This window comes from Micromonospora trifolii (assembly GCF_050516465.1).
Lineage (GTDB): Bacteria > Actinomycetota > Actinomycetes > Mycobacteriales > Micromonosporaceae > Micromonospora > Micromonospora trifolii.
The window spans coordinates 3,067,309-3,974,491 of the sequence record NZ_CP191526.1 but is presented as its reverse complement, the minus strand read 5'-3'; the positions used below and the strand labels follow the sequence as shown (position 1 = coordinate 3,974,491).

At 70.2% G+C, this 907,183-nt stretch carries 807 protein-coding genes, 35 tRNA genes, 1 other RNA gene, 14 pseudogenes and 1 riboswitch (1 of these 858 cut by a window edge); of the genes and pseudogenes, 483 read left to right on the top strand and 374 right to left on the bottom strand.

Translation table 11 applies throughout. From position 1 onward, the window contains the following. Positions 1 to 314 precede the first annotated feature (314 nt). Positions 315 to 977 (top strand): C39 family peptidase, encoded by a 663-nt coding sequence (locus tag ACQRWP_RS18355; RefSeq protein ID WP_430496371.1) that lies wholly within the window; start codon positions 315 to 317, stop codon positions 975 to 977. A gap of 68 nt (positions 978 to 1,045) precedes the next feature. Here the strand turns inward: ACQRWP_RS18355 and recQ are convergent, their stop codons facing one another. Both recQ and ACQRWP_RS18345 read right to left on the bottom strand, forming a co-directional pair. Further along, entirely contained in the window at positions 1,046 to 2,890 is a 1,845-nt protein-coding gene (recQ, locus tag ACQRWP_RS18350; protein ID WP_430496369.1) for a DNA helicase RecQ, read from the bottom strand. A gap of 76 nt (positions 2,891 to 2,966) precedes the next feature. After that, the gene (locus ACQRWP_RS18345; RefSeq protein ID WP_091403656.1) at positions 2,967 to 3,311 is read right to left on the bottom strand and encodes a hypothetical protein; all 345 of its coding nucleotides are present in this window, start codon (positions 3,309 to 3,311) and stop codon (positions 2,967 to 2,969) included. A gap of 251 nt (positions 3,312 to 3,562) precedes the next feature. Here ACQRWP_RS18345 and rapZ point away from each other — a divergent pair, with 251 nt between their 5' ends. The 8 genes from rapZ to ACQRWP_RS18305 all read left to right on the top strand — a co-directional run bounded on the left by rapZ (position 3,563) and on the right by ACQRWP_RS18305 (position 10,663). Then, on the top strand, positions 3,563 to 4,465 hold the full coding sequence (rapZ, locus tag ACQRWP_RS18340; protein WP_238681786.1) for an RNase adapter RapZ: 903 nt from the start codon (positions 3,563 to 3,565) through the stop codon (positions 4,463 to 4,465). Next, the gene (locus ACQRWP_RS18335) at positions 4,462 to 5,529 is read left to right on the top strand and encodes a gluconeogenesis factor YvcK family protein (RefSeq protein ID WP_430496367.1); all 1,068 of its coding nucleotides are present in this window, start codon (positions 4,462 to 4,464) and stop codon (positions 5,527 to 5,529) included. The genes rapZ and ACQRWP_RS18335 overlap by 4 nt, the downstream gene beginning before the upstream one ends. Positions 5,530 to 5,583: 54 nt before the next feature. Continuing rightward, on the top strand, positions 5,584 to 6,564 hold the full coding sequence (gene whiA, locus ACQRWP_RS18330; protein ID WP_210785006.1) for a DNA-binding protein WhiA: 981 nt from the start codon (positions 5,584 to 5,586) through the stop codon (positions 6,562 to 6,564). Between the two features lie 267 nt (positions 6,565 to 6,831). Continuing rightward, entirely contained in the window at positions 6,832 to 7,836 is a 1,005-nt protein-coding gene (gene gap, locus ACQRWP_RS18325) for a type I glyceraldehyde-3-phosphate dehydrogenase (protein ID WP_430496365.1), read from the top strand. Further along, positions 7,833 to 9,032 carry a phosphoglycerate kinase gene (locus ACQRWP_RS18320; RefSeq protein WP_091403664.1) on the top strand — a complete coding sequence of 400 codons (1,200 nt, stop codon included), beginning with the start codon at positions 7,833 to 7,835 and terminating at the stop codon, positions 9,030 to 9,032. The genes gap and ACQRWP_RS18320 overlap by 4 nt, the downstream gene beginning before the upstream one ends. Beyond that, entirely contained in the window at positions 9,033 to 9,824 is a 792-nt protein-coding gene (gene tpiA / locus ACQRWP_RS18315; RefSeq protein WP_238685518.1) for a triose-phosphate isomerase, read from the top strand. It begins immediately after the preceding gene. 96 nt (positions 9,825 to 9,920) lie between these two features. Continuing rightward, complete coding sequence (gene secG, locus ACQRWP_RS18310) at positions 9,921 to 10,181, top strand: preprotein translocase subunit SecG (protein ID WP_030337344.1); 261 nt, start codon at positions 9,921 to 9,923, stop codon at positions 10,179 to 10,181. Positions 10,182 to 10,321: 140 nt separating this feature from the next. Next, positions 10,322 to 10,663: an RNA polymerase-binding protein RbpA gene (locus tag ACQRWP_RS18305; RefSeq protein WP_091403668.1), complete on the top strand. Its 342-nt coding sequence runs from the start codon at positions 10,322 to 10,324 to the stop codon at positions 10,661 to 10,663. Between the two features lie 17 nt (positions 10,664 to 10,680). On the opposite strand, the gene pgl is transcribed toward ACQRWP_RS18305, so the two are convergent. The 6 genes from pgl to tkt form a co-directional block, all read right to left on the bottom strand. Continuing rightward, positions 10,681 to 11,451 carry a 6-phosphogluconolactonase gene (pgl, locus tag ACQRWP_RS18300; protein WP_430496361.1) on the bottom strand — a complete coding sequence of 257 codons (771 nt, stop codon included), beginning with the start codon at positions 11,449 to 11,451 and terminating at the stop codon, positions 10,681 to 10,683. Positions 11,452 to 11,594: 143 nt separating this feature from the next. Beyond that, on the bottom strand, positions 11,595 to 12,611 hold the full coding sequence (locus tag ACQRWP_RS18295; RefSeq protein ID WP_430496359.1) for a glucose-6-phosphate dehydrogenase assembly protein OpcA: 1,017 nt from the start codon (positions 12,609 to 12,611) through the stop codon (positions 11,595 to 11,597). Continuing rightward, positions 12,608 to 14,161, bottom strand: coding sequence for a glucose-6-phosphate dehydrogenase (zwf, locus tag ACQRWP_RS18290; RefSeq protein ID WP_430496357.1), 1,554 nt, complete (start codon positions 14,159 to 14,161; stop codon positions 12,608 to 12,610). The genes ACQRWP_RS18295 and zwf overlap by 4 nt, the downstream gene beginning before the upstream one ends. A 2-nt stretch (positions 14,162 to 14,163) precedes the next feature. Continuing rightward, positions 14,164 to 15,813, bottom strand: a complete 1,650-nt coding sequence (locus tag ACQRWP_RS18285; protein WP_430496355.1) for a glucose-6-phosphate isomerase — start codon at positions 15,811 to 15,813, stop codon at positions 14,164 to 14,166. A 67-nt stretch (positions 15,814 to 15,880) separates the two neighbouring features. Continuing rightward, positions 15,881 to 17,056 carry a transaldolase gene (gene tal / locus ACQRWP_RS18280; protein ID WP_430496353.1) on the bottom strand — a complete coding sequence of 392 codons (1,176 nt, stop codon included), beginning with the start codon at positions 17,054 to 17,056 and terminating at the stop codon, positions 15,881 to 15,883. A 15-nt stretch (positions 17,057 to 17,071) separates the two neighbouring features. Beyond that, positions 17,072 to 19,210, bottom strand: coding sequence for a transketolase (gene tkt, locus ACQRWP_RS18275; RefSeq protein ID WP_430496351.1), 2,139 nt, complete (start codon positions 19,208 to 19,210; stop codon positions 17,072 to 17,074). 266 nt (positions 19,211 to 19,476) lie between these two features. Between tkt and ACQRWP_RS18270 the strand changes: the two genes are divergently transcribed. The 3 genes from ACQRWP_RS18270 (at position 19,477) to ACQRWP_RS18260 (ending at position 22,139) form a co-directional block, all read left to right on the top strand. Beyond that, positions 19,477 to 20,430 (top strand): heme o synthase, encoded by a 954-nt coding sequence (locus ACQRWP_RS18270; RefSeq protein WP_410816021.1) that lies wholly within the window; start codon positions 19,477 to 19,479, stop codon positions 20,428 to 20,430. 439 nt (positions 20,431 to 20,869) lie between these two features. Next, positions 20,870 to 21,205 (top strand): hypothetical protein, encoded by a 336-nt coding sequence (locus ACQRWP_RS18265; RefSeq protein ID WP_430496349.1) that lies wholly within the window; start codon positions 20,870 to 20,872, stop codon positions 21,203 to 21,205. 13 nt (positions 21,206 to 21,218) lie between these two features. Then, a complete protein-coding gene (locus ACQRWP_RS18260; protein ID WP_430496347.1) occupies positions 21,219 to 22,139 on the top strand; it encodes an ATP-grasp domain-containing protein in 921 nt (306 codons plus the stop codon). 414 nt (positions 22,140 to 22,553) lie between these two features. Here the strand turns inward: ACQRWP_RS18260 and ACQRWP_RS18255 are convergent, their stop codons facing one another. Further along, the gene (locus ACQRWP_RS18255; protein WP_430496345.1) at positions 22,554 to 23,519 is read right to left on the bottom strand and encodes a COX15/CtaA family protein; all 966 of its coding nucleotides are present in this window, start codon (positions 23,517 to 23,519) and stop codon (positions 22,554 to 22,556) included. 98 nt (positions 23,520 to 23,617) lie between these two features. Here ACQRWP_RS18255 and ACQRWP_RS18250 point away from each other — a divergent pair, with 98 nt between their 5' ends. The 13 genes from ACQRWP_RS18250 to ACQRWP_RS18190 all read left to right on the top strand — a co-directional run bounded on the left by ACQRWP_RS18250 (position 23,618) and on the right by ACQRWP_RS18190 (position 33,842). Further along, a complete protein-coding gene (locus ACQRWP_RS18250; RefSeq protein WP_430496343.1) occupies positions 23,618 to 24,418 on the top strand; it encodes a helix-turn-helix transcriptional regulator in 801 nt (266 codons plus the stop codon). Beyond that, entirely contained in the window at positions 24,415 to 25,845 is a 1,431-nt protein-coding gene (gene sufB / locus ACQRWP_RS18245) for a Fe-S cluster assembly protein SufB (RefSeq protein ID WP_091403689.1), read from the top strand. The genes ACQRWP_RS18250 and sufB overlap by 4 nt, the downstream gene beginning before the upstream one ends. Positions 25,846 to 25,902: 57 nt before the next feature. Continuing rightward, positions 25,903 to 27,048, top strand: coding sequence for a Fe-S cluster assembly protein SufD (sufD, locus tag ACQRWP_RS18240; protein ID WP_430496340.1), 1,146 nt, complete (start codon positions 25,903 to 25,905; stop codon positions 27,046 to 27,048). Next, positions 27,048 to 27,374 carry a non-heme iron oxygenase ferredoxin subunit gene (locus ACQRWP_RS18235; protein WP_091403693.1) on the top strand — a complete coding sequence of 109 codons (327 nt, stop codon included), beginning with the start codon at positions 27,048 to 27,050 and terminating at the stop codon, positions 27,372 to 27,374. The genes sufD and ACQRWP_RS18235 overlap by 1 nt, the downstream gene beginning before the upstream one ends. Then, on the top strand, positions 27,374 to 28,147 hold the full coding sequence (gene sufC, locus ACQRWP_RS18230) for a Fe-S cluster assembly ATPase SufC (RefSeq protein ID WP_410816029.1): 774 nt from the start codon (positions 27,374 to 27,376) through the stop codon (positions 28,145 to 28,147). Before ACQRWP_RS18235 ends, sufC begins: the two co-directional genes overlap by 1 nt. A gap of 20 nt (positions 28,148 to 28,167) precedes the next feature. Next, the gene (locus ACQRWP_RS18225; RefSeq protein ID WP_430496338.1) at positions 28,168 to 29,472 is read left to right on the top strand and encodes a cysteine desulfurase; all 1,305 of its coding nucleotides are present in this window, start codon (positions 28,168 to 28,170) and stop codon (positions 29,470 to 29,472) included. Further along, entirely contained in the window at positions 29,472 to 29,945 is a 474-nt protein-coding gene (sufU, locus tag ACQRWP_RS18220) for a Fe-S cluster assembly sulfur transfer protein SufU (RefSeq protein ID WP_387171343.1), read from the top strand. The genes ACQRWP_RS18225 and sufU overlap by 1 nt, the downstream gene beginning before the upstream one ends. 67 nt (positions 29,946 to 30,012) lie before the next feature. Next, positions 30,013 to 30,459, top strand: a complete 447-nt coding sequence (locus ACQRWP_RS18215) for a metal-sulfur cluster assembly factor (protein WP_124821554.1) — start codon at positions 30,013 to 30,015, stop codon at positions 30,457 to 30,459. Positions 30,460 to 30,645: 186 nt separating this feature from the next. Then, positions 30,646 to 31,254 (top strand): TIGR03086 family metal-binding protein, encoded by a 609-nt coding sequence (locus ACQRWP_RS18210; RefSeq protein ID WP_430496336.1) that lies wholly within the window; start codon positions 30,646 to 30,648, stop codon positions 31,252 to 31,254. A gap of 344 nt (positions 31,255 to 31,598) precedes the next feature. Then, complete coding sequence (locus tag ACQRWP_RS18205; protein ID WP_430496334.1) at positions 31,599 to 32,231, top strand: LysE family transporter; 633 nt, start codon at positions 31,599 to 31,601, stop codon at positions 32,229 to 32,231. A gap of 143 nt (positions 32,232 to 32,374) precedes the next feature. Further along, positions 32,375 to 33,022, top strand: a complete 648-nt coding sequence (locus tag ACQRWP_RS18200; protein ID WP_430496332.1) for an acVLRF1 family peptidyl-tRNA hydrolase — start codon at positions 32,375 to 32,377, stop codon at positions 33,020 to 33,022. 95 nt (positions 33,023 to 33,117) lie between these two features. Then, positions 33,118 to 33,417 (top strand): muconolactone Delta-isomerase family protein, encoded by a 300-nt coding sequence (locus ACQRWP_RS18195; RefSeq protein ID WP_238682673.1) that lies wholly within the window; start codon positions 33,118 to 33,120, stop codon positions 33,415 to 33,417. Positions 33,418 to 33,482: 65 nt separating this feature from the next. Continuing rightward, positions 33,483 to 33,842, top strand: a complete 360-nt coding sequence (locus tag ACQRWP_RS18190) for a YybH family protein (RefSeq protein ID WP_430496330.1) — start codon at positions 33,483 to 33,485, stop codon at positions 33,840 to 33,842. 73 nt (positions 33,843 to 33,915) lie between these two features. Here the strand turns inward: ACQRWP_RS18190 and ypfJ are convergent, their stop codons facing one another. Then, positions 33,916 to 34,839, bottom strand: a complete 924-nt coding sequence (gene ypfJ / locus ACQRWP_RS18185; RefSeq protein WP_430496328.1) for a KPN_02809 family neutral zinc metallopeptidase — start codon at positions 34,837 to 34,839, stop codon at positions 33,916 to 33,918. A gap of 262 nt (positions 34,840 to 35,101) precedes the next feature. Here ypfJ and ACQRWP_RS18180 point away from each other — a divergent pair, with 262 nt between their 5' ends. Continuing rightward, positions 35,102 to 36,706, top strand: coding sequence for an ABC-F family ATP-binding cassette domain-containing protein (locus tag ACQRWP_RS18180; protein ID WP_430496327.1), 1,605 nt, complete (start codon positions 35,102 to 35,104; stop codon positions 36,704 to 36,706). A gap of 21 nt (positions 36,707 to 36,727) precedes the next feature. Here ACQRWP_RS18180 and ACQRWP_RS18175 read toward each other — a convergent pair whose 3' ends face one another. After that, positions 36,728 to 37,327: a cadmium resistance transporter gene (locus ACQRWP_RS18175; RefSeq protein WP_430496325.1), complete on the bottom strand. Its 600-nt coding sequence runs from the start codon at positions 37,325 to 37,327 to the stop codon at positions 36,728 to 36,730. Positions 37,328 to 37,543: 216 nt separating this feature from the next. On the opposite strand from ACQRWP_RS18175, the gene ACQRWP_RS18170 reads away from it, so the two are divergent. The 3 genes from ACQRWP_RS18170 to ACQRWP_RS18160 all read left to right on the top strand — a co-directional run bounded on the left by ACQRWP_RS18170 (position 37,544) and on the right by ACQRWP_RS18160 (position 40,676). Continuing rightward, a complete protein-coding gene (locus tag ACQRWP_RS18170; RefSeq protein ID WP_007462679.1) occupies positions 37,544 to 37,771 on the top strand; it encodes a helix-turn-helix domain-containing protein in 228 nt (75 codons plus the stop codon). A gap of 46 nt (positions 37,772 to 37,817) precedes the next feature. Then, positions 37,818 to 38,585 carry an enoyl-CoA hydratase/isomerase family protein gene (locus ACQRWP_RS18165; protein WP_430496321.1) on the top strand — a complete coding sequence of 256 codons (768 nt, stop codon included), beginning with the start codon at positions 37,818 to 37,820 and terminating at the stop codon, positions 38,583 to 38,585. Positions 38,586 to 38,699: 114 nt separating this feature from the next. Next, on the top strand, positions 38,700 to 40,676 hold the full coding sequence (locus ACQRWP_RS18160) for an ABC transporter ATP-binding protein (RefSeq protein WP_430503221.1): 1,977 nt from the start codon (positions 38,700 to 38,702) through the stop codon (positions 40,674 to 40,676). An 88-nt stretch (positions 40,677 to 40,764) separates the two neighbouring features. Here the strand turns inward: ACQRWP_RS18160 and mug are convergent, their stop codons facing one another. The 6 genes from mug to ACQRWP_RS18130 form a co-directional block, all read right to left on the bottom strand. Beyond that, positions 40,765 to 41,379 carry a G/U mismatch-specific DNA glycosylase gene (mug, locus tag ACQRWP_RS18155; protein WP_430503220.1) on the bottom strand — a complete coding sequence of 205 codons (615 nt, stop codon included), beginning with the start codon at positions 41,377 to 41,379 and terminating at the stop codon, positions 40,765 to 40,767. A 143-nt stretch (positions 41,380 to 41,522) separates the two neighbouring features. Next, entirely contained in the window at positions 41,523 to 42,284 is a 762-nt protein-coding gene (locus ACQRWP_RS18150) for an SDR family oxidoreductase (RefSeq protein ID WP_430496319.1), read from the bottom strand. Continuing rightward, a complete protein-coding gene (locus tag ACQRWP_RS18145; RefSeq protein WP_430496317.1) occupies positions 42,269 to 42,814 on the bottom strand; it encodes a hypothetical protein in 546 nt (181 codons plus the stop codon). Before ACQRWP_RS18145 ends, ACQRWP_RS18150 begins: the two co-directional genes overlap by 16 nt. Continuing rightward, positions 42,811 to 43,629 (bottom strand): DUF692 domain-containing protein, encoded by an 819-nt coding sequence (locus ACQRWP_RS18140; protein ID WP_430496315.1) that lies wholly within the window; start codon positions 43,627 to 43,629, stop codon positions 42,811 to 42,813. Before ACQRWP_RS18140 ends, ACQRWP_RS18145 begins: the two co-directional genes overlap by 4 nt. Then, positions 43,626 to 44,564 (bottom strand): TIGR04222 domain-containing membrane protein, encoded by a 939-nt coding sequence (locus ACQRWP_RS18135; protein ID WP_430496313.1) that lies wholly within the window; start codon positions 44,562 to 44,564, stop codon positions 43,626 to 43,628. Before ACQRWP_RS18135 ends, ACQRWP_RS18140 begins: the two co-directional genes overlap by 4 nt. An 81-nt stretch (positions 44,565 to 44,645) precedes the next feature. Continuing rightward, a complete protein-coding gene (locus ACQRWP_RS18130; RefSeq protein ID WP_091403732.1) occupies positions 44,646 to 45,218 on the bottom strand; it encodes a TetR/AcrR family transcriptional regulator in 573 nt (190 codons plus the stop codon). Positions 45,219 to 45,295: 77 nt separating this feature from the next. Here ACQRWP_RS18130 and ACQRWP_RS18125 point away from each other — a divergent pair, with 77 nt between their 5' ends. The 3 genes from ACQRWP_RS18125 to ACQRWP_RS18115 all read left to right on the top strand — a co-directional run bounded on the left by ACQRWP_RS18125 (position 45,296) and on the right by ACQRWP_RS18115 (position 48,009). Then, the gene (locus ACQRWP_RS18125; RefSeq protein WP_430496311.1) at positions 45,296 to 46,156 is read left to right on the top strand and encodes a carbon-nitrogen hydrolase family protein; all 861 of its coding nucleotides are present in this window, start codon (positions 45,296 to 45,298) and stop codon (positions 46,154 to 46,156) included. Between the two features lie 65 nt (positions 46,157 to 46,221). Continuing rightward, positions 46,222 to 46,866: an HAD family hydrolase gene (locus tag ACQRWP_RS18120; RefSeq protein ID WP_430496309.1), complete on the top strand. Its 645-nt coding sequence runs from the start codon at positions 46,222 to 46,224 to the stop codon at positions 46,864 to 46,866. A 210-nt stretch (positions 46,867 to 47,076) separates the two neighbouring features. After that, complete coding sequence (locus ACQRWP_RS18115) at positions 47,077 to 48,009, top strand: serine protein kinase RIO (protein ID WP_430496308.1); 933 nt, start codon at positions 47,077 to 47,079, stop codon at positions 48,007 to 48,009. A 42-nt stretch (positions 48,010 to 48,051) separates the two neighbouring features. Here the strand turns inward: ACQRWP_RS18115 and ACQRWP_RS18110 are convergent, their stop codons facing one another. After that, entirely contained in the window at positions 48,052 to 48,300 is a 249-nt protein-coding gene (locus ACQRWP_RS18110; protein WP_091403743.1) for a DUF2630 family protein, read from the bottom strand. A gap of 434 nt (positions 48,301 to 48,734) precedes the next feature. Here ACQRWP_RS18110 and ACQRWP_RS18105 point away from each other — a divergent pair, with 434 nt between their 5' ends. The 9 genes from ACQRWP_RS18105 to ACQRWP_RS18065 all read left to right on the top strand — a co-directional run bounded on the left by ACQRWP_RS18105 (position 48,735) and on the right by ACQRWP_RS18065 (position 58,464). Further along, positions 48,735 to 50,072 carry a cytochrome P450 gene (locus tag ACQRWP_RS18105; RefSeq protein ID WP_430503219.1) on the top strand — a complete coding sequence of 446 codons (1,338 nt, stop codon included), beginning with the start codon at positions 48,735 to 48,737 and terminating at the stop codon, positions 50,070 to 50,072. Beyond that, positions 50,069 to 50,986, top strand: coding sequence for a terpene synthase family protein (locus tag ACQRWP_RS18100; protein WP_430496307.1), 918 nt, complete (start codon positions 50,069 to 50,071; stop codon positions 50,984 to 50,986). Before ACQRWP_RS18105 ends, ACQRWP_RS18100 begins: the two co-directional genes overlap by 4 nt. Further along, the gene (locus tag ACQRWP_RS18095; protein ID WP_430496305.1) at positions 50,979 to 52,595 is read left to right on the top strand and encodes a prenyltransferase; all 1,617 of its coding nucleotides are present in this window, start codon (positions 50,979 to 50,981) and stop codon (positions 52,593 to 52,595) included. The genes ACQRWP_RS18100 and ACQRWP_RS18095 overlap by 8 nt, the downstream gene beginning before the upstream one ends. A 124-nt stretch (positions 52,596 to 52,719) precedes the next feature. Next, complete coding sequence (locus ACQRWP_RS18090) at positions 52,720 to 55,281, top strand: nitrate- and nitrite sensing domain-containing protein (protein ID WP_430496304.1); 2,562 nt, start codon at positions 52,720 to 52,722, stop codon at positions 55,279 to 55,281. Positions 55,282 to 55,371: 90 nt separating this feature from the next. Further along, positions 55,372 to 55,794, top strand: coding sequence for a roadblock/LC7 domain-containing protein (locus ACQRWP_RS18085; protein ID WP_030337269.1), 423 nt, complete (start codon positions 55,372 to 55,374; stop codon positions 55,792 to 55,794). A gap of 5 nt (positions 55,795 to 55,799) precedes the next feature. After that, complete coding sequence (locus ACQRWP_RS18080; protein ID WP_030337267.1) at positions 55,800 to 56,186, top strand: DUF742 domain-containing protein; 387 nt, start codon at positions 55,800 to 55,802, stop codon at positions 56,184 to 56,186. After that, positions 56,167 to 56,778, top strand: a complete 612-nt coding sequence (locus ACQRWP_RS18075) for a GTP-binding protein (RefSeq protein WP_196924375.1) — start codon at positions 56,167 to 56,169, stop codon at positions 56,776 to 56,778. Before ACQRWP_RS18080 ends, ACQRWP_RS18075 begins: the two co-directional genes overlap by 20 nt. 85 nt (positions 56,779 to 56,863) lie before the next feature. Further along, the gene (locus ACQRWP_RS18070; RefSeq protein WP_238681700.1) at positions 56,864 to 57,199 is read left to right on the top strand and encodes a YciI family protein; all 336 of its coding nucleotides are present in this window, start codon (positions 56,864 to 56,866) and stop codon (positions 57,197 to 57,199) included. Between the two features lie 5 nt (positions 57,200 to 57,204). Next, complete coding sequence (locus tag ACQRWP_RS18065) at positions 57,205 to 58,464, top strand: RNA polymerase sigma factor (RefSeq protein WP_430496301.1); 1,260 nt, start codon at positions 57,205 to 57,207, stop codon at positions 58,462 to 58,464. Positions 58,465 to 58,688: 224 nt separating this feature from the next. On the opposite strand, the gene ACQRWP_RS18060 is transcribed toward ACQRWP_RS18065, so the two are convergent. Both ACQRWP_RS18060 and ACQRWP_RS18055 read right to left on the bottom strand, forming a co-directional pair. Then, the gene (locus ACQRWP_RS18060) at positions 58,689 to 58,877 is read right to left on the bottom strand and encodes a DUF397 domain-containing protein (protein ID WP_430496300.1); all 189 of its coding nucleotides are present in this window, start codon (positions 58,875 to 58,877) and stop codon (positions 58,689 to 58,691) included. Further along, entirely contained in the window at positions 58,868 to 59,635 is a 768-nt protein-coding gene (locus ACQRWP_RS18055) for a Scr1 family TA system antitoxin-like transcriptional regulator (protein WP_430496298.1), read from the bottom strand. The genes ACQRWP_RS18060 and ACQRWP_RS18055 overlap by 10 nt, the downstream gene beginning before the upstream one ends. Positions 59,636 to 60,236: 601 nt before the next feature. Between ACQRWP_RS18055 and ACQRWP_RS18050 the strand changes: the two genes are divergently transcribed. Beyond that, entirely contained in the window at positions 60,237 to 60,710 is a 474-nt protein-coding gene (locus tag ACQRWP_RS18050; RefSeq protein ID WP_430496296.1) for a hypothetical protein, read from the top strand. Between the two features lie 77 nt (positions 60,711 to 60,787). On the opposite strand, the gene ACQRWP_RS18045 is transcribed toward ACQRWP_RS18050, so the two are convergent. Then, positions 60,788 to 63,640: an aconitate hydratase gene (locus tag ACQRWP_RS18045; RefSeq protein WP_430496294.1), complete on the bottom strand. Its 2,853-nt coding sequence runs from the start codon at positions 63,638 to 63,640 to the stop codon at positions 60,788 to 60,790. Positions 63,641 to 63,853: 213 nt separating this feature from the next. On the opposite strand from ACQRWP_RS18045, the gene ACQRWP_RS18040 reads away from it, so the two are divergent. Next, entirely contained in the window at positions 63,854 to 64,618 is a 765-nt protein-coding gene (locus tag ACQRWP_RS18040) for a DedA family protein (RefSeq protein ID WP_430496292.1), read from the top strand. 68 nt (positions 64,619 to 64,686) lie between these two features. Here ACQRWP_RS18040 and ACQRWP_RS18035 read toward each other — a convergent pair whose 3' ends face one another. After that, positions 64,687 to 65,349: a C39 family peptidase gene (locus ACQRWP_RS18035; protein ID WP_430496291.1), complete on the bottom strand. Its 663-nt coding sequence runs from the start codon at positions 65,347 to 65,349 to the stop codon at positions 64,687 to 64,689. 626 nt (positions 65,350 to 65,975) lie between these two features. Here ACQRWP_RS18035 and ACQRWP_RS18030 point away from each other — a divergent pair. From ACQRWP_RS18030 to ACQRWP_RS18020, 3 genes are read left to right on the top strand one after another with little or no spacing between them, the layout of a single operon-like run. Then, on the top strand, positions 65,976 to 67,196 hold the full coding sequence (locus ACQRWP_RS18030; protein ID WP_430496289.1) for a macrolide family glycosyltransferase: 1,221 nt from the start codon (positions 65,976 to 65,978) through the stop codon (positions 67,194 to 67,196). Between the two features lie 3 nt (positions 67,197 to 67,199). Continuing rightward, a complete protein-coding gene (locus ACQRWP_RS18025; RefSeq protein ID WP_410816067.1) occupies positions 67,200 to 67,685 on the top strand; it encodes a hypothetical protein in 486 nt (161 codons plus the stop codon). Then, positions 67,682 to 68,626 carry a hypothetical protein gene (locus tag ACQRWP_RS18020; RefSeq protein ID WP_430496286.1) on the top strand — a complete coding sequence of 315 codons (945 nt, stop codon included), beginning with the start codon at positions 67,682 to 67,684 and terminating at the stop codon, positions 68,624 to 68,626. Before ACQRWP_RS18025 ends, ACQRWP_RS18020 begins: the two co-directional genes overlap by 4 nt. 4 nt (positions 68,627 to 68,630) lie before the next feature. Here the strand turns inward: ACQRWP_RS18020 and ACQRWP_RS18015 are convergent, their stop codons facing one another. The 3 genes from ACQRWP_RS18015 to ACQRWP_RS18005 all read right to left on the bottom strand — a co-directional run bounded on the left by ACQRWP_RS18015 (position 68,631) and on the right by ACQRWP_RS18005 (position 70,866). After that, on the bottom strand, positions 68,631 to 69,746 hold the full coding sequence (locus tag ACQRWP_RS18015; protein WP_430496284.1) for an FUSC family protein: 1,116 nt from the start codon (positions 69,744 to 69,746) through the stop codon (positions 68,631 to 68,633). A gap of 143 nt (positions 69,747 to 69,889) precedes the next feature. Continuing rightward, positions 69,890 to 70,612 (bottom strand): alpha/beta hydrolase, encoded by a 723-nt coding sequence (locus ACQRWP_RS18010; protein WP_430496282.1) that lies wholly within the window; start codon positions 70,610 to 70,612, stop codon positions 69,890 to 69,892. Between the two features lie 65 nt (positions 70,613 to 70,677). Then, a complete protein-coding gene (locus ACQRWP_RS18005; RefSeq protein WP_430503403.1) occupies positions 70,678 to 70,866 on the bottom strand; it encodes a hypothetical protein in 189 nt (62 codons plus the stop codon). Between the two features lie 19 nt (positions 70,867 to 70,885). Here ACQRWP_RS18005 and ACQRWP_RS18000 point away from each other — a divergent pair, with 19 nt between their 5' ends. From ACQRWP_RS18000 to pulA, 5 genes are all read left to right on the top strand, one after another. Further along, a complete protein-coding gene (locus ACQRWP_RS18000; RefSeq protein ID WP_430496281.1) occupies positions 70,886 to 71,719 on the top strand; it encodes a hypothetical protein in 834 nt (277 codons plus the stop codon). Between the two features lie 38 nt (positions 71,720 to 71,757). Beyond that, the gene (locus tag ACQRWP_RS17995; RefSeq protein ID WP_430496280.1) at positions 71,758 to 72,147 is read left to right on the top strand and encodes a hypothetical protein; all 390 of its coding nucleotides are present in this window, start codon (positions 71,758 to 71,760) and stop codon (positions 72,145 to 72,147) included. A gap of 97 nt (positions 72,148 to 72,244) precedes the next feature. Beyond that, the gene (locus ACQRWP_RS17990) at positions 72,245 to 72,925 is read left to right on the top strand and encodes a hypothetical protein (protein ID WP_430496279.1); all 681 of its coding nucleotides are present in this window, start codon (positions 72,245 to 72,247) and stop codon (positions 72,923 to 72,925) included. 100 nt (positions 72,926 to 73,025) lie between these two features. Beyond that, positions 73,026 to 73,718, top strand: a complete 693-nt coding sequence (locus ACQRWP_RS17985; RefSeq protein ID WP_430496277.1) for a cellulose binding domain-containing protein — start codon at positions 73,026 to 73,028, stop codon at positions 73,716 to 73,718. A gap of 110 nt (positions 73,719 to 73,828) precedes the next feature. Continuing rightward, positions 73,829 to 79,324 (top strand): pullulanase-type alpha-1,6-glucosidase, encoded by a 5,496-nt coding sequence (gene pulA, locus ACQRWP_RS17980; RefSeq protein ID WP_430496275.1) that lies wholly within the window; start codon positions 73,829 to 73,831, stop codon positions 79,322 to 79,324. Positions 79,325 to 79,392: 68 nt separating this feature from the next. Here the strand turns inward: pulA and ACQRWP_RS17975 are convergent, their stop codons facing one another. From ACQRWP_RS17975 to ACQRWP_RS17965, 3 genes are all read right to left on the bottom strand, one after another. Continuing rightward, positions 79,393 to 81,030: a hypothetical protein gene (locus ACQRWP_RS17975; RefSeq protein WP_430496273.1), complete on the bottom strand. Its 1,638-nt coding sequence runs from the start codon at positions 81,028 to 81,030 to the stop codon at positions 79,393 to 79,395. A 293-nt stretch (positions 81,031 to 81,323) separates the two neighbouring features. Then, positions 81,324 to 83,177: a right-handed parallel beta-helix repeat-containing protein gene (locus tag ACQRWP_RS17970; RefSeq protein WP_430496271.1), complete on the bottom strand. Its 1,854-nt coding sequence runs from the start codon at positions 83,175 to 83,177 to the stop codon at positions 81,324 to 81,326. A gap of 820 nt (positions 83,178 to 83,997) precedes the next feature. Beyond that, on the bottom strand, positions 83,998 to 85,479 hold the full coding sequence (locus ACQRWP_RS17965; RefSeq protein ID WP_430496269.1) for an aminopeptidase P family protein: 1,482 nt from the start codon (positions 85,477 to 85,479) through the stop codon (positions 83,998 to 84,000). 132 nt (positions 85,480 to 85,611) lie between these two features. On the opposite strand from ACQRWP_RS17965, the gene asnB reads away from it, so the two are divergent. Then, positions 85,612 to 87,573, top strand: coding sequence for an asparagine synthase (glutamine-hydrolyzing) (gene asnB / locus ACQRWP_RS17960; RefSeq protein ID WP_091405235.1), 1,962 nt, complete (start codon positions 85,612 to 85,614; stop codon positions 87,571 to 87,573). Between the two features lie 85 nt (positions 87,574 to 87,658). On the opposite strand, the gene ACQRWP_RS17955 is transcribed toward asnB, so the two are convergent. Then, on the bottom strand, positions 87,659 to 88,750 hold the full coding sequence (locus ACQRWP_RS17955) for a lytic polysaccharide monooxygenase (RefSeq protein WP_430503218.1): 1,092 nt from the start codon (positions 88,748 to 88,750) through the stop codon (positions 87,659 to 87,661). Positions 88,751 to 89,118: 368 nt separating this feature from the next. On the opposite strand from ACQRWP_RS17955, the gene ACQRWP_RS17950 reads away from it, so the two are divergent. From ACQRWP_RS17950 to ACQRWP_RS17940, 3 genes are all read left to right on the top strand, one after another. Beyond that, positions 89,119 to 90,291, top strand: a complete 1,173-nt coding sequence (locus ACQRWP_RS17950; RefSeq protein ID WP_430496267.1) for an XdhC family protein — start codon at positions 89,119 to 89,121, stop codon at positions 90,289 to 90,291. 114 nt (positions 90,292 to 90,405) lie between these two features. Beyond that, positions 90,406 to 91,341 (top strand): carbohydrate kinase family protein, encoded by a 936-nt coding sequence (locus ACQRWP_RS17945; RefSeq protein WP_430496265.1) that lies wholly within the window; start codon positions 90,406 to 90,408, stop codon positions 91,339 to 91,341. Between the two features lie 206 nt (positions 91,342 to 91,547). After that, positions 91,548 to 93,374 carry an alpha-galactosidase gene (locus tag ACQRWP_RS17940; protein WP_430496263.1) on the top strand — a complete coding sequence of 609 codons (1,827 nt, stop codon included), beginning with the start codon at positions 91,548 to 91,550 and terminating at the stop codon, positions 93,372 to 93,374. Positions 93,375 to 93,387: 13 nt separating this feature from the next. Here ACQRWP_RS17940 and ACQRWP_RS17935 read toward each other — a convergent pair whose 3' ends face one another. Both ACQRWP_RS17935 and ACQRWP_RS17930 read right to left on the bottom strand, forming a co-directional pair. Continuing rightward, positions 93,388 to 94,218, bottom strand: coding sequence for an MBL fold metallo-hydrolase (locus ACQRWP_RS17935; RefSeq protein WP_430496261.1), 831 nt, complete (start codon positions 94,216 to 94,218; stop codon positions 93,388 to 93,390). Beyond that, positions 94,215 to 94,619 (bottom strand): thioesterase family protein, encoded by a 405-nt coding sequence (locus ACQRWP_RS17930; RefSeq protein ID WP_030488289.1) that lies wholly within the window; start codon positions 94,617 to 94,619, stop codon positions 94,215 to 94,217. Before ACQRWP_RS17930 ends, ACQRWP_RS17935 begins: the two co-directional genes overlap by 4 nt. A gap of 126 nt (positions 94,620 to 94,745) precedes the next feature. Between ACQRWP_RS17930 and ACQRWP_RS17925 the strand changes: the two genes are divergently transcribed. Beyond that, positions 94,746 to 95,834 (top strand): phosphatase PAP2 family protein, encoded by a 1,089-nt coding sequence (locus tag ACQRWP_RS17925; protein WP_430496259.1) that lies wholly within the window; start codon positions 94,746 to 94,748, stop codon positions 95,832 to 95,834. Positions 95,835 to 95,973: 139 nt separating this feature from the next. Here ACQRWP_RS17925 and ACQRWP_RS17920 read toward each other — a convergent pair whose 3' ends face one another. From ACQRWP_RS17920 to ACQRWP_RS17910, 3 genes are all read right to left on the bottom strand, one after another. Then, entirely contained in the window at positions 95,974 to 97,482 is a 1,509-nt protein-coding gene (locus tag ACQRWP_RS17920) for a PH domain-containing protein (RefSeq protein WP_430496257.1), read from the bottom strand. Between the two features lie 43 nt (positions 97,483 to 97,525). Next, complete coding sequence (locus tag ACQRWP_RS17915) at positions 97,526 to 98,068, bottom strand: PH domain-containing protein (protein WP_430503217.1); 543 nt, start codon at positions 98,066 to 98,068, stop codon at positions 97,526 to 97,528. A 242-nt stretch (positions 98,069 to 98,310) separates the two neighbouring features. Then, positions 98,311 to 98,541: a hypothetical protein gene (locus ACQRWP_RS17910; protein ID WP_238682140.1), complete on the bottom strand. Its 231-nt coding sequence runs from the start codon at positions 98,539 to 98,541 to the stop codon at positions 98,311 to 98,313. 241 nt (positions 98,542 to 98,782) lie between these two features. Between ACQRWP_RS17910 and ACQRWP_RS17905 the strand changes: the two genes are divergently transcribed. From ACQRWP_RS17905 to ACQRWP_RS17895, 3 genes are read left to right on the top strand one after another with little or no spacing between them, the layout of a single operon-like run. Continuing rightward, a complete protein-coding gene (locus tag ACQRWP_RS17905) occupies positions 98,783 to 99,880 on the top strand; it encodes an AAA family ATPase (RefSeq protein WP_430496254.1) in 1,098 nt (365 codons plus the stop codon). Next, positions 99,859 to 100,860, top strand: coding sequence for a DUF58 domain-containing protein (locus tag ACQRWP_RS17900; protein WP_112639301.1), 1,002 nt, complete (start codon positions 99,859 to 99,861; stop codon positions 100,858 to 100,860). The genes ACQRWP_RS17905 and ACQRWP_RS17900 overlap by 22 nt, the downstream gene beginning before the upstream one ends. Continuing rightward, a complete protein-coding gene (locus tag ACQRWP_RS17895; RefSeq protein WP_430496252.1) occupies positions 100,857 to 101,807 on the top strand; it encodes a VWA domain-containing protein in 951 nt (316 codons plus the stop codon). The genes ACQRWP_RS17900 and ACQRWP_RS17895 overlap by 4 nt, the downstream gene beginning before the upstream one ends. A gap of 90 nt (positions 101,808 to 101,897) precedes the next feature. On the opposite strand, the gene ACQRWP_RS17890 is transcribed toward ACQRWP_RS17895, so the two are convergent. From ACQRWP_RS17890 to ACQRWP_RS17870, 5 genes are all read right to left on the bottom strand, one after another. Further along, positions 101,898 to 102,113, bottom strand: coding sequence for a hypothetical protein (locus tag ACQRWP_RS17890; RefSeq protein ID WP_196925116.1), 216 nt, complete (start codon positions 102,111 to 102,113; stop codon positions 101,898 to 101,900). Positions 102,114 to 102,175: 62 nt separating this feature from the next. Next, complete coding sequence (locus tag ACQRWP_RS17885) at positions 102,176 to 103,441, bottom strand: acyltransferase family protein (protein WP_430496250.1); 1,266 nt, start codon at positions 103,439 to 103,441, stop codon at positions 102,176 to 102,178. Then, complete coding sequence (locus ACQRWP_RS17880; protein WP_430496248.1) at positions 103,438 to 104,343, bottom strand: alpha/beta hydrolase; 906 nt, start codon at positions 104,341 to 104,343, stop codon at positions 103,438 to 103,440. Before ACQRWP_RS17880 ends, ACQRWP_RS17885 begins: the two co-directional genes overlap by 4 nt. A gap of 99 nt (positions 104,344 to 104,442) precedes the next feature. Continuing rightward, positions 104,443 to 105,105, bottom strand: a complete 663-nt coding sequence (locus tag ACQRWP_RS17875) for a response regulator (RefSeq protein WP_238682145.1) — start codon at positions 105,103 to 105,105, stop codon at positions 104,443 to 104,445. Continuing rightward, positions 105,102 to 106,331, bottom strand: a complete 1,230-nt coding sequence (locus tag ACQRWP_RS17870; protein ID WP_430496247.1) for a sensor histidine kinase — start codon at positions 106,329 to 106,331, stop codon at positions 105,102 to 105,104. Before ACQRWP_RS17870 ends, ACQRWP_RS17875 begins: the two co-directional genes overlap by 4 nt. A gap of 155 nt (positions 106,332 to 106,486) precedes the next feature. Between ACQRWP_RS17870 and fabG the strand changes: the two genes are divergently transcribed. The 4 genes from fabG to ACQRWP_RS17850 all read left to right on the top strand — a co-directional run bounded on the left by fabG (position 106,487) and on the right by ACQRWP_RS17850 (position 109,910). Beyond that, positions 106,487 to 107,191 (top strand): 3-oxoacyl-ACP reductase FabG, encoded by a 705-nt coding sequence (gene fabG, locus ACQRWP_RS17865; protein WP_430496245.1) that lies wholly within the window; start codon positions 106,487 to 106,489, stop codon positions 107,189 to 107,191. Between the two features lie 27 nt (positions 107,192 to 107,218). After that, positions 107,219 to 107,986 (top strand): enoyl-ACP reductase FabI, encoded by a 768-nt coding sequence (fabI, locus tag ACQRWP_RS17860; RefSeq protein WP_091403861.1) that lies wholly within the window; start codon positions 107,219 to 107,221, stop codon positions 107,984 to 107,986. A 100-nt stretch (positions 107,987 to 108,086) separates the two neighbouring features. Further along, positions 108,087 to 109,115, top strand: coding sequence for a ferrochelatase (locus ACQRWP_RS17855; protein ID WP_430496242.1), 1,029 nt, complete (start codon positions 108,087 to 108,089; stop codon positions 109,113 to 109,115). A 15-nt stretch (positions 109,116 to 109,130) separates the two neighbouring features. Continuing rightward, positions 109,131 to 109,910 (top strand): HAD-IIA family hydrolase, encoded by a 780-nt coding sequence (locus ACQRWP_RS17850; RefSeq protein ID WP_091403868.1) that lies wholly within the window; start codon positions 109,131 to 109,133, stop codon positions 109,908 to 109,910. A gap of 75 nt (positions 109,911 to 109,985) precedes the next feature. Here ACQRWP_RS17850 and ACQRWP_RS17845 read toward each other — a convergent pair whose 3' ends face one another. After that, positions 109,986 to 110,780: a hypothetical protein gene (locus ACQRWP_RS17845; RefSeq protein WP_430496241.1), complete on the bottom strand. Its 795-nt coding sequence runs from the start codon at positions 110,778 to 110,780 to the stop codon at positions 109,986 to 109,988. Positions 110,781 to 110,964: 184 nt separating this feature from the next. Between ACQRWP_RS17845 and ACQRWP_RS17840 the strand changes: the two genes are divergently transcribed. Next, positions 110,965 to 111,777, top strand: coding sequence for a DUF3097 domain-containing protein (locus ACQRWP_RS17840; RefSeq protein ID WP_430496239.1), 813 nt, complete (start codon positions 110,965 to 110,967; stop codon positions 111,775 to 111,777). Between the two features lie 33 nt (positions 111,778 to 111,810). Here the strand turns inward: ACQRWP_RS17840 and ACQRWP_RS17835 are convergent, their stop codons facing one another. Beyond that, positions 111,811 to 113,112 carry a serine hydrolase domain-containing protein gene (locus tag ACQRWP_RS17835; protein WP_430496237.1) on the bottom strand — a complete coding sequence of 434 codons (1,302 nt, stop codon included), beginning with the start codon at positions 113,110 to 113,112 and terminating at the stop codon, positions 111,811 to 111,813. Positions 113,113 to 113,232: 120 nt separating this feature from the next. Between ACQRWP_RS17835 and ACQRWP_RS17830 the strand changes: the two genes are divergently transcribed. The 4 genes from ACQRWP_RS17830 (at position 113,233) to ACQRWP_RS17815 (ending at position 118,187) form a co-directional block, all read left to right on the top strand. After that, on the top strand, positions 113,233 to 113,706 hold the full coding sequence (locus tag ACQRWP_RS17830; RefSeq protein WP_091403880.1) for an NfeD family protein: 474 nt from the start codon (positions 113,233 to 113,235) through the stop codon (positions 113,704 to 113,706). A 5-nt stretch (positions 113,707 to 113,711) separates the two neighbouring features. Continuing rightward, complete coding sequence (locus ACQRWP_RS17825; RefSeq protein WP_196925555.1) at positions 113,712 to 114,818, top strand: SPFH domain-containing protein; 1,107 nt, start codon at positions 113,712 to 113,714, stop codon at positions 114,816 to 114,818. Positions 114,819 to 114,951: 133 nt separating this feature from the next. Further along, entirely contained in the window at positions 114,952 to 115,719 is a 768-nt protein-coding gene (locus ACQRWP_RS17820; RefSeq protein ID WP_196924337.1) for a hypothetical protein, read from the top strand. A 269-nt stretch (positions 115,720 to 115,988) separates the two neighbouring features. After that, entirely contained in the window at positions 115,989 to 118,187 is a 2,199-nt protein-coding gene (locus ACQRWP_RS17815) for a transglycosylase domain-containing protein (protein ID WP_430496234.1), read from the top strand. Between the two features lie 134 nt (positions 118,188 to 118,321). Here ACQRWP_RS17815 and ACQRWP_RS17810 read toward each other — a convergent pair whose 3' ends face one another. After that, a complete protein-coding gene (locus ACQRWP_RS17810; protein ID WP_430496232.1) occupies positions 118,322 to 120,211 on the bottom strand; it encodes a thiamine pyrophosphate-requiring protein in 1,890 nt (629 codons plus the stop codon). 47 nt (positions 120,212 to 120,258) lie between these two features. Here ACQRWP_RS17810 and ACQRWP_RS17805 point away from each other — a divergent pair, with 47 nt between their 5' ends. From ACQRWP_RS17805 to ACQRWP_RS17795, 3 genes are read left to right on the top strand one after another with little or no spacing between them, the layout of a single operon-like run. After that, positions 120,259 to 121,110, top strand: a complete 852-nt coding sequence (locus ACQRWP_RS17805) for a TrmH family RNA methyltransferase (protein WP_430496230.1) — start codon at positions 120,259 to 120,261, stop codon at positions 121,108 to 121,110. Between the two features lie 47 nt (positions 121,111 to 121,157). Beyond that, entirely contained in the window at positions 121,158 to 122,609 is a 1,452-nt protein-coding gene (gene argG / locus ACQRWP_RS17800; RefSeq protein WP_430496228.1) for an argininosuccinate synthase, read from the top strand. 47 nt (positions 122,610 to 122,656) lie between these two features. Continuing rightward, complete coding sequence (locus ACQRWP_RS17795; RefSeq protein ID WP_430496227.1) at positions 122,657 to 124,537, top strand: PucR family transcriptional regulator; 1,881 nt, start codon at positions 122,657 to 122,659, stop codon at positions 124,535 to 124,537. A 38-nt stretch (positions 124,538 to 124,575) separates the two neighbouring features. On the opposite strand, the gene ACQRWP_RS17790 is transcribed toward ACQRWP_RS17795, so the two are convergent. Then, on the bottom strand, positions 124,576 to 125,925 hold the full coding sequence (locus tag ACQRWP_RS17790) for a hypothetical protein (RefSeq protein ID WP_430496225.1): 1,350 nt from the start codon (positions 125,923 to 125,925) through the stop codon (positions 124,576 to 124,578). Between the two features lie 82 nt (positions 125,926 to 126,007). On the opposite strand from ACQRWP_RS17790, the gene murD reads away from it, so the two are divergent. Then, positions 126,008 to 127,354 carry a UDP-N-acetylmuramoyl-L-alanine--D-glutamate ligase gene (gene murD / locus ACQRWP_RS17785; RefSeq protein ID WP_430496223.1) on the top strand — a complete coding sequence of 449 codons (1,347 nt, stop codon included), beginning with the start codon at positions 126,008 to 126,010 and terminating at the stop codon, positions 127,352 to 127,354. A gap of 30 nt (positions 127,355 to 127,384) precedes the next feature. On the opposite strand, the gene ACQRWP_RS17780 is transcribed toward murD, so the two are convergent. Genes ACQRWP_RS17780 through ACQRWP_RS17770 form a run of 3 tightly spaced genes read right to left on the bottom strand, consistent with a single transcriptional unit; the run spans position 127,385 to position 129,325 of the window. Beyond that, positions 127,385 to 127,834 carry a hypothetical protein gene (locus ACQRWP_RS17780; protein WP_430496222.1) on the bottom strand — a complete coding sequence of 150 codons (450 nt, stop codon included), beginning with the start codon at positions 127,832 to 127,834 and terminating at the stop codon, positions 127,385 to 127,387. Further along, positions 127,831 to 128,316 carry a hypothetical protein gene (locus tag ACQRWP_RS17775; RefSeq protein WP_430496220.1) on the bottom strand — a complete coding sequence of 162 codons (486 nt, stop codon included), beginning with the start codon at positions 128,314 to 128,316 and terminating at the stop codon, positions 127,831 to 127,833. The genes ACQRWP_RS17780 and ACQRWP_RS17775 overlap by 4 nt, the downstream gene beginning before the upstream one ends. Before the next feature lie 37 nt (positions 128,317 to 128,353). Beyond that, positions 128,354 to 129,325 (bottom strand): hypothetical protein, encoded by a 972-nt coding sequence (locus ACQRWP_RS17770; RefSeq protein WP_430496219.1) that lies wholly within the window; start codon positions 129,323 to 129,325, stop codon positions 128,354 to 128,356. An 87-nt stretch (positions 129,326 to 129,412) separates the two neighbouring features. Between ACQRWP_RS17770 and ACQRWP_RS17765 the strand changes: the two genes are divergently transcribed. Together ACQRWP_RS17765 and ACQRWP_RS17760 are read left to right on the top strand one after the other, a co-directional pair. Further along, positions 129,413 to 130,285 (top strand): hypothetical protein, encoded by an 873-nt coding sequence (locus tag ACQRWP_RS17765; RefSeq protein ID WP_430496217.1) that lies wholly within the window; start codon positions 129,413 to 129,415, stop codon positions 130,283 to 130,285. A gap of 31 nt (positions 130,286 to 130,316) precedes the next feature. Next, positions 130,317 to 131,129, top strand: coding sequence for a hypothetical protein (locus ACQRWP_RS17760; protein ID WP_430496215.1), 813 nt, complete (start codon positions 130,317 to 130,319; stop codon positions 131,127 to 131,129). Here ACQRWP_RS17760 and ACQRWP_RS17755 read toward each other — a convergent pair. Beyond that, positions 131,113 to 132,009: a glutamate cyclase domain-containing protein gene (locus ACQRWP_RS17755; protein ID WP_430496213.1), complete on the bottom strand. Its 897-nt coding sequence runs from the start codon at positions 132,007 to 132,009 to the stop codon at positions 131,113 to 131,115. The two genes, ACQRWP_RS17760 and ACQRWP_RS17755, sit on opposite strands and share 17 nt — an antisense overlap. Positions 132,010 to 132,248: 239 nt before the next feature. On the opposite strand from ACQRWP_RS17755, the gene ACQRWP_RS17750 reads away from it, so the two are divergent. Beyond that, positions 132,249 to 133,547, top strand: a complete 1,299-nt coding sequence (locus ACQRWP_RS17750; protein ID WP_430496211.1) for an aspartate aminotransferase family protein — start codon at positions 132,249 to 132,251, stop codon at positions 133,545 to 133,547. After that, positions 133,544 to 135,031 (top strand): CoA-acylating methylmalonate-semialdehyde dehydrogenase, encoded by a 1,488-nt coding sequence (locus tag ACQRWP_RS17745; RefSeq protein WP_430496209.1) that lies wholly within the window; start codon positions 133,544 to 133,546, stop codon positions 135,029 to 135,031. Before ACQRWP_RS17750 ends, ACQRWP_RS17745 begins: the two co-directional genes overlap by 4 nt. On the opposite strand, the gene ACQRWP_RS17740 is transcribed toward ACQRWP_RS17745, so the two are convergent. Further along, positions 135,003 to 136,457 (bottom strand): acyltransferase family protein, encoded by a 1,455-nt coding sequence (locus ACQRWP_RS17740; protein WP_430496207.1) that lies wholly within the window; start codon positions 136,455 to 136,457, stop codon positions 135,003 to 135,005. The genes ACQRWP_RS17745 and ACQRWP_RS17740 overlap by 29 nt on opposite strands. Before the next feature lie 193 nt (positions 136,458 to 136,650). Between ACQRWP_RS17740 and ngcE (ACQRWP_RS17735) the strand changes: the two genes are divergently transcribed. The 4 genes from ngcE (ACQRWP_RS17735) to ACQRWP_RS17720 all read left to right on the top strand — a co-directional run bounded on the left by ngcE (ACQRWP_RS17735) (position 136,651) and on the right by ACQRWP_RS17720 (position 140,363). Continuing rightward, complete coding sequence (ngcE, locus tag ACQRWP_RS17735) at positions 136,651 to 138,066, top strand: N-acetylglucosamine/diacetylchitobiose ABC transporter substrate-binding protein (protein WP_430496205.1); 1,416 nt, start codon at positions 136,651 to 136,653, stop codon at positions 138,064 to 138,066. Positions 138,067 to 138,130: 64 nt separating this feature from the next. Then, positions 138,131 to 139,039, top strand: coding sequence for a carbohydrate ABC transporter permease (locus tag ACQRWP_RS17730; protein WP_355494732.1), 909 nt, complete (start codon positions 138,131 to 138,133; stop codon positions 139,037 to 139,039). After that, on the top strand, positions 139,036 to 139,935 hold the full coding sequence (locus ACQRWP_RS17725) for a carbohydrate ABC transporter permease (protein ID WP_430496202.1): 900 nt from the start codon (positions 139,036 to 139,038) through the stop codon (positions 139,933 to 139,935). Before ACQRWP_RS17730 ends, ACQRWP_RS17725 begins: the two co-directional genes overlap by 4 nt. A 50-nt stretch (positions 139,936 to 139,985) precedes the next feature. Beyond that, positions 139,986 to 140,363: a glyoxalase superfamily protein gene (locus tag ACQRWP_RS17720; RefSeq protein WP_430496201.1), complete on the top strand. Its 378-nt coding sequence runs from the start codon at positions 139,986 to 139,988 to the stop codon at positions 140,361 to 140,363. Positions 140,364 to 140,462: 99 nt separating this feature from the next. Here the strand turns inward: ACQRWP_RS17720 and ACQRWP_RS17715 are convergent, their stop codons facing one another. Together ACQRWP_RS17715 and ACQRWP_RS17710 are read right to left on the bottom strand one after the other, a co-directional pair. Further along, positions 140,463 to 141,215 carry an SDR family NAD(P)-dependent oxidoreductase gene (locus ACQRWP_RS17715; protein WP_430496199.1) on the bottom strand — a complete coding sequence of 251 codons (753 nt, stop codon included), beginning with the start codon at positions 141,213 to 141,215 and terminating at the stop codon, positions 140,463 to 140,465. Positions 141,216 to 141,576: 361 nt separating this feature from the next. Continuing rightward, positions 141,577 to 142,563 carry an N-acetylglucosamine kinase gene (locus ACQRWP_RS17710; protein WP_430496197.1) on the bottom strand — a complete coding sequence of 329 codons (987 nt, stop codon included), beginning with the start codon at positions 142,561 to 142,563 and terminating at the stop codon, positions 141,577 to 141,579. 206 nt (positions 142,564 to 142,769) lie between these two features. Here ACQRWP_RS17710 and ACQRWP_RS17705 point away from each other — a divergent pair, with 206 nt between their 5' ends. From ACQRWP_RS17705 to ACQRWP_RS17685, 5 genes are read left to right on the top strand one after another with little or no spacing between them, the layout of a single operon-like run. Continuing rightward, complete coding sequence (locus ACQRWP_RS17705) at positions 142,770 to 143,723, top strand: MurR/RpiR family transcriptional regulator (RefSeq protein WP_430496196.1); 954 nt, start codon at positions 142,770 to 142,772, stop codon at positions 143,721 to 143,723. Then, complete coding sequence (locus ACQRWP_RS17700; RefSeq protein WP_430496194.1) at positions 143,720 to 144,469, top strand: sugar isomerase domain-containing protein; 750 nt, start codon at positions 143,720 to 143,722, stop codon at positions 144,467 to 144,469. The genes ACQRWP_RS17705 and ACQRWP_RS17700 overlap by 4 nt, the downstream gene beginning before the upstream one ends. 26 nt (positions 144,470 to 144,495) lie before the next feature. Further along, positions 144,496 to 145,932: an N-acetylglucosamine/diacetylchitobiose ABC transporter substrate-binding protein gene (gene ngcE / locus ACQRWP_RS17695; protein WP_430496192.1), complete on the top strand. Its 1,437-nt coding sequence runs from the start codon at positions 144,496 to 144,498 to the stop codon at positions 145,930 to 145,932. A gap of 18 nt (positions 145,933 to 145,950) precedes the next feature. After that, positions 145,951 to 146,859, top strand: a complete 909-nt coding sequence (locus tag ACQRWP_RS17690; RefSeq protein WP_091403976.1) for a carbohydrate ABC transporter permease — start codon at positions 145,951 to 145,953, stop codon at positions 146,857 to 146,859. Then, the gene (locus ACQRWP_RS17685; RefSeq protein WP_430496189.1) at positions 146,859 to 147,788 is read left to right on the top strand and encodes a carbohydrate ABC transporter permease; all 930 of its coding nucleotides are present in this window, start codon (positions 146,859 to 146,861) and stop codon (positions 147,786 to 147,788) included. The genes ACQRWP_RS17690 and ACQRWP_RS17685 overlap by 1 nt, the downstream gene beginning before the upstream one ends. A 6-nt stretch (positions 147,789 to 147,794) precedes the next feature. On the opposite strand, the gene ACQRWP_RS17680 is transcribed toward ACQRWP_RS17685, so the two are convergent. Beyond that, positions 147,795 to 149,486, bottom strand: a complete 1,692-nt coding sequence (locus ACQRWP_RS17680) for an ABC transporter ATP-binding protein (protein WP_430503216.1) — start codon at positions 149,484 to 149,486, stop codon at positions 147,795 to 147,797. Positions 149,487 to 149,536: 50 nt separating this feature from the next. Continuing rightward, positions 149,537 to 151,243 (bottom strand): ABC transporter ATP-binding protein, encoded by a 1,707-nt coding sequence (locus ACQRWP_RS17675; RefSeq protein ID WP_430503215.1) that lies wholly within the window; start codon positions 151,241 to 151,243, stop codon positions 149,537 to 149,539. A 120-nt stretch (positions 151,244 to 151,363) separates the two neighbouring features. Between ACQRWP_RS17675 and ACQRWP_RS17670 the strand changes: the two genes are divergently transcribed. The 3 genes from ACQRWP_RS17670 (at position 151,364) to ACQRWP_RS17660 (ending at position 154,444) form a co-directional block, all read left to right on the top strand. After that, a complete protein-coding gene (locus tag ACQRWP_RS17670; RefSeq protein WP_430503214.1) occupies positions 151,364 to 153,073 on the top strand; it encodes a bifunctional 3'-5' exonuclease/DNA polymerase in 1,710 nt (569 codons plus the stop codon). A 94-nt stretch (positions 153,074 to 153,167) separates the two neighbouring features. Next, positions 153,168 to 153,659: a hypothetical protein gene (locus tag ACQRWP_RS17665; protein ID WP_430496187.1), complete on the top strand. Its 492-nt coding sequence runs from the start codon at positions 153,168 to 153,170 to the stop codon at positions 153,657 to 153,659. A gap of 191 nt (positions 153,660 to 153,850) precedes the next feature. Continuing rightward, a complete protein-coding gene (locus ACQRWP_RS17660; protein ID WP_410819247.1) occupies positions 153,851 to 154,444 on the top strand; it encodes a nucleotidyltransferase family protein in 594 nt (197 codons plus the stop codon). Here the strand turns inward: ACQRWP_RS17660 and ACQRWP_RS17655 are convergent. The 16 genes from ACQRWP_RS17655 to ACQRWP_RS17580 all read right to left on the bottom strand — a co-directional run bounded on the left by ACQRWP_RS17655 (position 154,441) and on the right by ACQRWP_RS17580 (position 174,935). Then, positions 154,441 to 155,286, bottom strand: coding sequence for a helix-turn-helix domain-containing protein (locus tag ACQRWP_RS17655; protein ID WP_430496185.1), 846 nt, complete (start codon positions 155,284 to 155,286; stop codon positions 154,441 to 154,443). The genes ACQRWP_RS17660 and ACQRWP_RS17655 overlap by 4 nt on opposite strands. A gap of 9 nt (positions 155,287 to 155,295) precedes the next feature. Further along, complete coding sequence (locus ACQRWP_RS17650) at positions 155,296 to 156,132, bottom strand: alpha/beta fold hydrolase (protein WP_430496184.1); 837 nt, start codon at positions 156,130 to 156,132, stop codon at positions 155,296 to 155,298. Between the two features lie 58 nt (positions 156,133 to 156,190). Further along, positions 156,191 to 156,859, bottom strand: coding sequence for a DJ-1/PfpI family protein (locus tag ACQRWP_RS17645; protein ID WP_430496182.1), 669 nt, complete (start codon positions 156,857 to 156,859; stop codon positions 156,191 to 156,193). Positions 156,860 to 156,901: 42 nt separating this feature from the next. After that, entirely contained in the window at positions 156,902 to 157,858 is a 957-nt protein-coding gene (locus tag ACQRWP_RS17640) for a GlxA family transcriptional regulator (RefSeq protein ID WP_430496180.1), read from the bottom strand. 75 nt (positions 157,859 to 157,933) lie between these two features. Then, a complete protein-coding gene (locus ACQRWP_RS17635) occupies positions 157,934 to 159,331 on the bottom strand; it encodes a GH1 family beta-glucosidase (protein ID WP_430496178.1) in 1,398 nt (465 codons plus the stop codon). Further along, positions 159,328 to 161,559, bottom strand: coding sequence for an alpha-xylosidase (gene yicI, locus ACQRWP_RS17630; protein WP_430496176.1), 2,232 nt, complete (start codon positions 161,557 to 161,559; stop codon positions 159,328 to 159,330). The genes ACQRWP_RS17635 and yicI overlap by 4 nt, the downstream gene beginning before the upstream one ends. Beyond that, positions 161,556 to 162,443, bottom strand: coding sequence for a carbohydrate ABC transporter permease (locus ACQRWP_RS17625; protein WP_091404006.1), 888 nt, complete (start codon positions 162,441 to 162,443; stop codon positions 161,556 to 161,558). The genes yicI and ACQRWP_RS17625 overlap by 4 nt, the downstream gene beginning before the upstream one ends. A gap of 1 nt (position 162,444) precedes the next feature. Next, entirely contained in the window at positions 162,445 to 163,413 is a 969-nt protein-coding gene (locus ACQRWP_RS17620) for a carbohydrate ABC transporter permease (protein WP_357191566.1), read from the bottom strand. A gap of 67 nt (positions 163,414 to 163,480) precedes the next feature. Further along, a complete protein-coding gene (locus tag ACQRWP_RS17615; RefSeq protein ID WP_430496174.1) occupies positions 163,481 to 164,782 on the bottom strand; it encodes an ABC transporter substrate-binding protein in 1,302 nt (433 codons plus the stop codon). Positions 164,783 to 164,858: 76 nt separating this feature from the next. Further along, positions 164,859 to 165,890 carry a LacI family DNA-binding transcriptional regulator gene (locus ACQRWP_RS17610; RefSeq protein WP_425696550.1) on the bottom strand — a complete coding sequence of 344 codons (1,032 nt, stop codon included), beginning with the start codon at positions 165,888 to 165,890 and terminating at the stop codon, positions 164,859 to 164,861. Positions 165,891 to 166,172: 282 nt separating this feature from the next. Then, the gene (locus ACQRWP_RS17605; RefSeq protein ID WP_430496172.1) at positions 166,173 to 167,081 is read right to left on the bottom strand and encodes an amidohydrolase family protein; all 909 of its coding nucleotides are present in this window, start codon (positions 167,079 to 167,081) and stop codon (positions 166,173 to 166,175) included. Then, positions 167,078 to 167,887, bottom strand: coding sequence for a metal-dependent hydrolase (locus tag ACQRWP_RS17600; RefSeq protein WP_430496170.1), 810 nt, complete (start codon positions 167,885 to 167,887; stop codon positions 167,078 to 167,080). The genes ACQRWP_RS17605 and ACQRWP_RS17600 overlap by 4 nt, the downstream gene beginning before the upstream one ends. Positions 167,888 to 167,990: 103 nt before the next feature. Beyond that, positions 167,991 to 169,616, bottom strand: coding sequence for a protein kinase domain-containing protein (locus tag ACQRWP_RS17595; protein ID WP_430496168.1), 1,626 nt, complete (start codon positions 169,614 to 169,616; stop codon positions 167,991 to 167,993). A gap of 120 nt (positions 169,617 to 169,736) precedes the next feature. Further along, a complete protein-coding gene (locus ACQRWP_RS17590; protein ID WP_430496166.1) occupies positions 169,737 to 171,437 on the bottom strand; it encodes a serine/threonine-protein kinase in 1,701 nt (566 codons plus the stop codon). An 83-nt stretch (positions 171,438 to 171,520) separates the two neighbouring features. Beyond that, the gene (locus tag ACQRWP_RS17585) at positions 171,521 to 172,855 is read right to left on the bottom strand and encodes a glycosyltransferase family 4 protein (protein ID WP_430496164.1); all 1,335 of its coding nucleotides are present in this window, start codon (positions 172,853 to 172,855) and stop codon (positions 171,521 to 171,523) included. Between the two features lie 136 nt (positions 172,856 to 172,991). Continuing rightward, positions 172,992 to 174,935 (bottom strand): amylo-alpha-1,6-glucosidase, encoded by a 1,944-nt coding sequence (locus ACQRWP_RS17580; protein WP_430496162.1) that lies wholly within the window; start codon positions 174,933 to 174,935, stop codon positions 172,992 to 172,994. 42 nt (positions 174,936 to 174,977) lie between these two features. On the opposite strand from ACQRWP_RS17580, the gene ACQRWP_RS17575 reads away from it, so the two are divergent. From ACQRWP_RS17575 to ACQRWP_RS17565, 3 genes are all read left to right on the top strand, one after another. Then, positions 174,978 to 177,686: an MGH1-like glycoside hydrolase domain-containing protein gene (locus tag ACQRWP_RS17575; RefSeq protein ID WP_430496160.1), complete on the top strand. Its 2,709-nt coding sequence runs from the start codon at positions 174,978 to 174,980 to the stop codon at positions 177,684 to 177,686. Positions 177,687 to 177,783: 97 nt separating this feature from the next. Continuing rightward, on the top strand, positions 177,784 to 178,374 hold the full coding sequence (locus ACQRWP_RS17570) for a hypothetical protein (RefSeq protein WP_430496158.1): 591 nt from the start codon (positions 177,784 to 177,786) through the stop codon (positions 178,372 to 178,374). 100 nt (positions 178,375 to 178,474) lie between these two features. After that, entirely contained in the window at positions 178,475 to 178,954 is a 480-nt protein-coding gene (locus ACQRWP_RS17565; RefSeq protein WP_430496156.1) for a hypothetical protein, read from the top strand. Between the two features lie 183 nt (positions 178,955 to 179,137). Here ACQRWP_RS17565 and ACQRWP_RS17560 read toward each other — a convergent pair whose 3' ends face one another. Next, positions 179,138 to 180,295: an FAD-dependent oxidoreductase gene (locus ACQRWP_RS17560; protein WP_430496155.1), complete on the bottom strand. Its 1,158-nt coding sequence runs from the start codon at positions 180,293 to 180,295 to the stop codon at positions 179,138 to 179,140. Positions 180,296 to 180,395: 100 nt separating this feature from the next. Between ACQRWP_RS17560 and ACQRWP_RS17555 the strand changes: the two genes are divergently transcribed. Then, positions 180,396 to 180,995, top strand: coding sequence for a TetR/AcrR family transcriptional regulator (locus ACQRWP_RS17555; RefSeq protein ID WP_430496153.1), 600 nt, complete (start codon positions 180,396 to 180,398; stop codon positions 180,993 to 180,995). Positions 180,996 to 181,048: 53 nt separating this feature from the next. Here the strand turns inward: ACQRWP_RS17555 and ACQRWP_RS17550 are convergent, their stop codons facing one another. Both ACQRWP_RS17550 and ACQRWP_RS17545 read right to left on the bottom strand, forming a co-directional pair. Further along, positions 181,049 to 181,438, bottom strand: a complete 390-nt coding sequence (locus ACQRWP_RS17550; RefSeq protein ID WP_430496152.1) for a hypothetical protein — start codon at positions 181,436 to 181,438, stop codon at positions 181,049 to 181,051. A 53-nt stretch (positions 181,439 to 181,491) separates the two neighbouring features. Further along, the gene (locus ACQRWP_RS17545; protein ID WP_430496150.1) at positions 181,492 to 181,875 is read right to left on the bottom strand and encodes a DoxX family protein; all 384 of its coding nucleotides are present in this window, start codon (positions 181,873 to 181,875) and stop codon (positions 181,492 to 181,494) included. Between the two features lie 179 nt (positions 181,876 to 182,054). On the opposite strand from ACQRWP_RS17545, the gene ACQRWP_RS17540 reads away from it, so the two are divergent. Further along, the gene (locus ACQRWP_RS17540) at positions 182,055 to 182,948 is read left to right on the top strand and encodes an RNA polymerase sigma-70 factor (protein WP_430496148.1); all 894 of its coding nucleotides are present in this window, start codon (positions 182,055 to 182,057) and stop codon (positions 182,946 to 182,948) included. Between the two features lie 107 nt (positions 182,949 to 183,055). Here ACQRWP_RS17540 and ACQRWP_RS17535 read toward each other — a convergent pair whose 3' ends face one another. Then, positions 183,056 to 184,255 (bottom strand): low temperature requirement protein A, encoded by a 1,200-nt coding sequence (locus ACQRWP_RS17535; protein WP_430496146.1) that lies wholly within the window; start codon positions 184,253 to 184,255, stop codon positions 183,056 to 183,058. 178 nt (positions 184,256 to 184,433) lie between these two features. Here ACQRWP_RS17535 and ACQRWP_RS17530 point away from each other — a divergent pair, with 178 nt between their 5' ends. Then, positions 184,434 to 185,012 carry a TetR/AcrR family transcriptional regulator gene (locus ACQRWP_RS17530; protein ID WP_430496145.1) on the top strand — a complete coding sequence of 193 codons (579 nt, stop codon included), beginning with the start codon at positions 184,434 to 184,436 and terminating at the stop codon, positions 185,010 to 185,012. 31 nt (positions 185,013 to 185,043) lie between these two features. Here ACQRWP_RS17530 and ACQRWP_RS17525 read toward each other — a convergent pair whose 3' ends face one another. Further along, positions 185,044 to 185,676, bottom strand: coding sequence for a hypothetical protein (locus ACQRWP_RS17525; RefSeq protein WP_430496143.1), 633 nt, complete (start codon positions 185,674 to 185,676; stop codon positions 185,044 to 185,046). Positions 185,677 to 185,847: 171 nt separating this feature from the next. Here ACQRWP_RS17525 and ACQRWP_RS17520 point away from each other — a divergent pair, with 171 nt between their 5' ends. Continuing rightward, complete coding sequence (locus tag ACQRWP_RS17520) at positions 185,848 to 186,558, top strand: HAD family hydrolase (protein WP_430496141.1); 711 nt, start codon at positions 185,848 to 185,850, stop codon at positions 186,556 to 186,558. 407 nt (positions 186,559 to 186,965) lie between these two features. Next, positions 186,966 to 187,751, top strand: a complete 786-nt coding sequence (locus ACQRWP_RS17515; RefSeq protein WP_430496139.1) for a L,D-transpeptidase family protein — start codon at positions 186,966 to 186,968, stop codon at positions 187,749 to 187,751. Between the two features lie 13 nt (positions 187,752 to 187,764). Here the strand turns inward: ACQRWP_RS17515 and ACQRWP_RS17510 are convergent, their stop codons facing one another. The 5 genes from ACQRWP_RS17510 to ACQRWP_RS17490 all read right to left on the bottom strand — a co-directional run bounded on the left by ACQRWP_RS17510 (position 187,765) and on the right by ACQRWP_RS17490 (position 190,644). Further along, entirely contained in the window at positions 187,765 to 188,037 is a 273-nt protein-coding gene (locus tag ACQRWP_RS17510) for a hypothetical protein (RefSeq protein ID WP_196924288.1), read from the bottom strand. 47 nt (positions 188,038 to 188,084) lie between these two features. After that, positions 188,085 to 188,516, bottom strand: a complete 432-nt coding sequence (locus ACQRWP_RS17505; protein WP_112583019.1) for a hypothetical protein — start codon at positions 188,514 to 188,516, stop codon at positions 188,085 to 188,087. A gap of 185 nt (positions 188,517 to 188,701) precedes the next feature. Beyond that, on the bottom strand, positions 188,702 to 189,403 hold the full coding sequence (locus ACQRWP_RS17500) for a VOC family protein (RefSeq protein ID WP_430496137.1): 702 nt from the start codon (positions 189,401 to 189,403) through the stop codon (positions 188,702 to 188,704). A 177-nt stretch (positions 189,404 to 189,580) separates the two neighbouring features. Next, a complete protein-coding gene (locus ACQRWP_RS17495; RefSeq protein WP_430496135.1) occupies positions 189,581 to 190,264 on the bottom strand; it encodes a hypothetical protein in 684 nt (227 codons plus the stop codon). Positions 190,265 to 190,266: 2 nt separating this feature from the next. Further along, complete coding sequence (locus tag ACQRWP_RS17490; protein WP_430496133.1) at positions 190,267 to 190,644, bottom strand: PadR family transcriptional regulator; 378 nt, start codon at positions 190,642 to 190,644, stop codon at positions 190,267 to 190,269. 254 nt (positions 190,645 to 190,898) lie between these two features. Here ACQRWP_RS17490 and ACQRWP_RS17485 point away from each other — a divergent pair, with 254 nt between their 5' ends. The 5 genes from ACQRWP_RS17485 to malQ all read left to right on the top strand — a co-directional run bounded on the left by ACQRWP_RS17485 (position 190,899) and on the right by malQ (position 197,405). Beyond that, positions 190,899 to 192,185 carry an ABC transporter substrate-binding protein gene (locus ACQRWP_RS17485; RefSeq protein WP_430496132.1) on the top strand — a complete coding sequence of 429 codons (1,287 nt, stop codon included), beginning with the start codon at positions 190,899 to 190,901 and terminating at the stop codon, positions 192,183 to 192,185. Beyond that, positions 192,182 to 193,177 carry a carbohydrate ABC transporter permease gene (locus tag ACQRWP_RS17480; RefSeq protein WP_430496131.1) on the top strand — a complete coding sequence of 332 codons (996 nt, stop codon included), beginning with the start codon at positions 192,182 to 192,184 and terminating at the stop codon, positions 193,175 to 193,177. The genes ACQRWP_RS17485 and ACQRWP_RS17480 overlap by 4 nt, the downstream gene beginning before the upstream one ends. Before the next feature lies 1 nt (position 193,178). Then, the gene (locus ACQRWP_RS17475) at positions 193,179 to 194,015 is read left to right on the top strand and encodes a carbohydrate ABC transporter permease (RefSeq protein WP_124816208.1); all 837 of its coding nucleotides are present in this window, start codon (positions 193,179 to 193,181) and stop codon (positions 194,013 to 194,015) included. Positions 194,016 to 194,025: 10 nt separating this feature from the next. After that, entirely contained in the window at positions 194,026 to 195,234 is a 1,209-nt protein-coding gene (locus tag ACQRWP_RS17470; protein WP_430496130.1) for an ABC transporter ATP-binding protein, read from the top strand. A gap of 170 nt (positions 195,235 to 195,404) precedes the next feature. Continuing rightward, complete coding sequence (malQ, locus tag ACQRWP_RS17465) at positions 195,405 to 197,405, top strand: 4-alpha-glucanotransferase (protein WP_430496128.1); 2,001 nt, start codon at positions 195,405 to 195,407, stop codon at positions 197,403 to 197,405. A gap of 12 nt (positions 197,406 to 197,417) precedes the next feature. On the opposite strand, the gene ACQRWP_RS17460 is transcribed toward malQ, so the two are convergent. Together ACQRWP_RS17460 and ACQRWP_RS17455 are read right to left on the bottom strand one after the other, a co-directional pair. Next, a complete protein-coding gene (locus tag ACQRWP_RS17460) occupies positions 197,418 to 198,527 on the bottom strand; it encodes a winged helix DNA-binding domain-containing protein (RefSeq protein WP_430496127.1) in 1,110 nt (369 codons plus the stop codon). 78 nt (positions 198,528 to 198,605) lie between these two features. Further along, a complete protein-coding gene (locus ACQRWP_RS17455; protein ID WP_430496125.1) occupies positions 198,606 to 199,529 on the bottom strand; it encodes an SDR family NAD(P)-dependent oxidoreductase in 924 nt (307 codons plus the stop codon). A 56-nt stretch (positions 199,530 to 199,585) separates the two neighbouring features. Here ACQRWP_RS17455 and ACQRWP_RS17450 point away from each other — a divergent pair, with 56 nt between their 5' ends. The 5 genes from ACQRWP_RS17450 (at position 199,586) to wrbA (ACQRWP_RS17430) (ending at position 202,597) form a co-directional block, all read left to right on the top strand. Then, entirely contained in the window at positions 199,586 to 200,029 is a 444-nt protein-coding gene (locus tag ACQRWP_RS17450; protein ID WP_430496123.1) for a MerR family transcriptional regulator, read from the top strand. Positions 200,030 to 200,093: 64 nt separating this feature from the next. Next, positions 200,094 to 200,486: a hypothetical protein gene (locus tag ACQRWP_RS17445; RefSeq protein ID WP_238686698.1), complete on the top strand. Its 393-nt coding sequence runs from the start codon at positions 200,094 to 200,096 to the stop codon at positions 200,484 to 200,486. A 64-nt stretch (positions 200,487 to 200,550) separates the two neighbouring features. Further along, on the top strand, positions 200,551 to 201,309 hold the full coding sequence (locus ACQRWP_RS17440; RefSeq protein ID WP_430496121.1) for a HipA family kinase: 759 nt from the start codon (positions 200,551 to 200,553) through the stop codon (positions 201,307 to 201,309). Then, positions 201,306 to 201,674, top strand: a complete 369-nt coding sequence (locus tag ACQRWP_RS17435; RefSeq protein WP_091404117.1) for a DUF3037 domain-containing protein — start codon at positions 201,306 to 201,308, stop codon at positions 201,672 to 201,674. The genes ACQRWP_RS17440 and ACQRWP_RS17435 overlap by 4 nt, the downstream gene beginning before the upstream one ends. Before the next feature lie 305 nt (positions 201,675 to 201,979). After that, a complete protein-coding gene (wrbA, locus tag ACQRWP_RS17430) occupies positions 201,980 to 202,597 on the top strand; it encodes an NAD(P)H:quinone oxidoreductase (protein ID WP_238686701.1) in 618 nt (205 codons plus the stop codon). Positions 202,598 to 202,692: 95 nt separating this feature from the next. On the opposite strand, the gene ACQRWP_RS17425 is transcribed toward wrbA (ACQRWP_RS17430), so the two are convergent. Then, positions 202,693 to 204,615, bottom strand: a complete 1,923-nt coding sequence (locus tag ACQRWP_RS17425) for an anthranilate synthase family protein (protein WP_430496118.1) — start codon at positions 204,613 to 204,615, stop codon at positions 202,693 to 202,695. A 204-nt stretch (positions 204,616 to 204,819) separates the two neighbouring features. On the opposite strand from ACQRWP_RS17425, the gene ACQRWP_RS17420 reads away from it, so the two are divergent. From ACQRWP_RS17420 to ACQRWP_RS17410, 3 genes are all read left to right on the top strand, one after another. Further along, positions 204,820 to 206,232 (top strand): FGGY family carbohydrate kinase, encoded by a 1,413-nt coding sequence (locus ACQRWP_RS17420; RefSeq protein WP_430496116.1) that lies wholly within the window; start codon positions 204,820 to 204,822, stop codon positions 206,230 to 206,232. Positions 206,233 to 206,331: 99 nt separating this feature from the next. Then, entirely contained in the window at positions 206,332 to 208,869 is a 2,538-nt protein-coding gene (locus ACQRWP_RS17415) for a nitrate- and nitrite sensing domain-containing protein (protein WP_430496114.1), read from the top strand. Next, a complete protein-coding gene (locus ACQRWP_RS17410; RefSeq protein ID WP_430496112.1) occupies positions 208,866 to 209,288 on the top strand; it encodes a roadblock/LC7 domain-containing protein in 423 nt (140 codons plus the stop codon). The genes ACQRWP_RS17415 and ACQRWP_RS17410 overlap by 4 nt, the downstream gene beginning before the upstream one ends. A gap of 82 nt (positions 209,289 to 209,370) precedes the next feature. Here the strand turns inward: ACQRWP_RS17410 and ACQRWP_RS17405 are convergent, their stop codons facing one another. Continuing rightward, a complete protein-coding gene (locus ACQRWP_RS17405; protein WP_430496110.1) occupies positions 209,371 to 210,714 on the bottom strand; it encodes a GH1 family beta-glucosidase in 1,344 nt (447 codons plus the stop codon). 848 nt (positions 210,715 to 211,562) lie between these two features. Between ACQRWP_RS17405 and ACQRWP_RS17400 the strand changes: the two genes are divergently transcribed. Then, a complete protein-coding gene (locus tag ACQRWP_RS17400; RefSeq protein ID WP_430496109.1) occupies positions 211,563 to 214,469 on the top strand; it encodes a glycoside hydrolase family 48 protein in 2,907 nt (968 codons plus the stop codon). A gap of 340 nt (positions 214,470 to 214,809) precedes the next feature. On the opposite strand, the gene ACQRWP_RS17395 is transcribed toward ACQRWP_RS17400, so the two are convergent. Continuing rightward, a complete protein-coding gene (locus ACQRWP_RS17395) occupies positions 214,810 to 215,442 on the bottom strand; it encodes a DUF3159 domain-containing protein (protein WP_430503213.1) in 633 nt (210 codons plus the stop codon). Positions 215,443 to 215,648: 206 nt separating this feature from the next. Here ACQRWP_RS17395 and ACQRWP_RS17390 point away from each other — a divergent pair, with 206 nt between their 5' ends. Both ACQRWP_RS17390 and ACQRWP_RS17385 read left to right on the top strand, forming a co-directional pair. Beyond that, entirely contained in the window at positions 215,649 to 216,536 is an 888-nt protein-coding gene (locus ACQRWP_RS17390) for a phosphatase PAP2 family protein (protein ID WP_430496107.1), read from the top strand. A gap of 23 nt (positions 216,537 to 216,559) precedes the next feature. Then, positions 216,560 to 217,258: a maleylpyruvate isomerase N-terminal domain-containing protein gene (locus tag ACQRWP_RS17385; RefSeq protein WP_430496105.1), complete on the top strand. Its 699-nt coding sequence runs from the start codon at positions 216,560 to 216,562 to the stop codon at positions 217,256 to 217,258. Between the two features lie 65 nt (positions 217,259 to 217,323). Here ACQRWP_RS17385 and ACQRWP_RS17380 read toward each other — a convergent pair whose 3' ends face one another. Next, positions 217,324 to 218,187 (bottom strand): DUF1028 domain-containing protein, encoded by an 864-nt coding sequence (locus tag ACQRWP_RS17380; protein WP_430496103.1) that lies wholly within the window; start codon positions 218,185 to 218,187, stop codon positions 217,324 to 217,326. 47 nt (positions 218,188 to 218,234) lie between these two features. Beyond that, positions 218,235 to 219,455, bottom strand: coding sequence for a low temperature requirement protein A (locus ACQRWP_RS17375; RefSeq protein WP_430496101.1), 1,221 nt, complete (start codon positions 219,453 to 219,455; stop codon positions 218,235 to 218,237). Positions 219,456 to 219,609: 154 nt separating this feature from the next. Between ACQRWP_RS17375 and ACQRWP_RS17370 the strand changes: the two genes are divergently transcribed. Both ACQRWP_RS17370 and ACQRWP_RS17365 read left to right on the top strand, forming a co-directional pair. Next, positions 219,610 to 220,593 (top strand): LLM class F420-dependent oxidoreductase, encoded by a 984-nt coding sequence (locus ACQRWP_RS17370; protein ID WP_430503212.1) that lies wholly within the window; start codon positions 219,610 to 219,612, stop codon positions 220,591 to 220,593. After that, on the top strand, positions 220,590 to 221,381 hold the full coding sequence (locus ACQRWP_RS17365; protein ID WP_430496099.1) for an SDR family oxidoreductase: 792 nt from the start codon (positions 220,590 to 220,592) through the stop codon (positions 221,379 to 221,381). The genes ACQRWP_RS17370 and ACQRWP_RS17365 overlap by 4 nt, the downstream gene beginning before the upstream one ends. 4 nt (positions 221,382 to 221,385) lie before the next feature. On the opposite strand, the gene ACQRWP_RS17360 is transcribed toward ACQRWP_RS17365, so the two are convergent. The 7 genes from ACQRWP_RS17360 to ACQRWP_RS17330 form a co-directional block, all read right to left on the bottom strand. Further along, a complete protein-coding gene (locus ACQRWP_RS17360; protein ID WP_430496097.1) occupies positions 221,386 to 222,189 on the bottom strand; it encodes a class I SAM-dependent methyltransferase in 804 nt (267 codons plus the stop codon). A gap of 62 nt (positions 222,190 to 222,251) precedes the next feature. Beyond that, the gene (locus ACQRWP_RS17355; protein ID WP_430496096.1) at positions 222,252 to 222,998 is read right to left on the bottom strand and encodes a methyltransferase domain-containing protein; all 747 of its coding nucleotides are present in this window, start codon (positions 222,996 to 222,998) and stop codon (positions 222,252 to 222,254) included. A 137-nt stretch (positions 222,999 to 223,135) separates the two neighbouring features. Beyond that, the gene (locus ACQRWP_RS17350; protein ID WP_430496094.1) at positions 223,136 to 225,484 is read right to left on the bottom strand and encodes a DUF3488 and transglutaminase-like domain-containing protein; all 2,349 of its coding nucleotides are present in this window, start codon (positions 225,482 to 225,484) and stop codon (positions 223,136 to 223,138) included. Next, positions 225,478 to 226,650, bottom strand: a complete 1,173-nt coding sequence (locus ACQRWP_RS17345; RefSeq protein ID WP_430496093.1) for a DUF58 domain-containing protein — start codon at positions 226,648 to 226,650, stop codon at positions 225,478 to 225,480. Before ACQRWP_RS17345 ends, ACQRWP_RS17350 begins: the two co-directional genes overlap by 7 nt. Before the next feature lie 14 nt (positions 226,651 to 226,664). Then, entirely contained in the window at positions 226,665 to 227,660 is a 996-nt protein-coding gene (locus ACQRWP_RS17340) for an AAA family ATPase (RefSeq protein ID WP_124815999.1), read from the bottom strand. Positions 227,661 to 227,687: 27 nt separating this feature from the next. Beyond that, positions 227,688 to 230,312, bottom strand: a complete 2,625-nt coding sequence (locus ACQRWP_RS17335; RefSeq protein ID WP_430496092.1) for a fibronectin type III domain-containing protein — start codon at positions 230,310 to 230,312, stop codon at positions 227,688 to 227,690. A gap of 193 nt (positions 230,313 to 230,505) precedes the next feature. After that, complete coding sequence (locus ACQRWP_RS17330; RefSeq protein WP_430496090.1) at positions 230,506 to 233,289, bottom strand: tetratricopeptide repeat protein; 2,784 nt, start codon at positions 233,287 to 233,289, stop codon at positions 230,506 to 230,508. A 232-nt stretch (positions 233,290 to 233,521) separates the two neighbouring features. Here ACQRWP_RS17330 and ACQRWP_RS17325 point away from each other — a divergent pair. Then, positions 233,522 to 233,605 (top strand) — tRNA-Leu (locus ACQRWP_RS17325). Positions 233,606 to 233,607: 2 nt separating this feature from the next. Here the strand turns inward: ACQRWP_RS17325 and ACQRWP_RS17320 are convergent. Continuing rightward, positions 233,608 to 234,408: a zinc ribbon domain-containing protein gene (locus ACQRWP_RS17320; RefSeq protein WP_430496088.1), complete on the bottom strand. Its 801-nt coding sequence runs from the start codon at positions 234,406 to 234,408 to the stop codon at positions 233,608 to 233,610. Positions 234,409 to 234,931: 523 nt separating this feature from the next. On the opposite strand from ACQRWP_RS17320, the gene ACQRWP_RS17315 reads away from it, so the two are divergent. Continuing rightward, positions 234,932 to 236,602 (top strand): glycoside hydrolase family 10 protein, encoded by a 1,671-nt coding sequence (locus tag ACQRWP_RS17315; RefSeq protein WP_430496086.1) that lies wholly within the window; start codon positions 234,932 to 234,934, stop codon positions 236,600 to 236,602. Between the two features lie 395 nt (positions 236,603 to 236,997). After that, positions 236,998 to 239,958: a family 16 glycoside hydrolase gene (locus tag ACQRWP_RS17310; RefSeq protein WP_430496084.1), complete on the top strand. Its 2,961-nt coding sequence runs from the start codon at positions 236,998 to 237,000 to the stop codon at positions 239,956 to 239,958. Positions 239,959 to 240,228: 270 nt separating this feature from the next. Here the strand turns inward: ACQRWP_RS17310 and ACQRWP_RS17305 are convergent, their stop codons facing one another. After that, the gene (locus ACQRWP_RS17305) at positions 240,229 to 241,287 is read right to left on the bottom strand and encodes a hypothetical protein (protein ID WP_430496083.1); all 1,059 of its coding nucleotides are present in this window, start codon (positions 241,285 to 241,287) and stop codon (positions 240,229 to 240,231) included. 922 nt (positions 241,288 to 242,209) lie between these two features. On the opposite strand from ACQRWP_RS17305, the gene ACQRWP_RS17300 reads away from it, so the two are divergent. After that, positions 242,210 to 242,695: an Lrp/AsnC family transcriptional regulator gene (locus ACQRWP_RS17300; RefSeq protein WP_430496081.1), complete on the top strand. Its 486-nt coding sequence runs from the start codon at positions 242,210 to 242,212 to the stop codon at positions 242,693 to 242,695. Positions 242,696 to 243,589: 894 nt separating this feature from the next. Here the strand turns inward: ACQRWP_RS17300 and ACQRWP_RS17295 are convergent. From ACQRWP_RS17295 to ACQRWP_RS17285, 3 genes are read right to left on the bottom strand one after another with little or no spacing between them, the layout of a single operon-like run. After that, the gene (locus ACQRWP_RS17295; RefSeq protein ID WP_430496080.1) at positions 243,590 to 244,777 is read right to left on the bottom strand and encodes an alpha/beta hydrolase family protein; all 1,188 of its coding nucleotides are present in this window, start codon (positions 244,775 to 244,777) and stop codon (positions 243,590 to 243,592) included. After that, on the bottom strand, positions 244,774 to 245,139 hold the full coding sequence (locus tag ACQRWP_RS17290) for a transcriptional regulator (RefSeq protein WP_430496078.1): 366 nt from the start codon (positions 245,137 to 245,139) through the stop codon (positions 244,774 to 244,776). Before ACQRWP_RS17290 ends, ACQRWP_RS17295 begins: the two co-directional genes overlap by 4 nt. Then, entirely contained in the window at positions 245,136 to 245,840 is a 705-nt protein-coding gene (locus ACQRWP_RS17285) for a hypothetical protein (RefSeq protein WP_430496076.1), read from the bottom strand. The genes ACQRWP_RS17290 and ACQRWP_RS17285 overlap by 4 nt, the downstream gene beginning before the upstream one ends. 857 nt (positions 245,841 to 246,697) lie before the next feature. On the opposite strand from ACQRWP_RS17285, the gene ACQRWP_RS17280 reads away from it, so the two are divergent. Continuing rightward, positions 246,698 to 247,735 carry a DUF808 domain-containing protein gene (locus ACQRWP_RS17280; RefSeq protein ID WP_430496074.1) on the top strand — a complete coding sequence of 346 codons (1,038 nt, stop codon included), beginning with the start codon at positions 246,698 to 246,700 and terminating at the stop codon, positions 247,733 to 247,735. Between the two features lie 614 nt (positions 247,736 to 248,349). On the opposite strand, the gene ACQRWP_RS17275 is transcribed toward ACQRWP_RS17280, so the two are convergent. Continuing rightward, positions 248,350 to 249,336 (bottom strand): serine hydrolase domain-containing protein, encoded by a 987-nt coding sequence (locus tag ACQRWP_RS17275; protein WP_430496073.1) that lies wholly within the window; start codon positions 249,334 to 249,336, stop codon positions 248,350 to 248,352. A gap of 141 nt (positions 249,337 to 249,477) precedes the next feature. Here ACQRWP_RS17275 and ACQRWP_RS17270 point away from each other — a divergent pair, with 141 nt between their 5' ends. Beyond that, on the top strand, positions 249,478 to 249,681 hold the full coding sequence (locus ACQRWP_RS17270) for a hypothetical protein (protein ID WP_430496071.1): 204 nt from the start codon (positions 249,478 to 249,480) through the stop codon (positions 249,679 to 249,681). 56 nt (positions 249,682 to 249,737) lie between these two features. Here ACQRWP_RS17270 and ACQRWP_RS17265 read toward each other — a convergent pair whose 3' ends face one another. The 5 genes from ACQRWP_RS17265 to ACQRWP_RS17245 form a co-directional block, all read right to left on the bottom strand. Further along, complete coding sequence (locus ACQRWP_RS17265) at positions 249,738 to 249,989, bottom strand: hypothetical protein (RefSeq protein ID WP_430496069.1); 252 nt, start codon at positions 249,987 to 249,989, stop codon at positions 249,738 to 249,740. Positions 249,990 to 250,416: 427 nt separating this feature from the next. Further along, positions 250,417 to 250,641, bottom strand: a complete 225-nt coding sequence (locus tag ACQRWP_RS17260; RefSeq protein WP_430496068.1) for a hypothetical protein — start codon at positions 250,639 to 250,641, stop codon at positions 250,417 to 250,419. Next, positions 250,598 to 251,935 (bottom strand): MFS transporter, encoded by a 1,338-nt coding sequence (locus ACQRWP_RS17255; protein WP_430496066.1) that lies wholly within the window; start codon positions 251,933 to 251,935, stop codon positions 250,598 to 250,600. Before ACQRWP_RS17255 ends, ACQRWP_RS17260 begins: the two co-directional genes overlap by 44 nt. Beyond that, positions 251,932 to 252,519 (bottom strand): ArsR/SmtB family transcription factor, encoded by a 588-nt coding sequence (locus ACQRWP_RS17250; RefSeq protein WP_430496064.1) that lies wholly within the window; start codon positions 252,517 to 252,519, stop codon positions 251,932 to 251,934. Before ACQRWP_RS17250 ends, ACQRWP_RS17255 begins: the two co-directional genes overlap by 4 nt. Further along, a complete protein-coding gene (locus ACQRWP_RS17245; RefSeq protein ID WP_430496062.1) occupies positions 252,420 to 253,016 on the bottom strand; it encodes a transposase domain-containing protein in 597 nt (198 codons plus the stop codon). Before ACQRWP_RS17245 ends, ACQRWP_RS17250 begins: the two co-directional genes overlap by 100 nt. Before the next feature lie 258 nt (positions 253,017 to 253,274). Here ACQRWP_RS17245 and ACQRWP_RS17240 point away from each other — a divergent pair, with 258 nt between their 5' ends. Beyond that, on the top strand, positions 253,275 to 253,415 hold the full coding sequence (locus ACQRWP_RS17240; protein WP_430496060.1) for a hypothetical protein: 141 nt from the start codon (positions 253,275 to 253,277) through the stop codon (positions 253,413 to 253,415). Between the two features lie 88 nt (positions 253,416 to 253,503). Further along, a complete protein-coding gene (locus ACQRWP_RS17235) occupies positions 253,504 to 254,034 on the top strand; it encodes a zf-HC2 domain-containing protein (protein ID WP_430496058.1) in 531 nt (176 codons plus the stop codon). A 1-nt stretch (position 254,035) separates the two neighbouring features. Here ACQRWP_RS17235 and ACQRWP_RS17230 read toward each other — a convergent pair whose 3' ends face one another. Then, a complete protein-coding gene (locus tag ACQRWP_RS17230; protein WP_430496056.1) occupies positions 254,036 to 254,824 on the bottom strand; it encodes a GDSL-type esterase/lipase family protein in 789 nt (262 codons plus the stop codon). 53 nt (positions 254,825 to 254,877) lie between these two features. Between ACQRWP_RS17230 and ACQRWP_RS17225 the strand changes: the two genes are divergently transcribed. From ACQRWP_RS17225 to ACQRWP_RS17215, 3 genes and pseudogenes are all read left to right on the top strand, one after another. Next, positions 254,878 to 255,519 (top strand): TetR/AcrR family transcriptional regulator, encoded by a 642-nt coding sequence (locus ACQRWP_RS17225; RefSeq protein ID WP_430496054.1) that lies wholly within the window; start codon positions 254,878 to 254,880, stop codon positions 255,517 to 255,519. Positions 255,520 to 255,522: 3 nt separating this feature from the next. After that, positions 255,523 to 255,717 (top strand): annotated as a pseudogene (locus tag ACQRWP_RS17220) (DNA polymerase beta superfamily protein); the annotation flags it as partial. Between the two features lie 33 nt (positions 255,718 to 255,750). After that, a pseudogene (locus ACQRWP_RS17215) lies at positions 255,751 to 256,208 on the top strand (nucleotidyltransferase domain-containing protein); the annotation flags it as partial. A 517-nt stretch (positions 256,209 to 256,725) separates the two neighbouring features. Here the strand turns inward: ACQRWP_RS17215 and ACQRWP_RS17210 are convergent. Continuing rightward, positions 256,726 to 257,526 (bottom strand): helix-turn-helix transcriptional regulator, encoded by an 801-nt coding sequence (locus ACQRWP_RS17210; RefSeq protein ID WP_430496052.1) that lies wholly within the window; start codon positions 257,524 to 257,526, stop codon positions 256,726 to 256,728. Between ACQRWP_RS17210 and ACQRWP_RS17205 the strand changes: the two genes are divergently transcribed. Together ACQRWP_RS17205 and ACQRWP_RS17200 are read left to right on the top strand one after the other, a co-directional pair. After that, entirely contained in the window at positions 257,525 to 258,088 is a 564-nt protein-coding gene (locus ACQRWP_RS17205) for a VOC family protein (protein WP_430496051.1), read from the top strand. The two genes, ACQRWP_RS17210 and ACQRWP_RS17205, sit on opposite strands and share 2 nt — an antisense overlap. 152 nt (positions 258,089 to 258,240) lie before the next feature. After that, positions 258,241 to 260,937, top strand: a complete 2,697-nt coding sequence (locus ACQRWP_RS17200; RefSeq protein WP_430496050.1) for an AAA family ATPase — start codon at positions 258,241 to 258,243, stop codon at positions 260,935 to 260,937. A 67-nt stretch (positions 260,938 to 261,004) separates the two neighbouring features. Here the strand turns inward: ACQRWP_RS17200 and ACQRWP_RS17195 are convergent, their stop codons facing one another. Together ACQRWP_RS17195 and ACQRWP_RS17190 are read right to left on the bottom strand one after the other, a co-directional pair. Then, positions 261,005 to 261,640 carry an SRPBCC family protein gene (locus tag ACQRWP_RS17195; protein WP_430496049.1) on the bottom strand — a complete coding sequence of 212 codons (636 nt, stop codon included), beginning with the start codon at positions 261,638 to 261,640 and terminating at the stop codon, positions 261,005 to 261,007. Further along, complete coding sequence (locus ACQRWP_RS17190) at positions 261,637 to 262,122, bottom strand: SRPBCC family protein (protein WP_430496047.1); 486 nt, start codon at positions 262,120 to 262,122, stop codon at positions 261,637 to 261,639. Before ACQRWP_RS17190 ends, ACQRWP_RS17195 begins: the two co-directional genes overlap by 4 nt. Before the next feature lie 703 nt (positions 262,123 to 262,825). Here ACQRWP_RS17190 and ACQRWP_RS17185 point away from each other — a divergent pair. From ACQRWP_RS17185 to ACQRWP_RS17175, 3 genes are all read left to right on the top strand, one after another. Then, a complete protein-coding gene (locus ACQRWP_RS17185; protein WP_430496045.1) occupies positions 262,826 to 263,014 on the top strand; it encodes a hypothetical protein in 189 nt (62 codons plus the stop codon). An 827-nt stretch (positions 263,015 to 263,841) separates the two neighbouring features. Further along, the gene (locus ACQRWP_RS17180; protein ID WP_430496043.1) at positions 263,842 to 264,087 is read left to right on the top strand and encodes an MMPL family transporter; all 246 of its coding nucleotides are present in this window, start codon (positions 263,842 to 263,844) and stop codon (positions 264,085 to 264,087) included. 320 nt (positions 264,088 to 264,407) lie between these two features. Continuing rightward, on the top strand, positions 264,408 to 265,655 hold the full coding sequence (locus ACQRWP_RS17175; protein WP_430496041.1) for a hypothetical protein: 1,248 nt from the start codon (positions 264,408 to 264,410) through the stop codon (positions 265,653 to 265,655). 134 nt (positions 265,656 to 265,789) lie between these two features. Here ACQRWP_RS17175 and ACQRWP_RS17170 read toward each other — a convergent pair. Together ACQRWP_RS17170 and ACQRWP_RS17165 are read right to left on the bottom strand one after the other, a co-directional pair. Further along, positions 265,790 to 265,942 (bottom strand): annotated as a pseudogene (locus ACQRWP_RS17170) (transposase); the annotation flags it as partial. A gap of 56 nt (positions 265,943 to 265,998) precedes the next feature. Continuing rightward, positions 265,999 to 266,139: pseudogene (locus ACQRWP_RS17165) on the bottom strand (TetR family transcriptional regulator); the annotation flags it as partial. A 421-nt stretch (positions 266,140 to 266,560) separates the two neighbouring features. Between ACQRWP_RS17165 and ACQRWP_RS17160 the strand changes: the two are divergent. Both ACQRWP_RS17160 and ACQRWP_RS17155 read left to right on the top strand, forming a co-directional pair. Next, on the top strand, positions 266,561 to 267,550 hold the full coding sequence (locus ACQRWP_RS17160; protein WP_430496039.1) for a hypothetical protein: 990 nt from the start codon (positions 266,561 to 266,563) through the stop codon (positions 267,548 to 267,550). A 411-nt stretch (positions 267,551 to 267,961) separates the two neighbouring features. After that, positions 267,962 to 268,669, top strand: a complete 708-nt coding sequence (locus ACQRWP_RS17155; RefSeq protein WP_430496037.1) for an SDR family oxidoreductase — start codon at positions 267,962 to 267,964, stop codon at positions 268,667 to 268,669. Between the two features lie 593 nt (positions 268,670 to 269,262). Here the strand turns inward: ACQRWP_RS17155 and ACQRWP_RS17150 are convergent. Next, a complete protein-coding gene (locus ACQRWP_RS17150) occupies positions 269,263 to 269,529 on the bottom strand; it encodes a DUF6896 domain-containing protein (protein ID WP_430496035.1) in 267 nt (88 codons plus the stop codon). Between the two features lie 542 nt (positions 269,530 to 270,071). Here ACQRWP_RS17150 and ACQRWP_RS17145 point away from each other — a divergent pair. Together ACQRWP_RS17145 and ACQRWP_RS17140 are read left to right on the top strand one after the other, a co-directional pair. Beyond that, positions 270,072 to 271,103: a hypothetical protein gene (locus tag ACQRWP_RS17145; RefSeq protein WP_430496033.1), complete on the top strand. Its 1,032-nt coding sequence runs from the start codon at positions 270,072 to 270,074 to the stop codon at positions 271,101 to 271,103. Between the two features lie 289 nt (positions 271,104 to 271,392). Then, positions 271,393 to 272,547, top strand: coding sequence for a hypothetical protein (locus tag ACQRWP_RS17140; protein WP_430496032.1), 1,155 nt, complete (start codon positions 271,393 to 271,395; stop codon positions 272,545 to 272,547). Positions 272,548 to 273,517: 970 nt separating this feature from the next. Here the strand turns inward: ACQRWP_RS17140 and ACQRWP_RS17135 are convergent. Then, positions 273,518 to 274,339 (bottom strand): helix-turn-helix domain-containing protein, encoded by an 822-nt coding sequence (locus tag ACQRWP_RS17135; RefSeq protein ID WP_430496030.1) that lies wholly within the window; start codon positions 274,337 to 274,339, stop codon positions 273,518 to 273,520. A 134-nt stretch (positions 274,340 to 274,473) separates the two neighbouring features. Here ACQRWP_RS17135 and ACQRWP_RS17130 point away from each other — a divergent pair, with 134 nt between their 5' ends. Continuing rightward, positions 274,474 to 274,908, top strand: a complete 435-nt coding sequence (locus ACQRWP_RS17130) for a hypothetical protein (protein ID WP_430496028.1) — start codon at positions 274,474 to 274,476, stop codon at positions 274,906 to 274,908. Between the two features lie 8 nt (positions 274,909 to 274,916). Next, the gene (locus ACQRWP_RS17125) at positions 274,917 to 275,546 is read left to right on the top strand and encodes an NAD(P)-dependent oxidoreductase (protein ID WP_430496026.1); all 630 of its coding nucleotides are present in this window, start codon (positions 274,917 to 274,919) and stop codon (positions 275,544 to 275,546) included. Between the two features lie 327 nt (positions 275,547 to 275,873). Here the strand turns inward: ACQRWP_RS17125 and ACQRWP_RS17120 are convergent, their stop codons facing one another. Next, complete coding sequence (locus ACQRWP_RS17120; protein WP_430496024.1) at positions 275,874 to 276,431, bottom strand: DUF4240 domain-containing protein; 558 nt, start codon at positions 276,429 to 276,431, stop codon at positions 275,874 to 275,876. Positions 276,432 to 277,044: 613 nt separating this feature from the next. Beyond that, positions 277,045 to 277,182 (bottom strand): annotated as a pseudogene (locus ACQRWP_RS17115) (IS481 family transposase); the annotation flags it as partial. A gap of 331 nt (positions 277,183 to 277,513) precedes the next feature. On the opposite strand from ACQRWP_RS17115, the gene ACQRWP_RS17110 reads away from it, so the two are divergent. From ACQRWP_RS17110 to ACQRWP_RS17100, 3 genes are all read left to right on the top strand, one after another. Continuing rightward, a complete protein-coding gene (locus ACQRWP_RS17110) occupies positions 277,514 to 278,086 on the top strand; it encodes an RNA polymerase sigma factor (RefSeq protein WP_145780037.1) in 573 nt (190 codons plus the stop codon). Continuing rightward, positions 278,083 to 279,228, top strand: coding sequence for a hypothetical protein (locus ACQRWP_RS17105; protein WP_430496022.1), 1,146 nt, complete (start codon positions 278,083 to 278,085; stop codon positions 279,226 to 279,228). The genes ACQRWP_RS17110 and ACQRWP_RS17105 overlap by 4 nt, the downstream gene beginning before the upstream one ends. 141 nt (positions 279,229 to 279,369) lie before the next feature. Beyond that, on the top strand, positions 279,370 to 279,786 hold the full coding sequence (locus ACQRWP_RS17100; protein WP_430496020.1) for a hypothetical protein: 417 nt from the start codon (positions 279,370 to 279,372) through the stop codon (positions 279,784 to 279,786). A gap of 789 nt (positions 279,787 to 280,575) precedes the next feature. Here the strand turns inward: ACQRWP_RS17100 and ACQRWP_RS17095 are convergent. Further along, positions 280,576 to 281,289, bottom strand: coding sequence for a hypothetical protein (locus ACQRWP_RS17095; RefSeq protein WP_430496019.1), 714 nt, complete (start codon positions 281,287 to 281,289; stop codon positions 280,576 to 280,578). A gap of 36 nt (positions 281,290 to 281,325) precedes the next feature. On the opposite strand from ACQRWP_RS17095, the gene ACQRWP_RS17090 reads away from it, so the two are divergent. Beyond that, entirely contained in the window at positions 281,326 to 281,646 is a 321-nt protein-coding gene (locus ACQRWP_RS17090; protein WP_430496017.1) for a hypothetical protein, read from the top strand. A gap of 1,210 nt (positions 281,647 to 282,856) precedes the next feature. Here the strand turns inward: ACQRWP_RS17090 and ACQRWP_RS17085 are convergent. Beyond that, complete coding sequence (locus ACQRWP_RS17085; RefSeq protein WP_430496015.1) at positions 282,857 to 283,396, bottom strand: RNA 2'-phosphotransferase; 540 nt, start codon at positions 283,394 to 283,396, stop codon at positions 282,857 to 282,859. Positions 283,397 to 283,885: 489 nt separating this feature from the next. Here ACQRWP_RS17085 and ACQRWP_RS17080 point away from each other — a divergent pair, with 489 nt between their 5' ends. From ACQRWP_RS17080 to ACQRWP_RS17055, 6 genes are all read left to right on the top strand, one after another. Next, positions 283,886 to 286,342, top strand: a complete 2,457-nt coding sequence (locus ACQRWP_RS17080) for an NB-ARC domain-containing protein (protein WP_430496013.1) — start codon at positions 283,886 to 283,888, stop codon at positions 286,340 to 286,342. A gap of 33 nt (positions 286,343 to 286,375) precedes the next feature. Next, the gene (locus ACQRWP_RS17075) at positions 286,376 to 289,762 is read left to right on the top strand and encodes an NB-ARC domain-containing protein (protein ID WP_430496012.1); all 3,387 of its coding nucleotides are present in this window, start codon (positions 286,376 to 286,378) and stop codon (positions 289,760 to 289,762) included. Then, complete coding sequence (locus ACQRWP_RS17070) at positions 289,734 to 291,017, top strand: CHAT domain-containing protein (protein WP_430496010.1); 1,284 nt, start codon at positions 289,734 to 289,736, stop codon at positions 291,015 to 291,017. Before ACQRWP_RS17075 ends, ACQRWP_RS17070 begins: the two co-directional genes overlap by 29 nt. After that, positions 291,014 to 291,796: a hypothetical protein gene (locus ACQRWP_RS17065; protein ID WP_430496008.1), complete on the top strand. Its 783-nt coding sequence runs from the start codon at positions 291,014 to 291,016 to the stop codon at positions 291,794 to 291,796. Before ACQRWP_RS17070 ends, ACQRWP_RS17065 begins: the two co-directional genes overlap by 4 nt. A gap of 248 nt (positions 291,797 to 292,044) precedes the next feature. After that, a complete protein-coding gene (locus ACQRWP_RS17060; RefSeq protein WP_430496006.1) occupies positions 292,045 to 292,728 on the top strand; it encodes a response regulator transcription factor in 684 nt (227 codons plus the stop codon). Beyond that, the gene (locus ACQRWP_RS17055; RefSeq protein ID WP_430496005.1) at positions 292,725 to 294,161 is read left to right on the top strand and encodes a HAMP domain-containing sensor histidine kinase; all 1,437 of its coding nucleotides are present in this window, start codon (positions 292,725 to 292,727) and stop codon (positions 294,159 to 294,161) included. Before ACQRWP_RS17060 ends, ACQRWP_RS17055 begins: the two co-directional genes overlap by 4 nt. Before the next feature lie 56 nt (positions 294,162 to 294,217). Here ACQRWP_RS17055 and ACQRWP_RS17050 read toward each other — a convergent pair whose 3' ends face one another. Continuing rightward, complete coding sequence (locus ACQRWP_RS17050; protein ID WP_430496003.1) at positions 294,218 to 296,365, bottom strand: MMPL family transporter; 2,148 nt, start codon at positions 296,363 to 296,365, stop codon at positions 294,218 to 294,220. Between the two features lie 234 nt (positions 296,366 to 296,599). On the opposite strand from ACQRWP_RS17050, the gene ACQRWP_RS17045 reads away from it, so the two are divergent. Both ACQRWP_RS17045 and ACQRWP_RS17040 read left to right on the top strand, forming a co-directional pair. Next, positions 296,600 to 296,725, top strand: a complete 126-nt coding sequence (locus tag ACQRWP_RS17045) for a hypothetical protein (protein ID WP_430496001.1) — start codon at positions 296,600 to 296,602, stop codon at positions 296,723 to 296,725. A 303-nt stretch (positions 296,726 to 297,028) separates the two neighbouring features. Next, positions 297,029 to 297,280, top strand: coding sequence for a hypothetical protein (locus ACQRWP_RS17040; protein WP_430495999.1), 252 nt, complete (start codon positions 297,029 to 297,031; stop codon positions 297,278 to 297,280). 30 nt (positions 297,281 to 297,310) lie between these two features. On the opposite strand, the gene ACQRWP_RS17035 is transcribed toward ACQRWP_RS17040, so the two are convergent. Further along, entirely contained in the window at positions 297,311 to 297,829 is a 519-nt protein-coding gene (locus ACQRWP_RS17035) for a hypothetical protein (protein ID WP_430495997.1), read from the bottom strand. 437 nt (positions 297,830 to 298,266) lie between these two features. Between ACQRWP_RS17035 and ACQRWP_RS17030 the strand changes: the two genes are divergently transcribed. Further along, positions 298,267 to 299,301 carry a hypothetical protein gene (locus tag ACQRWP_RS17030; protein WP_430495995.1) on the top strand — a complete coding sequence of 345 codons (1,035 nt, stop codon included), beginning with the start codon at positions 298,267 to 298,269 and terminating at the stop codon, positions 299,299 to 299,301. A gap of 454 nt (positions 299,302 to 299,755) precedes the next feature. Here the strand turns inward: ACQRWP_RS17030 and ACQRWP_RS17025 are convergent, their stop codons facing one another. Further along, a complete protein-coding gene (locus ACQRWP_RS17025) occupies positions 299,756 to 300,196 on the bottom strand; it encodes a hypothetical protein (protein ID WP_430495994.1) in 441 nt (146 codons plus the stop codon). 145 nt (positions 300,197 to 300,341) lie between these two features. On the opposite strand from ACQRWP_RS17025, the gene ACQRWP_RS17020 reads away from it, so the two are divergent. Together ACQRWP_RS17020 and ACQRWP_RS17015 are read left to right on the top strand one after the other, a co-directional pair. Next, positions 300,342 to 302,954, top strand: coding sequence for a PKD domain-containing protein (locus ACQRWP_RS17020; RefSeq protein WP_430495992.1), 2,613 nt, complete (start codon positions 300,342 to 300,344; stop codon positions 302,952 to 302,954). Positions 302,955 to 303,932: 978 nt separating this feature from the next. Continuing rightward, the gene (locus ACQRWP_RS17015) at positions 303,933 to 304,559 is read left to right on the top strand and encodes a maleylpyruvate isomerase N-terminal domain-containing protein (RefSeq protein ID WP_430495990.1); all 627 of its coding nucleotides are present in this window, start codon (positions 303,933 to 303,935) and stop codon (positions 304,557 to 304,559) included. Positions 304,560 to 304,637: 78 nt separating this feature from the next. Here the strand turns inward: ACQRWP_RS17015 and ACQRWP_RS17010 are convergent, their stop codons facing one another. Together ACQRWP_RS17010 and ACQRWP_RS17005 are read right to left on the bottom strand one after the other, a co-directional pair. Then, positions 304,638 to 305,090, bottom strand: a complete 453-nt coding sequence (locus ACQRWP_RS17010; protein WP_430495988.1) for a PH domain-containing protein — start codon at positions 305,088 to 305,090, stop codon at positions 304,638 to 304,640. 299 nt (positions 305,091 to 305,389) lie between these two features. After that, positions 305,390 to 306,433 (bottom strand): NAD(P)-dependent alcohol dehydrogenase, encoded by a 1,044-nt coding sequence (locus ACQRWP_RS17005; RefSeq protein WP_430503211.1) that lies wholly within the window; start codon positions 306,431 to 306,433, stop codon positions 305,390 to 305,392. Here ACQRWP_RS17005 and ACQRWP_RS17000 point away from each other — a divergent pair. Further along, positions 306,414 to 306,857 carry a hypothetical protein gene (locus ACQRWP_RS17000; RefSeq protein ID WP_430495987.1) on the top strand — a complete coding sequence of 148 codons (444 nt, stop codon included), beginning with the start codon at positions 306,414 to 306,416 and terminating at the stop codon, positions 306,855 to 306,857. The genes ACQRWP_RS17005 and ACQRWP_RS17000 overlap by 20 nt on opposite strands. A 154-nt stretch (positions 306,858 to 307,011) precedes the next feature. On the opposite strand, the gene ACQRWP_RS16995 is transcribed toward ACQRWP_RS17000, so the two are convergent. From ACQRWP_RS16995 to ACQRWP_RS16970, 6 genes are all read right to left on the bottom strand, one after another. Then, positions 307,012 to 307,590, bottom strand: a complete 579-nt coding sequence (locus ACQRWP_RS16995; RefSeq protein ID WP_430495985.1) for a hypothetical protein — start codon at positions 307,588 to 307,590, stop codon at positions 307,012 to 307,014. Between the two features lie 795 nt (positions 307,591 to 308,385). Beyond that, entirely contained in the window at positions 308,386 to 308,784 is a 399-nt protein-coding gene (locus ACQRWP_RS16990) for a hypothetical protein (protein WP_430495983.1), read from the bottom strand. Between the two features lie 722 nt (positions 308,785 to 309,506). Beyond that, on the bottom strand, positions 309,507 to 310,151 hold the full coding sequence (locus ACQRWP_RS16985; RefSeq protein ID WP_430495981.1) for a GNAT family N-acetyltransferase: 645 nt from the start codon (positions 310,149 to 310,151) through the stop codon (positions 309,507 to 309,509). Further along, entirely contained in the window at positions 310,148 to 310,771 is a 624-nt protein-coding gene (locus ACQRWP_RS16980; RefSeq protein ID WP_430495979.1) for a MerR family transcriptional regulator, read from the bottom strand. Before ACQRWP_RS16980 ends, ACQRWP_RS16985 begins: the two co-directional genes overlap by 4 nt. 584 nt (positions 310,772 to 311,355) lie before the next feature. After that, entirely contained in the window at positions 311,356 to 312,258 is a 903-nt protein-coding gene (locus ACQRWP_RS16975; RefSeq protein ID WP_430495978.1) for a serine hydrolase, read from the bottom strand. Then, positions 312,249 to 313,163 carry a LysR family transcriptional regulator gene (locus ACQRWP_RS16970; protein ID WP_430495977.1) on the bottom strand — a complete coding sequence of 305 codons (915 nt, stop codon included), beginning with the start codon at positions 313,161 to 313,163 and terminating at the stop codon, positions 312,249 to 312,251. The genes ACQRWP_RS16975 and ACQRWP_RS16970 overlap by 10 nt, the downstream gene beginning before the upstream one ends. Positions 313,164 to 313,300: 137 nt before the next feature. Between ACQRWP_RS16970 and bla the strand changes: the two genes are divergently transcribed. Together bla and ACQRWP_RS16960 are read left to right on the top strand one after the other, a co-directional pair. Next, positions 313,301 to 314,233, top strand: coding sequence for a class A beta-lactamase (bla, locus tag ACQRWP_RS16965; RefSeq protein WP_430503210.1), 933 nt, complete (start codon positions 313,301 to 313,303; stop codon positions 314,231 to 314,233). An 89-nt stretch (positions 314,234 to 314,322) separates the two neighbouring features. Further along, positions 314,323 to 315,225 carry an MBL fold metallo-hydrolase gene (locus tag ACQRWP_RS16960; RefSeq protein ID WP_430495976.1) on the top strand — a complete coding sequence of 301 codons (903 nt, stop codon included), beginning with the start codon at positions 314,323 to 314,325 and terminating at the stop codon, positions 315,223 to 315,225. 507 nt (positions 315,226 to 315,732) lie between these two features. Here ACQRWP_RS16960 and ACQRWP_RS16955 read toward each other — a convergent pair. Continuing rightward, positions 315,733 to 316,236, bottom strand: coding sequence for a MarR family winged helix-turn-helix transcriptional regulator (locus ACQRWP_RS16955; RefSeq protein ID WP_430495975.1), 504 nt, complete (start codon positions 316,234 to 316,236; stop codon positions 315,733 to 315,735). A gap of 31 nt (positions 316,237 to 316,267) precedes the next feature. Here ACQRWP_RS16955 and ACQRWP_RS16950 point away from each other — a divergent pair, with 31 nt between their 5' ends. Together ACQRWP_RS16950 and ACQRWP_RS16945 are read left to right on the top strand one after the other, a co-directional pair. Further along, positions 316,268 to 317,344 carry a GNAT family N-acetyltransferase gene (locus tag ACQRWP_RS16950; RefSeq protein WP_430495973.1) on the top strand — a complete coding sequence of 359 codons (1,077 nt, stop codon included), beginning with the start codon at positions 316,268 to 316,270 and terminating at the stop codon, positions 317,342 to 317,344. 770 nt (positions 317,345 to 318,114) lie between these two features. Beyond that, a pseudogene (locus ACQRWP_RS16945) lies at positions 318,115 to 318,362 on the top strand (transposase); the annotation flags it as partial. 290 nt (positions 318,363 to 318,652) lie between these two features. Here the strand turns inward: ACQRWP_RS16945 and ACQRWP_RS16940 are convergent. Next, positions 318,653 to 319,609: a transcriptional regulator gene (locus ACQRWP_RS16940; RefSeq protein WP_430495972.1), complete on the bottom strand. Its 957-nt coding sequence runs from the start codon at positions 319,607 to 319,609 to the stop codon at positions 318,653 to 318,655. Between the two features lie 56 nt (positions 319,610 to 319,665). Here ACQRWP_RS16940 and ACQRWP_RS16935 point away from each other — a divergent pair, with 56 nt between their 5' ends. Further along, entirely contained in the window at positions 319,666 to 320,913 is a 1,248-nt protein-coding gene (locus ACQRWP_RS16935; RefSeq protein ID WP_430495970.1) for an MFS transporter, read from the top strand. A 138-nt stretch (positions 320,914 to 321,051) separates the two neighbouring features. Continuing rightward, positions 321,052 to 321,330 carry a BON domain-containing protein gene (locus ACQRWP_RS16930; protein ID WP_430495969.1) on the top strand — a complete coding sequence of 93 codons (279 nt, stop codon included), beginning with the start codon at positions 321,052 to 321,054 and terminating at the stop codon, positions 321,328 to 321,330. 25 nt (positions 321,331 to 321,355) lie between these two features. Here the strand turns inward: ACQRWP_RS16930 and ACQRWP_RS16925 are convergent, their stop codons facing one another. The 3 genes from ACQRWP_RS16925 to ACQRWP_RS16915 form a co-directional block, all read right to left on the bottom strand. Next, positions 321,356 to 322,870, bottom strand: a complete 1,515-nt coding sequence (locus ACQRWP_RS16925) for a hypothetical protein (protein WP_430495967.1) — start codon at positions 322,868 to 322,870, stop codon at positions 321,356 to 321,358. An 83-nt stretch (positions 322,871 to 322,953) separates the two neighbouring features. Continuing rightward, positions 322,954 to 323,844 (bottom strand): ABC transporter ATP-binding protein, encoded by an 891-nt coding sequence (locus ACQRWP_RS16920; protein WP_430495965.1) that lies wholly within the window; start codon positions 323,842 to 323,844, stop codon positions 322,954 to 322,956. 372 nt (positions 323,845 to 324,216) lie between these two features. After that, complete coding sequence (locus ACQRWP_RS16915) at positions 324,217 to 324,609, bottom strand: PPOX class F420-dependent oxidoreductase (protein WP_430495963.1); 393 nt, start codon at positions 324,607 to 324,609, stop codon at positions 324,217 to 324,219. 205 nt (positions 324,610 to 324,814) lie between these two features. On the opposite strand from ACQRWP_RS16915, the gene ACQRWP_RS16910 reads away from it, so the two are divergent. Further along, positions 324,815 to 325,483 carry a VOC family protein gene (locus ACQRWP_RS16910; protein ID WP_430495962.1) on the top strand — a complete coding sequence of 223 codons (669 nt, stop codon included), beginning with the start codon at positions 324,815 to 324,817 and terminating at the stop codon, positions 325,481 to 325,483. 428 nt (positions 325,484 to 325,911) lie between these two features. Here the strand turns inward: ACQRWP_RS16910 and ACQRWP_RS16905 are convergent, their stop codons facing one another. From ACQRWP_RS16905 to ACQRWP_RS16895, 3 genes are all read right to left on the bottom strand, one after another. After that, complete coding sequence (locus ACQRWP_RS16905; RefSeq protein ID WP_430495960.1) at positions 325,912 to 326,073, bottom strand: hypothetical protein; 162 nt, start codon at positions 326,071 to 326,073, stop codon at positions 325,912 to 325,914. 98 nt (positions 326,074 to 326,171) lie between these two features. After that, positions 326,172 to 326,294, bottom strand: a complete 123-nt coding sequence (locus tag ACQRWP_RS16900; protein WP_430495958.1) for a hypothetical protein — start codon at positions 326,292 to 326,294, stop codon at positions 326,172 to 326,174. A 365-nt stretch (positions 326,295 to 326,659) separates the two neighbouring features. Then, positions 326,660 to 327,328, bottom strand: coding sequence for a class I SAM-dependent methyltransferase (locus tag ACQRWP_RS16895; RefSeq protein ID WP_430495956.1), 669 nt, complete (start codon positions 327,326 to 327,328; stop codon positions 326,660 to 326,662). A gap of 61 nt (positions 327,329 to 327,389) precedes the next feature. Here ACQRWP_RS16895 and ACQRWP_RS16890 point away from each other — a divergent pair, with 61 nt between their 5' ends. The 8 genes and pseudogenes from ACQRWP_RS16890 to ACQRWP_RS16855 all read left to right on the top strand — a co-directional run bounded on the left by ACQRWP_RS16890 (position 327,390) and on the right by ACQRWP_RS16855 (position 331,457). Next, on the top strand, positions 327,390 to 328,028 hold the full coding sequence (locus tag ACQRWP_RS16890; RefSeq protein WP_430495954.1) for a TetR/AcrR family transcriptional regulator: 639 nt from the start codon (positions 327,390 to 327,392) through the stop codon (positions 328,026 to 328,028). 285 nt (positions 328,029 to 328,313) lie between these two features. Further along, a pseudogene (locus ACQRWP_RS16885) lies at positions 328,314 to 328,965 on the top strand (response regulator). Between the two features lie 40 nt (positions 328,966 to 329,005). Then, positions 329,006 to 329,722, top strand: a complete 717-nt coding sequence (locus ACQRWP_RS16880) for a MarR family transcriptional regulator (RefSeq protein ID WP_430495953.1) — start codon at positions 329,006 to 329,008, stop codon at positions 329,720 to 329,722. A gap of 15 nt (positions 329,723 to 329,737) precedes the next feature. Beyond that, entirely contained in the window at positions 329,738 to 330,130 is a 393-nt protein-coding gene (locus ACQRWP_RS16875) for a VOC family protein (RefSeq protein ID WP_430495951.1), read from the top strand. Further along, on the top strand, positions 330,131 to 330,358 hold the full coding sequence (locus ACQRWP_RS16870) for a chromate transporter (protein ID WP_430495950.1): 228 nt from the start codon (positions 330,131 to 330,133) through the stop codon (positions 330,356 to 330,358). Then, complete coding sequence (locus ACQRWP_RS16865) at positions 330,355 to 330,498, top strand: hypothetical protein (RefSeq protein ID WP_430495948.1); 144 nt, start codon at positions 330,355 to 330,357, stop codon at positions 330,496 to 330,498. The genes ACQRWP_RS16870 and ACQRWP_RS16865 overlap by 4 nt, the downstream gene beginning before the upstream one ends. A gap of 12 nt (positions 330,499 to 330,510) precedes the next feature. Next, a complete protein-coding gene (locus ACQRWP_RS16860) occupies positions 330,511 to 331,203 on the top strand; it encodes an HAD family hydrolase (protein WP_430495946.1) in 693 nt (230 codons plus the stop codon). Between the two features lie 122 nt (positions 331,204 to 331,325). Continuing rightward, positions 331,326 to 331,457: a hypothetical protein gene (locus tag ACQRWP_RS16855; RefSeq protein WP_430495944.1), complete on the top strand. Its 132-nt coding sequence runs from the start codon at positions 331,326 to 331,328 to the stop codon at positions 331,455 to 331,457. 272 nt (positions 331,458 to 331,729) lie between these two features. On the opposite strand, the gene ACQRWP_RS16850 is transcribed toward ACQRWP_RS16855, so the two are convergent. The 3 genes from ACQRWP_RS16850 to ACQRWP_RS16840 form a co-directional block, all read right to left on the bottom strand. Then, positions 331,730 to 333,103: a serine hydrolase domain-containing protein gene (locus ACQRWP_RS16850; RefSeq protein WP_430495943.1), complete on the bottom strand. Its 1,374-nt coding sequence runs from the start codon at positions 333,101 to 333,103 to the stop codon at positions 331,730 to 331,732. A gap of 362 nt (positions 333,104 to 333,465) precedes the next feature. Further along, positions 333,466 to 333,918, bottom strand: coding sequence for a hypothetical protein (locus tag ACQRWP_RS16845; protein ID WP_430503209.1), 453 nt, complete (start codon positions 333,916 to 333,918; stop codon positions 333,466 to 333,468). Between the two features lie 173 nt (positions 333,919 to 334,091). Then, on the bottom strand, positions 334,092 to 334,706 hold the full coding sequence (locus ACQRWP_RS16840) for a recombinase family protein (protein WP_430495941.1): 615 nt from the start codon (positions 334,704 to 334,706) through the stop codon (positions 334,092 to 334,094). On the opposite strand from ACQRWP_RS16840, the gene ACQRWP_RS16835 reads away from it, so the two are divergent. From ACQRWP_RS16835 to ACQRWP_RS16815, 5 genes are all read left to right on the top strand, one after another. After that, positions 334,633 to 334,890, top strand: a complete 258-nt coding sequence (locus tag ACQRWP_RS16835) for a Scr1 family TA system antitoxin-like transcriptional regulator (RefSeq protein WP_430495939.1) — start codon at positions 334,633 to 334,635, stop codon at positions 334,888 to 334,890. The two genes, ACQRWP_RS16840 and ACQRWP_RS16835, sit on opposite strands and share 74 nt — an antisense overlap. Before the next feature lie 41 nt (positions 334,891 to 334,931). After that, positions 334,932 to 335,639, top strand: coding sequence for a Crp/Fnr family transcriptional regulator (locus tag ACQRWP_RS16830; protein ID WP_430495937.1), 708 nt, complete (start codon positions 334,932 to 334,934; stop codon positions 335,637 to 335,639). A 27-nt stretch (positions 335,640 to 335,666) separates the two neighbouring features. Beyond that, the gene (locus ACQRWP_RS16825) at positions 335,667 to 336,248 is read left to right on the top strand and encodes a Pycsar system effector family protein (protein WP_430495935.1); all 582 of its coding nucleotides are present in this window, start codon (positions 335,667 to 335,669) and stop codon (positions 336,246 to 336,248) included. A gap of 81 nt (positions 336,249 to 336,329) precedes the next feature. Then, on the top strand, positions 336,330 to 336,908 hold the full coding sequence (locus tag ACQRWP_RS16820) for an AAA family ATPase (RefSeq protein WP_430495933.1): 579 nt from the start codon (positions 336,330 to 336,332) through the stop codon (positions 336,906 to 336,908). 97 nt (positions 336,909 to 337,005) lie between these two features. Then, positions 337,006 to 337,734, top strand: coding sequence for a class I SAM-dependent methyltransferase (locus ACQRWP_RS16815; protein ID WP_430495931.1), 729 nt, complete (start codon positions 337,006 to 337,008; stop codon positions 337,732 to 337,734). A gap of 39 nt (positions 337,735 to 337,773) precedes the next feature. Here the strand turns inward: ACQRWP_RS16815 and ACQRWP_RS16810 are convergent, their stop codons facing one another. Both ACQRWP_RS16810 and ACQRWP_RS16805 read right to left on the bottom strand, forming a co-directional pair. Beyond that, the gene (locus ACQRWP_RS16810) at positions 337,774 to 339,372 is read right to left on the bottom strand and encodes a hypothetical protein (RefSeq protein WP_430495929.1); all 1,599 of its coding nucleotides are present in this window, start codon (positions 339,370 to 339,372) and stop codon (positions 337,774 to 337,776) included. A 33-nt stretch (positions 339,373 to 339,405) separates the two neighbouring features. Continuing rightward, positions 339,406 to 340,026, bottom strand: a complete 621-nt coding sequence (locus ACQRWP_RS16805; RefSeq protein ID WP_430495928.1) for an HD domain-containing protein — start codon at positions 340,024 to 340,026, stop codon at positions 339,406 to 339,408. Positions 340,027 to 340,178: 152 nt separating this feature from the next. On the opposite strand from ACQRWP_RS16805, the gene ACQRWP_RS16800 reads away from it, so the two are divergent. Further along, positions 340,179 to 340,598 (top strand): 3'-5' exonuclease, encoded by a 420-nt coding sequence (locus tag ACQRWP_RS16800; RefSeq protein ID WP_430495926.1) that lies wholly within the window; start codon positions 340,179 to 340,181, stop codon positions 340,596 to 340,598. Positions 340,599 to 340,800: 202 nt separating this feature from the next. Next, on the top strand, positions 340,801 to 341,391 hold the full coding sequence (locus tag ACQRWP_RS16795; protein ID WP_430503208.1) for a DUF1062 domain-containing protein: 591 nt from the start codon (positions 340,801 to 340,803) through the stop codon (positions 341,389 to 341,391). Between the two features lie 604 nt (positions 341,392 to 341,995). On the opposite strand, the gene ACQRWP_RS16790 is transcribed toward ACQRWP_RS16795, so the two are convergent. From ACQRWP_RS16790 to ACQRWP_RS16780, 3 genes are all read right to left on the bottom strand, one after another. After that, on the bottom strand, positions 341,996 to 342,493 hold the full coding sequence (locus ACQRWP_RS16790; protein WP_430495924.1) for a hypothetical protein: 498 nt from the start codon (positions 342,491 to 342,493) through the stop codon (positions 341,996 to 341,998). Positions 342,494 to 343,382: 889 nt separating this feature from the next. After that, entirely contained in the window at positions 343,383 to 343,871 is a 489-nt protein-coding gene (locus ACQRWP_RS16785; protein ID WP_430495922.1) for a hypothetical protein, read from the bottom strand. A 132-nt stretch (positions 343,872 to 344,003) separates the two neighbouring features. Further along, the gene (locus ACQRWP_RS16780) at positions 344,004 to 344,894 is read right to left on the bottom strand and encodes an alpha/beta fold hydrolase (RefSeq protein ID WP_430495921.1); all 891 of its coding nucleotides are present in this window, start codon (positions 344,892 to 344,894) and stop codon (positions 344,004 to 344,006) included. Between the two features lie 89 nt (positions 344,895 to 344,983). Between ACQRWP_RS16780 and ACQRWP_RS16775 the strand changes: the two genes are divergently transcribed. Beyond that, positions 344,984 to 345,634, top strand: coding sequence for a TetR/AcrR family transcriptional regulator (locus ACQRWP_RS16775; protein ID WP_430495919.1), 651 nt, complete (start codon positions 344,984 to 344,986; stop codon positions 345,632 to 345,634). Between the two features lie 266 nt (positions 345,635 to 345,900). Here the strand turns inward: ACQRWP_RS16775 and ACQRWP_RS16770 are convergent, their stop codons facing one another. Beyond that, positions 345,901 to 346,758, bottom strand: coding sequence for a hypothetical protein (locus ACQRWP_RS16770; RefSeq protein WP_430495917.1), 858 nt, complete (start codon positions 346,756 to 346,758; stop codon positions 345,901 to 345,903). 132 nt (positions 346,759 to 346,890) lie between these two features. On the opposite strand from ACQRWP_RS16770, the gene ACQRWP_RS16765 reads away from it, so the two are divergent. After that, positions 346,891 to 347,622: a class I SAM-dependent methyltransferase gene (locus tag ACQRWP_RS16765; protein ID WP_430495915.1), complete on the top strand. Its 732-nt coding sequence runs from the start codon at positions 346,891 to 346,893 to the stop codon at positions 347,620 to 347,622. A gap of 267 nt (positions 347,623 to 347,889) precedes the next feature. On the opposite strand, the gene ACQRWP_RS16760 is transcribed toward ACQRWP_RS16765, so the two are convergent. After that, positions 347,890 to 348,609, bottom strand: a complete 720-nt coding sequence (locus tag ACQRWP_RS16760) for a VOC family protein (RefSeq protein WP_430495913.1) — start codon at positions 348,607 to 348,609, stop codon at positions 347,890 to 347,892. A gap of 153 nt (positions 348,610 to 348,762) precedes the next feature. Here ACQRWP_RS16760 and ACQRWP_RS16755 point away from each other — a divergent pair, with 153 nt between their 5' ends. Further along, complete coding sequence (locus tag ACQRWP_RS16755; RefSeq protein ID WP_430495911.1) at positions 348,763 to 349,032, top strand: hypothetical protein; 270 nt, start codon at positions 348,763 to 348,765, stop codon at positions 349,030 to 349,032. A 208-nt stretch (positions 349,033 to 349,240) separates the two neighbouring features. On the opposite strand, the gene ACQRWP_RS16750 is transcribed toward ACQRWP_RS16755, so the two are convergent. The 4 genes from ACQRWP_RS16750 to ACQRWP_RS16735 form a co-directional block, all read right to left on the bottom strand. Then, positions 349,241 to 351,712, bottom strand: coding sequence for an ABC transporter permease (locus ACQRWP_RS16750; RefSeq protein ID WP_430495909.1), 2,472 nt, complete (start codon positions 351,710 to 351,712; stop codon positions 349,241 to 349,243). Then, positions 351,709 to 352,470, bottom strand: coding sequence for an ABC transporter ATP-binding protein (locus ACQRWP_RS16745; protein ID WP_430495907.1), 762 nt, complete (start codon positions 352,468 to 352,470; stop codon positions 351,709 to 351,711). The genes ACQRWP_RS16750 and ACQRWP_RS16745 overlap by 4 nt, the downstream gene beginning before the upstream one ends. Positions 352,471 to 352,581: 111 nt before the next feature. Next, a complete protein-coding gene (locus tag ACQRWP_RS16740; RefSeq protein ID WP_430495905.1) occupies positions 352,582 to 353,238 on the bottom strand; it encodes a response regulator in 657 nt (218 codons plus the stop codon). Then, complete coding sequence (locus tag ACQRWP_RS16735; RefSeq protein WP_430495904.1) at positions 353,226 to 354,452, bottom strand: sensor histidine kinase; 1,227 nt, start codon at positions 354,450 to 354,452, stop codon at positions 353,226 to 353,228. Before ACQRWP_RS16735 ends, ACQRWP_RS16740 begins: the two co-directional genes overlap by 13 nt. Before the next feature lie 168 nt (positions 354,453 to 354,620). On the opposite strand from ACQRWP_RS16735, the gene ACQRWP_RS16730 reads away from it, so the two are divergent. Continuing rightward, a complete protein-coding gene (locus ACQRWP_RS16730) occupies positions 354,621 to 354,851 on the top strand; it encodes a hypothetical protein (protein ID WP_430495902.1) in 231 nt (76 codons plus the stop codon). 235 nt (positions 354,852 to 355,086) lie between these two features. Here the strand turns inward: ACQRWP_RS16730 and ACQRWP_RS16725 are convergent, their stop codons facing one another. From ACQRWP_RS16725 to ACQRWP_RS16715, 3 genes are all read right to left on the bottom strand, one after another. Further along, positions 355,087 to 356,430: a M1 family metallopeptidase gene (locus ACQRWP_RS16725; RefSeq protein ID WP_430495900.1), complete on the bottom strand. Its 1,344-nt coding sequence runs from the start codon at positions 356,428 to 356,430 to the stop codon at positions 355,087 to 355,089. Continuing rightward, positions 356,427 to 360,341 (bottom strand): Pls/PosA family non-ribosomal peptide synthetase, encoded by a 3,915-nt coding sequence (locus ACQRWP_RS16720; protein WP_430495898.1) that lies wholly within the window; start codon positions 360,339 to 360,341, stop codon positions 356,427 to 356,429. Before ACQRWP_RS16720 ends, ACQRWP_RS16725 begins: the two co-directional genes overlap by 4 nt. 203 nt (positions 360,342 to 360,544) lie before the next feature. After that, the gene (locus ACQRWP_RS16715) at positions 360,545 to 360,799 is read right to left on the bottom strand and encodes a three-helix bundle dimerization domain-containing protein (protein ID WP_430495896.1); all 255 of its coding nucleotides are present in this window, start codon (positions 360,797 to 360,799) and stop codon (positions 360,545 to 360,547) included. A 160-nt stretch (positions 360,800 to 360,959) separates the two neighbouring features. Here ACQRWP_RS16715 and ACQRWP_RS16710 point away from each other — a divergent pair, with 160 nt between their 5' ends. Next, the gene (locus tag ACQRWP_RS16710) at positions 360,960 to 361,130 is read left to right on the top strand and encodes a hypothetical protein (protein ID WP_430495894.1); all 171 of its coding nucleotides are present in this window, start codon (positions 360,960 to 360,962) and stop codon (positions 361,128 to 361,130) included. Positions 361,131 to 361,238: 108 nt separating this feature from the next. Here ACQRWP_RS16710 and ACQRWP_RS16705 read toward each other — a convergent pair whose 3' ends face one another. Both ACQRWP_RS16705 and ACQRWP_RS16700 read right to left on the bottom strand, forming a co-directional pair. Beyond that, positions 361,239 to 361,892, bottom strand: coding sequence for a response regulator (locus ACQRWP_RS16705; protein WP_430495892.1), 654 nt, complete (start codon positions 361,890 to 361,892; stop codon positions 361,239 to 361,241). Next, positions 361,889 to 363,028, bottom strand: coding sequence for a sensor histidine kinase (locus tag ACQRWP_RS16700; RefSeq protein WP_430495891.1), 1,140 nt, complete (start codon positions 363,026 to 363,028; stop codon positions 361,889 to 361,891). The genes ACQRWP_RS16705 and ACQRWP_RS16700 overlap by 4 nt, the downstream gene beginning before the upstream one ends. Before the next feature lie 210 nt (positions 363,029 to 363,238). On the opposite strand from ACQRWP_RS16700, the gene ACQRWP_RS16695 reads away from it, so the two are divergent. Next, positions 363,239 to 364,114, top strand: a complete 876-nt coding sequence (locus ACQRWP_RS16695) for an ABC transporter ATP-binding protein (protein WP_430495889.1) — start codon at positions 363,239 to 363,241, stop codon at positions 364,112 to 364,114. Continuing rightward, the gene (locus ACQRWP_RS16690; protein ID WP_430495887.1) at positions 364,111 to 365,082 is read left to right on the top strand and encodes an ABC transporter permease subunit; all 972 of its coding nucleotides are present in this window, start codon (positions 364,111 to 364,113) and stop codon (positions 365,080 to 365,082) included. The genes ACQRWP_RS16695 and ACQRWP_RS16690 overlap by 4 nt, the downstream gene beginning before the upstream one ends. A gap of 151 nt (positions 365,083 to 365,233) precedes the next feature. On the opposite strand, the gene ACQRWP_RS16685 is transcribed toward ACQRWP_RS16690, so the two are convergent. Then, positions 365,234 to 366,439, bottom strand: a complete 1,206-nt coding sequence (locus ACQRWP_RS16685; protein WP_430495885.1) for an esterase-like activity of phytase family protein — start codon at positions 366,437 to 366,439, stop codon at positions 365,234 to 365,236. A 433-nt stretch (positions 366,440 to 366,872) separates the two neighbouring features. Here ACQRWP_RS16685 and ACQRWP_RS16680 point away from each other — a divergent pair, with 433 nt between their 5' ends. Further along, positions 366,873 to 367,046, top strand: coding sequence for a hypothetical protein (locus ACQRWP_RS16680; RefSeq protein WP_167457586.1), 174 nt, complete (start codon positions 366,873 to 366,875; stop codon positions 367,044 to 367,046). A gap of 60 nt (positions 367,047 to 367,106) precedes the next feature. Here ACQRWP_RS16680 and ACQRWP_RS16675 read toward each other — a convergent pair whose 3' ends face one another. Further along, positions 367,107 to 370,205 carry a hypothetical protein gene (locus ACQRWP_RS16675; protein WP_430503124.1) on the bottom strand — a complete coding sequence of 1,033 codons (3,099 nt, stop codon included), beginning with the start codon at positions 370,203 to 370,205 and terminating at the stop codon, positions 367,107 to 367,109. Positions 370,206 to 370,237: 32 nt separating this feature from the next. Between ACQRWP_RS16675 and ACQRWP_RS16670 the strand changes: the two genes are divergently transcribed. The 5 genes from ACQRWP_RS16670 to ACQRWP_RS16650 all read left to right on the top strand — a co-directional run bounded on the left by ACQRWP_RS16670 (position 370,238) and on the right by ACQRWP_RS16650 (position 374,165). Beyond that, entirely contained in the window at positions 370,238 to 371,374 is a 1,137-nt protein-coding gene (locus ACQRWP_RS16670; RefSeq protein WP_430503123.1) for a sensor histidine kinase, read from the top strand. Beyond that, positions 371,371 to 372,039 carry a response regulator gene (locus ACQRWP_RS16665; RefSeq protein WP_430503122.1) on the top strand — a complete coding sequence of 223 codons (669 nt, stop codon included), beginning with the start codon at positions 371,371 to 371,373 and terminating at the stop codon, positions 372,037 to 372,039. The genes ACQRWP_RS16670 and ACQRWP_RS16665 overlap by 4 nt, the downstream gene beginning before the upstream one ends. 58 nt (positions 372,040 to 372,097) lie before the next feature. Further along, complete coding sequence (locus ACQRWP_RS16660; protein WP_430503121.1) at positions 372,098 to 373,021, top strand: ABC transporter ATP-binding protein; 924 nt, start codon at positions 372,098 to 372,100, stop codon at positions 373,019 to 373,021. Further along, positions 373,018 to 373,749 carry an ABC transporter permease gene (locus tag ACQRWP_RS16655; protein ID WP_430503120.1) on the top strand — a complete coding sequence of 244 codons (732 nt, stop codon included), beginning with the start codon at positions 373,018 to 373,020 and terminating at the stop codon, positions 373,747 to 373,749. Before ACQRWP_RS16660 ends, ACQRWP_RS16655 begins: the two co-directional genes overlap by 4 nt. 191 nt (positions 373,750 to 373,940) lie before the next feature. After that, entirely contained in the window at positions 373,941 to 374,165 is a 225-nt protein-coding gene (locus ACQRWP_RS16650) for a hypothetical protein (protein WP_430503119.1), read from the top strand. Positions 374,166 to 374,953: 788 nt separating this feature from the next. Here ACQRWP_RS16650 and cspE read toward each other — a convergent pair. From cspE to ACQRWP_RS16635, 3 genes are all read right to left on the bottom strand, one after another. Next, positions 374,954 to 375,157, bottom strand: coding sequence for a transcription antiterminator/RNA stability regulator CspE (gene cspE, locus ACQRWP_RS16645; protein ID WP_043326981.1), 204 nt, complete (start codon positions 375,155 to 375,157; stop codon positions 374,954 to 374,956). Positions 375,158 to 375,662: 505 nt separating this feature from the next. Continuing rightward, the gene (locus ACQRWP_RS16640; protein WP_430503118.1) at positions 375,663 to 378,437 is read right to left on the bottom strand and encodes a TIM barrel protein; all 2,775 of its coding nucleotides are present in this window, start codon (positions 378,435 to 378,437) and stop codon (positions 375,663 to 375,665) included. Next, the gene (locus tag ACQRWP_RS16635; RefSeq protein ID WP_430503117.1) at positions 378,418 to 379,326 is read right to left on the bottom strand and encodes a shikimate dehydrogenase; all 909 of its coding nucleotides are present in this window, start codon (positions 379,324 to 379,326) and stop codon (positions 378,418 to 378,420) included. The genes ACQRWP_RS16640 and ACQRWP_RS16635 overlap by 20 nt, the downstream gene beginning before the upstream one ends. A gap of 128 nt (positions 379,327 to 379,454) precedes the next feature. Here ACQRWP_RS16635 and ACQRWP_RS16630 point away from each other — a divergent pair, with 128 nt between their 5' ends. Beyond that, on the top strand, positions 379,455 to 380,105 hold the full coding sequence (locus ACQRWP_RS16630; RefSeq protein ID WP_430503116.1) for a TetR/AcrR family transcriptional regulator: 651 nt from the start codon (positions 379,455 to 379,457) through the stop codon (positions 380,103 to 380,105). Positions 380,106 to 380,156: 51 nt separating this feature from the next. On the opposite strand, the gene ACQRWP_RS16625 is transcribed toward ACQRWP_RS16630, so the two are convergent. From ACQRWP_RS16625 to ACQRWP_RS16610, 4 genes are all read right to left on the bottom strand, one after another. Next, a complete protein-coding gene (locus tag ACQRWP_RS16625) occupies positions 380,157 to 381,137 on the bottom strand; it encodes a ThuA domain-containing protein (protein WP_430503115.1) in 981 nt (326 codons plus the stop codon). Positions 381,138 to 381,381: 244 nt separating this feature from the next. After that, positions 381,382 to 382,185 carry a citryl-CoA lyase gene (locus ACQRWP_RS16620; RefSeq protein WP_430503114.1) on the bottom strand — a complete coding sequence of 268 codons (804 nt, stop codon included), beginning with the start codon at positions 382,183 to 382,185 and terminating at the stop codon, positions 381,382 to 381,384. After that, complete coding sequence (locus ACQRWP_RS16615) at positions 382,182 to 383,378, bottom strand: CaiB/BaiF CoA transferase family protein (protein WP_430503113.1); 1,197 nt, start codon at positions 383,376 to 383,378, stop codon at positions 382,182 to 382,184. The genes ACQRWP_RS16620 and ACQRWP_RS16615 overlap by 4 nt, the downstream gene beginning before the upstream one ends. Positions 383,379 to 383,434: 56 nt before the next feature. Continuing rightward, a complete protein-coding gene (locus tag ACQRWP_RS16610; protein ID WP_430503112.1) occupies positions 383,435 to 384,229 on the bottom strand; it encodes an IclR family transcriptional regulator in 795 nt (264 codons plus the stop codon). Between the two features lie 154 nt (positions 384,230 to 384,383). On the opposite strand from ACQRWP_RS16610, the gene ACQRWP_RS16605 reads away from it, so the two are divergent. From ACQRWP_RS16605 to ACQRWP_RS16380, 46 genes are all read left to right on the top strand, one after another. Then, complete coding sequence (locus tag ACQRWP_RS16605; RefSeq protein WP_430503111.1) at positions 384,384 to 385,874, top strand: aldehyde dehydrogenase family protein; 1,491 nt, start codon at positions 384,384 to 384,386, stop codon at positions 385,872 to 385,874. Then, a complete protein-coding gene (locus ACQRWP_RS16600) occupies positions 385,871 to 387,649 on the top strand; it encodes a thiamine pyrophosphate-binding protein (RefSeq protein WP_430503110.1) in 1,779 nt (592 codons plus the stop codon). Before ACQRWP_RS16605 ends, ACQRWP_RS16600 begins: the two co-directional genes overlap by 4 nt. A gap of 106 nt (positions 387,650 to 387,755) precedes the next feature. Then, a complete protein-coding gene (locus ACQRWP_RS16595; RefSeq protein WP_430503109.1) occupies positions 387,756 to 388,910 on the top strand; it encodes an ABC transporter substrate-binding protein in 1,155 nt (384 codons plus the stop codon). A 66-nt stretch (positions 388,911 to 388,976) separates the two neighbouring features. Continuing rightward, complete coding sequence (locus tag ACQRWP_RS16590; RefSeq protein WP_410816401.1) at positions 388,977 to 389,846, top strand: branched-chain amino acid ABC transporter permease; 870 nt, start codon at positions 388,977 to 388,979, stop codon at positions 389,844 to 389,846. Then, the gene (locus ACQRWP_RS16585) at positions 389,843 to 391,657 is read left to right on the top strand and encodes an ABC transporter permease subunit (protein ID WP_430503108.1); all 1,815 of its coding nucleotides are present in this window, start codon (positions 389,843 to 389,845) and stop codon (positions 391,655 to 391,657) included. Before ACQRWP_RS16590 ends, ACQRWP_RS16585 begins: the two co-directional genes overlap by 4 nt. Beyond that, positions 391,654 to 392,409: an ABC transporter ATP-binding protein gene (locus tag ACQRWP_RS16580; protein WP_430503107.1), complete on the top strand. Its 756-nt coding sequence runs from the start codon at positions 391,654 to 391,656 to the stop codon at positions 392,407 to 392,409. Before ACQRWP_RS16585 ends, ACQRWP_RS16580 begins: the two co-directional genes overlap by 4 nt. A gap of 93 nt (positions 392,410 to 392,502) precedes the next feature. Beyond that, complete coding sequence (locus ACQRWP_RS16575) at positions 392,503 to 394,629, top strand: PQQ-binding-like beta-propeller repeat protein (RefSeq protein ID WP_430503106.1); 2,127 nt, start codon at positions 392,503 to 392,505, stop codon at positions 394,627 to 394,629. Between the two features lie 563 nt (positions 394,630 to 395,192). After that, on the top strand, positions 395,193 to 396,422 hold the full coding sequence (locus tag ACQRWP_RS16570) for a cytochrome P450 (RefSeq protein WP_430503105.1): 1,230 nt from the start codon (positions 395,193 to 395,195) through the stop codon (positions 396,420 to 396,422). Next, the gene (locus ACQRWP_RS16565) at positions 396,419 to 396,646 is read left to right on the top strand and encodes a ferredoxin (protein WP_430503104.1); all 228 of its coding nucleotides are present in this window, start codon (positions 396,419 to 396,421) and stop codon (positions 396,644 to 396,646) included. The genes ACQRWP_RS16570 and ACQRWP_RS16565 overlap by 4 nt, the downstream gene beginning before the upstream one ends. 331 nt (positions 396,647 to 396,977) lie before the next feature. After that, positions 396,978 to 397,050 (top strand) — tRNA-Trp (locus ACQRWP_RS16560). A 109-nt stretch (positions 397,051 to 397,159) separates the two neighbouring features. Beyond that, positions 397,160 to 397,235 (top strand) — tRNA-Pro (locus tag ACQRWP_RS16555). A 1-nt stretch (position 397,236) separates the two neighbouring features. Further along, positions 397,237 to 397,309 (top strand) — tRNA-Ala (locus ACQRWP_RS16550). A 133-nt stretch (positions 397,310 to 397,442) separates the two neighbouring features. Continuing rightward, a tRNA-Glu gene (locus ACQRWP_RS16545) sits at positions 397,443 to 397,517 on the top strand. A gap of 11 nt (positions 397,518 to 397,528) precedes the next feature. Further along, positions 397,529 to 397,600: transfer RNA gene (locus ACQRWP_RS16540), tRNA-Gly, on the top strand. 143 nt (positions 397,601 to 397,743) lie between these two features. After that, positions 397,744 to 397,815: transfer RNA gene (locus ACQRWP_RS16535), tRNA-Gln, on the top strand. A gap of 133 nt (positions 397,816 to 397,948) precedes the next feature. Continuing rightward, positions 397,949 to 398,025, top strand: a tRNA-Thr gene (locus ACQRWP_RS16530). A 1-nt stretch (position 398,026) separates the two neighbouring features. Then, positions 398,027 to 398,099: transfer RNA gene (locus tag ACQRWP_RS16525), tRNA-Gly, on the top strand. 61 nt (positions 398,100 to 398,160) lie between these two features. Next, positions 398,161 to 398,604 (top strand): HNH endonuclease, encoded by a 444-nt coding sequence (locus tag ACQRWP_RS16520; protein WP_430503103.1) that lies wholly within the window; start codon positions 398,161 to 398,163, stop codon positions 398,602 to 398,604. Positions 398,605 to 398,638: 34 nt separating this feature from the next. After that, positions 398,639 to 398,710, top strand: a tRNA-Gln gene (locus tag ACQRWP_RS16515). 6 nt (positions 398,711 to 398,716) lie between these two features. Continuing rightward, a tRNA-Leu gene (locus ACQRWP_RS16510) sits at positions 398,717 to 398,793 on the top strand. A gap of 1 nt (position 398,794) precedes the next feature. After that, positions 398,795 to 398,872 (top strand) — tRNA-Thr (locus ACQRWP_RS16505). Position 398,873: 1 nt separating this feature from the next. Then, positions 398,874 to 398,946 (top strand) — tRNA-Thr (locus ACQRWP_RS16500). A gap of 6 nt (positions 398,947 to 398,952) precedes the next feature. Continuing rightward, positions 398,953 to 399,026, top strand: a tRNA-Met gene (locus tag ACQRWP_RS16495). A 10-nt stretch (positions 399,027 to 399,036) separates the two neighbouring features. After that, positions 399,037 to 399,123 (top strand) — tRNA-Leu (locus tag ACQRWP_RS16490). 49 nt (positions 399,124 to 399,172) lie between these two features. Next, complete coding sequence (locus ACQRWP_RS16485; protein WP_430503102.1) at positions 399,173 to 399,565, top strand: group I intron-associated PD-(D/E)XK endonuclease; 393 nt, start codon at positions 399,173 to 399,175, stop codon at positions 399,563 to 399,565. Between the two features lie 262 nt (positions 399,566 to 399,827). After that, positions 399,828 to 399,900: transfer RNA gene (locus ACQRWP_RS16480), tRNA-Ala, on the top strand. 25 nt (positions 399,901 to 399,925) lie between these two features. Next, a tRNA-Asp gene (locus tag ACQRWP_RS16475) sits at positions 399,926 to 399,998 on the top strand. A gap of 5 nt (positions 399,999 to 400,003) precedes the next feature. Continuing rightward, a tRNA-Ser gene (locus ACQRWP_RS16470) sits at positions 400,004 to 400,093 on the top strand. A 1-nt stretch (position 400,094) separates the two neighbouring features. Further along, a tRNA-Ile gene (locus ACQRWP_RS16465) sits at positions 400,095 to 400,167 on the top strand. A 9-nt stretch (positions 400,168 to 400,176) separates the two neighbouring features. Next, positions 400,177 to 400,537: RNase P RNA component class A (gene rnpB / locus ACQRWP_RS16460), an RNA gene on the top strand. Between the two features lie 12 nt (positions 400,538 to 400,549). Then, positions 400,550 to 400,623, top strand: a tRNA-Arg gene (locus ACQRWP_RS16455). 4 nt (positions 400,624 to 400,627) lie between these two features. Continuing rightward, positions 400,628 to 400,701, top strand: a tRNA-Pro gene (locus ACQRWP_RS16450). A 5-nt stretch (positions 400,702 to 400,706) separates the two neighbouring features. Further along, a tRNA-Pro gene (locus ACQRWP_RS16445) sits at positions 400,707 to 400,781 on the top strand. A gap of 5 nt (positions 400,782 to 400,786) precedes the next feature. Then, positions 400,787 to 400,877, top strand: a tRNA-Ser gene (locus tag ACQRWP_RS16440). Position 400,878: 1 nt separating this feature from the next. Continuing rightward, positions 400,879 to 400,954: transfer RNA gene (locus tag ACQRWP_RS16435), tRNA-Lys, on the top strand. A 3-nt stretch (positions 400,955 to 400,957) separates the two neighbouring features. Further along, positions 400,958 to 401,031: transfer RNA gene (locus ACQRWP_RS16430), tRNA-Arg, on the top strand. Between the two features lie 10 nt (positions 401,032 to 401,041). After that, a tRNA-Lys gene (locus tag ACQRWP_RS16425) sits at positions 401,042 to 401,115 on the top strand. Position 401,116: 1 nt separating this feature from the next. Continuing rightward, positions 401,117 to 401,192 (top strand) — tRNA-Met (locus tag ACQRWP_RS16420). Between the two features lie 2 nt (positions 401,193 to 401,194). Then, positions 401,195 to 401,266: transfer RNA gene (locus ACQRWP_RS16415), tRNA-Val, on the top strand. 10 nt (positions 401,267 to 401,276) lie between these two features. After that, positions 401,277 to 401,354 (top strand) — tRNA-Glu (locus tag ACQRWP_RS16410). A gap of 1 nt (position 401,355) precedes the next feature. Beyond that, a tRNA-Asn gene (locus tag ACQRWP_RS16405) sits at positions 401,356 to 401,429 on the top strand. A 1-nt stretch (position 401,430) separates the two neighbouring features. After that, positions 401,431 to 401,502 (top strand) — tRNA-Val (locus tag ACQRWP_RS16400). Between the two features lie 20 nt (positions 401,503 to 401,522). Beyond that, a tRNA-His gene (locus ACQRWP_RS16395) sits at positions 401,523 to 401,597 on the top strand. A 1-nt stretch (position 401,598) separates the two neighbouring features. After that, positions 401,599 to 401,682 (top strand) — tRNA-Tyr (locus tag ACQRWP_RS16390). 5 nt (positions 401,683 to 401,687) lie between these two features. After that, positions 401,688 to 401,760, top strand: a tRNA-Arg gene (locus ACQRWP_RS16385). A gap of 9 nt (positions 401,761 to 401,769) precedes the next feature. Continuing rightward, a tRNA-Cys gene (locus tag ACQRWP_RS16380) sits at positions 401,770 to 401,840 on the top strand. Positions 401,841 to 401,875: 35 nt separating this feature from the next. Here ACQRWP_RS16380 and ACQRWP_RS16375 read toward each other — a convergent pair. The 3 genes from ACQRWP_RS16375 to ACQRWP_RS16365 form a co-directional block, all read right to left on the bottom strand. Further along, complete coding sequence (locus tag ACQRWP_RS16375) at positions 401,876 to 402,310, bottom strand: hypothetical protein (RefSeq protein ID WP_430503101.1); 435 nt, start codon at positions 402,308 to 402,310, stop codon at positions 401,876 to 401,878. A 429-nt stretch (positions 402,311 to 402,739) separates the two neighbouring features. Beyond that, positions 402,740 to 403,027: an alpha/beta fold hydrolase gene (locus tag ACQRWP_RS16370; protein ID WP_430503100.1), complete on the bottom strand. Its 288-nt coding sequence runs from the start codon at positions 403,025 to 403,027 to the stop codon at positions 402,740 to 402,742. Between the two features lie 186 nt (positions 403,028 to 403,213). Continuing rightward, positions 403,214 to 403,816: a helix-turn-helix domain-containing protein gene (locus tag ACQRWP_RS16365; protein WP_430503099.1), complete on the bottom strand. Its 603-nt coding sequence runs from the start codon at positions 403,814 to 403,816 to the stop codon at positions 403,214 to 403,216. A gap of 79 nt (positions 403,817 to 403,895) precedes the next feature. Between ACQRWP_RS16365 and ACQRWP_RS16360 the strand changes: the two genes are divergently transcribed. The 4 genes from ACQRWP_RS16360 (at position 403,896) to ACQRWP_RS16345 (ending at position 407,111) form a co-directional block, all read left to right on the top strand. After that, positions 403,896 to 404,873, top strand: a complete 978-nt coding sequence (locus ACQRWP_RS16360; protein WP_430503098.1) for an NAD(P)/FAD-dependent oxidoreductase — start codon at positions 403,896 to 403,898, stop codon at positions 404,871 to 404,873. Between the two features lie 132 nt (positions 404,874 to 405,005). Further along, on the top strand, positions 405,006 to 406,604 hold the full coding sequence (locus ACQRWP_RS16355) for an MFS transporter (protein WP_430503097.1): 1,599 nt from the start codon (positions 405,006 to 405,008) through the stop codon (positions 406,602 to 406,604). Between the two features lie 102 nt (positions 406,605 to 406,706). Beyond that, positions 406,707 to 406,880 carry a hypothetical protein gene (locus tag ACQRWP_RS16350; RefSeq protein WP_430503096.1) on the top strand — a complete coding sequence of 58 codons (174 nt, stop codon included), beginning with the start codon at positions 406,707 to 406,709 and terminating at the stop codon, positions 406,878 to 406,880. Between the two features lie 12 nt (positions 406,881 to 406,892). After that, complete coding sequence (locus tag ACQRWP_RS16345) at positions 406,893 to 407,111, top strand: hypothetical protein (RefSeq protein WP_430503095.1); 219 nt, start codon at positions 406,893 to 406,895, stop codon at positions 407,109 to 407,111. Between the two features lie 78 nt (positions 407,112 to 407,189). On the opposite strand, the gene ACQRWP_RS16340 is transcribed toward ACQRWP_RS16345, so the two are convergent. Continuing rightward, on the bottom strand, positions 407,190 to 409,469 hold the full coding sequence (locus tag ACQRWP_RS16340; RefSeq protein WP_430503094.1) for a glycoside hydrolase family 44 protein: 2,280 nt from the start codon (positions 409,467 to 409,469) through the stop codon (positions 407,190 to 407,192). A gap of 305 nt (positions 409,470 to 409,774) precedes the next feature. Here ACQRWP_RS16340 and ACQRWP_RS16335 point away from each other — a divergent pair, with 305 nt between their 5' ends. Beyond that, complete coding sequence (locus tag ACQRWP_RS16335) at positions 409,775 to 410,548, top strand: hypothetical protein (protein WP_430503093.1); 774 nt, start codon at positions 409,775 to 409,777, stop codon at positions 410,546 to 410,548. Positions 410,549 to 410,812: 264 nt separating this feature from the next. On the opposite strand, the gene ACQRWP_RS16330 is transcribed toward ACQRWP_RS16335, so the two are convergent. The 4 genes from ACQRWP_RS16330 to ACQRWP_RS16315 form a co-directional block, all read right to left on the bottom strand. Continuing rightward, complete coding sequence (locus ACQRWP_RS16330) at positions 410,813 to 411,586, bottom strand: AAA family ATPase (RefSeq protein ID WP_430503092.1); 774 nt, start codon at positions 411,584 to 411,586, stop codon at positions 410,813 to 410,815. A 100-nt stretch (positions 411,587 to 411,686) separates the two neighbouring features. Further along, positions 411,687 to 412,682, bottom strand: a complete 996-nt coding sequence (locus tag ACQRWP_RS16325) for a hypothetical protein (protein ID WP_430503091.1) — start codon at positions 412,680 to 412,682, stop codon at positions 411,687 to 411,689. Next, positions 412,679 to 413,041 carry a PadR family transcriptional regulator gene (locus tag ACQRWP_RS16320; protein WP_430503090.1) on the bottom strand — a complete coding sequence of 121 codons (363 nt, stop codon included), beginning with the start codon at positions 413,039 to 413,041 and terminating at the stop codon, positions 412,679 to 412,681. The genes ACQRWP_RS16325 and ACQRWP_RS16320 overlap by 4 nt, the downstream gene beginning before the upstream one ends. Before the next feature lie 140 nt (positions 413,042 to 413,181). Then, the gene (locus ACQRWP_RS16315) at positions 413,182 to 413,643 is read right to left on the bottom strand and encodes a nitroreductase/quinone reductase family protein (RefSeq protein WP_430503089.1); all 462 of its coding nucleotides are present in this window, start codon (positions 413,641 to 413,643) and stop codon (positions 413,182 to 413,184) included. Positions 413,644 to 413,928: 285 nt separating this feature from the next. On the opposite strand from ACQRWP_RS16315, the gene ACQRWP_RS16310 reads away from it, so the two are divergent. From ACQRWP_RS16310 to ACQRWP_RS16300, 3 genes are all read left to right on the top strand, one after another. Beyond that, on the top strand, positions 413,929 to 414,687 hold the full coding sequence (locus ACQRWP_RS16310) for an SDR family NAD(P)-dependent oxidoreductase (protein ID WP_430503088.1): 759 nt from the start codon (positions 413,929 to 413,931) through the stop codon (positions 414,685 to 414,687). A gap of 197 nt (positions 414,688 to 414,884) precedes the next feature. Continuing rightward, positions 414,885 to 415,784 carry an AraC family transcriptional regulator gene (locus tag ACQRWP_RS16305; protein WP_430503087.1) on the top strand — a complete coding sequence of 300 codons (900 nt, stop codon included), beginning with the start codon at positions 414,885 to 414,887 and terminating at the stop codon, positions 415,782 to 415,784. A 126-nt stretch (positions 415,785 to 415,910) separates the two neighbouring features. Continuing rightward, positions 415,911 to 417,173 (top strand): PP2C family protein-serine/threonine phosphatase, encoded by a 1,263-nt coding sequence (locus ACQRWP_RS16300; protein WP_430503086.1) that lies wholly within the window; start codon positions 415,911 to 415,913, stop codon positions 417,171 to 417,173. Here ACQRWP_RS16300 and ACQRWP_RS16295 read toward each other — a convergent pair whose 3' ends face one another. After that, a complete protein-coding gene (locus ACQRWP_RS16295; protein WP_430503085.1) occupies positions 417,174 to 417,539 on the bottom strand; it encodes an STAS domain-containing protein in 366 nt (121 codons plus the stop codon). 190 nt (positions 417,540 to 417,729) lie between these two features. Between ACQRWP_RS16295 and ACQRWP_RS16290 the strand changes: the two genes are divergently transcribed. Beyond that, positions 417,730 to 418,155 carry an ATP-binding protein gene (locus ACQRWP_RS16290; RefSeq protein ID WP_430503084.1) on the top strand — a complete coding sequence of 142 codons (426 nt, stop codon included), beginning with the start codon at positions 417,730 to 417,732 and terminating at the stop codon, positions 418,153 to 418,155. Positions 418,156 to 418,351: 196 nt separating this feature from the next. On the opposite strand, the gene ACQRWP_RS16285 is transcribed toward ACQRWP_RS16290, so the two are convergent. After that, positions 418,352 to 418,588, bottom strand: a complete 237-nt coding sequence (locus tag ACQRWP_RS16285) for a hypothetical protein (protein WP_430503083.1) — start codon at positions 418,586 to 418,588, stop codon at positions 418,352 to 418,354. A gap of 271 nt (positions 418,589 to 418,859) precedes the next feature. On the opposite strand from ACQRWP_RS16285, the gene ACQRWP_RS16280 reads away from it, so the two are divergent. Together ACQRWP_RS16280 and ACQRWP_RS16275 are read left to right on the top strand one after the other, a co-directional pair. Beyond that, complete coding sequence (locus ACQRWP_RS16280; RefSeq protein WP_430503082.1) at positions 418,860 to 419,906, top strand: fatty acid desaturase family protein; 1,047 nt, start codon at positions 418,860 to 418,862, stop codon at positions 419,904 to 419,906. Positions 419,907 to 419,940: 34 nt separating this feature from the next. After that, entirely contained in the window at positions 419,941 to 420,219 is a 279-nt protein-coding gene (locus ACQRWP_RS16275; RefSeq protein WP_430503081.1) for a hypothetical protein, read from the top strand. A 47-nt stretch (positions 420,220 to 420,266) separates the two neighbouring features. On the opposite strand, the gene ACQRWP_RS16270 is transcribed toward ACQRWP_RS16275, so the two are convergent. The 4 genes from ACQRWP_RS16270 to ACQRWP_RS16255 all read right to left on the bottom strand — a co-directional run bounded on the left by ACQRWP_RS16270 (position 420,267) and on the right by ACQRWP_RS16255 (position 425,099). Continuing rightward, positions 420,267 to 421,490, bottom strand: coding sequence for a PP2C family protein-serine/threonine phosphatase (locus ACQRWP_RS16270; RefSeq protein ID WP_430503080.1), 1,224 nt, complete (start codon positions 421,488 to 421,490; stop codon positions 420,267 to 420,269). Beyond that, positions 421,487 to 422,293, bottom strand: a complete 807-nt coding sequence (locus ACQRWP_RS16265; RefSeq protein ID WP_430503079.1) for an alpha/beta fold hydrolase — start codon at positions 422,291 to 422,293, stop codon at positions 421,487 to 421,489. Before ACQRWP_RS16265 ends, ACQRWP_RS16270 begins: the two co-directional genes overlap by 4 nt. Positions 422,294 to 422,581: 288 nt before the next feature. Then, positions 422,582 to 423,346: a maleylpyruvate isomerase N-terminal domain-containing protein gene (locus ACQRWP_RS16260; protein ID WP_430503078.1), complete on the bottom strand. Its 765-nt coding sequence runs from the start codon at positions 423,344 to 423,346 to the stop codon at positions 422,582 to 422,584. A 262-nt stretch (positions 423,347 to 423,608) separates the two neighbouring features. After that, the gene (locus ACQRWP_RS16255) at positions 423,609 to 425,099 is read right to left on the bottom strand and encodes a protein kinase domain-containing protein (protein WP_430503077.1); all 1,491 of its coding nucleotides are present in this window, start codon (positions 425,097 to 425,099) and stop codon (positions 423,609 to 423,611) included. Positions 425,100 to 425,289: 190 nt separating this feature from the next. Between ACQRWP_RS16255 and ACQRWP_RS16250 the strand changes: the two genes are divergently transcribed. Then, the gene (locus ACQRWP_RS16250; RefSeq protein WP_430503076.1) at positions 425,290 to 426,597 is read left to right on the top strand and encodes a hypothetical protein; all 1,308 of its coding nucleotides are present in this window, start codon (positions 425,290 to 425,292) and stop codon (positions 426,595 to 426,597) included. A 79-nt stretch (positions 426,598 to 426,676) separates the two neighbouring features. Here ACQRWP_RS16250 and ACQRWP_RS16245 read toward each other — a convergent pair whose 3' ends face one another. The 3 genes from ACQRWP_RS16245 to ACQRWP_RS16235 form a co-directional block, all read right to left on the bottom strand. Next, entirely contained in the window at positions 426,677 to 426,799 is a 123-nt protein-coding gene (locus ACQRWP_RS16245) for a hypothetical protein (protein WP_430503075.1), read from the bottom strand. A 134-nt stretch (positions 426,800 to 426,933) separates the two neighbouring features. Next, the gene (locus tag ACQRWP_RS16240) at positions 426,934 to 427,593 is read right to left on the bottom strand and encodes an MSMEG_1061 family FMN-dependent PPOX-type flavoprotein (protein ID WP_430503074.1); all 660 of its coding nucleotides are present in this window, start codon (positions 427,591 to 427,593) and stop codon (positions 426,934 to 426,936) included. Between the two features lie 244 nt (positions 427,594 to 427,837). Beyond that, on the bottom strand, positions 427,838 to 428,245 hold the full coding sequence (locus tag ACQRWP_RS16235; protein WP_430503073.1) for a RidA family protein: 408 nt from the start codon (positions 428,243 to 428,245) through the stop codon (positions 427,838 to 427,840). A gap of 72 nt (positions 428,246 to 428,317) precedes the next feature. On the opposite strand from ACQRWP_RS16235, the gene ACQRWP_RS16230 reads away from it, so the two are divergent. Then, positions 428,318 to 428,935, top strand: a complete 618-nt coding sequence (locus tag ACQRWP_RS16230) for a TetR/AcrR family transcriptional regulator (RefSeq protein ID WP_430503072.1) — start codon at positions 428,318 to 428,320, stop codon at positions 428,933 to 428,935. A gap of 162 nt (positions 428,936 to 429,097) precedes the next feature. Then, positions 429,098 to 430,015, top strand: a complete 918-nt coding sequence (locus ACQRWP_RS16225) for a class I SAM-dependent methyltransferase (protein WP_430503071.1) — start codon at positions 429,098 to 429,100, stop codon at positions 430,013 to 430,015. Between the two features lie 130 nt (positions 430,016 to 430,145). On the opposite strand, the gene ACQRWP_RS16220 is transcribed toward ACQRWP_RS16225, so the two are convergent. The 10 genes and pseudogenes from ACQRWP_RS16220 to ACQRWP_RS16175 all read right to left on the bottom strand — a co-directional run bounded on the left by ACQRWP_RS16220 (position 430,146) and on the right by ACQRWP_RS16175 (position 442,776). Then, positions 430,146 to 430,763: an OmpA family protein gene (locus ACQRWP_RS16220; protein ID WP_430503070.1), complete on the bottom strand. Its 618-nt coding sequence runs from the start codon at positions 430,761 to 430,763 to the stop codon at positions 430,146 to 430,148. Further along, positions 430,747 to 431,349, bottom strand: a complete 603-nt coding sequence (locus ACQRWP_RS16215) for a hypothetical protein (RefSeq protein ID WP_430503069.1) — start codon at positions 431,347 to 431,349, stop codon at positions 430,747 to 430,749. The genes ACQRWP_RS16220 and ACQRWP_RS16215 overlap by 17 nt, the downstream gene beginning before the upstream one ends. Positions 431,350 to 431,613: 264 nt before the next feature. Next, positions 431,614 to 434,445, bottom strand: a complete 2,832-nt coding sequence (locus tag ACQRWP_RS16210) for an AfsR/SARP family transcriptional regulator (RefSeq protein WP_430503068.1) — start codon at positions 434,443 to 434,445, stop codon at positions 431,614 to 431,616. Positions 434,446 to 434,688: 243 nt separating this feature from the next. Then, positions 434,689 to 434,781, bottom strand: a pseudogene (locus tag ACQRWP_RS16205) (IS5/IS1182 family transposase); the annotation flags it as partial. Positions 434,782 to 434,904: 123 nt separating this feature from the next. Next, complete coding sequence (locus tag ACQRWP_RS16200; RefSeq protein ID WP_430503067.1) at positions 434,905 to 435,756, bottom strand: universal stress protein; 852 nt, start codon at positions 435,754 to 435,756, stop codon at positions 434,905 to 434,907. Between the two features lie 46 nt (positions 435,757 to 435,802). Continuing rightward, positions 435,803 to 436,135 carry a cupin domain-containing protein gene (locus ACQRWP_RS16195; RefSeq protein ID WP_430503066.1) on the bottom strand — a complete coding sequence of 111 codons (333 nt, stop codon included), beginning with the start codon at positions 436,133 to 436,135 and terminating at the stop codon, positions 435,803 to 435,805. Positions 436,136 to 436,187: 52 nt separating this feature from the next. Next, a complete protein-coding gene (locus tag ACQRWP_RS16190) occupies positions 436,188 to 438,854 on the bottom strand; it encodes a cation-translocating P-type ATPase (protein WP_430503065.1) in 2,667 nt (888 codons plus the stop codon). Positions 438,855 to 438,933: 79 nt separating this feature from the next. Continuing rightward, positions 438,934 to 439,926: an Acg family FMN-binding oxidoreductase gene (locus tag ACQRWP_RS16185; protein WP_430503064.1), complete on the bottom strand. Its 993-nt coding sequence runs from the start codon at positions 439,924 to 439,926 to the stop codon at positions 438,934 to 438,936. Positions 439,927 to 439,972: 46 nt separating this feature from the next. Beyond that, on the bottom strand, positions 439,973 to 442,375 hold the full coding sequence (locus ACQRWP_RS16180; protein WP_430503063.1) for a phosphoketolase family protein: 2,403 nt from the start codon (positions 442,373 to 442,375) through the stop codon (positions 439,973 to 439,975). An 80-nt stretch (positions 442,376 to 442,455) separates the two neighbouring features. Beyond that, positions 442,456 to 442,776 carry an SPFH domain-containing protein gene (locus ACQRWP_RS16175; RefSeq protein WP_430503062.1) on the bottom strand — a complete coding sequence of 107 codons (321 nt, stop codon included), beginning with the start codon at positions 442,774 to 442,776 and terminating at the stop codon, positions 442,456 to 442,458. A 541-nt stretch (positions 442,777 to 443,317) separates the two neighbouring features. On the opposite strand from ACQRWP_RS16175, the pseudogene ACQRWP_RS16170 reads away from it, so the two are divergent. Further along, a pseudogene (locus ACQRWP_RS16170) lies at positions 443,318 to 443,707 on the top strand (nitroreductase/quinone reductase family protein); the annotation flags it as partial. 93 nt (positions 443,708 to 443,800) lie between these two features. On the opposite strand, the gene ACQRWP_RS16165 reads toward ACQRWP_RS16170, so the two are convergent. Together ACQRWP_RS16165 and ACQRWP_RS16160 are read right to left on the bottom strand one after the other, a co-directional pair. After that, positions 443,801 to 444,532 carry a GAF and ANTAR domain-containing protein gene (locus ACQRWP_RS16165; protein WP_430503061.1) on the bottom strand — a complete coding sequence of 244 codons (732 nt, stop codon included), beginning with the start codon at positions 444,530 to 444,532 and terminating at the stop codon, positions 443,801 to 443,803. A gap of 37 nt (positions 444,533 to 444,569) precedes the next feature. Beyond that, on the bottom strand, positions 444,570 to 445,241 hold the full coding sequence (locus ACQRWP_RS16160) for a GAF and ANTAR domain-containing protein (protein WP_430503060.1): 672 nt from the start codon (positions 445,239 to 445,241) through the stop codon (positions 444,570 to 444,572). 467 nt (positions 445,242 to 445,708) lie between these two features. Here ACQRWP_RS16160 and ACQRWP_RS16155 point away from each other — a divergent pair, with 467 nt between their 5' ends. Next, entirely contained in the window at positions 445,709 to 446,275 is a 567-nt protein-coding gene (locus ACQRWP_RS16155) for an LURP-one-related/scramblase family protein (protein ID WP_430503059.1), read from the top strand. A 234-nt stretch (positions 446,276 to 446,509) separates the two neighbouring features. Here ACQRWP_RS16155 and ACQRWP_RS16150 read toward each other — a convergent pair whose 3' ends face one another. Both ACQRWP_RS16150 and ACQRWP_RS16145 read right to left on the bottom strand, forming a co-directional pair. Further along, the gene (locus ACQRWP_RS16150) at positions 446,510 to 447,337 is read right to left on the bottom strand and encodes an endonuclease/exonuclease/phosphatase family protein (protein WP_430503058.1); all 828 of its coding nucleotides are present in this window, start codon (positions 447,335 to 447,337) and stop codon (positions 446,510 to 446,512) included. 366 nt (positions 447,338 to 447,703) lie between these two features. Beyond that, positions 447,704 to 449,053 carry an FAD-binding oxidoreductase gene (locus tag ACQRWP_RS16145; RefSeq protein ID WP_430503057.1) on the bottom strand — a complete coding sequence of 450 codons (1,350 nt, stop codon included), beginning with the start codon at positions 449,051 to 449,053 and terminating at the stop codon, positions 447,704 to 447,706. A 47-nt stretch (positions 449,054 to 449,100) separates the two neighbouring features. Here ACQRWP_RS16145 and ACQRWP_RS16140 point away from each other — a divergent pair, with 47 nt between their 5' ends. Further along, positions 449,101 to 450,540: a PLP-dependent aminotransferase family protein gene (locus tag ACQRWP_RS16140; protein WP_430503056.1), complete on the top strand. Its 1,440-nt coding sequence runs from the start codon at positions 449,101 to 449,103 to the stop codon at positions 450,538 to 450,540. A 131-nt stretch (positions 450,541 to 450,671) separates the two neighbouring features. Here ACQRWP_RS16140 and ACQRWP_RS16135 read toward each other — a convergent pair whose 3' ends face one another. The 6 genes from ACQRWP_RS16135 to ACQRWP_RS16110 are packed head-to-tail and all read right to left on the bottom strand — an operon-like array spanning position 450,672 to position 456,797. Then, on the bottom strand, positions 450,672 to 451,862 hold the full coding sequence (locus ACQRWP_RS16135; protein ID WP_430503055.1) for a glycosyl hydrolase: 1,191 nt from the start codon (positions 451,860 to 451,862) through the stop codon (positions 450,672 to 450,674). Between the two features lie 38 nt (positions 451,863 to 451,900). Continuing rightward, on the bottom strand, positions 451,901 to 452,788 hold the full coding sequence (locus tag ACQRWP_RS16130) for a carbohydrate ABC transporter permease (RefSeq protein ID WP_430503054.1): 888 nt from the start codon (positions 452,786 to 452,788) through the stop codon (positions 451,901 to 451,903). After that, the gene (locus tag ACQRWP_RS16125; RefSeq protein ID WP_430503053.1) at positions 452,785 to 453,693 is read right to left on the bottom strand and encodes a carbohydrate ABC transporter permease; all 909 of its coding nucleotides are present in this window, start codon (positions 453,691 to 453,693) and stop codon (positions 452,785 to 452,787) included. Before ACQRWP_RS16125 ends, ACQRWP_RS16130 begins: the two co-directional genes overlap by 4 nt. After that, entirely contained in the window at positions 453,693 to 455,117 is a 1,425-nt protein-coding gene (gene ngcE, locus ACQRWP_RS16120) for an N-acetylglucosamine/diacetylchitobiose ABC transporter substrate-binding protein (protein ID WP_430503052.1), read from the bottom strand. Before ngcE (ACQRWP_RS16120) ends, ACQRWP_RS16125 begins: the two co-directional genes overlap by 1 nt. A 16-nt stretch (positions 455,118 to 455,133) precedes the next feature. Then, entirely contained in the window at positions 455,134 to 455,883 is a 750-nt protein-coding gene (locus ACQRWP_RS16115; RefSeq protein ID WP_430503051.1) for a sugar isomerase domain-containing protein, read from the bottom strand. After that, complete coding sequence (locus ACQRWP_RS16110; protein ID WP_430503050.1) at positions 455,880 to 456,797, bottom strand: MurR/RpiR family transcriptional regulator; 918 nt, start codon at positions 456,795 to 456,797, stop codon at positions 455,880 to 455,882. Before ACQRWP_RS16110 ends, ACQRWP_RS16115 begins: the two co-directional genes overlap by 4 nt. 96 nt (positions 456,798 to 456,893) lie before the next feature. On the opposite strand from ACQRWP_RS16110, the gene ACQRWP_RS16105 reads away from it, so the two are divergent. Together ACQRWP_RS16105 and ACQRWP_RS16100 are read left to right on the top strand one after the other, a co-directional pair. Beyond that, positions 456,894 to 457,829: an N-acetylglucosamine kinase gene (locus ACQRWP_RS16105; protein ID WP_430503049.1), complete on the top strand. Its 936-nt coding sequence runs from the start codon at positions 456,894 to 456,896 to the stop codon at positions 457,827 to 457,829. Positions 457,830 to 457,835: 6 nt separating this feature from the next. Further along, the gene (locus ACQRWP_RS16100) at positions 457,836 to 458,519 is read left to right on the top strand and encodes a DUF1801 domain-containing protein (protein WP_430503048.1); all 684 of its coding nucleotides are present in this window, start codon (positions 457,836 to 457,838) and stop codon (positions 458,517 to 458,519) included. A 496-nt stretch (positions 458,520 to 459,015) separates the two neighbouring features. Here ACQRWP_RS16100 and ACQRWP_RS16095 read toward each other — a convergent pair whose 3' ends face one another. Then, positions 459,016 to 459,186 (bottom strand): hypothetical protein, encoded by a 171-nt coding sequence (locus ACQRWP_RS16095; protein WP_430503047.1) that lies wholly within the window; start codon positions 459,184 to 459,186, stop codon positions 459,016 to 459,018. Positions 459,187 to 459,343: 157 nt separating this feature from the next. Beyond that, the gene (locus ACQRWP_RS16090) at positions 459,344 to 462,136 is read right to left on the bottom strand and encodes a BTAD domain-containing putative transcriptional regulator (protein ID WP_430503046.1); all 2,793 of its coding nucleotides are present in this window, start codon (positions 462,134 to 462,136) and stop codon (positions 459,344 to 459,346) included. 492 nt (positions 462,137 to 462,628) lie between these two features. On the opposite strand from ACQRWP_RS16090, the gene ACQRWP_RS16085 reads away from it, so the two are divergent. From ACQRWP_RS16085 to ACQRWP_RS16065, 5 genes are all read left to right on the top strand, one after another. Next, positions 462,629 to 463,021 (top strand): nuclear transport factor 2 family protein, encoded by a 393-nt coding sequence (locus ACQRWP_RS16085; RefSeq protein WP_430503045.1) that lies wholly within the window; start codon positions 462,629 to 462,631, stop codon positions 463,019 to 463,021. Between the two features lie 92 nt (positions 463,022 to 463,113). Further along, the gene (locus tag ACQRWP_RS16080) at positions 463,114 to 464,361 is read left to right on the top strand and encodes an FAD-dependent oxidoreductase (RefSeq protein WP_430503044.1); all 1,248 of its coding nucleotides are present in this window, start codon (positions 463,114 to 463,116) and stop codon (positions 464,359 to 464,361) included. An 8-nt stretch (positions 464,362 to 464,369) separates the two neighbouring features. Next, entirely contained in the window at positions 464,370 to 464,858 is a 489-nt protein-coding gene (locus ACQRWP_RS16075; protein ID WP_430503043.1) for a MarR family winged helix-turn-helix transcriptional regulator, read from the top strand. A 385-nt stretch (positions 464,859 to 465,243) separates the two neighbouring features. After that, positions 465,244 to 465,609, top strand: coding sequence for a hypothetical protein (locus ACQRWP_RS16070; RefSeq protein WP_430503042.1), 366 nt, complete (start codon positions 465,244 to 465,246; stop codon positions 465,607 to 465,609). A gap of 284 nt (positions 465,610 to 465,893) precedes the next feature. Continuing rightward, the gene (locus ACQRWP_RS16065; protein WP_430503041.1) at positions 465,894 to 469,079 is read left to right on the top strand and encodes a penicillin acylase family protein; all 3,186 of its coding nucleotides are present in this window, start codon (positions 465,894 to 465,896) and stop codon (positions 469,077 to 469,079) included. A 161-nt stretch (positions 469,080 to 469,240) separates the two neighbouring features. On the opposite strand, the gene ACQRWP_RS16060 is transcribed toward ACQRWP_RS16065, so the two are convergent. Both ACQRWP_RS16060 and msrA read right to left on the bottom strand, forming a co-directional pair. Further along, positions 469,241 to 469,897 (bottom strand): TetR/AcrR family transcriptional regulator, encoded by a 657-nt coding sequence (locus ACQRWP_RS16060; protein ID WP_430503040.1) that lies wholly within the window; start codon positions 469,895 to 469,897, stop codon positions 469,241 to 469,243. A gap of 253 nt (positions 469,898 to 470,150) precedes the next feature. Beyond that, entirely contained in the window at positions 470,151 to 470,657 is a 507-nt protein-coding gene (msrA, locus tag ACQRWP_RS16055) for a peptide-methionine (S)-S-oxide reductase MsrA (protein WP_430503039.1), read from the bottom strand. Positions 470,658 to 471,126: 469 nt separating this feature from the next. Between msrA and ACQRWP_RS16050 the strand changes: the two genes are divergently transcribed. Beyond that, entirely contained in the window at positions 471,127 to 472,044 is a 918-nt protein-coding gene (locus tag ACQRWP_RS16050) for an NADP-dependent oxidoreductase (RefSeq protein ID WP_430503038.1), read from the top strand. 91 nt (positions 472,045 to 472,135) lie between these two features. Here ACQRWP_RS16050 and ACQRWP_RS16045 read toward each other — a convergent pair whose 3' ends face one another. After that, positions 472,136 to 472,573, bottom strand: coding sequence for a malectin domain-containing carbohydrate-binding protein (locus ACQRWP_RS16045; RefSeq protein ID WP_430503037.1), 438 nt, complete (start codon positions 472,571 to 472,573; stop codon positions 472,136 to 472,138). A gap of 158 nt (positions 472,574 to 472,731) precedes the next feature. Between ACQRWP_RS16045 and ACQRWP_RS16040 the strand changes: the two genes are divergently transcribed. Beyond that, positions 472,732 to 473,001 (top strand): hypothetical protein, encoded by a 270-nt coding sequence (locus ACQRWP_RS16040; protein ID WP_430503036.1) that lies wholly within the window; start codon positions 472,732 to 472,734, stop codon positions 472,999 to 473,001. A 29-nt stretch (positions 473,002 to 473,030) separates the two neighbouring features. Here ACQRWP_RS16040 and ACQRWP_RS16035 read toward each other — a convergent pair. Then, positions 473,031 to 473,378 (bottom strand): annotated as a pseudogene (locus ACQRWP_RS16035) (carboxypeptidase-like regulatory domain-containing protein); the annotation flags it as partial. Between the two features lie 697 nt (positions 473,379 to 474,075). Beyond that, on the bottom strand, positions 474,076 to 474,651 hold the full coding sequence (locus tag ACQRWP_RS16030) for a TetR/AcrR family transcriptional regulator (RefSeq protein WP_430503035.1): 576 nt from the start codon (positions 474,649 to 474,651) through the stop codon (positions 474,076 to 474,078). Positions 474,652 to 474,779: 128 nt separating this feature from the next. Between ACQRWP_RS16030 and ACQRWP_RS16025 the strand changes: the two genes are divergently transcribed. From ACQRWP_RS16025 to ACQRWP_RS16015, 3 genes are all read left to right on the top strand, one after another. Continuing rightward, positions 474,780 to 475,646, top strand: a complete 867-nt coding sequence (locus tag ACQRWP_RS16025; RefSeq protein ID WP_430503034.1) for an SDR family oxidoreductase — start codon at positions 474,780 to 474,782, stop codon at positions 475,644 to 475,646. A 40-nt stretch (positions 475,647 to 475,686) separates the two neighbouring features. Then, complete coding sequence (rox, locus tag ACQRWP_RS16020) at positions 475,687 to 477,147, top strand: rifampin monooxygenase (protein WP_430503033.1); 1,461 nt, start codon at positions 475,687 to 475,689, stop codon at positions 477,145 to 477,147. A gap of 109 nt (positions 477,148 to 477,256) precedes the next feature. Further along, the gene (locus tag ACQRWP_RS16015) at positions 477,257 to 477,652 is read left to right on the top strand and encodes a VOC family protein (RefSeq protein ID WP_430503032.1); all 396 of its coding nucleotides are present in this window, start codon (positions 477,257 to 477,259) and stop codon (positions 477,650 to 477,652) included. On the opposite strand, the pseudogene ACQRWP_RS16010 reads toward ACQRWP_RS16015, so the two are convergent. The 3 genes and pseudogenes from ACQRWP_RS16010 to ACQRWP_RS16000 form a co-directional block, all read right to left on the bottom strand. Then, positions 477,626 to 477,849: pseudogene (locus ACQRWP_RS16010) on the bottom strand (hypothetical protein). The gene ACQRWP_RS16015 and the pseudogene ACQRWP_RS16010 sit on opposite strands and share 27 nt — an antisense overlap. 75 nt (positions 477,850 to 477,924) lie before the next feature. Continuing rightward, on the bottom strand, positions 477,925 to 479,052 hold the full coding sequence (locus ACQRWP_RS16005) for a hypothetical protein (RefSeq protein WP_430503031.1): 1,128 nt from the start codon (positions 479,050 to 479,052) through the stop codon (positions 477,925 to 477,927). Between the two features lie 657 nt (positions 479,053 to 479,709). After that, the gene (locus ACQRWP_RS16000) at positions 479,710 to 480,051 is read right to left on the bottom strand and encodes a hypothetical protein (protein ID WP_430503030.1); all 342 of its coding nucleotides are present in this window, start codon (positions 480,049 to 480,051) and stop codon (positions 479,710 to 479,712) included. On the opposite strand from ACQRWP_RS16000, the gene ACQRWP_RS15995 reads away from it, so the two are divergent. Continuing rightward, a complete protein-coding gene (locus tag ACQRWP_RS15995; protein WP_430503410.1) occupies positions 479,999 to 480,535 on the top strand; it encodes a hypothetical protein in 537 nt (178 codons plus the stop codon). The two genes, ACQRWP_RS16000 and ACQRWP_RS15995, sit on opposite strands and share 53 nt — an antisense overlap. A 228-nt stretch (positions 480,536 to 480,763) precedes the next feature. Here the strand turns inward: ACQRWP_RS15995 and ACQRWP_RS15990 are convergent, their stop codons facing one another. Then, the gene (locus tag ACQRWP_RS15990) at positions 480,764 to 481,726 is read right to left on the bottom strand and encodes a zinc-dependent alcohol dehydrogenase family protein (RefSeq protein WP_430503029.1); all 963 of its coding nucleotides are present in this window, start codon (positions 481,724 to 481,726) and stop codon (positions 480,764 to 480,766) included. 81 nt (positions 481,727 to 481,807) lie between these two features. On the opposite strand from ACQRWP_RS15990, the gene ACQRWP_RS15985 reads away from it, so the two are divergent. Together ACQRWP_RS15985 and ACQRWP_RS15980 are read left to right on the top strand one after the other, a co-directional pair. Continuing rightward, positions 481,808 to 482,377, top strand: coding sequence for a TetR/AcrR family transcriptional regulator (locus ACQRWP_RS15985; protein ID WP_430503028.1), 570 nt, complete (start codon positions 481,808 to 481,810; stop codon positions 482,375 to 482,377). 36 nt (positions 482,378 to 482,413) lie between these two features. Beyond that, positions 482,414 to 482,683 carry a hypothetical protein gene (locus ACQRWP_RS15980; protein ID WP_430503027.1) on the top strand — a complete coding sequence of 90 codons (270 nt, stop codon included), beginning with the start codon at positions 482,414 to 482,416 and terminating at the stop codon, positions 482,681 to 482,683. Positions 482,684 to 482,730: 47 nt separating this feature from the next. Here the strand turns inward: ACQRWP_RS15980 and ACQRWP_RS15975 are convergent, their stop codons facing one another. The 3 genes from ACQRWP_RS15975 to ACQRWP_RS15965 form a co-directional block, all read right to left on the bottom strand. Then, positions 482,731 to 483,474, bottom strand: coding sequence for a hypothetical protein (locus tag ACQRWP_RS15975; protein WP_430503026.1), 744 nt, complete (start codon positions 483,472 to 483,474; stop codon positions 482,731 to 482,733). Positions 483,475 to 483,479: 5 nt separating this feature from the next. Further along, positions 483,480 to 483,674: a hypothetical protein gene (locus tag ACQRWP_RS15970; protein ID WP_430503025.1), complete on the bottom strand. Its 195-nt coding sequence runs from the start codon at positions 483,672 to 483,674 to the stop codon at positions 483,480 to 483,482. Between the two features lie 109 nt (positions 483,675 to 483,783). Beyond that, complete coding sequence (locus ACQRWP_RS15965) at positions 483,784 to 485,124, bottom strand: carbohydrate-binding protein (protein ID WP_430503024.1); 1,341 nt, start codon at positions 485,122 to 485,124, stop codon at positions 483,784 to 483,786. A gap of 445 nt (positions 485,125 to 485,569) precedes the next feature. Between ACQRWP_RS15965 and ACQRWP_RS15960 the strand changes: the two genes are divergently transcribed. After that, on the top strand, positions 485,570 to 486,436 hold the full coding sequence (locus ACQRWP_RS15960; protein WP_430503023.1) for an alpha/beta fold hydrolase: 867 nt from the start codon (positions 485,570 to 485,572) through the stop codon (positions 486,434 to 486,436). 80 nt (positions 486,437 to 486,516) lie between these two features. Here the strand turns inward: ACQRWP_RS15960 and ACQRWP_RS15955 are convergent, their stop codons facing one another. Both ACQRWP_RS15955 and ACQRWP_RS15950 read right to left on the bottom strand, forming a co-directional pair. Next, positions 486,517 to 487,329 carry an alpha/beta fold hydrolase gene (locus ACQRWP_RS15955; RefSeq protein ID WP_430503022.1) on the bottom strand — a complete coding sequence of 271 codons (813 nt, stop codon included), beginning with the start codon at positions 487,327 to 487,329 and terminating at the stop codon, positions 486,517 to 486,519. A gap of 50 nt (positions 487,330 to 487,379) precedes the next feature. Further along, positions 487,380 to 488,212 (bottom strand): annotated as a pseudogene (locus ACQRWP_RS15950) (alpha/beta fold hydrolase). A gap of 209 nt (positions 488,213 to 488,421) precedes the next feature. On the opposite strand from ACQRWP_RS15950, the gene ACQRWP_RS15945 reads away from it, so the two are divergent. The 4 genes from ACQRWP_RS15945 (at position 488,422) to ACQRWP_RS15930 (ending at position 494,485) form a co-directional block, all read left to right on the top strand. After that, positions 488,422 to 491,295: a BTAD domain-containing putative transcriptional regulator gene (locus tag ACQRWP_RS15945; RefSeq protein WP_430503021.1), complete on the top strand. Its 2,874-nt coding sequence runs from the start codon at positions 488,422 to 488,424 to the stop codon at positions 491,293 to 491,295. Between the two features lie 92 nt (positions 491,296 to 491,387). Further along, positions 491,388 to 491,852, top strand: coding sequence for a response regulator transcription factor (locus ACQRWP_RS15940; RefSeq protein WP_430503020.1), 465 nt, complete (start codon positions 491,388 to 491,390; stop codon positions 491,850 to 491,852). Positions 491,853 to 491,934: 82 nt separating this feature from the next. Further along, a complete protein-coding gene (locus ACQRWP_RS15935) occupies positions 491,935 to 493,206 on the top strand; it encodes a CehA/McbA family metallohydrolase (RefSeq protein WP_430503019.1) in 1,272 nt (423 codons plus the stop codon). A 193-nt stretch (positions 493,207 to 493,399) separates the two neighbouring features. Next, on the top strand, positions 493,400 to 494,485 hold the full coding sequence (locus ACQRWP_RS15930) for a branched-chain amino acid aminotransferase (protein ID WP_430503018.1): 1,086 nt from the start codon (positions 493,400 to 493,402) through the stop codon (positions 494,483 to 494,485). 71 nt (positions 494,486 to 494,556) lie between these two features. Here ACQRWP_RS15930 and ACQRWP_RS15925 read toward each other — a convergent pair whose 3' ends face one another. Next, positions 494,557 to 495,786, bottom strand: a complete 1,230-nt coding sequence (locus ACQRWP_RS15925) for a PucR family transcriptional regulator (protein ID WP_124853620.1) — start codon at positions 495,784 to 495,786, stop codon at positions 494,557 to 494,559. Between the two features lie 249 nt (positions 495,787 to 496,035). Between ACQRWP_RS15925 and ACQRWP_RS15920 the strand changes: the two genes are divergently transcribed. The 7 genes from ACQRWP_RS15920 to ACQRWP_RS15890 all read left to right on the top strand — a co-directional run bounded on the left by ACQRWP_RS15920 (position 496,036) and on the right by ACQRWP_RS15890 (position 505,206). Continuing rightward, positions 496,036 to 496,953 carry a dihydrodipicolinate synthase family protein gene (locus tag ACQRWP_RS15920; RefSeq protein WP_430503017.1) on the top strand — a complete coding sequence of 306 codons (918 nt, stop codon included), beginning with the start codon at positions 496,036 to 496,038 and terminating at the stop codon, positions 496,951 to 496,953. 178 nt (positions 496,954 to 497,131) lie between these two features. After that, a complete protein-coding gene (locus tag ACQRWP_RS15915) occupies positions 497,132 to 499,177 on the top strand; it encodes a M6 family metalloprotease domain-containing protein (protein WP_430503016.1) in 2,046 nt (681 codons plus the stop codon). 85 nt (positions 499,178 to 499,262) lie between these two features. Then, positions 499,263 to 499,697 carry a hypothetical protein gene (locus ACQRWP_RS15910; RefSeq protein WP_430503015.1) on the top strand — a complete coding sequence of 145 codons (435 nt, stop codon included), beginning with the start codon at positions 499,263 to 499,265 and terminating at the stop codon, positions 499,695 to 499,697. Then, a complete protein-coding gene (locus ACQRWP_RS15905) occupies positions 499,694 to 500,266 on the top strand; it encodes a TlpA family protein disulfide reductase (protein WP_430503014.1) in 573 nt (190 codons plus the stop codon). The genes ACQRWP_RS15910 and ACQRWP_RS15905 overlap by 4 nt, the downstream gene beginning before the upstream one ends. A 127-nt stretch (positions 500,267 to 500,393) precedes the next feature. After that, on the top strand, positions 500,394 to 502,289 hold the full coding sequence (locus ACQRWP_RS15900) for a CocE/NonD family hydrolase (RefSeq protein WP_430503013.1): 1,896 nt from the start codon (positions 500,394 to 500,396) through the stop codon (positions 502,287 to 502,289). A 331-nt stretch (positions 502,290 to 502,620) separates the two neighbouring features. After that, positions 502,621 to 504,168, top strand: coding sequence for a ricin-type beta-trefoil lectin domain protein (locus ACQRWP_RS15895; protein WP_430503012.1), 1,548 nt, complete (start codon positions 502,621 to 502,623; stop codon positions 504,166 to 504,168). A gap of 270 nt (positions 504,169 to 504,438) precedes the next feature. Next, positions 504,439 to 505,206 (top strand): SAM-dependent methyltransferase, encoded by a 768-nt coding sequence (locus ACQRWP_RS15890; protein ID WP_430503011.1) that lies wholly within the window; start codon positions 504,439 to 504,441, stop codon positions 505,204 to 505,206. Between the two features lie 147 nt (positions 505,207 to 505,353). Here the strand turns inward: ACQRWP_RS15890 and ACQRWP_RS15885 are convergent, their stop codons facing one another. Next, on the bottom strand, positions 505,354 to 506,547 hold the full coding sequence (locus tag ACQRWP_RS15885; RefSeq protein ID WP_430503010.1) for a DUF418 domain-containing protein: 1,194 nt from the start codon (positions 506,545 to 506,547) through the stop codon (positions 505,354 to 505,356). 181 nt (positions 506,548 to 506,728) lie between these two features. Between ACQRWP_RS15885 and ACQRWP_RS15880 the strand changes: the two genes are divergently transcribed. Continuing rightward, positions 506,729 to 507,616: a TetR/AcrR family transcriptional regulator C-terminal domain-containing protein gene (locus ACQRWP_RS15880; protein ID WP_430503009.1), complete on the top strand. Its 888-nt coding sequence runs from the start codon at positions 506,729 to 506,731 to the stop codon at positions 507,614 to 507,616. Between the two features lie 60 nt (positions 507,617 to 507,676). Here the strand turns inward: ACQRWP_RS15880 and ACQRWP_RS15875 are convergent, their stop codons facing one another. Together ACQRWP_RS15875 and ACQRWP_RS15870 are read right to left on the bottom strand one after the other, a co-directional pair. After that, positions 507,677 to 508,762 (bottom strand): hypothetical protein, encoded by a 1,086-nt coding sequence (locus ACQRWP_RS15875; RefSeq protein WP_430503008.1) that lies wholly within the window; start codon positions 508,760 to 508,762, stop codon positions 507,677 to 507,679. Between the two features lie 165 nt (positions 508,763 to 508,927). Continuing rightward, positions 508,928 to 509,488 carry a hypothetical protein gene (locus tag ACQRWP_RS15870; protein ID WP_430503007.1) on the bottom strand — a complete coding sequence of 187 codons (561 nt, stop codon included), beginning with the start codon at positions 509,486 to 509,488 and terminating at the stop codon, positions 508,928 to 508,930. 1,371 nt (positions 509,489 to 510,859) lie between these two features. Between ACQRWP_RS15870 and ACQRWP_RS15865 the strand changes: the two genes are divergently transcribed. Then, positions 510,860 to 512,068, top strand: a complete 1,209-nt coding sequence (locus tag ACQRWP_RS15865; RefSeq protein ID WP_430503006.1) for a low temperature requirement protein A — start codon at positions 510,860 to 510,862, stop codon at positions 512,066 to 512,068. Positions 512,069 to 512,163: 95 nt separating this feature from the next. Here ACQRWP_RS15865 and ACQRWP_RS15860 read toward each other — a convergent pair whose 3' ends face one another. The 4 genes from ACQRWP_RS15860 to ACQRWP_RS15845 all read right to left on the bottom strand — a co-directional run bounded on the left by ACQRWP_RS15860 (position 512,164) and on the right by ACQRWP_RS15845 (position 515,560). After that, positions 512,164 to 513,090: an NADP-dependent oxidoreductase gene (locus tag ACQRWP_RS15860; protein WP_430503005.1), complete on the bottom strand. Its 927-nt coding sequence runs from the start codon at positions 513,088 to 513,090 to the stop codon at positions 512,164 to 512,166. A gap of 165 nt (positions 513,091 to 513,255) precedes the next feature. Next, positions 513,256 to 513,936 carry a GOLPH3/VPS74 family protein gene (locus tag ACQRWP_RS15855; protein ID WP_430503004.1) on the bottom strand — a complete coding sequence of 227 codons (681 nt, stop codon included), beginning with the start codon at positions 513,934 to 513,936 and terminating at the stop codon, positions 513,256 to 513,258. Beyond that, positions 513,933 to 514,652, bottom strand: a complete 720-nt coding sequence (locus ACQRWP_RS15850) for an ABC transporter permease (RefSeq protein ID WP_430503003.1) — start codon at positions 514,650 to 514,652, stop codon at positions 513,933 to 513,935. Before ACQRWP_RS15850 ends, ACQRWP_RS15855 begins: the two co-directional genes overlap by 4 nt. A gap of 26 nt (positions 514,653 to 514,678) precedes the next feature. Further along, positions 514,679 to 515,560, bottom strand: a complete 882-nt coding sequence (locus ACQRWP_RS15845; RefSeq protein WP_430503002.1) for an ABC transporter ATP-binding protein — start codon at positions 515,558 to 515,560, stop codon at positions 514,679 to 514,681. Between the two features lie 104 nt (positions 515,561 to 515,664). On the opposite strand from ACQRWP_RS15845, the gene ACQRWP_RS15840 reads away from it, so the two are divergent. The 3 genes from ACQRWP_RS15840 to ACQRWP_RS15830 all read left to right on the top strand — a co-directional run bounded on the left by ACQRWP_RS15840 (position 515,665) and on the right by ACQRWP_RS15830 (position 517,764). Continuing rightward, positions 515,665 to 516,819: a sensor histidine kinase gene (locus tag ACQRWP_RS15840; RefSeq protein WP_430503001.1), complete on the top strand. Its 1,155-nt coding sequence runs from the start codon at positions 515,665 to 515,667 to the stop codon at positions 516,817 to 516,819. Beyond that, complete coding sequence (locus ACQRWP_RS15835) at positions 516,816 to 517,418, top strand: response regulator (RefSeq protein ID WP_430503000.1); 603 nt, start codon at positions 516,816 to 516,818, stop codon at positions 517,416 to 517,418. The genes ACQRWP_RS15840 and ACQRWP_RS15835 overlap by 4 nt, the downstream gene beginning before the upstream one ends. 118 nt (positions 517,419 to 517,536) lie before the next feature. Further along, positions 517,537 to 517,764 (top strand): hypothetical protein, encoded by a 228-nt coding sequence (locus ACQRWP_RS15830; RefSeq protein ID WP_430502999.1) that lies wholly within the window; start codon positions 517,537 to 517,539, stop codon positions 517,762 to 517,764. Here ACQRWP_RS15830 and ACQRWP_RS15825 read toward each other — a convergent pair. Continuing rightward, the gene (locus tag ACQRWP_RS15825; RefSeq protein WP_430502998.1) at positions 517,751 to 518,218 is read right to left on the bottom strand and encodes a hypothetical protein; all 468 of its coding nucleotides are present in this window, start codon (positions 518,216 to 518,218) and stop codon (positions 517,751 to 517,753) included. The genes ACQRWP_RS15830 and ACQRWP_RS15825 overlap by 14 nt on opposite strands. Before the next feature lie 49 nt (positions 518,219 to 518,267). Further along, on the bottom strand, positions 518,268 to 518,654 hold the full coding sequence (locus ACQRWP_RS15820; RefSeq protein WP_430502997.1) for a hypothetical protein: 387 nt from the start codon (positions 518,652 to 518,654) through the stop codon (positions 518,268 to 518,270). 329 nt (positions 518,655 to 518,983) lie between these two features. Between ACQRWP_RS15820 and ACQRWP_RS15815 the strand changes: the two genes are divergently transcribed. Both ACQRWP_RS15815 and ACQRWP_RS15810 read left to right on the top strand, forming a co-directional pair. Continuing rightward, complete coding sequence (locus tag ACQRWP_RS15815; RefSeq protein WP_430502996.1) at positions 518,984 to 519,307, top strand: hypothetical protein; 324 nt, start codon at positions 518,984 to 518,986, stop codon at positions 519,305 to 519,307. A gap of 198 nt (positions 519,308 to 519,505) precedes the next feature. Next, positions 519,506 to 519,934 (top strand): hypothetical protein, encoded by a 429-nt coding sequence (locus ACQRWP_RS15810; protein ID WP_430502995.1) that lies wholly within the window; start codon positions 519,506 to 519,508, stop codon positions 519,932 to 519,934. Between the two features lie 57 nt (positions 519,935 to 519,991). Here ACQRWP_RS15810 and ACQRWP_RS15805 read toward each other — a convergent pair whose 3' ends face one another. The 5 genes from ACQRWP_RS15805 to ACQRWP_RS15785 form a co-directional block, all read right to left on the bottom strand. Continuing rightward, positions 519,992 to 520,453 (bottom strand): barstar family protein, encoded by a 462-nt coding sequence (locus ACQRWP_RS15805; RefSeq protein WP_430502994.1) that lies wholly within the window; start codon positions 520,451 to 520,453, stop codon positions 519,992 to 519,994. Beyond that, positions 520,450 to 521,409 (bottom strand): GNAT family N-acetyltransferase, encoded by a 960-nt coding sequence (locus ACQRWP_RS15800; RefSeq protein ID WP_430502993.1) that lies wholly within the window; start codon positions 521,407 to 521,409, stop codon positions 520,450 to 520,452. Before ACQRWP_RS15800 ends, ACQRWP_RS15805 begins: the two co-directional genes overlap by 4 nt. A 391-nt stretch (positions 521,410 to 521,800) precedes the next feature. Then, positions 521,801 to 522,685 (bottom strand): RNA polymerase sigma factor SigJ, encoded by an 885-nt coding sequence (sigJ, locus tag ACQRWP_RS15795; RefSeq protein ID WP_430502992.1) that lies wholly within the window; start codon positions 522,683 to 522,685, stop codon positions 521,801 to 521,803. Positions 522,686 to 522,796: 111 nt separating this feature from the next. Further along, entirely contained in the window at positions 522,797 to 523,096 is a 300-nt protein-coding gene (locus tag ACQRWP_RS15790; RefSeq protein ID WP_430502991.1) for a hypothetical protein, read from the bottom strand. 29 nt (positions 523,097 to 523,125) lie between these two features. Continuing rightward, a complete protein-coding gene (locus ACQRWP_RS15785) occupies positions 523,126 to 523,560 on the bottom strand; it encodes a hypothetical protein (RefSeq protein WP_430502990.1) in 435 nt (144 codons plus the stop codon). 174 nt (positions 523,561 to 523,734) lie between these two features. Here ACQRWP_RS15785 and ACQRWP_RS15780 point away from each other — a divergent pair, with 174 nt between their 5' ends. The 4 genes from ACQRWP_RS15780 (at position 523,735) to ACQRWP_RS15765 (ending at position 526,469) form a co-directional block, all read left to right on the top strand. Then, on the top strand, positions 523,735 to 524,346 hold the full coding sequence (locus ACQRWP_RS15780) for a copper resistance CopC family protein (protein WP_430502989.1): 612 nt from the start codon (positions 523,735 to 523,737) through the stop codon (positions 524,344 to 524,346). Positions 524,347 to 524,498: 152 nt separating this feature from the next. Beyond that, on the top strand, positions 524,499 to 525,266 hold the full coding sequence (locus tag ACQRWP_RS15775) for an SDR family oxidoreductase (RefSeq protein ID WP_430502988.1): 768 nt from the start codon (positions 524,499 to 524,501) through the stop codon (positions 525,264 to 525,266). Then, complete coding sequence (locus ACQRWP_RS15770; RefSeq protein WP_430502987.1) at positions 525,263 to 525,760, top strand: hypothetical protein; 498 nt, start codon at positions 525,263 to 525,265, stop codon at positions 525,758 to 525,760. Before ACQRWP_RS15775 ends, ACQRWP_RS15770 begins: the two co-directional genes overlap by 4 nt. A 289-nt stretch (positions 525,761 to 526,049) precedes the next feature. Beyond that, positions 526,050 to 526,469, top strand: a complete 420-nt coding sequence (locus ACQRWP_RS15765; protein WP_430502986.1) for a helix-turn-helix domain-containing protein — start codon at positions 526,050 to 526,052, stop codon at positions 526,467 to 526,469. A 29-nt stretch (positions 526,470 to 526,498) separates the two neighbouring features. Here ACQRWP_RS15765 and ACQRWP_RS15760 read toward each other — a convergent pair whose 3' ends face one another. Next, positions 526,499 to 527,719 (bottom strand): PP2C family protein-serine/threonine phosphatase, encoded by a 1,221-nt coding sequence (locus ACQRWP_RS15760; protein ID WP_430502985.1) that lies wholly within the window; start codon positions 527,717 to 527,719, stop codon positions 526,499 to 526,501. A 194-nt stretch (positions 527,720 to 527,913) separates the two neighbouring features. Between ACQRWP_RS15760 and ACQRWP_RS15755 the strand changes: the two genes are divergently transcribed. Then, a complete protein-coding gene (locus ACQRWP_RS15755; protein ID WP_430502984.1) occupies positions 527,914 to 528,351 on the top strand; it encodes an ATP-binding protein in 438 nt (145 codons plus the stop codon). Positions 528,352 to 528,636: 285 nt separating this feature from the next. On the opposite strand, the gene ACQRWP_RS15750 is transcribed toward ACQRWP_RS15755, so the two are convergent. After that, positions 528,637 to 529,965, bottom strand: coding sequence for a ricin-type beta-trefoil lectin domain protein (locus ACQRWP_RS15750; RefSeq protein ID WP_430502983.1), 1,329 nt, complete (start codon positions 529,963 to 529,965; stop codon positions 528,637 to 528,639). Between the two features lie 141 nt (positions 529,966 to 530,106). Further along, a complete protein-coding gene (locus ACQRWP_RS15745; RefSeq protein ID WP_430502982.1) occupies positions 530,107 to 532,536 on the bottom strand; it encodes a non-reducing end alpha-L-arabinofuranosidase family hydrolase in 2,430 nt (809 codons plus the stop codon). Positions 532,537 to 533,022: 486 nt separating this feature from the next. Here ACQRWP_RS15745 and ACQRWP_RS15740 point away from each other — a divergent pair, with 486 nt between their 5' ends. The 7 genes from ACQRWP_RS15740 (at position 533,023) to ACQRWP_RS15710 (ending at position 538,598) form a co-directional block, all read left to right on the top strand. Beyond that, on the top strand, positions 533,023 to 533,928 hold the full coding sequence (locus ACQRWP_RS15740; protein WP_430502981.1) for a hypothetical protein: 906 nt from the start codon (positions 533,023 to 533,025) through the stop codon (positions 533,926 to 533,928). 429 nt (positions 533,929 to 534,357) lie between these two features. After that, the gene (locus tag ACQRWP_RS15735; protein WP_430502980.1) at positions 534,358 to 535,224 is read left to right on the top strand and encodes a hypothetical protein; all 867 of its coding nucleotides are present in this window, start codon (positions 534,358 to 534,360) and stop codon (positions 535,222 to 535,224) included. After that, a complete protein-coding gene (locus tag ACQRWP_RS15730) occupies positions 535,217 to 535,717 on the top strand; it encodes a SigE family RNA polymerase sigma factor (protein ID WP_112639157.1) in 501 nt (166 codons plus the stop codon). Before ACQRWP_RS15735 ends, ACQRWP_RS15730 begins: the two co-directional genes overlap by 8 nt. A 77-nt stretch (positions 535,718 to 535,794) precedes the next feature. After that, on the top strand, positions 535,795 to 536,562 hold the full coding sequence (locus tag ACQRWP_RS15725; protein ID WP_430502979.1) for a hypothetical protein: 768 nt from the start codon (positions 535,795 to 535,797) through the stop codon (positions 536,560 to 536,562). Continuing rightward, positions 536,555 to 537,469 carry a serine hydrolase gene (locus ACQRWP_RS15720; RefSeq protein ID WP_430502978.1) on the top strand — a complete coding sequence of 305 codons (915 nt, stop codon included), beginning with the start codon at positions 536,555 to 536,557 and terminating at the stop codon, positions 537,467 to 537,469. The genes ACQRWP_RS15725 and ACQRWP_RS15720 overlap by 8 nt, the downstream gene beginning before the upstream one ends. A gap of 140 nt (positions 537,470 to 537,609) precedes the next feature. After that, a complete protein-coding gene (locus tag ACQRWP_RS15715) occupies positions 537,610 to 538,149 on the top strand; it encodes a GNAT family N-acetyltransferase (protein ID WP_430502977.1) in 540 nt (179 codons plus the stop codon). After that, positions 538,146 to 538,598 (top strand): VOC family protein, encoded by a 453-nt coding sequence (locus ACQRWP_RS15710; RefSeq protein ID WP_430502976.1) that lies wholly within the window; start codon positions 538,146 to 538,148, stop codon positions 538,596 to 538,598. The genes ACQRWP_RS15715 and ACQRWP_RS15710 overlap by 4 nt, the downstream gene beginning before the upstream one ends. Positions 538,599 to 538,678: 80 nt before the next feature. Here ACQRWP_RS15710 and ACQRWP_RS15705 read toward each other — a convergent pair whose 3' ends face one another. The 3 genes from ACQRWP_RS15705 to ACQRWP_RS15695 all read right to left on the bottom strand — a co-directional run bounded on the left by ACQRWP_RS15705 (position 538,679) and on the right by ACQRWP_RS15695 (position 541,248). Beyond that, positions 538,679 to 539,284 carry a lytic polysaccharide monooxygenase auxiliary activity family 9 protein gene (locus tag ACQRWP_RS15705; protein ID WP_238680842.1) on the bottom strand — a complete coding sequence of 202 codons (606 nt, stop codon included), beginning with the start codon at positions 539,282 to 539,284 and terminating at the stop codon, positions 538,679 to 538,681. A 268-nt stretch (positions 539,285 to 539,552) separates the two neighbouring features. Further along, positions 539,553 to 540,131 carry a hypothetical protein gene (locus ACQRWP_RS15700; protein WP_430502975.1) on the bottom strand — a complete coding sequence of 193 codons (579 nt, stop codon included), beginning with the start codon at positions 540,129 to 540,131 and terminating at the stop codon, positions 539,553 to 539,555. A gap of 361 nt (positions 540,132 to 540,492) precedes the next feature. Beyond that, positions 540,493 to 541,248, bottom strand: a complete 756-nt coding sequence (locus ACQRWP_RS15695) for an alpha/beta fold hydrolase (RefSeq protein WP_430502974.1) — start codon at positions 541,246 to 541,248, stop codon at positions 540,493 to 540,495. A gap of 62 nt (positions 541,249 to 541,310) precedes the next feature. On the opposite strand from ACQRWP_RS15695, the gene ACQRWP_RS15690 reads away from it, so the two are divergent. From ACQRWP_RS15690 to ACQRWP_RS15665, 6 genes are all read left to right on the top strand, one after another. Further along, on the top strand, positions 541,311 to 541,838 hold the full coding sequence (locus tag ACQRWP_RS15690; protein ID WP_430502973.1) for a PadR family transcriptional regulator: 528 nt from the start codon (positions 541,311 to 541,313) through the stop codon (positions 541,836 to 541,838). Positions 541,839 to 541,947: 109 nt separating this feature from the next. After that, positions 541,948 to 542,616: a carboxymuconolactone decarboxylase family protein gene (locus ACQRWP_RS15685; protein ID WP_430502972.1), complete on the top strand. Its 669-nt coding sequence runs from the start codon at positions 541,948 to 541,950 to the stop codon at positions 542,614 to 542,616. A gap of 133 nt (positions 542,617 to 542,749) precedes the next feature. Further along, on the top strand, positions 542,750 to 545,347 hold the full coding sequence (lanKC, locus tag ACQRWP_RS15680; RefSeq protein WP_430502971.1) for a class III lanthionine synthetase LanKC: 2,598 nt from the start codon (positions 542,750 to 542,752) through the stop codon (positions 545,345 to 545,347). 5 nt (positions 545,348 to 545,352) lie between these two features. Continuing rightward, on the top strand, positions 545,353 to 545,472 hold the full coding sequence (locus tag ACQRWP_RS15675; RefSeq protein WP_013734295.1) for a SapB/AmfS family lanthipeptide: 120 nt from the start codon (positions 545,353 to 545,355) through the stop codon (positions 545,470 to 545,472). A 72-nt stretch (positions 545,473 to 545,544) separates the two neighbouring features. Continuing rightward, positions 545,545 to 547,272: an ABC transporter ATP-binding protein gene (locus ACQRWP_RS15670; RefSeq protein WP_430502970.1), complete on the top strand. Its 1,728-nt coding sequence runs from the start codon at positions 545,545 to 545,547 to the stop codon at positions 547,270 to 547,272. Then, positions 547,269 to 549,047: an ATP-binding cassette domain-containing protein gene (locus ACQRWP_RS15665; protein WP_430502969.1), complete on the top strand. Its 1,779-nt coding sequence runs from the start codon at positions 547,269 to 547,271 to the stop codon at positions 549,045 to 549,047. Before ACQRWP_RS15670 ends, ACQRWP_RS15665 begins: the two co-directional genes overlap by 4 nt. Before the next feature lie 20 nt (positions 549,048 to 549,067). On the opposite strand, the gene ACQRWP_RS15660 is transcribed toward ACQRWP_RS15665, so the two are convergent. From ACQRWP_RS15660 to ACQRWP_RS15650, 3 genes are all read right to left on the bottom strand, one after another. Continuing rightward, a complete protein-coding gene (locus tag ACQRWP_RS15660; RefSeq protein ID WP_430502968.1) occupies positions 549,068 to 549,652 on the bottom strand; it encodes a response regulator transcription factor in 585 nt (194 codons plus the stop codon). Between the two features lie 120 nt (positions 549,653 to 549,772). Further along, positions 549,773 to 550,378: a response regulator transcription factor gene (locus tag ACQRWP_RS15655; protein ID WP_430502967.1), complete on the bottom strand. Its 606-nt coding sequence runs from the start codon at positions 550,376 to 550,378 to the stop codon at positions 549,773 to 549,775. 1,629 nt (positions 550,379 to 552,007) lie between these two features. Further along, the gene (locus ACQRWP_RS15650) at positions 552,008 to 553,147 is read right to left on the bottom strand and encodes a substrate-binding domain-containing protein (protein ID WP_430502966.1); all 1,140 of its coding nucleotides are present in this window, start codon (positions 553,145 to 553,147) and stop codon (positions 552,008 to 552,010) included. Between the two features lie 471 nt (positions 553,148 to 553,618). Between ACQRWP_RS15650 and ACQRWP_RS15645 the strand changes: the two genes are divergently transcribed. The 10 genes from ACQRWP_RS15645 to ACQRWP_RS15600 all read left to right on the top strand — a co-directional run bounded on the left by ACQRWP_RS15645 (position 553,619) and on the right by ACQRWP_RS15600 (position 564,083). Further along, positions 553,619 to 555,622, top strand: coding sequence for a DUF2264 domain-containing protein (locus ACQRWP_RS15645; protein WP_430502965.1), 2,004 nt, complete (start codon positions 553,619 to 553,621; stop codon positions 555,620 to 555,622). Between the two features lie 42 nt (positions 555,623 to 555,664). Continuing rightward, positions 555,665 to 556,969, top strand: a complete 1,305-nt coding sequence (locus ACQRWP_RS15640; protein ID WP_430502964.1) for an ABC transporter substrate-binding protein — start codon at positions 555,665 to 555,667, stop codon at positions 556,967 to 556,969. Between the two features lie 116 nt (positions 556,970 to 557,085). Beyond that, a complete protein-coding gene (locus ACQRWP_RS15635) occupies positions 557,086 to 557,949 on the top strand; it encodes a carbohydrate ABC transporter permease (protein ID WP_430502963.1) in 864 nt (287 codons plus the stop codon). Continuing rightward, positions 557,949 to 558,845, top strand: a complete 897-nt coding sequence (locus ACQRWP_RS15630; protein WP_430502962.1) for a carbohydrate ABC transporter permease — start codon at positions 557,949 to 557,951, stop codon at positions 558,843 to 558,845. Before ACQRWP_RS15635 ends, ACQRWP_RS15630 begins: the two co-directional genes overlap by 1 nt. Before the next feature lie 5 nt (positions 558,846 to 558,850). Beyond that, positions 558,851 to 559,528, top strand: coding sequence for a hypothetical protein (locus ACQRWP_RS15625; RefSeq protein ID WP_430502961.1), 678 nt, complete (start codon positions 558,851 to 558,853; stop codon positions 559,526 to 559,528). An 84-nt stretch (positions 559,529 to 559,612) separates the two neighbouring features. Continuing rightward, positions 559,613 to 560,797: a glycoside hydrolase family 88 protein gene (locus ACQRWP_RS15620; RefSeq protein WP_430502960.1), complete on the top strand. Its 1,185-nt coding sequence runs from the start codon at positions 559,613 to 559,615 to the stop codon at positions 560,795 to 560,797. 45 nt (positions 560,798 to 560,842) lie between these two features. Then, a complete protein-coding gene (gene iolB, locus ACQRWP_RS15615) occupies positions 560,843 to 561,667 on the top strand; it encodes a 5-deoxy-glucuronate isomerase (protein ID WP_430503207.1) in 825 nt (274 codons plus the stop codon). A gap of 135 nt (positions 561,668 to 561,802) precedes the next feature. Further along, the gene (locus tag ACQRWP_RS15610) at positions 561,803 to 562,192 is read left to right on the top strand and encodes a GntR family transcriptional regulator (RefSeq protein WP_430502959.1); all 390 of its coding nucleotides are present in this window, start codon (positions 561,803 to 561,805) and stop codon (positions 562,190 to 562,192) included. After that, on the top strand, positions 562,189 to 563,070 hold the full coding sequence (locus ACQRWP_RS15605) for an ABC transporter ATP-binding protein (RefSeq protein WP_430502958.1): 882 nt from the start codon (positions 562,189 to 562,191) through the stop codon (positions 563,068 to 563,070). The genes ACQRWP_RS15610 and ACQRWP_RS15605 overlap by 4 nt, the downstream gene beginning before the upstream one ends. Continuing rightward, complete coding sequence (locus ACQRWP_RS15600) at positions 563,067 to 564,083, top strand: ABC transporter permease subunit (RefSeq protein ID WP_430502957.1); 1,017 nt, start codon at positions 563,067 to 563,069, stop codon at positions 564,081 to 564,083. The genes ACQRWP_RS15605 and ACQRWP_RS15600 overlap by 4 nt, the downstream gene beginning before the upstream one ends. A gap of 66 nt (positions 564,084 to 564,149) precedes the next feature. Here the strand turns inward: ACQRWP_RS15600 and ACQRWP_RS15595 are convergent, their stop codons facing one another. The 5 genes from ACQRWP_RS15595 to ACQRWP_RS15575 form a co-directional block, all read right to left on the bottom strand. Further along, positions 564,150 to 565,940, bottom strand: a complete 1,791-nt coding sequence (locus ACQRWP_RS15595) for a substrate-binding and vWA domain-containing protein (protein WP_430502956.1) — start codon at positions 565,938 to 565,940, stop codon at positions 564,150 to 564,152. 84 nt (positions 565,941 to 566,024) lie between these two features. After that, the gene (locus ACQRWP_RS15590; protein ID WP_430502955.1) at positions 566,025 to 567,038 is read right to left on the bottom strand and encodes a serine/threonine-protein kinase; all 1,014 of its coding nucleotides are present in this window, start codon (positions 567,036 to 567,038) and stop codon (positions 566,025 to 566,027) included. A 468-nt stretch (positions 567,039 to 567,506) separates the two neighbouring features. Next, positions 567,507 to 569,519 carry a peptidoglycan recognition protein family protein gene (locus tag ACQRWP_RS15585; protein WP_430502954.1) on the bottom strand — a complete coding sequence of 671 codons (2,013 nt, stop codon included), beginning with the start codon at positions 569,517 to 569,519 and terminating at the stop codon, positions 567,507 to 567,509. An 81-nt stretch (positions 569,520 to 569,600) separates the two neighbouring features. Then, positions 569,601 to 570,053, bottom strand: coding sequence for a hypothetical protein (locus ACQRWP_RS15580; RefSeq protein ID WP_430502953.1), 453 nt, complete (start codon positions 570,051 to 570,053; stop codon positions 569,601 to 569,603). A gap of 271 nt (positions 570,054 to 570,324) precedes the next feature. Further along, positions 570,325 to 572,940, bottom strand: a complete 2,616-nt coding sequence (locus ACQRWP_RS15575; RefSeq protein ID WP_430502952.1) for a tetratricopeptide repeat protein — start codon at positions 572,938 to 572,940, stop codon at positions 570,325 to 570,327. 180 nt (positions 572,941 to 573,120) lie between these two features. Here ACQRWP_RS15575 and ACQRWP_RS15570 point away from each other — a divergent pair, with 180 nt between their 5' ends. The 3 genes from ACQRWP_RS15570 to ACQRWP_RS15560 all read left to right on the top strand — a co-directional run bounded on the left by ACQRWP_RS15570 (position 573,121) and on the right by ACQRWP_RS15560 (position 576,040). Next, complete coding sequence (locus ACQRWP_RS15570; RefSeq protein ID WP_430502951.1) at positions 573,121 to 573,882, top strand: cyclase family protein; 762 nt, start codon at positions 573,121 to 573,123, stop codon at positions 573,880 to 573,882. Between the two features lie 12 nt (positions 573,883 to 573,894). Next, positions 573,895 to 575,553, top strand: a complete 1,659-nt coding sequence (locus tag ACQRWP_RS15565) for a thiamine pyrophosphate-binding protein (protein ID WP_430502950.1) — start codon at positions 573,895 to 573,897, stop codon at positions 575,551 to 575,553. Between the two features lie 103 nt (positions 575,554 to 575,656). Further along, entirely contained in the window at positions 575,657 to 576,040 is a 384-nt protein-coding gene (locus tag ACQRWP_RS15560) for a VOC family protein (protein WP_430502949.1), read from the top strand. 360 nt (positions 576,041 to 576,400) lie between these two features. Here ACQRWP_RS15560 and ACQRWP_RS15555 read toward each other — a convergent pair whose 3' ends face one another. From ACQRWP_RS15555 to ACQRWP_RS15510, 10 genes are all read right to left on the bottom strand, one after another. Then, positions 576,401 to 577,114, bottom strand: a complete 714-nt coding sequence (locus ACQRWP_RS15555; RefSeq protein ID WP_430502948.1) for a GAF and ANTAR domain-containing protein — start codon at positions 577,112 to 577,114, stop codon at positions 576,401 to 576,403. A 307-nt stretch (positions 577,115 to 577,421) separates the two neighbouring features. Beyond that, positions 577,422 to 578,708: a ricin-type beta-trefoil lectin domain protein gene (locus tag ACQRWP_RS15550; RefSeq protein WP_430503206.1), complete on the bottom strand. Its 1,287-nt coding sequence runs from the start codon at positions 578,706 to 578,708 to the stop codon at positions 577,422 to 577,424. A 119-nt stretch (positions 578,709 to 578,827) separates the two neighbouring features. Next, positions 578,828 to 580,180, bottom strand: coding sequence for a ricin-type beta-trefoil lectin domain protein (locus tag ACQRWP_RS15545; RefSeq protein WP_430502947.1), 1,353 nt, complete (start codon positions 580,178 to 580,180; stop codon positions 578,828 to 578,830). A gap of 373 nt (positions 580,181 to 580,553) precedes the next feature. Beyond that, the gene (locus tag ACQRWP_RS15540) at positions 580,554 to 581,123 is read right to left on the bottom strand and encodes a DM13 domain-containing protein (RefSeq protein WP_430502946.1); all 570 of its coding nucleotides are present in this window, start codon (positions 581,121 to 581,123) and stop codon (positions 580,554 to 580,556) included. A gap of 66 nt (positions 581,124 to 581,189) precedes the next feature. Then, the gene (locus tag ACQRWP_RS15535) at positions 581,190 to 582,029 is read right to left on the bottom strand and encodes an S-methyl-5'-thioadenosine phosphorylase (RefSeq protein ID WP_430502945.1); all 840 of its coding nucleotides are present in this window, start codon (positions 582,027 to 582,029) and stop codon (positions 581,190 to 581,192) included. A 44-nt stretch (positions 582,030 to 582,073) separates the two neighbouring features. After that, on the bottom strand, positions 582,074 to 582,499 hold the full coding sequence (locus ACQRWP_RS15530; RefSeq protein ID WP_430502944.1) for a hypothetical protein: 426 nt from the start codon (positions 582,497 to 582,499) through the stop codon (positions 582,074 to 582,076). Then, the gene (locus ACQRWP_RS15525; RefSeq protein WP_430502943.1) at positions 582,496 to 583,662 is read right to left on the bottom strand and encodes a molybdopterin-dependent oxidoreductase; all 1,167 of its coding nucleotides are present in this window, start codon (positions 583,660 to 583,662) and stop codon (positions 582,496 to 582,498) included. Before ACQRWP_RS15525 ends, ACQRWP_RS15530 begins: the two co-directional genes overlap by 4 nt. Next, positions 583,659 to 584,372 carry a class I SAM-dependent methyltransferase gene (locus tag ACQRWP_RS15520; RefSeq protein WP_430502942.1) on the bottom strand — a complete coding sequence of 238 codons (714 nt, stop codon included), beginning with the start codon at positions 584,370 to 584,372 and terminating at the stop codon, positions 583,659 to 583,661. Before ACQRWP_RS15520 ends, ACQRWP_RS15525 begins: the two co-directional genes overlap by 4 nt. Continuing rightward, a complete protein-coding gene (locus ACQRWP_RS15515; protein WP_430502941.1) occupies positions 584,369 to 585,049 on the bottom strand; it encodes a TIGR04282 family arsenosugar biosynthesis glycosyltransferase in 681 nt (226 codons plus the stop codon). The genes ACQRWP_RS15520 and ACQRWP_RS15515 overlap by 4 nt, the downstream gene beginning before the upstream one ends. Further along, a complete protein-coding gene (locus ACQRWP_RS15510) occupies positions 585,046 to 585,723 on the bottom strand; it encodes a glycosyltransferase family 2 protein (protein WP_430502940.1) in 678 nt (225 codons plus the stop codon). The genes ACQRWP_RS15515 and ACQRWP_RS15510 overlap by 4 nt, the downstream gene beginning before the upstream one ends. A 147-nt stretch (positions 585,724 to 585,870) precedes the next feature. On the opposite strand from ACQRWP_RS15510, the gene ACQRWP_RS15505 reads away from it, so the two are divergent. After that, positions 585,871 to 587,235, top strand: a complete 1,365-nt coding sequence (locus ACQRWP_RS15505) for a hypothetical protein (protein WP_430502939.1) — start codon at positions 585,871 to 585,873, stop codon at positions 587,233 to 587,235. Here ACQRWP_RS15505 and ACQRWP_RS15500 read toward each other — a convergent pair. Beyond that, positions 587,207 to 588,286 carry an NAD-dependent epimerase/dehydratase family protein gene (locus tag ACQRWP_RS15500; protein WP_430502938.1) on the bottom strand — a complete coding sequence of 360 codons (1,080 nt, stop codon included), beginning with the start codon at positions 588,284 to 588,286 and terminating at the stop codon, positions 587,207 to 587,209. The genes ACQRWP_RS15505 and ACQRWP_RS15500 overlap by 29 nt on opposite strands. Before the next feature lie 160 nt (positions 588,287 to 588,446). On the opposite strand from ACQRWP_RS15500, the gene ACQRWP_RS15495 reads away from it, so the two are divergent. After that, positions 588,447 to 589,142, top strand: a complete 696-nt coding sequence (locus ACQRWP_RS15495; protein WP_430502937.1) for a response regulator transcription factor — start codon at positions 588,447 to 588,449, stop codon at positions 589,140 to 589,142. Further along, entirely contained in the window at positions 589,135 to 590,151 is a 1,017-nt protein-coding gene (locus tag ACQRWP_RS15490) for a sensor histidine kinase (protein ID WP_430502936.1), read from the top strand. The genes ACQRWP_RS15495 and ACQRWP_RS15490 overlap by 8 nt, the downstream gene beginning before the upstream one ends. Positions 590,152 to 590,226: 75 nt before the next feature. On the opposite strand, the gene ACQRWP_RS15485 is transcribed toward ACQRWP_RS15490, so the two are convergent. After that, positions 590,227 to 590,694 (bottom strand): VOC family protein, encoded by a 468-nt coding sequence (locus ACQRWP_RS15485; protein ID WP_430502935.1) that lies wholly within the window; start codon positions 590,692 to 590,694, stop codon positions 590,227 to 590,229. A gap of 113 nt (positions 590,695 to 590,807) precedes the next feature. Here ACQRWP_RS15485 and ACQRWP_RS15480 point away from each other — a divergent pair, with 113 nt between their 5' ends. Further along, on the top strand, positions 590,808 to 591,791 hold the full coding sequence (locus tag ACQRWP_RS15480; protein ID WP_430502934.1) for a helix-turn-helix transcriptional regulator: 984 nt from the start codon (positions 590,808 to 590,810) through the stop codon (positions 591,789 to 591,791). Between the two features lie 70 nt (positions 591,792 to 591,861). On the opposite strand, the gene ACQRWP_RS15475 is transcribed toward ACQRWP_RS15480, so the two are convergent. Beyond that, positions 591,862 to 592,683, bottom strand: a complete 822-nt coding sequence (locus ACQRWP_RS15475) for a hypothetical protein (RefSeq protein ID WP_430502933.1) — start codon at positions 592,681 to 592,683, stop codon at positions 591,862 to 591,864. Positions 592,684 to 592,897: 214 nt separating this feature from the next. On the opposite strand from ACQRWP_RS15475, the gene ACQRWP_RS15470 reads away from it, so the two are divergent. The 7 genes from ACQRWP_RS15470 to ACQRWP_RS15440 are packed head-to-tail and all read left to right on the top strand — an operon-like array spanning position 592,898 to position 596,071. Further along, entirely contained in the window at positions 592,898 to 593,320 is a 423-nt protein-coding gene (locus ACQRWP_RS15470; RefSeq protein ID WP_430502932.1) for a YbaB/EbfC family nucleoid-associated protein, read from the top strand. Next, positions 593,317 to 593,640 carry a hypothetical protein gene (locus tag ACQRWP_RS15465; protein WP_430502931.1) on the top strand — a complete coding sequence of 108 codons (324 nt, stop codon included), beginning with the start codon at positions 593,317 to 593,319 and terminating at the stop codon, positions 593,638 to 593,640. The genes ACQRWP_RS15470 and ACQRWP_RS15465 overlap by 4 nt, the downstream gene beginning before the upstream one ends. A 4-nt stretch (positions 593,641 to 593,644) precedes the next feature. After that, positions 593,645 to 594,139 carry a hypothetical protein gene (locus tag ACQRWP_RS15460; RefSeq protein WP_430502930.1) on the top strand — a complete coding sequence of 165 codons (495 nt, stop codon included), beginning with the start codon at positions 593,645 to 593,647 and terminating at the stop codon, positions 594,137 to 594,139. After that, complete coding sequence (locus ACQRWP_RS15455; RefSeq protein ID WP_430502929.1) at positions 594,132 to 594,662, top strand: endonuclease; 531 nt, start codon at positions 594,132 to 594,134, stop codon at positions 594,660 to 594,662. The genes ACQRWP_RS15460 and ACQRWP_RS15455 overlap by 8 nt, the downstream gene beginning before the upstream one ends. Beyond that, positions 594,659 to 595,201 carry an SUKH-4 family immunity protein gene (locus ACQRWP_RS15450; protein ID WP_430502928.1) on the top strand — a complete coding sequence of 181 codons (543 nt, stop codon included), beginning with the start codon at positions 594,659 to 594,661 and terminating at the stop codon, positions 595,199 to 595,201. Before ACQRWP_RS15455 ends, ACQRWP_RS15450 begins: the two co-directional genes overlap by 4 nt. After that, positions 595,198 to 595,737 (top strand): SUKH-4 family immunity protein, encoded by a 540-nt coding sequence (locus ACQRWP_RS15445; protein WP_430502927.1) that lies wholly within the window; start codon positions 595,198 to 595,200, stop codon positions 595,735 to 595,737. The genes ACQRWP_RS15450 and ACQRWP_RS15445 overlap by 4 nt, the downstream gene beginning before the upstream one ends. A gap of 19 nt (positions 595,738 to 595,756) precedes the next feature. After that, the gene (locus tag ACQRWP_RS15440; RefSeq protein WP_430502926.1) at positions 595,757 to 596,071 is read left to right on the top strand and encodes a hypothetical protein; all 315 of its coding nucleotides are present in this window, start codon (positions 595,757 to 595,759) and stop codon (positions 596,069 to 596,071) included. A 9-nt stretch (positions 596,072 to 596,080) separates the two neighbouring features. Here the strand turns inward: ACQRWP_RS15440 and ACQRWP_RS15435 are convergent, their stop codons facing one another. From ACQRWP_RS15435 to ACQRWP_RS15425, 3 genes are all read right to left on the bottom strand, one after another. Continuing rightward, positions 596,081 to 596,587 carry a polyketide cyclase gene (locus ACQRWP_RS15435; protein WP_430502925.1) on the bottom strand — a complete coding sequence of 169 codons (507 nt, stop codon included), beginning with the start codon at positions 596,585 to 596,587 and terminating at the stop codon, positions 596,081 to 596,083. Positions 596,588 to 596,708: 121 nt separating this feature from the next. Beyond that, complete coding sequence (locus ACQRWP_RS15430; RefSeq protein ID WP_430502924.1) at positions 596,709 to 597,239, bottom strand: GNAT family N-acetyltransferase; 531 nt, start codon at positions 597,237 to 597,239, stop codon at positions 596,709 to 596,711. A 44-nt stretch (positions 597,240 to 597,283) separates the two neighbouring features. After that, complete coding sequence (locus tag ACQRWP_RS15425; protein WP_430502923.1) at positions 597,284 to 597,811, bottom strand: MarR family winged helix-turn-helix transcriptional regulator; 528 nt, start codon at positions 597,809 to 597,811, stop codon at positions 597,284 to 597,286. A gap of 39 nt (positions 597,812 to 597,850) precedes the next feature. Between ACQRWP_RS15425 and ACQRWP_RS15420 the strand changes: the two genes are divergently transcribed. Both ACQRWP_RS15420 and ACQRWP_RS15415 read left to right on the top strand, forming a co-directional pair. After that, positions 597,851 to 598,477 (top strand): disulfide bond formation protein DsbA, encoded by a 627-nt coding sequence (locus ACQRWP_RS15420; protein WP_430502922.1) that lies wholly within the window; start codon positions 597,851 to 597,853, stop codon positions 598,475 to 598,477. A gap of 151 nt (positions 598,478 to 598,628) precedes the next feature. Then, positions 598,629 to 599,504: an endonuclease/exonuclease/phosphatase family protein gene (locus ACQRWP_RS15415; RefSeq protein WP_430502921.1), complete on the top strand. Its 876-nt coding sequence runs from the start codon at positions 598,629 to 598,631 to the stop codon at positions 599,502 to 599,504. A gap of 19 nt (positions 599,505 to 599,523) precedes the next feature. Here ACQRWP_RS15415 and ACQRWP_RS15410 read toward each other — a convergent pair whose 3' ends face one another. Beyond that, complete coding sequence (locus ACQRWP_RS15410) at positions 599,524 to 600,123, bottom strand: GNAT family N-acetyltransferase (RefSeq protein WP_430502920.1); 600 nt, start codon at positions 600,121 to 600,123, stop codon at positions 599,524 to 599,526. 136 nt (positions 600,124 to 600,259) lie between these two features. Between ACQRWP_RS15410 and ACQRWP_RS15405 the strand changes: the two genes are divergently transcribed. The 5 genes from ACQRWP_RS15405 to ACQRWP_RS15385 all read left to right on the top strand — a co-directional run bounded on the left by ACQRWP_RS15405 (position 600,260) and on the right by ACQRWP_RS15385 (position 606,326). Continuing rightward, positions 600,260 to 600,844 (top strand): NADAR family protein, encoded by a 585-nt coding sequence (locus tag ACQRWP_RS15405; protein ID WP_430502919.1) that lies wholly within the window; start codon positions 600,260 to 600,262, stop codon positions 600,842 to 600,844. Positions 600,845 to 601,149: 305 nt separating this feature from the next. Beyond that, complete coding sequence (locus ACQRWP_RS15400; protein WP_430502918.1) at positions 601,150 to 602,526, top strand: family 43 glycosylhydrolase; 1,377 nt, start codon at positions 601,150 to 601,152, stop codon at positions 602,524 to 602,526. A 36-nt stretch (positions 602,527 to 602,562) separates the two neighbouring features. After that, positions 602,563 to 604,002, top strand: a complete 1,440-nt coding sequence (locus ACQRWP_RS15395; RefSeq protein WP_430502917.1) for a glycoside hydrolase family 43 protein — start codon at positions 602,563 to 602,565, stop codon at positions 604,000 to 604,002. A 29-nt stretch (positions 604,003 to 604,031) separates the two neighbouring features. Then, positions 604,032 to 605,507 (top strand): RICIN domain-containing protein, encoded by a 1,476-nt coding sequence (locus ACQRWP_RS15390; RefSeq protein WP_430502916.1) that lies wholly within the window; start codon positions 604,032 to 604,034, stop codon positions 605,505 to 605,507. Positions 605,508 to 605,654: 147 nt separating this feature from the next. Continuing rightward, on the top strand, positions 605,655 to 606,326 hold the full coding sequence (locus ACQRWP_RS15385) for a hypothetical protein (RefSeq protein ID WP_430502915.1): 672 nt from the start codon (positions 605,655 to 605,657) through the stop codon (positions 606,324 to 606,326). A gap of 116 nt (positions 606,327 to 606,442) precedes the next feature. Here the strand turns inward: ACQRWP_RS15385 and ACQRWP_RS15380 are convergent, their stop codons facing one another. Together ACQRWP_RS15380 and ACQRWP_RS15375 are read right to left on the bottom strand one after the other, a co-directional pair. Then, positions 606,443 to 606,910 (bottom strand): peptidoglycan-binding domain-containing protein, encoded by a 468-nt coding sequence (locus ACQRWP_RS15380; RefSeq protein WP_430502914.1) that lies wholly within the window; start codon positions 606,908 to 606,910, stop codon positions 606,443 to 606,445. A 184-nt stretch (positions 606,911 to 607,094) separates the two neighbouring features. Then, positions 607,095 to 607,295 carry a hypothetical protein gene (locus ACQRWP_RS15375; RefSeq protein WP_430502913.1) on the bottom strand — a complete coding sequence of 67 codons (201 nt, stop codon included), beginning with the start codon at positions 607,293 to 607,295 and terminating at the stop codon, positions 607,095 to 607,097. 557 nt (positions 607,296 to 607,852) lie between these two features. Between ACQRWP_RS15375 and ACQRWP_RS15370 the strand changes: the two genes are divergently transcribed. Next, positions 607,853 to 608,566, top strand: coding sequence for a ThuA domain-containing protein (locus tag ACQRWP_RS15370; RefSeq protein WP_430502912.1), 714 nt, complete (start codon positions 607,853 to 607,855; stop codon positions 608,564 to 608,566). Continuing rightward, entirely contained in the window at positions 608,536 to 609,654 is a 1,119-nt protein-coding gene (locus ACQRWP_RS15365; protein WP_430502911.1) for a Gfo/Idh/MocA family protein, read from the top strand. The genes ACQRWP_RS15370 and ACQRWP_RS15365 overlap by 31 nt, the downstream gene beginning before the upstream one ends. Before the next feature lie 128 nt (positions 609,655 to 609,782). On the opposite strand, the gene ACQRWP_RS15360 is transcribed toward ACQRWP_RS15365, so the two are convergent. Beyond that, the gene (locus ACQRWP_RS15360; protein ID WP_430502910.1) at positions 609,783 to 610,043 is read right to left on the bottom strand and encodes a hypothetical protein; all 261 of its coding nucleotides are present in this window, start codon (positions 610,041 to 610,043) and stop codon (positions 609,783 to 609,785) included. Beyond that, positions 610,040 to 610,996 carry a phosphotransferase gene (locus ACQRWP_RS15355; RefSeq protein ID WP_430502909.1) on the bottom strand — a complete coding sequence of 319 codons (957 nt, stop codon included), beginning with the start codon at positions 610,994 to 610,996 and terminating at the stop codon, positions 610,040 to 610,042. Before ACQRWP_RS15355 ends, ACQRWP_RS15360 begins: the two co-directional genes overlap by 4 nt. Before the next feature lie 137 nt (positions 610,997 to 611,133). On the opposite strand from ACQRWP_RS15355, the gene ACQRWP_RS15350 reads away from it, so the two are divergent. Both ACQRWP_RS15350 and ACQRWP_RS15345 read left to right on the top strand, forming a co-directional pair. Next, a complete protein-coding gene (locus ACQRWP_RS15350; RefSeq protein ID WP_430502908.1) occupies positions 611,134 to 611,550 on the top strand; it encodes a DNA polymerase ligase N-terminal domain-containing protein in 417 nt (138 codons plus the stop codon). Positions 611,551 to 611,733: 183 nt separating this feature from the next. After that, positions 611,734 to 612,195: a GNAT family N-acetyltransferase gene (locus tag ACQRWP_RS15345; RefSeq protein ID WP_430502907.1), complete on the top strand. Its 462-nt coding sequence runs from the start codon at positions 611,734 to 611,736 to the stop codon at positions 612,193 to 612,195. 120 nt (positions 612,196 to 612,315) lie between these two features. Here the strand turns inward: ACQRWP_RS15345 and ACQRWP_RS15340 are convergent, their stop codons facing one another. Next, entirely contained in the window at positions 612,316 to 613,050 is a 735-nt protein-coding gene (locus ACQRWP_RS15340; protein ID WP_430503205.1) for a class I SAM-dependent methyltransferase, read from the bottom strand. 99 nt (positions 613,051 to 613,149) lie between these two features. Here ACQRWP_RS15340 and ACQRWP_RS15335 point away from each other — a divergent pair, with 99 nt between their 5' ends. From ACQRWP_RS15335 to ACQRWP_RS15325, 3 genes are all read left to right on the top strand, one after another. Continuing rightward, entirely contained in the window at positions 613,150 to 613,689 is a 540-nt protein-coding gene (locus ACQRWP_RS15335) for a DUF6817 domain-containing protein (protein WP_430502906.1), read from the top strand. 259 nt (positions 613,690 to 613,948) lie between these two features. After that, positions 613,949 to 614,623 carry a hypothetical protein gene (locus ACQRWP_RS15330; protein ID WP_430502905.1) on the top strand — a complete coding sequence of 225 codons (675 nt, stop codon included), beginning with the start codon at positions 613,949 to 613,951 and terminating at the stop codon, positions 614,621 to 614,623. Positions 614,624 to 614,717: 94 nt separating this feature from the next. Continuing rightward, complete coding sequence (locus tag ACQRWP_RS15325) at positions 614,718 to 615,452, top strand: VOC family protein (protein ID WP_430502904.1); 735 nt, start codon at positions 614,718 to 614,720, stop codon at positions 615,450 to 615,452. A 143-nt stretch (positions 615,453 to 615,595) separates the two neighbouring features. Here ACQRWP_RS15325 and ACQRWP_RS15320 read toward each other — a convergent pair. The 3 genes and pseudogenes from ACQRWP_RS15320 to ACQRWP_RS15310 all read right to left on the bottom strand — a co-directional run. Beyond that, positions 615,596 to 615,985, bottom strand: a pseudogene (locus tag ACQRWP_RS15320) (IS1380 family transposase); the annotation flags it as partial. Between the two features lie 23 nt (positions 615,986 to 616,008). After that, positions 616,009 to 616,953, bottom strand: coding sequence for an alpha/beta fold hydrolase (locus tag ACQRWP_RS15315; protein ID WP_430502903.1), 945 nt, complete (start codon positions 616,951 to 616,953; stop codon positions 616,009 to 616,011). Positions 616,954 to 617,235: 282 nt separating this feature from the next. Beyond that, positions 617,236 to 617,406: pseudogene (locus ACQRWP_RS15310) on the bottom strand (IS1380 family transposase); the annotation flags it as partial. Positions 617,407 to 617,956: 550 nt separating this feature from the next. Here ACQRWP_RS15310 and ACQRWP_RS15305 point away from each other — a divergent pair. The 9 genes from ACQRWP_RS15305 (at position 617,957) to ACQRWP_RS15265 (ending at position 625,460) form a co-directional block, all read left to right on the top strand. Beyond that, positions 617,957 to 618,289, top strand: a complete 333-nt coding sequence (locus ACQRWP_RS15305) for a TraR/DksA family transcriptional regulator (protein ID WP_430502902.1) — start codon at positions 617,957 to 617,959, stop codon at positions 618,287 to 618,289. A 153-nt stretch (positions 618,290 to 618,442) separates the two neighbouring features. Then, on the top strand, positions 618,443 to 619,486 hold the full coding sequence (locus ACQRWP_RS15300; protein WP_430502901.1) for a Rieske 2Fe-2S domain-containing protein: 1,044 nt from the start codon (positions 618,443 to 618,445) through the stop codon (positions 619,484 to 619,486). Beyond that, positions 619,483 to 619,701, top strand: coding sequence for a hypothetical protein (locus ACQRWP_RS15295; protein WP_430502900.1), 219 nt, complete (start codon positions 619,483 to 619,485; stop codon positions 619,699 to 619,701). Before ACQRWP_RS15300 ends, ACQRWP_RS15295 begins: the two co-directional genes overlap by 4 nt. Then, entirely contained in the window at positions 619,698 to 620,651 is a 954-nt protein-coding gene (locus ACQRWP_RS15290) for a PDR/VanB family oxidoreductase (protein WP_430502899.1), read from the top strand. The genes ACQRWP_RS15295 and ACQRWP_RS15290 overlap by 4 nt, the downstream gene beginning before the upstream one ends. A 30-nt stretch (positions 620,652 to 620,681) precedes the next feature. After that, positions 620,682 to 621,431 (top strand): IclR family transcriptional regulator, encoded by a 750-nt coding sequence (locus ACQRWP_RS15285; RefSeq protein WP_430502898.1) that lies wholly within the window; start codon positions 620,682 to 620,684, stop codon positions 621,429 to 621,431. Between the two features lie 112 nt (positions 621,432 to 621,543). Further along, entirely contained in the window at positions 621,544 to 622,470 is a 927-nt protein-coding gene (locus ACQRWP_RS15280) for an SDR family oxidoreductase (protein WP_430502897.1), read from the top strand. A gap of 52 nt (positions 622,471 to 622,522) precedes the next feature. Continuing rightward, on the top strand, positions 622,523 to 623,404 hold the full coding sequence (locus ACQRWP_RS15275) for an amidohydrolase family protein (protein WP_430502896.1): 882 nt from the start codon (positions 622,523 to 622,525) through the stop codon (positions 623,402 to 623,404). 17 nt (positions 623,405 to 623,421) lie between these two features. After that, positions 623,422 to 623,874, top strand: a complete 453-nt coding sequence (locus ACQRWP_RS15270; protein ID WP_430502895.1) for a MaoC family dehydratase — start codon at positions 623,422 to 623,424, stop codon at positions 623,872 to 623,874. Positions 623,875 to 623,933: 59 nt separating this feature from the next. Further along, complete coding sequence (locus ACQRWP_RS15265; protein WP_430502894.1) at positions 623,934 to 625,460, top strand: acyl-CoA synthetase; 1,527 nt, start codon at positions 623,934 to 623,936, stop codon at positions 625,458 to 625,460. Here the strand turns inward: ACQRWP_RS15265 and ACQRWP_RS15260 are convergent. The 5 genes from ACQRWP_RS15260 to ACQRWP_RS15240 form a co-directional block, all read right to left on the bottom strand. Further along, positions 625,384 to 626,271: a PaaX family transcriptional regulator gene (locus ACQRWP_RS15260; protein WP_430502893.1), complete on the bottom strand. Its 888-nt coding sequence runs from the start codon at positions 626,269 to 626,271 to the stop codon at positions 625,384 to 625,386. The two genes, ACQRWP_RS15265 and ACQRWP_RS15260, sit on opposite strands and share 77 nt — an antisense overlap. A gap of 39 nt (positions 626,272 to 626,310) precedes the next feature. Beyond that, the gene (locus ACQRWP_RS15255) at positions 626,311 to 627,123 is read right to left on the bottom strand and encodes an ABC transporter ATP-binding protein (RefSeq protein WP_430502892.1); all 813 of its coding nucleotides are present in this window, start codon (positions 627,121 to 627,123) and stop codon (positions 626,311 to 626,313) included. After that, complete coding sequence (locus tag ACQRWP_RS15250; protein ID WP_430502891.1) at positions 627,116 to 627,940, bottom strand: ABC transporter permease; 825 nt, start codon at positions 627,938 to 627,940, stop codon at positions 627,116 to 627,118. Before ACQRWP_RS15250 ends, ACQRWP_RS15255 begins: the two co-directional genes overlap by 8 nt. Next, positions 627,937 to 628,737 carry an ABC transporter permease gene (locus ACQRWP_RS15245; protein ID WP_430502890.1) on the bottom strand — a complete coding sequence of 267 codons (801 nt, stop codon included), beginning with the start codon at positions 628,735 to 628,737 and terminating at the stop codon, positions 627,937 to 627,939. Before ACQRWP_RS15245 ends, ACQRWP_RS15250 begins: the two co-directional genes overlap by 4 nt. Positions 628,738 to 628,808: 71 nt before the next feature. Further along, positions 628,809 to 629,783, bottom strand: coding sequence for an ABC transporter substrate-binding protein (locus ACQRWP_RS15240; RefSeq protein WP_430502889.1), 975 nt, complete (start codon positions 629,781 to 629,783; stop codon positions 628,809 to 628,811). On the opposite strand from ACQRWP_RS15240, the gene ACQRWP_RS15235 reads away from it, so the two are divergent. Then, the gene (locus ACQRWP_RS15235; RefSeq protein ID WP_430502888.1) at positions 629,770 to 629,973 is read left to right on the top strand and encodes a hypothetical protein; all 204 of its coding nucleotides are present in this window, start codon (positions 629,770 to 629,772) and stop codon (positions 629,971 to 629,973) included. The genes ACQRWP_RS15240 and ACQRWP_RS15235 overlap by 14 nt on opposite strands. Positions 629,974 to 629,991: 18 nt before the next feature. Here ACQRWP_RS15235 and pobA read toward each other — a convergent pair whose 3' ends face one another. Together pobA and ACQRWP_RS15225 are read right to left on the bottom strand one after the other, a co-directional pair. Beyond that, the gene (gene pobA / locus ACQRWP_RS15230) at positions 629,992 to 631,173 is read right to left on the bottom strand and encodes a 4-hydroxybenzoate 3-monooxygenase (protein ID WP_430502887.1); all 1,182 of its coding nucleotides are present in this window, start codon (positions 631,171 to 631,173) and stop codon (positions 629,992 to 629,994) included. A gap of 17 nt (positions 631,174 to 631,190) precedes the next feature. Then, the gene (locus ACQRWP_RS15225) at positions 631,191 to 632,651 is read right to left on the bottom strand and encodes a benzaldehyde dehydrogenase (protein ID WP_430502886.1); all 1,461 of its coding nucleotides are present in this window, start codon (positions 632,649 to 632,651) and stop codon (positions 631,191 to 631,193) included. Between the two features lie 286 nt (positions 632,652 to 632,937). On the opposite strand from ACQRWP_RS15225, the gene ACQRWP_RS15220 reads away from it, so the two are divergent. From ACQRWP_RS15220 to ACQRWP_RS15180, 9 genes are all read left to right on the top strand, one after another. After that, positions 632,938 to 633,756, top strand: a complete 819-nt coding sequence (locus ACQRWP_RS15220) for a CoA transferase subunit A (RefSeq protein ID WP_430502885.1) — start codon at positions 632,938 to 632,940, stop codon at positions 633,754 to 633,756. Beyond that, on the top strand, positions 633,753 to 634,553 hold the full coding sequence (locus tag ACQRWP_RS15215; RefSeq protein WP_430502884.1) for a CoA-transferase subunit beta: 801 nt from the start codon (positions 633,753 to 633,755) through the stop codon (positions 634,551 to 634,553). The genes ACQRWP_RS15220 and ACQRWP_RS15215 overlap by 4 nt, the downstream gene beginning before the upstream one ends. Further along, positions 634,550 to 635,299 carry a protocatechuate 3,4-dioxygenase subunit beta gene (gene pcaH / locus ACQRWP_RS15210; protein ID WP_430502883.1) on the top strand — a complete coding sequence of 250 codons (750 nt, stop codon included), beginning with the start codon at positions 634,550 to 634,552 and terminating at the stop codon, positions 635,297 to 635,299. The genes ACQRWP_RS15215 and pcaH overlap by 4 nt, the downstream gene beginning before the upstream one ends. Then, complete coding sequence (gene pcaG, locus ACQRWP_RS15205; protein ID WP_430502882.1) at positions 635,292 to 635,864, top strand: protocatechuate 3,4-dioxygenase subunit alpha; 573 nt, start codon at positions 635,292 to 635,294, stop codon at positions 635,862 to 635,864. The genes pcaH and pcaG overlap by 8 nt, the downstream gene beginning before the upstream one ends. Beyond that, entirely contained in the window at positions 635,839 to 637,179 is a 1,341-nt protein-coding gene (gene pcaB, locus ACQRWP_RS15200) for a 3-carboxy-cis,cis-muconate cycloisomerase (RefSeq protein ID WP_430502881.1), read from the top strand. Before pcaG ends, pcaB begins: the two co-directional genes overlap by 26 nt. Beyond that, positions 637,176 to 637,955 (top strand): 3-oxoadipate enol-lactonase, encoded by a 780-nt coding sequence (gene pcaD / locus ACQRWP_RS15195; protein WP_430502880.1) that lies wholly within the window; start codon positions 637,176 to 637,178, stop codon positions 637,953 to 637,955. The genes pcaB and pcaD overlap by 4 nt, the downstream gene beginning before the upstream one ends. Then, complete coding sequence (gene pcaC, locus ACQRWP_RS15190) at positions 637,952 to 638,332, top strand: 4-carboxymuconolactone decarboxylase (protein WP_430502879.1); 381 nt, start codon at positions 637,952 to 637,954, stop codon at positions 638,330 to 638,332. The genes pcaD and pcaC overlap by 4 nt, the downstream gene beginning before the upstream one ends. Further along, on the top strand, positions 638,329 to 639,153 hold the full coding sequence (locus ACQRWP_RS15185) for an IclR family transcriptional regulator (RefSeq protein ID WP_430502878.1): 825 nt from the start codon (positions 638,329 to 638,331) through the stop codon (positions 639,151 to 639,153). Before pcaC ends, ACQRWP_RS15185 begins: the two co-directional genes overlap by 4 nt. A gap of 120 nt (positions 639,154 to 639,273) precedes the next feature. Then, positions 639,274 to 640,539, top strand: a complete 1,266-nt coding sequence (locus tag ACQRWP_RS15180; RefSeq protein WP_430502877.1) for a prolyl oligopeptidase family serine peptidase — start codon at positions 639,274 to 639,276, stop codon at positions 640,537 to 640,539. A 70-nt stretch (positions 640,540 to 640,609) separates the two neighbouring features. Here the strand turns inward: ACQRWP_RS15180 and ACQRWP_RS15175 are convergent, their stop codons facing one another. From ACQRWP_RS15175 to ACQRWP_RS15160, 4 genes are all read right to left on the bottom strand, one after another. Further along, the gene (locus ACQRWP_RS15175) at positions 640,610 to 642,349 is read right to left on the bottom strand and encodes an RICIN domain-containing protein (RefSeq protein ID WP_430502876.1); all 1,740 of its coding nucleotides are present in this window, start codon (positions 642,347 to 642,349) and stop codon (positions 640,610 to 640,612) included. Between the two features lie 188 nt (positions 642,350 to 642,537). Beyond that, positions 642,538 to 643,062: a hypothetical protein gene (locus ACQRWP_RS15170; RefSeq protein WP_430502875.1), complete on the bottom strand. Its 525-nt coding sequence runs from the start codon at positions 643,060 to 643,062 to the stop codon at positions 642,538 to 642,540. Between the two features lie 120 nt (positions 643,063 to 643,182). Then, positions 643,183 to 644,841, bottom strand: a complete 1,659-nt coding sequence (locus ACQRWP_RS15165) for an RICIN domain-containing protein (RefSeq protein WP_430502874.1) — start codon at positions 644,839 to 644,841, stop codon at positions 643,183 to 643,185. Positions 644,842 to 644,918: 77 nt separating this feature from the next. Then, positions 644,919 to 646,340, bottom strand: coding sequence for a family 43 glycosylhydrolase (locus ACQRWP_RS15160; protein WP_430502873.1), 1,422 nt, complete (start codon positions 646,338 to 646,340; stop codon positions 644,919 to 644,921). A 352-nt stretch (positions 646,341 to 646,692) separates the two neighbouring features. Here ACQRWP_RS15160 and ACQRWP_RS15155 point away from each other — a divergent pair, with 352 nt between their 5' ends. Next, the gene (locus tag ACQRWP_RS15155; RefSeq protein ID WP_430502872.1) at positions 646,693 to 647,127 is read left to right on the top strand and encodes a glutaredoxin domain-containing protein; all 435 of its coding nucleotides are present in this window, start codon (positions 646,693 to 646,695) and stop codon (positions 647,125 to 647,127) included. 14 nt (positions 647,128 to 647,141) lie between these two features. Here ACQRWP_RS15155 and ACQRWP_RS15150 read toward each other — a convergent pair whose 3' ends face one another. Continuing rightward, a complete protein-coding gene (locus ACQRWP_RS15150; RefSeq protein ID WP_430502871.1) occupies positions 647,142 to 648,329 on the bottom strand; it encodes an amidohydrolase family protein in 1,188 nt (395 codons plus the stop codon). 270 nt (positions 648,330 to 648,599) lie between these two features. On the opposite strand from ACQRWP_RS15150, the gene ACQRWP_RS15145 reads away from it, so the two are divergent. The 3 genes from ACQRWP_RS15145 to ACQRWP_RS15135 all read left to right on the top strand — a co-directional run bounded on the left by ACQRWP_RS15145 (position 648,600) and on the right by ACQRWP_RS15135 (position 651,065). Then, positions 648,600 to 649,019, top strand: coding sequence for a VOC family protein (locus ACQRWP_RS15145; protein ID WP_112583511.1), 420 nt, complete (start codon positions 648,600 to 648,602; stop codon positions 649,017 to 649,019). 90 nt (positions 649,020 to 649,109) lie between these two features. Beyond that, complete coding sequence (locus ACQRWP_RS15140; RefSeq protein ID WP_430502870.1) at positions 649,110 to 650,000, top strand: DUF1963 domain-containing protein; 891 nt, start codon at positions 649,110 to 649,112, stop codon at positions 649,998 to 650,000. A 111-nt stretch (positions 650,001 to 650,111) separates the two neighbouring features. Continuing rightward, positions 650,112 to 651,065, top strand: a complete 954-nt coding sequence (locus tag ACQRWP_RS15135) for a cyclase family protein (RefSeq protein WP_430502869.1) — start codon at positions 650,112 to 650,114, stop codon at positions 651,063 to 651,065. On the opposite strand, the gene ACQRWP_RS15130 is transcribed toward ACQRWP_RS15135, so the two are convergent. Continuing rightward, positions 651,043 to 651,894 carry a CPCC family cysteine-rich protein gene (locus ACQRWP_RS15130; RefSeq protein WP_430502868.1) on the bottom strand — a complete coding sequence of 284 codons (852 nt, stop codon included), beginning with the start codon at positions 651,892 to 651,894 and terminating at the stop codon, positions 651,043 to 651,045. The two genes, ACQRWP_RS15135 and ACQRWP_RS15130, sit on opposite strands and share 23 nt — an antisense overlap. 348 nt (positions 651,895 to 652,242) lie before the next feature. Between ACQRWP_RS15130 and ACQRWP_RS15125 the strand changes: the two genes are divergently transcribed. The 5 genes from ACQRWP_RS15125 to ACQRWP_RS15105 all read left to right on the top strand — a co-directional run bounded on the left by ACQRWP_RS15125 (position 652,243) and on the right by ACQRWP_RS15105 (position 657,363). Further along, positions 652,243 to 653,598, top strand: a complete 1,356-nt coding sequence (locus ACQRWP_RS15125; protein ID WP_430502867.1) for a glycoside hydrolase family 6 protein — start codon at positions 652,243 to 652,245, stop codon at positions 653,596 to 653,598. Positions 653,599 to 653,692: 94 nt separating this feature from the next. Next, positions 653,693 to 654,625, top strand: a complete 933-nt coding sequence (locus ACQRWP_RS15120; RefSeq protein ID WP_430502866.1) for an ABC transporter ATP-binding protein — start codon at positions 653,693 to 653,695, stop codon at positions 654,623 to 654,625. 21 nt (positions 654,626 to 654,646) lie between these two features. Further along, positions 654,647 to 655,393, top strand: a complete 747-nt coding sequence (locus tag ACQRWP_RS15115) for an ABC transporter permease (protein ID WP_430502865.1) — start codon at positions 654,647 to 654,649, stop codon at positions 655,391 to 655,393. Positions 655,394 to 655,399: 6 nt separating this feature from the next. After that, entirely contained in the window at positions 655,400 to 656,746 is a 1,347-nt protein-coding gene (locus tag ACQRWP_RS15110) for a sensor histidine kinase (protein WP_430502864.1), read from the top strand. Beyond that, complete coding sequence (locus tag ACQRWP_RS15105) at positions 656,743 to 657,363, top strand: response regulator (protein WP_430502863.1); 621 nt, start codon at positions 656,743 to 656,745, stop codon at positions 657,361 to 657,363. The genes ACQRWP_RS15110 and ACQRWP_RS15105 overlap by 4 nt, the downstream gene beginning before the upstream one ends. 41 nt (positions 657,364 to 657,404) lie before the next feature. Here the strand turns inward: ACQRWP_RS15105 and ACQRWP_RS15100 are convergent, their stop codons facing one another. The 4 genes from ACQRWP_RS15100 to ACQRWP_RS15085 all read right to left on the bottom strand — a co-directional run bounded on the left by ACQRWP_RS15100 (position 657,405) and on the right by ACQRWP_RS15085 (position 661,513). Next, the gene (locus tag ACQRWP_RS15100) at positions 657,405 to 657,953 is read right to left on the bottom strand and encodes a hypothetical protein (protein ID WP_430502862.1); all 549 of its coding nucleotides are present in this window, start codon (positions 657,951 to 657,953) and stop codon (positions 657,405 to 657,407) included. After that, a complete protein-coding gene (locus ACQRWP_RS15095) occupies positions 657,950 to 658,477 on the bottom strand; it encodes a hypothetical protein (protein WP_430502861.1) in 528 nt (175 codons plus the stop codon). The genes ACQRWP_RS15100 and ACQRWP_RS15095 overlap by 4 nt, the downstream gene beginning before the upstream one ends. Then, a complete protein-coding gene (locus ACQRWP_RS15090) occupies positions 658,464 to 659,492 on the bottom strand; it encodes a hypothetical protein (RefSeq protein ID WP_430502860.1) in 1,029 nt (342 codons plus the stop codon). The genes ACQRWP_RS15095 and ACQRWP_RS15090 overlap by 14 nt, the downstream gene beginning before the upstream one ends. 197 nt (positions 659,493 to 659,689) lie before the next feature. Next, entirely contained in the window at positions 659,690 to 661,513 is a 1,824-nt protein-coding gene (locus ACQRWP_RS15085; protein WP_430502859.1) for a bifunctional metallophosphatase/5'-nucleotidase, read from the bottom strand. 197 nt (positions 661,514 to 661,710) lie between these two features. On the opposite strand from ACQRWP_RS15085, the gene ACQRWP_RS15080 reads away from it, so the two are divergent. Next, complete coding sequence (locus ACQRWP_RS15080) at positions 661,711 to 664,191, top strand: M14 family zinc carboxypeptidase (protein WP_430502858.1); 2,481 nt, start codon at positions 661,711 to 661,713, stop codon at positions 664,189 to 664,191. Positions 664,192 to 664,271: 80 nt separating this feature from the next. Here the strand turns inward: ACQRWP_RS15080 and ACQRWP_RS15075 are convergent, their stop codons facing one another. Then, positions 664,272 to 664,739 carry a cupin domain-containing protein gene (locus tag ACQRWP_RS15075; RefSeq protein WP_430502857.1) on the bottom strand — a complete coding sequence of 156 codons (468 nt, stop codon included), beginning with the start codon at positions 664,737 to 664,739 and terminating at the stop codon, positions 664,272 to 664,274. A gap of 111 nt (positions 664,740 to 664,850) precedes the next feature. Here ACQRWP_RS15075 and ACQRWP_RS15070 point away from each other — a divergent pair, with 111 nt between their 5' ends. Further along, positions 664,851 to 665,327, top strand: a complete 477-nt coding sequence (locus ACQRWP_RS15070) for an RrF2 family transcriptional regulator (RefSeq protein WP_430502856.1) — start codon at positions 664,851 to 664,853, stop codon at positions 665,325 to 665,327. A 19-nt stretch (positions 665,328 to 665,346) separates the two neighbouring features. On the opposite strand, the gene ACQRWP_RS15065 is transcribed toward ACQRWP_RS15070, so the two are convergent. The 6 genes from ACQRWP_RS15065 to ACQRWP_RS15040 form a co-directional block, all read right to left on the bottom strand. After that, positions 665,347 to 667,476 carry a ThuA domain-containing protein gene (locus tag ACQRWP_RS15065; RefSeq protein WP_430502855.1) on the bottom strand — a complete coding sequence of 710 codons (2,130 nt, stop codon included), beginning with the start codon at positions 667,474 to 667,476 and terminating at the stop codon, positions 665,347 to 665,349. Between the two features lie 71 nt (positions 667,477 to 667,547). Continuing rightward, positions 667,548 to 670,688, bottom strand: a complete 3,141-nt coding sequence (locus tag ACQRWP_RS15060; RefSeq protein WP_430502854.1) for a glycosyl hydrolase family 95 catalytic domain-containing protein — start codon at positions 670,686 to 670,688, stop codon at positions 667,548 to 667,550. Positions 670,689 to 670,910: 222 nt separating this feature from the next. Continuing rightward, a complete protein-coding gene (locus ACQRWP_RS15055) occupies positions 670,911 to 671,264 on the bottom strand; it encodes a VOC family protein (protein WP_430502853.1) in 354 nt (117 codons plus the stop codon). A 47-nt stretch (positions 671,265 to 671,311) separates the two neighbouring features. Beyond that, a complete protein-coding gene (locus tag ACQRWP_RS15050) occupies positions 671,312 to 672,154 on the bottom strand; it encodes a hypothetical protein (RefSeq protein ID WP_430502852.1) in 843 nt (280 codons plus the stop codon). Positions 672,155 to 672,168: 14 nt separating this feature from the next. Then, complete coding sequence (locus ACQRWP_RS15045; protein ID WP_430502851.1) at positions 672,169 to 672,660, bottom strand: sigma-70 family RNA polymerase sigma factor; 492 nt, start codon at positions 672,658 to 672,660, stop codon at positions 672,169 to 672,171. A gap of 132 nt (positions 672,661 to 672,792) precedes the next feature. Beyond that, on the bottom strand, positions 672,793 to 673,782 hold the full coding sequence (locus tag ACQRWP_RS15040; RefSeq protein ID WP_430502850.1) for a BtrH N-terminal domain-containing protein: 990 nt from the start codon (positions 673,780 to 673,782) through the stop codon (positions 672,793 to 672,795). A gap of 98 nt (positions 673,783 to 673,880) precedes the next feature. On the opposite strand from ACQRWP_RS15040, the gene ACQRWP_RS15035 reads away from it, so the two are divergent. After that, entirely contained in the window at positions 673,881 to 674,543 is a 663-nt protein-coding gene (locus ACQRWP_RS15035) for a tetratricopeptide repeat protein (RefSeq protein ID WP_430502849.1), read from the top strand. Between the two features lie 58 nt (positions 674,544 to 674,601). Here ACQRWP_RS15035 and ACQRWP_RS15030 read toward each other — a convergent pair whose 3' ends face one another. Together ACQRWP_RS15030 and ACQRWP_RS15025 are read right to left on the bottom strand one after the other, a co-directional pair. Beyond that, on the bottom strand, positions 674,602 to 675,816 hold the full coding sequence (locus ACQRWP_RS15030; protein ID WP_430502848.1) for an RNA polymerase sigma factor: 1,215 nt from the start codon (positions 675,814 to 675,816) through the stop codon (positions 674,602 to 674,604). Beyond that, a complete protein-coding gene (locus ACQRWP_RS15025; RefSeq protein WP_430502847.1) occupies positions 675,816 to 676,202 on the bottom strand; it encodes a YciI family protein in 387 nt (128 codons plus the stop codon). Before ACQRWP_RS15025 ends, ACQRWP_RS15030 begins: the two co-directional genes overlap by 1 nt. A gap of 428 nt (positions 676,203 to 676,630) precedes the next feature. Between ACQRWP_RS15025 and ACQRWP_RS15020 the strand changes: the two genes are divergently transcribed. The 8 genes from ACQRWP_RS15020 to ACQRWP_RS14985 all read left to right on the top strand — a co-directional run bounded on the left by ACQRWP_RS15020 (position 676,631) and on the right by ACQRWP_RS14985 (position 685,040). Then, positions 676,631 to 677,845 carry a cellulose-binding domain-containing protein gene (locus tag ACQRWP_RS15020; RefSeq protein ID WP_430502846.1) on the top strand — a complete coding sequence of 405 codons (1,215 nt, stop codon included), beginning with the start codon at positions 676,631 to 676,633 and terminating at the stop codon, positions 677,843 to 677,845. 212 nt (positions 677,846 to 678,057) lie between these two features. Continuing rightward, on the top strand, positions 678,058 to 679,059 hold the full coding sequence (locus ACQRWP_RS15015; protein ID WP_430502845.1) for an ABC transporter substrate-binding protein: 1,002 nt from the start codon (positions 678,058 to 678,060) through the stop codon (positions 679,057 to 679,059). Then, entirely contained in the window at positions 679,056 to 679,844 is a 789-nt protein-coding gene (locus ACQRWP_RS15010) for a class I SAM-dependent methyltransferase (protein ID WP_430502844.1), read from the top strand. The genes ACQRWP_RS15015 and ACQRWP_RS15010 overlap by 4 nt, the downstream gene beginning before the upstream one ends. Beyond that, entirely contained in the window at positions 679,841 to 680,944 is a 1,104-nt protein-coding gene (locus tag ACQRWP_RS15005) for a FecCD family ABC transporter permease (RefSeq protein WP_430502843.1), read from the top strand. Before ACQRWP_RS15010 ends, ACQRWP_RS15005 begins: the two co-directional genes overlap by 4 nt. Further along, on the top strand, positions 680,941 to 681,795 hold the full coding sequence (locus ACQRWP_RS15000; protein WP_430502842.1) for an ABC transporter ATP-binding protein: 855 nt from the start codon (positions 680,941 to 680,943) through the stop codon (positions 681,793 to 681,795). Before ACQRWP_RS15005 ends, ACQRWP_RS15000 begins: the two co-directional genes overlap by 4 nt. A gap of 110 nt (positions 681,796 to 681,905) precedes the next feature. After that, entirely contained in the window at positions 681,906 to 682,547 is a 642-nt protein-coding gene (locus ACQRWP_RS14995; RefSeq protein ID WP_430502841.1) for a GNAT family N-acetyltransferase, read from the top strand. 131 nt (positions 682,548 to 682,678) lie between these two features. Further along, the gene (locus ACQRWP_RS14990; RefSeq protein ID WP_167337290.1) at positions 682,679 to 682,825 is read left to right on the top strand and encodes a hypothetical protein; all 147 of its coding nucleotides are present in this window, start codon (positions 682,679 to 682,681) and stop codon (positions 682,823 to 682,825) included. A 181-nt stretch (positions 682,826 to 683,006) separates the two neighbouring features. Next, a complete protein-coding gene (locus ACQRWP_RS14985; protein WP_430502840.1) occupies positions 683,007 to 685,040 on the top strand; it encodes a hypothetical protein in 2,034 nt (677 codons plus the stop codon). A gap of 72 nt (positions 685,041 to 685,112) precedes the next feature. On the opposite strand, the gene ACQRWP_RS14980 is transcribed toward ACQRWP_RS14985, so the two are convergent. Further along, positions 685,113 to 685,529, bottom strand: a complete 417-nt coding sequence (locus ACQRWP_RS14980; protein WP_430502839.1) for a hypothetical protein — start codon at positions 685,527 to 685,529, stop codon at positions 685,113 to 685,115. Positions 685,530 to 685,667: 138 nt separating this feature from the next. On the opposite strand from ACQRWP_RS14980, the gene ACQRWP_RS14975 reads away from it, so the two are divergent. Then, positions 685,668 to 686,696 carry an NBR1-Ig-like domain-containing protein gene (locus tag ACQRWP_RS14975; protein WP_430502838.1) on the top strand — a complete coding sequence of 343 codons (1,029 nt, stop codon included), beginning with the start codon at positions 685,668 to 685,670 and terminating at the stop codon, positions 686,694 to 686,696. 48 nt (positions 686,697 to 686,744) lie between these two features. On the opposite strand, the gene ACQRWP_RS14970 is transcribed toward ACQRWP_RS14975, so the two are convergent. Continuing rightward, entirely contained in the window at positions 686,745 to 687,038 is a 294-nt protein-coding gene (locus ACQRWP_RS14970; protein ID WP_430502837.1) for a hypothetical protein, read from the bottom strand. Here ACQRWP_RS14970 and ACQRWP_RS14965 point away from each other — a divergent pair. Genes ACQRWP_RS14965 through ACQRWP_RS14955 form a run of 3 tightly spaced genes read left to right on the top strand, consistent with a single transcriptional unit; the run spans position 687,037 to position 689,613 of the window. Then, positions 687,037 to 687,765, top strand: coding sequence for a peptidoglycan-binding domain-containing protein (locus ACQRWP_RS14965; RefSeq protein WP_430502836.1), 729 nt, complete (start codon positions 687,037 to 687,039; stop codon positions 687,763 to 687,765). The two genes, ACQRWP_RS14970 and ACQRWP_RS14965, sit on opposite strands and share 2 nt — an antisense overlap. A gap of 33 nt (positions 687,766 to 687,798) precedes the next feature. Beyond that, positions 687,799 to 688,683, top strand: coding sequence for a peptidase inhibitor family I36 protein (locus tag ACQRWP_RS14960; RefSeq protein ID WP_430502835.1), 885 nt, complete (start codon positions 687,799 to 687,801; stop codon positions 688,681 to 688,683). A 6-nt stretch (positions 688,684 to 688,689) separates the two neighbouring features. Beyond that, positions 688,690 to 689,613 (top strand): peptidase inhibitor family I36 protein, encoded by a 924-nt coding sequence (locus ACQRWP_RS14955; RefSeq protein ID WP_430502834.1) that lies wholly within the window; start codon positions 688,690 to 688,692, stop codon positions 689,611 to 689,613. A 70-nt stretch (positions 689,614 to 689,683) separates the two neighbouring features. Here ACQRWP_RS14955 and ACQRWP_RS14950 read toward each other — a convergent pair whose 3' ends face one another. From ACQRWP_RS14950 to ACQRWP_RS14940, 3 genes are read right to left on the bottom strand one after another with little or no spacing between them, the layout of a single operon-like run. Then, entirely contained in the window at positions 689,684 to 692,557 is a 2,874-nt protein-coding gene (locus ACQRWP_RS14950) for an FAD-binding and (Fe-S)-binding domain-containing protein (protein WP_430502833.1), read from the bottom strand. Positions 692,558 to 692,581: 24 nt separating this feature from the next. Further along, complete coding sequence (locus tag ACQRWP_RS14945; RefSeq protein WP_430502832.1) at positions 692,582 to 693,778, bottom strand: anhydro-N-acetylmuramic acid kinase; 1,197 nt, start codon at positions 693,776 to 693,778, stop codon at positions 692,582 to 692,584. An 11-nt stretch (positions 693,779 to 693,789) separates the two neighbouring features. Beyond that, positions 693,790 to 695,355, bottom strand: coding sequence for a sodium:solute symporter (locus tag ACQRWP_RS14940; RefSeq protein WP_430502831.1), 1,566 nt, complete (start codon positions 695,353 to 695,355; stop codon positions 693,790 to 693,792). A gap of 252 nt (positions 695,356 to 695,607) precedes the next feature. Here ACQRWP_RS14940 and murQ point away from each other — a divergent pair, with 252 nt between their 5' ends. Next, positions 695,608 to 696,501, top strand: coding sequence for an N-acetylmuramic acid 6-phosphate etherase (gene murQ, locus ACQRWP_RS14935; RefSeq protein ID WP_238667857.1), 894 nt, complete (start codon positions 695,608 to 695,610; stop codon positions 696,499 to 696,501). Positions 696,502 to 696,852: 351 nt separating this feature from the next. Here the strand turns inward: murQ and ACQRWP_RS14930 are convergent, their stop codons facing one another. From ACQRWP_RS14930 to ACQRWP_RS14915, 4 genes are all read right to left on the bottom strand, one after another. After that, entirely contained in the window at positions 696,853 to 697,002 is a 150-nt protein-coding gene (locus tag ACQRWP_RS14930) for a hypothetical protein (RefSeq protein ID WP_430502830.1), read from the bottom strand. 154 nt (positions 697,003 to 697,156) lie between these two features. Beyond that, on the bottom strand, positions 697,157 to 697,915 hold the full coding sequence (locus tag ACQRWP_RS14925) for a hypothetical protein (protein ID WP_430502829.1): 759 nt from the start codon (positions 697,913 to 697,915) through the stop codon (positions 697,157 to 697,159). 201 nt (positions 697,916 to 698,116) lie between these two features. Beyond that, the gene (locus ACQRWP_RS14920) at positions 698,117 to 699,355 is read right to left on the bottom strand and encodes an MFS transporter (protein WP_430502828.1); all 1,239 of its coding nucleotides are present in this window, start codon (positions 699,353 to 699,355) and stop codon (positions 698,117 to 698,119) included. Between the two features lie 75 nt (positions 699,356 to 699,430). Further along, a complete protein-coding gene (locus ACQRWP_RS14915; protein ID WP_430502827.1) occupies positions 699,431 to 700,096 on the bottom strand; it encodes a DNA alkylation repair protein in 666 nt (221 codons plus the stop codon). A 109-nt stretch (positions 700,097 to 700,205) separates the two neighbouring features. On the opposite strand from ACQRWP_RS14915, the gene ACQRWP_RS14910 reads away from it, so the two are divergent. Further along, positions 700,206 to 700,919, top strand: coding sequence for an alpha/beta fold hydrolase (locus tag ACQRWP_RS14910; protein WP_430502826.1), 714 nt, complete (start codon positions 700,206 to 700,208; stop codon positions 700,917 to 700,919). A 66-nt stretch (positions 700,920 to 700,985) separates the two neighbouring features. Here ACQRWP_RS14910 and ACQRWP_RS14905 read toward each other — a convergent pair whose 3' ends face one another. Further along, entirely contained in the window at positions 700,986 to 702,869 is a 1,884-nt protein-coding gene (locus tag ACQRWP_RS14905) for an alpha/beta hydrolase-fold protein (protein WP_430502825.1), read from the bottom strand. A 223-nt stretch (positions 702,870 to 703,092) separates the two neighbouring features. Between ACQRWP_RS14905 and ACQRWP_RS14900 the strand changes: the two genes are divergently transcribed. Continuing rightward, on the top strand, positions 703,093 to 703,485 hold the full coding sequence (locus tag ACQRWP_RS14900) for a YybH family protein (protein ID WP_430502824.1): 393 nt from the start codon (positions 703,093 to 703,095) through the stop codon (positions 703,483 to 703,485). 119 nt (positions 703,486 to 703,604) lie between these two features. Here ACQRWP_RS14900 and ACQRWP_RS14895 read toward each other — a convergent pair whose 3' ends face one another. Beyond that, complete coding sequence (locus tag ACQRWP_RS14895) at positions 703,605 to 705,170, bottom strand: alpha/beta hydrolase (RefSeq protein ID WP_430502823.1); 1,566 nt, start codon at positions 705,168 to 705,170, stop codon at positions 703,605 to 703,607. Positions 705,171 to 705,239: 69 nt separating this feature from the next. After that, entirely contained in the window at positions 705,240 to 708,068 is a 2,829-nt protein-coding gene (locus tag ACQRWP_RS14890) for an AfsR/SARP family transcriptional regulator (RefSeq protein WP_430502822.1), read from the bottom strand. Between the two features lie 184 nt (positions 708,069 to 708,252). Here ACQRWP_RS14890 and wrbA (ACQRWP_RS14885) point away from each other — a divergent pair, with 184 nt between their 5' ends. Continuing rightward, positions 708,253 to 708,861: an NAD(P)H:quinone oxidoreductase gene (wrbA, locus tag ACQRWP_RS14885; protein WP_430502821.1), complete on the top strand. Its 609-nt coding sequence runs from the start codon at positions 708,253 to 708,255 to the stop codon at positions 708,859 to 708,861. 92 nt (positions 708,862 to 708,953) lie between these two features. Here the strand turns inward: wrbA (ACQRWP_RS14885) and ACQRWP_RS14880 are convergent, their stop codons facing one another. Continuing rightward, positions 708,954 to 709,556: a class I SAM-dependent DNA methyltransferase gene (locus tag ACQRWP_RS14880; RefSeq protein ID WP_430502820.1), complete on the bottom strand. Its 603-nt coding sequence runs from the start codon at positions 709,554 to 709,556 to the stop codon at positions 708,954 to 708,956. 53 nt (positions 709,557 to 709,609) lie between these two features. Here ACQRWP_RS14880 and ACQRWP_RS14875 point away from each other — a divergent pair, with 53 nt between their 5' ends. From ACQRWP_RS14875 to ACQRWP_RS14865, 3 genes are all read left to right on the top strand, one after another. Then, positions 709,610 to 710,392, top strand: coding sequence for a hypothetical protein (locus tag ACQRWP_RS14875; RefSeq protein WP_430502819.1), 783 nt, complete (start codon positions 709,610 to 709,612; stop codon positions 710,390 to 710,392). Positions 710,393 to 710,468: 76 nt separating this feature from the next. After that, positions 710,469 to 711,305 (top strand): alpha/beta fold hydrolase, encoded by an 837-nt coding sequence (locus ACQRWP_RS14870; RefSeq protein ID WP_430502818.1) that lies wholly within the window; start codon positions 710,469 to 710,471, stop codon positions 711,303 to 711,305. Then, positions 711,298 to 711,888: a TetR/AcrR family transcriptional regulator gene (locus ACQRWP_RS14865; RefSeq protein ID WP_430502817.1), complete on the top strand. Its 591-nt coding sequence runs from the start codon at positions 711,298 to 711,300 to the stop codon at positions 711,886 to 711,888. Before ACQRWP_RS14870 ends, ACQRWP_RS14865 begins: the two co-directional genes overlap by 8 nt. Positions 711,889 to 711,940: 52 nt before the next feature. Here ACQRWP_RS14865 and ACQRWP_RS14860 read toward each other — a convergent pair whose 3' ends face one another. Both ACQRWP_RS14860 and ACQRWP_RS14855 read right to left on the bottom strand, forming a co-directional pair. After that, a complete protein-coding gene (locus ACQRWP_RS14860) occupies positions 711,941 to 712,342 on the bottom strand; it encodes a hypothetical protein (protein WP_430502816.1) in 402 nt (133 codons plus the stop codon). Beyond that, positions 712,339 to 712,767: a hypothetical protein gene (locus tag ACQRWP_RS14855; protein WP_430502815.1), complete on the bottom strand. Its 429-nt coding sequence runs from the start codon at positions 712,765 to 712,767 to the stop codon at positions 712,339 to 712,341. The genes ACQRWP_RS14860 and ACQRWP_RS14855 overlap by 4 nt, the downstream gene beginning before the upstream one ends. A gap of 78 nt (positions 712,768 to 712,845) precedes the next feature. Between ACQRWP_RS14855 and ACQRWP_RS14850 the strand changes: the two genes are divergently transcribed. Together ACQRWP_RS14850 and ACQRWP_RS14845 are read left to right on the top strand one after the other, a co-directional pair. Beyond that, complete coding sequence (locus tag ACQRWP_RS14850; RefSeq protein WP_430502814.1) at positions 712,846 to 713,463, top strand: TetR/AcrR family transcriptional regulator; 618 nt, start codon at positions 712,846 to 712,848, stop codon at positions 713,461 to 713,463. A 34-nt stretch (positions 713,464 to 713,497) separates the two neighbouring features. Continuing rightward, positions 713,498 to 713,812, top strand: coding sequence for a chorismate mutase (locus ACQRWP_RS14845; RefSeq protein ID WP_430502813.1), 315 nt, complete (start codon positions 713,498 to 713,500; stop codon positions 713,810 to 713,812). 19 nt (positions 713,813 to 713,831) lie between these two features. Here the strand turns inward: ACQRWP_RS14845 and ACQRWP_RS14840 are convergent, their stop codons facing one another. Continuing rightward, positions 713,832 to 714,674 (bottom strand): IclR family transcriptional regulator, encoded by an 843-nt coding sequence (locus ACQRWP_RS14840; RefSeq protein WP_430502812.1) that lies wholly within the window; start codon positions 714,672 to 714,674, stop codon positions 713,832 to 713,834. Positions 714,675 to 714,785: 111 nt separating this feature from the next. Here ACQRWP_RS14840 and ACQRWP_RS14835 point away from each other — a divergent pair, with 111 nt between their 5' ends. From ACQRWP_RS14835 to ACQRWP_RS14805, 7 genes are all read left to right on the top strand, one after another. After that, positions 714,786 to 716,033 carry an ABC transporter substrate-binding protein gene (locus ACQRWP_RS14835; RefSeq protein ID WP_430502811.1) on the top strand — a complete coding sequence of 416 codons (1,248 nt, stop codon included), beginning with the start codon at positions 714,786 to 714,788 and terminating at the stop codon, positions 716,031 to 716,033. Between the two features lie 76 nt (positions 716,034 to 716,109). Next, positions 716,110 to 717,063 carry a carbohydrate ABC transporter permease gene (locus ACQRWP_RS14830; protein WP_430502810.1) on the top strand — a complete coding sequence of 318 codons (954 nt, stop codon included), beginning with the start codon at positions 716,110 to 716,112 and terminating at the stop codon, positions 717,061 to 717,063. After that, on the top strand, positions 717,060 to 717,890 hold the full coding sequence (locus ACQRWP_RS14825; RefSeq protein WP_410816798.1) for a carbohydrate ABC transporter permease: 831 nt from the start codon (positions 717,060 to 717,062) through the stop codon (positions 717,888 to 717,890). Before ACQRWP_RS14830 ends, ACQRWP_RS14825 begins: the two co-directional genes overlap by 4 nt. An 8-nt stretch (positions 717,891 to 717,898) precedes the next feature. Next, positions 717,899 to 719,080: a mandelate racemase/muconate lactonizing enzyme family protein gene (locus ACQRWP_RS14820; RefSeq protein WP_430502809.1), complete on the top strand. Its 1,182-nt coding sequence runs from the start codon at positions 717,899 to 717,901 to the stop codon at positions 719,078 to 719,080. Then, a complete protein-coding gene (locus tag ACQRWP_RS14815) occupies positions 719,077 to 720,285 on the top strand; it encodes a fumarylacetoacetate hydrolase family protein (RefSeq protein WP_430502808.1) in 1,209 nt (402 codons plus the stop codon). The genes ACQRWP_RS14820 and ACQRWP_RS14815 overlap by 4 nt, the downstream gene beginning before the upstream one ends. Continuing rightward, positions 720,282 to 721,799: an aldehyde dehydrogenase family protein gene (locus ACQRWP_RS14810; RefSeq protein WP_430502807.1), complete on the top strand. Its 1,518-nt coding sequence runs from the start codon at positions 720,282 to 720,284 to the stop codon at positions 721,797 to 721,799. Before ACQRWP_RS14815 ends, ACQRWP_RS14810 begins: the two co-directional genes overlap by 4 nt. Positions 721,800 to 722,147: 348 nt before the next feature. Further along, positions 722,148 to 723,695, top strand: coding sequence for an alpha/beta hydrolase-fold protein (locus ACQRWP_RS14805; protein WP_430502806.1), 1,548 nt, complete (start codon positions 722,148 to 722,150; stop codon positions 723,693 to 723,695). A gap of 110 nt (positions 723,696 to 723,805) precedes the next feature. Here ACQRWP_RS14805 and ACQRWP_RS14800 read toward each other — a convergent pair whose 3' ends face one another. After that, entirely contained in the window at positions 723,806 to 725,329 is a 1,524-nt protein-coding gene (locus ACQRWP_RS14800; protein ID WP_430502805.1) for an alpha-N-arabinofuranosidase, read from the bottom strand. Positions 725,330 to 725,635: 306 nt separating this feature from the next. On the opposite strand from ACQRWP_RS14800, the gene ACQRWP_RS14795 reads away from it, so the two are divergent. From ACQRWP_RS14795 to ACQRWP_RS14755, 9 genes are all read left to right on the top strand, one after another. Then, positions 725,636 to 728,008 (top strand): glycoside hydrolase family 3 N-terminal domain-containing protein, encoded by a 2,373-nt coding sequence (locus ACQRWP_RS14795; protein ID WP_430502804.1) that lies wholly within the window; start codon positions 725,636 to 725,638, stop codon positions 728,006 to 728,008. Between the two features lie 289 nt (positions 728,009 to 728,297). Then, positions 728,298 to 729,320, top strand: a complete 1,023-nt coding sequence (locus ACQRWP_RS14790) for a LacI family DNA-binding transcriptional regulator (protein WP_430502803.1) — start codon at positions 728,298 to 728,300, stop codon at positions 729,318 to 729,320. Positions 729,321 to 729,492: 172 nt separating this feature from the next. Beyond that, the gene (locus ACQRWP_RS14785; RefSeq protein ID WP_430502802.1) at positions 729,493 to 731,676 is read left to right on the top strand and encodes an alpha/beta hydrolase; all 2,184 of its coding nucleotides are present in this window, start codon (positions 729,493 to 729,495) and stop codon (positions 731,674 to 731,676) included. A 104-nt stretch (positions 731,677 to 731,780) separates the two neighbouring features. Further along, entirely contained in the window at positions 731,781 to 733,121 is a 1,341-nt protein-coding gene (locus tag ACQRWP_RS14780; RefSeq protein ID WP_430502801.1) for an ABC transporter substrate-binding protein, read from the top strand. A 76-nt stretch (positions 733,122 to 733,197) separates the two neighbouring features. Next, positions 733,198 to 734,139 carry a carbohydrate ABC transporter permease gene (locus ACQRWP_RS14775; RefSeq protein WP_430502800.1) on the top strand — a complete coding sequence of 314 codons (942 nt, stop codon included), beginning with the start codon at positions 733,198 to 733,200 and terminating at the stop codon, positions 734,137 to 734,139. Next, positions 734,139 to 735,023: a carbohydrate ABC transporter permease gene (locus ACQRWP_RS14770; RefSeq protein WP_112697319.1), complete on the top strand. Its 885-nt coding sequence runs from the start codon at positions 734,139 to 734,141 to the stop codon at positions 735,021 to 735,023. The genes ACQRWP_RS14775 and ACQRWP_RS14770 overlap by 1 nt, the downstream gene beginning before the upstream one ends. Before the next feature lie 87 nt (positions 735,024 to 735,110). Beyond that, complete coding sequence (locus tag ACQRWP_RS14765; RefSeq protein ID WP_430502799.1) at positions 735,111 to 736,838, top strand: IlvD/Edd family dehydratase; 1,728 nt, start codon at positions 735,111 to 735,113, stop codon at positions 736,836 to 736,838. Positions 736,839 to 736,950: 112 nt separating this feature from the next. Then, on the top strand, positions 736,951 to 737,961 hold the full coding sequence (locus tag ACQRWP_RS14760; RefSeq protein WP_430502798.1) for a LacI family DNA-binding transcriptional regulator: 1,011 nt from the start codon (positions 736,951 to 736,953) through the stop codon (positions 737,959 to 737,961). 104 nt (positions 737,962 to 738,065) lie between these two features. After that, positions 738,066 to 739,358, top strand: coding sequence for a phosphodiester glycosidase family protein (locus tag ACQRWP_RS14755; protein ID WP_430502797.1), 1,293 nt, complete (start codon positions 738,066 to 738,068; stop codon positions 739,356 to 739,358). 117 nt (positions 739,359 to 739,475) lie between these two features. Here ACQRWP_RS14755 and ACQRWP_RS14750 read toward each other — a convergent pair whose 3' ends face one another. The 4 genes from ACQRWP_RS14750 to ACQRWP_RS14735 form a co-directional block, all read right to left on the bottom strand. Then, positions 739,476 to 740,546, bottom strand: coding sequence for an FUSC family protein (locus ACQRWP_RS14750; RefSeq protein ID WP_430502796.1), 1,071 nt, complete (start codon positions 740,544 to 740,546; stop codon positions 739,476 to 739,478). 219 nt (positions 740,547 to 740,765) lie between these two features. Next, positions 740,766 to 742,475, bottom strand: coding sequence for a cellulose binding domain-containing protein (locus ACQRWP_RS14745; protein WP_430502795.1), 1,710 nt, complete (start codon positions 742,473 to 742,475; stop codon positions 740,766 to 740,768). Between the two features lie 174 nt (positions 742,476 to 742,649). Continuing rightward, on the bottom strand, positions 742,650 to 743,585 hold the full coding sequence (locus ACQRWP_RS14740; protein WP_430502794.1) for a hypothetical protein: 936 nt from the start codon (positions 743,583 to 743,585) through the stop codon (positions 742,650 to 742,652). Positions 743,586 to 743,700: 115 nt separating this feature from the next. Beyond that, positions 743,701 to 744,144, bottom strand: coding sequence for a DivIVA domain-containing protein (locus ACQRWP_RS14735; protein ID WP_430502793.1), 444 nt, complete (start codon positions 744,142 to 744,144; stop codon positions 743,701 to 743,703). A gap of 208 nt (positions 744,145 to 744,352) precedes the next feature. Between ACQRWP_RS14735 and ACQRWP_RS14730 the strand changes: the two genes are divergently transcribed. Continuing rightward, the gene (locus ACQRWP_RS14730) at positions 744,353 to 745,180 is read left to right on the top strand and encodes an SAM-dependent methyltransferase (protein ID WP_430503204.1); all 828 of its coding nucleotides are present in this window, start codon (positions 744,353 to 744,355) and stop codon (positions 745,178 to 745,180) included. A 73-nt stretch (positions 745,181 to 745,253) separates the two neighbouring features. Here the strand turns inward: ACQRWP_RS14730 and ACQRWP_RS14725 are convergent, their stop codons facing one another. Then, complete coding sequence (locus ACQRWP_RS14725; RefSeq protein ID WP_430502792.1) at positions 745,254 to 745,778, bottom strand: MarR family winged helix-turn-helix transcriptional regulator; 525 nt, start codon at positions 745,776 to 745,778, stop codon at positions 745,254 to 745,256. Positions 745,779 to 745,921: 143 nt separating this feature from the next. On the opposite strand from ACQRWP_RS14725, the gene ACQRWP_RS14720 reads away from it, so the two are divergent. Next, on the top strand, positions 745,922 to 748,261 hold the full coding sequence (locus ACQRWP_RS14720; protein ID WP_430502791.1) for an LLM class flavin-dependent oxidoreductase: 2,340 nt from the start codon (positions 745,922 to 745,924) through the stop codon (positions 748,259 to 748,261). Here ACQRWP_RS14720 and ACQRWP_RS14715 read toward each other — a convergent pair. Next, on the bottom strand, positions 748,158 to 748,901 hold the full coding sequence (locus ACQRWP_RS14715) for a DNA alkylation repair protein (RefSeq protein ID WP_430502790.1): 744 nt from the start codon (positions 748,899 to 748,901) through the stop codon (positions 748,158 to 748,160). The genes ACQRWP_RS14720 and ACQRWP_RS14715 overlap by 104 nt on opposite strands. Before the next feature lie 21 nt (positions 748,902 to 748,922). Further along, complete coding sequence (locus tag ACQRWP_RS14710; protein ID WP_430503409.1) at positions 748,923 to 749,096, bottom strand: hypothetical protein; 174 nt, start codon at positions 749,094 to 749,096, stop codon at positions 748,923 to 748,925. A gap of 262 nt (positions 749,097 to 749,358) precedes the next feature. Between ACQRWP_RS14710 and ACQRWP_RS14705 the strand changes: the two genes are divergently transcribed. The 3 genes from ACQRWP_RS14705 to ACQRWP_RS14695 all read left to right on the top strand — a co-directional run bounded on the left by ACQRWP_RS14705 (position 749,359) and on the right by ACQRWP_RS14695 (position 751,667). After that, positions 749,359 to 750,072 carry a GAF and ANTAR domain-containing protein gene (locus ACQRWP_RS14705; protein WP_430502789.1) on the top strand — a complete coding sequence of 238 codons (714 nt, stop codon included), beginning with the start codon at positions 749,359 to 749,361 and terminating at the stop codon, positions 750,070 to 750,072. 113 nt (positions 750,073 to 750,185) lie between these two features. Beyond that, positions 750,186 to 750,719, top strand: coding sequence for a hypothetical protein (locus ACQRWP_RS14700; RefSeq protein WP_430502788.1), 534 nt, complete (start codon positions 750,186 to 750,188; stop codon positions 750,717 to 750,719). Between the two features lie 63 nt (positions 750,720 to 750,782). Continuing rightward, the gene (locus ACQRWP_RS14695) at positions 750,783 to 751,667 is read left to right on the top strand and encodes a pyridoxal-phosphate dependent enzyme (protein WP_430502787.1); all 885 of its coding nucleotides are present in this window, start codon (positions 750,783 to 750,785) and stop codon (positions 751,665 to 751,667) included. A gap of 75 nt (positions 751,668 to 751,742) precedes the next feature. On the opposite strand, the gene ACQRWP_RS14690 is transcribed toward ACQRWP_RS14695, so the two are convergent. Continuing rightward, positions 751,743 to 752,588: an NAD(P)H-binding protein gene (locus ACQRWP_RS14690; RefSeq protein ID WP_430502786.1), complete on the bottom strand. Its 846-nt coding sequence runs from the start codon at positions 752,586 to 752,588 to the stop codon at positions 751,743 to 751,745. Between the two features lie 97 nt (positions 752,589 to 752,685). On the opposite strand from ACQRWP_RS14690, the gene ACQRWP_RS14685 reads away from it, so the two are divergent. The 10 genes from ACQRWP_RS14685 to ACQRWP_RS14640 all read left to right on the top strand — a co-directional run bounded on the left by ACQRWP_RS14685 (position 752,686) and on the right by ACQRWP_RS14640 (position 766,413). Then, a complete protein-coding gene (locus ACQRWP_RS14685) occupies positions 752,686 to 753,153 on the top strand; it encodes a MarR family winged helix-turn-helix transcriptional regulator (protein WP_430502785.1) in 468 nt (155 codons plus the stop codon). A 99-nt stretch (positions 753,154 to 753,252) separates the two neighbouring features. Further along, positions 753,253 to 754,443 (top strand): MFS transporter, encoded by a 1,191-nt coding sequence (locus ACQRWP_RS14680; RefSeq protein WP_430502784.1) that lies wholly within the window; start codon positions 753,253 to 753,255, stop codon positions 754,441 to 754,443. 77 nt (positions 754,444 to 754,520) lie between these two features. Next, positions 754,521 to 755,138, top strand: coding sequence for a VOC family protein (locus ACQRWP_RS14675; RefSeq protein WP_430502783.1), 618 nt, complete (start codon positions 754,521 to 754,523; stop codon positions 755,136 to 755,138). A 312-nt stretch (positions 755,139 to 755,450) separates the two neighbouring features. Continuing rightward, the gene (locus tag ACQRWP_RS14670) at positions 755,451 to 756,275 is read left to right on the top strand and encodes an AfsR/SARP family transcriptional regulator (protein WP_430502782.1); all 825 of its coding nucleotides are present in this window, start codon (positions 755,451 to 755,453) and stop codon (positions 756,273 to 756,275) included. A gap of 33 nt (positions 756,276 to 756,308) precedes the next feature. After that, on the top strand, positions 756,309 to 759,626 hold the full coding sequence (locus ACQRWP_RS14665) for a type 2 lanthipeptide synthetase LanM family protein (RefSeq protein WP_430502781.1): 3,318 nt from the start codon (positions 756,309 to 756,311) through the stop codon (positions 759,624 to 759,626). Between the two features lie 73 nt (positions 759,627 to 759,699). Continuing rightward, the gene (locus ACQRWP_RS14660; protein ID WP_357177187.1) at positions 759,700 to 759,951 is read left to right on the top strand and encodes a mersacidin/lichenicidin family type 2 lantibiotic; all 252 of its coding nucleotides are present in this window, start codon (positions 759,700 to 759,702) and stop codon (positions 759,949 to 759,951) included. Between the two features lie 89 nt (positions 759,952 to 760,040). Next, on the top strand, positions 760,041 to 760,319 hold the full coding sequence (locus ACQRWP_RS14655) for a mersacidin/lichenicidin family type 2 lantibiotic (protein WP_091399738.1): 279 nt from the start codon (positions 760,041 to 760,043) through the stop codon (positions 760,317 to 760,319). Positions 760,320 to 760,413: 94 nt separating this feature from the next. After that, positions 760,414 to 763,752 carry a type 2 lanthipeptide synthetase LanM family protein gene (locus ACQRWP_RS14650; RefSeq protein ID WP_430502780.1) on the top strand — a complete coding sequence of 1,113 codons (3,339 nt, stop codon included), beginning with the start codon at positions 760,414 to 760,416 and terminating at the stop codon, positions 763,750 to 763,752. Beyond that, positions 763,745 to 764,242 carry a hypothetical protein gene (locus tag ACQRWP_RS14645; RefSeq protein WP_430502779.1) on the top strand — a complete coding sequence of 166 codons (498 nt, stop codon included), beginning with the start codon at positions 763,745 to 763,747 and terminating at the stop codon, positions 764,240 to 764,242. The genes ACQRWP_RS14650 and ACQRWP_RS14645 overlap by 8 nt, the downstream gene beginning before the upstream one ends. Beyond that, the gene (locus ACQRWP_RS14640; RefSeq protein WP_430502778.1) at positions 764,239 to 766,413 is read left to right on the top strand and encodes a peptidase domain-containing ABC transporter; all 2,175 of its coding nucleotides are present in this window, start codon (positions 764,239 to 764,241) and stop codon (positions 766,411 to 766,413) included. Before ACQRWP_RS14645 ends, ACQRWP_RS14640 begins: the two co-directional genes overlap by 4 nt. Positions 766,414 to 766,420: 7 nt before the next feature. On the opposite strand, the gene ACQRWP_RS14635 is transcribed toward ACQRWP_RS14640, so the two are convergent. Then, positions 766,421 to 769,258 carry an AfsR/SARP family transcriptional regulator gene (locus ACQRWP_RS14635; protein WP_430502777.1) on the bottom strand — a complete coding sequence of 946 codons (2,838 nt, stop codon included), beginning with the start codon at positions 769,256 to 769,258 and terminating at the stop codon, positions 766,421 to 766,423. An 81-nt stretch (positions 769,259 to 769,339) separates the two neighbouring features. On the opposite strand from ACQRWP_RS14635, the gene ACQRWP_RS14630 reads away from it, so the two are divergent. After that, positions 769,340 to 769,468, top strand: a complete 129-nt coding sequence (locus tag ACQRWP_RS14630) for a hypothetical protein (RefSeq protein WP_430502776.1) — start codon at positions 769,340 to 769,342, stop codon at positions 769,466 to 769,468. Positions 769,469 to 769,483: 15 nt separating this feature from the next. On the opposite strand, the gene ACQRWP_RS14625 is transcribed toward ACQRWP_RS14630, so the two are convergent. Then, positions 769,484 to 770,233 (bottom strand): SDR family NAD(P)-dependent oxidoreductase, encoded by a 750-nt coding sequence (locus tag ACQRWP_RS14625; protein WP_430502775.1) that lies wholly within the window; start codon positions 770,231 to 770,233, stop codon positions 769,484 to 769,486. Positions 770,234 to 770,376: 143 nt separating this feature from the next. On the opposite strand from ACQRWP_RS14625, the gene ACQRWP_RS14620 reads away from it, so the two are divergent. Continuing rightward, on the top strand, positions 770,377 to 771,291 hold the full coding sequence (locus ACQRWP_RS14620) for a LysR substrate-binding domain-containing protein (RefSeq protein ID WP_430502774.1): 915 nt from the start codon (positions 770,377 to 770,379) through the stop codon (positions 771,289 to 771,291). A gap of 13 nt (positions 771,292 to 771,304) precedes the next feature. Here the strand turns inward: ACQRWP_RS14620 and ACQRWP_RS14615 are convergent, their stop codons facing one another. Next, on the bottom strand, positions 771,305 to 771,913 hold the full coding sequence (locus ACQRWP_RS14615; RefSeq protein WP_430502773.1) for a TetR/AcrR family transcriptional regulator: 609 nt from the start codon (positions 771,911 to 771,913) through the stop codon (positions 771,305 to 771,307). Positions 771,914 to 772,028: 115 nt separating this feature from the next. Between ACQRWP_RS14615 and ACQRWP_RS14610 the strand changes: the two genes are divergently transcribed. Then, positions 772,029 to 773,039 (top strand): aldo/keto reductase, encoded by a 1,011-nt coding sequence (locus tag ACQRWP_RS14610; RefSeq protein ID WP_430502772.1) that lies wholly within the window; start codon positions 772,029 to 772,031, stop codon positions 773,037 to 773,039. A 15-nt stretch (positions 773,040 to 773,054) separates the two neighbouring features. On the opposite strand, the gene ACQRWP_RS14605 is transcribed toward ACQRWP_RS14610, so the two are convergent. Beyond that, on the bottom strand, positions 773,055 to 773,882 hold the full coding sequence (locus tag ACQRWP_RS14605; protein WP_430502771.1) for a GNAT family N-acetyltransferase: 828 nt from the start codon (positions 773,880 to 773,882) through the stop codon (positions 773,055 to 773,057). A gap of 7 nt (positions 773,883 to 773,889) precedes the next feature. Then, complete coding sequence (locus ACQRWP_RS14600; RefSeq protein WP_430502770.1) at positions 773,890 to 775,470, bottom strand: LuxR C-terminal-related transcriptional regulator; 1,581 nt, start codon at positions 775,468 to 775,470, stop codon at positions 773,890 to 773,892. A 198-nt stretch (positions 775,471 to 775,668) separates the two neighbouring features. Here ACQRWP_RS14600 and ACQRWP_RS14595 point away from each other — a divergent pair, with 198 nt between their 5' ends. Together ACQRWP_RS14595 and ACQRWP_RS14590 are read left to right on the top strand one after the other, a co-directional pair. Next, positions 775,669 to 775,929, top strand: a complete 261-nt coding sequence (locus ACQRWP_RS14595) for a hypothetical protein (RefSeq protein WP_430502769.1) — start codon at positions 775,669 to 775,671, stop codon at positions 775,927 to 775,929. 13 nt (positions 775,930 to 775,942) lie between these two features. After that, the gene (locus ACQRWP_RS14590; RefSeq protein WP_430502768.1) at positions 775,943 to 777,076 is read left to right on the top strand and encodes a cupin domain-containing protein; all 1,134 of its coding nucleotides are present in this window, start codon (positions 775,943 to 775,945) and stop codon (positions 777,074 to 777,076) included. Between the two features lie 48 nt (positions 777,077 to 777,124). Here the strand turns inward: ACQRWP_RS14590 and ACQRWP_RS14585 are convergent, their stop codons facing one another. The 6 genes from ACQRWP_RS14585 to ACQRWP_RS14560 form a co-directional block, all read right to left on the bottom strand. Then, on the bottom strand, positions 777,125 to 778,600 hold the full coding sequence (locus ACQRWP_RS14585; RefSeq protein WP_430502767.1) for a PepSY-associated TM helix domain-containing protein: 1,476 nt from the start codon (positions 778,598 to 778,600) through the stop codon (positions 777,125 to 777,127). Positions 778,601 to 778,750: 150 nt separating this feature from the next. Continuing rightward, positions 778,751 to 780,874: a cytochrome c oxidase assembly protein gene (locus ACQRWP_RS14580; RefSeq protein WP_430502766.1), complete on the bottom strand. Its 2,124-nt coding sequence runs from the start codon at positions 780,872 to 780,874 to the stop codon at positions 778,751 to 778,753. 58 nt (positions 780,875 to 780,932) lie between these two features. Beyond that, positions 780,933 to 781,517: a copper resistance CopC family protein gene (locus tag ACQRWP_RS14575; RefSeq protein WP_430502765.1), complete on the bottom strand. Its 585-nt coding sequence runs from the start codon at positions 781,515 to 781,517 to the stop codon at positions 780,933 to 780,935. Further along, entirely contained in the window at positions 781,514 to 782,728 is a 1,215-nt protein-coding gene (locus ACQRWP_RS14570) for a Dyp-type peroxidase (protein WP_430502764.1), read from the bottom strand. Before ACQRWP_RS14570 ends, ACQRWP_RS14575 begins: the two co-directional genes overlap by 4 nt. Before the next feature lie 23 nt (positions 782,729 to 782,751). Next, on the bottom strand, positions 782,752 to 783,354 hold the full coding sequence (locus ACQRWP_RS14565) for a copper chaperone PCu(A)C (RefSeq protein ID WP_430502763.1): 603 nt from the start codon (positions 783,352 to 783,354) through the stop codon (positions 782,752 to 782,754). 65 nt (positions 783,355 to 783,419) lie between these two features. Next, positions 783,420 to 785,468, bottom strand: a complete 2,049-nt coding sequence (locus ACQRWP_RS14560) for a copper resistance CopC family protein (RefSeq protein ID WP_430502762.1) — start codon at positions 785,466 to 785,468, stop codon at positions 783,420 to 783,422. Between the two features lie 131 nt (positions 785,469 to 785,599). Then, a riboswitch (cobalamin riboswitch) is annotated at positions 785,600 to 785,813 on the top strand. A 197-nt stretch (positions 785,814 to 786,010) separates the two neighbouring features. Between ACQRWP_RS14560 and ACQRWP_RS14555 the strand changes: the two genes are divergently transcribed. The 3 genes from ACQRWP_RS14555 to ACQRWP_RS14545 all read left to right on the top strand — a co-directional run bounded on the left by ACQRWP_RS14555 (position 786,011) and on the right by ACQRWP_RS14545 (position 787,933). Further along, positions 786,011 to 786,457, top strand: coding sequence for an acyl-CoA thioesterase (locus ACQRWP_RS14555; RefSeq protein ID WP_238684380.1), 447 nt, complete (start codon positions 786,011 to 786,013; stop codon positions 786,455 to 786,457). A gap of 114 nt (positions 786,458 to 786,571) precedes the next feature. After that, positions 786,572 to 787,564: a zinc-dependent alcohol dehydrogenase family protein gene (locus tag ACQRWP_RS14550; protein WP_430502761.1), complete on the top strand. Its 993-nt coding sequence runs from the start codon at positions 786,572 to 786,574 to the stop codon at positions 787,562 to 787,564. 48 nt (positions 787,565 to 787,612) lie between these two features. Next, positions 787,613 to 787,933, top strand: coding sequence for a hypothetical protein (locus ACQRWP_RS14545; protein WP_430502760.1), 321 nt, complete (start codon positions 787,613 to 787,615; stop codon positions 787,931 to 787,933). 2,276 nt (positions 787,934 to 790,209) lie between these two features. Here the strand turns inward: ACQRWP_RS14545 and ACQRWP_RS14540 are convergent. Together ACQRWP_RS14540 and ACQRWP_RS14535 are read right to left on the bottom strand one after the other, a co-directional pair. Continuing rightward, positions 790,210 to 790,788 (bottom strand): HD domain-containing protein, encoded by a 579-nt coding sequence (locus tag ACQRWP_RS14540; RefSeq protein ID WP_430502759.1) that lies wholly within the window; start codon positions 790,786 to 790,788, stop codon positions 790,210 to 790,212. After that, on the bottom strand, positions 790,785 to 791,912 hold the full coding sequence (locus tag ACQRWP_RS14535) for a helix-turn-helix domain-containing protein (RefSeq protein ID WP_430502758.1): 1,128 nt from the start codon (positions 791,910 to 791,912) through the stop codon (positions 790,785 to 790,787). The genes ACQRWP_RS14540 and ACQRWP_RS14535 overlap by 4 nt, the downstream gene beginning before the upstream one ends. A 202-nt stretch (positions 791,913 to 792,114) precedes the next feature. On the opposite strand from ACQRWP_RS14535, the gene ACQRWP_RS14530 reads away from it, so the two are divergent. From ACQRWP_RS14530 to ACQRWP_RS14515, 4 genes are all read left to right on the top strand, one after another. Continuing rightward, positions 792,115 to 792,321 (top strand): hypothetical protein, encoded by a 207-nt coding sequence (locus ACQRWP_RS14530; protein WP_430502757.1) that lies wholly within the window; start codon positions 792,115 to 792,117, stop codon positions 792,319 to 792,321. Continuing rightward, positions 792,318 to 792,485 (top strand): hypothetical protein, encoded by a 168-nt coding sequence (locus ACQRWP_RS14525; protein WP_430502756.1) that lies wholly within the window; start codon positions 792,318 to 792,320, stop codon positions 792,483 to 792,485. Before ACQRWP_RS14530 ends, ACQRWP_RS14525 begins: the two co-directional genes overlap by 4 nt. Further along, positions 792,482 to 792,718 (top strand): hypothetical protein, encoded by a 237-nt coding sequence (locus ACQRWP_RS14520; RefSeq protein WP_430502755.1) that lies wholly within the window; start codon positions 792,482 to 792,484, stop codon positions 792,716 to 792,718. Before ACQRWP_RS14525 ends, ACQRWP_RS14520 begins: the two co-directional genes overlap by 4 nt. A gap of 326 nt (positions 792,719 to 793,044) precedes the next feature. Continuing rightward, positions 793,045 to 793,944, top strand: coding sequence for an ABC transporter substrate-binding protein (locus ACQRWP_RS14515; protein ID WP_430502754.1), 900 nt, complete (start codon positions 793,045 to 793,047; stop codon positions 793,942 to 793,944). Between the two features lie 22 nt (positions 793,945 to 793,966). On the opposite strand, the gene ACQRWP_RS14510 is transcribed toward ACQRWP_RS14515, so the two are convergent. The 5 genes from ACQRWP_RS14510 to ACQRWP_RS14490 are packed head-to-tail and all read right to left on the bottom strand — an operon-like array spanning position 793,967 to position 799,100. After that, entirely contained in the window at positions 793,967 to 794,647 is a 681-nt protein-coding gene (locus ACQRWP_RS14510; RefSeq protein ID WP_430502753.1) for an ABC transporter ATP-binding protein, read from the bottom strand. Continuing rightward, positions 794,644 to 795,648 carry an ABC transporter ATP-binding protein gene (locus ACQRWP_RS14505; protein WP_430502752.1) on the bottom strand — a complete coding sequence of 335 codons (1,005 nt, stop codon included), beginning with the start codon at positions 795,646 to 795,648 and terminating at the stop codon, positions 794,644 to 794,646. Before ACQRWP_RS14505 ends, ACQRWP_RS14510 begins: the two co-directional genes overlap by 4 nt. After that, the gene (locus ACQRWP_RS14500; RefSeq protein WP_430502751.1) at positions 795,645 to 796,529 is read right to left on the bottom strand and encodes an ABC transporter permease; all 885 of its coding nucleotides are present in this window, start codon (positions 796,527 to 796,529) and stop codon (positions 795,645 to 795,647) included. Before ACQRWP_RS14500 ends, ACQRWP_RS14505 begins: the two co-directional genes overlap by 4 nt. Then, positions 796,522 to 797,541: an ABC transporter permease gene (locus ACQRWP_RS14495; protein WP_430502750.1), complete on the bottom strand. Its 1,020-nt coding sequence runs from the start codon at positions 797,539 to 797,541 to the stop codon at positions 796,522 to 796,524. Before ACQRWP_RS14495 ends, ACQRWP_RS14500 begins: the two co-directional genes overlap by 8 nt. After that, complete coding sequence (locus ACQRWP_RS14490) at positions 797,511 to 799,100, bottom strand: ABC transporter substrate-binding protein (protein WP_430503203.1); 1,590 nt, start codon at positions 799,098 to 799,100, stop codon at positions 797,511 to 797,513. Before ACQRWP_RS14490 ends, ACQRWP_RS14495 begins: the two co-directional genes overlap by 31 nt. Positions 799,101 to 799,286: 186 nt before the next feature. On the opposite strand from ACQRWP_RS14490, the gene ACQRWP_RS14485 reads away from it, so the two are divergent. Further along, positions 799,287 to 799,802: a signal peptidase II gene (locus tag ACQRWP_RS14485; RefSeq protein ID WP_430502749.1), complete on the top strand. Its 516-nt coding sequence runs from the start codon at positions 799,287 to 799,289 to the stop codon at positions 799,800 to 799,802. Here ACQRWP_RS14485 and ACQRWP_RS14480 read toward each other — a convergent pair. The 4 genes from ACQRWP_RS14480 to ACQRWP_RS14465 are packed head-to-tail and all read right to left on the bottom strand — an operon-like array spanning position 799,791 to position 803,302. After that, entirely contained in the window at positions 799,791 to 800,405 is a 615-nt protein-coding gene (locus ACQRWP_RS14480; RefSeq protein WP_430502748.1) for a LutC/YkgG family protein, read from the bottom strand. The two genes, ACQRWP_RS14485 and ACQRWP_RS14480, sit on opposite strands and share 12 nt — an antisense overlap. Next, positions 800,402 to 801,847 carry a LutB/LldF family L-lactate oxidation iron-sulfur protein gene (locus ACQRWP_RS14475; protein WP_430502747.1) on the bottom strand — a complete coding sequence of 482 codons (1,446 nt, stop codon included), beginning with the start codon at positions 801,845 to 801,847 and terminating at the stop codon, positions 800,402 to 800,404. The genes ACQRWP_RS14480 and ACQRWP_RS14475 overlap by 4 nt, the downstream gene beginning before the upstream one ends. Beyond that, positions 801,844 to 802,554, bottom strand: coding sequence for a (Fe-S)-binding protein (locus ACQRWP_RS14470; protein WP_430502746.1), 711 nt, complete (start codon positions 802,552 to 802,554; stop codon positions 801,844 to 801,846). Before ACQRWP_RS14470 ends, ACQRWP_RS14475 begins: the two co-directional genes overlap by 4 nt. A 28-nt stretch (positions 802,555 to 802,582) precedes the next feature. Then, a complete protein-coding gene (locus tag ACQRWP_RS14465; RefSeq protein ID WP_430502745.1) occupies positions 802,583 to 803,302 on the bottom strand; it encodes a GntR family transcriptional regulator in 720 nt (239 codons plus the stop codon). Between the two features lie 124 nt (positions 803,303 to 803,426). Between ACQRWP_RS14465 and ACQRWP_RS14460 the strand changes: the two genes are divergently transcribed. The 14 genes from ACQRWP_RS14460 to ACQRWP_RS14395 all read left to right on the top strand — a co-directional run bounded on the left by ACQRWP_RS14460 (position 803,427) and on the right by ACQRWP_RS14395 (position 818,285). Beyond that, positions 803,427 to 804,476, top strand: a complete 1,050-nt coding sequence (locus ACQRWP_RS14460) for a sugar ABC transporter substrate-binding protein (protein ID WP_430502744.1) — start codon at positions 803,427 to 803,429, stop codon at positions 804,474 to 804,476. Beyond that, positions 804,476 to 805,564 carry a mandelate racemase/muconate lactonizing enzyme family protein gene (locus ACQRWP_RS14455; RefSeq protein WP_430502743.1) on the top strand — a complete coding sequence of 363 codons (1,089 nt, stop codon included), beginning with the start codon at positions 804,476 to 804,478 and terminating at the stop codon, positions 805,562 to 805,564. The genes ACQRWP_RS14460 and ACQRWP_RS14455 overlap by 1 nt, the downstream gene beginning before the upstream one ends. After that, complete coding sequence (locus ACQRWP_RS14450; RefSeq protein WP_430502742.1) at positions 805,561 to 806,634, top strand: ABC transporter permease; 1,074 nt, start codon at positions 805,561 to 805,563, stop codon at positions 806,632 to 806,634. The genes ACQRWP_RS14455 and ACQRWP_RS14450 overlap by 4 nt, the downstream gene beginning before the upstream one ends. A 5-nt stretch (positions 806,635 to 806,639) precedes the next feature. Beyond that, positions 806,640 to 807,581 carry an ABC transporter permease gene (locus ACQRWP_RS14445; protein WP_425699205.1) on the top strand — a complete coding sequence of 314 codons (942 nt, stop codon included), beginning with the start codon at positions 806,640 to 806,642 and terminating at the stop codon, positions 807,579 to 807,581. Next, a complete protein-coding gene (locus ACQRWP_RS14440; protein WP_430502741.1) occupies positions 807,578 to 809,110 on the top strand; it encodes a sugar ABC transporter ATP-binding protein in 1,533 nt (510 codons plus the stop codon). The genes ACQRWP_RS14445 and ACQRWP_RS14440 overlap by 4 nt, the downstream gene beginning before the upstream one ends. Further along, positions 809,107 to 810,084: an aldo/keto reductase gene (locus tag ACQRWP_RS14435; RefSeq protein ID WP_430502740.1), complete on the top strand. Its 978-nt coding sequence runs from the start codon at positions 809,107 to 809,109 to the stop codon at positions 810,082 to 810,084. The genes ACQRWP_RS14440 and ACQRWP_RS14435 overlap by 4 nt, the downstream gene beginning before the upstream one ends. Continuing rightward, positions 810,081 to 810,923 (top strand): amidohydrolase family protein, encoded by an 843-nt coding sequence (locus tag ACQRWP_RS14430; RefSeq protein ID WP_430502739.1) that lies wholly within the window; start codon positions 810,081 to 810,083, stop codon positions 810,921 to 810,923. The genes ACQRWP_RS14435 and ACQRWP_RS14430 overlap by 4 nt, the downstream gene beginning before the upstream one ends. After that, a complete protein-coding gene (locus ACQRWP_RS14425) occupies positions 810,920 to 811,759 on the top strand; it encodes a fumarylacetoacetate hydrolase family protein (protein WP_430502738.1) in 840 nt (279 codons plus the stop codon). Before ACQRWP_RS14430 ends, ACQRWP_RS14425 begins: the two co-directional genes overlap by 4 nt. After that, the gene (locus ACQRWP_RS14420) at positions 811,759 to 813,063 is read left to right on the top strand and encodes an enolase C-terminal domain-like protein (RefSeq protein ID WP_430502737.1); all 1,305 of its coding nucleotides are present in this window, start codon (positions 811,759 to 811,761) and stop codon (positions 813,061 to 813,063) included. Before ACQRWP_RS14425 ends, ACQRWP_RS14420 begins: the two co-directional genes overlap by 1 nt. A 45-nt stretch (positions 813,064 to 813,108) precedes the next feature. Beyond that, positions 813,109 to 813,897, top strand: coding sequence for an SDR family NAD(P)-dependent oxidoreductase (locus ACQRWP_RS14415; protein WP_430502736.1), 789 nt, complete (start codon positions 813,109 to 813,111; stop codon positions 813,895 to 813,897). A gap of 12 nt (positions 813,898 to 813,909) precedes the next feature. Beyond that, complete coding sequence (locus ACQRWP_RS14410; protein ID WP_430502735.1) at positions 813,910 to 814,821, top strand: hypothetical protein; 912 nt, start codon at positions 813,910 to 813,912, stop codon at positions 814,819 to 814,821. Positions 814,822 to 814,969: 148 nt separating this feature from the next. After that, positions 814,970 to 816,331, top strand: a complete 1,362-nt coding sequence (locus ACQRWP_RS14405; protein WP_430502734.1) for a carbohydrate-binding domain-containing protein — start codon at positions 814,970 to 814,972, stop codon at positions 816,329 to 816,331. A gap of 206 nt (positions 816,332 to 816,537) precedes the next feature. Then, complete coding sequence (locus ACQRWP_RS14400; RefSeq protein ID WP_430503202.1) at positions 816,538 to 817,539, top strand: RNA polymerase subunit sigma-70; 1,002 nt, start codon at positions 816,538 to 816,540, stop codon at positions 817,537 to 817,539. A gap of 5 nt (positions 817,540 to 817,544) precedes the next feature. Continuing rightward, entirely contained in the window at positions 817,545 to 818,285 is a 741-nt protein-coding gene (locus ACQRWP_RS14395; protein WP_430502733.1) for a DUF6069 family protein, read from the top strand. 177 nt (positions 818,286 to 818,462) lie between these two features. Here the strand turns inward: ACQRWP_RS14395 and ACQRWP_RS14390 are convergent, their stop codons facing one another. Further along, positions 818,463 to 819,251, bottom strand: a complete 789-nt coding sequence (locus ACQRWP_RS14390; protein ID WP_430502732.1) for a FadR/GntR family transcriptional regulator — start codon at positions 819,249 to 819,251, stop codon at positions 818,463 to 818,465. 183 nt (positions 819,252 to 819,434) lie between these two features. Between ACQRWP_RS14390 and ACQRWP_RS14385 the strand changes: the two genes are divergently transcribed. The 12 genes from ACQRWP_RS14385 to ACQRWP_RS14330 all read left to right on the top strand — a co-directional run bounded on the left by ACQRWP_RS14385 (position 819,435) and on the right by ACQRWP_RS14330 (position 832,615). Beyond that, positions 819,435 to 820,673: an ABC transporter substrate-binding protein gene (locus tag ACQRWP_RS14385; RefSeq protein WP_430502731.1), complete on the top strand. Its 1,239-nt coding sequence runs from the start codon at positions 819,435 to 819,437 to the stop codon at positions 820,671 to 820,673. Between the two features lie 75 nt (positions 820,674 to 820,748). Next, positions 820,749 to 821,702 (top strand): carbohydrate ABC transporter permease, encoded by a 954-nt coding sequence (locus tag ACQRWP_RS14380; RefSeq protein WP_430502730.1) that lies wholly within the window; start codon positions 820,749 to 820,751, stop codon positions 821,700 to 821,702. Further along, positions 821,699 to 822,514: a carbohydrate ABC transporter permease gene (locus ACQRWP_RS14375; RefSeq protein WP_238683956.1), complete on the top strand. Its 816-nt coding sequence runs from the start codon at positions 821,699 to 821,701 to the stop codon at positions 822,512 to 822,514. The genes ACQRWP_RS14380 and ACQRWP_RS14375 overlap by 4 nt, the downstream gene beginning before the upstream one ends. 6 nt (positions 822,515 to 822,520) lie before the next feature. Further along, positions 822,521 to 823,669, top strand: a complete 1,149-nt coding sequence (gene dgoD, locus ACQRWP_RS14370; RefSeq protein ID WP_430502729.1) for a galactonate dehydratase — start codon at positions 822,521 to 822,523, stop codon at positions 823,667 to 823,669. Positions 823,670 to 823,700: 31 nt separating this feature from the next. Further along, on the top strand, positions 823,701 to 824,930 hold the full coding sequence (gene manD, locus ACQRWP_RS14365; protein ID WP_430502728.1) for a D-mannonate dehydratase ManD: 1,230 nt from the start codon (positions 823,701 to 823,703) through the stop codon (positions 824,928 to 824,930). Continuing rightward, entirely contained in the window at positions 824,920 to 825,510 is a 591-nt protein-coding gene (locus ACQRWP_RS14360; protein ID WP_430502727.1) for a gluconokinase, read from the top strand. Before manD ends, ACQRWP_RS14360 begins: the two co-directional genes overlap by 11 nt. Before the next feature lie 57 nt (positions 825,511 to 825,567). Further along, a complete protein-coding gene (locus ACQRWP_RS14355; protein ID WP_430502726.1) occupies positions 825,568 to 827,274 on the top strand; it encodes an ABC transporter transmembrane domain-containing protein in 1,707 nt (568 codons plus the stop codon). Continuing rightward, the gene (locus ACQRWP_RS14350; RefSeq protein ID WP_430502725.1) at positions 827,271 to 829,097 is read left to right on the top strand and encodes an ABC transporter ATP-binding protein; all 1,827 of its coding nucleotides are present in this window, start codon (positions 827,271 to 827,273) and stop codon (positions 829,095 to 829,097) included. The genes ACQRWP_RS14355 and ACQRWP_RS14350 overlap by 4 nt, the downstream gene beginning before the upstream one ends. Positions 829,098 to 829,268: 171 nt before the next feature. Continuing rightward, entirely contained in the window at positions 829,269 to 829,847 is a 579-nt protein-coding gene (locus tag ACQRWP_RS14345) for a sigma-70 family RNA polymerase sigma factor (RefSeq protein WP_430502724.1), read from the top strand. A gap of 107 nt (positions 829,848 to 829,954) precedes the next feature. After that, positions 829,955 to 830,842 (top strand): peptidoglycan DD-metalloendopeptidase family protein, encoded by an 888-nt coding sequence (locus ACQRWP_RS14340; RefSeq protein ID WP_430502723.1) that lies wholly within the window; start codon positions 829,955 to 829,957, stop codon positions 830,840 to 830,842. 176 nt (positions 830,843 to 831,018) lie between these two features. Beyond that, positions 831,019 to 832,077 carry a threonine aldolase family protein gene (locus ACQRWP_RS14335; protein WP_430502722.1) on the top strand — a complete coding sequence of 353 codons (1,059 nt, stop codon included), beginning with the start codon at positions 831,019 to 831,021 and terminating at the stop codon, positions 832,075 to 832,077. A 76-nt stretch (positions 832,078 to 832,153) separates the two neighbouring features. Then, positions 832,154 to 832,615 carry a hypothetical protein gene (locus tag ACQRWP_RS14330; RefSeq protein ID WP_430502721.1) on the top strand — a complete coding sequence of 154 codons (462 nt, stop codon included), beginning with the start codon at positions 832,154 to 832,156 and terminating at the stop codon, positions 832,613 to 832,615. An 85-nt stretch (positions 832,616 to 832,700) separates the two neighbouring features. Here the strand turns inward: ACQRWP_RS14330 and ACQRWP_RS14325 are convergent, their stop codons facing one another. Next, positions 832,701 to 838,163 carry a carboxyl transferase domain-containing protein gene (locus ACQRWP_RS14325; RefSeq protein WP_430502720.1) on the bottom strand — a complete coding sequence of 1,821 codons (5,463 nt, stop codon included), beginning with the start codon at positions 838,161 to 838,163 and terminating at the stop codon, positions 832,701 to 832,703. A 358-nt stretch (positions 838,164 to 838,521) separates the two neighbouring features. Between ACQRWP_RS14325 and ACQRWP_RS14320 the strand changes: the two genes are divergently transcribed. The 3 genes from ACQRWP_RS14320 to ACQRWP_RS14310 all read left to right on the top strand — a co-directional run bounded on the left by ACQRWP_RS14320 (position 838,522) and on the right by ACQRWP_RS14310 (position 842,469). Continuing rightward, positions 838,522 to 839,778, top strand: a complete 1,257-nt coding sequence (locus ACQRWP_RS14320; RefSeq protein ID WP_430502719.1) for a phosphodiester glycosidase family protein — start codon at positions 838,522 to 838,524, stop codon at positions 839,776 to 839,778. Positions 839,779 to 839,912: 134 nt separating this feature from the next. Next, a complete protein-coding gene (locus tag ACQRWP_RS14315) occupies positions 839,913 to 841,319 on the top strand; it encodes a right-handed parallel beta-helix repeat-containing protein (protein ID WP_430502718.1) in 1,407 nt (468 codons plus the stop codon). 52 nt (positions 841,320 to 841,371) lie between these two features. Beyond that, positions 841,372 to 842,469: a winged helix DNA-binding domain-containing protein gene (locus ACQRWP_RS14310; protein ID WP_430502717.1), complete on the top strand. Its 1,098-nt coding sequence runs from the start codon at positions 841,372 to 841,374 to the stop codon at positions 842,467 to 842,469. 37 nt (positions 842,470 to 842,506) lie between these two features. Here the strand turns inward: ACQRWP_RS14310 and ACQRWP_RS14305 are convergent, their stop codons facing one another. After that, entirely contained in the window at positions 842,507 to 843,580 is a 1,074-nt protein-coding gene (locus ACQRWP_RS14305; protein ID WP_430502716.1) for a hypothetical protein, read from the bottom strand. A gap of 217 nt (positions 843,581 to 843,797) precedes the next feature. On the opposite strand from ACQRWP_RS14305, the gene ACQRWP_RS14300 reads away from it, so the two are divergent. Beyond that, a complete protein-coding gene (locus tag ACQRWP_RS14300) occupies positions 843,798 to 844,634 on the top strand; it encodes a cellulose binding domain-containing protein (protein ID WP_430503201.1) in 837 nt (278 codons plus the stop codon). A 55-nt stretch (positions 844,635 to 844,689) separates the two neighbouring features. Here the strand turns inward: ACQRWP_RS14300 and ACQRWP_RS14295 are convergent, their stop codons facing one another. The 6 genes from ACQRWP_RS14295 to ACQRWP_RS14270 form a co-directional block, all read right to left on the bottom strand. Further along, entirely contained in the window at positions 844,690 to 845,487 is a 798-nt protein-coding gene (locus tag ACQRWP_RS14295) for an SAM-dependent methyltransferase (protein ID WP_430502715.1), read from the bottom strand. Between the two features lie 331 nt (positions 845,488 to 845,818). Beyond that, on the bottom strand, positions 845,819 to 846,433 hold the full coding sequence (locus tag ACQRWP_RS14290) for a hypothetical protein (protein ID WP_430502714.1): 615 nt from the start codon (positions 846,431 to 846,433) through the stop codon (positions 845,819 to 845,821). 436 nt (positions 846,434 to 846,869) lie between these two features. Next, positions 846,870 to 847,988: a sulfite oxidase gene (locus ACQRWP_RS14285; protein WP_430502713.1), complete on the bottom strand. Its 1,119-nt coding sequence runs from the start codon at positions 847,986 to 847,988 to the stop codon at positions 846,870 to 846,872. Positions 847,989 to 848,100: 112 nt separating this feature from the next. Further along, complete coding sequence (locus ACQRWP_RS14280) at positions 848,101 to 848,757, bottom strand: response regulator (RefSeq protein ID WP_091399607.1); 657 nt, start codon at positions 848,755 to 848,757, stop codon at positions 848,101 to 848,103. Beyond that, on the bottom strand, positions 848,754 to 850,049 hold the full coding sequence (locus tag ACQRWP_RS14275) for a sensor histidine kinase (RefSeq protein WP_430502712.1): 1,296 nt from the start codon (positions 850,047 to 850,049) through the stop codon (positions 848,754 to 848,756). The genes ACQRWP_RS14280 and ACQRWP_RS14275 overlap by 4 nt, the downstream gene beginning before the upstream one ends. A gap of 42 nt (positions 850,050 to 850,091) precedes the next feature. Beyond that, entirely contained in the window at positions 850,092 to 852,053 is a 1,962-nt protein-coding gene (locus ACQRWP_RS14270) for a serine hydrolase domain-containing protein (RefSeq protein ID WP_430502711.1), read from the bottom strand. 349 nt (positions 852,054 to 852,402) lie between these two features. Between ACQRWP_RS14270 and ACQRWP_RS14265 the strand changes: the two genes are divergently transcribed. Continuing rightward, positions 852,403 to 854,484 (top strand): PQQ-dependent sugar dehydrogenase, encoded by a 2,082-nt coding sequence (locus tag ACQRWP_RS14265; protein ID WP_430502710.1) that lies wholly within the window; start codon positions 852,403 to 852,405, stop codon positions 854,482 to 854,484. A gap of 50 nt (positions 854,485 to 854,534) precedes the next feature. On the opposite strand, the gene ACQRWP_RS14260 is transcribed toward ACQRWP_RS14265, so the two are convergent. After that, a complete protein-coding gene (locus ACQRWP_RS14260; RefSeq protein ID WP_430502709.1) occupies positions 854,535 to 856,832 on the bottom strand; it encodes a BTAD domain-containing putative transcriptional regulator in 2,298 nt (765 codons plus the stop codon). Between the two features lie 299 nt (positions 856,833 to 857,131). Here ACQRWP_RS14260 and ACQRWP_RS14255 point away from each other — a divergent pair, with 299 nt between their 5' ends. From ACQRWP_RS14255 to ACQRWP_RS14240, 4 genes are read left to right on the top strand one after another with little or no spacing between them, the layout of a single operon-like run. After that, positions 857,132 to 859,714 (top strand): non-ribosomal peptide synthetase, encoded by a 2,583-nt coding sequence (locus tag ACQRWP_RS14255; protein WP_430502708.1) that lies wholly within the window; start codon positions 857,132 to 857,134, stop codon positions 859,712 to 859,714. Beyond that, a complete protein-coding gene (locus ACQRWP_RS14250) occupies positions 859,711 to 863,007 on the top strand; it encodes an amino acid adenylation domain-containing protein (RefSeq protein ID WP_430502707.1) in 3,297 nt (1,098 codons plus the stop codon). Before ACQRWP_RS14255 ends, ACQRWP_RS14250 begins: the two co-directional genes overlap by 4 nt. Further along, complete coding sequence (locus ACQRWP_RS14245) at positions 863,004 to 866,099, top strand: type I polyketide synthase (protein WP_430502706.1); 3,096 nt, start codon at positions 863,004 to 863,006, stop codon at positions 866,097 to 866,099. Before ACQRWP_RS14250 ends, ACQRWP_RS14245 begins: the two co-directional genes overlap by 4 nt. Further along, on the top strand, positions 866,092 to 866,304 hold the full coding sequence (locus ACQRWP_RS14240) for an MbtH family protein (protein ID WP_430502705.1): 213 nt from the start codon (positions 866,092 to 866,094) through the stop codon (positions 866,302 to 866,304). Before ACQRWP_RS14245 ends, ACQRWP_RS14240 begins: the two co-directional genes overlap by 8 nt. 12 nt (positions 866,305 to 866,316) lie before the next feature. Here ACQRWP_RS14240 and helR read toward each other — a convergent pair whose 3' ends face one another. The 15 genes from helR to ACQRWP_RS14165 all read right to left on the bottom strand — a co-directional run bounded on the left by helR (position 866,317) and on the right by ACQRWP_RS14165 (position 887,153). Continuing rightward, positions 866,317 to 868,452, bottom strand: a complete 2,136-nt coding sequence (helR, locus tag ACQRWP_RS14235; RefSeq protein WP_430502704.1) for an RNA polymerase recycling motor ATPase HelR — start codon at positions 868,450 to 868,452, stop codon at positions 866,317 to 866,319. A 154-nt stretch (positions 868,453 to 868,606) separates the two neighbouring features. After that, entirely contained in the window at positions 868,607 to 869,815 is a 1,209-nt protein-coding gene (locus ACQRWP_RS14230; protein WP_430502703.1) for a 2-oxo acid dehydrogenase subunit E2, read from the bottom strand. Further along, positions 869,808 to 870,821 carry an alpha-ketoacid dehydrogenase subunit beta gene (locus ACQRWP_RS14225; protein ID WP_430502702.1) on the bottom strand — a complete coding sequence of 338 codons (1,014 nt, stop codon included), beginning with the start codon at positions 870,819 to 870,821 and terminating at the stop codon, positions 869,808 to 869,810. The genes ACQRWP_RS14230 and ACQRWP_RS14225 overlap by 8 nt, the downstream gene beginning before the upstream one ends. Further along, on the bottom strand, positions 870,814 to 871,752 hold the full coding sequence (locus tag ACQRWP_RS14220) for a thiamine pyrophosphate-dependent dehydrogenase E1 component subunit alpha (protein ID WP_430502701.1): 939 nt from the start codon (positions 871,750 to 871,752) through the stop codon (positions 870,814 to 870,816). Before ACQRWP_RS14220 ends, ACQRWP_RS14225 begins: the two co-directional genes overlap by 8 nt. Continuing rightward, positions 871,749 to 871,997, bottom strand: coding sequence for a phosphopantetheine-binding protein (locus ACQRWP_RS14215; RefSeq protein WP_430502700.1), 249 nt, complete (start codon positions 871,995 to 871,997; stop codon positions 871,749 to 871,751). The genes ACQRWP_RS14220 and ACQRWP_RS14215 overlap by 4 nt, the downstream gene beginning before the upstream one ends. Beyond that, positions 871,990 to 873,873, bottom strand: coding sequence for an HAD-IIIC family phosphatase (locus ACQRWP_RS14210; RefSeq protein WP_430502699.1), 1,884 nt, complete (start codon positions 873,871 to 873,873; stop codon positions 871,990 to 871,992). Before ACQRWP_RS14210 ends, ACQRWP_RS14215 begins: the two co-directional genes overlap by 8 nt. A gap of 80 nt (positions 873,874 to 873,953) precedes the next feature. Continuing rightward, the gene (locus ACQRWP_RS14205; RefSeq protein WP_430502698.1) at positions 873,954 to 874,985 is read right to left on the bottom strand and encodes a 3-oxoacyl-ACP synthase III family protein; all 1,032 of its coding nucleotides are present in this window, start codon (positions 874,983 to 874,985) and stop codon (positions 873,954 to 873,956) included. Beyond that, the gene (locus ACQRWP_RS14200; RefSeq protein ID WP_430502697.1) at positions 874,982 to 876,577 is read right to left on the bottom strand and encodes a hypothetical protein; all 1,596 of its coding nucleotides are present in this window, start codon (positions 876,575 to 876,577) and stop codon (positions 874,982 to 874,984) included. The genes ACQRWP_RS14205 and ACQRWP_RS14200 overlap by 4 nt, the downstream gene beginning before the upstream one ends. Next, the gene (locus ACQRWP_RS14195; protein ID WP_430502696.1) at positions 876,574 to 876,804 is read right to left on the bottom strand and encodes an acyl carrier protein; all 231 of its coding nucleotides are present in this window, start codon (positions 876,802 to 876,804) and stop codon (positions 876,574 to 876,576) included. The genes ACQRWP_RS14200 and ACQRWP_RS14195 overlap by 4 nt, the downstream gene beginning before the upstream one ends. Further along, positions 876,801 to 878,189 (bottom strand): MFS transporter, encoded by a 1,389-nt coding sequence (locus tag ACQRWP_RS14190; protein WP_430502695.1) that lies wholly within the window; start codon positions 878,187 to 878,189, stop codon positions 876,801 to 876,803. Before ACQRWP_RS14190 ends, ACQRWP_RS14195 begins: the two co-directional genes overlap by 4 nt. A gap of 11 nt (positions 878,190 to 878,200) precedes the next feature. Continuing rightward, positions 878,201 to 884,821, bottom strand: coding sequence for a condensation domain-containing protein (locus tag ACQRWP_RS14185; RefSeq protein WP_430502694.1), 6,621 nt, complete (start codon positions 884,819 to 884,821; stop codon positions 878,201 to 878,203). Then, complete coding sequence (locus ACQRWP_RS14180; protein WP_430502693.1) at positions 884,818 to 885,666, bottom strand: thioesterase II family protein; 849 nt, start codon at positions 885,664 to 885,666, stop codon at positions 884,818 to 884,820. Before ACQRWP_RS14180 ends, ACQRWP_RS14185 begins: the two co-directional genes overlap by 4 nt. A gap of 116 nt (positions 885,667 to 885,782) precedes the next feature. Beyond that, the gene (locus ACQRWP_RS14175; RefSeq protein WP_430502692.1) at positions 885,783 to 886,163 is read right to left on the bottom strand and encodes a YccF domain-containing protein; all 381 of its coding nucleotides are present in this window, start codon (positions 886,161 to 886,163) and stop codon (positions 885,783 to 885,785) included. Between the two features lie 49 nt (positions 886,164 to 886,212). Further along, complete coding sequence (locus ACQRWP_RS14170) at positions 886,213 to 886,827, bottom strand: STAS domain-containing protein (RefSeq protein WP_430502691.1); 615 nt, start codon at positions 886,825 to 886,827, stop codon at positions 886,213 to 886,215. Then, a complete protein-coding gene (locus ACQRWP_RS14165) occupies positions 886,824 to 887,153 on the bottom strand; it encodes an STAS domain-containing protein (protein ID WP_430502690.1) in 330 nt (109 codons plus the stop codon). Before ACQRWP_RS14165 ends, ACQRWP_RS14170 begins: the two co-directional genes overlap by 4 nt. 151 nt (positions 887,154 to 887,304) lie before the next feature. On the opposite strand from ACQRWP_RS14165, the gene ACQRWP_RS14160 reads away from it, so the two are divergent. The 6 genes from ACQRWP_RS14160 to ACQRWP_RS14135 all read left to right on the top strand — a co-directional run bounded on the left by ACQRWP_RS14160 (position 887,305) and on the right by ACQRWP_RS14135 (position 891,780). Next, positions 887,305 to 887,994 carry a response regulator transcription factor gene (locus ACQRWP_RS14160; RefSeq protein WP_355006168.1) on the top strand — a complete coding sequence of 230 codons (690 nt, stop codon included), beginning with the start codon at positions 887,305 to 887,307 and terminating at the stop codon, positions 887,992 to 887,994. Further along, complete coding sequence (locus ACQRWP_RS14155; RefSeq protein WP_430502689.1) at positions 887,991 to 889,346, top strand: sensor histidine kinase; 1,356 nt, start codon at positions 887,991 to 887,993, stop codon at positions 889,344 to 889,346. Before ACQRWP_RS14160 ends, ACQRWP_RS14155 begins: the two co-directional genes overlap by 4 nt. Then, on the top strand, positions 889,343 to 889,906 hold the full coding sequence (locus tag ACQRWP_RS14150) for a GerMN domain-containing protein (protein WP_430502688.1): 564 nt from the start codon (positions 889,343 to 889,345) through the stop codon (positions 889,904 to 889,906). The genes ACQRWP_RS14155 and ACQRWP_RS14150 overlap by 4 nt, the downstream gene beginning before the upstream one ends. A 59-nt stretch (positions 889,907 to 889,965) precedes the next feature. Continuing rightward, positions 889,966 to 890,823 carry a glycerophosphodiester phosphodiesterase family protein gene (locus tag ACQRWP_RS14145; RefSeq protein ID WP_430502687.1) on the top strand — a complete coding sequence of 286 codons (858 nt, stop codon included), beginning with the start codon at positions 889,966 to 889,968 and terminating at the stop codon, positions 890,821 to 890,823. A gap of 1 nt (position 890,824) precedes the next feature. Next, positions 890,825 to 891,373 carry an SLATT domain-containing protein gene (locus ACQRWP_RS14140; RefSeq protein ID WP_430502686.1) on the top strand — a complete coding sequence of 183 codons (549 nt, stop codon included), beginning with the start codon at positions 890,825 to 890,827 and terminating at the stop codon, positions 891,371 to 891,373. A 125-nt stretch (positions 891,374 to 891,498) separates the two neighbouring features. Next, complete coding sequence (locus ACQRWP_RS14135; protein ID WP_430502685.1) at positions 891,499 to 891,780, top strand: hypothetical protein; 282 nt, start codon at positions 891,499 to 891,501, stop codon at positions 891,778 to 891,780. A gap of 47 nt (positions 891,781 to 891,827) precedes the next feature. On the opposite strand, the gene ACQRWP_RS14130 is transcribed toward ACQRWP_RS14135, so the two are convergent. The 7 genes from ACQRWP_RS14130 to ACQRWP_RS14100 all read right to left on the bottom strand — a co-directional run bounded on the left by ACQRWP_RS14130 (position 891,828) and on the right by ACQRWP_RS14100 (position 901,236). Next, the gene (locus ACQRWP_RS14130; protein WP_430502684.1) at positions 891,828 to 893,744 is read right to left on the bottom strand and encodes a glycerophosphodiester phosphodiesterase family protein; all 1,917 of its coding nucleotides are present in this window, start codon (positions 893,742 to 893,744) and stop codon (positions 891,828 to 891,830) included. Positions 893,745 to 893,845: 101 nt separating this feature from the next. Continuing rightward, positions 893,846 to 894,583, bottom strand: a complete 738-nt coding sequence (locus ACQRWP_RS14125) for a cellulose binding domain-containing protein (protein ID WP_430502683.1) — start codon at positions 894,581 to 894,583, stop codon at positions 893,846 to 893,848. 73 nt (positions 894,584 to 894,656) lie between these two features. Further along, on the bottom strand, positions 894,657 to 895,037 hold the full coding sequence (locus ACQRWP_RS14120) for a DUF742 domain-containing protein (RefSeq protein ID WP_112620635.1): 381 nt from the start codon (positions 895,035 to 895,037) through the stop codon (positions 894,657 to 894,659). After that, positions 895,015 to 895,464, bottom strand: a complete 450-nt coding sequence (locus tag ACQRWP_RS14115; protein ID WP_366339007.1) for a roadblock/LC7 domain-containing protein — start codon at positions 895,462 to 895,464, stop codon at positions 895,015 to 895,017. Before ACQRWP_RS14115 ends, ACQRWP_RS14120 begins: the two co-directional genes overlap by 23 nt. Then, the gene (locus tag ACQRWP_RS14110; protein WP_430502682.1) at positions 895,461 to 897,413 is read right to left on the bottom strand and encodes a nitrate- and nitrite sensing domain-containing protein; all 1,953 of its coding nucleotides are present in this window, start codon (positions 897,411 to 897,413) and stop codon (positions 895,461 to 895,463) included. The genes ACQRWP_RS14115 and ACQRWP_RS14110 overlap by 4 nt, the downstream gene beginning before the upstream one ends. Beyond that, positions 897,410 to 899,971, bottom strand: a complete 2,562-nt coding sequence (locus tag ACQRWP_RS14105) for a LuxR C-terminal-related transcriptional regulator (RefSeq protein WP_430502681.1) — start codon at positions 899,969 to 899,971, stop codon at positions 897,410 to 897,412. The genes ACQRWP_RS14110 and ACQRWP_RS14105 overlap by 4 nt, the downstream gene beginning before the upstream one ends. A gap of 5 nt (positions 899,972 to 899,976) precedes the next feature. Further along, entirely contained in the window at positions 899,977 to 901,236 is a 1,260-nt protein-coding gene (locus ACQRWP_RS14100) for an Hsp70 family protein (RefSeq protein ID WP_430502680.1), read from the bottom strand. A 301-nt stretch (positions 901,237 to 901,537) separates the two neighbouring features. Here ACQRWP_RS14100 and ACQRWP_RS14095 point away from each other — a divergent pair, with 301 nt between their 5' ends. The 5 genes from ACQRWP_RS14095 to ACQRWP_RS14075 all read left to right on the top strand — a co-directional run. Continuing rightward, positions 901,538 to 902,425, top strand: a complete 888-nt coding sequence (locus tag ACQRWP_RS14095) for an IniB N-terminal domain-containing protein (RefSeq protein ID WP_238676810.1) — start codon at positions 901,538 to 901,540, stop codon at positions 902,423 to 902,425. 115 nt (positions 902,426 to 902,540) lie between these two features. Then, positions 902,541 to 904,397 (top strand): dynamin family protein, encoded by a 1,857-nt coding sequence (locus tag ACQRWP_RS14090; RefSeq protein ID WP_430503200.1) that lies wholly within the window; start codon positions 902,541 to 902,543, stop codon positions 904,395 to 904,397. Beyond that, a complete protein-coding gene (locus tag ACQRWP_RS14085) occupies positions 904,394 to 905,854 on the top strand; it encodes a hypothetical protein (protein WP_430502679.1) in 1,461 nt (486 codons plus the stop codon). The genes ACQRWP_RS14090 and ACQRWP_RS14085 overlap by 4 nt, the downstream gene beginning before the upstream one ends. Before the next feature lie 146 nt (positions 905,855 to 906,000). After that, positions 906,001 to 907,023: an ABC transporter substrate-binding protein gene (locus ACQRWP_RS14080; protein ID WP_430502678.1), complete on the top strand. Its 1,023-nt coding sequence runs from the start codon at positions 906,001 to 906,003 to the stop codon at positions 907,021 to 907,023. 31 nt (positions 907,024 to 907,054) lie between these two features. Further along, positions 907,055 to 907,183, top strand: partial view of a FecCD family ABC transporter permease gene (locus ACQRWP_RS14075; protein WP_430502677.1) — the beginning only. Its footprint extends 879 nt past the window's final position; 129 of the gene's 1,008 nt are visible here — the first part of the coding sequence; the start codon lies at positions 907,055 to 907,057; the stop codon falls past the right edge of the window.

Sequence of the window (907,183 nt, the reverse complement as noted above, 5' to 3'; positions counted from 1 at the left end):
CATGGTGCGCCGGCCCCGCCGGGAACCGCCGTCAGGCCTCCCGCCGGAAGCAGCCGCCGGGAACACCCGGCAGGCCACCCCGGTTACATCCCCCGCACGGCCGAGCACCACAACGGCCGACCCCCGGCACGGCCGAGCACCCCAGCCGGCCGACGGGCAGGCGGAATGATCCGCCACCGGCACCCGTTACACCCTGTCCCGACGCCGACCCCCTCGCGGGTCACCGGGCAGAACCCCCCGAACTTCCCCCCGCACAACCATCCACCCCCCCCAGGGGTTGTGTGGGCACCCCCGATGCAGAGGAGCACGCCATCATGCGTACCGATCTGATCCGTAAGACCGCCCTGACCGCCGCCGGCCTCGCGTTCACCGGCGGAGCCATCGCCGGCCCCGTCACCACCGCGTTCGCCGCACCGAGCACCGCCAAGGCGACCACGCAGACCCAGACCGACCGCAAGGGTCACGGTGAGCGGGAACTCGGCGTGCGCTACGAGGCCCAGCCGAACTTCTACTACTGCGGCCCCGCCGCCACCCGCAACGCCCTGTCCGTGCAGGGCAAGAACATCAACGTCGACGACATGGCCAAGGAAATGGGCACCACCGAGGCCGGCACCAACTCCATCAACGACATCACCCCCGTCCTGAACAAGGAAACCGGCAAGACCAACGCCTACCGGTCCGTGGAAATCAGCACCCCCGACGCCGACGCCAAGCAGACCGACACCCTGCGCGCCGACGTCGTCAAGACCGTCGACAACGGCCGGGCCGTGGTCGCCAACATCGCCGGCACCAGCACCGACACCGACGGCACCACCCACTCCTACGAAGGCGGGCACTACATCAGCGTCGTCGGCTACCGCGACAACGGCAACACCGTCACCATCGCCGACTCCGCCGACCCCAACCAGGCCGCCTACCAGATCAGCGTCGAGCACCTCGCCGACTGGATCGCCACCCGCGGCTACGCCACCAGCTGACCCCCACACACCAGCACACGAAGTGAAGGGCCGGACCCCACCACGGGGCCCGGCCCTTCGGCATGACCTCAGTCGGTGGCGAGGACGGCCAGGATCTGCTCGCCGTACTTGGCGAGTTTGTTCTCGCCGACCCCGTTGACCCGGGACAGGTCGGCCAGTGTGCTGGGCGCGTCGCTGGCGATCTGTCGCAGCGTGGCGTCGTGGAAGATGACGTACGCCGGGACGCCCTGCTCCTTGGCGGTGGTCGCGCGCCAGCCGCGCAGGCGTTCGAACAGCGACGCGGCGGCCGGGGTCAGCTCGGCCACGACGGTGGACGCGCCGCGCGGCTTCGATGAGCGGCTCGATGCCGGCTTCTCCGGCTCGCGGCGCATGGTGACCGTGCGGCGGCGACCGAGCACGTCGGCGCTCGCCTCGGTCAGCGCCAGCGTGCCGTAGTCGCCCTCCACGGCGAGGAGCCCTTCGGCGAGCAGTTGTCGGACCACGCCCCGCCACTCGGCCTCGCTGTGCTCGGAGCCGATGCCGAAGACGGTCAGCGAGTCGTGACCGTACTGGCTGATCTTGTCGGTCTGTTTGCCGAGCAGGATGTCGATGCAGTGCCCTGCGCCGAAGCGCTGGTTGCGTTCGCGGTCGAGGCGGAAGACGGCGGAGAGCAACTTCTGGGCGGCGACGGTGCCGTCCCAGGACTCCGGTGGGGTGAGGCAGGTGTCGCAGTTGCCGCAGGCGGCCGTCGACGTCTCGCCGAAGTATTCGAGCAGCTGGACCCGCCGGCAGCGCACCGTCTCGCAGAGGGCGAGCATCGCGTCCAGGTGCGCGGCCAGGTTGCGGCGGTGGGTGAGGTCGCCGTCGGACGTCTCGATCATCTTGCGTTGCTGGACCACGTCCTGAAGCCCGTACGCCAGCCAGGCGGTGGACGGCAGGCCGTCGCGGCCGGCGCGGCCGGTCTCCTGGTAGTAGCCCTCGACGGACTTGGGCAGGTCGAGGTGGGCGACGAACCGGACGTCGGGCTTGTCGATGCCCATGCCGAAGGCGATGGTGGCCACCATGACCAGGCCGTCTTCCCGTAGGAAGCGCTGCTGGTTGCGAGCGCGGGTGCCCGCGTCCAAACCCGCGTGGTACGGCAGCGCGGCGACCCCGTTGGCGGTGAGGAACTCCGCGGTCTTGTCGACCGAGGCCCGGGACAGGCAGTAGACGATGCCGGCGTCGCCGGGGTGTTCGTCGCGCAGCAGGGTCAGCAACTGCTTGCGCGGCTCCCGCTTGGGCACGATCCGGTACTGGATGTTGGGCCGGTCGAAGCTGGCCACGAAGTGCCGGGCGTCGTCGAGGTTGAGCCGGGTCGCGATCTCGGTGCGGGTGGCGCTGGTCGCGGTGGCGGTCAGGGCGATGCGGGGGACCTGCGGCCAGCGTTCGTGCAGCATCGACAGCGCGAGGTAGTCGGGGCGGAAGTCGTGCCCCCACTGGGACACGCAGTGCGCCTCGTCGATCGCGAACAGGGAGATGCGCCCCCGGTCGAGCAGGGCGAGGGTGGACCGGACGCCGAGCGCCTCCGGGGCCAGGTAGAGCAGGTCCAGCTCGCCGGCGACGAAGGCGGCCTCCACCCGCCGCCGGGCGTCCAGGGTCTGGGTCGAGTTGAGGAACCCGGCGCGTACGCCGACCGCGGTGAGGGCGTCCACCTGGTCCTGCATGAGCGCGATCAGCGGGGACACGACGACGGCGACCCCGTCGCGGACCAGGGCCGGAATCTGGTAGCACAGGGACTTGCCACCACCGGTGGGCATCAACACCAACGCGTCGCCGCCGGCGACCACATGGTCGATCACGTCCTGCTGGAAACCACGGAACGCGTCGTAGCCGAACACCCGGCCCAGCACGTCCAGGGCGTCGGAGGCGGTACGCAGTTCGGTGGGAGAAGCCATCCGGGGAGTCTACGAGTCGACCCCGACGGTGCCCGCCCGGCGCACCCGGGTCGGGTGGGCCGGACGGGCGACGCGGTCAGCCAGGCTGGCTGGACCGGTTGGCCAGGCCGCGCGGCGGGGCCTTCATCCCGACCACGATGTCGACGATCTCGATGTAACGGGCCTTGTTGCCCATGCGGAAGGCGGTGGCCGCCGCGTTGATCTCCTCGAGGGTGTCGGCCTCGACCATGGTGACCTGGTCGTATTTGCCGTTCACCCCGGTGCAGACGACGTGGGTGAGCTGCTTGGCGAAGCGGCCCAGGTCGCGGGCGTGCTCGGCGGAGATCTCGTGGATGCCCTCGCGACCGAGGGCGAAGTACTCGGGGCTGATTCGCATGAACAGGAAGCCGACGTACTTGTTCTTGTCCGCCAGGTCGTGCATCGCACCCTCCAGATATCGGTCTGACCTGCGACGATAACGTTGAGCGTATTGACAATTACTGATCGTCATCAAGCGTGCGCGCTGTCGGGAGGGCGACCCTCGAAACGGTCCGCGGCCGTCGCCCGGCCACGGGTGCCGGGCGACGACCCGGTGGCGGGATAGAGTCGCTGATTGACCAATCGCGGCCAGAGCGGCCGCGGCGCCACGGCTTGGGGGTACGGGTGAGCGAGGCGCGCACAGCCGGTGACCGGATCGACGGCCCGGATGCCGATGACGAGCAGGTGGCGGCCGAGTCGGAGACCACCCTCGTGGTGGTCACCGGCCTCTCCGGGGGTGGCCGCAGCACTGTGGCCCGGGCGTTGGAGAACGTCGGCTACTACGTCGTGGACAACCTGCCGCAGGCCTTGATGCTGGACATGGCCGAGCTGGCGTTCAAGGCGGGCGGTGCGGCCCGGCGTACCGCAATGGTGCTGGACGTGCGGTCGCGGGCCTTCTCCACCGACCTGGCCGGGGCGATCCGGGAGCTCAAGGAGCGCGGGTTCTCGCCCCGGGTGGTCTTCGTCGACGCCGACGACGAGGTGCTGATCCGGCGGTTCGAGAGCGTTCGGCGTTCGCACCCGTTGCAGGGGGACGGGCGGCTGGCCGACGGCATCGCCGTGGAGCGCGGCCTGCTGGAGGAGGCCCGTGACCAGGCCGACGTGATCATCGACACCAGCCACCTGAACGTCAACCAGCTCCGGCGCCGCATCGAGGAGCTGTTCGGCGGCGAGGACGCCCGCCGGCTGCGGGTCACCGTGCTGTCGTTCGGCTTCAAGTACGGCCTGCCACCGGACGCCGATTTCGTGTTGGACGCCCGCTTCCTGCCGAATCCGTACTGGGTGCCGGAGTTGCGGGAGCACACCGGGCGGGAGGAGGCGGTCAGCGCGTACGTGCTGGGCCAGGAGGGCGCGGACGCCTTCGTCGCCTCGTACGCGGACCTGGTCAACGCCACCACGACCGGCTTCGAGCGGGAGGGCAAGCGGTACCTCACGGTCGCCGTGGGCTGCACCGGCGGCAAGCACCGCAGCGTGGCCATCGCCGAGGAGTTGGCCAGCCGACTGCGTCACTCCGGGTTGGCGGCGAACGCCCAGCACCGCGACCTGGGGCGGGAATGACGGCCCGGCGGGTGGTGGCGTTCGGCGGCGGGCACGGGCTGTCCGCCTCGTTGCGTGCGCTGCGCCACTGCGCTCCCGAACTGGACCTCGACATCACCGCGGTGGTCACGGTGGGTGACGACGGCGGCTCCAGTGGTCGGCTGCGGGCCGAGCGGGGTGGCCTGCCGCCGGGAGATCTACGCCAGGCGCTGGTGGCGTTGGCCGGGGACCACCCGGCCACCCGGCGCAGCGCCGGGTTGTTCCAGCACCGCTTCGCCGCCGCACCGGTGGGCGTACCCGGATCTGGAGCGACCGGCCCGGGCCCGGCGGCGGGCGGCGACCCGGACCGGGGCGGCGCGGCCCGGCGCGGCACCGACGGGGCGTCGGCCGGGACCGACGGTCTGACCGGGCACGCGGTGGGCAACCTGGTGCTCTGCGGCCTCATGGAGCTGCTCGGCGACCCGGTGGCCGCGCTGGAGCACGCCGGCGCGATGCTCGGCGCAGTGGGCCGGGTGTTGCCGATGTCCCGCCAACCGGTCGGCATCGAGGCGCGGGTACGCGGTGCCGACCCGGCCGCCCCCGACGAGGTGCGCACGGTCAGTGGCCAGCACCAGGTGGCTGTCACCACCGGGCGGGTCGAGTCGCTGCGTCTCACCCCGAGCGCCCCGCCGGCCTGCGCCGAGGCCATCGAGGCGATCCGGGCAGCCGATTGGTTGATCTTCGGACCGGGCAGCTGGTACACGAGTGTGCTTCCGCACCTGCTGGTGCCGCAGTTGGCCGACGCGATCGTGTCCACCTCGGCCCGGCGGCTGGTCACGCTGAACCTCGCCGCGGAGAAGGAGACTCTCGGGCTCTCCGTCGCCGATCATCTCGCGGCGCTGCACTGGTACCTGCCCGAACTCAAGGTGGATCTTGTGCTTGCCGATGCCAAGGCGGTGGGTGACCCCGAACCGGTCGAACGTGCGGCAGAATCGCTGGGTGCCCGCCTGGTCCTCGCCCCCGTCGCCGTTGTCGACGGGACTCCCCGCCATGATCCGGCTGCCCTGGGCGCCGCGCTGGTGCCTGTCCTGGGCGCCGATCGTTAGACACGTACGTAATCTCCGGCGACACGCCGGAACAGGTCCGTGAGGGGACGCACAATGGCGATGACGGCCGCGGTCAAGGACGAGCTGAGTCGGGTCGACGTGCCCAAGCCCTGCTGCCGGCGGGCGGAGATGGCCGCGCTGCTGCGCTTCGCTGGCGGGCTGCACATCGTTTCCGGCCGCGTGGTGGTGGAGGCTGAACTGGACACCGGGGCGGTGGCCCGGCGACTGCGCCGGGAGGTCGCCGAGGTCTACGGCTACCCCAGCGAGATCCACGTGCTGGCCTCCGGTGGGCTGCGCAAGGGCAGCCACTTCATCGTGCGGGTGGTCAAGGACGGCGAGGCCCTGGCGCGGCAGACCGGCCTGCTCGACGTGCGGGGTCGCCCGGTGCGTGGGCTGCCCCCGCACGTGGTGGCGGCCAACGTCTGCTGCGCGGTCTCCGCGTGGCGGGGCGCGTTCATGGCCCACGGCTCGCTCACCGAGCCGGGCCGCTCCAGCGCTCTGGAGATCACCTGCCCGGGTCCGGAGTCGGCGCTGGCGCTGGTCGGCGCGGCCCGCCGCATCGGCATCACCGCGAAGAACCGCGAGGTACGCGGGGTGGACCGGGTGGTCGTCAAGGACGGTGACGCGATCGCCGCGCTGCTCACCCGGATCGGCGCGCACTCCAGCGTGCTGGCCTGGGAGGAGCGCCGGGTACGCCGCGAGGTGCGGGCCACCGCCAACCGGCTCGCCAACTTCGACGACGCCAACCTGCGCCGTTCGGCGCGGGCGGCGGTCGCCGCGGCCGCCCGGGTGACCCGTGCGCTGGAGATCCTCGCCGACGAGGCGCCCAACCACCTGACCGACGCCGGTCGACTGCGTCTGGAGCACCGTCAGGCGTCGCTGGAGGAGTTGGGAGCCCTGGCCGACCCCCCGCTGACCAAGGACGCCATCGCGGGGCGGATCCGCCGGCTCCTGGCGCTGGCCGACAAGCGGGCTCGCGACCTTGGCATCCCGGATACGGAAGCAGCCGTCACGCCCGACATGCTCGTGGTCTGATAGGACGGTGGGGCCGCACGGTGCGCCCGGGAGCACGACCCGGCGCAGCGTGGTCTCGCACGCTCGGATAGGGTCGCTGCGTACGGCAAGGGGGCCGACACCGGCACTCCTCGTCGTGCCCCACCGCCTCGGGCGGTCAGGTCCTCAGACCGCGCGGCGGGGTGGCCGAGATGAACCGTCGACGGCCGGCTCCAACGGTCGGCGCACACCATTCCCGCCGGCCCGTTGTCTGAAGCCGGCGGACCAGAACGCGAGGAGATGGGACCTGTGACCATCCGGGTTGGCATCAACGGCTTTGGCCGAATCGGCCGTAACTTCTTCCGGGCAGTGCTGGCGTCTGACGCCGACATCGAGGTCGTGGCGGTGAACGACCTGACCGACAACGCCACGCTCGCCCACCTGCTCAAGTACGACAGCATCCTCGGTCGCCTGCCGTACGAGGTCAAGGCCACCGCCGACGAGATCACCGTCGGTGGCAAGACCATCAAGGCGTACGCCGAGAAGGACCCGTCGAAGCTGCCGTGGGGCGAGGTCGGCGCCGACCTCGTCATCGAGTCGACCGGCTTCTTCACCGACGCCACCAAGGCCAAGGCGCACGTCGACGGCGGGGCCAAGAAGGTCATCATCTCCGCCCCGGCGAAGAACGAGGACGTCACCGTCGTCATGGGTGTCAACCACGACACCTACGACCCGGCGAAGCACACCATCATCTCCAACGCCTCGTGCACCACCAACTGCCTCGCCCCGATGGCGAAGGTCCTGCACGACACGTTCGGCATCCAGCACGGTCTGATGACGACGATCCACGCGTACACCCAGGACCAGAACCTCCAGGACGCGCCGCACTCGGACCTGCGTCGCGCCCGGGCCGCCGCGCTGAACATCGTGCCGACCTCGACCGGCGCCGCCAAGGCGATCGGCCTGGTCCTGCCGGACCTCAAGGGCAAGCTCGACGGGTACGCCCTGCGGGTGCCGATCCCGACCGGCTCGGTCACCGACCTCACCGTCAACGTGGGTCGCGAGACCACCGTGGAGGAGGTCAACGCCGCGCTGAAGGCCGCCGCGGACGGCCCGCTCAAGGGCATCCTGGTCTACAACGAGGACCCGATCGTCTCCAGCGACATCGTCACCGACCCGGCGTCGTGCATCTTCGACGCGCCGCTGACCAAGGTCGTCGGCAACCAGGTGAAGGTCGTCGGCTGGTACGACAACGAGTGGGGCTACTCCAACCGGCTGGTCGACCTCGTCAAGCTGGTCGGTTCGTCGCTGTGAGCATCCGGACCCTCGACGACCTGCTCGCCGAGGGGGTGTCGGGTCGGCGCGTGCTGGTGCGCGCCGACCTGAACGTCCCGCTCGACAAGCAGACCGGTGCCATCACGGACGACGGCCGGATCCGCGCGGTGCTGCCGACCCTCGGCGCGCTGGTCGAGGCCGGCGCGAAGGTGGTCGTCTGCTCGCACCTGGGCCGCCCGAAGGGCGCTCCGGACCCGCAGTTCAGCCTGGGCCCGGTCGCCGGGCGGCTCGGTGAGCTGCTCGGGGCGCCGGTGCACTTCGCCACCGACACCGTCGGTGATTCCGCCCGCTCCACCGTCGCCGACCTGGCCGACGGCCAGGTCGCCCTGCTGGAGAACCTGCGTTTCAACGCCGGTGAGACCAGCAAGGACGAGGCCGAGCGGGGCGCCTTCGCCGACCAGCTCGCCGCGTTCGGCGACGCGTACGTGGACGACGCGTTCGGTGCCGTGCACCGCAAGCACGCGAGCGTCTTCGACGTGCCGGCCCGGTTGCCGCACGTCGCGGGCCGGCTGGTGCTGCGTGAGGTCGAGGTGCTCTCCAAGCTCACCGGTGACCCGGAGCGCCCGTACGTGGTGGTGCTCGGTGGGTCGAAGGTGTCCGACAAGCTCGCCGTGATCGAGGCTCTGCTGCCCACCGTCGACCGGCTGCTCATCGGTGGCGGGATGTGCTTCACCTTCCTCAAGGCCCAGGGCCTGGAGGTGGGCACCTCGCTGCTGGAGAAGGACATGGTCGAGACCTGCCGCAACCTGCTGGAGCGGTCCGGCGGCAAGATCATGCTTCCGGTCGACGTGGTGGTCGCGGACGCGTTCGCCCCGGACGCGGCGCACGACACGGTGCGGGTCGACGGCATCCCGAGCCACCGGCTCGGCCTGGATGTCGGCCCGGAGACGGTGGCCGGCTTCAGCGCCGCGCTGTCCCAGGCGAAGACGATCTTCTGGAACGGCCCGATGGGCGTGTTCGAGATGCCGGCCTTCGCGGCGGGCACCCGGGGGATCGCCGAGGCGATCACCAAGGCCGACGCGTTCAGCGTCGTCGGCGGCGGTGACTCCGCAGCGGCCGTCCGTGCCCTGGGGCTGGACGAGTCGTCCTTCGGGCACATCTCCACCGGTGGTGGCGCCTCCCTGGAATACCTCGAGGGCAAGACCCTCCCCGGCATCGCGGCCCTGGAGAACTGAATGTCGAGCACCACCCGCCGGCCGCTGATGGCCGGCAACTGGAAGATGAACCTCAACCACCTCGAGGCCAACCTGCTGGTGCAGAAGCTGGCGGCGAGCCTCACCGAGAAGCAGCTCACCGACGTCGAGACGGTCGTGCTGCCGCCCTTCACCGACCTGCGCACCGTGCAGACCGCGGTGGACGGGGACAAGCTGCTGATCGGCTACGGCGGGCAGGACCTCTCCCCGCACGCGTCCGGCGCGTACACCGGGGACATCTCCGGGCCGCTGCTGGCCAAGCTCGGCTGCACGTACGTGGTGGTCGGGCACTCGGAGCGGCGGGCCTACCACCACGAGGACGACGCGCTGGTCAACGCCAAGGTCAAGGCGGCGCTGACGCACGGCCTGACGCCGATCCTGTGCGTGGGGGAGGGGCTGGACGTCCGCGAGCAGGGCACCCACGTGGCGCACTGCTCCGACCAGCTCGACGGTGGCCTCGCCGGGCTCACCCCAGAGCAGGTGCGGCAGGTCGTTATCGCGTACGAGCCGGTCTGGGCGATCGGCACGGGCAAGACCGCGACCCCGGACGACGCCCAGGAGGTCTGCGGGGCGGTGCGTCAGCGACTGGCGGAACGCTTCGACCAGGAGACCGCCGACCAGGTTCGGGTCCTCTACGGCGGCTCGGTCAAGGCGTCCAACATCGCCTCGATCATGGCCCAACCGGACGTGGACGGGGGCCTGGTGGGGGGCGCCAGCCTGGACGCCGAGGAATTCGCTCAGATCTGCCGGTTCCCGGAGCACCTCGCCCGCTGATCGCTCGGTATCCTTGACACCGCCCGTCCGCCGGTCGGTGCCGCCGTGCCCGATCAGACCGGGCGAGGATCGCTACGAGAGGAACTGACCCCAGCCATGCCGATCTGGTTCGCATACACGTTGATCGTGTTGCTGGTCATCACGAGCATTCTGCTCACCCTGCTGATCCTGCTGCACCGCGGCAAGGGTGGCGGTCTGTCGAGCATGTTCGGCGGTGGCGTCAGCTCCAGCCTCGCCGGCTCCTCGGTCGCGGAGAAGAACCTGGACCGCTACACCGTTCTGGTGAGCGTCGTCTGGTTCGCCGCCATCGTCGGCCTCGGGCTCTGGCTGCGCCTCCAAATGAACAGCGGCGCCTGAGCAGGCTCAGTAAGTCGTACAATCTGCGCGCGGTTCGTCACTCGACGGGCCGCGCGCAGGCTTTTCTCCGCTGCACCGCGTCGCCCGCCGCTCCACCCCCGAAGACGGCGGGTCCCCTCCGACGACAGGAGCGAGCAGCCGTGCCGAATGGCAACGTTATCCGGGGAGCCCGGGTCGGGTCCGCACCCATGCGCCCGGACGAGCGGCACCAACCCGCCCCCCGACAGGACGTCAGCTACTGGTGCCGTAACGACCACCGGGTCGACATCCGGATCGCCGCGGACGTCGAACCGCCACCCCTGTGGGACTGCCCCCGCTGTGGCCTACCCGCCGGCCGGGACGCCCAGAACCCGCCAGGTCGGGTCCGCGCCGAACCGTACAAGAGCCACCTGGCGTACGTGAAGGAGCGGCGCACCGCCGAGGAGGGGGAGGCCCTGCTCGCCGAGGCGCTCGCCGCACTACGCCGTCGACGCGGCGAGTAGCGGGCTCCTCCGCGCGCTCAGCGCAGGCTGCGCAGCCGGACGGGTACGTCGGCTGCGGCAGCCCGGTCCAGCAGCCAGCGGGTGCGGTTCACCCCGTGCACGCCGGCCGCCGGCAACTGCACCGGCCCGGCGCCGGCCAACGCCATACCCACCGCGCGAGCCTTGTCGGCGCCGGCGGCCACCAGCCAGACCTCCTCGGCGGTGTTGATCGCCGGCAGGGTGAGGGTGGTCCGCGTCGGCGGCGGCTTGGGGCTGCCCCGCACCGCGCTGACCGGCCGGGTCTCGTAGCCCACCGGGTGCTCGGGGAAGACCGAGGCCACGTGGCCGTCCTCGCCGACGCCCAGCATCAGCACGTCGAAGTGCGGCAGGGTGGCGTGCCCGGGCCGGGCGGCGCGGGCCAGCTCCTCCGCGTACGCGGCAGCCGCCGCCTCGGGGTCGTTGCCGGCCGGGCCGTCCGAGGCCGGCATCGCGTGCACCCGGGCCGGATCCAGCGGCACCACGTCCAGCAGGGCGGCGCGGGCCTGCGTCTCGTTGCGGTCCGGATCACCGGCGGGCAGGAACCGTTCGTCGCCCCACCACACATCGACCCGGGACCAGTCCACCGCGTCGCGGGCCGGCAGCGTCGCCACCGCCCGGTACACGGCCGCGGCGACCCGACCTCCGGTGAGCACCACCGAGGCTTCGCCCCGGTCGGCCTGGGCGTCGAGCAGCTTCACCAGCAACCGGGCCGCCACGGCCTGCGCCAGCAGGTCGGCGTCGGCGTGGACGGCGACACTCGCCTCACTCATGGTTGCGCCTTCGTTTCCCGACCGCGAGGCGGTCGCTGTCGTGCCCGGGGCGGTGTGCCCGAGGTGGTGGGGCAAGAACCCCGGAGATTGCGGGGCAGGGCCGGTTCGTACCGGCCCTGCCCGACGTTGTGCCCCGGCTGGGCTCAGCCCTCGCCGCTCGTGCCGACGTGCGCGGTGACCCCGGCCTCGGCGCGCCGCGCGGTGGCCGGATCCTTCCAGACGTGGACCCGCTGCGGGGGGCGCTGCTCCAGCCCCCGCAGCCCGACCGTCGCGCCCAGCGCCTCCGCGTACACCTGGTCGGCGTCCAGCCGGCGCAGCTCCTCGGCCAGCTCGTCGCCGAGCGGGCGGCGCACCAGTGGCAGGGCCCGGTCGTCCTGGCCCGTCCGCCGGAACACGGCCATGCTGTCCTCGCGGGTCAGCGTCAGCTGGTCGCCGTTGGCGCAGCTGAGCTGCACCTCGCGCATCCGGGGGAACTCGTTGCTGTCCACCCGGCGTGGGGTGATGCCGAGCCGGCTGGACAACCAGCCGGCCATCAGCGCCGCCGTCGGGTCGGTGGGCGGCGCGACGATGGTCGCCTCGGTGACCTGGGCGCTGGTGGTGTCGAACGCCCCGGCGACCAGGGTGCGCCACGGGGTGATCCGGGTCCACGCCAGGTCGGTGTCGCCCGGGGCGTAGTCCCGGGCACGCTGCCGCAGCGCCTCCACCGGGTCGGCGGCCTGCGCGGAGTCGGTGATCCTCCGGTCGGCCACCACCCCGAGGAAGTCGGTGGCGATCTCCGCCGGTGGCTCGCCGTGCCACCAGGTGACCACCGGTACGTCGGGAACGAGCAGCGGCATCACGACCGACTCGGCGTGCAGGGACAACCGGCCGTACATCCGGGTGACCACCGCCTCGCACGGGCCGAGCCGGCCACCGACCACGATCTCCGCGTCCAGTCGGTTGCGGTCCCGCTCGATCTCCGAGCGGACCACCACCACGAGGCGGCACGGGTGCGCGGCGGCGGCGATCGTCGCCGCGGCCTCCGCCTCCCGGACCCGCTTCTCGTCCACGACCACGATGAGGGTGAGCGCCATGCCGCTGGCCACCCCGCCGGCGCTGCGCCGCTCGGCGGCGAGCGCCTTGACCACCTCGTTGCCGGTGGTGTCCCACAGCCCGATCATGCTCGTCTCCAGGCGCGGCCCTCGCGGGCCAGCATCTCGTCGGAGGCCCGGGGGCCCCACTCGCCGGCCCGGTACGGCTCCGGGGTGGTGCCCTCCCAGGCGTGCTCCAGGGGGTCGATCACCTGCCAGCTCTGCTCGACCTCGGCCGCGTCCGGGAACAGGGTGCGGTCGCCGATCAGCACGTCCAGCACCAGACGCTCGTACGCCTCGGGGCTGGACTCGGTGAAGGCCTCGCCGTACTGGAAGTCCATCGCGATGTCGCGGACCTCCATGGTCGTGCCCGGCACCTTCGAGCCGAACTTGAGCACCACGCCCTCGTCCGGCTGCACCCGGATGACCAGCTGATTGTTGCCCAGCGACTCCATGTCGGCGTCGTTGAACGGCAGGTGCGGCGCCTTCTTGAACATGATGGCGACCTCGGTGACCCGCCGGGGCAGCCGCTTGCCGGCCCGGATGTAGAACGGCACCTCCGCCCAGCGGCGGTTCTGGATGCCCAACCGCACCGCCACGTACGTCTCAGTGGTGGAGTCGGCGGGAACGTCCCGCTCGTCCAGGTAACCGACCGCGCGTTCGCCGCCGACCCAGCCGGGCAGGTACTGACCACGGACGGTGTCCCGGGCGACGTCCTTGGGCAGGGTGATGGCCTTGAGCACCTTCAGCTTCTCGGCCCGGATCTCGTCGGCGTCGAAGCTGGTCGGCTCCTCCATCGCCACCAGGGCGAGAAGCTGGAGGAGGTGGTTCTGCAGCACGTCGCGGGCGGTGCCGACGGTGTCGTAGAAGCCGGCACGGGTGCCGATGCCGACGTCCTCCGCCATGGTGATCTGCACCGAGTCGACGTACTTGGAGTTCCACAGCGGCTCGAACAGGTTGTTGGCGAACCGCAGGGCGAGGATGTTCTGAACCGTCTCCTTGCCCAGGTAGTGGTCGATCCGGAAGACGTCCTGCCGGGTGAACACGTCGTCGACGAGGTCGTTGAGCGCCTTCGCCGAGGGCAGGTCGTTACCGAACGGCTTCTCCACCACGACCCGGCGCCAACCGCCGGACTTTTCGTTGTCGGCCATCCCGGTGCGGGCCAACTGCTTGAGCACGACCGGGAACGCGGCCGGCGGAATGGAGAAGTAGAACGCCGCGTTGCCGGCGATGCCGTGGGTCTGACGCAGATCGTCCAACGTCGAGGCGAGCTGGTCGAAGGCGGCGTCGTCGTCGAACGACCCGCCGACGAACTTGATGTTGCCGGCCAGCCGCGCCCACACCTCGTCCCGCCACGGGGTGCGGGCGTGCTTGCGGGCAGCCTCGCAGGCCAACGTCTCGAAGTCGCCGTCCCCCCAGTCGCGGCGCGCGAAACCGAGCACCACGAAGCCCGGCGGCAGCAGCCCCCGGTTGGCCAGGTCGTAGACCGCGGGGAGCAGCTTCTTGCGGGCCAGGTCGCCGGTCACCCCGAAGATCACCAGAGCACAGGGCTCCGGGATCCGGGGCAACCGGCGGTCCTGCGGGTCGCGCAGCGGGTTCACCGAACCGCCTCCTCGCTCCGCTTCAGTCACGTCGTCCATCCTCACGCCCGCAGATCACCGGCCGCGTCCAGTAGTTGGGCGACACCGGCGGCCCGGTCGGTCAGGTGCAACCGCAGCAGCGGCCGCTCCCGACCGGCGAGAGCCTGCCGGTCCCCGGCGGCCTGCGCCGCCTGCAACTCACCGAAGGTGTACGGCTTGCCGGGCACCGCCAGGTCCTCGGCGACCGCGCCGGTCACCTGGAGGTAGCTGCCCACCTGCGGACCGCCCTTGTGGTACTGGCCCGTCGAGTGCAGGAACCGCGGACCCCAACCGAAGGTGACCGGCCGGCCGCCCGCCTGAGCCAGCAGCGACCGAAGCCGGGCCGTGTCGGCGTCGGCGAACCGGTCGAGGTACGCCATCACCGCGAGGTAACCGTCGTCGCCCAGCCCGTCGAGCAGCCAGCGCAGCACACCGGCCAGGTCCCCGGGGGCGCCCTGCGGGGCGTACACCTCGATCGCGCCCTCGGTGAACGACGGCGTCTCCGCCGGCAGGCCCGAGGCCAGGATCTTGTTGGTGTTCTCCTTGGACTCGGTCACGTTCGGCTGGTTGAACGGGTCGATGCCGAGCACCACGCCGGCCACCGCGGTGGCGTACTCCCAGGCCAGGAACTGCGCGCCGAGCGGGCCGTTGACGGCCACGTCCGGGGTGGCGCCGCCGCCCGGCATGTCACCGGGGGCCAGCGCGCCGCCGTAGCTGACCGTCAGCACGTCCGCGCCGGTGGCGCCGGGGCTCTGCGGGGACTCCACGACCACCGGCAGGATGCCCACCCCGGCCTTGCCGGTCGACTCGGCGATCAGCTGCTCGGCCCAGTCGCCGAGCCCGTCGATGCCGGTGCCGTCGGAGACCAGGGCGACCTTGTCCCGGGCCAGCGTGGCCGCGGCACCCAGGGCGGCGCCCAGCGCGAGCGCCGGGTTGTTCTGGTCCGCGCCGAGCGACGTGGCCAGCGCGTCGGCCTGGTCGAGCAGTTCCGCGACCTCGACCCCGGCCAGCGCCGAGGGCACCAGACCGAACGCGGTCAGCGCCGAGTAGCGGCCGCCGACGTTCGGGTCGGCGAGCACTGTGAACGCGCCCATCTCGGCCGCGGTGGTCTCCAGGGGCGAACCCGGGTCGGTGACGATGACGAAGTGCCGGCCGGCCTCCGCCTCGGTCATCCCGGCGTCCAGGAACGCCTGCCAGTACGCGCGCCGGTGGCTGTCGGTCTCCACCGTCGACCCGGACTTGCTGGCCACCACCACGACGGTGCGCTCCAGCCGGTCACCGAGCGCCGCCCGGACCTGGCCCGGGTCGGTGGTGTCCAGCACTGTCAACGGGCGACCCAACGTCCGGGTGATCACCTCGGGCGCGAGCGACGAGCCGCCCATGCCGGCGAGCACCACATGATCCAGGTCGGCCAGCTCCGCGGTCAGCTCGGCCAACTGGACGAGCAGCTCGCGGCTGCGCCGGTGGGTGTCCACCCAGCCCAGCCGGATCTTCGCCTCGGCCTCGGCGTCCGGACCCCACAGGCTCGGGTCCTTGCCCGCCAGCTTGCCCGGTACGCCGGCCTTGACCAGCGCGTCCCGGGTCGAGGCGGGCGCGGCCTTGTCGACCGCGTCCGCGCCGTACACGGCGAGCCCGGCGGCTGCCTCCACCGGCCCAGCAAGTAGGTCGCTCATGCCGTCACTCCGCTTCGCTGCGTGCCGTCATGAGGCGCCTTCGCACTGAGCTTGCTGATTCGCTCGCTCATGCGCCACCGGCCTTCTCGGCGGCCTTGGCGTTGCCCTTGGCCGCCTTGTTCGGCGCTCCCTTGCCCTTTGCCGCGGCCTCCAGCGACTTGCGGACCCCGTCGAGCAGCTCCTGCCAGCTGGCCTCGAACTTCTCCACGCCCTCGCGCTCCAGGGTGACGATCACGTCGTCCATGTCCACCCCGACCGACTCCAGGTCGGCGAAGACCTTCCGGGCCGCGTCGTAGGCGCCGGTGATGGTGTCGCCGCGGGTCTCGCCGTGATCGGCGTACGCGTGGATGACCGACTCCGGCATGGTGTTGACCGTGCCGGGGGCGATCAGCTCCTCGACGTAGATGACGTCCCGGTAGTCCGGGTTCTTCGTCGAGGTGGACGCCCACAGCGGCCGCTGCGGGTGCGCGCCGGCGGCGGCGAGCGCCTTCCACCGGTCGGAGGAGAAGACCTCGCTGTAGCGCTCGTACGCCAACTGCGCGTTGGCGACGGCGGCCTTGCCCTTGAGGGCCTTCGCCTGGTCGGAGCCGACCTTCTCCAGCCTCTTGTCGACCTCGGAGTCGACCCGGGAGACGAAGAACGACGCGACCGAGCCGATTTTCGACAGGTCGTGGCCGTTGGCCTTGGCCTGCTCCAGACCGGTGAGGAACGCCTCCATGACCGCCGAGTAGCGGTCCAGACCGAAGATCAGCGTGACGTTGACGCTGATCCCCTCGGCCAGCGTGTCGGTGATCGCCGACAGGCCCTCCTCGGTGGCCGGGATCTTGATGAAGAGGTTGGGGCGGTCGACCAGCCACCACAGGGCCTTGGCCTCGGCCACCGTCCGGTCGCTGTCGTGCGCAACCCGGGGGTCCACCTCGATGGAGACCCGGCCGTCCACGCCCTCGCTGCCGTCGTACGACGGGCGCATCACGTCGCAGGCCCACCGCACGTCGTAGGTGGTGAGCATGCGCACCGACTCCTCGACCTCGATGCCACGGGTGGCGAGGTCGCGCAGCTGCCAGTTGTACTCGTCGGCGTCGCTCAGGGCCTTGGCGAAGATCGTCGGGTTGGTGGTGACACCGGCCACGTGCTTCTCCCGGCGCAGCTGGTCCAGCCCGCCGGAGCTCAGTCGTACCCGGGAAAGATCGTCGAGCCACACCGCCACGCCTGCGGCGGTGAGCTCACTCAGCTTGTCCGTCATGCCGTCCACGCTCCCTCAGTTGCCGGTCGTGAAACCGGTGATGTCGCCCACCCGGGCCAGCGAGGCGTGTGCCGCCGCCACGATCCGGTCACCGGTGAACCCGAACTGCTCGAAGAGCACGGTGTGCGGGGCACTCGCTCCGTAGTGCTCCAGGCTGACGCTTTCGCCGAGGTCACCGACGACGCCGCGCCAGGACATCGCGATGCCCGCCTCCACGCTCACCCGTGCCTTTACCCCGCGTGGCAGCACCGACTCCCGGTACGCCTCATCCTGCTCGTAGAACCACTCCTGGCAGGGCATCGAGACGACCCGGGTCGGGGTGCCGTCGGCCTCCAGCCGCTCCCGGGCGGTCAGGCAGAGCTGCACCTCGGAACCGGTGCCGACGATGATCACCTGCGGCTTGCCGTTGGACGCCTCGGCCAGCACGTAGCCGCCCTTGGCGACGCCCTCCGCGCTGCCCAGGACGCTCCGGTCCAGGGTCGGCAGCGGCTGGCGGCTCAGCGCCATGGCGGTGGGCCGGTCGGTGTGCTCCAGCGCCAGACGCCAGGCCCAGGCGGTCTCGTTGGCGTCTGCCGGGCGGACCACGTCCAGGCCCGGGATGGCGCGCAGCGCGGTGAGGTGCTCGACCGGCTGGTGGGTCGGGCCGTCCTCGCCGAGGCCGATCGAGTCGTGCGTCCAGACGTAGGTCACCGGCAGCTTCATCAGCGCGGCCAGCCGGACAGACGGGCGCATGTAGTCGCTGAAGACCAGGAACGTGCCGCCGTACGGGCGGGTGCCACCGTGCAGGGCGATGCCGTTGAGGATCGCGCCCATGGCGTGCTCACGGATGCCGAAGTGCAGCGTGCGGCCGTACTCGTGGCCGGGGAAGTCCTTGGTGGCGTGCGCGGCCGGGATGAACGACGGCTCGCCCTTCATTGTGGTGTTGTTGCTCTCGGCCAGGTCGGCCGAGCCGCCCCACAGCTCCGGGAGCACCGGCGCGAGCGCCTCCAGCACCTTGCCGGAGGCGGCCCGGGTGGCCACCCCCTTGGCGTCCGCGGGGAAGACCGGCAGCGCGTCGGTCCAGCCGTCGGGGAGTACGTTGCCAGCCAGCCGCTCGTAGAGCGCGGTGCGCTCCGGGTTGGCCTTCTTCCAGGCGTCGAACGCGGTGGTCCATTCCTGCTGGGCGTCGGAGCCGCGGCCCATCACCGTGCGGGCGTGGCTGAGCACCTCCTCGTCGACCTGGAAGGTCTGCTCCGGGTCGAAGTCGAGGATCCGCTTGGTGGCCTTCACCTCGTCGGCGCCGAGCGCCGAACCGTGGATCTTGCCGGTGTTCTGCTTATTGGGCGCGGGCCAGCCGATGATGGTGCGCAGCGCGATGAAGGAGGGGCGGCCGGTCTCCGCCTTGGCGGCCACCAGCGCCGCGTACAGCGCCTCGGCGTCCTCGTGGTAGTCGCCCTGGTCGGCGTCCCCGCTGCGCCAGTCGACGGTCTGCACGTGCCAGCCGTACGCCTCGTAGCGGGCGGCCACGTCCTCGCTCTTGGCGATGCGGGTGTCGTCCTCGATGGAGATCTCGTTGTCGTCGTAGATCACCGTGAGGTTGCCCAGCTGCTGGTGCCCGGCGAGGGAGCTGGCCTCGTGGCTGATGCCCTCCTCGATGTCACCGTCGGAGACGATGCACCAGATGTCGTGGTCGAAGACGGACGCGCCGAGCTCCGCCTCGGGGTCGAACAGGCCGCGCTCGCGGCGGGCCGCCATGGCCATGCCGACCGCGTTGCCCAGACCCTGCCCGAGCGGGCCGGTGGTGGTCTCCACGCCCGGCGTGTGCCCGTGCTCGGGGTGACCCGGCGTCTGCGAGCCCCACTGCCGCAGCGACTTGAGGTCTTCCAGGCTCAGCGGGTAACCGGAGAGGAACAGCTGGATGTAGAGCGTCAGGCTGGAATGCCCGGCGGAGAGGACGAACCGGTCGCGGCCCGGCCAGTTCGGGTCGGCCGGGTTGTGCCGCATGACGCGGTTGAAGAGGAGGTACGCCGCGGGCGCGAGGCTCATCGCGGTGCCCGGGTGACCGTTGCCGGATTTTTCTACGGCGTCCATGGCCAGCACGCGGACGGTGTCTACGGCCCGGCGATCGAGGTCGGACCAGTTCAGTGCGGAGTGCTCGGGTCGTTTAACAGCCACGATGGTTGTGCTCCTCGGCAGATGGGCGGAACCCTCACCGATGACCTTATCGAGCGTCCCTAAACGTGCGCCCAGGGATCTGTGCATGGTGTGCGCTACGTGACCATCCGGATGCTCGGTTCAACCCGGTGGTGTGACGGCCCGCACCGTTGTCGGGTCGGCCGGGCAGCCAAAACGACGACGCGTAGTGTGTGGGGCGGTATGCGGACCCGAGCGGTCCCGACCAATCCGATCTCCCCGTGCCCGATGCCGGAAGGTGGCAATCCGTGAGCATGATCACCGAGCGCCCCGCGAGCAACCCGGCCGGGCAACACCCGGCGCGGGCGGCCGAGGGCCCGGTGGCCCGGCGGGACGTACGCGCTGTCCTCTCGGCGTACGTGGCGCTCACCAAGCCGCGGATCGTCGAGTTGCTGCTGGTCACCACCGTCCCGGCGATGATGCTCGCCGAGGGCGGGCTGCCGTCGCTGTGGCTGATGGCCATCGTGCTGATCGGCGGCTCGCTCGCCGCCGGCGCGGCCAGCGTTCTCAACTGCTACATCGACCGCGACATCGACCAGTTGATGCGGCGTACCAAGCGTCGGCCGCTGCCGGCGCACACGGTGTCGCCGCGAAGCGCGTTGATCTTCGGTCTGGTGCTGGCGGCGGTGTCGGTGGCCCTGATGGCGGCGTTCACCAACCTGCTGGCCGCCGGGCTGACCCTCGCCGCGATCGCCTACTACGACCTCGTCTACACCCTGTGGCTCAAGCGCTCCACCCCGACGAACACCTTCTGGGGCGGTGCCTGCGGGGCGGCGCCGGTGCTGATCGGGTGGGCGGCCGTGACCGGCTCGCTGGCACCGGCCGCCTGGGGCCTCTTCGCGGTGGTCTTCTTCTGGCAGATGCCGCACTTCTACCCGCTCGCCATGAAGTACAAGGACGACTACGCCCGGGCCGGCATCCCGATGCTGCCGGTGGTGGCCTCGGTCCGCCGGGTGAACGCCGAGATCCTGATCTTCGCTTGGCTCACAGTGCTCACCTCCCTGGCCGTCTGGCCGCTGGGGCTCAGCGCGATCTACGGGGTGCCGACCCTGGTGGTGGGGGCCATCTTCGTGGTCGAGGCACACCGGCTCTGCCGGCGCGCGACGCGCGGCGAGGCGGTCAAGCCGATGCGGCTGTTCCACTGGTCGACGACGTACCTGACGATCGTCTTCGTGGCCGTCGCGCTCGACGCGCTGATCTGACCCGTTCCGTACGGCCCGGCCCTGCCCTTCGTGTCCCCTCTGCGATGGCCTCCGCCCGTCGGGCTGCCTTCGCCCGTCGGCTCCGCTGGCTGTCGGCTTCGTTGCGCGTCGCGGCTCGGACCGTCGACTCTCGCGCTGTCGGTCAGCCATCGCACCGTGGCTCGGCTCGACGGCGAATGCCGCCGATGATCTACTGACTAATCATGGACGTGGATGAGTTGTCCGGGTTTAACGTCACATCAGAGTAACTTTCGGCATGAGTCGGATCGGCTCAACTCGGGGCGGTTCGGGAGCGATTTGCCGACGTGCTTTGAGCGTAAAAGTCCGTAAATAAACGGACAGCAAACCTGTGGTCGTCCTTAAACCTGTAGGTAATTGGCATCACAAAAGGTTCATGGTTCTCGCACGACGGGGTGCAACTCTGCTTAGGCTTCGCGTCATGGCAGATGGTTCCGATACGACGCTGACGGCCGAGCAGACCGCCGGCGAGCAGACGCCCCAAAGCCTGGTCGCGGGCCTCAAGGCGTTCGCGGCCGGACACGGCGGTGCGAAGGCGGTCATCGAGTACGTCGGCAAGCGTGGCGCGCGGATCGTCCTGGTGGGTTCCGACGGCGAGTGGGGCGACCAGTTCGCCGACGACACCGTCACCGCCCGGGAGGCGTGCGCCAAGGCGGGAGTCACCGTCGAGAACGCCTGGGAGCGTGAACTGATGGACCAGATGCGTCCGAGCAACGACCTCTGGCGGTCGATGGCTCGCCGCACGATGGCCCGCTGAATAGACAGCTGAATTGACCACACATCACCAGTCGACCCGGGGGGAACCCCGGGTCGCTCTCGTCACCTGCTCCGACCTGGCCGACCTCGATCCGGACGACCGGCTGGTCCTCGCCCCGCTCGCCGCCCGTGGCGTCGCCGTCCAGACCGTCATCTGGGACGACCCCGACGTCGACTGGTCGTCCTACGACCTGGTCGTGCTCCGCTCACCCTGGGACTACGCGCTACGCCGCGACGAGTTCGTGTCCTGGACGGCCACCGTGCCGACGCTGGTCAACCCGGCCGACGTGGTCCGCTGGAACACCGACAAGCGCTACCTCGCCGAGCTGAGCGCCGCGGGGGTGCCGACCGTGCCGACGTCGTGGATTGGGCCGGGGGAGAGCTGGCAGCTGCCCGCCGAGACCGGCGAGTACGTGCTCAAGCCCGCGGTCAGTGCCGGCAGCCAGGACACCGGCCGGTACGACCTGGCCGACCCGGAACACCGGGACCTGGCCGCCGCACACGTTCGACGGCTCTCCGAGGCCGGCCGGGTCACCATGGTCCAGCCGTACCTGCGTGCCGTCGACACCGAGGGCGAGACGGCTCTGCTCTTCCTGGCCGGCCCGGAGGGGCTCGCGTTCAGCCACGCGATCCGCAAGGGTCCGATGCTGTCCGGGCCGGACCTCGGCCCGGACGGGCTCTACAAGGCCGAAGAGATCACCGCCCGCACCGCCCGCCCCGAACAGCTGGCGGTGGCCGAGCAGACCCTCGCGATGGTGCCCGGCGGCACCCGACAGCTGCTCTACGCCCGGGTCGACCTGATCCCCGGCCCGGACGGCGAGCCGGTCCTGGTCGAGCTGGAGCTGACCGAGCCGTCGCTCTTCATCGGGTACGCGGACGGAGCCCCCGACCGCCTCGCCACGGCGATCACCACCCACCTGGCCCGCAACGCCTGACCCCCACAACGAGCGCCCTCCCGCTGCCCGCCGGCGCGGACCGTGCTCGCGGTGCGTCCGTGCCACCGCGCGCCCGCCGCGCCGCGGTGCGCTCGCCGTGTCGCGGTGCATCCGTGCCGCCGCGCGTCCCCCGCCGCCGTCAAGATCGCGCGACATCCTGGTTGTAGTGGCTTCCTGGCGTTTCGTGGCCACTACATCCTGGTTTGAGCGCGATCTTGGCGGCCGTGGGCGCCCGAGCCTGGGTCCCGGTCTCTGCGGGGGCGGTGTTCGTCGTCAAGATCCGCGCAATATCAGGGATGCTGCTGTCTCTCGCGTGTCGGAGGCAGCAACATCGGGGGTGTTGCGCGCGGGGCGCGGGCTGCGGGGCGCGGGGCGCGGGGCGCAGGGCAGCCTGGCGGTCAGGCGGTCAGGCGGTCAGGCGGTGGCTGGTACCGGGGCGGCGGCGTCGGTCGGGGTGGCCTGGGGGGCCGGCGTGACCGGGCGGCGTTCCCGGGTGGACCACTGCACCGACAGGGCGGCCAGCAGCACCAGGCAGGAGCCGAGCATGTGCGCGCCGACCAGGAGCGCCGGTACGTGGGTGAAGTACTGCACGAAGCCGATCAGGCCCTGACCCAACTCCACGGCGACCAGGATGATCGCGGCGCGGGTGGCCCGCTGCGCGCCGACGGCGCGGAACGCGAAGATCAGCGCCACCGAGAGACCGATCAGCAGGAAGACCCCGTCGGCGTGCACCTGCGAGATCGTCTCCGGGTCGAGCCCGTTGCGGGCGGCGCCGTGGTCGCCGGCGTGGGGGCCGCTGCCGGTGACCCAGGTGCCGACGACCAGCACGGCGACGGTGACGCCGGTGGTGACCCGGGCCAGCGCGCGCAGCGGTGCGGGCACCGCGGCCACGGTCGGGCCGTCGGGGTCGCCGATGCGTCGCCAGAGGGCGTACGCGGCGGCGATCACCGCCATCGAGGCGAGGAAGTGCAGCCCGACCACCCACGGGTTGAGGTTGGTCAGCACGGTGACGCCACCGATCACCGCCTGGGCGGGGATGCCCAGGAAGACCGCCACGGCCAGTGCGAGGAGCCCGGGTCGGCGGGGCCGGTGCAGCAGTACGGCGAGCACGGTGGCCAGCGCGATGAGACCCACCGCGAAGGTCAGCATCCGGTTGCTGAACTCGATCACGCCGTACACGCCCATCTCGGGCGTGGTGACGTAGGAATCGTCGGTGCACCGGGGCCAGGTGGGGCAGCCGAGGCCCGAGGCGGTCAACCGGACGGCCCCGCCGGTGACGACGATGCCCACGTTCGCGATGATCGAGGCGAGCGCGAGGCGGCGCAGCAGGATGCCGGAGACCGGACGGACGATTCGGTTCACGGCGCAAATCCTACGCACCGTAGTGATCGAGGTTCGTCCGACTCCGTTGACTCGGTGGTTGGGATCACCGGGGCCCAGGTTTGCGACCCTCCGGGTAATTACGTAACGTTGGCGTTGTGAAAAACGCGGCGGCGCTCTCCGGGCACCAACCGACGGCCGTACCGGCCCTCGGTACGCCTGCCTCCGCGCCTGCCGTGACCACGTCGGCCGGCCTCGCCGGGCCGGCGGCCGCCGAGGTCTCCACCCGGGATCGGGTCACTCAGTTGCTGCTGGAGCAGGGTGCCACCACCGCCGCGCAGCTTGGCGCGGCGCTCGGGCTCAGCCCGGCGGCGATCCGCCGGCACCTCGACGCGATGCTCGCGGAAGGTGACGTCTACGCCCGCGAGCAGCCCGTGCAGGGCAGTCGCGGTCGGGGGCGCCCGGCCAAGGTGTTCCTGTTGACCGAGGCCGCCCGGGTCCGCTGTGGCACACACCACTACGACAACATGGCCACCGCCGCGCTGCGCTGGATCGCCCGCAGCGGCGGTTCGGACGCGGTCGAGGCGTTCGCCACCGAGCAGGTGTCCGCTCTCGAATCCCGTTGTCGGACGGCCATGGAGGACGCCGGCGACGACCCTCTCGCCCGAGCCGAGGCACTCGCCGCAGCGCTCACCGGCGAGGGTTACGCTGCCAATGCGACCACGATCGCCTCCGGCGGCCAGCTCTGTCAGCACCACTGCCCGGTGGCGCACGTGGCCGCCGAGTTTCCTCAGCTGTGCGAGGCCGAGACCGCGGTCATCTCCCGTCTGGTCGGCACCCACGTGCAGCGTCTGGCCACCATCGCGCACGGCGACGGGGTGTGCACCACGCACATCCCGACCCAGCCGGGCCGCGCTCAATCCGGTAATCCCGTAACCACTGTGAGGACAGATAGATGACCGAGCAGATCGTCCAGCCCCTGACCCAGGAAGAGCAGCTCGCCGCCCTGGGCCGGTACGAGTACGGCTGGTCCGACCCGGACGCCGCCGGGGCGGTCGCCCAGCGCGGCATCAACGAGGCGGTGGTGCGGGACATCTCGGCCAAGAAGAACGAGCCGGCGTGGATGCTCGACCTGCGGCTGAAGGGCCTGCGGCTGTTCGGCCGTAAGCCGATGCCGGCCTGGGGCGCGGACCTCACCGGGATCGACTTCGACAACATCAAATACTTCGTGCGGTCGACCGAGAAGCAGGCCACCAGCTGGGAGGACCTGCCCGAGGACATCAAGAACACCTACGACCGGCTGGGCATCCCGGAGGCGGAGAAGCAGCGGCTGGTCGCCGGTGTCGCGGCGCAGTACGAGTCGGAGGTCGTCTACCACAAGATCCGCGAGGACCTTGAGGAGCAGGGCGTCCTCTTCCTGGACACCGACACGGCGCTGCGCGAGCACGAGGACGTCTTCAAGGAGTACTTCGGCACGGTGATCCCGGTCGGCGACAACAAGTTCGCCGCCCTGAACACCTCGGTGTGGTCCGGTGGCTCGTTCATCTACGTGCCGAAGGGCGTGCAGGTCGAGATCCCGCTGCAGGCCTACTTCCGGATCAACACGGAGAACATGGGCCAGTTCGAGCGGACGCTGATCATCGTCGACGAGGGTGCGTACGTGCACTACGTCGAGGGCTGCACCGCGCCGCTCTACTCCTCCGACTCGCTGCACAGCGCGGTCGTGGAGATCATCGTGAAGAAGAACGCGCGTTGCCGCTACACGACCATCCAGAACTGGTCGAACAACGTCTACAACCTGGTCACCAAGCGCGCCGTCTGCCACGAGGGCGCGACCATGGAGTGGGTCGACGGCAACATCGGCTCCAAGGTGACCATGAAGTACCCGGCGGTCTACATGACCGGCGAGCACGCCAAGGGCGAGGTGCTCTCGGTGGCGATGGCCGGCGAGGGTCAGCACCAGGACGCCGGCGCCAAGATGGTGCACGCCGCGCCGCACACCTCCTCGACCATCGTGTCGAAGTCGATCGCCCGTGGCGGCGGCCGCACCTCGTACCGGGGTCTGGTGCAGGTGCTGGAGGGTTCGCACCACAGCCGGAGCACGGTCAAGTGCGACGCGCTGCTGGTCGACACCATCTCCCGCTCGGACACCTACCCGTACGTCGACATCCGCGAGGACGACGTGTCGATGGGGCACGAGGCGACCGTCTCCAAGATCAGCGACGACCAGCTCTTCTACCTGATGAGCCGGGGCCTGAGCGAGGACGAGGCGATGGCCATGATCGTGCGCGGCTTCATCGAGCCGATCGCCAAGGAGCTCCCGATGGAGTACGCCCTGGAGCTCAACCGCCTGATCGAGCTTCAGATGGAGGGCGCGGTCGGCTGACGCCGCCCGCCCCACCGAGCACCTGACACCGTCGTCGTAGAACAGACCAAGGAAGAAATGACTACCCAGGCTTCCGCGCCGCCGCCCAGCACCAAGTCGCAGGCGCTGCGCTCGTACGACGTCGCCGACTTCCCGGCCCTCACCGGCCTGGAGGAGGAGTGGCGTTTCACCCCGCTCAAGCGCCTCCGCGGCCTGACCAGTGAGGCGCCGGCCGCGGCCGGCGCGGTCCGACACGAGTACGGTGACCTGCCCGAGGGCGTCGCCATCACCCGGGTCGGCCGTGACGACGAGCGGGTCGGCAGCGTGCTGACCCCGGTCGACCGGGTCAGCGCGCTGGCCTACGGTGCGGCCGCGGACGCCCTGCTCCTGCGGGTGGCCCCCGACGTGGTACTCGGCGAGGCGGTGCGGCTGCGGGTGGTCGGCGAGGGCGTCGAGCAGCCGGCGTTCGGTCACACCTTCGTCGAGGTGGGCCGGTTCGCCGAGGCGACAGTGGTGCTGGAGCACGTCGGGTCGGCCACCCTGGCCGACAACGTCGAGGTGGCCGTGGCCGACGGCGCGAAGCTGACGCTGGTCACGGTCGCCGACTGGGCCGACGACGCGGTCCAGGCCCAGCACCTGAAGATCAAGCTGGGCCGGGACGCCAGGGTCATCCACATCCAGGTCTCCCTGGGTGGCGACCTGGTCCGGCAGTTCACCAGCGTGGAATACACCGGGCGCGGTGGCGAGGCCGAGCTGTACGGCGTGTACTTCGCCGACTCGGGCCAGCACCTGGAGCACCGGCAGCTGGTCGACCACAGCGTCCCGGACTGCCGCAGCTACGTCGGCTACCGGGGCGCCCTGCAGGGCGAGAGCGCGCACACCGTCTGGGTGGGCGACGTGCTCATCCGGGCCGAGGCGACCGGCACCGACACGTACGAGATCAACCGGAACCTGCTGCTCACCGACGGCGCACGGGCGGACTCCGTACCCAATCTGGAGATCGAGACCGGCGAGATCGCCGGCGCCGGCCACGCCAGCGCGACCGGCCGCTTCGATGACGAGCAGTTGTTCTACCTGATGGCCCGTGGCATTCCGGAGAGTGAGGCCCGCCGGCTGGTGGTGCGTGGTTTCTTCGCCGAGCTGATCAACAAGATCCCGGTGGAGTCGCTGCGCGAGAGCCTCGGCGACGCGATCGAGGCCCGGCTGACCAAGGCGGGCGCTTGATGATCCGCATCTGCTCCACCGAGGACGTGCCGAAGGGCACCGCGATCAGCGCGGACGTCGACGGCACGCCGATCGCCCTGGTGCACGGCGAGGACGGCGGCTTCTACGCCGCGTACGACGAGTGCTCGCACGCCTCGGTCGCGCTCTCCGAGGGTGAGGTCGATGGCTGCACGCTCGAGTGTTGGCTGCACGGCTCGCGCTTCGACCTGCGCACCGGGGAGCCGACCGGCCTGCCCGCCACCGAACCCGTCCCCGTCTACCCCGTCGAAGTCCGCGACGGCGACATCTACCTCAGCCTGACGCCGAGTAATGGAGTGACCCGATAATGAGCACCCTGGAGATCCGCGACCTGAAGGTGTCGGTCAAGCTGCCCGAGGGTGAGCTCAAGCCGATCCTGGCCGGCGTCGACCTGACCGTGAAGTCGGGCGAGACCCACGCGATCATGGGCCCGAACGGTTCCGGCAAGTCCACCCTGGCGTACTCGATCGCCGGTCACCCCAAGTACGAGATCACCGGTGGCACGGTGACCCTCGACGGCGAGGACGTGCTGGCCATGACGGTCGACGAGCGCGCCCGCGCCGGCCTCTTCCTGGCCATGCAGTACCCGGTCGAGGTGCCCGGCGTCTCGGTCGCGAACTTCCTGCGGACCGCGAAGACCGCCATCGACGGCGAGGCGCCGAAGCTCCGTACCTGGGGCGGCGAGCTGCGCGGCGCGATGGAGCGCCTCCAGATGGACCCGGCGTTCGCCCAGCGCAACGTCAACGAGGGCTTCTCCGGTGGTGAGAAGAAGCGGCACGAGATCGTCCAGCTGGAGCTGCTCAAGCCGAAGATCGCCATCCTCGACGAGACCGACTCCGGTCTCGACGTGGACGCGCTGCGCGTGGTCAGCGGGGGCGTCAACCGGGTCCGCGACAACGGTGACACCGGCGTGCTGCTGATCACCCACTACACGCGGATCCTGCGCTACATCAAGCCGGACTTCGTGCACGTGTTCATCGCCGGCCGGATCGTGGAGCAGGGCGGCCCGGAGCTGGCCGACAAGCTCGAGGCCGAGGGCTACGAGCGGTACGCCGCCGGGGCCGGCACGGCCAAGGCCTGAGCGGGAGAGGCGCTGCCGAGATGACCAGCATCGCGATCCCTTCGGGGATGCCGCAGTACGACGACGTGCCGCGTTTCGACGTGGCCCGGGTGCGCGCCGACTTCCCGATCCTCGATCGGGAGATCAACGGGCACCCGCTGGTCTACCTCGACAGCGCCAACACCTCGCACAAACCCCGCCAGGTGCTCGACGTGCTCGATGAGCACTACGCGCGGCACAACGCCAACGTGTCGCGCTCGGTGCACACCCTGGGCACCGAGGCCACCGAGGCGTACGAGGGGGCGCGGGCGAAGGTCGCCGCGTTCATCAACGCGCCGAGCACCGACGAGGTGGTGTTCACCAAGAACTCCACCGAGGCGATCAACATCGTGGCGTACGCCTTCTCGAACGCCTCGCTGCGTCCAGACGCCGACCCCCGTTTCCGGCTCGGCCCGGGCGACGAGGTGGTGATCTCCGAGATGGAGCACCACTCGAACATCGTCCCGTGGCAGTTGCTCTGTGAGCGGACCGGCGCGACCCTGCGCTGGTTCCCGGTCACCGACCAGGGGCGGCTGGACGAGTCGGGCCTGGAGGATCTGGTCACCGAACGGACGAAGATCGTCTCGCTGGTGCACATGTCCAACATCCTCGGCACGGTCAACGCCACCTCCCGGATCACCGCGCGGGTCCGCGAGGTGGGCGCGCTGCTGCTGCTGGACTGCTCGCAGTCGGTGCCGCACCTACCCATCGACGTGGTCGACCTGGACGCCGACTACATCGTCTTCACCGGCCACAAGATGTGCGGTCCGACCGGCATCGGTGTGCTCTGGGGTCGGGGTGAGCTGCTGGCGGCCATGCCGCCGGTCTTCGGCGGCGGCTCGATGATCGAGACGGTCACCATGGCCCGCTCGACGTTCGCCGCGCCACCGGCCCGCTTCGAGGCGGGCACCCCGCCGATCGCCGAGGCGGTCGCGCTCGGTGCGGCGGTCGACTACCTGACCGGCATCGGGATGCGGGCCATCCAGTGGCACGAGAAGGAGCTGACGGCGTACGCGCTGGACGCTCTCGGCTCGGTGCCGGACCTGCGGATCTTCGGTCCGACCGTGCCGGTGGGCCGGGGCGGCACCATCTCGTTCGCACTCGGTGACGTGCACCCGCACGACGTGGGTCAGGTGCTCGACTCGCTCGGCGTGCAGGTGCGGGTGGGCCACCACTGTGCCAAGCCGGTGTGCAGCCGGTTCGGCGTCCCGGCCATGACCCGGGCCTCGTTCTACCTCTACACCACCACCGAGGAGATCGACGCTCTGGTGGCCGGTCTGGAGCAGGTGCGGAAGGTGTTCGACTGATGCAGCTCGACCAGCTCTACCAGGAGATCATCCTGGATCACTACAAGCGCCCACACGGGCGCGGCCTGCGCGACGCCGACGACTCGGGTGACCGGGTCGCGGAGGCGCACCACGTCAACCCCACCTGCGGTGACGAGGTCACCGTGCGGGTGGCCACCGACGGCACGGTGCTGCACGACATCTCGTACGACGGGATGGGCTGTTCGATCAGCCAGGCCTCGGCGAGCGTGCTGCACGAGTTGCTGCGTGGTCGCGGCGCCGGGGAAGCATTCGAGGTGCACGAGGCGTTCGTGGAGTTGATGTCCGGACGTGGTCAGGTCACGCCGGACGAGGACGTTCTCGGCGACGGGGTTGCTTTCGCGGGTGTGGCCCGTTACCCCGCCCGGGTCAAGTGCGCGCTGCTGCCGTGGATGGCGTTCAAGGACGCCGCGGCACGCGCCGGTGTGGGCGTGAGCCCGGAGGTGAAGGCGTGAGCGAGCGTCAGCGAGCGAATGACACAGTGGTGCCTTGTGGCATCACGAAGCGATGCGGAGGGACGGCATGAGCGAGAACACCGCTACTGAGGCGACGCCGGAGGCCGGTGACACCACCGTTGTGCCGCAGACCGACGCCGCGACGACCGATGGCACCGGTGACGCCGCCGCTCCTGCGGGCGGCGTCAGCAAGGCCATGATCGCCGACATCGAGGAGGCGATGAAGGACGTCGTCGACCCGGAGCTCGGCATCAACGTGGTCGACTTGGGCCTCGTGTACGGCGTCCACGTCGACGACGAGAACGTCGCCACCCTGGACATGACGCTCACCTCGGCGGCCTGCCCGCTGACCGACGTCATCGAGGACCAGACCCGGCAGGCGCTGACCACCGGCCCCGGCGGCGGCCTGGTCAACGACATCCGGATCAACTGGGTGTGGCTCCCGCCGTGGGGCCCAGACAAGATCACTGACGAGGGTCGGGACCAGCTCCGCTCCCTCGGCTTCAACGTCTGACCCGATCCCACTTCGTCGAGCGCGGTACCCGGACGGGTGCCGCGCTCGACGCGTTTTCAGGCCCGCGCGAAAATAGTGGAACGGATCGTTCCGGTCTGATAAACTGGACTCATCAAGCGGAGCGGAATATTCCGATCCGATGGCGGGTGAGGTAGCTCGCTGGAACCCGGCGGAGAGGGCAGGACGATGAGCGAGATCGCAGCGGGGCAGTGGCGGACCGTGCTCGAAGAGGCGCACGAGGCGCTTCGAACGACCGTCGAGGGGGTTCCGGCCGACGCCTGGGAGCGACCCACCCCGTGCGAGCGGTGGAACGTCACCCAGGTGCTTCAGCACGCGGTCGGCGACCAGCTCGCCTTCGCGGCGGCAATCGACGGCGGGCCGGGGCCGGCGGAGGACCCGTTCGCGCCCTCCGGTCGGGTCGACGGTGACAAGCTCGCCGGCCTGCGCGCCGCCCTCGACGCGTCCGCCCGGGCTTGGACGGGTGTCGCCGATGGCGACCCGGAGGTGCCCACGCCGCTGCCCCAGGGCAAGCTGCCGGCCGACATCGGCGCCGTAGCGTGCGCCCTGGATGCCGCCGTGCACGCCTGGGACATCGCGGTGGCCACCGGCCAGCCCTCTCCGCTCGGCACCGACCTGGCCCGACCCCTGCTGGTGGTGGCCCGGCAGATCGTCGAGCCGCTGCGGGCCTATGGCGCGTACGCCCCGGCGATCGACCCCGCTGCGGAGGCCGACGAGGTCGCCGCCCTGCTCTCCTACCTCGGTCGCGACCCCCGGTGGCCCGAAGTTCAGCTCTGATCGGTCGGCACACCCCCGAACAACCCAAGATCGCGCTCGATCATTGATGTAGTGGCCTCGTGCGTCGCCGAGGCCACTACATCCTGGTTCGAGCACGATCTTGGCGCGGGGCGCGGGGCGCGGGGCGCGGGGCGCGGGCGCGGGCGCGGGGCGCGGGGCGCGGGGCGCGGGGCGCGGGGCGCGGGGCGCGGGGCGCGGGAAATTCGGTGGCGGGGGCGTGGGTTCGGCGCGGAAGATGCGCGTGTGATCGAGGCGTACCCGAAGCAGGTTCCTGTCCGTGCGGCCACTGCCGTGCGTCGACAGCGCACCGTGCCCCGGCCCGCCTCGATCCCGCGCCCGCCGTCGTGAGCGGCGCGTTCCTCGCCGGTCTCGTGGCCGGCTACGGCGTCGCCATTCCGGTCGGCGCGATCGCGATTCTCATTCTGGGGCTCAGCGCCCGTACCTCGTTCCGGGTGGGTGCGGCCGCAGCGCTCGCCGTGGCGACGGCCGACGGGCTCTACGCGGTGGTGGCCGTGCTCGGCGGCGCCGGCCTGGCCGGGATCATCGCGCCGGTCGCCGGGCCACTGCGGGTGGTCGCCGCCGTGGTCCTGCTGGGTCTCGCCGGGCACGGCCTGTGGCGGACGTGGTCCGCGCACCGCACGCAGCGGCCGCCGACGGCACGCGACGGTCGGGGCATGAGCACCCCGGGGCGGGCCTACGCGGCGCTGCTCGGGTTGACCCTGCTGAACCCGATGACGGTGCTCTACTTCACCGCCCTGGTGCTCGGCCGCCGGGACACGGCCGACTCGGGCGCCGTCCCGGTGGCGCTCTTCGTGGCCGGGGTGTTCCTGGCGTCGGCGAGCTGGCAACTGGTCATCGCCGGCGGCGGCACTGTGGTCGGCCAGGCGCTGACCGGGCCGCGGGGCCGGCTGGTCACCGGCCTGGTCTCCAGCGCGCTGATCGCCGCGCTGGCGGTGGGGGCGTTACTGCCAGGCTGAACGGTCGCGGCAACCATCCGACGGCTCAGCCACCCGGCCGAGGCCCGACCGCGCCGGGTCGGCGGTGTCGCCTGGTGTGTCCCTGCGGGGCCCAGGGGTCGCCCGGGGGCCCAAGTGGGTTCGCTGTGCCGTACGGTCGGGCGATGACCAGTCGACCCGCAGCCGGCGGAGGCCGGTGGGTCGAGGTCGACCCGGCCCGCGTCGGCCGCTGGGTCGAGGGCTTCGCCGACCGGCACGGCCCGCCCAGCACCAGCGCGCGGGAGTACGGCCTGCTGCTCGCTGCCCCGGACGGGGCGACCGCCGAGCTGTACGCCCCACCGGGAGCGCCGGCCGGCGTGGATGTGGCCGGGTTCGTGGCCTCCGCCGTCCTGCCCCGCCGGATCGGCCTGCTGCTGGCCCGCAAGGGCGCGGTGGCGCTCGGGGTGGCCGAGGGCGCCGACCTCGTCATCTCCAAGGTGGACACCCGGTACGTGCAGGGGCGCACCGCTGCGGGGGGATGGTCGCAGCACCGGTTCGCCCGCCGGCGTGACAACCAGGCGAAGGCTGCGCTGGGTGACGCGGCGGACCTGGCCGTACGGCTGCTGTTGCCGGAGGCGGCGGCGCTCGCCGCACTGGTCTGCGGCGGTGACCGGCGGGCGGTGGACGGGGTGCTGGCCGACCGGCGGTTGGCCCCGCTCGTGCCGTTGCGGGCGGAGCGGCTGCTCGACGTGCCGGAGCCCCGGCACGCGGTGCTGGTCGCGGCGGTGGGTGCGGCCCGGGCGGTACGGATCCTGGTGCGCGACCCCGACTGACCTCGGCCTGCGCCGGCGGCGTGAAAGGGGAGACGATCGCCACCCAAAACGGGGTTCACGGCGTGCTGCCCGGTCGGCCGCCGGAGGATGGGCGCGTGGAGTTTCTGGTTGACATGGTGACGACGGTGCCGCAGGGAACGTCGGAGGACGGCGTAGCCGACATGCGTGCGCGAGAGGCCGCGCGTTCGGCCGAGCTGACGGCCCAGGGCAGTCTCCTGCGGCTGTGGCGGCCGCCGCTGGCGCCGGGGGAGTGGCGTACGTGGGGGCTGTTCCAGGCCGACGACGCCGATGAGTTGGAAGCCGTGCTCGCGTCGATGCCGCTGCGCGCCTGGCGGCGCGAGACCGTGACGCCGTTGACGCCGCACCCGAACGACCCGGGTCAGCCGCCTCGCTGAGCCTGCGAGCGCACGCCGGCTCGACAGGCACGCCATGTAACACGTCCGTCAGCAGGGAGATCATCATGTCCGAGGCGCAGATTCTGCGTACCGTCCTCGACCGGTGGAAATCTGCGGTCGACGCCCACGAGCCCGATCGGGTCGCGGCGTGCTTCACCGACGACGCGATCTTTCAGGGGTTGCAGCCGTACACGGTCGGTCCTGCCGGCGTCGCCGCGTACTACGCCGGACAGCCGCTCGGCCTGACCGCCGCGTACGACATCCGGGAGATCCGCCGTCTCGCCGACGACGTGGTCCTCGGCTACCTGGAGGTGGAGTTCGGCTTCACCGACCGGCCGGCCCTGACCGTCAACCTCGGCGTGCTCCTGCGGCGGGTCGAGGACGACTGGCTCATCGGCCACTACCAGGTCTCACGGCTCACCTGACCCGGGAGCTCCGGGCAGGAATGACGATCGTGGCAGGCCCGCCGAGGGGGCCTGCCACGATCTCGGGGCGAGGTCAGAGCTGGTCGGTGCCGAAGGTGTCACAGGTCTTCGGGTCGCCGCGGTCGTAGCCCTGGGTGAACCAGCGCTTGCGCTGCTCGGACGTGCCGTGGGTGAACTGGTCGGGGTTGACCCGCCCGCCGGAGCGCTCCTGGATGCTGTCGTCGCCGATCGCCTCGGCGGCCTGCACGGCCTCGCTGATGTCGGTCTGGGTGATGGACGTGAACAGCGGCTCCTGGCCGGTCTTGTCCTTGCTCTCGGTGGCGTGCTTGGCCCAGGCGCCGGCGTAGCAGTCGGCCTGCAACTCCAGCCGTACGGAGGCGGAACGGGGGCCGCTCTGGTCGCCCTGGCCGGCCTTCGCGTTGGTGCCGAGCAGGTTCTGGATGTGGTGTCCGTACTCGTGGGCGAGCACGTAGGGCTGGGCGAACTCGCCCTTGGCGCCGAACCGGGACGCCAGCTCGTCGTAGAAGCTCAGGTCGATGTACACCTGCTTGTCGGCGGGGCAGTAGAACGGGCCGACGCCCGAGTCGGCCTGCCCGCAGCCGGTGCTCACGGCGGCCTGGAAGAAGTTGGTGTCGGTCGCCTCGTACTTTCCGTTGCCCAGCTCCGGGTACGCCTTCTGCCAGTAGGCCTGGATGCTGTTGACGTAGAGCGCGTTGCGACAGCGCGCGTCGTCGAGACGGTCGGGGTTGTCGCGGGAGCACAACTGCTCCAGGTCGGTGCCGCCGGCCTGACCGCCGCCCTCGTCGCCGTTGGTCATGGCGTTGAGGCCGAAGCCGCCGCCGAGCAGCGCGATGAGCACGGCCACCACGATGCCGATGATGCCGCCTCGACCGCCGCCTCCGGGGATCGGGATGCCGAAGCCGCCGCCGGATCCGCCACCGCGGCCCACGTCGTTGACCTGGGAGGTGTCGATTTCGGCCCGCTCGTTGAGTTCCATGGTGACCCCGATCGCCGTATGCCGGTGAGTGTCTTTGTGTGTCGTTTCGTCCATCGAGTGCCGGACGGGGTCCGGACAGGCGTTCCGGTACCCGATGATCTTGATCGGTAATCCGGGCAGGCCGTCCGGCGGCGCCCGGTACACTTGTCAGGTGCTGCGCTGCGAAGGCTGAACCGCCCCGCGCCGTCGGGCCCCTTGAGCCCGCCGGCCGTTTCGCGTGCCCCGAGTCAGCCTTCCAAACCCCGAGAGCGAGCCCGCAAACATGATCACTGCCACCGGCCTGGAACTGCGTGCCGGTTCCCGGATCCTGCTGTCCGACACCACCCTGCGCGTGCAGCCCGGTGATCGGATCGGCCTGGTCGGTCGCAACGGTGCCGGCAAGACCACGACGCTGAAGGTGCTCGCCGGCGAGGGGCAGCCGTACGGCGGCCAGATCGACCAGCGCAGCGCCATCGGCTACCTGCCGCAGGACCCGCGCACGGGCGACCTGGAGGTGACCGGCCGCGACCGGGTGCTCTCCGCGCGCGGCCTGGACGTCCTGATGTCCCAGATGCAGGAGGTCGAGGCCCGGCTCGCCGAGGACGCCAGCGACAAGCTGGTCCGTCGTTACGGCGCGCTGGAGGACCAGTTCGCCGCCCTCGGCGGGTACGCGGCCGAGGCCGAGGCCGCGCGGATCTGCGCCAACCTCGGCCTACCGGACCGGGCGCTCGCGCAGACCATCGGCACCCTCTCCGGTGGTCAGCGTCGCCGCATCGAGCTGGCCCGGATCCTGTTCCGTGACGCGGGCGAGAACGGCGGCGGCATCCTGCTGCTCGACGAGCCCACCAACCACCTTGACGCCGACTCGATCACCTGGTTGCGGGGCTTCCTCGCCAACCACAAGGGTGGCCTGATCGTGATCTCCCACGACGGCGCGCTGCTGGAGTCGGTGGTCAACAAGGTCTGGTTCCTCGACGCCACCCGGTCGGTCATCGACGTGTACAACCTGGGCTGGAAGGCGTACCTGGAGGCGCGCGAGACCGACGAGCGGCGCCGACGCCGGGAGCGGGCCAACGCGGAGAAGAAGGCCGGCGCGTTGATGGCGCAGGCCGACAAGATGCGGGCCAAGGCCACCAAGACCGTGGCCGCGCAGAACATGGCCCGCCGTGCCGAGAAGCTGATCTCCGGCCTGGAGGAGGTGCGGGTCTCCGACCGGGTGGCCAAGGTGCGCTTCCCCAACCCCGCACCGTGCGGCAAGACCCCGCTCACGGCGACCGGCCTCTCCAAGTCGTACGGCTCGCTGGAGATCTTCACTGACGTCAACGTGGCGGTGGACCGGGGCTCCCGGGTGGCCATCCTCGGGCTCAACGGCGCTGGCAAGACGACCCTGCTGCGGATGCTCGGCGGGCTGCTCAACCCGGACACCGGCGAGGTGCACGCGGGGCACGGCCTGCGGCTGGGCTACTACGCCCAGGAGCACGAGACGCTGGACGTGGAGCGGACGGTGCTGGAGAACATGCGCGCCGCCGCCGTCGAGCAATCCGACACCGACCTGCGCAAGATCCTTGGCGCGTTCCTCTTCTCCGGTGACGACGTGAACAAGCCGGCCGGGGTGCTCTCCGGTGGCGAGAAGACCCGACTGGCCCTGTCCACTCTGGTCTGTTCCGGCGCCAACGTGCTGCTGCTCGACGAGCCGACGAACAACCTCGACCCGGTCAGCCGGGAGCAGGTGCTCGACGCCATCGCCAACTACCCGGGCGCGATCGTCCTGGTCACCCACGACCCGGGTGCGGTGCTGGCGCTCAAGCCGGACCGGGCCATCCTGCTGCCCGACGGCGACGAGGACGCCTGGAGCGACGACCTGCTCGAACTGGTCGAGCTGGCCTGACCGAGGAGGCTCGGCCGGCTCTCAGCCGAGCAGGTCGGCCAGTCGGCCGAGCACGCCGGAGCTGACCAGGATCACCAGCCCGATGGCGATGAAGATCGTCGGCACCAGCCAGGCGCCGGCGCGCTCGACCAGCCGGACCACCCTCCGGTGCCCGCCCAGCCAGGCCCCGGCCACGCACCAGAGCGCGATCAGCAGCACGAAGACCAGCAGGAACACCGCGCTGTCGGCCACGCCGAGGGCGCGGAAGACGGGTACGTAGACCGCGACGTTGTCGGCGCCGTTCGCGATCGTCACCCCGGCCACGCCGAGCGCCCCGGTGACGACCGCCGGCGCCTCGTCGTCGCCCGAACTCCGCAGCGCGCGTACGCCGAGCGCGATCGGCAGCAGGCCGAGCAGCCCCGTCCACGGGTCGGGCACCACCAGGAGTCCACCCGCGATCACCGCGCTGGCCAACGCGAGCGCGCCGATGCCGAGGTATTGTCCGGCGACAATTTCCCAGGTGCGGGGTTGGCCGGTGGTGCGGGCCGCGACGAAGAACAGCGTCAGGATGACGATGTCGTCGATGTCGGTTGCGGCGAAGACCACGGCCGCCGCGCCGGCTGTGCTCAACAGGTCGATCACCACCGAAGGCTACGGGCCGCCGGCAGCCGCCAGCTCTCAGCGGTGGTACACCCGGACGCCGCGGCGGGTCGGATCGCCAGGATCACTCTATCGGGAAGCTGACATTGCATAGCGTGTCGGTTGGCGAAGAGTTGATATCTGGCGCATGATCGTTCGAGGCGGTCTAATAGGTGGGACCGTATCCGAACCGCACAGTCTGGGACGTGAGGACACAGCATGGCAGCCACTGGCACAGCCACCAGCACTGAGAAGGGTCGCCGGATCGTCGGAGCCGAGCGTCAGACGCTCGCCAAGGACCTGGTAAAGCGGTACACCTCGGGGGAGAGCATCCGCGCGTTGGCGGCCTCGACCGGCCGTTCCTACGGGTTCATCCACCGAGTGCTCACCGAGTCCGGGGTGCAGCTGCGTCAGCGCGGCGGTGCCCGGCGCCGCAAGAAGGCGTGACCCGCCCCTCAGCGTCGTCCACCAGCGCCGTGCCCCGGGACGTCCGGTGACCGCCGAGGCGACCGGGGTTCGGCTGACTTGCGACGGGCCGGTCGCCACGGTGACGTTGTGCCGGCCCGACGTGCTCAATGCCCAGACGCCCGCGATGTGGCAGGCGATGAGCGACTTCTCCCGCGACCTGCCCGGCGACGTGCGGGTGGTGGTGGTCCGCGGCGAGGGTCGCGCGTTCTCGGCCGGCCTCGATCTCGCGGTGGCGGGCGCCTCGGGCCCGGGGTCCTTCGCTGAGCTGGCCACGCTGCCCGAGCAGGAGTGCGCCGAGCGCATCGCGGAGTTCCAGGCCGGTTTCACCTGGCTGCACCGGCCGGATGTCGTCTCCGTCGCGGCCGTACAGGGCCACGCGATCGGTGCCGGCTTCCAGCTCGCGCTCGCCTGTGACCTGCGAGTGCTGTCCGCGGACGCGAAGCTGTCGATGGCCGAGGTGACCCTCGGCCTGGTGCCCGACCTGGCCGGCACGAAACGCCTCGTCGAGTTGGTCGGATATTCGCGGGCGTTGGAGATCTGTGCGACCGGCCGCCGGTTGGACGCCGCCGAGGCGGACCGGATCGGGCTGGCCACCCTTGTCGTACCCCCGGCCGAGCTGGGCGACGCGGTGCGGGACCTGACCGCCGGTCTGCTCTCCGGTGCCCGCGACGCGGTGGTGGAGATCAAGGCGTTGCTCGCCGGTGCCGGCGGGCGGTCGCACGCCGACCAGCAGCGCGCCGAGCGGGAGGCACAGACCCGTCGGCTGCGTGACCTCGCCGGCAGGGGAGAATAGGTAAGGACCGCACGGGAAGATCCGGGTTACGACCGAGGTTGTCACACTCGTCGGGAGAATTGACCTGACGGTGCGGTCCGCCCGGCAACCCGGAGGTGAGCGATGTCCAACCCGATGTCCGGCGGTGGCATGGCCGGGTGGAGCATGCTCCGGTCGATGCGCAACCGCGACGAGGTCTCCACCCACCGGCTCAAGCGCGGGGTGGCCCGCCGCATCGTCGCCTTCGCCCACCCCTACCGGCGCGACATCATCGTCTTCCTGGCCACCGTGGTGTTGGCCGCCATCATCGGCGTGGCCACTCCGGTGCTCGCCGGTGACGTGATCAACGCGATCAACCGGGGCGGCACCGAGGCCGGCCGGCTCGTGGTGCGGCTGGCCCTGTTCATCGCCGCACTGGCGGTCGCCGACGCGCTGCTGTCGCTGGCCCAACGGTGGTATTCCGCCCGCATCGGCGAGGGCATCATCTTCAACCTGCGCACCCGGGTCTACGACCACGTGCAGCGGATGCCGTTGCAGTTCTTCACCCGTACCCAGACCGGCGCCCTGGTCAGCAGGCTCAACAACGACGTGCTCGGCGCCCAGCGGGCGTTCACCTCCACCCTGTCCGGTGTGGTCAGCAACGTCATCCAGCTGGTGCTCACCGCGGCGGTGATGTTCACCCTCTCCTGGCAGATCACCGCGCTCTCACTGGTGCTGCTGCCGATCTTCATCATTCCGGCCCGCCGGGTCGGTCGACGGCTGGCGGACATCACCCGCGAGGCGTACAACCTCGACGCCAAGATGAACGCGACGATGACCGAGCGGTTCGGGGTGGCCGGCGCGCTGCTGGTGAAGCTCTTCGGTCAGCCCGAGATCGAGGCCCGCCGGTTCGGCGACCGGGCCGAGCGGGTCCGCGACATCGGCATCCAGTCCGCGATGTATTCCCGCACGTTCTTCGTGGCGATGCTGCTGGTCGCCTCGCTGGCGCAGGCGCTGACCTACGGTCTCGGCGGCTGGCTCGCGGTGACCGGTGGCGTCAGCGCCGGCACCGTGGTGACGCTCGCGCTGCTGCTCACCCGCCTGTACGGGCCGCTCACCGCGCTCTCCAACGTCCGGGTGGACGTGATGAGCGCGCTGGTCTCCTTCGACCGGGTCTTCGAGGTGCTCGACCTCAAGCCGGGCATCGTGGAGAAGCCCGACGCGGTGCCGGTGCCCCTGGGCACCGGCCGGGTCGACTTCCGCGACGTGCGTTTCCGCTACCCGAGCGCCGCCGAGATCTCCCTCGCCTCCCTGGAGGAGGTCGCCACGCTCGACCGGACCGTCAACGAACCGGTGCTCAAGGGGGTCTCGTTCAGCGTCGAGCCGGGGCAGATGGTCGCGCTGGTCGGCCCGTCCGGGGCGGGCAAGTCGACACTGTCGATGCTCATCTCCCGGATCTACGACGTCAGCGACGGGCAGGTGCTCGTCGGCGGGGTGGACGTGCGCGACGCGACGCTGGCCTCCCTGCGTGACGAGATCGGTGTGGTCACCCAGGATTCGCACCTGTTCCACGAGACGATCGCCGAGAATCTTCGCTACGCCAAGCCGGACGCCACCGACGACGAGATCTGGGCCGCACTGGCCGGGGCTCAGGTGGCCGACCTGGTCCGGGCGTTGCCCGACGGTCTGGACACCACGGTGGGGGAGCGCGGCTACCGGTTCTCCGGCGGCGAGAAGCAGCGCATCGCGATCGCGCGGCTGCTGCTCAAGGCCCCGTCGATCGTGATCCTCGACGAGGCGACCGCACACCTGGATTCAGAGAGCGAGGCGGCGGTGCAGCGGGCGCTGTCGGTGGCGCTGGCCGGGCGTACCGCGCTGGTGATCGCGCACCGGCTCTCCACAGTGCGCGACGCCGACCAGATCCTGGTCCTGGACGGTGGGCGGATCGTCGAGCGGGGGCGGCACGAGGAGTTGGTCGCGGTCGGCGGGCTCTACGCCGAGCTGTACCGGACTCAGTTCGCGGTCGCCGACTCGCCCACCCCGTTCGTCGACGCGACCGGTCCCGAGCCGGTGGTCATGCCGCTGGGCACCTACCGCGCCGACGAGGTGCTGCCGCCCGCCGCCGCCAACTGACGGCTGCGCCGCGTCGATCAGCCCGGGTTCCCGAAAGTCGGGGTGTCCTGGTCGCCTCGACCGCCCGACTTCCTTGAAGCCGAGTCGATCAACGGTCGGGTAGTCCGGCGGGCCGACGGTCCGGCAGGTCGGTGGCCGCCCGCAGCTCGGCGAAGGCCAGGCCCAGGGTGACCGGGGTGAAGTGCGCATTCAGGCCGCTCGGGTTGGGCAGCACCCACAGTCGAGCCCCGGCCAGCGCCTCCGGCTGCGGCCCGAAGGTGGCCTTCGGCCGCTGAAAACCGATCCGGTACGCGGTCACCCCCACCACCGCCACCCAGCGGGGCCGGTACCGGGCCACCTTGTCGGTCAGGATCGCCGCGCCGTCGAGGAGTTCCTCGGTGCTCAGCTCGTCCGCGCGGGCGCTGGCCCGCGCGGCCATGTTGGTGATGCCGAGCCCGAGCGCGGGCAGCTCGTCCTGTTCGCTGGGGTGCAGCAGCCGAGGGGTGAAACCGCCCCGGTGCAGCGCGGGCCAGAACCGGTTGCCCGGCCGGGCGAAGTGCCACCCGGTCGCGGCCGACCACAGGCCCGGGTTGATGCCGACGAAGAGCACCGCCAGCCCCGGCGCGAGCACGTCGGGAATGGTCCGGTCCGCAGCCGCCGCCAGGTCCGCCCGGGTCGGCCGGGCCGTCCCGGCCGTCAGGTCCGTCCGGGTCGGCGCGCTGATCGACTCGAGTTCCTGGAAGTCGGGGTGTCCTGGTCGCGTCGACCGCCTGGTTTCCTGGAAGCCGAGTCGATCAACGCGCGGGTAGTCGGACTGAGTCTTCTCGTGCGGCGTCACGGCACGGGCAGCTCGGGCCCCGTCGGGGATCACAGCCCGCGCAGCGCGCCGCCGTCGACCGGCAGGGTGATCCCGGTGAGGTAGCTCGCGGCGGGGGAGAGCACGAACGCGGCCACCCGGCCGAACTCGGCGGGGTCGCCGAGGCGGCGCAGCGGGATGTTGGCCTCCGCGTCGGCGCGGGCGCGATCCGGGTCGCCGGTCGCGGCGAAGAGCTCCCGGTTGCGGTCGGTCATGATCCGGCCGGGCAGCAGCCCGACCACTCGGACCCCACGCGGACCGTAGTCATCGGCGATGTCCTTGGCCGCACCGACGAGGCCGGGCCGTAGACCGTTGGAGATGCCGAGGCCGGGCACCGGGCCGCGAGCCGAGGTGGAGAGCACCAGCCCGATCGCGCCGCCCTCGGGCAGTGCGGCGGCGATTGTGCGGACCGCGCGGATGGTGCCCAGGAAGACGGTTTCGAAGGAGACCCGCCACTGCTCGTCGGTGATCGCCGCGGCGTTGCCCGCCGGTGGACCACCGACCGAGATCAGCGCGCCGTCGAGCCGGCCGAAGTGCTCCTGGGCGGCGGCGACAAGCTGCCCCGGGGTCTCCGGGTCGGTCAGGTCCGCGGTCAGCCCGACGGCGTGCTCCGGGCCACCCAGCTGCTGCGCGGCGGCGGCCACCGCGTCCGGGTCCCGAGCCGAGAGCACCACCCGCGCACCGTCGGCGACCAGGCTCTGCGCGGTCGCGTAACCCAGACCGCGGGAGGCGCCGGTGAGGACGTACACGCGGTCGGTCAGTCCGAGATCCATAGCTTAGATCCTGCCGCATCCGGTACGCCGTCGCCAGCAAGGGTGGACAGCCGTGGGGCGGGGCGCAGCAGGCGTACCCGGCCGGCGATCTGCACCGCGACGGCGCCGCCGGCGCGGCCCACCGCCGGCGCCCGGCGCGGACGCGGAGCCCGGAGCCCGTCGTAACGCAGGCGCGCCTCCCGGACGGCCAACTCCTCGGCGGCCGCCGGTGGGAGCGCGTGCTGGGCGCGCAGCGCCCGGGCCAGATCCCAACCGTCGCGAAGCGATCCGGCGGTGGGTCGCCGGGCGGCCCACTCGGCGAAGGTGGTCGACCACCTGGCGCCGAGGCCGGCGGCGAGCAGTGGCCAATGCCGGGCCACCTCGCCGGCCCGCTTACGCAGCAGAGCCGCGCGGGTGGCGGCCAGCGGTCCCGGCGCGAACCCCGGCGGGGGTGGCCCTCCGGCGACCAGCGCCGCGACCAGTTCGGCCTGCCGTTCGGCGAGCCCGGCGCGGGGCATGGGCGCGGAGTCGCCGTCGGGTGCCCCCGTCATGTCACGGCCGGGAAGCCCGCAGCGGCGGCCAGGGCGTCCAGTTCGGCGCGGAGTTCGGCGGCCGGCGGGTACTGGCCGTCGCGCTCCAGCAGCAGCGCCGGCGGTCGCCGACGGGCGCAGAGCGCGCCGACCAGCTCCAACACCGCTGTCGGCACCGGGTCGGTGTGGGTGTCGTGGTAAAAACCGCTGTGCTCCGCGCCGCCGGCCACGTGGGCGTACGCGACCCGCTCCAGCGGCAGGCGGTCCAGCAACGCCAGCGGGTCGGCGCCCCGGTTGCGGGCGTTGGCGTGCACGTTGGCCACGTCGAGCAGCAGCAGTGCCCCGGTCCGGTCGAGGATCTCGGTGAGGAAGTCCGCCTCGTCCAGCTCGTCGTCGGGCCAGTCGACCAACGCGGCGATCGGCTCCAGCGCGATCGGCACCGGAAGCTCGGCCTGTGCCCGCGCCACGTTGGCGCAGACCGCGTCGACGGCTTCCCGGCTGCGCGGCAGCGGCAACAGGTGGCCGGCCTCCAGGCCGCCGGCCCGGACGAACGCGATGTGCTCGCTGACCAGCGGGGCGTCCAGGCGTTGCGCCACCGCGGCCAGGTGCGCGACCCGGGCCGGGTCGACCGGCTCGGCGCCGCCGAGGGAGAGCCGCACCCCGTGCGGTACGACGGTCACCGCGCGTTCCCGCAGCTGGGTCAGGCCGGGCGGGAGCGGCCCGGAGGCGGGCACCCCCTCGGCCACCACCTCGACGAAGCGCAGGCCGGGCAACTCGGCCACGAAGCCGGCGATCTCCGGACGCCAGCCGATGCCGACGCCGGACGGGCCGGTCATCCGCCGCACCCCCCACCACCCCCGCACCCGCCGCCTCCACCGCCGCCGCCGCAGGAGCTGCCGCCGTCCCCACCGGAGCTGTCGCCTCCGCCACCGGACGATCCGTCGGAGCCGCCCGTCCAACCGCCGCTGCTGGAGATGGCCTGACGCTGGATCTCGGCCTGCTCGGCGAAGCCCGGGTCGAGGGCCCAGAGCGAGGCGGTGCCGTACAGGGCCACGCCCATCGCCGCGCCGGCCGCTCCGTAGGTGGCGTAGGCGGGCGCGGAGGCCGGCGCGAGGTGGGTGTGTTCGCCGCGGACGGAACGAAGGGCGGCGCGACCGGCCCGGGTGCGGACGGGTGCCCGGCGTAGCAGCAGGGCCGCGCACAGGAGGGCCGCCAGGGTGAGCAGCAGGTAACCCACCGGGCGACCGCTGAACAGGCCGGAGAACAGCCGGAGCACGCCGAGGCCCAGCAGGGCCCACAGGAACTGGCTCCAGAGGCGGGCGCGGGCGCGCTGCGTGTCGTTCGTCAGCAGCCCGCGCTGCTCCAGGCCGTTGCGGATCTGCTCCAGCGCGGTGCGTACGCGCTGGTCCTGCGGCAGGTCCCGGACCCGGGAGTGCTGGTGGGCGGCCCAGTGGATGGCCTGATCCAGTGGGGTGAGCCCGGTCGGCGCGGCGCCGACGGTGGTCAGCCGACGGTCCGGTCGTACGCCGACCGCGCCGCTGCCGCGCAGCCCGCCCAGCGCCGCGTGCACCGCGAGCTGGGGGCCACCGTTGAGGTACGCGACCTGCTGTGCTCCGAGTGGATCGAGGGTGGTGTGCGCCGGGACGGTCAGCAGGCGGATCCGGTGGTACGCCGCGATCGCCACCACCACGATGGCCGCCGCGATGTAGTACCGGAGGAAGGTCGGGCCGGAGATGCCCCAGGTGTCGCCGGACGCGGCGTGGACGATCATCGACTGCTCCTGTCACCGGAGGGATCGGCGGCCCCATTGTGGAGCAGCCTCGCCACGGTCGACCGACCGGTGTCCGCGCGGTCAGTGCCGGCGGACCGCCTCCTCGACCAGGTCGAGCACCGGGCCCAGGTCACCGGCCGGTCGGCCCATGGCCAGGTGCAGCACCAGGCCGTCGTAGGCCAGCTCCAGGAACTGGGCCAGCACGTCGATCGGTACGTCCTCGCGCAGCACCCCGGCGTCGCGCTGGCGGGCCAGCCGGTCCCGGGTCGCCTCCGCGATGGCGGCGGACCGCTCCGCCCAGCGCCGGGCGAACGCGGGGTCGGTGCGCAGCCGCCGGGAGACCTCCAGTTGGCTGCCCAGCCAGCCGGTGGTGTCGGGGGAGACGGCGCGGGCGAGTAGATCGCGCATCACCTGCACCAGGCCGTTGCGGGCCACCGTCTCGACCATCGCCGCGGCGTCGTCCTCGGCGACGGCCAGGAAGAGCGAGTCCTTGTCGCGGAAGTGGTGGAAGATCGCGCCACGGGACAGGCCGGTGGCCTCCTCAAGGCGGCGTACGGTCGCCCCCTCGTAGCCGAGCCGGGCGAAACACGCCCGGGCTGCGGCGAGGATCTCCTGCCGGCGAGCGTCGAGCTGGTCCTGGCTTACTCTGGGCACACGTCGATCGTTGCAGGTCACCCCGGGGCATGCAAACCGTACGTACGGCTTGGGATGTCGTCGACTACCATCGCCCGGTGACCCAGCCCCGCACCCTGCCCAGCTCCCCGCTGACCGTGGCCACCGTCCAGGCCACCCCCACGCCGGGCGACGTCGCCGGCAACGCGGTCATCGCCGCCGACCTGGTCCGCCGAGCCGGTGAGCGGGGCGCCCGGGTGGCCGTCCTGCCGGAGCTGTTCCTCTGCGCGTACCACCCACCGGTCCTCGCCGCCGACCCGGCCGGCACGGACGTCGCGGCCGATTCGGCCGGGATGGTCGCGGATCCCCGGCTCGACCCGCTGCGCGTCGCGGCGCGCGAGGCCGGCGTCACCGCGCTGGTCGGCGCCGCCGTCCGGCACCCCGACGGCCGGCGGACCATCGCGGCGCTGGTGGTCGACCGGACCGGCGAGGTGCGGGTCGGATACGACAAGCAGCAGTTGTGGGGCGATGAACGGGAGCTGTTCACCCCCGGCGAGCGGGGTGCCACGCTGCTCGTCGACGACTGGCGGCTCGGGCTGGGCATCTGCTACGACGGCTGTTTCCCCGAGCACGGCCGGGCCGCCGCCCTCGACGGCGCACACGCCTACCTGTGCCCCAGCGGATACCTGGCCGGCTCCGAGCACCGCCGGGACCTCTACTACGCGGCGCGTGCCCTGGACAACACGATGTTCGTGGTCTTCGCCAACGCGGTCGGCGGCGTCCACCCGTGGCGGTTCAACGGCGGCGCGGCCATCTACGACCCCGAGGGGCGGGTGCTGGCTCGCGGGGCGGACGACGGCACGGCGGTGCTGGTGGCGACGCTGGATCCCGCCGTGCTCGCGGCCACCCGGGCGGCTCACTCGATGCTCGTCGATCGGCTGTCGGACCAGGGCGGCCCGCGGCTGTCGATGCCTGGCTGAGCCCTTCGTCAGGTCGATAGCCGCCGCATCTGTTGGCGGACACGTCGGTCCCGTAGGGTGCCCGAGTGCCACTGCTCCTGCTGGACCTGGACAACACCCTGCTGGATCGGGCCGGGCCGTTCCGCCGCTGGGGTGAGCGCTTCCTGGACAGCATCGGCGCGCCCCACACCGACATCGACTGGTTGGTCTCGATCGACGCCGACGGTCTGACCGACCGCTGGGACCTCGCCGACGCCATCCGGGACCGCTACGAGCTGCGCATTCCCTCGATCGACCTGGTCGAGGAGCTGCACGATGGGGTGGTGGCGCAGACCCGGCTCGACCCGCTGACCGCCTGCGCGCTGCGGATCGCCGACGACGCCGGCTGGGTGCCGGTGGTGGTCTGCAACGGCACCGTACGCGTCGAGGACGCCAAGATTCGCCAGACCGGGCTGGACCAGTACGTCGCGGACTGGGTGATCTCCGAGGAGGCCGGCGTCAGCAAGCCCAACCCGAGAATCTTCGCGCTCGCCGCCCAGCGGGTCCGGATGCCGCTGCGCGGGGCGTGGGTGATCGGTGACAGCCCGGAGGCGGACATCGGCGGCGCCGCCGCCGTCGGGCTGCCCAGCGTCTGGCTGCACCGGGGGCGCACCTGGACGGACGTCCGGTTCGCGCCGAGCCGCACCGTGGACGGGCTGATCGCCGCGGTTGCCACCGTCCTGGCCCGCTGAGGGTTTCCCCGCTGGTGGCGTGCGTCGGAGCGGCCGTTCGGGTGGCGGCCCGGTAATTCGGTTGACCGGCGGACGTGGTGGTACGAGCATTGTCCGCGCATGGTGCATCCCGGGCGTGTGCCCGGTCGAGGAGAGGGGGTCGGTCATGGCCGTCTTCGCAGGTCGCTTCCAGCTGCCTATCTCAGCCTCGACCAAGGGAACCTCACCACAGTGCGCGATCATGACCTTCCGGCGCTCGAGCGCCGAAGCCGCGGCAAGAGCCGCTTCGACGACGACGAACCGCAGTTTCTGAAGCGCGGGCGGCCCACCGAGCCGCTCGCAGACCCCGACAGCGAGCCCGACCCGGACACCGGCGAGCGCTGGTCGTCCTGGGACGACGCCGTGCACGGACCACAGCCGTACCCCACCTGGCTGGTCACCGAGTTGGCAGCCAAGGACACCGAGCTGGGTGTGCTGAAGACCGGCAAGGAGGCGGACGTCCACCTGGTCCGTCGGGCGGTGCCGGACACCGACCGGTCCTGCCTGCTCGCTGTGAAACGCTACCGCGATCCCGAGCACCGGTTGTTCCACCGCGATGCCGGTTACCTGGAGGGCCGTCGGGTGCGCCGGTCCCGGGAGAACCGGGCAATGGCCGGCCGGACGGCGTTCGGCCGGCAGATGATCGCCGGTCAATGGGCGGCGGCCGAGTTCGCCGCGCTCAGCCGGCTCTGGGAGATCGGCGCCGGGCACGACCGGATCGCCGTGCCGTACCCCGTGCAGGTGCGGGGCACCGAGCTGATGCTGGAGTTCGTCGGTGACGCCGAGTCGGGGGAGGCGGCACCCCGACTGGCCCAGCTGCGGCCCGGCCCGACCGAGCTGCGTGACCTGTGGGCCCAACTGGTGGAGGCGCTGCGGGTGCTGGCTCGGGCCGGCTACGCGCATGGCGACCTGTCGCCGTACAACCTGCTCGTGCACCAGGGCCGGCTGGTCGTGATCGACCTGCCGCAGGTGGTCGACGTGGTGGCGAACCCACAGGGGCCTGAGTTCCTGGCCCGCGATGTGCGGGTGGTCGGCGCCTGGTTCGCGGCCCGGGGTCTCCCCGCCGAGCAGGTCGACCCCGGCCTGTTGACCCGGGAGTTGCTGCACGAGGCGGGCCTGCGCTGATCGGAGCGGGTCGGGCGGCCACCGCCCGACCCGCCACGTCGGCTATTGCAGGTAGCGCTCCACCTCGGGCTTGGGGCGTTCGCCCTGGGCGTCCGGGTCGCCGTGGGTCTCCCGGGCGGCCCGTCGGCGGCGCAGCAGGTCCCAGCACTGGTCGAGGGACTCCTCCAGGGCACGCAGTCGCTCGCTGGCCTCGCCCTCGGTGCCCGACTCGTGGGCCTGGGCGTCGGCACGCAGCTTGTGTTCCTCGTCGACCAGCTCGGAGATCCGGTTCAGGATGGTCTTGTCGTCCATGCCACAGAGCCTGGCACAGGGTGCCGGGCATCGCCCGGATTCGGGGGTACCGGTGCGTCCCGGGTCACCGACCCGCACCGGCCAGCCCGACACCGCCCGTCCGGTGCCGATGCCGCAGCCGGGTCGGTGGCCTGCGGCCGCGCTGGTTGGTCGGCCCACCCGGCGGGGTTGCTGCGCCTGAATATCCATTCAGGATTTGAGCAAGGCGAAAACATCGATGAGTGTGCACGCGCTTAGATGGAAATTGCGCCGTCCGCAAGTCTGGAGGTGCCCTTCGTTTGGTGAGATGCTTCCGTCGGCCCAGAAGGTGAAAGTTTCATCAACCCGCCCGACCGAAGTGGACCGCTGCGGTCGCCGGGACGACGAGGAGACGTGGTTCGATGTCGCAGGTGTCCGAGGCGCGCCCCGCCACCGTCAGTATCGAGCCCCGGACAATCCCGTTACGACGCGTTCTGCCGGCACTGGTACGCGATCCGCTGGGCGCGCTCGTCGACTTCGCGCAGGACGCCGACGGCGACGTCGTCCGGCTCAACCTCGGCTCGTTCCGCCCCTATCTGGTCAGCCATCCTGAGCACCTGCAACGCGTCCTGCGGGACAACGTTGCCAACTACACCCGGGACGGCGACGGGTTGCTCTGGCGACCCGTGCGTCGAATCGTCGGTGACGCCATCCTGGTCGCCGAGGGTGAGATCTGGGAGTCCAGCCGAGGCGCGCTGCAACCGTTGTTCACCGCCAAGCGGGCCGAGACGCTCGTCGACAAGATGGCCGAGGCGATCAACGAGGCGGTCGACGAGTGGCTCGAACCGGCCCTCGCCGGTCGCCCGATCGACGGCGGCGCCGAGCTGACCCGGATCGTCCTGCGCACCACCATGCGGGTGCTCTTCGCCGACCGGATCTCGGTCCCCGATGCCCTGCGGATCAGCGCCGCGCTGGACACCGTCACCACCGCGATGCTCCCCCGGCTGCTGATGCCCGCCGTGCCGTACGCGGTGCCGATGCCCGGCGACCGGCGCTTCCGCGACGCGGTGCGCACCATCGACGAGGTGGTGCTGCCGATCATCCGGGAGGCCCGGGCCCATCCCACCGACGGTGACGACATCATCTCCACGCTCTGCCGGCCGCGCGCCGACGGCAGCGAACCCGACGAGTACGCGATCCGCGGCGACGTGGTCGCGATGTTCTCCACCGCCACCGAGACCACCATCGCCCTGCTCTCCTGGCTCTGGCCGGTCCTGGCGTCCCGACCCGACGTGGCCGAGCGGATGACCGACGAGATCGAGCGGGTTGTCGGCGCCGAACGGGTCGGCCGCGAGCACCTGCCCCAGCTGCGCTACGGCCGGATGGTCCTCGACGAGATGCTGCGGCTCTACCCGGCCGGCTGGATGATCCCGCGCACAGCGGTCGGCGACGACGTACTGGGCGGGGTGCGGATCAAGGCCGGCGGCACCGTGCTGGTCAGTCCGTACGTCACCCAGCGGATGTCGACGTTCTGGACCGACCCGGCGCTCTTCGACCCGGAGCGGTTCGCGCCGGAGCTGCCCCGGCGACGCTACCGCTACTCCTACTTCCCGTTCGGCGGAGGCCCGCACCAGTGCCTCGGGCAGTACCTGTTCCTGCTGGAGGCCCAGCTCATCGTCAGCACCGTGCTGAGCCGCTACCGCTTCCGGCTGCGCGAACCGGTCGACCTCACCCCTCGGATGGGCGCCTCGCTGCAACCCAAGCAGCGGGCCGAGGTCATCCTCACCCCGGTCGAGCGCCCGGTCGCACCGTGACCGAGACCCCGCGACCGGCGCGGGCCGGTCAGGACGCGGTCGCCGAACAGGGCCGGGTGTGCGCGCTCGCCGTGCGGGGCGTACGCGACCTCCAGAACGTCACCGCCGCGCACCCGGAGCTGTTCGACGCCGCGCCGTTCGACCCGGCGCTGCTCAGCTCGGTGGCCACCGCCATCGCCTTCACCGCGCCGTGGCACACCGCCGCGGAACTGCGGATCACCACCCGTACCCTGCTCTGGGTCTTCGCCGCCGACTGGCAGGTCGACTACCTCGCGCGGTCCGTCGACGACGTCCGGGAGGTGGTGACCGACTGCCTCGCGGTGGCCGACGGCGCGGCGCCGCCACCGGGGCGACACCTGGCCCGACTCCTGGCCGACCTGCGCGACGAGCTGACCACCGTGCCGGCGTTCGTCCGGCTGCGGCCGATCTGGCGCGACGAGCTGGCCCGGATGCTCGCCGCCGTGGCGCGGGAGTGGGACTGGAAGCACCTGCCGACCGACCCGACCACCGGCCGGCGCCTGCCGGACCTGGACCGCTACCTGGACAACGCCGACAATCTCGCCTGTTCCTTCGTCAACGTCACCCACTGGATCGCCACCGGCGACGAGAAGACCCTCGCCCAGTTGACCGACCTGCTGGACGCCGGTCGTGGCGTGCAGCGCGTACTGCGGCTGGTCAACGACCTGGCCACCCACGGTCGGGACGCCGAATGGGGTGACCTGAACGCCCTTTCGCTGGTCGACGACCCGGCGCAGGTGCACGACCGGCTGGCCGAGCTGACCGCACGGTCCCGGGGGGACCTGGCCGCCCTCGCCGAGCGGTGCCCCCGCCAGGCGGACTACCTCAACCGGCAGATCTCCTTCACCGGCGGCTTCTACCAACTGTCGGACTTCTGGGGCGCCCGCGATGAGTGACGGCGCCACCCGGGTGTTCGCCGACGCGGCTACCGCCGCCGACCCGGTCGCCGCCACCGCCCGTGAGTTGATCGCCGGCCTTGGTCTGCGGCCGTGGGGGCAGGTCGCCGCGTCGGTGTACGAGACCGGGCGGCTGGTCGCCGTCGCTCCCTGGCTGACCGGGCACCACCAGCGGATCGCGTTCCTGCTGCGCAGTCAGCGCCCGGACGGGGCGTGGGGCCCACCCGAGGGGTACGCCCTGGTGCCGACGCTGAGCGCCACCGACGCGCTGCTCGCGGCCCTGGCCGACGGCAGGGCCGGGACGGAACTGCTCGCCCCGGTGGCCCGTGGGCTCGGCGCGCTCGTCGGCACGCTGCTCCCCACCGACGCCCGGACTCTGCCGGACACCCCCGCGCTGGACCTCATCGTTCCGGCGCTGGTCGACACCATCAACGACCGGCTCGCCCGGCTGGAGCGGGCCACCGCCGCCCGCCTGCCCCGCCCGCCGTTGCCGCTGCCCACCGGGCTCAACCGGGACCGGCTGCGCGCGGTGCGGTCCGCTGTGGCCGCCGGAGCGACGCTGCCACCGAAGCTGGCCCACTTCTACGAGATCCTGGACGCGACACCCACCGACGCCGGCCCAACGCTCACCGCGGTCGGCGCCTCACCCGCCGCGACCGCGGCCTGGCTGACCGCGGCCGGCCCGGCCGCCGGCCCCGCCGCGCACGCCTTCCTGCGGGCGTTGATCCGCGACGGCGGCGGTCCGGTGCCCTGCCCGGCGCCGATCACCGTCTTCGAGCGGGCCTGGGTGCTGAGCGGTCTGCGTCGCGCCGGGATCACGATCAACCCGCCGGCCGCCGTCCTGGAGAGCCTGACCGCTGCCACCGCCGGCCAGGGCATCGCCACCGGCGACGGCCTGCCGACCGACGCCGACACCACCTCGGTGTCCCTCGACGCGTTGGCCCGGCTCGGCCATCCGGCGGACCCGGCCAGCCTGTGGGCGTACGAGACGGCTGACGGTTTCTGCACCTGGCCGGGGGAGGACGGCTTCTCGGTCACCACCAACGCCCACGTGCTGGACGCCTTCGGCCAGCACCTGATCCGGTACCCGGACGCGGACGCGCGCTATCACCGGGCGGTCGACCGGCTGAGCACGGTGCTGACCGGGCACCAGCGCGCGGACGGCGCCTGGCAGGACCGGTGGCACGCCTCGCCGTACTACGCCACCGCCTGCTGCGTGCTGGCACTGGCCGAGTTCGGGCGGGGGGCGGCCGCCGCCGAGGCGGTGGATCGGGCGGCCGGTTGGGTGCTGAACAGCCAGCGCGCGGACGGTTCGTGGGGGCGGTGGGCCGGCACCGCCGAGGAGACCGCGTACGCCCTCCAGGTGCTGCTGACGGTGCCGACGACGGTGCCGCGGGTCGACGACGCCGTGGCGCGCGGGCACGCCTACCTGCACGAATCCGCCGCCCGGGAGCATCCTCCACTGTGGTACGGCAAGGAGCTGTACTGTCCGACCGTCATCGTTCGCGCCACGGTGCTCGCGGCCTGCCGGCTGGTAGGCAATCGTGCACCGAGCGTGGACCGATCGGTGGTGGATTGCGGTTACCAGTCAACAAAAACAGCAACTTGAGGGGTTGTGTGGACACTGCTAGCGTACGCAGAGCCTCAGCCCCGGATGCCCCGCTGTGGTGGGACGTCGCCCCCTCTGATCATTCGTTGATGAGCTGAGTCAACGCCCGGCCTGGGACGGTTCAATGCGTTCTCGCGGTACGAGTATCCGCACCAAGGTTGTCGCCCTGCTGCTCTCCCTGGTCGCGCTCTGGATGTTCGCGGCGTGGGTGACCCTGCGTGACGGCTTCAACCTGCTCGGTGTCCAGTTGCTCAACAGCAAGGTCTACACGCCGAGTGAGCCGTTGTTGCAGGAGCTCCAGGTGGAGCGGCGGTTGACCCAGGCGTACCTGAGCAACCCCGAGGCCGCGCAGCGGACGGCGCTCGAAGCCGAGCAGCGCAAGACCGCGCAGCTGGCCGCCGACTTCGCCGCCTCGGTGCGCAACTGGCAGGTCGACATCGCCGGCAGCTCCGCACTGGACACGCAGCTCGATATGACGATCGCTGAGGTCAACGGGTTGGAGCGGACCCGAGCCGAGGTGCTGGACCGCAAGATCGACCGGATCGCCGCCGCCGAGGCGTACACCGACGCGATCGAGTCGATCTTCCAGATCTACGACGTGACGGGCAGCCTTGACGACAAGCAGATCGCTGGCGAGGCCGCGGCCCTGATCCAGCTCAACCGGATGAAGGAGCTGATCTCCCAAGAGGACGCGCTGCTCAGCGGCCTCTTCGGCAACGGTCGGATGAGCGGCGCCGAGTACGCCCGCTACGTCGCGCTGGTCGGCTCGGAGCGGTTCGTCGGTGAGGAGACCCGGGTCCGGCTCGCCGACTCCGACCAGCGCCGTTACCAACAGCTCGTCGAGGGTGAGGCGTTCACCCGCCTGCGCGCCGTGCAGGACAGCATCATCCGCGAGGGCCGGCCGTCGACCCAGCTGCCGGTCGGCGCCGAGCAGTGGCGGGGCACTGTCGAGCCGGCGCTGGCCGAGGTGAACGACGTCGTGACCGCCGGCGGTGAGGGCATCGTGGACCGGGCCACCGGCGTCGCCGTGATGGTCGTCGTCCGACTGGTGCTCGCCACCGGCCTGGGTCTGCTCGCCGTCATCGCCTCCGTCGTCGTCTCGATCACCACGGCGCGGAATTTGCTGCGCCAGCTGGACCGGCTGCGGGAGGCCGCCTGGCAGCTCGCCGACGAGCGGCTGCCCCGGGTGGTGGAGCGGCTCGGGCGCGGCGAGGAGGTCGACGTCGCCACCGAGGCGCCGCCGCTGGAGTTCGGCACCGACGAGATCGGCCAGGTCGGCAAGGCGTTCAACGCGGTTCAGGAGACCGCCCTGCGCACCGCCGTCGAGCAGGCCGACCTGCGTCGCAACGTCCGCGAGGTCTTCCTGAGCCTGGCCCGACGCACGCAGGCGCTCGTCCACCGCCAGCTCACCCTGCTCGACGCGATGGAGCGTCGCGAGCACGACGCGGAGGAGCTGGAGGACCTGTTCCGGGTCGACCACCTGGCCACCCGGATGCGGCGCAACGCGGAAAACCTGATCGTGCTCTCCGGCTCCACCCCCGGTCGGGCGTGGCGGCGCAACGTCCCGATGGTCGACGTGGTGCGCGGCGCCGTGGCCGAGGTGGAGGACTACACCCGGGTCAACGTGCTGCCGCTCGGGCCGGTCTCGCTCGCCGGCCGGGCGGTCGGCGATGTCATCCACCTGCTCGCCGAGCTGATCGAGAACGGCCTGTCGTTCTCCCCGCCCCACACGACCGTGGAGGTCCGCGGTCAGCTGGTCTCCAACGGGTTCGCCATCGAGATCGAGGACCGGGGCCTCGGCATGAGCGAGGAGGACCTGGCCGCGGCGAACCACCGCATCGTCGACCGGTCCGAGCTGAACCTCGCCAACGCCGCCCGCCTGGGGCTCTACGTGGTGAGCCGGCTGACCGAGCGGCACGGCGTGCGGGTACGACTCAAGGAGTCCGCGTACGGCGGCACCACCGCGGTCGTGCTGATCCCGCTGGAGCTGGTCACCGAGACCGGCGCCTCCCCGGACGACTCGGGCTCGTTCCGGGCCGGCTCGGCCATCCCGATGCCGTCGGCGCCCGCCACGGACAGCGGCCGTCCGGCGTCCCTCGCACCGGTCGCGCTCGCCGCGCCGACGACCACCGCGCCGGAGGCGGCGGTGACCTCGGCGGTCCCGGTGCCGGCTGACACCACCGCACCGGCGACGGACGAGGAGGCCGAGGCGGACAGCGTGCTTCCCACCCGACAGCGGACCACCCCGGCAACCGGCACCCCCGACCTGCCCACCCGCACCCGGCGCGGCCCGGCTCAGCCAGCCCTGGAAGCCCCGACCGTGCCCACCGGCCTGCCCGCCGTCGACCGCACCCGCCCGGAGGCCCCCGACGGGGAGCCGGCCCCGGCCGGTGACGCTGGCCCGACGCCCGCCCGCGCCGAGGCGGAGCGGACCGACTCCGGCCTGCCCGTCCGGGTCCGACAGGCGAACATCGTGCCCGAGTTGCGAGACGACCCGGCGGTGTCCGAGACCGACGACGAGGATGTGGTGCGCCCACCGGAGCAGGTTCGCCGGATGATGAGCTCCTACCAGACCGGCACCCGGCGTGGGCGGACCGACGCGGCTCGGCTGCTCGGCGGCGGCGCCTCCGGCACCCCGGCTGCGACGCCGTCCGAGCCGACCGACGAGGATCCACAAGCGACCTGACCGAGCACCGACGACGCGGGTTTCCGCGCGGTGTGACGGTCAAGCCCCAGACGAACACGGCGCACAGCCGGGCGAGAAGAGGACGACGAAGTGACCCAGAAGACGGCTTCGAGTGCCGACCTGACGTGGTTGCTGGATGACCTGGTGGGCCGGGTGAAGCAGGCCGAACACGCGGTCGCGCTCTCCACCGACGGCCTCTTGATGGCCTCCTCCCAGGGGTTGAGCCGGGACGACGGCGAGCACCTCGCAGCGATGGCGGCCGGCATTCAGAGCCTCGCCCGGGGCGCCGGCAAGCGTTTCGGTGGTGGGCAGGTGCAGCAGACCATCATCGAGATGCAGTCGTCGTTCCTGTTCGTCACCGCGGCCGGCCGCAACGCCTGCCTGGCGGTACTGGCCACCGAGGACGCCGACGTCGGTCTGATCGCCTACGAGATGGCGATGCTGGTCACCCGCGTCGGCAAGTACGTCGCATCGCCGTCGCGCGGCACTGATCAGCAGGTCGGCGAGAGGTAGCGGCGATGACGGTCCAGGGAGAGTCCGCAGACCATCAGTGGGTGGACGACCATGCGGGTCCGGTGGTACGTCCGTACGCGGTAACGCGTGGTCGGGCCCGCCCGGTCACCGGCACTTTCGACCTGATCTCCCTGGTCACGGCGACCCGAGCCGAGGTCACGCCCGAGGTCGGTCTCGGTCCTGAGCATTTGGCGATCGTCGGGCTGTGCCAACGCATACAGTCCGTCGCCGAGATCGCCGCCCATCTCGACCTGCCGGTGGGCACCATCCGGGTGCTTCTCGGTGATCTGGCGGCCCGCAGCCTGGTGCAGGTCCGCGAGCCGCAGACCACGGCCGGTCTTCCCGACAACAGCATCTTCGAGGCGGTTATCAATGGACTACGGGCACTCTGACCGGCCGGCGGGAGCGACGCCACTGCCCACCGCGATCAAGATCCTGGTCGCGGGCGGCTTTGGCGTGGGCAAGACGACCATGGTTGGCGCGGTCAGCGAAACCCGGCCGTTGCGTACCGAGGAGGTGCTGACGGAGTCGGGGGTCGGCATCGACGACCTGTCCGGGGTGGAGGGCAAGACCACCACCACCGTGGCCATGGACTTCGGCCGGATCACCATCAGCGACGACCTGGTGCTGTACCTGTTCGGTACGCCGGGGCAGGACCGGTTCTGGTTCGTCTGGGACGAGTTGGCGTTGGGGGCGATCGGCGCTGTGGTGCTGGCCGACACCCGCCGGCTCGCCGACTGTTTCCCCTCGATCGACTACTTCGAGGGTCGGGGTACGCCCTTCGTGGTGGCGGTCAACTGCTTCCAGGACGCCCGGAAGTACCGGCTCGACGAGGTGCAGGCCGCGCTGAACCTGGACCCGGGTGTGCCGGTGCTGCTCTGCGACGCCCGGCAGCGTGAGTCCAGCAAGGAGGTGCTCGTCACGCTGATGGAGCACGCCATGAAGACCCGCGAGGCCCGCCGCCGCGCCGCCAGCGGAGACTGACCAGAGTTTTTCGGGGGAGGGTGTCCGGAACGCTGCCGGCCGATCGTCATGCTGGCGACACCCCGAGAAACCAGGGAGCGACCAGATGAAGTACATGATGTTCGTTTGCAGCGACACCGAGCCGGACACCGACCCCACCGAGCTGCCCGACATCCACAAGTGGGTGGCGGAGAACGACTCTCGTGGCCGCCGCCTGACCGGCAACGTGTTCGCGTCGACCAGCGCGGCCACCACCGTTCGCGTTCGTGACGGTGAGCTGCTCGTCTCCGAGGGGCCGTTCGCGGAGACCGCCGAGGTGATCGTGGGCTTCGACCTGCTCGACTGCGCCGACCTGGACGAGGCGATCGAGGTGGCCCGCACCCACCCGATGGCCCGCGAAGGGCGACTGGAACTGCGTCCGTTCGCGGACCTGTCCGACTGACCGAGTTGTCCACCTCGCAAAGCCGGCCGGTGCCCACCCAGGCACCGGCCGGCGCGGTGGCGGCGGAGGCCGTCGCGGCCGCCAGCGTCGAGGCGTACCCCCGGATCGTCGCGACCCTGATCCGGGTGACCGGTGACTGGGCGTTGGCCGAGGACTGCGCCCAGGAGTCGTTGACCGTCGCGCTGGAGCGTTGGCCCACCGACGGTGTGCCGGCCAACCCGGGCGGCTGGCTCATGACGGTGGCGCGCAACCGGGCGATCGACGTGCTGCGCCGGGCCACCGTGGAGCGGCGCAAGCTGCACGACCTGGCGTTGCTCACGCCGGATGACGCGCACCCCGAGCCCGAGGTGGGGCAGGACGTGGTGGATGACCGGCTGCGGCTCATCTTCACCTGCTGCCATCCCGCGCTCGCGCTCGAGGCCCGGGTGGCGTTGACGCTGCGAACCGTCTGCGGCGTGCCGACCGCTGACATCGCCCGCCTCCTGCTGGTCAGCGAGTCGACGATGACCCGCCGGTTGACCCGGGCGCGCACCCGCATCGCTCAGGCCGGCATCCCGTACCGGGTGCCGAGCGGGCCGGCGCTGACCGAGCGGCTGCCCGGCGTCCTCGCCGTGCTGTACCTGCTGTTCACCCGGGGCTACGTCGCCGGCGGCGAACCGGCCTTCGCTGACGAGGCGGTCCGGCTGGCCCGGCTGCTCAACCGGCTGATGCCCGACCAGTCCGAGGTCGCCGCGCTGCTGGCGCTGCTGTTGTTCCAACACTCCCGTCGGGACGCCCGCCGGGACACCGCCGGCAACCTGCTCACCCTGGAGCGGCAGGACCGCGACCGGTGGGACCGCGGCGCCGTCGCCGAGGGCCTGACCGCCCTCGATCGGGTACGCCACGACGGGCCGTACGCCTGGCAGGCGCGGATCGCCGCCTGCCACGCCACCGCCGCCTCGGCCGACGACACCGACTGGCCGACGATCGCGCGGGCCTACGACGCGCTCGCCGATCTCCGCCCCTCGCCGGTGATCGCGCTCAACCGTGCGGTAGCGCACGGCTACGCGTACGGGCCGGCCGCCGGGTTGGTCCTGCTCGACGCGGCGCGCGCCGGGGGCGGGCTGGACGGCTATCCGCTCGCCGTGGCGGTGCAGGCCGCTCTGGTGGCCCGGCAGGGTGACCGGACACGCGCGGCCACGCTGTTCCGGGAGGCGGCGGCAGCGGTCGACTCGACCGCCGAGCGCCGTGCGCTGCTCGACCGGGCCGACGAACTCACCCGGTAGGGCGGCGGATGCCGGCCGGTCCGGTCCGGCTTCGGTCTGGCCGGGCTTCGGTCCGGCCGGGCTCCGGGCAAGGGGGCTCAGTCGCGTCCTGTGCTCTGCTTCACTCGACGCAACACATATCGCGCATTGTCGTTGCGTGCGTTGAAGCAGAGCAAAGGACGCGAACCTGAACCGGCGGGCCCGGACGCCCACCGAGGCGGGCCCGGACACCCACCGGGGAGAGGTCAGCCGCGCTTGGCCAACACCAGGAACCGGGTCCAGGCCGTCGGGTCGAAGGCGAGCATCGGACCGGCCGGGTCCTTGGAGTCGCGTACGCCGATGACGCCCGCGAGGTTGTCGGCCACCTCGACGCAGTCGCCGCCGTTGTTGCCACTCTTGCTGCTCTTACGCCACCGAGCGCCGGTCAGGTCCATGATGCTGCCGCTTCCCTGATCAGATTGAGGGACTGCGCCCGCGACAGGGCGCCGTCGCGAATGCGTTCCCACCGTCGGTCGAATGTAGCAACGTCGGCAACCTTGTCGATGAGCTGCGCCTGCGCCTGGCTGTCGACGTGCGCGACCCGCGCCCCGTCCGGCATCTCTGCCACTGTGAACGGGCCACCGAGGCCCGGATACATGCCGACGTCGGCGGGCACGACGAACAGCGAGACGTTCGGCAACGTGGCCTGCTCGGCCAGCCGCTCGCACTGCTCGCGCATCATGGCCCGGTCACCGTCGAGGGTGCGTCGGAGGATTCCCTCGTCGAGGACCGCGACGAGCAGCGGCGGGCGTTCCCGGCGCAGGATGGCCTGCCGGCTCAGCCGCGCCTCGGCGAGGTCGTCGGCCTCGGCCGGTGTGAGCGCCTTGCCGACCAGCGTCGCCAGCGCGTACGCCTTGGTCTGAAGGAGGCCCGGTACCCACGCGAGCTGAAACGACCGTAGCGACAGCGCCTCACGCTCGATCTCCGCCCACTGTCGGAACCAGGCCGGCGTCCGGCGCTTCAGCGCGTCCGGCCACAGCTCGTCGACGTTCCGGCCGAGCAGTTCGGCGACCCGTGCGCGATGACGCGTCTGCGGAATTCGTCCCGTGCTCGCCCACTTGGCGGCCGTCTTCGGATCGACACCAATCTGAGCAGCGAGACTGTCCGCTGTGTGGCCCCGCTCAGCCATCGCCGCCTGTACTGCTCGATTCATCTCCAGCCCCTCCGGAACGTTTCAGACGTCGGAAGGAAAGACTTCTACGCGGTGTGATCGCTTGGCAACCCTCGGCAGTGTGCTGTGTAGACAGCATCGAGGAGGGAGCACAGGATGCCCGAGGACAGGCCCTGGAACCACCCGAAGCCGACGGGTGGTCCGCCACCGGTCAGGCCGAGCCTGCCCCGCCCGACCGGACCCCGGCACCCTCCGTACCGTGGCCCCGGTCGCGCGGCGAACGTCGTACCCGAATCACGCTGGCGGTCCCGGTGCGGCCCGCCGGTCGCGCACACCGCCGACGGCCCGCTCTGGACGTGCGACGCCTGCGGTCAGGACTGGCCCTGCCCGGCGCTGCGAGCGACCCCGACGGACGCGGCCCGTCGCGACCCTGATCCCCGAGTTCTCCCGGATCACCCGCCGAGCGATCCGAGACCTGCGCGGCCAGCCGGGCGGCCCCGACCCGGTTGCCATCGTCCGCCGTTTCCTCTGGTTCCTGCCGCTCACCGACGAGGAGGCCCGCGCGGTCGCACTACGTCTGCGCTGAGCGTTCACCCCTGTCGCCAACCCCGTTGGCGCGACTGGCGACCGATATGGTGGCCGCATGGCGTTGCCGTTCGTCGTTACCCTGCGCGGTTATGACATGCGTCAGGTCGAGAGTCTCTTCGCCGAGGTCGATGGGGCTCTGGCCGCTGACAGCGCTGTGTTGCGGGCCGGCGCGCGGGACGCGCTTCGGGCGGCCACCCTGCGGCGGCGGATACGGGGTTACGCTCCCCGGGACGTGGATGCGGCGATAGCCCAACGGCTGGCTGCGCTCGCGCTGCCGGGCACCCGGAGCGAACCGGCGCGACCAGTTGCCACCGCGCCGTTGCCGTTCGTGGTTACCCTGCGCGGTTATGACATGCGTCAGGTCGAGAGTCTCTTCGCCGAGGTCGATGGGGCTCTGGCCGCTGACAGCGCTGTGTTGCGGGCCGGCGCGCGGGACGCGCTTCGGGCGGCCACCCTGCGGCGGCGGTTACGGGGTTACGCGCGCCGCGCTGTGGATGACGCGGTAGCCGAGCGACTACGGGCGCTCTGACTGCGAGTCTTCCTCGGCTTGGACGGCGAAGGCCGCCCCCGCCGAAGCGGGAGCGGCCCTCGACCAGCTGTACGCGATCAGTTGGCGATCATCCGGCGCAGCACGTACTGCAGGATGCCGCCGTGCCGGTAGTAGTCCGCCTCACCGGGGGTGTCGATCCGCACCACGGCGTCGAACTCCACGCCGGTGTCGGTGCTGACCAGAACGGTGCGCGGGGTCTCACCGTCGTTCAGGGCGGTCACCCCGGTGATGGTGAACGTCTCGGTGCCGGTCAGGCCGAGCGACTCGGCGGTGACGTCCACCGGGAACTGGAGCGGCAGCACGCCCATCCCGATGAGGTTGGAGCGGTGGATCCGCTCGTACGACTCGGCGATGACCGCCCGGACGCCCAGCAGCATCGTGCCCTTGGCCGCCCAGTCCCGCGACGAGCCCGAGCCGTACTCCTTGCCGGCCAGCACGACCAGCGGGATGCCGGCCTCCTGGTAGGCCACGGAGGCGTCGTAGATCGAGGTCTGCTCGCCGGTGAGGTGGTTGACGGTGAAGCCGCCCTCCACCCCCGGCACCAGCTGGTTGCGCAGCCGGATGTTGGCGAAGGTGCCCCGGATCATCACCTCGTGGTTACCCCGGCGGGAACCGTACGAGTTGAACTCGTGGCGCGGCACGCCGTGCTCGGCCAGGTACGTGCCGGCCGGGGAGTCCGCCTTGATCGCGCCAGCCGGCGAGATGTGGTCGGTGGTCACCGAGTCACCCAGCTTGGCCAGCACCCGGGCCGCGGAGATGTCGACGACCGGGCTCGGCTCCTGCTGCATGCCCTCGAAGTACGGGGGCTTACGCACGTAGGTGGAGTCGCTCTCCCACGCGAAGGTGTCGCCGGTCGGGGTCGGCAGCGACTGCCACCGCTCGTCGCCGGCGAAGACATCGGCGTACGCGGCGCTGAAACCGGTGGCGCCGATCGCCTGGGCGATGACGTCCTGGATCTCGGCGCTGTTCGGCCAGATCTCGCGCAGGTAGACCGGGTTGCCCTCGGAGTCCTCACCGATCGGCTCGTTGGCCAGGTCGATGTCCATGGTGCCGGCCAGGGCGTAGGCGACCACCAGCGGCGGCGACGCCAGGTAGTTCATCTTGACGTCCGGGTTGATCCGGCCCTCGAAGTTCCGGTTGCCCGAGAGCACCGAGACCACCGACAGGTCGTGCTCGTTGACCGCGGCGGACACCTCCTCGGGCAGCGGACCCGAGTTGCCGATGCAGGTGGTGCAGCCGTAGCCGACCAGGTTGAAGCCGAGCTTGTTCAGGTACGGCGTGAGGCCGGCCCGCTCGTAGTAGTCCATGACGACCTTCGACCCGGGCGCCAGGGTGGTCTTCACCCACGGCTTGCGGGTCAGGCCCTTCTCCACCGCGTTGCGCGCCAGCAGCGCGGCACCGATCATCACCTGCGGGTTGGACGTGTTGGTGCAGGAGGTGATCGCGGCGATCACCACGGCGCCGTGGTCCAGCTCGTACTCGACGCCGTCGGCGCCGGTGACCCGGATCGGGTTGCTGGCCCGGCCGCCCGCGCCGACTGCCGCGGTCTCCAGGTCACGCGGCTCGTCGGCCGGGTCGCTGAACTCGTTGGCCGGCGGGTCGCTGGCCGGGAAGGACTCGGCGCTGGCCTCGTCGGCCGGGCCGTTGGCGCCGCGCGGCAGCTCCTCGCGGGGGACACCCGGCTTGAGGTCACGCTCACCGACGGAGTCGTCGGCCACGTAGTCGGTCAACGCGGAGCGGAACAGCGTCTTGGCGGCGCCCAGCGGCACCCGGTCCTGCGGACGCTTCGGGCCGGCGAGCGACGGCTCGATGGTGCCGAGGTCCAGCTCCAGGCGCTCGGAGTACTCCGGCTCGTGGTTCGGGTCGTGCCAGAGGCCCTGCTCCTTGGCGTACGCCTCGACGAGCGCGACCTGCGCGGCGTCGCGGCCGGTCAGCTCCAGGTACCGAATCGTCTCCGCGTCGATCGGGAAGATCGCCACGGTGGAGCCGTACTCCGGGGACATGTTGCCGATGGTGGCCCGGTTGGCCAGCGGCACGGCGCTCACGCCGGGGCCGTAGAACTCGACGAACTTGCCGACCACACCGTGCTTGCGCAGCATCTCGGTGATGGTCAGCACCAGGTCGGTGGCGGTGGTGCCGGCCGGCATCTCGCCGGAGAGCTTGAAGCCCACCACCCGGGGGATCAGCATGCTGACCGGCTGGCCGAGCATCGCGGCCTCAGCCTCGATGCCGCCGACGCCCCAGCCCAGCACGCCCAGGCCGTTGACCATGGTGGTGTGCGAGTCGGTGCCGACCACCGTGTCCGGGTACGCCTGGCCGTTGCGCTCCATGATGGTGCGGGCCAGGTACTCGATGTTGACCTGGTGCACGATGCCGGTGCCCGGCGGGACGACCTTGAACTCGTTGAACGCGGTCTGACCCCAGCGCAGGAACTGGTAGCGCTCCTTGTTGCGCTCGTACTCCAGCTCGACGTTGCGGGCGAACGCGTCCTCGCGGCCGAACAGGTCGGCGATGACCGAGTGGTCGATGACCAGCTCGGCCGGGGCGAGGGGGTTGACCTTGCTGGCGTCGCCGCCCAGGTCACGCACCGCCTCGCGCATGGTGGCCAGGTCGACCACGCAGGGCACGCCGGTGAAGTCCTGCATCAGGACCCGCGCCGGGGTGAACTGGATCTCCACGCTCGGGGCGGCGGTGGAGTCCCACCCGCCGAGCTGGCGGATGTGGTCGGCGGTGATGTTCGCGCCGTCCTCGGTCCGCAGCAGGTTCTCCAGCAGGATCTTCAGGCTGTACGGCAACCGGGCCTGGCCGTCCACCTTGTCGATCTTGAAAATCTCGTAGCTCGCGTCTCCGACGCGTAGCTGGGTCTTCGCACCGAAGGTGTCGAGGCTCGCCACGTCGTACTCCTTCACACCAGCGACCGTGAGTAGTCCTGAGCAGTCTGTCGCACCGGTCGGGGTGCCGCCGAGGTTAGGTGACACTTACCGCCCGATTCCGCTTCCAACAAAACCGTACGTCCGTCTTGCTATCTGCGCAACCTGGCGTCACGGGTTGGGTGGCCAACGACCGCGCCGCGTCGTCGGGTCGGCGGGGTAGGGTCGGGGCCGATTCGGAAGGGGTGCCGAGTGATCGACGTTCAGCACTGGCTCTCGGCGCTGCCTCCGGGCGTGGTCTACCTGATCGTCGCCGGAGTGATCGGCGTGGAGAGCATGGGCGTCCCGCTGCCCGGCGAGATCGTCCTGGTCAGCTCCGCCCTGCTCGCCGCCACCGGTGTGGTGGAGCCGGAGTGGGTGGCCAGCGCGGCGGCGTTCGGCGCCATCGTCGGCGACTCCGTCGGGTACGCCGTCGGCCGACGCGGCGGTCGTCCACTGCTCGCCCGGCTGGGCAGACGGTTCCCCAAGCACCTCGGCCCGGCGCAGCTCGCCCGTGCCGAACAGAGCTTCGCGCGGCACGGCGTCTGGGCGGTCTTCTTCGGTCGATTCGTGGCACTGCTGCGGATTTTGGCCGGGCCGCTCGCCGGGGCGCTGCACGTGCCGTACCGCCGCTTCCTGGTGGCCAACGCGGCCGGCGGGTTGGTCTGGGCCTTCGGCACGACGTACCTGCTCTACTCGGTGGGCCGGGCGGCCGAACACTGGCTGAAGGACATCTCCTGGGCCGGGTTGGTCCTCGCGGTGCTCGCCGGTCTCGGCAGTACCTGGTGGCTGCGCCGACGCGCCCACCGCGTCACATCGGCCGACGGCGCCGCTGGCATGGAGGCGGCCGAGGTGCCTCCCGGCGCGGAGACGGCCGAGGTGGCTTCCGGGGTCAAGACGGCCGAGGTGGCCCCCGGCGGTCGGTCGGCTGCGGTGGCGTCCGGCGTCGATTCGGTCCGGACGGGCAACGAGCACTGACTTAGGCAAGCCGAAGGGCCGGGCCCCGTGGTGGGGTCCGGCCCTTCGGTGTGTGCGTGGTGTGGGGGTCAGCTGGTGGCGTAGCCGCGGGTGGCGATCCAGTCGGCGAGGTGCTCGACGCTGATCTGGTAGGCGGCCTGGTTGGGGTCGGCGGAGTCGGCGATGGTGACGGTGTTGCCGTTGTCGCGGTAGCCGACGACGCTGATGTAGTGCCCGCCTTCGTAGGAGTGGGTGGTGCCGTCGGTGTCGGTGCTGGTGCCGGCGATGTTGGCGACCACGGCCCGGCCGTTGTCGACGGTCTTGACGACGTCGGCGCGCAGGGTGTCGGTCTGCTTGGCGTCGGCGTCCGGGGTGCTGATTTCCACGGACCGGTAGGCGTCGTTCTTGCCGGTCTCCTTGTTCAGGACCGGGGTGATGTCGTTGATGGAGTTGGTGCCGGCCTCGGTGGTGCCCATTTCCTTGGCCATGTCGTCGACGTTGATGTTCTTGCCCTGTACGGACAGGGCGTTGCGGGTGGCGGCGGGGCCGCAGTAGTAGAAGTTCGGCTGGGCCTCGTAGCGCACACCCAGTTCCCGCTCACCGTGACCCTTGCGGTCGGTCTGGGTCTGCGTCGTCGCCTTGGCGGTGCTCGGTGCGGCGAACGCGGTGGTGACGGGGCCGGCGATGGCTCCGCCGGTGAACGCGAGGCCGGCGGCGGTCAGAGCGGTCTTACGGATCAGATCGGTACGCATGATGGCGTGCTCCTCTGCATCGGGGGTGCCCACACAACCCCTGGGGGGTGGGTGGTTGTGCGGGGGGAAGTTCACGGCGACGCCGGCGATCCGGGGGGACCTGCTCGGGCGTTGCGGGGGATGTAACCGGGGCGGCCTGGCGGATGTTCCCGGCGGCTGCCGCGCCCCACGACCCTGGATAGTCGCGGTGGTCTGCCAGGTATAACGACCCGGCCCGGTCGCCGATTCCGCCGCCGGGGTGGCCCCGACCACCCGACACCCGAGGCCAAACCCGACAATCCACCCACCCCGCCCAGCTGGCGGACCCGACACGGCGGCCATGGCGGGGTGATCGACTCGGGTTCCCGGAAGTCGCGGGGTCTGGGTGCCGGGGATACCCCGACTTCATGAAAGCCGAGTGGATCATGCCGGTCTGCGCCGGGCCACCAACGACGAAACCGGATTCGGCGCCAACGGGATGTCGAGGCTGATCAGTCGCCGGACGATCCGAACCGGCCGCTGATGAGTCGAGTACCTGGTCCACGACGCGCTGCCGCCAGGCAACATCTAGGCTCTGACCGAGAAAGGTGGATCATGGACGCTGCAATTTGCCGGGCTCTGGCTCCTTCCCCACCCGGGGTCGGCCAATGAGCGCACTGGCATTCCTGAACATCGCCATGAACGGGCACATCAACCCGACATTGCCCGTTGTGGGTGAGCTTGTTCGTCGTGGTCACTCCGTCACCTATCACACGACGCCGGCCTACGCCGAGCAGATCGCGGCCACCGGGGCGCGGGTGTTCCTCTACCACGGGGACGACGTACCGCTCTCCGGCCCGCCGACGCCCGTCACGGTGATGGAGCAGCTTGCGCGTACCGCCGTACGCGTGCTGCCCGCCGTCCTCACCGACCTGCGCGGCACCCGGCCCGATCTGATCGTGCACGACTCCCTCTGCCCATGGGGGCCGGTGGTCGCCCGGGAACTCGGCGTGCCGCCGGCGTCGTCGTTCACCACGTTCGCCTTCAACCGGCACGTGCCCAGCCCGACCCGCGGCTCCTGGGAGCTGTTCAGCGCGGCGGCGGCCCTTCCCCGCTCCAGCGTCGGGTACCTGAGATCGCGCTGGGAGCTGCGCCGCCGGTACGACACACGCGCCTTGCCCCTGATCGACCTGGCCAACATCCGTCAGCCGCTCAACCTGGTCTACACCTCGCGGGCGTTCCACCCCGAGGCGGACAGTTTCGACCAGTCCTACCAGTTCGTCGGACCGAGCATCGGTGCCCGCCGAGCAGACTCGTCGTTCCCGGTCGATCGATTGCGGGACCCGGTGATGTACGCCTCGATGGGCACGGTGTTCGACGCCCCGCAGTTGCTGCGCACCTTCGCCGACGCGCTGGCCCCGCTGGGTGGCACCGTGATCATTTCCACCGGACACACCGATCCCGCCGCGCTTGGCCCGCTACCGGGCAACGTGCTCGCCTACCGTTCCGTACCGCAGTTGGAGGTGCTGGGCCGCGCGGCGCTGTTCATCACCCACGGCGGGGTGAACAGCGTCAACGAGGCCCTGTACGCCGGCACCCCGATGCTGGTGGTCCCGCAGGGCGCTGACCAACTGCTGGTGGCTTCCCGCATCGTCGAGCTCGATGCCGGCCTGTCGATCCGCACCGAGGACGTCACGGCGGAGGTTGTGCGGGCCCTCGCGCAGCGTCTGCTCGACGAGCCTCGATTCCGGGCCGCCGCGAGCACCCTGCAGGTCGCCCAGCGTCAGGCGGGCGGCTACGCGCGTGCCGCCGACGTACTCGAGCACTTCGTGCAGCAGACCGGCTCGGTCGCTCAGCCGGGCTCTGCCGATCTGCCGCCACCGGGCTGACCGATGTCTCCCATTGTCGCCATCCTGCTGCTGGTCGCCGGGCTGTCCGAGGCCGCCGGGCGTCTCCTGCCGGTGGTGGCACGCCTGTCCGGCGTGTCGCACGCGAGGGTGGTCGGGTTGTTGCTGGCGGGCGCGATCGTCGACGGCGCGGTGTTCGCGCTCTGGCCGCTGTCCGCGTGGGCCGTTGCCGGTCTGGTGTTGCCCACCGCACCGTCCGACGCCCTGGTCTGGACACCAGGCCTGGCCGTTCCGCTGGTGCTTGCCGGGGTCCTCGCGTTCCCGCTGCTCGGGCCACTGCTGCACCTGTTGCTCATGGTGGGAGTGGGGGCCGGCCTCGCCGGTGCTCTCGCCACGGTGGCCGGAGTTGGCTGGTGGGAGGCCGCCGGCTGCGTAGCGATCGCGGGAGTCGGGCTCGGTGTCTCCGTCGAGGCCGTCCGCCGCCTTGTCGTGAAGCTCAACACCAGGCGAGCACCGGAGCCGGTCGCGTGATCGGACTGGCGCTCCTGCTGCTGCTCGGCGGGCTCGGACTGGTGCTGATCGCCGAGGCCCTGCTCGCCCGCTACGAGGTGCTGGTCTACGCCGCAGGATGGCGCACACCCAACATCTCCCGCCCCGAGGGCATGTCCTACGCCCGAGGGGCGGATCCGGACCGCCCTCCGGCCGCCTACCTGGTCTATCTGGACGGCATCGGGAAGCGCCGTTTCCACGACACCCGCGATGGTGGCCGACTGGTCAAGGCCCTGATCAACCGAGCGCCGGAGCTCCGGGTACTGGGCCAGGTGCAGCCCTACTCCCCGCTCGCCGTGCCGCTCGCCGATCGGCCGGTCTGGACCTGGGTACGCCGCCGCATCGGGCTACTGCTTTTCCTGCACAACGTGATGCAGATCTTCGTCGCCGCCGACCGCCGCTACCGTCCCCTGTACAACCGTGCCGTCGGTGCGCAGATCGCCACCGAACTCCAGGTTGCCGGTTACCGGCCGGACAGCGGCATACCCGTGGTGTTGCTCAGCTACAGCGGTGGCGCCCAGGTCGCCAGCGGTGCGGTGAACGAACTGTGGTCCCAACTGCGTACCCCGCTCTGGCTGATCACTCTCGGTGGGTTCCACAACGGTGCCAACGACATCACCCATGCCCAGCACCTCGACCGGCTCACCAGTGCCGGCGACTGGATCGAACGAGTCGGCACCTGGATCTTCCCGCAGCGGTGGCGGCTGTTCCGCTGGAGCGGATGGAACCGGGCCGACCGCGAAGGCAAGATCACCGTGCACCGGCTCGACCCTGCCACGCACATCGGTCCCCGCAGCTACATCGCCCCGGAGGCCCGCCTGCCCGACGGGCGCAGCCACCTCGACCGGACCACCGACACCGTGCTCGCGCTGATCCGGGATCGCCTCAACCTGACGGCGGAGACCGACGGCCCGCTGCCCTGAACACTCACACGTCGGCGTTCAAACCGGCCTGCTGATTCGCCTCCTTCTGGGGAAGCCCGGAGATCTGGAGCAGTTGACTGACGACAACCCGCAGTTGCGAGACGACGACAGCCCCGGAGGACCCGACACCCTCGGCGCAAGCCTCGTTGATGTCACTGATCACCTGTAGCGCTCGCTCCCGCGCGCGGTCCGGCTCCCGTCCGGCCAGGAAGTCACGATGCAGGAGCCTGAAGGCCTGGCCGAAGTGCTCGAACGCCGTGGAGAGGCCGGCCGGCAGCGTCTCCCCGGCGTGTAGTGCCGACACCGCCCACTGCACCATCTCGCGGCTGCTGGTGTAGGCGAGTTCCAGGTGTTCGGCCGCCCGCGCGTACCGACGCATGATGCCCAGCCGTCTCCTCCGCCACGGTGAGAGAATCGCGACTTCGCATGCTGCGGCGACCACGTCGGCCGTGTTTCGTCGTGACGCCTCCGTCGCTCGCAGTCGCTGTAGGGCATCCTCGGCCTGCCGCACGTCGCGGTGAGCCAGCGCATTGGCGATGGCGGTCATCTCCTGGGCGATGGCATCGACTGTCGGACCAGCGGCGCGGTGCACGATCCGCACCGGATTGAGCGGCAGAATCAGCAAGGCCACCACGATGGCCACCACTACACCGACCAGCGCATTCGCCGTCCGGGGCACGGCCAGGTCCGGCCGGTCCGGAGACACTGTGCCGAGCAGGACGGCGGTGCTTCCCGCCTGCACCATGACGGCTCCGGTGCCACGAAAGACGGCTGCCGCCGAAATGGCCAGTGCCACGACCACACCGGTCTGTATTGGTCCCGCCCCGATGAACCGTATGATCCCGTTTCCGACCAGCACCCCCAGGAACACCCCGGCGAGAAGTTCGAGAGTTCGACGGGCCCGATTACCGATGGCCGCCGCGATGGTGCCGACCGCGGCGGCGGGTGCGAACAGCGGCTGCGGATTGTGCAGCACGTCGCTGGCAACAAACCAGGCCAACCCGGCGGCCACCCCCGCCTGCACCGCGAGAATGAGGTAGGTGCGAAGCCGTTCATAGGCCTCCCGGCCCTCGCGCAGCGCACTCTCCGCCGGTCGGGCACCCCGACGTCTGCCGCGCACCTCTCACCCCCCACCACCGACCGGCTCTCTGACGATCGTCGTACGGCGGCGAACGTCGGGTGCGAGAGATCCCCAATCTGATGCGGCACCGGCGGAAGCCTGCGCATCCGCGGGCGGAGGGGTGTTCGGGCCGGCGGAGTGGGTCAGCCGGCGTCGAGCAGCTCCAGGACCGCGTCGCGGGCGGCCAGAACGGCTGCCTCGGATTGCGGGCCGTGGTTGAGGATGTCGAAGGAGTGCTGGCCGTCCGGCACCTCGATCACCCGCATCGGCCAGCCCTGGGCGGTCGCCGCGGGGAGGAACGCGTCGATGCCGGCCAGGACCGGTGGGATGTCCTGGCCGGCGCGGGTCAGCACCAGTGGCACGCCCGTGCCGGAGCTGAGGGCTTCGACCGGCAGGAACCGAGCGTCGACCTCCCAGCCGGGGAACGGGACGAGCAGCGGGTACGTCAGTGCGATCCCGCGTAGCCATGGCGGCGGGACGCGGAGCCAGTCGGCCGCGAAGAGGCCGCCGCCGGAGAAGAACCACAGCACCACCCGCTCGGGGTCGACCCGCGGATCGGCGCGGACCTGCTCGACCATGGCGGCGATGTCGTCGGCCGCGGCGGGTAGCGCCGACAGGTCGGACACCTGGTAGCTGACCAGCGCGGTGACCACGCCGCTCGCGGCGAGCAGCGCGCCGTAGCCGCGGTAGAGCAGCCAGTCGCGGGGGTCGGGCGCGTCGGGTGGCAGCGGAGCGCCGTGCACCACCACGACGGCGGGCGCGGGGCCGCTGTCGGTGGGCAGGTGCAGGTCGACGTTGCCGTGTCGTTCGACCGGCGCGGCCGGGGTGGACAGGACGAAGGGCCGTTGTGCGACGGGCGTCGTCATGGCCTGATCGTATCGATCATCGACCTGGCCGGTTGCCCCAACGATGATCTACAGGGGACGGTGGGTCAGGCCGGGTCGCGGGGTTTCGCGGCGTCGCCGGCCTGGGCGTGCCGCTCCAGCAGCCGCTGCCGGATCTCCTCGGGGGTGTACGCGCGCCGACGCCGTTCGGCTCGCGCGATGACCACACCGGAGGCCGCGACGCCGGCGAGCCCGGCCAGCCCGAGAACCTTCCACCACCGCATTCGTTGCCGCATCGGCCTAGGCTAGACCCTCATGAGCATCAGCCTGGATGAGGCCGTCGAGTTGACCCGCACCGGTGACGTGTGGGTGTTCCGGGGTCGCAGCGTGCCGGACCGGGCGATCCAGTTCACCACCAACAGCCCGGTGAACCACGTCGGGATGGCGGTGGTGCTGGACGACATGCCGCCGCTGATGTGGCACGCGGAGTTGGGCAGGTCGTTGCCGGACCTGTGGTCGGGCACCCACCAGCGCGGCGTCCAGCTGCACGACCTGCGGGACGCGGTCTGCGTGTGGGCCAACCGGTACGGCCAACGGGCCTGGCTGCGGCAGCTCGACCCGCCGGCCGACGCGGAGATGGAGCGTGCGGTGCTGCGGACGATTGCGCGGTTGGACGGTACGCCGTTCCCGTCGACCGCCCAGTTGGCGTGGCGCTGGGTGCGGGGTCGGGTGCCGGCGCTGCCGCGCCCCGGCCGGCTTCCCGCGCTGCCGCACCTCGGCCGGCTGTCGGCGCTGTCACGCCTCGGCCAGCCGACACCTCGACCGACCCCGGCCGACCGCCCCAACCCGGCCGACCGCGCCAATCAAGCCGACCGCGCCGACCGCGCCACCCAGGGCGACCGCGCCGACCGCGCCAACCCCTCCGGCCCGGTCAGCTCGGCCCGGTCGGCGGGGGAGCGGGACCGGGCGCTGGAGACGGCGTACTGCGCCGAGGTGGTGGCGGTGACCTATGAGGCCATGGGGTTGCTGCCGGCGGGTCGGCGTCCGAACTGGTATGACCCGGGGCGGTTCTGGAGTGGGGACGACCTTGGTCTGGCCGCCGACGCCCGGTTGGGTTCCGAGATCGAGGTGCGGGTACCGCCGCGCTGAAGGTTTGACCTGGGCGGTGACCGGCAATTGCTGTGACCGTGAACGCCTCCACGGATCTTGACACGTTGGCCGACTTCTTCGACCGGTACGGCGTGGCGTTGACCTCCGGCGACCTGCCGGCCATCGCCGGCTGTTACGCCCTGCCGGGGCTGGTGGTGGCCGACACCTACAGCTTCTCGTTCACGTCCGCGGCGGCGGTGGCGCTCTCCTTCGTGGGCGCCGCACCCGACTACCAGGACCGGGAGCTGGTCGCGGCCCATGCCCGGATCGAGGACGTGCAGCAGGTGTCCGCGTTGTTGGCGATGGTGGCGGTGGAGTGGGAGTTCCTGGACAGTCGGGGGCAGGCGGTGCCGGGTGAGCGGTACCGCTACCTGCTTCGTATCTCGGATGACGGACCACTGATCTGCACGGTCGTCCGGACGGGCTGATCGACCGGGGCCGGTCGGTCCGATCCGTACCCGCCCGGTTTCCGGTCCGTGCGGCGCTGGCTACGCTGTCGCGTCGGTGGGGACGAGGGGAGACCAGATGGCGGTGCGGCCGGACGGTGCGGCAGATTCGCGGGCGGCGCGGGTGTTGGCGACAGTGCCGTGGATCGTGGTGCTGCTCGGTGTGTGCGCGCTGGTGGTGCTCCTGGTGATCGCGCTGCTGTCGTTCCGGACCAGGGAGCGGGACGCACCGCCGCAGGCCGCGCCTCCGGCGTTCCTGCCGACCGTGCCGGCCGCCGCGTCGGCCACCGGTGGGCCGACTCCGGCCGCTGTGGAGCGGCGCTCGGTGTCGCCGCGACCTTCGCGCAGTAGTCGGACGCCGTCGCCGCGGGCCACCGTGACCGGCTCACCGACTCCGGGGCGGACGAACGTCCTGGCGGCGCCGCCGGCATCGGCGGACGACACGGTCAGCGCCCGGTACCAGGTCGGTACGAACGGCTGGGACGGGGACTCGGCGGTGCTGTCGATCGCCAACGAGTCGAGTCGGTCGATGGACTGGCAGGTGGAGTTGGTGTTCGACGACGACACCTGGACTCTGCGGTTGAGTGATGACTCGGGCGTCTCGGTGCGGGGGCACGGGCACGGGGAGTTCGTGTTGCGCGGCACCCGTTCGCTGGATGAGGGTGACTCTCGGACGCTGCGGTTGCGCGTCGGCTGGGGTGACTCGGCGCAGCGACCGCTCAAGTGCACGATCAACGGGGTCGACTGCCGGATCGGCTGAGCCGGAGCCGGGTCGTGGTGCGGTGACGCTGCGCGGCCAAGGCTTTCCGGGCCGGGCCGCCGATCGCTACGCTGCGCGGACGGTCCGCTGAAGGAGGTACATGTCCGGCATGCGCCGTGTTCCGCGCCCGCCACACGGTCCGGTCGCGATCGCCACGTCGCCCTGGATCGTGGTGGGCGCCGGTGTCGTCGTGATGGTGGTCCTGCTCATCGTGGCCCTGGGCGCGTACCGGGGACGTAGCCCCGCGCCGGACGGCGCGCAGCCGCCGGCGCTGCCGGTGCCGTCCGCTGTGGTGGCACCGAGCGTGCCCACGTCGGTGCCGTCTCGGGCGCCGGTGCTGCCGGGGATATCCGGCCGAGCGAGCGGGCTGCCGCCGAGCGCCGCGGCCGGGTCCGGTTCACCGTCGGCCGACCCGACGGACGGTCCGACCGGGAAGCCGACGGCGACACGGTCGCCCAGCGGGGCCGCGCCGGGGCAGCCGGCGATGACCGGGCGGTACCGGGTGGTGCAGAGCTTCGACGGCGGCTTCATCGGCGAGGTGGCGATGGTCAACACGTCCGCCCAGAGGCGTGGTTGGACGGTGCGGTTGGAGTTCTCCGGTGGACGACTGGTGACCGCCTGGGTGGAGGGCGTCCCGCAGGGGACGATCCGCCAGTCCGACGACGGCTTCACGTACGTCAGCGGGGTCGAGGTGTCGCCCGGTGGTTCGGTGTCGTTGCGGTTCCACATGGAGCGGGCGTCCCACACACCACGGGAGTGCACTGTGGACGGGGCGCGCTGCAACGGGCTCTGACCGGCCCTTCCGCAAGGATGCTGCTTTGTTGCGACCATGTTTGCAAGGTATTGCAGAATGTTTCGGCAAGGGTTAGCGTGCGGCCAATCAGCGACCAGAGGAAGGCGTCGATGAAACCCCCGCCGATACCGCGCACTGCCCTGCTGGCCCTTGCCTCCCTGCTCACCGTCACGCTCGTCGGCGCTCCGGTCGCCGTGCGCCCCGCCGCCGCAGACCCCCGGCCGTCCGACGGGGCCTCACTCGCGATCGGCGGCGCGACCCAGTGGCGTGACGAACCCACCGCCGACGCGCTGCTGAAGGCCGGCGGCAACTCCGCCCGAGCCGAGCAGTTCTACTTCGTCCTGCCGGACCGGTTCGCCAACGGAGACCCCCGCAACGACCGGGGCGGCCTCACCGGCGACCGGCTGCGGACCGGCCTCGACCCGACCGACAAAGGCTTCTATCACGGCGGCGATCTCAAGGGCGTCATCGACAAGTTGGACTACATCCAGGGGATGGGCACCACGGCCATCTGGCTCGCCCCGATCTTCAAGAACCGGCCGGTGCAGGGTGCCGGCAACGACATCTCGGCCGGCTACCACGGCTACTGGATCACCGACTTCACCCAGGTAGACCCGCACTTTGGCACGATGGAAGAGATGAAGCGGCTGGTCAAGCTCGCCCACCAGCGCGGCCTCAAGATCTACCTCGATGTGATCGTCAACCACACCGCCGACGTGATCAGGTACGCCGAGGACAAGTACGCGTACGTGGACAAGGCGACCTCGCCGTACACCGACGCGCAGGGCCGGGCGTTCGAGGACCGCAACTACGCCGACGGCTCCCGGGCGTTCCCGCGGGTCAACAAGGAGTCCTTCCCATACACGCCGACGTTCGCCGAACCGAAGGACGCGAGCGTCAAGGTCCCGGCCTGGCTGAACGACGCCACCATGTACCACAACCGGGGTGACTCCACCTTCGCCGGCGAGAACAGCGAGTACGGCGACTTCTTCGGCCTCGACGACCTGTGGACCGAGCGTCCCGAGGTGGTCCGGGGCCTGACCAAGGCGTACGGGGACTGGATCGGCGCGACCGGCGTCGACGGCTTCCGACTGGACACCGTTAAGCACGTCAACATGGACTTCTGGCCGCAGTTCAGCCAGGGCATCGAGCGGGCCGCCGAGAAGGCCGGCAAGAAGGACTTCTTCATGTTCGGCGAGGTGTACAGCGCCGACCCGGAGATCAGCTCCAGCTACGTCCGCCAAGGTGGCCTACCGGCCACCCTCGACTTCGCCTTTCAGGAGGCCGCGCGGGGCTTCACCGCTGGTGCCGGCTCCGCGAAGGCGCTCGCCGACGTGTACGCCCGCGACGACCTCTACGCGGCCCGGGACACCGACGCGGGTCGGTTGACCACCTTCCTCGGCAACCACGACATGGGCCGGATCGGATCGTTCATCGCCGGTGGTGGCAGCGACCCGGCCAGCCACCTGCGTCGTGACCAGCTCGCGCACCAGTTGATGTTCCTGACTCGTGGCCAGCCGGTGGTCTACTCCGGCGACGAACAGGGCTTCACCGGCCCGGGCGGTGACAAGGACGCACGGCAGGACATGTTCGCGTCGAGGGTTCCCGACTACCTCGACGACGACCTGCTCGGCACCGACCGCACCCACGCCAGCGACCAGTTCGACACGACCCACCCGCTGTACCGGACCATCGCCGACCTGGGCCGGCTGCGCCAGGCCCACCCGGCGTTGCGCGACGGTGTGCAGGTTACCCGGTACGCGGACGACGGGCCGGGCGTCTTCGCCGCCTCCCGGATCGCCCCGGCCGACCGCACCGAATACGTGGTGGCCGTGAACAACGCCGACACCGCGCAGACTGTCACGGTGGACACCTGGTCGGCCGGCGCCACCTTCACCGGCATCTACGGGGGCTCGGGCGCAGTGCCAGCCAGCGGTGACGGCGAGTTGACCCTCACCGTGCCGCCGCTGTCGGCGGCGGTGTACCGGGCCGGCAACCCCATCGCACCGGCGGCCGACAAGCCGACGATCACCATCACCAGCCCGGCTCCGGACGCGCCGGTCGCCACCCGGGCGACGGTCACCGCCCGGGTGACCGGCGACCCGCTGGCCACTGTCACCGTCGCGGCCCGGGTGGCCGGCGGCCGGTGGACGCTGCTGGGCAGCGCCGACCACACCCCGTACACGGTGCAGCACGACCTGACCGGCCTGGCCGGCGGTACCCGGATCGAGTACAAGGCGGTGGTCCGCGACGGCCGAGGCCGTACCGCCACCGCCCGGTCCACCGCCGTCGTGGGGACCCCGGCGCAGGGCAGCTCCCGGGAGTGGGCGGTGGTGCACTACCAGCGCCCGGCCGGGGGGTACGACGACTGGGGGCTGTACGCCTGGGGGGACATCGACCCGGCGTACGTCACCGAGTGGCCGAAGGGGCAGCCGTTCGCCGGGGAGGACTCCTACGGTCGGTTCGCCTGGGTCAAACTCAAGCCGGGCGCGACGTCGGTGAACTTCCTGGTTGTCGATAAGGCTGGCACGAAGGACGTCGCCCAGGACCGCAGCATCGACGTCACCCAGACCGGCGAGATCTGGCTCAAGCAGGGCGACCCGGCGATCTACCCGAGCAGGCAGGCGGCCGCCGGTGAACCGGACCCGCCGGTCGAGGAGGGCACCGCCGTGCTGCACTACCGGCGGGCCGACGGCAACTACGACGGCTGGGGCCTGCACCTGTGGGACGGCGCGGCCAACCCGACCGAGTGGTCCGCCCCGCTGCGACCGACCTCCGTCGACGCGTTCGGGGCGGTGTTCCGGGTGCCGCTGGCGGCCGGCGCCACCGGCCTGAACTACATCATCCACCAGGGCGACACCAAGGACCTGCCCGACGACCAGCGGCTCGACTTCGCCAGCGCCGGCCGGGAGGTGTGGCTGCTCGCCGCCACGCCGGGCCGCCTGCTGCCGTCGACGGCCACCACCGCCAGCGGAGACACCGACATCAGCAAGCAGAAGGCGCACTGGATCGACCGCTCCACAGTGGCGTGGCAGACACCACCCACCGACGGTAGGACGTACGCGCTGGTCACCGCGCCCACCGGCGGGGTCAGCGTGGTCGACGGCGAGCTGACCGGCACGTACACCACGTTGCCGCTGCGGGCGCAGCGCAACGGGCTCACCGAGGCCCAACGCGACAGATTCCCGCACCTGTGGTCGTACCGTAGCTTCGCCCTGGACCGGGCGGACCTGGCCAAGGTCCCGGCGGCGCTGCGGGGGCAACTGCTGGTCACCGAACGCGACGCCGAGGGTGCGCTGCTCGCCGCGACCGGCGTGCAGATCCCCGGCGTGCTCGACGACGTGTACTCCCGGGCGGCCGACGCCACCCTCGGACCCACGTTCGCGGGCCGGACGCCGAGCCTCGCGCTGTGGGCGCCGACCGCCCACAGCGTGCGCCTGCACCTGTTCGACTCGCCCACCGCCGCGCCGAAGACGGTGCCGATGCGCCGCGACGACCGCACCGGCGTCTGGTCGGTGCGCGGCGACCACACCTGGACCGGCAAGTTCTACCGGTACGAGGTGCGGGCGTGGCAGCCGGCGGCGCAGCGGATGGTCACCGCGGCGGTCACCGACCCGTACTCGGTGGCCCTCGCCGCGGACTCCACGCACAGCCAGCTCGTCAACCTGAACGACCCGGCGCTGGCACCCCCCGGGTGGCGCACGCTGCGCAAACCGGCACCGGTGCCGGCCGCGAAGGCGCAGATCACCGAGCTGTCCGTGCGGGACTTCTCCATCGCCGACGACACCGTGCCGGCCGACCGGCGGGGGACCTTCCTCTCGTTCACCGACCCGAAGACCGCCGGCATGACCCACCTGCGGGCGCTCGGCGACGCCGGGGTCACCCACCTGCACCTGCTGCCGGCGTTCGACTTCGCGACGATCCCGGAGAAGCGGGCCGACCAGCGGCAGCCGGCCTGCGACCTGGCGGCGCTGCCGCCGGACTCGGCCGAGCAGCAGAAGTGCGTGGCGGCGGTCGCCGAAACCGACGGCTACAACTGGGGGTACGACCCGCTGCACTACACAGTGCCGGAGGGCGGCTACGCCGTCGACCCGGCCGGCGCGGCGCGGACCACCGAGTTCCGGCGGATGGTCGCCGGGGTGAACGACGCCGGGCTTCGGGTGGTCATGGACGTGGTCTACAACCACACGTCGGCGGCCGGCACCGACGCGAAGTCGGTGCTCGACCAGATCGTGCCCGGCTACTACCACCGGCTGCTGGAGGACGGCATGGTGGCCAACTCCACCTGCTGCGCCAACACCGCCCCCGAGCACGCCATGATGGGCAAGCTGGTGGTCGACTCGCTGGTCACCTGGGCCCGGCAGTACAAGGTGGACGGCTTCCGCTTCGACCTGATGGGTCACCACCCGAAGGCGAACATCCTGGCCGTCCGGGCAGCCCTGGACCGGTTGACCGTCGCCCGCGACGGCGTGGACGGCAAGGCGATCATGCTCTACGGCGAGGGCTGGAACTTCGGCGAGGTCGCCAACGACGCCCGTTTCGTCCAGGCCACCCAGGCCAACATGGCCGGCACCGGTATCGGCACCTTCAACGACCGGCTGCGCGACGCGGTGCGCGGCGGCGGACCGTTCGACACCAACCCCCGGGTGCAGGGTTTCGCCTCCGGGCTCTACACCGACCCGAACGGCGACGCGGTCAACGGGTCACCGGCCGAGCAGAAGGCCCGACTCCTGCACGCCCACGACCTGATCAAGGTGGGACTCACCGGCAACCTGCGCGGATACCGGTTCACCGACACCGCAGGGCGTGAGGTCACCGGGGCGCAGGTGGACTACAACGGCTCCCCGGCCGGCTACACCGCCGCGCCGGGGGAGGCCGTCACCTACGCCGACGCGCACGACAACGAGATCCTGTACGACGCGTTGGCGTACAAACTGCCGCAGGCCACGACGGCGGCGGACCGCTCACGGATGCAGGTGCTGGCGCTGGGCACTGTGGTGCTGGCACAGGGCACCGGGTTCGTCACCGCCGGCACCGAACGGTTGCGGTCGAAGTCGCTGGACCGCAACTCGTACAACTCCGGTGACTGGTTCAACCAGATCCGCTGGGGCTGTGAACGGGGCAACGGCTTCGGCGCCGGTCTGCCGCCCGCGCCCGACAACGAGGACAAGTGGTCGTACGCGAAGCCGCTGCTGGCCGACCCGGCGCTGGTTCCGGACTGCGCGGCGATCAACACCACCGACGCCCGGTACGCCGAGTTGCTGGGTATCCGGGCGTCGTCGCCGGTGTTCGGGCTGGCCACCGCCGAACAGGTACAGCGGCGGGTGGCGTTCCCGCTGTCCGGCGCGCAGGAGACGCCGGGTGTGCTGACCATGACCCTGGACGCCCGTGGGCTGGGCGGGCCGTGGAAGTCGCTGACCGTCGTCTTCAACAGCACCCCGTCGGCGGCCGACCAGACGGTGACCGGCCTGCGCGGAGCGGACGTGGCACTGCACCCGGTGCTTGTCGACTCGGCCGACCCGGTGCTGCGTACCGCCTCGTTCGACCGGGCGGCCGGCACGTTCGCCGTACCGGCGCGCAGCGTGGCGGTCTTCGTCCAGAAGTGACGTGAACCGGCCCCCTTCCGCGACTCGCGGAAGGGGGCCGGTCCGTTGTGCTGGCGCTACGTGATCGATCAGGCGAAGCAGTTGTCGATCGTGCCGCCCGGGATGGCCAGGCAGTTGGTCGGACGGTTCGCGGTGATGGCGGACTTGTCGTCCAGGTTCACGTCTCCGAAGAAGCTGAAGACACCGCCCGGCTCGAAGGTGGAGAAGTTGTGGGCGACCTTCGTCTTCGACAGGTTGACCTCGCCGAAGATGTTGAAGATGCCGCCGCCGACTCCGATCGGACCCACGGCCCGGTTGCCGACAACCTCGCTGTCGCGCAGCGTGGTGACGCTGCCGGCGTTGAAGAGCCCGCCGCCGAAGAAGCCGGCGGTGTTGTCCTTGATGCTGCTCTTCTCGAACGTGACCACGCTGTCGAAGGCGATGGCCACACCGCCACCGACACCGGCGGTGCTGTTCTTCTCGACCGTGACGTTGTGCAGGTTCAGCTGGCTGTCCGCCGCAGCGATACCGCCACCGGCGAGAACCGCGGTGTTCGAGACGAACTTGGTCTCGTACGCCGTGGTGTTGCCCTCGATGTCGAGGTAGCCACCACCGAAGCCGAGCGTCTCGTTGTCGGTGATCTCGGCCTTCTTGAGCTCGACCGTTCCGCCGTCGACGTCGTCGGTGAAGATCTCCGCGGCACCGTTGGAGATACCGCCACCACCGATGACGGCGGTGTTGTCCTTGATCTTCGACTCCTCGACCTTGAGCAGCCCGGCGTTGAAGACGCCGCCACCGAAGAAGAAGGCGGTGTTACGGGTGACGGTGCTGTGCCAGATCTTCGTGGTGCCGAAGTTGGCCACACCACCACCGTTGCCGCCCGACTGGTTCAGGACGACCTCGGACTCCAGGATCTCGGCGGTACCACCCGGCTGAACCAGGATTCCGGCACCGTCGTTCTCCTCCGGCTGCTCGACGAGCGGCGTGACGACGCCCGGCTTGGCCTTCGGGGTGACCTTCGGCGCGGCCTTCAGGCCCGCCTTCGGGTTGGCCTGCCGCGCGGTGAGCGCCTGGGCCAACGGGGTGCCCGCCTTTACCTGCGCGGCGAGCGCCTCGGAGTCCGAGTAGGCCGCCCAGACAGCGGCCGGCTCGACACCGTTCTCCAGTTCGAGGGTCTGGCCACCCTTGATGGTCAGGCCCTTGATGGTGAGGTGACCACCGGCGCCGACGTTGAGGATGCGGAAGTAGTCTGCCGTGGCTTCCCGAGAGATCGTGGTGTGCTCGCCCTTGAGCGTGATCCGCTCGGTGATGATCGGCAGGCCGTTGCCCTCGTAGTCGTTGCGGGTCAGGTTGTAGGTGCAGCCCTTGGCCAGCTCCAGCACACCGCCGTGCTTGTTGTTGGCGAACACGATCGCCTGAATCAGCTTGTCGGTGTCGCAGGGCACCTCCTTCCCGCGCTCGTGGTCCTTGTCCCGGTCCTTGTCGTCCCGGTTCTTGTCCTTGTCCTTGTCCCAGTCGCGTCCCTCGTCACCCCGCTGGTCGCCGTCCTTGCTGACCTGCGCGGTGTTCCAGTTCAAGCCGACCGCACCGGCGCTGCCCGCGACGCCCACCGCCGCGAGACTGATCACGCCCGTCAAACCGGCCACGCCACTGGCGAGCCAGAGCTTGCGGCGGCTCTTGGCCGTCGCCCGCCCGGAGGCTTCGTTGTTCGTTAGGTAGTTGGACATCGGAGCTCTCTGCCCTCTCCTCGTACCAGACAGGGTCGCCGCCGTCAGACGGGTGTCCCCTGCTACAAATCGGTTGTAGCTCCCAAAACCACCGTATGAGAAGGTTCCTCGCCTCGCGGGCTTATCCGAGAGAAGCCCACATTCGGTTCATGTTGCCCCCAGCGGGGCTCGGACCGACACACGGCCCCCCAAGCCGGCCTGCACGCGCCTGACCTGCCCAAATGGGTACGCCCCTCCGAGCCGGTCACGGCTCGAAGGGGCGCGCCTCTTCTATGTGGTTCAGCCCCACCCGGTCAGGCGAAGCAGTCCGTAACGTTGAAGCAGTTGGTCGGGCGGTTGGCAGTGACCGCGGACTCGTCGTCCAGCGTCACGGTGCCGCCGATGCTGTTGAAGATGCCCCCCGGCTCAAGGGTGGAGAAGTTGTGCGCCACCTTCGTCCGGTGGAGTCTGACCTCGCTCCCCTCGGCGTTGACGATGCCGCCGCCGCGGGCGAACGGACCGACGGCCCGGTTGCCCACCACTTCGCTGTCGCGCAGCGTGGTGACGCCGTCGTCGTTGTAGAGGCCGGCGCCGGACAAGCCCGTGGTGTTGTCCTTGATCCTGCTGCTCTCGATCGTCGCGACGCTGTCGGAGCTCACGAACAGGCCGCCACCCTCGCGAGCGGCGCTGTTCTTGGCCACCGTGGCGTCCTTGAGGGTGAGCTGGCTGTCCGCCACCGCGACGCCACCACCCTCGAGCACCGCGGTGTTGTCACCGACAGTCGTCTGGTGCAGCGTCGTGGTGCCCTCGACATCCAGCACGCCGCCGCCGAAGCCGAGCGTCTCGTTGTCGGTGACCTCGCTCTTGTGAACCCAGACCGAACCGCCCACAACGCCCTCGCTGCGAATCGCCGGCGCGCCGTTGGAGATGCCACCGCCACCGATGATCCCGGTGTTGTCCTTGATCTTCGACTCGTCGACCTGGAGTACGCCGGCGTTGAAGATGCCGCCGCCGACGAAGAAGGCGGTGTTGTGCGCGACTGTCGTCTTGCTGAGCCTGGTGCTGCCGAAGTTGGCCAGCCCTCCGCCGTTGCCGCCGGACTGGTTGTAGAGCAACTCGCTGTCCAGGATCTCCGCGCGACCACCGGGCTGCACCAGCACCCCGGCGCCGTCGGTGAACCCAGGCTGCTCGACCAGCGGTACGACCGCCGTACCGGCACCCGCCGGCTTCGCCGCCGCGGCTACCGGCTTGGCCGTGGCGGCCTTGGTCGCTGCCGCTGCTTTCGCGGCAGGCTTGGCGGTGGCCTTGGCGGGTGCCGCCTTTGCGGGCGCTGCCTTGGCGGCGGCCTTCGCTGCCGGCTTCGCTGCTGCTGCTGCTGCTGGCTTGGCGCCGGGTGCGGCCGCGGCCGCCGGCTTCGCGGCGGGCGCCGCCGCGGCCGGCGTGGCCACGGTCGAGCGGACCGGGGCCGAGTACGGCGCCCAGACCGTCGCCGGGTCGGCGGTCATCGGGGACTGAAGGGTCTGGCCACCCCTGATGCTCAGGCCCTTGAGAGTGAGGTGCCCGCCAGCGCCGACATTGAGGATGCGGAAGTAGTCGGCCGTGGCCTCGCGACCGATGGTGGTGTGCTCACCCTTGAGGGTGATGTGCTCGGTGATCACCGGAAGGCCGTTGCCGTCCTGGTTGCGCGTCAGGGTGTAGGTGCAGCCCCTGGCCAGCTCCAGCACGCCGCCGTCCTCGTCGTTGGCGAACGTGATCGCCTGGATCAGCTTGTCGGAGTCGCACGGGACCTGCTTGGTGCGGTCCTTCTCGTCGTGCTTGCCGTCCTTGCGCTCCTTGCCGTCCTTGCGCTCCTCGCCATCCTTGCCGGACTGGTCGTCGAAGCCGCTCCAGTCGTCGCCGCTCCACTCGTCGTCCTGACCGCCGCCGTCCTTGGCGCCGCCCTTGTCCGCGCCGCCGTCATCGCTGACGTTCTGCCGGTTGGTCGACGGTTGCGCGTCCGACACCTGGTCGGACTTCGGCTTGTCGTCCCGAGCGGCGACGCCGCCGAGGGCCGCCAGGCCTACCACGCCGGTCAGCCCGGCCACACCGGCGACCCAGAGCGCCCGCCTTCGCCGTGTCGGCGGAGCTGCCGAGGCCCCGCCGTCGGTACTCGTTACGTCGTTGGACATCAGAGCCTTCCGCCCTCTCCTGCTACCAGACGGGATCGCACCGCCCGAGGCGCCACGACCAGCTACAAATGGGTTGTAGCCTCTGATCCTCACCGTATGAGAACCATCTTCGCGATGCGGACTTATCCGAGATAACCACGCATTTGGCGCAGGTCAGGCGACGGCGGCCGAGTGGTCCTGACCGGTAGGAAGTGGCCTGGGCGGGACGAACACCGACGGACTACGTCGCTCGCCAAGCCGAGCCCGTGCAGGCCGTCGCCACCGTGCGTGCGTCGCCACCGGTGTGCGGGTCGATGATGCGCCGCGCCGCCGGTCTCTTCGCCGGTCTGGCGGGTCGGGTGTCGATGTGTCGCAGCCGGTGTCGCTGTCGGTGCGCGGGTACGGCCGCCGGGTGGGCGGTACCGAACGTTGCCCGCCCTCAAGGCGTGATCCACTCGGCTTTCTTGAAAGCGCCGTTTCCGGGCGGCGGGGAGAGCGCGATTTCATGGAAACCGAGTGGATCAAGGCCAGGGCCTTTGGTCGCCAGCCCCTCAGCGCGGGGTCGGGCACGCCCGGCGCGACGTGGACGTCGGGGACGGCAGACGTCGTCGCAGTCGCGGATCTGGCCGTGGGCGTGGGGTGTGCGGATACTGAACGTTGCCCGCCCTCAAGGCGTGATCCACTCGGCTTTCTTGAAAGCGCGGTTTCCGGGCGGCGGGGAGAGCGCGACTTCACGGAAATCGAGTGGATCACGGCCGGGGCCCCTGGCCGCCGGCCCTCGAAAGGGCCGGCGGGTCAGGGGCGGGGGAGTGGTCCGCCAGCCCCAGCGGGGCAGGCGGGCTTAGCTGGGCAGGCGAGGGCCGGCTTCGCGCTGCTCGGCCAGCCAGGTCTCCACCTCGTCGGAGGTGCGGGGCAGCCCGGCCGACAGGTTGACCGCGCCGGTCGAGGTGACCAGCACGTCGTCCTCGATCCGAATGCCCACACCGCGCAGCTCGGCGGGGACCAGCTCGTCCTCCGGCTGGAAGTACAGGCCGGGCTCGACGGTGAGCACGTAGCCCTCGCCCAGCGCGCCGTCGCGGTACGTCTCCTTGCGGGCGTTGGAGCAGTCGTGCACGTCGATGCCGAGCATGTGGCCGAAGCCGTGCAGCGTCCACCGCCGGTAGACGGTCGACTTCTCGTCCATCGCCTCGTCCACGCTCACCGGCAGCAGGCCCAGCTCGGCCAACCCTTCGGCGAGGACCCGCATGCAGGTCAGGTGGACGTCCTTGAACTTAACCCCGGGGCGGATGGCCTCGATGCCGGCCTGCTGCGAGGCGTACACGATGTCGTAGACCTGGCGTTGCAGCGCGGTGAACCGGCCGCTCACCGGCAGGACCCGGGTGACGTCGGCGGTGTAGAGGTTGTGGCCCTCGACACCCATGTCCATCAGCAGCAGGTCACCCGGTCGGGTGGCGCCGTGGTTGTGAACCCAGTGCAGGATCGTGGCGTGCTCGCCGGCACCGACGATCGAGCTGTACCCGACGTCGTTGCCGTCGTGGCGGGCCCGCAGCGCGAAGACGCCCTCCAGCAGCCGCTCGGAGACCGCCCGGTCGGCTGGCAGGATCCGGGCCACGTCCTCGAAGCCGCGTACGGTGGCGTCGATCGCGTCCTGGAGTTGGCCGATCTCCCACTCGTCCTTGACCAGCTTCATCTCCGAGATGGCGATGGCCAGCTCCCGGTCCCGGGCCGGCTGGCCATCGGCGCGGGGCCCGGCGTAGGGGCGGACGGCCGCGTCCACCTGGGCGTCGAAACCGCGCAACACCCGGGTACGCCCCGGAGACAGGTCGGCGAGCGTCGCCTCCAGGCCGGTCAGGTCGGCGGTGGGCAGGCCCAGCTCGGTCGACTTCTCGCCGAGGGTGTGCCGCCGGCCCACCCACAGCTCGCCGTTGCGGCTGCGGAAGAACTCGTCGGTCTCCCGGGAGGACCGGGGCCGCATGTACAGCGTCGCGTCGTGCCCCGAGCCGTTCGGACGCAGCACCAGCACGCTGTCGGCGTCGTGGTCGCCGGTCAGGTAGGCGAAGTCGCTGCCCGGCCGGAACGGGTAGTCGGTGTCGTTGGCCCGGACCTTCTCGGTGCCGGTGGGGATCACCAGCGTCTCGCCGGGGAAGGCCGCCGAGAGGGCCGCCCGTCGCTTGGCGTAGTTGGGCGTCTCCGGGCGGGGCGTCACGGGGAGCGCCGTGTCGCTCCAGCCCTGCCGCATGAAGGACAGGAACGCCTCCGGGAAGTCCGGATCGTGCGATTCCGTACCGTCCGTCGGCGTACCGTCGGTCTGTCCCTCGGTCATTGCGCCGCTCCCTCCGCTTCGTTGCTGGTCCCGACGGTACCGCGCGTCCGGTTGGCGGTAACGCCCCCTGGGAGTCGGGTGGATCGACGGACGGCTGCGAGGCCCGACAGCGCGCGTGGAAAGATGGCCACCATGTGCGGACTTCTGGCCTTCTTCAGCGCGAACGGCAACGCCGCAGCGCATCGCGACCACATCGCCGGAGCGTTGGAATGCCTGCACCACCGCGGCCCCGACGAGACCGGGGTCGAGGTGGTCGGGGACGCCTCCGGCCGGTACGCGGACGGCGTGTTCGCCCACAAGCGGCTGGCCATCATCGACGTCGCGTCGAGCCACGAGCCACTGCCCTACGCGAACGGCCGTTACCTGCTGACCTTCAACGGCGAGATCTACAACTACATCGAACTGCGCGAGGAGCTGATCAGAAACTTCGGCGCCCAGTTCGCGACCGCCGGTGACGGCGAGGTGATCGTCGCGGGCTACCACTTCTGGGGTGAGCAGGTTCTCACCCGGCTGCGGGGCATGTTCGCCTTCGTCATCTGGGACCGGCAGGAGCGCCGGGCCTTCGGTGCCCGCGACTACTTCGGCATCAAGCCGATGCACTACCTGGAGACCGCCGACGGCCTCTACCTGGCCTCGGAGAAGAAGGCGCTGCTGCCGTTCGCGCACAGCAACTACCAGGGCGACGCGGGCGTCGACACGGCCAACCTGAGCCACTACCTGACCTTGCAGTACGTTCCCGAGCCCGGCACCCTGCACAAGGGCATCAGCCGGATCGGCTCCGGGGAGTACCTGAACTGGACCCCGGGCGGCCGGATCGACGTACGTCGGTGGTACCGGCCGGTGTTCCGGCCGGCGCCGGTCGACGACGAGCAGAAGCTCTACCACGAGATCCGCGAGACGCTGCGGGAGAGCGTGCGCATGCACATGCGCTCCGACGTGCCGGTCGGCTCGTTCCTGTCCAGTGGCATCGACTCCACCGCGGTGGTGGCGCTGGCGCGGGAGTTCAACCCGAACATCCTGACCTTCACCGTCGGCTACGACGTGCCGGGTTACTCGGAGATCGACGTCGCCCAGGATTCGGCCCGGCACCTCGACGTCACCACGATCCCCACCAAGATCGGTCCGCAGGACATGATCGACGCGCTGCCGAAGATCGTCTGGCACCTGGACGACCCGGTCGCCGACCCGGCGCTGGTGCCGCTCTACTTCGTGGCCAAGAAGGCCGCCGAGCACGTCACTGTGGTGCTCTCCGGTGAGGGCGCGGACGAGTTCTTCGGCGGTTACACGATCTACCGGGAGCCGCTCTCACTGGGCACCGTCAACGGCCTGCCCGGCGGGGTGCAGAAGGGGCTGCGCGCGGTCTCCAAGGCGATCCCGCAGGGGGTCAAGGGCAAGAGCTTCCTGGAGCGCGGCACCACCCCGATCGAGGAGCGCTACTACGGCAACGCCCGGATGTTCACCGAGGAGGAGAAGCAGCACCTGATGCGCCGCTACGACCCCTCGGTGCGCTACACGGACGTCACCGCCCCGATCTACGCCGAGTGCACGGAGCTCGACGACGTCACCAAGATGCAGTACGTCGACCTCTACACCTGGCTGCGCGGCGACATCCTGGTCAAGGCCGACCGGATCTCGATGTCGCACTCGCTGGAGGTGCGGGTGCCGTTCCTCGACCGTGAGGTCTTCGACGTCGCGGCGAAGATCCCGGTCGACCTGAAGCTGCCGCCGCGCTCCGACGCCACCAAGTACGCGATGCGTCAGGCGTTGCAGGGTGTCGTGCCGCCGGCCATCGTCAACCGCAAGAAGCTGGGCTTCCCGACCCCCACCCGGGTCTGGCTGCGCGGCGAGATGTACGAGTGGGCCCGGCACGTGCTCAGCACCTCGGGCGCGGGCGACCTGCTCGACCTGTCGTACGCGCTGCGGCTGCTCGACGAGCACAAGCGGGAGGAGGCCGACCACTCCCGCAAGGTGTGGACGGTGCTGATCTTCTGCATCTGGCACGCGATCTTCGTGGCCAAGACCCTCGACCCGGGTATCCAGCGCAACCAGTCCGCCCTGCTCACGAAGCCGGTGGTCGGCTCCATGGTCCGCTGACCCCGCCCCGCCCTGTCGATCAAGAGGTTTGCGTCATCCGGAGCGTTTCCGGTGACGCAAACCTCTTGATCATTTCAGGTGGTGGTTAGCGGCGAGCGCAGGTGACTGTGGGGAGCCCGTTGGTTCCTGTGGAGCTGGCCAGGAAGCCGAACGTTGTGGTGCCTTCCGGTGCGACAGTGCCGTTGTAGGCGACGTTCGTCGCCGTCACCGTTGAGCCGGACGATGTCTGGGTGGCACCCCAGATCTGACTGATCGACTGCCCGTTGGGCCAGGTCCAGCTCGCGGTCCAACCGGAGAACGGCGTACTGCCGTGGTTCATGATCGTGACCTCGCCCTGGAAGCCGCCCTGCCAGGCGCTGCTCACCTTGTAGACGGCCATGCAGTCACCGCCGGCCGGCGGTGGGGTGGTCGTCGGCGGGTCAGTCGGGTCGGTCGGCGGGTCGGTCGGGTCGGTCGGCGGGTCGGTCGGGTCGGTCGGCGTACCGCCCGGACCCACGCCGGTGACCTGGCCGCTGCCGCCGTCGAAGGTCACGTCTGAGCAGCCGAAGAAGTTCTCCTGCGAGTCCGAGCGGACCCAGCGGGAGTAGATGATGTGCCGGCCACTCTTACCCGACGGCAGGTTGCCGCTGAAGTAGTAGTGCCCGTCGTTGCTGCCGACCGACCCGCGCTGCGGCGGGTTGGTCACCGTCAGGAACGGCTCCTCCAGGTCACTCCAGGCCAGGGCCCGGGTCGGGCTCCAGCTGTTCTTCGTCACGTAGAAGTAGAACGTGCCCGGGTGGTGCGCCCAGTTGCTGTACTTGAAGTCCAACCGCGCCCCGGCGGTCAGGTGGGTCAGCGGCCAGTCGGTGCGGGGCAGGTCGTAGCCGCGGAAACCGGTGTTGCCGCCGCTGCACAGTTGCCCGTCCGGGATGAAGCCGGTGGTCCGGCCGCCAGCGTCGGAGCGCAGCACGCTGAACCAGTTGTACAGCGAGTTCGCCCCGCTCTGCGCCACGGCGGCGGAGCACGCGGGGTTGTTCGGCCTGATCTCACCGGTCTGGCTGCGGCCGTCCTGCCAGCACAGGTAGGTGCGGCTGCCCGGCGTCATCGCCGCGCCGTGCGCGGCGGCCGGCTGAGGATTGGACGCCAGGGCGACAGCGCCCAGCGCGAGGGTCATGGTCGCGGTGAGCAATGCGGCCATACGGGAACGGTTCACGGGTTCTCCTGACTCGCGAGGGGCGCTGGCTGAGCCGCCCCGCCGCAATCGGGTGGGATGTGGCGTGATCGCCCCGCTGTCGTGAGCGGTGCGACGATCACGGCGACGTGCCCCGGCGGAAAACAGCCAGTGGACGTGCGCCGTCGACGGTCCTGTCCTGGACCGGTGCCCTCGCGTCTAACCAACCCGGCAACCGGCGGCGCCGCAGCCCTCGCACCGCCCGGTACGCGTCATCCCACCACGCCGCAGGGTCCGAACGCAATAGGCCTTCCTCGATGCATGAGAAGACCCGCCGGTCGCCGTTGAACGCCATATCCTGCGTACGGGGAGCGGGAACGGAGAGGCGGCCGCCGGTGCCGGACGTGTTCGACGAGGTGCACCGTCGGTGCCGCGACGGCGAGCCGGTCGCGCTGGCAACCGTGGTGGCCACCTGGCACTCCGCCCCGCAGCCGCCCGGTGCCGCCATGGTGGTCGCGACCGACGGCACCGTCATCGGCAGCGTCTCCGGCGGCTGCGTCGAGGCGGATCTCTACGATCGGGCCCGCCGTGTGCTCGACACCGGCCGACCCGAGCTGTGTCGCTACGGGATCAGCGACGACGACGCGTACACCGTGGGTCTGACCTGCGGCGGCATCCTCGACGTGTTCGTGGAGCGGGTCGACGCGGGCACCCTGCCGGCGCTGGAAGCGGTCGCCGCCGCCCGCCGCAGCGGCCACCCGGCGGCGATCGTCACCTGCGTGGCCGCCGACGCCAACGACCCGCCCGCCGACGCCGGCACTCCTCCGGGCACCGGGCCGATCGACCCGGCCCGGCGGCTCGGCCGGCGTCTGGTGCTGACCGGCCAGCGGTCCGTCGGCTCGCTCGGCGACGACCGGCTCGACGACGCCGCCCGCGCCGACGCCCTCGGGCTGCTCGCCGCCGGGCGCAGCGGAATGCTCCGGTACGGGTACCACGGGCAGCGTCGAGGCGGCGGCATCAGCCTCTTCGTGACCGTGTACGCCACCCCGCCCCGCATGATCGTCTTCGGGGCGATCGACTTCGCCGCCGCGGTGGCCCGGATCGGCGCGTTCCTCGGCTACCGGGTCACCGTCTGCGACGCCCGGCCGGTCTTCGCCACCGCGCGGCGCTTTCCCGAGGCGGACGAGGTGGTGGTGCAGTGGCCGCACCGCTACCTGCGTACCGAGTTGGCGGCCGATCGGCTCGACGAGCGGACGGTGGTGTGCGTGCTCACCCACGACCCGAAGTTCGACGTGCCGTTGCTGGAGCTGGCGCTACGCCACCCGCTGGCGTACGTCGGCGCGATGGGCTCACGACGCACCCACGACGAGCGACACAAGCTGTTGAGCGAGGCGGGGCTCAGCCCGCCTCAGCTGGCCCGGCTCGCCTCCCCGATCGGGTTGGACCTCGGTGGTCGTACCCCGGAGGAGACCGCGGTGAGTGTGGCCGCGCAGATCGTCGCGGCCCGGTGGGGCGGCACCGGCCGCCCCCTCGCGGTACTCGACGGGCCGATCCACCAGCCGGGGTAGCGCGCACGTTGGTGCGTGGCCTTCGGCGCCCATCGGGCCGCGCGCTGTGCCAGCCTGGTGCCACGGAGATCGGCTCGGCGAGCGGCGGCCGGTGGCGACGACGAGAGGATCGGCATGGGATACGCGGTGGTGCTCGGCGAAGCGCTCGTCGACCTGCTCGACAGTGATATCGACGGGGAGCGGGTCTATCGGCAGGCCATCGGTGGCGGGCCGCTCAACGTCGCAGTCGGGGTGGCCCGACTCGGCGGTGCGGCACAGTTCGTCGGCTCGCTCGGTGACGACGCGCTGGGCGGCCGGATCCGTGCCTTCCTCACCGCTGCCGACGTCGGGGTGGCCGGTGCGATCACGGTCCCGGCGCCGACCACGCTCGCGGTGGTCACCTACGCCGGGCCGGAGCCGGACTTCCGTTTCTACGGCGAGCCGGCCTCCTACGGGCTGCTCGGCCCCGACGACCTGGACCTGGCGCTGCTGGAGGGCGCCGACGTGCTCTACTGCGGCTCGATCGTGCTGCTGCGACCCGACACGCTGGCCGCCGCCCGTCGTGCCTGGTCGCTCGCCGCCGGCCTGCGGGTCTTCGACCCGAACGTACGCCCCCGGCTGCTGAACGGGCCGGCCGCGCTGGAAGGGTTGCGCGAGGTGGTGGCCGAGTTCGCCGCCGGCGCGCACCTGGTCAAGCTGAGCGCCGCCGACGCGGTGCTGCTCTATCCCGGTGAGCCGGTCGAGGGGGTGGCGGCGTACCTGCGTGAGTTGGGGGCGGCCACTGTGGTGGTGACGCTCGGCGCGGCCGGCGCGGTGCTGGCCGCCGCCGACGCCGACCCGGTCCGGGTGCCGGCCCCCAAGGTCAACGCGATCGACGCCACCGGTGCGGGTGACTCGGTGATGGCCGCGCTGATCGCCGACCTGCTGCGCGACGGCGAGCCGGCGGGCCCGTCGGGCTGGGCCGACCGCGTCGCCTTCGCGCTGCGGGTGGCCGGCCTGGTCTGCGAATCCCCGGGCGGCGCCACCGCCATGCCCACCCGCGCCGCAGTCCAAAACCGCTTCAACACCTAACCCCACCCGCGCCCCGCGCCCCGCCCCCGCCTGCGCCGATCTTGCGCTTTCGGTCGACGGTTGGTCCGCTTTGCTCACCTTTGCCCCCGCGCAAAGCGCAAGATCGCGGCAGGGGTGGGGCAGGGGAGTGTGCGTTGACCTCGAGATTTGTGAGCGTTAACATCGACGATGCACGATGGAAACGTGAGCGTCGTCGGGAGGCTCTGATGCGGGTGGTTCTGGTACCTCTGGCGTTCCGCCGCGTCGCGGCCCTGCTGGTCATGCTGCTCGTGGCCGCCGCGATGGTCGTCGCCGACCCGCCGGAGCGGGCAGCCGCGTGGGACAACGGGGTGGCCGACACCCCGCCGATGGGGTGGAACAGCTACGACTCGTTCAACTGGAGCGTCACCGAGGCCGACGTCCGGGCCAATGCCGACTACATGGGCACCAACCTGCGGCAGTTCGGCTGGGAGTACGTGGTGATCGACTGGGCCTGGTACTACCCCGGTCGGCACAACAACAGCCCCAACCAGGACGCGAACCTGCAACCCCGGCTCCGGATGGACGCCAACGGGCGGCTGCTGCCGGACACCACCCGGTTCCCCTCCGCCGCCGGTGAGAACGGGTTCAAGCCGCTCGCCGACTACGTCCACGCGAAGGGGCTGAAGTTCGGCGTCCACCTGATGCGCGGCATTCCCCGCCAGGCAGTCGCCGACAACGTCCCGATCCTCGGCACCACCTGCCGCGCCAACCAGATCAACAACACCACCACCGCGGCCTGGCTCAACCTGATGTGGGGCCTGAACATGTCCAACCCCTGTGCCCAGACCTACCTGGACTCGATGTTCCAGTTGCTGGCTTCCTGGGGGGTCGACTACGTGAAGGTGGACGACATCGCCGCCCCGACGTACCGGCAGTCGGAGGTCGAGGGGTACCGACTGGCCATCCAGCGCAGCGGCCGCCCGATGGTGCTGAGCCTGTCACCCGGCCCCACTTCGCTGGCCAGCGGCGCACACGTCCAGGCCAACGCGCACATGTGGCGGATCGTCAACGACCTGTGGGACAACTGGTCGTCGGTGGACGCGCTCTTCGACCAACTGCGCAACTGGACCCCGTACCGCGCCACCGGCGCCTGGCCCGACGCCGACATGATTCCGATCGGCCGGCTCTCCAAGTACGGGCCGGTCGGCTCGCCGCGATACTCCAACCTGACGCCTGACGAGCAGCGCACCCTGATGTCACTGTGGGCGATCAACCGGGCGCCGCTGATGTGGGGCGGCAACCTGATCGAGAACCGCGCCGCGGAGCTGGCGTTGATGACCAACGCCGCGGTCCTGGGAGTCAACCAGAACAGCGCGAACAACCGTCAGCTCTACGGCGGCAGCCGGCAGGTGTGGACCGCCGACGTGCCGGGCAGCAACGATCGGTACGTCGCCCTGTTCAACCGGGACAGCAGCGCGGCGCAGGTGTCGGTGAACCTCGCCGACCTCGGGATCGGGTCGGCCGCCGTGACCGACCTGTGGTCCGGCGCGGCCCTCGGCACGGTGACCGGCACTCTCACCCGGTCGCTCCCGGCCCACGGGGCCGGGCTGTACCGGCTGGCCCCGGACACCACAGTGCCGGTGCCGACCACGTACACCCTCACCGCGCGACACAGCGGCAAGCTGCTGGACGTCTACAACAACGCGACCACCGACGGTGCCGAGATGGTGCAGTGGGCTGCGAACGGTCAGCCCAACCAGCGGTGGCGCTTCCAGGACGCGGGTGGGGGTTACCAGACGGTGGTCAGCGTGCACAGCGGCAAGTGCCTCGACGTGTTCGGCGGTGCGACCGCGACCGCCGACGGGGTCCGCGTGATCCAGTGGAGCTGCAACGGCGGCACCAACCAGCAGTGGCGCGTACAGGATCTCGGCTCGGGTTACGTGCAGCTCGTCGCCCGGCACAGCGGCAAGTGCCTGGAGGTGCTCAACGCCGCCACCACCGACGGTGCCCGCCTGGCCCAGTGGACGTGTGGCACCGGCACCCACCAGCAGTGGCGGCGTACCCAGGTGTAGCTGCGCTGGTGGGTCAGGCCGTGCCGGTCAGTTCCAGGTAGCCGCGGTGGGCGGCGACCAGGGCCGGGCGGGCCCCGAACGGGGCCTCGGCGGCCACCCGCTCCGGCGGGGCGCTGCCGGTGTGCGCGGCACGGATCAGCCAGGCCAGCTTCGCCAGCTCCGCGTGCTGGGCCCGGACGAAGTCGACGTCCACCGGGTCGCCGTGGCCCGGGATGACCACCGTGCGCGCGGTGGTCAGCCGCAGCAGGTCCGCGACCGCATCCGGCCACTGCAAGGGGTACGAGTCCTCGAAGGCGGGCGGGCCGCTCTGCTCCACCAGGTCGCCGGCCACCAGCACGTCGGCGTCCGGCACGTGCACCGCCAGGTCGGCCTCGGTGTGCCCCCGCCCCGGGTGGCGCAGCAGCACCCGCCGGCCGCCCAGGTCGAGGACCGTCCCGACGTGCACGGTGTGCGTGGGGGCGAGCAGCGGGGTGTCGGCCAGCTCGGCGGCGAGCGCCGGGTGCTCGGTGCGCAACTCCTCGTACGCCTCCCGGCGCAGCCGCTCCGGCTCCTCGCGCAGGGCGGTGGCCGCCAGTTCGTGCGCGTACACCGGGCGGGGTGGGTCGCCGGCCAGGACGGCGTTGCCGAAGCAGTGGTCGTAGTGGTGGTGGGTGTTGACCAGCGTCAACGGGCGGTCGGTGACCGCCCGGACGGCTGCGGCCAGCTCGGTGGCCTGGGCGGCCGAGGAGAGCGTGTCCACCAGTAGCGCCTCGTCGTCGCCGACGACCAGTGTGACGTTGACCCGCAGCAGCGGTTCGGCCAGCACGTGCACCCGGTCGGCGACCTCGACGAAAGCGGCGTTCACGACGCTCGCCCGGCCCGCTCGACGAAGCGTCCCCGGTCGACCAGGATCCGGTCCACCCGGCCCCGGGCCACCGTCTGGTCGCCGTCGCTGACCGTGACCTCGAACGACAGTCGGCGACCGTCGACGGTCGCCAGCAGCGCCTGCGCGCGGACCGTCCGGCCGACCACCGTCGGCGCCAGGTGCTCCAACTCGACCCGGGTGCCCACTGTCGTCGAACCGGGCGGCATCCCGGTCGCCGTCGCCGCGACGGTGGCGGCCTCGGCCAGCGCCAGCACCCGGGGAGTGCCCAGCACCGGTACGTCCCCGGAACCGACCGCCTGGGCGGTGTCCGCGTCGGTGACGGTCAACTCGACCTGGGCGGTCAGGCCCGGCGCGAAGGCCGGCTCGGGCTGCTCCTGCATGGTCGTCAGCCTAGGTGCTCGCTGGACGCGTCGAGCACGCGCCCGACGATCCGGGCGCAGCCACCCCAACGACCAACGGGTGGTCCCCGTCGGTCGATGCCGTCGCCGTCGTTAACCTTGACCCCGATGGCCGTCGTGACTGACCCCCAGCCCCCCGCCCGGACCGACCCGCCCGCGTCCCCGGACGGGGGTCGTCGGCGCGTCGTCGCCATGACCGTCTGGGCGGTCGCCTTCGTCGCCGCGTGGCTGGCCATCGGGCTGCCCACCGACCCGGCGTACGCCTTCGTCTGGATCTGGCTGGCGACCATCGCCTGGAACAGCGAACGGCCGTGGCGTAGCCACCTGCGCTTCGCCCGGGACTGGGTCCCGGTGGTGCTGCTGTTCGTGATCTACAACCTCTCGCGCGGGTTCGCTGACAACGGGGCGACGCCGCACGCGATGGAGTTGATCGTCGCCGACCGGTTCATGTTCGGCTGGGCCACCGGCGGTGAGGTGCCCACCGTCTGGTTGCAGCAGCACTTCTACCACCCGCAGGTGCACTGGTGGGACGTCGCGGCGAGCTGGGTGTACTTCTCCCACTTCGTGGTGGCGCTGACCGCCGCCGCGGTGCTCTGGCTGCGCGACCGGCACCGCTGGGCCGCGTACATGCGGCGCTGGGGTTTCCTCTGCGCGGCCGGCCTGGTCACCTACTTCATCTACCCGGCCGCCCCGCCCTGGTGGGCGGCGCAGAACGGCCTGCTCACCGAGGTCGCCCGGATCTCCACCCGGGGTTGGAAGGCGTTCGGCATGCACGGTGCCGGCAACGTCCTCAACGCCGGCCAGATCGCGTCCAACCCGGTCGCCGCGATGCCGTCGCTGCACACCGCGTGGGCGTTGTTCGTGGTGCTGTTCTTCCTGACCGCCACCCGTCGTCGCTGGTGGCCGCTGCTGCTCGCGTACCCGCTGGCAATGACCTTCACCCTGGTCTACTCGGGTGAGCACTACGTGATCGACGTGCTGGTCGGCTGGGCGTACGTGGGGTTGACCTTCGTGGCGGTCGGTCTGGCGGAGCGCGGCTGGGCGGCCTGGCGGGCCCGCCACCCGAGCGCCAAGGCGGCACGGCCCACGGAGCAGCCCACCGATCCCACCGACCCCCCGCCCGGCCAACCCGAGCCCCCCACGCCACGCGGCCCAGACACCACGACCACCCACCCCGCAGTCCCCGCCGACCACTAACCCCACCCCGGCCCCTCGGGGTCCGGCCCTCGGGTCCCGGCCCGGTGATCATGAGGTTATCGCCCTCCCGCACGGCGTGTCGGGGCCACAACTTCATGATCAACGCAGGGAGGAGCGGGGAGGCAGGGAGGGGTGGGGGTCAGGGTTGGGGTTGGGTGCGGGCCTGGTGGGCTCTTGTGGTCAGGTCGGCTGCCAGGGCCCAGGCCTCCGCCAGGTCGCGGTCCTGGGCGGTGGCGCCGGAGCCACCCGCGGTGTCCGCGTGCACGGTGGCCAACCCGAGGCGGCGCTGAATGGGCCCCTGCACCACTCGCACGCTCTGGATCCGGGCGTACGGCACGATCACCAACTGCCGGGTGAGCCGCCCGGACCGGGTGGCGAACACCCGCTCGAACAGCCCCGCGCCGAACGCGGCACGGCCCAGCGGGTGCAGCCAACGTGTCCGGCGCGGTGGCGGGCTCAGGTTGAGCGCGTCGAGGCGTACCCCGGGAAGCACCTCGGCGACGATCATCGTCGCCGTCGGCAGGTCGCCGACCGGCAGCAGCCGGTCCGGCCGGTTGCGGTCGTCGGCCTCCGCGACGGAGTACCCGGCCACCTCCAGCCGCAGCCGCAGCCAGCCCTTCATCCGCCACAGCAGCGGCCAGGTGGCCCGCACTGTCTGCACCCGCTCCAGCGGCACGGTCTGCGCCCGCGTCTCCAGCAGGCCGTTGTGCACCCGCAGCGTGCCGCCGTCGCGGGCCAGCCGGAAGTTCCAGTCGTCGAGGACCCGGCGGATCGGTTGCAGCAGCACACCCGCCATCGCGGTCAGGGTGCTCGCCACCGTGACGAACGACCACGAACCGGCGGTGAGGAACTGCACCACGACGAAGGCCACACCGAACGGGAGCAGGAACGCCTGCGGGGTGAGCAGTTGGCTGATCAGCAGGTTCTGGTTGCGTACCGCGTGCAGTGGCCGGCCCGGCACGGCCGCCGGTGGCGCCGTCGCACCCGGGGCCACCGGGGCCGCCGCGTCGCCGGGCGCGGGCTGCTGCGCCACCCGCCCGGCCAGCGCCAGCAGACGCTCGCGCAGCAGGGCCGCGTCGGCCACCCCGAGGTACGCCAGTGGCGCCTCGGTCTTGCCTCCGCCGACCACTTCCAGCCGCAGCTCGGCCAGGCCGGTGAGCTGGGCGAGCAGCGGCCGGACCACCTCCACGGCCTGCAACCGTTCCAACGGGATGGCCCGGGTACGCCGCCAGAGCAGCCCCTCGTACACCCGTAGTTCCCGACCGACGACGTGGTAGCCGGTGTTGTACCAGCTGATCACCGACAGCACTGTCGCGCCGAGCGCCAGCACCGCCACCATGGCGGCGAACCAGCCGAAGCCCACCCGGGACAGCGTCGACCAGGACAGCCCGGCGATCACCACGACCAGGGACTTGGCGCCGTGCAGCACCGGGCTGAGCGGGTGCAGTCGTTGTCGGGGCTCGCCCTCGCCGCCGCCCGGTGCCGCCGGCCACGGCGCGGGCGCCCCCGGCGGCACCGGTGCCGCGCTGGTCGGCACCGGCCCGGACGGTGCCGCGCCAGTAGTTGGCGCACCGGCGGGCAGCATCGGCCCCGGTGGCGTCGGGCCGGTGGGTGGCACGGTGCTCGGCTCGGCGGGCCCGTCGCTCATCGGAGCGGCTCTCGGTGCGGTCGGCGGCTGCCCGCGCGGGTGCTCACAGCCCCTCCGCCCGGTCCTCGCCGAGCGCGGTGAGTCGATCGCGCAGCCGGGACGCCTCCGCCGGGCGCAGCCCGGGCACCCGGGCGTCGCTCGCCGCCGCCGCCGTGTGCAACTGCACGGTGGCCAGGTCGAAGGCGCGTTCCAACGGGCCGGCGCTCACGTCGACGAACTGCATCCGCGAGTACGGCACGATGGAGAGCCGGCGCACCAGCAACCCGTGCCGGACCAGCAGGTCGTTCTCCCGCTCGGCGTACCCCCAGGCCCGGACCGCGCGGACGATCGCGACGGCCCGCCACGCGCCGAGCACCACCACGACGGCCACAGCGAGCCCGAACAACCAGTGCCCGCTGAACGCCCAGCCGACCCCGGTCACCGCCAGCCCGATGGCGACCACGATCGCCAGGCGGATCAGCTCCACCCAGATCAGGTCGGTGGAGATCGGCTGCCAGTTGACAGTGTCCGGCCAGGGCTCCAGCGGACCCCGGCCACCCGGCGCGGCCGTCAGCAGCGCGCCGGGCGCGTCGGGCTCGGGCGGCAGGAGGCCCGGCGACGGCAGGTCGGGCGCGCGCTGGTCGGCGGCGGGTGCCGGCCGGTGACCGGGCGGCAGCGCGCCCGGTGGCAGCGGTGCGGGCGTGGAGACGTCCGGCGCGGTGGGCTCCGGGCCGAGCGTGCCGGGCGCCGGGAACGCGCCAGGCGGCGGATCGACGCCGGGTGGTGCGGTGGCCGGGGTGGGCGGCCAGGACGGGGAGGTGGGGCCGGGGGAAGCCGGAGGGTCGCCGCTCACAGGTCGAGCGTAGGCGATCCGGGCACCGGAGTGACGGCACGCAGGAAGCCTCGAGCGTCGAGGAAGTCGCCGAGGCTGCCCCGGTGCTGGGCGCAGGCCAACCAGGTCTTGCGCCGATCGGCGTCGTGCAGACGGGGATTGTTCCACTCCAGCGCCCAGACGGCGGCGGACCGGCAACCCCGGGCCGAACAGACCAGGGCCTCGTCGGCGGGGGAGGGGATGCTCATCCCGGCCAGTCTAGGGCGGCGGGACGGAGAGGTTGAGCGCCGGGCGACCACGGGGGGAGCCGCCCGGCGACGGGGTGAATCGTACACGCGGCGGGCCGGTCCGCGCATACCCGCGATGTGCGATTCGGCCGCTGGGGACGGCGCGGTCAAAATCGGCTTCTCCCCACCTCGACACTCAGCAAGGCGTGCGAGTCTTGATACCGCACGAGCCGCGACGACCGACAAACGCTGTGGAGGACCGGTGGCCCAGCCGACCATGCCCGACGCCCCGACGCCGAACGGAGCGGCACCTGCACCGGTGACCACGCCGGCGCAGGACGCCTCCCTGCTGGAGAAGGGCCTGTTCGAGATCAAACGTGTGATCGTCGGGCAGGACCGCATGGTGGAGCGGATGTTCGTGGCGCTGCTCGCGCGCGGTCACTGCCTGCTCGAAGGGGTGCCCGGGGTGGCCAAGACCCTGGCGGTGGAGACCCTCGCCAAGGTCGTCGGTGGGTCCTTCGCCCGGGTCCAGTTCACCCCGGATCTGGTGCCGGCCGACATCATGGGCACCCGGATCTACCGGCAGTCGAGCGAGAAGTTCGACGTCGAGCTGGGCCCGGTCTTCGTCAACTTCCTGCTCGCCGACGAGATCAACCGGGCGCCGGCGAAGGTGCAGTCCGCGCTGCTGGAGGTGATGAGCGAGCGGCAGGTGTCCATCGGTGGGGAGAGCCACCGGGTGCCGGACCCGTTCCTGGTGATGGCCACCCAGAACCCGATCGAGCAGGAGGGCGTCTACCCGCTGCCGGAGGCGCAGCGGGACCGGTTCCTCATGAAGATCGTGGTGGGCTATCCGACCGACGCGGAGGAACGGGAGATCGTCTACCGGATGGGCGTGACCGCTCCCGAGCCCACCGCGGTGTTCGACACCCCGGAGCTGATCGCCCTGCAACGCAAGGCGGACCAGGTCTTCGTCCACAACGCCCTGGTCGACTACGCGGTCCGGTTGGTGCTGGCCACCCGCGCCCCGGCCGAGCACGGCATGCCCGACGTCGCGCAACTGATCCAGTACGGGGCCAGCCCGCGCGCCTCGCTGGGTCTGGTCCGGGCCACCCGCGCCCTGGCGCTGCTGCGCGGGCGTGACTACGCGCTGCCGCAGGACGTGCAGGACATCGCGCCGGACATCCTGCGGCACCGGTTGGTGCTCAGCTACGACGCGCTCGCCGACGACGTGCCCGCCGACCACATCGTGCAGCGGGTGATGTCGACGATCCCGCTCCCGGCGGTCGCTCCCCGGCAGCAGGCCACCCCGCCGTCGATCGCGCCGCCGCCGGGCGCTGGCTGGCCCGGGCAGCGCCCGTGACCTCACCCACCCCTCGTCCGGCCCCCCTCGCCGACCGTAGCGAGGCCGTGCTGTCCCGGCTTCAGCTGCTCGTCACCCGCAAGCTCGACGGTCTGCTCCAGGGTGACTACGCCGGCCTGCTGCCCGGACCGGGCAGTGAGGCGGGTGAGTCCCGGGAGTACCGCCCCGGCGATGACGTGCGCCGGATGGACTGGCCGGTCACGGCCCGGACCACCACACCGCACGTGCGGCGTACGGTCGCCGACCGGGAGCTGGAGACCTGGCTCGCGCTGGACCTCTCCGCCAGCCTGGACTTCGGGACCGGGCAGTGGCTCAAACGGGAGGTCGTGGTGGCCGCCGCGGCCGCCATCACCCACCTGACCGTGCGCGGAGGTAACCGGATCGGCGCCGTGATCGGCACCGGTGGCGGGGCGTCCGCGCCGGCCCGACGCTGGCGGGGCGGACCACCGCCGTCCGGGCCCGGGGTGCTCACCCGACTGCCGGCCCGCTCCGGCCGCAAGGAGGCGCAGGGCCTGCTGCGTGCGGTCGCCGGCACCGCCATCCAACCCGGCCGTGGCGATCTGGGCGCCCTGATCGAGATGCTCAACCGTCCGCCCCGCCGTCGCGGGGTGGCAGTGGTGGTCTCGGACTTCCTCGCTCCGGCCGAGCAGTGGGCGCGGCCGATGCGCAAGCTGCGCGTCCGCCACGACGTGCTGGCGATCGAGGTGGTCGACCCGCGTGAGCTGGAGCTGCCCGACGTGGGCGTGTTGCCGGTGGTCGACCCGGAGAGCGGCGAGCTGCACGAGGTGCAGACCGCCGACCCGCGGCTGCGGCAGCGCTACGCCGAGGCCGCCGCCGCCCAACGGGCGACGATCGCCGCCGCCCTGCGCGGCGCCGGCGCGGCCCACCTGCGTCTGCGTACCGACCGAGACTGGCTGCTGGACATGGTGCGATTCGTGGCCGCGCAGCGGCACGCGCGTACCCGGGGGACGACACGATGATCCGTTTTCTGCAACCGTGGTGGCTGCTGGCTGTGCTGCCGGTCTTCGCCCTCGCCGCGTTCTACGTCTGGCGGCAGCTGCACCGCCGGGCGTACGCGATGCGGTTCACCAATGTGGACCTGCTGCGTACTGTCGCGCCGAAGGGGCTGGGCTGGCGTCGGCACGTCCCGGCGACCGCGTTCCTGCTCTGCCTGCTGGTGCTGGCCACCGCGCTGGCCCGTCCCGCGGTGGACACCAAGGAGCCGCTGGAGCGGGCCACCGTGATGCTCGCCATCGACGTGTCGTTGTCGATGCAGGCCGACGACGTGGCGCCGAACCGGCTGGAGGCGGCCCAGGAGGCGGCCAAGCAGTTCGTCGGTGAGCTGCCGGAGAGCTACAACCTGGGCCTTGTGTCGTTCGCCAAGGCGGCCAACGTGCTGGTGCCGCCGGGCAAGGACCGGGACGCGGTGACCAGCGCCATCGACGGGCTGGTGCTGGCCGAGGCGACCGCGACCGGTGAGGCGGTGTTCACCTGCCTGGAGGCGATCCGGTCGGTGCCGGCCGACGGTGCGGCGGGCATTCCGCCGGCACGGATCGTGCTGCTCTCCGACGGTTTCCGGACCTCGGGTAGGGCGGTGGAGGAGGCGGCGGCCGCCGCGCAGGCGGCCAACGTTCCGGTCTCCACCATCGCCTTCGGCACCGACACCGGCCAGGTCGACATCGGCGGGCAGTTACAGCGGGTGCCGGTGGACCGGTTGGCCCTCGCGGAGCTGGCCGAGACCACCGAGGGTTACTTCTACGAGGCGGCCTCGGTGAGCGAGCTGAAGCAGGTCTATCAGGACATGGGCAGCTCGATCGGGTTCCGCACCGAGCCGCGTGAGGTGACCCAGTGGTACGCCGGGGTGGCGTTGCTGCTGGCGCTCTGCGCGGGCGCGTTCAGTCTGCTCTGGTCGTCCCGGATGCTGTGAACGGTGCGCCGGCGGCGGTCGACGACCGCCGCCGGCACCAGCACGAGGCAGCGCCGGCCAGCGGTCAGCGACACCGCCGGTCCGGAGCGGTCAGTGACCGCCGCCGGCGAGCACGAAGACGATGGCCACCCAGACGGCGGCGAGGGTGAAGCCCAGCGGGGCGACGTAGCGGCTCATGACGGCTCCGGGTGGCGGCTGGACGGTCCGCGTGCGGGGGCGGACCGCAGGGGGTGGGGACGCGCACACGAAGTCGTGACCGGGCGGCTCCCGGCGACCGCCCGGGATCGGGCGGCGCGGCACACTCACCTCGGCGGCTGCCGACGTGGTGGGGAGCGGAGCGGGGTCAGCTCACCAGACTGAGTCGTGGCTCAGCGGGACTGACCATCGGCCCGGCCACGACTGGGAGGATCGCTATCTCGCACAGCGATCACCTCCTGCAAGTCGGGCGGGCCGGAACGTCGATGATCGTACACCCGCGGTACCGACGGAACGCACTCGGCCGACCGGCCGGCGACCCCTCCACCGCCCGGTCGGCGACGCCCTCCGCCACCAGCGTGTACGCCTCGCCGAAACGACCTCGGCTGACCCACCCGCACGACAGTGACCAGCACCACGGCGAGCAGCGGCAGCCAGCAGCAGCGCGCCAGCACCCACCCCGGGCCGTTCGGGGCGGTGTGCAGACCGGGCAGGGCCAGCCCGCCGCGTGCGGTGAGCGCGGTCACCGCCACCAGTACCGGCTGGTGCCACAGGTAGATCCGGACCGCGGACCGGTTCACCTCGGTCACCGCCCGGCCCGGCAGCGGCCGGGTCAGCAGCCGGTGCAGTGCCGGCCGGGCGAGCAGCCCCAACCCGACCTGGGTCACCGCCAGCGCCACGACCAGCAGCGACGGCGGATTCAGGTTGGACACCCCGGCCCCGGGCACGCCGACCGCGCTCACCGGGTAGCCCAATGCCAGCAGCGCCGCCAGCGCGATCGCCCCACCGGCCGCCAACGTGCCGCCCGCCCGCCGGCCGTCCAGACGCCCGTCGGCGTGCGCCACGCCCAGCAGGTACGGCACCGACCAGGCCGCCAGCACGGTGACCGGGGGCAGGTCGGTGCCGGCCGGCAGCAGCCGGACAGCCAGGTCGACCGCGGCCACCACGGCCACCGCCGGCGCCGCGCAGCGCGCCACCCCCCACCGGCGTACGGCGACGCGCAGCGGGCCGGTCACCGCGACCAGGATCACCAGCGGTAGCAGGAACCACAGCGGGCTGACCGCGAGGCGCAGCGCGACGGCGAGTGTGTCGTCCGAGGTGCCGACGACGGTGGCGGCGAGCAGCACGGCGGCCCCCACGCCGAGCAGCGCCACAGTGGGCAACAGCAGCCGCCGCAGCCGACCGGCCAGCCAACCGCCCGGGCTGCCCGGGTAACGGGCCAGCGACCGGGTCGAGCCGAACCCGGCGGTGAAGAAGAACAACCCGAGCGTCTGCAACACCCAGGTCATCGGGGCCAGGTCGGGCAGGGCGGTCAACGGACTCGCCTGGTGCAGCCCGCCGTCGCCGGTCAACACCAACCCGGTGACCAGCCAGTGCCCCAGCACCACCCCGCCCATGGCGTACGCCCGCAACGCGTCGACGGCGCGGTCCCGGCTCACCGGGCGTCCCCGATCCGGTCGACGTCGACGCCGCCCAGCACGACCGACGCCACCGCGACCAGCGCGGCGCTGCCCGACGCGAGATAACCGTCGTGCCCCGCCACCCCGCCCACCGGCAGGGGTCGGGCGCCGAACGCCGGATCGCCGGGTCGCCGGCCGAAGCCCAGGCCGGGTAGCCGCACCTGCGGTACCCGACGGATCCAGTCGGTCGACGCCTCGGCCGCCCAGAACCGCCGCCCGCCGGGCAGGTCGTCGGCGCGCTGCACCCCGGCGCCGACGCCGCCGAGGCTGACCACGTCGGTGACCTGGGTAGGGGCGTCCGCCGCCGCCAGCGACACCACCAGCGCCCCGTAGCTGTGCCCGACCAGCGTGATCGTCGCCGCCGGACGCCGCCCGGCCAGCTCCCGCAGCAGCGTGGCCAGCCCGGCCGCGCCGCGCCGGGCGCTGACGCCGCCTGCGGCGGTCAACACCCCGTCGGGCGGGTCGTAGCCGAGCCAGGCCAGCACCGCGACCCGCGCCGCCGGGTCGGTCGCCCGCAGCTCCCGGTAGAGCTGCCCGGCCTGCACCGCCGGCGCCCGCCGTGCCACCCCGCCCAACCCCCGGTCGAAGTCGGCGAGCGTGCTGCCGACCCCCGGCACCAGCACGACGATCCGGTCCGCGTCGGCGAGGTCGCCGAGCACCTCGACCGCGCGACCGTCACCGCGCTCGTCGAACAGCAGGAACCGGCGTCCGTCGGCCGCCCAGTCCGCGTACGGGGGGCCGGCCGCGCGCATCGCCGCCGCCATCACGGGGTACGCCTCGACGAACCCCGCCGCCGTGGCCGGCTCGGGTCGGCTCGGCAGAACCAGGTTCACGCCGAGCAGCGCGGCCATCGCCACCCGGCTGGCACCTCGTCGTCGCATCACGTTCTCCCTCCGGAATGTCGTCCGGAGGGAGAGTGCGCCCAGGGGCGGGGCCCGGTCGTCGTCCCGCAGAGCCGTTCCCGGGCTGGCTCCACGGGGCTACTCGCCGGCGGCCACCAGACCCGTCTCGTACGCCAGCACCACGGCCTGGGCCCGGTCGCGCAGGCCCAGCTTGGCCAGGATCCGCCCGACGTGCGTCTTCACGGTCTGCTCGGCCACCACCAGGTCACCCGCGATCTCCGCGTTGTTGCGGCCCCGGGCGATCAACCGCAGCACCTCGGTCTCACGCGGAGTGAGCCCCGCCAGGTCGGTGGGGCGCGGGCGGCGGCGGTCCGGACGGTTCGCGAACTCGGCGATCAACCGGCGGGTGACCCCCGGGGCGAGCAGCGCGTCCCCGGCCGCCACCACCCGCACCGCCTGCACCAGATCGGCCGCCGGGGCGTCCTTGAGCAGGAACCCGCTGGCCCCGGCGCGCAGCGCCTCGTACACGTAGTCGTCCAGGTCGAAGGTGGTGAGGATGAGCACCCGGGGTCGCTGCGTCGACCGGTCACCGAGCAGCTTGCGGGTGGCCTCCAGCCCGTCCATGACCGGCATCCGCACGTCCATCAGCACCACGTCCGGGTCGAGGTGGCGGGCGGCGGCCACTGCCTGCGCGCCGTCGGCGGCGTCCCCGACCACCAGCAGATCCGGTTGGGCGGCGAGCAGCGCGCCGAAACCCTGCCGGACCATCGCCTGGTCGTCGGCGATCAGCACCCGGATCATCGGTCCCCGCCCTCCGCGTCGTACGGCAACTCGGCCGCCACCGCGTAACCCCCGTCGGGCAGCGGCCCGGCGGTGAACGTACCGCCCAGCGAGGTGGCCCGCTCCCGCATGCCGGTCAGCCCGTGCCCGGAGCCGCCGTCGGCGGTCGGTCGGACGTCGGCCGGGGAGTTCTCGACGCGTACCCCCAGACCGGACCGGCCGGCGCGGACGGTGACCCGCACCGCGGCGCCGGCCGCGTGGCGGGCCGCGTTGGCCAGGCCCTCCTGGACGATGCGGTACGCGGCCAGCCCGACCGGCGCGGGCACCCGGTCGTCGTCCACCGGCTCGGCGTCCAGGGTCACCGGCAGCCCGGCCCGGCGTGCCGCGTCGACCATCGCGCCCAGGTCGGTCAGGTCCGGTTGCGGCGTGGTCTGCGGCCCGCTCGTCTCGCTGCGCAGCACCCCCAACAGCCGCCGCATGTCGGTGAGCGCGTCCCGGGCCGACGCGGCGATGGCGACGAACTCCGCGGCTGCCGGGGCCGGCACGTCCGTCAGCCGGTACGGGGCGGTCTCCGCCTGCACCGCGATCAGCGACATGTGGTGGGCCACCACGTCGTGCAGCTCCCGGGCGATCCGGGTGCGTTCCTCCAGCACCGCGCGGCGCTCCTGCTCGCGTTCGCTCAGCTCGGCCTGCGCCGCCAGCGCGTGCCGGGACAACCGGTTGCGGCGGATCAGGTCGCCGACGATCGCCAGCGCGCCGAGCATCAGCAGGACGGGGACCCGGTTCTCGGGATGGACCAGGGTGAGCACCGGCACCGTGCTGATCGTCACCACCCAGGCCAGCACCGGTCGGTCGACCCGTGCGACGACCACCGCCACCACCGCGATCGACCCGAGCGCCAGCGGCGGGGTCCACGGCCAGGCCTGGTCGGCTGGGGCGTTGAACGTGCAGATCAGCAGGGCCAGCACCGTCAGCCGCCAGGCCAGCAGCGGACGCCGGGGCAGCGCCAACAGCGGCGCCACCGTCATCGCCGCGAACAGGAGCGCGATCGGCGGTGGCAGGCCCCAGTCGCTCTCCACAGTCAACGTGATCAGGAAGAGACCGAGCGCGGCGAGCAGACCGACCGGCGCTGCGTAGCGGGCCGGTCCGGGCCAACGGGCCAGCAACGGCCGTTCGGTCCGGGCGTCCGGGCCGAGCACTGTCTGCCGCAGGGCCCCGAGGGCCACCGCGATCGGATGCCGGTTCACCACCCGGAGGCTACGGGCCGACCCCGCCACGAGGCGTGCCACCAGGGGTTGATCCCGGTGTCGTACCCCAGTGTGACGCGACTCCCGTTAGCGCTTACCTACCGGTAACGCCTAGGCTCCGACGCGTCCGTGCTGACCATTCGCAAGGGGGAACAGTGGCCCGTACCGTGCTGGTGACCGGGGGCAACCGGGGAATCGGCCTGGCCATCGCGCAGGCCTTCGCCAAGCAGGGCGACCGGGTGGCGGTCACCCACCGCAGCGGCGAGGCACCCGACGGGCTGTTCGGCGTCCGCGCCGACGTCACCGACGCCGCCTCGATCGACGCCGCGTTCGCCGCCGTCGAGGCCGAGCTGGGTCCGGTCGAGGTGCTGGTCGCCAACGCCGGCATGACCGCCGACACGCTGCTGCTGCGCATGACCGAGGAGCAGTTCACCGACGTGGTGAACACCAACCTCACCGGTGCGTTCCGCGTCGCTAAGCGGGCCTCCGGCAAGATGCTCCGCGCCAAGTGGGGCCGCATGATCTTCATCTCCTCGGTGGTCGGCCTCGCCGGCGGCGCCGGGCAGGTCAACTACGCCGCCAGCAAGGCCGGCCTCGTCGGCGTCGCCCGCTCCATCACCCGGGAGCTGGGCAGCCGCAACATCACCGCGAACGTGGTGGCGCCCGGCTTCATCGACACCGACATGACCGCCGGCCTCACCGACGACCGCAAGGCGGAGATCCTCAAGTCCATCCCGGCCGGCCGGATGGCCAGCCCGGACGAGGTCGCCGCCGTGGTCACCTGGCTGGCCTCCGACAGCGCCGGGTACGTCTCCGGCGCCGTCATCCCGGTCGACGGCGGCCTCGGCATGGGCCACTAACCCTTTTGACTACGGAGGAAATCTGCGATGTCCGGACTGCTCGCCGGTAAGCGGCTGCTCGTCACCGGTGTCATCACCGACGCCTCGATCGCCTTCTCGGTGGCGAAGCTCGCTCAGGAGAATGGCGCGCAGGTCGTGCTCACCGGCTACGGCCGGCTCTCCCTGGTCGAGCGGATCGCCAAGCGGCTGCCCGAGCCGGCGCCGGTCATCGAGGTGGACGTCACCAACACCGAGCACCTGGCCGGCCTCGCCGACCGGGTACGCGAGCACGTTGACGGCCTCGACGGTGTCGTGCACTCGATCGGCTTCGCCCCGCAGAGCTGCCTGGGCGGCGGCTTCCTCGACGCGCCCTGGGAGGACGTGGCGACCGCCCTGCACGTCTCCACCTTCTCGTACAAGTCGCTGGCCATGGCGGCGCTGCCGCTGATGTCGCCCGGCGGCGCGGTGGTCGGCCTGACCTTCGACGCGACGAAGGCGTGGCCGGTCTACGACTGGATGGGCGTGGCCAAGGCCGGCCTGGAGTCCGCGTCCCGCTACCTGGCGCTGCACCTGGGCAAGCAGGGCATCCGCAGCAACCTGGTCGCCGCCGGGCCGCTGCGCACCATCGCCGCGAAGTCGATCCCCGGCTTCGACCAGTTCGAGGACGCCTGGGCCGAGCGTGCCCCGCTGGGCTGGAGCCTCACCGACCAGGAACCCGCCGCGCGGGCCTGCCTGGCGCTGCTCTCCGACTGGTTCCCGGCCACCACCGGCGAGATCGTCCACGTCGACGGCGGCTACCACGCCATCGGTTCCTGACGCTGCGCCGTGACGCTCCCTGGTCACCGTCCGCGTGATCTACGCGTCCGGACCAGGGGGCGTCGCCGGGACGTCCCGGCCGAGGGGCAAGAATGACCCCATGTCGTACGACGCGGTGGTGCTGGTGTCCTTCGGCGGGCCCGAGCGGCCCGAGGACGTGATGCCGTTCCTGCAGAACGTGACCCGGGGCCGGGGTGTGCCTCCCGAGCGACTGGCCGAGGTCGCCGAGCACTACCAGCACTTCGGTGGGGTGTCCCCGATCAACCAGCAGTGCCGGGACCTGCTGGCCGCCGTCCGCGCCGACTTCGCCGCGCACGGTGTCGACCTGCCCCTCTACTGGGGCAACCGCAACTGGGACCCGATGCTCGCCGACACCGTGACCCAGATGCGCGACGACGGGGTCACCCGGGCGTTGGCCTTCGTCACCAGCGCGTACGGCGGCTACTCGTCCTGCCGGCAGTACCAGGAGGACATCGCCGCCGCCCGTGCCGCCGTCGGCCCCGAAGCCCCCGTGATCGAGAAGCTGCGTCAGTTCTGGGACCACCCCGGCTTCGTCGAGCCGCACGTCGACGCGGTCCGGGCGGCCCTGGGCCAGCTCGACCCGGCGAAACGGGACACCACCCGGCTGGTCTTCACCGCCCACTCCATCCCCAACTCGATGGCGGCCAACGCCGGCCCGCACGGCGGCCGGTACGAGGCGCAGCTGCACGAGACCGCCCGGCTCGTCGCCGCGGCCGCCGCACCCGACCTCGGGTACGACCTGGTCTGGCAGAGCCGCTCCGGCCCGCCGCAGATGCCGTGGCTGGAACCGGACATCAACGACCACCTGACCGCCCTCGCGCAGGGCGGCACCACAGCTGTGGTGGTCAGCCCGATCGGGTTCGTCTCCGATCACCTGGAGGTCGTGTGGGACCTGGACACCGAAGCGCTGGAGACGGCGAAGCAGCTCGGCCTGGACTTCGTCCGGGCCGGCACGCCGGGCACCGACCCGCGCTTCGTGACCATGGTGCGTGAGCTGGTCACCGAGCGGACCGACCCGGACGGCGCGCAGCTGCGCCGCCGCCTGGGCGAGCTGCCCATGTGGGACAGCTGCCCCACCGTCTGTTGCGTGCCGACCCGTCGCCCCTGACCTCTGAGGATCATCATGCATGACCGTAAGCCCGTGCAGAGTTGGCTGACCGACATGGACGGCGTGCTGGTGCACGAGGGCCAGCCGGTGCCCGGCGCGCCGGAGTTCATCAACCGGATGCGCGCCTCCGGCAAGCCGTTCCTGGTGCTGACCAACAACTCGATCTACACCCCGCGGGACCTGACGGCCCGGCTCAGCCGGATGGGGCTGGACGTGCCGGAGGAGTCGATCTGGTCCTCCGCCCTGGCCACCGGCCAGTTCCTCGCCGACCAGCGGCCGGGTGGCACCGCGTACGTCATCGGTGAGGCCGGGCTGACCACGGCGCTGCACGCCGTCGGCTACGTGCTGACCGACTTCGCCCCCGACTACGTGGTGCTCGGCGAGACCCGCACCTACAGCTTCGAGGCGATCACCAAGGCCGTCCGCCTGATCAACGACGGCGCCCGGTTCATCTGCACCAACCCCGACGTGACCGGCCCGTCCGTGGAGGGCGCGCTCCCCGCCGCCGGCTCGGTCGCCGCCATGATCTCCAAGGCGACCGGGGTCGAGCCGTACTTCGTCGGCAAGCCCAACCCGATGATGATGCGCTCGGCGCTCAACACCATCAACGCGCACTCGGAGAGCACCGCGATGATCGGTGACCGGATGGACACCGACATCCTGTGCGGCCTGGAGGCCGGGCTGGAGACCATCCTGGTGCTCACCGGGATCAGCAGCCGTACCGAGGCGGAGCGTTACCCGTACCGGCCGTCCCGGATCATCAACTCGGTCGCGGACCTGCTCGACGAGATCTGACCAGCCCCGGTCGCCTCCGTGCCGGCGGCGATCATGGATTGGTGCGGCGGTGCTGCGGCGTTCGTGGCGGTCTGGTCAGGGGCGCAGGGGAGCGTTGCAGGCGGCCACCAGCGCCTGCCGGCAGGCTGCGGTGAGTGGCCGCAGTGCCGCGTCCCGTTGCTGCGCCTCGTGGTTGTTGATCGCGCCGCCCGGGGCGGCGTGCCCGGCCAACGCCAGCACCCGGTCGAGCACCGCGGCCCGGGCGAAGAGCCGGCGGGCTCGCGGGTCGAAGCCCGGTGGCAGATCGGTGGTGCCGTCCGGGCGGCGCAGCGCGGCCAGCGCGCCGGCCAGCTCGGGCCGCCACTGGGCCACGTCGAGGCGGGTCAGCACGGCGGTCGTCTCGGCGAGCGCGGCGGCCAACTCGGCCTCCGCCTCGGCGGCACCGGGCAGTGCGAGTGAGGCGGCCGGCGCGTTGGCCGGCAGCGGGTAGACCCGCCAGAGCACCGTCTCGAAACAGTCTCCGGAGCCGGAGGTGTGCAGCCGCACCTGGGGAATCAACCCGAGCCCGCCGGCGACCACCGCCTCGCCCGTGACCAGCGCCGCACCGGCGAAGTCGCCGGGGCCGGGCAAACCCCTCGGGTCGCCCGGCGCGGGCAGCACCAGGCGGATCTCGTCCGGGGAGAGCTTGGCCAGGGTGGGCAGCGCGGCACCCAGCGGGACGTCGGTCCAGGTGCCCGGGGCGTCCGCGACGAGGTGTTCCTCGTCGCCGGCGATGGCGTCGGCGACCTCGTCGTACGGCACCAACCCGGCGCGCCACGCGCGCACCCAGGCAACGAACCGGCTGGACCGGCGCGGCGCGAGTGTGACCGCGCCCGTTGCGGGGGTGGACATGCCGAAAGGGTACGTGGTCACGACCGGCCCTGTCTCGGCTGCCGCTCCGGTCGCCCGGCCTGCCCCCAACTGCCCTGTTCGCCCCAATCCCCGCTCCCTGGCGCGGGTGTGTGGTCGGCGGTCGGAGCGCTGGGCGGTGTGTCGGGGAGTGAGGTCGGCGCGGGCTGGGGTTAGCGTGATCGACATGGCGGGGCGATACGGCGAGGACGTGTTGGCGGGCGACTGGCGACGGCGCAAGGTCACCCCCGAGGTGGACGCCGAACCGGATCTCGTGGTCGAGGACGCCGACTCCGGGTTCTGCGGCGCGGTGGTGGGCTTCGAGGCCGGCGCGGTGGTGTTGGAGGACCGGCACGGTAAACGGCGCAACTTCCCGCTGCTGCCGGCGGCGTTCCTGCTCGACGGCAGCCCGGTGACGCTGCGCCGCCCGACCCGCGCCGCGGTGCCGGCAGCCCGTCGGCGGACCGCGTCCGGTTCGGTCGCCGTGGAAAACGTCCGGGCCCAGGTGGCGAAGGCCAGCCGAATCTGGGTGGAGGGCATCCACGACGCCGCGCTGGTCGAGCGGATCTGGGGTGACGACCTACGGATCGAGGGCGTGGTGGTCGAGCCGTTGGACGGCATCGACGCTCTCGACGCCGAGGTACGCAACTTCGGCCCCGGCCCGACCCGACGACTTGGCGTGCTCGTCGACCATCTGGTGCCGGGCAGCAAGGAGAGCCGGATCGTCGCCCGGGTGAACTCGCCGCACGTGCTGGTGACCGGGCACCCCTACGTCGACGTGTGGCAGGCGGTCAAGCCGGCCGCGCTGGGCATCGCGGCCTGGCCGGTGGTGCCGCCGGGGCGGCCGTGGAAGGAGGGGGTCTGTGCGGCCCTCGGGGTGGCCGAGCCGGCCGACATGTGGCGGCACATCCTGTCCCGGGTGAACAGCTTCGCCGACGTGGAGACCCCTCTGATCAACGCCATGGAACGTCTCATCGACTTCGTCACCGAGCCGGCCTGACCGCCTGGTCCGCCGGATCGGCCCAGCGGCGGGTCAGGGAGCCTCGTCCGGGCTGCGCGTGAAGACGAACGTGGCGATGTCGACCGCCCGCGCCCGTCCGCTGTCGTCGCGCAGCACCGTCAGGATCTCGCCGTTCTCCGGGCCGGAACGTCCCCGCCAGCGGTCCGTCCCCTCGGCGGTGAACCGGCTGACCCGCTCACCGCGTACGTGCGCCACCAGGTCACCCGCGTCCCAGCTCAGGTCCAGCGAAGTGCCCATCCACCACCAGCGACCGGTCAACTCGGCCAACTCGGCCGCGGGCGCGGCGGTGGCCGGCCGCCACGGCTGCGGGAACGCCGGCTCGGCGTCCAGCACGGTGGTCAGCAGTTGGCGGCCGAGCCCGGTGATCGGGAAGCCGTACGAGTTGGCGTAGCCGACCACGGCGGTACGGGTGGGTCGGTGCACCAGGAGGGCAGCCACGTACCCGGGCATCGAGCCGCCGTGCCCGACGTACACGCGCTCGCCGTCCCGGTAGAGCTCCAGCCCCAGGCCGTGCCCGCCGGTCCAGGAGTCGAGGTCGCTGATCACCACGGGGGCGCACATCTCGGTCAGGGTCTCGGCGGCCAGCACGGACGGGTCGGGGTCGGCCAGGAACGCGGCCCAGCGACCCAGGTCCTCGATCGTCGACCAGAGTTGCCCGGCGGGGGCCATGGCGCCGGTGTCGGTACGGGGTTCCTCGCGCAGGGTGCCGTGCCAGGGGTGGACGACGTAGCCGCGGGCGTACGGCTCGGTGGCCGCGTAGGTGGTGCGGCGCAGACCCAGCGGGGTGAGGATCCGTTCGTCGAGCAGGTCGGCCCAGGGTGTCCCGGTGAGCCGTTCGAGCAACCCGCCGAGCAGCCCGTACGCCAGGTTGGAGTAGTGGTACGCGCGGTGCGGGGGGTAAGCGATCTTGTTGGCGTCGACCTCGGCGAGCAGAGTGGTGAGGTCGCCGCCCGCCGCCCGCTCCCACCAGTCGCCCTCGGGCTCGCGTTGGATGCCGCTGGCATGGCCGAGCAGTTGGCGCACTGTGAGCGCGCCCACGCCGGTGCCCGGCAGGTGCTGCTCCAGTCGGTCGTCCAGGGCCAGCCGGCCGGCGTCGCGCAACTGCATGATCAGGGTCGCGGTCATCGTCTTGCTGATCGAGCCCACCCGGTACTGGAGGTCGACATCCGGGCGGGGGTGGTCGCCGGCGACGGCCACATGCGCCAGCGTGCCGTCGCGGACCACGCCCAGCACCAGCGACGGGGTGTGACCGTCGGCCTGTGCCTGGGCGACCCGGGTGTCGATCTGTCGGGCGGTCTCGGGTAGCAGGGTCAACGGATCTCCTCGGGTCGGGCCGCCGATTCGTGGGGTTTCTGACGGGCCGGAAAGGGTCTCGCAGAGCCTACTGATCTTCGCGGGGAGGCCGCGCGTGCATTTGCGTGTCACGATTGGGTGGTGGACGCCGTGGTGTGGATCGTTTTGGGTGTGCTGCTGGCCGTCGCCGAGATTTTCACGACGACTCTATTTCTGATCATGTTCGGGGCCGGTGCGTTCGCCGCCGCCGGTGCGGCCGCTCTCGGCGCACCGGTCGCCGTGCAGGCGCTGGTCTTCGCGGTGGTGTCGGCCTTGAGCCTGGTGGTGGTCCGACCGGTCATCCGGCGGCACAGCCGCTCCGCGCTGGAGAGCGGCGAGCAGCCGTTCGGCGTGGAGGCGATCGAGGGCTCCACGGCGCTGGTGCTGGAACGGGTGGACGCCGAGCAGGGTCTCGTCAAGATCGACGGCGAGTTGTGGAGCGCCCGGTCGTACGACACGACGCAGGTCTACGACCCCGGTCAACGGGTTCGGGTGATAAAGGTCCGGGGCGCTACCGCCCTGGTGTGGCAGGACGACGTTTCTTCCGCCGGCGAGTTGCCGGAATCGAGAGGGTGAACGGGATGACCTTAATCGGGGTGGTGGTGATCGCGGTGGCGTTGATCGCCGTGATAACGCTGGCCAAGGCGGTGCGGATCGTGCCGCAGCAGCGCCAGGACGTGGTGGAACGGCTCGGCAAGTACAAGCGCACCCTCAGCCCCGGCCTCAACCTGCTGGTGCCGTTCGTCGACGCGGTCCGTACCAAGGTCGACATGCGGGAGCAGGTGGTCAGCTTCCCGCCGCAGCCGGTGATCACCTCGGACAACCTGGTGGTCTCGATCGACACGGTTCTCTACTTCAAGGTGGTCGACTCGGTCCGGGCGACCTACGAGATCTCCAGCTTCCTCCAGGCCATCGAGCAGTTGACCGTCACCACGTTGCGTAACGTGATCGGTTCGCTCGATCTGGAGCGGGCGCTCACCAGCCGGGACGAGATCAACCGGCACCTCTCGGGTGTGCTGGACGAGACCACCGGCCGCTGGGGCATCAAGGTGACCCGGGTCGAGATCAAGGCGATCGAGCCGCCGGCCAGCATCCGCGACTCGATGGAGAAGCAGATGCGCGCCGAGCGGGACCGCCGCGCGGCGATCCTGACCGCCGAGGGGCACAAGCAGTCGGTGATCCTGACCGCCGAGGGTGACAAGCAGTCGGCGGTGCTGCGGGCCGACGGTGACCGGCAGGCCCGGATCCTGCAGGCCGAGGGCCAGGCGAAGGCGATCCGGACGGTCTTCGACGCGATCCACCAGGCCAACCCGAGCCAGAAGGTGCTCGCCTACCAGTACCTCCAGGCTCTGCCGCAGATCGCCCAGGGTAGCGCCAACAAGGTCTGGATCATCCCGGCCGAGCTGACCAAGGCCCTGGAGGGGATGGGTGGCGCGCTCGGCGGGCTGAGCCAGATGGTCGGGGATCTGCCCGCACCGGAGGCCGCCGAACACGCGAGCCAGGTCGAGCGTGAGGCCGCCGAGGCGGCGCAGGCCGCGGCGGACGCCGCCCAGCAGATCCACGACGAGGTACGCGTCGCCGAGGCGCAGGCCACCGGCGGCAAGGGGCCGAAGGGGCTGCCCGCGCCGGAGCCGGTGTCGCCGACCAGCCTCGTCGAGGACCCGGCCGACCAGCGCGAGCGCGGCTGATCACGGCTTAATACGAGAAAGACTCATGGGGCGCTCCGACGCCTGCCACGATCGGTCCTAGGACGGGTGGTGACCAGGCAATCGGGGCGCCCCGGCGCGTCGGTGCACCGCTCGACGACGAGCGAGGTGACGCATGAAGGATCCGGCGAATCGGATGTGGTCCTCGGCCCCGGTGCCCGGCGCGCACGACCCGGTCGCCCCGCTGGGCTCCCGGCGCAGCGGTGGCGGGTTCGGCGTACTGCCCTTCGTCGGCGAGCCGACCCCGGGCGCCCCCGCCACGAACGCCAGTTGGGCCTGGTCGGTGCGTCGGTTCGCACGCGCGGCGGTCTGGCTGCTGCCCGCGTACGCCATCCTCTACGGCGCGGTGGCGATGGCCAGCGACGGAGGGGTGGGCAACGACCCCTATCCGGCCGACGGCCGGGCGGTGTACCTGATCGGTTGGGTGGCCGCGGTCTGGCTCGGACTGCTCGCGCTGCTGGCCCTTACCGGGCTGCTGGCCGCGACCCGCAGCCGCCGGGTGGCCGCCGCCGGGCTGCTGGTCAGCATCGCCGGCACCGTGCTGATGCTGCCGTTCGCCGGGCTCGAGGAGCAGACGCCGGTCTTCGGCGCCACCGCGCGGTCGCTGGTCCTGCTCGGCGCGACGTTCTACAGCGCGGGCTGGTTCCTCACCGGGTGGGCGGTGGCCCGCTCGGGCACCTTCAGTCTCGGCGACGGCGTCATGTTGATCATCGCCGCGCCGCTGCTCGGCCTCGGCGGCGCGCTGATCGGCTCGTTGCAGACCTTCGGCGCGATCTTCGTGCTGATCGCCGGCATCGGCATCGGCTACCGCTCCGGCCGTCTGATGCCCCGCGAAACCGCCAGAGACGCCGCCACCGCCAGCCTGAGCACCCCCAACCCCTAACCCACCCACCCACCCGGCCCCGGGCCCCGGCCCCGGCCCCGGCCCTCGACCAACTCCGGTGATCATGAGGTTGACGGGTGATTCCGTGATCAAACCTCCCGCTAACCCCATGATCACCGGGGTGGGGGCCGGGGTGGGGGCCGGGGTGGGGGCGCGGGGGGCGGGGCTGGGGGGCGGGGTGGGAGTTGGCTGGTGAGTGGGCGTGAAGTTGCTGACAATCGCGGGTCGGGGGTGGTCGGTTGGCGGCTTTCGTGGCAATCCTGGGGAGCATGGCCGCCCCCCGCTCGCCGCTGTCGCGGCTGTTCACCGTGCTGCTCGCCGGCGTGTTGGCCGGGCTCGTCCTGGCAGTCGCCGCGCTGCCCGGCAACCTGCTGCTCGGACTCACCGCCCGCTCCGCGCTCGGGTCGTACGCCGCGTTGCCGGCCTCGCTGAAGACCCCGGCCACGCCGCAGCGTTCGTACCTCTACGCCAACGACGGCAAGACGCTGATCACCACGTTCTACGACGAGAACCGCACCGACGTCCCCCTGTCGGAGATCGCCCCGGTCATGCGGCAGGCGATCGTGGCGGCCGAGGACCGGCGCTTCTACGACCACGGTGGCGCGGACCTGCGCGGCCTGGCCCGGGCGCTGGTGGCCAACGTCAAGGGTGGCGGCACCGAGCAGGGCGGCTCGACGTTGACCATGCAGTACGTCCGTAACGTGCTCAAGACCGACCCCACCCGCACCGCCGAGGAGCGCGCCGCCGCCACCGACCCCACCGTCGGGCGCAAGATCCAGGAGATCCGGTACGCGAGCGCGCTGGACAAGAGCCTCGGCAAGGACGAAATCCTCGACCGGTACCTGAACATCGCCTACTTCGGCTCCGGCGCGTACGGGATCGCGGCGGCCAGCCAGCGGTACTTCGGCAAGCCTCCGGCGCAGTTGACCCTCGGTGAGTCGGCCCTGCTGGCCGGTCTGGTGCAGTCCCCGGACGCGTACAGCCCGATCAGCGGCGACAAGGACGAGGCGGTGGCCCGCCGGTCGTACGTGCTGGACTCGATGGTCGCCACCAACGCGATCACCGCCGCGCAGGCCGCCCAGGCCAAGGCCGAGCCGCTGGCCCTGCACCCCACTGCCCAGCCCAACGGCTGCACCGCCGTCTCCCAGGGCCACGACGACTGGGGCTACTTTTGCGACTACCTGCGCCAGTGGTGGCTGACCCAGCCGGCCTTCGGGGCCACCGTCGCGGAGCGCGAGCAGGCGTTGCGTTCGGGCGGCTACACAGTGGTCACCTCGCTGGACCCGAAGATCCAGGCCACCGCGCAGCAGCAGGCCACCAAGGTCTACGGGTACGACAACAAGCGCGCCCTGCCGATCGCGGCGGTCCAGCCGGGCACCGGGCGGGTGTTGGCGATGGCGGTGAACCGGCACTACAGCCTCGCCGACAACCCGGCCGGGCAGGCGAACTACCCGAACACCGTCAACCCGTTGATCTCCGGCGGAGCCAGCGTCGACGGGTACCAGGCGGGTTCGACGTTCAAGCTGTTCACCATGCTCGCCGCGCTGGAGTCGGGCCGTACCCTCTCCACCGGTTTCGACGCGCCCGCCAAGCTGCCCACCCGGTACCCCGCCGAGGGGCCGGGCAGCTGTGATGGCCACTGGTGCCCGGCGAACGCCAACCCGGACTGGATGGACGGGTACCGGATGATGTGGGACGGCTTCGGCCGCTCGGTGAACACCTACTTCGTCTGGCTGGCCGAGCAGGTCGGCCAGGACAAGGTGGTCCAGATGGCGCAGCGGCTCGGTATCACGTTCCGCGCCGACTCGGACGCCGCCTTCGCCAAGAACAACGCCACGAACTGGGGTTCGTTCACCCTGGGTGTGGCGGCCACCACCCCGCTGGACCTGGCCAACGCGTACGCCACGGTGGCCGCCGAGGGCACCTACTGCACGCCGGTGCCGGTGGTCTCGGTGACCGACGCGGACGGCACGAAGGTGCCGGTGGGGCAACCCTCCTGCAAGCGGGTGCTCGACGTCGACGTCGCCCGTGCCGCGACAGACGCGGCGCGTTGCCCGGTGGGTCAGCAGTCGGCGTTCGGGCAGTGCAACGGGGGCACCGCCACCGGTGTGAACGACATCCTCGACGGCCGACCGGTGGCTGGTAAGACGGGTAGCTCGGAGCAGAACTCCACCGAGACGTTCGTCGGTTTCACCCCGCAGGTCGCGGTGGCCGGTATCGCCGCCAACCCGGACGACCCGGCCGACTCGGTGGGCTCGGCGGTGCAGACCAAGGTGATCGACGCGGTCGCCCGGGTCATCGCCACCGCAGTGAAGGGCCAGCCGGAGAAGGCGTTCGTCGCGCCGAGCCACGAGTTGGCCGGCGACCCGCACCGCCCGGTGGAGCGCCCAACGGTCCCGAACCGCCAGCAGGACCCCACCAACGACAACCGCTCAGCCCTCCAACGCTGGCTAGACCGCCGAGGCTGACCCCACCCTCCCGCCCGCACCCGCCCCACCCCCGCGATCTTGCACTTTCGGTCGCCGAATAGCACCCTTTCGCGGGCCTCTGTCCGTGCACAAAGTGCAAGATCGGCGCCGGGTGGGGTGGGTGGGTGGGTGGGTCAGGGTTGGCGGCGGCGGGGGCGGTAGCTGGCCATGGTGGCCGGGAGGCCGCGGCGGATGATTCCGGCCCAGTCGGTGTCGCCGCGTAGCACTGCGGCGGCGGTCTTGCGGGCCTGCTCGACGGTGAAGTGCGGTGGCAGCATCAGCTCCGCCGGGTCGACCAGGGCGTTGATCACCACCGGCCGGTCGGCGGTGAGCGCCCGGTCCCAGACGTCCCGCACCTGATCCGGTGAGTCGATCAGCTCGCCGTGCAGCCCGAGCACCTCCGCCCACTGGTGGTAGGCGATGTCCGGCAACTGCTGGCTGTCCGGGAACATCGGCGTCCCCTCGGTGGAGCGCTGTTCCCAGCTGACGAACGCCAGATCCCGGTTGTTGAGCACCAGCACCACGAAACGCGGGTCGGCCCAGCTGCGCCAGTACTTCGCCACGGTGATCAGCTCGTTGACGCCGTTCATCTGCATGGCGCCGTCGCCGATCAGCGCGACCAGCGGCCGGTCCGGGTGGGCGAACTTGGCGCTCAACGCGTACGGCATGGCGCCGCCCATGGACAGAAGCGTGCCGGAGAGGCTGGCCAGCATGCTGGGGCGTACCTGGATGTGTCGGGCGTACCAGGCGGTGGTGGTGCCGCAGTCGACAGCGAGCAGCACGTCGTCGGGCAGCCGCTCGTTCAGGGTGTGGAAGAGCAACTGTGGGTTGACCGGGTCGGCGGTCTGCTCGGCCAGGTCGTGTTGCACCCGGCGCCACGCCGAGGTGGCCTCGGTGATCTCCGTGCGCCAGGCGGTCGGCCCGGGGCCGGGGCCCAGTTCGTTCAGCAACGCCCGCAGCGTGGGGCGGGCGTCGCCGGTCAGGTTCACCTCGGTCGGGTACCGCAGCCCGAGCTGGGTGCCGTCCAGGTCGATCTGCACCGCGCGGGCCTGCCCGGGCGGTGGGTAGAACTCTGAGTACGGCATGTTGCTGCCCACGATCAGCAGCCGGTCGCAGCCGTTCATCAGCTGCCAGCTCGGTCGGGTGCCGAGCAGCCCGATCGCGCCGGTCACCCACGGTTCGCGGTGGTCGACGGCGGTGAAGCCGAGCAGCGCGGTGGCCACGCCGGCCCCGAGCCGATCAGCGATCTCGCGGACCTCGTCGCGCGCGCCGAGGGCGCCCTGGCCGACCAGCATGGCCACCCGCTGCCCGCCGCGCAGCACCTCGGCCGCCCGGCGTACGTCCGCCTCCGGCGGGACGGTCGGCGTGCTGCTCGGCGCGTTGCTGGTCTGGTAGTAGCCGTGCGCGTGCGGCGGGTTCGGGACGGCCGGCTCGTCCTGAAGGTCCAGGGGCAGGATCAGGGCGGTGACGGTGCGCCGGGCCAGCGCCGTCCGGCACGCCCGGTCGACCAGGTGGCGTACCTGCGCCGGGTGGTCGAGCTGGGCCAGGAACGCCGCGGCCACGTCCTTGTAGAGGGCGAGCAGGTCGACCTCCTGGTAGTAGCCGCCGCCCTCGGCGGTGGTCGCGGTGTGACCGACCAGGGCGATGACCGGTTGGTGGTCGAGCTTCGCGTCGTACAGGCCGTTGAGCAGGTGGATGGCGCCCGGCCCGCTGGTGACCAGCGCGCAGCCCAGCGGCCCACCGCCGTACTTGACGTGCGCGGAGGCGGCGAAGCCGGCGGTCTCTTCGTGGCGGACCTGGATGAACTGGGCCCGCCCGTTGGTGCGTTGCAGTGCGGAGGTGAGGCCGTTGATGCCGTCGCCCGGATAGCCGAAGTAGCGGTGTACGCCCCAGCTGAACAGCCGCGACACGATGTGGTCCGCGACGGTCGGACGCCGGGGCAGGGTGCCCGCTTCGCCCGGCGTGGTGTCGTCTGCGCTCACCTGGCTGGTCCTCTCCGTCGCGTCCGATTCCCCGCCGGTCATTCCCCTTCTTCTTCGGACAAAACACCCCGCCGGGCGGGCCTCGAAGCGTGCTGCTCGGCGTCCGGCAGAATCGTCGGGTGCCTGTCCACCAGATCACCGACCCCGACGACGACCGGATCGCCGACTACCGGGCGCTCACCGACGTCGAGCTGCGCACCCGCTGGGAACCGCCGCACGGCCTGTTCATCGCCGAGGGGGAGCTGGTGCTGCGCCGGGCGCTGCGCGCGGGCTACCCGGCCCGGTCGTACCTGGTCGACGCCAAGCGGGTCGACCAGCTCGCCGACCTGGACACCGGCGACGCGCCGGTCTACGCCGCGACACAGGACGTGCTGCAACGGGCCACCGGCTTCCACGTACACCGGGGGGTGCTGGCGTCGTTCCACCGCCGGCCGCTGCCGACGGCGGCCGAGGTGCTCGCCGCCGCGCGCCGGGTCGTGCTCCTGGAGGACGTGAACAACCACACGAACCTCGGGGCGGTCTTCCGGGGTGCCGCCGCGCTCGGCATCGACGCGGTGCTGCTGTCGCCGTCCTGCGCCGACCCGCTGTACCGGCGCAGTGTCCGGGTCAGCATGGGTGAGGTCTTCGCGATGCCGTACGCGAAGCTCGACCGCTGGCCCGAGGGCCTGGACCAGGTACGGGAGGCCGGCTTCACAGTGCTCGCCATGACGCCCGCGCCGGATGCCGTACCGATCCAGCGGTTGACCCCGGCGCAGCGCGAGCGGGCGGCGCTGCTGCTCGGCGCCGAGGGGCCCGGCCTCACCGCGGCGGCCCAGGCTGCCAGCGACGTCCGGGTGGTCCTTCCGATGCGGCGCGGCGTCGACTCGTTGAACGTGGCCGCCGCAGCGGCGGTGGCGTTCTGGGAGCTGGGGCGCGACGATCCGCCGTTCGGCGGCGAGTAGATCGCTTCGGCTTGCATGGCCATGCGTTCTATTGCATAATTTTCCCCGTGTCCAAGGTTCTCACCTCCCTGCCCACCGGCGAACGTGTCGGCATCGCCTTCTCCGGCGGCCTCGACACCTCGGTCGCGGTCGCGTGGATGCGCGACAAGGGCGCCATTCCCTGCGCCTACACCGCTGACATCGGCCAGTACGACGAGCCCGACATCGCCTCGGTGCCCGGCCGCGCCCTCAGCTACGGCGCCGAGGTCGCCCGCCTGGTCGACTGCCGCGCCGCCCTGGTCGAGGAGGGCCTTGCCGCGTTGACCTGCGGTGCCTTCCACATCCGCACCGGCGGGCGGGCGTACTTCAACACCACCCCGCTGGGCCGCGCCGTGACCGGCACCCTGCTGGTGCGCGCGATGGTCGCCGACGACGTCCAGATCTGGGGCGACGGCTCGACCTTCAAGGGCAACGACATCGAGCGGTTCTACCGGTACGGCCTGCTGGCCAACCCGATGCTGCGCATCTACAAGCCGTGGCTCGACACCGCCTTCGTCACCGAACTGGGTGGGCGTAAGGAGATGTCCGAGTGGCTGCTCGAACGCGGCCTGCCCTACCGGGACAGCACCGAGAAGGCGTACTCGACCGACGCCAACATTTGGGGCGCCACGCACGAGGCGAAGACCCTGGAGCACCTCGACACCGGCATCGAGACGGTCACCCCGATCATGGGCGTCCGGTTCTGGGACCCGTCGGTGGAGATCCCGACCGAGGACGTCACCGTCGGCTTCGACCAGGGCCGCCCGGTCACGATCAACGGCAAGGAGTTCGGCAGCGCCGTCGACCTGGTGCTGGAGGCCAACGCCATTGGTGGCCGGCACGGACTGGGCATGTCGGACCAGATCGAGAACCGGATCATCGAGGCCAAGAGCCGCGGCATCTACGAGGCGCCCGGAATGGCGCTGCTGCACTATGCGTACGAGCGGCTGGTCAACGCCATCCACAATGAGGACACCCTGGCGAACTACCACAACGAGGGTCGCCGCCTCGGTCGGCTGATGTACGAGGGCCGCTGGCTGGACCCGCAGGCGCTGATGCTGCGCGAGTCGTTGCAGCGGTGGGTCGGCACGGCGGTCACCGGCGAGGTGACGTTGCGGCTGCGCCGGGGCGAGGACTACTCGATCCTGGACACCACTGGCCCGTCGTTCAGCTACCACCCCGACAAGCTGTCGATGGAGCGTACCGAGGACTCGGCGTTCGGCCCGTCGGACCGGATCGGTCAGCTCACCATGCGCAACCTAGACATCGCCGACTCGCGGTCGAAGCTGGAGCAGTACGCCTCCCTTGGCCTGGTCGGCGGCGGGAACTCGCAGCGGATGATCGGGGCCGCGCAGGCCGCCTCGACCGGGTTGATCGGCGCGATGCCCGAGGGCGGCGCGGAGGCCATCGCGTCCCGGGGCGTCGCCTCGCCCGAGGACGAGGCGCTCGACCGCGCCGCGATGGAGTTCGGCGTCGACTGACCCCTCGCGCCGGTGGTAAGTCGAGTTCCGGCGTCACGGACGGTAGCGTGGCGGCCGTGTTCCCTACCGTCCGTGAGGTCCTCGCCCTGGACCCGGTCCGCCACGGCGCGCCACGCGTGGTCGCCGGCGACGAGGGGCTGGACCGACCCGTCCGGTGGGTGCACGTCGCCGAGGTGCCGGACATCGCCACCCTGCTCGGCGGTGGCGAACTGGTCCTCACCACCGGCATCGGTCTGCCCGGGGACGACGCCGGGTTGCGCGCGTTCATCGGCGATCTGGCCGACGTCGGAGTCTCCGGGCTCGTCGTCGAGCTGGGCCGCCGGTACGTCAGCGAGGTGCCCCGGGTGATGGCCGCCGCCGCCGAGCGGCGGGGGCTGCCCCTGGTGGAGCTGCGCCGGGCCACCCCGTTCGTCCGGATCACCGAGGCGGTGCACGCGCTGATCGTCGACGCGCAGCTCACCGAGCTGCGCGCCACCGAGGAGATCCACCAACGGTTCAACGACCTCTCCGTGGAGGGCGCCGACGCCGCCGAGGTGATCCGACAGGCCGCCGAGCTGTCCGGTTGCCCGGTGGTGCTGGAGAACCTGTCCCGGCAGGTGCTCGGGTACGACCCGGCGGGCGAGAGCGCCGAGCTGCTGCTGGACGGCTGGGAGCAGCACTCCCGGCGGATCCGCCCGGCCGGGCGGACCGCGTACGACGCGGACAGTGGCTGGCTCGTGACCACCGTCGGCGCCCGGGGCCAGGACTGGGGTCGGCTGCTGCTGCGCTGGCCGGCCAGCGGGGACGTGCCCAGCGCTCGGGCCGTCGAACCGACCGCGGGCTCGCCCACCCGGCTCACCATCCTGATCGAGCGGGCCGCGTCCACCCTCGCGTTGGGCCGGCTGATCCGCCGCGACGCCGAGGGCCTGGAACGGCAGATCCACCGCACCCTGCTCACCGCGCTGATCGACCACTCCCGCCCGGTGGACGAGGTGGGGCTGCGGGCCAAGGCGCTCGGCGTGGTGCTCGACCGGCGGCACCTGGTCGGCGTGATGGTCCGGCACCGCGCCGACGACCCCACCGGGGAGATCGGCCCCGAGGCCGGCCAGGCCCGGTTACGCGATCTCTCCGAGGCGGTCGGCCAGGCCCTGCGGGAGGCGAAGCTGACCGCGCTGACCAGCGCCGTCGACGACCACTCGGTGGGCGCGCTGCTGGCCCTACCGGACCCGGCCTCCGAGGACCGCGCGCTGTCCGCGTTCGCCAGCGCCCTTCGTCGGGTACGCCTCGACGCCGGCACCGGCCGGCCGGCACCCGGCGTCGAACCGGCTCGGGCCACCTCCGGCTCCGACGTGTCGCGTCCCGCATCCGACGCTTCCCGTGCGGGGGTCGGCGCCGATCCGGCCCGCACGGGCTTCGGCGCAGATCCGTCCCGCGCGGCGTTCGGTGTCGAGGCCGCTCGGTCGGGGGGCGGCGTCGATCCGTTCCGGGGTGCTGGCCCGGGTGGCGTGATCATTGCCGCCGGCTCCAGGGTGGGCACCCTGCGGGAGGCCCGACGGTCGCTGGTCGAGGCGCGGCAGATCGCCGAGGCGGCCCGGCGGGACCGGCGTGATCTGCCGATCTTCCGGCTGCCGCACGTCGGTCTGGCCGGGCTGTTGCATTTGCTGCGCGACGAGCCCCGCCTCCAGACGTTCGTGGAGCGTGAACTCGGCGCGCTGCTGGAGTACGACGCCCGGCACCCCCGGGAACGGCTGCTCGACACCCTGCGCGCCTACCTGGAGCAGGGACGCAACAAGTCCGCGGGTGCCGCCGCCGCCCACCTGTCCCGGCCGGCCTTCTACGAACGCCTGGCCCGCATCGCGCGCATCCTCGACGTGGACCTGGACTCGGTAGAGGCCAGCCTCTCCCTACACGTAGCCCTACTGGCCCTAGAAGCAGTCCGCACCCCCTAACCCGCCTACCTCCCAGCGCCCATCGGCGCGAGGGGGGGTTAGGTGAGGGAGTTGAGGGCTTTGGCGTAGGTGGGGGGGATGTGGTTGGGGCCGCCGGGGGTGAAGACGTCCGAGGTCGCCACCGCGGACCAGGCCGTCTCCGGGACGGCTTCGACCAGGGCCTGGATCACCGGGGCGTCGCGCCACTGGTCCTGCTCGGCGAGCAGGCCGAGCGCCACCACCGACTCCTCGACCTCGCCCACGCACTCGAACGGCTTGTGCCCGTCCACGCCCAGCAGCTCGCGGTAGCCGGGGATCTGCGACTCGTCGGCCAGCAGGTCGCCGCCGAAGATGTGGGTGACCCGCTCCCGGGGCATGAAGGGCGCCATGGCCAGGAAGACGAAGCGGCACTTCGGGCAGTCACGGCACCAACGCTCACTCGCGTCGCGCAGCTTGAACGCCTGGTTGCAGCTGGTCACCACGTCGTCGTACCGGGTGAACTCGGCGAACAGCCGGGCGATGTGCAGCTCGGACAGCGAACGCAGCAGCGAGAAGTACGGGTCGGTCAGGCCGGCGTGCTCGGCCAGCGACGCCCGCAGCAGCCCCTCCGCCTCGACGCCCTTGGACCACTGGTGGTTGATCTCGTGGCCGTTCCAGACCAGGTTCGGGTCGGACGCCGAACGCTCGTTGGACATCACCACCGGGCCCAGCCCGTGCAGGACGGCGGTGGCCACCGCGATCAGGGAGTTGATGGCGGTGACCGGGATGTGCCCGTTCAGCGCGCCGGCCGCGTTCAGGTCGAACAGCACCGGGTCGATGCGCCGTCGGGCAGCCAGCGGGACCAGGCCGGACGCCTCGTTGACGGCGACGATCACGTGGTTCGGGTTGACCGAGAACGGCACCGGGTCCAGCTCGGCGCGGCGCAGCGCCTCCAGGCTGACGATCGAGTCCTTACCGCCGCCGACCGCCGAGAGCGGGCGACGGTCCGAGTCGTCGTACACCCGGGGTGACTCCGGTGTGCCGGCCGGCACCTCCGGGCGCAGCTCGAGCACGTGCGGCAGCTGGTTGCGGTACGCGTACTCCGCGAGGCCCCTGGTGTAGACGGCCGTGACGTAGTCGACGGTGGCCGCGCCCAGCGGCGCCGGCAGCACGAGCCGGGGCGGCGCGGCGGCCTTGTAGTAACTGACCCCGGCGACGAGGTGCAGCACCTCCAGCACCCGGTTGAGGGTCGCCACCGTCTCGTCGGAGGGCGGCTCCGCCGGCAGCGGAAGCGTGATCACCTCGGTGAACCGCTGCTCACCGGCCGGGCCGGTCAGGGCGTAGTCGAACAACACCTCGCCGGTGGCGAAGTCGATCGAGTAGGACGGGAAGGTGAAGGCGTCCATCCGCCGGAGCTGCTCGTTGGGCACACGCCATACTAGGCCCTGGTTCGTCCGGCCGTGTCCGGACCGGGCCCGCCCTGCCGCCGCCGTGACCCACGAGGAGAGCCCCGTGCGCCTTTCTGACCTGCGCGGACGTACCGTCGCCGTCTGGGGCACCGGTCGGGAGGGCCGGGCCGCTGTGACCGCCATCGCCGCGCACGGCCCGGCCGAGCTGGTCGCCGTGGACGACAGCGCGAACTTCCTGTCGCTGCCGTGGGACGGCCCCCTGGCCGAGGCGGCGCCGCTGGTCACCGGCGAGGCGGGCTTCGAGCGGCTGGCCGCCGCGGACGTGGTGGTCCGCTCCCCGGGCGTGCCGCAGACCCACCCGTGGCTGATCGAGCTGCGCCGCCGCGGAATCCTGGTGACCCAGGGCACCGCGTTGTGGATGGCCGACCACGCCGCGCGCACCGTCGGGGTCACCGGCAGCAAGGGCAAGAGCACCACCTCCAGCCTGATCAGTCACCTGCTCACCGCGATGGGCCGGCCGAACGTCTTCGGCGGCAACATCGGGGTGCCGACCCTGGACCTGCCGGAGGCGGAGCTGTACGTGCTGGAGCTGTCCAGCTACCAGTGCAGCGACCTCACCGACTCGCCCCGGGTGGCGGTGGTCACCGCGCTCTTCCCCGAGCACCTGGACGCGCACGGTGGGGAACGGGAGTACTACCGGGACAAGCTCAACCTCCTCGCCCACGACCCGCAGACGATCGTGGTCAACGGTGGCGACCCCCGCCTCGCCGCGGAGTTGGGTGAGCTGCCGGCGGTCCGGGCCGGTCGCCCCGACACCACCCACGTCGGCACCGGCGCCGACGGCACACCCTGGTTCCACTTCGGTGACCAGCCGCTCTTCCCGCGTGCCGTGCTGCCGCTGGTCGGCCGGCACAACGAGGGGAACCTCTGCGTCGCGCTCGCCGTGCTCGACGCGCTCGGCGTGGACGTGGTGGCCGGCAAGGACCACCTCGCCGTCGTGGTCGCCGAGTTCCAGGGGCTGGCCCACCGGCTCACCGAGATCACCGACCCGTCCGGGCTGACGTTCGTCGACGACACCCTGGCCACCAGCCCGTACGCGGCCATGCACGCCATCGACGCGTACGACGGGCGGCCGTTGACGGTGATCGTCGGGGGCAACGACCGGGGTCTGGACTACACGCCGTTGGCCGAGCACCTGGCCGAGCGGGAGCTGACCGTGATCGGGATTCCGGACAGCGGCACCCGCATCGTCGAGGTGCTCGCCGGCCTGCCGAAGGTGCGTACCGAACTGGTCGACGACCTGGTGGACGCGGTCCGGCTGTCCCGCGAGGTGACCCCGGCCGGCGGGGTGGTGCTGTTGTCCCCGGCCGCGCCCAGCTACGGCCGGTTCCGCAACTTCGAGCACCGCTCCGAGGTCTTCGCCCAGGCCGTCGCCGACACCGCCCGCTGAGCCCAGCCGACACCGCCCGCTGAGCCCGGCTCAGCGGCGGGTCCAGGCCACCGACGCCAACGGGTCCTCGACGGCGACGAGCCGGTCGACGTACGTCGTGAGGGTGCGCACCGTCTCGGATACGTCGGCGCAGCGCTGTCGCTCCTCGTGCAGCAGGTGGCGGCCCTCCGGCCAGCCGCTGTTGGACTCCGCGCCGGCGAAGAGCACCAACTCCACCCAGACCTCGAACCCGGTCGGGTCCGGCCGCACCCCGGCCTCGACGCGCAACTCGGAGAGGTCGTGGTCGGGATCGAGCGTGGCGACTCCACTGCTGCTGAAGAGCACCGCGCCGGTCTGAAAATCGGTCAGGTAGGGGTGGCCGCCCGGCTCCGCGTCAGTCTCCTGAATGACGAGTTGGGCGACGGCGTACGCGACGAGCCGACGGTGGGCATGCAGGAACGCCGTGAGGAGCCGGGCCAGGTCGGCATCGACATCAGTCACCGTGTCACCACCAGGTGCACCCGCTTGAGGAAGGTGACCGGGGACTCCAGCTCCTCCACCATCGTGGCGAGAGCGTCGATGGCCGCCGCGCTGTCCGGGTGGACCTGCCGGGCGTCGTGCAGCGAATGCTCCCCGAGGGGGTACGGGGACAGCGCGGCATCGCGCATGATCGCCATGACCGTCACCGAGGCCGTGCACCCCGTGGGTTCGATGAGCACCGTCGCTGAGATGTTCAGCTCGGACACGTCGTCCCGCGTACTCAGATCCCACCCGTCCGGGGCGGGCGAGGCGCCGGCGACCCGGTAGACGTAGCGGCTGCCGACGCGAATGCCGGTCTCGGTCTCCTCAAGGTGGAAGAGCGGCTCCATCTCGGCGTGCTCGCCGGCTGTGCTGACCGCGTGCGTCTCGTCCATCGCCTTGTCGAGCCGGTCGTGGATCCGATGCAGCGCCGTCAGGAACTGATGGATCTCGGCGGTGGACACCCGAGCGACTGTATCGGTGTGGTGACCCCGTAGGGGGTCAGCCAGGCTGTCTCGCGGCGGTGTGCAGGGCGCGCATCGAGCGGATCGCCGAGCGGATCTCCTGGAGGTAGCGCCCCGGCGTGAGCGTCTGCTCGGGTAGCACCGCCAGGTCGGCCAGCGTCGGGTCCACACCGACCGTGTCGATGGCGCACCCGTACGGCACGGCCAGCGTGCGTAGCGCGTCGCAGTGCTGGAACGGCACGTAGATCGGCGCGGTGACCATCAGGACCTTGTCGCCCGGCGCGAGCCGGACGTGGCCGGCCCAGAACCGCTGGGTGTCGGCGGTGTGGGCCCGCCGCTGGTCCGGTTCGCTGGACGGCGCGGCCAGCACCCGGATCGGCGGCAGCCCGTCCGGTCGATAGGTCCGCGACGACCAGGAGTGGTGCGGGTGACCGGCGTCCACGCCGTCCTGCTCCGCCGGTGCGGCCACCTCGAACACCCGGCGGACAGCCGTGTCCAGCACGTCCACCTCGGTCTCGTCGGCCGGCAGGCCCGCGTCGGCGAGCGTGCGGCGTTCCCAGTCCGACAGCGGCCGGAAGCTGCCCAGGACGGCGACCTCGCCGCTCACCGGTAGGCCGGCGCGGAGCAGGTGCGCGGCGTAGGCGACGCGGCGTACGCAGGCGTGCGCCAGGCCGCCGAGCACCACCAGGTGGGCGTACGCCGACCGGGCCGGCGGCACCGGGTGGATCAGCCCGAGCGCGGCGGCCGCGTCGAGCACCAGTGTCGCGGTGGCCGGGTCGAGGTCGGGCTCCCGGGCGTCGGGCCGTTCCCGGCCACCCCGGAAGTCCCAGTTGCGGGCGGAGAAGTCGTCGAGGAAGCGGAGCACGTCGGTGAGGTCGCCGTCGGGCCAGGTGCCGCCGAAGTGGGTGACCAGGCCCTGGAGCGGGGTGGAGCAGACCCAGGCCTGGATCTCCGCCGTGATCCGCTCGTCGTCAGTACCGGTCGACGGCGCCGCGTCCGCTCTGTGCACCTGCCGGATGCTACCGGCCCGCTGTGGTGGGACCGGTGGTTGTGGTTGCTGTCTACGCTGGCGGGAGCGGTTGATTGGGGGATCTCGATGACCCGTGACATGGCCCGTCAGCGGTTACGGCAGAGCGGCGGTTCCACCGCCGGCTTCGTCCGGCTGGTGGCGCACACCGACCCGGTGGCGTTGGTCGGCATCACGCTGTCGGTCACCCTCAGCGTCGTGCTCGACCTCAGCAATGCCGCCTCCGGGGTGGAGTCGCTGTTGGCCGGCCTGATGGGCATCACGATCTCGCTGCTGGTCGACTCACTGGCCCGCGCGGAGCGCCGCTTCCACCTGCGCACCCTGCTGGACGGCCCGCCCTGGCTGGTCCGCACCACCACGGAGCTGGCCGGGGCCATCCGGGAGGCGGCCGAGCAGCACGCGGGCACCCGGGTCGCGGTGGAGGCGCAGCGGCGGTACGAGCAGTTCCGGTTGGAGGCCGAGCAGCTCGCGGACGGTCGGATCATCCGGCGCGGTGACGAGGACGAGGATCTGGTCGGCGCGACCCGCGCCTGCGTACGTCGGCTGGACGGGTTGACCAACGTGATGCCCCGGGTGAGCGGGGAGCTGAGCTGGTGGCGCAGCGAGATCGGCCGGCGCTACTGGGAGGCCAACGTGGAGGCCCTGCAACGGGGTGTCCAGATCACCCGGGTCTTCGTCTATGCCCGGCTGACCGACGATCTGTCCGCCCTGGTGGAGAAGCAGCGCGCGGCCGGGGCGCGGGTGGGTCTGCTGCCCCTCGGGGTGGTGAGTCCGCACCTGCACGTCAATTTGACACTCTGGGACGGGTCGAGCTGTTGGGAGGCCCACATGACCGCGCACGGCGAGATCGGCGAGAATCAGTTCTCGGTCAACCGGACGGATGTCGCTCGGCTCACCCGCGTGTTCGACCTCTGCGCGAACGCCGCGACCTTCCAGGACTGACGGCCCTCACCGGGGCGGGAACGGGTGAGCCATGACGTTGAGCGCGGTCCTGCTGGTGACGGCCGTGGTCTGGGTGGTCAGCGTGATCCGCTCCGTCCGGCTTCGCGCGCTGGTCTACAGCCTGCCGCTGCCGATGACGCTCGCCCTGCTCACCACCGACTATCGGGTGGACGGCGCGCAGGTGCTCGGTGTGCTCGGACTCAACCTCTTCTTCGTCACCGTGGCGGTCACCCACCAGCGGTGGCGTTGGCCGATCCTGCTCGCCGACGTCGCGGGGATCGCCGTCTACGTGGCGCTGAGCGCCGGCCTGTTGGCCGTCGACATCCCGTTCGAGGCGGCCCTCGCCGGCACGCTCGTGCTCTGGCTGGCGGCCATCCTGTGGCTGCGCCGTCGCGCCCGCCGACGCGGTGCTCCCGCCGAGGAGGCGGTCGCCGTCGCGGAGACCCGCCCGGACGGGCTGCCGGCGTTGCTCAAGCTGGTGGTGATCTTCGTTGGCGCGGTCCTCACCCAACTGCTCGGCGCCGTGCTGCGCGGCATGGTGGTGACATTCCCGTACTCGGGGGTGCTGGTCGCCGTCGAGGCCCGCCGGCAGTTGGCCGAGTTCAGTCGGCACTTCGCCCGCAACAGCCTCGCGCTGGTCGGCTTCCTCACCGCGTACCACTACCTTCAGGACGTCTCGTCGGCTGCGGCGCTGGGCGCCGGCTGGGCGGCCTTCGCGGTGGTCGCCGCCGCCCTGCACCTGCCGTTGCGCCCCCGCCAGGTCGCGCACGCGCGAGCGGCGAGCCGCCCGCCGAGGACATTGCGGCCGGCGACCGAGCCACCCACGCCTACCGGCCTGCCCTGACCAGCTCGGCGATCCGGGTGAGCGGTTCGGCGTACGCGGGCCAGTCGAGGCCGTCGACGCTGAGCGTGGGGCGCCGGCGCACGCCGTCCACCGCGCCCGCGCGCACGATCGCGGTCAACAGGTCGTACGACCAGGAAGGCTCCAGCAGCGTCCGAAGCTCGGGCACCTCGGGGCGGAGCAGCGACAGCGCGCCGACGAGGGCGGCGGCGGCCCAGTTGGACGTGCCACCCACGAGCAACGCGTCCGCGCCCACCACGCACCGGATCCGCTCGCCTGAGGCGACCACCCGGCCGATCAGGTCCGCCGGCAGAAGGCCCATGCCGAGTTCGTTGCCACCGTCGCCGATGCCGATCCGGTACGCCGACCCGGAGGTGTAGAGCCGGTCCAAGGGTGCCGTGTGCGCGCCGATGTCCTCGCCGCGCATGTTGCGGGGCCGACCGTCCACCCCGGGCCCGACCCGTTCGCAGGCGATGAGGTGGGTCAGCCGGCCGTACTCGGGGAGCAGGGCGGTAGCCCAGTCCTGGTAACCCCGCAGCGGCGCGACGGCGACCGGCAGGCCCGGCGCGGCGGCGGCGACGGCCGCCTCGACCACCGGGGCGCAGGGCTCGTCGGTGACGAGCCGGCACCGGCCACCGAGCAGGCGCAGCGCGGCGGCGATCTGGACCGCGCCGAGCGGGCCGTCGGTCTCCGCGGCGGGTGGCTCGGCGCCGGGGATGAAGAACCCGGTGAACACCGCGGCGTCGGGCGCTCCGGCGGCGGCGAGCGACCGGGCGGCGGCCAGCAGCCCACCCGCCGCGGGCGCGGCCAACGCCTCGCTACCCCGGCCCACCTCGCGCGCGGCGACGCGCTCCAGCTCGGCGATCGTCTCTTCGATGCGCACCGTGTGCCTCCCCGGCGACAGTGGACCAACCCAGGGTAGCGGTGTGCGACCAGGCTGCGGATCGCGTGGGTTTTTCCCATGAGTACTGCGGAAATCATGGGTCAAGGCCAACCCTTGCCGTGGAAACCGTTGACGTGCTGTCAGGTCGGGACGCCCATGCGCTACAGGCTGACAGTTGTTCGCATCGGCCGGCGGTGGGAGCGTGCGGTATCCACGAACGCCGCTGAAGGGTTGCCACGATGACCGACGACCTGCTGGCCCGGCACCGGGCCGTGCTCCCGTCCTGGATGCCGTTGTACTACGCCGAGCCGATCGAGCTGGTCTCCGGCTCGGGCCGCCGAGTCACCGACGCGCAGGGTCGCAGCTACCTGGACTTCTTCGGCGGCGTGCTGACCAACATGATCGGGTACGACATCCCGGAGATCCGGGAGGCCGTCGAGCGGCAGCTCGCCACCGGCATCGCGCACACCTCGACGCTCTACCTGATCCGTCAACAGGTGGAGCTGGCCGAGAAGATCGCCCAGCGCTCCGGTATTCCGGACGCCCGGGTGTTCTTCACCAACTCCGGCACCGAGGCGAACGAGGCGGCGCTGCTGGTCGCCACCAACCACCGCCGCTCGCACCAGATCCTGGCCGTGCGCAACAGCTACCACGGCCGGTCGTACGCGGCGATGGGCGTCACCGGCAACCGCAACTGGTCGGCCAGCGGCCTCAACCCGCTCCAGGTGGCCTGGCTGCACTCCGGTGACCGGGTACGCGGCCTGCTGGCCCGGCTCAGCGCCGACGAGCAGGTCGACGCGGCGGTGGAGGACCTGCGCGAGGTGTTGGCCACCCAGACCGCCGGTGACGTGGCCGCGCTGATCGCCGAGCCGATCCAGGGTGTGGGCGGTTTCGTGCACCCGCCGGACGGGCTCTTCGCCGGCTGGAAGAAGGTCCTCGACGAGCACGGCATCCTGTTCATCGCCGATGAGGTGCAGACCGGCTGGGGGCGTACCGGGGAGCATTTCTGGGGTTACCAGGCGCACGGCGTCACACCGGACCTGCTCACCTTCGCCAAGGGCATCGGCAACGGGTTCGCCCTGGCCGGGGTGGTCGGCCGGGCCGAGGTGCTGGAGTCGGTGCCGGCCATCAGCTTCTCCACCTTCGGCGGCAATCCGATTTCCACGGCGGCCGGCAACGCGGTGCTCGACTACCTGATCGCGCACGACCTCCAGGCGAACGCGGCCCGCGTCGGCGCGATCCTCGCCGACGGCCTGCGGGCCGCCGTGGGCGAGCTCGACTGCGTCGCCGAGGTACGCGGGAAGGGGCTGATGCTCGGCGTCGAGTTCGTCCGACCGGGCAGCAGTGAGCCGGACCCGGCGCTGACCAACCGGGTCTTCGAAGCCGCCCGGGACGGTGGCCTGCTGACCGGCAAGGGCGGGCTCCACGGCAACGTGCTGCGGATGGGTCCACCGTTGACGCTGACCGAGGAGGAGGCCCGGGAGGGCCTGGCGATCCTCGTCGACGCGATCCGTTCGGCGGCGGGGGTGGCGGCATGAGCATCGGTCACTTCATCGACGGCAAGCGGGTCGGCGGTACCTCCGAGCGGCGCGGCGACGTGTTCGACCCGGCGACCGGTCGGCGTACCGCCGAGGTCGAACTGGCCTCGACCGCGGACGTCGACGTCGCCGTGCAGGCCGCCGCCCGCGCGGCGCAGGCCTGGCGGGACGCGTCGCTGGCGCGGCGGTCCGCGGTGCTGTTCGCCTTCCGGGAGTTGGTGCACACCCGGCGGGACCGGCTCGCCGAGGTGATCACCGCCGAGCACGGCAAGGTGCTCGCCGACGCCGCCGGCGAGGTCCAGCGCGGCCTGGAGGTCATCGAGTACGCGTGCGGCCTGCCGTCGGCGCTGCGCGGTGCGTTCAGCGAGAACGTGTCCACCGAGGTCGACTCGTACACCATCCGGCAGCCGCTCGGAGTGGTCGCGGTGATCTCGCCGTTCAACTTCCCGGTGATGGTGCCGCTGTGGTTCGTGCCGGTGGCGGTGGCCTGCGGCAACGCGGTGGTGCTCAAGCCGAGCGAGAAGGACCCGAGCGCGGCGCTGCTGCTGGCCGAGTGGTTCGCCGAGGCGGGCCTGCCCGACGGGGTGCTCAACGTGGTCAACGGCGACAAGGAGGCGGTCGACGCGTTGCTGGAGCACCCGGAGGTGCGGGCGGTGTCGTTCGTCGGCTCCACCCCGATCGCCCGGTACGTCTACCAGCGCGGAACGGCCGCCGGCAAGCGGGTGCAGGCGCTCGGTGGGGCGAAGAACCACATGGTGGTGCTCCCGGACGCCGACCTGGACCTGGCCGCCGACGCGGCGGTCAACGCCGGGTTCGGCTCGGCGGGGGAGCGGTGCATGGCCATCTCCGTGTTGGTGGCGGTGGAGCCGGTGGCGGACGCGCTGGTCGAGCGGATCGCCCAGCGGGTGACCGGTCTGCGCACCGGCGACGGCCGACGGGGCTGCGACATGGGCCCGCTGGTGACCGCCGGGCACGCGGCGAAGGTGCGCTCCTACGTGGACGCCGGTGTCGCCGCGGGCGCGGTGCCGGTGGTGGACGGGCGGGACGTGACGCCGGACGGCGACCCGGACGGTTTCTGGCTCGGCCCGACGCTGTTCGACCGGGTGACCCCGGGCATGTCGATCTATACCGACGAGATCTTCGGGCCGGTGCTGAGCGTGGTTCGGGTCGGCTCGTACGACGAGGCGGTGGACCTGGTCAACGCCAGCCCGTACGGCAACGGCACGGCGATCTTCACCAACGACGGCGGGGCGGCCCGGCGCTACCAGCACGAGGTGGAGGTGGGCATGGTCGGGATCAACGTGCCGATCCCGGTGCCGATGGCGTACCACTCGTTCGGCGGTTGGAAGTCGTCCCTCTTCGGTGACCTGCACGCCCACGGCGAGGACGGGGTGCGCTTCTTCACGCGGGGCAAGGTCGTCACCAGCCGCTGGTTGGATCCGCGGCACGGCGGGGTCAACCTCGGGTTCCCCACCCAGACCTGAGCAGTCGCAGCACGCCCGCCCCGGCCAGGTACGCCACCAGCGCCGGGACGGGCGTGCCGAGCGGCTCCGGCGCCTGCTGCGATGTGGTGCTGTTGACCAGCAGCGCGGCCACCACGGCGGCGTAGCCGGCCACCGCCAACGCCGCCCGGGTCGGGATGCCCCGAGGGGTCCGCCGGCCGGTGCGGTGCCGGCCGCTGCGCGCCTCCACCGGCCCGAAGATGGCGACCAGCACCGCCAGGACGGCGCTGAGCAGCAGCAACCAGGGCACCCGCCAGGCCCACCAGGCGGCCGTGTCGACCGCCGGGGTGGGCAGCGTCCCGACCGCGTCGAGCAACCCGATCAGCAGGATCGCGGCGGTCAGGTGCCAGAGGAAGACGGTCAGCACCACCAGGTTGACCCCGATCACCAGCTGCCACGGCCCGCTGCGGCGCAGCAGCCGCTCGGCCGGGCCGCGCAGCAGCAGGATCAGCCCGAGCTGGCCGGTGGCGACGGCCAGCAACGCGAGGCTGGGTGGCGCGGCGTTGTCGAGCCGCTCGTCGGGCACCTTGAGCATGGCCACCGGCCAGGGGCCGAGCACGGTGAGCAGCAGCACCGCGCCCAGCCCACCCGCGAGGAAGACCAGACCGGCCCGGCGGGAGGTGGGCAGCCGCCGTCGGCGTACCCCCGGACGGTCGGGAGCCGATGGCCCGGCAGCGTCGGTCTCGGTAGGTGGTGGCGGGGTTCGGCCGGCCTTCGCGGGTGGTGGCGCGGTTGGACCGGCGGGTGGTGGTGCGGCGCGGGCGTCGTGCCAGGCGAAGCCGAGCTGGTGGACGGCGAGCCAACCGAAGAGGTAGTTGCCGTAGCTCAGCTCCTCCGGCCCGCTCAGCCGGCCGACGTCGCCGAGGCCGACCAGGGCGACGAGCGCCAGCGGTACGGCCAGGCCGAGGCGGCGGTGCAGCGCGTACATCGGTGGGGTGAGCGCGACCGCCGCCAGGTAGGCGACCAGGAACCAGAGTGGAATGGTGGCGAACCAGAACACCTCGCGGATCTGGCTCGGGTCGACGCCGCGCAGCCACGCGACCGCCGCCGCGGTGGTGAGCACCAGCAGCAGCGTGCTGGTGGGGCGAACCAGGCGGGCACTGCGGTCGATCAGCCAGCCGGCGGCATCGCCGCCGCGGGCCCGCAGCCGAGTCAGCGAGGCCGCGTTGGCGTACCCTCCGACCAGGAAGAAGACCGGCATCACCTGGGCCAGCCAGGTCAGCGGGTACGCCCAGCGCAGGTCGCCGAGCGCGGAGTGCCCGGTGGCCTGCCCGCCGGGGTCACGCCCGATCACCGTGACGCTCCAGTGTCCGAAAACGACCATGGTGATGGCGAGCGCGCGGAGCAGGTCGACGTACCGCTCCCGCCCAGCCGGGGTGCGCTCGGCCAGCTGGCGCAGACGGCGCATCGCCCCAGGCTAGGCGACCCGGCGGCGGCTGGTGGTGATAACGGTTCGACAGTCAGGACTTGAAGTCCGAGCCCGGCTGTCGTAGAAATTCTTCAGCAACAGAGCATGAACTGAAGAGAACTACCGCCCCTCGCGCGGCAGACGCCTCCCCCCACAGACCGGCGATCCGCCCGACCCGACCCGAGGAGAACCCATGAACAGGCGTGACATCCTGCGGCGCAGCGCCGCCGCCGGCCTCCTGGCCACCCCCGCCGCCGGCCTGCTGTCCGGCTGCGCCACCAGCGGTGGCGGTGACAAGAACGATGCCGAGACCTACCAGGGCACCAAGAGCGAGCAGAACCCGCTCGGCGTGAAGGAGGACGCCCCACTCGAGGTGGTGATCTTCGGCGGTGGCTTCGGTGAGGAGTACGCCAAGGCCCACGAGGCCATGTACACCGAGAAGTACCCGAAGGCGAAGATCAAGCACTCCTCCACCCAGGAGATCAGCAAGACCCTCCAGCCGCGCTTCGTCGACGGCACCCCGCCGGACGTGGTCAACAACTCCGGCTCCGGCCAGATCGACTTCAACGGTCTGGTCAGCCAGAACGCCCTCGCCGGCCTCGACGACCTGCTGGCCGCCCCGAGCCTCGACATTCCCGGCAAGACGGTCAAGGACACCCTGCTGCCCGGCGCCGTCGAGGTCGGTTCCTACGACGGCAAGTTCCTGGTGCTCAACTACACCTACACCGCCTACGGCATCTGGCACTCCGCCAAGCTCTTCGCCGACCGCGGCTGGTCGTACGCGAAGACCTGGGACGAGCACATCGCGCTGTGCAAGCAGATCAAGGCCGCCGGCATCGCCCCCTGGACGTACGCCGGCCTGCACCCGCGCTACATGAGCTGGCCCCTGATCTCCACCGCCATCAAGCTCGGCGGCCCGTCCGTGGCGACCGCCATCGACAACCTGGAGCCGAACGCCTGGAAGTCCGACTCGATGCGGACCGCCGCCGACGCCTGGCACCAGATCGTCAAGGACAAGTACATCCTGGACGGCTCGCCCGGCTTGGACCACAAGCAGTCGCAGACCGCCTGGTGTCAGGGCAAGGCCGCCTTCATCTCCTGCGGCTCCTGGCTGGAGAGCGAGCAGAAGGATGTCACCCCGGCCGGGTTCGACATGACCATCGCGCCGACGCCGAGCCTGGGCAGCGGCGACAAGCTGCCGTTCGAGGCGATCCGGGGCACCGCCGGGGAACCGTTCATGGTGCCCGCCAAGGCCCGCAACGTCGCCGGCGGCCTGGAGTACTTCCGAACCATGCTCTCCAAGAAGGGCGCCCAGGACTTCACGAAGAAGGTCGCCAGCCTCACCGTGGTCGCCGGCGCCACCGAGGGCGTCGAGCTGCCGTACGGGCTGAGCACCGTGGTCAAGGCCCTCGACGCGTCCGGCGCCAACGGCTTCAACTGGGTCTACAACAACTACTACCGCAAGTTGGAGCGCAACCTCATCGACGCCGCCTGCGGCGAGTTCTTCAGCGGCCGGATCAGCCCCGCCGAGTTCCTCGAACAGTGCCAGAAGGGCGCCGACTCGATCGCCCAGGACAGCTCGATCAAGAAGTACAAGCGAGCGGCCTGACCGCGAGGCCGGTGGGGGAGAGGTCCGCCCCCACCGGCCGTACCCCAACGGAGAGGTCCCCCTCGTGAAACATGGCAAGTGGCCGCTGATCGTCACGTTCCTGGTGCCACCGGTGCTGCTGTACGTGTTCTTCGTCGTCTCGCCGTACCTCCAGGCGTTCCAGATCTCCACCACCGACTGGCTCGGCTACTCGGCCGACGCCAACCCGGTCGGCCTGGCCAACTTCAAGACCCTCTGGCACGACGACTACGTATGGAACGCGCTGAAGAACAACGTGATCCTGCTGGGTCTGGTGCCGGTGCTGACCATCGTGCTCGGGCTCTTCTTCGCCACCATGCTCGCCATGGGCGGGCGCAAGGGCAGTGCCGGCGTCACCGGCGTACGCGGCGGCGCGCTCTACCGCACTGTCTACTTCTTCCCCCAGGTGCTCTCCGTGGTGATCATCGCGCTGCTGTGGAAGGAGGTGTACCACCCCAACAAGGGGCTGCTCACCACCGCTCTGCACGGCCTCGGCCTGCCCGCCCCGACCTGGCTTGGCGATCCGGCGACCGCCTTCTGGTGCGTGCTCGCGGTGATGGTCTGGAGCAACGTCGGCTTCTACGTGGTGCTGTTCGGCGCGGCGATGTCGGCCGTACCGAAGGAGATCTACGAGGCGGTGCTGCTCGACGGCGCGTCCCGGTTCACCACACTGCGCCGGGTCACCCTGCCGCTGCTCTGGGACACCGTCCAGGTCGCCTGGGTCTACCTGGCCATCTTCGCACTGGACGGGTTCATCCTCGTGCAGCTGATGACCAACGGCGGGCCCAACTTCTCCACCGACGTGATCGGCGTCCGCATGTATGACACCGCCTTCGGCAGCGAGACCAAGTTCGGCTACGCCTCGGCGATCGGCGTGGTGATGTTCTTCCTGACCCTCTCGGTGGCGGTGCTGTCGCTGCGGGTCGGCCGGCGCGAACGGATCGAGTACTCGTGACCACTCTGGATCAACCCACCGCGACCGCCCCGACCCTGGTCACCAGCGGGGACCGCCCGGTGCGCCGGGAACTCGGCGTGGCCAACGCCCTCTCGCACGGCTTCCTGCTGCTCTGGGGCCTGCTGACCGTACTGCCACTGCTGTGGATGTTCATCAGCTCGTTCAAGACCAACGGTGAGATCCTCGCCGACCCGTGGGGGCTCCCCGGAACGCTGCACCTGGACAACTGGGCGCGGGCCTGGACCGGCGCGCACATCGGCCGGTACTTCGTCAACAGCCTGGTGGTGGTGACCGGCTCGGTCAGCCTCACCATGCTGATGGGCGCCACCGCCGCGTACGTCTTCGCCCGGTACGAGTTCCGCGGCCGCCAGGTCGTCTACTACCTGTTCGTCGGCGGCCTGATGTTCCCGGTGTTCCTCGCCCTGGTGCCGCTCTTCTTCGTGGTCCGCAACGCCGGTCTCTTCAACACCTGGCTCGGGCTGATCCTCGTGTACGCGGCCTACTCGCTGCCGTTCACGGTGTTCTTCCTGACGGCGTTCTTCCGGACTCTGCCGACCTCGGTGGCGGAGGCCGCAATGGTCGACGGCTGCGGTCACTTCCGGCTCTTCTTCCGGGTGATGCTGCCGATGGCACGTCCGGGACTGATCAGCGTGGCGATCTTCAACTTCCTCAGCCACTGGAACCAGTTCCTGCTGCCTCAGGTTCTGTTGCAGGGCGACGAGTCCAAGTGGATGCTGGCGCAGGGGTTGTTCGCGCTCTCGGTCAGCCAGGGCTACGCCGGCGACTACGCCCGGCTCTTCGCCGGGCTGAGCATCGCGGTGCTCCCGGTGCTCGCCGTCTACGTGGCCTTCCAGCGGCAGGTGCAGGCCGGTCTCACCGCAGGACAACTCAAGTAGGGTCCGTTCCTACCGCCTCGCTATCGTGCCTCCTCGCTATCGTGGTCGGCGTGACCGTGACCCATGTGCAGCTACTCTCCGTACCCGTCGCCGACCAGAACCGGGCCCGCGACTTCTACGTCGACGTGCTCGGCTTCGAGTTGGTCCGGGACAACCCGATGGGCCCCGACGGCGGACGCTGGGTGCAGGTGGCGCCCCGGGGCGCCGCCACGGCTCTCACCCTGGTCACCTGGTTCCCCACCATGCCGCCCGGGTCGCTCAAGGGTCTGGTGCTGGAGACCGATGACCTCGACGGCGACGTGGCCCGGCTGGGCGAGCGGGGGGTCGACTTCGCCGACGGCGGCATCCAACTCGCCCCTTGGGGCCGGTACGTCACCTTCGACGACCCGGACGGCAACGGCATCGTCCTCCAGGCAACCCAGGTCTGACCGATCCTGATCGGTCAACGGAGCCGCCCAACGTGCGCCCTGCCCGACGTGCGCGGGCGCGGGGCCGGCTCGGCGCCGACGCGCCGGGCCGGCCTGTCGTCAGATCGCGAGGGCCCCGCCGTCCACGGGAAGGAGTACACCGTGGATGTGTGACGCCTCCTCACTGGCGAGGAAGATCACGGCCGCTGCGGTGTCCTGCACGTTGCCCGTACGCCTGTCTGGGTTGCTCTCGGCGAGCTTCTCCAGGAGGGGGCGGAGGTTTTCGTTACCCTCCGTAATGGTGGGTCCGGGGGCGACGGTGTTCACCCGCACACCGTCGGCGGCCAGCTCCGCGGCCCACGACCTCGTCAACGAGTGCAGGCCTGCCTTGCTGGCGCCGTAGAGCGAGGTGAACTTGATTCCGTCTACGCCGCCGATCGAGCCCATGTTGATCACGGATCCGCCGCCGTGCTCCACCATGCCGGGCACCAGGGCCGCCGTCAGCAGGTACGGCGCCTTGATGTTGACCTCCAGCACCTGGTCGATCTGTTCCTCGGTCGACTCTGTCATGGGGTGAGGCGGCACGAGAAAGGCCGCATTGTTGACCAGGATGTCGATCGGCCGACCCGCCAGGGCCGTCGCCTCCTGTGCAAGGCGGCGGATCTCGGAGCCACCCGCAGAGAGGTCCGCCTCGACGAAGTGGGCGATGCCGCCCTCCGCGACGATTCCGTCGACGATCTGAGCACCCTGCTCCGCGCCAAGTCCGGTCACGACGACGATGGCGCCCTCGCGGGCCATCGCCTCCGCCACGCCGCGCCCAATTCCGCTCGTCGAGCCTGTGACCAGGGCAGCGCGCCCTTCGAGGCGATTCATGTCAGTACCTCCGGTTCCTGCAGTGATGTCAATGACGCGGAACGGCTGAACCTCTCGTCGAACCCGGTCATAGTTGCTTGAACAAGCAAGTATGCCAAAGGATTCCCAGTGGGGAGCGGGCTCTGGTGCCATCGCTGGAGGGCGGGTGCCGCGCCCGCCGTGATCGTGCTCGTCTCGGGCGCCGCGCACCGGTGATCGCGCCAAATCCTGGAAAGAGTCCCCTCGTCGCGGCCGGAAAGCACTACATCCTGGATCTAGTGCGATCATGCGCGGCGCGGCGCGGGGCGGGGCGCGGCGCGCGCGGGGCGCGCGTGGCGCGCGTGGCGCGGCGCAAGGCGCGGTGCGCGCCCCGCCGAGGGCTTCAGGGGGTGGGGAAGAGGCGGGCGTGCAGGGCGGTTGGGTCGGTCACCTCGGGTAGGCCACGGGCGGCGAGCCAGGCTGCGGCGGCGGCTCCGTCTCCGGCGGTGCGCAGCGGAGCGTCCGGCCAGTGTCGCGTGATCTCGGCCCGGACGGCGGCGGCGAGCGGGGTGTCGGCGGTGAGTAGGCCGCCGCCGAGCACGATCGGTGTCACCGCCCCGGCGGGGCGGATGCGGCTCACGCTTTCGCTGAGGTGCGCGGCGGCGTTGGTGATCAGCTCGGTGGCGACCGGGTCGCCGTGGGTGGCGGCGTCGACGACCAGCGGCGCGAGCTGGGCCAGGTCGATGGGAGGTCGACGGGTCACCGTCTGGATGGTGGCGTCGACGGTGTCCCGGGGGCGGGCGGCGATATCGGCGCTGCCCAGAATTTCGGTGAGCACGGTCGTGGCCAGTGCGCCAAGCCCACGGCCGGCGTCCAGATCGGCGAGCAGTCGGCGAACGGCTTCCCGACCGAGCCAGAAGCCCGAGCCGGCGTCGCCGAGGAGCCAGCCGTGGCCGTCGGCGATGCGGTCGAGCCGCAACTCGTGGACCTGGGCGGTGATCGCCCCGGTGCCGGCGATGAGGATGGTTCCGTCCGGGGCGGCGGTGCCGGCGGCGTACGCGACCAGGGCGTCGCCGTGCACCTCGTACGGGCAGCGCAGGCCGGCGTCGTGCCAGGCCTGGTCGAAGGCGGCCCGTCCGGCCGGGTCGGCGAGCAGTCGGCCGGCTCCGGCGAGCCCGATGGTGCCGGCGGCCACCCGCGTCGGGTCGACGTCGGCGAGCGCCTCGCGGAGGGCGGTCAGCAGTTCGGCGGCGGCGCGTTCGGCGCCGTGACTGGTGGGGTTGCCACCGCCGGCGCGGCCGGTGCCGACGCGTTGCCCGGTGAGGGTGAGGACGGTCGCCCGGGTGGACGTACCGCCGATATCGAGACCCACCACGACGTTGTCGGACATCGGCACGAGTCTCCTTGCGCGGAACGGCGATCTGGCTTGTTCATGCTGGTCGGCGGGGTCGTGCGGGGCAAGTTGTGGCGGGCGGAGAGGCCTGTGCGCCAGGTAACAGTTTGAAAACTTCGCCCACAGTCTTGACACAGAGGGTCGGTTAGTAAGAACTTTTACCACTAACAGTTAACAGTCTTTTCGGAAAGCTGAGGCGTCTCATGGTTGATCACGAGGTGGACACCGCCGCGGGGACCGCGGTGGTCGACGCCAACGTGATCGAGCGACGGAGTTCCGCCTCCGACGGGGTGCTGGCCCGCGTCCGCAACGGGCTCGGCGAGTTGACCGGAGCCCTGCGCCGGGTTGCCGAGCACGTGCTCAGTGACCCCGAGGCCGCCGCCCGCGCGACAATCGTCGAGTTGGCCGAGCGGAGCGGCACCTCACCGGCGACCATCACCCGCTTCTGCCGGGCGATGGGCTTCGAGGGGTACGCCGACCTGCGACTGGGCATCGCCTCCGAGACCGGCCGGGCCCGCTCGGCCGGTTGGACAGTCGACATCGGACGGGAGATCCAGCCGAGCGACCCACTCGCGCGGGTGCTCGACCAGATCATGGCCGCCGACACCCGGGCCATGCACGACACCGCCACCCTGCTCGACCTCACCGAGGTGGAGCGGGCCGCAGTGGCGATCGCCGGCGCCAGCAGGGTGAACATCTCCGGTGCCAGCGGCAGCGCCCTGGTCGGTGAGGAGATGCAGTTCAGCCTGCACCGCATCGGTGTGGCGGCGTGGGCGTGGAACGACGTGCACGAGGGGCTGGCCAGCGCCGCCTTGCTGAAATCGGGGGACGTGGCGCTCGGCATCTCGCACACCGGGCAGACCCGGGAGACGATCGAGATGCTCGCCGAGGCGGGCAGCCGGGGCGCCACCACGCTCGCGCTCACCGGCTTCCCCCGCTCCCCGTTGGCCGAACTGGCCGACATCGTGCTGCTCACGGCCAGCCAGGCGACCACCTTCCGGCCGGACGCGCTCTCCGCCCGGCACCCCCAACTGGTGGTGCTCGACCTGCTCTACATCGCCGTCGCCCAACGCACGCACGACCGCGCGCACGCGGCCTTCCGGCGGACAGCGCAGGCCGTCGACGGGCACAAGGCAGCGAAGGGAGCCCACTCATGATCAGCGCCCAGGGGTACGTGGACGCCGTCCGCCCGGTGCTCGACCGGCTGCTCGACTCGGAGGCCGACGGGATCACCCGGGCCGCCGACCTGATCGCCGACAGCCTGCGTGAAGGCGGCGTGCTCCAGGCGTTCGGCGCCGGGCACTCGGAGGCGTTCGCCGCCGAACTGGTCGCCCGGGCCGGCGGGTTGGTGCCCACGAACCGGCTCTCGGTACGGGACCTGGTGATGCACGGTGACGCCCCGCGTGACGTGCTCGCCGACCCCAAGCTGGAACGTGATCCCTCCATCGCCCACCAGATCTACGCGCTCGCGGCGCCCCAGCCGCGCGACGTGTTCGTGGTGGCGTCCCAATCCGGCATCAACGGCTCGGTGGTCGAGCTGGCGGCGCTGGTCACCGAGCGCGGTCACCCGTTGATCGCGGTCACCTCGGTCGAGCACACCGCGCGGGTCGCCCCACGGCACCCGTCCGGTCGCCGGCTCGCCGACCTCGCCGACGTCGTGCTGGACAATGGCGCGCCGTACGGCGATGCACTGCTGCCGCTCGAGGGCGGCGGCGCGGTCTGTGCGGTCTCCTCGGTCACCACGGCGCTGCTGGCGCAGTTGCTGACCGCGGAGGTCGTACGACGGTTCCACCAGGCCGGGGAGGTACCCCCTATCTACCTCTCCGCCAACGTCCCCGGCGGGGACGAGCACAACCTCGCCCTCGAGTCGCGGTACGCCGGACGTCTCCGGCGTACCGCCTGACCCGAATTCCACAAGGAGACACGACGATGTCGATTACCCCCGAACACCCGGCCGCACTCGACCGTCGCACGGTGCTGCGTCGCGCCGCCGCCGTGGGCATGCTCGCCACTCCGGCCATCGGCCTGCTCGGCGCCTGCGCCACCAGCGGCAGCGACGGTGACAGCGAGCAGGTCGCCGGCGGCACCAAGAGCGAGAAGAACCCGCTGGGCGTCAAGGAGGACGCCGCGATCGAGGTGGTCATCTTCAACGGTGGCTACGGCGAGAAGTACGCCACCGACGTGCACGAGCCGCTGTACAAGAAGGCGTTCCCCAAGGCGGAGGTCAAGCACCAGGCCACCCAGGCCGTCTCCACCGTGCTCCAGCCGCGGTTCGCCTCCGGTAACCCGCCGGAGTTCGTGAACAACTCGGGCGAGAAGCTGATGGACTTCGGCGCGCTCGTGGCCGACGGTCAGCTCCAGGACCTCACCGAGCTGTGGGACGCGCCGTCGGTCGACGACCCGGCCAAGAAGGTCCGCGACACGGTGGTGCCGGGCACCATCGAGGCGGGCTCGTTCAACGGCAAACCGTTCGTCCTGTACTACGTCTCCACGGTCTTCGGCATCTGGTACTCGGGGAAGCTGTTCAAGGACAACGGCTGGGCGCCGGCGAAGAACTGGGACGAGTTCATCGCCCTGCTCACGGCCATCAAGGCCAAGGGCATCACCCCGTACGGCTACGCCGGTGCGAACGCGGCCTACTACCAGTGGAACGTGATCCTCACCCACGCCGCCAAGATCGGCGGCACGGACGTGCTGAAGAACATCGACAACCTGGAGGACGGCGCCTGGAAGCAGGACGCTGTGAAGCAGGCGGCCACCGCTTGGGCCGAGGTTGGGGCGAAGTTCAGCGACAAGAGCTTCGAGGGCCTCAAGCACACCGACGTGCAGCTGCGGCAGAACCAGTACAAGGTGGCCATGTACCCCAGCGGTGACTGGCTGGAGGGCGAGCAGAAGAAGGACACCCCGGCCGGCTTCGACTACCAGCTCATGCCGGTGCCGAGCATGTCCGCCTCGGACAAGCTGCCGGCCACCGCGCTGCGCGCCACCGCCGGTGAGGGCTACTTTGTCTCGGCGAAGAGCAAGAACCCCAAGGGCGGGCTGGAGTACATGCGTCAGATGCTCTCGACGGCGGGCGCGAAGGGCTTCACCGAGGTGGTCAAGGCCCCGACCGTGGTCACCGCCGGCTCGGAGGGCTTCGCCTTTCCGCCCGGTGTGGCCAGCTCGCAGGCCGCGCTCAAGGCGGCCGGTCAGGACGTGTTCAACCTGTACTTCGACGGCTGGTACAAGGAGCTCGACACGGAGGCGCGTACCGCCACCAATGAGCTGATGTTCGGCCGGATCAACGCGGACGCCTTCGTGGAGCGGATCCAGAAGCGCGCCGACGCCATCAAGAAGGACAGCTCCGTCACCAAGTTCAAGCGCTGATCGATCGGAGCTAGGGTCATGCGGCACGGCAAGTATCCATTCGTGATCGGGTTCCTGTTCGCCCCGGTCGCGCTGTACGTGACATTCGTGATCTGGCCGTACGCGCAGGCGTTCCAGATCTCGATGACCAACTGGCGAGGGCTGTCGGCCCCGCAGTGGGTGGGCTTCGACAACTACCGGAGGTTGCTCGATGACGGGGCCTTCTGGAAAGCGGTCCAGCACCACGGCGTACTGCTGCTTGCCCTGCCGCTGATCACTATTGCCATCGCCCTGTTCTTCGCCTTCCTGCTCAACGTGGGCGGCAAGAGCAGCGGTGGTCAACGCCAGGGGGTCTGGGGGGCGAAGTTCTACCGGGTGGTGTTCTTCTTCCCCCAGGTCCTCGCGGTGGCCATCATCGCGGTGTTGTTCCAGATGGTGTACCGGCCGAACGAGTCCGGCCTGATCAACGGCGTGTTGATGAAGTTCGGCATCGAGCCGATCCTCTTCCTGGTCAAGCCGAACCTGGCCCTCTGGTCGATCATCGCGGTGCTGGTCTGGCAGGCGGTCGGCTTCTACGTGGTGCTCTTCTCGGCCGGGATGGCCTCCATCCCCGGTGAGATCTACGAGGCCGCCGAGATGGACGGGGCGACGAAGGTGACCTTGTTCTTCCGGGTCACCCTGCCGCTGCTGTGGGACACCCTCCAGGTGGCCTGGGTGTACCTCGGGATCGCGGCGTTCGACGCGTTCGCCATCGTGGCGGTGCTCTCGGTGGACGGTGGCGGCCCGGACGGCGCCACCACCGTGCTCGCCATGGAGATCTACCGCAACGCGTTCGTCTACTCGAAGTACGGCTACGCCTCGGCGATGGGCGTGGCGCTGTTCTTCCTCACCCTCACGTTCGCGGCGCTGACGCTGCGGCTCACCAAGCGGGAAAGCGTGGAGTACTGATGAATCCGCAGTCGACGCTGCCGCCGACGCCGGCGGCGCTGCCGCCGAAGACCGGTGACCCGTCCGCCCCCGCCGGGCCGGGGCACAAGGGCCCCCGATCGGAGGCACGGTTCTTCGCCGGCCTGGGACACGTCGCGCTCGCCGTGTGGGCGGTGATCGTGATCGTGCCGATCCTCTGGACCTTCCTCGCCGCGTTCAAGAACACCAGTGAGATCTTCAGCAGCCCGTGGACGCTGCCGGCCGAGCTGCGCTGGGAGAACTTCGGGCGGGCCTGGACCAAGGCGCACGTCGGGCGATACTTCCTCAACAGCGTGATCGTGGTGTCGTGCAGCACGTTCCTCACCATGCTGCTCGGCTCGATGGCCGCGTACGTGCTGGCCCGCTACAAGTTCTGGGGCAACCGGGCGGTCTACTTCCTCTTCGTCTCGGGGTTGGCCTTCCCGGTCTTCCTGGCACTGGTGCCGCTCTTCTTCGTGGTGAAGAACCTGGGTCTGCTGGACACCCACACCGGCGTGGTGCTGGTCTACACCGCGTACTCGTTGCCGTTCACGGTGTTCTTCCTGGCCGCGTTCTTCAAGACGCTGCCGTCGTCGGTGGCCGAGGCGGGGATGATCGACGGCTGCGGGCACAGCCGGCTGTTCTTCCAGGTGATGATGCCGATGGCGAAGCCGGGTCTGATCAGCGTCGCGATCTTCAACATCATCGGTCAGTGGGCGCAGTACCAACTCCCGTTGGTGCTGCTCTCCAACGCCAAGGACAAATGGGTGCTCACCCAGGGCATCGCCGACATCTCGGTCAACGCCGGCTACGAGGCGGACTGGTCCGGGCTGTTCGCCGCGCTGACCATCGCCATCCTCCCGATGATCCTCGTGTACGCGGTGTTCCAGCGTCAGATCCAGGCCGGCCTCACCTCCGGCGCGGTGAAGTAGGACGCCTCAGCGCTCGTCGACGCGGGTGTGCCAGGAGCGCCACAGCGCGGCGTACGCCCCGCCGGCCGCGACCAGCTCGTCGTGGCTGCCGATCTCGGTGATCCGTCCGTCGGCGAGCACGGCGACCCGGTCGGCGTCGTGCGCGGTGTTGAGCCGGTGCGCGATCGCGATGACGGTCCGCCCGACCAGCACGGCGGCCAGCGCGCGTTCGGTCCGGCGGGCGGTGGACGGATCGAGCGCGGCGGTCGCCTCGTCCAGGATCAGCGTGTGCGGGTCGGCGAGCACCAACCGGGCCAGCGCGAGCTGTTGGGCCTCGGCCGCGCCGAGTTGACGGGCCCCGTCGCCGATCTGGGTGTCCAGGTCCTCGGGCAGCTCGGCGAACCACTCGGCGCCCACGGTGAGCAGCGCGGCGCGCATCTGTTCGTCGGAGGCGTCGGGCGCGGCGAAGGAGAGGTTGTCGCGTACCGAGCCGATGAAGACGTGGTGCTCCTGGGTGACCAGGGCGATCCGGCGGCGTCGCTCGGCCGGGTCGAGGTCGGTGACCGGGCAACCGCCGATGCTGACGACGCCGTGGCGCGGCGCGTCGATCCCGGCCAGCAGCCGGGCCAGGGTGGACTTGCCGGCGCCGGACGGGCCGACGACGGCCAGCCGCTCACCGGGCTGCACCTCCAGGTCGATGCCGTGCAGCACGTCCGGCCCGTCGGAGTAGGAGAACCGGGCTCCACGGACGACGAGCCGCTCACCGCGTGACAGGGCGGTCGTGCCGGGTGGTTCCGGCGGGACCATGCCGACGCCGAGCAGCCGCGCGTACGAGGCGAAACCGCGTTGCGCCTGCTCGGTCCACTGCAACAGCCGGTCCAACGGGTCGATCGCCTGTTGCAGGTAGAGCGCGGCGGCGACCACCGCGCCGAGCGACACCATGTCCCGGGAGAGCAGGTAGCCCCCGACGAGCAGGACCATGGCGACCGGTAGCGGATAGCTGGCCTCGACGACCGAGAAGAACACGGTGCGCAGCGCGAGAGTCGCCCGACGGGCCCGCCACACCATCGTGATGCGGGTGGTGCCGTGCTGGATCCGGTCGTCGGCCAGCCGCAGCGCCTCCACCGTGCGCGCGCCCTCGGCGGTGGTGGTCAGCGTCTCGGTCAGCTCGGCTGCCGCCGCGCCCTCGGTGAGGTACGCGGAGCTGGCCCGCCGTAGGTACCAGCGGGTCACCGCCACGATCGACGGGAGCCCGGCCAACGCGGCCAACCCGAGCAGCGGGTGCAGCAGGAAGACCGCCCCGAACAGCAACGTCAACTGCACCGTGGCGATGACGATGGTCGGCACCACGTCCCGGACGGTGGTGCCGACCGTCGACACGTCGACCGAGCTGCGGGTGGCCAGGTCCCCGGAGCCGGCACGCTCGACGACCGAGACGGGCAGCCCGAGGGTCCGGGAGACGAACTCCTCGCGCAGCTCGGCGACGGCCCGTTCGCCGAAGCGGTGGCCGGCGTACTGGGCGTACCGGGAGAGCAGGGCGCTGACCAGGACGCAGCCGGCGATGGCCAGTGCCAACCGGTCCACCGTGGCTACGCCCGCGCCCGCGGTGACCCGGTCGACGATGGTGCCCAGCAGCCACGGCGGGGCGAGCCCGGCGACCGCCGCGGCGCTGTGCAGCGCCAACACGACCCCGACGGCGCGTCGGTGCCGGCTGATCATGTCGCGCAGGGCCCGGCGTACGGTGCCACGGTCGGCGACCGGCAGCCGGCTCACCGGTACGCCTCCTCGCTGCCGCGGGCCACCAGGTGCCGGTAGGCCGGGTCGCCGTCGAGCAGGTCGGCGTGGCTGCCGGTGGCGGTGATCCGGCCGGCGCTCAGAAGCGCGACCAGGTCGGCCCGGCCGAGCAGCAGCGGCGACGTGGCGATCACCACGGTGGTGCGCCCGGCCCGCGCGGCCTGTAGCCGCTCGGCGATCCGTGCCTCGGTGTGGGCGTCCACCGCCGACGTCGGGTCGACGAGGATCAGCACCTCCGGCTCGCTGCTCAGCGCCCGGGCCAGGCGCAGCCGTTGGCGCTGACCGCCGGAGAGCGTCCGGGCTCGGGCGTCGATCGGCGTGTCCAGCCCGGTGGGCAGGGCGTCGACGACGTCCTGCGCCGAGGCGGTCCGCAGGGCCGCGCCGATCCGTTCGTCATCGTCGTCGGCCCCGGCGCGCAGGATGTCGCGCAGCGTGCCGGCGAAGAGGTAGGAGTCGTGGTCGGCGACGAGGATCCGCGCGCGGACCTCGTCCAGGGCTACCTCGCGCAGCGGCACGCCGCCCCAGGTGACGCCGCTGACGGCGTAGCGGCCGAGCCGGTCGGCCAACGCCACGGCCGCCGCCGGGTCGTCTGCCGCCACCCCGGTCAGTCGGCCGGCGCGCACGGTCAGGCCGGTCACCGGGTCGTGCAGGTCGGCGGGGCCGTCCGGCCCGGCCAGGTCGTCCGGCCGGCGTGCCTCGGGCACGGCGCCGGGCCACCGGCGACCCGGGCCGCCGATGTCGTCCGGTGTCACGGCGAGCAGGTCGGCGATCCGCCGGGCGGCGACCCGGCCGCGGATGAGCTGGTGGCTGCCCTCCAGCAGAAACCAGACCGGCACGATCAGGGTCGCCACGTAGCCGTAGACGGCGACCAACTCGCCGATCGTGACGTCTCCGGTCACCGCCATCCGGGCCGTCAGCCACACCACGGCCGCGAGGAACAACCCGGGGATGGCGACCGTCGCCGCGTCGATCCAGCTGTTGACCGCGCCGACCCGGTAGCCCTCGGCGCGTAGCTCCTGGGACCGGGCCGCGTACCGTCGGGCGAACAGGTCCCGGCCGCCCACCCCGGCGAGCACCCGCAGCCCGGCCACGATGTCACCGGATCGGGCGGTGAGCGCGCCCTGTTGCCGGCGGTAGACCGATTCGACCTGTTCCAGGCGGCGCAGCAGCGGCCCCACGACCAGGCCGACCACCGGCACCCCCACCAGCACGCAGAGAGCGAGCATCGGGGCGATCGACCAGAGCACCACGGCGATCACCCCGTACGCGACGACCGCGCCGACGCCCGGCCCGGTCAGCGTCAGCACCTGCGCCGTCCAGTCGATGTCGGAGCCGCCGATGGTGGACACCTCGCCCGCCCCGACCCGGCGGGGCAGCACCGCGCCGATGCGGGACAGGTGGCGCAGCAGAACCTCGGCCGAGCGGGCCTTGGCGTCCTCCCGGATGAAGGTCATCGTGCGGTGCCGCATGATGCCCAGGTAGGACAGGGCCACGCCCGCGACGACGATCGCCGCGACCCAGAGCGCCAGGGCCTGGCTGTCGCCGGCGCGCAGCCCGTCGTCGACGGCACGGTAGATCAGGTAGGGCCGGGCCGAGAGCCCGATCATCCAGGCCGTGCCGATCAGGCTGCCGCGCAGCACCCGCCAGGGTTGGCAGCGGACCAGCCACCAGAGGTAGCGCATCGGACCGCGGGTGTCGGGGGTGCCAGGATCGGGGTGCGGGATCTGCGGAGGCACCCGATCACGCTACCGACCGGCCCCGACAGCCCACCGGCCCGACAACGGTGAGGTGCGCCTCCGTTTCTGTCGCACGGGAGAGGCAGAATCACGTTCGTGCTGGTGGCGGTGGTGTCCGACGAGCGGGGTGGGGGAGTGCTGTGCCCGCTGGACGCCACCGGCCGGCCGACCGGCCCGCCCGAGGTCGTCACCGATCTGGTCGCCGCGGTCGCCGGCTGCGAGGCCGCCGAGCACCCGCGGTGGGTCTGGTCGACCGCCACGGCGGTCTACCCGACGCTGCTGCGTGCCGGCGTCCGGGTCGACCGGTGTCACGACGTGGAGTTGACCGAGGCGTTGCTGCTCGGGCATGTGGGCCGTTGGGGCGAGCCCCGCTCGCTGGCCGCCGCCTGGGCCCGGCTGACCGGCGCGGCGGTGCCGCCCGACCCGCCGCCGCGCGCCGCCGCGCCACCCGGGCACGGGCAGGGCGCGCTCTTCGACACCCTGCCCGGTCCGGCGGGCCCGGGCATCGAGGCACTGACCCAGGTGTACGCCGACCAGCTCACCCGCGTCGCCGCGACCGAGCACCCCGGCCGGTTCCGGTTGCTGGTGGCCGCCGAGTCGGCCGGCGCGCTGATCGCGGCGGAGATGGGCGTCGTCGGGCTGCCCTGGCGTGCCGACGTGCACAACGAGATCCTGCACGAGCTGCTCGGCGAGGCGTCCCCGGTCGGTGGTCCGCCACGCCGACTCGCCGAGCTGGCCGCCCGGATCGCCGACGCGCTCGGCGTACGCGGCCTGCACACCGACTCCCCGGCGGAGCTGCTGAAGGCGTTCGCCCGGGTCGGGGTGGAGCTGCCCAACACCCGGGCCTGGGTGCTGCGCGGGGTGGACCATCCGGCGGTGCCGCTGGTGCTGGAATACAAGGAGCTCTACCGGATCTGGACGGCGCACGGCTGGTCCTGGCTCGATCAGTGGGCGCGGGGCGGCCGGTTCCAACCGGAGTACGTGCCGGCTGGTGTCGTCTCCGGCCGGTGGGCCACCCGGGGTGGTGGCGCGTTGCAGATTCCCAAGGTGATCCGGCGGGCGGTGGTGGCCGATCCGGGCTGGCGGTTGGTGGTCGCCGACGCCGGCCAGTTGGAGCCTCGGGTGCTGGCCGCGGTCTCCGGCGACGCGCGGCTGGCGGCGGCGGGCGGTGCCGGCGACCTCTACGCGGCCCTGGCCCGGGACTCGTTCGGCGGCGATCGGGCCAAGGCCAAGGTGGCGCTGCTCGGTGCGATGTACGGCCAGACCGGCGGGGCCGCGGTGCCCGCGTTGGCGGTGCTGAAGCGCAGCTACCCGACGGCGTTCGGTTACGTCGAGGCGGCCGCACGGACCGGTGAGACGGGTGGGCTGGTGCGGTCGTGGCTGGGGCGTACGTGTCCGCCCGGCTCGGCCGGGTTCGGTGATCTCGACGACGAGCCCTCCGATCCGGAGGGGGCGGGCGATCCGCACAGTCCGCGGGCGCGTGCCGCCCGGTCCCGGGGGCGCTTCACCCGCAACTTCGTCATCCAGGCCACGGCGGCGGAGTGGGCCTCCACGTTGCTGGCCACCCTGCGGACGGAGTTGTCCGGCACTGACGCCGAGCTGGTCTTCTTCCAGCACGACGAGGTGGTCGTGCACGCGCCGGCCGATCAGGCGGACGCGGTCGCCGAGGCTGTCAACCGTTGCGGGGAGCGGGCCTCCGCGCTGCTCTTCGGTGCGACGCCGGTCCGGTTCCCACTGGACCTGTCCATCGTCGACTGTTACGCCGACGCGGCCTGACCTGCGGGCCGCACTCGGGCGGGGGCACATCACGGGGCGGCGCCCCGGTTAGTCTCATCCGGGTCGTGCCGCCGTCGCGATGGGAGGGTGCGCCATGGTTGTCGGAGTCGTCCGTCATCTGGTGGGGATGGCCGCCGCCTGCCTGGTCCTCGTCGCCGAGGCGGTCGTGGGCTACCTCGGTCTGCTGGCGTACGCGCTGGCCACCGGCTCCGGGATGGGTGGCCCGCTGGCCGGGCCGATGTTCGTGTTGATCGCCGCGGTGCTCGGCGTGGTCCTGATTCCCCTGCTCTTCCTGCCGGCTGTGGCGGTCGCGGAGGCCGTCGGTCGGCATCGGGGGACCGGCCGGGTGGTGGTGCTGTCCGTGCTCGTCGCGGTCGTCCTGGCCGCCGGGTACGCCGTGGCCGGGGCGCTTGCCAGCGGGGTGTCCGCCGGCTACGTGCCTCTGGTCGCGGGAATCGCCGTGCTGCTCATCGTTGCTCCGGTGGTCCTGTACGCGCTCACCGCGCGCGGGCTCGGTTGGGTGGCGCGATGGGTGCCCCGGCGTTGGGGCGGCACCGCGGTCGCGCTGTCGGCAGAGGCGGGTTGATCGCCGCACTCTTCTCGGTGATCATCCGGTGCTCGTGCCGGGAGATGCCGGTCGTGTAACGGTTGTGCTATTTCTCCTTTTCGCCCCGCCACCCTCGGCTGGCCGTCCTCGTTGCAGTGTCCGTAGGAGGGGACGGATCGGTCACGGTCCGTCCCGTGCTGGAGGGGGCGCAGCTGAACCGGATCGCAGGAATGATCATCGCCGCAGGCGGGGGACGACGGATCGGTGGTCCCGAGGCGCTGCTGCACCAGGGCGGCAAGCCCCTGGTGAATCAGATGATCGACACGATGACCGAGGCGGGCTGCGAGCAGATCGTGGTCGTCCTGGGTGCCGCCGCCGAGCAGGTCCAGGAGACCGCTGACCTGGGCAAGGCCACCGTTGTGATCAACAAGGCGTGGGGCACCGGAGTCGGCTCGTCCATCCGGGCCGGCCTGGCCGCCATGGACGACGAGGGGATCGAGGCGGTGGTGGTGGTCCCGGTCGACATGCCGGGCCTGACCGCCGAGGCGGTCAGCCGGGTGGCCGCGCTGCCGTACCCGGACGTGCTGGTCTGCGCCACCTATGACGGGTTGCGCGGCTACCCGATGCTGTTCGGCCGCCGGCACTGGCCCGGCATCGCCACTTTGGCCAGCGCCGACGTGGGCGCCCGGCCGTACCTGTTGGCGCACAAGGACCAGATCGTCGACATCGCCTGCGACTCGGTGGCCGACGGCAGCCGGATCGACACCCCGGAGCTGATGGAGCTCTACGGGCTCACCGTCCCGCCGCAGCGCGTCGGGGTCTAGGCGGTCGAGGGCGCGGGCCACGCCACGTGGTCGATCGCGAGCCACGGCGCGGCGGCCACCGCCGTGGGCGTCTGCCCGGCGAACTCCAACACGTCGCGGTGCAGGTGTGACTGGTCGACGTAGCCGCTCTCGGTGGCAGCAGTGGCGGCGGAGTGGCCTGCGGCGAGCAGGTGCGCGGCGTGGTCGAACCGCACCAGGCGGGCGGCGCGTTTGGGTGTGATGCCCAGCTGGGACCGAAAGCGGGACAGCAGGCGCTTGCGGCTCCAGCCGACCTCTTCGGCCAGGCTGTCGACCCGTACCCGGCCTCGGCTGGTGCGGGTCCGCCGCCAGGCGTGGGCGACCTCCGGATCGGGCGCTCGACGGGCGTCCAGCCGCCGGCCGAGCATCTCCGTGGCGATGGCGAACCGTTCGTCCCAGGACGCGGTGCCGCGCAGCCTGGCCTCGGCCCGTTCGGCGGCGCGGCCCCAGACGTCGTCGAGGGAAACCACCGCCCCGCAGATCTCCGTCGACGCGCCGAGCACGGCGGCCACGGCGACCGGCTCCAGCCGGATCTGGAGGCACTCGCCGAACCCTCGGCCGGTCGCCCGGAGGTCGCCGGGAAGCAGGCCGACGACGGCGCTGCCACTTCTGTGCTGGCCGTCCACGGCGTAGGTGAGGCCCGTTTCCTCGCTGAGGTCGACGATCAGGGTGATCGACGGGTGCGCGACCATGGCGATGTCCACCGGTGCGCAGGCGCGGTGCCGGAACCCGGCCATGCGAACCCCCGGCAACCGGGCCGACGGGCGCGGGACCACCACGTCCACCAACGACCAGTCGAGCGGGGTCGTCCCCATCGGCCGCATCTGCCGAGTCTAGGCAGTCGGGGTCGCCGGTGGGGTGCCCGCGGCCGTTGCCGTGAAGCCCGGCAGCAGCCTGCTGGTCGCCTCGGGTGCTTCCAGCATGGGTACGTGTCCGACGCCGGGCAGCAACTCGACCCGCGCCCTCGGCACCGCGTCGTACCGGTGCGCCGACGACGGCTCCCAGCGGGGGTCGCCGCCGCCGAAGACCACCAGCACCGGGACGTCGAGAGCGGCAAGGCGCTCGGGCACGCTCCGCTCCTCGATGTACGCGTCGTAGGCGCGTAGCACCGACCTCAGCGTGCGGTACGTGAGGTGTCGGACGTCGCTGACCAGGTCGTCCGGAACGTCGACCGGACGCGCGCAGGTGACGCTGATGCCCCTGCGGATCATGGCGTCCGATCGCCGCGCCCAGAGAAGCGGACCCAGCGGCGGAGCCAGCAGGGCCCGGAGCAGGGCCGGCTGTGGGAGCAGAGCGTCGGGACTCGGGCCGGTGCTGACCAGTGCGAGCGAGCGCACCAGGTCCGGGCGTCGTTCGGCGAGCGCGGTGACGATGTAGCCGCCGCTGGAATGTCCGATCGCGATGACGGACCGGACGCCGAGGTCGTCGAGCACCGCCGCCACCCGGTCGGCCTGGTCGGGCACCGCGTACGACGGCGAGGCCGGAGACCGGCCACAGCCCGGGAGGTCCACCCGGATGACGTGGTGGTGGTCGGCGAGTGCCGGCACCACCGGATTCCAGGAGGCGCCGGACATCCCCGATCCGTGGATCAGCAACAGCGGCGGCGCCTCCGGCGGGCCGTCGTGCACCACGTGCATTTTCTGCGACCGCGCACCGTCGTACTCGCTCATGGCAACGACGATGCCCGGGCCGCCGGTCGTGTGTCTTGGACAAATGTCACCGCGAAGTTCACCGGGGTGCAGGCGGCCCCGCGTGCGCCACCCTGGCCGCGCTGTCGTACGCCGCCGCTCGGGCGAGCACCTCGGGGGTCGCGCGGGACGGGTGGCCGCTGTCGAATGGCGGTTGTGGGTCGTATTCCATCCACAGCTGGACGGCCTCTGCGGTCGTCCGGTCGGTGAGGAGTTCGACGAGTCTAAGTCCCATGTCGATGCCGCTCGACACACCGGCCGCCGTGATGATGCGCGCGTCCGGTTCTTCGACGACCCGCTGGTCCGTCGGCTCGGCGCCGAAGCGGACCAACGCCTGGGCTGCGAGGTAGTGGCTGGTGCCCCGCCGGCCCGTGAGTAGCCCGGCGGCCCCCAGCAGGATCGAGCCGGAGCACACGGAGGTCGTGAACGTCGTCGTTTCGTGGATGCGTCGGATCCAGCCCGGCAGTGGCCCGGTGAGAGCCGGAACGGTCCCTGGTCCTCCCGGGACGACGAGAACGTCGGTCGCTTCCACGTCTTCGAGCGCGATCTCGGCCACCAGGGAGACCATCCCGCAGTCGTCCCGGACGGGACCGGGGCGTTCGGCGACCAGGACCACGTCGATGCCCGGGGTGAGGGCCAGTGGCTGATAGACGCCGATGACGTCCAGCGCGGTGAATCGCTCGTACAGAGGGATGACGACGTGGGTCACCAGAGGTCCTTTCGGTGTAGAGCGATGGGCTGTCTGATGCGGTCAGAGCATCGAGAAGCGTTCGCGGAACGCGCCAGGGGTCGTGCCGAGTCGTTCGCCGAAGACACGTCGAAGAGACTCGGCGGACCCGAATCCCGACCTGGCCGCCACCGCATCGAGGGCGAGGTCGGACTGCACCAGAAGGCGTTTGGCGCTCTCCAGGCGAAGCTCGGTGAGGTATCGCCCGACGGTGAGTCCCGTCTCACGTGCGAAGAGGCGCTGGAAGTGTCGAGGTGACATGGCGAACTGCGCGGCAAGGTCATCGACGCGGTGTGTCGCCGTCGGGTCGGCCTCGATGGCACGCTGAACGGCGGCTACCCGCTTCTCCGTGGCGCGTTCCAACCACACCGGGCCGGAGAACTGGGTCTGCTGTCCGGGCCGATGCAGGAACATCACCAGCCAGCGCGCGATCTCCTGGGCGACTCGTGCTCCGTGGTCGGCCGCCACGACAGCCAGTGCCAGGTCGATTCCTGCCGTGACACCACCCGATGTCCATACCGGGCCGTCGTGCACGTAGAGAGCGTCGTGGTCGACGGTGAGATCGGGAAACCGCCGTCCGAGGTCCCTGGACACGGACCAGTGGGTGGCAACCCGGCGACCGCTGAGCAACCCAGCGCGTGCGCAGAGAAACGCTCCGGAACAGATCGACAACAACCTGGTGGGACGGCACTCCCGCAACCAGGCGACGAGGTCGGCGTGCTCGTTCCCGGCGGCCGCCGTACGGCCGCCGGGAACGACGAGGGTGCCGGCGCGGACAGGCTCTCCGAGCGCCTCGGCCACCATGACGAGGCCGCTCTCGGACGCCACCTTGACCTCCGTGCCCGTCAGCCTCAGGTCATACGCGGGTTGCTCACCACGTGCTGCCCGATGCCGGTTCGCCCCGGTCAGGACCTCCCACGGCCCGGCGATGTCGAGGGACTGCACGCCCGGAAAGGCGACAACGGTGACGCGCTCAACCATGCCCTGAGTCTGTGGGCCGAGCGATCATGGCGCAATGACGCCGTACCCACGGATAGTGACACCCCGCTGGAGGCGTCAGTCGAGACGACCGGTGGCGGCGAGGCGCTGGTACCAGTGGGCGCTGTCCTTCCAGGTGCGTACCTGGGTGTCGTAGTCGACCCGGATGATGCCGAAGCGACGGTCGTAGCCGTAGCCCCACTCGAAGTTGTCCAGCAGTGACCAGAGGAAGTAGCCGCGCACATCCGCGCCCTGCGCGCGGGCGTCGGCCATCGCGCCGATGTGCCGACGCAGGTAGTCGATCCGCCGCTCGTCGTGGATCCGGCCGTCGGCCGACACCACATCGTCGAACGCCGCGCCGTTCTCGGTGATCATCATGGGCTGGCTGGGGTATTCGCGCTGGAGGCGCAGCAGCAGCTCGGTCAGCGCCGGCGGGTCGATGTTCCAACCCATCGCCGTGTACGGGCCGGGCTGCGGCAGGAAGTCGACGTTCTCCGCGGCGACCCACGGCGTCGACGTCGACGCGCCGTGCCCGTCGGCGTCGGAGCGGGCCGAGACCCCGTCCCAGGCCCGGACCAGGGTGCTGGAGTAGTAGTTGACCCCGAGCACGTCCAGCGGCACCGCGATCAGCTTCTCGTCGCCCTCGCGGACGAACGACCAGTCGGTGACGGAGGCGGTGTCGGCCAGCAGGTCGGCCGGGTACTCCCCGTCCAGCATCGGGCCGAGGAACGCCCGGTTCGCCAACGCGTCGATCCGCCGGACCGCGTCCTGGTCGGCGGCCGAGTCGGACGCGCCCCGGATGACGTGCAGGTTCAGCGTCACCGACAGCTCGGCGGACGGGGCCAGCTCCCGGACCACCCGGCCGGCCAGGCCGTGCGCGAGGTTGAGGTGGTGCACCGCGGCCAGCGCCGCCGCCGGCTCGGTCCGCCCCGGCGCGTGCACGCCGGAGGCGTAGCCCAGGTACGCGGAGCACCACGGCTCGTTCAGCGTCGTCCAGGTGTGCACCCGGTCGCCCAGCGCGCCGACGATGCCCGCCGCGTACTCCTGGAAGCGCAACGCGGTCTCCCGCGCCGCCCACCCGCCGGCGTCCTCCAACTCCTGCGGCAGGTCCCAGTGGTACATGGTGGCCACCGGGCGGACGCCCCGCTCGAGCAGCCCGTCCACCAGCCGCGAGTAGAAGTCGATGCCGGCCTGGTTGAACCGGCCCGAGCCGCCCGGCTGCACCCGGGGCCAGGAGATGGAGAACCGGTACGCGTCGAGCCCGAGGTCGGCGATGTGCCCGAGGTCGTCGGCCCACCGGTGGTAATGGTCGGCGGCCACGTCACCGGTGTCACCGTTGAGGGTCCGGCCGGGTGTGTGGCTGTAGGTGTCCCAGATGGACGGTCCGCGCCCGTCCTCGGTCGCCGCGCCCTCGATCTGGTACGCGGCCGTCGCCGAGCCCCAGATGAAGCTCTCCGGGAAGTGGTGTTGCGTCATCGTTCCGTCCCCTGGATCTCGCAGATGTAGCCCGTCGAGGTGCCGGCCACCAGTTCGGCGCTGGCCGTCCCACCCTCGTAGCGCACGTCGAACTCGGCGCCCGGCCCGTTGCCGGGTGACGGTACCCGTACCCGGGTCCGCTGCCCCTCGGTCGGTGCGTACACCCGCAGCCGCACATCGTCGGCCCACTCGTAGTCCGGTCGGTCGGTGCGCGAGCCGAACGGGATGACCGCGCCCGGACGGGCCAGCACCGGCAGGCTGTCGAAGTCGTGCTTCTCGGTCAGCCAGGCCGGGCCGGTGACCTGCGCGCCGGTGACCAGGTGCGTCCAGGTGCCGGCGGGTACGTAGTACGTGACGTCGCCGTCGGCGCTGAGTACCGGGGCGACCAGCACGTCCGGGCCGAGCATGTACTGCCGGTCCAGGTGCGCCGTCGCCGGGTCGTCCGGGAACTCCAGGAACATCGGCCGCATCACCGGCGTCCCGTCGCGGTGTGCCTCCTGGGCGGCGGCCGCCAGGTACGGCATCAGGCCGAGCTTGAGGTGGGTGAAGTGCCGCAGCACGTCCACGGCCTCCTCGTCGTACGCCCACGGCACCCGGTACGAGCCGGACCCGTGCAGCCGGGAGTGTGAGGAGAGCAGCCCGAAGGCGACCCACCGCTTGAACACCGCCGGGTCGGGGGTGCCCTCGAAGCCGCCGATGTCGTGGCTCCAGTAGCCGAAGCCGGACGCCGCCAGCGACAACCCGCCGCGCAGCGACTCGGCCATCGCGACGAACGTCGACTCGCAGTCGCCGCCCCAGTGCACCGGGAACTGCTGCCCGCCGGCGGTGGCCGAGCGGGCGAACAGCACCGCCTCGCCCTCGCCGCGCTCGGTCTCCAGCAGCTCGAAGACCGCCTTGTTGTAGAGGTACGAGTAGTAGTTGTGCATCCGCTGCGGGTCCGAGCCGTCGTGCCACACCACGTCGGTCGGGATGCGCTCGCCGAAGTCCGTCTTGAAACAGTCGACGCCCATGTCCAGCAGCGCCTTGAGCTTGCCGGTGAACCAGCGGACCGCTTCTGGGTTGGTGAAGTCGACAAGCGCCATGCCGGCCTGCCACTTGTCCCACTGCCAGACCGAACCGTCCGGGTTGCGCACCAGGTAACCGGCCTCGCGGCCTTCCTCGAAGAGGTACGAGCGCTGCGCGATGTACGGGTTGATCCAGACGCACACCTTCAGGTCGCGCTCGTGCAGCCGGCGCAGCATGCCCTCCGGGTCGGGGAAGGTCGCCGGGTCCCAGACGAAGTCGACCCAGTGGAACTGACGCATCCAGAAGCAGTCGAAGTGGAACACCGACAGCGGCAGCCCCCGCTCGGCCATCCCGTCGACGAACTCGGTCACCGTCTTCTCGTCGTACGAGGTGGTGAACGAGGTGGACAGCCAGAGGCCGTACGACCAGGCGGGGATCCGGGCCGGGCGGCCGGTGAGCGCGGTGTACCGGCGCAGCACGTCCTTCGGCTGGGGCCCGTCGATGACGTAGTAGGTGAGCGACTGGCCCTCGACGCTGAACTGGGTCTGCGTGACGACCTCGGAGCCGACCTCGAACGACACGTGCTCCGGGTGGTCCACGAAGACCCCGTAGCCGGCGCTGCTCAGGTAGAACGGCACGTTCTTGTACGCCTGCTCGCTGGCGGTGCCCCCGTCGGCGTTCCAGATGTCGACGGTCTGCCCGTTCTTGACGAACGGGCCGAAGCGCTCGCCCAACCCGTACACCGTCTCACCGACACCGAGGGCGAGCCGTTCGTGTACGTGCCGGCGGCCCTCGGCGTCGGTGACGACGCCGATGCTGCGCGCGGTGGACGCGGTGACCAGCCGGTCGCCGTGCAGGAAGTCGACCCGCCACCCGTCGATGAGCGCGACCCGCGCGGTCAGCTCGCCGGTGGTCAGCGTCGCGCTGAGCCCGGTGACGTCGACGGTGACCGGGTGGGTCTCGTCGGTGCTCAGCCCGAAGTGCGGCTCGCGGGGCAGCCCTCCGGTGTGGTGGGCGATGGTCACCCCGATGACGCCGGGGGCGGGGGAGAAGAACCGGACGGTGACCAGCGGGCGGTTGAGGGTGTCGCCGCGTCCGGTGATCTGGCCGGTCGGTGCGAAGACGGTGAAGCCGCGCTCGTCCGGCTCGATCGACTCCACGGTGCCGGGGCGCAGGACGCTGACGCCGGGGCGCAGCTGCCAGTACCCGTCGGTGAACTTCACTTCTCGGCTCCTGCCGTGATGCCGCGCGCCAGAGTGCGCTGGAAGATGAGGAAGAAGAGGATGGCCGGCACCAGGCTGATCAGCGCGCCGGCGTTGGTGGTCGGAGCGTCCATCAGCCGGTCGCCCTGCAACGACGCGAGCGCGACCGGAATGGTCTGCGTCTGGTTGTCGATCAGCATGACCAGCGGGATGAGGAACTCGTTCCACGTCCAGATGAAGAAGAAGATGAGCAGCACCGCGAGGGTGGGCCGCAGGTTGGGGAAGACCACCCGCCACAGCACCGTCCACTTGCCGGCGCCGTCCAGCGCGGCGGCCTCCAGCAGCGAGCGCGGGAACGTGCCCATCACCGAGGCGAGCAGGTAGGTGCCGAACGCGCTCTGGATCACGGTGAAGATGATGATCACCGAGAGCTGGGTGTTGTAGAGACCGACCTGCTTCGCCACGTAGTACAGCGGGTAGATCAGCGCCTCCTGCGGCAGCATGTTGGCCAGCAGGAAGAGCCCGACGATCCACAGCCGGCCCCGGACCCGGCCGATGCCCAGCGCGTACGCGTTGAGCAGCGACACGGCGACGCCGAGCACGGCCACCGAGCCGGCGATGACCGCCGAGTTCCAGAACTTGAGCGGGAAGTTCACCTCGGTCCAGTACGTGCGCAGACCCTTGGTGTAGAACTCCGTCGGCCAGCTCAGCGGGCCGCCCGACGAGTAGTCACCGGGCGACTTGAACGCGTTGAGCAGCATGAACGCGAACGGCACCAGCATGACGAGCGCGCCGAGGGTGACCAGGGCGAGCACCACCCAGCGGCTGACGCCGCGGTGGTGTCGATCGCGTACGGGCCGGGCCGGCGTCACCGGCGCGGTGCTCGGTGTGAGCGTGACGGCCATGTCAGAACCCCCGGTCCCGGCGCTCGCTGCGGGCCTGCATCCAGATGAAGACCCCGGCCACCACCACGATGATCAGTGTCAGCACCATGGAGATCGCGGAGCCGTAACCGACCTGCAGCTTCTTGAAGAACGTGTAGTAGGCGAAGTACGACGGCACGTTCGTGGCGTTGTCCGGGCCGCCCCGGGTCAGGGCGAAGATCGGCCCGAACACCTTCAACGCGGCGATGGTGCAGGTCAGGGCCACCACGAAGGTCTCCGGCCGGATCTGCGGAAGGGTGATCGCCCGGAACCGGTGCAGCCAGTTCGCGCCGTCGACCTCGGCCGCCTCGTACAGCTCGGGGTCGACCCGCTGCAACGCCGCCATGAAGACGACCACCGGGTAGCCGATCTGCACCCAGATCATCACGGCCATTACGGCCGGCAGGGCGGTGCCCGGGTCGCCGAGCCAGTCGTGGCGTAACGCGCCGAGACCGACCGCGTCGAGGAGGCTGTTGAACGCGCCGTCGGGGCGGAGGATCCAGCCCCAGACGATGCCGGCCACCACGACGGGCAGCACCTGCGGAAGGTAGAACGCGGCCCGCAGCGCGGCGGCGGTGCGGGGCTTGAACCGGCGGCCGATGACGTCGAAGAGCACCGCGGCGAGCAGCAGCCCGAGCACTGTGGGCACCACCACCATCGCGACGAGCATCCAGACGGTGTTGCGGAACGACGCCCAGAACACGTCGTCCTGCAGCAACTGCTGGTAGTTGTCCAGGCCGACCCACCTGGGGTCGCCGATGCCGGACCACTTGGTCAGCGACAGGTAGAGGGTGCCGACCAGCGGCGCGCCGATGACCAGGAGAAAGAGCACCGCTCCGGGGAGCAGGTAGAGCCAGTACGCCGCGTTGCGGCCGCGGCGTCTGCGGCTGGGCGCGGGCGGGGTGGGGGTCGCGGCCGGCGGTGTGGCGGCGACCGTCTCGGAGACTGCCATGGAAGATCCTTCCCGGCGGGGCGGGCGGGCGCGCCGGTCGTGCCGGTCGCGCCCGCCGCTCGCCGTGTCACTTGCCGGTGATCTCCTTGACGCCATCGGCGTACGGCTTGGCGATCGTGTCGAGGACCTGGTCGGGCGACTTCGAGCCGTTGATCAGACCCTGGAAGCCGGAGACCAGCACGTCGTAGTAGCCGGGGACCGGCCAGTCCGGGTAGAAGGCGAGCCCGTCCTGCTTGCTGACCGTGTTGAAGTCCTCGATCAGCTTGCGGTCCTTCGGGTCGCTGATCTTCGACGCGTCAGCGGCGACCGGAACACCACCGTTGTTGCCGATCAGGTCCTGGATCTCCGGACGCAGGGTGATGTCGATGAAGTCGTACGCCAGGCTCTTGGCCTTGCTGTTCTCCGGAACCACCCAGAGGTTGCCGGAGGAGCCGGCCTGAAGGGTGTTGCCGGGGAAGAGGAAGGTGTCCCAGTTGGCCTTCATCTCGGTCTTGAACCGGCCGTACCACCAGCTACCCGAGACGATCATCGGAACCTTGCCGCCGATGAAAGCGGTGCCCATGTCCTCGGCCTTGAGGCTGGCCGAGTTCTTCGCGACGTAGCCCTTCTGCACCCACTGGGCGAAGGTGTCCGCGCCGTACTTGAGCGGGTCGGCCTTGAAGTCGACCGGGTTCTTGTAGAGCTGGTAGTTGTCGACGAACTGCCGGTCGCCCTTGGAGAGGGCAAGCTGGTAGAAGAGCTGCCCGGCCGGGTACTCGGCGCCGGCCATGCCCAGCGGGGTGATGCCCTTGCCGACGAAGGTGTCCATCGCGGCGGTCATCTCGGCCATCGTGGTCGGGACCTTGACGCCGTTCTGCTGGAACAGGTCCTTGTTGTAGTAGACCGTGACGTACTCGCCGTAGTTCGGCACACCGAACCACTTGCCGGAGCCCATCACGCCCTTGTCGCTGTACCGGGCGGTGGTCTGCAGGCTGGGGCTGAGCTTGCCGGCCCAGCCGCGCTTGTCGGCCTCGCTGCTCAGGTCGGCCAGCAGGCCCTGGGAGGAGAGCAGCCCGGCGGTCGCGTTGCCCTTGTTGTACTCCATGATGTCCGGGCCCTCGGACGAGTTGATGATCATGCCAGCGTTCTGCTGGATCTGCTCGAACGCCTTGCGCTCGAAGCGCACCTCGACGCCCGGGTGCTCGGACTTGAAGATCTCGATCGCCCGGTTCCAGCCGATCCCCATGGCGCTGTTCTCGCTCTCGTAGTGCCAGAGCTTGAGAACCTTGGCGTCGCTGTCCCCGTTGTCACCACCGCCACAGGCGGCCACGGTGGTCGTCGCGGTCGCCGCCAGGGCGATCGCGGCGACGAGCCGACGGAATCGCTGCATTAGCATCCTCCTCGTTGAGTATCTAGCCGGTACTTCACGGGGCCCGTCGTCGCGTTGCAGCGCGGCGGCGGGCCATTTACTGATCGGCCCCCATTGGTTGGCGGCTTCGGGGCGCGGCGGTCGAACCCCGGATCTCCAACGCGCACGGCAGCAGTTGCTGGTGACGAAGGTCGGCGGGGCCATCCAGGTGGCGCGTCAGCGCCTCGATCGCGATCCGGCCGAGCGCCGAACCGGGTGACGTCATCGCGGTCAGCGCCGGGGTCGCCAGTTCGGCGACCTGCGGTGAGGTGACCATCGAGACGACGGAGACGTCGTCGGGCACCGACAACCCGCGGCCGGTCAGCTCGCCGAGGATGCCGAAGATCGCCGTCTCGTTCATGGCCAACACAGCGGTCAGCTCCGGGGCCTGCGCGAACGCGGCGGCCAGGGCGGCCCGCCCGCCGGCGGCGCTGTCCTCGGCCGCGATCATCACCGGCTCCAGGCCGTGCCCGGTCATCGCCGCGGTGAAGGCGTCACGGGTACGCAACGCGGGCCCGTAACCGCTGGCCAGCGTGGCGGCCGAGTGGTTGACGTAGACGATCCGCCGGTGCCCCAGGCCGACCAGGTGCGCGACGGCCTCCCGGACGGTCTGGTCGAAGTCGATGTCGACGTAGGAGAGCGTGCTGGTGTCGCCGGTGCGGCCGATCAGCACCAGCGGCACCCCTGCCTCCTGGAGCACTGTGACCCGCTCGTCGGCCAGCTGGACCTCCATCAGCACGACCCCGTCGAGCATCCGCTGACTGGCCAGCCGACGCAGGTCGTCGAGGTCGCCCCCGCCGACCGGCGAGAGCACCAGGTGGTAGCCGGCGACGCTGGCCGCGGCGGCGGCGCCAGTGACGAAGGCGGTCTCGGTGGCGCCGAGGCCGCGTTCGTCCATCGGCATCAGCAGGCCCAGGATCCGGCTGCGGCGACTGGCCAGCCCACGGGCCATCGCGTTGGGCTGGTAGTCGAGCTGCGCCATCGCGGCGAGCACCTTGTTGCGGGTGGCCTGCGAGATCGGCCGGGTGCCGGTGAGCACGTACGAGACGGTGCTGACCGAGACCTGTGCGAGGCGGGCGACGTCATGCATGGTGGCCACCGCGCACCTCCTCCGGCCTGGGGTGGGACCGCTCCCGAACTTTCGTCGAAGCGTTTCGACGAAGCGGTTCGACAGGACGCTAGGCCACCTGTTACGGCGACGTCAATAGCCGATGTCGAAAAGAATTCAGCGGGGTGCGCGGCGCCCCCGCGTAGCGTGCGGGCCGCGCCGATCTTGCAGTTCCCGTTGCCGATATGGACGGACATGCCCTTTGTGTCGGGGCAGAAAGTGCAAGATCGCGGGGCGGAGCGGCGGGGTGCCGGGGCCGGGGGGTCAGGGCAGGTTGAAGAGGGTGGCGGCGCTGTTCCAGCAGACCGCACGTAGCCAGTCGTCGCCCAGGTCCAGTTGGGCCAGCCCGGTCACCTGGTCGGCGTACGGGTACGGGATGTTCGGGAAGTCGCTGCCCAGCAGCACCTTGCCGGCCAGCCCCAACTCGCGCAACCGGGGCAACTCCTCGGCGGGGAAGGGGACGAACTGGTCGAAGAAGGGCGTGAAGGCCATTGTGGTGTCCAGCCGGACCTGCTCGTACGTCTCGGCGAGGTCCAGGAAGGCCCGGTAGTCCGGGGCGCCCATGTGCGCCACCACGGCGGTCAGCCGAGGGTGGCGGGCGAGCAGGGCAGCGAACGGGTCCGGGCCGGTGTTGGCGGTTCCCACCGGGGCGTGCCCGGCGTGGACCACCACCGGCACACCCGCGTCGGACAGCATCCCCCATACCGGGTCCAGCGCCGGATCGGTCGGCGCGAAACCGCCGACCTGTAGGTGCAGCTTGAACACTCGGGCACCTTCGGCGAGGGCCGCCTCGACGTACCCGGGGGCGTCCGGCTCGGGGTAGAACGTGGCCGAGGCCAGGCACCCGGGGGTGTCGCGGGCGAAATCCAGCGTCCAGCGGTTGAGTTCCGCCGCCATGCCCGGTCGGTGCGCGTACGCCAGGGCGCTGAACGCCCGCACCCCGAGCCGGCGCAGGTGCGCGACCCGGTCGGCGTCGCTCCACCGGTAGAGGATCGGCCACTCGGTGCCGACCAGCGGCCCGGCGGCGTCGAAGTAGGCCCACACCCGACGCAGCAGGCGTGGCGGCAGGAAGTGCACGTGCACGTCGGCGAGGCCGGGTAACCCCAGGGCGCGGCAGAACTCCGGCACGCGTTCGTCCGCGGCCGGCGGGACCACCGGCGCCGCATCGGTCATATGTCGATGTCGAATCGGCTCAGCACCGAGGGCGCGATCAGGCCGACGGTGGCGAGCGCCGAGACGACGGTCAGTGCGATGCGCATCCCGACCACCTCGGCCTTGCTGCCGACGCGCAGGGCGATGCTGTTCGGCAGGCCGATCATCATCCACATCCGCCGCTTGATCGGGATCGGCCAGAGGATCGGCACGCCGGCTCTGGTGATCATGTCGCCGAGGATGTGCACGAAGCAGCCCACGCCCAGCGCGGTGCCGATCAGCGGATAGCCGCGTCCGCCCGGCAGGTTGGCGAAGGTGAACCAGGCCGCCCCGGCCGACGCGAGAGTGATGATCACCCAACCGGCCCGCTCGGCCCACTCGTCGAACAGCCCGCGCAGCGCCAGGCCGAACATGAAGAACAGGATGGTGATGACCGCCCACTTGCCGTACGCGGCGCAGAGCGCGGTGGTGCCCCAGCCAACCAGCAGGGTGAACGGCAGCGTGTGGGTCAGCGTCCGGTGCCCGTTGTTGCGGCGGGGGTCCCTGCTGAGCTTGGTGGCGTAGTAGACCCCGAGGGAGACCTTCTCCATCACCTCGGCGGCGAAGAGCGAGAAGACTCCGAAGGTACGGGCCACGGTGGCCCCACCCTGGTTCCTGGTCACCTTGCCCGACATGTCGAGGTCGGGAAAGAGCGCGCCACCGGCGCACACCGCGGTGCCCACCGCCAACGCGAGCGGCGACTGGTGGTAGTCGGCGAACTGCTCCAGCGCCCAGGAGCCAGCCAGCCACACCGCCGCGCCGGACAGCGCGTGTTGCGGTCCCATCATCTCGGCTCACCCTCCCCAGGGATCTTGAGCGCCCAAAACTACGCCACTGTAGTCAGCGTCGGCGCCGCAGGGGCATCACCCGGAAGGTCCACATCGGACCTTGTTACAGGGTGGGGGTGAAGCTCTGCCGGATCATCGGCAAGTATGCCGCGTTGACCTGCCAGTCGAACTCTTCTGTCAACCACGAGACGGTGTAGGAGCGGTCGGCCGAGGTGTTGGCCAACAGCCGGAAGCTGTGCACCGGAACGCCGAGGGCGTTCTGCCAGCCGCACTCCCACACCGCGCCGCCCTCGAAGATGTCCATCGCGGAGATGTCCACCTTGCGATAGTCCGGCAGCGCCGCGCTCGCGGTCAGCCGAGCCTCCTCGGCCTTCCAGTGCGCCACCGGATCCGGGCGGGCCGGCCCCACCTCGACGCTGAGCACCCGGGTCCCGCCGGATTTCCGGAAGCAGGTCACCGAGCCCTCGGTCCAGCGCGCCCACCCCACCGGAACGGCGATCCGGAACCCGGTCGGGTCGTCGTACCAGGTCCAACCCTCGCGCAGTCCGTATTTCACGCCGGGTGGCGGTGACACTGCCACCACCGGGGTCGCCGACGGTGACGGGGACGACGCGCAGGCGAACGCCGCCGGCCTGGGGGTCGGCGCGCCACCACCCGAGCCGGATGGTGGCGTCCGATCATCGTGCCGGTTGACCAGCGCCAGCGTGACGCCTCCCGCGACGAGCAGAGCGGTGGCCGCACCACCCAGGGCGATCAGGCGCCGCCGCCGGCCGGGTCGGCGCCGCGGGCGCGGGGTCGGCCTGGCCGGCTCGCCCGACGGGGCCGCCGGTTCGACCGGTTGGGGCGTCATGGCCCGGCCGGCGCTGAGGACCGCCGCGACCGCCGAGGACCGGACCGGCACGGCGGGCTCGTCGTGGCTCGCGGCGGCGCTGCGCAGCAGCGGCTCCGCCTCGACGGCGGTCAACCGCCGCCAGGGGTCGCGCTGCAACAGTCCGAGGAGGGCGGGACGCAACGGGCCGGCCCGACGCATCGGATCCGGCGGTTCGGTGGCCAGCGCGCTGAGCGTCGCCATCGCGCTCGACCGTGCGTACGGTGACTGCCCCTCGACCGTCGCGTAGAGCGTCGCGCCCAGCGACCACATGTCGGTGCGGGCGTCGGACACCCCTTCGCGGGCCCGTTCGGGGGCGACGAACTGCGGCGAGCCGAGCACCGTGCCGGGCCCGGTCATCGCACCCTCACCGCCGTCGAAGGTGGCCAGCCCGAAGTCGGTGAGCACCACCCGCCCGTCATCGGCCACCAGCACGTTGTGCGGCTTCACGTCGCGGTGCAGCACCCCGGCGGCGTGCGCGGCCCGCAACGCGGCGAGCACCGCCAGCCCGATCCGGGCGGTGCGCTGCGGGCTCAGTGGCCCCTCGGCGCTGATGATCTGCTGCACCGATCGCGACGGCACGTACTCCATCACGATCCAGGGGCTCTCCCGGTCGTGCACCACGTCGTAGATGCGGACCACGTTGGGATGGTTGAGCCGGGCGGCGGTGCGCGCCTCGCGCAGGGTTCGGCGCCGCAACTCCGCGCGCTCGGTCTCGGCCAGCCAGGACGGCGGCACGATTTCCTTCACCGCCACGTCGCGGTGCAGCATCTCGTCGCGAGCAAGCCACACCCGGCCCATTCCGCCGGTGCCGACCAGGTCGAGTAGCCGGTACCGACCCGCGATCAGCAACTGATGCACGGTCGCTCCCCCTCGGTCACCCCCGGGATCCACGATAGCCACCAACGCGGGCTGTCTCATCCACTGAGTGGCCTCGATCCACGCCGGACGGTGGTCCGGATCATGGCCATACGGTGCAGGTCAGCGGGGTGGTCGGAAACTCTCTCGCACCCGTTCCCAGTCCGCTGAGGCCCCGGCCCAGTCCTCGTCCCGGCTGATCCATCCCAGCGTCCAGCGGTTGGCGCCGAGAATCTGCTGCCGGGCGTGCAGCCACGGCCCGTGCGGTGTCTGCCAGCGGAGCTCCCACTCGGCTCCACCCTCGCCCGCGGCGAGCCGGATCTCGTCGTACCCCGGCAGGGAGCCCGTGCCGGCTGCCGCGTCGCGGGCTGTCCGCAGTCGCTCCAGGGGATCGACGGCGCCGCCCTCGGCGACGCTGAAGGCCCGGCCGGTCACCGGGTCCTGGAAGCACGCCACCGTGCGGTCGCGGGAGGTCAGCCACCTCGCCGGTACGGAGACCCGGAAGCCGGCGGTGTCGGCGTGCCAGACCCAGCCGGGCGGCGGCCGGAAATCTTCGCCCGGGTTCGGCGTGCCGGCCTGCACGGGCGTACCGGCGATGTGCGGGCGGACACAGGCGAACGGGGGCGGGGGGACGTCTCGTCCGTTCGGCGGGGGGCCGGGCGGCGGGCCGGGGCCGAACGGCCCGTCGTTGGGCGGACGGTTCGGCGGCGGGGAGGACCAGCCGGTGGTCTCGCTGGGTTTGTCACCGGTGACGGTCAGCGCGGTGCCGACGCCGGCCACGACGGCGACCAGCAGCGCCACGGCGACCACCGCCACCCGACGCGCGGTACGCCCGGCGGCCGCCGGATCCGGGGCCGGCGTGGGGGAGGCGCCACCGGCTGCGGCCGGGGCGGCCGGGTCGGGCAGCGGAACGGTGGGGTCCTGGTCGTCGGGGTCGTCCGCCGTGGCGGGGTGGCCAACCAGCCCTGGTGCCGGCCCGTCGGCCGAGGGTCGGTCGGTCGCCGACGGCAAGTCCGCGCGGCCGTTCGCGGCCGTCCTGAGCAACCGACGGGCCGTGTCGTGGTCGAGGCGCTCGCGCGGGTCGCGGCGCAGCAACCCGTCAAGCACCGGCGCGAGCGCCCCGGCGTGCGGGGCAGGGTCCGGCGGGCCGGCGGCCAGCGCGCTCAGGGTGGCCATCGCGGTGCTGCGGGCGTACGGGGACTGCCCCTCCACGGCGGCGTGCAGGGTCGCCCCGAGCGACCACAGGTCGGCGGCCACCGTGGACACCCCCTCGGCGGCCCGCTCGGGGGCCACGTACTGCGGGGAGCCGAAGACCATGCCGGGGCGGGTCATCGCGCCGTCGCCACCGTCGAAGGTGGCCAGCCCGAAGTCGGTGAGCATCACCCGCCCGTCGTGCGCCACCAGCACGTTCTGCGGTTTGATGTCGCGGTGCAGCACCCCGGCGGTGTGCGCGGCCTGCAGCGCGTCGAGCACGGCCAGCCCGATCCGGGCGGCGCGGGCCGGCTCCAGCGGCCCCTCGGCGTCCACGACGTCCTGCAGGGTGCGGGACGGGACGTACTCCATGACGATCCATGGGCTGCCGTCGACCGCGACGACGTCGTAGAGCCGGACCACGGCGGGGTGGTTGAGCCGGGCCGCGGCGCGCGCCTCCCGCATGGTGCGTGAGCGCACCTCGGCCCGTTCACCTTCGGCCAACCAACTCGGTGGAACGATCTCCTTGACCGCTACCTCGCGGTGCAGCATCTCGTCGCGGGCGCGCCACACCCGACCCATGCCCCCGCGACCCACCAGGTCGAGCAGCCGGTACCGACCGGCGATCAGCACCTGTGCACGCTCCTCCTCAGCCGCTGTCCGGGCTACACCCTAACCAGCGGATCGGAAGTCACCTATCGGTCGTCCGACTCGGCTCAGCAGGCGGCGTGGTCGGCGGCGGCGAGCAGGTTCCCCTCCGGGATGGCGATCCGGGCCCGCCCGCCGCTCAGTCGGGCGGCGGCGCGGCGGGCCTGTAGGGGGCCGTGTTCGCGACGAGCGGTGGCGTAGCTGGCGGCGGTGCGGGCGGCGATGGTGGCCCAGCCGTACCGCTCGCCGACCATCGTGCGGGCCCGGCGGGCCAGCCGCCGGGCGAAGACCTCGTCGCCGAGCAGTTGGCCGACCGCGCCGGCGAGGGCGTCCGGGTCGCTGTGCGGGAACGTCACCCCGGTGACGCCGGGTTCGACGATCTCGGCGAGGCCGCCGGTACGGGCCACCGCCAGCGGCGCTCCGGCGGCCGCCGCCTCCAGCGCCACCATGCCGAACGGCTCGTAGAGGCTGGGGACCACTGTCGCGTCGGTGGCGCCTAGCATCGCCGGTAGTTGGGTGGAGTCGAGGAACCCGGTGAAGCGGACGGTCGAGGTGAGCGCCAGTCGCCGGGCCTCCGCCTCCAGTTCGGTGCGGTACGGGCCGTCGCCGGCGATCACCACGCGCAGCCCCGGGTGTCGTTCGCGCAGCCGGGGTACGGCGTGCACCAGGTGCTGGACGCCCTTCTCGTAGACCAGCCGCCCGGCGTACCCGACCAACGGGCCGTCTCCGGCGAACCGTGCCCGGGCCGACGCGACCGCTCGGGGGCGGGCCCGCCAGGCCCGGTCGTCGACCCCGTTGGGCACCACGTCGACCTGACTGGCCGGTACGTCGAACAGCGCGGTCACCTGGTCGCGCATGTAGCCGGAGCAGGTGATCACCCGGATGGAGGAGCTGCTGAGCCAGTGCTCGACGCCGTGGATGGTGCGGTTCATCTCCTCCGGCAGCCAGCCCTGGTGCCGGCCGGCCTCGGTGGCGTGCATGGTGGTGACCAGGGGGAGGTCCAGGTGATCGGCGAGGGTGACGGCAGTGTGGGCGACGAGCCAGTCGTGGGCGTGGATGACGTCGTAGGAGCCGGCCTGGGTGGCGCGCAGGGCGGTGCGGGTGAGGGTGTGGTTGAAGGCCATCGTCCAGGCCAGCAGCGAGTTGGTGGCGAGGGGGAAGGTGACGGGGTCCTCGGGGGCGCGCAGGATGCGCACGCCGTCGGCGTACTCCTCCATGGGCGCGCCGTCGCTGTGGCGGGTGACGACGGTGACCTCGTGGCCGGCGGCGGCGAGGGCGACGGAGAGGGCGTGCACGTGTCGACCGAGACCGCCGACGAGCACCGGCGGGTACTCCCAGGAGAGCATCAGCACCCGCAGCTGTCGGGCGGGGTTGATGTCGATCACGTGGGCATCGAGTGACATGCGGCCCCCTTTGAGTTGTCCCCGGGCGCGCGCCGACCGACACCGAATCGATGTCGCCGTCGCGTCTGGATCGAGGCCAATCCTGCCGGGATCGCGATAACCAGCGGCGACACCACCGTTGCGGTCGTGTAAAGCGCTACTGGCTCTTTCGCCGCACCCGCAGCAGTTCGGCCACCGACCATGCCTGGAACGGGCAGCCGGTAGCGGTGTGCGGCGCGAGGCCATCGGCCGTCTCGCTCACCGAGCCTATCCCATATTCCATCAAATGGGCCTCAATGCCAACGAATACGTCATCGACGGACATCTTCCCCCGGCGCGCGGCGTCCACGTACGGGCCGAGCAACCACGGCCAGACCGTGCCCTGGTGGTAGCCCCCGTCCCGGTCGGCCGGGCCGCCCCGGTGCCGGCCCACGAACTCCGTGGAGTCCGGGGCCAGACTGCGCGGGCCGAGCGGGGTGAGCAGCCCGCCCGCGACCCGCCGCAGCGTCGCCTCGTCCGGCTCCATCGGCGCGTACGGCAGCGACCAGGCCAGCAGCTGGTTGGGGCGCAACGCGTCGTCGTCGTGCAGGGCAGCGCCGCCCAACGGGTACGCCGGCGCCGGCGCGTCCAGCACGTCGTGCAGCCAGCCGGTCGGGGCCGGGAACCGCTCCCGGAACGAGGCGGTGGCCTGCCGGTGGCGTCGCCACAGCTCGTCGGCGTCCCGCCCAGCCAGCTCGGTCAGCTCCGCGAGCCCGGCCAGTCCGTTGATCCACAACGCGTTGACCTCGACCGGCTTGCCGGTACGCGGGGTGACCGGCACCCCGTACACCCGGGCGTCCATCCAGGTCAGCGCGGTGCCGGCGGCGCCCTGGGTGAGCAGCCCGTCGGCCGGGTCGACCCGGATCCCGTACCGGGTGCCGGCCGCGTGGGCGTCGATCACCGCGCGCAGCGCGGGCAGCAGCTCGTCGCCGAGGTCGGTGTCACCGGTGACGGTGACGTGCCGGCTCACCGCGTGCAGGAACCACAGCGTGCCGTCGACGGTGTTGTACTCCACCCGACCGGTGTCGGCCGTGTTGGCGAGCATCCCCTCGGACAGCGTCGCCGCGTACGCCCGCAGCAGCTCCCGACCCTCGTCGGTGCGACCCGTGCAGAGGAACAACCCCTCGTACGAGATCATCGTGTCCCGCGACCACGCCCCGAACCACGGGTACCCGGCGACCACGTCCACCGTTGCCTGGTCGGTGCGCACCACGAACGCGTCGGCGGCCAGCGCCAGGGTGGCGTCCACGTCGTCGGCTGGCTTCGCCGTCGCTACCACCTGCCGGTTGCGCCGTCGCGCCGTCGCCACGATCTCCTCCGCCGGCGGCGGCTCCTCGTCGAGTCGACCGGCCCAGGCCCGCACCGATACCGTGTCGCCGGGGCGTTCCAGCTCACCGGAGAAGCGGCCCGCGTACCAGAGGTCCTCGTCGGCGTTGAGACCACGGTTGGCCTCCTCGCGATGGTGCACGCCCAGCCACCACTGCCCCTCGGGCGACCAACCCGGGCCGGCGAGCCGGTACGCGCCCTCGACCACCGCGCCGTCGGCCACCGCCTCGACCTGCGGGATCGGGCCGTCGGCCCGCCGTTCACCGTGTGCGTCCCGCCAGGTGCAGGCGGCCGACAGCTCCAGCCGGACCGGACCACCGGCGACCAGCCGGTGCACCACCGCGACGCAGGAGCGGCCGGGCAGCATGGCCAGCTCCCGTTCGATCACCACCGCGCCGATCCGCCACCGCCACCGGGGTAGCCCGTCGACCAGGTCGAAGCGCTCCAACAGCTCGAAGCCGCGTGGGTCCACGTCGCCGGAGGCCCACTCGTGCGCGCCGAGGCGCACCCGCGCGCCGGACGGCAGGGTGACCGCCGGATCGAGGCTGACCAGTCCCACCTGCCGGGACGCCGGCGTTTCGCCGGGGACCACCAACAGACCGTGGTAGCGACGTGTCCGCAGCCCGCCGACCGTGCCCATCGCATAGCCGCCGAGGCCGTCAGGGACCAGCCACTCCCGGCTGGCCGCGCTGGTCAGATCGCCGCAGATCTGCGGGCCGAAGTGAATGTCGATCAACTTTCCTCCACCGGCGGCGGGGTGTAACACGCCACGACGAGAATGGCCGCTGTGGTCAAGTACCGCGGCGACGTCAAAGATGTGCACGTGATCACTGACCGATCGTCCTCCGACGCCTCGCCACCCGACGCTGAGCGGCTCCGGCTCGCCCAGGCCGACTCGGGGGAGCAGGACTGGCGTGCATGGGGTCCCTATCTGTCCGAACGGGCGTGGGGGACGGTACGGGAGGACTACAGCGAGCACGGTACGGCCTGGGACTACTTCCCGCATGACCACGCGCGGTCCAGAGCCTACCGGTGGAATGAAGACGGGATGGCCGGCGTCTGCGACGAACGACAGACCTTCGCGTTCGCCCTGGCCCTCTGGAACGGCAAGGACCCGATCCTCAAGGAGCGGATGTTCGGCCTCGGCGGCGACGGCGGCAACCACGGCGAGGACGTCAAGGAGTACTGGTGGTACGAGGACTCCACGCCCACCCACTCCTGGATGCGCTGGCGCTACCACTACCCGCAGGCCGCCTTCCCGTACGACGAACTCGTCGCGGTGAACGCGTTGCGCGGCCGCGACGACACCGAGTACGAGCTGGTGGACACCGGGATCTTCGACGACGACCGGTACTGGGCGGTGACCGTCGACTACGCCAAGGCGTCCCCGACCGACCTCTGCATGGTGGTGACCGTCGCCAACCGGGGCGACCAGGCGGCGACCCTGCACGTCCTGCCCACCCTGTGGTTCCGTAACACCTGGTCCTGGGGCCTGCCCGGCGGCGACCGGATCCCCCGGCTGACCGGCCAGGGCACCCGCCTCGTCGGCGAACACCGGGTGCTCGGCCAACTGCTGCTGGAGGGCGACGGCGGCCCGGTGCCGCTGCTCTGCGACAACGACACCAACGCCGAACGGCTCTGGGGCCTGCCCGGCCGCTCCCCGTACCCGAAGGACGGCATCAACGACCACGTCGTCAACGGCGCGGCCACTGTCAACCCGGCCCGGGAGGGCACCAAGGGCGCGCTGCACTACGTGCTCGACGTGCCGGCCGGCGGGCAGCGCCAGATCCGGCTGCGGCTGACCCGTACCGCGTCGCCGCCGGCCGCCGCGCCGCCGCCCCCGGCCGACCTCAGCGACGGTTTCGAGGCCGTGGTGTGGGCGCGGCGGGCCGAGGCGAACCGGTTCTTCGCCGGAGTGATCCCGCCGGCAGCCACAGCCGACGAGGCGCTGGTCGCCCGGCAGGCCATCGCCGGGCTGATGTGGGGCAAGCAGTTCTACCACTTCGACGTCAAACGCTGGCTCGAAGGCGACCCGGGCTCGACACCGCCGCCGGCCGGGCGTCGACACGGGCGCAACAGCGCCTGGTGGCACATGACCAGCTTCGACGTCATCTCCATGCCTGACCCGTGGGAATACCCCTGGTACGCGGCCTGGGACCTGGCCTTCCACTGCGTGAGCATCGCCCGCGTCGACCCGGGCTTCGCCAAGGAGCAGATCCTGCTCCTGCTCCGCGAGTGGTACCTGCACCCCAACGGGCAGATCCCGGCGTACGAGTGGGCGTTCGGTGACGTCAACCCGCCGGTGCACGCGTGGGCGGCGCTGAAGGTGTTCGAGATCGACGGCGGCCGGGACTACGAGTTCCTGGCCCGGGTGATGCACAAGCTGCTGCTCAACTTCACCTGGTGGGTCAACCGCAAGGACACCGGCGGCAACAACGTCTTCGAGGGCGGCTTCCTCGGGCTGGACAACGTCGGGCCGTTCGACCGCTCGGCGGCGCTGCCGGTCGCCGGGGTGCTGGAGCAGTCAGACGGCACCGGCTGGATGGGCATGTACGCGCTCAACCTGCTGGACATGGCGATCGTGCTCGCCGAACACGACCGGACCTGGGTGGACACCGCCACCAAGTTCTTCGAGCACTTCGCCTACATCGCCGCCGCCGCGTACGAGCAGGGGTTGTGGGACGACGAGGACGCCTTCTTCTACGACGTGCTGCGCCTCGCCGACGGCACGAAGGTGCCGCTGAAGGTCCGCTCCGTCGTCGGGCTGCTGCCGTTGGCCGCCACCACCCGGCTCACCGCCCGGACCCTGCACCACCTACCAGAGCTGGGAGCCCGGCTGCGCTGGTTCCTCACCAACCGCCCGGAGTACGCCCAGGTGATCGGCACCCGCCGACTGGGCCCCGACGGCCGGCAGCAGCGGCTGCTGTCCATGGTCGGTCCGGAGCAGGTGGTCCGCCTGCTCGCCCGGATGCTCGACCCCGACGAGTTCCTCTCCGACTTCGGCCTCCGTACGCTGTCCCGCGCGCACCTGGACAAGCCGTTCTCGGTCACCCTCGGCGGGCAGGAGTTCTCCGTCGGCTACGAGCCGGCCGAGTCGACCAGCGGACTGTTCGGGGGCAACTCGAACTGGCGCGGCCCGATCTGGATGCCGACGAACTTCCTGCTGATCAGCGCGCTGCGCGACTACGCGGCGTTCTTCGGTGACGACCTCCAGGTGGAGTACCCGACCCGCTCCGGGGTGAAGCACACCCTGGACGAGATCGCCGACGACCTCTCCGCCCGGCTGATCGCGCTCTTCACCCAGGACGACTGGGGTCGACGGCCGATCTACGGCGCCTGCCAGCTCTTCCAGACCCACCCGGACTGGCGCGACCTGATCGCCTTCCCCGAGTACTTCCACGGCGACAACGGGGCCGGCCTGGGCGCCTGGCACCAGACCGGCTGGACTGCCCTGGTAGCCGACCTGATCCTCACCCTGCGCCGCTGACGTCCTCGTGGAGGTCTGCCAGGGCGGCCGCTTGGAAGTCGTCTGTCGGCAGCCCTGACATCCCTGATCGCTGAACTGCTGAGGCGAAGGAACGACGATGAACTGGATCGACCGGATAGTCGAGGCGACCGGATGGCGTCAGGAGCCGATGGGGGCCGATCGGGGCGACGTCGAATCCGATTTCGGGGTGGCGTTGCCGTCCGATTACCAGGAGTTGTGTCACCGCTTCGGGCCGGGATCGTTTTCGGCGTACCTACACGTTCTGCCACCGACGGCGGAGCACAATCCGTCGTCACTGCTCGGGACGTGGCGGAGGTACCGGCAGGACAACCGCGAGGGCGACATGATCGAGCAGTTCCTCGCGCCCCACGGGTTGTATGAGCCGGACAGGGGACAGGGTCTGGTCCGCTGGGCTTCGGATCAGACCGAGGGCGAGTACTTCTGGCTGGCTGACCGTTCGGTGGACGCCGATCGCTGGCCGGTGATCGCCCGGAAGGACCCGCTGGAGTCATGGCACCGGTTTGACGTATCCACCACGGAGTTCGTCTATCGGCTACTTGCGGATCCGGAGTTCACGCCGTTCACGGTGGCCGATCCGACGCGCCGGGCGTTCTATCTGCCCGCCGGTCGAACGCTCTCCAGCGCCGAGGAATGGGATGCCCTCACCAGGCCGAACCGGGGGAGCTGAACCAGCCGACCCGACCCGCGCCGGAAGGGACGCGCGGCGATGGTGTAGCCAATCGCGCCCGGCCTGACGCGGAGCACGGATGTGCGACACATTCACTATCGTGACGTTCGTGGGGGAGTCGGCGAAACCAGTGGGCGAGGTGCTCGTGCTGGGGGAGTCTCGGGCCTGGCCCGCCATCGCGATACCGGGCGTGACCATGATCGTGATGATCGTTGTCGGGGTGCTCTTCGACCTGCTCAACTTGACCATCCTGGCGTTTGGTGCCGCCTCGATCATCATCGCCGTCACACGCTTGCGAAACGCGGTGTTCGCCGATGACCTGGGGATCCTGGTCCGTGATCGCCGAGGCTTGCGGCGTTCGTATGCCTGGAATGAGATCGAGCGCATGGGCTGGGTTGATGCGGGGATGATGTGGGGGAGTTCCCTGGCGGTCTACCCCCGGGGCGGTCCCTACGACGTCCCGGGACCCAATGCGTCCATCAATGTTGGGCGCATCTGGCGTCCGGGCCGTCGACGCTCCGCGGACCCCATGCCCGAGCTGCTCAAGGCCCATGGCGTCAAGGGATTGTTCGATCAGTGAGCCGTTGACGAGGCGCACTGTTCGCTGGCGGCCGATATATGGCGCGCGCCAGCTCTTCCAGAGCCCGCGTCCGCCCGTCGGCCGCGACATGATCGCGCTCGATCCATGTTGTAGTGGTGTCCCTGGCGTCGGGAGGGCACTCGATCCTGGATCGAGCGCGATCATGCGGACGGCGGGCACCACTCAGCGGTTTGCCCGTTCGATACCTCGTCGGACGAGGCCGCTGATGCCGGGCAGGGTGATCGCCCGGATGGTCAGGTCGCTCATCCAGACGTGGAATCGGCTGGGTGGCGCGTACTGGGCCATTCCCCGGCGGGCGAGTGCCTGCCTTTTGCTGACCTCCGGGCGCAGTCCGGTCTCCCACTCGGCGAGTGCGGCCGGGAGGTCGTCGGCGTGTCGCCGTAGGGCGGTGCCGAGGTGGTCGGCGCCGGCCAGGGCGAGGGCCGCGCCGTGTCCGGCGAAGAGCGTCACGCACCACGCCGCGTCTCCGAGCAGTACGACGCGGCCGGTGCTCCAGCGCGGCATGACCACCTGGCTGACGGCGTCGATGTAGGCGCTGGCCGGGTCCTTCGCAAGATGGTCGATCGCGTCGGGCACGCCACCCGACAGATCTCCGAACGCCGCCCGCAGCGCGTCGACCGGCCCGCGTCGCAGGTCGGCGGTGGGCTCCGCGGTGCGGTAGGTGAAGAACGCCGACGACCGCTTCGGACCCAGGTTGACGATCGCCGCGGTGCGCCCGGGGCCGATGTACGTGGTGGCGGACGACTCGGGCACGCCCGGCACCGGGTGGGGCAGCGGGAAGGCGGCCACGAGGTACGGGAGGTCCACCCGGAAGTCGGGGCCGAACACGGCGGCACGGGTGGCCGAATGTACCCCGTCGGCACCGACCAACAGGTCGGCCTGCTCGACGGTGCCGTCGCTCAACTCCACGCGTACGTGATCGGTGTCCTGTTCGACGGACGCGACGGTGGTGGCGAAGCGGATGTCGACACGGTCCCGCACCGCTTCGAAGAGGCTGGCTTCCAGGTCGCCGCGGAACACCGAGAGGGCCCGCTTGCCGAGTGCGGCCTCGGCGATGGCGGACGGCACGGCGAACTTGGGTCGTCCGTCGGCGTGGACCAGCACGGTGGTGAAGAGCCCCAGGTCGGCGGCGGACAGCGCGGGGAGCAGGCCGAGGCGTTCGGCGGCGTCGTAGCCGGGCCCGATCAGGTTCACCATGTAGCCGCTGCTGCGCCGGGCCGGGGCCCGTTCGGCCACGGTGACCTGCCACCCGTCCTGGTGGAGTCGCAGGGCTGTGGCCAGCCCGGCTATCCCCGCGCCCACGATCACCGCACGTTTCATCCAGCACCTCGTCACCGAAAATGAGCATCTGCTCAAACCAGTATGAGCGACTGTTCATACCGACGCAAACGGCGGCGGCGGAACCGCCTAGACTTCGGGCATGCCGCGCGGAGTCGCCATCCCAGCGCTCAGACAGCAGCTCTTTGCTGCCGTCGAGCGGTTGATCGTGGAAGAGGGGCCGAGCCGGCTCACCGGTCGGGCCGTGACGCGCGAGGCCGGCGTCGCGACCGGGCTGCTCTACGCGCACTTCGCGAACTTCGACGATTTCCTGACCGGGTTCGCGGTCGACCGCGTCTTCCACATCTCCGGCGAGGTGGCCGGCCTGCCGGAGCGCGCCGGGTCCGGCACCGTCGCCGACAATCTGCACCAGGCCGTCCTGGCCACGCCGTTGGGCACGCTGACGGCGTTGACCCGGCTGACCGCATGCCGGCCGGAGTTGACGGCGAACGTCGAAGCGGTCCTGGGCAGCGGGATGTCGGGGCTACGGGGGGTCGAACGTGCGGTGGCTGACTATCTGGCCGCCGAGCAGACCCGCGGGCGCGTGCCGGCCGGCGTCGACACCGAGGCACTGGCCCTGGCGGTGGTCAGCGTGCTGCACCACGTCGCGCTGACCGGCCACGCCGACCCGTCAGCGGATCACCGGATCCAGCGGGTGATCGGCGCGCTCACCGACGGGTTCCCCGCCGCCGCACCCTCCTGAGCGCCCGAGCCGTGGTGGCTCCACCCGGCGGCTGTGCCGAGGCCCGGAAGGGCTCACTGATAGCCGACGTGGACGATCAGCTTGCCCTCTCTGGGGTTGGCCCCCACGTAGACAGATGCCGGGTCGAACACTGTCGGCGGCAGGCTCAGGTCCTCGGAGAGACCCATCTCGCGGGCCAGGTCCTCCGGTGACTGCCCCGCCGCGGGCACCAGGGTGATCGTTCGCCAGCATCCACCGGAGGCGCACTCCATGCTCTCGTCGGCGACCGTCGCCCCGGACGGCACCTCCGGCATCCGCGACTTCGGCGGCAACGATCCCTCGGTCTTGAACACCTGCAACCACAGGAACGACAGGACCCACAGGCACGACAGCAGACCCAGTGTGACGGACACGGCCACGAGGGTGCGCTTGGTGCGTCTCCTCAGCGCGGTCCGCGACGTCATTGCGCGAGGATAGCGGGGCACGGTCGATCAGCCGGGGCAGGAGTGGGCTCAGGTCAGCCGGTGAAGGGCTCGGGTCCCAGGCGGCCCCAGGCCACGAACGCGGCCAGCGCGAGGTAGACCAGATTCAGTCCGATGAACCTCGCTTCGCCGTGGCGCAGGTGGGTGATCATCGCGCCGATCATGAGCAGGACCCAGCAGATGGCGGTCACCGGCACCAGCACCGGTGCGATGTCCAGCACGGCGGGCAGGATCAGGCCGACCGCGGCCAGGAGTTCGAGGACGCCGAGGGTCTTGACGAAGCCCACGCTGGCGTCGTCGGTCCACCCGCCGCCGTTGGCCGCGGCCAACTTCTGCTTGGGTACGAATGTCTTGGTGATGCCGCCGGCCAGGGCGACTGCGGCCAGCAGGCCGGCCGCGATCCACAGTGCCAGGTTCATGAGTTTCCCTTCGTCTCGGGTCACACAGGAGACACCGCCGGTCGGTGCGCTGTGACGGCTCGTCGAGTGACGAGGAGCACGGGCGCCCGGCGTCACACAAGGCCGGAGGCCGGTGTCTGGTGGGCGAGGCGGTCGAGTTCGGCGAGACTGGAGGACGCATGGATGCTGGAGGCGGAATCATGAGTGCGGACGGCCAGGGGGACCGCGCCGTCGACGCGTTCGTCAGCCACCGGAACCTGCTCTTCACCGTCGCCTACGAGATGCTGGGCTCGGCCGCCGACGCGGAGGACGTACTCCAGGAGACCTGGCTGCGGTGGGCGGACGCGGATCTCGCGGCGGTGCGGGACCAACGCGCCTACCTGGTCCGGATCACCACCCGACTGTCGCTCAACCGGCTCCGGGCGGTCGGACGGCGCAGGGAGTCCTACGTCGGCTCGTGGTTGCCCGAGCCGCTGTTGACCGCACCCGACGTCGCCGACGACGTCGAACTCGCCGAGAGCGTCTCGATGGCGATGCTGCTGGTGCTGGAGACGCTGGCGCCGACCGAGCGGGCGGTGTTCGTACTCCGTGAGGTCTTCGACCTTGGATACGACGAGATCGCCGAGGCTGTCGACAAGAGTTCGGCAGCGGTCCGTCAGATCGCCCACCGTGCGCGGGCGCATGTCGCCGCGCGGCGGCCCCGCGGGATGGTCTCGCCGGCCGAAACCCGACGTGCGCTCACGGCGTTCCGGCTCGCGGTCGAGACCGGCGACGTGCAGGGCCTGCTCGACGTCCTCGCGCCGGATGTCGTGCTTCTCGGCGACGGCGGCGGGATCAAACAGGCGCTGCTGCGACCGGTCACCGGCGCCGACAAGGTGGCTCGACTGCTGTGCAGCACACACGCCAGGACGGCGACCATGTCGCTGCACCCCGCCCAGGTCAACGGCCACCCGGCGCTGGTTCTGCGGATCGACGGCGCGGTCGACACGGTCCTCGCGCTGCGTATCGACGACAGTCTCATCAGCGGGGTCTACGCCGTGCGTAACCCCGAGAAGCTGTCGCACATGCGGAGCGAAACGGTCCTGCGTCGCTGAACGACCGCCTGGGCGCGCTGCGCCTCCTCGCCCGCTTCAGTCAGCAACGACCGGCCGCGTACGTCGTCGACAGACGCGACCCTCGGCCAGGGGCTTCGACACAGACCCTAGTACGGGGGCGTGGGCGTCTCCGGCGACCGGTGGCGGGAGCGTCGCGTGTCCGCGCTGGCGACGCCGAGCAGCACCACGGCGGCGACCGCGCCGGCGGTGAGCGGCCGCAGGTGCAGTGCTGCCGGGATCAGCAGGCCGAGGACCAGCAAGCCGGCCAGCCGGGACCGGGAGACCCGACCGAAGACCTGGTATTCGAGCGCCGATCGTCCGGCGAGGAAGAGCGCCGGGCCGCCGAGGATGGCGATGAGCCAGGCCGCCGGTAGGTGCCCGAGTGGCTCGGCGATGAACAACTCGAAGCCGACGCCGGTCAGCACGATCCCCGCGATCATGACCATGTGGGCGAACGCCATGTCGGTCGCGAGCCGGGCCGGGTTGCGGGAACGGGCGATGGCCGCGTCCAGCATTCCTCCCGCCACGTGGAAGTAGATCCGCCAGAGCAGGACGGTGCTCGCCAGCGCCAGGACGAACCCACCCGTCTGGTCGGTGTGGAACTCGCTGCCGCTGAAAGCGAGGCCGATGACGAAGATCGCCTCGCCGAGAGCGATGAGGAGGAACTGTTGGTACCGCTCGGCCAGGTGTTCGGCCGCGATCATCTGGACGCCGAGCCGTTGCGCGCCGAGTCGTGGGGTCGGCCAGCCGAAGAACAGCCCGGTGTAGTCGATCAGCACGGCGAGAGTCCAGAGTGCCCCGCGAACCGTGCCGTCGTTGACCAGCCCGCCGACGACCCAGAGCGGTGCGCTCAAGCCGAACCAGAACATGATCCGGATCGACTGTTGGGGGTCTGGTCGGCCGTGCCCGGCGACGTGGAAGAACACCACTCGGCCGATCTGGAGGGTTACCAGGGTGATGGCGAAGAGTGAGGCCCGTGCGCCGAAGCCGTGCGGCACGGCGACGGCCATCGTCATGGCACCGACCAACGTCATGATGATGACGGTCTGGACGATCGGGGCGTCCGGGTCCAGCCAACTTGTCGACCAGACCGTCACCGACCAGACCGCCCACAGCGCCAGGAACAGCAGCAGAGCCTGGCCGAGGCCCGCGTACACGCCGCGGTGGCCGTCGGTGAAGTCGGCGATCAGCCGCGCGGAGATCCGGGTGAGGGCGAAGACGAAGACCAGGTCGAGGAAGAGTTCCAGGAAGGTGGCCCGCTGGCGGGTGGCTTCGCTGCGCAACAGTCCGTCGGGGGTGTGCGTCATCGGCTCGCCACGCGCCGGTGTCGCCGAACGACCACGTGCCCTCCCGTCGCGGTGATCTGCTCGCCTAACGAGCCAGGGGGCGGCGGTGGCACGCGGAGAGAGGGGCCGGGCCACCCACAACAGTCACCAATCCGTCACCCGACCGCTACGGCAGGTGTACGCCTCTACGCTCGTGGGCGTGCCCGGACCTGCCGAGAAGGCCACTGAACAGGACCGGCGTGACCTCATCGTCACGGTCGCGCGAGAGTTGGCCGAGACGGAGGGCTGGGCGGGGGTGACCACCCGACGGCTCGCCGAACGAACCGAGATCGACATGGGCGACATCTATCGGCACTTCGCCGATCTGGAGGCGCTGATCGCCGCCGTCGCGGTGTGCGCCTTCGCCGATCTGGCCGCCGATCTCGCCGAGGCGCACGCGGAGACCTCCGGCAGCCCCGAGGGGGTCTGGCCGGCGGTCGCGACCGCGTACCTCGACTTCGCGTACACGAACCCCGAGGTCTATGACGCGATGCTCGCGCTGACCCCCGACCTGGCCCTCGGCGTGGATGGCGTGCCGGCCGCGCCGCGGGCGGTCTTCGCCGAGCTGCGGGCGGCCCTCACCCCGCTCGCCGAGGGCCGGGACCCGGACACCCTCGCCGAGGTGGGTTGGAGCCTGCTGCACGGCGTGGTGATGCTCACCCGGGGTGGCCGGCTGCGACCGGAGGGGCAGGAGGACCGCGAAGCGTTGATCGCGCAACGGCTGCTGCGGTGGCCCTGACCAGGCCGCCGCCGACGCCCCTCGATCGTGGTCAGTTGATGGGCTTGCGGTCGGCCGGACCCTCGTCGGTGAACCGGAATGTGGTGTTCAGCTTGGCGTTGCCCAACTCCTTGAGGATCAGGCCGTTGCCGGGGAGGTGCTGGAGGAACCGGTTCTCGCTGCCGATCGCGTACGTGCCGTCGCCCTTGGCGATGATGGTGAACCGCTGGATCGGGTCGTCCGGGTCGCAGACGACGGCCCCGATGGTCAGTTCAGGCTCGATATCCAGGCCGTTCACCTGCCAGCAGGACGGGTCGTCGTTGGCGGGGTGGCCGTCCTTCACGCCGAATGCCCTGATCACGTACCGGTCGCCGCCGATCGGCGTCGGCACGAACAGGGTGCGACCGCCAGTGTCGCCGCCCTCCTCGAGCCGCCCGCTGATCTCCAGCGCCTCCCCGGAACCCTGCACCCGGGTGATCGTGACCTCGCGCTTGCCGGACAGCAGTGGGCCGGCCGCCGCTGCCGATGACGTGGCCGGTGCCGCTTCCGTCGGCGTCGGCGTGCCTGTCACAGCACCCGACGGCGTCGTCGTGCCCGCCGCCTTGTCCGCACCGCTCTGGCACGCCACCAGCGCGCTGGTGCAGGCCAGCATCGCCGCGCCGGTGACCCACTTCATGGTGACCATGCCGTACTCCTCGAGAGCCGTCCCGAACCTGGGCGGGAATCATCATGGATGTCGCCTCCGCAGGACGACGGCCGCGCCGGAACGGTTCACGAAAATCCGGAAGATCTCAAATCGATCTCCCGCCTATCCTGTCTCTCGGCCTTGGGGGCGGTGGCACGGGGAGGGTTTGGCATGACGGTCGGCGTGGCGGCGCGACGACAGGCACAGGTATTGATCTTCGACGCGGACGACACTTTGTGGGAGAACAACGTCGTCTTCGAGCGGGTGATCGACGACTTCCTGGGCTGGCTGGACCACCCCACCCTGGACCGGGCCGAGCTGCGGGTCGTCCTCGACGACATCGAGCGGGCCAACGCGGTGGCGCACGGGTACGGCAGCGAGGTCTTCATGCGCAGCCTGGCGGAGTGCCTGGAGCGGCTGCGCGAGCGGCCGGCCACCGACTCCGAACGTCAGGAGATCGACCGGCTGGCGGTGGCCCTCGTCGAGCACCAGGTGGAGCTGATGCCCGGGGTGGCCGACGCGCTCGACGAGCTGGCCGGCCGGCACGAGTTGCTGCTGCTCACCAAGGGCGACCAGGAGGAGCAGCAGCGCAAGCTGGACGCCTGCGGCCTGCTGCACCACTTCGGGGCCGCGCACATCGTCGCCGAGAAGAACGTCGACACGTACCGGTGGCTCACTCGGGAGCACGGCTTCCCGCCGGACGGCGCGTGGATGATCGGCAACTCCCCGAAGTCCGACATCCTGCCGGCGCGGGCCGCCGGGTTGAACGCGGTGTTCATTCCGAACGCGAACACCTGGGTGCTGGAGGACGACGAGCTGGACCCGACCGACGGCGGGGTGCTGCGGCTCGCCGCGTTCCGTGACCTGCTGCGCCACTTCTGACCGTCGGAGCCAAACAGCGTCGGCGATCATGGTCGCGTTACGCCGACCTGCCCGATTTTCATCTTGGGGTCAGTCCTGCCGCCGGTCGTCCGGAGCGGCTTGTCCGGCCGGTCGGAGCCCGCCTAGCCTGGTCCGGCGCTCACGGCCCTTCGGGGTGTGTCGGGGCGCGTCGGCGTTCGGCGGGTGAGCACCGTGGAGCTGAGTGCGAAGTGGCCGGCTCACCCCGTTGCGGCGCGTGGCGTCGTGCCACGCCCGCGCCGCGGGGTGCCGGAGCTGTCCGCTTCCCTGCCGGATGGCCGAGGGTCAGGGCCGGGTAGTTGCGGACCCGGTCCTGACCCGGCCCGCGAATCGTTCGACAGTGCGGAGCGGGGCAGACCGCGCGCCGGTTCGACTGTCAGGATGGCGGCATGAAGCGCAGATCTCTCCTACTCGGCGCGGCGGCGGGTCTGGCCGCCCCGGCCGTGCTCACTCCGGCCGCGCCCGCACTCGCGGCGGACCGGCCGCTGCGGCCGGGCTGGGGCACGCCCCCGGCGCAGCGACCCTGGACGGTGCCGCAGCTATCGAACCGGGCCAGCGCGCTGACCACGCTGCCGGCGGAGACGAAGCAGGTGATCATCGTCGGCGCCAGCAGCTACACCACCACCTACGCCACGCTGGAGGCGTACGTGCGGGTCCGGAACGGCTGGCAGCCGGCCTCGGCGTCGTTGCCCGCCCGGATCGGCTCGAAGGGCTTCAGCGACAACCACGTGGAGGGTGTGCCGACCACGCCGACCGGCGTCTACTCGATCGGCCCGACCATGTACGGCATCGCCGCCAACCCGGGCGTGCTATACCCCTACCACCGGCTGGTCAGCGGTGACTGGTGGAACGAGAATCCGTCGTCCGCGCGCTACAACACGTTCCAGCAGAGTGCGAGCAACCCGGGCGGGGCCAGCGAGGCACTGTGGAAGGAGGTCCCCGCGTACACGCACTTCGCGGTGATCACCTACAACATGCCGCCGAACGTGCCGAAGCCGGTGCCGAACGCGGGCAGCGGGATCTTCCTGCACCAGTTCAGCACCAGCGCCGGCAACGCCACCGCTGGTTGCGTCTCCCTCGCCCACGGTCACCTGGTCGACGTGCTCAACTGGCTGGACCCGGCGCTGTCACCACGCATCGTGCTCAGCCCGTACGCCCAGCTGAGCCGATACTGAGAAGCGTCGCGGCTCAGCCCTCGCGTCGGACGATCGACACCGCCACCCGGCAGAACTCGTCCATGTCCGGGTTGAACCCGGCAGCGATGTCGGGATGCAACCCGGAGCGGGTCTCCTCCAACAGTCGCTGGCAGACCTGCTCGACCGGTTCGCCGGCGTAGCCGGCGCGGACCCGGTCGGTGGCGGCCTGAAGCGCCGAGGTCAGCTGCTCTTCCAGCGGGCCGCGCAGCTTCTGCTGCACAGGATCGAGCCCGCGGGGGTCGAGCGTGACATGTGGCTCCGACATCGGTGCTCCCTTCGTCGGCGTCCGCGATACCCCACCGCGGACGTCGGTCAAACCCCGGTCGGTACGGCGGCGACCCGCACCTGGTACGAGAATTCCTCCGCCGGTTCCTCGTGGTACGACAGCCGGCGGATCTGCCGGTCGTCGTCGTAGAGGGCGACGTCCACCAGCACGCCGAGGTGGGCGAGGCCGATGCTCGACACCCGCTTCTTGTCTTGCAACACCGCGCAGACGCCGCCGAGCAGGGTGCTGGCGTCGGAAGTGCGGTGCCCGGGCGGGCAGCGCAACACCAGGTCCACCTCGATCGGCCCGGGCAACGGCGTCCAGCCGGTGCGCTGGGCCGCGGCGAGGGCGGCCTGGAGCAGGGTGCGGACCCTCGTCGCCTGCCGGTGCCCGGCGGCGAAGATGGACAACGCTTCGGTCTTGACCGGTGGCAGGCCGCTCACCTCGAACGTCAGGGCGAGAGCGCGGGTGTCCTGCACGACGGCACCTCCTCGTTGGGACGATCCTGCCGAACCGGGGGAGCGGCGGTGGGATGTTCCCGCGATTACCAACCGATCGGGCAGGCATGGGTCGGCCGGAGGCGTGTCGACGGCGGCGGCGAACGCGCCGGCTACGGCGCTAGGAAAACGCTAGCCGACGGCGCCCGCGCTCGGTAGTCGGTCGTTCACCCGGTGGGGCGTGGTGCGAAGGCGCAGAACTCGTTGCCCTCGGGGTCGGCCAGCACCCACCATCGGCTTTGGGCGCTCGGCTCGTGCAGCAGGGTCGCGCCCGCGTCGAGCAGCGCGGTCGGCTCCGGGTCGACCAGGTCGACGTCCCAGTGCAGGCGGTTCTTGACCGTCTTGGGCTCGGGCACCCCGACGAACACCCAGTACTCCCACGGAAACCCGGCCGCGCCGACCACCGACGAGGTGCTCGACTCGTGCTCGATGGTGCCGCCGACCACCCCGGCCCACCAGGTCGCCTGCGCCGCCGGGTCGGTCGAGTCCACGACCAGCTCGAACGGGCCCGGTCGGGTGCCCTCCCGGGCGGGGAACGCGCAGAACTCGTTGCCCTCCGGGTCGTCGAGCACCCACCAGGTCTCCTCTCCGGCCGGTTCGCGAACCAGCCGGGCGCCGTCCGCGAGCAGCGCCGCCGGGTCCGCGCTGGCCAACCGCAGATCCAGGTGTACGCGGGTCTTGCCGACCCGAGGCTCGGGCACCTTGTTCACCCAGATGGACTCGGCGTTCGAGCGCGCCGAGCGGGGGTCCACCCGGGTGTCGTCGTCACCGGCATCGGCCACGTCGCCGTCGAGCATCCGGGCCCAGAAGGCGCCGAGTGCGAGCGGGTCGTTGGCGTCCAGACAGAGGTCCTTGAAGCGCGCGATCATGGTTCCAGCATGCCTGGTCCGGGCGGACCGGTGGGCCCAGTGCCGCTTCGAACGCCTTCCAGCCGGGCCCACTGTGGGGTCAGCATGCGCATGACTTCGTAGATCTTGGACAGTTTCCGTTCGGGCGGAACGGAAACTGTCCAAGATCTCCAGTTCGGGATTGCTCGTCTTCGACCGTCAGGCGGGTTTGACTGTGTGAGGGGCGTCGGAGACGACCCGATGCTCGCGGAGCGACAGGCGACGCGCCAGCACCGTGGCACCGGCGAGCGCGGCCAGGACCATGGCGATCTCCGCGACCACCACCGGCGGCGCCGTGCTGTAGCCGGTGGACCAGGCGAAGCCGACGGTGATCGGCGTAATGATGATGCCGGCCGCCGGCACGAGGACGGTCATCATCCGAGCCGTCCGCCGGATCCTGGGCAGCTCGCGAAGCCGGGTCCGCACCGCGATGACCGCTCCCACGGTGACCACGGCGCCCGGTACGCCGTAGTAGACGGCGACGGCGAGCTGGATCGGTACCTCGATCGAGCGGGGGATGTCGACAAGGTTGACGAATACCGGGTAGATCGCCATCAGGAGGCCGTAGCCGAGCACCGCACCGAGCATCGCGCCGATCAGTGCGGTGCCGAGAATGCGGCTGTAGTCGCTGCGCACTCGTCGGACGCCAGCCTCGTCGGCGAGCCGCCGCGCGAAGCCGGCCACGTCACCGCCGAGCAGCTGCACAGGATCGCCCCCGTCGGCAGCCGCGGCCCGCAGGTCGAGGCGCAGGTCCGCAGCGAGTGCCGCCCGATCGGCCGAGCCGACCCCGTACCCGCGCCACGCCTGGTCGGCTTCGCCCAGAAGGCCGTCGATGGTGTCCATGGTCAACTCCTCTTGGGGCTGTGGTCGAGCGGGTCGAGAACGGCGCCAACGGTGTCGGCGAACCGGTGCCACTGCTTCTGCCAGGCGTCCAGGTGGATCCGGCCGGACCTGGTCAGCGCGTAGACCTTTCGGGGCGGGCCGGTCGGGCTGACCTGCTGTTCGTGAGCGACCAGGCCGAGTCGGCGCATCCGGGTCAGCAGTGGATAGATCGTGCCGTAGCTGATTGCGCCAAAGCCGGCTGTCTCCATCCGCCGAACCAGCTCGTAGCCGTGCGCGGGCTCGCGTGCCAGCAGCGCCAGCAGGCACATGTCCAGGGCGCCCCGCAAGAGTTGGGTCTGCCGCTCGTTGTCATAGGTCGGCTGACCCTCTGCCACTACCATGCCGCACATAATAGCTCACTACTTGGCGTCACGATATACCGGAGTTCGAAAGCCGTCGACCCGATCCAGGCGGCCGGTCGCTGCGCGCACGCTCGCCGTGACAGTCAGGTTTCGCGGCTTCACGGGTGGGGCAGAGTAGCCGCTACAGAGCATCTGGGCCGGTGTTTCCGCAGCTTGCCGACTCGGAATCGGCTCGCCGTGCGCCGGGGCACGGACGCCCTCCCCGGTCTTTCGCCGAGGAGAGGGGGAGGGCGATGACGGACCCCGAAACGGCTCGACACCGACGCCGGCCGGTTGTTCGGCTGGGCGCGGCGGCTGCCGCGCTGGCACTCGTCGCGCCGCTGGCCGCGTGCGGCGCGGACGACGCTGGCGGCCCACCGACGATCAACCTGTACTACCCGCCCGAGCAGAACCTGCAGAAGGTCGTCGACGACTGCAACGCGCAGGCCCAGGGACGGTACGAGATCGCCTACCGGGTGCTGCCCCGGCAGGCCGACGACCAGCGGGTGCAGATGGTGCGCCGGCTGGCCGCCGAGGACAGCGGGATGGACCTGCTCGGGTTGGACGTCACCTGGACCCAGGAGTTCGCCAGCGCCGACTGGATCCGCGAGTGGACCGGCCAGGACAAGGCCGAGGTCGAGCAGGGCACCCTCGCCGGGCCGTTGGACACCGCCCGGTACGAGGACAAGTTGTACGCGGCGCCGAAGAACACCAACGTCCAGTTGCTCTGGTACCGCAAGGACCTGGTGCCGCAGCCGCCGACCACCTGGGACCAGATGATCAGCGCGGCCCAGCAGCTCAAGGACCAGGGCAAGCCGTACCAGGTGCTCACCATGGGCGCGCAGTACGAGGGTCTGGTCGTCCTCTACAACACTCTGGCCGAGAGCGCCGGCGGGAAGATCCTCAACGACGACGGTACGCAGGCCGTGATGGACGAGGGCACGGTCCGGGCGTTGGAGCAGCTGAAGAAGTTCGCCACGTCGGGCGTGACCTCGCCGTCGTTCACCAACGCCACCGAGGACCCGGTTCGGCTGGAGTTCCAGTCCGGCTCCGGCGCGTTCCAGGTGAACTGGCCGTTCGTCTACCCGGCCCTTCAGGAGGCGAACCCGGAGCTGGCCAAGCAGGTCGGCTGGGCTCGGATTCCGGGCATCGACGAGGGCACCCCCAGCAAGGTCACCATCGGTGGGGTCAACCTGGCGGTCAGCTCCTACTCCAAGCACCCGGAGCAGTCCTTCGAGGCGGCCCGGTGCATCCGTAGCGCCGAGCACCAGAAGTTCTCCGCCATCAACGACGGTGTGCCGCCGACCATCGAGGCAGTCTTCGACGACCCGGAGATGACCGAGGCGTACCCGATGAAGGACACCATCCTGGAGGAGCTGAAGGAGCCGGCGACGCGGCCGCTGACCCCCGCCTACCAGAGCATCTCCACAGTGATGTCGGCGATCCTGTCGCCGCCGTCCGGGATCCGTCCGCAGCAGACCGCCGACGAGCTGCGCGGCGCCATCGCCGACGCCCTCCAGTCCAAGGGGGTCCTGCCGTGAGTATCAACGCCACGCCGACCGGCGCCGATGTCGCCGCCGACGAGACCAGCGAATCCACCAGCCAGCGCGCCACAGTGCCCACCCAGCGTGGTGGCCGTCGCAAGGCCCCGTTGAGTGAGAACAAGAAGGCCGAACGCCGGCTCGGTCTGCTGCTCTGCGCGCCGGCCGCGCTGGTCATGATCCTGGTGACCGCGTACCCGATCATCTACTCGGTCTGGCTGTCTTTGCAGCGCTTCGACCTGCGCTTCCCCGACCAGCGTGAGTTCATCGGGCTGGAGAACTACGTCACCGTGCTCACCAACGAGTTCTGGTGGACCGCGTTCGGGGTGACCATGCTGATCACGGTGGTCACCGTCGCCGTCGAGCTGGTGCTCGGCATGGGCCTGGCGATCATCATGCACCGCACCCTGGTCGGCCGCGGCCTGGTCCGGACCTCGGCGCTGATCCCGTACGGGATCGTCACAGTCGTCGCCGCGTTCTCCTGGCGGTACGCCTGGACGCCCGGCACCGGCTACCTGGCCGACCTGTTCAGCGACGGCGCGCCGCTCACCGAACGGGCCAGCTCCCTGGCGATCATCATGCTGGCGGAGATCTGGAAGACCACCCCGTTCATGGCGCTGCTGCTGATGGCCGGGCTGGCCCTGGTCCCGGAGGACCTGCTCAAGGCGGCCTCCACCGACGGCGCGACCGCCTGGCAGAAGTTCACCAAGGTGATGCTGCCGGTGATGAAGCCGGCGATCCTGGTCGCGTTGCTGTTCCGCACCCTGGACGCGTTCCGGGTCTTCGACAACATTTTCGTGTTGACCGCCGGAGGCAACGAGACGTCGTCGGTGTCGATGCTCGCCTACAACAACCTGATCCGGGGTCTCAATCTCGGTATCGGTTCGACGATGTCGGTGCTGATCTTCATCACCGTGGCGATCATCGCCTTCGTCTTCGTGAAGCTGTTCGGCACCGCTGCTCCGGGCAGCGACGACGGAGAGAGGCGCTGACATGGCTGTCGAAACCACTACCAGGGCAAAGCTGCGCTGGGGTCTGCTCGACGTCCTCGTGGTCGTCTTCGCGCTGGTCCCGGTGCTGTGGATCGCGTCGCTGTCGTTCAAGACACCGGCCACCCTCACCGACGGGAACTTCATCCCCCGGGAGTGGACGCTGGACAACTACCGGACCATCTTCGACACCGACCAGTTCGTTCGGGCGCTGGTCAACTCGATCGGCGTCGCGCTGATCGCCACGCTGGTCGCGGTGGTGCTCGGTGCGATGGCCGCGTACGCGATCAGCCGGCTGGACTTCCCCGGTAAGAAGCTGCTGGTCGGCGTCTCCCTGCTGATCGCGATGTTCCCGCAGGTGTCACTGGTGTCGCCGCTGTTCGAGATCGAGCGTCAGCTCAAGATCTTCGACACCTGGCTCGGGCTGATCCTGCCGTACATCACCTTCGCGTTGCCGCTGGCGATCTACACGCTGTCGGCGTTCTTCAAGCAGATCCCGTGGGACCTGGAGAAGGCCGCGAAGATGGACGGCGCCACCCAGGGCCAGGCGTTCCGGCGGGTGATCGCGCCACTGGCCGCGCCCGGGCTGTTCACCACGGCGATCCTGGTCTTCATCTTCTGCTGGAACGACTTCCTGTTCGCGATCTCGCTGACCTCGACCGAGCGGTCCCGCACGGTGCCGGCCGCGTTGTCGTTCTTCACCGGCGCGTCGCAGTTCGAGGACCCCACCGGGGCGATCTGCGCCGCCGCGGTGGTGATCACCGTTCCGATCATCCTGTTCGTTCTCTTCTTCCAGCGTCGCATCGTGTCCGGTCTGACCTCCGGCGCGGTAAAGGGATAGGTGGGTAGTCATGGCTGACATCGTGCTGGACAAGGTGAGCAAGAGCTTCCCGGACGGGACCGTCGCCGTGCAGGACGTCGACCTGGAGATCGCCGACGGCGAGTTCGTGATCCTGGTCGGGCCCTCGGGCTGCGGTAAGTCCACCACCCTCAACATGATCGCCGGGCTGGAGGACATCAGCTCCGGTGAACTGCGCATCGCCGGGCAGCGGGTCAACGACAAGGCCCCCCGGGACCGGGACATCGCCATGGTGTTCCAGTCGTACGCGCTGTACCCGAACATGACCGTGCGGGAGAACATGGCGTTTCCGTTGCGGCTGGCGAAGCTCGACAAGGGGACCATCGACCGCAAGGTCGACGAGGCGGCGAAGGTGCTGGAGCTGACCTCGCTGCTGGACCGCAAGCCGGCCAACCTCTCCGGCGGCCAGCGCCAGCGGGTGGCGATGGGCCGGGCGATCGTCCGCCAGCCGAAGGCGTTCCTGATGGACGAGCCGTTGTCCAACCTCGATGCCAAGCTGCGGGTGCAGATGCGCACTGTGGTGTCCCGCCTGCAGAAGCAGCTCGGCACCACCACCGTCTACGTCACCCACGACCAGACCGAGGCGATGACCCTCGGCGACCGTGTGGTGATCATGCGCGGGGGCGCGGTGCAGCAGGTCGGGCCGCCCCAGGAGCTGTACGACCACCCGAAGAACCTCTTCGTGGCCGGCTTCATCGGCTCGCCGTCGATGAACTTCCTGCACGCCGCCGTGCAGGACGGCGAACTGCACACCGCCCTGGGCAAGGTGCCGCTCGGTGACCGGGTCCGCCGGGAGCTGGAGGCGGCTGACGCGCCCCGTGAGCTGATCCTCGGCATCCGGCCGGAGCACTTCGAGGACGCCGAACTGGTGGACGACGACACCCGTCGGCGGGGCATCGAGTTCGAGGCGCCGGTGGACATCGTCGAGTCGATGGGCTCGGACAAGTACGTGTACTTCACCGTCGAGGGTGAGAAGGCCAGCGCCGCCGAGTTGGAGGAGCTGGCCGCCGACGCGGGCGCCGCCGACTTCGCCGGCGCCGGCGGCAACCTGGTGACCCGGTTGTCCGCCGAGTCCCCGGTCGCCGAGGGACAAACGCGGCGGGTCTGGTTCAACCTGGAGAAGATTCACCTGTTCGACCCGGCCAACGGCCGCAACCTGACCCTGCACGAGGGGCGGGCCGCCGGCGCGCTCGCCGACTGACTGCCAGCCAGATCGCGCCGATCTTGCAGTTTCGGTTGTCGACATAGGCGGAATGCCCCTCGTGTCGGAACAGGAACTGCAAGATCGGCGCGGGTGGGGCGGCGGGGCGCTGCGGTGTTCGGGCGGGCGTGGCAAGGTGGTCGCAGGTCGCGTCGTGAAGCGGGGGACGGATGAACCGACGATTGGCCGCGCTGGCCAACGCACACGGTGTTTCCACCTGGTACGAGGATTGGCGGCACCGCCGCGTCGAGGTCGCACCGGAAACCGTGGTGGGTGTGCTGGGGCTGCTCGGCGTGGACGCCACCAGCCCGTCGGCGATCGCCGACGCGCTCACCGCCGCCCGTGCGATCGACCGGAGCGCCCTGCCGGAGACGGTCGTGCTCACCCACGGTCGCGGCCGGGCGCTGCCCGGCCCGGGGGTGGTGACCCTGGAGGACGGTGGCCGCCGCGCGGTCGACGGCGAACTGCCGGCGGACCTGCCGCTGGGGTGGCACCGGCTGGCCTGCGCCGACCGTGAGGTGACAGTGGTGGTGGTGCCGCGCCGGCTGCCGGTGCCGCCGTCGAGCTGGGGGTGGATGCTCCAGCTCTACGCGCTCGCCTCGGAGCGTTCCTGGGGCATGGGCGACCTCGGTGACCTCGCCGAGTTCACCGGGTGGGCCGGTGCCAACGGGGCGGGGCTGGTGCTGCTCAACCCGCTGCACGCGGTCGGGCCGGCGCACCCGGTGGCCACCTCACCGTATTCGCCCGCCAGTCGACGCTTCGTCAATCCGCTCTACCTGCGGGTCAGCGACACCGCCGCGTACCGGACGGCGGACCCGGCGACCCGTGCGGTGGTCGACGCGTTGCGTCCCGATCGGGGGCCGCTGATCGACTACGACGAGGTGTGGGCCGCCAAGCGGCGCGCCCTGGAGTTGCTGCATCCGTACGCCCAGCCGGTGGATCTTGCCGCGGACCCGGCGCTGACCAGCTTCGCCACCTGGTGCGCGCTCGCCGAGCGGCACGGCAACGACTGGCGTGCCTGGCCGGCGGAGCTGCACCACCCGGACGGCCCGGCGGTCGCGGAGCAGCGTCGGCGTCTCGCCGACCGGGTCGCCTTCCACGCCTGGCTGCAACACCTCTGCGACGAGCAGCTCGACGCCGTCACGGCGGCGGCCCGCTCGGCGGGGATGCCGGTCGGTGTCGTGCACGACCTGGCCGTGGGCATCGACCCGGGCGGTGCGGACGGGTGGCAGCTCGCCGACGTGCTGGCCCAGGGCGTGCGGGTCGGCGCGCCACCGGACGACTTCAACCAGCTCGGCCAGGACTGGGGGCTCGCCGCGTGGCGCCCGGACCGGCTCGCCGCCACCGGGTACGCCGCGTACCGGGACATGCTGCGCCGCGTCCTGCGGCACGCGGGTGGCCTGCGGGTCGACCACGTCGCCGGCCTGTGGCGACTGTGGTGGGTGCCGCCGGGCGGCGGCGCGGCCGAAGGCACCTACGTGCGCTACGACGCCGAGGCGATGCTGGGCATCCTCGCGTTGGAGGCGCACCGGGCCGGCGCGGTGGTGGTCGGTGAGGATCTCGGCACGGTCCAACCGGCGGTGACCCGAGGGTTGCGGGGGCGCAACATGCTCGGCTCGACAGTGCTGTGGTTCGCACGCGACGAGGCCGGTGACTTCGTCCCGCCGGCCCGGTGGCCGCGCAACGCTCTCGCCACGATCTCCACCCACGACCTGCCGACCGCGCCGGGCTTCCTGACCGGTGAGCACGTGCGGGTGCGCGACGAGTTGAAGCTGCTCGGCACCGACGTGGCGGTGGAGCGGGCCCGCGCCGCCGCCGACCGGGACCGGCTTCTCACGATGCTGGCTGCCGAGAACCTGCTGCCCGCGCCGGTGCCGGGGTCTGAGTCGGCTGAACCGGCCAAGACGCCCGACGACGGCGAGGTGGTGGTGGCGATGCACGCCGCCCTCGCGGCGAGCCCGACCCGGCTGCTCGGCGTCTCCCTCTACGACGTGCTGGGCGAGGTTCGCCAACCCAACATGCCGGGCACTGTGGACGAGTATCCGAACTGGCGGCTGCCGTTGCCGGCCAGCGTGGCGCAGATCCGGGCGGACCCCCGGGTGGCCCGAATCGTCGACCTGCTCAGCGCCGCACGCCCACGACCGGCCGACCCGGCGCCGCCGAAGCAGTGACGCCGCCGGGTCTCAGGTCAGCCAGTCGAAGCGGGCCGGCAGCCCGAGGAAGTCGGCGTAGCGCACGAGCGCCTGCTCCACCCGGGCCCGCGCGGCGATGTCGAGCGTCGTGAGCGGCTGGATCGTCACGGTGACCGCGGTGCGGCCGACCTTGCGCTTCCACACGCCCACCACCCGACCGGCGCGGACCACGGTGGCCTGGAAGATGCCGTTGTTGCCCGGCACGACGGCCGCCTGGTGGGCGGGGTCGAGCATCAACGTGCGGTCCCGGAAGCCGAGCAGGTACTCGTCGAAGCCGGGCAGCGCCAACACGTCGTCCGGGGCGGTGCGTGGCGCGTCGGCCAGGGCCGCGTCGACGTACATCGGTGTGCCGTCGACGCGTACCGTGCTCAGCGCCTCGTCGGCGGCGGCCAGGCCGCGCCGGGCGTCGGTCAGGGTCAGGCCGCTCCACCCGGCGAACTCGCGGTCGGTGACCGGGCCGTGCCCGCGAACGTAGCGGTGGGCGAGCAGGGCCAGCGCCTCGTCCCGCTCCAGCGGGTGGGACGTGGGTGCCCACTCGTCGAGCAGGGCGAAGGTCTGTTCGGTGCCGACGTTCGGCGCCACGCAGGTCACGCCGCGAACGCTGGCATACCACAGCAGGTGGTAGCCACGTTGCCCGTCGGTGCCCAGGCCGGCCTCTCGCAGGGTGGCCAGGCACTGAGCGCGGGTGAGTCGACCGCCGCCGGCCAACGCGGCGCCGAGCACCTCCGCCGCCCGGTCGGCGTCGGCCTCGGTGAGCCCGAGCTGCGCCCGCCGGGTCGCCACGCCGGCCAGGGATCGTACGCCGGTCAGCTCCAGCATCCAGCGGGCGTCGGCGGGCGGAACGAGGTGCACGGTGCCCCGCATCGGCCAGGTGCGCAGCGCCTCGCGCCGCTCCAACGCCGCCTGCACGTCGGTCATGCGGTGACCGGGTAGCCGGGCGCCCAGCGACCACAGCCCGCTGGCCAGGTCCTGTGCCTGCATCGCGCCGAACCACTCGACCACCTCGGCGACGGTGCCGGGCCGGGTGCTCGGATGTGGGCGCAGCAGCAGGCTGGTCATCCGCAGCGCCAACGCGTCGGCCGCGCTGAGGTCGACAGGCATCGGCAGCCCTTCCCGAGGAGAAGACCCAGTTTAGGAGCCGACCGCATCGCCAGGGCACCCCGGCCGTTACGCGAGGGCTCAGTTGATGAGGTCGAGGCCGGTCAGGTCCGCCGACAGAGCCCAGAGGCGGGCTGCCGCGCTGCCGTCCGTGGGGCTGCCGTCGGTGTGGCGGCAGTCCACGCAGTAGTCGCCGCCGTTCGCGTCGAGTTGAGGTGACGTGGCGGCCCAGACCTGGGTGGCCGCGCCCTGCTCGACGGTCTTGAACAGACCCGGAGCGGAGTTCCCGTCCGCGTCGATCCAGCCCGCGCTGACCATCTCCTCGATGGCGAGGTGTCGTTGCAGAGGGGTGCGGATCCAGCCAGGGTTGACGGAGAAGGCCTGGACGCCGTGCGGTCTGCCGAGCAGGTCAAGGTGTCGGGCGAACAGGACGTTCGCGAGTTTGGACTGGGTGTAGGCCTCCCACTTGTCGTAGCCGCGCTCGAACTGCACGTCGTCCCACCGGATTCGCCACGCCGGGTCGCGCCCGGAGGCGACCGCGACGACACGAGCCGTGCCGGCAGCGATGAGCGCGGGCCACAGCAGGTTCGCCAGCGCGTAGTGGCCGAGGTGGTTGATCGCGAACTGCGCTTCCCAGCCGGGTCCCACCCGTGTCTCCGGGCAGGCCATGACGCCGGCACTCGCGATCAGGATGTCGAGGGCGGGATGGCTGCTGAGGAATCGTTCGGTGAACGCGCGGACGGAGGCGAGGTCGGCGAGATCGAACTGGTCGACCTCGATCTCGACTCCGGCCGCGTCGGCGAGCGCCCGCTGCGCCACGTCCGGTCGGAGAGCTGGGACGACGACCCGAGCCCCGGCCTGGGTGAGCGCGAGGGTCGTGGCGAGACCGAGGCCGGAGTAGCCGCCCGTGACGACTGCGGTCTTGCCGGTGAGGTCGATTCCGGTGAGGACGTCTCCGGTCGTGCTGTGGGCACCGAACGTGGTGTGGGTCGTGTCGCTGGTCATGCCGCGGACGCTAGATGCTAGACCGAGGTCTAGGTCAACGGGTTACCGTCGACGCCATGGCGGACAGGGGCCTGAGCATCGGGCAGGTGGCGCAGCGCACCGGATTGAGTGTGCACACCCTGCGGCTCTACGAGCGTGAGGGTCTGCTGGCCAGCGAGGTGCGGCGTGACGGGTCGGGCAGGCGCGTCTACAGCGCCTGGGACGTCGAGTGGCTGGCGAACTGCGTCAAGTTCCGGGCCTCCGGAATGCCGCTCACGACGATCAGCCGCCTGGCCCAGCTCGTTCGCGCGGGCAGCGGCAACGAGGCCGAACGGCTCGAACTGCTCCGCGCACACCAGCGCTACATCACCGAGCAGTTCGCGCAGCTGCGCGACTGCCTCGACCTCATCAACGTCAAGGTGGCCAGCTACGAACGACACCTCACCGCCGGCGCCTCCGGAGATCCCTGGCACCAGCAACGCCTGCCCGCACCGGAAGAGCACCGGATCGACGGGGCATAACGGGCCGCGCACGGGGGATGCGGCGGCCGGAAGTGCGCGCGTCGCGCGTGCGGAAGGGAGCGTCATGACTGCCGCAAGCGAGCCGGCGCGAGGCGCCGGCGTAACGGCCGGGTCCCGCGGACATCGGGGGGACGCCCGCGCGAAGACGAGCGCCGCGGCGACCTTCGCCCTGGTGTTCGGAGTGGCCGGGCTGTTCAGCGTGTTGACGGCGATCCTCGCCTGGCTGGGGTTGGTGCTCGGCATCATCGGGATCATCCTCGGCATCGTCGGCCTCAAGATGGCGCGCCGACCCGGGGTCACCGGTCGTGGCGTGTCGATCGGCGGCCTGGTGCTCAGCATCCTGGCCGTGCTGATCGGGCTCGGTCTGGCCGCGGGCATCACCACGTTCGTCAACAACGAGAACGCGGTGGACCGCCTGCAGACCCAGGTCGACAAGCTGCGCGACAAGATCGACTAAGCCGCGCGTGCCGGTCTGGGCGGGCCCGCCACCCGTCCCGGCCGGCCACAGTAGGGTGGGCGGCGTGCTCCGCCAGGTCACCGCGATCCGTTACGTCACCCCGCTGCGCGAGGGTGGGTCGCTGCCGGGCGTGGTGGAGGCCGACGACCTGGGCACCTACGTGGCGAAGTTCCGAGGCGCCGGGCAGGGGCCCAAGGCGCTGATCGCCGAGGTGATCTGCGGTGAGCTGGCGCGTCGGCTGGGGTTGCGGGTGCCGCCGTTGGTGGTCCTCGACATCGACCCGGTGATCGGGCGGGCCGAGCCCGACCAGGAGGTGCAGGAGCTGCTGCGCAACAGCGGCGGCGCCAACCTCGGGATGGACTTCCTGCCCGGGGCGCTGGGCTTCGACCCGGTGGCGCACCCCGTCGACCCGGCGCTGGCCTCCCGGGTGCTCTGGTTCGACGCGTACGTGGAGAACGTCGACCGGAGTTGGCGTAACCCGAACCTGCTCGTCTGGCACCGGGAGCTGTGGCTGATCGACCACGGCGCCTCGCTGTACTTCCACCACAACTGGCCGCGCGCCGGGGCCGCTGTGCACCGGGCCTACCGCGCGGAGGATCACGTGCTGGCGCCGTACGCGTCGCGGCTGGCCGAGGCCGACGCCGAGCTGGCTCCCCAGGTCACCCCGGAGTTGCTCACCGAGGTGCTGGCCCTGGTGCCGGGGGAGTGGTTGACCGCCGCCGACTTCGAGACAGCCGACGCGGCGCGCGGCGCGTACCTGGATCACCTGTCCCGCCGGGTCGCCCGCACGGCCGACTGGCTGCCATCGGGGAGCGGGGCATGAGGCAACCCTTCGAGTACGCGCTGATCCGGCTCGTGCCCCGCATCGAGCGCGGCGAGCAGATCAACGTCGGGGTGTTGCTCTACTGCCAGCAGCGCGACTTCCTGGCCGCGCGAACGCACCTGGACGCCGACCGGGTTCGCGCGCTGGCGCCCGACGTCGACCTGCCGGCGGTGGCCGCGGTGCTCGACTCCTGGGACCGGACCTGCTCCGGTGACGGGCCGGCGACCCGGATGCGGCTCGGTGAGCGGTTCCACTGGCTGGCCGCGCCGCGCAGCACGATGATCCAGACGGGGCCGGTGCACACCGGTCTCACCGTCGACCCGGCGGCCGAGCTGGACCGGCTGATGGCGACCCTGGTCCGCTGAGCCGAGGCGCGGGCGAGGCAGGGGCGCGGGCGCTGTGATCGTCCCCTGATCGCGCTACGCCAGCGCCGTTGCCGGCGGAGCGCGATCCCCCGTTCAGGTGCCCGGTGCGGGGCGGCGGCTCGATCCCGCCGGCACCGATGGCATCAGGATCGCGGTCCGCGTGCGGCGTCGGGCCGGAACGACCGGGAAGTTGCGGAAAACTTGAGCCGGCGGACCGGTAGCCGGCACCGCCTCGGGCTGTCGTTAGAGCACGTCCGCAGCGGGTAGTCGCGGGAGCTGATCCGAGACGAGAAGGGGACACTCTGATGGCTGCCCAGACCAAGGTAGCGGTGATCTACTACAGCGCCACCGGCACCACCTACCAGATGGCGCAGGCCGTGTGCGAGGCCGCCGGGGACGCCGGCGCCGACGTGCGCCTGCGCAAGGTGCGCGAGTTGGCGCCGGACGAGGCGATCCGCTCCAACTCCGGCTGGCAGGCGCACCACCTGGAGACCCAGGACGTGCCCGAGGCGATGCTCGACGACCTCACCTGGGCCGACGTGGCGATCTTCGGTGCGCCGACCCGGTACGGCATGATCGCCGCCCAGCTGAAGCAGTTCATCGACACCACCGGCCCGCTCTGGAGCCAGGGTGGGCTGGTCAACAAGGTCTACTCCGCCTTCACCTCGACCGGCACCTCGCACGGCGGGCAGGAAACCACGCTGACCTCGCTCTTCAACGTCTTCTACCACTGGGGCGGTGTCGTGGTCACCCCTGGTTACACCGACACCAGCCAGTTCATCGCCGGCAACCCGTACGGCGCCTCGCACACCAGCAACAACGGGGAGATCGCCCCGGACGCCGTGGCGCTCGGGGCCTGCGCGCTCACCGCCCGGCGCGCCGTGCAGCTGGGCGCCGCGCTGAAGGCGGGCCTGGCCGGCTGAGCGGCTGACAGACGAGGGCGACCGGTGGCGCGGGCGGGGGCTCTCGGCCCGTCCGCGCCACCGGTCCACCCAGCCCTACCCCCGGGCCAGGGCGACTATGCGCCTCCGCGCGTCGCGGACAGCTCGTCCGGACGCGACGCGGGCAGCAGCCCGGTCAACAGCTCACTCAGCACGGCGAGCCCGTCCGGGCTGAGCACCGACTCCGCGTGGAACTGCACCCCGGCGAAGCCGCGCCCCCGCAGGGCGTGCACGGCGCCGTCACCCGGGTCCCGGGCCAGCTCCACCGGCCCGTAGGCGGTGGCCAGCCGGTCGACCTCGGCCCGGGCGGTGAACGTCGAGTAGAACCCGACCCGGCGGGTCCGGCCGAACAGCGGCACCTCCCGCTGCAACCCCTGGTAGGGCGCGTCCCGGCGGTGCAGCGTCAGCCCCAGCAGCCCGGCCAGCACCTGATGGCCGAGGCAGACCGCGAGGGTGGGACGGCCGGTGGCCAGCAGCCCGGTCAGCAGCTTCCGCAGCGCCAGCATCTTCGGCTCGTCCGCGCTGCCCGGGTCGCCCGGCCCGGGACCGGCAACCACCAGGTCGTAGTCGTCGACCGGGCCGCTCGCGTGCCACGGGCGGGTGGTCACCGCGAGACCCAACGCGCTCAGTTGGTGGGCCAGCATTCCGGTGAAGGTGTCCTCGGCGTCCACGATCAACACCCGACGGCCGACCAGCCCGGGCAGTCCGGGCGCGTCCGGTGACCGCTGGTCCAGCCAGAACCGCGCCAGCGGTGCGTTGCGCGCGGCCAGCGCGTCGCGTACCGCCGGGTCGTCGGCCAGCCGCGCGACCGGCCCGCGGTCGCCGACGGCCGCCGCCGGCCCGAGGCCGAGCGCGGCCAGCACCCCGGCGGCCTTGGCGTGCGTCTCGGCTACCTCGCCGGCCGCCGTCGAGTGCCGGACCAGGGTCGCGCCGACCGGCACCCGCAGTCGGCCGGTGGGGGAGATCTCGGCGGTCCGGATCAGGATCGGGGCATCGAGGGTCTGCCGGTCGGCGTCGTCGTGGCCGAGCAGCGCCAGCACGCCCCCGTAGTAGCCCCGGCCCCGGCGCTCGTGCCGGGCGATCACCCGGCAGGCGTTCTCGATCGGGCTGCCCGTGACGGTGGGGGCGAACATCGTCTCGCGCAGCACCTCCCGCACGTCGCGGGTGCCCCGCCCGGCGAGCAGGTACTCGGTGTGCGCCAGGTGCGACATCTCCTTCAGGTACGGCCCGATCACCTGTCCGCCGTGCTCGGCGACGGTGGCCATCATCTTCAGCTCCTCGTCGAGCACCATGTACAGCTCCTCGGTCTCCTTCTCATCGGCGAGGAAACGCAGCAGGGCCGCCCGGTCGGCGACGCCACCGGGGCAGCGGAAGGTGCCGCTGATCGGGTTCATCATCACCAGCCCGTCGTCGACGCTGACGTGCCGCTCCGGGCTGGCGCCGACCAGTGTCCGGGTGCCGGTGTGCACCACGAACGTCCAGTACGCGCCGCGTTCGGCTATCAGCAGCCGGCGCAGCGCGGCCAGCGCGGCCGCCAGCGGCGGGCCCTGCACGGTGGCGTGCAGGGCGCGGTGGATGACGAAGTTCGCGCCCTCGCCGCGGCCGATCTCCTCGGACAGCACCCGCTGCACGGTCCGCGCGTACTCCGCGTCGCTGACGTCGAAGCCGGCGTCGGTGGTGCGCACCGGTTCGTCGGGCAGCGCGGCGAGGGCGTCGGTCAGCGTGATCCGTTGGTGCTCGCGGACCTGGAGGAACTCCAGCGGGGCGCCGTCGTCGACGCAGGCGAAGCCGCGCTCGGTGATCTGCCGGTACGGCACCAGGGCCAGCGTCCGCGCCCCGGGCGGGCCCGCCGGCAGCGGGAGGTCGGTGAGCTCATCGACGGTGTCGACCGGGCCGGTGAACAGGTCCAGGTCGTCCGCCCCCTCGCGGCGCAGCAGCGCGAAGGGGCCGGGGTCGACGCCGTGCGCGACGGCGGCGAGCAGGTCGGTCAGGTGGGTCATCGGAGTCTCCGTCGGGCTGGGTGCCGCCGTCGGGCGGCCCTCCGGCCGGGAGATCCGGCGACCGCCTCGATGGCGGCCGCGTGGATGGAGCTACGCGCGGGAGATGGCCGCCGGGTCGGCGGGCCACCAACTGGTCAACTGCGCGAGCATGTGATCCACCCTACGCGCCCGTCGGCCGGCTGGCACGGGGTAACTTGACCGGCGATGAACATTCTCGCGCTCGACCTGGGCACCTCCTCGGTACGCGGGCTGGTGCTGGACGCGGACACCCAGCCGCTGCCCGGCGCTCTGGCCCGCCGCAAGGTCGCCCTTGCCATGGGCGAGGACGGCACCGGCACGCTGTCCGGTCGGGACTATCTGGCGAGCCTCGTCGAGTGCCTGGACGAGCTGGCCGAGTCGGGGCACCTGCACGACGTCGGCCTGGTGGCGGTCTCCGCCCAGTGGCACTCCGTGCTCCCGCTGGACCGCGACGGCGCACCTTTGGGCCCGGTGGTCACCTGGCTGGACACCCGACCCGCCCCCGTCGGCCGCACGTCCGGGCCGGCCGACCCGGACGGCTTCCACCAGCGCACCGGCTGCTGGTGGCACCGTTCGTACTGGTCGATGCGGTTGCCCTGGTTGCGCGAGCAGTCAGGCACCCCGATCGCCCGGTTCGTGGGTCTGCCCGAGTACGTGCTGGGCGAGCTGCTCGACTCGGCGCCCATGTCGATCTCCCAGGCCTCCGGGACCGGTCTGCTGGACCTGCGGACCCTGCGCTGGGACGAGGAGGCGCTGACGCTGGCCGAGGCGCGACCGGAGGAGCTGCCGCCGCTGGGCGAGCTGGACTGGCACGGCCGGCTCCGGGTCGACCTGGCCCGTCGGTGGCCGCAGTTGGCGCAGGCCCGGTGGTCACCGCCGGTGGGCGACGGAGGGGCGTCGAACGTCGGCTCGGGCTGCGTCGACCCGAGCCGGGCCGCGGTAACCGTGGGCACCTCCGCGGCCGTACGGCTGATGCAGCGGATCCCGGCCGGCGAACCGATGCCGCGCCTGCCCGAACGGTTGTGGCGGTACCGCGTCGACCACGACCACGTGGTGACCGGGGCCGCGTACGCCAACGGCGGCAACCTCTTCGCCTGGGCGGACCGGGAGCTGCGGTTGCCTCGGGGCGCTGAGCTGGACGCGGCGCTGGCGCTGGTGCCCCCGGGTGGTGGCCGGCCGGCGGATCCCCGCTTCGGTGGCGATCGGGCGCCCGGGCTGGCGCCGGCGGGCAGCGGTGAGCTGCGCGGTCTCAGCTTCAGCACCACCTCGGTCGACATCCTGGCCGGGCTGATGCAGGGGTTGTGTGAGCTGGTCGCCGAGGATCTCGGGGTGCTGGAGTCCACCATCGACAAACCGGTCGGCGTGGTGCTGGGCGGTGGCGCGGTGGCCGCCTCGGTGTGGTGGCGGCAGGCCTTCGCGACCGCGCTCGCACCGCGGCCGGTGTCGCATCAACGCAACCCGGAGATCGGTGCCACCGGTGCCGCGTTGGTGGCGCTGGGGCGCTTCGGTGACGCGATCGAGCTCGCCGACATCGGCCGGACGGACGAGCTGGTTTTACCGACCACGGCAGGACGTTCCCACCCGCAGTATCCTTCCTGAACCTCGGCCTCGCCCGGGCCGTTGACAGCGGTACCGAGCCTGGTTGGATGGACTGCGCTCCCCCGACCGCGGTGGACGCGGTAGGACGGAGGAGGCAGGGTGGCGGCAGGTCCCGACCCGGCGAACGGTGCGGTGTCGAACCATCGCCGACGCCGCTTCGACGTCCGAGTCGTTCCGCATCGACGGCGGTCGCCGTTCCGGCTGCGCGACTGGCGGATGAGCACGAAGCTCGCCACCGTGCTGCTGGTGCCGTCGATGGCGTTCCTCCTGCTCGCCGGGGTGCAGACCAGCACCCTGGTGGGGCGGACGACGGCGTTGAACGACTTCTCCAGTCAGGTCGGCATCGGCCGGCAGATCACCGCGGCGGTGCACCAGCTCCAGCAGGAGCGTGACCGCTCGGCGGGGGAGCTGGGTGAGCTGCGTAAGGGTGGTGACCGGCAGTCCGCCGCGAACGACCTGAAGCCGTTGCAGGCGGCCACCGACAAGGCCATCGTGGACCTCAGCCGGGCCGCCGAGCCGCTGGCGGACGCGGACGCGTCCTGGCGGGTGGCCTTCTCCGAGGCGCTGGAGGCGTACGACCAGGTGGTCGACATCCGCTCGGCGATTCCGCCGGCGGTGCTCAGTACCGAGACCATCCTGAGCAACTACCACCGGGCCGTCGGGGCGTTGCTCGACCTGCTCGCCGAACCGACGCCGGGGCAGAACCAGCCGGCGTTGAACGACGCGGTGCTGCGCTACGTCCAGTTGGCCCGGGTCAAGGAGCTCTCCTCCCGGGTGCGGGCCCAGCTCTACGCGGCCGCCCGCGTCGGTGCGTACGGCACCGAGGACCGGGTGATCCTCGCCGACCTGCGCGGTCAGCAACTCACCGCGCTCGGCGCGTTCCGGGTGGCCGCGACCAGTGAGCAGATCCGCCGCTACGACGAGACCTCGGTGTCGCCGAATTTCCTGGTCGCCACCGGGTTGGAGGAGCGCAGCCTGTCCTCCGGCGGCGCGTCGCCGCAGGTGCTGCCGTCGGAGCAGTGGTGGTCGGCCAGCCAGCAGCGCCAGGAGCTGCTGCGTCAGCTTGAGGCGGGTGTGCTCGACGACGCCGTGCGGCAGGCCGAGGAGGCCAGCGACGATCAGCTGCGCACGACCCTGCTGGTCGTCGGCGGGGTGGTCACGGTCCTGCTGGCCGCCCTGCTGATCTCGTTGCTCATCGGGCGGTCGGTCGCCCGGTCGATGCGGATGCTGCGCAGCCAGGCGCTGCGGATCGCCCAGGTCGAGTTGCCGGACGCCCTGGACCGGCTGAAGACCGTCACCGGTGGGGTGCCGCGCATCGACGTCGCGCCGGCGGTGGTCCGCTCACTCGACGAGATCGGCGAGCTGGCCGAGGCGTTCGTGGCGGTGCACCGCAGCGCGGTCACGGTCGCCGTCGAGCAGGCGCTGATGCGGCGCAACGTCAACGCGATGTTCGTCAACCTGGCCCGCCGTAGCCAGGTGCTGGTGGAGCGTCAGCTGGAGCTGTTGGACGACCTGGAGCGCGAGGAGAGCGACCCGGACCAGCTGGAGAACCTGTTCAAGCTCGATCACCTGGCCGCCCGGATGCGCCGTAACGACGAGAGCCTGCTGGTGCTCGCCGGCACCGACTCGACCCGCCGGTGGAACCGGCCGGTCGGGCTGGGTGCGGTGCTGCTGGCCGCCGCCGCGGAGATCGAGCAGTACCAGCGGGTCCGGATCGAGTCGGTGGCCGATGTGCACGTGGTCGGGCACGCGGTCGGCGAGTTGGTGCACCTGCTGGCCGAGCTGCTGGAGAACGCCACTGCCTTCTCCCGCCCGGATACCGTCGTGGTGGTGACCGCCCGGGTCGAGGCGGGGGCTGCGCTGATCGAGATCGTCGACCGGGGTCTGGGTATGAGCCCGGCCGCGTTGGTGCAGGCGAACGAGGTGCTGGCCAGCCCTCCGGCCGCAGACGTCGCGGCGGTGGAGCGGATGGGGCTCTTCGTGGTCAGTCACCTGGCGGCCCGTTTGCGTGTCCGCGTGCGGTTGGAGGGCGGCGAGGACGGCCTGGTCGCCCGGCTCGCCCTGCCCGAGGTGTTGCTGGCTCCGGCGGGCAGTGTGGAGCTGGATTCGCCCCCGTCGGCGCGGATGCTGGCGGCGAGCGCGGCGCGAGGGCTGGTTCCGCAGTCCGGGGCCGCCCGGCAGGCCGCTGCCCCGATGCTGAACGGCGCGGTGCGGGACCTGCCGGTGGCCGGCCGCCCGCCGGGTGTCGGCGTGCCGCGTCAGGGCCGCCCGGTGCCGGTACGCGCCGAGGACGTGTTGACCCCTGCCGCTGCGCGCGGTGCCGGCGGGGGCTGGTATTCGCGGCAGGGCCCATCCGCGCCGGTGGTGCCCGCTGCGGCGGCGCCGCCGACGATCCCGGTGACCGCCGGCACCAATGAGCGGGGATTGCCGGTGCGGGTGCCCATGGCGCAGTTGAGCGCGGTCACCCGTTCGGCACAACCGATGACGGCACCGACCCGCACCGACCCGGACCCGGAGGCGGTCGGCGGCATGCTCTCGCGGCTCTACAGCGGAGTACGGCGCGCCGAGGCTGAGGACACCACCGAGATACCCGTGCCACCGTCCGGGGGGCACGACGAAGGGGGACGACGACAGTGACGACGTTGAGCCAGGAGGCGCGTGACCTGAGCTGGCTGGTGAGCGCGTTCGCGGATCGGGTGCCCGGTGTGGCGCACGCGGTGGTGGTCTCCTCCGACGGGCTGCTGGTGGCGATCTCCGATCACCTGCCGCGTGACAACGCGGACAAGCTCGCCGCGGTGACCTCCGGGCTGATGAGTATCACCGCGGGCGCGGCCTCGATGTTCGACGGCGATGTCGTCAAGCAGACGGTGGTCGAGATGGGCCGTGGCTACTTCCTGGTGATGCAGATCCGCGACGGTTCGATTCTGGCCACGCTGGCCGCCGGTGACGCGGACATCGGTGTGGTGGGCTACGAGATGGCCCGGCTGGCCAAGCAGGCGGGGGAGATGCTCACCCCGGCCCTGCGGGCGGAGTTGCAGCAGGCGCTGCCCCGCTGAGTGTGAGCCGGCCGAGGCCCGGACGGTCACCGGCTCACCCGAGCCGAGCCGTCCGGGCCCGGCCGTCCGGGTGGCGGCGCGGTCAGAAGCCGCCGTCGGCGATGACGGAGCGGTACCAGGTGGCGGAGTTCTTGAGCACCCGTCGCTGGGTGGTGTAGTCGACGTAGACCAGGCCCCAGCGCTGGTCGTAGCCCTGGTCCCACTCGAAGTTGTCCAGCAGTGACCAGACGTGGAAGCTCTCCAGCGGCACCCCGTCGGCGATGGCCCGGTGCGCGGCGGTGAGGTGGTCGCGCAGGAAGCTGATCCGCCCGCTGTCCTGGACGGTGTCGTCCGCGCCCAGGGTGTCCGGTGTGGGCAGCCCGTTCTCGGTGATGGTGAGCGGGATCGGGCCGTATTCGCGGGTGATCCGGGTCAGCAGGTCGTACATCCCCTCGGGGTAGATCTGCTGCCATTCGGCCTCGGAGGTCGCCCAGCGGTGTGCGGTGCCGCCGTCGCCGGTGACGTAGATGGGGGTGTAGTACTGCACGGCCAGCAGGTCGATCGGCGCGGAGATGATCTTCAGGTCGCCGTCGCGGATGCCCTGGACCATCCGGCTCTGCGGGCCCAGGTCGGCCAGCAGGTCCTCGGGGTAGCTGCCCTTGAGCAGGGAGTCGAGGTAGAGGCGGTTCTCGTAGGCGTCGTAGAGGTGGGCGGCCGCGGCAGCCCGCGGGGAGTCGTCGGCGGGGTAGCAGGGGTGCAGGTTGAGCGCGGGGCCGATGCGGCTGTCGCTGCCGGTGGCGCGCAGCGCGGCGACGGCGAAGCCGTGGGCGAGTTGCAGGTGGTGGGCGACCAGGTAGGCGGCGTCCGGGTCCTGTCGGCCGGGGGCGTGGTGGCCGGTGAGATAGCCGTTCTGCACCACGGTCTTGGGTTCGTTGATGGTGAGCCAGGCCGGCACCCGGTCGCCGAGGGCGCGGAAGACCACGTCGGCGTAGTCCGCGAAGCGGTGGGCGGTGTCGCGTGACTCCCAGCCGCCGGCGTCCTGGAGCGCCTGCGGGAGGTCCCAGTGGAACAGGGTGGCCATCGGGGTGATTCCGCGCTCGTGCAGGCCGTCGAGGATTCGGCGGTAGAAGTCGAGGCCGCGTTGGTTGGGCGTGCCGGTGCCGTCGGGCTGGATCCGGGGCCAGGAGATGGAGAAGCGGTAGCTGCGCAACCCGAGGTCGCGCATGAGGTCGAGGTCCTCGGCGTAGCGGTGGTAGTGGTCGATGGCCACGTCGCCGGTGTCGCCGTTGCGGGTGCGCCCTGGGACGCGGCTGAAGGTGTCCCAGACCGACTCGCCGCGCCCGTCCTCCTTGGTGGCGCCCTCGATCTGGTACGCGGAGGTGGCCGCGCCCCAGCCGAAGTTGTCCGGGAAACGCAGCGGGCCGGCGGGCCCAATAGGTATCGACATGGATTCTCCTCATGGATACGGGGCCACCGCCGAAAGATTCGGGAGCGCTCCCATGATAGGGCAGACGCTGCCGGCCGGTCAGCCGGCCGTCAGGACGGCCGGCGCTGGCGGATGGGAGGCGGGTGTGTGGCCCCGAGCAGCGAACGAGGCCGTCCGGGCGGCGCGGCGCGCCTGTCCCGTCGGCCTCTTTTCCTATCGTGTACGGGGGTTTAGTGTGGGGACGGGGGAGGGCAACCCCCGTCCCCACCGTAACTGCACACACACGGGCGGAATTTGGGTCCTGCCGTGCGTGTCGCGCGGGAGCCGGGCCACGCGAGTGGCTCTGGTTCCACCTCCCTCCCTGTGGCGGGACGATGGCCGACGACGGCGTCCGGGCTGGCCCGTCGTCGGCCCTCGGTTCTGGTTCCCTGGGCTCGTCAGAGACGACCCCAGCGATCTTCTTGTTGGAACCTTGTCGATGGAAGCGCTCCCATCGACCGATGTTGCGACTGTAACCCCCGTCACGCCTTTGTGAAAGACCCAAAACGAGATCGAAACAAGGAGCTGATCCGGCGCTCCGCGCGCTTGTTGTGGGAGCGCTTCCATGGCACACTGTCGATTCGACGCGACAGGAGCCACATCGCGTGAGTGCGGGTCCACCGAGGGCAACCGGCAGCACCAGCTCCGGTCACGGTCACCCGAGCGCAGCCGGCGGGACCCCCTCCCGTGCGGGCCGCACCGCCCTACCCCGGCCGGGCCCGGGGAAGACCACCTTCCCGGCGCCTCGACATCCCCGCGGACCACCACCCTCGCGGGCAGGCGCCTCGCCGGGGAACCATCCCGGCCTGGTCCGAGGAGACACCGCGCACATGAGACAACTGGCAATACGCCGCCGCGTGGCGCTCGCCGCCGCCGCGCTGCTCGCCATCGGCGGGGTGACCCTGCCTGCCGGCGCCGCACAGGCCGCACCCGCCTGCGACGTGGTCTACGCGACCAACGACTGGAACACCGGCTTCACCGCGAACGTCACCATCAAGAACCTGGGCGACCCGGTGAGCAACTGGACGCTCAAGTGGACCTTCCCGACCAGCGGTCAGCGGGTCACCCAGGGCTGGTCGGCCAAATTCAGCCAGTCCGGCAGCGAGGTCACCGCGACCAACGAGTCGTACAACGGCAACCTTGCCACCGGGGCCTCCACCACCATCGGCTTCAACGGCACCCACTCGGGCAGCAACCCGAAGCCCACCTCGTTCACGGTCAACGGCACCCCCTGCAACGGCACCCCGGCCAACCAGCCGCCGACGGTCTCCCTCGGCCTGCCGGCCGGGCCGTTCACCGCGCCGGCCGACGTGCCGCTGACCGCCACCGCCAGCGACCCGGACGGGACCATCAGCAAGGTCGAGTTCTACCGCAACGGCCTGCTGATCAACACCGACACCTCCGCTCCGTACGCGTACACCCAGGAGGACCTGCCGGCCGGCAGCTACACCGTCCAGGCCAAGGCGTACGACAACGCCAACGGCATCGGGGTCGACGAGAAGTCGTTCACCGTCACCGCCGCCACCGGCCCGACGCTGGTCGCCACGCCGTCCGCGGTGAGCGTCACCGAGGGTGGCACCGCCACCTTCAACCTGAAGCTCAGCGCCGCCCCGACGGCCAACGTGCCGGTCACCCTCACCCGCACCGGTGACACCGATGTCACGGTCTCGCCGGCCACCGCCACGCTGACCCCGAGCAACTGGAACACCGGGGTCACCGTCACGGTCGCCGCGGCGGAGGACGCCGACACCGCCGGCGGCGCCGCCACCATCACCGCCTCCGCCACCGGTCTCGCCTCGCTGGCGGTCACCGCCACCGAGATCGACAACGACACCCCCGGCGGCGACAACGCCTACACCGCTAAGTTCCTCGAGCAGTACGGCAAGATCAAGAACTCGGGCTACTTCAGCCCCGAGGGCGTGCCGTACCACTCGGTGGAGACGCTGATCGTCGAGGCGCCCGACCACGGCCACGAGACCACCTCGGAGGCGTTCAGCTTCTGGCTGTGGCTGGAGGCCTACTACGGCAAGGTCACCCAGAACTGGGCGCCGTTCAACAACGCCTGGACGGTGATGGAGAAGTACATCATCCCCACGCACGCCGACCAGCCGACCGCCGGCTCCGCCGGCACCCCGCAGTACGCCGCGGAGTACAACCTGCCCAGCCAGTACCCCTCGGCGCTGAACGCGAACGTCCCGGTCGGTCAGGACCCGCTGCGCTCGGAGCTGCAGTCCACCTACGGCACCGGCGACATCTACGGCATGCACTGGCTGATGGACGTCGACAACACCTACGGCTTCGGCCGCTGCGGTGACGGCACCACCAAGCCGGCCTACATCAACACCTTCCAGCGGGGCACCCAGGAGTCGGTGTGGGAGACCGTTCCGCAACCCTCCTGCGACACCTTCGCCCACGGCGGTCAGTACGGCTACCTCGACCTGTTCGTCAAGGACACCGGCGCCCCCGCCAAGCAGTGGAAGTACACAAACGCCCCGGACGCCGACGCCCGCGCCGTGCAGGCCGCGTACTGGGCGCTGACCTGGTCCAAGGCGCAGAACAAGCAGGCCGATGTCGCGGCCACCATCGCCAAGGCCGCGAAGATGGGCGACTACCTGCGGTACGCGATGTTCGACAAGTACTTCAAGAAGATCGGCAACTGCGTCGGGGCGAGCACCTGCCCTGCCGGCAGCGGCAAGGACTCGGCGCACTACCTGCTGTCCTGGTACTACGCCTGGGGCGGCGCGTACGACGCCAGCCAGAACTGGTCCTGGCGGATCGGGTCCAGCCACAACCACTTCGGCTACCAGAACCCGTTCGCGGCCTGGGCGCTGACCAACACCCCGGAGCTCAAGCCGCAGTCGTCGACCGCTGTCGCCGACTGGACCAAGAGCTTCGAGCGGCAGCTGGAGTTCTACACCTGGTTGCAGTCCGCCGAGGGCGGCATCGCCGGTGGCGCCACCAACAGCTGGGACGGTAGCTACGCCCAGCCGCCGGCCGGCACCAGCACCTTCTACGGCATGTTCTACGACGTCGACCCGGTCTACAACGACCCGCCGTCGAACCAGTGGTTCGGTATGCAGGCCTGGTCGATGCAGCGCATCGCCGAGCTGTACCAGCAGACCGGCAACGCGAAGGCCAAGGCGCTGCTGGACAAGTGGGTGCCCTGGGCGATCGCCAACACCACCCTCGGCACCAACTGGTCGATCCCGTCGGACATGGCGTGGACCGGCCAGCCGACCACCTGGAACCCGTCCAACCCGCAGCCCAACACCGGCCTGCACGTCGAGGTCATCAGCAAGGGCCAGGACGTCGGTGTCACCGCCGCCTACGCCCGGATCCTGATCGCGTACGCGGCCAAGTCGGGCAACGTGGCGGCGAAGGACACCGCCAAGGGCCTGCTCGACGCGCTGTCGGCCGCCAGCGACGCCAAGGGTGTCTCCACCACCGAGAAGCGTGGCGACTACCGGCGCTTCGACGACGTGTACAACGCGTCCACCGGGCAGGGCCTCTACGTTCCGTCGGGCTGGACCGGGGAGATGCCGAACGGCGACACCATCGCCGCCGGCAAGAGCTTCCTCGACATCCGGTCCTTCTACAAGAACGACCCGGACTGGCCCAAGGTGCAGGCGTACCTGGACGGCGGTGCGGAGCCCAGCTTCAACTACCACCGGTTCTGGGCACAGGCTGACGTCGCGATGGCGTACGCCGACTACGGCAGCCTGTTCCCGAACGGCTGAGACGACCTGGGGTGGGTGGCGTGGACCGCCCACCCCGGGGTCCGGCCCGGGTCCGGGGAACGACGGACCGGGGCTGGCGGACGGCCTGACACCCACGGTCAGGCCGGGGTGGGCCGGCCATCTGGCCGACGCAGCGGATCGGCTGGCCCACCCCACCGCCCGGACTGGAGCCAGCCGCGAAAAAGCCCAGAAATTCGGGCCGTCGCGGGATCACACCGAGGTCCGTGACGGAGTAACGTACGTCACCGGAGAGGCCGCTCCCCCCGTGGCGGCCTCTCCACTTTTTTGCCTCGAGTCCGTCCGCTTCTCGGCCCCGAGCCCGGCCGCGCCCGGGCCGGTTTCAGCGAGGCGGCGCGACCGGGTGGCGCAGCCCCGGGTGCCCGGCCGGCAGCGAGCGCCGCAGCACCACCCAGCTCAGCGCCAGCGCCGCGGCGACCAGCGGCCAGGTCAGCGCCACCCGGGCCACCACCAGCGCGAGCACCTGGCCGCTCAGGTAGAGCGGCACGAACACGGCGAGCCGCAGCAGGTACGTCGCCGTCCACACCCAACTGGCCCGGCCGTACCCGCGCAGCAGCGCCGGGTCGCGCCGCCACCCGGCCCGCTGGCCCAGCACCGCGCCAACCAGCACACCCAGCAGTGGCCACCGCACCACGATGCTGACCGTCCACGCCAGAGCGCTCGCGGCGTTGGACAGCACCTGGATCAGAAAGAAGTTCTCGGCCCGGCCGGTGCGCACCGCGATCAACGCCGCGACGCAGACGGCCAGCAGTCCGATCAGCACCGAGCGCGGCCGGTCACCCCGACGCAGCCGTACGCCGGCCACCACCGCGCCCACGGCCAGCGCCGCACCGACCCCGCCCCACAGCGACTCGCCGCCCAGCAGCCAGCCCGCCGCGAACGCCAGCGGCGGCAGGGTGGCGTCGATGGCGCCGCGTCGCCCGCCCAGCAGATCCGTCAGCGACTCGGCCCGCACCGGCCCAGCCGGACCGGTGTCGCCGCCCGCCGACACCGGCCCTGCCGACCCCCGGTCGTCGCCGTCACGCTGCTCCGAACCGGGCTCGGACCGGCCACTGTCGCGCTCCGGTGTTCCGCTCACCACCGCCTCCTCGCCTCCGGCACAACCTAACCGGCCATTGGCGGCGGGCCACCGGTCGGACCGCCGACACCTGCCGCTACGGTGTGCGGATGCGCGCGACGGCACGGGGTTGGACCGCGGTCTGGTTGGTCGTACTGGCCCTCGTCCAGGCGGCCGCCTTCCTCGCCGTGTGGCGGGTGGCCGTGCACCTCGAGATCGGTCAGTGGGTGGACACTGTCGCCCTCACCGGCAACCGGATCGGGCAGGACACCATCGACGGTCCGGTCGATAAGATCCTCAACGCGATGTCGGTGGTCTCGCTGCTGGCCGCCACCGCGATGATCGGGTTCATCGCGCTGATCCGGGGGCGCATCGCCCTGGCGATCACCGCGACCCTGCTGATCGCCGGAGCGAACGTCACCACCCAGCTGCTCAAGTACGGGCTGAACCGGCCCGACTACGGTCTCGACCCGGAACGCGCCGCGGTGGGCAACAGCCTGCCCAGCGGGCACACCACGGTGGCCGCCTCGGTGGCTGTCGCGCTGATGCTCGTACTGCCGCGCAAGGTGCGGGCCGCCGGTGCCTTCATCGGTGCCGCCTATGCCGCCGTCGCCGGGGTCGCCACGCTCTCCGCCGGCTGGCACCGGCCCAGCGACGCGGTCGCCGCGTACCTGGTGGTGGGTGTGTGGGCGGCGTTGGCCGGGCTGCTGCTGTTGGTCACCCAGCGGGAGCAGGCCGAGATCGCCCCCGGCGACGCGCACCGGGTCGCGGCGCTGGTGCTCGGGGTCGGCGGTGTGCTCGCCCTGGTGGCCTGCGGGCTGTCCCTGCTCTGGCTGGTCGACCTGCGCGGCACCGGGCCGCAAGAGCTGACCCGCCGCCCCCTGTTCGTCGGGTACGCGGGCAGCGCCGCCGGGATCGCCGGCACGATGGCGGTGGTGATGGCGTTGGTGCTCACCGTCGTGCACCGGCTGGTGCCCAGGGTCAAGGGCTGAGCGGGCATTCGTAGACTCGTCGGATGATCGAGAGACTGGGTGCCCGCAGCCTGACGGACCCCATCCGCGTGGCGTTCTCCGCCGAGTGCGCGCAGCTCACCGAGATCCTGGCTGAGTTGGTCGACGCCGACCTCGACCGGCCCACCGACTGCCCGCCGTGGACCGTCCGGGAGCTGATCGCGCACGTACGCACCGGAGTCGGCCGGCTGGCCGACATGCTCGCCGCGCCCGCCCCGCCCCGCGCCGAGGTCGACGCCGCCGGCTACTTCGGCGCGGCGAAGTTCACCGCCGAGGTCGACGCCGACCGGATCGCCGGCGGCCGGCAAGACGCGCTACAGGTGGACCGGGCGGCGCTGGCGACCGAGTTCGACCGGGCCTGGCGGGCCACCGAGGCGGCGGTCGCCGCCGCGCCGCCCGACCGGGTGGTGCGAACCCGGCACGGCGACGCGATGCGCCTCGGCGAGTTCCTGCGGACCCGGGTCGTCGAGGTGGGTGTGCACGGGTTGGATCTGGCCGCCGCGCTGGGTCGGCCCCCGTGGCTCACCCCACCGGCGGCCGTGGTCATCGCCGAGCTGCTCACCGGCGGACGACCGACACCGGCCGCGTTGAGCTGGGACCGGCTGACCCTGATCCGCAAGGCCACCGGCCGGGCGGGGCTGACCGCCCCGGAACGGGCCGCCATCGACGCCGCCGACTTCCGTTGGCTCGCCTTCGGCCGCTGACCCCGGGTCAACCGGAATCGCGGCCGTTCGGGCGCTGCTGGCCCCTTGCTGCTGGCGCTGACCAGTCAGCTCGCGGCGCGGGGGGCGGGGACGTGCGGGGCGACACCGCGCAGGTGCGTCAGCACCACCGGGTCGATCCGCCCCGGCACCAGCCGCTCCTCCAGGTTCTCCAACCCGGCCCAGGAGATCAACGCCGCTTCCGTGCCGTCCTCGTGCACCGGATGGCCCAGCGCGCCGAGCAACGCCGCCACCTCGGCGGCGACCGCGCCGCTCAGGTCGAGCAGGGTGGCCGGGTCGGGTCGGCCGAACAGCATGGTGTGCACCGTGAGCAGGCGACCCAGCTCGGCGACCGGGTCCAGGTGGTCGTCCACGCGCAGGTCCACCACCACGTCGCTGGTGCCGCCGTACCCGCCGCCGCGCTCGACCACCAGCAGGCCGGCGCTCTGCCGGCCACGCCGGTCGCCGCCGGCCTCGTCGCCGGCCCGCAGCGCGGCGACCAGCCGCTCGGCGAACGGCAGCGCCGGTCCCGCCAGCCAGGCTTCGCCGAGGGCGTCGACGACCTCCGGGCCGGTGAGCACGTTGCCCTGTGCGGCCCAGCCGTCGCCGGTCCGCCCGCCGGCCCACGGATGGCAGGCCGGCCCCGTCCAGCTGGCGCCCGAACCGGTGGCGCCCACGACGCCGAGCTGGCGGTGCTCCCGCTCGGGGTCGGCGGCGATCAGCCCGGCCACCACGTCGGCGGCGGCCACCCCGGTGCGCAGCAGGGTGAGGCCCTGCGGGCGGTAGGCGAGGTTGACGTGCGCCTGGGTGGCCAGCGCGCCCACCTCGGCGGCGGCGGCCGGCACCAACGCCCCGGCGGCGAGGAACTTGCTGGCGACGGCCACGCCGTGCAGGCGGCCGTCGGCGGAGCGGGCGACGAGCGAGAAGGTCACCGGCCGAGAGTAACCGTCCCCGCCGACGCGACATCGACGCGCGAGGCTCAGAACGGCGGGGTGGCGGCCTCCGGTGGAGCGCCGTGGGCGCGACGGGCGTCGACCACCGCGACCCCCGCCAGCACCAGGGCCCCGAACGCGGTCGCGATCACGCCGGGCAGGTACCGCAGCGGCACCGACGACGCCACCAGCACCGTGACGGCGATCCACCGGGACGGGGAGATCCGCCCGAACACCTCGTACTCCAGGCGGGCCCGGCCGGCCAGGAACAGGGCCGGCCCACCGAGCACCATGGCCAGCCACGGCCCCGAGATCCGCTCCAGAGGATGGTCGATGATCAGCTCGTACCCGATCGCGGTGGCAGCGAGACCGATCACCATCAGCAGGTGGGTATCGGCCGCCGACCGGCCGATGGTGGCGGGGTGGCGGGCCTTCATCACCGCCTCGCCCAGGATCCGCCCGGCGCGCTGCACGTAGATGCGCCACAGCATGATCGAGGTGGCCAGCGCCAGCGCGAACGCCCAGGCGTGCCCCATCTCGTACGGCACCTTGCTGTACGCGAAACCTGCCACCAGGATCGTCTCGCCCAGCGCGACGAGGAAGAACTGCTGGTACCGCTCGGCCAGGTGTTCCCCGGCGATCTCCCACTTGGAGATCGTCGAACGACCCAGGCCGGGCACCGGCCAGCCGCAGCGGGCGGCCAGGTACTCGATGACCAGCGCCGCCGCCCAGAGCAGCACCTGCGCGTTGGTGCTCAGCATCGCTCCGCCGATCCAGAGCACCCCGGTGACGGCGAAGATCACCGCCATGCGCACCTTCAACCGGCGGTACGGGTGCGGCCCGAGCGCGATCGACAGGATCACCGGCCGGGTCACCTGTGCGATGACGTATGCCACCGCGAACATCAGCGCGGTCTCGCTGAACGCCCGGGGGATCGCGACCCCCATCAGCATGCTGCACACCAACGCGGTGATCACCACGGTCTGCAGCGGCACCCGGTACGGGTCGTACCGGCTGGTCGTCCACGCGGTGCCCTGCCAGACCGCCCAGAGCGCGAGCAGCAACAGCAGTGTCTTGCCGCCGCCGGTGACCGTCCCCCAGCCGTGCTCCCGGCCCGGTTCCTGGGTCAGATCCTCGAACGCGCGCGCCGAGATCCGGGTGAGCGCGAAAACGAACACCAGATCGAAGAAGAGTTCCAGGAACGTCGCCCGGCCGGGCGTGGCCGCCGCCGGGACCGGCTCCAGGTGTCCCGCTGCCCTGGAACCCATGGTCAGCGGCCTGCGCCGTCGGTCCGGTCCACCTCGAAGTGGTAGCACTTTCCACCGGGGCGCACGGCCGGAAACCGGCGATTCTGCCCAACCCGGGGATCTTGCTCGGGCCGGCGTCAACGGGCACGATCGACCGGTGACGAATCGATGGGGCATGACGGTGCCGCTGGGCGGGATCGCGCTGGCGCACCACGACGCGGCCTACGCGGCCCTCGACCGGGCCGGGTTCACCGACGTCTGGTCGTCCGAGGTCGCGGGGACCGACGCGTTCACCCCGCTGGCGCTCGCCGCGGCCTGGCAGCCCGGGTTGCGGCTCGGCACCGCGATCACGCCGGTCTTCACCCGGGGCCCCGGCCTGTTGGCGATGAGCGCGGCGGCGCTGGCCGAGGCCGCGCCGGGCCGGTTCTCGCTGGGCATCGGCGCGTCCTCACCCGTGCTGGTACGGGACTGGAACGCGGTGCCGTTCGACGAACCGTTCCGCCGCACCCGCGACGTGCTGCGCTTCCTGCGCGCCGCGCTGGCCGGCGAGACCGTCGACGAGACCTACGACACGTTCACCATCCGCCGGTTCACGCTGGAACGACCGCCGGCGGTGCCGCCACCGATCCTGCTCGCCGCGCTGCGCCCGGGGATGCTCCGGCTCGCCGGTGCGGAAGCCGACGGGGTCATCCTCAACTGGCTCAGCGCCGACGACGTGCCGCGCGCCCTCGCCGAGCTGGGAGAGCGCCGCGCCGGCTTCGAGATCGCCGCCCGGATCTTCGTCTGCCCCACCGAGGACGCCGCGTACGCCCGGGCGCTGGGCCGCCGGCTCATCACCAGCTACCTCACCGTCCCGGCGTACGCCGAGTTCCACCGCTGGCTCGGCCGCGACGAGACGCTCGCGCCCATGTGGGCGGCCTGGGCCGCCGGTGACCGGCGCGGCGCCAGCGCGGCGGTGCCCGACGAGGTGGTCGACGCGCTGGTGCTGCACGGCTCACCGGAGCGGTGCCGCGCCGAGGTGCGCCGCTACGCCGACAACGGCGTGGACGTGCCGATCGTCGCGCTGCTGCCCACCCCCGAGGTCACCGCCGGCGGCGCGACCGCGCTGCTCAGCCTCATCGCCCGGTTGGGCACCAACTCCGTGGAGGCGTCCGCGTGAACCTCACCGACCGGATCGTGGTGGTCACCGGCGGGGCCGGCGGCATCGGCGCGGCGCTGTCGCGCCGGTTCGCCGCCGAGGGGGCCGCCGCCGTGGTGGTCACCGACCTGGACGCCGACGCGGCCCGCGCGGTGGCCGAGGGCATCGGCCCGGTCGCGCACGCCCGCGCCCTCGACGTCACCGACGAGGAGCAGGTCCGCTCGCTGGTCGCCGACACCGAGCAGCGGTACGGCCGGATCGACCTGTTCTGCGCCAACGCGGGGGTGACCACCGGCGGGGGAGTGGAGGTCGACGACGCCGGTTGGGACCGCTCCTGGCGGGTCAACGTGCTTGCCCACGTCTACTCGGCCCGCGCGGTGCTGCCCGGAATGCTGGCCCGGGGAGGCGGGCACCTGCTGCACACCTGCTCCGCGGCCGGTGTGCTGACCGCGGTGGGCGACGCCGCGTACACAGCGACGAAGCACGCCTCGGTGGGGTTCGCGGAGTGGCTGGCCATCACCTACCGGGACCGGGGCATCCGGGTCAGCGCGCTCTGCCCGCAGGGGGTGGACACCCCGATGCTCGCCGACGGGCTCGCCGACGGTCACCTGGGCGCCCGGGTGGTCGCCGCGTCCGGTGCGGTGCTCACCCCGGACCAGGTCGCCGACGCGGCCGTCGCCGGGCTGGCCGAGGAACGGTTCCTGATCCTGCCGCACCCCGAGGTCGCCGACTACGCGCGCCGCCGCGCCGTGGACCCGGACGGCTGGCAGGCCGGCATGCGCAAACTCATCCGCCGGCTGACCACCTGACCCGCTACCGCGTTGGGACGCGTCCGACGGCCAGGAGATGGGCGCTGGCACTGATCAGCGCCGGCTCGCTGCTGTAGAGCCGGGCCAGGTCCAGCGCCGCGGCGAAGACGGCGTCGTGCGCCGGCCCGTTAGCGGCCGCCTCCGCCGCCGTCCAGGCCGGGCCCTCCACCCCGTGTACGACGACATCGGTCAGCCCCGCGGCCGCGCACTCGTCGGTGATCTCCTCGACCCGGTGGAAGTAGGCGTGGGTGAAACCGATCCGCGGGTCGTTGACGCCGTCGCTCAGCAGCGCCCTGGCTTCGTCGAGCAGCCTCTCGTCGAGTCGTCCGGTGGCCGCGAAGTCCAACGGGCCGGCGAAGCGGGAGATGACGGCGGCCACGACGAGACCGCCGGGGCGGGTGACCCGGACCGCCTCGCGGAGGGCCTGGAGCCGGTCGGCGCGGCGTACCAGATGGTAGAGCGGGCCCAGCAGCAGCGCGGCGTCGTACCCGTCGTCGGCGTCGGGAAGCGCACGCGCGTCGCCCACCTGTGCCTCGACCGGAGGGTGCCCGTCGCGGGCCTGCGCGACGTGGTTCGGCACCAGGTCGACGAGGCGGACCTGGTAGCCGGCGGCGACGAGGGCCCGCGCGTACTCGCCGGTGCCCCCACCGATGTCCAGCACCCGGGCGCCGGGACCGGGCAGGAGATCCCGCAGGAGCTGCGTCGTGCGGATCCACTCCAGTCGCGCCTGCGGGCGGGCGGTGAGCCGCTGGTCCTCGCGGTAGCGCTGCGTGTAGTAGTCGACGATGTCGCTCGTTTGCTGATCCACGCCTCGATGGTCGTCGGTGTGTGGTGCGTGGGCCAACGGATTTCACTCGTCGGGCTGGCCGGTCATGGCTGCTGGCGTGTGGCGGTCACCAGGGTCATCCGGCGGGGTGCGGGCGCCTGGCGCACGTCGCGGAAGCCCGCTTCGGTGAGTTGGTCGGCTACCCATTGCGGCTCGATGCGCAGCTTGCGGTAGGAACTGGCGGACAGTGTCCAGTCCCGTTGACCGGTCCGTTGATGGAGCAGGTCGTGGACGGTGACGACGTCGGGCTCGTATTCAAGGAAGCAGGTCAGGATCGAGTCGGCGTCGGCGTGCACCGGGATGAACCGGCTCGTCCCGGTGAGGCTCGTGGTGAGGTCGCGGAAGCTGAGGACGAGGCGACCGTCCGGTGCCAAGGCGGCGTACAGGTCGACGAAGAGCTGGGTGACGGCCCGACGGTCTGGCAGGTGGGTGAGCGTGTCTCCCATGCAGACCGCCAGCTCGGCTGTGCCGGCGGGAAGGGCTGCCGCGACCTGGCTCAGGTCGTCGTGGACGGCGCGGATCGCCGGATGGTCACTGGTGTGCAGCTTCAGTTCGGCGAGGAGCTTGGCGCTGCTGTCGACCGCTAGGACGCTCGGATAACCCATTTTGGCCAGTGCGACCGACTGGAAGCCGGAGCCGCAGCCGAGGTCGACCGCGAGGCCGGTGCCGTTCGGTTCCGCGACGCCGGCTTGACGCAGAGCATCGAGCTGTTCCTCGACGAGAGCTGGGTAGGGCGCACCGAACATCCACGTGTAGTGGTCGGCGAGAAAGCCGTCATAGTGCGGGTTCATCAGCGCTCCACAGTGGTCGACAGTTGGCCTTTGAGTAGTTCACAGGACGGGGAGCCGGGCCATCCCCCAACGCCGGGAGCGCATCCCCTGCGCAGGGGAGGAGGCGCCTGTCGCCGGTGTTGCTTCGGTGCTCCCGCTCATCGGCGGGCGCGGCGCAGGGGAGACGGGTGCACGGACCAGAGCAGGCGGCGCCACCAGGGGCGCGCGGAGCGCAGGGTGGCCACGTAGGCGGTGGCCACCTCGGCTGCGCGAGCCGCCTGGTCGGGCGTCGCGGCACCGGGGGCGAAGCCCACCTGATTGAGCAGGGCCGCCAACTCGTCGACAGCCGGGCTGGACGCGTCCGTCGCCGCCGTGCCGCTGGCGGGCGCGACGGCGTCCGGGTCGGCGGTCGGGTCGTCGCCGGCCGTGCCCGCTCGGGCGTCGGCGAGGGTCTGGCGGGCGTGCCCGGCCACCTCGGTGGCGGCCAGGTCGTCCCCGACCGGTCTGCCGGCCAGCCGGAGCGCGTCGGTGACCTCCCGCCAGGCGCCGGCGATGCGCTGGCCGGGGTCGCCCCCTACGAGCCGGCTGCGGGTGAGGGAACGGCGCATCGCCAACAGGGTGAGCAGGAGTGCCCCCACCACCAGCAGTAGACCGCCGCTGCCGCCGGCGACCAGTACCGGTGTGGAGATCCCGTCCGGGCCGGTCGGGGCGTCGGGCGCGGCTGCCGGCTCCGGTGAGGCGCTCGGCTCCGCGGTCGGTGCCGGTGCCTCCGAGGGGGGCGGGTCCTCCGGCGTCGGGCGGAAGTCCTCCTCCACCGGTCGCGGTTCGTCGTTGGGGCGGGGCAGCGGGTCGAACGCCACCCAACCCAGCCCGTCGAAGAGCACCTCCGGCCAGGCGTACGCGTCACCGGCCAGCACTGGGCCCTGCCCGCTGGTCCGGAAGCCCACCACCACCCGTGTCGGTAGCCCGGAGAGCCGGCCGAGGACCGCGAAGGCCGCCGCGAACTGCTCCGAGGTGCCCTCCTGCCCGCCGCCGTTGCGGGGCCCGAACAGGAAGAAGCCCAGATTCGGGTACGCGTGCCCGCTCGGGGCGTCCGCCACCACCCGGTAGTGCTCGGCCAGGAACTGCTCGATCGCCGACGCCCGCGCGAACGGCGCGCCGTTCTCCTCCGCGAGCTGGGTGGCCAACCGGCGCATCGGGTCGGGCACCCCGTCCGCGACCCGCAGCACCCGGGCCACCTCATCGCCGGCGGGCACGTTCGCGCTGGCCAACAGGTTCGAGTCCGGGCGTTCCTCGGCGGAGGTCACCGTGTACCGCAGCCCCGGCGTCAGCCCTTCCGGCCGGATCAGCGTTCCACTCGCCGGGTCGTACGCCACCCGCGCCCCACTGACCTCCCGGGGCGTCGCCACGGCGGGCAGCAGCCGGCCGCTCAACTCGGCCACGCTGATCTGCTGCCGGACCGTCTGCACAGTGCTGTCCCGGGCCGCGGTCGCGGCCGGCAGGATCCGACCGGCGTTGCGGTACGTCGCGCCGACGCGCCAGGTCACCCCGTCGTAGTCGCTGAGCACCGCCAACCGGATCCGCACACTGCGCGCGGTGTCCGCCGCCGGGTCGGCCTCTGGCGGTGAGTCGGCGGGCGGCGTGTCGGGGCGCTGCGTGCTCACGTCGAGGAGCTTCTGCTCCGGGTGCAGCGCCCAGCCGGAGATTCGGATCAACGGGTTCTCGTCGAGCGTCTGCACCTGCGGCGGCTCCACGTAGCGGCGGGGGTCCACCGGGCGGCCGTCGACCTGCTCCGCGACGACCGGGCCGAGCAACGCGACCAGCCCGACCACCAGGGCCACTCCGAGCGCCGCGCTGGCGGCCAACCGCAGTCGCACCGCCGCGCGTACCCGGGGGGCCAGCTCGGCGGTCGGATCGCCGCCGCCCGGCGCGGTCCGGGTGGGGGTGGCCAGGCCGAGGGCCGCGACCGCGACGAACACCACTGTCGATCCCACTGCCGGTTCGGCGTTTGGGCCGACCACGTAGAGGGCGGCGGCATAGAGCCCCGCCGCCGGCAGGTAACCCAGCAGCACCCGGCCGGTGCGCAGCGCCACCTCCGCGCCGGTCAGCCCGGCCAGCCAGGCGGCGACGACCGGCACCAGCACCGTGTCCGGGGTGGGTTCCACCGGGATCATCGCGGTGAGCAGCCGGGGGATGCCGTTGCGGGCGGCGTCCGCGGTGACCTCCAGCAGGCCGCCCGGCAACTCCGCGCGGGTCGCGGCCAGCCGTAGCGACCACAGTGTCCAGCCGGCCATCGCGGCCACCGACACCGGCGCCACCAGCCAGGAGGGCAGCCGCCGGGCGGCCACGCTGACCAGCACCGAACCCGCCGCCGCGCCGACGACCAGCCAGGTCAGCAGGTTACCGGCGTACACCCGGCCGAGCACCACCCCGGCGAGCGCCGTCAGCCCGATCAGCGCCAGCGGCAGGATCGCCGCCCGCAGCACCCGCAGGGCGCCCGTCACCACCGGCGTACCCCGTCCCACTCGGCGGCGAACTGCGCGCCGTCCGCCGCGTCGACGACCACCAGGCCGGCGGTGCCCGGCGGCGTCGGTTCGGCCGCGCCGAACACCCCGACCACCACCGACGGGTACGCGCCGCGCAGCGCCCCGACGTGCCCCAGCTCGTCCCGGCCGCCCGGCCCGGTCAGGAAGATCAGCGTGTCGCCGAGCCGGTCCTGCCGCAGCCGGGTGGTGGCCGCCCGCACCGCGTCGCCGTCGGCGGACAGGTCGGCGGCGGCGAGCCGGTCCAGCGGCCCGAGAGGGCCGTCGGCCTCGCCGTCGGGCGTCGTGACCTGCGCCGGCTTCGCGGCGACCAACAGCAACAGCACCGGCAGGTCGGCGCGGTGCGCGGCGGTGACGATCGACGCCGCCGCCTCACAGGCCGACTCGAACGACTCCGCCACCCCGCCGACCCGCTGCGGGTGCGCGGCGGTGCGGTTGTCCAGCAGGACGACCAGGTGCGGCAGGCTGGTGTCCACGTTCTCCCGCACCATCAGCTCACCCACCCGGGCGCTGGTCCGCCAGTGCACCCGGCGCAGCTCGTCGCCGACCACGTACTCGCGCAGCGAGTCGAACGTGATCGACCCGTGCGGGACCCCGTCCACCCGGCCGTCGAGGCTGCGCCCCGCGCCTCGGGGCACCGCCGTCAGCGGGTGGATGCGGGGGTGCACCCAGACCGGCACCGCCGCACCGTACGGGCGGGCCAGCGCCACCAACCCCAGCGGGTCGCGCCGGGTCACCCGCAGCGGACCGACCGGCACCACCCCACGCCGGTCGGTCGGCACGTCGTAGCGGACCTCGGTGTCCCGACCGGGTCGCAGGCGCAGCACCGGCACCGGCACTGTCCGCTCCCCGCACCGGTCCTCGGCCAGCAGGTTCGCCGAGCGCAGCCGCCCGGTGTTGCGCACTGTCAACGTCATGCTCGCCGGCTCGCCGCGCGCCACCCGGTCCGGGTCCGCGCGGCGGGTCACCGTCAGCCGGGGCCGCCAGGCCGCGACCAGCGCGGCGTAGCCGACGGCCGCGCCGGCCGCCGCGCCGAGCAACGTCAACTCGGGGTACGCGAACCGGAAACCCACCCCCAGCAGCACCACGGCGGCGACGAGCAGCCCGACCCCACGGGCGGTGATCCCCATCGCGCTGCTGCCGGTCAGCCCTGCACCGGAGCGGGTTGCCCCGACGGCAGCGGCACCGGCACCGAGGCGACGGCCTGGCGCAGCACCTCCGCGGGGGTCATCCCGCGCACCTGGGCGTCCGGGGTGAGCAGCAGCCGGTGCGCGAACACCGCCTCGACGAGCGCCTTCAGATCCTCCGGCATGATCCAGCCCCGCCCATCGATCAGCGCGTACGAGCACGCCGCGCGGGTCAACGCGATCACGCCCCGGGGGCTGACCCCGACGCGTACCTGCGGGTGGGTGCGGGTGGCCGCTGCCAACCGGACCGCGTACGCGTAGAGCGGCTCGGCGATGTGCACCCGGCGGGCCATCCGAACCATCTCGCCGACGGTGGCGGTGTCGGTGACCGGGGCGAGCGCCTCGGGGGACCGCACTGTCGCGCCGCGCAGCACCTCGACCTCGACGGCCTCGTCCGGGTACCCGACGGACAGCTTCACCAGGAAACGGTCCAACTGCGCCTCGGGCAGCCGGTAGGTGCCGTCCATCTCCACCGGGTTCTGCGTGGCGACCACCAGGAACGGCGACGGCACCGGGTGCCGGACCCCGTCCACGGTGACCGTCCGCTCCTCCATCACCTCCAGCAGCGCCGACTGGGTCTTCGGCGACGCCCGGTTGATCTCGTCGGCGATGACGATGTTGGCGAAGACCGGCCCCGGATGGAACTCGAAGTCCCGGGTCGCCTGATTGAAGATCGTCACACCGGACACGTCCGAGGGGAGCAGGTCGGGCGTGAACTGGATGCGCCGCCACTCACCCTTCACCGTGGCGGCGATGGCCCGCGCCAGGGTCGTCTTACCGACCCCGGGCACGTCCTCCAGCAGCACGTGACCCTGCGCGAAGAGCGCGGTCAGCGCCAGCCGCACCACCTGCGGCTTGCCGAGCACCACCGCGTTGACGTTCTCGGCCAGCCGGGCGGCCAGGGCGGCGAAGCCCTGCACCTCCGGCTGGGTGAGCGGCTCGTGGGTGTTCACGGTCGGTGGTGCTCCTCGCCTGGTGTTTCAGCAGGTGGGCAGGACGTGGATGGTGTCGCCGCCCTCCAGGTTGAGCCAGGCCCACGGGATGTAGTTCTTCCCGCTGAACTCGACCTGCACCCACCAGTTGCTCTGCTTCTGGTTGTTGTAGATCCACGAGTCGACGTTCTCGCCCGACTTCTTGCAGTACGCCTTCAGCCGGGTGCCGGGCTTCGCCCAGCCGGCCTGCTGGTCGTTGTCCTGCCGGGTGACCTTGAAGACCTCGTTGCCGTTGCGGCCGTCGACTTCCTTGTTGCAGTAGGTCCGCTGGTCGCCGTCGGGCCCGTTGTTGCAGGTCGCGACCCCGAACAGCGGCTGGGTTACCTGCGCCTTCTTCGCGGTGCCCTTACCGGCGGCGTTGCTCGCCGTCACCGTGAACGTGTAGTTGGTGCCCGGCGTCAGGCCCGTCATCGTGATGCTGGAACACGCCCCGGCCTTCGCCGGCTCGCCCGTCGTGGTCAGCGTGCAGGTGGCCTGACCGCCACCGGCATCCACAGTGAACGTCACCGTCGCCCCGGTGGCCGTCGACGACGAGCCGGTCACCGTGACCCGTGGCTCGGCCACAGTGCGGGCGGTGGCGGTGGCCTCCGGGCCCGGCCCCGCCTCGTTGACCGCCTTCACCTTCACCGTGACGTTCTGGCCGTTGCCCAGCCCGGTGACGGTCGTACGGGTGTCGGTCACCTCGCTGACCCGCCCACCGACGTCCACCAGGTACTTCGTCACCGGCCGACCGTTGGCCTCGGCCGGCGCCCACTGCACCGTCACCGCGCCCGGCTGGTTGGCGACCGTCCCGGCGCGCAGGTCGAGCGGCCGACCGGGCGCCGCGAACGGCACCACAGTGTTGCTGACCGGGGACGCCGCCGACCCGGCACCCTTGCTGTTGACCGCCACCACTGTGAACGCGTACTGGGTGCCGAACTCCAACTCACCGGCGGGCACCACCAGCTCCGTCTTTGTCGACTCGCCGGCCGGCGCGTTCGTCCCCGCTGAACTGGCCGTCACCGCGTACCTCGCGATGGTGTTGCCCTGCCCGTTCGCCGCCGGCCACTTCACGAGGACAGTGCCGTCCGGCCGCTCCTGTGCGGTGACGCTCGCCGGCGGGTCGGGCACTGCCGCGGTCGGCGTCACCGGGTTGCTGTTGCGCGGCGGGCCGTCGCCCATGGCGTTGACGGCGTGCACCGCGAACCGGTACGTCTCCCCGTTGGTCAGACCCTTGACCTCCACCGCACGCTGGTTCGCGCCCACCTCCAGGCGCTGCCCGGCGCCCGCCACCACGTACTTGATGATCTCGGCGCCGTTGGCGGCGGCCGGGCGCCAACTAACCCGCGCCTGGGCGTTGCCGGCGGCGGCGGTGACGCTGCGCGGCGCGCTCGGCTTGCCCACCCGCGGCTTCTTCGGCGGTGGCGGCGGTGGGGGTACCGGCGGCGGGTCGCCGCCGAGCACGTCGTTGGCGTACTTGTTGACCTCGCGCACCTGGTGCTTGTCGTCCACCACCCGGGCGGTCGCCGAGTCGGGGGAGTTGATGAACAGGTGGTTCTCCCGGACCTCCAGCTCCAGCGGTCCGTTGGCTCGCCCGCGGATGGTCTCGACCAGCTGACCCGCCGCGTCGAAGGAGTAGATGGTGCCGGTGGCCTCGTCGGCGCAGTAGAACCGGTTCGCCCAGGCCACCGCCGGGCTGAGCCGATCCCCCTCACCCGGCACTGTGAACCCGCTCTCCTGCCCACCGTCACCCACCAGCAGCACCCGCCGGTCGGCGGTCACCGTGATTGGCACCCGGGGGCCGCTGGTGCGGGCGGGCAGCGCCGCCGGGCCGGACAGCGTCAGCGGCGTCGGGTGCACCTCACCGTGCTGCACCCGCACCAGCTTCCCGGCCGTCCGGTCGAGCACCGCCACCCCGTCGTCCAGGGTGGAGACGACCAGCTCGTGGCTGGCGTCGGCGACGTCGTACGACTCGACCCGCTGCGGGCTGAGCCCGGCGCCTGCGGGCGCGGCCGACGCCGGCGCGGACGGCAGCTTTGCTGCGGTGATCGCCGAGACGGTGCCCTCGCTGGGCACGGCGATCCAGAGTCGACCCTTGCCGTCGAATGTGCCGCCGGTGATGCCCGGCGGATAGCGCACCGGCTCGCCCACCGGGGTGAGCGACCGCGGGTCGAGCTGCCGGACGATGCCCTGCACGGCGTCGACGACGAACGCCGCGTCCTCGTGCAAAGCGACACTCACGCCCAGGCCAGGGGTGGTCCGAGTGGTCGCGCTGAGCTGAAGGGTCGCCAGGTCCAGGGAGCTGACCTGCCCGGTCTGCAGGTCACGCAGGATCAGCAGCCGGTCGGTCTGGGTGATCTGCATCGGATGCTGCCGGGCGCCGGGGATCTCGGTGCGGGTGTCCACCCGGGCGGTGACCCCGTTGACCCGGGCCAGCTCGCTGCGCGCCGCGCTCCACAGCCAGGAACTCGCGTCGTAGTTGGCCACCGCGTTGTCCGCCGCGCCCAACCCGAGGGCGGTCAGCCCCATGGCGGCCAGCAGCGCGGCCACCGTGCCGACGGTTACCAGCCCGCCGCGCAGCCGGGACCGGGAGCGGGGGGCCTCGGTCTGTACGGCGTCGTCGATGCTGGCCACAGCCGGCTGCCTCCCCTGAGTCGTGGCAGGTGGCGCGCCTCGCGGCGACCCCTCCCCTGAGCCGGGTGCCATCATATGGCGCTGGTGGTGGCGGGGGAACCCGCACCGTCACCCCTGTGGATACCGAGCGTGTGCGTTGTGGACGTCCAGCTCCGCCCGGATTCCGCTCCACTCAGCGCGGTTTCGGCTCGACTCAGCGCGGCGACGGTCGGCCCGACGGCTCCCCACTCGACGTGGCTTTGCGCTCCCGCGCGGTGCAGACCTGCCCCGAAGTCGCAAAGCTGTCAGTGGAGTAGACCGCCAACACGGTGAAACAGTGATCCACTCGGGAGTTCAACCCGTTGACCGTGTAGCTGGTCCGGCCCGGGTCCACGGTGGCGATCACGCCCAGGGCCTGCCCGGCCCTGCCCGCGGCGACCATGAACGGCACCGCGCCGCCGCTCGGGTCCGTCCAGGTCAACGTGATCGTGGCCGAATCGTCGCGCAGCTTCAGGTCGCCCGGCGCCGGCCCGACCGCCGTCGGCGGAGCTGCGGCCGTCGGCGCGGTCCCGGTCGGCGGCGGGTCGTCGCGGGTCAGCACCACCGCACCCAGGCCCGCCACCGCCGCGACGGCCACCCCGGCCGCCACGACCGCGCCGATCAGCACCGCCCGGTTGCGGCCCGTCGAGCCACCCTCATCGGCGTACGCCGACCGGTACGCCTCCGGCGCCGGGTGGTACTGCTGGCCCGGGTACGGCGCCTGGTGCTGGTCCTGAGTCGGGTACGGCTGATGGTGGTACTGCTGAGCCGGCGGCGGTGCGGCCGGCGGCGCCAGCGCCGGGTCGGCGCTGACGGCCGGTGACCAGGCAGGCTGCGCGACGGGGCTCGGCTGCGCGGCGATGGGGCTTGCCTGAGCGATGCTCGGGTGTGCCGGGGCGGCCGTGGGGTGCGTCTGCGCGGCGGTGGAGTTCGTCTGGGCGGCCGTCGGGGTGGGCTGGGCGGTGGCGGGCCAGCCCAGACTGGCCTCGACCCCAACCGGGCCGCCTTGCGCCGGAACGGACGGCAACACCACGGTCTCGTCGGACAGCGCGCTACGGGCCCGCTGAGTCGGCACCACCGGGGCGTCGAGGATGCCCAGCCCGGAGTCACCGTCCGCACCGGTGCGACCCGCGTCCATCCTGGTCTGCCCAGCGGCCGTGCTCTGCCCAGCGGCCGTGCTCTGCCCGGCGTTGACAGCCTGCGCAGCCGCCGTGGTCTGCGTAGGCGTCGTGGTCTGGGCGGCGGAGTCTGCACCTGGAGTCGGTAGGGGCTGCGGTGGGGCGCTGCTGCTCCAGGGCGGTGCGGTCAACCCCCACGGTGGCACGGGTGGTGCGCTTACCGGAGGCGCGGAGACGGGTGGTCCATAGGGCGGCCCGGAGACAGGCGGCCCGAAACCGGGCGGCGCGGACACCGGGTAGGTGTGCCCAGGTGGTGCGGACACCGGTTGGCCGTAGCCGGGCGGCCCGGACACGGGTTGGCCATAGCCGGGCGGCGAGGACACCGGGTAGCTGTGCCCAGGTGGTGCGGACACCGGTTGGGCGTAGCCGGGTGGCCCGGACACGGGTCGCCCGTACTCGGGTGGTGCGGAGACGGGTGGGCCGTAGCCGGGTGGTGCGGAGACCGGGTACGGCTGCGCCGGTGGTCCCGAGACCGGGTACGGCTGGCTGGGGGGCGCGGAGACCGGATGGGGGTTCACCGGCGGTGCGCTGATGGGCTGGGCCGGTGGTCCGCTCACCGGGTACGCCGGCCCCGGGTGGTCAACGGCAGGGAAGGGCCTGCCCGATGACGTCGCCTCGGCGCCGGACACATTGTGCGATTCGCTTGGCGCGGTTGACCGGGCGGCGGCCCGGGCCGCTTCCTCGGCGAGCAGTGGCTCGATCTGCCGTACCCGGATCGTGGGGTCGTCCCAGCGAGGTGCCGGCGTCGCCGGTGTCGCCGGCGGGACGGTCGACGTCGGGGCGGTCGGGGTCGACGGCGGGGGTGGCACGTCGACCACTGGCGGTGTCGCCTGGTCACCCACCCGCTGACGTGGTGCCACGGCCGGCCCGGATGGCGGTCGGTGCGGTGACCGCTGCCCGGCCGGCGTCGTCGGCGGGTCTTCAGCCCTCGGCCGGGGCATCGGGCCGCCCGTTGGCCGGGACGGTCCGGACGGTTGCTCGTCGGCACGTTGACGCGGTGGCATCGCAGGTCTGGGTGCGGCCGTCGGCGGGCCGGGCTGCGCCGGCGCGACCGAGGAAGCTGTCGGCTGAACGGGCGCCGCTCGAGGGGCGGTAAACGGTGCCGCAGTGGCGTTGCTGGGCGACGCGGGTGCGCGTACCGCTGAAGGGGTTGGTGGGGGCGCGGCCGGCGGTTGCGGTGGCGCCCAGGGTGAGACGGCCGGCGGCGTGCCACCGGCGGAGGGCCGCATCGCGGCGAGAGTCGCCAGCGACAGGGTCGGGCCGGACAGCGCCGACCGGGCACCCGACTCGGTCATCGGGGCGCCCGGGGCCGGACCGGACGTCGCCGCGGGGTGCTGCTCGCTCGGCGCCGACGGGGGTGGGCCCAGGTAGTCGCGGGCTGCGCGTACCGCTGGGTGGTTCTCCCCGAGCGCGGCGGGCCCTGCGGTGGCGACGCGGGTGTAGTTGCGGCGGGCCTCGTGCCGGTTGCCGAGCTCCTCCGCTACCTCGGCGAGTTCGAAGGCGAGGGCGAGCATCAGCGGGTCGGAGTGCTCCCAGCGCCGCTCGCCCGCCGCGAAGGCCTCCTCCAGCAACCGGCGGGCGGCGAGCGGGTCGTCCCCCTCCCGGTGCAGCCGTGCCAGCACATGCGCGGTGTGCAGCACCTCGGGATGGTCGTCACCGTAGGGCGGGGGAGCGGATTCGACGGCCTCCGCGAGCAGTTGCCGGGCGGCGCTGAGGTCGCCCGCGGCGCGCAGGGCGAGGGCTCGGTGCTGGGCGGCTGCCAGGGGGGAGGGACGGGACACGTGGCAATGCTGCCGTCATAGGGCCGCCGGACGCTACCCGGACACGCTCCGACTGTGTGTCGGTGTGGCCGTTTTGAGGCGGCCTGAGCAGCGGTGGAAGCGCCGGGGGAGAGGCGCCGGAAGGCGATGTGCATGATCCACGAGTGGCGTGTACAGTAACTCCCCGTGCGGCCCGCTGTGCCGACGACTGGTGGAAAGATCATCTGGTCGGCGAGGTAGGCTGAACGTGTAGGTCCGGGTGGCGGAATGGCAGACGCGCTAGCTTGAGGTGCTAGTACCCGTATAGGGTGTGGGGGTTCAAGTCCCCCCTCGGACACATTATTTCCCCACGAAGCGTGGTTCTTCTTCGCGTTTCGAGCGATCCCCGTCCCGTTGGGCGGGGATTTTTGCTGTCGTGGCGAGGAAGCTCCCCGCCGGCTTGAGCGGGTAGATCGCGGTCTCGGCTTCGATGGTCCACGCGTGGTGGTCACACACCATGATCATGTGGTTGGTGCGTAAGTAGGCGACCAGCTTTTCCGGGCCGGAGCTGCGCAGTGCGGGATGGCGACGGTGTAGCCCGCGGTCGTGTCGGATGCGGTCGAGCAGGTGGTCTTCCCGGATGTAGAGGATCTTCGGTTGGGCGGAGGTCCTGGTGCGGGTGCTCGTGTGTCCGTGGCGGCAGCGGTAGCCGGGTCGGCCGTGGACCCAGGGGGAGTCCATGATCCGGCCGCAGATGCCGCAGCACACGAGGCCGGCTAGGAGGTAATGGCGAGGAGTGCCGGACGGCTCCAACACGGCCGTGCTGGCCGGCCCCGCCCGCTGCGAGGCCATGCACGGGTGGACACCGGGAAGCAGCGGCAGAATCACCGTCAGCGCGATCCCGACGTGCAGCAGTCCGAGCAGCGCCCCGATCCACCAGGTGGCGCGGTTCAGCAAGGCGAACGCGGCCGCGTAACCGAGGGCGAAACCCTGACCGACGCAGAGGTGGATGAAGAACCCGACGACCCGGGCCCGATCGGGATTGTCGGTGACGAGGGCCCCGAGCACCAACGGAATGTCGAGCCGGGTGAGGCCGGCCAGTTGCGCGGTGATCATCGCCGCGGTGAGCGCACGGTGGCCACCAACCCGAACAAAGCCCATCCGGCCCAGTCCCTCTCAGCGGTGGTTGACGTCGCGGGCGTTCTCAGTCGGTACGGCCGCTTCGGCGGCGCAAGCGCCGGCGACGCCCGGTCTCCCGACGCAGGCGTCGGGCGGACGCGCAAATGACCGGGTGTGAGCTGCCGAACCGCGGATCCGAGCTGTCGTCACCGGCACGCCGAGGTCTTCTCAGTCATCGCTCCACCCTCCGGCTGGACAAGGTGAAGATCCTGCGGAGCCGGACCGGACACCCGTTCCACACCAGCAGGCGACGACAGTGGCCGCCCGGCTTATCGCCATAAGCGACCGGACCGATCACGCTGGCCTGCTCACCGAGATACGTGGAACGCCGTCACCATCACCCTCGGCGACCGCTTTCCACCAGCCGCTGAAACCTGGTGCCCGCGTGACACTGCCCGGACGGGGCGAAACGGGGGAGCGAGCTGGCGTCGCGCGGGCCTTAGCTGACCGTTAAGTAACGGGCCGCCTGGTTCACCCGGTGAGCCACACTCGGCAGACTGTGACAATGCCCGCCGCCGAGCCGTCCGCTCCCACCACCCACCGTCGTCGTACCCAGGCTCTCGTCGCGGTGGTCGTCGTGCTCGCTGTGGCGCTTGGGGTGGGCGGATGGTCGCTGCGGCACCGGGTTGTCGGCGACGGCGGCGCACCGAAGACCGGGGACGTCGCCGCGTTCGGCGCGGCCACCGACGCCGGCCCGGCGGGCGGTCCGCCCAGCTGCGCCGGCCGGCCAGCCCGGGCGCCCCGCGAGCTGCGGGGCATGTGGATCACGACGGTGAACAACATCGACTGGCCGAGCCGGCGCGGGCTGCCGGCCGAGACGGTGCGGGCGGAGTTCCGGGGCTGGCTGGACCTGGCCGTGCGGCACAACCACAACGCGGTCTTCGTGCACGTACGGCCCAGCGGGGACGCGCTCTGGCCGTCCAGCTACGCACCGTGGTCGGAGTGGCTGACCGGGCACCGCGACGGCCGCGACCCGGGTTGGGACCCGATGGAGTTCATGGTCGCCGAGGCGCACGCCCGCAACCTGGAGTTCCACGCCTGGTTCAACCCCTACCGGGGCGGCCAACCGGCCACGGTGGGCGGCCCCGGACCGAGGCTGGACCAGCTCGCGCCGGCCCACCCGTTACGGCACCACCGCGACTGGGTGGTGACCTACCCCAGCGCCGACCGGCCCGGCAGCCGCCTCTACTTCAATCCGGGCATCCCGGAGGCGCGCACGTTCGTCGAGGACTCGATGCTGGAGGCGGTCCAGGGGTACGACGTCGACGGGGTGCACTTCGACGATTTCTTCTACCCCTACCCGGAGGCCGGGCAGGACTTCCCGGACGACGCGACGTTCGCCCGGTACGGCCGGCGCTTCGCGGACAAGCACGCCTGGCGCCGGGACAACGTGAACACGCTGGTCCGGGAGATGAGCGACCGGATCAAGGCGATCAAACCGTGGGTGAGGTTCGGCATCAGCCCGTTCGGCATCTGGCGCAACGAGCGCACGGATCCCGCCGGCTCCGCGACCGCCGGCCTGCAGAGCTACGACGACATCTACGCCGACACGCGGCTGTGGGTGCGGAAACAGTGGCTGGACTACGTCGTGCCACAGCTCTACTGGCACGTCGGGTTCGCCAAGGCCGACTACGCCAAGCTGTTGCCGTGGTGGGTCGACACCGTGCGGGGCACCAGGGTGCAGCTCTACATCGGTCAGGCCGACTACCGGGTGGGTGAGCGCGGCGCCTGGCGCGACCCGGCCGAACTGGACCGGCAGTTGGCCCTCAACCGCCGAAACGGCGTGCACGGAAGCGTGCACTTCAGTGCCAAGCAGGTCCGCGCCGACAAGCTCGGGGCGGTCAGTCGCTACAGCCGCGTGCACTACGCCAGCCCGGCGCTGGTGCCCACGATGGCGCAGCTCCCGGCGGCGCCGCCCGCCGCACCCACGCTCACCGACGCCCGGCGTGCGGACGCCGGCGGGGTGGCGCTGGCCTGGCGCGGCGACGGCGCCACCAGCTACGCGGTCTACCGGGTGGACGGCGACGAGGCCCGGCTCGTCGGCACCGCCCGAGGAACCGGCTGGATCGATCGCACCGCCCCGACCGACCGTCCCCTCTCCTATTGCGTGTCCGGGCTGGATCGCAGCGGGAACGAGGGCCGACTCGGCACTCCGATCTCCGTCGCCGGGCCCTGAGGGATACCTACGACAAGGTGCCGACCGCCAGCCGGTGAGGCGTCCTTCGTCGGCGCCCCGCGCCGGTCGGTAGTCACCGCGCCACCGTGGTAGCGGCGTTTCGTCGGTCTCGCGCTGCCTTTGCCTCCGCTCCGCGACGCCGCCACATGCCCCGCTCGCGCTGCCCCAGATGCCACCAAGGTCATGGGCCAACAGGGGCGACTTTTATCCAAAAATCTAAAAGTTCAGCTTGATCGATCCAAAGTGATAGCGTCTGCGATCTATCTTTTGTGTTCCGAGACCGTACTGGCCCGTCCAGGGAGGAGAAAGCGCCTCCTACCTCGGCCAGGACCCACCCACCGGGAGGAACCATGCCCGCACCGAACCGATGGCGCCGTCGCCGTCGCGTCAGTCTCGTGGCCGCAGGTGCCTCTGTCGCGGCCCTGCTCGCTGCGGTCCCCATCACCCCAGCCGGGGCCGCACCCATCACCGCCGATGTCCCGCCGCAGGAACCCGGCGTCACCCTGCGCTCGTACGACATGGGAGCTCCGCTGTCGGCGCTGTGCGACCTCAAGCCGGCACAGACACCGAACGTCGACAAGCTCATGCCGCAGGTCAGCTGGACCACCACCGACGAGTTCGGCCTCTCCGACCGGTTCATCAGCCACGTCATCGCCAACCTCGCCGCGCCCGTCGACGGCGAGTACACCTTCCGGCTCACCAGCGACGACGGGTCACGGCTGACGATCGGCGATCAGCGTGTCGTCGACCACGACGGGCTGCACGGCGAAACCTCCAAGGAAGGGTCGACCACCCTCAGCGCCGGCCTGCACCCATTACGCATCGAGTTCTTCGACAACGGCGGCGGCCAGGTCCTGCGGCTCGAATGGCGCCGCCCGGGTGCGACCAGCTTCGAGCTGGTACCGAACTCCGCGTTGAGCACCGACGCCGACGTCGTACGCGTCACCGCCCCGGGATGGAAGTACTGCGAGGGGGCCACCGACTCGGCCGGCGACGGCCTGCCGCTCGACCGGGTGCACCCGGGCTACACCCTCACCGACCTGCGCCCCGAAGGGCTTCAGCCGCAGGTCACCGGTATGGCGTTCCGGCCCGACGGCGACCTGATGATGTCCACCTGGGGCGGCACCGACAACGCGACTGGCGAGATCTACGTTGTCGAGGGCGTCACCGGACAGACCAGCCCCGAGCAGGTGGCCTACCGTAAGTTCGCGGAGGGGCTGCGCGAGCCCCAAGGCGTCGCGGTCGTCGACGGCACCGTCTACGTCAGCCAGAAGCACGAGCTGACGGCCCTGCGCGACACCGACGGCGACGGCCTCGCAGACGACCGCCGCACGGTCGCCACCTGGCCATGGGGCGGCAACTTCCATGAGTTCGCGTTCGGCCTGCTCTACCGGGACGGGTACTTCTACCTCAACCTCTCGGTCGCCATCGATCTGGGCGGCGCCACCACCGTGCCCCAGCCGGCGCCGAACCGCGGAACCTCGATCAAGGTGGACGCCAAGACCGGCGAGATCACCTATGTCGCAGGAGGGCTGCGCACTCCCAACGGGATCGGGTGGGGCCCCCGCGGGGAGGTCCTCGTCACCGACAACCAGGGCGGCTGGCTGCCCGCGTCCAAGCTGGTCCAGATCCAGCAGGGGGCGTTCTACAACCACTACACGACGCCCGCGGGTCCGTTCGACGACAAGGCCGTGACGCGTCCCATCGTCTGGATCCCGCAGAACGAGATCGGCAACTCGCCGTCGACTCCGGTGCTGCTGAAGCAGGGGCCGTACGCGGGGCAACTGGTCGTCGGCGACGTGACCTACGGCGGCCTGCAGCGCGTGTTCCTCGAGAAGATCGAGGGGCAGTACCAGGGCGCGGTGTTCCGGCACACGCAGGGCCTGGAGGCCGGCGTCAACGAGGTCACCCTCGGCCCCGACGGCGCGCTCTACACCGGTGGCCTGGGCGCCGGCGGCAACTGGGGCCAGGAGGGCAAGCTCTCCTACGGCCTGCAGAAGCTCACGCCCAACGGCACCTCGGTCTTCGAGGTCAAACAGATGCGCGCGTCGCGTGTCGGGTTCGAGCTGGAGTACACCGAGCCGCTGTCGGCCGAGACCGCGCAGGAACTCGCCGACGCGTACCAGGTGACGCAGTGGCGCTACGGCGCGACGAGCCAGTACGGCGGTCCGAAGCTCGAGCTGGAGACGCTCAAGGTGGCCAAGGCCGAGCTGTCGACCGACGGCCGCACCGTCAAGCTCAAGATCCCGGGCCTGAAGGAGAACCGCGTGGTGCACGTGCGCTCCCCGCGTCCGTTCTCGTCCGCCGACGGCGAGGAGCTGTGGAACACTGAGGCCTGGTACACGCTCAACGAGATTCCGGGCCGGGTGGCGCAGCCGCAGACCTTCTTCGAGGCCGAGGAGGGCCGTACGGCCGGCGTCGGCATGGCGACCGACCACGCCGCCTACTCCGGTGCCGGCTTCGCCGCCGGGTTCGCCCAGGACGGCTCGTCGACCAGGATCTCTGCCGATGTCCGCGAGGCCGGGACATACGACCTGGCGATGCGCTACAGCAACGGTCCGAATCCGTACTCCGGCGAGAAGCAGCTGAGCCTCTACGTCAACGGTGAACGGGTCGAGCAGACGGTCTTCCCCTCCACCGTGACCTGGGAGGAGTGGGGCACCGTCACCACCACCGCGCGCTTGAACAAGGGTCGCAACGTGGTCGAGTACCGCAAGGAGGCAGCGGACTCCGGGCACCTGAACCTGGACGTGCTCGCCGTCCGGCCACACGGCAAACGCATCACGCTGTTCAACGGCGGCGAGCTCACCGAGTGGCAGCACACCGACGGGCGCGAACCCTCGTGGTCCGTCGCCGACGGCGCCATGACGGTGCGTAACGGGGACCTGCGCACGGTGGAGGCATTCGGTGACTTCCGGCTGCACGTGGAGTTCAACCTGCCGCTGTATCCGCCGGACGTGACCGGCCAGGCGCGCGCCAACAGTGGGGTGTACCTGCAGGACCGCTACGAGATCCAGGTGCTGGACTCCTTTGGCATCGACTTGCCGCAGAAGAACGACGCCGCGGCCATCTACACCCAGAGGGCCCCCGACGTGAACGCGGCGCTGCCGCCGCAGACCTGGCAGACGTACGACATCGTCTATCGGCAGGCCCGCTACGACGCATCCGGGCAGAAGGTCGCCAACCCTCGCGTCACCGTGGTGTGGAACGGCGTCAAGGTGCACGACGACGTCGAGATCCTCGGCCCGACTGGCGGCAGCCGGCCCGAGGGCCCGGCGACGGGTGCGATCCGACTGCAGGACCACGGCAATCCGGTCCAGTACCGCAACATCTGGATCGAGCCGCTGGACCGGTAGTTTCGCCAGTGGTCAGAACGCGGATGGCCGGGTACCGGTACGCCGGCCCGGCCATCCGCGGCACAGCCTCTGCCCTACTCAGCAGGGCACGCAGGTGCGGACTTGAGTGCCGTCCTCGTCAGCGAGGGCTACTGCCGAGGTGGTCCAGGCGCCCACCGCATGCCCACTCCACGAAGACATCCGCGCCCATCGACAAAACCGAGCTCGATCCCGTCAACAGATGCCCTCTGAGCCGCCGGAACTCCGAATTCATCAGGTACGGCTGGAGTATTAGCCGAGGGCCTCGCCATCGACAAGTGGCGACAGTCGAGTCGCCAAGGCTGCCTCGGTGGGATAGGTTACCGGCTCGCTATGATCGGGTCGGTCGTCGAGGTCGTAGTGGTAGGGCGAGCAGGCCAGGACTGGGCGGACATCGCTGCTCCCGGCAATCTCGAACGACGTCACATTACGACCAGTGCTCACCTCGTGGACATCGACCCGGTAGTGGCCCTGGTATTCCATCTCGGTGGACCCGTCCTCCCAGGCGCAGGAGCGGAGCGGCTCCGACGAGCGGCCGATCTGGTTCGGGCAGGCGATGAGCTGCACGACGTCCGGTGCCAGCCGGTCGGCCTGGACCTGAAGGTCGTGCGAGGTCCAAAGGCGCACGGCCACTGGGTGCGGGCCTGGTCCCCGATAGGACGGTGCGCCGCTGAAGGCCCGGCCGCCATCGCAAATCCGGAACAGGTCGTGGAAGTCACCAGGTCGCTCGCCGCGGATGATGTCGAGCGCTAGCGGCACGGCCGCGAACTGGGCGACGAGCACCGTCACCAACCCGGCGGACGCCATACTGGCGAGTCGACTTGCAGACCACGATGGACCAAGGGTCCGGTTGTCGATCGAACGGAGCAACGCTTTCCGTCGAGACACGGCCGGCACGACCAGTTCGTGCACTTGCCCGTCTTCATGCCAGGCAAGTGCGCCGCTCTGAGCGCGGAGTGCCCCCCATCGAATGGTCCACACCACCGCGTTCGACTCCGCCGACCAGATGAGCAGACCACGCTCGGCGACCACGAACCAGCGCCGCCCGTCGGGACCCGCAATCGGACCCCAGTGCCGCCAGGCGGCAGCCCCCCAGCAGAGGGCGGCGTAGCCAACCACCACCGGCCGCCAGTGCGGCGAGCCGACGAGAAGGAGCGCGCCTACCGCGATCACCGCCGGAAACGACGCGAGGATCAGCCAGCCGACGATCGAATCCCCGTTCCGGTGTTGCCGGTGCAGCCGGACGACCCGTCCGATCCCAGCCCGCTCCGCGTGCTCGGCGACCCCGCGTCGAAGCCGTCTGCCGCCCATGCCCACCTCCGTCTGCCGCCGAGGCGCCCGCATGACGTACCGCATCGAAGAGATGCACTGTCCGATCACGGCCGAGCATATAGCGATGCTGCCCCGAGCTTCCGGGCGTCGGGCTGTTGCTGAGCCTGGCGTGGTACGCGACCAGCACGCCGACTGCGCCGGCAGATTCCGGATTGTCTTTCCGCGCGCGGCCACGGTGGGTCGTTGGGCGACAGGCGTCGCAGTCGCCGTGCCGTTGTTGTTCGCAGCTACCCGGGACGCCTGGATGGCCGGTGTTCCCCTCGGTATCAGTGACGTGGCGATGCGGTATCTGTTGGAGACCGGCGGTCGGTGGCGTGGCGGTGCACTGGCCACCTTCGCCGTGGTCGGGGCGGGGCTGACGCTGGGACTTGTCGAGCATTGGGGAGAGGTATTCCCGGTGGTTCTTCCGGCTCGGCCTGAGGCAGGTGCCGGTGCGCCTGGCGGTGGTCCCTGCCAGCATCCACTGGTAGCCGCGCCGTGCCGTACGACCCGTCGCCCGGCACCTGAGCTAGAGCCTGGTCGGTGGCCTTCCGAGTCGGTTCCGTCCGCGAAGGCGAACGGGGCCAGGACGAGGTCGCCCGGCCTGACACGAGCGACATCCGCGCCGACCTCCTCGACGACCCAACCCACTCGTGTCCCATGCGATCGCCGGGCGTGAACGACTCCTGGCCCCGGTAGGGCCAAAGATCGGAACCGCACACGGCGGCCAGGGACACCCTCACCACGGCGTCGCCACGCTGCTCGATGATCGGGTCGGGGACGTCGATTGCGTCCACCCGGCCAGCCTCGTACAGCACCGTCGCCTTCATGGTCGATAACAGTAGGCAGCAGCAGACCCTTCGCCTATGCCATTTCGATCGGGATCGGGGGGTGCTGACCGTCGATAAGGAGTTGACTCTTCGTGACGACCGACGAATCGTCATCTTGGGATGCTGCGGATGTCGCGATCATCCGCGAGCTCAGCCGCGACGGCCGGATCAGCGTCGCCGAGCTTGGCCGCCGTGTGTCGCTGAGCCGCCCGGCGGTCGCGGAGCGGATGCGGCGGCTCGAGGACTCCGGCGTCATCAAGGGCTACGGGGTCCACCTCGACCTTGCCCGGCTCGGGCTGGGCCTACGCGCCCATGTGTCCCTGCGTCCCCGGCACCGTTCCGTCCGCAACGCCCAAGGTGCGCGTGAGCAGCTGCTCGCCGTGGGGCACGTGCTCTCCTGCGTGCATGTCACCGGGCACAACTGCTATGAGCTGGCCATCTCCGTGCGGGACGCGGAGCACCTGGAGCAGGTCATCGAGCGCCTCATGGAACTGGGCGACACCACCACCAGCGTCGTCTTCTCCGAACCCGTACATCCACGTGACGTCGACGTCGCCGCATGGATCCGAGGCAGCTGAGCCACGCTGCCGTTGTCGAGTAGGTCGAGCGCGGGCTCGGCCGGCTGAGCGTCCAGCCGATCCGGCCGGCGACGATCTTGAGGTCGCCAGCTGACCCGCCCGGTGTGATCTGCGTGTGGTCGTCAGTCGGGGCGGTACGTCGGGTCAACGCGGGTCACTCCCTGCTACCGCAGGTCAGCCCGCAGGTCCTTCACTGACCATTCGCGCCTGAGATCCGGCCGCCGGCTGCTGCTCCCGTTGCGGTTTGTGCCCGCCCGCCCGTGCGGGCCGGGAGGCCCAACTGCGTTGGTCGGGCGTTTCTGGAACGCTGCTCCCAGGCACCTGATCGGGCCCTTTTGCACGGTGACCTCCGCGGCGGCGCCGGGGATCACCAATGCAGCTAAACTTGCGTGAGTCTCAGCGTCGCGCTGAGCGTCATCGACGGTGGGGCAATGGGTCGTGTCGCCCCACGGAATTGAACTACCACGCCTCCAGTACCGCAGGTGCCCGAGGGACTGTCCGCGTCACCGGCGGCGAAGCTGCAACATAGTGACCCTTATGGACGGAGTGGTGGCGGCGACCAGCGGCAACGCCCGAGTTTCAGTTCCGCGTGGAACGTTGAGCGCCAGCTGCTCTTCACCGATTAGCGTCAAGGCCCCGGTAGGCGCGACCGATGTTCCTCAATGGATGCGTCAAGGACACGCTCGCAAGATCATGCCGATCTGAGGCAGCGCCGGAGATTCAACGCGGTCCTGAAGCGAGGTGGCCCAGGGTCGCTGCACGGATCGCCCGGGGTGATGTCTACTGGCAACGCCGGATATCGGAATCGCCGGAATAGCGTTGCCCGCCGTCAACGCCGGTTCACCGTCACTCCCCAAGCGCCCGCTCTCCACCCGGGTACCAGATTGGCGTGGGTCAGGCGATAAACCGCACCTCCGGGAAGGCAGGGTTCGGGCCGCTGAGCAGGCGCTGCGGCTGGTGGCGTAGGTGCAGGTCGAAGAACGCGAGTGGGTACGCCTGCTGGATCCGCACCGCCCGGGTCGGGTCGAGGGTGCCGATCCAGCCGGCGAGGGCCTCGTCGGGCATTCCGGTGATCGTCGCCAGTTGCGGGATCAGCCACTGGAGGTCGCAGTAGGACCCGTGGGCCGCGCCCTCGGCGTGCACATTGAGCCGCCATCCGCGCAGGTGTGACCAGAACTCGGCGACACTCGACTCGGGGGCCCGGGTGTACTCCGCGGTCATCAGCATGAACGGTCGGTCCAGGTCGGTGGCCGGTGGGGCCGATTCCATCGGGCCGTCGAAACTCAGCCCGGCCCGCACGCGCCGATCGGTGGTCATGACGAGCGCGGTCGCGGTGGCGCCTTTCGACCAGCCGAACATGCCGATGCGACGCAGGTCGAGTGCCGCGCCCAGGCCGGCCGGCAGCGCACGGCAGTCGGCGTCTGGGTTGCGGCCGGCGGCGAGGTCCTCGACGCGGTCGAGGACGAACCGGACGTCGTGGGCGGAGTCCCATGGTGCGAACGGCATATCGGCGGGGACGGTGAGCCGGCCGTCGGGAAACTCGCCGTACGCGTCGTACGTGTGATCCACCGTTACCACGGCGTAGCCGTGGCTGGCGAGTTCCTGGACCACGATGGTGGTCTCGGATCGGTGACCGTTGTTGCCGTGGGAGAACACGATCACGGGCAGCTGGCCAGGTGTCCGCAATGCCGGAGCTCCCTCGTGGCCGGCCGTGAGGGGCGCCGCCGCGATGTCGGCGTCGAAGTCGCTGGCCGCGAGCAGCGCGCGCGTCGGCGCGGCGGGCATCCACGGCGTCCGCGGATGGTGCCGAGCGTCCCGCGTGGCGGGGTACCAGACGCTGGCCATCAGTTCGCGGTAGCGCCCCGGGCCGGCGACGGGATCCGGGCGTGATCTGTCCACAAGGTGCAGCGCCACGGTGCCCACGGGGTGCGGCCCGGTGGGCGGGGGCAGTGTGAGCCGGGGCGGGCCGGACGCGGCCTTCACCGGGGCAGCCCACCCGCGGCCGGCGCCACCGAGCGGCACGGCGACCCCGGTGACGAGCGCGGCTGCGAGCAGGTGTCGGCGGTTCAGTGCGGTGGTCATCGATCCTCCGGGATGTCGGTGTTCTCGACTCGTGCGATGAGCACCTTCAGACGCGTGACCTCCGCGGCGAGCGCGGCGCTGCCGGCGGGGGTCAGCGTGATCCAGGTGCGGCCGCGCCGACCCTCGTAGCCCTTCTCGACCCCGATCAGGCCGGCCGTCTCCAGCACGCTCAGGTGCTTGGAGAGGTTGCCGGCGGTCAGTTCGAGCTGGGTGCGCAGGAAGCCGAACTCGACCCGGTGGGCCTCGTGCGCGATGGTGAGGATGCCGAGCCGGACCCGCTGGTGCACCACGTCGTCAAGGTCTGTGACCGGATGCGCGGGTGCGGTCTCGTCCGGCGCGGGGCTGTCGTCGGGGTCGGTCATCGGGCTCGCCGCAGCCGCTGGGCGAGCGCGAAGCCGGCGCTGCCCAGCAACAGCAGGCCGCCGGTGATGACCAGCATGGGCGCGAACTGCCAACGGCCGCCCCAGTGGACTGCCCAGCCGAAGGTGATCGGCACGAGCACCACCGTCAGGTACCCGAGGGTGAAAAGCAGCAGCGCGGGGTGCCGTTCCAGCCAGGCCAGCACCAGCAGGGCGAGCCCGATCCCGCCGGTCGGAGTGAGCAGCCGGAACAGGACCTGGACGGAGGTGGACGGGTCGAGGAGCTGCGGGTCGGGGACGATCCACGCCCCGGTGCCGGCTGCAAGGGCGGCGAACAGCACGACCGTGAGCGCGACACCGGTGAGCACGTACGGTCGCACCCGGGCGTCCACTCCGCGGGCCCGGGCGACGCGCAGGTACCCGCGGGCGATCACCACGTACGCCAGGAGCAGCGCCGCCAGCCAGTAGAGCTGCGGGGCTGGTTCCCAGACTTTGCACACCTGACCTCCGTCCACCGCACGGCAGTCGCTGGTGAACGTGGGGCCCCAGCCGGAAACGGGAATCGCGCCGAAGGTCACGACGGCCAGCACCAGCAGCGGCAGCCACGTCACGCGCTGGGTCAGACGTACTCGGCGCGCTAGGCCGCGCGCCTCAGCCAGGAGCCGGCGGGGATCGCCGTCGGCAGGAACCGCGTTGGAAGTCATGCCAACAGGTTTCCACAACAAACCTATTGGCGCTAGTATCGACCGCGTGCGGATATTCCGTCCCGCACAGCGTGGTGACCAGCTCGTCGACCCCGCCGCTGGACCAGGCCAGCCGGGCCCTCCGGCACCGTCCACGGTTCCATGCGGTTCTGCGATGTAGTCGACAACGCTCTATGTCGCCTGGCAGGGGAGTGTGCGCAGGTCAAGGCGGTAAGGAGCCATTGGTTGGCCTGGCTTGCAACTGGGAGCAGATTGGGTGCAGGTTGGCGAAGAGGTCCCCGCGCCCGAAGTGCTCACCGATGCCGGACAGAGACGATGGGCTTTGACCTGCGGTGATGGAAATCGAGCGGTGCGGCGTGACCTCCCAGTGGACACCGAAGTGGTCAGGGCTCGCTGCTCCCGGCATTGCTCGTGCTCCCCGGTCACGGGTCACTGATCGTCATGGTGACTGGTCTGCTGTACATCGATGTCCGGTCGCGCACTTCGGCCGTGCCGGACCAGTAGCTGGTCCCGATGGCCGAGACGCCGGTCCCACTCGCGGTGCCGTGACCAGCGCATCCTCTGTGGGACCTCTTCGGCGGCACCGAAGAGGTCCCACGTCCGTTCAGCAGAGTTACGAAGGTCTAGCTTCCATCTACGCCGACCCTGGCTAACGGTGACTGCGGCGGACGGGTTCGGCCTGAGCTGGCGCCAGGTGATGACCCGGCCGCGGTGGTGGCGGGTCATCGGCCGAGCGCGATAGTCGCTCACCTCGAGCTCTCGCCCGATATGCGACCCGGGCGGTGGCGTGCCGCGCGCAGAGACCTGAGCGAGAATGGGCCAGTTCGAATTCTGCGCAACCCTGGAAGGACCCTCCCTTGGCCGGTGGACTCGTAGCCCTGCTGGATGACGTGGCGGTGCTGGCCCGGGCCGCTGCAGCGTCGATCGATGACATCGGGGCGGCCGCCGCGAAGGCCGGCGCCAAGGCTGCGGGCGTCGTCGTCGACGATGCTGCCGTCACGCCGCAGTACGTGCGGAGCCTGGCGGCCGAGCGCGAGTTGCCGATTATCAAGCGCATTGCCGTGGGGTCGCTGCGCAACAAGTTCTTCATCATCCTGCCGGCGGTGCTGCTGCTCAGTCAGTTCGTGCCCTGGCTGCTCACTCCGATCCTCATGCTCGGCGGCGCCTACCTCTGTTATGAAGGCGCGGAGAAGGTGTGGGCCAAGATCGCCCATCACGATGCCCACGGCGCGAGCGAGCAAAAGGTGCAGGACGAGACGACACTGGTGTCCGGGGCGGTACGAACCGACCTGATCCTCTCGGCGGAGATCATGGTCATCACCCTTAACGAGGTGATCGATGAGGCGTTCTGGTCTCGCCTGGCGATCCTGGCTGTCGTCGCCGTCGTCATAACCGTCCTGGTGTACGGCGTGGTGGCCCTGATCGTAAAGATGGACGACGCCGGGCTGCGCCTGTCGCAACGTTCCGGCGCCGTCGCCACGTTCGGCCGCGGTCTGGTGAGGGCGATGCCGGTGGTCCTCACCGTGCTGACGGTAGTCGGCACCGCGGCGATGCTGTGGGTGGGCGGGCACATCCTGCTGCTAGGCACGAACGAGCTGAACCTGCACTTCCTGTACGAGGCCGTGCACCACGTGGAGGTCGCCGCCCACGACGCCACGGGTGTTCTCGGCGGGCTCGTCGGCTGGCTCGTCAACACGGTGGCCAGCGCGATCCTCGGGCTGATCGTCGGAGCGCTGGTCGTGCTGGTCATGACTCTCACGCTCCACCGCCGCAAATCCAAGGCTGCGGCTGCGACTGCGGCGGCCACGACTCGTGCTGACGGCACCATCCCCGCGCCGCCGAGCCGTGCAGCTCGGCGTCGCGACGCTCCTGCGGACCGAGCGCCGCGCGGTTGACCGCAATATCATCGCAACTCGACCACGCGGTCAGGCGTCCTGGTGCCGAGCCGCGCTCAACCCGGCTGAGCTGCGCGGGTCGTCCCGGGCCGACCTGCGGCCCTTCGTGCTCTTCCTGGCCGCGGCGTGCTCACCGATGCCGGAGAGACGAGGGGCCTTGACCTGCGGTGATGGAGGTCGAGCGGTGCGGCGTGACCTCCCAGTAGAGGTCGAAGTGGTCAGGCGTTGCTGCGCCCAGGATGGCTGGCGCCGGCCGACGTCCCGGTTCGCCTAAGGCCACGTCTACAGGCATGCGTCAGATCGATGTGGAGCGTTGCGGGTGAGCTTGCTGGAGTCCGTTGCAGTTCCGTCATTCGAGACTCCGATCCCACGGGCAACGCCCTGACCAGGCGCTTCGGGGTGAAGACCTCTTCGGCGGACCCGAAGAGGTCGGCCCGTTTGCTCCCGGTCGTCAGTTGAGCGGCGTCCGCTCATGCCGATGACCGGATGTCGATCGGGTGCCGTGACGCGGGTGCCTTTCCGGCAAACGCAGAAGCTGTCCCAACCGCACGCGTGAGCTGACGTCCGGCCCAGATGTGCGCCCTGCCGATGGGCTGACCGGCGGGCGCGGTGCCTCAAGCCATCGCGGGAAGGATGACCCGTTCCAGCACCGTGAGCGGGGTCCGCCACTGGTCGGGGTCGTCGTAGTTGCCGGCGGTGACCGCCACGGTGAGGTCCAGGTCGGGCAGGACGAACAGGCGCTGGCCGCCGTTGCCCATGCCGGCCAGCAGCCGATGGCCCTCGATGGATTCGATGTACCACTGGTAGCCGTACTGCGCGCCCCAGCTGGTCTGCAGGCGTGGCTGGAGCATCGTGCGGATCCAGTCGGCGGGGACGATCCGCTGACCGTCCCAGGCGCCCTCGGCCAGCACCAGCTCACCGATCCTGGCCAGGTCGCGGGGCGCGATTCGCAGCCCGGACGCGGCGGAGGCCACTCCGTCCGCGCCGGTCATCCACTCGAAGCTGTCGATGCCCAGCGGTGCGAACAGGACGGCCTTCCCGTACTGCGGCAGCGACTGCCCGGTGCCCTCGGCGATCAGTCGGCCGAGCAGAGCCGTGGCACCGCCGCAGTAGGTCCATCGGGCGCCGGGCGGCTCGAGGATCGGCCGCTCCAGGATGTACCGGTATCGATCCGGCGCCAGCTCCATCGCGATCTCGGCGTTGGCCGGGCTGTTGTACGGGAGATCTTCACGCCATTCCACCCCCAACGACATCGTCAGGGCGTGCTCGACGGTGAGCCGGGCACGGTGCGGGTCGGCCGCCAGGTCGGGGTACTGCGGGAACCGCTGCAGGAGCGGCTCAGCTGGCGGCGGGACCAGCCCTGCGCCGAGCGCGATGCCGTACAACAGGACGGTCACGCTCTTGGTGACGGACCGGATGTCGTGCAGGACCCCGGGCCCGAACTCGACGACGCCCAGCGAGTCGCCCCAGGCGAAATCTTCGCCGGCCCTGTAGTACTCCAGCACGGTTTGACCACCGCGAACCGCCGCGACGGCGTGCAGACCGCCGACCTGGCCAGCTTGGAGTATTTGGTCGAGACGGTCACGCAACTGCGTCGTCATGGGCACTCCGAGGGGGCGATGTCGGCCAGCGGAACAGCATGCTCGTTATAGCGGAATTTTCGCTTCTGGAGCGACCCGGTTGGGAGGAGGCCCAGCCCAGCCCGGCCCGCCGCAGCTGCCCGCTGCAGCCATGATTCAGTCGTGAGAGACGGCCACACGCTGGCGCAGAGCCTCGACGTCGACGTCCAGGACGTGCTGGCCCATTTGATGAGATCGCTGTCGACGGTGCGCGGGGTCGTGCCGAGCACGAGCAGCGCAACGCGCCACACCCAGCGGGAGCTGTGGCCGCGCATCCGCGTCTGCCGCGAGGCGCGCGCTACGCAGTGTCCCGCCGAGCTGGCCTGAGTGCCGTCCGGACGTGCCGAAGAGCGGATGCGGAGGTCGGGTCTGGACGGGGTCAGTCACAGCAGGCCGCGCTCGCCTAGCCGGGCGAGCCGGTCCGGCGGCAGGCAGTCGGCCAGGTTCCGCTCCAGGTCGACCAGCTCAAGGTCGACCGGGTACACCATGAAGTCGTCGGCGACTGGCAGCGTGTCCGACCAGTCGAGGATGTTGAGCCGAGCCGCCACCGGGCACAACAGCCGCCGGCAGGTTGGGAGCAGCGGGGTGCCCTGAACGGCCTTGAACCACGTCCAACAGCATCGAACGGCGCTCAACTGCACCCACCCCTACCTGCGGCTCCACGTCTCCGCAGGTCAGAGTCGGTGCGGCGTCCTGTTGAAGGGCGAAGTGGTCAGGTGGCGCTGTTCGTAGGGTGGCTGGCGCCGGCCGATGTCTCGGATTGCCTAACGCCGCACCTGCAGGTGCTCTGAGGCACCGATCTCACGGGCAACGTCGTGAGCAGGCCCTTCAGGCTGGAGACCTCTGCGGCGAATGGCTTCAGCGTTGGCCGTCGCCTGTCGAGGCGGTAAGGCCGCGTCCGCCCATGCCGTTGAGCGGTCATTGCTTGGTCAGCCGTGCACCATGCTCCGGCGCGAGCGTATGAAACGATCTTCTTGTGATCCAAGACCGAAAGGCTCCGGTAGTCGCTGCGCTGATCAAGCTTGCCGCCAGCGACCGCGGGGTGGCAGTTTGACGGCCCGGTCAACCGTCGGTGCCGCAGTCGGTGACGGGCTTCATGGACTGGGTGGTGGCGACAATCGTCAGATCCTTCTCTGCAAGCGTCGCAGACAGTTGTCGTAGGTCAGAACGTTGTCTTTCCCACAGCGCATTGCCGTCGTTGGCGGCGACCGCCGACCACGCTACGTCGATGAGCGCGACGGCCTCAGCGAAGAACCGACTGGCCAGATTGTCGGTCCGGTCCTTCACCAGTCGGCGCCCCGCCATGTTTCTCCGGGTCGAGTTGGCCCTTGAGGTGTCGTTGACCGGCTCGATCAACTGGCGGTGGTCCTTGACTCTGGGAGATCCACTGTGGAAGGCCGGGACCTGTACCACGGCTACGGAACAGTAGTGCCGCGAGCGCGGGAAGGGTGGCGGCGACGGCGATCGTCGCCCACGGCCCAGCGCCGGTGACCAGCACTCCGCCCGCGGCGTAGGCCAAGGATCCGGCCAGCCCGTTCGCGGACGCCAGCCAAGCGAACGCGGTCAGCCGATGCCCGCCCGTCAGGTTCTCGCTCAGATCGGTCAGCAGGGCCGCTGCCGCCGGGGTGATGAACACGCCGGCGAGGAACGCCAGCGGGTACAGGGCCGGAGCGGACCGGGCGGCGAGCAGCAGGGCGAACCCGACAGCGCTGCCGAGCAGCAGCAGCCGTACCTGCCGGCGCACCGGCACGCGCCACGACCGCGACCCGTACCACAATCCACCCACGACACTACCCGCCGCCCACGTCGCGAGCACTGCCCCGCTGGCGGCCGAGGAGCTGAACGTGACCGCGACCGCGATCAGCGCGACCTCCACAAGACCGATCGCGGCCATCTGGACCGCCGCCACGCCCAGCCACGGGGCAAGCCGGATCAGCATCCGGCGGTCCGTAGCCTGCTCCGGCGCGTCCGGCGACGACTCCGGCGACGGGACGCGACGCTGCTGGATCAGCAGGGTGGTGGCACCGGCAACCGGGAGCAGCGCGGTTCCGGCCAGGGCAGCCGTCGGGCTGCTCAAGGCCACGACCAGCCCGACGAGGGCAGGCCCCAGTACGAACAGCACTTCAGTGCCCACGGTGTCCAGGCCGTACGCGGCGATGCGTTCCTGCGGGTCCTCGATGGTAGTCGCGATCGTGGCTCGCAGCGTTGCGCTCAGCGGCGGGATCGCCGCACCGGCCAGCACGACACCGGCCCAGAAGTTCCACGACTGCCACGGCAGGACGATGACTAACAGGCCGGTGCTGCTCAGGATCCCGGCGATCAGTAGGACGAGGTTGCCGTAGCGCTCGGCCAGCCGGGCGATCAGCGGTCCGCTCAGGCTCGCGCAGAGTCCGTAGGTGGCGGCGGCCGCGCCCGCAATGGCGAACCCGCCGTACCGCTGGTTGGCCAGCAGCAGGATGAGCAGCGGTGACATCGTCTGGGCTAGCCGCGCGACGAGTGCGCCGATCAGGGCCGCCAGAATCTGCCGGTTCGCGACCACTCCGGCGTAGCGGCGCAGGCCCGTCGTCTCGTTACCGGTCATTCGGCAGTCTCCGTCCCTGGTGCGGTCTGAGCGAAGCCGCGCACGGCCAGCCGGACCGGGCCGCGTCCGTCGCGGCGGGTCCGGCCCGCCTTCTCCACGTGGCCGCGGGTGATTTCCTCGACCGCCTCGCCCCAGGCTTTGAGTTCGGCGGGTGTCATGAGGACGGTCCGGGTGTGCACGGTGGTACTCGATGCCCAGTCGTCGCTGCCTGCCTGCGGTGACGCCAGGAAGCTTAGGAAGAGCCTGAGGTCGTGCCGGGCCGCGGCGCCGATCGCGTCCGTGCGGGCGCTGTCGGAGTCCGCGCCACCGGTCTTTCCTGGCAGGGGCATCCGTACCTCGTCGAAGCGGCGTTGCCAGGGTCGCTGCCGGGTGTCTTCGGCAAGTGGGGAGCCCTGCTCCACTAGGCCCTGTTTGGCGAGCACGTGCAAGTGGTACGAGCAGGACTTGGGAGAGAGTTTGAGCTGCGCCGCGCATTCCGAGGCGGTCAGCCGGTCGTGGACGCGGAGCAGATCCAGGATCCGGAGCCGCGCGGGATGAGCCAGCGCGCGCAGCCCTTCGACATCTGTGACAGATGTGGAAGACATGTTCCGAATCTACCCGCAGCGCCGGATCCCCGCCACCGTTCGGTTGCGGCGGCAGGGCCAGCGATCAGGGTGAACAGGGCAGCCAACGGCTTGACGCCGATCCGGCGGCGGGCCTGGGCCAGAGCCGATGACGTCCGAGCGGCCACGGCGGGACCGCCGAGGCCGGAGACGAGTCTGGCCCAGACCTGGCGGTAGCCGGACTCGGCGAACAGGCCGGCGGCCAGCAGCAGGTAGACCACGACTCGTGACGGCAGGTCCCGGATCCGGGTCTGTGTCGTGCCGGTCGTGGCGAGGACGTCATCGAAGAGGTTAACCTTCGCTGCTCCCCGCCTGGCGGGTGCGGCTCTCGTTCTCGAAGCCCGCAGGCACCTTCGATGAGGGTCTGCCGCATCGACGCACCCCGCTGGGTCGTTCGCGCTGCTGTCGGGATAGTTCCCGGGAGCTGAGACTCGAATCCACCAGCAACCTTCTGGCCAGGGCTTCTTGCTGGGTGACATCTTCGGCGGAGCCGAAGATGTCACCACCACAGCTAGATTTGCGTGAGCTTCAGAGTTGCGCTGAGCGTCATCGGCGGTGGGGCAATGGATCGTGTCCCCCTCGGACACGAACCATAGCCCCACGGTGCACGCTGAGATCCACTGCAGCGCGCACCGTTTGCGTTTCGGTCTGGTAGCTGAGTCGGAGTCCGAGTTGCCGGTAGACCTCGGCTTTGTCGTCTGGGTCGGCGTCGCGCAGCACGGCGACGATGTCGCCGAGTGCTGTTGACGCCGAGCGTCGAGGTCGCCGATCAGGACGAGGACGACCCGGACGCCGCCGCGTACATGCACAGACTGAGGTGGCTCAACGCCGACCCGCGCCGGCGCCTGTCGAACTATCCCGGCTTCCACGGCCACTGACCCCGACTCCGGCCGGCGGCCGGCCGGCCTTGGCGGGCAGCTCGTCGACGCGACGGCGGCGACGCTGCCGGGCACGGCGTCGTCGCCGATGCGCGCCGGCACCGGGACGCCATCGGTGTGCCCGACGCGACCCGGGGTGTCATTCGGCCCACCGGCAGTGTCCATTAGAACGTGCAGGAATCGCGGAACCGGCTGGGGGCCGGGAGGCGACCACCCCATCATGGGGTGTGAGCGGTGGCGCGAGATCCTGTCGGCGCAGCTGGACGGCGAGGAGACCCGCGAGCAGGGGGCCGCTGTTCGCCAGCACCTCGTCGCGTGCCCGAACTGCCGGCACTGGCACGACCGCGCGGCCGAGATCACCCGACGGGCCCGAACCCGACTGGGCGCGTCCCCTTTCGAGCTGACCGAGGTGGTCCTGGGGTCTGCGCCGGGGCGCCGGCCACCGGATCCGCATACGCCGCAGGCGACCGGGCGTCCGGGTTGGGGGAGCAGGTTGGGAGCAACGGGGTGCCTGAACGGCCTTGAACCGCGTCCAACGGCATCGAACGGCGCTCAACTGCACCCACCCCATCCTGCGGCTCCACGTTGCCGCAGGTCAGAGTCGGCGCGGTGTCCTTGAACTACACCCAACGGCTGGCTTTCTCCGCGGTCGCGTCGTGCGTGTGGCCGTCCTGCTGGTGGGCAACATCCGATGCCGCGGCCATCGGCAGGACCGCCTCGAGGATCGTGGCAGTCTGTGCAGCCAGCGTTCGGCCCCACACGCGGTATCCAGCTGGACCGGGATGGAAGCGATCCGAGGCGTAGAAGTCGTCTCGTTCGACGGGCAGGTGCCCGACCGGCAAGTGGAACACGCTCTTGTCCCGTCGAGCCACGCCGGTGAGTTGCCGGTCCAGCCGGCGCGCGTGCATCCCAAGCAGCAGCCGCACTGGCGCGGGCAGGGCGGGAAAGCGGTGCACGGGGGGCAGCCCCGCCAACAGCACAGGGATCGGGGCACCGACCCGACGCCTAATCACCGCCACCAGAAGCTCGACATCGCTCCGAAACCGGCGGGGCCGCCGCAGCCGGACCACATCGTTGACCCCCACCACCACAAGGACCATCTGCGGGCTCCATCGCGTGTGTGGATCTGTAATGCCGTCCATCAGGTCTGTTCGGATCGTTCTGGCCGTCGCTCCCGATCGTGCCACGACCCGCCAGGACAGGTGCCGCCCAGTCAATGCGGCGAGCGCAGCCGCAGTCTGACCGGCCAAGGCCGTCTGGTGGTCGGCAGCACCGACCCCGGCCGCCGCGGAGTCGCCGAGCACAGCCAGCCGAAGGGGCTCTCCGCCGCCGGCCACCGTTCCCCAGTCGTCTCCCTGCGCTTCGGCAAGTCGCGGGATCCGTGCCCGGATCCGAGCCGCACCCAACATGCCACCATCCCCTCATAACGCTGTTATGCCAATAACACCGTTATGATGAACTCGTGTCAAGAGCGAGTACTGATCAGCGGCAGGAACTCGTCGAAGTCGCTGCTCGGCTGCTGACCGAGCAGGGACCCCGGTCGCTGTCCGCGCGAGCACTGGCACGCGAGACAGGCACGTCCACGATGGCCATCTACACGTACTTTGGCGGCATGCCCGGCCTGGTGAGGGCCGTCATCCGGGAAGGCTTTTCCCGGCTGGCCGACCGGTTGGCGACGGTGAAAGCCAGCGACGATCCCGTCGCTGACAGCTTCCAGTTGGCAATCGCGTACCGGCGATCCGCGCACTTGGCGCCTCACCTGTACGCCGTGATGTTCGGCGGTTCAAGCATCGCAGGGTTCCAGTTGTCAGAAGAAGACCGACACCTCGGTCTCTACACGCTGCGCGTAGCCCGGGATGCCATCACCCGATGCATCCAGACGGGCCGGTTCCGTCCCGCCGACCCCTGGTCCATCACCCAACACACGTGGTGTCAGCTCCACGGGCTAGTCAGCCTCGAACTTGCCGGCTTCCTCACGTCAGCCCGCCCATTTAACGACGAGTTCTGCGGGTACCTACGGGACCTTGCGGTTGGTGCCGGCGACACACTCGAGCAAGCCCAGGCATCGATGGCGCTAGCCCTAGACAAGGTGAACAACACCTGACGGCAGCTTGTCGAGCGGCATACGGTTCTCGCCGTTGTGGTCGGGTCGCGGGCGTACGGGCTCCATGACCTGGCCTCCGACTACGACCGGCGTGGTGTGTATGTGGCGCCCACGCGGGCGTTCTCTCATCTCGACAAGCCGCCCACTCACCTCGACGGCCCAGCGGTGGAGCAGTTCTCCTGGGGGTTCGAGCGCTTCTGGCCGCCGTGGGCCGCCGAGGTAGTCTGCGCCCTGCCCGTCCGCTGCTGTTCGCCGCCGTCAGCGGTGCGCATCTGTACGGATTCGCCTCCATCGACTCCGACCTGGATCTGCGGGCCGTGCACCTGGTCCCGGCTGAGGAGGTTGTCGGGTTGCGCACCGGTCCGCAGACGTTGCAGCACATGGGCGTGCGCGACGGTGTCGAGTTGGACGTGGTCAGCCACGATCTGCTGAAGTTCGTCAAGCTGCTGAACGGCCGCAACGGGTACGTTCTGGAGCAGGCGCTGTCACCGCTGGTGGTTGTGACCACTGAGGTGCACGCCGAACTTATTTCCGTGGCCCCGCGGCTGGTCACCCGTCACCATGCGCACCACTACCTCGGATTTGGGCAGCTCAAGCCTGCGCTGTACACGCTGCGGGTCCTGCTCACCGGGATCCACCTGATGCGGACCGGCCGCGTAGGGACGAGCCTTGGCGCAGGCCCTTCAGGCTGCCGTGAGAGTACGAGCCGAGCGCCGAGACGCCGCGCCCGAAGTGCTCACCGACGCAGGACTGAGACGAGGGATCTGACCTGCGGTGATGCGGCTGAGCGGTGCGGCGTGACCACTCAGTGCTTTCTGTAGTAGCCGATGACAGCGCGTACGTGGCGGATGGGGTGCCGATAGTGTCTTCGGCGTGGACGCGAACGAGATCGCGCCGCATCTGTTTCCCAATCGCTTTGCGGATGCGGTGGGACCCAATGCAGGTGATCCGGCGCCCGCGATCACTGCCGCTGCGTCGGCCACTCGGTCGCGACCCGGCCGAACAACATCGTCTTCCACGCGGACCGTCAGGACACCGAGGCGGCGGGTTGGCGGCACCGGCTGGCGCTGATCGGCGAGCCGCAGCGGATGGGCGGACGGTGTTCAAGTCGTTCGTGGAGCTGACTGCGCCTGAACGGCGGCAGATCGTCATGCTACCGGCGACGATCGCGAAGCTGAGCGGCCTCGAGGTCCGGATCCGGTCCCGTCAACCCAGTCGATCCAGCTTCTCGCGAGCGGTGGTGTCGGGCCGAGGCGTGAGGACCACGAGGCGCAGGTCGGTGTTTTGGGTGGTCAGGACGTTGGCGTCCAGCGGGATGGCGCCCACGTCCGGGTGTACGGCGGTCTTGTGCGCGCTCTCGTGATGGGCCACCGCGCGGAGGGCCCAGAGGTGGCAGAACCTGTCGTTCCCGGCCATGCGCGAGATCAGTGCCGCCACGTCGGGGTCGTTTGGATAGCGGGCGCTGGTCGCGCGCAGGTCGGCCACCAACGACTGCTCGAAGTAGACGCGCTCGGTGTCGGTCTGGCGGACTCGGGGGTTTCGGGATTCGAACTGGACGATCAAGGCGTTGCGCTCATCGGCGGTGGCGCCGGCGGGGTCGCCGAAGACGGCTGCGAACAGCCGGTTCCAGTGCAGCAGCCGCCACACGGCGTCATAGACGGCTACCGGGGTGTCGTCGAGGTGGTCAATGACGCGGTGCAGGCCGGTGGGGATCAGGTGGGGTATCCGGTCCGGGGCCGCGGCGAAGCCGGCAAGGCGCATCAGGTGCGCCTCCTCGTCGTCGGAGAGTCGTAGCGCGCGGGCCAGGGAGGTGCACACCTGCGCCGATGGTGTGGCGGCCCGGCCCTGCTCGAGGCGTGCCACGTATTCGGGGGAGATGCCGGCCAGTGCTGCCAGCTCACCGCGCCGTAGCCCGGCGACGCGGCGAGGTGATGCGTTCGTGAGACCGACCGCGGCCGGATCCATGCGATCCCGCCAGGCCCGCAGCGCGGCTCCGAGGTCATTCATGAACCCCATGATCCGCCATCGCTGGGTGGTACCACTGGTACGCGGAAGATCTGTGTCTTCCACAGTGGTGGCTCGGACCGTCAGGATGGGGATCATGAGCAGAGTGACCAGGATGAATCACATCGGAGTGCCGGTCAGCGATTTGGCGCGGTCGGTGAGGTGGTACGAGGACGTCCTCGGCATCGCGCCGAACGGCGTGACGATCGCGGCGACGAACCCGGCGATCGGTGCGGTCGTCGAGGTCGAGAAAGCGTCGATGCGGGCATCGTTCGCGCTGGCCGGTGACAACGTCCTTTTGGAACTCATCCAGTACGACAGCCCGCAGCCGAGGCCCTTCACCGGGCGCAACTGTGACGTTGGGGTGATGCACCTGTGTTTTGAGGTCGACGACCTCGACGCGGCGCACCGCGACCTGGTGGAGCGGGGCGTGCACGTCAACGCCGATCCGGTCGTGCTCCAGGACGGCGATGGCGTCGAAGCGGGGGCGCTGGCCGGGACGAAGATCCTCTACCTACGTGACCCCGACGGCATCCAGCTGGAACTGTTCGAGTTGCCCTCGTAGGAGAGCCGACTCCGAACCCGGCGGCCGCACCCGGTGGGCTGTCGACCCGATCGGTGCACTGCTGTGGATACCATCGTTCGGGCCGCTACCGACACCGCCGTGGGCACCGCACCGACCCCCACCACCATTCGTCCGGTGACATGCAGAAGTTGATGACAGACAACACTTCCGGATCTTTCGTCGCTCGAGAGGCGGAGCTGGGCGAGATTGCCTCGGTGACGGCAGCCGCGGCGCGGGGCCGTGGCGGGGCGATGGTCGTTCTCGGTGACGCGGGGATCGGCAAGTCGACGCTCATCGGTGAGACCGCTTCGCGGCTCGACGGATGGCAGGTGCTGCGGGCCGGTGGTGTCGAGTTCGAGAGCGAACTGCCCTACTCGGCCCTGCACCAGTTGTGCGCGCCCGTGCTCGACCACCGCGCTGGGCTCCCCGTACCGCAGCGGAGCGCGCTCGACGCGGTGTTCGGGCTGCACGCCGGGGTCAGGCCGACCCCGATGCTTGTCGGGCTGGCCGTCCTGGGCCTGCTGAGTGCCGTAGGCCGGCGCAGGCCGGTGTTCTGCGCGGTCGACGACGTGCAGTGGATCGACGCCGGCTCGCGGCTGGTACTGGCCTTCGTCGCGGCACGCGTGGCGGTGGAGCGGGTCGCCATGGTGTTCGCTGCCCGCGACGCCGACTCGGTGTCGGAGCTCGGTCGCCTACCCGCCCTCACTCTCACCGGGCTCTCCGATTCGGAAGCCCTCACCCTGCTGCGGTATCGGGCACCCTTCGGCCACGAGGCAGCGATCGTGCAACGGATCCTCGCCGAAGCAGCCGGCAACCCTCTTGCCCTGGTGGAGTTCGCCCGCGACGCCGGACCGTTCGGGCTACCCGGGGACGCCGGGCACCGCGCCGTGGAGCACCGGTTCGTGAGTCGGTTCCTGCGGCTGCCGGCACTCACGCGCTCGGTTCTGGCGCTGGCCGCGGCGGAGCCGACGGGTGACCTCGTTCTGCTGCGGCGTGCGATGGCGATCCAGGGGTTGGACGCCGTGGACCTGACCGCGGCCGAGGACAGCGGCCTGTTGGTGACCGGGCCCCGGGTGCACTTCCGGCATCCGTTGGCGCGTGCCGCGGTGTACCGGTCGACTGGCGCCGGGGTGCGACGGCAGGCACACGCGGCGCTCGCCGCCGGTACCGACGTCGACGTCGATCCCGACCGTCGCGCCTGGCACCAGGCGAACGCGATCACCGGCCCGGATGAGGAGACCGCGGCCGAGCTGGAGCGTTCGGCCGGGCGGGCACAGCGCCGCGGTGGATTCGCGGCCGTGGCCGCGTTCCTCGAGCGCGCGGCTCGACTGACACCCGGCCGGTCGCGGCAGGCCCGCCGATTGTTGGCCGCGGCCCGGGCGCGGTTGGGTTCGGGGGCGGCTTCTGCCGCCCGGGAGTTGGTGGACGAGGCCGAGCGTCTCCAGCCGGACCTCGTCGACCGCCGCGCCGCGCGACTGCTGCGCGCGACGATCGACTATCACGTGGCGCGCAGTATCCCGGCGACGATCGCGCTCATCGAGGCGGCCGACGGCGTGGGGCCCGACGAGGTCCGCGAGACCTATCTGGAGGCGTTCGCATCGCTCATGTTCAGCGTCGACGAGCCGGGGAGGTTGCGGCGGCTCGCCCTGCACATCCGGGAACGGGTGCCCCAGCGTCAGCCGCCACGCCCGGTCGACCTGCTGCTGCAGGCGTTGGTCGAGCAGAACCTCCGCCCGGTGGACGAGGCGATGCCCCTGATGCGCCGCACGGTCGACGCCTTCCGGGACCACGCCCGCACGTCCGACGCGGATCCGTGGTGGATGGAACGCGCCTGCGTGCTGAGCGTCGACCTCGGTGACAGCGACGCCATGGAGGAGATCGCCGACCGTCAGGTGGATCTCGCCCGGACACAGGGCGCCTACGCGATCCTTCCCCATGCGTTGCGCTTCCAGGCGGCAGCCCGGACGATCGTGGGCCGCTTCGCCGACGCGCATGTCTGCATCATCGAGGCGCGTGCGGTCGACGAGGCCGCCGGGACGTCCAACCTCGTCGGGTCCGACCTGATGCTTGCCGCATGGAGCGGGGACGTCGACCGGTTCCGCGAGATCCGGGAGAAGCTGCGCGGCTGGGTGGGGGTGAATTTCACCGCGCTGCACTACGCGGAGAGCGTGCTGTGCAATGGCAGCGGCGATCATCAGGCCGCGCTCGACGCGTTGCTGCTCGTGCGGGACCAGCACCGGCGCGGCGCGTACGCCGTCACCACCTTCCACAACGAGCTGGTCGAGGCAGCCGCGTACCTCGGACGTCCCGAAGAAGCCAAGGAATCGGCCGACTGGATCGGGGATGTCGCACGGGTCAACCCGAACGCGTGGACGACGGGCGCGCATCTGCTGGCGTGTGCGCTGCTCGACCCGGGGCTCGGCGCGCAGGACCACTACCGTGCCGCGATCAGCCGGTTCGCCGGGAGCAGGATGCGGGTCCACTACGCGCGTGCCCGACTGCTCTACGGACAGTGGCTGCGACGGGTCGGCCGTCGCGCCGAGGCGCGGGTGGAACTGCGCGCCGCGCACGAACTGCTCTCCACCATCGGCGCGCGCGGGTTCGCCGGCCGCGCCGCCCGCGAACTGGAGGCCATCGGCGAGCCGACCCTGGCCGACGACGCCGATCCGCTCGCGGGGCTGACCGCCCGCGAACTACTCGTCGCCCGCAAGGTCGCCTCCGGCGCGGGCACCAAGGAGGTCGCCGCACTGCTGTTCGTCAGCCCGCGAACGATCGACGCCCATCTGCGCAACCTCTACCGCAAACTGGGCATCACCTCACGCCGGCAGCTACGAGAACTACTCCGCTGACGGAGCCGGGCCGACCGAGCGACGAAAGGGCCCGCCGGTACGAGACCGGCGGGGCCCTTGGGTCACGTCAGCGCCGGGCCCGATCACACTCCCGTTCGGCACGCATCTTCAGCTCCGTCAGCCACGTCTCCAGGCCCGCCCTGAGAGCCATGGTGGAGAAACCGACGTCCTGCTCCACCTGGTCACCGCGCCACGTCTCCTCGGTACGCACGAGAACCCGGCCGTCGATCTCGGTGAACGTCCACACGTGCACCCCCTCGTCGATGCGCAGCCCCGCTCCGATCGCCGGGCCGTCCCACCGAAGACACCTCTGGTGTTGAAACTGCCGGACGGTGGACGTGACGACGAGGGTCGTGGCGGGATTCAGCGCGGTCTCGGGGACCGGTGTCGTCCACCGGAACGACGAACCAGGACGCAGTGGGCCACGATCGAGCCGCTTGCTGGATAAAACGGGCTTCTGCCACGACGGCCAGCGTTCCACGTCGGTCTGCAACTTCCAGACGGTCCGTAGCGGAGCGTCGATCGTCGTCTCCGTCCGATAGCGAATCTTCGCCGCGGTGTCGACAGTCCTTCCCGCGCATCGCACCGTCGCGTGGTCGGAGCCGACATCGCGCCTGAACTCGGCCCGAGCCGGCGCACCTGCGGTGCCCACGAGGCCGGCCACGACCACTGCCGTCGCGACGGCAAATACTCGATTCTTCACGAGGCGGTCACCGCCTCGGCGGTGCCCTTGAGTCGTTCCAGCCACATGGCGAGGGTCGTGTCGAGGCCCTCCTGGAACGGCCCAGGGTCGGCATCGACAGGCGGGCCGGCGAAGGACTCCTCGGTCGACACCTCCACACCGTCGCCGGCCGGAGTGAGCGCCCATACATGGATGCCGAGGACGCCGTCCGGTCCGCCACCGTATCCCCGCCACACGAGGCGTTCCCGCGGCCGTATGTGAACGATCGTCGATTCGATCTCCATGCCCGCGGCCGACCAGCGGAACACGGAGCCCGGCGCGAGCGGACCGGGTGTTTCCACGCGTGCGTACGCGATGTCTGGCAGCCAGGTCGTCCATGCGTCGATGTCGGTGAGGATCCGCCACACGGCGTCCGCCGAGGCGGTCACCGTGACGCTGTGGCGGCTGACCACCGGGGCCGACACGTCAATGCCGGCCCCGTCGGTGTCCGTAATGTTCTCCATCGTGAAGCCCTTCTGCGGTCACTGACCATCGGATCGCCGGGCATGAGCGAGCCGCTAGATCCACACCCGGTAGACGCGATCGTGCCAAGACGGCAACCGCTGCACATCGGCAAGAATTACCTAGTTCGCGGTACGTGCGCCGGCCACGGTGAAGATCCTTACCTCCGTGCCTGCTACCGGCCCTAGCCCGACAGGTTCTCGTCGAGTCGCAGCGGTGCTGCTAGGGACCATCTCGGGACTCCTTGCCGGTGCTCGGCTTCGGTACGAATGGCACCTGGGTTGTCTTCGCGGTGCCTCTCGCGCACTCCGCCGTCGCGACGCCGTTCCGTCCACCCTCGTGAGGGGGACGGCAGCATGGCCGAGCAGTGGACGCGCAGGCGCAGGCGGAGGCATATCTGTGATCAGGTGGCTTGTGCAGTGCCTGACGACATCCGCCTCAGGGCCAACGGCCGCCGCACCGGTTGTCGACATCAGAAGGTTTCTGATCTTGTACGCATCCTTCTGCGAGTCCGCCTCGAATCCCTCATGACGGGACTCGACGGCTGCACCACCACGTTCGCATATCTGACCGCTGCGCTGACATCGCCGACACGGAGGTCCACCCGATACCTGCTCCATCGGATCACTCCGCTCGGCCCGTCCTGTCTGGCGACGCGGCGGCGGGCCGCCGACCGCGACCATTCGAGGTTTTTCGTCCCGGGCAATGCCAACGCCCACGGGCATCGAAGCGCTCTTCGTCAACAAGCCCGACCCGGGCAGCGCCGGCCTCGGCGCCAGGGGATTCGGCGAGACACCGATGACCGGCATGGCCGTGGCCATCGGCAACGCTATCTTCGACGCCATCGGGCGGCGCCTGCGCGACCTGGCCTTCGCTCAGGCCAATTTGCTGTGAACGACGGGAATCGAGACGGGCCGGTGCGGGTCACCGGTTGTCGTCCGGTCCCAGCGCGCCTGCCAGCGGGCGAAGGCTGTGGTGGCGCCGCGATTGGTGGTGACGGTAAAGGAACTGTCCTTCGCGGGGTTGGTCGGATAGGCCGTGGGGAGGCATCCCGCGGTGGCGCGCCTCGGCGCATCGGCGAAAATCACCCAGCCCCGACTACAAGCTCTACTACACGAAGTACACCGCTGCCGGCTGGGAGAACTGGGTGAAGGTCGACGCCAACCTCAACAGCGAACCGAGCGTCGCCGCGCACGCCAGCGGGGACCGGATCGACGTGTTCTACCGGGGTGGCGACAATGCGGTATGGCAGGTGTACCACCTCGAGAACGGCGGTTGGCAGCAGCGGGTCTCCTTGGCGGAAACATCGCCTCTCCGCCGACCGCTACCTGGGTGCCGAACGGCAGCCGGCTCGACGTCTTCGCCCGCGGTACCGACGGTTTCCTGTACCAGAAGTTCTGGACGGGGGCGGCGGCTGGAGTGGCTGGTTCAACCTGGCGGTCAAAATGGCGTGGGGTAAGGCGCCCGCCGCGTCCTGGCGCAGGGACGCGAACCGGTTGGACATACTCGTCATCACCCCGGACGACCGGTTGGCCGCGAGTTATTGGACCTGCTGCTGAGTCCGGATCGAGCCGAGGCCAGGTGCGGGCGCTCACAGTCCTGGCCGTCGCCGCACTGCTCGGCCCGTCGGCCACACCGCCGACCTGGACGACCTACGCCGGGAGGCGCGCCGGCTGGTCGAGTCCTCGCCGCTGTGGGATCGCGGCCAGTGGGTGCTGCGGATGGTCGACTCCACCCCGCAGACGGTGGTCATCCAGGTGCAGTTCCTGACCGAGATGGGCTTCGCGGTCTCGGTGGGAATCGTGCTATCCGCGTTCATCATGTCGCTGCTCCTCGACCCCGGCATCACCGCGCTCCTCGGCCACACCGCCTGGTGGCCGGGGCACGGCGACGCCACCCGCTCCGATCCGTCGGCAACGCCGGCCGGGGCCAGCCCTTCGGAATCGGCGATCACGTCAGCGCACTGAACAATCGCGACACGCGGTAGACGGGGCGAAACGTCCCCGTCCACCGCGTTTCCCGACAACGTCGCTCACGCCGTATGCGAGGTCGATGCCTCGGCCGCGTCGGCCACCTTCGGCAGCGCCCCAAGCAACCAGTTCTTTCGACGTCCCTGGGTTGGGAAAGCGGGGGCCAGCTGACGGCGTCCCGGGTGGCATGGGCATCGACTGCGGGGCGATCTGATCTCGGAGGGTGTGTAACTACACACCCATGTGCTTCAATGCCGCTACCGGATAGTTGATCGTGACCTCAACACCTGAGGCTCGCAGGACAACGAGGAGAGTGCATGAGGCGACGGATACCCGCACTGCTGGCGGCAATCGTCCTCGGCCTGGGACTGACCCCGGGGCCCGTCCACGCGGCGCCCCCCGCGAGCGTCAGCGCAGGCGGGGGCATCGTCGCCCCGCCGCGGTTCGACTTCGCGACCGCCCGTGCCGCCGCGGACCCGGAGACCCAGGCACGCATCGCCGCCATCGCCGCGCTGCTACCGGAAAACTGGCAGGCCATGCTTGCCGACAAGCGGGAGCGGATGGGCCTGAAACCGTCCCTCGCGCAACAGTTGGTCGCGGACGCGATCGACCCGTCGCTCTACCAGTGCCAGGACACCCAGTTCACCACGTACACACTGGGCCTGCTCGAAGGCGTCGACCTGGACACCCTGCTGGTCCTGCTCATCTTTGGCGTCCTGGATTACGCGGCCTACGACGCGCTCATCTACGGCCAGCCCAACAACGAGGCGGACTACGGCCTGCCCGCCAGCCACAAGAGCACGTTGAAGCGGACCTTCAAGGACGCACAGCAGTTCTGGGACGTCAACCTGTTCGACGTCAAGCTCATGGCCATGCAGAACGACATGCTGCAGGATCCCACGCGAGTAGCTCGGATGGTCGCCTTCATCTGGGGACTGGACGAGGATCAGGCGGCAGCAGCCGCCGCCGAGATCATGGCCATCATCGGCTCCGTCCCCGCGCTCGACGGAGGACGCAACCCGATCTTCACCCTGAATGCCTTCGCCTTCACCGCCGAGGGTGAGGTCGACCCGTTGCTGCGTGACGTCCCGGACAAGGTCGTCTTCGGCGAGGGCATGCTCACCGCGATCGGCGCACTCGGCCTGGGAACAGCCGGCGCGCGCGCGATCCTCGCCCACGAGATGGCCCACCACGTTCAATTCGAACAGGGCCTGTTCGACAGCCCGCTGACCGGCGCCGAGGCGACCCGCCGCACCGAACTGATGGCCGACGGCTTCGGCACCTACTTCGTCACCCACCCGCGCGGGCTCAACTTCAACGGCGTCCAAATCCACCAGGCGCAACAGACGTTCTACGAGGTCGGCGACTGCTTCTTCGACGACCCCAGCCACCACGGCACCCCGAACCAGCGCCTGCGGGCCTCGGTCTGGGGCGCCCAGATCGCCCAGCAGGCCACGGGCATCCGGCCCATCCTGCCGTCGATGAACCTCTTCAACCGATTCGAGCGCAAGCTCCCGGCGCTGATCAAGCCGGACGCGCACCCGGAACCGGCCGGCCGCCTCTGACCCGTCGTACCCCCGGTGGGCCGTCGGAATCCGGACGGCCCACCGGGGCGCTTACGCAAGGTCATCGCCTCATCGCCAGGCTAAAGCCGGTTGGGAAGAAGGCCACCCCAGACGAGGGCGGCAGGTTGCGGTTCATTGACCCCGACCGCGACGAGCGCATGGACGTTGACCCTCCGCTCGTGCTCGCGGACCTTTATCGTCAACCCGTCCATTCGCACGAACGGGTAGTGGGCGGCATCGAGAGGCCGGTCGCGGAACGCCTCGACCTGGACGTCCAGGTGCGCGGCCCGCGTTCGACCCGGTCGTCTACCAGCCGCGTCCCCAACCTCTCTGGGTTGAACACCTAGCGGACGCGAAGCTCGGCCACGAGAAGGTCGACCAGGCGGCGTGCGTCGTGACAGGGATCGTTGCCCGCGCCGATGCAGAGATTGCCGACGCCGCGCAGTAGCCCGTAGGAGTCCATGTCGGGGCGGATCTCATCGGCGGCCGGCGGCCCACGACGCGGCCTTCCTCACCGGCGGCGTCATGGTCCCAGCGACGATGGTCGGCACGTGAGGTCGATGCCATCGAACATCTGCTCGGGGGTCCGTTGGTCGGGCGTAAAAGGCAGGCCAATGCTGCGGGCATCCTGGGTGGGTGTTCGGTCCCCGCCGGCCACCCGCTGCGACGGTGACCTCTTCGGTGCCGCCGAAGAGGGTCACCAGCCTGAAAGACTCAGGACGCTGCCCGCGGGATCGGCGTCTCAGATGGCGGACCCGCAGCACACTTCCGTCCCCTCACCCCACAACGCTCTACATCGATGTACAGCACTTCTGCAGGCGTGGCGTTAGGCGACCCGAGACGCCGGCCGGCGCCAGCCATCCCGGAACCCAGGACCTGTACGCGGGGCAATAAGATCCACTTCTATGGCCCGCACCACACCTCCACGCCCTCTGGATATCGCCGCACTCTTCCCTGAACTGCGGGAACATTCCCTCACCGCTACCCGCCTGCATCCCCGACCCGGCGCTCCGACCATTATGGGCAGTTCGGTCGGCGGACCGCTGCTATGGCCGGCCGACGAGGTATGGCCGGTCTGCGACGACGCCGGGGCGCACGAGCCATGGAACCTGACGACCCCGGCCGCCCTGCACCGCAGGCGGGAGATCCTCGCGACTGCGGAAGCCCGCAAGCCGCTGCCAGGCGGGGACTTCTTGACTGCGAAGGAGCGGGCCGAGCTCGATGCGTCCGACGCTCTGGACCTGGACGACCTGATCGAGGATCCCATCCCGTTGGTCCCGGTCGCGCAGCTGTACCGACGAGATATCCCGGACTACGCCGGTCCTGACGGCACCGACCTGCTCCAGGTGCTGTGGTGCCCGGTGGACCACTCGGACCGGCACTACAGCCCTCGCGTCTTCCTCTACTGGCGTGACAGTTCCGCCGTCGGCCCGCTACTCGAAGCGCCTCCCGAACCGCCGGTGATCAGCGACACGTACCTGCCCATTCCGTGCGTGGTGCACCCCGAGCAGGTCCGCGAGTACCAATACGCCGACCTGCTCCCCGATGACCTACGCGAACGGCTCGACGAGTGGGATGACGACGAAGACGAGAGCCGTCCCCACTATCAGAGCGACTTGTCGCTCGCGCCGGGATGGAAGGTCGGCGGGTACGCGAACTGGTCACTGACCGATCCGTACGCGATGGACTGTGCTGTCTGCGGCACCACGATGACCTTGATTCTCACGGTCGGCTCAAGCGACTGGAACGGCATGTATTGCAGCTGGCGCCCGTCCGAGGAAGACCCGACCGCGTCCCCAGACACCGTCGGCGTGCAGATCGGGCGCGGCTACTCGCTGTACACCTTCCGGTGCCCCGAATCAATCGGTCATCCCCCGGCCACCGCTATGCAGTGACGCGGCCTCCCTCCATGGCTTGCCGACAAGCTGGCCGCCCGCTACGAAGCCCCATCCAACTCGCCGCCATCGACGAATCGCTGTGACGGACTTCAACACATGCACTAGACCGGGCACCGTTCTAGTGCAGGTCACCGTCGGGCCACCGGTCGAACGGCTCGCTCACCGGCAGCGCGATCCCTTCGTGCCTCGGGAGCTCGGTCGCGCTTCCCCGCTGTACCCGCCGGCCGGTCGAGGATCTTAATCATCAGCTCTTGATCAGTTCGCGCGGTCGGTGACGCCGATCCGCCCGACCGGGCGTTACCGGCCGCACCCGGGTCGCCCTGAGCCGAGCGCCGCCGACACGGGCGAGCGTGATTCACCTCGCACAAGTTTGCCCCTCACATCAACGTGAGGTTCTAGCGTGGCGATATGCAAATCAACGGCTCAACAGCTCTCGTGACCGGAGCTAACCGCGGCCTCGGCAAGGCCTTCGCCGAGGCCCTCCTCGCCCGGGGCGCCACCGTCTATGCGACTGCCCGTCGCCTGGAAAGCATCGACATCCCCGGTGCCATCACGCTCCAGCTGGACATCACGGATCCCGCGTCCATCGAGGCCGCCGCAGGCAAGGTGGGCGACCTCGACATCCTCATCAACAACGCCGGCACGTCCACTGAAGCCCCGCTGCTCGGCCCCTCCACGGAGAACATCCGCCGCGACCTCGACACCAACTTCTGGGGCACTCTCAACGTCACCCGTGCCTTCGCGCCCAGGCTGGCCGGTGGCGCCATCCTCAACGTCATCTCGGCGCTGAGCTGGTACACCTTCAGCCCCGGCAGCAACGGCTACGCCGCCTCCAAGGCCGCGGAGTGGTCCCTGACGAATGGCATCCGACTCGAGTTGGCCGACCAGAAGACTCTGGTCACCGCCCTGGCGCTGGCGATCGCCGACACGGACATGATGGCTGGCGTCGACATCCCCAAGCTCGCGCCCCACGAGGTGGTCGCCCAGGCCCTCGACGGACTGGAAGCAGGCAAGATCGAAGTCATCGCTGACAAGCCCACCGCCAACGTCAAGGCCTCCCTCTCCCGCGATCCCGCCGACTTCTACGCCGACATCACCGGCAACCTCTTCGCCTGACTTCACCGGTAATCCGCCTGCCGGAGTAAGCGGCTCGGTCAACGGACGTACGCCCGGCGGGCGGCCCGGATTCTCATGAAGCCGGGCCTCCGCCTGACCGCCGCAGGGGTGCGGACCGCGAGCGAAGCCCTGAAGACCGTGATCGACTTCGTGGTCTTGAAGCTGGCGCCCCAAGGTGCGACCGAGGGCTCCGCGAGGTCACTGGTCCGGTGCGGTGTGTCCGGGCGTCGGGATCACGTCGAGCGCGGCCATGGTCTCGCCGGTCCAGGGTAATCGCGCTCGCGGACAGGTTCTCGTCTAGGTGCCGAATGTCGGCCGTGTCCGGATCAGCAGAGTCGACGCGGAATCACGAGAAGGTCGCCGAGCACCGCAAGCCATTGATCCACGGCATGGACTTCACGCCGCGGCGCTCGTTGGTAGATCCTCGCCAGTTGAAGCCCTCGACGTCGGCAGCTAGCCCGCTTCCGCTGGCAGAACCGCGACGAATGATGGTCGGCACCCGACCGCCCAGGCGTCGGCCCCGCAGCAGATCCGGCTCTCTGCGAGGTGCGAGTTTCAAGACGTACGGCGGTTGGTTGCTTTGTGTGGGTGTCTCAGGCTGAGCCACCTGGAGCATCAGGCAACGCAAACCAACGGCCCTCGACCACCTCGCGTAGGTAACCCTCGCGGGCAAGGCGGATACACGCCTCGACGATGTCCTCATGGTTGTAATCGTCATCGGCGGCTTCGTCGAGGAACCAGCGAATGCGCCAAGCGTCGAATGCTTCGACCTCGCGCCCGAGGACGGGATCGGTGACCAGGTCGACGTCGACTTCCCTGCCGTCGGAGCTGGGTGGGTGATCTCCTTCGAGACCACCCACTTGTCACGCGTGTTCCAGCTTGCTAGCGACAGGCGTGGGTCGCGTCTGCCGTTCATCCGCGCCTCGGCTCCTCACGTCAATCAACGAGTGGCCATCGGCCTGATCTCCAGAAGGCAGGCCCACCGACGGTCGCTGTCAGCCTGCTGGGTGCTGGGTGCTGGCCACTTTCAACTCCACACAAGGTCTCGGCCCGGCCTGCGCCATCGGTATACTCCCCGGGCTGCTCTCTATGGTCACCCTGATGTCCGCGTGGACCGACACCATGGACAAATAGATAGATGACGAGCTTCTCGCGCGATACCCCGGAAGAGCTCAGTGGAGCTTCAGGCCCTCTTGACGACTCCCTCTCAGGCTCGGCGGCGCACCTGCCGGACGGGGCGCGCTTCAGAGGGGTCGGGACGCTCACTACGTCACGGCTGCGCTATCGCCCCCTCTCCCTAGTCGAGGTCGATTTGCGAGCCGAGGCGGACGAGTGCATGGCTTTTGCAAGCGCGTCACGTGACAGTGGCCGGACTCGCCCATCAACTGGCAGGAGCCGATACGTGCGGAAGATCCTCAGCCTGGTCTTGACTGTTCTGTCAGTCGTGATGTCCGCGGCGACCGTCGTTCATGCCGACGACGGGCCCGTGACCCGGGTGACGCTGACCAGCGCGAACAGTTTCCACTCGCGGGTCGAGGAGCGTCTGTTGAGCAGGACGGTCACCCTTGCGGCCGGGGAATCCCGGCATGTGCGCGGACGCCTCCAGGCGACCAGCAGCGTCCCGCAGATCGTGTCGATGAACAACACCCTGAAGTGTGTGAACCCAGCCGGCGCAGTCATCGGCACCACATCAACTTCCTCGCGGAACCACGAGGGCTCGGACACCACCTATTACGCGAGGCCTGGGCACCTGCCGATCTACGCCGACCTGCTCTTCACCGCGCCATCGGCGGGCACCTACACGTGCGGCATGTACGGGTACACGGCCTCCACCTCGCTCGACGGCTACCACCTGACCGCCGTCGCGACAGACACGTGGCTGGAGGTGAGCGACACCAACCAGGTGGGTGCGCGGTGGTGGCAGAATCCGGCCTGCAGCAGCACCGGCACGTCGAGCACGTGCACCTACGTTGGCGCCGGCACGTCCACGGCCTGGGTGTTCTACGACGACGGCACGCCCGTGCACAAATGGAACGCTGCCGCCAACGCGACCTCGGTTCAGGCGCTGGCGACGCTGGAACTGACCACCTGCTACACGGGCACCGCGTCGTGCAAGAGCGCCATCGACGCGTATGAGAAGCCGCGCGGAACGAACGCGGTGGTCGACGTGCGTTTCGAGTTCATCCAACTCGATCCGACCTCCCACACGTGCCGGACCACGAGCACCGCGACCTCGCGCAAGACGATCCGTGACGACGCCCACCACTACGTCGCGAACTTCTCCCTGACGGGCGTGCCGATCGATCCGACCTGCGGAACCCGGACCTTCATCATGCGGATCTTCGTGAAGCACGTCTCCGGCAACCCGATCAAGATCGACGGGGTCCAGAGCACGACCTCATTGACGAACGGCATCGCCATGAACATCTTCTGACCGTCGCCGGTCCCGGTCGCCCGACCGGCCGTCAAAGAAGGACATGGAAAGGATGCGGGCCCTCCACGGGGGGCCCGCATTCGTGCGTTCCGCAGGCCGAGGTGGGGGCCACCGCGATCCGGCGGTAGGCGGACTGCAGGCGGATTGCAAGCGGACTGCAGGCATCCCGCGCGAAGGTAGCGGCATCGAGCCCATCGCCCCAACAGGAGGTTCCGTGCGTAGACGCATGGTGTTTGTGAGCTGTGTACTCGTAGCGGTCGCGGGTACGACGTCCGCAGCCCAGGCAGAGGTGTCCTCGGACCGAGCGGCCGCACAACCGTCGCTCGCCGGTTTCGCCCCGGCCGTCGACGTCGACGCGATGAACCGGCAGTTCCACCACCTGGAAGCCATGGCCGCCGGAAGTCCGGAGGGCTCGGGCGGCACGTACTTCGACGAGAAGACCGGGCAACTGGTCGTCCGGCAGGTGGCGAACGCCGACGGCGCGCGACTGCGGTCCGAAGTGGCGGCACGTTCGCGACAGGCGGGCGAGGTGCCGGTCCGGTTCGAGACCACGACGGTGTCAATGCAGCGGCTGGAGACCGCCACGAAGGCGTTGAAGAGTTCCCGGGCCTGGGCCGGCGGCAGCGCCGGGAGTGTGCACCAGGTATGGCTGGATCGCCTGACACCGCAGATCGTCATCGACGCCTCCGGCGACGCCGAGGCCCTCGTCGCGGCGGCGGTCAAGGCCACCTCCCTGACGCCGAGGGTGTCCCTATCGAAGACCGGAACCGTCGAGGCGAGCCGCCGGGTCGACAGCGCCCCCTACTACGGTGGGCTGGCACTGTTCAACAGCGTTCCCGGAAACGCCCGTACCGCGGACGCGTGGTGCACGACCGGATTCCGGATGACCCGCGGCGGGACCAACAGCAACTGGGTGACCACCGCCGGACACTGCGGCCCGAACCAGCGCAACTTCTGGCACGGCGGCTGGAACCTGCGGGTCAGCTCGAACTACTACAGCCTGGGCACGGACGTCGCCATGCTGGCGGGGGAGAACGGCGCCCTGTTCAGCAGGCACTCCTGGTTCGGTGGGCGGGACACCAGCACGTGGCACCCGGTGACGGCGAAGTTGACCGGATGGCCCGCCATCGGGTCGGCGGTCTACCTGTCCGGTGCCAACGGTGGTCTGGTGTACGGCCTGGTCCGGGACACCAACAACACCGACTGCAACGGCACGCCGACGGTTGTCGTCGACACGGTCACCGGGCACCCGAGCGACGGTCCGGTGCTCGGCGGTGACTCGGGCGGGCCGGTCACGCGGTGGAACACCGCCACCTCGGCGACGGACGACCTCACCGCCGAGGGCATCATCACCTGTAGCGACAGGTCGAGCCGGGCGGACTTCACGCCCATCCACCGCGTCGAGGCGGCGACGGACGCCGTCGTGGTGATCGGCGGCAATTGACCGGTCCGGTACGCGGGTGGCGAGCGTGCCGCCCGCGTACCGGTGCCTTGGGCCGGGGTCAGTTCGTGTACGACGACGTTGTCGGCTCGGGAGGCGAAGGCGCGGCGAGTCCAGGTGCCGTTGCTGTCGGTCCAGGTGGAGGTGACCTCTCCGGTCCGGAAGTCGGTGATGTCGGTGAGCCACTGCGGCCGGGTGTAGAACGCCGAGCCGGTCATGCCGCAGCGCTTGAAGACGTTCTCCTGGATGTAGTCCCAGTACGTCGTGCCGGCCACGGCCTCCACGATCAGCGCGGAAATGGTGACCTCCGCCTCGGCGTGGGTGGTGGTGGGAATGCCCGGGACGCCCACCAGTTTCGCTTGCCGGGCCCGCTGCTCGTAGTATTCGTGCACCTCGTCCCGGCTCTGGAAGACGCATTGCACGTCCTCATCAGGGGAGTCCAGTGCAGCCTCGCGGCCTGGCGACACGGTTCCCTGAACGTGATACGCGCGCTAGCTCGCGTCTTGGCCTCTGCTCTTGAGAAGGTGCTCGGCGGAGCCCACCACCTACCGAACATGCACGATCAACTGCACGCCTCTGCCGCCGCTGACAAGGCGCGGCGGTCGGGGGCGTGCTCCCCGATCGACCGATGCGGCTGCGGGGTAATGGGGCTCACCGGGTCGATCCTTGGCGAGTAGCCGATCGAGTAGGTCGAAGCGATCGCTGTGGCCGCCTGCGGCATCGCCTAGGCGGGTGGGGTAGTTCGCTGGTGCGGGATGGGGCGGTATCGGTGGAAGCCGACGGTGACGACAGTGTCCATCAACTTGGGCAACTCGGTGACGGTCGACCTCGACCATCCCGACCTCGCCTGAGCCTCAGGCGCATCGGCAAGGTGCCGGGTGCCTGGCGCTTGCACCTTGCACCTGCTCGGCTTGGGCAGGGTTGGCACCGGGCGATGCCGATAGTTCGAGGCACCGTGACCTTCATAAATCGCTCACGGGCCGCCGGCAGGTTCGGCGAACGACCGAAGGACGTTCCTTGTGAAGTCATCGAGGGGATAGAACAACTCGATCGCCAGCTCCGATAGCGTCACATCGGCCGGAGCGCCGAAGGTGGCCATGGTGCTGAACATCGACAGCTCGCCGTGTGGAGTACGAATCCTCAATGGCACCTGGATCGGGCTCGGCGGGTGTCCTACGTTGGCGCCCCCCTCCGTGATTTCGCCTACGGGTACCGGATACCGACGTACCTCCTCGTGCAGCGAGTGCAGATCGGCATCGCCGGTGGCATTGACCTGGCGGAGCAGGCGTTCGAGGAAGAGTGCTCGGACTTGGCAGAGGTTGGCCAACCGTCCGGCCAACCCGTCGGGGTGCAGGGCCAGGCGAAACACGTTGGGCTGTGGCTCGAGCAGGTTCGGTGGTATGCCGTTCATCAGGATGGCCATGGCCCGATTGCCGGCCAGTACGTTCCAGCAGCGGTCAACGACGACGGCCGGAAACGGCTCGTGCGCCGCCAGCATGGTGTCGAGGGCTGCGCGGATCGACGTCATGGTGTCGTCGTCGAGGCTGCTCTCTCGGTACTCCGGTGCGTAGTCGGCGGCCAGCAGCATGGTGTTGCGTTCCCGCAGGGGGACATCGAGGGCGGCAGACAGGCGCAGCACCATCGTCCGGCTCGGGCGGGCGCGCCCGGTCTCCAGGCAGGAGAGGTGACGCGCGGAGGTGTCCGCCAGAAGGGCGAGGTCGAGCTGACTGAGCCTGCGGCGCTGCCGCCATTGGCGTAGCAGGACACCCGCCCGGGCCGGCCGCTGCGCATCCATGTGCCGGAGGTTACCCGGCCGCAGGTCGCGGGTGCCATGACCTGTGAGGTCATTGAGTCCATGCCCCTCGCGTGCCACCGTTCCCCAGGACCGGGGCCGACCAGGCCCTAGCCGACGGACGAGGAGAGACCGGGATGGGAACCCTGACCATGACAGCCGAGCGCGGAGCGGGCTTACGGGGCGGCCCCCCGGATCTGCTCCGCCGCAGTTTGCGGATCGACGGCTGGGGCACCGCCGCCTTCGGCGTCGTCATGCTCCTCGGCGGCAGGTGGCTCGGCGGCCCACTCGGCCTGCCGACCGGCTGGTTCGTCCCGGTCGGGATCGCGATGCTTGGCGGGGCCGCCGCACTCGGCCTCATCGCCAGGCAGCCAAGGATCTCGTCGCGGCTGGCCTGGTCGGCCATCGCGGGCAATGCGTTGTCCGGTGCGGTGATCCTGCCGCTTGCTGTCACCGACGTGGTGCCGCTCACCGGACTGGGGATCGCCTTCATGGTCGCCGGAGCGCTGTGGGTCATGACCTTTGCTGGACTCGCACTTGTCGGCCTTCGGCGCTCGCGGAGGCTCCCGTGAGACTGACCGTGTTCGGCGCCACCGGCGGCACTGGCCGACTGCTGGTGCGACAGGCACTGGCGGCCGGACACGAGGTCACGGCCGTCGTGCGAAAGCCAACCGTGCCCGCGATCGACCACCCGTCCCTGGAGATCGTCGTTGCGGACGTTTTCGACCCTGCGTCCCTCACGGCAGCCCTGACCGACAGCGTCGCCGCCCTGTCGGCGCTGGGTCCGCATGGGCGGAACGACACCACCCCGGTGTGTTCGGCCGCGACCGCAAGCATCCTGAAAGCGATGGACCGCACCGGTGTGTGTCGGGTGGTCGCCATCAGTGCCCAACCGGTGCTGCGAGGCGGCGCGGGCGAACCGCTGTGGTTCCGTGCGACGGTCAGACCCCTCATCCGAGCGGTATACCGCAACGTCTACGCCGACCTGGAGCGGATGGAACGGGTACTGGCCGCGAGCGCGGCGGACTGGACGGTGTTGCGGCCTCCGTACCTGACCGACCGGCCGGCGAGCGGCCGATATCGCAGCGCTACCGAGGCCAGCGTGCCCAACGGCAGCATGGCGCGAGGAGACCTGGCCCAGGCGATGCTCGACGTCGTGAACGACCCGGCGACCGTCCGGCACGCCATCGGGGTCGGCCCCGCCAAATAACGCACCACGACCAGGACTTCACCCGCGCTATCCGATTCCTGATCGAGCGCGATCGAGAGAGTTCGCTGCGCCGACGTACCGCTCCGGGCCGTCAGTAGCGCCGTCGGCATGGATCCCGGGAGCTGAGACTCAAATCCCACCAGCAACCTTCTGGCCAGGGCTTCCTGTTGGGAGACCTCTTCGGTGGATCCGAAGATGTAGTCATGGTGCTCCCAGTCATCAGCCGGGCGACGTCCGCTCATGTCGATGAGCGCGTGTGAGACCCGAGGTAGTCGACCGTCTGCCTTCAGGTGTTCAAAAGTGGCCCGTCTGCTGCGTGTCCGAGGCTCAGCGCATGGATGGGAATAGCGCACTGAGCCGCGGGAGGCGCCGGCTCATCTCGGTCTCGTCGTCGAAGGCCCACCGGTCCCCGGTGGGCGCCGGGTCTTCCGGATAGTCGTGGTGGAGTGCCCGCAACGCGTCGATGATGCCCTCGCTCTCACCGGTCGCTGTGTCATACGCCTGACGGCTGACATAGTTGAGGGCCTCCCACTCCGGCCAGTCATCGTCGGTCCACCGGTCCGCCCTCGTAGTGGCCAGCCGGCGCACCTGCGGGACCTCGGCGAGCGCGTCGGGGTCGGCGGTGAGGCGGTCGAAGCTGTCCCGGCCGAGACCGACAAGCCACGGTAGGAAGTACCAGAAGCCGTCGCCGGAGCACAGTCCGGACGTGATCCGATATGCGGCGGCCCACATCGTCCACGTCTCGGCCCGGCGACGCGCCGCGGTGAAGGCGACGTCGAACTCCACGATCTCGGCCGGCGTCCGGGCCGCGAGCCGACACTCGATCCACCCTGCCCGGTCCGCGTGCCCCGCAGAATCCTCGATCAACGACCAGAAGTCACTCACGCCGGGACGATAGCTGCAGCACCCTGGCGGGCTCAGCGAGCCTTGGAACCATCCCCAACCGGCGCTACTGCACCGCGTCGATCCATATCTCGGATCAACCGACATCGACCTCGTGCCAGTACGTCAATGGCTCGACCACCGAGACGACGCCGATCGACCGGCAGCGCACGGATCTGCCGCTGATAGGGCGCCGCGTCCGTGACGGTGCTTCCAAGCGACCAATGTGGGCGCGGAAGCCATCGCTGGTAACAGCAAGGTCTAGGGGGTGCCAGCTCACGATCAGTCGGTGGTCACCGGTCTGGCTCGAGCCGGTTTTGGGGGAGCCGACTGAGAGCAGCCGGATGCCCTGAACGGACTTGAACTGCACCCAACGGCGTCAAACGTCGCTCAACCGCACCCGCCCCTACCGGCGGCTCCACGCTTTGCACAGGTCAGAGAGGGTGCGGGTCCTGTTTCACAACGGAGTGCTTCGGAGCCACGGGCAGCAGTTGACAGCGCTCCATGTTTCCTGGCAGGGAGTGCGCGCAGGTCACGGCGGTAAGGAGCTGCCGGGTGGCTTGGCCTTGCAGCTGGGAGCAGATTGGGTGCAGGTTGGCGAAGTGGTCAGCACGCCCTAGGTGTTCTGCCCAGAGAGGTTGGGGACGCGGCTGGCGGGTGGGCCGCCGAGTGCGGTGTGATGGCGGTGGTGATTGTAGGCGTGGAGCCAGGCGGGTAGGGCTGCTCGTCGGACGGTCTCGGATCGGTAGGCCCGGTCGTCGCGCCCAAGTCGGGCGAGCCGCCATTACTCGGCGCCTCTGGCAGCCCCATCGAGAACCAGATCCAGCCCTGAAACGGCGGAGAGACTGAAGATGTGAGGTGGCAGCCTCGCTGCCGCGACGCTGCCTCTACCTCCCGACTTCGGCCCTCGGCCCTCGGCCCTGGCCTGGCGCCACGCTTGGGCCCAACGCTGACCGCGCCGCAGCCGCTCATGCCGCCGAGGGGACGCTATTGGGCGACCGCTTGCCGTCGGACCTCGGGGCCTGAACACTTCCCCGCCTGATCGGCAATGTCAGGGTGAAGCGCGGACTTTGCCGAGGAGGGCCATGGCTTCGGATGCGGATTTGATAGGCCGGTCGCTGGATGGCGATGTCGACGCCTTCGTAGAGGTGGTCGAGCGTCATGAGGCCGCCGTCGGTTCGTACCTCGTTCGCCGGGCTGGGCGGGATGCGGCTGAGGACCTCCTGGGCGAGGTTTGGGTTGCGGCGTTCGAGTCGCGGCGATCGTACGACCGGTCGTACAACGATGCGCGGCCGTGGCTGTACGGGGTGGCATTGAATCGCTTGCGGCGCTACTGGCGGTCCCGGCCGGCCGAGGACCTGGTCGCGGACGTGCCGGACGTGGCTACTGGATGGGATCCGTGGTCGGCGGTGGACCTCGGCGTGGACGCCCGGGCGGTGCTCCGGTCGGCCCTGACGCGGCTCAAACCCGAAGAGCGGGAGGTCCTGAGGCTCGTCGCCTGGGAGGACCTGACCGCAGCCGACGCCGCGCGGGCACTCGGCATTCCGGCCGGCACCGCGCGGCGGCTGCTGAGCCAGGCCAGGACGGCATTGCGCGACGCCCCGGGGGTGTCCGCGCTTCTGAAGGACCGCAACAGCGCGAAGGAGAGACACCGATGACCGACGAGCTCGATCTGGTCGGTGCGTTGGGCAGCGCAGAACCACTACGCCCGGAGGCGTATCAGCGGGCGCGGGCGGTGCTGCGGGCGGCTATGGCCGACCCCGGAACCGTGCGGCTGCTGGGCGCGATATCAGCGGCGGACACGACTATGGAGGCGACTTCAACCATGGAAACGACGACAACCACGCGGGACCACGAATCCAGCCCGGCGCTTCAGCGCCGCCGCGGGATCGGTATCGCGGGCCGATTGGGCATCGGCGCCGGGGTGGGGGTTGCCGCCGCGGCGGCAGTCGTCGCTGTGGTGCTCAACTCGTCGGCGACCGGGGGCATGGAGGGCAGCAAGGATTCGTCAGCCGCCACCTCGGGCTCGACCACCGTCGACGGGTCGGCTGAGCGCGCGCCGCTGATGACCCTGGCCGGGTCCATCAAGACGGTCACCCCGGCGGCGGGCGACGCGTGGCTGGTGAAGGCGACGCAGGTCCACGGCACCAAGACCATGCAGGTCGTCTACACGCTGTACACCGACGGTCACGCGATCTTTACGGGCAACAGCGTGAAGGACATCAAGCGTGCGATCGTCCGTCACCAGGACCAGATGACGGACGGCGGCTACGCTCCGCTCCTCAAGGCAGCCGTCGCCGCGGCGGACAGCAGCCCGGCCGACGGCCGGACCCAGATGCTCAAGGCAGCCAAGGATCCGCTGGTGGGCCTCGACCCCGCAGCGCAGAAGGCGGTGTGGGACAAGCAGCAGGCGGACGCCCAGGTGATTATCAAGCAGAAGGGCGGCAACGCCGAGCCGAAGCCGTACAGCCCCCAGGCCGTTCAGCGGCACTTCGACAACGCCCTGTGGACGTTCAGCACCCAAGCGCTGTCCGCTGGCGACGGCAACACGCAGGTCCGGGCCGGTGTGCTGCGTCTGCTGTCCACCATCTCCGCGGTCAGCGTCACGAACTCGACCACCCACGGCAAGGCCACGCTGACGATCACCGCCGGCCCCGAGGTGTTCGGCGGCGAGGGCAGCGAGGTGCTGACCATCGACGCCACGACCGGCATGCTGGTCAAGGACGTCTCCACCGTGCCGGGCCTCCCTCGGGCCTCCACGACGTACGAATCCTCCCGCGTGACGAAGGCCGACCTGTAGGCCAGGAACTCCCACCCACCAGCATTCCGGCAGACGGGCGTAACGCGCCCGGCGTTTGATGACGGTGCGGGCCGCCCAGAGGCGGCCCGCACCGTCGTTCTGTTGTTCGCACGGCCCGTGCCTGACTGCGATGATCGACGCGTGATGTACATCCCGGACCTGGCGCCCTATGACTACTACCCGGGCGCCCCGGCCGCCATTGCCATTGGTTGGCTGGATTCGAGCATGCCCTTTACTGTAGGAGCCTGCCCGCGAGATGTGCGAGATCGCTTGGTGAGGCTCGGCGCTAAACCAGTACGGCTCATGCGTGGGTACCACTACTGCCAGTTCTGTGAGGCAGCGGTCGAGCCTCAGCGCCTGATTCGGGCCGACATTCGGCTTTATGAAGCTCCCGATGTTGCGCGCGGGAACGGCGAGATTTGGCTCACCGGAGTGGATGGGACGAACTTCGCTGCACCGGTGCTGATCGGCCACTACGTTGAAGAGCATCGCTACCTGCCACCTGATGGCTTCGTCGAGGCGGTTCGGACCGGTGTCCCCACCCTTGGCGTCGTATAGTGGCGATCCGGCTTCTGCCGCACTCGGCTGGCAAGTGAAGGTCAGCCGGACCGGCACCGCAAAATGTCCGTTGACCTCTCCACCTAGCCTCGCTGGTGCCAACCACCGGGCCGGCAACTCGCGATCTGTCGGCGGCCCGGTGCGAGCCCGGTTTGGGGAGCAGGTTGGGAGCAGCGGGGTGCCCTGAACGGCCTCGAACGGCGTCCAACGGCATCGAACGGCGCTCAACTGCACCCATGCCTACCTCGGCTTCATGTTGTCGCAGGTCAGAGTCGGTGTGGCGTCCTGTTTCCCGCGGAGTGCTCCGCGGTTCTGCCCAGCGGTCGACAATTCTCTATGTCACCTGATAGTGGTGCGTCCGCAGGTCAAGGCGGTAAGGAGCCGTTGGTTGGCCTGACCTTGCAACTGGAAGCAGATGAGGCCACGTCTGCGGGCGTGTTGCAGATCGATGTGGAGCGTTGCGGGTGAGCTTGCTGGAGTCCGCTGTAGTTCCGTCATTCGAGACACCGCTCCCACGTGCAGTGCCCTGGCCAGGCACTTCTGGTTGGTGACCTCTTCGGCGAACCCGAAGGCCTCAACAGCGGTAGCTTGCGCTTCCCGGGCGGCCGGCACCCGCTTGTAGCCGATGTCAGTGCGTCTGACCTTCGCGTGCAAGACGCGGCCAAGATCAACGCCAGGACCAGCGGCCCGTCATCCGGAGCGGACTACCACGAGAGCAACAAGATGACGACCGGCGGCAGGCCGGCGGGGAACCGTGAACGTCCTCCCCGCCGGCCTTTCCTTCGGACGCTACTCGTCGTTCACGGTGAACGCTCGAAGGCCGAGGCTTGGTGCCAGCGCTTCGGCAAGCCAGGTAACACGGTGATCACCAGTGGCCAGCCCAGCGCGAGCGACAGTGCACCAGTCGTCGCGATCAAGCAGGGAAAGGTAGCCGCTCAGAACGCGCTCTCGTCCGCCTTCGGGCCAAGCTATTCGTTCCGCCGCTGAATGTCGCAAGTGCTCAGCCAGTTGCGCGGCGATGACGAAACGCTCTACCGACGGCTCTAGGCGGCCGGCGTGTTCGCAGTGGGCCTCTAGAACGGCGGAGGCGGGCGGGTAGTGCTCGAGCGTGAGGCCCGTGCCGCCGCTGTCAGCCATGATGGTCAGCAGCAGGCCGGTGTGATCGACCAACTCGCTGTCAGGATTCGCCGCGGTGATCGCCTCTTGCAGGTGCGCCGCAGTGGCGACCTCTCCGGCGAAGTAGCGGTTGAGGTAGTCGCCATCACAGGCGCGTCGCAGCATCCACGGCCGCGCTGCGGTGCTGCCGATCGTGCACAGGGACTCCACGACATAGACCCGTCCCCAGCCCGTGACCCGCTCGGCCAGCCACAGCAACGCGTCCGAGCCGCCGGACCACGACCGCCGTTCGAGCGCGCGGGCGGCCAGTGGGCCGAAGTGGCCCGACAGCAACCCGATCGTTTTGATCAACTCGATGTCGTCCTCATCCCACACGGTGGTCAGCAACGCCAGACCAACAATTGCAGCGCAGCGATCGGTCGCGTGCTGGACAAGCCACCGACCGGTCGCTCGAACACGTTCGGCGTCCACCCTGCAGGCCGCAGCCGTGATGTGTTCATTGGGATGGATCGGAACATAGATGTCATGGAACGCCCCGGCAAGATCGCCTGGAACGGCGGACCGATCGGCGAAATGCGTGTCCAAAACAGCGGCGACATCAGCACCGCTGCGGCGCCGATCCTTCGGCTCTCGAGGACGGGACTTTCGACCTCGGTGCTGTCCATCATCCGGATACGGCTCACCGTCACGGAGAAGGGGCGCGTCGGGATCCTCGCGATGCAACCGCGACGCATGATCGTATAACGACAGGTGGGGTCCGAGCAGTCCAGGCTCGGGTGTCACGCTCACCGGCGGACGGAGGACTCGATTCTTTCGATCATGCCCGGATCATGCCAGGCGCTTCAGCCGACGAGCAACCCCGCGCCGGATTGGTTGACCTCCGGGCCACGTGGCCATCGGGGCGAGTGGGCTCTGGCCGACGCCGATGGGCGTTGCCGCAGGTCAGAGCGGGTGCGGCGTCCTGTTTCACACCGGAGTGCTCCGCGGCTCTGCGTGGCATTCGACAGTGCTCTATAGAGCCTGGCAGGGAGTGTGCGCAGGTCAAGGCGGTAAGGAGTCGATGGTTGGCCTGGCCTTGCGCCTGGGAGCAGATTGGGTGCAGGTTGGCGAAGAGGTCTCCGCGCCCGAAGTGCTCATCGATACCGGGCAGAGACGAGGCGCTTTGACCTGCGGTGATGGAGATCGAGCGGTGCGCATCCTTCGTGGTGACCTCTTCGGCGGGCCCGAAGGCGTCGGTACTGGGGGCCCAGGTTGTCAGTCGGGTGATGAGCGACTGGCCGAGGTGCGGCTGACCGGGGGCGGAGTGAAACGGTGGTGCGGTCCTCTCAGGGCCTGTGGATGATGGTTGGCGTGACTGAGAAGGGCGGCGCGTCCGCGGAGCAGCGCCTTTACGACGCTGTGGCGCATTGGAACACCGACACCGGGTACGGCGTGGCGGACCTGATCCATGCCGCTTGTCAGGCGCTGATCGACGGGCTGGACTCGCCGACGTTGCCTGAGCTCGCTGGTGCTTCGGCGCACGACTCGTCCTGGGATATCGGCGATCTCGTGGGCAAGTCGCTTGAGGAATTACGGGTCCCTATCCGGGCACTGTCCCTCCAGGCTTCGCCCTTGCTGCAGGTGGAGGAGTCGCCCGCCGGCCAGGAACCGATTCTCTCCGTCTACAGGTATCGCCGGTGCCCAGCGACGCAGGCGGCGGATTCCAAGTCGCACGGGTGGCCGTGGATCATTCGTGGGAGACGCCCGTGCGGGTGCTCGTGTGTCCACGGCGGCAGCGTTAGCCGGGTCGGCCGTGGACCCAAGTGGGAGTCCATGATCCGGCCGCAGGCACCCCAGCGCGGTCCTGACGGGCGCCGTCCCCTGTCCTGGCCCGGGGTCGCCGCGCCAGATGTCTCGTGCCGCATCCCGTTCGAGGCTGCACGCCCCCGCCGGCAACAGCGGCCCGGGCCAGGCCTCAGTCGAGCAGATAGCCGGCCGGGACCGCGTCGGTGAGCCAGACGCCGTTGGCGCTGCGGTGAAACACGTGCCCGGCGGCGGCCATCGCCGCCGCGTCGATGGTGAGGATCACGACCCGACCGGCCCGTCGGGCGCCGACCCGGTGGGCGGTCTCGGTGTCGGCGGAGAGATGGACGTGGTGCCGGCCGCCGCGGTGCAGGCCGGTGGCCCGGATCGACTCCAGCGCACCGGCGCTGGTGCCGTGATAGAGCCGGTCCGGTGGGGTCACCGGGGGCAGCCCGAGGTCCACCGGGACCGAATGGCCCTGGTTGGCCCGGATCCGCAGCACCCCGTCGGTGCCGCGCTCGACAGCGAACCGCTGCTTGTCGTTGCCGGCGACGACCGCGTCAAGCTCGGCCCGCTCGATCCGTAGGGCGGCGAGCAGAGCGTCGACGGGGGTCCAACCGGCCGGGTCGAGCACCAGGCCTGCCCGGTCGGGATCGTGCCGGAGTGCCTTCGACATCCGTTTGCTCAACTTCACCAGGCGCTCGCGTTCCACGGTGGCATTGTGGTCGATCACCGTCGCTCAAATCGAGAGGTTTCCGGCGACACCGGACCCGGGTTTTACTGCGGTGGGCTTGTCGGGTACGGCCAGCCGGCTCCAACCCGTCCACTGTAAACGCGGGCCATCCCGAGGATCGTCGCGTCCCGAGGACCGGGGTAAACCTGCGGCTCGCCGGCTCGCGGACCTTCGACGACCTGGCCGTACTGCCCCGCTACGAACTCGCCGAACAGGGACGGCAGCGCAATTGGCGACACTTCAACCGGCGGCCGATCGGCTGACCAGGGGTCGGCGGGACCCCGGAATCAGCCCAGAGCGCGGCGATTTTCCTCCGCAATGGAATTGGCCGTAAGGGCCATCGGGGCTCCTCAATTAGACCGTATGTGCCTCGTCCCCGACGACCACTATCGATCCCGAAGGGACCAACGACCTGGCTTTGGTTTGCCTCGGAGCGGCATGATGTAGTGACTCAACCGAGGAGTGGCGATGCGATCGGTTAACGCGGCACGCTCCATCCTGATCGCGCTACCACTCGGCTTCCCCAGCGCCAGCACTTTGACGTACGACTTTCTCTACCCGGTCGCCGCGATCGTCGTCGGTGCGTTCGTTGCGCGGATGATCCACACGCTGATCCGTCGCCGCCGTGCGGCGGCGCCCGCGATGGCGGTCGTGCCCGGCGGTCTGGACCTGGCCTCCGGCAGCTCGCGACGGCAGCGGATCGTGCCCGCCGAACTGCCCCCGCCGCCCGGCCTGCTGGCCGGCCGGGACCGCGAGTTGGATGAGATGTGTGACCACCTGGCCCGGCCCGACCGGGACGGCGACGCTCTGATCGTCATCCACGGTGAACCCGGGGTCGGGAAGACCGCGTTGGCGATCAGGATGGCCCACCTGGTGTCGGACCAGTATCCCGACGGGCAGTTGATGCTCCGGTTCGACAGCTCCGACGACCAGTTGACCGAGGACCGGTTGGAGACGTTCGTGCGGGCCCTACGTGGGCCACGGGAGGTCATGCCGGAGCGCGCGGATCTCGGCCGCTGGTACCGGGACTGGACGCGGCGCCGGCGGGTGCTGGTCATCCTCGACAACGTCGGCGACCCGGACCATATCCGACCCCTGTTGCCGGCCGGCCCCGGGTGCCTCACCATGGTCACCGCCCGCGGCGCGGTCCCCGGGTTCCCTGGACAGTTCCCGGTGGCGCTGGAGCCGCTGCGGGACGAGGCCGCCACCGCACTGCTCGACCGGCTGGTCGGGGGCGACCGGATCGGTGCCGAACCGGAAGAGGCGAAGCACGTCGTGGCCGCCGCGGCCGGCTTTCCGGTGGCGATCCAGATGGCCGGGGCGGTGCTCGCGGTACGCAAGAACTGGACCCTGGAGATCGCCGTCCGGCGCATGCGGGACATGGCCACCGATCCGCAACGAAAGAAGGTCGTCGCCTTCTCCGGCATCCTCGACCTGGCCTTCGCCCTGCTCACCATCGAGGAGCGGGAGGCGCTGGTCCTGCTCGGCCTGACCGACCGGCGCCGGGTCGAGCGGTGGATGCTGGCGATGCTGTTCAACGGCGCCTTCGCCGACCGCACCATGCCCGAAAACGTCGCCGGCCGGTTCCTCGACCACCTCGCCTCAGCCCGGTTCGTGGAACGTCGGGTGGACGACCACTCCGGGCTGCTGACCTTCCGGGTACCGGTCTACGTCCACGCCTACGCCGCCACCCATCTCGGCAACCACCTGACGCGCCCGCAGCAGCAGCGCGCCCGTCGGGGACTCTCCGAGGGACGGCGCCGGCGCAACGAACGCAACGCCGACGATTTCCTGCGCCGGACGGTCTTCGCGTTCCTGGACCGGGGCGAACTCGACGCCGCCCTGAACTCCGCCCGGGAGTCACTCGCGTTCTGCCGGGAACGCGCCGCCGCGCTGTCCAGCAGCGACTCCGGGGCGCTGGCGCTCGCCAGCGAGGAAGGTCTCACCCTCGCCGCGCTGGCCGAGGTCAACGCCGAACTCGGCTGGATCGACGAGGCCATGACCTACGCCGAAGACGCCGGGAAACGCGGCAGTCAGTCGCCGCGCACGCTGTCCCGGGCACTGCGGGTGAGCGGCAGCCTGCGCCGGCGGCTACGCCAACTGCCGCAGGCCGAGGCGGACCTGCTCGCCGCCGAGCGCAGCGCCCGGAACGCCGACGACCGCGACGAGCACATCCGGGTGCTCTCCGAGTTGACCGCTCTCCAGGCGCCGCTCAAGGACCTGGAGGCGGCCACCCAGTACCTCGACCAGGCTCGACGGCTGTGTGCGGGCGCGGGACCGTCCGGCGTGCGGCAACTACCCGCCGTGCTGCTGGCGTACGCGCAGGTGTTGCGGGAGTGCGGGGAGCCGGCGGCGGCGGCCACCACCCTCGCCGAGGCCGAGCTGCTCACTGGTGACCCCGACGGCTTGCAGCGGCTCCGCCGGCCGTGGATCCGGCTGCACCGCGCCCTGACCCTCCTCGACCTCGGCAAGTACGACCAGAGCCGCGAATTCAGCTCCGCGGCGTTGGAAGGGTTCACCACGTTGCGGCACCGCTACGGCAGCGGCTGGGCGCGGCTCGCCCTCGGCCGGGCGCACCTCGCCGACGGGAACCTCAGCGGGGCCGCCCCGGAGCTGGAGGAGTGTCACGGGACGTTCCGCCGCTGCGGGGACCGCTGGATCGAGGCGGAGTCGGCGACCTGGCTGGCGGTGGCGTACCACCGGGCCGGGCGCGGCCAGGAAGCGGTCGACCTGCTCTCCGCTGCCGAACAGGCGTTCTCGAAGCTCGGTGACGAGCAGGGCGTACGGCGGGCCGGCCGGCTGCTGTTTGAGGTGGAGTCCTCACTCCCCGCCCAACCGCTGAGACCGTTGCCGGGTGTCCGGGAGTGGCTGGCCGCGGTCGGCCGGCAGCCGACCGATCCGGCCGGCACCCGAGCGGGAATCTGATGCTCTCCAACCGGTCCAGATGGGATGGCTTCCTTGTCGTTACGCTGGTTGATCCGGCGGGCACGCCGACGCCTCAGGCGGTTCCGGCTTCTGATCGCCGCTGCGGTGACCGTGCTGGCCAGCGTGCTCGGCACCGTCTACGACAAGATTCCCGCCGACCTGCAACTGGCGGCGCTGCTGGTGATAGGCGCGTTCGGCGCGGCCGCGGTGATCCTGGTCGAGTCGCCGGAGGCCAGTTACGAACAGTCGCTTGTGGACCCGCCCACCGCCCGCAAGAGCAAGCGCGCCAAGCCGGCCCGACCGCGCCGGGACCGGACGGAGCCGCGCTTCCGGTTGGCCCAATGGCTGGGCTGGTGGCGCAACCAGGTGGTGCCCACCCTGCCGCCCCGCGACGAGCTTTTCCGGGGCCGCGAGCGTGAACTGGCCGACCTGCAGGGACTGCACGACCTGCAACGGGCGGCTCGCACCGGCGGCGTACGGTCGATCTTCCGGCGCGGCGGACGGCGGACGGCGGACCGACGCGGAGCCGCCGGACCGGTGATCCTGCTCCTGCACGGCATGCCGGGGGTCGGCAAGACCGCCTTGGCCGACGAGTTGGCCCGGCGGCTGGCCCGGCGCTACCCGCACGGGCAACTGTTCGTGAACCTCGGCACCGGTGGCGCCGCCCGCACACCGATGGAGATCCTCAAGGAGCTCCTGCTGGCGCTGGGCTGGAGCGAGATGCCCGACACAGCGGTCGGCCGGGCGATGGTCTTCCGGTCGCTGACGGCGAAGAAGAAGATCCTGTTCATCCTGGATGCCGCCCGCAATGCCGACCAGGTCCGGCACGTACTGCCGAGCGACTCCGCCGCCGCCGTAATCATCACCTGTCGGCGCGGCATGACCTGGTCCGATCCGCTGGCCGAACCGTCGTACGCGTTGGGCCTGCCAGACGACGACGAGGCGTTGGCCATCTTCCGGGCCGTCTCCCGGACCGCCGAGAGCGTCCGGCCGGAATGTGCCGCCGAGATCGTGTCGTTGTGCGGACGGCTCCCGCTCGCCGTCCGGGCCGCTGCCGAGCGGGTCTCCAACGACGGCGCCGACATCTGTCAGATCGCCGGGCTGCTGCGCGAGCCGCGGTCCCGGCTCGGCTGGTTGGACCGCCCCGGTCGGTCCCTGCGGGCCCACCTCCAGACTGAGTACGGCCGTCTGCTGCCGAAGGAACAGCAGGCGCTGGCCATGCTCGCGCTGATTCCGTCGCCCACCTTCGTGCCGTGGGTGCTGGGTCCGCTGATGAACCTGCCGCCGGCCGAGGTGGAGGCCCTGGTCGACCGGTTGTCCGCGGCCCAACTGCTCGAAGACCTCGGCATGGACGAGGTGTCGGAGGTGGCCCGGTACCGGCTCCACCCGCTGGTCCGGCTGTTCGCCAGCGCACAGGCCGCCCGGATTCCGGCGCACGAGCGCGAGTGGGCGTTGGACCAGCTCACCGCCGCCTACGTCCAGGTGGTCAGCGCGGTGCTCGCCGTCCTGCACGACGACTTCGCGTACGCCGGGCCGATGGACTGGCTCGCGCCGGATTCGAAGTACCCGCAGCGGATCGCCGACCATCCCGAGGCCTGGGTCCGGGCCGAGTACCCCAACCTGCTGCGGGTGATGGACGACACCGCGGCCCTGCCGGACACCGGTTTCGGCACGCAGTTGCGCTGGCGGGTCGGCGCCTGGCTGGACGGCTGTGTCGCCGAGGGAGTGAGCTCGGCCGCGACTCTGGCGGCGTACGCCCAGGCGGCCCGCGCCGCCGAGCGCGACGGCAACGTCCTCGCCCAGGTGGACGTGCTGCTCGCCAAGGGCACCTTCCTGGTGGCCGTCGAACGGTACCGGGACGCCGAGCAAGACCTGGACCGGGCGATCGCGTTGTCGCACCGGCTGCTCGGGGACCGGTCGGCGGCGCGCGAGGAGGCCGAGCGCCGGATCGCGATCGCCCTGCGGAAGATGGGTGAGGGATTCCTGCAGGCCGCCGCGTACCAGCGCGCGGTCGAGAAGCTGGAGGACGCGCTCGCCCGGGCGGAGACCATAGGGGACGGACCGGCGCAGCGACTGATCCGGATCCTGTTCGCCGAGGCGCACCACGTCGACACGGCGGAGGCCGTCTACGACGAACTGCTCGACCCCGGGCTTTCCGACGCCACCCGCTACCGGATCTATCTCTCCCTGGCCGAGGCGGGTCGCCGACGGGGGGACTGGCAGTCCGCCAGTGACTACCTCGGTCAGGCCGCCCGGCTGGTCGACGGGGACCTGCGCCGGGTCGCGAACGTGCGGTACCGGACCGCACGTCTCGCGCTCGACCAGTACGAGGACGGGACCGGCGGCGGCGACGGTCGCGACCCGGAACTCGCCGCGACCGCGGTCCGGCGAGCCGCCCACGCGTTGCTGACCTTCCGCCAGATGGGCAACCCGCTCGGGACGGTGCGGACCCAGTGCCTGCTGGCCCGGGCGATCCTGGCAATGGGCCGGCCGGTGGAGGCGGACCACGTCGCGCATGCCGCCGAGGGCGAGCTGGCCGCGGTGCAGGGATCGGGCGAGAAGCCGGAGGTACTGGCTCCGCTCACCGCGCGGCTGACCCGGGTCAAGGGCGAGATCCGGCTGCGCGCCGGGGATCGGACCGGCGGACGGCAGCTGTTGATGGACGCCGCCATGGCGTTCGGCGAACTGAAGGACTGGGCAGGGCTGCGCGCGGTGCTCGGCCTGCTGGAGGAGGTCGCCCCGGCCGGGGCCGAGGCGCCCGGCGTCGGAATGCCGGTGGTCGTCCCGGTCGACGGATGGCCGGGGCGCGGTCCGATGCCGATGGGCGGCGGTCCGGTCAACTTGTCGCCGGCTGTCACCGATCGCCTGGCGGCCCGCCTGAGCAGCCAGGTGGTCGACCGGGTGCAGGATGAGCTCCGGCAGACGCTCACCCCGGCCGAACCGGTCGCGTTCCGCGGTGCGCTCGGCGCCGGGCTGACCGGCGCTGAATCGGCCCACGACGAGGAGTTGCCGCCGACTTGGCGCATCCCGGTCGGCGAGCTGTGCCACCTCACGGTGCTCGTAGCGACCGGGCAACAGGCCTTCGCGGACGAGCCGGGGCGGCGGCCCGCCCTAGCCGGCCCGCGGGTCTGGCGCCCGCTCGCCGTCAGCACCGGCGTCCGGGCCGACGACGTCGACCTCACTCTGTTGGTCGACGCGCCGTTCGTCGACGTGTCCGACCCGGAACTGCGTACCACCTGCCGGGTCGAAGGCGGACTGGCCCGCTTGGACAGCACCCTGCGGATCGACGAGCCCGGTGCGAACGAACTGCGAATCACCCTGCTGTCGTCGGGTCGGCTTGTGCAGTCACTGCCGATCCGGCTGCTGGCGGTAACCGGGGAGGAGAGCGTGGGTGGACCTGCCACTGTTCCGCTCGCCTGAGGTGACGGCCCGGACCACGGTCAACGACAAGGGCATCTGCCTGCGGCTCACCGCCGCCCGCGGGCCGGCGCCGACTGACATCCAACTGGTCGACGCGGATATCGTGCGCGAACATTGCGCCAAGCTCGGGAAGCGAGTCGGTCGGGTAGCCGCGAGTTGCCGGCAGTGCTGGCCGGTGGCGACCGACGCCGCGGGCGAGGCGCTCGGCAACCTCGCGGCTGCCGGGCGGATATTTCTCTTCGACGTGCTACACGACCCGCAACGGGACTTCCCCCGGTTGTCGCTGTTCCTGCAGGCGGCCTGCCCGACCTGGCAGAGCAGGCAGAGCCGTACCCCGTTAATCCACGCCATCGCCGAGACGGACCAGTACTTCCCCTGGGAGTTGTTGCCGTTGTTCGCGCCGACGTCGACGGTGCTGGCCGGCAACCAGGCAGAGTTGGAACGGGCCGCGCTGGCCTTCCCTGGCTTCGCGGCTGTCGTCGAACGCCGCGACCCGGACCACGTGCCCGATTCCACCTCCCTGAACGGCTGGGACGGACTCCCGATCCGGATGGTGTACGACGCCAGTTTCCCGGGTGTACAGCAGGAGGTGGGCTTCTTCCGGGGCAAGGATGCCCTGTTCCTGCTGAAGGGGCCGTACCCGAAAGACAGCGACGACCCGGCGGCACCGACGCTGGCGCAGCAACTCTGCGACCCGGCGCTGGGGCTTGACCACAACCGGGACGGCCCGCTCGACCAGGTGGTGCACTTCTCCTGTCACTGCCAGGCAGCCGACGGCGACACCACCCGGTATGGCTACCACCTCTCCGACGAGCAGGGTCGAAAGCTGGTGGTACCGCTGGAGGAACTCGCCGAGGAGATGATGCGGATCTGGGCCGCCGAGGTGATAGCCGCCCGACCGGGGTCACGACCGGACATGCCGTTGGTGTTCCTGAACGGCTGCGGCACCGTGGCGATGGACCCGACGAGCGCGGCATCGTTGCACAAGCCGTTCCGGCACAACCGCAACCGGGGCATCATCGGCACCATCGCGAATGTGCCGGACCGGATCGCCGCGGAGATCTCGAAGTGGTTCTACCTGAACCTACTTGTCGAGCGGCACGACGTAGGGCAGGCACTGCACGAGGCGAAGTGGCGGCTGCTGCAGGACCGCGGCAACCCGCTCGGACTGCTGTATTCCATCCACGCGTACGCGGGCCTGCGGATCGAGCCGGTTCCCACGCACGCCGGTCCCGCCGACGGAGGCGCCCGATGACCAGCCTGTTGACCAGTCTCTGGCACGAGACCCGGGGTCGGTTCGACCGGCTGCCGGTCTGGCTGCCCGGGGCCCGAATGGAACTCGGCGACGTCGGTGTCTTCGACGACGGGGGTTGGGTGAAGCACACCACCCTGGACGCACTCGGCATCCCCTTCACGCCGGACCTTCCCGGCGTTCCGACCGGATACGACTACGCCTCGCACGACGGCGCCCAGGTGAGTACCTGGCTGGCGGCCGACGGCGATCCCACGGTCAGCGGCATCGCCCAGGGCAACGCCGGGCTGCGGATCCGGTTCTCCCGGGCCGGGGCGTTCGTCCTGAAGGCCGACGAGGTGACCGTCCAGAGCCTGGCCAACCTCGCCGAGGTCGACCGGCGGATCCTCGCCCGGCACCGGGCCGGGAGGTGGGAGCGGGGCTGGGTGCTGGTGAGCGAGGTGGCCCGCGGCGGACCGGCGATCACTGTGGTCTCGGGCAGCTCCGACGGCGAGGCCTTCGTCGACCTCGGCGTGACGGCGGCCGCCGCCGGCCAGCCGCTGGCGGCCGCCGGCGCGGGGATCGCCCTCGGTACCCGGCGGGGCCTGGCCGGCTACTTCGTCAGCCCCACCGAGACGACCCTGCTGTGGCGGGGCCGCTGCGTACGGGATCCCTGGTGGTCGTCGAAGGTCTCGATGAGCGACCGAGGCGACCAGATCCATGAGGAGCTGCCGGTCGACGGCATGGGCCTACATGTCATCGAGATCGAGCACCTCGAGGACGTACCGACCGACGACCGGTAGTCCGCCCGACGCCGATGCCGCCGGTCTTCGATCAGGCGCCCCGCCATAGCCAAACGCCTCGGACAAGAGGGTGCCCGGGTCGCCGTCCCAACGTGGGCAAGCCGCCACTGATCGATTTGATGGATGAGCTTCGCTGCCTCGCTCGATCTTGCCGATCCGCCTCTACCTTTTAATCCTGGCCTCAGGTTGATCGGGGACCATGAGCGGCAAAAGCATCGACTGGAAGGGGGCGCGTCGGCGTGCGGATCATGATCGCGGATGATGACGCGGCCATCCGTGAGTCGCTGGAGCGGGTTCTCCAGGTCGAGGGTTACGACACCAGCACCGTCGCCAACGGTCTCGCCGTGCTCGACGGGGTCGGTGGGGCCGGCGGCGACGCACTGGATCTGCTGATCCTCGACGTGATGATGCCCCGCCTCGGCGGGTTGGAGACCTGCCGGCGGTTGCGGGCGGCGGGTCGGGAACTGCCGGTGCTGATGCTGACCGCCCGTGACCAGGTCTCGGACCGGGTCGCAGGGCTGGACGCGGGCGCCGACGACTACCTGCCCAAGCCGTTCGCCACCGAGGAGTTGCTGGCCCGGGTGCGGGCCCTGCTGCGCCGGCGCACGCCGGGCGACGGCGAGTCGCAGGTCCTGTCGTTCGCCGATGTCCGGCTCGATCCCGACAGGTTCGAGGCGTGGCGGGGCGGGCGGCCGCTGCGCCTGACCCGGACCGAGTTCTCCCTCCTGGAGGTCCTCGTGCGTAACGCGACCCGGGTGTTGACCCGCGACGCGCTGTTCGAGGCGATCTGGGGCTTCGACATGAGCGCCACCGCCAACAACCTCCAGGTGTATGTGAGCTACCTGCGCCGCAAGATGGAGGCCGAGGGTGAGCCGCGATTGATCTACACGCTGCGCGGCCTGGGATACACGTTGCGGGAGAGTCCTCTGTGAACAGGCCCGCCGGCCGGGAACCGCGCCGGCTGACCCGATGGTGGCGCCGGCGGTCACTGCGGACCAGGCTGACGGTGATCGCGGCGACGGCCATCGCGGTCAGCGTGTTCATGGCCTTCCAGGTGGCCAGCGAGCTGCTGGACTGGGAGCTGCGGGACACCGCCGAGGATCAGCTGCGCGCCGACTCCCGCGTCCTGGCGACGGACGCGGAGCGCGCCGGTCTGGCGCAGGTCCCGCTACCGCCGTATCCCGGATCCGGTCGACTGGTGCGGGTCATCCTGCCCGACGGCTCGACCCGGACGCTGGCCGGCCAACCCGCGCTGCCCCCGGTCAGCGAGCACGCCGGGCGCGTGGCGCAGGGCGGCTTGGCCGACCTGATGGAGTCGAACGACATCGACGAGGACGGCTACCTCATCTATACGCTGCGGGCGGGCGACGGCGCGGTTCAGGTGGCCCGCGTCGCCGACGACGGCCCGATCAACCGGTTCGGGTTCGGCATGCTGCTGATCGGGCTGCTCTGCGTGGTCGGCGGCGCCCTTGTCGGGCGGACCGTGGCGCGGGCCGGGCTGGCACCGATCGATCGGCTGACCGCCGCCGCGGTACGTGTCGCGCACACCCGGGATCTCGACGCCGACATCCCGGATGAAGGCGGTGGGGAGATCCGGCGGCTGATCCAGTCGATCAACGACATGCTCGCCGCGCTCCGGGACTCCCGGCGGGCCCAGCGGCTGCTCGCCGAGGACGCCGCCCACGAGCTCAAGACCCCGCTTACGAGCCTGCGCCTCAACGTCGAGCTGCTGATCCGGCTCGATCGGCGCGGCACGCTGGACAGCGCGCTGCCGACGGAGAGCCGGACCCGGCTGCTCAACGACCTCGGCGCCCAGGTAGCCGAGTTGAGCACCCTCGCCGCCGAACTGACCGACCTGGCGCGCGGTGACGTCACCGACGAGAGCACCGACCTGCTCGACCTCGCCGACGTGGTGGTGGCCGCCGCGACCCGGGCGCGTTCCCGCGTGCCCGACATCGAGGTCGCGCTCGACGTCACCCCCGTGTGGGTGAACGGGCGTCCCGCTGCACTCGAACGGGCGGTGCTCAACCTCATCGACAACGCCGGCAAGTGGTCCCCCGCGGACCAGCCGATCCAGGTCCGGCTCCGTGCCGAGGGCGCGTCGGCGGTGCTCGAGGTCGACGACGCCGGGCCGGGCATCGACGCCGCCGACGTACCGCGGGTGTTCGACCGGTTCTACCGTGCCGATAGCGCCCGGGCGTTGCCAGGATCCGGTCTGGGGCTGTCGATCGTTCAGCGCGTCGTCGACGCCCACGGCGGCCGGGCCACCGTCGCCCGCTCCGCACGCGGTGGCGCGCTGCTTCGGGTTGACCTTCCGGCCGCGGCCCCGCCCGGTCGAATCACGCGGCCCACCGCCGGGTCATGAAAAAGATCCGGGACGGGCCTGAGGCTCCGTCCCGGATCTCGCCCGTGCCGCCGCGCTCACCGTTGCGGCGCGGGCTCCTCGTCGTCGGCGAGCGACTGTCGCCCGTCCGGCGGCTCCACCGGTCGGGACAGCCGGCTCGGCCACCACATCCGCCGGCCGATCAGCAGGGTGAGGGCGGGCACCAGGACCGATCGCACCAGCAGGGCGTCGAGCAGCACGCCGAAGGCGACCAGGAACCCGACCTCGATCAGCATCACCAGCGGAAGTGAGACGAGGACCGCGAACGTGGCCGCCAGGACCAGGCCTGCCGAGGTGATGACGCCACCGGTGGCGGAGAGGGCTTTGAGCATGCCGTCTCTGGTGCCGAGACGCACGGCCTCCTCCCGGGCACGGCTGGCCAGGAAGATGTTGTAGTCGACGCCGAGCGCCACCAGGAACAGGAATGCCAGCAGCGGCACCGAATAGTCAATGCCCTTGAACCCGAGGATCGTGTCGAAGACGAACACGCTGCCGCCGAAGGCTGCGGCGAATGAGACGACCACGGTGGCCATCAGGACCAACGGGGCCACGACCGCGCGCAGCAGCAGCCCGAGCACGATCAGGACGACGGCGAGCACCAGCGGGATCACCAGCTTCTCGTCGCGGCTGGTGGTCACCTCGGTGTCGAGGTTCTCCGCACTCGGCCCGCCGACGATCGCCTCCGCCCCGCTCACCGCGTGCACGGCGGTGCGCACCCGCTTGATCGTGTCGTACTCTGCGACGGTGTCCGGCGCGTCCGTCGGGAACACGGAGATGTCGGCCCAGCCACCCTTGGTCTGACCCGGGATGGCCATGGCCACACCGCGGGTGCCCTTGACGATGTCGAGCACCCGCTCCTGGTGCGCCGGCCGCGTGAAGATCGTCATCGGCTGGCCGCCGAGCTCCGGGAAGTGCTGGCGGAGAACGGTGAAGCCGGTGACCGACTCCGGCGCGGACAGGAACTGGTCCTGCTCCCGCAGGGCGCCGGTATTGCCCGCCAGCCCGAGGGCGAGCACGCCGAGGACTCCGAGCGAGCCGAGCGTGGCCACCCACCGGCGGCGGCTGATGGCGGTCCCAAGCCGTCCCCACAGCCCCGGCTTCTGCTCCACGGTCGTGCTGAACCGCGGGATGGCCGGCCAGAAGATCCGCCTGCCGAGCACCACGAGCACGGCCGGGAACAGCGTCAGCATGGCCACCAGCGCGCACAGAATGCCGGCCGCACCGATCGGGCCCAACCCGCTGGTGCTGTTCAGGTCCGCGACGAGCAGGCAGAGCAGGCCTGCGACCACGGTGGCCGCGGACGCGACGATCGCCGGCGCCGCGCCGCGCAACGCGTGGACCATCGCAACCCGGACGTTCTCGTGGTGGTGCAGTGCCTCCCGATATCGAGCGATGAGCAACAGCGCGTAGTCCGTGCCGACGCCGAATACCAGGATCGTTAGCAGCGCCGAGTTCTGGTCGTTGACCACGATGCCGAACCCTTTGACGAGCAGGTAGACGGTCGCCATCGCGGTCAGTGCGGCCGCGCTTACGACCACCAGCGGGATGAACCACAACACCGGGCTGCGGTAGGTGAGGATGAGTAGGAGCGTGACGACGACGACGGTGGTGAGGAAGACCTGCAGGTCGATGCCGTCGAAGACGGCGTCCATGTCGCCGTCGACCGCGGCCGGGCCGGTCACGTCGATTTCCAGGCCGGCGGGGCGGTCCTTCGCGGCGTCACGCAACGGCCCGACGATGGCCTCCGGTGCGCCGTAGGTCGTGCTCACGTCGAGGGTGAACATCATCGCCTTGCCGTTGGTGGAGAGTCTCGTCGGTGGGCCCTCGTCGTCCTCGCCGGCCGGGGCCGCCACCTTCGGCGGGTACCGCTTGGCAAGGGTGTTGTAGTGGCGCTCGGCCGTCGCGCGGTCGGCGTCGGTCATGCCGCCGGCGCGGTGGTACACGAACACGAACGTGTTGTCCTCACCGCCGGGGAGACTGTCCTCCAGCACCGCCACCTTGGTGGACTCGGCACCGGCCGGCAGGGTGTCCACGGCTCTGTCGGTAGTGACCGAGCTCAGCTTTCCGCTCAACGGCACCATCGCCGCCGCCAGCGCCACCCATAGGCCAATCACCAACCACGGCACCCACCGGCCTGCCAACCGACCGGCCGGCGCTTCCCCGGACGGCGCTGCGTTGACTGCCATCACTAGCCTCCTACAGACGGGTCACATCGCTTATCGGATGCCGACTTCATACCGAGCGAATCTGAGACGACTGTTAAAACGGCGCTCAGGCCGGTTGGCCGAACCAGCTGCCCAGCGCACGCACCACCGTGGTGGCGTCGAGGTCCTGCCCGGTAGGCAAGGCCCAGGCGACACAGCCGTCGGGCCCGGATGAGCAACGCGTCGACGTCCACCGGGCCCGTGCGGGCAGCGACGGTGTTGACCCGTCCGGTCCACGCGGCTGCGGCGGTGTCGATCCAGCGGGTCCGGGACGACATCGTGGTGATCGTGACGTCGGTGCCGCTCACCCGCCGGATGCTGTCCTGCGGTCCTCGACGGTGAGCGGCTCCACCTGCCGTGGAGGGCCATCAAACTTTACTGTGGACAGTCGACTCACCCCCAGCCCGGACCTGTCCAGCATTCGGCTTCCTGACGGGCGACCCGCTGGGCAGCGCCTCGCCGTCCGACTACGCGCCGCCGGTTCTCCTACGACTCCCGTCGCCGACCGGATCAGCTGCACCGGCCGCCGCGACGTCCGCCTCCCGTATGGCTACCTCGGCGCTGCGGACGAGCGATTCCTGTTGAGCCGTGGGCTGGGGGAGTGGGGGCGGACCCGCGAGTCCAACGGAGGATTTCGCCCGGGCCATGGGATTCGACAGCAAGGAGGACTTGTGGCGGGGCGAGGGGCGCAGCCTGCGAGAGGCGCTGGATTCCGGGAGGTCGCTGACGAGGTCGCAGTGGCGAAAGGCGTTGCTGGCCCTTGAGATCGTCTTCGCGAGCGACGTGATCGGTTCTGGCTGCGACTGGTCAATCACTACTGGCATCTCTGATGAGGAGACGATCAAGCTCCTGCGCGTGGTGCAGCGGAAGTTGGGCCGCGTCATTTGGGTGGCTTAGCCACGAGGCGGTCACCGTGCCATGGTGTGCTCATCCCAGGCGATGTCGGCGGTACTCCGGCGGGAGGTCGCCGAACCCGAGCCCGTTCTCGTCCAAAGCGTTGTAAACGGTCAGCCAGCCGTCCGCGAATCTCAGGCCGACGGTCACGGTACCGGCCGCCAGGTCGTCGCCGGCCCACTCGAGAAGCTCTACCGCCTCAAGCCGCTGCCCGCACTGGGCCGCCAACACGGCGGGGACATCATCGCGCCACCGCAGCTGGAAGCCGTCCGATGTCGGCCACTGCGGCCTCCGGGTCACGTCGATCGAGTTCCACGTGATCGACAGATCGTCGAACTTCTGGTGGTTGACTTCCAGGCGTTCTCCTGCGAAGTCGAGCACTACCGGGCAGTCAGCGAACCACTCGTCGTGGCCGTCATCCCACACCAGCCAAGTAGAGGTCAGCCGGCGACCGACAAGGCTCTGCAGTCGGTGACCGTGACGGTCGGCGATCTCGTCGACTCGGTTGAGCCAACCCGGCTGGTAACCAGCGATACCAAAGTCGAACTCCACCGGGGGATTGTGCCCGACGCCTGCGCCTTCGCGTGACTCTGGCAACCCGGGCCGTGGGCCGCATTGATGTGCTGCGAATTATGTGCGGCGTCCGACGGCGCGGCTCCACCGAGCGTGCGACGAGTCGCTCAGGAACATCCGAGAGGCAGGCTCAGCCCGTAGCCCCGAGGGCCCGGATGACGAAACGGAGACCAGCGGCATGCACCGGCTCGATCATCGCCCGCTTCCCGCGCGTGGCCGTGGGATAGGGCGGGGCGCCCCTGCCGATCCCCTCACTGCGGACTCACCACCTCAACAGCCCGATGCAACGGCGGTTTCCGCAACATCGCGGCTGTGCGGTGTCGGAAATCAGCGCGCCTAGCCGTGGCAGCACTTCCGATGGTGACATCCACGTGCTTCGGTAAGCACACCACCACGGCACGTCATTGGGAGTAGAGATGACCCGGACTGTTCGGAACGGCTTCTTGGTCAGTCTGACCGCTGTCGCCCTCACCGCAACGCTGGGCCTGCCCGGCGTTGCCACGGCCGAGCCGAAGCACCGGCCCGTCCCGGTCTGCGCGCTACGACCACTGCCCTTACCAGCGGACATGAATGGTCGAGCTCTGGCGGTCGACCCGACTGGTCGGTTCATCGCCGGTATCGGCTACCGAACCGATGACGACGATTCGCAGCCGCTACTGCTGCTCTGGGCCGGAACACCGCGCCGACCCGGGCCTGGGGTGTGGGACGTACCCCGCCTCACCGTCGTTACCATAGGAGCGCCGGGGCAAGTCGAGGACATCAATCGGTACGGCGTTGCCGTCGGCAATGCCTTCGTCGGCAACGTCTACCGCCCCTGGCACTACCGCAACGGACGCCTGGAGTGGTTACCCGTCCTGCCGACGGTCTCCAACACCTTTGCGCTGGGGATCAACTCACGCGGCGACATCGTTGGCCTGGGCGCCGTTGAGCAGACCGAGTCGACCCTGCCGCTGCTCTGGCCCGCCGACCGGCCGGGCACCGTCGAGGTGATCGACGCCCCGTTTTACGCTAGCGCGAGGGAGATCCTCGACGACGGCACTATCATCGGCACCGCCGGCAGCTTCGGCTGGGTACGCCATCCCGACGCAAGGACCGACCGGCTCACCGCCCCCGGGGCCCGGTGGTCGGGGATCTCCGCGGCCCGGGGGACCTGGGCAGTTGGTAGCATCGGCACCGGCAGTGAGGGCGGGGACAGCACCCTGGTGCGCTGGGACCTGCGGACTGGCGTGGCGTCCGCCGTGAACCCGGCGCTGGTATCAGCGCAGGACGTCAACAGTCGAGGCACAGTGCTCGGCGACCGAGCCGTCGACCACGGCGACCGGCTCGTCGCCCTAGGCGGCGCCATCCCCGGTGTCCGAGACCCCTTCGGCTGGGGGATCGCCGACAACGGCCTCGTCGTAGGCTCCGTGAACGGCTCCCGACTGCGCCCAGCGCGCTGGATCAACTGTTGAAAACAGTCGGCGCCACGGCTTGTGTCTTGTGTCTTCCTCGCGTCGGAGGCGATGGATGCGCCGAGGGGTCCTTAAGCACCGGCAGTCTCGGAGGCGTCTCCAGTAACCGCAGGCTCCACAGTCGTGCATAGCGCCCTGACAGAGAGCGTGCTCGGTGCATTTACGGTGACGATTATCGGCCAACGGTCCGGCGCGAGCCCGTTTGGGGGAGCAGGCGGGAGGCGCCGCCCGCCAGAACCCCGTGCCAACGGCCAGCATTCTGGCCTTGGCCGGGGCGTCGTCGCGGCGCTGATCGTGCGCCGCCGGATCGCCGTGACCACGGTCGCCCGGGCCCGCAACCGGTGGGTGCCTGCCCGCCCTGAGCGCTGAGTAGCGCCGAGAGTCAGCGTCCCCGTGGGTGTTGCCGCACTCACGGGGACAGACACGCCCGACCGCGAAGTGTCGGCCCGGCGGCTCAGGCCGGGCTGAACTGGATGAGGACCGACGCGGTCGGCAGCTCGTCCGGAGCGGGTGGCGCCTCGGTGCGCCAGGCCAGCCGTACGCTCCATCGGCGGCCCGGCGGAAGGCGGTAGGCGTCGGCGATGCCGCCGGCCGTGCCGCTGGAGAACCCGAGGATGCCCGACTCGAAGACCACCTCGAGGACGTCGCTGCGGTCCCAGCCGGCCGGATCGAAGTCGGCCGGCCCGTCCCAGGTCTCCAGCCGGGTGTCGCTACCCAGCACCACGGCGTCGTCGATGTTCTCGACCACCACGTAGCCCGGCGTCGAGCTGACCCATTGATCGAGCTCGTGCGGCGGGGGCGGCACATTGCGCCGGTCGTTGCTGTCGTCGATCATCGCGAACAGTCGATAGTCGACATCGACGTACAGCTCGGTGTGCTCGACCAGCGCCGCCATGCTGACCCCTCCCCGCTCGGTCGACTACGAGGGTAGCGATCTGCCGCCGACCGTGAGTGTCCGCTTACTTACCCACCCTTGCATCGACAGATGTCGTTGGCTGAACTACTCCTGCCACCATCTATCCAACGGGGGAGTTGCGCTGATGCGACGATGGTTCCTGCCTGTCACAATCCTGATGTCGATGCTCGTGGGCCTGATCCCGGGTTCTCCGGCCCACGCCGAGCCGAGCCCGGACCAGACGACCCGCAAGCTCGTTCCGTACGTCATCTCCGACCCGGATCTCATCGACCATCCCGAGCGGGTGAGCGAGGAGTTCCGCAAGAACCTGAACCTCGATAACCTCGGCGTCAAGCCGGCGACCGCCGACGGGCCCTCGGAGTCGACCAGGGCGCGGCCGCGAGCCGCGGCGGCCGGTCCCGAGAGCTACGTGGTGGACTCCGGGCGTTTCCCGCGCGGGTCGCTGCCTGACGACGTGTACGACTACGCGACGCGCGAGCAGTGCGAGGAGCACAGCGACGAGGCCAAGCGCGAGCAGGGCTGGATCAAGAACCGGTATTCCTACTGCCAGAGCCACATGGTGTACATCGGGGCGATCGAATGCGGGCTGTTCCCGCCGTCGTGCCGGTTAAGCGGTGAGTACCTCTCGCAGAACATGCTGCGCGGCGAGGGCAAGCAGGGCGGCCACATCAACGACCCGAGCAAACTGCGGTGGGCAAGCTTCACTCTCGACGTCGAGGTGCTGTGGGCCCGGGGGGTGTTCTCGGCGCCGACGGCGAAAATGAAAGCCACCATGGAGTGCGACGGCGGCTATCGCGACCCCGTCTTCGACGTCGACGACGACAACGCGTGTTTCCCGGGGCCGGACGACGACACCGAGAAGACGATCCCGGGCTGGCGGACCAACAACTACGCCTTCTTCGAGCTGATGTCCGATGCCCGTGAGCCGGCCGCGGCGAACGGCGAGCAGATCGCGACGGGCGTGTTCCACATCGAGTACGACTTCGACCTGCCGGGCTGGTACTTCCAGTTCGTCGACACGGAGAGCGAAGAAGGCGGGATGCGCTTCGACAGCGCGTGGTATCTGAGCAGCGCCCGTGCCCGGCAGCTCGGATCGGTCTTCGACCGCGCCGTCCCGGGCATCTTCCTCAGCACGACCGACCCGGCCGTCAAGGGCGCCGCCGTGCACATCGAGGAGGCCCGCGCGAACCCACCGGCCAGTTGGCCGCCCAACCCGAACAAGGTCCTGCGTGGGGCGACCGCGAGCGACCCGCTGCACCGGATTCCGCGCGCCAAGAGCGCCGAGCACCGGTTCCGCGCGGACCGCAACCGGACCGTCTCCACCAACACCTGCGCCCGCACTTCGATGCCGCCACCGCCGGACGACCCGACCGTTCCCAACTGGGACTGCGACGAGTACCCGATCGCGGCCACGTACGAGGGCTCGGCCGGACCGGAGTTTCACGACGAGGACCTCGAGCGCGGTCGGCCGGTGCAACTGCCGGACAACTACTCCGTCCGGTTCGTCGCCCGCGCCGAGAACCAGGAGGCCGGTGGCCGCATCGGCATTTGGATGGAGAACGACCGGCTCCTGGACTACGACAACTTGTTCATCCCGGTCGGCGATGGCAACGTCAGCAACCCCCCGCCCGACAACCCCGACATTGACGACTCTCCGGTGGTCAGCGCCGGTCCCGACCGCCGCGGCAACGAGGGCAGCCCGGTCGGCTTGAACGGCTCCGCCCGCGACGACGGCGGCGCCCCGAGCACCCGGTGGTCATACACCGCCGGTTCCGACGTGGACGCGGGCGCTACCTGCGCCTTCGAGGACGCCGGCACGCCGGTCACGACGATCAGCTGCACCGACGACGGCACCTTCACCGTCACGCTTACCGCCGACGACGGCGTCAACGGAGCGGTCAGCGACAGCGCGACGGTCACGCTGAGCAACGTCGCTCCGTCGCTGCGGGAGATCCCCGCGCCGAGCCCGCTGCGCGCGGCCGCCGCAGCCGTCGCGCCCACCCAGTGGCCAGTGCATCGGGCCCGTACGGCGTTCGAGCTGAAGGTCCCGTTCAACGATCCCGGCACCAACGACACCCACACCTGCACCGTCGTCTGGGACGACGGCCGTACAGAATCACTGACTGCCACCAACAACGTCTGCCAGGCCACGCACACCTTCACCGACGCCGGCATGTACACCATCGACGTCACCATCCGCGACGACGACGCCGCCACCGACAAGTCCGGCAGCATGATCGTGGTCTACGACCCCGACGCCGGCACCGCGAACATCGACGGCTCCACCGCCACCCCGGCCGGCGCCCTGGTCAGCGTGCCGAACGCGGTCGGCCAGACATGGCTGCACAACACCGCGCAGTACGAGACCAGCAGTGCCACCACCCCGGTCGGCCAGGGCAAGGCGTGGACGGACGGGACGAGCTTCCGGCTCGAACCCAGCTCCCTGGAGTGGCTCGTGCTCACCAAGGACGGCAAGGTCGCCTCCCGTGGTGAGGGAACCCTCAACGGCCGGTCCGGCTACACCTGGGTGATCTACGGCTGGGACGCCTGTTCGTCGGGCCGCACCGACTGCGTCGGCATCCCCACCGATCGGGCCCGCCTGGTCGTCTTCGAAACCGCCACCGGGACGGTCGTCTACGACCATAGCCCCGGCAGCACCGAGTTCGACGTCGACCGGATCGCCCCGCGCGATTTGACCTCCGGCGCCGTCCAGCTGCACCGCACCGGAACGCGCTGAACCGGTAGCCGGCGCCGGCCGATCACGGCCGGCGCCGGGCCCGGATCTACAGCCCGGCCATCATCTGTGCCGCCGCGTCGCTCGTGGAGATCCTGTCGAGCAGCGCACGCCGTCATGGTGCCCACCAATGCACTGGACTGCAGCCTGATTCCTCGACTCGACGGGCGAGGTTCGCCCACGGCAGGGGTCGATATGAGTGCGCCTCGCCGGCTCTCCACCGAGCCACGCCATGCACGCATCTGCCGCTGATGAGGCACCGCGTCCGTGACGCTGCTTCCAAGCGACCAATGTGGCCGCGGAAGCCACCGCCGGTGACAGCAAGGTGCAGGGGTGCCAGCTCACGATCAGTCGGCGGTCACCCGTCCGGTACGAGCCCGTTGGAGGAGCAGATTGGGAGCAGCCCGGGCCCTGAACGGCCTTGAACTGCACCCAACGGCGTCGAACGTCGCTCAACTGCACCCGCCCCTACCAGCGGCTCCACGTTTGCACAGGTCAGAGAGGGGGCGGCGTCCTGTTTCCCGCGGAGTGCTCTGCGGTTCTGGCGCGGCAGTCGACAACGCTCTATGCCACCTGGTGGGGGAGTGTGCGCAGGTCAAGGCGGTAAGGAGCTTGTGGTTGGCCCGGCCTTGCAACTGGGAGCAGGTTGGCGAAGAGGTCTCCGCGCCCGTTAGTGCTTACCGACGCCGGACAGGGGCGAGGGCTTTGACCTGCGGTGATGCGGTCGAGCGGTGTGGCGTGACCTCCCAGTAGAGGTCGAAGTGGTCAGGCGTTGCTGCTCCCACGGGCATTGCCCTGACCAGCCCTTTCAGGCTGGTGATCTCTTCGGTGACCCCGAAGGCGTCAGCGCTGGCGCTCCCCGCGGAGGGGGTAGGGCGGCGTCCGCTCATGCCGATGTGCGGGCACTCCAGCCCACGAACTGCCCCTCGCAGGTAGGAGCACCCATGACAACAGGCGCCCGCGGGGCATAGCGTGCACTCGATGATCCGACCTGCCTTCCTCGACGCCGCCGAGACCGCCGCAGCTCTGTTGCGCGAACCGATACTGGCCGAGCGGTGGTCCAGGCCCAGCGCGTTGGCCGACTTCTCGACGGGCGGCCTGGCTCGTCATCTTGCCTACCAGGTAACTCACACGCTGACCTTCCTTGGCGCCGCGCCAGGACAGTCGGCGATCTCGGTGCTGGAGCATTTCACTGGCAACACCTGGGTGACTTCAGGCGTTGACAGCGCTGACAACATCGGCATCCGGCGCCGCAGCGAGCAGGGAGCCGCGTCGACGACCGCCTGGGACCTGGCGGACACCTTCGATGCCGCGTTGACCGAGCTGCGGGCCGTAGTGCCAGCACAACCGCCCGGCCGCATCGTGGACCTCGGCGACTGGGGTCTGAGGATCGACGACTTCCTATTGACTCGAGTCATGGAGCTGGTCGTGCACGTCGACGACCTAGCTGTCAGCCTCAGCTTGCCGACGCCATCGATGCCGGCGGCAGCGGCCGAAGCGACGATCCAGCTGCTGAGTAGCCTCGCCGCCTGGCGACACGGTTCCCTGGACGTGATACGCGCACTGGCTCGGGAAGAACGAGCTCCCACCTCAATCGCCGCCCTCTGAATGCCGGAGGCTATCTCGCATCGCCGAGACAGCGCGCCCTCATCTGCCACTGGTCGGGCGTCCGCCTCTGCGTCCCGGTCAGGAACGCGCGGCGCTGGCCTTGAGGCTCCGCAGCTGTTCGACCTTGCGCTCGGCGTCCTGGCGTGAGTACGAGCCGAGCGCCGAGAGAGGCATAGCCCCGGCGTCGTCACCGAGACGGAGGACGGGAGCGTAGAGCGGCAAGCCTCCCCGTACGTCGATCTGTACGCAGTCGACCGACTGGATCGCGCTCCACGGTGTGACCTGGTCACGGCTGTCGAAGCCGCGCACACGGACACCCTCTCCGCCGATTACCACGCCGAGTCGAAGAGCCCGCCAGATCCCGGCCATGCCGCTCGTGACGAGCAGGCATCCCAGCACGATGCCGAATGAGTCGCGCTCGGCCAGTACGTCCCCGGAGGTGAAGTACGTGACGCCCAGCAGGGTGCATACAGCGAATATCACGACTAGGACCGGAATCTGGATGCGTGGCCTGATGACGATGCGGTGCATGGCGGAACATGCTACGGAGGCCTGTCCGGCCAAATGGCGTAGTCCAGTCCGACTGCGGCGTTGGCGGACCAACGGACCGCCGTCACGATCGGTTCCGCCCGATGATCTGAGCGCGTAAGACCCGCGGGGTGTAGGTGACGACTCCCGGCCTCATGGCACCGATCGACACAGGGCGCACCTGGTGGCCCTTTCACCCGGGGCAATGGTTCGTGTCGCCGATCGCCGCCGGCCACCGGTCGCCCCGGCCCGGCTGCGCGCCAAGGCCCGCCGCTCGGCGGACCCTGGCGCCCCGGAGAAGATCAGCGCAGGGTGTCGATGTCGATGACGAACCGGTACCGCACGTCCGAGGCGAGCACCCGCTCGTACGCGTCGTTGACTGCCTCGGCGCCGATGACCTCGACCTCGGGAGCGATGCCGCGCTCGGCGCAGAAGTCCAGCATCTCCTGCGTCTCGGCGATGCTGCCGATGCTGGAGCCGGCGAACGAACGTCGATTGCCGAACAACGCGAAGACGGGCACCGGCAGCGGCTCCGCCGGGGCACCCACGCTGACAAGCGTGCCGTCCAGACGCAGCAGACCGAGGTAGCTGGCCATGTCGATCGGTGCGCTGACCGTGTTGATGATCAGGTCGAAGCTGTTCTTGAGCACCTCGAACGTCGCCGGGTCCTTGGTGGCGTAGTAGTGCTCGGCTCCGAAGCGCAGGCCGTCGTCCTTCTTGCCCAGCGTCTGTGACAGCACGGTCACCTCGGCGCCCATCGCCGCGGCGATCTTGACAGCCATGTGGCCCAGACCACCCAGTCCCACCACGGCGACCTTCTTGCCGGGAGCGGCGTTCCAGTGCGCCAACGGAGAGTACGTGGTGATGCCCGCGCACAGCATCGGCGCGGCCGCCTCGTACGGGATGCTTTCCGGCACCCGCAGCACGAAGTCCTCGTCTACGACGACGTGGGTCGAGTACCCGCCCTGGGTTACGGTGCCGTCCCGGTCGACGCTCGCGTACGTCTGGGTGTTGCCCTTGAGACAGTACTGCTCGTTTCCGGTGCGGCAGTTCTCGCACTCGCGACACGAGTTGACCATGCAGCCAACACCAGCACGGTCGCCGACCGCGTGGCGGGTGACGTCGGCGCCGACCTCGGTGATCCGGCCGACGATTTCGTGGCCAACGGTGAGCGGGTAGGGAACGCTGCCCCAGTCGCCGCGCACGGTGTGGATGTCAGAGTGGCAGATGCCGGCGTAGCGGATCTCGATGAGAACATCGTGCCGGCCCAGGTCCCGCCGTTCGATCGTGGTACGCACGAGCGGTTCGTTGGCAGAAGGCGCGGCGATGGCGTTGACGGTGAAGATGATGTCCTCCGGTGACGTGATGCTGACCTACCTGCACCTCACCACAGCCGTGGCGGCGCTGCGAGTCTCTGTCAAGGCGCGTACTGCTAGTACCCCTCAGGAGCGCCGAATGTCGCTCCGGCCGATCAGGCTACTTCTTTGCTGCGCCCACTTTCCTGGCAACACCAGCTCGCAGGCAGTGAGACCGGTGATAAGTGCCCTGGAACTGCAGTCGCCCCGGCCATCGGTCAAGACACCGGCCGCGGCGTTCGCCGGTGACGTCTACCTGACGCCCATCTGCAACGGCACCGGGCCGTCACGGATGACCGCCGCCCTGGTGCGCCTCACCCCCGGCGCCCCCACCAACTGGCATTCGCATGCCGTCGGGCAGACCCTGCACATCGGTGAAGGGAGCGGGCTGGTCGGGTCCGGGTCTACGTCATGAGGCGCTGTGTCGACAAGGCGCCGCCAGTTCTCGGCCATGGCTGCTGCGCCATGCCTGCGACGGCGACTACCTCAACGGCTACTTCGCCGGCGAGGTTGCGACCACAGCGTCCGTGGCGCGCGCTGTCAGCCGGTGATGTCCTCACTTGCCGATGTCAGGTCGCATTCGACGCCTCGATGATGATGGCCGTTCCTACCGCGGGCCGGCCCTCGTGCATGGTGATCGTCATGCCCGGCTGCAGGTGACTCCAGAGGGCTGGGGACAGTGGACCCAGGCGGACCGACCCGGTTGCGCCTGGTGGCAACGCCGTCGCGGACTCCACCCAGACGCGTGCCACGAGCAGATCGGGATTTCCCGCAGCCGTACGCCCGCCGAGGTCCCACATCGGTCGCAGGATGCCCTTGCCCGGGATCGGTGTTCGCCGGCCACCTTCGGTAGACGGCAAGAGTCGCAACTTGGCGCGGACGATCCCGTGGATGCTCTCCCACCGGCCCCAGTGGCACCACGCGGCGGCGTCAGAGAGCCACATCAGCTCGGCGCTGTCGATCAGCAGATCCCACCAAGCGGTCGGCGGTCGCCAACCCGTGTCGAGGTCTGCAAGGAGATCGAGTGCCACTTCCCACTCGTCGTGGTCGAGGTACTCGCGTACGTCCACCACCGTCACGCCGGCCTCGTTGACGACATCAGCCGGGACCATGGCCGCAGCTCGACCGAGCAGATCGGCAACATCCACCCGCGGATTATTCAATGTCGCCGCAGCATCAGCGCAACAGCTCCCCCTGACGCACGGATCTGCCGCCGAGCGCGCGGGCGTGCTGTACGTCGTTCTGGGCCGTCTTTGACCCACCGTCGATCGGCAGGTAGCCGTGCCCGACTGTGCCGCTGACGAGGTGATACGCGACGATCAACCGATGCAGCGTTTCGACAGCGTCGGTTGTGACCTGGTGGCGGGCACCGCTGTCCGGGCGACGAGCATCAGCCACGAGCCTTGGGGGGCATGGCCGAGGTCCGCGGACATGGGACGGTGGGTGCGTCGGCCGACGCCGGCGCCATCGACAGCCCTTCGGGCGCACCTCGGCACTGCCTGAGGAATACCCGCCAGTCGGAGTGCAGGTCGAGGCGGTCGTCCAAGAGATCCGCCGGTACCACCCGCCCGCTTGGATACGCCTCACGATGCGCGCCGCGGACCTGCGTGAGTTCAGCTGGCCGTGCGGATGCTGCGGCCAGCTCACGATCCTCAGTCCTGGTGGCGACGGCGTCACCGTCGACGTGCGCAGCAGCGACGGACCGGGCTGTGCTTCATTTGCCGCGCACCGGCCGTGTCTGGCCGACCGCCTCGACCCGGACTTCAACGGCGACCGCGCACCGGCCTACGCCCCCAGTTCGGCTTGCCGCCGGGCAGGCCGGAAGCGCGGTCGCGTCTCAAGAAACCGATGCGTGGCCGATCCTGAGAACCCGGAGCGGCCGCAGCAAGGTAGCACCGGGGCGCCGGCAGACCCGTGCAGCGCGCTCAACCGTCTTGACCTCCCTACAGCTGGTCCCCCCTGCTGGGTGGTTCCGGAGGATGCACCCCGCCACCGTCCTTGATGTCCGCTTCGCAGGTGCGTCTGTCGTAGGACTGGTCATTGGGGATCAACAGCACTCCGTCAACCTGCTCAGGGTGCTCGACGGCGAGCCAGTCGTCGCCCGTCAGGGGATCGTCGGCCGGCCCGAACGCCTGGTAGGAGTGCACCGTCTGACACCCCAACGCCACACGTTCCTTGTCGACCGCGCAGGCGTCCACTGCGGGCCCGGAATATTCATCGGCGCCGTCGAAGCGGAAACGGAAGTGGACCCGGTCACCTTCGGAGGGCACCTGCGGGTGGGGCTCAAGGCGCCAGTCAACGACCGTGGCGGTGACGCCGAGAGGCTGCCCATTCGTGTTCACGACCTGCACCCTGACACCGGCCCTACCGCGTTCCGCTGTCGTGTCGGTGCAGACCCAGGAAGAGCAGCCGGAAAGGGCGAGAATCACCAGAGCCAGCGGGGCAACGGCGAGTACCCGTGCAGGTAACACTGAGATGACCTCCGGTCGGGGTGGGGCGGGGCAGATTATCCCGTGGGCTGCGCAGCTGCGGGTGATGGCGACGAGCGCCTGCGGCGGCGGAACCGAAGCGCAGAGGAGCCCTGGGTCGTTGTTTCGTCGCTCCCGTGGAGGTCGCAAATGTTGTCGGTTGTCGGACTGCTCCGGCCGAGGCCAGGACCATCATCACCCGCCGGTAGCGCACCGTGCTGGTGCTGCCCCGACACACGATCTGTTGAAGCTTCTGCCCTTCTTGGTCGGTCAGGCTGCGGACCTTGACCGGCTCTGCCACCGCACCTCCACGCATCAGATTGGATGTCGTCACAGCCAACCGCCCGCAAGGCCCGCGCCGCGAACGGCAACCCGGTGAACCTTCCCGGTCAGAGCACTACTGACCGACAAAGCCATGGTGCAACTTCCCGGCCCGCGGGCCGGGCGAGGGGCTGGGCTGCACCCCCTCCGTGGCCCGCGCGTCCCGGAGGACGTCGGCGTCGACGCGTAGGCGTGGTTCTATGTGTCGCACCTACCGGGAGTGTGCGCCGCTTGCCAGGTAGAGAAGAAGCGTTGGCAGGTGTCAACGGACGGGGTCAGGCAGTTGCGCGCAGTATGTGCAGATGACCATCGAGAGGGTAGGAGGGAGGGACCGACGGCAGGATCCTGTCGAACTGGTAGCCGTTCTTCTCGGCGACGCGGCAGGAGGCCAGGTTGTCGACCTGATGGAGGAGATCGAGGCACTCCAGACCATCTGCTCGGAAAGCATCGAAGGACCAGGTGGTAAGAGTCTTCAGCGCTCGTGAGGCCACGCCTCGCCCGCGAGCCCGTGCTGCGGTCCAGTAACCGACCTCGGCGGAAGGCTTGCCGGATGCGACTTCCTTGATTACCACGTTGCCCACCAACCGCGGCGGCGCCGCGTCAAGGGCTGTTTCAAAAACTGCGAAGGCGAACCGGTCGCCTGCCTCCCAACCCTGCTCCTGAGCCCGCACCCATCCCAGTCCGTCATCCTCACTCTCCACACGCGCGTTCGTCCAACGCCGCAGCTCGGGGTCCCGGTACACCTCAACCAGCGCAGCAACGTCTTCCGCGTGCCAGGGGCGAAGGACAAGAGCGGGAGCGGTCGGCGACGCGGGGGATGTGAGTATGACGGGAGTGTTCACTGCCGGATCAGATGCAGCATGCCCCTGATCCGACCTCGGCGATAACTGGTTCATGCCCTGCCGCGGCTGCCCGATCATCCCTGTATCCGAGGCTGCAGAGCATGGACGGCCCAGTCGAGCACCGGCGGCAGGCTCTGCGGCCCCGGCCAGCCAATGACCACCGCAAGCAGTGAGAGGTACCGCTCTCTGCGAGGGTCGTTGTCGTCCGGCAGTTCCGGGGTCATCGAGCGCGTGATCCCCGCAAATATGGAGCCGGTATCCACACCACCGAAGGAGGCGTCGAGGAAGTCACCGACCAGCTGTTGGCGTTTGGCTTCAGAGAGCTTGGCCAGTTTGTGCATCAGATGTGTCTCCCAGGGGTAGCTCCACGCTCCGCCACGGCGGTCAGCAGTGCATGCCGCAGCCGCAGGATTCGGATCTGCACGTCCAACGCGTCGGCATGTGCCGCGTCCACCTCCGATAGCGCGAGTTCCCGGGATCATGACTGCCCGGATGGCCGTAAGGTCCAGTCCCAGGTCGCGCAGCGTTCGCACAAAATCCAGGCGTGCGACGGCACCGTTTTCGTAAAGGCGATAGCCGGCCGGGCTGCGGTCAGCGGGCGGTATGAGTCCGCAGTCGGAGTAGAACCGGATGGTCTTCACCGAGGTACCAGTCTGCCGGGCCAGCTGGCCGATCGAGTGGAGCGTGTGGCCGTTCATGTCCCCACCTTCGGGTCTCCCCCTGCTGGAGACTCAAGTACCGCGTTGAGCCTGTCAACCAGCGTTTTCAGAATCTTCTGCGCCTCAGCGACGCGGTCGGAGCTGGGCGGAGGGAGCCTGTCGATCGCCCGCACAGCGCTGGCATACGCTTTACAGGCGATCGCTCCGCCACGGGCATGGTCGTCGACCCAGTCGCGGAAGGGGTTGCTCAGACTCGCGGCGAGCCAAGTGTCGGGCTTCGCGCCGAGGACGACCAAACGGACCGCTGTGCCGCGATAACGTGCCTTCAACGCCGGGACAACAGACCGACGTACGCCTCTGATGCGCGTTCAGTTCGGCGAGCCCGACGGCGTTGACCAGTTCACCTGGCGGTTTGCGCCACCACAGCTGAAGAGTGTGAAGGTTCTTGAGGGTGCTCAGAAACGCCGCCGAAAGGACGACGTCTCCTTCGAGCGCTGCTTCTCGCACATGGCGAAGCCCGGTGGGAATCACAGTCTGCGATGCTGGAGCGGCGGCGACAACCGCTGCCCGGGCGGCTGACCCTCAACCCTTCGCTCGAGCGGATGCGCGTGAGCCAGCACGGCTCAGTGCCACCGCAGCTGGTCTCGCAGCGTTCGTGCCACCTGGGCCATGAGCGCTTCGGCGGCGGGCTGGACAGCGGCCGGCACTCGGGATTCGGTCAGGGCGGCGACAGCGAACGTCTGCCCGTCGGCGTGCTCTACCACCCCGATCTCGTGTCGGAGGTTGAGCAGGGTTCCGGTCTTCGAGGACCAGCGGGACGCGTCGGAGGCGAAGTCCGGCGCCAGCCGGTGTCGCTGCACGCTGTCGGCCATCAGCTCGCGGACTCGGGCCGCGACGGCCGGTTGGATCATCGTCGGCCGCCACAACCCTTGCAGCAGGTCGACGAGCGCGCGAGCGGATCCGGTGTTCGCTCGGCTGATGTCCAGCGAGGCCACCGGCTGCCCCTGTCCCGGTGTCGCCGCCGCGATGGCGAGGGAGTGGGCCAGATGCGTCTCCGACGGCGCGAATCGCTCCGCTGGCGTTTCGGTGAGGTCCCGGGTGAGGTGGCGGATCGTGATGCCGCCATAACCGAGCCGCCGCAGCTGCGCGGTGACCGCGGCGGGCGGGGTCAGGGCGAGCAGGGCGTCGGCCGCGGTCCCATCGCTGATGGCGGTGCTGAGGTAGAGCAGGTCGTCGAGGGCCACCGTGGCTGGGTGTCGAAACTTGGACAGGCCGGTCGGTCCGGGCGTGGCGATCCGCCCGGGTTGCACGACGATCTGGGTAGCTGGATCGAGCTCGTCCCGGGCGATCCGTTCGAGCGTCGCGACCGCAAGCGGGATCTTGATGAGCGAGGCGACCGGGAACTCCAGGTCGGCGTCGATCCCGATCTCGTCACCGGTATCAAGGTCTCGCACCAGGAATGATCCGCGCAGACCGCCGTCATCCAGCGCCTCGCGGGCGGCGCGCAACACCGTGGTCATTCCCATTGACGGCTCCCGGCGGCACTCGAAACTTCGTCGCTTGACAGCCCGATGCATCGCCCGATCGCGCCGGGCAGCAGAGTTCGGATCCGCTGCGCGTCCTCGCGCGACCCCGCCGTGACGTCATAGGCCCGGACCAGCTCCAGTTCGCCAATCGGCCGCCAGTGCAGGCCGAGGTCGGCGGCCTGGAAGCGAGAACTGAGCAGCAGGTCGGTCGAGCTAAGCACCTCGGCGGTGGCGGCGACCAGCGACTGCGCCACCTTCACCTGCGCCGGCTGAAGGCCGACGGCGTCGCGCAGCCGGATGATCCGATCGCGGATGTGTGGCACGTCGTCCTCCGGCTGGATCCAAATCCGTCGACGGTGCGCCTGGCGCTCGGCCCGGCCAGCTCGCAATGTCTCCACGTGGATCGCCGGGACACCTGGATCAGCGGCGGCGCCCAGTCCCAATGGCACCCGCCAGGTCGCCTCGTCCGGTGGAACCGCGACCAGGGCAGCCCGGACAGCGAGGGTGCGGGCGAGTTCCGCGCGCTCGCCCGGCTTGGCGGGGTGCAGGTCGAGGTTCAGGTCGTGACGTCTGGCATCGGTGATGAGGCGGGCGAGCAGCCGCGGGGGGCAGATCGTGGGCACTGCCATCCGGAAGGGACGCAGCTTGGCGCGTTCGGCGTTGTGCTCCATCGCCTCCGCGAGTTCGACCAGCCGCCGGGCCGAGGGCAGCATGTCCTGGCCGAACGGTGTCAGGACGACGTTGCGCGATGACCGCTCGAACAGCCGGGATCCGAAGTGCGCTTCCAGCGCGGCGACCCGTCTGCTGGCCACGGACTGCGGAATCCGTGCCGCAGCGGCTCCGTCGGTGAAACTGCCGTTTCCACTGACGGCTACAAATGCCTTACAGGCCGCGACTACGTCCATGGCGACAGAGCCTATGCCAAATCAGCATCGATTCCGACACTTCTGTCTTAGACGGCATCAGCTGCCAGATGCGAGGCTCCTGTTCGCCAGCGGCCGCCCGACCGGCGCGGCCGCCCGATCGACGAACGGAAGCCATGATGAAGTTCAGCCCCACACGCCGCGGCGCCCGGTGCCTCGCCGCGGCTCTGGCCGTCGGGCTCGCGTGCGGACTGGTCAGCGCCTGCCAAGCAGGCGAGCCTGCTGCCGCCCCCTCGGCCGAGGTCACCGCCTCGGCTGGACCACCGACAGCTGTCGCCGCCGAGTTCACCCGGCTTGAGACGCAGTTCGGCGCCCGGCTCGGGATCTACGCCATCGACACCGGCACCGGGCGTTCGATCGAGCACCGGGCCGACGAGCGGTTCGCCTACGCGTCGACGGTCAAGGCGCTGGCCGCCGGCGCGCTGCTGGCAAGAACCACCCCCGAGCAGCTCGACCGCAGGATCTCCTACACCAGCTCCGATCTCGTGCCGTACTCGCCGATCACGGAGAAGCACGTGCAAGATGGCATGACGCTCCGCGACCTGCTCGACGCGATCGTCCGGTACGGCGACAACACCGCCGCTAATTTGATCTTCGATGCGCTCGGCGGCCCTCAACAGCTGGAGCAGGACCTGCGGGCGATCGGCGATCAGGTCACCGAGGTCGAGCGTGAGGAGCCGATGCTCAACGAGGCAGTCCCCGGCGACATTCGCGACACCAGCACCCCGCGCGCCTTCGCCACCGACCTGCAGAAGTACGTGCTCGGCGACGCGCTCGCCGACGATGACCAGGCCCTGCTGACCCGATGGCTGCGCGGCAACACCACGGGCGCCGAACTCATCCGCGCCGGCGTCCCGGCCGGCTGGATGGTCGGCGACAAGACCGGGGCCGCTTCGTACGGCACTCGCAACGACATCGCCGTGATCTGGCCGACCAACGGCGCGCCCATCGCGCTCGCGATCATGTCCAGCCGGGACGGAAAGGACGCCAAGTACGACAACGCGCTGATCGTCGAGGCCAGCAAAGCCGCCCTTGCCGAACTGACCCGCTAGTCAGCAGAAGGAAGAAAACTTACATGAGCGCATCGAACCTCGACCGCCGCCGCTTCCTGGGCGCCACCGCCACCGCTGCCCTGGCCACCGTGGCCGCCACCCCCGTCATCGCGCCCCCCGCCGTGTCCGCAGCGCCGGCGCGTAAACGCGGAACGGAATCTGCCGCGACGTTCCGCTGGCTGGGCACCTCCGGCTGGCGAATCGACATCGGCGAAACCACACTGTTGATCGACCCGTACCTGAGCAGGTTCAAGACCGGGCTGTTCGAGCCGCCGTTCAACCCGGCCACCGCACTGACCATCGACACCACACGCATCGCCGAGCATCCCGGAACCCCGCGAACGATCCTCGTGACGCACACACACTGGGACCACTTCAGCGACGTACCACATATCGCAGCCCAGTCCGGCGCCAGAGTCTTCGGCACACTCACCGCCTACCACCTTGGCTCTGCATACGGGCTGCCCGCATCGCAGCTCAGCCCGGTCAAAGGCGGCGAGTTCCTCGACTTCGGCGACCACACCGTGAAAGTGATCGCGTCGCTGCACAGCCGCAACGTCTCATACTCGATGGCCTACCCCGGCGTCCGAGTGGCCGTGCCGGCCAAGCCAGAAACGATCCAGGATCTGCCAGAAGGCGACACCCTCGCCTACCAGGTGACGCCACGGGGCGGACCATCGGTGTTCTTCATGGGCGCAAGCGACTTCGTCCAGCACAACCTGCGAGGCCTGGCCCCCGACGTGGCCATGATCGCAGTGCCAGCCAGCGACGCCGTCCACGAGTACGTCCCACGCCTACTCGCCGCCCTGGACCACCCGGCCACCATCGTGCCCGTGCACTGGGACAACTTCGAGGTCGAGCTACACAACCCGCCGACGACCACACTCAAAGACAAGGAACGCCTCGACCTGTTCCTCGCCGCTGTGCGCCGGGCCGCGCCACGCTCCGAGATTCTGCTCCCCGAGTACCTGACGCCGTACACATTCGCATAGCACCCGGCGGGCCCGTTGGGTGAGCATGGGCGGCCGGCGGCTGGTCGAGACCGTCGGCCGCCCATGCAGCCGAGAAGACAGGCCTCAGTCCGCTGACCGACCAGACCCGCAGGCTGCTTCGGCAGCGCAAACGGAGCATTGGACTCAACCATCCAGTGAGCACTACCCAAGATCACCGCTCTCAACTTGCGGGCCCGCCACCCCCGGAGAGCACGAAGTGGTCAAGCTTCAGGCTCTATGGATTCGACGGCCTCGCCGATTCGTGCCGGCCATCCGAACGGATCACCGCTGGAAAGAGCTGATCGATGTTGTCTCTGTGCGTCGCTGTCAGGCGGGCGGCATCCGTCCTAACACCTGGAACATCAATCCCGCCGGCAATGCGTTGGGCAGGGCTCTCTGCTCGGTGACCTCTTCGGCGGACCCGAAGGCGTCAGCGTTGGCGCCCCCCGAGGAGGCAGTAGTGCGGCGTCCCCACATGCCGAGATGAGTGTGTTTACGCATCGGCGGTCATGCCGACGGGTGCCGTTTGGGTGGTCGATCGTCGCCGGCTTGGGGCTCTTGCAGCCTCCGGGCGATCTGTTCGATGGCGATGAGGTCTTCTGGGGCGAGCCGGTCGATGAAGCGGCGTCGTACCGACTCGACGTGGGCCGGTGCGGCGTTTTCCAGTGCGTCCAGACCTTGCGCGGTGAGGACGAGGAAGCAGCCTCTGCCGTCGGTCGGGTCGGGTGTGCGCCTCAAGAGACCGCGCGTCTCCATCCGGGTGGCGTGCCGGGACAGCCGGCTGCGTGACCAGCCCATCTTGTCGGCCTGTTCCCCCAGGGTGCTGGTGTGAGCGGGCCGCTCCGACAGCGTACTCAGTACCTCGTAGTCGGGTTCGGAGAGCCCGATCGCGGCCAGATCGCGCGCCGTGCCGGTCTGGACGGCGACCACTACGCGCAGGAACGCCCGCCACGCCCGCTCCTCGTCAGGGTTCAACCAGCGTACGGTCCTGGCCGGCGGCTTCGTTGACATGTAATCAATCTAGCACCTATACTTCGTTTCCATGTCAACGAAACCGGTCCGTGTCCTTGTACTGGTGTGCAGCACCCGCCCAGGCGCCCTCGGCCCCCTGGTGGGACAGTGGCTGATCGAAACGATCACCTCTCGTGCCGTGGAACTCGGCGTCGAGCTTGTACCGGTGGCCCTCGGCGATCTGAACCTGCCGTTCCTCGACGAAGAGGAACATCCGTCGTCGGGTGTCTACCAGCATGAGCACACACGTCGCTGGAGTGCGATCGTCGACGCGGCGGACGGGTTCATCGCGGTCACGCCGGAGTACAACTACGGAATGCCAGCGACCCTGAAGAACGCGCTGGACTACCTCAGCCGCGAATGGGCATGGAAGCCGATCGGTTTCGTCAGCTACGGCCACACGTCGGCGGGCACCCGGTCGGTTCAGCACGCCAAACAGGTGGTGACCACGCTGCGCCTGGTTCCGCTGGGCGCCACGATCGCGATCCGTATCGGTGACGCAACGGAGAATGGGCGACTGCGGCCCGACGCGGCCCGCGACACGACGGGTATCGGCCTGCTGGACGAACTGGTCCGGGTCGCCCACGCCCTACGGCCACTGCGCGAACGCGCACAAGCCGGGGCCCTGCCCGGCCCGCTGCCAGGGTCCTACGCGAGACGGCTGACCCCCGACGACGCGCCCCAGGTCACCGTGCTGCAGCGGTGCTGCTGGGTGGACGAGGCCGTCGTCAACGAAACCATGGCCATACCGGCCCTGCACGAGTCGCCGGAGGAGGTGCGCGAGTGGCTGGCGACCTGGCACACCACGGGCATCTGGCTTGACGGCCGACTGCTGGGCATGGTGCGGACCCGTCGCATCGACGCCGACTGGCACCTGGGTCGGCTCGCCGTCGTGCCTGACCTGCGAGGCCAGGGGCTGGGCCGGTGGCTGCTGCACACCGCCGAAGCCGCCGCCGAACCCGACTGCCGTCGCATCCTGCTGGTCACCGGCAGCAAAAGTCTGCGGAACATCGACCTTTACCACAGCGAGGGATACCAGTCGGTGCCACTTGCCAGCCCTGACGGAACCAACTCCCTTACCAAAGACATATCCGTTAGGCAGCGCTGACGCTGCCGGTCCATTGAACCCGCGTAGTCCGGTGTGCGCTCATGCCGCCGACCGTGCGCGCCGCGCTTCGGCGCCCCGGTCGTGTTGACCTAACGTCGGCCTCGCACTGCTCGGTGAAGACGTGCCGAAGCGGAGCCCCAAGGCGCCTGGGCGACGCCAGGGCGACGGGCCCGGGATCGGGGGAGCAGGGTGGGAGCAGCCAGGTGTCCTGAACGGCGTTGAACTGCATCCAATAGCGCACGACGGCGCTCAACTGCGCTTGCCCCCACCTGCCGCTTCTCGTTTCTGCAGGTCAGAGTGGGTGCAGCGTCCTGTTTCACAGCGGAGTGCTCCGCGACTTTGCGCAGCAGTCGAGAGCACTCGATTTCCCCTGGCAGGGGGTATGCGTAGGTCAAGGCGGTAAGGAGCCGCCAGGTGGCCCGGCCTTGCAACTGGGAGCAGATCGGGTGCAGGTGGCGAAGTGGTCAGCGCGCCCGAAGTGCTCACCGATCCTGGACAGGACCGCAGGCGTTGACCTGTGGTGATGCGGAGGAGCGGTCCGGCGTGAACTCCCAGAGAAGATCGAAGAGGTCAACCTTCGCTGCTCCCCACCTGGCCGGTGCCGGCTGTCGGCGTGGAGCCCTCAGTCGCCCAGTGAAGAGGGTCGGCCCCATCGACGTACCGCTCTGGGCCGTCCGTGCTGCTGTTGATATGGATCCCGGGAGCTGAGACTCAAATCCCACTAGCGATCTTCCAGCGACCCATATGTCGATCATCGCACCTGACTCGAGTTGCCGTTACCACGGGCGGCGGACGGCCGCCTGGTCCTCGCGGTGGACGTCTCGCCGTGGCTGCGTCCGGACGGGAAACTGCAGTCCGCAGCGCTCGTTCTGCCACACCTATGGTCGCGGTAGGGACGCGGATGATCCCGGGCTGGCCGTACTCGATCGTCGCCGCCCTGGAGACCGGCCGCAGCTCGTGGACCGCCCTGCTCGACGCGGTCCGGCTGCCGCCAGCCGCGGACGTCACCGCGATCACCTGCGCGGTCGACCCGTCGCCTGACATCACGGCGACATCCAGCTTCGCGAAGGCGTTGACCACGTCCGTCGACGCCTTGTAGATCTTGTCGGGGGTGGCGTGCTTGTTCCCGGCCGTGTAGATCTCGTGGGCGCTGTGGTATTCGAACCGCCTCGACCAGATGTGGCGTGAGCTGGGAGAATGCATTGCCCACGATTTGTAGCCACGGCCGCGCCTGACTGCCAAACAGCATGAGAGTGGCGTAGCCAAAGGCCCACCCTGCTAGAGCTGCTTCCGAGAGAGTGCCTGGCCTTACCCCACTCCGGCCAACAGGTCGCCGAGATCGGAGCGGCGATAGAGCATGGCTCGGCCGTGTCTGGCGCTGACGAGTAGTCCGCCTGTGCGCATCGCCCGGAGGTGCTGGTTGACGGCTGTGGTGGTGACGCCGAGGCGGGCTGCCAGTTCGGTCGAGGAGCTGGGCGTGCCCAACTGGATGAGCAGACCGGCCCGGGTTGCGCCGAGGAGACCGCTGAGGGCGCCGGGGGCCTGTAGGGACTGCGGCTCCCAGAGGGTGGCCACTCCGCGCGCACTGTAGAGGATCATCGGCGCTTCAGCGGCTGAGATGGGTGTTGAGGCGTTGGTTGTCCACAGTGTCGGTACGAGCGTGAGTCCGCCTGTGGTCGTTCTCGTATAGTCGAGATCCGATCGCAGTTGGACTTCAACTGCGCTGCCGACGAGCCTGACAGTGTTCGACAGATCGGAAAACATCCTCGCGAGCCCATGTTGGGCGATTTGCCGACCGCGGAAGGTGACATCGCCTTCCAGTAGTGCGCGCATCCGTGGCCAATGCGGTTCAAAACAGCGCCGCCAGTACTCGCTAAGTGCGTCGATGATCCGGGCGAGTACCTGTAGGGCGGGGCCACGCAGCGGGGCGGGCAGTGGCGCGCCGTGGACCGCTTGTAGGTCTCGCTGGACGACAGCCGGGTCAGTGTCGACCAGATCTGCCAACTCCTCGTCGATGCGGGTCAAAGGCGAGTAGGGGCGCGGGTTGAGGAAGTCAGGTGTCCAAAGCCGGGCGTTGGTTAGCGCAAGCAGCACGGAGCCATCGAGGCTGTCGCGCACGTCCTCCAGTGCATGCAGCCAACGCAGGTGTAGCGGAAATCGTCCTGGATCGCGCCAGGCACGCAAGGACAGGACCATCTCGTTCAACGGGGATACTGCGAACCGGACATCAGCCAGGTCCAACCCGACTAACTCATACCTGACCATGAAGCAAAACACTACATCAATGGTGCGCGTCCTCGCCCGCTGCGACAACTGTCGGCATGTACCTTGTCGCAAAACGCCCCGTGGCCGGCGGGATCCGGCGCTACCTGTGTCCGGTCGACTCCGTCGCCCGGGCGCTGACCTGGGCGACGGTGGCCGCCTCCCTGTCCAAGGGAGTCTTCTTCAGCGTCAGCGTGTTGTTCTTCACCCAGGTCGCCGGCTTCACCGCGACCAATGTCGGGTACGGCTTGACGATCGCCGGCGTTGCCGGCGTCGGCGCCGCGCTGGGCGCAGGTTACCTAGCCCGTACGTTCGGCGCACGCAGGGTGTTGTTGGCCGTGACCGCTGGCCAGGGCTTGGCGCTGGCTTCCTATCTCGTGGTGCGCACACCATCCGCCTTCGTGATCGTCGCGTGCGCCGCAGTTGGTCAACAGGCCATGCAGCGCACAGCGCTGGCGACCATGATCGCGGAGTCGTTCACGGGGCGAGACCGCATTGAGGTACGCGCCCGGCTGCGCGTGGTCACCAACGTCTCCATCGCCGCGGGAACCGCGCTAGCGGCCGTCGCCCTCGCGATCGGCACGAGACCGGCGTACATGCTGGCGATGCTCACCACATCAGCGCTGCTGCTCGTTTCCGCGCTCCCGCTGAGCCGAGTACGCGGCATAGCCGAGCCTGTCGACCGCCCCCAGAGGCAGGCTTGGGGTCGGTCGCCGTTCTTGGACCGTACTTATCTGACGGCGACCTGCCTCTATGCCGTCATGACCATGCAGTTTGGCATGCTGACGGTGGGGGTACCGCTCTGGGTCGCCGGTTGGACTAAGGCGCCGACGGTGACCGTGCCAGCGCTCCTGGCGTTGAACACAGTCATCGTTTCTTTGCTGCAAGTCTGGGCGGCTCGCGGTGCGCACACCCTCTACTCGGCCGGACGGGCGGTCGCCCAAGCCGGCACGTTGCTCGCAATGGCCTGCGGGCTGTACGCCGCGGCCGCTCACGGCGCTGTCGCAGTCATGATTGTGGCGCTGATGCTCGCGACCATCGCGCACAGCTTTGCCGAGATCCTCTCCGAGGCCGGCGGTTGGACGCTCGCCTTCGAGCTCGCCGACCCGGCCAGCGCCGGCGCCTACCAAGGTGTTAGCCAGGCCGGTATGGCTGTGGGCACCATGCTCGCACCACTAGTAGTAACCACGACCGCGATCGAACATGGAACGGCCGGATGGGCTGCGCTCGCCGCGCTCTTTCTGATCGCGGGACTATCGACACTAAGGCTCGTCCGGTGGCATCGCGGACATGCCTCGAGTGCCTAGTACGGCAGCCGCCGTTCGAGATGGCCGCTTCGTACCCGGGTGCCCCCGACCCAACGCTGAGTTCCGGCTACCCCCGACCGGTGGTTCGGCGGCCGGACACGAGCCACCGGAACACCGAAGCACCCGTGAGGAGGCACGATGACCTACGTCCCCTGGTTCTTTCCCGACGGCTCTCCATCGCTGTTCCAGACCGGGCCGGCCTCTGATGATGCCCGGCTGGCCTGCCAACTGCTTGAACGTATGCAGCGGGCTCCCCGGTTGCGTCACGAACGCATCTGCATCGAAGTGCAGAACCGCGTGGTCATCCTGGAGGGCATGGTCACGTGCGCTGACGTGAGCGCGGCGGCCCAAGCTCGCGCCTGGAGCACTCCGGGAGTGCACGACGTCAACAACCGGCTGCGCCCATTGGACCAGTGAACGGCGGTTGCGACGGCGACCCCACTCACGCTCGCAGGTCACGGCGACGGTAGCCGAACTTGCCGGCGACCGCTCCTGCCGCGGCGATGCCGGCCAACACCGACGCTGCGAGCCAGGCCGGTGCGGTGGCCGGCACCGCGGCCAGGTGCGCGAACGGGGACAACGCGTGGATCCAGGAGGGCGCGTCGATGCTGTCGGCAATGACCTGCCACAGGAACCCGGCGGCGGCCGGCAGAGCGCCGATCGCCGCGACGGCGCGCGGCGCCCATCCGAGCGCCAGGACGGCAGCTCCCAGACAGAGCAGTACGACCGGCACGACGTTCCAGGCCCCGGCGAGGGCATCGCCGACCGTGAGGCCGGCATGGACGGTGGCCGTGCCGGCCCACATGGCGAGGCCCGCGGCCGTGATCAGGACCAGCGCGGCGCAGCCAGCGACGGCCGCTTCAGCGGCCAACAGCCGCAGCCGGGTTACCGGTGCGGCCAGCAGCAGGGTGAGCCGCCGGGCATTTTCGTCCGCGGCGACGGCGGCGAGCCGCACGGCGCCGAACACCCCGACCGGAACGGCCAGCAGCGCGTACAGGGTGGCCGCGTAGCCCTCGACCGTGCCGAGCGCCGGGAAGCCAGCTTGGGCCGCCATCGCCGCGAACTCGGGGTTGCCGGTCAGGAATTCGGTCATGGACCGGGCGATCAGGCCCAGGAGCAGGAAGTACGCGCCGATCCCGGCCGACCATGCGGCCAACGGTCGCATCGTGCGCCGTATTGCGAAGGCCGGCACCGAACCGAGCAACGCGGTACGCGCCGGACGGCTGCCGGCCGTAGCAAGAATTGCCGCGCCGACGTCACGCCGCGCTGCGAGCCGACCGGCGAGGGCCAGTAGCAGCACCGCGGCGAACGCCAGCACCGACACCGGCAGCCCTCGATTGACGTCGAACGGGCGGGTCAGCGCCAAGAGCCCGAACGGGGACAGCCACCGAAGCCAGGCCAGAGCGGGCACACCGTCGCCGACCATCCGCATAAGTAGCCCGACGACCAGGACCGCGGCTGCGGCACCGTTGGCCGCCGACCGGCTGGTGAACATCTGCGCGGTGACGCCCCCGACGGCGACGAAGAAGAGCCCGACGACAGCGAGGCCGCTGCCGTGCAACACCGAACCCGTGACGTCTACGCCCGCAGCGATCATCGCCGCTGCGGTCGCCGCTCCAACGAGGACCGTGACAACGGCCAGGACACCGAGGTGCTGGCGGACAGCCCCGGGAAGGGTGATGCGGCCGGACAGCAACAGACTCCACCGGCCAGCGTCCTCCTCCCCGCGGGTGATTCGGGTGGCGGCCAGCATCGCCCACACACCGAGAAGGACGGCCAGGACGGTGCCCGTACGCCAGACCGTGAACCCGCCCGCTTGGTCGAGCGCGACCGGTTCGCCGAACAGGGTGCGGATCGCGGGGTTTCGGGCCAGCGCCGCCAGGGCGGCCGGATCCAGTGCCTCACTGTGGTAGCCGACCAGGACCAGGGCGGACAAGCCCGCGCACACAGCGGTCACGATCAGGGCACCACGGCACACCTGGCGCACCACGAGCCCTCTCAGCACACGCTCCGGGCGAGGTGCTGCCGCCGCAGTCGAGATCATCGGGCGTTCTGCCCGTAGTAGGCGAGGAAAATCTCTTCCAGGCTCTGCTCCCGGACGACGATCGTCGCCACATCAGCGTCGGCCAGGGCGCGCAGCGCCGCGGCGGGGGAGCCGCTCAGGGTGAACCGCACGGTCGCGGCGCCGTCTGCGTGCAGGCCATGGACGCCGTGGACGCCGGTGAGGTCCGGTGGCGCGCCGGTGAACGTCGCGACCACCTCGGTGTGGTGCAGTCGGCGCAGCTGCGCGACGGACGCCACCTCTACTAGTTCGCCGGCGCGCAGGATGCCGACGCGGTCGCAGACGGCCTCGACCTCGGCGAGTTGGTGGGAGCTGAGGAACACCGTCTGCCCGTTGTCGCGGGCGACACCGACGGCCTGCCGGAACTGCAGTTCCATGAGCGGGTCCAGGCCGCTGGTTGGCTCGTCTAGCACCAGCAGGGGCGCCCGGGTGGCGAACGCCGCGATCAGAGCGACCTTCTGCCGGTTGCCCGTCGAGTAGGTGCCGGCCGGTTTGGACACATCCAGCGCGAACCGTTGGATGAGCTCGTCGCGGTAGGCGGTGTCCGTGCCGGGGCCTATGCGGGCGAGCAGGTCCAGCACCTCGGCACCGGTCATCCGTGGCCACAGCGCCACATCCGCCGGCACGTAGGCGAGCCTCCGGTGGGCGGCGGCGACGTCCGCGGCGTCGGTGTCGAAGATCCACGCCCGTCCGGAGGTGGGTCGGGCAAGGCCGAGCAGCAGCCGGATCGTGGTTGATTTCCCGGCGCCGTTGGGGCCGAGGAACCCGAACACCTCGCCCGCCGCGACGTCGAGGGTGAGGTCATCGAGGGCGAGTAGCCGCCCGTACCGCTTGGACAGATTCTCGGTGCGTAGGGCAGAAACGCCCATCGGTGCCTCCAGAGCCGCAGCACGACATGACCTGCCGACCAGACTTCCCGGCGCACCTGATGTGAGAGTACTCCGGCGGTCGCGGCGCGGAGGCCGCGGTGCTGCAGAGCGATGTGGAGCGTCGCGAATGAGTTTGATGGAGTGCGCCGCGGTTTCGTCATCTGAGACGCCGATCGCACGGGCATTGCCCTGACCAGCCCCTTCAGGCGGGCGACCTCTTCGGCGGATCCGAAGGAGTCAGCGTTGACGTTCTCCGCAGAGGCGGGGGCGGTGTCCGCTCATGTCGAAAAGAAGTACGTCGTAGTGAGTGCCGCATAGACTTGCTTGCCACGGAAATTCTCTGGCTCGTCCAACCTCTACATTGGCCCGGTGCTACACCGAGTCGAGGCTGATCTCGAGTCCGACAGCCCGCCCGCCGTGCTTGCGGAGGCGACCGACCAGCGTCACGACCGTGAACCAACGGAATTTGTTTCCGTACTTTGCGGTCATCGCGCGCTTGGCAATGCGCAACTCCGACGCGGAGAGTACCCGCGCGTGGCCCGGTCGCCACCGGTCGTTAGGTTCACCGGCAAAGTTGGACGGCGCCACCTCGACCTTCGAGTTCCGCCGGATCCGCCTCACTTTCCAGGAGCGGCCGGGTGTATACGCGTAGAGGTTCCCTCCGGCTGACGCCAGCCAGACCGGCGTCGACACCGATGACCCATCCTGACGGAACGTCCGCAATGCAAAATACTCATGCCCATCAGCATTGACTTGACTTGTCATGAGTCCAGTGTTCCCGAGATCGGCCAGGGGCAGCAAGCAATCATGCGCGGCGCATCCACGCCACGGACTCTCATGCCGCAGACAGTGCGCGCAGGCACACGACGAGTCGTCATGCTCGGTGTTCGGAGTTCCGTGGCACCCGGCATCCTGAACTGCCGATGAGCGGATCCCGTATCGGGCCGTCTCCCGAGGTCGCCAAGCCACAGTGGGTATACGTTCGGCCGTCGGTGTTAGGTTCGCACCCACGACGGGGCAGATCACTGCCGGGCGTTTCCATGCGGCCGACGGTGTCGAGGACTGGCGTTGTCTCTACCACCTGGTCTCGGCCCACTTCCGGACCGGCTCCCTATCGGCGGGGATCGCGTTCGTCGACGAGATCGGTCGGATCGCCGGCCGCGACGAACAGGAGTACCTCAACGTGGACCTGCGTCATGCGGGTGTCACCGTGTCGCTGTCCCGGCGCGACGTCTCACTGGCCCGACGGATATCGGCAGCTGCCCTCGAGCTTGGCATCACCGCCGATCCCACTGCCGTGCAGCTCATCAACATCACCCTGGACGCTCTGGTGAGCGCCGACGTGCTGCCGTTCTGGCGGGCGCTGCTCGGTTATCGACAGATCGGTGACGATTACCTTGCTGATCCGGCGCGGCGGGGTCCGGGCTTCGGGCTGCAATGCATGGCGGCGCCGCGATCGCAGCGCAACCGTATGCACATCGACATCGCCGTCCCGCATGATCAAGCTGAGGACCGCATCGCCGCTGCCCTGGCCGCCGGGGGCCGCGTGATTTCCGCAGCGCATGCGCCGATGTGGTGGGTGCTGGCCGACGCCGAGGGCAACGAGGCATGTATCGCCACTTGGGTCGGCCGCGAATAGCGGGCCCGCTCGAACAACGTGTGGCAAGGCCATACAAGCAGGTCCTGCGGGCGCACATGCGGACTGCAGGCTTCCGGATCTGCCGCCGACCGGGCGTCACCAGACGGTTTGAACGCCGAATAGCTCGTTCATCGCAGCGAGCGGGTACTCGTCGCGAAAGGTCCGCTCCGGAGCCATCGTCATCCGGCTGGACCGACAGGTCGTCTTCACCGTCAGCGGCCAGGGCCATCTGCACCTGCCGGCGGCCGTCCGGCACTGGTGTGGGCTGGCCGCCGGCGATCGGGTGCTCCTGGCCGCCAGCTCCGCCGACGGCCTGCTCGTGGTGCATCCCCCGCCGCCTTGGACCGTGCGAACACGGCATCAACTGTGTCCGGAGGTCATGAGCCGTCTCCCAAAGCAATGAAGTAATGCGGCGGTGCGCGCGGGGTTTACGCGCTGAGGCTTCGGCGGCGTACCTGCACGGTGAAGCGGTCGCCGCTGCCGCTCCACCCGGAGGAGGTGGCCACGTCCCAGCCCCGCTGGGCGCGCATCTGATCGGCGAACGCGCGCAGGTCGCGGATGGCGCAGCCACACTCGAAATGCACGACCACGTAGATGTAGGCGGCGCGGCCGTTCGAGTCCAGGTCGGCGGGCTGCCAGCGGATCTGATGCTCGTGCTCGGCGAGGCCGGTGCGCTCCTGGTCGTGAACTATCCCGACTGCACGGCGTACGCGTCGAGGTCGTCGATCGCGAACAGGTCGCTGGAGTAATTGCCAGGCCAGACCGCGAATAGTCGCGACGTGCCTGCCACCGCCCGCTCGTAGGCCTGCACGTCCACACCCTGCGACACGCTGCCGTCGCCGCTGACTCTTCGCGATTCGAGCTGTACGGAATGCCGACAGGTGCCTACCTTCCGGCTTATCGATGATGGCTTCGTCCGCGACCTCAACGAACAGCTGATTCGCCGTTCAGGTGAATCGGGCTTCAGCCGCTGGAGCCCCGGCCGCAACTGCCGCACCGCGGACCGACTGGCGAGTCGGCGGCACGCGCGACCGATGCAGCCCCAGACGTCACCTGGACTACGAGCGGCGCTCAGGGCCATCACCCGGCACGTTGACCACTGCGCCGCCCAAGCTCGACTTGCTCGGGCGGCGTGAGACTTGGCATAAACCCAGAGAAACCCGCGACCGGAGACTGCTAGGCGTCGCGGCGCAGCGTGAACCAGAAGGTCGGCACCGAGTTGGTGCCTGGTGTGACGTCGATTAGTTCCCAGCCGGGGAACCTGGCGCGGAGCTCGTCGGCTGTGACGCCTGCCGCCCACGACGTGACTTCGGGGATCGGATTGCCGAGCGGCTCGGGGCCGTACCCGAACATCAGCAACCGTGCTCCGGGAGCGGCGCGGTGGGTGAGCCCGGCGGCGTAGGCGTCGCGGCGGTGTAGCGGGATTCCGCAGTAGCAGCTCAGATCGAAGAACAGGTCGAAGGGGCCCGGCACGTTCAGCTCGTCGAGGCGGGTGGCGTCTCCGTGGAGGACCCGTACTGCCACTCCCGCCGCCGCAGCCTTCTCCGTGGCCTGGTCGACGGCGCGGTCGATCAGGTCGACGGCGGCCACCTCCCAGCCGTGGCGTGCGAGGTAGGTGGCGTTGGTCCCCGTGCCGCAGCCGAGTTCGAGGGCGCGGCCGGGCGGCAGCGCGCCGTGCCCCTCTACCAGGTCGACCAGTTCGGGTGGCGTCACGCCGGTGTCCCACGGTGGCTTGCCGGTGCGGTAGTAGCCCTCCAGTGCGCGGTGGACGGACTCCTCCTCCGGGTCTCGCTGCGTCGAGGCCAGGTCCGGATGCGGCTTCTGGGTGGCGTGGGGCTGGTCCATTGTCTCCTCCAAGAAGTTAGAGTCGAACTCTAGTGACATGCTCTAAAGTTAGACTCGCGATATGGACGAGGTCAAGCGGCCGGACAAGCGAGCCGAGCGTTCACGCCGCACCCGTGAAAAGGTCGTCGAGGCGGCTCGCGAGCTGTTCGTCGCGCAGGGTTACGGGGCGACGAGCCTGCAGGAGGTCGCGGACCGGGCGGGCGTGGCCGTCCAGACGGTCTACTTCGTCTTCCGCAACAAGCGCACGCTGTTCAAGGACGTCGTCGACACGTCCATCGCCGGGGACACGGAGCCGGTCGCCACCATGGATCGTGAGTGGTTTCGCGCCGCGTGCGCCGAGCCCACCGCGGCCGGGCAACTACGCGCGCACGTCCACGGCACCCGCGAGATCCTGGGCCGGGTCGCCCCGATCATGCCGCTGATCGCAGCTGCCGCAGCCACCGACCCTGAGATCGCCGCACAGTGGCCGGACGGCCCCGACCCGCGCTACACAGTGCAGTACGCAGCAGCGGAAGCCTTGGTCAGTAAGCCCGACATCCGTCCCGGCCTCTCCATCGAGAAGGCGGCGGACCTGCTGTTCGGCCTGCTCAGCCCGCAGCTCTACCTGATCTTCGTCCGTGACCGCGATTGGTCACCGGACACGTGGGAAGAGTGGGCCCGCACCGCCTTGATATCCCAGCTCTGCGCCGACTCCGGCTAAGCGGACGGACGTCACGATCGTCGTTCAACCCGGCGCGGGTGATCTGCCTGATCGGCGTCGCCGTGATCATGTGCCGCGCGGCGGGCGCCTGCTGTGGCGCCTGCGGCGAAGTGTCTGATCACCTGGGCGTGGGCACGTCCCAGTCATCGGATCGAGACTCCGCTCCACCGCCAGCAGCGGCGCGATGCGTGAACGGGTGGCAGGGCTCGGCGGTGAGCGCCGTGCCGAGCCGCGCGGCGAGGGCGGATTCAGTGTCCACGCCGACATTCCGGTGGGCCGTATCCGATGATCCGTGTGTTGCTGGTCGGCGACCAGCCGCTGATCCGTAGCGGGTTCCGAGCCCTGCTCGACTTCGAAGACGACATCGAGGTGGTGGGCGAGGCCGCCGACGGTCTGCGGGGCGTGGCGCTGACCGCGGATCTGCGCCCCGACGTCGCACTCATGGACATCCAGATGCCGATCGTCGACGGCATCGAGCGACCCGGCGCTTCGCCACGGATCCCGCACTGTCTGTGGTGCACGTGGTGGTCCTGACCAACTACGGCCTGGACGAGTACGTCTTCAACGCGTTGCGCGCGGGCGCCGCCGGTTTCCTCGTCAAGGACATCGAGCCGGAGGACTTCCTGCACGCCGTCCGCGTCGCCGCGCGTGGCTCGCACCGTCGATCACCCGCAAGCTGATCGACCGGTACGTGACCCAGCCGCAGCACCTGGACGCCGGCAGGGTGCTGAGCGAGCTGACCAGCCGGGAACGTGAGGCCGTCGCCCTGGTCGCCCAGGGCCTGTCCAACGACCAGATCGCCGCCCGGATGTCGATCAGCCCGACGACCGCGAAGACCCACATCAACCGCGCCATGACGAAGCTGCACGCCCGCGACCGCGCCCAGCTCGTCATCCTCGCCTACGAGGCCGGCCTGGTAGCCCCCGGCCACCAGTAACAGCTATTGCATCAAACAGATTTGATGTAATCTGCCGGGCATGAAGGCGCCGCCGTTCCTGACCGCAGCAGGGCACCCGCTGCGCTGGCGGCTCTTGGGCGAGCTGGCCCGCAGCGACCTGGCTGTTCATGAGCTGACGACCGTGCTCGGCCAACCGCAGAACCTGGTGTCGTACCACCTGGGCAAACTGCGTGAGGCCGCTTTGGTGACCGCGCGGCGCAGCAGCGCCGACGGGCGCGACACCTACTACTCGCTCGATCTGGCCCGCTGCTCTGACCTGCTGGCCGGCACCGGAGCCGCATTGCATCCCGCGTTGCGGCTGACCCCGCCGGTGCCCGCCGATGCCGTCGCCGGGAACGTGCTGTTCCTTTGCACCGGCAACAGCTCCCGGTCACAGATGGCCGAGGCGATCCTGCGCGACCGCACCGCCGGCTCGGTCGAGGCCGTCAGTGCCGGCAGCCACCCCAAGCCGATCCACCCGCATGCAGTGGCCGTCATGGCTGACCGGGGCATCGACCTCACCGGCGCGCGGCCCAAACACCTCGACGAGTTCACCGGCCGCCGCTTCGACCGAGTGATCACCCTCTGCGATCGGGTCAAAGAAGTCTGCCCCACGTTCCCCGACCAGCCGCGGCGGGCGCATTGGAGCATCCCCAACCCGGCCGGTGACCCGGCCGGGTTGCCCGCCTTCACAAGGGCCGCGGACGAGATCGCCGGGCGAATCGCCTTCCTGCTGCACACCATCGCCCGCCCTTAAGGACCAGGAGGCGTCATGAACGGACCCGCCGACGGCACGGTGCACGTCCGCTATCTGGTGGACGACGTCCACGCCGCGATCGACTTCTACACCACCCACCTCGGCTTCACGCCGAACACTGCGTTCCTGCCCGCCTTCGCCGAAGTGCGGCGAGGAAGCCTGCGACTGCTGTTGTCCGGCCCGGCGAGTTCGGCAGGCCGTCCTCTGCCGAACGGGCGCCGGCCGCAGCCCGGTGGCTGGAACCGCATCCACCTGCTCGTCGGCGACATCGACACCGAGGTGGCCCGGTTGCGCGCCGCCGGCGTCGTGTTCCGCAGCGAGGTCGTCACCGGGCCGGGCGGCCGACAGATCGTGCTGGACGACCCTGCCGGCAACCCGGTCGAGCTGTTCCAGCCGGCGGGCACTTGAGTGCCGCCCGAGCGGCCACCGGTCGGTCTGGGGACCGTCCTGCGCGAGTGGGGCCGGATCGGCTGTGTGGGTTTCGGCGGGCCACCCGCGCACATCGCATTGCTGCGCAAGCTGTGCGTCGAGGACCGTGGGTGGTTGCAGGCGCAGGAGTTCGAGGCCGCCATCGCCGCCTGCAACCTGCTGCCCGGCCCGGCCTCTACACAGCTCGCGTCCACAATCCATGCTTGAGTCTGTTCGGCGATCATGACGAGGCAGGCGGCGTCTTGGACGGTGAGTGCGAGATCGCCGTCGCCGTCGCCTGGCAACGCGCGAGCGGCGGCGACTGGACCTGCTACGCCGCCGATGTCAACCGCCGGAACAACACCTGATTCGGAGAGTTGATGCCATACCAACACACTGGCCCTGATCAACGGGATCATGCCGACGCGCCGGCCGGTATTCGGCTGGTCGCCTTCGACCTTGATGGCACCCTCACCCGGGGGCAAACGTGCATGGAGGCCATTGCCGATGCGTTCGGATTTGCCGCTCAGATGTCGGTCTGGGAACAGTCGCGCACTGAACAGGAGCTCATCGCGGCGCGCCTCGGAATTTGGGAGTACCTCCAGCACCTCAGCATCGACGACATGGACGCGGTGCTCGCCGACATCCCGCTGGCGCCCGGCGCGATCGAGGGCATCACCGCACTGCACACGGCCGGCATCGTTACGATCATCGCGTCCCTCACCCACGCCCCCAACGTCGCCTACTTCGCCGGCCGCCTCGGCGTCAACGCACACTTCGGCACCGAACCCGACGGAAACGGCGGGTACCGCCACGTCTTCCCGGCAACCAAACCCACCCTGCTCGCCGAATACGCCGACGCCCTCGACGTTCTCCCCGAGCAAATCGCGGCCGTGGGTGACACTCCAAATGACGTGCCGATGCTTCGCGCAGCCCGAATCTCGATCTACGTCGGCACCACACTGCCCGACGACTTCACACCAACCTGGCATCTCCCCGCAGCGCCCATCGACGAGATCGCCCGCATCATCCTCGAACCCGACGAGGGAGAGACGCCGTCGTCGACTCGATAGACAGGGGTATTCGGACAGTTGGAATAACCGACGTCGCCAGAGCATCTGCTGCAGAGCCACGTGGAAGACGCCTGGATCGCCGGGCAGCAGAGCGGCGCCGCCCGGCTCGAAGGACTCTTGTCATGAGGTGGAACCTGCGGTTGACCGCCGCGAACGCTGGCATCTGCGTGGCCGGCGCGATGCAGCGGCTAGTCGCCGAGCGTGGCCTGGTGATCAGCGGATGGTGCGCTCCGGAGCGGTTGACCTCCCAGTAGAGGTCGAAGTGGTCAGGCGTCACTGTTCCCGGGATGGCCAGCGCCGGCCGGCATCTCGGGCCGCCTAACGCCACGCTTGCAAGTTCTGTATATCGGTCTGAAGCGTTGCCGTGAGCTTACTGGGAAGCTGAGACTCAAATCCCACCAGCAACCTTCTGACCAGGGCTTCTTGCTGGGAGACCTCCTCGGCGGCTCCGAAGATGTCGGCCATGGTGCTTCCGGTCATTAATCGGGTGACGTCCGCTCATGCCGAGATCGCTGCGTTCGTGAGGTCAGCCGGCCTGCCAACCGGCCGGGTCGATGCCGCCGGGCAGTGGTGCCGCAGGGTCGTAGGGCTGCCGGGTGAAGATGAAGGTGCCAAGATCGAGGTGGCTGACGGCGTCAGCCGCGTCGCGTTGCACCTGCAGCCGTTCGCCGGCGAAGTAGCCGTTGATCCCCTCCCAGCCACCGTCGCCGGTGGGGCGCAGCCGGGTGGCGCTCCCGCCGGACAGCGGGGTCAGCTCCAGGAAGCCATCGGCCTGCGGGCGTAGCACATAAGGGGCCGGCCCCCAGTACCACGGGCCGGCGAGATCCAGTAGCTGTGGGTCAACTGAGGGCAGCGGTCGCCACGGCGCAGGGATGCGCGGCTCCCGCTCGGCGACCGTCTGCAGCAGATCAGCGGCGAGAGTACCGGCGGACAGGCCAGCGGTCACGTTACCCATGACGACCGCGCCCAGAGCGTCATCGGGGCTGACCCACACGGTCGCGACGAAGCCCGGCATCGAGCCGGTGTGCCCGGCCAACAGCCGGCCGTCGCGGCGCAGCAGCTGCATGCCGAGCCCGTAGCCGCTGTCTGAGTCCGTCGCCTCCGGTGGGCTCGCCGGGTTGCGCATCTGCGCGACGGTGTCCGGATGCAACACCCGGTCGTCGCCGTCGATGAGGAACGCGGCGAACCTGGCCAGGTCCGTCACGGTCGACCACAGCTGCCCGGCAGGCGCCATCAGACCGGTGTCCACGGCGGGCTCCTCAAGGAGCACATCGGCCCAGGGATGCACTGCCCAGCCCGTGGCGTGCGGTGCGATCGGCAGCAGGGTGGTGCGGGTCATCGCGAGCGGGTTCAGCACCTCGCGTCGTAGCACCTCGTCCCACGCCTGGCCCCGAACCCGTTGCACCAGCGCGCCGAGCAGCGCATAGCCGGGGTTGGAGTAGTGGTGGCGCTGTCCGGGCGGATGCACCTGCGGATCGCCGCCCAGCACGTCGGCCAGGTCGGGTCGCAGCGTGCCCCGGGTCCGTTCCCACCACGGGCCGGGCGCCTCAGCGATCAGCCCGGCGGTGTGCGCCAGAAGCGCACCGACCGTGGCCTGGCCCGCCGCCGTGCCGGGCAGGTGCTCGGCCAGCGGGTCGGTAAGCGCGAGTCGCCCCTCGTCGCGCAGGCGCAGCACCAGCACCGCAAGGAAAGTCTTGGTGATCGAGCCGATCCGGTATTGGAGGTTGCCATCCGGCACCCTGCCGTCCACCGTTCCCCACCCGTCCACCCACACAGGACGGCCATCACGCACCACGGCAGCGACGACCGAAGGCGCCCGACCCGCTACCTGACCGGTGGCCAGCCGGTGGACCAGCGCACGTCGGGTTTCGGGTAGCAGCGGCGTCGGGATCGGTGACATGCGGGCAAACCTACCGGGCGGCCTGCACCGCCCCGGTAACGTTCCGACGCGTCTGGATCTGCCGCTGATGAGGCGTGGCGTCCGTGAGGGCGTCCGGTGATGGCCGGGGCCGTGGGAGCAGGTCGGGCACGCCGGGCGTCGGCGTAAGCCCAGGCTGCTGGGACCAGCAGCCACGATCCCTTGCCCAACGACGTGCAGCACCGTCCATCTCAACCCGGCGGCAGCAGCCCGGTCGCGAGCACGGGGTCGGGGGAGCAGATGGGGAGCAACAGGGTGCACTGAACGGCCTCTAAGTGCATCGAACGGCACCCAACGGCGGGTAGCTGCACCCACCCCTGCCTGCGGCTCCACGTTGCCGCAGGTCAGAGCCGGTGCGGCGTCCTGTTTCCCGCGGAGTGCCCCGCGGTTCTGCGCAGCAGTCGACGACGTTCTATGGGGCCTGGCCCAACAGTGTGCGCATTGGGCGGGGATCTTGCTGTGCGGGTCAGGACGCTCGTCGGGGCGGTGAGCGGGAAGACCGCCGTGTCAGCTTCGATGGTCCGGTGGTCGTGGTCGCACACGGTGATCATGTTGTTGAGCCGTAGGTAGCCAGCGACGCTGTCTGGATCCTGGTCGCGCATCGCCGGGTGGCGCCGACGCAGGCAGCTGTCGTGTCGAATCCTGTCCAGGAGATGGTCTTCCCGGACGTAGAGGGTCTTCTGTCGTCTCGATGAGGTGGGCCGGGCGCTGGTGTTGCCGTGTCGGCATCGGTAGCCGGCGCGGTCGTGGACCCAGTGGGAGTTCATGATTCGGCCGCACACGCCGCAGCAGATCACTCCGGCCAACAAATAGCAGCGGGGAATGCCGCCGGCTGGGGTCGGTGCGGTATGGATTGCCTGGACGGCGACGAAGTGTTCTTCGCTGACCAGCGGAGTATGCGCGATCTCGCGGGAGATGACCCAGTCAGTTAGGCGCTCCACCGTTGGATCTCATGGTGTCGATCGAAGGCTCAATTGTCAGGGAGGGCATCACGGTCGGTGTGTTGCCGGTTCCAGACCTGCCGCCCGGTGTAACGGGGGTTGGACAGGATCGCCGCGACAGTGGTGAGCATCCACTGGCAGCCGCCGCGGTGGGGGTTACGCGCTGGGTCGGCGCCGGACGGGCACGGGACGCCGTTGTCGTTGAGGGCGCGGGCGATGCTGGCCACGCTCCGGCCGGCAAGCCGCTGCTCGAAGATCCACCGGACGTGGGGTGCGGTGGCAGGGTCGGGCTCCAAGCGGTGCAGGCGCCGTCCCCAGGCGGCGTGGGCGCGGTTCGGATGAGGGCCGGCGTCGGCGAGCCGGTAGCCGTAGGGTGGCCGGACGCCGAGATGTCGGCCCTGCAACTCTGCCTGAGCGCGCAGGGCCGCGGTCGTGCGATGCCGGGCTCGGGAAACCTCCCGCTGGGAGTGCACGCTGAGCAGGTCCAGCAACGCCAGCTGCCGCGGGTTGTCGAAGTCCACCGGCCCATAGGTTTTCGGCAGCCACAGCTGCAAGTCATGCCTGAGCAAGGTGGGAGTCAACTGTTCAAGCTGCTGGCCGTGGAAGGCGCGCTCGTACTCGCCGACGACGATCGCGTCGAGCAACCGCGTCGAACCCGAACCGTCGGTCGTCTACCACGAGTCGTTGACCGGCGCGCTCTACCTCGACCGTCCCGCCGAGCTGGCCGCGTACGAGGAGATCTGGGCCAGCCTGGACGCCCTCGCCCTGGACCCCGACCAGTACCGACGATTCATCGAGAAAATCCTTGTGGAGGTTCATCACGGCTGAGCCGACCCACCGCGCACCGCCATCGGCGATACATTCAGCGCATGGGTGAACGCGTAGCGTCTGGGCTCGTCGCTCATCTCCCGCAGGATGAGTGGTATCGGGTGCGGCACACCGGCATCCCCGTCCGCTTCGAAGCCCGCGACGTGCTGATCCGCCAGGGTGACACCACTCAGCACGTGCACGTCGTCCTGGCCGGCTGCGTCAAGGTCGTCCGCTCGGAGAGCGACGGCAGCCGGGCGATCCTGACGCTGCGGGCCGCCGGTGACGTCGTCGGTGACCTGGCTGCCGTCGACCTCCAGCCCCGATCGGCGACCGTCACCGCTCTCACCACCACGGTCACTCGGCTGTTGACGGGGCCGCAGTTCCGGCGGCTCCTGGCCCGGCCTGAGTTCGCCATGGGCTTCGCCACCTACACGGTGAGCCGGCTGCGCAGCTCGGACATACAACGGACAGCGCTGGCCGTTTTGCCGGTCCGGGAGCGGCTGGCCCGCGCGTTGATCCAGCTTGACGAGGCGACCCGGAGCGCGGATGGCCGGAACGCGATCCGACTGTCCCAGGCGGAACTCGCCGAACTGGTCGGTGCCTCGCGCAACGCGGTCGTCGGCGAGCTGACAGCCCTGCGTGGGGCGGGCATCGTCGTCACCGGGCGGCGCGAGGTCATCGTCGTGGACCCGGTGGCCCTGCTCGGCCGCACACGTGCGCCCTGCCCAGAACTGGGCAGAGAACCGCGCGGACCCACCCCATGCTGAGGGAGCCCCGCCTTCGAAAGGAGTGCCGTGGAACGTACCCCGTTCGCACAATCGACCGATGCGACGTCATACCGGGCGTCCCCGACCTTGGCTCCCGAGAGCTTCGCCGCCGCACCGGCCAGCACCACTGAAGCACAAGAGGCCGGAAACCTAGTGAGAGACATGAAACATGCCTCCCTCCAACAGGCGAACGAGATGATCCGCTTCGCCGATGTGAAGGCGGCCGCGGTGCTGGCCGCCGCCGGCGTCCTGGCTGGACGCCTGCCGTCCGCCCATGGCCCCTGGGCCACAGGCGTCCTGCTCGTCGCGGGCGCCTGCGTTGCGCTCAGCGCGTTGTTGGCGCTCTATGCGTTGGCCCCGCGGCGGCAGGTGACGACCGGATCACTGCACTACTACGAGCACGTCGCTCGCCGGTACGGCAACGACCAGGAAGCATTCATCGACGCCTGGTTGGAGGCGGCGGCCGACATCAATGCATTCGAGCGGGCCGTCCTGGCGCAGATCTGGGCGGTGAACATGGTGGCGTCTCGCAAGTTCACCCGAGTGGCGTGGTCCATCCGTGCCTTGGTGATAGGCCTCGTGGCTCTCGCTGCCGTCGCCCTCGCCTGAGACGGATGGCAGGCGCCACTGCCGGGTGTACATGTTGTGAGCCTCCCGCTACATTCGACGCAATCAACGTGAGGACAGTTGATGTTGCGGATGGCCGTGATGGGTGCCCACGGGACGGGAAAGTCCACCCTCGTTTCCGCGTTGGCCCGGGCCCTGGAAAGCCCGGTCGTCACAGTGCAAGGCATTCCCAGAAATTTGATGCGGAGCGGATACCGATTCGGGGAGAACCTCCGGCTCGACTCCGTCGCGGCCTACTTCGTGGAGCAACGGCGCCACGAGATCGAGGGGCGGCGCCGGGGCGCCGCCACCCTGCTCACCGAACGAACGCTGCTCGACGCCGTCGCTTACGAGCGAGCGAACAGGAGCATGCACGGTCGCGGCTGCTTCAGTGCTGATATGTCGGCCTTCATGGAGCGGGTCGCCTTCGATCATGTCAATACGTTCGACCGTCTCGTCTATTGTCCCATCCTCTTCCCGCTGGAGGATGACGGCGTCCGCGGCGGCAGCGAAGAGTATCAGCAAAGCGTCGACCACGAGTTGAGAGCGCTCGTCATGAGCGATGCCGTCGACTCTCCCGTCATGGTGGTCGGCGGCACTGTGGAGCAGCGCGTCGCACAGGTCTTGGAGGCACTTGGACCATCCGCTCCCGGCGAACCTTGAGGCATCGGCGCTTCTCCTCCAGGAGGTATCTGCGTGTGCATGCAGGCCCGGCCCTGCCAGGGTCAAGTCGACCATCGCCCCGCGATCGGCGACACCGATGAACGCTGACTACGTCGCAAACCTCAAAGCGCTCCGACAGGCTTTCGGACCGTCAAGTGAAACGCCGCTGTTGGTGGACATCCTCTCGAAGCACTTCCGCCGGCGAGACGAGATCACGATGCTCGACGTGGGGATAGGAAACGGAGCGTCGGCCGGCAAGGTCACGGACGGGTTGACGCGCAGAGGCATCCACGTCGCGCTGACCGGGATAGATCCGTATATCCCGGCCTCGGCCCGCCGGCTCGGATGGGCAAGTAGGGCGCGTCTCGTCCCCACCGGGCTGGCGGATTTTCATCCTGGTGAAGCCTACGACGTGGTCAACGCCAAGCAGTCGCTTTACTACCTCGGAGATGAAGGAGAAGCGCTCAAGAAGCTGGCATCATTGGTCTCCCCCGGGGGCATCCTGACGATCACCGTGTGGGATTCGGGTTGCACGCTGAAGACGATCCACGACACCTACCTGGCTCCGGGTCACTATTCCCCATCCGGCGTCGGCGTGGGCCGTTGCATAAGTGAGATATCCCCGTCGAGCCGACCGGTCGAAATCCATCATTTCGATGGACAGATCATGTTGAGCAGGGCGGATGCCACTGTCATCGAGCCGATCCTGAAGATCGCCAGCCGGGGGGCAGAGGCAACCGACATGGCTTGGCGCATGGCACGAGACTATCTAGCCTCGCTCGGCCCGGTCGCGCCTCGTCGTAACGCCGTTGTGGTCGCCACGTGACGACTTCCTGTAGTCATGCAGTTGCCGTAGTTACCGGGATCAGCCTTCGGCCTGCCACGTGAGCAGCGGCTCGCCATGTTTCGTGGTATTGCCGGAAACGCTGACGAAGCTCACCGCCGGCAGTTCATCCGTGGCCGGACGGACACACTGCTGATAGTAGGAGTCGCTAACTAGGATCTGGTTGGCGCCGGCGGCCGACATGACGCGTGCCGTCCAGTTCACCGCGTGAGAGATGAGCTGCGGCCCACCAGACTCGAAATATATCCATGTGGCTGGTCCGCTGTTGACACCAAAACGCAGATCGTATGCACGCAACTCCTGGTACATTCGCCTCAGGCGTAAAGCTAACCGAATCGGCGACAGCCTGCTCGTGACTTGGCGAAACCCGACGAAAACGCCGTCGCCGGTCAGTAGGACGGCCACGTCGTCCGGATCCTCGGCCACCAGGATGTCCTCGTGCCTCAGCGAGTCCAGCAAATCCCGAAAAATTGTGTACTGCTGCCTGTCGGAACGTTTGCTGAAATCAACCGTATCTATCCCGAGTAGATAGACGTTCTCTTGGCGCTGGCCGGTTATCGCTGGTAGTGGGCTCGGCACTGTCGGCTCCTTCCTCGTCCTTCGCTGGGTGGGCAGGAAGATTTTCGACGGGCGCAGGGGGCGTTCGACCGAGAATAGCTGGCCGACGAATGAGCTGTTGATCGTCCGTTCGGCTTTCAGGATCTGCTGGAATTGCCGGTGTCTCCGACGCTTCGCGAACATGACCCGCGCGATAGCGAGCTGGACGACCGGGTCGTCCTCCCGGGCGTACCAATCGGCCAGCTCGCTGGCGAGCTCGGCACCGAACCCGACGTCCACCAACCCGAGCGCCAGGCCCTCCCGCACCACTGACGCATCGTCGGACATCCCCGCCCGGACAAGGTCGACGTACGGCAGGAGGTTCGTCCCGTTCTTCAGCAGAACTCGGAGATACCACCGGCGCACATTGGGCGGGAAGCGGCCAAAATCCTGAGGATGGAGCGGGATGTCGGAGATTCGTCCACGTGGGTCGTTGTGGACCGCCCACACGGCATATTCAGCGACGCTGGCTGTGGAGCTTGTGACAAGATCGCCGAGCACCTCTTTGGGCAATACCGACGGATCTCGTCCATATCGGAGGCTGATCCATCGGTGCACCAGCGGATCGTCGTCCGCCATGGCTTTCCGCAACACGACCGGCTCGACGGGCACGCTCCCGCGGAAATACCCGGCGGCGAGCTTGACGGCTGCGGCGTCCGGGTCGAGGCCGATCTTGACGAGGCTCGTTCTGGTATGTGCCGTGCCGGCTACGACGTGCAACGCGCCGGCCGCCCAGCTCATGTTCTCGAGATCGGTGTCCACGCCGTTCAATTGTCCTGCGAGCCATGGCGCGAGCTGCTCGATCCGCAGGAGCCCGATGAGTTTGTAGAGCCATCTGCGCACGTGAAGATCGGTCGAACCCTTCAGGTTCGCGGTTGCGGCGTACAACCGAGGATCCTTTGTCAGATCGACTCGCCGGCCAGCTTCGATGGCATAGCACAGCCGCTGCAGCGCGCGCTTGGCCAGCGCGTCGTCACCACTGGCCAGCAGGGCCAGCAACTCTTCACCGCTCGGGAGCGCCATGGCAGATTCCCTCCGGCCGAGTGCGGGCTCGGGTCAGTGCTGCTGCTCCGGCGGCCCGGCATCTGCGGTCAGACCCTGCCAGTCACCCGCCGTGGCGCGATTCTTGCCCTGCAGGTGCCACGAGTGAGGGTTGGTGAGCAGCAACGACTCGTAGAGTTCCACCGCGGTCTTCGTCCGCAGCTTCGAATTCACACCGTCGCGGATGGGCTTGAAAATCTGCGGCAGGTGACTGCCGGTGGCGGCCAGTTCCCTGAGCTCGAAGTCGACATCGAGGGTGTCCGCGTCCTTGACGATGCGCGCCTCCAGACTCTCCTGCTGCTCATACTCGTGCCAGAGCTGCTGAACCCACTCCAACGAGGTCTCGGCGGTCATGTCGTCGAGAGCCTTGGCCTCGTGCCGGTCCGTGTAGAGCCGCGACATGTAGTGGACGTCGCCGGTTCGCGTCTCTGCGGCGTCGTGGATCAGGGCCAGCTGGACGACCTTTCCGCAGTCGGCTCCTTCTCGACTGGCGATGACGAGCGATATCCACGCCACGCGCATCGTGTGCTCCGCGACATTGGCGAAGGTGACGCCGCCGAACTGATTCCACGTTCGAGCTAGGTGCCGCATCGTTCCTATCTCGAAGATTAGTTGAGTGTCGCGATCAAGGTCCATGGCCGCATACCAATCGCTAGACTTGTCGGCTCAACAGGTGGTTTTCATGATTCACCTACCGCGGGCGATCACGCCACCGTCCCCGTTGGCGCGGGTGACGCAGAGGACTCTAGGACAGCTGGGGCGCCGATGAAAGTGACGCCCAGCAAACGGTGCGTCACCTGCGCGTACGCGGGGACGAGGGGCTCAGCGTACTGCGCGATGTGTCCGAAACCCGACGGGCAGTCGAGCCGTACGAAGTCAAATTCGATGACCTGACGGCCGCAACCGTGCCAACGGTCCGGGTCAGAGACAACCCTGAGCCCGAGGTAGACGGCGTCCGCCTTGCCACGATGCACGCCATGAAGGGACTGGAGTTCCGCTGCGTCGCCGTGGTCGGCGTCAACGCCAGCGCGGTGCCATTCGCCAAGGAGGTCACCCCACGTGAGGTGGACCAGGTGCAGCACGACAGCGACATGATGAGGGAGCGGTGCCTGCTCTTCGTCGCGACCACCCGCGCCCGCGAAGCCCTGAACGTCTCGCGGACCGGGACACCGAGCGCTCGGAGTTGGCCGGAGAGCAGGGCCGCGTAGGCGTCGGCGGCGCCAGCCGCATCGCCAGCCCGGCCCAACCAGCGGGCCGTCTCTCGACGCGTCGTCAGGGTGTCTGGGTGATCGCCGCCGAGGTGATCGCTGGCGAGCCGGGGCAGGCTGCGGAAGTAATCCGCGGCTGCAGCGACGAGCCCGTACCTCCAAGGCTGACGCCTGACCCTCAGTGCTCGGCACCAACACAAAAATGGGTGGCCTCGCCAGCCCGTCCCGCCCTACCTTGCAACTGGATCTTCCTTCTCCGACCCTCTCACGAGAGGACTTCACCCCGCGTGACGCCGCCTGCTCTTTAGACCTGACACCTTCCCCGTGCATCGGTCGCCGACGTCGCCGTCGGCTCTTTTCCCATGCCTTCCGTCAGGTCTTCAGAGGGATCATGTCTACGCATCCTCATATCGTTCCGTCCTGGGCCCCTCGGCGCACGCACCTTCGCCTGCTCGCGTTCCGCTGTGTCCACTGCCATTCCGGCCTCGCCAGCACCGGCGACGGCAAGTTCCGCGTCAATGCCAACGGCAAACTCCTCGACATCCTGCTCCTTGTCACCTGCGTTTCCTGCGACCCCACCAGCAAAATCACGGTTCACGATCGCGTCCCGGTCTGGTACCTGAATCCGCTTCTGGGGGGCTGCTCCGGCAACTCCTCCCGCGGTGGGCCTGAGCCGGGGCGAGAGGCAAGGTGGCCTTGCCCCGGACTGCATCATGCGGCGGTCCGCGCGCGGTCGCTCATGACCGCGCGCGAACGAAGATCAGGGCCGGCCCGATACCGGCGACGAAGGTAAACGGCCGGGTTCATTACATCCGGTGCGGCTGCTGCTCCGCTCAGCCGATCCGGCGGACCTGCGGCCGGCTGTCTGTCAGCCGCGGGCCGGCTGGGCGAGACGCTCGAGCGGCTGCGAGCGGTGCCCAGGGGTCGGAGCAGCAGCGCACCGGCGGCGAATGGTCGGCGGTAGAGACCCAGAGCCATCTGGTGTTCGGGGCATACGTAGGTGGGGAACGTCGCGGAGATTGAGCTGGGCGACGGGCAGCAAGGCCACTGGTTCCTCCGGCCGGGGGCGGCCACGATCGATCCGGTCCACGATCTCCTGCTCCTGCGGGTTGAACAGCAGGTCGCTTGCCGGACGGTTGTTCGCAGCCGTCATGAGCTGTCGCAGCAGTCTCACGTCCTCCACCGTTGTCGCAGGTCGGCCATCCGGCTGGTGCGGACCGCCGCAGTGCGGCTCCGACAGCACGGCCCGGCGCCTGCCAGCCCGGCGCCTGTGCCCCGACGGTCGAAGGCCAGGATCGATGGAGCGGGGTCGGCGGCCGCTGAGCCAGCTTCGATCATCCTCGATGCTCACCGGGCCCTTGCTGCCAGACGGTGCGACGATTGCGGAGGCGGTTCGGTCACCGGGGTGGATCGACGTTAACCAACTCGGCGTCCAGTAGATCGGCTGCTTGCTCGACGGTGGCCACGAACTCTTCCGGTGGGATCCTGGCGACGAAGACCTTGCCCAGGTCATCCGGAAAGGGTTGGTCTGGCCGCCAGAACGCGAAGACGATCACCAGGTCGTCGTCCAGGTAGGCGTACTTGAAGACGTTGTCGACGGTCTCGCCCCACTGCAGGAACCAGGACTGCTCCCGAAACTCCGTGTCGTCTGCGTGGAGCAGCCGGAAGATCTCCTCTGGTGTGCGGCCCGGGACGGGACAGGGCTCGACGTCGCGTCGGCGCACCTGCGCCGCGCTCGATCGCATAACGCGGATGAAGAACGGGAGGAACGCGTGGCTGTCCTTGATGGTCAGCCTCTTGCCAGCCGCCCACAGGTCGACGGCGCGGAGTTGGTGCGGCTCGACCTCGCCGATCTCCACGGCGAACGTGGCCGGGTCACCGAAGCGTCGTGTCATCAGCCCACGGGCGCAGTCATAAGGAAGGCCGTGCCTGACGGGGTAGCTTGCCATCCCTCGGCCAATGCCTTGCGGACAATCGCAGCGACCGCCGATGGGAGAACGGGCACAGCCGGCCCGCCAATCCAGTTACTTGGATGGTCCTGGGGCATGCTGACCAGCAACACCCTGCCCTTGCAATCGACCTGTTCTACAGCGACAGCGAGCGGTCGCTCACACAGCCCTTGGACATAGGTTGGTTTGCCGCGCACTCGCCACCTGTAGGTGACCCCGTCAACCGTTATGAGCCGAGAGCCCTTCTTGACCAACGCCATGACGACCCTCCTCGACGTCAGATGGCCGCGCCCGTAGCGTGCCCGATGCAGCGGTCAGTATGGGGCAGCGCGAGACGCCCGATCAGCGAGGCAGAGACACGACGCGTGCCGCCTGCCCCCAGAATGTCGCTACGCCCCGTGTAGATCAACGCGATTCCCAAGCTGAGCGTGGGCCGCTGCCCTAGTCACCTTGCTTGGGCTGGAAGTAGCGCGATTGATCCGTGCAGCGCAGCCGGGCTTCCCAGCCAGAATCTGATGCCCCTACCACTCGACGGTCGGCTCATCACTCCAACCTACGCAGAGGCGCAGTCGGCCGACGGCGTAGAGGTTGCCACGTTTCCGGAAGAGGTCGCCGCCGTACGGGATCGGTTCCGTCAGCAGTAGCCGCGTATCTGGAGGGATGTGCGGCTTGCCGGGAACAGCGCGCCGCTCTCCGCAGTAGCTCGCTGGGCGTCGCGCAGGCTGACAGTGGGTTGCTCAGAGGCCGCTGACCCAGGTGCCGCAGGCCGCACGGACATGCGAATCGGCGGTGACCGTCCGGGTGACGGTCACCGCCGATTGCGTGGTCGATCCGGTCAGGCGGCCGAGCAGACGGTGTCCAGCTCCTTGATGGCGGCTTCCAGGGCTTTCTTGCTGGGCTTGGCGTCGGCGGACTTGTTGTACGCGTCGCTCAGGCCCATCATCTCGTTCTGGATCTTTTCGGAGGCGGCCGTGACTGCCTCGTTGGCACCTATCGAGTGCGCCAGGACCGCGACCGAGCCGGCGGCCCACTGGGCACTGACCGCGAAGTGCCCGGCTGGCGGGCCGATCTTCTCGGCCTTGGTGACCTTGGCCGCGTTGTCCTTGATGTCCTTCTTGATGTCGGCGCAGGCCTTCACTGTGGCCGCGTCGTTGGCCGCGGTGCTGGGCGTGGTGGTGGCCGCACCGCCGGTCGGGGCGGCGCTCGAGGCCGCCGGGGACGGCGAGGTTGCGGTGCCCTCAGATTTGGGCTGCGGATCGCAGCCGGACATCGCGATCGCCGCCGCAACGGCCAAGCCAGTCAGGACGAGCCGAGCTCGGTTCATCGATGTTTCCCCCGTGATCTTCATGTTCGGCGCACGCTACCAGCCCCGGTCGAACGGGTAGAACCAGTTAATGGGCCGACGAGCACCGAGCCCTAGGTCTGGAGCTGGATGCGAGGCGCGTCGTGAGTGGCCTCAGCAGACTCGGGCGCGGATCTCGCGGACCACGGTGGGCCAGATTTCCTGGGGCAGGTCGTGACCGGTGCCGGGCAGTTCGACATAGCGGGCGTCTGGCACCGACGCGGCGATGCGGCGGCCGGCGGCGGGGCGGATCAGCGGGTCCTGCTTGCCGTGTAACACCAGTGTGGGCACGCGGAGCTCGCGTAGGCGCGGGCCGTGCCAGGTGGCGCTGGTCTGCCGGGCCTGGGCACGGCTGTCGCGGACACCGCTGGCCAGCCCGGCGTCGAGTTCGCGCTCCACGCGGAGGCGGGCGTCATGCTCGTCGAACGGGTAGCCGGGAGAGGAGACCGCCCGCAACAGGGCCAGGCCGGCCGCCACGTCGCCGTCGCGGCCGGCGGGCTGGCGCATGCGCGTCAGGCGCGCCAGGAACGGCAGGCGCACATAGCGCAGGACGGCGGCACCACGAATGTCGCTGGGCACGGCGGCGAAGGAGGTCACGGTGCGCACCCGCTCCGGGTGGCGTAGCGCGGTGCGCTGAGCGACCAGGCCGCCCTGGGAGATGCCGAAGAGGTGGGCGCGCCGCCATAGGAGCGCGTCTAGCACGGCGACGGTGTCGTCGGCCATGTCCTCGGCGGTGTAGGCGGGCGGCCGCCGGTGGAACAGCGCGGTCACCGGGTTGCCAGCCGGGGTGTCGTCGAAGTGGGTGGAGCCGCCGGCGTCGCGGCCGTCGAACGAGGCCACGTGAAAGCCGGCATTGATCAGCGCGGCGACCAGCCCGTCGGGCCAGTAGAAACGGGATACGCCGAGCCCCATGAGCAGCAGCAGCGGCTCGCCGCCGGCGCCGCCGAGGTCGTCGGCCGCGAGGTGCACGTCGCCGTTGCGTGCGGTGTACGGGGTTCTGGTCATCTCCGCCTCACTTATTCGGGAACGGCGTTCGCGAACACCGTATGCCAAAAGTTAGGATGGACGCAATCGAGAGGGGTGGCATGGAGGCGATGCCGATATGGCTTCGGGAACGGCGCACGGGAGTGGGCCGGCCGGCCGAGCGGTCCCGGACGGAGGTGACCGCCGCGGCGATCGCGCTGGCCGACCGACAGGGGCTAGCCGCGGTCTCGATGCGCCGCATCGCCGCCGAGTTGGGCACCGGGGCGGCGTCGCTCTACCGCTATGTCGACAGCCGGGACGACCTGCTCGACCTGATGACCGACGAGGTGGCGGCCGCCTATCAGCTGCCGGCGCCGGGTGGTCCCTGGCTGCCGGGTCTGCTGGAGGTGTGCCGACAGGGCCGCGAGCTGATGCGGCGGCACCGCTGGCTGCCGGAGCTGTTGCTCACGCGCTCGGCGCTCGGCCCGCACGGTACCGATCTGCTGGAGCACGTGCTGGCGGTCCTCGCCGGGCACCCGGCGGATGTGGGCCGCAAGCTGGAGGCGTTCGCCGTGATGAACACGCTCACCGCCGCGTTCGTCCTAAACGAACTCGACGGGAGCTCTAGCGCCCGGCAGAGGCAGGGCGCATACCTGGCCCACGTGATCGCGGCGGGCCGGCACGCCCACCTGACGGCGGCGCTGACCGACGGTCCGCTGGTGCCTGCGCCGCGCTTCGAGGACATGGTGTCGCGGGTTCTCGTCGGCTTACTGGGGGAGTGATCAGCCGGCGGCACGCAGACTGCCCGTCATCACGGCCAACGGCACCGACAAGGCGGACCCGGAGGCGATTCCTCCGCGACGGAAGCATTCGCGTCGCGGGCACATTACTCGACGCGCGCTCACCCCGCCGCCACGCTATGAAGGTCGGGGCCGTTGCCGAAGCTTCCGCATCTGCCGCTGAGCGGGCGGAACGCTGGGTCGCGCGTACCTGATGACGGGCAGGCGGCCTGCGTCCGCGAGCAGTTCGCCGACCTGACGGTTGACGGCTAGCGCGTGGTCTTCGGCGCTGGTGCCGGTGGGAACAGTTGACGCAGCGTCGGACCGATGGCCGTGGCCAGCGTGCCGTCGTCGCCGGAGTGCATGACCAGGTTGACCACCCCCGTCGCAACGTCGCCGGTGCGAGTTTCGGCAGCTGCGGCCGCGATGTCGGGTAGCGCGAGATCGGCGAGTAACTGTCGCACCAGGACACCTTCGCCCCAGAATGCCTCTGCCGGAATGGATAGCCGGCCAAGCCAGGACAGCAGGACCGCCGCCCTGCCGGTGGCTGAGGGCGTGGCGGCGGTGAGCTGTCGACGGACATCGTCGACCTGCGTATCGGACAGCTCGCCGCATTGCTGACCGGTGGCGGCGACCAACACGGGATGCAGCACGCTAGGAACACCACGCTCAATCAGGTACCTCTTGCCCTTTCGCCCGGTGGGCCGGAACTGCGGGCGGCCCTCCTGCAGGTTCAGCAGGTCGGCCAAGGGCGCCAGAAATGACGTCAGCTGATCCGGTACACCGTGCCCCGCCAGAAACAGGTGAAGCGCCCCAGGATCTGCCACGACGAGGTCGTCACGGAACCGCGAACGCTCCCAACTGACCGACCCGTGGCCATGCAAACCAGCGCTGGCGAGCACCTCGCCCGCCACATCGCGGAGCACGATCGTCGGCCCACCTAGACAACGACAGATGTCACCGATGAAGCGACCCGTCGTGGTCAGCGCGCGCGCCGCGTCAACCGACCCGGCATCCGGGAGCTCGGCCAGAATTTCACGACCGGCAAGAGGGCCGCTGTCCTCACCACCTTCGACAATCTGCACGGCGTGTGCCCGAGACCAGACATCGTCGAGCCACTCGAGCATGGGGACATCCTGCGCCACCCAACGATCATCGCAGGCGTGCTCACACCGACCACCCACAGTCAGGACACAACGCACTCTCCTGCCGCTGGTCGAGGGTTCGGCCTGAAGAGCTGTTCCTGGGATGATGTTGGCGTGGTCGACCAACGCGCCAGTTCCGAGTTGCTTGGCAGCGACGCCCTGGAACAGTCCGCGGTGGTGGCGAACTGCGCCATGAACCGCGAACGGCAGCTGTCCGGGGTCAACAGCTACACCAGGGAGTTGGGGTTCAACCCTCTTGACGTTCTCGCCGCCGGCCCTGTTGGCGTCAGTCTGGCTGAGCCTTTGGCAGCCGCTGGCTGGTTGGATCTGTGCTGCGGCACTGGTCGAGCGCTGATCCAAGCTGCCGAGGAGCTGCGGCTGGCAGGGTTGACCGAGCGGACAGCCCTCGTCGGCGTGGACCTGGTTGACGCCTTCGATCCCGTACCGGCACCACCGCTGAACCTGGAGCTGATCTGCGCCTCCGTGGCCAACTGGGCACCAACGCGGACGTTCAACTTGATCACCTGTCTGCACGGGCTGCACTACGTCGGAGACAAGCTCGCCGTCCTGACCCGTGCGGCCGGCTGGCTGACTCCCACCGGCCGGCTCGTGGCCGACCTGGACCTGTCCAGCATTCGGCTTCCCGACGGGCGACCCGCTGGGCAGCGCCTCACCGCCCGACTCCGCGCCGCCGGGTTCTCCTACGACTCCCGTCGCCGCCGGATCAGCTGCACCGGCCGCCGCGACGCCCGCCTCCCGTACAACTACCTCGGTGCCGACGATCGCGCTGGTGCCAACTACACCGGACAACCCGCCGTGCATTCCTACTACGCCGAAGACCACTGACCGCACCGACAGCGTCCGCGCCTGCCGCAAAGTGACCGGCGCGGCTGAAGCGCTACGCGTCCGGGAACCACCCGGTCGCTCGGCCGTCCGTGCTGCTGTCGGTGAGCATCCCGGGAGCTGAGACTCAGATCCCACCTGCAACCTTCTGGCCAGGTCCTCTTGCTGGCTGACCTCTTCGGCGGATCCGAAGGCGTCAGCTTGGCAACCCCGGAGGCAGTGAGGCGGCGTCCGCTCATGCCGAGATGAGGGACGCGTTCGTATGGTGAGTCACCGCAGTGCTGTTGCGAGTTCGGTGGCGTTGTCGAAGGCGGGTGCCGCCCTGTCGGATTCGTCTTCCGTGAGCGTGACGGCCTGGGCGCGGGCCAGCATCTCGGCCGCGGTCTTTGGATCGTGCAGCACCATCGCGAGTTCGGCGCGGTAGACCAGGACCTCTACCTGCTCGACCGGGTCGTCGTCGGCTTGCGGGCGGGCCAACGCGCTGTCGAGGATCCGAACGGCCTGTCCGACGCTTCCCCTGGAATCGGCCTGCACGACAGCATTCGCCAGGGCCTTGGCCAGCCGCCCGGCAGGCGTGGCGGCCGGCATGGGAGCGGTGGCGGCGTCCCGGAAGACGCGGATCCAGTTGCCGCCCGGGTCGATGACGCTGAATCCGCCCAACCCGTCGGCGTTCTTCCGCGCCCTGGGCCGGGTCATCCGCGGCGTTCCGGACGCCAGTACCTTGCCGTACGCGGCGCGCATGCCGGCTGCGAATGCCCGATGTAGTCCCTCGATGTCCGCGGTGATTACGAGACAGGAGCCATAGGACTGCTCCGGGTCGAATCCGGCGATCTCGAAGAACTGCAGATGCAGGTCTTCCCGCTGCACCCCCACACACGCGTTGGGCTTGCGTTGCTTGTACGTGGTGCGGAAACCGAGAACTCCGTAGAAGGTTTCGATGTCGTCAATGGATGCGCACGGCAGCAGGGGAACGGTCCGCTCGTTGGTCATGCCTCCTTCCTAGGCGTCGCAGGGTGTCCATCGCACATGGAAATAGCCGATCATCGCGCTCGGCGATCCGATCGGCTGATGACCCAGGAGGCAACGCTGCTCGACCGGGCATGATGGATAGGCATCCGGTGCGGTGAAGCGAGGGAGTGCGCCGTGGAGCTGCGTCTGCGCATGTCCGACAAGGCTCGAGATTTCGTCGAGCAGGTCCTGCACGAGATGCTGGTGCGATTCCCGATCACTCGGGACGAGGCGGTCGGCCGGGTGAATCAGGCTTGGGGACACCTCGACCACATCGGCGACAAGGACCTGATCTTCCACGAATCGCCGGACGACTGGGCTCGTACCATCTACTACGGCAAGGACTCGCGCTGGTGGCAAGGCGAGGACGGGCTCAAGCCGTTGCCGTACGAGTCGGACGCGTGATCGGGCATTTGTTCGCTGAACCAAAGAGGGGTGGCTGCGGCTGCTCACCCGACGCACTGATCTGCCGCTGATAGGGCGCAGCGTCCGTGAGGGCGGCTGGTGATTGCCGCGGCCCTGGGTCTACCCGAAGCTGGGGCACCAGGGCGACAGTGCCGCCTCAGCGATGTACGCGGAGGCGGCACGGTCGCCGATATTCGAGCCGCGACGCCTACTCCTTCACACCGATGTTGTCGATCGGAGGAGCGCTGAGCAGCCGTCGGACGGGCCACACAGTGGTTGCCAACGCCAGCAGTGTCGTGCCGCCGAGCACCGCCACCCAACCGAGCGGCGGGACGTACGGAATCGGGCTGCCGGTCAGTCCGTTGACGATCGCGCTCAGGGTCAGCGCCGCGATCGTCGCGCCGATCAGCACCGCGGTGCCGAGCAGCCCGGCCTGTTCGGCCTGGACCATCCCCCGAATCTGACGGCGGGTGACCCCGACCAGTTGTAGCAACGCCAACTCGCGGCGGCGGGCCAGCGCGGCCATCACCATCGTGGTGGCCGCCGCCAGCGCCGCGTACCCCACCATCACGCCGATCAGCAGCCGGTTCAGCCAGGCGCCGAGCGCCAAATCGGTGCTGATCAGGCGCGTACGGGTGGCGGCGTCGAGAACCTGGGTGCCCGGTTGCCCAGCCGACCATGTGACCAGCGCGGTGTCGGCTTCCGCGCCGGCGCTGACCAGGACCTCGTCGTCGGTATCCCCAGCCGTGTGCCCGGCGACCGTCTCGGCGGCCAGCGTGACGTCGCCGAAGCCGAGGCCACGGCCGTAGATCGCGATGACGTCCAACGTGACCGGGGTGCCGTCGCCCAGCCAGAGCTCCGCCTGGTCGCCGACGTCCCAGCCAGAAGAGGACGCCTGCATCGCAGACAGGGCGACGGTGTCCGCGCGCAGGTCCGCCAGGTTGCCCTCGCGCACCGCGAGGTCCATCGTCGAAGTGATGCCCGCCGGGTCGACCGCCTGCGCGCTGACCGGCTCGATTCCGCCGAGCGCCCGCACCAGCACCTGCGTACGGTGCACACCAGTGGCCGCCCGCACCCCGGCCAACTCGCGGATCTCCCGCGCCGCGTCCGCCGGCAGCCCAGCCGGAGCGACGAGCACCCGCTCGGCGAGGGTTCCCGCGCTGCTCTGCGTGGTGGTCTGCCGTTCCAGGTTGTTCTGCAGGAACCAGACCGAGCCGCCGAACCCCACGGACAGCACGAGGGCGGTCAGGACGGTCGCCATGCCCTGCGCGTTGGCCCGCAGGTTGGCCGCAGCCAGGTAGCCGCTGAGCCGCCACATCCGCGGCAACAACGGTGTGAGCAGGCGTGCCGCGTACGCGTTGATCCTCGGTGCGAGCAGCGCCACCGCGATGACGAACAGGTACAGCATGCCGACCGCGCTGGCCAGTGCCCCGGTCGACCCGGCGGCACCGAGCGTGAACGCCCCGGCGGTGCCGGCCGCCGCCAGCGTCAGCACGCCGGCAATCAGCCGCACCCGACCGCTGCGCCGAGGCTCGACAGCGATTTCGCCGAGCGCCTCGATCGGCTTGATCCCGGTGATCCGGCGTCCGGCGACCAACGCGGCGAGCACCGCCACGAGGACCGCCGTACCGACCGCGGCCGGCACCGCGAACAGGCCGCCGGCCATCGGGAAGCTGGCCGGCACGAACCCCCGCTCGACCAGCTCGCCGTGCACCCAGCGGGCCGCCAGCAGCCCGGCCGGGCCGCCGATCGCCGAGCCGATCAGGGCGAGCAGCGCGGCCTCGGCGATCAGCATGCGGCGCACCTGCCCCGGCGTGGCCGCGACCGCGCGTAGTAACGCGAGGTCGCGTCGACGGTGCCGGACGGACAGCCCGATGGTGCCGGCCACCACGAAGACGATCAGCAGGATGACGTACCCCCCGAAAGCCGATCCGACCTCGACCAGCAACGTCTGGGCGGCCTGGTTCTCCGACTGCTCGACGATCCCACGGTCTTTCCCGCCGTACGTCGTGGCGCCGGCCGCCGACGCGATCTCGCGTACCGCGCCGAGGTCGGCGCCGGGCACCATCCGCACGCCGATCGCATCCACCCGGCCCGGATGGGCGGACAACCGAGCGGCCTGCGCGTTGGTGAAGAACACCGCCGCCGAACCGGTCTCGGCGGTTCCGCTCACCCGATACGACCGCCGGACCCCGCCGACGACCAGGTCGATGCGGTCGCCGGGTGCCACGCCGAGACGGGTGTCGACAAGAACCTCGTCATCGGGCCCTGGCGCGGCACCCCCGGTGATGGGACGACCGGTGAAGGCGTACGTGTCCCAGCCGTGTCCCACGGCAGCGGGTGAGCCGATCAGCACCCTCTCGTCGCCGGTGACGGCCGCGACACCCGGCACCTGGCGGATCCGGTCCACCAGGGCCGCGTCCACCGTGCCGCCCTCGGGCAGCGTGACGGTGCTCGTGGTGGTGTCGCCGTCGAACTCCGTGAACGTGTGGCTGACCGTGCGGTTGGCGACGACCACGTCGGCCGCGGCCCAGAGCCGTGGCTCCGTGCGGAAACGTAGCCCGGACTCGACGAGGGTGCCCATCGCCACCAGGATCAGTACGCCGGCGATCAGGGCGAGCAGGGTCGCGGCGGCGGGGCCGGCGCGGTGCCGCAGCAGGCGGAGGGCGAGCCCGATCATCGGAGGACCCGCCGATCCAGCGATGCCAGGTGCTCGGCGATACCGGCGGCGCCGAGCTGCGGAAGGTCGGCGACGATCGCACCGTCGGCCAACACGAGCACGCGGTCCGCGTACGACGCGGCGATCGGATCGTGGGTCACCATCACCACGGTCAGCCCGTGTTCGTCCACGACCGCGCGAAGCAGCGTCAGCACCTCCGCCGCGGTCCGGGAGTCGAGGGCGCCGGTGGGCTCGTCCGAGAAGATCACCTCGGGGCGGGTGGCCAGCGCCCGGGCGATCGCCACCCGCTGCTGCTGGCCGCCCGAGAGCGCGGCCGGCCGGTCGTGGAGTCGGTCGGTGAGGCCGACCCGCTCGACCACCTGGGTCAGCCAGGCCCGGTCCGGCCGAACGCCGGCCAGGCGCAGGGGCAGCACGATGTTCTCCTCGACGGTGAGCGCGCCGATCAGGTTGAACGCCTGGAAGACAAACCCGATCCGTGTACGACGCAGCTCGGTCAGGCGGGTCTCGGACAGCCCGGACAGGTCGGTGCCTCCGATGACCACCCGACCGGAGGTGGGCCGGTCGAGCCCGGCCGCGGTCTGCAGCAGCGTGCTCTTGCCGGAGCCCGAGGGCCCCATCACCGCGGTGAAGGTGCCCCGGTCGAAGCCGACATCGACGCCCGCAAGCGCAGTCACCTGGTTACGGCCGGCGTCGTACACGCGGGTGAGTTGTTCGACGCGTACCGCCGGTTCGGCGGTCTGTCCCGGATGATCCGGCATTCTGGTGGCCTCTTTCCGTGTCATCGGCAAGAACTGCGCGCACCAGAAACGCTATTGACGTGCGAGAACGGCGACCATCCCGCGGGCTGCCAGGTCCGGGTACAGCAGGCGCTACCGCCGATCACCGTCCAGGTAGCGCAGCACCGCGGTGACCCGGCGGTCGGCATGGTCGTCCGGTGGAAGCTGAAGCTTCGAGAAGATGCTGCGGATGTGCTTGTGCACCGCGCCGTCGGTCACGAACAGCCGCTCGGCGATCGCGCTGTTGCCAAGCCCTTCGGCCATCAACCCCAGCACCTCACGCTCACGCGGCGACAGCTCGCTCAGCGCCGTGTCCGTCCGGCGGTTGCGGGCGAGCAACTGCGCCACCACCTCCGGGTCGATCACGCTGCCGCCGCCCGCGACGCGGTGCAGCGCGGCGAGGAACTCCTCGACCCGGCCCACCCGCTCCTTCAACAGATAACCGAGCCCGACGGCGCCGACCGAGAACAGGTCGGTGGCGAACGCCTGCTCCACGTACGCCGACAGGACCAGCACCGCGAGGCCGGGGCGGCGCCGCCGGGCCTCCACCGCGGCCACGATGCCCTCGTCGGTGTGGGTCGGCGGCATCCGTACGTCCACGATCGCGACGTCCGGCGCATGTTCGTCGACGGCGACCAGGAACTCGCCCGGAGTACCGGCCGTGGCGACCACGTCCAGATCCTCCGCCCGCAGCAGCAGAGCCAACCCCTCACGCAAGAGCGGGTCGTCCTCGGCGATCACGATCCGCATGGCAGCTCCACGTCCATTCTCGTCGGCCCTCCCGGCGGGCTCGTCAGTGTCATCCGACCGTCGTACGCCTCGACCCGCCGGCGGATACCGGTCAGCCCTGAACCACGTGTCTCGTCCGCGTCGCCGTGCCCGTCGTCCTCAATGCACACCAGCAGCCGGCCGCGCTCTCGGCGCACGGCCACGTCCACCTGGCTCGCACCGCTGTGCCGGACGACGTTGGTCAGCGCCTCGGCCACCACGAAGTACGCGGTGGCCTCGACCGAGGCCGCGCACCGCACAGCCACGTCCACCTCAAGTCGGCAGGGCACCACGCAACTGCCGGCCAGGCCCGCCAGCGCGCCGGCGAGACCCCGGTCGTCCAGCACGGGCGGCAGGATCCCGCGCACCACCGTACGCAACTCACCGAGTGCCTGTTCCGCAGCGTCCTGCGCCTGCCCGAGGATCTCGTCGGCACGGTCCGGATTGCGGCGCACGGCCCGCCGCGCGGCACCCAGCAACACGTTGACCGCGACCAACCGGTTCTGGGTGCCGTCGTGCAGCGACCGCTCGATCCGGCGCAGTTCGACCGCGTGGGCGTCGAGCGCCGCAGCGCGGGTGGCGGTCAGCTCGGCCACCCGCAGCGACAGGTCGACACCCGGCGGCGGAGGCAGCAGCAACCGGCCCGGCCACGCCTGGAGACGGGCCAGGACCGGGCTGAACCAGATCGCGGCGGCCAGCCAGCCCACCCCGAGCAACCCGACCGCGAGCGCCTCGGACAATCCGTCGATGCGCCACCAGACGATCCCCGGCGCGCCGGCGTCGGCAGGGATCAGCCGGTACCACAGCGGGAATGTGACGTCCTGCACGGCATAGAGCGGCAGCGCTACGCCGACCAGCCCGGTCACCAGGCCGATGAGCGAGTACAGCCCGACCCAGCCGAGCTCCCGGCGCACGAAGGGATCGCGCGTCGCCGTCCGCAACCCGGCCGGCACCGGCCCCGGTGTAGGGATCGGCTCGCCCCAGCGGGACAGCCGGGCCCGCTCGCGGTCGGCCACCGAGCGCACCGCCCGCAACGCACCGGGCACCGCCAGCAGCCCCACCCCGCCCAGGCAGGTCACCGCCACGATCGCCGCCCAGAGCAGCGCGCCCAGCGCCAGCGTGGCGGTGCCCAGCCCTCCGACGAGGTGCTCCAAGGCGGCGACCGAGGCGCGAACCCGGCCCCGTACGTACGCCATCGACCCACCTCCCTCGCCAACATAGGCCACCCCGGGCCCCGCCCGGCAACGCCCGGCGCGGAAGGTACAGCCTGCTGTACCACGGTCGTCGAGCTGGCGGGATCGTCCCCGCCGCGCCGCCCGCCTAGCGTTGACGGCGTCGAGGAACGTTCGCCGAAGGAGGTAGTCATGACCGATCCGTACCGCATCACCGATGCCCCGGTCGCCGCACCGAAGAAGCCGGGCGGCCTGCTACGCCCACTGCTGTGGTTGGTGCTCTTCGTCAGCGCGGCGGCCAACGTGGTGCTGTCGACCGCGGCGGACAACCAGTGGATCAGCTCGGCGTTCGGCCTGGTGGCGGTGCTCTGCGCGGTCGCGCTGATCGTCCACCACCGCCGTAACCGCGTGCGAGAGTCGTAGGGACACAAACCTCAGCCCCCCGTCGCGCTCGATCGCCCTTGCCAGCGAACCGTACGAGGGCGGGTAGTGAGCACGCGCTTGCCGGCCGATCTCCACCGTCGTCCTGTTATCCGGTAGCGCGATTGCTCAGCTGGGCCCACCGGGCCCCAGATGCCATGCGCCGCTAGCCGCAGGGGGCTGCGTCGGTCGTCCGGGACCGGCACTCGGTTCGCGAAATGGTGGCGCCCCGGCGAGGTCAGCGAGGTGGTGGAGGCAGCGTCGGGCTGTCGAGCCAGGCGGCGAACAGGCCGTCCAAGGGCTCGCGGGCGAAGCGCTGGGCGTGCAGACGGAACTGCTCGGTCGTCACCGTCGCGTGTTGGTGCTCGGCGACCCAGGCTCGCAGGAGCGTGAAGAACGACTCGTCGCCGACCCTCTTCCGCAGGGCGTGCACCGTCAGCGCGCCACGCTTGTAGACCAGCGGGTCGAACATCCGGTCGACGCCGGGATGTGCGACGACGACGTGGCGTGGGCGAGCCGCGACCCACGCGTACCACTGCGCGGCCAAGGCGTCCGTTGGCAGGTCGCCGCAGACGCCGGACCACAGCCACTCGGCGTAGGTGGCGAAGCCCTCGTTGAGCCAGATGTGCCGCCAGTCCGCCACCGTGAGGCTGTTGCCGAACCACTGGTGGGCCAGTTCGTGCACGATCAGCCGCTCGTGCGTGCGCCGCCCGTCGACGTGGTTTCGCCCGAAGACCGCCATGCCCTGCGCTTCGACCGGATCGTCGAGGTCGTCGTCGGCGACCACGACGACGTACTCCCGGAAGGGGTACGGCCCGAAGAGTCGCTGCAGTGCCGACATGATCTGGCCATGCCGGCCGAAGTCGTGAGCGGCGTTCCGGCGCAGCGAGGGCGGGATCGCTGCGCGCTGCGCCACCTCACCGACAGCCAGGTCGACCATCTCGTAGCGTCCGATCTGCACGCTCATCAGGTACGGCGAGGTGGGCTCGCGGCGCTCGTACACCCAGGTCGTGCCGCCCGCGCCCCGCTGCTGAAGTACGGGATCACCGGTCACCAGGACGGTGTACGGGGAGGGGGTCGTGACTGCCACCCGGAAGGTGGCCTTGGCGCCGGGTTGGTCATCGCACGGAAACCACGACGGCGATCCGTTCGGCTGGCTGGCCACGAGCACCCCGTCGGTGAGTTCCTCCCACCCGAGCTCGCCCCACCGGCCGGAGATGGGCACCGGCTTTCCCGCGTACCGGATCTCCACCCGGAAGGTGTCCCCGGCGCCGATCGGCCGCTCCGGTTTGATCTGCAGCTTGTCCGGCCGGTGCAGGTACTTCGCCGGGCGCCCGTTCACTCGGACGTCCTGAACGCGCAGCCGACCGAGATCGAGGGTGAACCGAGAGAGCGACTGCAAAGCCGCCGCGGTGATGTCCGCCCGGCCAGCGAGCCGGTTCGACACGACCCGGTAGTCGAGGTCGAGGTCGTAGTGCCGCACCCGGTAGCCGCCGTTGCCGTGCTCGGGCAGGTAGGAGTCGCCGGAGCGACCGGCGCCGGGCGTTGCGCCGCTCGACGCCGACGCCGCCTTTGGATTCATGCCGACCGTGCCGCTGGCGCCGACCAGGTGGTGATCGGATTGCCCAACCACCGGCTGTCGCACGGCACGGCGTCGCCGCGGGTCACCAGGGAACCGGGCCCGACGGTGGTCCGCGCGCCGATGCTCGCGCCCGGCAGGACGATGCCGTGCGGGCCCAGCGCGGCTCCCGCGCCCAGTGTCACCTCGTCCATGCTCATCACACGATCATGGAACAGGTGGGTCTGCACCACACAACCGCGGTTCACCGTCGCGCCATCGCCGAGGCGCACCAGGTCGTACTCGGGCAGCCAGTAGGTCTCCAGCCAGACGCCTCGGCCGATCTTCGCACCGAGCGTGCGCAGCCACGCCGTCAGCAGTGGCGTGCCGGTCGCGAAACGGACCAGCCACGGCGCGGCGAGGACCTCGACGAACGTGTCGGCGAGCTCGTTGCGCCATACGAAGGAGGTCCACAGCGCGCGCTCGGCGACTCGGAAGCGCCCGACCAGGAGCCACTTCGCGGCCGTCGCGATGGCGGCGGCGACGATCGCCGCACCCAGCAGCACCGGTCCGGCGGCGAGAGCGGCCGCCCACCACCCGGCAGCCCGCCAGACGAGCGTGAGTGCGGCCAGGACGCCGATCGCCAGGGCACCGGCGCACATCACCGGTACGATTCGGCACAGCTCGATCGCTGCGCGGGCGAGCTTCAGCCGGACCGGCGGGTCGAAGGTGCGGCTGGTGTCGGCTGCTTCCACGGTCCGGCGCAGCGGCATCGGCGGTGCGCCGAGCCAGGACGAACCCTTCTTCGCCTTGAACGGCGCTGACGACAACACCCCGACCAGGCCCCGCTTCGGCACCGAACGTCCGGGCGCCGCCATTCCCGAGTTGCCGAGGAACGCCTGCTTACCGATGCGGGCCGGAGCGACGCGCAGCCACCCGTGGCTCAGCTCGTAGGTCGCGACCATGGTGTCGTCGGCCAGGAAGGCCCCGTCGGCGACCGTGGTCATCGCCGGCAGGGCGAGCACGGTGGATGCCTCCACCCCGCGTCCCACCTTGGCGCCCAGCAGCCGCAACCAGACTGGTGTGAAGAGGCTGGCGTAGAGCGGGAACAGCCCCACCCGGGCCATCCCCATCAGCCGCTCGGTCGTCCAGACCTGCCACGCCACCCGCCCCTGCACCGGGTGGTACCCGGCGCGCAGGCCGATGCTGAGCGCCCGGACGGCCCCGAGCACCAGCAGCGCGTAGCCCACGACGTAGGCGACGGTCGCCACCGCGACGGCGGCCAGCACCGCGCCGACCGTTGGTCGGATGACGAGCGTCCAACCGAGCAGGGCGAGCGCTGGCAGGGCGGCCACGACCGGGACCAGTCCCAGCAACTGGGCGGTCAGCCCGTACGCGAGCGGCCAGAGGCGTGCACCCGTCCGCGAACGAGGGGGACGCTGCCCGGGCCACCCGTCCGAATCCTTGCCACCGGCTGCGGCCGGCGAGCCGGCCCAGTGCTGGTTGGCCGGTACGGCGCCGGCCACCGTCGAGCCCGCGGCGACGCGGGCGCCCTTGCCGATCCGAGCGCCGGGCATCAGGGTGCTGCGGGAACCGACCCGGGCGTCGGCGCCGACGCGGACCCTGCCGATGCGGACGACGTCGCCGTCGACCCAGTGGCCGGACAGATCGACCTCCGGCTCGATCGCCGCGCCGCGGCCGAGCTTCAGCAGGCCGGTCACCGGCGGCGCGGAGTGCAGGTCGACGTCGGCCCCGATCTGCGCGCCGAGGGCCCGGGCGTAGGTGATCATCCAGGATGCTCCGGCGACGCTGGTGGCGCCGGTCAGCTCGGCGAGGCGTTCGGCGGCCCACAGCCGTAGGTGCACGCCGCCACCGCGCGGGTAGCTGCCGGGGCGCACCCCGCGCATCAGCAGTCGCGCTCCTCCGGCGGCCAGGGCGATCCGGCCGAGCGGGCTGAACAGCAGCAACCAGCCCAGTGCCATCCACCACCAGGACACCACCGGTGCCCAGGGTGCCGGAGCGAGCAGGGCGAAAACGTTGCCGAGGGCAGCCAGGACGGTCAGCCAGCGCAGCCCGACCAGCGCCAGCATCGGCACCATCATCGCCGCCTGGATCAGCCCGGCGCGCCTCGGCGTCGGCCGGACCTCCAGGCGCGTCGCCGCCGTGGTGTCGAGCGCGTCGAGCACGGCCGCGAGCTGCGACAGTTTCGGGTGGAGGTAGATGTCGGCCACCGCGACGCGCGGGTGCCGGCGCCGGATCCATGCCACCAGTTGCGCGGCGTTCAGGCTGCCGCCGCCGTGGGTGAAGAAGTCCGCGTCCGCCTCGGTGGGGCGTACGCCCAGGATCTCCGCCCAACCGCCAGCAAGCCAGTCCTCCGTCGCGGTCAGCTCACCCGCGGTGTTCTGCGGGGTCGCCAGCGGCCAGGGCAGCGCGGCCCGATCCACCTTGCCGGACGTCCGGGTCGGCAGCGCCTCCACCACGGCCAGCAGTGGCACGAGCGCGGCCGGCAGCTGCTCGCGGATCCGCAGCGCCGCCGTCGCCGCATCGAAGGTGACGCCGTCGTGCGGAACCACGTACCCCACCAGCAGCTGATTGCCCGCAGCGGTGCGCTGCACCGCCGCGGCGGCACCGGCGACGTTGGGTAGCGCCTGTAGCGCGGCGTCAATCTCACCCAGCTCGATCCGGCGTCCGCCGAGTTTCACCTGTTCGTCACCGCGGCCGACGAACAGGAGCCCTTCGGGCTCCGCCCGGACGATGTCACCGCTGCGGTACGCCCGCTGCCAGCCGAGCGCGGGCAGCGCCGCGAACTTCTCGGCGTCCTTGCCCGAATCCAGGTAGCGGGCGAGTCCCACCCCGCCGATGACCAGCTCGCCGGTCTCACCCATCGCTACCGGAGCGCCGGAGGCGTCGACCACGGCGAGCTCCCAGCCGGCCAGCGGCAACCCGATGCGGACCGGTCCCTCGCCGGTCATTCGTGCGGCGCAGGCGACCACTGTCGCCTCGGTCGGTCCGTACGTGTTCCAGACCTCGCGGCCCTCGACGGCCAAGCGCTGCGCAAGCTCCGGCGGGCAGGCCTCCCCACCGAAGATCAGCAGCCGCACCTCCTCCAATGCCTCGACCGGCCACAGCGCAGCCAGCGTCGGGACCGTCGACACCACCGAGATGCGCTGCTCGGCCAGCCACGGACCGAGGTCGACGCCGCTGCGGACGAGCGACCGCGCGGCCGGCACCAGACAGGCGCCGTGCCGCCACGCCAACCACATCTCCTCACAGGACGCGTCGAACGCCACCGACAGCCCGGCCAGGACCCGGTCCTGCGGGCCGATCGCCTCGCTGGCCTCGTCGGCGAGGAACAACCGCGCCTCGGCGTCCACGAAAGCCGCCGCCGCGCCGTGGCTGACCGCCACACCCTTCGGGGTGCCCGTCGAGCCGGAGGTGAAGATGATCCAGGCGTCGTCGTCCGGGCCGGGCGGGCCGGTCCGGCCCACGGGGGTACGACGCAGCGACACCGCCAGCCCGTCACCGAGCACTGCGGCGACCCCCGCCTCGGCGAAGACGAGCTCGGCGCGTTCCTCGGGATCGTCCGCGTCGACCGGCACGTAGGCCGCGCCCGCCGCGAGAACGCCGAGGATCGCCAGGTACAGCTCTGCCGTACCGGAGGAGATCCGGACACCCACCCGGTCGCCGACACCTATGCCAAGCCCGGAGAGCGACCTTTGGACGGCCTCGACCTCATCGGCCAGGTCGCGGTACGTCAATGTGGTGGCACCGCTGTCGAGCGCACCTGCGTCGGCGTGCGCGCGCACGGAGTCGTCGAGAATGTCGACCAGCGTGCGGCGGGCCGGGGCCGAGGCGGATCGGAACACCGCAGGGATCGTCGGTGCGGCAGCTGACGGAGGTAGTGCGACCAGCTGGGGTTCACTCGTCACGGGCACCCGGCGTTCACCATTTTCGTCTTGCGGATCGGCATCGACCAGGCGTGCCGTATTCGGACCGGACCTGGGCAGCCCTCAACGCTACGTCGCATCCGGCCGGAAGGACGGCTAAGTAACGGCTTCGTGTCGACCACCACAGGGATCCGTTGCGGAAACGTTGATCGGCGCGGCATGTCGCCGGCCGATCACACTCCTGTCTCTGCTCAGGCCGTGCTGTCGCTACGGATCTGAACTGTCCCACCGCCGCTGCGCAGTTCGTCCGTCACCTGCTTCTCGGTCAGGGCGACCAGGTGCGAGTCGACGCTCGCCTCGTCCTTGAGCCGCTGGTGCGTCTCGTGAACGAGGGCGGAGAGCTCGCCGTCGTCAGCATCCGGGAAACGTTGTTTCAGCGTCTCGACCTGGCGTTGCAAGGCGATCTCCGGGTCAACGAGACCGCCACTGGCTGCGGGTTCGGTCATCACACACCTCGCACGTCGTCTTCAGTGTCTCCACAGCTGGTGCCCCGAACATCCACTCGACATGCACCCGTTTGCGCAAAGTTCACCTGCGGGGGTAGGCATTACCGCTCCGTCGATGGGACGTTCAAGAAGGCCAGTTCCCTTAACGTTTGGTCATCCCATGATCATTATCGTGGTTCTCACGCTGACGCTGTTCGGCGCGACGACATGGACGGCGCTGCAGCAACCGCTCGCCCGTAGCCCGGCCTTCCATCACCGCCTTACCGGAGCGCTACTAGCCCTGAGCCTGGCGGTGGCAGCCGCGCTGATCACGACCGCGCTAGTGGCCTAATCTGGGGGTGGTTGACAGCCTCAACCAGACGCTGGCCGAGCCCTTCGGGCAGCCGAATGTCGCCGCCCGGTAGACCGTTCAGGTCGTGAGCGCCGATTTGGCCGCGGTTCAAGCGGTCTCGACGATCCGGTTCTCCCAGGCCCAGACGGCGATCTCTGTGCGGTTGCGGAGGCGGAGCTTTGTCTGGATGGTCGAGACGTGACTCTTGACCGTACTCAGGGAGATGAACAATTCGGCCCCGATCTCCAGGTTGGTGCGGCCGCGCGCGATCTCCCGCACCACCTGGATCTCGCGTTCGGACAACGTCGGTAGCGACTTGTCGGGTTCTCGTACCGGCGCGGTCAGGTGTCGCAGTAGCCGTACGGTGACTGACGGGGAGACCAGCGCATCACCGTTGTAAGCCGCGCGCACCGCCTCGACGAGCAGGGCCGGGCCAGCGTCCTTGAGGATGAAGCCGGCCGCGCCTCCGCGCAGCGCGCCGTACACGTACTCGTCGAGGTCGAACGTGGTAACGACGATGACCCGCATCGGGTTGGGTACGCCGGGCCCAGCCAGTGCCCGGGTCACCTCGATACCGTCAAGCCGGGGCATTCGGATGTCCACCAGGCAGACGTCGGGTCGCAGTTGGCGAGCCCGCGCTATCGCGTCGGGACCGTCCGACGCCTCGGCGATGACCCTGATGTCTGGCTGGTCTTCGAGGATGAGCTTCAGGCCGCCACGGATCATCGCCTGGTCGTCGGCGAGCAGTACGCGGATCGTCATCGTGACCGTCGATCGTCGATGGGTAGCGTGGCGAGGACCGACCAACCGATGTCGGCGCGTGGGCCGGTGCGCAGCGTACCGCCGAGGGTCTCGACGCGTTCGCGCATGCCGATGAGGCCGTACCCGCTCCGGTGGGCGGCGCGAGGGGGTCCGGGTGGGGCGTCGTCTGTCACCTCGACCGTGACACCGGAAGGATTCTGATCAATGGTGACGGTGACGCCGCGGGCGTGCGGCGCGTGGCAGGCGACATTCGTCAGCGACTCCCGGACGATCCGGTACACGGTGCTGGTCACCTCCGGCGGCCACGGGGCGCCCTGCTCGGGCATCCGCAGGAGCACCGGCGGGCCCTGCCGGTTGAAGCGCTCGACGAGCAGGCTCATCTGTTCCGGCCCGGCCGAGGCGGGCGGCGCGTCATCGGTGTCGCGCAGCAGCCCGACGACGCGGCGCATCGCGCGCAGCGCCTCCGTGCCGGCTGCCTCGATCCCGGTCAACGACTCGGCCACCTGCCCCGGGTTCTTGCGCGCGACGAGCTGAGCGGCCTGCGCCTGGATCAACATGCCGGTGACGTGGTGGGCCACCACGTCGTGCAGTTCCCGGGCCAGCTCCAGCCGCTCGTTCCGGCGTACCTTCTCGACAGTGGTCGCCGCACGACCATCCAGCAACCGCAGCGCCAGCCCGACCGATACCGCGCCGAGCCAGGCCGCAGCGTTCATGGCTACGACCCCTGAGGCGCCTGAGGATTGCGGCCGGGCGGCGACGTAGGCGCCGCAGACCACTGCAAGCCCTCCGGCGGCATGCACACCAGCTGGCACGGCAGGCAGCGCTCGCACCGCCGACCCGACGAGGACGGCGAGAGCCAGCGCCATCGCCGGTCCCGGCTCCGTCGGTAGGTGGAACACCCGGGCCACCGCGATGGCCAACCCAGCGATCCCGAGACCGGTTACCGCCGCCCACGCCCGCTGCTGCCGTACCAGCGCCAGCACACAGACCACGACGGCGGCCGAACCGCCGGCGAGCCAGTACCTGACGCCCCACGTCTGGGCGATCGCCACAGCCTCGACGCCGAGCGCGGCGAACAAGACCACGGCGAGTCCTGTCGTGGTCGCGACCCTCAACGGTCGGTTCCAGATGCTCACCGCGTTCACGTTACGAGGCCCGTCCGGTCGCCGCGCGCAGCGCAATCCCAACCGCCACGGCGTTCACCGCCGATCGGTGTGTCGTGTCCATACCTGAGGACGCTAGAAGATCGCCACCCAACGCGAACCGGTCAAAAGTAGGGTCGTCGGCGTATCTGCCCCTGCTTTGGGCCGATGCCTGGCGCCGCCGGTCGTCCGCATGCTGAGCCCATGCAAACCCCACTCGTCCTGCACGCCGAGCGGCTGAACAAACGCTATGGCCGCCGCGTCGCATTGACCGACTGCAACCTGCGGATCCCACGCGGGCATGTCGTCGGGCTGGTCGGCCCGAACGGCGCCGGCAAGTCCACACTCCTGCAACTGGCCTGCGGCCTGATCGGAGCGACCTCTGGGACGTTGTCCGTCCTCGGGTCCAGTCCGGCCGCCAGCGCGGCGCACCTGGCCCGGGTGGGCTTCGTTGCCCAGGACACCCCGGTGTACGCCTCGTTCAGCGTTGCCGACCACCTGAAGATGGGTGCGTGGCTGAACCCGTCCTGGGACGCGGCGCTGGCCAAGCGACGGATCGCGGAGGTCGGCCTGGACCCGGCGCAGAAGGCGGGCCGGCTCTCCGGCGGCCAGCGCGCGCAGCTTGCGTTGGCCATCGCCGCCGCGAAGCGACCCGAGCTGCTCATCTTCGACGAGCCCGCCGCCGCACTGGATCCCCTGGCACGCAGGGGCTTCATGCGCAGCCTCGCAGAATTCGTGAACGAGCTCGGCGCCAGCGCCGTGCTCTCCTCACACCTGTTGAGCGACGTCGAGCAGGTCTGTGACTACCTCGTCGTACTCTGCGACTCACGCGTCCAGGTCGCCGGTCCGGTACGGAGCTTGCTCGCCGCGCATCACAGAATCGCGAGCAACCCCGCCGCAACGCCCGCCGGGGCCGAGGTCATCTGGACCGAGCACGGCCACACTCTGGTCCGGTGCGACGCAGCGGTACGGCCGAAGAACGCCGAGCCGGTAGCGCTGGAGGAGATGGTTCTTGCCTACATGTCGCGGGCAGCCGAAACGAGTGCCGTCCCAAGCGGGAGTGCGGCGGTGTCGCGATGATCAGGATGAGCCTGCGGCAGTTCCGCATCCAGGCGCTGGTTGGAGCGGTCCTGCTGGTCCTGTCCGCCATATACCTGATTCACCTCGGCAACGACATCCGTGCCGCGCGCGACACATCCCAGCTTCCGGGCCAGTACGGGCAGACGATGCTGTTCCTCGCCAGCGGTTTTGGCCTGGTACCCGCGCTCATCGGGGCGTTCTGGGGCGCGCCGCTCATCGCTCGGGAACTGGAGTCCGGCACACATCGACTGGCGTGGAACCAGAGCGTGCCCCGCCGCCGCTGGCTCGCGGTCAAGCTGACGGTTCTCGGCCTTACCAGCATGGCCGTCGCCGGTACGCTCAGCGCGCTGCTGACCTGGGCGGCGACCCCAGTCGACCAGGCAGCCGGCGACCGGTTCAGTGCGGTCCTGTTCGGTGCGCGCGGTATCGCGCCCATCGGGTACGCAGCCTTCGGCTTCATATCCGGCGCCGTCACCGGGCTCCTGGTACGGCGTACCCTGCCGGCGATGGCGTTGGTGCTCCTAGCCGTGATCGCCGTGCAGTTCGCCGTACCGAACCTCCTGCGACCGCATTTCATGCCGGCCGAGCAGGTCACCGTGCCGATGAGTGCCGATGCGATCAACCAGGCCCGGAGCTTGGGAAGCATCACTGGCAGTCCGGTCGTCGGAGGGCTGGAGATACCGGACGCCTGGGTCACGAATACCAGCGAGCTCCTGACCTCTGATGGCCGGCAATTGTCCGACGCAGCCTTCAACGAGTGTTTCAACAAGGCCCCGAAGACCGGCGCCACCGGCACGTTTGGGGACACCGCGGTATGCCTCGGCAAACTCGACCTCCACGTCGACATGGCCTACCAGCCCAATCGTCGCTTCTGGCCCTTCCAACTGATCGAACTAGCCCTGTATCTCGGTCTCAGCGCGATCCTCGCCGCGGTCGGCCTCTGGCGCATCCAGCGCCGGGTCAGCTAGTACCGCGACGGCAGTTGGTCAGGGGTAGCCGTGTCGTCGGCAGTGGCAGGTTCGGGCTTGGTGTTGGCGTCGTCGGCACCAGTTGGACCAGGCCCAGACGTGCCGGTACGGGGTGGGCGGCGGATCAGGCCACCCACCCCTGGTGTCCGGGTCAGTAGCGACGCAGGATGCGCTTGTCGGCATCCAGGCGGTGGTCCAGCTTGATCACGATGAACTCGTTGTTGTCCGCCTGGCCGGCCGTGCGGCCCGAGGAGGACGGGAAGTTGTTGTCGTTGAGGACGGCGATCGTCTGGTCGTCGAGGATCACCACATCCTCGATGGTCTGGAACGGGAACGTGAAGGTGCCGCCGAACCCGCCGACGTGTCGCGGGTTGGCGATGTTCATCAGGTCGGCGACCAGCGTTTTGTCGAGGCGCCCGTCCCGGTTCCGGTCGCGCTTGTCGGCCAGGTAGACCCTCTTCACCTTCGCCGTCTCACCCTGGCCGTTGTCCCGTTCGATGATCAGGAAGCGGTCGCGGTCGACCATGATCGCGTCGCCGATCGCGTGATCGGCAGCGTCGAGCGCGTAGGTCCAGCGCCGACCGGTGTAGGCGTTGGTCCTGACGTCGAACTCGTTGAGCCGGAGTGTGCCCGTCGGGTCGCCCGCGACCGTGCCCTCGAGCAGCGGATAGAGGGTGGCGCCGTCCGGTGACTGGGCCATGCCCTCGAAGCCCTTGCTGCTGGCGAGGTTGGCCGGGGTCGTCCCGCGGGTCGGGTTCTCGGGAGCGAACACCCCCGGCAGTGGCACCGGTGCCTGCAGGAGGCGGCCCGCCCGGTCGAAGTGCAGCAGGTACGGACCGAATTCGTCACCGATCCAGTACGTGCCGTCGGCCGTGCGAGTGATCGACTCGACGTCGAAGTCGGCACCGGTGAGCACGCGGTCGGCGCGGGTGAGAGCGAACGGAACCTTGCCGTACGGGTCGGTCAGGTTGATGCCGCCGACGACGTCGACGGCGCCGCCGGCAAAGCCGGGCGCGACCCGCTGGACACGCAGCAGGAAGTCGGCACTGTTGGCCTTGTTGCCGAAGCCGTTGTCGGACAACACGTCGAAGGTGCCGTCGGTGTTGCGGAGGACGCCGCTGAACCCCTGGACCGGTTGGTCCACGAACGGCGGAATGATGCCGTTGATCGGGGCAGTGCCGAGCGACGAGCCGGACGGTTCGCTGCCGGGAACGAAGGTCGCTGCCGGCAGCATGGCGAATTTGATCAACTCGGCCCGGTTCCACGTGCTCCGCTCGGTTGCGGACGCGGCGCCCGGCAGCGTCAGGATCAGCGCGGCCACCGCAGCACCCAGGCCCACCCGCTTGCTTACTGCCATCAGTCCTCATTTCGTCAGGAACGAAGGACCAGCTACTTCTCGGTAGTGATCCGATGGCAAGGTAGAGAGACACGATGAATTCGGACTGACCAAAGGGAATCCGCGCCCGATCCGTGCGGTGACCCTTCAAGGCGACCTCGGCTTGCCGGACGATTGCGCGATCTGTGCCGTCCGGGCAGCCCCTGCGGGTCACGGCGGGCCGAGCACGGGGGCCAACCGGACCACCGTGGCGACCGCGTGTCCGTGGTCAGCGGGGCAACATGACCCTCCGCTTGTCTCCAGACCACTCGGCGACGCGGCCAGCCCTGCCTCGTCACCGGTCAGGCTCAGGCAGCGAACGGACCAGTGCCGCCAGGCGCCTTGACGAGGGGAAGGCCGCCAAAGCTCGCGGGCTCGACGAGCGGCAGTCCGGAAGACGACGGATACTCGCCTGATGACTGGACCCGATCTCGACCCCGAACAGTATCCGCCCATCGACCCGCGCGAACCGGTGCCCGACGACGCGGGCGTCCTTCTGCCCGGCGCGCCGGACGAACTGCCAGAAGCCCCGGCCGAACCGATGCCGGACGACGGTGGCAACGCCGGTGGCGTGCGCGAGCCGGCATAGATCAGTCCGCGAACAGGGGCCTGCGCCGACGGAGATCAAGGGCGTCGGGGGGTTGGGCGGTCAGGCGGATTGCCGGTGGCGGCCGAGTGACAGGAGCAGGCCGGCGGCGGCCAAGGCGATTCCGGTGGCGGCGGTGTATGCAGGTAGTTGGCTGGGGATACCGAGGTGGACGGTGATGCCGAGGATGCGGGACAGGCCCCAGGGCAGCAGCGCGAGCTGGTCATTCCACACCGTCAGCGCGCGTTCCAGGCCCACTACCGAGACCAGGGCGGACAGCACCCCGAGGGGCGCACCCGCGGCGGTGAGGGTCAGCCCGACGGCGCTTCGGCGGCGCAGGCCGTAGCGGTCCCGCAGGACCACGGCGACGGCCACGAACAGCCAGCAGAACGCCGCGAACGCGACGGTGACGTACGCCGCGCGCAGACTCGGCGCAGTCCAGAAGGCGAACCAGTAACCGCCCGGTCCGCGCCCGGCGAGCGCCGCCAGCAGCAGCACGCTGCGCAGCAGCGCGACGCCGCCGACCACGGCCCACAGGTGGAACGGATCCCGCCGGCCGACGACGAGGCGTACGACGAGGGTGAACAGCGCCCACCCACCGAGGGTGACCAGCAGGTGCGCCGGCGCGGCGAACCAGGTCAACACGAGCCGGCTCGCCACCAGTACCACGGCCGGGACCAGCCACACCAACACCCGGTCCGCCCGCGTCATGGGCGTCGGCAGCGAAGCGACCCGCCACGGCCGGAGCGCGCCGAGCAGCAACGCGCGCGCGGCGGCCGCGCCGAACCCGCGCCCGTACAGGCCGAGCAGCACCAGCAGCAGGATCGACCCGAGCATCGCCCGGGCCGCCCAGGCCATCGCCGGGTCCCGGTCGGCGCGCCGCGCCCCGAGGTCGGCGGCGGTGAAGTTGTACGCGGGCAGGTCCAGGTCGGCGCCGTAGCGCTGCCGGTGCGCGTCGCGGGCGTCGTGGTATGCCGCTGCGGCCAGCCGCCAGTCGTGGCGGGCGGCCGGGTCACCCGTGTCCAGCCACTGCGCGTGCCGCAGCACCATGGCCCGGTACGCGCTGAGCGTCTCGAACAGGTCGACCTGGTAGTCGAGAGTCGCGGTGAAGCGCCGGCGCAGTTCGGCGTCCCGCCAGGTCGCCGGCTCGGTCGCGGCGACCAGGTCGCGCATGCGCCGGGCCAGCACGACGGCCTGCGCGCCCTCCTCGATCGCCTCGTCGACGCGGCCACCGGTCACCGCGTAGATGCTGTCCAGCGCCGCAGAGTCGCCGGTAGGGATGTCCCACTCGAAGATCCACATCATGGGCGGTGGTTCCAGCCCGAGCGCCCGCACCGACCGCTCGGCGTACGGACCGATGTAGAGGCCTTTGGTGACCGCCTGCCGGGACAACGCCATGGCCTGCCCGATCGCGGCGACGGTGCCCGGGTCGCCGGAGAACGTGCGGTACGCCCAGTCCGCCGTGACCTGCGCCGGGTCGGCGTGCGGGTCCCAGGCCAGGCGGCCGACGGCGTACGTGTTGAGGTCGTAGAGCTGCCAGAACCCTGCCCGCAGGTACAGCGACATGGGCCCGGCGCGCAACGGGCCGCCGTCTTGGGTCCAGTTCCAGACACCCTCGACGTTCGGGTTGGCGGCAAGGAATGCGCGCAGCGCCTGGCGGTGCAGCGGGCCGAGATCGTTGGGCAGCGAGCCGAACGCCTCGAACTCGCGCCGGGCCTGGAACTCCACGATGCGGCGGTGCCCGCCGCCCAGCAGGGTGGTGTTCAGCGGTAGGTGGCTGTAGAAGTCGCCCAGGGTGTACTTGGTGGACACGATCAGATGCGGATCGTCGAGCCCGCCGAGGACCTGCGCGTACGACACCGGGTTGGTGTGCAGGTCGCCGACGGCACCGACGCCCACCGTCCACGTGCGGAAGATGATCTCCTTCCCGGCTGGGCCCGCGATGTCCAGCAGCGCCCGCAGCATCGCGCGCACGGCCCTTTCCGTGGTGACCGCGAGCCTTGACGAGTAGTCCCAGCCGGTTCCGGCGTACACCTCGCCGCCCTCGCCGACGCGGACCATCAGGCCGTCGACGAACGGCATGCTCTCGAACAGCTCGGCCAGACCGGCCTGGTAAACCGCCCACAGCCGAGGGTCGGCCGCGTCGAGGCCGCCGACGGTCCGCGTCAGGTATGCCTCCAGCGGGGGCGACACCGCGAGCATGTCGGTCAGCAGGAAGACCCGCACGCCCATGTCCTCGGCGTACCGGAAGACGGGGCCGAACGCCGCGACCATCGCCCGTGCGCGCTCGACGTGCGGGTCGCCGGGCGGGTAGACCGCGCGCCCGTCGCCGACCTTCACGAACGTGACGTACTCCAGGAAGCCGGGCACGACGATTCCGTTGAATCCCTGCGTCACCGAGTGGTCGACGAACTGTCGAAACTGCGCGTCGATGCGGGCCACCGCGCCAGCGTCCACCCACGGCGCGTGAGGCAGCACCGCCGACCCGACCACGTCGGTGTTCAGGCCATAGTCGTCGCCGGCGGCGAAGACGGCCGGGTCGGGCTCGCGCCCCACCGAACCCGCGTCGGTCAGCCGCAGGCCGAGCCGGGGGATGACCACCCGACCCGCGTCCGCCGCAGGAAGCACCTCGGCACCGGAGCGGATCCGGTCGGCCAGCCGGTACATCCCGGCTGCCACGCCCGCGACGTCGCCGCCCTGGACGGCCAGCTCGGCGCCGCGCACGTCGAGCCGGTACGACTCGGGCGTACCGCTGAGGGTGGACAGCACACCCGCCCGCAGCGTGCTCACCGCCGACAGGTCCGGGGCCGCGACGCGCACCGTGCCGGTGCCCGGCGCGGTCGTCGCGGACCTGGCCGGGCTTGACGCTGCCGGGACGAGCACCGGCCGGGGCAGGCCGCGGGAGACGACCGCGTCGGCGACGGCGGCCGCGGCCTTCCTGATGCGCAGTTCGTCGGGCACGACGAGGGACGCCAACGGCGGGACCGGTGCGGGCGTCCGCGCCGGCGCGGCGACAGCGTCCTCGCGCGGCACGGCGGCGGGGGCGTGGCTGAGCCCCAGCGTGTCGCCGACGCCCCAGGCCGTGGCCGCGCCGAGCGCCAACAGGACCGCCGCGGCGACGAGCAGCGGGTACGGCCGGCGAACCTGGGCAACATGAGCCACGCTCGCATGGTAATAGCCCGTAGGCTGATTCAATGCGGTCCGGACGTGCCCTCGTCGGGCTCACCACGCTCCTGACCATCGTGTTCGCCGTTCCCGAGTGGCGGATCGTCGAGGAGTACCCGCTCCGCGCCATACCTCTGCTACTCGCCAACACCCTGCCGGTGCTGGCGATCCGGTGGAACCCCGTCGCCATCGCGCTCGTCTTCGGTGTCACGTACCCGCTCTGGCTCGAAACGCCCTTCGACGGAGCGCACGAGGGCCACTTCCTCCAGTCGCTGCCGCTGATGGTCGCCCTCTACGCCGCCGGCGCCTGGCGCCGGCCGCTCTGGCTGCGGGCCATCGCCCTCATCACCCCCCTGTGGATGATGACCGCGGTCGTCGCCGGTCAGTGGCCGGTGAGCGTGACCGATCTGCTCTACGTCGCTGTGGTCTGCGGCGTGGTCTGGGTCCTCGGGGTCGCCATCGACGACCGGCAGCGCTACGCCGAGGACCTGGAGGTCAAGGCCGAGCAGTTGCGGGCGGCGCAGCGGGCGCTCGCCGAGAGTGCCATCGCCGACGAGCGGTCGCGGCTTGCCCGCGAGCTGCATGACGTCATCGCTCACGCGATGAGTGTCATTACCGTGCAGGCCGGCGTCGGCGCTCACCTGGTTGCCGCCCGTCCGGCGCAGGCCGCCGAGGCGCTCACCATCATCGAGCGGACGGGTCGGGAGGCGCTGTCGGAGTTGCGCCGCATGCTGACCGTGCTGCGCGACCCGGCCCGGAGCGACCAGGTCGGCCCGGCGCCGGCGCCGCAGCCGGGCCTCGCCGACGTGCCGTCGCTGGTGGCCGCCGCAGGCGACGCCGGGGTCGCCGTCACCGTCGCGGCCTCCGGACCGCCGGTGCCGCTCCCACCCGGCCTCGACCTGGCCGCCTACCGGGTGATCCAGGAGTCGCTCACCAACGTCATCAAGCACGCTCCGGGCGTACGGGCGCAGCTCACGATCAGCTACCAACCAGATCGGCTATCCGTGGAGGTCCACGACCGGGGCGCTGCCGATCCGGCGTACCTCCCTGGCCAGGGCCTGCGGGGGATGGCCGAGCGGGTCGCCCTCTACGACGGTGAGCTGTCGACCGCTGGCGGACCCGACGGGTTCCGGGTAACCGCGACCTTTCCACTGGAGGCGCCGTGATCCGAGTGCTGATCGCCGACGACCAGGCGCTGCTGCGGGCCGGCTTCCGGGCGCTGCTCGACTCCGATCCGCAGATCGAGGTGGTGGCCGAGGCCGAGGACGGGGAGAGCGCGGTAGCCGCCGTCGCCGTACACCGACCCGACGTGGTGCTCATGGACATTCGGATGCCGAAGCTCGACGGGATAGCGGCGACCCGCAAGGTGCTGGCCGCCGCCGACCCGCCGCACGTGTTGATCCTGACGACCTATGACACCGATGAGAACGTCTTCGACGCCCTGGAGGCGGGGGCGGTGGGCTTCCTGGTGAAGGACACCCCGCCGGCACAGTTGCTGGAGGCGGTCAGATCGGCGGTGCGCGGCGGCGCGGTCATCTCGCCATCGACGACCCGCCGCCTGGTCGACCATCTGGTCGCCGCTCGGCTGCGGCGGGACCGGCCAGCGCCGCCCGCGCTGGCGGCCCTCACCGAGCGGGAGCGAGAGGTGTTGGGACTCATCGCCCGCGGCTGCTCCAACCGGGAGATAGCCGGCCGGCTGCACATCGCCGAGCTGACCGCGAAGACCCATGTCTCCCGGGTCCTGACCAAGCTCGCGGTGGAGAGCCGGGTCCAAGCGGCTGTGGTCGCCTACGAGACCGGGCTGGTCCAGGCCGTACCTCCTTCGGAGTAGCCGCGAACACCGCCTTCGGCGGACGTGCCCGGGCCCGGGGCTCTCGTAGCGTCACCTCATGGATGTCGTGAGGGTCGAGAATCTCCGCAAGAGCTACGGGCGCGTGGTCGCCGTCGAGGACGTGTCGTTCACCGTGCGGCGGGGCGAGATCTTCGGACTGCTCGGCCCGAACGGCGCCGGTAAGACCACCACCGTGGAGTGCCTTCAGGGTCTGCGGGGACGGGACGGGGGGCGGGTCGAGGTCCTGGGCCTGGACCCGACCCGCGAGCCGGAACAGCTGCGCCGGCGGATCGGGTCGCAACTGCAGTCCTCCGCCCTGCCCGACCGGCTGCGGGTGGCCGAGGCGATCCGGCTCTTCGCCCCGTCGGGGTCCGGCGGAGACGTCGAGGCGACGCTGGCGGCCTGGGACCTGGCCGCGCTGCGGCGCCGGCCGTTCGCCGCACTCTCCGGCGGCCAACGGCAGCGGCTCTTCCTCGCCCTGGCGATGCTCGGCCAGCCGGAGGTCGTCTTCCTGGACGAGCTGACCACCGGGCTGGACCCGCAGGCGCGCCGCGTGACCTGGGACCTGGTCCGAGGGGTACGCGACCGGGGGGCCAGCGTCGTTCTCGTCACCCACCTCATGGAAGAGGCACAGGCACTCTGCGACCGGGTAGCCATCGTGGATGGCGGGCGGGTTGTCGCGCTGGATCGCCCGGACACCCTCACCGCCCAGCAGGGCGGCCCGATCACCATCACCTTCACCGTCGACGGTCAGGACGTCGGCTTCATCGCCGGAATACCGGGCATCAGCAATGTCAGCACCACCGGCGGTGTAGTCACCATCGCCGGGCAGGCCTGGGCCACGGTGCCGGTGGCGGCCGCCCTCGCCGAACGGCGGCTGTTTCCCGCCGACTTTCGGACTCACCATCCCACGCTCGAGGACGTCTTCCTCGCCATCGCCGGTCGCCGGCTTCGCGACGAACCACAGAGGGGACCGCAATGACCGCCCGCATCGTCTGGACCGAGATCAAACTGCTCGGCCGGGAACCGATCACGCTCCTGATGAGCCTGGCGTTTCCCGGCCTCCTGCTGGTCCTGCTGGCCGGCTCGTTCGGCAACGAGCCCGATCCGGAGATGGGCGGCATCGGCGGCGTCGACTTCTACGTGCCCGTGTACGCCGCCGCGGCGATCGCCGTGATGGGGTTTCTCGGCGTCCCGACCCACCTGGCCGCGTACCGCGAACGGGGAGTGATGCGTCGGTTCCGCGCGGCCGGTGTCTCCGCCTGGCCGCTTGCGGGTGCACAGATCATCGTCACCGCGCTGATGGCGGCGGTCGCCGCCGCTCTCATGATCGCGATCGGATTCGGAGGCTACGACCTCAACGCACCGTCCTCGACCATCGGGGTGCTGGCCGGGTTTCTCGTCGGCACGCTGGCCTTCGCGGCGCTCGGAGTCCTACTCGGGACGCTACTACCGACCGCGCGGGCCGCTCAGGGGGTGGGACTGCTGCTCTTCTTCGGGCTCTTCTTCATCGCCGGTGGCGGGCCCCCGCCGTACCTGCTGCCCGACGCCCTCAACACCGCCGTCGACTTCACCCCGATGGGGCCCCTGATGGACGTGGTCAGCGACCCGTGGCACGGCGCCGGGTTCAACTTGACCGCCGCAGCGGCCCTGCTCGGCATAGCCGTGACGGCCACGCTCCTCGCCGTCCGCCGGCTCGCCCGAACCTGAACCACGGGCCCATCGAGCCTGCACGCTGCCTCTCCGACCACCGCAGTCGCGGGTGCGGGTTGTTCGTCCTGGCACAGCGACTGGAAGGACAGCGGACGGCTCCAGTGGGAAGGCTGACCACGTACCACCGCGCGACGGTCACAACGACATCCATCGTTTGTAGAACACCTGCGCCGGGCACAAGATATGCCATGGTGAATGAACGAGGCAGGTTGGTCGGCGGCTACCTCATGCGACTCATCGGTGGCGTGGCGGTCATCTTCGGGCTATTGATGCTGTTCACCGCGCTGTCCCGGGGCGACATCATCGGGCTGGTGCTCGGCGGCGTCTTCGTTGTCGGTGGCGCGTTCCTCCTCAAGCGTTCGAGCAAGATCGGCCGGGGGAGAGAGGTGGCCGCTACCCGCCGCACGAGCTGAGGGTCCAAAGCCCTGCGACGGTAGGCCAACGGCCCCTGCCTTCCGGCGCCGAGCTTTTGGTGACGTCCCGGGGCTGCTCCACGGACGTGAACAAGCCCGTCTACTACGGCCCGGACAGCGCCACCGCCTTCGATGCCGTGCTCAGCCTGTTGGAACCCAATAACCTGCTTGCCTATCTCGACGCCGCGGGCGCCGAGCAGACACGCACGCGGCTACGCGCCAACCTCGACACCCACAACACCGACGGCGGCGTGTACTTCGAATCGCGTGCCTGGATCGTCGAGGCTCGCCGCAGTCACAGAAGCTGTCGGGGGAGCGGCCGACGAAGTAGAGGTCCGCGTCGGCGCTGCGGGCAAGGACCTTGCCGGCGCATTCGAGCAGCTCGGGTAGGAACCAGAGATCGGGCTCGGGGACAGCGTCGAGGAGAGCGCCGAGCTGGGCTGGAGAGACAAGGTCCCAGCGGAACGGACCTGTCGGTGCCGGTACTGCCGCCACGGCCGAAATCCTATCCGGCTGGTCGCGTTCGAACTCCACGGCGGAATGTCGCCAGAGGGCGGAGGAGGGTTAGCCATGCGCCCTGGGAGGAGCCGTGGGACAGGGACTGGTCTTGAAGCCCGCACTTGTGCGGTGTCCGGATCCCTTGCGTCCCTTGTGCGAGTGCCCGGTACACCGGTCGTTGCGGGACAGCATCGAGAAGCCGCCGTCGCGTGAGAGATGCCGCGGTGAGCGCCTGAAACGCCGAACGGCGGCCCGCTGAATCAGTCGGGCCGCCGTTCGCAGAGCGTGGATCAGAGCGGGCGGATGTTCTCCGCCTGCGGGCCCTTCTGGCCCTGGGTGACGTCGAACTCCACCTTCTGGTTCTCGTCGAGGCTACGGAAGCCGCTCGCCGAGATCGCGGAGAAGTGGGCGAAGACGTCGGCGCCGCCGTCGTCCGGGCTGATGAAGCCGAAGCCCTTGTCGGCGTTGAACCACTTCACGGTACCTGTAGTCATGTCTGCTCCTCGCAGGCTGTTAGAGACCGCACTGTGCGGACCCTTACGCCGCCGCGTTGATCACCCGCGTCGAAACGACACGAAAAACGAAAAGCGCCTGGAGGGGTTTCAGATGCCCCCATCAGGCGCTAAAAAACGTCTACGGAAATCAAAACTGCAACGGGGCAACCGTAGCACATGATCTGTCGTCGATCCCGGGGAGGTGAGTGGACCTGGTCCCTTGTCTGCCTCATCGATGCCGCCCTGGCCACAACCGTGAAGCGAAGGCCGACCGGCCGTCGCTGCCGCGACCACCCTGCGGCCGGCTCGTGCCCGCGGTTTCCCTCGGAGTCGCCAGCGCGATCGCCGCGCTCCGACGTTGGCGCATCCGGGAACACAGCATGGCATCGCCACCAAGGCTGTCATCCGATGCGGCGGCGACGGGGGATGGCCGTACCGGGGCCAGGCAGCGGGCGTTTCGGAGGACGGGGTCGGGGTGGGGGCTCTGCCTGGGACGCCGCGGCCTTCACGCCGCCCTGGTGGGCCGGTGTACGTCTGAGGCGTGGTCAAGGTGGCGGCGTGCCGCCGAGATCGACATGCGGGCGTGTTCCTTGGCACCCACCTGAGCTACCAGGGTCGCCCGAGGGATCTCCAGGGCGTATGGAATTCCGGGCGGCAGGGCGGCGAGGATGCCGCGCACGTCGATGCCGCCCTCGCCCGGAAAGAGACGCTCGAAGCGTGCCGTGTGGATGAGTTCGTCAACAGTGGCAGGCACGGTGGCCGCGGCGTCGCAGACGTGCGCGAAGTGGAGCCAGTCGGCGGGCAGTTCACGAAGGTCGGCCAGACTGGATCCGGATCGGGCGAAATGCAGCAGGTCGATCAGTATCCCGGCGTTGGGCTGGCCGGCGGCTCGCAGTACCCGGGTGGCCTCGCTCAGGTCGGGCGTCTCGGTCCATGACGGAAACTCGAGGTCAATTGTCAGACCCAGTGGTCGAGCCAGCTCACACAGTTGGGCGAACCGGTCGATCTTGCGGGTCCGGTCGGGGTCGGGCAGCTGGGTGATGACGTGTCGGGCGCCGAGCTCGGCGCCGGCTTCGAGGAAGCGTTCGAAGTCGCGAGGGTCCTCGTGCGGGCCGATCCGTGCCAGTTCGATGTCCAGGACGTCGATTCCGGTAGCGGCGAGGCGTACCTTCGTCGTCCTCATGAGTGCTGGATCGGTCGCAAGGGGATAGTGCGGCTCCTGCGGCGTGACCCGGGTCAGGCGCAGACCGACGTAGCGGTATCCGGCCTCCGAGGCAGCTTCGACCAGCTCCGGCGGAGACAGGCTCAACGCGGTCAGGTGCGCCAGCGAGTAGTCATGCGTCGCGACATTCGGTGGCTGGGGCGTCTCTCGCAGGACGATCAGGCGGCGTTGTCGATGCGCTGCCATACGTACCGGCGCGGCGTCGGTGGCGCCGTATCCGGCATATCCGCCGATCCGCTGCACGACCTCGAAGAAAACTCGGGAGCCGAGCATCTCGGTGTGGAAGTGCAGGTACTCGCCGTGTGCGTCCCGGTCGTAGAGGATCGAGTGCTCGCGCATGGCCGCGAGTAGCTCCGGTCTCAGAGCGAGTCGGCCGTCAAGGTCGTCGTAGTAGTTCTGCGGAATCGTCAGTACGGGGGCGCCGAGTTCGCGCATCGCCTTCGCGCTGGCGATCACGTCGTCGCTGCTGAAGGCGAGATGTTGTGGGCTCGGAACGGCGGGTGCCCAACTGCCGCGTCGCAGCGGGGCTGTGTTGAGTGTGATCCGGAAGCGTTGGTCCGGGCTAGCGGCAGCCCGGCTGCGAATCAGCCCGAACGGCGCGGCGACCTCCGTCGTGGCGTCGAAGCGCAGCCCGAGCACCGAACGGTAGAAGAGAGCTACGTGGTCGAAGTCGTCGACCGACGCGGTGAGCGACACGTGATCGGTGGCGGTGACCAGGCCGTCCTCCCGGGCGGTGGTGCCGGTGGAGATGAAGTCGTCGAGCCAGCTGTCGTCCGCGCTGGTGCGGCAGAAGAAGACGGCGGTGCCGTCGGGTGCGGCCACGGAGCTGAGGTCGGCCTCCTGGGGCTGGCGAATGCGAGGCAGTACGGGTGCCAGCATCTGCTCCGCGCGTTCGGCCGACGCGGCGGGGTCGCTGCTCTCCACGGCCACCGCACAGATCGCGGCCGTGCCAGCGGTGACGGTTCGCTGTGGTGCGAAGTTCAGCAGAACCCGCGCGTTGCCCTGTTGCCACAGCTGCACCGGCTTCGACCGGTGTTGCCCGCAGTGGGCGAAGCCGAGTGCGGTCAGGGCCCGCGCAACGAGAGGGCCGGAGATCGGATCGACGGCCAGTTCGGTGAACACGTGCGCACCCAGGCGTGGGGTGGGTCGCAGGCCGAGTGCCCGCAGTCGTTGCCGGACGGGCGTGGGACCCTTGACCGTCACGGACTCCTGGAGGGCGAGCATCGCGCGCATGCCGTCGATGGCGGCCTGGCGTGGGTCCGCCTGCCGGTAGACATCGTTGAACGCCTCAAGGGACATCGGTCCCGCGTAGCCGGTCGCCAGGGCGTAGCCGACGAAGCCGGTCAGGTCGAACGAGCCCAGGCCTGGCAGCAGCCGGTGCCGGCTCCACTCGACCACCTCCCTCTTTCGCCGAGGCGCGTCGGCGAGTTGCAGGTGGAACACCTTCTCGCCGGGGATGACCCGGATGGCGGACGGGTCGTCATCACGGGAGAGGACGTGGAAGCTGTCGAGGCAGAGACCGAGGGCCGGATGGTTGGCGTGCCTGACGATTCGCCAGGCGTGCGCGTAGGTGTTCACGAACCTGCCCCAGGCCTGGGCCTCGTACGCGATTCGTAAACCTCGCCGATCGGCCCGGTCAGCCAGCTCGCGCAGCTGCTCGGCGGCCAGGTCGTCGTCGTCGACCGCGTCTGCCGACTCGGACGAGCAGACCAGCAGGGTATCGACGCCGAGTTGCTCGAGCACGTCGAACTTGCGCTCCGCGCGACGCAGGTTGGCGCGGAACAGGTCGGGTGGCACCGCCTCGAAGTCGGGGAATGGTTGGTAGGCGGCGATGCGGAGGCCGCGCCGGGCGCACTCCTGCCGGATCCGCGACGGCGACCACGCCGAGGCGATGAGGTCGCTCTCAAAGATCTCGACCCCGTGGAAGCTCGCCGCGGCGGCGGCGGCCAGCTTGTCCTCAAGAGTCCCGGAGAGGCAGATGGTCGCGATGGTCAGCTCGGGGGCTGTGCCTGCCCCGTCGGTCAGGCAGGTCGAGGAGTCACCGTTGGTGACGAACATGTGTGCTCCGCCTTCCAGGTGGGGGGTGGACGAGTTCGTAGAACTGACGCAGCATCCGTTCGGCATCGGGCTCGACGGCGCTGAACAGGCGGAAGGATTCGGCAGCCTGGAAGGCCGTCATCCGACCCCCGTCGAGCACCTGGCAACCGCGGGCGCGTGCGGCCACGATCAGCTCGGTGTCGAGCGGTCGGTAGACGACGTCGGCGACCCAGAGCCCGGGTCGCAACAGCTCGACGGGGAGCGGCAGGCCGGGGTGGCCCTCCATCCCGGTCGGGGTGGCGTGGGTGAGCCCGTCGGCGTCCCGGATCGCGTTCGCCAGGTTGCTGATCGGTCCCGTCTCGGCCCGACGCTCGCCGAACCGTCTGGTCAGGCGCCGCGCAAGCGCGTCGCTACGCCGCGCGTCGATGTCGAACACGCTCACGGTCCCCGCTCCGAGCGACAGCAGGCCGTGGGCGACGGCGGCGCCCGCGCCGCCGGCGCCGAGCACGACCACCCGATCGAGTGCCACATCTGGCATGCCCGTGGTGAGGGCCTGAACGAAGCCGGGCAGGTCCGTGTTGTGGCCGACCGTACCGCCGTCGGCGAAGAGCACCGTGTTGACCGCACCGACGGCAGCGGCGTCGGGGGAGACGACGTCGAGATGCTCGATGATGAGCTGCTTGACCGGATGGGTGACATTGACGCCGTCGAAGCCCGCGAGCCGGACCGCCGCCAGCACTTCACCGACGGCCGTTGCCGGCACCCCCATGACGTCGAGGTCCAGGATGCGGTAGCTGTATCTCAACCCGAGCGCATCGGCCTGCCGCTCGTGCAGGGCGGGGCTCAGCGACGTGCCGATCCCGGCGCCGATGAGGCCGACCAGGAAGCCGCGGCCGTTGTGGGGTGTCACCTGATGCTCCCCCGAGTCGATAATGTACGAACCGGTTAGTTACTTATACGCGGGGACCGGTGTGTGCGGAAGGGGCGGCGGCGATCTCGGTGGCTACAGTGAATTCACCCCGATGGGAGGAGTCACTGATGCCACGGACACCGGCGGTCGTGGCGGTGCCTGCTGCCCGGGACGCGGACCGGACACGGTCGGAGATCCTCGCGGTCGCCACGTCCGAATTCGCCGACAAGGGGTTCGCGGGCGCACGTGTGGACGAGATCGCCGCGAGGACTCGCACGACGAAACGGATGATCTACTACTACTTCGGTGGCAAGGAACAGCTCTACATCACAGTTCTCGAGCGGGCGTACGTGGGCATTCGGGCGTTGGAGCAACAGCTCGACGTGGAACATCTCGATCCGAGCGACGCGATCCGGAAACTCGCGGCATTGACGTTTGACCACCACGAGGCCAACCCCGACTTCATCCGGCTGGTCAGCATCGAGAACATTCATCGGGGCCGGCACATCGCCCGCTCGAAGATCCTGTCCGGGCTGGCCAACCCCGCGCTGGACGTGCTGGCCCGCATCCTGGAACAGGGCCGCGTCGCCGGCCGGTTCCGCGCCGACGTCGACCCCGTCGACGTCCACATGGTGATCAGTTCGTTCTGCGTGTTCCGGATCGCCAACCGGCATACCTTCGATGCGATCTTCAAGCGGGACATGCTCGACCCCGTTCGCCGCGAGCACTACCGGACGATGCTCGGTGACGTCGTGCTGGCGTACCTGACCGCGCGGTGACGGACCGCCGTGTGGCGCCGGGACGCACCACCGTGTCCCGGCGCCGGCCGACTATCGGCAGAACGGTCCGCGCCCCATGGCGGACTCGATGCCGCCGAGGACGTGGTCGAGAAAGTACCGGTCGCCCGTCATCTGGGCTTCCGTCCAGGCCTCCACAGCGTGGCCCAATGTGGTGACCCAGGACCGGCCCCCGTCGTAGTACTGGCACCAGGAGACAGGGTGGTTGGCACCGTGGCCGGGATGTCCGCTGCCGCCCTGCGGCCCCTCGGGCAGGGTCGACTCGTCGACCTTGGCGAGCACGCGGACCTGACTGGGGAAGGGGACCAGGTTGTACCATTCGTCGGCGAAGTCCCAGCGCGTCGGCAGGCCCGTGGTGGAGACGTCACGCCGGTTCGTCGTCACCACGGTGCCAGGCTGGTTGCGGCCATGGTCGTAGTAGTTGGCGCCGCCGAGCAGCCCCTCGTACCACTCCCAGTTGTACTCGGTGCCGAAGGCGTTGTGGACTCCCACGAAGCCGCCGCCACCGCGGACGTACTGCCGCAGCGCGGTCTGGGCGGCGTCGTCGAGCGTGTCGCGGGTGGTGCTCATGAAGATGACCGCGTTGTACCGGAAGAGGCGCGACGGCGAGGAGAGTTGGGTGACGTCCTCGGTCCAGTCGACGGCGAAGTCGTGCTCGGCACCGAGCCTGACGAGGGCGCTCTGCGCGGCGTGCTGCGGAGTCAGTGGTGGGTTGAGCCCGGGGGCCAGGGCAGGGCCGAGGTGGGCGTGGCGGGGGCCGGCGGTGCGGCTGTAGACGAGGACGCGGTAGCCGTCGGTCGTGGGGTCGAAGTTGCCCCAGTCGTGGTAGCAGTCGGGGTCGGTGCCACGGCAGACGCCGTAGTCGGGCTGACCGAGGTTCTCCGCGCCCCCGTCCTTCTGCGGGGGCCTCGCCCGCTCGGCGACGCTGGGCACAGAGGTGCCGAGGAGCATGACGGCGGCGGTGAGGGCAGCGCCGAGAGCCGCGCTGAGGACGGTGGTACGCCGTAAGGGCATGAGTGCTCCTTGTGCAGGGACGGCGTGTGGTGGTGGTGGGCGTCGCGTTCGACGCCGGGTACGAGGTCCGTCAGGTGGTCCATTCGTACCGTGTAGAGGTACGCCGAATATATCGGCGGCGCACCCACCCAGCAAGACGAAACCCGTTGCGGCACAAGTGTTTTCGCAGCATCGAGAGGTGCTGACGGGCAGGCGTGTGCACCCTGCGCGAGGCGCGGGGTGGCTGGCGGCGGGTACGCGGTCGTCAGGCGTTTCCCAGGTATGTCGGCGTGATGGTCGGCGGCATCGGGCCCTTGTTGCGCCGACCCTGTCCGGTCTCCTCCCAGGCGTGCGCGAGGATCCCGACGCTGCGGCTCAGCACGAACAGCCCACGGGCCAGCGGGGGAGCGAAGCCCAACTCGCCGTAGACGACGGCCGTGCAACCATCCACGTTGATCGGAACGGGCTGCGAGCGTCCGCGCGCCAGGATCGCCTCGACCGCGATCGCCGCGCTGAGGTAGGCCCCCTCGGCCACGCCGTCGGCGACCGCTTCCTCGACCCGACGCAGCAGAGGCTCGCGGCGCGGATCCACGTGGTGGAACCGGTGCCCGAATCCGGGCAGGTACCTCGACTGGGCGCGCCACTCGTCGACGACCGATTGGGCGGCGTGCTCCAGCGAAGCGCCGACCGCGTGGCGAGCGGCCACCTCGCCGAGCATGGTCAGACACTGTTCCCCGGCGCCGCCATGCACGTCGCCGAGAAGGTTCACCCCGCTGGCGACGGCGTTGTTCAGGCCGATGCCGCAGGTGGCGGCCATCCGGGCGACCGCGATCGACGGCGCGTGCGGGCCATGGTCGACGGAGGCCACGAGGGCGGCCTCCAACAGCCGCTCCTGACCTCGCGTTGGCGGCTGTCCCCGCAGCAGCAGCCAGATCACCCCGACGAAGCTCGTGTCGCCGATGACCTCCTGGATCGGGCGGCCGCGCAGCTCGATGACGTCGGGCTCGACGCGGGATACGGCGGTGGCCCACCAGTCCGCGACGTCCCGTACTGTCGGCGACTCGCTCACGACGCCGCCACCCCGTCGGTGGCGCCCAGGCTGGCGTTCTCGGCCAGACCGAGTTCCCCGTTGTGCTCGCCGAGCAGCGGCGGAGCCGACTCCGGCCGCAGTGGCGCTCCGTTGACGAGCACGCCGTTGCCGCTCACCCGCAGGGTCCGTTGTGACTGCCCGGGGAAGGGCAGATCGGTGAAGAAGCCACGCGAGTGGAGCTGTTCGAGCTGGACCGCCTGAGGGACGGTCAGGATCCGCGCGGCAGGTACGCCCGCACCGGAGAGCATTTCTTCCCACTCCACAGCTGGGCGCCGCCGGAGCGCACTGTTGATTTCGCGGTTGAGCGCCGTCCGATTGGCCTTGCGCGCCTCCCGGTCGGCGAACCGCTCGTCGGTGACGAGGTCCTCGCGGTGAACGAGCCGGCACAGAGCCTCGAACTGCTCCTGCCGGTTCGCCGCGATGTTGAGTGGACCGTCCGCGGCGTCGAACGTGCCCGACGGCGCGGCGGTGGCGTTCTGGTCACCCATCGGCTCGGGTGGTACGCCGCTGACGAGGTAGTTGGACGCCGCCCAACCCATTGCCGACAGTGATGCCTCCAACATGGAGACGTCGAGGAAGACCCCCTCGCCGGTTCGGGATCGACCGGTCAGCGCTGCGCAGATCGCCATGGCGGCCACGAGACCGCCGACCGAGTCGGAGACGGGGAAGCCGACCCGCAGTGGTGCCGTCTCCGGTGTGCCGGTGATGCTCATCATCCCCGAGAGGCCCTGGATGATCTGGTCGTACGCCGGCGCCTGACTCATCGGGCCGCTCTGCCCGAAGCCCGAGATGGCGCAGTAGACCAGGCGCGGGTTGATCCGGTGCAACACGTCCCAGCCGTAGCCGATCCGGGTGAGCACGCCGGCCCGGAAGTTCTCGAGGAGCACGTCGGCATCCAGGACCATCCTTTCGAAGGCCGCCCTGTCGGCCGGGTCCTTCAGGTCGAGCTCGATCGACTTCTTACCCGCGTTCTGCGCCAGGAACGAGGCGCCCATCGCGGTGCGGTTCAGCGCGGCTTCCGGCCCGAGTCGGCGGGCCAGGTCGCCCTGCCCGGGTTTCTCGATCTTGACGACCTCGGCGCCGAGCAGCATCAAGTGGTAGCTGCAGTAGGGCCCGGCCAGGACATTCGTCAGGTCCAGGACTCGGATGCCGTGAAGCGGTCGTTCGTCCATGTTGTGTGCCCCTCGGTCGGTGTCGGCGGCCGAAGCCGGGTGTCGCCAGCCGGCGACTAGCCTGCGAGTGGGTGGTCGAAGCCTTTCTCCGCCAGGCGGGCCGCCGCGTCACGCAGGGCCTCGACGAAGGTCTCGATCCGCTCGGGTGTGAAGCGCAGGGTCGGTCCACTGAGGCACAGGGCCGCCACCACGGGGACTGATCGCCCGCCGATCGGCACCGCCACCGCCGACAGGCCCGGCTCCCGTTCGCCGGCGCTGGTCGCGTAGCCCTTCAGCGCGGCGTCGTCGATCCATTCGCGCAGGGTCGCCACGTGTGACGCGCTGCCGGGTGCGGTCGCCGCGATGCGACCCAGCAGGGCCTCGGGCGCGTCGCGGAGCAGGATCTTGGACGACGCGCCGGCCCACATCGGCAGTTCGTCGCCGACGCGTACGACGTGCCGCAGTGCCTGGGGACTCTCCTCCTGGGCGACGCAGACCCGGTAGATGTCGCGCGTCATGTACAGGTTGACGGTCTCGCGGTGCGTGGCCGCGAGTTCCCGCATGAGCTGGCGGGTGTCGGCCGGCACCTCCCAACTGCGGTGGGCCAGATGCGCCCAGCGCCACAGCCCGGGCCCTGCCGTGTAACCGTGACTGGTCGCCCAGAGCAGACCGTTCTGCTCCAACGTCTGGACCAGCCGGATCGCTGTCGTCTTCGCCAGCCCGGTCTGCTCCACGATCTCCCGGATCGTGACCGACGGGCGATGCTCGGTCAGCAGGGACATGATCTCCATCGCGCGCTGGACGCTGCGGACGCCGCCGGCATCCGCAGCGTCGGGAGTGGAGCGTCGCAGGGGCGGGCCTTGGTTGGCCACGGATGCCATGGTCTCGGGTCCTCCGTCTGGGTTCACACCCCTGTAACAGATTTGGCATCACCTATTGCCAGGGGCCCTCGCCGCCCGTACGTTACACCTAGTCCACACAGCGGTCCAGCAGTACCACCAGGCGGTCCACCTTTCAGGAGGGGCGATGCTCGACGACCGGATCAAGACTGTGGCGCCTCCCGATGTGACCGAGGTCGGTTGCCTGATCGCCGGCGAGTGGATCACGGACGGGGCGCGTGCCGCCCGGGTCGGTCCGTGGGTCAGGAGCACCGTCAGCGCCGCCCGGCAGGCGACCGACGATGACGCCCACACCGCGCTCGCCTACGCACGCAGCGGCGCCAAGGTCGTCGCCCGGATGTCTCCGTCAGCTCGCGCCCAGGTGCTGGAGCGGGCGGCGGTCGCCGCCTCCGCGCAGCGCGACCGTCTCGCTCGGCTGCTCGCGCTGGAACTGGGCAAGCCGATCAGGGACGGGCGTAACGAGATCGACCGGGTGGCCGACACCTTCGCGGTGTCCGCCGCCGAGGCACGGCGGATCGGTGGTGAGGTGCTGCCGGTCGCCGGTTGGGCCCGGGGTGTCGGCACGACAGCCCTGACCCATCGCGCACCCGTCGGCGTCGCGTTGGCGATCACGCCGTTCAACGCGCCGGCCAACCTGCTGGCCCACAAACTGGCCCCCGCCTTCGCGGCAGGCAACACCACCATCGTGAAGCCACCACCTCAAGCACCGGCGGCGTCCGCCGCCGTGGTGGCGCTCCTACTGGAGTCCGGCATGCCGGAGGAGGCCGTCCAGGTGCTGCACGGCGACGGCCACCTCGGCGGCGTGCTCTGCGCCGCGCCGCACGTCGGGGTCATCAGCTTCACCGGGAGCGTCACCACGGGCGCGGCGGTCGCCCGAGCGGCCGGCGCCAAGCGGCTGGTCCTGGAACTCGGCGGCAACGCCGCCACGATCGTGTGCGAGGACGCCGATGTCGCCGCCGCCGCCCGCATCTGCGCTGCCACCGGCTACAGCAACTCGGGTCAGAGCTGCATCTCCGTGCAACGCGTCTACGTCCACCGCGCACGCTTCGACGAGTTCCTGGAAACCTTCACCCGCGAGGTGCGACGGCTCGTCGTCGGCGATCCGCTCGATCCGGCCACCGACGTCGGCTCGATGGTCGATGACGACGCTGCCGAGCGGGTGGTCGCCTGGGCCGCCGAAGCGGCCGACGCCGGGGCGACCATCACCACCGGTGGACGGCGCGACGGCGCGACCGTGGCCCCGACCGTCGTCGCGTCCCCGCCGGCCGACGTGCGGCTGATCCGCGACGAGGTGTTCGGGGCGGCCGTCAGCGTGCTGCCCTACGACGACTTCGCCGACGTGGTGGCCGCGTGCAACGACAGCCGGTACGGCCTTCAGGCCGGCCTGTTCACCAACGATGTCCGCCGGATCGTGACCGCCTGGCGCGAACTCGAGGTCGGTGGCCTTGTCGTCAACGGCTCGTCCAACTTCCGGCTCGACCATGTGCCGTTCGGCGGGGTCAAGGACTCCGGGTTCGGGCGTGAGTCGCCGCGCTGGATGGTCGACGACTACACGGTGGTCAAGACACTCCTGCTGCGCGGCATGTCCCTTTTCGGCGACCAGGAGGGCACGCGATGAGCCTCGATCAACGTGTGGACACCAGCATGACCGACGACCGCCGGGTGTCCGCAGCGGAAGCCATGGTGGCGCAGCTCGAAGCCTACGGCGTGGAATACGTCTTCGGGACCTGCGGGCACACCAACATCGCCCTGCTGGACGCCATCGGGCGCAGCAGCATCCGATTCGTCATCGGCCGGCACGAGCAGGCCGCCGCGCACGCCGCCGACGGGTACGCCCGGGCCACCGGCAAACCCGGCGTGCTGCTCCTGCACGTCGGCCCCGGGATGACCAACGCGGTCACCGGCGTGCTCACCGCCGCCATGGATTCCGTTCCGTTGGTGGCCATCACCGGCGACATCCCGTCGTATTACCACGGTCGGCACCCGCACCAAGAGGTCAACCTGCACGCCGACGCCGACCAGACCGCGATCTACCGGCCGTTCGTCAAACGGGCCTGGCAGGTGCACCGGGCGGCCGATTTGCCGCGATTCACCGAACGCGCCTTCTGGACCGCGACCTCCGGGCGCCCCGGCGCTGTGCTCCTGAGTGTGCCCATGGACCACTTCTCCCGCCCGGTCGAGCCGGAGACCGCCACCGCCCACCCACTCGCGGCCCAGGAGCGCCCCGGGCTGCCGGCGGATGTCGCCGGGCGTATCGCCGACCTGTTGGTCTCCGCCGAACGACCGCTGGTCTACCTCGGCGGCGGCCTCCGTCGCGGGCCTGGACTCGCCGCCCTGCGCTCACTCGTCGAGCACCTCGACATCCCAGTCGCGCACTCGCTGATGGCCAAGGGCACACTGCCCGACAGTCATCCGCTGCTGCTTGGCATGCCCGGCTTCTGGGGCCTGGAGATCACCAACCGCCACACCCGGGAAGCCGACGTCGTGTTGGCGCTGGCGACGCGCTTCGCCGAGACCGACGCCAGCTCCTGGGACCGCAGGCACACCTGGCAGTTTCCACCCGGCAAGCTCATCCAGATCGACATCGACCCGGCCGAGATCGGCCGGAACTTCCCGGTGACCCTCGGTGCCGTCGCCGACGTCACCCACGCGGTCACGGCCATCGAGGCGGCTGTTCGCAACCGGCAGCCAGTCGCGCGGCAACGAACCGGGTTGCGGGAGACCATCACCGCGACCCGCCGGACCCTCTTCACCGAGAGCCGGGAACGTGGCGCCAGCGCGCAGTTCCCGCTGCGGCCCGAACGGATCCTGGCCGACCTGCGAGCGATCCTCCCATCCGACGCGGTCCTCGTCACCGACGTGGGTTGGAACAAGAACGGCGTGGCCCAGTGCTACGAGCTGCCCGACGAGGGACGGTTCATCACACCGGGCGGCGCCTCGACGATGGGGTTCGGCCCCGCGGCCGCGGTGGGTGTGCAGATCGCCGAGCCCGAGCGCACCGTGGTCGCCCTGATCGGCGACGGCGGAATGAGCGCACAACTACCCGCGGTGCCGATGGCCGTCGAGCAGGGCGCCCCGGTGATCTTCGTCGTCATGAACAACCGCTCGCACGGAACGATCTCGGATCTGCAGGCGACGAACTTCGGGCAGAGCTACGGCTGCGACTTCCTCGGGCCGGACGGCCTGCCCTACAGCCCGGACTTCGCGGCCTACGGCCGGGCGTGCGGCGCGGACGGCCACACCGTCGCCAGCGCCGAGGAGTTCGGCGCCGTGCTGCGCGCCGCCCTGGCCAATCGCCGGCCGGCGGTGCTCGACGTACCCATGATCAACGAACCCGTGCCGACGCCCGGCCACTGGAACATCAAGGACATCTACCAGGGCGTCTTCGACTGACGGCGCAACCCACCACGTCCTCGCCGGCCGCCGACCCCTTCGGCCCGGCCCCGTCTCCGCACCGCACCCGAGTTGCCCGCCCCGTGACAACGACCCGAGGTGACCCATGATCCGCAGCGCACGGCGGCACGTCGCCGCCCCCCTTCTCGCACTCTCCCTCGCCTTCGCTGCCGGCTGCTCCGCCCCCGGAGAGGAGCGATCGGGCGACAACGGCGACACCGGTCCCATCAAGATCGCAATCGCCAACGCACAGAGTGGCCAGCTCAGCTCCCTCGGCGCCTGGGAACTCAAGGGCGCCAAACTGGCCATCGACGAATGGAACAAAAACGGTGGCGTCAACGGGCGCCAGATTGAGGTCGGCGTCTTCGACAGCCAGGGCGACCCGACCGTCGGCACCAACCTCGCTCGCAAGATCGCCAGCGAAGGGTACGTCGCGATGCTCGGCACCGCCGAAAGCGCCGTCACGATCGCCATGGCCCCGATCCTGCGCCAAGCGGAGATCCCGAACATCACCTCGGGCCAATCGCCGGGTCTGGTCGGGGTGAAGAGTCCGTTCCTGTTCCTCAACGGACCGACGAGCGTGACCTACGACGAGTCCCTCGCGAAGCACATCGTGGACAGCAAGGGAATCAAGAGCTTCGCGCTCATCACCAACAACGGCTCGTACGGCAAGGGAGAGCACGACTCGTTCACCAAGGCGCTCGGCAGTCGGGGCGTCAAGCCGGTGGCCGACCAGGTCGTCACGACCGACCAGAAGGACTTCAGCGCCGCGCTCACCAACATCCGGCAACGGAACCCACAGGTGATCTTCCTCGGTGCCGAAGAGGTGCAGTCCGGCCTCATCGTGAAGCAGGCCCGCGACCTCGGTATCCGAGCGACGTTCGCGGGCGCCGCGCCCCAGGGCACCCCGGTCTTCATCGACACCGCCGGCGCCACCAACGCCGAGGGCACGATCGTCAGCACGCCGTACCTGAGCAACGAGGTCAACGACGCCTCGCGTACCTTCGCCGCGGCCTACCTCGCCGCCCACGGCGAGGCGGCCGAGATGCACGGTGCGAAGGCCTACGACGGGGCGCAGATCCTGTTGACCGCGCTCAAGAACAGCAACAACGCCACCGGTAAGGACCTGTCGGACGCGATCCGCGCCGTCAAGCACAAGGGCCTGCTCGGTGACTTCGCCTTCGACGAGACCGGCGTCGGCATCTTCGCCACCTCGATCGGCACCATCACCGGCGGCAAGTTGGTCCCGGCCCAAGGCTGAGCCAGGCGGGGCGGTTTCCCGCGAGCCGCCCCGCGCCATCCCGTCGAACCGGGTCAGGGGAGAAGCATGCAAGTCTTTCTACAGACATTCATCGGCGGGATGAGCCTCGGCGCGATCTACGCGCTCGTCGCGATGGGCTTCTCGCTCGTCTACCGCACCATGGGACTGGTCAACTTCGCCCACGGCAGCGTCGTCATGATCGGCGCCTACCTGGCATCCACCTTCTACCTGTCGCTGACCCTGCCATTCGCCCTCGCGATGGTGGTCGCCATCGGCGTGACCGGCCTCATCGGGGTCATCATCGAACGCGTCCTGCGGCCCTTGGAGAACAAGGACTTCGACCTCATGCTGATCGGCACGATCGGCTTCGGCATCGTGCTGGAGGCCCTCGCCATCATCATCTGGGGCGCGACCGGTCGGGCCGTCCCGTCACCCGTGCCGGCCGCGCCGCTGGAGATCTTCGGCATCCGCGTCCGCACGTACGACCTCGTGGTGCTCGCCATCGCGGGTATCGCCACCGTGCTGCTCGCGTACTTCCTCCAGCGCACGAAACGCGGCGTCGCCATGCAGGCCGTGGCGATGGACCACCAGGCCGCGACGGCGGTCGGCATTCACGTCGGACGCAGCAACTCGATGGCGTTCATGATCGGCGCCGGTCTCGCCGCACTGGCCGGCGGACTCGTCGGTCCACTGCTGTACGTCAACCCGGCCATGGGCGGCCTGCTCGGGATCAAGGGATTCGCCGGCGCGATCCTCGGCGGCTTCGGCAGCATCCCCGGCGCGATCCTCGGCGGAATCAGCATCGGCGTGATCGACTCGTTCGCGGCGGGGCATTTCCAGGGCTACTCCGAACTGGTCACCTTCCTGATCTTCACCGTCATCATCATGATCCGGCCGACCGGCATCTTCGGCGAGAGGACGGTGAACCGGGCATGAGATACCGCCTCGCCACCATCGCCGTGCTGGGGATCGCCGCCTGGCTGCTCCCGTACCAGCTCAACTCCTACGCCATGCACGTGGTCAACGTGATGCTGCTGTACGCGATCCTCGCGGTCGGCCTCGGGCTGGCAATGGGTGTCGCCGGTCAGATCAACCTGGCCCAGGTCGCGTTCTTCGGCGTCGGCGCCTACGCGACCGCCGTACTGACCGTCAAGGCCGGCATGGGGTTCTGGACAGCCGCCGTGATCGCGGTGATCGCCACAGCGGCCGTCGGACTGGTCGTCGGCACACCCGCGCTGCGGGTGCAGTCGCACTATCTCGGCATCGTCACCCTCGGGTTGGCGCTGGCCTTCACCAACTGGGTCACCAACTCCCACCTGGCTGGGGGTGCCGAGGGAATCCCGGGCATCCCGGGCCCGACCCTGCCGGGGGTCGACCTGTCCGACGGGTACCTCTACTACTACCTCGAGCTTGTGCTGTTCGCGGTGACCCTGGCCTTCGGGCTGTTCGTCGTGCACACCTCGCTCGGCAGGCGCATGCGCGCCATGCGCGACGACTCCCTGGCGGCCGGCGCCGTCGGGGTCGAGGTGCCGACGCTGCGGATGACCGCGTTTCTGCTCGCCAGCGTCTACGGCGGCGTCGCCGGTGTGCTCTATTCCGGACTGATCGGCTACGTGGCACCGGAGACGTTCAGCATCGCCAACATGTTCCTGCTGCTCGCGATGGTCATCATCGGCGGCCGGCAGAGCCTGGTCGGCTGTGTCGTCGGCGCGATCGGGCTCGCCCTCATCCGCGAACTGCTGATCGACTACCCGACGTACGCCCAGGTGGCCTACGGCACCGTGGTCGTCCTGACCGTCGTCTTCGCCCCCACCGGGCTGGCTGGTCTGCCGCGCCGCCTCGGCTCGGTGGCGGCACGCCTGGGCTGGCGCGGTCGAGGCGGCGAGACGGCCGGCGCACTGGGTGCATTCCGTCCGTACGACGTGACACCACCCGCGGCCGGCGACGCTACGGTCATGCTGGAGGTGCGCAACCTCAGCATGCACTTTCGAGGAGTCAAGGCACTCACCGACGTCAGCGTCACCGTGCCGGCACGACAGGTCCGGGGGATCGTCGGCCCCAACGGCTCGGGCAAGACCACGTTGTTCAACGTGATCAGCGGCTTCTACCGGCCGACCGACGGCCGGGTGATCCTCGACGGCCGCGACGTCACCGCTGCCCGCCCGTACGCCCTGGCCCACGCCGGGATCGCGCGGACGTTCCAGAACCTTCGGCTCTTCTCGGCGCTGACGGTCCGGGACAACGTGCTGGTCGCCCTCGACCCGACCCGCGACCGCAGCACCTGGCGCTACCTTCTGCTGCCGCTCGGCGTCTGGCGGCGCGACCACGCGTTGCGGCGCGAGGCCGACTCGCTGCTCGACCGGTTTGGACTGGTGGCCTTCGCCGACAACCAGCCGTCGGCCCTGCCCTACGGCATTCAGCGCCGCGTCGAGATCGCCCGCGCGATGGCGGCCCGGCCCCGGCTGCTCCTGCTCGACGAACCGGCGGCCGGCCTCAACGGCGACGAGGTCCGGCAGCTGTGCGACATCGTCCGCTCGATCCGCGACTCCGGGGTGACGGTGGTCGTTATCGAACACAACATGGGGATGGTCATGTCGTTGTGCGACCACGTCACCGTCTTCGCCCACGGCGCGATCATCGCCGATGGGCCGCCCGCGCACGTCGCGGCCGCACCCGAAGTCATCGAGGCGTACCTCGGCGAGTCGATGGCCATGCCCGCCCCGACCGTGTCGGAGGTCCAGCGATGACCGTCATCCGCGACCAGGCCGACGCTGCCGCCGTCCGTGGCGGACGCGCCCTCTCCGTCGACGGCCTCTCCGTTCGCTACGGAGGGGTGACAGCGGCCCAGGACGTCTCGTTCACCATTCAACCCGGGCAGTCCCTCGGCATCATCGGCGCCAACGGCGCCGGCAAGACGTCGACCCTCAAGGCCTTGATGGGCCTTGTGCCCCGGACCGTCCGCTCGATTCAGTTCGGGGACCGGGACCTCACCCGGGTACCCGGACGGAACATGGTCCGCCACGGCATCGGGTACGTGCCCGAAGGTCGGCACGTGTTTCCCGGACTGCCGGTGGAGAAGAACCTGCTCCTGGGCGCGTACACCCGGCGCTGGAACGGCCCGACCCTGGAGACGCTCGACGAGGTCTACGAGCTGTTCCCGATCCTCCGCGAGATGCGCGGTCGGCTGGCCGGCGCGCTGTCGGGCGGGCAACAGCAGATGCTGGCGATCGGCCGGGCCCTCATGTCAACGCCGCAGCTGATGCTGCTCGACGAACCGTCGATGGGTCTGTCGCCCAAGCTGGTCAGCGAAATCGTCGTGGTGCTCAAGAGACTCAAGGAACGTGGCCTGAGCATCCTGCTCGTCGAGCAGAACGCGCAGCTGACGTTCGAGGTGACCACCGAGTGCCTCGTGATGGAGAACGGCGCCGTCGCCATGACGGGCACCTCCGCGGCACTCCGTCAGGACCCGCAGGTCCGCAAGATCTATCTCGGGCTCTGAGGATGCCCGCCACCCGCGACCGCACCATCGCTTAGTTGGCATGCCGAGCTCCCCGAACGGCCGCCGAGACGGCCGAGGAAGAGGTGACCGCAGATGACGCACATCGACCGGAGGAACGTGCTCAAGGGTGCCGCGGCCACCGCCGTGGCCACGGCGGTGGGCCCGGCCGTCGCTGCGCCACCCGCGGTCGCTGGCGGCAACCACCCGCCGTCCTCCGCCGACCTTGCCCGATTCGATACACCCGGAGACCAGGACTTTCCCAAGGTCGGGGGCAACCTGGGCAACCAGAACTACACATCGCTGCGCCACATTGACAGTGGCAACGTCCGCCGGCTGCGCGGTGCCTGGGTCAACCGGATCGAGGGTGGCCTCGCCACCGGCAACAGCCAGAGCACGACGGTGGCCGTCGACGGCGTGCTCTACATCGAATCCGCGCTCGGCAACGTCATCGCCGTCGACGGTGCGACCGGGCAGACCAAATGGCGCTACGACCAGACCCGTGGCGCGCTGACGCGGCGCGGCGTCGCGGTCGGCGGCGGCTACGTCTACACCAAGTCCAACGAGAACTACGTCATCGCCCTCGACCAGGAGACCGGCCAGGTCGCCTGGGAGCACCAGGTCAACGGCTACGGCAACATCGAGAAGGTAGCCGTCGTCTACCACGACGGATTGCTGTTCTGTGGCACCAACGACGGGCCCCGGGGAGCTGCCCTGGCCATCGATGCCCGCACCGGCGACGTGCTCTGGCACTTCTGGGGCACACCCGGGCCGGGAGAGTTCGGCAACGACACCTGGGAGGGCGACTCCTGGACGGAGGGCGGCGCGACACCGTGGATCCACCCGGCCGTCGACCCCGAACTCGGCCTCACCTACTGGACGTTCGGCAACGCCCGGGGCAACAACTCCTCCCAGGACGGGTCCGCGCGCGGCGGCCAGAACCTCTTCGCCAATTCGCTCGTGGCGCTCGACCTGCGTACCGGCGCGTACCGCTGGCACTTCCAATCGATTCACCATGACATCTGGGACATGGACAACGTCATGTCACCTGTCCTCGCGGACGTCCGGATCCGCGGACGGAAACGCAAGGTCGTCGTCTACGGCAGCAAGTCCGGCATGTTCTTCATCCTCGACCGCGTCGACGGCACCGCCCCGCTGGGCATCGTGGAGCGGCGCGTGCCGCAGGAACCCCGCCAGAAGACGTGGCCGACCCAGCCCTTCCCGGTGCAGGGTCCGTGGACCGAACAGCGGGTCGTCGACCAGCCGCTGGGCACCTCGGTGCCGGGCGACCCCAACCGGGCGGTGCCCAACTACGTGCAGGGCGCGTTGTACGACCCGCACTGGGAAACCCCGATCCTGTCGATCCCGGGGCACGGCGGTGGGGCGGACTGGTCGCATCTGTCGTTCAGCCACCGCACCGGCCTGGTGTACACCGGATTCGGCTATGTCGCCGCGGCGCACTCGCTCACCGAGAGCAGCAACGGTCTGCGACCCCCGGGTGAATACCAGACCGGCGGCATCGTCGCCGTCGACGTCAGCACCAACCAGGTCAGGTGGAAGCGCCGGATGCCGTACTCGCTGGCACACGGCAACGGCATCCTCACCACCGCCAGCGACCTGCTGTTCATCGGCCAGCCCGACGGCAACCTACTCGCCCTGAACGCCCGCAGCGGCCACGAGCTGTGGCGCTTCCAGACCGGCGCGGCGATCAGCTCCAGCCCGATCATGTACCGCGTCGGCAACAAGGAGTACCTCGCCGTGTACGCCGGCGGTACCAGCATCCCGTACGGCAATTCCGCACCGCGTGGCGACTTCCTCTGGGCCTTCGAGATCAACGGGAACGTCGCGCCCGCGCCCACCCCGCCGCCTCCGGTGATCCGCCGTCCGGTTTCCGGGAGCCCGGTCGAGGGCGCCGTCGTCGGGAACACGGTTGTCGTCGGACGGACCTACAACGCCTCGACCGGTGAGATCGGCGTCGCCGAGTCGTTCGCGGTGGCGGGTATGGCACCCACCCACCTGCGCGTGCCGCTCGGCACGACCGTCACCTTCATCAACCATCCGGGTAACACCGGTGTCCGTGGTGTGACGCAGTTCTTCGAAGGGCTCTTCGACGTGCGGCTCGCCCCCGGCGAGTCGTTCCGGTACACGTTCGGGCTTCGCGGCGAGTACTTCTTCAACGACCCGGGAAGCCCACGCTCCACCGGCAAGATCGAAGTCTACTGACCGACCCCGTCCCGCTGGCGTGGCCTTCTGCACTTCCTGACCGCCTGCCTGGGAAATCCCCCGGCTGAGGACGGCCGTCAGTCGGGTGTCCATCGAGAGCCCTGTCGCCATGCCGGGCGCGCCTCGCACTGATCACTCCCACTCGTGCACTCCGGGGTTTCGTGGCTGGCGACCTGCTGTCCGACATCTTCATTCCGATGCTCGACGACTTTCAACAGCCCCAATGACCGGGTCGAGGACCACCTCACGGGGCTGAGTCTGCTGGAGGGCGTGGCGGACAAAGTCGATGTCCTCGTCTCCGGGCCAACGGTCAGTCGCCCGGGCTGACCAAGCGCACGCACGGATCGAACAGGACCGCGCCTACATGCACGCCTTACGGGACGCCCGTGCTCCGGACGACCCGCCTCCATGGCGATCATCGACGTCTCCCGCTACGATCCGATGTCGTAAGATTACTGAGCGTCAATGTGTGCTGATCGCAAGCCTTGGACGCTGGCAATCAGGCGCCGCTACGAACGTGGTGCCGGCCTGAGGATCACGCCCTCTCGACGAAGGGAATCCGGATGACGGAGAGCGCGCAGACCACCGAGAGTCGATTCGTCCCGCCCGCGCGGCCGTACCCGTTCAGCGTGCCCGACCGCCTCGTCGTCGATCCAACCTATGGCGAGCTGCGCGAGAACGAGCCGATGACCCGGGTCAAGCTCCCCTACGGCGAGGAGGCGTGGCTCGCCACCCGGTACGAAGACGTCCGTACCGTCCTCGGCGACGTGCGGTTCGGCCGCGCCCCCGCCGTCCAGCGCGACGAGCCCAGACTCACCCCGCGCCAGCAGTACAGCGGCATGCTGACCCTGGACCCGCCCGATCACACTCGGCTGCGCCGGCTGGTGGCGAAGGCGTTCACCGCACGTCGGGTAGAGGCGCTGCGACCCCGGACCCAGGAGATCGCCGACGCACTTGTCGACAACATGGTCGGGCTCGGTCCTCCGGCGGACCTGGTGGAGCACTTCGCCACGCCGCTGCCCATCCAGGTGATCTGCGAACTGCTCGGGGTCCCGTACGCCGACCGCGACCGCTTCCACATCTGGTCCGAGGCGATCGTCTCGACCACCTCCCTGCCCATGGAAACGATCCAGGAGTACCTGAACAATCTCTGGGGCTACATCGGTGATCTGGTCGCCGAGCGCCGCCGCGAGCCGGGGATCGACGACCTGCTCGGCGCATTGGTGCGGGCCCGCGACGAGAATCAGGATCGACTCAGCGAGACCGAGCTCGTGGAGCTGGCCGGAGGGCTGCTCGCGGCCGGCCACGAAACCACGGTGACCCAGATCCCCAACTTCGTCTACGTCCTGCTGCACAATCCGGACCAGCTCGCTCGGCTGCGAGCCGACCTGTCGCTGGTGCCGGCCGCGGTCGAGGAACTGCTGCGGTACGTGCCGCTCGGCGTCGGCTCCTCCTTCGCCCGGTACGCCAAGGAGGACGTCGAGGTCGGCGGGGTGCTGGTCCGGGCAGGTGAGCCGGTTCTCGGCTCACTGTCATCGGCGAATCGGGACGGTACCGTCTTCGCCGACCCGGACCGGCTGGATCTCGACCGCGAGCAGAACCCGCACCTGGGCTTCGGGCACGGCGTCCACCACTGCGTCGGCGCGCAGCTGGCCCGCATGGAGCTGCAGGTCGCGGTGGCCACCCTCGTGACTCGCCTGCCTCGATTGCGGCTCGCCGTACCGGAAACCGAGCTCAAGTGGAAGCGGGGCATGCTGGTGCGGGGCCTGCTCGGCATGCCGGTGGCCTGGTGAGCAGCGCGTGGCGGATCGACGTGGACGCGCGCCGCTGCATCGGCACGAGCATCTGCGCCGGTACCGCGCCCGAGCACTTCCGCCTGGTCGGCGGCCTGTCCGCGCCGCTGGCCGACGTCGTTGCCCCGGCCGAGGTCATCCTCGACGCCGCCGACTCGTGCCCGGTGGAGGCAATCACGGTCCACGACACCACCGACGACCGGCTGATCGCGCCCCAGGAGTGACCCGAACACCCGCTACAGCTGGCTGCGAGTCATATGAAGGTGGCTCGGAATATCCGTTGCCATCGGATCGGCACAGCGCCTACCTTTAATGAGCAAGGCCGTTCCGACCAACCCAAGGAGTTCCCCGTGTTGCAGTACGCCTACACCGAAACCACGCGGTCCATGCCGCGCGGCGGTGTCGTGCTGCTCCCGATTGGACGAGCCCACGATCTGTGCGCGAGTGAGCAGAACTGGAAGCCGGGGTGGCGGCGCGAATAGCGCCAGCGCAAGCTGCGAAGCCGCCCACCCCGACAGGGATAGGGCGGCTTTCTCGTTACTGGAACAACTTCATAGGGGCGTAGCTCAACTGGTAGAGCACCGGTCTCCAACACCGAAGGTCGCAGGTTCGAGTCCTGCCGCCCCTGCTTTTCGTCCCGGCTGCGGCCGGAGGCGTCGCAAATTCTCAACTTCACAGTGGATGGCATGAGCAAGACCCCGGCCGGCGCCTGTATGGGCCGGCCGGGGGCGCTACCTCCGGGACGAGGGAGACGGCTGACCCGCTCGCTTTGGGAGCGAGAGACACGGGGTTCGACACCCCGGTCCCGGACCATGGGGTCGTAGCTCAGATGGGAGAGCGCCGGTTCGGCAGACCGGAGGTCGAGGGTTCGAATCCCTTCTTCTCCACGCATTCAAGCCCTCCTGCCGTAACCGGTAGCGCACGGGAGTGAAGTCCCCAGGACTCCGTTCGAGTCAGGAAAGGGGGCACGTCGGCAGGGGACCCGCCGGGGTGAGGCTCACGGCGCGCTGCCGACTTAATGGGCCATTGGAGCTGTCGGCAAAGCTCACCTGGTTCTCAGCCAGGAGATCGTCGGTTCGAGCCCGACATGGCCTACGCACGATCTCGCGGTACTAGCTCATCTGGTAGAGCCGCTGGCTTCCACCCAGCAGGGCGGGGTTCGAGTCCCCGGTACCGCTCGACGGGGCAGGGAAACAGGGGCGGCGGACGCCGTGAAACCAGAGGCCAGGTTGCGCAGCCTGGTCGACGGCCGGCGCGGGGTAGCTCCCCGAGTCAGCGCGGAGGGTCACCGCCCCCGAGTACCTGCCCCGGCACAACCCTTTGGGGGCTCGGCTAACCGGCAGGCCACCTGATTTTGGTTCAGGCCGTGGGGGTTCGAATCCTCCGCCCCCAGCTCGTCATGCGCTCGTGATGGAACGCGGCAGACATGCCCACGGGAATCGTACGGCCGGCCGACCCGGCACCAGCGGGACCAAATCGCCCTCGGGGCGAGAGGTACGTTCCCGCCCAGTGGGAGAGGCACCCATGCCGCCGTAGCTCAGATTGGGAGAGCGTCCCCCTGGTACGGGGAAGGCCGCGCGTTCAATTCGCGCCGGTGGCTCCATGCGGTTGTAGCGCAGTTGGTAGCGCGCCACCTTGCCAAGGTGGAGGTCGCCGGTTCGAATCCGGTCAGCCGCTCTTGATTGACGGATCATCTGTCAATTCGTCCAACCACCCACGACCCGAGAGGAGGGACCTGGTGGACGCTGTGCTCGTCATCAACGCCGACCTCGGCCCGCTCCACCGGGTCACGGTCGCCCACGCGATCCGGATGCTGTGCCGGCGGGTCGCCGAGATCCACGAGGCCGAGCCCGACCGGCGCCTCGGCGTGTTCCCCATGCCGAAGGTCGTCCGGCTCGTCCGGTACGTCGTCACCCGGTGGCGATACACGAAGGGCCCCGCCTGGTCCAAGGGCGGTGTCCTCGCCCGCGACGACCGGCGGTGCGGCTACTGCTCCGGTCCGGCCGCGACGGTGGACCACATCCTGCCCCGCTCGCGGGGCGGGCAGAACACCTGGCGGAACACCGTCAGCGCGTGCGCGCCGTGCAACCAGCACAAGGGCGACCGGACGCCGGCCGAGGCCGGCATGGTGCTCCGCACCGCGCCGCTCGTGCCCGCGTGGGGGTCGCTGGCGCAGCGCTGACCCGGCCGGCGGGCCATCACCCCGCCGGCCGCGATGGGAGCTGATGTAACCGGCAGCATCGCTGGCTCTGACCCAGCGCGTAGAGGTTCGAATCCTCTGCTCCCAGCTCGATGCCCTCGTAGCCCAACGGCAGGAGGCACCAGGTCGAGGGCCTGGACAGTGCGCGTTCGAATCGCGCCGAGGGCACCAAGCCGGCGTAGCTCAGAGGCCAGAGCACCGCCCTTGTGTAAGGCGACGCGCGCCGGTTCGATCCCGGTCGCCGGCTCCACGCCAGCGAAGCTCACCAGGCCGAGCGCCGGTTTCGTAATCCGGAGGCAGCGGGTTCGACTCCCGTCGCTGGCTCTCCATGCCGACGTAGCTCAGGTGGTCAGAGCGTCCCGCTCATAACGGGAAGGCCCCCGGTTCGACACCGGGCGTCGGCACGCACATCACGCGCTCGTGGTGGAACTTGGTAGACACGCACGGCTCAGGTCCGTGTATTCCGTGAGGAATGTGGGGGTTCGACTCCCTCCGGGCGCACTCCACAGCACGCGCGTCTACCAGCAGACGGGGTCAAGCGGAAGTTGCGGTGATCGATGCGCAAATCCGACCGCTCTACGAGAGCGGCCAGGGTTGTCGTGTGATCGCCACGGCCCTCAGCGAACATCCGGCCTTCGTCTACAAGCGGGTCGTGGCCATGGGGATTGCCCGCAGCCGCGACCAGACATACGCCGCTCGTCAGGCTGTCCCCGATGTAGCCGTACCATTCGCTTCAGCCGAACTGCCCGACCGGCTTCGGGCCGCCGCTATCGGGGAAGCCATCGCCTGGTTCCTGCGAAGGGGATACCTGCCGTCGATCCCTGTAGAGCCGACCCGTTACGACCTGGTCGTGGAGTCCGATGACGGTCTGAAGCGGGTGCAGGTCAAGAGCACGACTCACCAGGACCCTCGGGGTCGCTACGTGGTGGGGATCGCCCGTTAGCAGTACGGGCTGGCCGAGGCGCTAAACGCTAACGGCCGCCGGGGTAACGCGGTCTACAGCCCCGACGAGGTCGACCTGTTCTTCATCATCACCGGGGCAGGCGAAAGTTACCTCGTCCCGCTCGCCGCTACGGGCGGCGCTGGGTCGCTGACCCTCGATCGAAAGTACGTCACATACAAGGTGGCGTAGCAGTGCTCGGGCAGGCCCGTGTGCCGAAAGGCATGGGAGTTCGACTCTCCCCGAGCGCACGCAGCAACATCTTGGGGTCGTAGCTCAGTTGGTAGAGCGCTGCTTTCGCAATGCAGAGGTCGGCGGTTCGATTCCGCCCGTCTCCACTCCCCGGCCGCCGGCCGGGACCATGCTGGCGTGGCCAAGCGGCTAAGGCACCTCGTTGTCAGCGAGGGGATCGCGGGTTCAAGTCCCGTCGTCAGCGCGCATGAAGGGTTGGCCGAGTCTGGTCGATGGCGCCGCGTTGCTAGCGCGGAGCGGGTCACACCGCCGGGAGTTCGAATCTCTCACCCTTCGCCAAGCCGTCGTAGCTCAGCGGTTAGAGCACCGAGCTGATAACTCGGGGGCCGGAGGTTCGATTCCTCCCGTCGGCACGCAGCGAGAATGCCAGCCAGGCGACCGCGCCGGACCACCAGGTCCGTCGAGGAACGTCCGGGCTCCGCAGGGCAGGGTGGTTCCTAACGGGAACCCGGCGAAAGCCGCGGAACATGCCACAGAGAACAGACCGCCGGCAGCACCACCGCCGGTAAGGGTGAAACGGTGGGGGCCCACCGCGCTCCCGGTGACGGGGGTGGCATGGTAAACCCCACCCGGAGCAAGGCCGAACAGCACGCGGGCGGCCCGCCTGCTGCGTGCGGGTTGGCCGCTAGAGCCTGCCGGCGACGGTAGGCCGAGATGGATGGTCGCCCCCACCACCGGGTCGCCGGGGTGGGACAGAACCCGGCGTACCGGCCGGCTTCCCTCGCCGCAGCACATGCCCCCGTAGCTCAGTTGGAAAGAGCGCGACGCTACGAACGTCGAGGTCGCTGGTTCGATTCCAGTCGGGGGCTCTTTCGGGATATAGCTCAGGTTGGTAGAGCGCTTGGCTGGGGGCCAAGAAGTCGTCGGTTCGAATCCGGCTATCCCGACTCAACGGGTACTAGCTCAGCTTGGGAGAGCGCCGCGTTCGGGACGCGGAGGCCGGGAGTTCAATTTCCCTCGTACCCGACTCACGGAGGGGCCAGCCGACAGATGGCGACGGCCACCGTCTCGAAAACGGTTGGGGTGCAAGCCCGTAGGAGTTCGACCCTCCTTCCCTCCGCCATGCGCCGTTAGCTCAGTTGGTAGAGCTTCCGACTCTTAATCGGAATGTCGCAGGTTCGATGCCTGCACGGCGTACCAATTCCCCCGGTAGCTCAACGGATAGAGCGCTGGTTTCCTAAACCGGGTCGTCGCAGGTTCGAGTCCTGCCCGGGGGACGTCTAATTCGGGCCGCTAGCTCAATGGCGTAGAGCTGCGTACTTTTAATACGTAGGTTCGGGGTTCGAGTCCCCGGCGGCCCACTGCGGGGTAGAGGAGTTCGGTCGTCCTCGCCGGCCTCATAAGCCGGAGAACCCGGGTTCGAATCCCGGTCCCGCTCCCGTCGCGGTAGCTCAGCGGGAGAGCAACGTCTCGACAAGGCGTAGGTCGCTGGTTCGATCCCAGCTCGCGGCACGCACCACCTGGCGCGGTGGACGAATGGAAGAGTCGCCCGGCTTTCACCCGGGACACGTTGCGGGTTCGAGTCCCGTCCGCGCTGCCATTCCCCTGTAGCTCAAAGGTAGAGCGGCCGACTGTTAATCGGCTGATCTTGGTTCGAGTCCAGGCAGGGGAGCCAAGCCCGTGTAGCTCAGTGGCAGAGCACCGCTCCCACACAGCGGGTTGCCCTGGTTCGAGTCCAGGTGCGGGCACTGGCCTTCGGGCCGTAGTTGTGGCTGTAGCTCAGCGGTAGAGCGCCGGTTTGTGGCACCGGAGGACGAGGGGTCAGCACCCTCCAGTCACCCCAAGGGAGTGCGCCACCGATGGTGAGGTGGGCCGGGCTGTAACCCCGGTGCGTTCGCGCTCAGGGAGTTCGAATCTCTCCACTCCCACGCATGCCCGCGTAGCTCAGGGGATAGAGCACCAGCTTCCGGAGCTGGGTGTCGGGGGTTCGATTCCCTCCGCGGGCGCTTCTGCCTGGTCGTGTGCCCGAGTGGTCAGGGAGCGGTCTGCAAAACCGCGCACGCCGGTTCAATTCCGGTCACGGCCTCGAATGCCATCCACTGTGGAGACGGACCGGTTCGGTCAGCCGCCCGGGCAGCGGGTGTCACCGCCGCTGTGTTCCACGCAGTGCCCCGGCGGACCGGGCGTCGTCGCTGCCGGCGCCGGATCCAGGTCCCGGCCGGCGAGGACAGCGATCGGTACGGCGGGCACGGCGATCACGGCGGTCAGCACCAGGAAGACGACTGCGGTGCGTGCCCGTCGCAGTTGGTACGCGACGAGCGCGATGAGGAGCGGCCCGGCGGTCGCCACCATCGCGGCGACCAGTAGGGCCACGCTCGCCTGACGTTTGAGGTCCTCGAACTCGGCGGGACGGTCGCCGTAGCTGACGCTCCACTGCTCCAGGCCGATGCCCACCCACCACATGGCTGCCGCGATCAGTCCGCAGACCCAGACCAGGGCCAGGAGACCAACGATCGGGACACCCCGTCGACCTGTGCCGACTGCTTCAGACGTCATGCGGTCCAGCCTGGATGGCTCAACTCGGCCGGGCATGAGTCGGCGTACTCACGTTTGCTCGGCGAGAACGCGCGGCAAATGCGCCCAGTCGCACGCACTGGGCCGGCTGTCGACGATCGGTCGGCGGCCCGCTGCGAGCCCGGTTTGGGGGAGCAGCTTGGGAGCAGCGGCGTGCCCTGAACGGCCTTTGACCTGTGTCAAACGGCATCGAACGGCGCTCGGACTTCCCGCTGCCGCGTTCCACGCTCGGTTCTGAGCCGTCCTGTCGCGGGATTGGCCCGGACCGCCGCTCGAGAGTGAGGGGGCCGGGGTGCCGCTGCGCCCCGGGCCCCTCCGGCCTGCTCCGTAGGGGGTAGGAGTCTCTCAGAGTCTGCGTCGTCAGTTGACCGTCAACAGCTGCGTCTTCGGTGGTAGCCCACGCGGGCCTGGTCAGGTCCGGCCGACCGAACGGTAGAGCCGGAAGAATTCGCGCAGCTCCTGCGCGTACAGGTGGGGCTCCTCGAAGGGCGCGAAGTGGCCACCCCTGTCGAGCTCGGTGATGCGCACGACGTTGGCCGTGCGCTCGAGCCAGGCGCGCGGCGGGTGGAGCGTGTCGCCGGGGAAGAGCGCGAAGCCGGACGGTACTTCGACGCCCGTCCGGCCAGCGCGTCGCGCGTAGGCGCGCGCGAAGGTCCTCCAGCTCCTCAGGGCTGGCGTGCACCCGGAACGGCTCGACACTCGTCGGGTCCTACGACGGGGAATCATGAGCCGCACCGCCTCGCCGAGCTACGGACGGCGACGGCACCGCCGTCCGTGCCAAGAGTTGTGTCACGGACGGATCATGACAACCTCCGCCTACGTCGACAAGCAACGCGGCGTCTGGCGGGTGGCGGCACGTCGTGGCCGAAAGCTGGCCTTCATCCGTTAGCCGGCGCTGTCCTCGTGTCGTAGCGTCTTTGGCCTGGCGCGGAAGTGGACCTGCTCACCTTGCTGGCCGAAAAGGCTGAGGAACTCGGCCCCTTCACCGTCGAGTGTCCCGAACCAGTGGGGTGTACGGGTGTCGAACTCGGCGGCCTCGCCGGGCCGGAGGACGAGGTCGTGACCGCCAAGCATGAGGCGTAAGCGCCCGTTGAGGACGTAGAGCCACTCGTAACCCTCATGCGTGCGGAGGTCCGGCGTGTCCGATCCGCCTGCCTCAATCACAATCTTGAAGGCCTGGATGCCGCCTGGTCGGCGCGTGAGCGGCAGCAGGGTCGCCCCGTCGCGCCTGACCGGACGGAGGTTGATCCGCGGGTCGCCGCTCGCGGGGGCGTTGACGAGGTCGTCCAGCGTGACCTGGTAGATCTTCGCGAGCGGGAGCAGCAGTTCGAGGCTGGCACGTCGTTGGCCCGATTCCAGCCGCGACAGGGTGCTCTTCGAGATGCCGGTTCTTTCCGCCACGTCGGTGAGGGTGAGGCGGTGGCTGCGCCGCAGCTGTTGCAGTCGAGGGCCGGCAGCGGCGATGGCCTCTTCCATGTCATCGGGCATCCCCCGATGTTGCCATAACTGGGAAGGAAGTTGTCGTTCTGCCGGTTGCGGCGCACTGTCGTGCCCGGAGGTGATCGACGTGAAGAACTACGGAGAACGGACCGCGCGAGCGGTTGATGTTGTGATCATCGGTGGTGGTGCCGCCGGGCTGAGCGGAGCGTTGATTCTCGCCCGATCCCTGCGCTCGGTTGTCGTCATCGACGCAGGTCAGCCGCGCAACGCACCCGCTGACGGGGTTCACGGCCTGCTCGCCAGGGAGGGCACTCCGCCTGCCGAGTTGCTGGCGGCGGGCCGCGACGAGGTCCGCAGCTACGGCGGGGAGATTCTCCCTGGAGAGGTCAGTGGTGCCCGTCGTGACGACGACAGGTTCGTCGTCACGCTCGCCGACGGAACGCAGTTGCGGGCGCGTCGTTTGCTGATCGCGACCGGCCTGGTCGACGTGCTTCCCGACGTGGCCGGGCTGGCACAGCAATGGGGGCACGACGTCGTGCACTGCCCCTACTGCCACGGCTACGAGGTACGCGGACGGCCCATCGGCATCCTGGCCACCGGCGTGCCGTCGGTGCACCACGCCCTGTTGTTCCGCCAGCTCAGCGACGACCTGGTCTACTTCACCCACCGCAGCGAGCTCACCGAGGAGCAGCAGGAGCAGTTCGCCGCCCTCGGCATCGCCGTGGTGACCGGGGAGGTGGCCGCCGCCGAGGCCGCCGATGGGGATCTGACCGGGCTGCGGATGGCCGACGGCCGTGTGGTGCCACGCGAGGTCATCGCGGTCGCGACGCGGATGGAAGCGCGCGCCGGCTTCCTCAGCGAACTCGGGCTGCACGCCGTGGAACACCCCAGCGGTATGGGGCATCACCTGCCCGCCGACCAGTTCGGCCGTAGCCAGGTGCCCGGAGTGTGGCTGGCCGGAAACGTCACCGACCTGACCGCTCAGGTCGGGGCGGCCGCGGCCGCCGGAGCGACTGCCGGACAGCACCTCAACGCCGACCTCGTCGCGGAGGACGCCCGCGCGGCGGTCGAGCGCCATCGCCGTGCGAGCGCAGGTACCTCGTGACCAGCACGACCAGCAACTGACCGAGGCCGGCACGGCAGCCCGGCCCGAAGCCGGGGCTTGCCCAGCGCGCAGGCGGCGGCTCTGGCCGCCACGCGCCGGGCACTGTCCGACAGACACCATAAGGAAGGAACCATGGCCAACACGAACCCCACTGAGGTCGCCGAGGCGCCGCAGGTGCCGGCGACACGGCACCTTGGCTGGGCGCTCGCGCTCATCTCGGTCACCCAGCTGCTGATCGTGCTGGACGGCTCGATCGTCACCATCGCGCTGCCCTTCATCGGCGCGGACCTCGACATGTCCGGCGCCAGTCTCACCTGGCTCACCATCGGCTACGCGCTGTTCTTCGGTGGGCTGCTCCTGCTCGGTGGCCGGCTCGGTGACATGTTCGGCTATCGGCGGATGCTCGTGACCGGCATGGTGGGCTTCGCCGTCGCATCGGTGCTCGGCGGTCTCGCCGCGAACGGGCCACTCCTGCTCGCCGTGCGCATCCTGCAGGGAAGCAGCGCCGCGCTCATCGCTCCCGCCGCCCTGGCCCTGGTCACTACGACCTTCCCGCTGGGCGCGGCGCGCAACCGCGCCTTTGGCGTCTACGCCGCGATGTCCGGCGCCGGCGCCGGGATCGGCTTGATCATCGGCGGCTGGCTGACCAGCATGGACAGCTTCGTCGGCATCGAGCTGGACGGCTGGCGCCTGACGTTCCTGCTGAACGTCCCGATCGCGCTGGCGGTCGCCGCGCTGGCCCCGAAGCTGCTGCGTGAGTCGCCTCGCCGGCCCGGGTTCGTCGACGTTGCGGGTACCTTCACCGGCTCGCTGGGCATCGTCGGTCTGGTCTACGGGCTCACCAGGCCCGGTGAGGGGCATGGCTGGAACGACTCGGCGACGATCGCGACCCTGGCCGTCAGCGCGGCCATGCTCGTCATCTTCGTGCTGATCGAGCGGCGCGCAGCCCACCCGCTGTTGCCGCTGCGGATCTTCCGCAACCGGGTCCGGGCCGGTGGCTACCTGGCTCTGACGCTGGCCATGGCTTCGATGTTCGCCATGTTCTACTTCCTGACCCTGTTCGTTCAGCAGATCCTCGGCTACTCGCCGCTGCGAACCGGCGTCGCCTTCCTGCCGTTCGCGCTTGGGATCGTGGTGGCGGCGACCATGGCAGGCAAGGCGATGGCGCGCGTCCAGCCACGGATCATCGCCGGCATCGGCAGCCTGCTAGCCGCCTTCTCGATGGTGATGTTCTCGCAGCTCTCGGTGGACGACAGCCCCGCCGCCGCCGTGCTGGCCGCCACCGGCGGCCCCACGGTCGGCGAGGACGTCAGCTACTGGGGCCAGGTGTTCCCGTACCTGATCACCATGGCCGTCGGTATGGGCATGGTGCTGGCCGGCCTCACCCCGGCCTCGCTGCACCGGGTGGCACCGGAGGACACCGGCGTCGGCTCCGGCCTGTTCAACGCCGCACAACAACTCGGCGGATCAGTCGGCCTCGCCGTGCTCAGCACGGTGTCTCTGCACTTCGCCGGGCAGCGCAACGAGCAGGTGATCGAGCCGATCACCACAGCGCTTCCTGGCGACCCCGGGGGCGTACAGCGGGCGCTGTTGCAGGCCACCTTCACCGAAGGAGTCACCCACGCCTTCCTGGTCGGCTCGTTCCTCCTGCTGATCGCGTCGCTGATCGTCTGGACGAACACCCGCATGGAACCGCATGAGACAGGCACCGACGAAACTCACCTGGGCTGAATCTGCACCGACGCTACGGAGGACTCCGGGGGCGTCGCCCAGATCGGCGGCGCCGCCGCCGGCGCAACGATCCAAGCCACTACCTGACTATTGGAGATCAACATGATCCACGACGAACAGCCGATTGAACCCGTCGAGCCGGCAAAAACTGTCGTTCCCGACGATCTGCGTCATGAGAATCCGTTCTCCGCCAGAATCGAGGCCGAGATCTGCGAAGGCGTCATCGGCAACCGCCGGCTTGCTCTGGAGGGCCTCCTTCCTGATCGCGCCAACTGAGCGTGCTCCGCTTTGTTGCAGCGCGTGGTCGCTCGGGGCGCGCACGCCGGTGGGCGCGGTGGCGAGGATGTGCAGGATCTGCTGGTAGGGGGCGCTGGCGATGGTCGGGTCGTCGGCGGTGAACTCGGCGGCGGCGAGGGTGCGCAGGGTGGTGCGGGTGGTTGCCAGGTCGGCCAGTTCGCCGTCGACGCGGGCGAGTTCACAGGTCAGCTCGGTGATCTGCGCGCGTAGCCGGTCGGCATCCTGGCGTGCGGTGGTTTCCCGATCGGTGATAGATCAGATCAAGTAACTGCGGACCGCCCTCTCAGGTCACCCGCAGCGTTGACCGTTGAGGTTGAAGGCGGTTGGCACCGGATTGGTGCCGCTCCACGTGCCGTTGAAGCCGGTGCTGGTGGATGCGCCGGGGGCGAGTTTGCCGTTCCAACTCATGCTGTCTGCGGTGACGTTCGTTCCGTTCTGTTTCCAGGTGGCCGACCAGCCCTGGCCGACCTTCTGGCCGGTGGTGGGGAAGTCGAAGGCGAGTTGCCAGCCGTCGATCGGGGTGGTGCCGGTGTTCTTGATCGTCACGGTCGCGGTGAAGCCGCCCGGCCAACTGTTCGCCGTGTAGCCGACCGTGCAGCCGGCGGTCGGGGCGGTGGGCGCGGTCCGCACGGTCAGGCCGGGCGAGGCCGCCGAGACGTTGCCCGCCGCGTCGCGGGCGGTTACCACGAAGGTGTACGGGGTGTCCGGCGTCAGCCCGGTCACGGTGTACGTGGTGCCGGTGGCGTTGCCCACCTTCACGGTGCCGGTGGTGTCGACCCGGTGCACGTCGTAGCCGGTGACGGCGGTGTCGTCGGTGGACGGCGTCCAGGCCAGCGCGATGCTGTCGCCGGTGATCGTGCCGGCGGTCGGCTTGCCCGGGGCGGTCGGTGCCTGGGTGTCGCCGGGCGTGGTGTCGCGCGGTAGCACCAGGTGGGTGATCGAGTTGGCCGGGAAGGTGGCCGTGAGGCCGGTGGCGGTGACCGGCTGGTCGGCCTCTCGGACGACGCCGGCGAGGTCCGCCTCGCTGTAGCGGTAGACCTGAGCGGTGCTGGTGGAGGCGCCGGTGAGGACGACCGGGCTGGTCAGGTCGTCGCCGGTCTTGTTGACTACGACCAGGGTGAGTGCCTTGTCGGCGTTCCGTTCGGCGGCGTACACGGCCAACTTGCCCTGGTCGGCGCTGGTTGCCTGGACGGAGGTTTCGCCGAACGCGCCGCCCTTGCCGTCGTAGTTGCGGTAGACGCGGAAGGCGTTGGCCACTGGCTGGTCGGCCTCGGGTGCGGTCCAGAGGGTGGCCAGGTCGAGTCCTTCGCGGCCGAAGATGCCGAGTACGTCAGCCTGGGCGAGCGCGCCGTTGAGCGACCCGTGGCCGCCCCAGTTGTACTCGGTCATCGCGATCTTCGTGCCCGGGTAGTGCTGGTCGACCAGCTCGCGCAGGCGCGGGATGAATCGGACCGGACTGTTGATCCAGCTCTCGTCCACGTAGGTCGGGTCCCAGAGTTGGCGGGTCGAGCGCAGTCGCAGCGCCTGGGTGTCGGCGTCGCCGGCCGCGTCGCCGAACACGCCGGACTGCTGCGGGTAGAGGTGCACGTCGAAGTAGTCGAGGATGCGTGTGCCGTGCTGCTGCTCGTACTCGCGCATCCTGTCCAGGTACCACGGGCCGAGGTCCTGGCCGCCGTGCGCGGCCTTGTCCGGCGGGTTCGACCAGCAGCCGGTGCGCGAGCAGGTGTCCTGGTCGAGGCCCGAATAGAAGATCGAGTTCAGGCCCCAGCCAACGGGACCGAGGGTCTTCGCGCCGGGGTCGGCGGCCTTGATCGCGGCGGCGTACTCGTAGGTGCGGTCGCGTAGCTCGTCGTAGCCCAGCCCGGTCGGGCGGACGTCGCGGTGGGTGGAGTGCCACAGGTCCGGCTCGTTGTCCAGGTTGTAGAACTGGACCCCGCCGTCGTCGGCGGCGCCGAACTGCCCCTTCAGGTGGTTGACGAAGTCGGTGGCGTACTCCGGACCGACGGCGACGCTGGTGTCCTCCGGATCGTTGCCGGTGACCGGTGATCCGTCCGGCTTAGTGCCGTTGCCGCAGTCCGGTGCCCAGGGGTCGGTGGACTGCTGGGGGCCGTACTTGGCGACGCTGAAGCCACACGCCCGCGACCGGTCCTTGGCGATCCAGCCGAGCATCGGCATTGTCATGACCGTGGCGGCGCCGGTGGCCTTGTTCTGCTGCACGAACCGGTCGGTCTCCGAGCCCTCCGGGAGGTCGTTCGGACTCGGGTTGTCGTTGGGGATGTTCTCGAAATACCAGTCCGACGCGCGGTTGGTGGTGTCGGCACGGAAGTTGTAGCGGGTGGTGGCGTTGCCGCCGTAGCGGTGCACCGGCAGCCGCAGGTCGCGGGCGAGGGCCTGGTCGGCGAAGTTCATGCCGTAGATGTACGGGCTGATCTGGTGCCGGGCCGCGGTGGTGTCCACGGCCAGCGCAGGGCCGGCCGCGGCCAGGGCGGGCTCCGGCAGGGCCAGACCGCCGAGGGCCGTGGCGAGCACGACCGGGAGTAGGAGAGCTGTGGTGGGTCGCACGAGCATTCCTTTCGAATAGGAGCTCGACGATGGGAGCGCTTCCACAGCGTTGCGCCTTCCTGGCTCTGAGTCAACGCCGGATGACTCGACGGTCGAACGGCTGCCGGCCGACCGAAGCCAACCACTTCGCATATAATGACGCTCATCAATGTGAGCGGGTTGATGCGGTAGTGCCGGAACAGCTCGGATCCGCAGCGCGGAGGCAACCGCGCCGCAGCGGTGCGAGCGGGAGCACCTCAGCGTCGCATGTCCGGAGCGTTTCTGCTGGCTCGGCCCCTTTGGTGGGGAACCAGCCGTTTTGGAGGATGACAATGCGCAGTTTTCTCGCGGTGTTCAGCGCCGCCCTGATCCTCGGCGCCGCAGCCGGCAGCGCTCCGGCCGGCGCGTCGGGGGCCTCCCCGCCCTCGTGCCCCCGTGGCCTGCTCTTCTGTGAGGACTTCGAGCGACTGCCTCCCGGGGGGCCCAACACGTTGAACTGGGGCGTCGACACCCGTCACGGCACGCTCACCGTCGAACGTGCCCGCCGTGGCAACCAGGTGCTGCACATCCACACTGTTGACAATGGGCGCGCCTTCCTACGCGTCGACGACTTCGCCGCGCCGGGCAACCGCTTCTACGGTCGGATGCGTCTGCGCGTCGATGCCTTCCCCACGGCCCCGGACTGGGCGCACTTCACGTTGGTGGAAGCGACCGGCACCGGCAGTGCGGAGGTCGTCCGTCCGGTCGGTGGTCAGTACGCGCCCACGGTCCCCGGAACCTTCTGGGGGGTCGGTGCCGATGGCGGTCCGACCGGCGACTGGACCAACTGGCGGGAGTCCGCCCCGGTCGCTGAGGACACCTGGCAGTGCTTCGAGTGGAAGCTCGACGCGGCGGACAACCGCGTCGAGGTGTGGATCGATGGCGTGGCGAACCCGGAGCTGACCGCCTCCACGAGCGACCACGGTGGCAACGATGTTCCCTTCGTCCTACCGACGGTCGACACGGTGAAGATCGGCTGGCAGCTTTACCAGGGCGGCACGGTACCGGGCGAGTTTGACCTCTGGATCGACGACATCGCCCTTTCGAGTAAGCGGCTCGGTTGCTGATCTGGAGCCCCGGGTGGCTCGGAGGCTCTCGACAAATGTGGTCGTGAGGTCGGTCCCGATGGGTGTCCTGCCGGGGTGCGGCTTTGCTACCGCACCCCGGCGGCGGCGTCACCGGTCTGGTCAGGCCACGAAGCGAAGCATTGGCTTCCCGGCGGTGTGGCCGGTCTCGAGCGAAGCCCGGTCCCGTCGCCGTCGCTGCCGGTCCCGATGACCGTCGGGCCCCCGCGTCTAGGCAAGCTGCGAGCCTGGATGCTCCGGCCGGTGTCAGTTGTCGCCGTGAAAGAGGTGGTGCAGGTAACGCCGCGGGTTGGCCAGGAAGGATCGGGTCAGCAGTACCGGCTGTGCGTCGTCGTAGTCGACGTGGCTGATGGTGCCGTCGGTTTCGATTTGCAGGATCCGGGCGTGTGGGGCGGCCAGCAGGATGGGGGAGTGGGTGGCGATGACGAACTGCGCACCGGCCTGGGTGAGGTCGTGGATGTGGGCGAGCAGCGCCAGGCAGCCGTGCACGGACAGGGCGGCTTCGGGTTCGTCGAGCAGGTACAGGCCGTGGGGCTTGAAGCGGTGGGTGGCCAGGTCGAGGAACGACTCGCCGTGGGATCGTTCGTGCAGGCTGGTGCCGCCGTAGCCGTCGGCGACACCAAGGCGGTCGATCTCGGTGGCCACGTTGTAGAACGACTCGGCCCGTAGGAAGAACCCGGTGCGCGGCTTCCTGGTGCCGCGTACCAGTCGTAGGTGCTCACCAAGAGACGATTCGGTGGCCCGCGTGCTGAATCGGAAGTTGGTGGATCCGCCCTCGGGGTTGAACCCGGCCGCTACCGCGATCGCCTCGATCAGCGTCGACTTGCCGGTGCCGTTGTCACCGGCCAGGAACGTCACCGCCGGGTCCAGCTCCAACCGGCCGGCTGCCCGCAGGCCGGCGACGACGGGCAGCGTGAACGGATAGCCGGACTCGTCCGTGTCGTCATCGGTCAACTCGACCCAGCGCAGGAACCCGCCGCTGCCTAGACGCGAGTCCGACGCCTCGTCCCCGGTTGCCATCAGGTGACCCTTTCGCGCCGCCGCCCTGTCTGCCATCCCGACCGTGTGCCCAGGCCGGACGATGTCCGACGGTACGCGCCTGCCTAGGCGGCTGCTGCTGTCACCGTCCGCAGGTGGGACAGGCTCCCGCTGCCGGGGCGGTGACAGTGGCTGACCTGGCTGGTCGTGCTTCGCGGCGGGCGGCGACCGCCGCCGTCAGCGTCACCGCGCTGAGGATGACGACTATGCCAGCGGTTGCGGTGGCGACCTGGAAGTCGGGGTAGCTGGCGCCGACGAGGTCGGCGGTGATCTCGCTCAACGGATACAGGCCGAGCAGCCCGATCGGGGTGAGCAGTGTCAGCAGGGCCCAGAGTCCTCGGGTGTCGTGGCGCAGGGCGAGGATCGCGGCGGTGAGCATGGCGGTCAGCAGCAGCGCGACGCCGGCCTTGGGCAGGAAGTTGCCCCACTCGCCGGACCGGTAGGGAGTATTTCGCTCGACCATCCCGTGAGCTGCGGCCAATGTCGCCAGCGGGGCGACGACCAGCGGCACGAGCCGCTGCCACCGTGGCTGGTCGGCGGCCATGGCCAGTGCCAGAAGGCCGAGCGTGGCGTGGGGTACCAGCACGAACAGTGGCGGTCGCGGTAGGCCGGTCAGGGCGCCGACCGGCAGCGCGGCGGCGCCCAGCAGCAGGGCCACGCCGATGGTCATCCGGGTCCACCGGAGCGGGGCGAGGGAATGCACGACGGCCGCCAGCAGCCAGACTGCCCAGACGATGATCCCGGTGGTGGCGAACGGTCCGAAGGTCGGCACAACCCAGGGCACCTGACCAGCGGTCTTCTCGGCTGCCGTCCAGATGCCGGCGAGGGCGGTCGCGGTGGTGAACGCGAGGGTGGCGGCGAGGCGTACCCCGGGGATGAGGTCGGCCGCGCCGGCGGCCCGCAGCCGCTCGCGGACGCCGCCGGCCACCACGTCCGCGGCGTCGGCCGGTGACGGCCAGCGGCGGCCTGGTTCGGCCAGATCGAGGTACGTCCCGACGATCTCTGCGCCGCGGGCCCGCCGGTAGCCCAGGGGGTACGCGTGGAGTAGCCGTCGATAGCGGCGCTCGAGTTCCCTCATGCCATCCCTCCGACGGTCCGGGGAACAGCCCGAGAGGAGCGGGAGCGATCGCGGAGTCGGGCCGTGGCGGCCTCGACGTTGCGGCGCAGTCGATCGGTTTCCTCGCTGAGCGTGGTGTCGCCGGCGGGGGAGAGGCGGTAGTAGCGGCGCAGCCGGCCGTCCACGATGTCCTCCCGGTGGACCTCGACCAGGCCGGCGTCGAGGAGGCGGTCCAGCGCGCCGTAGAGGGTGCCGGGGCGCAGTGACAGCCGGCTTTGGGAGAGGGTGGCGACCTCGCCGATGATGGCGTAGCCGTGCAGCGGTTCACCGGCCAGCGCGGTCAGGATCAGGAAGGTGGGCTCCCTCAGTGGCGTGTCCACGCCGGCAATGTATCGGTCGCGAAGCTATCCGCGGGGCGGAATCACCGATTCACCCTGCTTGATCTGCCGTGGGTCTGCCGGCGGTGGAGGAGCGTCACCCCCGACGGGCGCGCCGGCTCCACCAGAGCCGGCCCAGGTGGTCAGCTCAGCGGCGGGCGTAGCCGTTCGTCGTCGAAAACGATCTCGATCAGCGGGCTGTGCTTGAGCCAGTCCTCCAGGCGCTGGCGTTGGGTGACGCGCATGCGCAAACCGGGCTCGTCCTGCAGGGCGACGACCGCAGACAGTACGCGATGGCGCACCGCGGGATCCTCGACCGGCACTGCGGTGGCCGGCAGGTCCGCCCGGACGCCGTTTTTGAGGTGGAGGGTGAAGTGCGGGTGTGCCGACAGGTTGGCGTGCCAGCTTCGGGGCACCGGCATCCCGCTGAGGTACCAGCGGCCGTCGACACGGTGGAACCAGATCTCGATTCGCCTCGGGCGGCCGGTGCGCCGGCCCAGGGTGGTGATGTCGATGGTGCGTGCCTCGCGCGGCGAGCCCGGGCCGATGGCCAGAGCGCGCCTGACCGCGCCCACGTCGTAGCTTCTGTCCGCGGTGTCGGTCATGGTCGGCTACCTCACTCGTCCCTGACGGGAATGGCTGTTGGGGCAAGTCAACCGTCACGCCGGGAGGGCTGCTAGGGGCATCCTGGCGGATCCTTGCACGATCCTGCTCACGCGCAGGCAGAGCACGGCGACGAGCTTGGCAGTCACGGCCTATGCCCCGTGAGTCCAAGAGGATTGGGCAAGAGGCGAAGAGGATCGTTCTTTTCGCGGGCCCGACAAAGCGGTCTCCTGGAAGAGACACATCCCCACGGATTCCGACGAATCCTCAGGCCCAGGAGGCACACCATGAAGGTAGCCGTCGTCACCGGTGCGAGCTCCGGCATCGGCCAGAGCGCCGCCCTGCAGATCGCCCGGCGCGGTACCGGCGTCATCCTGACCTACAGCTCCAATGAACAGGGCGCCAAGGACACCGTCGCGCGGATCGAGCAGCAGGGCGGCACTGCCGTGGCGCTGCACCTGGATCTCGGCGATACGGCGGGGTTCACCATCTTCCGGGAGACCGTTGCCGAGGTGCTGCGCGAGACCTTCCAGCGGCACTCCTTCGACCACCTGGTCAACAACGCCGGATTCGCCGGCATGGCGATGATCGAGGACACCCAGGAGGAGGATTTCGACCGGCTCACGGACGGCCTGTTCAAGGGGCCCTTCTTCCTCACCCAGGCCCTGCTGCCGCTCCTCGCCGACAACGGTGCCATCGTCAACCTGACCAGCAACTCCACGCTGCCCCAGGTGACCGCGCCGGGATACTCCGTCTACGCGGCTCTCAAGGGCGCCGTGGCAGTGCTCACCCGCTACATGGCCAAGGAGTTCGGTCACCGCGGGATCCGCGTGAACTCGGTGGCACCGGGAGCCACCGTCACCCGCTTCGCCGACGACGCGTTCAGCAAGAACCCGCAGATCATCCCGGAACTGGCGAAGACCTTCACTCTCGGCCGCGTGGGTGAGCCCGACGACATCGGCATGGTCATCGCCATGTTGGTTTCCGAGGAAGGCCGGTGGATCACCGCCCAGGACATCGAAGTCTCCGGGGGCCAGAACCTCTGAACTACTCCTGCTCCGAGCGGTGAGCTGTGAACCACGGCAAGCCCCTTCCATCCACGCACGCCGCCCACGGCTCACTCCGCGACCGGGTCAAGACAGCCGCCCATAGGCGCCCTGACTGGTGGGGACAGCTGCGGAATCATGTGCTCAATCCTGCCCGATTAGCGACCCCGTGTGGAGGTTCGTGCAAGGATGGATTCATGTCTGCCCTGGACGAGATGCGTGAGCTTCTTAACCGGCATGCGCGGCCCGACATGAGCACGGCGATCGACGGCATCCGGGTATGCAAGTTCACTCATCCGAATGCTTCGGCGGCCGGGATGTCCGGGACCGTGCTCGCAGTCATCGCCCAGGGCGGCAAACGCCTCGCCCTGGGCGAGCGCCTCTACGAGTATGGGCCCGGCGAGTACCTGATCGCCTCTGCCGACCTCCCCGTCACCGGCCATGTCCTGGACACCGGGCAGCCCACCCTCGGCTTCGGCATGACTCTCGCTCCCTCAGCCCTTGCCGAACTCCTCCTGGAAGCCGACCCTCGAGACCTACCGGCCACCCCACGCACGGCACCACCTGGCATTGCCGTCTCCACGGCCTCGCCTTCACTGCTGGACGCCATCGTGCGCCTGCTGCGGCTGCTGGAGCAGCCCGCAGATCGCAAGATCCTCGCTCCCATGGTCAAGCGGGAGATCCTCTGGCATCTCCTGCGCGGTGATCAGGGAGCCGCCATCCGCCAGCTCGGTCTCGCCGACAGCGGACTGGCTCACATCAACCGCGCCGTGCGTCAGATCCGGGAGAACTACGCCACGGCCTTCCGGGTGGAGGACCTGGCGGATCTCGCCGGCATGAGTGTTTCCGCGTTCCACCGCAACTTTCAAACCGTCACAGGGATGAGCCCCATCCAGTTCCAAAAACGCATCCGCCTGCAAGAAGCACGGCTCCTGCTCGCCAGCCGCCCTACAGACATCACCGGGGTGGGCCTGAGCGTCGGCTACGACAGCCCCTCCCAGTTCAGCCGTGAATACCGCCGCATGTTCGGCATACCGCCCAGCAAGGACACCCAACTCCGCACTCTGCCAGCAGAACTCGTCACTGCGCTGCCCTGAGCTCGACCCTGTTGGGGATCTTGGTTTTACCCGGTGCGGCAGCATGATCCGGCTGGGTGCCGGTCCGCCGCGGCGGTGACGGTCCTCGTGCTCGGCGCTGGCCGGCGGGTCTCGTAGGCTCTGTCAGTGCAGAGCAGTCGAGGGCGGATCATGGCGCAGATGTTGGATGCGGCGGAGAACGCCTCGCCGGTCGAGGCGGTCGAGGCGGTCACCCGCGAACTCGGTGCGGCGCTGGGGGCGCGTAGCGTCGCGTTCTTGATCGCGGACCTCAGCGGTCGGGCGCTGGTCCGGTTGGCCCATGTGCCGCTCGAGGGTGCCGGTGCCGGTGACGGCCGCCGGGACGGTGACGAGGTTGCCACGGTGATGCCGTTCGATGGCGGCCCCGCCGAGCAGGCGCTACGCAGCCAGACGGCGCAGGTCCTCGCGCAGCCTGACGGATGGACGGTGTTGGCGCCGGTGACCGACCGTGGTGAGGCTATCGGTCTGCTTGAGATGACGCTGCCTGACGAACCCGCCCCGCCGACGTTGCAGGAGATCGCCCGCACGGCGCACGCGTTGGCGTTCGTGGTGATCGCCAACCGGCGATACACCGACCTGTTCGAGTGGGGGCAACGCACGACCCCGTTCACCCTGTCCGGCGAGATCCAGCGCCGCCTGCTGCCCGCCTCGTTCACCTGTGAGAGTAGTGCGTTCACCCTGTCCGGCTGGCTTGAGCCCGCCGCCAGCGTCGGCGGGGACACCTTCGATTACAGCCTTGCCCGCGACGTGCTGCATTTCAGCGTCACCGACGCGATGGGCCACGGGGTGGCCAGCGCGCTGACTGCCACCCTGGGCGTGGGCAGCCTGCGCAACAGCCGCCGCCGCGCGGTTGGTCTGGTAGCACAGGCCGACGCTGCGGATGCCGACGTGGCCGCAAACGCCGCGGTGCCCGGCAGTTACATCACCGCGATCCTCGGCCGTCTCGACCTGCGTACCGGAGTGTGCGCGCTGCTCAACGCCGGGCACGTGCCGCCGCTGCTGGTGCGCGACGGGGACATCCGGGCGTTGCCGTTACCGGCCAACTTTCCCCTGGGTATGTTCGCCGGAACCGGTTACCGCGCCGGCGAGATCGCGCTGCGACCCGGCGACCGTCTGGTGGTGCTCACCGATGGCATGCGGGAGCGCAACGCCGCCAACCTGGATCTACCAAACATGCTGCGGGCGATTGCTCATTTGCACCCGCGCGAGGCTGTCCGGGCCTTGGCCGACGCCGCGCTCGAGGTCAGCGGACCGACTCTGGCCGACGATGCCACGCTGTTCATCCTGGACTGGCACGGCGGGCACAGCGAGGACCGGCGGAGCAGCGCCGGCGCCGACCAGGCGCGTGCCAGCACCGCGCTGCCTGACTGACTACCGGCCTGTCGCGTCATCCGTGGACGGCACACTTGCTTCAGCGGCCTGCACGCTGTCATACACGTCGATAGCGCGATCCACTGATGTGACCGTCAGCACGCTGCGCACGGCGGGCTGCACCGCGGCGAGGCACAACCGGCCGTCGACGGCACGCATCGCCTTGAACATCACCACCAGCGCACCCAGTGCGCTGGAATCCATGAAACCCACCCCGGCCAGGTCCACCACTACCTGATGTTCACCGGCGTCAACCAACCGTTGCAGATCCTCGCGCAACTGCGGAGACGTCGCCATGTCCAGCTCGCCGCGCACCTCGAGCACGGTGCAACCCCGGCCCGGTCGGGCCGACAACAGCAAGTCCACGACACACTCCCCACGCCGTTGATCCCCGCATACCCTATTCTGCCGGGCGGGCGGACCGCCGCCGGCCGGGGTACGTCGAGCCGACACCCTGACCGTTTCAGCTCAGCAGCCCCGGGTAAGGCTGACCACAACCGGTGCGTTCCGCTTCAGTCCGGCGCGGTGGCGTACGGGCCGAGGAGGAAACTGCGCGATGCGCGTGACCATGACGCTGTCGCTCCCGCGGCAGCCGACCTCGGTGACCCGAGCCCGCCATACACTCGCCACCCTGCTGAGCCTCACCGACGCCACCGAGGACTCTCGTGGCCACCTCGCCGTGCTGATCACCGAGGCATGCGCCAACGCGGTGATGCACGCGGATCTCGACAGCACCGTCGACATCACCATCATCATCGATGATCAAGTGTGCCTGCTCGAGGTCAGCAACCGCGGCATCAGTCCCAACGGCGCTGGGCGGCTCGACGTCGACCTCCCCGCCCCGCTCACCGTCGGCGGCCGTGGACTGCCCTTGATCGCCGCACTTGCCGACACGGCGGCCTTCGTCGCCGGGCCACCGGATCAAGTGCTGCTCCGCATCACCAAACACCTCGCCGACCCGCGGCCGCAGCCGACCCGATGACCGGAAACGCCCGCCCGGCTCCCACCCATCTAGAGGACAGCCAACGAGCCGGCCCGCTCCAAGGTCCCGGACTCCAACAGAGCAACCTTCAACCGTCCGGCCATGACGGGCCCCAACACCTGACGCGAGTCAGGGTGGTGTGGTCGTCGGCCGCGTACCGCCTCCAGGTGCCGCCGGCGTTGGTGACCTGCCGGGGTCAGCTGCGCGGCACCGCGGACAGGTTGACCGGCGACCCTTGCGGCGAGGCGCCGATTCGCCCGCCGAGTGGGGGAGCAGTGCCGTCATCGAGCTGGCCGGCGACGTCGCCCGCCGCAAAGTCAACCTCCTGGCGGTGACGTCGGAGAGTGAGCGTGCCCGCCGCTCCGGTCAGCGCCCCTGCCGCGAAGGCAAGGATGAGTGCTCGCCGCGTGGTGGACTTCCTTTTTCGTGCCATGACCGCTCCCTGAATTCGACGTGCCTGCCGTGTCCTGATTGTTGGACTCGACTGACGGAGTCGCGCGTCTAATCGGCAGACATGCATGAAGCGAATCTCACTCGCGTGCGGGGCGTCGTGGGCTGGTTTCGGCGTGCGAGAGGCGGCGTTGAGGAAGACTGAAGCCATCAGCGGCGGTTCGCTTGTCGATTTCTGCAGGACCACGCATGACTGCGTGCCCCGATCACGGCTGACGGCGGGGTCGGTGAGCTGATGGCGTGGCTGACGAGGAGTGGCGACGGTGAGTGAAACAGATCTTGGCGCCCGCAGTGATCGTGGCAGTGATTACGCCGACCTGTCCCGCCTGGTCCGAGGCGCGGGTCTCCTCGACCGTCACCCCCGCCGCTACGCGGTGCGGGTGACGGTGGTGTTGGTTGGTCTCGCGCTGATGGGCGTCGTGTTCGTCCGCCTCGGGTCGTCGTGGTGGCAGACGGCTACCGCCGCCGGCGTCGCAATCCTGTTCGCGCAGCTGGCGTTTCTCGGTCACGACGCCGGGCATCGGCAGATCCTCCGATCCCGCCGGGCGAACGACGTGATCGGCTTTGTCTGTGCAAACCTGGTGAACGGGATCAGTTACGGCTGGTGGGTTGACAAGCACAATCGCCACCACGCACATCCCAACACCGAGGGCCGCGACCCCGACCTCGTGGTGGCTCCGCTGTCCTTCACCCCGGGTCAGGCCGCGACGCAACGCGGCCTGCGCGCGCTGTTCGTTCGGCATCAAGCGGCGCTGTTCTTCCCCCTGCTGATGGTGGAGGGTCTGCATCTGCATGCCGCCAGCGTCCGGGCGGTCGTCTTCCGCAGCGGGCTCAGGCGCCGACGAGCGGAGGCCGGACTGCTCTTCCTGCACTCCGCCGGCTACCTCGCGGTCGTGTTCCTGGTCCTGAGCGTTCCGCAGGCGATCGTGTTCATCCTGGTCAATCAGGCGCTCTTCGGCCTCTACCTGGGCAGCTCCTTCGCCCCGAACCACAAGGGGATGCCGATCCTGACCGGGGCCGATGACATTGACTACCTACGCCGTCAGGTCCTCACCTCGCGCAATGTGCGCGGGGGCCGGCTCCTCGACGCACTACTCGGTGGGCTCAACTACCAGATCGAACATCACCTCTTTCCCAGCATGCCCCGGCCGAACCTGCGCCACGCCCAGCCACTGGTCCGCCAGTTCTGCGCCGAACATGGCATCGCGTACCACGAAACCACCCTGATCCAGTCCTGGGCCCAGGGGCTGGCACACCTGCGGACAGTCGGGGCCGGATCGACCCGAACCGGCAACGACTGAAACCGCGTCCGCGCAGGTTCTGGATCATGGCGGCATGCCATCGAGGCGGGATCCGGTCACGCGGTCCGGGCGGCTCTGCACCGAGCGCACCGCCGAGATCGTCTTACGCGGGCTGACCTGGTGGCGTTGGACCAAGGCGGCCATCGGAGGCGAGGTCGAACACCTCAAGTTCCTCGAGGAGCATGACCTGCCGTTGACGCGCCGCGGTGCCTCTCCCAGCGTGACGCCCCTGGCCCAACTCGACGGCGACCCTCGCCGCGCCGCCGATCACCTGGTCGGCCCGGAGTTGGTGCGGGACATGGTCACCTCTTGACCAGCACACTGTCGGCGCCGCCGCCACCGCGCTCGGATGGCGGGTGTTCAGGGTCGGCTGAGTGGGGCGCTGATGGCCATGACAGCGGTGTCGTCGGTGAGCCCGGCTCCGAACGTATCGAGTAGATCGGTGACGGCGATGACGGCGTCGGCGGCGTTGGTGGGTGCGAGATGGGCGCCGAAGCGGGCGAGGGCTGCTGTTCCGTAACGGCCATCGGCGCTCTCGCTGTTGGCGGGGCGGGCCTCGGTCAGCCCGTCGCTGTAGAGGAGCAACGTGTCGCCGGGGCTCAGTGTGACGGCTGTGTTGGTGTATTGGGAGGTCGGGAATGCCCCCACGATGCGGCCCTTCGTGCGGTGGTAGTAGACGGAGCCGTCAGCTCGCAGCAGCAGTGGTTCGGGGTGCCCGCCGCTGGCGATGACCGCGGTGAATCCGCCGACGGCCGGTGTGGGTGTGAGAATGCCGAACACGACGGTGCAGTAGCGCGCGTCCTCGCGATATTCCTGCCAGAGCACGGTGTTGAGGTTGTGCAGCGCGGAGGCAGGGTCGGGGTTGTAGACAGTCGCGGCACGCAGCGTGTAGCGGGCCAGGGCGGTCACGGCGGCCGCTTCGACGCCTTTGCCGCTGACATCGCCGAGAAAGAACCCCCAGCGGCCATCGTCGAGGGGGAACAGGTCGTAGAAGTCGCCGCCGACCTCGTCGGTGGAGGCCGCCCGGTAGTACGCGGCACTTTCCAGGCCAGGCGGGGTCTGCAGCACGGCTGGGAGGAGACTGCGTTGCAGTTTGCTGACGAGTTGCCGTAGCCGCTCGTCCTCACGCTCGGCGACTTTGCGGGCGCTGAGGAGTTCTCGTTCGTAGGCGCGGCGCACTCTGGCGTCGAAGACGGCTGTCCGGATGCTGTGAGGTCGACCGTCGCGGCCGGCCTTGACGATAGACGTGACGAGGACCGGCATACGAGAGCCGTCCTTGGAGCGAAGTTCGAGGGAGACGCCGGCGATCTCGCCCTCCATCGCCAGCATCGGTGCGAAGTGAGTTTCGTGGTAGATGCGGCCCCCGCCCGTGAGGAGGTCGCTGAAGCGGCGTCGGCCAACGAGCTCGTCGCGGCTGTAGCCGAGCCATGTCAGCAGCGTGGTATTGATCTTCGCAATGGTGCCGTCCAGGAGGGTGGACAGGTTTCCGCAGGGTGCATCCTCGTACAGGTCTTCGAGGTTGTCCTCAAGTAACGCAGGGAGCCCCAGCTCGCTCGGCCGGGCAATTCTGTCACCGCCGGTCATCGGTAGGCGGTCCTGATGAACGAGGTGATCGCCGCGGCCGTGGCCTCCGGCGCGCTCAACTGCGGGCAGTGTCCGGTGGCATCCAATGTGACGAGGCGACTTCCGGCGATCTGCGCGTGCACGAAGGCACCGACTTCGGGCGGTGCGATGGCGTCCTGGGCGCATTGCAGAATCAGGGTGGGAACGCTCACCGCGGCGAGGTCGGCACGGTTGTCAGACAGGAACGTGGCGCGGGCAAACACCTGGGCCATCGCGGGATCGGTCCGGCAGAAGCTGGCCGTCAGCTCTTCACCCAGTTCCGGCCGCTCCGGGTTGCCCATGATCAGCGGTGCCATGCTCGACGACCAACCGAGGTAGTTGCTGTCGAGCGACTCGAGTAGATCGTCGATGTCATCGCGCGTGAAACCGCCTCGGTAGTCCCCGTCATCGATGTAGCACGGCGACGGGGTAACCAGGACAAGCGCGGCGAAGCGATCCGGTTCGCGGTTTGCCGCGAGCACTCCGATGCTCGAACTGACCGAGTGCCCGACGAAAATCGGCTGCTGAAGGTCGAACTCCTGACAAATGCTCAGCACGTCATCGGCGTAGCTATCCAGGGAGGCATACCGGTCGGCGTTCCAGGCCGTCGGATCAGCCTTGCCTGATCCGACGTGGTCGAACAACACCACCTGAGCCCATTGTCCGATTTCGGCCGCCACGGGCTGCCACATGTGCTGATCGCAGCCGAAACCGTGGGCGAACACAACGGTAGGCCCATCCTCACGACCGGCCAACACCACGTTGTTGCGGCTCCGCACACGCATTCAGCTATCTTCCACCCACCTGCACTTCGGGACCAAGTGGCCCGTTCACCTGGGCGAACGTTGTCGCACGTACATCCAGGCGGATCTGGTGGCGCATCGTTGCCCGCCCGGTGAGGTCTTCGGCGTACCCGAAGGCGTCAGTGATCGTGTGTGCCCTCCGATCCGGCGAGTTTGGGGGCATGGTGGCGGAGCCGGTCAAGATCAGGAGGCTGACCGACCAGGAGAGCCGGCAGATACAACGGATCGTGCGCCGGGGTAGCACCGACAGATGCGTCACAAGAGCGCGTCTTACGCGGTCGGGTCCCAGTCTGCGAGCTGCTCCATCGGCTCGGTGTCGCCGTTGGTCTCCAGGCCGTCGAGCGTGACGCGCTCGTAGAAGTAGAGGACCAGGTCTCTCGCTGCGCCTCGCATCGCCATGTCCCCCGGCTCCGCGTCGGCGGCTAAGTCGTCGCAACGGACGCCGTCGGCGTTGAGGGTCAGGCGCCAGGAGCGGCCCTCGGTCGTGTGCAGGTCGATGGTCGCCGGCTTGAACGGCCAGGGGACGGTCGTCGCCGAGACGGTCGTCAGGAACTCATCGACGCCCTCGACCGCGACGTCCGTCGGCAGCGGCTGTGCGGCCCCCTGGGTGAGCTGGGCGTCATAGGTGTGGACGGCCATCTCCTGGATCTGGTGCCGGGCCACGGCTCCGCTGGTTCCCGGGGCCTGCGAGCGGCCCCACCAGGTCCAGCAGCCGCGGTCCGGGCCGGCCTCGCGCATCGCGTCGAGCATGAGCTCGGTCGACTCGGCGAGCCAGGCGTCGAGGGCTTCGCGGTCGCGGGGTGCGGTCGGGGCGCCCTTCGGGTCGGTCCTCGCCGGGGGCTCAGCGCCCGGGCCCGCCGCGATGATGGCGGCCTGGCGGCGGCGGCCGTCGCCGAGGTGCTGCGCCAGTTCGAGCAGCGTCCAGTCCGGGCAGGTCGGGACCTGGACGTCAAGGTCGGGGGCGGACGCGATCGCGGCGCGGAACGCGGCCGAGCGGCCTTCGATCAACCGTAGGACCTCGGGGAATTCCAACATGTTTTGCACCTCGGTGGTGTATCACTGCGCCCCGTTCGCCGGGTAGCGAATTTGTCGGACGAACGCGTCGACAGCCGGGCGGAGTGCCGACGCCGAAGCCGTCCTGAAACTCCGCGCGCTGCTCGCCGACGGTGACTTCGACCGCTACTGGACCTACCACCTGGGCCAAGCACCAGCGCAACCACCAGGCCCAGCCGACCAATGTCGGCGTCGCCCCGACCGGGTCGGTGAAATATGACCACTCAGAGCGCGCGTCATCCGCTCACTGACGGCTCTCCTTTATCTTCGGCAATAGTGTGCCGTCGTCGCATCGCGCCTTGATCTCGCTCTTGTTGCCTGCGGACAGCAGCACCACCTGGATCTCCTTGACAGGCCCCGGGTTGTAATCCCTGATGCTGTAGCCGGGGGCAGGAGCGACGTTGACAACGCGAGCCTGATCGCCGGTGCAGAGCACAGTCACCACGCCACCGAGTGCCCGAAGGGGTGTACCTGGCTTCGGGGAGGTCGGCGCCGGCGCGGCACTGGACGGCCTCGTCAGCTGCTCGGCACTGGGTGACGTTGTAGCGCCAGGGCTGGCCGAGGACCCGGCTCTGGCGGTCGGTTGAGCCGGCCCAGCCGGAGCGGCCAGCGTGCGGCTCGGTCGTGAGACTGGTGCGGGCTCCGCAGAAGTCTGCCGGGGAGCAGGTGGCTCAGTGGCAGACGGATCGAAGGTGGCGTCGGGCGGGATGGCGCCGTGACGTGTGGCGACCCCGCCCGATCCGCCATCGATGGGTGTGAACTGGGCGAGCAAGAGCGAAATGGTCCCTGCCGTCGCCATCAGAACGGGGATCAACACGGCGCGTGGGATGCGGCGACGTCGACTGGCAGGGTTACCGGCGGTAGTCGGTGCCGACTCGGTTACCCGCTGCGCCGCCTGTTCCACCCGCCGCTCGGCGTCATCGGTCAAACCGTGCAGGGCCGCCGCCACCTCTGCGGCGTCCGGCCGATCCGCGGGATCCCTAGCGAGGCAACGGTCGAGGAGACGGTGAACCTCGGGTGACACTCCCTCGATGTCAGGCAGCGGTGCTGGATCGACGTATACGTGAGCAGTCAACATCTGCGTGGGGGTCTCCGCCGACCACGGCAGCTCATTGGTCAGCGTTCGGTAGAGCAACAGTCCGAGCGCGTAGACGTCGGAGGCAGGCAGGACAGTGCCACCGGCGAGCCGTTCGGGCGCGAGGTAGGCCGCGGTGCCCAACAGTTGTCCGTCCGCCTCCAGCTCCGGCCGACCGACAGTGGTGGCGATACCGAAATCGACCACCTTCACACCGGCCGGTGTCAGCATCACGTTGGACGGCTTGATGTCCCGGTGCACCAGTTGACGTTCGTGCGCGGCGGCGAGAGCCTCGGCGACCTGCGCGCACGTCCGCATCGCGGCGGCCGGCGGCAGCGGACCGGCGGCAAGTCGCTGGGACAGGGTCTGGCCGGGCAGCAGTTCCATCACCACGTACGAGACCTGGCGGCCGGCGGCATCGGTGTGCTCGCCATAGTCGTACACACTCGTCACGTGCGGGTGCCAGAGGCCCGCTGCGGCCCTGGCCTCTGCCTGGATGCGTTGCCGTGCGCCTCGGGCGGCGGCCTGCGCGCCGGCCAGGACCTTGACGGCCACCGCACGTTCGAGGACGCGGTCCCAGGCCCGCCAGACGACCGACATGCCGCCTGAGCCGAGACGACTCTCGACCTGATACCTGTCGTCCAACAGATCACCGACCATCACTGGGACAGCTTGCCAGAGTGGACTCGTAGCGGCATGGCGACCGATCTCGACGCTGGTCAGGAGCCTTCACGATCAAGGCTGTCGTCGCTTTCTCTCCGAGGCCGTCCAGACGATGTCCGACTGCGGTGCAGCCGAGTCGATGGCATCATGCCCTGGATCACGGATGTTCATCGATCGAGGAGCGACGGTGCGCGGAGCAGACAGATCGGCGACCCGACGGCGGCTGCGACAGGTCACCGCCGGCATGGTCGGCGCGTTGGCCGTACTGGCCGCCGTTCCGGCACCCGCGCGGGCAACCACGTGGTCCCCGATCCAGGTCGTGTCGGAGGCCGGTTGGAGCGGGCAGGACCAGCCCTTCGTCGCGGTCGACCGGCAGGGCGACTCGCTGCTCGCCTGGGCTGGCTGCGACAGCGACGCGAGCGGTTGCTACGACCAGGTGAAGGCGCAGACTGCGTCGGTCGACGGCGTGCTCGGGCCGGTCCAGACGCTCTCGCCGCTCGGCGCGTCCGCGTCCTGGCCCAAGGTCGCGTCCGACGACGACGGCGATTCCGCGGTGGTGTGGATACAGGACGGTCTCGTGGCGGGCCGCCGGGTGTCGTCCAACGGCGAGCTGGGCCCGCTGCGCACGATCGCGACGTGGAGCGCGATCAGTCCGGCGGTCGCGGTGGACCCCTCCGGTCTGGCGCTGGTGACCTGGACGGAGACTCGCGACGGCGCGTACACGACGAAGGCCCGTTACTTCGGCGCGGACAGCTCGCTCGGCCCGGAGTTGACCCTGGGTGTCGGTCCGGACCAGCCGGTCGTGGCCGTCGAACGCACCGGAACCGCCCTCGTCGCCTGGACGGAGAACTACGAGCGGGTCGTCGCGCGCCGGGTCCGCCCGGAGGGAATTTCCACTCTGCGCGTTATCGCCGGGGCGGCCACCGACGTCAGGTACGCCAGCGTCTCGGTCGCCCTGGATCGGGACGGGGACGCGGTGATCAGCTACCGGTGGTCGAAGGCGGGTGAGGCGCCTCGCCTGCGCGTGCGGCACTACAGCCACACAGACACGTTGGGAAGCGTCATCAGTGTGTCGCCGGCCGCCCACGAGTTGGCCCTCTTCGACGAACTCGCCGGCGACCTCGACGGTGACGCGGTGTTGACCTGGGGCCGTTGGACCTCCGACGGCACGCAGGTCTTTGCCCGCTCGATCTCCAACACCGGCGCCCTCGGCGCGGTCACCAGGCTCGGTGCCGGCGATTGGCCGAAGGTCAGCCTGGACGACGACGGCGACGGCCTCATCACCTGGCAGGCGCCCAGCCCGGACTTCTCGACCAGCCGGGTGCACGCCAGGACGATCGGGCAGGACGGCGCGTTCGGGGCGGCCGAGATCCTCGCCCCCGACGGGCGCTACGCGCAGCCGGCGTCCAGCCCGACGGGCCGATTCTCGGTGATCTGGCAGAAGGGGTCCTACCCGAGCGGCATCCGGGCGCGCTTCGGTGGGCAAGCGGGCTGACCCGGCACTCGGTGGCTCGGCCTCCTGGCTTCGCACCGGGTGGCGCGCGGCGATTCGCGGAGAACACGATCTCGTCGAGTCAGCCGGCCAGTTGCTGACGGCGTGCCGCCAGGTCCGCCAGCACGTGACCGCGCCAGTCGTGCCAGGCCAGGGAATCGGCGATCCCGGTGGACAGGTCGCGCTGCGCCCTCCAGCCCAGCACCTCCCGGGCCCGCCGGCTACGGGTGAAGCCGCCGGCGGTGTCGGCGATGACCGGGCGGCGGCATCAGTGGACTGATCGGCTGTTGCCAGCCCAGCGGGGCGGCGTATGCACCGCAACCATCGCTGTGCGGCCTGTTACTCGTACCGATACTTCAGCGAGTCTGCCTCGGCCTTCTCGATGTCAGCGATCGTCAGCTCGGGCATTCGCAGCTGGGCCAGCGTCACCTCGGCCGAGGTCGGCTGGGCGTCCGCCGGCAGCCATTGCTCGGGCTTCCAGGCCCCGCTGCGCAGCAACGCCTTGGGGCAGTGCGGGTAGACCTCATCGATCCCCAACACCAGTGCGCTGGCCGGTGGCTTGCCCACGGCGGTCAGCTGCGACAGCAGTTCGGGGCGAGTGGAGATGCAGGCCCGGCCGTTCACCCTGAGCGTCGTGGTGCGCCCGGGGATGATGAACAGCAGCCCGGCCCGCCCGGTGGCGACGACGTTCTGCAGGGTGTCCAGACGCTTGTTGCCGGTGGCGTCCGGTATTGCCACCGTCCGTGCGTCCAGGACGGCGACGAAGCCGGCGGGGCCGCCGCGCGGGGAGACGTCGCAGTTGCCCTCGGCGTCCACGGTGGAGACCAGGACCAGCGACGAGCAGCCGATCAACCGTCGGGTCTGCTCGGTGAGCTCGGTCATCTGCTTCCGCACGGCCGCGTCACTGGGGAGTTCATAGGCCCGGCGCAGCGCCTCCTGGTCGGGCACGGCGTCGAGGCGCAGCGAGTCGAAGGCACTGGCGGCAAGGGCTGGCGTCATGCCATCGACCCTAATCGACATACCTGACCGTTCCTGTCGTCGTCACGGCTAACGGCGCCCACACGGCTGCTCTAATCCCACAGGTGACGCCTTCCGAGCAGGGTCGGGGGACGGGCCGGCGGCCAGGCGCGGCGCTGCCCCCCCATTGCCCCTACCCGACCGGCTCCACATCCCGGGCAGGCTCATCGGTCTGCGGCCTGGCCGCTATCGATGTCAGTGTCACCACCCGAACGAACAGGTGCGTTCAGTCCATCATCGCGGTGGCTTCGACTTCGACCAGAAGATCAGGCTCGCCCAGCGCGGCAACACCCAGGAGCGTGATCGGCTTGACCGGGTCGACTCCCAGCTTCGCGGCCGCCCGAGCGACCCCTTCCCCCAGCAGGGGCATCTTCTCGGCGGTCCAGTCGACGACGTAGATGGTCAGTTTCGCCACGTCGTCGAAGGAGCCACCGATCTCGGCCAGGGCGGTGCCGATGTTGAGATAGCACTGCTCGACTTGAGCGGCGAGATCGCCTTCGCCAACTTTGCGCCCATCGGCATCGCGGGCGACCTGACCGGCGAGGAACACGAGCTTCGACCCGGTAGCGATCGACAGTTGTCGGTAGACCTCGGGCTTCGGCAATCCGTTGGGGTTCACCAGGGCAATCGCCATGCTTCCTCCTTGTCGGTGGAGCCGGTAGGCTCCCGTTCCGCAAACCATAGCAGTGATATGTATCGTGATGGCATGGCGAGGACGAAGGATCCGGCCGTCCGTACCCTGCTCATCGAGCGGGCCGGGCAGATGCTCCGAACTCGCGAGCCCATCACCCTCCGCTCGCTGGTGGCCGGAACCGGCGTATCGACAATGGCTGTCTACACGTACTTCGCAGGAATGGACGGCGTGTGGACGGCCCTGCGGCAGGAAGGCTTTACCCGCCTGGCGGCCAGGCTCGCGACGATGGCGGCATCGGCGGACCCGGTGCGGGATTTGGCCGCCCTGGGTGCCGCCTACCTGAGCAACGCCCTGGACAACCCCGACCTGTACCGAGTCATGTTCGACGCGACCTTCGACCTCGAAGACTCCGAAGCCGCAGACGAAACGCTGCGCTGCCTGGTTCACGCCGTTGAACGAGCCAAGAACGCCGGCCGCTTCGGCGCCCATGTCGACCCGGTGGACCTGGCCACAGAGAGCTGGATCATCGGACATGGACTCGCCTCCCTCGTCGCCACAGGTCCCCTCCCGCGACGAACGCTCACCCACGGAATCTCCCTGCTCACCGCCCTGTTCGTCGGTGCCGGGGACGACCCTGACAGATGCCGCCGGTCCGTCGAGCGCGGCTGGAACCAGCTGGGGTCGGTGTAGTGGTGCTGGCCCAGCTCGCGGGCGGGTCTGGCGGTTCGCGGCTGCCTGCCACCTGGCCCGCACGGGCTCGGCCAACCGCGGGGTCTGCCGTCGCACCAGGGCGGCGTACCGGCCGTCGATCCACCGACGAACCACAGTGACATACCGCCCACGGACGCTTGGATGGAAAGCACGGGTAACCGCACCCGCGCGCGGGGGAGTGTGTGGTGGCTGGCGGAGTTCGAGCCGGACACGGTGTCGCGGGACCGGGTGCGAGGCGTACCCTCGACGCCCGGTCAGAATAGGTATCGAGAGGTTCCGGTGACGGTGATGTCCGACCTGTTTGACTACGACGCTGAACTGCGCCTGCACAACGAGTTCTTCCGCGCCGCTGCCCGCGTCGGCTCTCACGACCGTGTTCTCGACATCGGCTGTGGTACCGGCCAGTCCACACGCGATGCTGCCCGCGCCGCCGTCAATGGAAGCGCCACCGGCGTAGATCTGTCCGCGCCGATGCTCGAACGGGCCCGTCAGCTCAGCGACGACCAGGGTCTGTCCAACATCACCTACCAGCAGGCGGATGCCCAGGTTCACCGCTTCCCGCCGACGCATTTCGACCTCTGCATCAGCAGGTTCGGAACGATGTTCTTCGCCGATGCAGTCGCCGCGTTCACCAATATCGGCCGTGCCCTGCGCCCCGCGGCGCGGCTGGTGCTGTTGGTCTGGCAAGACCGCGACCGCAACGAATGGGCCACCGCGATCCGCCAGACCTTCACCGCCGCCTCAGCTGCACCCCGCGGTCCGAACCCGTTCTCACTCGCCGACCAGACCGTCACGGAAGGCATCCTGGCGGCTGCCGGCTTCGCGGACGTCAGCTTCACTGACGTCCACGTACCCGTCTACTACGGCCCGGACAGTGCCACCGCGTTCGATGCTGTCTTCCGCCTATGGGAATTCAAAGACCTGCTTGCCAACCTCGACGACGCCGCCGCCGAGCAAGCACGCACGCGGCTACGCACCACCCTTGACGCCCACAACACCGACGGCGGCGTGTACTTCGACTCGCGTGCCTGGATCGTCACCGCTCGCCGCCGTCACTGAACACCGCCCTGCCTGGCTTCTCGGCGCCGCCACCATCGTCACGTTCACGGTGCTCAGCGGAGGAGGTCGTCGGTGGTGCTCCGGAGCAATTCACGTTGAGGAGTGGCGACGAGGCGGCGAATGCTCTGGCTCATTTGTCGAACCGGATTTCGACGCGTCGATTGCTGGTTCTGCCCTTCGGGTTGTCCTTGCCGTCCACGGTGTTCGGCGCGACGGGTCTGGTCTCCCCGAAGCCGTTGATCTCGTAGGTGATACCGCTGTCAGCGAGTGTTGCGGTCAGCGCGTCGCGCACTGCCTGGGCCCGTCGGCGGGACAACGTCAGGTTCTGCGCGTCGTCACCGACCGAGTCGGTGTGACCGTCGATCTGAACCTTGCCCTTGGCGTGGGTACGCAGCCGTTCGGCTATCTCATCCAGCCGGGCCCGGGCAGCCGGGGACAGATCGGCCCTACCGAAGGCGAAGAGCACATCCGCCGCGAGTGTCAGCTCGATCCGCCTGCTGGACTCGGCCTGCAGGCTGGCGCCGTCGGGGTCCCCGGTAAGCAGGAAGATGTCCTGCACCGGCCCCTGAATGTCCACGATCGGCGCGCTTACCTGCTCGCCGGACGTGACCTGTGGCCCGGGCACGATGCCGATCGGCGGGGCTGGGGTCGGTGTCGGCGCGGACCAGGCGATCGCCGGTTCGCTGACCAGTAGGCAGATGGTCAGCGTGGCGGCCAGCGCTGTCCGCCGGCTAACCGAGCGGTACATTTTCGAAGACCGGCACGCGGGGGATGACGACGTCAACGGCGCTGACGTCATCCGGTGGGGCTCCGAACATGGCGTATAGCTCGACCGACTGGCCGGCCTGGACGAACACCGAGGAGAGGCCCGACGAAGCGAGATACTTCACCTGGCCGGGCTTCGCGTCCTGGTCCCCGCTCCGGGCGACCAGGTGCCGCTTTCGGTTCTTCCGGTCGACCAACGTCACGCCCGAGAAGGCCAGGGCGATCGTGTCACCTTCGAACGCGCTTGCGATCTGCCAACGGTCCGGGTTGTCGCCGGCATCCGTGCGAGTCAGGCGGACGTTGACGGTGACGAAGCCCTGGTCGCGTCGGAGTGGGTACAGCTCGACCTTGACCAGGAAGAGCTTGCCGCTGTCGCTGATCTGAATGTCGTGGCTTCCGATCGGTGCTCCGAGTTTCTCGGGGGTGCCGGCCGTGGCAGCAACGGTCTCCTTCAACTCCTTCCTGCCACCTCCGGGGTCGTGCGATTTGCCGAGGCTGCCGCACGCCGTGAGGGCCATCGTCACCGCGATCGCGAGCGAACCGGCGGTGATCGTGATGCGTGAACCCACGATTTTCTCCGTTACTGGTCGCGGCCTGCCGAAGCCTTCGCACCGCCTGGCGGCCACATCAACGTTCGGCAAACCGGTGAACAGTTTTGGGCCAGAGCGGCTGGCCGTCCGCCCAGCGGGAATCGACTGACCGATTGTCGGCGGAACGGCTTGCAACTCGCCTGCAGGATGCTTGCAGTGGACACATCGGCGCGCGAGCCAGTGGAAGGCATGGTGGGCCGGGCGTGCGTCCGGAGCAGGCGCTGGTGGCGTCGGGAGATCAGGTCAACTGTCGGTCGTCGCCGGCTCGCCCAGCAGCGCCCGGATTTCGTCCGCCTCCGGGTCTCCGAGATCGTTGAAGACGGCGAGCGCTTGCCGCCAGCAGGATCGGGCGTCGTCGGCGTCGCCGCGCTCGCTCAGGGACCGCCCCAGGGCCAGTAGTGTCCGGGCCCTGCCGTGCTCGTTGCCGGTGGACAGGTGCAGCCGTACTGCCTCGCGGAAGCGCCGGATCGCCCGTTCGTGATCGCCCAGTTCGGCGTGCGCCTCGCCGAGATTGGCGATGCAGATGGCCTCTGCGTACCGGTCACCCGCGTCGCGCATCGCGGTCAGTGCCTCCTCGTGGCGGTCGATCGCCTCGCCGGGTTGGCCCAGCAGAACATGACACTGGGCCATGTTCTGCAGTGCCACACCCTCACCGCGTCGGTGACCCCGCAGCCGGTGTTCCTCGCGGGCGAGGGCGAACGTCGCCAGCGCCTCGTCGGGGCGGCCCGCCTCCGCGTGCGCGACGCCCAGGCTGTTCAAGCTGGTGGCTCGCCAGTCCCAGTCGCCGCTGGCCTCGTGCAATCGCAGCGACTTCTGGTACAGGTCGATGGCCTCGGTATAACGTCGGCTCTCGCAGAGCGCGGTCGCGAGGCTGGCCAGCAGCGCTCCCTCGGCCCGCCGGTCACCCACGGCACGGGTGGCGGCGACCCCGATGCGGGTCGCCGTCCGCCAGTCCTCCCTGCGTTTGGTGATGTACCAGTAGGCCGACGCGGCCAGGGCGATCTGCCATGCGTACGTGGGCGCACCGCCGGACGCCGCTGCGCGAACCATCGGGAGCAGGTTCGTCCGTTCGCTTTCGCACCAGCCCAGCGCGGCCTGGTAGGTCTCGACGCGCATAGCCTCGACCGGGGCTGGCGTGGCTGGGCTGACGTGCGGCCGGTGCGGTTGCAGCACTCGTCCTGCGGCGCTGACCGTGTGTAGGTAGCAGTTCAGCAGGCGGTCGAACACCAGTTGTGATTGCGCCGCGTTCTCCGGCGCCTCGGTCAGCTCCCTGGCGTAGGCGCCCACCAGGTCATGGAACTGGTAGCGGTCCGGCCCTGGAAGCTGCAGGAGGTTGGCCCGGTGCAGCTCGGCGGTCAGCTCCCGGGCCCGCAGCACGCTGACGCCCGCGAGGGCCGCCGCTGCGTGGACGCCGACACTCTCGCCCGGGTGCAGTGCCAGCCGCCAGAACAGCTCGGCGGCGGGGGGCGACAGGCCGCGGTACGACCAGGAGAAGACAGCACGGAGGTTGGTGTCGGGGCCGTCGGGCCCGACGAAGGCGTCAAGCCGGCGTCCCTGGCGTAGTTCGTCGAGCAGGTCGCCGAGCGGCCGGTCCGGTAGGTCCAGCGCGCGGGCGGCAACGATACGGATCGCCAGTGGCACATGACCGCAATACTCGGCGAGTGCCTTGCGCTCGTCAGGTCGGGACCGGCGCAGGCACCCGGCGACCAGGTCCACCGACTCGACCGGGCGCAGCGGAGCGAGGCTCAGCGGCAGCGCCTGCTCGCGGACGACGAGTCCCGGAAGCCGGCGGCGGCTGGTCACGACGACGAGGCCGGTCAGATTCCCCGGCAGCAGCGGTCGGACCTGTGCGGCGTTGTAGGCGTTGTCCAACACGATCAGCAGCCGCCGGCCATCGGTCAGGCTGCGCATCCGCCCGCTCTGGGAGTCGACCGTGGGTGGGATGTCCGATGGTGGCACGCCAAGCGAGAGCAGCAATCGGGGCAGCGCCTCCACTGGCGGCATCGGGGTGTCGCCCGGGCTGAACCCCCGTAGGTCAAGGTAGACCTGGCCGTCCGGGAAGTCGTTCCGCCGCAGATGACCCCAGTGCAGGGCGAGTGCCGTCTTACCGATCCCGCCCATCCCGTCGATAACGACGATGCCGGGCCCGCCGCCGCGACGGACGGCGTCGAGTTGGGCGTCGAGCGCGGTCAGTTCGGCCTGCCGGCCGACGAAACCACCGGGTGCGTGGGGGAGCTCCGCAGGCCGCGCGGGTGGATTACCAGGGTCTCGCCGCACCAGGTCCCCGGGTGGCGGCGGCGGATCTGGTGGAACGTCGAGCGCGGGGTCGGCCCGCAGGATCGCGGCTTCCATCTGCCGCAGCTCCGGGGTGGGATCGAGGCCGAACTCGGTAACCAGCCGGGCTCGCAGGTCGCGGTAGGTCGCGAGGGCCTCGTCGGTGCGTCCCCCCCGGTGCAGGACCAGCATGAGCTGACCGACCAGCCGCTGCCGGACGGGATGCTCGGCGAGTAGCTTGGTCAACTCGTCCAGCGCGGCGCGTGACCGGCCCAGCCGGACCAGTGCCTCCAGGCGGTCCTCAACCGCGGTCCACATCATCTCCCGCAGGCCGGCGCAGAGCCGATCTCGTACAACAGTCGGCGCGACGTCGGCCAGCGGATCGCCGCGCCAGAGCGTGAGTGCCAAGTCGAACAGCTTGACTGCCCGTTCGTCGTCGGCCTGCCGGGCGCGGGAGATCAGGCCGGTGAAGCGATGTACGTCGACCGAGCCCGGATCCACCCGCAGGAGGTAGCCCGCGCCCGTGTGCAGGATCTCGATGACCTCGGGCGGATCGGCGTTCATCGGGTTGTGGGCGCGGCGCAGGCAGGCGCGCAGTCGGGATATGAGCGCCTGGAGTGTGCTTCGGGCGGAGGCGGGCGGGTCGGACCCCCAGACGAGTTCGACGAGTCGGTCCACCGCCAGCGCACGACCGGGTTCCAGCAGGAGCAGCCCGAGCACCAGGCGCTGCTGGCGGGAACCGAGATCGACGGGCGCGCCGCCGGTGTACGCCTCGACCGCGCCGAGGACCCGGATATCCACCTGGCCACCTCCCCAATGTCCATTATGGTTCCGCGCCGGCAAGCGGTCTGCCGTGTCTTCGCATCTGGGCAGCGTGGTCCATCGCGCGAGCTGATCTCACGAACGCCGTTTCGTCAGTGGGAAGGGCTTACATTAATGCTGGGGAAGGGCCGTCGCTGAATCCATCTTCGCCACCGTCAAGGCCGAACTACGTGACCGGCGGGCCTGGCCCACCGAGCCCGCTAGGACTTCGTCCAGTGTCCCGTCGTACGCCTGCGCCGCCGCGAGGAGCCGACCCCAGAGTCCATCCGCCGTCCAGTGGCGCAGGCGCTCGTGGCAGGTCTTCCACAGCCCGACGACTCGGGGGCGGGCTGGCCACCTTCCCGCTGCTTTCCGCTACGCCATCGGCGCGGCTTGGCGCGCACTGCCGGAACCGCAGACGGATCCGGCCGTGGGTGATGATCGCCGATAGCGGAGGGATCAGCGGACCACTGCGACGGGGCAGGCGGCGTGGTGTAGGACGGCGTGACTGACCGACCCAAGGCGCCTGCCCGGTAGGTGTGCGCGGCCGCGGGCGCCAAGGACCACGAGTTGGGCTTTCGCGCTGGCCCCCACGATGGCGTCGGCGGAACGGTCGGTGGTCAGGTCCCGGTGCATCGTCACCGTCGGATACTTATGGGACCAGGTCAGCGCGGCATCCATGAGTATCCGGGCGTGTGCGGCGTCTTCCGTTTCGGGGTCGTAACGGAACAGCAACTCAGGAGTGCTGAGATGGGTCCGCTGCCACGCATGCACTGCTCGCAGGTCGGCTCCGCGCAGCGATGCCTCGTGGAAGGCGAAACCGAGCGGGGCGTCGTCGGCGGCGGATCCGTCCACGCCGACCAGAATGTCGCCGGTGACCGGAGCGACGCCTCGGGTGATTATCACGGGGCAGGTGGCGTGCGCGGCGACCTTGATCGCGACGGAGCCCAGCAGCAGCCCGGAAAAGCCTTCCCGGCCGCGGTGACCGAGTACGAGCAGGTCGCTGTGGGCGGATTCGCGGATGAGGACGGTGGCAGGGTCACCGGCCAGAACTTCTGCCGTCACTGTGACTTGAGCGGCTGCCGCGCGGTTGATGGCGGCTTGGATGGCCTGTTGCGGCTCGGACAGCAGGCCGGCGGTGAGTTCGCTGGCTGGGTCGTTGTTCACCCAGGCGGGGTGGTTGGCCCAGGGGTCGCAGTGAACGATGCGTACCGGACGTCCGCGTAGCGTGGCCTCGTGGACTGCGAGGTCGACTGCGATGAGGCTACAGTCGGACCCGTCGACGCCGACGAGGATATGTCTGCCGGTCATTGGCCTGCCCTCCGGTGGATGTTCGAGGATGTTTTCAGCGGGCCGGTCATGATTTCTTGGCCACGGTGAGCAGCACAGCGGCGTCTTCGAGCGCCTCCAGGGTGTGCCGGCAGTCCGGCACGATCAGCAGGTCGCCGGGTGCGCCCTCCCAGGACGTCTCGCCGGCGCCGAGCAGGACCCGGCCGTGCAGGACGTGGACGGTGGCCTCGCCAGGGTTCTCGTGTTCGTTGAGCACCCGGCCGGCGGTCAGCGCGATCATCGTTTGGCGGAGTTGGTGCTCGTGACCGCCGTAGACTGTTGAGCTGCTGCGGCCGCTGGAGGCGGCGTGCGCGAGCTCGAGCTGTTGGCGGGCCAGCGCGGTCAGAGAGGATTTCTGCATTCGGTGTCCTGTCGGTGTGGTCGTACGGGTTATTGCGGGCCGCCCGGCCGGCTCAGGGTGACTCCGGGCATGCCAGGACGGGCTGGCCCGTCTTGCCTGTTGTGGGGGTGGCCGGGTGGATGCGTCGGTCGAGGCGGATGGCGGCGTAGCCCAGCGTCGAGACGGCCATCACGATCAGCAGGTCGGTGGCGGTGACCGGTTCGGTGTCGAGCAGTTGGCGCAGCGGCGGGGTGTAGATGGCGGCGAGCTGCAGGGCGAGTGCGGTGCCGACGGCGGCGAGCAGCATCGGGTTGGCTCGGGTTCCGGGCCGGGCTCGGGAGCCCAGCGCGACGGCGAGCTGGGTGACGCCGAGGGCGAGGAACGTCAGGGTCTGCCATGGGCGGTCGGTGGCGTGCGCCCAGATGCCAACGCTGATGGTGATTGCGGCGATGACCGCGCCGACACGCAGGATGCGCTGCCACAGCCCGGCGCCGAGGATCGTCTCGGACGGCGGCCGCGGCGGCCGGGCCATGACGTCGGGGTCGACGGGTTCACTGCCCAACGCGAGACCGGGCAGTCCGTGGGTGATCAGGTTGATCCAGAGGATCTGTGCGGGCAGCAGCGGCAGGGCAAGGCCGACGAACGGTCCGACCAGCATCACGGTGATCTCCGCGGCGCCACCGGACAAGGCGTACAGCAGAAAACGCCGAATGTTGGCGTACACGCGGCGGCCTTCCTCGGCCGCGGCGACAACGGTCCCGAGTTCGTCGTCCGCCAGGACCAGGTCGGCGGCTTGGCGGGCGACCTCCGTGCCCCGTTTGCCCATCGCGACGCCGATGTCGGCTCGGTGCAGGGCTGGGCCGTCGTTGACACCGTCGCCGGTCATCGCGACGACCTGCCCGGCGTGGCGGAGGGCGTCGATGATGGCGACCTTCTGCTGCGGGGTCGCCCGGGCGAAGACCCGGGCGCCCTGTCCGGCGCGTGCGTCAGGTTCGGAGGTACGGCAATCGACCACGTCGTCGCCGCCATCGATGATGCCGAGCTCGACGGCGATCGCACCGGCGGTTGCTGGGTGATCACCGGTGATGAGCACTGGGATGATGCCCGCGCGTTGACAGGCTGCGATGGTCGCGGCAGCCGATGCCCGGGGCGGGTCGAGGATCGCGACGAGACCGAGCAGGCTCAGACCCTGCTCCGGGGCACCATGATCGGTGGAAGCTGCACGGTCGGACTGGGCCACCGCGAGCACCCGGTAACCGTCGCCGGCGAATGCGTCTGCGCGGGCCGCTGCCAGGTCGATCAAGTCAGCACTGTCGGCGAGGACTGCCGGCTGCAGGACCGCTTCGGGTGCGCCCTTGCAGACAATCCGTATGGCGCCGTCGGGGAGCTGGTGGGTGGTCGACATGCGTTTGCGGACGCTGTCGAAGGGTTCCTCGCTGATGCGGGGCAGTTGGGCCTGTAGAGCCTCGCGGTCGATGCCGAGCTTCGCGCCGGCGGTGAGCAGGGCCACTTCGGTGGGATCACCGACTGGCAGCCAGCCAGGGTCACCGCCGTCCGGCGCGTGCAGGGAAGCGTCGTTGCACAACACCGCGGCCCGCAGCAGCTCTGACAGGTCGGGAGCGTCACCGTCGGCCACTACCATGCCGTCGCGGTGGATGTCGCCGTGCGGTGCGTAGCCGGACCCGTCGACGAGGGCGTCACCAGTGGGGGTCCAGAGCCGTCGCAGGACCATCTGACCTTCGGTGAGGGTGCCGGTCTTGTCGGTGGCCAGGACGGTGACCGAGCCGAGGGTCTCGACCGCGGGCAGCCGCCGGATGACGGCGTGCTTCGCGGTCATCCGGCGGGCGCCGAGCGCCAGGCTGAGGGTGACGACAGCCGGGAGGGACTCGGGGACGGCCGCGACCACCAGGGTGATCGCCGTGACGATCATCAGTTGCAGCGGCTGCCCGCGGAACAGGCCGAGGGCCAGGACAACGGCGCACAGCACCACGGCGCCGGTGGCGAGCAGCCGGCCCACTCCGACCAGGCGGCGCTGCAAGGGGGTCAGGGCGGGGGTGGTCACCATCATCGCGGCGATGCGGCCCATGGCGCTGGCCGTGCCGGTCGCGGTGATGATGGCGTACCCGCGCCCGCGAACGACCACAGTTCCCGCGGACACGTCCGCCATCGACCCGCCCAGGTCGGCGGATTTGTCGACCGGCGCGGACTCACCCGTCAGCGCTGCTTCGTCGATCAGCAGGGCGCTGGCCTCGACGACGTGGGCGTCGGCGGGCACGATGTCACCTTCGGCAAGAACGAGCAGGTCACCGACGACCAGGTCGGCAGCGGGCACCTCACGTTGCCCGCCGTCACGCACCACCCGGGCGTCTGGTGCGGTCAGCGCAGACAGCGCGGATATCGCCCGTTCCGCTTTGACTTCCTGGACCACACCGACCGTGGTGTTGACGACGATCACGAACAGGATGACCGACGCGTCGGTCAGGTCGCCGGTGGCCAGTGTGAAGCCGGCAGCGGCGAGCAGGACCAGGACGAGCGGGTCACGCAGTTGCGACACGACCCGGCGCCACACCGGCGGCGGGCGCCGTGCGGGCAGCACGTTACGGCCATCGTGTACCAGCCGATCAGCCGCCTCTACCGAGGAGAGACCGCTGCGCGGGCTCGTCGACCGTGGAGGTTCGGCGACGCTGGTGTTCCCGCCCGGCGCGTCGATGCCCACGGGGTCGTTGATCGGCGGAGTCATCCTGCTTGTCTCCTCCCGCGGACGGGTGCGATCGGTGCCTCGCCGTAGCGGCTGGCGGACAGTGATGGTCCTCGCCGTCTCACCGGTGATCGACGGTCTGGTCAGCCGGCAGGCGGGGCGTGTGCGACGGCCCGGCGGTGTCGTGGTCGAGGACCCCGAACCGTAGGACGAGGTACGGATGGCCGAGGTCGGACAGTAGGTGCCTGATGGTTTCGCGGGTAACGGTGACCTCGATGGCGGCGCTCAGCGGTACGACCGAGACGCCGAGTTCGGTGGCCTTGAGCCATGCCGCGGACAGTGCCTCACCGGCCCGCAACCAGTCGGGGTCGCCGTCACCGGGTCCGTGGAGGATCGCGAAGACCGCCGTCCGGTCATGGGTGTCGGCGATGGCCATGTCGCCGGGGTGGCCGAAGTCGCGCCCTGGCACCGTTGTGGGCGACGCCTCGCGGGGGATGACCGCATCGGGGATGCCGGTGCCGAGGGTGCGCGCACCACCGGTCCAGTGGAGCAGCTCCGCCTGCCAGGCCTCGTCATCGGACTCGATGCGGTGGGCGTGATCCGAGGCGGACGCCAGGTCGAGGACCTGGCGTGGGCGCAGCACATGCAGCAGCGTCTGCTGCGACTCGACGGCGGCGGCGATCGACCGCAGTGTGTCCGCGTCGACCGGGGTGCCGCTGACAGCCCGGCGGTCGGTGTGCCGCAGTGCGACGCTCTGCAGGTGCCGGATCGCCGCGGGCTCGACCGGTATCCGGGCGTCGACACGTATTGTCGCGAGGTGCCGGGGCCTGGCGTTGTCGGTGTGGCGGGTCACGGTGGCCTGCCGGCCGTCGGCGGCCAGGCTGATCAGGGCGTGGTGCAGCGCGGCGCCGCAGCTCAGGATCGCCAGGCGGCGGTCCGGGTCGGTGACGGCCAGGGTGCGGCTCTCCTCGATGAACAGATCGAGGTGATCGCCGTAGGTACGCCACCGCCACGGTTGAGTGTTGTGGATCGACGGGGCGTGGCTCGCCGCGATGGTGGCGTTGGTCAGCGCCCGGGTCACGGTCTGAGCGTCAGCAGTCGGAGTGGAAGTCATCGTTGTCTCCTCGTGCGGTCCTGAGCGAAGAACTGGACGTGCCGGGTTATGCCGTGGGCCAGGTCCAGTCGCGTACCTCCGGTAGGTCTTCGCCGGTGCGGCGGATGTATGCGTGGTGCTCGGCGCGCTTGTCGACCATCTGCTGGCGCAGCACCGCGGCGCGCCGGGCGAGGCCGGGGACCCGGTCGATGACGTCGATGACGAGGTGGAAGCGATCCAGGTCGTTGAGCACCACCATGTCGAACGGTGTGGTCGTGGTGCCCTCCTCCTTGAACCCGCGCACGTGCAGGTTGTGGTGACCGTGACGACGGTAGGTCAGCCGGTGGATCAGCCATGGGTAACCGTGGTACGCCAGCAGGATCGGCCGGTCGGTGGTGAAGATCGCGTCGAACTCCGCGTCGGGCAGCCCGTGCGGGTGTTCCGACTCCGACTGCAGCCGCATCAGATCCACCACGTTCACCACGCGGACCTTGAGCTCGGGTAGATGCCGACGCAGCAGATCTGTCGCGGCCATGACCTCCAACGTCGGGACGTCACCGGCGGCAGCCAGCACCACGTCCGGGTCGCCGCCGTCGTTTCCTGCCCAGTCCCAGATACCCAGACCCCGTGCGCAGTGCAGGGCAGCGGCGTCCATGTCGAGCCAGGTCGGGGCGGGTTGCTTGCCGGCGACGATGACGTTGATGTAGTCCCGGCTGCGCAGGCAGTGGTCGGCGACCGACAGCAGAGTGTTCGCATCCGGCGGGAGGTAGACGCGGACGACCTCGGGCTTCTTGTTCATCACGTGATCGATGAACCCGGGGTCCTGGTGCGAGGCGCCGTTGTGGTCCTGGCGCCAGACGTGCGAGGTGAGCAGATAGTTCAGCGACGGTATGGGCTTGCGCCAGCTGAGATGCCTGGTCACGTTCAACCATTTGGCGTGTTGGTTGACCATCGAGTCGACGATGTGGATGAACGCCTCGTAGCAGGAGAACAGACCGTGTCGGCCGGTGAGCAGATACCCTTCGAGCCAGCCCTGGCACGTGGTCTCCGACAGGATCTCCATGACCCGGCCCTGCCGACCAAGATGCAGGTCGGTCCGCTCGACGTCGGCCTGCCATGCCTTGTCGGTCACTTCGAGGACGGCGCCGAGGCGGTTCGACTCGGTCTCGTCCGGACCGATCAGCCGGAAATCACGGTACGCCTCGTTCGCCGCCATCACGTCGCGCAGCCAGCCGCCCAGCACCCGAGTCGCCTCGGCGTCCTCGCCGGCTTTGACGCCGTACGCCCGAAAGTCCGGCAGCTCCAGGTCACGGGGGAACCGTCCCCCGTTGGCGTGCGGGTTCGCCGACATGCGCAGATCGCCGCGCGGGAGCCACTCCACGATCGCCGGCACGGGTACCCCGTCCGCGTCGAAAAGCTCCTCCGGCCGATAGGAGCGCATCCACTGTTCCAGCAGCGCGAGGTGTGCGAGGTCGTCGCGGGCGGCGGACAGCGGTACCTGGTGGGCGCGCCAGGTGCCCTCGACCGGCACGCCGTCGACCTCTTTCGGGCCGGTCCATCCCTTCGGTGTCCGCAGCACAATCATCGGCCAGCGCGGCTGGTCGACACTCTCGCCGGTCCGGGCGGCGCGCTGGATCTCGGCGATCTCGTCGAAGACGAGGTCCAGGGTCGCGGCGAGCTGCTGGTGTACGAGTGCTGGTTCGGTGCCCTCGACAAGATACGGCTGGTACCCGTAGCCGGTGAGCAGAGCAGCGAGTTCGTCGTCGCCGATCCGGGCGAGCAATGTCGGGTTGGCGATCTTGTAGCCGTTCAGGTGCAGGATCGGCAGCACCGCGCCGTCACCGACCGGGTCGAGAAACTTGTTCGAATGCCAGGACGCGGCCAGCGGGCCGGTCTCGGCCTCACCGTCGCCGATCACGCAGGCGACCACCAGATCCGGGTTGTCCAGGGCGGCCCCGTATGCGTGCGACAGTGAATAGCCCAGCTCACCGCCCTCATGTATTGAGCCAGGAGTCTGCGGTGCTACGTGCGACGGTATGCCACCGGGGAAGGAGAACTGGGTGAACAACCGTCCCATCCCGGTCTCGTCCTGGGAGATCCGCGGGTAGACCTCGGAATAGGTGCCCTCCAGCCAGGTGTTCGCGACCAGCCCGGGGCCGCCGTGGCCCGGGCCGGTCACGTAGATGACCTCCCGGCCGCGGGATGCGACGATTCGCGACAGGTGGGCGTAGAGCAGGTTCAGGCCGGGGGTGGTGCCCCAGTGCCCGAGCAGCCGCGGTTTGACCTGCGCCGGTTGCAGCGGCTCGCGCAGCAGCGGGTCTCCCATCAGATAGATCTGCCCGACGGACAAATAGTTGGCGGCCCGCCAGTAGGCGTCGATGCGGTGCAGCTCATCGAGGCCCAGCGGCTCCTCCGTTGTTACCTGGAGACTGCCGGTGTAGTCCGAGGGCGCGGTGCGGGTTGCGGTCATCAGGACCGCCGCCTTTCCTGTCATGCCGGAATGGGTGTCCGGCAGCCTGCCGGGGGCGCGATCTGCTCAGTGCGCGACTTTCAGGAGGCCCTCGGCGCCAGCGGTCTACCGTTGATCGGCATCGTGGGCGGTGGGGCAGCTGCCGCGCTGTTCTCGCGGGCCAGGAACGTTTCCCGCTCGGCTTCGGCCTGCCGGGCCATGGCGCGATTCATGCTCTCGGGCAGCTGGATGTCCTTGAGCTCGACCAGGGTGACGACCACGCCTCGTTCGGCGGTGGCGACGTCGAGGATCTCCCGAATGTTCACGTTGATCCGGTCGGTCTCGGCCAGGGTCACCTTCACGGCGAGCGACGCCAAGGCGAAAAGCAACAGGATGACGAGGGCGGTCCACAGGTACCACATGGTCGAGATCCTGACTTCGGCCGCAGCCGGGTATCCGTGCCCGAGAACAGTCTGCGCAAGAAACGCACCTGATCGCTGCGGAGGCGAAGAAGCGCCCCGACACGCACAGCGGCCAACTACCAGGCCACCGGGGTCCAGGGCGACATATCCACCCTACGCCTGTTCACGGCATTCGGCAGCGGGCGCCGGCTGGGTCCACACGGCACGCTCGGCGAAATGCGCGTACGGTCGACCTGTCGCCCGGGACCCCGGTGGCCGTTGAGCCCGCCGTCGCCGTCGGCATCTCCAACCATTCGTGGATCATGCTGTGGTTGAGGCGTCTCCGACCGGTTGCGAGATCCGTACCGGAGCACGGCTGCCGCTCCCGTGATCACCACCGAACGACGAGGACGGGGCACAAGGGACTATTCCAGCAACACGCTTCGGCCGGACAGCGCGCTCATGACGACCGGATAACCGGGATGGCGATGCGGTACCTGCTGGCCGGCATCAGACTCGCGCTGGGCTGGTCACATGCCGCACGGACAAGAGAGATCTCCTGATGGCGATCCGCGATCAATTCGCTCAGTGGATGTACCAGCATGGCCGCCCCAACCGACTGGCCCGCGTCCTGAACCGCATATCCGCCCTCCAGTTCAGTAGTGGGATTTTCGCGCCGCGCAACTGGGTGACGTTGGAGGTGCTTGGACGGCGGAGCGGTAAGCCCGTGACGTTCCCCCTCGTCCTCGCAGAGCACCAGGGGGAGCGTTACCTCGTATCGATGCTGGGAGCCACCTCGAACTGGGTGGCCAACGTGCGAGCCGCAGACGGTCACGCCGTCATTCATCACGGGAAACGCGAGAAGGTCCTGCTAGGTGAGGTCGACGCCGATGCGCGCGCGCCCATTTTGCGCCGCTATCTCGCTGTTGCTCCCGGAGCCCGACCGCACATGGCTATCGACCGGCGGGCACCGCCCTGCGACTTCGAACGTGTGGCCGCGCAATACCCGGTCTTCCACGCTCCGTCCACCGTTCGGCGGGCCGGGTCAGTGCTCGGTCAGGGCGGCCAGGTTGTCCGGGTCGGCGAGCATGTCCTGGGCGGCATCGGTGAGCTTGCGGTTGGTGCGGCGGGCGTATCCGCGCAGCGCGGTGAATGCCGCGTCGACGGAGAGGCCGTGCGCCTGCGCGATAGCACCCTTGGCCTGCTCGATGACGATCCGGCTGTTGAGGGCACCCTGTAACTGCTCGGTGAGTACCTCTCCGCGCCGGATGGCCCGTTCCTGCAGCAGCCCGATCGCGGCCACATCGGTGAGCGCCTGCACGATCTGCACGTCCGCTTCGCCGAAGTTGCCACCGACCGCGCTGCCGAAGACGTTCAACGCGCCGATGACCTCGCGGCGCACCCGCATCGGGAACGCGTGCACGGAGCGGAAGCCGGCGGTGAGTGCGTGCCGGGTGAAGTCGGGCCAGCGCTCGCCCGCACTCTCGAGATCCGCGTTGAGCACCGGCTTTCCGGTGCGGAAGGCGTCAAAGCAGGGACCTTCGCTGCCCTGTACCTGGAAGATCTCCAGGATCCGGGCTCGCTCGTCCGAGGCAGCCATGAACTGCAACCGGCCGCGCTGGTCGGCCAGCAGCAGACCGACCGCGGACGCGCCGACCAGACCTGCCGTGCGAACCGTGAGCATGTGCAGGAAGTCCAGCAGGTCGAAATCGTCAACCAACGTGTCGGCGACCTCGACGAAGATCTTCGAGAGCCGCTCGGCGGATACCGTACTCATTGGTGCCTCCCAGGCATCCGACATCTTGTCACGCTATTCACTCGGTCCGACCGAACCGCAGGTGACGCCCGATGATGTCGCGAGCGACATCGATCAGACGGCGGTCCTCCGCGTACGCGTGCGCACGGATGCGGGCCATCGCTTCGGCAAGCGTCCCGCCGATTTGAATCATCACCATGCCCTGCGCCTGGAACAGTTCGACCGGACCGGCCATCGTGTCACCGCTCGGCCGCTCGCCGCCGCTCCGCTCCTGGCCGTCGAGCAGGATCGTGACCGCCTCGTCAGCGAGGTCGAGCGCACGGTGTAACTCGGGGCCGGACAGCGCACCCGGCTCCGCTCGAAACAAGTCCAGCACGCCGAGCTGCGCGGCACCGACCTGCAGCGGGAAGGCGAAGATGGCGCGGATTCCGGCGTCGCGAATCGCGTCGGCGTACACCGGCCAGCGGGCGGGCCCAACATCTGCGACGTCGTCGATCAGCACCGGCCGGCGGGCGGCTGCGGCGTCGATGCACGGGCCTTCACCGAGGACGAGCTGCAGCTCCTCCAGGCGCTCGCTGGCCTCGTCCGCAGCAGCGAGCAGGCTGAACTGGTTGTCCCGGGCGACCACGGACAGGCCGGCACCCGCGGCGGGCAGGGAGATAACCGCGCGCGCACAGAGCCGGCGCAGCCGGGTGACGACCGGATCAGCCGGCTCCGGAACTGTCGGCACTGGGCTCACCGCCGGACCACAGACCGGCAGCCGGGATACATCTGAGCTCACCTGTGGCGCCGCGCATGGCCGCACCCTTCACGAGAAGGAGGCTGCCGGGGGCCGGGGCAGCGGAACGTCAACGTGTCGCTGACTCGGAAACCGTATCGCAGAAGCTGACGGCCGGCCGCTGCGGGCGAGGGGCCGCCGCTTGGCGCCAAGTGCGGACCGAGGCGGCTGCGCAGTTGCTGGCATCAATGGCCTACTGCTGACGGCGGTGGCACGACGGTCGGCGCGTACGCCGGCGGCCGCCGGGGCTGCACCCTCACCCGGTGGGACCAGAACACGCATACCGTCTCCGACGCGCTGTTCGCCGTCGGCGGCACCATCACCCACCACGACGCCGTCGGCCGCGACGTTGACGTGGTGTCAGGCCTGGTGGTTCGGCGTGCGTCGCTGAAGCGGTGTCATTTCTGCGGAGCGGACCGATGAGGGCGGCGGTAAGGGCCGGACGTGCCCGGCCGGCACTTCGGTGTGCGGTGGGGGAGAATCGACTCATGTTTGTCATCAAGGAGCGGTTCTTCTCGATCGGCGACGACTTCGACGTGCTCGACGAGCACGGCACCAAGGTCTTCCACGTCGACGGCAAGGTGCTCAGCGTCCGCAACAAGGTCGTCATCGAGGACGCCGCCGGCCATGAGGTCGCCACGCTGCACCGGCACCTGGTGGCGCTGCGTCCGACGTACGAGATCCGGATCGGCGGCGAGAAGGCCGCAGAGGTCCGCAAGAAACTGCTCACGCCGTTCCGCGACAAGTTCACCATCGACGTGCCGGGGCCGGACGACCTGGAGATGAAGGGCGACCTGCTCGACCACGAGTACGTGATCGAACGCGACGGTACCGAGGTGGCCTCGGTCTCCAAGCGGTGGCTGACGATCCGGGACACCTACGCCGTGCAGGTCAGTGCCGGCGTCGACCCGCTGCTCATCATCGGCAGCGTCCTCGCGCTCGACCTGGCCATGAACCGCGACAAGAAGAAGGGCGACGACGACTGACCCGCTGGGCGGCATTGGTACTGCTCGGGGTCGGGCTCGTGGCCGGGACGGTCCCACGCGTTCACCGGCGGCGGATTGCTGATCCTCACACGGGCATCACCGGCGCCCCTCCTTCAGGGACAAGAGCCGGAGTGGCCAGCGGTGGCCAGTGTTGCCGACCAGCCGTTGGTCGCCACCGGCTTCAGATCGCCCCGGAGGGCACGTCCGGGCCAGCCGTGCCCTCCGGGACACCGATTACGGCGTGAGTACGCCGGCGATCAGCGCGCGGTGGTCGGAGGCGTCGTTGCACATCGGGAAGAGGTCGAAGCTCTTGCGGACGGAGCCCCGGACCATGATGTAGTCAAATTTGATGGTCGGCTTCCTGTTGCAGTTCTCTGGGTCGTTGCTGACTGTCAGGTACGAGTTCGGGTGCATGTCGCGAAAGCCGGCAGCGGTGAACTGCTGCATCGGCGTGTCTGTCGGGCGCAGGTTGAAGTCACCCACCACGATCGAGTTCGGCCACTGGCTGGCCAGCTGGATCAGTACGGGAACCTGACACCACGCGCGCCCCTCGGTGGCCATGTGGGTGTTGAACACCCGCACGTCGGTGCCGCCCAGGGTCACCGTCACCGACTGGGCCGCCCGCTCCTCCGGGTCCTGCCCGCATCCCGCCTCCTCGTGCGGATATGGGTGGTTGAGCCAGTTCCGGGGCTGCGCCGAGGACTTGATCATGAAGGCCTGGCCGTACGGGCCGACGCAGGAGGCGGCAAAGTTCTGGGCCACGCCGAATCGGGACTCCCAGGAGACGCCGGTGACCTCCTCCAGGTTCATCTCGATGTCGTACACCTGGTGTTTGCACACCTCCTGCAGACCGACCACATCGGCGAGCAGCATGTTGATGTGTTCTGCCCACCTGTCGGCGCCGGCGTCTATCGCGCCACCGGCGATGTTCCAGGTCATCACAGTGGTCTCGGCCGCCGCGACGGCGGACTGGGTGCGGGGCGATGTCGCCTGCCCGGCCTGGACGGAGGGCGTCGGGCCGAGCGCCGTGAGCCCGGCGACGAGTGCGACAAGGGCCGCCACCCAACGGACTGAACGCGATCGTTTCATGGAAATCCTTCCTCGAACCGCTCGTGCCGTCGCACGAGCCGCGAGCAGAGCCGCTGCCTCCTCGGCGCCGGTTCCGACGGGAACGACATGACAGCGGTGTCAGCAGGATGGGACTGCCGAGGTGCGCGTCGAAGCTATCGAGCGCGCGGCGCAGTGACCCGTATCGATCCTGTGCGGAACAGGTCCGAACAAACCCAGCCGTAGGTTGCAGCGAAAACGACCGATCGGCGGTGAGGGTTCGTCAGCCACGGCCGCGGGCGGATTGCCGAAGCAGAGCCGTCAGGGCCGTGCGCCCCCGGAACAGCCTCTAACCAGGCTGGGCAGGAGTAGCCGGCTGCGCTACTGGCTGTGGGGCCGGATGTTGTGGTTGAGGTGAAACACGTTGTGCGGGTCCCAGATCGTCTTGAGTGCGGTGAGCCTGGCGAGCTTGGCGGTCGGGTATGCGCGGCGTACCCCGCGTTGCCCCTCGTCGGCGGCGAGCGAGTTGACGTAGACGCCGTCGGCGTACGGGTCGAGCGCGGCTCCCGCACTGCGAGCCGCTGCCATCCGGATGTCGTCTTCGGATGGCTCGGTCCAGCGGGAACCGGCGCCGAACTCGAACATGGTGCCGCGGTAGCTGAACGCCGCGTCGGCGTCCGCGATGTCGGCGATGGCGCCGCCGTGCGCCTGCAGGCCGACGTTGGCCAGGTGGGCGCCGGTGTGCAGGTCCGACGCGCCGCGCAACAGGAACGCCTCGATCGCGGCGGTGGGGAACCGCCGCAGGTAGTGCGCGCTGGAGTACCGGCGGTAAGCGTGGCCGCCGACGGTGTCGTCGCGTTGCTGCAGTTCCCGGTACGACGGGGTGGTGACCCGCTCAGCGATCGGACGCCCGAGCGCGCGCATCGCCGGCAGCAACCGGTGACCCTGTGCCGGGTCGCCGACCCATACGAAGCCGACGGTGGCGACAGGGCCCCTGGCCGTGCTGTGGACATCGGCGGTGAAGGTTGCCTGCCGCGGCGCGACGGCGTTGAGGTCCCGCCAGCCTTCGAGCACCGGTACGGCATCCTCAGCGCGGAAGTCGAACTCGGCGACCAGGGTCTGCGTTCCGATGTGGTGCAGGTAAAAATCGAAGTCGGTGACGATGCCGAAGTTGCCGCCCCCGCCGCGCAGGCCCCAGTAGAGGTCGGGGTTCTCGGTCCGGCTCGCGGTCACCACCTCCCCGTCCGCGGTGACCATCGTGTAGGAGACGACGTTGTCGCAGGCCAATCCGTGTTGGCGGGCGAGCCAGCCCATGCCGCCGCCGAGGGTCAGGCCGCCGACCCCGGTGTGCGAGACGTTACCCGCGGTCGTGGCGAGGCCGTATGGCTGCGACGCCTGGTCGAGTGCGCCGAGCAGCGCGCCGCCCTGGACCCGGGCGCGCCGCCGGATCGGGTCGACCCGAACGCCGTTCAACGGGGTCAGGTCGATCATCAGGCCGTTCGCGGGGACGGCGAGGCCGGCCACGTTGTGCCCGCCGCAGCGCACCCCGATCTCCAGGTCGAGTTCGCGGGCCAGGCGCACCGCGGCCATCACGTCGCTGACGCTCGCGGCCTGCACGATCACCCGCGGGCGCCGGTCAATCATGGCGTTCCAGACGGTGCGGGCCGCGTCGTAACCCGGATTACCGGGGGTGAGGAGGCGGCCGTCGAAGCGGGGACTGGTCGTTGTCATACATCTGAGCCTGACGGAAATCGGTACACCCGGTAAGGTCCGATTTCATGGGCCGAATCAGGACCAATTCGAGCACTGCGGAGGACCTGCTCATCCATCTCGACCGGTCCGCGGCCGAACCGCTGCACCGGCAGATTGCCGCCTCGATCCGGGACAGCATCCGGGCCGGCCGGTGGCGTCTCGGGACGTCCCTGCCGCCCACCCGCACCATCGCAGCCGATCTGGGAGTCTCACGCGGCGTCGTGGTCGAGGCCTACCAGCAACTCGTCGCCGAGGGCTACCTCACCAGTCGGGCGGGCGGCTACACCCAGGTCGCGGTCGAGCCGGTTCCGCCGTCGGCGGGTCGGCGCGGCGGGGATCGGCCGGCGGCCCGGATCGACTTCGGGTACGGCCGCACCGACGTGTCGTCCTTCCCCCGGGCCGCCTGGCTGCGTTCGGTGCGAACGGTCCTCACCACCACGCCGAACGAACGCTTCGCCTACCTCGACGGGCGTGGCGTACCCGAACTGCACGCAGCCCTGATCGACTACCTCAGCCGGGTCCGCGGCACATCGGCCCGCCCGGAGAACGTCGTGATCTGCAGCGGCTACGGCCAAGGCGTCGCGCTGATACTCCAGGTGCTCGCGGCGCGCGGCGCCCGCAGGGTGGCCGTCGAGGACCCATCAGCGGACGACGACGCCCGCCTCGTCGCGGCCGCCGTCGGCCTGGAGGTGATCGGCGTCCCGGTCGGGCCAGACGGCATTCTCGTCGAGGAGCTCGAACAGACCGACGCGGACGCCGTCGTGCTGACGCCCTCGCACCAGTGGCCCACCGGCGGCGTCCTGTCGGCCAGCGCGCGGGCCCGGGTCATCGGCTGGGCGCAGCGTCGCGGCGCCGTGGTGATCGAGGACGACTACGACGCGGAGTACCGCTACGACCGCTCGCCCGTCGGCGCCATGCAGGGGCTGGCGCCCGACACCGTCGTCTACTGCGGCACAGCGAGCAAGACCCTGGCGCCAGGGCTGCGCCTCGGGTGGCTGCTTGCGCCGTCACACCTGGTCGACGACATCACGGCGGCGAAGGTACGGGCGGACCGCGGCTCTCCCGTCATCGACCAACTAACCTTCGCCGACTTCCTGACCCGCGGCGAATTCGACCGGCACCTACGGCGCATGCGCCCGGTCTACCGCCGCCGCCGCGACGCACTCCTGGCCGCGCTGCACGCACGGCTTCCCGAACTGGAACCGGTCGGTGTCGCGGCGGGCCAACACGTCGTTGCCTGGCTCCCGCAGGGCCTCGACGAGGCCTCGGTCGTGGCTGCTGCCGCCCGGCGCGGACTGGTCGTGCAAGGCGTCTCCCGGTACCGACTGAGCCCTGTCGGACCCGGCGGGCTGATCTTCGGCTACGCCATCCTCACCGAACGCTCCATCACCGACGGAGTGGCAGCCCTTGCCGACGCGGTCGCAGAGGCCGTCGGCGATAGCAGCGAGACACCTGGCCACTACTAGCGAACATGGGACACCCGTCCGGCCAGTTGAGCACCGGACGGGTGTCGCCGCTCGTGGACAAGATCCTAGGTGGCCGGTGACCTGCGGCCGGCCGCGCACATCCGGTCAACTGCTGCGCGGTCGGATGCCGCTCAGCAGCGGCCGAGGTCCTCCCACTGCTGGGTCCAGCCTGGCTCGGATCCCTGCGTCCAGTGCCGCGCCCGCCACAGGTGCTTGCCGTCACCCGACGACGGACCGCTCGGGTCGCCGTACTTGCTCTTCTCGTGCTTCACGGTCTGGCCGCCGGTGTAGACGGTGCCGAAGGCCCACTCCGGTGCGGTGGAGCAATTGCCGGCCGGCGGCGGCGTGGTGGGCGGCGTGGTGGGCGGGGTCGTGGGCGGCGTGGTCGGTGGGTTCGTCGGGTTTGAGCAGGTGCCCGTGGAAGCGACAGTGTCCGCGAACGTGCTGCCCGCCGACCGGTACGCCGTCGTCTTCGACGTCACCTGCGCCGGGGTCAGGACCTGGTTCTTCGCGAACAACACCCAGTCGACCTGCTGGATGTAGGTGCTCAGCCCGCCGGTGTGGGCCGCGGTGTCGATGAACCAGAGGTTCCAGTTGATCGTCATGGTCTGCCGCGGGTAGAACTTGCCCGAGTGGTCGCCCACCTGGACGCCGTCGATGTAGTAGATGACGTGTCCGTTCGCGACCGTCGCCACCAGGTCGTGCCAGCCGTTGAGGCTGCTGCGCTGCTCCGAGTGCACGTTGTCCGCGTACCAGGGGTCGTTGCGGTAGGTGAACCAGGTGGTCTGGTAGTTGATCGGGCCGGTCTCGCCCCACCCGCCGTTGGGCAGGTACTCGGAGATGTCCAGCTCGCTGTAGGTCGGGTCGAGGTCACCGTTCAACGGACTGATCGTGAAGAACGTCTGGTTGATGTGGTCGCCGTCGTTCCCACTGGTGGGGGTGTCGGTGAAGCGCACCCGGCTGGCGTACGTGCCCTCGAGGTAGCGCTTCTGGGTGCTGTAGAGCTCCGCCTGGTTGGTGCCGGCGCCGGTGCCGTCGGTCGAGGCGGTGAGCTGCATGACCTTCTGGCCGCTGACGGTGGGGAAGGTGATGCTGCTCGGCGACCAGGTCGCTCCGGGCACGCCCGGACCGCCGGAGTAGCTGCGCGGGGTCCAGCCGTGCGCGGTCAGGGAGCTGTCGCTCGACGATGTGTAGGAGAAGTCGTCGAACAGGTAACCGCATTCGGCGGCGGAGGCACTCGGTGCGCTGCTGAAGACTGCCAGCGTGCCGAGCAGGGCCGCTACTCCCGCGAACCCTATTGATCTACGTTTGTCGATGTGCATGAGCCGGGTCCTCCGATGGGTGGGGGTGGAAAGGGGACCTACTTGACCGCGCCAGCGGTCATACCGGCGCGGATGTGCCGTTGGAACGCGACGTAGGCGACGAGCACCGGCAGCATGGCGATGGTCAAACCGGCGAACAGGCCGCTCCAGTCGCTGCGATACCCCTGGCTGACCGACAGGGCGGCCAGACCCTGCGCCAGGACGTACCGGTCCGGGTCGGGATTGAGAACCAGTGGCAGCAGGTACTGGTTCCAGAGCCCGAGGAAATTGAAGATGCCGACCGCCACCAGGCCCGGCCGGGCCATCGGCAGCATCACGCGGAAGAACACCCCGCCGTGCGAGCATCCGTCGATGAATGCCGCCTCCGCCACCTCCCCGGGCAGCGTGCGGAAGAACGCGTGCAGGAAGAAGACCGTGAAGGGTACGGCGTACGCCGCGTAGACCAGGATCAGACCGTGGTACGTGCCCAGCAGGCCCAGCTGCTGGACGACGAAGAACAGTGGCACCAATGCCAGGAACACCGGGAAGAACATCGCCGCGACGAAGGTGTAATAGATGAACCGGTTGCCGCGGAATTCGTAGCGTGCCAGGGCATAGGCGACCAGCGAGCCCAACAGCATGGTCAGCGCGAGCGCGCCACCCACGACGATGACGCTGTTGAGGAAGTAGCGACCGATGCTGGCCTGGGTCCACGCCCGGGACCAGTTGTCGAACTGTGGTGCGGCGGGCAATGACCACGGTTCGTTGAGGATCTCGTCGTCGGTCTTGAAGGAGCTGACCACCGCCCAGAGCAGCGGGAGCGCGGTGACGACGGCCCAGGCCAGCATGGCGAGGTGTACCGGGAAGGCGGTTCCGGAGCGCCGGCCGCGACGTACCGGGGTGGGCCGGGCAGCGACCGCCGCCGCTCGCTCACGTGTCACGGTCATGCCAGTTCCAGCCTCTCCTTGCGGCCCGACCGCAGTGCCAGCACGGCCAGGGTCAGCGTGGCGAAGAACAGGGCGACTCCCATGGCTGAGGCATAGCCGAACTTCCCGTACTGGAAGGCGTTGCGGTAGAGCGACAGCCCGATCACCTCGGTCGCGCCGTCCGGTCCGCCGGGCCCGACGGTCATCACCTGGACGACGGCGAAGGCGTCCAATGCGGCTATGCCCAGGTACACGAACGCGACGTGCACGCTCTCTCGCATCAGCGGAAACGTCACAGTGCGGAAGGTTGCCCAGCCGCCGGCTCCGTCGAGCAACGCCGCTTCGAACAGTTCCCGCGGAATGCTGTCGATCGCCGCGCTGAACAGCACCACGTAGAAGCCCACCGACGACCAGACCAGGACCGCCATGACCGCGATCAGCGCCAGGGACGGCGACGCGAGCCAACTCCGGGTCAACCCGTCCAGGCCGACCGACCGCAGTGCCCCGTTCAGCAGCCCGTTGTTGGGGTTGTAGACGAACCCCCACAGCACCGCGATGACCACCAGGGACAGCAACTGCGGAAAGAAATAGACGATCTGGTACGCGCTGGAGCCCGCGATCCCCCGTCGTCCGCCGCGGCCACCGAGGTGCATCATGCTCGCCAGGAACAGCCCGATGCCGATGGTCACCAGTGGCACCACGACCAGCATCACCGCGTTGTTTCGGACCGCGTGCAGGAAGAGGGAGTCGCCGCCGAGGCGGGCGTAGTTGCCCGCCCCGACGAAGCGCGCCTCGCCGGCGACGCCGGTCCAGTCGGTCAGCGACAGGTAGAAGGCCTGCGCGTACGGCGACAGCACGAACACGGCGTGCAGCACCAGCGCGGGCACCAGCGCGCCGGCCAGAAACCGCCACCGACCGTGTCTCATCAGCGGGTGTACTTCTTCACGGTGGAGTCCTTGGCCAGCCCGTCGGCCGCCTTCTGGATCCGGTCCGACCACTGCCTGGCGGTGATCCGCCTGTTCACCAGCTCGCCGGTGGCGTCGTCGACGGCCTTGGCCAGCGGGGCGTACCAGGTGCGGAAGCGGTAGGTGAAGGTCTCGGTGCCGGCCGCCCGGACCACGTCGCGCACCGAACCGAGGCCGCTGCTCAGTGTGAGGCCGTCCGTGGCCCCGGCCACGGCGGGCAGGGTCCCGGCGCTCTCGGCGAACGCCTTCGCTGACTGCTTGGAGAACAGGATCCGCAGATACTCCATACCGCCGGCGGGATTCTTGGCCTTCGCCGGCACCAGGAACGATTCGCTGCTCGCCGCCTGCACCGCCGTGTGCTTCAGGGCGTCCGCCGTCGTCCGTGCGGGCACCGGGGCCATGACCATGTCGAAATTCGCGGGCGTGACGCCCTTTTGCTCACTCTCCAGCCAGGACCCGCAAGGGATGATCGCTGCCTTGCCCTGCGACCAGGCCGCCTGCGCCTCGGTGTGCGACAGCGCCTCGGAGCCGGACATGAGGTAGCCCTTGCCGGCCAGCTCGGCGAACGCCTCGGCCGCGCCGAGCAGACCCGGCGCCTTCCACGCGTTCGGCTCGAGGTTGTCGACGGCCTTCACCAGCGATGGCCCGCCGGTCTTGGCGGCCATGCTGAGCAGCGGGTCGTTGATGTACTCCGGGTACTTGCCCTGGTAGATCCAGGGCGCGATGCCGGCCGCCTTGATGGTCGCGCAGAGCGTGAGCATGTCGTCCCAGGTCGTCGGGAAGGTCCAGCCCTTCGCCGCGAAGAGCGGCTTGGAATACCAGAGACCCCAGACGGTGTAGGTGAAGTTGAGCGTCAGCGGCACCGTGTCGAACGTGCCGTCGTCGATCACGCCGGGCAGCAACGTGTCGCGCACCGTCCTGCCCGGGTCGTCGAAGGCGGGGGCGTCGAGCAGCTCGCTGAGATCACTGACCTGCTTGGCGGAGACCAGCGTCGCGATGTCGAGGCGGCTGGCACCGGTGTTGTCCACGACGTCCGGCGGGGTGTTCGCGACGAATCGAGGCTGCAGCGCCTCACCGATCTTCTGGATGCCCTGATGGTCGATCTTCGCGCCCGCGTACTTCTGGGTGTAGAGCGTCCCGGCGCGCTTGGCGTACTCGTCGCCGTACCCGCCCTTGAAGATCACGACCTCGAGCGGCGCGTCCGCCTTGACGCCCAACGGGTTGTCGGCGCTCTTGGCGCCGGTGTTTCCGGCGGCTCGATCCTGGTCCTCGTTGCCACTGGTCACGCAGGCGCTCAGCAGGGGCAGCGTGACACCGGCGGTCACCGCCGCGCGCAGCACGGTTCGTCTTGTGGGGTACGGTCCGGACAGGGGTGAACGGTTCATCAGCTGGGCCTTTTCCCTATGCGGTACGCCGGATGCGCCCGGCGTACCGCGCTTCGATGAGTTTGTTGTGCTCCCGCCCGCCCGGCACGTTGTCGGACAGATAGACCGGCGGGGTGACGTTGAGCGCCAACAGCCGTGCCACCACCTCGGTGACGATCTGCTGGGCCAGCAGTGCTGCGGTGATCGACGAGACGGCCCCGACCGCGCCGTCGCCGTAGTCGAGGGACGCGTCGCCGTACGGTGCGCCGTTGTCGAGCACGACGTCGGCGAGGTCGGCGAGCTTGAGGCCGCTGTCGTGCCGCGACTCGACCCGGGCGGAGTGCTCGACCGAGGTGATCGCGATCAGCGCGTGTCCGCGCTGCTTCACCAGGTGTGCCATCTCCACGACCGCGCCGTTGACGCCGGAATTCGAGGCGATGACGAACGCGTCGTCGGGCTTGATCGGGGCGAGTGCGTAGAGGCGGTGGGCGATGTCGGGCGTGCGTTCGAGTTGCGGGTCGGTGAGCACGTTCGTCGGCTCGCCGCCGTACAGGACGATGTCGCGTAGGGCGATCTTGTTGGTGGGTACGAGGCCGCCGGCCCGACCGGCGATCTCCATGGCGAGCGCCTCGGAGTGTCCGCAGCCGAACGCCTGGATCACCCCGCCGGCCTGCAGCGTCGCGGTCAGCAGATCGGCGGCCTGCGCCACCCGGTCGTCCTGGGTGGTGCCGACACGTTCGATGGTCTTGGTGATGACCTCGACATAGTCCGCGCTTGTGATCGTCACAGCGGCTTTTCCTTCCGTACTCGCTTGCGGTTCGCATTGGTGTCCGGCATCCGGTGTGCGTCGACGGCCCGCACGGTGAGTTCGAGAGCTTCGGCGGTGCGCTCGTAGGTGCGCTGTGCGACGGCGACGTAGATGAGGTCGAGGATCAGCAACTGCGAGTGCAGCGCGGAGAGGGCCGCGAGCCGGAACGTGGTCTCGTGCACCGAGGTGGTGAAGACGACGTCGGCGACCTCGGCCAGTGGTGAGCGGGCGTACGAGGTGACCGCCACGGTCAGCGCGCCATGATCGGCGGCCTCGGCCAGCATCTCGATCGCCTCTCGGGTCCGACCGGAGTGCGACAGGCTGATCGCCACGTCGCCGGGCCCGAGCAGTGCGGCGTTGGTGAGGGCGGTGTGCGTGTCGGCGCGGTACCGCACCGGGATGCGGATGCGTTCGAGTCGGAACGCCATCTCGCTGCCGGCGGTGCCGCTGCTGCCGAGCCCGAAGATCTCCACTCGGCCGGCGGTGGCGATCGCGGCCGCGACCCGTTCGACAGCGGCCGTGTCCAGGCCGGACGCGGTCGCCTGGATGGCCCGGGTGTCCGCTGCGGTGATCACGTCGAGGACGCCGCCGATCGGGTCCTCCGGCGCGATGTCCCCGGAGATGTCGGTCTCCCAGCGTGCCTGCTCGGCGCGCCCGGTCTCGGTCGCGACGGCCACGCGCAGGTTGGCGTACCCCTTGAAGCCGAGTGCCCGGCTGAAGCGGGTGACCGTCGCGGTGGAGGTCCCGGATCGTTCGGCCAGGTCGACGATGCTGGCGTGCGCCGCCGTCTCCGGGTCGTCGAGGATGGCCTCGGCGATCTTCGCCAGGGCCTCCGGCATGGTGGGTCCCTCCATGCGGAGCCGCACCAACAGCCCGCCACTCTCACCCGTCACTGGTGATCACCTTTTTCATCGATTAACTATGAGCATGAAAATTACGACCACATCGACGCCTAGTCAATATAAAATTTCTATGCTTCGATTTTGTGCATGGTTCTGGTGCTGGGTGTTGACGCCGGAGGCACGGCGTCCCGGGCGGTCGTGGCGACCCGGGACGGCACCGTGGTGGGGCGCGGCACGGCGGGTCCGGGCAACCCGACGGCTGCGGGGACGGCGGCTGCTCGCTCGATCGGCGCGGCGGTGCGCGAGGCCTTGGGGGAGCACGACCCGGCATCCGTACGCAGCGGCGTCGCAGGCATCGCCGGCGCGGGCATCATGGCGGATCCAGGGATCACGGCGGCCTTCACCGCCGAGTGGGCCCAATGCGGGCTCACCTGCCCGATCGCCGTGGTCGGCGACGCGGTGACGGCCTTCGCGGCAGGCACGTCGGCGCCCTCGGGAGCGGTGCTCATCGCCGGCACCGGCGCGGTCGCCGCCCGAATCGACGACCGGCGCGTCAGCCGCACCGTCGACGGCCTCGGTTGGCTGCTGGGGGACGAAGGCTCGGGCATGTGGCTGGGCCTGCAGGCGGTCCGTTCGATCGCCCGGGCCTGGTCGGGTCCCACGACGGACGGCGGGCTGGCAGCCACGATCGTCGCGCAGGCGGGCGTGACCAGCTGCGACGAACTCGTGCAGTGGGCCGGCCGCCAGCAACCCGCGTCATTCGCCGCGCTGGCACCCCTGGTCTGCGCCGGTGCGACGGCCGGCGACGCCCTCGCCGAGCGGCTGACCGCCGAGGCCGCCACCCGACTGGTCGCCACGCTCGGCGAGTTGGGCCCACCGGCCGGCCCCGTCGTGCTCGCCGGCAGCCTCCTGACCAACACCACGCCCGTGCGAACGGCAGTCCTGGCCACCCTTGCCGGCCCGGCCGCGACCGCCGGGGACCCGGCGATCGGGGCCGCCTGGCTCGCACTACGTCAGATCACCGACCAGGAGGAGGCGGCGCGCCTGCACCACCGCATGCTTCGCCCCGACATGTACTCCTGACGGCTAGTGCGGCAGTCGCTGTTCGGATCGTGGCTGGAGTTCCACCTCGGTGTGATCGAGACGCCGAACCTGCGGCCCGCGAGGTACGCCCGCGCGGCGGTGTCGCAAATCGTCCGGACGCACCCTGCGATCTCCAGCGCGGCTCTTCCACCACTTCGGACGAGCCAGCGGTCCTCCGAAGTGGTCGTGCTGATCTACGCTCCGGTCGGGGAGAAAATCGCCGGGTGGGATCAGGAGCCCGGGGTCCCAGGCGGTAAGGGTGAGAGCGCAGCGGCACTCCACCCCTCGTCCACCACACGCACGGTAGGCACCTGCATTTTGGCGAACACCATGAAGGGGAAGACCGTGAACGACGACGTCACCCAGTACATCAACAAGACGCAGCCGTGGCAGATCGACGTATGCGAAAAGCTACGCGCGATGATCGACGAGACTATTCCAGGGGTCGAGGAGCGGCTTCAGTACGGCAAGCCGCACTACTTCAAGAACGGCCAACACGCCGCCGTCATCGCGGTAGCCAAGTCCAAGGTCTCATTCATGGTCTTCAACGCAACGGACATCCCCGAGGTCAAGGGATTCCTGCGGTCGATGGGAAACGGTGAACGCAAGACCGTCGACATCACTGAAGGACAAGACGTCGACTACGGCACACTCGCCAGTTTCCTGGGCAAGACCACCGCGGCCCTGTAGGCGCGGCGTGTCTGCCGCGGCAGGGTCGGATCACCGTCGTTTTTGCGGAATCGCCGGTCGCAGACCAGGAGGCGGACGTACCGCTCAGGTTCATCCGCGGGCGTGATCGGCTTGCGGATTGGGCCCGGCGTCCACCACCGAAGGCTGCGGCTGACGATCCGTCCACTTCCGCGGCGCGCTGAGCCGGCCTGGCTGATGCGGCTGGTGTCCAGGTCGGTTCGGCGGCCACCGCGGTGGGGCCTTTCGAGCCCACCCCACCGCGGTCCCAGCCTGAGCGCCCTCCGTGGTCATCGGCCGGTCAGCAACGCGCCGCGGCCACTTGGATGGTTTCCGTGGTGGGAATGTAGTGCTGGCCAGGGTCCAGGCTGTCGTCGGTCAGGAGCCAGCTGCCGCCGGTGAGAGACCATTCGTATCCGCAGTAGCCGGGGCCGATGTAGTAGCCGGCGGCGCTCGCCCAGAACTCGCTCGTACGGCGGCCTGCGGCGAGGACCGTGTCCTAGTTTCCGCGCGTGTAGTTGCCGTCCCGAACGTGGATGACCCCCACGCCGATTTTGCTGCCGTTGAGAATGTAGTTGGACGCCGCGTTGGCCGGGGCTGCCACGGCAAGTGTGGCTGCGGTCATGCCCAGAGCGGCGCCCACAGCGACGGCCTTCTTCTGCAGAGACAAGGCTCGGTCCTCCCTCTTCGCGGCACCGTCTCGACGCCGACAACTGGTGCCAGCCCGGGCGGGCGGCATCTGTTAGGGACGATCGTGCTGAACCAATGTTGGGTTCTGGTTGGGCTGTTTCGATCAAACGGCGGACAGGTCCCACACCTACGCAGTTCTACTGATCAGGCGTTGTCTGTCCCACAGTGCCGTCCGAGAGCAACTCAGCCAGCCGGGCACGCATCTCGTCGAGGCGACGATCGCCCAGTGTTTCGAGGATGGTGACGGCTTCCTGCATGGCCGCGACGGCGGCGGGAACGTCTCGTCGCGCTGCTGCGACGTCGGAGCAGCCGTGCAGGGCCCAGGCTTCCCGCATCCGGTCGCCGGTGCTCCTTGCGAGTCGGACGGCGGTGTCGTAGTGGGTCTCGGCCAGGTCGACGTTGTCGCGCAAGAAGTGCAGCCGGCCGAGATTGGTGTGGACGCTCGCGGACAACCAGTCCCGGTTGCCGGATCGGTCGGCCGCGGCCAGCGCCGACGTGTAGGAGTCCAGCGCCTCCTGCTGGCGGCCAGCCCGGCGATGCAGGAGGCCGAGGTTGTGTTCTACCTTGAAGATGAGGTCGGGGTCGTCCAGCAGGTTCGCGGAGTGCCGGGCCCGCAGCAGTGGTGGGAGTGCTTCGTCAAGCTCCCCGCTTTCGACCAGCATCCCGCCGAGGCTCGCCTCGACGTTGGCCAGGCCGGCGTGGTCGCCGTTACGTTGACACAGTCCGCTGGCGCGCTGGTAGGCGGCGCGGGCCTCAACGCGGTGCAGCAGGAGGCTGTGTGCCACGCCCAGGCTCTCTTGCAGCGTGGCCTCGCCGGTACTGCTGCCGGCCATGGCCGCGGCCCGGATCCCCCGCTCGGTGACGGCGATCCAGGTGTCGCGGTTGGCCCGGCGTTGTAACCAGCCGCGAATGTGGGCGGCGAGGGGCCAGACGAGATCAGGGTGCCTCTGAGCGTGCTCGCTGATCATCTTGATGATCGTGTCCGACTCGGCGTCGACCCAGCGGACGGCTGCGGCCGTATCGGGCAGTTCAGGGAGGAGAAGGTGAAGCGGGTCAGGGGCGCCCTCACCGTCGGATCCGCCTGCGGTCGGCCGGATGCGTTGCTGTGCTTCGCCAGTTGCCTGCCCGTACCAGGACAGCAGTCGCCGTTCCGCGTCGGCGCGATCGGCCGACGTGTCCTCACGGTGGCCCTGCTCGCGAGCGAAGATGCGAGTCAGCTGATGGAGGCTGACTCGTCCCCCTTCGAGGGCGACGAGGTTGACCGCGGTGAGCCTGCCGATCAGCCCGGGCAGCACGGTGCCGGACGTGACACCGGCCAGTGCGGCGACGGCACCCAGCGGGGTCGCACCGGCACCTGACAGTCCGAGGCGGCGCAGGAGCCGACGGTCCGGGGTCGCCAGCCGCCGGTACGACACCGAGATGACGGCGTGCACACTGACGTCGCCGTCGGTGGTGGTGAGCCGGGCGATGCGTGTTCGCTCATCCTCCAGGTCCGCCACGAGGATGTCTGGCTGGGCTCCCAGCCGCAGGTGAGCTCCCACGATCCGCAGGGCCAGCGGCATCCCATGGCACAGCCCCACCAACGTACGGACGTCGCCACTCGCGGGCTCGGACATCCCGGCGGTCTCCAGAAGCAGACGGGTAGCCGGCTCGACGGGCAGTGGGGTGAGTACCAGTAGATGAAGGCCTTCGCGGGCGACGAGCCCGTCCAGCCGATTCCGACTGACGATCACCAGGAGGCTGTCACCGCTACCGGGCAGGAACGGCCGGGCCTGCTCCGCGGTGCTCACGTTGTCCAAGACCATCAGAACCGTTCGGCTGGACAGCAGTGAGCGCAGGTTCGCCGCCCGCGCCTCTGCCTGCTTCGGCACATCGTCCGGGGCGACGCCGAGATCGATGAGGGTCCTGGCCAGTGCCGCCGCCGCCGGAGCGTCGTCGTCGAGGTCGAGGTAGACCTGCCCGCCGGGGAAGCCTCGCTGGTGTTGATGGGCCCAGTGGGTGACCAGAGCTGTCTTGCCCATACCGCCGGCGCCGGTGACGATCATCGACCCGTGGAGCCGTTGGCCGGGACCGACCCTCTTGTGCAAGCTGTCCAGGACCGAAAGCTCATCCTCGCGTGCGACGAAGTTGCTGGGTGGGGCGGGTAGCTGCATCGGCCGAACGGCATCGGAGACGGCGGACGGTGTACCTGCTGGCGTAGGACCGCGCAGGATCGCGGTGTGCAGCTGTTGCAGGCGAGCGCCCGGGTCCGCACCAAGCTCGTCGGCGAGCAGGCGCCGGGTCCGCTCGTAGGTGGTCAATGCCTCCGCCCGGCGGTCACTGCGGACAAGCGCGAGCATCAGCTGTGCCTGGAGACGCTCGCGCAGCAGGTTCTCCGTTGCCAGAGCCGAGAGCTCGGCGCACAACTCGCGGTGCAGTCCAAAGCTGAGTTCGATGTCCACGCAGCTTTCAAAGGCGATCATGCGCTGCTCGCCCAGGTGGTCGGCGGCTGCCCGTACAAGCTCGTTGTCGGCAGTGCCCTGGTACGCCTCCGGCGCGCGCCACAGCCGGAGCGCCTTCCGGTAGCTCCGGCGCGCCTCGGCGAGCCGGCCCCGCGCCTCGTCGTGTGCGGCGCTGTCGACAAGCGCCACGAACTCGCTCGCGTCAAGCTGGTGGCCGTCCAGCACCATCCGGTAGCCCCCGGTCGCACGAACGATCGATTCGGTGCCCAGGTTGCGACGCAGGTGATGGACGAGTACCCGTAGTGCCACGCGCTTACTGTCGCTCGGGCCATGACCCCACAGGATCTCCATCAACGCGCCATCGGTAACCGTTCGACCATCGGCGGCAAGGAGGCACGACAGCACCACCTGATGTTGACGCTTGCCGGCCGGCACCCCCGACCCAGATGCGTCGACGGCTCGCAGGGGTCCCAGGACTTCGAACCGCATGGATTCCCTCCTCGGGACGTAGCCGGCAGGGATTCCGGTCGTGGCACGACGGCCCTAGCTCAGCGAGCCAAGCGGCCCCAGGTCAAGAATTCGGGATCACAACTGGCGCCGACCTTCGGCCAACATCGAGCCAACATGCTCTTGAAAGACTTCCTGCCAACGGGGGTCGGCACGTTCATCGAGATGACAGAGCCAGCCATGAAGCCCATGGCCAGCCTGAACGGTCGAGTGCGCCACAGTGGAGTCGTCGGTGGAGGTGGCGGAGTACCGACCTGAACACCACCTCCACCTGCGACCGGCTCTCGCTCGACATAGCCGGCCCGAAGCCAGTGCAACGACCACGATGGATCCACTGTAAGAAAGTAGCGCTCAAACGCCCCAGCGGGCCTGGCGACTTTCCGATCCTCGCGCAGCCGATCCACGGGCCTTCCGGCCCGTGAAATCAGCAGTGGACGCCTCCGGCGGCGGGAAAGAACCCCGTACGCTGGTGTGGTGATCGACTTTCGCGCGGCGGTTGAAGCACGCGATCCTGATGCCGTCGCGGCGGCCCTGGCCGAGAACGTGGTGTTTCGCAGCCCGGTGGCGTTCAAGCCCTATCCGGGCAAGGCAATCACGGCGGCGATCCTGCGCGGCGTGCTGCGGGTGTTCGAGGATTTCCGGTACGTCCGTGAGCTGAGCGGCGACAACGGTCGCGATCACGCGCTGGTGTTCGAGGCGCGGATGGGCGACGTCGCCATCGAGGGCTGCGACTTCCTGCACCTGGACGAGAGTGGCCTGATCGACGAGTTCACGGTCATGGTTCGTCCGCTGTCCGCCGCGCAGGCCCTGGCCGCCGCGATGGCCGCTCAATTCGAGCAGATCCAGCGTGAGGCCGCCGCCGGTTAGTGCGTCCCATCCTCCCGGTAGACCGGGCGGCCTGGCGGACCGTGGCGTGCTGGCGGCCTTGCCCAAATCATCTTAGTCATTAAGATAATCGCATGGTCACATCGACAGACTTCTCGGTGGCGATCGCCGGTGCCGGCCTCTCCGGCCTCTGCCTCGCCCAGTACCTGATGCGTGCCGGCATCGACGTGCACGTCTACGAACGGGACCCGGGCCCCTTCGTCCGGCGGCAGGGCTACCGGATCATTCTCGACAGGTACGGGCTGTCGGCGTTGCGCGAGAGCCTGCCCCGCTCGCTGTACAGCCTGGCGCTGACCACCGGCGACGAGCCCGGCGGGCACCTACGCTTCACCGACAGCCGGCTGCGGGACGCGTTCACCATCACCTTCAAGGACGAACCGCACGCGACCCGTCAGGTCGACCGGCTGACCCTGCGGTCGATCCTGCAGTCCGGGCTGGACGGGCGCATCCACTACGGCAAGAACGCCGTCGCTGTGGACAGCGGTGACCCGGCGCGGCTGCGGCTGCGGTTCTCCGACGGGGGGTCCGCCACGGCAACCGTCGTCGTGGGCGCGGACGGCGTCGGCTCGGCGCTGCGCGCGCAGATCATGCCGGACGCGCACCCGGCGAACACCCCGATGGCGGGCATCTACGGCAGGTCGCCCCTGCGGCGCAACGGCGAGAGCGTCATCCCGGACGCGCTGCGTACCAGCGGGGTCCTGGCCATCGCCGACCAGCCGGGGCGCGCCTTCTTCTTCACCTCCATGCGGTTCGGCGAGAGCCCGCCGGAGGCGTTCGCGCGCCTGGCCCCGGGCAGCTATGCGCCCACCGGCTACGACTACGTCATGTGGGGGCTGTTGCTCCGGCAGGAGGAGGTGCCCATCGGCGTCCGCGGAGACCTGCTGGCACTGTGGCGACTGGCCTCCCGGATGAGTGCGGACTTCCACCCGGTCATCCGGCGGCTGGTCGGCACGGCCGAGTTGGACGCCACGGTGCTCAACCTCTTCGCCACCGGCCGACGCCCGCGCCGGTGGCCGGTTCCCCGGGCGACGATGATGGGCGACGCCGTGCACGTCATGCCACCGTTCGGCGCCCACGGTGGCAACACGGCGCTCCGCGACGCCGCCCTGCTCGGCCACAAGCTGGTTGAGGCCCGGGCCAGCGGCGCGCCGGTGGAGGAGGCGATCGCCCGCTACCAGGACGAGATGGTGCCCTACGCCTTCCGTGCCGTCGACACCGCCGCCGGGCTGATGCGCCGACTGACCGGGGGAGCGGCCGCACCGCACTGGGTGCTGACCCGCGTGTTACCTCGGCTGCACCGGGTCACCGTACCGGAGGCATGATTGCGGGCATGTCCCACCAGCCGGCCCGTGCGTCCGCGATCGCCGACCTCATGCGCGCCGGGCGGGAGACGTCGCGGCTGTCCATGGTGTTCCGGTACGCCATCGCGGAGCGGCTGGGCCTCACCGTGAGCGACCTGGAGTGCCTGGACTACCTGGCGGACGTCGGTTCCGCCACCGCGGGGCAGGTCGCCGAGCGGACCAACCTCACCACCGGGGCGGTGACCAGCATGCTCCGCCGGCTCCAGCAGGCGGGCTACGTGACGGCCGAGCGCGATCCGGCGGACCGGCGGCGGGTGATCGTCGCCCTGCGGCCGGAGCGGATCGCCGAGTTGGAGCGACCGTACGAGCGGTTCGCCGAGCGGGCGGAGCGGCTCATCGAGGGCTACAGCGGAGAGGATCTCGCGCTGCTGGTCCGGCATTACGACCGCATGCAGGCGATGTACCTCGCCGAGTTGGACAGCCTCGGCGGCGGCGACACCGCGCAGCGGTCCGCCTGAGGGGCGTCGCGTGACTGACCACCCTCCCGGTCCGCTGTCTGACTCCAGCTTCTGACCAACATTTAGCCAACATCCTCTTGCAAGACTGCGGGCAGCGGGCCAACCACTTCAACGAAGCCGGAGCGACCTGAGCGTCCGGTCAGCCCCATGATTCGGCGCCATACCTCAGTTCTCTGTCGGTTCGTTTGATGCCGCGATACGGGAGGCGAGGAGGTCTTTAGTTTCAATTCGGGCTTGAGCAAGTTGGATCTCTATTCAGAACGGGGAAACTGCTGTGCGATCTATCAGGCGACGAGGGCTGTTCACCGTGGTTGTGGCAGTGATTCTGTCCATGGTGCTCCCGGTAAGTCTGGCCTCCGCATCACCCGCCGGGTCCGAACCTTCCGTGACCTCGAGCAAGCAGGCTGCGGAGGCGGCGATGCTCCGCTTCGCGGCGCTGCATCCTCCCGCGTCCCTCGCGGCGGGCAACTACATCGGCAATGCCTGGGGCGGTGGTCTCGGCGTCATCCATGTTCGGGATGGCAAGTACACGCACGGCACTCACGATGCCGTCCTTCCGTCCAACAAGTGGACTGACGAGTGGTTCGGCTGGGCCAACGCCGCTGGCTGGTACACCGGGGCCAACCACTGCACCAGCCAGATGCGCTCCGACGGTGGTGGCCCCTGGTACCGACAGCTGCCGGACCTCGGGCCAGGTCAGCACTTCATCGGTCTATCGACGAGCTACGTCGTCACCGTGTACGACTGTTAACGAAGTGACGCGGCAGGGGGAGATCCACCACGAGGGTGGATCTCCCCCTGAGTAGTGCGTTCCGGCAGTGCAGCCGACGACGCGTCGCAGGCGGCGAAACGTCGGCATTGGCGCGTGGTGAACGACGGGTATCCCGGACGGCGGTCCTACGTCGATCATTGCCCGAGGATAGATATGAGTCACTCTCACCTCCTGGCGGAACGCCCGGGCGCGGAGGGCGAGACGTCGGCACCGGAAGCCGGGCGTGACCGAACGGCCCGACTCCGCGTCCCCGGAGGATCGCCATGCCCCGTCCCGCTCTCCGTAACCGACTCGCGGCGTTCACCGCCGCCGTCCTGACCGCGAGCGTCCTGACGGTGACCCCACCGTCACCGGCGCTGGCCGCCACAACGTTCGCCCCCAACGACTACTGCCTCGGCCAGTGCGCCGACATCCTGCCCGCTGGGCAGAACGGCAACGCCACGCTGGTCGCCATCCTGGCGCACCAGGCGCTCGGCACCCGCCCGGCGCACTCCAGTGACCAGCTCGACGAGTACGCGAACCTGGTCTACAACTACGCCGGGCTGACCGACGAGCAGATCGCCCACTTCTACAACGACGCCTCGTTCGGCGTCCCGGCCGCGCAGGTGGAGAGCACCGTCTCGCCGCGATCGGACGTCACCATCGTGCGGGACAAGGCCACCGGCGTCCCGCACATCACCGGCACCACCCGCGCCGGCACCATGTTCGGCGCCGGCTACGCCGGGGCCCAGGACCGGCTCTGGGTGATGGACCTGCTGCGGCACGTCGGCCGCGGCAACGTCACCTCGTTCGCCGGCGGCGCCCCCGGCAACCGTGAGCTGGAGCAGAGCGTCTGGGCCAACTCGCCGTACACGGAGGCGGACCTCCAGGCCCAGGTGGACGCGCTGCGCACCAAGGGCGTCCGGGGCCAGCAGCTCTACACCGACGTGGTCGACTACATCGCCGGCATCAACGCCTACATCGACAGGTCGATCGCCGAGGACAACTACCCGGGTGAGTACGTGCTCGCCGGAGCCGGCAAGCCGAAGCACTTCACCATGACCGACCTGATCGCCACCGCCGGCGTGATCGGCGGGCTCTTCGGCGGGGGCGGCGGCAGCGAGATCCAGTCCGCCCTGGTCCGGGTGGCCGCCCGCGCCAAGTACGGCGCCACCGAGGGCGACCGGGTGTGGGCGGCGTTCCGCTCCCAGAACGACCCGGAGACCGTGCTCACCCTGCACGACGGGCAGAGCTTCCCGTACGGGGCGACGCCGCCCGGCGCGACCAGCGCGGTGCTCCCCGACGCCGGCACCGTGGTCGCCGAACCCCTCGCCTACGACGCCACCGGCGGGGCCGCCGCCCGTACCGGCACCAGCACCGCCACCAAGGAACTGCTCGGCGGCCTGAGCAACCTGCGCGCGCACGGCATGTCCAACGCGGTAGTGGTCTCCGGACGGCACACCACCACCGGCAACCCGGTGGCCGTGTTCGGGCCGCAGACCGGCTACTTCGCGCCGCAGCTGTTGATGCTCCAGGAGCTGCAGGGGCCCGGCATCAGCGCTCGCGGCGCCGCGTTCGCCGGGCTCAACCTCTACGTGCTGCTCGGCCGGGGCCAGGACTACGCGTGGAGCGCGACCTCCGCCTCCCAGGACCTCACCGACACGTACGCGGTGCCGCTGTGCACCACCGACGGCACCGCCCCGACGCTGCGCACCAACCGCTACCTCTACCACGGGCAGTGCCTCGCCATGGAGGCGCTGGAGCAGCGCAACTCCTGGTCACCGACGCTGGCCGACTCCACCCCGGCCGGCTCATACACACTGCGCGCGCTGCGCACCAAGTACGGGCTGGTGGCCCACCGGGGTCTGGTGAACGGGCAGCCGACCGCGTTCACCAAACTGCGCTCGACCTACCGGCACGAGGCTGACTCGGCGATCGGCTTCCAGGCCTTCAACGACCCGTCCGCGATGGGCAGCGCGTCGGCCTTCCAGGCGTCCGCGGCCGACGTCGGGTACGCGTTCAACTGGTTCTACGTCAACTCGACCGAGGGGGCGTACTACAACTCCGGCTCGAACCCGGTCCGTCCGGCCACCGCCGACCCGAACCTGCCCACCAAGGCCGAACCGGCGTACGAGTGGGCCGGTTGGAACCCGGACACCAACGACGCCACCTACACCCCGGCTTCGGCGCATCCGCAGTCGGTCAACCAGGACTACTACGTCAGCTGGAACAACAAGCAGGCACGGGACTTCGGGGCCGCCGACGGCAACTTCAGCTTCGGCTCCGTACACCGGGCTCAACTGCTCGACGGCCCGGTGCGCGCCGCGATCGCCCAGCGCAAGCTCGGCCGCGCCGACGTCGTCAAGATCATGGCGGATGCGGCGGTGACCGACCTGCGCGGCCAGCAGGTTCTCGGCGACCTGCTGCGGGTGCTGGACAGCACTCCGGTCACGGATCCGGCGCTGGCCGACGCGGTGGGCAAGCTGCGCGCCTGGCAGCAGGCCGGGGCCCGCCGGGTGGAGACGTCCCCCGGCTCCAAGGTCTACCAGCACGCCGACGCCATCCGGATCTTCGACGCCTGGTGGCCGCTGCTGGCCTCGGCGCAGTTCCGCCCCGGCCTCGGGCCGGACCTCTACGCCGCGCTGGTCGACGCCATCGAGGTTAACGAGGCGCCGTCCGGCGGCCAGAACGGCGGGCGCGACGGCGCCGCGAGTTGGGCGTTGCAGGGGCAGGCGCACAAGGGCTCGTCGTTCCAGCACGGCTGGTGGGGCTACGTCGACAAGGACCTGCGGACCGTACTCGGCGACCCGGTGGCCGGTGGGCTCGGCCGCGCGTACTGCGGCAACGGCAACCTCGGCGCGTGCCGGCAGGCCCTGCTCGACGCGCTCGGCCAGGCCGCCGCCGTGCCGGCCACCACGGTCTACCCGGGCGACAAGTCCTGCGGGGCCGGCGACCAGTGGTGTGCCGACTCGATCGCCCAGTCCGGGCTCGGCGGCATCACCCACCCGGTGATCGCCTGGCAGAACCGCCCCACCTACCAGCAGGTCGTCTCGTTCCCGGCGCGCCGGGGCGACGACGTCACCAACCTGGCACAGGGCCGCCCGACCACGGCGTCGAGCACCCAGTTCCTGACCAGCCACACCCCGGACAAGGCGGTCGACGGCAGCCTCGGCAGCCGGTGGGCCAGTAGTTACAACGACAACCAGTGGCTGCGGGTCGACCTCGGGGCGGCCCGCAGCGTCAGCCGGGCGGTGCTGCGCTGGGAAGCCGCGCACGGCACCTCGTACCGGATCGAGGTCTCCGGCGACGGCACCTCCTGGACGCCGGTGTTCGCCACCACCACCGGCAACGGCGGCGTCGACAACGCCACCTTCGCCCCAGTCACCGCCCGCTACGTGCGGGTGTACGGGGTCAAGCGCGCCACCTCGTACGGGTTCTCGCTCTACGAATTCGAGCTGTACGGAAAGTGACAGTGCCCGGAGGGGTCGGCGAGAATCACTCGCCAGCCCCTCCGGTGCGCCGTGCCACGCCGGCAGGCGGGGTTCGAAGGATTCTGGCCGCTTTGCCGCCGGACCCTGTGGCTGATCCGTCGCGGTCTCAGAGCCGGTTCCTGTTCCGCGGCGGGGGACAACTAGTGGGTTGGCTCCCCGGACGGCTGCACGAGGAACGATTTGATGTGCTCCAGCGCCATGTCCAATGCGACTTCCATGGGTGCGACGTTGTGTGCGGCGTTCGCCAGAAGGTAGCCGCCTTGCAAGGCGGCCATCAATCCCGTGGCCAACTTCTCCGGGTCGGCATCCTGGCGCAGTAGGCCGCTGTCACGCATCCGGTGCAGGCCATCACTGATCATCCTTTCCCATGCCGCGAACGTCTCCGACAGGGACGATCGAGCCTGCTCATCCTGATCAGACAGTTCGAGAGTCATCGACCCGAGGCCGCACCCGTATTTGCCGTTGTTCAGCGAGTTGGCCTGGACCAGAGCGTTACGCCACCGGACCAGTCCTGAGAACGATCTCAGTCGTTCGAGCCCTGCACGTTCGCGCTGAAGCACAAGCGCGCCTCGATATTTGACCAAGGCGCGCACGAGTTCCTGCTTGTCGGCGAAGTGGTGGTAGAGCTGAGACTTGCTCGTCTGGCTTGCCTCGCGGATGTCGTCAAGGGTCGTCGCGTTCACTCCGCGCACGAGCATCAGCCGGTTCGCTGCCTCGAGGATCCGGTCTCGCGTCGCGATGCCCCGTTGACTGATCCTCCGCCTATTCGTCGGCGCAGCCACCTGCTCGTCGCTCATCTGTCAAGTGTATCCAGCGCGCCAGATGATCTAGGGGGAATGGGACCTTGGAGTCCATCCGGCGTCGCGGCGCATTCACCTGGGGGTGAAGGGTGGACGTACTTTCCGTCGGCCCGGTGAACGGTTTACTGCTATCGCTGGACCATCGTGGTGCGAGATCGTCTGGACCATCTGGTCCCAAACGCAAAGAATTCTCGGGCGGACCACCTCGGCCCGGACCGGCGCGCGGACCGGGGTCCGCGCGCCGAAGGTGTCAGGCCGTCGCCCGCTTCGGAAGCTTCCACCCGGGGCGGGGGAAGTGGCAGGTGTATCCGTTGGGGTAGGTCTGCAGGTAGTTCTGGTGCTCAGGCTCGGCTTCCCAGAAGTCGCCTGCCGCGGTGACCTCGGTGACGACCTTGCCGGGCCACAGGCCCGAGGCGTCGACGTCGGCGATGGTGTCCTCGGCGACCCGCTTCTGCTCGTCGCTGGTGTAGAAGATCGCCGAGCGGTAGCTGATGCCGATGTCGTTACCTTGGCGGTTCTTCGTCGAAGGGTCGTGGATCTGGTAGAAGAACTCGAGCAGCGCGCGGAAGTCGGTCTTGTCGGTGTCGTAGACGACCTCGATGGACTCCGCGTGGGTGCCGTGGTTGCGGTAGGTGGCGTTCGGGACGTCGCCCCCGCTGTAGCCGACGCGCGTGGACACGACGCCGGGTTGGCGGCGGAACAGCTCCTCCATGCCCCAGAAGCAGCCGCCGGCGAGGATTGCCTTTTCGGTCTTCACTTCGTCTCCTTGCCTGTCGTCGTGCCAGCCGACCTGGACACGCAAGTACAGACACTCTCCAGGTCGGCTGTATTCCCGCAGCCTACCGCCCTTATATGGACTTAAGAGTCCAGGTAGAGCGTGTCTAGCCGATGTCGGATGGCTGCGTCGCTGATGAGGTTGAACTGGCACTTCACGGCCTGCCACAGCAGCATCCACGTGTCCCAATAGTGGACTTGACAGACCAGTTTTACCGCAGCTAGGTTCGAGATGTCCGGCGGGGTGCCCCCGGTAGCGACGAGGTGCCGGACTCGCCCGTCGGCGTCGAGTTCGACAGACGTCCCCGCCGCTCTCGGCGACATCCTCGCCCCAACCGCTACCGATCGCGTGGTGTGGCCACGGCGCCGAGGCTTGGCGTCGCCAATGCCGGGAAACCGAAATGTGCTCCTCGTGCCAGTGCAGCCGAGGGCTGGATACAAGGAGGTATCTGATGAAGGCGATTGTGGTGACGGACGAGGCTGCGGGAACGGCCGGGATGACGCTGGTGGAGCGGCCTGAGCCGGAACCGGCCCTCAACGACGTCGTCGTTCAGGTTCATGCGTCGGGATTCGTCCCGACCGAATTGGCGTGGCCCTCGACCTGGACCGATCGCCTCGGCCGTGACCGGACGCCGTCGATCCCCGGGCACGAGTTGGCCGGAGTGGTCAGCGCTCTCGGGTATGGCACGACGGGACTGTCGGTGGGACAGCGGGTGTTCGGCCTCACGGACTGGACCCGCGACGGCACCCTGGCGGAGTACGTGGCCGTCGAGGCGCGCAACCTTGCGCCGCTGCCCGGCGACGTCGACTTCGCGGTGGGCGCGAGCCTGCCGGTCTCTGGCCTGACCGCCTGGCAGGGACTATTCGAGCACGGCCGCCTTCGGACGGGGCAGAGCGTCCTCGTGCACGGCGCGGCCGGCGCAGTCGGTTCGATGGTGACGCAGCTCGCACGTGAGTTCGGCGCCTACGTTATCGGCACCGGACGCGCTGCCGATCGTCAGACCGCGCTCGACTTCGGCGTACACGAGTTCGTCGACCTCGGCAACGACGCCCTGGAAGACGTCGGCGGAGTCGATCTGGTTTTCGACGTCATCGGCGGTGACATCGGAAAGCGGTCGGCAGGCCTGATTCGAGCCGGAGGAACACTGGTTTCCGTTGTCGGGCCGTCCGAGGCGCGGCCCGCGGACGGCCTGGCGATAGATTTCGTCGTGATGCCTGATCGTGCCCAACTGGATGAAATCGTCCAGAGGGTACGAGGCGGGCGACTGCGGACGAACATCGGCAACGTCGCAGACCTCGACGACGCCGTCGCCGCTCTCAACCCAACCAAGCGGATCACCGGAAAGACGATCATCCGCGCCCGCTCCTAGGGTTCGGGGACAGCGACAGTGGTGGTCAGAGCCTCCACGGCAATGCTTTCCGTGGAGGCTCTGGCCACTGTTGGCGGATTGGTCGACTAGCTCAGAGGCGCGGGTCCTGCTGAACCTTCAGGGCGTTGAGGATCGGGTCGCTCTCGCCCTTCTCGCGGCGGAGCTCGATCTTCAGATCGCCACCGGCGTGCTCGACGGTGACGGTGTTCATGTCCGCGCTCAGCGCGCCCACCTTCGCCTGCACGTCGTGGTCGTAGAGCACGACCTTGCCGTCGGCCAGCACATCGAAGGCACGCTTGCCGGCCTTGACCTTCTCGATCTCGGCGAAGTCGAGGCCGATCCGGTACTTTCCGGCGGGGGCGTTCGTGAACACGTAGCTGAACGTCTGGCCGGTCCGCTGGGTGCGGAACAGCGCGTCGTCCTCGGTGCCGGCGATGTCGGCCCTGGTGGCACGCGCCTTGCCGCCGACGTACCCCCCACGGCCGCGAGCCGAGCCCCTGGTCGGGTGACCAGAAGAAGCCCTCGGCACCGACGTACCCGGATCCGCCGACGTCGACGCCCTTCCAGTAGGCCGAGGTCGCCAGACGGACCGGCTTGAGCTGGGTTTCGCCCTTGCCGGCGTTCGTTGCCACGAGCAGGTCCCCGACGAGTACGCCGAGCTCGACGCCGGTGTTGTCGGCCGTCGCCGTGACCGTGGTGGACGTGCCGGCCGCGAGCGTGACCGTGCCGGTTGCTGCCGCGCCGGTGAGATTCAGCCACGGAAGGCCGGCGGCCTCGTGCCCGCCGTCGCTGGTGCGCTTCTGCTCGCTGATCCGTACCTCGAGCGGGGCGGAGCCGCTGTTGGTCACGGTCACGTCGGCCGTCGCCTTCTGGTCCTTGTCGAGGAGCCAGTCGAAGTCACCTGCGGTGACGGTGGCGACGCCCGTGGTCAACGCCGTGTCGACCGTCTCGGCCTGATCCTTCTTGGCGATGGTCACCGGGCGGCTGGCGGTGACGTAGTTCGGCGACTCGACCTGCACGGTGTTCTCGCCGATGAGCGCCTGGGCCTTCCACCGGCCCTTCGCGTCGGTCGTGATGACCCGCTCAACGGCCGGCCCCTTGAGCGTGACGATCGCGCCCTCGATCGGCTTGCGGTCGTTCGCGTCGGTGACCGTGCCCTCGATGGTGCCCGCGGCCGGGAGGGTGTACTCCAACCCCAGGTCTGCCTTCGCCGCCCGAGCCGCGGATTCAACTGGACCCACATCGGGCAGGTCGCCCGGCACCCCGCAGCGGTGCCTGGCAGCCACAGCGGGGGCATCGATCAAGGGAGCTCGTCGTACTAGTCTTCGCCGCATGGCTTTGCGACCGGACGAGTTCTACGACCATGCAGTCGCCGTCGCGGACGGCGAGCGCCGGCTCCCGTTGGCGGACATGACGGGATGGGACATCAGTCCGTTCGACCCGGACGGGCTGCGCGTCGCACCGTTACACGAGCCGGTGCTCCCGGAGCCCGCGCGGCACGGCGAGGATCCGTCGGACTGCAGCGCTTGCCGCGACCGCGACGAAGGCATCTGGTTCAACGATCACTGGCGACTGACCCGGATCACGGGAGTGGGCGTCCCGCTGGCGCTCATGCTGCACCCACGCGATCACTACGACATGGCTGATCTGCCGGACGACCTGGCCTCCGAACTGGGTCTGTTGAGCACTCGCATCGTTCGCCACGTGCAGGCGCTTCCGCACATCTCGCGGGCACACGTCTACCGCGTCGGGGACGGTGCCGCCCATCTGCACGTCTGGTTCTTCGCTCGGCCCGAAGGGCAGGCCCAGCTGTACGGGTCGTGGCTGGTCGTCTGGGACGACCTGCTACCGGAGTACCCGGCGGCCGTCGCACAAGCTGACGCCGAGATCGTGGCAGATGCGTTGGTCGCGAGCCACGGAGGTCACCGGTCGCCCACCAGCGAACCGGCCGCCTGACCGGCCTGGCCGAGCCCGCTCTCGTACGTGTCAATCAGCTCGTTCTCCGCGCCGCGGCTGTTGCCGCGAATCCGCTTAACCCAGAGCGCGGAGTACGTGTGCCACGAGCGTGTGGAGCTGCTTGGGGCTGGGCATGCCCAGGTGGAAGACGAGCCGGTGATAGAGGGGCCCATAGACCAGGTCGACGGCCACGTCCAGATCGGCGTCGGCAGCGAGCTGCCCATCTGACTGGGCTTGCTGCATGCGCTTGTTGAACGCGTCGATGCGTGGCCGGACCAACCGCTCCCGCAGGTCGTGTCCCAGCCGGTCGTCGTGCAGCGCTTCGGCGATGAGGCCGGCGACGGCAGACGTGCTCGCAGGTGTGAGTAGGGCGATGACCGCCGCGAGCTGGGTTCGGAGATCAGCGGCGAGGTCGCCGGTGTACGGGTGGTCGGCGACCGTGGACGCCAGGTCGTCGACGGCGTCGAGGACGACGGCTCCCTTGGAGGGCCACCACCGGTAGATCGTCTTCTTGCTGACGCCTGCGCGGGCGGCGATGGCCTCGACCGTGAGTCGTCCGTAGCCGAACTCGGCGCACAGTTGCAGCGCCGCGTCGAGGATTGCCCGGCGACTGGCTTCGTTACGGCGCAGCGGATTGGGCGATGTGGGCACGGCCTGAACCCTATCAGGAAACGGCACGTGTCGTGTTGACACTCTGACTACACGACACGTAGCGTGTCGCAATCGACGGACCCGCCCGCCAAAGAGAGCGGGTCAAGCCGGCCGCCAAAGGGGAATCCATGGAATCGTCAGGCACCGAAGGTTCGCGGGCCTGGTTCATCACCGGGGCAAGTCGTGGTCTGGGCCGCGCCTTCACCGAGGCCGCGCTCGCCGCTGGGGACCGCGTGGTGGGCGCGGCGCGGGACGTGTCCCCGCTCGACGGTCTCGCTGCCGAGCACCCGGATCGACTGTTGGCGCTGCGGCTCGACGTTACGGACCGTACGGCGGTCTTCGACGTCGTTGACCAGGCGGTCGCACACTTCGGCCGGCTCGACATCATCGTCAACAACGCAGGAGCGTTGTATGCCGGGATGATCGAGGAGTTCACCGAGGCCGAGGCCCGCGCGCAGATCGATCTCAACGTCTTCGGCGCGCTGTGGGTCAGTCAGGCCGTCCTGCCGCACCTGCGCCGCCAGGGCAGCGGGCACATTGCGCAGATCTCCAGCATCGGCGCGCTCGGCGGCTTCCCCAGCACGGGGCTGTACAGCGCTAGCAAGTTCGCGCTGGAGGGCCTGAGTGAGGCGCTGGCCGCCGAGGCCGCCGGGTTCGGTGTCAAGGTCACCATCGTCCAGCCGGGCGGTTACTGGACCGACCTCTACACCAGCAGCCATGCAACCACACCGAATCCGGTGTACGACTCGCTGCGCGAAGAGTTGGCCAAGCAGTGGGCAGGCGGATCCATCGACAGCGAACCCCGGCTGGCCGCCGACGCGCTGATGACGCTGGTCGACAGCGACGACCCGCCGCTGCGGCTGCTCCTGGGCAGCATGGTCTACGACCTGGCCTTCGACATCTCGAGGCGACGCATGGACACCTGGGCCGGCTGGGAAGCGGTGAGCCGCGCCGCCGAGAAGGCCGTCCCAGCCCCGGGCGCCGAGCCGGCCTGACCGCCGTGTCGTACGACAACACATAACGATTGGGTGATTGATGTTTGATGTGATCGTTGCCGGCGCCGGTCCGACCGGGTTGATGCTGGCCAGTGAGTTGCGGCTCCATGGCGTACGCGTGGTCGTGGTGGAGAAGGAGGCCGAGCCGACGCAGCAGGTCCGTGCGCTCGGTCTGCACGTGCGCAGCATCGAGATGATGGATCAGCGGGGACTGCTGGAGCGGTTCCTCGCGCACGGCCAGCAGTACCCCGTCGGCGGCCTGTTCGCCGGCATTCCCAAGCCATCGCCCGACCTGCCGGACACGGCACACGCGTACATCCTCGGCATTCCACAGACGACGATCGACCGTCTGCTCGCTGAACGCGCCACCGAACTCGGCGCCGAGATCCGGCGCGGCAGGGCGGTGGTCGGGCTCAGCCAGGACGAGTACGGGGTGACCGCCGAACTGGCCGACGGCATGCGGCTTCGGGCGCGCTACCTGGTGGGTTGTGACGGTGGCCGCAGCACGGTCCGCAAGCTGGTCGGCATCGGCTTCCCCGGTGAACCGACCAGGGTGCAGACGATTCTGGGCCACATGGAGGTGGCCGCGCCGGCAGAGACGGTGGCCGCCGTGGTGGCCGAAGTTCGCAAGACCCACACGCGGTTCGGTGTCACGCCGTTCGGAGATGGCGTGTACCGCGTCGTCGTGCCCGCCGAGGGAGTAGTCGAGGATCGCACAGTTGCGCCGACCCTGGAGGAGGTCAGGCAGCGGCTGCGGTTGCTGGCCGGCACCGACTTCGGCGTGCACTCACCTCGCTTCCTATCCCGGTTCGGTGACGCCACCCGGCTGGCCGAGCGCTACCGGGTAGGCCGCGTGCTGCTGGCCGGCGACGCGGCACACATCCACCCGCCGACCGGCGGCCAGGGGCTCAACCTCGGCATCCAGGACGCGTTCAACCTCGGCTGGAAACTAGCCGGCGAAATCTCTGGCTGGGCGCCGGAAGGGCTGCTGGACAGCTACCACACCGAACGGCACCCGGTGGCCGCGGCCGTGCTCGACAACACTCGCGCGCAGATCCAACTGATGTCCACCGATCCAGGACCCCAGGCGGTACGCAGGCTGATGTCGGAGCTGATGGACTTCGAAGAGGTCAACCGCCACCTGTTGGAGAAGGTCACCGGGATCAGCGTCCGCTACGACTTCGGCGACGGCCATGACCTGCTCGGCCGACGGCTGCAGGACGTACGGCTCAAGCGCGGACGCCTCTACGAACTGATGCACGCCGGCCGCGGACTTCTGCTCGACCAGACCCGGCAGCTGTCAACGGAGGGGTGGGCGGACCGGGTCGACTACGTCGTCGACATCAGCGAGGAACTGGACACCCCAGCCGTGCTGCTCCGCCCGGACGGCCACGTGGCCTGGGTCGGCGACGATCAGCAAGACCTGCTCACACACCTGCCACGGTGGTTCGGCCCCACCGCCGACCGAGATTCGGAACCGAATCCGCCAGTGCGGAAATGAAGTGGGCGTCGCGTGGTCGGCGGTCCGATGTCCCTGACCGGGAAATCTCGGACCTGACGGGCGATCGGCATAGTCAGAGCCCGCTACGGGCTCATTTAGGAGTAGAGACATGACGAGTAGGTTCACCGAGCTGGTCATCGACTGCCACGATCCGGAGAGACTCGCGGCCTTCTGGTGCGAGGTCCTGGATTTCACGGTGATCGACCGCAGCGAGGGCAGGGTCGAGATCGGCTCCTGGACGCCGACCGTCGAGGAGGTCCGGGCCCGGCAGATGTCGCCCACTTTGCAGTTCATTCAGGTGCCGGAGGGAAAGGTCGTGAAGAACCGACTTCACCTCGATGTCAGTCCGATCGACGGCAGCACCGAGGACGAGGTGACCAGATTGCTCGGTCTCGGCGCCACGAAGACGGATGTGGGCCAGGGAGCAGACCGAAGCTGGGTGGTCATGGCAGACCCGGAGGGCAACGAGTTCGACGTCCTACGCACCCTGGCTCCTGAGAACTAGCTGCGGCTGGCCAGCCGCACCCCTCCGTGCAGGCCGATGGGAAACATCACGGAACTCGCGAACGCGGCCACGCAAACCCAACCCTCCGGGTGGCGGTTTGGTGCGCTGGTTGCGCCAGCGGATGTGGTCTCCGATGGCGGTGTCCTGCTCGACCGGGGGGTGCGGTGGTCAGTGCCGTCGAGCGCGAAGTAACGCACGGCGGCGAACTCGGCCTTGATCCAGTTCAGCCAGAACACCTAGTTCCATCCACGGTGCTTGCCGGGGGCGCCCGCTTACCTCCCGCTGTGGGACTGCCCGCTCTTCTCGTCCCGCCAGCCATCGGGTTGGGGATGGTAGCCGTAAGCGGCAGCCCGAACCGTTTCCTCGTTTTCCAGCCCGGATCCAATCGCGCCGCCGACGGTGGCCAGGGAGCTGGTGATCCAAGCGAGCGTCAGATAGTCGGTGAAGTTGACTGGCCGCTGCAGGGTCTGTTCCAGCACGGATGTGTCGATCAGCAGCACCCCGACGAGCACCGTTCCCACGAACAACACCACGTAGGACAGCACCGTGGCCAGAGTGAGAGTGAGGATCGTACCCAGGTTGAACAGCCGGGCCAGCTCAGTCGGCGTCTCGCGGCTTGGCTTCTCCCACAGGTCGTGCGCAACGATCAACCAGGCCACCAACGCTGTTAACCCGAGCAGCATGATCACGGCGAGCCGGAGTCCGCCGAGCGCATCGCCCATCTGCCAGATGGTGTCCGTGGTGAGTGCAAACACGGCCGTGCCGAATGCGCCGACCAGCAGCTTGGACAGGCCCAGCAAGGCACGCCCCGGACGGTTGGCTCGAACCATGCCGATCAACAGCCGTAGCCGGCCGATGAGCCGCGAGGCTACGTAGCGCCGCTCACCGGCGTCGGCCTCGCCGACCACCCGGTGGACGGCGGAAACCCGGCTCGCCATCTCGGCCGGTGCCCAGCCGGCCGGCGGCACCCGCCGGTCGGAAGCCTCGGTCAGCAGCCGGCTCACCAGATCCGGAACGGCCACGCGGGCCGCCCGCAGTTGGTGCAGTCCCAGCGCGGGCAGGGACACCACCGCGACTCGACGCCGAGCGGAGGTTTGCGCGACCAGCGGCACCCGTTCGGCATGCAGCGGCAGGTCGGTCAGGCAGATGGCGACGTCCCACTGGTCGTCGGCACGCCGTCGCGCAAGATCATCGAGTAGTGCTTCAACGCCGCGGTCGCGGCGCGGCGCCACTTCGCCCCAGCCTTCCCGGACGGTCCACCGCACGTCAGCGTTCACCCGCTCGGCGAGCCCGCTGGCCAGTTCGATGGTGAGCCGCGCGGCTACCCGAGCCGGGTGGTCCGGCGGGGTTGCCACCAGTCCGACGACGATCTCCAGGCGATCCTGTTCACTCTGCGTCATCGGTGCTCCTCACCGGTAGCCGGGCTCGGCCGCTGACGGCGAACAAACCGGGGCCTCAGGCGCCGGCGCGGCAGCTCCCCGTGCCGACTGAGGTAGCGGTACAGCCAGGCCGCCGAGAGGAGCACCCCGACCAGCCCGTACAGAGCCACCGCGATGCACTCGTCGAACCGGGTGCCCCGCCCACGCAGCCTAAGAGACCACCCCGATCAGTGCAGCGGATTCAGTGGTAGACGCGCGCCGCCGCGGCAACATGCTGGTGACACCGCTCTCCGACGAGGACAGGCCGACCGGCTGAAGCGTTTCCACACCGCCAGCACCCTGTCGATCCGCTCCATCAGCTCGTCCTGCGGCATTGCCCCCACCGGTACGAGTGAATGCCCGAGGACCGGCCGGTCGGCCTGCACCGGGCCGGCGATCGAGGCGCTCGTGACAACGGCCCGCGCCGACCCGGTTGAGGCGGGGCGGGTCGACGCGGGTGGAGGCCGTCGCGGCTCGCCGAAGCGGTCGCCCGCACCGTCATCGCGACCATCGTCAACAACGTCATCGTCGAGGCGGCGGCGCTCTCCCAGCAGTGATCGACGGTCCTCTGCTGGCACTCCAGCCGAGGACCCGAGTCAGGAGTACCAGCTCGACGCGGCCACCTCGAGTGTGGCCGTGTCAGGCGAGTCGTGCGCCGGCGGTCTCGGCGAAGAAGCCAGCTTTCGCCTCACCGAGGGAGTCCCAGTATCCGGAGTCGGTGACGCCGGGTGAAATGGCGTTGACGCGGATGGGTCCGAGTTCGACGGCAAGAGCCTCGGCGAGGAACGACACGGCCCCGTTCGTGGTCGCGGTGACCGACAGCCCTGGCGCGGGTCGCCGCACACGGGCTGCGAAAGCTCCCCGCTGCCTGAAGTGTCCGACTAGGTTCTGGTGGGGCACCGCTTCAGGTTGGTGGACCGTAAGGAGCTTGATCGAGATGCGGGAAGTGAACGAGGAGTTCCTGGTTGGCCTCGCAGACATCGCAGCAACGCTCTTCGGGACATTTCTCGTGGGCGTGTTCTTCTATCTGGACTCAGGGCAGCGCCGTGCTCGCCAGTCCGGGGCTGACCGGTACGTGCGTTCGGGTGTGCGGGGTGTGTTCCTGCTGACCGGGCTGCCGCTCGTCGTATCACTCGCACTCGCCAATCTTGATCCGGTCTGGGGGACGTTGGTGTTCGTTGTGCTCAGCGCCCTGCTGGTCGCTGCGTCGGCGGATTCGATATTTCGGATTCTGCGGAATCGCAGCTCACGCATGTCGGTCGCGCTCGCCGTAAATGAGGTCGTGTCGGGCATAGCTGTGCTCTTTATCATCGCGACACCCTGGGTCCTCGGCGGATGGATTCCGCCGCGATCCGCGTTCGTCCCTTCGCTGGTGTTAGCGCTCGGCTGCGGATTCCTCAGCACAGTTGCGCTCGTCATGACTCTTTTTGATCCACCACCAGGCGAATTCGTTTCCAATCGGTGACCGGCTCACCTTCGGACATCGGACCTGCATTGCGGCCAGGCCGCTGGCCACACCGCCCGGCTGGGGCCGACTTCTCCCTCACCACTGCCGACCGTAAGGACGGCAACGTCTGCGTCGCGTTCCGACAAACACTGGTAGCTACGGCCACGGTGAGGCGCGTCGTCGCTCGGGCAGCTCGCAGTGCACGAGGCAGGACGGCCGACAGGCTGCCCTGAACGATCCCGTTGACTACGGGGTCAGGACGATCCTTCCGAAGACCTCGCCACCGTCCATCTTCTGGTGCGCCACCACCGCCTGCTCCAGCGGCAGGACCTCGTGCACCACGGCTTGGAGTTCCCCACGATCGGCGGCGGCGAACTGCTCCGTTCGCACGGCCTGTCGAGCCGCCTCCGTCACCGTCGCCGCGCTGAAGGTGGCGAATGACATCGACTTCTGGAATGCGGCCATCAATCTCGTCCCGAAGTCCGCGGGCGGTTGGCCGCCGACCGCGCCGACGGCCACGAGCCGGCCGTTGGGGTTGAGTCGGTCGAGAAACGCGGGCATGTCCGGACCCGCGACGACGTCGATGATGACGTCGTAGCCGGTGGGATCGTCGGAACCTCCTGCCCCGGCGCGGTCCAGCACGTGGGTCGCGCCAAGGCCGCGAAGTCGACGGCCGCGCTCGGGCGACGAGGTCGTGACCGCGACGGCACCGGCACCACCGCTGACCGCGAGCTGCACCGCCATGATCCCGATACTGCCGGCCGCGCCACGGACCAGGACCCTCTCGCCTGGCGAGAAGTGCGCGTGAGCGAGGCCGAAATGAGCCACGACCCCGGAGCTGCCGAGCGTCACGGCGTCGACCGCGGAGAGGCCCGCCGGCAGGGCCAGAACCTCCCCGATCGGGGCGACCGCCTGCTCGGCGTAGCCGCCGCCCGTACCGGTGAAGGCCCAGACGCGTTGCCCGACCCACGCGGGGTCGACGCCGTCGCCCACGGCCGTGACCGTTCCGGCAACCTCGCCGCCCGGGATGTGACCCTCGCGGAAGCCGTACGCGGCGAGAGCGCCGCTTCGGATCAGGACGTCGGCGCCAGCCACGCCGACCGCCTCGGTGGTGATCAACGTTTGCCCCGGAGCGGGCACCGGGACAGGAAGGTCGACGACCGCCAGCCCGCGGGGATCGCCGAACTCCCTGATCATTACTGCCTTCACCGCTCGTCACCCTTCCCAAGCCAGCCCTGCGGACGCCCGAACGGTAGTGGACGCATGCGTCCGTTTAGCTAGAGTGAGAGAGTGGGCGGTCATTTGACTCAGAATCTGCGGTCGGACGCGTTGAACAACCGTGAGCGGATCCTCGACACCGCCCGGGCGGTTTTCGCCGCCGACGGCATGGACGTACCGATGCGAGAGATAGCCCGGCGCGCCGGAGTGGGCCCCGCCACCCTCTACCGCCGATTCCCCACCAAGCAGGCGTTGGCCACGGAGGCCTTCGCGGATCAGATGAACGCGTGCGTCGCCGTCGTCGACGAAGGGCTCACCGACCCGGATCCCTGGCACGGCCTGTGCCTCGTGATCGAGCAACTCTGTGAGCTGCAAGCCCGAAGCCGAGGCTTCACCGCGGCGTTCACCTCGGCATTTCCCCACGCCGTGGATCTCGCCGCGAAGCGCGAAGCCGCCCTCGCCTCGCTCGCCGAACTGATGCGCCGGGCCAAGGGCACCGGCCACCTGCGGCCTGACGTGGTCCTGGACGACCTCGTCCTCATGCTGATGGCCAACGGTGGCCTGTACGCCACCTCGACGAACGCCCGGGTTGCCGCCTCTCGACGCTTCGCCGCACTCATGATCGAGGCGTTTCGCGCCTGATCGGCGCCCAGCCGGCGGTACGCGGACAATGGCGGGATGAAGCGAGACGTAAGCCTGATGCGGTTGACCGGGACGCGGGCCAACGGCGCGGTGGCGACGGGCGCGGCGGCAACCGGGGCGCGGGCTGCGGGGGCGGCCTCGATCGGTGCCCTCGCCGTGGGGGCGCTGGCCGTGGGGGCCGTTGCCGTCGGGGCGCTGGTCATCGGACGGCTGGCGATCCGCCGGGCGGTCGTGCGGGAGCTGCGCGTCGGCCGGTTGGAGATCGACGAGTTGGTGGTGCACAGTCGAACCACTGCCGAGGGATGACCCACGCGACACTGCTCGGTCCGCGCTCGGCGAGGAACCACGCGCGCTCACCGAGCGCGGACCTTGCATGCATGGGGGAGCGTCGATGCTCCGCGCCGGGGGTGCCGGCGGACGGTGAGCACCCCGGCGGTCGCCAGCAGCGTGCCTGCCAAGAGGTACGTCCAGCGGTCGTGGGCCGCGCCCCAGCCCTCGCCCACACCGACGAGTAGCGCCACCGGGGCCGGCAGCAGCGCCACCACCGTCATCCCGAGCAGCAGCATCGGGGCGGCGAGTGGACTGCCGATCCCGCGTGGTGAACGCCGCCAGCCGATTGGCGACGCGAGGAACGCGACCGCCGCGACGGTCGCGGCCTCACGGGTCAGGTCCGCGTACGGCAGCGACGCGGTCTCCTGCCCGGACCGTGTCACCATCAGCGCTGCCGCCCAGCACGCACCGCCGACGACCGCGGCGGGGACCGCTCGTACCAGCGCGGCGAGCCAGGCCGGAACCGGCAGGGTCTCCGTGGTCGGCTTCGCCGGGTCGTCGAGCGTGAACGTGACGCCGAGGCCGACGCAGGCCATCACCAACCGCAGCAACGTGATGTGGTTGTCGGGGTGCAGGACCGACCCGGTCACGGCCGGTGGGGTCACGATCGCCACACCGACGATCCCGGCGGTCAGCAGCGGCGAGATCCGCGTCGCCCGCAGCGTCGGCCAGATCAGCACCGCTGCCGTCCGCAGTCGCCCGCCCCGCCTCAGCGCGGACCTGCCGATGGCTTGACCCGACGCGTCGATGGCGTCCGCTGGGGGCATTTTGCTCAGGCGGTGCACTGCACGCCCTGATCCGGGGACGGCGGCTGGACCGGCACTCCGAAGATGGCACCGAAGCGCTCCAGCGGTGTGTCCGGCGCGGTCAGCTCGGCCCAGTGTCGCTCGACCAGCGGCGCCACCTCGGCGGACGGCCGCTCCAGCAGCTCCAACGCCGGTGCCGCCGCCCGGTCGGGTGCCGTCATGCCTACCTGTCGCAGCGGGACCGAACTTTGGTTCGCAATACTGGCACGGCTTCTCGTCCCTGCTCGGCGCGCCGCCGGAGCAGACGACCGAGTGCGGCGCCGGCACCCGTCAGCGGCCCTGCAGGCGCTTCACGTTGTCGCCGAAGGTCCAGCCCTTCGACCCGTCCCAGTTCGCCGACCAGGTCATCAGGCCCTTGAGGCCGGGCACGGAGTTCCAGGCCTGCGTGACCAACGACGTCGACATGTAGCCGCCGCCCGCCCCGTTCTGCGCCGGCAGGCCCGGGACCTGCTTGTCGTACGGCACCCGGATGGTGGTGCCCTGGATGGTGAGCCCGTTGTTCAGGCACTGCGTCTGCACCGTGAAGCCCTGCACGGTGCCCGCCGGGTACGAGTCGCCGGCGCAGCCGTACATGCTGCCGTTGTAGTACTGCATGTTCAGCCACCAGAGCCGGCCGTTGTCCACGTACTTCTTGATGATCGGCAGGTACGAGCCCCAGATCGAGCCGTAGACCACGCTGCCGCCGGTGACGTACGCCGTCTCCGGTGCCATGGTCAGGCCGAAGTTCGACGGCATCCGGGCCAGCACGCCGTCGATGATCCGGATCAGGTTGGCCTGTGACGTGGACAGGGTGTTGATGTTGCCGCTGCCGGTCAGGCCGGTCTCGATGTCGATGTCGATGCCGTCGAAGTGGTAGGCCGTCAGGATCGGCACGATCGTCGCGATGAACCGGTCGGCGACCGCGGTGGAGCTCAGGTCGATGCCCGCGGCGGCTCCGCCGATCGACATCAGGATGGTGGCGCCGGCCGCTTTGGCCTGGCACATCTCGGCCGGGGTGGCCACCTTCACGCCGGCGTCCATGCCGTTCTCCCAGAGGACGGTGCCGTCCGAGCGGATCACCGGGAACGCCACGTTGATCACGTTGTAGCCGTGCTGGTTGAGCCGGCTGTCGGTGATCGGGATCCAGCCGAGGCCGGGGTGTACGCCGTTGGAGGCCCCGTCCCAGTTTTCCCAGTAGCCCTGCAACACCTTGCCGGTGGGCCGCGACTTCACCGCGCAGGTCCCACCGGTTGGCGGCGGCGTGGTGGGGGGAGGTGTGGTCGGTGGTGGCGTGGTGGGCGGCGGGGTCGTCGGTGGTGGCGTGGTGGGCGGCGGCGTGGTTCCCGAGCACGCGCCGAGGTCACGCCAGAGCGACGGGGTCGAGGCGGGGTTCCAGCCGGCGCCGGGGTGCGCGGTGTGGGTGACCAGCGCCTGGTAGAGCCGGCCGCCGTAGGTGACCTGGGCGCCCGCCTGATAGGTGGGGCCCTCGGCCCAGGCCGGGGCGGTGCAGGCGACCATCGGGACGGCGTTGGCCGAGGGCACGGCCGCCATGCTGCTGGGGACGAAGGCGACGGCGGCCGTGACGGTCATCGCCGCCCCGGCTACCACTGCGAAAATCCGACGGCTTCTCATGGCTCACTCCCCAGGCTTCGACGACCCGCGACCTCCACATATTGACGTTCGTAACGTTCAATATCAAGGGTTGTTTACAGATACCGGGAAGTCGGGGGAGTGGCCGGCCGAGGGCCGGCGCTCGTGGCATGAAGCTGCCTGCGGTGACTCCTCGTCGTGGGCTGCTCGTCGCGTCCGCCGGTCCGTTGAGTGAGCCCGTTTGGTGGCGTGTCCCACCGCAAGATGAAATCTGAGTCATTTTCCTCTTCTGTCCGAGATTCGCGCTCGGTGTGAATACGGTGAGGTCGGGCGATCAGGCACGCCATCGCGGCAGCGGAGCCGGCCGCCATCGGTACACGCGCTGCTCGGCGGTGCTGCCGAAGGTTGCGGCTTGGGCCGGGTCGCGTTGGCGGCCGTGCACATCTGCCCGCGTTCGGAAACCACTGACCAACGAGGGAGTAGAGACATGCTCGGTATCTCGCTACGTCGGCCGAAGACCATCGCCGCAACGCTCGCCGCCGCAACGCTGGTGACGGTGCTCGGCTCAGCCGCCCCAGGCGTGTCCGCGGACGGCGGTGGGCGACCAACCCCGGACGAGGGGCATCGCAGCAAACCAACCATCGTCCTGGTGCACGGCGCCTGGGCCGACGGCTCGAGCTGGAGTGGGGAGGTCCGCAGACTCCAGGCCCGCGGTTTCGATGTCCAGGTCGCGCCGCAACCCAACCGGGGGCCGTCGATCGACAGCGGCTACCTGAAGGACTTCCTGTCCACCATCGAAGGTCCCATCGTGGTCGCGGCCCACTCGTACGGCGGTTTTGTGGCGAGCGACGCCGCGACCGGCAACAGCAACGTCAAGGCACTCGTGTTCGTCGACGCCTTCGCCCCGGACAAGGGGGAGACCGTGGAGGAACTCACCGCCGGCTCCGGCTCGGTGCTTGAGCCGGCCTTGACCGACCCCACGAGCGTCTTCAAGCTCGTGCCGTTCCCCGGTGCCCCGGAAGGTGCGGTCGACGCGTACGTCCTGCCGAAGGTGTTCATCACCGGCTTCGCCAACGGTCTGCCTCGACGGCAGGCGGAGGTGCTCGCCGTATCCCAGAGCGCCCTGGCCACGAACGCCCTGGGGGAGCCGGCCACGGAGCCGGCGTGGAAGACGATCCCCGTCTGGGCGGTGATCGGCACCGAGGACCGGGTCATCCCGCCGGCCCGCCAGGAGGAGATGATGAAGCGGGCGGGGGCGGACATCACCCGGATCGACGCCGGCCACCTGGGCCTGATCTCGCATCCCGGTGAGGTCACCGAGGTCATCCTGGAGGCGGCCCGGACGACCGCCTGAGGGTTTCCTGACAGCGGCAGCAACCGGAACGGGCGCCGGCCGTGGCATCGCGGTGAGCGATGCCACGGCCGGTTGCCGTGTCAGTCGGTCGCCTTGGCGGCGGCCTCGATCTGGTTGGTGACCGCGCCCGCGTCCGTGATCATGGACAGGTGGGGGGCGTTGATCTCGGTGGTGTGTGCCTTGGCCCGCTTGGACATGGCGACCTGCTGAGCGGCAGGGATGACGGCGTCCTGCTTGCCGATCACCGACCACGAGGGAATGGTGCGCCAGGCCGGCTCGCCGGACTCCTCGACCAGGGCGTTGAAGGCCAGCGGACGCTGCCGGGCCGCCAGCACCGCCACGTCCTTGGCGGGAATGCTCTTGTCGGCGAACGCCTTGCCGAAGATCGACGGCTTCACGTAGAGGTTGACGTTGTCCGGGTCGTCACCGGGGATCGCGACCTGGTCGAAGACGGTGGACGCTTCGGCCGCGAAGACCGAGCCCGGCACGGCCGAGGTCAGCGACAGCACGGTGTCGTGCTGCTCCGGGATGTACGCGTCGACGTACACCAGGGCCTTGACCTGCTTGTCGCCCAGAGCGGCGTTCGTGATGACCATGCCGCCGTACGAGTGCCCGACGAGGACGATCGGTCCGGTGATGGTGTCCAGGTACGCGCGCAGGTTCGCGGCGTCGTTCTCCACGCCGGACAGCAGGTTCGGCGGCGTGACCACCCGGTAGCCGTCGTGCTGGAGCTTGGCCGCCACCTTGTCCCAGCTCGACCCGTCCGCCCACGCCCCGTGCACGAGCACGACTGTCGGCTTGGCCGATGCGGGGCGCGAATGCAGGGCCTGGCTCGTCGAGGCCTGCGCGGTGCCGATACCGGCACCAACCAGGGTGAGGGCACCGATGGCCACGCCTACAGGAATGAGGCGCCGCCGGAAGGACAATTTCACGGTGTTTCCTTTCACTGCTGCAAGAAGTCGAGCAGGGCGGCATTGACCTGATCGCTGTGGGTCCAGGCAATGGCATGCGGCCCGCCCTCGATGACGAGCAACCGCGAATCCCCGACGAAGGCGGACACCCGCTGGCCGGTCACACCGATGGGTAGGACCCGATCCTGGTCGCCCTGGATCACGAGTACCGGAACGTCAATCTTGGAAAGGTCGTCACGGAAATCGGTGAGCCAGGTCGGGATGCAGGCCACCGCGGCGAGCGGAGATCCGGCGACAGCCACGCTCAGGCTGGCCTGGAACGCCTCGTCGCTGACGAGTGAGCCACCGTAGACGTCGAGGTTGTAGAAATTCTCCAGGAACTGCTTGAGCCACGCGTTCCGGTCCGCCCGCGCGGCCTGGATGAACCCATCGAACAACGACTGCGGTGCGCCTTCAGGGTTGTCGTCGGTCCGCAGGAGGAACGGCGGGATCGGCGACATCAGAACGGCCTTCGCGATCCGCTCGGTGCCGTAACGACCCAAGTACCGGGCAACGTCGCCGGTTCCCATCGAGTGACCCACGAGGATGGCGTCGCGTACGTCCAGTTCCGTGAGCAGCACGTTCACATCACTCGCGAACGTGTCGTAGTCGTATCCACTGGCGGGCTGGCTGGAATTGCCCCAACCCCGCCGGTCATACGTGATGACCCGGTACCCGGCTGCGAGCAGGGCGGAGACCTGCTTCTCCCAGGCCTGCCCGCTCAGCGGGTAGCCGTGACTGAGTACCACCGGCGTACCGGCGCCGTGATCTCGTAATAGATTTCGATCGGGTTGGCCCCCTCTGAGCCAACTGTGACATGGGGCATGCGCACTCCTTGGGCTTGCGTTCCGCGCTGGGAACCTTGCCAAAGGTATGGATACAGCGCGTTTCCCGAATCACCCGAATCACGTAGTCCCCGTGTTTGTCGACGGACTCGACGGACAACGCGAAGTGGGCGATGCGGGGGACCCGGGGCAAACCCCAGGCTGGGCCGAAAGGCGAAGCCGCTGCCCCTCCATCTCTAGGATGTCAATCGTGACGACGCCCGACCGCAGGCTGCCGGACGGGCCGCCGTCCCACTGCGAGTTCAAGGTCTTCGGCGGTCTTGGCTGCCGACGGGACGGCTCGGACGTCGATCTCGGTCCGGTCCGCCAGCGGATCATCCTGGCCAAGCTCCTCGCCGCCGGGGGTGACGCGGTCAGCCTCGACAACATCGTCGACAGCCTGTGGGACGAACAGCCGCCGGCCAGCGCCGCCAACCAGATCCACCGCCACGTCGGGAACCTCCGGCGGATCCTCGAACCGGACCTGGACGTCCGCGAAACCGGTCGGTACCTCCTACCGGCCGGTACGGGCTACCGGCTGACCCTCGCGACCGAGGCCTCCGATCTGGCCATGTATCGCGAGTTGGTCCGGCGGGCCCGCGAGGCGCTCGCTAGCGAGGACGTCGTGGCCGGCGTACGGGAGTACCTGACCGCTCTGGAGCTTGGCCGCAGCCCTGCGTTCACCGACCTTCCGACCAGTGCGTTGGGTTCGCCGGAGTTCGTCGCCATCGAACGGGAGCGCGTCGCGGTGGCGCTCGCGGCCAGCGAAGCCGCGATCGCCCACGGCATGGCCGGTACCGCACTGACCCCGCTCCTGAGCGTTGCCGCCGCAGCGCCGCTGGATGAGGCGCTACAGGCGTGCCTGATGCGCGCGTACGTGGCCACCGGTCACCGGGCGGAAGCGGTCCGGGTCTTCGAGCGGACCCGTCAACGTCTCGCCGAGGAACTGGGGGTGGATCCGGGGCCGGAACTGCGGGAGGCGTATCGGGAACTGCTCGCCGGCGGCTGGACCCTGCAGGAGGAACTGCGCCCGCCGGAGGCTCCCCGGCCCGCACAGCTGCCGCCGCAGGTCGCGGGCTTCGTCCGCCGAAACGACGTGGCCGCCGTGCTCGACGACCAGTTGTCTGACGCATTGACCGATGCGACCATCGTTATCACCGTGCTCGGCGGCATGGGTGGCATCGGCAAGACCGCGCTCGCCGTGCACTGGGCCCACCAGATCGCCAGCGAGTTCCCCGATGGCCAGTTGTTCCTGAACCTGAGGGGTCTCGATCCGGACGGGCGCGTCATGCCAGCGGAGGAGGCGCTCGCCACGTTGCTCGCGTCCCTGGGCGAGCAGGCGGTCTCGTCACCGAAGGAGAACGTCGACGCGCAGGCGGCTCGTTACCGCAGTCGCCTGTTCGGTCGTCGCCTGCTGATTCTCCTGGACAACGCGCGCGACTCCGATCAGGTCCGCCCGTTACTGCCAGCCTCCCGGGGCTGTCTGGTCATCGTGACGAGCCGCAACCGGATGACGAGCCTGGTCACCCGGGAGGGCGCACGTTACCTGCAAGTCGATCGGCTGACCGGGGCCGAGTCCCGCCAGCTTCTGATCAACCGCCTCGGCGCCCTTCGCGCCACCGCGAACCCGGACGCGTTGGACAGGGTCATCGCGCTCTGTGCCGGACTGCCGCTCGCACTGGCGATAGTCGCGGCCCGGGTGGCCCTCAATCCGGCCCTGCCATTGAGCGCTGTCGCCAGCGACGTCTCGGCGCCATCCGCCAGGCTCGACGCGCTGTCCAGCGCGGACTCGTCCGACGATGTCCGATCGGTGTTTTCGTGGTCTTACCGGGCCCTCAATCCGTCAACGGCGCGAGTGTTTCGTGCCCTCGCCGTCCATCCGGGTCCAGGGGTCTCGCTGGAGTCGGTGGCCAGTGTCGCCGGCGTCGGTCGCGCACAGGCGCGCGCACAGCTCATGGAACTGGTGACCGCGAATCTGCTCGACCTGTCCCAGGCCGGGCGCTACGTTCTGCACGACCTGTTGCGGGCCTACGCGCTTGAGCTTCTCGACGAAGATCACGAGCGGCCGGAGTATGAGCGGCGTCTCGTCATGCATTACCTGCACTCTGCGCGCGCCGCTTATGCGCGGCACCACCGGCAGCCGGCCGGCACCGTCAGCGAACCACCGTCGGATGTGACGCCTGAATCGTTCGACAGCGTGCCACAGGCTGCCGCCTGGTATGCGCGGGAACGGGCCGCGTTGTGGGCGACGATCGATCTGGCCCTCGCACGCGGCCTGGGGCACGATGCGGCGGCCATGGTCCTCGCCGCCTCAGCACCGGGCAGCAACTCCATACCCGCAGGCCGGACACAGACCGCACTCGCGATCCTCGACGTGGTCGGCGTGCTCGGTGAGCCGCTGATGGAGGCCGAGCTTCTCCGTACCATCGGTGAGGTCTTCGCACCGCTGCCACAGGCCGACGAATATCTCCGTCGAGCCTTGTTCATCTTCGAAGGCGCCGGCGAACTCGCCGGACAGGCCGACGTCCTGCGAAACCTCGCCGTGCTGTCGATGTCGCGTGGCGACCACGACGCCGCCGACGCGCACGGTGAACGCTCGGTGATTCTTGCCCGCCAGACGGGGCACCAGGAGCTGCTCGCCGTCTCGCTGCTGACACTCACGAGAGCGCTCCTGGGGTCCGATCGGATCGAGGCTGGCACACGGGTCGCGGACGAAGGGCTGGCCATTGCGGTGGCGCAGCACCTCGATCATTTGAAGATCTACTACGCACAGCTCATCGCCGAGTCCTCCTGGAAACTCGGCCGGCTCGAACGAGCGGCGAAGGTGTCGGAGTGGGGATTGACGGAAGGTGTCTGTGAGTCGAACGGTCCCCGATGTGCCGTCGCGGCGATCCTCGCGCGGGCCGCATTCGATCTAGGCGACCTGGTGCGCGCGGAACGGGGGTGCCAGCAGTTCGAGAGCCTGATCGCCGACAACGGCTTCCGGGAACTCATCGAGTTCTCCGGCATTGAGGAAGCCGAGGTGTACCGGACCATCGTCGCGTATGTCCGGGCCCGGCTGAGCTTGATGAGGGGCGCCTCGTAGGCGGGTAGGGCGAGCACTCAGTCTGCACTCGTCGTGCACGACGGTGCGATCGGATGGTCGTCGAGACCCCGAACCCTCGCCCGAGGAGCACCATGCACTGCGCCGTAGCCGAGCCTGCCCGAGTCCTTCCCCGGGCGGTACTGACCCCACGACAGGAACAGATCGCTCTGCTGGTGGCGGCAGGTTCCACAAACGTCGAGGTCGCGACGAATCTGGTCATCAGCACCCATACCGTCAAACATCACCTACGCGGAGTGTTTCACCGGCTGGGCGTCGCATCCCGCCGCGAACTGCGCAGCAGGCTGGCCGGCCACGACACGACCAACCACTTCGCCCAGAACTGCTGCCTGACCAGCCAGGAGCGGGACATCGCGCGGCGGGTCTCGAACGGCGCCTCCAACCGCGAGGTGGCGGCACAACTGTTCATCAGCCCGAGCACTGTGGACTATCACCTGCGCAAGATCTTCCGCAAGCTCGGCATCACCTCGCGCAGAGAGCTGGCGAGACGAGACGCGCTTGCCGCGCCCGACCTGGTCCGGCGACCAACCCTCACCTAGCAACACCACGCGTACCGCAGTGTTCGCCTGACCGACGACTCGGCTTGACGTCGCAGTCAGATCTATCTACATCCATATAGCTATGACTGCAGATCACCCACACCACTGCCATCATGACCACGGATCCGACGACAACGTGCCGTACGGCCAGGTTGAAATCCCCGCGGGCTTCGGCCGACGGGCGCTGCTGGCCGGTGCCGGCGGGACGCTGATGCTGGCCGCGCTACCGACCGCCGCCAGGGCGGCCAACACGACGATGGCCGGCGCCCCGACCGCGGCGGTCGGCGCCGGCCGGTCGTCCCTGATCACCCAGGGCACGATGTTGGTCCACACCGACATGCACAACCACACGGTCATGTCGGACGGCGACGGCAGCGCCGAGGCCGCGTTCGCCTCGATGCGCGAGGCCGGCCTGGACGTCGCCGCGCTGACCGATCACGCCACCCTCTTCGCCATCGATGGGCTCAGCTCGTCCGAGTGGCGGACCACCGGTGATCTGGCCAACGCGGCCAACGACCCGGGCCAGTTCACCGCGATCCGCGGGTTCGAGTGGTCGCATCCGTTGCAGGGGCACATCAACGTCTGGAACACCTCCGACTTCGCCGACCTGCTGCGGGCCGGCAGCCCCGGCAGCCTGTACAACTGGCTCGCCGGCCGGCCCGGGGGCCTGGCGAGCTTCAATCACCCCGGTCGGGAGGCGGGCCGGTTCAACAACTTCTCCTTCAACGCCTCGGCCCGCGATCAGCTCGTGGGGCTGGAGATGTTCAACCGGACCGACGACTTCCTCTTCGAGGGCTGGTCGTCGGGTACGGCGTCACCGCTGGTGGCCTGCCTGAACGCCGGCTGGCGGCCGGCTCTGACCGGCGTCACCGACGAGCACGGCACCAGCTGGGGATTCCACGAGGGTAAGGGCCGCAGCGGCCTGTGGGTCGCCGAGAACACCCGCGCCGCGGTGTTCGAGGCGATGGCCGCCCGCCGTTCCTTCGCCACGCGCGTCTCGGGCCTACGAGTGGACGCCACCGCCAACGGCGTACGCATGGGTGGCGTGCTGAACGTGACCTCCGGCGACGTCCGGTTCCTGCTGGATCTGGACCGCGGCTCGGCCTGGGACGGCAAGCCCCTGCGGATCCAGGTCCTCCGTCCCGGCACCTCGGCGCCGACCGTCGTCGACGTCATCGACACCGTCAACGGTCAGGTCACCGACTTCACCGTGCCGCTCAACGTCACCGACGGCGACTGGGTGGTGCTCCGGATCTCCGACCCGTCCCTGCCCAATGGCACCCCCGGCCCAGCCGGCCACCCGTGTAACGACTTCGCGGTGGCCTACACCAGCCCCTGGTGGCTCCGGCCCTGACCTTCGAGGCGTCGGTCCCGGCACTGCCGGCCAGCCGCAGGCGGCTGGCCGGCAGTGCCGGGTCGCCGCAGTCTGTCCACGACCGGCGACAATACGGTCGGTATTCTGCACCGGTCATCCGACAACCTTTCCCTGCGTGTTCGTTCTCGGTGACCTGAGCGCCCAGGGATGCGGCCATTGAGAGGACCCGGCGATGAGCCTGTCGTTCCCGTTGCACCAGAATCCGAGCCCGGCGAGCGCGCAGCGGCGAGCCGAGATCATGGCGAATCCGGGTTTCGGCACGTACTTCACCGATCACATGGCACGGGCGGTGTGGAGGCCGGACGGCGGCTGGCAGGACTCCGAGATCATCCCCTTCGGTCCGATCCTCATGCACCCGGCGGCGGCCGTCCTGCACTACGCCCAGGAGATCTTCGAGGGGATGAAGGCGTACCGGCACCGCGACGGCTCGATCTGGTCGTTCCGGCCGCAGGCAAACGGCGAGCGCTTCGCCCGGTCCGCCCGGCGGCTGGCACTGCCCGAACTGCCGGTTCCGGACTTCATGGCCTCGGTCGAGGGGCTGGTCCGTGCCGATCAGGTGTGGGTGCCGGACGAGGACGAATACAGCGTCTACCTGCGGCCGTTCATGTTCGCGTCCGAGCCGTTCCTGGGGGTCCGCCCGGCGAAGGAGATCACCTACATGGTGATCGCCTGCCCAGTCGGCGCGTACTTCTCCGGCGGCGTCAGGCCGGTCTCCATCTGGCTCTCCACCGAGTACACCCGGGCGGCGCGGGGCGGCACGGGCGAGGCGAAGTGCGGCGGCAACTATGCCTCCAGCCTGGCGCCGATGGTCGAGGCCGCCGAGCACGGCTGTGAGCAGGTCTGTTTCCTGGACGCCGCCGAGGGCCGGTACGTGGAGGAACTCGGCGGAATGAACCTCTACTTCATCACGGCCGACGGCCGGATCATCACCCCGGAACTCGGCACGATCCTCGAGGGCGTCACCCGAGGGTCGATCCTCATCCTTGCCAAGGATCTCGGCCTGGAGGTCGAGGAGCGCCCGGTGGAGATCCGGGAATGGCAGGAGGGCGTGGCCTCCGGCGCGATCACCGAGGTCTTCGCGTGTGGCACCGGCGCGGTGGTCACCCCGGTCGGGCGCCTGGTCTGGGAGGGCGGCGAGGTGACGGCCCCGAAGGCCGGCGCCGAGGACTCGGTGACCATGCGGCTGCGCCGCCATCTGCTCGACATCCAGTACGGCCGGGCCGCCGACCCGTACGGCTGGATGACCCGCCTCGTGTGACGAGGACCGTCTCCTCGGCCGCCCACATCAGCCGCTGCTGTCCGCAATGGCACCACGGCCGGGCGGCGGCGTCACGGCGTGCGGTAATGGCCGGAGAGCCGGCCGAGCTTCATGGCCAGGTGCAGGCACAGGCGTTCGTTGCCGTCCTTGAGGTCGGTCCCGGCGAGCTGTTCCACCCGTTGCAGCCGGTAGTAGAGGGTCGTCCGGTGCAGTCGGAGCTTCTCGGCGGTCGCGTGCGCGTTGCCCGCCAGGTCGAGGTAGGCCTCCAGGGTCTCCAGCAGCACCTGGTGGGCATCGTCGCGCAGCAGCCGCTCCAGCCCGGGATGGACGCCCGCGACGTCGAGGTGCTGGCTGTCCAGTTGTGACAGCACCCGGTAGATGCCCAGGCCGGCCCAGGAGACCACTCCGCCCAGCGCGGGCAGTTGCGTACCGACCCGGGCGGCCTGCGCGGCCTCCTGGTAGGACTCCACCGCGCTGGACAGCCCGGCGCGAGGCTGACCGATCCCGGTCACCGTCCGGTCCACCGAGGCCAGGCCGCGGGTCGCGGTGCCCAGCGCGTCGTTGAGGTGCCCGGCGGAGGCTTCCGGCGAGGGTCGGCCGGCGACCCGGTCGCCGCAGACCAGCAGTACCCCGTGGTCGTGCCAGACCAGGTGCAGCGTCTCCCGCACGCCGATCCACCGGCGGGTGGTGACCAGGGCCTGTTCCAGGGCGATCCGGGCCACCTCGTCGGGCTGCCGCCCGGCGGCCGGCACGAGCTGGGCGACGAGCGCGACGGTCGACCCGTCGGCGACCACCACGCCCTCCTCCAGCAGCGCCCGCGCCGCGTGCTCGCGGGCCTGCCGGCTCTCGACCAGCAGGGTGCGGGTGGCCTCGGTCTCCCGCTGTGAGGCGAGCTCACCGAGCAAATTCTCCCGGTACAGGGCCAACGACAGGTCGGTGAAGGGGCCGGTCGCGGTGGCGATGTCGGCGTCGGTCATCGAACCGTCCGCGTCGATGAACCAGACGAACCCGAGCAGCAGGTCGTCGTGCCGGATCGGCACGCAGACCCTGGCCAGCAGGTCCAGCTCGGCGCACGCGGGGGTGCGGATGGGCGCGTGCGCCGTGAGCACCCCCATGCCCCGGAACCAGGCGATCACCTCCGGCGTCGTCTGCCGGCGCAGGATCGACGTCCGGCGGACGTCGTCCATCGGGCCGTCGTGCTCGCTGTAGGCGACCACCCGCTGTCGCCGGTCCTCGATGAGGGCGGGTCGTCCCACCCGGGCGGCGACGGCGTCGACGATTCGCTGGAGCTCACCGTGCATATAACTCCCATGGATGCGCTGCGTGACAGGGATCGCGCGACCGCCAGTCCTTACCCTCCGGTGCCGGTGGGTCATCGCGCAAGGTCCACTGTCGAAGTCACGACAAAAAGACGGGCGGCGTCGCGACGGTTCCGGCATCTGTCCGAAGACCGGGGGCGACAGACGTTCCTAGGGTTCCGGTACGGACCGCACCAGCGCCGCCGCGCACGGTGGGATGACGGGCGGCGCCGGTGGGGAGGGGATTGCCGAGTGGGAACTGGTAGGCCCTGGCGGGGCGTGCTGGTCGCCATCACCACGCCGTTTCGCGCCGACCTGTCGGTCGACTTCGACAAGCTCCAGGAACACGTCCGTTGGCTCGCCACCGAGGGGTGCCACGGGGTAGCGCCGTGCGCGTCGATGGGGGAGTACCGGGCCCTCTCCGATGACGAGCGGGCCGCCGTGGTGAGGGCCACGGTGCAGGCCGCGCCGTCCGGCTGCGCGGTGGTGCCCGGCGTCGGCGGCCACGGCAGCAGGCAGGCCCGCCGCTGGGCGGAGCAGGCCGCCGAGGCCGGCGCCCACGGCGTGCTGGCGCGGCCACCCGACGGGCCTGCCGCCCGCGCCGCCGACGTGGTCGCCCACTACCGGGAGGTGGCGGCGGTCGGCCTGCCGGTGGTCGCCCACAACGACCCGTACGACACCCGGTTGGACCTCACGCCGGACCTGCTGGCGACCGTCGCCGAGATCGACGGGATCGTCGCGGTCAAGGAGGTCACCGGCGACGTACGCAGGTTGCATCGCCTGCGGGACCTCTGCCCGCACATCGACGTGCTGGTCGGCGCCGACGACGTGGTACTCGAACTGGTGCTGTGCGGCGCCACCGGATGGGTCGCCACCCTGCCCAACGCGCTGCCCCACCAGGCCATGCGCCTGTACGAGCTGTGCGTCGCCCGCGACCTGGGCCGGGCGCTGCCGCTCTACGCCGAGCTGCACCCGATCCTCGGCTGGGCCTCCCGGCCGGAAGCCGTGCAGGCCGTCAAGCTCGCCATGGAGTGCGCCGGCCGGTTCGGTGGGCGGTGCCGCCCACCGCGTGGACCCCTGTCCGGGGCTGCCGCCGACCGGGTGCGCCGCGACGTGCTGCGGGCCCTCGCGGCAACGGCCGATCCGGCTTTCGGGGCCGGCCCTGGCTGATCCGCCGGCGGGCACCGGTCATTCAGGTGTCGGAAGTCGCCGGCCCACCTGCCGACATCTGCACAGTGACCGGCACCGGCCCGTACTCCTAGATTCGCTGCGCGGCTTGCTGACAGGTGTTCCGCGACACCCCCACCGGGACGCCAGCGCCGTGTTCCCTCCGACGAGAGGTGGTTCCGTGCACCGTGCTACCCCCCACCGAACCCGGCTGAGGCGGGCCGTGCTGGCCGCAGCCGTGGTGACCACGCTCGTGGCGACCGGGGCGGCGCAGGCCGCCGCCGCCCCGGCCAACCCGGCCGGCGGCACCGCGCCGTTCCAGGTCCTCGACCCGCAGGCCTGGCAGAACCCGGACACGATGACCTGGAACGACTACAAGGCCGTGCCCGGCAAGAACTGGGCCGACCCGAGCGTGTCCGGCTCGGTCCGCAACTTCAAGATCGCCCTGGTGGCGCTCGACTATCCTGACGAGACGTTCGCGGTCTCCCAGCGGGCCCGCTCGACGGTCTTCGGCAACCCCCAGTCCGTCGCGACCAACATTCCCCGGGCGGACGTGCCGAAGTTCTACCAGGACTTCCTGAACACTCCGAACACCCTCAACAAGGGCCACACCCTGCACGAGTACTGGATGCAGGATTCCAACGGTCGCTACGGCGTCGACCTCACCGGGTTCGGGCCGTACCAGATGCCGGCCAAGTCCTACCAGTACGGGCTGGACAACGGGTTCAACCCGGGTGCCTGCCCGAGTGGGGACGTGTGCGGCAAGAACATCCGCACCGACGGCCTGGGGGCCTGGCGGGCGGCCGTCGGCGAGGAGGTCGCCAACCAGTACGAGCTGGTGTTCATCCTCAGCGCCGGCCAGGACGAGTCGTCGACCTGGCAGGAGTTCGGGCAGATGATCTTCCAGAACAAGGAGGACGTGCCGGACGCCTGGGGCCCGCCGGACCCCAACCTGCCGAACTGGGCGATGACCCGCTATGTGGACTGGACCTCGTGGAAGGCGGCGGCGACACTGTGGCCGAACGCCGGCGGCGGTTCCTCGACGCAGGGGGAGAGCTCCGGCATGGGCGTCTACGCCCACGAGTTGACCCATCTGCTGGGCATCGGCGACAACTACAACAACCCGTACGGCGAGCCGCTGCGCAGGGCGTACACCGGGATCTGGAGCATGATGTCGCGCGGGTCGTTCAACGGCCCGGGCGGTCCGCACACGCGCTGGCAGATCCCGCCGACCAACGGCGGCTCGATGGGCTCGCTGCACACCGTGCGGGACAAGCTCAAGATCGGCCTGCTCGGTGAGGAGCACGTGCTGCGGCTGTCGCGGGAGTCGCTGGCCTCATCGGGCCTGGTGGTCGCGCAGGTCACGGCCCGGGCGGTCGACGCCGGCCAGAAGGGCCTGAGCGGGGTGAACATCGCGCTGAACAAGGACCTGTCGCCGACGTGTGGTGTCACCACCGACCCGTTGTGCGACGGTGGCAGTTTCAACAACTACACCGTCGAGGTCGTCGACCGGATGGGCGCGGACTCCTTCACCCCGGACAGCGGCGTGCTGCTCAGCAAGACGAAGAACGCCGACAGCGCGCCGTTCCAGTGGGTGGTGGACGCCAACCCGCAGGACATCGACATGATCGACTTCTACCGGCCGGACGGCACCCCGCAGAAGATCACCATGGGTGACTACCGGCAGCTCTCCGACGCGCTGTTCCACGCCGGCGCGGACACCGGCAGCCAGTACGAGTACGTCGACGAGGCCAACCGGCTGCACTTCTACATCATCGACCTCAAGCGGGACTCGGCCGGCTCGCTCTCCTACACCGTGGCGGTGCGTTCGCTCGACGGCACCGGCGGGCCGAGCAGTCACGGTGTGCTGCTGGGCAAGGGCGAGGTGAGCGGCGGCGGCAAGCCGACCAACCGCGGGGTGACCTGCTCGTTCGAGCTGACCAACACCGGTTCGTACTCGGCCGGCGGGCAGCAGCACCCGGAGAACGTCAGCGCGTACCTGAAGTCGGACGTCTACCGCCTGTCGGCGGAGGTGGCCGGCAAGGGCTGGCGGACCTGGCTGCCCAACCAGCTCGCCACCGCTCAGTTCGGCAAGGCCACCACGGTCAAGGTGTCGGTGGGTGCCACCGCCGCCGCCGCGGACACCGGTTTCGTGAAGCTCACCGCGACCTCGGAGAGCGACCCGACGAAGACGGTGACCAAGCAATGCCGGGTCGAGAGGTCCTGACCGGCGTCCGAGGTTGACCCCGTTCCTGCCGGGTCCGCGGTGGCAGGCCGCCACGGACCCGGCGGGCGGACGGAAGGAGGATGACGTGCGGCGAAGCATCACGACTCTGCTGCCCCTGCTGCTGGCCGGCGCGACCGGCTGCGGCGCCGTCGGAGCCGCCCAGGAGGCGGTCGATCCGACGACCGTCCGGGTCCTGGTTCGCGACATCAACATCCGGGCCGCCGGCGTTGACTGCGCCGGCACCGGTCCGTACCAGCACTTCCACAACCGGGCGCCGTTCCGCGTGCTCGACCCGGACGGGGCGGCGCTGGCCAGCGGGCAGCTGCCGGCGGGGACCGCGGTGGCTGCCTTCGCCGAGGATCTGGGGGTCGAGCGCCTGCCCACCTACTGCGAGTTCGCCGTCGGAGTGCGCGTGCCGCAGCGGACCTCCTATCGGCTGGAGGTGGACGGCCGCCCGGCGCTCGACCTGACGCCGGACAGCAGCGAGGGCCCGGCGCTGGTGGCGGTGGTCCCGTCATGAGGCGGGCGCTCCTGCCGCTGTTGCTGGCGGCGGCGCTGCTGGGCGGATGCAGCACGCCCGAGCCCGCGCCCGCGCCCGCCGGAGGGGCGGCGGCGCTGCCCGGGCCGGTCCCCGCCGACCTGGCGTTGCGCCCGGCACCCGGCACCGCCCCGGCCGCCCCGGCGTTCACCGGCGCGCTGACCGACGGCACACCGTTCGCCGCCGCCGAGCTGTGGGCGCAGCGTCCCGTCGTGCTCACCTTCTTCAGCTCCTGGTGCACCACCTGCGCCAGCAGCCAGGCGGCCCTCAGCGAGCTGGCCCGTAGCTATCGGGACCGGGTGGTCTTCGTCGGCGTGGCCGGCGCGGACCAGGCCGACGAGGTCCAGGACTACCTCCGCGCTCACCGGGTGGAGTACCCGGTCGTCCTGGACGACCAGCAAACGATCTGGCGGTCGTACGCGGTGCGGGAGCCGCCGGCCGTCGTGCTGGTGGCCAAGGGTGGCGCCCTGCTCCGCGGCTGGCCGGGTGGGCTGGACGCCCCGACACTCGACCGGCGGCTGCGGGAGCTGGTGCTGGCCGACCAGCGGTAGTCCCGTCGCGCAGGCCCTCGGTGCGGCCCGCGTCGAACCACACCCGACGAAGTTCCTACACGTGCAGGTGGTGGCGCAGGCCACCGGCTCGTAGCGTACGCAGCCTCGGACACATCAAGGAGACTGCATGCCTACAGTGGGAACGCGCTGGCGCACAGGCGTGGCCGTACTGTCCGCGACTGTGCTCGCCGCCCTCGGCGCGGCGCCGCAGGCGCTGGCGGCGGACAGCCCGCCGTCGATCGTCGTCCAGGACGGCGTCACCCAGCCGGTGTTCGGCTACGCCGACGCCATCCGGGAACGCCTGTTCATCGACTCCACCTTCGACAGCGACAACGACGGTCTGCGCGACATCATCGCGTTCGACCTGATGCGGCCGGCGGCCACCGCGCAGGGGCTCAAGGCCCCCGTGGTGATGGACGCCAGCCCCTACTACTCGACGGTCTGCCGAGGCAACGAGTCCGAATGCAAGGCGGACCTCGACGGCGACGGGCTGCTCGACAAGTGGCCGCTGTTCTACGACAACTACTTCGTGCCGCGCGGCTACGCGGTCATCCTGCTGGACATGGTCGGCACCAACAACTCCACCGGCTGCCCGACCACCAACGCCAACCAGGACAACCTGAGCGCCAAGCAGGCCATCAACTGGCTCAACGGCCGGGCCACCGCCCGCAACGCTGCCGGCGAGGTCGTCAAGGCGGACTGGCACAACGGCAAGACGGGGATGATCGGCAAGTCGTACGACGGCTCGCTGGCCATGGCCACTGCGGTGACCGGTGTGAAGGGCCTGACCACTGTCGTGCCCATCAGCGGACCGACCGAGTACTACGACTACGTGCGCAGCAACGGCGTGGTCACCCGTGGCAACAGCTACGTGGCGTCGCTGGCCAACACGGTCACCAACCCCGAGCGCCGGGAGTACTGCAAGCCGGTGCGCGACGCGATAGGCGCCGCCGACGGCGACGAGCACGGCGACTACACGGCCTTCTGGAACGAGCGCAGCTACGTCAAGAAGGTCCCCAACGTCACCGCAAGCGTGCTGCTCTACCACGGCCTCAACGACGACAACGTCCGACCGGACCACTTCAGCAAGTTCTGGTACGCCCTGGCGGAGAACAACGTGCCGCGCAAGCTGTGGCTGTCGCAGGAGGGCCACGTCGACCCGTTCGACTCGCGCCGCGCGGTGTGGGTGTCGACGCTGCACCGGTGGTTCGACTTCTGGCTGCAGAACGTCGCCAACGGCATCATGGATGAGCCGCGGGTGGACCTGGAGCGATCCGCCGACGTGTGGGAGACCCACGCCGACTGGCCGATCCCCGGCAAGGCCGACACGGAGGTGTTCCTCCAGCCCGGCACCACCGGCGCGGGCGGTCTCGGGCTGGTGCCGACCGCGAAGCCGGCGACCGGCGCGTTCCAGGACAGCCGCACGCAGAGCCAGAACAGCATGATCCTCAACCCGGACGTGGTGCAGCCCAACCGGCTGGCCTTCCTCTCCGCGCCACTCACCGCGCCGCTGCACATCTCCGGCACACCCACCGTGCAACTGCGGGCCTCCGCCGACCAGACCGACACCAACCTCGGGGCGATCCTGGTCGACTACGGCACCGACGAGCGGGTCGCGCACCGGGCCTCCGGCGAGGGGATCATCACCCTGACCACGGAGGACTGCTGGGGCCAGAGCAGCCCGACCGACGACGGCTGCTACAAGCAGACGGCGAAGCGGGTGGCCACGGCCGACTACGAGCTGGTCACCAAGGGCATCATGGACGCCCAGAACCGGCAGTCGATCCGCGTCGCCGTGCCGCTGGTGCAGGGGGAGTCGTACAACTTCAGCTTCCCGCTGCTGCCCGAGGACTATGTCTTCAAGCCCGGCCACCGGATCGGCGTGATCATCGTGGCCAGCTACCCGCAGTACTCCAGCCAGGCGGACACCACCGCCGCGAACCTGCAGGTCGCGCTGAAGAGCAGCAACATCGTCCTACCTGTGGTCGGCGGCACCGCCGCCGCGCACGCCGCCGGCCTCTGACCGGCTGATCGGCGGGCCGCCCCGGCGCGGCTCGTCACCGGGGCGGCCCGGCGATCAACCCTCCGCGGAGGGCCGACGATCGCCGGGCCGTTCGGTCGTCATTGAATCTCGGCCGCCAATGGGAGGACCCGCGCCGGCGCGAACGCCCAGCAGAGGCCCTCTGCGGTCCGGCCCAATGCGGCGATGGTTGGCGACACGGTCATTGCATTGACATAGATTTATGCCTCGGTCACACTCTTCACGTGAGAGAGCGCTCTCTGCGCCGTCCGATACCTCCTCCGCCACCGCCGGTCCGCAGTCGACCCGCGGCCGGGAGCTGGAAGGAATCGCTATGAACCGTCTACCGAGGATGTTCGGCATCGCCGCTGTGGTGCTCGCCACGCTCGGACTCACGCCGACCGTGGGCTTCGCCGACCGGGGTCCGGCTCCGGACGCGCCGACCGCTTCGCCCACCCTGGACATGGATCCCGCGATGGTCGCCGCCATGCGGCGGGATCTGCACCTCACCGACGCCCAGATCGTCAAGCGGGTACGGGTCGAGGCCGTCGCGCCGGCTGTCGAGCGGCGGCTGCGCGAGAGGCTCGGTTCGTCGTTCGCCGGCGCCTGGATCCCGGAGGGCGGCGATCGCCTGACCGTCGCGGTCACCGACACCTCCGCCATCACCGTGGTACGCGCGCAGGGCGCGGACGTCAGCGTCGTCTCCCGCAGCGAGAAGCAGCTCAACGCTACGCTGACGGCGCTCGACAGACACGGCGCCAAGGCCGGCAGGAGCGTCCACGGCTGGTACATCGACGTCCAGGCCAACCGCGTCGTCGTGCGGGTGCAGCCCGGCGGCGAGCCGGCCGCCAGAGCGTTCGCCCGGGAGAGCGACGTCGCCGTCGACGCCATCGCCGTCGTCGAGACCCCCGAAGCACCCCGGCCCCTGTACGACGTCCGCGGTGGCGACCAGTACGTCATCAACGGCAACACACTCTGCTCGGTCGGCTTCGCGGTCGTCGGCGGCTTCGTCAGCGCCGGACACTGTGGCGGCGTCGGTAGCCCCACCCTCGGCTACAACAACGTCGCACAGGGCAGCTTCGCCGGCTCCTCCTTCCCCGGCAACGACTACTCGTGGATCCGTACCAACAGTTCCTGGACACCTCAGCCGTGGGTCAACAACTACTCCGGCGGCAATGTGACAGTGGCGGGTTCGCAGGACGCCGCGGTCGGCAGCTCGGTGTGCCGGTCCGGCCGTACGACCGGCTGGCGCTGCGGCACGATTCTGGGCCGCAACGAGACGATCAACTATGCCCAGGGCGCCGTCTCCGGCCTGAGTCGCAGCAACGCCTGCGCCGAGCCCGGGGACTCCGGCGGCTCGTGGATCTCGGGGAACCAGGCGCAGGGTGTGACCTCGGGCGGGTCCGGTAACTGCAGTTCCGGTGCCACGATGTGGTTCCAGCCGGTCAACGAGATCCTCAGCACCTATGGACTCAGTCTGATCACCACCGGCGGTGGCGGGAACACCCGCTTGATCAGTAACTGGAACAACAAGTGTATTGACGTGCCGTCGTCCAACTTCTCCGAAGGAGTACCGCTGCAGACCTGGGTATGCAATGGCACTGCCGCCCAGGCCTGGACGTTCAGTGGCGGGGCGTTGCGGTCCCAGAACAACAAGTGCATGGACGTCTCCGGCGGGTCCACCGCCAACGGGGCGGTCGTTCAGCTCTGGTCCTGCAACGGCACCGGCGCTCAGCAGTTCGTCCTGTCGGCGGCCGGCGACCTGGTGAATCCGCAGGCCAACAAGTGCGTCGACATCGACGGCTGGAACGGCAACGACGGCGCGCGTCTGATCATCTGGGACTGCGCTGGCACCGCCAACCAGAAGTGGCGCCAAGGCTGACCGTTTCACGAGACAGTGGCTAGCGGCTGCTCGGCGGCGACCGCCAGTACCAGCGGCACGGTGTAAACCGCCGGCACCACGATCAAGTTGGGCCCGCTTCTCAGGTGCTGGAGTTCGAGTGGTGCCGGCCGGTGCGGTCTTCCCGCCGGGAACGCCGTTGCTGATCGCGGTCAGGCCGTCCGGAGGTTGTTCTCGTCGTACCGAAGCTGGCGCAGTTTCTCGGACCGTCAAATCGATCGACGTCTCGGGCCGGGGGTGCCACCCTGCCCTATGACCGTCGATCTGAGGCAGCGGCTGAACCGGCCACGGTTCCCGAGGAGTGCCGGCTACGACCCCCATTGGATGATCGAGAACTGGATGGGCCCGAGCGCACTCTGGCTGCTCGAATGGCTGTGCTCCGAGCTTCGCCTTGAGCCTGGCGCCCGTGTGCTCGACCTTGGATGCGGCAGGGCCATCACCTCGATCTTCCTGGCGAAGGAGTTCGACGTCCAGGTCGTTGCCGCCGATCTCTGGATCAAGCCCACCGAGAACTGGCGCAGGATCGACGCCGCGGGTCAAGCAGGGCTCGTCACGCCGCTGCTGGCCGAGGCACATGACCTGCCGTTCGCCGACGGCTACTTCGACGCCATCGTCAGCGTCGACGCCTACCACTACTTCGGCACGGACGAGCGATACCTGCCCTACCTGAGCCGTTTCCTGGCTCCCGGCGGTCACATCGGCATCGTTGTGCCTGGGCTGACCGCGGAGCTTGACGACGGGCTACCGGAGCACCTCAAGCCGCACTGGGAACCGGATTTCTGGACCTTCCACACACCGGTCTGGTGGAAACAGTTGTGGAGCCGCAGCGGCGTCGTCGATCACGTGCGCGCCGACTTCCTGGAGGACGGGTGGCGCGACTGGCTGGTCTGGAGCGAAGCCGTCCTGGAGACGACCGACGACGAGACCGCCCGCAAGCTCGTTCCCCGGGAAGTGCGAATGCTGCGAGCCGACACCGGCCGTCACCTCGGCTTTACCCGCGTCATCGCCCAGCGCTCCTGACTAGCTGCGTCACCCTGGATATAGGCCGACATCCTGCCTGCGGCCGTAGAGCCGACGTGACGGTCGCACGCCTGGACGCCGCAGCGCAGCCGGCCGGTCGATGATGGTCGCCGTCCCGCTGCGCGCAGCTGGTTGTGAGTTTCGGGCCTACCGTCGCATGGCGGGTCGCCTGCCGTGGGTCCAGGCGCGCAACGCCCATTCGAACGGGCCGTACCGGAACCGCCGCATCCACCAGTAACTGGCAGCCACCTGGACCACAAAGATCGTCAGTGCGATGAGCAGCGTCTGCGCCGGTGAGGTGTGGCCGGCCAGCCCCAGCCCGATGCCGGTGAAGACGAGCACGCAGACGAGCGACTGGCCCAGATAGTTCGTCAGCGCCATGCGTCCCGCAGGCGCCAACGCGTCCGCGACGCGCGGACGCCGTGTGAACAGACGCAGCAGAGTCGCGGCGTAGGCCGCCGCGAGGAACGGCGCGGTGACGATGCTGACCATCAGTCCGGTCATGTTCGCCGTGCCGCCGCCGATCGCGAACACGGTGGCGCCGGCCAGACCAACCGGATAGCCGACCCGCTCGCATCGGCGCAGCAAGTCCTCGTGGGCGTGCGCGGTGGCGAGCATCCGGTGCTTGCCAGCGGCTAGACCGACGAGGAACGCGGCGAAGGCCAACGGTCCTTGCACGGCAAGTGCGCCGAGCATCGCCGGCAACGAGCGCAGGTGCTCCAGGACGACATCACCGAACCCGCCGCGTAGGGCCTCCGTCGAACGCGCACCGGCGGTGACCGCGGCGGCCTGGTCCGGGACCACCGCGGCACCAAGAACCGCGGCCAGACCGACCACGAACGCGGTAACGCCCACGATGATCGCCGCTGCAGCCAGGGCGCGGCGCGGCTCGATCCGCCGAACGGCGAGCAGCACGAGACCGAGCAACGCGTACGTGGTGAGGATGTCGCCGTGGTACAGCAGCACCGCGTGTAGCGCCCCGAGCACGAACAACCCGGACAGCCGGCGCAGGAACGGCCGGCCGAAGGCCGCCCCACGCCGGGCCGCCGAGTCGAGTTGCAGTGTGAAGCTGTAGCCGAACAGGAATGAGAACAGCAGGTACGCCTTCATCGCGAACAGCAGTTCAACCGCACCTGCGACCAGCCGGTCGAGCGCGCCGTACGCCGGATCGCTGACCAGTTGGAACGCAAATCCGGAGCTGAAGTACCACACATTGGCCAGCAGGATGAGCAGCAGCGCAATCCCGCGCAACGCGTCCACGACGTTGATCCGGGCGCCGTCGATGTTCTGCGCGGCCACATCCGGGGCAGGGCCCGGCTGGCCAGGTCGGAGCAGACTCATGACATCGCTCCTCGAGAGGCGACGAGCACTGGGCCGTCGTAGGTCCTGAGTAGCGACTTCAGAGGAACGAAATCAGTCATGCCGTACAGCGTATGAGTGCACTAGCGCCCGGTAATAGTGAGGCTGTCCCCCGTATTCGTCCACGGGGTACCGTGACTGCACTAGTGCACGGGAGGCTGCTGTGGAGGAACCGCCGTACCGCCGGATCGCCGCCGATCTCGCGGACCGGATCGCGTCGGGCGAGCTCGCGCCCGGGGCGAGGATCCCGTCGACCCGGCAGCTCATGGCCGAGTACGGGATCGCGATGGCGACCGCGACGAAGGTCCTGGCAACCCTGCGCGAACGGGGTCTCGTTGAGCCCATGCGGGGCGTCGGCACCGTGGTCGCCACGGCCGGTGCGGGTAGAGCACCCGACCCCGACCGCGAGCAGGTGGTCGCCGCCGCCGTGGCCATCGCCGACGCCGAGGGGCTGCACGGTCTGTCGATGCGCCGGCTCGCCGGCCAGCTCGGCATTCCGACGATGGCGATCTACCGGTACGTGGCCGACCGGGAAGAGCTAATGCTGTTCATGATCGACAAGGTCATGGCCGACAACCCGCCCCCGACCCTCACCCCGGACCGCGACGGCTGGCGGGTCTGCCTGGAGGCCGTCGCCCAGTTGCAGTGGGCGATGTACCGTCGGCACACCTGGCTGGCCCAGGCACTCTCCTTCACCCGGCCACTGCCGGCCCCGCACGCCATGGCCCACACCGAGTGGGCGATGCGGGCCCTCGACGGACGCGGGCTCGACCTGAACGCACAGTTCACGGCGGCGGTGACGGTGGCCAACTACGTGCGCGGCACGGCGGTGAACCTGGCCGAGGAGGCGCAGGCCGAGCAGGACAGCGGCCTGACCGACACCCAGTGGAATGCGGCCCACGGAGAACGGATCGGCGCGGTCCTGGCCGACGGGCGGCTCCCGCTGATGGCCCGCTTCATCACCGCCGACGACATGGTCTGGAGCCTGGACACGCTCTTCGAGTTCGGCCTCCAGCGCCTCCTCGATGGCCTCGCCCCGCTCCTGCGATGACGTCAGGGGCCTTTACCGGGCCGGCGGCAATGGAGACCGCCGGCGCGGCGCGGTGCGGCGTCAGAGTCGGGAGGTGAAGGTGGCCAGGAAGCGGTGCGGGGTGACTGCGCCGGTGTTGTCGAAGCAGATGACGTCAACGTCGGCGTTGGTGGTGTACGTCCAGGGTTGGGTGAGGTGGCAGTAGTTGCTGCCAGTGCCCTGCGCCACCACCTGCGCGTGTGTCTCCTTGATGCCGACCTGCGGGAAGGTCGCCAGGTAGCGGCCGGCGGGTGCCAGCGGCACCACGGTGTTCGCACCCACACCGAGCACCGAGTTGTCGTTGGTCGGCCCGCCGACGGCGGTGCCCAGGTAGCCGAAGTGCGACGGCGGTCCGAGCGAGCCGATCACCGGCCGCCGACGGTGGTACGAGAGGACGAAATCGGTGTTGATGAAGGCGCCGGCCTGGTCGTAGCAGAAGACGTACACCTGCACGCCGCTGCCGACCGCGCTCCAGGTGTAGACCTTGCAGCGACGCGGACCGGCGTTCGGCTGCACGGCGGTGACCTGCACGTTGCCGGCGAGCAACCCGGCCAGTCCCACCCCGGGCAGCCGCACCAGGTACTGCCCGACGCCCAGCGGCCCGACCGTGTTCGCCACACCCGTGGAGTTGTACGACTGCGCCACCAGGCCGCTACTCCACTGCACGTACGCGTGGGAGGTGCCGGCCGGTAGCACGCCCGAGCTGGTCGTCCAGAGCACGGTGAACGGGGTGTCATCGCGCGTGCCGCCCGGCTTGTGGCACTGCACGTCGACGATCTCGTCGGCGCCGGACTGGAACCAGCGGACCACCTCGCAGTAATGACCGGTCCGGTTCACCGGGGTCACGTGCGGCACACCCCGTGAGCTGGCACCTATCTGCGGGAAGCGGACCTGGAACCGGCCGGGTGCGAGCTTGATGCCGTCGGCCCAGGCGGCGGGGAACGCGGTCTTCCAGCTACCCCACTGCCGGCTGGTGTCCAGCACGGTCCAGACCGACACGGTGGGATCCTTGACGTACGCGAAGCCCCAGCGGTCGGCGGTGGCCGCCGCGGCCGGCGTCGGCGGCGCGAGTGCGCCGGCGGCCAGGACGGCAGCCAGTGTTGCGGTGACGAACGATCGGAGACGCATCTGTCCTCCAGTCGACGGGAACATGTCGGAGAGGAGTGTGCGCGTAGTGATCTCATGGTCACAGTCGGCTACCGCGCGCTGCGGTGTCGGCTGTCCGCTACTCGTGGCCGAATTCTTGAGCAGTGCAAGAACATTGGGGGCGCCTCGAGTCTGTAAACCGCATGCTCAGCGGAGGTGGTCGGCGAGATTACGCACCGCCTCATCGAACGCCTCATCGGATTCGCAGGGCCGATGCCCTTTGATCGGTGGCGGAAAGATGTCGCCGGCCGGAGCTGTGACGTCGGATGGGTCTCGGAGCCGTCGGTCCACCGTCGCCTCTCGGTCGGATGCCGCGGGTGCCTCGTCGGGTTGTTGCGGCGGAAAAACGCGCCCGCCGATGGGATCGGTGTCTCGCCACAGATTCACCCACCGCCAGTCCACCCGGTTGGCGATCTCGTGAATCACCTCGTCGCTGACGTACGCGGGAAAGAGCCGGGCGTACAACCGTCGGAGGGGCGAACCGTGGGTCAGCAGTGCGACCCGGTCGGTGACCCGTGGCGGCAGTTGGAGCACGGTCGCGGCGAGCAGGACGGAGCCGTGGCTGTGTCCGGTGAGCACCACCGCGTTGCCGGAGTCGACGAGGTGAGTGATCCGGCAGGTCAGTTCGGGAACGGCCCGTTCGGCGTAGCACGGTGGCGCGAACGGGTGCGCGGCTCTGGGCCAGAAGGTGCCCAGGTCCCACAGCACGCCGACGTACCGGCGAAATCCGGGGGTGCGGTAGGCGAAGACGCCCGTGCCAGAACAGCACCACCCCCAGGGCAGCCAGCAGCACCGCCTGACCGATGAACAGCCCGACGACGGTCAGGTTGTAGCCGGGCAGCCCGTTCCGCTCCGGCCAGGGGGCCGAACTGGTCAGGACGTGGATCCAGACCAGCACGGTCAGACCGAGGGTGATCGTGCGCAGCACGCTGACCAACCGGTCGAGCCGCCACTCCGTGGGCGCGGTCAGAGGTGGGGTGCAGAGCAGAACCGCACACATGATCAGCAAGAGTCCGGCAGTTGCCGCCAGCGCGACGGTGCCGATCGACAAACCCTGCGCGGCCCGGGCACCGAGCAGGCTGAGGTCCAGCGTGGCAAACGCCGCCGTGACGTGAATCGAGCGCAGTCGACCGACCAGCGGCTCATTGTCCCACCGGCCGACGGCGGTGAGCCGGTTCGCCGCAAAGGGCTGGTCGGCCGCGCGGATGACGTGAGACGGGAGTGCCGGGCGAGCGCTGAGCCCCCACACCAGGCTGATGGCCGCAGCCGGCGCCAGCGCGAGCACCGCCAGACGCAGTCCGGCCGGACGCCCCCCGAGCCAGGAGAGCCAACTGCGTCCGGCCAGGCACTCCGGTGAGGACATACACTTCCACGCAATCACATCCAGCGCGATCCCCACCATGCTCAGCACGTACATCCCGGTCAGGCTGAGCGCCAACAACCGGCACAGGGCCTTGATCACCGGGTCGGAGCCGGCTCCGGCCGGACGCATCCAGATGGCGAGGTTGATCAGCATGAAGGGCAACAGGATCACCATCGACAGCGTTCGCACCGCGTTGCCAGCGGGCAGATTGTTCCAGCGGTAGGCCTCCAGCGTCACTCCGTCCGCCTTGCCGCCCTCGTGGTTTCCCGGCCGGGGCCGGTAGAAGCCGCCTCTGCGGTCACCCGCCACCTGCTGCACATGCGGTCGATCCAGGAGGTCATCCGGGCCGGTGGCGGATACCCCGTGCACCCGCAGTTCAACGAAGCCGTCAGCCCCAGCGCGCCCGCCCGCGTCTCGCTGATCCATCCGGTACCGGCCCCCCGGCGTTTACGCGGCTCACACCGACCCGCTCGGCTGATCCGACGGCGCCCGCGTGGCGCAACGGGCGTACCCCACGAAGGGGGATACAACCCCGTGCTCGTAGCGCGCCGATTCGTGCCGATTACCGGCGGCGGACCAACCCATCGGAGGAATGGGGATCGCGACGCCTACCAAAAGGTGTGCGGTCCACCGGCATTCTTCGGGTATCGACTCGACGACCCGCCCGGCGTGGTACCAATACCCGGATAGGCGAAGCCGGCAGGAATGGGCGGCCCATGTCGACAAGGGCAGCAGCGCTGCTTCGAAAACCCGGGCAACCCCAGCGACCGAGCCTTCTCGAACTTTTCTTCGACCTGGTCTTCATCTTTGCCCTCAACCGGGTCTCACAGCGGCTGGTCGAGGAGCTTACCGAGCAGCGTGTCGTCCTCATCGACGTCGGCGAGACGCTCCTGTTGCTGCTGGCCTTCATCGTGCTGTGGTTCGTCACGGCGTGGGTCACCGACCTCTACGATCCGCAGCGGCCGCAGCTTCAGGTGCTGGTCTACACGGCCATGCTCGGCGCGCTGGTGATGGCAGTCGCGGTGCCGCACGCGTTCGGGGACAGAAGTCTGGCCTTCGCTGGCGCGTACGTCGCCGTCCACATCATTCGTGGGCTGGTCATCGTGCCTCTGCTGCGCGGCCACGAAGCTCAGCGCCGCGCGGCTGGGGTGTTCTTCTGGTTCACGTTGTCGGCAGTGCCCTGGATCGCCGGCGCGATCGTGACGGATCTGGCCCGCAGCCTGTTGTGGACGCTCGCGATCGCCATCGACGGCGCGGCACTGTTGCTGTTCTATCCCGCGCCGTGGTCCCGCCCCACCCAACGGCAGTGGCCCGTCCTGGCCGAATACCTGTCTGAGCGCTACCGGCAATTCTTCATCATCGCTCTGGGTGAACTGATTTTGACGACCGGCTCGGCCTACAGCGACACATCGTTTCGACACGGCGGAGCCGCGGCGGCCTTCGCGGTCTCATTCATCACCACTGTGCTGCTGTTTCGCGTCTACGTCTTCAGGGCGGGCCAGCTGTTGCCCGAAGCCATCAGAGCCGCCGCTAGACCCTCGCACCTCATCCGGGAGGCTTTCCTCGCGCACGTACTCATGGTGGCCGGGATCGTCGCCGTTGCGGTCGGATACGAGATCGTGATCGAACATCCGTTCGGGCACACCAACGCGGCGTGGATCCTCGTTGTCCTCGGCGGACCGATGCTTTTCCTGATCGGGCGAGCCTTGGTGGAACATGCCGTATTCGCCCGGGTGTCCCGCTCTCGGATCGTCGGCGCTGTGGCGCTTGCCGGCGCCTCGCCGTTCATGATCCTTCTGCCGCCGCTGGCCGTGGCCGTCATCGCCGTCATCGTCCTCGCCGGCATCGCCGCTTCCGACGCCGTCAACGCCAAGGGGAAACCTCCCGAACGGCCGCACCCGTCCAACTCCCGAGAGGGAGCGTAGAAGCTTCCACCGACCCGCACACATCCGTCGGTCGTATGGAGGCTGCTGCCAGGGCACGGCGTGCTCCCGCATCTTGCCACGGCGTCGCCCGGTCGTCAGACGGCGACAGTGAGCACCAGCTTGCCGGCGCTGTGACCGGTCTCCACGGCCGCCAGCGCCTCCGCGCTCTGGTCGAAGCCGAACGTGCGCGTGATTTGCGGATCGCCGGTGCCGTCCACCATCAGCGCGGCAACCGTCTCGAGTGACGCCCGGTCGAGGCGGCGGGGCAGGTACTCGCCGCCCAGTTCACTCACTGTGGCGTCGGCGGCCGACAGCAGCTGCCGGGCATCCGTCACCAGCGCGGCCAACGACCGCAGCGAGTCGCCACCGACGAGGTCGATCAGGCCGTCGACACCGGAGGGGGCGAGCTGACGTACCTGTCCGGAAACATCAGCGGCGGTGTAGCTGGCGAAGGCGACGCCGAGCGACTCCGCTGCGGCGCGCTTGCTGTCGCTGCCTGTTCCGATGACCCTCAGGCCCCGCGCTCGGGCCAGCTGCGCGGTGACCTGGCCGGTGCTGCCCCCGACGCCGTTGATCAGCAGCGTCGAGCCCGCAGGCAGGTCGAGCCGGTCGAGCCCGTCGAGGGCGGTGGTGCCGGAGACCGGAATCGTCGCCGCCCACTCGTAGGGCAGGGACTCCGGCTTACGCGCCGAGTTCGCCGCGGGCAGGACCGTCGTCTCGGCGTACGTGCCGGCGCCGCTGAGCGCGAACCCGAACACCGCGTCGCCGACCGCGATGCCGGTGACGCCGGCACCGACCGCGAGCACGTCACCGGCGGCCTCCATCCCCATCACCTGCGGGAAGGGCAGATGGCCGTTGAGCGCCCGGACGAGTCCGGACCGGAGCATGTGGTCGAGGCGGGCCACCCCGGCGGCCCGAACCTGGATGAAAATCTCCCCGTCGCCGGGCCGCGGATCGGGTCGGTCGAAGTAGAACTGGACCTCCGGGCCACCGAAGGTGCGATATCCAAACGCACGGCTCATCGTCGTACTCCCTCGCTCGTTGTCGAGCGGCGACGCTAATTGCTGACACCGATGTCAGAGGCAAGGGTGTGTAGCCCGGGTCACACCAACGCGTTGCTGCCGTTCAGCATTGGCTCGGTCATGTTGCTCGCCTTCGCAATGACTGGACCGGCCTGATCTCGCGCCCTAGCTTCGAGGAAGCACGGTGATGGCCGCGATGGCGCTGTTGACGACGGTGGCCGTCACGGTGCGGGTCACGGCTGCCGCCGCAGCGTCGGCACCCCAGTTGCCCCGCTCGAGTTCCTTGGCCCGGCTGATCACCGATGACGTCCACGGGATCTCGCGGTGGAACTGCGGGAGCGTCCCGCTCGCCGAGAGCAGCGCCGCGAGCGCGGCGACACGAGCTTGCGGCTCCGCGCCGTCCACGAGGACCTGCCGAACGTCGGCGAGCAGGCGGGCCCGTCGTTCGGTTCTGCCGTCCCGCAGGGCCGTCGTCCGGAACAGGCCCAGCACCTTCCGGGGCTCCTGGTCGATGTCGCCTCGTTCGATGAGCCGCTCCAGCACCGGCTGGCGTAGGGCGGGACCGATCGCGGCCAGGGCCGTCTGCACCCCCCTCGGTTTCTCGGCGAGGTAGTCCCAGGCCGGGCGCAGGAGGCCATCCGACGGCGGGTGACCCGCCATGCTCCTGAGCCGCCCCCGGTCCGCTGTGGTCAGGTGGTCGCCGAGGGCGAGGTCCGCGAGAACGGCTCCGCCGAGGACGTAGAAGAGGGTGTTCTCTCCCGCGATGGTCCCGGACCTGGGTTGGAACAGGAGCAGCAGGAGATCTTCCACCAGGGTCGGCGCGTCCGACCGGGCTTCGATGGTCATCGGCGGGGCTCCCAGCGGAAGAGTCGGGTGGCCAGAGCGACGGCGATGACGACCCAACCGAGCGTGGGCGCCAGCAGGAGCAGGGAGTCGGTCACGGCGACGCCGCCGTTCCAGGCATTCATGGTCAGTTCGGTGGCCGCGCCGCCAGGCAGCAGCCGCTTGAGCCAGGCGAGGTCCTCGGTGCCGGAGATGCCCACCCAGCTGGCCATGGCGATCACCCCGAGGGTAACGGGCAGGGTGGTGACCTGGGCGTGCTCGGGGGAGTTCGTCAGCCCGGCCGTGGCCAGCGCCAAGCCGATCATCATGGCCACTGTCGCGAGGACCGCCACCACCAGCAGGGCGACGTTCGCCGGTCCGCCGGCGACCACGGCCAGGGCGGTCAGGATCGCGGTCACCTGCACCACGGCGAGAAGGACCACGGGCAGCAGCAGGCCGGCAAGGATGCCGGCGTCGCCTTCGGCGGTGGAGCGCAGCCGCTTGAGGAAGAGATTCTGCCGCCGGGAGGCCAGGGTGGTGACGGCCGTGGCATAGAGCCCGAACGCGGCCACCGTGAACATGACGATCGCGGCGATGTAGCCGAGGCTCCCGATGGCGGCGTAGGTCTCGTGCTGACGGACGAAGAACACACAGACCGCGACCGGGATGATGAGGCTGGTGATCAGCACCAGCCGGTTGCGGAAGATCTGGATCAGTTCGCTGGACGCGATGGACAACACGGTGAGGCTCCTCGCGGAAGATCGGATCAACTGTTGATGGCGCGGAAGACGTCGTCGAGCCGGGTCGGCCCTGCCGCCAGGTCCCGCAGTTCCACGGCGTGGTCCTGCGCCCAGCCGAGCAGGAGGTGCAGGTCCTTCTGCAGCTCGAAGGTCTCGACCACGACCTTGCCGTCCGCGTCGACGGCGGCCCGCACCGGCAGCGTCGGCGCCGGTGCCGGGAGGGAGAAGCGGATGACCGCGGGCAGGGTGCGGGTCAGCTCGGAGACGGTGCCTTCCCGGTGGAAGGCGCCCTCGTGCATCAGCCCGATCCGGTCCGCGCGCTGTTGCGCCTCCTCCAGGTAGTGCGTGGTGAGCACGATGGTCGCGCCGTTCTCCCGGAGCCGGTCCACCGTCGCCCAGACCGCATCGCGGGACTGGATGTCGAGGCCGGTGGTCGGCTCGTCCAGGAAGATCAGCTCCGGGGTGCCGTAGACCGCGGTGGCGAAGTCCAGCCGCCGCTTCTCCCCGCCGGACAGCTGCGACACCTTGCGGCCGGCTCGGCCGGTGAGGTCGACCAGGTCGAGCACCCGGTCGACGTCGTCGGTGCGTCGGGTGAGCCGACCGACCAGACCGACGGACTCACGGACGGTGAGGTCCGGGGAGAATCCGCTCTCCTGGAGCATGACGCCCATTCGGGGACGTACCGCTCGCCGGTCGTCGGGGCTGCGCCCGAAGACGCGTACGGTGCCCGACGTTGGCCTCCGGTGTCCCTCGACAACCTCCAGGGTCGAGGTTTTTCCGGCTCCGTTGGTGCCCAGCAGTGCGTAGAGCTCTCCAGGTCGTACCTCGAAGGAGAGGTCCTTCACGGCGTGGAAGTCGCCGTAGGTGAGGTTCAGCCGTTCGACTTCGATGACGGGTGTGGTGGACATGGACCAATGACAGCGCGGGCGCGGCCGACCTGTCAGTGGCACCACGTCACCACCGCATGTGACGTGGTGTCACTGGTCGGGGCCCCTGGCTGCCGGATACTGACATGGTGACCGCGAGATCGCCACGCTTCACCGAGTCGACGCAGGGAAGGCTGCGCCGGCTCAACCTCGCCACGTCACTGCCGCCGGTGGTGTTCGCCGCGGTGGTCCTGCTCTGGACCGACGCGCGCGCCTGGTGGCACATTGTCGTCCTGGCGCCCGGGGCCGTGGCGGCCGTGGTGGCCTTCGAACGGTGGACGGCCAACGACCTCGCCCGGGTCGCGCTGCCCTGCCTGGTCGTAGCGGCAGCGGTCTGGCCGCTCGGGGTCCTGGTGACCGGCAGCCCCAACGCCTACTGGGGCGTCTGCGCCGTAGGTTCGCTTGCCCTACGCGAGGTGCGACGGCGCCGGGCTCTGACGATGGCCGGGCTGTTCACCTACGTCGCCGCCGTCGGCGCGGCGCGGCTGCTGGTGCAGCGGGACGACATCGGTGGAGTGCTGGTCACCTACGTTCTCATCCCGACCGCTCTCACCGTCGTCGTGACGGTCTTCACGGTGGTGGGCGAGCGGTTCTACGACCTGATCCGGGAGCTCGAACAGACTCGGGAACGCGAGGCGGAGCTGGCCGTGGTCCGGGAGCGCGTGCGGTTCGCCAGCGACCTGCACGACATCCAGGGCCACACCCTGCACGTGGTCAAGCTGAAGATCGCCCTGGCCCAGCGACTGCTGCTGCGCGACACCGCTCGGGCGGAGAAGGAGCTGCGGGAGACGTACACGCTGGTCAGCGACACCATCGCGCAGACGAAGGAACTCGCCTACGCGCAACGGCGGCTCAACCTCACCGCGGAGATCGAGAACGCGAAGAACCTGTTCGAGGCCGCCGGCATCCGGGTCCGGGTGACCCGGGAGGCCGAGGTCGATGCCCGCACCAGCGAACTGCTCGGGCAGGTGCTGCGGGAGACGACCACGAACATCCTGCGGCACGCGCAGGCCACCCAGGTGCAGATCACGCTCGCCGCGTCGGGCATCACCATCGTCAACGACGGCGTGACCGCCAGCACGCCCCCCGAGCTCCGGGGACTGGCGGCACTGAGGCAACGGGTGGCCGGCGACGGGGGTGAGCTGACAGTGGAACAGAAGGACGGGCGGTTCCTGACCGCAGCGGTCTTCCCACCCGCTCGGGCCGACGCGGCCCCGACCGTTACGGGGGACGGCCGATGACCACCATCGTGCTCGCCGACGACGAGGCGCTGTTGCGCACGGCCCTGGCCGCGCTGTTGCCGATGGAGGGCGACATCACCGTTCTCGCCGAGGCGCAGGATGGCCGGACGGCGATCGCCGCCACCCTGCGGCACCGGCCCGACGTGCTGGTCATCGACCTGGAGATGCCGGGCGTGGACGGCCTGGGCGCGGTCGCCGAGATCCGCCGGGAGCGACCGGAGCAGGTGATCCTCATGCTGACCCGGCACGCCCGCCCCGGCGTGCTGCGCAAGGCGCTGAAGCTCGGCGTCCAGGGCTTCGTCAGCAAGTCCGCCGAGCCAGGCCACATCACCTCCGTCATCGCCACCCTGCACGCGGGGAAACGCTGGATCGACCCGGACGTGTCAGTGCTCGCCGTCACCGACGACTCCCCCCTCACCGACCGTGAAGCTGACGTCCTGCGGGTCACCGGTGAGGGCTACTCGGTCGCCGACATCGCCGCCCGGCTCCACCTCGCTCCGGGCACCGTCCGCAACTACCTCTCCAACGCGATGCGCAAGACGCAGACCCGGACCCGCCACGAAGCGGCCCGCTACGCCCGCGAACACGACTGGCTGTAACGCCCTGATCGCCCTGTCGGCCGAGGCCGCGATCCCCACGGTGTGACGGTGGTCGGGATGAACGCAGAAAGCTCACGCCTCCTGACGCCGGACCGTGATCGGCATCAGCACTGGCCTGATGGCCATCATCAGCCGCGGCATCGAGGCGCCGGTCGCCTTCCACGTCGCCAACAACGTCCTGTTCACGACCGTCAACACGGTGATGGCCGACGGCGAGGCCTTCGCGATCGACCGATCCACCGACTCCGGTGACGCGTCCCTGCTGATCCTCGGCGCTGTCAACATCGCCATGGTGGCGCTGGTCTGGCTGCGCGAGCGGCGAGCCCGGGCCGTCAGTAGTCGGTGAAGGCGTTCACCCAGGCGGGCAGCTGTTCGGAAGGGAGGAACACCTGGAGGTCGCCGACTGTCTGGGTCGCCGTGCCCCACACCTCGTACCGGCTCCCGGGGCTGATCGGGGTGCGGTCGTGCAGCAGTCCGTGGAGCAGCGCCAGGGTGATGTCATCCACCCGGCCGTGGAGCCGGGCGGTGTGCATCAACGCGAGCAGGCTCTGCCGGCGGGTCTCCGGATTGGGCGAGCGTAACCCGCGGGCGACCCTGGGCAGGACCGCGTCGGTATCGGGGTTGTTGTAGACCAGAGCGATCAGTGCGGCCCCGACGTGCTGTTCCCCGCGGTCGAAGGCCGCGTCGATGTCCGCGGGTTCCTGGCAGTGGTTGAGATTGCTGGCCCGCTCCCAGTCAAGGTCGACGGGCTCGGCGTCGTCGCCCTCCGGTGCACAGTCGCCCGCTGCCGCATAGATCACCGGCCGAGTATCCGCCGATCGGCACGTCAGCACCAACCAGTATGTGAGGTCAGGCGTTGAGGTCGGCCCACTGCGCCTGCGTCAGCAGGCTTCCATACTCCAACCGACGGGCGACCTCGGTCTTCGTGGCCGCGTCCAACGTCTCAGGCAGGTCCTCGAACGAGGCGGGCAGGACATCCAGCAGGGACATGACCTGCTGGCCGTCGCGCATGGCCAACAACAGCATGCACCGCCAGTGCGGCGAGAACTCAGGCCGGTGCCGGGCCTGGTGCACCAGCACCGGCCACAGATAGTGCACCGCTTCGGGGTCAGCGAACGCCGCCAGCCAGCCGGCACCGTGATTACGGTTCAGTCGGCACTCGATCGCCTGCGCGTCGAGCCGGATCAACTCCGACGTGTCGACCGCCTTGACGGTACGGGGAACACCTGAGCTCACCACGCGAGTCTCCCACCCCAGACGGACCCAACAAGCCCGCCCTCGGATGCCGCGACGCCGTGGCCCTGGTCAGGAGGCCAGGCGGCCATCCTGGTTGTCCACCGGGGGCGTCGCGTATACCGATAACGGTCTACCGTGGACATACAACCGAGCCGTGAATGCCGGACGGAGCGCTGCGGACGAACTTGCCCACGGCGGAAGAGCCGTTTCCCGAAGCGGTCATGACATGACAGCGGCATGCGGCACCAGAGCCTGATGTCACATTGGTCTCGCCGATCACGGAGCAGTTCACCTTCCAAGGCCGCCAGCAAGTACGCACCTTGCTCGAAGTGGCCCTGGCCGCGATCGACGACATCACCTACACCGACCAGGTCGCCGAGGGCCGTACCGTGGCGCTCTTCTACGAGGCACAGATCGGTGCGGTGCCTCTCTACGAAGCCCAGCGACTGCGCCTGGGCGCCGACGGCCTGATCAGCGACATCACCCTCTACGTCCGGCCCTTGCCGGCGCTCACCCTCCTGACGGCTCGCCTCGGGCCCGACTTGGCCCGACGCAACGGAAAGTCGGGCCTGGCCCGGCTGATCCCGCTCGCCAGCGGCTCGATGGCCGCCACCGGTGAACGGAGAATCATGCCGAGAGTGGCACCCCGGTAGCAGCCCTTGCTGTCGGCAATCAGCCGGGTTTGGTGCGTTGACACCTCCCGCACCTCGCTCTGCTGGGGGAGTTGAATCGACCCAGGGAGGGAGGCGTCACGGTGTCGGCTTGGCGAGGGTGCTGGTATGCCCACTTTCAGAGGTCGTCGCTGGGCGTACGGCGCCTTCGCTTGGTTGATCTTCTTTGTGGTGTCCCACGTGATCCTGGTGTTCTTCCCCGGGGACGATCCAACCGGTGATGGACCGTGGGGCATGAGGGCCTACGTGATCTTCAACGTGGTGCTCATCTCCATGTCGGCCATCGGAGCAGCCGTCGTTCTCGCCACAGTCCGCCCGCCGGCTCGACATCTTCCCCGGTGGCTACTTCTGACGCCACTGTTGTCTGGCAGCACGCTGCTCGTCATCCGGGGTGTTCCAGGGATGGTCGAGAATCTTCTGATGGTCACGGGTATCCGTCGCGGTGGTTTCGTGGGGGTGGCGGACATCTCCACTGGCGAGTTCTGGACCGGCATCGGAATCAACACCTACTTCTTCGCAGGAGCAGTGTTGTTGGTTGGGACAACCGTTTCCTACGGCTGGCGATCTGCGGAGAGTGCTCCGGAAAGATCAACGGAGCTGTCTCGATGAGGCGTACCGAGGTCCGGGGAGCGGATGTCGGGCGGCGTCGCGAGTATCGACGAGGATTCACCGCGTCTTGTGGACCGCGGCGGCGAACTCCTGCCGCAACAGCGCCGCCTCGTCCTCGCGGTCACAGAGCAGCAACACCCTGAACTCTGGCTGGCCGAATGGGCTCGCCCAGTGATGAACGGCCCGCGACAGGATCCGGAACAGGGTGTGCCGATCCTCGGCACTGCTCGACAGAACCCGGGGAGCGTTGTCGACAACGATGAGATACCCGTCCGCGGGCAACCAGGTCAGATCACGGAGACAATCGGACAACGCGTCCCAGTTCCAGCCGAAGTAGCCGGGAAAGAACAGCGCGTCGGAGAACTCGTAGAAGGTGTGGTCCGCGTCCGTCATCCTCGTTCCGTCGAGCCGGGCGACGACGAACCTGCCCGCTGCCGGTAACACCGCCGCCAGCTCGACCCGGGCACTGCGCGAGCAGACCACGACCTCGTCGGTGGAGCCGTTCCACCAGCTGCTCATCCTTGTGCCCCACCACGGTTGACGTGGTTCCGCGAGCTCAGCGCCTCGCGGACGATGACCAGGTTGGCCATGTCGACGACCGGCCGGTAGCCGAGGGCGGCGTAGATCTTGTTCGATGTCGGGTTGGCTTGGTCGGTGAACAGGCAGACCCGCGTGCCCTCGGTCTGGATTCGCCGGGAAACCTCGGCGACCGCGTTGCTGGCCCACCCGCGTCCGCGCTGGGCCGGCGGTGTGTACACCGGGCCCACGCGGGCCACCCCGAACGACGGTGGGTTGGCGCCGGTGAGGTGCACCGGCGTCCCAGTTTCGTCGACCCAGAACCACAGCCGTCCGCCGCGGAGCCGACGCATCATCTCCGCGTGGTCGGGCACTTCGTGCGCGCTGGCACCGCGCGGGCGGCCCGCCTGTTCGTCGGCGTCGCCCATGAACGCGGCGGACCACTCCGTGACCAGTCCCACGTCGCCCTCGGTCGCGGCCACCAAGCCGCCCGGCACCGGTGGCGGCCACGTCAGCTCGCCGAGCTCGTGCAGCCGTGTGTGCTGGTTGACCTGGACTCGGCCGCCGCCGAGGCGGGTCAGCTCGGCGGCGCACAGGTCAACAGTGGGCAGGGCCCCGTTGACCGCGAGGACCTCCTCCCCGCGCTCGTGCAATGCGCGGGCCAGCGCAACGGCCGCCTCCTCGGGCATGGGCAGCAGGAATGGCGGATAGGGGGCGTACGGCGCCGCGCGCATCCCGGCACCGACCACGGCGCCGGAGTCGTCGCTGACCACCAGCCACCAGTTACGGTCGGGCTGCGAGACCCCCTCGGCCCGCTGCGACAACAGCCGGTTCGCGACGGTGGTCACGACCGTGCTGACGACCGGATCGGCGCTCAGGTAGTCACCCGCAGCGGCCAGGAACTCGCCCGGATCGGCGCAGAATCGCAGCCGCAGTCCGGCCCTCGAGACGGTGCTCATCCGCGTACGCTAACCGCCGCTTACCACATCGACCCAGGGATTTTGGGCGGCCCGAGGAGAGGCAGGCCCACGTGAGCGGGGTGACTGTCAGACCCGCGGCCCGCAGCACCATGCGGTGATGGGCCAGACCGGGGTTCTCGGTGGCGATGGCGCGTACGCCGCGCCGGTGCAGCGTCCGCGCCAGCAGGGAGAGGCCCTGGTGAAGCCGCCGTGATGACCACCGCGTCCGGGCTCGCAGATGCAGGTCAAGCGACTTCGTCACTCGGCAACGATCCCATTCGTGCGAGCAGCTCCGGCAGGTTCGGCGACGACTCACGCGCCAAACCAGACCATCGACCTCGACGTACGTGCCGTCGACGAACTACGCGTCGCCAGGCGCCGGTGCCGACGGTCACCGCTGGAACTGGGCTAGTTTCTGCGGGTTTAGGATGATCAACACTCGTTCGATCCCGGCGGGTGAGGCGTCGATGGTGACCAGAGCGACAGTTGTCCCGGGCCGCGAGACGAGGATCGCGGCTTGGCCGTTGGACTCGACGATCTCCGGTGAGAGGTCGCGGCCGAACTTCCGGATCAGTCCCAGGATGTAACGCGCGACGTTGTCACGTCCGACGACGGGTAGCTGGGCGGCCCGGACGGTGCCACCGCCGTCGGCGAAGGAGATGGCTGTTTCGGCGAGCAGGTCCTCGAGCTGGGTCAGCTCACCGGAGCGGGCTGCGGCGAGAAAGGCATGCAGCAGGCGGTCGCGGTCGGCGTGGCCGACCGGTTCGCGCCGCTGCCGGGCCAGGTGCGTGCGGGCGCGGTGGCCGAGCTGTCGTGCGTATGCCTCGCTGACGTCGAGTACCTCGCCGATCCGCCGGAATGGGTAGTCGAATGCCTCCCGCAGGACGTACACCGCCCGCTCGGCCGGGGTGAGCCGTTCCAACAGGAGTAGCACGGCGAGTTCGAGTGACTCGTTGCGTTCGGCCTGGAGTGTCGGATCGGCGGAGGTGTCGACGGGCTCGGGTAGCCACGGCCCGGGATACAGCTCGCGGCGGGCGCGAGCCGACGTCGCGGCGTTCAGAGCGAGCCGAGAAGTCGTCGTGACCAGGAAGCCGATCGGGTCCCGGACCTGGCTGCGTTCGGTCTGCTGCCACCGGAGCCAGGCTTCCTGCACGATGTCCTCCGCCTCCGCGACACTGCCGAGCATCCGGTAGGCGATGCCGAAGAGCCGCGGACGGACCGCGTCGAACACCGCTAACGCGTCGACCAGTGCCCCGTCTTTTCCTCGCCCTACCATGGCCGCCGCCTCGTCGCTTCTATCCCTGAATGTGCAGGTGAATTCGAACTGCCGCCGATATCGCTGCTGTCTGTTGGGCACCAGCCACACAGGTACCCCTGCGGGGCCGTACTACAGCACTTGAGCGGCGTTATGGCCCGCGGCTTGGGTCGGCGACGATTCGAGCAGACCGATACAGATCTGCACGAGCGTGCCGGCGAGCCAGGTAAAGGGACTGTCGATGCCATCCTGTTTGTCGTCCGGCATCGTGTACCAGACGGTGTACGTCACTTGTACCGCGTGTTCGGCGGCGTCGACTGAACCGAGCAGGTGGTACGCGAGGTTCTTGAGGAGGCGTCGTTCGGCGACGACGACGCAGAACGCGCTGGGTAGCGCGTTTGACCGAAGTGGCCGGAGGGGTTCGGGAACCATCGGCTCTCCCAATGGTTGACGCAGCAGGCTCAGTGGGCGGCCCGAGCCGAGGCGAGGCCGCGCCGAGCCGCCGAGCGGTCGCGTAGCGCCGTCAGCAAGATGATCACCAGGCCGATGAGCGCCACGGCCGCGTTCGCGGTGGTGAGGAGGATCGCCTCACCTACGGTCGCCCCCTGCATGTTCGTGAGGTGATAGAAGAAATGGGGCAGCGCGAAGACCGAATAGGCAGCCGCGGCAGGGATGACGAAGTGGGCCTTGGGTTTAACCGCAGCGATGCCCAGCAGCAGGGCGATCGCTAGTGATGCCGTACCGAAGTCCCGCGCGTAGTGCTCGCTGAACGGCGGCGTGAGATCCACGGTCGGGAAGTTCGCGTAGAAGTTGGCCGGCCAGATCGCGTTCCAGGCTCCGACCACGAAATTGTCGAGAAACAAGATCGCCAGTGCGATGCGGATGATGGCGGTCATGATCGTCGCTCCTTGCGCTGTACCAGTGGTGGGCGAGTGTCACCAGGTACGGACCGAGCAGGTCTCCGATTCGTGACACACGGCCCCGGCCGCGACCTCTGCTGTCACGAATCGGGGGGCCGCTCGGTCCTGTTCGCAGACGTCGCGGTCGTTCGCGGCGGAGGGGAGCACGCCATGAAGAGGAGCGTTGCGGCGCGCGTGACCGACAAGTCAGACACCGGTCGGGCGCCTCGCATTCGTCGTAGCGTCAGATTGATCGTCACGGTCGCGCTTGCTGCCGGTTTCCCGCTGGTGGTCACGCCCGCGCCCGCGTACGCGCACGGCGCGACGCATTCGGTCACGCCGAGCGCCGGTGCCGCGCTCGCGAAGGCCCCGCAACGGGTCGAGGTGGTGTTCGCCGCCGAGATCACGTCCGACAGCAGTGTCACAGTGACGGACCACACGGGGACCGATTGGGCAGGCGGTCGGCCGGTTATCCACGGAGCGACGCTGCGCCATCAGATGAGAGCGGATATGCCTGACGGCTGGTACGAGATCAGTTGGCGAGCAACCTTCACCGATGGACACCCGGTAGCCGGCACGGCGGAGTTCACTGTGGGAGCGGAAGCTGCGGCGGCCGCCGCGGCGAATCCGTTTCGGGCCCGTCTCACACACGGCGGAGTCGTCGCGTTGTACGCCGCTTCCGGTGTAGCCGTACTGGCTCTCCTACTCGCGATCATGACGCTCTCACGCGGTGTATACGGCGCCAGCAAGCGCACCGATACAGGTGAGGGTTCCACCCTTTAGGGCTATTTGTGCATCTATTCCTGGACGAGAAGTCTCGGAGAGGTAGAACCAACAGTGACATCACAGCGGCTTATCCCCCTTTCACCCCGGCCCCCGGTCCGGACTACGCGCCACCGCGGCGTTACGGCGAACGCAGATCGGGAGGTAGCTCAGTGCGTATCGCGGTAGCTGGTGGGACCGGCTGGGTTGGACGTCTCGTCGTCAACGCCGTGCGGGCCGCCGGCCACGAGCCGGTCATACTCGCCCGCTCCACAGGGGCAGACCTGATCCGCGGTTCCGGGCTGGACGAGGCGCTGACCGGCGTACCGGTCGTGATCGACGTCAGCAACACGTCGACGATCAACCGGAAGAAGTCGGAAGACTTCTTTGGTACGGCGACAACCAACCTGCTCAGTGCAGGCCAGCGCGTCGGGGTTCGGCACCACGTCGCGCTGTCGGTCGTCGGCGCCGATCGGGTGAATTGGGGTTACTACGCGGGCAAACGACGCCAGGAGAAGCTCGTCCTGGACGGTGCGGTACCCGCGACGGTGCTCCGCTCGACGCAGTTCTACGAGTTGGCCGCGCAGATGCTCGCCACCATTCCCGGACCGATCGCAGTGGTGCCCCAGATGCTCATGCAGCCGATCGCGGCCCACGAGGTCGCCAACTGTCTCGTCGACCTCGCCCTGGCAGACCCGGCTGGCCGGGCGCCCGAGATCGCCGGTCCGCAACAGTTGCGCATGCCGGATATGGCCCGCCACCTGCTACGCACCCGCGGCAGTCACCGCGTTGTCCTGCCCGTCCGCCTTCCGGGAGCGACCGGTCGAGCCATGGCCGGAGGTGGCCTGCTGCCCACCGCCCTCGGTCCGCGTGGCACACAGACCTTCGACCAGTGGCTGGCCAGCCCGGCAGCGCAGAACGCCACCGGGCGGACCCGATGAACGAAGGCCGGTCACCCACCCCCGCCGCACCGCAGGCAGCGTCATCAGACGGGCGGGACACCGCGCTGACCGCGCTGATCCGGATCGCTCTGGCCGTCCTCTTCCTCGACGAACTCGTTGTCGGGTTCTGGAACCAGGTCTTCCCCGAAAGCTTCTACAACAACTTCCCGACCGTCGCCCTCACCCCGCCGTTCAGCGACCACTACGCGCGAGACTTCGGCGGAGCCACCCTCGGCCTGGCCGTCGTCCTCGGCATAGCGCTCGTCGCACCTCGAGCCGCATTCACCATCCCCGCCGCGGCGGGATTCTCCACCTTCGCCATACCCCACTTCTTCTTCCACCTGACCCACCTTCACCACGCCACCGTTGGCGAGAAGGTGTTCCTCACGACCGCCAATGCCGTCGTCGCCCTGCTCGGCCTTCTCGTCATCGCCCTGACGCTCATCCGAGACGCCAGGCATCGCCGCCGCCAGGGCGGCACCGCCAGCCGATAACCGGCTGGCGGCAGAGTCGGCTGGGTGGCCTGGCGGTGGCTGCACCAGGCCGCCCGGCGTCTCGTCCGACGTGGCGGGTAGCCAGCCCGTGGATGAGGCGGGAGGGCCGTAGCCCGGCGAGGCCGAGGCCAGAAGTGTCGGTTGTTGGTCGCGGCATGTGGATGTCCAGCCGTCGTAAAGGAAGAAAGCATTAACAATTTTCGATTATTGTGGCGGTGGTGCGACAAGTCGGTAGAGGCAGAGGACGCACAGGTTCCGGGTACCGACCGGGGGAGGCGCTAGCCAGGACATGGTTGACACTCAACGGGCAGCGCAGGGGGCGTTCGCTCAGTTCGTGCGCCACGCAGTCGACGCCGCTCACGAGGAGCAGGGCTGGTCGATCAGGCAGGTCGCGGCTCGTAGCGGCGTCGGTCGCTCCACTGTCTTCCGGTGGCTGTCCGGCGACTGGGAGCATCACCCGGAACTGCCCAAGGTGCGGGCGTTCTGCGCGGCCTTGGACCTGCCGCTCGGCGCGGCCCTGCGCGCCCTCACCCCGCTGGCGCACACCACATCGCCGCCGGATGCGCCGGTCACGGACCCGGCGACGGAGGCGCTCCTCGTGGCCGTCCGTGACCGACTTGTCGATCCCCGCACCACCGCCGCCGAAAGAGAGCACATTCGGGCTGCCTTATGCCGTCTCGCGCGCCCAAGGTCCTCGCGCGCTGGCTGACGCCGCCCGGTGAACGCAGCCCGAGCGGCCTATTCCGATGCTGGTCGACGGCGGATGACCAGCAGGGCGATGTCGTCGTTAGGGTGCTCCTCCGCGGTGGTGGCCATGATGTGGTCGCACAACGCCTCGGCTGGCCCGGACTGTACGGCGTCGGCGAGGCGCTCGATCCCGGTGTCGATCAGTTCGCTGCGGCGTTCGACCAGTCCGTCGGTGTAGAAGACGAGCGCCGCACCCGGCGGTAGGTCCAGGACGGTGGTGCGGCGATTGGCCAATGGTCGGCCCACACCGAGTGGCCGGTCCACCGTCAGGTTGACGAGCTGGGTGGGTTGGCCGGGGGCAGCGAGCAGCGGTGGCAGATGGCCTGCGGAGGAGAGGTGCACCGTCGTGCGGTCGGGTGCGATCAGGGCATAGACGGCGGTGGTGAGGGTGCCCGCTTCGAAATGGTGGATCTTGCGGTCGAGGGAGGTCAGCGCCTGGGCGGGATCGTCGGAATCGAGGGCGTAGGCGCGGAGCGCGCTGCGGATGCGTCCCATGACGACGGCGGATGGCAGCCCATGGCCGGAGACGTCGCCGATGACGGCGCCCAGCCAGCCCGAGGGCAATGTGAACACGTCGTACCAGTCGCCGCCGATGCCCAGGTCGTGGCCGGGTACGTACCGGGCCGCCAGGTCCAGGCCGGGGACGTCGGGTAGCCGGCCTGGTAGCAGGCTGTGTTGCAGGGCCAGCGCTGCCTGCCGGTCGAGGACCTGCGCTCGGGCCTGACCTGCGAGGCTGGCTCGATCGGCAACGAGTTGCAACAGCCGCACGTCGTCGGGACCGAACCGCCGCAGGGCCAGGGAGCCGACGTGCAGGACGCCGACGAGGTTGCCGTTGACGAGCATGGGCACGCCCAACAGGGCACGTATGCCAGTGGCGAGCAGGATGGGATTGACTACGTCGTCGGGCGTAACGTTGTCGATGGTGACTGGTGCGCGTGTCGCCGCCACCCGCCCGGCGAATCCGCGTCCGACCCGGATGCGGAAACCTCGGCGTACCTCCTCTTCCAGGCCCTTGGCCGCTGTCGCGACGAGCTCGCCGGTGTGGTCGTCCAGCAGCAGGATGGTGGCGGTATCGACCTTGAGTAGGTCCCGGACCCGTTCAAGTAGCTCGTCGAGCAACTCGGCGATGTTCAGCCCCGACAGGGCGGCATCGGTGATCGCCTCGATGCGACGCAGCCGCTCGTCATTCGTCACCAGCTCGGCATCGGCCACCCAGGAAGCCTAGACGCCGGCACGCCGCCGATAGCATGCCAGCAGCGAGATCAACAGTGTCGCGCCGCCGACGTGGGGTACGTTCCCATGTCACATCGATGCCTTGGTCGACCGGTGAACCCGTTCCGGAGAGCTATCCTCCCTCGTGCCACCGGCGAGGTCACCGGCTCCACGTCCGACAGGGAGGGGAAGCAGTGGCGAACCCACCGCTCGACCAGCATGCCCCCACTGCCGGAAAGCCCCTGTTCTCCTCGTCCTTCACCCTCGCAGACTTGACCCGCGTCCGACAGGAGGTTCAAGCCGTCAGCCGCCGGTGCGGCCTCGACCACGACGAGACTGAGAACTGGGTCATCGCGGTCAACGAATTGATGATCAACGTGATTCGGCACGGGGGTGGCAGAGGTGGCCTACGCCTGCTCCTGGACGGTCAGCTCACCTGTGAAGTCACCGACCAGGGGAGGGGCTTCAACACCGCTCGCTACGTTCTCCGCGCCGAGCGACCGCCCCTGTCCGACACCGGAGGAATGGGCCTGTGGGTGGTCGGGCAGATGGCCGACTACGTCCTCGTCGACAGCGGACCCGCAGGCACGACCATCCGCATCGCGGCACGCACCCGCGACACGCATGAGTAGCCGTCACCGGCTTTTCAAGAAGATCACCTCGAGGACGACGGACGGGCAACCGTTGTGTCACCGCTGCATGCGCCGACCCGGTCAACCACGAACCGTGCAGCGGTCGACGGAGCCGATCGCGAGGGTGAGGGCGGCCTGCGTGATGATCGCCGGGTGTTCGCGCGCCGTCGGGTAGGTCTCTCAGGTGGCCAGACCGACCCGGTGATGTCTGAATGACGCGGGCGGGCCCGGCGTGACGCCGAGCCCGCCCGTTTCAGTTCGGCCTGTGCGCGGAGCCGGCCGTGATCAACGTGCGACGGAGGCGAGCCTGAACTGCTGGTTGGTTTGTCCGTGGCAGTCGTAGAGCTGGATCTGGGCTCCGTTGGCAGTGCTCCAGGCGTCCAGGCATCGTCCGGACTGGGCGTTGCTGATGGTGCCGTTGGAGTTGACGTTCCACTGTTGGTTGGTCTGGCTGTGGCAGCTGTAGATCTGCACTGCCGCGCCGTTGGCGGTGCCTGCCGCGTCGAGGCACATGGTGCCGTACACCTGGAGTTGTTTGTTCGAGGTGTAGGTCCATGCCTGGTTGGTTTGTTTGTTGCAGTCGTAGAGCTGGACCCGGGTGCCGTTGTTACGTGAGGCGTTGGGTACGTCGACGCACCGGCCGGACTGCGTGCCGACGATCTCGCTGGCGGAGCCGGGTGGGACGGTCGGCGGATCGGTGGGGGTCGGTGTCGGGGTGGTCGGCGTCGAGGGCAGCAACGGGCAGGTGCTGCGGTACGTGACCACACCGCTGGAGTCCAGCAGTGGGCAGAGGAACGGGCTGTACCGGGTGTCGCTGTCGATGAACATCTTGACGAACGGCAGCATGGTCCGGACCATCACCGGGTTCGACCGTCCGACCATGAAGCCATGGTCCGCGCCGGCGACCTCCACGTAGACGCTCTCCGTCGTGGCCGGGAGGCTGTTGTACAGGCCGGTGGCGTAGGACGGGGTTACCACCGTGTCCGCCTGCCCAGCGAAGATCATGGTCGGCACCCGGTCGTTGGCCAGGTTCGACGACGGCGAGTACGGCGCGATGCCGACCACTGCCTTCAACGACGGGCGCCGGGTGGCTGCGCTCAGCGCGCCACCGCCGCCCATCGAGTGACCGGCGACCGCCAACCGGTTGGGGTCGACCCGGTCGCGGACGGGGCTCTGCTGTGTGAGGTAGTCCAGTGCGGCGAGCAGTTGGGTGCCTCGGGCCGTGTCGAAGTCATTGCGGCTGTTGGTCTCGATGCCGATCACGACGAAGCCGTGGGAGGCCAGCCACGGTCCCATCCAGGCCAACTCGGCGGAGAACAACGCGGTGTAACCCGGCGAGATCGCGATGGCCCCGAAGGTGCCCTGGCTGGTGTCGGTCGGGTAGTAGATCCTGCCGCCGTTGAAGCCGTACCCGGTCGGGACGCTGACCGACGTGTTGGCGAAGGGGCCGTTGACGGCGGTGACGCTGGTCTGGGTGGGGTCCGGGCCCCGCTGGTACGGGTTGTCGGCGGCCGATGCCGAGCCGGTCGCCACGGTGATGGTGAACAACCCGACTGCGGCGGCGATCCCGGCCGCGGCGAGCTTGAAGAGCCGTCCCCGAAATCGGGCCGACACACGCTCTGTGCGGGTGTCCCCTGAGGGCGGGGGGTGATGTCCGTGTCCTCGCACTGTCGGTACCTCCTGGTGGTGGGGTGGGTGCGGGACGGGCGGGCTCGGTGTGGTGCCGAGCCTGCCCGCCCCGGGGTTGTCCCGTCGTCAGCGTTGCAGCGTCAGCAGACCCGGCCGGTAGGGCAGGAGGCCGTAGTCGCCGCCGGAGCTGGGGGAACGCCCCTGGTAGAGCAGTTGCAGGTTGCAGGCGTCAACGGTCATGGTCTGGTCGGCGTTGCTGCGGATCAGTTCGCCGTGACTGATGTCGTTGGTCCAGGTGGCGCCGCTGTTGGCCTTGCCGGCGAAGGGGTTGCTCTCGGACGTGGCTTGCGGCGTCCACGTACCACCCAGGTTGGTGGCCGTGAACGATCGGAAGTAGCGCCCGTTCGCGCCGATCGCCTCGACGAGCATGAGGTACCGGTTCTGACCCTGGAGTTTGTAGACCTGAACCCCTTCGAACAGGTTGTTCGTCGAGTCGGTCATGATCGTCGTGTAGTTCGACCCGAAGCTGCCCGGGAAGTTCCCGATGGGCATGCTGGCCCGGTAGATCCTGCCGTTGTCACCGGCGAAGAACAGGTACATGTTCTGGTCGTCACCGATGAGCGCCTGGTCGATCGGGCCGGTGCTGGAGTTGGAGATGCTTCCGGTGAACAGCGTCTGCGCCGCGGACCAACTGTTCACGTTGGTCGGGTCGGTCGACGTCCGGTAGGAGAAGGCCGGCCCACCCCACTGATAGGCCAACACCCAGACGTTGCGCGGCGCGAAGTAGAACAACGACGGCGCCACCGCCGCGAACGGCATCTGATTCTGCGACGCCGACCCCATCTGGTTCCAGTTCGAGAAGAGACCGAAGTTCATCGAACCCCACGTCGTTCCCGTGTCGTGCGTTGTCCCGTAGACCAACTGCTGGCCGTTGTACGGCGCGTGAGTGAAGTCCTTCAGCGACACCCACCCCGACCTCGGCTGCGCCAGCGCGCCCGTCGACGACCAGCGGTACGACGACGGAAGATCACAGCTACCGCCGGTCGGCGGCGTCGTCGGTGTCGGCGTCGGCGTTTGGGTGGGCCCGCCGGAGGTGGCGAGCCTGAACTGCTGGTTGGTTTGTCCGTGGCAGTCGTAGAGCTGGATCTGGGCTCCGTTGGTGGTGCTCCAGGCGTCCAGGCATCGTCCGGACTGGGCGTTGCTGATGGTGCCGTTGGAGTTGACGTTCCACTGTTGGTTGGTCTGGCTGTGGCAGCTGTAGATCTGCACTGCCGCGCCGTTGGCGGTGCCTGCCGCGTCGAGGCACATGGTGCCGTACACCTGGAGTTGTTTGTTCGAGGTGTAGGTCCATGCCTGGTTGGTTTGTTTGTTGCAGTCGTAGAGCTGGACCCGGGTGCCGTTGGTGGTTGCGGCGTTGGGTACGTCGACGCACCGGCCGGACTGCGTGCCGACGATCTCGCTGGCGGAGCCGGGTGGCACGGTGGGGGTGGGCCCCGGGGTGGTGGGCGTGGGAGTGGGGCCGGCGCTGTTCAGCGCCTCAAGGGTGGCCGTGTAGGCGGCCTTCTTGTTGCCGTTGCAGTCGAAGAGCAGGGGAGTGCCGCTGGAGCGCCACGAGTCGCAGTCTCGCACCCCCCACACCGTGAGCCCGTTGCAGCGAGCCACGGCAAGGCAGTCGTTGACCACACTGCGGAAGGTGTTGGCCTGCGTCGTGCCGGATCCCTCGATGTCCAACTCGGTGATCTGCACGTCCACCCCAAGAGCGGCGAAGCTGGACAGCGTGGTGCGGTAGTTGCTGTTGTACGGCGAGTTGGCGTTGAAGTGCGACTGGAACCCGACGCAGTCGATCGGCACCCCACGCTGCTTGAAGTCGCGCACCATGTTGTAAACGGCCTGCGTCTTGGCCCAGGTCCAGTTGTCGGTGTTGTAGTCGTTGTAGCAGAGCTTCGCGTTCGGGTCCGCCGCGTCGGCGGCGCGGAACGCCGCCTCGATCCAGTCGTTGCCGGTGCGCTGGAGGTTCGAGTTGCGACGGGCGCCGCTGTTGCCGTCCTCGAACGCCTCGTTCACCACATCCCACGAGTCGATCTTGCCCCGGTAGTAGGTGGCCACCCGGGTGACGTGGTTCAGCATCGCGTTGCGCAGCGCGGTGCCTTCCATGCTCTGCATCCAGCCCGGCTGCTGCGAGTACCAGGCCAAGGTGTGGCCCCGGACCTTCCAACCCCGGGAGATGGCGTGGTTCACGATCCGGTCCGCGTTGCTGAAGGTGAAGTTGTTCTGCTGCGGCTCGGTCGCGTCGATCTTCATTTCGTTCTCGGGAGTGACGCTGTTGAACTCGCGGTTCAGGATCGTCGTGTAGGCGCTGTCGTTGAGTTTGTTGGCGGCGACGGCGGCACCGAAGTACCGGCCGGACTGGGCCGCGGCGGCGCCGAGGGTCGTCTCGGCGGCCTGGGCCAGATTGGGCAGCAGCGAAACGACCAGGGCCAGAATTATCGCTGCTGTTCCGGAAAATGTGAGCGTTCGCAGTCGGGTGCTTCTGATGGGACGGGTCCGGGAGACCATGCTGATCCTCCAGTGGTGGGGTAGGAAATTCCTGTCGCTGTTCCGTTGGGAGGCCCCGCTCGGGTCGCGGCGGCCACGATGGTGAGTTCGCCCGAGCGGGCCGGGACTCACGTCAGGCGTCCGCCTGGATGCGAGTCGGCTGGGGCTGCCTGGCCAGCGGGTAAAGGGTGCTGAAATGTAGGTCCGGTCGCCCGTCGGGGGGGTGGTTGCGGGCGCTGGGCTCTTCCGGTGATGGGCGTGGTCACCTGGCAGGTAGGTGGGCCTGACGGTCGCGTGGAGCGCCTCCAGTGCTAAAGGGATCTTGTTAACGTTCACACTTGTCGATGGCTCTCAGGCTGGCAGAAAATTCCAGAGTTTTCAACCGGTAGTTTCGGACCTGTTACGGGTCAGAGCGGTAGGACACGAGTCCCCGCTCACCGTGGCTGGTCGACCCGCGTTACGCGGTGGTGCCGGGCAGAGTCGGCACGCCGCCCAGATACTGAAGGCGTGGCGCTCGACTCCGGCAAGGGCTACCGGTTCTGGACCCTCGTCGTGACCAACCTCGCGGGCATTGCCATGGGCATCTCCGTCAACGGTCTGCACGACGACTACGGCTGGACTGCCGCCGGTGCATGTGCGGCTGCGGCCGGTGCGACTGCATTGCTGGTCCGACTGCGCCGGCTGCCACCGCGAGCTCCCCTGGTCCGGCTGATGCACCGCGTCTTCCTGGCACTCGCGTTCGCTACGTTGGTGGTCGGAGCCTTCGGATCGGGCAGCACCGCGCGGTACGCCCTCCCGGCGGCGGCCGGTGCCGTCATCGTTGTGCTGGTCACCACACCCGGCGTGCGGTTGTTGGAGACGCTCTTCCGGGTGGCGATGATCGGCGTGGCCGTGGGCTATCTGAGCACGTTACTGCCCGAATGGAACCGGTCGGACGCCACGAAGGCCCTCATCGTCGGCGGTCTCGTGGTGCTGGCAAACGTCTACCTCGTCGGCCGGGATCACGGCTTCGCGTTCGTGGCGGAGTTCTTTGCCGCACCCCGCCCGCATCTGGCCATTCAGCCGCTGGGCGGCGGCACTGCAATGATCATCCTCGGAGTCGCCGGCTTCTTCGAGGCCGGGCCGATGGCCCCGGCGATCTTCGGTTCGCTCGGTCTGGCGGGGGTCGCGGTCGGGCTATGCCTGCTCAAGGGCGGTCCCCACGCGGGTGCGATCGCGGTCACCGTCACGGGGGTCGCCACGATCGTCATCGGTGCGGCGTTCTCCACCATGCGCGGGGGTGCACTGGTCGGCGTCGCGTTGATCATCCTCGGTGTGTCGTTGGCGGGCAGGGGCCTTACCCGGACGAACGTCCTTGCGAGCCTGCAAGCCTTCGGGCGGCGGATGGTGCAGGACCCGGACACCACTTCGTGAGCGAGCCTGGCCAAGTGCACCAGCCAGGAGGCAGGGACATTCGACGACCTAACCTCCTAGGACGCTGTACGGGTTGTGCCTTGACCGACTGTGTCGCCCGTGTGGCCGGAGCCGTGCCCAGCAGCAGCTTTGGCTACTCGAACCACCAAGGAGCGACTGCGGTCGGTGGTTGACAGGGGGATTGGGCCTTGCCCATCCCGGGATGGGGCGATTCGCCGGCGCCATCCTGTTCGTCCTATCGCGGTAAAGCTCCGGACAAGGAAAACGTGACGCTACGGAGATGGCCGCACACGTGCTGAAACCCCGCGTCCAGCTGACGGGGGCGGCAGAAAATTCGCGCCGAGAAGCGGTAACCAAATTGGCTGGCCAACCCGTCGTGTGAGTGATGGATCGCCACTGCGGGCGGCCGGCCGAGGAGGAATAAGGGACATGGGTGACGTCCGTGGGCGTTTCAGGGACGACCTGGCCCGACACCCCGCCCCGCCGTTGGGTGACCTGGTCCAGCAGTCGGTGATGCAGGGCCGCCGAATGCGCCGTCAGCGCCGCCTGGCGCAGTTCGGCGCCGGCGGATCGGCGTTGGCGATGCTGCTCGTGATCGGCCTGGCCGCCGGGCCGCTCGGCGTCGGCACGGGTGACGCCGGCCAGCCCGCCGGGCCGAACGTGGTTTTACCGGGAGGGTCGGTCGACACCGCCACGCCGTCCCCGGCCGACTCCCCAGATGGGTTCGAAGAGGGCACCGACAGAGACCCCTTTCGGCCAGTGCCGCCGACTCCCTCGACCACGGTGATCGACACCGTGGGGATCGGGGCGGGGCCGGACGGTGAGCTGCGGACCACCACGCCGCAGGGCGCGCTGGAACTGCTGACCCGGCTTCTGCCCAAGGGGAAGACCAGCGGTTACGCGAGTCTGGAGAGCAGCGGGGCGGGCCCCGGCATGCCGTACGTCCAGCTCTACCTGGACCGAGGCGATGGACCGGGCATGCTGCGGCTCTCCATCTACCGGGACCGCCTCGGCGGCGACCCCGCCCCGGGAACGGTGGAGCTGACCGAAGTACCCGACAACTGCGTGCAGACCCAGATGGTCACCGTGCACCACCGCGCTGGCCTCCAGATCGATCTCATGATCGCTACCTGTCTGGCCTGGGACGCCAAGGGAACCTCGCCGGCACCGCCCGTCCTCTCCGTGAAGGAGGCGACCGAGATCGCCGCGAACCCGATCTGGGGGACGACACTGCCGGCCGAGTTCGTCATCAACGGTGCCAAGAAATTCCCGAAGCTGGCCCGGTCGAATGGCTGACGAAGACTTCGTGGAGTTCGCGCAGGCGACCGTTGGCCGGCTGCGCGACGCGGCGTTCCTGATGTGCCGCGACTGGCATCTCGCCCAGGACCTCACCCAGACGACGCTGGCCAAGGTGTACGCCAACTGGAGGCGGGTCCGCCGGGCCGACGACCCCCACGCGTACGCCCGCAAAATACTGCTGCGCTGCATGATCGACCAGCAGCGACGCCGTTCCAGCCGCGAGTTGGCGATGTCGGCACCGCCGGAGCGGGGCGAGGAGCATCCGGCCGAGCTGCGCATGACGTTGCTGGACGCGGTCGCCACCTTGCCGTTGCGGGATCGGGCGATCATCGTCCTGCGTTACTGGGACGACCTGAGCGTGGAGACGACCGCCGAGGTTGTGGGCGTCTCCACCGCCGTCGTCAAGAGCCAGAGCATGCGCTCCCTCAACCGCCTGCGTGAGTTGCTCGGCGAGACCCGTTCCGAGCTGTTCGCCGAGGAACGCCATTGACGGGTCCCGTCTGCCGCCGGGGTGTGGCGGATCCCGATGGTGTCGGACCGTCGGCTGGCAACCGCAGCGTCGGTGCTGTGGCGGCGACGAACGTGTCGCCACGCGTCGTCGGCCGAAGCGCCACCTGCGGTGGCAAGTATCTGCGTTTGGGGAGGTTTTCGGTGTCCGTGGCGAGCAGCAGGACGAGCCGAGGCCGGATTCGCGGCAGAGGCCGAGGTTCGGTCGCGGCCGTGCCGGCGGTCCTGTCGGCGTTGATGGTGATGGCCGCGGGGTGCCATCGGGGGGAGCCCGGTGTCGGCCCCGACGAGCTGCGCACCGCAAACGCGGAACGGGGCGATCCGAGCCCGCTGCTGGGGGCGGGCGACCTGGGAGCGGACTGGCGTGAGGACGACGCGCGAACCGGTCTGGCGTCCTGGCCGTGGGAGCAGGACAGCTGCCCCAACTACCGGGGCAGCGACTACCCGGCCAAGTCGCATCGGCGCGCTGCCGTGGAGCGCTACTACCGGCTGTCTGATGGCTCGTCGCCGGCTCACCACGTCGTGGAGACGTACGAACCTGGATGGGCCGAGCGGAACGTCGAGGACGTCCGTCGGGTCCTCCTGCGGTGCGCGAGCTACCCGGTCCTCGGATCGCAGGTCTCGTTCGATGTCGTCGACCCGCATTATCTGGAGGGCGCCGGCATGCTCATTCGAGGTCGCATCGCGCGTGCGGACGTCCCGAACACCGTCACGTACTTCGTGATGGTGAAGCGAGGCGAGACGGTCTCGACGGTCCGCCTGCCCGATCCGGGCAGCCAGGTCGTTGTGGACGAGATCGCGGCGAGGGCGGTGGCCCGCCTTGGCTGAGCGGAAAGGTCGGCAACTGCCGCGACGCTGGGTCATCTCCGCGGCCACCATGTCGCTGGCCGGCGTCGCGACGGCCGCCTTCGGTGCCACGCGCGGTCGCGACGACGGACCATCGCACGGTCCATCCCCTGCCAATCCGATCCCCACGACGCCGGCCATCGACCGGATCGGCCAGGCGAGAACGCGCATCAAGGCTTACGTGGAGCGGTACGACGGCCATCTGGCGGTCGCGGCACTGGATCGACAGGGAACGGCTGCGGTGACGGTCGGCACCAAACGGTTCGAGACCGCCAGCATCGTCAAGGTCAACATCCTCGCGGCCCTTCTGCTGCGCCAGAACCCGCCGGGCAAGGCCCTGGGCTCTGACACCCGGCGGTTGGCCGAGGCCATGATCGTGTCCAGTGACAACGATGCGGCGGTCGCCCTGTGGCAGCGGATCGAGGGCTCGCGTGGCCTCAACGCCGCGAACCGCGTGCTCGGTCTGCGCGAGACGAAGCCCAACTCGCACTGGGGACTCACCACGACCACGGTCGCCGACCAGCTCCGTCTGCTGACCGCGCTGACGTCGCCGACGGGACCGTTGACCCCGCAGGACCGCACCTTCGTCATGGGCCTCATGAAGAAGGTGATCCCCGAGCAGCGGTGGGGAGTCACCGCCGCGCGGGAGCCGGGCAGTCGTTCCGAGTACGTCAAGAACGGCTGGGACACCGCTGATGTCGACGGGGGTCGCTGGCTGGTCAACAGCATCGGACGCATCGTCGAGGCCCGTCATGACTGGCTGATCGCCGTGCTCTCCGACCATCACGTGAGCCAGAAGGAGGGCATCCGCGTCGCCGAGAAGGCCGCCACGTACGTGCTCAAGGAGCTGCGCGCCGCCACTGCGGGCGACGGCCCGTCGCAGGGGTAGCCCACGGCACTGGGCAGGCCGACAGTGGGTGCGGTCGACCTGCCCGGAGGCGGGCGCTCGTCCAATGCTGGGACCGCATGGCGGTGTCCCGCGGAAGAAAGAGATTGCCCCGGGGCCAGAGCTCACGTTGGCTGGTCAGCATGGCTGAACTACGTACGGATCGCCTCGTCTTGCGCCGATGGCGTGACTCCGACCTTGAACCGTGGGCGGCCATGAATGCCGATCCCGAGGTCCGGGAGCACTTGGGCGACCTGCTTACCCGCGAACAGAGCGATGCCTCCGTGTCGCGGTTCCAGGCCGAGTTCGACCAGCGAGGCTACGGATGGTGGGCGGTTGAGGTGGAGGCCACGGGCGAGTTCATCGGCTTCGCGGGCTTGGATGACGTGGACGACGACATGCCGTTCACAGGAGTGGAGATCGGTTGGCGGCTCGCCCGCTCGGCCTGGGGCCAGGGCTACGCTACCGAGGGCGCGCTGACGGTCCTGGCCCACGGCTTTGACGCTCTTGAGCTTCCTGAGATCCTCGCTGTCACAACGGCCACCAACCTTCGTTCCCAGGCGGTGATGCGCCGGATCGGCATGACCCGGAACCCGGCTGACGACTTCGACGATCCCACCGAGCCCGAAGGGGCGCTGCGTCCGAACGTGCTGTATCGCATCGCTCGTAGTGCGGGGGTTTGACGGTCTCCGATTCGGCGCCCCGATTCGTCGAGCACCTGCCAGAGTGGTTCATGCCCTTGAGTACGTACCACCTCAGAGCCTCGGTCGCCGTGTCCGACATTCAGAAGGCCGTGGCCTTCTACGAAGGCGCGCTGGGCCTGCGGGCGCTGCGGTCCGGCCCCAGCGCCACCATCGCCGACGGCAGCCGCGTCTATGGCTCCGGTGGCGGTCCGGCGCTGAACGTGTACCAGTCGGTCACCGCCGGGAAGACCTCGGCGACGTTGGCGACGTGGTACGTCGACGACATCGACCAGATCGTCGATGAACTCACCTCGTCGGGCGTCGAGTTCGTTCGCTACGAGCAGTTCGAGCACGATGAGAAGGGGATTACCGCGCGGGCCGGAGGTGGACGTATCGCCTGGTTTCAGGACCCGGACGGCAACACCTTCGCTCTCGAAGCCGACGCGTGACCTCCACCTGAGCCAACCAATCCGGCTCAGGGCGTTGACGCCCTGAGCCGGATCAGCGTGCTAGTTGTCGGTCTTGCCGATCAGGTGACGTTGATGTCGCTGCACCACATGTAGGTCTGGTCCAGGTGCGACGCCCTCCAGAGCACGAACAGGATGTGGTTCCCACTGCGCGACGGGAGCGAGACGTTGAACGAGATGTTCTGCGCCGGCGCGTAGCGCCCGGTCGTCGTGATCAGGTCGAGGTTGCCCCACCCGAGCTTCTGGGTGGATGGGTTGAACCCCTGCTTGGTGACGTAGACCTGGAAGTAGTCAGCGCCGTGGCTGGCCTGGTCGTACAGCTGGACCGTGAGGTTGCGGCTGACGGTGGTCGTCTTCCACGCCCCGGGCTGGTTCACGCTGTCGTTCCTGGACAGGGCGTTGCTGCACAGCTGCCCGTCCGGGGTGCGAGCCTGGTACTGGCCCCCGAGGCCGTCGCGCAGCTGGCTCATCCAGTTCCACATGGTGTCGGGGTTGGCCTGGAACGCCCGCCAACACATGGGGTCTTGCTGCTGCATGGCGGGGTTCATGTGCTGGTTGCCCCACGCCTTCCAGCATTGGTAGGCGCGACTCATCGGGTTGATGATGGTGCCGTGGGCCTGGGCTGCCCCGGTGAAGGGCAGCATGCCGGCCACGATGGCGAACACCATGACGAACGCTCGCAGGGACCGACGGACTGGTGACCGGGATCGTCCGCCGGATCGATCGGACTTGAGTGAACGCACTGTTCATCCTCCGCTCTTCGGGACTACAAATCAGAATGGGAACGCTCCCAAACCAACTGTTGCATCTATCGAGTTAAATATCAATGCTTATCTATCTATGGTCGGATGTGGATCGAGCTGACCGGGGTGTCCGCAGCCGCCCGGTTCGGATCCGGGTGCGGGTAACGACCGCGCCATCGGTCGCCCGGCATGGTCACAGGTCGGCTGCGGCGTCGTATCGGCGGCGCTGGTCGGCCATCTCCGACTCGGTCAGCGCCTCCTTGAGCGCCAGATCCGCGTACTTGGGCGGGAGCATCTGCCGCACCCGGTCGGTGAACATGACCTCGGCGGTCGCCTCGACCACCTGGATGCCCGGAGGCTCGGTGGACATGTCCATGATCACGGGGCCGGCCAGTTTGACCGCCACGTCCCACGGGCGCTTCTGTTCGGCGACCCCGCAGAGGTGGAAGCCGTAGACCGTCCGCACGTCGGCGAGCGCGGTGGCCTCGGTCGGCTCGTAGCCGTAGACGCGGACCCCGCAGATCACTGCCGGCTTCTCCGTGGTGGCCGCCTGCTGGGCACCGTGTCCGGCGTGGTTGTGCTGCCCCGGGTCCGCCTGTTCGAGCGTGGTGCGCATCCGGGCCGTGATCTGCGTTTGCAGGTCCGCCGGTTTCGCCTCCGGGTCGGCCCGGTTGACCAGTACGACCGCGCCGGCCGACACCACCAGCAGGATCACCGCCACCCACACGAAGCGGTTCCGGTACCAACCCGCGAAGTTCTCTCGGGAAATCATGATTGCTTCTCACCTCGTCGCCGGTTCTGGTGCTGGCAGGCCGAATCGGACGTCCCCGGCGGGTCAGGCGTCGAGCGCGTCGGCCGTCGGGGACACGTGTCGGGATGTACCTACGGCGGGCGGGGATGATTGCCCGGCAAGATGCCCGTCGTCGTAGAGATGGCCCGGCGATCCGGCAGGCGAGCGTCCGCCAAGGGCGGCGCGCTGCCGGCGCTGCGATGCTCCCGTGCTGGCCGTTCCCAGCGCGGTTGCCCCCGCGCTGCGGCGATATCAGCCATTCCAACACGTCTGGATCGGCTTTGGCAACATCGACGAGCATCAGCGTGAATCCGGCCCGGTCTCCCGCTCCAGCGGTTGAGGATCACCGCCCCCGCAATGCCGCCTCTGTGGCCGCAGCGAAGCCATCGGGGTTGTCCAGCATGATGTTGTGGCCAGCCTCTGGTACGGCGACCACCCGCACGCCGGCATCGATCAGAGCGCGCGCACCTCTCGGCTCGTTGTCGGCCGGATGGAGGTATGTGCGCGGCACGGGCAGTTCGACCAGCAGCTCACGCATGGTGGGGGTGGTGCCGCGGCCGAGGTGTGCCGCAGTGCGATAAAGCGCCTCCGGGCCGGTAAGCCGCATCGTGGCCGCCCAGGCCGTGCCGACCCGGGTGAGCGTCTCGGACCGGCCGCCGCCATGGACGAACTGCTCCTCTGTGTAGCGGGCGCCGATGCCTTCGCCCGGAGGCTGCGGGTCGAGGGTGGCGTCCACCAGGACCAGTGCGGAGACAAGGTGCGGATGGCGGGACGCCAGGATGATGGCGACGGCGCCCCCCATGCTGTGTGCGATCACCTGCGCGGCGCCGACCCCGGCTGCCGACAGGGCGATAGCGAGGAGGTCGGCGTGCTCCTCCAGTGTGTACGAGGCATCGGTCGGCCGGTCGCTGATGCCGTGTCCGAGCAGGTCCATCAGCAGGCTGCGCTGTCCGCTGAGGGTGGGGTTGGTGGCCACCGCCGAGTAGTACGCCGGCGAGGAGGCGCCGAGCCCGTGCAGGTAGATCCGAGTGGGTTCGGTGCCGGGGAGTTCCACCCAGCGGATCGTCGTGCCATCTGGTCGAACCTGGGCGCCGCGCATCACATACCTCCTGACCCGTACCTCGTGTTCGAGGTATCTCTCGGCCGAGGTAAGCTAACACGGTGTTGGAGTTCGCGATAATGGGCTTCCTGGCCGACGCCCCGCTGCACGGCTACGAGCTGCGCAGGCGCGTGGCCGCACTCACCGGCCACGTCCGGCCGATCGCGGATGGGACGCTGTATCCGACGATCAAGCGCATGGAACGTGCGGGCTTGCTGCGCCGCGACGTACAGGCTGGCCAGATGGCAGCACCACGGCACGTGCTGACCCTGAGCCCGGCAGGGCAGGCGGAGTTGCTGCGTCAGCTCCGCGCACCCGACGAGCTGTTCATCACCGACGAGAACCGCTGGTTCACGCTGCTGGCCTTCCTGCACCACCTCGACGACCCGGCGGCCCAGGGGGCCGTGCTGCGCCGGCGGCTGATTTTCCTCACCCAGCCGGCGAGCTTCTTCTGGGACGGCGACCGGCCACTGCGCGCCGACGACTTCCCCGACGACCCCTTTCGCCGGGGACTGTTCCGCATCGCCACCGCCACCAGCCGCACGGAGATTGCCTGGCTGCGGGAAATGCTGACATCGCTCACGCGATGACCACCGGACCGGCTTCGGTAGGCCGACTGTCCGCAGCCCGTATCGACGCGCACATCTGCTGCTGGTCGTGCGCGCCGGCCTGCGGGGAACCCAAGCTGCCGTCCGGTGAGTGGGCTGCTTCGCGAACGTCATCGTGGTCTTACCAGCGGTATCCGAACAGATCGGCGGCGGGCGCAGCGGGGATCGGGATATGGTCCGTGACACCCGATTTGCCGTTTGTAAAAGGAAAGATATGAGTCGCTTGCCGTACGTGAACCCCGCCGACGCCCCGGCGCCGGTCCGCGAGGCGCTGCAGGCCGCGCTTCCCCTGAACTTCTTCCGCGTCATGGCCAACGCCGAGACGGCGTTTCCGGACTGGATGCGCTGGGGCGGCAGGCTGCTCACGGACCTGGCCCTCGACCCCCTGCTGCGCGAAATCGCGATCCTGCGAGTCGCCCAGCTGAGCGACGTCACATATGAGTGGGTCCAGCACGAGCCGATCGCCCGCTCCGTCGGCGCCACGGACGAGATGATCCACGCTCTCGGGCGCGACGAGATCGGGGCCGACTGTTTCTCACCAGACCAGCGGATCGTCCTGCGTTTCACGACCGAAGTTGTCCGTGACGTTCTTCCGCCCGACGACACCAACACCGCACTGACCGCGCTGCTCTCCCCGCGCGAGGTGGTCGAACTCCTGATGGTGATCGGGCAGTACATGATGATCGCCCGGGTCGCCGCAGTAACGGACCTGGACGTCGACAAGCCCATGGGCGCCGCCGTCTACGGTGTGCGGGCCTGACTAATGTCATGAGTATCCGTGCACCCCGCATCCAACGTCGTGACTAAGCGCACTGGAGCCCACCACGTCCCGTCGATGAGACTCGATCCAACGCCGGAACAACAGCCGGCCGAGTTCGAGGGGCGGCGAGACGGTGGACGAACGCTACGACAGCTACTGCGCCGCGGATCGGCTGTTCTACGACTCGCTCGGCAGCGCCGTCGCCCAGCCCGTCTTCCCGGCCGCCGAACGGCCGACGCCGACCGGCTGGCGGCGTGAGCCGCTCGACGACTGGCTGATCTACGCACCCGACGGCGGCTCGCTGCCGCAGCAGGGCTGGAAGATTCATGTGTCGGCGGGTCTGGCAAACGCCGAGCGGGTGCTGGACACGGTCTGGAACTACTGCGTCCCCCGTGGCCTGTCCTTCAAGTTCCTGCGCGGGCCGCGCACGCTGCTGCTGCGCAATTCCAAGTACGCCGCCCGGGCCGCGAGCGGCAAGTTCATCACTGTCTATCCGCGCGACGACGCTGAGCTGGAGCTGGCCTGCAAGGAGCTCGACGAACTGCTCACCGGCGAGCCTGGGCCGTACATCCTCAGTGATCTCCGCTACGGCGACGGCCCGGTCTACGTGCGCTACGGCGGCTTCGCCGCCCGCTACTGCCACTCGCCCGACGGCCAGGTGGTACCGGCGATCGAGGACGACGCCGGCACGCTGGTGCCGGACCGCCGGGAGCCCGTCTTTCACGTACCGTCCTGGGTCACCCTGCCCGACTTCCTCGGCCCGCACCTGGCCGCCCGGAGCGACACCAGCACCGACCAGGTGCCGTACCGGATCGAGCGGGTGATTCACTTCTCGAACGGCGGCGGGCTGTACGTGGGCAGGGACCTGCGTACCGACACCGAGGTGGTGCTGAAGGAGGCCCGACCGCACGCCGGCCTGGACGCCGACGGCACCGACGCCGTCGCCCGGCTGGCCCGCGAGGCGCAGGCCCTGCGGCAACTCGCCGACCTGCCGCAGGTGCCTCGGGTGCACGACGAGTTCGTCCTCGGCGAGCACCGGTTCCTCGCGCTCGAGTTCATCGAAGGCCGACCGCTGAACAAGGTGCTGGTCGACCGGTACCCGCTGATCGACGCCGACGCGACCGACGGCGACCGGGCGGCGTACGCCCGATGGGCCCGCCAGACCTACGAGCAGGTCGAATCCGTCGTGGCGGCAATCCACGAGCGCGGCCTGGTCTACGGGGACCTGCACCTGTTCAACATCATGATCCGGCCGGACGACCGGGTCGCCCTGGTCGACTTCGAGGTGGCCGCCCCGATCGCCGGGCACCGCCGACCCGGGCTGCGCAACCAGGGCTTCGCGGCACCGAGGGACCGCAGCGGGCCGGCGGTCGACCGGTACGCCCTGGCGTGCCTGCGATTGGCGCTGTTCCTGCCACTGACCCAGCTGGTCCGGCTCGCCCCGGCGAAGGTGGCTCACCTGGCCGACATCATCGCGGCGAACTTCCCGGTGCCGAGGTCCTTCCTCGATCCGGCGGTCGAGGAGATCACCGGTGAGCCGCGGGTCACCGCGGACCCGCGAGCGACTCTCGGCGCGGATGACTGGCACACCATGCGGGGCCGGCTGACGACGGCGATCGTGGCCAGCGCCACCCCGGAGCGCGACGACCGGCTCTTTCCCGGTGACATCGAGCAGTTCCGCAGCGGCGGCCTGAACCTCGCCCACGGGGCGGCGGGCGTGCTGTACGCGCTGGACAAGAGCGGTGCCGGGCGGTGGCCCGAGCACGAAGACTGGCTGGTGCGGCGGGCGACAGCGCCCCCGTCCGGCACCCGCTGCGGCTTCTACGACGGGCTGCACGGCGTCGCGTACGCACTCGTTCACCTCGGACGCCGGGAGGACGCGCTGGACGTTCTCGACATCTGCCTGCGGGAACCCCTGGACGGGCTCGACCACAGCCTGGCCAGCGGGCTGTCCGGGATCGCGCTCAACCTGGCCGAGCTGGCCGCGCATACCGGGGAGGTGTCGCTGCGCGACGCCGCCTGGCGCGCCGCCGAACGGGTGATCGGGCAGCTGGCCGACGACCCGGGCCCGGACGTCAGCGGCGGACGCAACCCGTACGCCGGGCTGTTGCGGGGCCGGACCGGACCGGCGCTGATGCTGTTGCGGCTCTACGAGCTCAGCGGCGACGACGAACTGTTGGAGCACGCCGCCACGGCGCTGCGTCAGGATCTGCGCCGGTGTGTGCTGCGCCCGGACGGTGCCCTCGAGGTCAATGAGGGCTGGCGCACCATGCCCTACCTGGCCCACGGCAGTGTCGGTATCGGGCTGGTCCTCGACCAGTACCTGCGCCACCGTGCCGACGACCGGTTCGCCGAGGCGAGCGCGGGGGTCCGCCGTGCGGCGCGCTCACCGTTCTACGCCCAGTCCGGGCTCTTCGCCGGCCGGGCCGGCATCATCGCCTACCTCGCCGCCTCGACCGACGACGCCGACCGCCGCGAACTCCGCGCGCAGCTGGATCGGCTGGCCTGGCACGCGCTGCCCTATCGGGAGGGGACCGCGTTCCCCGGTGAGCAGTTGCTGCGGCTCTCCATGGACTTCGGCACCGGTACCGCCGGCGTGCTGTACGCGCTGGCCAGCGCGCAACACGACCAGCCGCTGGCGCTGCCCTTCCTCGCGCCCCTTCCGGGCGCGAACAGACTCCCCCGCGACAGCGGGGGCGACCTGATCGGCGAACGGATGGAAGGGAGGTGAACGACATGGCACTTCTGGACCTCCAGGGCCTGGAGATGGCTCCGGCCGACCGCACCGGTGGCGGTAGCCGGGCGAGCCTGCTGCTCTGCGGCGACAGCTCGCTCTCCGTCACGACCTGCAACTGATCCACGCACACGTGGGGCCCTGGGTGGGTAGACGTGCCCACCCAGGGCAACCGCGTACCAACGGGAGGACCGATGCCGACGTTCGCCGTGGGGGACAGGCTGCTGCGGCAGACGGTCCTGGCGGGCGGCGGCTGGACCGCCGGACTCGCGGCGGTCGCGCTGCTCGGCGCGGCCGCCGAACTGTTGCTACCAGCGGCCCTCGGCCGCGCCGTCGACGCCGCCCTCACCGGCGGCTCCGGCTGGTGGGCGGTGTCCGCCTGCGCCCTGGTCGTCGTCCTCATCTGCGTCGACACCCTGACGGACCTGGCCAGCGGGTTCGGTGCGGCGCGCGCCACCGCCGGGCTGCGCCGGCGGCTACTGCGTCACCTGTTCGCCTTGGACGTCCGCGCCACCCGCCGGCACCCGGTAGGGGATCTCGTCGGCCGACTGGTCGGCCAGGCCGCCGACGCGGGACAGGCCGGCAACGCTGTGGTCCTGGCCATCGTGGCGGTGCTCCCGCCGCTCGGCAGCGTCGTCGCGCTCACCATCATGGAACCGGTCCTCGGGGTCACCCTGCTCGCCGGTCTCGGCCTGCTCGCCGTCCTCATGCGCGCCTTCGTGGCCGACGCCTCGACCGCGACCGCCGGGTACCAGCGGGTGCTCGGCAGCATCGCCGGCCGACTACTGGAGTCGCTGACGGGCGCCCGCACCATCGCCGCCGCCGGCACCACTCGCCGCGAGGAGGACCGGGTGCTGGCGGCCCTACCGGAACTGGACCGGCACGGCCGGCGCACCTGGGGACTGCTGGCCCGGGCGAGTGCCCGCACCTCGGCCGTGGCACCGCTGCTGAACCTGAGCGTCATCGCGGTCGGCGGGTACGCCCTGACCGCAGGCTGGCTCACGCCGGGTGAACTGGTCGCCGCGGTCCGGTACGCGGCCATGGGCGCCGGGCTCGGGGGAGTGCTCGCCACCCTGAACCACCTGGTCCGCAGCCGCGCGGGAGCACACCGGGTCGCCGAGCTGCTGACGCAGCCCGCCACGCCGGCAGGTGATCGGCGGCTTCCACCCGGCGGCGGCGCCCTGCGACTGCGGGGGGTGTGCGTGTACGCCGACGACGGCCGGCCCATTCTGGACGGCGTCGATTTGGACGTGCCGGCCGGCGCGACCGTGGCCGTCGTGGGAGCATCCGGTGCCGGCAAGTCGACCCTGGCGGCCGTTGCGGGACGGCTGTACGACCCCGACGGCGGTGAGGTGCGACTGGACGGGGTGCCGCTGCGGGACCTCGACGCGGCGGCGCTGCGACGGGCCGTCGGCTACGCCTTCGACCGGCCGGTGCTGATCGGCGCGACCGTCCACGACGCGATCGGCTTGGCACTGCCGGTCGACTCGGCGGCGCCGCCGGCCGATCAGAGCCCGGCCACGCCGACGGTTCTGCGGGCGGCCCGGATGGCGGCGGTCGCCGACGTGATCGACCGTCTGCCCAGCGGCTACCGCACCCCGCTGGTGGACACCCCGCTCTCCGGGGGCGAGACCCAACGCCTCGGCCTGGCCCGCGCGTTCGCCGCAGAGCGGCTGCTCATCCTGGATGACGCGACGTCGAGCCTCGACACCGCGACCGAGCATCGGATCACCGAGGCGGTTCTCGGTCGCGCCGGAGGGCGTACCCGACTGGTGGTCACTCACCGAGCCGCGGCGGCCGCGGCGGCCGACCTCGTCGCCTGGCTCGACGGCGGTCGGCTGCGCGGCGTGGCGCCGCACTGGCAACTGTGGACCGAACCGGACTACCGTGCCGTCTTCCAGCCGGCCGGCGGTGGATCGTGAGCCGTCCTGGCGTACGCCGGGTGACCTGGCGGGCGCTGCGGGCCCGCCGGCGGGAGCTCGCCGGGCTCGGCGGCTGGTCGCTTGTCGAGTCGCTGCCCGCGCTGCTCGCCGGCTACCTGGTCGCCCGCGCCGTCGACGAGGGTTTCCTGGCCGGACGTCTGCTCAACGGCCTGGCCTGGTTGGGGGTCCTCGCCGTGGCCGTGCTGGTCGGCGCCGCGGCCACCGGTCGGACGTACCGGAGCCTCGGCGCCGTGGTTGAGCCGTTCCGCGACGAGATGGCCGCCCAGGTGATCCGGGGCGCGCTCCGCGACGCCACCCGGGCGGGTGGCCGTGCGGACAGCGCCGCGGTGACCCGGCTGACCCACCAGATGGAGATCGTCCGCGACACCTTCGCCGGTCTGCTGATGGTGACCCGCGGTTTCCTCTTCTCCGCCGGCGCGGCCCTGCTCGGCCTGCTCGCCCTGGCGCCGGTGGTGGCGGCGCTGGCGGTCGCGCCGCTGGTCGCCGGTCTGGTCGTGTTTCTCGCCGCGCTGCCGGCGATGGTCACGCACCAGCGCGCCTACGTCCGGGCCGGTGAGCAGCTCGGCCAGTCGGCGGCGACCGCCCTGGCCGGTCACCGTGACGTACTGGCCTGCGGCGCCCAGACACGCGTGACGGCGGAGGTGGCCCGCTGGGTGTCGGCGCAGGCCGCCGCCGAACGCATGCTCGCCCGGATGGCGGCGATCCGCAGTCTCAGCCTCGGCATCGGCGGCTGGCTGCCACTGCTGGTGCTGATGGTGACCGCCCCGTGGCTGGTTGAGCGTGGTCTCACGGCCGGCGCGGTGCTGGGCGCGCTGATCTACGTCTCCACCGGGCTGCAACCCGCCCTGCACACCCTGGTGCAGGGCCTCGGCGGCGGCGGGCTCCGCTACGCGGTCACCCTGGAGAACATCCTGCGCACCTATCCGGTCTCCGACGACCAGCGCCCGTCAGCCCCCGCCGCCCGGATGCCCCGCTGCCGACCGCCCACCGGTCCCGCCGGCAGCCCGCCAGCCGTCGAGGTCCGGGGACTGACCTTCGGGTACGGCCCGCGCGCCCGGCCCGTCCTGCGGAACTTCTCGCTGACACTGGCCGACCGGGACCATCTCGCCGTGGTGGGCCCGAGCGGTGCGGGCAAGTCCACACTGGCCGCCCTGATGGCCGGTCTGGTGCCGCCGCAGGCAGGCACGGTCCACCTGGCCGGCGCGACGGTCGCCGAGGTTGAGCCGGCCGTCCTCGCCCGGATGCGAGTGCTGGTGCCCCAGGAGGCGTACGTCTTCACCGGCAGTCTCGCCGACAACCTCCGCTACCTCCGGCCGGACGCCGACGATCACACACTGGAGGTCGCCCTCGACGCGCTCGGCGCGCGTCCCCTGGCGACCCGCCTGGGCGGCCTGGGCGCGCCGGTCGCGCCGGCCCTGCTCTCCGCCGGCGAGCGGCAACTCATCGCGGCGGTCCGGGCCTGGCTGGCAGCCGCCCCGCTGGTGGTCCTCGACGAGGCGACCTGTCACCTGGACCCGGCGCTGGAGGCGACGGTCGAGGCCGCCTTCGCCCGGCGACCCGGCAGCCTCGTGGTGATCGCGCACCGGATCAGTTCCGCGCTGCGGGCCGGTCGGGTGCTGGTCCTCGACGGCGACGAGCCCCTGGTGGGAACGCACGAACAGTTGATGGCCCGCTCGGCCACCTACCGGGCGCTCGTCGGCTGCTGGGACGACTCGGCGGTGCCATCCCAGGTTGCGCCGTCGCGGCAGAGCTGAACCCCGCGCATCCGCGCCGGTCAGATCCAGCCGGCCTCGCCTGCCATCCGCACGGCCTCCACCCGGGTGCGCGCGCCCACCTTGCGGGCGATCCGACCGAGATGGTTTCGGACGGTGCCCCGGGTGAGCCCGAGCGACACCGCCACCTCCGCGACCGGCGCACCCGCGGCCGTCAGCCGCAACACCTCCGTCTCACGGCTGGTCAGGGGGCCGTCCGAGCGCAACGCCGCGACGACGAGATCCGCGTCGAGGACGGGCTCCCGGCGGGCGAGCCGACGGATGCCGTCGATGACCCGCTGAGGGGCCGCGTCACTGCGCAGAATGCCGATCGCCCTGGTCGGGCAGAGCATGCCTCGCAGCCGCCGGGCCCGATGCGGGTGAGCCAGCACCAGGACGGGGCACCGGCCGAGGCGGTCGGGATCGACTCCCTCGACGAGATCGAGATCGGCCACCACCACGTCGGGTCGTTGGGCGTGAACGGCTGCGGAGACCGCGTCGCTGCGATCCACCTCCGCCACGACACGGATGTCGTCCTCGGCAGCGAGGACGAACGACAGCGCGCCCAGAACCAGGGCACCGTCCAAGGCGAGCAGGGTACGGATCACGATGAACCTTCCCGCACTGCGATGGCTGGTCACACAACGTCAACATTCAAACACGCATCCGGCGGGGCTGCACGGCGACGGGGGCGGGTCCGGTCATCTTCACCGGACCCGCCCCGACGGCTAAAGCCAGCCGTTACGCCTCGCGCGCGACACCGCCTCCAACCGGTTGCGAGCCCCGGTCTTGCGCAGAATCACCGACAGGTGATTGCGCACCGTCCCGTGGGCCAGGTAGAGGCGGACGGCGATCTCCTTGAGGGGTAGACCCTCGGCCGCCATCCGCAGCACGTCCATCTCTCGGGGCGTCAACGGCATCTCCGGGGGACTCAGCACCGCGACCGCGGCGGCCGGGTCGATTGCGCGCTCCCCGGCCGCGAGCGCGCGGATCGCCCGCACCAACTCGGCCAGCGAGCTGTCCTTCCCGACCAGGCCGCGCGCGCCAGCTGCCAGCGCCGCCTCCACCAGCGCCGGACTCCACCGAGGGCTCATCGCCAGCACGGCGGCGTGCGGCGCCTCGACGTCGATCCGGGCGACCACCTCCACCGGGTCGGGCAGTTCCGGTGTCAGTGCCAGCACCACCACCTGTGGTCGGCACCGCCGGACCACCGTCAACAACTCGCCGACACCCTCGACGTCGGCGACCACCTTCATGTCCTCCTCGCGTGACAGCGCGGCGCAGAGCGCCCCGCGGAGCAAACCCATGTCCTCGGCGATGACAACGTGGATCACCACGTTTCTCCGATCTCAGGTACGCGTCACGACGGCCACCGATCCCGGAAGGTCCACGGGTTGGTCAGGTCGGTCGTGCGCTACAGACGGGTAGGCATCGGCCCGCCGCACCGTCACGGCGGACGGGCGGGGGCACTGGTCGACCGACCAGCGGTGGGACAGGCCGCTCGGGCCAGCCGCCGGGGTCGGTCGATCCGGCTCAGCCCGGGCGGGCGATCGCAGACGGAGTTCGGCTCTCGGCCAGGAGCGGCACGGGATCGCAGGGCTGCCCGGCAGCGAGGTGCGACTGCCGGTCGAGCGGCCGGACCAGCCCCGGCCCAGGAGTGGATCCATCGTCGACGCCGGCGGCATCCTGGTCGGCGGGCGCGACGGGCTGGTCAGAAGGCTCACCTCCCGCGTCCACCAGTGCCGGGTGTGCGGCGAGGTGCCCCGTCGGGGCCGTGGCACGCGCGGGGCCGACGACGGACAACCGCGGTGGCGCGGCCGGGGCCGGCGGCGCTTCGGCGCGTACGGGGGTCAGCGCCGGACCCGTCGGTGGTGGCGGAACTGTCGGTACGGGAGCCGGGTGGGTCACCGGCACGGCGGACGGCCCGAGCACTGGGGGAGCGGGCAGTGGAGGTGTCGCCCCCGGAACGGTCACGGGGCAGGGAGCGGGTGGTAGGACGGCATCGGCGACCCGGAGGAGCGCCATGACGACGGGCCGGATCGGCACGGTGCTCACGACATCGACGACGTACGGCAGGGGGGCGGTGATCGGGCCCACCACTGGTAGCTCGCCTGGTCCGTGCCGCGCGGGCGGCTTGGGTGCGGCGGTGGCTGGCTTTCGTGCTGGATCGGCGGCCGGCCGCGACAGCCCGACACGGTGAGCTGGACGATGAGCCGCGCGAGCTACGGAGGCCGGCAGGAGCTTTTCGCGCTCCGCCACCGCGCCGGGTGGGACGGGTGCGCCGAGCCTCGGCGCACCCGTCAACCGTCGAGGCTCCGTCGAGGGTGGCTTGTCGCGGGGGACGACGGCGCCACCGGTGGGCCCTGCCGGCGGGGTACGGAGCCCTTGGCGGCGACTGTCGTCGGCGCCGGCGGCTCGGTGGCGGTCCTGGTTGGGGCGCTCGGCGACCGTGAGCCGCGCGACCGACTCGACCAGACCGTCGATCGTCCGATGAGGCTCGTCACCGGACCCGCTGCGCAACCCGTCGGCGGCGGCCGGCCCCTGAAACAGGGCGGCCACCACGAAACCGGCCCCGACGGCGGCCGCGATCAGCACCAGCCGCCGGACGAGCCTGCGCAGCCGGCCGGCCACAAGCGGCGCGGATCGGCCCGGCGTAGACGTCGGCGCGGTTCCGTTGACGGGACTTCGCACGCGGGCACGGCTCCTTCCCTCTGGATTGCTGACCCATAGTAGCGATGCGCTCACGTAGTTGCATCCAGTGATGTGCGCGTCCGTTGACGGAATGCGGACGCACCACGTCCGCCGCTCCGTCCGGCACCGGCCCGTCGGCGGCCGCCGGAGGCGCGGGTGCACCGGTGGCCAGGACGGCAGGGTCACGGCCCACCCGCCCGTGTCAGGTGAACGGTCCGGATCACCCTGGCCTGGCCTGGCCTGCTCGAACGTTCCGGACCGGGGAACACCGCTTACGCGGGTGGCGGCGCGGTCGACCCTCGGATCCGCAGCGATGGGCTGATGACGATCCGGTGGGTGGGGCGGTCGGGGTCGGCGAGCCGGTCGGCGACGAGACGCACGGCGGCTCGCCCGATCGAGCGTCGCGGCGGTCGGACCGCGGTCAGCGGCGGGCTGAAGAGGCCGGCGACCTCGTCGTCGTACGCCACGATGGAGAGGTCGCCGGGAACGGACAGGTGCCGCTCCTCGCAGTGCTGCACCAGCGCGATCGCCTCGGCGTCGGCGTGCACCAGCAGCGCCGTCGTCCCGGTCGCCTGGCACTGGTCGAGGATGCTGTTGAGGACGGTGTCCCGCTCCGGTGACCGTGCGTCGGGTACCACAGCCACCACCGTCGCGTCCGGGTCGAGGCCGCACTCGGTCGTGGCGTCGAGCCAGCCGCGCCGTACGTGCTGGCTGGTGGGGCTGTTGGCGTCGAGCACCAGGCCGACCTTGCGGTGTCCGAGCGAGGTGAGGTGGCGCACCGCCATGGCCGCGCCGAGCGCGTGGTCGGTGACCACCGACTCCATGACCGCGTGGTGGCTGCCTACCGTGGCGGTGCGTTCCAGCAGGACGACCGGGACGCCGACCTGGTCGAGCCACTCGATGGTGCGCTCGGCGCTCGGTGCGTCCATGCTCGGCGCGATGATCAGCGCGTCGACGCCCATCCGCTCCACGAGGCGGGCCAGCTGCGGCTGGTCGTCCTCACTGTCGTAGGAGGAGCCGCGCAAGACCACACGCATGTCCAGCTCGCGGGCGGCTCCCTCGACACCGCGAGCCACGTCCGGCCAGTAGTAGTCCAACGAGGGTACGAGCATGCCGAGGGCGCGCCCGGCCAGCGGGTCCAGGCCTGCGGCGAGTGGCTCGTCGGCTGCCGGGGCGTCGTCCGGCAGGATCAGGGCGACGCCACCGTGGACGCGGCGCACCAACCCTTCGGCGGCCAGCTCCGCGATGTCGCGCCGGATGGTGACCGGCGCGGCGCCCAGCACGTGGGACAGGTCAGAGATGCGCATCGAGCCGTCCCGTTGCAGGGCTGCCAACAGTTGCTGGCGGCGGGCGACCTGAAGCGGCCCTCGGGACCCCTCCGCCGCGGCGACGACAGGACTGTCCTTGGTCATGGGGGACCTCCGAGGAACGCTTCGTGCGGCGAGAGCTCTTGCAGGGTGCGGGCGAGCTCGCCGGCCGGGTCGAACGCGGTGACGTCGACCGCGAGCCGGATCGGCTGATCTCCCCATCCGTCGAAGAGCATAGGAGTCGTGCTCCGCCGGGTTGTCGCGGCGCACGGCGCCGTCCGGTGACCGCGCCACGCCGCACCGACCGGGTCTGCGAAGCGGTCTGCGACCGTCATGACTCCTCGGACGGTGGAGCGGCTATGAACGATTGTGATCGTATCAGAGCACTTGGCGCGTCAAGGCGGCGTTGTGCGCTCCCTTGATCGGTTGTGTTCGCATCGGTTTGAGAACGGCATTGACTTGCTCCTTTGTGAGCGTTTTACTTCGGAAACCCGGCGGATGCCTGCACGTCACATTCATGGGCAACACCCCGCTCGCCACATTCCACGGAGACGGCTCGATGCGACAGGACCTCGGATGACGTTCGGGACGGCCGACCGGCTGGCACCGGGGACGAACCCGGATGCCCCCGCCGCCGCGACCTGGCACCGGGATGACTGGTTGGCCCTCGCCGACCGGATGCTCGCCGCCACCCGGCCGTTCGCGTCGCCCGGCCACGCCCTCGTCACCTTTCCCGGCCCGGAGGGCGGTTACGGGCGAGCCATCGACGGCCTGGAGGGGTTCGCTCGCACCTTCCTGCTGGCCGGCTTCCGCATCGCCGGTGCCCGGGGCATCGGCGTGGACGAGCTCGTGGACCGGTACGCGGCTGGTATCGCCGCCGGCACCGATCCGACGTCTCCGGACCGTTGGGTGCGCTTGGACGAGCACCCCCAGGCCAAGGTGGAGGCTGCCTCCATCGCGCTGGTCCTGGACCTGACCCGCCCGTGGATCTGGGACCGGATGCCGTCCACTGTGCGGGAGCGGGTAGTGGACTATCTGCGCCCGGCGGTCGGCGACGACACGTACCCACGGATCAACTGGGTCTGGTTCCGGCTGGTCGTACAGACGTTCCTGCGTTCGGTTGGCGGGCCGCACTCGCTCGACGAGATGAACGAGGACCTGCGTACGCACGACGGCTTCGCCCGCGGGGACGGCTGGATGTCCGACGGGCCGCACCGCGCCTACGACCACTACGTGGGCTGGGCCCTGCACCTCTACCCGACGTTGTGGGCCCGGATGGCCGGCGCAGCGGACCTGGCCGAGCAGCGCCGCGAACGGGACCTGGCCGGCCTCGACCGCTTCCTGAGCGACGCGGTCACGCTCGTGGGCGCCGACGGATCACCGTTGATCCAGGGGCGAAGCCTGACCTACCGTTTCGCCGCGGCGGCGCCGTTCTGGGTCGGCGCCATCGCCGGCGTGCCCTCGGTCAGCCTCGGCCGGTTGCGCGGCGCGGCCACCCGCATCGTGCGTCACTTCGTCGCCAACGGCGCCCTGGACGAACGCGGCTTACTCACCCTCGGCTGGCACGCGCCGTGGCCGCACCTTGCGCAGTCGTACTCCGGGCCGGGCTCGCCGTACTGGGCCAGCAAGGGACTGCTCGGCATCGCGCTACCCGCCGACCATCCGGTGTGGACTACTGCGGAGGAGCCGCTGCCGGTGGAGGAGCGGGATGCGGTGCGGGCGATCCACGCGCCAGGCTGGCTGGTCTCTGGCACCCGTGCCGACGGCATCGTCCGCGTCGTCAACCACGGCACCGACCACGCCGTCGAGGGTGCCACCGTCTCAGACTCCCCGCTCTACGCCCGACTGGGCTACTCCACCGCCACCACCCCGGTCCTCGACGACAGCGGTTGGGCCAGTCCGCTCGACCAGTCCGTCACTCTCGTCGACGGCGCGGGCCGGGTCACCCACCGCGCCGGCATGCGCCTGCTGACCGTCTACGTCGACACCGACGGCGTGGGCGTGGCCGGGTCACGTGCCCTCGCCCACTGGGTCGACCCGGATCCGGGTCAGCGCGACCACGGCGGCGGTCGCGTGGGTCGGTCCCAACCGGCCGGGCACCTCACGGTGTATTCGCTGGTCCGCGGCCCCTGGGAGCTACGTCTGACCCGCGTTGACGGCCTCGTCGACGGCGTCGAGGCGGCTGCGCTGCGGCTACGGGTCGGCGGCTGGGCGATTGCCGGGAATGCGACGGCCACCGCCGGCGGCGGTGTGGCGGTCGTGACGGGGGCCGACCTGACCAGCTGGCTCGAGAGCGTTCGCGGTGGCGGAACAGCCGGCGTCACTGCCGTTCCGCACGGCGGGCCCCTGGCCGGCGGGCTGGTCGTGCCATGGCTGGACCACCCCGTCCGGCCGGGCGCATGGGTCGCCACCTTCAGCGAGCTGTCGAGGGTGCCGGTGGCCACGGCCGGGCAGGCATGCCAGGCCGTGGTCGACGAGGACGGCCACGGCCTCCACCTGGCGGTCGACTGGCCCGACGGGATCAGCACGTCGACCCGTCTGGACACGGAGCATGCCAGGCCCACCCAGGCGTCCTGGTAGCAGTGCGGGCCCGTCCGGGCCCCTTGACCTAAGGAGAAAGGGATGAAGCGTGCGATACCGGCCGTCATCAGCGCTGCGACGGCCCTGACGCTCGTTCTCGCCGGCTGCGGGGGCGGAGACGAGCCAGTCGACCCCAATGCCCCGGTGACGATCACCCTGGCTGGCTGGAGCCTGTCGTCCACGCCCGAGTTCAAGACGCTCGCCGACGGCTTCAAGGCGACCCACCCGAACGTGACGGTGGAGCTCAAGGAGTACGCCCCAGGCAACGACTACGACACCCAGATGATCACGGACCTGGCCGCCGGCACCGCCCCGGACGTCTACGTCATGAAAAACCTCAAGAACTTCTACACGTACCAGAGCGGTGGTCAGCTGCTCGACGTCTCCGACGCCACCTCCGGTCTCGGCTCGAGCCCGGCGCTCGCGTCGTACCAGGTGGATGGCAAGGCGTACGCGGTGCCGTACCGGCAGGACTCGTGGGTGTTGTTCTACAACAAGGACCTGTTCGCGAAGGCGAAGGTGGCGCCGCCGGACGGTAGCTGGACCTGGGACGACTACACCGACGCGACGAAGCGACTGCACACCGGGCTGAAGGGGGCCGGTTCGAACGCGACCGGCGCGTACCAGCACACCTTCCAGTCGACAGTGCAGGGATTCGCGCTCGCCCAGACCCCCAACGCGGACCTGCTCTCCGGAGACTTCGGCTACCTGAAGCCGTACTACGAGCGGTCACTGGACCTGCAGGCGGCCGGCGCGCAGCCGACCTTCGGCACCGCGAAGACCAACAAACTCACCTACCAGGCGCAGTTCGGCAAGCAGCAGTCGGCGATGCTGCTGATGGGCACCTGGTACGTGGCCACGCTGCTCAACCAGCGACAGAGCGGTGACGCCGACAAGTTCCAGTGGGGGATCGCCCCGGCGCCGCAGTTCGACAAGTCCACCACCGGCACCTCCGCCACACCGGTCACCTTCGGTGACCCGACCGGCCTGGGGATCAACCCGAAGATCAGCAAGTCCAAGGCCGCCGCGGCCAAGGCCTTCCTCCAGTACGCGGCCGGGCCGGATGCCGGCAAGGCGCTGGCCGGGATCGGCATCACCCCGGCCCAGGTCACCGACGCGGTTACCGCGAGCCTGTTCGGGCTGGACGGCGTACCGCAGGACGACCTGTCGAAGTTCGCCTACACCAAGCACACCATCAAGCCGGAGAACCCGGTGTCGAAGCACACCGCCGGCCTGCAGAACCTCCTCAACGAGACGCACTCGGCGATCCTCTCCGACAGCAAGGGCGTCGACGCGGAGCTGAGCAAGGCGCAGACCCGCGCCAAGAACGAGGTCCTCAACCAGTGAGCTGGTGGCGGGTCCGGCGCGCCTGAGCCGCACGCCGGTCCCGCCACCATGCCGAACGCTCCCGGAGACTCCCTATGGCAACATTGCCGCGCACGAGACCCAGGAACCGGCGGCTGGTGTCGCGCAACACGGTCGCCGGCTGGTCGTTCATCCTGCCCAACTTCGTCGGCTTCGCCGTGCTCACCCTGCTACCCGTCGTCGTGCTGTTCTACGTGGCCTTCACCAACTGGAACGTCTTCGGGGTCGCCGAGTGGACCGGCACCGCCAACTTCCGGCGAATGTGGGGCGACGCGAGCTTCTGGACCGCACTGCGCAACACCGTCTACTACACCGTCTTCCACATCCCGCTGACCCTCGCGGCGTCACTCGGGCTGGCGCTGCTGCTGAACCGCAAACTGCGCGGCGTGCGGTTCTTCCGCACCGTCGCCTTCTTCCCGTACATCACCTCGATCGTGGCGATCGCGATCGTCTGGAACCAGCTGTTCAGCCCCGAGTACGGCCCGATCAACGCTCTCCTCGGTGCCGTCGGGGTGGACAATGCGCCGGGCTGGACCACGTCGTCGACCTGGTCGATGCCTGCGGTCATCATCGTCGGCACCTGGCGGTACATGGGCTACTACATGCTGCTGTTCCTGGCCGGCCTGCAGACCATCCCGGCCCAGCTCTACGAGGCGGCCGAGACCGACGGCGCCACACCGTGGCAGCGGTTCGTGCACGTGACCCTCCCCGGGCTACGACACACCACCTTCTTCGTCACAGTGCTGCTCACCATCGAAAGTTTCAAGGTCTTCGACCTCATCCTCGTGATGACCGGCGGCGGACCTGGCCAGTCGACCCTGGTGCTCTCGCAGTACATCTACCAGAAGGGCTTCGAGGAGAACCAGTTCGGCTACGCCTCGGCGGTCTCCGTCGTCCTGTTCGCCATCTGCTTCAGCATCACGGTCCTCCAGTTCATGGTCAACAAGCGGAGGAACAGCTGATGACCGCGACCGACCTCTCCCTGCCCACCCCGGCCGTCGCCGCGCCCGACAACCACAGCGCGCCCGGCCGACCGGTCCGGTCCCGGGGCTGGCGGCTCGTCGGGTACACCGCCCTCGTGCTTGCGGCGGCCGGGCTGCTGCTGCCGTTCTACTGGATGGTGGTGGCGTCGTTGAAGACCAACAGCGACGTCTTCACCATTCCGATCAACTGGCTCCCCGATCCCGTGGTGTGGCGAAACTACCTCGACATCTGGCAGCGCTCGGACATGACGACGTGGTTGGGAAACACGCTGCTGCTGTCGGTGGTCGTCACCCTCCTGCAGGTGGTGACCGGCAGTTTCGCCGCCTACGGCTTCGCCCGGGTCCGCTTTCCCGGCCGCAATGCGCTCTTCCTGGCGTACGTCGGGACCATCGCGGTGCCCTGGCAGTCGTACATGATCCCGCAGTTCATCCTCATGTCGAAGTTGCAGTTGTCGAACACGCTGTGGTCGATCGTCGCGATACAGGCGTTCGGCGCGTTCGGCGTGTTCCTGATGAAGCAGTTCTACGAGACGATCCCCGAGGAGCTGAGCGAGTCCGCGCGGGTGGACGGGCTCAGCGAGTTCGGCATCTACCGACGGATCATGCTGCCGCTGTCCCGACCTGCGCTGGCCAGCCTGGCCCTGCTGACGTTCGTGACCACCTGGAACGACTACCTCGGCCCACTGATCTACCTGCGTAGTCCGGAGCTGCGCACCATCCAGCTCGGGCTGAACACCTTCATCTCCCAGTACAACGCCGAGTACGCGCTGATCATGACGGGCTCCGTGCTGTCCGTGCTGCCCGTCGCGATCATCTTCCTGCTCGGCCAGCGCTACTTCATCGAAGGCATCGCCACGACCGGGCTGAAGGGTTGAGGACCATGCGTTCGCGCCACAACACCATCACCGCCATCTTCGACGGGGTCTACGTCGCACTCGTCAGCAACCTGCTGCTGGTGCTCGGTTGCCTGCCACTGGTGACGCTCGCGTTCACCACCGATGCGGCGCGCTCCTGGCCGCTGTACGCGCTGACCGCCCCGCTCTGCGCGCCAGGGCTCTGCGCGGTCTTCGCTGTCATGTCCGCCTACTCCGTCGGCGACTCCGGCGGCGTGCTGCGCACCTACGGCCGCGCCTGGCGAGCCACCGCCCGGCCGGCGATGCTCTGGACGGCGGCGGCCATGGCTGCCCTGGTCGTGCTCGCCGTCGACGCCCGCGCCGCGTGGGGCCACCGGGTCGGTGCACTCGCCCTGCCGGTGTTGGCGACCCTGATCGTCCTCACCGTCGCTACCACGCTGCTGGGACTGGTGACTATCGCCGACCGACCCACCGCGCCACTGCGCGAGGTGGCTCGTGCCTGCGTGTATCTGGCGGTACGCCGGTGGTACCTCACCGCCGCGTCCCTGCTCGTGCTCGTGCTGCTCGCCCAGATCCTGGCGGCCCGCCCCGCGATCGCGCTCGGCCTCGCCGCCGCGCCGCTGCTCTACGTCGTGTGGGCCAACAGCCGCTTCACCATGCGCGCCGCCCTCGACCCGCCGGCGACCGCACCCCAGAGCACCTGAACACCACGTCCCGGCCACCGAGCCGGGACGCCGATGACACACCTGCCCGGCACCGGACCGGACACACGAGGGAGAACAGCATCCATGACGGCGACCGACGTCCGTCCCAACTCCGACGCAGAAGCCACGGCGGCCGCGGTGGCCGCCGCGATACGTACCGTCGACGCGAACATCGCCACCTTCGGCGACCGGTACCCCGCGGACACCACCGACGCCAACCGCTACCCGCTCCGGCCACCCAGTGCTGGCCAGCCCGAGGGCGCCAACGTCGGCTGGACCACCAGCTTCTGGCCGGGCATGCTCTGGCTGGCGCACGACCTGACCGGCGACGAGCGCCACCTGCGGGCCGCGATGTCGCACGTTGACAGCTTCGCGGCACGGATGACCGACGGCATCGACCTGGACACCCACGATCTCGGGTTCCTCTACACCCTCGCCTGCGTCACCCCGGCCCGCCGTACCGGCGACCCACGGGCCCGAGACGCGGCTCTCGCCGCTGCCGACCACCTGATGACGCGCGTCCTCGAACCCGCCGGGATCATCCAGGCCTGGGGCGACCTGAACGACCCCCGCCAACGCGGGCGCACGATCATCGACAGCCTCATGAACACGCCGCTGCTCTTCTGGGCCAGCCAGACCACCGGGGATGACCGCTACGCCGCCGCGGCCCGCCGGCACACCGCTCAGCTACGCCAGCACATCCTGCGGCCGGACGGCACCACCTTCCACACCTTCTACTGGGACACGGACAGCGGTGCGCCGCTACGCGGCGAAACCGAACAGGGCCACTCCGACCACTCCTGCTGGGCGCGCGGGCAGGCCTGGGGCATCTACGGGTTCAGCCTCAACCACCGGCACATCGGCGACCCGGCGCTGCTCGCCGCCGCGAGGACCTGCGCCGACCGCTTCCTCGCCCACCTGCCCGACGACCACGTGGCGTACTGGGATCTGGAGTTCGGCGACGGCAGCGGCCAGGAGCGGGACAGCTCGGCCGCGGCCATCGCTGCCTGCGGCCTGGTCGAACTGGCAGACGGCCTCACCGACACGGCCAGTGCCGACCGGTACCGGACAGCCGCCGCCGAGATCCTGCGCTCGCTCATCGGCCGCTACTCCACTGACGGCCATCCGGTCTCGAACGCGCTGATCCTGCACGGCGTCTACGACAAACCCAAGAGCGTCGGTGTCGACGAGGGAACCCTGTGGGGCGACTACTTCTACCTGGAAGCCCTCACTCGCGCCACCATCCCCGGCTGGACCAGCCCCTGGTGACCACCGCGCACCGACCTGCCCCGCCCCGCATTCCGAAAGGTGACCATGGACTACCGCTACCACTGCTCCATTCCCGCCGTCGACGGCCGGAACACGCTGCCCTTCAATCCCTGCCGGCTGCTGGACTTCACCCTGCTGCGGCTGTCGGCCGGCGAGTCCTGGACCGGCGAGTCGGGTGACCGGGAGATCCTGGCCGTCATCCTCGGTGGCGCGGCCAGCTTCACCGTCGCCGGCCGCCACTTCCCGCAGGTCGGCCAGCGTCCGGACGTCTTCTCCGGCAAGCCGCACTCCGTCTACATCCCGGCCGGCTCCTCGGTGACCGTCGAGGCGCTCACCGCCGTGGAGATAGCCCTACCCAGCGCACCCAGCGAACTGGCCGCGGACCCCTATGTCATCGCACCGGAGCAGGTCGTGAGCGGCCGCTGGGGAGCGGCCAACTTTGGCCGTACCTACCACCAGATCCTCACCGAAATCTCCCAGCCGGACCTGCCCGCCCGCCGGCTCATCGTCGGCGAGACCTACACGCCCTCGGGCAACTGGAGCACCTACCCGCCACACCGGCACAAGGTCGACGACCTGCCCGCCGAGGCCGCACACGAGGAGATGTACTACTACCGCGTCAACCCGGCGAACGGGTTCGGCATCAGCCGGGTCTACACCGACGACGGGTACGAGGAGAACGTCACCATCCGTGACCATGTGATGCAGATGATGCCCGAGGGGTACCACACAGTGGTCAGCGCACCCGGCTACACCACCTATTTCCTGTGGTTCCTGGCCGGCGCACAGCGCACCCAGGGTGCTCGCGAGGACGCCGACCTCGCCTGGGTGGGCCAGACCGTACCGACCCTGCGGGGTCTGGGCCTGTAGTGACGTCGGTGGGACCCATCGCAACGTCGACGGGTAGTCGTCCGAGATCCCGTGGTGGGAGGTGACGTGATTCGGTAGCGAACAGACCACCCATGGCCCTATTGTGCTAGGCAACTAGTGGAATGGGGTGGCGAGGTGATCGAGTTTCACCTGGACGCACGGTCCGGGGTCGCGCCGTACATGCAGCTCATCCGACAGGTACGGCACGCGCTCCGGCTCGGAGTCCTGAACGAGGGCGACAAGCTGCCCACCGTCAAGGAGGTGGTGGCCCGGGTCGCGATCAACCCGAACACGGTGTCCAAGGCGTACCGCGAGCTGGAGTACGAGGGCCTGGTCACCGCCCGACCCGGGCTGGGCACGTTTGTCACCCGCACGCTGGTCGGCGACTCGCTGAGCAAGCACGAGCCGCTGCGGCAGGGCCTGGCCCGCTGGCTGACCGAGGCACAGGAGGCGGGCCTGGACGACGAGAGCATCGAGGCGCTCTTCCTCAGCAGCTTTCGAGCGTTTTCGGAGGCCCGAGGATGACTAGCGCCCTGATCACGGACGGTCTGACCAAGCGGTACGGGCGGCGCTCCGCACTGAAGGACTGCACTCTGGACATTCCGGCCGGCCACGTCGTGGGCCTGGTCGGGCCGAACGGCGCCGGTAAGTCCACGCTGCTGCAACTGGCCTGTGGGCTGCTCGATCCGACCGCGGGGCGGATCGAGGTGCTCGGCGCGCGGCCGGTCAGCGGGTCGCCGCGGGTCGGGTTCGTCGCACAGGACACCCCGGTCTATGCCGGCCTGACCGTCGCCGACCACCTGCGGATGGGGGCGCACCTCAACCCGTCCTGGGACAGTGCGCTCGCCGAGCGGCGCATCGCGCAGGTCGGCTTGGACCCGGCGCAGAAGGCGGGCAAGCTCTCCGGCGGCCAGCGCGCCCAACTGGCACTGACCGTCGCCGCGGCGAAGCGTCCAAATCTGCTACTGCTCGACGAGCCGGTGGCGGCACTCGACCCGCTCGCCCGGCGCAACTTCCTGCAGGGGCTGATGGAACTGGCCGCAGAGCAGGGCATGAGCATCGTGATGTCCTCGCACCTGGTCGCCGACCTGGAACGGGTCTGCGACCACCTGATCGTGCTGGTCGCCTCCCGGGTGCGGGTGGCCGGCGACGTGGACGACCTGCTCGCCACCCACCACCGCCTGGTCGGGCGGCGGCGCGACACCGCCGACCTGGGCGCCGGCCGAGCCCTGGTCGAGCAGAGTCACACCGAGGTGCAGTCGACCCTGGTGGTGCGCAGCACCGCGCCGATCGTCGACCCGTCCTGGCAGGTCGACCGGCTGGACCTGGAGGACATCGTGCTGGCGTACATGAGCGGTGCTACCGGCGACAGTACGGGTCGGGTTCTGGAGGGACAGCGATGATCTGGATGACCTGGCGGCAGTTCCGCACCCCGGCCCTGGCCACCGGCACCCTGTTGCTGGCGCTCCTGGGCGGTCTGGCGCTGACCTGGTCGGAGGTCACCGAGCTTGCCACGCAGACCGGATACACCGGCTGCCAGGGCGACGCCTGTCGTGCCGCCGGCGAGGCGTTCCTCCAGGCGCTGCAACCGGGATGGGCGAGTGAGTTCCACATCGCCGCCATCGGGGCCCTCTACCTGCTGCCTGCCCTGGTGGGCATCTTCTGGGGCGCGCCGCTGGTGGCCCGGGAGTTGGAGTCCGGCACGTACCGCATGGTCTTCAGCCAGTCCGTCAGCCGCGGCCGCTGGCTGCTGGTCAAACTGGCGATCGGCGGCGCTGCCGCCGCGCTCGGCGCCGGCCTGCTCAGCCTGGTGTTGACCGAGTGGGCGCAGCCGATCGACGGGGCCTCGGCGGACCGGATGAACCCGCTGGTGTTCGCAGCACGGGGGGTCGTCCCGGTTGGCTACGCGACGCTGGCCTTCGTTGTGGGTGTCGCCACCGGGCTGCTGCTGCGGCGGACCCTGGGCGCTATGGCGGTGACCCTGCTGGTGGTGGTCAGTCTCCAGATCGCCGCGCCGTTCGTGGTGCGTCCCTGGCTGGCCCAGCCGGTCACCACGGTCAGCCCTCTGCGCTTCGACGGTGATTTCGGGATCTCGATGAGCCCCGACACCGGGCGGATGACGGTTCATGTCGAGCCCGACCGCAGGGGTGACTGGGTCGTGTCGAGCACCACGATCACCTCAACCGGAGCGGAGTTCACCGGTCCGGCCGACATGACCAAGTGCGGACCGATGGCGTCCGGTGGGCGCGAGGCGTGCCAGAGGTGGCTGGGCCAGCAGAACCTCAGCCTGAAGGTGACCTACGTGCCCGGCTCGAAGTTCTGGGGCCTGCAATGGCGGGAGTTCGGCGTGCTGATCGCGTTGACCGTCGTGCTGTCCCTGTTCTCCCTCTGGTGGGTCCGCCGCCGACTGGTCTGACGGCACAGCCGGTGGGGGCAGGCGGAGCGCCCGCCCCCACCGGCCTGGTTATCCCAGCGGGGAGTGTCAGAAGCTGCTGACAAGCTTCACGAACGCCTCGTCGATCTTGGCGGGATCGGTGGCGTCGAAAGCCTTGCCCGACGACGCCTTGGCGATCCGGTCCAGGGTGGCGAAGTCCGACTCCCGGTCGAAGGCGATGCAGAACACCTTCACCGGACGCTGCGGGTCCAGGGTGACCTCGGCGAGCAACCGGGCCAGGTCGTTGTCCTTGCTGTACTCGTTCTTACCGTCGGTCAGCACCACGATCGCGTTGATCCGCTGCGGGTCGTACCGGTCGAGTAGCTCTCGATGTACGGCCCGGACCGTCGCGTAGAGCGCGGTGTCGCCCTCGACCTGCAGGCCGGCGATCTTGCTGTTGATCCGCTTCTGGTCGAACCCGCCGAGAGGGACCTCCTCCCGGTAGGGGCTCTTCGGCCGCTGCTGCGTCTCGGAGGAGAACGACCAGAGACCCACCCGGTCTTCGGTGTTGAGCAGGGCGAGTCCCTTGCCCGCCGCCGCCGAGGCCACCTGGAAACGGGTACGGGTGCCGACCTTCGCCAGCATCGACCCCGAGGTGTCCAGGGCGATCAGGATGTTGGCCTTCTTGCGGAGCGTGCGCCAGCCGTCCAGCATCGCGCCGACGACCTGCGGGTCCGGTGGCTGGAAGTAGTTCAGCCCGCCGGTCGGCTCGGCGCCGACGCTGGCGAGCAGCTCCGTCGAGGCGCGGCGCTCGTGGTCCCGGAAACCGAGGCGGGCGAAGCTCTCCTGCTGGTCGTCCTCGGTCAGGAACTTCTGGAAGTCCGCCGCTGCCGCGCGCTGCCGCTCATCGGCGGAGGGCAGCACCACGAACGGGTGGTCCAGGTTGAACGTGCCCTCCTTGGGGTGGACGGCGACCAGCGGGACGTTCGGCCGGCGGCCCCGCTCCTGTCCTTCCTGCCGAGGGCTGAGCGCACCCGTGTTGTAGAGGTCCACCAGCTCCTCCTGCAGGACGATGGCGCTCATGTCGTCCGTGCTGCCCGCCCCGCCGGCCAGGTCCGCCTCGGCGAGGCTGCGCAGCAGATCCACCGAGTCGTCGCTGTAGTGCGACACGTTGGCCTCGATCCGGCGGACGAACTGGGTGACCTCCGGGTCGGCCAGGTCGGACTGGGTCAGGTCGCTGGCCCGTTGCGCCGCCGCGTAGTAGGTGGCGATGGTCGCCGCCAGCCCGGAGGTGGACAGGTTCGGGTTGTCCTTGCCGAAGGTGAAGCGGCCCCACTCCGGCTTGCCGAAGTGCGCCCACCCGTCCCGTCCGGACAGGCCCAGGATCTCTCCCCAGCCCAGCGGTCCTTGCTTGCGTACCAGCTCGGCCTTGGGCTGCGGCATCGCGATCACCAGGGGGCTGTTGGCGATCGACGGGTAGCGGTCCGGAGTCTGCAACTCCCGCCCGGCGGCTTCGTCGAGCAGCCGGAGCTGGCCGGTCCACAGGCTCGACGTCGGCAGCCAGACCTGTGGCTGCGGCAGACCGGTGTGGGTCCAGCCGGTAGCCAGCGCCTCGGTGGCCTTGCCCGAGTTCAACGCGCTGACGTGTACCTGGGCACAGCCGCCGGCCTCGATCGACCGGTCGCTGCGGTTGTAACGCTCGGCCAGGTCGACCAGCAGCGCCGCCTTCTCGGTCGAGGAGTTGACCTGGAGGATGGTGGCACAGTCGGTGCGCGGCCCCTCGCTGCCCACTTCGCGCTGCCGGACGAACACGAACGCCCCGGCGATGACCACCAGCCCGGCGGTGACGGCGGCGGTGTACGGCAACCACTGCCGCGTACGCGTAGCGGGTGAGGCCATCGGGACGTCCTCCTCGGCGGGCTGCTGGTGGCAGTCAACCTATCGATGCGGCGCCAGTCGGCGACTCCGACCCCGGCGCACCTGTCACCCGCGATCGGACCGTCCCCCGATCGCCGCCGCGACCAGCAGCCGAACCAGGTAGACCACGACGAAGGCGACCGCCCCGACCGCGGCGGCCGGGCCGACCGCGCTCGACGCGACGTAGCCGGCGGCGGCGCCAACCGAACCGAGGAAGAGCGCGGTCGAGATGCCCCAGGCGTCAAGGGCCTCACGACGCAGCCGCCGCAACGCGCCGTCACCGCCAGCACCGACGCCAGGCTCCGCTACCGGCAGGTGTGCCGGCTGGATCGGTTGGGCCTGGGTTGGCACCGTCGGCCGGGCCGGCGGCTGCGGCTGCGGCTGCGTCAGGGATGGCTGCGGTGTCATCGGCGTGACCTGGGGCAGCGGGTGGTTCGGCGTCGGCGCGCCCGCGGTCTCGTTGCCGACCTCCAGCAGGCTCTCCCGACGTAGCGGCTCGGTGACCCTGCCGTCCTGCCGGAGCAGGCGAACCAGCACGCGCTCGGCAGCCGGCCGGTCCGCCGGATCCTTGGCCAGGCACTCCCGGATCAACTCGTCCAGTACGGGAGGCATCGCCGGCAGGTCGGGGGCATCGTTCAGCACCCGGTGCATCACGGCGAAGAGCGAATCGTTGCCGAAGGGCGGCCGACCACCGGCGGCGAAGGCGATCGTGGCCGCCCAGGCGAAGACGTCGCAGGGCGGGCCGATCGGATCGTTGCGGAACCGCTCCGGCGCCATGTACGCGGTGGTTCCCATGACCCGGCTGGACGCGGTCTCGGTGTTGCCCAACGCCCGGGCGATGCCGAAGTCGATCACCCGGGGACCGTCCTCGCCCAGCACCACGTTGTCCGGCTTCAGATCGCAGTGCACCACCCCGGCACTGTGGATCGCGGCGAGCGCCGTGACGGTGCCGACCGCGAGCCGGTGCAGGGCGTTGCCGGTCACCGGACCGCGCTCGCGGACATGCCGGTGCAGGGTCAGACCCTCGATGAACTCGCTGACCACGTAGGGCCGCTCGCCGTCCACCTCGGCGAAGAGCACCTGCGCGGTGCAGAACGGGCGACCCGGCGGGCGGCGGCGATCTCCTTCACAAACTGCGACCGCGCCCGTGGATCACTCAGATCGACGTTGACCATCTTGACCGCGACCCGGTCACCGGCGTCGTCCTCACCGAGATAGACGACCCCCTGCCCACCCGCACCCAGCCGTCCGACCAGCCGATACGGGCCGGCGGTGACCGGGTCGTGCGTCCACAGTTTCGCCAACCCTGGCACCGGCGGGCCGGCCAGCTCTGACATCCCGACTCCATCAGCGTCGTGCCCGGCCACCGGCGGCGCAGGACACGGCCATCGTGCCATGTCGGCTGCCAGCGACCGAGGACGTTCGACGACCCGCGGGATCCTTGCCGAAATCGAGTCGGCGGGTGTCGGTTGAGTTTTCCGCTCAATCGGCACCCGCCTGCTGCTCGACGTATCGTCGATCTTGATGATCGAACCAGGATGTGCGTCGTCAGAACCGTGCGCGGTTCAAGGCTTTCTGGAGTGCGGCGATGGTCGCGTAACCCCAGAACCCATCGACTGCCAGTCCCGCAGCGATCATGGTGTTGAGGTGTCGCTGCAGGGCCTTGATCGTGCCCGGTCCCATCCCACCGTCCACGGCGAGTCCGGCATTGCTCCAGTTGTTCAGATGGCTTTGCAGGGCGCGGATCGAGGCAGGCCCCCACTGTCCGTCGACAGTGGTGCCGAGGGCGCGCTGGGTGGCCCGAATGGTTCCCGGTCCGAAATCCCCGTCGACGGCCAGGAGTGCACCCTCGTCGTAGTAGGCCTGGTAGGCGGCCTCGGTGCCGGGACCCCAGAGGCCGTCAGCGGTGACACCGAGTCGGCCCTGTAGCCAGCGGACACCGGTGTCCGTGCTCGGACCCCAGAAGCCATCGACCACCAGGGCCGGCGAATAGCCCATGTTGTTGACAGCTCGCTGTTGGGAGGCCGTGGACCGCACGGACGACATACCGCCGCCGGGAGCGCTGCCGTTGATCTGGGCCTGGTAAGCGACCTCCGTATTCGGGCCCCACAGTCCGTCGGCCGTGACGCCGAGCCGACCCTGTAGCCAGCGGACACCAGCGGCTGTCTTGGGCCCCCAGAACCCGTCCACGACCAGGGCCGGCGAGTAGCCCGCGTCGTTGACCGCCTTCTGCTGGGCAGCAACCGTGCGTACGGACGTCATGCCGCCGCCCATGCCACCGCTGCTCGGCGGGGGGTCGGTCATCCCGGGAACGTTGTCCGAAACCATGCCGCCCTGAACCCAGGTCCGGAGTTGGGAGCCGGGGCATGCGGTCGAGTTGCCCGAGAGTCCACCATGCCAGGTTTTGGCGAGGGTCTTGCCGCTCAGCGCGTTGGCGCGATCGTAGATAGATCGGATCGAGCGGAGCACGGCCGGTGTGACGTCACCGTCGGAGCCGATGAAGCACACTCCGAGGTGCGTGACGTTGTGCCCACTCGCGTGAGCGCCCTCGACCTCCCAACCGCGGCCCTCGTAGACCCGGCCGGCCACATCGACCAGAAAGTTGTACCCGATGTCCGACCAGCCGTTGCTGTCCATGTGGTAGTTCTGAATCTGCCGCGGCGTCGTCCCGCTCGTTCCCGCCGAATAGTGAACCGTGAATCCCGTACGTGTCGTGATGGGGACCCGCGTGACCGCGGCGGGAGGCCGCGCCCCCCATTGAGAGCGCAGGATGGTGTTCAGCGGCGCCGGTGGGCTCGGAGGGATCGGCGGCGGCTCCAGCGAGCCGTTCGTCACGTACGGGTAGAGCGCTGCTCCGGGGCATTCGGTCGTGGCCAGATCCCGGTGTCCCCTGATTCGTGGTCCCGCCTTGCCGACCAGCCGCAGGTGGCCGATGAGATTTCGGATGGAGGCCAGCATCGCGGCGCTCGGCTGGTCGTCGGAGCCCCAGGGCAACGCCGTCGAGCCGATGAGGGCCATGATGGCGTAGTAGTCCTGGTTCGCCCCCTCGGTTTCTGTGTCGTTGGCCCCCGAGCGGATCCCCGTACCGCGACCTTCGAAAATCACGCCATGTTGGCAGACGACGAAGTTGTACCGGATATCGGTCCCCTCGCCCTCCATGCCCGTGTCCTGTACCTCGCGCATCTGCCCGAAGCAGTCGTTGTGATTGGCGGCTGGGTCCCACCGGTCGGTGTTGCCCTTGTAATGGATGGCGACACCTCCCCGCCAAGGCATCCAGGTGAACGTCTGATCCGGCTCCGGTGGCTTCGCTCCCCACTGGGCGCGAGAGACTATCTGGATGTCGGCGGCCGCCGTTGTGGCGGCTCCACGTGTCGGTGGGGTCGACCGTGCGCTCGCCGGTGACATTGGCAAAAGGGGAGAGACCGCGGCGGCGGTGCCGCCGATGAGTGCGGTACGGCGACTTATCGGCACGATCGACGTCGGAGAGGCCGTCGACGATTCGTGATCGGTGGGAGCGGGTAGCGCCATCTCGTCGCGCTCCCCGGAACGACCATCAGCCATAATTGGGCCCCTTAGAGTGGAACCTGAGCGGAAAGCGTGGTGGCCCATGTCATTGCAACACGGGCCACCTTCAGGTGCAGATCAGGTGCCTACGCTGACCCATTCGGAGCAGCTCGCAGAAGAGATGCTGTTGCTCGGGTAGTTACCCGAGCAGGCGCGGAACAACACGGTCTTGAGGGTGACGCCCGGCTGGCTCTCCGGGAACGATTTGTTCATGTAGCGGTGGCCGCCGTAGTAGCCGGCGGTGTGCCAGATTCTTCCCTCGCGTACGATCGCCCCGTAAGGGCTCACCTCGTCGTCGAAGAACCGCCAGTCGATGACGACGGGATAACCGTCCTCCCAGGTGTCCTCGATACGGAACCACTCCCCGTGCGGGGCGAAGCACGCATAGGCGTTGGCGCTGCTGTTCGTGCAGGCCCAGTCGACGAGCGGGCCGGGGCCGATCTCGTCGGTGGCGAGCTGCTTCCCATCGGCGGCGGCGGCCGGAGTTGCGGTGGCGACAACGGCGACGGCTGTGGTGAGCAACGTGGCCACAACACTTCGTAGCTTTCGGCCCATTGTTGTTCCTCCCGTAATGTGTCGGCACCCGATCGATCCATTCGAACGTCGTCCTGAGTGCCGTTAGGTCGACGGGAATGATTCGAGCACGACGGGAGGCATCGTCAGCGGTCGCTGGGTGTACGGACCTGTACGAACTTGTACGGGCGACAGGCGTCCGCCGTTCGTACACGTTCGTACGCGCTGGCCGTGCCGCAGCTACCTGCGCGGCCGGCGTCGCGGCTACCTGGTCCGCTGGCGGGAAAGTTCACCAACTCGCGATGGTGGGTGGACCTGGGACGGGGCCGGTGCCGTCGGGGATCGCCCGCGTAGCCGTTGCCTCGTCCCGAATTCGGTTGGCAAGCACGATGTCTCCCGCCATGCGGTGTGCTTCGGCCAGGGTGTCGAGGCCGGTAGCCAGCCAGGTCGGGGAGCCGACCTGCCGCCACAGCTTGACGGCGGACTCGGCTCGGCGTCGGGCCAGGGTAGGCCGGCCGGCCGCGAGTTGTGCGCCCGCGAGCGCGTTCAGCACAGCGGCCTCACCCCACAGGTTGCCGAACTCACGGTAGGTCCAGAGGCTTCGCGCGAGTAAGCGGCGTCCTTCCGCGTGCTCACCCTGTCGTACCAGAAGGTCTCCGAGCCAACAGGTCGCGTGTGTGGCGGTGAGCCTGTCCCCGAGGTCTTCGCTGATCGATACGGCCTGCCGGAAACAGGTGGCGGCGACCGGATAGTCACGGAGCGATCGGTGAGCCTGGCCCAGGGCCCGCAAGGCTTGCGCTTCGCCGGGGCGGTAGTTGGCGGATCGGCTCAACCGTAGGCATTCCTCGAACCGCTCTCTGGCGGCCTCGACCCGGCCCTGCTCGAGGTCGATGACGCCGATGCCGTTCGTCGCGTAGACGAGGCAGTTGATGTTGCCTGTCGCGCGGGCGAGGGCGGCGGCTTGCTCGAAGTGCCGCACCGCCGTCGCGTACTGGCCGAGCAGCCGGTGGACGTACGCCAGCCCGGCCGTCGCGCTGGCCCGGTAGGCGGGGCCCAGGCCGTCGGCGAGCAGGAGGGCCTGCTCGAAGTGGTACAGAGCCTCCGGGTAGCGGTCGAGGATGGTGGTGAGTTCGCCCAGGCAGCGGTGAAGCTTGGCGGCGCTGCGACGATCACCCGAGTGCAGGGCGGCTTTGAGTGCCCGGCCCTGGAGTCGTTCCCAATCGCCGAAATGGGTGCCGACCTGGAAGAACGTCGTCAACGAAGTGGCCAGCCCGGCGGCGGGCGCGACCTCGGTGGCGTCCAGCGCCTGCTGAACCACAGCGATGAGGAACCTGCGTTCGTCGTTGAACCAGACCACTGGGTCGACGAGAAGCTGATCGGCGTCCGAGGCTGGCAGCCGCCAGGACATCAGTTCTGTCTGCGTGATGCCGTGGAAGTCGGCGCTGAGGATGTTCGCGGCAAGGTCGGCGAGGTACACGCTGACACCGACAAGCCGGCCGAGCGCCGCCGCCCGGATCTCCCGGGAGATCTCCCGTTCCGCCCTCTCCCGACCGAGCAGCCGCACCAGGTCGTGCAGCCGGTAGCGGATACCGGTGGCGCCGATGGGACCGACCTCGGCCAGATGTACCTCGACCAGGTCATCGAGAATGGCCTCCGCGTGGGGCAGGCTGGTGTCCAGCAGCGCGGCCAGCGCCCATCCGGCGAAGTCCGGTCCGGGCAGCAGACTGAGCAGTTGCAGGGACTGCTGTGCCGGTGCGGACATTCCTCGGTAGGTCAGTTCGAGGCTGGCCCGTACGGCAACGTCGCCGACGGCCAACTCGTCGAGTCTGCGCTGCTCGTCGGCGAGCGCTCGGGCGACCTTGGCCAGCGGCCAGTGCGGTCGGGAGGCGAGGCGGGCTCCGGCCACCCACACCGCGAGGGGCAGGCCGCCGCAGGTCTCCACGATGAACCGGGCCGCCTCGGACTCGGCGGTGGTACGGCCCGGCCCCAACATTTCCCGTAGCAACGCGAGCCCCGCCGTGGAGTCCAGGATGTTCAGCGGTAGGCGCCGGCTGCTCAGATCCGCCAGCGTGCTCCGGCTGGTGACAATGGCGGCGCACCGTCTGCCGCTCGGCAGCAGATTGCTGACCTGCCGTGTCGTCAACGCGTTGTCCAGGATGATGAGCATCTCGCGCTGCGCCAGCAGAGTGCGGTAGAGGTGGATCCTGCTGGTCAGGTCAGGGGGCATCGCGCTGCTGCGTACGCCGAGCGCACGTAGGAAAGCTTCCAGGACCGTGAAGGGATCGGCCGGATCGTCACCGAAGCCCTGTAGATCGATGTAGAGCTGGCCATCCGGAAACCGGGGGGCGAGCAGGTGCCCGAGACGTACCGCGAGTGCCGTCTTGCCGACCCCAGCCGGTCCGGTGACCAGCAGGGTCACCGGGGCCGTGGCATCCGGGTCGAGCAGCCGGCGGGCCTCGGCCACCTCGTCGTCCCGCCCTACGAACGGCGACACCACCGGTGGTAGCAGGAATGGGGCGCTCTGCCGTCCGGCTGACCCGTCCAGGCGGTGCCTGACGTGTTCCTCGGAACCCGGCGCTGTGGCGCCAGAGGGCGGCGGTGCACCCGACGGGTCCGGAGCCGGTCCGGGTACGACCCCTACCGCCGCCGGTTGATCGCACAGGACCAGCGCACGGCGTGCGTCGATCCATTCCTGCACTACCGCCGGGTCGCTACCGCACGCCCGCACCAGGGCGGCCACGATTTCCTCGGACGGCAGCGAGAGTCGGTTGAGCGCGCTCGCGACGGTGCTGGCCGGCAACTGATCGCCGGCACGCCGGGCCTTCCGCTCCAGCGTCCGGTACGAGAGCCCGGACGCCGACTTCAGTGCGCGCAGCCGGGCGACGAACTCAGCTGCGGTCCGCACCGCACCAGGAGGTTGCGGTGTCGACACAGACCGAACCTTACCAACGCGTGTCGCTACGGTTCGATGTTCGGCCCGCCCGAACCCGTCTGGCCGGCCGCGAACCGCGGGGTGTGCAACGCCGCTGACACACGCAGTTCGTGAGTCCATCATGGAGCGGATACGGGGGTGTACCGTCGCCGCATGACGGTGCTGCAGGAGTTTGTCGCCGCTCTTTCCAGCGGCCGGATCCAGGTTGTCGACCTCACCGCTCCGCTCTCGGACCAGACCCCGATCCTGGGTCTGCCCGAGCAGTTCGGCCAGACCTGGCCGTTTCAGCTCAGCGAGATCAGCCGGTACGACGACCGTGGTCCGGCCTGGTACTGGAACAACTTCTCCACCGGCGAGCACACCGGCACCCACTTCGACGCCCCGGTGCACTGGGTCACTGGTCAACAGGGCGCCGACGTGTCGCAGGTCCCGGTGAGCCAGTTGATCGCCCCGGCGGTGGTGATCGACCACGCCGCCGACGCCGCCGCCAACCCTGACTTCCTGCTGGAGGTCGAGCACGTCAAGGCGTGGGAGGCGGAACACGGCGCCCTGCCCACCGGCGGCTGGCTGCTCTACCGCACCGGCTGGGACGCGTACGGCGACGACCCGGAACGGTACGCCAACGCCGGACGTACCCCGGGCATCTCCGTGGAGTGCGCCCGCTGGCTGGCCGAGGAGTCGCCGATCCAGGGCGTCGGGGTGGAGACGGTCGGGACCGACGCGGGCGCCGCGCACTCGTTCGATCCGCCGTTCCCGTGCCACTCGTTCCTCCTCGGCCAGGACAAGTACGGCCTGACTCAGCTCCGTAACCTGGCGCAGTTGCCGGCCACCGGCGCGGTGGTGATCGCCGGACCGCTGCCGATCGTCTCCGGGTCCGGCAGCCCGTGTCGGGTCCTCGCGCTTGTCGAACGGTAGGCCGGGCCACCGATGCGGGTAGCCGAGGTGGTCGGGCGGTCCCTCTACGGACACGGCGCACGGCACGTCTTCGGGGTGGTCGGCAGTGGCAACTTCCATGTCACGAACGCGCTCGTCGCGGCCGGTGCCCGGTTCGTGGCGGCGGCCCACGAGGGCGGCGCGGCGAGCATGGCCGACGGGTACGCCCGCACCGCCGGGACCGTGGGACTGCTCTCGGTGCACCAGGGTCCGGGCGTCACCAACGCGCTTACCGGCCTCACCGAGGCCGCGAAGAGCCGTACCCCGATGGTGGTCCTGGCCCCGGAGGCGACCGCGCCGCGGTCGAACTTCTTCATCGACCTGCCGGCGCTCGCCGCCGCGGTCGGGGCCGACTTCCACCGGGTACGCGCGACGCACGCGGCCGAGGACGCGGGCGCGGCGTACCGGGCCGCCGCCCGGGGTGCGACGGTGGTGCTGGGCCTCCCCTTGACGGTGCAGGAAGCCGTGACCGAACCGTGGTCCGGCCCGGTCCCGGCGGCCGCGCCGACCCCGGCCGGCGTCCCGAACGTCGAGCTGTTGCTGGCCGCGCTCCAGGCCGCACGTCGACCGGTCTTCATCGCCGGTCGGGGTGCCCGGGCGGCCCGGGAACCGCTGACCCGGCTCGCCGACGCGTGCGGCGCGCTGCTCGCCGTCTCGGCCGCGGCGAAGGGGCTGTTCGCCGGGAACCCGTGGAACCTCGACGTGGCCGGCGGCTTCGCCACCCCGCTCGCCGCCGAGCTGATCGGCGCGGCGGACCTGGTCGTCGCCTGGGGCAGCACGCTGAACATGTGGACCACCCGGCACGGCGAACTGATCCCGCCCTCCGCCGTCGTCGTCCAGGTCGACCACGACCCGGCCGCGTTCGGAGTGAACCGCCCAGTCGACCTGACCGTGACCGGCGAGGTGACGGCGGTCGCCGAGGCGCTGCTCGCTCGGCTGGGCGTCGGCTCCACCGGGCCCGGGGACGCCGGGACCGGCGGGTGGCGCACGCCGGAGCTGGCACAACGGATCCGCGACCACGGCCGGTGGCGGACAGTCCCGTACCGGGACGAGAGTGCGGCGGCGCGGGCCGGCGCCCCCGCGACGATCGACCCGAGGACGCTCTCGGCCGCCCTGGACGACCTGCTGCCGCCCGACCGGACGGTGGTGGTCGACTCGGGCAACTTCATGGGCTACCCGGCGATGTGGCTCGACGTGCCGGACGTGGCCGGATTCTGTTTCACCCAGGCGTTCCAGTCGGTCGGGCTCGGTCTGGCCAGTGCGCTCGGCGCGGCGGTCGCCCGGCCGGACCGGCTCACCGTCGCCGCGGTCGGCGACGGTGGCTTCGTCATGTCCGCGAGCGAACTGGTCACCGCCGTCCGGCTGGCGCTACCGCTGCTCGTGGTGATCTACGACGACGCGGCGTACGGAGCGGAGGTGCACCACTTCGGCCCGGACGGGCACCCGTTGGAGACGGTCACCTTCCCCGAGACCGACCTGGCCGCGATCGCCCGTGGTTACGGTTGCGACGGGTTGACCGTCCGGACCGTCGACGATCTCGGACCGGTACGCCACTGGCTCGCTGGTCCGCGTACCCGGCCGCTGGTGATCGACGCCAAGGTCAGCGCCGCGCGCGGCTCCTGGTGGCTGGAGGAGGCGTTCCGTGGCCACTAGGCCACCGCGGGCAGGTCAGTCTCCCCGCGCTCCCGGGGTGTCAGCCGGGCAACGCCCCGATCAGGTCGGTGACAGGGCGTCATAGCTGACGTACGTTGGCGCGGTGGCGACTCTTTGGACCCTGGGATGTGATGCCGACGATCCCCAGCGGATCGCTGCTTTCTGGGCGTTGGCCCTCGGCTATGTCAAGGAACCCGGCTTCGACGAGCCCGACAACGCGTCCATCGTCGACCCGGACGGCCAGGGCCCTGCCATCAGCTTCCTCAAGGTCCCCGAGGGCAAGTCCGCCAAGAACCGTATGCACATCGATATCCGGGTGGCCGGGCCGGCCTCCGGGGACATGACCGAGCGCGCCCGGTTGATCCGGCAGAAAGTGCCCGATCTGGTTGCCGCCGGCGCGACAGTGGTCCGCGAGGAGTGGTACGGCGATGTCCTCGGGCACGTCGTCATGCTCGACCCCGAGGGCAACGAGTTCTGCGTCGCGTGATGCCATCGCCACTGCTGCGGCCGGCCGACCGGGCAGCACCGGCGAGACCGTTTGCTGGTGGAGCCGCAGGGTAGTGGGAATCTTATGACTACGCCTGAGCAGAGTCAGCAGGAGAGAGCCCTCGAGACCGGCGCGGTGTATCAGGACGCCGAGGGGCGCCGAACGACGGATCCCGGCTCCGGGGCCGCGAACGCCGACAGCGAGGCCGACCGCAACGCGGAGCACCTGAGGCGGGGCGAGGTTGGGCCGCGCGTCCCGGAGGAGTAGCGGGCAGGGGTGTGTGGAAGCACCTCGGGGGAGCGGTAGGGGGCGAGGCAAAACCCCCAAGGGGGACGAGATGACGCGCTCGCCCGGCTCTGGTCAGCGCTGAGGTTTTCCGGCTGCCCGGTCCGCCAGGGTCTGAGCCACGTCGCGGAGCTTGCGGTTGGAGTCCTGCGACACCTTGGCCAGGATGTTGAACGCTTCGTTCGAGGTGCACCGGCGCTCAGCCATGATGATGCCCTTCGCCTGCTCGATGACCGCGCGGCTGGCCATCGCATCCTGCATCTGGCGGGCGAGGTTCGCGGTGCTCTCGTAGAGTTGGGCGTTGGCCAGGGCGACAGCGGCGTACGCGGCGAAGGTTTCCAGCACGGCGACCGTGTCGTCGTCGAACGCGTGCGGGGTGCGGGCATAGACGTTGAGCGCGCCGACGACCGCCTCCTGGATCGGCATGCCGACCGAGACGGAACTGCCGAGTCCCGCCTTGCGGCCGCGTTCGGCCCAGTCGGGCCAGCGATCCTCCGCCGCGAGGTCGGGCACCGGAAGGATGTCGCCGGCGGTGGCGGCGGCCAGACACGGACCGCTTCCCTGGGCGTACTGTCGCTCGTCCATGTCGAGCGCCAGCTCGTCAGTGAACGCCGCGGTGTGGCCGGTCCCGCCGCGAACCAGCGTGACCGACACCTCGACCGGCACGGGCAGCACTCGTTTGGCCAGTTCCGCGACGCGCAGCAGAACGTCGTCGAGGCTGTTCTCACCGAGCTTGATCCGGCCGAGCTCGGCGAAGGCGTCGGCGGGGTCCGTCGGCGAGTGGGTCATGGCACCAGGTCCTCACGGCCGGCGCGCCCGTCGGGACATGGAAGATCGAGATGGTGTGGGCGCGCGGGTGGCAGCCCGCGTGACGCGGACCGCTGCACGGACCCCCAACCGGGCGGAGCCGGGACCAACGTCGGTTGCTCGACGCCGATTCGTCACATCCGGTACGCGGATGTGAACTACAGGCCCGCCAGAATACCCGGGTTGTCAGGCGGCGACGACGAGCGCCTGGGGCCTGACGGCCACGCGCCGCCCGGGACAGGACCCGAGCGGCGCGCCGCCGACATGGCGGGTGTTGCCTGGTGCGGTACTAGTTGCGCCTGCTCCACTGCTGGTTGGCGCCGCCGTGGCACGCCCAGAGGTGAAGTTGCGTCCCATTGGCCGTGCCGGATGCGACGGCGTCGAGGCACAGCCCCGATTGGGCGCTGGTGATGGTGCCGTTGGAGTTGAGGTTCCACTGTTGGTTGGCTTGACCGTTGCAGTCCCAGGTGAGGACCGCGGTGCCGTTGCTGGTGCCCGCGCCGCTGGCGTCCAGGCACTTGTTGCCGTAGACGGTCAGGGTGCGGTTGGCGGTGTAGGTCCAGCGCTGGTTGGTGCCACCGTGACAGTCCCACAGCTGCGGGCGGGCGCCGTTGGCGGTGCTGGAGTTGGGAATGTCGATGCACCGGCCGGACTGGCTACCCGCGATCAGCACGTTCTGCTGGCCGGGCGGTGGAGTCGTCGGCGGGGGAGTGGTGGGCGGCACGTCCGACCCGAACTGGGTGAAGAACCGCCACACCTCCTGCTTGACCCAGCTGCGCGCGCCGCTCTCACAGCCGGCGCACCCGTCCACCGGGCCCTGCTGGTGGCCGCCGTCGAACGCGGCCCAGAGCACCGGGTATCCGGGCTGGCAGGAGTACGCGGTGGTGATGTGGGTCAGGCTGCCAGCCCTCGGCTCGGGCGGGCTCTGTGCGGCGCATCCGTTGTTGCGGACGAACCTGTCACGCAGTGACCGTCCACTCGGGATGTTGTCGTTGATGCCGTGAATCCCCAGGTACGCCACGGGCTGGGTGCCGCCACTGCATCCGCTGATCGCCCCCGGCGCCGCGATTGCCGCGACCGCCCGGAACACCGTCGGCCGGGAACACGCCAACGAGTAGCTCATCGCGCCGCCGTAGCTGAACCCGACCGAGAAACGTTGGGTGGTGTCGACGCAGAGAGCATTGTCGATCATGCGGATCATGTCGTCGGTGAAGGTGACGTCTTCACCGTTGGAGTTGCCCCAACCGTTGTTGAGGCCCTGCGGGGCGACGAAGATCGTAGTGTTGTTCGACTGCGAGAGCATGCCGTAGTAGGCCCACGCGGCTCCGTCGGAGCCGCCGCCCGCGACCTGGCTGGCGGTGCCGCCCAACCAGTGGAACCCGAAGGCCAGCCGGTGGGCGTAGGTGTTGTTGTAGTTGTCCGGCAGCCGAAGGATGAAGCTGCGGCTCTTTCCGCTGCTCTGGATGGTGTGGGTGCCGCTGTTCAGTCCGGGCGCCTTGCCGCAGCCGGCAGTGGTGGCCGCCGCCGCTGGTGCGACGGTCGTGAGGACGTACATTCCGACGGCGATCAGAACCATGAACGCCATGGCTGCCCCCAGCCAGGGGGCGGAGAGTTTGCGAAGTGGCACGGTTGAGCCTCCTTGTGGGTGGTGGAACATCCGTTGGGCCGGTACCCGTCCCGGGAACCTCGGCGGGCTCAGCTGCGGCTCCATCGTTGGTTGGCCGCGCCGGTGCAGTCCGAGATCTGGACGCGCGTGCCGTTGGCCGTGCCGTTGCCGACCATGTCCAGGCACCGGCCCGAACCAACTCCGGTGATCGAGCCGTCGGTGTTGAGCCGCCACTTCTGGTTGGACTGGCCGTTGCAGTCCCAAATGATCACCGAGCTGCCGTTCGCGGTGGCGGCGCCGTTGACGTCGAGGCACTTGCCGCCGAAGACGCGCAGCTCCTGGGCGGCGGTCGAGGTCCAGCTCTGGTTGCTCTGGCCGTGGCAGTCCCAGATGATCGCGGCCGCGCCGTTGGTCTGCGAGGCGCCGTTGACGTCGAGGCACCGTCCGGAGGACGTGCTGCGCAGGGCCGACGTGCCGCTCGGTGGCGGGGTGGTCGGTGGCGGCGTCGTCGGGTCGGTGCTGCCACCGAACTGGGTGAAGAACCTCCACACCTCGCCCTTGGTCCAGGTCCTGGCTCCGCTGTCCCCGCCGCCGTCCACCGGGCCGGGGGTGTGCCCGCCGTCGAAGGCGGCCCAGACCACCGGATAGCCGGACCGGCAGCCGGAGTAGGTGGTGGTGATGTGGGTCAGGCTGCCCGCCCTCGGCTCGGGTGGGCTCTGTGCGGTGCACCCGTTGTTCCGCACGAACGTGTCGCGCAGGGACCGTCCGGCGGAGACGTTGAGCACCGAGTCCCCGATGCCATGGATCCCCATGTACGCGACCGGCTGGGTGGCGCCGCCGCACCCGCTGAGTTGCCCGCCGGAGTAGACCGCGACAGCGCGGAAGACGCTTGGTCGGGAACAGGCCAGCGAGTAGCTCATGCCGCCGCCGTAGCTGAAGCCGAGCGCGAAACGTTGCGTGGTCTCGACGCAGAGGTCTGCCTCGATCACCCTGATCATGTCGTCGACGAAGGTGACGTCCTGGCCGCCGGGGTTGGCCCAGCCGTTGCCGTTGCCCTGGGGGGCGACGAAGATGGTGCTGTTGTTCGCCTGCTGCCGCAGCCCGTAGTAGGACCAGGCCGCCCCGTCGGACCCACCGCCGTCGACGTCGTTCGCGGTGCCGCCGTTCCAGTGGAATCCGAAGATCAAGCGGTAGGCGTGGTTCCTGTCGTAGTTGTCCGGAATTCTCAGGATGTAACTACGGTTCTGGCCGCTGCTCTGGATGGACCGTTGGCCGCTGGTCAACGTGGGCGCCTTGCCGCACCCGGCGGTCGCTGCGGCCGCTCCGATGTTCGCTGCTGACGCGGTGGTGCTCAAGCCACCCGCCAGTGCCGCCGCGCTCACGGTCACGACGACCGCCGCCGCCGTCGCAAGCAATCCAAGGATGGGTCTACGTCTTGTCATGAAGGGGCTCCCGCCACTCGGCACGGACTTGTTGAAAAGGGGTCCACGGCAACCCGCACGCCGCCACGACGCGCCACCGCCGGTCACCCCCATCGACCACGTTCGCCGCGGACGAACCCCAGAAGACGCGATGTGCCGACGGCGCCCGGCCGGCTCATCGACACAGGTTTCCGCCACTGGTCTCGCCGCCCACGCAGGACCAGTCGGTCGTCGAATCGATGGTGGCCACACCGTGCACCCGAACACCACGTGACCGTTCGCCCAACGGTGCCGGAACACCTGGCTCGGCGTCGAATCGATTCGTTTCGACGCTAGATCGCGCAGTGAAGGATGTCAATGCCGCGTCCGGCAGGTTGCAACCTGGGTGGGCCGGTCAGGCGCTCGTGAGATCTGCCGCGCCGAAGGAGACCGCGAACCGCTTGCACCAGATGGAGACGCTGCGGAAGTCGCCTGGCTCCACCGACGCCGGTAGCTCGTACACCTGGTTGCCCTTGTTGCCCTTGAGCTTCGCCAGCTCGACCCATTCGCCGTCGTCGAACACCCGCCAGCCGGCCGTGCCCCGGATGACCGGTTGGTCGGTCAGCCACACCCGCAGGTCCGGACCGTTCGACGTGTTCAGGTCTCGGATGACGAGCTGGTGGCGCCCGTCGGCGAGCCGGTGGATCTCGGCGCTGCCGGTCGTCCGGTGCTCATGGGTGACGAACTCGCCGGCGGTCAGGATCTCGTTCGCCGCGGGCGTGACCGCCGAGGCCGCGGGGGCCGGGCTCGCGGACGCCGAGACCGGGGCGGCCGAGGTCGTCGCTACGCGGGGAACCGCTTCGTCGACGTAGGTGTCGGTGAACAGTTTCCACGGCTGGAACCAGTAGAGGGCCAGCATCGCCACGACGACAGCACAGGCGAGACCGGCTCGGACCACCGACGACCGGAACATCCGTTTTCCCACCCCCGCAGCGTACGGCCGCGGTCGCCGTCGAACTGTTCGCGAACCCTTTCGGAACTCTTACGACGGTCACCGCTCCGTATCTGCCAGCGCCTGTCCGCACGGGCAGGCTCCCTGGTCCTCCGGCAACGTCTTCACCGCGTCGCCGAGCAGGAGGCGTAGGCGATCGATGTTCTTGGCGAAGACCGTGAACACCTCCTGCTGGGTCACGCCCTGACCAACCTCGACGCCCGAGTCGAGGTCGGTCACCAGGGACAGCGCGGTGTAACACAGTGCCAGTTCGCGGGCCAACACCGCCTCCGGGTGGCCGGTCATGCCGACGATCGACCAGCCCTCCCGGCCGTACCACCGCGATTCGGCACGGGTGGAGAATCGGGGCCCTTCGATGACGACCATGGTTCCGCCGTCGACCGGCTGCCAACCGGCGGATCGGGCGGCGTCGAGGACCGTGGCTCGTCCGACCGGACAGTAGGGGTCGGCGAAGGGCACGTGAACGACCTGGGAGGGTTTCCCGTCCGCGCGTGGCTGTCCGTCGTAGTAGGTCTGCTCCCGGCCGCTGGTCCGGTCCACCAGTTGGTCCGGTACGACGAGGGTCCCCGGGCCCAGCTCCGGTCGCAGGCCACCCACGGCGCCCGGTGCGAGCACCTGGCGGACGCCGAGTGCTCGCAGCGCCCAGAGGTTGGCCCGGTAGTTGATGCGGTGTGGGGGGAGGGTGTGCCGGCGTCCGTGGCGGGGCAGGAACACCACCGGCCGCCCGGCGAGACTCCCGACGGACAGCGCGTCGCTCGGCGGTCCGTACGGTGTGTCGACGGTGGCCTCGGCGACGTCGTCGAGGAACTCGTAGAAGCCCGATCCGCCGATCACGCCGATCGGCGGGCGATCGGTCGTGCTGATGCCTCCTGCTGACATGGGTACCTCTCCTGGGCGTCGAGTGGAGAACGGGTGGGGCCGACTCAGGGACGGTCGGTTCGGCGGTTCGCGACGCGCCGGTCGACAGTGGTGGCGACGACCAGGACGATCACGATCGCGGCCCAGAGGACAGTCAGCCCGACAGTGAGCCCCAGCGGGTAGTTGCGGTCCGGTAGGCCCGGGTTGGCAGGTGCCGAGGGCGGTCGCCACAGCAGGGGCACCGCGATCAGCAGCAACGTGACGCTGGCCAGCAGACCCGCGGTGATCCAGGCCAGGCGCAACCGGTTCGTCACCAGCCGACCCAGCACCAGCCCGACCAGTCCGACCAGCGGTGCCACCAGGACGTCGTGCAGCACCGGGCCGCCGATCAGCCACGGGAGGGCGGTGCCGAGCTGGGGGAGGAGCAACCAACCGCCGTACGCGGTGGCCGAAGCACCGACCACGAACAGGAGCAGCCGGACGGCTCTCACCGCAGCACCTCCAGCCGGGCCACCCACTTCGTCTGGAGGACGCCCGGCCGGCTCGGCGCGATGAGCCGGCAGGGGTATCCGTGGTCGGGCGACAGCTGCTCGCCGTTGATCCGCAGGGCGAGCAGGGTCAGCGGGTCGCGGGCATGGGCCGCAGGCAGAGTGCTCGCCGCGTACAGGCCGTCGGTCTCCAGAGAGGTGATCCGAACCGGTCGGCCGGTCGGTGCGCCAGCCCAGCGAAGCAGCTCGACGACGGGCACGCCGGTCCAGTCGGCCGAGACGCTCCAGCCCTCGACGCAGGCGATCGGCAGCTCTGCCGTGCGGTGTGGCAGGGCCGCGAGTTCGGCCAGGGACAGCGTCTTTCGCCCGCCCGGCCAGACAATCTCCAGTCGCCAGTCCGGGGGAACGGCGATGCGCGCGGCAGCCGCCGTACGGTTGATCGGTACGCCCTGCGGCCCGGACGCGGACCGCCACGCCAGCGGCGACACCCGACGCAGCCACGGCACGGTGACCCCGGCGGTGGCCAGCACGGCGATGCCGGCGACGCCCGCCGAGGTACGCAGGAACGCGCGTCGCTCGGACGAGTCTCGATCGTCAGGCCCCGGTGCCCCAGCCGGCACTGCCCTGCGGCGCCGCAGTGGCGTGCTCAGCGCCGTGCGGGCGACCGGGAGCTTCACCGCGACGTGCAGCAGCATCGCGCCCGCCACCAGCCAGGCGACCGCATAGTGCGCCGTCGGGAAGAAGAATCCCCACGGGTACGACTGGGCGACGTTGAACAGGCCCGTGACCAGTTCGAAGAACGCGGCGCAGACCAGTACCAGGACGGAGATCCGCTCGAGGGCGTGGGCGGACAGCCGGATCGGGTGGCGCACTGGCGGACGGACAAACAGCCGGGGGTAGACGCTCCACAGCTTGGCCAGCAGCAACGGGATCGCCGCGACACCGGAGAGCACGTGAACGCCCTGGGTGACCCGGTACAGGTTCACCGGTCGGGTCGGCCAGGTGAACCAGCCCGGCGGGTGCTGGATGTAGTGGCTGAGCAGTCCGGTGGCGAAACACAGCCCGAACGCCACCCCGAGCCAGAGGCCGAGCCGGGCGGTGACCAGCGGTGAGTGCGAGGGCGCGGTGAAGTCCTCGGGGGCGGGGATGCGTGGCCGGCGGATCATGAGCGCGCCAACTCGGCGAACCAGCGCGTACCGAACCGGAAACGGTCGGAGACCCGCAGGCCGGCAGTGGCGGCGGCACGGGCCACCGCCTCCGCCCCGACCCGCGCCCATCGGAACGCCGGCCCCCGCAGTTCCCGATCGCCGGACGATCCGGACAGGACGTACGCCTGTCCCTGCCACAGCCCGGCCCCCGGGGGTTCCACCTCGACCACCAGCGTCCCGTCGGCCGCGATCAGGGCGCCGCACCGGCGCAGCAGTCGGACCGGGTCGCCGCCGATGCCGATGTTGCCGTCGATGAGCAGCGCGTGCGCCCATCTCCCCTCGCCGGGGAGTGGTTCGAAGACGTCCCGTCGCAGGGCGACCACCCCCCGGCCCTGGGTCAGACGTACCGCCTCGGCGGAGATGTCCACCCCCAGTGCGACGAGGCCGCGCTGGGCGAGCGCCCTGGTCAGCCGGCCGGGGCCGCAGCCGAGATCGATCGTGGGCCCGGCGCAGCGTGCGGCGACGGACTCGATCGCCGGTTCGGGCGGGCCGTGCCAGCGCCGTACCGGCAAGAGGTCACGTCGCCCGTCGGTGTGCACCAACCAATGGTCGGGTTCGGCCGCAGGCCTCGGGCCGACCGGCGTGCCGCAGGCGTCATGGTCGGCGGACCACCCGCCGAGTCTGCCCAGCACCACATCGAAACCGTCGAGACTGATCGTCGAATTCACCGGGGGCGTCCGCTCAGCAGATGGCCGCCCACCGATGCGACGGCGTCCGCGAACCGGGTGCCGGGTAGGTCGGCCGCGACCGCCAGCGCCGTCGACCAGTCGTCGACATCCCGCTGCACGGGCAGGATCGCCGGGCGTACGCCGTGCTCGCGGAGAGCGGCGAGGGTGCGGCGACCGGTGTCGTCGGTCGACATGGGCACATCGCGCAACGCGCTCGCGTACCTCGGATCGCGGAACCCGAGTGCCCACCAACCGCCGTCGAGCGCCGGTCCGAACACCGCCTCGTGTTCGGCGAGCCGCTCCAGCGCGGTGGTGAGCAGGGCCGGCCGGATCTGCGGGGTGTCCATGCCGATCTGGAGCACCGGCCGGCCGGGAAACGCCTCAGCGGTGTCGGCGTGGGCGTTCGCGAGGCGGTCGGCGAACGTGTCCCCGCGCTGCGGAAGCAGGTGCCAACCGGCCAACGCGGCGGTCAATTCCGCGCCGTACTCGGCATCGGCGAACAGACCGGTATGGGCCAACACGGGAATGGTCGAGGCGGTGGCGCGCACCGCCGCGAGGGTGTCCAACAGCGACGCCGCCGCGATCCGGGCCGCCTGGGTGGGATCAGCGGGCGGGCAGAGGCGGGTCTTGGCCAGCCCGGGGACCGGTGCCTTCGCGACCAGGAGCAGGACGTTCACCGGCCACCACCGGCGTCGGCGCGCAGCACGCCGGCGAAGTCCCGGGTCGCCCGCAGCGTGCCCCGGACCGACCCGGAGACCTTCGAGCTGGTGCCGGCGGCCCGGGGCGCGTACGCGACGTCCAGTTCGAGAATCCGCCAGCCCGCTCCGGCCGCGCGGAGCAGCAGCTCCAGGGGGTAGCCGAACGCGCGGTCGTTGACACCGAGGCCCAGCAGCGCCGCCCGGCGGGCCACCCGGATCGGGCTGATGTCGTACACCGGCGCACCCCGACGCCGCAGCAGGGCGGCGACCAGGGCGTTCCCGGTGCGGGCATGCCACGGCCAGGCATCCGCCGAGACCGGCCGACGTCGGCCGACGGCGAGATCAGCCCGACCGTCGAGCACCGCCGCGACGAGCCTGGGCAACTCGGCCGGGTTGAACGAGCCGTCCGCGTCGAGCACGCAGACCAGGTCGGCGTCCGCTGCCAGCAGGCCGGCGTGCACGGCCGCGCCGTACCCGCGTCGCGGCTCGTGGACGACCCGGGCCCCGTACTCGGCCGCGACGACCGGTGAACCATCGGTGGAGCCGTTGTCGACCACGATGGCGCGGTAGCCGGGCGGCAGCCCGCTCAGTACGGCAGGCAGTGCGGCCGCCTCGTCCAGACACGGCAGCACCACGTCGATCGTTGTGTGCATACCGGCGACGCTAGGCCCGCCACTGGCCGTCAGGACTGCTGTTCGTCCTTACGAATCGCTTACACGGCAACGGATCTTACGACTCGCTGACGTCTCACCGTCTGGCCGTCGAATCCCTGGTCGGAGGTCGTAGCGTCGGCCGTCACCATGACCAAGATGACCCGGCCGGGACGACCCCGGTCCGCCGACCTGATCGTCCTCGGAGCCGAGGTGGCCCTGCTCGGCGTTGCCGTCGCCGTCGGCGCCCTGCTCAACCGTCAGGGCGTCCGGCTGCACGCCGACGCGGCGCCGCTCTACGCGAGTTGGCGGCCGCATCTGGGGCCCGGCACCCCCGCCGCGCTGCTCGTCGCGGCGCTGTTCGTCTGGCGGGGCGCACGCTGGGCAACCGACACGTCGTGGCCGCGGCTGCTGGCGGTCGGCTATCTCGCCTCGCTGCTCTGGACGCTGTCGCTGGCCCTGGTCGACGGTTGGTCCGCGGGGTTGACCGAGCGGCTCACCGTGCAGGCCGAGTACCTGCACGAGGTGCCCCGGGTGACGGACGTCGGCATCATGCTGTCCGGCTACGCCGACCGGATTCTCGACTTCCAGCCCGATTCGTGGTCCACCCACGCCGCCGCTCACCCGCCGGGAGCGTTGCTCTTCTTCGTCTGGCTGGAGCGGATCGGACTGGGCGGCGGGACCGCCGCCGGGCTCGCCTGCGTGTTGATCGGCGCCACGGTGTCGGTGTCGGTTCCGGCGACGTTGCGAGCACTCGGCGCCGAGGACGCGGCCCGGGCGGTGTGGCCGTTCCTGGTGCTCTTCCCGGGGGCGGTCTGGGTGGGCGCGTCCGCGGACGGGATCTTCGCCGCGGTGGTCGCGGCCGGGCTGGCGCTGCTGGCGGTGGGTGGCAGACCAGGGGCAGCGCTGGGCGGGTTGCTCCTCGGCTTCGCGCTCTACCTGTCGTACGGGTTCGTCCTGGTCGGGTTGCTCGCGTTGACAGTGGTGTTGCTCCGGGCGCGGAACCGCCTCGGCGTGCTCCTGGTCGCGGCGACGGCGGTCGCGGCGGTCGTCGCCGTGTTCACCCTCGCCGGCTTCTGGTGGCTGGACGGCTACCACCTGGTGGCACGTCGTTACTACCAGGGCTGGGCGGCGGATCGTCCGTACGGTTTCTGGGTCTGGGCGAATCTCGCCGCCCTGCTGCTCTCGGCCGGCCCGGTGGTCGGGCCGGCGCTGCGACGGGCGGTGGCCGCCGCGTCGATCCGGGCACCGCAACCACCGCTCGCGGCAACCGTCCGGCAGCGGATCGCCAGCGCCGGGCCCACTGTGTGGTTGCCCGTCGCGGCGACGGCGGCCGTGCTCGCGGCGGACCTGTCCGGGCTCAGCAAGGCCGAGGTCGAGCGGATCTGGCTACCGTTCGCCGTCTGGCTGCTGGCCGCCACCGCGCACCTGCCACACGGTCACCGACGGTGGTGGTTGGCCGCCCAGGCCGCCACGGCCCTCGCCGTCAATCACCTACTGTGGACGGTGTCGTGACCGATGCCGGATCCCGCATCACCGCGGTGGTGAAGTCGGCGATGCCAGCGGCGAAGCCGACTCGGGCGGTGAAACCAAGCACCCGGGCGGCGCGCGCCGGATCGGCCACGACGTGCCGTACGTCCGCCGCCCGACCGCCCCCGACCGTGATCGGCGACGGCCCGCCCATCGCCGACGCCAGCTCGTGGGCCAACTCACCGACGGTGTGCGGCTCGCCCGAGCAGACGTTGACCGGGGTCAGGGGATCCGGTGCCGGTGTCGTGAGGGCCAGCAGGTTGGCCGCGGCCACGTCGGTCACGTGCACGAAGTCGCGCCGTTGCCGGCCGTCCTCCAGCACCCTGGGCGGTCGTCCGGCGGCCAGGGCCGACCGGAAGATCGACGCGACTCCAGAATACGGGGTGTCACGAGGCATTCGCGGACCGTAGACGTTGTGATACCGCAGAGCCCACACCGATCCGCCGGTCTGCCGCGCCCAGGCGCCGGCGAGGTGTTCCTGCGCCAACTTCGTGGCGGCGTACGTGCTGTGCGGCTCCAGCGGCGCGTCCTCGGGCACGAGACCGGGGGAGAGCGTCTGGTCGCAGCGAGGGCAGGTCGGCTCGTACTGGCCCTCGGTCAGGTCGACGGCCCGGCGGCCGGCAGGCCGGACGATCCCGTGGGTGGGGCAGTGGTAGCGGCCCTCGCCGTAGACCACCATCGAGCTGGCCAGCACCAATCGGCGCACCCCGGTGGCGTGCATCGCCGCGAGGACGGTGGCCGTGCCGAGGTCGTTGTGCGCGGCGTACCGGGGGGCGTCGGCCGGGTCGATGCCATGGCCGACCATTGCTGCCTGATGGCAGACCGCGTCGACCCCGGCCAGTAGCCGGGTCAGCAGCTCGCTGTCCCGGACGTCACCGACCACCAGGTCGTGCCGCTCGGTCCAGGGCGGCGCTGTCGCACCGTGCGCCTCCGGCAGGAGCGCGTCCACGGCCACCACCTCGTGCCCGTCGTCGGCGAGCAGGTCGGCGACGTGTGAGCCGATGAACCCGGCCGCACCGGTGACAAGGATCCGCATTCCGGTCACCGTATGACCTCCCGTACGCCCGCGCGGGTTCGCACACGCAGCCGTAAGAACCTCGCAAGGTTTTGCCGGGGCTGGCGGACCCCGGTGCGTGGCTACGCTGGGCCGATGGACATCTGGGGGAGACGTTGACGGGGCGGAACGGGGAAGGTCCGTGACACAGCGCGTGCTGGTGGTCGACGACGATCAGACCGTGAGCGACGTCATCCGTCGTTACCTCGAGAACGACGGCTTCCAGGTGAGCCTCGCGGCGGACGGTGCGGCGGCGCTGGCGGCGGTGGAGCGGCAGGCGCCACACCTGGTCGTGCTCGACCTGATGCTGCCCCTGATCAGCGGCCTGGAGGTGTGCCGGGCGCTGCGGGTACGCCCGGACGGCGTACCGATCGTCATGCTCACCGCGCGCGGCGACGAGTCCGACCGGATCCTCGGGCTGCAACTCGGCGCGGACGACTACCTGACCAAGCCCTTCTCGCCCCGGGAGCTGGTGCTGCGGGTCCGGTCGGTGCTCCGTCGCGCCGGCGGTGGGACGCCACCCGAGCGACCGGAGGCGCTCACCGACGGCAATCTGGTGGTGCACACGGCCTCCCGAACCGCCCGCCTCGCCGGTGCGGATCTGGCGCTGACGCTGCGCGAATTCGACCTGCTCGTCCACCTCATGCGGCACCCGTCCCGGGTCTTCGGCCGGGCCGAGCTTCTTGAGCAGGTCTGGGGCTGGAACTTCGGGGACCACTCCACCGTGACAGTGCACGTACGCCGGCTGCGGGAGAAGATCGAGGCCAGCCCGGCCGATCCGCAGCGGATCGTGACCGTCTGGGGCGTCGGCTACCGCTACGAGCCGGCCCATGCGTGACGTACTCCTGATCTTCGCGATCGCCCTCGGCGCGGCACTCGGCATCGGGCTCGCCGGCGCGGTGCTGCTCCGCGCGCTTCGACGCAGCTCGATCACCGTGCACCTCAGCGTGCTGCTCACCACCACTGTGGTCGCCGTCGCCGTCGGGGTGATGGCGGTCGCGGAAGCGATGTTCCTCTCCGCTCACGACCTTGAGGTGGTCCTGATCACCGTCGCGGCGGCAGCGGTGGTCAGCCTCGCCGTCGGCGGGCACTTCGGCCGGCGACTGGCCCGCGCCGCGGTCTGGCGCGACCAGGCCCGGGAGCGGGAACGGCAACTGGAGAAGGGCCGGCGCGACCTGGTCGCCTGGGTCTCCCACGACCTGCGGACCCCGCTCGCCGGGCTGAGGGCCATGGCGGAGGCGCTGGAGGACCGGGTGGTTCGCGATCCGGACACGGTCGACGAGTACCACCGACGGATCCGGCTGGAGACCGACCGGATGACCCGACTCGTCGACGACCTGTTCGAACTGTCCCGGATCAACGCGGGAGCGTTGCGGTTGTCGTTGACTGCGGTGCCGCTCGGAGAGGTGGTCTCGGACGCGCTGGCCAGCACCACCCCGCTGGCCAACGCTCGCCGGATCAAGCTGATCGCCAGCGAGTCGGGGTGGCCCACGGTCGCCGCGAGTGAACCGGAGCTGGCTCGGGTCGTGGCCAACCTGCTGCTCAACGCGGTCCGCTACACCCCGGAGGACGGCACCGTACGCATCGAAGCCGGCCGGGAGGACGACCACGCCTGGCTGTCGGTCGCCGACACCTGTGGCGGCATCCCCCCGGCCGACCTTCCCCGGCTGTTCGACATCGCGTTTCGTGGTGAACCGGCCCGCACGCCCGGCCCCGGCGACGGTGGGGCGTCCGGAGGGCTCGGCCTGGCCATCGTCCACGGCCTGGTGGAGGCACACGGCGGTCGGGTCGAGGTGCGCAACACCCCCGACGGCTGCCAGTTCATGGTCCGCCTGGCGACCGCCTGAGGCAACGTTCGCCCAGGGTGGCGGGATGAGGCCGTCGGGCTGCGGCGGCCCCATCCCGTTGTCGGCGGGCGAGGATCAGGCGTCGGCGTGCTGGGTGGCCACGTCGAGGATCCAGGTGATGCCGAAGCGGTCGGTCAGCATCCCGAACGCCGGTGCCCACTGCGCCGGGCCGTACGCCTCGACGACGGTGGCGCCATCGGCCAGCTTCTCCCACAGCGCGCCGACCTCTTCGACGCTCTCGCCGCGGACGGACAGGAAGAACGGCTCGCTGGTCAGCGTCATGCCGTTCTCGCGCCGCGTGAAGGGTGGCGGGGCGATGCCGGCGGCGGCCTGGCTGGGCACGTCGTAGGCCATGACGCGGAATCCGTCGTCGGTGGCGACCTGGCCCCAGACGGCCTTGCCGGCGTCGGGCAGTTCCGCCGGCATCCCGAAGTCGCCGTACGTGATCACCATGATCTCGCCGCCGAACACCGAGTGGTAGAACTCCAGCGCCTCGCGGGTGTCGCCCCGGAAGTTGAGGTGGGCGGTGGTGGTGATGCTCATCAAGACTCCTGGTGAAAAGTTGTTTCCGGTCACGGTGTCCGACCGGCGTCAGCACCAAGGGTCGACGACGTAGGTGACAGGTTGTGTCACCTACTGCGGATAGGTTCATCATCGTGCCGAAAACCTCTGGTCGACTGTTGGCCCTGTTGTCGCTGCTCCAGACGCGCCGCGACTGGCCGGGCACCCTCCTGGCCGAGCGGCTCGACATCAGCCTGCGGACGGTGCGCCGCGACATCGACCGGCTGCGCGAGCTCGGCTACCCCATCTCGGCCGTCAAGGGTCCCGACGGTGGCTACCGGCTCGGCGCCGGCACCGAGCTACCGCCTCTGCTCTTCGACGACGAGCAGGCCGTCGCCCTCACCCTCGCTTTGCAGATCGCCGCCACCACCCTGGGCGACAGCACCGGCGAAGCGGCAGCACGCGCCTTGACCACGATCCGGCAGGTCATGCCGTCCCGGCTCCGGCACCGCATCAACGCCCTCCAGGTCACCGCCGTCGAACGGCCCGTCACCCGACCGGCCGCCCCGATCGACGACGACGTGCTCCTGGCGATCAGCTCGGCCGTGCAGGCCCACGAGACCCTCCGCTTCGGCTACGGCGCCGGGACCGTCGACAAGCCCCCGCGCCGCGTCGAGCCGCACCGCCTCATCACCTGGGACGGACGCTGGTACCTCGTCGCGTGGGACCTCGACCGGTCAGCCTGGCGTACCTTCCGCGCCGACCGGATCACCCTGCGCATCCCGAACGGACCCCGCTTCACGCCCAGGGAACTGCCCGGCGGCGACGTGACCACCTTCATCACCGGCAGGTTCCGCGGCGCCGACGACGGCGTCATCGCCTGGCCCTGCCAGGGCACCGCGATCCTCGACCTGCCGGCCGCCACCGTGGCCCTCTACACCCGCGACGGGACCGTCGAGGACCTCGGTTCGGACCGCTGCCGGCTCACCCTCGGCTCCTGGTCCTGGCCCAGCCTGGCCGCCGCCATGGCCCGGTTCGACACCGAAATCGAAGTTGTCAGCCCCGCCGAGCTTGTCGACGCCTTCGCCCACCTGGCCCGCCGCTTCGCCAGTACCGCCGCCGGCGCAACGCCGGCCTGACTTCTGGAGCGCCCGTTGTCGAGACGGCGACGACGGTGTCTCTTGGCTGCACCAGGAACTACGTAGGCTCTCAATGGCTCAACTCGTGCCAGCCGGGCCATCGCCAACTGTGGACAGCGGGCCAGGTTGTCGCGAGACCGTTGGAGAGCGCGCCGCCGAAGGCCACTGTCCCCTCGTGGGACGCGTAGGCGATCCAGTCGTGATGCTCGTCGCTCCAGAGCCCTTCGGGTCCGGTGTACCTCGGGGCAAAGATCTCGACATCCAGCAGGTGGTCGGCGCCGTCCTCACTCAACTCGACCACCCGACGTCGGCCCAGCTCTCGCAGCACCCGGCGGACCTGGTCAACGCCGTCGTCCTCCCACATCGAATCCCCGGTCAGCACCAGCACGTCGTGCGGAACCTCGCCGCTCAACAGGGGGTGCCAGCAGCCGTCCTGCACACCCCATCGTTGCCGCAGCGACGTGCGCCAGGCTGACGACTCCTCAGACGTCAGCACACGACGGTACGGGAGCGGGTCGACGCTGAGGTTGGGCTGCGCCAACCACCGCTGCACGTTCGCAGCGAACAGTCGACGCTCGTCAGCGATGGCGTCTGCCTTCACCTCGTCCTGCGTTGACGTGGTGAACGGAGAGTTCGCACTATCGGCAGCGGCGAGGAGGTCGTGAGTCACCACGTCGATGCCGGGGAGGTGGTCCGGGTCGAGGCGCTCAACCTCCGTGAGAATGGCTGCCACCACGTTGTAGCGGGGAAAGATTCGCTTTGCCTCCGTGGTGTAGTGGTACCCATCGGCGTGGCGGCCATCGTTGGGCAGTTGGCGGTACCCACTCCGCAGCTCGTCGTACCGCTGCGTCAGGTAGCGCCTCGACGCCCAGTGCAAGGTGTTGGATTCCACCAGGGCATCCTCTCCGATGTGGCGTAGGTGTCCGTGTCGCTGGAGATGCCCGCGGCGTGGTTCGAGGGCGCTGGGCGTACCCGTCGTCTCCCAGGTCGGCGGACGGCTCGCAGCCTTCGACGATCCTCGATGGAACGTCTGCCTGGCGGGACCACACTATTTGCCGGATCTGACTACGCTTTCCACTGTCTCGGAAGCGATCGATGGAGGGCGCATGTCGGTGAATGAGCCGGCGAGCGGGGAGTTCGCTCGCATGCTGGACGCGACGGTTGGCGCGTTGCGCGCCGCCGGCACTGCGCCGGAGGACGAGGAGGCCGCGCGCCTGCGTCGGGTCGGTGAGTCCGCCGAGGGGCAGGTCCGTGCCGAGTTTGGCGCTGACGGCCGGCTGGCGTCGCTGACGCTGGACCCACGGATGATGCGGCTCGGCTCGGCCGAGGTCTGCGACCACGTGATCGCGGCCGTGAACGCGGCGATCGACTCGATGCGCGGCGGCGGCCCATCGGTGGCCTCCGGCGATCTCTCGCAGCTCACCGAGCAGCTGGAACAGGTTCGTGACACGGCCGTGCCGCGGCTCGGTGCGTTCCTCCAGGCGCTCACGGACGCGCAGGAGCGAATGGCCCGAGGAGGTCCCCGATGAACGGCTTCGAGGTCGAGCCCGCGCTGCTGCGTTCCGGCGGCGACGAGGTCATCGGCGCCGCCGAACGCTTCATCGGGCAGTTGGAGAGCTTCGAGGCGAAGATGCAGGGGTACGGCGAGCCGTGGGGCGCCGACGACATCGGCTCGCTGATCGGCATCGCGTACACGGAGACCGCCACCTGGGTCCTGGACTGCATCGGCGTGGCCGCCGAGGAGATCGGCTCGGCCGGCAGCGACCTGACGCAGATGGCCGACAACTTCGATTTGGTCGAGGAAGCCTCCGCAGGCGCGCTGCGGGACATCCAGGGAATGCTGGGGTGACGACATGGGACTCCAACTGCCGGGTGAGCTGATCACGGCCCTCGGCTGGATCGGCTACACCTGGCCCGAGGCCGACGAGGAGAAGCTGTTCGAGATGGGCCAGGCCTGGCTGGACTTCTCCGGCACGGTCGCCGGCGCCTCCGGGGAGGCCGGCTCGGCTGCGGCGGCGATCTTGTCGCAGCACCAGGGCGAGTCGATCCAGGCGTTCCAGAAGTGGTGGTCCAACCCGGAGAGCGGTCCCGCAACGCTGCCGGACTACTCCCAGGCCGCGATGCTGATCGGCACCGGGCTGATCATCACTGCCGCGATCGTGCTCGCGCTGAAGATCCAAGTGATCGTGCAGTTGGCGATCCTCGCGTTCGCGGTGGCTCAGGCGATCGCCACCGCCGTCGTCACGTTCGGCGCGTCGCTGGCCGAGATCCCGATCTTCCAGATGATCACGCGGGAGATCGTCGGCCTGCTGATCGACCAGGTGATCCAGGAGCTTCTCGATGCCTAGCAGGGCGCCGAAGAGCTCGAAACGACGCGGCGACGAGGGCAAGCCGAAGGGTGGCAAGATTGTCCGCGCGGCGGTGCAGAAGGCCGCCGCCAAGCCGGTTGTGCGCAACAACGACCTGCCCGAGGTCACGATCAAGGTGCAGCGCAAGTCGACCTACGCGCGCGCCCAGTTCGACCGGAAGATGAACGCGCTGAAAAAGCTCAGCGACGAGGGCAAGCTGTTCAAGCAGGCGAACCCGGTCGCCCGGGACCGCACCATCACGGATGGTTACAAGGATCGCATCCGGCAGAAGATCTTCGACAAGTACTGGCCCCACGACAAGAAGATGACGGCGAGCCTCGTCAAGCGGCTCAGCAAACAGCAGCCCGACCATGTGTGGGAGCTGCAACTCGGCGGTCCCGACGACGTTAGTAATCTGAAGCTCCTACACGGCACAACAAACGAGGATGTCGGCCGGCAAATCTGGCAACAGATCAGGAAGCTGCCCGATGGCACCCCGATCCGGATAGAGGTAGTGGATTGAACCCCGAGCTGCGGGAGCTCATCGCGGAGCTACGCACCGACCTGGAGGCAGACCAGCCGGCGACGCTGGTGTGGGCCCAGATCGACGAGGGCGCTCCGGTCGACCAGATTCCCGCCGGTCTGCCGCAGTCGGTCCGGGAGCTGTTGGAGACCGCCAACGGCCTGCGGGCTGGCGCGTTCGACCTTCGCGGAACTGACCTACTCGACGACCTCCAGTATTACATCGAGCTGATGCCCGAGTTCACCGGCGTCGCCGACGAACCCGCCGAGTGGCTGGTCTTCGGCACGCTGAGCGAAGAGCCGCTGCTGATCCGACGCGACACCGGCGCGGTCTGGTACTTCCCAGAGGAGACCACCGACGAGTGGTTCATGCGTGAGGCGTTCTTCGAAGTCGCGCCCGACCTCGACTCGTTTCTCGCCTACTACGTCTTCGGCGCCGGGTACGGCGAGGTCGGCTACGACGACGACAAATGGTGGGGCTTCCTCGACGAGCAGGGCCTGACCACGCCTGGCGACGAGGACGAGGAGACGGACGATTGACCGCAACACACGAGGAACTCACGGCGCTCTGGGGCGCCGAGGGGATGATCTACTTTCCGCTCGACCGGTTCGACGACGTCCTCGGCCCGGTGACGCCAGAGGTATTCCCACCGTTCGGTGCCATCCCTGTCGACGTGCCGATCCTGTTCACTGTCGACGTCAACGTCACCGGCATGGAGTTGTTCTCCAAGCTGAAGATCGAGATCGGTGAGGCCAGCCCGCGCGTCCACATCGTCCTCGGCAGCTCGCCCGAGGACCCGCAGCTGCTCTTCTGCCTCGACGCGCTGACCGGAGCCGTCGTATTGCTGGACCTGGAGACCCCCAACTTCGAGACCGTCAACGCGACCTTCGCCGCGTTCGTCGAGTTTCTCTACCGGCTCGGAGGGCTCATCGCGACCGACCCGGGCGGTCGGGCTCGCGCCACCCGCGCCGCCGCTGTCCGCGAGGAGCTGATGGGCGTCGACTCGTCCGCGTTCGCCGACCCGAAGTCCTGGTGGAGCATGGCCTTCGATCAGCTGGAATCCACCAGCGGGTAGCCACACAGGGCCCGTGGGGATGGACATCCACGACCAGTACGAGCGGGACGCCGAGGAACACCTGGCGGCCTACGGCCTGCGCGTCAGCGCTGACCAGATCCCGATCGTTCGGAACCTTCTCGTGCGTGAAACCCGGCACGAGGCGGACACCTACGCCGGATTGGGCACTGTCCCCAGCAATACCCAGCTGATGCCAACCGCCCCAAACAAAGGGGCGACATCCGCGCACGCCGCAGTGCTTGAGTTTCCCACTCAGGTGGTCGGACTCCATGCCGCCCAAGTCGTTGAACAATTGGCCTGCTGTCCTTGGACGCGTCGACCAGGAGGTACCTGATGGCCCGGTTCAACGACTTGGCCCATTGCGCTCGGCGAGCTTCTTCAGGTTGAGCAACTGTCGTCGAGCCATGATCAGGTCGCCGACGGACAGCCCGGGTGCGGCCCAGCGGGTCGTCTGCATGACGACCTTGAGTAGCAAGCGCGTCGTGTGGTGCTCCTGAGGCACGAGGACGTAGGACATAAAGGCACCCATGATGGTGCTCGTCAGCTGCCTGCCGGGGTCGACCGAGACGATCCTGCCCAACTTTCGTCCGCCAGCGGTTGTGAAAGCCTCTCCGACCTGGGGCGCGGGTAGGCCTTCCAGCTGTCGAGGCGAGCGGTGGCCGAGGTTGTCGATCCAGTCGTACGAGTACGGAGCGAGTCTCAGTTGGGCTACCCACGGCCACACCGCTGCGGCGGGCACGTCGACCCGTACTCCGCGCCACGCCTGAAGAGTGGGTGAGACGACGAAGTCGTCGCAGGGATAGGTGCGCAACGTCTCGCTGGTAGTCACGCCCCACCGGTCACCGATCACGCATCCATCTTGCGCCATGCGTGCACTCCAGCGGCTTCCTGATGAGGACCCGGCGAGCATCGTCGGGCGTCCTGGAGCCGGTCGTGCGAGATGACTGAGGGGACTGACCTGATTGTGCGGCTCAATCGACCCGCTGGGCCAGCACCTGCCCCGGCCAGGACCCGGCCAGGAAGGTTTCGGTGGGAGTGAACCCGTGGCGCTCGTAGTACGCCACCAGCTCGCCACCGCCGCCCGCCCAGCAGTCGACCCGTAGCAACCGCACGCCGGCCCGCCGGGTTTCCTCGACGGCGTGTGTCAACAGGACCGAACCGAGCTTCTGGCCGGCGAATCGTCGATCGGAGACCAGGAGGCGAACGTACCGCTCGGGCTCTTCCGCGGGCGCGATCGGTGCCCGCGGATCGGGCCCGGAGTCCAACACCAGGGCTGCGGCCGGCGCCCCGTCCACTTCGGCGATGTACGGGAGGTTCTCGGTCATGTACCGATCGATCTGTTCGGCCCTTTCGGGCTTCTCCGAGAACAGCGTCGTGCCCCACTGCTCGGTGTTGCCGCGGTCATTCATCCAGACCACCGCGGAGTCGAGCATGTCCAGTACGGCGGGTGCGTCGGCCAGGCCACCGCGTCTGATACGTACGCCGCGGGTGGTGTCGTCCATGGCCGAATGGTAGTCCGAGGGCAGGCCGATCACGACCGAGGGCATCACCGGTCCTGGCCCCCGCCCTCGGGTTCAAAATCTCCGGAGCCCAGGGTCCGATTCATCGCCGCCAGTAGGCGCTCAAGGGTTCTGCGGTCGCTGTCGGTCAGGCCGCGAAGGATGGCCGCCTCGTTGGCCAGATGTTCCTCGATGAGCCGGTCGGTCAACGCCACGCCGGCCGGACTCAACCCGACCACCCTGCCGCGCGCGTCGGCTGCGGAGACCGAGCGCGACACGAGGCCGCGGGCGATCAGCCGGTCCACCCGCTTGGTCACGGCTCCGGTGGTCACGAGCATCCGTTGGCTCAGCTGGCCCGCCGTGAGCGTGTAGGGCTCACCCTCGCGGCGCAGCGCCGCGAGAACGTCGAAGTCGCCGTTGCCGAGGTCGGCTGCGGCGAACGGCGGCCGCAGGGCCGCATCGAGTACGGCGGCCAACTGTTGGATGCGACCGATGATCAGCAACGGGGTGGGATCGAGGTCTGGTCGCTCGCGACCCCACTGAGCAACGATGTCGGCGATCCGGTCGTCATCCACTGTTGCATCTTACCTTCCGGGGAAGATAACTTGCCTTCCGTGGAAGACAACTCGACTCGAACGTCGGCTCCGGTGGTCACGGCGTACGTGGATCCGTCCTGCCCGTTCGCCTGGATCACCTCCCGCTGGCTCATGGAGGTCGCGAAGATGCGGCCGCTCACTCTGCGGTTCGAGGTGATGAGCCTCGCGGTGATCAACGAGCACCGTGACCTGGAGCCCTGGTACCGCGAATTCAACGACCGGGCGTGGGGGCCGGCCAGGGTGTGCGTCGCGGCAGCCGAACAACACGGCTCCGCCGCCCTCGCACGGCTGTACCCGGCGCTCGGTCGCCGGATCCACGACGCCGGCGACAAGGACTTCGACACCGTCGTCCCGCTGGCCCTGGCCGAGGCCGACCTCCCCGCCGACCTGGCCGACGCCGCCCACCGCGGCGACGTCGACCCGCAGATGCGGGCGAGCACCGCCCACGCACAGCAACTGGTGGGCGAGGATCTCGGCACCCCGACGGTCGTCGTCGACGACGTGGCCTTCTTCGGCCCCGTGCTGACCTCGATCCCTCGTGGCGAAGAGGCCGTCCGCGTCTTCGACGGCGCTCGCCTGCTCGCCGGCTGCCGGGCTTTCTCCGAACTCAAACGCGCCCGGTCCGACGGCCTCACCTTCGCGTAGCTCCACCACTGCCACTGGGAGACTGGTTGCCCCCGCACCGGTCGACCCAGGTCTGTCGATGCTTCGTCACCGGATGTTCGGCTTCGCGTCGGCTCGAATCGATAGTGTGCGTTGGCCGCCACCGACGGCGGCTCGTGTAGAGGGGACATCGATGCGCAGGACAACGGACTGGTCGGCCCGCGCCCTGGGCGCTCTCGCGGGCGCGGTCGCGCTGGTGGCGGCCCTGCTCCCGGCGGCCCCGGCCACTGCCGCGAGCGTGGGCTTCAAGGCGGCCACGCTGAACATCTACTACGGGCTGAGCCAGGCCGACTTCGCGCACGACCTGAACCTGATCGCGTCCAGGGCCGACCTCGTCGGTCTCAACGAGGTCGGTGCCCGCAAGGCGTTCCTGACGAGCTGGGCCGCTGACAACGGCTGGTGGTTGTACGCGCCGGGCGGAACCAACCAGGCCGGCGAGGCGTTGATCGCCAAGAAGAGCATGTTCGACGTACTCGACAAGGGTTCGATTTTCGTCTGTGACACCAACGGTCCGGGCGAGGTGCCGCCCGCGCGGTACAACAACTGGGTCAAGTACCGGCACAAGGCAAGTGGCCGCAACGTGACCCACATCAACGCCCACGCGGTGGCCAGCATCGAAACCGCCGGGCGGCCGGAGGACCTGCCGCGCACCAGGTGCGCCGAGGCGCAGTTCCAGGGTCTCAAGGAACTGGCGGTCGACAAGCAGGACGAGGGCCAGGTCATCGTGAGCGGAGACCTCAACGTCGACTTCAGCGCCGACCGGAACTACGGGTACGCGAAGTTCCCGTGGCAGGTCTTTGAGGCCAACGAACTGCCGAATCTGCGCTCCAACTACAACCTCTACGGCGAGAAGGGCACCGGGACGCACGGCAACCGGCACATCGACTACGTCTACTTCTGGAAGCGGCTGCCCGAGTACCAGCTGATGTGGATGACCGATTACGACATCGTCGGTGCCACCAGATCCGACCACAGCGGTGTCGTCGCCACGTTCTCCATCCAGAGCTGACGCCTTCGGCCTTCGTCGGCTACGACTTCCGGCGCTCGGGATGTCCCCGGTGCGCCGCCCACTCGGGCGCCAGGATCGACATCACCGTGGCGTCAACCCAGTCCTCGCCGTCGCGCAGTACCTGGCGCAGCACACCCTCGGCGACGAAGCCGACCTTCTCGTACACACGGCGGGCCCGAGGGTTGAAGGCGAACACCTCCAGCGAGATGCGGTGCAGGCCGAGCCGCTCGAAGCCGTGGCCGACGACCAGGCGTACCGCCTCGGTGCCCAGGCCACGGTCGCGGCCGGCGGCGGTGAGCAGCGTGCGGAAGTTGCAGTTCCGGTTGACGGGGTCCCAGTCGTTGAGGACCACCTCGCCGACGCAGGCCCCGGTGGCGCGGTCCACGACCGCCAGGTCGAGTCGGTCGGTCTGCGCGTTGCGGCTGCCGTACCAGGAACGCATCCGCTCCTCGTCGGGAGCATCGTCGGCCGGGCTGCCGGTCAGCCGGGCCACCTCGGGGTCGGCCACCGCCGCCCGGAAGGTGTCCAGGTCGTCGTCGACGAAGGGACGCAGGATCACCCGCTCACCGGTGAGACTCGGCTTGATCGAGAAGTCGGGGGCCGCCCGGTCACTGGACATCGACTGATCTTCGGCGCGACACCGGCGACAGGCAACCAGATTCTGGTTGCTGGTCTGGCGACGCGGCGGCCGCGAGCACCTCGTTGGCGGTCAAAATGCGGGGTACGCGGAGCGCCGGTGCCGCAGACTCGCCATCATGCTGGCATCGGTTCGTAGCGTCGCGGATCTGGCCGCCGCGCAGGCGCAGGGTCATCGGGTCAAGTTCCTGTTCTTCTGGGGGCACCAGCCCGAGCGCGACGGGGGTGTCGGCCCAGGCTGCCTGAGCCAGTGGTGGCCGGCGCCGTTCACCGTCGATGGCATGCGGTTCGCCACTGCGGAGCACTACATGATGTGGCGCAAGGCCACCCTGTTCGGCGACCGCGCGATGGCGGAACAGATCCTTGCCGCGCCGCATCCCCACGCCGCCAAGGCGCTGGGAGGGCGCGTCGCGGGTTTCGATCAGCAGACCTGGAGCGAACACCGCTTCGCGATCGTGGTGGCCGGCAACCTTGCGAAGTTCGACCAGCATCCCGCGCTCCGGGCTTTTCTGCTGGCTACCGGGCCGCGAGTCCTGGTGGAGGCCAGCCCGCTCGACCGGATCTGGGGTATCGGCCTGGACCGCGACGATCCGGCTGCCGGCGAACCCGGCTGTTGGCGAGGGCTCAACCTGCTCGGATTCGCGCTCATGCAGGTGCGTGAGGTGTTCAGCGATCAAGGTCCGCACGATGCGGGTCGAGCGTGACGGGGGTCGCGGGGGAGCGGCCATGGTCGATCCCTTGACACTGGTCGATGCGATCGCTAACACTTGTCCGCAACGCGAACTTAACGAACCGAACACATTGTGCCTGTAGCCGCTTGACGCGCCAATGGTGTCCGTGCGGGCATGTCCCCCACTGCCGAACCGCTAAATCCTGAGCTAGGACACGACCCGCACCTGTTAACGCTAACATAGATGATCTTGCCGAGAGGGGTCGGGGCGTGGTTCCACGGCGTATGACAGCGGCATCGCTGTCGGAAGCATCGACCGTCCGTCTACGTGCCCTCCTCGTGCTCTCCGCCGTGGCCGCCGCGGCTGTCGTGGTGGTGGCCGACGGGCCGGCGCATGCCGCCACGCTGCCGACCGGCGCCGTCTCGCTGGAGGCGGTCAACCAGGCCGGACGGTACGTGCGGCACATCGACTATCTCGGTCAACTCGACCCGGTGACCTCCAGCAGCGCCAACCAGACCAAGCTCGATGCCACCTTCACCGTGGTCAACGGCCTGGCGTCGCCGACCTGCTACTCGTTCCAGACCAGGACAGGCATGTTCCTGCGGCACCGCGACTACCGGCTCCGGGTCGACCCGAACACCGGCGACGCGGCGTTCCGGGCCGACGCCACCTTCTGCGCCGTGGAGGGCTCGGTCAGCGGATCGGTAGCGCTCGTCTCGTACAACTACCCGAGCCGGCGGATCCGGCACCGCGACTTCGCGCTCTGGCTCGACGCCTACCAGGACACGGCCGCGTTCCGTGCCGACAGCGCCTTCCGCCTCGTCGCGCCCTGGGTCCCCAGGACCACCAAGGGACCGGTGATCCCGGGTCTCTTCGCCGACCCGCACATCACCGCGTTCAACGGCCGCTACTACCTCTACCCGACCACCGACGGCTACGCGAGCTGGGCCGGCACCTACTACAAGGCGTTCTCCTCCACCGATCTGGTCAATTGGACCGACCACGGCGTCATCCTCGACCACGGTCCGGACGTGTCCTGGGCGGACAACTCGGCCTGGGCGCCGGCGGTGGCCAGCGCCAACGGCCGCTACTACCTGTACTTCAGCGGTGGCCCGGCCAGCGGCAACACGGCCAAACAGCTAGGCGTGGCGGTGGCCGACAGCCCCACCGGGCCCTTCCGTGACGCGCTCGGACGACCGCTCATCCGCAGCGACCAGTTCTCCGGCGGGCAGACGATCGACCCCATGGTGTTCACCGACGACGACGGGCAGTCCTATCTGTACTGGGGGCAGGGCGTCGCGCGGGCGGTGCGGTTGAACGCCGACATGGTCTCCTTCGACGCGGCGCAGACGCGGGTCGTCACTCCGTCGGGCTACAACGAGGCGCCGTTCGTGTTCAAGCGCAACGGTCTGTACTACTTCATGTGGTCGGAGAACGACACGCGCAGCGAGGACTACCGGGTCGCCTACGCCACCGGCTCCTCACCCCTCGGGCCGTGGACCAGGCGCGGCGTGGTGCTGCAGAAGCGCCTCGACGTCGGCATAAAGGGCACCGGTCACCACTCCGTGGTCCGGGCGCCCGGCAGCGACACCTGGTACATCGCCTACCACCGCTTCGCCGTGCCGGCCGGCAACGGCACCAACCGCGAGACCGCCATCGACCGGATGGAGTTCAGCACCGACGGCACCATCCGGCCCGTCGTACCGACGCTGTAGCTGACTGGTAAGTCCCTGCGCGAAGGAGAGAGACACATGTCGAGAGTCCTCGCCCGGCTCTGCGCGGTTGCGGTGGCCGCGAGCCTGTTGTTCACCACCTGGTCGGCGGCTACACCGAAGGAGGCGGCCGCGCTCGACCCGACAGTCGGCTACCTGATGGCGCACTTCACCGGTGAGTCGTCCACCGACCAGCAGATCTACCTCGCCCACAGCACCGACGGCCTACGCTGGACCGACCTCAACAACGGTGGGCTCGTGCTGCGGTCCACCGTCGGCACCCGCGGCGTCCGCGACCCCGCCCTGGTCCGCTCGCCGGCCGGCGACCGGTACTGGATCATCGCCACCGACCTGTGCATCGGCTGCGGTCAGGACTGGTCGACCGCGATCAACAACGGCAGCCGCAACCTCGTCGTGTGGGAGTCCACCGACCTGGTCAACTGGTCGGCACCGTGGCTGCTGAACGTCGCCGGCGCGATCCCAGACGGACGCAACGCCTGGGCTCCGGAGGCGATCTGGAACCCGGCCACCGGCGACTACGTCCTCTACTGGGCGACGAACGTCCCGCTCAACGGCGCGACCAAGCACCGCATCTACTACGCGCGCACGGCGAACTTCCGCAGCGTCACCACCCCGCAGGTCTTCGTGAACCGGCCGGGAAACCAGGAGATCATCGACACTCAGATCGTCGAGGTGCCGGCCGGAGTCGGCGCCTACCGCTACGTCCGGGCCTCCCGGGACGGCCAGATTGCCATCGAAGGCAGTAACTCCATTCTCGGCACCTGGACCAGCCTCGGAAACCTCTCCGGCATCGGGCTGACCGGGGCGCAGGTCGAGGGCCCGATGTGGATGAAGATGAACACCCGCAACGAGTGGGTCCTCTACCTTGACCAGTACTCCAGCGGACGTGGGTACCTGCCGGTCCTGACCACCGACCCGTCGAGCCCGGGCAGCTACCGGCTCCCGGCGTCCGGCTCGTACGCCATGGGCGGCACCAAGAAACGGCACGGTTCGATTCTCAACCTGACCGCTGCCGAACAGAACCGGGTGCTCGCCCGCTGGCCCGCCACCGCGGTCAACCGGATCCAGTCGTACAACTTCCAGGACCGGTACGTGCGGCACTACGACTACGACGTCCGCATCGACCCGAACGTCAGCCCCGCCCAGGACGGCCAGTGGCGGGTGGTGCCCGGGCTGGTCGGCTCCGGCACAGTCTCCATCCAGTCGGTCAACTACCCGGGCTACTACCTGCGCCACTACGGGTTCGACTTCCGGTTGGAAGCCAACGACGGCACCGCCACCTTCGCGGGCGACGCCACCTTCCGGCAGGTCGCCGGCCTCGCCAACTCCTCGTGGACGTCGTTCCAGTCCTACAGCCACCCGGACCGCTACCTCCGGCACTACAGCTATCTGCTCCGGCTCGACCCGGTGTCCGACGCGCAGAGCCGTGCCGACGCCACCTTCCGTGTGACCAGCTGAACCTGGTCCTTCTTCAAGGAGTTCCGACTGTGGCACTACATCGACGGGTGCTCTCCGCCCTGGTGGCCGCGCTGACGGCGATGGCTGGCATCGTCGTCGTCGCGTCGTCGCCGGCCACCGCCGCCACCAACCAGTTCCGAGGCATGAACTGGGCCATGTTGGGTGACAACTTCAAGACCAGCCCACTCGTCGTGCAGGGCCTCAGCTCGTCCGACAGCAACGCGACGGTGCGGGCCAAGGCCAATGCCCTCTACGACGACATGGCGTCCACCATGGGGGTCAACACCGTCCGGCTGCCCATCAACACCCACACGGTGGGGACGGCCTGGTGGGAGGCGTACCGAGGCGCCATCGACGCGGCCACCGCTCGCGGCTTCAAGGTCATCCTCGCCTACTGGGAGGACGGCGCCGCCTCCGGCGGCAGGATCACGAACCTCGCCGCGTGGAACGCGATGTGGTCCACCGTGACCAACACGTACGGCACGAACACCAACGTCTACTTCGAGCCGATGAACGAGCCGCACGGCTACAGCTCGGCCGAGTGGCGCAACGTCGCGGCGAACTGGCTCACCTACCACTACTCGGCGGTGCCCGGCCGGGTGCTGATCGGCGGCACCGGCTTCAGCCAGGACCTGCGCGACATCTGCAACGACAGCCGCTTCAACTCGACGCTGCTGTCCTTCCACTACTACGCCTTCTTCTACGGCGCGATGACCTACGACGCCTTCCGCAGCCACATCCAGGCCCGCCTCGGCAACTGCGCCTCCCGCGCGGTCGCCACCGAGTTCGGCGCACCCATGAACGACGGCCGTAACTACGCCGACGCGGGCAGCACCGACAACTTCGTGCGCTACATCCGCGCCATGGCCCAGGTCATGCGCGACAACCAGATGGGCGGCACCTACTGGCCCGCCCTCGGTGGCAAGACCGGCACCATCGGCTACGACTGGTACTCGATGTTCGCCCTCACCGGCAGCGGCACCGACCTCAACCTGACCGTCCGCAACACCTCCGGCGCGGACCGGATCCGGTACGCGTGGGGCGACACCGTCGACGGTGGCCCGACCACGCCGCCGCCGTCGACGGGAACGTACTACCGGATCGATGTGCGGCACAGCGGCAAGACCATGGACGTCCAGCAGCCGAACACCGACAACGGTGCGCGCGTCGGCCAGTACACGTACGGCGGTAGCGCGTGGCAGCAGTGGCAGTTCCAGGACGCCGGCAGCGGCTACTGGCGCATCATCAGCCGGCACAGCGGAAAGTGCCTCGACGTCGTGAGCGCATCGACCGCCGACGGCGCCGAACTCGTCCAGTACACCTGCGGCACCGGCACGAACCAGCAGTTCCAGATGGTTTCCAACGGCGGCTACTTCCAGCTTCGGGCACGACACAGCAGCAAGTGCGTGGACGTACCGGCCGCGTCGACCGCGGACGGGGTGGTCCTCAAGCAGTATTCGTGCAACAGCGGCACCAACCAGCAATGGTCGCGCACCACCGTCTGACGGTCGTTCCGATGTAACGACCGATCCACGGTGGCCGTCCCGAGCCGGACAACGACGTTTTGCCTGTCGGCAATCTGTCGTTGTCCGGGCGGCGGGCCGCTCCGTAGCGTCGCGACTACGGACCGATGCCCAGCGGAAGGACCCCTCGTGACCGAACTCGTCGCTGCGCAGCTCGTCGTGAACAGCAGAATGATCTACTTCGGGTGGCTGCCGGCGGACCCCGACGCGGTGGCCGCCCTGGTGCCCGACGGGCTCAAGCCGGCACCGAACCACCAGGTCTTCATGAACCAGTACGTCGTCGACGACGCCGGGCAGACCTCTGGCTTCGGCGCCTACTCCCTGACGTACATCGGGCCGGACCTCTCCGGGGTCGACGCTCCCGACGGTGTCACGCCCGGCCGCTGGTGGACGCACTACGTCAACTCCAGTCCGGTCGTCCGGGCGTACGCCGCCGCCCGGGGCGTGCCGGCTACCCCGGGAAGGACCACCATCGAGGTACGGGGACACCGGCTGATCGCGACCACCGAGGCGGACGGCGTACCCGTGATCAGGACGACGGCCCGCGTCGGACGCACCGGCGACGCCGTCAACCGGGGCCAGTTGCGCTATCTCACCCGGCTCGACGGCAGGCTGCTCAGTGGCAACTACCCGTTCGTGGCGGAGCCGGTCGACCCGTTCGAGGTCGAGTCGCTGGAGTTCCTCGAACCCGACCATCCGGTCTACGCGCTGCGTCCGGCCGACCCACTGGAGATCGTCTGGGGCTTCTACTCACCACGCGCGTCGTTCGCCTATCCGGGTGGCGAGTCGGTACTCGACTGAGCCCGTTACCTGACCTCTGAAGGTCTCCAAAAGACGATCGGCGGCGTGGGGATCGGCGCGCCGGCGGTGACAACGTCTGCGCTGTCACCGCCGGCGGGGCCTCTATCCAGCGGCAGTTACGGCAGCGGACGGCCGAGGCGGGCACAGGTAGGGGTTCCGTAGGTTCCGCCCGTGTAGGCGGGGAACTTCAGGGATGCGCGTGACTGCGGCCCGAACTGGCCGTCCGCGCTGATGCCCGCCTTGCCCTGGGCGAACTTCAGCGCGTTGAAGGTCAATTGGCCGAACGCCCCGTCATCGTTGAGCAGCGTCTTGCCGGCGGGTGCGAGGTAGCAGTCGTTCAGAGCCCACTGGAGCGCCACCGTGCCCGCCCCGCCGTCACCCCAGACCAGCGAGCACGGCAGGACGCCGTACTTGCCGACCGGCGCGGCGACCCGATAACCCGCCTGGTTGCTGACGACGTCGTAGGACTCGCATTCCGGCTGACTGCGAGCGTGGGCGGGGCTGGCGGCGACGAGCGTGCCCGCGAACACGGTCATGAACAACGCGAGCAGTGCTGCCAAACGCTTCATCGAGTTCTCCTTCATCGCAGTGTCGTCCGGTGCCCGGGGCCCCCGTCGGACTGCTCCCCGGGCAGTCGGACACCTCGGCGGACACCCACCGCACGGCTCGTGTCCTGGAGTCAGGCTGGTTCGGGGCGAGGTTGTCCGACAGGGCGGCGGCACCGGACAAACAACGTCGGACAATCCTGTGGACGTCTGCGCAGCTCAGTCAGCGGCTCAGCGGTGCGCCGCAGGAGGGGTCGTACCGCTCTGACGGGAGGTGCGTCGCCCACCCCTGCCGGGTGATCTCACGCTGCGTCATGATCCGCTCACGAAATGTGTCGAGGTCGTGGCCGGCGGGCAGCAGGTAACGACCGTCCCGCTTGAGCGGGGGAGCAATCAGCTGGGCCTGGCGTTGCGCTACCGTCAAGGCGCGCGCCTCGGCGTCGATCAGTCCGCGTCCGCCGGTCGTCGATGCCCGCAGGACCCCACCAAATCCAAGGAGAACCCGATGCCGGAGCCTGAACCCGCCCAAGACGACCCCGCGGTGGCTGCCGACACCTCGACAACGGCCGAGGCCGAGGCCGAGGCCGAGGCGCCGGCCGTTCCCACGAATCGGGCTGCCCGACGCGCGAAGGGCAAGGTCGCCTCGCCTCAACCGCATGGAAAGGGTCAGCACCTCGGCGGCCGCGGCTCGGTCCAGAGCCCTCGCCAGTATGGCAACCGCCGTAGCGGTTGATCAGCAGATCCCACTGCGGCGCTCAAGATCTCGACCCGGCCGGCCCGGAACCTCTGCGCCGTTTCGGCACCAGTGTCGTTCGTGGTGCGGCGTAAGCCGACCGTGCAAAGTGGAATCCCGAAGCCGGCGTACGTCGGCTTTGTCGTCGACCACAGGTACGGTTTCGGTGCTCGACACGTACGGGCATCGGCGGCACGTCGTCGGGCGGCAGCGGCCAGCCCGGTGGCGACGCACCGTGGGAGGGAGCGATGGTGGCGCAGCGGAGAGCATTGGTGGTTCGGGGCGGTTGGGAGGGGCACCAGCCGGTCAAGGCGACGGAGTTGTTCCTCCCCTTCCTCGAAGGTAGCGGCTACGCCGTACGGGTCGAGGAGTCGACAGAGATCTACGCCGACGCCGCCGAGATGGCAGAGACCGACCTCGTCGTGCAGTGCATGACGATGTCGCAGATCACCGCGGACCAGGTGACCGGCCTCAGCGCGGCGGTCATCGCCGGCACGGGCTTCACCGGCTGGCACGGCGGCATCGTGGACTCGTTCCGCGCGTCATCCGAATACCTGCATCTGGTGGGCGGCCAGTTCGCGACCCATCCGGGCCGGGAGCCCTGTGAGCGTCACGGTGGCCCGGAGGACAACTTCCTACCGCACACGGTGCGCATCACCGACCTCGGCCGGGAGCACCCGATCACCGCGGGCATCGAGGACTTCGACCTGGTCACCGAGCAGTACTGGGTGCTGCACGATGACCTGATCGACGTGCTGGCCGTGACCACCCACCCGACGCAGGCGTGGCATCCGTGGCACCGGCCGGTCACCTCGCCGGCGATCTGGACCCGGCTGTGGGGTGCCGGGCGCATCGTCGTGACGACCCCGGGACACAGCCTCGACGTGCTGGAGCACGCGGATGTCCGTACCGTCATCGAGAGGGGAATGGTGTGGGCGACCCGCACCGCGTCGGCGTCATAGGTCTCGGGGTCATCTCCCGCGCGTACCTGGACACGCTCGCGGACCACCCTGAGGTCAGCATCGTCGCGGTGGCCGACCTCGACGCCTCCAGGTCGGCCGAGGTCGCGGCCACGATCCCCGGAGCCGAGGCGCTGAGCGTCGAGCGCCTGCTCGCCCGCCCGGACTTGCAGACGGTGCTCAACCTCACCATCCCCGCGGCGCATGCCGACATCTCGCTGGGCACGATCGACGCCGGCAAGAACGTGTACGCCGAGAAGCCGCTCGCCGTGACGTTCTCGGACGGCCGGTCGATCATCGATCGAGCAGCGTCGGCCGGCGTCCGCGTCGGCTGCGCGCCGGACACCGTCCTGGGCACGGGTACGCAGACGGCGCGGGCGGCGATGGACGGCGGGCTCATCGGACGGCCCATGTCAGCGTCCGCCGTCATGGTCACTGCGGGGCACGAGCGCTGGCATCCCAACCCCGACTTCTACTACGCCCCGGGCGGCGGCCCGATGCTGGACATGGGGCCGTACTACATCTCGGCGCTCATCCACCTGCTCGGGCCGGTCCGGGCGGTGACCGGAGCCGCCAGCCGCCTGCGCGCCGAGCGCGTCATCGGCTCGGGCCCCCGCGCCGGCCAGCGGATCCCGGTGGGGGTGGACACCCACCTCACCGGCGTACTCGAGCACGCCAATGGTGCGCTCTCCACCATCACGACGAGCTTCGACGCCGTCCGGACGACGGCCGCACCGATCGAGGTGCACGGGGAGGCCGGCACACTCGCCGTACCCGATCCGAACTACTTCGACGGTGAGGTCCGCCTCTTCGCGCTCGGCGGCACCGAATGGCGCGCTCTCGAACCGCTCGCCGGTTACGCCAAGGCTTCCCGGGGCATCGGCCTGATCGACCTGGTCCGGGCCGACGATCAGCGTCCGCCGCGCGCCGACGGAGACGTCGCTCTGCACGTACTCGAAACGATGACCAGCCTGCTCCGGTCGGCGGCGGAAGGCCAGCGGATCGAGCTGACGACGATGGTGGAGCGGCCCGTGCCGGTTCCGCTCACCCCGATCGAGGACTGGAAGGCGTACGACGCGAACGGACGCTGAAGAGGGCCAGACGATGCTCGCGGGTCTGCGGCCCGTACTCGCCGACTCGGAAGCTGTGGTCGCCGTGGGTCAGCAGGCAGTTGACGTTGAAGCTGATCCGCGCTGACGTTGGTGGATGGTCTTCGCGGTCATCGTGGAAGGCCGAAGTGGTGGGTGAGCGAGGCGCGCAGCGAAGGGGCGTCTCCGGCGGACCAGGCGATGAAGCAGTCGGGGCGTACGAGCAATGCGGTCGCTGTCGTGCCCTGCAGTGAGCCGGTGACCACGTCGACCCGGTCTCGCCATGGCGCGGCGATCTCGGCGTAGACGCCCGTGGAGTCCAGCAGCAGCGGCCGGGCGGTGCGGGTCAGCTCGGCGAGGCGTATCGCGCGACCGTCGGCGTGCACGATCACGTCGGGATACCCGTCACACCGTCCGGTACGCCATGCTCAACCCAACGCTGGACCTGCTCGGCGGCTTGGTCAGCAACGGCATGCCCCACAGGGCGAGTCAGCAGGTCACTCAACGCGAACATGTCCAGGACCCGCCCCACATAGGTCCAGTTCTGCACCAGGGGCAGGTCTGCGGGCTGCTGCTCGGCGAAGCCCGCCTGGAAGCCATCCAAGAACCCAGCGGGATAGTCAGCGCCGAACCGGGCCATGTTCGCAGCATCGCCATACGGGCAACCGGAATAACTGAACTCCCAGTCGAGCAGCGCATCCACTCGCCAACCGCCGCCCACCCGAGAGGCCAGAATGTTCTTCGGGTTGATGTCGGCGTGCACCAGCCGACTCTGGCCGTCGATGCCTTCCAGCGCCGTCGCGTGAGCCGCGCACAACGTCACCCAAGCACGACGCGTCTCGCCGTCGAGCCGGCTGTCGGGAACCGCAGCCATACAACCCTCCGCGACCTCCACCAACTGCTGCGACCAGGGGCGCTCCTCCTTGACGGTGAGGTTCCCGTCCACGAAGAAGCCTCGTCGATCGAACGTCACAGCAGCGACTCGCGCGACGACCCGTCCGACCTCGGCCCCCAGATCGCCCGCCTCCAACCGCCCAAGATCGCCTCTGGCGAGCACACCACTCAGCGCGACACCGTCCACATACTCGATGACCATCGCGGGTCGCACCCGCCCGTCTCCGGCGGGCATGACCAACAAGACGTTCGGGACCGGCACGTACCGGCGGGCGACGTCCATGACCCCCGCCTCAATCGTCGGGTCAGTTCCTCCGAACCGGGCAACGACCCGACGGTCAGCAAGCGTGAGAAGGCAGGTCTCGTGAGAGAAACCGCCCGCCAATACGGACGCCGTCACGACTCTGCTACCCAGGGCCGCCGCGATCCCCTCAACTTCCTCGATCTGCATCGGCCCAGTCAATCAAGACACCACGACATCCGAGTCTCGGCGCTCATCCACCTGCTCGAGGACTGGAAGGCGTACCAGGCGTCGTGAGGTGGTCGCGTTGACAGGCGGAAGGGCCGGCCGGCGCCGACAATGGGGGAGTGGCACCCGCCTTCGTCCTGCATCACCACCGCAAACCACGGCCGCACTTCGACCTGCGGCTCGAGGAGGGCGGTGTGCTGCGTTCGTGGGCGGTGCCTCGCGGTCTGCCGGACAGCCCCAGCGATAACCGGCTCGCGATAGCCGTGCCCGACCACGACCTCGATCACCTCACCTACGAGGACGTCGACAAGTCGGTCGCCGACATCGGCACCTGGGAAGAGCACGACCGCACCGACCGCCGGATGCTGTTCACGTTGCACGGCCGCACCGGTCGCCGGCGATACGCGCTCATCCGCACCGGCGAGGGGTGGCTGCTCCACCTGACGAAGGAGCAGCCCCCGAACGAGCTGCGGGAGCCGGAGCCGTTTGTAACCGACCAACCACCTCACCGGCCGGAGCGACCTCGGCGAAGCTGAACAGCACGCGCTGCGTCATGGGCGAACGGTGCCTGAGCTTCAGCCTGTGCAGGCGACCGCGCTACCTCGAAGTGCACCAGGCCCTACTCGACGCGGCTGGCGCGCTCGGCGCCTCGTCTTCCAACCGCAAGGCGTACCGCATCTACCACGAACCGGCTCCGCCTGGCCGCCACGCTTACCGCTATGCCCGCAGACGATCGCCCTTACCCGCCAGACCTCACCGATGATCATCTCGTGTGCTGGCGGGCTAGGTTCATGCCCATGATTCGTTCGTTCTCCTCAGACGACTACGAGGCGGTGTGCGCCGTGTGGACGGCCGCTGGCCGCGAGACGTTGCCGCGCCACGAGATCACCGACCCGTCGCTGATGGTGGTGGCGCAGGACGGTGACCGGGTGTGTGGGGTTGTGATGGGCACCTTCGACGGCCGGCGGGGCTGGATCCTGCGCCTGGCGGTGCATCCGCAGCACCGGCGGCGCGGTGTTGCGACGCGGCTGGTTGCGGAACTCGAGGCGCGCCTGCGCCGCATCGGCTGCCTACGGGCGAACCTGCTGGTGCTGCCGGACAACGCGGCCGGGCTGGCGTTCTGGCAACGGCTGGGCTACCTGCCGTGCCCGGACGTGCTGTGCACCAAGCCACTCGTCTGACGGCGGAGCATGTGGCGCGGCTTCGCGGAGGTGCGGGCGGCAGATGAGATGGCTGGGGACCTTCCCGAACATCTCACCCGCCCGTCTGGACCACGGCTGAGTCGGGGTCGGCGCCGACGGTCAGCGCAGAACGAGCAGATCCAGGACGTCGATCAACGGCCGGGTGGCAGTTCGTGCGGCGGCGTGCAGCCGTTCAAGGCCTTTCGCGTAGGCATCATCGCTGATCAGCTGTAACAAGGTGTGCGCCTCGCGGCGTAGCCCGGTGGCGGCCTCCGGCAGCGAAGGTGCGGAGACCTGCGCGACCGGCTCGAGTCCGGCGGTGGTGAAACCCGAGGTGGCGAACGCGGCCTCGATGGTGGCCACGCTCGGGTAGCTGTCGTTCAGCACGGTGATTGTCTCCGGCCAGAAGCGACACAGGTTGATGCCCTCGTGGCGGCCCGGAAACGCGGAACGGATGAAGACCGGGGCTCCGGGTTTCGCAACCCGGCGGATCTCACGGGCGGCAGCGGGCAGGTCGGGAATGTGGTGCACGACGGTGGAAAGCCAGACCGCATCGATGCTCGCGTCGCCGGCCGGGATGTCGGCGGCGTCGCCGGCGAGAACCGGCGCGACGACAGCACGGTCACGCATCGCGGGGGATGGTTCGACGGCGAGCACGTCAGTGGCGGGCCACCACGTTTGGAACGCCTGTGACCAGCTTCCGGTGCCGCAGCCCAGGTCGAGCAGGCGCATGCCCGGCTGCGGGTCCAAGTACCGGGTGATCGCCTCACGCCATGCACCAAGCGCACCGTCGCCCAGGTGACGGGTCGCCTGGAACGCGGCGGCGTCGGCTTCGTCGTACGCGATGAGCGCCATGCACCAACCCAACCCGGCGGCGATGACGCTGCGCAAGAGCGAAGTGGATCGCTTCACATCACAGTCTCGCCGGCCCTCCTTCGACCTAGCGTGACATCCATGAGCTTCGACAGTGCGGCGCGGGACTTCCTGCGTGACCACGGCGCCGATTCCATCGAGCATCCCGGCGGTACCCTCAACGCGCATCTGTGCCGGGTCGAGCAGCGGCTTGCCGACCTCGGCGCCGGGCCGGACCTGCAACTGGCCGGCCTGACCCATGCGGTCTACGGCACCGACGGGTTCCCCCGCGGCTTGCTGCACTGGTCCGATCGGGATTCGCTGCGGTCGGTCGTGGGGACAGCGGCCGAAACCCTGGTCTACCTGTACGGCGCGTGCGACCGGGACCGCACCTGGCTATCGCTGACCGACACCACCACGGTGTACGACCGCTTCATCGGCCAGCCGTGGCGCCTGGACGCATCGCAGCTCGTGGCATTCGTCGACCTCAGCATCGTCAACGAACTCGACGTCATCGAGCAGAATCCCGCGATGCTCACCGACCACGGCACCTACTTCAATGAGCTGTTCACCCGTTGGGCCCCGGTGGGGTCGCCATCGGTGATAGCGGAAGCCCGGCGTGTCCTCGCCGCCGCGAGGTAGTCGTCCCAACTGTTGCCGGCAAACTGAGCCCATCGGTTGACGGTGTTGGGGTGCATGCCAGCGAAAACAGGGTGGCTACGCCCTGCAGAGTGTTGCAGCGAATGCAATTCATCCTGTTTAACCCTTTCGCTCATCCCCACCTCCCCTGGTGGCTCTGGACGTTCGACTACTGAACCCAGACCTCAGCGGAAACAGATCCGATAGCCGGTGCCCGTGCTGGGGAGAAGGCGCCTTCCGATAGGTCACATACGCTGCTCGAGTGAGCTACGACCTGTACTTCTGGCCGTCCGGGGCAGCAGCGGATCCTCGCCAGCTGGCTGACCGGCTCGCGGACGAGTCGGCAGATGGTCTCGTGCCGGACAACCGCGTCCTCGCTTTCCGTGCCGAGCTGCTACGCCGCTGGCCGGACCTCGCCGACATGATCGCTCCGTGGCATGACGATCTGGGGTGGCGGCAGCCATGGGGCCACACCGATCTCGCCGATCGATTCGTCGGCATGGCTCTGCCTTATGGGTGGGAAGGCATCAGCGCACTCGCTGTTCTGGCCAGTGCCCACGGGCTCGACTCGTACGACCCGCAATCGGATCAGCTGGTGTCGCCCGGGCCGCAGTCGCCGGACGGGGCAGTCCGCGACGGCGTTGCGCGCGTCGAGGGGTGGGTGAACGAGGAACACGTCGTACGGATGCTTCGGCAGATCAGCGCCTATATCGGTTATGCGTATGACGATCTCGACGAGGCAGCACTGACCGGCGCGCTCGATGACACGAACGACGAGACAGCCGACCGCTGGTTCGAGTACCCGCTGTCCGGCACGCCCACGCTGGCAGTCCGACTGGCGCGGTCAACTGGCAGCGCAGTTGTCAGTGTGAACGTCGAAGGCAGCATGGATCTGCTGCTGGCTGCACGAATAGAGACTGTGCTGGACCTGCTGTAGCGCCTTGCCAGGCGTGGCGGCGGCTGGTGTGAACCCGTCCCGTCACCGAAGGGCGGGTACCACCGCCGACTCGACGGGCCTTAGCATCGCCGGCATGGCGACACGGCTTGTTCAGATCAACATGAAGGCTCGGGACGACTCCGCGCTTGGCGGTTTCTGGGCGCAGGTGCTTGGTTGGGGAGTCTCCAGCGAGGGACCCGGCGTGACCAACCTCGAACCCGAGGGCTTCGTCTACCCCGATCCCGTAGCTGTCTGCATCGACCTCATCGTCTCTCCGGAGCCCAAGACGGTGAAGAACCGCGTGCACGTGGACCTCGCCACCACGTCGAAGGCCCACCAGGCGCAGGTGGTCGCGCGCTTGAAGGATCTCGGCGCGACAGCTGCAGAGGTGGGCCAGGGCGACGTGCCATGGACGGTTCTGGCCGACCCGGAGGGCAACGAGTTCTGCGTGTTGGACCCCCGACCGCTCTACCAGGACACCGGGCCGATCGCCGCCGTGGTCGTCGACTGCGCGGATCCGAGAGCCATGGCCCGGTTCTGGAGTGAGGCCACGGACTGGACCCTGCACGAGGTGACCGACCAGGGAGCGAGACTGCGCTCAGCCGAGGGCGTCGGCCCCTATCTGGAGTTCGTCCGTACGCCTGACGTGAAGAGCGGGTGGAACCGCGTTCATCTCGACGTCCGTCCGTACCCCGGTGACGACCTCGAGGCCGAGGCGGTCAGGCTGCGGAGTCTCGGCGCGACCCCCATCGACCTGGGTAAGGACGTCCCGTGGAGGGTGCTCGCCGACCCGGAGGGCAACGAGTTCTGCCTCCTCACCCCGAGCTGACCCCAACCCCCGTCGATCGCTCACCACAGCACGCCGAGGGGTTGGTGCGGCTGACGCTCCGTTGGTCGGGAGTGTGCCTGAGCTTCCATGGTGGGGGCGTGAACCTGAAGGAGTGGGCGGCGGGGACCGGGGTCTCGTATGCGACCTTGCGGGTATCCGGCCAGCAGTTCTGCGGGCAGCCGTCCGGTGATCCCGCAGATCTCGGCTCCGTCGCGCAGCGCGCCGTCGGCGTCCAGCGCCGGGATCCAGCCGGTCGCGGCGCGGATCGCGTCGCGGACCGGTTCGGTGATCGCGACGTCGACGGAGAATCAGGCGTTGACGGCCTGTTCGCGCAGGCTGCGGATGTGTGCCAGGAACCCGTGCGTGCAGCCGGCCGAGTCCGACCGCACGAGAATCTGCGTGCCGTGGCGGTAGGCGTCGGGGATCTGGGCCAAGGCCTGGTCGAGAACGGTGATGTGGTCGGCGGTGGTGTTCGACCCCGCCCGGCCCTCCCGCAGCAGCCCGGACTACGCCTCACGGGTTCCGTCGAAAAATGGGGGAGGGGCTCTCCTTGCGGTCAGTGCTGTGCCGCGAACATGTCTTCGATCGCCTTGATGACGAGGTCGGGGCGATCTGTCGGGATCTCGTGGGAGGTGCCCTCGGCGGTGACGAGCTTGCGGTTGGGGGCTTCCTTGGCGAACGAGGCGGCGGCGTCGCGCCAGCGCTGGGCGTCCTCGGGAGACCCGGCAAAGGGGGTCTTCTCCGACACCATGACCGTGGCCGGCACGGAGGCGGGCCACTTCACCTTGTGGAAGGTCTGGTGGGCGGCGGCGAAGCCTTCCGCGGTGGAGATGAGCTGGCGGTTCGCAGGCTTCTCGGGATCCTTCTTCGCCACGTCGACGTCCGGCTGGCCCGCGGCCACGAGGCGGGGTATTTGCTCGTCGGTGAAGAACTGGGGGAGGTTGGCGTCGACGAGGACCGCGCCGGAGAGCATCTCCGGGTTGTCCTGGGCAAGGTTGTTCGCGATCTCGCCGGCCTGGGAGTGGGACACCAGGGTTACGTCCGTGGTGACGCCGAGCTGCTTGAGACCTGCCTTGAGGTCGCTGACTGCGCTCTCGACCTTCCACGCGCCGGGCACCACGTCGCTCTCGCCGAGGCCGGCCCGGTCGTAGGTGATGACGGTGGCGCCGGTGGCCGCGTGAAGCTTGGGGGCGATGTTATTCCACTGCGAGGAGTACTCGCCGCCGCCGGAGTCCAGGACGATGGTGGAACCGCTGCCCTGCGTGACGTAGAAGGCCAGGCGATGTCCTCCGTTGTTGACCATGTGCAGCTTCGCTGCGGCCGCCCGGCTGGTCGACGGCGAGGCGGACGATGTGGGGGGTTTCGAGGTCGAGGAGGTGGCGGACGAACCGTCGTCGCCACACGCCGTGACGCCACCGGCAGCCAGGGTCAGCACGGCGAGAGACGACAGAACGCGATACGTGGACCGGTGCTTGCGGTGCTTGCGGGGGGTGCGGGACATGAGGATCCTTTGACGGAAGAGGGTGCTGCTGTACCTGTCCAAGCATTCGGGATCCTGGTCGCTTACGTGATCCGGCTGGCATATCTGTTGGTGATGAAGCTGACGCCAGTGAGCACCATGGGGTTAGCCCCCGGGCCCGGCTGATCGAAGCCGCCGCCGACACCGCCCGCCGCCGCTTCGGCGCCGCCGCCGTCATGCCCGCCACCCTCGCCACCCGCCGCACCCCGTAGACCGGAACCTGATGACAGGCACTGCACGGTTTCCAGGAAGGGGCGTCTTCTTTGGGTCATGCCCGGACCGCCGCTGCCTCAATACAGCAAGGGCGTCGCTGAACGCGCTGGTCAACCCGGTGGCATCGGCGACATCCGCGAGGAGCCGCATGCCGGCACGGCCAACCAAGCCCCGCCCGTCACCGCTGACAACGATCTTCGGACGCGCTGAGGTAGCCTGCAATCAGGAAAGTGCCTTCTGTGGCGGGTGATTTGGGCCTTAGACAAGCCAGATCTTCCCAGATCAGAGGGCACTTCGTCTTTCTCGATCCACAATGCGGGCAACCCTTAACGAAGGGCCAAGGCTAGGACTTGAAAGAATGACCTCGCTGCGATATCGAAGGGCACCCACCGGATTGGGGCAACGGCCCTGTTGCGGCGAAAAGCGGCAGTTCGTGGTCGCAGTGAGGTCCCATCGGAGACGTTGGCTTTAGGGCAAACACCCCTCTATGGTGGGGGCATGCCGCCGGTGACCCTCCGCTCGCCCGCCGCCACCGAGGTGGCGGTGGGCGGTGCTGTGCGCGTGCCGACGGCGACCCGCCCCAAGGCCGACATGCGGGTGCCGGTGGTCCGCGCGCCGCACACCGTGCCCACGCACACAATGTCGAGCCCGATGCAAACCGGCCGAGGCCCACCTGCGGAATCGTTGCATACCCAGAACGACCGCCAGGGCGAAGCTATCCAAGCTTCGGCCCTTTTTGTTTTTCCCACCCATTCCCCTGGAAAGGTAAACCATGAGCGTCGATAATCGTCGTACTCTCGACCAGAGTTGGCTGGCTGACCTGCGAGCGTCCCTGGCGGACGACTTCGCCACCCAGACGGCTCGGCTGCGGGAACTGACCGAGCTCAACGCGGACACCGGCGACCCCGGCGAGGCCCACAACCAGGCGGCGCTGCTGCTGGCCACCCGCCAGAACATCGAGCAGATCACCGGTGCGCTGAACCGGATCAGCGATGGCACCTACGGTGCCTGCCAGAGGTGTGGCCAGAGCATCCCGGCCGAGCGACTCGAAATCCTGCCGCACGCTCGCTTCTGCGTGCCCTGCCAGGAGAAGCAGAACAGGTGACGCCCGGTGGCTGCCGTGCCGTGGGCACGGCAGCCACACCGGCAGGCGCGGGAGGCCGACCTTTCACTCAGTGAAAGCTCTGGTTCCCCGGAGGGGACACCGCACGGGACGATCCGGCTCCATCGACGTACGTCTGCATGGAGGTCCGGTCGCATGGTGTTCGCGCGTAACCAGTGGTATGTGGCGGCCTACGGCAGTGAGGTGGGACGGAACCTGCTCGCCCGCACGGTGCTCGGTGAGCCGATGGTGCTGTACCGCACCGGTGCCGGGAAGGCGGTGGCGCTCGCCGACCGGTGCGTGCACCGGCGCTTCCCGCTGTCGGAGAGCCGGCTCGACGGCGACACGATCGTCTGCGGTTATCACGGCTTCACCTACGACCCGACCGGCGCGTGCGTCTTCGTACCCGGTCAACAGCGCATCCCGCGCACCGCGCGGGTGGTCTCGTTCCCAGTCGTGGAACAGGACTCCTTCATCTGGGTCTGGATCGGCGACCTGGATCGGGCGGACCCGACCACGATTCCCCGCGCGCCGTGGCTCGCCGACCCGCGCTACGCGGTGGTGCGGGGCATGGCGCCACTGAACGCGCGGTACGGCCTGCTGGTGGACAACCTGCTGGACCTGTCCCACGAGACCTACCTGCACGGCGGTTACATCGGCACTCCGGAGGTGGCGAACACCCCGATCACCACCGAGGTGGACGAGGACCGCGGGATCGTCTACGTCAGCCGGCACATGGACGACGCCGAGTGCCCACCGTTCTACGCCCGCTCGACCGGGATCCAGGGCCGGATCACCCGCTGGCAGGACATCGAGTACCACCCGCCCTGCCTTTACCTCCTGCACAGCCGGATTGCGCCGCAGGGTGTCTACCCGCCCGCCGAGGGCGAGGACCGCGAAGCGTTCCACGCCGAGATCGTGTACGCCATCACCCCGTCGACCGAGCACACCACCTATGACTTCTGGACCGTGGCGCGCGACTTCGCGATCGACGACGAGTCGGTCAGCGAGTATCTCCACCACAGCAACCACACAGTGGTCATGCAGGACGTGACCGCGCTCAACATCCTGGAGCAGGTGATCGCGACCGAGCCGGACAGGTATCAGGAGCTGAGCATCAACATCGACACCGGCGGCCTGGCCGCCCGGCGGCTGCTGGCCCGGATGGTCGGGTCGGGGACGGTGGGAGCGGCGCGGTGAGTTCCCGAGCAGGCACCCTCAGCGGGGACCGGGTCTACCGGATCCACTGGGTGCCGGGCACCGACACGCTGCGCGGGACCTGCCACTGTGGGGCCGAGCGCCTCGCTGAGGACCCGGTGGAGTTGTGGGAGTGGCTGCTCGCCCACCCGCAGGGCCACCAGGGCGTGGCCGTGCCGGTGCCCGGGCGGCCGAGACGGCTGGCGATGCACGAGTGACAGTGGATGGTCTGACCGGTGCGGAGCTGGTGGTTGCCGGCCGGGAGAGGGTGGCGGCCGAGGTCGTGGCGATCCGCCTGCGTCGCGCGGATGGCGGTGATATTCCCGAGTGGACGCCGGGCGCGCACATCGACCTGGAGTTGGGCACCGGGCTGGCCCGCCAGTACTCCCTCTGCGGCGACCCGGCGGACCGTTCCGTGCTGCGGATCGCGGTGCAGCGCGAACCCAACGGACGCGGCGGCTCCCGACTGGTGCACGAGCGGCTCACCGTCGGCGCGACCGTGCGGGTGAGCGGACCGCGTAACACCTTCCCGTTGGTCGCGGCGCGGCGTTACCTCTTCGTCGCCGGTGGCATCGGTATCACCCCCATCGCGCCGATGGTCGCCGCCGCCGAGGCCGCAGGCGCCGACTGGCGGCTGGTGTACGGGGGCCGCAGCCGTGCCACCATGGCCTTCGCCACCACCCTGCGGGAGAGGTACGGCGACCGGGTGAGCCTGCACCCGCAGGACGAGACCGGGTTGCTCGACCTGGTCGGGTTGCTGGACCGGCCCGGCACCGGACTCGTCTACTGCTGCGGCCCGGAAGCACTGATCAGCGCGGTGGAGGAGCACTGCCGCGGCTGGCCAGCCGGCTGCCTGCACGTCGAGCGCTTCACCGCGCTGGGCGACACCGGGGCGCCGGAGACGACGATCGAGGTCGAACTCGCGCTCTCCGGGCGGACGGTTACCGTCCCGCCGGGCACGCCGATCCTGCAAGCGGTGGAGGAAGCCGGCGTGCCGGTCCTCTCGTCCTGCCGGGAGGGCACCTGCGGCACCTGCGAGACCCCGGTGCTCGACGGCGTGCCGGAGCATCGCGACAGCCTGCTCACCAAGCAGGAGCGGGCCGCCGGGGACACCATGATGATCTGTGTCTCCCGGGCCCGCACGCCCCGGCTCGTGCTGGAGCTGTGAGCGCCCGGCGCGGGCGGGGATGATGACGGGGTGCGCGCAGAACCGGGACGGTCGGTGACGAGCAAGGTGCTGGCGCTGCTCGATGCGTTCAGCCCGGCCACTCCGGCGTTGACCCTGAGCGAGTTGGCCCGTCGCACCGGGCTTCCCCTGCCCACCGTGTACCGGCGGGCCGCGGAGCTGGTCGCGTGGGGGGCGCTGGAACGCGGCGACGACGGGCGGTACCGGATCGGTCTGCGGCTGTGGGAGGTGGGCTCGCTCGCCCCGAGGGGCCTGGGGTTGCGGGAGCTGGCCCTGCCGGTCATGGAGGACCTGTACGAGGTGACCCACGAGAACGTCCAGCTCGCCGTCCGGCAGGACCTCGAACTCGTCTTCATCGAACGGATCGCCGGGCGCCACGCGGTGCCCGTGCTCACCCGGGTGGGGGGTCGCTTCGCGCTGCACGCCACCGGCGTCGGGCTGGTCCTGCTCGCCCACGCGCCCGCCGAGCTTCAGGAGCAGGTGCTGGCCGCGCCGCTGGAGCGATACACCGAATTGACCATCAGCGACCCGAGACGATTGCGTAGCTGCCTCGCGGAGGTGCGCCGGGTCGGTTACGCGGTCAGCGACCGCCAGGTCACGATGGACGCCCTCTCGGTGGCCGCACCCATCCGCGTACCGGAGGGTGTGGTGGCGGCGATCTCGCTGGTGGTCGCCCACGACCGGGCGGACCCGGTGGCGTTGGCCCCGCTGGTCCAGGCCGCCGGCCGGGCGGTCTCCCGGGCGCTGCGGAGCGCCGTCTGATGTAGACAGACTGCAAATCGTTGACGCCCGATCAAAATCTGCATTACGTTGCCCGTGCGCGGGTTACTCCCCACCTTCGTGCGCGGATCGGCATCGACGAAAGGGGGCACTCATGTCACTGGACGGCAAGGTTGCCATCGTCACCGGGTCCGGGCGGGGCCTCGGCCTCGCCTACGCCCAGGAATTGGCGCGGCGGGGCGCCTCGGTCGTGGTCAACGACGTCGACGCCGAGGCCACCGCCGACGCCGTGGCGGCGATCCAGGAATCCGGCGGCCGGGCCGTCGCGGTGGTCGCACCGGTCGGCCCGACCGAGACCGCCAAGGAACTCGTCAGCACGGCGGTCGAGCAACTCGGGCGGCTGGACATCCTCGTCACCAACGCCGGCGTCCTGCGCGACACGGTGCTGTGGAAGATGAGCGACGACGACTTCGACACCGTCATCAACGTGCACCTGCGCGGCACGTTCACCACAGTGCGCGAGGCGGTGCAGCACATGCGGCAGGCCGGCGAGGGCGGGCGGATCATCTGTGTCGGGTCACCCACCGGGCAGCGGGGCACCTTCGGCCAGACCAACTACGCGGCCGCCAAGGCGGGCATCGTCGGCATGGTCCGTACCTGGGCGCTTGAGCTCAAGCGGGCCGGCATCACCGCCAACACCGTCGTTCCGGTCGCCGCGACCGCGATGACCGCCACCGTCCCCTACTTCGCCGCGGCGGTGCGGGCCGAGGCGAACGGCGAGCCGATGCCCGCGTTCTTCCGACACGATCTGGGGTTCGGCACGGCGGACGACGTGGCCGGGCTCGTCGCGTTCCTCGGCTCCGACGCGGCGGCCTCGGTGACCGGGCAGGTGATCGGTGTCGGCGGGGACCGCCTCCAGATCTGGACCCACCCGGAGGCGGCGCTGACCGCGCACCGCGAGGGCGGGTGGACGTACGACGCGCTGGTGGACGCCTGGCCGACGAGGTTCGCCGGCGCCGCGCAGAGCGTCGGCGAACGCTTCCCGAAACTCCCCGAGGAGTTCGAGCCCGCGACCTCCTGACCCGCCCGATCAGACCCGCCCTGCACGGACCCGCCCGACGAAGGTTGGCCCCATGTACCAGCCCGCCATCGACCTCGACAACGTCACGGCGATCGACATGCACGTGCACATCGAGGTCGACGACCACGGTCACACCTCACTGCCCGAGCCCCTCGTGGCCGCGGCGTCGGCGTACTTCAAGACGGACGGGCCACGGCCCGCGGTCGGCGCGGTGGCGCAGTACTACCGCGAGCGGCGCATGGCAGCCGTCGTCTTCACCGTGGACGCGCGTACGCAACTGACGCACCAGCCACTGTCGAGCACCGACATCGCCCGCGCGGCGGCCGAGCACGCCGACGTGCTCATCCCGTTCGGGTCGGTCGACCCGCGCACCGGGGAAGCGGCCCTCGACCTCGCCGACCGGCTGATCCAGGAGGAGGGCGTACGCGGCTTCAAGTTCCACCCCACCGTGCAGGGCTTCGACCCCAGCCACGACGAGTACGCGCCGCTGTGGGGCCTCCTGGAGCGGGCGGGCGTCCCGGCGCTCTTCCACACCGGACAGACCGGCATCGGCGCGGGCACGCCGGGCGGCTCCGGCCTGCGGCTCGGCCTGTCGAATCCGATCCTGCTCGACCCGATCGCGGCCGACTTCCCCGACCTCCAGATCATCATGGCCCACCCGTCGGTGCCCTGGCAGGACGAGGCGTTGTCGGTGGCCACGCACAAGCACAACACCTGGATCGATCTGTCCGGCTGGAGCCCGAAGTACTTCCCGGCCGAGTTGGTGCGCTACGCCAACTCGGTGCTGAAGCGACGGGTGCTCTTCGGCACCGACTACCCGATGCTCACTCCCGATCGGTGGCTGCGCGACGTGCAGGTGACCGACCTCAAGCCGGACGTGCTCCCGGGCATCCTGAAGGACAACGCGGCCCGACTGCTGGGCCTCGCCCGGTGACGACGAGAGGAAACGCCATGACGACGACCATCACCTACGACCGACTCGGCGACCTCGCCGGCACCGATCTCGGCCACACCGGGTACCGCACGGTCACCCAGGACCAGGTGGACCTGTTCGCGGACGCCACGGACGACCACCAGTGGATCCACGTCGACCCCGAACGGGCGAGGACCGGCCCGTTCGGCGCCCCGATCGCGCACGGCTTCCTCACCCTCTCCCTGGCGGTTCCGTTCTGGACCGAGCTGCTCGAAGTCAAGGGCGTGACCACGAAGGTGAACTACGGCCTCGACAAGGTGCGCTTCCCCGCCCCGGTCGTGGTCGGGGCGCGGGTGCGCATGCGGGCCATCGTCGTCGAGGTCGTCGAGGTGCGCGGCGGCTACCAGATCGCTGTCGACCAGACGGTCGAGATCGAGGGCGGGACCAAGCCGGCGGTCGTCGCGCGAGGGCTGTACCGCTTCTACGCCTGAGCCCGGGGGCATCCGTCGAGCCGGGCGAGCACACCACCTCCACCCCCGGGAGAATGATGATGCAGCAGCACGGAATCGGCGCCTGGGTGGCCAAGCGCCGGCTCAAATCCCCGGACCAGGTCGCGTTCATCCACGGCGACCAGCCGCCCATGACGTACGGACAGTTCGCCGACGCCGCGGACCGGATCTCGGCGGTGCTGCGGGAGCGGGGCGTCGGCAAGGGTGACTGCGTCGCCTACCTGGGCGAGAACAGCCCCGAACTCCTCCAGGTGATGTTCGGGGCGGCGCAGGTCGGGGCCGTCTTCGTGCCGGTCAACACCCGGCTCGCCGCACCCGAGATCGCGTACGTCCTCGCCGACTGCGGCGCGCGGGTGCTGATCCACGACCCGGACTTCGCGGCGCCGGTGGCCTCCGCCGCGCCGACCGCCCGGACCCCGTACGTCATCGTCAACGGTGCGGGCACCGCGGACCGGCCCGGACTCGCCCACCTGGCACGGGCCGCCGTCACCCCGTTCACCGACCAGGTCGACACCGCCCACGAGGATCCGGCGGCGATCGTCTACACCTCGGGCACGACCGGCCGGGCCAAGGGCGCAGTGCTGACCCACGGCAACCTCACCTGGGTGGCGCTCAACTGTGTGGTCGACTACGACGTCGTCTCCACCGACGTCGCGCTCATGATCTCGCCGCTGTTCCACGTCGCCTCGCTCGGGATGGGCGCCCTGCCCGTCATCCTCAAGGGCGCCACGATGGTCATCGAGAAGGGCTTCGAGCCGGGCCGCGCGCTCGCGCAGATCGAGCGGCACGGGGTCACCATGCTCAGCGGCGTGCCGACCACCTACCAGCTGATGGCCGACCATCCCGCCTGGGCGTCGACCGACCTGTCCACGCTGACGAAGCTCACCTGCGGAGGTTCGGCGGTGCCGGCCCGCATCCTCAACGCGTACGAGGCGCGGGGCCTGTCGTTCTCGCAGGGTTACGGCATGACCGAGGCCGCTCCCGGCGTGACCGCGCTGCCGCCGACGATGACCCGTGTCAAGCAGGGCAGTGTCGGTCTGCCGCACTTCTTCACGGATGTACGGATCACCGATGCGGCCGGTGCCGTGGTGCCCACCGGCGCTGTCGGTGAGATCGAGGTGGCCGGGCCCAACGTCTTCCCCGGCTATCACGGCCTTCCGGAGGCGACCGCCGAGGCGTTCACGGCCGACGGGTGGTTCCGCTCCGGCGACCTCGGCCACCTGGACGCCGACGGTTACCTCTACATCTCCGGCCGACTCAAGGACATGATCATATCGGGGGGCGAGAACATCTACCCGCTCGAACTCGAGCAGCTGCTCACCGAGGTCGACGGGGTGACCTCGGCGGCGGTCATCGGGGTGCCGGACGAGCGTTGGGGGGAGGTGCCGTGGGCGATCGTGACCGTACGGGAGGGGGCGTCAGTGGACACCGCCACCGTCCGGGCGTGCCTGGATGGCAGGATCGCGCGCTACAAGCTTCCGAAGAACGTGGTCATCGTGGACGAGCTGCCGCGGACTGCGTCGGGGAAGGTGCGGAAGGCCGATCTGAGGAGCCGATTCGGCGCCTAGTCGCGGGCCGGGCCGCGACGAGTTCGGCGAACTCCGCGGCGGACGCCTCGGCGAGCTTCTCGTGCGTCCGACGGTAGGTCTCCACCGATCTCGTGGCGGGCCATTCGGCGTCCATGAACTCGGCCGGCAGCCTCGGGTCGGCGCGCAGCAGCGCGAGCCAGTCCGCCACGAGCATCGTCCGTACGGTGAGGGCGCTCGGCGCCATCGCCGTCGCCGTCGGGTCGCCCCACACGTCGATGAAGGCCAGGTGCGCGCGCCGGATCGCCTCGATGTCCCACGCCGCGCGTACGCTCTCGCCGATCGGGAACCCGGCGAGTTCGCGGGCGTGGAAGGCGACCACGGTGTTGGGCGCGAGGTCCTGCCGCAGCGGCTCCAACGACCCGGCGAGGTCGACCTCGCCGGGCGCGAGCCAGAGCCCGTCCCGGATCGGCGCGAAGCCCTCCCAGGTGAGGGTGGAGCGCAGCCGGTGCCGCAGCATCCGCTGGCCCTCCGGGATCGAGAAGGTGACCAGGGTCCACCCGTTGCCCTGTGGGTCGAACGGCCGTGGCCCGCGAACGCGGTACGTCGCCTCGCGCAACACCGCGACCCCGTGCTCGGTCAGCGAGAACAGCGTCTCCCGGCCACTCCTGCTGCGGGCGAGGATGCCGCTGTGCACGAGCCGGTCGAGGGTCGCGCGGGTGGCCGGCGCGGCGACGTCGGCGCCCTCCAGCACGTTGATCAGGACGCTCGCCCGGATCGGCCCCGTGGCGCCGTCGACGACGTGCTCGCCGAAGAAGGCGAGCAACAACTGCTTCGGCTGACGACTACCCACAGCCCTTCCCTTCGGCGAAATCGTTGGCCTGGCCGCCGATCACCGCGCGGATCGCGGGGCCACAGCCTGCCCGCGCTTGGCCCGCTGGATCTGGTCGTAGACGTGCGTCCGCAGTTCCGTGAAACGGGGCAGAGCGCGGGTCGTGATCTGATCGCGCTCCGGCGGCAGGTCGATCGCGAGGTCCTCCTGGACCCAGGTCGGCGACGTGGACAATACTAGAACCCGCTGACCGAGATACACCGACTCGTCGATGTCGTGGGTGACGAAGAGAACCGAGATGGTGCGGCTGGCGTGCAGCTCGCGGACCAGGTCCTCCAGGTCGGCCCGGGTCTGCGCGTCCACGGCGGCGAACGGCTCGTCCATGATCAGGACATCGGGCTGGTAGGCGATCGCCCGCGCGATCGCCACGCGCTGTTGCATCCCCCCGGACAGCTGCCACGGGTGGCTTCGCGCGGCGTGCGCGAGGCCCACCGCCTCAAGAGCGTCGACCACCAGCGTGTTCCGGGCGGCGCGGGTGAGCTTCTTGTGTCGCAGTGGAAGCTCGACGTTTCCGCGCACCGTCAGCCAGGGGTAGAGGCTGCGACCGTACTCCTGGAACACGACAGCCATGGCCGGGCTGGGCCCGGTCACCGGAGAGCCGTCCATCTCGGCCACGCCGCTGGTGGGCCGCAGCAGGCCGGCGAGGCACTTCAGCAGGGTGGTCTTGCCGCAACCGGACGGGCCGACGATGCAGACGAGCTCGCCGGCGTCCATCGTGAAGCTGATGTCCCCGATCGCCTCGACGTTGCCCGTCGCGGACTCGTAGACCTTCCGCAGGTGCTCCACCCGCAGCAGGGTGCTCTGATCAGGCACGGTTGACCTCCCTGATTCCGTGGTACCAGCGCAGAACGCGCCGTTCGACGAGACCGAAAGCTACGGCGAGGAAGACGCCGACGAGACCGAGGAGGAGGATGCCGCTCCACATCTCGGCGATCAGGTAGTTGCGTTGAAAGTAGGCGATCCGGTAGCCGAGGCCCGAGGAGGAGGCGAACATCTCGGAGATGACCATCAGGATCAGCGCGACCGAGAGGGCCTGACGAACACCGGCCATGATCCGTGGACTGGCGGCCGGGAGTACGAGGAACCAGAGCCGCTCCCACCAGGAGACCTGGAACGACTCCGCGGTCTCCTTCATGACGCTGTCCGTCCCCCGGACGCCCTCGATCGTGTTCAACAGGATCGGCCAGACCGCGCCGGAGACGATCACGACCACCTTCATGGTGTCCGTGATCCCGAGCAGGAGCATCATCACCGGAATCAGCACCGGTGGCGGGATGGCCCGGAGGAACTCCAGCAGCGGTTCGAGGAGTTCCCGCAACCAGTGGGTCAGGCCGATGATGGTGCCGGCGGCGATGCCGAGCACGATCGACGCGGCGACACCGAGGCCGAGGCGGGCGAGGCTCGGCAGCACGTCCTCGACGAACGCCGGACCGACCCAGGTCTCCCGGAAGGCTTCGGCGATCGTCAACGGGCCGGGGAAGAAACGGTTCGTCGCTCTCGTCGCCACCAGACCCCAGATCACCAGCAGCAGCGTCGGCAGCCCCAGCGGGTAGAGGAGGCTCGCAGCGATCCGGGATCCGACCGTCCGGCTGCGTGCCGTGGTGGCGATCCGCCCGGTGTACGCGGTCACAGCGGCTCCTCTCCTCGGATGGACTGGTGCCAGGACAGCACCCGACGCTCGATGAACCGGAAGACGATGTTCACCATGAGCCCGAGCAGGCCGGTGACCACGACCAGCGCGTAGAGGCCGGCGGCGTCTCCGGCGGACCGGGACAGTTCGATCATGCGCCCGAGGCCGGGGTTGCCGATCACCATCTCCGCGGTGATGGCGAGGATGAGCGCGACCGCCGCCGCGAGCCGCAGGCCCGTCATGAGGTACGGCAGGGTGGTCGGCAGGACGAGGTGCGACAGCTGCTCCCGCCGGGTCAGACCGAAACTGCGGGCGGTGTCGCGAGCCACCGCGTCGACGTCGGCGACGCCGTAGATCACCTGCACGAACACCTGCCAGAACGACGCGTAGATGATGATGACGAGGGCGGCCTGCCGCTGGATGCCGAACATCAGCACGGCGAGCGGGATGAGGGCGACCGATGGGATCGGTCGTAGGAACTCGACCATCGTGTGGGTCGCGCGCCGCAGGAAGGGCACCAACCCGACGACCGTGCCGAGGACGACGGCGGCGACCGTCGCCACCGTCAGGCCGATCGCCCAGGACGTCATGGTGCTGCCCAGCCGCCGCCAGAACGCGAGGTCGACGAGCTGCTCGAACAGCCGCGCCAGCACGTCCGTCACGTACGGCAGATACAGCGGGTTGATCAGGCCCAGTGTCGGGATCAGTTGCCAGACGACGAGGAACCCGGTCAGGCCGACGACGCCCAGCATCGCTTTTCGTAACGCGCGCAGGCGTCGGGTGGGAAACACGCGCATGTCACTCCCGTCGTCAGGCGGGCGGCGAGGCCCTCCCGGTCCGGGGGACAGGGAGGGCGGGATCGCGCCGGCTACTGCTGCTGGATGAGACGGTCGAAGTTGGGTTGCTTGTCGAGCACCTTGTACTTCTGCGCGAGCTCGGCGAGCGTCTGGAGGCTCGACCGGTCGACCTCCCAACCGAAGGCCGGCAGCCGCACCGACTCGGCCACCGGCGCGGGCAGCTCCAGGTTGTCCTTGATGGCCTGCCGGAGCGCCGCCTCGTTGGCGGGGTCCTTGGCCCACTCCAACGTCTTCTTCATCGCCGCCGTGAAGTCCTCGACCAGCTTGGCGTCCTTCTCCGTGCGTTCCTTCGTGGTGATGGTCGTGAGCGTGGTCAGGCCGGGCACCACCGCCTGGTAGGGCGCGACGATGAAGGTGTCGCCGCGGGTCTTCAGTTGGGTGACAAAGGGCTCCGGCACCCAGGCGGCGTCGATGTTGCCGGATTCGAGTTGGGCCGGGGCGTCCGGGAAGGCGACCTCGACGAATTTGATCGTCGACGGGTCACCACCGTCCTTCTCGACCGCCGCCATGATCGTCACGTCGCCGGCGGCGCCCAGGCTGTTGACCGAGACCCGCTTGCCCGCGAGGTCGGCGGGCCGCTTGATGCCGGACTTCGCCGAGGCCACCACGGCGTTGATGTCGTCGCCGTCGGCGTACGAGGAGGCGTAGTTGCCGATGATGACGACGCCGAGATCCCGCAGGTCGGCCCGGAACGGGCCGAAGGGTTGGCCGATGGCGAAGTCGATGTCGCCGTTCAGGAGCGCGGGAATGGCCTGCGCGCCGCCCTGGGCGGGCAGCACCTCGACCTGGAGCCCGCGCTCGGCGAAGATGCCCGCCTTGACGCCGCCCCACAGCGCGGCGGTCTCGGTGATGGGCAGCGCCGCGACCCGGACCTTGCGCAGGTCGCCCGAGGTCTGTTCGGACGGGTTGGACGCGTCGGAGTCGGTACATCCGGTGAGGGCGATCGCGGTAGCGGCGATCAGCCCGAGTGCCATGACCTTCTTCATGGACGAGGCCCTTCCTGGGCGGGGGTGGTGGGTGCGTCGGAAGTCGGCGGATGCCTCGGATTTGCAGGTGACCTACCGCTGCGTGGGGGCGCACGCCGCTGTGGTGGCCATGGTCAGTCACCCCGGCATTGAAAGTCAAGAATTTCTGACGCCCGTCAGGAATAAGTTGAACAACGCTCTGCTGCGGTGACGTCGCGCACGATCGCTCTCAAACCTCGGGCAGGCCCACGTAGTTCTCGGACAGGCTCGTGGCGTACGCCTCGGAGGTGGCGACGTACCTCAGCGTGGCGGTCTGGAGCTTCGTCTCGTACGGGTCGTCGCGCTCGAGCCGGTGCAGCATGGAGGTCATCCACCAGGAGAAGTGCTGGGCCCGCCAGACCCGGCGCAGCGCCGTGGCCGAGTAGGCCTCCAGCAGATCGGTGCGGCCCCCGTCGTACCAGGCGGCGAAGGCATCCCCCAGCAGTGCGACGTCGGCGAGGGCGAGGTTCATGCCCTTCGCGCCGGTGGGCGGGACGATGTGCACGGCGTCCCCGGCCAGGAACAGCCGCTCCCACTGCATCGGCTCGACCACGAAACTGCGCATCGGGGTGATGGACTTCTCCAGGATCGGTCCCTCGTTGAGCGACCATCCCGGCACCGTCTCCAACCGTGCCCGCAGCTCCGTCCAGATCCGCTCGTCCGGCCACGCGGCGATGTCCTCGTCCGGCGCGACCTGTAGATACAGCCGGGAGATCTCGGGGGAGCGCATGCTGTAGAGGGCGAAGCCCCGTTCGTGGTTGGCGTAGATGAGTTCGTCCACCGCCGGCGGTGCTGCGGCGAGGACGCCCAACCAGGCAAAGGGGTACGCCCGCTCGTAGGTGGTCAACACCCCCTCGGGCACCGCGCCGCGGCTCACCCCGTGGAACCCGTCGCAGCCAGCCACGAAATCGCAGCGCAGCTCCTCGTCGCGTCCGTCGCGTCGAAAGTGGACGACCGGCGAGTCCGAGTCCAGACCGTCCAGGCGCACCGCGTCGGCCTCGAAGAGGATCGAGCCGCCGGCCGCGAGTCGGGCGGCGATCAGGTCCTTGACCACCTCCTGCTGCCCGTAGACGGTGATCGCCCGCCCGGTCAGGTCTGCCATCGGCACCCGGTGCGACTCCCCGGCGAAGCGCAGCTCGATGCCCTCGTGGCGCAGCCCCTCCCGTTGCAGCCGCTCGCCGACGCCGCTGCGGCAGAGCAGGTCGACCGAGCCCTGTTCGAGGACGCCGGCGCGGAGCCGGTGCTCGACGTAGTCGCGGCTACGGCTCTCCAGCACCACCGACTCGATTCCGCGCAGGTGCAGCAGGTGCGACAGCATGAGCCCCGCGGGCCCGGCGCCGACGATGCCGACCTGGGTACGCATTCCCGGCATGCCCTCTCCTCCCGGTGTCAGAACGGGTAGCGCGTGATGGCGCCCTGCACGGTGAGCCACTGGGTTTCGGTGAACGCCTCGACGTTCGCCGCGGGCCCACCGAACCGGGAGCCGGTGCCGGACGCTCCCACCCCACCGAACGGCGCCACAGCCTCGTCGCTCACCGTCTGATCGTTGATGTGCACGATCCCGCTGGGGATCCGGTCGGCGAGGGCCATCGCCCTCATCACGTCGCCGCTCAGGATGCCCAGCGACAGGCCGTACTCGGTCTGCCGGGCCAACTCCACGGCCTCGTCCTGGTCGGCGAAGCTGATCACCGGCGCGACCGGGCCGAAGACCTCCTGGGCGTACGCCGGGGTCGCGGGGGTGACGTCGGTGAGCACCGTCGGCCGGTAGAACAGCCCCTCGTACATGCCCCCGGCGGCCAGCCGGGCACCCGCGTCGACGCTCGCGGTGACCAGTGCGTGGATCTTGTCACGCTGGCGTTCGTCGATGATCGGCCCGAGTGCCACCTGCTCCTTCGCCGGGTCGCCGACCGGCAGGTGGTTCGCCTTCTCCGCCAGCCGCTCGACGTAGCGCTCGGACAGACTCTCGTGCACCAGGTGCCGGCCGGTGGTCATGCAGATCTGGCCCTGGTGCAGGAACGACCCCCACGCGCCGGCGGAGACCGCGAGGTCCAGGTCGGCGTCGTCGAGCACGATCAGCGCCGAGTTGCCACCGAGTTCGAGGTGCGCACGTTTGAGGTGGCGTGCCGCCGCCTCACCGACCTTGCGGCCGGCGGCGGTCGAGCCGGTGAAGCTGATCACCCGTACGTTCGGGTCGGCCACCAGCGCCTCCCCGACCTCGACCCCGCCGGGAAGGACGTGCAGCAACCCTTCGGGCAGGCCGGCCTCCTCGAAGACCCGGGCGATCGAGACACCACCGCAGACCGCCGTGCGTGGATCGGGCTTGAGCACCACGGCGTTGCCCAGCGCCAGGGCCGGGGCCACGGATCGGGTGGCCAGGATGAGCGGGAAGTTGAACGGCGCGATGACCCCGACGACGCCGACGGGCAACCGGCGAGCCAGGCTGAGCCGCGGTTGCGCGCTCGGGATGATCTCGCCCAGCGGGTGCGAGGCCAGCGCCGCCGCCTCGTAGCACTCCTGCGCCGCGGTGTCGGTCTCGACGCCGGCCTTGGGTGGGATGGATCCGGACTCCCGCACGATCCAGTCGCCGATCTCGGCGGCGTGCCGCTCGAACAGTTGCCCGGCCCGGCGCAGCACCGCGGCCCGCTCGGCGTAGCCGGTGGCGGCCCAGGCGCGCTGGGCGGTGGCAGCGTGGGCGCAGGCACGCGTCACGTCCTCGGCGTTCGCCACGCCGACCTGACCGATCTCCTCCCCGGTGGCGGGGGATCGCACGGGCGCTGTGCCGCCGGCCGGTTTCACCCAGCCGTCGCTGTGCAGGGTGCCCTGCCAGGTCGTGGCGTCCAGCAGTGTCATGGCGGTCCTCCTCGGAGCGTGGGGGTGGTCCCAGGGTGACCGGGCCGGCTTGCGCTCGCGAAAGGCCCGGAGGTGTTCGCTGACCGAACGGCCGTTCTCTCCATGAACGTTGGCACGTGGCCCGGCTCGCGTCAACGCATCGTCCGACGTGACCGCCGTGCACTGTGGACGCCGCTCGCCGGGCGTTGACGGATGTCATCCTCCGTCGTACGTTCGAGATGAGTACGGCAGTCCGCATAGCGAACGGCTGGCGGCAGCACGGTTCTCGCAGGAGTCGGGGAGGCCCATGGCGAAGCTCGTCTCGCTTGCCGACGGCGTGGCGCACCTGGTCCGCGACGGTGACGTGGTGGCCCTGGAAGGGTTCACGCACCTCATTCCGTTCGCCGCCGGTCACGAGATCATTCGCCAGGGACGGCAGGACCTGACCCTCGTGCGGATGACCCCCGACGTCATCTACGACCAGCTCATCGGCGCCGGTTGCGCCCGTCGCCTGGTCTTCTCCTGGGGCGGCAACCCGGGCGTCGGTTCGCTGCACCGCTTCCGGGACGCCGTGCAGCACGCCTGGCCGCGTCCGCTCGAACTGGAGGAGCACAGTCACGCGGGCATGGCGAACCGGTACGTCGCCGGGGCGTCCGGGCTGCCGTTCGCCGTCCTGCGCGGCTACACCGGCACCGACCTGCCCGGGCACACCACGAACATCCGGCCCATCACCTGCCCCTTCACCGGCGAGACGCTCACCGCCGTCCCCGCCCTGCGTCCCGACGTGACTGTGGTGCACGCCCAGCGCGCCGACCGCAACAGCAACGTGCAGATGTGGGGCATCACCGGGGTGCAGAAGGAGGCCGTGCTCGCCGCCCACCGGTCACTGGTCACCGTCGAGGAGATCGTGGACGAGTTGGAACCCGTACCCGGGCAGGTGGTCCTGCCCGGCTGGGCGGTCACGGCGGTGGCCGAGGTTCCCGGAGGCGCGCACCCCTCCTACGCCCACGGCTACTCGGTGCGGGACAACGACTTCTACCGCGACTGGGACGCCGTCAGCCGGCACCGCGACACCTTTCGCGCATGGCTGGACGAGCACGTGCACACGGCCGGGGCGGCGGCATGAGTCAGCGCAGCGAGCGAGCGGAACCGATGGCGGACTGGACCGCTGACGAGATGATGACCGTCGCCGCCGCGCGGCAACTGCGCGACGACACCGCCTGCTTCGTGGGGATCGGGTTGCCCAGCACCGCGGCGAATCTCGCCCGGGCGACCCACGCCCCGAACCTGGTCCTCATCTACGAATCCGGGTGCCTCGGCGCGAAGCCGGACCGGCTTCCGCTCTCCATCGGAGACGGAGTCCTCGCCGACACGGCTGACGCGGTGGTGTCGGTGCCCGAGGTGTTCAACTACTGGCTCCAGCCCGGCCGGATCGACGTGGGCTTCCTCGGCGCCGCGCAGCTCGACCGGTACGGCAACATCAACACCACTGTCGTCGGCGGCGACTACGACACCCCGACGGTCCGGCTGCCCGGCGCCGGCGGCGCCCCGGAGATCGCCGCCTCCTGCGGTGAGGTCGTCGTGATCGTCCGGCAGGACCTCCGGACGTTCACCGAACGGGTCGACTTCGTCACCTCGGTCGGCTATGGGTCGGGCCCGGGCGACCGGGAGCGGCTCGGCCTGCGCGGCGGAGGCCCCCGAGTCGTGATCACCGATCTCGGCGTCCTCGAACCCGACCCGGTCACCTGCGAGCTCACGCTGACCCGCCTGCACCCCGGCGTGACGCGGGAGCAGGCACGGGCGGCCACCGGCTGGGACCTCGCCGTCGCGGAGGGGCTGACCACGGGTGAGCCACCGACGGCACGGGAACTCGCGGTGCTGCGGGCGCTGGAGGCGACGAAGTCCGACAGGAGACGACCTTGACCACTCAGGACAGCCAGGCCAACAGCCGGCTGGTGTTACCTCGTTACCGGCGCGACGACGTCGACGCCCACCCACCCCTGCTGAGCCCCGGCTACAAGTCGACAGTGGCACGGGCGCCGAAACGCCCACTGATCCACCTGCCGCAGCGGCTGACCGAGGTCACCGGGCCGTTGCTGGGGGAGGGGCGGCTCGGCGCGCTCGACCACGACCTGACCCGCCAGCACGACGGTGAGCCGCAGGGACAGCGGATCATCGTGCACGGGCGGGTCCGCGACGGTGACGGCCGACCGGTACCCCGCACGCTGGTCGAGATCTGGCAGGCCAACGCCGCCGGCCGGTACCGCGACGCACGGGACACCTGGCCGGCGCCGCTCGACCCCCACTTCGAAGGGGTGGGCCGGGCGCTCACCGACGACCAGGGGCGGTACCGGTTCATCACCGTGCAGCCCGGCGCCTACCCCTGGCGGAACCACGACAACGCCTGGCGGCCGGCGCACATCCACTTCTCCCTCTTCGGCCGCGCGTTCACCCAGCGGCTGGTAACGCAGATGTACTTCCCGGGCGACCCACTCTTCTTCCAGGACCCGATCTTCAACTCGGTCCGCGACCCGAAGGCCCGGGAAAGGATGATCGCCCGGTACGACCACGCCACCACCGCACCGGAGTGGGCACTGGCCTACGAGTTCGACATCGTGCTGCGCGGCCGGGAGAGCACCCCCTTCGAGGACGAGGACGACGATGAGTGAGCGGTTGGGCGTCGTGCCCGCGCAGACCGTCGGGCCGTACCTGCACATCGGCCTGCGCTGGCCCGACGGCCCGTACGTCGTACCCGAGGGCACGCCGGGCGCGTTCTGGATCAGGGGTCGGATCGTCGACGGAACCGGGACACCGGTGGTCGACGCGATGGTGGAGAGCTGGCAGGCCGACCCGGACGGCCGGTTCGACCATCCGGACGACCCTCGGGGGGCCCGGCCGCCCGCGCTCGCGGGTTTTCGCGGATTCGGGCGGAGCGAGACCGACGGGCAGGGGTGCTACCGGCTGTTGACCGTCAAGCCGGGTTCGCTGCCCGAGCCGGACGGCGGCACCGAAGCCCCCCACCTGACCCTGTCGGTCTTCGGGCGTGGGCTGCTGCACCGCCTCGTCACGCGGCTCTACTTCCCCGACGAGCCGGCGGCGAACGCCGCGGACCCCGTGCTGCGCAGCGTCGACCCCGACCGCCGTGGAACCCTGCTGGCGAGTCCCGCCTCGGACGGGTTCCGGTTCGACATCCACCTGCAGGGAGACCATGAGACCGTCTTCTTCGCCGTCTGACGGCCTGCTCGGCGGCCTCTCCGGCGCTCCGGACGTCGACGCGGAACTCAGCGACCCGTCCCTGCTTCAGGCGATGCTCGACGTGGAGGCCGCGCTTGCCCGGGCCGCGGCGGACGCCGGCATCCTGCCCCCAGCGGCGGCCGAGGCAATCGTCGAGCAGTGCCGCGCCGAGCGGTACGACCCGGGGGCGCTCGGCCGGGCGGCCGACGCCACCGGCAACCCGGTCGTCCCGCTGGTGGGCGAGCTGACCGCCGCCGTGCCGGACCACGCCCGAGCCTGGGTGCACTTCGGAGCGACCAGCCAGGATGTCCTGGACACCGCGATGGTCCTGGTGGCCGTGCGGGCGCTCGGGCCGCTGCTGCGTCACGTCGACACCGCCGTGGACGCCGCCGCCCAACTGGCCGACGCCCACCGGGACACCGTGATGGTCGCCCGGACCCTCGGGCAGCAGGCGGCACCCACCACGTTCGGGCTCAAGGCCGCCGGCTGGTTGACCGGTCTGGTCGGGGCCCGGGACCGACTGCGTCAGGCCCGCGCCGCACAGCCAGCGCAACTCGGTGGCGCGGTCGGCACCCTGGCCGCGTTCGGCCCGGCCGGCGTCGAGGTCGCCGAGCGGTTCGCGGCACACGTGGGCCTCCCGCCGAGCCCGTTACCCTGGCACACCCGCCGTCAGCCCTGGCTCGATCTGGCCGCCGCCCTCGGTGGGCTCCTCGTGGCCACCGGCAAGGCCGCGCTCGACGTCGGGCTGCTCGCCCAGAACGAGATAGGTGAGGTCGCCGAGGGCGGCGCCGGACGAGGCGGCTCGTCGGCCATGCCGCACAAGCGCAACCCGGTGGACTCGGTCCTCGTCACCGCCGCGGCGCGACGCGGTCCGGGCCTCGTCGCCACCCTGTTCGCCACGGGCGTGCAGGAGCACGAGCGGGCCACGGGCGCCTGGCACGCCGAGTGGGAGCCCCTGCTCGACCTGCTGCACGTGGCCGGTGGCGCCGCCGCCCGGTGCGCCCGGATGCTGCACGAGCTGCACGTCCGTCCGGAGCGGATGCGGGAGAACCTCGATGCGACCGGCGGCCTCCTGCTCGCCGAGGCCGTCGCCGCGCGACTGGCGCCCGCTGTCGGTCGCGGCGTCGCACACGACCTCGTGACCCGCGCCGCCGCCGGACCCTCGTTCCGCGCCGCGCTGCTCGCCGACCCCGAGGTACGCGCCTACCTGTCCGACACGGAGATAGCCGAGGCGCTCGACCCGTACCGCTGGCTCGGCTCGGCCGGCCGGTTCGTCGACAGTGCCCTGGGCGCCGCTCGGGGAGTGGGCGGATGACCTCGCGGTTGCATCTCACCGTCGACGGCCCGGCCGCCGCGCCGGTGCTGCTGCTCGGCAGCTCCCTCGGCACCGCCGCCGCCATGTGGGAACCCCAGGTCCCGGCGCTCGCCCAACGGTTCCGGGTCATTCGGTACGACCACCTGGGCCACGGCCGCTCGGCGGTGCCGTCCGGGCCGTACACGCTGGACCTGCTGGGCCGGGAGCTGCTGCGGACGCTGGACGACCTCGACGTGCCGTGGGCCCACTACGCGGGGCTGTCCCTCGGGGGCATGGTGGGCATGTGGCTCGCCACGTACGCGCCCGACCGGGTGCGGCGGCTGGCGCTGCTCTGCACGTCGGCGTCGCTCGGCCCACCGGAGCAGTGGCGGCAACGAGCCGCGACGGTACTCACCGAGGGAATGCCGGCGATCGCCGACGCGGTGGTGGCCCGCTGGTTCACGCCGGCCTTCGCCGCGGCCCGGCCGGCGGTGGTCGCCACTCACCGCGCCATGCTGACCGCGATTTCGCCGGCCGGATACGCCGCCTGCTGCGAGGCGATAGCCACGATGGACCTCCGACCCGACCTCGGCCGGATCGCCGCGCCGACGCTGGTCATCGCGGGAGCCGACGACCCGGCCACCCCGGTGGAGCACGCCCGCGAGATCGTCGGGCGCATCCCACGGGCCCGGCTGGCCGTGGTCGACGCGGCGGCGCACCTGGCCAACGTCGAGCAACCCGGGCAGGTGTGCCGACTCCTGTTGGAACACTTCCACGAGGGACGTGGTGACGAATGAACGACCGCGAGCGGCACGAGGCGGGCATGACGGTACGTCGACAGGTGCTGGGTGACGCGCACGTCGACCGCGCGGTCGCCGGCACGGACGAGTTCACCGCCGACTTCCAGGACTTCATCACCCGCTACGCCTGGGGCGAGGTGTGGAGCAGGCCGGGCCTCGACCGGCGTACCCGTAGTTGCATCACCCTCGCCGTGCTCGCCACCCTGCACCACGACGAGGAGTTGGCGATGCATGTCCGAGCCGCGCTGCGCAACGGGCTCAGCCCGGAGGAGGTGGCGGAGGTCCTGCTCCAGGTCGGCGTCTACGCTGGTGTACCGGCGGCGAACCGGGCGTTCAAGGTGGCCCGGGAGACCCTGCGGCAGGAGGCCGGGTGAGCGTGAGCGAGGAGGCGACGAGGTCGCCGGAGTTCGTTCAGTCGCTGGAGCGTGGCCTCGCGGTGATCCGGGCGTTCGACGGCGAACATCCGCAGCTCACGCTCAGTGACGTGGCCAGACGGACGGGGCTGACCCGGGCCGCGGCGCGCCGGTTCCTGCTCACCCTGGTCGAGCTGGGCTACGTGCACACCGACGGCCGGCTGTTCTCGCTGCGCGCACGGATTCTCGAACTCGGCTACGCCTACCTGTCCAGCCTGAGCCTGCCCGAGGTCGCGCAGCGACACATGGAGGCGCTCGTCGCGCGGGTGCACGAGTCCTGCTCGGTGTCGGTGCTCGACGGCGACGAGGTGGTGTACGTCGCCCGCGTGCCCACCAAGCGGATCATGACGGTGGGGATCAGCGTCGGCACCCGGTTCCCCGCGTACGCCACCTCCATGGGCCGGGTGCTGCTCGCGGCGCAACCGGCGGATTGGCTGGACGACTACCTGGCCACGGCGCAGCTGCGGCCGCTGACCCGACGCACCGTCACCGACCCGGCCAAGCTGCGCGCCGTCCTGAGGAAGATCGCCGCCCAGGGGTACGCCATCGTGGACCAGGAGTTGGAGGAGGGGCTGCGCTCCGTGGCCGCGCCCATCCACGGCGAGAACGGATCGGTGATCGCGGCGGTGAACGTCTCCGCGCACGCCACCCGGGGGTCCTTCGAGATGATCCGTCGGGAGCTGCTCCCGCCGCTGCTGTCCGCCGCGAAGCGGATCGAGGAGGACATCCGGGGCGGCCTGAGCCCGACGGTCGGTGCCGAGCCACCTGCCGCTCGGGCTTAGGGCGTTTCGGAAGTGCTGCCCGGCCTGCGCCGGGCCCAGGCGCCGGTTGCCAGCGGATCTCCGCGGCGTTACGTTGAGATGCCATCGATGAGCTTCTACGTCGCAAGGTACGGGGGCCGCATGTCCACGTCTGTCACTCGCCGCACCGTCCTGGCCGGTGGGGCCGGTGCCGCCATCGGCCTGGCCCTGCCCGGCCTCGCCGCCCATGCCGGTGGGCATGATCCCACCAGCGTGAGCTTCACCCTCGACGCGAGAACGCTCGACGGCGGTGAGCAGGTCACCTCGGTCACCCTCGACACCCGCCGGCTCGGCCCGATCGACCCGGCCGGGCTGACTCCCGGCACGTTCACCGTGCACGCCAGGGCCACCAGCCCGATCCCGATCGCTCCCGGCGATCAGATTTTCAGCGAGTACGACCTGGACCGCACGGTGACCGCGGCCCGACTCGACCGGCACGGGAACATCGTGCTGGAGTTGAGCCACGCCGAGGGTCAACCCGGCGGTGGCACCCTCGGCTACATCCTGAGCAGGGGCCGCAACGTCCGGCTGGACCTCGTCTACACCATCACCCAGAACACCCCGATCGTCCGGCGGCACGGCTCGCCGGTCACCATCAGCCGCTTCGTGCAGGCAGGGCTGTCGAACCCCGAGGTGGACGCCTTCAGCTACCACGTCTCGGGCTCGGGTATGAAGTACCGGCTGTACTCGCCCGACCACTCGCCCCGGCACGGCCGGCGACCGCTGATCGTCTGGCTGCACGGCGGCGGCGAGGGCGCCTCGCTGCCGGACGACTACTACGACAACGAGACCACGCTGCGGGCCAACCGGGGAGCGCTCGGCTTCGCCACCCCGCAGGCTCAGCGGATCTTCTCCGGCGCGTACGTCGTCGCTCCGCAGAGCACCTCCTACTGGATGGAGGACGGCCCCCGGTTCGCCCCGCTGATCCGCGAGATCATTCAGGACCTGGTACGCCGCAAGCGGGTCGACCCGGACCGGATCTACGTGGTCGGTTGCAGCAACGGCGGCTACATGTCCCTGGAGATGACCTCGACCTATCCCGACCTGTTCGCCGCGTCGGTGCCGATCTGCGGCGTCGTCGAGCCGCTCAGCGGGGAGGGCCCGCCACTGATCACCGACGCGGAGTTGGCCAAGATTCGGACCCCGACCTGGCTGGTCGCCTCGCGCGACGACGACACCGTGCCACCCGAGACCAACACGATCCACGCCCACGACCTCATCCCGGGATCACTGATCAGCCTGTACGACCACGTCGTCTGGAACGGCTACCAGTTCCCCGGCCACTGGTCCTGGATCTACGTGGCTCGCAACGATCCGAGCCTCAACGGCACCCACATCTGGCAGTGGATGGCCCGCCGCCGTCGGTGATCTGCTGGCCGGCGAGGCAGGAGTTCGGCTCCGGGTCGGCCGTGCGCGGTCGACCCGGAGCCGTGGACGTTCAGCTGACCTGGGTCAGGCGCCAGTTGTTCCTGGTGCTGCCGTTGTCGGCGTACTGGACGGCCTGGGTGCCCCAGGTGCTGGATCCGTTGAGGATGGCGAGCACCTTGCCGCTGTTGACGTTACGAATCCGGTAGGACCCGTCACTGTTGGCCACCAGCGTCCAGCGATGGTCCGCGGTGCCGTTGTCGCTCCACTGCAGGACGCGGGCGTTGTCGGCGGTCGACATGTTCTCGACGCCGAGCACCTTGCCGCTGTAGACGTTGCGGAACCGGAACGCGTTGCCGTCGGTGACCCTGACCCAGTTGTGGTCGGCGGTGCCGCTGTCACCCCACACCACGGCCAGACCGCCATCGGCGGTGGACATGTTCTGTACGCCGAGAACCAGGCCGGTGTCGACGTTGACCAGCTTGTAGGTATCCCCGGGGCTGGTGGCGCTCACGCTGGTCACGAAGGTCATCACGCTTCGGGCGGGAAGCGTGACGGTGAGCGAGCCGTTCGACATGCTGAGCGCGCCCTGGGGCGCGACAGTCCTGCTCCCGTCGGTCAGCCAGTTCGAGACACTGCCGGACGCGGTGGCGTTGGACAGGGTGAACTGCTGGCTCACCGACGAGGTGTTCTTGTTGATGGCGACGATGACGACGGTGTCGCCACCCCGGTACGCCGAGACGTAGACGTTCGACGCGGGATTCGCCGTCGCGTCGATCCGTACGTATCCGGGGCGGACGAACCTGGCGAAGTGCGCCATCATGGCACCGCGCTTGCTGATCTGGCCGTCCTCCCGCATGGGACCGTAGCTCCGCCGGAGATACCACCAGACGTACGCCTGGAACTCGGCGTCCACCATGGCGCGGTGGACGTGTTCCCCCACGTCGAGCGCCTCGGGCCAGGCGTCACCCGAATTGGTGTTGCTGTTGGGGTAATAGACCTCGGTCATCCAAAGTTCCTTGCCCGCGCCCTTCTGCTTGAAGAGGGGGTAGGGGAAGTTCGCGTACGACGTGCCGTAGAGGTGGGCACCGATGATGTCCACGTTGGCGAGCGCCGCCGAGTCGTTGAGGATCGGGTCCGACACGGACTTCACGTACTGGAAGGACTCCGGCGCGATGACCCTGGTGCTGATCGAGCCGGCGTTCTCCCGTAGGAACCGGAGCATCTCCGAGGACGTCCACCACGTCCACTCGGCCGCGTAGTCCGGCTCGTTCTGTACCGATATGCCGTACAGGTTCACCCCGTTGTTGCGCATGTGGGCGGTGAAGTCGTTCAGGTGCGTGGCGTAGGCGCCGTACGAGCTGTATCGGAGCCGCCTCGCGTTGGTCTGATTGCCGCGGGTGAAGGTCTCGATCATGCTGGCTGGCGGGTTCCACGGCGACGCGAAGACGCTGGCTCCGAGCGCGACCGCGCGCTGTGCCGTCGCCAGATCGCGGCTCCAGTCCGCCTGGTTCTCGTTGACGGGGATCCTCAGCAGGGAGAATCCCAACCGGCCCTCGCCGGTGCCGAACGCCGTGTCCCGCTGGGCAGCTGTCAGGTCGCCGATCCAAGCCGCGTGGGCCATGGCGCCGAAGCCTCGGATCGTCTGCCGCGTCGCGGACGGGTTGATGCTCGCCGGTGCGGCAACGGCTTCGGTGGCCCCCACGACCGTCGCGACCGCTGCGACCGGTACGGCCCCCATCGTCGTCAGGACGGTTCGCCGGGTCAGCAGTTTCCGTTCGCCGGTCACCTGCTCATTCTGATCGTGCGTCATGTCTTGTCCTCCTGGGTGGTGGTGGTACGCGCCCTCTCGGTCCCGTCGGCCCGGTCGGCACCGGTCTGCTGCGCTGTCACGGTGTTGACCGTGGTCCCGACGACCTCTCCGGCTCTGATTGATCGGCGTGACTGTTAACGCTAACAGAAGCTCGGGCGAGTCGCCCCGACGGAATCGGTCGGCGTGGATCACTGCTTGCGGCGTAGTTCCCGCAACACGCCGTGCCGGCGCACCGCCCACGCGAGACGCCGGACGCGCGGGTGCCACACGAACAGCACCGCCGCCCGGCGGATCAGACCGAACCGGTTGTCGCTCAGCTGGTTCTCGATCGCCTGCCAGATCAGCTCGCGCACCTTGGCGCTGGCCAGCACCGCCCGCACCTCACGCCGCACCACAGGATCCTCGGCCGCCGACGCGATGGCCGCAGCCTGACCCGGCCGGTCCGCCAGCGGCTCCACCGCCGCCGCGACGAGCGGCCTGCGTACCTCGTCCCGCTCCAGCAGCAGCAACACCGCTTCCCGAATCTCGACCGTGTCCAGAGCGGACCGCAGCAGGCTCAGCAGGCTGCGCTCCACCTCGTGGTCATGGTCCGGAACGGACAGCGTGGCCAGCAGCCCCGCAATCTCCTCGAGATCGACGACGTGTCGCACCCCGGAGCGGAACTCCGGCAGCTCCCATGCGACCTGTAGAGCCTTGACGAGATTGCGGTTCATGGGCCATCGCTACCCGCAGGCGCCAGCCGGCGAAACCCCGTGACCGGTCCGGGCCGGTGCACCAACCACGATCCGGCTGAGAGCGGCCGCCCCAACCCCGGGCGGCCGCTCCTCACCGGGTCAGCACCACGTCAGCGTCGAGTTGACCCGAGTGACGTTGCTGATCGTGTTGTTCGCCCCACCGCAGGGGCTCTGGGTGATGTTGGTGCCGCTGACGGTCAGATTCTGGAACCGGATGCCAGAGGAGATCGGGAACTCGCTCCGGGCCGCGATCCGCACCTCGCCACCGCCCGTCACCGTCCCCGACACCCCGGCGATGACGACGTTGTAGCAGTTCTCCACCAGGATCGCGTTGTTCCCCGTGTTCGAGATCGTCACCCGGTCGATGACCGCGCCACCGGACTCGGACACGCAGAAGATCCCCCGGCCACCGCCGGACGCGAGCACGGTTCCGACCCGGATGTTGGTCGGGTACGAGTTGCCCACCCGGCCGTTGCGGTTGGCCATCCGGAACGCCGCGTACCCGGTTCCGGCCCCGGCGCCCTGCGCGTCGACAGTGCCCACCGTGGCGTTGATCGTGTCATTGAGCAGCAGGCCGGAGTCCCGGGTGTTCCGGGCCGTGACCGTGCCGATCGTCAGACCGTCCACGCCGTACGTCTCCACCCCGTGGGTACCGGTCCCCGACACGTACACGTTGTCGATGCGGATGTTGCGCACCTTGACCGCTCGATCTCCACCGTGGTTGTCGATGCGGACGCCCAGACCGGCGGAGAGCCGCATGTCGATCTGCCCCAGGGTCAGGTTGTTCACGTTGCGCATGAAGATCCCGTACAACGGCGAACCGGTCAGCGTGAGGTTCTGCACCTCGACGTCAGTGGTTCCCCGCGAGTACACCGGCGCCTGGTCACCCGAGCCCGACCCGGTCACGTTGATCGTGCCGCACACCGCCAGGGTCGTATACGACGGCAGCGACAACCGCGAGCCCGCGCTCATCGAGCCGGAACCGCGAACCACCACCCGCTGCTTCGACGTACGACCCGCCGATAGCGAGTTGACCGCCGCCTGCATCGCCGACAGCATGTCCGAACCCGAGTAGACCGTCGACGAGCCATTGCGGGCCGTCCAGGTGCTCCCGCTCAGTACGGCCTCGGCGTTGCTCGATCCGCTGCCACAGCCGGTGGTCGGTGGCGTGCTGCCGCCGCCTACCGCGACCAGCTGCCACTGCTGGTTCGGGCCGTTGAGGTCGGCGTACTGACTGATCCGGCCCCCGTCGGCGGTGGACCGCTCCCAGACCTCAAGTGCCTTGGCCGAGTGGCGGTTGATCAGCCGGACGTAGCCGCCGTCGGAGTCGAGGACCTGGAACTGCTGGTTGGCGCCGTTGGCATCGGACCACTGGCGGTACTCGGCGCCGTCGGCGGTGTTCCACTCCCAGAGGTCGACGACCTTGCCGCTGTGCCGGGCCTTGAGGCGGTAGTAGCCGCTGCCGGAGGAGACGAACTGGAACTGTTGCCACGCGCCGTCGTTGCGGGACCACTGCTGGATCACCGCGCCGTCAGCCGTCGAGGTGTCCCGGACGTCGAGGACCTTGCCGCTGTTCCGGTTGACCAGGACGTAGTAGGCGTTGGTGTCGATACTCGCCGCCGCTGCCGGCGGTGCGCCGACCAGAGCGGCGCCGGCCGCGCCGATCAGCGTGGTGATGATGGCGAGCACCAGGCCCGTGCGCCGGCCGCGACGGATCGATCCGCCGCCGGACGGCCTTCTCGTGCTGGTGAAGGGCATTGCTCCTCCTGGCTGGAATGGGCTCCGGGCGAACCTGGACGGTGTCGACGACCGCGGGCACCTCGACCTGTGGGCGGCTACTCAAGATGGAAGGTGGCCGAGGCGCGGTCGGCGCCCGAACTGACCGCCTCGATGTAGAGCAGCCCGTCGCGGTGGCGCACGTGGCGGCCCGGGAAGTTCTGCGATTCCAGGGAGATCCCGGCGCTGTCGGCGAGGCCGGCTTGACGACGGAAGCTCGCGTCGCCGCCGAACAGCGCCGAGCCGTCGTTCTTCTCCACGTACAGGGCGTAGCCCCGATGGCGTAGGTAGTAACCGGGGAAGTTTGTCGACTCCAGCGACACCGATCCGCCGCCGGCGAGGCCGGTGACGATGCGGAACTGGGAGTCGGCCAGGTTGGCCACGTTCGGCTCGATCCGGGCCCGGTAGTCGTAGTGCCGGATGTAGCTGCTGGCCTGGTCATGGGACCGCAGCCGCACCGGTGTGGCCCCGTCGGGCACCGGGATGCCGAAGTTCGGGGTGCCGTCGGCGTTCCAGTACACCTTCTGCAGCCGGGTGCGTCGGTTCGGGTCGTTGAGCGGATCGCCGCTGATGTCGCGGTAGTTCCGGTCGTGGTAGACGAGGATGTCGCTCTGCCCGTCCTCGGAGACGGTGAACGAGTTGTGGCCGGGGCCGTACTGGCTGGTGGCCGCGTTGCTGGCGAACACCGGGCTGGGGCTCTTGCTCCAGGAGGCGGCGTCGAGCAGGTTCGCGCTGGCGGAGGCGCTCAGCATCCCGAGGCAGTAGTTGGCGTCCGTCGCGCTGGCCGAGTACGTCAGGAAGATCCGGCCGTTCCGCTGGATCACCGCCGGTCCCTCGGCAACCCGGTAGCCGCGGGTCTCCCAGTCGTAGGTCGGCACGACGAGCCGGGTCACGGTGCCGGTGATCTGCCACGGGTTGGCACCCATCCGGGCGAGATAGACGTTGGAGTTGTTTCCAATCGCCGGCTCCTGCTGGGCCCAGGTCAGATAGCGCACCCCGTTGGCTACGAAGGTCGAGGCGTCCAGGCTGAAGGTGTCCCAGGGTGTGGTGATCCGGCCGCGTTCGGTCCACGAACCGGTCAGCGGATTGGCGTTGGCGTTCTCCAGCACGTACATCCGGATCCGCCACACGTCGTCGGTGCGGCCCGCGGCGAAGTAGACGTACCACCGGTTGTTGATGAAGTGGATCTCCGGCGCCCAGATGTGGGCGCCCATCTCTCCGCTGGTGTGGCGGCTCCAGATCGTCGTCTCCGCGGCCGTTGCCAACCCTTGCAGGGTGGTCGCCCGGCGCAGCACGATCCGGTCGTACTGCGGCACCGTCGCGGTCAGGTAGTAGTAGCCGTCGGTGTGCCGGAAGATGTGCGGGTCGGCCCGCTGGTTCACCAACGGGTTGGTGTAGTTCACGGCCGGTGCGGCGTGAGCCGGTGCCGCCACGGGCAGACCGGCCGACACGGCCAGCACCACCAGCACCGCGGCCAGCATCGATCGCAGACCCCGAGGGACACCGTGGCCGGCAGGCCCCCGGCGGACTGCCCGACGGGTGTTCGGGTCGGTTCGAGGGAATGGCAGCGGCATGTGTCCTCCGCGAGATTGGGAACGGCCATTGACCAGCACCGGTAGCACCGCGGCGATGCCGCAGCCGGTCCGGTCGACGCCGAGCGGCGACGTCGGGCAGGACCGGGGGAGAGGCGCGAAGGGCTGGGAATGTGACGGTGGCGTTGCTACCAGGTGGCGGAGTTCATGTTGGCGTTAACATCGATACATGTCAAGGCGTGATGGCCGCCGACCTGGCCGAAACAGCGGCCCTCGTGTCCCTGGAGGTAGGGTCCTCGGCGTGCTGCGACGGTGGGTTCTGGCGATCGTGATGGCGGCGTGCGGCGTGCTGGTGGCGGCGGCGCAACTGGCCGACGATCTGCCCGTCGTCGGCGGCGTCGAGTTGTTGGTCTTCCTGATGTTGGCGCTGCTGCTGTCGCCGTGGGCCTTCCCCCGCTCGGTGGGCGCCGCCGACGCGCAGCGGGCCAGCGCGGTGGACGGCCGGCCGATCGTGTACTGGCGTCCCGGCTGTCGCTACTGTCTCCAGCTCCGGTTCTCCCTCGGCCGGCTCGCCCGGGGGGCGCACTGGGTGGACATCTGGCGCGACCCGGCCGCTGCCGCCGCCGTCCGGGCGGTAGCCGGCGGCAACGAGACCGTGCCCACCGTCGTGCTTGGCGATCAGGCCGTCGTGAACCCCGACCGAGCCTGGTTCCGCCAGCAACTCCGCTCGTCCTGACCCGGCGACACCCCTTATCCCACGAGGTCACCGGCGAGGTACACCGCGAGCGGGCGGCGCAGCACTGTGATGTCGCTCGTCGGGTCGCCGTCCACGATCAGCAGATCGGCGTCCAACCCGGGGTGGATGCGGCCCTTGCGTCGGCCCAGGCCACACACCTCGGCGCCGACCGAGGTGGCCGCGGCGAGGGCGACGGTGGCGGGAATGCCGCAGGCCACGTACTCGACGAGCGTCTCGGGCAGGATCCCGTGCGGCTTCGCGGGGCCGAGGCCCGCGTCCGAACCGGCCACCAGGCGGACCCCGGCCCGGTGCAGGGTGGCAACGCCGTCGCGCAGCGCGGCCTCGCTGAGCCCGGCCCGCGCCGCCATCTCCACCACCTCCGGTGGCGTGACCACGGCCGGGTCGGTGCCGAGCGTGGCACAGACCGCCACCCCGGACGCGGCCAGTCGGTCCGCGAGCTCGCCGGGGACGCGGGCGCCGGCCGCGGTCACGCAGGTGCAGTGCTCGATACCGTCCACACCGACGCGCAGCGCCTGCTCGACCGCGCTGAGCGCGTGCGCGTGCGCGGTCACCGGCAGGCCCAGATCGTGGGCCTGCGTCAGTGCGGCGGTCAACTCCTCGTCGGTGAACTGCGGCCTCGTGGTGTCGGTGCCCGGGGTGAACACCCCGCCGCTGGCCATGACCTTCACCAGATCGGCACCGGCCGCTGCCCGCAGACGTACGGCCTCGCGGACCCCGTCAACGCCGCTCGCCTCGCCCCCCAGCGACCAGCAGTGCCCGCCGACGCTGGTGAGCGGTGCACCCGCCCCCAGCACCGTTGGTAGGTCGTTCCGCACCCCCTGACCCCGCCACCGGAGCACCGCGCCGCGCCGGTCACCCAGGTCCCGGACCGTCGTGACGCCGGCCGCCAGGTGCAAGCGCAGTGACGCCTCGACGACCGCGTCGAGGTCCGACTCGGGACGCTCGGCGAGCCGGCCGAGCGCGTCGGGACCGGCGTCGGCGCACAGGTGCACGTGCGCGTCGACCAAGCCGGGCAGCAGAGTGCCGTTCGGTTCCTCGCGCACCGGCCAGCCTTCCGGCGCCTCGGCCCTACCCCGGTGCACGTCGACGATGTGCCCCTCGTCGAGCAGGACCAGCACCCCGCCGTCCACGAGCCGTTCGCCGTCGAACATCCGGGCCACCCGGACAGCATGCTTCGTCATCGTCACCCCACCCCGCTCGGTTGTAACTGCCACCACCGATGCCCGCGATGCCCTCGTCCGCTGACGGCCACCGGCCATGGCCTGACCATCGCATCGCCACGGGCACCCGGCCTCCCTCGCCAGAGCGATATGCCATCCCTCTGGCGGGTCGGCACCTGTTGGGTCAGTCGGGACAGCACCTGCCGCAGTGGCGTTTTCGTCAACAGATGCGGGGGATACCGACGCCGCCCGACTTTCCGGCGCTGGACGGGCGACGACAGGAGGACGGTCATGGCGTTGGCCAACCCGGCACCCGACTACTTCGAGCCCGAGGACGGCATGTTCCTCGCAACATTGCTGATCGTTCGCGATCTGGCGCGATCCCGGGAGTACTACGAGCGGGTGTTCGGGGCGACCTGCGTCCACGAGAGCAGCCCGCTGATCATGAAGTTCTTCAACAGCTACATCATCATCAACGTCGAGGGCGGTCCGACGGACGACAAGCCGACGGTGCAGGCCAAGGCGCCGGCCGACTCCAACACCCTGAGCTGCGCGATGAACGTCCGGGTCCGGGACATTCGGAAACTCTACGAGGAGTGGAAGTCCCGGGGCGCGGACTTCCTCACCGAGCCGAAGGACCACGGAACGGAGATCCGCTGCTACCTGCGCGACCCGGACGGATATCTGGTCGAGGTGGGGCAGGGCCTCTGACCGTCGGGGCACCGGCGGTGGTGTCGACAGGGCGAGCCACCCCGTCGCCTGGCGTCCTCTCGTCGTACCCGCGTGGCATCATCCTGGGCCATGGATCATCAGGGGCAGCTTCGCCGTGCCGCGATCGAAGTGGGCATTCCGGACGACGAGATCGACAGGTTCACCACGCATCTTCGGCTGTCGATCCGCTTGGGCGGGGGTTCCGGCGGTGCCCCGGTCGGGCAGTTCGGTGGGTTGCCCCGACTGCCGGTGGGCACCGACTGGCCGACCGCCGGAGCCAGTCCGTTGCCATTCATCTTCTCCGTCGACTGTGCGGCGCTGCCGAGAGTCGACGGCTTCGGCCTGCCGGCAGACGGCTCGATCCTTTTCTTCCTGGCCCACGAGGAGGACCACCTGGCCGGTGGCACCGGAGACCGGAGGTACGCGCGGGTCGTGTACGTGCCGGCCGACACCGATACCGAGGTGGCGGAAGAACCCAACATCCCCGACTTCGTCGGCGAGCAGTACGACGTCTGCGCCACGCTGGACGCGGAGCTGCCCCCTTGGATCGCGACTCACGACGACGATGAGGACGACGAGGACGAGGACGACCTGTCGCCCTTCCAGCAGCAGTTGGCCCGTGACCTGGAGCGTGACCTCCCGCATCTGGAGGAGCTCCGTGCGCTGGCCCATGACCTCTGGCCGCCCGATCAAGGGCTTGCCAGCGCCGATATCGGCGGGTATGCCGACGACGAGGTGATCAGGAGCATCGCGGAGCAGACCCTCGCCGGGCGGGAGAAGGCCGGTGAGATCGTCGTCCCGGTGGCGCAGTGGTATTCCCAGGTGGAGAAGGAGAAGCACCGGCTGACGAGCGAATGGGTGTCGCTCGCCCGGTTCTCCCTGGCCGACGAGTTCTACTACGGCAGTTTCGTGATCCGCCACGACGACCTGGCCGCCGCTCGGCTGGACGAGGCGCTCTCCGTGACCGAGTTCAGTGAGTAGAACAGCGGCGGCAGCGCACCTGCGCCGCCTGCGGTCGTCCGTCGATCAAGCGGCGGGCTACCGTGACCTGCGGTGCCTCGATACCGCGTGACCAGAGGAGTCGATGCTGACATGACGGCAGGACGACCAACGCCGACCCAGGACGAGGTGCTCGGGTACTTCGACACGCTGTCCAACTGGGGGCGGTGGGGCGACGACGACGAACTCGGCACGCTGAACCACATCAGCGACGACGTCCGGTTGACGGCGGCGCGGGCCGTGCGGCACGGCAGGAGCGTGTCCTGCGCATGGGAGGTCTCCGTACCGGCAGACATGGAGCGGTCGACGACGACGTGCCCATGCACCGCTGACATGCCGGGTGCGGAGAACATGCCGCCCGCCTTCCACGCCGACCGGCGCTGGGGCTTCTCGTCCGAGCGGCTCGGCATCTCGTTCCACGGCAACACCCTCACCCACCTCGACTCGCCGTGCCACATCTACTGGGACGGCACTATGTACAACGGGCGGTCACACTCGTTGGTCGACGCCGCAACGGGCTCGGCGTGGGCGGCCGTCACGGCGGCCGCGAACGGGATCGTCACGCGTGGTGTCCTGCTCGACGTCGCGGCGGCCCGCGATGTGCCGTGGTTGGAGCCGGGCCAGGGGGTGTCTCCCGACGATCTCGAGGAGGCCGAGCGTCGCCAGGGTGTGCGGGTGCGACCCGGCGACGCGGTACTCCTGCGGACCGGCTACGGGCGCTTCCGGCACGAGAACGGTGCGGCCAGCGGTTTCACGCAGGCCGGCTGGCACGCGTCCTGCCTGCCGTGGCTGCATGAACGGGGGGTGGCGCTGATCGGCGCCGACACCCCGCAGGACGTTCAGCCGTCGGGGTACGACGACGTGTTGATGCCGGTCCACGCTGTGAGCCTCGTCGCGATGGGTCTGTGGATGCTCGACAACTGCGACCTGGAGGCCTGCGCGACGACGGCTACCGAGCTCGGCCAGTGGGACTTTCAACTGGCGGTCGCACCGGTCCGCTTCGCCGGCACGTCCGGCAGCCCGGTCAACCCGATCGCCACGTTCTGACCACCGGTGCTGCGTCTGCCGGCGCATCGGTATCGCCGGACCATCGTGTGATGATCGAAGCGGTGATGTAGTAGCCGCCTTGGTTGTTCATGGTCGCTACGTGCAGATTTACCGAGGTCGGCGTGATGTGCAGCAGGTGAGCCTGCCAGTGCTGGTAGCAGAGGTCCCGCAGCCACACTTCCTCGAGTTCACCTGCGACCTGGTGTGGCGTAGCGGCTTGTTCGGCTAGGCAGTAGGCGGTCAGTTGACGGGCAGGGTCCGCGCTGCTGGCCACGGTCACCTGCCGGATCGATCGGCAGCGCCAGAGGTAGTGGTCGAAGTCGACCTCCATGCCGGAGAGGTTGTCAGGATCGGCAGGCGGCGTCGCGTCGGCGACAGCACGCACGGCAGCGACGAACTCGGTGACCCGACTGTCGGCGTCGTCGCCGTAGGTGAGGTCACTGGGTGTGACGTCCTCCCACCAGGCTCTCGCGGTGCGGCGCCGCCACCAGTACAGGACCGTCCGATCGTCCGGCCACGGGGCCAGACTCCCGCCGCGTGGCTCGAACCGGTCGCGGCGATCATCGATGCGCCGCCAGAGAGGTTCCCGCTCGACATCGACCACATCGGCGCGGGTTAGCGTACTGCTGGCATCGGGGCTGGACACGGACGGATTGAAGCTCCGCTGGGCATCGAACAACGAGCGTTCGTTCGCGCCGCCCGCCTGATACGGCCAGCGGAGTTGGTAGACGTCGTCCTCCCACCCGCACACGGGACAGATCTCATGAGATCCCGGTGGTTCCGAGAGGGTGCGATATCCGCAGCACACACAGGGGTAGGCGGGCTCCATGCCGCCAAGCGTGCACGAGAAATCTCGTCGAGTCCTGCGCTTATTGGGGCGCCGGCCGCGCTGAACTGCCGCTGCGAAGTGGTCAGCAGTTGTGCGGCCAGCTACGCACGTTCGACTACCCAGCAGGAGACGAGGACGGTGCCATCCGTGGTCACAGGAACAGCAATGGCAGCCATCGCACCGACGTAGGGGCCCCCGGCCCGACGCCCGTACGGCATAATGCGGTTACACATAGAAGAACATGGATTCCTGGCAGGGCTTTCGGCCGCGCTGTCATGCGGTCGGAGCAACCGAGCCGGGCCGGTAGCCGCGGGGCGGTGCCGGGTCAGGTTCTGAGGGGGTACCACCATGACCATGCCACGTAGGGGACGCGTACCCGTCCGGGTTCGCCCGGTCCTCACCGCCGCCGTGTCCGTCCTCGTCGTGGTGATGCTCGCCGCCGCCGGTCCGGCCAACGCCGCCGATCCGCCGCACCGGCTGGCCAACCCCTACGTCGGAGCTCAGGTCTACGTCGACCCCGAGTGGCTCGAGCGTGCCTCGGCCGAACCCGGCGGCGCCGCGGTCGCCGAACAGCCGACCGCGGTCTGGCTGGACCGGATCGCCAGGATCGGGGGAGCCGACGGGAGGATGGGCCTGCGCGAGCACCTGGACGCCGCCGTGGCACAGCACGCCGACCTCGTCCAGTTGACCCTGTACAACCTGCCGGCCCGCGACTGCGGCCGGCGGGCCCCGCAGGGTGAGCTGTCGATCGAGGACATTTCCCGGTACCGGGCGGAGTTCGTCGATCCGATTGTCGAGATCCTCTCTACTCCCGACTACGCCGATCTACGGATCGTCGTCTTCGTCGAGCCGAACTCGCTGCCCGACCTTGTCGTCAACACCGGCAACCGGTACGCGGCCACCCCGGCCTGTGAGGAGGCGCTGGCGCGCGGCACCTACCAGCACGGAATCGGGTACGCCCTGGAACGGCTCGGCACCGTACCCAATGTCTACTCGTACCTGGACATCAGTCACCACGCCGAGGTCGGCTGGCCGGAGGACTCCGGCCCGCTGACGGCGCTGCTGTTGCAGGCCGCGACCACCGCCGGGAGCACGGCGGCCGACGTTCATGGTTTTGTCGCCAACACCGCCAACTACTCGGTCCTGCACGAGGAGTACTTCCGCGCCGACGATGTCATCAACGGCCAGCCGGTGCACCAGTCCAAGTGGGTCGACTGGAACCCGTTCATCGACGAGGTGCCCTACGCGCGACACCTGCGGGGTCTCTTGACGGAGGCGGGCTTCTCCCCGGACGCGGGTGTGGTCGTCGACACCTCACGCAACGGCTGGGGTGGCCCAAACCGACCCACCGGTCCGGCGACCTCGGGCGATCTGAACCGTTACGTCGACGGCAGCCGGATCGACCGGCGGGCAGCGATCGGGAACTGGTGCAACCAGAGGGATGCCGGCCTCGGGCAGCGTCCAGTCGCCGAGCCGGAACCAGGCATCGACGCCTACGTCTGGGTCAAGCCGCCCGGCGAGTCCGATGGCACCAGCGGCAGCCCGAACGCCGGCCAGCCGTACGAGCCGTTGTGCGACCCGAACTACCTGCCGCCTCGCGGATCCGCGTACGACACCGGTGCGATGCCCGGCGCCCCGCCGCTGGGAGAGTGGTTCCCGGCGCACTTCCGTCAGTTGCTGGCCAATGCCTGGCCACCGCTGTGACCGTGGATCCACCGATCGGTGGAGGCGCGAATCAACCCAAGCTCAGACGCGATGGTCGACGTAGCGGGGTGTGGTGCGCCCGTAGCTTCGCAGTGTGACCGCACTGGAAGTACGAAATCTGCACAAGCGCTACGGGCAGCACGTTGCCGTCGACGACGTCTCTTTCACCGTTGAAGAGGGGGAGATCTTCGGCATCATCGGGCCCAACGGCGCCGGAAAGACGACAACCGTCGAGAGCATCGCCGGCCTGCGAACGCCCGACTCGGGCTCGATCTCTGTGCTGGGCCTCGATCCGAAAAAGAATCGCGCGGAGGTGCGTGAGCGACTCGGCGTGCAACTGCAGGAGAGCAGCTTCCCCGACGCGATAAAGGTCGCCGAAGCCGTCGAGCTGTACAGCTCCTTCTACCGGAACCCCGTCGATTGGCGCGAGCTCATGGAGCTCCTGGGTCTCACCGAGAAGCGCAACACGCAGTACAAGGCTCTCTCGGGCGGAGAAAAGCAGCGGCTCTCGATCGCGCTCGCTCTGGTCGGCGGCCCGAAGGTCGCGATCCTCGACGAGCTCACGACGGGACTGGACCCGCAGGCGAGGCGCGACACGTGGAGCCTCATTGAGCGGGTTCGTGACACGGGCGTCACGATCCTCCTTGTCACGCACTTCATGGATGAAGCGGAACGCCTCAGCGACCGGATCGCCGTCATCGATGGTGGCCGGGTTGCCGCAGTGGACACGCCGGCAGGGCTGATCGCGCGGGCGAGCGCGGTGCAGCAGGTCCGGTTCCGTGTGAGGCAGCCGCTCGACAAGAGTGTCCTGACGGAGCTTCGCGACGTGACCGATGTCGAGATCACCGAGGGCCGCTGGCTGGTCAGCGGCAGCGGACAGCTTCTGAGCAGCGTCGCAGGGGCTCTCGCCAAGGCGCAGGTCGTGGCGGAGGATCTCCGCGTCTACCAGCGCAACCTCGACGACGCGTTCGTGGCCTTCACAGGCCGCGCCCCGGAATCCCCAGAACCTTTCCAAAGGAAAGGCTGACCCATGCCTGCTCTCACGAACATGATCAAGGTTGAGACGAAACTCCTCCTGCGAGACTCTGCCACCGTCATCTTCGGCGTGCTGTTCCCGACGGGACTCCTGCTCGGGCTGGGTGCCATCCCGGCACTCAGAGAGTCGTCGCCGGAAACCGGCGGGCTCCGGTCCATCGACCTCTGGGCGCCGACCGCACTGGTGTTCGGGATGGTGATGATCGCCGTACAGCACGTCCCGGTGGTGATAGCGACGTATCGTGAGCGCGGCATCCTGCGCAGGCTGTCGACCACTCCTGCGCATCCGCGGAGCGTCCTGCTCGTGCAGATGATCGTCGCGTTCGCCTCCGTGGTCGTCTCCGCAGCACTCATGATCTTCGCCGCTTGGGCGGTGCTGGATATCGCGCCGCCCACGCGGCCCATGGAGTTCGTCGTCGCCTTCGTCGTCGGCTATGCGGCACTCCTCGGGCTCGGCATGATCTCCGCGGCAGTGGTCCGCACGAGCAGTGCCGCGAACCAGACCGGCACCCTCCTGTTCGTTGCGCTGATGTTCTTCGGCGGGGCCTTCCTGCCCCGTGTCCTCATGCCCGACTTGCTGCGCGAGGTCGGCGAATTCATACCGCCCGGGCTGCAGGCTCTGACGGCAGCGTGGTCCGCCGAAGCGGGCGAGATTACCGCCACCGCCGGTGGGCAGCCCTTCTGGCTGCAGATTGCCATAATGGCGGGCATCGCAGTGATTGCGAGCGCGACCGCCGCGAAGCTCTTCCGCTGGGAGTAGGTGACGATGACGCGAGTCGCCGGGGCCGGTGAGCGTCCGAGCTCCAGTACGCACGGATCCGACATCGCGGAAGAAGCAGAGATCGCGAATCGCTCCCGGTTGGCCTGGAAAGAGGAGCAGCTGCGGGTCTGGGATCTTCTGCAGCTGTTCACACCGTGGCTGCTGCTGACGATCTCGACGGCGATCTACTTTTCGTGGGTGCTTCCGGCCTCCGGTGAACGCTTCTGGCCCGAAGGCACATCCGTCCTCGGACTGGTCACGGTCTCGGTGCTGTGGGTGCTGTTCGGGCACACACTGCCCATCAAAAGGAGGACGCTCCGGCCCGTGCCGACGGGCATCTACTTCGTCGGACTGCTGGCACTGTGCGTCACCCTCATGACGTACTCCGACATCTTCCTCGTCTTCACCATCGCGGGCTTCTTCCACGCGTACTTGCTCAAGCCATGGCCGGTGGGGCTGCTCGGAGTCCTGGCCACCTCCGTGGCCCTCAACGGCTCGCCGATGCGAGTGTGGGCGAACCCGACCCCAAATATGCTCGCGGAGTTCACCCTGATCGTCGCCGTGCAGACCGCGGCGATCGGGGTGGGCATCCTGCTGACGGCGCGCAGCGAACCAGAGGAACGCAAGCGGGAGGAACTCGTCGAGCGGCTCGAGGCAGCGTTGCACGAGAACGCCGGGCTCCATGCGCAACTGGTCGCCCAGGCCCGGGAATCCGGGGCCCAGGACGAACGGCAGCGACTGGCCCGAGAAATCCACGACACTCTGGCCCAGGGTCTCGCCGGCATCATCACACAGCTCCAGGTAGCGGAGCGTTCCGCGAGTGTGCGGGGCGAGACCGAAGAGCACGTCGCGCGTGCACTTCGGCTCGCGCGCAGCAGCCTGACCGAGGCCAGACGGTCCGTGCAGGCACTCGCTCCCCAAGAACTCGGGCGCGCGCACCTCCCCGACGCGCTGCGCACGCTGACCGAGCGATGGTCGGAGGACCAGGGGATCAGCGCGCGGGTGGAGGTCACCGGCACCCGAGAGCCGCTGAGCCCGGCGATCGAGGTGTCGCTCTTCCGGGTCGCGCAGGAATCGCTGACCAACGTGGCGAAGCACGCGAAGGCCTCGCGCGTCGGTGTCACGCTGTCGTACACGGGCACCGAGGTGCTGTTGGACGTGCGGGATGATGGACGCGGGTTCGCGAAAGGGATCGGCACCGGCTTCGGCCTGACGAGCATGCGCCAGCGCATCAGAGGGGTCGGCGGTCACATAGAGGTGCAGAGCGCAACGGGTGAAGGGACGTCCGTCAGTGCGCGCGTTCCAGCGTTCGCCCCCGGGGGCACGACAGCAAAGGGGGAGACCGACCGATGATTCGACTAGTAATTGTCGATGACCATCCGATCGTGAGGGGCGGTCTTCGCGACACGTTCGCAGACGCCGAGGACATCCTTGTGGTCGGTGAGGCCGGGGACGGCGCCGAGGGCATCGAACGTGCGGAGCTGCTGGCGGCGGATGTCGTGCTCATGGACCTTCGGATGCCCGGGATGGACGGCGTCGCCGCGACCGCGACCCTGCGCGAGCGGGCCCCGAGTACCCGAGTGCTGATCCTGACCACCTTCGACAGCGAGAGCGACGTCCTGCCGGCGATCGAGGCGGGCGCGATCGGATATCTCTTGAAGGATGCGCTACCCGACGAACTGATGCGAGCCGTCCGTGCAGCCGCACGTGGAGAGTCGGTGCTCGCGCCGTCGGTGACGCAGCACCTCATGGAGCAGGTTCGAAGGCCCAGCGCCGGCACACTGACCGATCGAGAGAAGGAGGTACTGCAACTGGTCGCGAACGGGAACTCGAATCGAGAGGCCGCTACAGCGTTGTTCATCGGCGAAGCGAGCATCAAGACCCATCTGCAACACATCTACGACAAACTCGGCGCTCGTGATCGAGCCTCGGCGGTGGCCGAGGGCTACCGCCGTCGCCTGCTCACGTGACGCCCTGCTGGCCCCATCCGGAAGACCTCGACGCCTGGAGGTCACCGGCCAGCTGATCCAAACGCGTAGCCGCCGGGCCGGACCGGGTAGCGGGAAAGGTTGTACGGGGCGGTGTCGATGCAGTACCGCTTGGCGGGTCTGTTCGGATCGCCGCCGGCCTGGAGCGTCTCGATCTGGTCGGCTCGACCCGGCCCGCCCTCAATGATCTTGATAGCGAAGACGTGGTTGACCATTGGGCTGCCGCCTGCCGGGACGACCGCGGTTACCAGTGCGGTGTCGCCCACCACGCTGACGCACGTCACCTCGGCCTGTCCTTCGCTCGCCACGCTCCCGTCGGGCCTCGCGTGCCGGAAGCGGAACACACCGTGGCCTGTCCCGTGGCGGTCGACCCAACCCAGGACGCCGAACCGGATCTGATGATCGACCAACCCGGGCTCGTTGTAGACGAAGCCGCCGATGCCGGCGATCCACGCACCCGGCGTGGCGGGCACCTCGGGTGGGTCCTGGTCGTCGGCCTGAGCCGCCACCGGGGCACCGACGGCCGTCACGACCCCGGCGAGCATGGCGACAAGCAACCTGCGGATTTTCATGGCTTCTCCAATCTTCGAACAATGGCTGCGCGCCGGCGATAGTCGGCGGCCACGGCTATGACGAGCGGGCCCCACGCGAGAATTGGGGCGTAGTAGCGGAACACCTCCCAACCGGGAGTCGGGTGTACCGGTTCGTCGTCGCCGATGCCTACCCAAACGCTCTGCACGAGGTGGAACCTCTGGTTCAGGAGGAAGTACACGCAGATGGCGACGAGCAACCAGCCACCGATCAGTGCGACGCGCACGACCGGACGCGCCGGAATGGGACGGCCCCCGATGCGGGGCACCCATTGCGGAACTCGCTGTCCCCACCGGTGCACCAGCCCGAGTGTCAACAGGGCCAGCCCCATCGACAGGGCGGACAGGAAGATCATGTACCACCGTGTGACGGCATCGTCGGTGAACACCAACGACAGTCGCCAGGCCGCGGACGGCAGGACGCAGAGCGGGACGGCGTAGGCGGCCCAGATCGCCCAGGGCGGCGGAGCGGCGGTCGAGACGCGGGCAGCGTCAGTGGGGTTCATGGACGCTCCGATCCTGAGAGGCGGTCATGGGGGCATCGGTCGAGGTGGCGAGGGCGTAGCCGGTGGTGGTGACGGCCAACGACACTCCCCAGCCGAGGAACACCAGCAGCGTGGCGGTGACGGCCCAGCCGTCCCACACGTCGGACCAGCGCGTGTCACCTGTGAGCAGTCGGCCGACGAGTACCGCGATGCTCAGCACGCCGTAGGTGACCAGCGTGAGCGCCACCACCCCGGCCGGGATCACCGCCAGCCGTCGGGGGACCTGTCGGCCGTGTAGTCCCGGCACCCAGCGCGGAAACTGCTGCCCCCACCGCTGTACCAGCCCGAGAACGAGTAGGCCGGCGAGCGGCGGGACGAGCGTGATCGCCACCCCCGTCGGCGTGGAGAGGTTCCGCTCGATGTCGTTCAGTTCCCGCTCGGAGATGCCGACCGGAACGCCGAGCACCCACAGCGCGTGGGGCACGGCCCAGCCGACCACGGGCAGCGCGACGGCGACGTACGCCCAGCGGCGCGTCCACCGCGGCACCGGCCGGTAGCCGACGGCGGCCGGTCCGCGCCGGGGCCCGGATGCGTTCGCGAGCCCGGCGAACAGGACGCCACCGGCCAGCAGCACGAGCCGGGTTCCGAGGTCACGCCAGTCCGAGGGTCGCCCCGCCAGTGCCGCCGGGATCTCGAAGACCAGGTGCAGCGGGAACGCGACCACCAGGAGCAGCGCGGCCGCAGCCCAGCTGCCGGCGGTCGCCCGGCTGCCGGGAAACCGGACCGTGCACCAGAGCACCACCGCGAGGGCGATGCCGACTCCCACCGCGCCCCACCCCGACCAGAACGGCAACGCCACGACCTGGTCCGCGCCGCACCCGCCCGCCGGATCGACCAGATCGGTGCGATCGCAGGCGGTGTACCCCCACCGGCCACCCGCGATCCAGTAGAGCCGCTGAGCCACCGCAGCGCCGACGAACATGGCACACGCCAGCAGCCACGGTCTGGTACGGGTCGGTACTTCAACGACAGCCATGGACCAACGATCGCTGGCTGCGGATCAGCTCTCCTCCCCGACAGATGGGGAAGCGCTCCCTCTGCCGGGGGACCTGCCATCCGGGACACGGACGCGGTCTGATGGAAGCTGAGCCCGGGTGCGCGCTCTATCGCTCGCTCAACCGGGCTCGGGTGCGGGCGGTGCCTGGTCGCCCGTCCGCACCCGACCGGTGCCGCTTACCGGGGCGGTGCCGGGGTCGCCCGGTCCAGCGCGGGCGGGCGGACCGGCGACGCCTTCTCCAGGTAGCGCCAGAGCGCGTCACCGCCGTTGTACAGGCTGCGGTCCTGCTTGCGCGCGTCGAACAGCGCGGTGAAGCCGGGGGTGGCGTTCTTGGCGAAGAAATTGTTCGCCAGGGTCGCGATCCGGTACGTCGACGTGAGCCGCAGCGGCTTCCCACCGATCCGTACGCTGCCGGGGTCGACCCGGTCGCCGACCGGCCTGGACGGGTCGTAGCGGTACCGGACGTTGTCCGACACCGCCATCTGCCGGTACGTCACCGTGCCGTCGGCGGCCTGCTGCCACTGACTCTCCAGCAGTTGGTCGAGCTGCGCGCCGGTGACGTCGCCCCGGACCAAACCCACCCCGATGCCGCTGTCGTAGACGGTGCCCAGCGCAAGCTCGGAGAAGAGCACCCGACCCGGGGCGTCCGCCGGGTTGGCCGGGTCGGCGGCGTACCGGACGTCGCGGCGCAGGATGCCGGGCATCGCTACCGCCAGGTCGGCCTTGCCGTCCCGGTTCGCTGCCCAGAGGAACGCGTCGGCGGTGACGTTGTACATGCTCGACTCGGCGCTGTCGCCCGGTGCCCGGGTCAGGTCGGCGGTCACCCGGGCGACCGGCAGGTTCGACCGCTTCGCCAGCTCGGCTCGCCAGTAGGTGGCGATCCGCAGGGTCTCCGGGTCCGGGGTCACGTCCTGGGTGTTGGCGTGGTTGACCGAGGTGGTCCGGTCCCGCAGCACCTCGCCGGTACGCGGGTCGAGCTGAAGGTTGATCTCGTTGAACAGCCGGCCGTGGTTGGCCGCCTCCACCAGGGGACGCGGGTTGCCGGCCGGGTCGGGGAGCATGCAGTTCACCAGCGCGTGCCAGTGCCCGGTGACGATCGCGTCGACGTCCGGGCTGATCCGGGCGTTGGCGTCGACCATCGGGCCGGACGGGTTGACACACTCGTCGTACCCGGCGCCGGACTGCTGGGAGAAGCCCTCGTGGATGACCGCCACGATGGCCCGGACGCCCTGCCGGCGCAGCACAGCCGCGTACTTGTTGACCGTGTCCGCCTCGTCGAGGAAGTCGATCCCCTTCGGGGTGTAGGACATCTGCTCCTCGGACATCAGCTTGGTGGTGGCGTGCACGAAGCCGACCGGCAGCCGACCGCCGTGCCCGTCGCTGACGTACTCGACGTGGTACGGCGGCAGCTTCGGCTTGCCGCTGCGGTCGTCCACCAGGCTGCCGGAGTAGTAGTCGTAGTCCGCGCCGTGGAACCGCCGACCGGTGGAGTCGGTGAAGCAGATGTCGTTGTCGGGCCGCCACCGGCAGGTGCCGTCGTCCATGTGCCGGAGGAACTCGTAGCCCCGATCCATCTCGTGGTTGCCGACCGTGGAGAAGTCCAGCCCGATCGAGTTCAGGTACTCGATGGTCGGCTCGTTCCAGAACCACCCGGTCTCGTTCGGCCAACCGCTGAAGTCGTCCCCGGCCGAGAAGAGGATCGAGTTCCGCTGGCCGGCCTGGCGCTGCTTGAGGTGCGTCGTCAGGTAGGCGCCACCACCGACCTGACGGGCCGGCTCGCCGGCTCGGGCGCCGGGCACGGTCGTGGTGTAGTCGCCGAAGTAGCCGTGCAGGTCGGTGATGGACAACAGTTGCACCGGGACCGGCGTCCCCGGACGGGCGCCGGCCGGCGAGGCCGAGGCGGCCGTCGTGGCTGTCCCACCGGCCAGCAGTAGGCCGGCGGCCACCGCGGCGACCAGGGTGGACCGGCCACGCCGGAGCAATCGAGCGCTGTCGCGCATGTGTCGGGCTCCCATGGATGGTGAGGGTTGACTCGCCCGGACAGCCTCCGCCTAGTTGATCAACATTGCGTGAACGGCGACGGTCGCCTCAAGGAATGCTCAAATTCGATCGACGTGAACCACTGGAGCTGCGAACGCACATACGCTCACCGGACCGGTCCGCCGGCAATCACCCGTCGTAGGCAGAAGGAGGGGGAATGCGGCGATCACAACAGCGCATCGCGCTGCTCGCGCTGTCCACCCTGGTGGGCAGCATCCTCGTGACGACCGGCCCTGCGGGCGCGGATCCCACGGGGCCGCCAGCCGCCGCCAGCCGATCCCAGCCTGAGGATCGTGAGTCGGTACGCCTCGTACACCTCAGGCTGACCGGTGCCGACATGCTGGACAAGGTGGCCGCAGCCGGCTTCGACCTCGAACACGGCCTCCGGCGCGTGCCGAACGGCATCGAGGGCGAAGCGGTGGTGACCGCCGAGCAGGTCACCGAACTCACGGCGATGGGCGTCGAGGTGCTCGGCGACGACGCGGGCTTCACCTGGAGCGACGAGGCCGACGGCGGCCTTGACGTCGGCGCGGCCAGTGCGCGGGCAGCCCAGCCGGCGAACCACGACGCGACGGTACGCGTCGTTCGCGCCGACTGGTTCACCACCAAGGGTCAGGGCTTCCTCTACGTCGAGGCGCGGACCACCGAGGGGCAGCAGGCGGACCCGATCGTCGGGATGCAGCTGGAGAACGACTCGGGGAAGGGCACGCCGTTCGGCTTCGCCCGGACGATGAGCCGGTTCGTCGACTCCGGGCAGTACATGTTCCACCGGAACCTGTTCAAGCTCGACGTACGCCCCAACAAGATCAAGCTGACGAGTTCCACCGGTGGTGTCGGGACCGGCGTCGTCTCCAACTGGCTGGAGGACGCCCCGCCGCCGCTGACGGCGAACCCGTCCTACAAGTCGGACTTCGTGGACGGCTACCGGCACCCGCAGCAGCTCTACAGCCGCGCCAAGGAGATCGCCCGTCAGTACCCGGACATCGCCGAGATCGTCTACCTGCCGAACCAGACGAACGGGTACCAACGCAACGCGCAGGCCCAGATCGGCGGTACGGGGCAGGCGGCGGTTGTCGTCACCTCGGCGGCGTGGGGTCATCAGGGCGGCAACGACGTCACTGTGGACTTCGTGGACCGGCCCGACCCGGATCTCCCGCTGGCGGTCGAGGTCACCGGCAAGGCGGTCCGTGTCCTGCTCGCCACGGACGCCTCGGGTGCGCCGACGAGCACGGCCGCCGAGGTGGCCGAGGCGCTGCGGACCCGCTCTGCGGGCCTCATCGACCGGGCGCACCCGTACCGCACCAACGAGGGCACCGGAGTCGTCGCTCCGACGGCCGGCCCGGTCGCGCTGACCGACTTCCTCGACCAGAAGCGCGTCGGAGCACCGGAGGGCGAGGTGCCGCGAGGCCCCGCGACGATCCCGGTCCTGCGGATCGGCAAGCACCGTGACGGTAAGAAGCCCGGTGTCCTCATCCAGGCGCAGGACCACGCCCGCGAGTGGGTGCCGGCGACGACCAGCCTGGAGTCGGCCGAACGTCTGGTGCACAACTACCGGTCCGACCGTGAGACGAAGAAGATCGTCGAGAACACCGACGTCTTCTTCATCCTGTCGAACAACCCCGACGGGGCGAACTACAGCTTCTACAACTTCGCCTCGCAGCGGAAGAACATGACCAACCACTGCCCGGACGCGAGCGCCGACCCGGCGCAGCGGAACTCCTGGGGCGTCGACCTGAACCGGAACTACCGGGTCGGGTCGGGCCACGACGGCTACGCGGGAGGGTCGACCAACTGCGTCAGTGGCACCTACCAGGGCCCGGAGGAGCTGTCCGAGCCCGAGTCGAAGAACATCATCTGGCTGGTCGAGAAGTACAAGAACATCAAGTTCATGATGTCGGTGCACTCCAACGGCGGCCAGCTCTTCTGGCAGCCCGGCGCCTACATCGCGGACGGCCGGATCACCACGCCGCGTCCGCCGCTGGGTGACGAGGCGTTCTACTGGCAGTCCGCCGCCCGGATCCTGTCCCAGGTCAAGGCGCACCGGGAAACCGTCGTCACGCCGGAGAACGTCGGTGGCTCGTCCGACGTCCTCTACTCCTCGGCGGGCAACGTACGCGAGGACCTGTACCACACCTACGGGATCTACGCGTTCGGCTGGGAGGTCGGCGGCTCGGTCTACAACCCGGCCACCGGCGACTGGCAGGGCGGTTCGTTCCAGCCGGAGTGGGACGGGAACCCCGAGCTTGTCAGTGGCCACGCCGAGACGATGGAGTACGCCAACGGGATCATGGAGATGTTCCGGGTCGCGGCCGACTGGGGCAGGGACAAGAAGGACCCGACGTCCCAGCTTGTCCCGGGCGCGGGGCGCTACTCCGGGCCTGTCGACGTGCGCTTCGAGACCAGTGAGCCGGCCACCATCTACTACACGACCGACGGCAGCCGGCCCACGCTCGAATCACCCCGCTACGCGGCGACCGAGTTCCGTGAGCCGGGGCAGGTGTTCCATGTGACCGAGACGACGACGTTCAACTGGTTCTCGGTCGACAGCGCCGGCAACATCGAGAAGAACTACGACCCGACGAAGAACGACAAGCGCAACAACTACCGCACCGCGACGATCAGGATCGCCAAGAGGTAGCGCGCCGCGACAATCGTTGCCCCGTCGGTGCGGACCACCCGCGCCGACGGGGCAACCTCCGCACGAACAGGTCGCGCCGGTCAGCCTCGTCGGCCGGCCCACAACGGGCTGTCCACGTAGTGGTTGTCGTAGCGGTCCTGGGTTTCGCCGACGTCCTGCCAGGTGGCTTCGCCCTGGTGCACCTTGTCGAGCAGTCGGTAGTAGTCGAACCGGGGCTTGCCGGGGGTGATCACGACGAGGAAGTCGGCGTCCTGGCCGTCGGCGGGCGCGAAGGCGTGCGGGGTGTTCGGCGGGACGAAGAGCGCATCTCCCCTGTGCAGGGTGTGTACCTCGTCGTCGACGAGCATCTCGAGGGTGCCGTCGAGCACGAAGAACAGCTCACCGGAGCGGGTGTGCAGGTGTGGCGGCGCACCGTCGGTGCCGTGCTTGAGCAGGGTGCGGTTGCTGGTCAGGGCGCCACCGGTGTGCTCGGGGTCGAGGAGCAGCGTGATCACGCTGGCCGGATCGCTGTCGAGAACCTCGGCCTGGGCTGCGCGTACCAAAGTCATTGTGGGCTCCTTCGTCGTGCAACTGATTCCTAGACACTAGATGTCCAGAATCAGTAGACGCCAGTGGTCATGGTCGACGTCCCAAATCCTGGACATGTAGAGTCCAGGAACATGCGGATGAGTCAGGGCGTCGAATGGGCCCTCCACACGTGCCTCAACCTGAGCTGGCTGGACGCCCCGGTGCCGACCAGCACCCTCGCCGCCTTCTACGAGCTGCCACCGGCGTACCTGAACAAGCAGCTCCAGGCCCTGGCCCGGGCCGGGATCCTCACGTCGACCTCGGGGCCGCGCGGCGGCTTCCAACTGGCCCGGACCCCGGCGGCGATCTCTCTGCTGGACATCGTGGCCGCGATCGAGGGCCCGGAGGAGCTGTTCCAGTGCGACCAGATTCTCCGCAAGGGCCCGGGCGAACACGCGAGCGTCGACTATCGACAGTCTTGCGCGTTCGCCCAGGCCATGCGCGGCGCCGATCTGGCCTGGCGGCGGGAGCTGGCCGGCAAGACCGTGGCTGACGTCCGGGCCGACGTCGAACGCGGGCACCCCGAAGCCCCAGCCAACACCCGCGCCAGGATCGTGGAACTGCGCTAGGGCGTGTTCCGGCTGGCCGTCAGCGGCCGTGGACCTCCAACTCCCACAACGAGTAGCCGTACGCGGGCAGGGCCCGCTGGGTGCCCTGGACGCGCAGGTAGCGGCCTGTGGCCGAGACGGCGATGTCGTCCACTCCGCCGTCGCCCGTGGTCGTGGTGTGCACCGGCGACCAGGCGACGTTGTCCGGGGAGACCTGGATCTGGTACGCCCGCGCGTACGCCGCCTCCCAGGTCAGCCGGACCCGGTCGAGGGTGCGGGACGCGCCGAGGTCCACCGAGATCCACTGAGGGTCGGTGTACGCGCTGCCCCAGCGGGTGGTCGTGTTGCCGTCGACGGCGTTGGTCGCCGCGTGCGCGCTGCCCGGCTCCACGCTGGACGCGGTGACCGGCTTGCCCAGGGAGAGCAGGGTGCCACCGGCGGCGGTGCCGTAGACGTTGAGGTCCCACAGCGAGTAACCCCACTGGGTGGCGCGTTGGGTGCCGTAGACCCGCAGGTAACGGCCGGTGCCGGTCACCGTGAGGTCGTCGACGCCGCCGTCTCCGGTGGTCGTGGTGTGCACCGGTGACCAGGTGACGTTGTCCGGCGACACCTGGACCTGGTACGCCCGCGCGTGGGCCGTCTCCCACGCCAGCCGCACCCGGTTGATCGCGTACGCGGCCCCCAGGTCGACGGTGATCCACTGAGGGTCGGCGTACGCGCTGCCCCAGCGGGTGGTTCCGTTGCCGTCCACGGCGTTGGCCGCCGCGTGCGCGCTGCCCGGCTCGACGCTGGACGCCGTCACCGGCCGACCCTGGGCCAGGTCGGTGGCGGGCGGCTCACTCGGGCCGTCGGTCTTGATCCGCACGTTGCGGTAGTTGATGTCCATCCCGGCGCCGTCGTTCTGCAACCCGATGTAGCCGTTGGCGATGGACCGGCTGCTGACGTAATCGTTGATCTTGACGCCGTTGAGCCAGATCTCGACCCGCTGGCCGTGCACGCCGATCTCGTAGGTGTTCCAGGAGCCGGGTGGGTTGAGCGCCGCCGCGCGGGTGGCCTGGTTGGGTGCCTGGAAGCTGTAGACGCTGCCGGTGGTGCGCGTCGGGTCGCCGTCGGTGGCGTCGATCTGGATCTCGTGACCGGCGGCGACCGGGCCCCACGGGTCGCCCTGCGGATCGGGGAACCCGATGAAGACCCCACCGTTGTCGTCGCCCGGCATCATCCAGTCGACCTTGAGCGAGTAGTTGGCGAAGGTGCGCACCGGGTACCAGAGCAGTCCCATGCCACCGCTCGACGTGAGTGTGCCGTCGGCCAGGGTGAACCCGCCCGGCCCCGCCTGCCGCCACTGCCCGAGGCTGGCCTGGGTGCCGTCGAACAGCGGGGTGTAGCCGGGCTCCGGCCGGCAGTCGGCCGCCACCGCCCCGGCCGCCACCTGGATGCCGCCCAGCAGCATGCGGGTGAAGTTCGGGTCGGCGTAGCTCTGCTCGGTGTGGCCGAGGCCGGTGTACCAGGAGCGTCCGCCGCCGTAGCTGTGGCACCAGGTGATGGGGTGGTCACCACCCATTGACCCGCCGGTGTACGACGACTCGTCGAGGCTGGCCAGCACCTTGACCGCCGAGCGGGGGTTGGTCCGGTAGTTGTACCACTCGTCGGTGCGGGTCCAGGTCGACGGCAGGTGCGCGGTCGAGGCGTTGGCCCGGTCCTCGATCCGCACGGTCGCCTGCTGGGTGGCCGGGTGCGAGGCGAAGTACCCACCGACCAGCCCGCCGTACCACTGCCAGTCGTACTCGGTGTCGGCGGCGGCGTGCACTCCGACGAAGCCGCCGCCGGCGGCCACGTACGCCTCGAAGGCGCCCTGCTGGCCGGCGTTGAGCACGTCGCCGGTGGTGCTGAGGAAGACCACCGCCTGGTACTGGGCGAGGTTGGCAGTGGTGAAGGTCGCCGCGTCCTCGGTGGCGGTGACGGTGAAGCCGTTCGCCGCGCCGAGCTGCTGGATGGCGGCGATGCCGTTCGGGATGGAGGAGTGCCGGAAGCCGGCGGTCTTGGAGAAGACCAGGACCTTGCCCAACGGTGCGGCCTCGGCCGGGGTCGAGGCCACCGTCGCCGCACCAGCGGCGAGGGTGAGTCCGGTGACGACTGCGGCGGCGAGCGTGCTGATGGCGCGTCTACGCATGAAGGGCTCCTTGTGGGAGGGGGACGGACGGGTACGGCAGGTTCCGGCCGGCGGGCCCGCCGGCTCCGGCGTCAGAGGGTGATCAGGTCGAACTTCTCCCAGGGGCCGATCGCGTCCCGGTTCGCGATCAGCGCCTCGGCTCCGGCGTTCTCCGCGACCACGTACCTGTTGTTCACCGTCGCCCGCAGGCTGACCGAGCCGTCGGGGTTGCGGACCAGGGCGAAGGTCTCCCACGATCCGGCGGACGCCCGGTTGGCGATCAGCGGGTTGGCACCGGCGTTCTCGGCGCAGACGATCTGGTTGTTGACCCGGGCCCGCAGGGCGATGGTGCCGCCGCCGAGGTCGATCTGCTCGAACTGCTCCGAGCTGCCGACGCTGGCGGCGGACGCGACGAGGTTGCCCGCGCCGGCACTGGTGGCGCTGACGTAGCGGCCGTTCGCCTGGGCCCGCAGCGCGACCGCCCCGGTCGTCGGCGTGCTGCCGGTGAGGATCCGCAACGCGTCGACCATGCCCACGGAGGTGGTCTTGTTGACGATGCGGATCGTGTGGGAGCCGTTGGCCAGCCCGGTCTTGCGGAACACGACCTGCTGGGCCTGGCGGGCGCCGGCGACGTTCAGGTTGACGTTGGTCTGGAACACGTTGTCCAGGTAGACGTCGACGTTGCCCATGTCGCTGAACCGCTCGGACAGGTACTCCACCCCGGTGCCGGTGAAGGTGTAGCTGGCCGCCGAGCCGACAGTGGTGCTGTGGTGGGTGTCGTCGTTGTAGTCGCCGTACCCCCGGGCGGTGGTGTGGTGCCAGTTGGCGTCGTAGGTCAGCATCGTGTCGTTGACCAGCCCGCCACCGCCGGCGCCGCCGAGGCCCAGGGTCGAGGCGGTGCCGGACAGGATCTTCTCGCCCTGGTTGGCGGTGCCGGTCAACGTGGTGGTCGCGTACGTCGACAGCGGCTTGGCGGTGCGCTCCACCACGTACACCGTGTTCGCCGCGGTGGCGAAGCTGATCTCGGCGGCCGAGGTGGTGGTCAGCACGGCGTTGTCCGAGGTACGACGGACCCGGACCTCCTGGCCGCCCCACGGGTTCACCACCCGGGCCGTCTTGCCGTACTGGCTGCGCAGCCCCACGTACTTGGTCTCGCCGGCCTCGCGCTCCGAGCTGACCAGGAATCCGTCCTTGGCGAGCAGGGTGAACTTCCCGACGAAGCTGGAGTCGGTCGGCGCGGCCGGGAACACCCGGATCTTGTCGTTGTACGACTGGAGCAACGACTCGTTCATCGCGGTCAGGTGGACGCCGAGGTACTCGAAGACGCCGTTGGTGTTGTTGGTCATCCCGTTCGGGTAGTTCTGGTACTTCTGCAGCATCGTCCGCATGCCCTGGAACGCCTGGTCGCCGAGGCCGAGCCGGGCGGCGTGGACGTGGTCGTTGGACCAGACGTTGCCGTACGGGTGGGGCCGCACGTTCCAGGTGGTGATCGCGGTCTGCTGGTCGGGGTAGCCGATGCCGGTCTGGTCGTAGGGCCAGGCCAACTCCAGCGCCACGTTCTCGTTGTTGCGGGTCTGCGCGATCGGTGGGTCGTGCGGCAGGTACGCCCCGTTCTGCACCTGGTAGGGGGCCAGGTTGTTGACGATGGTCTGCCAGTTGGCCCGCAACCCGGCGTCGAGGCCGAGTTGCTGGCTCACCTGGATGGTGAGCGGGAAGAGCAGCCGCACCGCCGCCAGGTCGGTGATGGCGTTGCGGACGTCCCAGTACGTCTCGTGGGCGTTCGAGTTCGCCATGTACCACCGGCCGGTGGCGCTGTCGTAGTCGAGCATGTCCTCGTAGAACTTCACCGCCTCCCGCATGTACGGGTAGGCGGTGGTGCGCAGGTACGACTCGTCGTTGCTGTACCGGTACTGGAGGTACATGTTGTAGGCGGCCTCGGTGCCGGTCGAGTAGGTGTCGTTGACGTAGTCGCTGTTGATCGTGCCCCGGGCGTTGCCGTCCCAGCCCATCGTCTCGGGCACCCAGAGCCCGTCACTGCCGTACCGGGTGGTGGTGTACGTCTTCAGCGCGGAGAGGTTGCGGCTGTAGAGCCGGTTGAACCCGGCCATCAGGTCGACGTGGTTGCTGGCCAGGAAGGAGTTGTAGACGTCCCGTTGGTTCCAGTACCAGTACCCGTTGCTCCACTTCGAGGTGTCCTGGGTCGCCCGGAAGACCCCGTTGATGAAGTGCAGCGGGTAGTTGCCGTAGCCGCCCGCCGCGATCATGTAGGTCGCCAGGTAGTAGACGTTCTCCAGGTAGTCGGCGTCGCCGCCGGCGTTGGAGTACTGGACGAACGACTTGGCCCAGAAGTCGTGCCACCAGTTGCGGTAGTTGTTCAACGTGGTGGCGTAGCCGGTGCTCTTGGCTGCCGCCAACTGGTTCTTCGCCTGGGTCACCGAGTTCAGGCCCGGTGAGTTGATCCGGCTGGCCGCGGTGAACCACACGGTGTAGCTCGACGTGGGGGTGATCGTCAGCCGGACCCGGGTGCCGTTGACCACCTGGGAGGAGTACGACGCCCCCTCGACCGTGGCCGCCAGGGTGTACCCGAAGTTGTTCGCGTCGGTCTGCCCACGGCTCAACCCGACGCCACTGGCGTCGGCGAAGGTCGAGACGGTACGCCAGGTGTTGAGGTCGGGGACGTCCGCGATGTTCTGGACGGTGTTCATGTCCCACAGGCTCAGGTCGAGCCCGACGCTGCTCACCCCGGGTCGGGTGTCCTCGACGTGGATGCCCATCACCTCGGAGTTGGGCGCGCCCAGCACGGTGACGGTGCGATTGTTGTCGTACTTCGTGGTCAGCGTCCCGTCGTACAACGAGAGGCGTTGCTGGAAGGTGGTGTAGCCGGTGTCGAGTTGCGGGTTGCTGTACAGGTTGACCAGCCCGGCGGCGTAGGTCGACTGCTGTGCCAGGTCGACACCGGAGACCTGGGCGGTCAGGCCGTTGTTGTTCCACACCATGGCACCGGTGCGGCCGTTGCCGACGGTGAGCCCGTGCAGGGGATTGCTGTTCGGACGGTTGTAGACGATGTCGTGCTTCGACAGGTAGGCCGCCCGGTTGACGTTCAACGTCCCGGTGCTGCTCCCGAACGCGGCGTCCGTGGGCGCCGCGGTCGCTGGCCCAGCCGGCCCGACGGCGACGACACCACCCGCGAGCAGAACAGCGAGCGCGATTCGTAGCGGCGGCGTCAACTTCATCGACACGATCTCCTCTGGATCGTCGCGGATGCAGGTCTCGCACCCCGGGAAGTGCCCCGGTGTGCCCACGTCCGCCGAAACGAGGGCGATGTCGAGACGACGCGGAACGGTGCCACCGCGCCGGGTTGACGGCAACCGGATGAACATCGATCCACATCGTTGATGTGCAGTTAACATCGGGCGTCTGTGAGGGTCAATCCCTCAGGATTGTCGAGATCACCCTCAGGAGCGGTGAGCCGCCACGTTGATGACGTTGCCGTCCGGGGCGCGGACGAAGAACCTGCGCACGCCCCACGGCTCGGTGGTCAGCGGATGCACGATCTCGTAGCCGAGCCGCTGTGCCTCGGCATAGGCGCCGTCCACGTCATCCACCTGCGCGCTGATGACCGAGTCCTCGGGTGCTGTCGCGTCGCCGGAGACGAGCTGCACGGCCACGTCGGGGTCGGCCGAGGTGTAACGGGCCACCCAACCCAGGTTGAACGCCTCGGTGCTCAAACCGAGAAAGTCGGTGTAGAAGCCCTTCGCGGCGCTGACGTCAGCCACCGGAAGGTTGGGCAGAATACGGATGACACGCATGTGGACCTCCAGCTCAGGCGATAGATACCCCCTGATTATTGCGACCGTCAGGCCCTGACCCGCTCGGCAACCCGTACCGCGACCTCCCTGAGCTGCTCGGCGGAGAGCGGGGGCTCCGGCTGCGCGGCGACGGCCTGCTCGTCGACCCCCACCATGTTGCTGACGCTCGCGCTGAGCGCCCGGTTGCCGGGCAGTTGGATCGAGACGATGTGCTGCACGCTCGCGGTCCGCTTCCCGGTCAGCGTCTCGGTCTTCATCCGGAGGCCACCGGGGGTCGTCCCCACCACACAGACACGGTGGTAGCGGGTGTCTCCCGCACCCTCCGGCAGCTCGCACGGCCAGTGGAATCCGGTGGGCCCTTCGGGCGCCGAGGGGTCGACGGGCCGGCCGCTCGGTGCCGGATCGAGAACGTCGGGAGAGATCGAGACCCCCAGCGGACCCTTCCGTCCCCGGTACGACACGCCAGATCCGCCGCCGACCATGTCGTCCCGGCCGTTGTGGGTGAACACCGGCGGCCGCCCGTCCGGCTGGCGGGCCTCGCCCACGTGGTCGGGGATCCAGAACCACGTCGACCCGGACGCCACCGCACGCAGCGCGGCATCGAACTCCACGCCGAGGCGCTCCGCGCTGGCCTTCGCGTTCTCGTCGGTGTCGAAGACCAGGCGGAACCCGGTGTCGGCGGCCGTGGGAGAGGGCGCGGCCAGCGGCCGGCCGGGCTCCCGATCGTGTACGGCGACACCGACGCCGACCGCCAACGCCAGGACAGCGGCCAGCGGGCCGCCGACCAGCCGGGCGCGGCTCGCGCGCCGCTCACGTCGGACGATTCCCGCCACGTCCACCTGGGGTGGCGGTGGCGTCCCGATCAACTCGTCGAACAACTGGTGACCCATCTGCTGCCTCTTTCTCAGGACTGACCGGTGACGACGGCGCGCAGGTTCGCCAGCCCGCGCGCCGACTGACTCTTGACGGTGCCGGTGGAGATGCCGAGGATCTGCGCGGTCTCCTCCACTGAACAGTCCAGGTAGTAGCGGAGCACGAGCACCGCCCGCTGCTTAGGGCCGAGGGAACGCAGCAACGCGGCGAGTCCTTCGCGGTCGGTGACCGTCTCCGGGGCCGCCACGGCCACGTCCGGCAGCGCCTCGCTCACCTGTTCGCGCCGCTTCCAGGGCCGGCGCCGCTCATCGAGCCAGGAGCGGGTCAGGACCCGCTGGGCGTACGCGTCACGGTTGTCCGCCCGACCCGCCGTGCGCCAGTTCCGGTAGAGCTTCGCCACGGTCACCGACACGACGTCGTCGGCGGTGTGCCAGTCCTGGCAGAGCAGGAACGCGCTGCGCCGCCAGCGATCCATCCGGACCGCGACGAAGTCGTGGAAGTCGGTCTCGTCGGCCCGCCTCACCGGGGTCTGTCCTCTCCGGCGACCAGCACGGGTCTGTTCTCTGCGCTGACTGTCACGGCCGTACGACGCGGCCCTCCCGTCCGCAGGTTGCACGCTGCTCGGCTCTCATTGCCGCCGAGGATCTGGAGGTGGTCAGTCGGTGCGGACGCTGGACAGGATCTGCATCGCCTCGCGTTCCCGGTCGGCGAGTTCGCTGAGGATCACCGAGGCGCGGGTGAGTTGGTCCGGGTCACCGGTCTGGCCAGCTGCCGCGATGTGGTGGGCGACCTGGGTCCACAGCGGGGCGATCTCGGCGTACATCTGGTGACCGAGGCGGAGAGCGGCGTCGTCGACGATGGAGGCGCTTTCGGCGAGGAAGTCGCGGTACATGGCGCGGAACAGGGCGCCGCCGGTCCCGCCGTGTTCCATCAGCGCCGCGGCCAGCGGGAGGTCACGCGACGGGTCGCTGGAGCGGTCGAGCCATCGGGTCACCTGCCGGGCCGCCTTGGCGATGCCCCGGTGGCCCAGGTTGGCGATGGGCGGGTTGAGGAAGGCGTCGGCGTTGCTGCGGATGCTGGCCCGGATGGCGGTGCTCAGATCCGGCGGGCCGGTCGGGCTGGCGACGGTGTAGGAGAGGTGGCGGGCGGTCATCGGCCCGCGTTCGTTGCGGGCCCGAGCCAGGCTCGTCAGCGTGGTCGTCACGGCGCCGCCCTGCTGGGCCGTGTCGATCAGATATGCATGGGTTTCGTCGTAGCCGTACATCGCGACGAAGTGACCTCCGAAGTGGACCTTCGTGGTGAAGTAGTCCAGGTGGTACGAGTCCAGTTGCAGGCCGACCGGGCGTCCGACGGCGAGGGAGGCGGCGACGTTCTGCCACGCCTTGGCAGGTGAGGTGGTTTCCTGGATCTGCAACGTCAGGCTTAGCCGGTCGGCGACGGTCCGGGTGATCGTGGTGGGCTTGGTGCGGCCGCCGAGGAACGGAAAGGCCATGCTCCTGGCGTCCCAGTAGACGAAACCCAGCCCTTCGCCGAGGCCGAACAGCATGGGCTCGGACAGGTCCAGGCCCCCGTGGCGCAGCAGGGCGCCGAGCGTGGTGGTCTCACAGTGCTGACCGGCGGGGATCGCCACCTTCTCGATGATCATCCGGCTTCCTGATCTGGTGTTCGGGCGGGTCGGCCAGGCGGTCTGCCGACTAAGCTGCCGGGCCTAGGACGGTAGCGGCGATGCCAGCGGGGGCGACGATGAGCACCGACGATCGGATCGTACGGGCCCGAGAGATCTACGAACGGGCGGTGTTCGGCGGTGACACCAGCGGGCTGACCGACGCCGAGCAGGGTCTGCGCGCCGTCGAGGCCGATGCGGCGTTGGCGCGGGGGATGATCCTGCACGCCCGGTTTCAGAGCGCGCCCGCCGGCGCCGGCTCGTCGCCTACCGAGGATCCCGCCGAGCTGCCACTGTTCGAGCGTGCGCTCGAGCTGTACCGGGCACTGGGGGACCCGCGTGGCGAGGCCGAGGCGTTGTTCTGGATCGGTTGTCTGCACCAGTTCATCCGACGTGACGACGAAATCGCGGTTCCGTACCTGGAGCGGTCCTGCCGGCTGGCGGCGCAGACCGGCGACAAGCCGACCCGGGCCGAGGCGCTCCGGCACCTGGGCATCGCGGCGCACGCCGCTGGCCGGCTGGACGAGGCGCGTGAGCGGCTGGAGGAGTCGACCCGGCTGCGCCGGGAGGTCGGAGCGCTGCCGGGCGTGGCCTCCAACATGATCGGGCTGGCCTACATCGCCGCCGCGCAGGACCGCCGCGCGGACGCGCTCGCCATCCTCGACGAGGCGCACGCCATCGCACGCGCGCACGGCGCGCACGCCATCGCCCGGCACATCGAGCAGGCGAGAACGCAGATCTGAGCCTGCGGCCATGGGCGGGCGAGCGGCGTTCAGGGTTCGGCCGGCGGCGCTGGAGCAGTCAGCTCAGCGCGGCGGCCTTGCCGAGCAGCACCGAGCGTTCGCGCTGATTGGCGCAGAGCCGGGCGGCCAGCTCCAACTCGACGCGCGCCTCCGGAAGCCGGCCGAGGCGGGTCAGCAGCTCGCCGCGTACCGTCGGGACGAGGTGCGAGCCGGGGAGCCGGTTCGCGGCGATCAGCTCGTCCACGATGGCCAGGGCCGGCGCCGGACCCGAGGCCATGGCGACGGCGACGGCCCGGTTGAGTTCGACCACCGGCGAGGGCGCGACCCGGCCGAGCGCCTCGTAGAGCCGGACGATCCGGGCCCAGTCGGTCTCCTCGACCGAGGGTGCCGACGCGTGCGTGGCCGCGATCGCGGCCTGTAGACCGTAGGGGCCGAGGCCGCGCTGCGATGCCCTGGCCAGCGCGGCCAGCCCACGGCGGATCGCCGGTAAGTCCCACAACCGGCGGTCCTGTTCCTCAAGAAGGATCGGGGTGCCGTCCGGGTCGGTCCGGGCCGGAAAGCGCGCGGCCGTCAGCTCGCACAGGGCGAGCAGGCCGTGCACCTCCGGCTCGTCCGGCTGTAGCGCGGCAAGTGTGCGGGCCAGCCGGATCGCCTCGTACGCCACGTCGGGGCGCAGCAGCCGGTCGCCCGAGGTGGCCGTCGACCCCTCTGTGAAGATCACGTAGAGGACGCTGAGCACACCGCCGAGTCGCTCCCGGCGCTCGCCGACCGGCGGCAGCTCGAACGGCACCCCGGCCGCCGCGATCGCCTTCTTGCCCCGGGTGATGCGGGCCTGCACGGTCGGCACGGGCACCAGGAACGCGCGGGCGATCTCCTCGCTGGACAGGCCGCCGACCACCCGCAGGGTCAGCGCCACCCGCGCCTCGGGGGAGAGCACCGGGTGGCAGCTGACGAACATCAGCGCCAGCACATCGTCGTCGATCCGATCGGGGTCGATCTCCTGATCGAGCGCGGGATCGGCCGCCAACAGGGCGTATCGCTCCTGGAGGGCGACCCGGCGGCGGATCGCGTCGATCGCCCGCCGCCGGGCCGTAGCCATCAGCCACCCGGCCGGATTGGCCGGAGAGGCACGCGGCCAGGACACGAGGGCCTCGGCCACCGCCTCCTGGGCGGCGTCCTCGGCCAGCCCGAAATCACCGGTGAACCGGGTCAGCGCGGCGACGATCCGCGCCGACTCGATCCGCCAGACGGCCTCGACGTCGGCCGTACCCATCAGACGTGGCCGTTGCTCTCGCCGCCCTGCGGGACCTCGTCGGCCTCGGCCACCCGCCGGACCTCGATCTTGGACCCGCGGACCGCCGGGACCCGCTTGGCCCACTCGACCGCCTCCTGTTTCGTGGCGACATCGAGCAGGAAGTAGCCGCCGAACAACTCCCTGGTCTCGCCGTACGGACCGTCGGTGACCACCGGTGCCTCGCCGCCGAAGTCGACCACGACGCCCTGGCGCGGATCGTCCAGCCCTTCGGCCGCGACGAGAACGTCCGCCTTCATCATGTCCTCGATGAACTGGCGGGTCGTGGCCATCATCTCGTCGAGGTTGGCCGTCATGGCCGCGTTCGTCTCATCGGTGCCCCGCATGATCAACAGGTACTTCGACATCGCTTTCTCCTCATCCGACGGGGCCGTCTCCCGGCCCCAGCATCCCCACGTCGAACGGGCAACCCACGGATCGACACGGTCCTGAAAGTTTGTCCCCGCTCCGCGATCTTGCACTTGCTGTCTCGACATAAGGGGCATCCCACGCATGTCGCCAACTGAAACTGCAAGATCGACGCGGCGGGGAAGTGGCGCCGACCTTGATTCAATAGGCATTCGTCAATAGATTGAGGGTGGGCGCCGCCGGGGTCCGGGCGACCGGGCCGTCGGCGGCTGACAGGTCCATCCCCGAGCCGGGCATTTCGGTCGTACGCACGACCGGTCGCTGTGGCGCACCGCCGCGCCGCATCCAGGGCACGTTGTCGCGCCGCGTCCGTTCAGGACGCGCCGCCGTGCCGCCTCCGCTCAGCTCGATGGCAGAAGGACCCTTCATGACGATTTTCCGTGCCCGCCGCGCCGCGACCCTGGTGGTCGTCGCCGCGCTGGCCGCCGCCGCGACCACAACCGGAGCGGCCCTGCTCAGCGGCCCGGCCGCAGCCGCCCAGGGCTGCCGGGTCGACTACACGCCCAACCAGTGGCCCGGCGGATTCACCGCCACCGTCAAGGTCTCCCCGGGGGACGCGGCCGTCTCCAGTTGGACCGTCACCTGGACGTACGCCGGGGACGAGCGGGTCACCAGCGGCTGGAACGCCACGGTCAGCCAGTCCGGATCGACGGTGACCGCCCGCAACGCGTCGTACAACGGCAGTATCCCGGCCGGCGGCTCCACCGAGTTCGGGTTGCAGGGCACGTACGGCTCCAGTGGTGGCGCGCCGACCGGGTTCAGCCTGAACGGCGTACCGTGCAACGGCGCCACGCCGCCTCCGACCACGCCGCCTCCGACCACCCCGCCACCGACCACCCCACCGCCAACGACGCCTCCGCCGACCACCCCGCCGCCCACCACCGAGCCGCCGACCGGGTGTGCCGGCGCGGTGCTCTGCGACGGCTTCGAGGGCCAGACCGGGTCGACGCCGTCCGGTGACTGGGCCGTGGTGAGCCCGGACTGTTCCGGCGCCGGTACCGCCACCATCGACACGGCGACCACGCACAGCGGCAGCCGGTCGGTTCGGATCAACGGCGCCGCCGGGTACTGCAACCACGTCTTCATCAGATCCACGAAGAACCTCGGCAGCGTGGGCAACGTCCGGTACGGCCGGATCTGGGTCCGGCACACCACCGCCCAGCCCACCGAACACACCACGATGATGGCGATGGCCGACGCCGCCGACGGCAGCAAGGACCTGCGGTTGGGCGGCCAGAACGGCGCCCTGCAGTGGAACCGCGCCTCCGATGACGCGACCCTGCCCGAGCAGAGCCCGGCCGGGGTGGCGCAGAGCGTGCCGCTACCCACCAACCGGTGGACCTGCGTGGAGTTCATGGTGGACGGTGCGGCCGGTCAGCTGCGTACCTGGTTGGACGGCACCGCCATCCCCGGGCTGACCGCGGACGGCGCGCCGACGCACGACATCGACGGCCAGTGGTACAACCGCACCTGGCGGCCGCAGCTCACCGACCTGAAGTTGGGCTGGGAGAGCTACGGCGGCGGAGCCGACACCCTCTGGTACGACGACGTCGCGCTGGGGTCCAGCCGGATCGGCTGCTGACCCGTCGGGGTCGTGGGCGGGGGCCGTCAGCGGTGCCCCGCCAAGATGATGAATGCGTCGAGGGTGTGACCCAGGTTCCGGGTCACACCCTCGACTGCGTCGGCGTCGGCCTGAGCGGGCGGTGGCCGGAACGCGGGGCGACGTCTGCGTCGGCTGACGCACCGCACCCCCGCCTGCCAGGCCGCGGAAGTGCTGTTGATATGTTCCCGCTCATGGAAACCGTTTTCGTTAAGGCAGGCCTGTGCCTGGTGCTGGCCGCGGCTGGCTGCTCCGACGGGGGAGCCGCACCGGCCGCGCAGGACCACCTGGCCACCCCGGTCCACCTGACCAACTGCGGACTGCCGGTCAGCGTCACCGCGCCACCCCAGCGAGCGATCGCACTGGAGCAGAACGCCACCGAGATCATGCTCAGCCTCGGTCTCGCCGATCGGATGGTCGGCACCAGCTACCAGACCGACCCGGTGCTGCCCGAGCTGCGCCCGGCGTACGAGAAGGTGCCGGTGCTGGCCAAGCTCTACCCCTCACGAGAGGCGGTCCGGGCGGCGAACCCGGACTTCGTCTACTCGACCTACACCTCCGCGTACGCTCCGGACGCCGCGGGCTCGCGCGCTGACCTGGCCACGCTCGGCGTGCCGGCGTACCTCTCCGAGTTCGCCTGCGAGAAGCCGGCCGACGCGACCCAGACGGTCACCTTCGACGGGATCTTCGACGAGATCCGTGACATCGCCGGCGTCTTCGGCGTCCCGGAGCGGGCCGACAAGCTGATCCACGACCAGCAGAGTCGGTTGGACGCCGCCCGAGGTGCGGCGCCGACGGCCGCGCCGAGCGCCGGCCCGTCAGTCCTCTGGTACTACTCCGGAACGAGCACCCCGTACGTGGCCGGGCACGGCGGGGTTCCGGACGCGATCAGCTCCCTGCTGGGCGCCCGCAACACGTTCACCGATGCCAACCAGAAGTGGCCGGCGGGCAACTGGGAGGAGATCGCCAAACGCAACCCGGAGGTGATCGTGTTGGCCGATCTGAGCAGGGGCGGCGACGGCGACAGTGCCCAATCGAAGATCGACTTCCTGCGCCGCAACCCGGTGACGTCGAAGCTGGACGCGGTGGTCGCCGGACGGTTCGTCACAGTGCCCGGCTCGTCGATGGACCCGTCGATCCGTAGCGTCCAGGCGGCGGAACTGGTCGGCGCCAACCTGCACGGGACCGCTCGATGACCCCGCCGGCCGGCGCCGAGGTCGCCGTGCTGGACCAGTCGGCTGCCCGCCGCCTGCTCGAACTCTGGAACGACCAGCAGTCCGCCTATGTGGCCCACCGCGACCTGCGGTTCGACGCGATGGCCGACGTGCTGCGGCTGCACTGCCCGGACGACCTCACGATCCTCGACCTGGCCTGCGGTCCCGGTGCGATCAGCGACCGGATGCTGGCGCAATTCCCCCGCGCAACCGCCGTCGCGGTCGACTACGACCCGATCCTGCTGGAGGTCGCGCGGCGTGCCCTGGACCGGTACAGCGCACGGGTCCAGGTCCACGACGTCGACCTGGTGGCCGAGGGCTGGGAGGAGGCGCTGACCGGACGGCGGGTCGACGCCGTGCTCACCTCGACGGCACTGCACTGGCTCGCGCCGGAGCAACTGCTGCGGGTCTACACCACCATGGCACGGCTGCTGCCCGCCGGTGGTGTGCTGCTCAACGGCGACCACCTCCGCTACGACGAATCGGCGTCCACCCTGCGCGACATCGCCGGTCGGCACGACGCGCAGGTGCAGCAGGAGACATTCGCTGCCGGAGCGCTCACCTACTCCGCCTGGTACGCCGAGGCGGCCCGACACCCGGAACTGGCCGGCCTGGCTGCCCAGCGGGATCGGCGGTTCGCCGACCGACCGCCGCCGGCCCCAGCCTCACTGGAGTTCCATCTGGCTGCCCTTCGCACGGCCGGGTTCGCCGAGGTCGGCACCGTCTGGCAGTACCTGGACGACTACGTGGTGTTCGCCCGCCGATGAACCCGCGAGCCGCACGATCCCTCGTCTCGGCGAGCGGCCCGCCCGGGTCGACGCGACGGGACTCGCCACCCCCTACCGGCATCTCGAGAAGCGGCCGGTACGTCCTGCCGCTGGCCCTGCTCCTCCTGCTGGTCACCATCGCGGCGGCGGTCAGCGTGGGCTCGGCCGACCTGCCGGTCGACAGCGTTCTGCGTTCGGTGGCCAGCCACGTGGGCCTGCCGGTCCAGCCACTACCGGCGTTGCCGGACAGCATCGTGTGGGATCTCCGGCTGCCCCGGGTGCTGTTGGCCGCGTTGGTCGGTGCCGGTCTGGCGGTGTGTGGGGCGGTGCTCCAGGCGCTCACGCGAAATCCGCTGGCCGACCCGTTCCTGCTCGGTGTCTCGTCCGGCGCCTCCACCGGAGCGGTGGCGGTGTTGGTACTCGGCATTCGGATCGGCGCCGGCCCGGTCGACCTGACCACCGGCGCGTTCGTCGGCAGCATGGCCGCGTTCGGCGCGGTGCTGCTGCTGGCCGGCCGGCGGGCCGGCGAGCCGACCCGGATCGTTCTCGCCGGGGTGGCTGTCTCGCAGCTCTTCAGCGCGGTGACCAGCCTGATCGTGATCTCCGACGCGCACACCCAGGACACCCGTAGCGTGACGTTCTGGCTGCTCGGCTCGCTGACGGCGGCCTCCTGGGCGTCGGTGACGCTGAGCGCCGTGGTGGTCGCCGTCGGCCTGCTGGTCTGTTGGGCCAGTGCGTCGGCGCTGGACGCGTTCGCGTTCGGCACCGATACCGCCCGCTCGCTCGGTTTCTCTCCCGGGCGCACCCGGCTGTTGCTGTTCACCGTCACCGCACTGATGGCGGCCGCGCTGGTCGCGGCGAGCGGCGCCATCGGTTTCGTCGGGTTGACCGTGCCGCACGCCGTACGGTTCCTGTTCGGCTCCGGGCATCGGACGTTGCTGCCCGCCGGCGCGGTGATCGGCGCGATCTTCCTGATCTGGGCGGACACCGTGGCGCGGACTGTCTTCTCGCCACAGGAACTGCCGGTGGGCGTGCTCACCGCGCTGCTCGGGGTGCCGGTGTTCGCGCTGGTCATGCGACGCCGGACGGGTACGCCGTGATCGGGTCGGGCGCCGCCGGCCGGGGAGTGGGCGGCAGTGGTCGGGCGACCGGCGGTGACGCGTACCCGGCGGGAGCGTTGCCGGCGCGGCTGCACGCCGACGGGATCGGGTGGCGCGTGGCCGGCGTACGGATCCTGGCCGGGGTGGCGCTCACCGCCGAGCCGGGCGCCACGGTCGGGTTGCTCGGGCCGAACGGCTCCGGCAAGTCGAGCCTGCTGCGACTACTGGCCGGGCTGGCGCGGCCGGAGTCCGGGCGGGTGCTGCTCGACGACGTCGCGGTGGGCGCGATACCCCGGCGTGCGCTGGCTCAACGGATCGCGGTGGTCACCCAGCAGGTGGCCACCGACGTGGAGATGTCCGCACTGGAGGTGGTTCTGCTGGGCCGGACCCCGTACCGGCCACGTCTTGCCGGGGTCGGCGCCGCGGATCTGGACCTGGCGCGGCGCGCGCTCGCCGAGGCCGGCCTGGCGGGCTTCGAGCAGCGGCGCTGGTCCAGCCTCTCCGGTGGTGAGCGGCAGCGGGTGGACCTGGCCCGCGCTCTGGTGCAGGAACCGGATCTGCTGCTGCTCGACGAGCCGACCAACCACCTGGACATCCGGCATCAACTGGAGTTGCTGCGGTTCCTCGCCGAGTCGGCCAGCACCGTCGTGGTGACTCTGCACGACCTCAATCTGGCCGCGCAGTACTGCGACCGGCTGGTGCTTCTGTACGGCGGGCGGGTGGTCGCGGCGGGTACGCCCGTCGAGGTTCTCACCACCAAACGGATCGAGCAGGTCTATCAGGTGCGCACGGACGTTGCCATCGCCGCTGACGGCCGGCCCCGGATCTGGTACCGCAGCCACGCGACGTAGGCACCGACGGAGCTGACAAAGCGGGGCCGATACCCCGCGGCACTCAGGTTCGCACTCGACCCGGGAGGATGTCTGAACACTGTCTGGTCCGTACGGGGGAGAAGATGACCATGGACCGCACCTTGGCCGAGATCCTGGACGCGGCGGCGCACGGGCACTTCCCGCCACCGGACGGCGGGACCACCGTGGTGTCGCAGCCGAGCCGCCGCGACGCCGGAGTCATCGCCTTCACCGGACACTCGGTGGTGTTCACCGACGAAGACCCCCAGTGGGTACGTCGTACGCTGGCCACCCTCGACTGCGACTCCCTGGCGGCCACGATGAATCCGCGTTTCCTGGGTGCGCTGCTCGACCGCACCCGGCGCTCCATGGACACGATCGACCTGCTGACCGTCGCGAATTACCTTGCCGGGCCACCCCCGTTGCGGCTGACTGAGCTTGCGGACGCCGATCATCCTCGCGAGGTCAGGTCACGTCGGCGCCGTGACGACATCCGCGTCTGGGCCGCCGAGGGTGGGGTGGTCGTGCTCGGCCGCGGGGTGGCCGGCCGTTGGGAGGCGGCGATAGAGGTCGACGACGAGCATCGCCACCGGGGTCTGGGGCGGGCGCTGGCGACGGCCGCCCGACATCTGGTGCCCGACGGTCAGCCGGTCTGGGCCCAGCAGGCCGCCGGCAACGCGCGCAGCGTGCGCGCCTTCCAGGCGGCGGGTTTTCGACCGGTGGGCGCCGAAGCGCTTCTTCTCCAGACGTAGGCACCGCACCGGGCGATCCGCACGTACCACTGTGGGCCGAACCGTGATCGGCAGGAGGTTTCCGAGATCACGCCCGGGGGCATCCCGCGGATGAAGTCAGCCGCCCGCTACCCCTGATCGAGGAGAGCACCATGTCGGTCCAGGCATTTCTCTACGTTGTCGCCGTCATCCTGATCGTGCTCGCTGCTCTGCCGCTGCCCACGAGGGGTGTCTCGCTCGCGCTTCTGGGTGCCGCCTGCGCCCTTCTCGCCTACGCCTGGCCGGTGATCACCGACTGATCGTCGCGTGAGTCGTCGTCGGTGCGGCCGGTGGCCGGCAGCCAGAGCGTGATCGGGCTGCCGGCCACCGGCCGCGAGTCTGTTTCCCTCACGTGGTCGGGGTTCGCTTGCTGAGTTTCTTTCACGAGCGTAGGAAGAACACCACCCATCGATCTGCCGTTCAGTGTCGAAGGAGATGCGTGTGACCACCTCCAGAGGGCTCCGTCTCGCCGTGTCCGTGCTGGTGGCAGCAGGCGCCGTCCTGCTCGGCACGGCGGCCCCTGCCGCACCGCCAACGACTCCCGCAACGGCCGGGCACCCGTCCTGCGATCCGATCGACCCGACCGCCTGCCTGCTGCCGTTCCCGAACGACTACTTCACAGTGCCGGACCGGAGCAGTCCCACCGGCAAGCGGGTGCGGTTCGCCGCCGCCGCGATGCCCGCCAACGTGCAGGGAACCTCGATCGACCCGACGGAGTGGAACCGGCAGGACGGGTTCAGTCCCGGCTCACCGATCCTGGTGCGCGTACCCGGCCTCGACGCCGCGGCGAGCGGGATCCCGCCGGTCACCGACATCGGCCGCTCGCTGGCGCCGGACGCGCCGATCGTGCTGCTCAACACCCGGACCGGTGAGCGCACGCCGTACTGGGCCGAGTTGGACGCGCACGCCGCAGGCCAGCCCGACCGGCAGCTGCTGATCATCAGGCCGGCGGTGGCGTTGACCGAGGGCACCCGCTACGTCGTCGGGCTGCGCGGCCTGCGCGACGGCAACGGGGCGTTGATTCCGGCGCCGAAGGCGTTCACGGCGTACCTGACCGGTGCCGGCCTCAAGCCACGGGACGCTCGGGGGCCGCAGCTGAGGCGGATCGTCACCGACCTGACTCGGACCGGCGTCAAGCGGCACAGCCTCTACCTGGCCTGGGACTTCACAGTGGCCAGCCGGCACGGGCTGACCGGGCGGATGGTGGAGGTCCGCGACGACGCGTTCGCCGACCTCGGTCGGGCCGCGCCGCCGGTCACCGTCACCCAGGTGACCGACTATTCGCCGGAGCAGGATCCGCTGATCGCCCGGCAGGTGACCGGCACCATCGGCGTACCGTCCTATCTGACCGGCGACGGCGGGCCCGGCTCCCGGCTGCACTACGGGCCGGCCGGCGGCGCCGGGACGCCGTCCACGCCGAACGCCCTGCCCACACCGTCCGGCCCGACGCTGGCGGCGGACTTCGTCTGCAACATCCCCCGCAGCGCCTCGGCCACGAGGCCGGCCCACCTCTCGCTCTACGGCCATGGACTGCTCGGCAGGCCGACCGAGATCAACGCCGGCAACGTCAAGGCGATGTCGAACACCCACAACTTCACCTTCTGCGCGACCAGCTGGATCGGCATGGCCGCCGCCGACGTCCCCTATGTGGCCGGCGCCTTCACCGACCTCAGTGTCTTCCCCGCGGTGGCGGACCGGTTGCAGCAGAGCTTCCTGAACTTCCTCTTCCTGGGTCGCGCGATGATCCACCCGGCTGGGTTCGCCGCTCACCCGGCGTTCCGGGACGCCACCGCCCGGCCGCTGATCAATCGCGTCGGCGGGCTGCACTACGACGGCAACAGCCAGGGCGGCATCAACGGAGGTGCGCTCACCGCCATCGCCCAGGACTGGACCCGGTCGGTGCTCGGCGTACCGGCGATGAACTACTCCACGCTGCTGCAACGCAGCGTGGACTTCGCACCGTTCCAGACCGTCCTCGACGGCTACTACCCCGACAAGGTCGACCAGCAGCTGGTCCTCGCGCTGCTGCAGATGCTGTGGGACCGGTCCGAGGCCAACGGGTACGCCCAGCACATGACCGACCGGCCACTACCGCGCACCCCGGCGCACCAGGTGCTGATGCACGTGGCCTTCGGCGACCAGCAGGTCTCGCCCGCCGCGGCGGAGGTGCAGGCGCGCACCATCGGCGCGCGCCTGCACACCCCCGCGCTCGCCGACGGCTGGTCACTGGACGCGCGGCCGTACTGGGGCATCGCGCCGATCCGCCGCTACCCGTACACCGGCTCGGCGATCGTGATCTGGAACAGCGGCGCGGCGCACGCGCCGCCACCGACCAACCTCGCTCCGGCCGGGCCGGAGTTCGGCGACGATCCGCACGAGTTCCCCCGCGCCCAGGCAGCAGCCCAGAAACAAAAGGCGGTCTTCCTGCTCACCGGCAAGGTCGTCGACGTCTGCGCGCGGACACCCTGCCCGTGACCCGAGAGTCGGGGCGAAGCGGGGCGCTGGCTGTGCCAGCGCCCCGCCGGGGCGAACGTCGAGTTCGCCGGGTCAGCAGCGCACTTCGGTCTCCTTCTGCGCCACGTCCGAGATGCCACCGAGGGCCCGGGTGCACACCGACAGCGTGTTGGCGCCCGAGGACCACACCTCCGGGCCGCCGGAACACTGCAGGTCGCGCAGCGTGCTTCCGGTCACGATGGAGGTGCAGACCTGGTACGAGCCGTGGCTGGCCCGGTACTGCTGCCACACGTACGTGTAGGCGTAGTTCTTGCCGCAGCCCTTGTACTGCTTGACCGAAGCCGCGGTCTGACCGCCGACGGTGACGTACGCGGTCGCGCCGATCTGCACCGAGCCGGCGCAGCGCGGGTTGGTCTCGGCGTGCGCGGGTCCGGCGAACGCCAGCGTCGCTGGCACAGCCAGACCGGCGGCCGCGAGAACGCGCACGCCACGTCGGGAAAGGCTCTTCATCGGTGACCTCCTTCAATGCACCGGGACCGTCGAGCCCCGGTGTCGTCGATGCACCACATTGATGGCGGCCTTGGCCCGTTCGGTACCCTCTGACACGCTCTGACAACGCCTGACGACGTCGTCTGACATGGGGGAGTGATGAAGGACCAGCGTGCCGCCGCCCAGTCAATTCAGGACAGACAGGCCGTCGAGAGGTTCGCCGAACAGCTGCGGACCCTGCGGACCGCCGCGGGCGAACCGTCGTTCCGCAAGATGGCGGGGCGGTCGGGCCGGATCTCGCACACCACGTTGCACGAGGCCGCGGCCGGGACCAGGTTCCCCTCCTGGGAGACCGTGCGGGAGTTCGTCCGAGCCTGCGAGGCGGACGAGGTCCAGTGGCGGCGTCGCTGGGAGGACGCGCAGCGCCCCGCGTCTGCGCATGGCACCGAAGACGGCGATGCCGCGCCGGTCAGTACCGAGTCCCCGACCGACGCCGAAACCCCGATCACCACGGGCGGGGGGAAGCCCGACACCGGGACCGACGCCTCGGAGACCCACGGGCCTGTCGTGTCCGTCGTCCCCGCGTCGTCCCCGAAGGAGCAGAACGCGCTGCGCAGCACGGACTATCCGCCGACCGACGAGGACGTCGCGGGTGCACGGCGGCTCCGGCTGCCGTGGCTCGCCGCCGCAGCGGTGGTCCTGGTGGTGGCGATGGTCGCCGTCCTGGGCATCGTCGTCCGCGGCCGGTCGTCGCGGAACGACTCCGGCGCGGTGGCGGCGTCGTCAGCACCGTCGGTCTCGCCGTCGGCCTCAGCGTTCTCGGACTCGCTGATCCCCGGCGACTCCAGCAAGTTCATCTCCGACGTCACCATCCCCGACGGCACCCGGGTGCGGGTGAACTCCCAGTTCGTCAAGGTGTGGGCCCTCAAGAACGTGGGGAAGGTGGCCTGGCACAACCGTTTCCTCCAGCGGACCAACCCCACCGCCGACGCCGACGGTTGCCAGGTGCCGGACCGGGTGGCGATCGGTGACACACCGCCCGACGAGCAGGTGATGATCAGTGTCGAGGTCACCGCGCCGAGTCGTCCCGGGAAGTGCTGGGTGAGCTGGAAGATGGTCGACGAGAACGGGCAGGAGTACTTTCCCACCCGCCGGCCGGTGTACTTCATGGTCACCGTCACCGCCTGAGTGCGCTCCCGGTCAGCTCGACCGGTGTCAGAGTGTGAACCATCGATGTCAGTCCTGGGTGCCGCCGAAGCTGACAACACCACATCCATCGAGGTCGGTGGCGGCCTGACGGATCTGACAGGACAGTAGGGGTACCGAACAGTAGGTCGATTCTCGCAAGGTGATGTCCGTTCCGAACGACACACCAACTGCGAGGAGATCGACCTTGCGCCGTCCCTGGTTATCCGTCGGGCTCGCCGCGCTCTGCGTGGCCGTCGGTGTTCCGGCCCACGCGGGGGCCTCGACATCCGGCGCCACAACGCAGCGAACCGCCACCACGACCGCGCGGCCAGTCGTGGACATGGAGGCCACCGTCCTGGCCGCTCAGATCGACCCCCGCCGGGCCGACAACACCCTGACCCCGGGCGCGAAGAACTCCGTACTCGCCGTCGAACAGGCGCTCCAGGCCCAGAACCTGCTGAACGCGCAGTGGGTCGACGGTTACTTCGGCACCCAGACCGTCTCGGCGTACGCGGCGTACCAGCGCTCGCTCGGCTACACGGGGCTGGCCGCGAACGGGCTGCCCGGCACGACGTCGCTGACGAAGCTCGGGCAGAACCGCTACACCGTCGGCAACACCATCGGCCCGGGCGCGAAGGTCCCGCGTGACGGGTACGTCGTCAACGCCCGTACGCAGGCGATGCTGGGCGAGGCCCAGCGTCTGCTCGGCTACACCCTGGTCCTCGACCAGGGCTCGTACAACCCCGGCGGCGACCCCACCTCGGCCGGCACGCACGACGGCGGGGGTGTGGTGGACATCGCGGTCACCGGCATGACCGCGGCCAAGCGCACCGCCGTCGCGCGGGCCCTGCGCCAGGTCGGCTTCGCGGCCTGGGTCCGTAACCCGAATCAGGGCGACTGGCCGTGGCACATCCACGCCACGGCGATCAACGACACGGACCTGTCCAGCCAGGCGCAGCACCAGGTCGGCGACTACTACCTCGGCATGAACGGCCTGGCCAACCAGGGACCGGACGACGGCCCCCGGGTCCCGATCAAGACCTGGGAGCAGTACCAGCGCGGGCAGTGACCCGCACCCCCTCACCGTTTCTGAAAGGACACCATGAACATCCGTAAAAGCCTCGCCGCCGTCGGCGTCGCGCTGGCCGCGACCACCTCGATCCTCAGCGTCGCATCGCCCGCGTCGGCGGCGGCCCGAGACGGGGTCTGCGACAGCGGCGAGTTCTGCTACTACTACAACAGCGACAACGCGGGATCGATCTCGGACTTCACCGGCTCGCTCGACGACTACGGCACCGAGCAGCCCTCGTGCTACGACTTCAAGGGCGCTGGCGCTGGCAAGGGCCTGTGCATCAAGAACGAGGCCGCCTCGGTCTGGAACCGCAGCACCAAGACCGTACGCGTCTACTACAACAGCGGCTACGCCGGTGCTTACCAGGACTTCGCGGCCGGGGCGAAGGGCAACCTCAACGCCACGCTGAAGAACAACAACGCCTCGCACCAGTTCTCGCCGTCGACCCGCACGAACCTGTCGTACGCCCTGTACCAGGCCAGCGGCGGCACTGTCACGTGCGGCTTCGACGGTTACACCACCACGCCCGGCCGGCACGAGGGCATCGACATCGCCCGCAGCGTCGGCTCGGACGTGCGTGCTTTGGTCTCCGGAACGGTCATCTACGTCGCGCGGGGCACCACCGGCAGCGGCGGCCTGTCCACGATCTCCGTCTACAACTCCTCACTCAACAAGTCGGTGATCTACCTGCACACCGCGCCGAAGTCCGGGGTGAGCGTGGGCGACGCGATCAGCAAGGGCGAGATCATCGCGGATGAGTCGTGGCACGGGGTGTCCTCCAGCTCGGGCGCGCACACCCACGTCGAGGTCCGGGCCGGCCGGCAGACCCACGCGGCCGTCAGCGTCGGCGACCCCACCCTGGACAACGCCGACCCGACCGCGTTCTGGAACTCCCAGGGCTACAACGAGAAGTAGGACGCCATGAATATCCGCAAGGGCCTCGCCATCGTCGGCGCCGTCCTCGCCATGTCCACCTCCATCCTGAGTGTTGCCTCGCCGGCAGCGGCGGCCACACGGGACGGAACCTGCGACAGCGGCGAGTTCTGCTACTACTACAACAGCAACCAGGCGGGCTCGGTCTCCGACTTCACCGACTCACTGGACGACTACGGTACGACCCAACCGACCTGCTACGACTTCAAGGGCACGGGCAGCGGCAAGGGCCTGTGCGTGAAGAACAACGCCGCGTCGGTGTGGAACCGGTCCGGCAAGACCGTGCGGGTCTACTTCAACAGCAACTTCGCCGGTGCTTACCAGGACTTCGCGGCCGGGGCGAAGGGCAACCTCAACGCCACGCTGAAGAACAACAACGCCTCGCACGAGTTGCTGAGTGGGCCGACGGGCTGTAGCACCGACGGCACCAACAGCAAGCTGCCGAGCACCATCCTCGTCTACCGGGTCAGTCTCGGGCGGGTCGACCGGGTCGACTTCAAGACGTACGTCAAGAACGTCCTCCCGAACGAGTGGGTGACGAGCTGGCCGGCCGCCTCGCTGGACGCCGGTGCGATGGCCGTCAAGAGCTACGGCTGGTACTGGGCGCTGCACTCGACCCGGAAGACGTCCGGCGGACAGTGCTACGACGTCCGGGACGACACTGGCGACCAGGTCTACCGGCCGTCGTCGGCACAGACGTCGACGTCCGCGGCGGTGGACCGGACCTGGTCGGCCCGGATGACCCGGAGCGGCAACATCCTGCGGGCGCACTACTGCGCGACGACGACCGCGTGCGGTGGCTGGGTGGACGGGGACTGGCTGTCGCAGTACGGCTCGCGTGATCTCGCCAACGAGGGCAAGAACTACCAGGCGATTCTGCGCTACTACTACCGCGACATCGCGCTCTCCTGAGGTAAGGCACCAAGCGCGCCGCCCGCCGCAGATTTTGCGGCGGACGGCGCGCTCACGGGTACGGCACCGGCTACGCCGGCGGCTCGACCGCCTCGACGAGCACCTCGAGCACATGCCGGTACGGCTGGCCGGTGGCTCGGCTCATGCCCATCTCGCAGGTGCGGTTGCAGGAGGCGTACGCGTCGTGGTCGCGCTCATTGATCTCGGCGGCCTGCGCCGCGGTGGCGCCGGCCGTGACCTCGGGGTGCAGCAGCCCCCGGTCACCGGCGAAGGCGCAGCACCCCCAGCTGTCCGGCACGGTGACGGTGTCGGCGACCGCCCCGGCCACCGCACGCAGGTCGTCGATGCCGCCCAGGTGCACTGTGGAGCAGGTGGGATGCAGGGCCAGCGAGCCGAGTCGCCGGGGCTGCGGCAGCGCCGGCAGGAGGTGCTCGGCGGTGAAGGTCACGCTGTCGACGAAGCGCAGCGCGCCGTACCGTTCCTGGTCCTCCTCGGCCAGCGCGGCGGTCAGCTGCGTCAGCCCGTGCGTGCAGGATGACGCGTCGCACACGACGGGCAGTCGGCCCTCGTCGCTGGCCGCCCAGAGCGCGGCCAGGGTCCGCTCGGCCATCTCGCGGTGACCGGCGGGGTAACCCTTGGACTGCCACGGAGTGCCGCAGCACAGACCTGCCGTGCCGGTCGGTACGACGAGCGGCACCCCCGCCAGTTCGCAGAGGCGCAGGAACGCCGCCGCCGAACCGCCGGACGAGCCGTTCTCCGGTGCGAAGAGGCTGCCGACGCAGGCGGCGAAGAACACCGCCTGGGCGTCGGGCGCGCTGCGGGGGGTGGGCCGGGGCGCGCCGGCGCGCGGCATGTCGTCGCTCCACAGCGGCACGAGTTCGGTGGTTCCGAGCCCACGGATCGCCTTGGTGGCGGCGCGGGTCACCGGCGTCGGTACGGCGTGTGCGGCGGTCAGTCCCACCCGGACGCCCGTCACGGCGGCCTGCCAGTGCCGCGCGGCAGTGCGGGCGGTGCGCTGGGCGCGAGGGGTGTGCCGCTCGGCGCGTAGCCGTTTCATCGCCGCCCCGGTGTCGATGCCGACCGGGCAGGCGGTGACGCAGAGGCTGTCCGCGGCGCAGCTGTCCACCGCGGCGTACTCGTAGTCGGCGGTCAGCTCCCGGCGGCGCTCCTCGTCGCCGGCGGCGGTGGCGAGGGCGATCTGCCGTTGCAGGACGATGCGCTGCCGGGGGGTGGTGGTGACGTCGGCGGTGGGGCAGACCGGCTCGCAGTAGCCACACTCGACGCAGGCGTCCAGCTCGGGGTCGACCGCCGGTACGGCCTTGAGCTGCCGCAGGTGCACGGTCGGGTCGTCGTTGAGCAGCACACCGGGGTTGAGCAGGCCGCTCGGGTCGCACAGCCGCTTGAGCTCGCGCATCACGTCGTACAGCTCGTCGCCGTACTGCCGGCGAACGAAGGGCGCCATGGCCCGGCCGGTGCCGTGCTCCGCCTTGAGCGTTCCCCCCTCGGCAAGCACCAGGTCGACCATGTCGTCGGTGAACCGGGCGTAGCGGTCGATCTCGGCCGGGGTGTCGAAGGACTGGGTCAGCATGAAGTGCAGGTTGCCGTCGCGGGCGTGTCCGAAGATCACCGCGTCCGGGTAGCCGTGCCTGTCGAACAGTCGGATCAGCCCGTCGCAGGTGCCGGTCAGGCGCGGCATCGGCACCGCGACGTCCTCCAGCAGGGCCGTGGTGCCGGGCGGGCGGGCCCCGGCGACGGCGGTGTAGAGGCCCTTGCGCAGGTGCCAGAGGTTGGCCCGTTCGCGCGGGTCGCGGGTCAGCTCGGTGCCGGTGACGGCCGGCAGCCGGTCGAGCACGGGCCGGGCGTCGGCCAGCGTCGCGGCCAACTGCTCCGCGCTGTCCTCGGCGAACTCCACAAGCAGCGCGGCGTGGCCGGAGACCGTCAGCCCGCGCAGGGCCGGGCTCGCACCCGGGTCGCGCTGGCTGACCCGCAGTGCGGCCGCGTCGAGCAGTTCGGCGGTACGGGCGCCGGCGGCGAGCAGGGCCGGCAGCGCGTCGGTGGCGTCGGTGAGACCGGGCAGGATCAGCAGGCCGGTGGCGGCGTGGTCGTGGATCTCGACGGTACGGAAGACGGCCTCGGCCACGAAGCCGAGCGTGCCCTCGCTGCCGATCATCAGGTGGGCGAGCATCTCGACCGGGGTGCTGTGGTCGAGCAGCGAGTTAAGCCCGTACCCCATGGTGTTCTTCATCGCGAACAGCCGCTCGATGGTGGCGCGCGACCCCGGCGTCGCGCGCACCCGGTCGCGCAGGCGCAGCAGCCCGGCGTGCAGCTCGGGCTCGTCGGCCCGCAGCCGGTCGTCGGCGTCGCGGGCGCCGGAGTCGACGACGGTGCCGGACGGGAGCACGAAGCGCAGCGACTCCATGGTGCGGTACGCGTTGTCGGTGGTGCCGCAGGTCATCCCGCTCGAATTGTTGGCCACCATGCCACCCACAGTGCAGGCAGCTTCGCTGGCCGGGTCCGGGCCGAGCCGGCGTCGGTAGCGGGCCAGCCGAGCGTTGGCCTGTCGGATCGTCAGGCCCGGCTGGAGCCGGATGCGGCGTCCGTCGTCGAGGACCTCGGCGTGCCGCCAGTCGGTGCGGACGTCGACCAGCACGCCCGCGCCGCCGGCCTGCCCGGCGAGGCTGGTGCCGCCGCCGCGCAGGGTCAGCGGCACGCCGGCCTCCCGGGCGCCGGCCATCAACGCCCCCACCTCGGCGGCGGAGGCGGCGCGAACCACGGCCTGCGGCTCGAACAGGTACGGCGAGGCGTCGTGCGCCGCCGCCAGCCTTCGGGGCAGCTCGGCGCTGGCCCGGCTCGGATCATCGAGGCGCGAGCGCAGCAGCTCGGCGACAGCGCGGGCACGAGCGCCGGCCGCGGTCGGCGGCGGCACGGGTACGACGGGTCTCATCGGCGGATCCTCCCGGGAGAGTGGTCAGCCGGCCACCGGCGGCACGGCGGGACGGCCGGCGATCAGTAGTCGGCGGGGAGCGGTGCTGGCCGGAGCCGGCAGCCGCAGCGGCTGCCGGCCGGGGGTGATGCTGCCGAGCACGGAGGCGTGCCGCGCGCCGGTGCCCGAGGGCAGGGTGCCCGGCAGTCCGTGCACGGTCAAATAGCCCAGCAGCGCGAAGGCGAGCGCCTCCTTGGCGTCCGACGCGATGCCCAGGTCGTCGCTGGAGGACAGCTGGACGCCGGGCAGTTCGTCGGCGATCATGCGCATCAGCGTCGGGTTGTGTGCGCCGCCGCCGGAGACGACGAGGCGGGTGACGCCGTGGTCGCGGCAGGCGCCGGCCACCGTGACCGCCGTGAGCCGGGTGAGCGTGGCCAACACGTCCTGCGGGTCCGGTGTGGGCGCGTCGGCGAGGGCGGCGAGCAGGTAGGGCAGGTGGAACAGCTCTTTCCCGGTGCTCTTCGGGCCGGGCAGCCGGTAGTACGGCTCGTCGAGCAGCCGCCGCAGCAGGTCCGGGTTCACCTGTCCGGCGGCCGCCCCGCGCCCGTCCCGGTCGTACTCCTCGGCGCCCCCGCTGAAGTGGCGGGCGGCGGCGTCGAGGAGCGCGTTCGCCGGACCGGTGTCGAAGGCGAGCGGGTCCGCGTCGGGAGCGACGACGGTGATGTTGGCGATGCCGCCCAGGTTCAGCGCGGCCGGGACGCCGGGCAGGCCGCCCAGCAGCAGTGCGTCGAAGAGGGCGACCAGGGGAGCGCCCTGCCCGCCGGCGGCCACGTCGCGGCTGCGCAGGTCGGCTACGACCGGGAGGCCGGTGGCCTCCGCTATCCAGGCCGGCTGACCCAGCTGGAGAGTGCCCCGAACCGTGCCGTCCTCCACCCAGTGGTGCATGGTCTGCCCGTGCGAGACGACCAGGTCGGCATCGCCGTCGCACAGTTCGGCGAGGGTCCGCACGCCGGCCTCGGCGAAGGCCTGGCCGATGCCGGTGTCCAGCACGCAGATCGCCTCGGTGGTGGTCGCGGCGGGCGGCAGGGCGGCGGCGATCTGCGTGCGCAACTCGTCGGAGTACTGGTGGCTGAGCCGGCCCAGCGGTCGCATCCGCACTGTGTCGCCGCTCAGCTCGAACTCGGCCGCGGCGGCTTCGATGCCGTCGTAGGAGGTTCCGGACATCAGGCCGATCACGCGCATCACGTCCTCCTTCACGCCCGGCCGGCGGGCGCCGCCGCTGCGTCGTCGTCGACCTCGTCGCTACGTCCATGGTCGTACGGCGTTTCCGGGGCCGGGTGGAACCGGCTGGACACCGCGCCGACGACCAGGGTGATCAGGACGCCGATCGGGACCAGCCACTGCGCGGCGATGGCGGTGGCGGTGGTCGTCCCGGCCGTCGTCACATCGATCTTGACGTAGCGGACGATGTACGTCATCACCGCCACAGTGACCAGGAAGGCGATCACCGCGTCGACCTGGTTGGCCCGCTTGACGAGGCGGCCGAGCAGGAAGGCACCGAGCAGCGCCCCGTAGGTGTAGCCGGCGATGGTCAAACCGGTCAGGTAGACGTTTCCGGTGCTGGAGCTGAACGCGCAGGCGAAGACCGCCATCAGCACCGCCCAGACCAGGGTCATCACCCGGGCGAGGCGGAGCATCGCGTCGTCGGACGGGACCTTGCGGAAAAAGCTGTGGATGAAGTCGGCGACGGTGGAGTTCGACATCGAGTTCAGCGCCGAGGACAGCGAGCCCATCGCGGCGCCGAGGATGCCGGCCACCAGCAGACCCGAGATGCCCACCGGCAGGGCGTGCAGGATGAAGCTCGGGTAGAGGTTGTCGCTGCTCGCCAGGCCGAGTTCCTTGAAGGTCTGACCCTTGTTGTACGACCACAGCAGCGCGCCGACCAGGGAGAACGCCGCGAACTGGATCACCACGAAGATGCCCGAGGAGATCATCGCCTTCTGCCCCTCGCGCAGCGTGCGGGTGGACAGGATGCGCTGCACGATCAGCTGGTCCGACCCGTGGCTGGCCATCGCGAAGATCGCGCCACCGATGATCGCGGTCGGCAGGGCGAACGGGCTGGTGAGCACGTGCGAGAGCGCGAAGTTGGTGTCGAAGAGCTGGAACTTGCCGGCGTCCAGCGCCTGCGAGTAGCCGTCGAAGCCGACGGCGTGGCTGAGCACCGCGATGGCCAGGATCGCCCCGCCCAGGTACAGCCCCATCTGGATGGCGTCGGTCCAGATGACTGCCTTGATGCCACCGAGGTAGGTGTAGACCACCGTGATGAGCGTCAGGACGATGATGATGGCCTGATAGCCGACATTCAGCCCGAACTCGTCGAGAAGAAGCTTGATGGGGATGGCCGAGGCGAACAGCCGTACACCCTCGGCGAGCAGTCGGGTGAAGACGAACGTCACCGACGCCAGACCCTGAAGTTTCAGGCCGAACCGCTCACCGAGGTACTGGTAGGCGCTGACGAACCCACCCCGCTTGTAGAGCGGGATGAGCACCGCGGCCACGACGACCCGACCGATGACGTAACCCAGGGCTAGCTCGACGTTGCCGAAGCCCTGACCGCTGTAGGCGCCGCCGGGAACACTGATCACGGTCAGGACGCTGGTCTCAGTGGCAACCACGGAGAACGAGACGGTCCACCAGGGCAGTCGACCCTCGCCCACGAAGTAGTCCTTGGCGGACTTCTGTTTACCGGACAGGCGTAGTCCGACGTAGGCGATCACCACGAGGTACAGCACGATCACGACGAGGTCGAGTTGACGCACGGCTCGCTCCCAACCAGCGGTTGTCAATAAGTGACGGTGACCCAGCCTAACGCGAAACTTTTTGCCACCGCCCGTCCGGGCTGGTTACGCTGTGGTTTCAGCCTGCTGATACGGGGACTGTTCGCAGCTGCGCCCTCGGCCTGGCCGCGGCGGCGGGTCGCGAGGACGCACTCGACGGCGAGCCGCCGGGCGACCGGAGGACCTCTCCCCGCCGGCCGGCGACTGCAGACCAGCGAGAGGAACGAGCACCCCGTGGACCTCAGCACCCTCGGCACCGAGACCCGCAACGACAAGACCGGCGACCTCGACCGGATGTCTCCCACCGAGTTGCTTCTCGCGATGAACGACGAGGACCAGACCGTCGCCGACGCCGTCCGCCGGGCCGTGCCGGACATCGCGGCCGCCGTCGACGTCATCGTGGCGTCGCTCCGCCAGGGCGGACGGCTGATCTACCTCGGCGCGGGCACCAGCGGCCGGATCGGCATGCTCGACGCCGTCGAGATCCCACCCACCTTCGGTACGACGCCCGAGCGGGTCGTCGGTCTGCTCGCCGGCGGGGCACGAGCCTTCGGTGTCGCCGTCGAGGGCGCGGAGGACGACCCGACCCGCGCCGTCGCCGACCTCGACGCCGTCGGCCTGACCGCCCGCGACACTGTGGTCGGGCTCGCCGCCAGCGGTCGTACCCCGTACGTGGTCGGTGGGTTGGATCACGCCCGCGCGCTTGGCGCGGCGACCGTCTCGGTGGCCTGCAACACCGACGCGGTGACCAGCCGGCACGCCGACGTCGCCATCGAGGTGCCCACCGGCCCCGAGGTGCTCACCGGTTCCACCCGGCTCAAGGCCGGCACCGCCGAGAAGCTGGTCTGCAACATGCTCTCCACCGCCACGATGGCCAGGCTCGGCAAGGTCTACGGCAATCTGATGGTGGACATGAACGCGACCAACGAGAAGCTCGTCGACCGGGCGCGTCGGATCGTCGCCGAGGCCGCCGACACCGACCTCGACACGGCGGCGCGGGCGCTCGCGGCGGCGCACGGGCACGCCAAGACGGCCATCGTGCTGCTGTTGGCGAACTGCACCGCCGAGGAGGCCGCGGCCCGGCTGCGCGCCGCCGACGACGACGTTCGGGCGGCCGTCGCTGCCTGACCCAGGGGGTTCGCGGTGGGCGCAGCCGGCGATCGGCGGTGACCGTTGGTCACCTCGGTCGGAGCGGATTCCGTATTGGGCGATATACCTCAGAGGGATATATATACCTCTGAGGTATATCGCCCAACAGCACATCGACATGGCGATCCAGCCATTGCGCACGCAGCCGGCCCAATTGCCGGCGCGTGACGGTGGGTCGGGAACAAGCGCACGCGACCGGGGTGCCGTCGACCGCATGGCGTCGGAGTAGTACCTCCGTCCTCGGCGACGATTTCATCAGCTCGACGAAGCGCCCCGTCCATGCGGACGGGGCGCTTCGTGGTGTCAGTCGAGCTGTGTGTCCGGAACCGTTCAGTCCTCGTCCGCGTCGCCGTCAGGGGAGCTGGCCAGCTCGATCCGGGGGGACCGATCCGGCGGGAGGTGGGCGAAGTCGGCGATGACGACGACATCCACCTCACCGTCGATCATCGTCTGCTCGACGGTCTCCCAGGGGGCCCGCATGATTCCTGCGAATCGGTAGGAGTGTTCGCGAAGGTGGCTGAGACACCTCGCGACGGCGGGCTCCGACGGCTCGATATGGGCGGGGATCCAGATAACGGCGATTTCCATGAACCTCTCCTGATCAACGTCGTGGACGCGAGTGGGTGATCAGGAGTCATTGGGGCGGGGGAGGACCCCGCTCGACGGGACGGCTGGTCGCGCGCATGTCGACGGCGGTGACGGTGAGCCCTGGCCGCAGCGGCGAGGTGGGCGGCGAAGCGTCGGCTGTTGACGTGGGTGGATCAGCGCCGCCGGCACCGACGCCGGTCGGTGCGGACGCCAGCGCCAGCACGAACGCCGGTAGCCCCGGCGCGGGACGGGCGGGCGGGTTGGGCCGCTGTCCGGTGACGGCGGTCATCGTCGCCCGCGCCTGCGCCGACGCCCGTCCATCGGACGTGCCGCGAGCGCCGCTTCGGGTCACTGTCGCCGGCACACGCGTCGACGGTGCCAGCGATGGCCGCGAGGTGACCCGTGCCTCCGGGGATGCCGAGGCCGATGGTGTCGCTGTGGCCTGCGGTGACGACGACGGGTTGCCGGCCGGCCGACTTGGCCGGGCGGTCGAGGGCTTGGCCGACGGTGTCGGCAGCGGAACGGCCGAGGGCAGGGGGTCCGTCGACGGTAGAGGCAGCGGGTGGGTCGACGGTAGAGGCACGGGCAGGGAGACGACAGCGGTCGGCAGGGGCAGGGGGACGGTCAGCTCCACCTCGACCACGTCGGCCACCGAGACCTTGATGGCCTCCGGCGAGGTGGCGACCTCCACCAGCGGGAGACGCGACGGCGATGGGGTGTCGGCGTGGGCGGGGTTGGCGCCCAGAGCCGCACCGAGCGCCACCGCGCCGAGCGCCACCGGGGGGAGGCTGTGCCTCAGCCGCATCAGACGGAGGTCGCCGGCAGTGGGGTCGCCAGGCATGCCCGGTCCGGCTCACCGGTTCGGTGTCGCCGGCCGAGCTGTTGCCCCTCGCGCCCTGCCGTTCCCTCCATGTGCGGGTTCTTGCCCCGGGGGACAGAGGGCTACACCTTCTGTCGATATCTCCCGGTGAGCGATGTGGACGGACCGGGAGCGCACCTGGTCGGTTCACACCCGGGCCTCGGTCGGTGTCGGCGTGGGGTCGAGCGGCAGGTCACGCAGTCGGCGGATCGGCGTCGACAGGTAGATGATCGGGGACAGCACGGTGACCGCCCCGAAGATCAGCAGGGTGGTACGGGCGCCGAGTGGCCCGGCCAGGATGCCGGCGAGCAGACCGCCGACCGGGATGGCACCCCAGGAGACGAACTTGACCGTGGCGATCACCCGGGACAGCAGCTCCGGAGGGCTGGCGAGCATCCGGTAGGTGCGGGTGGTCACGCTGAGCACCACAGTGGAGCCGGCGAAGATCAGATTCCCGACGGCGAAGGCCAGGAATGCGGCGGTGCCGGTGCCCAGCGGGATGATGAGCGCGCCGACCACGCCGACGAAGGCCGCGATGATCAGGCCGCGGGCGGTGCCGAAACGATCGGTGAACCGGGTCGTCAGTGCGGCGCCGATGAGCGTGCCGAGGCCGTCGGTGGCGATCAACAGCCCGACCATGAACGGCGATGCGTGTAGCTCGCGCACCAGGTAGAACGGGAACAGGGCGAGCATGGCGCCGTTGACGAAGTTCGTCGCTGTGGCGTCCCACATAGCCGGCCCGATGATCGGGTGTCGGAGCACGAAGTGCCAGCCCTCACGGATCATCGTGACCATCGGTGGTCGCTCGGCCGGTCGCTGCACCCGCCGGGCCGGCAGGGTGCGCAGCAACACGGCGGAGAGCAGGTAGCTGACGGCGTCCACGAACAGTGTCGGCACCGCACCCAGCAGCTGCACCGCGAAACCACCCAGGGATGGCCCGCCCAGCGCGGTGGCGGCATGAGTGCCGGAGGTGAGGCTGTTGCGGGCCTGCAACTGCGCGGCCGGCACGATCTCCGGCAGGAAGGTCTGGTTCGCCACGTCGAACAGCACGGTGGCGAAGCTCAGCACCAGGGCGACCGCGATCAGCTGGGTCACCGTCAGCATGTCGAACCACCAGGTCAGCGGGACCGACGCGATGGCGAGGGCCCGGACCAGGTCCAGGGCGACCTGCATGCCGCGCAGCGGCACGCGCTGCACGATGACCCCCGCCGGCAGGCTGATCAGCAGGTACGCCAGGTAGCCCGCCGCCGTGATCAGACCCATCTCGAAGGCCGACGCGTGGAGCACGGTCAGCGCGGTCAGCGGTAGCGCCATTGCGCCGACCGCCGAGCCGAGTTGGCTGGTCGTGCCGGCGACCCACCACCGCCAGAACGTAGTAAGTCCCATAATGGAACTCACTATAGGGGCGCGCGGGAGACGGCGTCGACCCCGCCGGTGCGGGATCGACCGAGAACTCGCTGCCTATCCCGCTCGGCGCACCATCTCGGTGATCCAGGTGGGCGCGAACGGAGACGTGCAGCCGGGGGAGGTGGGGTAGTCCTTGAGCACCTCCAGGCGTTCGCCGATATCGATCGCCCGTTCGCGGTGCTCGGCGTGCTCGATGCCGATCTGCGCCAGGCAGTGGTTCATCGCCCACTGCAGGCGATCCGGCGCGTCCTTCATTTCGGTCTCGATCACAGCGAGCAGTCCCGGGAGGTCGAGACTCTCGGGCTTCTTCGTCACGCGTTCGGTGGTCAAGGCCCAGCCGGCACTCGCGACCACGGGATCCGAGTCGGCGAACCAGGCCAGCCGCAGCTCCTCGGAGTGTGGGCTCTTCTTCACCACGTAGTTCAGGAGCCAGTCGTGCACCTTTGGGGCGCGCGCCTCGCGCAACATGACGTCCAACTCGTCCCGCTCGAACGCCCTGGGACGGCAGATCAGGATTGCCAGCAGCCGCGCCGAGGCATCGCCCGTCGCCCAGAGCTGGCGCGCGAGATCGTGCTGCGTCTTCAGCCGCTTCGCGAGCGCCCGAAGCGCGCCGAGGTGCACGCCATGATCGTCACCGTGTCTGGCGTTCACCGCCCGTGCCTTCGGGTCCTCCAGCTCGACCAGTTCGGCCGTCACCTCGGCCAGCGTCGTCGTAGTCATCGGCGCCTCCTGCTCATCGGACCGGACGTTTCACACTCGCGTAACGGGTATCCAGGCGTACCAGTGCGACCGGCGGTGAACAGCTTCACGGAGTGAGGGGGCACCTATCATGCCTGATCCACAGCCCACCATCGTGCTCGTGCACGGCGCGTTCGCCGAGTCGGCGAGCTGGAACGGCGTCCTTGAACGCCTGGGCGCCGGGTACGACTCGGTGGCCGTCGCGAACCCGCTGCGCAGCGTCGCGGGCGACGCCGCGTACGTGCAGGACGTCGTCCGCGGGATCGGCGGTCCGGTTGTCCTCGTCGGCCACTCGTACGGCGGCATGGTGATCACGCAGGCCGCAGCCGGCGACACCTCGGTGCGGGCCCTCGTGTACGTCAACGCCTTCGCCCCGGACACCGGCGAGTCGGCGATGACGCTGTCCGCGAAGTTCCCCGGCAGCACCCTCGCCGACACGCTGGTTCAGTACCCGGTGTCGACCGGTGGGAACGAGGTGGCGATCGGCCAGGACCAGTACCACGCGCAGTTCTGCGCGGACGCGTCGGACGACATGGCCGCGCTGATGGCCCGGACCCAGCGGCCGATCACCGAACAGGGCCTGGGCGACAAGCTCACCGGCGACCCCGCCTGGCGGTCGCTGCCCAGTTGGTTCGTGTTCGGCGACGCGGACAAGAACATCCCCGCCGAGGTGCACCGTTTCATGGCCGAGCGGGCCAACCCCCGGGGGCAGCGCGAGGTCGTCGGCGGCTCGCACGCGATGACGGTGGCCCGGCCGAGCGAGGTCGCCGAGACGATCATCGAGGCGGTTCGGGGAGTGAGCTGACGGTCCGGACGGACAGCCGGCGGTGGGCCGACGACGAGAGGTCGCCGGCCCACCCCTGCCTGTTGGCTAGCGAACCCGTAGCTGCTGGTGGACCGCTGCGGTGGGGGCGTGGACCGGGTCACCCGAGTAGGCGACGTGCACCGGGTACACCCCTGCGGGCAGCCCGTCGGTCGGCAGTTCGGCGACGGCCGCGCCACCACGGAGCGGAACCACCTGGGTGGTGCCGCCGAAGGTGACGGCGACCTCGCCGGTCACCTTCGGAGCCTTGCGGTGCGGAGACTGAGCCCGTACGTCGACGGCCAGCGTGAACGTGCCACCGCGCACGACCGAGGCCGGCGTGGCCTTCGCCTTCACCGCGACTCGGGCCGGGCCCGCAGGCGTCAGGGTGACCTGGGCTGAGCGTGACATGGTCGGATCGACCACCGACGTCGCCACGACAGTGAGCGACGAAGCGGTCTCCGCCGCGGCCACCGAGAGCAGACCGTCCGCGGAGATGGTGGTGTCCGTGGAGGCCGCTCCCTGGACCGACCACGTCACCGCTGGGCTCACACCCTCGTTCGTTGTCACCTGAGCGGTGAACTGCCTGGCCCAGCTCCAGCCCTTCGTCAGGTGCACCGTCGCGGGCGTCACCGACACGGAGTCGACCCCCGACCAGAGGTGGTCCCGGGCGAAGATCGTGAACAGCTGGCCCGCTGTCATCCCGTCGTGCGCGCCGGGGACCTGGGTCGTCGCGGCGGCGTATCCCCGGGCCCGGAAGTTGTCCGCGATGGCGTTCTGGGCGTTGAGGTTGCCCTCGAAGATGCCATTGCCGAGGAAGACGGAGAGGTCTTCGTCCCCGACCGCGTTCGCGATGGTGTCGTAGTCCTGGGTGGTGAGCGACGGATTGCCGGAGAAGTGTCCGTAGAACGCGAAGGTGGTCGGGTAGTTCCTGATGACGACGCCGCCTGTCATCCCGCCGTACGAGAACCCGGCGTAGGCGCGCCCGGAGCGCTCGGTCGAGACGTTGTAGCTGCGCTCCATGAGAGGAAGGATCGTCTGGACCAGGTTGTTGGCCGCGTTGGTCTGGTTGTAGGACCCGAAGCCGAGGCTGGTGCCCGTGAAGTGGTTGCCCATGGTGACGACCACCGTCGGCTCGATCTCACCCTTGGCCGTCATGTTGTCCAGGATGTTCGGGACGTTCGCGGGGACCATGAAGTCGGTCTCGTCGCCGAAGATGCCGTGGGCGAGGTACGCGACCTTGTACGGCTCCGTCCGGTTGGCGTCGTAGTTGGCCGGCAGGTAGACGCCGAGGTAGTGGCCGCTGTCGCCCAGGATCGTGGTGTACGGGACGTACCGGACGGTTCCTCGCTTCGCGCGGTCGGCCACCGGCAACTCGTAGCCCGCACGCGCCTTCAGCACCGGGTCGTTCTGCTTCTTGGCGTACGGCACGTGCACGGCATCGAGCACGTCGTTGTTCCTGACCCGGAACGAGGACTCGCCCGGCGGCCGAGGGTTCGTCGAGGCGGGGTCCCAGATGCGCTTGTTCTCCCAGCCCTGGGTCGGGTCCCAGACCCGGTACCAGAAGCTGAGACCTCCGGCGTGCAGCGGGACCGAGACCGACCAGTTCCCCTTCGGGTCCCTGGTCATGTCCCGGAGGAACTCGGTGCCGCCCGCGTGGTAGCGCCCCGGTTGCCACTCTTCCGGCTGGTAGCGCGTGGTGCCGGTGTCGACGTCGAGCAGGGTCAGGTCCCCGGCGAGGCGGACCTGGGTGGCGTGGAGATTGCGGTAGACGAACGTGACGGTGTAACCGGTCGGTGAGTTGCGGTCCGCCTTGACCGTCGCACCCGGTACGGGTGCGGGCCTGCCGGCGGCGGCAGCCGGCGCGGGGACGACGGCCCCCGCACCGAGTGCCGTGAGCGCGAGAATCGAGATCGCAAGCCGGAGCCTGCGTCTTCCGGTCGTTTCCCTCATGCGCGAAGACTCCTCTGTGGTCGCTCGTCGCGGTCTGGTCCGGGCACTGGCAGTTGAGGGCTTCGATGGTCGCTAAATCGAATTAGCATCGGGAGTGTGGCTGGCTACACCTTTCGATGTCAAGGGTGTCCAGAGCCGAGGCCGGCCAGCGCCTCGATGGGTGCGCTGCCCGCAGCCTGCGGGTTCTCCCAGCTGGCAGCCGCCCGGATGGCAAGGTGATGCCATGGACAGGAAGCACGTCGCGGACTGGCTAACCACCTACGAGCAGCTCTGGCGGACCCCGGGCACGGACGCGCTGGTCACGCTCTTCACCGAGGACGCGAGCTACCAGCAGGGGCCGTACTGGACGCCCGTCGTCGGCCTGCCGGCCATCGCCCGGATGTGGGAGAAGCAGCGCAAGGGCCCCGACGAGGTGTTCCAGCTGACCACGGAGATCGTCGCGGTCGAGGGTGACACGGCCGTGTCGCGCCAGGAGGTCCGCTACGGCGACCCGGTCGACCAGGAGTACCGCGACCTGTGGATCATGCGGTTCGCCGACGACGGACGGTGCCGCTCATTCGAGGAGTGGCCGTTCTGGCCGGGACAGCAGCCGGCCGACCCGCCCGACGGCTCCTGACCGGAAATGGCGCGGCGGCGACGCCCCAGCCACCGGGGTAGGAGACCTGACCGACACGTCGTCGGACCGGTCGCGCTACCTACCGTGAGCTGGGGCGTCACCGTGACGATGTGGACCCGTCAGACCGGGGCGGCCGGGCAGCTCGCGCCGACCGGCGGGGTGGCCCTGGTGATGAGATACCGCTCCACCTGACGACGGGTGCACTCGGTCCGTGGGTAGCTGGCGTGGCCCGACCCCTCGTAGGTGAGGAGATGGCCCCGGCTGCCGAGTTGGCGCACCACCCGCTGGGCCCCGTCGTACGGGGTGGCCGGGTCGTACCGCCCGTTGAGCACCAGCAGCGGCGCGCTCGTCCGTACCCGCAGCTGATGTTGTGGGTTGTTCGCCGTCCAGCCCAGGCAGATCGCGCCGAAGCGGACTGCCAACGGGGAGGCCCGCAGGTGCGGTGCCGTGGCGCGGGACAGGTCGAGATACCGGTTCCAGTCGGCGAACCCGTCGATGGGCAGCGACCAGTCCTGGCAGAACGCCGGAAGCGCGTACTCGGTCAGGTCCTTGTCGCCGTCGACCGGCACCATCGGGGACGCGAGTGAGGCGGGCTCGCCCCGCTCCAGCGCGCGCAGCATGTTCGCGAGATCGGCCCAGGTCGCGTCGAAGAAGTTGACGAAGGTCGCGAATCCCAGCTCGAACCAGGTCAGCGAGGCGCCGGTGGTCGTGTCGACAAGCGTGCCGGCGTCGGCGCGGCGCATCAGTCGGTCGTAGAGCGCCGGCACGTCACGTCCGTGCAGCGCGCAACCAGAGTTCCGCTCGCACCAGGTCACGAACTCGTGGAACAGCGCCTCGTTACTGGCCGCACCGCTGCGGAAATATTCCCGAACCCCCTGGCTGTGGTCCATCACGCTGTCCATGACCAGTGCGCGGACACGGTCGGGAAACAGTTCGGCGTAGGACTGCCCGATCAGTGTGCCGTAGGACCACTGATAGAAGCTCAGCTGCCGCTCACCGAGTGCGGCCCGGATGGCGTCCGTGTCGCGCGCGACGCTCACGCTGTCCAAGTGGTCGAACAGTGGGCCACTGTGAGCGCGGCAGTCGTCGCGCAGCTGGCGGTTGTAGGTGCGGAGCCGCTCGAACTCCGCCGCGTTGGCGGGTGTCAGGGAGGGGTGCCGGGCCAGCAGCGCCGATGAGCAGCGCACCGGCGCGCTTCGGACAGTGCCCCGCGGGTCGAAGCCGACGATGTCGAAGCGGCGCAGCACGTCCGGCCCGAGCTGGCTGTCGGCCGTCAGCGCCACGTCCACCCCGGACAGGCCGGGACCGCCGGGGTTGAAGACCAGAACACCGATGCGGGCGGCCGGGTCGGTGGCGGTGCGCCGCGCCAGCGCCAGTTGGAAGGTCTCCCCTCCCGGTCGGGCCCAGTCGACAGGCAGGCGCAGGGTGCCGCACCGCGTGCCCGGATCGTCGGGCCGTTCCGGGCACGCCTGCCAGTCGATCCGACCGCTCCAACCGCCGGCGGTGTCCGCGGCGATCGACCCGGTTCTGTTGGCCGTCGGCGTGGTGCCCGCGAGCGACGGTGGGGCGTTGAGCGAGAGGGCGACGAGGACCGCGACGACGGCCGAGAGGCTGCCGAGGAGCCGCCGACGTCGAGGGTCAACCCTGCGGGGATGCCGGAAGGTGGTTCTCTTCGTGGTCAACATTCGTCCAGCCTGCCGACGCCCGGTCCACGTCGGATCCATGCCGGTCCGGAGACGGTCGGCGCGGGGAGTTCATCGGTACGCGGCCAGCCGCTCGGACAGCACCGCGGCCTGTGGATGACCGACCCGGTCGAGGATCGCCAACGCCTGCCGCCACAGGTCGACCGAGGTGTCGTGGTCGCCCACCGCCTGATGGATGTCGCCGAGGCGGACGAGCGTGTCCGCCCTCCCGCACGGGTCCTGGACGTCGGAGTAGAGCGTGAGTGCGCGCCGGTAGCAGTCCGCAGCGGTCGGGTGTTTCCCGAGGCCGTGATAGGCGAATCCGAGACTGTCCCAGGTGTGGGCCGCCCCGAGCCGGTCCTCGGCCTCCTCGTAGAGCGCGAGCGCCCGCTCGCAGTAGGTGATGGCGCGGGCGTGCTCGTCCAACTGGGCGTGGCTCCAGCCGAGCGCGTTGAGCGCCGCCGCCTCGCCGAGCCGGTCGTCGGTGCTGCTGGCCAGCGCCAGCGCCTGCCTGGCGTGCGGCAGTGCCGCCCCGGCGTCGCCCTCGATGTCGGACAGCCAGGCGAGGTGCAGGTGGGTGCTGGCCTGCCCCGGGCGGTCGCCGGCCTGGTCGTATCGGGCCATCGCACGCCGGAGGTGATGGTGAGCCGCACCGAACCGGCGGTGCTGGATGTGGGCCAGCGCGAGGTCCCGGTGGGCCAGCGCCTCGGCCCGCGGATCACCGCGGCGGTGCGCGACCGTGACCGCGATGGCCTGTACGGCGGCCAGGTCGTGCCACTGTGAGAGCCGGCTGAGCAGGGGAGTGAGGGCCTGGGCGAGCTGCCCGGCGTGCGCGTCGAAGTTGTGCGCCACCGCGTCGTCGACGGCGGCCAGCAGCACCCGCTGTTCGATGGTGAACCAGGCCAGCGCGGCCCGGTGGTCGGCGAACGCCGACGGTGACGCGTCGGCGGGCAGGGGAGGCGGATCGAGCGGCTGCCAACCGGCGTCGACCAGCCTCGCCGCGTCCCGAGCGACACACAGGTAGTGGTCGAGCACCCGCGTGCGGACGGCGCTACGGTCGGCCGGACGGTCGAGCGCGTACGTCAGCTCCTCCCCGTAGGCGCGGAGCAGATCGTGACAGCGAAAGCGGTTGGGGGACGGTTCGGCCAGCAGGTTCGCCCGGGTCAACTCGTCGAGCGCCGGACGGATCAGGTGCGGCGGCGCCTCGGCGAGGCTGGCTGCGGCCGCCGCGCTGACGTCCGGGGCGGGGTGCAGGCTGATCTGCCGGAACAGTCGGGCCGCGTCCGCGCTGAGCAGGCGGTACGACCAGGAGAGCACGGTCCGCACGTCGGTGGCGGCATCGTCGGTGGCCAGCGCGGCGAGCCCGCCCCGGCTCGCCGCCAGGTCGTCGGCGATGGCCTGGAGCGGAAACGTGGGTCGGGCGGCGGCTCGCGCGGCCACGATGGACAGGGCCAGGGGCAACCGCGCGGTACGTCTGATCAGCTCGTCCACCGCTGCCGGGTGGGCGGCGGCCCGCTGCGCACCCAGTCGGCGGACGAGCAGCCGACGCGCTTCGTCGTCGGTGGGCAGGTCCAGCGCGAGGGGATAAGCGCCATCGGCGGCGACCAGGCCGGGCAGGGTGTGGCGACTCGTCACCAGCACAGCGCAGCGGGTCGACCCCGGAAGCAGCGGTCGCACCTGTTCCGCGTCGCGGGCGTTGTCGAGCAGTACGAGCATCCGCCGATTCGCGGTCAGGCTGCGGTACAGGGCGAACTGGGCCGCCGGCTCGGCGGGGATCTCCAGGGGTTTCACACCCAGGGCGGGCAGAAGCGAGCGTACGACGACGGCCGAGGGTGACGCCTCCTGCGTCGCGGTGCCGAATCCACCCAGGTCGACGTGGAGCTGCCCGTCGGGGAAGTGATGCAGGTTGTCGTGCGCCCAGCGCAACGCCAGCCAACTCTTTCCGACGCCGCCCGTACCGGTGATGACGACGGTGCCGGCCGAGCCGGGGTCGGTGAGCAGCAGCGTGGTGAGCCGGGCCAGCTCCCCGGCCCGGCCGGTGAACAGACTCGGTGGGGCCGGCAGCTGTCGGGGGACCACCCGCGGCGGGCATCTTTCCGGTGGCCGCGAATCGGATGTCAACAGCTCCCGCTCACCCCGCAGGATGCGGGTGTGCAGGTGTTGGAGATCGGGGCCGGGCTCGACTCCCACCTCCTCGGCGAGGAGCTGGCGGAGCTGCCGGTACGTTGCCAGCGCGTCGGCGCGCCGGCCGGTCCGCGCCAGGGCCACCATCAGTTGTCCCCATGGGCGCTCGCGCAGCGGATCGTCGTCGACCTGGCTCCGCAACGGTTCGATCAGCTCGTGATGCCGTCCGGCGCGCAGCTGGAGGTCCGCGACCTCTTCCACCAGGCTAGAGCGCTGCTCCTGAAGCCGTGCCCGGACGGAGAGCAACACCCCCCAGCCGGCGAGGCCCGCGAACGGCTCCCCACGCCAGAGTGCCAACGCGGCCTCGAACGACTCCTGGGCGGCTGACCAGTGACCCTGCCGCAGCGCGGAATACCCGCGCTGGGCCAGGTCGTCGAAGGCCACGCTGTCCACCGTCAGCCCGTCGAGGGCGAGGCGGTAGCCGGTGGGCCCGGCGAGGATGGCGGGGTCGGGGAAGCCCGGGGAGCGCAGCGCCCGGCGCAACGCCCAGACATAGGTCTTCACGTTGCCGGCTGCCGTCTTCGGTGGGCGCCCCTGCCACAGCTCGTCGACGAGTTGATCGATGGACCATCCGGTGCCCGGCTGCGCCATCAGCACGGCCAGGAGGCGCACCTGCATCGGCGTGCCGAGGGCCAGCCGTTCCCCGCAGGCCGACCGCGCCTCGACCGGTCCGAGCAGTTGGTACCGCGTCGCCGGCGGCGCCCCAGCGGGGTCCATCGCCTCATCGTAGGGGCCCGGACCATCCCGCCTCATCGGCTGGACGGCCGCAGCCCGCGCCCGTCTCCCGGTGTGCTCCGTCACGCAGGTGGCATGGTCAGGACGTTGGGGTGCCGCGAGGTGGGCTGCTACAGTCGAGATTGTTGCGGCCGCAAATTTATCAGCGGCAAATACTTTGGGAAGGATGCCTCCGATGACCAAGCTCTCCGTCATCTACTACTCGTCCACCGGTACCCTCCACGCCATGGCCAAGCGCCTCGCCGAGGCTGGCGAGAAGGCGGGCGCCGAGGTGCGGCTGCGTCAGGTTCCGGAGCTCGCCCCGGCGGAGGCGATCGCCTCCAACGCCGCTTGGAGCCAGCACTTCGACTCCACGAAGAACGAGCCGAAGGCGACCGCCGACGACGTCGTCTGGGCGGACGCGGTGCTGTTCGGCACGCCCACCCGTTACGGCAACGTCGCCAGCCAGCTCAAGCAGTTCATCGACACCCTCGGCCCGCAGTGGGCGCAGGGGCTGCTCGCCGACAAGGTGTACGCCGGCTTCACCGCATCCATGACCGCGCACGGCGGCCAGGAGTCGACCCTTCTCGCGCTCTACAACACCGTCCACCACTTCGGCGGTCTGGTCGTCGCCCCGGGTTACACCGACCCGCTGAAGTTCGCCGACGGCAACCCGTACGGCGTCTCGCACGTCACCGGCGGAAGCAACGACGCCCCGCTGGGCGACGCCCAGTTCGCCGCCCTCGACCACATGGCCGAGCGGGTCGTCAAGATCGCCGGGAAGCTCAGCGCCTGAGCGCTGCCGCCATACCGGACGCCCGCGTCGACGCGGGTGCTCGGTTGGGCGAGGGCCGGCCTCCCACGATGGGAGGCCGGCCCTCGGCGCCCTCACACCGCGATCGCCGCGATGGCGGCAAGCGGCCGATGCTCGTCGGTGCCGGGCCGCCGGAGGCGTTCGACCTCCCGGAAACCGGCCCGGCCGAGTCGTTCGGAGATCTCGTCGACCGGCCAGCGGTAGGCGGTCAGGACCTTGTGGTCGAAGGCGCCGACCTCATCGGCGTCGAAGATACCCAGGACCAACCGCCCGTCCGGCACCAACACTCGCCGGAACTCCTTGAGCATGCCGTCGAGCTCCGGCGGCGGAAGATGGATCAACGAGTACCAGGCCAGGATGCCGTCGATGGAGTCTTCGGCGACGTCGAGGCGTTCCATCGAACCGAGGTGGAACTCGACGCCCGGGTGGGACGCCCGTGCATGCGCGATGAACTCGGGGACCAGGTCGATCCCCATCACGTCGACGCCCAGCTCACGAAGGTAGCCGGTGAGGTGGCCAGGCCCGCACCCCAGATCGAGCACCCGGCCGGGCCGGCTGCCCAGGTGTCGTCTGATGAGGGCGAGGTCGTCGGTGTCCACCTGCTGGCTCGTGCCGAACAGTTCGATGTAGAGCTCCGCGACGGACGTGTAAGCCTGCCGCACCGTGTCCGTTTCCATCGCGGAACTATACGGGTCACCAGACCTTGCCGAGGCGGCCTACCGTGATGGCCATGACACGTCGAGCCACACTGGCCGGCATTTCTGCGGGCCTGCTCCTGCTGGGTTGCACGGTTGGCGCGCCGACGGAGAACGAACCCAAACCTCGATCCGCCCCGGTGTCGGGCCCCAGCGCCGATGCCACCACGACGGCCGAGGCGATCGGTCTGCTGCGGGCGGGCACGGCGTTCGTCGATCAGACGAGTTTTCGCAGCGACGTCGATATCGCCAGTCAGGTCACGACGCTGTCGCACAGCGACAACGTCCACAAGCGCTCGATCGGCACCGTTTCGACGCCGGGTGGGGACATCGAGATCCGGATGATCGAAGACGAGGTCTACATGAAGATCGGCCTACCCATGCGCGGTGTCGGCGACGAATGGATGGTCCTGGACCCGGCCCGGGTGCCGTCGGACTTCGCCCTGAGCTTCGCGCCGGGCAGGAACGACTTCGGCGGCTCCGGCCGCCTCATCGAGGCGATCGTCACCGCACGAGCGAACGGGGCCCAGATCACCGGGACGATCGACGTGACCCGGATTGCCGCCGGCAACGGGATCAGCTTCCAACCCCCTCCCGGTGGCGCCCTTCCGGACGGCGCGCGCAGCCACGCGTTCCGGGCGACGCTGGACACCGAGGGTCGGCTGGTCAGCTTCCTGATGCCGGAGGCGAGCGGATTGCCGAACGCCTCCCTGCGCTACAGCGATTTCGGTACGACTGTCACTGTCGCTCGGCCGCCCGGAGCGGTCGCCGCCCCCGACGCCCTCTATCCCCAGCTCGGCCTGGGCGGAGGGAAGTAGCGGCGACCCGCGTTTGCCAGCTTCGGCTAATGCAGTTAGCCTTTAGCTAATTACGTTAGCTTCAGTTGGGGGCGTCATGATCGAAAACCTGGACATTGCCGGCAACACCATCGCCTACGAGGTCTCCGGGCAGGGCCCACTGGTCGTGCTGGCGCACGGCATGGGCGACAGCCGGCACTCCTACCGATCCGTCGCCCCGGCCCTGGCCGCGGCCGGCTACCGGGTCGCCAACGTCGACATCCGTGGCTGCGGCGACTCCAGCCTCGGCTGGGACGGCTACAGCCGCACCGACATCGCGGGGGATCTCCTCGCCGTCGTGCGCCACCTCGGCGGACCGGCCGTGATCATCGGCCAGTCGATCAGCGGCGGTGCCGCGACCATCGCGGCCGCCACCGCGCCCGAGCTGATCGTCGGCGCCATCGAGCTGGCGCCGTTCACCCGCGCACAGTCCTTCGACCTTGGCGGGTTGGTGCGGGTGAAGCGCTTCCGGGCCGGCTACCTCCAACTGGCGCAGGTGCTCGTGCGGGGCAGCCTGGCGAACTGGCGCAAGTACCTCGACGTGGCGATCCCCACCAAGCCCGCCGACTGGCACAGCGAGCTGGCGCGCATCGAGGCCAAGATGAGTGAGCCCGGCCGGATGAAGGTCCTCCAGGCCATGGCCAAGACCAGCCCGGGCGACGCCGGTCGGCAACTGCCCAACGTCACCTGCCCGGTCCTGGTGATCCAGGGCAGCGCCGACCCGGACTGGGCCGACCCGCGGGCCGAGGGTGAGCGCATCATGGCCGACCTGCCGCGAGGGCTCGGCGAGTTGGCTGTGATCGAGGGCGCGGGCCACTACCCGCACGTCCAGACGCCCGACGAGGTTGTCGCCCTGGCCCTGCCCTTCCTCGCCCGGACGCTGACCAATGCCTAAGGCCCGGCTCACCCCGGCGTTGGTCACCGAAGCCGCAGCCGCGCTGGTCGACGAGGTCGGCTTCGACAACCTCAGCATGGGCCTGCTCGCCGAACGGCTCGGGATCAAGACCCCCTCGCTCTACAAGCACGTCACCAGCCAGGCCGAGCTGGCGCACCGGATCGCCATCCTGGCCATGACCGAGGCCGGCGACGCCATCCGCGACGCCATCCAGGGCCGGTCCGGCAGCGATGCCCTCGCCGCGGGCGCGCAGGCGATGCGGACGTACGTGCGGGAACACCCCGGCCGGTACGCGGCCGCCAACGCCACCCGCCCGACCGGCCCCGACGACCCGTTCATCCCGGCCAGCGAGCGGGTGCTCGCCTCCTGGGCGGCCATGCTGAGCGGGTACGGCCTGGACCCCGGCCAGGAGATCCACGCCATGCGGACGCTGCGCAGCGTCCTGCACGGATTCGCCACCCTGGAGGCGGCCGGTGGGTTCCAGATCGACGCGTCCGTCGACGAGAGCTTCACCTGGTTGGTCACGTTCATCGATCAGGGCCTTCGCGCCGGCGCCGCCAGCGGCAGCGACGTCGCCCGCTGACACCGGGTCGCGTCGACCCGTACGGGCTGCCTCTCCATGAGGGGCGGATCGATCACGGGGCGGCCCGGAAGTACGGCCGCTCGCTCGACGAGCCGTCGGCCCTGCTCGAACGCCGACGGCCGAGGTGGTAGGCAGTTGCCGCGGCCAGCGCGACCACGACGATCAGTGCGGCGAAGACCGGGTGCATGTCCTTGGACAGGCTCGGGGCGCGGTCGGGCCCGATGGCCCAGAGGATCAGCGGGGTCGCGTAGGCGGTGGCGAGAGCGACTGTCCAGCGGCGTAGTCCGCGGAGGTGGGCATGCCGCAGGCTGACGGTCAGCGCGAGGACGACCGGGACGATGGCCAGCATGGCGAACTGGCCGACGACCAGGACCGGGACGGCCCAGATCGAGATGATGACGGTCCGGTCGACGCGCTGCGGAGGCGAGGCGGAGGGCATGGTCGTTCCCGTCATCGGGTCGGGTTGGTGGTCGCCCGACGCCACGCCAACCAGCCGCGGCACAGCACGTAGGCAGCCGCGACGACGGCGACGAGCCCGAAGTCGATGATGGCCGACAGGCGTGCCTCGGGGACGTCTCCGATCAGCGCGCCGAACACGACGAGCGCGGCCTTGCCGACGAGCACGATCTCCCAGACGCCGGCCGCTTGACGGGGCCGGACCGCGAGCAGGGCGAAGAGCGCGGCGAAGATGCCGAAGCTGGAGACTCGCCAGCCTTCGATGAACAGGCGGTCGTCGTTGGCGTTGATGGTCAGTAGTACGCCGTTGACGAACGCGACGCCGGTGGCGAGGGACGCCAGGGCCGCCAGCCCGCGGCCTACGAGGTCTGCGCGCTGGGTGGGAGAGGCGATGTCGATTCGGGGAGCAGTCGCGGCGGTCATGGGGCTCCATCTCTGGAAACGGATGTGAACTTACGACCGTTAACTTACGCGCTCGCCTAACATCTGTAAAGTCATGGCGTGACCACACCGAGAACGCGGGCCCGCAACAAGCGCGGCGAAGGTGCCCAGCTGCGCGACGAGATCGTCGACGCCGCGATGGCACTCCTGGAGGACGGCACACCGCAGAACGTGACCCTGCGGGGGATCGCCCGGCAGGCCGGCATCTCCGCGCCGTCGATCTATACGCACTTTCCGGACCTGGACTCGATCCTGCTCGCGGTCGCGCAACGCGCGTTCGACATCCTGGAGCAGGAACTGGGCGCACTGCATGACGCGGACCCGGTCGAGCGCCTGCGCGCGATCTGCGCGGCGTACCTGACCTTCGCCGAACGCCGACCCCATCAGTACCGGGTGATGTTCGGTGCCGTCTGGGATGCCGGGCAGGCCCTTGAGCGGGCCCCGGCCATGGCGGACGAGCTCGCCGTACTCGGCATGGGAGCCTTCGAGGTCTTCCGGCGTACGCTCGCCGACTGCGTCGCGGCGGGACGATCGACCAGCGCGGACCCCTTCGGCGACGCGACGGCGCTCTGGGTCGGGCTGCACGGATTCGCCCAGCTCCAGGTGGCGGCGCCGTTGTTCCCCTGGCCACCGGGGCTGCGCGACTCCATCATCGACCGGATGGCGCTGCTGCGCTGAACGATCGTGTCGCCGTCGTGCGACGATTTCCGGCGTGGCAGAGACTGCGGCGACGTTGACCGAGATCCGTGCTCGGATCGACGAGCTGGATCGGGAGTTGGTCGGGCTGCTCGCCCGGCGGGAGGCGCTGGTCCGGCAGGCCGCCCCGCTCAAGAGCGACGCTCAGGCGGTCCGTGCGCCGGACCGGGTGGCGCAGGTGGTGGCCCGGGTCCGGACGTTGGCCAGCGAGGCCGGTGCCGACCCGGATCTGATCGAACGGATCTACCGGGGCATGATCCAGGCCTTCATCGACATGGAGACCGACGAGCATCACCGCATCACCGGCGGGTCGGCGCCGACAACGCGATGATCCCCCGGGACGGGCGCGGTCAGGTCGCGGAGCGGCTCTCACCGTCCGGGCTCGCCAAGGAGGGCGGCGCGTAGCCGAGCTCGTACGAGATCTTGTTGGCGGTCTCCAGGAGCAGCGGAAGGTTGCTCTTGAGCTGGTCGAGGCTTGCGATGACCTCGATCGCCGTGATCGAGGCGGCGGCGATGACCTGCCCCCGCGAATCCCTGATCGGCGCGGCCACGCACATCACATAGGCGTCGTGCTCGCCGTTGTCCATGGCCCAGCCGCAGTCGTGGATGCGGGCGAGTTCGGCTTCCAGGGCGTCGTGGTCGGCGAAGGTGGTGTCGGTGAATTTCTCGAAGACGACGTGGGAGAGAAGGCGGTCGCGTTCCTGCCGGGGTAGGTAGGCCAGGATCGTCTTGCCCACGGCGCTCGCGTAGATGGACACCGCGCGTCCGATCCGCGAGGGCAGCTTGACGGCGTCGAACGCCGGGCTGTCCACCTTGTCGATATAGATGATCTCGTCGCCGGTCAGTTGCGCCAGGTGTACGGTGTGGCCGGTCTCGCGTTGCAGCGCACGTAGGTGTGCGGCTGCGGGCTGGCGGAGGTCCATCGAGCCGAGCGCGAGCTCGGACAACTCGATCAGGCCGCTGCCGAGGACGTAGGTGCCCGCGCCGGTCCGGCGGACGAAGCGCGCGGACTCCAGTGTCTGCAGGATGCGCAGGGCTGTGGACTTGTGGACGCCGAGCACGTCCGCAGCCTCCGTAAGGGACAGCGGGTGCTCCGCGGATCGACGGATGAGGTCGATCGCGCGACGAATCGATTGCGCCAAGGCTGTGTCTCCCCTCGCGCGACGGGCAGCGCCGTCGCTGTCATTGCACATTATGCAATATAGATGACGCGATGCGCAATCGCCACTTGACACCGTTGCACATGACGCTACGATCGTTGCAATTTCATCGGCTTGATGCCAACTCGTAACAGTGGAGTAACGATGGGTAATAAGCGCGCTCATTTCGGCATCGCCAGGGCGACATGTGCCCTCGGCCTGGTCGCCACCCTCTTGACCGGTTGCGGCTCGGACGGCGATTCCGGCGACGGCGTCACCAAGCTGACCTTCGCCGCCTCGACCTTCGGCGACCCGGGCCGCGGGCCCTTGTTGACGAAGTGGCTCGACGAGTTCAATTCGAGCCAGACCAAGGTCCAGGTCTCCGCCGCCGCGGTGCCGTACCCGACCTTCGGCCAGACCGTGCTCACCCAGATGGGCAGCGGCAAGGGCCCCGACCTGGTCCGCTTCGACATGCCCGAGTTCGAGGCGGCCTCCGACGCCGGCCTCATCGCGCCGCTGGACAAGGTGATCGACGCCAGCAAGTACGACCTGCTCAAGCAGCCGGACCAGTTCATGGTCCACGACGGTGTCCGGCACGGCGTCATCTTCGAGGCGTCGAACTACGCGATGTTCTACAACGCGGACCTGATCCCGACGCCGCCGACCACCTACGAGCAGTTCACCTCCACCGCGAAGTCGCTGACCAAGGGTGACGTCTTCGGCCTGGCGTTCCGCCAGACGGAGGCCGAGGAGGCCGGTGTCTGGCAGGACATCTTCAACTACGTCTACGGCTTCGGCGGCGCGTGGTCCGACGGCAAGAACCTGACGATCAACTCGCCGGAGAACCTCAAGGGCCTACAGGCGTTCAAGGACCTGTACGACGCGAACGTGATCCCGCGCGGAGCGGACGCGGCCACCTTCCGGCGGATGTTCGCCGAGGGCAAGGTCGGGATGGAGCTCAACAACGGCGGCTACGTGACCGCCACCCGCGGCCAGAACGCCAAGCTGAACTTCAACGTCGCGCCCATCCCGTTCCCGGTCCGCAAGCAGGGCGCGATCCTCGCCCCAATCGTGATCAACGAGGCGAGCGAGGGCAAGGACGAGGCCGGCACCTTCATCAAGTGGGCGCTGGAGCCGCAGAACCAGGTCAAGCTGCAGGAGATCCTCGGCGCGAGCAGCGTCGCCACCACCACGCAGCGCAGCGCGGACGCGCTCAAGGCGACCCCGTTCCTCCCCGTCTTCGACGGGCTCACCGAGACCAGCCTGCCGCAGATCGTGCTGGGGTTCGAGGCCAAGACTCCGGACATCCGCAAGGTGGTCGTGCAGAACGTGGTCGCGGCACTGCAGGGCAAGGCCGACCTCAAGTCGGCACTGGATCGCGCCCAGCAGCAGGCGAGCGAACTGGTCCGCTGACCGCTCGACACGGCGACGCTGCCGGCGCAACGATCCGTGCGCCGGCAGCGTCCTTCCCCCAGAAGGATCGAACCCGATGACTGTGGTCGAGCAGACCGGAGCACCGAAGACAACACCTCCAGGCCGGCCCCGGCGTCGGCCCAGCCCGCTGGGCAGCAAGTGGACGCCGTACCTGTTCCTGGCACCCGCCGCCCTGTTCATCCTCGTCTTCCAGGCGGTACCCCTCGTTCAGGAGGTGTACCTCAGCTTCACCAGGACGAGGCTGCTCAACCCCACCCGCAGCGAGTGGGTCGGCCTCGACAACTTCAACCGGATCTTCGGTGACCCCGAATTCCATCGCACCCTGCTGATCACCTTCGTCTACGTGATCACCTGTGTGGTCGTCGCGATCGGCGCCGGGCTCGCCGTCGCGCTCCTGCTCAACAGGAAGTTCCGCGGCCGTGGCGTGGCACGGGCGCTGGTGACCGTCCCGTGGGCCGCCCCGGGCATCGCGGTCGCGCTCATCGCCACCTGGATGCTCAACGCGCAGTACGGCATCGTGAACCGCTTCCTCGATGCCGTCGGACTCGGTGTGCCCGGCGGCGCGATCCTGGACAGCTCGCGCTACGCGCTCCCGGCGGTGCTGGCCACGACGATCTGGCAGTTGTTCCCGTTCACCTCCGTGGTGCTGCTCTCCGCGCTCCAGTCCGTTCCGCAGGACCTCAACGAGGCCGCGACCGTGGACGGCGCCGGGCGATGGGCCACCTTCCGCGCGGTCACCTGGCAGGTCATCAAGCCGACAGTGGGTCTGCTGGCCCTGCTGATGACGATCTGGTCGCTGCGGCGGTTCGAGCTGATCTGGCTGATGACCAAGGGCGGGCCGGTCGGTGCCACCGAGACGCTCGTCATCGACCTCTACTCGCAGGCGTTCGATTCGAAGGAACTCGGATCGGCGGCGGCCATCGGAATGGTCGGCGTCGTCATCTCGCTCATCGTCATCATCGGCAGCCGCCTGGTCGCCCGTGCCGTGGAGAAGGGGGACGTCCGATGAGGCGCTTCCGATTCGGTGTCACCGCACGGATCGTCGCCGTGCTCGTCGTACTGGGTGTCGCGGTGTTTCCGCTGTACTGGATGTTCGTCACGGCGTTGTCCAGCAACAGCGACCTCTTCGCCGATCAGCCCCGGCTCACGCCCGACCTCGGTCAGTTCGGGGTGTTCGTGGACGCGCTCGCGGAGGGCAAGGCGGCCGGGTGGCTGCTCAACAGTCTGATCATCGCCGTCGGCACGATGGTTCTCTCCGTCGGCCTGGGCATCCCGCTCGGCTACGCGCTGTCCCGGTTCTCGTTCTGGGGCAAGGCCGTGCTGACCGTCGTGCTGCTCTTCACGCAGATGCTTCCCGAGGCGCTCATGGTCGTCCCGCTGTTCGCGCTGTTCCGCCGCTTCGAACTGCTCGACTCGCTGACCGGCCTCGTCCTGGTGAACTCCGCCTTCGTCCTGCCGATCGTCGCGCTGATCCTCAAGGGCGCCATCGACGGCATCCCGAAGGAGCTGGAGGAGGCCGCGCGTGCCGACGGCGCCCGGCCCTTCACCACCCTGACCCGCATCAACGTGCCGCTCATCGCGCCGTCGATCGCGGCCACCGCGGTCATCGCCTTCTTCCACGCCTGGAACGAGTACGTGTTCGCGGTGACGTTCATCTTCAACCCCGAGCTGCAACCCGCCTCCGTCGGCATCGCGAACTTCATCGGCGAACTGGGTACACCGATCCAGACGGTGATGGCTGTCGCCTTCCTGTTCACGTTGCCTGCCGTCGCCTTCTACCTGTTGGTGCAGAAGTACGTGGTGTCGGGCATGACCGCCGGTGCGGTGAAGGGTTGAGCCGAAAAATGAAGATCGTCTCTGTCGACACACTGGTCGTCGACTTCTACCGTACGAACCTCGTCATCGTGCGCGTCCACACCGACGAGGGGATCATCGGGCTCGGCGAGGCCACCCTGGAGGGCAAGGAACGTGCCGTCCAGGGCGCCATCGCCGAGCTGGCCGAGGCGGTGGTGGGCCTGGATCCCACCAGCATCTCGAAGATCCTCTACGAGACGGCGCGGGACTGGTACTGGCGCGGCGGGCCGGTCATCATGACGGCGTTGAGCTCGCTGGAGATGGCCCTGTGGGACATCTCGGCGCGCGAGCTCGGCGTACCGGTCTCCCGGCTTCTCGGCGGTGCGACCCGCGACCGGGTCCGCGCGTACGCGAATGGTTGGTTCTCCGGCGCCGTCACGCCGGAGGACTACGCGGCCGCCGCGCGCCGGACGGTGGAGTCGGGCTTCCGGGGCCTCAAGTGGGACCCGTTCGAGAACTACGACCTCACCATCACCACCGCCCAGTTGGACCGGGTGCTCGCCCAGATCGACGCCGTCCGTCAGGCGGTGGGCCGCGAGGTGGAGCTGTTCGTCGAGGGGCACGGCCGCTTCGACGTCCGCCACGCCATCAAGGTCGCCAACGAGATCGCCCAGTTCGACCCGGTGTGGTTCGAGGAGCCCTGCCCACCGGACAACCTCGATGCGCTCGTCGACATCCGTCGCGCGTCGCCGGTGCCGATCGCCGCGGGGGAGCGGTGGTACGGGCGGCAGGGCTTCGCGCCGGCGCTGGCCCGCCAGGCGGTCGACTTCGTCCAGCCCGACGTGACGCACGCTGGCGGGATCGCCGAGTTGGCCTTCATCTCCACGCTCGCCGCGACCAGCTACGTGGGCTTCGCGCCGCACAACCCGAGTGGCCCACTGAGCACGGCCGCGACGCTGCAACTCGGGGCGACGTTGCCCAACTTCCGGTACCTGGAGATCATGGCGACCGACGTGCCCTGGCGTCCCGAGATCACCAACGAGCGGCTGGTGCTGACCGACGACGGCGACATCCTCATCCCGACCGGGATCGGCCTGGGCATCGAGGTGGAACTCACCGCGATCGAGCAGCATCCGTTCACACCGCACCCGCTGCGGATGTTCCAGGACGCCGTCTTCGACATCCGTCCCCGCGACGAGCGGTCCTTCTTCAACCTGGAGAGCGACTCATGACGCTGCCACGGCCCCGGGGGTCGGCCGCGGGCGCGGACTGGGTAGGCACCGCAGCCGAGGCGTTGCCGGACGATGCCGACGGCGTCCTCATCGGCCGGATCTGGGACCCGTCCGGCGACGGCCCCTCGCCGGTGACCGTCCGCGACGGCGAGGTCATCGACATCAGCCACCGGTTCCCGACCGTCCGCGACATCTGCGAGCTGCCCGATCCCGCCGCGACGGTGGCCGGGCTCGACGGGCCGAGGGTGGGCGACTTCGGGGAGATACTGGCCAACACGGGGGCCGCGCCCCGAGACCCTGACCGGCCCTGGTTGCTCGCCCCGGTCGACCTCCAGGCGCTCAAGGCCGCGGGCGTGACCTTCCCGATCTCCATGATCGAGCGGGTGATCGAGGAACGGGCGCGGGGGGACCTGGCGCTGGCGGCGGACATCCGGCACCGCATGCTCGCCGACGTCGGTGTCGACCTGCACAGCCTGGAGGCGGGCTCGCCGGAGGCGGATCGGCTCAAGAGCCTGCTGGTCGCCGAGGGCATGTGGAGTCAGTACCTGGAGGTGGGGATCGGCCCGGACGCCGAGATCTTCACCAAGGGGCAGATCCTCTCCGCCGTCGGCACCGCCGTTCCGGTCGGCGTGCTCGCCGCGTCGACCTGGAACAACCCGGAACCCGAGGTCACGCTCATCGTCCAGTCCAGTGGCCGGATCGTCGGCGCCACCCTCGGCAACGACGTGAACCTGCGCGACATCGAGGGCCGCTCGGCGCTCCTGCTTCCCCTGGCGAAGGACAACAACGCCTCCTGCGCCCTCGGCCCCCTGATCCGGCTCTTCGACGACCGGTTCGGCATGGATCGGGTACGCGAACTCGAGGTGCGCCTGGAGGTTCGCGGCGAGGACGGCTTCCACCTGGAGGCGGTCTCGGAGATGACCCAGATGTCGCGTGACCCCGAGGAACTGGTCCGGCAGCTGATCGGGCCGCACCACCACTATCCCGACGGCGCCGCCCTGATGCTCGGCACCATGTTCGCGCCCATTCAGGACCGGGACCGCCCCGGTGAGGGCTTCACCCACAAGGTCGACGACGTGGTACGGATCAGCTGCCCGGCGCTCGGCACCCTGGTCAACCGGGTGCGGCACGCGGAGGAGTGCGAGCCCTGGCACTTCGGCGTCCGCGATCTCATGGGCAATCTGGTAAGGAGAGGACTGCTGTGAACGTGGTCATCACGGTCGATCCGCGCGACGGTCAGCGTCGCGCGACGGATCTCACCGAGACCGACGAGTCTCGGCTGGAGGTGATCGCCGGTCAGACGTCCCCGGCGGCGCAGTGGCTGGCCGAGCGCGGGAGGCGCGGCCGCGCGGAGTTGCTGGACGCTATCGCCGCGTCGCTGGAGTCCCGTCGAGTGGATCTGGTCGCTGCCGCCGAGGCGGAGACCGGGCTGAGCCACGCGCGACTCGACCAGGAACTCACCCGGGCGGCGCTTCAGTTCCGGATGTTCGGCGAGGTGCTGCGCGACGGGGCGTACGTCGAGGCCACCATCGACCACGCCGCCGACACACCACTCGGTCGTGGCCCGGACCTGCGGCGGATGCTGGTACCCCTCGGGCCGGTCGCCGTCTTCGGGGCCAGCAACTTCCCGTTCGCCTTCTCGGTCGCCGGCGGTGACACGGCCGCCGCGCTCGCCGCCGGGTGCCCGACGATCCTGAAGGCCCACCCGTCCCACCCGCTGACCTCGCACGCCTCCGCCGCCGCGATCGAGTCGGCCGTCCGCGACCTCGGCGGGCCCGAGGGTGTCGTCGCGACGGTGTACGGGGAGCAGGCCGGCCGTTTGCTGGTACGTCACCCGGCGATCCGCGCGGCCGCCCTGACCGGCTCGGTCAACGCCGCCCGTGCCATCCAGGCGGCCATCGACGAACGACCCGACCCCATTCCCCTGTACGCCGAACTGAGCAGCGTGAACCCGATCGTCGTCCTGCCCGACGCGGCTGCCGCCCGGGGAGACCAGATCGCCGAGGGGCTGTTCGGCTCCTTCACGAACTCGGGCGGTCAGCTGTGCACCAAGCCCGGCCTGGCGTTCATTCCGACCGATCCGGAGGGTGATCGCCTGGTCGACGCGTTGCGGGCCAGAGTCGACGCGTCGGGTGGCACCGTGCTGCTCAACGAGCGCATCCGGGACGCGTACGAGAACCGGGCCACGGAGTTCGAGCGGGCCGGCGCTCGGGTCTCGGCGCGGCCCACTGTCGATCCGGGCGCGGGCTTCACAGTGGCACCGACCCTCCTGGAGGTCGGCCTCCCCGGCCTGACCGCCGACATCGCCGACGAGTGCTTCGGCCCGCTTCTGATCGTGGTCCGGTACGACGACGCCGCCGACCTCGACGCCGCGCTGGCCACCGTCCCGCCGTCGCTGACCGGCTCGCTTCACCGCGGACCGGGCGACGACGCCGACGTGGTACGCCGACTGGTCGACGTCCTCGCCGCCCGCGCGGGGCGCATCGTCTTCGACGGTTACCCCACCGGTGTCCGGGTGTCGTGGGCCCAGCACCACGGTGGACCGTGGCCGTCGACCAACGCCGTGCACACATCGGTGGGCGCCACGTCGATCCGACGGTTCCTCCGCCCGCTGGCGTGGCAGGACGCTCCGGCCTGGGTCCTCCCGGAGGAGTTGCGCGACGAGTACACCGCCATTTCCCGGCGAGTCGACGGGAGGTTGCAGCCAGCGGTGGAATAACCGCGTCCGCCGGTCTCTCCCGGGTGCGTTTCCGGGTCATCTGTGACTGGCGCGCGAATTCCTGACGACATTGACCCGACAGGGAATTCGCGCGCCAGTTGTTCTGGCGCCGCTGAAGCGCGCCCAAATTGTTTCGACGCGATTCTATGCTCCGATTTTCGCCTTGACCGCCAATGCGATTCATGGTTGTGTTTTCGACAGGGAACGATGTTAGCGCTCGCATAGCTGCATCGCTCGTTACTGGTATCCCTTCACCTCACCATCGAATGGTCGTCGGCCGCTCGGTGCGGTCTGACCACACGCCGAAGAGGGAGCAGGAACATGCCCGTCGCACCTCCCCGTCCCCTGATGCCGGCACCGACACGCCGGCTGATGCTCGCGCTGCTCGCCGCCATCACCGTGACGGCCGGAACGGTCGCCGCCCCGGCGGCCTCGGCCGCGCCGCCCGCGCCGCTGGGTCCGACCGTCACCCGCACCGACAAGCCTCCGACCGGGCACACCGTCACCTTCCGGTACCGGGCACCCGAGGACGTCCAGCAGGTCCACGTCTACGGCGACTGGTTCTACTCCCGACCGGAGACCATCGGATGCCAGGACTGTGGCGACGCGCGGCCGCCCGCCGAGTGGCAACCCGGCGACGTCGCGGCCACCCCCTGGCACATCCAGGCCATGCAGAAGGGCGCCGACGGGGTCTGGACCTTCACCACCCCGCTGCCCGCCGGCACCTTCCGCTACGCGTTCACCCACGACTGCGCCAACGAGCTCGCCACCGGCTGCGCCCTGCACGACGACCCCGCCAACCGGTGGCAGATCCAGCCGCAGTATCCGGGTGCGCCCGGCGCGGTACGCAGCACGATCTACGTCCCGGCCAGTAGGAAGTTCCCGACGTACGACACCGGCTACCAGGCGCCGGTCGCCAAGGTCGGCCGGCTGGAGTCCCGGCGGTACACCTCGCCGCTGTCGACCAACCCGGTGGGAGTCCACGACGTCGTCGTCTACCTGCCGCACGGCTACGACCCCAACCGGGCCACGCCGTACCCGACCCTCTACCTCAGCCACGGCAGCGGCGACCACTCGACCGCCTGGACGATGCAGGGCGTGGCCCACCTCATCCTGGAGAACGCGATCAAGGACCGCGCGGCGCAGCCCATGGTGATCGTGTCCACCGACTTCAACGGCCTCCCCGGTGGCAACGAGGGCTACGTCAACGAACTACGGAACAACATCTTCCCGTTCGTCGAGCAGAACTACCACGTCTCGACGCGGGCTCAGGACCGCGCGTTCGCCGGCTTCTCCGCCGGTGGCAGCCGGGCGTACACCATCATGTACAACCACACCGACCTGTTCGGCTACCACGCGGCCTGGAGCGCGGGCGGCCCGGCAGCCAACCCGGCCCAGGTCGACAGCATGAAGGCGGTGGCCGGCGGCATCATGATCGGTACCGGGCTCCAGGACCGGCTGGGCAACATCGCCGAGAACTCGCAGCGCAACGCCGCCGCCCTGCGGGCCGCCGGCGTCGAGCTGGACGAGTACAACGTGCCGGGCGTGCACACCTGGCACGTGTGGCGTCCGCTGCTGAACCACTACCTGCGCACCCTGACGTTCCGGGCCACCACCACCGATCTCGACGTCACCACGTCACCGGCGGGCCTGTCGCACCACACGAAGGTCACCGCCACCGCGACGGTCGGCACGGTCAGCACCAGCACGTCGGCACCCTCCGGCACTGTCGACTTCTACGCCGGTGACACGCACCTCGGGTCGGCCCCGGTGCACCACGGCGTCGCCCGGCTGAAGAGGACCGTCAATGGTGAGCTGAACGCGCCGGTGGTCGCCCGCTACCAGGGCGACAAGCTCTTCAACGACTCCCAGAGCGATCCGGTCGACGCCCGGTAACAACGGGCTCGACCCCGTACTCCCTGTGGTGGGGAAGTCCCGGCCGCGCACCCCTGGTGAAGCCAGGGTGTGCGCGGCCGGGGCATGTCCGGGACCCGTTCGTCAGCCGGTCACGGGGTCGTGTCGGTGGCGCACAGGCGCAGCATCGTCCAGGACGCGGGCGGAAGAGTCAGCTGGACGCTGGCGTCGGCGCCGCGCGCCGTGTCGTTGGGGCGCGGCGTGGCGTGGTCCGGACCGTCGGCCGTGTTCTTGGCGTGCAGGTCGGTGCCGCCGACGGTGACGCACTCGATGATGTCGCCAACCTGGGCGCCGGCGACGTCGATGGTCACCTCGGCTGGGGTGTCGAGGGCGCGGTTGACGAGGAAGACGGCCATCTCCCCGGTGTTGTCGTCCCAGGTGGAGACAGCGTCGACCGCGTCGATCTCACCGTAGCGGTCGGTGGTCGTCGTGCTGCCCTCGCGCAGCACGTCCAACACGGTGCCCTGGGCGTGCCGGGCGGTGCGGGCGAAGGGGTGGAAGATGGTCTGGCGCCAGGCCGAACCGCCCGTCTCGGTCATGATCGGTGCGATGACGTTGACCAGTTGGGCCTGGCAGGCCGCGCTCACCCGGTCGCTGTGCCGGAGCAGGCTGATGAGCAGGCCGCCGACGACGACCGCGTCGGCCACGCTGTAGTGATCCTCCAGCAGGGGCGGCGCGACCGGCCAGTCCTCGCCGCTCGGGGGCGTGGACGGGGCGGCGGACTGGTACCAGACGTTCCACTCGTCGAACGCGATCATGATCTTCTTGGTCGACCGACGGATCGCTCCGACCGAGTCGGCGATGGCGGTGACAGCGTCGATGTACCTGTCCATGTCCTCGGCCGAGGCGAGGAAGCTGGCCAGATCGTCGTCGACCGGCTGATAGTAGGCGTGTAGCGAGATCAGGTCCACGTCGTCGTACGCCTCGGTCAGCACGTCACGTTCCCAGCTGCCGAAGGTCGGCATACCGAGGTGTGAGGAGCCGCAGGCGACCAGTTCGAGATCGGGATCGAAGCGGCGCATGGCCTTCGCGGTCTGCGCCGCGAGCCGCCCGTACTCGGTCGCGCTGCGCTGACCCACCTGCCACGGGCCGTCCATCTCGTTGCCCAGGCACCACAGCTTGATCCCGTACGGATCGACCGCGCCGTTGTCGCGGCGCTGGTCGGCGAGGTGACTCCCACCGCGGTGATTGGCGTACTCGAGCAGGTCGACGGCCTCGGCGGTGCCACGGGTGCCGAGGTTGACCGCCATGATCGGGTCCACGCCGGCCTTGCCGACCCAGCGCATGAACTCGTCCAGCCCGAACGCGTTGGTCTCCAGGCTGTGCCAGGCGAGATCGAGCCTCGCCGGTCGTTTGTCGACCGGGCCAACGCCGTCCTCCCAGCGGTAGGAGGAGACGAAGTTGCCGCCGGGATAGCGCACGGTGGTGACGCCCAGCTCGCGCACCAGCGCGAGGACGTCGCCCCGGAAGCCGTCAGCGTCGGCCGTCGGGTGCCCCGGCTCGTAGATTCCGGTGTAGACGCAGCGGCCCAGGTGCTCGACGAACGAGCCGAAGAGCCGGCGTGGCACCGGTGCGACGCGTCGGCGGGGGTCCACTGTCAGGCGGGCCGTGTTCACGCCGTGCTCCGGCGCGCTGTCGGGGTGGGTGTTCAGGGCTGGCTCCCTTCGTGCAGGTCCGACGCGGACGTCTCTGCCCGAGCGCCGGGACCGAGGGGTGGTGGAGGCAGTGTGAGCTCTGGACAACGTGATCGTCTTCGATTACGTTCTCGATCTATGTAAACGTTACCGATTACGTTTACGTAAGGGAACACGGCACCTGGATCAATGTCCGGCCGGCAGGGCCCCAGCGCGCGGCCAGGCGCCGGTGGCGTCGTGACCGACGAGGCCGAAAGACCAGCTTGTCGCGGTGATTGGGGTGACCGGGTGACCACTGTCGAGCCGGAGATCGAGGCGACCTACGCCGATGCGACCGCGCCCGTCGACGAACGGGTGTCGGATCTGTTGGCCCGGATGACCCGCGAGGAGAAGCTCGCGCAACTGGGCAGCACGTGGGCGTTCACCCTGCTGGACGGCGGGCGGTTCGCGGCGGAGCGGGCCCGGCCGATCCTTCGACACGGACTGGGGCACGTGACCCGCGTCGCGGGCGCGACCAGCCTGAAGGCGGCGCAGGTGGCGCGGGCCGCCAACGCGATCCAGCGCTTCCTGGTCACCGAGACCCGGCTGGGGATCCCGGCGATCGTGCACGAGGAGGTCTGCTCGGGCGTGATGGCCCGCGAGGCGACCATCTTCCCGCAGGCGATCGGCGTCGCGAGCACCTGGGCGCCGGAGCTCAACCGGCAGCTGGCGGACGCCGTTCGCGCACAGATGCGCGCCATGGGCAGCCACCAGGGGCTCTCGCCGGTGCTGGACGTGGTGCGCGACCCACGGTGGGGCCGGACGGAGGAGACCTACGGCGAGGACCCGTACCTGGTGTCCCGGATGGGGGTGGCGTTCGTCCGGGGCCTCCAGGGCGCCGACCTGACCGACGGCGTCCTCGCCACCGCCAAGCACTTCGTCGGCTACGGGGCTTCCGAGGGCGGGCTGAACTGGGCGCCGGCCCAGCTGCCGCCGCGTCTGCTGCGTGAGGTGTACCTGTATCCGTTCGAGGCGGCGGTCCGCGAGGGCGGGCTCCAGTCGGTGATGGCCGGCTACCACGAGCTCGACGGCGTCCCGTGCCATGCCAACCGGGAACTCCTCGCCGACGTCCTGCGTGGGCAGTGGGGCTTCACGGGCAGCGTGGTCTCCGACTACTTCGCCGTCAACGACCTCCACTCGTACCACCACTTCGCGCAGGACAAGCAGCAGGCCGCGACGGTGGGCCTCGGCGCGGGCGTGGACGTCGAGCTACCGGCGACGGACGCGTACGCGGATGCCCTCACCCGCGCTCTGGACGCGGGCGAGGTCAGCGAGGCCCAGCTCGACGAGGCGGTCGCACGGGTCCTTCGGCACAAGGTCCAGCTCGGGCTCTTCGAGAACCCGTACGTCGACGAGGACACGGTCGCGACGTCGGCGAACGCCGAGCGGCACCGGGGCGTGGCGCTGGAGATCGCCCGCCGCAGTCTCGTCCTGCTCAAGAACGACGGCGTGCTGCCGCTGCTCGGAGGCGCCGGAACTGTCGCTCTCATCGGCCCGAACGCCGACAATGCCCGACACCTGCTCGGTGACTACTCGTTCGCGGCCCACATCGAGGCGTTGGTCGAGGCGCGCAAGCGGCGCGGCCTGCTCGGCGAGATGATGACGATCCCGGACGATCTGGAGATCGACGAGAGCACCGACGGTGTGCCAACGGTGCGGGACGAACTCGCGGCACGGCTGGGCGACCGGCTGCGCTTCGCCCCGGGCTGCGACGTGCTCGACCCGTCGACCGAGGGGTTCGCCGAGGCGGTCGCGGCCGCCTCGGCGGCCGACGTCGCGGTGCTGGTCCTGGGGGACCGCTCGGGGCTGACGCCCGGGGCTACCACGGGCGAGTCGCGGGACCGATCCAGTCTGGATCTGCCGGGCGTGCAGGAAGAGCTGGTCCGTGCCGTCGTCGCCACCGGCACGCCCGTCGTGGCGGTGCTCGTCGCCGGCCGACCGGTGGGCAGCGACTTCCTGCACGAGGAGTGCGCCGCGGTGCTGATGGCCTGGTTGCCGGGGGAGACCGGGGCGCAGGCGATCGCCGAGGTGCTCCTCGGTGAGGTCAACCCGAGCGGAAAGCTGCCGATCTCGTACCCCCGTGGCGTGGGTCAGATCCCCGTCTTCTACGGCCACAAGGTGTCCGGCGGACGGTCACACTGGCACGGCGACTACGTGGATTCGCCGGTCGCCCCGCGATACGTCTTCGGCCACGGCCTCGGGTACACCCCGTTCGTGATCGACGACGCCACGGTGGCAAGCGCCGAGGTCCGCGCCGGGGACAGCGTCGGTGTCGAGGTCACGATCACCAACACCGGACACCGGGCGGGGGAGCAGGTCGTACAGCTCTACATCCGCGATCCGCAGGCCACGATCACCCGGCCGGTGCTGGAGTTGAAGGCCTTCGCCCGCGTCGAGGCCGCCGCCGGCCAACGGGTGGCGGTGCGGTTCGCGCTCCCCACCGGCCAGCTCGGTTTCTACGACCGGAGCATGGCCTACGCGGTGGAGGCCGGGCAGATCGAGGTGTACGTCGGCTTCTCGGCTGCCGACCATACCCATGCCGGCACCTTTGTCATCAGTGCGGACTCGGACCGGCCGACGTCGAAGGTCTTTACCGGGACCGCCGAAGTTTGGCAGCTGTGAGCGTTCACCCGGGTCGAGGAATGGTTCTTGACGGAGCGTGCCGTTCTGTTGTCAACGGGTAGCACCGGCAGAGAAATCGGGCCCCACTTCGATCGCCGCCAGAGGCCGCCGATTGCGTTATCCGCAACGGCATCCGAGGGTCAACCGCGCCCTTGCGAGCGTCCAGTTAGGACGCTCTTCTTAGCAGTCGGGTAAGGACGAAGAGGTCTTGTGTTCGTAATCGTTCTCAGTTACGTTGGCAACATCCTGGAAACGTAACCGATAACGATTGCAGTCCAGAGAGAGCGGCATGATTGAAGTCAATGCGCCGGTAACGATGAGTGATGTCGCCCGAGCTGCTGGCGTTTCCACCGCCACCGTCTCGCGCGTTGTCAACGGGCATTACGGCGTCAGCGCTCGCACTGTCGCTCAGGTGCGCTCCGCCATCGAGCAGCTCGGCTACGAGTCGAGTCTGGTGGCCACCAGCCTTCGGCGCAGCCGCACCAACGTGCTGGGCCTCGTGGCGCATAGCTTCCAGTCGTACACGGCAGAGGTGCTCAAGGGCGTGATGAAGGCGCTGAGCCGCTCGGGCTTCGATCTGATCATCTACGCCAACAGCGACCTCTACGGGTCGTATTCGGAGGGCTGGGAGCAGCGGCACCTGACCCGCCTGTCGGGCACCCTCACCGACGGGTGCATCGTCGTCACGCCCTGGGGCGAGGTCCGGAGCCGGACGCCGGTCGTGGCCATCGACCCGGTGCGTGGCTCGACGGCGCCCTCGGTGATCTCCGACAACCTCGCGGGCGCCACCACCGCGGTCGAGCACCTGCTCGGCCTGGGCCATCGGCGCATCGGGTTCATTGCCGGCCGCGACAGCCTGGCCTCGGCCTGGTCGCGGGAAGAGGGATACCGGGCCGCGCTGAGCGCCGCCGGGGTTCCGGTCGACCCGACGCTGATCGGCCGGGGAGACTTCAACCCCGAGTCGGCAACTCCGCTGGCACGCGTCCTGCTGCAACGGCCGGACCCGCCATCGGCGATCTTCGCGGCGAGCGACGGGATGGCACTCAAGGTTCTGGAGGTCGCCAGGGAGCTGGGGTTCTCGGTGCCGGGGGACCTGTCCGTCGTGGGGTTCGACAACATTCCCGAGTCGGCGTTGACCCAACCGGGTCTGACCACTGTGGACCAGTCGATGTATCAGCTCGGGTACGAAGCCGCGCGGATGCTGAAGTCACTGGTGACCGGCGAGTGGGACGAGCCGAGCCAGATCGTGCTTCCGACCAGCCTCGTCGTGCGCGACTCGACCGCACCACCGAAGAGCGCGGCACGACCATGACATCGGCCCATGGATGCATGAGCCTGATCGCTCCCGACAGAGCGATCAGGTCAGGTGTGCCCGTGGCAGCAGCCTGAAGGAGGTGCACGCAGCACACACGGCCAGATCCACCGTTGAGTTGAGCCGGTCAGTCGGGTCGCATCCGCTGCCGGCACCTTGAAAGGAGTGGAGTGTGACTACCGAACAGTATCATGGGCGCTTACGCCGTCTGGGCGTACGCCGACGGCTCTCGGCGGCGTTCACCGCCGGGGTCATCGCCACCGCGGCGGTGCTCATCGCGCCGCAACCGGCTGCGGCGGACACGCCGTGGTTGGACGTCTCCGCGGACCGCTACGCCACGTTCGCCGTCCCGGCGGCGTACGTCCAGGAGAACCTGGGCACCGTCTCGCAGGTCGTCGTCGAGGGAAACTTCGGTCCGTCGGCCAGCTGGGCCGAGTTCGGTCTGACCCGTCGGGGTGACGTGTGGTCGGGTGTTCTCGGCGCGCTGGAGCCCGGGATCTACAACTACCAGCTCACCGCCGACGACACCTTGACCATCAAGGACCCGACGAACAGCACAAGTGTCGCGTCCAAGCCGCTCCTGAGCACCTTCCTCGTCGCCGGTGACTCGGCACGGTGGCTGGTCGACGCGCCATCGGGCACCGGCGGAAAGATCGAGACGCTTACCTATCGCACCAGGAACGCGCAGCGCTCGGCCCTGGTCTGGACACCACCGGGCTACGCGGCCAAGGGTCCGAAGGGTTACCCGGCGCTCTTCCTGCAGTCAGGTGACGGCGTGGCCGCCACCGACTGGCTCGACCTCGGTCGGTCCAAGCAGATCCTCGACAACCTCTCGGCCGCGGGCACCATCCGGCCGATGGTGGTGGTGATCAACGATGTCGACGGCTCGGACGACAAGGGGTTGAAGGACCTCCGGAAGGCGGTCACCGACAAGTACCGGGTCCTTCGCGACCCGGAGCACCAGGCGATCGCGGGCGTGTCCGACGGCGCAACGGACGCGCTGCGGGCCGCACTCACCAAGCCGGGTCAGTTCGGTTACGTCGGCTCGTTCTCGGGCACGTCGGCTCCGGCGATCGACCGCAAGGACGCCAGGGCGATCAACCGCGGTGTCAAGCTGCTGCGTCTGTACACGGGCAACGTCACCGATCCCGCGTACAACACCACCTACCGGCTGACGAAGGCGTTGGACCGAGCCGACGTGCGGTTCGAGTTCGACGGGGTCAACCCGGACGGCGGCGCGACCTGGACCACCTGGCAGGAGAACCTCGTCGACTTCCTGCCGCGACTGTTCGGTCACGTGCGGGACCACGGGCCGAGCCCCGGTCACAAGCCGCTGAAGGGGGAGTTCACCCCGCCGCCGGCCGGCACCACCCCGACGCCCTTCGTCACCGAGGACGGGTTCGTCACCTTCGAGACGACCACGGACTTCACTGACGCTCAGCACGTCACGGTCTGGGCGAACGTCGCGCCGGGCGGCAGCTGGCTGCGCCTGCCACTGACCCGCGACGGTGACCGCTGGCGGGCGACCGTGGGCCCGCTGAAGCCCTGGTTCTACTACTACCGGCTGATCGTGGACCGGGTCGCGGTCAAGGACGCCTCCAACCCGACGAAGGTCACCACCGAGCCGATGTGGAGCACCTTCTTCATCCCCGGGCCGGGTGCCCGACTGCTGTCGGACGTACCCGCCGGTCGTGGCGGGAAGGTCGAGAGCATGACCTATTCCAGCACGGTGGCCGGCCAGGACCGGACCGCGCTGGTGTGGACCCCACCCGGGTACGACCCGAACCGGACGCAGCCGTACCCAGTCCTCTACCTCCAGCACGGCGGCGGTCAGAACTACACGGACTGGGTCGAGATGGGCCGCGCCAAGCAGATCCTGGACCATCAGTTCCTGGACGGCGTTCTCACCCCGATGGTCGTCGTGATGGGCAACGGCAACTCGTCGAACTTCAACAGCGAGTTGCGGGAGAACATCGTTCCGACGGCCCGTGCCCGCTACAACATCTCCAGCGATCCGTCGCAGCAGGCTCTCGCCGGCCTGTCGATGGGCGGCGGACAGGCGTTCGGGGTGCTGCGGGCCTACCCGGGCGAGTTCGCCTACGTCGCCGCGTTCTCGGCCGGGTTCGGCAGCGGCACCGGCGTCGACGTGGAGGCGATCAACAACGGCACCAAGATGCTGCGCCTCTACGTCGGTGACCAGACCGACTTCGTGTACCCGAGCTTCATGGCATCGCTGACCACGTTGATCAACCTCGGTATCCGCTACGAGTTCGACGGGGTCACCCCCGGGCCGCACGGCTGGGACGTGTGGCAGAAGAACCTCATCGACCTGGCGCCCCGTCTGTTCAAGCGCTAGGAGCCTTCGCCGGCGACGCCACCGGGAGCAGGGTTTCCTGCCCCCGGTGGCGCCCGCCAGCGCATGGATGCAGTACACCGCCATCGCCGAAGGGAACCATCTCAATGAAGAGAAGACGAATACTCGCCACGGTAGCCATGCTCGCGGCGGGGACCGGCCTCGTCGCCTGCTCCTCCGACGAGGGCGGCAGCGACGCGAGCAATTGCACGAACACCATCACCAAGAAGGACCTGCCGGTCGTGACGATGTGGGGCTGGTACCCCAACACCCAGCTCGTCGTCGACAACTTCAACAAGCAGAACAACGAGGTGCAGGTCTGCTGGACCAACGTCGGCCAGGGCAGCGACGAGTACGACAAGTTCCAGACCGCCATCTCGGCGGGCACCGGCGCGCCTGACGTGATCATGGTCGAGGCGGACCGGATCCCGACCTTCCAGATCCAGGGCGCGCTCGTCGACATCAAGCAGTACGGCTACGACGCGGTCAAGGCCAACTACGGCGAGGGTGCCTGGAAGGACGTGTCGGTCGGCGACAAGGTCTACGGCGTCCCGGTCGACGGCGGACCGGCGGCGATGATCTACCGCAAGGACATCTTCGACAAGTACAAGATCACGCCGCCGAAGACCTGGGCCGAGTACGAGCAGGCCGCCCAGAAGGTCAAGGACGCCGGCGGCCCGCTCTTCGGGGACCTCGGCGCGAACGTTCCGGCGCTCACCATGGCGCTGCAGATCCAGAAGGGTGCCGCGCCCTTCACCTACGACCCGGCGCAGCCGAAGGCGATCGGCGTGAAGCTCAACGACCAGGCGTCCAAGGACGTGCTGGACTACTGGGGCGGCCTCGCCAAGAAGGGCCTGGTCGGTACGCAGGACCAGTTCACCCCGGAGTACATCTCCGGCGTGATCAACGGCAACTACGCGACGTACATCTCGGCGGCCTGGGCGCCCGGCTACCTCACCGGTGCCGGCGTCGGTAAGGGGCAGGACACCGGCAAGTTCGCGGTGGCGCCGCTGCCGCAGTGGGATCCGGCCAACCCGGTGCAGGTCAACTGGGGTGGGTCGGCCTTCTCGGTGACCAAGCAGGCGAAGAAGCCGGAGCTGGCCGCGAAGGTCGCCTACGGGCTCTACGCCGACAAGGAGTCGCTCACCGACGGCTGGACCAACCAGATCATCTTCCCGCTGAACCTCACGGCGCTCAAGGACCCCGCGTTCGTCGACCTGAAGGTGGCGTTCTTCAACGGCCAGCAGGCGAACAAGGAGGTCTACCTTCCCGCCGCCGAGGCCTACAAGGGCGTCGCGTACGCCCCCTTCGGTCAGTACTACCTCGACGCCATGACGAAACAGGTCAGCGAGATCATCAAGGGCTCCGTCACCGGTTCGCAGGCTGCCGACCGGCTCCAGGAGGACGTGGCGAAGTACGCCAAGGAACAAGGCTTCACCGTTCAGTGACCGGATGGGTGGGCCGCGCCGACACTGGCCGGCCGGCCCACCCGCCCCCCTCAGCGTCCACGTCCCGGAGACCAAGATGACACTCCTGACCGAGAAGCGCGCACCGCGTCCTCAGCCCGAGACGCGCAAGATCCGTGGCAAGGTGCACCTCCGCGAACACCTGATGGGGTGGCTCTTCGTCGGGCCGTTCGGGATCGTGTTCCTGGCGTTCCTCATCGCACCGCTGGCGTACGCGCTGTACCTCAGCCTCTTCCAGAAGAAGCTGATCGGCGGCACCAGCTTCGTTCTCTTCGACAACTACGTGAAGGCGTTCACCGACCCGAGCTTCCTGTCCGGGGCGTGGTTCGTCATCCGCTTCTCGCTGGTCTCGATCCCGCTGCAGATCATCATCGCGCTCGCGTTGGCCCTGATCCTGGACTCGGTGACCACCCTGTTCGCTCGCTTCTCCCGCCTCATGATCTTTCTTCCGTACGCGATCCCCACCGTCATCGGGGCCGTGATGTGGGGGTTCCTCTACAGCAGGGGCTTCGGCCCGCTCACCGACATCTTCGGGCTGTTCGGCGCCACCGCACCCGACTTCCTGAGCAGCGACCTGATCTTCTACGGGCTGCTCAACGTCGTGACCTGGCAGTGGGCCGGCTACTACATGATCATCCTGTACGCGGCGTTGCAGGGCGTCGACCCGACGCTCTACGAGGCGGCCCGGATGGACGGCGCCGGGCGGTGGCAGATCGCGACGCGGATCAAGATCCCGCTGATCGCGCCCGCCCTGATCCTCATCCTGGTCTTCTCGCTCATCGGCACCCTGCAGTTCTTCAACGAACCGCAGATCCTGCGATACCTCGCCGCGGGCACGATCGGCTCGGACTTCACCCCGAACATGTACGCGTACCAACAGGCGTTCTCGCTCGCCAACTTCAACTACGGGTCCGCGATCTCCTTCGCCCTCGGCGGGATCGTGTTCATCTGCGTGTACGCCTTCCTGTTCTTCACCCGCAAGCGGAGGAGCTTCCTCTGATGACCGACCACACCAGCGTCCGCGCCGGCGCCCGCCGACCGCAGCGCTACCTCCCTCTTCAGATCCTCCTCGGCTTCCTGGTGATCTACTTCCTCGTACCGTTCTGGTGGGTCATCGTCAACAGCTCCAAGGACGCGCCGGGCCTGTTCGGCGGCGGCAACACCCTCTGGTTCACCGACCAGATCGACTATCTCGGGAACCTCCGGCAGCTCTTCACCTACGACGGTGGCATCTACCTGCGATGGATGCTCAACTCCACGCTGTACGCCATCGCCGGCGGAGTCGGCGCCACGGTCCTGGCGGTGATGGCCGGCTACGGTTTCGCCAAGTACCGGTTCGCCGCCCGACGCTTCAGCTTCGCCGTAGTGCTCGGCGCGCTGATGGTGCCCGCCACCGCACTGGTCATCCCGACCTTCATCATGTTCTCCCGGCTCGGCCTGACCAACACGGTCTGGGCGGTGATCCTCCCGTCGCTGCTCAACCCGTTCGGCGTCTACCTGATGCACGTGTACGCGCGCGACGCGGTGCCCGACGAACTACTCGACGCGGCGCGGGTCGACGGCGCGGGAGAGGTGCGGACGTTTCTTCAGATCGCTCTTCCGCTGATGCGTCCCGCGGTGGTCACCGTGCTGCTCCTGTCGGCCGTGGCGTCCTGGAACAACTACTTCCTGCCGCTGGCCATGCTCTCCGACAACCGGCTCTTCCCGGTCACCGTCGGCCTCGGCCTCTGGCAGGGAATCGCGTCCGCGAACAACGCGGGAACCACCTCGCTGTGGAGCCTCATCATCCTGGGTTCCCTGGTGTCCGTGATCCCACTGATCATCGCGTTCTTCAGCCTGCAACGACACTGGCGCGGCGGCCTCTCGGTCGGAGGTCTGCGGTAGGTCGCGCCGACGCCACCAGCCAGTCCACCACACGCGTATTGATCGCCGCACAGGACGCGGCCGGACGGATGACAGAGAGGTGTGCTGATGTCGACGACGAATCGACCGCTGCGCAGCGGGGAGTGGTTCGGTGCGGAAGGCCGCAACGGGTTCATCCATCGGTCCTGGATGCGCAACCAGGGGTTCGCGGACGACGTCTTCGACGGTCGCCCGGTGATCGGCATCGCCACCACCTGGTCGGAGCTGACACCCTGCAACGCCCACCTGCGCGACCTGGCCGAGTCGGTGAAGCGGGGCGTGTGGGAGAGCGGGGGCCTGCCCCTGGAGTTCCCGGCGATGAGCCTGGGCGAGCCGCTGATGCGACCCACGACCATGCTCTACCGGAACCTGCTGGCGATGGAACTGGAGGAGTCGGTCCGCGCCAACCCGCTCGACGGGGTGGTGCTGCTCTCCGGCTGCGACAAGACCACCCCCGGCCTGCTGATGGGAGCGGCGAGCGTCGACCTGCCGACCCTGATGCTGACCGGCGGCCCGATGCTCAACGGCAAGTTCCGCGGCCAGGACATCGGCTCGGGCACCGTCGTCTGGCGCTTCACCGAGGAGATGCGGGCCGGCCGGATGACCGCGGCCGACTGCTCCGAGGCGGAGGTCGGCATGTCCCGCAGCCGCGGTCACTGCATGACCATGGGTACCGCGTCCACGATGGCCTGTGTGACCGAGGCGCTGGGCGTGCAGCTGCCGGGGGCGGCCGCCGTGCCGGCGGTCGACTCCCGGCGGTACGCGCTCGCGCACGCCGCCGGACGCCGGATCGTCGCCATGGTCGAACAGGACCAACGGTTGTCCTCGGTGCTCACCAGGCAGGCGTTCGAGAACGCCGTCCGGGTCAACGCCGCCATCGGCGGCTCCACCAACGCCGTCGTACACCTGCTCGCGATCGCCGGACGTCTCGGCGTCCCCCTGTCGCTGGAGGACTTCGACACCCTCACCGCCGACGTGCCCATGCTCGTCAACCTCATGCCGTCCGGGACGTACCTGATGGAGGACTTCGCCTACGCGGGCGGTCTTCCGGTGGTGATGAAGGAACTCGCCCCGCTGCTGCACATGGATCACATCACCGTCAGCGGCAGGAGTGTGGCGGAGAACGTCGACGGCGCCCAGTGCTGGAACCGGGACGTCATCGGCACCATGGAGGAGCCGTTCCAGCCCGCCGGCTCGGGCACCGTGGTGCTGCGCGGCTCGCTCGCGCCGTCCGGGGCGGTGTTGAAGGTCTCTGCCGCCTCCGCCCACCTCCTCACGCACACCGGCCCGGCGCTCGTCTTCGACCGGATCGAGGAGTACGTCGTCGCCGCCGACGACCCGGACCTCGACGTCACCCCCGACACGGTGATCGTCGTCCGCAACGCCGGACCACGGGGCTACCCCGGCTTCCCGGAGGTGGGCAACGTGCCCATGCCACGACGGTTGCTCGCCGACGGCATCACGGACATGGTGCGGATCTCCGACGCTCGGATGAGCGGCACCGGCTACGGCACCTGCATCCTGCACGTGGCACCGGAGGCGTCCGTGGGTGGCCCTCTCGCGCTGGTACGCACCGGCGACCTGGTCTCCGTCGACGTCTCGACGCGCCGGCTGGAACTCCTGGTCGACGATGCGGAACTGGCCCAACGCCGCACCACCTGGCAACCTCCGCAACCGGTGGCCGACCGGGGTTGGGTACGGCTCTACAGCGAGCACGTCCTACAGGCGGACAGCGGCGCGGACCTCGACTTCCTCGTCGGTGGCAGCGGCAGCGCGGTGCCCCGTCACTCACACTGACGGCCACGAACGGACGAGGCCCACGAGGAACTGATTCCATGGAAGAACGGACGGCCCGCCAGTGCGAGTTCACGCAAAGGCCGCTGTGACAGCGGCCGACCGGCCACCGGTCATGGCCGACGTCGCTCGCCTGGCGGGCGTGTCACACCAGACGGTGTCCCGGGTCATCAACGGGGCGCCCAGCATCAGACGCGAGACGCGGGAGCGAGTCCTCGAGGCCATCCGACGACTCGACTACCGCCCCAACACGGCCGCCCGCGCGCTGGTGCGCGGACGGTCCGGGATGATCGGCATCATCGGCACCGCCAGGACGCTGTTCGGTCCGACGAGCATCCATCGCAGCGTCGAGGACGCCGCCCGCGCCGCCGGCTACTTCGCCACCTCGGTGAGCCTTTCCGAGGTGACGGTACGGGCGCTCAGCGACGCCACCGAACACCTCATGCGCGTCGGCGTGGAGGGCGTCGTGATGATCGCCGGCAACGACGAGGCCCTCGAGGTGGTGCGGATGACGCGCTCGAGTGTCCCCTTCGTCGTCGTGGAGGGCGACCTGTCCCGGGCCAGCGTGACCGTCGGCGTCGACCAGGTGCTCGGCGCCCGGATGGCCACCGACCACCTCCTCGACCTCGGACATCGAGAGATCGTGCACGTGAGTGGCCCGCTCAACTGGGCGGAGGCCCGCGCCCGCCTCGAAGGTTGGCGTCAGGCGATGAGTGCCGCGGGCCTACGCCCGCCGGAGCCGGTCGAGGGTGACTGGAGAGCGCACAGCGGCTACGCCGCCGGGCTGCGGATCGGTGCGATGCGCGGAACCACCGCGGTGTTCGCCGCCAACGATCAGATGGCCATCGGCGTGCTGCGCGCGCTGCATGAGCGTGGGCGGCGGGTGCCACACGAGGTCTCCGTCGTCGGGTTCGACGATGTCCCCGAGGCGCCCTTCCTCATCCCGCCGTTGACGACGATCCAGCAGGATTTCGACGCGGTCGGTCGACGGGCCATCACGGCCGTCACCCAGGCCATCGACGACACGGTGCCGCAGCGTCTGCCGCTGGTCATCCCCAAGCTCGTGGTGCGGCAGAGCACGGCGCCGCCGGCGTCGGCCACCAACGCCTCCCCGGGCGCCGGCTGATCCCGCACCCGCCGGTGGGGGGCCTATAAGTCCTTTCACCGAAATTCGACTAGCTGTCAGGTTCTGTCCGATGCGTGCTTCTCTTGCCTCGCGAGGCTCGGGGCATGACTGTTCCCACTCCTGGCCTGTCCGGATTACGCCGCGCCGGTGCCCTCGCTGCCGCCACGCTGGCCGCGGTGGCGCTTGGTGTCGCGCCGGGTGCCCGCGCCGACGCCGCCAGTGACATCCTGCCGATCGGCGACGCCGACCTGACGGAGGTCACCACCAGCCGAGCCCTGGCCGACGGCGTGACCCTGACCCACATCGTGCGCGGAACCGAGCCCACCCCGGCCGACCAGATCAACACCACCAGTCGCGGCCCGTGGGTGGTGAACGTGCTCACCATCGACCCGCGTCGGGCACGCGGGCACCTGAAGGCGACGTACGGCCCGAACCTCGGCCAGGTCGAAAAGACCACCGATCTCGTTCGCGACTCCGGTGCCCTGGCGGGCGTCAATGCCTCCTTCTTCACCTTCACCGCCAGCCCGCTCTACCCCGGCGACCCGGTGGGCCTGGGTCTGTACGGCGGGAAGCTGCTCAGTGAACCCACCACCGAGCCCGGCGAAGTCAACTTCGTCGTCGACGCCAACAACAACCGCGCACTCACCGGAAAGCTGACCTGGTCGGGCAGCGTACGGAACAGGCGGACCCACGCCGTCCTGCCACTGGAGTTCATCAACCACCCACCGGTCGTCCCTGCCGGTTGTACCGCCCTGACCGACCAGAGCGCGTGCACCGAGCCGGGTGACGTCGTCCAGTTCACCTCGGAGTTCGACTCGGCCACACCGAGCGGCGTCGGCGTGGAAGTCGTCCTCAATCGGCTCGGCTGCGTGGTGCGGACCGCGACGACCCGCGGCGCCACCCTCGCCGCGGGCCAGACCTCGTTGCAGGCCACCGGGCGGGACGCCGGCGCTCTGCTCGCGGTGGCGAGTCGGGGATGCCTGGACCTGACCTCGGCCCTGGCCGACCAGCGGGGCCGAAAGCTTCCACTGCGGTCCGGACTGTTCGGCGTCAACGGACGGTACCCGTTGACGGCGAACGGTCAGATCGTCGTGCCCGACGGCGGATCCGACAGCTTCTTCGCCCGCAACCCTCGCACGATCGCCGGCACCACCCGGGATGGGAAGGTCGTGCTCGCCACCATCGATGGCCGCCAGACCACCAGCGTCGGCACCACCCTGGACGAGACTGCCGCCGTCGCCCAGGCACTCGGCATGTCCGACGCGGTCAACCTCGACGGCGGCGGCTCTACCGCCATGGCCGCCGAGGGCGCGCTGGTCAACCACCCCAGCGGAGCCGAGCGGGCCGTCGGTGACGCGCTCGTCTACGTCGAAGGCCGGTACCACGGCGGGCACTGACCGTCGCCCTTGATCCATTCCTTCTCGACACAGGTTGCGGCCGGCCCGGGACACTGGGCCGGTCGCAACCCGGTTTCGGTCGGCTGACGAGGGGGAGCAGCGCGGGAGTAGAGGATTTCAACCGACCTGGACCGTGCTGGCCTCGCGCACGATCCGGTTCGCAGTCTCCGGCTCGGAGCCCGTCGCGCGGAGCAGGTCGCTGGCCATCGTGCGAAGCTGGATCACCATCGCGTCGGAGAACGGCTTTCTGCCCTTGCGATACGCCCGGCCGGCCAGTCGAGCGCCGTCCAACACCGCCTCGTGCGTCTGGTCGAAGGGTTGACCCGCCCGAGCCTCCCGCCTGAGCAGGCGCACCGCCTCGGCGAACTTCTCCACGGCCGCCGGGAGTTCCTTCGGCACCGGTTCGTCGTACTCCAGCGTGGTGACCGCCCACCGGGCCAGCTCGCGGGCCTCGAGACTCACCCGATCGATGTGCGGGATACCGGCCTGGTAGTGCTCGACATCGTGACGGCGTTGCCAGCGCGCTGGCGCGATCACCGTGACCTCCTCGGCACCGCCGAGGGCCTCGTGCATACGATCCAGGTCAGGATCCATGGCACTCAGCTGATCCAGTGCGCGCGCCGCCCGGCCCCGGTCACGCTCGGCCAGTGCGCAGGCAACCTCCCGCAGCTGCGTGCAGAGGGTCGCGACGACCGGTGCGGTGGCGCGCTCGAGGATGCGCATCGGATTGATGGGTAGCAGGATCGCGACCACCACCAGCGCGATGACGCCCCCGACGGCGGCGTCGACGATCCGCGCCCACTGGAGGCCCCGTTCGGCCTGGGCGAACGTGGCGATCAGCACGGCGGTGCCGCCGGCCTGGGCAACCAGCGCTCCGCTGTACCCGCTCGCCAACAGGGCGACGGTGATGGCCAGCGCAACCACGAGGCCGATCTGCCACAGTCCGAAGCCGATGACACGCACCAGGAGACCACTGACCGCCAGACCGACCCCCACGCCGACCATCAGTTCGGCAGTGCGTCGAGCGCGCTGTCCAAGGGCGGCGACGATCGTCCCGACGGCCGCGCTGGGCGCGAAGATCGGCGAGGGGCGGTCGAGGACGTGGTGCGCCACACCCCAGGAGAGGGCCGCGGCGAGCCCGCACTGAGTGGCGACGAGCAGGATGACGGAGAACAGCCGCAGCCTCAACCGTCCCGCCTCGCCAGCGCGACGCCGAGCCTTCATCGCTACGCCCCTGGCGAGCCCGGAAGCGGCGTTGGGGCGGGAAGCGTCCCCCGGGTCAGAGGCCATGGCGAGAATTACCCCGCCGGGCCGACATAAACCGGCGGCGGCGTCAGGCAGGCAGGTGCCCCAGCGTGTGGCTGGGGCACCCGCCACGCCAACCAGGCCCAAGGCCGAGCAGAGCGTTCAGAGGGTGAATACGAGGGTGGAGATGCTGCGGGCGCCGACGTTGATGGTGGCCTGACCGCCGCTGACGCTGGTCGGCTGGCTGGCCGCGTTGGCGTTCTGCGAGGTGAGGTAGTGCTCAGCCCGGCTGACGTTCTGCGGGGCCTGGATCACGGCGTTGTTGACCGCACTGTTCGAGCGGTTGAGGATCACCAGGGTGATCTTCCCGTCGCCCTGGTAGGCCGTCACCTCCAGCGGCGAGGCTTTCGAGCTCTTCGTCAGGGCGACCCGCTGGTAGCCGGGGCGGACGTACTTGGCGTACTGCGAGAAGGCGTACCCGCGTTTGAGCGGAGCGCCCGCGGTGGTGCCGAACGCGGCTTCGCCGTCACCGATGAAGGAGTAGTAGCGCTTGCCGTACCACCAGATGTAGGCGTTCCAGTTGGCCTCCATCGACTTGTGCACGGTGCGCATGATGTCGTCGAGGGTCTCGTTCCAGACCACCGCGTTGGCGGGGTTGCCCCAGATGTTGGAGCCGCCACCGTCGGCGGCGTGCAGGTTCCACTCGGTCATCCACACCGGCTTGTTGTGCTGCTCGGCCAGGGAGTACGGCCGCAGCCGGCCCGACTCCTCGGTGCCGTAGAGGTGCCCGCCGACGTAGCCGATGTTGTTGCGGGCGGTCGCGTCGTTGAGGGTCGGGTCGGTGTAGCCGTAGTTCATGTTCACCGCCTCGGCCACCATCAGCCTGGTGTTCTGCACCTTGGTGCCCTGGTCGCGGACGAAGGTGCGCAGCTCGGTGCCGCTCCAGTCCATCGAGTCGTAGTCCGGGTGCCAGTCGGGCTCGTTCTGCACCGAGGTGACGTCGATGGGTACGCCCTGGCCACGCATGTACTGCACGTAGCTGTTCAGATGGTTGGCGTAGTCGTCGTAGTAGTCGGTCTTCAGCTTGCCGCCGTTGACGCGGCTGTTGTTGGTCTTCCACGCCGCTGGCGCGGTCCAGGGCGAGGCGAGGATCTTCACGTTCGACCCGTACGACTTCGCCGTCTTCAACGAGTTCACGTGCGTCGCCCACTCGCTGGACACCGGCGACAGACCGGTCCGCACGATGGAGAGCCCCAACTGGTTGGCATCCATCCCGACCAGCGTCTGCGTGTCGGCTGTCGACCAAGCGCTACCCCAGATCGAATGCGCGGCCCCGAACCCGTCGACCGTCTGGTATCTGGTCGCGCTGTTCACAGTGATGTCCGCCGGCCCGTTCGGCGGCGGGGTGGTGGTGGGCGGCGGGTCGGTCGGCGGCGGGGTCGGCTCGGTGCCACCGGTGCACCCCACCCCGTTCAACGCGAAAATGGTCGGATCTGGGTTGCTGCCGGTCCATGAGCCGTTGAAACCGAACGAGACAGTCCCGTTGGTCGGGATGGCCCCGTTGTAGCCGACGTTCTTGGCCGTGACGGCGGCCCCGCTCTGCGTCAGCGTCGTGTTCCACGCCTGCGTGACGGTCTGTCCGGCGTTGTAGTTCCAGGTCAGCGTCCAACTCGTCACCGCGTCATCGAGATTGGTGATGGTGACGTTGGCGCCGAAGCCGCCCTGCCACTGCGAGGACACGGTGTAGTTGACCGAACAGCCGGCGGCTGCGGCCCCCGCCGGCATCGCCACGGCGACCGCTGCCGACGCCAGCAGGACGGCACCGGCCGACACCAGGGCGGCGTTGGTCACTCTTCTTCTTCTTCTTCTCATGAAACTCCTCCTGAAGTGGTGGGGGCTTCCACGCCTCGGGAGGGCTCGTCTGCGGCGAGTTCAGCGATGGTGTGAGCGGCGGAAGGATTGGGAGCGCTCCCAGGTGGTGATTCCAGAAAGTTAATTCGTCCAACGATTCCTGTCAATGCAATCGGCCCACCATCAGTGGTGCCGTCACCGGTCGCAGGTGCCGCACTGCCTGCGAGTGCGCAGGTGGTAGTCGGTGGACGCGATGACCAGGCCCACCCCCATGACGAGGTACGCCGACATCGCCACCCACAGGAACGCGTCGGAGAACTCGCTGTGCGAGCCCGACGACACCTGCACCATCCCCATGCCGAAGTAGGCCACGATGCCCGCGCCGAGCCCGAAGCCGGGCACCAGCAGCAGCGGACGAGGAATCGTGCGGCCGGCGAGCAGCGGAACCCACCCGGGCCAGACCTCACCCCAGTGGTACACCAGCGCCAGCGGCAACAGCACTCCGGCCAGCACCAGGCCGATCTCCAACCCGAGCAGGGAGGCGCTCTGGTCGACGCGGTCGAATCCCACCACGAACTGGGCCGCGAAGCGGGTCACGAGACCGCCCACAACGGCGTACGCGGCCCAGCGCGCCCACCGCGCGGGTGCCGAGCGTCGCGCACCCGGACGGACCGTCCGGCAGCAGTCTGGGCAGTCGCCCCGGGTGCGCCGCTGATAACGCGCGGTGGCCAAAGCGAGCAGGACCGCTCCGGTGACACAGCCGAGCCGGCTGGCGAACGCCAGCGGGTCGAAGAACGGGCCGACGGTGAACAGCAGGAAGCCCACCAACTCCGGCAGCAGGATCGCGGCGGCCGCGACCAGCGCTCCGGCGACCGTCCAGGCGAGCCCCGCAAGCGCCGGCCGCCAGGTCGCCACCCGATCCAGGGCAACCGCCAGCCCGCCGGCGGCCGCGCACAACGCCACCGACCACCAGCCGGTGAAGCCGAGCAGGTCCAGCCCGAGCCGCCCGAACTCCGGAGCCTCGCCGACCGTCCAGGCCAGACGCACGCCCCCGTATGCCACGGCCCAGCCGAGCACTGCGTACGTCAGGCCGTGGACGGTCCGACCGACGATCGGTGTTGATGTCGTCATGCACCGATCCTGCCGGCGCCCCGCAGTGGGCGGACCCCGCTGACAGGGGACGTCACTCCCTCGCGAGAGGGATCGGCCGGACCGTGGGTGCGCCGAACAGAGCGAGGGCTGCCGGTTATCCGGTGTTCCCCGCTGCCTGATCGCGCGCCCGGCGCAGGATCGCCTCCGCCTCCTGGCGGGCGGCGCTCACCGTCTTGTCGGCCTCGAGCCGCGCGGCGTTGAGGTGGTCGTCGGCCTGCTCCTCGGCGAGTTTGAGGATCTGCTCGACCCGGGTTCCCAGGTTGGCGAATGTGGGTCTGTTCGCGTTCCGCCGCTTTCGCTCGGCGACGCCCGCCCTGCCCACCACCGTTGCGTCGCTGGTCACCCCGGCGGGCTCGTCGCGGTCGACCAGGCCGTCCCCCACCAGATCGGACTCTGCCGTACCGATCAGGGAGAGCCCGATGCCCACCGCGGCGACCGCGACTCCGAGCCAGACCGCAACCGGTCCGAAGGCTGAACCGACCGCGACGCCGACGCCCAGCCCGAAGAGGGCTGCCGCGGTCTTGACCGGCTTTGCCATGGGTTCTCCTCAGGTGGTACGGGACAAGGGCTGGCGGCTCCAGCATGGCGAGTGAGTCAAGCTGCCAGGGTCTCCTGTGGAGTGACGGGGAGTAGTGTGAATCCTTGGCCTTCTATACCGTGGCACGGTCACGGGTGGCCACTTCCTCGACCGGGCCGTCCCGCGACGACGTCGCTTACGCGTTCTACATGGGGGTTTCGTCGTGACCATGGAATCGCCGACGACCGGCCGGACCGAGGCTGGTGAGGCTGGCGCGCAGCAGAAGATCGACACGTCGGTGCCGCATTCGGCGCGGATCTGGAACTACTGGCTCGGTGGCAAGGACAACTTCGCTGTCGACCGCGAGGCCGGGGACCAGTATCGCCAGGTCTTCCCCGGCGTCGTCGATGTGGCCCGGGCCTCCCGGCAGTTCCTGGTCCGCTCGATCATGTTCCTCGCTGCCGACGCGGGCATCCGCCAGTTCCTCGACGTCGGCACCGGGCTGCCGACCGCCAACAACACCCACGAGGTGGCCCAGCGGATCGCGCCGGACGCGCGGATCGTCTACGTCGACAGCGACCCGCTGGTGCTGGTGCACGCGCGGGCGTTGCTGGTGGGCGCGGCCGAGGGCACGACCGCCTACATCGACGGCGACCTGCACGACCCGGCCGCGGTCATCGCCGAGGCCGGCAAGACGCTGGACTTCGCGCAGCCGATCGGTCTCATCCTCAGTGGCGTCATGGGCCACGTGCCCGACTACGAGGCGGCCCGCTCGATCACCCGGCAGTTGGTGGCGGCGCTGCCGAGCGGCAGCTACCTCTCGCTGAACGACGGCACGAGCCTGATCAGCGCCGAGATGCAGCAGGCGCAGGACGACTACAACGACAGCGGGGCGACGCCGTACACCCTGCGCTCGCCCGACGAGATCGCCGGCTTTTTCGACGGCCTGGAGCTGGTCGAGCCCGGCGTCGTGCCGTGCCCGCAGTGGCGACCGGACGACGCGGTCGACACGCCTGCCGACATCGACGCCTTCGGCGGGGTGGGTCGCAAGCGCTGACGCTGTCTTCCGGCGGTGGTCGTCACCAGGGCGGGTCGTCCTGGTGTCGAACGCCGCCGTCCGGTGCGGGTGGTCAGCCGGACTGGTCGGCTGGCGGAAGGACGCTCTGCACCGCCACGCAGGGGTCCGTGGCGGGTGCGGCGGCGTGGATCGCTTCGGCGGCCTGGGCAGCGAGGTCGCGAAAGACCTCGCGCTGCTCCTCCGGTAACCCGCCCAGCACATGGTCCTCGGCGTGGGCGACCCGCCGCTCGGCCTCGGCGAGCGTCTGACGTCCGCGTTCGGTGGCCACGACCCGTCGGGCCCGCCGGTCCTGGGGGGCAGGTCTGCGTTCGATGAGACCGGCGTTCGCCAGGTCGTCGATGACGTAGGTCAGCACGCTGCGGTCGATGGACAGGCGAGCGGCCAGGGCACCCTGCGTGGGCACTTCCTCGTGCACGACGACGGCCAGGATGTGGTAGCCCCGGCTGCCGTGCGGCAGGTCCTTCAGCAACTCTTCGACGCGCTCGTGCCAGCGGCGCAGCACCATGCCCAGAGACCAGCCGAAGTTCGAGCCGCGCTTGCGGTCGGCCGGCAGCTCGCAGGGATCGGTCCCGGACATGTCCCGATGCTAGTGGCCGGCGGGTGATCATCATCCGACATCGCGGTAGCCAAGGAATGATTGGCTGTGAAGATAGGTTGTCTGACAAACGATAGGCTCAAAAAACGATAAGTGGATCAAACGATCGTGTGGATGGTGAAGCAATGTCCGACTACGGGCACGAACTCCGGTTTGGGTCGTTCCTGACACCCAGCGTGCACGACCCGGATCAGGTGGTGGCGCTGGCCGAGCTGACCGAGGCGGCGGGGCTGGACCTGGTCACCTTCCAGGACCACCCGTACAACGCGGAATTCCTCGACACGTGGACCCTGCTGAGTTGGGTCGCCGCCCGCACGGAGCGGCTCCGGATCTCGGGGAACGTCCTCAGCCTGCCGCTGCGCCCGCCGGCCGTGCTGGCCCGGGCCGCGGCGAGCCTGGACCGGTTGTCGCACGGCCGTTTCGAACTGGGCCTCGGTGCCGGCGCGTTCTGGGATGGGATCGAGGGCATGGGCGCACGTCGGCTGACCGCAGGGCAGGGAGTGACGGCCCTGCGGGAGGCGATCGACGTCCTGCGCGGTGTCTGGGACGACACCGCCACCGGACCGCTGCGGCTGGACGGGGAGTACTACCCCGTACCCGGCATGCAGCGCGGCCCGAAGCCGGCACATGACATCGACATCTGGCTCGGCGCGTACCAGCCGAAGATGCTGGCCCTGACCGGCCAGAAGGCCAACGGCTGGCTGCCGACGCTGGAATACCTGCGATCTCCGGACCGGGTGACCGCCAACCGGCTCATCGACGAGGCGGCCATCGCCGCGGGCCGTGAGCCCCGGGAGATCCGACGGCTGCTCAACCTGTTCAAGGTCGACGTCTCGTCGCGCAGCCGCGGCTTCCTCCAGGGGCCCGTCGAGCAGTGGGTCGACCAGCTCCTTCCACTGGTCCTCGAGGAGGGGTTCAGCACCTTCCTGATCGGCCGTGACGACCAACGCCTGATCCAGACCCTCGGGCAGGAGATCGCCCCCGCGCTGCGGGAGGCGGTCGCCAAGGAGCGCACCGGGGGTGTGGTCGGCGCCGGGCCGGTCCGCACGAGCATCGCGCTGGCCGAGCGGCACCCCGGCCTCGACTACGACGCGCTGCCCCCGTCGCTGGCCACCACGTCCGTCGAGCCCGGTGACCCGGAGTACGAGCGGGTGCGCCACACCTACAGCCGGCACGGATCGCCGGCCCTGGTGATCCGTCCGCAGAACGCCGCCGAGGTGGTCGAGGCCGTGTCGTACGCCCGGACGCAGGATGTCCCGCTGTCGGTGCGCAGCGGCGGGCACGGCATCAGCGGCCGGTCGACCAACGACGGGGGAGTCGTCATCGACATGTCGAGGATGAACAAGGTCGAGGTGCTCGACCGAGCGACCCGTCGGGTGCGGCTGGAGCCGGGTGCCCGGTGGGGCGACGTGGCCCAGGCGCTCGCCCCGTACGGCCTGGCCATGAGCTCGGGCGACTACGGAGACGTGGGCGTCGGTGGTCTCGCCACCACCGCCGGCGTCGGATACCTCGCGCGCAAGCACGGCCTGACCATCGACCACGTCGTCGCCGCCGAGATCGTCACCGCGGATGGCCGCCTGCTCCGCGTCGACGACGAGCATCACCCCGACCTGTTCTGGGCCATCCGCGGTGCCGGTGGAAACTTCGGTGTGGTCACCGCGCTCGAGCTGGAGGCGTACGAGGTCGACAGCGTCGTCTACGCCCAGCTCGTCGCGGACGCCACCGACACCGCCCAACTGCTGCGCCGCTGGGGCCAACTCGTCGAGGACGCGCCGCGGGAGTTGACGAGCTTCCTCTCCCTCTTTCCCGGTCGCCGTGGCAACCCTCCGGCTGCGCAGGTCACCCTCGTCTACGCCGGTGAGGACGTCGAGGCGGCACAGTCCGCCCTGAGCCCGTTCCTGGAGATCGGGCCGATCCTCGACCAGCAGGCGCAGCTCGTGCCGTACCCGGCGATCGTCATGCCGCCGGGCAACGAGCATCGGGGGCAGGGGCTGGAGGACACCCGCAGCGGTCTGTTGCACCACGTCACACCGCAGGCGGCCGACCTCATGGAGCACATGATCCATTCCGGCGATGTGATGATCACGCAGTTGCGGTCCGTCGGCGGGGCGGTGAACGACGTCGCCCGCGACGCGACCGCCTACCCGCACCGGGAGCAGAACTTCTCGGTGCTCGCCGCCACGGTCCCGGACCGCCGGCCCCAACTCGACAAGCTCTGGGCCGAGCTGTACCCGCACCTCGACGGCCTGTATCTCAGCTTCGAGAGCGACACGGATCCGGCTCGACTGCTGGATGCCTGGCCCGAGCCCACCCTCGGCCGGCTGCGCGCCATCAAGGCCAGCTACGACCCGGACAACGTCTTCAACCGGAACTTCCCCATCCCACCGGCGGGGCCTGGAGGACACCGGACAGGTAGTCGCGGCGACGCTGCGGTTCGAACTTCTCGATCGCGTACCGCAGCATGACCCGTGGCATGACCCGGTAGCGGCGGGCGAGGAACTCCTCCTCCGCCGCTCGGTCCCGGTTGCCCACCTCACGCAGCATCCAGCCCACCGCCTTCCGGACGAGGTCGTGCGGGTCGTGCAGGAGCCGGTCGGCGAGTCGGAAGGTCCACTCGAAGTCGCCGGCCTTGATGAAGGCGAAGGTCGCCATGATGGCGATGCGCCGCTCCCACACGAGGCTCGACTCGGCCAACCGATCCAGGACGCCCCGGTCCCTGTCGATCAGCCAGGGGCCGACGATGTACGGCGCGGACGAGTCCACCAGGTCCCAGTTGTTGATGCGGTCGGTGTTGGCCAGAAGGGTGCCGAAGATCCGACCCCGATCCTGCTCGTCGCCCTTGGCGAACTTTCGTACCAGGATGAACAGTGCGGTCAACCGCTCCTCGTGCGCGCCTCCGGTGAGCAGCTTCGTCGTTTCGGCCAGCGAGAGGTCGCGCCAGAACCGGGCGGCCACCTCGCGCTGGTCGGGCACGGAGACACCGAGGGCCCGGTCGCCCTCGCCGTACCCACCGGGGACCATCTGGAGGAACCGGCTCGACGCCTCGGCTCGACGGGGATCGGTGAGGCTGGCGAGTTCCCGAGACACGTCGACGCTGGTGGCCATGACCGTCGACGCTACCGGGGGTCATCCGGCGCGGCGTAGGCGTCCGAGCATTCCGTTGAGGTCCTGGACGAACAGATCGTGGCGGAAGAAGTGCCCACCCGGCACCTCGCGCCACTCGTGCAACGACTTCATCCGTACGTCGCTGAAGTGGTGGAACAGCCCGGACAACAAGGACCCGTTCCAGATGTGGACCATGCAGCGCGACGGCGAGTACGTCTACGAGCCGGAACGCCGACGACCTGCACCTGATGGTCTCGAAATGGACCCGCACCCCGGACGGCCGCAGCACCGCCTACCACGTCAGCCAGTTCACCGGCCCGGTGTGACGGAGCCGCTGACCGACCTCGTCGTGGCCCGACATTCGCGACCCCGACCCGCTGGAGCTGATCTGCGGAAACGCAGGCGGCCACGCCCTCAGCGGCGTGTGAGTGGGTGATTCAGGGGGTAGGACCCTACGATGACGCAGCCGACGATGGATCCCGCCGACGCGTTGGCCGAGCTGGGCCGGGTCAGACTCGACGAGGTCAGCCTCGACGACATGCTGCTCCGGATCGCCGACCTTGCCAAGGGGAGCATCCCCGGGACGCGAGAGGTGACGGTCACTCTGGTTCGGGGTCGGGTCGGTTGGACTGGGGCATTCACCGGCGAGCTGGCCCGTCAGCTGGACGAGTGGCAGTACGAGCAGCACCGGGGCCCCTGCCTGGATGCCTCCGCCAGCGGTGACACCATCTCCGTGCCGGACATGGCAACCGAAGAGCGCTGGCCGGCATGGGCGGAGAGAGCTCGCGCCGCCGGGGTGAAGAGTTCCCTCTCCATCGGGCTTCCCATCCAAGGGTCGGTGGTCGGTGCGCTCAACGTCTACAGCGATTCGCCGGACGCATTCGATCCGTCCTCGATCGCCAGCGCGGAGGGCTTCGCCGCGTACGCGGCGGTGGCACTGGCCAACGCTCACCTGTACGAGAACGCCGCCACGCTGGCCGGGCAGATGCAGGAGGCGATGCGGAGTCGGGCGGTGATCGAGCAGGCCAAAGGGATCATCATGGGGAGCCGGCGGTGCTCGTCGGAGGAGGCGTTCGCGCTGCTGTCGAAGATCTCCCAGGACACCAACCGGAAGGTGCGCGAGGTCGCGGAGGCCCTGGTCGCCCAGGCAGTCGGAAAATCTCAAGGGTGAGTCTCGCCCTGACCCGATCGCCACCGCACCCCGCCTCGAACGGCGGCAAACCAGGCAGCCGTCCGATGACGAGTCGCGGGTGTGGGTGCCTGAGCGGTGGGTAGGGCTGAACCATGCTGAAGCGAGCGGTGTGGCAGGGCCTGGTGGCGGGCCTGGCCGGGGCGGCGGTGATGACTGCCGCCGAGAAGATCGAACAGCGGGTGACCGGTCGGCCCGACTCCTACGTGCCCGCCCGGGTGTTGGCCAGGCTGACCGGCCTGCCGGAAACCTCCGGGCAGCAGCCCCGGTGGCAGAACCTGGCGATGCACTACGGCCAGGGCGCGCTGGTCGGCGTGCTGCGTAGCGTCATGGCGCAGGCCGGGCTGCGCGGCGCCTGGGCTTCGACGATGTTCACGGCGGTGCGCCTGACCAACGACCAGATCCTGGAGAACGCCACCGGCGTGGGGGCGCCTCCGCTGACCTGGCCCCGCCCCGAACTTGCCATCGACGTGTTGCACAAGTCCATCTACGCGTTCGCCACCGGGGCGGTGGCCGACGCGCTCGCCGTCCGCGACGGGGCGGGTCCCGGGCAGCGGCACGCGGCGCTCCGTCCCGGTCGCCACTCTGACGTCGGTCCGCTGCCCCGGGCAGCAGCACGTCGGGCATAGCCGCCGCAGAGCGCCGACGGCCAGGAAGCTGCGTGCGCCGCCGGAGAGTGTTTAGCTGCACGAATGATCACACCCGTTCCCCTCGGTACCTGGCCGACGCCGTTGGAGGCCGCGCCCCGGCTCGCCGCCCGGCTGGGGCTGACCGAGCTCTGGTTCAAGCGTGACGATCTCACCGGCCTCGGCGGGGGCGGCAACAAGATCCGCAAGCTCCGGTACACCTGTGCGCAGGCGATCGCCGACGGCGCCACCACGCTGATCACCTCCGGGGCGCCGCAGAGCAACCACGCCCGGCTCACCGCGGCTGCGGCCGCGCGGCTCGGCCTTTCCTGCGTGCTGGTGCTCGTCGGCCCGCCCCCGGAGCGTCGACGAGGCAACCTGCTGCTCGACGGGCTCGCCGGCGCGGAGATCGTCTGGAGCGGAGACCGTCCGCTCGCCGAGGTGGTGGCGGCCGAGGCGGAGCGACGATCGGCGTACGTCATCCCGTTCGGCGGCACCGCTCCCGCGTCAATCCAGGGTTATGTGGACTGCGGTCGGGAGCTGCGGGCCCAGGTGCCGGACGTCGACGGGGTCGAGGTCGTGGCGGCGCTCGGCTCCGGCGGGACGATGGCCGGCCTGGTGCGGGAGTTGGGCGCGCAGCGGGTGATCGGCGTGGATGTCGGCGCCGTGCCGGACCCACGGGCGACCGTCGCCGGGCTGCTCGTCGGCGAGGTCGAGCCGGACGCGCTGCGGATCGACGGCACCCAGGTGGGTGCGGGGTACCGCACGCTTACCGACGCCGTCCGGGCGGCGCTGGAGGTGACAGCGCGTACGGAGGGGGTCTTCCTGGACCCGACGTACACCGGTCGGGCGATGGCGGCGCTGCTGGCCGGCAGCTTCCCGCACGGCGACCGGGTCGTCTTTCTGCACAGCGGCGGGCTGCCGGGACTCTTCGGTCACCCCGAGCTGTAGGGGCACGGCCGGCACGCACGGCGGTGCCCTCCGGCGGAACCGCGCCGGAGGGCACCGCGCCGAGCTGTCGACGGATCAGACGCTGGCGAAGTGCTCGCGGTGATCGCGGGCGAACTCGGCGAAGGTCCGCGGCCGCCGGCCCACGATCCGCTCGACATGGTCGTTGGTGAAGTCGCCCCACCCGGAGCCGTAGGCGATCCGGTACTCGGCGAGGACCTCGGCCGACCACTGGTCGAGGCCGGCCTGGAGCAGGCCGTCGCGTGCCTGCTCCGGGCTCTGCGGCACGTAGCGCACCGGCTGGCCGAGGGTCCGGGCGATCTCGTCAGCGGCCTGGTCGAGCGTGATGCTCTCCGGGCCGGTGGGGGTGTAGATCTTGCCCTGGTGCTGCTGTGGGGCGGCGAGGATCGCTGCCCCGGCGGCGGCGATGTCCCGGGCGTCGATCAGGCCGACCCGCGCGTCACCGAAGAGGCCGTAGAGGTGTTCACCGGCCTTGGCGCCGAGCAGGTTCTGCATGAAGTGACTCGGCCGCAGGATGGTCCAGGGGATGCCCGACTCCTGTAGTTCCGCGTCGGAGAGCGCGTGCAGGCGGCCGTTGCGGGTGGGCGCGTCGTGGGCGGCGCCGATCGCGGAGAGCCGGACGATGTGGCGCACGCCGGCCTGCCGGGCCGCCCACACCGCGTTCATGCTCTGGCTCGGTGCCAGTGGGCCCATCGGCGTCAGCAACCAGAGCGTCGTCACGCCCTCGAACGCCGGGGTCAGCGTGGTGGGGCGGTCCAGGTCGCCGACGACGTACTCGACCCCGTCGAGCCCTGGTGTGCGCGACGCGTCCCGGACGAGGGCGCGGACCGGCTGCTTGCCGGCCAGCTCCCGCAGCACCTCCCGCGACACGGTGCCATTTGCCCCGGTTATCAGAATGGTCATGGTCATCCTCTCGATCAGGCGGACCGAGGTCGGACCACGGTCGCCGCCAGCGACGATATAGTCCATAAGTTGTACCGTCCAATGATTGGACCAAATTATGAAGCGCAGCACACTGAAGGAGCAGGACCCCGACCTCGGGATCCTGGCCGTGCAGCTCTCTGCACGCGTCCAGCGGGAGATCTTCCGACGCTCGGCGGAGCAGGGGTTCGACGACGTCCGACCTCGCCACGGCGCCGTCCTCGCGTACCTGGACGCCGAGGGCACCCGCCCCGGCGAGCTGGCCCGGCTGGCCGGCCGGAACAAGCAGACGATGGGCGCGATCCTCGACGAGTTGGAACGGCTGGGCTACGTCCGGCGTACGCCCGACCCGGCCGACCGCCGGGCAAAGTTGATCGTGCCGACGGATCGGGGCCTCAGCTTCATGGGGGCCTCCGACGGCTTCGTGCACCTGATCGAGCAGAAACTCGCCGACACGCTCGGGCCCGACCGGTACCGCGACTTCCGGGACGCGCTGGCCCGTGGCGTGGCGAGCCTCCCGGCAACCGGTCCGGACAGCGAGGGCTGAGCTGGCATGTGCCGGCGCCAACCGGGTACGCCGCCCTGGCCCCGGGGGTCGGCGGAACGCCCAGGCTGACCGCTATTCACGCAGCCGAGGAGCACCGACATGCCCATCGTGCGGCGGGCCCGACTCACACCGACGGTCTCCCTGGTGCTGCTGGCGTCGATCCTGGTGTCGTTCCTGGCCGCGTCGGCGGCCCCGACCCCGCTCTACGGTGTGTACCAGGAACGCTGGCACTTCTCGCCGGTCACCACCACCGTGGTGTTCGCCGTCTACGCCCTCGCGGTGCTGGCGTCGCTGCTCACGTTCGGCAGGTTGTCCGACCACGTCGGTCGGCGGCCGGTGCTGGCCGTCGCGATCGCGGTGCAGATGCTCGCGCTGGTCGTGTTCATCTTCGCCAACGGCGTCGCGGCCCTGCTGGTCGCCCGCCTCGTGCAGGGGCTGGCAGCCGGCGCCGCCACCGGCGCGGTGGGCGCCGCCATGCTCGACATCGACCGGGCCCGGGGCACGCTCGCCAACTCGATCGCCCCCGGCATCGGAACCGGAAGCGGCGCCCTGCTCTCGGCGCTGCTCATCCAGTTTCTGCCCGCGCCGACGCGACTGGTGTACGTCGTGCTGCTCGTGATCCTGCTGATCCAGGCCGTCGGGGTCGCGCTGATGCCGGAGACGGTCACCCCGATGGCCGGGGCCCGTCGCAGCCTGCGGCCGGACATCACGCTGCCCCGCTCGGTGCGCCAACCGGTCCTGGTCGTCGTCCCGGTGCTCTTCGCGGTCTGGGCGCTGGCCGGGTTCTTCGGCGCGCTCGGCCCGGCGCTGGTCCGCAGCCTCATGAACACGTCGATCGTGATCGGCGGTCTGGTCCTCTTCGTCTTCGCCGTCTTCGGGTCGATCGCCGTGCTGGTACAGCGCAACACCGCCGCGCGGACCGTGATCCTGACCGGAATCGTCGCGCTCATCCTGGGCATGATCGTCACGTTGGTGGCGATCATGGCGCAGTCCATCCCGGGCTTCTTCGTCGGCCTCGCGTTCGGGGGCGTCGGCTTCGGCAGCGGCTTCCAGGGCAGCCTCAAGACGGTCATGCCGCTGGTCGAGGCGCACCAACGCGCCAGCGTGCTGTCCGTGCTCTACGTCGTCTGCTACGTCGGCTTCGGTCTCCCCACGGTGATCGCCGGCTTCCTCGTGGTCTACGCCGGCGGCCTGCCGAGGACCGCCGACGAGTACTCCGTCGCCGTCATCCTCCTCGCCCTGGTCGCCCTGTTGGGGGTGCGCAGGGCCACCAGGATGGCGCCGGGCTGATGCCGGGAAGCCGGCGCCGAGCACTGACGCAAGCAGTAGCGTGGTGATCAGGAAGGGGGGCGGCGATGAGTCCGAAGGTGGCCCAGGGCGACGCGAGTGCGACGTCGCGCATCGAGAGCCTGGACGTCAAGCTTGAGGTGATCGTCATCCCGGTCTCGGATGTCGACCGGGCGAAGGCGTTCTACGAACGGCTCGGGTGGCGGCTCGACCAGACCCCGCCCGGCATCGTCCAGTTGACGCCGCACGGCTCCGCGTGTTCCGTACAGTTCGGCCCCGGGCTCACGTCTGCGGCACCCGGCTCGGCCATGGCGTACCTGATCGTGTCCGACATCGAGGCGGCCCACGACACCCTCGTCGCCGCCGGTGTCGAGGTCGGCGACGTTTTCCATGTCAGCCCGGACGGCCCGGTCGACGGGCCGGATCCGCAGCGGCGCAGCTACTTCTCGCGCGCCACGCTGCGCGACCCGGACGGCAACACCTGGCTGATGCAGGAGATCACGACCAGGCTTCCCGGACGCATCGAGGGCGGCCTCACGTCGTTCGGCTCCACGAGCGACCTGGCGAGCGCGCTTCGGCGCGCGGCTGCCGCGCACGGTGAGCACGAGAAACGCACGGGCGAGCATGACGACAACTGGCCCGACTGGTATGCGGCGTACATGGTCAGCGAGCAGTCGGGGGCCAAGCCGCCCGAGTGACCTACGCCGACGCGTAGGACCTACTGATCGACGTGCTGCCGGTGAGTCACCTGATGACTCACCGGCAGCACCGTTTCCGCTTCGGAGTGCGCGCGGCTATCCGCTGCGCGCTGTTCGTACGGGCGATGTACGCGAGTTGTACGCCGAGCGCCCTACCATCCCCCGGACGCGATGATCTTCGATCCAAGCGGCACCGCCGGATTCAGAGCTGACTCGGGTGACGTGCCGTGCCTCGTCGCCTGTGCGCGGTTCCCCGGCCGCCGGTAGGGAGGAGACCTCGATGACGAGTCCTGGTACGGGCGGTGCGATGCCGTGACGCGGGTACGGTTTCTCGCCCTCGGCCCGCTGCACGCCGAGGTCGGCAGAGAGTGGCTCGACCTCGGGCCCGTCCGGCAACAGGCGGTCTTCGCGATCCTGCTGTTCAACGCGGACCGCGTGGTCACACCGGCGTCGATCCTGCAGGGAGTCTGGGGCGGCCAGGCCCCGGCGACCGGCACGAAGCTGATTCCGCCGTACATCTATCGGCTGCGACGCACGCTCCAGGCGGCGTGCGTCGGCCACGACGGCCCCGCGATCGACAGCTCCCGGATCGGCTACCGGCTGCGTCTCGGCTCGGCCCGCACCGACGTCGCGGACTTCGACGAGGCGGTTGAACGGGCGGCTGCCGCCGAGACGGCCGGCGACCTCGCCGGAGCCGCGGCGCTACTGGCCGAGGCCGAGCAGAGCTGGGCGGGTGAGCCGTTGGCGGGCCTGACCGGTCCGTACGCGGAGAGCCGTCGGCAACACCTGCTCGAACGCCGCGTCGTCTGCCTGGAACACCGGTTGGAACTGCACCTGCGGCTGGGCGACTGCCACCGGGCGATCCCCGCGCTCATCGCGTTGCAGACGGAGTATCCCCTGCGGGAACGGCTGGCGATCATGCTGATGACCGCCCTGTACCAGACCGGCAGGCAGGGCGAGGCGATGGACGTGTTCGGCGCTTTCCGTACCCGCCTGGCGACCGAGTTGGGCGTCGAGCCGACCCCGGCGCTGCTCGCCGCGTACACCTCGATGTTGCGCGGCGACCTGGGCCCGCCTTCGGTGCCGGGCCGTTTTCTCGAAGGACCCGCCCGGGCACGGGCGGCCACCACCACGTGATGCGCGGCGACGCCGCGCGGTGAGGCGGAGCAGATGGACGACGGCCTTGCCCCGGTGCAGCCGGGGGACGCCGGATGGTTTCTGGGTCACTCCCTGCGGGAGCGGCTGACCGGCGCGGCGCCGACCGGCCCCGTCGACGAGGATCTCGGCCGGATCCGGCTGAAGATGTGGCTGGACGAGCCGGTCCACACGAGGCGGCCCGACCTGATCCAGCGGCGGCTGGCCCAGCACCGGCTCGACGAGGCCGGTCTGATCCGGGTCCTGGGCGAGCCGCCCGAGACCGTCCGGGCCCGGTTCGACACGGCACCGGATTACGCCCGTCGGCTGGTCGAGGCCGCGCGGCGACATCCGGCCGCCGCGGTGGCGCCCGGTCACGGCGCGGCGGGACACGATGACGCCGCGGGATTCGCGGTGCTCGTCGCGCCACTGATCGCCGCCGCGCTGGAACGGTTGGGCGCGCGGGTGGCGGCGTTGGTCGACGGCCACCCGCACCTGTCCGCCGAGGCGCTGACCACGCGGCTGGGCCCGGGGCCGCTCGACACCGTCAACATGCTGGTGGCCCGGACGATGGCGCTGGAACTCAACGTGCTGCGGATCCGGGGCGAGCTGTCCGGAAGCAACCCGCACGAGCGCTTCCACGACTTCCTCCACCGGTTGGGGCAGTCGCAGCACGCGCTGCGCCTGCTGCGCGAATATCCCGTGCTGGCCCGGGATCTGGTGCGGGTCGTCGAGAACTGGGAGGCCAGCCGGCTGGAGTTCGCCGAGCGCGTCGTCGCCGACTACGCGGAGCTGGCCGACCGGTGCGGCGGGCCGGACTCGCTCGGGGACCTGGCCGAGGTGAGCTTCGGGGCGGGCGACAGCCATCGGGGCGGTCGCTCGGTGGCGGTGGTCCGCTTCGCGACCGGCGCCCGGGTGATGTACAAGCCCCGGCGTCTTCAGGTCGACGGCCACTTCCAACACCTGCTGGCCTGGCTGAACGAGCGCGGTGCGGACCCCGTGCTGCGCACGTTCTGGGTCGTCGACCGCGAGGTGTACGGGTGGACGGAGTTCGTCGAGAGTGGACCCTGTGCCGACCGGGACGCCCTCGGCCGGTTCCATCGGCGGCAGGGTGCGCTGCTGGCCCTGTTGCAGGCCCTCGGCGCGACGGATTTCCATCTGGAGAACGTGATCGCCTCCGGTGAGAACCCGATGCTCATCGATCTGGAGGCGATGCTGCACAACTGGCAGTGGGAACGGCCGGTCGGCGACCAGGCGGGCTACCTGCAGAGCGTCGGCGTCGAGTTGATGAGCAGGTCGGTCGTCACGGTCGGGCTGCTGCCGGCACCCGTGGTCTGGACCGAGGGCAACCAGGTCAACCAGTTCGACATGAGCGGGATGTCGGGGGCCGGCGGGCAGTTGACCGCCCGGCCGGTCACGGTCTGGGACGGGTTCGGCACCGACGAGATGCGCCTGGATCGGCGGCGGGTGCTGCTGCCCGGTTCGGGAAACCTGCCCACCCTGGGCGAGCAGCGCCTGGACGTGACGGAGTTCGCGCCCGAGATCGGCGACGGATACCGCACGCTCTACCGGATCCTGTTGCGACACCGGGACGAGTTGCTGGGGCCGTCCGGCCCGGTGGCGGCGTTCGCGCACGACGAGGTGCGGGTGGTCCTGCGTGCCACCGAGTCGTACGTTCGGCTGCTCGCCGAGACGCAGCACCCAGACCTGCTGCGAGACGCGTTGGACCGGGACCGGTACCTCGAGAACCTGTGGGCCGGGCATGAGCACCGCGAGCACCGCAACCTCCTCATCGCCGCGGAGCTGGCCCAGATGTACGCCGGCGACGTGCCGATCTTCGTGACCACACCGTCGTCGACGGACCTCACCGGTGGCGATGGCACGGTGGTGCCGGGAGCACTGCTCCAGACCGGGCTGGACGCGGTCCGCGACCGACTGGTGGGCATGTCCGAGGACCACCTGGCCCAGCAGAGCTGGATCATCGAAGCTTCACTCACCGCGCTGATCATGGGGGACCCGTCGCGGTGGCGTCCACCGAACCGCCCGGGCGTGGTGGTGCTGCCGCCGCCGGTCGTACCCGCGAAGGTCGTGCCCTCGACTGTTGCGCCCCCGGCGGTCGCACCTGAGCGCTTCGTCGACGCGGCGCGCGTCATCGGGGATCGGTTGCTGGCGACCGCGCTCGCCGAGGACGACCGGATCTGCTGGCTGGGCCTGAGCCTGATCGCCGACAAGGTGTGGATGCTCGGCCCGAGCGCCATGGACCTCTACAACGGCATCAGCGGCATCGCCCTGTTCCTCGCCCGGCTGGCAGACGTCACCGGCGACGCGACCTACCGACAGGCCGCCGACCGGGCCGCCACGATGATGCTCCGCGAGGCGCAGAGCTGGCTCGCCGGCCCGGCCGGGACCGCGGGCGTCGGCGGCTTCGACCACCTGGGCGGTTCGGTGTACGCAATGAGCCACCTCACCGCTGTCCTGGACCGCGCCGACCTGGTCGACACCGCCGTGGGCCTGGCCGCGTCGATGGTCTCGCACGCCACCGAGAGCCGCGAGTACGACATCATCAATGGCAGTGCCGGCGGGCTGCTGGCCCTGCTGTCGCTGCACCAGGTCACCGGTGACCCCAGCCTGCTCGACGGCGCCCGGACGCTGGCCCGGCACGTGCTCACCGGCGCGCAGCCGGTGGGCGACGGGGTCGGTTGGTGCGGCACCCTCTACGCCGAGGCGCCGCTGGCGGGGTTCTCCCACGGTGCGTCCGGTATCGCGACGGCCCTGGCCCGCTGGGACCGGTACGCCGGGACACGCGAGCATCGCGACACGGTGGACGCGGCGCTGCGCTACGAACGCACGGTGTACGACGAGGCGACAGGCAACTGGCGCGACCTACGCCCGGACACGCCGGAGGGCGACTCCATGGTCGCCTGGTGCCACGGAGCGGCCGGCGTCGCGATGGCACGGGCGGAACTGCTCGGCTACGCCACCGGCGGCGCGCTGCTGCGCGACGACCTGCGGCGTGCCCTGACGGCGACGCTGAAGCCGGGCAACCTGCTGCACAACCATTCGATCTGCCACGGGGACCTCGGCAACGCCGAGGCGGCGCTGGCCGCCGCGCGAGCCCTCGGCGACGACGGGGCGGCCCAGCGCGCCGCCGCGATCGCGGCGGCGGCCGTCACGGACATCGAGAACCGCGACTGGCGGTGCGGCGTGCCGCGGGGCGTGGAGACACCCGGGCTGATGAGCGGCCTGGCCGGCATCGGCTACGCCCTCCTGCGCTGGGCCGACCCGGCGGGTGTGCCGTCGGTGCTGCTGCTGGAACCGCCGACCGACCATCGCGGTGCCATCGATCTGCCATAGCGCGGACCTACGGTTCCGCCCGTGGAGGCCCATCCAGGTATCGCACTTCACCACCGATAGATCGGAGTTTCAGATGGACTACATCAGGGCGTGGAAGGACCCGGTCTACCGGGCGTCGCTCAGCGACGAGGAGCGTGCCAGCCTGCCGGCGAACCCGGCCGGCTTCGTCGAGCTGAACGACCAGGAGCTCGACGGGGCCGACGGCGGCACGTGGACCCCGACTCCCACGATCACCGTGGTCACCGGGGCCGCCGGCTGCTTCTCCTTCAACGGCACCTTCTGCAACGGCACCTGCGCGGCGTTCACCGTCGGCTGCTGCGGCTGATCGATCCACCTCGGCGAGAGGACGCGGTCCGTCCTCCACACCTGTGTTCTCTCGCCAGCGCATCCCGAATCCTCTGAGGAGAGCCCTTAATGAACATTGTGCAAGCCTGGAAGGACCCCGAGTACCGGGCGAGTCTTTCCGCCGAGCAGTTGGCGGCGCTGCCGGAGCACCCCTGCGGCGTGGTCGAGCTCGGTGACGACGTCCTCGCACACATCGCCGGCGCGCGCACCGAGGGCCTCTGGACCCTCGGCTGCTGCGGCGGCTTCACCGCCCGGGAGACCCCGTGCGGTTCCTGTGGCGCGACGTGCGGCGGAACCACCTGTGGCACCTGCCAGACGCAGTCGACCTGCGGTCTGTGCACCGCCTGATCCATCCGCTCCACCGGCGGTGCCCGGACGCCTGAGGTGTCCGGGCACCGTCCCCCCGCGAGACCCGACCGCTGCGCGAGAGAGAGCATCCCCGATGACGCAGTCGCACCTGCCCGGTCACGACCCGGTGGACGTTTCGAACCCCTGCTGGTACCTGGCGTACTCCCTGCCGGAGAGGCTCGGCGGTGCGGCGCCGACCGGCTCGGTGGACGAGGACCGGGGGCGGCTCCGGCTCGATCGGTGGAAGAACGAACCGGTCTTCGCCGGTGACACGGACCTGTTCGAGAGCTGGCTCGACGCCCTCGACCTCGACGAGCCCACGCTGACCAGGGTGCTGGGCGAGACGCCGGAAACGGTCCGCAGCAGGTTCGCCGACATCCCGGAGTACGTGCGCACCATCGAGCGCGCCTGGCGCAACCACCGGCCGGGCGAGACCGCTGACACTGACCACCACGGGCACGACCACGAGCATGACCATGACCACCACCACGAGCCGCACCCGCACGCCGCGTTCGTCGAGTTGGTGCGACCGCTGGTGGACGACGGCGTACGCCGGGTACGCGAGGCGGTGCACGCGGCCTGCGCGGAGACGCCCGGACCACACCTGGACGCCGACCTGCTCGCCGACCAACTCTGCGAGCCGCCCTACGGGGCGATCAACCTGCTCGTCGGCCGGGTGCTCGTGCTGGAACTCAACGTCCTGCGGTTGCAGGGACAGTTGGAGGGGGAGACCTCGCAGCAGCGCTTCCAGGACTTCGCCCGGCGGCTGCGCGACCCGAAGTACACGCTCGACGTCCTGATGGAGTACCCGGTGCTGGCCCGGGACGCGACCATCCTCATCGACAACTGGGTGGACGCCCGGGTCGAGTTCGCCCAGCGCCTCACCGCGGACGCCACCGCGCTGACCGCCCGGCTGGGCGACCCGGCGGAGCTGGGCAGCGTCACAGAGGTGTCGTTCGGCGCCGGTGACTCCCACCGCGGTGGCCGCTCGGTCGGGTTCGTCCGCTTCGCCAACGGCGCCCGCGCCGTCTACAAGCCCCGGGGATTGCAGGTCGAGCTGCACTTCCAGCACCTGCTGGACTGGCTCAACACGCGCGGCGCGCAACCGTCGCTGCGCACCATGTGGGTGCTCGACCGCGATGACTACGGCTGGTCGGAGTTCGTCACCGCCGGGCCCTGCGCCGATCACGACGCGCTGCGCCGCTTCTACACCCGGCAGGGCAGCTACCTGGCGTTGCTGCACAGCCTCGCGGCCGTCGACTTCCACCTGGAGAACATCATCGCCGCCGGTGAGCACCCGATGCTGGTCGACCTGGAAGCCCTCTTCCACCCGCAGGGCGAGCAGACAGACCAGCAGATCGGCGTCTCGGCGGAGTCGTTCCGGACGATGCGGGAGTCGGTCCTGGAGGTCGGGCTCCTGCCCCGGCCCATCATCTACCAGGACGACGACGGTGTCGGCGGCGTCGACTTCAGCGGCCTGGCCGGCACCGCCGGGCAGCTCACGCCCACCCCGGTCGCCACCTGGGAGGAGTCCGGCACCGACGAGATGCGCCTGGTCCGTAAACGGATCGAGATGGGCGGCGGGCAGAACCTTCCCAGCCTGAGCGACGCGGCACACCACACCCTCGACTTCAGCGCCGACATCATGGCCGGGTTCGAGCAGACCTACCGGCTGCTGCACCGCCACCGCGACGAACTCCTGGCACCGGACGGGCCGGTGGCCGCGTTCGCCGGTGACGAGGTACGCGTGATCCTGCGCGCCACCCGCACCTACGGCAAGCTGCTGCAGGAGAGCCGCCACCCCGACCTGCTGCGCAACGCGCTGGACCGCGAGCGGTTCTTCAGCTTCCTCTGGTTGCAGGAGGAGTGGCCCGGAGCCGAGGCCCGGATCGCCACCGCCGAGCAGGCACAGCTGAGCCGCGGCGACATCCCCTTCTTCAGCACGACGCCCGCCTCGCACGACTTCGTCGCCGGAGACGGCTCGGTGGTCGCCGGGGTGCTGCCCACCAGCGGCCTGGAGCGGTCGCGGCAGCGCATTGGCGCCCTCTCCGAAACGCACCTGGCCCAGCAGACCTGGATCCTGCGCAGCTCGCTCGCGGCGCTGACGATGGGCGTGGAGAGTCAGGGGCAGTGGTCGGAGTACCAGGTCAACGCCGCCACCGTTCCCGCCGACGTGGACCGGTTCATCGCCGCCGCGTGCGCTGCCGGCGACCGGCTGCTGCTGACCGCCGACACCGGCGAGGACTCGATCGCCTGGCTCGGGCACACCCTGGTGGCCGACAAGATCTGGCAGCTCGGCCCGGTCGGGATCGACCTCTACAGCGGGCTGTCCGGAATCGCGCTGTTCCTCGGCTACCTCGGCGAGGTCAGCGGCGAGCAGCGCTTCCGCAGCGCGGCCGAGGTCGCCGCCGGCATGCTGGTACGTCAGATCGACCTGCTCGACGAGACGCCGGCGGAGAGCCTGGAGAACTTCACCGTCGGCGCCTTCAACGAGCTGGGCGGGCCGCTGTACGCGTTGAGTCACCTGGGCGCCCTGTGGCAGCGCGACGACCTGTTGGACGCCGCCGGACGCATCGTGCCCGTCCTGCTGCAGCTCGCGCCGCAGGACGAGGCGTACGACGTGATCAGCGGCGCGGCCGGAGCGATCCTCGCGCTGCTGGCGCTGCACGCGGCACGGCCGTCGGAGCCGATCCTCGACGCGGCCCGCACGTTCGCCCGGATCCTGGCGGACAAGGCCGAGCCGGCTGGCGACGGGATCGGCTGGGCGGGCGCGGTGAACCCGAGCCGGCCACTTGCGGGTTTCTCACACGGTGGGTCCGGCATCGCGGTCGCCCTGGCCCGGCTGGACCGGGCCCTCGGCAACCGCGACCACCTGCCCCTGGTCGAGGGAGCGATGCGTTACGAACGCTCGGCCTTCGACCCGGAGCACATGTGCTGGCTCGACCTGCGCGACACCACGCCGGAGCGGTACTCCATGGTCGCGTGGTGCCACGGCGGGCCCGGCATCGCGCTCGCCCGCGCCGACCTGGCCGGCTACGTCGACGACCACGAACTGCTCGACCGCGACCTCTCCGACGCCAGCACCGGCATGCTGCGGTTCGGCCTGACCGGTGAGGTCATCACGGGCACCGGCAACCACAGCATCTGCCACGGCGACCTCGGCAACGTCGAGGCCCTGCTGGCCGCCGCCCGGGTCCGCGGGGACGAGGACGCCGCCCGGCAGGCCGAGCTGGTGGCCGCCAGCATCCTGGACTACATCGACCGGGACGGCTGGCTGTGTGGGGTTCCACTCGGCGCGGAGACTCCCGGCCTGATGAGCGGCATCGCCGGCATCGGCTACAACCTGCTGCGCCTGGCCCTGCCGGCCCGGGTTCCGTCGATCCTGCTGGTCGAGCCTCCCGTTCCGGCGGTGGGCGGTGACCCGCGTGGCTGAGCAGCAGGTCTGGCCGTACCGTCCGCAGGCGTTGGCGACCTACCGCGGTGGCGTGCACGACGGCCCAGCACGGAGCCCGATCCGGTCCTCCGGACGGCCGCTGGTCGCGCTCGCAGTGCTGCTGCTGATCGGCCTGGGCTTCGCGGCGTTCATGCGGGTGCCGCGCACTGTCGACGGCGCCGCGATCGGTGCCGACGGGTCGAATCTGGTCTCCATGTTCGCCGGACGTCTCGACCCCGAGCCGGCGCAGGGCACGGAGGTCACCCTGGTCCAGGAGGGCGGACGGGCGACCCTGCGGGTCGTGCGGGCCGAGGTCGTCGTCGACGACGCCGCAGCTCGGCGCTGGAACATCCCGGCGGAGGTGGCCCGGCCGGTCACCATCGTCCTGCTCTCCGGCGAGACGAAGCAGACCTTCGGCCGGCTCAGTCTCGTGGTCGCCAACCCCACCCTGCTGGAGCTGGTGCCGGGCGTTGAGGGGGTCCTCCGATGACGCTGAGTTGGCTGCGACAGCGCCGCCGGGTGCCGATCATGCTCCAGATGAGCGCTACCGAATGCGGCGCAGCGTGCCTGGCGATGGTCTTCAGCTCCTACCGGCGGTGGACCTCCGTCGCCGAGTGCCGCGAGCAGTTGGGCATCGGCCGCGACGGTGCCACGGCGTTGCAGATGACCCAGCTCGCCCGCCGGACGGGCATGCGGGCCCGGGGTGTCAGCGTCGACCTCGACGGACTGCCGCAGCTGCGGCTGCCCGCGATCGTGCACTGGAACTTCCGGCACTATCTGGTGTTGGAGCGGTGGGACCGACGCGGCGCCGTCGTCGTCGACCCGGGGATGGGCCGGCGGCGGATGAGCCGCGAGGAGTTCGGCGAGGGATTCACCGGCATCGCCATCGAACTCACCCCCGGTGAGGAGTTCGAGCGCCGCCCCAGTCCAGGGCGGCTGGCCTCGCTGCGGTTCGCCCGCAGCATGCTGACCTTCTCCCGTCCGCTGCTCGCCCTGGTCCTGGTCGTCTCGCTGCTGCTCCAACTCGCGGTGCTGCTGCCGGCGCTGATCACCAAGTTCGCTGTCGACACGGTGATCGGGAAGGGTCAGGTCGAAGCCCTGACCGTTCTCGGCCTCGGCATGCTCCTGTTGTTGGCCACCCAGGGCGTGGGCACCTACGCCCGAGGTGTCGCTCTCAACGTGTTGCACGCCCGCATGGACGACACCATGATGCGGCGCTTCTTCGACCACCTGCTCGCCCTGCCGTACTCGTACTTCCAACTGCGCAGCAGCGGCGACCTGCTGATGCGGATGTCCAGCAACACCGTCATCCGCGACCTGGTCACCAGCCAGACCATGTCGCTCGTCCTCGACGGACTGTTCGTCGTCGTCTACATCGGCATGCTCCTTGCGTTCACCCCGCTCTACGCCTGGCTGGTGCTGGGCCTGGGTCTGCTGCAACTCGGCGCGATCGTGGCGACGTACCGGGCCATGCGGGAACGCACGCATCGCGACATCGCCGCGCAGGCCGAGGAGCAGAACTACGCCGTCGAGGTGCTGGCCGGCGCCGAGACGGTGAAGGCGATGGGCGCCGAGCAGCAGGTCCTCGGCCGCTGGTCCGGGCTGTTCCAGACCCGGCAGTTCGCCTCGCTGCACCGCCGTCAGCTGGAGACCGGGTTGGAGGCGACGCTCGGGGTGTTCCGGATGGGCTCGCCGTTGCTCCTGCTGTGGGTCGGCGCGCACCAGGTCGTCGCCGGCGCGATGTCGCTGGGCACCATGCTGGCGCTCAACGCCCTCGCCGCGGCCGTGCTCACCCCGCTGATGGGCCTGGTCAACACGGCCCGCCAGCTACAGACGGTCGGCACCCACCTGGAACGGATCCGGGACGTGATGGACGAGGCCGCCGAGCAGGACCGGTCCACGTCCCAGCCACCGGGCCGCATCTCGGGGCAGGTGACGCTGAGCGGGGTCGGCATGCGCTACAGCGCCAACGCCGCCTGGGCCGTACGCGGAGTCGACCTCTCCATTCCGGCCGGCGCGAAGGTGGCGCTGGTCGGACGGACCGGTTCGGGTAAGACGACGCTCGCCAAGACGATCATCGGGCTGTACGTGCCCAGTGAGGGCGAGGTCCGCTTCGACGGGCGTCTGCTCCAGGACCTCGACTTCCGCGAGCTGCGCCGCTGGTGTGGCATGGTCACCCAGGAACCCGCCCTGTTCGCCGGATCTGTCCGCGACAACATCTCCCTCGGCCACCCGTCGGCGACCTACGACGAGGTCGTTCTCGCCGCCGAGCGCGCGCAGATCCACGACGAGATCATGGCGATGCCGATGGCGTACGAGACACGACTCACCGAGGGCGGCGGAGGGCTCTCCGGCGGCCAGCGGCAACGGCTGGCCCTCGCCCGCGCCCTCGTGCACAACCCGCCGCTGCTCCTGCTCGACGAGGCGACCAGCCACCTGGACGTGGTCACCGAGCGTCGGGTGGACGACGTCCTCTCGGCGTTGTCGTGCACCAGGATCGTCATCGCGCACCGGTTGAGCACCGTGCTCAACGCGGACCTGATCGGTGTGATGGAGGAGGGCTCCCTGGTGGAGCAGGGCACGCACGACGAGCTGATCGCGCACGGGCGCTACTACGAGGCGCTGATCCGCGACCAGCTCCAGACCGCCCGGCCGCGGTAGCCGGCTCTCACTGAGACGGGGTCACCGGGCCGGGGTGTCCGGGCGCGACGCGTGCCAGCAGCTGTCGCACCACGTCGGCGGCCGGGTCGCCCAGGTCGTCGTAGATCCGGATGGCCCGCTGCCATGCCTCGGCGGCGGCCGGAGGGTCTGCCATCGCCTCGCGCGCCTCGCCGAGCCGGACGAGGGTCAGCCCTTCGTGATACCGGTTGGCCGATTCCTGGAAGCGTTGGACGGACTGCTCGTAACAGACCGCCGCCCTGGCCGGGTCACCGAGTCGGTGGTACGCGAAGCCCAGACTGTCCAACGTCGCGGCCTGCCCGACGCGATCGTCGATCGCCTCCTGCTGGGCCAGCGCGTCGGCGCAGTCGACGACGGCCTGGTGGTAGTCGCCGGTCAGGGCGTGCAGGTAGCCCTTGACGTTCAGCGCGCGCGCCTCGGCGTACCGGTTGCCGATGAGCTGCGAGACCCGCAGCGCCTCGGCGCTGTGCTTGAGCGCCTCGTCCAGCCGGCCGTACTGGGTGCAGTGCTCGGTGTACTGGCGCAGGATCAGCGCCAGGCTGTCCAGGTCCTCAAGCTGCTCGTACAGTTCGAGCGCCCGCTGTACGTGGTGCTCGGCCGCGTGCTGATCGCCGAGCCGCATGAGCGCGCGGGCGAGCATCCGGCTGGCCTGCGCCTGCGCCCGGACGTCGCCGATCCGCTGCGCCGCCGCGAGCGCCGCCTGCTGGGCCGCGAGCTGCTCCTGGAACATGCCACGAGGTGCGAGGTACGCGGCCAGGGCCCAGGCGAGCTGGCAGGCGTACCGCTCGAAGCCGGTCTCCGCGGCCTGACGCAGCACCCGCAGCAGAACGGGGTGCTCGGCGTGGAACCAGGCCGCGGCGACGACCCGGTCGGGCATCGGCACGTGCACGTTCGCCGGTATCTGTGGTTCCAGCTCGATGGGTGCCCAGGTCGGCTGGAGCAACACCGCGCCGGGGTGCGCGCTGTGCAGGTAGTGGTCGTACATCCGGCGCGCGGCGTCCTGTCGCTCCTCGGCCAGGTCGGATGCCTGGGCCAGTTCGGCCGCGTACGACCGGAGCAGGTCGTGCAGGGCGTACCGCTCGGGTAGGTGCTCGGTCAGCAGGTGCAGCCGGGTCAGTTCCTTCAGCAGCGGGGTGACGGCCGCCCGGGGGCGGCCGAGCAGCGCGGCGGCGGCGTCTCCGGTCAGGTCTGGGCCCGGGTGCAGGCCCAGCAGGCGCAGCAGGCGGGCCGCCTCGGTGCTCAGCGCCCGGTACGACCAGGAGAAAATCCGGCGGACGTCCCCGTCGGCCAGCTGCTCCAACCGGGATTCCGACGGCCGTAGTTGGGCCGCGACGGCCTCGATCGGGAAGGTGGACCGGGCGGTCAGCCGGGCCGCCACGATGGACAGGGCAAGCGGGAGGCGACCGGTCGACTCGATCACCTCGCTGGTCGCCGCCGGTTCCGCGGTCACCCGGTCGTCACCCAGCCGACTGCGGAGCAGCCTCGTCGACTCGGCGGCCGTCAGCACCTCCAGCGTCAACGGTCGGGCGCCCTCGGCCACGGCGAGGCTGCTGAGCTGATCGCGGCTGGTCACCAGGACCGCGCACTGGCCCACGCCGGGCAGCAGCGGCCGCACCTGGTCGGCGTTGCGCGAGTTGTCGAGGACGACGAGCATCCGACGCGAGGCCAGCAGGCTGCGGTACAGCCCGGCCCGAGCGTCGACGCTGCTGGGGATGCGGCCGACCGGTACGCCGAGCGCCTCGAGGAAGTCGACCAGGGCGTCGGCGGGGGACACCGCGTCCGCGTCGTCGTAGCCGCGGAGGTTGACGTACAACTGGCCGTCGGGAAAGCGGTCGGCGGCCCGATGGGCCCAGTGCAGCGCGAGCGTCGTCTTGCCCACGCCGGCCATGCCGCTGATGGTGACGATGTCCACGGTGGCGGGTCGCTCGGGCCGGGCGCCGAGGGCTGCGTCGAGGAGGTCGAGTTCGGCGCTGCGCCCGACAAAACCGGGCAGGGCCAGTGGCAGTTGCTGAGGGCGGCCCGGTGCCGCGCCGGCCGACGCGTCGTCCGCCGGCCCGGTCGTCGCTGCCTGCTGGCCAAGACGGTGGTGCAGGATGTCGTCGTGCAACCGGGTCAGCTCGGGGCCCGGGTCCATACCGGTTTCCTCGGCCAGCACCCGTCTGGCCTGCTGAAACGCTGCCAGCGCCCCGGCGATGTCGCCGATCTGGTAGAGACCGGTCATGAGCTGGGCCCAGGCCCGTTGCCGCAGCGGGTGACGGTCGAGTAGCGCCCGCAACCGGGGGATCACCTGGGCCGCCTCGCCGAGCGCGAGCCGCGCTGCGGCGTGGTCCTCCTCGGTCAGCAACCGCCGCTCCGTGATCCGCGCGACCCGGCCGGTGAGGAGCCGGGGCAGCGGCAGCCCGGCGAACGCCGGCCCCCGCCACATGCCGAGGGCGAGGGCCAGCTCCGGCTGCGCCGCCGCCGGGTCGCCGGCGGCCAGCGCTGCCCGTCCGCGCGCCGCCGCCGCGTCGAACCGGTCCACGTCCCGCTCGTCCGGCTCCACACGAAGCAGGTAGCCGCCCGGTGTGGTGAGGATCCGGCGGCTCTCGCCCGCGGCGCAGTCGAGTGCCTGGCGCAGCCCCCGCAGGTAGGTGCGCAGGTTCGCGGCGGCCGAGGCGGGGGGCTGGTCGCCCCACACCATCGTCATCAGCTCGTTCGCGGAGATCGCCTCACCCGGGCGGAGCAGCAGAGCGACCAGCACCAGCTGCTGTTTCGTCGAGCCGAGGGCGACCGGTCGGCCGTCTCGGGACACTGTCAGCGGCCCGAGCAGGTCGAAGTGGAGGGGCATCCTCACCTCGGCGGGCGGTGCCGGCCGGGCGAGACTGACGATCGCATACGCATCGATCAATGACGTTAGCATCGATTGAACATGATCTTCATGTTGTGGGGCGGCCTGGGCCGAGGCAGCGTGCGACGGGTCGTACACCGGGCCACCCTGCGCGGTGACCGCCGGCAGGGCGAGCGCCACCGGTGGCCGGTGGCGCTCGCGGATGGGTGAGCGGATCGCACGTGGTCAACGGGCGAGACCTCCGTCGGCCATGACCGTCTGGCCGGTGATGAAGCTGGCGTCGTCGCTGGTGAGGAACGCGATGGTGCCCACCAGGTCGTCCGGCTGGCCGTTGTGCTTGATCGCCTGAGCCTCCGCGACCGCTGCCAGGGTCTCCTTCGAGTGGACCTGGAGGACGCCGGGCGTGATGGTCAGGGTCGGGCCCACCGCGTTGACGGTGATGCCGAACGGCGCGAGGTCGTTGGCCAGGCCCCGGGTGAAGCCGATGTCGCCCATCTTGCTCGCCATGTAGTGCGACAGCCCCGGGCTCGTGGTCGCGATCGAGTTGGAGGTCAGATTCACGATCCGGCCCCACCCGCCTTCCTTCATGGCCGGAAGAATGGCCTTGACCATGAGGAACTGCGAGTCGAGGTTTACCGCGAGGACGTGCCGCCAGGTCGCGTAATCGAGATCGGCGATGTCCCGGAACGGGAAGATCCCCGCGTTGTTGACGAGGATGTCTACCCTTCCGAATCGGCGGATGATCTGGGTGCCGACGGCCGCCGTCTGCTCCGGGTCGGACACGTCGGCCGTGAGGCCGATCGCGGTGTGGCCACCGCTGATGATCAGTTCCACCGTCTCCATCGGGTCTGCGAGGTCGATCGCGACGACGGTCGCGCCTCGTTCGCCCAGGTGGCGGGCGATGGCCTGGCCGATGCCGCGGGCGGCGCCGGTGACGACCGCGACCCGGCCTTCGTGGGTGGGAAAAACAGACATGGTACGACTCCACTTCTGAACGGCTGTGCCGGCTACAGGCGTTGCCGGTCCTGCCACTCACAACAGATGGCCTGGTCGGGGCCTATTCAGGTCCGGCGCACATGGTGGAGATGGTTTGCATCTCTACGGGAAATAACGCTCTCGTGGAACTGCGAAACCTGCGGCACTTCGTCGCCCTGGCGGAGGAGCGGAGCTTCACCCGGGCAGCCGCACGAGAGCTGATCGTGCAGTCCGGATTGTCGACGTCCATCCGGGCGCTGGAGCGGGACGTCGGGGCACTGCTGTTCGTCCGGGGGACACGGCCGGTAAGGCTGACCGCGGCGGGTGAGGCGCTCGTCGGGGCGGCCCGGCGCGCCCTGGAGGCGGCGGCTGCGGCCCGCCAGGCCGTACAGGACGTCGAGGGCTCACTTTCCGGACGACTGCGAATCGGAACGATCAGCAGCGTGGGGCACACGCTGCCCTTCAACACCTGGCTGGCGGAGTTCGCCCATGCCTATCCGGGGGTGACCATCGTCGTCAAACAGGACGCGACGCAGCGCATGCTGGAGATGGTGGAGCATGGCGAGCTGGACTGCGCGCTGCTCTCCGCTCCGCATACCAGCAGGTTGGCGGCCCTTCGGTTGATCTCCGACCCGGTGGTGCTGGCGTGCGCCGAGGACCATCCGTTGGCCGGCAGGCACGCGGTCCGGCTGGCCGAGTTGGACGGCGAACGGTTCGTGGAGACACCCGCCGACTGGGCGGTCCGGGTGCTGGTCGACCGGACCTTCCAGGCCGCGAACCTCACGCGGCGGGTCGTCTGCGAGGTCAACGAGTGGACCAGCGTGCTCGACCTGGTCGACGCCGGTGTCGGCATCTCTCTGGTGCCCGCCGGGCTGGACTTCGCGCGCTATCGACGCCAGCTCGGCGTCCGGCTGATCCCGCTTGCCGACCTGCGCCTGGAGCGCCAACTGGACTTCGTGTTTCCGACGGGAGAGGCGGCCAGCCCCGCCGCGCGTCGCTTCGTCGAGTTGCTGAGGCGCCGACGAAGGCTCGACCCGGCGGACCGGCAGACGGCGTGATTCCAGCGGCCGGTCAGCGAAGTCCGCGGATGAGGTTGTCGACGAGGGTGCGGGCGAAGTCCTCGGTGAGCGGCAGGTCGGCGATGAGAAGCCGGTGGTAGCAGGCGCCCCAGAGTTGGTCGACGACGGATTCGGGGTCGATGTCGGCGCGTAGCTGCCCCCGGGCCATGGCCCGGGTGAGGGTTTCGACGGCGAGGGCCCGACGGGGGCCGGAGTAGCGCTCGCGGTAGGCGGCGGCCAGTTCCGGGTCGGTCTGCGCCTGCCCGATGAGTTGGCTGATGACCCGCCCGGCGGTGGTGTCCCGCACCAGGTGGACGAAGGCGACGAGCTGGTTGGTCAGGTCGGCGACGATGTCGGCGGTATCGGCGAAGGCCAGGGTGGGCGCGACGACGGTGAAGTAGCCGTCCAGGGCGAGCGCGCCCTTGGAGGGCCACCACTTGTAGATGGTCATCCGGCTGGCTCCGGCGTGGGCCGCGACCTTCTCGATGGTGAAGCCGGCCATGCCCTCGGCCAGCAGGAGTTGACCGGCGGCCGTGAGGATCTCCGCGCGTACCTGATCTGCGGGACGCCGGCCGCGACCACGGCGCACTGGCGTCTGGGCATCCGGCGTGAGCTCGGTCACTGGTCCTCCCGGTTATATGGACACGATGTCTACTTGCTGGTTATATGGACACAGCGTACACGCGGTGCCCGGACACCACGACGCACCGCGACGACGACCGAAGGAGACGAGGGACATGACGGGTCTACGACGGCGACGGTTGGGTGCCTCCGGGCCGGAAGTGTCGACCATCGGGCTCGGCGCGATGGGCATGTCCGACCTGTACGGGCCGGCCGACGAGGCGGAGAGCATCGCGACGCTGCACGCGGCGATCGACGCCGGTGTCAACCTGATCGACACCGCGGACTTCTACGGGTCGGGTCACAACGAGCTGCTGATCGGCCGGGTGCTGCGGGAGCGTCGCCGTGACGAGGTGGTGCTCAGCGTGAAGTTCGGCGCACGTCGGACACCGGACGGCGGGTTCCAGGCGGCACCGTACGACGTGTCGGCGGCGGCGGTGAAGGACCGGCTGGCGTACTCGCTGCGGCGGTTGGGCACCGACCACATCGACATCTACCGGCCGTCGCGACTGAACCCGCAGGTGCCGATCGAGGAGACCGTGGGCGCGCTACTGGAGATGCAGCAGGCCGGCTACATCCGGCACATCGGGCTCTCCGAGGTGGGCGCGGACAGCATCCGCCGGGCCGCGGCCGTGGCGCCGATCAGCGACGTCCAGATCGAGTACTCGCTGTTGTCCCGTGGCCCGGAGGCCACCATCCTGCCGACGCTGCGGGAGCTGGGCATCGGGTTGACCGCCTACGGGGTGCTGTCCCGAGGTCTGCTCAGCGGCCACTGGTCGGCGGACCGTGCGTTGACCGGCACGGACTTCCGGGCGAACAGCCCCCGGTTCCAGGGCGAGCACCTGGCCGCCAACCTGCGCCTGGTGGAGGCGCTCGGCCGGGTCGCGCAGCGGCTGGGGGCGACCACGAGTCAGGTGGCGATCGCCTGGGTGGCGGCGCAGGGCGAACAGATCGTGCCGTTGGTCGGGGCGCGGCGGCGCGACCGGCTGACCGAGTCGCTGGCCGCGGTCGACGTGGTGCTCGACCAGGACGCGTTGGACGAGATCGAGCGTGCCGTGCCGGCCGGCGCCGCCTCCGGCCAGCGGTACGCGACCGCGATGATGGCGCTGCTCGACAGCGAGAAGTGACCCCGGCGGGCGGGTTCAGGAAGCTGCTCGCCAGACCCAGTTGCGGCGTTCGTAGAGCGGCACCAGCCCGGCCCGGCGCAGGTTGTTCAGCGAGGGGTTCTGCTGACCGGGCGCGGGCTTGCCGGTCTCGGCGAACAGCCACCGGCAACCCGCCTCGGCGGCGGCTCGGGCGCGGGCGGCGATCAGCGCCGACTGCGCCCCGAGGCCGCGGTGGCCGGAGGCCGTCGCGGCGGCGTTGAGCGACGCGGCCTCGCCGTGCAGGAACAGGTTGCCGCCCGCAACCAGTTCGCCGTCGTCCCAGGCCGCGTACGGTCGCCACGCCGGCTGGCCGACCGTCGCGGCCAGCATGTCGGTGAGCCCGCCGGTCGGCATGCCGAACCCGGCGAGCAGCACGTCGGCCCAACGCTGCGCCTCGGCGGCCGGCACCGGGGCGACGCGCAGGCGGGTCTGTGCGGCGGTGACGTCCTCGGGTCGGGCGGCGAGCTTGATCCAGGTGCTTCCCGGCTCAAGCCCGCGCGCGGCGGCGACCTCGTCGAAACCCGCGGGCAGCACCGACGGAACGAGCTGGAGCACTGCCTGGTCGACGTCCTGCTCCCGGTAGAAGTCGAGGACGCGATCCAGGATTTGCACGGTGAATGGCTCGGTGGTGCCGAAGCCGAGGGCCTTGCTCCAGTACCCGCCGGAGGGATCGTTGCGCATGGCGAGGGCGACACCGCCACCGACGCGGGTGGTCGCGATCCCGAGATCGGTGTACGTGGGCCCGGGCGCCTGCGACTCGTAGGAGTGCATGAATTCGCACTCCACGGCTTCGGCGAGCGGGGTCAGGTCGGCTGGCGCGGTCATCGGCTGATTATCGTCTGGTCCGTTCCCAGGCCCGCACCAACTGCATCCGATTATGAATGCCCAGCTTGTGGTATATGGAGCGGAGTTGGGTGTCTACGGTGTGGAAGGAGACGAAGAGGCTCCTGGCCGCCTCCTTCTTCGTGGCGCCGGCGGCGAGCATCTCGGCCACCCGCTCCTCGGCGGGGGTGAGCGCGTCGATGCCCTGGCTTGGCGGCTCGTCGATCGACGGCCGGCGGTGCGGGCGGGCGGCGAGGTCGGCGTAGCGCCGGTCCGCGATCGCCTGGTCGCCGGGGGCGCCGATCCGGGCGTAGAGGGCAGCTGCCTCGTGCGCGGCATCGCGCGCCTCCCCGGATCGCGCCCGGGGGCTGTTCGCGAGGTCGAGCAACGCGTCGGCCAGCGCCGGCCGGGCGGCGGTGGTGCGCAGTTTGTCCACCGCCGACCGGAGGGCGTCCGGGTCGCCGTCGCGCAACCCTCGGCTCTGGTCGGCCAACGCGCGCCACAGCGGCACCGGAGTACGGGTGGAGACCAGCTCGACCAGTTCGGTGACCCGGCGGGCGGCCCGGGTGTCGTCGGCCGCCACCGCTGCGCGTACCAGTCGGGGGCCGAAGTGCGGCACGGGCAGAAGTGACCGGACCGACCGGTGCAGGTCGGCGACGACCCTGGTGAGCAGGCCGGCCGGCGCGCTGAGGGCGTGGTCGCGCACCGCCACACAGAACGCGAAGGTCCACATCGTACGGTCGGGCCACCGGTCTTCGGCGAGGCAGGTGCGAAGGATGGCGCGGGCGTCGTCGTGTTCGCCACGGCGGTAGCGGACCTCGCCGATCACCGCGACCAACAGGGCGCGCACCTCCCTACTGAGGTCCGCCGAGCCGGAGCTGAGCGTCGTGACGGCCAGCGCGGCCGCCTCGGGCAGCTCTCCCACGGCCACCATGCGCAGGCAGTCCAGCGCGGTCAGCCCGGTGAGTGAAACGTCGGTCGCGTCAGGCCCCTGGCGGGTCGCGGCCCGCGCGTCCTGGTGCCGGCCCAGGCCGAGCTGCACGAGGATCCGTTCCGCCCGGATGGACGGGGCGTCGGCGCGTGCCGCCCAGGAGTCCGGGTCGAGGGCCGCCAGCACGGCCTGGGCGCCCGGCAGATCACCGTGCGCGAGCGAGCGGGCGGCCCGGCCGAGGGCGAGGTGGCGAGCGGACGCCGGGTCACCCGACGCGGCGTGTGCGGTGCCCGCGTCGCGCAGCAGGGCATCGGTGTCCGGATGTCCCGTGCGGGCCGCGATCGTTGCCACCAGGGCAAGCAGGGTGCCGCGGCTGCCGGCGTCCAGTCGGAGGTTCAGCGCCTCCCGGAGACCGGCGAGGGCGATGGTCGGCTGCTCCAGTGCCACGACCTGCGTCAGGCGACCGAGCAGGAGGGCGCGGTGGCGTTCGCCGCTGCGACTCGTGGCGATCTCCGCCGCCAGGACGTGCAGCGCCTCCATCCCGCGTCCGGCGAGTCGGAGCTGATCCGCGGTGGTGAACAGCCGGTGCCGTCGTAGCTCGGCATCGGCGGCGATGTGGTCGGCCGGGAGCGTTCCGGCGTTGAAGGGTGATTCGGACAATGGCGTTCTCCCCGGTTGTTACCAGGCGCGTCGAAATGCCGTCCTGCGACCGAGCCTAGCCATACCGGCAGGTACTGGCGACCAGATCGACGAACCGGCGGGATTGCGCCGAATGGCCCATGCCGTCCGGGATTTGACCTGCGGTAATGGCGCGATCACGTGATGCGACGGGCGGTGTTCGGTGCCGATCATCGAATCATGGCTCAGCTCACCGAACTTCCCGGTCTGCATCGGCTCCGGATCGTACTGCTGATGTTCGTCCTCTATGCCGGCACCGGGGCGGGTGGTCACGCTCCGGCGTGGACCCGCCTGGTGCTGGTGGCGATCGCGGCGGCGGTTCCGGTCGCGATCGCGGTCCAGTACGGCTGGCCCGGACTGCGTGCCCTGCTGGGGATCTCGTCCCGGCTACGGCTGCGGGGCGGATCCGTTTCCGCGCCCCACCCGATCCAACCCGAGTGAGGAGACAGCGATCATGGCGAACAGCGATCCCGAGCCGCGGCGCGGCGACCAGGGCGCCGCCCCCTTCGCGGGCCGTAACGTCGAGCTCGAGCGGCAGAACCCGGACCTCCTGGTTCCACCGACGACCGACAGCCGGCTGGTGCCCAACCTCAAGTTCTCGTTCTCCCAGGCGCACACCCGGGTGGAGAAGGGCGGCTGGACCCGGGAGGTAACCAGCCGCGACCTCCCGATCGCCAGTCAGTTGTCCGGCGTCCAGTTCGGTCTCGAGCCGGGCGCGTACCGGGAGATCCACTGGCACCAGCAGTCGGAGTGGGCGTACATGCTCAGCGGCAGCTGCCGGATCAGCGCCGTCGACCACGAGGGCCGCAACTTCATCGAGGACGTGAAGGCCGGCGATCTGTGGTTCTTCCCGCAGGGCGTGCCGCACAACATCCAGGCGTTGGAAAACGGCGCGCAGTTCCTGCTGGTCTTCGACGACGGCGCGTTCTCGGAGAACAACACGTTCCTGCTCAGCGACTTCTTCGCCCACACCCCTCGACACGTCCTGGCCAAGAACTTCGGCTGGACGCTGGAACAGATGGAGAACCTGCCCGAGCGGGAGAAGTACATCTTCCAGGGCGACGTCCCACCACCCCTGCAACAGGACCGGGTGGTCAGCCCGACCGGCGACATCCCACGAAGCTTCAAGCACCGGATGCTCGCGCAGACCCCGCAGCGGTTCCGCGGCGGAACGGTCCGGATCACCGACTCGACCAACTTCGCCGCCTCCGTGACCACCGCCGCGGCCCTGGTGGAGGTCGAGCCGGGGGGAATGCGCGAGCTGCACTGGCATCCCACCACCGACGAGTGGCAGTACTACATCTCCGGCACCGGGCGGATGGGCGTCTTCGCCTCCCAGGCCGCGGCCCGGACGTTCGACTTCCAGGCCGGCGACGTGGGCTACGTCCCCTTCGCGTACGGCCACTACATCGAGAACACCGGCGACGAGCCACTGGTGTTCCTGGAGATGTTCCGCCATCCCCGGTTCGAGGACATCTCGGTGATGCAGTGGATGGCCAACACGCCCCACGAGATCATCGCCGACACGATCAACGTGCAGAGGTCGATCGTCGACAGCCTGCCGAACACCAAACAGGTAGTGATCTGAGCGAGGCGTCCGACCGTCCGTCGGAGGGCGGACGGCCGGACCGGTGGATCAGCTCCCCGCCGGTGCAGGGGAGGTGGGAGCCGCGGCAGGCCGTCGGTGTCGGGACACCGCACCCACCACCACGTCGATGACAAGGAAGGCGAGCACTGTGAGCCCGAACAGGGGCAGCGCCCAACCGATCGCCACGGTCACCGGTACGCCGATCAGCAGCGCCCAGAGTGGCAAGCCGCGTACGCCGCCGCGAGCTGGCGGGGTGCCGGCGATCGCCCGGCGGTCGGCGCGGGTGGGTCGGCGTTGCCACCACATGCGGTAGCCCCAGAAGATGACGCAGAGCAGGCCGAGGGCGAGCGCGGCGAGCAGGACCTGGTTGACCAGGCCGAAGAGGATCCCCATGTGGGCCTGGACGCCGAGGCCACTCAGTTTGGCCAGCAGGGGCCAGTCGGTGAAGTCGCTGCGGGCGGTGACCGTGTCCGAGGCCGGGTCGACGGCGATGCGGTCCTTCTTGACCGGCCAGGTGTTGTCGACCTGCGTGACGGTCCAGGCGGACCCCGGCTCCGGTGCGGGAGTGATCTCGACCGGGCCGGACAGGCCCGCGCCGCGAGCGACCGCCAGGACCCGATCGAAGGCCGCCGACACGACGACCCCGCCCGCCCCGGTGGCACCGTGCTCGTGGCCCCCGCCGGTCTCGGTAGGGGCGGGGGGACCGGCGGTGAGGCTGGTGGAGATCTCCGGAGTGCGGGCGCTCAGCGCGTCGAGGCCGGCGGCGAAGTTCGCGCCGGCGTAGCGGGACCAGGTCAGGCCGGTGACCGAGAGGAAGAGGAGTCCGACGGTGAGCCAGATGCCGGTGGTGGCGTGCCATCCTCGGGTACGGCGGACACCCTTACCGGTGGACAGGTCCGGCACGAGCAGGTGTCGGACGGCGGCTCTGGCGGCGCCGCGTCGACGCCACCAGAGGATGACCCCACCGAGCGCCATCACCCACAGCCAGCTCGCGGCCAGCTCGGAGTAGTGCTCGCCCACAGTGCCCAGGTGCAGGTGGCGGTGCAGGTCGTCCAGCCAGGTAGTGGCCGGCGTGGACCCGAACCAGGTGGTGAGCTGCCCCTGGGACTCGCCGGTGTACGGGTTGATGTAGACGGTGTGCTGATTCTCGCCGAGCTCGGGCAGGGAGAACACGACCTTCGTGGTCCGGTCGCCGTCGCCGGGTTGCACTGTGGTGATGCTGCCGTCGGGGTGCGCGTTGCGCGCGGCCCCGATCTGCTCGGCCAGCGGGAGCTGACGGTCACCCACCTGGGCGACGGTCAGCTGGTCGCCGTAGAGGATGGTGTCGAGTTGCGGGGTTGTGGTGTAGGCCAGGCCGGTCAGTGCGGCGACCACCAGAAACGGGGCGACGAGGATGCCGGCGTAGAAGTGCAGCCGCAGCAGCAGCGCACCGAACGGCGACGTGCGCCGGGCCGGCCGGGCCGGTTTCTCGGCAGTCGTGGAGGGTTCCGGCGTCGACGTGCCGGACAATTCGGTGAGAGACATGGTGATCCGATCGGAAGAGTCGGGAAGCACGAAGGCGTTTCCCGTACTGGTCTGGTCGCCCGGTGAGGTGTCGCGTCGGCCCTGACTGGTAGTCGGGGCAGAGACGCCGGTGGTTCCCCCCGGGAAGTGGAAGATCGGGTCCCCGACGTCTCAGGGCTGGTCCGGCCGGGCCGTGCGGGGCAGGTCACCGTCGGTCCGTCCGGCTGCGGCGAGAAACGCGTTGTAGCGGGCGAGGTCGTCCTCGGCGCCGGTGGCGTCGGCCCGGTCGGCGGCCCGGTCGAGGCGGCCCTGTTCACGCTGGTCGGCGCGAATCCACTGGCGAATCAGGACGATCATGACGACGACGGCGGGCAGCTCGCCGAACGCCCAGGCGATGCCGGCGCCGAGCTTCTGATCGGACAGCAGCGACGACGCCCAGGTGGGGTGCACGGCGAGGTACCAGTCGGGGGCGATGACGGTGGACGTCTGCATGAGGACCAGGCCGAAGAAGCCGTGCGCCATCATCGACGCCAGATGGATGATCACCAGCAGGGGATGGGGGAGGCGTCGGCGGCCCGGGTCGACACCGATGAGCACCCAGAACAGCAGATAGCCCGCGACCACGAAGTGGGTGAGCATCGCGAGGTGACCGAGGTGCGAGCGCATCAGCACGCCGAGCAGGTCGCTGAAGTACAGGCCGAACAGGCTGGCGGTGTAGATGCCCAGCGCGACGAGCGGATGGGTGAGCAGTTTCGTGAGCCGGCTGTGCACCGCGATCAGCAGCCACTCCCGGGCACCGCGTACCCCCGGGTCGGCCGGTCGACGCAGGGTGCGCAGGGCGAGGGTGACCGGTGCGCCGCCGACCAGCAGGATCGGCACCAGCATCGACAACACCATGTGCTGGGCCATGTGCGCGCTGAACAGCACGTACGCGTAGCGGGCGACACCGAGGTTGGTGGTCGCGGCGAGCAGCAACAGCCCGCCCACCCAACTTGCCGTCCGGGCGACCGGCCAACGGTGTCCGCCGACGTGCATCCGTCGCACGCCGGCCAGATAACCGCCGATCCCGAGAACGCAGAGGGTCAGGAAGAACATGTCCGGCAGCGGCTGCCCGAGCAGGTTGCCCGCAGTGGGTGCGGTGGGCATCGGGAAGCCGAGCAGTTCGGTGATCGGGTCGGCGTCGGTGCCGGCTTCGGCGACCGGAGTGGGGCTACGGGAGAGCGCCACCGCCAGCCCCACGGTGGCGGCGAACACGATCAGTTCACCGGCCGCCAGTCGGCCGAACGCCCATCGCCTTCCGGCGCGCAACGCCGGCAGGGTGCGGGAGCGGTGTATCGCCCCGAGCGTGCCGAGGACCAGCAATGCGGCGAGCTTGCCGAGCACCAACCAGCCGTAGCGGGAGTGCCAGAGCTGGTCGACGGACCCGAGGCGGACGGCGGCGTTGGCCGCCCCGCTGACCGACACGGCGACGAAGCAGCCCAGGGCGAGGCGACTGTACCGAGCGGCGGCGTCGGCCAGCAGCCGACTGCGTCGTACCACCAGCAGGGCGATGAGGGCGCCGATCCACACCGCGGCGGCGAGGATGTGCAGGGCCAGGCTGGTGACGGCGATCTGGTGGTTACCGGCCCCGGCGGAGTGCCCGGTGAAGGCCGGGGGAAGCACCGCCACCAGGGCCAGGACCGCGACGGTCGCGGCGAGCCCACGGGACACCCCGGATCGGGCCAGCAGTGCCACGGTCAGGGCCAGTGCGGCCTGCAACGTGAGTGACTGGCCTTGCGAGATTGTGGTGGCGAAGCTGACGACCGTCGCCGACCCGAGCGTCGTCAGTGGTTGTCCGAGGAGGTCCGAGGCGGTCAGCGCCATCAGGGACAGCGCCGTCACCGACCAACCGAGCGCGGCGACACCGGCCCGTCGCAGGAGCAGGTAACCGTGCGGCGAGACGCTGCGTCCGTCGCCGGGCAGCAGGAACGCGGCGGTCACCAGCATGCCGACGGTGACTGTGGCGAGACCGTCGGACAGTAGCCGGAACACGGGTAGCGCCCGAGTCGTGCTCGGCCCCGCGTCGGGGAGGCCCGGAATCGCGGCCGTGAACGCGCCCCCCACCCGGAGACCGAGCACCAACACTGTGACCGCCGACGCGACGGCGGCGACCGTGACCAACCAGCCGGATCCCGTGGAATCCCTGTCTCGGGCGGCGGACGGGGCTGGACCGGTCGGGGTTACCGAGGCGGTGGCGACGGTGCGGGCACCGCTCGGATCGTCGATGGCGGACTGCAGTGGTTCTGTGTCGGACACGTGTTGACCTTGCTTGGTGAGGTGATGGGGCGAGCCGACCGCACGGGGGCGGGTCGGATCAGCGCCGGGCCGCCCGCCGCCACAGCAGCCCAGCCGTCACCAGGACGAGGAGGGCCAGCACGGCACCCGCGACGAGTACACCGGCGCTCGGCCCGCCGCCGGACTCCATTGCCGCGGCGGCGGGCGCTGACGCGCTGACGGTGGCGACCGGCGCGGTGCTGGACGTGGGATCGGCCACCGTGAACGGATAGGACCCCTGAACCGGGTGCCCGTCGACGGAGACGAACCGGTAGGCGACGGTGTATGTCCCGTTCGGCAGGGTGTCGGTCACCTGGACCGTGCTCTTCGCTCCGGTGACCACCGGCGCGCCGGTGGGAAGCTTCCGCTTGGCGGCATCGGTGAGCACGATCGTGGTGAACGCGGGGTCGAGTCGCTGCATGAATTCGAGCGTGACCTCGGCCGGTGCGCTCGACAGCGTCGCGTCCCGAGCGGGCGTGGCCGTCTTGAGCGAGTTGTGCGCCCAGGCCGGGCTGGCCGGGACGAGCACCGCCACGAGGACGGCGAGCACCGCCGCGCCGAGCCGGACGGCTGTGGGCCGGGACGACGGTGCGGTCATGACGAAACTCCGGGTCGGCGTGGTCATCCGAGCACCTGCTCGCCGATCCAACCGCCCGGTGGACATCCGGGCGGGATGGCGAAGACGGCGGACCCGATCGGCGTGGTCCACTCGTTGAGCAGGTCCCGGTCGGCCAGTCGGCGCTGGATGGGCAGGTACTGCCGGGCGATGTCGGCCTGGTAGGACGTGAAGATCAAGCCGGTGTCGGCGTGACCCTCCGCTGTCGGCGCCCCGTCATAGTTGTAGGGCCGGCGCAGGATCTTCAGCCGGTCGTCGGTGACGTGGGCGCGGGTCATGTGCGAGAAGTCGGGGATGACGGTGAGGCCGTTCGGGTCGGTGGCGGCGAAGTCGGGCTCGTCGTGTTCGGCGGTGCCGGTGAGCGGGGCGCCGGTGTCGAGCCGTCGCCCGACGGCGAGTTCGCGGTCGGTCCGGCCGAGCAGGTCCCAGGTTTCCATGTTCATGCTGATCCGCCGGAGCACCAGTGTGGTGCTGTCGCGCAGCCACGCCGGGCCGTCCGGGACCCAGAGCGCGGTGTCCATCGGCGCGCCGGGTCGGGGGTTGGCGGTGCCGTCGAGCTGACCGAACAGGTTGCGTTGGGTGTGGCCGCCCGGCTCGACACCGGGGCTGCGCCGGAAGCCCTGCTGGACCCACCGCACGGTGGCGAACGGTCGGCTGTCCTTGATCAGGACGCGCTGGGCGTGGGCGACGGAGATCGCGTCGTCCGCGCAGATCTGGAGCAGCAGGTCACCGCCGGACCAGGCCGGCTGGAGCCGGTCGATGCGGAACGACGGCAGGTCGCTGACCGATGCCGGCCGGCGGTCGTCGACGCCGGCCGCCCGGTAGAGGCCGGGCCCGAAGCCGAAGGTAACTGTCAACCGTGCCGGCAGCAGCCCGAGTTCGGCCTCGGTGTCGGCCAGCGCAGGTCGGCCCTGGGTGAGCCGGGCGGCGTCGTCGGTGAGCAACCGCAACATCCGACCCAGGGCGGCCCGGTCGACGCCGGCCCGCAGGATGAGCGCCACGAACGACGCGTGCGCCTGTGGTTCGGTGGCCACCCCGGCCTGCCGGGTGCCGTGGAACGGCTCGACCAGGCCGCCGACGGTCGCCACGGGCGTCGTGTCGGCAGCCGTCGTTGGCGGCGGTCCGGTCCTCCCCACACGGGTGGCGGCGATCGCGGCACCGCCGGCCAGTGCTCCGCCGGCGGCCAGGGCTCCGCCGGTGAGCAGGCCACGCCTGCTCACCGGCCGGACAGGTGGTGTCTGCGTCACGATGCCGGGCTCATGCTCATCCCCGGCGTGGCGCTCACGCCGGGCATGGGCTCGCCGTGTCCGGGGGCGTAGCTCTCCTGCGCGCCGGTGAACGGCTTGGCCACCGCGCGGAACTCCTGGGTCTTGCCGTCGGCGAAGGTCAGGGTGAAGGTCAACTCATCGCCGGCCTGAACGGGCTTGGTGAGGTTCATCAGCATGAGGTGGTCGCCGCCGGGCTCCAAGGCATGCGTGCTCCTGGCCTTGATCACGATGCCGCCCTGCTTCTGCTGCATGACCATCTTGCCGTCCTTCATGGCCATCTCGTGCAGCTCCATCGGCGACAGGGAGGTCGTGGCACTCGTCACCGTGACATCGGCATCACCATCGTTGACCAGGGTCCCGAAGGCCGCCGTCATGCCCTTGTCAGCCGCCTTCACCCACGGGTCACGAATGCCGATCACGCCAGCGTCCGGGTTGGCCGAGGCCGACGCGGACGGGCCCGCCTGCGCTGTCGACGGAGAGTCGGACGAGCCGCAGCCGGCGACGCCCACCGTCAGGATCGCGGCGGCGAGGACGGCGGCCGAGCGGCGCCGTGAAGCGTTTGGGCTGGTGGTGCGCATGTGTTCTTCCTCCGATGGTTGCTGCTGGGAGGTTGGTCGGCCGCAGCTCGGAGAAAGTTCCGGACTCAGGGAACGTTGATCGTGAACTCCCCGGTGTGCACAGTGCCGGCGACCTGGAAGTCGAAGAAGGCTCGGTACCGGCCTGAACTCGGCGCGGTCAGCCAGAACTTGACAGTCCCGTCGACCAGCTCCTGCTCGGGGTGGACGTGCACGTAGCCGAGATCACCCTCGCGAACCACGACCAGGTGCCCGTACGCGCCCAGGTACCGCTCCAGCTGCACCGGTACGGTCGGGTCGGCGCTGACCTGGAAATGGATCGGCGCCGTCACCCCCACCGTCGGGGTGCCGGTCATCGACACCGCGTACGGACCAGCCGTCGCCTGCGCCTGCGCCGGCGGCAGTGCGGTCGGGCTGTGCGCGCCGGGCACGATGTGGTCGACGCCCAGCACGAGCGGCTGCTGCTTGCCGTTGGCCGCGGTGACGGAAAAGTCGGCGAAGACGCGGTAGCCGCCGGGTCGGGCCAGCGTCAGGGGGACGCTCCAGGTGCCGTCGGGCGCCATCGTCGGGTGCAGGTGCTGGTAGCCGGTCAGGTCGCGGCCCACCACGATCATGTGCAACGGCTTGTCGTGTACGACCGCGAAGGTCGTTGCCGGCTGCCGGTCGGTCCCGACGATGCGGAACCGGTAGTCGGCGCGTACACCAGGGGGTTGGGACCGCTCCAGCGGTTGCAGGGTGTACCCACCGGCGCTGACCGTCGTCCCGGTCGCCAACGTCGCGCCCGTCGCGTCGTCACCCCGATGCGTGTGCGGCCCCGTACCGGCCGGGTGCTGGTGCCCGTCGGTCGCGGAGCCCACCTGGCCCGAGTCGGGCGATCCACCGGCTGCCGGTCGTGAATTGCCGGTCGTCGGACTCTCGTCGCCGGTGCCGATACGGGCCAACCCGAACCCGGCCAGCAGGGCGATCACCAGCCCGCCGACGAGCAGCGCCAGGTGGGTGTTGCTCAACCGGGACCCCGGCGTCGCGCCGGCGAGGTCCGTGTCGGGCCGTGGTCCGGGGTCGGCCGTCAGCTCGCCGTCCGTGCTGGCGAGGGCCTTGGTCACCTGATCGCTCGACGTCGGATCGACAGTGACGCCCGTGCGGGCCGTGACGACCGTGTTGCCCTTGCGCTCCGCTGGCACGGTGGCGGGCCGCCGCTTGTCGCTCGCGCTACGCGCGACGACGCCGGTCGCCGCGCCGGCCTTGCCCCCGCCGGTCTTGTCCCCGGCAGCCTTGCCGCCGACGGTCTTGCCAGTGCCGGCCCTGTTCGTGGTACGGGCGCCACCGCCGCGTCGACCGGAGGTCGCCGCCGAGGTACGGCCCCGGCCGGTGGGTGTGCCGGCGGATCGGCGACGCCAGACGACGAACCCGGCCACCGCTCCGACCGCCGCAATCGCCGCCGCCCAGCCGGCCCAGGCCAGTGCCCCGGGACCGCTCTCCTCGGTCGACCCGGTCGACGGTGCCGCCGCAGCCGGCGGGGTCGACGGATCATCCGCGGTGGTCGGCACCGCCGAGGCCTGCCCGGACGAGTTGTGCTGCTCGGTGGCGGCCACCAGCGCCGGGTCCGGTTGAGTCGACGGCGGGCTCCACCCCTTCGGCGCTGCCGTCACCCGCCCGTCGTAGCGGAAGGTCAGGGTGCCCCGCACGGTGTCGCCGTCCGAGGCGACCGACAGGTAGCTCACCGAGTACTGGCCCTTGGCGGGCAGATGCGCGACGGCCACCACGGCCGGGAACCCCGTCGTGTACTCCCGCGGCTCGAACTGCCCGTTGACCAGGAAGTACTCGCGCACCGGCTTGTCCAGCGGCTTCGGCTCCCCGTACGACCAGCCGTTGTCGACCCGGGTGCCGCCCGGGGCGGTGATCGTGAAGAACGCGTTGGCGGCGGCCTTCTCGGTGAAGAACAGCCGCACCTCGGTCACCGGCTCGCGCACTGTGGCGCCGCTCGCCGGTGTGGACATGGCGAGGGTCCCGTGCGCTGCGGCGGGCTGGGCGGACGCGAGGAGGGCGACCGCCGAGGCGAGGAGGAACGCGAGGAGGCCCGAGACCACCCGCCCGCAAGTCTGGGGGAGACGACGCATCTGGATATCCTCACCCTCGCGAGACTTTTTTCAAGAGGTGACGATCTTCTTCCTCAGATGGCAAAAGTTGACGATCAGGCCATCCGTCGCCGCGGCAGGACGCCCCGGGTGGACACATTCCCTGGCCAGCTATGCTCGCCGACGGCGCTGGTTCGCCCCGTCGTGACCGGCTGGGCGTCGTAAGAGGGAACCCGGTGGAAATCCGGGGCTGCCCCGCAGCGGTGAGTGGGAACGACCGCCGTCATCAGCACTGGGCCAGTGGCCTGGGAAGCGACGGCCAGTAGGGGACCGGCGCGACCGGTCAGGCCCGCGAGTCCGAAGACCTGCCGGCGCCGCGTACACAACCGTGTGCGCTGCCGTCGGCCTCGCGGGTGGGCTGAGCGGGTGACGGGCCGTGCGTGTGGTGCACGGCCAGGTCCTCGCCAGCGTCTGTCCGCGACCCGGCGGTGTGGTTTCCCGAGGGACGGACTACCGCTGTGCACGACACCACCACCATCGCCGGCCGAGCACCGTCGGCGTCGCACCTGACCCTTTCGCAGATCATGGACCAGCACCACACCAACCTGATGGGTACGGTCCACGGCGGCCGGATCCTCAACCTCATCGACTCCGTCGCCGGTGTGGTCGCTGCCCGGCACTCCGACGGGCCGGCGGTGACCGCCGCCATCGACGAGACGGCGTTCCTCCGCGCGGTGCGGGTCGGCGACGTCGTGCACGTCGACGCCCGGATCACCTGGGCCGGCCGCAGCTCGATGGAGGTGGCCGTCAAGGTGACCGCCGACCGGTGGGACCGGGCGGTGCCGCCCACCGACGTGGCCACCGCCCACCTGGTCATGGTCGCCATCGACGACGACGGCCAGCCTCGGACGGTGCCGCCGCTGCTGCCGGAGACCGATGGGGACCGCCGACGGTACCGGGAGGCGGAGATCCGCCGGAAGCACCGACTGGCACTGCGACGCGCGCTGCTCGACGGTGCCGAAGACGACTAACCCGCGCTCGGCCCGCCTGTCGCGGCGCGGGCGCGGGCGCGGTCCAAGGAACCCGCCCCGCCGCCTGTCCGGTCGGATAGCGTCCACGTGAAGCCTCGATCACGGAGAGTGTGGATGGTTATGCGCGCCGCGTTGTTGCGGGAGTTCGACGTTCCGCTGACGGTCGAGGAGATCGATAAACCCACCCCCGGGCCCGGCCAGGTGTTGGTGCGGATCGTCGCCAGCGGCGTCAACCCGCTCGACACGAAGATCCAGGCAGGTAAGGCCGCGCACGCGCGTGTCGAGCTGCCCGCGGTGCTCGGCCTGGACCTCGCCGGCGTCGTCGCGGCGGTCGGCGCGGAGGTGACCGGGTTCGAGCCGGGGGACGAGGTGTACGGGCTGTGCGGGGGCGTCGGTGACCTACAGGGTTCGCTGGCCGAGTACGCCGCCGTGGACGCCCGGTTGCTGGCCGTCAAGCCGAGGAGCCTCTCGATGCGGGAGGCCGCCGCGTTGCCACTGGCGGCGATCACCTCCTGGGAGGGGTTGGTCGACCGGGCCGAAGTCCACGCCGGGCAGAAGGTGCTGGTGCACGGCGGTGCTGGCGGTGTCGGATACGTGGGCGTGCAGCTTGCCCAGGCGCGCGGCGCCGAGGCGTACGCCACGGGCGGGCCGGCGAGCATGCGGGTGATCGAGAGCCTGGGCGCCGTGCCGATCGACTACACCACGAGCAAGGTCGAGGAGTACGTCGAGAGGTACACCGGCGGCGAGGGGTTCGACATCGTCATGGACAACGTCGGCGGCGCGACGCTCGACGCCTCGTTCGCGGCGGTACGCACCTACCACGGGCACGTCGTCAGCGCGCTGGGCTGGGGCTCACACTCGCTCGCCCCGTTGTCGTTCCGAGGCGCGACCTACTCCGGCGTGTTCACCCTGCTGCCGATGCTCACCGGGCGGGGCCGCGAACACCACGGCGACATCCTGCGCGAGATCGCGACGCTGGCCGACGCCGGCGCGCTGCGCCCCCGACTCGATGAGCGCCGGTTCACGCTCGACACGATCATGGACGCCCACCACCTGGTCACCGGCGGCACCGCCGAGGGCAAGGTCGTCGTGGACGTCGCCGGTTGAGCCAAGCCGTTCGTACACACCGCAGCGGTCGTCAGAAAGAATCCCGGGGTGAGCTGGGATGAGTTCTTGTGGCACATGGATCACCGATTGGGCATGTACGTCGGGATGCCAAGGTACGACCGCGCGTGGTCCATGCTGACGGGATTCGCCCTGGCGCGCGGTCAGGGCGAGCTGGCGGCGTTCCAAGAGTGGATGTCCGCCCGCCATCGCGGCAGCAGCCTTGCCTTCTCATGCCTAGTGCTAGCGGAGACCTTCGGTGATGGTGCTACCGATGACCGCTTAGCAAGCGATGCTGACCACTTGCTGGCCGTCGCGAAGCTCTGCGAACTTTTCCGGGAGTTCCTCAAGCAGCACGCTCGAACGCCATAGCACTAGCGGCAGGAAGGATGCCCGTCCCGAGCGGGTGACTAACTGAGTGACGACCACGACGGACGCCGGTGGACAAACATGCACGGCTGAGGATCGTCGCAGCAGTAGCCCGAGACCGGCAGCAGGTCAGAGAGCCGTGTTAGTTGCCTGGGGGTCGAGGAGTCTGGGGCTCTTGCGATGCGTCGGGCGCAGTCGTGCGAAAGGCCGCCACCGGCTGGCTAGGTCGCCATCCCTTGCCCAGTGCCTTGCGAATGACTGCCGCGACCTCCGATGGAAGAACGGGGATCGACGGGCCGCCGGTCCAGTTGCTCGGGTGGTCCTGGGGCATGCTAACGAGCAGTACGCTGCCCTTGCAGTCGGCTTGCTCAACGGCGAAAGCGAGTGGTCGCTCACCGAGCGCCTGAGCATAGGTTGGTCTTCCGCGCACTCGCCACCTATAGACGACGCCGTCGACCGTGACGAGCCGAGAGCCCTTTTTGGTCAACGCCACGTCGATCCCCTCGCCATCGGATGCCGGTGCCGGCCGCTAACCACGCCATGCCGGCGGGCGGGCAGGGCACAAGACACCGTCACGTCTTCAGGCGGCCACCAACGATGGCAGCCGGAGACGTCGGCGGACTCGCTCGTACGGATCAAGGCATCATCATGGACGTCCTGGACGGTGACGACGCTGCCACCATCGCCAGATGCGCCTTACAAGCGAGGGGGTCCGACGGCCACGACGGGCGCTGTCACCGGTTGGCTCCGGAGCGCTGAGCCAGTCGGAGAGGCGGGCGGGCCAGTCTTCGTTCCCGAAGTCAGCTCCGACTAAGAGATCACGCCAGTCCTCTCTGGCCAGACTTGAAGCATCGTCGAGCTTGTCGAGTCGGCCCTGAGCGAGGCGCACCACCGCTGCAAACATCCGTTCCGGGTTCTGACGAGAGTCCGCGACTAGTTGATCGAGGCTGTGCAGCCTGCCCACGACCACGTCGGCGTGGTGGGGAAAGTCGGCGTCGATGCGGCGTCGGAGTCGAGGAGAGATGTCCGGCATCTATGGAGCCTACGCGTGTGCCAGGCCGAGCGGGTATCCGCCCGAAGCCAAGCCGGCCCCGCGATCCGCCGAACTGGACCAGCCGCCAAGGTGGACACTGCCAACGTGGCACCCGAACGGCGGCAAGATCCGGAATATGCGCGGATTGATCACGCGCAGCCACGGCGGGAATTCAGGCGTACTACCTTGGTAGAAGGAAGGTCGCCGCCGCAAGAGCTGAACCATTCCTAACCGTGTGCTTGACGGCCGGCGGCAGCTCGCAGCGCAGGTTGTGATGGCCTGCTTTACTGACGGGTGCGTGCCCGTCAACTTAGGGCACACACGGGGCACAAGACAGCGTGAAACGTCGGCAACCAGTCGGCAATGACGTGAGCCCAAGACGCGGCGGGACCAGCACGCCAAGCAGGCCGGTGCAGGTCGCGGGAGCGGCCATCTAAGTTCCGCTTCAACGTCTGACACCGCCCGGGGAGCGCTTCGACCAGATGCGCCTCACGGCCAAGGGGCGGGAGGTGACGGACAGCGCGATCTGGTCGTCAACCGATGTCGTAGGGATCCCGAGCGGCGAGCGCCTCAGCCTCCGACAGCCCAAGGCGACTGGCGGCCCGTCGCCGCATCCGGACTTGGGCGCGCGTTCGTGGCCGGAACTTCGGCTCCCGTGAACACCCGCAAACCTCGAAACCCTCGTAGCGCAGTCCCGCGCCGAGAACTGCCGCAACCGCGGCCCACCCGGAGTCATTCCGCGACGGGGGGCCGCAAAGTCGTGCCCAGCAAAGACCATCGGTTGCCGGCAGGACGTACATGGGTGCTTCGCGTTGTCCCAGGCGTATTTGTGACTACGACGGCACGACACGCACACGTAGTGGACCTTGTAGGTAGTCTCGGCGTACCGGCACATGTCCGAATGCGAGCGGCGTGCCGGGGCGTGGCGGGAAAAGCTATCGACAGCAACGGTGACAGCAACCGGCCGGGACGAGGGAAGCCGCCGGCTGTCGGGCGCGGACAGTCGCCCGAGGTCGCGGATGCGGACAGACCCCGCCAGACGAAGCGCCCAGAACTTACAAGCGAGGGGTCGGGAGGGAGTCCCAGAGACCCCATGATCATGCCGTATCCAGGCCGTCAGGGGTGGACCAGGGGCGACGACCGTTGACCGTCGATGACCGATGAATGGGCAGTTCAGACGGCAACTTGTCCGTGTTGATCGACTGCTCCCACACTTCCGATCAATACAACGCCAAGTGTTGAACGCTTACTCCTGAGGCGGGGGAGTGAGCCAGGCCAGGGGTTGTCCGCTGAGTGCGGCGTCGGCAAGGCGGTGGGCGCTGGCGGTCTTCATAGCGGCTCGTGAGCTGTCGATCCAGCGCTGCACGTTGTCGATGCCTTGGTGGCGGTACTCGACGGCTTGGACGAGGCATTCCAGCTTGTCAGCGTCACGAGCGACGACAGCTTCCAGTGTCTCGCCGGCTTCGTACTCGGCGACTGCGGCGGTGATGACGTCGGCGACGGCTGGGGGACAGGCGGCGACCTGGTCGGCGGTAACGGCGGTGTTGGGTACGGCGGTCAGGTAGCGCTTGGCGATGTGTGGGATGTCGGTGATTCGGGTTTCCTGGGTGTCGTGCAGGGTGCAGAGCATCGACACTCGGGCTGGGTCGGCGCCCTCCATGGCGGCGAGCATCATTCCGATGAGCGCCGTTCGGAAGGAGTGTTCGGCGATGGACTCGGGTTGCTTGACGCCGGCGAACCACCAGCCGGTCCGGGCGGCGCGTTTGAGGACGCCGGCTTCGAAGATGAAGTTCATCGCTCCGGCGGCGTTGTGATCGTCGGTCATCTGCCCGTCCCTGTGCCGGTGAGTCCGTCCGCCCGCAGGCTGTAGACGATAGAGGTTAGTTCCTGCCGCGACTGCGCGGAGAGCTGGTCGCTGTCCAGGAGCGGGACGCTGCGGTCGAGGAGCGCGCGAGTCGCGGCGGGGTTGTCGAGGGCGAGACCGCGTCGTGCGGCCAGCAGAGCCCAGACGTTGTGGATGTTGAGGTCGACGAAGGGGTGCCCTGGTTCGAGGCGATGCACCAGGTGCCGAAGAAGGATTGAGCCGTGCCAGTCAGCGAGCGCTTCGGGCATGAAGGAGTCGTCGCGGTGGCGGTGCGGGATCTCGCCCACCCAGTAGGCCGAGTAGTTGAGAGCCGCTCGCTCGCAGGCGTCGTCGGGGTGTGCGCGAGCGATGAAGTCTCGCAACGGTTCCGGGTCGCCCTGGTTGGCGAGGGACGTGACGACGGAGCGGGCGTCGGGCCACAGCGGTGACCAGGTGCGAAAGGTGGTCGTGCGGTGTGCTCGGGCGGTGGTCTGGCTGAGCCAACCTGCTGCTGCCTTGGTGGGGTCCATGCCGGCAAGGAAGCACGCTTGCCGGTGCAGCAGCACGTTTCGATGCCGTCCGGCTCTGGCGCGATCTGCGAGCACGTGAAGGTGAGTGAAGAACGCACGTTGCTCGTCGACGGGCAGGGTCGGCCCGGACGCGACTGGACCCCGCCGTTGATGGGCGATGGGTAGCCCTCTGGCGAAGGTCGGTGTCTGCCCGAGGACGGCCCAGAGGATCAAGTCGGTCAGACGGTGGGTGAGGACGGACCAGCCCAGCGGCTGTTCGGCGATGTCGCAGCGGTTCACCTGTTCGTTGAGGACGGCGGCGAGGATGAGATCCGCCTCAGCGGCGTCGTCGAGTGCTGCGAGCAGGGTTGTGTGCGCGCCGAGCCGTCCGAGCCGGCGTCGGACGGCGATCGCCTGCCCGAGCGGTACCGCGGTGAATGGTCGGCGTCCGGACTCCCAGCTCTGCACGGTCACCCGATCGACGTTCAGGTCGGCGGCGAGTTGCTCCTGGGTGAGCGGGATGGACTCCCGGATCAGCTTGAACAGGTAGCCGGTCACGTCGCCGCGATGCGGTGCTGATCGTCGGTGACCTCTCATGCGTCATCCCTACGTTGACCCGTGGTCGACGTTGCGCCGTGAAACCAATGCTGCGGCAGCTCATCTGGCCTGCTCACTCGTACTGCGGGTGAGTCCCACCGCCGTCGTCGTGATCGTAGCGTCGCAGTTACCGAACGTTCCAGATCCGGTCCCGTCGTTTCGGGGTGGGCCATGGAGTGCTGCCCAGTGGAGGGAGGTAGTGATGGGGGACAGGACACCACCACGGCGACGAGTGACCTACGACCAGTACCTGATCGCCGTCGCGATGACCCTGGCACGGCGACACCGTCCGGCTTGGTCGTGGCGGAAGTGGAACTGGGTCTGCCGCTGTGGGGCCGAGTTGCCCTGTCGCAGCCGACACCGCATCCCCATCAACCGGGGGCACTGGCCCGCCGAGGAGGAGCAGTGAGCAACGACGCGGAGGGGCAGAACCTGGTCGTACATCTGCACGGGAGAGACGGCCTTTGCAGCGGGTGTCGGGCGTGGTGGTCGTACCCGTGCTGGCAGATGGACTGGGCGACCAGCCGGCAGGCGCGGTCGATGACGGCGGCGCTGCTCGGAGGCCGCGCATGACCACGCACGGCCCAGTGCTGCCGATCTGGAGTTGCGGCGGCTGCGATGCACCCTGGCCCTGCCGCACACGGCAGCGCGAGCTACGCGCCGAGTTCGACGACGCTCCGATCTCCCTGGCTCTCTACCTAAGTGCCCAACTGGTGCGGGCCTCCGAGGACCTGACCTGGGTGCCGGCGGGTGCGCTGCACAGACGCTCCTCGGCTGGCTTCGGTGAGCATCCTGCGGCCGAGTGACGAGAAGTTCCACTACAGCGACGGCTCGCACAAGTGGATCCCACCGGACCCGGACTACGACCAAGAGGTCTGGGACGAACAGGTCCGCCAACACAAGCACGGCCACATCAGGAACGAGCGCCCGAAAGTCCGCATCCAACGCCTCATTTGACGCCAGCAGTACAGCAGCGAAGTACCGCAACCGTGCCAGCCGACCGGTGCCGCCGCTGCTCGACGGCGCCGAGGAGGTCTGAGACGCGGCCCGTAGCGATGGCCGCTGATGGCCGCCGTGGTCTTCGCCGTCGGAGGGTGGACGTGGCTCGGTCGTGCCTGGTAGGCAGGCGGACGTGCGAATCGTCTCCCTGCTGCCGGCGGCCACGGACATCGTGGCCATGCTCGGCCTGACCGGGCAACTGGTCGGCCGTACCCACGAGTGTGACTGGCCGCCGGGGGCTCTGGCCGACATCCCGGCGGTGACCGCGACGTCCCTGCCGGAGACCTTGACGAGCCGGGAGATCTCGGCGGCGATCGCCGGTGACCCGCACCGAGGATCGTCGTTGTACCAGCTCGACGTCGCCATGCTGGAGGGGCTGAAGCCGGATCTGATCCTGACCCAGGATCTGTGCGACGTGTGTGCGGTCTCCTACGAGCGGGTCAACGACGCGGTTGGTCTGATCGATCTCGACACCAGTGTGATGTCCCTGGAGGCGAGAACCATCGGCGGGATCCTGGACACTGTCGATGCCGTGGCCGCGCTGACCAGCACCGAAGGCAGGGCGGGGGAGATCCGAGCCGACGCCGAGCGTCGCCTCGCCGCGTTGCCGGGGCCGGTGCCCGGCGCGCCGACGGTGCTGTTCGTCGAGTGGCTCGACCCGTTGATGCCTGGCGGGCACTGGGTGCCGGAGCAAATCGCCTACGCGGGTGGGCGGTCTCTGCTGCTCGGGCCGGGCGCGCACAGCACCCCGCACCTGTGGTCGGTGGTCGCGGACCTGGCTCCCGAGGTGGTGGTGTTCGGGCCGTGCGGGTTCACGCCCGAGCGAACCTTCGACGAGTTGTCCGTGGCGACCGGGCAACCCGGTTGGGCGGACCTGCCCGCGGTGCGTGACGGGCAGGTGTGGGTGGTCGACGGGCCTGCCTACTTCAACCGCCCCGGCCCGAGGGTCGTCGACGGCGCGGAGATCCTCGCCGGCATCCTCGCCGGCCGTCCGGACTCCCGCGCTCAACGGGTTCCCCTCGACGTCCTTTGACACTGTCGCACTGCACCGAGGGTCAGGCGCGTGCCCTCGCTGCACCGGCGAGGTCGACGATCCGGTCGCTCCAGCGGTCCAGCAGGGTCTGGTCGTGGGTGATGACCAGGACCCCGGCCTGCTGGGTCCGCTGGTAGTCGCGGATGACGGCTGCGACGTGCGCCTGGGTCGAGGCGTCGAGCATCGCGGTGGCCTCGTCGCAGAGCAGGTAATCGGGGCGGTGTACGAGGGCCCGCGCGAGGCAGGCGCGTTGCAGTTGCCCGTCGGACACCGCGTGGGGGCGCCGGCTGCGCAGATCCGCTGTCAGGCCGACGAGGTCGGCGAGTTCGGCCACCCGTTCCCGGACCGCCGACTCGGGCGTCCGGGTGGCGCGCAGCGGTTCGGCGATCAGATCGGTGAGGCTCAGTCGAGGATCAGCGGCGGCGCGCGGGCTCTGGAAGAGAGCGGCGACACGGGTCCGTAGGGCGACCGGCACGGCGTACCGGACGGCGTCGACAGCGGTGCCGTCGATGCTGACCCGGCCCCGATCGGGGCTGTGCAGCAGGGCCAGGACCCGGACCAGTGTCGATTTTCCGCAGCCGGACGGCCCGCGCAGTCCGACCGTCTCTCCCCGGTCGATCCGCACTGTGACGCCGTCGAGGACGACCTGGCGGCCGTAGGAGACGCTCACCTCGTCGGCGAGCAGGTGGTGCGCGTTGGTCACGTGGTGGCTCCGGTGGGGATCGGGTGGTGGCAGGCCACAGTGCCGCCACCGGTGACCGGTGTCGACTGTGGTCGGTCCGCGCAAGTGTCGGTGCGGCGTGGGCAGCGGGGCGCGAACGCGCACCCGGGGGGCAGCGCGGTGAGCATCGGCGGGTCGCCCGGCACCGGCCGGAAGGCCCGGTCCGGCAGGGCGTCGAGCAGCGCCGCGGCGTACGGGTGGGCCGGCGCGGTGAAGAGCTGGTCGGTGTCGCGGTGTTCCACGATGCGACTGGCGTACATCACGGCGACGGTGTCGGCGACCCGGCGTGCGGCGGCCAGGTCGTGCGTGATGAGCACGACGGCCGCGCCGTTCTCGCATCGGCGGCGCAGCAGGTCGAGGGTGTGGTCCACAAGCGGCCGGTCCAGCCCGGTGGTGGGCTCGTCGGCGATGAGCAGCGACGGGTCGGGTGCCAGCGCGAGCGCGGTGACCAGACGCTGTGCCATGCCACCGGACAGCTCGTGGGGGTAGCGGTCCAGGTCCGCCGGGTCGAGCCCGACATCGACAGCGAGCTGGTCGACGTCGGCGCGGTCGCGGCCGTGCGCCCGCAGCGTCTCGGCGAGCAGTCGCCGTCCGGTGCGGACCGGGTTCAGGGCGGTGGCCGGGCTCTGCGGGACCAACCCGACCCGGCGCCCGCGTACGCTGCGGGCCAGTTGGCGTTGGCCGCAGGTGACCAGGTCGACCGGGTCGGCGCCGGGGTGGTGCAGCACGGCGTGACCGGTGGTCGTGGCGTTTCCCGGCAGGAGGCCGAGCAGGGCGTGGGCCAGGACGGACTTGCCGCAGCCGGACTCGCCCACGATGGCCAGCAGTTCGCCGGCCCGCACGGTGAGGCTGAGATCGCTGACGGCGCGCACGCGCGCGTCGCGGAGCCGGAACTCGACGCCGAGGCCGTCCACGGCGAGCAGCGGCTGACTCGCGTCGGCGCGGGGCGACGCCTCGGCGGGAACTGTCTCGGTGGTGGTCACAGGTGCAGCTCCGCTCGGACCCGGGGATCGAGGCGGTCGCGCCAGCGGGCGGCGAGGACCGCGATGGCGAGGGTGACGACGACGATGACCGCGCCCGGTGCCAGGCTGGCCCACCAGGCGCCGGTCAGCAGCGACCCCTGACCGTCGTTGATCATGTTGCCCAGTGAGGCGAGGTGCGGCGGCAGGCCGAGGCCGAGGAACGACAGGGCGGTCTCGTGCCACACCGCGTGCGGGATCATCAGGGTGGTGGCCAGCGCCAGCCGGGGCAGGACGTGCGGCAGCAGGTGCCGGGTGAGGACCCGGAGCCGACCGGCTCCGCCGCTGATGGCGGCGTCGATGAACGGTCGGGTCCGAAGGCTCAACAACTCGGATCGGACGATGCGGGCGGTGGAGAGCCAGTGGGTGAGCCCGACGGAGGCGATCACGGCACCGAGGCTGGGACGCAGCATGGCGACGATGAAGATGCCCAGCAGCAGGTGCGGCATCGCGGCGATGGTGTCCACGATCCGCATCAGGATCCGGTCCACCCGGCCGCCGAGCGTGCCGGCGATCCCACCGACCACGCCGCCGAGGACTGTGGCGACGAGCGCGGCGACCGCGCCGACGAGCAGCGAGACCCGCAGCCCGTAGACGGCGCGGTGCGCCACGTCGCGGCCCAGGTCGTCGGTGCCGGCGAGGTGGGTCCAGGACGGTGCCAACCGGGTCTGGTCCAGCGCGACAGCGCTCTGGTCCAGCGGCCAGACCAGCGGGGCGAGCAGCGAGCCGGCGATGGCCACCAGCAGGACCAGACCGGCCACCAGGACACCAGCCCGGCCGGGGCGCAGCCGCAGCCGCGACCGGGCCACCCGGAGCAGCGGCGGTCGGGCAGCGAGGTCAGCCATCGAGTCGTACCCTCGGGTCGGCGGCGGCGTAGGCGAGGTCGGTAGCGAGGTTCGCGGCCAGCACAACCGCGGTGGTGACCAGCGTGATCGCCGCCAGCAGCGGGAAGTCGCTGCCCAGCGCGGCGGCGACAGTGACGGCGCCGAGGCCCGGCAGCGAGAAGACGGTCTCGACCAGCACCGCCCCGCCGACCAGCTCCGGCAGGTGGGTGCCGACCAGGGTGAGGAACGGCAGCAGCGCGGTCCGCAGCGCGTGCCCGAACAGCACCGTCCGACCGGGCAGTCCGCGTGCCCGCGCGGCGAGCACGTGGTCGTCGCGCATGCTCTCCGCGACCGCGTCCCGGACGAACAGCACGAACCACGGCGCCTGGGACACGGCCAACACCGCGACCGGCAGGATCAGGTGGTGCGCCACGTCGCCCCAGGAGGTGCTGGTCGCGGTGACGTCGGTGAGCCCGCCCGCCGGCAACCAGCCCAGGGTCAGCGCGAACACGGCGATCGCGGCCAGGCCCAGCCAGAAGACCGGCATCGACTGCACCGCGTAGGCGGCCGTCCGCAACGCGCGGTCGAACAGCCCACCCCGCCGGTACGCCGCCAGCGCGCCCAGCAGCAGGCTCGCGACCAGGACCAGGGCGAGGGCCACACCGATCAGGAGTAGCGTCCAGCCGGCCCGGGTGGCGAGCACCGAGGCGACCGGCTCGTGCCGGCTGGTCGACCAGCCCAGGTCACCCTGGACCAGATTGCTGATCCAACGCAGATACTGCACCGGCAGGGGGTCGTCGACGCCCCAGTTCGCGCGCAGCTGGGCCAGGTTCTCCTCGCTGGCGGTGAAGGCCGCAGCGCCCGCGTACTGCTTCGCGGGGTCGACCGGCGAGGCGGCACCGAGGGCGAACATCCCGACGCTGGTCGCGGCGAGCACCGGCACGGCGACGAGGAGCCGCCGCCGGACCACCGCACCGGCCCCGGCCAGTCGACCGGAGCGGGTCACGACCGCGTCCAGGTGTCGATGTTCCACCAGAGGCTGTTCGCCACCCCGTGCTCGTGTGCCTCGACCCGCGGCGTCACGCCCTGAACCGAGGACTTCAGCACGTAGGTGTGCCGCAGGTAGGTGAGGAACAGCCACGGTACGTCGGCGGCCAACTGCTTCTGGAACTGCGCGTACGCGGCCTTGCGGAGGGCTGGGTCGATCTGGTCGCGGCCCTCCTGCAGGGCCCGGTCGGTCACCTCGGAGCGGTACGAGCCGGGGTTGAAGTAGCCCTGCCCCGCGAACGTCGAGCCGAACAGCTTGTACGAGACGAAGTCCGGGTCGTACGGGGTGCCGTAGCCCATCAGCAGGGCGTCGGACTTCATCCGCGGGTCGATGGCGTCCCAGGTCAGCCCCGCCGGAGTGACCTCGATGCCGATCTTCTTCGCGTCGGCGGTGACGGCGAGGGCGAGATCCTTGCGCAGCGTGTCGCTCGCCGGGTACATCAGCGTGAACCGGGCCGGTCGGCCGTCCTTGGCGCGTACCCCGCCGGGACCGGGGGTCCAGCCGGCCGCGTCCAGCAGCGCTCCCGCCGCCGTCGGGTCGGCGGTCGGCTTGCCGATGATCGAGGGGTCGGCGAAGTCGGAGGTCGGCGGGACCGGGCCGAACGCCGGTTCGCCGGCGCCGCCGAGGAGCCCGGTCGCCATCGCGGCCCGGTCGACGGCCAGGTTGAGCGCCCGGCGGACCGCCGGGTCGGCGAGGACCGCGTTGCCCGTCGGCAGCATCACGCCGCGGTAGTCGGCGGTCGGCACCCGCTGCACCCGGTACGTGGCGTCGGCGTCGAATCCGGAGGCCAGCTTCGGCGGCAACTCGGCGGCGTCGAACTCGCCGGCGCGCATCCGCTGGGCGCGGACGTTGTCGTCGGCGACGAACGCGACCACCAGCCGGTTGTTCTTCGGCCGGCCACCGAAGTAGCGCTCGTTGGCAGTGAGCACCAGGCGGTCGCCCGGCGTCCAGGAGTCGACCCGGTACGGCCCGGTTCCGATCGGCTTGCGGTTGAACCCGGCGGTGTTGATGTCCTGCCAGCTGAGCAGGTTAGCCGGCACGATGCCGAGGGTGAGCCGCTGGAGGAACGGCGCGTACGGGTAGCGCAGCCGGAACACGACAGTGGCCGCGTCGGGCGCGGTCACCGACTCCACCATGTCCAGGTCGGAGCGGAGCGTCGAGTCGACAGTCGGATCCAGCACGGCCTGGTACGTGAAGACGACGTCCTGGGCGGTCAGAGCGGTGCCGTCGTGGAACTGCACGCCGTCGCGGAGCTTCGCGGTCACTGTGCGCCCATCGGGTGACAGCTCCGGCAACGCCGTGGCCAGACCGGCGACGAGGCGGTTGTCGTCGTCCCGGCTGACGAGGCCGTCGAAGATCAGCGAGGCGCCGTCGACGCCGTAGTTGAGCACCGGGTTCAACGCGTCCGGCTCGTCGGAGGTGGCGACGACAAGCGTCGCGCCGCCGGATGAGCCGTCGGGGGTGGTCGGGGCCGAGCATCCGGCGAGGACGAGCATCCCCGCCGCCGCGGTCGACGCCACGAGGCGTCGGAAGGTCGGACGCATCCGGGTCACAGAGGGCTCCTGTGGTGTGGGGAGGATCGTTTGTCGGGTGGGCGCGGCGCCGCAACCGTTGATCATCACGGTGGCACAGTTGCCACTCTTTGGCAATTACCAGAGGTATGCATCATGTGGTTGATCCAGAGCAACCGTCGGTGGTGACGGTCGCCGGTGACCGGCTAGGGTTCCGGGATGTTCCGCGCCGTCGTGTTGATCGCTGCTGTGGTGCTCGCCGCGGATCAGCTCACCAAGTACTGGGCCGAGTCCGCGCTCTCCGGTGGGCAGACCATCACCGTCCTCGGTGACCTGCTGCAACTGCGACTCGTGTACAACCCGGGCGCCGCCTTCTCGATCGGCTCCGCGTACACCTGGATCTTCGCGGTGTTCGCGGCGGCGGCGGTGGTCGCGGTGACGTTCGTGGCGCGGCGGGTCACGTCACGCGCCTGGGCGGTGGCGTTGGGCCTGGTGCTCGGCGGTGCGGCGACGCACCTGCTGGACCGCCTCTTCCGGGAGCCGGGATTCGCTCGCGGGCACGTGGTGGACTTCATCGACTACGCCGGGTTCTTCGTCGGCAACGTCGCCGACATCGCCCTGGTGGTCGGCGTGGGCATCGTCATGCTGCTCAACGTGCGCGACGTTCCGCTGCGTGCGACGGCCACCCCGGGCGAGAGTCGCAGCGACGAGCAGGTGTCGTCGTCAGGCTCCTGAGCCGGTCGGCGGGCTGACCAGGACGACCTCCAGTCGGCGCGGGCCGTGCACTCCCTCGACGCGGTTGAGCTCGATGTCGCTGGTCGCGGACGGGCCGGAGATCCAGGTCAGCGGGGCGCGCGGGTCCAGTCGGGTCAGCGCCTCCGGCAGCAGACCGACGACCTGGTCGGTGCGGACGACGCAGATGTGCCGGTCGGGCACCAGGGTGAGTGCGCGTCGCCCCTGCGCCGGGCCCGAGTCGAGGATGATGGTGCCCGTGTCGGCGACCACGACGGCGCAGCCGGTCAGCACCGCGTCCAGGTCGTCGAGCGCGGCCGGTGACAGCGGGGGCGCGTCGCGGTGCAGCTCTCCGGCGTAGCCGGCCAGCCAGTCGGCGGGGACGTCGGTGGGGACGGCGAGCCGGTCGACCTCGCTGAGCAGCCGGGGCAGGGCGTCAATGCCATGGTGGACGACCGCCTTGTAGTCCTCCAGGCGGTCGACGAGGGTTGCGATCAGGTCGGGGCGGTCGTCGACCCGGCGGTACCCGCGGGGCACCTCCACCGGCGGTGGGCTGTCGGCCAGGGCCGTCCGGAGCCGCGCCAGGATCTCGTCACGTGCGCTCACTGCGTTCCCCACCATTCCCGGAAGGTCTGCGGCGCGGGCAGCGGCAGGTCTCGCGACCGGGTCCACGCCGACGCGGGCCAGGGCAGTCGCCGCAGCGTGCGAGCGCCGGTGCGCCGCTCACGGTACGCCCCGAGCGGCCCCGCGCCGGCCCGGGCCAGGCGCAGGGCGGCGGCCCAGCGTCGGGGGCTGCGCATCACCCAGGACAGGACGCGCATGGCGGCCCGTTCGGCCGGCGGGTGCGGTGCCTGCTGGCGGAGATGGACCAGGATCTCCGGAATGTTGATCTTTACGGGGCACACGTCGTAGCAGGCGCCGCAGAGGGTCGACGCGTACGGCAGCGAGGCGTTGTCGGCCACGCCGGTCAGCTGCGGCGACAGGATCGCCCCGATCGGCCCCGGATACACCGAGCCGTACGCGTGCCCGCCGGCCCGCTCGTACACCGGGCAGACGTTGAGGCACGCGGAGCAGCGGATGCAGGACAGCGCCGGTCGCCCGACCGGGTCGGCGAGCACTGCGGACCGGCCATTGTCGATGAGCACGACGTGCACGTCCTGCGGGCCGTCGCCGGGGGTGACGCCGGTCCACATCGAGGTGTACGGGTTCATCCGCTCGCCGGTCGAGGATCGCGGCAGCAGTTGCAGGAAGACCTCCAGGTCGGTGAAGGTCGGCAGCAGCTTCTCGACGCCGACGACGCTGATCAGCGTCTCGGGGAGGGTGAGGCACATGCGTCCGTTGCCCTCGGACTCCACCACCACGAGTGTGCCGGTGTCGGCGATGGCGAAGTTGGCGCCGGAGACGGCGACCCGGGCCGAGAGGAAACGCCGTCGTAGGTGAGCGCGCGCCGCCTCGGCCAGCGCGGCCGGTTCGTCGCTCAGGTCGGCCGGCGCGTCGGCCATGCGACGCTGGAAGATCTCCCGGATCTGGGCCCGGTTGTAGTGGATGGCCGGCACCAGGATGTGCGAGGGGGTGTCGTCGCCGAGCTGCACGATCAGTTCCGCGAGGTCGGTCTCGTACGCGGCGATCCCGGCGGCCTCCAGCGCCTCGTTGAGTTCGATTTCCTGGGTCGCCATGGACTTGACCTTCACGACCTCGTCGGCCCCGGCTGCCTGGGTCAACGCGACCACGATCCGGCATGCCTCGGCCGCGTCGCGGGCCCAGTGCACTGTGGCGCCGGCAGCGGTGGCGGACGCCTCGAACTGCTCCAGCAGCTCCGGCAACCGACGTTGGACGTCGGCCTTGATCGCCGCGCCGGCGTCCCGTAGGGCCTCCCAATCGGGTACCTCGTCGACGACCCGGGCTCGTTTGGCCCGGATGGTGCGGGTGGCCCGGTGCAGGTTGGCCCGGAGTTGCGTGTCGGCGACGGCCGGCTTGGCGGCGGTGGGAAACGGCAGCGGCGTGCGGATCCGCCCGCTCCCGGTGGCGGGTGCTACCGGTTGGCTCATGAGGTGGCTCCCGTCTCGGCGAGAATCTCGGCGTAGTGCACGGCCCGCACGCCCGAGCGGTGGCGGTCGAGGCCGCCGCCGATGTGCGCCAGGCAGGAGTTGTCGGCCGCGGCGAGCACCCGCGCGCCGGTGTCGCGGATCCGGGCGCACTTGTCGGTGAGCATCGCGGTGGAGACGTCCGGGTTCTTCAGGGCGAACGTGCCGCCGAAACCACAGCACTCCTCGGCGTCGCCCAGCTCGACCAGCTTGATCCCGCGTACCTGGCGCAGCAGGGTCAGCGGCCGGTCGCCGAGGCGCAGCATGCGCAGGCCGTGGCAGGTGGGGTGGTAGGTGACCGTCTCCCTGAACTCGGCGCCGACGTCGGTGACGCCGAGGACGTCGACGAGCAGCTCGGACAGCTCGTAGGTGCGGGCCGCCACCGAGGTGGCGGGCGGGTGCAGGCGCGGGTACTGGTCGCGGATCATCGCGGTGCACGATCCGGACGGCGCGACGATGGCGTCGTAGGAGTCGAAGACGTCGACGTAGTTGCGCACCATCGGCATGGCCTCGGCCCGGTAACCCGTGTTGGCGTGCATCTGCCCGCAACAGGTCTGGTCGGCGGGGAAGTCGACGGTGTGGCCGAGTCGCCGCAGGATGCGGGTGACCGCGATGCCGGTGGCCGGGAACGCGAGGTCGTTGACGCAGGTGATGAAGAGGGCGATCCGCATGGCGGCTCCTCGGATCTGTGGGGGTGGGTCACGCCGAGTCGCGCGGTGTTCCGGGGGCGGGGAGTTGGTCGAAGGCGGGCAGGTGGCGCTCCCGGGCGGCGCTGAGGTGGGCGCGCATCGCCTCGGTGGCGGCTGCCGCGTCACCGGCGACGATGGCGGCGGCGATGCGCTGGTGCTCGGTGTTGGTGTCCGGCGCGCCGGCGACCGGGAAGTACAGCCGGTGCAGGTGCAGGTGTGAGTGCAGCCGCGTGATGGTGTCCCGCAGCAGAGGGCTGCCGGAGACCTCGGCGATCAAATCGTGGAACTTCGCGTCCAGCGCGGTGAAGGCGGCGTGTCGGCGATAGCCGTCGCCGGCCTCCACATCGATGCTCGCCGCCGCCTCGATGCTGATCCGTTGGCGGGCTTCGGCGGAGGCGTGCGTGGCGGCCCGTCCGGCGGTGGCGCCCTCCAGCAGTTGGCGGACGTCGAACAGGTCGTTGAACTCGGCGCGGCTCAGCAGCGGCGTGGTGGTGTAGCCGGAGAGCGGGCGTTTACGGACCAGGCCGTCGGCCTCCAGCCGGGCGAGGGCCTCGCGGACCGGGGTGGGGGAGACGTCCAGCTCCCGGGCGAGCGCGTCGATGTTGACCCGCTCGCCGGGGGGAAGGATGTGGTCCATGACCAGCGTCTTTATCGACTCGTAGACGTCCTCGGTGAGGGTGAGTCGACGGGCGGGACGGAGTCGACCCTCGCGAGGTTCCTGCTGGGCCATCTCGTCTCCTCAGCAACCCCTTGACTGTGCCGGTGTGAGCGAGTACACACTAGCAAAGCAACATCCTATAGGAAATAGGTTCCTCCGCCACCGTCTCGCCACCGCCACCCCCGAGGAGACGAACATGTCGCGCAGAATGCTGTCCCGAATCGGCTCCGGCCTCACCGTCGTGGCCCTCGCCACGACCACTGTGGCCTGCACGAAGAAGAGCGACAACGCCGACGCCGAAGCCGGTGGCCGGGAACCGGCGCAGGTAAAGGTCGCGCTCGTGCCCGGCGGCTCGCACCCGTACTTCCAGCCCTGGAAGGACGCCGGGGCCAAGGCCAAGACCGAGCTCGCGCTCGGCGACGTCACCTTCAACGAGACCGCCGGCTGGGACCAGACCAAGCAGAACGACGTGCTCAAGTCCCTCGCCGCGCAGGGCTACAACGCCTTCGGCGTCTTCGGCGTCTCGCCGGACAACATCAACTCCACCTTCGAGGACCTCAAGCGGCAGGGCTTCCCCGTCGGCTCGCTGGCCTCCTGCCCGGCCGGGGCCAACAAGGCCGACTTCTGCCTCTCCACCGACGTGGAGGTCGCCGCGTACAAGGGCGCCAAGGCCGCCATCGACGCGATCGGCGGTCAGGGCAACCTGGTGCACCTGACCGGGAACAAGGTCGACTCCAACACCCAGCGCCGGATCGCGGGCGTGGAGAAGGCGGTCGCCGAGACCGGTGGCAAGGTGACCCTGATCCAGAGCGTCACCGACATCGACAAGGACCTGCAGAGCGCGCAGAGGGCCGTGGCCGACCTCCTCGCCGCGAAGGGCCGCCAGATCCAGGCGATCGTGAACACCGCCTACAACCCGGCGGTCGCCTCGGCCGAGGGCGTCCGTCAGTCGAAGCTGCCCATCAAGGTCGTCGCCATCGACGACGACCCGACGGTCCTCGACGGGCTGCGCGGCGGTTCGGTGGCCGCCACCATCCTGCAGAACCCGGTCGGTCAGGCCCAGGTCGGCTCGTACGCCCTGATGAAGCTCAGCGGCGGCTGCACCATGGCCGAAGCCGGAGTGACCATCGACTCGGGCTCGTTCGTGGTGACCACTGACAACCTGGACGGCTACGAGGCCGACCGCACCGCCACCACCGAGGCACTGCGGAAGAAGTTCGACGGCGACCTGCTCAAGTGCAGCTGATGTCGACCATCACCAAGGCCGAGGCGTACCTCGTCGACATTCCCGTCGAGACCGTCCGCACCGACGCGGTACAGGCGTTCCTCAAGCAGGAGACGCTCTTCGTCGAGGTGCGCACGGCCGACGGCGGGCACGGCACGGGGTACGCGTACACGATCGGGACCGGCGGCACCGCGGTGCTCGCGCTGCTGCGCGACTACCTGCTGCCGCACCTCGTCGGCCGCGACGCCGCCCGGGTGGAGGCGGTCTGGCGTGACCTGCACGCCGCGACCCGCGCGACCACGGTGGGGGCCGTCACTTCGTTGGCGCTCGCCGCGATCGACACCGCGCTGTGGGACCTGCGGGCCCGCGCCGCCGGCCTGCCGCTGTGGGTGCTCGCCGGTGGCGCCAAGGACCGCATCCCGCTCTACGACACGGAGGGTGGCTGGCTGCACCTCACCGAGGACGAGCTGGTCGCCGGCGCGAAGGCATCCCAGGCGGCCGGGTGGCCCGGCGTCAAGCTGAAGGTCGGCAAGCCCAACCCGGCCGAGGACGCCGCCCGCATCGGCGCGGTCCGGGCGGCCGTCGGCGACCACTTCGACGTGATGGTCGACGCCAACCAGTCGCTGACCGCCGCCGAGGCGATCCGCCGGGCCCGGCTGCTCGAACCGCACCAGCTCGCCTGGTTCGAGGAGCCGCTGCCCGCCGACGACGTCGCCGGGCACGAGCTGCTGGCCCGCGCGACAAGCATCCCGGTCGCGGTGGGGGAGTCGATGTACTCGATCGGCCAGTTCGCCGAGTACCTACGTCGGCAGGCGGCCAGCGTCGTCCAGGTCGACGTCGCGCGCATCGGCGGCATCACCCCGTGGCTCAAGGTCGCGCACCTGGCCGAGGCCTGCAACGTGGTGGTCTGCCCGCACTTCCTGATGGAACTGCACGTGAGCCTCTGCGCGGCCGTGCCGAACAGCCGCTACGTCGAGCACATCCCGCAACTGCGCGCGATCACCCGGACCGAGATCGCGATCGTCGACGGCCACGCGCTCGCCCCCGGCGAGCCGGGCCTCGGCATCGACTGGGACCGCGACGCGATCGAGGACAGGAGGGTGGCGTGAAGACGGAAACAGCGCCGGAGGCGCCGGCGGTTCCTCCGGCCGCGGACCCCAGGCCGCCGGCCAGGGCCCTGCCGGTCTGGGCGAACCCCCGGCTCGGCCTGCTCATCGTCATCGCCGCGCTGGTCGTCCTCTTCTCGTCGCTGACCCCCGCGTTCCTCGACCCCCGCCTCACCCTGGCACCGCTACAGGCCGACATCAGCGTGTACGTCGTGGTCGGTCTCGCCCAGCTCGCCGTGCTCTCACTCGGGCACATGAACATGGCCGTGGGCAGGATGGCCGCGCTGTCCACCTTCGCGATGGGCCTGGCCTACGACCGGCTCGGCGTCCCGCTTCTGGTCGGGCTGCTCGTGGGTCTCGCCGTCGGGGCGGGCATCGGCGCGCTCGCCGGCCTGCTCATCGCCAAGACCGGCGTGAACTCCTTCGTGGTCACCCTCGCGCTCGACTTCGGGCTGCTGGGCCTGGTCACGATCCTCTACACCTGGGCGACCGGCGGGGTGTCGTTCGCGGTGCAGCCGAGTGGGCTCTCCGCCCTGCGCTTCGACACCTTCGCCGACTACTGCATGGGCGAGGTCTGCGGCCCCCGGATCCCGCTGGTAGTCCCGATCGCGGTCGTCGCGGCGCTCGGTGTCGGGCTGCTGTTCCGGCACGCCCGGCTGGGCCGGGAGATCCTGATGACCGGCTCCAACACAGTCGCCGCCGAGCTGTCCGGCATTCCCACCCATCGCCGGGTCGTCGCCGCGCACGCGTTGAGCGGGCTGCTCGCCGCGCTGGCCGGGTTCCTGCTCGCCGCCAACAACGGCGCCTTCTCCGCCAACATCGGTGAGTCGTTCCTGCTGCCGTCGTTCCTGGCCCCGGTGCTCGGTGGGACGCTGCTCGCCGGTGGTGCGGTCAGCGTCCTCGGCACCGCACTCGGCGCGACCCTCACCCAGGTCATCTACAAGGGCCTCAACCTGCTCCAGTTCTCCCTGGAGGAGCTGAAGCTCTACATCGGACTCGTGTTGCTCGCGGCGTTGTCGCTGGACCGGCTGCGGGCCGTGCTCGCCGAGCGAAGGGCGGTGTCACCATCATGAGGAGCGTGATCCGGACCAACGAGTTCACCCTCGCGGTGATCGCGGCGCTCGGGTTCGCGGCGCTCGCGGTCGCCACCGACTTCAACCTGCTCACCGCCGGCACCCTGGACGCCTTCCTGCGCTTCCTCGCCCTGCCGATCGTCATCGGCCTGGCCCAGATGGTGGTGCTCGCCGTCGGTCAGATGAACCTCTCGGTGGGCGTGCTCACCGGGTTCTGCGCGGTGGCCTCGGGCTGGCTGATGATCGACGCCGGGCTGCCCGCCCCGGTCGCGGTGCTCGCCGCCTTGGCTCTCGGCGCCGTTGTCGGGCTGGTCAACGGCCTGCTGGTGATCTTCACCCGGATCAACGGGTTCATCGTCACCCTCGCCACCATGACGATCCTCGAAGGGCTGCGGTACGGGGTGAACGGCACCGGCACCTACCAGGGCTACTCGCCCGGCCTGCGCGAGTTCGGGCAGGCGTCAGTGGCCGGCGTACCAGTGGTCTTCCTGCTGGCGGTCGCGATCGCCGTCGGGGTGGCCCTCTTCTTCCGGCGCACAGTGCCCGGACGGCACCTGCTCGCCTCCGGCGGCAACCCGTTCGCCGCCCGGCTGTCGGGCATCTCCAACGACCGGGCGCTGGTGCTGGCCCACACCCTGTCGGGGCTGCTGGCCGGCTTCGCCGCGGTGATCGTGGTGGCCGCATTCGGCTCGGTGAACGCCTCGATCGGCGACGACCTGCTGCTGCCCAGCTTCGCCGCGCCGATCATCGGCGGGGTGGCCCTGGCCGGCGGCATGATCAGCGTGACCGGCACGGTGCTCGCCGCCTTCCTGGTGCGGCTGGTCGACGTGAGCCAGTCGCAGTTCGACATCAACCGACGGTGGGTGGACCTCATCATCGGCGCTGTCGTCCTCGGCGCGGTGCTGCTCGGTCAGTTCCGCGACAAGCTCTCCGGAGGTCCACGATGAGCGTCGTGCTGTCCGCGGAGAAACTGGTCAAGACGTTCCCCGGGGTACGCGCCCTGGACGAGGCGACGCTGACCCTGACCGCCGGCAGCGTGCACGCGCTGCTCGGCGAGAACGGCGCCGGCAAGAGCACCCTGATCAAGATCCTCACCGGGGTGTACCGGCCGGACGGTGGGCTCCTGCGGCTGCCCGGGCCCGACGGCGAGCTGCGCGCTGTGCAGCTGGGCAACCCGCAGGACGCCCAGCGGGCCGGCATCGGTGTCGTGCACCAGGAGCGGAACCTGATCCCGGCGTTCAGCGTCGCCGAGAACATCTGCCTGCAACACCTGCCCCGCCGCGCCGGCCTGCTCGACCGGGCGGCGCTGCGTACCGAGGCCCGCCGTTGCCTCGACCTGCTCGACCTCGACCTGGACCCCGACCTGCCGGTGTCGCGGCTTTCGGTGGCCCAGCTGCAACTGGTGGAGATCGCCAAGGCGTTGTCGGCGGACTCGACGGTGCTGCTGCTCGACGAACCGACAGCGTCGCTGACCAACGACGAGGCCGACCGGCTCTACGGCATCGTGCGTCGGCTGTCCGAGCGGGGCCACGCCACAGTGCTGGTCAGCCACAAACTGGAGGAGGTCTTCGCGGTCGCCGACACGGTGACAGTGCTACGCGACGGGCGCAGCGTCGCCGAGGCGGAACCCCTCGCCGACCACAGCCGCGAGGAGATCGTCGACCTGATGGTCGGCCGCGCGTACCAGCAGGTGCACCTCGCCGCCCGGACCGTCGCGGCGGACGTCGAACCGGCGCTGGCCCTCGACCACGTCGCCACCACCGCCGGCCACCACGACGTCAGCCTCGCCGTCCGTCCCGGCGAGATCGTCGGCCTGTACGGGTTGGTCGGCGCGGGCCGCAGCGAGCTGGCCAAGGCGCTGCTCGGCCTCGACCGGATCACCGCCGGTGAGGTGCGGGTGCACGGGCGTCCGGCCCGGATCCGGGACGTGGGCGACGCCCTGCACCGGTACCGGATCGGCTACGTCACCGAGAACCGCAAGGAGGAGGGCCTCTTCCTCGACCAGACCGTGGCCCGCAACACGGCGGTGACGGTGTGGCGCAAGCTGGCCCGGCTCGGGCTGGTCCGCGACCGCTCCGAGCGGCTGCTGGTCGACGAGTACGCCGAACGGCTGGGCATCCGACTCGCCTCGCCCGACCAGCACGCCGGTCAGCTCTCCGGCGGCAACCAGCAAAAGGTCAGCCTGGCCAAGTGGCTGGCGGCCGACTGCGACGTGCTCATCATCGACGAGCCCACCGTCGGCATCGACGTGCGCACCAAGGCGGCCTTCCACGAGTTGATCGCCGGCCTGGCCGCGCGGGGAATGGCCATCCTGCTGATCTCGTCGGACCTGCCGGAGATGGTCACCCTCGCCGACCGGATCGCGGTGATGCGGGAGTTCGCCATTGTTGGTGAACTGGACAACGACCACGACTACGACCGGATGAGTCAGTCGGTGATCCGGTTCATCCACGACGGGCAGGGGGTCGTCGCGTGAAGGCCACCGAACTGGTGACCCTGGGGCGTACCGACATGGCGGTGACCCGGCTCGGGCTGGGGCTCGCCCCGATCGGTGGAATGTTCGACGCCGTCGGCGACGAGGTCGCCCACGCCACCGTCGAGGCGGCCTGGGATCTCGGGCTCCGATACTTCGACACCGCCCCGCTCTACGGCTGCGGCCTCTCCGAGCGGCGTGCCGGGGCGGTCCTCGCCGGCAAGCCGCGCGACGCGTTCACCCTCTCCACCAAGGTGGGTCGGCTGCTCGTCCCCGACGGTGGTGACCGGCAGGAGTTCTGGGCCGAGCCGACCGACCTCACGCCGCAGTTCGACTTCTCCGCCGCCGGGGTTCGCCGTTCCCACGCGGAGAGCCTGGCCCGATTGGGGCTGGACCGGATCGACATCGCGCACATCCACGACCCGGACGACCACCTGGCCGAGGCGGTCGCCGGGGCGTACCCGGCGTTGGCGCAGCTGCGGGAGGCCGGCGAGATCGGCGCGGTCAGCGCCGGGATGAACCAGGCCCCGGCGCTGGTCGAGCTGGCCCACGCCGGCGACTTCGACTGCTTCATGCTCGCCGGCCGGTACACGTTGCTCGACCAGGCCAGCCTCGACGAGCTGCTGCCGCTGTGCCAGGCGAAGGGGATCGCGATCATCGCCGCCGGGGTCTACAACTCGGGCCTGCTGGCCGACCCGACACCGGGCGCCCACTACGACTACGCCCCGGCCGACCAGGGGCTGCTCGACCGGGCCACCGCGATCCGGTCGGTGTGCGAGCGGCACGGCGTACCGCTGCGGGCCGCGGCGATCCAGTTTCCGCTCGGGCACCCGGCGGTCGCCAGCGTGGTGGTCGGCGCCCGGGACCCGGAGCAGATCGCCGACAACGTGGCAATGTTCGAGTGGGACGTGCCCGGCGCGCTCTGGGCCGATCTCAAGGCCGAAGGGCTGCTGCCGAGCGAGGTGCCGACGCCGTGATCATCGACGCGCACCACCACCTGTGGACCGCCGACTACCAGTGGCTCACCGCACCGGGCCTGGAGGCGATCCGGCGCGACTACACCATCGCCGACCTCGTACCCCAGCTGGACGAGGCCGGGGTGACGGCGACCGTGCTGGTCGAGGCGGGCCGCTGCGACGCCGAGGAGACCGCCGAGTTTCTGGCCCACGCCGCCACCACGCCCCGGATCGCCGGCGTGGTCGGCTGGGCGTCGCTCACCGACCCGGCCATCGCCGCCACCCTCGCCGGCTACCGCGAGCTGCCCGGCGCGACCAAGCTGGTCGGGCTCCGCGACCAGGTGCAGGGCGTCGCCGACCCCGGGCACCTGGCCCGCCCCGAGGTGCGCGCCGCCCTCGCGGCGATCGGGGCTGCCGGCCTCACCTTCGACCTGGTCGTCCACGTCGGACAGCTGACCAGCTGCGCCGACGCGGCCCGGGCCACGCCCGGCACCACCTTCGTCCTCGACCACCTGGGCAAGCCGAGGATCGCCGCCGGCGGCCTCACCGAGTGGCGCACGGCGGTACGTGACCTGGCCGGCTGTGACAACGTCGTCGCGAAGCTCTCCGGCCTGCTCACCGAGGCCGGCCCCGGGTGGCAGGTGGCCGACATCCGGCCGTACGTCGACACCGCGCTGGAGCTGTTCGGTCCGCGCCGGCTGATGGCCGGCTCGGACTGGCCCGTCTGCGACCTCGTCGCCTCGTACGCCGAGGCGTGGACGGCGATCGACGCCGGCCTGGGGGAGCTGTCGGCCACCGAGCGGGCAGACGTCCTGGCCGGCACCGCAATTCGTACCTATGCACTGGAGGTTGGTTCGTGAGATACATGCGCGTCGGGCCCGTGGGGCGGGAACGCCCCGTGCTGTACGTCGATGGGCGGCACTTCGACCTCTCGTCGCTCACCGCCGACATCGACGGCGAGTTCCTCGGCGGCGACGGCGTCCGGCGGGTCCGCGAGGCCACCGACCTGCCCGAGATCGACGTGACCGGTCAGCGGGTAGGCGCACCGATCGCCCGGCCCGGGGTGGTGCTCTGCGTGGGGCAGAACTACGCCGCGCACGCCGCCGAGTCGGGCGCCGCGCCACCAACCGACCCGATCGTCTTCTACAAGGCGCCCAACACCGTCGTCGGCCCGTACGACGAGGTCCTGATCCCGCGCGGATCGGCGAAGACCGACTGGGAGGTGGAGCTGGCGGTGGTGATCGGTCGTCGGGCCCGCTACCTCGCCTCACCGGCCGACGCCCTCGGGCACATCGCCGGGTACGTGCTGTCCAACGACGTCTCCGAGCGGGACTTCCAGCTGGCCGTCTCCGGCGGCCAGTGGTCGAAGGGCAAGTCCTGCGAGACGTTCCAACCGCTCGGCCCGTGGCTGGTCACCGCCGACGAGATCGCCGACCCGCAGGCGCTGCGGTTGCGTTCCTGGGTCAACGGCGAGCCCCGCCAGGACTCCAGCACCAAAGACATGATCTTCGACGTGGCGTACCTGGTCTGGCACCTGTCCCAGTACACCGTTCTGGACCCGGGCGACGTCATCAACACCGGCACCCCGCAGGGGGTGGGCCTCTCCGGCCGGTTCCCGTACCTGGCCGTCGGCGACGTGATGGAGGTCGAGATCGACGGCCTCGGCCGGCAGCGCAACACGCTCCGGAACGCCTGATGGCGGTGATCACCTCGGTCGACACGTACGACGTCCGGTTCCCGACTTCGCGGGACCTCGACGGCTCCGACGCGATGAACCCCGACCCCGACTACTCGGCCGCGTACCTGGTGCTGAGCACCGACGACGGCCCGGACGGGCACGGATTCACCTTCACCATCGGGCGGGGCAACGACGTCTGCCGGGTGGCCATCGACGCGCTGGTGCCGTACGTGGTCGGCCTCGACCCGGACACCGTGGACCTCGGTGCGTTCGCCCGCTCGCTCACCCAGGACTCGCAGCTGCGCTGGCTCGGCCCGGAGAAGGGCGTGATGCACCTGGCCGCCGCAGCGGTGATCAACGCGATGTGGGACCTGGTCGCCAAGAGAGCGGGCAAGCCGGTCTGGCGCTACCTGGCCGACCTCAGCCCCGAGCAGATCGTCGACCTGGTCGACTGGCGCTACCTCACCGACGCGCTCACCCCCGACGAGGCGCTGGAGATCCTGCGCGCCGCCGAGCCGGGCCGGGCCGACCGGATCGCCCGGCTGACCGAGCGGGGCTACCCCGCGTACACCACGTCACCCGGCTGGCTCGGCTACCCCGACGACAAGGTGGTCCGGCTGGCCCGGCAGGCCGTGGCCGACGGGTTCACCCAGATCAAGCTGAAGGTGGGCGCGGACGCCGCCGACGACGTGCGCCGCCTGAAGATCGCCCGCGAGGCGGTCGGCCCGCAGATCCGGATCGCGCTCGACGCCAACCAGCGCTGGGACGTCGCCGAGGCGGTCGACCGGATGCGGGAGCTGGCGCCGTACGACCCGTGGTGGATCGAGGAGCCGACCAGCCCCGACGACGTGCTCGCCCACGCGGCGATCCGGTCCGCCCTCGTCACCAGCGCACCCGACGGCGGGCCGATCCGGGTCGCCACCGGGGAGCACGTCGCGAACCGGGTCGTGTTCAAACAGCTGCTCCAGGCCGACGCCGTCGACGTCGTGCAGATCGACGCGTGCCGGGTGGGGGGCGTGAACGAGAACGTCGCCATCCTGCTGCTGGCCGTGAAATACGGGGTGCCGGTCTGCCCGCACGCCGGGGGAGTGGGCCTGTGCGAGCTGGTGCAGCACCTGTCGATGTTCGACTTCGTGGCCGTGTCCGGCTCGATGCGCGACCGGGTCGTCGAGTACGTCGACCACCTGCACGAGCACTTCCTCGATCCGGTGGTGATCAAGGACGGGCACTACGTGGCGCCCGACGCCCCCGGGTTCTCCGCCGCGATGCGTCCGGAGAGCCTCGCCACCTACGCGTACCCCGACGGGCCGGCATGGGTCTGACGGCGGTGCGTCACCTCAGCGGACCACTCGGAAGGGGAGAGCAGCATGCGGTGTGACGGTCTCGTGGCGGTGGTGACCGGAGGTGGATCGGGGATCGGCCTTGCCTGCGTGCGGGCGTTCGCCGCCGCCGGCGCCCGGGTGGGTGTCCTGGACCTGGAGCTGTCCGGGCTGCCCGAGGATCCCGGCGTGCTCGGCGTCCGGGCGGACGTGGCCGACCGGTCCTCCCTCAGCGCGGCCGTCGCCTCGATCGCGGAGGCGTTCGGCGGCATCGACATCCTGGTGAACAACGCCGGCATCTCGGCCGTGGGCACCGTGGAGGACAACGACGACGAGCAGTGGAGCCGGGTACTCGACGTCAACGTCTCCGGCGTGGCCCGAACCAGCGCCGTCGCCCTGCCGTACCTGCGCCGGTCGTCGTCCGCGGCGATCGTCAACATCTCCTCGATCGCGGCGACCGTCGGCCTGCCCCGACGCGCCCTGTACTCGGCGTCGAAGGGTGCCGTGCACGCCCTCACCCTCGCCATGGCCGCCGACCTGGTGACGGAGGGCGTCCGGGTCAACTGTGTCGCCCCCGGCACCGTCGACACCCCCTGGGTGGCCCGCCTGCTCGCCGGCGCGGCCGACCCGACGGCCGAGAAGCGGCAGCTGGCGTCCCGGCAGCCGACCGGCCGCCTGGTGACCGCCGACGAGGTGGCCGCCGCCGTCGTCTACCTGGCCTCGCCCGCGACCGGGTCGGTGACCGGTTCGTCGCTGCCGGTGGACGGCGGCATGTCCGGCCTGCGCCTACCGGCCCCGGTCCCGCCCGCGGCCGGTACTGCCGAACCGGGCGCGTGACATGATTGCGGCATGGGGAAACAGCAGGACGTCGGCGAGGCCGACCGTCACAGCGGGTCCGGCACCACCGCCCACCGTCCGATCGGTGGCAGCGCTGACGCTCGGCTCGCCCTCGCTCAGGACCCCACAACGCCACAAATGACCCTTATCGACCTGGCGTCCGACCCGTCGGTCCTGGTCCGCAAGGCGGTCGCCGCTCGGGCCGACGCACCCGCGCAGGCCCTGCGACCGCTCACCCGCGACCATGATCGTCAGGTCCGGGAGGCCGTGGCGAGGAACCCCTCCGCCTCGATCGCCAACCTCATGCGCCTGGTCAAGGACGCCGACCGGTGGGTCCGCTGGGCGGTCGCCGGCAACCCGGCCTGTGACGAGTCGATCCGCCAGGTCATGTCGGAGACCTCGGACAAGGAGCTTCGCGGTCTCCTCGCGGAGAGTCGTGAGCTGGAGCCGGAGCTGGCCGCCAAGCTGATCGGCGACGTGTCACCCGAGGTACGGGAACGGCTCGCCACGCACACCCACGACCCCGACGTGATCGACGCCTTGCTGGCCGATCGCACGGCACGCGTACGCAAGGGGGTTGCCCGCAACCCGCGGACCACCGCCGAGCAGCGCAGCGCGCTCGCCGCGGACCCGGTGGTCGACGTCCGTGCCGCGCTGGTGCGGGCCGTCGAACTGGACGAGGCCGATCTGACCCGCCTGGTCGACGACCGCGCGGTGCAGGTCCGACTGGCAATGGCGACGTCCGAGTTCGTTCCGCCGCACATCCGGCAGGCGCTCGCTCGCGATGCCGACGAGATGGTGGCCAGCGCGGCACGCGACTACCGCCCCGGCGCCGGCAACGCCTCCGCCGTGCGGGCGCCCCGCATCGCGCACCGGCCCTCCGCCGCCGGCGCGAATCGATCGGGTGGCGGCACCAGCCGGTAGGACCGCGCCGCGTCCCGGGCCGTGCGGGAACGGAACGTACAGCTCGGGTACTCAGGATGGTCTCGAAGCATTCACATGTGTCGTCCCGATCCTCTCTACGCTGCGAATGCCCAGCTTGTGGGCAGATGTCGGCAAGGGAGGATCAGCAGTGCGTATCAGGAGATCCAGGTCCAGGTTCGTGGCGGCGGCCGCGGCGCTGATGGTCGCCGTGGCCGGCGGAACACTCACCGGCGGTACGGCGAGCGCCGCCGAGCCCTCCCAATTCACAGTCGTGGACGGGGCGATCCGGACGGCGACCGGCACCCCCGTGCCCGCCTCCGGCACACACGCCTCGCTCTGGGGCAACTCCAGCTACGCCACCACCAGCGTCAGCGGCTCCGGACGGGTGCTGATCGGGGCCATCGGGGACAACTGCCAGGGCTGGCCGACCGTCCGGGTGACGGTCGACGGTGTCGCCGTCGGCCAGACCACCATCGTCAGCGCGACCAGCTACGGCACCTACCCGGTCGGCACAGCGGTCGGTGCCGGGCAGCACACCGTGCGGATCCAGCTCATCAACGACTTCCGGGCCGACCCCTGCGACCGCAACGTCCACATCGCGTACGCGCGGATGGAAACCGCGAGCGCCACCGACACGAAGTTCAGCTTCGCCGTCCTGCCGGACACCCAGCAGGAGGTGCTCAACAGCTCGGACACCCGGTTCCGCAACCGCACCAACTGGCTGGTGCAGAACCGCTCCGCGCTGGACCTGCGCTACGTGACGCACTCCGGTGACGTGGTCAACTGGGACACCCCCGACCACTCCCAGTACGTCATCGCCCGCGACGCGATGCGTCCGATCGAGACCGCGGGCCTCCCGTACTCGTTGGCGATCGGCAACCACGACACCCAGGCGACCGGCGAGGGTGGTTCCGCCCGGGACCCCGCCCACACCCGGGAACTCGTCCGCGACACCACCGTCTTCAACCGGTACTTCACCGCCAGCCAGTACGGCGCGGTGAAGGGCCAGTTCGAGACTGGCAAGGTGGACAACTCGTACTCCACCTTCGAGGCCGGCGGGGTCCAGTGGATGGTGCTCACCCTGGAACTCTGGCCCCGGGTCGAGGCCGTGAACTGGGCCAGGAGCGTCGTCGCCGCTCACCCCCGGCACAACGTCATCGTCGTCACCCACGACTACATCGACGGCAGCGGCAACATCGAGCAGAGCGCCTCGTACGGCGCGACCAGCCCGCAGTACCTCTTCGACAACCTGGTCAAGCAGTACGCCAACATCCGGTTCGTCTTCTCCGGTCACGTCGGCATCGCTGCCAACCGGGTCGACACCGGAGTCAACGGCAACAAGATCTACACGTTCCTCCAGACGTTCCACTCCAACACCACCAACCCGGTACGCCTGGTCGAGGTCGACACCGCCGCCAACTCGCTGCGGACCTGGATCTACGCCCCGTACAACAACCAGTCGTTCACCGAGTACGACAGGTCCTTTACAGGGCTCGGCGTGGTCCGCTGACGCTGAGGTGGTGCGCTCGTGGCACCTGCTGGTCGGGGCGTCCGCTCCCACGACGACCGTGCAGGTTGGTGAGGCCAGCGGCCGTCGGTGGCTGTTGGATCAGTCGGCCGCCACTCACCATCTCGATCAGGCCCGAGTGATGAGTTGTCGCGTCCGCGCCCGTCATACCTAGGACAGGACAGGACATGACGAGGCGGAAGGATGACGTGATGAGTGCGGACACGCGGCTGGAGGAGCTGGGCGTGAGCGGTCTGGGCGAGGTCGACGAGCCGGCGTTCTCGGGGCTGGCGCAGCGGCACCGGCGGGAACTGCACGTGCACTGCTACCGGATGCTCGGGTCGTTCGAGGACGCCGAGGACACCGTGCAGGAGACCTTCCTGCGTGCCTGGCGGCGGCGGGAGACGTTCGAGGGGCGGTCGACGTTCCGGGCCTGGCTGTACCGGATCGCCACCAACGCCTGCCTGGACCTGCTCGCCAAGCGCCGCCCGGAGCCGGCGACCGGCGGCGAGGTGCTGTGGTTGCAGCCCTACCCGGACCGGCTGCTCGACGAGCTGCCCGCTGGCGACGCGGACGAGCCGGAGACCGTCGCCGTCGCGCGGGAGACGATCGAGCTGGCGTACCTGGTCGCGGTCCAGCACCTCGCGCCACGTCCACGGGCCGTGCTGATCCTGCGGGACGTGCTCGGCTGGCCGGCGAAGGACGTCGCGGAGCTGCTCGGAGACTCGGTCAACTCGGTCAACAGTGCCCTGCAACGGGCGCGCGCCGGCATGCGGGAACATCTGCCCGCCGAGCGGCAGGATTGGACCGGCGGCGAGGAGGACGCCGGGACGCGCGAGCTGGTGCGCCGCTTCACCGACGCCAGCGTGGCCACGAACGTCGACGTGCTCGCTGGCATGCTGCGCGACGACGTCCGCTACTCGATGCCGCCCACGCCGGGCCTGTACGTCGGCCGCGACGCGGTGGTGAACAGCTGGGTCGAGGACGGCTTCGATGGCATGACGGGCCTGCGCGCGGTCCCCACCTCGGTGAACCGCCAGCCCGCCGTCGCCTTCTACCACTGGCGGGAGCAGGAGGGCGCGTACCTGCCGCTGACGATCGACGTCCTGCGCATCACCGGCGGTGCCATCACCGAGGTCTTCATCTTCCACGACGACCAGTTCCCGCGGCTCGGGCTGCCGGAGCGCCTGCCGGCGGACGGCACGGAGTAGTCCCGGTGTGGACGCTCACGCTGCCTGGTGGCGCGCGTGCCGCGGTGGTCACGGCGGAGTGGTACGACGCGTTCGGTGTGGTCACCCGTGGGCGGGTTCAGCTGGAGCTGCGCGACGGAGAGCCCGGGCCGGTCCTCGGACGCGATGCCGGGTTCTGGCTGCGCGGCACCGGCGTCCGCGCGCTGCGCAACCCCGGCCGTCGCACGGCGAGAGTGCGTGTCTTCACGCCCGGTGCAGTCACACGCCAGTCGACACATCCTTTACCGCAGCCCCCAGATGAGGGAGACGACATGATCAGCATGAAGGACACCGAGATCGTCGCCGATCCGGCTTCGGGCCGACACAGCCACACCCATCGATTCCGCAGGCTCGCCGGCACCGGCTTGATTGCCACGCTCGCGGCGATGGTGACCACCACCCTCGCTGCCGCGCTGGCCCGGGCCGCCGGCGTCGACTTCGAGATCCCCGATGGTGGCGAGACGATTCCGGTGTCCGGGATCGCAGTGGTGACCGGCTTCTTCTCGGTCGTGGGCGTCGTCATCGCCGTGGCTCTGCTCCGGTGGAGTGCTCGGCCCGCCGACCGGTTCGTGTGGACGACAGTCGCGCTGACCGCGCTCTCGCTGGTCCCGCCCCTCATCTCCGGGGCGAACACGGCCACCATCACCGCCCTCCTCGGGCTGCACCTCGTCGCCGCGGCGGTGATGATCCCGGCTCTGGCACGGAGCCTCCGTACCCGGACCGACTGACGACAATTCGGGCTGGCGGTTGCGCCCATCGAAACGGCAGGAGGGCCGGCCCGCTGGGCCGGCCCTCCTGGGTCTACGTGATCCAGTCGGCTCCGCGGATATCGGGGTGTCCGGCGCGGTGCGACGCCGCGACTTCGCGGAAACCAAGTCGATCAAGGATCGTGCCTCATGCTCCGGTCATCTGGTGGTCGTCGGACCGCTATCCGCGCTTCGGTCGGGTAGGGCGGTCTGCTCCCACAGCGACTTCATCTCGTCGAAGGCCTGCTCCATCAGCTGCACCATGGCCTGCCGGGCACGCTCACCGTCGCGCCGCTGGATCGCCTGGGCGACGTCGGCGTGCATTTGGAGGGCCTGCTCGTGCGGGTGGTGCGGCATGAGGTGGTGCTTGTGCCGGCCGGTGAGCACCTCCGCGACCAGCTCCTGGAGCCGGACGAACATCTCGTTTCCGGAGGCGAGCAGGACGCGCCGGTGAAACTCGATGTCGAGGTGCAGGAAGCGCTCCTCGTCGCCGGCCTCGCCGGCCGCCCACATCTTCGCCGCCAGCCCGACGAGGTCGCTCGCCTCGTCACGACCGATCCGGCTGGCGGCCAGGAAGGCCGCGTGCGGCTCGACGGCGGTGCGTAGTTCGGTGATCGAGCGGAGCTGGGCCATCCGGCCGGCCGAGGCGAGACGCCAGCGGATCACCTGCGGGTCGAAGACGTTCCAGGCGCTCGCCGGCCGGATCATCACACCTACCCGTCGACGCGCCTCGATGAATCCGATCGAGGCCAGCACCCGCAGCACCTCGCGGACGACCGAGCGGGACACGGCGTACCGGTCGACCAGCTCGTCGATGTTGAGGACCGATCCGGGTGCCACCTCACCGCCGCAGATGGCGGTGCCGAGGTGTTCGAGGACGCGCGCGTGCAGCCCGGACTCGGCGGGGAGGGCCGGTGCGGCTGCAACCTCTGTTGAGGACGGTTCCACTCAAAGATCATATCATTTGTATCTACCTCTTGAGGTAATCAGGTTTTTCGGCCTAGCATCCCGATGTTAAGCAGATGTAACACCGAGGTAGCGGCCCTCTCGAGGGCGGCGGCCACGACAGAAGGAGAGACAAGCGTGCGACGTCGATCGATAATCGGCACTTCTCTGGCTGTGGTCGCCGCCATGAGCCTGACCGCCTGCGGCGGCGATGGCGGCGGCGAGGGCTCGAAGACCGTTCGCGTGACACTGGTCAACCACGTGTGGACCGAGAACATCAAGAAGGTCCTGCCGGAGTTCGAGAAGCAGTCCGGCCTCAAGGTCGAAGTCACCCAGCTCGGTGAGGACCAGCTCTCCGACCAGTACAACGTCAAGCTGAACGCCGGGTCCGACGACCTCGACGTGATGATGTACCGGCCCCTTCAGGAGGGGAAGCTGTTCGGCAAGAACAAGTACCTCGCCGACCTGAGCGAGAAGGTCAAGTCCGACAGCGCCTTCGAGTTCGGTGACTTCCAGGCCGGGCCGGTGCAGGCGACGACCTATGAGGACAAGGTCGTCGGGCTGCCGATCATCACCGAGCAGGAGGTCCTCTACTACCGCAAGGACCTGCTGACGAAGTCCGGTTTCACCGCGCCGCCCAAGACCCTCGACGAGCTCAAGGCGCAGGCCGCGAAGATCGAGGCCGACAACCCGGGCGTCGCCGGCTTCGTCGCTCGTACCGGCAAAGCCGCCGCCGTCACGCAGTTCTCCAGCTTCCTCTTCAGCTTCGGCGGCGACTTCGTGGACGCCAGTGGAAAGGCCACTGTCAACACCGAGCAGGCCAAGCAGGCGTACGCCTACTACGGCGGGCTGCTCAGGGACCACGGCCCGGAGAACATCAGCACCGACATGAGCTGGTCGGAGGCGATGGCGATCTTCACGCAGGGCAAGGCCGCCTTCTACACCGAGGCCAACTCGCTCTACAAGAACGCTACCGACCCGACCAAGTCAAAGGTCGTCGACTCCGTCGGCTTCGCCGCCTTCCCGGCCGGCCCGGCCGGATCGAAGCCGTACAACATCCCGTCCTGGGCGCTCGGCGTGAACGACAGCTCGGAGAACAAGGACAACGCCTGGAAGTTCATCCAGTGGGCCGCTGGCAAGGAGCAGGCGCTGGCGCAGCAGACGGCCGGCGTACCCGGTGCCCGCGCTTCGGTTTGGGCGAACCCGGCGGGTACCGCCTCCTACCCGAAGGACCTTGCCGAGGCCAACACGGTCAGCACCACCAACGGGGTCGGGCACGACCGTCCGCTGGTGGTCAAGGTGGCCCAGGCGCGGGAGATCGTCGGCCAGCCGATCGTGGACGCGATCACCGGCAAGGACGCCGCCAGCTCGGCGGACACGGCGAACGCGGCGTTCCAGAAGTTCCTCGACGACGAGGCGAAGTAACCGAGGCGCTGGGCGGCGGGGCCGACCGGCTCCGCCGCCTCGCCGGGACCTGACCCCTCCAACCCGGAGATCTCAATGTCAGCCGTTCTCACCCCCCGTACCGATTCGCCCGAGGCCTCCGCGGCGCCCCCGGACACGACGTCGGCCTGGTCGCGTTGGGCCAACGAACACCGCAAGTGGCTCTTCGCGGCACCCGCCATGGCGTTCGTCGCCGTGCTGATCATCTTTCCGGTGGCGTGGACCGGGTACCTGAGCCTGACCGACGCCGAGGGTTCGGTACGCGCCGAGTCCGAGTTCATCGGCTTCCAGAACTACCTCGACGTGCTCACCGACACCGACCGGTTCTGGCCGGCGGTCTGGCGTACGGTCCTCTTCACCGGCGTCGTGCTGTTCTTCGAGGTCGTCCTCGGCATGGCGATCGCCCTGCTGCTGTGGCGGCCCTTCCGCGGTGAAAAGTGGGTCCGCGTCGCGATCCTCCTGCCGTTGGTGGCCACCCCGGTGGCGGTCGGCATGATGTGGCGGCTGATCTTCGACCCCAACATCGGGATGGCGAACCAGCTGCTCGGCTGGATCGGCATCGGCCCCCAGCCCTGGCTGGCCGGGCAGAACTCGGCCCTGCCGACGACGATGTTCATCGACATCTGGCAGTGGACCCCGATGGTCGTGCTGATCCTGCTCGCCGGGCTCACCTCGCTCTCCGACGAGCCCCAGGAGGCGGCCCGGATCGACGGTGCCAGCAGCTGGCAGCGGTTCCGGCACGTGACCCTCCCGCTGCTGATGCCCACGGTGATCGTCGCCATCCTGCTGCGCGGCATCGACGCGTTGAAGACGTTCGACATCCTCTACGCCACCAAGGGGCGCGGCGGTGGGTCCTTCCACGAGGTCGAGACCCTCAACGTGTACGCGTACGGCCTCAGCTTCGACTACAACGACTACGGCGTCTCGTCGACCGTCCTCATCATCTTCTTCCTGATCATCATCGGGGTGATGTGGGCCCTCACCTATCGCAAGAAGGGGCTGGGCCGATGAAGCCGAGCAAGCCGTACCGGGTGTTCCGCAACTCGGCTCTCGTCGTCGTGGTGTTCGCGCTGATGGCGCCGCTGCTCTGGATGATCGCCGCGTCGTTCAAGACCAACGTGGACATCTACGACACCGCCAAGGCCTTCGTCTTCTCGCCCAGCCTGAAGAACTACGAGACCGTTCTCCAGCAGGCGAACTATCTCGAGTTCATCGGCAACAGCCTCTGGGTGGCGTTCGCGGCCACCACGCTCTCGCTCCTGCTCGGGGTGCCCGCCGCGTACTCGATGAGCCGGTTCAGCATGAAGAAGTCCGCGCTCGTCGTGCTCATGGCTCGGGTGATCCCCGGCGTCTCGCTCCTGGTGCCCTGGTACTACGTCTTCTCGAACCTGAAGATGGTCGGCGGCTTCACAGTGCTGATCCTGAGTCACATGTTCGTGTCGCTGCCGCTGATCGTCTACATCATGATGGGTTACTTCGACGGCCTGCCGACCGAGTTGGAAGAGGCCGCGCTGGTCGACGGGCTGACCCACATCGGCGCGTTCCGGCGGATCACCCTGCCGCTGTCGGTGCCCGGCGTCGCGACCGCCGGCATCCTCTCCTTCATCTTCTCCTGGAACAACTTCATGTTCGCCCTGGTGCTCTCCGGCTCCGACACCAAGACGCTCCCCGTCGCGATCTTCGACTTCGTCGGCTACGCCAGCATCGACTGGGGTGGTCTGATGGCCGCCGCGACAGTGGTCACCCTGCCGATCATGCTGATCGCCCTGTTCGTGCAGAAGTACGTCGTCTCCGGCCTCACCGCCGGTGCCACGAAGGGCTGACCGGGCATGACGACGATCGCAACTGTGGAGACCTTCCTGGTCGCGCCCCGCTGGCTGTTTGTTCGGATCGAGACGGAGTCCGGCATCGTCGGCTGGGGCGAGGCGACCTGCGAGGGCCGGTCCGAGACCGTGCGCACGGCCGTCCACCAGCTCAGCGGGCTGCTCACGGGACGGGACGCGCTGCGCATCGAGGACCACTGGCAGGTGCTGACCAAGGGGTCCTTCTACCGGGGTGGCCCGATCCTGGCCAGCGCGGTGTCCGGTCTGGACCAGGCGCTCTGGGACATCGCCGGCAAGCACTACGGCGCCCCCGTGCACCAACTCCTCGGCGGGCCGGTCCGGGACCGGATCCGGGTCTACGGCTGGGTCGGTGGTGACGAGCCCGCCGAGATCCGCGACCAGATCAGTGCCCGGATCGAGGCGGGCCTGACCGCGGTGAAGATGAACGCGTCCGGGCGGATGGGCGCGCTCGCCTCGGTCGCCGACCTCGACGCGGTGGTGCAGCGGGTGGCCGCCGCCCGCGAGGTCCTCGGCGACGACCGCGACGTCGCTGTCGACTTCCACGGTCGGTTCACCCTCGCCAACGTCCGGCGGGTCGCCCCGCTGCTGGAGCCGTACCGGCCGTTCTTCCTGGAAGAACCGGTGGTGCCGGAGAACTCGCACCTGATCGGTGAGGTCGTCCGCTGCACCACCACCCCCATCTCGACCGGGGAGCGGCTCTACAGCCGGCAGGAGTTCCTGCCCGTGTTGCAGGCCGGCATCGCCGTGGCCCAGCCGGACCTCGCGCACGCCGGCGGCATCACCGAGGTTCGCAAGATCGCCACGTTGGCCGAGGTGTACGACGTGCAGCTCGCCCCGCACTGCCCGCTCGGGCCGATCGCCCTCGCCGCCTGCCTCCAGGTCGGCTTCGCCACACCCAACTTCCTGATTCAGGAGCAGAGCATCGGCATCCACTACAACCAGGGCGCCGAGGTGCTCGACTACTGCCTCGACCAGACCCCGCTGACCTTCGTCGACGGGTACGTGCAGCGGTTGACCGCGCCCGGTCTCGGCATCGAGATCGACGAACACGCCGTGCGGACCGCTGACAAGCGCGGGCACGCCTGGCGCAGCCCGACCTGGCGGCACCCCGACGGCTCCTACGCGGAGTGGTGAGACCCCGACCGGCAAGAACGAAAGGCGCCCCGTGAAGATCGTCGCAGCAGACATCATCGTGTCCAGCCCCGACCGGAACTTCGTCACGCTCAAGATCACCACTGATGAGGGCATCACCGGCCTGGGCGACGCCACGCTCAACGGCCGTGAGCTCTCCGTCGCCTCGTACCTGCGCGACCACGTCGCCCCACTGCTGATGGGACGGGACCCGCACCGCATCGAGGACACCTGGCAGTTCCTGTACCGGTCGGCGTACTGGCGGCGCGGCCCGGTCACCATGGCGGCCATCGCAGCGGTGGACGTCGCGCTGTGGGACATCAAGGCCAAGGCCGCCGGCATGCCGCTGTACCAACTGCTGGGCGGCGCGTCGCGCACCGGCATCATGGCGTACGGGCACGCGTCGGGGCGGGACATCCCCGAACTGTTCGACTCGATCCGTCGCCACCTCGACGAGGGCTTCCGGTCGATCCGGGTGCAGACCTCGGTGCCCGGGATCAACGCGGTCTACGGCGTGGCCGCGCAGCCCAGCTCCACCGGCCAGCGCTACGACTACGAGCCCGCGCAGCGCACCCCGCTGCCCGCCGAGGAGGACTGGGACACCCGCGCGTACCTGCGCCACCTACCGTCGGTCTTCGAGGCGGTGCGCGGCGAGTTCGGCCCGGAGTTGCCGCTGCTGCACGACGGTCACCACCGGATGACCCCGATCCAGGCCGCCAAGCTCGGCAAGGCCCTCGAACCGTACGACCTGTTCTGGCTGGAGGACTGCACCCCGGCCGAGAACCAGGAGTCGCTGCGGCTGGTCCGCCAGCACACCACCACCCCGCTGGCCATCGGTGAGGTCTTCAACACGGTCTGGGACTACCAGACCCTGATCCGGGAGCAGTTGATCGACTACGTCCGGTCCGCGGTCACCCACACCGGCGGCATCACCGCCATGCGCAAGCTGCTCGACTTCGCCGCCCAGTACCAGATCAAGTCCGGCATCCACGGCCCCACCGACATCTCCCCGGTGGGCATGGCCGCGGCGCTGCACCTGGACCTGGCCATCCACAATTTCGGGATCCAGGAGTACATGAAGCACACCCCGCTGGCCAACGAGGTGTTCCGGCAGTCGTTCACCTTCAGCGACGGCTACCTGCACCCGGGCGACCAACCGGGGCTCGGGGTGGAGCTCGACGAGGAGGCGGCGGCCCGGTTCCCGTACGAGCCGGCGTACCTGCCGTTCAACCGGCTCAAGGACGGCACGGTCCATGACTGGTGAGCGGCGCGGCGCCCGGCCCACCCGGCACGTCGTGGTGATGGGCGTCTCCGGGGCCGGCAAGACCACTGTGGCGCGCGGGATCGGCGTGGCGACGGGGCTGACGTTCGCCGAGGCGGACGAGTTCCACTCCCCGCAGAACGTGGCGCGGATGCGCTCCGGCGTACCGCTGGACGACACCACCCGGTGGCCCTGGCTGCGGGACATCGCCGGGTGGATCGCCGAGCGCGGCGCGGAGGGCCGCTCGACGGTGCTGGCCTGCTCGGCGTTGAAGAGGTCGTACCGGGACGTGCTCCGCCAGGGCCCGCTCCGGGTGGACTTCGTGCACCTGGACGGCCCGGTGGAGATCATCCGAGCCCGAATGGCCCGGCGCGAGGGGCACTACATGCCGGCCAGTCTGCTGGAGTCGCAGCTCGCCACGCTGGAACCGGCCGAGCCGGACGAGTCGGTGCTCGTACTCGATGTCTCGCTGCCCCCGGAAGCCCTGGTCGCGGCGGCCGTCAAGGGTCTCGGTCTGCCCGCTTCGGTGGCGGTGGGGGAGCATCGCGACCGCGCGTCCAACCCCACTTCGGAGGCATGTTAGGTTAGCCTGCCCTAATCGTAAGTGGAGTCTGTCGCCGTGCCCTCATCGATACCGAGCATGACAGTCGCCGAGACCACCGGTGGTGTGGTGCTCCGTCGCGCGCTGCGTCGACAGCGAACCCGGGTGGCCGCCGGCATCGCGCTGCTCTGCACCCACCAGGCCACCGAAGCCCTCGTCCCGGTGGCCATCGGCGTGGTCATCGACCGTGCGGTGGCCACCGGGGACGTCCGCGCTCTGCTGCTCTCACTGGCCGGTCTGGCCGCCCTGTTCACAGTGCTCGCCTTCGCCTACCGGGCCGGCGCGCGACTGGCGTTCGCCGCCGTCGAACACGAGGCGCACGCCACCCGGGTCGAGATCGTCCGCAGCGCCCTCGACCCGCGTGGACGCCGGTCGGGCATGCGCGACGGCGAACTGCTGTCCGTGACGGCCTCCGACGCCGAGCTGTCCGCGCTCGTCGTGCGGGTCGCGGGACTCACCGCCGCGGCGCTCACCGCCATCGTGGTCGCGGCCGTCGCGCTGCTCGTCGTCGACGTTCCCCTCGGCCTCGGGGTGCTCATCGGCGTACCCCTGCTGGTCGTCGCCCTCCAGCGGATGTCGCCGCTGCTCACCCGGCGCAGCACGTCGCAGCAGGAGGCGCTCGCCGCCACGACCGCCCTCGCCGTCGACCTCGTCTCCGGCCTGCGCGTGCTGCGCGGCATCGGCGCACAGGACCACGCCGCCCGCCGGTACGCGGGAGCCAGCCGCCACGCGCTCGACGTGACCCTGCGCGCCGCCACCACCAAGGGTCTGCACCTCGGGCTCACCACCACTGTCAACGGCCTCTTCCTCGCCACGGTCGCCGGAGTCGCCGGTTGGCTCGCGCTTCAGGGCCGGCTCACCATCGGCGAGCTCGTCGCCGTGGTCGGGCTGGCCCAGTTCATCGCCGAGCCGGTGCAGACGCTCGGGTACTGCGTCCAGTTGTTCGCCATGGCCCGAGCCTCCGCGGGGCGGGTCGCCCGGGTCCTCGGCGCCGCGCCGATCGTCCAGCCGGGTGACGCCGGCCCGCCCGCCCCGAGCCCGTCCCGGCTCGCCCTCGACGGGGTCTCGTACGCGGGCCTCGACGACGTCAGCCTGCGCGTCCGCGCCGGTGAGATCCTGGGCGTGCTCGCCTACGACCCGAGCGACGCCGAGGCGCTGGTCGCGCTGCTGGCCGGCCGGGTGCCCCGCGCGGACCACCGGGGGACGCTCCGCGTCGACGGCGTGCCCGCCGACGAGCTGCACATCGACGCCGCGCGCGCCATTGTCCTGGTCGAGCAGCATGACGTGGCGCTGTTCGAGGGGACGCTGCGCGCCAACCTCAGCGCCGGCGCCTCCGTCGACGACGAGGTGCTGCGTGCCGCCGTGCGGGCTGCCGCCGCCGAGGACGTGCTCGCCGCGCACCCGCACGGGTTCGACCGCCTGCTCACCGAACGCGGGGCGAACCTCTCCGGTGGGCAGCGGCAGCGGATCGGGCTGGCGAGGGCGCTCGTCGCCGACCCGCCGGTGCTGGTGCTGCACAACCCCACCACGGCGGTCGACGCGGTGACCGAGGGGTTGCTCGCCACGAGACTGGCCGAGGCTCGCGGGGTGGGACCCCGCGGCACGCTGCTGATCACCACCAGCCCGGCGCTGCTGCGGATCACCGACCGGGTCGCGGTGATCGACCGGGGACGGGTCGTCGCCGAGGGTCCGCACGAGCGGTTGCTCGCCAGCGACGCCCGCTACCGGGAGGAAACCCTGCGATGACGTCCGAGCCGATCACCCGGCACCTGCTGCCGACGGCCACCGGCCGGCAGACCTGGGCCGCCCTCCGTACCGAGCTGGCCCTCCTGCCGGGGCTCAGCGCCGTCGCCGGCACGTTGCTGGTCGTCGCCGCCGCGACCGGGCTGGTCGCCCCCTGGGTGCTCGGTCGCCTCGTCGACGACGTCATCGCCGGGACCGACACACCTCGGGTGGTGGCCTGGGCCGCCGTGATCGCGGGCGCCGCCGTGCTCGCGGGACTCCTCACCGCGGCCGGAGCGGCGGTCGCCGCGCGACTCGGCGAGACCGTGCTGGCCCGACTCCGGGAGCGGGTCCTCGACCGCGCCCTGCACCTGCCGTCGGCCACCCTGGAGCGGGCCGGGACCGGGGACCTGGTGGCCCGTGCCGGCGACGACGTGGCCGTGGTGACGAATGTGATCGCCACCAGCGGCCCGGCCTTCCTCGGCGCGCTGCTGTCCGTCGTGCTGACCGCGGCGGGGCTCTTCGCCCTCGACTGGCGGCTCGGCATCGCCGGGTTGGTCGCCGCCCCGGCGTACGCGGTGGCGCTGCGCTGGTACCTCAAGCGGTCGGTGCCGTACTACGCCCGCGAGCGGGTGGCGACGGGCGAGCGCGCGCAGGCGACGGCCGAGGCGCTGCGGGGCGCGGCCACCGTGCGCGCCTACCGGATGGAGGACGCCCACGTCGCGCGGATCGCGGAGCGCTCCGGCGTCGCCCGCGACCTGTCGCTGGAGATCTTCGGTCTGTACACCCGCTTCGGGCTGCGCATCAACCGCTCGGAGTTCGTGGGGCTCGCCGCCGTGCTGCTCGCCGGGTTCCTGCTGGTACGCGGTGACCTGGCCACCGTCGGCGCCGCCACCACGGCCGCGCTCTACTTCCACCGCCTCTTCAACCCCATCGGCCTGCTGCTGTTCGAGTCGGACTCGGTGTTACAGGCCGGGGCCAGCCTGGCCCGACTCGTCGGGGTCACCACCCTGCCGGACACCGCGGCCCCCGCCGGCACCGAGCCCACCCGCCACGATCGGGGCGTACCGGCGGCACTGGACGTGACCGTCGGGCAGCACCGCTACGACGACGGGCCGGTGGTGCTGCGGGACACCGCCCTGCGTCTCGCACCCGGGGAGCGCGTCGCCCTGGTCGGCGCGAGCGGCGCGGGCAAGAGCACCCTCGCCGGCATCATCGCCGGCATCATCGCGCCCACCGACGGCGCGGTGACCCTGCGCGGCGTGCCGCTGGCCCAACTCGGCGAGCACCGCCTCCGTCGGGAGATCGCCCTGATCAGCCAGGAGGTGCACGTCTTCGCCGGGCCGCTCGCCGACGACCTGCGCCTCGCCGACCCGGACGCCACCGACGCCGAGATCGCCACCGCCCTCGACCTCGTCGGCGCCACCGAGTGGGTGCGGACCCTGCCCGACGGCCTCGCCACCGCGGTGGGGGAGGGTGGGCGGCAGCTCACCTCGGCCCAGGCCCAGCAGCTCGCGCTGGCCCGCCTCATCCTCGCCGATCCGGCCGTCGCGGTCCTCGACGAGGCTACCGCCGAGGCGGGCAGCGCGGGCGCGCGCGACCTCGACCGCGCCGCCGTGGCGGCCACCGAGGGCCGCACCACGTTGATCGTCGCCCACCGACTCAGCCAGGCGGCCACCGCGGACCGCATCGTCGTCCTCGACCAGGGGCGCGTCGCCGAGCACGGCACGCACGCCGAGTTGCTCAGGGCCGGGGGTGGGTACAGCCAGCTGTGGCGCTCGTGGAGCATGCCCGACCCCGTGCTCCCGCGAGAACGCGAGAGCGCCGACCAGCCCGTCCCGAGCTGAGCGACCCTCGGTTCCCGTCACCTCGGACATCCGCGAGATCAGTCGAACGTGGGAACCCCGGGAACTTTTCCGGACCGGCCGGCGACCACCAGAGTGCGCGGCCGACCGGCGGCGTTCCGACGACGGCATCTCGGCATGAAGGAGCGCCCGTGGCACTCAGGACGGTGGTCTGTGCGGAACGGCGTCGCTGACGACGACCAGGTGACCCGGTGGGCGCGGGAGGCGGGTCAGGGTGACCGGCAGGCCGCCACGGCGTTCATCCGGGCACTACAGGACCAGGTCTGGCGCTTCCTGTCGCACCTGGCCGGGCCGGGGGAGGCCGACGACCTGACCCAGGAGACGTTCCTTCGGGCGATTCGCAACCTGCCCGGCTTCGCCGGCCGCTCGTCGGCCCGTACCTGGGTGTTCACCATCGCCCGGCGTGTCGCCGTGGATCACGTCCGGACGGCGGTGGCCCGGCCGAGGATGGCGGCGGTGCCGGACTGGCAGGCGGCGGCCGAGGCCGCCGGTGCGATCACCGCCGGTGCCGACGAGGGCGTGACCCTGCACCAGTTGATCGCCGGACTGACCCGGGAGCGCCGTGAGGCGTTCGTCGCCACCCAGGTGCTCGGCCTGTCCTACGCCGAGGCGGCGGACGTCTGCCAGTGCCCCGTCGGCACGATCCGTTCCCGGGTCGCCAGGGCGCGCGAGGATCTCGTCGCCGCCTGGCAGGCCGACACCGACCCGAGCCACGAGCGACGAACCGGCTGAGGGTGGATACTGCCGTCACCGTGCGGCGTTCCGGACATTGATCGAAGTAACACCGGACGGCTACCCTCGGTGGTCCATGGTCTTCTGCGACCGTACGGAGACTGGTGATGAAACACGACCATCTGCCTGCCTGCTGCGGCGACGACGGGGAGCAGCCGCGGACGGGGTTGAGCCGCCGCAGGCTGTTGCGCGGCACCGTGTCGGCCAGTGGCGCCCTCGCCGTCGGCGCTGTCATCGGTTTGCCGGGGATCGCCCGTGCCGCGCCCGCCATCTACAACCCGTTCGCTGGCTACCCGATCACCGGAAGCTGGCAGGACCACCTCAACCGCGGCTCGTTGGGCGGCATCGACTTCGCGATGGACGTCGGGACGAACCTGCCGGCCTGCGGTGCCGGCACGATCCAGAACATCCCGAACAACGGTACGGGCGGCCACACGGTGACCATCCAGCACGCGGACGGCTACCGCAGCCAGTACCTGCACCTGTCGCAGTTCCTGCTGGCCAACGGCACAGCCGTCGGTGCCGGCGCGATCGTGGGCCGCTCGGGTGGCGCGGCTGGCGCCCCCGGTTCCGGCAGCTCGACGGGGCCCCACGTGCACTGGCACATGATCAACCCCAGCGGTGTACGCATCAACCCGCTGACCTACGTCAACCAGAACCCGGGTGGAGGTGGCCTGCCGAAGACGTCCACCGAGCAGGACGGCATCCCCGGCACCATCTTCTACCAACGCATGCAGAACTGGCTGCGGATCACCTCCGGCTACACCGGCCCGATCGACGGCGCGCCCGGTGTGCGGACCTATGCCGCGTTGCAACAGGCCATGCGCGGCTACGGCTACACCGGCCCGCTCGACGGCGTGCCGGGAGCGAACACCTGGATGGCGGTCCAGCGCCTCGCCTCGGGGTGGGGCTACACCGGCCCGATCGACGGGGTGATGGGGCCGAACTCGTGGCGGGGTTTCGCCCGGTTCCTCAACCAGGACCGGTGGAACTGACGGTTCAACTGTGGGCGTAGCGCGTTCCCGTCCCTCTGGCTGAGCAGCCGAGGCGCGCACCCCGCGAGCGTCGGCTATTGCCAACATGTTGCAACAAGGTAGGCTGCGTGTCCGGTAGGCCCGGCCGGACACCCCGCCGCCGCAGGCTCGGCCCGGCCGGATTGGATGCTCCCGCGATGGTCGTGCGACGTTCCCTCTTCCTGCACTCGGACCTGCGCCGTCGGCCGCACGGCATGCTGCGGTCGATGCTGGCCCAGGTCGATCCCGACACGCCACCGCATGGGCCGGACGGGCCGGTGGCTGTGCTGGAACGGCGCATGGCATCCCTGCTCGGCAAGGACGAAGCGCTGTTCTTCCCGTCCGGAACGATGACACAGCAGGTCGCCCTGCGGGTGCACGCCGACCGACGTGGCCGCCCGGCTTTCGCCGCCCATCCGCAGAGCCATCTGGAGGTCTGGGAGCACCGGGGGTACAGCGTCGTGCACGGGCTGCGCTTCCAGCCTGCCGGCGACCGTCACCGGCTGATGACTCTGGCCGACCTCGCCGCCGTCGCCGAACCGCTCGCGGCGGCGGTCTGGGAGCTGCCGCAACGGGACATCGGGGGGTTGCTGCCGGAGTGGGACGACCTCGTCGCGCAGACCGAAGCGATGCGGGAGAGCGGCGCGGCCGTCCACCTCGACGGCGCGCGCCTGTGGGAGGCCCAGACGTACTACCAGCGGCCGTTCGCCGAGATCGTCGCGCTGTTCGACACCGCGTACGTCTCGTTCTACAAGGGGCTTCAGGGCGTCGGCGGTGCCGCGCTCGCCGGAGACACCGCACTGGTGGCCGAGGCCCGGGTGTGGCGCCGGCGGCTCGGCGGCGACGTGTACGACGCGTGGCCGTTGGCGCTCACCGCACTGCACGGCCTGGACACCCTGCTGCCCCGGCTGCCGGCACACCGGGAGCACGCGGTGGCGATCGCGGCGGCCATCAACGCCGACGGGGTCGCCCGTGCCTTCCCGGACCCACCACAGACACCCCTGTTCCACGTCCACCTTCCCGTCGGCCCGGACGCCGCGATGCGGGCCGCCGACGCCCTGCTCGCCGCCGACGGGGTGGAGCTGTTCGGCCGGGTCCGGTCCGCGCCAGATCCGGACCGGTGCTCGTTCGAAGTCAGCGTCGGTGAGAACGCCATGGACCTCGCCCCGGACGAGGTCGTCACGTTCATCCGCGAGCTGCTGCGACACGCCACCTGATCCCGAGGGCGACGGGCGGCACCCCGCTCGGTCAACGGGATGGACGGGGCGTACCGGGGTTCCTAAGATCACGCCGGTGAACACCGAACCGCTCCAAGTCGCCGGCGTGGCTGGCCCGATCGTCATCGCCACCAAGGCACTCTTCGGCCACCCTGCCGTCACCGTCGGCGGAGTGCCGGCCCCCAGGACTGGCAAACGTTACGCGTTGCCGGCGGTGGACGGTGGTGTCGTCCAAGCCACGGTGCGCAACGTTCTCGCCGACCCTTACCCGACCGTGGAGGTCAACGGTGTCAAGCACCGGACCGGGCCCTCCACGCCGATCTTCCTGCGCATCCTGGCTATGCTGCCGATCCTGCTGTTGACCGTCGGCGGTCTCCTGGGCGCGCTGGTCGGGGCGTTGGGCGTCTGGGCGAACCTGACAGTTGCCCGCACCCGGATGACAACCGCCGTCAAGGCGCTCGCCATGGTCGGTATCGGTCTCGGCACCGTCATCGTCTGGCTCGCCGTCGCCGTCGCGCTGAACGTGGCGCTCAGCTAGACCGCCAAGCACCTCACCCCCCATACGGTCAGCACCACCGGTCGTCGACCGGTGGTGCTGACGTGGTGTGGGCGTACGGGTCGCGCTAGCCCAGGCGGGCCTCGATGGTCTCGATGATGCGCGGACGCAGCTCGGCGGCGCGGATGACGGCGTCCACCGAGCCGACCTCGACGGCGCGGTGGATGTTGTGCACCCGGTCGAACTCCGCTGCCACCTCGCTGAGTTTCTCCGCGCGCACCGACGAGCGCAGCTCGTCGAGCTCCGCTGTCAACGCGGCGCGTTCGGTGCCGGCCGAGGCGGCGGTGCGGGCCTCCAGGTCCCGCACCCGAGGGTCGGCCGCGGTACGGGCGGTGACGTCGGCGGAGAACACCACAGCGGCGGCGGGTGCGCCGCCGAGCACCGAGGCGAACGAGCCCTCCAGCGCCAGCACCGTCATGTTCGCGTTCAGCGCCTTCGAGAACACCACGAACGCGCCGCCGTGGTAGCGCGAGATCACGCAGAAGACGATGGGCCCCCGGAAGTTCACGATCGCCCGGCCGATCTCGGCGCCGTACTCCAGTTGCAGCTTGCGCATCGACTCCGGTGAGCCGTCGAAGCCGGACAGGTTCGCCAGCACGACGAGCGGCCGGTTGCCGCTGGCCGCGTTGATCGCCCGCGCGGCCTTCTTCGACGAGCGGGGGAACAGGGTGCCCGCCGTGTAGGTGTCCGGACCGTCGGTGGGCGGGAAGCCGTGCCGTGGCACCGACCGGGACTCTATGCCGAGCAGGCAGACCGGGATGCCACCGAGGTGGACGTCCTGCACGACAGCGGTGTCCGCGTCCGCCATGCCGGCCCAGCGCTCCAGCACCGGGTGGTCCTGGTCGGAGAGGGCCCGCATCACAGTGCGGATGTCGAACGGCTTCTTGCGGTCCGGGTTGGACTCGACGGAGAAGATCTCCCCGACGGTGGCGAAGGCGCTGCCCGCCACGTCGTGCGGGAAGGCGGAGATGTCACGGTCGGCGGGGTCGCTGGTGACCGCCCGCCGGGGCGCGTCCTCGCCGGGCGCGACGTACGTGTGGTCGTAGTGCGCCATCACCACGTCCCGTGCGGCCGTCAGGTTCGGCGCCCAGTACTGCGCCTGCCCGTTCGGCCCCATCACCCGGTCGTAGCCGCCGATGCCGAAGTTGTCCTCAGCCGACACGCCACCGGAGAAGTCGAGCGACTGCTTGCCGGTGAGCACCATCGCCGAGTCGGGCGTCATCACCAGGATGCCCTTGGTGTGCATGAGCATCGTCGCCTCGGCGTTCCAGTACGGCTGCGCGCCGACGTTGATGCCCGCGACCACGATGTTGATCTCACCGCCGGCCTGGGTGAACTCGACGATCCGCTTGAGCGCCGCGGCCACCCAGTCCATGTTCTCCGTACCGGAGGTCATCGAGATCCGGGCCCCGGCGGACAGCGCCCACCACTCCAGCGGCACCTGCATCCGCTCGGCCAGGTCCAGTGCGGCGATGACGCGCCGGCACTCCGGCTCCGACAGGGCGCCCAGCGACTTCGTCGGGTCGCCGAGCAGCACCACCCGGGTAACACCCTGGGGGTAGCGCTCGGTCGGCGTCGTGACCACTCCGGCGACGATGGCGGCGCTGTTGCGCCCCTTCGGCCGGTCCACCGGTACCAACACGTGGTCGTCGTCGAGGTCGTGCTCGACGAAGTCGCCGAGCCGGCCGGTCAGCTCGTACGGGTACACGGTGTTGCGGCTGCTGGCCCGCAGCACCTTGAGCCGGTACTCGTCGAGCGGTTCGATCGGCTCGACCGGCGGCTCTCCGACGGCCAGCTCGGCGCCGCCCGCGGCGTCGAACGAGATCCGTACGGCGATCTTGGTCAGCTCGCCGGTCCGGCGGTCGCGCTGGCGCGCGATGAAGAGGATCTCCTCCAGGCCGGCGCCCGCTGTCGTCGGGCGGACCCGCCCGGCGATCATCTCCATCTCCTCGCGGGTCAGCTCGCTCGGCGGCCACACGTAGACCACGATGCGGTTGGTGTTGAAGCGCGTCTTCGACGGCCGCCGCGACTGGGCGCGGCGGATCGAGTCGAGGCAGGCGGCGATGGCGTCCTCGGTCGTCGGCAGCGCGACCAGGCGGCCGTCCTGCTCGCGAAGCTCGGTGAGGTCACGCACCTGCGCGAACGCGACGAGGCGCTCGTCGGCCCGGTTCTCCCGCGCCACGCACTGGAAGAGGTAGACCTCCTCGTCCGACGACGGCAGCCGGGTCAGGTCGAACTTGTGCAGCCGCTCCAGCTGCATCCGCTGCGCGATGTACGGGTGCAGCCCACGGATCAGCCGGTCCTCGGTCAACTGGTCGCCCGACGGGCGGAAGGTGAAGTGGTGGTGCATCACCGCACCGCCGCGACCCGCGACGGTGGTGGTGACCCGACGGACCTGGGGCGGCAGCGGGTGCGCGGCGATGACCTCGGCCAGCGCGGCCGCCATCGCGTCGAAGTCCTCCGGCTGGTTCTCCCAGCCGAGGTAGATGTCGGCGTCCACGGCGTCCTCGCCGGTGGACAGCTCGGCCAGCCCCCGCAGGGCGCTGCCCAGCGCGTCGAAGCTGACCGCGGCGGAGACCACGCTCGAGTCGGCGCGCTCGGCGACCACGAACGTGCAGTCCGCGACCTCGCGGGTACGCACGCTGGTGAGCGACCGGTTGCCGTAGTAGCGCCGGGTCAGCACCTCCAACATGACCGCGTTGTCGAGGTGGTCGCGGACGAGTCGCTGGCCGAGCAGCCGGACCAGCGGCTCGGTGCTGCGTACCATCTCGGCGATGCGCTCGGCGCGGTCCGGCGCGTCCGGGTGCGCGTCGAGGTGCCGCAGGTGTCCACGGACCTCTGCGTAGACGCGGGCGCGGTTGCGGCGCAGCAGTGGCTGGGCGAACCAGGCGAACACGACGCCGCGGGCGAGGTCCGCGACCACGGGGATGCGGACCTGCGTCGCGGCGATGAGCCGCTCCAGCGCGAGGCCGGCCGGCTCGCGCAGCGTCTCGTCCGGCGGGGTCTCCCGCAGCCAGGCGCGCAGTAGCGCCGCGATGACCTGTGCGTCCGCGGAGGCGCGTTGCTGGGCGAGGAAGATCCGGAAGACGGCGGCTTCGAGGGCGGGGGTGCGGTCCAGGTCGGTGACGCCGTAGCGGCCGAGCGCCTTGCCGAGCCTGGTCTGGAAGGCGTCCGGCAGCCCGGCCCGTTCGACGTCGAGGCTCTGCAGGTAGGTGTGGAAGTACTCCCGGGCGCTGTGCACGTGCGCGGCGCCGCCGTCCTCGCCCGTCGGCCGGTTGCGGCTCAGTTCGGCGAGATCGGCGAACACCTCGATGAGGTCGAGTTCGGCGGCCAGGGGCCGCTGACCGGCCTCGGTGGCCGCGCGCCGCGCGGTGAGGTAGCCGTCGAGCACCCGTCGGTCGTCGTGTGGGTCGACGTCGAAGCCGAGCAGCAGACCCCGTAGGTCCTCCTGTCCGCGCCTGGTGCGCTCGTCCGCCGGGATGTCCGCGGCGGCGCTGGGCAGGTCCAGTTCGACGGTCTCGGCGCTCGGGTCGTCAGTGGTCTCCTCGGCGTCGTCCGCGAGCGGCTCCAGGCGCAGCAGCGGCGCGCCCGCCTCCACCTGGCTGCCCACCGAGACGGCGCACTCCTTGAGCCGCGCCTTGAACGGCGCCCGCAGCACCGTCTCCATCTTCATCGCTTCCAGCACCAGCACCGGAGCGCCCGCCTCGACCTCCGCGCCGACCTCCAGGGGCGTGGCGACGACCAGCGCGGGCATCGGGGAGCGCAGGACGCCACCCTCGTCCCGGCTGACCCGGTGCGTCACGCCGTCCACCTCGACCAGGTGGGTCGGCCCGTACGTGCCGGTGAGTAGGCGGTAGCGGATGCCGTTGACGACGATCTGACCGGTGTGCCGGTCGAAGCGGTCGAGCTCGACGTCCGCGGTACGCACGACGGGGCCGGTCTCGATGCCGACCCGGAACCGGTGCGCGCCGACGCGCGCCACGCGGGTGCGGTAAGCGACGCCGCGCAGCTTGAGGTCCAACGGTCGGCCGCTGGCGTGCTGCACCTGCGGGCGCCCGCCGGCCGCCGTCGACAGCAGCCGCTGCCGCTCGACACGCTCCTCCTCCTCGTACGACTCGATGGCGGCGGCGGCCAGGGCGACCGCGGAGTGGCGGTGCGTGACGAGGCGGCCCTCGCCGCGGACGCGGTCGATCCAGCCGGTGTCCGCGCTGGCGTCGATCACCTCGGGCTGGTCGAGCAGGTCGAGCACGAAGCTCTTGTTCGTCGCCCCGCCCTCGATGATCACCGTGGTGTTCGCCATCGCCCGGCGCAGCTTGCCGAGCGCCTCGTCGCGGTCGCGGCCGTACGCGATGATCTTCGCGATCATCGAGTCGAAGTCGGCCGGGATGGTGTCACCCTCGCTGACGCCGGTGTCCACCCGGATGCCGGGGCCGCTGGGCAGGTCCAGCCGGGCGATGCGGCCGGGGGACGGGGCGAAGTCGCGGTCGGGGTCCTCGGCGTTGAGCCGCGCCTCGATGGCGTGCCCGCGCTCGGCCGGCGGCGCGCCTTCGAGTCGCCCGCCGGCGGCGACGTGCAGTTGCGCCTTGACCAGGTCGAACCCGGTGGTCAGCTCGGTGATCGGGTGCTCGACCTGGAGGCGGGTGTTGACCTCGAGGAACGCGAACAACCGGTCCCCGGGGTGGTAGAGGAACTCGACGGTCGCCGCGCCTCGGTAACCGACAGCCACGGCCAGGCGCTCGGCCGACGTCTTCAGCTCGGCGGCCTGCGCCGGGTCGAGCACCGGTGACGCCGACTCCTCGATGACCTTCTGGTTGCGCCGCTGCACCGAGCAGTCGCGGACGCCGAGCGCCCACGCGGTGCCCTGCCCGTCGGCGATCACCTGGACCTCGACGTGCCGAGCCCCGGTGACCAGGCGCTCCAGGAACACGATGCCGCTGCCGAACGCCCGTGCCGCCTCCTGGCTGGTGCGCTCGTACGCGTCGACCAGTTCGGCGTCGTTCCTGATCACGCGGATGCCTCGCCCGCCACCGCCGGCGGTCGCCTTCAGCATCAACGGGTAGCCGACCTCGGCCGCCGAGGCACGTGCCGCGTCCAGGGTTTCGACGGCACCGCGGCTCCACGGCGCGACCGGCACGCCGACCTTCTCGGCGATCAGCTTCGAGCCGATCTTGTCGCCGAGTTGGCGCATGGCGTCCGGGCTCGGCCCGACGAAGGTGACGCCGATCTTCTCGCACAGCTCGGCGAACGCCGGATCCTCGGCGACGAAGCCCCAGCCGACCCACGCGGCGTCGGCCCCGGTCTCGGTCAGCGCGCGCTCCAGCACCGCCAGGTTGAGGTACGGGCGGGCGGACGCCGGGCCGAGATCGTAGGCGATATCCGCTTCGCGAACGAATGTGGCGTTGCGGTCGACATCGGTGTAGAGAGCCACGGTTTCGAGCTGGATGCCGGTCTCCGCGGCCAGCTCGCGGACCGCGTGGATGAGCCGCATGGCGGCTTCACCACGGTTGACGATGGCGACACGGTTGAACACCCGAAGAACCCCTTAGCTAGACCTCGACCTGCGTGCCGAGAGACGACGGCTCCCAGCAGTGATCACCTTTCCGCGTGGCGGCGGCCAGCGCTATGGCGCAACCACCGAACCCACCGTCCCTCAGTTGTAGGAAGTGCACAAAACTTTTTGGCACCCCGGGGACCGTGCTGACCTCCGCCGACCCGATCCGGCCGCTCCGGCAGTTGATCAAGACGCTGCGGGCGGTTCACGTCCGCAGCCTCCCGTGTTCACCCCCGGGTGATCGGCTGACCAGGAAGATCATCGCCGGTCCGGTCAACCGCCGGCCCGGCTCGACCATCCCGGCCCAGGCCAGGAACGCACCAGGAAAGGAGCGGCAATGAGGTCACCGCACCTCGTACGCCCACGTCTGGCGCTGCTGCTCGCGGCGGGGCTGACCGCGCTCGTCACGCCGACCGGCGTCGCCCACGCCGCGACCGCCACGGTACCCGCGACGGACACCCCGATCACCATCACCTCGACCGAGCAGCTCGCCCCGGGCGTCACGTACGGCTCGTTCGAGGTGAACACGCCCCGGGGCGTCACCGTCGGTTACCTGCTCACCGCCGACCTGAAGAAGAACAAGGTCTCCCTCGACCTGCTGCACCCCGACGCGGTGGCGCAGCGCACTGTCGTCTCGGCGATGACGAACGAGCAGGGTGCCATCGCCGGTGTCAACGGCGACTTCTTCAACAACAGTGAGACGCACACCGGCGTCACCCCGACCTACTCGTCGTCCGGTCCGGAGATCGCCGACGGCGAGGAGCTGAAGTTCGCGGTGCCGAACGCACAGCGTTTCGGCCCCGGCCTGGCCCCCGGCACCTCGACCCGCGACGTGTTCGGCGTCGGTGTGAACGGCAAGGCGCGCGTCGACACCCTGAGCCTGGACGGCGAGGTGCGCAGCAGGAAGGGCACGATCGCGCTGGGCGGCCTCAACCAGTACGCGCTCCCGGTCGACGGCGTCGGTCTGTTCACCGCCGACTGGGGGACCGCCTCCCGGGTCCGGTCCACCTGCGGCACCGACACGAGCCGCAGCGACCCGTGCAGCACCCACACCTACGAGGTGACCGTACGCGACGGCGTGGTGACCGCGGTCGGCCCGACGCCCGGTGCGGGCGCGATCCCGGCCGACACCCAGGTGCTGGTCGGCCGTGAGGGCGGCGCTGACGCGCTCGACGACCTCGCCGTCGGTGACCGGGTGCAGGTACGCGAGAAGCTCGTCTCCGCCGGCAAGCCGAAGCTGACCTTCGCGGTCGGTGGCGCGCCGATCCTGCGCGACGCCGCGCCGTTGGCCGGCCTGGACACCAAGACCGCCGCGGTACGCAGCGCGGCCGGTGTCAGCCCCGACGGCCGGACCGTCTACCTGGTCGCCCTGGCCGGCCGCGCCCCGGCCAGCGCCGGGTTCACGATCGCCGAACTGGCCGACCTGATGCGCTCGCTCGGCGCGGACGCCGCCGTGAACCTCGACGGCGGCGGTTCGAGCACGGTCGCCGTCCGCGAGCCGGGCCAGGCCGCTGCCACCGCCCGCAACAGCCCATCCGACGGTACGGAGCGAATGGTCGCCAACGGCATCGGCATCTTCGTGGGCAAGCACTGATCGATCCACCTGCTCGAATTCGCCCCGCCCCTGGTCCCGACGGGGCGGGGCGAAAGCGTGCCCCCAATGGCCGAGGCGGGACGGATAGGGTGCGCGGCGATGGTGATTGGGCACGTTTCACGGGAGGCGATCACATGACATCGATGGGACGACGCGCCGCTCTACGCGCTGGCCTGGCGGCTACGGCCCTGGCGGGTGGGGCCGCTCTGGCGGCCAAGCCGGCTGCGGCTGCGGCTGCGCTGCCCGCCACCGACGACGGCTGGGTCTCGGTGCTGACGCACGGGGCGGTCGGCGACGGACTCACCGACGACACCGCGGCGATCCAGGCGGCATTCAACGCCGCGCGGGCGGCCACTCCGAACCTCGGTGTGCTGTTCCCGGCCGGTCGGACGTACCGCGTCAGCAACCGGGTGACACTCTCGGGGCTGACCGACACCGCGCTGCGGGGCCACGGGGCGACGTTGGCGCTGGTCGACGCCGCCCCGGTAACGGTGAAGGATCAGGTCCGCGGTGTGCTCCAGATCCAGGACTGCCACCGGCTGAAGGTGCTCGGGCTCAACCTCGTCGACGACACCGCCGCGTACTGGTACAGCGGCCTGATCATCACGGCGTCGACCGGCATCGTTGTCGACGGGGTGGTATCCCGCGGATTCCGCCACACCGGCATCAGCGTGTGGGACAACACCCCCGGCGCGTCCAACGACATCGTCATCACGAACTGCACCACCGAGGACGTCCGGTTCGGCATCGCCAGCAACGGCCACGACGTACGGATCACCAACAACCACGTGGCGATGGACTGGCTGTCGTCGCAGGAAGCCGAGGACTGGGGCGGCGTCTGGCGCGCTGAGTCCAAGTACTACGACGGCATCAACGTCTGGTACGGCGCCGACCGCACCGTCATCTCGGGCAACACCATCACCGAGTGTGGCCAGGCCGGCGTCTACACACAGCAGGTGACGAACCTGGTGGTCGCCGACAACACCGTGTCGGGCTGCCAACTGCGAGGCATCGAGGTCGACGGCAGCGCGCGTGGTTCCCTGCCCCGATCGGGGCAGGCCGTGGGCGTCTCCATCACCGGCAACGTGGCGACCAACTGCGTCGGCCACATCAACGTTCTGTCCGCCCGGGACGTCACGGTGGTCGGTAACCGGGTGGAGAACCCGAACGCGAGCCGGGCCGTGAGCTGCGTCGCCGTGCATCAGGGCTCCACAAAGGCCGTCGTGGTGGGCAACCACCTGCGTCAGGCGCACCCGTCGCATCCCGCTGTCTTCGTGGACACCGCCTCGGTCGACGTCACGCTGGCCTGGAATGCGGTGGAGGCGGCCGTCCCCTACCAGGCACCGGCGGACACGGTGATCATCCGGCGAAGTGGCGCGGGGCAGATCCGTACCGACGGCAAACTCATCGCCGTCGGCGGGATCGGAGTCGGCAACAGCGTCGCCGCCACCACACCGGGTGCGGTAGTTCGTAAGATCGAGGTGTTCTCCTCCAGCGGTCAGAGCCTGGGCTGGGTGCCGGTCTACAACTCGATTACCTGATGCCCTGGACCGACGTGATCGGTCGGACAATGAGGTCGACCGAAGGGACCCGATGACCGTTCTCGACACCCGGGCGCTCAACCGCGCGACGCTCGCCCGGCAGCTGCTGCTCGACCGCGCCGACCTGCCGGCGCTCGACGCCGTCGCCCACCTTGGTGGCCTACAGGCGCAGGAGCCGCAGGAGCCGTTCGTCGGGCTGTGGTCGCGGCTGCGCGCGTTCGACCCGACGGTGCTCTCGACCCTGCTGACCCAGCGACACGTGGTGCGTACCCACCTCATGCGCCGCACCGTCCACCTGCTCGTCGCCGACGACGTCGTGGCCTGGCGCACCCGTCACGACGCCATGCTGCGCCAGCGCGTGCTCGGGGTCTACCGCGGCGAGTTCGACGGGGTCGACCTCGACGACCTCGCCGCTGCCGCGCGGGCGGTGGTGGCCGACGGTGAGCCCCGCTCGATGCCCGAGATCGGGCGGGCGCTCGGCGAGCGCTGGCCGACGCCGGGGCTGCGGGTGCTGGGCGAGATCGCGGTGGCGCTGCTCCCGATGACACAGGTGCCGCCGCGCGGGGTGTGGCGGGCGAAGGGGGGCGCGCGCTACGTCCTGCTCTCCGCGTGGCTCGGCCGGGAGATCGCCCCGCCGACCGTGGCGGGCGCCGATCCGGTCGGCCAGCAGCTCGTACGCCGCTATTTGGCCGCGTTCGGCCCGGCGGCCACGGCCGACCTGCGGGCCTGGTGCGGCCTCGCCGGGCTGCCGGCCGCGGTGACCGCCCTGCGCGACGAGTTGGTGACCTTCCGCGACGAGCGTGGCCGGAAGCTGATCGACCTTGCCGACGCGCCGCGCCCCGACCCGGAGACACCCGCCCCGGTGCGGTTCCTGCCGGCGTTCGACAACGCGATCCTCGGCTACGACGACCGCAGCCGGATCATCGACGACGCCCACCGTGGCCTCTCGGTGGCCGGCGAGCGCGTGGTGCTCGTCGACGGCCGGGTCGCGGCGACCTGGAGCGTCGAGTCGGGCACGGTGACCGTCAACCCACTGCGCGGCTTCTCCCGAGCGGACCAGGCCGCCGTGGCCGAGCAGGGGCAGGCCCTGGCGTCCTTCCTCTCCGACAACGAGAGCGACCGGGTGCGGGTCGGCTCGTCTCCCCGGTGACGGACCAGGACGGTCCGACCCCGGGGAGACGAAGAGGTCAGTCGACGGTCGGCGGAGCCGTCCTCGCCGCCTCGGCGAGCGCCGCCGCCGCGCCGGCGTACGGGTTGTAGCTGTAGGTGCGGGCCAGGCCGGCCGGCACGGTGAAGTACGCGGCCGACAGTTTCGCCGGGTCGCTGGCGATCTCGCCCCGCGCGGGGGTGTCGTTGCCGTCGTCCCAGCCCCAGGGCGCGTTGGCCGAGTTGGTCGAACAGCTCCAGGTGCCGACGCCGCAGTCACCGGACGTGTCACCGGCGAACGTGCCGAGGCTGGCGAAGAGGCTCGCGTTGGACCGCTGCGCCCACAGGCCGCCGGAGGCGAAGATGTCGATCAGCTGATACCGCACGTCGCGGTCGTTGCTGCTGGTCGGCGTCTCAGCGACGGTCGACGGGTAGTAGACCAGGCCGTCGCCGTTGATGTCGTACTGCGGGTGTGCCTTGAGGCCGTGGCCCTGCGCCTCCTGCGCCGTCACCGGGTGCTGGAACGTGTCGTGGGGTGATGCCTGGAACCGCAGGGTGCCGTCGATGCTCTCTCCGCCGCTGGTCCAGGTGCTGCCGGTCGGCGTGTAGGAGAAGAAGTCACTGTGCGCGACCGTGACGGCCGAGCGGAGAACGCCGTACGTGGAGCCGTCGCGCTCGATCGCGAACAGCGCGCCCTCACCGTCGTTCTCGTGTTCGGTCTCGAAGAACGGGTGGTCGGTCCAGTCGCGGGGGTGGAAGAAGAAGTACGTGATGTACCAGTGGGTGCTCGTCTCCACGACGGAGTAGTAGACGTGCGCGGCGAGTGCGGTGCCTGCCTGGCCAGCCCGGTCCCAGTTGTCGCGCCCGTCCAGATCGCCGTCGAAGTCGACCCGGGCGAGGTAGTCCGACTGACCGCTCAGGGCGTGGCTGCCGGTGGCATCGACGTCCTGGTAGTGGATGGGCGCCCAGCGGAGGGCCAGCTCGGCCCGGCTGACGGCGGCGTCGGCGGGGGTTGGCGCGGCCAGCGCGGCGGCCGCCAGCACCGCCGCCGTGCCGGCCGCGATCAGTGCCCGCACTCCCCGGAGTCGCCGGGTCGTGCTGCTTGCGTCGAGCATGGTGTGCTCCCGTGTCCGTAGGAATAGACCACAATGGATCATTCGGGGTTCGGGCGCCCAGTGGGTGTCCCTGCGGCGACGAGAAAGCGGACGATGTTCGACGGGATTGGGATCGGCTTGTATCGATGCGCGTCGACTGCCATGCTGTGGATCGGTCGTGCTCGGGGAGCCAGCGCGCACCAGATCTCCTCCGGTCCGCGGGGCGCGCGAGGTGACCATGTCACCCGCGCCGGGCAGCCTCTTCGGCGACCGGAAACCCGAGCGCGGCACCGGCTACCACCTCGGTCGGTGCCCGCTGACCACGGAGGTACCGATGCTTCGCATGTTCCTCGCTGTCACGACCATGGCGCTGGCCGCCTGGACCGGGACGACCACCGCCGCCGAAGCGACACCCACGCCAACGCCGTCGGCCACGCCGACACCGACGCCGTCGCCCACGATCGCCTGCCCGCCGGCGATACCGATCAGCGCGAGCGTGGCCGGGGCCACCACCACGAGCCTGACCATCTCGTACTTCATCCTCTTCCGCCCACCCTGCGGCTACGACCCGCCGATGACCGTCAGCCTCTTCACCAGCCGGGAGGACGCCCAACAGTGGCGGGCCGCGGTCGCCGAGGGCGTCTCCGGGCCGGAGCGCAACGGCTCGGTGACCATCGACGGGCTGACGCCCGGCACCGAGTACTGGTACCGGTTCACCGACGTCGAGGGCCGGCGGGACCCGTACGTGATCGCCTCGGCCCGCACCGCCTCGCTGACCTCGTGCCGCGCGACGGCCACGATCGACGCCCGCTGGGGTAGCGGCTTCGTCGCGACGGTCACGGTCCGCAACACCGGGACGCTGCCGCTGGACCAGTGGCGCGTCTTCTGGCGGTGGTCCGGTGACGAGCGCATCCAGACGGTCTGGGGTGGGGTGGCCGAGGCGGCCGGCGCGGACGTCACCGTTCGCAACGCCTCCTACAACGGGACGCTGGCGCTGGACGGGGCGACGACGTTCGGTCTGCTCGTGGCGAGCAGCGCGGTGCCCGACGGCCTGACCCTCACGTGCGAGCGGTGAACGACGTCCGCCCCGCTCCGGCCCTCGGGCGGGAGCGGGGCGGACGTTGTGTCGGTCAGGGCTTGCGGGCCACCGCGCCGTAGGCGTCGATCCCGACGGCGTCGGGCTCCTCCGGTCGCCACAGCGGGATCGGCACCAGGCCCGGCTCCACCATCGTCAGCCCGTCGAAGCAGCTCTCGAGCTCCTCCGGGCTGCGCAGGATGTACGGAACTCCGCCGCTCTGCGCCAGCCGCTCAGCGCCCGAGACCACCGCCGGGCTGGTGTTGGTGCCGTCCCAGAGCACCAGGTGGGAGCCGGACGGCACCGCGTCCATCGTGCGCCCGACGATCGAGCGCACCACGTCCAGGTCGGGCTCGTAGCCCATCACGCCCATGTACATCACGGCGATGGGCTGGTCGAAGTCGAGCGTCTGCGCCGCCTCGGCGAGGATCTTCTCCGGGTCGTGGTAGTCGGCCGGGACGTAGGTGGTGACACCCTCCGACGTCGTGCTGGCCAGCAGTGCCCGCGCGTGCACCAGCACCATCGGGTCGTTGTCCACGTAGACGATCCGCGAGTCGGGCGCGATGCCCTGCGCGACCGCGTGCGTGTTCTGCATGGTGGGCAGGCCGGTGCCGATGTCCAGGAACTGCCGGATGCCCGCCTCGGCCGCGAGGTGACGCACGGCCCGTACCAGGAACACGCGCGACTGCTGCGCCATGAGGACGATCTCCGGGTAGACCTCGGCGACAGCGTCGCCGGCCGCCCGGTCGGACTGGAAGTTGTCCTTGCCGCCCATCCAGTAGTTCCAGATCCGTGCCGCGTGCGGCACGTCGGGCTGAAGCTTCGCGGCGAGTTCGGGGTCCGGGCCGGCCATGCCTGGCTCCTATCGAGGGGTCGTCAGCTGGAGGTAACCACAGCGGTACGCCCGGGATCGTACTCCGGCAACATCCACTCTCGACGCAGGGTCGCGACCAACCGCCGACTCGGCGACCGTCGGCGACCACAGCGTGGTGCTGGCCGAGCGGAGTGCTCCTGCACGCCGATGTCGGCTCGCCTCTGCAGCAGCACCGAGGCCGCCACTCCACTGGCCGGCGACCGGAACGAGGTGGGGCGGCGGCCCGCCGTCTGACCGGCGGGTCAGCTGCCCACACGGCACCGGACGGCGCGCGCGGTCCCAGTAACCGAAGCGCGCACGCCGAACGGGTTTACCTGAGCCAGGTGTTTCGTCGCACGAGCGGGCTCGCCGCCCACCGGCGACCGAATCCCAGCGTGGTTCCGGCCCCGAGTAGGGCCAGGACGGCCAGGACCGCGGCGTAGACGAGGTGGTCGTCCATGAACGGGTTGCTTTCCGGCGGCAGGACGGCGGTCCACATCATGACGGTCAGCAGCCCGCCCGCGGCCGCGGCGATGCGCATGCCGATGCCGAGGAGAAGCGCTACGCCGATGCCGAGCAGGGCCGCCATGAACAGCACGTCGACAGCGGCGTTGCCGGCGATCGAGTGGTAGAAGCCGGAGAACGGGCCGGCCGCGGCTTTACCGAGGAACCCGGCGGTAGGGCTGCCACCGTCCAGCCAGGAATTGGCGGCGGCAGTGCCGCGCCCGAGGCCGAACAGTTTGTCGAGGAACGCCCAGAGGAAGACCCAACCCAGGGCCAGGCGAATGCCGGCGAGCAGATACCGCGTCGCGGTGGCCGTGCGTCCGGTCACCGAGAAGGCGGTGTCTGGCACGACGGGGGGCCTGGGCTGGTGCCGTGCGGCGTGTTCCGGCCGTTGAGTGGTGATCGAGGGAGGGGATTCGTGGCCTTGGGCGATGTTGACCATCGCACTCACATACCTTCGGGTGTTCATGACGCATGTTCCGCGGCGCGTCCAGCGCGTCAACGGATGGTTCGGAGAACGGCTGCTGCCTACTCAGGGCGGTAGCCGTCTTCCTGAATGGTCTTCGAAGCCCCTTGCGGACACATCTGCCACAGCAGGATCTGTGTCTGGTGGGGAGGTCGACGGCGGCGGTGGGCTCAACGGCCACCGGGGGCCCGGGCGACGCCTATCACCGTACGCGCATTTCGTAGGGTCCGCACAGCTCCTGAACGGTGGCCCATCGGTGGACGCCCTTGCCCGGGTTCCCGGCCTCGCCCAAAAGGCCCGCCCTGCTGCACCAGTAGATGGTCGATCATCCACGCCACACCGACCGGGTCAGCTCCTTCGAGCTGCTGGCGAAGGAGAGGAACAACTGATCCGGTTGGGAGGGCGGTGGTGGTCAGTAGACAGTTACCGGGTGCCGGGCGACACCGTCGAACAGGTAGCCGAGAGCATTGCGGCGGGCCTGGTCCGGCTGGCTCGCCCCGGTGACGTCGGTGGCCCGAGCCCGCAGAGTCCACCGGCCGGGCCGCGGCGGGCGCCAGCACGCCGTCCAGCGCTGCCAGACGCCGCCCTCGTCGTCGGGGTGGAGGTCGGCGGGTTGCCAGGTCGCCCCGTCGTCGGTGCTGATGTCGACCGCACTGATCGGGCCGTTGCCGGACCAGGACCGGCCGGCGATCACCAGCTGCTCGCCGCCCGGGACGCGGACGTCCCATGGCAGCTCGAAGGCGCTCTTGACCACCGGGGTGGTCACGAGTCGGCCGTCGACCGGATGGTCGGGCCCGAACATCCGGTAGAACCGGGTGTTCCACGCTGAGGAGAGGGGTGTCGCGGAGACCTCGATCGGGCCGACCCACTTGATGGAGGAGATGCCGATCCAGCCCGGCACCACCACCCGCACCGGAAAGCCGTGGTCGACCGGCAGCGTCTCCCCGTTCATCTCGTACGCCAGCAGCACGTCGTCGAGGGCCTTGGCGATCGGTATCGGGCGGCGCACCCGGCCGAGATTCACCCCGCCGGTCACGAAGTCCGGGTCCAGGCCCTCGGGCTGCACGTCGACCGCGTCGTCGGTCAGGCCGGCGTGGCGCAGGACGGTCGACAGCCGTACGCCGCGCCAGCGCGCCACCCCCACCGCGCCGAGACCCCACGGCACCCCCGGTGTCGGGTGGGCCTGCTGGGAGGCGAAGAAGCGCCGGCCGTTGCCCGCGCACTCCAGCAGAACCGCGGTCTCCTCGGCGGGCATGGCCCGCAGGTCGCCGTAGTCGAACTCGATTGCGTCGTCCCGGCTCGGCGCGCCCCGCAGGCCGGTGCCGAACAGGCGCAGACGCCACGTGTCCACGTCCAGCAGCGGACTACGGGTGTGGTTGCGCACGAAGAACCGGTCGGTGGGGACCGTGAAGCCCTGCGCCGCCATGGCCTCCCACCGCATCTCGGCGTTGCCGTCGCGGAGGGTGAGCAGTCGAGGGGACAGCGGCTTGGCGATCGTCGCGGCGGCGCGTGACGGGAGGGAAAGTGTCACCCGGGTCCTCCCTGCGAATGGCTTGTTGGCAAGTCCTATTGAATCAATAGGACTTGCGGCCTGACCAGCCAGGCCCTGACGTGCGCGTGGCGAGGTCTGTGCGGGGCCGCTGTCACCGGTGGACCACCCCGTTCTGGTACGCCCAGACGACGGTCTGTAGCCGATCCCGTGCGCCGATCTTCGCCATGGCACGCCCGAGGTGCGACTTGACCGTGCTGGTCTCGATGAAGAGCTGCTCGGCGATCTCGACGTTCGACAGGCCCTGCGCGAGCAGTTCCACGATCTCGGTCTCCCGCGCGGTCAGCTGGTGCGCCGCCGCCGCGTCCGAGCGGGGAGCGGGCGTACGCCTGGCGAACTCCGAGATCACCCGACGGGTGACGGCCTGGTCGACGAGCCCGTATCCGCTCGCGAGGCGACGGATCGCCTCAATCAGCTCCTCGGGCTCACAGTCCTTGAGGATGAACCCGCTGGCGCCGGACTCCAACGCACCGAAGACGTACTCATCGAGGTCGAATGTCGTCACGACCAGCACCGCCGGTGGCGTCCCGGTCGCCTCGGCGACGATCTGCCGGGTCGCGGTGAGCCCGTCGCCGTGCGGCATCCGGACGTCCATGCAGATGACGTCCGGTTGCAGCCGGCGGGCCAGCTCGACGGCGGCGGACCCGTTAGACGCCTCCGCCACGACCTCGATCTCGCCGGCCTGCTCCAGGATGACGCGGAAGCCGGCGCGGACCACGGCCTGATCGTCGACGAGCATCACTCTGATCATGCTGGGGCCTCTTCCTTCGGCCGGGACACGGCGGGACCGTTCGTCGGGAGGATCGCGGCGACCGACCAGCCACCGGCCGCCGTCGGGCCGGCGGTGAACGTCGCCCCGATCAGCTGGGCGCGCTCGCGCATGCCCACCAGGCCGACGCCGCCGGTCCGTGCCGCCGGTACGCGTCGCGGCGCGGTGGGTTCGTTCACCACCTCCAGCGACACCGAGCGGGGCCCGAAGCGGAGCACCACCCGCGCCGCAGCGCCCGGGGCGTGCTGGCGAGCATTGCTGAGCGACTCCTGCGCGATCCGGTAGAGCGCGACGTCGGCGACCGGCGGCACCTCGCGCTGCTCGCCCTCCCGGACGAACTCCACCGGGCCGGCGAGGTTGCCCGCGGTGCGGACGAGGTCGTCGAGCATGCCCAGCCCCGGCACCGGGGCGGCGCCGTCGCCGCCCTCGTGCCCCGGCCTGCCGCGCAGCACACCGACGACCAGCCGCAGGTTGTCCAGGGTCTCCTTGCCCTGGCTGCGGATCCAGGCCACACCGGCCTTCGCGGCCGCCGGGTCCCGGTCGATCAGCCGCTCGACCGCCGCCGCCTGCACGACCATGCCGGAGAGGTGATGCGCCGCCACGTCGTGCAGCTCCCGGGCCATCCGGGAGCGCTCCGCGCCGATCGCCGCCTGGACCTTCGTGTGTTGCTCCCGGACCGCCTCGTCCGCCCGCACGCGGACCAACTCGACGTAGCGCCGGTAGGTGGCCACGTAGCCGCCGACGAAGGTCGCGCCGGCGTAGGTCAGGGCGCTCGCCGAGACGTACGCGATGGCCGTCAGCAGATCCGGGGTCACCACGACGGCCGCCCCGATCGACTCCGCCACCACGACCGCGCCGACGGCCAGCAGCGCACGGCGAACCGGCAGCAACGACCCGACGGTGTACGCCACGACGAACGGTGCGAGGCCCCGGATGGTCGCCTCGGGCAGGGAGAAGCCGATGACGGGCAGTTGGAGGCCGACGACGAGTGCGAGGCAGAGCAGTGGCCGGACCCGACGCAGGCACAGCAGCATCGCCTGCGCGCAGCAGATGGCGACGAGCAGCCAGGCCCGCGCCGGGTCGAACGACACCCCGTCCTCCGGCGCCACGAACCAGAACAGCGCGGTGAGCAGTACGAACGTCAGGACGGTCAGCACCGCGGCCAGCAGGCAGTCCCGTGGGAACACTCCGGTCACCCCGAGCCGGGTGAGCCGTCCGTCGAGCCACTTCGTCAGTCGCGGTGTGCCGGGTTCGGTGTCGGCGTGGTCCCTCATGCGGTGCGCGTCCTTGCTCCGGGTCGTCCCGGGTCGGGCGGGTCAGTAGGAGATGCTAGGCGCGAGCAGGTGGAACTCCACGGCGAACCAGCCCGCGCCGGCGAGAGCGAACAGGATCAGGCCACTGCCGGTGATCCGCCGCCAGCCGACGTGGCGTCGCACGTCGTCGACGAGCCGGACCGCGGCGGGCAGCACACCGAGCAGACCGACCAGTTGCAGCACCTGAATGGTGCGCAGGACGGCACCGGGAACATCCTGGAGGCCCATGATGCTGCCGATGCTCAGCACCCACCCGGCGAACGCGAGCAGTGTGCCGGCGACGGCGAGGCGGCTCAGGATCCGCGCGGTGCGCCCCGCCCGCTCCCGGGGAGCGCGGCCGAGCCGACGGCGGACGATCGCGCCGACCGGCCAGGACAGAACGGTGAGCAGCAGCACGACGGTCGACACGGCCAGCACCGGAACGGCCACAGTGGAGGCGCGGGCGGGCTCGACGGGCAGCAACGCGAACGCGGAGTCGAAACTGATCGCCTCGACCCGGTCGTCGGTCGCCCGCATGGCGATCGTGCGTTGCCCGCCGACCTCGCGCCAGACCCAGGGCTTCACCTCCTGGTAGAGGGCGGGGGAGTCGGACAGCGGGCCCGGTTCCACCAGCAACCGGTCGCCGTCGGCGACGCTGACCGTGGTCCGACCGACCAGGCCGATCGCCGTCAGGAAGTTGCTCTGTATCGCTCGCGAGGACTCGTACGTGCCGGCGGCCAGCGGGGCGTGCTTGGCGGTGGTCGCCGGGTCCACGCCGGTGGTCGGCTGGTCGTCGCGGGCGGGGAAGTAGCGGTCGGCGAAGCCGTTCACGACCGACTCGCGAAGCTCGTGGCTGTCGAGGGCACCGGAGCCGTTGCTGTTGAGGGACAGGAAGATGCCGGCCCGGTCGTCGGGGTAGATCTGAAGGTGGGAGTGGAAATACTTGGTGTCGCCGCCGTGGCCGAGGATCCGGTGACCGTTGCGGTCCTCGGCGAAGAATCCGAGGGTCATCCGGGGCCCGTCGGCCAGCGTGCCCAACGACGTCGCGTCGAGTGCCGGCCGCTGCATCAGCTCGCGGGTCGGTTGGTCCAGCAGGGGCGCGAAGCCCGCCGGCTCGCCGAGCTGGGCGAGCATGAATCGCGCCATGTCCGTCGCCGGGGCGCTGAGCGCACCGGGCGGGGGCGTGCCGACGATCTCGAACGGCGCGGCGGGCGCGGTGGAGGTGTCGTACCCGTTGGACATCCGGTCGCGCAGCGCCGCCGGGAGGGGCTGTTCGAAGGTCGACGACGGCATGCCCGCCCGGTCCAGAATGTTGCGTTGGACGTACTCCTCGAAGCGCGTCCCGCTGACGCGTTCGACGATGTAGCCGGCGAGCGCGTTGCTGTAGTTGGAGTACGCGGGGACGGTGCCGGGCTCGTAGATCTGCTCCGGTGGGTCGGTCATCAGGGCCTTGCGCAGGTTGAGGTCGCTGCCGTCGGTGCCGATGAGGCCGGCGATCCGCTCCTCGAAGCCGGCGGTGTGCGTCAGCAGGTGCCGCAGGGTGACGGCCCGCTCGTAGCGGTGCGGCAGCTCGAAGTCGAGGTACGTCTTGACGTCGGCGTCGAGGTCGAGCTTCCCGCTCTGCACGAGCTGCAGCACCGCGGTGGCGGTGACGAGCTTCGACACCGATCCCATCCGGAACAGGTGCCGGTCCGGGTCGACCGGTACGGCCCCGTTTCCGCCGGCTCCGGTGTCGGCGTACCCGTACCCCCGGGCTGTAATGATCTTGCCGTCGTCCACGACGGCGACCGTGGCTCCCGCGATGTCGGTGCGGTCGAGCGCGGCCGGGAGCAGGCCGTCGAGCCAGGCGTTGACGTCGCCGCCGGTCAGGGCGGAACCCGCCCCGCTCGCGGGTGCCGCCGGAGCGTCGATGGGCGGTGCGGGGTTGTGCCGCGGCGCGCCGCAGCCGGCGGCGCTCACGGCGAGGACGACCGCGGTCGCCAGCACCGCGCCGAGTCGGACGACGGGCCGGTGTGGCCGGGATGGAAGAAGAAAGAGTGGGCGCATCGTCTGCCAGTGCCTTCCCAGGCGGACGGGTGTCCGGAGCAGGTCCGTACGGCGTCACCCGATGCCCTGGAACAAGCCTGTTCGAGGAATCGCGCTGATCCATCTGGCGCAGGACGGCACTGCGCCTACGACCTGAGGAGGAGGAGCGTCTGCACCGTTCGCCCCCGATCGAGGGACATCGTTTGACTTGTGCGACGAAGACATCTTTGATGGTCGATGTGCTTGTTCGGCGTGGTCGGGCGCTTCGTCGTCTGGGTGGGCCGGTCGATGCCCTGAGCCTGGAGGACGGATGCGAGTCATCGCGCGGAGAAGCCCACTACGCCCACGACGGCGGCTGTTGCCGGTGGCGATGGTGGCGGTGACGCTGCTGAGCCTGGCCGTCGGTGTGCCGGCGGCCGCCGCGGCGCCGTCGACAGTCGTCGGCGTGGCCAGCGGTCGTTGCCTGGACGTGGTCGGCAACGTCAGAACCGCCGGTGCCGGCATCAACATCTACGACTGCAATGGCCAGGCCAACCAGGCGTGGACCTTCACCTCAAGCGGTGAGCTGCGGGTCTACGACGACACGATGTGCCTGGACGTCGTCGGCCAGGACACCACCGCCCCGGCCGCGCTGCAGATCAACGGCTGCACCGGCGGCGCCAACCAACGCTGGCGGATCACCAGCTCCGGGACCATCGTCGGGGTCCAGTCCGGCCTGTGCCTGGACGTGTCCGGCGCGGGCACCGCCAACAGCACCACAGTCGGTCTCTGGACCTGCAACGGGCAGTCCAACCAGCGGTGGACGACGTCCCTCGGCAGCGCCGACAGCCAGCCGCCGACGGCGCCGGGCAGCCCACGGGTCAGCGGCCTGACCTGCAACTCGGTGACGTTCGCGTGGAACGCCTCGACGGACAACGTCGCGGTGGCCTTCTACGACATCTACCACGATGGCCAGCTGATGAAGTCAGTGAGCGGCACGACGCTCTCCACCAACCTGACCGTGGTGGCCGGGGCGACCTGGGGCCTGTACGTCAACTCCCGCGACGCCGCCGGCAACGTGTCGCAGGCGAGCGCCACCGTCTCGATCACTCCGCCGCCCTGTCAGGCCGACAGCCAGCCGCCGACGGCGCCGCAACAGCTCACCGGCACCGCGTCGGGCACCACCGTGACGCTGCGCTGGACCGCTTCGACCGACAACATCGGGGTGCGGGCGTACGACATCTACCGGGCCGGTGCGAAGGTGGGCACGGTCACCGGCGCGCCGCCGGCGACCACGTTCACCGACAGCGGTCTGGCGGCGAACACCTCCTACCAGTACTACGTGGTGGCTCGGGACGCGCAGGACAACGCCTCGTCGCGCAGCGGCACCGCGACGGTGACCACCGGGTCCGCGTGCGCCAACCCGGTGTGCGGGGTACGGCAGGTCACCACCGACACGGACATCCCGTGGGGTCTGGTGACGTTGCCGGACGGCAGCGTCCTCTACAACCGCCGCGACGCGCACGACATCATCCAGCTCAACCCGACCACCGGGGCCAAGACCAACCTGGGCGCGGTGCCGAACGTGCAGAGCACCGACGGTGAGGGCGGCCTGTTGGGGCTCGCCATCTCGGCCAGCTACTCCAGCGACCGCTGGCTGTACATCATGCACACCTCGCCGAGCGACAACCGCATCGTCCGGATCAGGCTGGAGAACGGGCGACTCAACACCGCCAGCGAGCAGGTCCTGGTCAGCGGCATCCGGCGTAACAAGTACCACGACGGCGGTCGCCTACGATTCGGCCCGGACGGCAAGCTGTACGCCAGCACCGGCGACGCCCAGAACGGCAACTACGCCCAGGACCGGTCCAGCCTCGAAGGCAAGATCCTGCGACTCAACCCGGACGGCACCGTCCCCTCGGACAACCCGTTCGGCAACTACGTGTGGAGCTACGGCCACCGCAACCCGCAGGGGCTGGCGTTCGACTCGCAGGGCCGGCTGTGGGAGCAGGAGTTCGGCAACTCGGTCATGGACGAGACCAACCTGATCACCAAGGGTGGAAACTACGGCTGGCCGGCGTGCGAGGGCACCAGTGGCACCTGCGGTACGGCCGGGTTCGTCGCGCCCGCACGCACCTATCCCACCGCCGAGGGGTCCTGCTCCGGCATCACGATCGTGCGCGACGCGCTCTACGTGGCCTGCGCCCGAGGCGCTCGCATGTACCGCGCGGTGATCAGCGGCAGCAGCCTGACGAACGTGCAGACGTACTTCAGTGGCACCTACGGTCGGTTGCGGACGGTGGAGCCGGCTCCCGACGGCGGTCTGTGGCTGACCACGACCAACGTCGGTGACAAGGACAGCACCCCGAACAACAGCAACGAGAGGATCCTGCACGTCACGCTCGGCAACTAGTTCCGACGTCCCCGCGGGGCCGCCTCCGGGCGGCCCTGGTGGGGCGCGGGTCAGACCGGATGCTTGCTCAGACTCTGGAAGCTCAGTGCCCGCTGGGTCGGAATCTCGGCATCCCCGAACTCCGTCGTCCAGGGCCGGGACAGCGTGGCCGGCGCCCGCCACCGGGCCACCCGCGACCCCGGGCCGGCCGACGAGTCGGTGCGCGGCCCGGCTGAAGTGGCCGGGTCGTCGGCGCGCGCCGGGTCGATGCCCAGCTCCCGCATCCGCTCGACGTACGCGCGGTAACGCCGCTGCGCCTCGCCGTGCCGGCCGGCGGCCCGTAGCACCTCCACCAACTCCAGGTGGGCGTCCTCGTCGTACTGGTCCCGGTGCACGAGCCGCATCAGGTAGACGAGCTTCTGGTCGGTGTCTGAGGCGTGCTGCGCCAGGGCCCGCAACACGCGGGTGTGCGCCACCTGTGCCTCCTCCCGCAGCGGTTGCGCCCAGTCCTCGTACGGGTCGTCGGCGAGGAAGTCCCCGCCGTACAACTCGTCGGCGCGGATCAGCATCGCGGCGGCGGTCGGGTGGTCGGCGCGCTGTGCGGCCTGCGCCTCCTCGGCGGCGGTGAGGAACGACTCGACGTCCACGTCGATCACGTCGAGGTCGATCGCCACCGAGCCCCGGTCGGCCAGCACCGCGCCCCGCCCGCTGGTGCGTTGCCCGGTGCCGAGCACGCGGCGCAGGGTGGACAACAGCACGGAGAGCCGGTTCGCCGTCCGCGACGGCGACTCGTCCGGCCAGAGCAACTCCATCAGCCGTGCGCGCGGCACCGCCCGGCCGCGATGCGCGACGAGGATCTTCAACAGGTCCCGTGCCTTCTTGGACTGCCACTCGCCGTACGGCACCACGGCACCGGCCCGGAACACCCGAAAGTCACCGAGGGTTTGGATGACCACCGCCGGTACGCGCAGCGTCATGGCGGTGAGCCCGTCGGCGACGCCCGGGTCGAGGCGTACCCCGCAGCGGCGCAGCTTCTGCTCGGCCCCCTCCGCGCCGCGCTGCGCCTGCCGGCCCTGGAGTCGGGCCGCGATCAGTCGGACCGCGGCCTCCTGGGCCGGGTCGCCGAGATCCCGGCAGAGCGCGGCGGCGTCGTCGAGCAGACCTGCGGCGGCCCGGGGGTCCTCCGCCGCCAGGACGGTGAGTTGCAGTGCCTCGATCAGGGTCGCTCGCCGCCTCCCGACGGTGGCGCCGGTACGGGCTTCGGCGGCGTCGAAGTGGGCCGCGTCGGTGTCGCCGCGCAGCAGCGCCACCCAGCCGCGGGCCAGCAGCGCGTACGGCCGGTCGGGTTCGCGGGCCATGGTGACCGCTCGTTCGGCCAGGTCCCGGGCGGCCCGCAGGTCGTCGGCGGCCCGGATCCGCGCCAGCTCGGCCAGGATCAGGGCGCGGGACATCGGCCGGTGCTGCCCGTTGCCGAGGATGGCCAGGGCGCTCTCCAACGCCTTGCGGGCCTGGCGCGGTTCGCGCCGGCGGCGGTGCACCATGCCGAGCGTGGTGAGTGAGAACGCCTCATCGGCGCCGACCCCGGTCAGCTCCCGTAGGCGTTGGTCGGCGGCGCTGTCGGCGAGCGCCTCCTCCAGGCGGCCCAGCAGGCACTTCGCCGTCGCGGTGAGGGCCAGCGCGTAGGGCTCGTAGCCGGTGTCGCCGGTCACCTCGGCCAGCCGGACGGCAGCCTCGGCGTGCCGTAGCGCGTCGGAGGCGTCACCGACCCGCAGCAGGTAGCCGGCGAGGTCCAGGTGAATCATCAGCCGGAACAGCCCTACGTCGGCGTGGCGCAGCCCCTCCGACGGCTGCGCGCGTCGCCGTGCCGCCGACGCGTCGCCGGTCGCCGCGTCCAGCAGCATGGCCAGCCGGGCGTACGCCCCGTGGGCGGCGGGGGAGTCGCACCCGTGCGCGGCCTGGGCGGCCTCTTCGGCGTCGGTGGTGGCCCGCTCGATGTCGCCCTCGATCAGGTGGTGCACGGCGGCGTGGCAGTGCACCTGCACGGCGTGCGGGCCGGCCGCGTCGATCGGGATCATCGCCAGCCGGGCGGCGGCCAACTGCGGTTCGCCGTCGAGGTGGTGTTGCAGCGCGACGCGCCAGATGTCGGCCAGCGGGGCGTCGGCCGGGTCGGGCGTGGCGGTGAGCAGGTCCGGCTGGATGGTGAGCCACAGGTGCGCGGCCGTGCGGTCGCCGACGTCGGCGAGGCGGCGCAGCGCACGCCCCGGATCACCGCCTCGGTGCGGTTGACCCGGTGGCGATGCCTCGCCCCCGCGTTGATCGCGAGTGTGCGTTGGCGGGCGCAAGGCATGGTTGAGTCTGTCTCCGGACATCCACCACTCCCGTTTTCTCTCGAGGAGGCTCAGGTGAGTGAAGAGACAACCGGTCGTCCGTGGCCGACGCCCGGCGTGGCTTCCCCCCGGCACGATCATTGTCTTCATTGAGCATCATCGCCATAACCAAAAGAGTCGGTGTACTTACTGACTGCTATGCGGTATCGGCATAATGCCGCCCTCAGGATTCCCTCAGGCAGCCCCCACAGCACGCGCACGGCCCGTACAAGCAACCGGCACGGCTCCGCCGCAGAATTCCGGGCATTGCGTTTCGCCTGCCCGATCGGAGCTGAGATCCGATGTCCGAACAGACCGCCGCGCCTGTCCTCGTCGCCTTCTGGCAGCGACAACTCGACGCCCTTCCGGAGCCACCGGACCTGCCATTCCCGCCCGTACCCGAGACGACGGCGGCCGGCGACCCGACTTCGTCCGGCGGCACGGCCGGCGTGGCGCTGCCGGGTGGTTCGTCCGAGGCGTTGGTCGACGCGCTGGCCGGTGTGTTCGGGTTGCTGCACCGCTGGACCGGGGGCGGCGACCTGCTCGCCGAGACGCCGGCCGGCTCGACCGCGCCGGAACGCTGGCTGCCCATGCGCGTGCGAGTCCCCGAGAATCCCACCTGGACGGAGCTGCGGGACCTGGTCCGGACGGCGCTGCGCGAGGCGCGGGCACACGAGTCGGGGCTGCCCGCGACGGTCCCCGAGCACCGACCGGTGGTGTCGGTGGGCCTCGGGGCGCTGCCGTCGGGGGCGCGGGGCGTGCTGCGGCTGCTGGTCGACGACGACGGATCGCCGACGCTCACCGTCACCCATCCGAACGCGGCGCTGATCGGGGTCACGCTGACCGTCCTGCTCGCCCGCGTCGCGGAGCGGCCCGAGGCGCGCCTGGCGGACCTGCCGCTGCTCGAGCCGGCGACGGAACGGCGAGTGGTGGCCGAGTGGAACGCCACCGACACCGCCTACCCCCGCGATCGGTCGGTGCCCGACCTGTTCGCCCAGTGGGCCCGGGAGACACCGGACGCGCCAGCGCTGCGTAGCGGCGACGAGATGCTCAGCTACCGGGAGGTGGACCGGCGGGCCAACCAGTTGGCGGGGCACCTGCGTCGACTGGGCATCGGCGCCGAGGCGCTGGTCGGCCTCTGCCTCACCGAGACCGCCGGCTGGGTGATCGCCGCCCTGGCGACGCTCAAGGTCGGTGCCGCGTACCTGCCGCTGGACCCCGGGTACCCGCCGCAACGGCTGGCACTGATGTGCCGCGACGCCGCGCCGGGAGCGATCCTGCACACCGCCGCGCTGGCCGACCGGCTGCCGGACGACGGGACACCGCGCATCGTCCTGGACCGGCTGCCGGCCGCCGACGACCCGGCGGGCCCGCCGGAGGTGCGCATCCACCCCGACCAGCTCGCGTACGTGATGTACACCTCCGGCTCGACCGGCCGGCCCAAGGGCACCGGCGTCAGCCACCGCAACATCGTCCGGCTGGTACGCGACACGAACTTCGTCGACGTACGCCCCGACGACGTGATGGGGCAGGCCGCCACGATGTCCTTCGACGCCGCCACCCTGGAGGTGTGGGGGGCGCTGCTCAACGGCGCCTGCCTCGCCGACCTGGACATCAACGACGTCATCGTGCCGGAGCGGCTGCGCGAGCGCCTGCGTGCCACCGGCGTGACGATGATGTTCCTGGCCACCTCCGTGTCCCGACAGTTGGCGACGGAGGCCCCGGACGCCCTGGCCGGGTTGCGCTACCTGACCTTCGGCGGGGAGCAGGCCGACCGAACGGCGGTCAGCCGGCTGCGGGCCGCCTGCCCGGACACGACAGTGGTCAACGGGTACGGCCCGACCGAGGGCACCACCTACACCACGACGTACGACTGCGCCCTGCTCACCGCCGACGACCAGGTGGTGCCGATCGGTGGCCCGGTCGCCAACACCCGGGTGTACGTGCTGGACCGGTTCCTCCAGCCGGTGCCGCCCGGCGTGCTCGGTGAGCTGTTCATCGGCGGGGACGGGGTGGCCCGCGGCTATCTCGGCCGCCCGGAGGCCACCGCCGACCGGTTCGTGCCGGACCCGTTCGGGCCGCGCGGCGGGGGTCGGCTGTACCGCACCGGCGACCTGGTCCGACAACGCGCCGACGGGTTGATCGAGTTCGTCGGGCGGTTGGACCACCAGGTCAAGATCCGTGGGTACCGGGTGGAGCCGGGTGAGGTGACCGAGGTGCTCCGCGGCAGCGGGCTGCTGCGCGACGCCATCGTGCGCGCCGACCGCGACGGGGCGGGCGACGCCCGACTCGTCGCGTACGTGGTGCCCGCCGACGGGGTGCGCGTCGAGGCGGTCCGGGAACGTGCCCGGGAGCTGTTGCCCGATCACCTGGTGCCGGCCGTGTTCGTGGCGCTGCCCCGGCTGCCGCTCAACCGCAACGGCAAGGTGGACACCAACGCGCTGCCCGCACCCGACGCGCTGGCCGTACCGGACGACCCGTCGGCGCCCGACGTGCCACCCGCACCCGAGGTGACCTCGGCCGACGACGAGGACGCCGGCCCGCGTGCCGGGACCGAGCGGACCGTGGCCGAGATCTGGCGGGACGTGCTCGGTGTGCCGGTGCGTCGACGCGACGACGACTTCTTCGACCTCGGCGGCCGGTCGTTGAAGGCGACCCGGGTGCGGTCCCGGCTGTCCGCCGCGATCGGCGCGGAGGTGCCGTTGCGACTGATCTTCGACCACCCGACCGTCGCGGCGCTGGCCGCCGCGGCGGACGAGATCACCGGGGTCCGTGAGGCGGCGGTCCAGTCCTCCGTGCCGGTCGACGCGCTCCCACCGGACGCCGCACCACCCGCCGATCTCGCCGGCCTGCTCGACCAGTACGAGCACGGGAGCGCGAGATGAGCGCCGCCCTCACGCCGACCGGGCTGCGAGAGCGGGTGGACGCGCTGCCGCCCGAGCGACGGCGGGCCTTCCTCGCCGCTCTCCGCGCCGACGGTGACCGGTACGGGATCCACCCGCTCACCGCCGCCCAGGAGTGGATGCTGCTGCTGGCCCAGCTCCACCCGGAGAGCCCGGCCTACCACGTCCCGTACCGGGTGGACCTGCGTGGCGACCTGGACGTGGCGGCCCTGCGCGCCGCGCTGGACCTGGTGGTGGCGCGGCACGAGGCGCTGCGCACGGTGTTCGTGCCGTTGGACGGGGAGCCGTACCAACTGATCCTGCCGCCGGGCGGCGTGCCGCTCGAGGTGCGCGACGTGGCGGCCGACCGGATCGACGAGTACGCCGCCGCCGAGGCGGTCCGCCCGTTCGACCTGGCCCGGGGCCCCCTGCTGCGCGCCACGCTGTGCCGTACCGGCCCGGCCGACTGGTCGCTGCTGCTCTCCCTGCACCACGTGGTTTGCGACGGCTGGAGCATGGGCCTGCTCTTCGAGGAGCTGTCGGCGGCGTACACGGCGGCGCGGGACGGACGGGTCGCGCAGCTACCGCCGGTGCCGCGCGACGTGCCGGCCGCCCTGGCCCAGGACCGGCTGCTCGTCCCGGTCGAGCTGGCCCGGCGGTTGAGTTGGTGGCGCGATGCCCTAGCGGGTGCGCCGCCGGGACTGGACCTGCCCACCGACCGGCCCCGACCGGCGGAGCTGGAGGATGCCGGTCACGAGATCGAGTTCTCCTGGCCGCCTGAGCTGGCCGCCCGGGTCGCCGAGGCGGGGCGGCGCACCGGCGCCACCCCGTACATGATCTTCGCGGCGGCCTGGGCGGCGTTGCTGCACCGGCACAGCCAACAGCCGGACCTGCTGTTCGCCACCCCGGTGGCGAACCGGCAGACCGTCGACAGCGAGACGGCGGTCGGCTTCTTCGTCAACACGCTGGTGCTGCGCAGCCGGGTCGACGGGGAGGTGACCTTCGCCGCGCTGCTGGACCAGTTGCGCGACACGGCGCTGACCGCGCTGACCGACCCGGTGCCCTTCGACGCGCTGGTGCAGGAGATCCGACCCGTCCGCGATCCTGGCCGCCACCCGCTCGCCCAGGTGATGTTCGCCGTGGAGGACGGCTGGGAGCAGCGCCTGACACTGCCCGGGGTCACCGTGCTGGCCAGCGGCGAGACGCACACCGGTACCTCCATGTTCGACCTGACGCTGACCGTCATCCCGTACGAGGGTCGGATCGACGGGCGGATCGAGTACCGGACCCGGCTCTTCGACGAGCCCACCGCCCGCGGGCTCGCCGACCAACTCGCCACGCTGCTCACCGCCGCCCTCACCGACCCGGACACCCCGGTGGCCGGGTTGCCGCTGCTGCGCCCGGACACCGGTCGGGACCTGGTCGACCGCTGGGCCGCCACCGCCACCGCGTCGGCACAGCAGCCGATCCTTCCCGAGTTGGTGACCCGGCAGGCCGTCGCCCGCCCCGACGCGATCGCCGTGGCGTACCGCGAGCAGACGCTGACCTACCGGGAGCTGGACGTGCGGGCGGGCCGGCTGGCCCACGCCCTGGTGGCCCGGGGGGTGCGGGCCGAGACCACGGTCGGGGTCTGCCTGCCCGCCGGCCCGGACTGGGTGGTCGCCCTGCTCGCCGTGCTCCGGGCCGGCGCGGTCTACCTGCCCCTGGATCCGCAGTTGCCGGCGGCCCGGCTGGCCTACCTGCTCACCGACTCCGACGCCGCCCTGGTGCTCACCGGAGCCGAAGCGCAGCTGGCGCTGCCCGCCAGCGACGTGCCGCTGCTGCGACTCGACGTGCCGCTGCCACCCGCCGCCGGGCCGCTGCCGGGAACCGTCCACCCGGACGCCGCCGCCTATCTGATCTACACGTCCGGCTCGACCGGGCTGCCCAAGGGCGTCGTCGGCACCCATCGTGGGCTGGGCAACCTCGCCGAGGCGCAGGCCCGGCTGGTCGGCGTCCGCGCCGACGACCGGGTCCTCCAGTTCCACTCGATCAGCTTCGACGTGTCCCTGTCCGATCTGGTCACCGCGTTCACCGTGGGCGCGACGCTGCGCCTGCTCGGCCCGGACGAGCGCACCCCCGGCCCCGACCTGGCCGCCGCGCTCGTCCGGCACGGCGTCACAGTGGCCGACCTGCCCCCGGTGGTGCTCGACGCCCTGGACCCGGCCGGGGTGCCGGACCTGCGGGTGCTCACCGTCGGCGGCGAACCCTGCGCGCCGGACGTCGCCGCCGCCTGGTCGCGCGGCCGGCTCCTGATCAACGGGTACGGCCCGACCGAGGCCACGGTGACCGCCACCGCCGCGCGCTGCGCCCCGGACGGCACCGAACTGCCCATCGGACGGCCACTGACCGGGGTACGCGCCTACGTGCTCGATGCCGAGCTGCGGCCGGTGCCCCCCGGCGTGCCCGGTGAACTGCACCTCGGTGGTGTCGGGGTGGCCCGTGGCTACCACGGCGACCCGGCCCTCACCGCGCGGCGCTTCGTGCCCGACCCGTACGCCCGGACGCGCGGGGCGCGGATGTACGCCACCGGCGACCTGGTCCGCTGGCGCGCCGACGGGCAACTGGTCTTCCTGGGCCGGGCCGACAACCAGGTCAAGATCAATGGCTACCGGATCGAGTTGGGCGAGGTGGAGGCACGGCTCCGGCAGTGCGCCGGCGTACGCCGGGCCGCCGCCGTGGTCCGCACCGATTCGCCCGGCGGGCGCCGCCTGGTCGGCTACCTCGTCGGTGACGACCTGTTGGTGGACGAGCTACGCCAGGACCTGCTCCGGCAGTTGCCCCGATACCTGGTGCCGACGGCCTTCGTGGTGGTCGACGACCTGCCGGTCAACGCCAGCGGCAAACTCGACCCGTCCCGGCTGCCCGCCCCCGCCGTGACCCGCGCCGACCTCGGCGCCGCGTACGTGGCCCCGGACGGGGACATCGAGCGGGCCGTCGCCGAGGTGTGGCGCGACGTGCTCGGGCTCGCCGACGTGGGCGTGCACGACAACTTCTTCGACCTGGGCGGCACCTCACTGCTGCTGGCCCGGGCGCAGGTCCGGCTCAGCGACCGGCTGGGCCGTCCGGTGCCCGCCGTCGAGCTTTTCAGGTACCCGACCATCGCGCTGCTGGCCCGGTTTCTCGACGGCGGACCGTCGGTGGTTTCGCCACCCGCGGATCCGGCCGCCGGTCGCCGCCGCGACGAACGCAAGCAGGCCCTCGCCGAGCGGGCCCGACGTGCCCGTCCGGTGCCGGCAGGGGAGGGACGACCATGACCGATCAGGAGACCGGACTGGAGATCGCCATCGTCGGGATGGGTGGCCGGTTCCCCGGCGCCGCCGACGTGGACGAGCTGTGGCGGCGGGTCCTCGCCGGGGCGGAGACCATCACCCGCTTCACCGACGCGGAACTGGCCGCCGCCGGGGTGACCGAGGACGAGCGGCGACGCCCCGACCACGTACCGGCGCACGGCGCGCTGCCGGACGTCGACCGGTTCGACGCCGCCTTCTTCGGCTACTCGCCCCGCGACGCCCGGCTGCTCGACCCGCAACAACGGCTCTTCCTGGAGTGCGCCTGGGCCGCGCTGGAACGCTGCGGTCACCTCACCGGCGACCCGGACCGGCTGGTCGGGGTGTTCGCCGCCGCAGCGGCCAGCGGCTACCTGCTGCACCACCTGTTCCGCAACCCGCAGCTCGACTCGGTCAGCGAGTACGAGCTGATGCTCGCCAACGACAAGGACTCACTGCCCACCCGGGTGGCGTACCACCTGGACCTGCGCGGCCCTGCCGTGGCGGTGCAGACGGCGTGCTCGTCCTCGCTGGTCGCGGTGCACCTCGCCGCGCAGGCGCTGCTGGCCCGGGAGTGCGACGTCGCGCTCGCCGGCGGCGCGCACCTGCTGCTGCCCACCGGCACCGGCTACCGCCACGAGGTCGGCGGCATCATGTCCCGCGACGGGCACTGCCGCCCGTTCGACGTGCGGGCCAGCGGTACCGTCGGCGGCGACGGCGTCGCCCTGGTCGTGCTGCGCCGGCTGGAGGACGCTCGCCGCGACGGCGACACCGTGTACGCGGTGATCCGCGGCTCGGCGATCAACAACGACGGCCGGGTGAAGGTCGGTTTCACAGCGCCCGGTGTGGACGGTCAGGTCGCGGTGATCCGGGCCGCCCAGGAGATGGCCGAGGTCGACCCGGCGAGCATCGGGTACGTCGAGGCGCACGGCACCGGCACCGAGCTGGGCGACCAGATCGAGCTGCGGGCCCTCGCCGAGGCGTTCCGGGGCGCCGCCGACGGCCAGTGCGCGCTCGGCTCGGTCAAGTCGATCCTCGGGCACCTCGACGTCGCGGCCGGGGTGACCGGCCTGATCAAGGCGGCGCTGGCGCTGCACCACCGCGTCGTGCCACCCAGCCCGTACTGCACCGAGCCGCATCCCGAGCTGATCGGCGGCCCGTTCCGAGTGCCCACCGCCGCGACGCCCTGGCCCGACCTCGACACGCCGCCCCGCGCCGCGGTCAGCTCGTTCGGCATCGGCGGCACCAACGCCCACGTGGTCCTCCAGGCCGCCGAGCCCACCCCACCCGGCCCGCCCGCCGACACCGGCGCCACCCGGCTGCTGGTGCTCTCCGCCCGGGACGCCGACGCGCTCGACCGGGCTCGCGTCCAGCTCGCGGCCCATCTGGCCGAGCACCCCGACCTTCCGCTGGCCGACGTCGCGTACACCCTGCGCGGGTCCCGGCCGGAGCTCGGGCACCGGCTGGTCGCCGTCGCCGCCACCGCAACGGTCGCCGCCGCCCGGCTCGCCGACCGGGGTTCGGCGCTGGTCCGCACCGGCGTCGCCTCCGGTGCACCGGCGGGAGTGGCGCTGCTCTTTCCCGGTCAGGGCGCGCAGTACGCGGGGATGGGCCGCACCCTGTACCGCACCGAACCCGTCTACCGGGCCGCCTTCGACAGCTGCGCGGACCTGCTCCGCCCGCACCTCGACGTGGACCTGCGCACGCTGCTGTGCCCACCCGGTGACCCGGTCCCCGCCGCGCCGGAGCTGGACGAGACCCGGCTCACCCAGCCGGCCCTCTTCGCCGTCGAGTACGCCCTCGCCGAGCTGCTGCACCACCACGGCGTACGCCCGGCGGCCCTGGCCGGGCACAGCCTCGGTGAGTACGTGGCCGCGTGCCGGGCCGGCGTCTTCACCCTCCCGGACGCGCTCGCCACCGTCGCCGTACGCGGCCGGCTCATGCAGGCCCAGCAGCCCGGGTCGATGCTCTCGGTGCACCTCCCCGCCGACGAGGTCGCGCCTCTGCTGCCCGCCGGCGTCGAGGTGGCTGCCGCCAACGCGCCCCGCCTCACCACCGTGTCCGGCACGACCGCCGCCGTCGCCGCGCTCGCCGGCGAACTGCGCGAGCAGGGGGTGGCCTGCCGGGAGGTGCGCACCTCGCACGCCTTCCACTCGGCCATGATGGAACCGGCCCTCGCCGGGTTCGCCGCGCACTTGCGCGAGGTGCCGCTGCGCCCGCCCACAGTGCCCGTGGTGTCGAACGTGACGGGCGGCTGGCTCACCGACGACGAGGCCACCGACCCCGGTTACTGGGTGCGGCAGCTGCGCCGACCGATCAACTTCACCGCCGGCGCCGACCTGCTGCTGCGCCAGCGGTTCGCGTTGCTGGAGGTCGGCCCCGGCCGCACCCTGGCCACCCTCGCCCGCCAACACGAGGCGGCGCGCGGCGTCCCGGTGTCGACCACCCTGCCCGCCGACCGCACACCGGACGGCGAGGACGCCACTGTCGCCCTGGCGGTCGGCCGGCTCTGGCTGGCCGGGGTGCCGGTGCGCTGGCCCGACGGCCGGGCCGACGGACGGCGGCGGGTGCCCCTGCCCACGTACCCGTTCGCTCGTCAGCGGCACTGGGTTGAGCGGTTCCAACCGCAGCGGTCGGGTCCGCTCGACCTCGGGGACGTCGCGCCGGAGCCCACCCCGGCGTCCCCGGCAACCTCGCCATCCGCGCCGGCCGACGAGCCGTACGAGGTGGTGAGGCGGATCTGGATGGACCTGCTCGGGGTGGACGAGATCGGCCCACACGACGATTTCTTCGAGCTGGGCGGGCACTCGCTGCTCGGCACCCGGGTGGTGGCCCGGCTACGTGACGCGCTCGGCGTGGACCTGCCACCGGCGGCGATCTTCGAGTCACCCACCCCCGTCGCGCTGGCCCGCACCGTCGCCGCGCTGGCAAGACCGACCACCGACGTACCCCCGGCAGTTGTCCCACCCACGGACGGCGACCTGGCCGACCTGCTCGCGGAGATCCGGGCGTTGTCCCCGGAGAGCCTCGCCCGCGAGCTGCACCTGGCCCGACACGAGGAAGGAAACCGTGATGGCTGACGAGCAGCGCGTTCTGGTCAACGACGAGGAGCAGTACGCCCTCTGGCCCCGCCACAAGGAGGTCCCGGACGGCTGGCGGGACGCCGGTTGTGCCGGCAGCCGTCAGGAGTGCCTGGACTTCGTTGCGCGGACCTGGACCGACATGCGCCCCCGCAGCGTCCGCGAACACCTGGCCGCCGAGACCGCCCGGCAGGCTGAGCGGTAGCGCGGCACGCCCTCAGCCGCTGGTCAGGAGCACGAGTTGCTGGGTCGCCCGGGTCATCGCGACGTAGCGGTCGACAGCCCCCGAGATGCCGGTGCCGAACGTCTCCGGGTCGACGAGGACGACCAGGTCGAACTCCAGCCCCTTGGCCTGCTCCGGGCTCAGTGACCGGACCCGGGTCGTGGGCGGGAACGTCGGGTCGCCGATGACGCAGGCGATCCCGTCGGCGTGCGCGGCGAGCCAGGTGTCGAGGATCGACCCCAGGTCGGCGACCGATCCGTGGACGACGGGGAGTCCGTTGCCGCGGATGGAGGTCGGCACGTTGGCGTCGGGGAGCACGGCCCGGATGACCGGCGCGGCCTCCGCCATGACCTCAGATGGCGTCCGGTAGTTGATGCTCAACGAGGCCACTGTGACCCGGTCGAGCCCGACCCGCTTGAGGCGTTCCTGCCACGACTCGGTGAACCCGTGCCGGGCCTGGGCGCGGTCTCCCACGATGGTGAAGCTGCGCGACGGGCAGCGCGCCAGCAGCATCTGCCACTGGGCGTCGGTCAACTCCTGCGCCTCGTCGACGACGATGTGCGCGAACGGGCCGGCCAGCAGGTCCGGGTCGGCGTCCGGCAGCGCGGACTCGTCGACCAGGACGTCGCGCAGGTCGGGTTGGCGCAGCATCGCCAGCAGGCCCTCGCCGTCGTCGTAGGTGTCGGCCGCGAGCAGCTCGTCGACGACCCGGGCCATGTGCTCCCGTTCGACCGCGGCGGCCGGGTCACGCCGGCGGGTGCGCCCCGAGCGTTCCGCGTCGCCGAGCCGCTGCCGAGCCGCGTCGAGCAGCGGCAGGTCGGACACGGTCCAGGCCCGGGGCTCGTCGCGTTGCAGCTTGCGGACCTCCTCGGGGCTGAGCCACGGCGCGCACCTGCGCAGGTACGCGGGCACCGACCACAGGTCGCCCACGAGATCGGCCGCGTCGAGCAACGGCCAGGCACTGTTGACCGTCGCCCGCAGCTCCCGGTTACGCAGCAGCGAGTCGCGGAGCACATCGTCCGGCTCCTCACCGTCGTACCGGTCGATCAGGATGGTGATCAACTCCTCCCAGATCTCCTCGCGCGCCTCGTTGTGCGGGGTGCCCGGACCCGGTGCCCGGAAGGCGTCGGCCCAGTCGTCGGCGCTCAGGCGGACGTCGGAGTCGCCGACCGGGACCGTCATCGGGGCGACCGGTGGGTCCTCGTAGAACCGGACGGCCGCGTCGATCGTCCGGACCAGCTCGGCCGAGGACTTCAGCCGGGCCACGTCCGGGTCGGTGTCGACGGTTGCCGTGGCTCCCTCGGGGACGAGGTCGCGCAGGGTGCAGGTCTGCACGTCCTCCTCTCCGAGGCTGGGCAGGACGTCGGCGACGTAGGCCAGGTAGGGCTGGTGCGGTCCCACGAAGAGCACCCCACCCCGGCGCTGACCGAGGCGCGGGTCGGAGTAGAGCAGGTAGGCGGTGCGGTGCAGGGCGACGACGGTCTTACCGGTGCCCGGACCGCCGTCGACCACGAGGGCGCCGGCCGACCCCGCCCGGATGATGGCGTCCTGGTCCGCCTGGATCGTGCTGAGCACGTCGCGCATCCGGGCCGACCGGGCACTGCCCAGACTGGCGATGAACGCGGACTGGTCGTCGAGCGCGACGGCGTGCCCCACGAACCCGTCCGGGGTGAACACCTCGTCCCAGTAATCGCTGATCCGGCCGCGGGTCCAGCGGTACCGGCGGCGGCTCGCCAGGCCCATCGGGTTGGCGTGCGTCGCGCCGAAGAACGGCTCGGCGGCGGGTGAGCGCCAGTCGAGCAGCAGCCGTCGGCCCGTGCTGTCGGTGAGGCCGCGACGTCCGACGTACACCGGCTCGGGGTTGTCCGCCTCGACCACGTGGCCGAGGCACAGGTCCAGCCCGTAGCGGCTCAGCGAGCGCAGGCGGGCGGTCAGCCGGCGGACCTCCTCGTCCCGGTCGACGGCCTGCCGGCCCTTGCCGCCCGGTGCCCGGCGAGCGGTGTCCAGACGCTCGGACAGCTCGACGCTCAGCTGCACGAGGCCCTGCGCCATGGCCGCGAAGTGCCGCTCGTCCTGGGCGATGAGCGCCGGGTCGGCCTTGGGGGCGAGGTGATCGGGAAGTTCGAACACGGAGGTAGGCAAGGAATCCAATTTATGACTTCCATTTCGGCAGAATTTGGCCTCGGCCGACGATTCTGCGTCATAAATGGGGTCTTGCCGCAAGCCCCCCAGTGCGGTATAAGTTAGAAGTGGCGGGAGGCCGGGTGCCTCCCGTTTTCCGTGTTCAAAGCAGTTCGTCGGCCAGTTGGGTCGGCGCCTCCAACGACGCCTTCACCGCCTGGAGGAAGGCCACCGCCTCCCGCCCGTTGACCACCCGGTGGTCGTAGACGGCGCTGAGGTTGACGAACCGGCGGGTGACGACCTGGCCGGCCGCGTCCAGCGCCAGCTCGTCCTGCGTGCCGCCGATCGCCACCACGCAGGTCTGGCCGGGGAAGACGATCGGCCCGGCGAGCACCACGTCCGGGTCGGTGTGCAGGGAGACGACGATGGTGCCGCCGGCCAACTCGCCGGCGCGGAAACCGGTTCCGCCCGCCCGGGAGCGGAAGTCCATCAGCGTCTCGGCGATCTCCGCGCAGGTCAGCTCCTCCACGTCTCGCACCACAGGTATGAACAGCCCGGTGCCGACGTCGATGGTGACGCCGACGTGTGCCGCCTCGGCGAGCCGTACGCTGCTGCCGTCGCCCGGTGCGGCGAACAGCAACGGGTGCTCCTCGCGCAGCTCACCGATCGCCTTGACCAGCAGTTCCGGCAGGCCGACCAGGGTGCGGGTGGTGCGGGTGAGCTGCCGGGCCACAGTGAGGGCGGCGTCGACGCGTACCTTGATGACCGCGAGGGCCGCCGGCACCTCCCGGTGCGACTCGGTGACCACCGCGGCCACCGCCCGTTGGGCCCGGGAGAGCGCGTGCACCGGGCGGGGGTCGTCCGGCTCCGGGCCGTCGCCGGCCGCGAGCGCGGCCGCCGCGGCCACCACCACCGGCTCGGTCGCCACCGCGGGCGCCGCCGACCGGTCGGCCAGCAGGCGTTCCACATCGGTACGTCGCACCACCGCCTTGCCGAGCGCGCGCAGCTCGTCGTCACCGAGACCGTGTGCGGCGGCCAACTCCCGGGCCGAGTCGGTGAGCACCGGCCCGCCCGGGTGGGCGTCGGGCGCCGGCCCGGTCGGGGCGACCGCCGAGGAGAGGAAGCGCTGCCGGGCCGCTTCGCTGTCGAAGACGTGGCCGATGACGTCGCCGGGAGCGCACTCCTGGTTGACCTCGGTGACCCGGTGCAGCACGCCGGTGTGGTCGCTGAGCAACTCCTCCGCCGCTTTGGAGGTCTCCACCTCGGCGATCGGCTCACCGGCGCGCACCTGCTCGCCGTCCGCGGCCAGCCATTCGATCAGCACGTACGTCGTGTCGTTGTTGTTGAGCTTGGGAACGACCAGGTCAGTCACCGCTGACGACCTCCTTCACGGCTCGGCGGATGTCGGCGTCCTGCACCAGCACGGTGCGTTCGAGATGCGCGGCGGTCGGGATGACGCTGTCGGCGGAGTGCACCAGCCGCACCGGCGCCCGCAGGGCACCCCAAAGTCGTTGGTGCACCACGTGCGCCAACTCCGCGCCCCAGGTGCCGCCGGCGGTGCTCTCCTCGGCCACCACCACCCGGCCGGCCCGGGCGATCGGCGGCAGCAGGGTGTCCGCGTCCACCGGCCAGAGCCGTGACGGCACCAGCACCTGGCAGACGATGTCGTCGCGCAGCAGCAGCTCCCGGGCCACCGAAACGGCCCGCGCGGCCAACCCGCCGGGTACGACGAGCACGCAGTCGGCCTGCCCCGGGTCGTCCACCCAGACCCGGGCCACGTCGGCGTCCGGGCCGATCAGGTCGTAGCGGAACAGCTCGTCCACCACGCCGTCGGCGTACATCCGGTTGGTGTAGAGGACCTTGTCCTCGAAGAGCAGCCCCGGCCGCCCGGTGGCGAGCATGCCGGCGAGGACCGTCCGGTTGTCGTGGAACGGCGACACCTCGTGCAGGCTCAGGCCGGGGATGCCGACGAAGTGTTTCTGCGGGCTCTGGCTGTGCGTCGGGCCGTACCCCCGGTTGCCGCCGGTGGGGCAGCGCACCACCAGCCGGATCGGCATTCGCCGGCCGTACATGGCGGTGGACTTGCTGGCGAAGTTGAGGATCTGGTCGAACGCCAGCGCCACGAAGTCACTGAACATGATCTCGACGATCGCGCTCTGCCCCGCCAGGGCCAGACCACCGGCCACGCCGACGATGCCTCCCTCGCTCAACGGGGTTGACCGCACCCGGTCCGGCCAGCGCGTCGACAGCCCCCGGGTCACCTTGAACGCCCCGCCGTACGGGTCGACCACGTCCTCACCGAGCACTGTCAACCCGGCATCGTCGGCCAGCAACGCGTGCAACGCCTGGTTGAGGTTCTCCACCACCCGCTCAGCCACGATCCGCCTCCGCCCAGCGACTCGCCGGTCGGCCGGCGACCTCCCGGACCACTTGCGCCACGTACGCGCGTTGCCGCTCGTCGTGCGCGGTGAACTGCTCCGGGTACGCCTCGGCGTAGCGGGCGTACCAGTCGTGCGCCTTCGCGTACGCCAACTCGTCGGGGCGGCGGTTGTCGTCGCCCTTGCTGTGCGGCCCCACCCGGTGGGTGAGCAGCTCCACCACGTACGGCGTGGACCGTTCCCGGACCCGGTGCAGCACCGGCCCCAGCGCGGACCGGACCACGGCGGTGTCGGTGGAGGTGACCCGGAGGTGGTCCACCCCGAACGCCCGGGCCCGCCCGCCGATGCTCCCGGCGAGCTGCGCGGTGGTCGGCGTGGACTGGGCGATGCCGTTGTTCTCCACCACCAGCAGCAGCGGCAGCCCCCACAGCGCGGCCATGTTCAGCGCCTCGTAGACCGCGCCCTCGCCCCAGGTGCCGTCGCCGAGGTAGACCAGCGCCAGCCGGCCCGGCTCGGCGCGCTTGAGGTGCAGCGCCACCCCGGCGGCCACCGGCGCGCTCTCGCCCTGCACCCCGGTCGACAGGTACCGGTCGCGCAGGATGTGCTGGCTGCCGCCGACCCCGTGGCAGACCGCGCCCTCGCGCCCCATCACCTCGGCGAGCAGCCCGTGTGGATCGTCGAACCGGGCCAGGTAGTGGCCGTGGCCCCGGTGGTTGCTGAACACGAAGTCGCCGTCGGTGAGCAGCGGACGCAGCGCGACCGGCACGTACTCCTGGCCGAGGCAGGTGTGCGTGGTGCCGTGCAGTTCGCCCCGACCGAACATGTCCAGCAGCGCCAGCTCGAAGTGCCGGATCAGCAGCAGCAGGTCCAGGTCGACGTCGGCGAGCCGGGTCGGCGCGGTCGGCGGCGCCTCGGTGCGGGTGGCGGTCACCGCGTTGCCCCGTCCAACTCGCCGGCGACCAGGTCGACCAGTTCGCCGACGGCGGTCACCGCAAGGTACGCCCGCAGGTCCAGCCGGACGCCCAGCTCGTCCTCCAGAGCGGCGAGCAGCCCCAGTGCCTCCAGGCTGGTCCAGTTGGTCAGCGTCGCGAACCGGACATCGGGCGAGAGCTGCTCGGCCGGTACGTCGGCGACCTGTTCGATGAGGTCCGCGACGGTGGTGAACAGATCAGGCACGAACGTCTCCCTCCTCCAGGGCGATCCACGCCGGCAACAGCCGGGGTGGTGGGTGCAGTGGCAGCACGTGCCGGATGGTGCCGTCCTGTTCGGACGCCACGGTGAACCCGGTGGCGGGCCAGACCGCCCCGCCGGGCTTGTTGCGGGTGGTGGGTCGGAACAGCGCCTCCAACCGGGTCGCTCCGGTCGAGCCGGCCAACTCCGCCACCCGGTGCAGCGCGGCCTGTTCCACGCCGCGGGAGAAGACCCGGCAACTGAGCACGAAGTTCTCGATCACCCAGGCGTCCGGGTCGCGCCGGTCGAGCCACACCCCACCGACCAGCCCCTCGGCGCCGAACCGGTCGGTGACCTCGACCGTGAGCACCAGGTGGTCGGGTGAGGCAGCCCGCTGTCGGGTCTGCGCCTCGGTGTGCGCCCGCTCGGTCATGGTGAACTGGTTGGTACGCAACCCGAGCTGCGCGACCCGGGGCAGGCTGAGGTCGTCCACCGGGCGGACGGTGACCCGCAGTTTCAGCTCGTGCAGGTAGTCCGCCGCGGAGTCGAACGTGGCGGCGAAGCGTTCCCGGCCGCTGCGGGCCCGGTACAGCTCGGTGCGCTCGCGGTCGGTGGCCCCGGTGGCCAGCACGGTGAAGTGCCCCTCGGCGAGCAGCCTGCTGGAGAAGCCGGCCGGGTCGCCGGCCAGCTCCACCACCCGTACGGCCGGTAACTCGTGGCGTACCAGCTCGCACTCGAAGGGGCTGTCGTCGGCGAACACCACGGCGTCCAGGCCGAGGTTGAGGGTGCTGGCGAGCTGACGCAGGTTGTCGTCCTTACGCCCCCAGTTGACCGCCTGCGCCACGAAGTCGTCGGCCCGCAGCAGCAGATCCGGGTGCTGCGCGAACGCCTCGGTCACCAGGTCGGGGTCGTTCTTGCTGCACACCGCCAGCAGTACGCCCTGTCGGCGCAGCGCCAGGGCACGTCGCTGCACGTCCCGGTGGCAGTTGCCCGGGTAGTCGGTGCCCAGCATGATGCCGGCCAACCCGTCGTCGCCGAGCACACCCGCCCACAGCGTGTTGTCCAGGTCGAGCGCGAGCACCTTCGCGGTCCGGCCGAGGACCGCCCGGCAGAAGGCTGCGGCCTCGTGGGCGTAGCGGCGTTCCACTGTGGGCGTCCAGGCCATGCTGGCGAACCGGTACAGGCGCTCGTCGCGCACCGGGCCGTCGTGGTCCACCAGCAACGTCTCCAGGTCGAGGGTGTACGTCGTGTCCCGCTCGCCCAGCTCCAGCAGTCGACCGTTCAGCTCCCGCCAGACCCGCCCCAAACCGGCCCGGCCCCGGAAGCTGACCAGGCTGCGGTGCTCCAGCGGGGACAGCGGCACGGTGTGCAGCAGCAACGCGCCGCCGCTGCGGGCCGCGTACCCGCGAACGGCTGCCTCCAGGACGGCCGCCCGCTCGCCCAGCGCGTCGGCCAGGCCGCCCAGGTCGCCGGGGTCCCACTCGGCGGGCAGGAACCAGCCGTCGTGCAGCAGGCAGAGCGTGACGTCCGGCCGGAACTCGGCGAGCGCGGAGCTCGGGTCGCTGAGGTCGAGGACCACCTGGTCGAAGCCGGAGACGTGGATCTCGGCGGCGATGCCGATGCGCAACAGCGCCACCCGCAGCAGCGGCTCGACAGTGCCCGGGGTGAACGTGCCGGTGATGGCGACCCGCAGCGGCCGGAGCGGGAAGTTCGGGCTGGACAGCTTCTCGGCGGGCACGTCGGCGAGCAGTCTGCCGGCGGACGCGACGGTGGTGACCGCGGCGTCGTCCAGATGGACCAGGCCGGGTGCCAGCTCCGGGTCTGCGGGCGCGTCGGCGCGGCGTAGCCGGCGGATCCGGAGGAGGACCTCCTCGACTCTCATTCCGTCTTCCTTCCTCTCCCGCCGGGCGGGGTCGTTGTCGACAGGCCGGTCACGGCGCCGCCGTCGCTGGGCGCGGCCGGTCAGACCCGCAGCAGGGTGCAGACCCAGTGCATGCCACTGCCGGTGCTGGTCAGGGCGACCAGATCCCCGTCGGTCAGCTCACCGGTGCCGAGGTGGTGCTCCAGGCCGATCAGCTGGTCGGCGCAGCCAACGTGGCCGTGCGTGAGGGCCAGCTCGACGTTGGTCCGCTCCAGCTCCACACCGAGGTCCTTGGCCAGCTCGGCGAACTGGCGGGCGTTGTCGTGGAAGTGCAGGAACCGGCGGACGTCGGCGAGCGTCACGCCCGCCCGGCCGCAGGCCGCCTCCACCACCTGCCGGTTGCGCTCCCGGATGGTGGCGACGAAGCCGAACATCTTCCGCACGTCACCGGCGAAGAACTCGTTGAGCCGGTCCGCCGGGTCGCCGACGCGGGGAGTGTCGCCGCCCGGGGTGAACGGCCGTGCCGCTCCGCCGACCGGCATCCGCATGAACCCCGCGTACCGGCCGTCGCTGATGGTCTCGGTCGCCAACCAGCGGCACCGGCCGTGGTCGCGGACCAGCACGGCCGCTGCCGCGCCGTCGGAGAAGATGCTGGTGTTGACCTCCATCCGGTTCCAGTACGGCTCGGCGACCCGGTTCGCCCCGATCAGCAGGGCGGTTCGATACTCCGGGTGGGTGGCGAACCGGCCGGCGACCGTGTCGAACGCGGCCACCCCACCGCCGCAGGCCTGGTTGAGCAGCACCGCCTCGGCCCGGTGCGCGCCGAGCCGCGCCTGCGTGTGGGCGGCCGGGTCCCAGTAGAGGTATTCGGCCAGGTCGGGTATGGCCAGCACCACCAGGTCCACGTCGGCGGCGGACAATCCGGCCCGGTCCAGCGCGGTGCCGCCGGCCACCACCGCGAGGTCGGTGACCCCGACGGCGGGCCCGGCCCGGTGAAAGCCCCGGTACTCCCAGGACCGCACCCGGTCCAGATCCTCGGTGTACGCGGCGGCGGCCGCCGCCACGTCGACCTGCTCGCCGAGGACATGCGCCAGGGCGGCCACCCCGATGCCGACCGGCGGTGGCGCGCTCATCGCCGCACCGCCGTTACCCGGTCCGCCGCCGCTGTCGCGTCAGCGCCCTCGTCGAGGCGCGCGGCCCTCAGCCTGACCTCCGGGTCGGCGGGTACGACGGCGTGCAGGTCGGCGAGGAAGCGTCGGGCGGTGCCGTTGCGACCGGTGTCGGTCCAGCGGACCAGCACCTCGTCGGCCCCGTCCACCTTGGCTCGCCGGGTCAGCTCCCGGAGCACCGCCGCTTCGACGCCCTTGCCGAGCACCGGGCAGGAGAGCGAGAAGACGTCGACCGTCCACCGCTGAACGGACCTGTCGAGCGCGACGAGCCCCGACGTGCCGTAGTCGCCGAGCCGGTCGCGTACCCGGATCGCCAGCAGGTCACCGGCCCGCTCGGCCAGCACGGCCGCCGGTGGGGCCGGGGCCAGGGCGAAGTCGTGCGCCCGGGCGACCAGCTCGGCGACCTCGGCGACGGCGTCGGCGGTCACCGGTCGGTAGTCGACCTGGACGTCCAGGCCGGCCACGAAGCCGTCCAGCGACAACGCGGCGGGCGCGGCGGTAGGCGTGGACGGGCCACCGCTCCAGCGTCTGCTGGGCAGCCGATCGGTGAGCCGCGCCGCGCGCAGCTCGTCCGACCAGGTCCGCGCGTCGGCGCCGAGCGCCACGCGTCGGGGCACCGGGTCTCCGTCGGTGGGGCCGGTGCCGGCCAGCACGAGCTGGTTCAGCGCGACGTCCACCTCGGCGGCGATCTCGGCGAGCTGGTCGGCCACTGGGCGGTCGTCGGTGACCCAGCCGTCCAGCACCGGCAGCAGCTCCACGACGTCGCCGGTCGACCAGCACCCGGGGCCGCTGGCGCGCAACGCGACGCGTACCCCGGCCTCACGCAGCTCCCGCAGCGCCGGCAGCAGGTGCGCCGCACCGGTCAGCTCGTCGCCGTCGAGCACCAGCGCGCGGCAGACCGCGCCGAAGAAGCCACCCACCAGTGTGGACGCGGCGGCACCGAGCCGCCCGAAGACCCCCTCGACGTACGGCACCTTGGCGAACCGGAACAGCGCCGGGTGGTACGCCCGCCCGTCGCCCACCGTCCGCACCGCCTCGTCCGCGTCGACGAGCAGCACCCCCGGGTCCCCGGCCAGCAGGTCGCGCAGTCGTTCCCGGACCGCCGTGGCGCTGGCGGTCACGCCGTCGGCGTGCATCCCGTCGGCCGGTCCGTGCGGGCGGGTGGCGGGGACGGCCGGCAGCACGTACACCAGCAGTGCGCCGTGGCGACGCGCGGCGGTGACCGCCGCCTCGGCGCCGGCCACCAGCTCGGTCGCCCAGCCGGTGCCGGCCGGGCCGGGATCGCCGGCCTCCTCCAGGCGTTGCGCCACCACCAGCACGTCCGGCCGGGTCTCGGCGAGGAATCCGTCGGTGGCCAGGCACTGCTGTACGACCTGTTGGAACGGGCCGACGCTGAGGGTGGCGGGCAGCCCGGCGTCGTGCAGGCCCAACCCGAGGTACGGCACCAGCGGGTCCACCGTGTAGCTGGCCAGCAGCGCCACGCGCAGTGTCGGCTCCGGGGGCTGCCGGGTGACGGCCTGCCAGCGGGTGCGCCGGGCGAGCAGGTCGGCGCTCATGTCGCCGCCGTGCCCTTGGCGCGCAGCACGGCGCGCAGGTCCGCGACGCTGCGGACGTCGCGGATGTCCTCGAAGGCGAAGGAGAGCCCGTAGACCTCCTCCAGGGTCACGACCAGTTGCAGGTGCCGCAGGCTCGTCCAGGTGCCGATGGTCTGCGGTCCGGAGTCGTCGGTCACCTCGGCCGGATCGACCTCCAGCACCCCGGCGACCACCTCGGTGAGCGTCACTTCGCCACCACCGCGCGGTCGTCGGTCAGCTCGTCGGTGCCGGTGGGTGCCGGCAGCGGCGCCGGCACGGCGGGTGTCTCGTCGTAGTCGGGCAGGTCGATCTCCATCCGGCGGATGCTCGGCGAGGCGAAACCGGCGGCGGCGACGCCGATGCCGAACAGGCCGACGATCACGAAGATCAGGCCCATGCCGGCGCCCGGTCCGGTCCCCACCAACCAACCGAAGTACGGCACCCCGGGCCCGCCGTCGCGCATCATCGGCTCGAACCAGCGGTCCGCGGCGATGCCGGCCAGCGCGGTGCCGCCCGGGTACGCCAGGTCCTCGATGAACTGTCGCGCGGCGAAGACCCGACCCTGGTGCGACGGTTCCACCTTCTCCTGCCAGACCGACTGGGCGTACCCGTCGATGAAGGGGATGGACAGATGCAGGAAGAGCAGGGCGACCGACCAGACGATGATGCTGTCCCCGACGCCGTACACGATCCGGCCGAGGACGCTGAAGACCAGGATGGCGATGAGCATCCGGCGGATCTTGTGCCGGGTGTTCGGTAGCAGTCCCAGCAGCAGGGCGCCGGCCACGCCGCCGACCGCGCCGATGGTCTGCACCAACCCGACGGCGTTGGTGCTGCTGTCGGTGCGGGCGAGGATCTGTGGCACCAGCAGGGCGAAGCCGACCGCCGCGAGCACGTTGATGGCGAACATGATCGCCTCCAGGCCGGTGAAGGCCCGGCTGGCCAGGATGTAGCGGAAGCCGTAGATCGTGTCGGACCAGAAACCGCCGTCGTCCGGCTGGGTGGAGCGGGGCACCGGCGGCAGTTGCACCAGCAGCACCGCGCCGATCGCCACCACGTAGGACATCGCGTCGATGAACAGAATGACCTTGATGTCCATCAGGCCGAGCAGCGCGGCGGCGAAGCCGGGCGCGAAGATCACCGGGATGGTCCGGACCGCGAACATCATCGCGTTGGCCCGCGGGTACTGGCCCTTCTCCATCATCACCGTGATGGTCGCCTGGTACGCCGGCAGCTGGAACGCGAGGAACGCGCCGGTGACCAGGTTGACCAGGTAGAGGTGCCACACCTCGACCGAGTCGGTGAGGAAGAGCAGCAGGATGGCGGCGGTGGTGACCGCGGACCCGATGTCGCTGAGCACGATGGTCAGTCGCCGCCCCCACCGGTCCACCAGCGCGCCGGCGATCGGGCTGAAGATGACTGTCGCGCCGAACGCGCACGCCATCAGCATGGTCAGGTCGAAGGCCCGGCCGGTGGCGTCCCACACCCAGATGCTCAGGGCGAAGTTCGTCATCCGGGTGCCGAGCGCCGACAGCAGCTGGCCGAACCAGATCGTGGTGAACCCGGCGAACCGGGTCGGGCGTCGGAACGCCATGGGGTCTCCTCCTACTGCCGTGGCGGTTGCCCGTGGTCTCCGGCCAGGCGCAGCAGGCTGGTCCGGATGCCGTCGAGCAGTTGTTCAGCGGACCCCGACCGGAAGGCCGGGGTGGCGTAACTCAGGTCGACGCGGAGCCGGGGGCCGGTGAGCGACCCGGTCACGTCGAAGGGGAAGGGCCAGAGCCCGTCGCTGTCCTCGGTCGGCCCGAACGGCGCCGCGCAGACGTCGAGGAGCTGGTTGGCCGGGGCGACGTCGTCGAACCCGAAGCCACCCATGTAGTTCACCGCGACCATCGGCGGTGCCGTCGCGGCCAACCTGGTGCGTACCTCCTCGTCGGGGCAGAGGTGGCGCAGCAGCCCGTAGCCGATGCCGTTGTCCGGCACCCGGGCGAGCTGCCGGATCACCGAGCGCACCGATCGCGTCGGGTCCGCGGTGGAGGGCAGCTGCAACCGCAGCGGATAGAGCACCTGGAACCAGCCCGTCGTGCGGCTCACGTCCAGGTCGTCGAAGAGCGGCTCCCGGCCGTGGCCGGTGGTGGCCACTGTCACCGCGCCGCCGTCGGTGCGCCCGGCGATGGTGGCCACCACCGCCCACACCAGCAGGTCCCGCACGCTGGCCCGCAGCCGCCGCGCGGCGGCGTGCACCCCGCTGGTGGCCGCCTCATCCAGCGTCACGGTCGCCAACCCCAGGTCGCCGAGGCGGACCGGCCCGGTCTCCGGCTCGTCCGCGAGTCGGCGCAGCACCCCGTCGTCGGCCTGGGCGAGCCAGAACGGCAGCTGTTCGGCGAGCCGCGTCGAACCGGCGTACTCGGCCAGTCGCCGCGCCCAGGCGCGGTACGACGTGGTCTTCGCCGGCAGGGTCGGCTTCTCGGCGCGTTCCAGCTGGCCGCACAGGGTCTCCAGGTCGGCCAGGAGCAGACCGCGGGAGACGGCGTCCACCACCAGGTGGTGATTGACGATCAGCAGCCGGTCGGGCAGCTCCGGGCCGAGCCGGAAGTGCGCCACCCGGGTCAGCGGGCCGACTCCGAGATCCAACGAGGTCTGCGCCTCGGCGCAGCGCGCCTGCACCGCCGCCTCCCGCTCGTCGACCGGCACGCCGGTCAGGTCGTGGCTGACGAACGGCACGGCGTCGGTCGGGTCGGCGTGCCGCTGTCGCCAGCTTCCGTCCGCGAGGGGGGTGAACCGCAGCCGCAGCGCGTCGTGCTGGGCGACCAGCCGGCGTACCGCCTCGCGGAGCAGCTCAGGAGGCAGCGGGCGGGCCAGCTCCAGGTAGTAGGGGTGGTTGAACAGGGCGGGCCGGGCCATCGTGGGGGCGAGCAGGTCGGTGAACCAACGCTGCGCCCCGGTCAGCGGCGCGTCACCGCGCACCTCGCCCTGCTCGGCGTCGAGCGCGGTCGCCGCCGGCTCGCCGAGGCTGGCGGCCAGTTCGGCGACGGTGGGGTGGCGGACGAGCTGGCGGGGGGTGACGTCGATGCCGGCCGTCGCGCAGCGGGCCACCAGCTGCATGGCGAGCAGCGAGTCGCCGCCGACGGCGAAGAAGTCGTCGTGGATGCCGATTTGGTTGGTGCGCAGCAGCTCCGACCAGATCGCCACGAGGCGGCGTTCCCGTTCGGTGCGTGGGGCGGCGGCGGCCCGTTCGGCCGACCGCCGGTACCCGTCGGCGACGGCGACCCGCACGGCCGCGGCGTCGGCCAGCTCGGTGGCCACCTCGGCCAGCAGCCCGGGCGCGATCGCGTCGACCGGCTCGTCGGCGTGCGTGCTCAGGGCCGCGTCGAGTGACCAGAGGCCGCGCAGCACCGGCACCGGCCCGGTCGCCGGGTCGAACGGCAGCGCTAGGACGTCCGCGGGGCCGGGCTCGGTGGCCGGGTGCAGGAGCAGCGTCGTGGCGTCGACCGGCGGCGTCGGGGCGCACCCGATGATCCCGGCGGCGACCAGCGCGGACAGCTCCGGGGTCTGCGGCGGCGAGCTGAGCAGCACCTCGCGCCCGGTCCCGGCCTGGGTGGCGAGCAGTCGGGCCAGCTCTGCCTGGTGCGGCGCCGGTCCGGCCGGTACGACCAGCCGGCCGACCGCCGGATGCCGCACCGCGCGCCGCACCAGCAGAGTTGCGGCGACCGCGGCCAGCTCCGGCGACCACTCGTCGCTCGCGTTCAGCTCCGGCACCCGGTAGCGCCGCGCCCAGGCTTCGACCGACACGACGTCGACATCGGGCCGGGCGTCGTGCAGCTGCCCGGTCAGCTCGGCGAAGAGCGCCTTCCACGGCGCCGTCCGGTAGGCCGGTGCGGCGGGGCAGACCGCGATGGTCAGTGGGGCCGCGCTCCGGGCGCGGTAGACGTCCACCGCAGCCAGCAGTTCGCCGTGGAAATCGCGCAGCCCGACGGCCGCCGCGCCGAGTGGGCCGGGCACCAGCCGGTTGTCCCAGCGCAGAACCAGCACGTTCCGGTCCCGGGCGGTGGTCGCCAGGCCGGCGGCCGGGTCGCGCAGCAGCCGCAGCAGCGCCCCGGACGGCATCTGGCCGAGGGTGTACGGCAGGCCGAGCAGCTGCGTCCAGAAGCGGACGGTCGCCGCCAGCTCGGGCAGCTCGACCGTGCCGCCGACCACCAGGCGGGGCGCCGCCGGCGCGGGCCGGCGCGGGGTCGCTGCGGGTCGTGCCGCGCCGGTAATCGGCTCGTCCGGTCGCCGCACCCCGTCGTCGAGCATCCGTCCCAGCCCGGTCAGCAGCCGGATCATCCGCTCCGGTTCGAACAGGTCGGCGCGGTACGCCAGGTCGGCGTGCAACTCGTCGCCCTGCCAGGTGAGACTGAGGAACAGGTCGAAGTCGACGCCGACGCTGGGCACCTCCACCCCGGCGGCGGTCAGCCCGGCGAACTCCGGCACCTCGTCGGGGCCGTCGATGACGTTCAGCACGCACTGGAACAGCGGGTGGTGCGCGGCCTGCCGGGGCAGCCCCAGCGCCTCCACGATGGACGCGAACGGCAACCCCTGGTGCCGGTACGCCTCCCGCGCGGTCCGGTAGGCCCTGGCCACCAGCTGACGGAACGTGGGCCTTCCGGCCACGTCGACGCGCAGTGGCAGCAGGTCGGCGAAGCAGCCGATCAGCGGTGCGAGTTCGGCCCGTTCCCGGCCCGCCGTCGGTACGCCGACAATCAGGTCCGACCGGCCGCTCTCGGCGTGCAGCACGGCGGCGAAGCCGGCCAGCAGGACGGCGAACGGGGTGACGCCCTCGGCGCGGGCCAGCTCCCGTACGGCCGCACCGAGACCGGTGGCGAGACGCTGCGACTGGTAGCCGGCGACGTCGGAGCGCTCCTCGGAACGCGGGTGGTCGGTGGGCAGCTCCAGCAGGGTCGGCGCGTCCCCCAGCCGGTCCCGCCAGTACGCCAGGTGCGGCTCGACCGCCGTCGAGGCCAACCAGTCGCGCTGGTGGCGGGCGTAGTCGGCGAACTGCACCGTCAGCGGCGTCAGCGGCCCGTCGACGCCGGTGGCGTGGTGCGCGTACCGGGTGGCGACCTCGTCGAGCAGAATGCTCCACGAGGTGTTGTCGCAGACGATGTGGTGCATCCCGAGCAGCAGGTGCCAGCGGTGCTCGGGCAGCCGGACCAGGCGGGCCCGCAGCAGCGGGCCGGCGGCCAGGTCGTACCGGTGGGCGGCCAGGTCGCCGGCCGCCCGCCGCAACGCACGGGCCTGCTTCGACGTCGGCAAACCGGCCAGGTCCAGCGTCTCCAGCCACGGATCCAGGTATGGCCGCACCACCGGCTCGGGCTCGCCACCCCGGTCCCGGAAGGTGGTCCGCAGCACCTCGTGCCGGGCCAGCACGTCGTCCAGCGCCCGGCGCAGCGCCGCCTCGTCCAGGTCGCCGCGCAGCTCCAGGGCGGCGGTGGTGTTGTGCCGGACCACGTCGTCGCCGAGCTGGTCGAGGGCCCAGAGCCGGACCTGCGCCGACGACGCGACGGCGGGTGTGCCGGGTGCGGCGGGGGTCAGCGGCGCGAGTGCGGTGGCGTCGGTGTCGGCGTCCAGCAGCGCGGCGAGCCCGGCCACGGTCGGGTTGGTGAACAGCGTGTAGAGCGACACCTCCCGGCCGAACTCGGCCTGCACCCGGGACAGTAGGTGGGTGGCGAGCAACGAATGGCCGCCGAGGCCGAAGAAGTCGCTTGTCACACCCACCTGCTCGACGCCGAGCGCGGTGGCCCACAGGTCGGCCAGCCGCTGCTCGGTCGGGGTGCGTGGCGCGACCGTCTCCGCGTCGTCCGGGCCGGCCGTCCGGGTCGGCGCGGGTCGGCTCCGCTCGGCGACGGCGGCGGCCGTGCTCAACTCCTCGACGAGGTACTCGGCCCGCTCCGGCCCGATCGGCGCGACCAGTCCGGCGCCGGTCCACGGGCCGGGCGGGTCCAGTGGCCAGACGTGGGCGAGGAATCGCCGCGCGTCGTCCCACCCGGCGGGCACCGCCAGGGCCAGCAGGCCCGGGTGGTCGCGCCGGAGCGCCGCCACCGTCTCCGGGTCGGTGTCGAGCACCACCGTCGTCGCCGGGTCGGTGGCGGCCAGCGCGGCCGTCAGACCGTCCGGCGGGCAGGCCCGCACCTCGTGGCCGGTCAGTGCCTCGGTGAGCCGGTCGACCGGCAGCCGGTCGCCGTCGACCAGCACCTGCCGGCGGGGCTGACCGGCGGCCCGGCGCAGCTCGCGCACCAGGATCGTGCCGAGGGTCGCGAAGTACTCGCCGGTGTACGGCACGTGCCCGAGAGCGTCGGCACGTCCGTCGCTGACCTCGCTCACCGGGTAGGTGCCGGCGTGGTCGGCGGCCCAGACGGCGTGCATGCCCGGGGTACGGGCGGCCAGCGCGGTCAGCCGGTCGTCGAGCCGACCGTCGGCCCGTCGCCGGTCGACGCCCGGCGACGCGGGGCAGACCACCAGCAGCAGCGGAGCGTCGGTGCGCCGCCGGTATGCCGCCACCGCCGCGACCAGGTCGTCCATGGCGGCATCGAGTGCGGCCTCCCCGCGCTCCTGCCGGCGCAGCCAGTCCTCCCAGCGCAACAGGCACACGGTGGCGTCGGCCGGTGGCCCGGCGAGCAGGTGCGCCACCAGTTGCCCGTACCCGACCAGCTCGACCGAGGCGGGCACCCGCAGGAATCGCAGCCAGAACTCCACCGGGTCGCGCACCGGGTCGACGGTGAAGGTGGCCGCCAGCGCGATCCGCTGCCGGTGCAACCCCGGCACCTGCGACAACGGTCGCTCCGGGGTGTCCGCCATTGCGCGCAGCAGCTCCGGCAGCCGGCCCACCGTCGCGGCGATCGTCTCGTCCAGGTACAGGTCGGCGTTGAAGTCGACAGCGCCATCGATCCGGTCACCGTGCGCGGTAAGGCTGACGAAGAGGTCGAAGTCGGTGAGGCCGCTCTCGGCGGCCACCGGCGTGAAGGTCACGCCGGCCGCCTGCCGCTGCGCCACACCACCGTCGGTCATCGTGGCCAGCACCTGGAACAGCGGGTTCACGCTCGGGTCGCGGACCGGGCGGACCTCCTCCACCACCCGCGCGTACGGGGCCTCCTGGTGCGCGTACGCCTCGCTGACGGTGCGGTGGACCCGGCGCACCAGATCGCGCACCGTCGGGTCGCCGCTCGCGTCCACCCGCAGCACCACCATGCTGGCGAAGCAGCCGATCAGCGGCTCCAGGTCGGTGCTCGCCCGACCGGCGGCCGGCATGCCGAGCAGCAGATCGTCCTGGCCGGTGGCCTGACGCAACAGGGCGCTGAGCCCGGCCAGGACGACCGCGTTGACGGTCGCGCCGGCCGAGCGGGCCAGCCCGCCCAGCGCCGTCGTCGTCGCGGCGTCGACGGTGAAGGGCAGGCTGCGGCCCCGGTGGGTCTGCACCGGTGGCCGGGGGCGGTCCGGCGGCAGCGTCGATCGGGCCGGCGCGGTGGCGAGCCGCTCCCGCCAGTGCGCCAGGTGCCCGGCGAGTTCCCGTTCGGCCTCCGGTCGGCGGCGGGCGGCGACGTGGGTGACGAACCGGGTGGGCAGCGTCGGCAGCCCCGCCGGCACATCACCGGCGAACTCGCCGTACCAGCTCACCACCTCCTCGACGAACACGCCGGCCGACCAGGCGTCGAAGACGATGTGGTGCGCGGCGACCAGCAGCAGGTGCTCGTCGTCGGCCAGCGCGAGCAGTCGTACCGCGAGCAGTGGGCCGGTGGTGAGGTCGAACCGGATCGCCGCATGAGCGGCGGTCTCCCGGTCGGCGGCGACCCGCCGTTGCGCCGGCGGCAGCGCCGTCAGGTCGACCACCGGCAGCGGCACCTCGACGGCGTCGCGGACCCGCTGGGTGACGGCGACGCCATCCGGGCCGTTGCCGTCGGCCGGCACGAAGACGATCCGCAGCGCGTCGTGCCGGGCCACCACCGCGTTCACCGCCCGGTGCAGTGCCGCGACATCCAGCCGGCCGGTGATCCGCTCGGCGAACGGCACGTTGTAGACCGGGCTGCCGGGCTCCAGCCGGTCCAGGAACCAGAGCTGCTCCTGCGTGAAGGAGAGCGGATAGGCGGTGGCGGCGTCCGGGCGCTGCGGACGAGCCTGGCGCAGTCGCAGCGCCAGCAGTTCCCGCTGCTCGGGGGTGAGGCCGACGAGGTCCGGGTGCAGGTCCTGGCTCACCGGGTGACCCCCTCGACGTCCGCGCCCACAGTCGTCGGCCGGCCGCTCAACAGGCGGGCCAGCGGGGGAGGGGAGTCGTGCAGGTAGAGGTGCCCACCGGGCACGACGGTCAGCGAGAAGCCGGCGGCGGTGCAGGCGGCCCAGCCGGCCATCTCCTCCGGGCTGATCAGAGGGTCGTCGGCCGCCGCCACCGCGTCCACCGGCAGCGGCAGTGGCGTCACAGTGGTCGGTCGGTACGACGCCACGACGGCCAGGTCGGCCCGGACGGTGGGCAGGATCAGGCTCAGCAGGCCGGCGTCGGCGAGCACCTCGTCGGACACCCCACCGAGGTCACGCAGCCACCGGGTCAGCGCCGCGTCGTCGAGGTGGTGCGCCGAGCCGATCGGTGCGCCGTCCTGTGGCGGACGGGCCGCGGAGACCACCAGCCGCTGCGGCGCCGGGCCGCCCCGGGCGAGCAGGCGGATGGCCACCTCGTACCCGATGAGGGCGCCCATGCTGTGCCCGAAGATCGCGTACGGGGCCGGAACCCACTCGACGATCGCGTCGACCAGCGGCGGCGCCAGGTCGGCCATCGTGCTCAGCGGCGGATCGGCCAGCCGGCGTTCCCGGCCGGGCAGCTGCGCGGTCCACAGCTCCACGTCGTCGCCCAGCAGCGTCGACCAGGGCCGGTACGCGCCGGCGCCGGCGCCGGCGTACGGGAGGCAGACCAGCCGCAGCCGGGCGGCCGGACGTGGCGCGGCGCAGCTCAACCAGGCGGCGGCACCGGTCGGTCGGGTGGCGGTCGTCGGCGGTGGCATGCGAACCCCGTTCCTGCTCAGCACGGCGACGACGGGTGGTGTCGCCATGCCCGCACACGCTAGGAACGGCCCGTGACGGCGGTCTTAGCGTCGGATGAGGGTTAGCTGCGGTGTGTGCTGCGGGCGGCCGGACGCGATCCGCTGTGGACCTACCCGGGAGCGGGTCACGGTGCCTCGACGACCTCGCGGCCGAGGGGCCAGAACGCGGCCGGAACGAGCTTGAAGTTGGCTATGCCGAACGGGATCCCGATGATCGTGACGCAGAGGGCGATGCCCGCGAGGATGTGGGAGAGCGCCAGCCACCATCCGGCCAGCACCATCCAGAGGATGTTCGCCAGGCCGGAGCCGACGCCCGCGCCCGGCTTGGGCACCAGGGTGCGGCCGAAGGGCCACAGCGAATAGACCGCGAGGCGCAGCGACGCGACGCCGAACGGGATGGTGATGACCAGGACGAAGCAGATCAGCGCGGCGATGCCGTAGCCGACCGCCAGCACGAGGCCGCCGCCGAAGACGAGCCACAGCACATTCAGTACGAAACGAATCATTACTCCAGCATGAAACATGCTCGCCACCCGGTCGGCCCGCCCGGTGTCCTCAGCGGGGAACGGCCACCGCGTGGCCCTCGGGGAGGGCCGTCTCACCACCGTCGGACAGCTGGGCGAGGGCGTCGTCGCGGCTGTCGAAGATGGGGAAAGCCTTGTCCAGACGCATGGTGTGCAGGACGGTGCGGATGAATCGCGACGGCGCGGCGAGGCAGAGCGTGACACCACGTTCGCGGGCGTCGCGGTGGGCGCGGACGAGCAGGCCGAGGCCGGTCGAGTCGATGATGTGCACCCGGCTCAGGTCGACCACGACATGACCGCCCACCTCGGCCACGTGCCGCAGCGCCGTGCGCAGGTTGTCGCCGGTGTCCAGGTCGATGTCGCCCGTGGCGGCGATGACGGTCGTGCCGTCGAGGTGGTCGATGCCCAGGATGCCGCCGGGGCCGTGGTCGTCGCGCGACGCGTGACCACCGGTCGAGGCGGGCAGGAGGCTGCAGTGCGGGCAGCGGTGCGGCCCGGTGGCGAAGGGGGAGCCGCTCCAGCCGTGCTCGGCCACCAGGGTCCAGACGACCTCGGCGTCGGGGAGCACGCAGGCGGTGCCACGGATGGTCTCGCCGCAGGTGTCGCAGATCAGGGTCATCAGATACTCGTCCGGGACGACGGTCATGCTGCTGGTCCTTCCTCGCTCACGATCGAGAGCACCTGATCCAGGCGGGTGATGTGCAGGATGCGCCGAACCCGGGGGTTCGGATCGCGGACGGTGAGGGCCGCGTCGGCGCGAGTCAGCCGCCGGTGGACGTCGAGCAGCAGGCCGATGGCGGCGGCGTCGAGGTGCCGGCAGTCGGACAGGTCGAGCACTACCTGTGCGGGGCGCAGCGCCAGCAGCCGGTCGAACACCGCGCCGACCTCCGGCAGACAGCCCAGATCGAGTTCGGTGACGCGGACCTCGACCAGCGGCAGCGTGTACCTCGCGGGCAGCACCGGCGTCGCCATTGCCGTACCCCTCTCCGTCGACCCTCGCTCCCTCCCCACCGTGCTGGGCGGGGTTGGCGGTCACTGCAAGGCTCTGTGACAGTTGTGTGACAAAACCGCCGGCTGGCGGGCACGGTTGGCCGCCCAGCGGTCCGCCGAGCATGATTCCGGCATGACGGCCGTACTGGTGATCGAGGACGACGACCGCATCCGGCTCGCGCTGCTGCTCGCACTCGAGGACGAGGGCTACGACGCCCTCGGCGCGGCCACGGCCGAGGAGGGCCTGCGCGCCCAACGCCACCACCCGGCCGACTACGTGCTCGTCGACCTGATGCTGCCCGGCCTCGACGGTTTCGAGTGCATCCGGCAGCTGCGCCGTGACGACGACGTCCCGATCGTGGTGGTCAGCGCCCGCGACGGCACCGACGACATCGTCGCCGCCCTCGAAGCCGGCGCCGACGACTACGTGGTCAAACCCGTGGCCATCCGGGAGTTGACGGCCCGCCTGCGGGCCCTGCGCCGCCGCGCCCGGCCGGTGGTCACGACCTCGGCGCCCGAGCCCGTGCCGGCGGTGGCCTTCGGGGAGTTGGAGATCAGTCCGGAGGCGGGGGAGGTGCGCCGCGCCGGCCAACAGGTCACTGTCACCCGCACGGAGTTCCGGCTGCTCTGTGAGCTGGCCGAGCACGCCGGCCGGGTGCTGTCCCGTCAGCAGTTGCTGCAACGGGTCTGGGGCTACGACAGCGGCGACGAGCGGCTCGTCGACGTGCACGTCGGCCGCCTGCGACAGAAGATCGAGCTTGACCCGGCGAACCCCCGGCACCTGGTCACCCTGCGGGGCCTGGGCTACAAGCTGCAACGATGAGACGCCTCGGACTGCGCACCCGGGTGACCGCCGCGTTCGCCGTCGGCGCGCTCCTGCTCTCGGCGTCGATGGCCCTGATCTCCTACGAGTTGACCCGCCGGTCCCTGCTCGACGACCGGGAACGCATCGCCCTGCGGGCCGCCTACTTCGACGCCGCCGTGGTGCATGCCGGCCTCGACACCGAAACCCCGGACGTGGTGGAGGTGCTCCGGTCGTTGGACACCGGCGGAAGCCGTCGACCGGTGCTGCACCTCAACGGCGAGTGGTACGCGCGGGCCGCCGATCCTGGCACCACGGCCGCCATCCCCGACGAGCTGCTCCGGGTCGTCTCCGCCGGGGAGCCGGCCGTGCAGCGTGTCCGCGTGGACGGGCAACCGGCCCTGGTGGTCGGGGTGCCGCTGTCCGCCTCCGCGACGTACTTCGAGGTCAACTCGCTGCGCGAGCTGGAGCAGACCTTCCGGGTGCTGGCCCTCGCGCTGACCAGCGTCGCGGTGCTGGTCGCCGGGTCCGGCGCCACCCTCGCCTGGTACGCCACCCTGCACGGGCTACGGCCGCTGACAGCGGTCGCCGACGCCGCCGAAAAGATCGCCGCAGGTGACTTCACCGCCCGGCTCGACCCGGCCACCGACCCTGACCTCACCCGCCTCTCCTCGTCGTTCAACCAGATGGTCGACCGCCTCGCCCGGCGCATCGAGCGGGACCGCCGGTTCGCCGCCGACGTCAGCCACGAACTGCGTTCCCCGTTGCAGACCCTCGCCGCGGCGGCCAGCGTCCTGGCCCGCCGTCGGGAACATCAGGACGAACGGACGGCCACCGCCGCCGGGCTCGTCGCCGACGAGATCGACCGTTTCCAACGGCTCGTCAACGACCTGATCGACCTGGCTCGCAGTGACCAGCCGGCCCACCGTGCCCCGGTGGACGTGGTGGAGCTGGCCCGGGAGACCTGCGACGCGTACGACCTGCCGGGCGCCCTCGTCCGCCTGGCGCCGGACGTGCCTCCGACGTGGCAGGTCGAGCGGCGGCGGATCGCCCAGATCCTGGCGAACCTGCTCGACAACGCCGTGACCTACGGTGGTGGCCCGGTGGCTGTCCGCCTGGGCCGGGACGGGGACAGCGGCGTCATCGAGGTCGACGATGACGGTCCGGGCGTTCCCGTCGAGGATCGCGAGGCGATCTTCGACCGGTTCGTCCGGGGGCGAGCCGCCCACACCCGGGGCGCCGGTGACGGCACTGGTCTGGGGCTGGCGTTGGTCGCCCAGCATGCCGCCGCGCACGCGGGACAGGTGACGGTCGCCGACCGCCCGGACGGGGGCGCCCGTTTCCGGGTCACCCTGCCGGGGAGCCTGTCGTGAGGCACCGTCGTCTCGCCCCGTTGGCGCTCGCCGTGCTGCTGACCGGGTGCGGCATCCCCACCGACGACACCCCGCGAACGGTGCCGCCCCCACGAGGACCGCTGAGCAGTGCCGCTCCCGCCGACACCACCGCACCGGCCGGCAGTGCCGCCGAGACGCTCTGCCTGGTCCGGAACAACCGCATCGTCCCCGTGGTTCGGCGGGTTGACAGTCCACCCACCATTGCGGACCAGCTGCGGCATCTGCTCGCCGGGCCCAGCGGCGCCGAACGGGACAGCGACCTGACCAGCGCGCTGCCGGGGGCGGTCAACGCCGCCCGCGCGACCGTGACCGGGACGCAGGCCCTCGTCGCGGTGGACGAACCCGCAGACGTTGGCGGTCGCAGCGACGAGGTCCTCGCCTTCGGGCAGATCGTCTGCACCCTCACCAGCCGCGAGGACGTATCCACAGTGGCCTTCCTGCGCGACGGCAAGGCTCTCGGCGTGCCCCGGGCCGACGGTTCCCTGTCCAGCAGACCGCTCACCCGGGGCGACTACGCCCCCCTCATCAGCGAACGCTGAGTCCGCGCACCACCGGGAGCACGGAGACCGCGATATCGACGACGACGCCCACCGCCGTCGTGCGGCGGGCGGTTGTAAGGTACGCGAAAACCCTTCCACGGCGTGCTCCGGAGTGCGGTAACCCGGTCCCGGAAGTTCAGGAGGATCGCGTGTCGTCCGACGACCGTTGGCTGCTCGACAACCCGATCGCGCACCGCGGGCTGACCGGCGACAATCGACCCGCCAATTCGCTGGCGGCGTTCGAGGCAGCCGCCGACGCTGGCTACGCCTGCGAGCTGGACGTGCAGCTCACCCGCTCCGGCGAGCTCGTCGTCGTCCACGACTACGATCTGACCGCGCTCACCGGTGCGGCGATCGCCACCGCGGAGCTGACCCCGGCCGATCGGCAGCGGCTCCGGTTGCAGGGCACCGACCAGCGGGTGCCCACGCTGTCGCAGGTGCTGGACCGGGTCGCCGGACGGGTGCCCCTGCTGATCGAGCTGAAACGGCCGACGCTCGCCCTCAACTTCGATCTCGTCGACGAGGTGCTGCGACAGACCGCCGACTACCCGGGGCGGTACGCGGTCGAGTCCTTCGACCCATTGCTCGTGGCGGCGCTGCGGGTCGCGGTGCGGAAGCTGCCGCCGCACCGCCGGGTGCCGGTGGGGCGCATCTGCGGGCTGCTGCGCACCGCCGGGCCGCTGACCCGGATGGTGGGTCGCAGTATGGTCAGCAACCTGATCACTCGACCCGACTTTCTGGCCTACGAGGTGGACGCGTTTCCGTCCCATCTGACGGCATGGTGGCGTCGCCGCGGTGTTCCGGTGATTGCCTGGCCGGTCGCTTCACCGGAGCGGGAGATGTTCGCCCGTCAATACTCCGACAACATCGTATTCTCGGGCTATAGACCGTCGCATGGCCAGCATCTAGCATCGTGACGTGTCTGTTGACCAAGGACAGAGCGGTTTGCTCGCCGAGTCGCAGAACGGGGCTCCCGGCGATCCCTTACAGGTCTATCGCGCGTTGGCGGAAGACAGCGTCAACAAGCTCAGGGACCATTACGACTGGCGAGCGAAATGGCACCGTCGACTGTTTCGTTCCACCGGCATCCTGGTCATCGTCGTCAGTGCGTCACTGCCACTGCTCGCCGGCTTCAGCTACCCGGGTAAGAACCTGATAATCGCGGTCTCCGGCGTGGTCATCGCCACGGCCACCGCGCTACGCACCTTTTATCAGTGGGATCAGATGTGGGCACTGCTGCGGCGAACCCATTTCGGGCTCCTCGAGGCGAGCAACCAGTGGAGACTCGCGTTCGGTCGCGCCGAGGCGACCGCTGATCCGATCGAGCGGGAGCAGCGCGCCTACGCGGCGACAGAGGTGCTGCTGGCGAAGATCGAAGGCATCCGCAGTGCCGAGACGGAGAAGTTCTTCAGCTCGTTGGCGTTCCCGGAGGAGTCCGCGCTGGCCGGCAAGCCTTTCCGTCCCTGACCGGTGGCGCATCCTGGTCGGGCAGGTCTCGGGGTTGTTCGGTGGAAGTCCTGAGACGAAAGCCAGGGCGACTTGAGGGAAGCTCCCGGAGGTCGGCCGGTGCCGGCGGCCACATGCTGGCTGGCATGAAACGCGCTGCGCTCTACGTGATCGCCGGACCGGTCGGCATCGTGGCCTACGGCCTGGTCCGGCTGTGGGCAAGATCCGACGGGGTGCGCATGCTCGCCGTCCGGCGGCGGCTGCCGTGGTGGAGTGTGCCGCTGCTCCTGGCCGGTATCGTCCTGCCGACGGTCACTCTCGATCTGCTTCCCGTCGGCGGCCTGTGCATGGCGCTGGCGTTGGCCCCGGCGTTGCCGTTGGTGCGGCAGCAGAGTGAGCGGGCCGAGTCGGCCGCCGTCTTCCACTGAGGACTCGGGGTGGCGCTGGCCTCGGACCAGCGCCACCCTTCGAGCCGTTACTTCAAGGCGAGGGTGCGGGCGTCGGCGGCGATGACGCTGGCCACCTCCGCCGGCACCAGCTTGCCGGCCTGCCGGTCGGCGTAGGTGGCCAGCTCGGCGTACTGGGCGTGGGCCAGCTTGGTGGTCATCGAGGTGACGGCGGCCGGGTCCGCGCCCGAGGTGAGGATCAGGTAGCCGAGGCCGGCCTGGCTCACCGTCACGGTGAAGGTGCTGGTCGCGGTGGCGGTGCCCTCCGGCCCGATGGCCTCGGTGGAGATGGTGTGCCGGCCGGCGGTCAGCTTGGCCAGGTCGAGCTTGCGCCCGGCGGCCGACTTCTTACCGTCCAGCGTGACGGTGACGGTGTCCGCGTTGGTCGCGGCGACCGCGATCACCGGCGACTGGGCCCGGTCCAGCCGAGCCCCGCTGGCCGGCGAGGTGATCTGCACGGTCGGGTCGGCGGAGGCCCGCTGGACGAACGCCGAGTTCCAACCGACCAGCTCCGCCGCCCGGTTGGTGATGATCGCGTCGGTGCCGATCCGCTCCAGCCGCTGCCACAGGCCGGCGGAGTCCATCGTCCAGGCCATCACGGCGACTCCGGCGGCGTGCAGGGGGGCGACGACCTCCGGCTTGGCCAACAGCGCGTTTCCGTCCGGGTTGTACGCGGTCAGGTGCAGCTCCTTCGCGATCGCCACCGGGTCGGCGTCGAGGGTGCTGCGGAGCAGGCCGAGCGGCAGCTCGGGGGCGATCTCGTAGGTGTACCTCAGGGCGTCGACCTCGAAGCTCTGGATGAAGACCCGGCCCATCATCTGCTCGTCCCGGATCACCTGGATGATCGTGGCGACCTCGTCGCGGGTGTGCTTGCCCTTGATCTCCACGAGCAGGTTGCCGCCCCGGGTCCGCAGGTCGGCGAGCTGCTCGGCGAGGGTGGGCACCCGCTCGCCGACGTACTGCGGGCCGAACCAGGAGCCGGCGTCGAGCGCCTTGATCTGCGCGGCGGTCAGGTCCCGGATGTTGCCGGTGCCGTCGGTGGTCCGGTCGACGGTGCCGTCGTGCAGGATGAACGGGATGCCGTCCTTGCTCGGCTGGACGTCGTTCTCGATCCAGTCGGCGCCACCCTTACGGGCGATCTCCTGGGCTACGAGGGTGTTCTCCGGTGCGGCGGCGGACGCGCCCCGGTGGGCGATCACGGTGAACGGGCTGCCCTCCGGGCGGAGGTAGCCGTTCGGCGCCAGCTCGGTGACGGTGACGTCGTCGTACGACACGGTCGCGCCGTTGACGAAGAGCCCCTGGACGCCGTCGGCGGAACGCTGGAGGCTGCTGGTCCGCATCGCCTCCCGCCCGTCGAAGATCCAGCGGGCCTGGTTGCCGTGCACCTCGACCGCGACGCGCACGTCCCGGCCGGTGCCGGCGGCGGACGGGGCCGAGGCGGTGTTCGTCACGACCCAGGCGTTGGCAGTGGTCCGCTGGGCGAATTCGAGCCCGTTGGCGGCGGTGGTGCCGCTGCGCATGGTGGCGATCCACCAGGGGGTCGCGCCACTGGCGGGGACGTCGATGCCGAGCGAGGCCCAGCGGGTGGCGGCCGAGACCGACTCGAAGCGCATGGTCGCCTCGAGGCGGAAGTCATTCAGGTGCCGACCGAAAGTGATCTTGTTGTTCTCGCTGGAGCTGGCGGAGGTTCCGTACAGTCGGCCGTTCTCGACCTTCCAGGCGCCGTCGACCGCGTGCCAACCGGCGGGCAGCGACCCGGTCGAGAAGTTCTCCGAGACGACGACGCTGCCCGGCTCGGCGGTGGCGGGCGACGAGGTCGCGACGGCGACCGCGACGGCAGCGCCGGTGACGGCGAGGGCGGCGACGGCGGCGGCGGTCCGGGTACCCAGGGCGCCGAGGCGCGACCCGGCGCGGCGAAGCGACGTTGATGCGGGTAGGACAGTCATGGTCGCGACGGTACGAAGCGCGCCCGAACTGATGATCAATCAAGCATGGCTGCCGCCGGAACGCCCGGTGTACCGCGCTCGATCGGGGCGTCCCGGATTGGTCAGCTCGACAGGCCGGAGCAGGCGACCCCGTCGATGGTGCACGCCTTGGGGGCGGAACCGGTCAACGATCCATTGACCCGGAACGTCACCCGGACCGAGGCGCTGCCGGGCACCTGACCGGTGTTCGGGTCCGGCACGAACGTCCAGACCGCACCGTCCCGGCTGGCCTGTGCTCCCTCGACCCCGCTGATTCCCAGCGACTCCCGGGGCAGGGTGACGACCAGCGTCCACCCCGGCGCCGGGACCGGGCCGGGATTGCTGATCGTCACGGTCGCGCCGTAACTGAGCAGGGCGTTGTCCGTGATGGCGAAGGCCGCGCCCAGGGCCGCCGGGGTGGGTTCGGCGGTTGCACCGGTCGGCGTGGGCCGGGTCGACGACGCGACGGCCGGTGGGACCGAGGAGGCCGAGGCGGGCGGGGGAGCGGGCACCGCCGGGCTGGTGACCGCCGGTCGCGCCTGCGCCCGGGGGGTAGCGGACGGCGACGCGCCCACCTGCTCGACCGACGGCGGCGGGTCGAGGGTCACCGGCGTCAGCTTCTCCGGCGTACGCAGCACCCCGACGACGGACACAGCCGTCGCGATCAGCACCCCGAGCGCCGCGACGACGGCCACCCAGGTGGCCCGCGAGACGTCCTCCCGCCCGGTGAGCACCCGCCGTGCGGCAGTGACGAGGGCCACGACCCGATCCAGCAGGATGATCGCCACGGTACGGCGTGGCTGGGGTGGTGTTGCCGGCACTGCCAGTCTCTCCTTCAGTTCGTCGCCGGGTGCGCGCCCACGATCCGTCCGGGTCGCGGGTGGCACTGCCCGGTCACAGCCCACGAAGCCCGACGAGTATCGCCTCGAGCAGATCCTCGGTCGGCAGCTCCGACAGCATCGGCGGTTCGTGCGTCTCGATCAGCCCGGCCGCGAGCAGGTCACCGAGCAGCACCCGGACGGTCCCCAGCGGAAGGTCCAACTCGGCACCCACCTCGGCCACCGACACTGGATGGTGACACAGCTCGACGATCCGCGCCTGTTCAGGGAAGAGCGGTGTGGGGGGCGTGACCCCCCGCCGGGCGACGACCAGCGAGATCAGGTCGAACTGGCCGCGTGCGGGCGTGGTGCGCCCCCCGGTCATCGTGTAGGGCCGGGCGACCGGGCCCGCGTCGTCGTCGTACCACGCCTCGTCAGTGGTGCCGCTGGTGTGCACCAGTGTCCCCGATCGTCACCGAGGAGGCCGGGCCCAACGTGATGGGCAGGTGCTGCTCGGCCTGCCCCACGAAGAGCGCCACCTCGTACGCCATGTCACCGACCTCGACGTCGTCACCGGCGATCCGCACGGTGAGGATGGTCCCGTTCGGGATGGTGGCGATGAACAGGAACGCTCGCGACATCTGCACCACGACCTGGCGCAGCCGACCCGCGTCGCAGGTCCGGGTGGCGGCCAGCCCCAACGCGATCAGTCCGGCGACCACGCCGGAGATCTGCTCGGCCAGCTTTTCCCCCACCCGCCGCGAGCCGCCGAGCGGCAGCCCGTCCGGTGAGAGCACCACGGCGAACTCCGCGCCGTGCACCCGGTCGACCAGATTGTTCAGGGCGTCGGTCAGACCGTCCTCGGTGACCACTGCAGACGTCATTGATGTCTCCTTGCTGTTCTCGCGACTGGCAACTCAACCGTGTCGAGGCTGGTCCTGCCGTGTTCCGGGCCGGTCGGCCCGGGGTGGCGGACCCGCGTCGGCAGCGCGCCGTCGCCGTTCGGGTCGGGCAGGTCGGCGCCCGTGCGGGCCGGTGGGTACGGGGTGTCGGGTGGTGCGCTGGCCGGTGTGCGGCCGGTGGCGGTGACCGTGATCAGCCGGGAGGGAAGGAGCACGATGGCGGCCGTCCCACCGCGCCGGCTGGGGCGCAGCGAGACGTGGGCGCCGCAGCGGCCGGCCAGGATGGCGGCGGCGTACCAGCCGGCGAGGCCCGCTGGCGGGCCGTCCGGTGGCGGGTTGCCGAGCAGGTGGTTCGCCTCGGCCAGCGCGGCGGCGTCCAGGCCGGGCCCGTCGTCGACGACGAGGACGGCACACCCCTGCGGTCGCTGTTCGCCGCTGACCCGGACGGTGGTCTCCGCCCCGGAGAAGGCCAGGGCGTTCTCGATCAGCTCCGCCAGCAGGTGGATGACGTCCGTGACAGCCGGCCCCGCGAGCGACCACGGCCAGTGCGGCGCGATCAGGACCCGGTGGTAGTCCGGCACCTCGGCGACCGCGCCGCGCGCCACGTCGAGCAGTGGCACCGGGCGTCGCCAGCGGCGGGCGGGTGTCGCGCCGGCCAGGGTGATCAGTTTCTCCACGTTGCGTCGGACCCGGGTGGTGAGGTGGTCGAGCTGGAACAGCTCGCCGGTCTCCTCGGTGGACCGTTCCCGACGTTGCATCCCGTCCAGCAGGCTGAGTTGGTCACGCAGCAGGACCTGGTTGCGTCGGGTCAGCCCCAGGAACAGCTCCCGCTCGGTGTCAACCCCCGACGTCGCCGGTTCCTGCGCCGGGGTCGGCGTCTCCGGCATCGGCGCTGGGAGGTCGGCGTCGGGCCTGGTCAGCTCGTCGGTGAGGCGTCGGACGGTGCCCGCCCAGCTCAGCAGGAGTACGAGCACGACGATGAGGCCGAAACCCACCACGGCCCCGGTACGTGCGATGAGTACGGCGGCACCGGGAGTGGCCCGCTCGACGCTGCTGCGGGCGGTGTTAGTCACCAGTGTCTGCAGCGCGCCGAGGGCGGCGTCCGCCGCGGCCCGCCAGCTCTGGATGGTGAGACCGGCCAGGGCGTTGGGCGTGCCGGCCTGGAGCAGCAGCCGGTCCTCCAGGGCGAGCAGGGCCGCGAACTCGGGGCCGGCCGCGAGGCGCTGATGCTCGCCCTGGCCGTCGGACGGAAGCCCCGCCCCGGCCTCGGCGCGCGCGTACCGCTGGATGCTGACCAGTGCGCTCAGCCGGCGCCGCTCGTCGGCGCCGAACCGTGCGCCGGTCAGGGCCGCGCTGACCAGGGTGTCCTCCTGGGCGAGCAACTCCCGGGCGCGGGCCAGCGCGATCACCGCTCGGGTGTCGGCGGCCAAGCCGCTCTCGTACGCGCCCCACTCTGGGCCGTACACCCGGAAGGCGACGTCGATGACCTCGTCGTACCCGTCAATTGCCGCGCCCTGGTCGAGCCCCCCGGTGTCCACCTCGGATCGGGTCGTGCCCAGGCCGTCGAGCCGTCGGACCAACTCGCCGGCCCGGTCGCGGACGGTGCCGGCGCTGAGCAGCCGAAGGTCGCGGCCCTTCGTGAACTCGCGGATCTCGGCGGCGGCCCGGTCGGTGCCTTCGCGGGCCCCGACCAGCGCGGGTGTCGTCTGCCCCGCCCCGGCGATCGTCTCGGCGGTGATCCGACGCTCCGTCTGGAGGCTCAGAATCAGGCGGTCGATGGGCTGGCCCAGCGTGTCCGCCAGCGCCCGGACGCGCAGCAGGTCGACGGTGTCCTGGCTGGACAGGTAGGCCGCGTACGACCAGAGCGTGATCAGCACGGCGGCCAGCACGGCCAGCCTGGTCCGGATCAGCCGAACATCGTTGCGGGTCATCGGCTCGCCCGCTGCGGCCACGGTTGCCCGGCGGTGTCGCTGGCCCGGTCGGCGACGAGGGTGCGCAGCAGCGCCAGCAGTTCGGTGCGGTTGGCGCAGTTCAGCCGGTTACGCATCCGCGCCACGTGGTGTTCGACGGTCTTGGCCGAGATGAAGAGCCGATCGCCGATCTCCCGGTAGGTCAATCCGGCCAGCACCAGTTCGGCGACCTCGTACTCGCGGTCGCTGAGCCCGTGCTGCGTGGGGCCGGCGGCCCGCGCCGTGCTCGCACCGGTCGTCGGTGCCTGGCCGCTCTGCCCACCGGAGGGCCGCCCCTGCAACGCTCGGGCGCACTCCAGCAGGGTGGTCATCGCCCGCCGGTCCGCGGTGCGGATGGCGGCCTGCCCGGCGAGGCGGGCGCCGTCCCAGCACAACCCGGTGTCGTGCAGCCCCCGGGCGGCGGCCTCCACCCGGGTCGGGTCGACGACCCCCCGGAGCACCTCCACCCAGCTCTCCGCTGCGGAGGCGACCACGGCCGCGTACCGGCTGTGGCCAGCGGCGGCGAGCAACGCCGCGACGTGTTCGTCGGCGACCGTCGGCTCGCCGGTCAGGATGGCGGCGTGCAGCCCGCTCCAGTGCAGCGGCACCCTCCACAGAGGTGGGTTGCCGAGGCGGTCGAGCAGCGCACGCCCCTGGTGCAGGTACGGCTCCAGCCGGGCCAGGTCACCCAGCCGCGCGCCCGCGATGGCCAGCTCACCCAGCGGCAGCAGGGTGAACAGGTCGACGGGGTGCCGCACCACGGCCTCCAGCGCCTGCCCCCAACCCCGCTTGAGCGCCCCGAGGTCGCTGTTGCGCCGGCCGATGCCCATCCGGATCGCGGCGGCGAAGAGCTGGTCGCGTGACTCCAGTGGTCGCCCGTCGAGCGTCACAGTGGCGAGCCGCTCGCCGGCGGCGTGGATCTCGCCACGGACCATCAGGATCCAGGCCTGCAACAGCCGGTGGCGGCGGGCCATCAGCGGGCCGCCGACACCGGCGCCCAGGGCGCGGTGCAGCACCCGCTCGGCGATCTCCAGCTCACCGCAGTGCACCGCCGTCAACGCGGCGAGGGCCGCCGGGCTGTCCGGCAGCAACGCCGCTCGGCCGTCCGGCTCCAGCAGCGCGGCGGCCTGCACGAGCGCGGAGAGCGCGGCGGTCGGCGGGCCGGTCACGCTCTCCCGTACACCGTTGGCCATCAGTCGGGCGGCGCTGGCGTGCAGGGTCGGCGGTTCGCCCGCCGGGTCCCCCGCCGGTGACTCGGTGCTGGCGGCCGGGTCACCGGTGGCGAGCCCGCCGACGATGGCGAACGCCGCCGCCGAGGCGGTGCCCGACCACCGGAACAGCTCGACGCTGCGACCGACGTGACCGCGGTGGGCCAGGGCGGTGGCGGCGACCACGGCCGCCTCGGAGCGCTCCGGGGGAGCGGCCGTGGCCAGGAGTCGGTCCGCCAGCCGAAGCGCGTCGTCGAGGTCACCGGCGAGCGCGGCGGCGAGCGCCTGCTGCGCGTTGGGTGGCCGCCCGGCCGCCGTGGCAGCCGCGAACAGCTCGGCGGCGAACGCCGGCTCGTCGGCCAGCGCCTCGTCCGCCGCCGCGGCCAGGGTCGCGGCCGGGCAGTCGCCGAGCGCGCCGACCGCGAGCAGGGAGCGGACCAGCGGCAGCACCGCGCCACCCCGGGCGAGCTGCAACTCGGTGAGCCGCCGCCAGACCGCCGTCCGCTCGGTGGTGGGGCTGAGCGTCGCGACGGCCCGCCGGACGATCGGCGCGAGCCGGCCGTCCGCGCCGAGCAGCCCGGCCGCCCTGGTCGTGGCGATCAATTCGTCCACCCCTGCCGGGTCCCGGCCCAGCAGCGCGCCGAGCATGCTCACCGGCAGCGCCCCGCCGGCCGCGACGGCGAGCAGCAGTCGGCGTACCGCAGCGGGCTGAACGTCCAGGTCCGGCCCGAATTCGAGGATGACGGACCGGGGTGGGTCCACCATGCCGGTCCGCGTCTCCGCGCCGGCCAGGCCGCGGGCCAGCCGTTCCACGTCCCGGGGTACGCCGGCGGTCTGCGTGTGGACGAAGTCGACCAGGTCGGCGGGGCGGCCCAGCTCGGGTGTCGCGGCGAGATGGGCGGCGGTCTGCTCCCGGGTGAACGGCGTGAGCAGCACGGCCTGCCCGTCGCGTCGCAGGGCGTCGACCAGCTCACTGAACGCCGCCGACCGGGGCCACGGGCGGTGGGCGACCACCAACCGGTGTCGACGGCCGGCGACCAGACGCAGCAGCGCTTCGGTCCGCGCGTCGTCGAGCAGGTGCGCGTCGTCGACCAGCACCACCGTGTCGGGGTCGACCGGCTCATCCGGCTCCGGCGCGGCCGTGCGTACGGCGATCCCGGCGCGCTGGTGGATGCGCTCCAGCTCGGCGAGGAGAGCGGTCTTTCCGTGACCGGCCGGGCCGGCGATGCCGACGGCGAGGGGGCCGGTCGGATCCTGCGCAACAGTGTCCAGTAGCGCCTGCAACCCCTTGTCCAGGGTCAGCCCTGGTGCGGCGAGGTCATTCATGATCATTGGGGTCATCCTTCGCGTCCTCGGCCGCGGGCCAGCGCCAGGCGGGACGGCTTCGGCAGTTCCAGTGGGAGGACCCGGACCGGGGGCCGCGGTGGCGGATCGCCCGGAACGGTGTGATGGGGGCGGCGTGCTGCCGGGAGGGTGGCCCGCCCGGCGCCGCTGACCGGGGCCGGAACGCGGGCCGGCGGCGGCTGGCGAGGGCGTGGTGACACCATCTGACAGGCGGCCATCGCCGCCCCGGTGGCGGCGGTCAACTGTGCGTCCGGCTCCACCTCGACGGGCACCGGGAGGGCCGCGCCGATCAGCTCGGTCACGAGCGGCACCCGGGTGGAGCCGCCGGCCAGCAGGACGCCGTCGAGCTGCGCCGGAGTCAGGTCGGCACTACGCACGGCCCGGAGCAGGAGGTCGACGGTGGCCTGCACCGTCGGGCGGATCATGGCCTCGAACTGTGCCCGGGTCACCGGCACCCGTGCCGGGCCGCTCGGCAGGGTCAGCACCACGTCGGCCGTGAGGTCGACGGTCAGCACCCGCTTGACCCGGTCACACTCCGCGCGCAGCCCGCGCAGCGCGGCCTGGGCCCCGCGACGTCCGGTCGCGGCCAACTCCCGGGCCAGCACGGTACGAGCATGCTCGGCCAGCGCCTCGTCGAAGTCGGCGCCACCGATCGAGTCGAGACCCTGCGGGGTGCCGAACGTCTCGTACGTGCCGCGCGGGGTGCGGCGCACCAGGGCCGCCTCGAAGCTGTTGCCCCCCAGGGCGTAGACCACGGCCGTGCTGCCCGCGAACCCGCGAGCGGCGTGGCTCTCGGCGACGGTGACCGTGCGGGGCAGCAACGTCACGTGCCGTAGGCCGAGGTTCGACAGTGCCCGGTGCAGCACCTCCCGCCGGTAGGGGCGCCACCCCGCCGGGTGGCTGAGCACTATCGCCTCGGCCGCCCCGCCCTCCAGGGCTTGGACCCGCTCCACCACCCAGGCTGCCAGCTCGGCGGTCAGCGTCTGCGGCGCGCACGGCTCGCCGCCGAGCAGCACCGGCACGTCGTCGCCGATCCGGTGGACGAAGTCCCGGGTGGTGCGGCTGCCGTCGTCGGTCACGGGCTCGCCGACGCGCAGCGAACCGTCCTCGGCCAGGCAGAGCACCGAGGGCATGAGGGGTGAGCCGGCGCTCAGTGGGACGGCCTCGGGACGGGTCCAGGTCGCGCCGCGTCGCCGTGCGACGGCGGCGGCTGTGTTGCTGCTTCCGATGTCTATCCCCAGGACGTACGGCATCGTCTCTGTCTCTCCCCGTGAGTCGGCCGGTCGGTGGCGATGGCGTCGGCTGCCCGACGACCCACCCCCGGCGAACCCCGCGGGCTCCTACGTTCGTACCAGAGATCAGTCCCTGGTCGGGACCCTAATCTCGCCGGGACGGTTTCCCCCTGTCCCCCTAACGTACGAGGTGGGGGAGCCCCTAGTTCAACCGGCCCGGATGCGGGCTCAGCCCCGATGCCCGGGGGCGGGCCCCGGCAATAACGTCGTCACTGTCGACGTACGACACCCCGCCAAAGCCACATCCGAGGAGAACCGGCACATGGACTCGCAGCAGACGCTCCACGACTTCGTGCTCGACCTACTGACGAACCCGGACGCGCGGTCGGCCTTCGACCTCGACCCCGAGGGTGCGTTGCGGGGCGCCGGGCTCACCGACATCACCGCTGCGGACGTGCAGGACGTCGTACCGCTGGTCGTCGACTACGCGCCGGGTGCGGGCCTCGCGCCGTTGGCCTCTCCGGTCGGGCAGCTCGGGCTGGACCCGCTGCTCACCGACACCACCGACGTGGTGGGTCAGTTGCAGAGCGTGGCGCAGCAGATCAGCGTCACCAGCTCGCCCAGTGGCGTGGACGTCAAGGCCGGCGTGCTCGGCGCCATCGCTGTCGACCCGTCGACCGCCGCCGCCGGGGTCACCGTGCTGCCGGGCATCGGTCTGGGTGTCGGCCCGTACGGCCTCGACACCGACCTGGCCGGTGTCTCCGACGTGGCGCACACCCTCGACGCCGACGTGGTGCAGCCGGTGGACGCCATCGCGGACCCGGTGCTCGGGGACGTCACCGGCACCGTCGGCGACCCGAGCGGTCTGCTCGGCGCAACTGACCCGAATCTGATCGGCGGCGACCTGACCGGTGGTGTCCTCTCCGGCACCCACGGTCAGCTCGGCGGGGTCGTCAGCTCCCTCGGTGTCGACGACACCCTCGGCGGGCTGGGCCTCGGGCACGGCGACGGTGTCGTCGGCGGCATGGTCCCGCCGCTCGACGTGCCGTCGACGGTGGGCGGCGTGACGCACCAGGTGGACAGCCTCCTCCCCGGTGTCACCGACACGGTCGGTGACGTGACCGGTGGGGTCACCGATGGTGTGCTCGGCGGCGACTCGCACGCCTCGTCCGATCACGGGCTGCTGGGTATCACCGGCGGTCTGCTCTGACCCGGATTTCCGGTCGGAGCGGAGGGCCGGATCGCCTCGGGCGATCCGGCCCTTCCCGGTTCCACATCCGGTCCCTCTTGATAATTAAGCCGAAATCCGCACACTTGGTGCGGTGATGGCCGGGATCTGGTTGGACGTGCTGGACGAGATCGCCCGCACGTGCACTGCACACGGTCGCGGTGACCTACTCCAGACGGTGCGGCAGAAGCGCGCGCAACTGCTGGACCCGACGCTGCGTGTCCTGGTCATCGGTGAGCCGAACCAGGGCAAGAGTCAGCTGATCAACGCGATCATCAACGCTCCGGCCTGCCCGGTCGGCGACGGTCGGACGACAGTCCTGCCGACCGTGGTGCAGCACGCCGAGGCCCCCACCGCGGCGGTGGCGCAGGCGCCGCCACCAGCGCCGGGGCATCCCACCGGCGCCGCGGCCGCGGTGACCGTCGAGCGGACCCCGGTGGCGCTCAACCAGGTCGCGGCGGGCGTGGCTGGCCTGGTCGGGCGTCGGCCAGGCGGCGGCCCGGCGTACGTCGAGATCGGACTGCCCCGTGCCCTGCTCGGTGCCGGCCTGGTGCTGGTGGACACTCCTGGCACCGACGAGGTCGCCGGCATCGGCGCCGCCACTTCGGTCGCCGCGCCCGCCCGCGCGGACACCGTGCTGCTGGTCTCCGACTCCACTCGGGAGTTGTCGGTCGCCGAGCTGAACATGCTGCTGCACATCATGCGTTCACATCCGAACGTGGTGGTGGTGCAGAGCAAGACCGATCTGGTGGCGGACTGGCGTACGGTCGCCGAGCGCAACCGGCAGCACCTGGCCGAGGCGGGGATTCCGGCGACGCTGATCCCGGTCTCGGCGGCGCTGCGACTGCGCGCCGCCGCGGCCGACGACCGCGGGCTCAACGCCGAGTCGGGTTTCCCCGCGCTGATCGCCCGCCTGCAACGCGACCTGTCCGGCAAGGCCGACCACCTGGCCCGGGCGGCGGTGCAGACGGTGGCCCGGACGGTGGTGGAGCAGTTGGCCGCGCCGCTGCGCGCCGAGTTGGCGACCCAGGAGGAAGAGGAGCAGTCCGGGCCGATCTCCCGGCTGCACGCGGCGCAGCGCGAGGTCGACGAGCTGCGCCGGTGTTCCACCCGGTGGCAGAACACGCTGACCGACGAGATCACCGACCTGCTCGCCGACCTCGAGTACGACCTGCGCGACCGGACCCGGCAGATCCTGCGCGCGGTGGACGAGGCCTTCGACACCGCCGATCCGTTGGTCGCCTGGGACACCTTCCAGGACTGGCTGGAGCGGAGCCTGGTGGAGGCGGCGGAGGCGAACCACGAGTGGCTGATCCAGCGCTGTGACTGGATCGCCCGGCGGGTGGCCGCCAACTTCGACCGGTACGGCTACGACGTGCTGCCGCCCTGGTCGATGACGATGCCGGACGACATCGGCGAGCGACTGCCCGAGCTGCAACGGCCGACGATCGACCGGTTCACCACCGGCCAGAAGTTGTTCACCGGGATGAAGGGCTCGTACGGCGGCATGCTGATGTTCGGTCTGGCGACCACCCTGGCCGGCATGCCGATGATCAATCCGGTCTCGGTCGGCATCGGGGCGCTCTTCGGCGGCAAGAGCATCCGCGACGAGAGCAAGCAGTTGCTCCGTCGCCGCCAGGCGACGGTCAAGACGGCCATCCAGCGGCATGTCGACGACTTCTTCGTCCGGATCATCCGAGACTGCCGCGACGCCGCCCGGCAGGTGCAGCGGATGCTGCGGGACCACTTCACGGGGCTGACCGAGGAGCTCCAGGAGGCCATCGTGCAGTCGTTCCGCAGCGCGAAGCAGGAGGCCGACACCGATGCCTCCCTGCGCGAGCAGCGGCAGCGCGAGATCAGGTTGAAGATGACCCGGCTGGCGGCGGTGTACGAGCAGGCCCAGCAGTTGACCGGCGCCCGCTCCGCCCCGCTGCTGCTGGAGCCGCAGGCATGACGGTGGGGGTGCGCCTGGACGAGGCGGCGTGGGGGTTGCTGCACCAGGCCATCGAGCTGTATCAGGACAATCCCCGGGCCGTCACTGAGCTTCGGCAACAGGTGGCCCGGTTGGAGCAGCCGCTGCGGATCGCCATCGTCGGCCCGTGGCGATCGGGCAAGTCGACGGTGCTCAACGCGTTGATGGGCGAGGAGGTCGCGCCGGTCGAGCGGGCGGACAGGGCCTTCACCTGGTACGAGGACGGGGCCGCGCCGCGCGCCACCGCCTACCCGGTCGGGCAGCCACCGCAGGAGTTGGCAGTGGTGAAGTCGGCGACCGGGCTGCGGGTGGATCTGGGCTGGGGTGCGGGGGAGGTGCGGGACATCGTGGTGCGGTGGCCGACGCGGGCGCTGCGGCAGATCACGCTGATCGACACCCCGGCGGTCACCGGCGGCGCCGAGCAGGGCCGGGCGCCGGTGTTGGAGCGGGTGCTGCGCGACTCGGACGCGGTGTTGTACCTGACCCGCGACGGTCGCGACAGCGATCTGCGGGTGCTGGAGTCCGCAAGGGACAGTGCTGTCGGGCAGTCCGCTCCGGTCAACGTGATCATGGTGTTGTCCCGCGCCGACGAGACCGGTGGCGGTCGGATCGACGGTCTGCTCACGGCCCGCCAGCTCGCTCGCCGGCACTACCGCGATCCGAGGGTGAACGCGCTCAGCGTCAACGTCGTGGCGTGCAGCGGCATGATCGGCCTGGCCGGCCGGATGCTCGGTGAGTCGGATTTCGCCGCGCTCGCGACCCTGGCCCAGGTGCCCCGGGCGGAGCTGGACGCCCACCTCATCTCCGCCGACCGCTTCCTCCGTGGCGAGCTGCCGGTACGGCTGGACACCGAGGTGCGCGCCGCGTTGCTGGGCCGGTTCGGGGTCTTCGGTGTCCGGCTGGCGGCCACGCTGGTGCGCAGCGGATTCGACAGCCGGGTGAAGCTCTCCGCCGAGTTGATTCGGCGTAGCGGTCTTACCGAGCTGCGCGAGTCGGTGACGCGGTGTTTCATCGATCGCCGGGACGCGCTGAAGGCGCGCTCCGCGTTGGCCGCGGTGGAGGCGCTGCTGCGGGCCGAGCCCACCCGGGGCTCCGCCGAGCTGGTCGGCGCGGTGGAGCAGATCCTCGCCGGCGCGCACGAGTTCCGGGAGCTGCGCCTGCTGGTGGCGTTGCGGAACACCCGGCTGGGGTTCGACGCGGAGCTGGCCGCCGAGGCGCAGCGGCTGGTTGGCGGCGACGGGGTGGGCCTCGCGGCACGGCTCGGCGTCGAGCATGAGGCCGACGTGCGGCAGCTCTGGGAGGTCGCCTCCGACGCGCAGTGGCGGTGGCGGGACCGGGCGGAGGATCCGCTGCTCCCGCTGGCGCAGCGGCGCGGCGCTCAGGTCGTCGTCCGCAGTTGCGAGGGGATGATCGCCGAGCTGGCCGCGGGCGGGCGCTGAGCGTCCGATCGCGGTTTCGCGGCGGTGGTGGCCGTCTTTCGAGGTGGGAGGCACCCGGCATTCGCCAAAACCGGAAGTGTTGGTTAGCCTAACCTAACTTTCGGGCCGGATGGCTCGCTTCTCTTCGAAAGATCGGGAACTTCACCATGCACTCATGGCGTCCGGTTCTGGCCGTCGCGGCGCTGAGCGCCGTGCTCGGCGGGCTCACCGGTTGTGGCAACGACACGGCCAACGGTGACACCGCCGCCGCTGCCACCGCTTCCGGGCCCTGGTCTTTCAACGACGGCTCGGGCAAGGTCGTCAAGGCGGACAAGACACCGACGCGGATCATCGCGCACGCAGGCGAGGCCGCAGCGCTCATGTCCTTCGGCATCAAGCCGGTCGGCGTCTACGCCGACGAGTCGGTCAAGACCGACCCCAACCTGAAGAGCCTCGACCTCACCGGGATCGAGATCCTCGGCGAGGAGTGGGGCAAGATCGACGTGGAGAAGGCCGCGGCCCTGCGTCCCGACCTGATCGTCGGCGACTGGTGGCCGGCCGAGAAGGCGCACAGCGGCATGGAGGAGGGCGTCGACGAGAAGAGCAAGAAGCTCGCCGAGCTGGCCCCCATCGTCGGCGTCACGCAGGGCAAGTCGATCGTCGCGCTGGCCGAGGGGTACGAGGATCTCGCCGAGAGCCTCGGCGCCGACGTGGCCAGCCCGCAGATCGCGGCGAACAAGAAGCGCTTCGAGGACGCGGTGACCGCGTTCAAGGCGGCCACCTCGGCCAAGCCGGACCTGACTGTCGCGGCGATGTCGCCCTCGACCGAGAAGGTCTACGTCGCGAACCCCGAGTACGCGCCCGAGCTGCTGGACCTGCAGAGCTGGGGTCTGAAGGTGATCAACCCGGCCAGCCCGGACCCGGCCTTCCCGTACTGGGAGAACCTCAGCTGGGAAAACGCCGACAAGTACCAGCCGGACCTGATCCTGTGGGATGGCCGATCCTTCACGCCGACCGCCAACGCCGAGTGGAGCACGAAGCAGCCGACCTGGTCCAAGATCAAGGCGGCCAAGGTCGGTGCCACCGTCTCCTGGCCGGCGTTCTGGCTGCACACCTACGGGGACTTCGCGACCGAGCTGGACAAGCTGACCCAGGCGGTCAAGGCCGCTGATCCGAATGTCGGCAACTAACCAGATCGGGACGCGCACCTCGACGGGAGGCGTGCGGCGAGCCTCTGCCCTCGGGCCGGGGCTCGCCGTCCTCTGCGCGGTCCTCGCCCTCGTCGGCTTCCTGAGCGTGACCATGGGCTCGCGTTCGATCGGGCTCTCCGAGGTGCTGCACGCCCTGTTC

Excerpts from the sequence above, each read along its gene's own strand:
- ACQRWP_RS18355 (WP_430496371.1), top strand. The coding sequence starts at position 315 with ATGCGTACCGATCTGATCCGTAAGACCGCCCTGACCGCCGCCGGCCTC.
- recQ (WP_430496369.1), bottom strand. The coding sequence starts at position 2,890 with ATGGCTTCTCCCACCGAACTGCGTACCGCCTCCGACGCCCTGGACGTG.
- ACQRWP_RS18345 (WP_091403656.1), bottom strand. The coding sequence starts at position 3,311 with ATGCACGACCTGGCGGACAAGAACAAGTACGTCGGCTTCCTGTTCATG.
- ACQRWP_RS18335 (WP_430496367.1), top strand. The coding sequence starts at position 4,462 with ATGACGGCCCGGCGGGTGGTGGCGTTCGGCGGCGGGCACGGGCTGTCC.
- whiA (WP_210785006.1), top strand. The coding sequence starts at position 5,584 with ATGGCGATGACGGCCGCGGTCAAGGACGAGCTGAGTCGGGTCGACGTG.
- tpiA (WP_238685518.1), top strand. The coding sequence starts at position 9,033 with ATGTCGAGCACCACCCGCCGGCCGCTGATGGCCGGCAACTGGAAGATG.
- secG (WP_030337344.1), top strand. The coding sequence starts at position 9,921 with ATGCCGATCTGGTTCGCATACACGTTGATCGTGTTGCTGGTCATCACG.
- pgl (WP_430496361.1), bottom strand. The coding sequence starts at position 11,451 with ATGAGTGAGGCGAGTGTCGCCGTCCACGCCGACGCCGACCTGCTGGCG.
- ACQRWP_RS18295 (WP_430496359.1), bottom strand. The coding sequence starts at position 12,611 with ATGATCGGGCTGTGGGACACCACCGGCAACGAGGTGGTCAAGGCGCTC.
- zwf (WP_430496357.1), bottom strand. The coding sequence starts at position 14,161 with ATGGACGACGTGACTGAAGCGGAGCGAGGAGGCGGTTCGGTGAACCCG.
- ACQRWP_RS18285 (WP_430496355.1), bottom strand. The coding sequence starts at position 15,813 with ATGAGCGACCTACTTGCTGGGCCGGTGGAGGCAGCCGCCGGGCTCGCC.
- tal (WP_430496353.1), bottom strand. The coding sequence starts at position 17,056 with ATGACGGACAAGCTGAGTGAGCTCACCGCCGCAGGCGTGGCGGTGTGG.
- ACQRWP_RS18265 (WP_430496349.1), top strand. The coding sequence starts at position 20,870 with ATGGCAGATGGTTCCGATACGACGCTGACGGCCGAGCAGACCGCCGGC.
- sufB (WP_091403689.1), top strand. The coding sequence starts at position 24,415 with ATGACCGAGCAGATCGTCCAGCCCCTGACCCAGGAAGAGCAGCTCGCC.
- sufD (WP_430496340.1), top strand. The coding sequence starts at position 25,903 with ATGACTACCCAGGCTTCCGCGCCGCCGCCCAGCACCAAGTCGCAGGCG.
- ACQRWP_RS18235 (WP_091403693.1), top strand. The coding sequence starts at position 27,048 with ATGATCCGCATCTGCTCCACCGAGGACGTGCCGAAGGGCACCGCGATC.
- sufC (WP_410816029.1), top strand. The coding sequence starts at position 27,374 with ATGAGCACCCTGGAGATCCGCGACCTGAAGGTGTCGGTCAAGCTGCCC.
- ACQRWP_RS18225 (WP_430496338.1), top strand. The coding sequence starts at position 28,168 with ATGACCAGCATCGCGATCCCTTCGGGGATGCCGCAGTACGACGACGTG.
- sufU (WP_387171343.1), top strand. The coding sequence starts at position 29,472 with ATGCAGCTCGACCAGCTCTACCAGGAGATCATCCTGGATCACTACAAG.
- ACQRWP_RS18215 (WP_124821554.1), top strand. The coding sequence starts at position 30,013 with ATGAGCGAGAACACCGCTACTGAGGCGACGCCGGAGGCCGGTGACACC.
- ACQRWP_RS18210 (WP_430496336.1), top strand. The coding sequence starts at position 30,646 with ATGAGCGAGATCGCAGCGGGGCAGTGGCGGACCGTGCTCGAAGAGGCG.
- ACQRWP_RS18200 (WP_430496332.1), top strand. The coding sequence starts at position 32,375 with ATGACCAGTCGACCCGCAGCCGGCGGAGGCCGGTGGGTCGAGGTCGAC.
- ACQRWP_RS18190 (WP_430496330.1), top strand. The coding sequence starts at position 33,483 with ATGTCCGAGGCGCAGATTCTGCGTACCGTCCTCGACCGGTGGAAATCT.
- ypfJ (WP_430496328.1), bottom strand. The coding sequence starts at position 34,839 with ATGGAACTCAACGAGCGGGCCGAAATCGACACCTCCCAGGTCAACGAC.
- ACQRWP_RS18180 (WP_430496327.1), top strand. The coding sequence starts at position 35,102 with ATGATCACTGCCACCGGCCTGGAACTGCGTGCCGGTTCCCGGATCCTG.
- ACQRWP_RS18170 (WP_007462679.1), top strand. The coding sequence starts at position 37,544 with ATGGCAGCCACTGGCACAGCCACCAGCACTGAGAAGGGTCGCCGGATC.
- ACQRWP_RS18160 (WP_430503221.1), top strand. The coding sequence starts at position 38,700 with ATGTCCGGCGGTGGCATGGCCGGGTGGAGCATGCTCCGGTCGATGCGC.
- ACQRWP_RS18150 (WP_430496319.1), bottom strand. The coding sequence starts at position 42,284 with ATGGATCTCGGACTGACCGACCGCGTGTACGTCCTCACCGGCGCCTCC.
- ACQRWP_RS18145 (WP_430496317.1), bottom strand. The coding sequence starts at position 42,814 with ATGACGGGGGCACCCGACGGCGACTCCGCGCCCATGCCCCGCGCCGGG.
- ACQRWP_RS18140 (WP_430496315.1), bottom strand. The coding sequence starts at position 43,629 with ATGACCGGCCCGTCCGGCGTCGGCATCGGCTGGCGTCCGGAGATCGCC.
- ACQRWP_RS18135 (WP_430496313.1), bottom strand. The coding sequence starts at position 44,564 with ATGATCGTCCACGCCGCGTCCGGCGACACCTGGGGCATCTCCGGCCCG.
- ACQRWP_RS18110 (WP_091403743.1), bottom strand. The coding sequence starts at position 48,300 with ATGGACGACAAGACCATCCTGAACCGGATCTCCGAGCTGGTCGACGAG.
- ACQRWP_RS18095 (WP_430496305.1), top strand. The coding sequence starts at position 50,979 with ATGAGTGACGGCGCCACCCGGGTGTTCGCCGACGCGGCTACCGCCGCC.
- ACQRWP_RS18090 (WP_430496304.1), top strand. The coding sequence starts at position 52,720 with ATGCGTTCTCGCGGTACGAGTATCCGCACCAAGGTTGTCGCCCTGCTG.
- ACQRWP_RS18080 (WP_030337267.1), top strand. The coding sequence starts at position 55,800 with ATGACGGTCCAGGGAGAGTCCGCAGACCATCAGTGGGTGGACGACCAT.
- ACQRWP_RS18075 (WP_196924375.1), top strand. The coding sequence starts at position 56,167 with ATGGACTACGGGCACTCTGACCGGCCGGCGGGAGCGACGCCACTGCCC.
- ACQRWP_RS18070 (WP_238681700.1), top strand. The coding sequence starts at position 56,864 with ATGAAGTACATGATGTTCGTTTGCAGCGACACCGAGCCGGACACCGAC.
- ACQRWP_RS18060 (WP_430496300.1), bottom strand. The coding sequence starts at position 58,877 with ATGGACCTGACCGGCGCTCGGTGGCGTAAGAGCAGCAAGAGTGGCAAC.
- ACQRWP_RS18055 (WP_430496298.1), bottom strand. The coding sequence starts at position 59,635 with ATGAATCGAGCAGTACAGGCGGCGATGGCTGAGCGGGGCCACACAGCG.
- ACQRWP_RS18050 (WP_430496296.1), top strand. The coding sequence starts at position 60,237 with ATGGCGTTGCCGTTCGTCGTTACCCTGCGCGGTTATGACATGCGTCAG.
- ACQRWP_RS18035 (WP_430496291.1), bottom strand. The coding sequence starts at position 65,349 with ATGCGTACCGATCTGATCCGTAAGACCGCTCTGACCGCCGCCGGCCTC.
- ACQRWP_RS18030 (WP_430496289.1), top strand. The coding sequence starts at position 65,976 with ATGAGCGCACTGGCATTCCTGAACATCGCCATGAACGGGCACATCAAC.
- ACQRWP_RS18025 (WP_410816067.1), top strand. The coding sequence starts at position 67,200 with ATGTCTCCCATTGTCGCCATCCTGCTGCTGGTCGCCGGGCTGTCCGAG.
- ACQRWP_RS18010 (WP_430496282.1), bottom strand. The coding sequence starts at position 70,612 with ATGACGACGCCCGTCGCACAACGGCCCTTCGTCCTGTCCACCCCGGCC.
- ACQRWP_RS18005 (WP_430503403.1), bottom strand. The coding sequence starts at position 70,866 with ATGCGGCAACGAATGCGGTGGTGGAAGGTTCTCGGGCTGGCCGGGCTC.
- ACQRWP_RS18000 (WP_430496281.1), top strand. The coding sequence starts at position 70,886 with ATGAGCATCAGCCTGGATGAGGCCGTCGAGTTGACCCGCACCGGTGAC.
- ACQRWP_RS17990 (WP_430496279.1), top strand. The coding sequence starts at position 72,245 with ATGGCGGTGCGGCCGGACGGTGCGGCAGATTCGCGGGCGGCGCGGGTG.
- ACQRWP_RS17985 (WP_430496277.1), top strand. The coding sequence starts at position 73,026 with ATGTCCGGCATGCGCCGTGTTCCGCGCCCGCCACACGGTCCGGTCGCG.
- pulA (WP_430496275.1), top strand. The coding sequence starts at position 73,829 with ATGAAACCCCCGCCGATACCGCGCACTGCCCTGCTGGCCCTTGCCTCC.
- ACQRWP_RS17975 (WP_430496273.1), bottom strand. The coding sequence starts at position 81,030 with ATGTCCAACTACCTAACGAACAACGAAGCCTCCGGGCGGGCGACGGCC.
- ACQRWP_RS17970 (WP_430496271.1), bottom strand. The coding sequence starts at position 83,177 with ATGTCCAACGACGTAACGAGTACCGACGGCGGGGCCTCGGCAGCTCCG.
- ACQRWP_RS17965 (WP_430496269.1), bottom strand. The coding sequence starts at position 85,479 with ATGACCGAGGGACAGACCGACGGTACGCCGACGGACGGTACGGAATCG.
- asnB (WP_091405235.1), top strand. The coding sequence starts at position 85,612 with ATGTGCGGACTTCTGGCCTTCTTCAGCGCGAACGGCAACGCCGCAGCG.
- ACQRWP_RS17955 (WP_430503218.1), bottom strand. The coding sequence starts at position 88,750 with ATGGCCGCATTGCTCACCGCGACCATGACCCTCGCGCTGGGCGCTGTC.
- ACQRWP_RS17945 (WP_430496265.1), top strand. The coding sequence starts at position 90,406 with ATGGGATACGCGGTGGTGCTCGGCGAAGCGCTCGTCGACCTGCTCGAC.
- ACQRWP_RS17940 (WP_430496263.1), top strand. The coding sequence starts at position 91,548 with ATGCGGGTGGTTCTGGTACCTCTGGCGTTCCGCCGCGTCGCGGCCCTG.
- ACQRWP_RS17930 (WP_030488289.1), bottom strand. The coding sequence starts at position 94,619 with ATGCAGGAGCAGCCCGAGCCGGCCTTCGCGCCGGGCCTGACCGCCCAG.
- ACQRWP_RS17925 (WP_430496259.1), top strand. The coding sequence starts at position 94,746 with ATGGCCGTCGTGACTGACCCCCAGCCCCCCGCCCGGACCGACCCGCCC.
- ACQRWP_RS17920 (WP_430496257.1), bottom strand. The coding sequence starts at position 97,482 with ATGAGCGACGGGCCCGCCGAGCCGAGCACCGTGCCACCCACCGGCCCG.
- ACQRWP_RS17910 (WP_238682140.1), bottom strand. The coding sequence starts at position 98,541 with ATGAGCATCCCCTCCCCCGCCGACGAGGCCCTGGTCTGTTCGGCCCGG.
- ACQRWP_RS17895 (WP_430496252.1), top strand. The coding sequence starts at position 100,857 with ATGATCCGTTTTCTGCAACCGTGGTGGCTGCTGGCTGTGCTGCCGGTC.
- ACQRWP_RS17880 (WP_430496248.1), bottom strand. The coding sequence starts at position 104,343 with ATGCGACGACGAGGTGCCAGCCGGGTGGCGATGGCCGCGCTGCTCGGC.
- ACQRWP_RS17875 (WP_238682145.1), bottom strand. The coding sequence starts at position 105,105 with ATGATCCGGGTGCTGATCGCCGACGACCAGGCGATGGTCCGGCAGGGT.
- fabI (WP_091403861.1), top strand. The coding sequence starts at position 107,219 with ATGTCCGGACTGCTCGCCGGTAAGCGGCTGCTCGTCACCGGTGTCATC.
- ACQRWP_RS17855 (WP_430496242.1), top strand. The coding sequence starts at position 108,087 with ATGTCGTACGACGCGGTGGTGCTGGTGTCCTTCGGCGGGCCCGAGCGG.
- ACQRWP_RS17850 (WP_091403868.1), top strand. The coding sequence starts at position 109,131 with ATGCATGACCGTAAGCCCGTGCAGAGTTGGCTGACCGACATGGACGGC.
- ACQRWP_RS17845 (WP_430496241.1), bottom strand. The coding sequence starts at position 110,780 with ATGTCCACCCCCGCAACGGGCGCGGTCACACTCGCGCCGCGCCGGTCC.
- ACQRWP_RS17840 (WP_430496239.1), top strand. The coding sequence starts at position 110,965 with ATGGCGGGGCGATACGGCGAGGACGTGTTGGCGGGCGACTGGCGACGG.
- ACQRWP_RS17825 (WP_196925555.1), top strand. The coding sequence starts at position 113,712 with ATGACCTTAATCGGGGTGGTGGTGATCGCGGTGGCGTTGATCGCCGTG.
- ACQRWP_RS17820 (WP_196924337.1), top strand. The coding sequence starts at position 114,952 with ATGAAGGATCCGGCGAATCGGATGTGGTCCTCGGCCCCGGTGCCCGGC.
- ACQRWP_RS17815 (WP_430496234.1), top strand. The coding sequence starts at position 115,989 with ATGGCCGCCCCCCGCTCGCCGCTGTCGCGGCTGTTCACCGTGCTGCTC.
- ACQRWP_RS17810 (WP_430496232.1), bottom strand. The coding sequence starts at position 120,211 with ATGACCGGCGGGGAATCGGACGCGACGGAGAGGACCAGCCAGGTGAGC.
- ACQRWP_RS17765 (WP_430496217.1), top strand. The coding sequence starts at position 129,413 with ATGACCCGTGACATGGCCCGTCAGCGGTTACGGCAGAGCGGCGGTTCC.
- ACQRWP_RS17760 (WP_430496215.1), top strand. The coding sequence starts at position 130,317 with ATGACGTTGAGCGCGGTCCTGCTGGTGACGGCCGTGGTCTGGGTGGTC.
- ACQRWP_RS17750 (WP_430496211.1), top strand. The coding sequence starts at position 132,249 with ATGACCGACGACCTGCTGGCCCGGCACCGGGCCGTGCTCCCGTCCTGG.
- ACQRWP_RS17745 (WP_430496209.1), top strand. The coding sequence starts at position 133,544 with ATGAGCATCGGTCACTTCATCGACGGCAAGCGGGTCGGCGGTACCTCC.
- ACQRWP_RS17740 (WP_430496207.1), bottom strand. The coding sequence starts at position 136,457 with ATGCGCCGTCTGCGCCAGCTGGCCGAGCGCACCCCGGCTGGGCGGGAG.
- ngcE (WP_430496205.1), top strand. The coding sequence starts at position 136,651 with ATGAACAGGCGTGACATCCTGCGGCGCAGCGCCGCCGCCGGCCTCCTG.
- ACQRWP_RS17715 (WP_430496199.1), bottom strand. The coding sequence starts at position 141,215 with ATGAATCGCCTCGAAGGGCGCGCTGCCCTGGTCACAGGCTCGACGAGC.
- ACQRWP_RS17710 (WP_430496197.1), bottom strand. The coding sequence starts at position 142,563 with ATGTCCGACAACGTCGTGGTGGGTCTCGATATCGGCGGTACGTCCACC.
- ACQRWP_RS17705 (WP_430496196.1), top strand. The coding sequence starts at position 142,770 with ATGGTTGATCACGAGGTGGACACCGCCGCGGGGACCGCGGTGGTCGAC.
- ACQRWP_RS17700 (WP_430496194.1), top strand. The coding sequence starts at position 143,720 with ATGATCAGCGCCCAGGGGTACGTGGACGCCGTCCGCCCGGTGCTCGAC.
- ngcE (WP_430496192.1), top strand. The coding sequence starts at position 144,496 with ATGTCGATTACCCCCGAACACCCGGCCGCACTCGACCGTCGCACGGTG.
- ACQRWP_RS17690 (WP_091403976.1), top strand. The coding sequence starts at position 145,951 with ATGCGGCACGGCAAGTATCCATTCGTGATCGGGTTCCTGTTCGCCCCG.
- ACQRWP_RS17685 (WP_430496189.1), top strand. The coding sequence starts at position 146,859 with ATGAATCCGCAGTCGACGCTGCCGCCGACGCCGGCGGCGCTGCCGCCG.
- ACQRWP_RS17680 (WP_430503216.1), bottom strand. The coding sequence starts at position 149,486 with ATGATCAGCCGGCACCGACGCGCCGTCGGGGTCGTGTTGGCGCTGCAC.
- ACQRWP_RS17675 (WP_430503215.1), bottom strand. The coding sequence starts at position 151,243 with ATGCGCTACCTCTGGTGGCTGGTCCGCTGCCAACCCTGGCGGGTGCTG.
- ACQRWP_RS17665 (WP_430496187.1), top strand. The coding sequence starts at position 153,168 with ATGGTTGTCGGAGTCGTCCGTCATCTGGTGGGGATGGCCGCCGCCTGC.
- ACQRWP_RS17660 (WP_410819247.1), top strand. The coding sequence starts at position 153,851 with ATGATCATCGCCGCAGGCGGGGGACGACGGATCGGTGGTCCCGAGGCG.
- ACQRWP_RS17655 (WP_430496185.1), bottom strand. The coding sequence starts at position 155,286 with ATGCGGCCGATGGGGACGACCCCGCTCGACTGGTCGTTGGTGGACGTG.
- ACQRWP_RS17650 (WP_430496184.1), bottom strand. The coding sequence starts at position 156,132 with ATGAGCGAGTACGACGGTGCGCGGTCGCAGAAAATGCACGTGGTGCAC.
- ACQRWP_RS17640 (WP_430496180.1), bottom strand. The coding sequence starts at position 157,858 with ATGGTTGAGCGCGTCACCGTTGTCGCCTTTCCGGGCGTGCAGTCCCTC.
- ACQRWP_RS17635 (WP_430496178.1), bottom strand. The coding sequence starts at position 159,331 with ATGACGCAACACCACTTCCCGGAGAGCTTCATCTGGGGCTCGGCGACG.
- ACQRWP_RS17625 (WP_091404006.1), bottom strand. The coding sequence starts at position 162,443 with ATGGCCGTCACGCTCACACCGAGCACCGCGCCGGTGACGCCGGCCCGG.
- ACQRWP_RS17620 (WP_357191566.1), bottom strand. The coding sequence starts at position 163,413 with ATGGCAGTCTCCGAGACGGTCGCCGCCACACCGCCGGCCGCGACCCCC.
- ACQRWP_RS17615 (WP_430496174.1), bottom strand. The coding sequence starts at position 164,782 with ATGCAGCGATTCCGTCGGCTCGTCGCCGCGATCGCCCTGGCGGCGACC.
- ACQRWP_RS17610 (WP_425696550.1), bottom strand. The coding sequence starts at position 165,890 with ATGCATGACGTCGCCCGCCTCGCACAGGTCTCGGTCAGCACCGTCTCG.
- ACQRWP_RS17605 (WP_430496172.1), bottom strand. The coding sequence starts at position 167,081 with ATGACCGATGCGGCGCCGGTGGTCCCGCCGGCCGCGGACGAACGCGTG.
- ACQRWP_RS17600 (WP_430496170.1), bottom strand. The coding sequence starts at position 167,887 with ATGATGGGACCGCAACACGCGCTGTCCGGCGCGGCGGTGTGGCTGGCT.
- ACQRWP_RS17585 (WP_430496164.1), bottom strand. The coding sequence starts at position 172,855 with ATGTCACTCGATGCCCACGTGATCGACATCAACCCCGCCCGACAGCTG.
- ACQRWP_RS17575 (WP_430496160.1), top strand. The coding sequence starts at position 174,978 with ATGGCCGCTGTGGTCAAGTACCGCGGCGACGTCAAAGATGTGCACGTG.
- ACQRWP_RS17570 (WP_430496158.1), top strand. The coding sequence starts at position 177,784 with ATGAACTGGATCGACCGGATAGTCGAGGCGACCGGATGGCGTCAGGAG.
- ACQRWP_RS17560 (WP_430496155.1), bottom strand. The coding sequence starts at position 180,295 with ATGAAACGTGCGGTGATCGTGGGCGCGGGGATAGCCGGGCTGGCCACA.
- ACQRWP_RS17555 (WP_430496153.1), top strand. The coding sequence starts at position 180,396 with ATGCCGCGCGGAGTCGCCATCCCAGCGCTCAGACAGCAGCTCTTTGCT.
- ACQRWP_RS17550 (WP_430496152.1), bottom strand. The coding sequence starts at position 181,438 with ATGACGTCGCGGACCGCGCTGAGGAGACGCACCAAGCGCACCCTCGTG.
- ACQRWP_RS17545 (WP_430496150.1), bottom strand. The coding sequence starts at position 181,875 with ATGAACCTGGCACTGTGGATCGCGGCCGGCCTGCTGGCCGCAGTCGCC.
- ACQRWP_RS17540 (WP_430496148.1), top strand. The coding sequence starts at position 182,055 with ATGAGTGCGGACGGCCAGGGGGACCGCGCCGTCGACGCGTTCGTCAGC.
- ACQRWP_RS17535 (WP_430496146.1), bottom strand. The coding sequence starts at position 184,255 with ATGACGCACACCCCCGACGGACTGTTGCGCAGCGAAGCCACCCGCCAG.
- ACQRWP_RS17525 (WP_430496143.1), bottom strand. The coding sequence starts at position 185,676 with ATGGTCACCATGAAGTGGGTCACCGGCGCGGCGATGCTGGCCTGCACC.
- ACQRWP_RS17520 (WP_430496141.1), top strand. The coding sequence starts at position 185,848 with ATGACGGTCGGCGTGGCGGCGCGACGACAGGCACAGGTATTGATCTTC.
- ACQRWP_RS17515 (WP_430496139.1), top strand. The coding sequence starts at position 186,966 with ATGAAGCGCAGATCTCTCCTACTCGGCGCGGCGGCGGGTCTGGCCGCC.
- ACQRWP_RS17510 (WP_196924288.1), bottom strand. The coding sequence starts at position 188,037 with ATGTCGGAGCCACATGTCACGCTCGACCCCCGCGGGCTCGATCCTGTG.
- ACQRWP_RS17500 (WP_430496137.1), bottom strand. The coding sequence starts at position 189,403 with ATGATCGCGCGCTTCAAGGACCTCTGTCTGGACGCCAACGACCCGCTC.
- ACQRWP_RS17495 (WP_430496135.1), bottom strand. The coding sequence starts at position 190,264 with ATGGACACCATCGACGGCCTTCTGGGCGAAGCCGACCAGGCGTGGCGC.
- ACQRWP_RS17490 (WP_430496133.1), bottom strand. The coding sequence starts at position 190,644 with ATGGTAGTGGCAGAGGGTCAGCCGACCTATGACAACGAGCGGCAGACC.
- ACQRWP_RS17485 (WP_430496132.1), top strand. The coding sequence starts at position 190,899 with ATGACGGACCCCGAAACGGCTCGACACCGACGCCGGCCGGTTGTTCGG.
- ACQRWP_RS17475 (WP_124816208.1), top strand. The coding sequence starts at position 193,179 with ATGGCTGTCGAAACCACTACCAGGGCAAAGCTGCGCTGGGGTCTGCTC.
- ACQRWP_RS17470 (WP_430496130.1), top strand. The coding sequence starts at position 194,026 with ATGGCTGACATCGTGCTGGACAAGGTGAGCAAGAGCTTCCCGGACGGG.
- malQ (WP_430496128.1), top strand. The coding sequence starts at position 195,405 with ATGAACCGACGATTGGCCGCGCTGGCCAACGCACACGGTGTTTCCACC.
- ACQRWP_RS17460 (WP_430496127.1), bottom strand. The coding sequence starts at position 198,527 with ATGCCTGTCGACCTCAGCGCGGCCGACGCGTTGGCGCTGCGGATGACC.
- ACQRWP_RS17455 (WP_430496125.1), bottom strand. The coding sequence starts at position 199,529 with ATGACCAGCGACACGACCCACACCACGTTCGGTGCCCACAGCACGACC.
- ACQRWP_RS17450 (WP_430496123.1), top strand. The coding sequence starts at position 199,586 with ATGGCGGACAGGGGCCTGAGCATCGGGCAGGTGGCGCAGCGCACCGGA.
- ACQRWP_RS17445 (WP_238686698.1), top strand. The coding sequence starts at position 200,094 with ATGACTGCCGCAAGCGAGCCGGCGCGAGGCGCCGGCGTAACGGCCGGG.
- ACQRWP_RS17435 (WP_091404117.1), top strand. The coding sequence starts at position 201,306 with ATGAGGCAACCCTTCGAGTACGCGCTGATCCGGCTCGTGCCCCGCATC.
- wrbA (WP_238686701.1), top strand. The coding sequence starts at position 201,980 with ATGGCTGCCCAGACCAAGGTAGCGGTGATCTACTACAGCGCCACCGGC.
- ACQRWP_RS17425 (WP_430496118.1), bottom strand. The coding sequence starts at position 204,615 with ATGACCCACCTGACCGACCTGCTCGCCGCCGTCGCGCACGGCGTCGAC.
- ACQRWP_RS17420 (WP_430496116.1), top strand. The coding sequence starts at position 204,820 with ATGAACATTCTCGCGCTCGACCTGGGCACCTCCTCGGTACGCGGGCTG.
- ACQRWP_RS17405 (WP_430496110.1), bottom strand. The coding sequence starts at position 210,714 with ATGTCGATACCTATTGGGCCCGCCGGCCCGCTGCGTTTCCCGGACAAC.
- ACQRWP_RS17400 (WP_430496109.1), top strand. The coding sequence starts at position 211,563 with ATGAGACAACTGGCAATACGCCGCCGCGTGGCGCTCGCCGCCGCCGCG.
- ACQRWP_RS17385 (WP_430496105.1), top strand. The coding sequence starts at position 216,560 with ATGATCGAGAGACTGGGTGCCCGCAGCCTGACGGACCCCATCCGCGTG.
- ACQRWP_RS17375 (WP_430496101.1), bottom strand. The coding sequence starts at position 219,455 with ATGGGTTCCAGGGCAGCGGGACACCTGGAGCCGGTCCCGGCGGCGGCC.
- ACQRWP_RS17370 (WP_430503212.1), top strand. The coding sequence starts at position 219,610 with ATGACGGTGCCGCTGGGCGGGATCGCGCTGGCGCACCACGACGCGGCC.
- ACQRWP_RS17355 (WP_430496096.1), bottom strand. The coding sequence starts at position 222,998 with ATGAACCCGCACTATGACGGCTTTCTCGCCGACCACTACACGTGGATG.
- ACQRWP_RS17345 (WP_430496093.1), bottom strand. The coding sequence starts at position 226,650 with ATGGGGATCACCGCCCGTGGGGTCGGGCTGCTCGTCGCCGCCGTGGTG.
- ACQRWP_RS17320 (WP_430496088.1), bottom strand. The coding sequence starts at position 234,408 with ATGGGCTTTGTTCGGGTTGGTGGCCACCGTGCGCTCACCGCGGCGATG.
- ACQRWP_RS17315 (WP_430496086.1), top strand. The coding sequence starts at position 234,932 with ATGCCCGCCGCCGAGCCGTCCGCTCCCACCACCCACCGTCGTCGTACC.
- ACQRWP_RS17305 (WP_430496083.1), bottom strand. The coding sequence starts at position 241,287 with ATGGGCGGCAGACGGCTTCGACGCGGGGTCGCCGAGCACGCGGAGCGG.
- ACQRWP_RS17295 (WP_430496080.1), bottom strand. The coding sequence starts at position 244,777 with ATGACCACCGCACTGAACCGCCGACACCTGCTCGCAGCCGCGCTCGTC.
- ACQRWP_RS17290 (WP_430496078.1), bottom strand. The coding sequence starts at position 245,139 with ATGACCGACCCCGACGACAGCCCCGCGCCGGACGAGACCGCACCCGCG.
- ACQRWP_RS17285 (WP_430496076.1), bottom strand. The coding sequence starts at position 245,840 with ATGACTTCCAACGCGGTTCCTGCCGACGGCGATCCCCGCCGGCTCCTG.
- ACQRWP_RS17275 (WP_430496073.1), bottom strand. The coding sequence starts at position 249,336 with ATGACGACGCAGTTGCGTGACCGTCTCGACCAAATACTCCAAGCTGGC.
- ACQRWP_RS17255 (WP_430496066.1), bottom strand. The coding sequence starts at position 251,935 with ATGACCGGTAACGAGACGACGGGCCTGCGCCGCTACGCCGGAGTGGTC.
- ACQRWP_RS17250 (WP_430496064.1), bottom strand. The coding sequence starts at position 252,519 with ATGTCTTCCACATCTGTCACAGATGTCGAAGGGCTGCGCGCGCTGGCT.
- ACQRWP_RS17245 (WP_430496062.1), bottom strand. The coding sequence starts at position 253,016 with ATGTCACCCAGCAAGAAGCCCTGGCCAGAAGGTTGCTGGTGGATTCGA.
- ACQRWP_RS17235 (WP_430496058.1), top strand. The coding sequence starts at position 253,504 with ATGCGCGCCGGCACCGGGACGCCATCGGTGTGCCCGACGCGACCCGGG.
- ACQRWP_RS17230 (WP_430496056.1), bottom strand. The coding sequence starts at position 254,824 with ATGTTGGGTGCGGCTCGGATCCGGGCACGGATCCCGCGACTTGCCGAA.
- ACQRWP_RS17205 (WP_430496051.1), top strand. The coding sequence starts at position 257,525 with ATGAACCCCATGATCCGCCATCGCTGGGTGGTACCACTGGTACGCGGA.
- ACQRWP_RS17210 (WP_430496052.1), bottom strand. The coding sequence starts at position 257,526 with ATGAATGACCTCGGAGCCGCGCTGCGGGCCTGGCGGGATCGCATGGAT.
- ACQRWP_RS17200 (WP_430496050.1), top strand. The coding sequence starts at position 258,241 with ATGACAGACAACACTTCCGGATCTTTCGTCGCTCGAGAGGCGGAGCTG.
- ACQRWP_RS17190 (WP_430496047.1), bottom strand. The coding sequence starts at position 262,122 with ATGGAGAACATTACGGACACCGACGGGGCCGGCATTGACGTGTCGGCC.
- ACQRWP_RS17185 (WP_430496045.1), top strand. The coding sequence starts at position 262,826 with ATGCCAACGCCCACGGGCATCGAAGCGCTCTTCGTCAACAAGCCCGAC.
- ACQRWP_RS17180 (WP_430496043.1), top strand. The coding sequence starts at position 263,842 with ATGGTCGACTCCACCCCGCAGACGGTGGTCATCCAGGTGCAGTTCCTG.
- ACQRWP_RS17175 (WP_430496041.1), top strand. The coding sequence starts at position 264,408 with ATGAGGCGACGGATACCCGCACTGCTGGCGGCAATCGTCCTCGGCCTG.
- ACQRWP_RS17160 (WP_430496039.1), top strand. The coding sequence starts at position 266,561 with ATGGCCCGCACCACACCTCCACGCCCTCTGGATATCGCCGCACTCTTC.
- ACQRWP_RS17155 (WP_430496037.1), top strand. The coding sequence starts at position 267,962 with ATGCAAATCAACGGCTCAACAGCTCTCGTGACCGGAGCTAACCGCGGC.
- ACQRWP_RS17135 (WP_430496030.1), bottom strand. The coding sequence starts at position 274,339 with ATGGATGCGCAGCGGCCGGCCCGGGCGGGTGTCCTGCTACGCCAATGG.
- ACQRWP_RS17130 (WP_430496028.1), top strand. The coding sequence starts at position 274,474 with ATGGGAACCCTGACCATGACAGCCGAGCGCGGAGCGGGCTTACGGGGC.
- ACQRWP_RS17110 (WP_145780037.1), top strand. The coding sequence starts at position 277,514 with ATGGCTTCGGATGCGGATTTGATAGGCCGGTCGCTGGATGGCGATGTC.
- ACQRWP_RS17105 (WP_430496022.1), top strand. The coding sequence starts at position 278,083 with ATGACCGACGAGCTCGATCTGGTCGGTGCGTTGGGCAGCGCAGAACCA.
- ACQRWP_RS17080 (WP_430496013.1), top strand. The coding sequence starts at position 283,886 with ATGCGATCGGTTAACGCGGCACGCTCCATCCTGATCGCGCTACCACTC.
- ACQRWP_RS17065 (WP_430496008.1), top strand. The coding sequence starts at position 291,014 with ATGACCAGCCTGTTGACCAGTCTCTGGCACGAGACCCGGGGTCGGTTC.
- ACQRWP_RS17060 (WP_430496006.1), top strand. The coding sequence starts at position 292,045 with ATGATCGCGGATGATGACGCGGCCATCCGTGAGTCGCTGGAGCGGGTT.
- ACQRWP_RS17050 (WP_430496003.1), bottom strand. The coding sequence starts at position 296,365 with ATGGCAGTCAACGCAGCGCCGTCCGGGGAAGCGCCGGCCGGTCGGTTG.
- ACQRWP_RS17040 (WP_430495999.1), top strand. The coding sequence starts at position 297,029 with ATGGGATTCGACAGCAAGGAGGACTTGTGGCGGGGCGAGGGGCGCAGC.
- ACQRWP_RS17030 (WP_430495995.1), top strand. The coding sequence starts at position 298,267 with ATGACCCGGACTGTTCGGAACGGCTTCTTGGTCAGTCTGACCGCTGTC.
- ACQRWP_RS17025 (WP_430495994.1), bottom strand. The coding sequence starts at position 300,196 with ATGGCGGCGCTGGTCGAGCACACCGAGCTGTACGTCGATGTCGACTAT.
- ACQRWP_RS17020 (WP_430495992.1), top strand. The coding sequence starts at position 300,342 with ATGCGACGATGGTTCCTGCCTGTCACAATCCTGATGTCGATGCTCGTG.
- ACQRWP_RS17015 (WP_430495990.1), top strand. The coding sequence starts at position 303,933 with ATGATCCGACCTGCCTTCCTCGACGCCGCCGAGACCGCCGCAGCTCTG.
- ACQRWP_RS17010 (WP_430495988.1), bottom strand. The coding sequence starts at position 305,090 with ATGCACCGCATCGTCATCAGGCCACGCATCCAGATTCCGGTCCTAGTC.
- ACQRWP_RS17000 (WP_430495987.1), top strand. The coding sequence starts at position 306,414 with ATGGCGTTGACGGTGAAGATGATGTCCTCCGGTGACGTGATGCTGACC.
- ACQRWP_RS16985 (WP_430495981.1), bottom strand. The coding sequence starts at position 310,151 with ATGATCGGGCAGCCGCGGCAGGGCATGAACCAGTTATCGCCGAGGTCG.
- ACQRWP_RS16980 (WP_430495979.1), bottom strand. The coding sequence starts at position 310,771 with ATGAACGGCCACACGCTCCACTCGATCGGCCAGCTGGCCCGGCAGACT.
- ACQRWP_RS16975 (WP_430495978.1), bottom strand. The coding sequence starts at position 312,258 with ATGGGAATGACCACGGTGTTGCGCGCCGCCCGCGAGGCGCTGGATGAC.
- ACQRWP_RS16970 (WP_430495977.1), bottom strand. The coding sequence starts at position 313,163 with ATGGACGTAGTCGCGGCCTGTAAGGCATTTGTAGCCGTCAGTGGAAAC.
- bla (WP_430503210.1), top strand. The coding sequence starts at position 313,301 with ATGAAGTTCAGCCCCACACGCCGCGGCGCCCGGTGCCTCGCCGCGGCT.
- ACQRWP_RS16955 (WP_430495975.1), bottom strand. The coding sequence starts at position 316,236 with ATGTCAACGAAGCCGCCGGCCAGGACCGTACGCTGGTTGAACCCTGAC.
- ACQRWP_RS16950 (WP_430495973.1), top strand. The coding sequence starts at position 316,268 with ATGTCAACGAAACCGGTCCGTGTCCTTGTACTGGTGTGCAGCACCCGC.
- ACQRWP_RS16940 (WP_430495972.1), bottom strand. The coding sequence starts at position 319,609 with ATGGTCAGGTATGAGTTAGTCGGGTTGGACCTGGCTGATGTCCGGTTC.
- ACQRWP_RS16935 (WP_430495970.1), top strand. The coding sequence starts at position 319,666 with ATGTACCTTGTCGCAAAACGCCCCGTGGCCGGCGGGATCCGGCGCTAC.
- ACQRWP_RS16930 (WP_430495969.1), top strand. The coding sequence starts at position 321,052 with ATGACCTACGTCCCCTGGTTCTTTCCCGACGGCTCTCCATCGCTGTTC.
- ACQRWP_RS16920 (WP_430495965.1), bottom strand. The coding sequence starts at position 323,844 with ATGGGCGTTTCTGCCCTACGCACCGAGAATCTGTCCAAGCGGTACGGG.
- ACQRWP_RS16915 (WP_430495963.1), bottom strand. The coding sequence starts at position 324,609 with ATGACAAGTCAAGTCAATGCTGATGGGCATGAGTATTTTGCATTGCGG.
- ACQRWP_RS16895 (WP_430495956.1), bottom strand. The coding sequence starts at position 327,328 with ATGGACCAGCCCCACGCCACCCAGAAGCCGCATCCGGACCTGGCCTCG.
- ACQRWP_RS16890 (WP_430495954.1), top strand. The coding sequence starts at position 327,390 with ATGGACGAGGTCAAGCGGCCGGACAAGCGAGCCGAGCGTTCACGCCGC.
- ACQRWP_RS16880 (WP_430495953.1), top strand. The coding sequence starts at position 329,006 with ATGAAGGCGCCGCCGTTCCTGACCGCAGCAGGGCACCCGCTGCGCTGG.
- ACQRWP_RS16875 (WP_430495951.1), top strand. The coding sequence starts at position 329,738 with ATGAACGGACCCGCCGACGGCACGGTGCACGTCCGCTATCTGGTGGAC.
- ACQRWP_RS16860 (WP_430495946.1), top strand. The coding sequence starts at position 330,511 with ATGCCATACCAACACACTGGCCCTGATCAACGGGATCATGCCGACGCG.
- ACQRWP_RS16855 (WP_430495944.1), top strand. The coding sequence starts at position 331,326 with ATGAGGTGGAACCTGCGGTTGACCGCCGCGAACGCTGGCATCTGCGTG.
- ACQRWP_RS16850 (WP_430495943.1), bottom strand. The coding sequence starts at position 333,103 with ATGTCACCGATCCCGACGCCGCTGCTACCCGAAACCCGACGTGCGCTG.
- ACQRWP_RS16830 (WP_430495937.1), top strand. The coding sequence starts at position 334,932 with ATGGGTGAACGCGTAGCGTCTGGGCTCGTCGCTCATCTCCCGCAGGAT.
- ACQRWP_RS16820 (WP_430495933.1), top strand. The coding sequence starts at position 336,330 with ATGTTGCGGATGGCCGTGATGGGTGCCCACGGGACGGGAAAGTCCACC.
- ACQRWP_RS16815 (WP_430495931.1), top strand. The coding sequence starts at position 337,006 with ATGAACGCTGACTACGTCGCAAACCTCAAAGCGCTCCGACAGGCTTTC.
- ACQRWP_RS16810 (WP_430495929.1), bottom strand. The coding sequence starts at position 339,372 with ATGGCGCTCCCGAGCGGTGAAGAGTTGCTGGCCCTGCTGGCCAGTGGT.
- ACQRWP_RS16805 (WP_430495928.1), bottom strand. The coding sequence starts at position 340,026 with ATGGACCTTGATCGCGACACTCAACTAATCTTCGAGATAGGAACGATG.
- ACQRWP_RS16795 (WP_430503208.1), top strand. The coding sequence starts at position 340,801 with ATGGGTGGCCTCGCCAGCCCGTCCCGCCCTACCTTGCAACTGGATCTT.
- ACQRWP_RS16790 (WP_430495924.1), bottom strand. The coding sequence starts at position 342,493 with ATGACACGACGCTTCGGTGACCCGGCCACGTTCGCCGTGGAGATCGGC.
- ACQRWP_RS16785 (WP_430495922.1), bottom strand. The coding sequence starts at position 343,871 with ATGAACCGAGCTCGGCTCGTCCTGACTGGCTTGGCCGTTGCGGCGGCG.
- ACQRWP_RS16780 (WP_430495921.1), bottom strand. The coding sequence starts at position 344,894 with ATGACCAGAACCCCGTACACCGCACGCAACGGCGACGTGCACCTCGCG.
- ACQRWP_RS16775 (WP_430495919.1), top strand. The coding sequence starts at position 344,984 with ATGCCGATATGGCTTCGGGAACGGCGCACGGGAGTGGGCCGGCCGGCC.
- ACQRWP_RS16770 (WP_430495917.1), bottom strand. The coding sequence starts at position 346,758 with ATGCTCGAGTGGCTCGACGATGTCTGGTCTCGGGCACACGCCGTGCAG.
- ACQRWP_RS16760 (WP_430495913.1), bottom strand. The coding sequence starts at position 348,609 with ATGACCAACGAGCGGACCGTTCCCCTGCTGCCGTGCGCATCCATTGAC.
- ACQRWP_RS16750 (WP_430495909.1), bottom strand. The coding sequence starts at position 351,712 with ATGATCGGGCTCGCCCTCCGCCTGCTGCGGCACCGCGCCGGCCCCGCC.
- ACQRWP_RS16745 (WP_430495907.1), bottom strand. The coding sequence starts at position 352,470 with ATGCCGGATCATCCGGGACAGACCGCCGAACCGGCGGTACGCGTCGAA.
- ACQRWP_RS16740 (WP_430495905.1), bottom strand. The coding sequence starts at position 353,238 with ATGCGGATCGTGATCGCCGAGGACGACCCGCTCTTGCGTGAGGGGTTG.
- ACQRWP_RS16735 (WP_430495904.1), bottom strand. The coding sequence starts at position 354,452 with ATGGCGTACGTACGGGGCCGGGTTCGCGCCTCGGTCGCCGCCTTGGAG.
- ACQRWP_RS16730 (WP_430495902.1), top strand. The coding sequence starts at position 354,621 with ATGACCGATCCGTACCGCATCACCGATGCCCCGGTCGCCGCACCGAAG.
- ACQRWP_RS16725 (WP_430495900.1), bottom strand. The coding sequence starts at position 356,430 with ATGAATCCAAAGGCGGCGTCGGCGTCGAGCGGCGCAACGCCCGGCGCC.
- ACQRWP_RS16715 (WP_430495896.1), bottom strand. The coding sequence starts at position 360,799 with ATGACCGAACCCGCAGCCAGTGGCGGTCTCGTTGACCCGGAGATCGCC.
- ACQRWP_RS16710 (WP_430495894.1), top strand. The coding sequence starts at position 360,960 with ATGATCATTATCGTGGTTCTCACGCTGACGCTGTTCGGCGCGACGACA.
- ACQRWP_RS16705 (WP_430495892.1), bottom strand. The coding sequence starts at position 361,892 with ATGACGATCCGCGTACTGCTCGCCGACGACCAGGCGATGATCCGTGGC.
- ACQRWP_RS16695 (WP_430495889.1), top strand. The coding sequence starts at position 363,239 with ATGCAAACCCCACTCGTCCTGCACGCCGAGCGGCTGAACAAACGCTAT.
- ACQRWP_RS16690 (WP_430495887.1), top strand. The coding sequence starts at position 364,111 with ATGATCAGGATGAGCCTGCGGCAGTTCCGCATCCAGGCGCTGGTTGGA.
- ACQRWP_RS16685 (WP_430495885.1), bottom strand. The coding sequence starts at position 366,439 with ATGGCAGTAAGCAAGCGGGTGGGCCTGGGTGCTGCGGTGGCCGCGCTG.
- ACQRWP_RS16680 (WP_167457586.1), top strand. The coding sequence starts at position 366,873 with ATGACTGGACCCGATCTCGACCCCGAACAGTATCCGCCCATCGACCCG.
- ACQRWP_RS16670 (WP_430503123.1), top strand. The coding sequence starts at position 370,238 with ATGCGGTCCGGACGTGCCCTCGTCGGGCTCACCACGCTCCTGACCATC.
- ACQRWP_RS16660 (WP_430503121.1), top strand. The coding sequence starts at position 372,098 with ATGGATGTCGTGAGGGTCGAGAATCTCCGCAAGAGCTACGGGCGCGTG.
- ACQRWP_RS16655 (WP_430503120.1), top strand. The coding sequence starts at position 373,018 with ATGACCGCCCGCATCGTCTGGACCGAGATCAAACTGCTCGGCCGGGAA.
- ACQRWP_RS16650 (WP_430503119.1), top strand. The coding sequence starts at position 373,941 with ATGGTGAATGAACGAGGCAGGTTGGTCGGCGGCTACCTCATGCGACTC.
- cspE (WP_043326981.1), bottom strand. The coding sequence starts at position 375,157 with ATGACTACAGGTACCGTGAAGTGGTTCAACGCCGACAAGGGCTTCGGC.
- ACQRWP_RS16640 (WP_430503118.1), bottom strand. The coding sequence starts at position 378,437 with ATGTTCGTCACCAACGGTGACTCCTCGACCTGCCTGACCGACGGGGCA.
- ACQRWP_RS16630 (WP_430503116.1), top strand. The coding sequence starts at position 379,455 with ATGCCACGGACACCGGCGGTCGTGGCGGTGCCTGCTGCCCGGGACGCG.
- ACQRWP_RS16625 (WP_430503115.1), bottom strand. The coding sequence starts at position 381,137 with ATGCCCTTACGGCGTACCACCGTCCTCAGCGCGGCTCTCGGCGCTGCC.
- ACQRWP_RS16615 (WP_430503113.1), bottom strand. The coding sequence starts at position 383,378 with ATGGACGAACGACCGCTTCACGGCATCCGAGTCCTGGACCTGACGAAT.
- ACQRWP_RS16605 (WP_430503111.1), top strand. The coding sequence starts at position 384,384 with ATGCTCGACGACCGGATCAAGACTGTGGCGCCTCCCGATGTGACCGAG.
- ACQRWP_RS16600 (WP_430503110.1), top strand. The coding sequence starts at position 385,871 with ATGAGCCTCGATCAACGTGTGGACACCAGCATGACCGACGACCGCCGG.
- ACQRWP_RS16595 (WP_430503109.1), top strand. The coding sequence starts at position 387,756 with ATGATCCGCAGCGCACGGCGGCACGTCGCCGCCCCCCTTCTCGCACTC.
- ACQRWP_RS16590 (WP_410816401.1), top strand. The coding sequence starts at position 388,977 with ATGCAAGTCTTTCTACAGACATTCATCGGCGGGATGAGCCTCGGCGCG.
- ACQRWP_RS16585 (WP_430503108.1), top strand. The coding sequence starts at position 389,843 with ATGAGATACCGCCTCGCCACCATCGCCGTGCTGGGGATCGCCGCCTGG.
- ACQRWP_RS16580 (WP_430503107.1), top strand. The coding sequence starts at position 391,654 with ATGACCGTCATCCGCGACCAGGCCGACGCTGCCGCCGTCCGTGGCGGA.
- ACQRWP_RS16575 (WP_430503106.1), top strand. The coding sequence starts at position 392,503 with ATGACGCACATCGACCGGAGGAACGTGCTCAAGGGTGCCGCGGCCACC.
- ACQRWP_RS16570 (WP_430503105.1), top strand. The coding sequence starts at position 395,193 with ATGACGGAGAGCGCGCAGACCACCGAGAGTCGATTCGTCCCGCCCGCG.
- ACQRWP_RS16375 (WP_430503101.1), bottom strand. The coding sequence starts at position 402,310 with ATGACGTCTGAAGCAGTCGGCACAGGTCGACGGGGTGTCCCGATCGTT.
- ACQRWP_RS16365 (WP_430503099.1), bottom strand. The coding sequence starts at position 403,816 with ATGCCCGATGACATGGAAGAGGCCATCGCCGCTGCCGGCCCTCGACTG.
- ACQRWP_RS16355 (WP_430503097.1), top strand. The coding sequence starts at position 405,006 with ATGGCCAACACGAACCCCACTGAGGTCGCCGAGGCGCCGCAGGTGCCG.
- ACQRWP_RS16350 (WP_430503096.1), top strand. The coding sequence starts at position 406,707 with ATGATCCACGACGAACAGCCGATTGAACCCGTCGAGCCGGCAAAAACT.
- ACQRWP_RS16340 (WP_430503094.1), bottom strand. The coding sequence starts at position 409,469 with ATGCTCGTGCGACCCACCACAGCTCTCCTACTCCCGGTCGTGCTCGCC.
- ACQRWP_RS16335 (WP_430503093.1), top strand. The coding sequence starts at position 409,775 with ATGCGCAGTTTTCTCGCGGTGTTCAGCGCCGCCCTGATCCTCGGCGCC.
- ACQRWP_RS16330 (WP_430503092.1), bottom strand. The coding sequence starts at position 411,586 with ATGGCAACCGGGGACGAGGCGTCGGACTCGCGTCTAGGCAGCGGCGGG.
- ACQRWP_RS16325 (WP_430503091.1), bottom strand. The coding sequence starts at position 412,682 with ATGAGGGAACTCGAGCGCCGCTATCGACGGCTACTCCACGCGTACCCC.
- ACQRWP_RS16315 (WP_430503089.1), bottom strand. The coding sequence starts at position 413,643 with ATGACCGACACCGCGGACAGAAGCTACGACGTGGGCGCGGTCAGGCGC.
- ACQRWP_RS16310 (WP_430503088.1), top strand. The coding sequence starts at position 413,929 with ATGAAGGTAGCCGTCGTCACCGGTGCGAGCTCCGGCATCGGCCAGAGC.
- ACQRWP_RS16305 (WP_430503087.1), top strand. The coding sequence starts at position 414,885 with ATGTCTGCCCTGGACGAGATGCGTGAGCTTCTTAACCGGCATGCGCGG.
- ACQRWP_RS16290 (WP_430503084.1), top strand. The coding sequence starts at position 417,730 with ATGCGCGTGACCATGACGCTGTCGCTCCCGCGGCAGCCGACCTCGGTG.
- ACQRWP_RS16285 (WP_430503083.1), bottom strand. The coding sequence starts at position 418,588 with ATGGCACGAAAAAGGAAGTCCACCACGCGGCGAGCACTCATCCTTGCC.
- ACQRWP_RS16275 (WP_430503081.1), top strand. The coding sequence starts at position 419,941 with ATGCCATCGAGGCGGGATCCGGTCACGCGGTCCGGGCGGCTCTGCACC.
- ACQRWP_RS16270 (WP_430503080.1), bottom strand. The coding sequence starts at position 421,490 with ATGACCGGCGGTGACAGAATTGCCCGGCCGAGCGAGCTGGGGCTCCCT.
- ACQRWP_RS16265 (WP_430503079.1), bottom strand. The coding sequence starts at position 422,293 with ATGCGTGTGCGGAGCCGCAACAACGTGGTGTTGGCCGGTCGTGAGGAT.
- ACQRWP_RS16260 (WP_430503078.1), bottom strand. The coding sequence starts at position 423,346 with ATGTTGGAATTCCCCGAGGTCCTACGGTTGATCGAAGGCCGCTCGGCC.
- ACQRWP_RS16255 (WP_430503077.1), bottom strand. The coding sequence starts at position 425,099 with ATGGTCGGTGATCTGTTGGACGACAGGTATCAGGTCGAGAGTCGTCTC.
- ACQRWP_RS16240 (WP_430503074.1), bottom strand. The coding sequence starts at position 427,593 with ATGACGCCAGCCCTTGCCGCCAGTGCCTTCGACTCGCTGCGCCTCGAC.
- ACQRWP_RS16235 (WP_430503073.1), bottom strand. The coding sequence starts at position 428,245 with ATGGCGATTGCCCTGGTGAACCCCAACGGATTGCCGAAGCCCGAGGTC.
- ACQRWP_RS16230 (WP_430503072.1), top strand. The coding sequence starts at position 428,318 with ATGGCGAGGACGAAGGATCCGGCCGTCCGTACCCTGCTCATCGAGCGG.
- ACQRWP_RS16225 (WP_430503071.1), top strand. The coding sequence starts at position 429,098 with ATGGAAAGCACGGGTAACCGCACCCGCGCGCGGGGGAGTGTGTGGTGG.
- ACQRWP_RS16220 (WP_430503070.1), bottom strand. The coding sequence starts at position 430,763 with ATGTACCGCTCGGTTAGCCGGCGGACAGCGCTGGCCGCCACGCTGACC.
- ACQRWP_RS16200 (WP_430503067.1), bottom strand. The coding sequence starts at position 435,756 with ATGACCGGCAGACATATCCTCGTCGGCGTCGACGGGTCCGACTGTAGC.
- ACQRWP_RS16195 (WP_430503066.1), bottom strand. The coding sequence starts at position 436,135 with ATGCAGAAATCCTCTCTGACCGCGCTGGCCCGCCAACAGCTCGAGCTC.
- ACQRWP_RS16190 (WP_430503065.1), bottom strand. The coding sequence starts at position 438,854 with ATGACTCCGCCGATCAACGACCCCGTGGGCATCGACGCGCCGGGCGGG.
- ACQRWP_RS16185 (WP_430503064.1), bottom strand. The coding sequence starts at position 439,926 with ATGACTTCCACTCCGACTGCTGACGCTCAGACCGTGACCCGGGCGCTG.
- ACQRWP_RS16180 (WP_430503063.1), bottom strand. The coding sequence starts at position 442,375 with ATGACCGCAACCCGCACCGCGCCCTCGGACTACACCGGCAGTCTCCAG.
- ACQRWP_RS16175 (WP_430503062.1), bottom strand. The coding sequence starts at position 442,776 with ATGTGGTACCTGTGGACCGCCCTCGTCATCCTGTTGCTTTTCGCCTTG.
- ACQRWP_RS16165 (WP_430503061.1), bottom strand. The coding sequence starts at position 444,532 with ATGAGTACGGTATCCGCCGAGCGGCTCTCGAAGATCTTCGTCGAGGTC.
- ACQRWP_RS16155 (WP_430503059.1), top strand. The coding sequence starts at position 445,709 with ATGAGGGCGGCGGTAAGGGCCGGACGTGCCCGGCCGGCACTTCGGTGT.
- ACQRWP_RS16145 (WP_430503057.1), bottom strand. The coding sequence starts at position 449,053 with ATGACAACGACCAGTCCCCGCTTCGACGGCCGCCTCCTCACCCCCGGT.
- ACQRWP_RS16140 (WP_430503056.1), top strand. The coding sequence starts at position 449,101 with ATGGGCCGAATCAGGACCAATTCGAGCACTGCGGAGGACCTGCTCATC.
- ACQRWP_RS16135 (WP_430503055.1), bottom strand. The coding sequence starts at position 451,862 with ATGCACATCGACAAACGTAGATCAATAGGGTTCGCGGGAGTAGCGGCC.
- ACQRWP_RS16130 (WP_430503054.1), bottom strand. The coding sequence starts at position 452,788 with ATGACCGTGACACGTGAGCGAGCGGCGGCGGTCGCTGCCCGGCCCACC.
- ACQRWP_RS16125 (WP_430503053.1), bottom strand. The coding sequence starts at position 453,693 with ATGAGACACGGTCGGTGGCGGTTTCTGGCCGGCGCGCTGGTGCCCGCG.
- ngcE (WP_430503052.1), bottom strand. The coding sequence starts at position 455,117 with ATGAACCGTTCACCCCTGTCCGGACCGTACCCCACAAGACGAACCGTG.
- ACQRWP_RS16105 (WP_430503049.1), top strand. The coding sequence starts at position 456,894 with ATGGTTCTGGTGCTGGGTGTTGACGCCGGAGGCACGGCGTCCCGGGCG.
- ACQRWP_RS16090 (WP_430503046.1), bottom strand. The coding sequence starts at position 462,136 with ATGCGGTTCGAAGTCCTGGGACCCCTGCGAGCCGTCGACGCATCTGGG.
- ACQRWP_RS16080 (WP_430503044.1), top strand. The coding sequence starts at position 463,114 with ATGGTCACATCGACAGACTTCTCGGTGGCGATCGCCGGTGCCGGCCTC.
- ACQRWP_RS16075 (WP_430503043.1), top strand. The coding sequence starts at position 464,370 with ATGTCCCACCAGCCGGCCCGTGCGTCCGCGATCGCCGACCTCATGCGC.
- ACQRWP_RS16065 (WP_430503041.1), top strand. The coding sequence starts at position 465,894 with ATGCCCCGTCCCGCTCTCCGTAACCGACTCGCGGCGTTCACCGCCGCC.
- ACQRWP_RS16060 (WP_430503040.1), bottom strand. The coding sequence starts at position 469,897 with ATGAGCGACGAGCAGGTGGCTGCGCCGACGAATAGGCGGAGGATCAGT.
- ACQRWP_RS16050 (WP_430503038.1), top strand. The coding sequence starts at position 471,127 with ATGAAGGCGATTGTGGTGACGGACGAGGCTGCGGGAACGGCCGGGATG.
- ACQRWP_RS16025 (WP_430503034.1), top strand. The coding sequence starts at position 474,780 with ATGGAATCGTCAGGCACCGAAGGTTCGCGGGCCTGGTTCATCACCGGG.
- rox (WP_430503033.1), top strand. The coding sequence starts at position 475,687 with ATGTTTGATGTGATCGTTGCCGGCGCCGGTCCGACCGGGTTGATGCTG.
- ACQRWP_RS16015 (WP_430503032.1), top strand. The coding sequence starts at position 477,257 with ATGACGAGTAGGTTCACCGAGCTGGTCATCGACTGCCACGATCCGGAG.
- ACQRWP_RS16005 (WP_430503031.1), bottom strand. The coding sequence starts at position 479,052 with ATGACGCAGAGTGAACAGGATCGCCTGGAGATCGTCGTCGGACTGGTG.
- ACQRWP_RS16000 (WP_430503030.1), bottom strand. The coding sequence starts at position 480,051 with ATGTCTGCGAGGCCAACCAGGAACTCCTCGTTCACTTCCCGCATCTCG.
- ACQRWP_RS15980 (WP_430503027.1), top strand. The coding sequence starts at position 482,414 with ATGAAGCGAGACGTAAGCCTGATGCGGTTGACCGGGACGCGGGCCAAC.
- ACQRWP_RS15975 (WP_430503026.1), bottom strand. The coding sequence starts at position 483,474 with ATGCCCCCAGCGGACGCCATCGACGCGTCGGGTCAAGCCATCGGCAGG.
- ACQRWP_RS15970 (WP_430503025.1), bottom strand. The coding sequence starts at position 483,674 with ATGACGGCACCCGACCGGGCGGCGGCACCGGCGTTGGAGCTGCTGGAG.
- ACQRWP_RS15965 (WP_430503024.1), bottom strand. The coding sequence starts at position 485,124 with ATGAGAAGCCGTCGGATTTTCGCAGTGGTAGCCGGGGCGGCGATGACC.
- ACQRWP_RS15960 (WP_430503023.1), top strand. The coding sequence starts at position 485,570 with ATGCTCGGTATCTCGCTACGTCGGCCGAAGACCATCGCCGCAACGCTC.
- ACQRWP_RS15940 (WP_430503020.1), top strand. The coding sequence starts at position 491,388 with ATGCACTGCGCCGTAGCCGAGCCTGCCCGAGTCCTTCCCCGGGCGGTA.
- ACQRWP_RS15935 (WP_430503019.1), top strand. The coding sequence starts at position 491,935 with ATGACTGCAGATCACCCACACCACTGCCATCATGACCACGGATCCGAC.
- ACQRWP_RS15930 (WP_430503018.1), top strand. The coding sequence starts at position 493,400 with ATGAGCCTGTCGTTCCCGTTGCACCAGAATCCGAGCCCGGCGAGCGCG.
- ACQRWP_RS15925 (WP_124853620.1), bottom strand. The coding sequence starts at position 495,786 with ATGCACGGTGAGCTCCAGCGAATCGTCGACGCCGTCGCCGCCCGGGTG.
- ACQRWP_RS15905 (WP_430503014.1), top strand. The coding sequence starts at position 499,694 with ATGAGGCGGGCGCTCCTGCCGCTGTTGCTGGCGGCGGCGCTGCTGGGC.
- ACQRWP_RS15900 (WP_430503013.1), top strand. The coding sequence starts at position 500,394 with ATGCCTACAGTGGGAACGCGCTGGCGCACAGGCGTGGCCGTACTGTCC.
- ACQRWP_RS15895 (WP_430503012.1), top strand. The coding sequence starts at position 502,621 with ATGAACCGTCTACCGAGGATGTTCGGCATCGCCGCTGTGGTGCTCGCC.
- ACQRWP_RS15890 (WP_430503011.1), top strand. The coding sequence starts at position 504,439 with ATGACCGTCGATCTGAGGCAGCGGCTGAACCGGCCACGGTTCCCGAGG.
- ACQRWP_RS15885 (WP_430503010.1), bottom strand. The coding sequence starts at position 506,547 with ATGAGTCTGCTCCGACCTGGCCAGCCGGGCCCTGCCCCGGATGTGGCC.
- ACQRWP_RS15875 (WP_430503008.1), bottom strand. The coding sequence starts at position 508,762 with ATGCGTCTCCGATCGTTCGTCACCGCAACACTGGCTGCCGTCCTGGCC.
- ACQRWP_RS15865 (WP_430503006.1), top strand. The coding sequence starts at position 510,860 with ATGTCGACAAGGGCAGCAGCGCTGCTTCGAAAACCCGGGCAACCCCAG.
- ACQRWP_RS15860 (WP_430503005.1), bottom strand. The coding sequence starts at position 513,090 with ATGAGCCGTGCGTTTGGATATCGCACCTTCGGTGGCCCGGAGGTCCAG.
- ACQRWP_RS15855 (WP_430503004.1), bottom strand. The coding sequence starts at position 513,936 with ATGACCATCGAAGCCCGGTCGGACGCGCCGACCCTGGTGGAAGATCTC.
- ACQRWP_RS15845 (WP_430503002.1), bottom strand. The coding sequence starts at position 515,560 with ATGTCCACCACACCCGTCATCGAAGTCGAACGGCTGAACCTCACCTAC.
- ACQRWP_RS15840 (WP_430503001.1), top strand. The coding sequence starts at position 515,665 with ATGGTGACCGCGAGATCGCCACGCTTCACCGAGTCGACGCAGGGAAGG.
- ACQRWP_RS15835 (WP_430503000.1), top strand. The coding sequence starts at position 516,816 with ATGACCACCATCGTGCTCGCCGACGACGAGGCGCTGTTGCGCACGGCC.
- ACQRWP_RS15830 (WP_430502999.1), top strand. The coding sequence starts at position 517,537 with ATGGCCATCATCAGCCGCGGCATCGAGGCGCCGGTCGCCTTCCACGTC.
- ACQRWP_RS15805 (WP_430502994.1), bottom strand. The coding sequence starts at position 520,453 with ATGAGCAGCTGGTGGAACGGCTCCACCGACGAGGTCGTGGTCTGCTCG.
- ACQRWP_RS15800 (WP_430502993.1), bottom strand. The coding sequence starts at position 521,409 with ATGAGCACCGTCTCGAGGGCCGGACTGCGGCTGCGATTCTGCGCCGAT.
- sigJ (WP_430502992.1), bottom strand. The coding sequence starts at position 522,685 with ATGGTAGGGCGAGGAAAAGACGGGGCACTGGTCGACGCGTTAGCGGTG.
- ACQRWP_RS15790 (WP_430502991.1), bottom strand. The coding sequence starts at position 523,096 with ATGGTTCCCGAACCCCTCCGGCCACTTCGGTCAAACGCGCTACCCAGC.
- ACQRWP_RS15785 (WP_430502990.1), bottom strand. The coding sequence starts at position 523,560 with ATGACCGCCATCATCCGCATCGCACTGGCGATCTTGTTTCTCGACAAT.
- ACQRWP_RS15780 (WP_430502989.1), top strand. The coding sequence starts at position 523,735 with ATGAAGAGGAGCGTTGCGGCGCGCGTGACCGACAAGTCAGACACCGGT.
- ACQRWP_RS15770 (WP_430502987.1), top strand. The coding sequence starts at position 525,263 with ATGAACGAAGGCCGGTCACCCACCCCCGCCGCACCGCAGGCAGCGTCA.
- ACQRWP_RS15765 (WP_430502986.1), top strand. The coding sequence starts at position 526,050 with ATGGTTGACACTCAACGGGCAGCGCAGGGGGCGTTCGCTCAGTTCGTG.
- ACQRWP_RS15745 (WP_430502982.1), bottom strand. The coding sequence starts at position 532,536 with ATGGTCTCCCGGACCCGTCCCATCAGAAGCACCCGACTGCGAACGCTC.
- ACQRWP_RS15735 (WP_430502980.1), top strand. The coding sequence starts at position 534,358 with ATGGGTGACGTCCGTGGGCGTTTCAGGGACGACCTGGCCCGACACCCC.
- ACQRWP_RS15730 (WP_112639157.1), top strand. The coding sequence starts at position 535,217 with ATGGCTGACGAAGACTTCGTGGAGTTCGCGCAGGCGACCGTTGGCCGG.
- ACQRWP_RS15715 (WP_430502977.1), top strand. The coding sequence starts at position 537,610 with ATGGCTGAACTACGTACGGATCGCCTCGTCTTGCGCCGATGGCGTGAC.
- ACQRWP_RS15705 (WP_238680842.1), bottom strand. The coding sequence starts at position 539,284 with ATGGTGTTCGCCATCGTGGCCGGCATGCTGCCCTTCACCGGGGCAGCC.
- ACQRWP_RS15700 (WP_430502975.1), bottom strand. The coding sequence starts at position 540,131 with ATGATTTCCCGAGAGAACTTCGCGGGTTGGTACCGGAACCGCTTCGTG.
- ACQRWP_RS15695 (WP_430502974.1), bottom strand. The coding sequence starts at position 541,248 with ATGCGCGGCGCCCAGGTTCGACCAGATGGCACGACGATCCGCTGGGTG.
- ACQRWP_RS15675 (WP_013734295.1), top strand. The coding sequence starts at position 545,353 with ATGGCACTTCTGGACCTCCAGGGCCTGGAGATGGCTCCGGCCGACCGC.
- ACQRWP_RS15670 (WP_430502970.1), top strand. The coding sequence starts at position 545,545 with ATGCCGACGTTCGCCGTGGGGGACAGGCTGCTGCGGCAGACGGTCCTG.
- ACQRWP_RS15650 (WP_430502966.1), bottom strand. The coding sequence starts at position 553,147 with ATGACCAAGGACAGTCCTGTCGTCGCCGCGGCGGAGGGGTCCCGAGGG.
- ACQRWP_RS15645 (WP_430502965.1), top strand. The coding sequence starts at position 553,619 with ATGACGTTCGGGACGGCCGACCGGCTGGCACCGGGGACGAACCCGGAT.
- ACQRWP_RS15640 (WP_430502964.1), top strand. The coding sequence starts at position 555,665 with ATGAAGCGTGCGATACCGGCCGTCATCAGCGCTGCGACGGCCCTGACG.
- ACQRWP_RS15630 (WP_430502962.1), top strand. The coding sequence starts at position 557,949 with ATGACCGCGACCGACCTCTCCCTGCCCACCCCGGCCGTCGCCGCGCCC.
- ACQRWP_RS15625 (WP_430502961.1), top strand. The coding sequence starts at position 558,851 with ATGCGTTCGCGCCACAACACCATCACCGCCATCTTCGACGGGGTCTAC.
- ACQRWP_RS15620 (WP_430502960.1), top strand. The coding sequence starts at position 559,613 with ATGACGGCGACCGACGTCCGTCCCAACTCCGACGCAGAAGCCACGGCG.
- iolB (WP_430503207.1), top strand. The coding sequence starts at position 560,843 with ATGGACTACCGCTACCACTGCTCCATTCCCGCCGTCGACGGCCGGAAC.
- ACQRWP_RS15605 (WP_430502958.1), top strand. The coding sequence starts at position 562,189 with ATGACTAGCGCCCTGATCACGGACGGTCTGACCAAGCGGTACGGGCGG.
- ACQRWP_RS15600 (WP_430502957.1), top strand. The coding sequence starts at position 563,067 with ATGATCTGGATGACCTGGCGGCAGTTCCGCACCCCGGCCCTGGCCACC.
- ACQRWP_RS15595 (WP_430502956.1), bottom strand. The coding sequence starts at position 565,940 with ATGGCCTCACCCGCTACGCGTACGCGGCAGTGGTTGCCGTACACCGCC.
- ACQRWP_RS15585 (WP_430502954.1), bottom strand. The coding sequence starts at position 569,519 with ATGGCTGATGGTCGTTCCGGGGAGCGCGACGAGATGGCGCTACCCGCT.
- ACQRWP_RS15570 (WP_430502951.1), top strand. The coding sequence starts at position 573,121 with ATGACGGTGCTGCAGGAGTTTGTCGCCGCTCTTTCCAGCGGCCGGATC.
- ACQRWP_RS15565 (WP_430502950.1), top strand. The coding sequence starts at position 573,895 with ATGCGGGTAGCCGAGGTGGTCGGGCGGTCCCTCTACGGACACGGCGCA.
- ACQRWP_RS15555 (WP_430502948.1), bottom strand. The coding sequence starts at position 577,114 with ATGACCCACTCGCCGACGGACCCCGCCGACGCCTTCGCCGAGCTCGGC.
- ACQRWP_RS15550 (WP_430503206.1), bottom strand. The coding sequence starts at position 578,708 with ATGGTTCTGATCGCCGTCGGAATGTACGTCCTCACGACCGTCGCACCA.
- ACQRWP_RS15545 (WP_430502947.1), bottom strand. The coding sequence starts at position 580,180 with ATGACAAGACGTAGACCCATCCTTGGATTGCTTGCGACGGCGGCGGCG.
- ACQRWP_RS15535 (WP_430502945.1), bottom strand. The coding sequence starts at position 582,029 with ATGTCAGCAGGAGGCATCAGCACGACCGATCGCCCGCCGATCGGCGTG.
- ACQRWP_RS15525 (WP_430502943.1), bottom strand. The coding sequence starts at position 583,662 with ATGATCCGCCGGCCACGCATCCCCGCCCCCGAGGACTTCACCGCGCCC.
- ACQRWP_RS15510 (WP_430502940.1), bottom strand. The coding sequence starts at position 585,723 with ATGCACACAACGATCGACGTGGTGCTGCCGTGTCTGGACGAGGCGGCC.
- ACQRWP_RS15505 (WP_430502939.1), top strand. The coding sequence starts at position 585,871 with ATGACCAAGATGACCCGGCCGGGACGACCCCGGTCCGCCGACCTGATC.
- ACQRWP_RS15500 (WP_430502938.1), bottom strand. The coding sequence starts at position 588,286 with ATGCGGATCCTTGTCACCGGTGCGGCCGGGTTCATCGGCTCACACGTC.
- ACQRWP_RS15490 (WP_430502936.1), top strand. The coding sequence starts at position 589,135 with ATGCGTGACGTACTCCTGATCTTCGCGATCGCCCTCGGCGCGGCACTC.
- ACQRWP_RS15485 (WP_430502935.1), bottom strand. The coding sequence starts at position 590,694 with ATGAGCATCACCACCACCGCCCACCTCAACTTCCGGGGCGACACCCGC.
- ACQRWP_RS15470 (WP_430502932.1), top strand. The coding sequence starts at position 592,898 with ATGTCGGTGAATGAGCCGGCGAGCGGGGAGTTCGCTCGCATGCTGGAC.
- ACQRWP_RS15465 (WP_430502931.1), top strand. The coding sequence starts at position 593,317 with ATGAACGGCTTCGAGGTCGAGCCCGCGCTGCTGCGTTCCGGCGGCGAC.
- ACQRWP_RS15460 (WP_430502930.1), top strand. The coding sequence starts at position 593,645 with ATGGGACTCCAACTGCCGGGTGAGCTGATCACGGCCCTCGGCTGGATC.
- ACQRWP_RS15455 (WP_430502929.1), top strand. The coding sequence starts at position 594,132 with ATGCCTAGCAGGGCGCCGAAGAGCTCGAAACGACGCGGCGACGAGGGC.
- ACQRWP_RS15440 (WP_430502926.1), top strand. The coding sequence starts at position 595,757 with ATGGACATCCACGACCAGTACGAGCGGGACGCCGAGGAACACCTGGCG.
- ACQRWP_RS15430 (WP_430502924.1), bottom strand. The coding sequence starts at position 597,239 with ATGGACGACACCACCCGCGGCGTACGTATCAGACGCGGTGGCCTGGCC.
- ACQRWP_RS15415 (WP_430502921.1), top strand. The coding sequence starts at position 598,629 with ATGCGCAGGACAACGGACTGGTCGGCCCGCGCCCTGGGCGCTCTCGCG.
- ACQRWP_RS15410 (WP_430502920.1), bottom strand. The coding sequence starts at position 600,123 with ATGTCCAGTGACCGGGCGGCCCCCGACTTCTCGATCAAGCCGAGTCTC.
- ACQRWP_RS15405 (WP_430502919.1), top strand. The coding sequence starts at position 600,260 with ATGCTGGCATCGGTTCGTAGCGTCGCGGATCTGGCCGCCGCGCAGGCG.
- ACQRWP_RS15395 (WP_430502917.1), top strand. The coding sequence starts at position 602,563 with ATGTCGAGAGTCCTCGCCCGGCTCTGCGCGGTTGCGGTGGCCGCGAGC.
- ACQRWP_RS15380 (WP_430502914.1), bottom strand. The coding sequence starts at position 606,910 with ATGAAGGAGAACTCGATGAAGCGTTTGGCAGCACTGCTCGCGTTGTTC.
- ACQRWP_RS15370 (WP_430502912.1), top strand. The coding sequence starts at position 607,853 with ATGGTGGCGCAGCGGAGAGCATTGGTGGTTCGGGGCGGTTGGGAGGGG.
- ACQRWP_RS15355 (WP_430502909.1), bottom strand. The coding sequence starts at position 610,996 with ATGCAGATCGAGGAAGTTGAGGGGATCGCGGCGGCCCTGGGTAGCAGA.
- ACQRWP_RS15345 (WP_430502907.1), top strand. The coding sequence starts at position 611,734 with ATGCCCGCAGACGATCGCCCTTACCCGCCAGACCTCACCGATGATCAT.
- ACQRWP_RS15340 (WP_430503205.1), bottom strand. The coding sequence starts at position 613,050 with ATGGCGCTCATCGCGTACGACGAAGCCGACGCCGCCGCGTTCCAGGCG.
- ACQRWP_RS15335 (WP_430502906.1), top strand. The coding sequence starts at position 613,150 with ATGAGCTTCGACAGTGCGGCGCGGGACTTCCTGCGTGACCACGGCGCC.
- ACQRWP_RS15325 (WP_430502904.1), top strand. The coding sequence starts at position 614,718 with ATGGCGACACGGCTTGTTCAGATCAACATGAAGGCTCGGGACGACTCC.
- ACQRWP_RS15315 (WP_430502903.1), bottom strand. The coding sequence starts at position 616,953 with ATGTCCCGCACCCCCCGCAAGCACCGCAAGCACCGGTCCACGTATCGC.
- ACQRWP_RS15305 (WP_430502902.1), top strand. The coding sequence starts at position 617,957 with ATGAGCGTCGATAATCGTCGTACTCTCGACCAGAGTTGGCTGGCTGAC.
- ACQRWP_RS15300 (WP_430502901.1), top strand. The coding sequence starts at position 618,443 with ATGGTGTTCGCGCGTAACCAGTGGTATGTGGCGGCCTACGGCAGTGAG.
- ACQRWP_RS15280 (WP_430502897.1), top strand. The coding sequence starts at position 621,544 with ATGTCACTGGACGGCAAGGTTGCCATCGTCACCGGGTCCGGGCGGGGC.
- ACQRWP_RS15275 (WP_430502896.1), top strand. The coding sequence starts at position 622,523 with ATGTACCAGCCCGCCATCGACCTCGACAACGTCACGGCGATCGACATG.
- ACQRWP_RS15270 (WP_430502895.1), top strand. The coding sequence starts at position 623,422 with ATGACGACGACCATCACCTACGACCGACTCGGCGACCTCGCCGGCACC.
- ACQRWP_RS15265 (WP_430502894.1), top strand. The coding sequence starts at position 623,934 with ATGCAGCAGCACGGAATCGGCGCCTGGGTGGCCAAGCGCCGGCTCAAA.
- ACQRWP_RS15245 (WP_430502890.1), bottom strand. The coding sequence starts at position 628,737 with ATGCGCGTGTTTCCCACCCGACGCCTGCGCGCGTTACGAAAAGCGATG.
- ACQRWP_RS15235 (WP_430502888.1), top strand. The coding sequence starts at position 629,770 with ATGACCTTCTTCATGGACGAGGCCCTTCCTGGGCGGGGGTGGTGGGTG.
- ACQRWP_RS15240 (WP_430502889.1), bottom strand. The coding sequence starts at position 629,783 with ATGAAGAAGGTCATGGCACTCGGGCTGATCGCCGCTACCGCGATCGCC.
- pobA (WP_430502887.1), bottom strand. The coding sequence starts at position 631,173 with ATGCCGGGAATGCGTACCCAGGTCGGCATCGTCGGCGCCGGGCCCGCG.
- ACQRWP_RS15225 (WP_430502886.1), bottom strand. The coding sequence starts at position 632,651 with ATGACACTGCTGGACGCCACGACCTGGCAGGGCACCCTGCACAGCGAC.
- ACQRWP_RS15220 (WP_430502885.1), top strand. The coding sequence starts at position 632,938 with ATGGCGAAGCTCGTCTCGCTTGCCGACGGCGTGGCGCACCTGGTCCGC.
- ACQRWP_RS15215 (WP_430502884.1), top strand. The coding sequence starts at position 633,753 with ATGAGTCAGCGCAGCGAGCGAGCGGAACCGATGGCGGACTGGACCGCT.
- pcaG (WP_430502882.1), top strand. The coding sequence starts at position 635,292 with ATGAGTGAGCGGTTGGGCGTCGTGCCCGCGCAGACCGTCGGGCCGTAC.
- pcaB (WP_430502881.1), top strand. The coding sequence starts at position 635,839 with ATGAGACCGTCTTCTTCGCCGTCTGACGGCCTGCTCGGCGGCCTCTCC.
- pcaD (WP_430502880.1), top strand. The coding sequence starts at position 637,176 with ATGACCTCGCGGTTGCATCTCACCGTCGACGGCCCGGCCGCCGCGCCG.
- pcaC (WP_430502879.1), top strand. The coding sequence starts at position 637,952 with ATGAACGACCGCGAGCGGCACGAGGCGGGCATGACGGTACGTCGACAG.
- ACQRWP_RS15180 (WP_430502877.1), top strand. The coding sequence starts at position 639,274 with ATGTCCACGTCTGTCACTCGCCGCACCGTCCTGGCCGGTGGGGCCGGT.
- ACQRWP_RS15175 (WP_430502876.1), bottom strand. The coding sequence starts at position 642,349 with ATGACGCACGATCAGAATGAGCAGGTGACCGGCGAACGGAAACTGCTG.
- ACQRWP_RS15170 (WP_430502875.1), bottom strand. The coding sequence starts at position 643,062 with ATGAACCGCAATCTCGTCAAGGCTCTACAGGTCGCATGGGAGCTGCCG.
- ACQRWP_RS15165 (WP_430502874.1), bottom strand. The coding sequence starts at position 644,841 with ATGCCCTTCACCAGCACGAGAAGGCCGTCCGGCGGCGGATCGATCCGT.
- ACQRWP_RS15160 (WP_430502873.1), bottom strand. The coding sequence starts at position 646,340 with ATGCTGGCCGCGGTGCTGGTGGTGCTGGCCGTGTCGGCCGGTCTGCCC.
- ACQRWP_RS15150 (WP_430502871.1), bottom strand. The coding sequence starts at position 648,329 with ATGACGAAGCATGCTGTCCGGGTGGCCCGGATGTTCGACGGCGAACGG.
- ACQRWP_RS15145 (WP_112583511.1), top strand. The coding sequence starts at position 648,600 with ATGGCGTTGGCCAACCCGGCACCCGACTACTTCGAGCCCGAGGACGGC.
- ACQRWP_RS15140 (WP_430502870.1), top strand. The coding sequence starts at position 649,110 with ATGGATCATCAGGGGCAGCTTCGCCGTGCCGCGATCGAAGTGGGCATT.
- ACQRWP_RS15135 (WP_430502869.1), top strand. The coding sequence starts at position 650,112 with ATGACGGCAGGACGACCAACGCCGACCCAGGACGAGGTGCTCGGGTAC.
- ACQRWP_RS15130 (WP_430502868.1), bottom strand. The coding sequence starts at position 651,894 with ATGGAGCCCGCCTACCCCTGTGTGTGCTGCGGATATCGCACCCTCTCG.
- ACQRWP_RS15125 (WP_430502867.1), top strand. The coding sequence starts at position 652,243 with ATGACCATGCCACGTAGGGGACGCGTACCCGTCCGGGTTCGCCCGGTC.
- ACQRWP_RS15115 (WP_430502865.1), top strand. The coding sequence starts at position 654,647 with ATGATCAAGGTTGAGACGAAACTCCTCCTGCGAGACTCTGCCACCGTC.
- ACQRWP_RS15110 (WP_430502864.1), top strand. The coding sequence starts at position 655,400 with ATGACGCGAGTCGCCGGGGCCGGTGAGCGTCCGAGCTCCAGTACGCAC.
- ACQRWP_RS15105 (WP_430502863.1), top strand. The coding sequence starts at position 656,743 with ATGATTCGACTAGTAATTGTCGATGACCATCCGATCGTGAGGGGCGGT.
- ACQRWP_RS15100 (WP_430502862.1), bottom strand. The coding sequence starts at position 657,953 with ATGAAAATCCGCAGGTTGCTTGTCGCCATGCTCGCCGGGGTCGTGACG.
- ACQRWP_RS15095 (WP_430502861.1), bottom strand. The coding sequence starts at position 658,477 with ATGAACCCCACTGACGCTGCCCGCGTCTCGACCGCCGCTCCGCCGCCC.
- ACQRWP_RS15090 (WP_430502860.1), bottom strand. The coding sequence starts at position 659,492 with ATGGCTGTCGTTGAAGTACCGACCCGTACCAGACCGTGGCTGCTGGCG.
- ACQRWP_RS15085 (WP_430502859.1), bottom strand. The coding sequence starts at position 661,513 with ATGCGCGACAGCGCTCGATTGCTCCGGCGTGGCCGGTCCACCCTGGTC.
- ACQRWP_RS15080 (WP_430502858.1), top strand. The coding sequence starts at position 661,711 with ATGCGGCGATCACAACAGCGCATCGCGCTGCTCGCGCTGTCCACCCTG.
- ACQRWP_RS15075 (WP_430502857.1), bottom strand. The coding sequence starts at position 664,739 with ATGACTTTGGTACGCGCAGCCCAGGCCGAGGTTCTCGACAGCGATCCG.
- ACQRWP_RS15070 (WP_430502856.1), top strand. The coding sequence starts at position 664,851 with ATGCGGATGAGTCAGGGCGTCGAATGGGCCCTCCACACGTGCCTCAAC.
- ACQRWP_RS15065 (WP_430502855.1), bottom strand. The coding sequence starts at position 667,476 with ATGCGTAGACGCGCCATCAGCACGCTCGCCGCCGCAGTCGTCACCGGA.
- ACQRWP_RS15060 (WP_430502854.1), bottom strand. The coding sequence starts at position 670,688 with ATGAAGTTGACGCCGCCGCTACGAATCGCGCTCGCTGTTCTGCTCGCG.
- ACQRWP_RS15055 (WP_430502853.1), bottom strand. The coding sequence starts at position 671,264 with ATGCGTGTCATCCGTATTCTGCCCAACCTTCCGGTGGCTGACGTCAGC.
- ACQRWP_RS15050 (WP_430502852.1), bottom strand. The coding sequence starts at position 672,154 with ATGGGTCACCAGTTGTTCGACGAGTTGATCGGGACGCCACCGCCACCC.
- ACQRWP_RS15040 (WP_430502850.1), bottom strand. The coding sequence starts at position 673,782 with ATGATCATCGAGAAGGTGGCGATCCCCGCCGGTCAGCACTGTGAGACC.
- ACQRWP_RS15035 (WP_430502849.1), top strand. The coding sequence starts at position 673,881 with ATGAGCACCGACGATCGGATCGTACGGGCCCGAGAGATCTACGAACGG.
- ACQRWP_RS15030 (WP_430502848.1), bottom strand. The coding sequence starts at position 675,816 with ATGGGTACGGCCGACGTCGAGGCCGTCTGGCGGATCGAGTCGGCGCGG.
- ACQRWP_RS15025 (WP_430502847.1), bottom strand. The coding sequence starts at position 676,202 with ATGTCGAAGTACCTGTTGATCATGCGGGGCACCGATGAGACGAACGCG.
- ACQRWP_RS15020 (WP_430502846.1), top strand. The coding sequence starts at position 676,631 with ATGACGATTTTCCGTGCCCGCCGCGCCGCGACCCTGGTGGTCGTCGCC.
- ACQRWP_RS15015 (WP_430502845.1), top strand. The coding sequence starts at position 678,058 with ATGGAAACCGTTTTCGTTAAGGCAGGCCTGTGCCTGGTGCTGGCCGCG.
- ACQRWP_RS15010 (WP_430502844.1), top strand. The coding sequence starts at position 679,056 with ATGACCCCGCCGGCCGGCGCCGAGGTCGCCGTGCTGGACCAGTCGGCT.
- ACQRWP_RS15005 (WP_430502843.1), top strand. The coding sequence starts at position 679,841 with ATGAACCCGCGAGCCGCACGATCCCTCGTCTCGGCGAGCGGCCCGCCC.
- ACQRWP_RS14995 (WP_430502841.1), top strand. The coding sequence starts at position 681,906 with ATGGACCGCACCTTGGCCGAGATCCTGGACGCGGCGGCGCACGGGCAC.
- ACQRWP_RS14990 (WP_167337290.1), top strand. The coding sequence starts at position 682,679 with ATGTCGGTCCAGGCATTTCTCTACGTTGTCGCCGTCATCCTGATCGTG.
- ACQRWP_RS14980 (WP_430502839.1), bottom strand. The coding sequence starts at position 685,529 with ATGAAGAGCCTTTCCCGACGTGGCGTGCGCGTTCTCGCGGCCGCCGGT.
- ACQRWP_RS14975 (WP_430502838.1), top strand. The coding sequence starts at position 685,668 with ATGAAGGACCAGCGTGCCGCCGCCCAGTCAATTCAGGACAGACAGGCC.
- ACQRWP_RS14965 (WP_430502836.1), top strand. The coding sequence starts at position 687,037 with ATGGAGGCCACCGTCCTGGCCGCTCAGATCGACCCCCGCCGGGCCGAC.
- ACQRWP_RS14970 (WP_430502837.1), bottom strand. The coding sequence starts at position 687,038 with ATGTCCACGACTGGCCGCGCGGTCGTGGTGGCGGTTCGCTGCGTTGTG.
- ACQRWP_RS14960 (WP_430502835.1), top strand. The coding sequence starts at position 687,799 with ATGAACATCCGTAAAAGCCTCGCCGCCGTCGGCGTCGCGCTGGCCGCG.
- ACQRWP_RS14955 (WP_430502834.1), top strand. The coding sequence starts at position 688,690 with ATGAATATCCGCAAGGGCCTCGCCATCGTCGGCGCCGTCCTCGCCATG.
- ACQRWP_RS14950 (WP_430502833.1), bottom strand. The coding sequence starts at position 692,557 with ATGAGACCCGTCGTACCCGTGCCGCCGCCGACCGCGGCCGGCGCTCGT.
- ACQRWP_RS14945 (WP_430502832.1), bottom strand. The coding sequence starts at position 693,778 with ATGCGCGTGATCGGCCTGATGTCCGGAACCTCCTACGACGGCATCGAA.
- ACQRWP_RS14930 (WP_430502830.1), bottom strand. The coding sequence starts at position 697,002 with ATGCGGGCCCCCTGGGAGACCGTCGAGCAGACGATGATCGACGGTGAG.
- ACQRWP_RS14925 (WP_430502829.1), bottom strand. The coding sequence starts at position 697,915 with ATGCGGCTGAGGCACAGCCTCCCCCCGGTGGCGCTCGGCGCGGTGGCG.
- ACQRWP_RS14920 (WP_430502828.1), bottom strand. The coding sequence starts at position 699,355 with ATGGGACTTACTACGTTCTGGCGGTGGTGGGTCGCCGGCACGACCAGC.
- ACQRWP_RS14915 (WP_430502827.1), bottom strand. The coding sequence starts at position 700,096 with ATGACTACGACGACGCTGGCCGAGGTGACGGCCGAACTGGTCGAGCTG.
- ACQRWP_RS14910 (WP_430502826.1), top strand. The coding sequence starts at position 700,206 with ATGCCTGATCCACAGCCCACCATCGTGCTCGTGCACGGCGCGTTCGCC.
- ACQRWP_RS14905 (WP_430502825.1), bottom strand. The coding sequence starts at position 702,869 with ATGAGGGAAACGACCGGAAGACGCAGGCTCCGGCTTGCGATCTCGATT.
- ACQRWP_RS14900 (WP_430502824.1), top strand. The coding sequence starts at position 703,093 with ATGGACAGGAAGCACGTCGCGGACTGGCTAACCACCTACGAGCAGCTC.
- ACQRWP_RS14895 (WP_430502823.1), bottom strand. The coding sequence starts at position 705,170 with ATGTTGACCACGAAGAGAACCACCTTCCGGCATCCCCGCAGGGTTGAC.
- ACQRWP_RS14890 (WP_430502822.1), bottom strand. The coding sequence starts at position 708,068 with ATGGACCCCGCTGGGGCGCCGCCGGCGACGCGGTACCAACTGCTCGGA.
- wrbA (WP_430502821.1), top strand. The coding sequence starts at position 708,253 with ATGCCTCCGATGACCAAGCTCTCCGTCATCTACTACTCGTCCACCGGT.
- ACQRWP_RS14880 (WP_430502820.1), bottom strand. The coding sequence starts at position 709,556 with ATGGAAACGGACACGGTGCGGCAGGCTTACACGTCCGTCGCGGAGCTC.
- ACQRWP_RS14875 (WP_430502819.1), top strand. The coding sequence starts at position 709,610 with ATGACACGTCGAGCCACACTGGCCGGCATTTCTGCGGGCCTGCTCCTG.
- ACQRWP_RS14870 (WP_430502818.1), top strand. The coding sequence starts at position 710,469 with ATGATCGAAAACCTGGACATTGCCGGCAACACCATCGCCTACGAGGTC.
- ACQRWP_RS14865 (WP_430502817.1), top strand. The coding sequence starts at position 711,298 with ATGCCTAAGGCCCGGCTCACCCCGGCGTTGGTCACCGAAGCCGCAGCC.
- ACQRWP_RS14860 (WP_430502816.1), bottom strand. The coding sequence starts at position 712,342 with ATGACGGGAACGACCATGCCCTCCGCCTCGCCTCCGCAGCGCGTCGAC.
- ACQRWP_RS14855 (WP_430502815.1), bottom strand. The coding sequence starts at position 712,767 with ATGACCGCCGCGACTGCTCCCCGAATCGACATCGCCTCTCCCACCCAG.
- ACQRWP_RS14840 (WP_430502812.1), bottom strand. The coding sequence starts at position 714,674 with ATGTGCAATGACAGCGACGGCGCTGCCCGTCGCGCGAGGGGAGACACA.
- ACQRWP_RS14835 (WP_430502811.1), top strand. The coding sequence starts at position 714,786 with ATGGGTAATAAGCGCGCTCATTTCGGCATCGCCAGGGCGACATGTGCC.
- ACQRWP_RS14830 (WP_430502810.1), top strand. The coding sequence starts at position 716,110 with ATGACTGTGGTCGAGCAGACCGGAGCACCGAAGACAACACCTCCAGGC.
- ACQRWP_RS14825 (WP_410816798.1), top strand. The coding sequence starts at position 717,060 with ATGAGGCGCTTCCGATTCGGTGTCACCGCACGGATCGTCGCCGTGCTC.
- ACQRWP_RS14820 (WP_430502809.1), top strand. The coding sequence starts at position 717,899 with ATGAAGATCGTCTCTGTCGACACACTGGTCGTCGACTTCTACCGTACG.
- ACQRWP_RS14815 (WP_430502808.1), top strand. The coding sequence starts at position 719,077 with ATGACGCTGCCACGGCCCCGGGGGTCGGCCGCGGGCGCGGACTGGGTA.
- ACQRWP_RS14805 (WP_430502806.1), top strand. The coding sequence starts at position 722,148 with ATGCCGGCACCGACACGCCGGCTGATGCTCGCGCTGCTCGCCGCCATC.
- ACQRWP_RS14790 (WP_430502803.1), top strand. The coding sequence starts at position 728,298 with ATGATTGAAGTCAATGCGCCGGTAACGATGAGTGATGTCGCCCGAGCT.
- ACQRWP_RS14780 (WP_430502801.1), top strand. The coding sequence starts at position 731,781 with ATGAAGAGAAGACGAATACTCGCCACGGTAGCCATGCTCGCGGCGGGG.
- ACQRWP_RS14775 (WP_430502800.1), top strand. The coding sequence starts at position 733,198 with ATGACACTCCTGACCGAGAAGCGCGCACCGCGTCCTCAGCCCGAGACG.
- ACQRWP_RS14770 (WP_112697319.1), top strand. The coding sequence starts at position 734,139 with ATGACCGACCACACCAGCGTCCGCGCCGGCGCCCGCCGACCGCAGCGC.
- ACQRWP_RS14765 (WP_430502799.1), top strand. The coding sequence starts at position 735,111 with ATGTCGACGACGAATCGACCGCTGCGCAGCGGGGAGTGGTTCGGTGCG.
- ACQRWP_RS14760 (WP_430502798.1), top strand. The coding sequence starts at position 736,951 with ATGGCCGACGTCGCTCGCCTGGCGGGCGTGTCACACCAGACGGTGTCC.
- ACQRWP_RS14755 (WP_430502797.1), top strand. The coding sequence starts at position 738,066 with ATGACTGTTCCCACTCCTGGCCTGTCCGGATTACGCCGCGCCGGTGCC.
- ACQRWP_RS14745 (WP_430502795.1), bottom strand. The coding sequence starts at position 742,475 with ATGAGAAGAAGAAGAAGAAGAGTGACCAACGCCGCCCTGGTGTCGGCC.
- ACQRWP_RS14740 (WP_430502794.1), bottom strand. The coding sequence starts at position 743,585 with ATGACGACATCAACACCGATCGTCGGTCGGACCGTCCACGGCCTGACG.
- ACQRWP_RS14735 (WP_430502793.1), bottom strand. The coding sequence starts at position 744,144 with ATGGCAAAGCCGGTCAAGACCGCGGCAGCCCTCTTCGGGCTGGGCGTC.
- ACQRWP_RS14730 (WP_430503204.1), top strand. The coding sequence starts at position 744,353 with ATGGAATCGCCGACGACCGGCCGGACCGAGGCTGGTGAGGCTGGCGCG.
- ACQRWP_RS14725 (WP_430502792.1), bottom strand. The coding sequence starts at position 745,778 with ATGTCCGGGACCGATCCCTGCGAGCTGCCGGCCGACCGCAAGCGCGGC.
- ACQRWP_RS14720 (WP_430502791.1), top strand. The coding sequence starts at position 745,922 with ATGTCCGACTACGGGCACGAACTCCGGTTTGGGTCGTTCCTGACACCC.
- ACQRWP_RS14715 (WP_430502790.1), bottom strand. The coding sequence starts at position 748,901 with ATGGCCACCAGCGTCGACGTGTCTCGGGAACTCGCCAGCCTCACCGAT.
- ACQRWP_RS14710 (WP_430503409.1), bottom strand. The coding sequence starts at position 749,096 with ATGGTCCACATCTGGAACGGGTCCTTGTTGTCCGGGCTGTTCCACCAC.
- ACQRWP_RS14705 (WP_430502789.1), top strand. The coding sequence starts at position 749,359 with ATGACGCAGCCGACGATGGATCCCGCCGACGCGTTGGCCGAGCTGGGC.
- ACQRWP_RS14700 (WP_430502788.1), top strand. The coding sequence starts at position 750,186 with ATGCTGAAGCGAGCGGTGTGGCAGGGCCTGGTGGCGGGCCTGGCCGGG.
- ACQRWP_RS14695 (WP_430502787.1), top strand. The coding sequence starts at position 750,783 with ATGATCACACCCGTTCCCCTCGGTACCTGGCCGACGCCGTTGGAGGCC.
- ACQRWP_RS14690 (WP_430502786.1), bottom strand. The coding sequence starts at position 752,588 with ATGACCATTCTGATAACCGGGGCAAATGGCACCGTGTCGCGGGAGGTG.
- ACQRWP_RS14685 (WP_430502785.1), top strand. The coding sequence starts at position 752,686 with ATGAAGCGCAGCACACTGAAGGAGCAGGACCCCGACCTCGGGATCCTG.
- ACQRWP_RS14680 (WP_430502784.1), top strand. The coding sequence starts at position 753,253 with ATGCCCATCGTGCGGCGGGCCCGACTCACACCGACGGTCTCCCTGGTG.
- ACQRWP_RS14665 (WP_430502781.1), top strand. The coding sequence starts at position 756,309 with ATGGACGACGGCCTTGCCCCGGTGCAGCCGGGGGACGCCGGATGGTTT.
- ACQRWP_RS14660 (WP_357177187.1), top strand. The coding sequence starts at position 759,700 with ATGGACTACATCAGGGCGTGGAAGGACCCGGTCTACCGGGCGTCGCTC.
- ACQRWP_RS14655 (WP_091399738.1), top strand. The coding sequence starts at position 760,041 with ATGAACATTGTGCAAGCCTGGAAGGACCCCGAGTACCGGGCGAGTCTT.
- ACQRWP_RS14650 (WP_430502780.1), top strand. The coding sequence starts at position 760,414 with ATGACGCAGTCGCACCTGCCCGGTCACGACCCGGTGGACGTTTCGAAC.
- ACQRWP_RS14640 (WP_430502778.1), top strand. The coding sequence starts at position 764,239 with ATGACGCTGAGTTGGCTGCGACAGCGCCGCCGGGTGCCGATCATGCTC.
- ACQRWP_RS14635 (WP_430502777.1), bottom strand. The coding sequence starts at position 769,258 with ATGCCCCTCCACTTCGACCTGCTCGGGCCGCTGACAGTGTCCCGAGAC.
- ACQRWP_RS14630 (WP_430502776.1), top strand. The coding sequence starts at position 769,340 with ATGATCTTCATGTTGTGGGGCGGCCTGGGCCGAGGCAGCGTGCGACGG.
- ACQRWP_RS14625 (WP_430502775.1), bottom strand. The coding sequence starts at position 770,233 with ATGTCTGTTTTTCCCACCCACGAAGGCCGGGTCGCGGTCGTCACCGGC.
- ACQRWP_RS14610 (WP_430502772.1), top strand. The coding sequence starts at position 772,029 with ATGACGGGTCTACGACGGCGACGGTTGGGTGCCTCCGGGCCGGAAGTG.
- ACQRWP_RS14605 (WP_430502771.1), bottom strand. The coding sequence starts at position 773,882 with ATGACCGCGCCAGCCGACCTGACCCCGCTCGCCGAAGCCGTGGAGTGC.
- ACQRWP_RS14595 (WP_430502769.1), top strand. The coding sequence starts at position 775,669 with ATGGCTCAGCTCACCGAACTTCCCGGTCTGCATCGGCTCCGGATCGTA.
- ACQRWP_RS14590 (WP_430502768.1), top strand. The coding sequence starts at position 775,943 with ATGGCGAACAGCGATCCCGAGCCGCGGCGCGGCGACCAGGGCGCCGCC.
- ACQRWP_RS14585 (WP_430502767.1), bottom strand. The coding sequence starts at position 778,600 with ATGTCTCTCACCGAATTGTCCGGCACGTCGACGCCGGAACCCTCCACG.
- ACQRWP_RS14575 (WP_430502765.1), bottom strand. The coding sequence starts at position 781,517 with ATGACCACGCCGACCCGGAGTTTCGTCATGACCGCACCGTCGTCCCGG.
- ACQRWP_RS14565 (WP_430502763.1), bottom strand. The coding sequence starts at position 783,354 with ATGCGCACCACCAGCCCAAACGCTTCACGGCGCCGCTCGGCCGCCGTC.
- ACQRWP_RS14560 (WP_430502762.1), bottom strand. The coding sequence starts at position 785,468 with ATGCGTCGTCTCCCCCAGACTTGCGGGCGGGTGGTCTCGGGCCTCCTC.
- ACQRWP_RS14555 (WP_238684380.1), top strand. The coding sequence starts at position 786,011 with ATGGACCAGCACCACACCAACCTGATGGGTACGGTCCACGGCGGCCGG.
- ACQRWP_RS14550 (WP_430502761.1), top strand. The coding sequence starts at position 786,572 with ATGGTTATGCGCGCCGCGTTGTTGCGGGAGTTCGACGTTCCGCTGACG.
- ACQRWP_RS14540 (WP_430502759.1), bottom strand. The coding sequence starts at position 790,788 with ATGACCGACGATCACAACGCCGCCGGAGCGATGAACTTCATCTTCGAA.
- ACQRWP_RS14535 (WP_430502758.1), bottom strand. The coding sequence starts at position 791,912 with ATGAGAGGTCACCGACGATCAGCACCGCATCGCGGCGACGTGACCGGC.
- ACQRWP_RS14530 (WP_430502757.1), top strand. The coding sequence starts at position 792,115 with ATGGGGGACAGGACACCACCACGGCGACGAGTGACCTACGACCAGTAC.
- ACQRWP_RS14520 (WP_430502755.1), top strand. The coding sequence starts at position 792,482 with ATGACCACGCACGGCCCAGTGCTGCCGATCTGGAGTTGCGGCGGCTGC.
- ACQRWP_RS14500 (WP_430502751.1), bottom strand. The coding sequence starts at position 796,529 with ATGGCTGACCTCGCTGCCCGACCGCCGCTGCTCCGGGTGGCCCGGTCG.
- ACQRWP_RS14490 (WP_430503203.1), bottom strand. The coding sequence starts at position 799,100 with ATGCGTCCGACCTTCCGACGCCTCGTGGCGTCGACCGCGGCGGCGGGG.
- ACQRWP_RS14485 (WP_430502749.1), top strand. The coding sequence starts at position 799,287 with ATGTTCCGCGCCGTCGTGTTGATCGCTGCTGTGGTGCTCGCCGCGGAT.
- ACQRWP_RS14475 (WP_430502747.1), bottom strand. The coding sequence starts at position 801,847 with ATGAGCCAACCGGTAGCACCCGCCACCGGGAGCGGGCGGATCCGCACG.
- ACQRWP_RS14470 (WP_430502746.1), bottom strand. The coding sequence starts at position 802,554 with ATGCGGATCGCCCTCTTCATCACCTGCGTCAACGACCTCGCGTTCCCG.
- ACQRWP_RS14465 (WP_430502745.1), bottom strand. The coding sequence starts at position 803,302 with ATGGCCCAGCAGGAACCTCGCGAGGGTCGACTCCGTCCCGCCCGTCGA.
- ACQRWP_RS14460 (WP_430502744.1), top strand. The coding sequence starts at position 803,427 with ATGTCGCGCAGAATGCTGTCCCGAATCGGCTCCGGCCTCACCGTCGTG.
- ACQRWP_RS14455 (WP_430502743.1), top strand. The coding sequence starts at position 804,476 with ATGTCGACCATCACCAAGGCCGAGGCGTACCTCGTCGACATTCCCGTC.
- ACQRWP_RS14440 (WP_430502741.1), top strand. The coding sequence starts at position 807,578 with ATGAGCGTCGTGCTGTCCGCGGAGAAACTGGTCAAGACGTTCCCCGGG.
- ACQRWP_RS14420 (WP_430502737.1), top strand. The coding sequence starts at position 811,759 with ATGGCGGTGATCACCTCGGTCGACACGTACGACGTCCGGTTCCCGACT.
- ACQRWP_RS14415 (WP_430502736.1), top strand. The coding sequence starts at position 813,109 with ATGCGGTGTGACGGTCTCGTGGCGGTGGTGACCGGAGGTGGATCGGGG.
- ACQRWP_RS14410 (WP_430502735.1), top strand. The coding sequence starts at position 813,910 with ATGGGGAAACAGCAGGACGTCGGCGAGGCCGACCGTCACAGCGGGTCC.
- ACQRWP_RS14385 (WP_430502731.1), top strand. The coding sequence starts at position 819,435 with ATGAGCCTGACCGCCTGCGGCGGCGATGGCGGCGGCGAGGGCTCGAAG.
- ACQRWP_RS14380 (WP_430502730.1), top strand. The coding sequence starts at position 820,749 with ATGTCAGCCGTTCTCACCCCCCGTACCGATTCGCCCGAGGCCTCCGCG.
- ACQRWP_RS14375 (WP_238683956.1), top strand. The coding sequence starts at position 821,699 with ATGAAGCCGAGCAAGCCGTACCGGGTGTTCCGCAACTCGGCTCTCGTC.
- dgoD (WP_430502729.1), top strand. The coding sequence starts at position 822,521 with ATGACGACGATCGCAACTGTGGAGACCTTCCTGGTCGCGCCCCGCTGG.
- ACQRWP_RS14360 (WP_430502727.1), top strand. The coding sequence starts at position 824,920 with ATGACTGGTGAGCGGCGCGGCGCCCGGCCCACCCGGCACGTCGTGGTG.
- ACQRWP_RS14355 (WP_430502726.1), top strand. The coding sequence starts at position 825,568 with ATGACAGTCGCCGAGACCACCGGTGGTGTGGTGCTCCGTCGCGCGCTG.
- ACQRWP_RS14350 (WP_430502725.1), top strand. The coding sequence starts at position 827,271 with ATGACGTCCGAGCCGATCACCCGGCACCTGCTGCCGACGGCCACCGGC.
- ACQRWP_RS14340 (WP_430502723.1), top strand. The coding sequence starts at position 829,955 with ATGAAACACGACCATCTGCCTGCCTGCTGCGGCGACGACGGGGAGCAG.
- ACQRWP_RS14335 (WP_430502722.1), top strand. The coding sequence starts at position 831,019 with ATGGTCGTGCGACGTTCCCTCTTCCTGCACTCGGACCTGCGCCGTCGG.
- ACQRWP_RS14320 (WP_430502719.1), top strand. The coding sequence starts at position 838,522 with ATGAGGTCACCGCACCTCGTACGCCCACGTCTGGCGCTGCTGCTCGCG.
- ACQRWP_RS14315 (WP_430502718.1), top strand. The coding sequence starts at position 839,913 with ATGACATCGATGGGACGACGCGCCGCTCTACGCGCTGGCCTGGCGGCT.
- ACQRWP_RS14310 (WP_430502717.1), top strand. The coding sequence starts at position 841,372 with ATGACCGTTCTCGACACCCGGGCGCTCAACCGCGCGACGCTCGCCCGG.
- ACQRWP_RS14305 (WP_430502716.1), bottom strand. The coding sequence starts at position 843,580 with ATGCTCGACGCAAGCAGCACGACCCGGCGACTCCGGGGAGTGCGGGCA.
- ACQRWP_RS14300 (WP_430503201.1), top strand. The coding sequence starts at position 843,798 with ATGTCACCCGCGCCGGGCAGCCTCTTCGGCGACCGGAAACCCGAGCGC.
- ACQRWP_RS14295 (WP_430502715.1), bottom strand. The coding sequence starts at position 845,487 with ATGGCCGGCCCGGACCCCGAACTCGCCGCGAAGCTTCAGCCCGACGTG.
- ACQRWP_RS14290 (WP_430502714.1), bottom strand. The coding sequence starts at position 846,433 with ATGGTCAACATCGCCCAAGGCCACGAATCCCCTCCCTCGATCACCACT.
- ACQRWP_RS14280 (WP_091399607.1), bottom strand. The coding sequence starts at position 848,757 with ATGATCAGAGTGATGCTCGTCGACGATCAGGCCGTGGTCCGCGCCGGC.
- ACQRWP_RS14275 (WP_430502712.1), bottom strand. The coding sequence starts at position 850,049 with ATGAGGGACCACGCCGACACCGAACCCGGCACACCGCGACTGACGAAG.
- ACQRWP_RS14265 (WP_430502710.1), top strand. The coding sequence starts at position 852,403 with ATGCGAGTCATCGCGCGGAGAAGCCCACTACGCCCACGACGGCGGCTG.
- ACQRWP_RS14260 (WP_430502709.1), bottom strand. The coding sequence starts at position 856,832 with ATGTCCGGAGACAGACTCAACCATGCCTTGCGCCCGCCAACGCACACT.
- ACQRWP_RS14255 (WP_430502708.1), top strand. The coding sequence starts at position 857,132 with ATGTCCGAACAGACCGCCGCGCCTGTCCTCGTCGCCTTCTGGCAGCGA.
- ACQRWP_RS14250 (WP_430502707.1), top strand. The coding sequence starts at position 859,711 with ATGAGCGCCGCCCTCACGCCGACCGGGCTGCGAGAGCGGGTGGACGCG.
- ACQRWP_RS14245 (WP_430502706.1), top strand. The coding sequence starts at position 863,004 with ATGACCGATCAGGAGACCGGACTGGAGATCGCCATCGTCGGGATGGGT.
- ACQRWP_RS14240 (WP_430502705.1), top strand. The coding sequence starts at position 866,092 with ATGGCTGACGAGCAGCGCGTTCTGGTCAACGACGAGGAGCAGTACGCC.
- ACQRWP_RS14210 (WP_430502699.1), bottom strand. The coding sequence starts at position 873,873 with ATGAGAGTCGAGGAGGTCCTCCTCCGGATCCGCCGGCTACGCCGCGCC.
- ACQRWP_RS14205 (WP_430502698.1), bottom strand. The coding sequence starts at position 874,985 with ATGAGCGCGCCACCGCCGGTCGGCATCGGGGTGGCCGCCCTGGCGCAT.
- ACQRWP_RS14200 (WP_430502697.1), bottom strand. The coding sequence starts at position 876,577 with ATGAGCGCCGACCTGCTCGCCCGGCGCACCCGCTGGCAGGCCGTCACC.
- ACQRWP_RS14190 (WP_430502695.1), bottom strand. The coding sequence starts at position 878,189 with ATGGCGTTCCGACGCCCGACCCGGTTCGCCGGGTTCACCACGATCTGG.
- ACQRWP_RS14180 (WP_430502693.1), bottom strand. The coding sequence starts at position 885,666 with ATGGCGACACCACCCGTCGTCGCCGTGCTGAGCAGGAACGGGGTTCGC.
- ACQRWP_RS14175 (WP_430502692.1), bottom strand. The coding sequence starts at position 886,163 with ATGATTCGTTTCGTACTGAATGTGCTGTGGCTCGTCTTCGGCGGCGGC.
- ACQRWP_RS14170 (WP_430502691.1), bottom strand. The coding sequence starts at position 886,827 with ATGACCGTCGTCCCGGACGAGTATCTGATGACCCTGATCTGCGACACC.
- ACQRWP_RS14165 (WP_430502690.1), bottom strand. The coding sequence starts at position 887,153 with ATGGCGACGCCGGTGCTGCCCGCGAGGTACACGCTGCCGCTGGTCGAG.
- ACQRWP_RS14160 (WP_355006168.1), top strand. The coding sequence starts at position 887,305 with ATGACGGCCGTACTGGTGATCGAGGACGACGACCGCATCCGGCTCGCG.
- ACQRWP_RS14155 (WP_430502689.1), top strand. The coding sequence starts at position 887,991 with ATGAGACGCCTCGGACTGCGCACCCGGGTGACCGCCGCGTTCGCCGTC.
- ACQRWP_RS14135 (WP_430502685.1), top strand. The coding sequence starts at position 891,499 with ATGAAACGCGCTGCGCTCTACGTGATCGCCGGACCGGTCGGCATCGTG.
- ACQRWP_RS14130 (WP_430502684.1), bottom strand. The coding sequence starts at position 893,744 with ATGACTGTCCTACCCGCATCAACGTCGCTTCGCCGCGCCGGGTCGCGC.
- ACQRWP_RS14115 (WP_366339007.1), bottom strand. The coding sequence starts at position 895,464 with ATGACGTCTGCAGTGGTCACCGAGGACGGTCTGACCGACGCCCTGAAC.
- ACQRWP_RS14110 (WP_430502682.1), bottom strand. The coding sequence starts at position 897,413 with ATGACCCGCAACGATGTTCGGCTGATCCGGACCAGGCTGGCCGTGCTG.
- ACQRWP_RS14105 (WP_430502681.1), bottom strand. The coding sequence starts at position 899,971 with ATGATCATGAATGACCTCGCCGCACCAGGGCTGACCCTGGACAAGGGG.
- ACQRWP_RS14100 (WP_430502680.1), bottom strand. The coding sequence starts at position 901,236 with ATGCCGTACGTCCTGGGGATAGACATCGGAAGCAGCAACACAGCCGCC.
- ACQRWP_RS14095 (WP_238676810.1), top strand. The coding sequence starts at position 901,538 with ATGGACTCGCAGCAGACGCTCCACGACTTCGTGCTCGACCTACTGACG.
- ACQRWP_RS14090 (WP_430503200.1), top strand. The coding sequence starts at position 902,541 with ATGGCCGGGATCTGGTTGGACGTGCTGGACGAGATCGCCCGCACGTGC.
- ACQRWP_RS14085 (WP_430502679.1), top strand. The coding sequence starts at position 904,394 with ATGACGGTGGGGGTGCGCCTGGACGAGGCGGCGTGGGGGTTGCTGCAC.
- ACQRWP_RS14080 (WP_430502678.1), top strand. The coding sequence starts at position 906,001 with ATGCACTCATGGCGTCCGGTTCTGGCCGTCGCGGCGCTGAGCGCCGTG.